This window comes from Pseudobdellovibrio exovorus JSS (genome assembly GCF_000348725.1).
In the GTDB taxonomy this organism is placed as follows: Bacteria; Bdellovibrionota; Bdellovibrionia; order Bdellovibrionales; family Bdellovibrionaceae; genus Pseudobdellovibrio; species Pseudobdellovibrio exovorus.
This window is the reverse complement of the sequence record NC_020813.1, coordinates 1-920,262: the sequence shown is the minus strand read 5'-3', so window position 1 is coordinate 920,262 and position 920,262 is coordinate 1. Positions and strand designations below refer to the sequence as shown.

The window sequence follows — 920,262 nt, the reverse complement described above, 5'->3', positions numbered from 1 at the left end:
AGAGCCTTTAAGGCCTGCCTGTAAGTCGCAGAGTTCGATTTTTCAATTTCAATAATTTGATCGACAATATGATTTTTAACTAAGAATTCACCAATACCTTTTTTGCAAACCACGATAAGTCTATCCTGTGGGAAAAGATGCTTAATTCTTTTGAGCACAGGAACAGAAAGGATCAGATCGCCCAAAAAAGCTGTCTGAATAACGAGATTCGCACTGGGCATCACTTACCTGCTTTGATACTAGAGACCTCAGATACTAAAGACCCTATTGGTAACTTGACTTCAATTCTTAAAATATATTTACGATCATCATCCGACACCCATAGATAGAAGTCGGTCGCTTTAGCTAAGTTTCCTCTAGATACAATTTCAGCCTTAATTTTAATAGCATCAAAAGTACCCGCCTCAGTTTTCAACTTAGTTTTTTCAATGGCACGTCCCGTGAAGTTAATATTTTTTTCATCATCAGCTACACGGAATTGGTGTTCCTTACCCACTGTCCACTGGAAAACACGCATGTAAAAAACGGCACTAAAAGCATTCTGAGAATACGGCAGTATATCCCACTCGAGCTTTTTTTCTTCTTGCCCGTCTTTTTCAGTATAACGTCTTTCCCAATAATTCGCTTTTAATGTTTTAAAATTAAAAAACGATTGTGCTTCCTTAACCTGACCAGAATCGCGAATATTCAATTTAAAAACCCACGGCACTAATTCTTCGTAATCCACATAGGTTTGCACTTGATCATCAACTGCGTAGACCTTTGAAAAAAATGAGGTCGACTTAACATCGATAAAAAAATTGTAGGATTTGCGATTATTCACCATAGCAAAAGGTTTCACTTCTAATCGTAAAACCCCAGCTTTTGCTCCTAAGTAACTCACATCGTGGGTCACCACTTCACCCACACGGAAAGGATCAACTAAGGGACGGCGTTGATTATCAAATCCCTCAGAGTCTTCGATATCAGGCTCGCGCTTTTTCGGCTTAGTAGTTTTGTCTTCTGTACTTTTTTCTGCCTTAGCCACCGCTTTAGTCGCTGTTTTATTTACTGTGGCCACCTTTGTTGGAGCCGCTGTCTCCTTAGGTTTTACTGTCGTTGACTTCGCCTTAGCCGCCTTAGACTGCTCATAGAAAAGCATGGCGGCCTCTTCTTTCGAAAGGGCTTCGTTTCTAGCACGTGTCGGTGGCGTGTGTGGAGTCACCACTGCTGGCGGCTCTGCTTTAACTTCATCTGAAGTTGATGAGGCAGGACTACTTTCTTCGGGAGCCACAATAACGACTTGTTGTTCAAACTCTTTATTTCGAGAAAACGCTTTATCAAAGTCGTATTTTAATAAACTTGAACACGACACCAGTAGAAAGCTCGAAGTTAAAATCGCAATCGTCACTTTTTTCATTCAAATGTCTTCCAGCGTTTATGCACCCACATCCAATGCTCTGGATGACGAGTGATGATCCCCTCAAGGGACCGATTAAATATATTTGTAATCTCTTCGTTAGTTTGACCCACTTCAGTGGTCAAATCAACGGCCGGCTCTAAACAAATGTGTAGTTTATTCTGCTCGTCCCAATAGGTGTACAGAGGAAATACAGGGCGCTGAGTTTTCTTTGCCAAAAGAGCTAGACCATAGGCGGTCCCCGTTGTCACTCCGAAGAACTGGCTTTCGACTCCGTATGGTTTTCCCATAAATTGATCTAAAACGAAGACCACTCCACGTTTTTTTTTGAGTGCAGATAAAATCTCGAAAGCATTATTTTTAGCATGCGCATCTATGAAATTAGTTTTGGATCTTTCACGTAGTCCGAACCAAAATGCATCTAAAAACTGATTGGCAAATCTTTTACTGATCAATGTCACCGGCTTCAGATGTTCACTCACAATGGCCGCGGCTAAGTCTCCACTTCCCATATGAAGAGTAAGAAAAAAAACACCCTCTCCATACTGAGCCAGCGACTTGATATTTTCCTGCCCATCAAAGATAACATTTTTTTCGACCCACTTCGAATTTAGGTAGGGAACTTTCATCACATCGAAAAAGCTTTGACATAAAACCTGTACGGACTTCTTCGCAATACGTTTTTTTTCTGCTTCTGAAATATTCGGAAAGGCCGTCTGCAAATTATCGTAAATAACTTGTCGACGTAGATTTAAAACATCTAGCCAAAGAAAAGCTAAAGCCTTACCCGCTAACCTATTAAAGGACCAAGGGACTAGGCACCAAAACAGCGCAGTGATTCGACTAAAAAGTTTTCCTAATTTCCTCAACTAAAACCTTTCTTTCTTCAGGCTGCATTGTCATAAAGTGCTTTGGTGTTCTAACTGTAGATTTTAAGGATGGACTGAGTTTAATGGCATCTTTTTCAGTAGTAACAAGACATAAATCCGAATACTGATTTTGCAAGCCCCGATAAACATCTAGAACTTCTTTTTCATCTGCAGCTGAATACATATGATGATCTGGGAAAAACTGCGTTTGCACCACATTGTATCCCATCTCACGTAGTTGCAGGACAAAGTCATCTGGTTTCGCGAGTGCACAGAAGACAAATAACGGTTTTTGTATTTCTACAGAAAGCTCTATCTGCACTGAGGAACTAAAAATCTTTCCACTTAGATGAGGAAAATCAGTTTCCATTTTATTTTTTAAGTCTTTAACTTTATTGGTATCAGATAAATTCGTTTTCGTTAAAATAACCGCATGGGCTCTTTTTAAGTTAGACCAAGATTCACGAAAATAATCCCCCGCAAGCCCTTTGCTGGCATCTACCAGTACTAAATCAAAATCTCTAGCGAGTTGACGATGACTAAAGCCATCATCCACGATGATCAACTGTGGAGCAGAGTTCAAACTAGCTTGTGCGGTTTCTAGTTTTATAGGTCCAGACCAAACTTCACAGGTTTGCAGTTGAGACTGAATCAAGCAGGCTTCATCCCCATAGATATGAGCCGCTTGGGGCACCGATAAATCCACTCGTGCGGCTTGCTTTATCGAAGCTTTATAACTTTTGCAGACAATCACTGTCTTCATTTCATTCTGAAAGATTTCACCTAAGTAGATAACACATGGAGTTTTTCCAACTCCACCAAAAGACAGATTCCCGACCGACAGTACCTTCGAATTCAATTTAGTTTGTTGAACGACATTGGTTTCATATAACAGGTTCTTAACACCTGTTACGAAATGATAAATTTTCTCGAGAGGCTTTAAAACCTTCATAAATAGGTTTCTAAACTTTTAGCCACACGAGCTGTGGCTCCTTTTTCACCTAGATACTGCGGTAGTTTTTTCAACTCTTCAATAACAGAGGCTGTATATTCAGGGTCGACTATGTAACGATCCATCAAGCGAAAAAGCTCATCAGGGTTAGCTTCTTCTTGTTTTCTTTCTGGCACCACTTCTTTATCTAGGATTAAATTTACTAGACCAAAAAACTTGATCTTAATAAACAGTTTCCCAAACAATCCTGTTAGCCACTTTAATCTGTACATAATCACCATTGGCTTCTGTAGCAAGCCAACCATTAATGTCGCAGTTCCAGAGGCCACTAAAACATAGTCCGTCATACTGATCATTTTATTAGGATCATCTTGGAATAAAATATAAGGTGATTTGAAGTTCTCGAGGCGATCAATAATTTCCTCTTTTTTCACTGTCGGAGCCACAAGGATCGCCAAACGTAGATGGTCATGTTTATTTATAAGTCGACGAGCCACTTCAAGCTGAATATCTAAGTGCTGATTCAGCTCTCCACGACGAGATCCCGGCATAAGCCCCAGCACTCTTTCCGTGCTTTTAATGCCGTACTTTTCTTTATTAAATCTATTTTTTTCTTCGTTCAGAAGATTTTCGTCAAACTCGTCCAGCAGAGGATGCCCGATGAACTCATAAGGAACTCCACGGGATTTATAAAAATCAGCTTCAAATGGAAAAAGTAAGAAAGCTTTATCACAATACTTTTTGATCGTATTCACACGACCTTTGCGCCACGCCCACACTTGCGGAGAAATATAATATACAGACTTAATCCCCATCGCGTGCAGCTTCTTCGCTAACATCAAATTGAACTCAGGATAGTCCATCAGGACAACGACATTAGGACGACGTACACGCGCTTGCTCGACCAGATTATTAAAAATCGCTTTTAACTCTGAGTAATGAGCAAATATTTCGGCAGCACCGACCACGGCCATCTCTTCTGATTTTCCTAGGCGCTCGAAACCAAAAGCCTCCATCGCATCAGAGCCCACACCAAAATAGGTGTAGTCTTTGCCGTTATCTTTCCAATACTGCATTAACTTCAAAGCGTAATGAGCACTGGAAGCTTCGGCAGCAATGATCATGATCTGTGGCTTTGCCTGCTCCATTAAGAGAGTTCCTTATCCATGTGGGCAATAAACTGTTCCACTTGTCTTAAAGCTTTAGTGGCTTCTACCGCTGTAATAAGTGGTTCTTGCTTCCCTAAAACACATTGCACAAAACGATCAGCCTCTAAGGCTAAAGCATCTACTTTATCTAATTGAATTTTTTCTACCTTATGAAAAGGGTCCTGTGACTCAGCTGTTAAAACTTCAGACTCTAGCGTTGCCGTATTCGTAAAAATCACTTTATTTTCAAAAACAGCGCGATAGTTACGTATAATCTGAGGTGTCACACGAGAATTATTAATCGTCACCTGTGCTCCACTAGCAAACTTTAGACGTAACGAGACATCATCATAGGTCGGCTTAATAATTTTCTTTCCTGCCACTTGATAATCCACGATTTCGCTATTTAGAATCCAATTTACTAAATCAATATCATGAATAGTTAAATCATGCAGTACACTGACATCGCTGCCTCGAGTTCTAAATGGTGCTAAGCGATTAATTTCAAGGTATTGAATTTTATCAGTGGACTCTTTCAGTAAACGGAAAGCAGGGTTTAATCTTTCGATATGGCCCACACTCAGTAGTGTTTTGTTTTTTTCTGATAGCTCTGTTAGTTTTTCGGCCAAGTCTGCTGTCGCCGCAATCGGCTTTTCCACCAGAACAGGAATTTTATTTTCTAGAAATAATGCTGCTAGGTCGTAGTGGGACTGAGTCGAAGCTGCAATGTGGACGTAGTCCACGTGCTTAAGTAAATCCTGAGGTTTTTCATAGGCCTGCGTCTGTAGATCGGCAGCCACTTTTTTAGCCTGCTCATAAGAGAAATCACAGACACCTACAAGATCTACCGCTGGGTGAGCCTTCAGCTTCTGAGCATGAAAAGTCCCCAGATAACCTACACCCACCACTGCTGCTTTTAACTTCTGGCTCACTCTTCAGCTGCTCCTGCACCACGTGCGATAGCAATACCTCGTTTAGAGTTTTTAATAAAATCCACAAGGTAAGTGATATTTTCCGATGGAGCGCACTCAGCATCGATGCGAGTATAAGCTTCTTCTAAAGTGCTAGAGCCCATAATAACAATGCGAATAGCTTTGTGAATATTGGCCACTTCTTCTTTAGCGAAACCTTTTCTTAATAGCCCCATCTTATTAGTTGCTCTCACCAAGGCCCAATTTCCTTGAGCTCTTGAAAATGGCAAAATATCTTTATTAACAATACTTGATCCGGCAACAAAGGCATTCTTTCCAATACGGCAGAACTGATTAAAAGCACAAACTCCACCGACAACGACATTATCTTCAACTACACAATGTCCAGCAAAGTGAGAGTTATTGGCAATCACCACATTGTTACCGATCTTACAATCATGCCCAACGTGCGAATACGCCATAAAATAACCATTGTTACCCACGACAGTTGCACCATCACCTTTGCTAGTCGCAATATTCAGCGTAGCAAATTCACGAATGACGTTATTGTCTCCGATAATCAATTTTGTCGGCTCAGCTTTATAACTGATGTCCTGTGGCGGACCACCAATGACAGCGCCCGGTGATATGTGATTGTTTTTACCAATCTCAACTATGCCATGACGTGAACCAATAGTTACATGACCTTCAATATAAGTTCCTTCACCTATAAACACACGCCCTTGGATATTACAGTAAGGGCCAATTTCTACGCCGTCAGCCAGAACTACATCTGACGATAGAACGCTGGTTGGATGAACTTTCATAATTACTTTTCTTTATCTACCGCTTTAATCACATCTTCTGTTAAGTCAGAATCAGCTGTAGAAAATAATACGATTTGAGCGTTCGGATTACTTTGAAGAACCATAGAGAATCCTTTATCTTTAGCGATTTTTTCAATCACTGTGCGCATTTTTTTAACGATTGGTTCTAGCAAATCAGATTCTTTCTTTTGTAATTCACCTTGTGCTTTAGCAGCTAACTGGTTGAATTTTTGCATTTCTTCTTGCAACTCTTGCGCACGTTTTGTGAATGCTTCTTCTGTTAAGACCGCACGCTTCTTTTCGATATCTTCACGCATTTTATCGATATCTGTTTTTCTTTTTTCAAGATCCTTGTTACGCTTATCCGCTTCTTTCTTCATCTCATCTTTAGCTTTTTTGCCGATGCTAGATTGCTCAATCGCTCTTTGTACATCAACATAGCCAATTTTAGCATCAGCAGAAGCCAAGCTTGCGCCCAATGTGATCAATAAAACTGATAATAATGTTTTCATAGTTGTTACTCCTTTTATTATTAAATTTAGAATGGTGGGCCGATCGAAAACTCAAAGTTTACCGCGTCACGGTCCATATCATCTGATTGTAATGGCCATCCCCACTCAAAGCGTAGAAGCCCTAACGGAGACTGCCATCTAAAGCCGATACCAAAGTCACTTACAAATTTATCAGAGACAATAGCATCATCTGCCTGCCCCATATCATAGAAGAATACACCATTTAATCCCGCCTCTTTGATCAACGGGAATTGAAGCTCTGTTTGGAAAATCAATTGTTGCGTACCACCGAAGATCAAGTTGGAACGTTTTTCACGATCACTTTGACTGATCCCTGGTGTGTAGAAAGGATTTCCATCATTTGTAACTAACTGATTATATCTGAGCTGAGAAAAAATACGGCGACCAACAGTGTTCGAGCCAAAACCTCTAAGAGAATAAGCACCACCTAATTGATAGCGCTTAGTAAATGGCAACTCTTCATCGTTCAATGACTGCAACAAGCTGAAAGCGATGTTATTTCTCCAAACAACATCCATAAAGACATTTTTGAAAAACTTAAACGAGGCATAGCTCTCTTGATATTTAAGGTCTCCACCTACACCTGCATACTCGTATGACAATGTCGCAAGAATACCATTAGATGGACTGAAGCGGTCATCACGCGTGTCGTACTCTAACGTTCCCGTCAACGAACTCGCCACACCACGGGCTGTCTCTAACGGGAAAAGAAGTGGATCTGTATAATCATTTTCGAATAGAGCTGTCTTTTCAATTTTATAACCAACATAAGCGCGTAGATTATCATTCCAGATCGGATGACCAAATCGTAACGAAGCACCTGTCTGACGATTGTCGTAGTTGATTCTTTCTTTGTTTTCGACATAGAAGATTGTGAATCCCGAAGACCATTTTGTGTCGTACAGATACGGCTCGGTTAAACTGACCGAGTAATCTTGACGATTCTTTGTCGCTTCAATACGTGCACCAAGCGTCTGTCCCAATCCGCGGAAGTTATTCTGTTGAACCGATCCACCTAGGCTTAAACCTTGAACGTTACCATAACCCGCCGTCAATTGAAGCTGTCCTGTATTACGCTCTTTCAGCATAATATCAATGTTCATTTGATCTGGTTTATCTGGAGGAGTGCTTGTTTTAAAGTTAACTTCCTCAAAGAATCCTAAACGCTTGATGTTTTCTAAAGACTGGCGACGTCTTGTTTCATTGTAAAGCTCGCCCTCGAAAATTTTCAATTCACGACGAACAACTTTGTCGCGAGTTTTCGAGTTATTCACCACATTGAATGTACCAAAATAAACTTTATTGCCTTTTTCAAATTCGAAAACTAAATCCACGATGCGGTCACGATCGTTGAAATCGTAAACGGGAATAACGTTGGTGAAAGCATATCCTTCATCACCGTATTTAGCTTGTAAGTCAGCGATATCTTTCTGCATGACCTCTAAAGAGAAAACACCATTGTCCTTAATTTTTACAGACTGGGATAATTCTTCCTTACTGAATAATAAATCCCCGGTGAAATCCACCTGTCCGATAGAGTACTGTTCACCCTCTTCAATGTGGTATGTCACATAGATTGATTTTTTATCGGGAGTCACTGTTACTAAAGGACGATCCACTTTTACTTTGATGTACCCTTCGTTCCAGTACATATATTTCAAAGCCATCAAATCACGTTCAAAGGCCTCTTGTCTGTAGGAACCAGAACCACTGAGTCCAGTAAAGAAGCCCGCTTCTTGAATAGCAAGGCGGGATTTCAAATAAGAATCTTTTAGTTTTTCGTTACCGATGAAAGTAATTTTTTGAACTTTAACTTTATCATTTTCTTGAATATTGAACTTAAGACGAACACTTTCGCCAGCCACTAATTCTTCAACAGAAGAACTGATCTTGACCAGATAAAAGCCTTTTTCTTCATAGTACTTTTCAAGCTTGATGATAGAGTCCGCAATTTTACTGTGATTCAATATCTCGTAGGGCTTGATTGATATCTGCGATTCAAGATCTTCAGATTTCACATCTGAATTTCCCTCGAATACGATTTCAGTAACAGAGGCCTTTTCAATAATTTTGTATTCCAGATGCAAGCCATCCGATTGAGCCTCTTTCAAAACTTCGATTTGCACGAAGAAGCCCATTTTAAAAACTTCTTTGATATCCTCAGCAATATTTTGTTCTGAATACACATCACCCGTTTTTGTAATCAAACGAGCCAAAACCGCTTCGGCTTCAATTTTTTTATTTCCTGTGATCTCGATACTTTTAACTACACCCGAAACTGGCTTAGCTGTTTTATTTTTTGCTTCACTTTGCGCGTACGAAAATGAGGACGTAAAAGCCCATATCAAAAAATGGAAAAGGATCAAAAAGCTTAATTTTTTTAATAACTTATTATGCACAACAGCCCAAGGCTAGCGAGGGTACTGGACCTTGTCAAAGTACGTTCATTTTCGATTACGCAAGTCGTCCATCTTTGACTTTAAAGACACGTGGAAATTTTTCGGCAAATGCCATGTCATGAGTCACCACAATTAGAGTTAAACCCAATTGATCTCGGAGCTGAAAAAAAAGATCCTGAATTTTACGCGAGTTTTCAGAATCTAAGTTCCCCGTGGGCTCATCAGCAAACAAAACTTCAGGTTTTTTGATTAAAGCACGTGCAATAGCCACTCTCTGTAACTCACCACCGCTTAACTGGTGTGGAAAATGCTCGGCTCGATCACCCAATCCCATAAACTCAAGCCACTTTAAAGCTTCGGCACGGCTCGAACTCGTGTCATCACCTGCTATAAGTGAGGGCAACATGATGTTCTCTAGTGCTGTCATCTCTTGGATCAAGTGATGGAACTGAAAAACGAAGCCCATTTTTTGGTTACGAAATAAGGATAATTTTTCATCATTTAAAGCAAAGACATCATCACCACGATACAAAACCTGCCCTGAGGTTGGTCGATCTAAAGTTCCCATGATTTGCAGCAACGTCGATTTACCAGCTCCGGAAGCTCCTAAAAGACAAACAGCTTCACCCGCATTAATGCCAAAGCTCACATCTTTCAAAACTTCCAACTCTGAAGAACCTGTCACATAGTTCTTCACTACATTTTTAACTTCAATCATACAGGCACTTGAATCATTAACCATTTTTCAACCCCTCAACTACTTGTAACTGACTTCCTTTGTATGCAGGGAAATAAGTTGCAATCAAACATATAACCTGTGTGGCCAAGAAAATAACTGCAAGATCAATAAACCGCACTTCCGTATATATTTTATCAATACGATAGACAGATCCAGAAATCAGCGAGTAATGATCTTGTAAATACATGAAAGCAAAACAGAGATCATAGCCAATCACAATTCCAATAATCGTCCCCATCAAGCCGACAATCACTCCCTGACTCATGAAAATCAACCTGACTTGACGCTGACTGAGGCCAAGAGTTTTCAAAATAGCAATGTCAGAATATCTTTGACGAATAAATACATAAAGCGTGCTCGAGATATTAAACGCCGCCACAATGACGATCAGTAACACCACAAAGAAAATAACAGCCCGCTCAATCACCACAGCCTCAAAGACATTTCGGTTCACATCGTACCACGTCATCACCGAAAAATTGGGACCTAAGCTCTCTAGCAGACGCGATCCCGCTTGCGGAGCATCGTCTCTATTTTCCAGCTTAACAAAGACTCCGGTATAACGATCGCCGATTTCAGTTAGCGCCTGTAACGCCGACAGATTGCTCAAAACCAGTCGCTCGTTCCAATCATTTTTTCCAAAATCCACTACCGCCGAAACTGTAAATTCTTTTGATTGTCTTCTAAAAGCCGTTGTCTCGAATGGTGTTGCTAAAGGTACGACTAAATAAATTTTATCGTCAATTTTCAAATCGTATTTCTTAGCTAAGCCCGCACCGACAGCAATATGATCCGCCTCTAATTTTAGTTGTCCCTGCTTGACCCGCTTCTCTAGATTTAGAACTCCGCCCATGGCCGCCGCATCGATACCCTGTAGTAAGACTCCAGAAACCTGTCCTTTTCTGGCCAGCACAGCTTCGGCGTAAGCAAATCTCATCATCGAAACAACGCGTGGTTCACTTTCTTTAATCTTTTGTGAAAAACTGTTCCAGTCATCTACTAGACGTCCACGACGCACAACCTGCAAATCGCCGGTCACATCGGTCATCGCCATTTTGAGTGTTTCTACATAGCCACTCATCACCGCCATAGACGCAACTAAGGCCGCTACACCTAAAACTAATCCCAAAAATGAAAGTGGTGCTGAACCCCCAAAAAGGACTTTTCTTGAAAAAAGTAGTTTTGAAGCTATCCAGAAGTTCAACTTCATTCTAAATCACCCGCATCAGTGTTTTGTCCCAGTGTTCCCGCTAACTGAGCTTTCAAATAAGACATGATGTACTCGTCTAACTCTCCGTCCATAACCGCATTCACTTGATTCGTCTGGAATGCAGTTCTATGGTCTTTTACCATCTGATAGGGATGCATCACATAAGATCGAATTTGCGACCCCCACTCGTTGGCTTTTTTCTGAGAGTTCATTTCATCTTTTTCTTTATTTTTTCTTTCGATCTCTTTTTCATACAAAGCCGCTTTCAACATCTTCATGGCTTTATCACGATTTTGTATTTGTGATCTTTGTGTCTGTGATGACACCACGATACCAGATGGTTTATGGCGCATACGCACAGCCGAATCTGTTTTATTAACGTGCTGTCCACCGGCCCCGCTAGATCTGTAAGTTTCGACTTCGATATCATCCGGCCTAATATCAATCTGAATATCATCATCGACTTCTGCCCACACAAATACAGAGGCAAACGATGTATGGCGACGAGCATTCGAGTCAAACGGAGAGATACGCACCAAGCGGTGAACTCCTGACTCTGCTTTTAAATAACCATAGGCATATTCACCCGAAATCAAAAGTGTACAGGATTTAATCCCCGCCTCTTCCCCTTCGGTCATATCTAAAATTTCACATTTATAACCATGCTTATCTGCATAGCGAGTGTACATACGTAGTAACATCGAAGCCCAGTCACAACTTTCAGTTCCACCGGCACCCGAGTTAATAGAAAGATACGCGCTGTTTGCATCGAGCTCACCACTCAATACACGTTGCAACTCAAGGGCCTCTCCGGTCTTTTGAATTTGTTCCAATTCATGTTTGACCTCTTGAAACGTTCCCTCGTCCTGCGCTTCCACGGCCATTTCAAGAAGAACCGTTACATCTTCGATGCGAGAATTAAAAGCACTCCATTCGCCGATGGCTCTTTCCAGAATCGCACGCTCTTTATTTATTTTTTGCATTTCCTGAGGTTTACCCCAGATGGCGGGATTTTCCGCCGACATATTGAGTTCTTCTAGGCGTTTCTTTTTGCGATCGAGGTCAAAGATACCCCCGAAGGTCCGCCGAAACTTGTTCCAGCTCTACGATCTCTTTTTTAACTTCTGATAATTCAGCAATGAGTGACATGGGGTAAGTGTGGCGGTTTCTATTCGGTGGGTCAATTTTTTTGTTCCGTTATTGTTTCCTAAAAAATCATTGAAATAAAAAAAGAAGGGGCCGTAGCCCCCTCTTCAATTTTGTGCGCATACTGAGCCTTTGACAGCTCAGTAGCACTTGTTACTGATTGGCTCACAGATTCCCAACTACAAACAAAACAGTAACAAATGTAGTTGAAATTATTTTGGGAAAGTAGTCAACTATAAACTCAAAAAAATTTAGGGGACCTTTTATGAAATACACTCTTGGTTTAGATGTAGGCACTAATTCTATTGGTTGGGCCGTTCTCGAATTGAATACAAATGGAGAGCCTCAAAGAATTGAAAAGCTCGGTAGCCGAATTTTCACAGATGGACGCCATCCGAAAGATGGAACAACATTAGCTTCGAAAAGACGTCAAAAACGTCATGAACGCAGACGACGTGATAGATTACATCAAAGAAAAAAATTAGTTCTCAATCAATTAGTTAGCATGGGTCTCTTTCCTCAAAGTGAACAAGAACAACAGGACTTAAAGTCTTTAGATGTTCTGACTCTACGGGCCAACGGAGTATCAAAGCAACTTTCCGCGTACGAACTCGGACGCGTATTTTATTATTTAAATTTAAAAAGAGGGTTTAAATCTAATCGCAAAGGCGGCTCCGAAGAAGACAAAGCCAATAAAATATCAGAACGTATCAAAAAGCTACAAGAACAGTTAAAAGAGAATGACTTTAAAACTGTCGGCCAATATTTACATGACCGATATATAAAAGGTTTATCTACTAAAGCCACTATCGAAAATGACTTTCATTTATTGCGTCAGTTGATAGAGGATGAATTTGACTTTATCGTTGAAACCCAAAGTAAATTTTTTCCCGAGATCTCCGACGAACAATGGAATACTCTAAGAAATAGAATGTTCCATCAAAGACCTCTGAAGCCAGTAGAAACCGGAACGTGCTCTTTATTCGAGGACAAAAAAAGAACCTATAAGTATATGCCTTCTTTTGAAGAGTATCGTTTCTTAACAGAGCTTTTTAATCTGAGCTATCAAGATGAGAACTTTCATTCTCATTCTTTAAGTTCCGAACAAATTTTTAAAGTTTTCCATGAGCTGAAAAACACCAGAGAAGCGACTTACACAAAAATCAAAAAACTTCTAAAACTCCCATCTGATTTAAGCTTTTCTATAGAAAGATCTAAATCAAAAGATAAAATTAAAATTTCGACTACAAACCACTTCTTCAGCAAATCTTTACTGTTTGCCGAGGAGTGGGCTTCTCTAGATTTAAAACTCAAAGATGAAGTTGCTGAAATCTACTTCTCTGACATGTCTGTGGAAGAAATTAAGAAAGGACTTCTGCAACTTAAAATAGACTCTGAAATAATCGAAAACTTATTAGAAGAAAAAGTTCCTAATGTTCAAGAGGCCACCTGTTCATATTCTAAAGAAGCCTTGCAGAAAATCGTTTCTCTTATCTTAGAAGAGGAACGCCACCCAACTTTAATTGTTGACGATTTATTTAAAAATGAAAAAGAAGAGACTTCCTTAATAGACAGACTTGATTATTACGGCGCCAGCATCCCCGACTCTATGCAGCCAATTCCCCAACATATTAAAGACAACAACCTAACTCTAAATGAAGACGAGAAACGCTATGGTAAAATAGCTAATCCTACAGTACATGCAGCACTTAACCAAATCAGGCAGGTTGTAAATGACTTGATTGAGCAATATGGAAAACCCACCAATATTCATATTGAGTTCGCCCGTGATTTAAAAAAGTCTAAAGAGGAACGTGATTTTGACAACCGTAAGAAAAAAAAGAATGAGGAACTGAACGAACAGGTTCGGGACTTTATTGAAAAACATAATCAAAAGCCTAGCGCTTTTAATTTTGAACGAGTCAAGCTGTGGTTTGAACTAGATGCTATGAACAATCAAGTTTGTGCTTATTCAGGCAAAACGATTTCAGCTCGGATGGTTCTTTCTGATGAAGTACAGGTGGATCATATTTTACCTTTTTCACGAACTCTTGATGATAGCCTTGCCAATAAAGTCTTGGTATTAGCTTCAGAAAACGTGAAAAAACGTAATCGCACCCCTTATGAGGCTTTCGGGCAAGATACTGAAAAATGGGCGTCAATTCAAGAACTCGCAAAAAGACTACCCTACCATAAACAATGGAGATTTGCTGAGGACGCTATTAAAAAATTTGAAGAAAAGGATCAGTTTTTACAACGTCACCTAAATGACACTCGTTACATATCTAAAATTGCGAAAAAATACCTAGGCTCCATAACTGATCCTTACAAGATTGTTGCCAGCCGTGGGCAAATGACAAGTATCATTCGGGGAAAACTTGGACTCAATCAGTTCATTCAAAAGCCGGATGGTACTAAAAATCGTGAAGACCATCGCCATCACGCTATCGACGCCCTAACTGTAGCCCTAACTTCCCGCAGTTACCTTAAACGTATTTCCGATGCTTCCGCACGCAATCAAGACCCGAATAGAATACCTATTCCAGAGCCTTGGAAAGGTTTCATCAAAGATGCTGATGTAAAGTTTAATGAGATCATTGTTTCTCACAAGGTAGATCATGGGAAAAATGGGCCGTTTATGGAGGAGACTTGTTTTGGATTGATTAAAAATCCAAATAAATATGAGGAAGAGAACGATTTCAAACTTATCACAACCAAATCTCTTGATTCAGTTAAAGATCCATCCACAATACGAAGTCAATCTTTACAGAATCTCGCAGAAAAAAGTGGCGTAATCTCTCTTGCAAAAAGCGGGGTTAAAAAACTAAGAGTCTATGATGTTACAAAAGAAAATCCTGCCGATATTGGTCTAATTGAAAGTGGTCTTGCCAAGATCACTCATGGTAAGGACAAGCAGCACGTTAAACACTATCAAAAAGGCGATATCAACTATTTAGCTATTTGGTGTCTTCCACAGAATATAACATTAAAATCAGATAATCATAAAAAGAGAAAAACAGATTACATTTTTACAGCGATTAAAACGTTCGATCTTAACTCTAAGAACCCGAATGACTTAAGACCACACCCAGCAGCGAAATTGGTAACAAAAGTTTACAAAGGTGACACTGTTGCTCTTGAAGTAAATAATCAATTAAATTATTATATTGTTAAGTCGATAAGGGCCGCCAATAAAAAGCTATACTTCCTTAAAATAAATCAATCATCTGAACTAGCAAATGAAACGCAATTTATACCAGCCTATACTAAATTAGTTGACTATAAATTTCGAAAAGTATCAGTTTCTCCAACTGGAGTCATTACCGATAATGGACCCCTTCTAAAATGAAAAACCACGTTTTAGAGTTTCTTTCTCCAGGTTTAAAAATTACCAAATCGAGAGGCCATTTAGTTGTATTGTCATCCAAAGGTGAGTCCGAAATACCTTTGGATGACATATTCACAGCTTTGATCCTTTCGGAAGATGTACTGATTAGCACCAATGTTGTGACCTCGATGATAGAACGAAATATTCCTATTATCTTCTGTGACAGCAAATACACTCCCCTTGCCAGTATGCTCGGATATCAAGGTCATTCGCTTACACAAAAACGTCAAGCCGCCCAGATATCACTTTCAGATATTCAAAAGGGACGACTTTGGCAAAAAGCCGTCAAACAAAAGATTTGGCAACAACATCAGCTTCTTAAGCACTTAAAAAAAGAACAGATACTTATGGATAAATTCTTCCATGAGGTTGAAATACATGATGAAACAAACCTAGAAGCACAAGCGGCACGCCTTTACTGGAAAACACTCTTTGGAGACAACTTCAGACGCGACCCCGTATTATCTGGAACCAATTCATTTTTAAATTACGGCTATGCAATTCTTAGAAGTGCTGTCGCCCGCTCTGTCGCGTCTAGCGGCCTAAACCCCACGATTGGTATTCACCACAGCAACTTTGAAAATCCCTTCTGCCTAGTTGATGATTTGATGGAACCATTCCGCCCCCTTGTTGATAGCTACTGTTATACACTTCAAGATGAATCTGATCTAAGCCCACAAAATAAAAGAAAGCTTTCGATTATTCTAGAACACGAAGTTATTTATAGAAATGAGAAGAAACCTCTAAGCTCTGCCATTCACGAGTACTGTCACTCTTTCACCAATGCGATTCTAAATGCAGATTATAAGTTATTTGATACATCCATAAATTTAAACTTTTATGCAATATAGTGGGTATAGACTTTTGTGGTTACAGGTGCTTTTTGACTTACCGGTAGTAAATAAAGAACAAAGAAAAAGGGCCAGCGACTTTCGCAATAATTTGCTTGATCTGGGTTTTTCCATGGCGCAATTCTCTGTTTATATGCGTCATTGCAAAGGGCGTGAAGAAGCTGAAACCTTCATCAAAAAGATCGAAAAATACATGCCCGATCAAGGAACTGTTCATATGTTAGTCATCACAGATAAGCAATATGAGAGCATAAAAACCTTTTATTGTGGCACCAAAAGCCGTTTAAAAAGCCCCGATCAACTCTTACTTTTCTAATTTTTTAGGTATTTTTCAACCCCACAAAAACCCATAAACCCTTTTATTATCAAGGGTTTATGGGGCGTGAAGAATAACAGATGGGAATCTGTGAGCCAATCAGAACGCTCCATACCAACGATGCGCAGCCCCCTCTAGAATAACAGATGGGAATCTGTGAGCCAATCAGAACTATGACCGCCTGCAACCAATGCGGACAAATAGAATAACAGATGGGAATCTGTGAGCCAATCAGAACATTTACTGTCTGTGCAATAAATACATAAAAAGAATAACAGATGGGAATCTGTGAGCCAATCAGAACATTATCGTCAGCCAAAAACATTACTTTATCAGAATAACAGATGGGAATCTGTGAGCCAATCAGAACGATCCTTGCTTGCGAGGGTTGCGACTAGGGAGAATAACAGATGGGAATCTGTGAGCCAATCAGAACTGTTAGCCTTCGCACGATTCGCGTAATAAAAGAATAACAGATGGGAATCTGTGAGCCAATCAGAACGTAATCAGATTTGTTTAAACGTCCTACTTAGAATAACAGATGGGAATCTGTGAGCCAATCAGAACATGAAAAATTTTATCCAACCAGGCAAGACAAGAATAACAGATGGGAATCTGTGAGCCAATCAGAACATGCAATCTCCTTTGTAAAATTTAAATAAGAGAATAACAGATGGGAATCTGTGAGCCAATCAGAACTGTCGCACCATTTTCAACTGTGTTGATCGAAGAATAACAGATGGGAATCTGTGAGCCAATCAGAACCTTCAGTTAGCGATACTGGCTCGATCGCTGAGAATAACAGATGGGAATCTGTGAGCCAATCAGAACTATTACTCTGGCATATATTATGCCTGAGCCAGAATAACAGATGGGAATCTGTGAGCCAATCAGAACTCTTGGCGGCATCGGTGTTTTCATCAAGGCAGAATAACAGATGGGAATCTGTGAGCCAATCAGAACTGCTCATCGTTTTATGTATTTATTGTCAATAGAATAACAGATGGGAATCTGTGAGCCAATCAGAACTGCTGGCATAGATCGAAGACCGACACTCGAAGAATAACAGATGGGAATCTGTGAGCCAATCAGAACGAAAACTCTTTGATCGCGTCGTCCATCTTCAGAATAACAGATGGGAATCTGTGAGCCAATCAGAACTAAAAGGAGAATTCTATGATTAAAACGAAAGAATAACAGATGGGAATCTGTGAGCCAATCAGAACTGAGGTGGTTCAAACTGCTGAAGGCGAAAAAGAATAACAGATGGGAATCTGTGAGCCAATCAGAACTCTGGCTTGAGTTCATTTTGATGAAGCGCTAGAATAACAGATGGGAATCTGTGAGCCAATCAGAACGTAGAAAGTACTTTCCTGATGGGATAGATGAGAATAACAGATGGGAATCTGTGAGCCAATCAGAACTGTTAAACTCTTCTGTTTTTTCAAAATACTAGAATAACAGATGGGAATCTGTGAGCCAATCAGAACACAGAAAACTTCTTGCTAAGCTGAATGTTTAGAATAACAGATGGGAATCTGTGAGCCAATCAGAACGGGCTAGCTTGCCGCCGTAATACTCGCAATAGAATAACAGATGGGAATCTGTGAGCCAATCAGAACTGTCACGGATTGCATATAAATTTTTTTTCAAGAATAACAGATGGGAATCTGTGAGCCAATCAGAACTGTCTTCGCCCTCTGGCGTGTAAACGTCTGAGAATAACAGATGGGAATCTGTGAGCCAATCAGAACCAATTATCTATCATTAATCACATAATTAACAGAATAACAGATGGGAATCTGTGAGCCAATCAGAACTGTACTAATTTTTTTAAACTGTAGCGAGCTAGAATAACAGATGGGAATCTGTGAGCCAATCAGAACGCATATAACCTTTCACTCAAGTCGATTTTTAGAATAACAGATGGGAATCTGTGAGCCAATCAGAACTGAATTACGACGAGACTTCTTTGAAAATGGAGAATAACAGATGGGAATCTGTGAGCCAATCAGAACAAGGGATTGCAGGCGATACCGCTAAAGGCCAGAATAACAGATGGGAATCTGTGAGCCAATCAGAACGTATGCAACAACCACAACCAGCTAAAAGTCAGAATAACAGATGGGAATCTGTGAGCCAATCAGAACTGGCTTGTCTTATTTAGGACAACGAGAAACAGAATAACAGATGGGAATCTGTGAGCCAATCAGAACCGGTCATCAGAGGGTAAGAAGTTCTGGTGGAGAATAACAGATGGGAATCTGTGAGCCAATCAGAACATGTTACTTTTAAGCAAGCGGCTTGCACAAAGAATAACAGATGGGAATCTGTGAGCCAATCAGAACCTCACTTAGGTGAACAACCTGTGTATAATTAGAATAACAGATGGGAATCTGTGAGCCAATCAGAACCGACACGGCTGCTCTTGGTAACTCGCGCAAAGAATAACAGATGGGAATCTGTGAGCCAATCAGAACATCCATTCAAGAACCACGTCTCACCTTTTAAGAATAACAGATGGGAATCTGTGAGCCAATCAGAACTAAATGGCCGGGGCCATCGATTCTGTGCAAGAATAACAGATGGGAATCTGTGAGCCAATCAGAACTGGCTTATAAACGCCAAGGCTAAAGGTCCAAAGAATAACAGATGGGAATCTGTGAGCCAATCAGAACTTGTGGAGGTGAGATATGAAGCCAATCTAAAGAATAACAGATGGGAATCTGTGAGCCAATCAGAACAAGGGCGGGTTTATTACAATTTTAAGCTGGAGAATAACAGATGGGAATCTGTGAGCCAATCAGAACCTTTGATGTATGTTTTCACGGAGACTCCTTAGAATAACAGATGGGAATCTGTGAGCCAATCAGAACAAAAATACTTTTTTTGTGTTTGGGAATCAAGAATAACAGATGGGAATCTGTGAGCCAATCAGAACGACAAAATGTTTGGACCATTGGACCGGCGCAGAATAACAGATGGGAATCTGTGAGCCAATCAGAACAGCAACATATTCATCACCCTCGAGACGGCCAGAATAACAGATGGGAATCTGTGAGCCAATCAGAACCGGCGGTGTAATGAGCTTTGTAAGCCCATTAGAATAACAGATGGGAATCTGTGAGCCAATCAGAACCTCATTATGTCCTGTATTTCTTTTTCCTCTAGAATAACAGATGGGAATCTGTGAGCCAATCAGAACTCAGCCACATCAGAGAGGCGATCTCTGTTGAGAATAACAGATGGGAATCTGTGAGCCAATCAGAACAGTAGATCGAGCATCTCGTGACCCTCTAAGAGAATAACAGATGGGAATCTGTGAGCCAATCAGAACCGCCGCATGATGCACATTCTTTTTCCATATAGAATAACAGATGGGAATCTGTGAGCCAATCAGAACTACCCCTAGATTAGACCTCTCTGGTCTCTCAGAATAACAGATGGGAATCTGTGAGCCAATCAGAACGGAAACTAAGTAGGCTTACAAAAAAAGTCAAGAATAACAGATGGGAATCTGTGAGCCAATCAGAACATCTGATGATCTAATAGTTTAGCGAGCTCGAGAATAACAGATGGGAATCTGTGAGCCAATCAGAACGCAAGCGGCTCGCTGATTCGCTTGAGAAGCAGAATAACAGATGGGAATCTGTGAGCCAATCAGAACAGAGAACGCCAAAGCCATCTGTGCCTATTTAGAATAACAGATGGGAATCTGTGAGCCAATCAGAACCAGATCCAAATCAGGATGATCCGTGATCTCAGAATAACAGATGGGAATCTGTGAGCCAATCAGAACTAACTTTCGTCCCCTCAAAAACGGAACCGTAGAATAACAGATGGGAATCTGTGAGCCAATCAGAACTGGCGGTATTTTTTGCCATGTTCAATATAAGAATAACAGATGGGAATCTGTGAGCCAATCAGAACTATTTAAAAGAAACGGGCCAGAAGATCACGAGAATAACAGATGGGAATCTGTGAGCCAATCAGAACACATCTCTAAACCCTTTAATACTGCGATCAAGAATAACAGATGGGAATCTGTGAGCCAATCAGAACGTTTTCATTTTGACTGATTTTGCAACAGCTAGAATAACAGATGGGAATCTGTGAGCCAATCAGAACTTGGAACTGGCATATAGTTGAATTGTGTAAAGAATAACAGATGGGAATCTGTGAGCCAATCAGAACTGAGTGAAACTTTCAACATGGTCGCAGCAGAGAATAACAGATGGGAATCTGTGAGCCAATCAGAACTTTCGCTCAATGATTCTTTTTAAATGCTTAGAATAACAGATGGGAATCTGTGAGCCAATCAGAACTTTCGCTCAATGATTCTTTTTAAATGCTTAGAATAACAGATGGGAATCTGTGAGCCAATCAGAACCTACGGCTGTGACAACTGTCTTCATTGACGAGAATAACAGATGGGAATCTGTGAGCCAATCAGAACACAACCTTGTCGATGTTCGCTGAAATTTGTAGAATAACAGATGGGAATCTGTGAGCCAATCAGAACTGATGTATTGCAAATGTTTTACTGAGTTTGAGAATAACAGATGGGAATCTGTGAGCCAATCAGAACGTTTAACCCCCGATCCCCCGACCCTTGCAAAGAATAACAGATGGGAATCTGTGAGCCAATCAGAACTGAAACCATGAACACCGTCGCTACCGACGAAGAATAACAGATGGGAATCTGTGAGCCAATCAGAACTCCAAAGTATTCATACAGTTCATCAATGAAAGAATAACAGATGGGAATCTGTGAGCCAATCAGAACTGTGGACCAAGGAAAAAAACAAATACAACAAGAATAACAGATGGGAATCTGTGAGCCAATCAGAACAGAGGCGGAGAAGATTACTTTAGATTAACAGATTTAATTTCTTATTCCACTTCACTGCGGAATAGACTCTATTAGGTCTATTAACACATAGACAGAGTCAGCTTTCAACTCTCACCTCAGTAATATTTACAACAAAACATATATATATTTACCGCCATCGGCCTTTTAGAATAAAAAGATTGAGGAGGATCTATGTCTATAAAAAGAAGTATCTCTTTTATCACTACGATGTTTATAAGTCTTTTTTCATTTGCTCATAATTATAAGGCTAAAGAGCCCTCTTCATCTTTAGTTCAAAAGCTTCAATCCGAAAACTTAATCCAAACTCTAAATATTACGGAATCTAGTGAACCAGCGAACTGTATAGGAACTTTGACTGATTGATACTGATAAAGCCCTCATACTGCTTAGTTGTATTTGTAACTTTGATCACTCTTATAACTGCTTCAACTACAAGGACTCTTCATATGTCGTACTCTCTCCGTGTCGCAGTCAATCTAGATAATCTTAAGCTTCCTGTTGATCCCATTCAAAATACAACTTTAACAAACGCATTTTTTACAAATCATCTTTACCGTGGCCTCATAAATGAAGGTTTAGATGGACAGCTTCATCCAGACCTTTGCACTTTCTATGAATGGAGCGAGGATGAATTCATTTGTCATTTTGAAGATAATACTACAGTGACAGCCAATGATGCTCTGATAAGCCTTCACCGCTCTATACTTCATCAACAGAACGATCATGCAAATATTAAATATCTTCTTTGTTCCTCTGAAGAAAACTCCAACAGTTGTCTTCAGAAAATATTTGTTCGCAAAAACCAACTAATAATCAAGATATCCGAGGAGCAGAAGAAACCTCTGCTCCTGTCTCTTTTATCCTCAATAAACTTCAAAATCATCCCAGCCAAAGCTCTTGACCAAGCAGTGCCGCTTTCTGAGTCTAAAATAATAGACTATTCAATAACGTCTGGATATTACCATATCAAAAATAATGATTTCAGTCGTCTGCATGCCAACGCGAAATTATATCAACACCACCCTCAAGCACCAGATACTATTGAAATCATCAATTCAAACTCTCATACGGTGGAATCGTTACTTGCAGAAAATAAAATTGATATCATCAGCTCGACAGTTCCATTAACTGCAGATATTGACATGTCTCTTCGTAATAAAAACTGGAGTAAACTTGAAACATATCCTATTAGCGTAGGACTGGTCGTTTTTTCCGATAAAGCGGCACAAGAGTCACAGATTAGCGAACGTTTTTTTGTAGCAAAAAAAATCTCTGATGAAGTTAATAAACTTCAGATATATGGAGCCCAAAAAACTGACGAATTTATTCAGTTTTTTGGGCAGGGCTACCTTACAAAAGAACAACAAGAGAACGTACGAATAAACCGTTTACAATCGACCTCTGTACCTCAGTACGTATTTACTTTAGGCGTATCTAATCCTCAAAAGTGGGAACATTTAAAACAAGATATACCAAATCTAAAGATTGAAAAACATAATCCAAATAGTATATTAAATGGCGTTAAAAGATCCCCTGACATTATGCTCCTGACAAATGATGTTAGTTTTGACAATAGTTTCTCTTTTTTTGCTTTTGCAGTTAAACATGGACTTTTAGTTGCAAAGAATAAAAAAACTGAACAATTGCTATTAGAATTCACTCTTCAGCGTAATTCAGCTGAACAAGCTCAATATATCAACCAACTCCACTATGAATCGCTCTTGGCAGCAAAAGTAGTTCCTATTTTTGCTGCCCCCTACACAACCGCCATGTCTCACAACATTAAAGGAGACATCTCAAAATATAATTCACGCACTTTGGTATGGAACTTCAAAAAAAATTAAACACATCCATTTATAACTTAACCAAGCGGAATGTGTTAAAAGTCTCAAAAATTATTTGGCCGCAAGACTTTCACAATCTTATTTATGATTACCATGTAGATCTCTCGATAGATTCTTTCAAAACAACTGGAAGAGGAACTGCAACAAATGCTGATAAGGCCCTTCAAATCGCCTTCGCTGAAGCATATGAGCGCTTAATCATTTTAGAAAATAACATACCTTCTAGCAATGGATGTGCTGTCTTCACAGATATTTTAACTGCTCAAGAAAAAGCCTTGTGTGAGCTTCAAGAACGAGACTTCTTTCTTCTTAATTATCATGGCGGATTTTTAAAAAGCTTTCGTTGCTTTGACTTGGAAGAGCCATTTGACAGATTTCATAGAAAAGAAAATATTAGCTGCCGAATATTTCAAAACGATCTCGCTAACAAAGTCTTCAGTCTCTGTTTCTTACAACTAGAGAGTATGTGCTTTATAGGCATGGGGCTACATATCTCAAAATACCAAGCGGCATTAACCTCACATATAGAAGCTTTTAGACAATTATTATATTTTAAGAATAGGCGTATTTCTACGCCAACAACAATAGATCAATTTTCTCAAATAAAAAAATATTCTTACAACGAGCATGGGAACTTATTATTCGATCCGAAATTTTCTGATTTTTTTAAAAATTTTATATTTCAATTTTCAGGAAAATGGGTCTATGAAGATACAAGTAGCACAACATCTTTTGTCGAATACAAATCTCACGTCTTAAAAGACATACCTCTTGTCTTTGTACGGGCCAGTAATCCCAATATGCTCGATCTTTATCGTGGTTTTCCTGACATTGATAAAATCTATAAACGTCTTAAGATCTCATCCTCTTTGTTAAATTCTATTAACACATTCCCCCATCCTATTAGATGAAAAAATATATTTTTCTTTTAATATCACTTACTGTTTTTTCTACGCTGATACAGGTAGCTCTCTTTTTCAATCTTACAAATCAAACTAACATAATTAGCAACTCTATCCTTCCATTATTGCAACGACAAGATTATGCAAATCTTAAGATCATCATGACACCTTTACTGAGTATTTCAGTAAAGAAAATGTCAATTTTCTCAAACGCTCATCTGATTTTTGAAGTAAGTTCTAAAAAGAAATCCTATGATCTACTAACCTTTAACAGAATTATAGAGAGTAATAATCAATCTTATAAAATAGTTGTTGTGTACAAGAATTCTCTTTTAGCTCAATATCTACTAATAGGTCTTCTAATGGGAGCTCTTATATTTTTTATTTACCGTTCTCTCATGAGAAACATTGAATTTAAAATTGAGTTGGCAAATCTGATGCAAGCGGTTGCTCATGATATTCGTTCGCCACTCTCTACGTTAAAACTTATAACTAGCAAAATAAACCAGCAAGAGATTCAGAAAATTCAAATCGATACGATTAATCGAATTGAAGATATAGCAAATCAGCTACTACTTTATACTCGACCCAGTAAAAAAGAAACCTCTGCAAATGCCCCTCTCTCTTTACCACTCACTACTCCTCCAACGACAGACAATATTCTGAATATCTTTGAACGTTTACAAAAAGAATATGTAATTCGAAATATATCTTTAAAAAACAAAGCTCAATTCAGCACCGAATCAGATCTTCAAAATTTTTCCATCACAAATACGGCGGCATTATTCCTATACAGATCTATTAATAACTGTGTTCAGAACTCTCAAGAGGCATCGCAAAATGACGATCTCGTTCAAATTCATTTTTCTGTAATAAACAACCATCTGCAGGTGACCATCACAGATCATGGCCGCGGAATCCCACCTCATATACTGAAAGTTCTAGGGGAAAAGCCTCTATCTTTTGGAAAAACTAACTCAGAAAATACATATTCAGGTCATGGTATAGCTCTCTACACAATGCACCAAGAAGCTCACCGAATAGGCGCTTCAATACGCATAATCTCAAATTTAGGTGAAGGAACTCAAGTCTTAATTATTATACCTATAAGTTAAGTACTATTAGATTGAATATTACTTCTAAATAATCTACTTATTTCCTCAAAACATCTATCTTGCAATCTGAACATCAACTGCTCTTCCGCTTTGGACAATTCGTGATCATATCCCAATAAATGTAATATCCCATGGATCAGCATGTAGGCTGTTTCATGTTGAAGTGAATGCTGCTGTCGTTTGGCCTGCTCTTCTAATACTGGAAGGCATAAGAGGAGCTCCCCTAACGATTCAGGATCTCCACTTGCAAAGCTTAAAATATCCGTAGGTTTATTTTTTTTACGAAATTGATAATTAATCGTCTTCATCTCGGCGCGAGATAAAAATACAACTGTTAGTTCTTTTTTCTTTAATAGCATTTGACGATTGCGTATCTTCTTAACAGCAAAGTAACGACAAATACGCTGAACCAGTTTTTTCAACTGCGGCGCGGACAATAACTTTTCTGGTTCATTGACTATATTCACTTTCATGCAACAATCTGAATATGCCTCAACCACCAAAAACACTCAATACATTTGAATCTCTGCTTCAAGTTATCGCAGACCTACGCGGCCCAGACGGCTGTCCATGGGATAAACAGCAAAGCCACCAATCACTAGCCCGCTATGCCATCGAGGAAGTTCACGAGTTAGTTGAAGCCCTAGAGTCCGCAACCGATCCACATATTTGCGAAGAACTCGGAGACGTCCTCTTTCAGGTAATCCTACATGCTCAGTTAGCAAAAGAGCGCCAAGCATTTGATATATCCAATGTTATCGAATCGATCGCCTCAAAAATTGTGCGACGCCATCCCCACGTCTTTTCCGATGTTAAAGTTCAAGATGCAAAAGAAGTCATTAGCAACTGGCAAGAAATCAAAAAGGCTGAAAAGAAGAACAAACCAAAAAAAGAAAGCTCTTTCGATATCCCCCCATCTTTGCCTGCACTGCAACGCGCCTACAGTATCGGAGATAAAACACAAAAGTACCAATTCGATTGGTCCAATGCCCGACAAGTTCTACAGCAACTGCGCGCAGAAATTGTCGAACTAGAAGAAGCTTTGGAAGACGCAACAGCAGAACAACAAAAAAACATTGAGCACGAATTAGGTGATGTCTTATTTTCGGCCGCGCAAGTAGCACGACACTTACAAGTAGATCCTGAATCTGCACTTCGTGAAGCTAATCGTCGCTTCATTCAACGTTTTGAAAATATGGTTCATCAAAAAAATGGGCTTGAGGCCTTCATTGCGACCAGTCCCGAGGAAAAAGAACAGCTTTGGAAAAAGGCGAAACAAACTGTCTCAAAATAAGACAGCGCCTTTTTTTTGACAAACTCTTAACAAAAAAGTCCAGCTCACTCCGTAGAGACTCAGAATTCTACTTGTTTTGTCGATAAGTAATCTATGAAAGACGCATCGGCATGGTATGTATTGATAGGGGAACAAAAATACGGCCCTTATAAATATAAAAAAATAATACATCTTCTTCAGTCAAAACAACTGATGGATTTCAATTATGTTTGGGCCGAGCATCTAAAAGATTGGACTCCCATTTATCAACTTGAAGAGTTCAGTAAGCAACACTTGGATTATCTTTTAAAAAAAGAGCCCGAGTATGCTTCGACCTTTATTTCTCGTCAGTATAAACGTGTAAGTGTAAAAATTCCTGTGATTGGCCACAATTCTACTAAGTTTTTCGCAGGTGAGTTTGTCTCTATTTCCGAAGGGGGCGGTCTTTGCTTGCTTGATTCCCCTAACATTGAGATCGGCGAACATCTCAAGCTCCATTTAGAGCTAACAACTGCCACACAGGAAAAATTAACGGCAGAAGGTATTATCCTACGCAAAAATTACTCCGTACAAATGCTCAAGAACAACAGTGGTCTTTACTACGCTGTTAAATTCCACGAAATTTCATCTCAACTTTTAGAACAAATTCGTGTGTGGAGTCAGGCCGCTTAGTCAATCGCACTGGTGATAAAATATTTTCTTAGCGTGTCGCGACTGAAATCGACAAAGGCGCGCACTTTCGGAGACTCGGCCCCCCGCGCTGGCCAGACAAAATGAACCGGACTGGCTTCAGAAGCAAAATCAGGAAGCACTCTTACCAACTGCCCTGTTTTCAACTCGTCATAACAAATAAAATCCGGTAGCAAAGCAATGCCTTTACCTAATAAGGTTAAAGTCTTCGCGATAATAGGATTATTCGCAATCAACTGTGAGCTCATCTTGATGCGGTAGGAACTGCCTCCACGTTTGATCAACGTGATGTTCTTATCGAATCGGCGATTGAACGATACATACGTATGTTCCTTTAACTGTTCCAACGTACGAATGCGTGGATGTGAATTCAAATACTGAGCCGTCGAAACTAGAATCAAAGAAATATCACTAATCTTAGTCGCCTTTAAATCAGAATCGCTTAAGGTTCCCATTCTTAATGCTAAATCCACACCCTCTTTAACAAGATTGACAAAGCGATCTTCGGCTCTGATTTCGACTTGTAAGCTCGGATACGCTTTCGAAAAGTCCGCAACAATCGACGGCAAAATCGTATGTGCTAAATCAACGGCTGCTGTAATAACAAAGTTACCCTTTAGCTCTTTATCATTTTGTTTCATACTTTCGGCGGCCATTTTAATATCGAAAAACGGCCCCCGACATTGATTGTAAAAATTAAGTCCAGCTTCCGTTGGACGAAAGTTGCGTGTGTTGCGGTATATCAATTGAATTCCAAGCTCTTGTTCTAAGGATGACAACGAGCGACTTAGGTTCGATTTTGCCACATTCAAACGACGAGCTGCCTCTGAGAGGCTTCCCGCTTCGACGACGCTTATAAACAGAGCAACACGATTATAGTCCATATTGATTGTTCCAATATAGCAACAATGAGTTATATTTTCAATGACTTTTAGAACAAAGGTCATTCTGCCATACTTTGTTTACTAACAAATAAGGAGACCACTATGAAACAATTAATGACAACCGCGCTTTTAACTTTGGCACTAACAACAACTGCATGGGCTAACACAAAATTGCAAGCTGGCAAATACAATGTAGACGGCATGCACTCAAGCGTAGGATTCGAAATCCCTCACTTAGTTATCTCTTCTGTTGAAGGTAAGTTTAAAACTTTCTCGGGCGTTTTAACAATCAACGAAAAGTTCGATAAATCGACATTAACTGCAGAAGCAGAAATCGGTTCAATCGACACTGGTGTAACTGATCGTGATAATCACTTGAAGAGCCCAGATTTCTTCGATGCAGCTAAGCACCCTAAAATGACTTTCAAAAGCACCTCTATCACTGGAACTCCAGAGTCATTTAAAGTTACTGGTGATTTAACAATCAAAGGTAAAACTAAAAAAGTAACTTTTGATGGTCAGTACAAAGGAACTGTTGCAGATGCTTACGGCAACACAAAAGCTGCTTTCGTAGCTTCTACAAAAATCAATCGTCAAGAGTTCGGTTTAACATGGAGCAAAGCTGTTGAAGCTGGTCCTGTAGTTGGTGATGAAGTGACAATCACTTTAAAAATCCAAGCTGCTAAAGAAGTTGCTAAAAAATAGTTTGAATATTTGATTCATTGAAAGGAGAGCCTATGTCTAATACTAATCAGTCTATAATGCCTGTTGCTTTTATCGGACACGGCTCTCCGATGAATGCTCTGGCAAAAGATCAATACAGCCAAACACTAAACTTATTGGGACAGAATTTACCTAAACCCACTGCCATTCTTTGTGTCTCGGCACATTGGATGACGAACGGAAGCTATGTCACTGTTGCTCGTAAGCCAAAGACCATTCATGACTTCTATGGTTTCCCAGAGGCTCTGTACCAAGTTCAGTACCCTGCCGATGGTTTACCTGAATTGGCCATTAAATTAATAACAGCTTTTCCTAACATTCATATTCGCTCTGACCAAGAACAATGGGGACTTGATCATGGAACATGGAGTGTTTTAACTCACATTTATCCCAATGCGGATATACCCGTGCTTCAACTGAGTCTTGATATGAGCTTGCCTCCAAGTGAACATCTGCAGATCGGTCAGATGCTACAGTCTTTAAGAAAAGAAGGCGTTCTGATTTTAGGAAGCGGCAATATCGTTCACAACTTACGTAATTACTCACGTGATTTGCATGCACCTGCTTATGATTGGGCAGTTGAATTCGATATTTGGTCTAAAGAAAAAATCGAACAGCGTGACTTTCAGGCTTTAGCTACGGATTATAACAAAACTCTCTCGGGCCAATTAGCAGTGCCAAGCCTAGATCACTACTTGCCTATGCTTTATATCTTAGGTGCTAGCACTCCCAATGATTCTTTAAACTGGGTCTACGACGAAATTCAAAACTCGTCGATTGCCATGCGCAGTTTTACCTTTGGCTAATTGCTTTCATTTGAATTATTTCTTGAATCGTTTTTTAGCGTCGTCGTTTTAGCGTCTTTTTAAACGTCTTAAAACTTTATTTAGGACTTCACTGACAGCTGTGACACGGAATACATAACCAGCCACTACAAAAAGTGCAATGCCGCAAACAATACTCAAGACAAGGTTTGGCAATAAAAACCAAAATCCCTCTGGCAAACGCGGTTGTATGACAAAGAAAATACTAGCACCGACTCCTGCTGTTAATGCCAACAATGAGTAGCCCACTACATTTTTGAAAAAATGTAAGTATTCAAAATCCCCAACAAGTAATTTAAAGAAAAGAAGTAATAAGCTCAGGTTCAAAGAGGCGCTGATAATAGTCGACAGCATTAAGCCATGCACTTGATAAACAGCCATCAACTGCGGGGCTACCAGAATATGAACCCCTAAACAGGCACATGAAACCAATGCCGGAAACCATGTGTTCTTCACAGCATAGTAAGCCGGAGTTAAAACACGAACGCCACTTGAAAACACCATAATCCAACAATAAGTCCGCAGGATCTCGGCCGTCATGAAAACGTCACTATCTAAAAATCGTCCGCGACCAAATAAAAGTTTCACTACAGGATGTGCCAGTACGTACAAACCAATGGCCGCTGCGGCTGTTAAAAGAAAGTTGAACTCTAAATAGTGACGAGCCGTCTGACTGAGCTTTTTCTTTTCGTTGCGTGCCACAAAGCCCGATAACGCTGGCAACAGAGCTGTTCCAAGGCTCACAGAAATCAATGATAGCGGCAGTTCAATAAGACGATCTACGTAATTGATATAAGAGATCGTGCCCTCTTGTAACGACGATGAAAATCTTAGATTGATGATGGTGGTGAATTGCAAAAGCCCCATACCCAATAAGCCAGGAGCCATATTCCTTAAAACACGTAAAAAATCGGGATTGCGAAAATTCATTGTAAGCCGTGGTAAAAATCCTGACTTCACCAAAGCGGGAATCAAAATAGCCGCCTGCACGGCTCCACCGATAAGGACACCCCAAGCCAGCTGGTCACCGGTATGCTCAAAATACCTCTGTGGCAGCACGGTAGAAATAATCATGCAGAGATTCCAGAAAGTCGGAGCCATAGCCGGTAAAGCGAACTGGCCAAGGGCATTCAGGATCCCCATCATAAAAGCGTAGGAACTGATGAAGAAGACAAAGCCGAACATGATCTTGGTCATTCTAAGGGTCATCAGATACTTTTCTGTATCTGCCAAATAAGAGGCATCCAGCACCATATTTAACAAGGGCTGAGGGTATAAAATACCAAAGGCCGACAAACAGCCCAAAATCAATAAAAGCAGGCTATAAACAGAATTGACTAAATTTTGAGCTCTGAGGTGGTTATCTTGTTGGGCCTCAACAAAAACAGGGATAAAACTGACAGACAGGGAACCTTCGCCCAAAAGCCGTCTGAACATATTTGGAAGCCTAAAAGCCGCCGCCCAAGCATCTGTGACCCGTTTATCGAAGTAATAGGCTAAGAGACTTTCTCTCAATTGCCCGAGCACGCGACTGGTCATAGTGCCAAAAGCCATCTTTAAAGCGTTCTTTAGCACAGAATGGTCTTGCCTGTCTGGATGCTCTATGTTAACTCCTTAAATTCGTTTTAATTAGCGTATTTATTTATAATGGAGGTTATACCTTGGCACAACACAAGTCAGCAGCTAAAAGAGCACGTCAAGCGGTTCGCAAAAACAAAGTTAATTCTGATCGCAAATCAAAAGTGCGTACTGGCGAAAAAAGCTTAGCATCTGCTTTGAAAAAGAAAGACGCTGCAAGTATTCCGCAATTATTATCTTACTACACTAGCCAAATGATGAAAGCTGCTCAAAAAGGCGTTTTCAGCAAAGCTACTGCTTCTCGTAAAATTGCGCGTTTATCTGCTCAAGTTCAAAAAGCTTTAAGCGCAAAGTAATTTGCTCTTAATTTAGTTTTTTATTAACTCTTGTAGTTTCTAGATAGTCCGAGCCACATAGGTTCGGATTTGTCGTCTTAGGGCTATGGGGACGTCGTCAAAACTCACCCCATAGATTGTTTCCGTAGTATTCGCCAAGCTCGCCACATTTCTAAGTGTCGCTCGGATCGAAAAGAAATCTTTCTCTGATAAAAAGAAATTTAAAATTAGCTTCTGATCCACAGCAAGGGTTTCATTCGTCTTAATAGACATACCACCCTCACCAATTTCAACTCCGAAGGCCATATTGGCTTTCCCCCCAAACATAAAGCTCAGCTTCTTTCTGAACGCTTTACGCGGGTATCGTCTTTTTGCGGCTTCGGATAATCTGTTCATAGTGTCTTTTCGGTTGGTTCTGATACGACCTAAAGACTTAAGCTCGCTTGGGGCTTTAGACGCTCAAAACGACTAGATTCAGGTCTAGCTTTTCGTCGTAATGGGTCTCTACTTTCAAAATCTCGTCCTCTATGGCGCTTTTGGTTTGCTCCCATATTTCTTGAGTCATCACAATCTGATGAGCCCCGCCCCACTTTTGAATCTTAGCCGCTGTGTTCACCGTGGCCCCAAAGTAATCCAGCCCCACATTCAGATTGGCACAAAGTACAGGGCCATGATTGAGCGACACGCGAATTTTAATAGGTTCATCACTATCAGAAAATTCTTTCTGAATACGCACAGATGAGCGAACAGCATCAGCCAAATCCAGATAGGCCGCCATCACAGCGTCGCCAATAAACTTCACCAATACGCCCTTGTCCTCTAAGACCAAACGCTCAATTTTTTCATAGTGACGTCTGACGGCCTCAAAAGCTTTGGCATCGCCTAGATCCTTATACAGAGGCGTCGAACCTACGATATCCGTAAAGAGTAAGACCTGTTGGCCCAAATAAAGTTTCACCCCACTACCTAAATAGTCCGTAGAAAATAAATCACGGAACTGAGGCATCGATAAAATTTCACCGGGTAATAATTTATCTTTCAACCACCACGTCTCTTCTAAAATAATTTCAGATTCGACGTTGGAATTATTATGTATCGTTAATAAAAAATCAGAATTTATATTTTGAATTTTCTCTATCTCGGAAGCTGAGTCCCACACCAGCTCAATCACATCCGACGCTTTGTCCACAGTAAATAACATATCCGAGAATCCCGCACCACGTAAGCGATAGCGGCCCTCTGGTAAATGTAAAGAAAAACTGCGTGTTTGAGCAGCGCTCACTATTTGGCAAAGCTTAATATGCCTTTTCTTTGCCGGCTCAGCAGCACAGTACTGCTGTAACTGAATCGCACGCAATTTATCTGTTAACTTGAATACAACTTCAACAGACTCTTCTTGGTCTAAAGCAAATTCAATTTCACAAGCTTCACATTTATTTTGATTAGATATGGCTGATAAATACTTTTCAGAAGCGACAGCTCCTCTACAGTGTGGGCAAATCACATCCCATGTTAAATATAGAAACCCCTTATTTAATAGGTCACGCGCCTCAAATAAAAACTGCGACACTGATAAATTCATTTTCGAAGCGACCTGTTTGGGATGAACACGATCTAAGCTCAGCTCATCTTCACTTAAAAAATATGTGAACATCTTTCTTTTCGAATCATTCCATTTTTTTTCGACAATAAACTCTTGGCTGATCTGATCAACTCTAGATGGAGTTTGTACACTGGCATCACTTGAATTTTGGACAGTCTCTAACGAGCTTTGCTTTTTAGAATGACTTATCAGTTTTATTTTTTGCACAGTGTGGTCGAAAAATACGGAAAATTTATTTTTTAAAACATTTGAAGCCAATTGAAATAAGGCTTGAGAGAAAACAGATTTAAATCCCCACTGAAAATACACAGCCACACGACAGCCGCTCGATGTTGGATAAATCTTAAAAACACCTCTTTGTTCTGTCATCCAGCCCTGACTAAATACCCGATGATTTTGAATCTCAGTGGGCTCTAGCCAAATCCACGGTTTTTCAATCCACTTTTGTAGGCGACCTAAACTGACAGATTCGACATGCATCTCGCCATTCACGGTGCTTTCATTCCACGCGGGCAATCCCAGATCACGATTCATACGTGAGGTGTCAGCCATAAAAGGCCATATTTCTGAAGGGCTTACCGGAAGATCAAAAAACCAAAGACACTCAACACGTCGATGCGACTTTACATCGATCAACGGGGTAACAAGACTTGCTTTAAATTCGCTTGAGTTCTTTGATTTCATATCACCTTTTTCTAAAAAAAGAGCCCGATAAGGGCTCTTTTGGTCTTGGGCTTAATGACTTCGCTGCAACTTCGATCTTGCTGCCGCTAAGCGCGCAATGGGTACACGATACGGAGAACAGCTCACGTAATCCAAATTCACATTTTCAAAAAACTGAATAGAGCTTGGATCACCACCGTGCTCTCCACAAACTCCGATTTTTAGATTTCCTTTGGCTTGTCGACCAAGATCAACGCCCGTTTTAACTAAAGTGCCCACACCGATTTGATCAATGCTCACAAATGGGTCTTTCGGTAAAATACCATGGGAAACGTAACTACCTAAGAAACGGCTTGAGTCATCGCGTGATAAACCCAATGTTGTCTGAGTAAGGTCATTGGTACCAAAACTGAAGAAGTCTGCATGACGAGCGATTTCATGCGCAGTGACTGCGGCACGTGGAAGTTCGATCATTGTTCCCACTTGGTAATCATATTTCACATTCTGTTCTTTTTGAACTTGCTCAACCACGGCAACTGTCTGTTCACGTAAGATTTCAAGTTCTTTCGCGGTAGCTACCAATGGAATCATAATCTCAGGTACAAGTTTTTTACCCTCTTTAACAAACTGAGCTGCCGCTTCAGCGATAGCGCGCGCCTGCATTTGGTAAATCTCTGGATACGTGATCGCCAAGCGACAACCACGATGACCTAACATTGGATTAAACTCATGTAATGAATGTATTTTATGTTTTAAGCGATTTTCATCATAGTTAATACGTTTAGCTAATTCTGCAATTTCAGAGTCTGAATGCGGAACAAACTCATGTAAAGGTGGATCTAACAGACGGATCGTTACAGGGAATCCATCCATGATCTTAAAGAGTTGATAAAAGTCTTCACGTTGCATCGGAAGTAACTTTACTAATGCTTTTTCTCTTTCATTGCTAGTTTCCGCAATAATCATTTCACGAACAGCATCAATACGATCTTCACCGAAGAACATATGCTCCGTACGGCAAAGCCCAATACCTTCCGCTCCAAAATCACGTGCTGTTTTAGCATCTGTTGGTGTGTCTGCATTTGCGCGTACTTTTAAGCGTCTTACGCGATCAGCGATAGCCATCAAGCGGCTGAACGCCCCATCTAGTTTCGGCTCGATCGTTTTAACTTCGCCTAGGTAGATTTCACCAGTGCTACCATCTAAAGTAATAATATCACCTTTTTTAATCACATAGCCTTTAGCTTTAAATGTTTCGTTAGTGTAATTCACTTCCACTTCCGAACAACCAGCCACGCAACATTTTCCCATACCACGGGCCACAACAGCCGCATGGGATGTCATCCCTCCACGTGAAGTCAAAATACCCTGAGCCGCGACCATTCCCGCAATGTCTTCCGGAGACGTTTCAACTCGGACAAGAATTACTTTTTGTCCTTTTTCTTTCAATTCAACGGCATCTTCAGGAGTAAACACCACTTGCCCACATACTCCGCCCGGTGAAGCCGGAAGCCCCTTAGCCAAAATTGTTTTTTGAGCTTGAGGATCTAGTGTTGGATGTAAAAGCTGATCTAAAGATGCTGGATCAATTCTTAGAATTGCCTCTTCCTCGGTAATCATCTTTTCATCAATCATATCGCAGGCAATCTGCAACGCCGCTTTGGCCGTGCGTTTTCCATTACGAGTTTGCAACATCCAAAGTTTATTTCTTTCGATAGTAAACTCGATGTCCTGCATATCTTTGAAGTAATTTTCAAGTTTAAAGTAATTATCTTCTAGCTCTTTGTAAGCTTGAGGCATCACTTCTTTTAAAAGTGAGATCGGTTGAGGAGTTCTGATCCCCGCCACCACGTCTTCACCTTGAGCATTCACCAAGAACTCGCCATAGAATTTTCTTTCGCCTGTACTTGGGTTACGAGTAAAAGCAACCCCAGTGGCTGAATCTTCACCTAAGTTACCAAAGACCATAGATTGTACGTTAACTGCAGTTCCCCAATCCGCTGGAATATCATGTAGCTCACGATAAGTGATCGCACGTGGAGTATTCCAACTTCTAAATACCGCAGAAACGGCACCCCATAATTGCTCTAAAGGGTCATTAGGAAAGCTTTTTCCTGTCATCTGCTGGACGAGTGCTTTAAATTTTTTAACTAGTGACTTTAGGTCTTCGGCTGTCAACTCAGTGTCATTGTGAACACCTTTTTCAGCTTTTAAATCTTCTAGCGTCACTTCTAGTAACGACGAATTCATTTCAAGAACAACATCAGAATACATCTGAATGAAACGACGATAGGAATCCCACGCAAATCGTGGATTGTTCGAAGACTTCGCCAAACCTTCAACAGTCTGATCATTCAGACCTAAGTTTAAAATAGTATCCATCATTCCTGGCATGGAAGCGCGAGCTCCTGAACGAACACTCACAAGTAATGGATTTTCCACATCACCGAACTTCTTGCCGATCTTGGCTTCCATTTTAGTCAAAGCTTCTAAAACAGATGGTTTAACCCAATCCGGTAACTTTCCACCTTCAGCGTAGAAGTGCGCGCAAATATCAGTAGAGATCGTGAATCCCGGAGGCACATTCAGACCAATTGAGGTCATCTCTGCCAAGTTAGCGCCTTTACCACCTAAGACATTTTTCATGGTGGCATTGCCCTCAGCTTCACCTGCCGCAAAATAGTATACGAATTTTTTTGGCACTTCTAAATTTGTTTTGTTCTGAGTTGAAGTTTGCATACCCATCGCCCTTCTTTAAGTATTAGTTGACTTACTTATTCGAAAAATTTTTTAGTCCATTACGGATGTATTCATTTAGCTGACTTATCGCTACTCGATCTTGTGTCATCTTATCGCGATGTCTTACTGTCACCGATTGATCTTGAGCTGTTTCAAAGTCCACTGTCACACAGAACGGCGTGCCGATCTCGTCTTGGCGGCGGTAGCGTTTACCGATTGATGCCGTCTCATCGTATGTCACATCAAATTCTTCAGCTAACTGATCGCGAATTTGCATGCTGACTCCCGTTAACTCTTCTTTTTTTGAAAGTGGCAAAACACAAACTTTCATCGGTGCAATATCCGGATGGAAACCCATCACGATGCGAACATCTTCTGTTGTTTTTCCAGTTTCATCAGTTTCGACAGTCACTTCTTCACGATAAGCATCACACATAAATGCCAAAATAAGACGATCACAGCCGACAGCGGTTTCGATAACATAAGGAATATATTTTTCTTTTTTCGCTTCATCGAAATACTCCAGATTTTTTCCAGAGAATTTCGCATGTTGTGATAGATCGTAGTCCGATCTGTTATGAATCCCCTCAAGCTCAGAAAAGCCCATTGGAAATTTATATTCCACATCCACAGCTGCGCGTGCATAGTGCGCTAACTTATCATGGTCTTTGAATTGAAGATTTTCTTTTTTCAAACCATACTTCAGGTAAAAATTCAAACGGCGTTCTTTCCATTCATTGAAATACCCTTCATCTGTACCTGGCTTAACAAAGTATTGCATTTCCATCTGTTCAAACTCACGCGTACGGAAAATAAAGTTCCCCGGAGTGATCTCGTTACGGAAAGATTTTCCGATTGCAGCGATACCAAATGGAATTTTGTATCTTGAACTCTGCTGACAGTTTTGAAAATTCACAAAGTGGCCTTGTGCTGTCTCGGGTCTTAAGTAGACAACAGAACCCGAATCTTCTACAGGTCCCATGTGAGTTTTAAACATCAAGTTGAAGTTTCTTTCTTCTGAAAGATTTTTTGAACCGCAGGTAGGACATTGTTTCTTTGTCAGATAAGACTCTGTGTTATCTGCACGGAAACGTGTTTTACAATCTTTACAATCAACTAGAGGGTCTGAAAAACCATCCACGTGACCTGAAGCTTTCCAAACAGTGGGATGCATGAGGATAGCCGCATCTAATCCAACAATGTCGGCTCTTCTTGTCATCGCATTCCACCATGCGCGTTTAACATTCATTTTTAGGATTGAGCCTAATGGACCATAATCCCAACAACTTCCAAGCCCACCATAAATTTCTGAACTTTGAAAAACAAAGCCACGTCTTTTCGAAAGGCTAACTAATGTGTTTAAATCTTTCAGGTGGCGCACCTGATTTGTTGCTGCTTCTGCCATGAATGCTCCTCGTTTTTACAATGAAAAATTTAGCATTTTTAAACGAAAAACAGTATCGGCCTCTGGACCTTATTGTGTGGCGTCAAACAGAACAACTATCTCACTCTAGCGCCAGCTTCAAAAAGTAGAGCCGAAAGCCAACAGTCTATTTCAAGACTTTTCCGCTCAATAATTACTCACTCTATGAATGGACTATTTCTTCGATTTCAGAATAGAAAAATAAGCTGACTCGTAAAACTCAAAAACACTGGGATCAGATGTTTTGATGAGGTGCTGATAATGAGCTGTGGCCTCTTTAACAGAACACTCGCGGCTTAACCCTAAGACTTCATGAGCATCCCACTCGTGCCCATTGTAAACAAAATGAGTTCTGCCTGCCTTATTAGCTCCTAAAGCTAACGGCGGCGGCATAGGAGCCACCATCTTAGGCGCCTCGACAGGTGGCTGAGGCGTCTGAGGTCCCACCTCTCGTACATCGGAAGCCGCTTCAAGAACACTTTCATTTGCTGAGGAAGAAGGCTCTTTCGGTGTCGAATTCTTAAGATTCAATTTAGCTGGAGGCTTTGACTTCGACCTACCTAAGGTAAAGAACAAAACGATCAAAACGAAAATAATAAAGTTAATAAATAAAAGCTGTTGGCTATTCACGCTAAATTCATTATGAAAAGAAGTGCCAAGTTTGTAAAGCATATCTGAATTGAGGTGTAATATGGCTTCTAATCCTTTTGACCAGCAACAGGCTATTCCCGGCGTAAAAAAAATCATTGCGGTCGCATCCGGCAAAGGTGGAGTTGGAAAAAGCACAGTTTCCACAAACCTCGCTTTGGCTTTACGTGAATATGGTCAGGTGGGCTTGCTTGATGCCGATATTTATGGCCCCAGCTTACCCCGTATGATGGGAACCCTAAACCAGAAGCCCGTTCTATCTGAAGGAAATAAAATCACTCCAGTTACTCGTTACAATATCAAAACGATGAGCATCGGTTACATGGTCGATGAAAATGCCGCTGTTGTTTGGCGTGGTCCTATGCTGTTCAAAGCCATGGATCAATTCTTCCGCGATGTCCAATGGGGCGATCTTGACTACCTAGTTATTGATCTTCCACCTGGAACTGGTGATGTGCAGTTATCACTTGTACAAAAAGTACCTGTCGCTGCAGCCGTTATCGTAACAACGCCGCAAAATATCTCATTGATTGATGCTAAAAAAGCGATTGATATGTTCGAAAGAACTGGCGTTCGCATTGCGGGTATCGTTGAGAACATGGCCTACATGATCAATCCTGCTAATAATGAAAAAATGCAGCTTTTCCCTAAAGGGGAACTGAGCTCTTACTTAGAAGCGAAACAGCTTAATAAAATCGGAGAAGTTCCTTTTAACCCTTCCGTTTCCTTAGGGTCTGAGGCTGGTATTCCAATTGTTGAAAGTAACCCAGATGGCGCTGAGGCCCTAGCTTTCAAAGATATCGCCAAAAAAATTCACGCTTTGTAATAAAATTTGCAATTAAAATTGTATTTAAAATTTATATCTAAAGCAGCTCTTACGGCTGCTTTAGGCTTTGATAGTACTGATAATCCCCTTCAATAATTCGAAGTTGATTTTTATCAATCTCGAAAACTTTTGTGGTGATTTCTTTTAAGAAGTAGCGATCATGGCTGACCATCATCACAGTGCCTTCAAACTCTTTAATAGCATTTAGCAAGACCTCGCGGGACTTAATATCTAAGTGATTCGTCGGTTCATCCAGCACCAAAAGATTCACAGGATGAGACAAAATACACGCTAAAAGCACGCGCGACTTTTCACCGCCAGATAAAACTGAAATCTTTTTTTCAACTTCTTCACCTGAAAAGAGGAATGCCCCTAGAAGAGATTTAATCGCCCCAATACTAGCGTTGGGAACTCGTCCTTCGACCTCTTCCAGAATCGTCTTCTTAGGATCCAAAACGTCCAAAGAGTTTTGTGAAAAATAACCCATCTGAATGCTCGGGCCAACTTTACAGATACCCGTTGAAGACTCTGTTTGACCTGTGATGATTTTTAACAATGTCGATTTACCCGCACCATTCACACCAACGACGGCCACGCGATCCATACGTTTTACAAGACCTGTTGCATTCGAAAAAACAAGTTTTTCTCGGCCATCAGCTAAACTCCATGTTTTGCCCAAGCCTTCGATTTTGACCACTTCTTCACCTCCGCGAGGAGCTTCTGGCCACACAAATTTCATCACTTTGTCTTCAGGTGGAATTTCAATACGATCAATCTTTTCCAGTTTTTTAACACGCGACTGCACCTGAGCTGCATGGGATGCACGAGCTGCAAAACGCGCGATGAACTCTTCTTCTTTCGCTAGCATATCCTCTTGGCGAGCGGCAGCGGCAATCAACTGCTCACGGCGGATATTTTTTTCCTTATCATAGAAATCATAATTCCCTGAATACACTGTCATCGTTTTATTGGCCACTTCGATAACACGATTCACTAATCGATTCATAAACTCACGATCATGTGACGTCATCAACAAGGAGCCTTTGTAATTCTTCAACCACTCTTCTAACCAAATAATAGATTCAACATCCAAGTGATTCGTCGGCTCATCCATCAACAATACATCTGGCATCAACAATAATATCTTCGCCAAGCTCACACGCATTTTCCAACCACCGCTGTACTGCCCTACATCTAACAGCATGTCTTCGTTGGAAAACCCAAGGCCACCTAGAATTTCTTTTGCGCGTGCTTCTAGATCATAGCCACCTACAGCCTCAAACTGAGCCTGTAAATCACCATAGGTTTCAACTACTGACATCATTTCATCTTCTGAAAGATTTGGATCCTGTAAGCGCTCTTCTAAGCGAGTGATCTCTTTTTGCAAGTGATCTAGATTTCCTGCCGCCATAACCTCAGCAAGAACTGTACGCCCCTTCATGTTTTCGATGTTTTGTGAAAAATAGCCAATACGAACTTTTTCAGGTTTACTGATAGAACCTTGATCCACTGATTCTTCATTCATCATCAGCCTGAAGACAGTGGTCTTACCGGCACCATTCGGCCCTACAAGGCCGATCTTATCGCCAGGATTAATTTGAAAAGATGCATTTGAAAAAAGTATCTTCGAACCTTGTTGTTTGGTGACGGCATTAAATGAAATCATGCGAGTAATATCTCTGAACTGTAGGTGAAGATCAAGCGCTTTACCCCTAAATTCGTATCAATTTGAATGTGAAAAACCGCCTATTTTGCCTCTTACTTTTCAGAATGATTCATTATTTGAACTATTTTGATAATCGCTTTGAAAAATTGGAAATTCCCGTCAGGTCTTATTATTCTAGGTTCAAGAGGAATCAACGTAAGCCTGAAGATTGGTCAGGGGCTGAGCCTTATGGGCTGCGGTTTCTAGGCCTTTCACTTAAAGGTCATTCAGGACAGTTGTTGAGGAAAAGGGAGGGACGTGTGAGAAAAAGAATCTTTAGTCACAACGACAAATCACCAAAGTGACGTGCATCCAATAAAATGTTTTACAAAGGAAACAGGTTTGTGAGTTTAATCTTATTATACATAGGAGGCCACTAGCGGACTTTGTGTCACGGGTCAAACCGTGTACTTCCTTTGCCTCAAGGCAAACTCAGGGAAATCTGAGGACGCAAAGCTAGAGGGGCTTGTCGGGAGACATGCTAGCCAGCTGCCAAAGGGTTAAAAAGACCTGCGGTGAGAACTGCAATGGAAGTAGAATCAAGCGTAACGAAAGTTACACAAAATTATATCATGGATTGGTTTCATTCCCCTTAAACTCTAAGTTTTTACGGATTAAAGACTTAGAGTTTTTTATTTGTATCAGGGACTACAATCTTAGTTCCAATTTTCAAGACACTTCTAGATTTAATATTATTAGCTTTCTTAATATCTGCCACCGATGAACTGTACTTCTTAGCTATTGTCGCTAAATTTTCACCTTTTTTAACGATATGGTATTTTGCTGGCTGACGTTTACTCGCCACAGGTGCTCTTTTCGCTGTGGACTTCTTAGCCAAGCTCGGACGTTTGACATTCAATGGAGTTCTATCTGGAACAAAAATTCTTTGCCCTGCTCTTAACTGACGCTTACGTGGAAAATCATTGATGTCGCGCAAGTAAGCCACAGTCGTTCTGTACTTTCTAGCAATAGTTGAAAATGTATCGCCTTTACGTACACGATACGGCTGAATTTCTTTTTGGTCTGCAATATAAACTACTTTATCTACCGTACTTTCCTTAGCCGCAATGACAGCCGCTTCGTAACTTCCCGGAGGAATTCTTAACCCTAAGGTTTGATCCTTTTCCAGCGGAGCCACTTCCCCTTTGAATTTTGGATTCAGGGCTTTAAAGTCTTCATAGTTGATATTCATTTTTTCAGCCATCAAACGTAAGTTCACCGGCTCATCTAATGTCACATGATCGAACTCAATCGGCGGCATATAGTCAATTCCTTCAAACCCATACTGATCAGGGTTCTTAGCAATCAACTTGGCTGCAATATATTTAGGGACATAGTTTGCTGTTTCAGCTGGTAAAGCCCTACGATTTTTAATCAATGTCCAAAAATCTTTTGTTTTATATTTTTTAATAACTCTTTCGACGCGTCCTTCACCTACATTATAGGCCGCCATCGCCAAGTACCATGAGTCAAATCTCTGATAAAGATCTTTGAAGTAATCCGCCGCAGCTTGTGTTGATAAGACAGGGTCACGTCTTTCATCCACCAACTGATTGATGTCTAATTTGTAGCGTTTACCTGTTCCACGAATAAATTGCCAATAACCTACAGCTGAAGCATGACTGAACGCCTGCGCACTGAATCCAGATTCAATTAAGGCAATGTAGAAAAGATCTTCCGGTAATTTATTATCACGTAGAACCTTTTTCATTAAAGATTCATAGCGTGTAGAACGACGTAAATATCTTTCCATATGCACGCGTCCACGATTTTGAAAGTAATCGATCCATTTATTCACATTAGCATTAATTTCGACAGGAATATCTTCAAGCTCTTCCACTTGCTGATCCGGTCTTTTCTGCGCCTGCTTTTCTTCTTTAGCATCTTCACTGACACGAAAGTGGCCGATACTATCTGCAGAAGACAGTTGATCGGATGTTTGACCATCATGAGGTGATGAATTCGTATGAGAACAGCTAGACAAAAGTGCTAACAAAATAACGATAGTGAGATGTTTTAGCATCACTCCATTATCTGTCTTCTTTAGAAGATTTAGCAACTATTTCTTTGGCTAGAATTTTCAGCGCTTTCACCTGCTCCGCAACTGGAGTGCGATTCAGCGTATCCTTTAAAATTTCCTCTGGGGAAAATCCCACCAATTGGAAGTAATCAAATAACTGTGTAACACGACTTAGATAGAGCTTTTGATCCTGAACCGAAATATCATCAATAAGAAGATGAAACTCTCGATCGGTCTTTTCTTGGCCAGTCAAATACCCCACCAACATATAAATAAGATTCACCGATTCGGAACCAAGACGTCTATGGTCGTTAGTCGAGGCATACTGATCAATTAACTTCAACTTCTGACTTACCTTCTCGGTCCAATCAGGCGCTTTGCCTAAACCACGTAAGCGGCGGAAGAACTCAATGAGCATCACCACCAAACCTGTCAGTGTCGCTAACGCGTACACCAGAGGACGCGCTAATGAACTGCTAAAGGCCTGAGCCTTTGGAAGCTCCAAAATAGCCTGAGCTTTGTATTCACTGCCATCTGTGTTGGATTGCAACGTACCGCTAGAGGGAATTCCAGCTCCTGCAACTCCTTTTGTGATCATCAAATTCAATTCGGAAGTGGCTTCAGAAACGTATTGTTTTTTCTGAGGATCGAAATAAGTAAATTCCAATGAAGGTATTTTCATTTCACCTTCACGACGAGGAATAACTAAAACTTCAAACTCTTTATAGCTATTGCCCTCTCTGAAAAATTTGGCATCACTTTTGGTATCATAAACCTCTAATCCCGCTGGCCAATTAATCGTTGGCAGATCAATCAGCTTCGCATTTCCAATTCCCTCATAGCGAACTTTAATAGAAAATGGCTGATGAGCAGGAAAACTAACGCCTTCTGTTCTTAAGCTCACTCGATACTGCCCCACCGCTCCAGAAAAACTCTGCGTTCTTCCCTCTGTTGGTAAAGGTAGTACCTTAATTTGCACACGGCGAGAGGCGCGATTAATATCCGTAGGCTGCCCCCATCCAAACTGAGTCGGCAAACGTACTTTCGCTTTTACACGGAATTCGTCAATAACAGAAACTCCGGATGCATTAATTGGAAAAAGAGCATGACTCGCTAAAAGGGCTTTACGATATCTCACCCCGTTTACGATCTCTTCAGAAAACTGCAAAGAGGGGACCTCTTCGATGATTTCCTTCCAAAATCCTTTAAGATCAGGAAACTTCACTCGGTCCAAAGCTTCGATATTCGCTCGTGTGTAGATATACCAATTTGCCGTGATCTGTTCACCTTCGTAAACTTCCGTTTTATCTACATCCAAATAGACAAAGAAGACTTCATTCGTATCGACATTCAACTGACGTGATGGAATTTGCCCTGAAGGATTACCACGTTGAGCACCGCCACCTCCGCCGCCGCCAAACATGCGCTGCTGCTGACGTAAAAGTTGATCAAATAAATCTTCTACATCCTGACCAAAGGGATTTGTGGGAATATCTTCTGCGACACCAGATCCACCATAGCCAGGAGGAAATCTTGGTTCGGCTCCTGCTGAGCCTGTGGCTTGTCCATTTCTATACTCTTCAGCCACATCAATTTTGATCGAATTTGTATGGTAGACTTTTCCATTTACTAAAACTTCGATAGCGGGGATTAAAAAACTTCCCTCTTTCTGTGGAGACATTAAAAAATGATACGTCTGCACCACTTGTTTTTGAAATTGAGCTCGTCCATTAATGATAGACATACTGCTAGAAGACTGGCGGCCACCTAACGAGGTGTTGATTAACTCTAACCCTGCTACATGAGGCAGTTGAGGTGCATCTACTTCAAAATCCTCATCTCCCTGTACAGTGACAGTTAGTCCAAAAGAGTCTCCAATCCCCATTTGATTGCGATCAACAGTGGATGTCACAGTTATATTAGCTGCCCATACGGGACAGATAAAAAGTAATACAAGTAAAGTCGAAATCCAGTTACCAATCTTTCTCATTTTTATAAGACTTTCCTTTTTCTTTCTTATCGAAATTTGCACGTATCTTTTGTTCCTGATTGCGCAGTTCGCCTAAGATTTTTTTAACGTCGCCTTCAGACAATTGGTCACCTTGATATGGGCGCGGCTTATACTTCGACGAGCTTTCACGCTTTCCATCATCTTTTTTATTTTCACCATTGTCTTTTTGGTCTTGATCTTGATTTCCTTGCTGATCTTTTTTCTCTTGATCGCCATCTTTATTTTTATCTTGATTGTTATTCTGAGAATCAGAACCCTGTTGCTTTTCAGATGAGGAGCTACTTTCCCCACCCTTACTTTGCTGCTGCAAAAGAAGTTCAATATTCGTCTTTACTTCTTTTGAATCCGGTTTTAATTCAAGAGCCGCCTGATAATGCTCTAAAGCCTCTTCTACTTTTTTCAAACGCCCATAGTGCACGCCCAAATTAAATTGAATGGCAAATAAGGCTTCCGTATTTTCAGGATTTTTCTGAGCCAGCTCTAATGCATACAACAAAGACTTTCTTTCCTCCTCTGGCTGCTGCATTCCCCCTAACAACACACCAATATTCGAATGAACTGAGGGCTGATAAGGAGCTGACTCTAAAATCTGATAATAATGAGTTAAAGCTTGCTCGTATTCTTCACGCTGTATTTCTTTTTTCGCTACAGAATCAAGATACAAAGACTTCAAAGAGGGATAGTCCTGCTTACAGCTAGACAATAAAAGGGCACCTATAACAAGAAAAAAAAGTGTACGGACCTTAGAGCTATTAGAAACCAGTAGCTTAGATTTCATAACGTCCCTTCCATACTGCTGGTTGAGTGTTGCGATCTGAAATGAAGAAGCTTAAAAGTAAAAGAATAAGCCCCACTGTTAATGGATAACCAAATTTTTCATCGTACTGAGCCATCATGCTACTTTGGAATTGGGATTTTTCAAGAGCATCAATATCGGACGTCAGTTTCTTCAAGTGATCACCGCTAACGTAAGCAAAATAGAACTGCCCTTTTCCCGCCTCAGCTAATGATTTCAGAAAAGAACCATGCACTTGAGTCAGAATTGTCTGACCATTCGAATCTTTTTTGTAGCCGATCATGTTCCCACGGCTATCACGCGCAGGAATGGCTCCACCTTTTTCAGTTCCATAAGCGATTGAAAAAATCCTGATATCTTGGTCAGCTAATGCCTTAGCCGCCTCGATCGCTCCCTTTTCTTGGTCTTCACCATCTGACACTATCAAAATAACACGTGTTGTCCGCGACTGCGCATCTTGTGTCACACCGCCACGCTCGAAAGCCTCTTTAGCATAACTTAAAGCCACCTCGAAATTAGTTCCCTGTGAGCTCACCGAATCCGTATCTAAAGAGTCAATATACATCTTTAAAGCATTCGGATCTGTAGTTAACGGAGATAACAGAGCACTACTACCCGCAAATGCAATAATACCAATTTTATTACCAGGCATGAGCTCTAATAGGCGCGACAGTTCAATCTTCATTTGTGAAAGCCGTGATGGCCTTACGTCCTCTGCCAACATACTTTCAGATACGTCAGCAAGGACCATGATTTCCACACCTTCACTTTTAATTTCCTGCTGCGCTTCCCCCGTTTGAGGACGAGCAAGGCTAATCACAATAAAGACCAGAGCTACCGCCTGCACAGCCATAGCTCCTCTTCTTTTTACGTGTGATACACTCTGTGTTAAATACGAAGTTACTTTTTTTCCAAAAAACTTTTCTAGTTTTTGAAGCGAGTACTTTTCGAAGAAAAAATAAAGACCCACATAAAAAACTACAATAATTAAAAGATAGAAAGCTTTCGGATCTGCCCAGATTAATCCTGTACTCATCATGGACCAACCTTTAATAAAGTCATATTCAACACTCTATTGAATAGAAAAAGAAGCAGACCAATCACAAGAAAAATTTGAAAGTATTCTTCATATCTCACGTACTTATTATCTTCGATCTTTGTGGTCTCGAGCTTATTAATTTCATCGAAGACACCCTGTAAAGAATCTTCTTTCGATGCACGGAAATATTTACCACCTGTCACCTGTGACATTTGCTGTAGCAATTCATCGTTCACCGTGCTTTCAAAAGGCTGATAGCGTTTAACACGATTACCAAATAGATCTTGAGTATAAACTGGGATTCGAGTCGGACCACTTTTCCCTATACCGATAGTGTAAATTTTAATGCCATAACCTTTGGCTACTTCTAGCCCCGTTTCTGGATCAATAGTTCCCGAATTGTTTTCCCCGTCAGTCATAAAGATCATAACACGGGACTTTGCCTGTGAATCTTTAAGCCTTGCCGCACCACTGGCCATACCAACACCAATCGCGGTCCCATCTTTGATACGGGCTGATGCCGCCGTGGTAATGTTGGATACGCGCTCTTTTATTAACTGATAATCTAACGTCGGTGGAACCAGCGTAAACGCTTCACCAGCAAAAATCACAATACCAATCCTGTCGGACATTCTTTGGGACACAAATGAAGATATCGTCTCTTTAGCTGACTCGAGGCGATTCAGCGGTTTCATGTCTTCAATCAACATACTGTCTGAGACGTCTAAAACAATCACGATATCAAGCCCCTCTAAAGTTCTTTTGACCTGAGAGTCAGCCCGTTGCGGGCGAGCTAGTGCGAAGATAAAGCAAAGAAGAGAGATTAAAAGTATGACTTGATTCAATTTGTAGAAAACAACACGCCCACGATTTTGCCACGGCTTAAAATTAGCCAATGAGCCTATCTTCAAAGCGCCACGCACCTGTTTTTTTCTAATCAATAATAGATAAACTAATACACCCCAAGGGAGCAGAAGCAAAAAGGCCAGTGGTTGTCCCCAGAGATACTGACTCACAGGACACCCTCTTTCGCCAACTGAATAAATTTATATAATTTTTTAATAAATATATTTTTACTATTCAAATCACTATTTAAATCAGTTTGTGCAAGCCCTCGATAGGTTTCAAATTCCTGTAAAATCTTTTGCAGCTCTTGTCTTACCTTTTTGTATCGAGGGAAGTTGTGCTTGAAGTATCTTAAAATACGCTTATCTGTTAGTTCAAACATCGGCAGTGAATATTGGCGCAAAACATAAACACGAAAAGCGCGTTCAACCTCATCCAAAGGAAATTCTTTTTTTTCAGCCATTCTCATGGCTTTGTAAAATTGATCTTCAGGAGTCAGTGGCGAAGAGTAATTCTTCAAGCCTTCTTTTAATTGTCTGTAATAATTAATTCTAGTGACATAGGCCCAGATTAAATACACAGCGCTGATCAAAACAAAAGCTGCCAGCACCCAATACAAAACAGGCATCCCCATACCAATTGGTAGAATAGATTTGTAGGCCTCTGGAGACTTACCATCAGCTGAGGCTTCAATAACACTCGCCACTTTAACGCTGTCACCAATCATATTCAGTTCATTCACACCATCAGTCAGAATAACTTGATTCGGTAGATACTCACCGGCTTGATAAAAGGTTAAGTTCACTTCAAAACTGTCGGAATCCATCTGCTGAACTGAAAACACTCGAATACTGTTGGGTACAGGTAAGGGCTTCTTCAGATAATAGCTTTGCAAATCTGGCACAGCCTCGGCATTCATGCGGCATTTAAATACCACGTGGCGCCCTACCGTTACCGCATTGTCTTCTAAGCCTTTAACCGCTGGAACTTCAATCAGACAATTAGCAGAACTCACTTACGCCCTGCCTTTCTTTTGAAAAAAGCTAGCAATGCATGATGGTAATTGTCGTCTGGTAAAAAGCTAAAGGATCTCACTCCTGAACGACTTAATTTTTTTTGAAAGTTTTCAAAGTCACCTTTAAACTTCGACTTCATCTCTTCACGAAATACAGGATTAGAGGTGTCAATCAAAGACACTTCACCCGTTTCTGCATCCTGTAATTCAATCAATCCCACATCAGGAAATACAAACTCTGTTTCGTCTTGCACTAAACCAGCGATCACTTCGTGCTTTCTTTCAAGCAACCGAAGCGAAGCTTCATAATTCTGATCTCGGAAGTCACTCAGTAAAAAAACTGTGGAACGCTTTTTTAAAACGCCACGCAAATAATCTAATCCAGAAGCAATATTTGTTTTTTGACTTTTGGGTTTAAAATACAATAACTCACGCAAAATACGATAGACCTGCGCCCGCCCTTTTTTAGGAGGCAAATACAATTCCACTTCATCAGAAAATAATAATAAACCCACTTGATCATTATTTTTAATGGCACTGAAGGCTAAGGTTGCGGCCACATAAGTTAATGTCTCACCTTTGAAGTAATTTTTTGAGCCGTAATCTTGCGAGCCACTGACATCAACCGCTAGGATCATTGTCAGCTCACGCTCTTCCTCAAAAGTTTTAATAAATGGCTTACCTGCACGGGCCGTTAAGGTCCACGAAATAGATCGGATGTCATCACCTGCAACATATTCACGAAAGTCCGCAAAGGTCATCCCTTGACCCTTGAAGTGCGTATGATACTCGCCAGAAAAAATGTTATTCACCATTTTTCTAGTGTCGATCTCGATACGTTTGACCTTTTTGAGTATCTCAGCAGGAACAGTCAATGGATTACCCCGAAACTTCTATCGCAGATAAAACCTCTTTGATGATATCATCAGCCTTTAGGTTTTCTGCTTCTGCCTCATACGATAAAATCAGACGATGACGTAAAACTTTGTAAACAATCGCTTTAATGTCCTCAACCGTAACAAATCCACGGCCACGTAAAAACGCATGGGCTTTGGCTGCACGGATAAGACTTAAACTCGCACGCGGAGATCCCCCCACAGTGATCAGCTTTTCTAATCGACTCAAACCGTACTGAGCCGGTTGGCGCGTGGCCATAATCAAATCGACAATGTAATTTTTTACTTTTTGATCAACGTAAATTTGATCCACAATTTGTACCGCGTTTAAAAGCTGCTCTTTCGTGATGACCTTCTGAATTTCTGGGCGTTGATTATGTCCCATACGCGATACGATCTCGAGTTCTTCTTCCTTCGTTGGATAGGTCACATCAATCTTAAACATGAAACGATCCATCTGTGCTTCTGGCAGAGGATATGTTCCCTCTTGCTCTAGCGGGTTCTGCGTCGCCAATACCAAGAAGGGATGATCTAATTTGTAGGACTGTTCGCCGATCGTGACTTGTTTTTCGGCCATGGCCTCTAACAGAGCCGACTGAACTTTGGCTGGAGCACGATTGATCTCGTCCGCTAAAACGATATTGGAAAAGATAGGTCCTTTTTTCGCCGAGAAGTCTCCTGATTTAGGATTAAAAATCATCGTTCCGATTAAATCTGTGGGCAACAAATCCGGCGTGAACTGAATACGATGAAAATCTAACGAAATTGTCTGAGCTAACGTCGAAATCGTAAGTGTCTTCGCTAAACCCGGAACCCCTTCAAGCAAGATATGGCCGCCTGTTAGCAAACCCATTGTGATGCCTTCGATCATTTCTTTTTGACCAACAACTATTTTCCCCATTTCGCTCATCATTTGCGAAACAAAAATACTTTGCTCTTTAACGGTTTGATTAAGTGTTGATAAGTCCATATCTGCCATGAAGTCTCCCAGCGCTGAATGTGCCCTATTATTCTGTCACAAATAGTCTTGATTTCAACCTCAAGTCGTAAGAATATAAATCTCTATGCGTGCCTTGACACAAGTCTGGTTTTTCTTTCTTGCTCTGACATTTCTATTCCTACTACTTGGCTTTCATTTAGCAGGACGCGCCGGTTTATTTATCGCCTTCTTAGTTAGCGTGATCTTAGTTTATGCCACGCTTCAAAGAGGCATTACCCTGTTCAAGAAAAAACTCAACGCGCACGAGTTTTCAGGGAACGATCCATCAGGATTCCTCACTGAGCTTAACAAAAACAAGCTCAACTTTGGCTTTCGTAAAATATATGTCTACAAAACATCACACAAGACCCCACCTTTGATCTGGAAAAGCAAAGCAAATGAAGGACATATTCTTTTGCATGAGCAATTACTAGACAATTTAAACACCGAAGAGATCAGACTCTCGGCGCTGTTTCTGCTGGCTCACTTGGAAAATAGATCCTTTTTAGTCACACCGATTTTATCTGTTATCAACCAAAGTCTACTCAATTTAAAAATTCTTGTTCTGCCTGTTTCTATTTTAATAACGACCTTGTTTCGCATTCCTCGTGATATCTTAGAATCTGACAAGAAATTTAAACTTACGTCCGATGCTTCTCATCACGAAACAGGGTATCTTATTAACAAGCTGCACAACTTTGATTTTCATCATAACAAGAAGGTCTTAGGCACAGAGTACTTTTCTGTATTAAGCATAAGTCATGGATCACTTAATCAATACGGCATCCCGAGTTTAGAATCTAGATTAAAACACTTAATGGGATTTTCTTTATCGAAATGAAAGGAACGACGAAATGAGCTCGAACAACGAACAAAAACTTGAGGCTTCATTTTCTTTACTTATCATGTCCATCGCTTCCAACGCGATGATGGCTATGGGGTTAACTCCAGATCCACAGACAGGAAAAACTGAATCTGATCGCAATATGGCCAGATTTAATATCGACCTTCTCTCTGTTTTGAAGGAAAAAACTAAAGGCAACCTGACACCAGATGAGATCGGATTGCTGGATCATATCCTACAAGATCTTCAAATGAAGTTTGTTCAATTAAAATAAATTTAAACAAGAAGTATTCAGAAAGGATCTCTATGAAAAAAAAATCTCTTATCCTCGTGACCACTCTTTTTTTCAGCTGCCTTTTCTTTCTTATTCCGAACTTAGCCAGCTCACAAACAGTTACTAAAGGCGCTTTGCCTCAACAGCCCCTACCAAAACTCAATCTCAACGATCCTTTGCCTGCCAATTTATTTGTTGAGCTAGCAAAAGCCATCAATCCCGCTGTTGTTAATATCTCAACATCGGCTATTGCTAGAAAAGGACCACGCGACCCTTTACAGGATATGTTGGAACGATTTTACGGCATTCCACCTCAATCTGAAGGTTGGAGTAATCGTCCTCGCCGCGTTGGATTAGGAACAGGATTTATTATCCGTGAAGATGGACTTATCGTAACGAATGCTCACGTCATTAAAGATGCGGACATTATCGAAGTTCAACTGACAGAAAAAGCCGACAAGCAATACAAAGCCGAAGTCATTGGAAGCGATCAAAGAACAGATATCGCTCTGATTAAAATTAAGGCGGACGTTAAGCTTCATGTGGCCAGCCTTGGCTCATCAAAAGACGTTGAAGTCGGTGAATGGGTCGCCGCCTTCGGTAATCCCTATGGTCATGGCCACACTATGACAAAAGGCATTATTTCTTCTAAAGGAAGAGCTATCCAAGAAATCAACAAGTTCCCTCTTCTACAAACAGATGCATCCATTAACCCTGGAAACTCAGGTGGGCCTCTGGTCAATTCACGTGGACAAGTTATTGGTGTTAACTCAGCCATTGATGCAAGGGCTCAAGGGATTGGCTTTGCAATCCCCATCGATGAAGTGAAGTCTATACTTCCTCAACTGGAGCAACGAGGAAGTATTCGCAAAGGATACCTTGGCATCAGCCCTGTAGATTTAGATAATCAAACAGCAGCTTATCTTAAAATGGATGACGACTATCGCGGTGCAGTCGTTGCCGTGGTTCAACCCAACGGGCCTGCAGATAAAGCGGCATTGAAAATCTATGATGTGGTGACGTCTATTGATGGACAGCGCGTTCGTAACGCTCAAGACCTTGTTGATATCATTGCGGATAAAGAGCCTGGCAAAAAGGTCTCTATCAAATACTTACGTAATAATAACGGCCAAGCCATCGAACGAAATACGACTGTTACGATCGAGGAACGTCCCGACGAAAAACAGCTGTTACAACAGAGCTTTCAACGTCGTCAGCGTCGTTAATTACTTTTGGTTAAATACTTTTATAATTAGGGGTTCCCTCAGCTTTTCCGGCTGACGTAGCCCCAATCCGCCCCCCGGCTCCCCTCTTTAATTATTTGCGTTTTCAATGTGCGTCATGGATTGCATGCTGGACAAGTAACCACTTCGGTCATCTAATTATTAATGAGGGGAAATCATCATATGAAATTCAATCTAATTGGTCTTATTTTATTAGCCACGTTGAGCTCGCACGCTGCTGAAAAATTTAAAGTCAGCATCCACTCAACAGATATCAAAATTCAATCCAGCCAAAAGGAAAATGCGTTCACGCATGTTTCGGTTGATGGAACAGAATCAGAAAAAACAGTAGGTGCTCCTGAGCTTCCTGTTAAAAGTTGGCTGGTGCAAGCCAAGCCTGAACAAATCAAAGTTCAGTTCAAATCTTTCAAAACTGAAAAGTTGAGCAACATCAAACCTTATCCAGTTCAAGAACAAGACTGCCGCTGTGCTCAAGACCAAATTAAAACTTTCAAAGTGAATAACAAGTTCTACGCACAACCAATGAACTCAGTAAATATCGACTATCTAGGATCTTACCGCGGAATTCCAGTTAGCCGTGTCGATGTTCGTTTGGGTCAATACAACTCTGAAACAAACGAAGTGGAAATCGTTACCGATGGTGATGTCACTATCAATATGCCGCTTTTCACTTACCCACAAACGGAGCGTAATAGCTATTTAATCGTTAGCCCGCTTGAGTTAGTGGATGGATTAACTGCATTCACTGAATGGAAACGCTCTCAGGGTTATACAGTGCATGTGGAAACAGTAACGTCACCATCGAACGACTTAAATGCCATTCAAGCATTGATTAAAAAGTATTACGACGAACACAGCATTGATTTCGCTATTATCGTTGGCGATGAAAACACAATCCCGATGTTCCGTGTATCTACTTCTGGAAGCTATCAAACACCAAGTGACCTGAAATACTTCACAATGGATGGCGCTGACGACTATATCCCAGATGTTCTTGCTAGCCGTATCGTGGCGACATCTGTTGAACAAGTAACAGCTCAATTGGCGAAGTCGATCGAGTTTGAACAACGTGCGTTCCAAGATGCAAGTGGTTTAAGACGCTTTATTGGTATCGCTTCAAATGAAGGCTCAAACCCTTCTGATAACCAGTACATCACCTCTATCGGCGACCGCCATAAAGAAGTGAATGGCAGCGAAGTTCTTCACTATTACCAAAATGATCGCGAAAACTCTAATCCAGCGGGATTAAATCGCGGTTTGAATACGGGAGCTGCATGGTTGACTTACATGGGCCACGGAAGTGGTACTAGCTGGGATAACCTGAACCAAACTTACTACGTTCGTCATATCCCAGAGATGCGCAATCAAACTGTTGTTAAGCCAATCATTATCGATGTGGCTTGCCAAAACGGACGCCTCTTGAGCCGCTACCTTGGTACTAGCTTTATGAACCCAACAGGTGAAGCGGCTGGTGCTGCGGCTTACTATGGTGGAACTGTGAATATCTCATGGCATCCACCTGCAGTGATGGCACAAGGGATTGCATTCCAACACCTTGAAAAGAAGTTTAAACACTTAGGAGAAGCTTTAATGGCAGGTCAAATGTACTTAGCTTCTCGTTGGAACAACAAAACCCAAATCATCGACAATATGGAATGGTACCACCTACAAGGTGATCCAGGATTAAACATCCAATTCTAAAAATATCTTAAAGATAAAATAAAAAAGGCCGCTCAGATAGCGGCCTTTTTTTATTTCTTAATTTCAAAATCAATATTGTAACTGCAACTGACTCAGACTTATTCGACAGTCACATCACGGCACATGATAGGATACTGAGACTTACCTTGGTTCAACACCCCGTCCATAATATATCCGCCATTATCTAAAATATTTAACTCTAGGCTTAAGTTATTTTTTAAGGAAACCCAGCTCACATCCACTGTATCAATCGTGTTAGCCTGTAAGTTCTCATCAATCAGCACTAATGACAAATCTGTCACACGAGCTTCTGCTGGGGCTACAGCGCGATACAAAACGTGATTTTCTGCACGGATATCAATTACAAAGTGAGGCACAACAGCGCTACCCTTGTTTTCAGTAATGCAATGGATGAACTCAAACTCATTAGGACTTTGAATGGCTAAAGAAGCTGACGAAGTTCCCGCATAAGCAAAAGCACCGCTCAGAATAATCACAAAAAATTTCCAATTCATATTAAACCTCGTGCTGAAGTTTTAATGTACGAGCCGAATAATAACCAGCTTTTAGAAAATGCTTGGAAATAATTACCAGAAACCCAGTCTTCAAGGCCAAAAACTGTCTATACTTTTTTCACTTTAGTGAGCGCGATAACGAATTAAACAACACTAAACGATTTAGACAACAAACATCCACAGGCAAGCGAACTGACAGCCGCTGCCACCAAGAACCAGCATATGCCAGATTCCATGGCCATGCTTGATCTTTTCATCATATAGAAAAACTAAAAAGCCGATGGCATAAAATAAGAACCCGAGCATCACCAAACCGAAGCCCGTCATTCCCAGTCCCATCATCAAGCGGTTGATAACTGGCAAGACAGTGGCACTCATCGCAATGTAGATACAGTTTTGAATAAAACGAGTTTTAGATTTTACAAAAACATCATAGAAAATGCCGACAATCGCCAATGACCATACAACTGTGAGCACCGACCAACCCGCCAAACCATTCACGGCCAAAATCATATAGGGTGTATAGTTACCTGCAATCTTCAAATAGATTCCGATATGATCTAACTTGCGGAAAAACTCTTTTTTGGATTGATGAGCACTGTGATACAGAACCGACAATACGTAAATGCCCACTGTTGAAATTCCGTAGATAATACAGGTCGCGATACGTGACAGATCTGCTTTGTTGATAGCGGTGTAAAGCAAAAGACCTACACCCATGATAGCCAAGATCATCCCAATCAAATGGGTGAAAACGTTCAAACGCTCACCGTGCTCTACACGCAACTTAACTGATGCAACCGACGATTTTAAGGCCATGAAAAATAGAGTAATTCATCTAATGAAATTATTCAAACCAACCTAGACAGGAGTTTAATTTTCATACGCAAAATAAATAATAAAAAGTTTATTTATCTAATGACCTATTCTGTTTCCAGTGAGGTTACGAACGCATGTTTTCAAACTGCAATGGGATCGAAAAATTATGACCCTTAACCGTTTGCATAGTTGTCTGTAACTCATCAATACTCTTAGAGGTCACACGCACTTTATCATCCATAATCTGCGGCTGTACTTTCAACTTTGAATCTTTAATGAACTTCACGATCTCTTTGGCCATTTCTTTTTCAATGCCCTGAGCAAAGGTCACTTTCTGACGAAGTAACTTCCCGCCCGCAGGTTCAATCTTAGATAATTTTAATGCACGAAGATCGACACCACGTTTACCCATTTTCATTTCTAAAATGCTCGCCATGGTCTGTACTTTATATTCATCTTCAGCTAACAACGTGACTTCTTTTTTATCCCAATTCAATTCGGCATTGCTACCCTTGAAATCATAACGACCTTCAATTTCTTTACGAGCTTGATTGATCGCATTGTCTACTTCTTGCATATTTAGTTCTGAAACGATGTCAAATGATGGCATAGTGATTCCTTGTTTTACATTTCGAGCTTACATCGCTCTGACTCTAGACACAACTTTTGCTTAGCCTTATGCGCCAACATTGGATGTAATGCTAAGCGCACAGCCCCCTTTAAATACAAAACAATGTACGCTAGTATCCAAAGTCATGAGCACTCTTAAAGCCCTCTTAAGTTTTTCCCATGTCAGAACTCATCAAGAGGCTTTAGTTCATGCACGTACCATTGCCGAGGAGCTTCTGTTAAACTGGAAAATCAAATCAGCCTGCGGAAGCCTTCATACTTTTGAAGGACTAGAATTTTACTTAAGCATACCTCATGTTTTAGAAGATGATGTAGACAACGCGGGAGCGAGCCATAAAAGAAAAGAGCAATTAACCTCTTCACGATTTTACGTTCATACAAAATCTAAAGGTGATCGCTGGTCCTTACCCATCTTCAATCGCCATGGTGTCGATATCACCTGTGGCAATCCTGATTTAGGAATTTATGCAGGCATTCTAATTCGGCATATTGGTGGAAAAAATCATCAAGATGGCTCTGGACGTGCTTTACGAGTTTTATTAAGAGGTGATATTGGCTTTTTACCTATCTCTCGCAAAAAAACACCACAAAACTTCGGTTGGTCAGAAAAAGAAAAAATGATTCTGCAAGAGCTGAACGGAGCTGATATATTCAGAAACTCAACTGGTATTGAACTTGTGCCATCTTCACGAGATTTTACCGATTTGAAAATAATCGCAAAGAAACGCATCGGTATCGAAAAAACGAAGTATGCAAACGAGCTATTACGGTTTTGTACGAGTGTTAAATAATTTCGAGAAACTACTTATGATCATCACGCGGATCCCAACCGGTATCCTCTCGCCACTGCCAAAGCTTTTCGACTTGTTCGCGTGCCCATGGTGTTCGTCTTAAAAACTTCAGACTTGATTTAATACTGGGGTCAAAGTTGAAACAACGAATGGTGATCTTCTCGCCAAGTCGTTCCCACCCGTAAACCTCCACAAGATCATTTAGCTTCATTTCAAGCGTAATGCCTTCTGCGGGACACTTATTTGTTCTGGGTTTTTTAGGTTTAATTTCAGACATAAAAATTTGGATGGGGTAGCAGGACTTGAACCTGCGAATGGTAGAATCAAAATCTACTGCCTTACCAACTTGGCGATACCCCAACATGAAATGACGTAAAGTTGAAACTAATGAAATTTAGATGAAAGGGCAAGAAAAAATAAGCCCAGAAGGTCTTAAAAACAATCTGGGCTGTTATCTATAGGTTCATCGAAAGATTTAACCGAGCAGGGCTTTCTTTGATTACTCTGTGGTGTCGTGCTAGTTGCTAATTTTCTCGTCAATCATCATGGCCAAAGCTCATCGGAGCCTTTTGCCGTTTCAGATTTACAAGTGTTTCTCCCATAGACCTTAATTGATTTTCGTATGCTTCAAAAACCATATCTTCAATGTGTTGTCGAGTCTCTTGATTCAATGGATGGGCTATGTCACGAAATTGCCCGTCTTTACGCTTCTTACTCGGCATCGCGACAAATAGGCCCTGTGGACCTTGAATGACTTTTAAATCACGAACAACAAAACAGCCCTCAATCGTGATGGTCACGTAGGCTTTTAATCGGTCCTCGTTTACCGGAAATATCTTCACTTCGGTGATTTTCATGCTGCCCCCAGTAGTTTCCCAAGCTGTCGTAAAAACATCGTACAAGTTGCTTAAAAATAGGACACTTATGTCCTTACCTCTGGTATCGGACTCCCCTAGACTGGACTTAAGGACTATCTGGGATTTTAAACAAAAAAAGGGCCAATCTGTATCAGATTGGCCCAACGAAAGGAGCGGGATCACACGATTTATTAAATACTACTCTTCTTTTTTAGCTTTAGCCTTGTTGTGGCCTTTGCGCTGCTTCTTGGACATTTTGATTTCTTTGCGCATTTGGCGCCCTTCTTCTAACGCCGACTTACACGATTCACTTAACTGAAAACCCTTATTCTTCTTTTTAAATTTCTGAACACACTTAATAGCTTTGCGTCCTTCTTCACTGGCACATCCTGCATTCCCAACATCAGCAGCACATGCAGTGCGTACTTTCTCGCGATGAGCTTTAAAGGCCTCTCTGGCCTGCTCGCGTGTAACTGACGAGCGAGGCTCTGTCGTACCTGTATTCGGCACTCCAGCACGATTTTCATTGGCAAAAGCAGTACCCATCATAAAGATCATACAAAGCATTGTGAGAGTTGACTTATTCATTTCTAAATCTCCTTTTTAGGTGTAGGTTTAATCTACCAGTTCAAGCTAAAGACGTGATTAAAAACACATTAATTCTTATTCATAACTTTGACCAAAGTCTGAGTTTTAGAGGTTTTATGGCTTATTTTTTTACAGTTTTGTTTCTATTGTCTTCTTCTTTTGCCTTTGCAGCCCCTTCATCGCTAACGATTGCTATTATTCAAGAGTGGTCTCACTTCAATCCTGTCACCTCACAATTGGCTTCAAATGAGTCATTAGATCCTTTCCTGAATAGAAAAATGATCCGCCACCAAGCCAATGGAAGTGTTGTGGCTGATATCGCTGTCGAGGTTCCCACTCTTAAAAAAAATAAAGCGGTGTGGACGATAAAACCCAATGCCAAATGGGGCGATGGCCAAGACATCACCTGCGCCGATTGGCACTTAGGATGGCAAGCGGGACTGAATCCAAAAGTTTCGGTGATTTCACGCCAATTCTATAACCAAATATCTAATATCGAGTGGACCCCACAAAATCCAAAAGTTTGCACGGTCACCTACATCAATTCAGATTGGTCATACGATCGTAACTTACCTTCGTTACTTCCTTCACACTTAGAAAAAAATATCTACGACAAGTCTAAGAATGAAAGTGAAGGCTATGATCGCAATACACTTTATATCGGCTCGCCCACCAATAAAGGTCTTTACAGTGGCCCCTACACAGTCACGGAATTTAAACTGGGCAGTCATGTAATCTTAGATCGCAACAAGCACTTCTTTGGTACACAGCCACAGATCGAACGCGTTGTGATTAAGTATGTGTCGGATACCAGCGCCCTTAAAGCGCATCTTCTATCAGGACAAATCAATGCCATCGGAGCAGTGGGATTTCCTCCGGACACAGCCCTGAACTTTGCAGAAGACTTCAAAGCCGCTCGCAGTCCTCACCAAGTGAGGTTTCAGAACTCGGGAATATTTCAAGGAATCTATTTTAATTTAGATAAAGAGCCTCTGAAAGATATAAAAGTTCGTGAGGCTCTTAGCCGTGCCGTCGATAAAGAGCGAATCGTCAGTGCTTTTTTTAGCAACCACTTACAAGCAGCAGAGGGAATTTTGTCTCCGCAGCACCCTGCTTACAAAGCTACTTCCTCTATTCATTCTAAGAAACGAGCGCGCGAACTTTTAGATGAAGCTGGATGGAAGGTCGTGACGACTGGTAATAGTAACGGCATCCGACAAAAAAATGGAAAAACTTTAAGTCTGCAATTTAAAACTTCTGCAGGGATTAAGGTTCTAGAAAACATTCAACAATCTGTCTGTAGCGAGTTCAAATCCATTGGTGTGGAATGCATCATCAAAAATGAGCCACCACGCTTGTTATTAGGACAAAGCGTTCCTCGCGGAGACTTTGATTTAGCCATGTATGGCCAACCCGTTCCTATTGATCTTTCTTTAAAAAATTATTTTTCATCGAAAGAAATTCCAACGGCTAAAAACAGTTGGGCTGGTGGTAACAGTATCCGTTTACGTTCCCCCGAAGTTGATAAGCTCTTGATTCAGTTTGAAAAAGAAAACCAATTAACCAAGCGACATGAAATAACGCTGAAATTAGACGAGCTGTTTCGTCAGAATTTTTACCTTTTACCTTTATATCATCGCCGTGAAGCGGTGGTGATTCCCAAGAGTTTAACAGGAATGCAAGATTCCTACGAAGGAACTGTTTTCGCGGCTCCTGAAAACTGGCAGCTGTAGTTTTTATCTGTCAGAATATTTGACAGTCGCTGTTTTTTTGCTTCGCTCTGTGGGGCGTGCTAGACACTGTGATATGAAAATACAGCACGTCCTTAAATCCAATTTCAGAATAGCTCTTATTATTTTATCTCTGATTCCCAATTTAGTTTGGGCGACGACAGCTTCAGCTGCCTGCTGGCAGCAAGAAAATAATCCTGTGACAGGAAAACGCTACTCTTCAGCAACAGAGTATCAAGCTCATCTCAATTTTTGGGCTGGCAAAATGCCAATCATTCCCAATCCGCTAAATCTTGTTAACGGCTACAATCTTTATAAATCAGAACTTCCGAAAATGCGTGGTCTCAGCAACGACAAAGTAAAACATTGTTATGCTGGCTGCCGTATAGCCCAAGAGACTTCTCAAAATACAGCCAATTACATGGGATGGTACAAAGAGCGACAAGATCTCATCGATTGCAATCCCAATACTCGCTTCGAGCATCAAGACTACATTGCCACAGCTTATGGTGCGAAAATCAAAACTAACTCTTCAGCTGACTGTGTTCATACCTGTGAACAAGCATGGAAAAGCAAATAGCCTCGTCAAGAGGCTCACAACCCTATTTGTTAACTTTACTTTAGCAGGACATCTACCCAGCTGCGTTTGTCAGTTGGGATTGCATCCATTGGCATAAACAGCCCTGTGCGCAAACCACCATCATAAGCCAAGCTATTTTTATAGATTTCACCTGACTTCAATAAAACCTTCAGGAATGAAAATGCTTTAGAGTTATTGCCCTTCATCACTTTAATCACTTCTTCTACAGTAACGTGCGGAATAGAGTCATCCCAGCAGTCATAATCAGTGACGAAGCAACAAGGTAAATACGGCAAACCCGCTTCACGAGCCAAGGCATATTCTGGGAAGTTCGACATCCCAATGATATCCGCCTGCATTTGACGATAGGTATTAGACTCTGCTTTTGTTGAAAAATAGGGTCCTTCAATACACACGTAGGTTTGCCCAAAGTGCGCTTTAAAGCTTTGCTCTAATTTATTTTCAACATAGAGCTGCTGCCCAGCTGTCGCCATCACTTCGCATATCGGTTTAGCTAATGACACATGTCCAATTAGGCCACCACCTAAAAAGCTATGCTGTCTTAATGATTTCGTACGATCAATGTACTGATAAGGAATCACCATGTCACCAGGAGCATATTCTTTTCTTAAAGACCCTACCGCACTGAAAGAGACGATGGCTTTGGCTCCTAATTTTTTAAACGCATAGATATTCGCTCGATAGTTAATTTCGCTTGGCAAATGTTCATGGTGCTCACCATGACGGGAAATAAAGAGGAATTCAATTCCTTCCACTCTTACTTTTTTGAATCCACTGGCCGCCAAACCAAATGGCGTTTCGCGATCTAATAACTCAACAACTTCGAACTCTTCAAATTTTTCAAAACCAGATCCACCAATCACACCAATCATTTGAATACTCCGTTTTTCACATCGTTTTTATTATAAACAGCTTTATCTAAAATCCACGCTTCTACCAAAGGGTGTGGAGTCACATCAAAAGAAGGATTGTAAACTTCAATTTTTTCTGGTGCCCACATGAAATCGCCAAAACCTCTGACCTCAGAAGACTTCCGCTGCTCGATCGGGATTTGCTCGCCGCTAGAACATTCAGGATCTAAAGTCGTATAAGGAGCTGCAATGTAGAATGGAATACGATGGTAGTGGCAGTTAACAGCCACACTGTACGTCCCAATCTTATTCGCAAAATCACCATTCGTCGCAATTCGATCAGCGCCAACAATGGCCTTTGTGATCTTACCTAAACTCATTAAATGGGCTGCCATATTATCTGTGATTAAAGTGCATGGGATTCCAAGTTTAGTCAGTTCCCATGCCGTCAGGCGTCCCCCTTGAAGTAAAGGCCGTGTTTCATCTACGTAGACATGAATGTTTTTACCTTGCTCGTGAGCCCGTCTTAAAACGCCCAGCGCCGTTCCAACTCCGGCCGTGGCTAAACCACCGGTATTACAATGAGTTAGAATGCGGTCACCATCTTCAATTAGAGCAGCTCCATTATCTGCAATGCGACTACATAGCTGCACGTCTTCATCGAAAATTTGAACTGCTAAATCCACAATTTCTTGCACTGAATTTGTCTGTTTGATTTTTGCCGTCATGCGATCAACACAAATCATCAGATTCACTGCCGTGGGACGAGCTTCATAAAGTTGGCGGGCCTGCTCTAGTAAGGTTTCTTTATCAATGCTTTCATCTGATTTTTCAAAAGCTAATTTACCGATCATCAAACTGGCGGCCACACCGATCAAAGGTGCACCACGTACACGCAAAGCTTGAATGGCTTCAATCATCTGCTCATTGGTTTCAATCGTCATCCATTTTTCTTGATTAGGCAAAAGAGTCTGATCTAGCAAACGTAAATCAAAACGAGTATCTGAGATATCAGCCTCTAAGGCCAATGATCTAATTTGCTTCATAACAATACCTCACCGATTTTTTTTCGAAGCTCATACAAGTAAGCAATTTCTTCTGCTGGCAGTGGATGTAAGCCACCCAGTTGCTTCGCCGTTGCTAAAATCTGCGCTGAATGTTCAATGCGCTCCATGCCGCGATAAGCCTCATCTAAGCTTTCACCCCATGCGACGGCTCCATGATTACGTAAAATCATAGCGCGATGTTGTGGAAGAAATGGCTTAAGCACTTCACCCATTTGTAAAGTCCCCGGACGAGCATAAGGAACAAAAGGAATATCACCTGTTGCTAAAATCACTTCAGATAGACAATCACTTGGTAGCTTGTCTAAATGAGGCTGTGCAATCGACCATGCAATAGCTGTAGGTGGATGCGCATGGATAATCGCCTTGGCTTTTTCAGAAGATTTAAAAATTTCAAGATGCATCAATCTTTCACTGGAAGGATTACCTTTTAGAACTTTTCCATCCAGACTAATCACAGCCATCTGTTCAGGCTTCATAAAGCCTTTGGCAATTCCAGAAGGAGTAATCAAAATTTCATTATCACTTATACGAAAAGAAATATTTCCGTCCGCGGCGGCTAACATATTACGGCGATGAAGGCGCTCACAAATATCGACGATCTCGCCAGCGATTTGATCAGCTTTTTGACTTGTCATACCTAAGACATACAACGTAGGCTTCGTCTATGGCAACAAGCTTCCCATAGACACATGAGCTGAATGCCCAAGCTTTGTTCAAAAATCTGGATATATGATTGATAAATCACTCTAATCTGACTGGAAAAAGAAAATTGCAGAAGCCCCTATGAAGCTTCTGCAATTCCATTTAAAACTCAATGTATCTAAAAACTAAGTCTTAGAATTTTTTAACAAACTCAACCATGTAAGGACGAGATGGCTTTTTGATCCCTGGCGCGAATCTGCTTACATCTTCGAATCTTTCCATTCTTCTAATACGAATACGGTAACCGCTAAAACCAAGACCTGAGTTTACGTTATTACGTAAAGACCGAATCGCACCCTGCAAGCCATCTTGATTATTTGAAAAACGGAATAGGTTGGGATTCTCAATCACTTCCTCTTCAGGCGCTGCATTCTCTCCAAATGTCACCGGAACAAATTCTTCTGGTAATGACAAATTTAAACGACTGTTTTGAGGTGCTTGCACAAACACCACATCCCCACGATTGTTTGGAATTTGGCTTAAATCAAATGAGTCCCATGCTGTTGGATCTACTTCCCATGAAACTTCAGATGAAGCCACGACAGAGTTAGGTTCTGGCGTCTGTGTTTGCGCCTGTGCGAAAGCAAGTTGACCAGCCAGCAATGCTGCTAAAAAAAATTGTGTTTTCATGAAAACCTTTCCTTTTGTTAGGTCTCTTATCGGGATAATAGGAATCAATATTGAGAAATTTTAGGTAGATCGTCCTGTCATTTTTATGTGATGTCTTATAGTGAAACACTTTAACACAGAATTCAGCTGACAAAGCCACAGTGAACCAGTAGTTTGGGCCGGTGAATACATCTGCATCAACTCCATTTCAGTTTAGTGACCTTGCTTTAATCGAACCCATTTTGACGGCTATTAAAAAAGCGGGCTATCAAAATCCTACGCCTATTCAGCAAATGGCTATCCCCCATCTGCTCAAAGGCAGTGATTTACTTGGTTGTGCTCAGACAGGGACAGGGAAAACTGCTGCGTTTGCCTTACCCATTTTAAATAATATCGTTCAAAATAAACTTTTCGCTGGCCCTAAACAAGTAAGCTGTTTGATCTTAACGCCTACCCGCGAGTTGGCGCTGCAAATTCACGAAAACTTCAAAACTTACTCTGCTAACTTGAATTTGCATATCAATGTTGTCTATGGCGGCGTCGGCATAAACCCGCAAATACAAGCTTTACGCTCAGGCTCTGACGTCTTGATTGCAACACCGGGACGCTTATTAGACTTAATCAGCCAAAAAAGTGTCTCGTTACAAAAAGTCAAAATCTTTGTCCTCGACGAAGCGGACCGCATGTTAGATATGGGCTTTATTCAGGATATTAGAAAAGTCCTTTTCATGATGCCGAAAGAGCGACAGACATTGCTTTTCTCTGCCACGATGCCACCCGAAATCGAAAAGTTAGCATCAACTATGTTGGTTAAGCCAATTAAAGTTGAGGCCTCTCCTGTTTCATCGACAGCCGACAGAATCAAACAGTACGTCATGTATGTCGAACAATCGAAAAAAAGAGAGCTTCTGAAGCATATTCTAGAAGATGCAAATTTTTATCGCGTTATTGTTTTCACAAGAACGAAGCATGGGGCCAATCGCGTTTCAGATGTTTTAACTAAAAGCAATATTCCATCTGAAGCTATCCATGGGAACAAGTCACAAAATGCCCGCCAACGCGCTCTCGACAATTTTAAAAATAACAAAACACGTGTTTTGATTGCAACGGATATTGCTGCTCGAGGTATTGATGTTGATGGCATTACTCACGTTATTAACTATGAAGTACCGAATATTTCTGAAAGTTATGTTCACCGCATAGGTAGAACAGCCCGAGCCGGCGCAGAGGGCGTCGCTATCTCTTTCTGTGATGCTGAAGAAAAGTCCTTTATCCGTGATATTGAAAAGCTAACAGGTCACAAAATTGAAGTGAATCGCGATCATCCTTTCCATTCTGATGCCGTAGAAAATGCGACGACTCTGTCAAAAGGGAAAGCAAAAGCTCAGATTGAAAAGAAAGCGAATTCACCATTTAAAGATTCAAGATTTCAGCCGAAGAAAAAACGCTTTCACGATCGTTTTAGAAAAAATCAAAAACAAAAATAATATTACTGAACCAGTCCGCGAATACTGTCATCAAGAACAGGTTGCGGCTGTGTCATTTGTGGCTGTAACTGAAACACAGGGTCACCAGTCAGGTTAGCTGAAGCTCTACCAATACGATCATTCAAGAACGCCTCATCTACACGTCTTTGTAAGAAGCTTAATGTAGAAAGAGCAATGTCCTTTTGCGGATAAGCTGCGATACTTTCAACGGCTTGAGCTCTTAAGATTGTTTCAATTTCTTTTTTAGGGTCCCACTCCGTTCCATTAACTGTTTTTTTATTCGCTACAAAGTTTTGTAGAACAGTCAATGAAGCGGTGTCATTTTTAATAGATAGTAATTCAACAGCTAAAGCTCTTTTTTCACCATCTTGGTTTTCGTCAGAAATAACTTCGTACAAAGCTTGTACGTCCCTTTGATTCATACCCGCGGCTAATGCTCTTAGTTTTCTTTCCACACCATCAGCATCACCCTGTGACTTCATAATTTCTGAAGCCTCTGTAAAAAACTTTTGACGAAACGCCTCTTCTAAATCTTGAGTTGGAACTGCAGGTGTCACAGTGGGCGCAACTGCCATCATCGGTGCCGCTTCCCTTGCAATAGGCGACTGAGCTGTTGAATCAATAGCAACTGGTGTCGTCGTATTGATGTTGGCAACACGGCGATTAAGATCGTAGCGCACTAAAATCGCAGCCACTAAAATTATAGCTATAAATACATAGTGATGATTTTTAATGTTCATGGCACACCCCTTTGCCTATTTTTTATACTACATTCAACTGAATTCTATATCAATGATAATCATCATCTCTTCACCACTCGGTTTGGCAACTTTGACCTCATCGTCCATTCTTTTGCCTAATATGGCTTTTGCCAGTGGTGAACGCCATGAAATTTTTTTATTCTTCACGTCGATTTCGTCTTCGCCTACAATTTGGTAAGTAACTTCTTCACCCTCTTCTGTCTCGAGGGTGACTTTTGCCCCAAAGACGACCTTATCCGATTTCACCTGAGCTGGGTCGATAACTTCAGCATCCTGTATACGATTTTTCAGAAAAAAAAGACGGCGGTCGATCTCACGCAGACGACGTTTACCATACTGATAATCTGCATTTTCAGAACGATCACCATTGCTGGCGGCCCAAGCCACCACTTCCACAACTTTGGGTCTTTCTACATTTAATAAATCACTGTACTCAGAACGAAGGCGCTCAAAGCCCTCGGGCGTGATGTAATTCTTTTTTTCGCTCATAGCTTAACACTCAACCCATCTTTAAGTGCCGAGCGCATAGCTTTGATTGCAGGAATAAAGCTGATCAACAAACTACTGATCAACATCAGGGCCAAATACAAAAGTTCATTCACCGAAAATAGTGGTGCTTGTAAATACAAGCCATAATTAGATTGCAACCAAGGCCCAAGAAGCATTTCAAATAACACTTTCACTCCACAGGCTAAGATAATCGCCACAGAGCTCAAAATAAAAGTCTCGATCAGAATCAGAGCTAATATATTTTTTAAAGACGCCCCTAAAGCTCTTAATACCGCCATCTCTCGACGGCGCTCATTCAATGCGGTCATAATGGCAATCAACATAGAAATTAATCCCACGAGCATCACCAAGAACGAAATCCCCTTCAACACTTTTTCCACCATGGATAAAGAAGTCCACATCTCAGCTAACACCACACCCGGAATCACGGCTGTTAAAGGCTCTGCCTGATATTCATTAATCCATCTTTGTAATCGCAAAGTTTCAATTCTGTTTTTGGTGCGCAAGAAAAACGAGGTGATTGTTTTGGGCTGTACCATTTCAGCTGTGATTTGATCTACTTTAATTTGCTGATCTTCACTTGGTGCACTTCCCGTTTGCCAATCTAAATGGATAGCTTCCATTCCCTCAAGCGGGATATATAAAGCACGATCCAATGGTGTCCCTGTGGGCTTCATCACACCTACTACATGAAAGGGCTTATCGTCATGTTCTTGAATGGCAATTCCCGTAGTCACCCCGTGAGCCACCACAACTTTGGAGCCCACTTGATAACCCAAAGTCTTCGCCACATCAGCCCCAACAACCACATCAAAATACGATTCAAAGGGCCGTCCTGCAGCTAACTCAATATGTTCTTGCGAACGAAATTTATAATACTTAAAAAAATCTTGATTCGTAGCCACAACACGAAAACCACGATGGCCATCGCCCAAACTATAAGGAATCGTCCATTCCACTTCCGGTAATTGGCGAATTTCATTATAGCTTTCAATAGACACGTTTTGTGTCGCCTGCCCGATATTAAATACAGAATATAAAATAATTTGTAATGGCCCTGAACGCGCCCCCACAACTAAGTCCACTCCGGACACACTTTGTGTAAATCCATCTTGAGCCGCACGCTTGATACGTTCGACGCTCATCAATAACACCAAGCTCAGTACCATCGAGAAAACTGTGAGCACTGTAGAGAACCTACGATTCTTTAATGATTTCCATGCTAAATTAATCCAACTTATCTGTTTCATACTTCAGCCTCAGACTTCACTTGATTCACCTCAGATAAACCGATAGAGCGATCAAACAACTTAGCAATACTCAGATCATGGCTTACAAAAACAACTGTTGTTCCGTGTTTACGACAAAGTGAAAATAAGATTTTCAAAAATCCTTCGCGACGATCGTAGTCTAAAGCAGAGGTCGGCTCATCCGCCAATATGATTTGAGGTTTTTTGATCAATGCACGCACGACTGCTACACGCTGCTGTTGCCCCACTGATAACCGTGAAACTGGGCGATCTACATACGGAGCCAATCCTAAATGCGACAACATGTCATTCAAATCTTCAGTGTCCACATCAGCTTTACGAAATAAAAATGGCAACATGATGTTTTCCATAACTGAAAGGTATGGAATTAAATTAAAGCTTTGGAAAATGTATCCGATTGAATCCGCACGAAAACTATCTAACGCAGCTAAACTCATCTGAGACAGATTTTTTTGATTAATAACTAAATCACCAGAGTCTGCCTTCAGTATGCCCGCAAGAAGCTCCAGCAAAGTGGACTTACCAGAACCGCTGGGACCATGTAAAAATACAACTTCACCTGATTTGATTGATATTTCCGGTATATCCAAAATCGGTTTTTGCGAATATGAAAATTTTAAATTTTTAATCTCAATCATAATTATCTGTAATCTTCTATGATGTCGCCTTCCATCTCGAAAGAGACTTCTCCGTATTGCGACCTAACAGTTGAAACTTTAAACTTCCCATAAACCCAAATCGGAAGACCTGGGATTGGGTCCGTACCTTTTTTCATACGCACGTAGACCATCTGATTCGGCGGAGGAGGCGGTACATGTATGCACGCCTGTGGAGTTGGCACCAATAAGAACTCTGTCACTTTTCTTTGATCATCTTCCAGTGGCACCATAAAGCCAGGAATCTTAATTCTTTGGCCTTCAAGCTGTTGTATTTCTGTAGGAGCGTGTTTAGTGATATAATCCATCTGATTCAACAGACGCCAATCCACTTCAATCCCTTCGCCCTTACCTGCGCCTTGTATAAAGTAGACACCAGCCCCAACAGCGGCAGAAAAGACAAGTAGTGAAATCAGAACCCATTTCATAACACTTCCCTCTTTCAAAGGTTCAATAAAATAGACCTCTTCAAGTAAAGAATAGAGGCATCTTATTGCGTTTTTAAGGATTTATAGGTTATGCTCTACTGGCTTATGAGTAAATACCAAAACGTCCGCGGCACAAGAGATTTGCTACCTGAAGTTAAACAGATTTTTCGTCAAATCGAAGAAACTGCCTACAAAACAGCTAAAAACTACAGTTTTAAAGAAATTGAAACTCCTATTTTTGAATTCTCGGACGTTTTTCACCGCTCACTTGGTGAAACCTCAGATGCTGTCAGCAAAGAAACATATACGTTCACGGATCGCGGTGGTGACTCTATCACGCTAAGACCCGAAGGCACAGCCGGAGTCGTTCGCTCATTTGTAAGTGAAGGTTTAGCTCAGCATTTACCACTAAAACTTTATTACTATGGCCCGATGTTCCGCTACGAACGCCCTCAAAAGGGCCGCTACCGCCAATTCTATCAATTAGGTGTGGAAGTACTTGGCCTTGAATCTGCGTTAGCCGATGTCGAGTGCCTAGATTTAGCATGGAATATCTTAAAACAAATTGGTTTAGAAAATCGCTGTGTTCTTGAAATCAACACACTAGGTGACGTTGAATCTCGCAACTCTTATCGGCAAGCTTTAGTCGAATACTTAACTCCATTCAAAGAACAACTTTCAACAGATTCGCAAACTCGTCTAGAAAAAAATCCTTTACGTATTTTAGATTCAAAAGATGAGGGTGATAAAAAAATCGTTGCAGGAGCTCCATTAATGGAAAATTACCTGAATGAAACCTCTAAAAAGTTTTTCTCGGATGTTATTGCCGGACTTGAAACATTAGGTATCCCTTACAAAATTAATAGCAAACTAGTACGTGGTTTAGATTACTACTGTCACACCGTTTTTGAATTCACTACAACCGAACTAGGTGCACAATCCGCAATTCTTTCGGGTGGACGCTATGATGGTTTAGTCGAAATGCTCGGAGGTCCCAAAACCCCAGGTGTTGGCTGGGCCGCTGGTGTGGATCGCTTAGCTGATCTGTGCTCTGCACACATCGAATCACTTCGTACAGCGCAGGCTCCAATTGCGATTATCGGCCATGGTGATAAAGCACTTGCAGAAGCCATGAAAATTACAAGCGCGTTACGCCATCAAAATAAATACTGCGAAATTTTCTTAACTGGAAACTTTAAAAAGAAATTAGAAAAAGCGAACAAGCTGGGAACAGAAAAAGCGATTTTAATTTTCGAGCAGGAAAATGGAAGCTTTGAATATAAGCTCAAAAACTTTAAAACCGGCGAAGAGATCGCCGGCTCCATTACAGACTTGCTTAAATCAATCTAACTATTGATTCACTTCTGTTAAGAAGTTTTTCACAGCCACGAATGATCTTTTGTCTGCTTGTTCATTGTAAGCAGCGCCCGCTTTAACATCGTTTCCGGCTGCTTTTTCAGTGAAAGAGTGCACCGCACCGCTGTAAGATACAAATTCGTAATTAACACCAGCTTCATTCAACTCTTTTTGGAATTGTAAAACTTCAGACTCTGGAACAAATGGATCGATAGCTCCATGTAATACTAAAATTTTTGTTTTAATTTTTTTAGCGTCGCCAGCTGTTGCTGAAGCCAATCCACCATGAAAACTAATAGCGCCAGCTAGTGGCAAGCCGATACGAGCCATATCTAAAGCCACTGTACCACCAAAGCAATAACCCATGGCCGAGATTTTCTTAGCATCCACTGATTTGTGCTTTTTAAGTGTTTCAAAAGCGGCACGTGCACGAGATCGCAACTCTTTACGATCACCTGATCTATATTTTCCTGCGAGCTCTGCAGCTTCCTTAACTGTTTGAGGGCGTACACCTTTACCATAAATATCAGCAACAAAAGCCACGTAACCCATCTCAGCCATTTGTTGAGCGCGCATCATCACATAGTCGCCAACACCCATCCAGTTATGAACAATCACCACTGCAGGTAACTTCTTACCGGTCTGAACTAAGGCGGCATCGTAAACAATTGCTCCCTCTAATACAGTCTTGCCATCTTTATACTCTACAACCTCAGATTTGATTTCAGCTAAGGCTGCAGATGACACCAATAAAAAACCTAATGAGAGAATGCTTTTTTTAAATAAGTTCATTTTTACCTTCTTCCTACTCTTACACTTTCACCACGTCTCCAGCCGAATACTGTTTGCGACTGTGTACGTGACCAATAAAACATTAACCCTACACCTAAAGCAAATAGACCCACACTTAACCATTGCCCGCGCGTAAGTCCGAATAACTGATATCCAATTTGAATATCTGGCTCTCGAAACTGCTCGTTCACAATTCTAGAGATTGCATACACAATACCAAAACTTGCCGCGATAAATCCTGGTTTACGTGACTTACCTGCAAGGAAGAATAAGACTAGAAATGAAATCAAGCCTTCAGTTAGAGCCGCGAACAATTGCGATGGATAACGAGCATCCAAAGCTGGCGCAATCAGTTGCTTAACAGCCCCGTTCCCATTTTGGATTTCATGAATGATGCGATAAAGAACTGAATAAACTTGTTCTCGCGCTGATGGATCTGTACGGAAGTTCGCAAGCCATGTGCTCCACTGACTAGCTTGCACCCCCAGATTTTCTACCACGCCCGTTAACGTCGACAGACGATCAAACTGATATTGTGGCCAGTTCAAAATATCCGAAGGAAATTTTACAGCATACTGAAAACTTTCAGGAGCAATACGTCCTACTAACTCTCCGTTAATAAAGTTTGCAATTCTTCCAAACAAAAATCCCAATGGGCCTGTGATAGCAGCTAAGTCCAACAGGTAAGCGTAGTTCAAACCATGTTTACGAGCGAATAGTACACATGCCAGCAACACACCGATAACACCACCATGGCTAGCCATCCCACCTTCATTAACAGCCAAGACTCCCCAAAATGGAAAACTTGATTTGAAACTGAAGAACAAGTTCGGATCATAAAAGATACAGTATCCTAAACGACCACCCGCCAAAACACCGATGGCAGCATAAGTAATAAAGTCACCTACCATCTGAGTTGTCAGCCCAGCACGTTGTCTTTGTGCCAGCCATTTAATCAGTTGATATGCAACGATGAACCCCAACATATAAGAAAAGCCATACCAGCGAAATCCAAACTGATCTCCCCACAATGCGGTTTCAGGTAATTTTAAGATAAAAGGGCTCAAATCATGTACATAACTCATAAGCACTCCATGCGTATAATATCAATGCCATATCTTTGCTTGGCTAAGTAATTTGGTCAATGGTACATATAGCCACATGAGCACAAAAAAAGTATCTGATATCTTCAATCCAGAAAAATGGACTGAAATCGAAGGCTTCGATTTCACTGACATCACCTATCATAGAGCCGTTGACCAAGGCACTGTGCGCATCGCCTTCAATAGACCTGAAGTTCGCAATGCTTTCCGTCCGAAAACTGTAGACGAGCTTTCTATCGCTCTTGAACACGCTCGCATCAGTGCTGATGTCGGAGTGGTCATCATCACAGGCAATGGCCCCTCACCAAAAGATGGCGGTTGGGCCTTTTGCTCGGGCGGAGACCAACGCATCCGTGGAAAAGATGGTTATAAATATGAAGGTAGTGACTCTAATGGCACTGGAAATACCGAACTCAGCAAAGTCGATCTTGCAAAATTAGGGCGACTTCACATACTGGAAGTGCAACGACAAATTCGTTTTATGCCCAAAGTAGTTATGGCCGTAGTACCGGGTTGGGCTGTTGGCGGTGGACACTCTTTGCATGTCGTCTGCGATATGACCTTAGCTTCAAAAGAACACGCTATTTTCAAACAAACCGATCCTGATGTGGCCAGCTTCGACTCTGGTTATGGTTCAGCTTATTTGGCTCGTCAAGTTGGCCAGAAAAAAGCGCGTGAAATATTCTTTTTAGGTCGTAACTACGATGCACAAACAGCTTACCAAATGGGTATGGTCAATGAAGTTATCCCCCATGAAAAACTAGAAGAGGTGGCTCTTGAATGGTCCGCTGAAATGAATAAGAAATCTCCTACCGCGATGCGAATGCTGAAGTATGGGTTTAATCTCATTGATGATGGACTTGTAGGACAACAGCTTTTCGCTGGCGAAGCTACACGACTTGCCTACGGCACAGAAGAAGCACAAGAAGGTCGTGATTCATTTGTACAGAAACGCGATAAGGACTTTAAAAAATATCCGTGGCACTACTAATAAGATGACGCAATTGGTACGCGTTATTAAGCGTGCCTACAACAATAAAAAAGAACAGCTCTGTCTTAAAACAAAATCGCAGAAAGCTCGATTTTGTTTTTGAAGACCAAGCATAATAATAAATAACAGCGAACATCACCGTGATCACTCCTGTGATGTAACTTAAAACGTATAACGTGTCTGTCGTGTTATAATATCTCATCACAGTATAATAATATAAAACGTATATGATAAAGAAGGGCACCGATATACTTCGCATAAAGAAGTCCATGATGTGCTCTTTGTACCAAGCCCCTGCTGGCACAATATTCATCATCTGACTGAGCTCATCACTGACATAGATAAAATTCTGTGCTTTATCGCCTTTATCATCGCGATCTTCTAACACGAAAAGATTTTTTGTGCTCATAGGAACTAAAGATAGTTGTCCTTTAGTTGAATAATTTTTTTCTTTAAAATTCATTGCATCTTTGAGTTTGTAACGAGGATGATCGGCGAGTAACGACAATCGACCAACTAAAGAGTTGATGCGAATTTGAAAATGGCTTCCCTCAATGGATTTAGACAACTCAAGATGCTTAGTAGGCATTGCTCATTATCCCGTGATTCAAGAAACAAAGACAGGCAAAAGCAGGCTTTCTCAAATTAGAACATCTAAAGAAAGTGCTTTTAGCTTTTAAGCAATACAGCCGCATAAAAGCCATCAAACTGATCCTTGTGTGGCCATACTCGTAACTGATTTTTTAACGTCCACCCTTCGCCGGCTGGTGAACTTAAAAACCATTTCACTTGTTCTTCATTCTCGCGATGTAAAATACTGCATGTGGCATAAACCATCAGGCCACCCGATTTACACATCTTGGAGTATTGCGAAATAATTTCTTTCTGAAGATTTTGCAATCGTTCAATTTCTTCAATTGTTAATTTCCATTTTGTGTCTGGATTTCGTCGAATAACTCCTAAACCTGAACAGGGAACATCCAAAAGTACGCGGTCAAAAGACCCCTCAAGGCGTTTAATCGTTTTATTCGACTCGATGACTTTCGTTTCAATGATGTCAACCCCGCCGCGTGCAGCACGAGTTTTCAGTTCTTTTAATTTCCATTCATGAATATCCATGGAAATAATTTTGCCTTTATTTTTCATCGCTGCGGCTAAGTGTAACGACTTTCCACCAGCACCAGCACACGCATCGACCACACGATGGCCCGGCTGCACTTCTAACAGCGGAGCGATCAATTGTGATGCGGCATCTTGAACTTCAAAGTAACCTTTTTTAAAACACTTCGTCGCAAAAACATTTTTTCTTTTAGCTAATTTCAAACAAGAAGGAAGTGTAAACTTATCCGCCAACACTTTTTCTGCATGCACATCTTCTTGAGCCAACTCGCTGATCACTTTATCTGGAGTCGCTTTTAAAGTATTCACACGCAGAAAGACCTCTGCTGGTTTATTGAGTGCGTTCATCAACGCTGGCCACTCATCTTTGAATTCATCATACCCCAAAGAAGATAACCAATCAGGAAAAGAGTTTTCTATCTCGGTCGGCAACTTTTCTTGAGCCCGCTGAGCCATCGCTTCAGGTCTTAATCCTGCTACTTCTTTCCACTGTGGCAACTCACCATACATTTGGTAAAGGTAGGCGCCTAACAATCCCCATGACTCAGAGGTGCCAGCTATAAATTCAAGGTACCGACGGTGGCGAACAATTTCATAAACACCCTCAGCAAAGAAGCGGCGATCACGCGCTCCCCACTTACTATTTTTCTTAAAGCTATACTCGATAACTTTATCCGCATATCTGTGGTTCAAAAAAATTTCATCCAATGCGGTAGCAATGGACTGTACAAGGTGAAAATGAAGTTGAAGCGCCAAAGATGGTTCCGATCTTAATTAAAAGTTAAAGATGGCACCCGCTGAAACATAGGTCCCATTCAACTGTCCATCCGAAGTCAGTTGCAAGTGGTTCTTCATACCGCCTTCGACATAGAAGCCCGCACTTTCAAATAAATTAAAAATACGTAGCCCTAAAAACAACTGATAATCTAATGTTAATGAAGATTCATTACTGATTTGAGTAAAGAAAACACCCGGCCCTGCTGCCGCACCAAAATAAAGTGGAAATTTTGAACTCGCATCAGGAAAAGTCACCGCATACATAAAGCTCATTTTGTTTGCTTTGCTATTTACTGGTTCGTACTCCGTGTAAGACACGCGTAACGCGTAATCCATCAAGTCAGCATGGGAGCCAAGACGATAAGTCACATCTATTCCCCATTTACCGACATCCTCTTCCTTATTTACCGGACCCCACTGATAACTGTCTGATTTCGTATAAAGACTCAGCCCCAACGCAAGATACCGATCTGTCGCATAGTCGGAAGCCACAGCTCGTGTGTATTGAGTGGATTCTTGTGATGGGTTTTGCTGAAAGTATTTTGCAGCTGCTGCTCTGCCCACTTTTGGCGCATTAGCAAAAGCTGATGCAGTTATAGCCAGTGTAGAAAATACAAAAAGCAGCGTACACCTGTTTAATAGCATCTCAGCCTCCTCGTTTTTATGCTACGCGCAAGTTTTGTTTTTTGCAAATTGAGTTGATTGACCCTGACTTTAGCCTCACCTAATTTAAGTCTCAGCTATGAGATGCCCTTTCTGCGGTCATTCCGAAGATAAAGTTTTAGATACGCGCGTCCAAAAGGATGGCGGCATTCGTCGAAGACGAGAATGCCTTTCTTGCAAGTCGCGTTATTCAACACACGAAACCGTGATGTTGAGCTATCCATTTGTCATCAAGAAAGATGGACGCCGCGAACCTTATAGCAAAGAAAAACTCATTCGCGGCATGCAAGCCTCATGTCAAAAAAGACCTGTGAGCTTGGCGCAAGTAGAAGCTTCTGTTGAAAGAATCTCAGCATGGCTTATTACTCGCGGCGAAGGAGAGGTTTCATCGCAAATCATCGGCCGTCGCGTAATGGCAGAACTAAAACTTTTAGATGATGTTGCCTACGTTCGTTTTGCCAGTGTTTACAGAACATTCAAAGACGTACAAGAGTTTGTCGAAAAACTCGAAGGCGATGAGCTTGTTGATATGATCGAAACGAATGGCCCACAGTTGAGCCTTACCCCAATCAACATGCGCGAACCAGATAAAGACTTCAGCGGAAACAACTAGTTTTCTTTTAAGGACACAACATGAGACGACAATCCAGAGAGATCGCATTACAAGTTCTATTTCAAGTCGAGTATGCTCCTCAAATTTCTTTTAATGATCTTATTAATCTTTTTGAACAAAACCGCGATCAATCCTTAGTTAAGTACGCTGACATCATCGTTCGTGGTGTTGGACAGTATCGTGAAAAAATTGATCACAAAATTCAAGAAGCTAGTCGCCATTGGAAAATTGAACGTATGGGCGGTGTTGATCGCAACATCTTAAGAATGGCTGTGTACGAAATGTTTTATGCCGATGAATTGATCGAGCCTAAAATTGCGATCAATGAAGCTATCGAGATTGCCAAAATTTTCGGAACTCAAGAGTCCGCTTCTTTTGTTAACGGATTACTTGATCAGGTTGTCCGCAATGAGCGAAAATAAACTCGCAGAAGCTCAGGCCCTCAATGCCGGAGCTCAGTTATGGATTATTAAGAACGATCCCGATCTCTATTGGTGGAAGAAGCTCGATTTACATTCAAAGTACCTTCTTTCACAGAATCTCAGAAAGCCAAAAAAAGAACATCCGATTGAAATTCAAAATATCTTAAATGCTACGGACATGACGTTGCAGCAAAGTGATTACAGTCGGAACTCGTTACTACTGGGCACAGGCGATCACTTTTTGAATACGTGGTTGTTGCTTTGGGAAAATTTAAGCGATGCCCAGTTGGTTAACTTGATCACCCTGACGAGCCAGCAGTTAAAAGCAGAAAGTCTACGCCTCTTTTCACATACCCATGTCAGTGCACAATTGATGACTCGCCTTACGGCTAGTTCGGTGACTATATCGTACATTGAGAATGTCTGACGAGCTATATTAGAACTGATGTTTAAAAAGCTCAGTTCTAAACTTGAAAAAATGTTCGATCAACCTTCTGAGGTTGCATCACATGTCGAAAACAAGCCAACAACAGCCACAGTATTAAAAACTGATGAATTTCAGATTACTGAGAACAACAAGCTCCTTGAAAATATAAGTTATATTTTTTCAGGAGATCAAATTACAGAAAAAGATCTTCCTTTGCTTTTCTCTCACCTATCCAGTTTCTTTGAAGGTGGTTTTTTATTTGAAAAAAAACAAACCAATGGTGTCGCTATCCTAACGCAAGCTTTTTGGGCCGGTAAGTCGATCTCTTGCAAACAGCTACCTCAGAGAACATTACATTTACCACGCACAAGTGCATTTAAAGTTTTAAAAACACCTACCAAAACTTTAATGCGACACTTCGGTTTAGATTTAGGACAAAACTACAATGACTCAGGTTTGATCTCTTATCTGATTCCGCTGAATGATCGCTACAGTATTGCGGTTACCACGATCTTAGCAGAACCTTGGGCGCGACTACGAATCGAGTTACTGCAAAAAACATTGATGAAAATTAATTTCCCGACATGAGTTCAGAACAGCAATCCAACCACACTATTTTTCTGTTATCTGATGGAACTGGCGAAACTGCCGTGACCATGATTCGTGCAGCACTTGTGCAATACGACGCCCAAGAAATTCATATCCAACGCTGTAAAAATATTCGTTCAGAAGAGCAAGTTCAGAGCTTAGTAGATGAGTGTTTCGAAAAAAGAGGCATGATCGCCTACACCTTTGCGAGCCCCACTCTTAGACAAAAGACAGCTGATCTTTGCCTTGAAAAATCTATTCCGGCCATTGATTTCCTTGGACCCTTAATTGAAAAGCTGGATCACTTCTTTGGTGTTCCCTCTGCAAAAAAAGTCGGAGCCCTTAGACAAACTGATGATATGTATTTTAAACGTATCGAAGCTATCGAATACACAGTCCGACATGATGACGGCAAAACACTGAACGAATTAGATAAAGCCGATATCGTTCTGGTCGGCATTAGCCGCACAAGTAAAACTCCTCTTTCGATTTTTTTAAGTCACAAAGGTTGGAAAGTCGCCAATATCCCATTGGTTTTGGGTGCTCCTCTACCCGAGCAACTGTTCAAAATCGATCAGCGAAAAATTGTGGGTTTGATTATTGATATTAACTCATTACAAAGAATCAGAAAAAATCGCCTAGAAAAATTTGGGCAAGACTCCGGCGGAGAATACGCTTCGATTCAGCAAATTTTAAAAGAGATTGAATATGCAGAAGGCCTCTTTAAACAAAATAAAAGATGGCCTGTTTTTAATGTCACCGAACGGGCTCTTGAAGAAACCGCCAGCGAGATTGTACGTATTATCGCATCCCGCATGGGCTGGCCAGAATCAGTTCTTTTCTAGTTTTTTACTAATTCTTTTCTTGGTCACCCGTTAAAGCTTGAAACAGAATTTGTGCTGTTTCAGCAACTGGTGAACTCGTCTTGTAGTAATAGTGGAAGTTCATCTTGTATTCAAAGTCAGAAATACGCACATGGTTCAAACGTCCACTGCGCACTTGTTTCTTGATCGAACTTGCAGGCAAGAAACCAATTCCCAAACCATACTCAATAACACGTTTTAAAGTTCCCACATTCGCCGACTCAAATACCGACTGCACTTTTCCCACTTTCGCATTCAGCTTAAGGTCAAAGTCAGGGAATTCATCCGAGAAATGCACATAGGGAATTTTTTTGATTTCATTCAAGGCAATTGTCATCGGATAGAACTCATCTTTACCCGAGCCGACCAACCACATCTCTTCTTGAAATAAAATCTGAGACTTCGAATCCGCCATCTGCGTTTTGTAGTTCAGCTCGGCATCTGGAATCACCACAACATCCAACTCGCCTTTTTTATAATCCTGAATCAAAGACTCGCCTTTTGCGTAGTTCACTTTGATTTTGAAGTCAGGATTAAATTTTAAAAGTCGACTTACAACAGGACTCATCAAATGTAATCCGATCGAATTCAGAGTTCCAATGCGAAGTTCACCGCGCAACTGTGCTCCGATAGATTTAATCGAAACCTCAGCCACCTGAGCCAAACTTAAAATTTTCTTGGCATGCTCATAAAGAATTTCACCTTGAGCTGTCATCTTAATCTGCTTGGAACCGCGGACGATTAACTCGACACCTAAGTCGTCTTCCATGTTCTTCATTTGCTGACTTACTGCTGGTTGAGTAAGAAATAATTTATCTGCAGCCGCCGTCATACTTCCTTCAGAGACAACCGTGACAAACGTCTGTAGCTGGGACAGGTTCAGCATAAACTCTCCTTCTAGATACCCTATATAAGCATGATATACTCACGCTAAAATAATTCTGCTGGTCGTTTATATAATTTATGCTTATAATGATAGGCGGTAAATAAACTTTACGTCCACATCAAAGTGAGGTCATCGTGTCAAGATTCAGGACTAAACTTACTTTATCTGTTCTGTGTTTAGCTTCTGTAGGACTATCAAGTCTACAAGCTGAGGCAAGAACCTTTAAAAACGCCTATATTTCTTTTGAAATGCAGGACAATTGGAAGTGCCAGCTCGAACAGACTGAATGGGTTTGCCGCGCTGAAGATCCTCAAGAGGCAAAAGAAGCGGTTATTATTTTAACAGCTAAAGAAACCGGTCCAACTGACTCTTATGAAATCTATGCCGGCCACATGGACAACCCCATCAATACAGTGACTCAATCTGGTATTCCTCTGACGTCTCTGGTGAAATACAAATCTCAAGAGCAAAAAATCAATGATCAAAAGTGGCTCGATGCCCTTCATCAGGACAGTGAGGTTCCAAACTACTTCACTCGTTACTTGGCCACGATCAAGGATCAAATTGCCATCTTGGTGACCTTCAGCGCTCACAACAAACACTATGCGAAACACAGTCCTAACTTTGATCGCACCATCCGCTCTTTACGTGTGATCGCCACCAAAGACTTACTTAACAGACCTGATCTGGGTCCTCTTCACGGCTCTTCTGATATTTTAGGAGCCCCAATCAGTGGAGCTATGCCTACAGATCTTATTGCGCCGGAAGAAACAGCAGCTCATGCGAAAGCGAAGAAAAGTATCTTTCAAAATGAAATGCTGATTGGCTTAGCCCTGTTCATCTTAGCCGTTCTGGGTTATGTCGGTATGAAGATTTATCAGAAACGCCGATAGATATTTGATAATACCTACAAATAAAAAAAGAGGCTTAGAGCCTCTTTTTTTTTGAATGAACCTGTTCTTTTAAAAGCAGATTATTATAACTCCGAGTTCATAACGAAGGCTGAAAAGTACACATCTTTCACAAGACCTTTACTTAACACCTGATTCACTTCTGAAACTATTTTATCTTTCAAGAAGAGCTTACCTTGAATGGTTTCAAGGTCATCAAAAGTCTTATCATTTAAAATACGCACGATGCGATCACGCGCTTTAGCACGATTATCAAAATCCATGATCTCTTGGAAGGCAATAGGACTGATCATATCTAAGTTCACTTGCACCATGATCATTCTTTTGGGCACACCTGCTAAATTCACCACCAAATTATCCATCGTGTACACAAGCGGCGCCTGAGCGAATTTTTCATTTAAGCTCGCAGGTTCACGCAGTTTTTTTTCAGTGATTTTATTGGGATACTCGTAACCTACGGTTGAAATAAAAACCCAATAGGTTCCTAATCCCAATGCGGCTAGATTCATTGTCACCATGGATGCCACTAAGATTTTTTTGACTGTTGCCTTCATGCAAAGTGGATCGGCTAGAGCAGGACTAGCCTTTAGTGCCAATCCAGAGATTCTCAATTTAGGACAACCGCTCAAATCTTCCCTTACAAAAAAACTTGTACAAAGACTAGCCCCTGTATAGAGTTGATAGAGAGACACCGCTATGTTGTTGTTTTTGTACAATTTTTTATCATTTTTAATTATTTTTAGCTTTAGTCATAAAGCTATTGCCACTGGACCAGACTCTGGACCTGAGGCAATGGAAATTAAATTGATCCCAGCACCTTCGATTGAAGCGAAATATCCTAAGCAGATTTTGAATCTTTCCACAGATGAACGCATTTCAACAAATGCCCTCTTAGCAGATAAGACGAAAAGACAATTAAGCGTTATCGATCTAAGCAGTTTGAGCCAAGGTGCCATCAAAGATCAGTACACAATCGATATCGGGAAAAAGTCTGGCGACAAAACAAAACGCAATGACAAAAGAACACCTGAAGGTATCTATCGCCTACTGGAGCGCAAAGCTCCACCGGAAATTCCATTTGAAACTTATGGCTCCATGGCTTTCACGACAAACTATCCAAACTACTTCGATAAATTCCAAAATAAAACTGGGGATGGTATCTGGCTACATTCAGTACCGGACAAAGTTCCTTTGACGCGTGGATCACGTGGCTGTGTTGTCCTTCGCAATAACGACATCAAAAAAATAGAATCCACTATTTTACTCAATAAAACATTTCTTGTGATTGATAACAAAATTGATTGGATTTCCGCTGAAGAGCATGTGGCAGCCAAAGACTACGCTTTGGAATGGTTCAATCAATGGAGAACCCATTGGCAAAATCAAGATCTGGAAAATTACATCGAAAAGTACTCGAGTCAGTTCCAGGCTCCACCATTCAATAAAAAAACATGGTTGGCCCATAAACAAAAATTAAAAGAAAGATACAGCTACGTGAAAGTTAGAGTTTCTGATCCCAATATTTTTCAATTGAAAAATCAGTATCTTATTCAGTTTGTTCAGGAATACGAGTCAGATGGTTACTCGGATGTGGGCGTGAAAACTCTTTATGTTATTAAAGAGAATGGAACTCTGAAAATTCGCAGAGAAGAGTGGGCCCCTCTTGTTGTCAATATGGCCCACCAACAAAATAAATAAAAACTAAGTTAAGTCTTTATCTTCTTTTTCGATATCAAGTTTTTCGCAAAGAGCCTCTAAATCTTCCAAGTTTTGCGTGTACTGCTCAACTTGTTCTTTAGTTACGCGTCCCATTTTAATGTTCAAATCTACTAATCTTTTATCGTACTTAAGTTCTTCAAGCGCTTTATTTAATGACATCTCTTACCTCGATCTGTTTTATGCAGAGTTCTATATATCTTTAAATGGGATTAAAATCAATTCCAGTATTTAGGGCCGTTTTTGTCGTCTTTCAGCTTTTCGTTATCGACTACAAGGCGAAGCCCAGCCCCCTTCTTATTCAGCTTAGAGCGGGTTTTACTGAGCTTTAAGCGCGTATTCGTCCATAAGAATAGGAAACCGACAAGGGCTCCCCCGAGATGGGCTAAATAGGCCACCTCGCCACCACTGAAGCCAGTCGTCAACAGTGAGGACAGATCTAAAGCCGCCGCAATCATAGCAAAATACTTAGCTTTCATTGGGAACAGACCCATAAAGTAGACCACTCGCTCACCAAAGATGATTCCGTAGGCCACCAATAGACCGAACAAGGCCCCTGAAGCCCCAATAACAGGAATCCCGAGTGGTGCCTGATTGCCAGTTATCACAGCATAAATAGCCACGCCAAAACAATACACGATGGCAGCCCCAGCCCCACAGACAGCATAATAAATCGTGAAGAAGCGGCCACCCCAATGGCGCTCTAACTCAGAACCAAAGAAGTAAAGCATTAGGGCATTAAAGAAGATATGGAAAGGTGAAAGCGCATGAAAAAACATATAGGTGAAGAGCTGCCATGCCCAAAACTTTTCGATCACCTGATCTGGGTGAAGAAAAAACCATGTACTGATATTCAAACCCACAAACTTATCTAAAACGATTTGCATCACTATCCAAACAGCAGCAATGGCAATCATGATTTTTTTTACAACTGGAGTTATTGGTGCAACTTGAATCTGAGCCATACTCACTCCTCTATCTTAGAAAAATATTCAGTTAATCGTGCGTAAGTGTCGTCTAATGACTCCATCACTAATTTTGTACCTGCAATTAGCGGGAAGAAATTAAGATCACCATTCCAACGGGGAACTATATGATAATGAAGATGCTCGGGAATACCCGCACCTCCAGAAGCTCCGTGATTCATCCCGATATTCATCCCATTTGGGGCATAGATATCTTGAATGGCTTGAATGGCTAATCGCAAAGTGCGATGTAAGTCGTCGTAGCGCTCAGGACTTAGCTCTAATATTTGTCCTACGTGCTCTAACGGCAAAACCAATAGATGACCATTATTATAAGGGTATTTATTCAAGACGATCTGGGAATGCTGACTTTTATAAACACAAAGTGTTTCAAAAGATTCAGGTTTATTTGCAGAGTTACAGAACACACAACCTGAAGTTTTAACCATCTTACGAACATACTTTAGTCTTTCAGGGCGAAAGAAGATGTTGCGTTGATTGGGCCAGCCATCAGTCTTCGCTTTTTTAGATGAAGACTTTTTGCTTTTCGTTTTCTTAGTTGTTGGACTTTTTTTCTTTGCCAAACAACTACTCCCAATAACCAGGCATCAAATAAAGAGGTTGATTTAAGTAACGCGTTTTCAAAACTGTTCTGATAACTTCTTTTGCGGCCCCGCTAGAAATCGCAGCTTTACCACTCATTAACTCTTGAACATCAGTCAGCGTGTTCAGATCGTCCACATCATCATTTAGACTGAAAATATCCATAAAGCCTGTGCGCTCTTTTTTCGGTTTAAAGACTTTGTAATCATCCCCTAAACCAGCTTCTGTAGCTGCTAGTTTCACCGCATCTTCAAATGTCCCGATAGAATCTGCAAATTTCAGCTCGACAGCTTTAGCTCCTGTCATCACACGTCCATCAGCATACATAGCTACAGTTTCGTGAGGTAACTGACGAGCTTCAATCACAGCATTGCGAAACTGTTCATATACTTCATCAATCATCCCTTGGAATAATAAACGCTCATCTTCACGCATAGGTCTGTACTCAGATCCTGAGTCTTTAAATCGACCTGAAGATATTGAATAACGTTGAATTTTAGCCCAATCATATAGTTTTTCTAAGTTAGCAAACTCCATAATAACACCGATAGAACCTAACATAGTCCCCGGAGCTACTACGATTTTGTCGCAGGCCAAAGCCACATAGTAACCACCGCTTGCAATCAAGTTGGTGCTGACACAAACGATTGGTTTTTTAGTCTCTTGCTTAACTCGCATTAACTCGTAATAAATTTCTTGCGAAGGACCAACCGCTCCTCCTGGAGAATTGATATCCACAACAATGGCTTTGATAGCGGAATCTGTTTTGTATTTTTTAAGAGTGGTTAATAGCTTTTTGCCATTAAGAATAACGCCATTCACTTCTAAGTGCAGAATTGCATTTTTAGAAAGTCGACTTTCGTTATCACCCCAGTAACCTGTTGAGGTACGATAGATGTAAATACCCAAAAGAATCAGAATAAGACCGATGACAAATTTTCTACGGAATGACCACTTCTTCATAAAAATCCTTTTTTATTAATCTGACGATCTATTATAGGGGTAAAAATAAAAAAAGGGCACCCGTGGGCACCCTTTTCAATTCTGTTTGTCTAGGTGCGTATAAAACCCGCACCTTTAAAACTAGTTTTTATCTGTTTTTAAGTTTTTCAACTGATCGCCGAACATGTCGCCGAAGCTTGTTTTAGAAGTTGAAGTCGCTTTTTTAACGTAGTCATCAACATCTGCTTTAGCTTCACGCAGTTTTACAAGCTTAGAAGACAACCCGATTTTACGAGCATCTTTATCGATTGTAATCACTTCAGCTTTCAAAGTTTCACCAACTTTTACGAAGTCTTCAACTGTTTGAATTTTATCAGTTGTTAACTCAGAAATGTGGATCAAACCTTCGATATCAGCAGCAAGTTCAACAAATGCACCGAAGTCAGTTGTTTTAGTTACTTTAACATCGTGTTGTGTCCCGATACCGTATTTAGTTTCGATTTGTGACCAAGGATCACCTTCAAGTTGTTTAACACCTAAAGAGAATCTTTCGTTCTCAGAATCTACACCTAAAACAACCGCTCTGATTTTTTGTCCTTTAGCGAACATTTCAGAAGGGTGATTTACACGTTTAGTCCAAGAGAAGTCAGAGATGTGAACTAAACCATCGATACCGTCTTCGATACCAACGAAGATACCGAAATCAGTTACTGATTTTACTTCACCTTCAATGATAGTTCCTGGAGGGTAAGTTTCTTTCAACTCGATCCAAGGATTAGCTTGAAGTTGTTTCATGCCCAAGCTGATACGACGATTTTCAGTGTCGATTTCAAGAACTTGAACTTCAACTTCTTGATCTACTTGAACTACTTGGTTTGCGTGTTTTACACGTTTAGTCCAAGACATTTCAGAAACGTGGATCAAACCTTCAACTCCATCACCTAACTCAACGAAAGCACCGTATTCAGCAACTGATACGACTTTACCTTTAACGCGAGCACCGATTTGGTATGTGCCTTTGATATTTGCCCAAGGATCTTCAGTTAATTGTTTTAAACCTAAAGATACGCGCTCTTTTTCAGTGTCGTATTTCAAGATTTTAACTTGGATTTCGTCACCCACGTTGATCAACTCAGAAGGGTGTTTTACACGTCCCCAGCTCATGTCTGTGATGTGTAACAATCCATCCAAACCACCTAAATCAATGAAAGCACCGTAATCAGTTACGTTTTTAACAAGACCTACTACTGTAGCTCCCTCTTTCATTGTATCAGCTGTTTGTGCTTTCAAACTATCGCGTTCTTCTTCAAGAATCGCTCTGCGAGAAAGTACGATGTTACCGCGTTTTTTGTTAAACTTGATAACTTTGAATTTATATTTTTTACCTAAGTAAACATCCATGTTGCGTACTGGACGCAAATCGATTTGAGAACCTGGTAAGAATGCTTTAACGCCAATATCAACAGAAAGGCCGCCTTTAACTTTCGCTACAACAACACCTTCAATGATCTCTTCGTTTTCAGCCGCTTTAGAAATATCTGTCCATGCACGTAACATGTCAGCTTTATCTTTAGATAATGAAATCATGCCGTTATCGTTTTCGATACGGTCAATCAACACTTCGACTTGGTCACCAGCTTTTACTTGGCGAACTCCATCAACCATACGGAATTCATTGATCGGAATCAAACCTTCAGATTTGTAGTTAATATCTACAAGAACGTAGTCTGATTGAACCTCAACAACAGTACCAGTGACAACATCACCTACTCTGAAATCTTGTTCTTTTGTTGAAGCTGAAAAGAGTTTTTCGAACTCTCCACCTGCAGCTTGAGTATTCAAACCAGGATTTGCTGGGATCTTAGCATCTTCTGCATCTAGCATCGCTAAAACCGATTGTTTTTCTTTTTCGCTCTTATTTAATGTTTTGTTCATGTTCTTTCTTTTTCCTCCCGCGCAAAGTGTCCTCTTGGAACTCTAAGGCTGAAGAGTAGTTCTAGGGGGTTTTAAGGCTATGGTCAACCACAGAGTAACCCCGCTCGACTTGCTTATTTTTTAGGCTATTAGATTTTTTGCTGAGCGAACTGATGGATCTTCTCAACAACGTCCATCAGGGTCATTTGAGTGGTATCCACCACCAAGGCATCCTGTGGTATCTGTAGAGGAGCCGTTTTACGTGTTGAATCTTGCTCGTCACGTTGTTTTTGCTGGATCACCAGCTCTTTTTCATCCATTCCCAACTCTTGCGCCCGTCTTTGGGCTCTGTGCTCGGACGATGCCGTCAGATAAATTTTAACTTCGGCCTGAGGGAAGACTACCGTTCCGCAGTCTCGGCCCTCGGCAACCAAGCCATTGGCTTTTAAAGCGCATTGGCGCTGGTGATCTAAAAGAGAACGACGAACCTCTGGATAATGACTGATTTGGCTAGCCACATTGCCCACAGCTTCTTGTGCAATCTTATCTGTGACATCTTGATCGCGAAACCAAGCTTGAGTTCTTTCTGGAGTCATCACGATCTTCCACGTATCTGACATTGCTAACTCTGTTAGAGCCACTTTATCTGATAGATCGATACCGCTTTCCAGAGCGGCGTAGGCCAATCCTCTGTAAAACGCACCCGTAGACACCCATGGGATACCTAAACGCTTTGCCAGTTCTCTGCTGACAGAGGACTTCCCTGAGGCCGCAGGCCCATCAATTGTGATCACAAAACCCATAATAAATCCTTGAAAAGCTGAGCCTAACCGATTTCAGAAACCTCAGTCAGCATTTTTTCTATAGCAGCAATCGCTTTTTTATTCTCGTCCATATTACCGACTGTCATACGCATTAATGTCTTGAAGCCATAATTTTGGACAGGACGTAAAATCACACCTTTTTTAAGCAAATTGAGGTTCACTTGCTCGACATCACGCTGAGTATCAAATAAGACAAAATTGGCTTCTGATGGATAGTACTTCAAATTAAGACGACTGAGTTCTTTATAAAAATACTCAAGCCCATCCCACACCGCTTTTTGCGAAGCTTTGACGTAATCTTCATCATCTAAAACGGCAATCCCCGCAACTTGTGCTAAATCATTCACATTAAATGGATTACGGACACGATTGTAATACTCTAATACGTACTCTGGAGCGACCAAGGCTCCTAAACGTAAACCGGCCATACCATAGACTTTTGAAAAAGTTTTTAAGACCAAAACATTCGAGTATTTTTTGTAGAAGCTGGAAGCCGCTTTGAACTTAGGATCGCGCACATATTCAGTATAGGCCTCATCAAAAACCAATAGAACATCGTCGCGGTTTCCCAAGCGCACAAGGAACTCTTCTAATTCAGCTCCACCAACTACTGTGCCTGTTGGATTATTCGGGTTAGGAATGAAGATCAAATGAATATTAGCTGTGGGATTTCTAAAAAAGTGATCCGCTATGGCCTTCAAATCAATCGTTAAATCTTCGCGAAGTGGTACTGTTCTAACTTTAACACGCGCCGCTTGAGCACAGACTTGATAAGCAACAAAAGCCGCCTCTGAAGTTAAAATCGAATCTGTAGATGGTTCACAAAAAATACGAATGAGTAAGTCGATGATTTCATTAGAGCCATTACCCAAAGCGATCTGAGAGGCCGGAACATCCCATTTTTCTGAGATTTTTTTTACCAGCTCGTAACCCACTGGATCTGGGTAGCGGTGCTGCTGAGAAAGATATTTTTGCACAGCTTCAACCGCCTTAGGACTAGGCCCTAAAGGATTCTCATTACTAGCCAATTTTACGATTTCAGTCAGACCAAATTCCCGCTGTGTTTCAGAAATAGGTTTTCCTGGTTTATACGGAATTAGGTTTAATATCTGTGCCGATACTTTCATAGTTGACCCTCTTTATCTGAGTTCATAACATACCGATTACAATAAAAGAAAGCGTGAGTTAATTAAAAATGATGTCGAAACTAGCAGTTGCTCTGTATCTAGGCGAATCTTATGCCACAATTGGCTTGTTTGATATTTCACAGTCAAAAACGCCTACAGCCTTATTTGAAAAATCAATTTTTCTACCCCAAGTTTCTTTAAAGTCTCTTTTAGGACAAGTGAAACAGCATATCAAAACCAGCACAGGTGAAGACGATCCGGAACTTCCTGTTTTTATCGTCACTAAATATTTTGATCGTCTACGACAATTTCGTCTGGGCGGTAGTATCTCGCAAGTCATCTTGAAGGACTTTGAAAACTCTTACACATTAACAGACAGTAAAGCGCTTTCACTAGCGGCTACTCAGTTAATTATTCCGATAGATCCACAAAAAGTAACGGAAGCTTATCTGACTGAAGAACTCAGCCGCGTAAAAAAAGTTAATCCTGAGCTGAATAAAGTCGTAATTGCTTTGCCTGCCAATCGCATCTCGGATGAAAAGCAAAAACTTATCACTGATTTCTTCCAAAAAGCTGAACTTAAAATATTTCACTGTCCTTCCCCTGAAAATCAAAGCGTCTTACGTAAGACACTCCTGAATGCAGGAAGTGAAGGCACAAAAGAGGAAATTATTGACGAGGTTAAAGAGAATCTTTCAGCGCAAGCGCAGATCTCTTTCTTCTGTCAGAATAAATTCCAAACAAATTTTGAAAACTGTGAGCTCTTTGGCAGTGCTAGCGACTTTCTTTCATTTTTTGTGAGCAGTCATAAACATAGCTTCGGCGCCTACTTCGATATTGAGTCTTTAAAATTTATTAACTCCTACCAAAGTGATATTTGGAACAGCCCATGGGGATCTGTGCAGATCAAGCATCGCGAGCATATTGATTTAGGTGTTCATCCCTTTACGGAATTAAAGTTAAATCACCTCTCGATTATGGATACAGAGCCACATGCAATTCAGTTCGAACCGGGGCCTGTTGTTGCTGGGCGAGCGATCAAACCTCTTATGTTGGATCTATTTCATGCAGATTTACAAAAGAATGACCTTGCTTCAAACCTCTTTTCCCAAATTTCTCAGGATACACTGAAAGCTAAAATTCAAAACTTGCTTTCAGTTCTAGAAAAAGGACAAAAGAATCCTCATCTATCCCTGAAACTGAACGAGTTGAAGCAAAATTTAATTGATAACATGGCCCACGAAATTCTATTTCATTCAGAAAAAGAAAAGCCTCTACTTTTCGGTCCCCTTGTCGATGTCTTCGGACCCGACACAACTGGCACTCGTGTCCAAGACTTTTCATGGCCGAAGGAAATTATTAAGGCAGCGTTAGCTGTGTAAAACGGATTATTATGAACTTTCTGACCTACAAACATTGCATTAAAACATTACTTGGAAAATACAAATCCTGCTCTTTAGTTAATGCTGAGGGCAGTTTGCTTTACTCGAAAGATCAGAACTTTGAGGTATTGACCACGACACGTCTTGTCGCCTTTCAAATTGTTAAAAAATATTTAAACCCAAAGCCTCAGGACTTTTTCCTTTTAAATGACCCCGAAAATGGCGGCTATCAACTGAGTAAATTGATTTTCATATCGTGCCTGAGTCCTAACTTGTTTCTGATTTGGGACGAAAACAACTTCAATGTCGATTTCAAAATTCCGCCGACGCCGATATTTGATCAAGGTGTAAAAAATGAATTCGTGTGGCAAGCCCTTATTGGTTCCCGTCCATACTCTGCTGAGTTTGAATCTTTTTTAGAATACCAAAAGTATAAAGTCGACACTGTACTTAAATCGACATCGCTATTAAAAACCATTGGCGATCCAAAGCAACAGCAGCAATGGCTAAAAGCCACTCAAGGCATTTTTGATACCCAGTTCAACAATAAAGCTCAAGGCAGCACAGATGCTCAGTATAAATTATCTTCTGGCTCATGCATCCGCCTACGTTTTTCTGCCGAAGAAAAACAGAACTTAAAAATGATCACTTTGGATTTTACTAATACCAATATCTGCCCTGATATCTACACATCATCTCATGTTATCGAAAGTGTCCTGATTAAGAAGATTATTGATTTCTATGCCGTTAACGAGTTTTTTACTCAGTCCATTTTAGATAAAATTAAAATCATCTTGCCTCCGAAATCGATCGTATCAAGATCACACCCTACCGGAGAACACAACTTTGAACTGCAGACCATCTGCTCACAATTGTGTGAATACAATTTAATTCAATTAAACTCGCACGCCAGAAAATCTAAGCAAAATTTTGAATTAACTAACTTTTTATATTTTTCTTTATATTCAGATCATTACCATTCAAATAACTTTGTGGGCTCAGACAAAATTCAGTTAGAGCAGTTCGAAGATCTTATTAACAACAAAGTGATCGATTTAAAGAAGATGAAACGAACGGACAACTTGAATCAGGTTTGTTTTGATATAAACAGCGACGACAAAGTTTCTTTAACGATTAAAAATAATTACAAAGCTGATGGCACTTCGAACGATTTAAAGCTCAACAATGTTTCTTTAGGACGAGGACAATACGAGCTAAAAAAAGGTGATCAAATAGAAATACTTTGGAAGTATACTTAGGTACACTTCCTCAATTATCTATTGAACCTTCGCTCCCCACTGGCTTAAAGCTTCACGTATTTTTTGAATGTGTTCGTGGCTGGTCGTTTCAATGACAAAGTCGATTTTCGTCTCTTTTAAAGCCAAACTGTTTTTTACACGATCATGATGCACTTCTAAAATATTCGCTTTGTGCAAAGCTAAAATTTTAGTGAGCTGACTTAAACTGCCCGGAACGTCAGGAACAATCACCGACATTTCACTCAGACGTCCGCGTTGGATTTGTCCTCGTTGAATCACTTGTGAAACCATATTGAGGTCAATATTACCGCCACTGACTAAAACGCAGTTACGTTTTCCCAGTTTTATCTTACCAGTCAAGACACCAGCTAAAGAGGCCGCACCGGCTCCTTCTGCCACACTCTTGGCACGCTCAAGCAAGAAAACAATGGCTTCCGCCACATCACCATCAGCCACAGTCACCACATCATCGACATAACGAGAGATAAATTTTTCATACATCACACGGCTTGGCACTTTGATCGCAATACCATCGGCAATAGTACCCGTGTGTGTTGGTGCCTTGAAGTCCCGTGTTTTATAAAGCTGATACATCGTATCCACGGCAGAGGCCTGAACGCCAATAACTCTAATTTTTGGGTTTAATTCTTTTAACGCAATCGCCGCACCACTGATCAACCCACCGCCACCAATAGGTGCAATGATTGTATCTAGATCAGCCACTTGTTCTGCGATTTCAAGTCCGATAGTTCCCTGTCCTGCAATCACCTTTTCGTCTTCATACGGATGAACAAAAACATAAGACTTCTGATCTGCTAACTGGAATGCATATTCTTTGGCTTCATCAAAAGATTGCCCATGCAGGATAACTTCAGCGCCATAGTTTTGCGTAGCCTGAACTTTGGTTAACGGAGCTGTTTCGGGCATCACAATCACTGACTTAACATGACTTAAGCTCGCGCTTAAGGCGACCCCTTGCGCGTGGTTTCCGGCAGAGCAAGCCACCACACCTTTCGCTTTTTCTTGTGCAGATAGCGATGCGATCTTATTTGCGGCTCCACGCATTTTAAAACTGCCCGTACGTTGATTGTTTTCTAACTTAAGATAGATATCAGATCCGACTAATTTAGAGCAGGAACTGGAAATCTCGCAGGGAGTTTTGAGTATCAAGTCTTGAATTGTACTCTGTGCCGCTTTGATATCGTCAAAGGTCACTTTCATAAATCACCCCTATTAGCCTCTTATTAGGCTTTATTACAAATTTGTAAAAATGATTCTACTTTAAGAGCGGCTCCACCTATTAAAAATCCATCAACGTAATTGATTTTTAATAATTCGGCAGCATTATCTGGTTTTACACTTCCACCATAAAGAAGTTGAACACTGGCGTATCCTTTAGATACTAACTCATCATGTAGCTTTTGGTGAACTTCAGCGACCTGTTCAACTGTCGCGACTTTTCCTGTTCCAATGGCCCATACAGGCTCATAGGCCACAATAAGTCTTTCCGATTTATTAGCTCCCTGAAGACCTTTTTCTAATTGGGCTAAGCAAACCTCAAGAGTTTTGCCAGCTTCACGTTGTTCTAGATTTTCACCGATACAGAAAACCGAAGTTAGACCTAACTGTTGTGTCAGTAAGTGTTTTTTATTTAAGTCTGCATCTGCCTCTTTAAAAATTTCACGGCGTTCGCTATGACCTATTAAAATAAACTCTGAACGTAAAGACTTCGCAACCTCAGCTGAATTTTCACCAGTAAAAGCGCCCGAGTTTTGTGAGTAGATATTTTGCGGACCGAAGCCTATGGCTGTACCTGCACATAAAGTCGAAACAGCTTCCAACGAAAATGCAGAAGGGAATAAAATCACTTCGCACTTATCAAAAAAGCCTTCGATTTTAAAAGTTTCATTCTTCAAGTTAATGACGAACTCACGGGCCTCTTCTGGGGTTTTATTGAGCTTCCAATTCGCCGCAAAAATCTTTTTAGCCATTAGGACACCTGTTCACTTTGTTTACGAGGTCTTAGGATTTCTAAACCAGGTAACTTTTCGCCTTGAAGGTACTCTAAGCTGGCACCGCCACCTGTAGATATATGAGTCATCTTGCTGGCATAACCAGAAGCTTCCGCCGCGGCAGCCGAGTCTCCACCGCCCACGATTTTATTTCCATTATTTTCTGCAAGTGCTTTTGCAATCGCAAATGTGCCTTCATTGAATCCTGCAGTTTCAAAAACACCCATCGGACCATTCCAGAAAACTGTCGCCGCATGGCTTAAAGCTGCTGTGAAATTTTTCACAGTCTGTGGACCAATATCAAGACCCATGTAGTTTTCATTAATAGCGGCACCTGTTGTGACTTTTTTATTGGCCACATTAGCAAACTCCGTCGAAACCACATGGTCGACAGGTAATAGTAATGTCTTATTACGAGCTTCCATACGCGCGATCATCTCTTTTGCGTATTTCAGCTTATCAGCCTCTACTAAAGATTTTCCAACAGGAATGTTTTGCGCCTTTAAGAAGGTATAGGCCATCGCACCACCGATGATAAAGCCATCCACAATATTAATTAATTTTTCGATAACATCGATTTTATCAGAGATCTTAGATCCACCTAAAACAGCCAAGTAAGGTTTTTTCGGACTGTCCATCAAGCTATCTAACATCTTAATTTCTTTTTCAATCAGAAGACCGATTCCTTTTTTGTGCATGATCTCTGGTAAAGCATGAATGCTCGCATGAGCACGATGGCTCGCTCCGAAAGCATCATTAATGTAGATATCAGAATATGAAGCCCACTGTTGAGCTAGCTCAGAGCTATTCTCTGTTTCACCAACATCGAAACGCAAGTTCTCTAAAAGAATAACTTCGTTTTTCATATTGCCGTAAAGAATATGTTTTACACCTTCTGAACTTGGCTCTTCCATCAATACAACTTCTTTATTCAAAAGCTCAGTTAATCTTTTCGCTACAGGCTCTAAAGAGTACTTTCTATCTTGAGCTGATTTTGGACGACCTAGATGAGACGCCATAACCAACTTCGCACCTTTTTCTAGGCAGTAGTTGATCGTCGGCAAGCTCGCTACAATACGAGTCTCGTCTGTAATTCTTTGTCCGTCTAATGGTACGTTAAGATCTAAACGCAGAAATACTGTTTTACCGCTTAACTCAAAATCACGAACTGTCTTAATACCTTTTAAACCTGATGACATGATGAAACCTTTCAAACGTTAACAAAAAACTAGTGAGCCGCCATGTAGATCGCCATATCCACCATACGATTCGAGAAACCACACTCATTGTCATACCATGATAAAACTTTAACTGTTTTACCATTTACAACCATCGTTGTTTTGGCATCAACAATAGATGAATACGGGTTGCCATTGAAATCCACACTGACTAGCTCTTTTTCTTCTACTGCCAATACACCTTTTAAAGATGTTTTCGCTGCTTCTCTTAAAGCGTTATTCACAGCATCCACTGTCGCTTCTTTTTTAGATAAGAATGTGAAATCCACTAAGCTGACATTCGGAGTTGGAACACGCACAGACAAACCATCAATTTTACCTTTTAGCTCAGGTAATACTAAGCCGACAGCTTTAGCTGCGCCAGTTGTCGTTGGAATCATAGATACTGCCGCACTACGCGCGCGTCTTAAGTCTTTATGTGATGAATCCAAGATTCTTTGGTCATTTGTGTACGAGTGAACTGTCAGCATCGTGCCACTTTCAATTCCGAACGAATCATTCAAAACTTTTACCAGTGGAGCTAAACAGTTAGTTGTACAAGAGGCATTTGATAAGAAAGTATGTTTTTCTGAGCTATACTGAGTGTGGTTGATACCATAAACAACAGTTAGATCGACACCTTCTGCTGGAGCCGAGATAAGAACTTTTCTGGCACCCGCGGCAATGTGCTTTTGGTAATCTTCTTTACCTTTAAGAGCACCCGTACATTCTAAAACGATATCTGCTCCCCAAGATTTCCATGGAATTTGTGACGGATCTTTCGTTTTAGAAACTGGAATTTTTTTACCATTTACGATTAAGTGATTTTCGTCGTGGCTCACCTCAGCATCAAAGATACCTTGTGTTGAGTCATACTTTAACAAGTGTGCTAATCCTTCTACGCTATCCAAAGAGTTGATTCCAACGATATCTAGTTTTTCAAAACCAGCACGAAATAAAATACGACCGATACGACCAAAACCATTAATCCCTACTTTAACTTTAGACATCTTTTCCTCCAGTTGTTTGAATAAATAACTAATTCACTAATTTAAAAAATAATTTCTCGGCATTTTTTTTAGTTTGTTCACTCAGTGTTTGCAAGCTGACATTTTTCAGATCAGCAACAACCTGTGCCGTGTGAACAACGTATGCCGACGTATTAGACTTTCCACGCATAGGGACCGGAGCTAAAAATGGCGCGTCAGTCTCTACATGCAAGCGATCTAATGGAATAATATTTTTCACTGTATTTCTTAAGCTTTCGGCATTTTTAAAAGTCACAACTCCAGAAATCGAGATATCTAATCCCAAATCCAAAGCATTTTGCGCCAAGTAATCTGTACCTGTAAAACAGTGAATAATGCCTTTCACTGTACCCGAAAATTCAGAAAGAATTTGCACTGTGTCTTCTTCAGCATCGCGCGTGTGGATTTCGACTGGCAAGCCAAACTCAGCTGCAATTTTTAACTGCTCACGAAACGCATGCTGCTGTTCTTCTTTCGGAGATTGGTTGTAATAATAATCTAGGCCAATCTCACCAATACCCACAACACGAGGGTGTGTGGCTTTTTGACGTAAAAAAGCTCCCACGTCATCGCTGTACTTCACACCATCATGTGGGTGCACTCCCAACGTACAGAAAACACGTGGAGCAAATTTTTCAGCTAGCTCAAGCACCACGGGAAAGTCTGCAGGCTCTGTCCCAATAGTGATAATACGCTGAACACCCGCATCCAGTGCATCTTGTAGAGCTTTTTCAGCTCCACCTTCTAGACGATCTAAATGACAATGAACATCAATCCACTCTTGCATATCTAACCCACAAATCTTCAAATGCTAATGCCGTATCTGCATTAGAGTTGATATCTTTTTCGACACGTACCAACTGCTCGCCCAGCCAATTTAACTTTGCATCTGATAACGAAAAAAATTGTTTCAATCTTTCGGATTGATCCGTATTCAAAATAAACTTCTGAGCTTGAGTTTTTAACACGATGGCATCACGGATAAGCTGCATCCAGCAATTCACACAGAATATAGCCCAAGCTCTGTCTTTAACAATATCACGCCAGCCCTTATCCAATAGAAACTCTTCATCCGTTAAAAACTGCTCTAAGAATGTAAGCGATTCGTCGCGCTTTTCAGCGCCCTCACGCGAGGCTAGCGAAGTCAGCAAATCAACACGCCCACGGCAAGCTCTATAAGCCCAATCCGGCTGCTGTGGCTTGATTTGTTTTAATTGTTCGTAACTTAAGGCGTGAAAACGCATCACCTGCGAACGCGATCTGATCGTCGGTAAAAATTGGTGCACGTCTGGAGCCAACAAAATAAAAAATACATTGTCTGTCGGCTCTTCAAGAGTTTTCAGTAAAGCATTGGACGCCTGTGGATTCATTAATTGAGCTTGATCGATAATCACGACTCGCGCTGAAGCTAAGTTGGCCAAAGCCAATGAATCCAATAGCGTACGAATTTTTTCGACTTTAATCACAGGACGAGCCAGCTCAGCGTCAGGCTCAATGACGATTAAACTTTCTGATTGCAGTTTTTCAATACGCAAACAAGAGCCACATTGGCCGCAGCCTTCACTTGAGCTTTCACAAACTAAGGCTTGCGCCATTCCCAGCGCTATCTTTTTTTTGCCAATTCCCGAAGGGCCCACCAACATAATGGCATGGGGCCAACGACCTTTTTGTTTCAGCTGAAACAGCTTATTGATCTCGTCTTGATGGCCAACGACAGAATCAATTACTCTAGCCATTTTCGACTCTGTAACTCAGTGATTAAGGTTTTAAATAGTTGCTCCGGAGAATGAGCGGCATCTAAGACTAGCCACTCTGTAGGGCACAATACCGCCTGTTTCAAAAAGCTAGAACGTACACGCTCATGGAACTCATCAGCTTCAGACTCCATACGATCTTCCGCATCGCCACCAGCTTGAATACGACCTTGTCGTCGCTTATGTGACTCTTCAACTGTCAGGTCCAATAGAATATTTAAATCTGGTTTTAGCCCATCGGTAGCAAAATGATTTAACCACATCACCTGCTCGTCTAAGATCTGACGACCTCCTGCCTGAAAGGCAATCGAACTAGCTGTGAAGCGATCACAAAGAACCCACTTCTTCTGATCCAAGGCTGGCTTGATAATCAAATCCACATGCTGTGCACGACTGGCTTCGTACAACAGTAATTCAGTTCGCGCAGAAGGAACTTCTTTCCCTTTGGAAAGAATAATTTCCCGCAACTGGTCGCCGATCAGAGTGCCACCCGGTTCGCGCGTTTTAATGAAGCTGATTTGCTGTGTGCTTAAGTGCTCTTCAAGCCTCGCCATTAATGACGATTTGCCTGAGCCATCAAGCCCTTCGAATGCCAGAAAAAACATAGCCCTAAGGTATCTCGTAAAGGTGGTATTTTGTCATCATTAAACAGCGCGTTATCACCTCTGTTTTGCGGTTAAAACTAGACGCCGTCAAACAGCAGATATAGGTTATCCTCTTTGACAAATTTTCGAAGGAGACGCGTTCATGGTTACATTTTTGGCTATTATCCACATCGTTGCGTGCTTAGGTCTGATCGGTTTAGTTTTAATCCAAGACTCTAAAGGCGGAGGCGTATTCACCTCTCAAACAACATCTAACTCTGTGTTGGGTGCTACAGGTGCTACTTCTTTTGCGCAAACAATGACAAAAGTAATCGCTGCTGTTTTCGCTGTAACTTGTATCGGACTTTCAATCATGTCAGCACGCTCTGAAAAATCAGTTGTTGATGGCGTTATTCCTTCTACTTCAACAGCCGCTCCTGTTGATGCGTCAGCACCTCTTGAAGTAGAAGCTCCTCCAGCAACAGCTCCAACTGAGTAATCTGTTATTCTTCGATGAAACAGAACAACTGGCTTGTTATAGGACTGATCGTTTGTGGTATAGCCCTCATACTTGTGTCAGTTGTTCTGCCTCAAAATAAATTTAATTTTAGTTTCAACAAAGTATCTTTAGCTCAAGTCATCGAAAAAACAGGCTCTGCTACTCTTTTTCCTGCAGACTCTGCCGCTGAGTATGAGCTTAAAAATAAAACCACATTAGGTCCCAAAGACAGCTTCCGTACTGCTGATGACGCCGAAGTCCTTTTGCAATTTCAGAATGGTGGACAATTAAGAGTCACACCTAATTCAGAAGTTTTACTTGATCAAATCAACGAATCCCAAGCCGTAGCTCTTGTTAAAGCAGGTGATGTTTTAATTGAAAAACTGGGACAGGGTTCAAACTTCTGGATTCGAAAAGACGGCCAGCTTTTCAGTGCTGCCGACTATGCCCTTGTTGATAAAAATACGCATCCTATCGCTGGCAAAAAGAATTCCACAACAGATACTGAAGAGCAGATTTCACAGATTGAAATTGAATCTATTTTAAGTGCTAAGAAAACTGACTTCTTTAAATGTTTCGGGCAATTAATACAGCGAAACCCACAAGCTACAGGTCAAGTTCTGCTTTCATTTACCATCGAAAAAAGTGGAAATACGAATAAAATCGAAATTTCAAAAACGGATATCAACGATGCCAGTTTTAAATCTTGTCTAGTGGAAGTCGTCGCCCGCACGCAGTTTAGATCCTTCAGCGGTCCACCTATCGCCACTGTCTTCCCTCTGAGATTCGAATAAATTCAGTAGATGACTCGTTAACGATAAATTTAATTATTAACGATAGTCTTTAAGATAATCTATATGACGTGGAATCCATGGTTCGAAAATTCCGTGTAACTCATAGACAGAACCATTATCGACACTTTTTTCTTTTAAAGGCTCGCTTTTCGGCATCCACGATAGCGAGATAAATCCCTTTTCAATGAAATAATTTTTGATCATTTCAAAGCTGGATAGCCCCAAAACACGACGACGAATCAACTCTTCAAATGTTGAAACTAATTGTTCTGGAGTGAACTTATACTTTTCAATAAGTCCTCCCGCAATAAAGCCTAGCTCTTCCAAAGACAATCGTTGATCTTGCACTAAATCAAGTGCCACCTGAAATGAGTTGTATGTCGGCAAAGTCCGGCGGCCATACTTCAAATAATACTCAGGATCAGTATCCGTGGCTAAGTTGATATAAATTTTTTCTACTGGGTCCTGAATGGGAATCAGGGTCTGAAGTCGCAAGATCTCATCAATTTGAGAGTAGCTCACACCTAAGTCTTCTAGTAAATTCGTCAGCTGTGTTTCTGTATGACGACGAGCACAGATATCTGAAAACAAATTATAGATGGTCGCATCCGACTCGGAATCATCACCAAAACAAATCATCTTCACATTTTTAGAAAGACGTGTTCTGAGCTGTAAAAGAGACTGAACCTTGTAACCGATTTGTTTTTTTAAGAACAAAAGTTTTTTGGGAACGAGATTGCGTAAATTGTCTTTGTAAAACATCCCGATCGGTTGAATTTCATCGAGTCCGAACTTTTCATAAACTTTTGATTCCATTTGTGGAGGCGACGCCGACACAAAAAACAAAGGGAAAAACTCTTCGTTGAAATGTTTCTTACGATAACGGGACAAACTTCGAATAATGTCAGGAGTGCCTGGGACATTTTTTTTAGCGAATGCTTTTTCAAATACTGTGCTTAATAAACCTGATAACGAATCTATGGATGTATCAAGATAGGTCTTATCCAGATCCCATACATAGATCACATCGATACTATCAATTTGAGCTTTAGTTTGATATTCAAAGTAAACGACGTCTAAATTTGTCGTTGAACGCTGTTTCCAATGAGTCATTCCCACACCTTCTTTGAACCTGTTCTGATTATTACATAATTGCCAAGATTTTCAAACATGGTGTCTGCTTATTGCTAGAAAAAATCTTTGATTTTTAAATCTTGCTTAGGAAACTCAATCCAGTCCTCTACTTTAGGGAATCCTTTAGGGCGATCTTCAGTCAACTTCTTGTATTTCAGATAAGCGGTAAAACCACACAGAAAAGCATCAAAGGCATGCCCGTTTTCGACCATCAACTTCATATCCTGATGATAGACAAACGCGATATTGTGCTCATTAAGAGCCGTGAGGAACTGCGATCTGGCCGCATCTCCACCGAATGCCGCTTTGTGACCTCTTAGCTGAGACTTCATCATATTCAGTGATTTACCAAGACGCCAAAGTGTCAGCTTAGGATAAACCTCGATAAAGTTTGAAGTCAGTCGTCTACGAATAAAGCTCGCACGGGCTAAAAGTGGAGCTGAGTTAGCTCCCATAGCATGATGTAAGTTAAAAGACTCTTCTAACTCTGTCTGCAGATACATCTCGATGCATCTTTGCGTATAGGGTGTAAATAATTTTTTAGGACGCTTCTTCTTTTGCTTGTCCTGCCAATGCCGCCACATCCATTCAATATGGGGCTCGTGACAGTTTTCATAGCCGGGGCACTTCAATTTACAGGTTAAACAGCTAGGAAGATTCCATGCTGTATCAAAAGCCACATAGGGTGTGCTTTCGTGATTTTGTTCAATGAGCTCATGAATTTTTAAATCACCAGAAATCTTTTCTTCTGATTTAATTTTTTCAAACAAGCGTGAAAGGAATACTTTTTTGTTTTCAGGATAATATTCTAAGACAGCGATACAAGCTTTGTCAGACTTGCCCCCCGCCAACGAAATACCTATAAACCGTAAGACTTGTTTGCTCTCTACTCGGTCAGAGGATTGATCGGTTTTGCGTTCAGGCACTGAAACTTTTCTTTTTGACATGCCGACACGACCTTTTCTCTAAAATCAGGAGACACCCATACAAGGACACAGCCTCCGCCCCCTGCTCCACATATTTTAACAGCCTGTGCTCCCGCCGCTAAGCAAATCTCAGATAATTTCTCGATTTCTGGACTGCTAAAAGCAGGAGTTAGGCGAATACGAGCATTATATTCCCTTTTAAAAAGAGCTGGAATTTCAGCCCAGCGCTGAGCGCGTATAACCTCACGCAACTCTTCCGAGATACTCTTGATCTCGTTCAGCGCCTCTAAGACAACAGCATCACCCTCTACCGCTGATTTCAACACTTCAAAATTATTTAAACCACTGTGATGCGAGCGCCCCGTATAAACCAATAAAAAGTTTTCAGCAAAAGGTGTTCCATCTAAGGACAAAACTTCCTGTGAAATTTCTTTTTCATTGTAGTCAATAAAACTCAACCCACCCGTTACCGCAGGATAATAATCCTGTGTTCCTGTTGGCGTTCTTAATAACTTCGCTTCCAAGTTATGAGCTAAATGAACGATTTCATTCACTTCCAGTTTCGGTAACTGCAAAAAGGCACCTAGTGCCTTTAGCATAGAAATCGTTAAACTGCTGCTACCACCAAGCCCGCCACCAATCGGACTTTGAGACTGAGTTTGCAACTCAAACCCTGTCTTTAAATTCAAAATCTCGTGGCGAAATGCGGACAAGATCGCTTGATAGAGTTTGATATTTGAATCTGTGGATTCAAAAAAGCTCTGTGCATCTGCAAACGTCCACTCTTTATTCAAATCCAATGACTTAATCTTCAACTGAGAGTCCGTACGAGCGTGGACTTCACATGTCGTCCAAATATCAATCGCTAAATTAATGGTGACAGCATTATTAGTAAAATTAAACAATGGCCACATATCCAGCGTACCGCCAGATAGATCTACACGTGTAGGAGACTTAAATTTAACACTATTCAACATGTGCACCTTGCTTTTGCTTGTCTCCGCTAACTTCAACTAGTTTTGTCAAAGCAAGTGAATCAATGATTGGCTTTTCCATGGCAAAAATCACATCTGATTGATGTGTTCGCGTGTAGTAATAATCCTGACTCTGTCCATCTTTAGTTTTCGTGAAAGACGGTCCCCAGTTTAATTGTAACAATAGTTTATCTGCTGCAGATTTTAATATCAGAATATTACTGCCAGAAAACTTTGTTTTACCGCTTTCGTCTTCAATAAAGTCAGAGATTTTCATTTCGTGGATCTGATCAATGGTATTATTCACTAATTGCTGATCTAATAGCTGAAACGTATCGCCTTTCTTTAAAGACCAGTTACCATTTTCAACGGAGATCTCTTTTTCAGCCCCATTTTCTTTAAAGTACAACTTAGACACCTCTTTGCGATTGAAAGCTAATGCCGTTGTACGATCTTTAAAGCCATCCATTTCAAGATTACCAAACTTTTCCCATGCTCCCACTTCTAGACGAACAAGAAATGTTGGTCGTTCTGTTAGAGCGTATAAAGTTTTATCCTGTACATGAAGATTGATAGCTGCCGCCCAGCTCGTGTCAGAAGAAGAGAGCTCTAAATAGATACCCTGTTCTTTTTCTAAACCCTTTTCTTGAATAACTCGATGAGATGGCTCCCCTTCAAATAAATAAGCCTCGATCTTTGCATCGACGATACTGCTTAGCAACTCGCGCACTTTGTTCTGATCAAGTGGAACTATTTCCCCTTTGCCAGCCCAAACATTGTCGATTTTATGCATCTGGAAATCATCACGTAAAGATTTAATACGGATGTTATCGATATGAGCTAAGTTGCCACGAAAGAGTCGTTTATCCCGATAAAAAATCATTTCGTTTTTCGCTTGGCTGGTCCATACAGAACGCGCTAATAAAACGCGATTTTCCGAGTCAATTCTTAAGTAACTATCACCTTCGTAATTCTGTACAGAGCCCACTGAAATTCGTCTAGTATTTCCCAAATTATTTTTAAAAACAAAAACAGCTTCTGGCTTATCCAAGCCAAATTCTTTCAGTTCAATTTCAGTTAAATCTTCTTTAGTATTCTTAACGACTGATATTTGTTTTTCAGTGGTCATTTTTTTCAAAAAATCTTCCACATTATCATTATCAGCAATGTCTTGAATAGGCTCTAATAAAGACCAGCCCTGTTCATTTTTTTGCAAAGCTAATTTTGATTCGCCTTTAATTATTTGGAAATAGTTGATCTGGTCCATGTCGTAGTCCAAAACAACTGCTGTGTCCTTTTCTTCCTGTTTTTTTTCAGCATCGTAATCGAAAAGATATACGATAGATACTGTCACAAGAGTCAGAAAGGCGAAAAGAGCCGTGCGATTGATTTTCATTAAGCGTGTCTCCGTTTATACCAAAGGACGATACTTAGAATCATAAATACAAATGGCAAAGGCAAGAATAGCCCCACCACTGTAAATTTAAAAAATTGATTGAATTCAGGTGGACTTAATAACATCTTCGTCGCCTGAGGCTCTTTTGCCGATATCGAAATCAAATCGGTTTCTTGAGCCAAAGCAGCGATAGTATTTAAAGCTAGGTCACGATTAAGGTTTTGATAAAGCAAAATATTACTTAAGAAATCCACATCCGAAAACACTACGGCTGAAAATTCTTTTGCAGATCCTCCAAGTTTACCTCGGACATGAACGCCTAAGTTAAATGACTTCGGAGTGCCTGTATAATCTGTACTGTCAACATCAGCTAAGGCCACAGATGACTGAGGTGTCTTAACAATGACTTCTTGATTAATCGCACTGTCATGCTCCGTTAATTTGAAAGAATGTGGATTTCTAAAAAGTGTCATCTGACTGCTCGTGAATAACTTCGTGATGTCATTTGACGTCGAATAGTCCACCGCCACTGTCGCCGCTTGCGCATTTACAACTTGCCCCATTGGCGAGTTAAATACGTTATAGACATAATGTGGCTCTAGCTCTAATCCAAATGACTTGAGTAATCCACCAAGGCCCATCGGTGTTTTTTCATCTAACAACAAAAATAGATGTCCGCCATTTTTTAAATAGTCTTCAATGGCCTTTGCTTCCGCTGCTAAAATTTGCTGATGAGGACCCGCAATCACAAGCACATGGGCATCGCTAGGTACTCTAGTTTCCTTAGTTAAACTCAGCTTCTTAACTTCGTAAGAGTTCTTTTCCAACATCTGTCGAAAGCCGGACAAACTCAACTCGCTTTTTTCATCGTCTAAACTACGCTCGCCATGGCCCTCTAAAAAGTAAATATTCTTTTTACTTTTTCTAGTCGCCTTGATGATGGCATTTGTAAAGTCTTGTTCGCTGTAGTTTTCAATTTTATTCCGGCTACCTTTATAGTCCAGAAAAGCTTCCCCAGCACCATTGGTCGCTTCAAACTCACGCGCCAATGAGGGCCTTTCGTTGATTTCAACTATATCCAACTTTACCTTGGTGTTTACATCCTGATAGTGCTTCACTAGCTCGCGGAAAAGACGTTTATTTTCCTCAGAACGTTCGACTCCAGTTTTATAAAAGAAGTAAACGCGTAAATCTGAATCTAACGAATTTAAAATGTTTTTAGACTGTTCAGAAATAGAATTGATTTGGTTACTTGAAAAATCAAAAGCTTTGTAGTGTCTTGCTCCAGTAAAATTAATCGCACTTAAGAACACAATGGCTAATAGAACCATGACACCCATATTCATTCCATGCTTTGTGGCTTTCATGGTGAAGAACTCTTTGATCGTTTTACGATCTTGATAAAAACCACCAGCAAAAGCAATAACGGCCGTTGCAATGATAACCCACATAAATGGCATCCACACACCAACCGCGAAGAACAAACCAACAAGTGCTAATAAGCTTAGAAGTCCTAATGCAAAAAACAAGCGTCCTTTTTTACTCATTACGCCCTCCACCGAGCAGACTCAACTACTCGCTCTGTCAAAAAACAAAATAAGAAAATCAAACTGAGGAAAAAAATCAGACCATTTGTGCGAATGGTCCCTTCGATCATCGCCGCCAAATGAGTGTTCAATGATAAGTGCTCTAAGACAGCCTTTAACGTCGAGCCATCAAAAGACTCATTTAAGGCTCCGATGAACCACACGGAAAGATTTAAGACGATTGATAGAACAAAAGCCACCAGTCCATTTTCAGTTAAGCTTGAGGCAAACATGCTCATTGCGGTATAAACAGCGGCCACTAAGAATATCCCTAATGCGGCAACAATTGTCGGGGCCCATGAAAACTCAAAGACGCGGCGACTGACTGCTGGATACACAAAGGATACCAAAATAAGGGCTAAGACTGTCACTAAAGCCGCAAAGTATTTTCCCAAAACAATCGAAGCTGAACTAACAGGTGAGGTCAAGAGCAGATCGAAAGTTCGCATTTTCTTTTCTTCTGACAAGAGTTTCATACACAAAGCCGGTATCAAGAAGATGAAGATCAAATTCATAATAGATAAATGCGGTAAAAACACAGCATAGTGAATATTGAGCATCTGCGCCGAAGCACCGAATTGCATAACCGCATTTCCTGATGCCTGCGCAAATTTTTCTAAAGAAATAGAAAATAAAATGCTCAGTAAAATCGTCATTGTAAAAGACAAAAAGTAAAACAGGGGACTTTTAAAAAATCCTGCCAGCTCTTTTTTAAAGATAGTGTACGTGGCTTTCATCATACGTCTGCCCTTTCCTGTTGTTGCCCGTAGGTCAACTTTAAGAACACTTCCTCTAAATTCGCTTTAGACGGCGCTAGTTCTAATAGCCCCGCCCCAGACTGAATAACAGCCGTTGCGACCTGATCTATTAGATTTTCGTTCTCTTCTAATTTGATGCGATAATGTTGATCGGTAATAGCCTCAACCGCAATAACCCCAGCAACACGGCTTAATACGTCTGCCTGCTGCAATGGTTTGCGCGTCTTAAGATTTAACAAGATCGTGCCCTTGTTCCACTTTTCGATTCCTTCGATAGAGTCTTCTGCTACGATCTGACCTTCATTGATAATGATCACTTTACTGCACGTCGCTTGTACTTCTGATAAAATATGGGTCGACAAAATCACCGTGTGCTCACCTTTCAGCTCACGAATGAGATCTCGTATCTCAGCAACTTGCTTAGGATCAAGGCCCACAGTTGGCTCATCCAATACAAGAACTTCAGGATTGGACACTAAGGCCTGTGCAATACCCACTCGCTGTTTAAACCCCTTCGAAAGATTCTTAATCAAGCGATGTCGGACATGACTGAGTTGTGTCTTATCCAAAGCACGATCAATAGAAGCTTTAATCTGATTTGCTGGCACACACTTCAACTCGGCTACAAACTTCAAGTAATCCTGAACCAACATATCCACATACAGCGGAGGTGTTTCAGGTAAATATCCAATACGTTTTTTGACTTCTAAAGGGTTTTCATAAACATCATAACCACAGATTTTGGCGTGCCCTGAAGTAGGAGCCATAAATCCCGTGATGATTTTCATGGTGGTCGACTTTCCAGCCCCATTAGGCCCAAGTAAGCCGACGACTTCTCCTTTTTCTATAATGAAGTTAAGATCCGATATAGCTTTACGCTCGCCATAACTTTTAGACAGATGACTGACTTCAATCATAAAAAACACTCCGTTGTTCTTTACATTAAACTGACAATCAAAATGATATTGAAATTTTAAACGGCAATCAAGAATTCACGGGCATTATGATAGGTGACGCGCCCTAGCTTATCTCCCTTAAGGGGCTTCACAAAGCGACACTCCACTATGACCACCGCATACTTAACGCCAGCACTGGCCTTAGAAGCAAGCCCCTCTTTGACAAGCCATTGACCGACTTCTCGTAGATTAGCATCAGAAACAGGCTGCGTCTTATTTCTATGAATGATCGCATGGGCGCTCGGATAATCTTTAAGATGTAGCCAGTAGTCATGTGGTTTTGATTTTTTAAGCAAATTCATGTTGTCCGCAGCGCTCTTCCCCATATAAGAGGTCAATCCAGAGTCTGCGAGTACATGCTTACGCAGGCGTCCTGTCACCTCACGCGCCGGTGAAGATGATTTTTGAACCTTTGCCAATTGCTGCAAATGCTCTTCAAATTTTGACTCACTTAAATCCTGTAAGCCCTCTATCTCGTGCTGTATCGAAGCCAAGCGATCGCTCGCTCCGACGACTTTATTTTTTGCAGCCTTAGCTTTTTCAAAACAAATCTGCATGTTCTCGCTGCGTGACTTAGTAAAATCGACGTACACGCTCCATTCAGGTTTCAATGACTTTAACCCATAATGTTTGATGTACTCTCCGACAGCCTGCCACTCTTCGTTTTGATACTGTGCGATTTGAGTTTGAATCTTTTCTAAGGCCGCCTTCTTTTTTTGCAGATCTTTCTCTTTATTGCGCTTCCACTTTTCATAGGGGGTCATCTGTGTCTGCACTTTAGGGCTAGAGGCCGAGTCGTGAGAAAACCCTTTACGCAAGCTCCATTGAGCATTCATAAAGGTTAAAGACCGCACCTCTTCTTCGGAGCCTCCCTCAACAGGCTGATGCGGAGGCAAATCACGCACTTGATACCACGAAATCGTCTTGTCCTGAGTGGTCACGATCAAATTACTTTGCCGCGGGATTAATCGATACTCTAGATGGCAAGAGCTTCCCCCCTCACCCAGATATATGTGGATCACTCGCCCTTGCTCTTCACTGATTTCAATACGCTGAAACCGCTGATTCTTTGCATGGGCACTTAAAAACAAAGCCACGGGCTTAGTCTTCTTCACACGATTTTTTGGAAGTTGATAGAGGACACCTAAGAACGGAAAAGGACGGTCCATATCAAGGGCTAGATACAGCATTTTAGGCTCTTGAGTAAAGCGATAGAACCCCAAAAGGAGTTCGTCCTCGTAGGGTATGACTTCCTGTAATTGAGCATCACGTAATTCTTCCGTCAGATACTCGACCAAGGACTTAAGCTCTAAAAAACTAGGCGTTTTCACAGTTTAGATCCTAGCGGATTTTCCCGAATAAATCGACATGAAATCATGGATAGCTGACATCGTAGAAGAAGAGTTACTTTCACAACAGTATTTACACGAAACAGATCAAGAGTTTATTGATCGTGTTTGCTTCATCTGTATTGATGAAATCGAACACAATAAAGGTTTCGCTCCCAATGGATTCGGCCAAGATGTCGTAGCTGAAATTGAACTTGAGGTCCTAGAGATTTTTAAGGTGAAAACCTATGGTCACTATAACCTACAGGAATATAGAAAAAACCAACTTAAAAAACGCGTAGGTTAAAGTAACAGAGGGTTCCAGCCCTCAATGTCTAAACTTTTTTAATAATAGAAAAATACATGGGCCCGAAGCCACACTTATCGGGCAAGACGCGATATCCCACTTCCGTCAGTTCAAGAAAATCAAACTGCTCTAACCACGATAGCCGTTGAACCTCAACGCCTCGTTTTTTTACTAATTTCAAAACAACCTGATCATTTTCTTCCGGAGAAATCGAACACGTGGAATAGACAATGCGTCCACCACTTTTCAAAGCATGCCATGCTGAAGATAAAATGGAGTATTGCCTAACCGCTAAGTTTTTAGTTCGCTTACGTGTCCACAGTTTAAACTCTTCAGGATTTTCAATCAGATGTCTTTCCCCAGAACAAGGGACATCTGCCAAGATACGATCAAATTCTTCAGGACGCTTAAGACCATACAAACTGGCATCTGACCCCTTAACTGTAATGAACATTCTTGTTTCTTTAGGAATATACTCTTGAATAACTCTTAGCAAACGCGACCGACGAGTCTCAGAAATTTCATTCGCAATTAAAGTCCCCGTTACAGATCCATCCGATGTTCCATTAGCTTGAGCTCGCTGACTGTCTTTGAACATTTGCTCGGCTAAAACCAAAGACTTACCTCCTGGGGCGGCACACATATCTAAGACATGGTCCTCAAACTTGGCCTCTAAAGCTAAAGCCACGACAATACTTGCGGGGTCCATCACATACCCCTGATACAATCCCGATAAATCTTTAACTAAAGAATATCCCTGAGGTTTGATGTAACACTGATCTAGCGAAGGAAACTCTTCTGCCATACCAGCAATTGATATCTGCTCTTCAGAAAACATATTTTTGCGGACCACTTGCAAAGGGTCCTGATGTAAAGCGGCTTTTAAAGTTGGCCACCTATCTTGATAAATTTCAGCGAAGTAGCTTTCAAAAAGCTCGTTATGGATTTGGGAACTCACAAATAAACTCACTTCCCATATTATTTTCAGAGATCAAACGCACGTTGCCGCCATGATTGAGCATATGATGCTTCACAAATGCCAATCCTAAACCATAACCACCTTGATCACGCGATCTGCCTTTATCAACACGATAAAATCTTTCAAAAACCCGCGACTGATGTTCTTTTACAATTCCCGGCCCGTTATCTTTAACTTTTAACAAAACCGACTGCGGAGCCTTTATCCATGTAACAGAAATATCATTCGCATCGCCCGAGTATTTCACCGCATTTGTTAAAAGATTACTTAGAATTTGCTTACAAGACTCTGGATTGGCAAAGACCTCAGGAGCTTCACACTTCACCACGATGTTTTTATGTTTCAACGAAACTAGGCCTTCGATATCTTGCAAAACTTCCTCGGTGATCTGTTCTGTCGGAAGTAGGCTTTTGGCTAATGGTGCATTCACTTCAACACGAGAAAGATTCAACAGACGATTCATAAGATCAGACATTTGATCTGCACTTTGTAGCACTGGATTCAGAAGGTCTAAGATCTCAGGTCCGTTCAAGTCCCCTTGTTCAATCTTTTGCTTCATCAGTTCAGAATACCCTTTGATCACTGTTAACGGCGTACGCATTTCATGTGACGCATTCGCAACGAAATCAATTCTGATTTTTTCTGTCTTTTTAATTTCAGACATGTCGTAAAATACCCCTAACGACCATCTTTCATTTTCATTTCTAGAGGGCAAAGGGGTTACAAAAAGCTGAACTGGATCAACTTCTGTTTTATGGATGTTGGAATCCTCAAATGTTTTTTTAAATGTCGCGATCACCAGCGGTTCACGCACCACATCCTGCAAATAGGTATTGGGCTGTGCTTTATCTGGAACCCAATTAAAAAAGTCCATGAAGGATTCATTAAACGAAATAATTTTTAAATTTTGATCGACTGTTACAATTCCCTCTTTCAAACCAGAGAAAACAGTCTCGTAACCTTTTCTTTCTTCGTGAAACTGATTACGAAGGCGTAAGTATTTTCTTCTTAGATAGAGAGCTGCCCGCTCAAGATCTGAAAAATCATCAGAGGTATGCGCATAGATACTTCCTATTTGCATATTATCAACATCTTCAGATTTCATCAAAGCGATCATCTGCTTTGTCTGCTGCAAAATCATTCTGCGAAATCGATAGTAACTTAATAAGTACACCACCAAAGCCACAAAAAGAATCGCAAGGAGCCAAAGCAATGTCTGTATCACAGGCCTCCACTTTCGCTCATATCATCGGCCGAGATAAGAATGCGATAGCCGACTCCACGAACTGTCTCGATATATTTAGACCAAGCTCCAATTTTTTTTCTTAATGCAAAGATATGGGTATCAATGGTTCGCCCTGTGACCGAAACGTCCTCACCCTGAATCAAATCAATTAATTGTTCACGGGTCATAACCGTGCCCTGCGCTTTAAACAAAGACACTAACAGTTTAAACTCGGACGGAGTGAGGTGAACCTCTTCTCCTTGATGTTTTACGCGATGTTTTGCGATATGAATTTCAAGCCCATCAAATTTGAGCTCTTGAGCTTCAGTCGTTTCAACCGATTCTGATTTTTTTGGTACGCACAACTGAGCTTCAGATTGCTCTTCAGCATGCCGTCGGCGCATCAAATGTCGAACCCGCGCCTGTAAGACCTTGATGTCAAAAGGTTTTGGCAAATAGTCGTCAGCACCATTTTCTAAACCCGACACGATAGAGTCAGCATCTGCTTTTGCCGTCACCATCATAATTTTAATTTTACTTTGCGCTGGACGAACGGATTTTAAAAAATCAATCCCTTGCATCTGCGGCAACATCCAATCTAACAAGCATAAATCGAAAGTGTTACTCTTAAGAGAATCTATTCCCGTTTCCGCATCAGCACAGACCTCAACATCAAAACCCATATGCACTAGGTTCATTTTCATCAACTGTGCAATGGCCGCCTCATCCTCAACAATAAGAGCCCGTTTTCCCTTAATATAACTTTCAATCGTTCGATCCATGCCTAATATCTTTTCCTGTAAATGCAAAAATTACGTCTTCAGCAATGTTAGTTGCGTGATCACCTAGGCGCTCTAAGTTACGTGCAATCAGAATGAAGTCTAAGTGGTCTTGTAATGAGTTAACATCGGTCTTCATCATTTGAATTGAGTGTTGATTGATCTTTTTCTTATAGTTATCAACAGCATCGTCCATATCTAAAACTGAACGCGCAATGTTCGGGTCCATTTTGACAAAACTATCCAAAGACGCTTTCACCATTTTAGTGACAGCCTCGATCATCTCTTCAATATCCTTTAAAGAATTTAAAAATCCACGCTCTATAAGTTCTCGGCTGATATAGGAAATGTTCACACATTGGTCTCCCATACGCTCTAGATCTGTATTGATTTTAATAATCGACAAGATTAAACGCAGATCCTTTGCAACGGGCCCCTGTTTGGCTAAAACTTGTAGACATTCGTTATCAATTTTAATCTGAAGGTCATTGATTAAACCCTCAATTTTAAACACTTCCTGTAAATGAGATGGCTCTTTTTTCAGTAGACCCGCAGAAACCATAACAAGAGCTTTTTCTACTAGGCCGCCCATTTCTAACGTTAGTTTTTTTAAGTCTTCCAACTGAGAGTCTATTGCTCTGTCCATTCCCTGTCCTTTTTAGTCCGATTTTTTCAAAAACTATAGCTTCTTTCTTGACCCTTGTCTTCATTCAACGCAAACCTAAGAAATGCGTTTATCTTCCATCGACATAGGCTCAAATGCCATTCGCCAAGTTATTGTAGAAGTCAAAGAAGACGGCTCTTGGAAAATCCTTAAAAAGCATCGCGAGATGATCCGTCTTGGTGCCGATGTCTTTAAAGACGGTTTAATTCATTCTGACACGCAAAACCGACTGATTCCGGCCTTTAAACGTATGGCCCGAAACAATCGTAAATTTAAGGTTGAAAAAAACCTCGCCATTGCCACAAGTGCCTTTCGCGATGCTAAGAACAAAAAGCCTGTTTTAGCGGCTATTTTTCGCCACTCGAAAATTAAAATTCAAGTGATCTCGGGCCATAAAGAAGCGCAACTGATTCGTCTTGCTGTTCAACGTGCTATTGGCTCGAATAATGAGCATAATTTGCTTATTGATATCGGTGGTGGTAGCGTGGAGCTGACTCACCTACAAGGCAGCAAGATATTTTACTCGCGCAGTTTTAAATGGGGCGGAGTCAGAACTTTAGCTGAAGCCCAAAAGCATAATACGACTCCACAGAATATCTTGCGAAAAAAACTCAAACAGAACTCAAAACTTTTGCCAAAAGGTCCTTTTGCTGTCGCTATTGGAACTGGTGGAAACCTAGATGCTATTGCCAAACTGAAGCTGAGCTTTCTAAAAAAAGGTCCCAACACGATGGTCAGCTATGATGAACTTAAAAGTATTTACGATGCTTTTCGTAAAACGCGTGTTTCCCAACGCTCAGAAAAATTCAACCTCAGACCGGATCGTGTCGACGTTATCGAGCCCGCTATCTATTTAACTTTAACTCTGATGAAAAAGTACCAGATCAAAAGAATCAAAATCCCCGGTACTGGCTTAAAAGATGGAGCTATTCTTTCTCTTCTTTAATCAAATCATCTTCCGTAAAATTCAGTGGAGACGCCGCTAAACGCATCAGTTCATTTTGCACACCGACAGAAGCGTCCCCTGCTTTACGTTTACGCTCGTAGGTCGCATCGGACTTCATTGTCCATGACTGTTTTTTGTCATTCCAATACATCTGCAGAATCGACCACAGTTTTTCTTTAGCGGTCCGATCGTAGATAGGACTCATTGACTCAACACGCGCGTGCAAGTTTCGATACATCCAATCTGCTGAGGCTATAAAAAAATCCCCGTCTAAAGGATCTTCGTGACCATTTCTAAAGTAAAAAACTCTGGAGTGCTCGAGGAATCTGCCTAACGTCGACTGCACCTGTAATGTTTCACTGATGCCTTTCATATGGGGCTTAATACAACAAAACCCTCTGACAATCAGATGGATAGGCACATTGGACTGACTGGCTTCATACAGCGCTAAGGAAATATCATTTTCTTCCATGTTGTTGAACTTCGCCATGATCAATGCCGGACGGCCGGCAATCGCATGCTCCCGTTCACGCTGAATATACTCTTTCATTTTTGAAAACATATTAAGCGGCGCCAAAATCAGATGCTGGTAATCTTGTTTGAGTGACTTACCTGTCAGATAATTGAAAAACTCAACTAGTTCATTAGTAATACGCTCATCACACGTCAAAAGCCCTAAATCTGTATAGAAACGCGATGTAGACGAATTATAATTTCCTGTGCCAAGGTGAGCATAACAACGAACACGATCAGATTCTTTTCTAACAATTAAAGCCGTTTTCGCATGGGTCTTAAGACCCACAACTCCATAGACGACATGCACGCCCGCATTTTCTAACTCTTGAGCCCAGTAGATATTGCGCTCTTCATCAAAACGCGCTTTTAATTCTACTAAGCAGACTACTTGTTTACCCAACTCAGCAGCTTCGATTAATGCTTTTACAAAAGGACTGTTATCGCCCGTACGGTACAAAGTCATCTTAATAGCTAGAACATCTGGATCTAAAGAGGCATCACGTATAAGCCTTTCGACACTGGCAGAAAAGCTTTCAAACGGATGGTGCAAAAGAATATCCTGCTTCTTAATAGCATCAAATATGGTGATAGCAGGATCGGTTAAGGCCGTTGGCACGACCGGAGACCATGTTGGAAATTTATGCTTCGGCCAATTCAATGAACTGGCTAATAACGAAAAGTCCGTTAAATCAAACTCTTGCTGCATAGGATACAGATCGTCCTCTTTTAGCTCGAGTTGCGACATCAAAAATTCTTTTAACCATGGATCAGAACAGTGACCGAACTCTAGGCGCACGATTTCAGCAAAACGTCGCTGTCTGAGTTCTTCTTCAATCATAGCTAGTAAATCCTCTGCATCCTCTTCTTCACGATCTGAGTCTGCATTACGTGAAACACGGAATAGGACACTTCCGACGACCTTCATAGATGGGAATAGGTCTGGCAAATGGGCACGGATCACGTCGACCAAATGTACAATTTTATTTGTGCCTTCGACAAAAATCCACTGATTGATCACGCGAGGGATTTTCACTCGCGCAAATAGTTTTTCCTCATCATTGTTGGGGTTTAAAAGAGCCACCCCTAAAGACGAAGACAAATTTGAAATAAATGGAAACGGATGTCCGGGGTCCACAGATAGCGGCGTTAAAATCGGAAAAATATTCAGATTGAAAAAGTCCCGAACAAACTTTCTTTCGCTATCTTTTAGATCGCTATAAGAGACTATATTCGCCCCTTCGTGGCGAAGAAGTTTCTTTAAATCCTCTGAAAGCACTTTTTGTTTCTTAAACATTGCTGGGATTTTCTTTTTAATCATCGCCAACTGCATTTCAGGAGTCTGACCATCCGAAGATTTTGCCGAAACTCCATAAGCCACATGACGCTTTAATCCCCCAACACGTTTCATAAAAAACTCATCTAAATTCGAGCTGGAAATAGAGAGGAAGTTTAATCTTTCTAAAAGAGGATTCTGTGGGTCTTCGGCCTCCGCTAACACCCGCAAATTAAAGTTCAGCCAACCAAGCTCGCGATTGCTAAAAATTAAAGCTGATGAACGCGTGTGTTCTACAACACGGATCTTTTTCTTTTTGCGAATGCTTTTTTTCGAGCGTGTTTTCGCCAGCGTCTCATTCTGACGCGTTTTTGCTCTTTTACTAGATGCCTTTACCATAGAAGATCGTGTCCTTGTTGCCAGCCTTAATTTTACTGAGCTTTAACACAAGACTCAAGTCAAGATCAGGTCAAGTCATGACGATAAGAACTCTGATGACAACATCTTTGGCACGTTACCATGCCCGCGCTCCGCGCTATATTCTAGACACTGAGGACAATAGTCTGATCCGGCTTTCCGGAGCGAGCCAACTGACGTGGGAAGAAAAAACAGAGCTGCGTGATGTTTCCCTAACTGGACTTTCTTTTGTTGCCCCACAGGACCTATCCCCGCAAATAGGCGAAGTCATTAAAATCCAATTTTCAGTTCCCGGCTCAGATCAAATGGCCTGCTATGCGATTGTGATCCGCCTTGAAAAAATCAACCAATTCGACAATATGGTGGGCGTTCACTTTTACAAATTAGATCGCGTTCAGCGTGTTAACCTTGTTCAAGGGCTGACGCACAAAATCAACCAGAACAATGCTTCTTCCAAACAAAGAAAGCTCACAAATGCTATTTCTATTATAGGATTAGTTCTGACCCTAGGCTGCTGGTTGTTTTTAATGAAAGTCTACTTTTTCTAATTTCTTACGATTTCTGTAGGACGGCTAAAGACCAATTCGCAGCAAAAAATCTTCTTTGGAAATAAGCTTACCACCGAAACCTTCACAGACAGATGTGACCATCTGAATATCCATCCAGCGATGTCCCTGTGACTTCAATAAATTGACCATTTCATAAAAGGCTAATTTCGAAACATTGTCTTCGTGATGAAACATACTTTCGCAGCTAAAATAACGACTCGACTGCACACCATAAATTCCACCAACCAAGACATCCCCACGCATAATTTCAATCGAAAGTGCATGCCCAGATTGATGTAAAAGGTTGTAGTTGCGTTCGATTTCGTTATTGATCCAACTGCCACGTTGCCCTTTACGCTTTTGACGACGACACGACTGAACGACTTCTAAAAACTTTTGATTCACTGTTACTTGGTACAAACTCTTTTTTTGACGGAGCCACTTTTGAAAGCTTTTGGATAAATGAAGTTCGTCAAAATCTAAAACACCCCGCTCATCGGGACAAAACCATAAGAGTGGGTAACCTTCATGGGGCCATGGGAAAACTCCATGTTCATAGGCATAAATCAAAAGCTCAGGACTCATTTTGCCGCCCGCTGCGATCACTCCTTCCAGAGTCTGTGCATGGGGATTCGAAAAAATGACCTTTAGCTCATCATCGACAGACATCACAGATCCCACAGTCCTCTTCAATTTGGTGAGAGAAATATTGATAGATTTGTTTCAAACGGCAGACTTTATCGTTTTGGATAAATCTTAATAGTGCCAACAACTTTTTTTGATGTTCTTTCTTTAAGGTGTTTTGATCTTCTAACTCAAAATCTTCTTTTTGTGGTTCCCTTACAGACTGGTAGCCGAAAGGAGTATCATTCTCTTCAAGACATCCCCATCGCAACAATATCGAAACGGCGGCATTTACACGAAAATCTTTTTTGTTTTTAAATACCATTTGTTCGCGTAAGAAATCGAATCCTTGCTGTGACACCACGTCCGGACGACTGCTAATCAAATCATAGACTTTCGCAATGAATTCGCTTTCTGGATACGCCCAGTTTAGGAACTGCATCTGAATACTGAGATCGTCTTCTGAAAAAAGAAACTGTCCTGAAGCCGTTTCTCCGTCACGCCCAGCTCTTCCTACCTCTTGAAAATAAGCTTCGATCGAGGATGGAATTTCATAGTGAATAACGAAACGAATATCAGGTTTATCCACACCTAAACCAAAAGCCGGTGTGGCCAAAATCAACGGAGTCTTGTTCTTTAAAAAATCCTCTTGCTGACGACGGCGAATATTGGCTGGCAAGTCTCCGTGATATTTCAAATGTGGAATTTTGGCTGACTGTAAAAAGCGACTGCAGTTTTCTAAAGTTTGAATTAAAGAAAAGTAAATGATCCCAGAACTATTCTCTGCTGTATCCGAAGAACTTTTTAAAAGTTCTAAAAGTTGATCATTCTTTTCCGCCTCGCCATAACATTCAAAGATATTCAAAGATAAATTCGGGCGTTCGATCCCACCTAGAATCAAATCCTGATTTTTATCTAACAAAAACATCTTCAAGATGTCCTGCTGGACATCTTCAGTCGCCGTAGCTGTTAATGCGAGGACTGGTGGACTTCCAAGGCGTTCACGATATTGCTGCAGCTTCGTATAGTCAGGTCTAAAATCATGCCCCCATAGTGAAATACAGTGGGCTTCGTCGACGACAAACAGTTTGATCTGACGGGACTTCAAACACTCCCAAAACTCTGGTTTTTGAAAGCGTTCAGGAGCGACAAAGATCAGTTGGTATTGACCCTCAGCTATGGACTGCATCCGCTTTTGCTTTTCCTCAGCACTCAGTGATGAATTGATATAGGTGCTTGAAATTTTAAAATCGCGTGCTTTGGTGGATTGATCCTGCATCAAAGCTATCAATGGGGACACCACCAAAACCAACTCATTTTTCTGCGTCAATGTAGAGGTAAACTGATAGGTTAAGGACTTCCCCGCCCCTGTCGGCATCAAAGCAAAAAGTGATTTATTATTCAGCACCTTTTCAATAATCTGTCTTTGGGGGTAACGAAAATCCGGATACCCAAAATGGCTTTGCAGGTGTTTTTGCAGGTCTAACATGGGAACATTCTGACCGACTCGGGCTTAAATATCTAGGGTCATAAATTAATTGCACTTTTTATTAGCAAAATCAGTCAAAACAAGAGGATTAAACCCTTAATTTTACACCCGATTTCAACTTTATTTTCATTCTGTCTTTGCTCTCAAGAAAGAATAGTGTTACACCGAATGGTTCTTAAAAATTTTGATTTTATTATAAACCCAATAATGGAAGAAAAGGGATAAACTATGTCAAAAAAATGGGATATTGCGAAAGTACGAAATATCGGTATTTCGGCTCACATCGACTCGGGTAAGACGACCTTATCTGAACGTATTCTTTTCTACGGTGGTAGAATTCATGCTATCCACGACGTAAAAGGTAAAGATGGCGTTGGCGCGACAATGGACTCGATGGACCTTGAAAGAGAAAAAGGGATCACAATCCAGTCAGCTGCGACTCAAGTTCACTGGAAAGACTACACTATAAACTTAATCGATACACCGGGCCACGTGGATTTCACTGTTGAAGTGGAAAGATCTCTACGCGTTCTTGATGGAGCGATCCTAGTTCTTTGCGGTGTTGCTGGTGTTCAATCTCAGTCAATCACTGTTGATCGTCAGATGAAACGTTACAACGTTCCTCGTTTGGCATTCGTAAATAAATTAGATCGTCAAGGTGCAAACCCTTTCCGCGTTAAAGATGCTTTAGTTGAAAAACTTCGCTTGAATGCATTCATGGCTAACATTCCAATCGGTTTGGAAGATAAGCACATCGGTATCGTAGATCTGATGACAATGAAAGCTTACAAAAATGAAGGTGACGATGGTGAAATCATCACTGAGATTCCTGTTCCAGCAGAATTAGTAGAGCAAGCTAAAGAATATCGTCAAATCATGATCGGCAAATTAGCTGACGTGGATGACAGCATTGCGGAAAAATTCTTAATGGAAGAAGAGCCAACTTTAGAAGAAATGCGCGCAGCTATGCGTAAAGGCGTTATCGGTCTTAAATTGGTTCCAGTATTCTGTGGATCTGCATTTAAAAACAAAAACGTTCAACACTTGTTAGATGCGGTAACTTATTACTTACCGAACCCATCTGAAAAAGTTGAGTACGCTTTAGACTTAACTAAAAACGAAGAGAAGTTCCCGTTAACGTCTAAGAACGATGATCCATTGGTAGCTTTAGCATTTAAATTGCAAGAGACTCCATTCGGACAGTTAACTTACATGCGCGTTTACCAAGGTACTCTTAAAAAAGGTGACTTCATCATCAATCAGACTAACAAAAAGTCTGTTAAAATTCCTCGCGTCGTGCGTATGCATGCCGAGAAAATGGAAGACACTGATGTTGCATACGCTGGTGATATTATCGCTATGTTCGGTATCGACTGTGCTTCTGGTGATACTTTCTGTGATGACAGAATTCAGGCTTCAATGCAGTCAATGCACGTACCTGATTCAGTTATCTCGTTGGCAATTGCTCCAAAATCTAAAGATGGTGCAAATAACTTCTCGAAAGCTCTTCAAAAGTTCCGTAAAGAAGATCCAACATTCCGCGTACACCGTGACGAAGAGTCTAACGAAACCATCATTTCAGGTATGGGCGAGTTACACTTAGAGATCTACGTTGAGCGTATGAAACGTGAATTCCAATGTGAAGTGACTGTAGGTGCTCCTCAAGTTGCTTACCGTGAAACAATCACTGAAGAGGCTGCGTACGACTACACCCACAAAAAACAAACGGGTGGTTCTGGTCAGTTCGCAAAAGTTGTGGGCGCCATCCGTCCATTACCTCCTCAAGAAGATGGTAAGACTTACTTGTTCAACAATAAAGTTGTGGGTGGACGTATTCCGAAAGAATTCATCCCTGCTGTTGACGAAGGATTCTCTGAGCAATGTGCTAAAGGTCCTTTGATAGGTTTCCCTATCGTAGGTGTTGAAGTTGATCTAGTGGATGGTGCATACCATGACGTGGATTCATCTTACATGGCCTTCAAAATTGCTTCTATGGCAGCTATGCGTGAAGTTTACCAAAAAGCTAAACCTGCGGTTCTTGAGCCAATCATGAAGTTGGAAACAACTGTTCCTGAGGAATATCAAGGTCCAGCAACTGGTCAAGTGAACCAACGCCGTGGTGTTATCACAGGTACAACAACTATCGAAGGTAACGTAACGATCGAAGCGGAAGTGCCATTGACAGAGATGTTTGGTTACTCAACTGATCTACGCTCTATCACTAAAGGTAAGGGCGAGTTCACGATGGAATTTGCGAAATATGCGCAAGCTCCTCGTAATATCCAAGACGCTTTAGCTAAGAAGTATGCTGAAAAGCGTGCTGCTGAAAACAAATAATTTTTGTAAATCAGTTAGTTAAAATAAAAAAGGGAGAGTTTTACTCTCCCTTTTTTATTACCCTGTTCCCACTTTTTCCCGCATTACGGATACAATAATTTGTCTATTTCTTGATTGCTTAATAATGGTTTAAAGACACCTGTACGCACTTGTTTTTGCAACAACGAGGGCACAACATAGTAACGGTTCGTCGAATTCGGAACCAATCGTGCGCGATAAATATCTTCATGCGCATTACTGATCGTCTGTCTGAAGCTCACATTAGATCCCATATTTGCCCTGTCGAGCATCATACCCAAGGCCCCAGTGATTTTACTGAAATAGGAGCGATCCGACTTCAACATCTGATTCGCAGAGGCTATAAACTGCAATCCCCTATCCATATCATCTTTTAGATAGTCTGATGTCTTAGGGAATAAGAAAGCAAATATCATCAGATTAAATTCTTTCTTTTCATTTAAGCTGTAGGTCACTAATTCTGTATTTACATTCTGGCGGCGAGGCAACCGCGGATTAGCCGACACATCCTTCGTCATCTCACGCATAAAGCCTGTTTCATTATTCGTGTTATTCGCAACAAAGAAGATATCCTTCTGAAACATCCGATGGACCATAGCACGCATGTTCGCTACACGCAGATCTAATTCTTTAATCCAAATCGGTCCATCTTCTTCTTTTTCAAAGCGATGGTATGAATCTAATGGTCTTGGGACAATTCCACTTAAAAGATTCATCACAGCGCGATTGAGGAAAGATGTTAGTCCCCCCATAGACAGAATATATTCACTGGAAAGGTCTGTAGGATATCCCGTATCTTTCATCACCGCTCGAAGATCAATCATCTGCGGAGGAAGTGTTTTAATAACAGAAGCTGCAGCTTCATACGTATCCTGTCCAGATGTAAAGTTATTTAAGTACGGCTCGTATCCGTTCGCTACATACTTCACTTGATTGGCGCGTTTAAAAACATTTTCTAAAGCAAAGCGAACATAGCGTGGATCTTTTAAAATTTGTCTAGAAACTGTCGCTTTCACATCAGACAGGTTTTCATAGATATCAGCTAACCGATCACCATTTAATTGATAGTTAGGAATATCCCCATATCTTAAATCCATATCAATCGCGCTAGCTGGTAACAACGAGCGAATCGCCACCATCGCTCTGAGTACAGAGCGGCTCATTTTAAAATATTTTTCTACACTTTGCATATCCACAAAGGGTCTGTCTGGATGATGCCAGAAGTGAGCATGTCCCAACTCAGAAATCGTCCCTGCATGGGCAAAGGAATCCTGTAATGTATGAAGGCCGGCCGCGACCTTCATTAAATTACCTTCCGTTAGACCTTCAGTAAACATCTCGGTCGCAAACTCGTGATCGGCTTCCGTTTCAGTAAACGTCTTTAAACGCACGCCCGAGGAAGGATCTAAGAATGTGGGAAGCTGACTGACTGTGAGCTTACTGGCTAAACGCGAAGCCGGAAAATGCAGTAATCTTCTTTTCTTGATGCCCACGTCAGGCAGTAGAATCATACTGACAGGATCAGATATATAGGATTCATCCATCCACTGAGTCGCCGTTGCAATCTTCAATGCAACTTCATGGCGAATACCAGCAAATCGGGCCTTAACATAGGTCCCATAAAAATGGGTATCGAGATCATACGAATGGGCCGAAATAGAGCCCAATAGCAGTACAACAACCGACGTGAGTTTTAAAAGTGCTTTCATAAAATTTCAATCTCCGCCCTTTTCGAGCAGAAAAATTCAAAGCAAAATCTTTGCCTAGTTTAAAAGCTCTATATTTTTGTACAGCCGTCTAAACAATCGACACCTACCCAATATTGTTGCTGCTTCTGTCTTCGAAGTGATAATATCAAGGGCATTCATGATCTGGATATCGACTGTTTTTTTACTCTTAGTAGTCATCTCTTTTTTAAGCTCGCTTTGTGCGTCAGTTATTTTCTCGCTGTCTCCGGCATTCATCGAGGTCAAAGCAGAGACGAAGTCGAAATCAGGAAAGCTCATCAAACATATTACTGACAACATAGATCGCTCTATATTTGCTTTGCGAATACTGAATACCGCATCTCATATTGTCGGCTCAGCCTTGATGACAGTTCTTTCTTTTCATCTTCTTGGTCATTTCGGATTAACCTTGCTAGCTTTGGCTTTAACACTCACTATTTTGATAGTTGCCGAAGCTCTTCCCAAATCTCTTGGGCAGAATCATGCAAAGTCACTGGCTGTTTTCGCGGCTTATACCACTCAGACTTTAATTATTGTCTTCTATCCCTTAGTGAAAATTTCAGAATGGATTTCGACTGCTATTCCCGTGACGGATGATATCCCAGATGTAACTCGTGATGAAGTGATCAAAAGTGCCGAGATCGGGGCTGAAGAGGGCACTATTAAAACAAAAGAGTCCAACATCATTCGCAATCTACTGAAGCTCGATAAAATTTATGTCTCTGATATTATGACTCCACGTTCGGTCATAACAGCGCTTGAGGCCACACAGACAGTGGAAGAAGTGGCAAGGAAATATAATCCCTTACGTTTTTCTCGCCTTCCCGTTTACACAAATAGTTTAGATAATATTATCGGCATGACCCACCGATATAAGATTTTAGAAGCTCTTTCTAAAGATCAGCACCAAACAAAAATTCAAGAGCTGATCGCCCCTATTCAAAGTGTTTCAGAACGTATGAGTGTGTCCCAAGTTCTTGATTTTTTTATCAAAGAAAAATGCCATCTGACTCTTGTGTCGGATGAGTATGGAATCACCACCGGACTTGTGACATTAGAAGACGCTGTCGAAACACTTCTAGGAGTCGAAATCGTAGATGAGTTTGATAGCATCGAAGATATGCGTAAGTACGCGCTGGATCAGTGGCAGCAGCGCAAAAGCCAAGGCCGACGTTAATCAGACGTTGTTCGCGATTCAATTTCTGCCTTAATATCTTCATTATAGATATTTGCATTATAAGCAGGCTGACGAGTGACGTCATAACTCTGAGGAGCGAAAAGCACCACTCTAAACAAAAGTACAGCAAGTCCCGTCATGATCCCTAAAATCATAAAAAGACGAATAGTCTGGTACTCTTTTGGCTTTTTAAACCCCATATTATGCACATATCCTTTGCCGATACTCACAAACAGCATAAAATAGGCCAACATTATCAGTGTCACTTTTTCCCAGCGCCAAGGAGGCCATATGAACCGCCAAGAACTTGCCCAAAGTATATATGATATCTGTCATCTTAACGGCGACTTTCTTCTTCGCAGTGGAAAAAGATCTCACGAGTACTTTGATAAGTATCGCTTCGAATCACAGCCTAAAATTTTACAGGAAATTGCACAGCAAATGAAACCGCTTATTCCTGCTGGCACAGAGGTTCTGGCGGCGCTTGAAATGGGTGGCATCCCTGTGGGTACAGCCCTATCTTTAGCAACAGGCATTCCTTGCGTTTTCGTGCGTAAAACAGCGAAGGACTATGGAACATGTCAATTCGCTGAAGGTATTGATGTGAAAGGAAAAAAAATCTGTATTATCGAAGACGTGATCACTTCTGGTGGCCAAGTTCTACTGAGCGCAGCGGATCTTCGTAGTATCGGAGCCCACGTTGAAAATGTTCTTTGTGTTATTAATCGTGGTGGCGACGAAGCAGCAGCAAAATTACAGGAGTCTCAACTTAACTTAACGGCTTTATTTAAAAGATCGGATTTTCCAAACTAGTCTATGAAGACATCAACACCTGCACCTAAACCTTCTGCATTTTTTAAAATCAGTCGAGTTTTACCATTTATCACATTGATTATGTTTACAGTGGCATTGGTCCACTTATTTATTTTTCGTGTGACCTCCTACTCTATCACGGCTGATTCCTATAGGACGGCTCTTATGCTGGTACTTATCTTGGGCTGGCTGACGTTGCCACTAGGGCTCATTGCAACTCATATTCGCCACCCACTTCTGCGTTTTTCTGCATGGGGCAGCTACATTTGGATGGGCCTTTTTAATTTCCTATTTTTATTCAGCCTTATTGAATTCATCATTCAGTTTATCTACCCCCATGCTTATTCGTATTGGGTACTTGGTATCTGCAGCTTGATAGGTCTTTGGAGTCTTTACAAAGGACTTTCCTTTCCTAAAGTTATCTTCCACTCTTTACACCGCTCAGAAATCAAAGGGCTTCGGTTGGTGCAAATTTCAGATCTACACGTAGGGATGCTTCATCTAAATGAAAAATGGCTCAATCGTATTGTGACGACAATTAATGAGCTCAAACCAGATATCGTAGCTATCACAGGGGATCTTGTGGAAGGTGACTTCTTAGAAATCTCTCCACAACTGGCTCCGTTAAGTCAGATCTCGGCGACCCTTGATAAGTTCTATATCACGGGAAATCACGAATACATTCATCACTCTGGTTCGTGGGAAGAGCGCTTACAGCAGTTAGGGTTCTCTGTCTTGCACAACCAAAATAAAATCATCTCTTATAAAGAATCCCGTGTGCTGATAGCAGGTGTGCCTGATCGTATGATTGGACGTTTTATTTCGGGCTCTCTTTCTTTACCAGACAAAGCTTTAAGTACAGGCGAACCTGTACAGTATAAAATACTTTTGGCGCATGAACCGGCTAGCGTACAGGATATTAAACGTGAATCCTGTGATTTAATTTTAACAGGTCACACTCATGGTGGACAAATTTTTCCATTTCACTTTTTAGTCCGCCTCGTTCAACCCGTGCTAAAGGGATTTAAAAGAATTAATGGTATATTGGTTTTTGCCCATCAAGGCACAGGTTTTTGGGGACCACCGATGCGCTGGTTTAGCCGTAGCGAAATCGTTATCTTTGACTGGAAGTAGACGGCACCGCAGAAGGAGCTATTTTCAAAACTTCTCCTACTAAGTATAATGATCCTGTAACTATACAAAGATCATCTTCATCCGCTATAACAGCAACTTGATCTAAAATATCTTTCACATTTGGACTCGTTGATTTGGCTTGCTCAAGAAACTCTTGCGGGTACTGCCCGACTGTTAATCCCTTAAAAGGAGTCTCTGTTAAGTAAAGACTAACCGAGCTGAGCTTCATCAACTGTGACAGCATTTCTTTGACATCTTTGTCCACACCAATCCCAACAACAAGATGTAGGCGTTTCCATTTAAAGTCTTTGAGGAGCTCAATTAAACTTTCCACCCCTTGCGCATTGTGATCTCCAGACAAAAATAAAGGCGCTTTCATCTGTGGCCATAGGATTTTTTGCATACGACCTTTCCAATCAATCCGAGCTAATCCTTGATAAGCCGATTCGATATCAAATCCCAAAATCTGAAATAACGTAATCGCCGTCATGATATTTTCAAAAGCTCGCTCACCTGTCAGATTAGTTGGAATTTTATTCGCCATATAGTCAATACGATATCGAGGCACTGGCGCTCGTGTATCTTTATGTAAAGTAGCGACCTCGGCTTCGACCCAGTTTGAATTCGTTTCTTTCTGTACTTGGTATTTCAGCTCCATCACTTCTTCTGGTAAGCGGTGGTGAACGACTATACTTTTATTAGTCACGATACCAAATTTATTCGAAGCAACACTCACTAAATCAGTCCCTAAGATATTAAGATGATCTAATCCCAACTTCGTTATGGCACAGAATTTATGAGGAAAGGCATTGGTGGCATCATACGTTCCCCCTAGGCCCACTTCTAAAATGACGAAGTCTAAATTTCCATTCCATTTAGAAGAAAAGAAGTAATGTCCCGCCATCAAGGTCAACGCTTCAAAGTGTGAAAGCTCACACTCTTGAATTAACTTTTTACAATCGTGAAAGACCTCTACAAAATTATTTTCTGATATTTCAAGGCCATTTATACGAATTCTTTCTGTCGTCGAAACTAAATGTGGTGAACTATAAAATCCCACGCGTTGATCTGCGGCTAAGAGTAGACTTTGTAAGGCTGCACAGGTAGTTCCTTTGCCATTTGTCCCAGCCACTACAATTACTTTTTTCGGATCAATTGATGAAAACCAATCTGTCTGCACTAAAGCTCTGTTGATTTTTTGAAGACCTGGCATGGTCTTCGGCATAATTTGCAATGACTCTAGAAAAGAAACCACTTCCGAATAATTCATCACTTAAACTTTCGCTCTTAGGGCCGTTTTCTGACTTTCGATATCATGCACTCTTAAAAACTGCACATAGGCCATATTCATCTTTTGCGTCATAAGAGCTGTTTCCATATCGCGCATGGAAGCAGGTCTATCAGAATACTCTGTTTGATAGGATTTACGAGAATGCCCGATCATGACTTCAGACTTGATATCCGACATTTCTTCAAGGTGATTTAAAATATAAAGACTTTGTTTTTTACTTGTTCCAAAACCAATGCCCGGATCAAAAATCAACTGCTCTGATGCCGCACCTTTATCTTTTAATTCAAGTGCTTTGCGCTGCCACCAACCAACTAATTGATCTATTGGATTTTTAACTTCAGATAGTGTCTGATCTGCTCGTGGTGGAACAGTCAACGAGTGCATCACGAAAGCTCTTTTTTTAGTTTTCACAAGTAGATCTTGCATCTCAGGGCTTGAAAAACCAGAAACATCATTCAAATAAGAAATATCAAATTTTTCTATAATAGATCTGACGACACCTGCGCGACGGCAATCTAAAGATAAGGGTAAGCTTTTGTTAAACTTTTGAATTTCTGTTAATGCCCAATCCAGAGTTTGCAACTCTTGCTCTTCACTAACCGCTAGAGCCTGTGGACGAGTTGACTCAGCTCCGATATCAATAATATCAGCACCTTCAGTCAGCAATTTTTCTATCTGCTCTAATAAAGCATCTGAATTTAAATAACGTCCACCATCCGAAAACGAATCTTGCGTCACATTCAAAACCCCAACCATGCGCGGCCAAAAGTAGCGCGAGCTGATTTGAGTTTGAAAAGGCTTTTCAGAAACCCAAGCCTGCGCCCAATGCGGAAGACGCTCAGGCATAGAAGCTCTCAACTGTGGCCACACTTCTAATAGTGGTAATAAAGCAAATGGTCTTTCAAAAAGTTGACGATGTGGAATACTCAAAGACAGATCACTGTAAGGCTCTTGATCCCAATAAAGGATATCAATATCAATTCTACGAGGAGCCCAGCGGTCCGCCTGTGCCCTACCTATTTTTAGTTCAATCTCTTTAATATGGGACAACAAGGTTTGTGCAGAAAGGTCCGCTCTGACCTCACACAGAACCGCCGCATTTAAAAATTTTTGATTCCACGAACTCTCTGCATTTTCAGGTAATTGCGCATCTGATTCATACAGAGATGAAACTCGAAGGACTTTTAAATTCGGTATTTGCTTTAACAGCTGCAACGATAGGCGCAACTGCTCGATAGGATTCCCTAGATTGGCACCAAGTCCAAGAGCTACAGTTGTTCTTCGCATGAAAAAGTAACTCCATCGGTAAGGTGTTCCACGGGCACTCTGATCTTCTTCACAGAGAGCTTCATAACACCCGTTATAGACTTACTTTTTAGATACTCACGAACTTTCAGAAATACAGAGTAATTCAGATGCTCAATCAAATGATATGGCTTTGCCGTAGCCACTGACTTCATAATTGATGTCAAAGCCACGTAATCTAGTGCATCCTCAAGTCGATCTGAAGTCATTCCCTTACACTCTAAGGCATAGTCTATTACAAAATTAAAATGAACTGGCTGAGCATGTTTTTGCTCTTCAAGGTCACATCCAAGATGCACCCACGCCTCATAAGAGTTAATCGTCAGACTCGACTTCATTTAACCCCAACGATATAGGCAATCCAGCTTAAACAAGCTTCGCCCTTAGTCACGCGATCGAATTTTCCATTCCCCAATCCTTTACGAGAAGTTCCCTCCCAGTAGACATAGGAGTCTTTGAAGCCAACTTCGGCCATCAGTTCGCGAATCTCGGGAATTGTCCACATACGCCAGTCATAGGAAAATACACCTTCGTATTTTTTATTTTTATAGCGAAAATGAATTTCAAAATAAGCTTCGTTGGTCACAGGATCAAAATGCTTCTGATCCCAATAATAAGTGAACTCTTTATGTTTGGTACGATCTTCAATAGCATCTGTACATTGGGTCCCACCAAAAATGTCTAGAATAAATAATCCATCCTTATTCATCGACTTGTAAACATTTTGAAAATACTGCTTTAGCACTTCTCTTTTTTTAAAAAAGAAGTAAGAGAAGTTTACAGCCGCCACAATATCTGCCGCTGGCAATTGGCCAGAAAGAACATTCTGTTGAATTAAAGCAATACGCTTTTGCTGTTCAGAGTTCAGCTTCGATAAGTAATGCTCTTTGCCATAGTCCATTGGGACCTGATCTAAATCAATTCCTATCGACTTATGGGATGGATCTAACTTAACCCACTCACACGAAATAGCAGCCCCGGCACAGAAGTCCTCACGCAGAACGCGAGGACGTTTAGACTTATTCACGTCCTTGTAAACTTGGCGATAAAATTTTACATCTGCTTCAGGCGACTGAACCGCTTGATTGTAGAAGTCATATTTATCAAATGGCAATTGGGTGTTCTTAGAAGCCGCTTTTCTTGATGCTGTATTCTTTGAGGGATTAGGCATCAAGGAACCTCTGCACAAATTTGACGAATTAATGTTTCGATTTCATGCTTTTGAGGGACACTGCTATCTTCTAGATTCGGATGTAAACCAATACCTGGAACATTCTTACCTGCCAGTACACGTGGTGGAGCCATCAAATGATAGAACAACTCTTGTGTCACTCTGTAAGATAAATGCTCAGCAAAGTTGGTAACTTCGGTATCTTCATTCACAAATAAAACTCGCCCAGTTTTTTCAACTGATGATTTAATCATTTGCCAGTCATAAGGATAAATAGAACGCAAATCAATAACCTCTACCGAGTATCCATCTTGCTTTAATTGATCTGCAACTTCATTACACATCAATAAATGACGTCCATAGCTGACAACCGTGATTTGATCACCAGCACGAGTGATCTTACCTTTTCCGAATGGAACTAAGTACTCTTGTACATCTGGCCACTTAGCTTTCCACTTAGAACGATCTCCGATCGGAGCATCAATCATATTTTTTAAATCTTTTTCATCCGTTGGTTCTCCTGGAATCAACTCTTCACCGCGAACCCGCATAAGAGCCTTAGGCTTTAAGAACATACATGGATTTGGATCCTGAATACATGACAGCAATAATCCGTAAGCGTCCAAAGGATTTGACGGCATCACCACTTTCCATCCTGAAAGACGAGACGCCCACGCGTCAAAAGAGTGTGAGTGATATACACTTCCGCGAATACCAGCCCCTACCGGCGTCATTACCGTCATTGGTAAGTTATATTGTCCATTCGTACACCAAAGTGTGTTCCCTGCGATTTTCAAAAGATCGATCGTATTAAAAATATAATCCGCAAATTGGATCTCGGCCACGCAACGATCACCGGCCATAGCAATTCCCATCGCCATACCAATAATCCCACGCTCATCTAGCGGAGAATTCCACGCTGTTTTCAAACCTTGAGTCGCGGTGAAAACTCCACCCAATGGAGCCCCTACATCCTGACCAAATACATCTTTTAAGTTATAATTTTTTTCTGCATAGTGAAGCGCCATACGGATCGCTTGTGCCATATTTGCCATTAGAAATTTCTCCAGTCTGCGTTTTCACTGCCTACAAATGTATGATCCCAAACGCTTTCAGCCGTTGGCACAGGTTCTTGGCGTGCTTGTTCAGCTGCCTTAACGCCTTCATTCTCAAATGACTGCCATAACTCTTTCACATCTTTTTCTTTTAAGATTCCTGCTTTTAAAAGTTTCTTTTCAAACTCACGTACTGGGTCCACTTCATTCGGTACAGGATTTGCCCCGCTGGCAGAAGAATGTCCGTACAGACGTGACAAATGCGCTTCAATGAACGCTGGCTTACCTGTCTTACGAATATAGGCCATGTCTTCTTGTAAGCAGATGTAAGACTCGACAGGATCATTCCCATTGATAACTCGTGATTTGATATTGAAAGCTTTCGCACGATCCGCAATATGCGTTTCTCCATGTTGTCCATCATACGATGTCGAAATACCCCATTTGTTATTTTGTACAGTGATCAACATTGGAAGTTCTTGGCCTTTACGTGATGCCAAAATTAAGCTGGATGCAAAATCACCTTCAGCCGTCCCCGCATCACCACCCGTTACGATCGTAATCGCTTTTTTTCCTAGGCGTTTTTGTACGTGAGCCGTTCCGCAGGCGATTGGGTATTGCACCTCTAACGGAGATGTCACTGGAGCCACATTCCACTCAGGAATACAGTAGTGATTCGAAAAGTTACGTCCCCCTGTCGATTTGTCCGTAGAGCGATTCATCATTAATCGCACAGAATCAATCATCGGTAGACCAAGAGCAATAAGAGTTGGCGTACAACGATAGTGAAGATGATAGTAATCGTAAGCTGGTCCTTGACCTTTTTTTCCTAGAAGCCCCAATGGAACGCCCCAAGCTTCCTCGCCTGGACCACCAATCCAAAAGAAGGATTCACCTGCACGATAAATTTTGATGAGACGTTCTTCAAGAACGCGCGACTTCACCATGAGTTTGTGCATGTTGATTAAAAGTTTCTTATCAAGACCACCAAAAGCTTTTTTCGTTGCCATATTTTCTCTTTTTGTTACTGCAGGAATCATAGCGAAAGAATGCTATAAAATCCTGATTTTATAAGGTGCAATATACGCGAAGTATACGGCGCAATAATTTCATGCTCTGTGTTTCAGCATTTGATACTAAGGGTTGACAGAGTCAACAGAGAACTCAACTTTATAGAGTAGCAACTAACGGAGGCAAAATGACATTTCTTAAGCGTTTCGGCTATTTTATCATCACAGGTATTCTGGTGGCTCTTACGATTCAATTCATCGTTGCTCTTGTCTCAGGCTTCCTAGGAGTCGACTTAACATCTGGGGGATACACAGGTCTGTTTATACTTTGCTTAATTTGGGGCTTTGCGGGTTCATTTATCTCGCTTCAAATGTCTCGTTGGACAGCAAAGCGTTTTCATGGTGTCCGTGTCATTGATCCGCAGACAAACAATCCTACAGAGCGTCTGTTAATTGATCGCGTCTATCGCATCGCTCGTTCTGCGGGCATGGAAGTTATGCCTGAGGTCGGTATTTACAATGCTCCAGACGTCAATGCCTTCGCGACAGGTCCTTCAAAAAAACGCTCATTGGTTGCCGTTTCTACAGGGTTGCTCAACACCATGACGGATGATGAAGTTGAAGGTGTTCTGGCTCACGAAGTAGCCCATATCGTTAACGGAGACATGGTCACACTGACGTTGATCCAAGGTATTGTAAATGCCTTTGCGATGTTCTTTGCTCAGATTATCACGATGTTTATTATGAATGCCTTAAGACGTGATAATGACAGACGTGGCTTCGGCGACTTTATGCTGCGTCAAATGATCTACAGTATGGTCGTAATGGCTTTCACTTTATTGGGCTCTATCGTCGTGAATTATTTCTCTCGTCAACGTGAGTTTCGTGCCGATGCGGGTGGCGCTCGCTACTCATCTTCCGAGAAAATGACAGCGGCATTAGCTCGTTTGCAACGAGTCTACGGACAGCCGCAACTTCATAAAAAAGATGAAGAGGCTGACAATTTAGCAGCCTTCAAAATTTCAGGGAAGTCTAACGGAATTGCACGCCTTTTTATGACTCATCCTCCTTTAGAGGAAAGAATCGCGGCATTACGAAATCGCACTTATTCAGCCTCTACATAAAGCTTCTACATAGAGCCTCTATACTGAGCCTCGATTGAGAGGCTTTTTCTTTTTTAGAGCGGCTCTTATATCTATTTAACAGATAGAAAATTTATTATTTATCTATTTTAACGAATTATATTTTTCATACATAATATACTTTCACAACAGTAGCTGTGATATTGTCAGCTCTCGTTTTAAAGGAGACTTCTATGTTTAAACGAATCGGTCTATTTCTGATCACCAACATTCTGATTATGGTGACGATCACCACTATCATGAATATCTTTGGCCTGCGCCCCTACCTGTCTGCACAGGGCATTGATTACGTCAGCTTGATCGTCTTCTGTGGTCTTTGGGGATTCGGTGGAGCCCTTATTTCTCTGTTCCTTTCTAAAAAAATGGCGAAGTGGATGATGGGGGTCAAACTCATCGATAGCAACACACAAGACCCTCGCTTACTGTGGGTCCAACAAGTGACAAACAGATTAAGTGATGCAGCCGGCTTGCCAAAGCGCCCAGACGTGGGCTTTTACCAATCACCTGACGTCAATGCCTTTGCCACAGGGCCGTCTCGCTCGAACTCTTTAGTCGCTGTTTCAACTGGCTTATTAGATAAGATGAACGAAAAAGAAGTTGAAGGTGTTCTAGCCCATGAAGTCGCTCACATTGCCAACGGCGATATGGTGACGATGACTCTATTACAGGGCCTAGTGAACTCATTCGGTATGTTCTTAGCCCGTGTTATCGGATTCTTTGCTGGCCAGTTAGTGGATGAAGAAAAAGCTCCCATCGTTCAGCTTATCAGCACGATTGTTTTAGATATCCTGTTCAGTATCTTGGGAATGTTTGTCGTCGCTTATTACTCGCGCCAACGTGAGTTCCGCGCAGATGCGGGAAGTGCGCGTATTGCTGGTCGTGATAAAATGATCGCAGCTCTTGAAAGACTGAAAGCTGACTTTGCCACTCCGGAAGAGCATGAAGAACCGAAGTCGCCAGTGGCTGCATTACAGATATCCAATCGTGGATCCTCGATCTTCCGATTGCTTTCGACACACCCTTCTTTAGAAGAACGTATCGAACGCCTCAAATCTGCAGCCGCTTAGAAAAATTAATCGCAGCAAAACCAATAAAAAAGGGGATTTTTAATCCCCTTTTTTATTTTATGTGAATTTTGAACCCAGCCTGAGCTGGTATCGTAAAAACTCAGCTTACTTTTTTGTCGTGGTGCTGTTGCTTGTTAAAGAAAGATCTTTACCGGTTTGCAAAGAGATCAGATCTAGAAGCACATCAGACGCCTCTTGAATTTCAGCTCTGTCTAAATACTCTTTATCTTTTTCATCTTTAGATCCGTAACGACTTTTCTTCACTTTTTTCTCTTTTTCGCCTTTTTCTTTTAAGACTTCAGAGACTTTGATCGTCTTACCTAACTTCTTAGTTTTTTCTAACTCATCAACGATTTTTTTGAAGTCCTCGCTTTTCGCTACACGTTGAGCCGAGCGTGTACGAATTTTGTTAATCCATTCCGGCTTAATCACTGACCATGCCGACTCGCCTTTATCTACAAAAGCGTCTTTTGAAATAAAGCTATCGATCTTTTTAGCTGGTAAAGCGTAGTCCATACTCTTTTCACCAATATCGTCCACATTGTATTGAGTTGGAATCACGATATCAGACTCTACACCACGTAACTGCGTTGAGTACCCACTTGGAGTAAAGAACATACCAATCGTTACTTTTAAAGCTCCCAATTCCCCAGGAACAGCGATAACTGTTTGAATGCTACCTTTACCATAAGTGTGATCGGAACCGACAACAACGGCACGCCCGTAATCTTTCATCGCACCAGAAACGATTTCAGAAGCTGAAGCACTGATTCTAGATGTTAGAATCACCAATGGACCATTCCAGTCTACTTTATCATCGCTATCTGCCAGCGGAGTTTCCATACCCTCACGACGTGAAGACTGCTTAACGATATTTCCTGTTTTAATAAATAATCCACCGATCTTAACAGCGTCTTCTAAAGAACCACCGCCATTGTTCGATAAATCTAAAACCAGCCCATCTACTTTTTTAGCTTTCGCTTCTGCAACGATTTTTTTCATGTCTGCAGCCGATGAGCGTCCGCCACGTTTAGAGTCAGCATAGAACGATGGGAAGTTGATAATTCCGATTTTTTTCTTAACGCCATCTACTTCGCGATCTTGGTAGTAAATAGATACAGCATTATCTTCTAACGCCACTTTTTCACGAGTTAACTCGATATCAAATTTTTTGTTCGAGCCATCTTCTTTTCTTAAGATGGTCAGTTTTACTTTTGTCCCTTTAGGACCGCGGATCATTTTAACGACGTCTTTTAATTCCATATCAACGACGTTTTCCATTTTTCCATTTTTTTGGCTAACAGCGATGATTTTATCTTGTGGTTTTACAAGTCCCGATTTCGAGGCTGCTCCACCTGCAACTAAAGCTTCTACTGTAGTGAATCCATCTTCCTGAGATAGCGTCGCGCCGATACCTTCTAAAGAAAGACTCATGTCGATAGTGAAATCTTCATAGTACTCTCTAGAGAAAAAGCTAGAGTGCGGATCTAAAGATAAAGCAAACGAATTCAGATAGTTCGCGATCAATGTCTCTTGCTTCGTTTCTTTAATACGCTTCAAGTTTCTTTCGTAATTTTTGATAACTCTTTGCTTAGCCTCTTCCATTTTGATGTCAGTTGCTAAATAGTTGGCCACTTGAAACTGGATATATTTTTTTACAAACTCATTGGCTTCATCAGAAGTCGTCGCAAAAACCTTGTGTTGAGGATCGTAGACAAATTCAGTTTCTGAATTGAATTTGAAATCTTTAGCACTTAGGTGTTTTTTTACAAACTCAGTTCTTTCTTCAACACGTTTCACCAAAACTTCTTGAACTTCATTTAGAAATTTACATTCTGTTTTAGCAACGTCATCAAAGACTGATTTCATAGATGTTTTAATTTTTTCAACGTCACTCGCCAAAAGATACATCTTAGCGCCATCTTGTCTTTTGATATACTGCTCAATCACACGAGCTTGCAGATCTTTATCTTTTTGCTTCATCGACAAATGATTCTGTAAAAAACCCGTCTGAATAGGATCAACCCAATTGCAATCAAGTGATTTAGTAAATTGCTGGCCATACGCCGCAGAAGAGATAAGTAACGAAAACGATAATATTTTTATTAGCATGATGTTTCCTTTTTAAGACGTCTCATCATTATATGTCGAGAGGGGGCATTTTGTAATATCTTATTGCAGCGTAAGAGAGGTTAAGTCTTACGTCTCGTTGGATTAAAAAGATCTAATTGCGACTCATTATCAGACATGTAGTGGGATTTAAGACCATGCTGAGAAATCTCGTGCTTAATGAAGTCTCCGCCATGGGTTTCGATCATAAAAAATGACATCTGTGGATAAACAGACTTAAGTCGTGTCATTTCTTCAACAACGAGTTGTATATTTTTTGGATCATCATCGCTCATTCCAAAGCGATGATGAGGGCTGTAGCCATAAACCTCTATCGCTTTTTCCACTGAAGCACGAATGGCTCTTTGCTTAAGTTCAGCAATCGAAGCATTGCCCTCTACATCCCCTAGATGCGCACGAACCTTTTTATTGCTCACCGCATACACACTGAGGTAATTCGGCTCTACAGGTAAATACCCAGAACGAATGAACTCTCGAACACCCTCTTGAATCGTCGCGGCTGAGTGACCGCGAGCCGTGATAACGGATACAGGTCTTTGATTAAAGGCTGCGTGGTAGAAACAATTCCAAGAAGGCCCCTTCCATTGTAAATCTGGAAGCCCTAAAGCCTTCTGCACATCTTGTACGAAAAGCTGTTTTTTTCCATCTAGCTTTTCGACTTCATTCAAATCTAAATCTCGAAAGTTACGGAAAGAACCGGTTTCATCATCATAGCGAATTTCGTATTCGACATAAGGACCCGATTTTCCAATGTAGGCATGATGCAAAGCCCATTCAGAACTCGATAGAAACAACTCATCACCCGTCTGCTTATGAAACAAGACAAGACTTGTAGATAAAAAGGCGATGTTGTCGTCAAAATCAAAGAAGTAAAAACTCCTACCACCGCGGTGATAATTGCGATCTGGCTCTTTTAGGCGCGTTTCACCTAACTCAAGCTGACCTGTTGGAATTTTTATTTTCTTATCTTCACTCATTCACTACTTTTTAGCTTTTTTAGCTTTTTTTACAATGACCTTTTTAACTCCTAAGGCCTCGGCTTTTTGCTTTGCGGAAGCTTTCTTTTTTGCTCCGCCAGCTTTCGGCTTTTTCGCCGCCGTTGCTCCTAGTTTTTCATTTATCAAAGCAAAGGCCGCTTCTGGAGTCAGCTGCTCAACCGTCGTTCCCTCTGGCAAGCCCACATTGACCTTCCCCGCCTTTAAATACGGGCCATAGGGACCATTAAAAAGACTTACCGCAATATCATGCACAGGATGGTTACCAAATTCTTTTATGGCTGCAGCTTTACCTCTGCCTTTTTTCGGCTGAGCTAATAATTCTAACGATTTTTTCAAATCCATTGTGAAAACTGTTTCTGTCTTCGGAATAGATCTGTAATCCCCATCATGTAAGACGAATGGTCCAAAGCGCCCAACACCCACCTTCACATCTTTTTGTGTGTCAGGATGTACACCCAATGTTTTCGGCAATGCCAAAATCTCAAGAGCCATTTTAAAATCAACTGAAGCCGGATCTAATCCTGGGGGAAGAGAACTTCTTTTTACTTTCTCTTCATCACTTTCTCCTAATTGAACATAAGGACCATAACGACCACTTAAAACATAAATCTTTTTGCCAGTTTCTGGATCTTGTCCTAAAGAGTCCGCACCCTTCAGTTTTTGATCAATCAACTTTTCAACATGATCAGGAGTAATATCCGCAGGAGCCTCTACCTCTGGGATAGACGCGCTGACACTGTCTCCGTCACGTTTTGATTTTACATAGGCACCATAGCGCCCAACGTGGAACTCATATTTTTCAAGTCCATCTAATTTAATAGAACGTGCCTCTTCAGGATCAATTTTATCTTGCTGAGACTCCACTGTCGCACGCAGCCCCTTCGGACCGTGATAAACATCTTTTAAATAGTTTTCCCAGTTCAAATCACCATCAGCAATATGATCCAAAGACTGCTCCATCTGAGACGTAAAGCCCAAATCTACATATTGAGTCAGATGCTGAGATAATAATTTAGAAACCACCATGGCCGTGAATGTCGGAACCAAAGCATTTCCGCTTTTACGAACATAGCCACGATCAATAATTGTTCCGATAACACTGGCGTAAGTTGATGGACGGCCAATGCCCTCTTTTTCCATCATCTGAACTAATGAGGCCTCTGTATAACGAGCCGGTGGCTTCGTTTCATGTGCCGTTGGATCCACCTTACCTAATTGCACTTCATCTTGAGCTTTCAATTGAGGTAGGCGTACATCACGCGACTCTAAATCAGCTTCTGGATCATCACTTCCTTCAACATAGGCACGTAAAAATCCCGCAAACTCAATTGTGGTACCAGAGGCCGCAAAAACTGCATCCCCCACTGTGATTTTAGCACTGACTTGCTTCTGTTTAGCATCTGTCATTTGCGAAGCCATCGTACGCTTCCAAATAAGGTCATACAGTTTAAACTGCACCCCAGTTAACCCCGTAGAGTCTGGATCTTGGAAAGATGTTCCTGCTGGACGAATCGCCTCATGGGCTTCCTGCGCACCTTTCGACTTTTTCGCTTCGTATGTGCGCGGAGAATCCGGCAAGTAGTCCTTACCATATTTATCTAAAATAGACTCACGAGCGGCTTTAATAGCCTCTGTAGATAAGAAGGTAGAGTCCGTTCTCATATAGGTAATAAAACCCTGCTCATATAGCTTTTGCGCTACTTGCATGGTTTCACGGGAACTCAATCCCAACTTACGATTGGATTCCTGCTGTAAAGTCGAAGTAATAAAAGGTGCATAAGGGCGTCTTGTAACTGGCTTTTCTTCAACGTCGCTGACAACCCATTTTTGATTTTTAACTTCGTTTAAAATCTTATCTGCTGAATCCTGATTTAAGACAATCAGGTCTTTACCAGAAGAAAGTTGACCTGTTAGACCATCGAAGTCTTTACCAGTAGCAATTTTTTTATTTTGATAGCTAAAAATTTTAGATTCGAAAGTTTGTCCCGCTTTTTCTAATTCAGCTAATAAGCCATAGTAAGAGGACTTCTTAAAGCGCATTCTTTCTTTTTCACGCTCTACAACCAAACGTACTGCAACCGACTGAACACGGCCGGCTGACAAACCAAAAGCTACTTTTTTCCAAAGGAGCGGGGAAATTGTATATCCCACCAAGCGATCTAGCACACGTCTAGCCTCTTGTGCACGGACCAGATTAAAATCGATTTCACGTGTTTCGTTCAAAGATTTTTGAATCGCTTCTTTAGTGATCTCGTGAAAAACCATGCGTTTCGTAGGAACAGAGGGTTTTAAAACTTCCAATAAATGCCAACTGATACTTTCCCCTTCGCGGTCTTCATCGGTCGCGAGGTAAAGTTCATCAGCTTCAGATAATTTTTCTTTTAGATTTTTGATGACCTTTAATTTATCTTTCGGAACGCAATACAAAGGCTCAAAATTCTTATCAACATTAACACCCAGTTGGGCCCATTTTTCTTTTTTTACTTTTTCAGGAATATCTTTCGCAGATTGTGGTAAATCACGCACATGTCCCATGCACGACTCGACGATGAAGTCTTTGCCTAGATACTTGCGAATTGTCTTGGCTTTTGTCGGTGACTCAACAATAACTAACTTAGTCCCTGATCCAGAATTTTCTCGCGAACGAGTTGATGCTTTCTTCACTATCTGTATTCCTCTACACTATAAAAAACACCGAATTTGAAGAAAGCACAATGAAAAATTTAACAGATTTCAATTCTAAGATCGAGTTTCTCCTTACAGACATAGACGATACAATTACGACAGAGGGCCAGCTTCATGCCGAGGCCTACGATGCTCTTTGGAGATTATCCGACGCAGGACTGAAAGTAGTTCCCATAACAGGACGACCTGCTGGTTGGTGCGAAATGATCGCTCGTTTCTGGCCTGTAGTCGGAGTCGTCGGAGAAAACGGTGGATTTTACTTCACACACAAGCACTCTACCGAAGTCTCCGTAGCAAGTTCGGCAAAAAAAATGTCGCGCTGGTTCTTCACCGATCCAGAAACAATTCAAAAAAACAAAAAAAGACTCGAACTTATTGAAACGGAAGTTTTAAAAACCGTAAAAGGTAGTGCTATTTCATCAGATCAGTTTTGTCGTCTTATGGATCTAGCCGTCGATTTTTGCGAAGATGTTCCTGCATTAGATGAAGAAAGTATTCAAAAAATTGTCCAAATTTTTGAAAAACATGGAGCCCACGCAAAAGTCAGCTCAATTCACGTCAATGGCTGGTTCGGCGATTACAATAAACTGACGACGACATTTCAGTTCTTAAAAAATGAATTCAATCTAACAGAAGAAGAAGCCTTAACTAAATGTGCTTTTGTTGGAGACTCTCCTAATGATGAGCCTATGTTTGAACGCTTTCCTCATTCATTTGGGGTCGCCAATATTCTGCATTTTAAAGACAAAATGAAAACCCACCCCCAATACGTTTCAGGTGCTAAAGGCGGACAGGGCTTCGCCCAGATAGCTCAGCGGTTGATTGAACTACACAAGTAACACCTGTAATTCTAACCTGTCAGAAAACTAACATCTGGATAAATCCTCTAAACAGTATTAATTTGCATCTACGGGTGACAACAACTATGGACCGCGGTCAATATTGACCGCCTTTTGACTCTTTAAGTGCTCGCAGCCATGGGAAAAGTTCAAAGCATTAAAGCGTTAGGCCGCGGTTCCATTAGTTTTTCTTGATTAACTTCTTCTTATAAAAGCTTACTGACCGCTTCGTAAAACGGCTCAAATCCAGGAAAAGGGCTGATCTTACCTAACTTTTTACCATTTTTAAAAAAGATGAATATCGGGATTCCAAAAATTCCAAAACGTGTTGCTAAGTTAAAGTCTTCATAGATATTGGCTTGATACCACTTCATATCTAATTGATCGACCTCAGCTTTACGATCAACTAAAACTTTTTTAGCAACTTCGCAATTGGGGCAATCATGTCCCCAAAAGAATACACAAACCAACTTGTCGGCATTTTCATTCGCATTAATTTTGACAGCAAACTCTTCATCCGTAATTTGTTCAAAGTTGTACGCTTCGAAGAACTCTGCCGCCATGATCAGTACACTCTACTTTTGTAGATAAGGATTTCTGGGTTTTCATCACTCCAAACCAAGTGATGAACACTGCCATTAGCAAATAGATTTAAATCCCATGGAACACCTTCACCAAAAACGAATGTCATGGCTCTCATCAACATCCCATGGCTGAATATAGCCACAGTATTGCGATTAGAGTTTTGAGCAATTTCAAGAAAGACATGACGTAGTCGATGCATCATCTGACGTTTAGACTCACCATTAGGAAAATGATAATCCAACAATCTTTCTTCATAAGAACGCCACTTCAATAAACTCTCAGAACCAAACGATTCCAAAATCTCATCGTGTGTCTTCCCTTCCGCATCCCCAATATTGGTTTCACGAAGGCGATCATCTTTATGAATGGTTAGTTTAAGATCTTGAGTTGCGAGTTCTGCTGTTTCATAAGCGCGCATCAGCGAGCTAGAATACACAGATTCAATTTGCAATTGCTGCATGATAGGACGGAGCTTAATAGCTTGTTCACGACCAGTTTCGTTTAAACGAATATCTGTCTGACCTTGAAACCGATGATTTTTGTTCCAATCGGTTTCACCGTGTCTAATGACGTATATATTTTTAACTTTCAAGACTACTTTTTCTTAGCCTTAGTCATTCTTTTTTTCTTAGTTAAGCGCTTAGCTTTGTGTTTAGCACTTTTGTTTTTGCTATTTTTCTTTTTTCCACCAACTTTTAATGCCACGATAAACTCCTTGTTTCAGTATCTTATTGATATCAATTACTTTTTATTATTGCTCTGGTTTAACAAAGCTGCAAATGGATTGTTGAAAGGATTAGCTGGTTTTTTACCCTGTTGAGCACCAAAGCCACCTTTAAAGTCGGATCTTCCATCTGCTGGTCTTCCACCATCACGAGGTCTAAAGTCCTTGCGTGGTCTATCTGATTTACCAGCATCTTTTTGATCGCGGAATGACTTGTGTTCAGGGGCCGCTTCCAACTTCATCGACAATGAAATTTGATTTTTAGCTTGATCCACTTTCAAAACCTTAACTGTAACTTGATCCCCAGGATTTACCACCTTACGAGGATCATCTACAAACTTATGAGCAATCTCAGAAATGTGCACCAATCCATCTTGATGAACACCGATATCAACGAAAGCTCCGAAGTTAGTCACATTCGTCACAAGGCCTGGGCAAACCATTCCCTCTTTTAAGTCTTTCACTTCAAAAATATCATCACGGAATTGGAAAACTTTAAACGGATCACGTGGATCACGTCCTGGCTTTTCCATCTCTTTCATCATGTCGTCAAAAGTGTACTCGCCCACGATACCAGCCCATTTCGTACGAGCTGACACTAATTTCTTAGCACCTTCACCAACAAGTTCACTGATATTAACTCCTAAATCCTGAGCCATATCACGAATAGCACTATAGCGCTCCGGATGGATTCCCGTTGAGTCTAAGAATACTTTCCCATTTAAAATACGTAAGAAGCCGGCAGCTTGCTCGAAAACCTTACCTGTTAAACGAGGAACTTTCATCAGCTCAGAGCGGTCTTGGAACAATCCGTTCTTCTTACGATAATCAACGATCGAATTCGCAATCCCCGGCCCGATACCAGAAACATACGACAACAATGACGCTGATGCCGTATTCACATCAACACCTACATTATTCACACAGCTTTCAACGACTGCCTCTAGGCCTTTTTTCAATGCTGTTTGGTTCACATCATGTTGATACTGACCCACACCAATTGACTTCGGATCGATCTTGACCAGCTCAGCTAAAGGATCTTGTAATCGACGAGCAATTGAGATCGCCCCTTTAACTGTTAAATCTAGATCTGGGAATTCAACACGAGCCACATCACTAGCAGAGTAAACAGAAGCTCCAGACTCATTCACCATGATTACTGGAATTTCCTTATCTTTTCCTAATTCTTTTAAAACTTTTTTAACAAAAATCTCAGTCTCGCGACCGGCTGTTCCATTACCCACGGCGATAGCTTCGATTTTAATTTGTTTTGTAACTTCAGCGATTAAGGTTTGCGCTTTTTTCTCGGCACCTTCACCTAAGATATGCATCACTGTATGTGATACATAGTTTCCTCCCTTGTCGACCAAGGCCACTTTACATCCTGTTCTTAAACCAGGATCCACACCTAAAACACATTTAGGACCGTACGGAGACCCTAAAAGAACGCGTCGTACGTTTTCGCTGAATACTTTAATTGCATGCTCATCCGCTTTTTCTTTTAACTTCGCATGCACTTCGTTTTTAACAGATGGAATCACGTAAACATTCAAAGCTAAGCGCGCTGATTCTTTAAGGTAAGTGCCAACAGCATTATCAGGAGTCGAAGTGGCAAAGCTTTCATACACTTTCAGCAACACTTCATCATCACCTGTAATATCAACTGCTAACTCATCTTCTTCCCATCCACGTTTCATTGCCATATAGCGATGTGATGCTTTTTCTTCTAGAAGATTTTTAACAGGCTCAGTGTAGTCCTTAGAGTACATTTCATACTTCGAATTTGGTTTATAACCTTTTCCAATTTTAACAGCGACTTTACCTTGTTCGAAATAATTTTTGCTCACTTGATCACGTAGCGCAGCCTCATTCGCGATTTTATCAACGATAATGTCTTGAGCGCCTTTTAAGGCTTGATCATAAGTAGCAATTTTCTTTTCTAGATTTAAGAAGCTCTTAGCTTTAACTTCCATCGTCTCAGTATCTTTGATAGCGCCATGGCCAAGATCCCAAATCCAATTTGCTAAAGGCTCTAAACCAGCCTCGCGAGCCAAAGTTGCTTTGGTTTTTTTCTTTTTCTTGAATGGTTTGTAGATCTCTTCTAGTTCATTCAGATCCCAAGACACTTCAATACGTTTTTGAATCTCTGCTGTTAAATTGTTTTGCTCGCCAATCTCTTTAAGTAAGAAGGCTTTACGCTTTACAATTTCCTGATAGGTTTCGTGAGCTTCAATAACATTACGAATTTGCACCTCGTCCAAATTGCCTGTTTTCTCTTTACGATAACGAGCAATGAACGGCACTGTTGCTCCTTCAGCGGCTAGTTCTAAAACTGCTACAGCTGATTTAGGAGTAATTCCTTGTGCAAAACGCGACAAATAACTCTGAAGAGCTTGTTCCATTTTGTAATCCTCTAGATTTTCATTTTTGTTCTGGGTTGGGATACGTCATAAGGTAGAAACTGTTTTTACTTATGACGGTACATGATTAGACCGTGGGTTGGGTCATATGGAGAAACTCCAACACTGACTCTATCACCCACAACGATACGGATATTAAAGCGACGCATTTTGCCGCAGAGTTTGGCAGAAATAACCACCTTGTTTGCTTCTAGCTCAACCTTGTAGATTCCACCAGCTAGAGCGTCCACGACTTTTCCATCAAATTGTGCTAAATCTTCTTTTGACATGCGCCTCAAATACTAAGGTGATTGTGTATGTGAATCAAATGAAAAATGGCTACGACTTATAATTACTAATAAGCATACGAATGCCGTTTTCAAATAATACTTCTAAACGACTGTTCTCATTAGTTAATATAAAACCCCAACCTAAAACTTTATGCTGTAGCGGTACCAGCGCTGGATACTCTTCAGTCATTTTATAGCTAAGAGCCTTGTCTTTCCCATATTTCTTGTACAATTCAGCCCACTTAGCCTTTTCATCAGCCAAGTTACCACGATCTACTTTAACAGGTTTAACCTTGCTTACTTTTTCTACTTTGGCTTCCTCAGTTACAGGAGCAGACTCGGACTCAATAATACTAATAACGTTTTTAGACGTCTTTTTTTCAACCACAGCTACTGGCTTACTGACTTCCACTTCAGGCTTCTTGCTTACCTTCTTACTCATAAGAGCTGGTTTAACAGTTTTTTTGTCAGTTTTTACAGCTTTGGGCTTAGTTGCAGCCGGCTTAGTCGTCTTTGAAGAAATTTTTTTCGCAGGAGCTTTTTCGACTTTTTTAGGTTTTGTCGCTTTTGTCGCTTTAACTTTTACTGCGGCAGCTTTCTTTTTCGTTGCTTTTTTTTTAGCCATATTTCAGTAAACCTCTATTAATGTACTTATATCGCGCACCGCTCGAAGCACAAGTAAAATGATGTCTTTTCTTTCGCGAAGCATTACATTAAGTCTATGAAATCAGTGTCAATTGATCAGATTACGTCGACCAATCCGGCTCTTTTATCACTGCAACAAAGATTTGATGTATCGATAACCGCCGTCCAACCTCCTGAATTTGCCAATGCTAAAACATTAGTTTTTGTCTCTACAGCAGAGCTTTTGCAAAAAGCTTTAGCTAATCAAGCTCAAGCACTTATTGTTTTACAAAGCCTTTACCAAGATGCGGGCACGTCTATTCCGTCCAACATCTGTGTTTGGACAACACCAAACATTTCTCAGGCGATGAGTTTGGTCCTTCCTCTGTTTGATCAGAAGACTGACTTTTTAAAAGCAGGCATTCATCCTACGGCAAGTATACATCCCACAGCCACTGTCGCCCCTACAGCTCATGTAGGAGCTTATGCTGTTATCGAAGCGCATGCACATGTGGGTGACAACACCGTTATTTATCCTCACGTATATATTGGGCCATTTTGTGAAATTGGGAGCCGCTGTCATATATCATCCCATGTCAGTATTGGTTCAGATGGTTTTGGTTTTTTCACCGACAAAACCTTCACTCATCACAAAATTCCTCAAATTGGTAAAGTTGTTATCGAAGACGACTGTGAGTTAGGCTCGCACTGTGCTGTGGACCGAGCCACTTTGACCGAAACACGAATTAAAAAAGGTTCTAAATTTGATAACTTCTGCCACATTGCCCATAATGTACAAATTGGCGAAAATGCTTTGGTCGCGGCAGGCTTTATGGTTTCTGGTTCCACGATCATTGGTAAAAATCTAATGGTGGCTGGCGGCGTTCACGTCACGGGCCATATTTCAATCGCAGACAGCACGATCTTAACTGGTCGCGCAGGTGTAACGAACTCTATTGAAAAAGGCGGAATGTACGGCGGCTTCCCTCTTGAATCTCATAAAGAGAGCTTGAAGACACTCGTATCATTGCCTCACGTAAAAAAAATGCGAAAACAAATTTCTAAAATTTTGGCCCACTTAAATCTAACAGACGAATAAAAAGGAGTTACTATGTCTTACGAATTTTACAAGATTATGCATCTAACAGGAGTCATCCTTGTTTTTACAGGCCTAGTTGGTCTGCTGACGATTAAAATGTCTGGCGGCGCACTTGTTGGTAAAACTAAAATGTTGGTTTTTGCTTCTCATGGCGTCGGTTTACTATTAGCGCTTGTAGGTGGATTCGGTTTAATGGCTCGCCTAGGAATGGCTCAATCAATGCCGACTTGGATCTATGGTAAACTGATTATCTGGTTTATTCTTGGCGGTGCTATCGCTCTTATTAAAAGAAAAGCGAACATTGGCGGACTTCTTTATGGCGGCTTAATAGCTATCTTCTTAGTAGCTAGCTATCTTGCCGTCATCAAGCCCTTCACAGTTTAATTTTTCTTAATCCTGTAATTTAGTAACTGAAGGCAGTGCATCTTTAGGTTTACGATGGCTGCCTTCATACATTTCGTATTTCAAAAAACGACATTCGATGTTGCCATTGTAAACAAAGTGTCTGCGTGTCGATTTTAATTTCATCTCTTGCAGCAAATCTTTATTACCAGACAAAATCCAAGCTTCATTACCTGTAAAACGGTGTTTCAAAGTAAATCCTAAATCACGATAGACGTCTTTTAAATTATCTTCGTCACCGATACGGGAACCATACGGAGGGTTACAAATCACGAGGCACTTTTCTTCAGGTGGTAACGCCACTGAAACCGGTGTATTTTTTAAAACGATATACTCAGCTACCCCAGCACTTTTGGCATTGCGTTTTGCAATATCCAAAACTTTTTTATCAATATCGTAACCATAGAACTGAAAATCTAACTCTTCTTTTTCCGACTCGATCGCCTCTTGAATCGTCTGTTCCCATGCTTGCTCATCGAAATCTAAAAGACTCATAAAACCAAAGCGTTTTCTTTGTAAACCTGGCGCCACGTTCAACGCCATCATAGCCGCTTCAATCAGAATAGTTCCTGATCCAGCAAATAAATCCACGATAGGAGTTTTCTTATCCCAATCTGTCAGACCAATTAAGCCCGCAGCTAAGTTTTCTTTCAAAGGAGCTTCACCTGTTTTTAAACGATAGCCACGCATGAAGAGCGAGTCCCCAGATGTATCCAGTGACACTGCAAATTGATTCTTAACACCTCTAACATGAATGCGTAAATCTGGCTTTTCTGTATTCACATCTGGGCGAACACCAAACTTTTCACGAAACTGGTCTACGATAGCATCTTTAATCTTCATCGCTACGAATCGTTGATCGTGCAGTTTACATTCCTTAACAACAACATCTACAGAAATAGTTTGTGTCGGTTTTATGTACTTAGTGAAATCATGTTTGCGAATATTATGATAGAGCTCATCATTTTGATATGCAGGAAAATCTAATAGCGGCTTCAAAATACGACTGGCATATCTTGAGTTTAAGTTGGCTTTGTAACAGCCAGCCCAGTTTGACTCAAACATCACCCCACCCGAAGATTTCTCCCATGTTTTAAGTCCAAAAGACTGAAGTTCTTTTTCAACAAGATCCGATAAACCCTTAGGGCAAGAGGCGTAAAAGTGAGCCATAGTTTCCTACATTCTATTCAGTTGTCAGAAGAGGGCCTAAAAGCCCTCTTATTTGTTTTATTAAGTATCGATATATTTCGGACCGCCGCCACCTTCGGGCACAGTCCAATCTATGTTCTCGAACGGACACTTGATATCACAAGTTTTGCAGTGAATACAGTTCGTATAATTAATTTGTAAATCATACTTCCCTGATTCCACTTTGGATGGAACCATCTCGTATACACTGGCAGGGCAGAAATGATTACATGGTGACTTATATTGCGGCTCACAAACAGTGCGGCAAACATCTGGATTCTGCAACAATAAATGGTTTGGCGAGTCCTCATCATGGGTCGTCCCCGTCAAATAAACACTCCCTAGCTTATCAAACATAAGCTCGCCATCGCTGGCTGGAAGTTTATTTTCAGGAGCCTGTAATCCCTCACTTCCCCATACTTCATTCACTGTTAATGTGGTTTTAGCATCTTCATGGGACTTCATGCCGTCAAATAGCCCACGTCCACCTGTAATCTCTTGTAGCGCAATCAAAGGCAACGAAGCGACAAAGCCTTTTGACAGTGTCTGGTGGAAGTTACGAACACGATACAGCTCACTTTTAACATAACTGTCATGTACACGAGCTTCATAACCCTTCAGGATTTCTGCTGATGAGTCTTGCTTTAAAATGGCTTCAAAGGCAGTTTCTGCCGCTAGCATACCGGACTTCATTGCTAAATGGATGCCTTTTAGCTTCTGGACATCCACCATACTCGCCGAGTCGCCGCAAACCATGAAACCATCACCAAAAAGCTTTGGCATTGAATACCAACCGCCGGCAGGAAGTGTTTTCCCCCCATAGGCTAATACTTTACCGCCCTTAATTTTTTCAGCGATAAAAGGATGAGTTTTCAACTTTTGCAATTCACGATGTGGATCCAATAACGGGTCCTTAGAATCTAAATACGCCACAATCCCCAAAATGATTTTATCCCCTGGGATTGTATATAAGAATGTTCCACCAATAGATTTATTCAGTGGGTAACCCATCGTGTGAATCACTTCACCCGCTTCAACAGTTCCCGCTGGCATTTGAATAATTTCTTTTACACCCTCTTCAAAAGCTTCTGCATTTTTACCTTGGCGTAAATTTAACTTCTTAGAAACCTGTTTGAATAAACTGCCGCGAGTCCCTTCTGCAAACACTGTCGTTTTAGCTTTTAAGATTAACCCCGGTTCAAAGTTTGCTTTTGGGTTTCCTTCTTTATCACGGCCTTTATCGCCAGTACGAACTCCTACGATACGATCACCTTCATAAAGAGCCTCAACAGCCGCAAACCCAGGGAAAATATTAATCCCTTTAGCTTCACACTGAGTCGCTAACCAACGATTAAATTTAGAGAGTGATACAATGTAGTTACCAACATTATGAAATGGCGGAGGTGTCACAGGTAATTTAAAACTCGATTTCCCTGAAAGATAATAAACCGCATCTTTTTTGACTTCAGAATCCAAAGGGCATTCTAACTCTTTGTAATTTGGAATAAGCTCTTCTAAAGCTTTTGGATTTAATACCGCTCCTGAAAAACTGTGGGCACCAATTTCCGAACCTTTTTCAATAACCACAATCATCTGTTCTGGAATTGGCTCTCCGGTAATTTTACCTTCAGCGATTTGCTGATTGTGCTGTTCGATTTGAGAGGCAATTTTATATGCGCAAGAAAGTCCCGCGGCACCGCCACCTACGATCAGTACATCCACTTCCATTGTATCCCGAGTAACTCCCTCAGGCAGAGAATCATTGATTTGCATGGTTTGACTTCCTATTAAAAACCTTCGTTAGATTCGCTAGCAGGTTGCTGCTTTTTCTTTTTGGCCTGAGAAGCTTGATTTAAAAGTGGTTGAACTTTTAAATCTCCCTCATCCTCACCACCAACATATTGACGCAAGCGCGCTATTTCCGCATAGGCCGACTCTTCATTAGCCAATACGGAACAAGAAAACAGGCAGATAACTAAAACAAGCTTTGTTATTTTCATATAGTTTTCACTTACAATATGTGAGAAAAACGCTCAGAAATCAATTCTTCTATGGTTTTTCATAGGAATTTGTTTACGTACATTGCGTATTAAATTCAGATCTAATTCCGCATAGATAATACCAACCCCATCAGGCTTAAGAGCCAAGGTTTCCCCCCAAGGGCTGACGAGCATAGAGTGTCCATAAGTTTCCCGCTTCCATGGCCCTAAGCTGGATTGGTGCTCTCCGGCCTGTGCCGGAGCCACCACATAACACTGGGACTCAATAGCCCGAGCACGTAATAAGACATCCCAATGAACCATTCCGGTTTTCACTAGAAAAGCTGCTGGGATCACGATTAAATCCACATCTTGCTTAGCATACTTTGAGTAAAGCTCTGCAAAACGGACATCGTAACATATAGAATTACCAATCTTAAAATCGGCCACTTGAATTGTACTGGTTTCACTGCCACCAGCAAAAACATCAGATTCTCGAATAGGCTTCTGATCTTGTAGCTCAATATCAAATAGATGAATTTTTTTATATACAGTTTTCGCTACACCATTCTTATCGATGAAGATTGTGGCGTTATAGACCTTGCCATTTTCTTTTACTGCCGTTGTCAGATGTATAGCTACCTGTTGTTTAGCGCAAAGTACTTGTAAATCAACGATCACTTGGTCTTCTAAAGAAATAGCTTCTAAATTTTTATCATTGGATATGCGAAAAAAAAGTGAGTTCTCGGGAAAGAAAATAATCTCGGGCTTTTCTTTTTCAGAGCTTAATATGATTTGCTTGATCTGTTCGAAGTTAGAGCGGACATCATCATTGCTATTAAGCTGCGCAATGCCAATCTTCATTGTCTTTTAATCCAATTCAATAACTGAGTACTTCGCAGAAGGAGAACATTTAAATCCACCCTCTTCTAGATTCTTTTGAACACTGTGCAAAACGCCCTCACAGCTAGTAAAATACGTCGCAGAACTGATGATTTGTAAATACCCTTCTTTAGAATACTGAGTATGACATTTTCCATTATCTAATTTATAGGCTCTTAACCAACGAGTGAGTTTGTCACGTTTGCAAATATAGAAAATATCTGAAACTTCAGCCGCAACATCTACCTGTGGAGCTGCCTCTTGTGCCACAGAGCGTGGCGAATAGATCATGAAACTTACAGCGAGTACAAAAAGAAAAAGGCCATTTGAAATCATGCTTTATTTTCAAATGGCCTTTTTAATTTTTCTAGTACTTTTCAGCTCAGCTGGAAGGACTCGACTAATCTTAGACTAGTCTAAAGAAATACTACTTAGATTTAGCAGCAGATTTCTTAGTCGCTTTTTTTTCTTTAGCAGCTGTTTCAACTAACTTAACATTAGAGTAGTCAATGAAACCCTCTTTTTTAAGTAAGCCGTCTTTTTTATCGTAATGAGTTTGAACTTTCACACCTTGAATTTTGATTTTCATAGCAGAAGGTTTAACTTCTAAAACAGAACCTTTTTTACCTTTGTCAGCGCCAGAGATTACTTGAACTGTGTCGCCTTTTCTAATTTTTAAACTCATAACTGCTCCCAATTACGCTTTCTTAGCCGATTTGTTCATTTTACGGCGGATTTTAGTTTTAACTTCCATTGCTCTTTTAGAAAGCACTTTATCATCTTGGTTTAAGATAAATTTATCAAATCCACCAGAGTGCTCCATATCACGGATAGCGCTAGTTGCTACATAAAGTCTCACCATTCCGTTTAAAGTACGGCTAAATATGCGTTTTCTTTGAACATTTGGCATCGCCGTGCTTTTAGTTTTGATATTTGAGTGGCTCACCAAGTTTTTTACTACTGGGCTTTTACCTGTTAATTCACAACGACTCATATTTTACATCTCCTAATAAAAATAACTTCCAAATTCGAGCTTTCTGGTATATTACATTTATTCTTCAATTGGCAAGAGGTTTAGAATGGAAAAAGAAAACGGTCGTGAAAATAACAAGAAAAACGTTCGCAGCAAGTACAGAACAGAGTACTCAGGCGACCATAACTTCGACTACAAAGATCCAGCTTCATTAGCTCGCTTTGTTAGTGATGCAGGTAAGATCACTCCAGCTCGTATTTCTAAGCTTAGCTTAGCTCAGCAAAAGAAAGTTTCTGCAGCGGTTAAAAAGGCTCGTAACTTAGCCCTACTTCCGTCTGGTACTGATGCTTATGATACAGCTCCACGCCCAGAACTGATTAGTCCAGTTCCATTTGAAGTTTAGTCTGAGATCATATAGTATTATTTAAATTGTTGTTCCTACAGTAAGCCGACTGAAAAGTCGGCTTTTTTTGTTTCTACAGCCCTCTTTGACTCCAAACTATTTATTCTGTTTGCTTTTTCGATCTTGAAACCAAAAGTACAAAGCCGAGGCCATCATCATCAGATAGAAATAGTTCGAAAATTTGTGAATCACAGGCCCCGATATACCTAAGAAACTGAGTGTATTGAAATCAACACCCCAGTTGAGCACTCTTAAAAAGAATACTGGTAATGCCGAGCACACTAAAAATAATAATAGAAGACCTGCATGAACACGATTCAACGTACTTTTTTTAAACTCGTTCACCAAGAACAATGTCGGCCACAACAAAAAACCAATCCCTGCAATCACAGCAGCTACCTGCTTCTCAGGAATAACTTTAAAAAGAGCTGTAACTATAAATATCCATCCCAACAAAACTAAGAACTGACTGCGATAGCTCAACATAAAAATCTCCGATTTGATAATTTCATTCTTAATTTCAAGACAGTTTCTTATAAAAAGCAATTTAAAGCTCAATGAATTCCTCTACCCTAGGCACCAGCGTTGCATTGAAGCGCACTCAAGAAAGACACAATGAGGGGGAACTTTTATGAATTTTTTATATGGTCAAACACACAAAACACGCGAGCTCAAATGCATCAACTCTCTGACTGCGGACTTAGCTCAGTATGGACTTTGTCCAGAAGACTGGTGCGTATCAAAAGCTCGAGGATTAGTTTACAAAATCGAAAATCTTAGCGAGCCCGACTTTTGCTTCGTCGGGCGCATTCAACATTTGGATGGAAGAATGCGTTGGCAGAGCCTGCATCTCATATCTATCTGATCAGCTACATGTATAAATCACAGCGTATAGAGTACAAACTTCTTTCATAAACTTCATCTTTAGTAAAGGCACCTGTAGGATTGGCAGCTGACTTATAAGCACGAGGGCGATTTTGATCAATGATACGATTTAAATCGATCTCGTCATCTTGCTCGGTTTTTTTTGCAGTTGGCGTAGGAATAATTTTATTCACATCAAAGTTTTCAGGCCACTCACCGGGATACTCTAGATAGACACCATCTCTGATTTTTTCAAAGCTCTCTATACCAACTAATCGGATAAATGCATCCTTGATATAGCAGAAGCTACGCAAATGGGCTTCGTTCAACCACCCCGCGCGCTCAGCTAGTCCTTTCGGAGGTGCTTCTCCCCATGCGACTAGCGGAACAATCTGTAACGCTTGTGTCATCTGGGCTGCCAAGCTCGGATGATCTTTAATTAAAGGCTCCTGACATTTCGGGCTTACACTTTTCAGCTCGCGCACTAGAAGGCGCAAGTGTTCAAGATACTCTGAACAGGAACCAATCGAGTTTCCTTTTTTACACCGCACACTGGAATAAAGTATCTTTTGATACTGTATTTTTTTGTTCACTCGTGTCGCTGTCAGAAGACCTGCTGTATTTTTTTTGAATTTATCGCCTTGAATTCCACACTCATCCTTAAGTGGCTCATTATAAATAAAGAATGCCAGGGCCACGATTAAAATAACACCAATTAAGACTGGACGAGGAGTTTTCTGTATCAATGAATCAAGACTCATATTTCTATGTTTTATTAAGTCATCTGTTATTTCAACCTATTTCATAGTCCTCTGCTTATCCTCAGACAAAATTCCCTCATAAAATCTTTGATCTTCATAAATATAAGTGCTCTGTTTAACTATAAACATTGATGTATTCAAAATAATGCTAGCAGAGGGGTAAATTAATGAATCAACATACCAAATTGATACTCGGTCTTCTTTTAGGTGGAGCAGCTGGCCTTGCTCTGCACGATACTAACTTAGCTTTTATCAATAGCTTCAATGTTTACGTTCTGAATCCAATCGGACAAATTTTCTTAAGAATGATCTTTATGGTCGTAGTTCCGTTAATTTTTTCGGCTCTTGTTCTGGGGGTAAATGAATTAGGTCAAGCACGGGGCCTAGGAAAAGTTGCGGGTAAAACCATCTTCTTCACTTTTGTCACAAGTGCCGCTTCTGTTTTAATTGGTATCACCCTCGTGAACTTATTCAAGCCAGGTGCCGGTTTAACTATTGATACAGATCTGATTTCTCAAAATGCAGGAACTCTTTCTAAACTGAAAGAGAATATGCTGAGCGCAAAACCTATTCAGCAAATCATTGTCGACCTTTTCACGAAGAATCCTGTCGACTCTGCCGCTCGAGCTCTAGATGGAGAAATCATCGCCTTGATGGTATTTGCGCTGCTATTTGCGATGGGCATCAGCTTATCTACACCGACTGGTGAAAAAAATATCCTGATCGATTTCTTTGAAAAGATATTAGCAGCCTGTATGAAGATGGTTGAATTTGCTATGAAGCTGGCTCCTTATGCTGTCTTCGCACTTGTTTTTAACTCAGCTTATACATTTGGATTTAGTATTTTCAAATCCCTTCTGTTCTATGTTTTTGTCGTTGTTTTAGGGCTCCTTCTACAACAAACCATCGTGTACTCTTTAATTCTTAAGATATTTTCGAAGATTAGCCCTATTGAATTTGTTCATAAATGTCGTGACGTTTTCCTTTACGCTTTTTCTACAGCTTCATCGAATGCCACCCTGCCAAAAACGCTAGAGGTCGCAGAGAAATCTTTAAAGCTTCCTCCACACATCTCAAGATTCGTACTGACCATAGGCTCTACCGCCAACCAAAATGGAACAGCCTTATTTGAAGGCGTCACCGTGCTTTTCTTAGCGCAAGTCTACGGGATCGACCTGAGCCTTGGACAGCAGGTCACAGTCGTTCTTATTTCTATACTAGCTGGAATCGGAACAGCAGGTGTTCCAGGGGGATCATTACCACCGATGATGATCCTGCTACAAACAGTTGGCATCCCGCCAGAGAGCATCGGTATTATTTTAGGTGTGGATCGACTTTTAGATATGTGCCGCACCACAATTAATGTCAGCGGAGATTTAGTTATTGCCGCAGCTGTTTCTGGATCTGAAACAGAAAAATATAAAGTTCCATCAGATAGCCTGTCTTAAGACAGGCTATCTAGATATACAATGGAATCTAGAGCTTAGCTTTTAACTTAGCGCTGCAAGAAGCCTTTCATTAACTTTTGCATTAAGCTACCGCTTCTTGCTTCAGCCTTAAGTTTATTCAACATGTCGTTCGCATTCTGCACGAACTGTGTATTCACCGATTGATCCGACATACAAGTAACAGGCCATGTATTAATTTTGACGTCCATATTTGTGATCGCTTGCTGCCCTAAATCCATTTTTACATTCATGATCTGGAAGCTCACTTTTTTCCCTTTTAGGAAACCATCTAATAGTGGCTTACCTAAAGCGCTCTCGGCTAAAACACCATTTAAGGTTGGCGTCGATGATGATCGTGTCTCGCATGAAGTACCGAATTGTTTTAACACTTGGTATGTTCCAAAGGCATCACCAGCAAGGCTACCGGCAATACCACCGGCTGGGCCAAACTCGATGTCCACAGCAGGATTGATTTGATTTACTCCCAATTGTGTATGTGTCACCAACATCACTGGACGAGTGGTGCGATTTTCACCACCTGTAACTACATTCTCGTGAAACACCACTTGCGAGTTGCTCATAGTGAATGGTTTTTTCTGATTATTTAATCCCACCATTAACTGACTTCTAACTTGAACATTATTTTTTTGTAACTTCAAACGAATAGCCGTTCCCATCAAGTAGCCAACATCTTTCGCTTGTGAACCCACATCACCTGCTTTGCGCGTGCCTTCAGCTAAATGGTAGTAGATCTCTTGAGAGCGAGCGATAGACTCATCCACCACCACATCTGTCACAGCAAATGGCAGAGCGGCAGGGATTCCCAAACCATCTAAACGTGTCTGAGTCGAATCTGTTTTGAATGGGACTAAATACAATCCTAGCGCCTGAGCATTTTGTGGCAATAGATCATTGCTCTCTTTTAAGATTGTAGCTAAACGCTCTTGCAACAACTTTAATGATGCAATCACAACCGTACTCGCATCACCACCAACTTCAGACATCATTGCAGAGCCTAAGCCCTGCACTAATAGAGGAGCCTGTCTTAATAAATGTGATCTGACTTTAAGAATAGCGTCTTTTTCGGAAGGACTTAAGCGCTGCAAGTTCGGTAAAGTCACAACAAGTGTCCATGGGTTGGCTGGAACCTGTGGCAACAGAGGCACCGATCGTTGAGACGAAACCTCTAATGTCTTAATAATACCTTTTTGTTCGTCTTCATAGTTCTGTACACGTTGCTTTAAAATGCCTCGTTCACGTAGACCTGTAATTGAAGGCTGCGCTACCGGATCATTAGAAATAACTGTTAAGAATGGAGGGAACTTACCTTTAAGACGATCCAAACCATCTAAGAGATCAAAAGCCTCGGTCGCACAATTCGGTCTAAGCGTATTGTACGCATAGCGTTTCCCAATACTGCTGGCACGGCTCAACGCTGTTCGTAAAAGTTGAGATCCTTCTTCTGCGGTCAAATTTAATTCATATTGTTCAAAGGGAGCCGTTGGTGAATCCAACCGCTTCTGTTCCATCGACATTACACGCGCGATCAAACCAAAGTTATCCATAGCTCCTAAAGCAAAATTATATTTTTCGCCTTCTGGGAAGGTCGCCTCAAAGGAAATTAAGACATCTTGGACTTGGGCCGACTTATTGGCATCCGACTGACTTTTTAACTGCGCAGGTTGTTTTAATTTAAATCTAATCTGGGCATGGCCAGCCTCAACAATTCCTAAAATAGGGAAACGCACCACTTGGAAGTAGACAGCCTCAATGTTTTCAGGGGACGTCGAAAACTCAGCCTTCCAAAAATCACGCTCGTGTTGATAGTTGTTTAATACAGCCGTATTATTTGCGATTCTTAAATTCTGAATAGCTCTAAAGCGAACTGAGTCGACACACTTCCCAGCATACTTTTTTGAATGAGATGTAAATCGATAAGAGGCCTCATCTGGATCTGCCGTTTTAGCACAGCTCGGATCTAGTTCCGCCATCAAGGACGGAGACAACTGAGCATGGGCTGGAAGTCCACCCACAACTGTACAAGTTGTAAACAGTGCCACAAATAGTTCTCTTCTTAACGCTAATTTAAAGCTGGGTCCTAACATATTCGCTCCCTAGTGAATTCCTGCTTAAATGCAGTTTTAATACCAGTTATCACGAAATATCTAATCGGACTTGAAGCTAAATATAAAGTTTCTTGTAAAGTTTATTGGGGCTATTAAAATTAGCGATTGTCTAAAAAGACTTTAAGGCTGTACTCAGTGACATCTAAAGAGTGAGGCTCAGCGTACGTACTTCCTGCTTGTCCTCCACTCCAATGATGTGGAAGATTTTCAATGTGAATTGAATGTAAATACACGCGATCATTCACATACTGAGTGATCTGCACTGGAAACTTCTTATTGCCAGCTGTTGTGATATTTTTTTGAAAAGATAAAGACTGATTCCATTTTTGGTCGTCAGCGAAATCCAAAAATCCTAAAAACTGTGATGACAATTGTAATGCATTTTTCTGATCCACCACATCGTCTTTTGATCCCTGAACAACAATCATTTTCTTAGATAAAACTGATGTCTGACGTGGACGAGCACACATGTAGGCATCATTCGACAAATGGCGATCCGATTTAAAGCTGCCCTTCTTCATCGTTTCCGCAGCCCATAATCCACTTTCTGCGGCTTTAAAGGCTCCTCCAGAGTGAATCGTTACTCCAGCTAAAAGATCTGGATAACAATAAAATAAGTTAGCTGTTAAGTAAGCCCCTGAAGAAAATCCCATGGCATAAACATGTCGAGGGTCTCCGTTATAACGGGAAACGACATGACGTACAGCTTGGGCCAATGTAGCAATCTCGCTTGGAAAAACAGGCTGCTGGTTCGCCGGTAAAAACCAATTCCAGCAATTCATAGGATTTAAAAGCTGAGACTGCTCTGGAGCTAAGACAATAAAGTCTTTCTGCTGTGCCCACTGCTCAATACCCGTCATCTGAATCATCTGCTCTGCCGTCATCTGACAGCCATGTAACAAGAGCACCACAGGCCTCGCTGTATCGGCGGCGGACATCGTAGGATTAAGCACTGTAAACTTGCGTCCAGAAAGATAAAAGGCCTCTTTGTACAATTGCGCTTTCGCAGCCCCTCCAACTAGGAAGCACAACAGGAATTTAAATACAAAAGGCCCTATCTTTTTCAGCACGAATAATCTTTCACAAGTTTAAACGTTTAAATAACTATTTAACTTTTTTTAGATCCAAGTAGTAATGGCAAGAACCAAAACGATTTCCATAGGAATTGTAATAGTTGATTTCAAGTTGATATCCATTTGCACCTTTAGACATAACCCAGTGATATTTATCAACTGTGGCATCTACAGTATACATGGCCGTATCGCCCTCTTCAGATAAAACACCAGAACGAGGATAACGCTCATTTGGATATGAGTATTCAAAAAATGTAATATAAGAATGCTGAGTTGAAGCGCCGCCATTAGTAATAGAAATGACCTCGGCTGTTTCATTACCATTCAAAGTTCCAATTACCAAACCCGTCATCAACTTAATGTTCAAATAGTTGCAATAAAGAATGTTGTTTTTAACAATTTTGGGTGGAGTCTGTAATTTATAAACTCCCACATAGCGCTCGAATGGACCTACGGCAAAGGCATTTGATGCCACAAACAAGATTGAAATAAACAATCCAAAAAAACTTCTTTTCATACAAGACCTCCCGAAAAGGTCTGTACAATATTCAATGAGCCACGCCTAAGTCCATGAAATATTGCTTGTTGAAGACCAGTTGATAAAAACCAAAAGCCTAATTTATCAGCATCCAAAAATCCCTACATGTGCATTGTAAAAAATTATTCCTCAAAATACTCTTTTGGAATTAACTGAAAATATTCATCTGGAAAGGGAAATAACCCCTCTAATGGCTTACGAAAGAGTTCATCTGAGGCAGGGGAACGCCATCAATTTGTTCCAACATCCACAAATGAGCTGCTAATTGTGGAGATTGGCACTCATGTTTTTTGGCAACTTCAAAATACATGGTGACTAAGACGAAACCCTCTTCTTTTTTTAAGATGGAGACTGTTCCAATAAGACTTCTAGTCCCTGACCACAGCCAAAACAATGTAGACGAGCTCGCACTTCTTCTTTTTTGAATGAGATCTTTTTCTCGTCAATGTTGGATTGGCACTCAGGACACATCAGCCCGCCAGATAAGTCGATAACAGCGACCTCTTTAAATTTTAAATACGCCATTACAAAAGCTGTTAGGATCAGCCCCGGAACAAGTACAAAATGCAGAACAGGAATTAAGATAGAAAGAATTCCTGAAAGAAAAAATATCAAAAAAACTTGAGTGGATCTTTTTATACGAGAAGTATAAGAAAAGTGAACAACTGGTAAATCCACCTCATGTACGGGTTTCCCTATTACATTAATCAGAACTTTCATTTTTTCCCACCACTGTTGAAGTCTCTTTTAAGATTCTTTCAGAAACAAACTCATAAAATGATTGCTGTGAAATCCATCGAGACACCCCATGCCCTACAATAGCCGCTAACATCAAAGGAAAAATAGCCCGATGACGATCCGTCATTTCTAATATCAAAATAAACGAGGTTAATGGGGAATGTGTCAATGCAGCCAGTCCCGCACTCATACCGATAAGAACAGATAAGGGACCCAATTCAAATTCCAATGCACTACTAAAAAAAGAGCCAACCGAGCCACCTAGGCTCAAGATCGGAGCAAAAACTCCGCCGGCGCCTCCATTCGCATACGTAAAAGCACTTCCTAGAAATCTAGCAACAATATCGGTAAGTGATGCCATCTGCTCAGAAAAAAGTAATCTATTTAGCGTTTCCTGTCCTGGCCCTAAACCAGTCTTAGAAATAAATACCACCATTAATGAAAATAGAAATCCTGCCGTCACAGTGAAAAATAATTTACTCTTAAAGCTTACAAGTTTTCCTCGATAAATAACGACCGCTTTTAAGGACTGTGTAAAGAGTGTCACGATCAATGCCGCAAACAGAGCTACAACCAGATACTGCCAAAGCTGTGAAAAACTAAAACCTGCAACCTTGGGATAACCTAAATATAAATAGGATCCCATAATCATTTGAGAAATAATCCCCGCGCAAATGACAGCATGTAGAACACCTGTGCGAAACGAATTGAGATGTGACTTAGCCAGTTCTTCCACCACATAAACAATTCCTCCAAGTGGAGTATTAAATGCAGAGGCTAATCCCGAGGCTGCGCCGGCTAATAGAAATGCCGAACGATTCTGAATTTCTGAAAACTTCCAATATTTATTCACCAGATGAAATATCGAACCTGAAATTTGAAGGGTGGGGCCTTCTCGCCCAATAGCACCACCGCCGATAACTCCTAAAATAGAGCTCAACACTTTTACTATAATAATTCGCCAGCCTAAAAGACTTTTGATAACACTTGATTGTTTTTGCTCAGCTAAATCGACAGCCACCATTAACTGCGGAATCCCACTACCATTAGCTCGAGGAGCAAACTTCTCAACAAGTACCCATGAGAGCACAAAGAAAACCGGAGGAATTAAAATAAACCAAAGACCTGTTACATCGTAAATTTTTTGAGATAGATGCTCGGCCCAAGAAAAAAGCTGCGCATAACCTGTCGCAACTAGTGCAGTAATAGCGCCTGCTATCCAAAAAGGTAATAAGCGTAAAAAGTATCCTTTAATTTCAGAAATTTTTTTAGAACTTTCATCATAGATAGTTTGAGTGCTTTTTGAAAATTCCATAGGACTCTTTTCTTACCATCCGATCAGAAATCTAACCGAATAGTAAAAACAGTCCCAGCCCGAGAGGTTTTGATTTTATCTGAGATAAGAGAAAAGAACCAAAAGAACCCGCTTACATCCGGAAAGATGAGATAAAGAATTGGTCGGGGCGATAGGATTCGAACCTACGACCCTCTGGTCCCAAACCAGATGCGCTACCAGACTGCGCTACGCCCCGACAACAAAGTGGATTGAATATAATGCGACCGCGAGCTTTTGGTCAAGAAAATAGCTTATAGTCCTTCAGTCCAAGTAGACTCAAGTTGCTGATTATTTTGTCAGCATATAAAAGCTATTCTTAGGCAATTTTCTTAATTTTTTCGAGTTTATCTTTCATGACCTGATTCTCATTCTTCAAGATTTGCACCTCTTTAGATAATAAGATCAGTCTTTTCTGAAGCTTTTCTATCTCTGCAGTTGCCACAGCTCCATTAGCCGCCGTGCTCACCACAGTTGAAGGTCCCTCGAATGAAAGGGCTGCCGCCTCTAAGCGCGCAGACTTGCCCAGCTTCGCTTCGAACTCATCGGGAATCACCAATTGAGGATCTATCTTTTCAGCCTTTATAGAGCCCTGTACAAGCAATCCACGAGTTTCTGAAATTACTTTCATAACACTCGCTCCAATTTCATTCGGAGTTGGATTCATCTCTTGTAAAGTCATTTCAATTTTACGACGATCTTGCGGAGATAGTTTTTGTATGAAGGTTTCTAAATGCTCAGGTGCTAAACTTTTCAATGCGACAGAGAATGCCAATTGATTCACCGAGGCCATGATTTCTAAGATCACCTCTGGACTCCAACTTACAATTTTATCAAATGAAATTGATTTTTGCGTTAGCGCTTCAGCCCATTCCGGATTTTCTTCCGCAATGATATTCATAAACTGCTCACGCTTTTTCGCATTACAAGTTTCGATTACCTGAACGAGTTGAACAAATCCACCTGGTTTTTTATATCGATCTACCATGCCCATGCATGACCTATCGGTACAACGTCTAGAATAATTTAGAAGTTCAAAAAGTAAAATTCACGAATGACTGAAAGCTTTTCAATAAATTTGAAAATCTCATTTTAATACAGTGTAAACACTCTCTATGTAGGCCCAGTATAGCAGCTATAAACAACTCTTACTGATCGTCCCTCTGTACCCTTCGAGAAAATAACCTTGTCGCCACTCCATGTGTAAGAGATAGCCTTGTTATCTGTTGCCTGCACCGAAGGAGCAGACTCTGGTGTACACTTCATACTGAACATACGCGCATCTTCTGCGATCTGTGTCGACATTGTTGTGAAATGTTGAGCGTAGTCTGACTGACAAATATCTAAGATTTTCCCTCTAGGACGAGCCTTATTATCAATATCTCGTGCCGCTGTATTGGAAAGCTTCGCATACTCTAATCCGAGGCCTCCTACAATTGCAGGGCCTGATTCATTTCTTACAACTTGGTTCGTTGATGTTTTTAAAGTTTGGTTTTCACGACAAGTCGTATCCTTTACGACAATCGAATTAAAGTCCCAATATTTTGTCGGATATGTCTGTTGCATCATACTGACAAAAGTTTCTGCTCTATCAGAACTTTCCAATGCTTTGCCCTGGCGAGCATTATCATTTGAAATCAAAATGACATTCAAGTTCGCATCACTTCTTATAAAAGATGAAGCGTTCTGCGAAACAACAACATTGGCAGTGTACACACCACGTGTATCTGCAGAAGGACACTTAATAGGATATTGAGAGTGGTAATAAGGTTGAGATTGAAAAGATGTTCCATAGTTATTGAACATAAATGTGATGAACTCTTCACACTGAATCGTTTCATTTCTAATGATGGCACTATTGAATAAACTCACTCTATTTGAGTCTTGGCGCGTCAAATATTTGCTGCCATTACCAAAAGTAACGAGCTGTTGGCCACCTTGAACAGAGCTTAAGTCAGTCGTTGTAATGGCAATTCGATAATCGATACTTTTTGCATCTAGGCTTTGAATAAAACCTGAAAAACGCACAGCGAGCTGTGTTTGTACTTTTGACATGGAAGCCGAGTTATCATTAACAAATAATATATCTACTTTACCGGAACCCACTTTAAAATCTTGAGTGACCTCGGCGTAGTTATTCTGAACTACACAATTAGTAACAGAAGCATCACAAAGTGAATTGCTTAAATCTGGCTGAGAAAACTTAGTTGGAGAACACGCAATGAGGCCGCCAATAACTGAGCCCAAAGCAAATTGAATAAAATAGAATTTAGTACTCATAGGACACTCCACCTACGAGTCTATAATCAATAAGAGTACCAATCTAAAAGCGACACATTCGACTTGAGAATCTAAATCGTCTAAAATCTAGACAGGGTGACAAAAAAGCAAAAAAAAACCCAGTTAAGTACATTTTGACATGCGCTTAACTGGGTTAGAAAAAAAGACCTGGCATCGTGCTACTCTCTCACACGCTCACGCGTGCAATACCATCGCCGCAAGAGAGCTTAACTGCTGAGTTCGGAATGGGATCAGGTGTGACCTCTCTGCTATAAACACCAGGAAAAGTGTTTAGCTAATAATTGGTTATTATTAGCAATAAATTGTTTTAATTGATTTTTAGCGAATGGGTTAGAACTCAAAAAGAACTCTGTAAACTATGTTTACTTAATAGAGCTCCGAAATAAAATTTTAAAAAAGCCTCACGACCTATTAGTACATATAAGCTAAATACATTGCTGTACGAACACTTTATGCCTATCAACCTCGTAGTCTCCGAGGAGTCTTTAGGGGGCCGAAGCCCCAGAGAAATCTAATCTTGCAGTTAGCTTCCCGCTTAGATGCTTTCAGCGGTTATCTATTCCGAACATAGCTACCCAGCATTGCCGCTGGCGCGACAACTGGAACACCAGAGGTTCGTCCATCCCGGTCCTCTCGTACTAAGGACAGGTCTGCTCAAATTTCTTACGCCCACAGAAGATAAGGACCAAACTGTCTCACGACGTTCTGAACCCAGCTCGCGTACCACTTTAATTAGCGAACAGCTAAACCCTTGGGACCTGCTCCAGCCCCAGGATGTGATGAGCCGACATCGAGGTGCCAAACTCCATCGTCGATATGGACTCTTGGATGGAATAAGCCTGTTATCCCCGGAGTACCTTTTATCCGTTGAGCGATGGCCCTTCCACGCGGGACCACCGGATCACTTTGGCCTGCTTTCGCACCTGCTCGACTTGTAGGTCTCGCAGTCAAGCCCCCTTATGCCAATGCACTCGACGCCTGGTTTCCAATCAGGCTGAGGGGACCATCGCGCGCCTCCGTTACTTTTTGGGAGGCGACCGCCCCAGTCAAACTGCCCACCAGACAGTGTCCCTCTCCTCGTTAAGAGGAGCAGGTTAGATTTCAAAGTTTCCAAGGGTGGTATTTCAAGGTTGCCTCCACCAAGTCTAGCGACCTGGCTTCAAAGGCTCCCACCTATCCTACACATGCAAACTCTAAAATCACTGCCAAGCTACAGTAAAGGTTCACGGGGTCTTTCCGTCTTTCTGCGGGTACCCGGCATTTTCACCGAGAATTCAATTTCGCGAGGCCCTTGGTTGAGACACCGGAGAAGTCGTTACGCCATTCGTGCAGGTCGGAACTTACCCGACAAGGAATTTCGCTACCTTAGGACCGTTATAGTTACGGCCGCCGTTTACTGGGGCTTCGATTCTCTGCTTCGCTTGCGCTGACAAATCCTCTTAACCTTCCAGCACCGGGCAGGCGTCAGCATGTATACTTCGTCTTGTGACTTTGCACATGCCTGTGTTTTTGATAAACAGTCGCTACTCCCAACTCTCTGCGACCCAAAATTGCTTCAGCAGTAAATGCTTACACAGTCTTAGGCACACCTTTTCCCGAAGTTACGGTGTTAAGTTGCCGAGTTCCTTAACCAAGATTCACCTCATCGCCTTAGATTATTCATCCCACTCACCTGAGTCGGTTTACGGTACGAGTATTACCTTAAAATATCGCAACTTTTCTTGAAAGCATGGCTCCAGTCACTTCCGGGATAAATCCCTCGCATTCACGTCTCAGAGTTGCCATACGTACTTAACTATATGACCTCCTACACGCTTACACCTCAATCCAATAAGAGGCTGACTCTACCTACTCTGTCATTGCTATACCAATCATGTAACAGTTCCGGAATATTAACCGGATATCCATCGACTACGCCAATTGGCCTCGTCTTAGGTCTCGACTAACCCTGGGAGGATTATCCTTGCCCAGGAACCCTTGAGTTTTCGGCGCCCGGGTTTTTCACCCGAGTTAAACGCTACTTATGTCAGCATGATCACTTCGAGTTCGTCCAGCTGTCCTCACGGTCAACCTTCAGCCTACACTCGAACGCTCCCCTACCACTTAATATAAATATTAAATCCGCGACTTCGGTAACATGCTTAGCCCCGTTATATCTTCCGCGCGGAGTCACTAGACTAGTGAGCTATTACGCTTTCTTTAAAGGATTGCTGCTTCTAAGCCAACCTCCTAGTTGTCACAGTAACTCTACAACGTTTTCCACTTAGCATGTATTTAGGGACCTTAGTCGGCGGTCTGGGCTCTTTCCCTCTCGACATATGACCTTATCACCCTATGTCTGCCTTCCAGGGTACATATCAACGGCATTCGGAGTTTATTTGGGTTTGGTAATCTGGTAAAGACCCCTAGCCCATTCAGTGCTCTACCTCCGTGATACAATTTACCTGAAGCTATACCTAAATATATTTCGGGGAGAACCAGCTATCACCCAGTTTGATTGGCCTTTCACCCCTAATCACAGCTCATCCAAAGGTTTTTCAACACCAACTAGTTCGGCCCTCCACGAGGTGTTACCCTCGCTTCAGCCTGGCCATGATTAGATCACTGGGTTTCGGGTCTATTCCTGCAGACTAAATCGCCCTATTCAGACTCGCTTTCGCTCCGGCTCCACCTGCAACGGCTTAACCTTGCCTGCAAAAATAACTCGCTGACTCATTATGCAAAAGGTACGCAGTCGCGCATATAAAGCGCTTCTACTGCTTGTAGATATACGGTTTCAGGTTCTATTTCACTCCCCTCTCGGGGTTCTTTTCACCTTTCCCTCACGGTACTTGTCCTCTATCGGTCACTTATTAGTATTTAGGCTTGGAGGGTGGTCCCCCCAGATTCCCAGCGGATTTCACGTGTCCGTTGGTACTCAGGATACCTCTAGGGCCGAATTTGTTTTCGGATACGGGGCTATCACCCTGTGTCGCCAGACTTTCCAGTCTGTTCTCCTAACAAATTCAAGTCCCACATCGAGGTCCTACAACCCTCAATTCAAAAATGAACTGAGTTTGGCCTGTTTCCCGTTCGCTCGCCACTACTAGGGAAATCTCGTTTGATTTACTTTCCAGATGGTACTGAGATGTTTCACTTCCCATCGTTTGCTTTTTACAGTTATGAATTGGCTGTAAAATACCAGTTAAGGTGGGTTTCCCCATTCGGAAATCTCCGGATCGAAATGTGTGTGCCATTCCCCGAAGCTTATCGCAGCTTACCACGTCCTTCATCGCCTTTAAGTGCCAAGGCATCCACCATATACCCTTAGTAGCTTTAAAATATATGAGTATTCTAACCTCGCTAAAAATCAATTAAAACAATCAATCTATTCGAATTTCAAAGAACCAAAAAACAGTTCAAAACTTAAAAATTGGTTGGTGGGCCTGGGATGACTTGAACATCCGACCCCACGCTTATCAAGCGTGTGCTCTAACCAACTGAGCTACAGGCCCATCGGCCGTAGTTCTATCAAAACTAAATAGCATATAAAGATTTTGGTACTGACCTAGGAATGAGTTAACCGAAGTTAACTAAATAATCCTTAGAAAGGAGGTGATCCAGCCGCAGGTTCCCCTACGGCTACCTTGTTACGACTTCACCCCAATCATCGACCATACCTTGGGCGCCTACCTCCTTGCGGTTAGCACAGCGACTTCTGGTACGACCAACTTTCATGGTGTGACGGGCGGTGTGTACAAGGCCCGGGAACGTATTCACCGCGGCATTCTGATCCGCGATTACTAGCGATTCCAACTTCATGGTCTCGAGTTGCAGAGACCAATCTGAACTTAGATGGCTTTTAAGGGATTAGCTCCACCTCGCGGTTTGGCTTCCCTCTGTGACCACCATTGTAGCACGTGTGTAGCCCTAGGCATAAGGGCCATGAGGACTTGACGTCATCCCCACCTTCCTCCTGCTTAACGCAGGCAGTCCCTTTAGAGTGCCCAACTAAATGCTGGCAACTAAAGGTAAGGGTTGCGCTCGTTGCGGGACTTAACCCAACATCTCACGACACGAGCTGACGACAGCCATGCAGCACCTGTGAACCGACTCTTGCGAGCGAGGACATTTCTGCCACTCTTCCAGTCCATGTCAAGCCTAGGTAAGGTTCTTCGCGTTGCATCGAATTAAACCACATGCTCCACCGCTTGTGCGGGCCCCCGTCAATTTCTTTGAGTTTTAATCTTGCGACCGTACTCCCCAGGCGGGATACTTAACGCGTTAGCTACGTCACTAGTGGGGTCAATACCACTAACAACAAGTATCCATCGTTTACGGCGTGGACTACCAGGGTATCTAATCCTGTTTGATCCCCACGCTTTCGGGTCTCAGCGTCAGTGTTGGCCCAGCTATCCGCCTTCGCCTCCGGTATTCCTCTTGATATCTACGTATTTCACCACTACACCAAGAATTCTAATAGCCTCTACCACACTCAAGACTTACAGTATCAAGTGCACTTCCAGGGTTGAGCCCTGGGATTTCACACCTGACTTATAAGCCCGCCTACACCCGCTTTACGCCCAATAATTCCGAACAACGCTAGGATCCCTCGTCTTACCGCGGCTGCTGGCACGAAGTTAGCCGATCCTTTCTTGCATGGTACCTTCATTGTGTTAGTCCCATACGACAGAGCTTTACGACCCGAAGGCCTTCATCACTCACGCGGCGTCGCTGCATCAGGGTTTCCCCCATTGTGCAATATTCCCTACTGCTGCCTCCCGTAGGAGTCTGGACCGTGTCTCAGTTCCAGTGTGACTGATCATCCTCTAAGACCAGTTAGGGATCGTCGCCTTGGTAGGCCATTACCCCACCAACTAGCTAATCCCACATGGGCTCATCCTCAAGCGAAAAACCTTTAACCCCTAGATCCGCAGATCCTGTGGTCTTATTCGGTATTAGCTAATCTTTCGACTAGTTATCCCCAACTCGAGGGCAGATTACCCATGTATTCCTCACCCGTGCGCCACTAGTACTCACCCGAAAGCTTTCCCCGTTCGACTTGCATGTATTAGGCACGCCGCCAGCGTTTGTTCTGAGCCAGAATCAAACTCTCCAGTTAAAAACTGTAAAATTTAATAATTGCTTATTATATGTATGTTTTGAAAAACATACGAAAAAATTGTTTGTCTATAATCTCGAAAGATTACGACGTTAGCCCAAAATCTTCATAACTATTTAGTTTTCAAAGAACCACAGCAAAGACAACTGTTCTAAAGCACCTTTCTTTCGCCGTCAACAACTTTTTTTAATTATTTTTAAAAAAAGTTAAGCCATCTGACTTAAGTTTGGTGGAGGCAACAGGGATCGAACCTGCGACCTTCTGAATGCAAATCAGATGCTCTCCCAGCTGAGCTATGCCCCCGAAGCAGTTGTGGGCTATGTAAGTCTCTTTTTTTCCCGCCGGGGTCAATAGGTTTTTTTAAATTATTTTAAAAAATTTGAAAAATGTCGGGGTTTTCTGAAATATTAAGCAGACACTGCTGAGGGGTTGAGCAAAATGGACGAAAACCACGTCTTTTCTGCCTGCATTTTGAATCCCACTCCTTCAGCACCATACAAAATACTTTGATAAACTTTCTTCAAAATCTCAATTTCAGCGGTCGATTCGATCGTTTCTTCGGAATCAAACAGATCATCAATCGCTTTTGCCACGCTAGTTAGATCAACAGTGGTCACTACTCGAGGAATACGAGTCAAATCAAAGCCAACAAGTTGATTCGGCTTAAAGCCAACTAGATTTTTTGTAATTAAAATTTTAGCCCCATGAGAGAAGTTCACTTGTAAGAACTGTGAACCATCTACATCCTGACGAACAAGAACCTTTTCAATTTGTTCAAAATCAATTGTGATTTTTTTCAAATCTTCTTTTTGTGTTAGCTCTAAGATGTATTCATCAAATTTAAAAATAAAATTTGTATGGGCCTCTAAGTAATTAACAACATCGTTGATATGCTGCGAAGTGGTTTCTGAGTTAATCTTCTTCAAGGTGTCCTCCAACATTTTTTTTATCGACGAGTGAGCGATAACACTTTAAATTATTATTGTCTCAAAACTAGATTAGAGGACTTTTTTTATGAAAATCACCAGATGGACCGCAGAAATCCCACCAAGTAAGAACATTTTGATACAGTTGATACAAGCAGAGGGTTTAGACTACTCCGAGATTGAAATAAAATCCGGTTTGAAACTGACTAATAATAGAACGCAATTAAGAGAATTCATTCAAATCGTATCCGGAGAATTAATTTTCAACTTATCTGGAACTCAATTCGCATTAAGAGCAGGAGATAAACTCGAACTGCCGCCGAATACACTTTATTCTTACAGCAATCTTAAAAATGAATCCTGCTTATTCTTAAATTCTAAAACGATTTAATCCCTGAAAATAAAAAAGGCCCTGATAGTCATCAGAGCCTTTTAGATCAATTCATTTTATTTAATCTACTAGAAGCTACCCGTTCGTGGTTCTGAGCCTGCTACTGGCTTTAAAATCGTTGGTGTCACGAAGATCACCAATTCATTCTTCGACTTACCTTCCCTGTCATTTCTGAATAAACGCCCTAGAATAGGAATATTCTGTAATCCAGGAACTCCGGAAGTACCATCACGGCTTTCCGATTCAAAGATTCCCCCGATAACAGCCGTTTCACCACTTTTAACGATTACTTTAGTTTTAGCATTTCGTTTATCCGGCGCCTGAGCATCGACTCGCGCTAGGAAGGAACGCTCAATGTCCATATCCAATGTCACAGTACCCTCATTAGATACCTGCGGAGTTACATTCAGGTTCACCCCTACTTGTACCACCTCAAATGTAGTGCTCACGTTTCCAGTATTTGAATCCGTTTGAACTCGTGGAATCAGAATACCTGCCGTCTGCGCGATAGTGGCTCTTTCATTTGAAAGGACTGAAATTCGAGGTGAAGACAAGACGCGAACCTTATCTTCCCTTTCACCTAATTGTAATCGAGCCGTCAACGAACCCAGAATATCCAATTGTCCCCAAGAGAACTGGGAATCTAAAATCGCAAACCCAGAATCTAACTGAGGCGTAATACTAATTTTTGATCTGTTAGCGCCCGTAGTCGTTTCAGGAGTACTGTCCCAAGTGATCCCAAGACCTCTGGTAAATTCTTCTTTAGCTTCTACGACCTTACCTTCAATGAGCACCTGAGGAGGCTGCGTATCTAATGCCGCCACTAGCTTTTCAATACGAGTCATATTCTCTTCTGTATCCGTCACGATCAAAGAATTAGTTCGCTTGTCAGCAATAATCTTTCCAGCATTTTCAACTGCTGAGGCCTGTGCTGCGGCAGCACCAGCGCCTGCGTTGGCCAAGTTTCTAGTCGTCGTTAAGAATTGTGTGATTTTCTTTTCAAGCTCTTCGATATTTGCATACCCGATAAAGAAACGTCTAACGATCAACGGAGCGTTATTTTTACGTTTCTCGAGCATCTTAATGGCTTCGTCTTCATCTTTTTTAATATCGTCCAAACGGGCGATTCTTAATACATTCCCCTGGCGTTTAAACCCTAATTGTTTAGACTTCAAGATAAGGATAAAGGCTTGATCCCAAGGAACATCCCTTAGCTTTAAAGAAACATCTCCAGTAATAGCGTCGTCCATGATGATATTCACGCCGCTTTCATCCGCTAAAAAGCGGAAAGCATCGCGAACATTCATTTTATTAGTTTCGATCGAGATTTTCTTACCATAGAACTTATTATTACTGATCAAGAACTCTTCTAGGCTATCTGAGCTCATAATACCATCTGCAGTAATATCAGTTCCATTTGAAGGCTGAGCCCCTGCAACAACCGTTGAGTCCCCAACATAAGGAGCTGGAGCTCCATTATTAGTCTGCATAGCCCCACCAGTAGAAGAACCAATGATCAAAAGACTATTTCCTTCTGTCTGAATGAATGGTTCCTCAGCTCCCGGGCGAAGCTGTACTACGAAACGAGCCACATTAGAGCCCGCATTTTGATAGATATCTACTGATCCAATAGAAGAAGCCATATCCTTAGTGTTCAAAGAACGCTTCAATTTATTTGGAATCACAGAGTTTTCAACTTCGACAACCAACTGATTGGTCGCAGAGTTCATACGTGTCGTGTATTGCAAAGGCTGATCTGCGCCAATTTCAATGGTTCCACCATTCGCATTTGCTTTGTAGGCCACATTATTGATGCTTGCAGGCTTACTAGGAACAATTGGTGCGGGCGTTGGCTCTAGTGGTGGCTCTTCAAATACCGGCGGTTCTGGAGTCACTGCTACTGGAGGCTCAAATACGGGAGCTGGCGGCTCTTCAAATACTGGTGGTTCCGGCGCTGGTGGCGGAGCCGTTGCCACAGGAGGTGGAGGTGCATCTAAAAACTCGTCATCTAAAGTCAACTCGTTAGGATCTGCTACCGGAGCTGATGGAGAGGAAGTGCTCGCACTTAGACTATTTAACTCATCTTCTAAGTCTTGATCAATATTACCTGAAGATCCCGCTGTTGGGCTTGAACCTGATGATCCTTCAAAGTTCAAATCATCTAAAGAAAGATCATTACCGAAATCTGCACCTGTTGATGAATCAGAATCTACAGCGAACTCATCGTCCACTTCAACTTTGCGGTGAGATGTACACGAGGTAAATATGAATGTTGCGACCATCAACACACTCAATATTTTTTTTGCCATCATTCCTCCTAAATGAATCAAAAAGCACTAATTGCTTAGTTTCAAACGTATCTCGCTGCCCTTTTCATTAATGACAACTTCTCCGTCTCGAATAGCCGTAATCTGGCCCTCATTATTTCCTATTTTATCTTTAACCAAAAACATATGCAGAGTATTGTCTTTATCTGTAATCATGGCTTTAGGCTGACTGACATTCCAGATAATACCCACTAATTTATAATGACGAATAGCCCAGCGCCTTTGTGGTTCAACACTTTCATCAACAAAGCCTTCTGCTCCCTCTGCATTACCCAGTTTCTTCTTAATTTTGACATACAGATGGTTCGGCAACATAAAAGGGTCTTTTACACGCGTCGCTACCTTCTTATCCAAGTCACGCGAATTCGTAATAAGATTAGGATCGGCTGGTGGTACAGGAGCCGCTGGAGCTGTTCCCACCGCTGCATTGGCATCCGTTACAGGAATAGGTACAGATTGAGTCGTTCCCTGTTGCTGCTGCAGCTGTAGCACCTGCTGCTTCAAAGCCTCAGCTTCAGCTGGAGTGAGCTGAGTTTGCCCTTGAGCCCAAGCCGCTGTCCCTATAGAAAGCATGCTTAAACACATCAATAAAGAAACAAAAAACCAGTTCTTCATTGAGTGCCCCCTTGCTGAGTCACTCCCGAACGGCTTCTTGCGGCCGCAGACTGCTTAAACCCAACAATTTCACCCTTAAACCGAATGGCATCGTCATCAATTCCTGTCGAACTTCTTTCGATCGCAAAGTTCCGAATTTTGATAACTTTATCTTCTTTTGTTAAGACATCTAGAAAGCGTATGAAGGCATCATAAGAACCACTCACTGTAATAGTGAATTTGACTTCTTCGACCAAGTCTTCTGGACGCAGCATTTCGCCCGGCCCACGCATCACTTGTGGCGCTTCAAAGCCCGCTGGGGCAGTGAAAAGCTCAACAACATTAATCCCTGATACAGCAGAAGCACTATTAATAATAGCCGACATCTGCGTGTCCTTGAAATCGTTAGGAATTTTAGATTTAACAACCTCTAGATTTCTCTCGAGTTGCAAGAGATTACCACGCATCTCTTCTTCTTTTTTCATTACTTTTTCGATATCAACACGCTTAGCTTCTTCTTCTGCAATCATCCCGCGAAGACTTGCAATTTGGCTTTTGAAGAATGAACCATCATTAAAATATAAAAAGAAATAGCCAACTGTCGCTAATATGGCGATCACCAACATACGACTTAATGATAATTCTGAAATCAGCTTCAAGGCTTTCATTAAGGAGCCCCTCCTGCTGCATCAGAGTTCATTTGGGCTCGTACTGTAAATACAGTTGTATCTACACCGGTATTGTAAAAGTCTTTTTTATTGGTCTGACTTAAAGGAACCAAGTTTGAAATAAAATCTGCATTCGAAAGACGTTGGATAAACTTTTCGATCTCTTTGGAATCATCGCTTTCAGCTGTAATCGTCAGAAGATTATCCATTAGCTCTAACTTATTAATCCATACATTTTCAGGAGTAGAGTCTTTTAAATGTTGGAAAAGCTTATATTCATTAACTTTATCACGCGTGATTTTGTTAATAAAATCCATTTGAGCATTGAACTGTTCTTGTTCCTGCTCGTACTTTTTGATTTCATTAGCTAAATCTTGCTTGCTGTTATTGAACTCTTGCATTTCTGCTAAACGAGCATTCAACGTGTTCATTTCTCGTTGCAACTCGGGAAGAGTTTGCATTTCATAAATATACAACGCTAGTGGACCAATGATAACGACTAATGCCCTTTTGGCAAACTCGGTCAGAATCTTTTTTTTCTCGTCATCATCAGATAATACGATATTACCTGACGCCCCCGCTGACGATCCACCCGCTGCCTCTTTATAGGTGTTGAGTAGGTTGATCTTGATCATTTTTCACCCGGCTTTCGCATCGCCAGACCGCAAACAATCGAGACAAATGGAGATATCTGCTGCAAATATTCTGATGAAAACTTTTTATTTCCCGCTTTAATCGCGTTGTAAGGATTCATCACTTCAAATGGCAGTTTAAGAACATCGGCAAGATGATCAATCAATCCTGCTGTTAAACTCGCTCCACCTGTAAAATACGCTTTATTGATGATGTGCCCTTGCGCCGTAGCCGTGTAGAAATCAATACTGTTGCGAATTTCCTCTGTGACATAGTCCAGAGCCATATTCATAAAAGTTCGCGTCTCTTCAGGAACTTCTTGCTGAGCACTTTGAGAAATTTTTAGGGTTTCAGCCTCATCAAAGGTAACACCCATATTTTTACTGATCTCATTCGTAAAGTGGAATCCACCTACCGGAATATCACGCGAAAAGATCACTTCGCCCTGTAAAAGCACTAGAAAATTAGTGATATTGGAGCCGAAGTTAAATAGCGCAATCGGTTCATTCATGCGTCCATAATTCAGTTCGAATACATTGGCTAAAGCCAAGCTATTTACATCTAATATCCCACATTTCAGACCAGCCTGATTTACTGAGCTTAAGTAGTTCAAAATAAATTCATTCTGAGCCGCAATAACTAAGATATCCATATTGTCCGGCTGACTTGTAAAAGACAGCACATGATGCTCAATCGTTACCTGACTGACATCAAACGGCAGGTACTGAGAAGCCTCATAGCGAATTTGCTCGCGCAGTTTTTTAGGATCGACTTTGGGAATACTAATTTTTTTGATAATAACAGCTGTTCCCGACAAGCCCACAGAGGCACTCTTATTCTTAAATCCATGTTCTTTAAAGGCTGTTCTGATGCTTTCCGCCACAAGGATTGTATCTGTAATTTCACCATTATTAATGGCTTGTTGAGGGGATGGGATAACAGCAAAGTTCTCTAATACGACGCCCTTTGAGTTTTGGCTCACTTCGGCTAATTTAATAGAGCTGGAACCGATATCGATTCCAATAATCTTCTTGGATGTAAAAAACATGCTGCGAGTATACTCCCAATCTAATTATTGACCTCAGCCTTAGGTCTGTCAAAGATTGTGGGTATCTTGGTCTAGCATAGGTCTAGCTAAAAATTAGATCCCTGCTAGATATCGGGGAAAAAGAGCTGTACATACCAAACACCTACGGACCTTAGTCCGAGAATGTACAAAAGAGCGCCCATAGCTAAGAAAGGCCCGAATGGAATCATGGTTCTAAGACCATCTTCCGTTTTTCGCGAAGCCAGAAGCCCCACCACCGAACCGACAATTGAAGAACTTAAGATAATAAAAGGAATCGCCTTCCACCCCAAAAGAGCGCCCAACCATGCGAGAAGCTTAATATCCCCGCCACCTAAACCTTCACGCCCTGTGAAAGCATAGTACACATAGGCCACCAACCACAGAATTCCGCCTCCGAAAAGGCAACCCCAGAGGGCATCTAAAAATTCCCGTTCAGGGTTAAGAGCGGCACCGATTAAAGCCAGAGCTAATCCCCCTAAGGTGATCTCGTCCGGTAAAATCATGTGATCTAAATCAATAAAGCTGGCGGTCACTAAACCAAAAACCAAAACAAGATATTCAAGGGTCAGCCAGCTTACGCCGTAATAAGCAATCACAGCAAAGAATAAGGCTCCCATAAGAAACTCAACCAGAGGGTAACGGATAGAAAATGGAGCTTTACAGCGAGCGCAGCGGCCTCTCAGCCAGAAATAAGAAAAAATAGGTATATTGTGATACCACGCCACTGTGTTTTTACAATTATAGCAGTAACTACGACCTAAAAGGGATAATCCCTGCGGCCAGCGATAAATGATGACGTTTGCAAAACTACCAAGACACGCACCAAATAAAAAACCTATTGAAGCGGTTAACCAATCAAAATTAAACAATTTCTTTCCTTCGGAAAAATAAAATACCCACAACAAGCCACGTTAAAGCCCAAGCCATACTGTGAACGACCGCCCACAAAATATCTTGGCCCGCTGGAATATTCGTAACGTAGTAATAGGACTTCCAATTGAAAAGGTAAAATTTAGGAAGTAATAAATCAATGACATCCACCACTTTCATTAAAGCGGCATCTTCCATTTTAGAAACGAAAAATCGAACATCAGGCATTGAGTAACACAATAACCAATAACTGACTGTGGCTCCCAATGCTAAAATTGGGCGCACAATCAAACTGAAGGCAATCGCAAAACTAGAAATGATCGCGGCTTTTAAACTGGTAGAAACAGCTGCGACTAACAATCCTTGATAATAACGACCGGAAACTTCAGCCGATAGAGTAAAACTCAATAAAAACCCAAATGAAAAAAGAAGACATAACCCCAAAGTAGACAACCATGCCCCGATGACCACATGACTGCGTGGAATAGGACGAGCTAAAATAACAAACAGTGTTTTACGATCAATCTCGCGTTGAATCGAATGCGATCCAATCAAACTTGAAATAACAAGTACCCCAATCTCTAAACCAGCAAGACCGAAATCGTACAAGAGTCTTTCTTGTACAGAGAACGTTAAAGCGCTCAAGATATGACTGAAGGCTATAAATAAAATACCGAAAAACACGATAATGTAAAAAAACTTTAAGCGCACCCACTCGCGGATATTCAATACAGCTAGGATAGGAATAGTTAAAATTTGTTTCATGCGTTTAAGTTCTCTGTTAAGGCGATCTTAAAATGGCGATAGGCTTCTTCAAGACTCTCGTAATTTTTCTGTAACCCTTTCACTTCACCCGAATACTCTAAGACTCCGCTGTGAATCACAAGTAAATCATCGCAAAACTCTTCTACGTCTTCCAGTAAGTGTGTACTCATCAACACTGTGGTTTTCTGTTCTTTTAAAGCTCTTAAAATTTGTTTGATAAGAATTCGTCCGTCTGGATCAAGACCCGACATCGGTTCATCTAAAATGAGAAACTCTGGTGCACAGATCAGAGCCTGCGCAATTCCAATTCTCTGTAGCATTCCCTTAGAATACTCTTTTAATTTCTTATCTTTAGCATGGGCCAATTTCACCAGTTGAAGAACTTCTTCAACACGCTTAGGGAAATCTTTACGCGGCATCTGCGCTAGGTCCCAGTGAAGCTTCAGAAACTCCTGCCCAGTAAGAAACTCTTGAAAGAAAGGACGCTCAGGTAAAAAACCAATTTTAGCTTTATGGCGTAAGTTAAACTTTTCACCAAAAAATAATACCTCACCCGAGTCTGCAAAAATAAGCTCGAGCAAACACTTAATCGTCGTTGATTTTCCGGCTCCATTGGGTCCGATAAATCCTACAAATCGACCACGTTCAATACTAAAAGAGACATCTTTCAGAGCTTGAGTCGGACGTTTATAAAAATCCGTGCGGAATTTTTTGTTCAGTTTTCTAACTTCTAGAATAGTCATAACTCTGACCCTTTTCTAAAAGCTTTAAACACTTCACGTACAGAATCATACTGTCTAGATGTTGCCGGCATAAGAGCCGACATTCCTAAAACCTCAACCAAATCAGAGCTACTCTCATGTTGTGTTTCGATCAAATTATACATGATTTCATGAACGATCTTGGCGTTCTTATCGTAGTAGTCCTGACGCACTATAATCGGATCATTAGGGATTGGTTCACTAACCCACAAAACTCGTATTTTTTTACCTTTGTTTTTAGCAAAACGGCTCCAAGCGCTGACCTTGGCCTTTTCGTCATCGGCAAAAACGGCGACAGCATCTACCTTACCTGCTTCTAACATTTCAATGGAAGCCGCATGATTACCCGAAAAGACAGTGTTGACCTCTTTTAAATTAATTTTTTGCGACTCTAGCTCTTGGCGAGGATAAAGATAACCAGACGATGAATTTTCATCAACAAATGCGACTTTTTTACCTTTTAGGTCTTTGAGTGACTTCACTTTAGAATTCGCCAGAGTCAGAAAGGTTGCATAATAAAATGGACCATTATTCCATGTTTTTTTCAGCAAAACCTTAACTGAGGCTTCACGATCCGCCGCTACATAAACTGCCGATGGAAGAATAGCTAAATCCACTTTTTTACTTTTAATGGCGCTCACCATCGCTTCAGGGCTTTTAGGAATGTAAACTTGAATGGGGCTACCCAATTTGTTTTGTAGCTTCTGAGCTAATAACAACGACTCTTTTTCTACTGCCTGCGGGTTACCACCAGACAGTATTCCAATAGAAATTTTTTCTGTACTCGCAAATAGCAAACATGAAAAAAATAGGACACTTAAAAACGCCGTTTTTACCATGCTTACAATGATAACGGAGAGACCTCTATACGTCCAGCCCTAGATTTTTCCAGCGCTAATCCAAAAGCCTCGGCCGCATCACTCTCGGTCAGACATGGGATACTATAGTCGGTACAAGCTCGACGGATGTCGTAACTCGCAGCCACAGATTCACGACTCGAAGTGGTATTCACAACAAAGCTCACCTGTCCTGATCTGATCCTATCAACACAGTTCGGACGGCCTTCATGCACTTTATTTAAAGATAAGCACTCGATATCAAAACGATTTAAAAACTCTGCCGTTCCTTTTGTTGCTGAAAATTGAAACCCCATTTTTTTAAGGTTTTTCAATAGTGGTAACATAGGCTCTTTATCTTTATCACGTAAAGATAAGAAGACTTCCCCTTGTGAAGGCAAGTTAAGTGAGCTCGCAACGAAAGCTTTCACCAACGCTTCAGGATAATCGTCCGCTCGTCCCATCGTCTCGCCTGTGGATTTCATTTCAGGTCCCAAGATAGAGTCACTGTCTGCAAATTTTTTGAAAGGAAAGACAACGCCCTTAACACAAATTTTATCTATTTTTTTCCAATTATATCGGGATAGGGTTTCCGCAGAAATACTCTCTTTCATTTGCGCACGAATCCCTAAATCAATCAGAGGAATCCCTGTCGCTTTGGCTAAAAAGGGAACTGAACGTGAGCTTCTTGGATTTGCTTCTAATACGAAAATCTCATCATTTTTAATCGCCAGCTGTAAATTCAAGTGTCCCAAGATATCCATCTTGTGAGCTAGTTCCTGACTCATCTCTTCAATTTTTAATAAAGTTTCCGGTTTCAATCGCTGTGGAGGCACGACACCCATACTGTCACCCGAGTGAATACCTGCAGCTTCGATGTGCTCAATCACCCCACCAACAAGAATCCAATCTACTCCGCGCACTAAATCAACATCTACCTCTAAAGCACCCGATAAAAACTGGTCCATGAGACATGGGCTATTAGGACTGATAAAATCTTGATGACGAAAAAAGTAAGATTGCAGCTCTTGACGATTTTCAATCACTTCCATGCGACGCCCACCCAAGACATAACTTGGACGGCATATCATCGGATAGCCAACAACAGTTTCTTGTTCTAAAGCCTCTTCTAAAGATCCTACCATTGCTGATTGAGGGATCTTTAAGTTGAGCTCACGGCATATACGAGCAAACTGCTTACGATCTTCAGCTTGATCTAAAGACTCTAAAGAGGAACCTAATAAAGTGTAGCCATTTTTCTGTAGTTCAGAAGCCAGATTGATCGGTGTTTGACCACCGAGTTGTGACACAAAACCCACAGGCTTAATCACGTCAAAAATCTCGCTTAAAGATTCCGCCGTTAATGGTTCGAAAAATAAAAAGTCCGACGTGTCATAATCCGTCGACACAGTTTCAGGATTGGAATTAATCATAGCGACTAAATACCCTGCTTTTTGCAGAGCTTTCACGCCACGTACGCAACTATAATCAAACTCAATACCTTGGCCAATTCTATTTGGTCCACTTCCAATAACAGCAACTATCGGTTTTGCTGGTTTTTGAATATCAGCCTGACTCCAATAGGTTGAGTAGTAATACGGAGTCGAAGAAAGGAATTCTCCGGCACAGGTATCAATTTGCAGAAACGATGGTCTTACCCCTAAATCTAATCTGAGCTTACGAATAAAATCTGTACTTTTATTTTTTAACTTTGCAATGCGGGCATCGCTAAATCCTAATCGTTTGGCTTTACGCAAAGTAGGGGCATCTAAATCAGCTTTTTTTATTTCAGATTCATGCTGAATTAAACCTGAAATTTGCTCTAGAAACCATGGATGAATTTTCGTTAATTCTTGAATTTGGTCAATAGACAATCCATGTCGGAACGCTTGGAAAATATGCCAAATACGCAAGCTATTGGGATACGAGATTTTTTCTAAACTGAAGTGAATATCAGGAATACCTTCTGGAGACATCTCTAATGCACAAAGAGCTTTCATCAAAGACTCTTGCAGAGTTCTGCCGATAGCCATGACTTCACCAACACTCTTCATTTGTGTTGTTAATAAATCCTTTGAACCTTGAAATTTTTCAAATGCAAATTTTGGAATTTTCGTCACAACATAATCTAACGCTGGTTCGTAGCATGTCGGAGTCACTTTAGTGATGTCATTTTGAATTTCGTCTAAATGATATCCCACAGCTAACATGGCTGCAATTTTTGCTATTGGAAATCCTGTAGCTTTACTTGCCAGAGCCGATGAACGTGATACTCGTGGGTTCATTTCGATCACGACGCGCTCGCGGCTTGTTGGATGAACTGCGAATTGAACGTTGGCCCCACCCGTCTGTACACCTACGCGGTTGATAATTTTACAGGCTTCGTCACGCATTTCTTGGTATTCCCAGTCCGTCAAAGTCTGCTGTGGAGCTACAGTGATACTGTCGCCCGTATGTACGCCACATGGATCTAGGTTTTCAATCGAGCAGACAACAACAAATGTACCCGAAGCATCACGCATCACTTCGAGTTCAAACTCTTTCCACCCCAAGATACTTTCTTCTACAAGAACTTCAGATGTTGGACTTTCATGCAAAGCCTGCACGAGCATCGATTGATACTCTTCCGGCGTATAAGCCACGCCGCCACCGCCACCACCCAAAGTATAATTGGGACGCAGAATAAGTGGGTAACCTAAAACCTCCGCCGCCTTAAGACCCTGATCAAAATTTTTAACCATTTCACTTCGCGGGTAACGGGCTCCTAACTCATCTAGGATCGTACGAAACTTTTCACGATCTTCTGCCGCTTCAATGACCTCTGGTGTGGCCCCTAACATTTTGACATTGTTAGCTTCTAATACACCTTTTTGTGCTAACTCTAAAGACAGATTCAATGCGGTCTGTCCGCCTAGTGTCGGAATAACTGCATCTGGTTTTTCTACTTCGATGATTTTCTTTAGATAGTCGAATTTCAATGGTTCGATGTAAGTTTTGGTCGCAATCTCTGGATCGGTCATAATGGTCGCAGGATTTGAGTTAACTAAGATAACATCAAACCCTTCTTTCATTAATGCCTTACATGCCTGCGTCCCTGAATAATCAAATTCACAAGCCTGTCCAATTTGAATCGGCCCGCTACCAATGATTAATATCTTTTTTACATCGTTTAGTTTCGGCATTTAAAGTCCTAACTTATTGTCGTTTGTGTAGATAGCTTCAGGAGTGACGTGTTTATACTGCTCGTATTTGTAACGCATTTTATTAAGGCGTAATAAAAATGTCTCTAAGCTCAAGTCTGGATTTTTTTGCAAAATCTTGATCTCGCTTAAGATGAATTTCTGAGATGACTCAGGATGAAAACAAAAACTATCTAAGAAGTAATTTTTTCCCTCAATAGTCACGATGCGAGCTTGAAAAAACTCTTTGCTATCAAAACCAAAGACCATCTTTTCTTGCTGCACTTCAATTTTTTTATTAGTCATCAAATTACGTACGTAAACGATGCCATTTTTAGATTTCAAGTACTCAAACAATGTGTGTTGGTGCGTGTTCTGTAGAACATCAATAGCTTGGATGTCTTGTTCATTTAATCTTAAATCACGATGCTGTCCACTTGCCGCCAATGGTGTCTTCATATAGCTCTTTAAATTTCGAGTTAAAAAATACCACTCATAAAATTGGTGCATTCTTAAATCATAATTTGGGTTTTCTTCATCAACAGTTCCCGTATTATCAAAAAACTCTCTTTTTGCTTCGTTAAGCTCTACAGAAAACTCGGGGTTCGTGTAGTACTCGATCAACTTTTGCAGACTCAGCTTGAATGTATTATAGTCCATGATTCACCATTTCTGTTTTGTTTGTCTTGTGCATTTCAAATATAAAATAATCAAATAGCTCACTGGCTTCGTGAGGACCTGGGCGGCTTTCTGGGTGGTATTGAATGCCCAAGCAATTGTAACGTCTAGAATAAAATCCAGCGACAGTCTGATCATTCAAATTTCTATGTGTCACTTCAATATCTGTAGGTAAAGTTGAATCTTCAACAGCATAACCATGATTCTGACTCGACATATAGATTTTATTTAGCAATGTATCCCGTATAGGGTGGTTGGCTCCACGATGACCAAACTTCAACTTATAAGTTTTCGCCCCCAAAGCCAGAGATAGAACCTGATGTCCCATACAAATACCAAAGATCGGAAGTTTCCCCAAAAAGTGGCGAATTGTATCTGGCACTTGTTGTACCGCACTTGGGTCCCCAGGACCATTAGTTAACATGATGGAATCTGGTTTCCATTCTTGAATTGTCTCTGGAGACACACGTGATGGGAATACACGAACCTGCGAACAGCGACTTAAAAGCTCGCGTAGGATATTCTCTTTCGCACCTAAGTCGATCACAGCTACACGCGGACCAGTTGGATTTTTACCTTGATGATCTTCTATTTCTTGGCGTGAGCAAAGGTGGACCCAGTCAGCTTCTAAACCTTTTTGTTTTTGAATCAGGTCAGCCGCTTTCTTTTTAGCTTCTTCGACATTCGAAGCTGCGACAATAGCACCCCATGGAGTTCCTTCGCTACGAAGGTGCAGCACTAAACGGCGAGTGTCGACTTCTGTCAGCACAGGGACTTGGTGATCCACAAGTAGGCGCACCCATGAGTTTTCACGTTTTGTATTTTGTATTTGCACACAGATAAAACCCTGTATCCAAAGCTGACGAGATTCCCACACCTGTCTATCAACTCCGTAGTTGCCTTGCATGGGAGCCGTCATAACGACTATCTGTGAAAAGTAAGAAGGGTCGGTCGCAATTTCTTCATAACCAGAGTGGGATGTATTGAAAACCACTTCTCCGGCTTTTTCGGGAAAGGCCGACTGTTCTGATAGGCGTGAGCCTTCAAAGACCTCACCACTTTCTAAGACTAGAAACCCTTTTTTTAATGCCATATCAGTCACCTTTTTCTTTATCCACAATACTACGTATAAGAGCTTCCCTTAGAAATGCGCCATTTTCGACTTGCTTTAAGATCACACAACGAGGGTCTTGAAGTATTTCAGATTCAATTTCAACTCCGTAGTTGATTGGCCCCGGATGCATAATCACAGCATTCGGCTTTGCTAACTTGAGTCTTTCATTATTTAGTCCGAAGTTTTCACGATAATCTTCTATTAAAAAAAGATTTTCGTTTTCGTGTCTTTCCTTCTGAACACGAAGTGCTATCACAACATCAGCCCATTCAAGAGCTTCTGGTAAATTAGAAAAACACTGAATTCCCGTGGAGATCACTTCCGGCAAGAATTCCCGAGGCGCACAAAATCCCATATTGTATTTCAAAACTTCAGAAAGTTCACGATGAGACGCCACAACACGCGAATGCTTAATGTCCCCTACAAATAGAATATTTTTCGCAGCAATCGAGCCTAATTTTTCATGAATGGTTAATCCATCAAGGAGGGCCTGTGTTGGATGCCCTCTTTTACCCCATCCCGCATTGATAATAGGAACATCAATTAAACTATCTATTTGCTCTAGATTCACATGATCTTGACAGCGAATCACAAAGAAAGAAGGTCGTAATGCTTGAATATTACTAATTGTATCTTCAATGGTTTCGCCTTTTTCAATGCTTGTTCCGATACCACCATCCAAAATCATGGGATGATAACCAGCACGGCTGCTAGCCGCTTCAAAACTAAAACGTGTACGAGTACTGGGTTCAAAAAACAGAAGAGCTGCGGTTCCTTTATATCCAGAGTGGTAAGGACCGGATGACAGTCGATGCTCATTAAAATTCTTTTTGAGTTCAATCGACTTTGAAAATAAATGAAGAACGAATTTTTCATCTATTTTTTTTAATGTTATCAGAGAGCTTTTGCTCACAGGCATTGAACTAAATGCTATGTCTTCACTGGAGCTTTGTCAAAATTCGATTCCAACGTATTCCGCTTGTTGCAGAAATGGAATCTTGCGTTGAGGCAAATGACATCCAAACAAAAAGTGGCTTGCCAATAATTTGATCAACATAAACGATTTCAACAGCACCTTCTGTATCACGATTGTCACTCGCTACAAGAATCTGACCCGAATTCAGCTTAGTTTTAGCAACCTCTTCGACAGCAGAGCCTTCCACAGAACCTTCCTTAGAGGCCTCTTGAGCCAAAACTGGCATCACCGGCGTTTGGCGCTCGCCACAAACTTCCAGCACAGGCTGGCGCAATAACTCGGGCTGAGTGGCTATGGTTTCATAAGAACATGGCTGAGCATTAAGGTGTAAAATGCCCTGCTGGTAGGCCACTTCATCGCGCTCTACAGCCACCACACGTTTAATATACGTTTTATAGTTCTTCGAAAAGACCACTAACTCACCACGCTTGGGAGCCGATTGAAAATAGACATCCGAATCCCATGGCACACGCAACCCATAGGAGTACTGAGAACTCAAAACGAAATCCCCTGATAACATGACAGGAGCCATACTTTGAGTGGTCACCTTGTATACTGAAATAAGGAAGGCGCGAAAAAAAAGAGCCCCCGCAATGGCTATAGCAACTATAGTGTACTTCATTTAGCCCCTCTTATTCTGGTAAAAATACGATCGGCTCGTAAGGTGGCAGGATCACACAACATCGGAGTCGCTTCTAACGTGTTTTCACAGCTTAACCAGATATATTTAGCCTGCCCGACTAACAGTCTATCGTCCACAAATCCCCAAAAGCGAGAATCCTGTGATTGATCACGATTATCACCTAAAACAAGGTATTGTCCCTCTGGAACTTCAAAAACCACTTCATTAGGATCAATGTGTCCACCGACGCTCAGACGAATTAAATGTTCAGAAAGAGCCTTCCCTTCAACCGAGGAAGGAATCGACTCTAAGAAATAAGAAAAGCTGTCTTCGTCTTTAAAAGCACCAGACGTTACACCTTGGATTGTCCAAGGTTGATCATTCACAATAACCTGTCCATTTTGCACACTGATCTTATCATGCGGTAATCCGACGACACGTTTGATAAAGAAAACATTCGTATTCAGAGGGTATTTAAAAACGACAACATCGCCCCGCTGAGGACCAGAAAAGCGCAAGAGCCACGAGTCACTGAATGGAATTTTAATTCCGTAGCTCGATTTAGACACCAAAATGTGATCGTGCACTAAAAGATTAGGTAACATACTTTCAGAGGGAATCACGAAAGGTTCAAAGACTACCCAACGAAAAGCAAATATCAAAACAACTGGCGCCGCTATCAATGCTAAAGCTTGCGGCCAGCGCCCTTGTTTTCCAATTTTTTTACGGGGGAAAATCACTTCTACAACCTAGTGAATACTGTGAAAGAAACGGGTTCCGCGGATTGTTATTGGGTTACACAGAACAGAGACCACAGGAAGCATCTCTTCACAGCTTAACCAAACAAAGCTCGCTCGACCCAAAATATTTTTCTGAGGAACAAAGCCCCAGAAGCGTGAATCGTGCGAATGATAACGATTGTCACCCATTACAAATAAGGCATCTTGAGGCACAACCCATTCACCATCACCTGGGAAACCCATGATTTCACCTTTTTTCATCAAGATACTGTGCTCAACAATTTTAGGAGACTTATCATCATGGTAACCGCCATCCAGCGATTCTGTGAAGTGCACATAGTTCGCTTTAGTCGCATGATAACCACCTTCACTTTGGAAATCCTCTTCACGAAGATAGTCAAAGTCAGCAGATGATTTAGGAACGCTTTTCGGCTGTGGCTTGTCATTAACGTACAAGATACCATTTTCAAATTTAACTTTATCGCCCGGTACGCCTACGATTCTTTTAATAAAGAATGTGCTCATATCTTGAGGGTACTTGAAAACAATGACTTCCCCGCGCTCTGGCTCACGGAATTTCACCATCCACTTTTCACTGAAAGGAAAACGGATTCCATAAGTCATTTTATTTACGAAAATATGGTCGTTCTTGAGCAATGACGGAAACATAGATCCTGATGGGATGACATACGCTTCTAACAATAACCAACGAATAGTTAAAGCCGCCAGAACCGCCAACAACATCGAGCCCCAACCCTCAGTCCAAAATAATTTGTTTTTGACGTCCCAGCCGCCGTACTTCTCTTTTTTTGGTTGTTTTTGTGGTTTTGGTGTTGTGCCCTTGCGTCCGAACATATCGCTTAGTCCTCCACTTTTAGGATCGCCAAGAAGGCTTCTTGCGGCACGTCAACAGAACCGATCTGCTTCATGCGCTTCTTACCTTCTTTTTGTCGTTCTAGAAGTTTTCTTTTCCTTGATATGTCACCACCATAACACTTAGCCGTCACGTCTTTTCTGATGGCTCCTAATGTCTCACGCGCGATAATTTTAGCTCCAACTGCTGCTTGAATTGCCACTTGGTACTGTTGACGTGGAATCAACTCTTTCATTTTCTCTGCTAAAGCTCTTCCGCGCGTTGTCGCCTTTGAACGATGAATAATCAAAGATAAGGCATCCACAGGTTCTGCATTGATCAAAATATCCATTTTGACTAAATCAGCTTCTTCAAAGCCTAAGAATTCATACTCAAGTGATGCATAGCCCTTAGTAATTGATTTCAGGCGATCATAGAAGTCCATCACCATTTCATTCATTGGTAACTTGTACTCAATGATCACTTTTTTCTCGGTGATATAGTCCATCTTAATTTGTATGCCACGTTTATCTTCGCAAAGCTTAAGAAGTCCACCAATATAATCAGTTGGAGTATGCAAAGTTACTTTTACATATGGCTCTTCCATTTTTTCGATCTGCGTTTCATCCGGCATACCAGATGGATTTTCTAACATTAATATTGTGCCATCTTTTTTAGTGATACGATAAACCACCGTTGGTGCCGTCGTGATCAGATTCAAGTTAAACTCACGCTCTAAGCGCTCTTGCACAATTTCCATGTGAAGTAGACCTAAGAAACCACAGCGATAGCCAAAGCCTAGAGCCAATGATTTTTCAATTTCGTAAGTCAAAGATGAGTCATTCAGACATAACTTATCTAAAGCATCCTTTAAGTTTTGATACTCACTGGCAACCACAGGAAAGATCCCAGCAAATACCATCGGCTTAATACGCTGAAAACCCGCCAACGGAACCGAAGCCGGATTCTTAGCGGAAGTTACCGTATCACCCACTTGAACATCGCGAATGTCTTTAATACCGCAAATGATGAATCCCACTTCACCTGCAGCTAACTCTGTAACAGGCTCGGGAAATGGCATGTACTTACCCATGCGCAGAACTTCGTACTCTTTATCCGTAGAGACAAACTTGATACGATCGCCCTTTTTGATAACGCCATCCACACCACGCACTAAAACCACAACACCTTGATAGGCATCAAACCACGAGTCAAAAATCAAACTGCGTGCTGGCAAACTACGATCAGCTTTTGGCGGTGGAACTTTTGCAATAATAGCCTCTAAGATATCTTCGATGCCCAGCTTTTCTTTGGCTGATGCATGGATGATATCTGTACAATCAAGACCAACTGTATCTTCGATTTGTTTTTTTACGCCCTCTGGATCAGCTGTCGGCAAATCAACCTTATTCAAAACAGGAATAATCTCGAGATTATTCTCTAACGCCAAATAAACATTGGCTAATGTCTGCGCTTCAACCCCTTGTGCCGCATCGACAACAAGAATGGCACCTTCACAGGCCGCCAACGAGCGAGACACTTCGTAAGAAAAATCCACATGGCCCGGAGTATCGATCAAATTAATCTGGTAAGTTTCACCATCTTTTTTTGATTTGTACTTTAGACAAACTGTTTGAGCTTTGATCGTGATTCCACGCTCACGCTCAAGTTCCATATTATCTAAGAATTGCTCTTTTTTCTCGCGATCAGACAGAGCCCCTGTGAAAGATAAAAGCGCATCTGCCAAAGTTGATTTACCATGGTCAATATGCGCGATGATTGAAAAGTTACGAATAAATTTCGGGTCCATGCCTGATCACATCCTAGCTATTAAGAATTACTTAACAGCCTCTTTGAGTTGTTCAATTTTATTTACTTTTTCCCAAGAGAAGAAGCCTTCACTCAATCTCTCTTCACGACCGAAGTGACCATAAACAGCTGTTGGCGAGTAAATTGGTTTTAATAAATCTAATTCTTTTACAATACGAGATGGGCGTAAATCCCATACCGCACGTACCGCTTTTTCTAACTTTTCAGGCCCCACTGTACTGGTACCATAATCATTAATGCTGATACTGACTGGCTCGGCCACACCGATCGCATAAGCTACTTGCACTAAGCATCTTTCGGCTAAGCCTGCAGCTACGATATTTTTTGCTACGTGACGAGCGGCATAAGCTGCTGAACGATCCACTTTTGTAGGATCTTTTCCTGAGAAAGCTCCGCCACCATGTGCTCCGTGTCCGCCATAAGTATCAACGATAATTTTTCTTCCCGTTAAGCCCGCATCGCCCATTGGACCGCCTGTTACGAAACGACCTGTTGGATTAATGTGGAATTTAGTATTTTTATCTACCCACTGAGAAGGAATTGATTTTTTAATCAACTCTTCCATGATGAAATCTTGAATCTGCTTCAAAGAAACATCTTCTGCGTGTTGAGTTGAAATCACGATTGTTTCAATACGTTTTGCCACACCATTTTCATACTGAACAGAAACTTGTGATTTTGCATCCGGTCTTAACCAGTTCACTTTGTTTTCTTTACGAATAGTTGCGAGGTCTTTCACAAGTTTATGAGACATCGCTAACGTCAATGGCATTAGCTCCGGTGTTTCATTAGTTGCATAACCAAACATTAATCCTTGGTCACCGGCACCTTGATCGTCGCTTCCTGTTTGCTTCACTCCCATAGAAATATCTGGAGACTGTTGACCTACGGCAATTGTTACTCCGCATGTTTTGTAGTCAAAACCTTTATCGGAATGGTCGTATCCAATACGCTTAATTGTTTCACGCGCCACTTCAGAAAAGTTCACCTTAGCACTTGTCGTAATTTCACCAGCAACAACAACTAGGCCTGTTGTCAAAAGAGTTTCACAAGCTACGCGTCCCGTAGGATCTTGTTCTAGGATTTTATCTAGAATGGCATCGCTGATTTGATCAGCCATTTTATCTGGATGCCCTTCAGAAACCGACTCACTGGTAAAAATAAAATTTTTCAATTCACTCACCTCAGTTAAAGATTTAGCCCCAACTAAAAAACAGTCGGGAACGATTCATTACAAACGCCAAAAAGTAACTCGATTTGTCACCTTGGGTCAATGAACAATGGCTCTGACAATGCCTTGTAGAGAGTTGAATTTGCTTATGTTGTAAGCATATCGAGAGTGTGAGGTTTTAGTGAGGCGAAAAAACAAAAAAAGCCCTCTAAAACGAGGGCTTTTTTCAAGTTCGGAGAGAGGAAATCGAAAGATTAGCCCGCTTTCTTCCATCGAGGTTGATACTCAAACTGACCATTGAAATCACGTAGGCGTCCCTCTTTCGATAAGCTGAACTTCTTGTGATCCACATAGATCTCTTTTACTTTAAGGAATTGTTTTTCCAGCTTATCCACCATCAAGTCCACAGCTACATACACATCAGGAGCACTTGCCGTCGCCTTAAAGAATTTCTGCTTTGTATTGATCGAAACCTCAACCACAAAGTCGTGCTGATTTTTCGAGTAATAAACATTGCAGCGCCCATCCTTTAATAAAAACTGTCCAATCTCATCTAGCTTGGTATTTGTGTAATTAACCAATGACTCAGAATAGTCTAGATGCTTGAACGTGAAATTCGACTTCATTCTTTCTCCTTTGATGTGAAAAAGGCCTTACGCCTTAGAACCCTTGATTGAGTTGCTGTGAATTACCTATCGGTAAGACCCAGACCAAAGATGAGGAGGCTTTTCTAAAAATTTAAAAAAGCTCAACATCTCGTACTGAGACAAGAGACATCATCCGGTGGGTTAAATGTTTCAGATATAGAATTAAGATTTATTCGTACTGTAGAAGTGACTTAATTTCTTTATTACGAAACTGAAGACTGTTCAAAAATTTCAAATTAATGAGGACCAGCACATCTTCGACTTGGTACCCTGCTTTTTCGCACAATTCCATAGCAGCTCGCAAAGTCCCGCCAGTGGCCAAAACATCATCACAAATAACCACTTTCGCACCTTGAGATGCAGGTACAACTTCAAGAGTCGCTTCGCCGTATTCTAATTTATAAGATTGCTTGATCGTTGGCGGTGGAAGTTTACCCGCTTTTCTGAGTGGCAAAAAACCTTTATTAAATTTTGCAGCCAACTGTGATGCCAAAATAAATCCGCGCGATTCGATTCCAACAAACAAATCCACATTCTCTAGATCAATCATTTTAGAAAAGTCCATCGCGACTTGAGAGAAAGCCTCAGCATTTTGTAGTAACGGAGAAATATCGCGGAACAAAACCCCAGCAATCGGAAAGTCAGGTACTTCGCGAATCAAAGAACGATAATCCATAAAAAGCTTCCTTAAAAATATTTTTTACGCTGACTTGATGGCAAAATCTTAAGAACGTCACGATATTTCGCCACCGTACGGCGAGCAATATCAATACCTTCTTTTTTCAAGAGATCAACGATTTTTTGATCTGAAAGCGGCTTCTTTGGATCTTCTTTTGCGACTAATTCTTTAATTTTTAACTTCACAGATTCAGAGGCAAGGTCTTCCCCGCCCTGTGACGAACTGATGCCTGAATTAAAGAAGTATTTTAACTCGTAAATACCCTGCGGAGTGTGCACATACTTCGCTGTTGTCACACGACTGACAGTAGATTCATGCATCCCAATATCATTGGCAATATCACGTAAAACCATCGGCTTAAGTGCACTGACGCCTTTTTCAAAAAAGTCGCGTTGATGCTTCACAATACTTTCCGTCACTTTGTAAATCGTACGCTGTCTTTGATGGATAGACTTAATTAGCCATACTGCTGATTTCAATTTTTCTTGAATATACTCTGTGGCCTGCTGATCACCTGTCGGGTTGCTTCCACCCTTCAGCATATTCTTGTAATAATTTGAAATTTTTAGTTTCGGCAAGCCATCTTCGTTTAACGAAACGACATAGTCATCGCCTACTTTATAAACGTAAACGTCCGGTGTGACATACTGAGTTTCTGTACCTGCATATCCACGCCCTGGTTTTGGTTCCATCGCGTAAATAATTTTACAGATTTCAATAATTTCTTCCAAAGAGCGATTTAACCCCTTAGCAATAGCTTCGTAGTTTTTCTTTTCTAAGTCCTTAAGATGATTATTGATTAGATTAACTAAATCATTTGTATCCTCTTCAAGAATACGCGCTTGAATCAATAGACACTCACGTAAATCGCGAGCCCCAACACCTGGAGGATCAAACTCTTGGATTAAACTTAATGCATCTTCTAAATCTTCGATATCCAATTTTTCTTCGGCGGCAATTTGATCTAGAGGAACTTTTAAATACCCATCATCATCAATATGACCAATGATCGCATCTGCGGCGCGCTCTTCGTTATCTGAAAAACCCGTCATCTTGATCTGCCAATATAAATGATCATGTAAAGTCTGAGTCGTCGAGATCAGATTTTCATAGTTCATGATCTCTTCGTTGCCATGGGACGCTTCACGTGGAGCTTTATGCTGAGTTTCTAAATAAGATTCCCATTCAAACTCATCTTGCTTCTGAGGATCTTGAACATTATCAACCGCTCCGCTTTCGGGCACAGCCTCGGAAGCATCTGAAGTCTGAGCTTCTGCTTCTTTTGTTCGCTGAAAATCTTCTTCACGCAGAACTTCAGCTTCTTCTAGAATTGGGTTTTCTTCTAATTCATTTCGAACCTGAGATTCCAATTCAAGACGTGACATTTGCAAAAGTTTGATCGCCTGCTGCAATTGCGGCGTGATGACCAAATTTTGACTTAGGTTCATTGTCTGTCTTAATGCCATTGGGACCCCATTATCTCCTTATAGTCGGAAGTTCTCGCCCAAATAAAATTTTCGTGCCAACTCTGAATTGGCAATTTCATTTGATGTTCCGGCGACCTGAATCTGTCCGTCCTTTAGTATATAAGCATAATCGCAAATGCCCAAAGTCTCACGCACGTTATGATCTGTGATCAAAACTCCTATACCTTTGGCCTTGAGTTCACGAATAATATTCTGAATATCAGCTACGGCAATCGGATCGATACCGGCAAATGGCTCATCTAGCAGTAGAAAGTGCGGATCTCCGGCCAACGCACGTGCGATTTCAACACGCCGTCTTTCACCACCGGATAATGCATATCCATAGGATTCACGAATATGGTTCACACGAAAGTCTTGTAGTAAAAGCTCTAATTTTTCGCGCTTATCTTGAGAGCTAAAACCATGGGCCTCTAAAGCCACCAAGATATTTTCTTCAACTGTTAATTTTCTAAAAATGCTGGGCTCTTGCGCCAAATAACTTAAGCCTGTACGTGCACGTTTGTACATGGGGAATGTCGTGATATTCGTGTCGTTCAATAGAATCTCGCCTTCATCCGGCTTAACTAAACCCACAACCATGTAAAAGGATGTTGTTTTACCAGCTCCGTTGGGACCAAGAAGACCCACAACTTGACCTGACTCCACTTCAAAAGTGGCCTCTTTCACAACTTGGCGTCCACCATACTGCTTCGATATTTTATTGATTTTCAGCGTACTGGCCATATCATTTCCCGATCTACTTACGTGATTTACTTATCTACTTTTTCGAAGACTTGTTTATCTTAACTTTTTTTCCGCCATCGATAAAGACGATTTCTTCACCGCTGATCTCATCTTCACCTTGCTGGACCTTGGGCCGACCACGCATGGTCATCTTATTTTCTAAAAGATTCAGTTCTAACTCTTCACTGAAGCCACGTTTATCTTCATCAGATAACTGCACACCTTGTTGCAAGAGAATTCGCATCAAAGACTTATTCGCTTGCGAGTATTTGAAATGTGCTACAGGTGCATTCAAATGCATTGTACCCAAATTCATTCTTACATCTTTTGAAAATGTGGCCTCTTGATTCGTATTGTAAAAATCAGCGCGCACCGAGGTCAGCTTAAAGTCTTTTCCGTCTATTTTTTTAGTTGCGACGACTTTTTCTAAGATCGACATTTTATTTTGTGCAATATCGACCTGCAACTTTTCACCCGTCAGTTTAAAGCCTTCACCATGATTATCTGGTGGACCACGCATAATCACCTTATCTTGACTGCTCATCATCTTGTTACTAGCCGTATAGCGTAAGGTATCTGTATTAAAGAAATAGCCATTCGTACTTGTCGTGGTCACATTCCCACGAATCACCATATCTTTCGTTTCACCATCCACTTCACCAACGTCTCCGGTAACGGTGAAGCTGAGTTTGTTCTCATTAAAGAAGTGAACTTTAACTTCCTTCACAACCCATTTAGAATCCGCACTACCAATGGCTTCGTGAGCAAAAAGCTCCCATCCTTTTTCATTTTCGGCATTCTCTACAAGGTGCACTCCTTGTAGTTTTTGTTCTATAGAACCTGACTTTTGCTCTTGATTCTGAGCAGCTAAGCGGGTCGCTTCAAATGCGGCCTCTTCGTCACTTGTTTGCTCAAGTAAGTTCGGAGACATAATGATGATTTCAAGAAAAATGAAAGCAACAAGTAAAAAAAATAAAATTGAATATTTATTAATTTTCGGCGTTTGAAGTCGCATCGTCTTTACTTAAATCTTTCGCGACCGCAAAATTAATAGGACCGCCACCGGCCTCATATATAGAGTACATTATCTTTTTTAACGTCAGATAATCCACTGACTTGTCGGCCTGAATTGTTACTTTTTTCCACTGATTTGGATCTTCTGTTTTATTTCCTAAAGTCTGATCAACCACGTTGCTCACACGATTTTGTAACTGAGCTGCTTGATCGAGACGAGCTTTTTCAATCATCTCTTTTGCCCGATCACGTAAACCTGGGATGACCCATGTGCGTGACGCTTGCACTTCAGCAAATGTAGCGACAGGAGTCGTATCAATCAATATCTCTTGTGTAGAAACTGTCACCACGAGCGCTGGTTTTAAATCCACCACACGATTGGCTGTAGGAAGTGTCACTTCCTTCGGAAGATACAGAATCTCACCTGTTGAGTTGTAATTTTGCAAAAGGAAAATAGCGAGTACTGTAAACATATCCACCATGGCCGTTAACGACAAAATAGCCGTAACACCTCGGCGATTCATTCTTCTTTTTAGAAGATTGTGATTTCTATGGCGCTGCCCCGGTTTATAAATTGCCATTAGCGAGGTCCTCCTGTTAACAACTCAGGAGAAAACCCTGCTTGTAAACCAGTATCCATAGCCGCGATTACATTTTCATATAAAATTTCATCTGCTATTGAGATCTTCACATTGTTTTTATCAGGATAAGCTTGTTTCACACGTTGCAACTCGGTTAATAGAGTTTGCGTGTCGTATTCATTATTGCGCTTCGGAATAGGCTTTGTTTGCGTACCAAATTTAAGCACATAACCTGCTGACACCACATCTAAGCGAAATACCAAGTCTTCGTGAGGAGGCACTTTGTACTCGGTATTTGTAGAGTCTTTCGGCGAAGCAAACGAAGCTCCCAACTGAATCATAGAAACTTGTGTCCATACTGCCGAAATCAGCAGAAACGTAATCAAAACAGACATCAAGTCAATAAAAGGAACAAGATTCAAATCCACATTGGTATTTCGACCTTTTCCTGATGTATCTATGTGCGCCATGCTTTACCGCTTTCTGCCTATCCGTAACTTCTAAAAACTAATCTCTTAATTTATCGCGATTCGCTGAAACTAAGTTTAATAGTGACATGCTTGTTTCTAGCATTTCATTTTCAGCTTTTTGAATCATGTGCTGGAATAAACCATAAAATACGATTGCTACAATCGCCACTGTCAAACCAAAACCCGTACAATTCAAGGCATGCGAAATACCTTGTGAAAGTAGCTGAGCTTTTGTCGCAGGATCTGCCATCGCCACACCACGGAATGAACCGATCATACCGATGATCGTTCCTAATAATCCGGCAAGTACCGCAATATTACCCAAAACAGCTAAGAAAGAGGTAAATCCTTCTAATTTTGGCATCTCTCTAAGAACAGCGGCATCCATCGCCACCTGAACTTCTTCGTCAGGTCTTTTATTCATCACCTGAACTAAACCCGCCTTCACTGTGTTTGATAGTGGAGTCGACTTCGTATCGCAGAATGATACCGCCTGGCGCATATCACCATTAATAATCATTTTAAAAATATGATCAGTGAATTCTTTCTTATCTACTCTTAGCGATCTTAATGCCATAAATCTTTCGACAACAAGAATCACGGTCACAACTGCAATGACCAAGATCACGTACATGACAAATCCGCCTTCAATAAATGCTCTTGCTATCGGATTTACATTTTCTAACTGGTTCACTTTAAGCCTCCTCTAAAGTTTTTGTCCTTGAAATACAAATGGATAAGTTACCTCAGCAGCCGTACCTGGTGGAGGCTCTGGGAATCTTAATCCTAATATTCTTGCCTTAATACACTCTTCTATAGAGGTATTACGCATTGTTGATCTATCACTATTTACTCGTGCATTTCGCGCTACACCTTGTGTGTGGATTTCCCACGTTAATACCAACTTACCTTCTAAGCTGCTATTCACACGATATTCACGTTCATAACATGATTTGAATTGTTGCAACGCTGATCTAACTGTTCTACGAACAGCTTCGCGATCAATCGAGCCAATAAAAGCTTCTTCATTTCCACCTGCAGCGATTTGGACGCGGTCTTTATCACCAAAACCTGCACCGCCGCCGTAGCCACTCATACCTGTTCCACGTCCCTTAGTTCCAACGCCCGCAATACCCTCAGTTGCTGTGCCGACTCCGCCTGCACCTGTGTCTTTGATTTGTGAACCAAAGTCATCGCCAGCACGTGTATTTCCAAAACCAGAAACACCTTGGGCCTTTTCTGCCGTACCGATAAGTTCACCAGCACCGCTGTAGACTTGATCTAACTTCGAACGAGCACCGCCCTCGCCAAATGCGGCCAGTAAGCCTGAGTTTGTATTATCTGGCTCGGCACTTTGCGCATTAGCGCCGGTAGTTTGGCCTGTTTGTACAGCGCCACCCTGCTTGGTCGAAGTGAACATTTTTGTAGTTAAATTATTATCCTTCGGCTTAACTTCTGCTGCTTTACCTGATTCTTTTTGAGCCTCTTGTGGTGCTTTGTTAGCTGAAGCCTTTGTTTCACCCAAAGTCTGACTGCTTTTCGTTTCGTCTAACATGATCGCTTTTTTGATCGGTTCAGGTTCTACTTTTTTCACTTCCGGAGCTGGAGGTGGCGTTGGCGGAGCCACATCTGAAACAGTTTGTGGTGGTGGAGCCGTCGGCGTTACAAAAGTAATCTGTGCTAAACGCTCAACTTCCGTTTCTACCACTGCATCTTTAGGCTTATTCACCGATACAATTAGACTTGTTAATACTGCAATAATTAAAGCGGCTAATACTCCCGCAAACTCAGATGAACCTAGTACCATCGGAGATGCCATCACAAAAGCCGGAGCTTTTGGCGCAAAACGCACAATCAATTGCATCCCATTGATTAACTCAATAAAACAAACTTCGCCTTGCCCTAGGCGATAATCGCCAGTGCTTTGGTGTGATACCTCACCATCTTTTAAACGCTCAATCGACATTTCACTGGTCGTATGAATCACGGCCCCATTACTTAAATCTAATAGTTCCCAGTTCTTCGGCGCAGCTCCTTGCGGCACTTTGATGTCACCATCTGGCCCCAATGTTTTTTTGCCACCACCAGTGAAGTGATATGTTTCAAGAATACGCTCTTTCCATGCCACCAATACTTCTACACGTGGACCAGAACCTACTTTTAAATGTTCACGTAAGTCCGTCACCTTGCTTGGAGGAGGAAAAGTCTTCTGTCCTTTTTTTCTTTTGCGTGTCGCTGTTACAGCGGCTCTTGCTACTCCCGCTGTGGCTACGGCTGTTGCCGCAACTACAGGTGCTGACTCATGACGTGCAATTTCAGTGTGTATTGGCGCTGCCACGGGTGGAGCAACAACTTGATCCGCCTTTGGCACTCCGATGAAAAAGAAAACATGGAATGGACCCACCTGAAAGGAGTCACCCGATTGTAAGGCCTCATCTAAAATACGTTGTCCATTTTTGTAGGTGCCCTGAGTAGAACCCAAATCACATAGAAAATATTGATTGTCGCGTTTTTCAACAAGGCAGTGAATCGGAGAAACTTCATTTGAATCTAAATCAATATGAACATCACCGCCATTACCGACAGTGATACGATCTTCATCTATGTATTGCTTAACAACATGGATTTGATCTTTTTTGAAGACACGAAAAACAAGAGGAGATTTCAACGACCACCTCTGAGCCTTTGGATATCCTCAGAGGTTCGGCGCATTTCTGGCAGAAAGTTTTCTCTGAGTTTAATCAATCTTTTGTAATTGAAGTTTTTTTGTTGGAATAGATAAAAGAATTCGGGCTTTTGCGCCGTACCTTCAACAAGCTCATCTTCAAAGTTTAAGGATTGTACCGTCTCTTGACGATTTTGTTGCTGCGGTTGAGTTGATGGCGCCGGCGTTTGCGCAAAAGCAGACGACAGGCCAATACCCATACTCAGAGTTGTAAAGCAGAAGATTCTAAGCAGTTTCATCATAACTCCATCCCTATTTTAAACCAGCTTTTGCTTTAACTTCCAAATCATTTATTAACTGGCGAGACTCATTCGCAGAACCTACAAACTTTAGTCTGTTCAGCAGGTCTAGTCCCTCTTGATACTTCTGCTGTTTTTCAATCAACAAAATTGAATAATTCAGCATAGCATTTTTATGATCTGGTTTTTCTTGCAGAATTTTATCATATATAGCCACGGCATCTGATGTCTTGCCGGTAGCTGCTAAAGCCACAGCATAATTGCTACGCCCGTCCAAGTCCGCCGCGCCTTTATTCACAAATGTAGACAAAACAGGGATCGCTTTAATGAAGTCTTTTTCGCGCAGATAAATACTCGACAAGTTAGAAGCCGCGATATAACTGTCTGGGTTAAGCTCTAACGCTTTTTGAAATGAAACAATGGCATCACTTTTATCCCCGCGCGCAAGTCTAACAACTCCAATATTATTATGAACTTCCGAAGCCCGCGGTGACAGCACAACAGCTTTATCTAACAACACGGTTGCAGCATTCAACTGCGACGAATTGTAATAACTCATCGCTAAGGCATTTAAAGCCGGAACGTTCTTATTATCACCCAATAGAATGCTCTGACTTACTGATTTAATACGATCAGAATTTCCAGAAGCTAATGCCTGCTGGAGTTCAGCCGGAATACTTGTCGTTGGAGGCGTAGCCACTGGTGCTGCCACCTGTGGCTTGGTCTCGGCATCTAACAAGTCGATTTCGCTTAACTGTGGTTCCGTCAACGTCGAAGACGTTTGCTCCTGTGTTGATGAACATCCCCAAAGCCCTAAAGCTAATACAAAAACAATTAGATATCTCATTTTGTTTTAACTCCCCAATCAATAGCCCGAGTTCCTGATACAGTTTCTTTTGCACTGTAATACTGATCCGGATACTTTTGACTCATTTTCTGATAAGCGTTTTGGTACGAAGTATTGTAGCCCTTCAAATCCTGTCCACGCTCGATAGCCAACTTGTAACTTTCATCTGCTTTCGTCGCAAATGGCATCACGATTTTGTTCACTTCATCTAAATACTGTTGACGATTTTCAGCCGCGATATTTTCTGGAATAGGAACAGCTCTGATAGATAAAGCCATATGCTCATTCGCTTCAGCTAAAATGTATAAGGCGTCCACGATCTCTTCCGGAGATGCCAATTGAATCACTTGCCCTAACTGCTCATTTAAAACAGCCATAATTTCCAGCTTTTTATCAATCGCCGCTTTTTGTTGGCTTGGCACACTTGGAATCGTCACTTCTTTTAGGCGTTGGAAGTTCTGCTGGCTTTGCATGATTCTGACTTTTGCTAAATAGACTCCGGCCGCTTCACGGCGTGCACCTTGTAGAGTATTCCTCCATGTATTGATACGTGCTTCCGCTGTTGCCAGTTCCGATCGTTGGCCTAACTTAGATGACAAATCGACCACCCAGTACTGAGCCTCGATACGTCTATCTACTCGTGCCTCTGGCAGCTCTAAATAGCGACGATAGTTCGCCAAAGAATCTGCATTCATTTTTAATCGTCTTTGCTGTTCAGCCATTTTAAAGACGATTTCTGCATTTTCGCTCTTATTGGTATTGAGTTTGATGTAGGCATTATAATCATCAAATGCCTCTGCTGGATTACCAGCAATTTCTTTCATCAAAGCCGCATTATACAAAAAGTTCGGAGCCAATGGATCTTTTGGGTTCTCGCGGTATAAATCTGAGTAAAGAACGGCAGCTTCTTCAAAAGAACCCGCGTCCTGTTTAATTTTCGCTAACAGACGTTTAGCTTTTGATTTTACTTCAGCAGAAGTTCCAGTCGTATTGGTGGCTACAGCCCGCTGGTAGTTACTTGCTGCATCTTTTGTTTTACCCGCTCTTTCAAAGTTAACACCCGCATTGAAAAAAGCGACAGCTGCTAAATTTGATTTTGGATTCTGTAGTCCAAAACTTTGATATTGAGTAGCCGCTTCTGCGTACTTCTTGTCTACCTCGAAAGTTTGCGCTTGTTTAAAGCTCGCTTTTTCGATCACACCACGAATATCGTCACCTAACTTAGCGTTAGAAATCGAAGAGTCTGCTAATAACTCAGACCCAATCTTTTCTAAGCCCACATAGTCTTGTTTCAAATTATAAATATCTAATAACAAGTTAGCTGAGTACTCAGAATAAGTCGTGCGCGGATGCTGCTGAACAATCTCACGGAATTGCTTTTCCGCAGGATTAAAATTATTTGTTAAATAATAAATACGACCTATACGAAACTTGATCTCGGCCGCTTTTTCAGATTTCGGATATTTCTGTAAATACCAATTAGAGGTCGCAATAAATTTCTTAGTCGGTTCGTCCAATGGCACTGGGTCTAATGAGTTTCCAGTTCTTCTTTGGAATTCCGCATCCGTCGGCACCGTTTTTTCTAAAGCCAACAAGATATTCTGAGATGCCTTTTCGGCATACTGGCTATTCGGAAAACGATTGACCACAACTGTGTATTCATTTGCGGCATCGGAATAGCGCTTCATATCGTATAGAAGCTCACCATAGAAGAATCGCATGTCTGCAGCAGAGGTCGAGTTGCCAAACTCTTGGAAGTAAAGCTTGTACCCTTCATCTGCACTTTGACGTGAAAACTCTGCTCTAGAGTTTTGAGCTGTCTGATGTTGTTGCAAAATATAATTTCTAAGTGTCTGTTCGCGCAGTTGATTGCTTTTTACGATAAACGAGCGGTCACTGCTGTGTAAGTTATACCATTGCGACTTTGAGTTGTAGTTTGTAATCCACTTATAAAGCTCATTTTTAAACTCAGGTGAATTCTTCGCAAAAAAGTAATTTTGTACAATCTGGTACTGATATTCGAAAGCTTTTTTCGAATTCGGTTCGCGACTGATCAGATAACGAAAGGCCTCTCGGGACCCTTCGCGATTCCCTTTATCGGAAAGCACGTAGGCTAGTCTTTCAATACTCGGTAAGTATTCTTTCCCATTCACATTTTTAAAATAGGAAAGAGCGCGATTCGTATCGCCACTGTCGGCAAAAAAGATCACTAGATCTTTTAGGGCTTCATTTTCTAAGCGAGCACCATCGATCCGTCTACCTGTCGCTCGATTAACCTGCTGAGAGTTTCGGGCTCCAGATTTTACAATGTAATCAAGGTATTTGATCCCATCTTCGGTCTTACCTGTACGATAAAGACACCATGCCCCTTTATACAGAGCAATAAGGTGTAAGTGGTGCTTATTGTCTTTAATTAAAAATGAATATTCTTTATAGGCATCCGCCCACTTTTCATTTTCAAATAGATTTTCGGCCACGGCGAAGTGAGCATCTCCGGCAAATGGACTATTCGGAAATCGTGACGTCAACTGACTGTAGTAAGCGCTTCCCTTTTGAACCTCACCGATCTCGAAATTATTGTAACCTAAGAAAAATAAGGCTTGGCTGATTTTTGGATCATTCGGGTAATCGCGCAAGAACCATTCATATAGTTGAATCGCTCTTTTATTGTAGTCGCGGGCCTCAGCTGTTTCTAATGTGGGACGTACACGACTGCGACCACTTTGAAACTCTTTCAGCTTTTGATCATACTCTTTTTGTTTTCGAGCATCGACTAAAGCTGATTTTTCAACATATAGCTCAGCTAGGCGCAGCCAAAGCTCACCACGATTAGGGCTATCTTTAAAACGCTGAGTCAGTTGATACAGCTCTTTAATTTGACTATCTAATGTTCTTTCATATGCAGCTTGGTCTGCATTTTCATAGCTATAAATGCGCGACGTCTCAGGAGGCTTGATATCATTCAAATTGACAGCCGATTGGCTTTTCTCGAATGTTAAATTCGAGTTAGGTACAGCAGTAGCCTTTTTTTCAATTTGGTTGACCTTTGATCCACGACTTTCTTCTTTCGCACGGCGAAGGAGATCACCTAGAGTCACCTTTTTTTGGTTAGATCCTGTCTGTTGAGCCATCGCGACAGACCCGCCCAGCAAGCCTGCTACAACAAGCGTTCCAACAATAGAATGAGTCAACTTCATATTATTCACAACTTTGCTTTCCTAAGTAGTGATAGTTACCGATTTCATCCAACCAGTATTCACCTTGGAACGGATAATACTCGTAGCCATTTTGAACATAAAATGATCTGTCGCGAGTCTCTTCATTGCTCTTAGGTAACTCTTTTCCAGAAAGACGTTTTTTAATCGTCTCTTTTTTACCATTGATCATCTCGTAGCGGATGAAGCTGGATTGCTCATTTAGATCCGTCAACTCTTCTTTAATTGCCGTCAAATGTCTTTTAGCTTGATCGCCAATAACCGCACGCGTGCTATTAATACGATTGTTTAAAATTCTTAAAGCATAACTGCCAACTGAAGAACCTTTAAGCTGTGACGATCCTTCAACGAGTTTACGTTCGTCATTAATCTTTTTTAGGTAAGCGTAGCTTCTACGCACATCCCCTTCTTCGCTCACACGCTTTAAGATATTATAAGGCAATGCCAGTTGCTTTTTATCATCTGTATTCTTTTTCAATTGGTAAGTTTTATTTACCTCTTGGAAATACATATCGCTATTTGTGTTTTTCAAAAAATTATTTACACGTGTAAGTGCCGGCCCGTACTGACGCTCATAAAGCGAAAGAACTTTTTCCATCTCGTCGTACTGACAAATATACAGATACACAATCGAGCGCAGCAATAAAGTCTCAGGAAGATAAGCATCTTCATAATACGATGAATGTAGAGACTGGAAGTTACTTAGTGTTGAACGAAAGCGCGCTGCTCTCAGCATAGCCCATGTTTTTTCAAAAAGAGCATCATGCCAGTATTTATGGTCACGTGGAATCAAAGAGTACGCCTCAATTGACTTCGCCCAATCCTGCTTTTGATAAAGCACACGAGCAATCGCCATCTGTGCCGCAACTTTATTAGTATCTGTTACATTAGCTTTCGCGCGACTGTTCAACAGGCGGCGGAAGCTCTGTAATGCTAGATCTGGTTGGTTCGACTCGGCTTGAGCTAATCCCATATTATAAAGAGCATTAAAATAATAACGACTTCTTGGGGTCACTTTGCTGTAGAACTCAATCGCTTCTTTCGCTAAACCCGCTTTATGCTTTGTTTCGGCTAAACGATAAAATAACATTTCGCGGTTTTGCGCTGGGATTTGATTAATATCTACACGCTGAATCGCGAAGTTCAGTAGTGTTTCATCACCTAACTTATCTGTTACGACTAAAAGTTTCTCGATGGCCTGCTTCGTCCAAGAAGGGTCTCCGGTACGAATCAGCTCAGCAAATTGAAAGGCTGCCGTTTGATTTAAGTTAAGTTCCATAAGCGACAATCCAAATAGATACTTAATACGTGCACGTTCAGCCGGAATCGTACTGGTTCTAGAAAGACCTAAAAGCTGTTGAGCTGCCGCTAGATTTTTACCAGTTTTAATAAGATTCACTGAATTTTCTATCTGTGCTCTATAGGAACGCCCTTCCGGTTGTTGGGCTTGCGCTGATAAGGATGCAATTAAAATTGGTATCAGAATCAAACTTGTTTTTATCATCTGTAGCTAGCCTCCGGAAAGAAAAAGCTGATACCAGCTGTGAATATCAAATCATTATAAGTCGTTTTCGATGGCGCCACTGTACCCGTAGCATCTGCAACCGGAGTTGCTTGATAGAAATTCCAACTGTAGTCCCAACGAAATGCCATAGACTTAGAAATAGCAAAGATTTGTCCCGTACCTATATGATAGGTCGGAACTGTTTTTTCCTGCGATGTCGTATTTGAGACCCCACCACCAAAAGAGAAATACATATCAAATGGAATGATCCGATTGTCTAGCGTCGTCAGCTTCCCGTAGATCGGCGACCAAATCAAATCCAATCCCATATTATACTTCGTGGTCACAAACTTATCTGGCTGTAAGTTATTATTTGTTCGTAAATCTTTTGCCGATTGATTTTCAGAATTACTTAAGAACATTCCTGAAAGCTCTAATCCCCATGACTCACTAAAGTGATAACCTAAATTCAACTTAGCCCCTAAATTTGTGAACCAAGGGGAATTCGTTGTGAGTCCACCTGCTGCGTAAATTTGAAAGCGCTCTGTTTTAGGAAGGTATTTCTTCTGAATAACTGAAATATCTTGGAATGGTGATAGCTGATTTAAATCTGTCAAACTGCGTACACGGCTATTTTGCACTTCAGGATTACTTTGAATAGCCTGTAACTCTTGTTGTTCTTTTGCCGTTGTCGGCTCAGAAACAACAGGTGCCGGAGCTGTCTGAACTGGAGGTGGATTATTACGATATAAACTTTCGACCCCGATAACATCCATATCTTCTGCGTTCTGCTCTTGAGCCAAAACATTCCAGCATAACGAATTCACGAGGATAATCGCCAAGGCATATTTCGCCGAAGTTTTTTTCACATACGTGTTTTGCACAGGCGAACTCCTTAAAATAAATAGTTCAAACCAATCTCAAGATTGGTTGTGTAAGTTAGTCTTTCAGCAAATGAATCATAGCTAGGAACGGGGTCTACACCCTCACGCAAAGCCCCTGCCTTAAATGGAATTGGTGCATTATTGAAAAACATTCTAAGATCGATTTTTAAAGCCAAATGATTTGTAAAGTAAAAACGCTCACCAATACCAATCGCGATGGCTGGGTAGGATTTATGAACATACTTGATCATTCCTCCTGCTGCAGAAACGAAGATGGATGTATTTAAAACCCCATTCTTCGTTACGCTCAGTTTTCCGTAGTAAAGTTTATAGTTGTAATCGGCCATCAAGCTGTATTCAGGGAATGGAGCACGATTGAAATCTAAATTGAATTCATCTTTCATCGCCTGTGCATCTTTAGAAAGACCTGTGCTGTTTTTAGCGTATAAAAGACCTAATGCGTGAGCTTCATTAAAGTGATAGTTCAGTGACAAACCAAATTTCGAAGTGTTGGCGATGGGCTCTGTGATGGCTGCTCCACCAAAAATTCCAATATCAAATGTCCCTGAATCTTGAACGTTACGGTTGCGAACACTGACGGGATTGTCAAATAATGGGTAAACCGTTTCTTGCGCTAATTCATCCTGAGGAACATTCAAATCAGCTGCCTTCGACTGGAAACTAAATGCCATTACCGTCGCAGCTAATATGGCAGATACCAGAATACTCTTAACCATGTTAATGACCACACTCACCTCAATTTTTAGAGTAAAAACCATATTTCAAAATAAAATCACAGATCTCGCGAACAGCACCATTGCCACCAGCACGCTTAGTCACGTACTGAGCACACTCAAGCACTTCATCCACCGCCTCTGGAACTGTAGCTCCGAAACTGACAGCTTGAATCAATGGGATATCGAAAACATCATCCCCAACATAGGCCATTTCATGCGGAGCTAAACCTGAATCTTTTTGTAACTGTTCGAAATAAGGACGCTTATCAACAGCACCTTCATAGAAGTGATGAAAACCCAGCATCTGAGCACGTGCACGCACATCAGTGGCTTTAGCTCCTGTGATAATGGCTAATTTGTAACCCGCTTCAGCTAGAGCTTTAATCCCTACACCATCACGAACACAATAAATACGTTTCCATTCGCCGTTAGAGTCCATCCATAGACGACAATCCGTTAAGACACCGTCCACATCTAAGACCAACATTTTTACAGATTTCAATTTTTGAACATCTAATCCCATAGTCGTGCTGCCATCCCAAAGATAGATTATTTCGATGATTTTATTGTGAAAAATATAAAGTCACAGGGCAAGTAATGTGCTCTGGACTGACGACAAAGGTCGTGTGTTTCCAGTCATTTATTTGAGGACATCGACTTAGGTCGGAACAGGTCCGACTCGCTTAACGGATTTTAGCTCTTAACAAATCTTGGTAGATAATCATACCCACAGGCTTTAATGGCGCTGCCGAATTTTTATCTAATACGATCAACATTTGTGTGCGAAATTGCTCCATCAAAAACAAGGCTCTTTCTGCAAGTTCACTCGCATCAATCGTCTTCGGGGAATGAGACATTAAATTCGCCGCTGTACTTGAAAATGGATCTTGATTCTTTTCTAAGAAACGACGGATATCACCATCAGTAATCACACCAATCAACTGACCATCGTGATCAAGCACTCCGGCAGCACCGCGCACACTTTGATGAGTCATAGTCGTCAACAGGGCTTTCATAGACGTGTCTTTTGTTACAAATGGCAACGCATCACCCGTTTGCATGATGTCTTTCACTCGCATCAATTTAGCACCTAAGGACCCAGAAGGATGTAGCTCAGCGAAATTTTCTGACTTAAATCCACGGGACTCTAAAACTGCCATAGCCAGAGCATCCCCCATCGCCAAAGTCGCCGTACTTGAAGAAGTCGGAGCTAATCTTAAAGGACACGCTTCTTTTTCAACAGAAACATCTAAAACGATGTTGGCTGTTTGTGCCAGCGTGCTGCCACTTTTACCCGTTAGAGCAATTAAAGAAACTCCATTACGAGAAATAAAGTTCAAAAGCGAGCCTAACTCAGCCGTTTCTCCCCCATAGGACAAGGCGATGACTAAGTCGTTCTTAGAGATAACCCCCAAGTCGCCGTGACTACTTTCTGCTGGGTGCAGAAAAATAGATGGAGTGCCTGTACTGGAAAGCGTGCTGGAAATTTTACGGGCCACTTGTCCTGATTTACCAATACCCGTCAGGATGACTTTACCTTTACAGTTTAAGATTTCATGGACCGCACGTTCAAATTCGCCATTGAGTTTTGGAATCAAACCCAAAATACTTTCGGCCTCGATTTGTAATGTTTCTTTTGCGATCTGTAAAATCTTAGACATCGTCTTTTCCTTTATTTCTGTCGTGAAGCACGAATGAAATCGGCAAATAGTGGATGTGGGCTCAGCGGTTTAGATTTAAATTCGGGATGGAATTGCACAGCCACAAACCATGGGTGCTTCGGAATCTCGATAATCTCCACTAAGTTTCTTTCTTCATTAACACCTGTCGCGCGTAGTCCATTTTTTTCTAATAGATCGCGGTACTGATTGTTGAATTCAAAACGATGGCGATGACGTTCCCAAATAATAGATTTTTTATAAACCTTCAAAGCGCGACTTTTAGGAGCCAACGTACATTGAAAGGCACCCAAACGCATAGTTCCGCCTTTATCGACAATACCACGTTGTTCCGCCATAGAATCAATGACGATATTTCCACCGCGTTTATCTTCACCGACGAACTCGCGAGATGTGGCATCTGCAATACCGCAGACATTACGCGCAAACTCAATAGCCGCTAATTGCATACCGAAACATATTCCGAAGAACGGGATCTTTTTTTCACGTGCGTATTTGATCGCTAAGATTTTTCCTTCAACCCCACGCGTTCCAAAGCCTCCAGGAACAAGAATACCTTGCGCCTCGGAAAGCATCGTCTTGATATTTTTTGCAGTGAGTTTGTCTGAATCGATATAAATGATTTCAACTTTCGCTCGGTTTGCCAAACCACCATGAACTAAAGATTCATGTAGGGACTTGTAAGACTCTTTCAAATCTACGTACTTACCCACGACGGCAATCTTTACTTTAGACAGAGGTGAACGTTGAATCTTAGCAATTTTTTGCCAGCCAGCAATGCTGTACTTGGTTTGCTTCAAATTCAATGTTTCAACCACCAGATAGTCTAAGTTCTCTTTATGTAAAGCCAATGGCACATCATAGATAGACTCTGAGTCTTTCGCAGAAATTACATTTTCTTTTTTAATAGAACAGAAAAGACCAATTTTAGATTTTAAATTATCATCAATTACTTTTTCGCTACGGCAAATTAGAAAATCTGGCTGAAGACCAATTTCGCGTAATTCCTTCACCGAGTGCTGTGTGGGTTTACTTTTCAGTTCTCCGGCAACAGCAATATAAGGAACATAAGTCACATGCACCAAAGCTGTATTGCCTACACCTAAATCCAAACGCATCTGACGAATGGCTTCGAAGAATGGCTGTGCTTCGATGTCACCCACAGTTCCACCAATTTCAACGATCGCAATCTCGCTACCTTGAGCGGCTTCATACACACGTGATTTAATTTCATCAGTGATGTGTGGAATCACTTGCACTGTTCCACCCAGATAATCTCCACGGCGTTCACGTGAGATCACACGATCATAAATTTGTCCCGCACTGACAGAGTTAGCTCTTTGCAATACACTGTTAGTGAAACGCTCGTAGTGCCCCAGATCCAAATCAGTTTCAGCTCCGTCATCCGTCACATAGACTTCCCCATGCTGAAACGGAGACATTGTTCCCGGATCTACATTGAGATAGGGATCGAACTTCATAAGAGTAACTTTAAAACCTCGGGCCTCAAGAAGAGAACCTAAGCTAGCTGCAGTTAATCCCTTACCAATCGAAGAGACCACTCCACCTGTTACAAAGATAAATTTTTGCTTTAAACGCTTACCGGATTTCGTAGACTTAGCTTGTGACATGTCCCCTAGAGTAACAGCTACCCTAATAAAGCTTCAAGCTTTTGCAGGTCCTCAGGAGTATCAACACCATATGTCGGCTTTTGTACCTGTAGTACTTTTATTCTAGCCCCAAGATAAAGGGCTCTTAACTGCTCTAAACTTTCGTACTTTTCAATCAAAGCAGGCTCTGCTGTGCAAAACTTTTGCAAAAAGGCTCTACTATAGCCATAAAGACCAATGTGTTTAAGGGCGACAGAGGGTTGATTGAATTCTGCACGGGAATAGGGAATCGGAAATCGGCTAAAGTAAATAGCCTCTTGATGAATATTTGTGATCACTTTAACAGCATTTTTATTGTCAAAATCTTCTATGGCCAAACCATGCGCCAGTGTGGCCATGTCCAAACGTGGCTCATCTAAAAAAGCCTGAGCCAAAGGATCTATGTAACTTTGATCTATTAAGGGCTCATCGCCTTGAATGTTGATCACTACATCCACTTCAATATTTTTAATAGCCTCAAAGATCCGATCTGTTCCCGTTGCACAGTCAGGACTTGTCATCGCCACATTTACACCGATGCTCTTGGCTACTTCCGCAATTTGCTGATTGTCAGTCGCAACATATAAATCCGATAACAACTGGCTTTTCCTTGCGCCTTCCACCACCCATTGCAAAATAGGTTTACCTTTTAATTTTTCAAGAGGTTTACCTGGGAATCGGGTTGATGCAAATCGCGCCGGAATAACGCCAATAATTTTCATTTTTTAATCCATGCTCTGTAGACAAACTCTTCAAGCTCAGCACAACCACTTTTCGTCTGTGATGAAACCGCAAATACATCTTCTAAGCGGGACTGTTGCTTAATACGCTCAATCGCTTTTTTGATATCGTTTTTAGAAAATTTATCCGACTTAGTTAATCCAATAACCACGGGTAAATCGTTCTTCATCATGAACTGCGCCATTAACTCTTCGTCCCGTGTCCAATCACGGGCCATATCCATCAATAAAACTAAACCCGCCAATTGAGGGCGTTGAGTTAAATAGCCCTCGATCATTTTTCTCCATGTCTTCAACTCATCGCCACCACGGGAAGCATAGCCGTAGCCCGGCATATCAACGATGATGTAGCTATCACCCATACTAAAAAAATTCAAAAGACGTGTTTTTCCTGGAGACTGACTGACTTTCGCAACCTTGCCTCCTGCCCAAACATTTATAAGCGATGATTTTCCCGCATTAGATCTACCCGCCAAAGCCACTTCTTTTAAAGGGGATACGGGGAAGTCCTTCATTTTCACTGCACTTTTAATAAAACTCATTTTTGGCATGCCCCATCCTATTACGAAAATACGATATTCTCAATTCTTAGATTTTTTCTTATTTTGTGGATTTCCTGAGTTCAAACGCCATTAAATAGCGATTCAGCCTATTTTCCTTAGCAAGTATTTTGAAGTGCCTCGGAACCTCATAGCAAAGGAGCCACTCATGCAATACAAAATAGAACTCGCTAACGATAAAGGTCAGTCTTGGAGTCTACAAAAACTAACTTACATAGGACAAGACCCCAACTGCCAAATCCATCTACAAGGTGAAGGCGTCAGTGAACGCCATGCTCGATTAGAGCTACAGGACACACAATTAATTTTAAAAGATCTGCGCAGTACGACCGGAACATTCGTTAACGGAGTTCGCGTGCTCGAAGCGGTTCTGAAAATAGGGGACTGTCTTCGTATTGGCTCACTGGAGCTTTGTCTGAAAGACAACCGCGCAATTCAGTCTAAGTTTTCATTGAGCAGTCGCAGTCATTCTTGGAATGAGCAACTTCAGTGCTTAAGCTCTGTTTCCAATACCTCATTTCCCGTACTTTTGTTAGGACCATCGGGCACAGGCAAAGACATTATCGCCCAAGCCCTACACCACAATTCACCCCGCGCTAACGCCAGCTTTGTCAGTGTTAACTGTTCTGCTTTAAGTGAAACTTTAGTTGAAAGTGAACTTTTCGGACATATCAAAGGTAGCTTCACCGGAGCTATTGCCGACCGCAAAGGTGCCTTTGAAAGTGCACGTGGAGGAACCTTGTTTCTTGATGAAATCGGTGATCTTCCCTACGGGTTGCAAGCAAAGCTACTACGTGCCCTTGAAAACAGTGAAATTCGCCCTGTCGGCAGCGACCGGACTATAAAAACAAATGTACGAATCATTGCAGCTACACACCAGCATCTCTATCAAAAAATTCAAGAGGGCAGTTTCCGTTCTGACTTATTTTATCGTCTGAATGTCATCACTGTTGAAGTTCCTGCACTAAAAGATAGAAAAGAAGACTTCGAAGACTTAATTTATCAATTCGCACGACAAATGCGGGTGAGATTTTCCCACAATACTATACAGCTTTTAAAGAAATATGAATGGCCCGGAAATATTAGGGAACTCAAGAATGTTGTCAGTCGTGCATCCGCCCTATTTCCTCAAACTCTTATTGAAGAAAGACACCTTAGCGTTTTACTGAGTCGCAAAGAGCAGTCTATCTATGGGTCAACTGAAGCTCAGCTCGCCGTGACGAACACTCTGCCCGTCATTAAAGAAATTGAAAAACAGATGATTATGAAAAGGTTGATGGCAAATCACGGCAATCAAAAAAGAACGGCTCACGATTTGGGAATGCCGAAATCAACCCTACATGATCGCATAAAAAGCTATAACTTAGATTTAAAAGAATTTAAGACTTAATAATAAAATTTTTCAAAAGTACGCGTCGCACTTGTCCCGTGGTCAGTACAGAGTTCAAAGCATCGCGGTACTGATCACACAAAAGCTGTTTACCTTCTGCCTCGGCCAATTCGTCATAGGTTTTGGCTTCTGTCAGACGTAATAACATATCTTTAAGCTCGGCTTCTCGGTCTTTGATTTCAATGATGGAATCTGTGGATGCCCCTTCAATAGTGATCTCAAGAACTAACATGGGGTTAGAGCCTGAATTTTCCGAAGGACGTAAGTTCACATGCATGGATGAGATCGTTACTAAGTTTTTAGCAAAGCGTGGATTATCGTAAAAAACTTCAGTTTCACTGTTAGGATTGTAGTCACGTACATCCTCGCCTAACTCAGCTAGTGAATGTACAAACAACTTACGATCTAATAATCCGCCGCTGTAGCTCCATACAAAATAAATAGCTCCTGCGAGTAACAGCATCGAAAGCCAAAAAAACAGAACGCCTTTTAGATTGGATTTAAAATCAAATGGGTAAGATAGATACTGAACAAATTTAGACGATTTCTTGGGTCCCATTCCTAATGCTTGCCCAATAATACCAGCTTCTAAACCAGAACCACTTACAGTGATGTCGCTAATAGTTGCCAGAAACTCAGGATCTTCCTCTGACAATATGTTGTCTACGTCTGACAACAGCTCTTCTTCATTTAGCTCTATATTTTGCTCTGTATCTAGAGAAGGGTCTTGATCTGGCCCCACGTCTTGATTTTTTGTTCTTTTATCCGTCACTAAAAAATTTTAATCATAAATCATCTTAATTTGCACTAAAATTATACTATGAGAAACATTGGACACATCGGACTTTTAAGCCTTTCTTTAGTACTGTTTTCTTGCGCATCGGACATGCCAATTAAGAATGTCCATACAGATCCCGTGCAAGAACAGCCCACCTCAACGCCCGCTACACCTGAAGTGGCCAGTACGCCAGCTTTGCCCGATGCTACTGTAGCTCCGCCGGCTGTTCCAGATGAGCCTCTTACAGAGGCTGAGCTACAAAAGTACGCCTATGAAATAGGATTAGATCCACGTAAGCCTTTGACGGCTGATGAACGCGCTAGAGTACAAAATAGAAAAAAATTACGCCGTTTAGAAAGAACATTGGATTCACATAAAGAAAAGATGCAGTACTCAAAAGTGCTTCCTTGGCTTGAAACAGATCAAGAAAAAATAGATCTACTTTCAATTCCGTCAACGGAAGGGCGCCAAGTTTGGATTAATAAAAATAAAATTTGGACACGTGCAAAAAACAGTCTTGAAACTTTTGATGCTGTAGTTGAAAACCACGATATCTCTATCGGGATGCCAGCAGATTACGTCAAAAGATCATGGGGAGAACCCGATCAAGTTGAAACCAGTGGGAATCCTCTTTATAAAAATGAGCGCTGGCAATACATCAAACAAATCCCAACAGCCTATGGCTACAAACAAGAAAAGCGCTCCGTTTATTTTGAAGGCGGACGAGTCGTCGGTTGGGAAACAGAGTAGTAGCAGTTCAAGTAGCTCTAATAGAGCTACTAATGCGCCTCATCCCAGTTATTCCCCACTGAGTAATTCACTTTCAGAGGCACTTTTAGCTTCACGACATTTTCCATAGTTTTTACAATCCACGGAAGCTGCATTTGAATTTGCTCTTCAGTCCCTTCAAAGATCAACTCGTCATGTACTTGCAATAACATGTCGATCTTAAGATCTGAACACAGCTCAATCATCGCCATCTTCACAAGGTCACTGGCAGTTCCCTGTATCGGAGCATTGATAGCTGCCCGTTCACCGAACTTTTTCATCATCACATTCTTATTATCCAGCTCGGGAATATAGCGACGTCTTCCGAACAGTGTTTCCACATACTTCTGTTCATGGGCCATCTTCACTGTCTTTTCGATATAGTCTTTGATACCGCCGAACTTAGAAAAATAACGTTCAATAATTTCAGAGGATTCCTTACGCGAAATCCCCAAAGTGTCCGCTAAACCAAAAGCCCCTTGCCCGTAAGCAATTCCAAAGTTAACAGCTTTGGCTATACGTCTTTGATCTTTAGTGACTTCATTCAACGGCACCGAAAAGACCTCAGCCGCCGTTGCCATGTGAATATCAAGATCGTCTTGGAATGCCTTAATCAAGCCTTTATCTTCAGAAATATGGGCTAAGACTCTAAGCTCAATTTGCGAGTAATCCACAGACAATAGACGATTTCCAGATGAGGCCACAAAGGCCTTACGTACACGCTGACCTTTTTCTGTTTTAATCGGAATATTTTGTAAATTAGGATTCGTGCTTGATAGACGTCCTGTTGTTGTTAAAGCCTGATTGAAATGGGTGTGAACACGTGCAGAACTGTCCGCGAGCTGAGGCAAGGCATCCACATAGGTTGATTTTAATTTAGCTACCTCGCGATAATGAATAATCTCTTTTCCGATAGGATGATCTAGACCCTCAAGAACATCGTTATCTGTAGAGTATCCCGTCTTCGTTTTTTTAGTGGCCTCAAGCCCCATCTTTTCAAATAACACCACTCCTAATTGCTTTGGCGAGGCGATATTAAAATCTTCACCTGAAATCTCGTGGATCTTCTTTTCTTGGCCTGCCAACTCGGCAGCCAACTCTTCAGAAAAGCTCTTCAGGTATTCTAAGTCGAGTTGAATTCCTTTACGCTCCATTTTATACAGAATAGGAATTAAAGGTCTTTCGAGTTTTTCGTAAATAATCATCAACTCTTTTGACTGTAGTTCTTCTTGGACTTTTTGGTTCAACTCTAAGAAGGTCTGATAAAGATTTTGCAGTTTATCTGCCGCAGACTCAAAACTGTCGAGATCTAACTCTTTTTGTAAAAAGACATCGGCTAATTTTTCTGGATCAGATGAATCGGCTGCTCGTAAAACATAGCTGCCCAACATCAGATCCCAATTTACTTCTAGAGTTTTCTCGGAATCAATTCCAAGATGCGTCCAAACTTTTTTTAGATCAAAACCATTCCAAACTAAATCCGTAAAATTTAATTTACATTCGGCTATCGAAGTAAAATACAACTCCGATTGAAATCCTAAAGCTATCTGCTCTTCTGCCACAAAAATAAAACAGTTCTCATTTTGGTTTAGACGCTTTTGGATTTCAGCTTCATTCCACTGACCGACAACCACCGAGATCTGCTCGGCAGCAGGGGCTACCGCAGCCATTAAAGAGGCCGAAGCCTTAGGTGGCTCAGATGCTGACTCGGCTGGCTTGACGAAGCCGGATTTTCCTTCACCCAAAAGATTCTTTTCTAATGTCTTAAAATTCAGATCCTGCAAAAAGGCACGTAGTTCATCGACTTTAAAGGGTTTCAATGTGAAGTCCTCTAAAGTTACACTGACAGGAGCATCGCAGACGATCGTCACCAGTTTTTTAGAAAGAAATGCACTGTCTTTAGACTTCAAAAGTTTTTCTTTAATAGAAGCACTCGATATCTGATCTATGTTTTCATAAATGGCCTCTAAAGTTCCAAACTGTTCGATCAATTTTTGTGCCCCTTTAGGCCCAATTCCGGCTACCCCAGGAATGTTATCCGAACTATCCCCAGTCAAAGCTAAATAATCAATAAACTGTAAAGGGTGAACGCCATGTTTTGCTTTAACTAGCTCTTCATCGAAGATGATCTCTTTCATCGTATCATAAAGAAAAACATTCTTATTCACTAACTGGCAGAAGTCCTTATCACCGCTAACGATGAAGACTTCATAGTCTTCTTTTTGTGCCATACAGGCGATTGTTCCAATCAAATCATCAGCTTCGTAACTAGGTACTTCTAAGTCACAAATTCCCAAAAGGCTGGCGATCTGTTTCAGATAAGGCATCTGCACCTGCATCTCGTCTGGCATCTCGGTGCGATTAGCTTTGTAGTCGACATATAAGTCTTTGCGAAATGAGGGCTCTTTGCGGTCATAGCAAAAAACAAGATGATCTGGCTTTTTATCTTTCATCAATTTGATGATCATCGAGATAAAGCCATAGACGGCATTCACAGGGACCCCTTTGCTGGAAGTCAGGGGGCGAATGGCATAAAAAGCTCTGAAAAACATGGAGCTTACATCAACTACGTAGATTTGCTTTTTCATAAGGGGGTTTTACCCTTATACAGAGGGCATGACAACGCGCTTGTCGTCGCTCATTTCAAGATGATCAGGGATTACTCAATATCTTCTTTATCCAAGTCGATTTGCTCTAAAGACTGCATCGCAATCCACTTTTCACAGAGGGCTTCCCGCTGTGTCTCGTGCGAATTTTGCTCGATTTGAGCCTTTAGGATTTGCGGATCTAAGACCCCAGATTGAAGACGTCTATTGAGTTCTTCTTTCGTGATCCCTAGTAGTAAATGAGCTGATTTTAAAAAATCATTGGAATTCATGGAGGACATTAGAGCTTTTGCTCTATGTTTTGTCCAGCATTTTTATTTAAAAAATATACAAATTGTTATTTATTCAGAAAAAACGAAGACTAAGTCGTGTTCCCCGACCATATCGAGCTTATCCAGGGCCTGTCTTTCGATAAAAGAAGGGTCCTTTGCTTGGCTGATCTGCATATCTAAAAGCTGGGCCTGCTCACGGGATTTTAAGATTTGGGACTCAATAGTCGCCATATCACGGTGAAGTCCCCACACCCTCCAAATAGCTCCATTAAAGAAAAGCGAGAGCACGAAAACGCAGATGCACACGCAAAATACTTTGAATGGCTTATTTAGAAAGTTACGGAATCGAAAACCGAAATGATAGACACTGTCCACAGCTCTATTTCATCCGAAAGCCCCACTGTTAGCAAACTCTTAAGCGCGACACTGGACTGAGGTTTGTACGTTTTTGTCTCAAAACGAGATAAATGAATTTTAAATACGCGACAACTTAAGTTTGTCCCAAGACGAACCGATTTAAGACCTGATAAAGGGGATCTTTATGAAACGTGAGCAGAAAATGGGTATCGTCGGCTTAAGCATCATTGGATTACTAGTTGTTTCTCCGATGTTTCAAAACTGCGCCAAAACCAACTACGATGTTTTTAATAACGGCCTTGGCGGAGCCTTGGGGACATCTCGTAAAGTCACTATTGACCCCACCTACAATCAGGTGAAAGCCAATCTTAAAGTTTTGTTTGTGGTCGATGACTCCTACACGATGACTCAATCGCAACAACAACTGGCGAATGCTGTGGACTCATTACTGACTCCTCTTAAAGGACACAATGTCGATTTAAAAATCGTTTCGACTTCAGGTATTCCAAGTAACGAAGTGGACTACACTATTGCCACTAAATATCTTGATGAAAGCCGCAACACAGTTTCGCAAAGTCAGGCGCAATCACTTTCATCTTATTTAATTGAAAGAAGTATTTCGAATAAGAATGTTCGCCATAACAATCTTAAGCTTTTTAGAAATTCAACTGACTCTCAGTTCGGTATCTTAAAAACTCAAATCCGCGATGCTCTTTTAGCTGTGGGTACTAGTGGTTCTGATACAGAAGAAGGCCTATGTGCAACAGCTCGTCAGTTATTTGATGAAAGCAGTTCACGTTTCTTCCAAGCGGGCGATAAAGCCGCTATCGTTATCTTAACAGATGAAGATGACTCCAGTAATTTCGCCAGCTGTATGAGCCGTTACATTCAACGTGTATCTAGCCAACCAGTGGTTTATTACTCGTATGGTCAGCAACGTGCGCGCGTCAGCTTAGAATATCAATTATCTCAAGATGGCGTGACGAAGTGGATGCCTGTTCAATGGGGTGTGAGCTTAAATGGTCAAAACACCATTACAAATGGTGCGACTTGTACTCAAGCCCATAAGGATTATGCTGTAAATCGTATTACGTCTCAGGGATACATCGTACGTAACGTAACTGACTGTATCTATGAAACAGTACCCGTATCTTACTATGGTGCTGATCTTGGCGACAATGGATCTAATGCAAATTTAAATCTTTGCTCGTCTCAAGTGACATTCAATAATGTTAACTACCCTAACCTATATGACCTTGTGCACGCAGTGGGTTTATCTGCAAGTCCAAGCTCATGTTCAAAACAGGTATTACCGGGTAACGTGGCCAGTTCAGCCATCGAATTTGACTCTGTTATTAAATCAGATATTTCTGCTTCAAGTGCTCAGAACTTGATTTCAGCTATTCGCAATAAGTCTGTTGAATTATTCGGTAGCTCGGGATTTACAGTCGCTACGCTGGCTCGCTTTGTTGGTGATAGCTGTGCTCTAAATGCAGGTCAAAGCTATGGAACAGCCTACGAGACTCTATCGGTTATCTTAGGAAATAATAACTCATCTACGCAGTCTTTATGCTCTGGAAACTTCTCGAATACACTTTCACAAGTTTCAACCTTTATGGCCTCTGAAGCCGCTTCTTCTTATGTAGTCCCTGGATTATTGAGCACAGAAAAAGTGAACTCAGTAGTGATTTTAAGAAATGGCCAAAGACAGATCTTAAGTCTTTCTGACTACGAAGCTGTCGGTGCCACTATTACTCTGACCAACTTCACTCTTCAACTGGGTGATGTTTTAGAAGTCGAAATCGGACCAATCTAATCGAGGTCCATCAGACACAAATAAAAAAGGCGCATATTCTGCGCCTTTTTTATTTTCTGCTTTAGATGGCAGGCTTATTTTCTGTAGATTTTGAATTCCACACGTCTGTTATTTGCGCGGCCTTCATCAGTCTCGTTTGTATCAACTGGGTAACCTTCACCCATACCTTGAGTTGCAAACTTATCTGGATCAAAACCATATGTTTTCACCATGTGATTTTTTACCGTGATGGCACGTCTTCTTGATAAATCTAAGTTGTAAGCGTCTGAACCTTTACTATCTGTGTGACCTTCGATGATAGCTTTTGTGAAAGGTTTTCTGTTCAAGTGACGGTTAATTTTTTCTAACTCACCATAAGAACGTGGTTGCAATTCATCTTTATCGAAGTCGAACAATACGTTCGCATTCAATCTGAATAGCTCGTATCCTTTTTTCTTCTCCCACATAATGATTGTTGGAGCTTCAAATGGCTGCCATACCCCGCCTAAGCTTTTCGCTACGGCGCAAAGTGTGATACCACCATCTGGAATTTCACCGATATGAGTGATGATTGGTCTTTCACCTGAGATCTCGTCACTGTACCCGAAAGCATCGTAACAGTTCATTTCAGGAGTCGAACCAATTTTCCAGCGATAAGCTGCGTAGTCTGCTGGGTTCTGTGCTGTTACTGGCATATTTAAATCAATAGCATCTGAAACGCCTACTGGATGATTTTGTACAACAGCAACTGGCGCACTACCTTTTGTCCAATTGATGATCGTTGGATCTGTAAATGGCTGCCAGTATCCACCTAAGTTTTTTGCCACAGCACATAGTGTGATACCACCATCTGGAATCGGACCGATATCTGTTACGATTGGCATCTGCCCGTCGACTTCAGCACTGTAGCCTTCTTCGCTGTAACAGTTCATTTGTGGCGTCGGACCAATTTTCCAGCGATAAGCTGCGTAGTCTGTTGGGTTCAAAGCTGATACTGGCATATTTAACGCCGTTACAGAAGAAACACCAACTGGATGGTTTTGTACAACTGCGATTGGCATCTCGATTACGATTTCAGATGGAGCTGGCTCGTCGCTACACATCGGACCAACTTGGAAGTTGATACCTGCATATGCACGAATATCTGGTGTCGCTTGAGCATCTGCTAATTTAGTTCCTAAACCGGCATGAATATTAAATGTGTTTGAAACATCGTGTTTGATACCTAAGCCAAGCTCTAACGCCTGCTGAGACTTCTTAACGCTGTCATCATTTGTTCTACCTGAAATACTACCTTTAAGTTCGGCGATTAAATCAGATTTAATGCTATCGAAGTTTTTAGCCAAAGCCGCAGAGTAAATGAAAGCATCGTTAAATGGCTGGAACGGAGGAGGCAAACCAGTTGAAGGGCTCGTCAACTGAGAACCTGAGTTTCTTTTTCTGTAGCCGATGTTACCCGCAAGTCTCATTCCGCTATCAGTTGTCGTATCTGCTGCTAACTCGATATTGAATGTTGGACCAGGATTGTTACCCGCAAATGGATCATCTTTAATAATATTGAAGTTGGCTGATACGATAACAGCCCAACCACCTTGATCATCACCATAGAAACGATATTTCGTCATAGGACGAACTTCAGTTAAACCGAATTTATCAAAGTAAGCCACTCCGTACGGGTCATCATTTTTAGCTGTGACAACAAAAGGCAACGCAACCCCAATATCCCAGTTTTCCGTGATACCGAAAGCGCCGTACAAATCACCGCCAACTAGGAAGTCATTCGCACGCACACCTTTTAAGTCTTGGTTGGTTTGATAGAAAGTATCAGAGTATGTCAGGGTGTTTTTCGCATAGTTGAAGAACACACCAAGATTACACATACAAGGTTTCACTGGTCTGGTCGAGTGAACCGTGGTGAAATCCGTACCTGAAATACTTGGATTAAAGTTTTGGTAAGCTGTACCGATAACGTTGGCCTGAGCTGTACCTGTGATTAGCAAGACGAGAAAAATCATAGATGTCGTTATTTTTGTCATATTTGAATCCTCACAGATTTTTATTTTTTTTACAAACTGAGTCACTGGACTCATACCAAAGTCCAGTGAGCTTTTTGTAAAGATATTTTAATAAGATAGCTTATCTAAAGCCGGCTTTATCCCAGTAAACACCCATTCCGCCCAAGTCTTCTTCGATGCGAAGAAGTTGGTTGTATTTAGCTGTGCGTTCACCACGACAAAGACTACCCGTTTTAATTTGATGACAGTTCAGAGCCACCGCTAAATCTGCGATCGTCACATCTTCTGTTTCACCACTTCGGTGTGACATGACTGTCTTCATTTTGTTGCGTTGAGCCAAATTCACAGCCTCAAATGTTTCTGTCAAAGTACCGATTTGATTTACTTTCACGAGTAGCGCGTTAGCCGCTTTTTTCTCGAGACCTTGGCGAAGACGTTTTGGATTCGTCACAAATAAATCATCACCCACTAACTGCAGATGTGATCCTAAGTTTGAAGTCGCAGAAATCCAAGAATCCCAATCGTCTTCGGCAAAACCATCTTCAATACTGACAAGCGGATACTTCTCGGCCCATTTTTGATAAATGCCTTGAAGCTCAAGCCCTGTGATTTGATTTTGCTCCCATGTGTATTTCCCACCTTTGAACAATTCTGTTGAAGCCACATCCAATGCTAAGAAAACATTTTGACCAGCTTCATAGCCAGCTTCCAAAATCGCTTGCATCAAAAGCTCTAATGCCTCTTCATTTGATTTCAATGTCGGCGCAAATCCACCTTCATCCCCTACTGCCGTTGAAAGACCTTTTTTATTTAAAATCTTTTTCAACGTATGGAAAATTTCAGAACCCGCACGTAACGACTCAGCGAAAGAATTATTCACTGTCGGCACAATCATAAACTCTTGAATATCTAAACCATTATTCGCGTGCGCACCACCATTCAGAACATTCATCAACGGCACAGGAAGACGACAAGCTTGAGAGCCCCCCACATAGCGATAAAGTGGTAAACCCGCATCTTTAGCCGCTGCATGAGCGCAGGCCAAAGAAACACCTAAAATGGCATTAGCACCTAAATTAGATTTATTTTCAGTTCCATCGATATCACGTAAAATTTTATCAATATAAACTTGCTCATAGACATTAAGACCTACGATTTCAGGAGCAATCTTTTCACGAACATGATCAACCGCTTTGAAAACACCTTTGCCTAAATATCTTTTTTTATCTCCGTCACGTAGTTCGTAAGCCTCGTGTGCTCCGGTGCTAGCTCCTGATGGAACCGCTGCTCTTCCCATATTACCCGCTGAAGTTTTGACTTCTACTTCGATTGTCGGATTTCCACGGCTATCAAGAATTTCTCTACCTAAGACGCTGATAATTTCAGACATGACATTCTCCTTCGTCGTTCTGATTATTTATCAGAAGGACCTTCTGGTTTATTTAATTTTTTTAATGTTTCAAGACTTTCTAGAATCAGTTGTGGATATTGATTTTTTACAATTTCCCAATCCACACGATGAAGTGCTTCTTTGATCCCTGCTGGCGTTTGTTTTTGTCCCGCAGATAAGATTGTCACCAATTGATGTGCCCGCACCATGTAATCGTGCAGGCGGGATAGATTTTGCGCCACTTGATGAACTGGTTTTTTCATAAAATCAAATTCAGAAAAATCCTGTTGCACCACTTCTCTTTTAGTGGTGGTAGCGCTCTGTTTATCCTGAGACATACGTAGCAACTCTTCGTTACGTCGTTGTAACTCACGATTTTTAACTTCTAGTTCACGACTGCTTTGCTGCAACTGACGAATCACATCTTGCATCAGCTGTGGCGAGATATTGCGATCAGAATCTTCACTTAAAATACTTTGCTGTGAAGACGACCACACGATCTTAAAGTGAATATCTTTCCATTCGCATTGAGCGGCCGTCTGTCCCACATAAAGTGGTAGAGATTCAAATGCTGCCTTCAAGTATATCGTCACCAATGGATATTGTTCCGCCGGAAGAGGAATATCAAATGACAGCCCGTTTTCAATTCTTTGCAGATTTTCAATAGGCGGTTCCGGAGAAATAAAATAGCTCAGAAATTTTTCTGGTTGCTGAAAAATTTCCTGCGGCTGTGGCATCATTCGTAAAACACTATCGAGTACACCCCAAACACGATTTTTGGGTGTGCGATGTCCAGCACGTATCAAAGTTTCTTGATCAATGGAAAGACGCTCTAAGAATGCTTCCATATCTGGTGCGCGCATCCAATACGAGGTATCACGCAGTAACTCCCACGGGATTTCGCTTTCAGAAAAATAAGCCGATAAATCGACTTTTTCCGACTCTAAATGGCTTAGAATGGCGTGGGTTATTTTACAGCTAAAATGCACGCATCCAACTTACTGCGTCCGCCTGAGGCCATGCAAGCGAATATGTGCCAGTAAGTTTTGAATTGTTTAAGGGCTGCCTATTTAAGCAGCTTTGACTTTTTGGAACTTCGTTAATGGATAATTGATCTTGTTATCCAGTATTTCTTGGTAAAAAGAAGGCACATTTCCAGTGGGCTCGATACCACCTTCGAGCTTACCATCCGGGCGTCTGACCAACTTAGTGATTTCAAATATAGGCACAACGATGTACTTGCCATCTGGTCCAATACCACGCACCTCTGAAATAGAGCCAATCTTTCTAGAGCCATCTGCATAGCGGGAAATTTGCACAATAATCTCGATCGCTGATGCCACCTGCGACACCAGAGCTTTTTCACTGATTTTCGCATCGCCCCCAGCCGCTAAGGCCTCTAGACGAACGATCGCATCCTCCGGTGAATTCGCATGCACCGTTCCCATACTGCCCTTATGCCCCGTGTTCATCGCATTGATCAATTCCAAAGCTTCACTGGAACGAACCTCTCCGACGACAATACGATCTGGACGCAAACGCAATGCAGATTTAAGTAAGTCACGAATAGTCACTTCGCCTTTGCCTAAGGTATCGGCTTGGCGAGTTTCAAAACGCACTACATGTTCGTACTCGACTTGTAACTCAGACGAGTCTTCGATAATCAAAACACGTTGACCTTTTGGAATACGGGAACACATCAAACTCAGCAACGTCGTTTTACCAGATCCGGTACCACCGCTGACGATAATGTTTTTACCTAGAAACATACACAGATCAATAAACATCCATGCATCTGGAGTGATCGTACCGTATTTAATATATTCAGCCGGAGTAATTTTACTTGCTGTGAACTTACGAATACTGATCACAGTGCCTTGGCGCGAAATCGGCGGTAATACGGCAGCGATACGAGACCCACTCGCTGAAGACCCTTCGATAATCGGTAGACGTGCATCTAAACGAGGCTCGTCTGCATTGATCCGACGACCTACTGACTGAGCAATACTGTTGATCGCTGCCTGCAAATTGTCTTCGTCTGGAAATTTAGCTGGAGTTAATTCTAACTTACCTTTGCGCTCTACAAAGATTTGATTCGGACCATTAATCAAAACCTCCGAAACACCTGGATCTTCCAGATACTCGGAAACGGGCCCTAGAGCCCGTGCGATAACTTCTTTAAAGTTTGATTGTCCGTCTGACATACTTCCTCTACGTTTCGTTAAAACGTCTTACTTAGTCTTCGAATGAAGCCACTCTGCGACTTGCAGGTGTGCTTTGCACGACAACTAACTTTCCTTGCACACCAGTTTCTGGGCACTGATAAGAGTACACCCCTTCTACTTGTGGCTCGATATTAAAACTTTTTTGCTCGCCATAAACGGTGTTATGCGACTGAGTAAATGAGTCCATTAAAAAACTCACATTTTTTTCTTTCATATTCAAATTCACCACGTGAATTTTATAAGCTACGCCTTTTTGCACACGAACAGTAGCTGGTACAAAACCACTTTCCGTATGTAAAATAACGATCTCTTTGCTTGGCTCTACAGGGCGCACGGCTTTACGAATCGCACTGACAAGTTCTGCATTTTTTTGTTGAGGTGACACCGCATCAGTAGAGCGAGTCCCAACTTCCTGCGCATTCACTTTTACTTGTACAAAAAAGCAAAAAGTGAACAGAAAACTTCTAACAAAAATTTTAATGAAGCTCTTTACGGTCTTGAAATTCACAGAATTCACGAGCCACCTCCAACGCGACAAAATTCAATAATCTTGGTTCTAATGATTGCAATGTCTGTAAAAGTAAATCTGGATTCCCGTCACAGGCATTGATAGAAGCACACACGCGATTAACTAATTGAGGAGAGGACACCATATCCGTGTTGATTTTTTCCCAATCCATTCCCAATACTGGATCAATCGCACCTACGCGATAAAGAGCATCGAAAACTGCTTGTAAATCACCTTGAATAAACATGTTGTACCTCCTGGTTTATTAAGCGCCATCATGGCTTCTGTTAATAAACTCTTCGGAGGATTTCTAAAAAAACTTGAGTCAGATTGAGACAAACTGATGAAATTTTGTGAAACCAGAATTAGGTCGAGTCTGGCTTCACCATAGGACGTAACTCAGAGATTTAACTGCATTTAACGACGAGATGGAGGAGTATTAGCTTGCTCACGTTCTTTGATTAGGTCCTGCGCCACACGTGAAGGCGAGCGCTGAGTTTCCATTAAGTTCAAGCGACGCTCACTCACGGCCGCATCGGAAACAACCAGTTCCGCCGCCGCAATCTTTTCGATCACTTCACTTTCAAACTGCGGAGCCTCCCACTGCTTTAAAAACTCTGGGCGAAATTGTGCTATTAAATTTTCAAGTAAAATCAGATAGGTAACCTGATCTACCGCAGGTGTTGTTTCATTTTTTAACTGGGCAATGCTCTTTTCCACCGCAGCCTCTACCCATTGCTCCCATGCCGCCTCTGAAGACGCGTTGAAACGAACAGAATCAATCAGCTTTTCAACCATACTGTCTTCATCTGGGCGCGATAGACAGAGTTCAAGAGCCTCTTGCATCAGCTCTTCATTATCTGTGCGTTTATATCCCTGCACACGCTTTTGAATAAGGTCCGACATCTGATCTAGGTCCAGCAGCTTTAAACGTGCATAGTTATACGTCATCGCAGATGGCGTATTGACCTGCGGAGCACTGGCACAAGAAGTCATTGTCATTACACCTGATCCAACACCTAGCCCAATAAATAAACCTACCAAGATTTTAAATAGCTTGTTCATGTGGCCATCCTAACTAATTTTTCAAGCTGCGTTGAGGGCTTTCTTCAAGCTGGACCTCGGACGGGTCTTTTTTAGCCCCTAGTCATAATTAAAAAAAGATTCTCGTTTAAAGCGGCTTGTGACAGACTATTGTGGTTAATTTAAGCAACAAACCCAACGGAGGATTTCTTGAAAACAACACGCATTTTATCAACACTTACATTTGTCGCCGCAGCTTTGACATTAGCTTCATGCGCCCCTTCGGCAAAACAATTAAAAGAAGCTATTGAAAAAGATCCTTCTATTGTTTTTGCTGCCATTGAAAAAGACCCTGCACAATTCATCGAAGTCGTAAATCGCGCAGCTCAAGAAGCGCAACGCACAGCTGGTGAAAGAGCACAACAAGATGAGCAAAAAGCTCGTGATGAAGAGTTCAACAACCCATTGAAACCTGAAATCGAAGATGGCCGTGTGGTTTTCGGTCCTAAGAATGCTCCAATCACTATCGTAGAATACTCTGACTTCCAATGCCCATACTGTGCACGTGGTTACCAAACAATCCACGAAGTTAGAAAAGCTTACGGCGATCAAGTCCGCATCATTTTCAAACACTTACCTTTAGACTTCCACCCACTTGCAATGCCAGCAGCTCAATACTTCGAAGCTATTGCAAAACAAAGTCATGAAAAAGCTGAAAAATTCCATGATGCTGTATTTGAAGGTCAAGACAGAATGAAAGAGGATAAATTCTTCGATAACACAGCTAAAAAATTAGGTGTTGATATGAAGAAGTTAGCAGCTGATTTAAAAGACGAAAAAATCGCTCAAAGAATCGCAGCTGATATGGAAGAAGCTCGTAAATTTAACATCAGTGGAACTCCTGGTTTCATCATCAATGGTGTTTCATTAAAAGGTGCTTACCCATTCCCTGAATTCAAAGCGATCATCGATCGTCATTTAGCTAAATAATTAGCTAAGTAATAACTAGCTTTACAAATTTCCACAAAAAAGCCGCCTAGAGGGCGGCTTTTTTATTTGGATCACTTTATTCCAAGACTTTTTCAAAAAACTTTTAAATCATTTATTATCCCACCACGACTGGTAGGACTTTGTCTGTTAGGCGGACTTCACGTCGTGTTATTTCCACAATCAGTGGCGTGACTATTAAACCTTTTTGTATGGCTTCACGAAATAGTCGACCATAGACAGGATCTATGTGATCAGCCGTAGTAAACGCCTCGACATCAGATCTTTGAATCGTGAAAATCAATTCAGCCTTGTGCCCTTTTTCAATAAGAGCCATCAGTTCTTTTAAATGTTTCTGTCCCCGTTCTGTCACGGCGTCAGGAAACATGGCCATATTTTTTCCATCTACTTTTTCAAGCAATGTCGTATTCTTAATTTCAATAAAATGTTTGGGTATGTTCTCGTCCTGCAAATCTGTTTCTTGCATACAGAACACACCATCTAAACGCGTTTCTTTGGATATTTTATATTCAGATTTATAAAACTGATAGTCGCTCCAGTGAGGCAGATGGCCGCCACCTTTAAGGCGCGCCGACTGAATAGACTCCTGTACAATCTTATTAGGTGAAGAGGTATTGAGCCCTACCCATACTCCACTTGGGACTTGCACGGCTTCCAGTGTACCTTTGAGCTTTTTACTTTCATCTCCGTGTAAACTAAACCAACAAGGCTGGCGTTGGCCCTTTTCAATCACACCCTTCAAGCTACCTGTATTAGGAACATGAATTGTGTATAACTGGCCTTGGTATTCGACATCCGCAAAAAATCTTTTGTAACGCTGTAAAAGGACACCTTCAAGCAATTCGTCTTTAAACTTCATAAGAGCCGATACTATCGCTTTCAAATACGATAGTCAAAATGGCTCCGACAACCCTTCCTGAAGGATCTCGCATATTTTTGATACTGACTCGGCCGCGATGAATTTCACATATTTTTTTAATAATCACAGACCCTAATCCAACGGAAAGCCGTTTCCCTTTTTCGCTAGAAGTAATCTGACGGCTCAACTTACGCTCACCAAAACTAACCAATTGCTCGTCCGTTAAACCCTGCCCATCATCTTGGATGTGAATCACTAATCCCACCCCAGACTCATAGGCCACATCAATTGTGATTTTTGATTGAGCAAATGAAAGTGCATTTTCAAACGCATTCCTGAACATGCGATACAATAAATTCCAACTACCCGAAACAACGGCATCAATCGCCGCATAGTTTCTAACAACTTCAATTTGCTTTTGCTTATATTCTGGACGCGATAAACAGTCAGCTAAGACCTCATCCATGATATCGCAAATAGGAATTTGAATATTTTCATGGCGATATTTAGGTTCATCTACACGAGCTAGCAACAACAGATCTTCAACTAATTGCCCGAAGTAATCCACTTCTCGCAAAGACAGTTGTAATAATTCTTTTTTTACAGCAGGTTCTAATCGCTCATTTTGCGATTCAAGTGTTTCTATTAAATTTTTGAGTGAAGCGACTGGGGTTCTTAAATCATGCGCTAGCTCTTGCAAAATACGATTTCGCGCAGTTTCTACAAACTTCAGATGTTCCACTAAGGCTTCAATTTCGTCGGCCATTTTATTAAAGCGCAACATAGCCTCGCCGAACTCATCTTTACGATGCACTTCAAAACGAGCTTTTAAATTTCCATTCTGAATCTCGGAAATAACCTTGTCAGCCTCAGAAACTTTTTTGCGGACAGAGGCATAAATAAGACTGATTGTTACACCCACTCCCAAAAGCAATGACAGCAATAAAATTGCAGGTCCTAAAATCGGTAAATATCTTTCCATACCATCTGGCGGACGCATAGGTGGTGGCCCACCAACAAATCCGATGTAATAGATTGGCTTTCCACTAAGTCGAATCACGACATCCGCAGATGGAGGACGCATCGGCGGAGGGCCGCCTCCCCAAAATCGCAAAAATCTTAAAGGGCTATCTGGCTTCGGAGCTGGGCCGATATCCACTGGCTCGCGCGAAAAAAAATCATAGTCATTTTGGAATTGCGCTAAAAAATCAGAAGATAAACTGAGATTCACTTCCTCTTGCACCAAATCAGGTGGACGAGGCGGGGGCAACTCACCTCGGGAAGATGGATGTGGAGGCGGTGGTGGTGCTACCGAGCGATAGATCACTTCGCCTTTTTCATTATATAAAACTACACGCGGCCTAGGGCCATTGGATTGGGCTTCCTCTAAAAGCTGAATGCCTTTGATTTTGTCAGCACCTCCCAAAAGATCAATTAACTTGGCGACAAAAATCGGAGGATAAGCTTCACGCCGTGTTCTGAGCATTTCATTCAGATAAGAACTAGAGATTAATCCTAAAAAAATAAAAAGAATAAGCGTGATTGCCGCTAATAAGAAATATTTTTTTAAAATTCTATTTCTCATATCTAAGTCACCGAATTTCTTTCGCCAGAGCGATCACTGACTTTCTCTAAGCGATAACCAAGTCCATAGACCGAAGCAATTCTAATACTATTGACGCCCACCTTGCGAAATTTTTTACGTAAATGACTGATATGGGAATCAATAGTGCGGTCAAAAATTTCGCTGTCTTTATCTAGATTCAATACCAGAGCTTCACGAGTCACAATCATTTCGGCTCTTTGAACAAAATAAGCTAGAATATCAAATTCCCGTCGATTCAATTCGATTGTGTATTCACCAAACTTAGCCATACGTGCATCTTTATTTAAAGAGAGTTGATCAAATGAAACTGTATTTTGCGCCCCTATTGGCTTGCGCAAAATCACATGCATACGCGCCAGTAACTCACGAAAACTGTAGGGCTTTTTCATATAATCATTCGCCCCGAGTTGTAGACCTTTAATCACCGAATCTTCGTCTGTTTGTGCTGTTAAAATAATAACAGGTGTTTGGTTATTCACTTCGCGAATATTTTTCAAAAAATCAAAACCAGATCCATCGGGCAATCCTAGATCCAGAATGACAAAGTCCGCACCACGTGTATTCATCACCTCGATGGCACTTTTGATATTATGACTGACGACAACTTGGTGACCCTCTAGTTCTAAATTCACCTGCAGTCCTCGTGCGAGTACCGGATCATCTTCCACAATATGAATCTGCATCAAAACCCCTAAAAACCTCTAGGCTTCTGTTTATATAGTGCACGCATGGCCGCTGTTTTGTTAAGTATGAACCTTAATTGTGGATGCAAGATGGAAAGAGGCCCCTACCTTTGTCCCCTACTGTTTCAGAATAGATCATAAAAATTTATGACTTTCCACAATCTCTCATAGATGTGGCGGCATTCTATGACTACAGAAGGAGAACTTATGAAAAAAACTGTTCTTGTATTACTTATTAGTTTCACAGCAGCTCTTACTTGGGCCCAAAGTCAAAATGGTCCACGTCGCCAAGGCGGACCTCAAGGAGCCCCTCCCCAAATGGACTCAGCCACAAAGGCAGCCTTTGAAGAATGTGCTGAGGAGTTAGGTCTACCATCACCAGGTGAAGGTGGAGCACGTCCTTCAAGGGAACAGCACGATCAATTACGTGAATGTTTGAAATCTAAAGGCATCGAAGCGCCAAGAGGTGGTGGACCTCGTCCACCAAGTTCATCCTCTACTGCAAATTAGTATTACATACGTTCTGGAACAGGAATTCCAAGAAGACTTAATCCCTGCTTCAATACAAGTCCCGTAGCTGCCGTTAAAGCAATGCGGGACTGAATCAGCTCTGGTGTTTCAGCTTTTAATACAGGGCAGTCATGGTAGAAAATATTAAATTTCTTAGCCGTTTCGTACAAATACGTGCAGAGCAAAGCCGGTTTGTAATTTTCAGCCGCCGATAACACCACTCCGTTGAAGTTCATCAAATGCTGCATCAGCTTTGTTTCTGAAGCATGCACAAGCAAACGACCATCAAAGGCCATATCTTTCGCACTTCCTGACGTTAGAGCACCCAAAGAATTTTGTGTCTGTTTTTTAATTAACGAATTGATTCGCGCATACGAATACTGAATAAAGGGTCCCGACTCCCCATCTAACTTTAGCCATTCGCCCATTTCAAACACGATTTTTTTATTCGTATCCTGACGAAGCATCCCGTACTTAATAGCCCCTTGAGCCACGACATCTGCCACCGTTTCGATCTCGTCACTTGGCCATTCATTTACATAGCGATTTAAGTACTCTTGCTTAACGTGGGCTTTCATTTTTTCAACTAAGTCCGTTAGTGGTACGATATTCCCTTTTCTAGAACTCATCGCGCCATCCGGTAACTCCACAAAATTGTACTGAAGATGATAACAGTCTTTTGCCTGTTCGAAACCCAGCACTTCTAAAGCTTTAAAGACTTGTTTGAAATGCAGAGCTTGCCTCATGTCCACAACATAAATGGATCTATCAATTTTAAAATCTTCAAATTTACGGCGAGCTAGCTCAACATCCTTTGTTGCGTACAATCCGGTTCCATCGGATTTTAGTAGCATACAAAAACCTAAATTCTGTTCTGAAAAATCTAACCCAATAGCGCCTTGGGATTCTTGCAACTTTCCTTCAGCTAAATAGCGTTTTACTGTTTTCACAGAGTCCGCATCAACTTCGGATTCCCAATACCAACGATCAAATTTTACATTGGCCCAATCATAAACCTTATTCATCAGCTCAATCGACCACTCACGAGTTTCTTTCCATAAATCGAAGTACTCACCTTGATGAGCTTCTAGTTGTTTTAAAATCGCGGTTAACTGAGCCTTGTTTTTTTCAAAGAGAACAGGATCATTAGCTTCATCTTCTAATTTTAAATTGGCTGTGGAGTACATGCGTCCCAACCACTCACCGCGATGGGAATCTTGACGACGTTGCTCAAACTCTTCAGATGAAATGTAATTTTTGATATACCATAGGCACTTAGCCACATGTGTGCCCACATCTCCGGGAAAAGTAGAACTGATCACTTGCTGCTCGCCAAAACTACGACGAGACAGACGTACCAATGAATCCCCTAAACAGAGATTCCGCATATGCCCCACATGCAACTCTTTATGCGTATTGGGCTGCGAGTACTCAATCATGATTTTCACGGAATCTTCCACAAGTTTGCGCGCAAAGAATTCTCCGCCCAAAGCGGCACGCACTGTGTGTTGCGATAAGATTGAGGCATCAAATTTGATATTCAAATAGGGACCTGCGGCCTCAACCGAGCTCACTCCGTTGACTGTTCCGAGTTGTTGTTTCAAATCCGTCGCAACAACCGCCGGAGATTTTTTCAGCTCTTTCGCAAAGATAAAACACCCCAAAGCCAAATGCCCCATGTCCGCATTCGGTGGTTCCACTAATGCATTGTAAATAGCCGATGTCGAAACTTGGGGTAGTCCCATTTTTTCCAACGCATTTTGGATAGGCGCAGTTAAACTGAGGCGTAGCGGTTCGTGCATTAACGATTGATTTTTTCTTTGTGACATAGCCCCTAAACTAAAACATTTTTGACATTATGACCATAAATTTTCAGAGAACCTCACAAAATGTCCGGATAGAATGTGGACATATTTTTTTCGTCCACAATAACGTCCTGTAACGTTTTTGAAACATAACTGGATTCGACAATACGCCCCTGCAAACAGTTTTGAAGCTGATCTTGACTGATACCATCATACACACAATCACTTACATCCCACGCTCGCTCAGAATAGGTGATTAAATATCCAACTTCTTTTCCTGCCTCGTAAAAAATCGCCACTTGATCTAACTGCGTGGGTCCTTGCGCTTCGTAATCACCTTCTAAAATCGTATCAGCCCAGACCTGAGCTTGATCAAAAGCTAACTGCTCGAGCCGCTGTTGCAGTTCGGGCTTAAGCTTACTGCCTTCACCATATCGATAAACAATTCGCCGACTAAATGGAGGCTGACAATTCGACTCACCACAGGCATCAGAAAGCTGCTTCACCACCTGTGAAAAATCCGCTTTGCCTTGCGTTGAATCCACAGGAAAAGCCCTTGCTCCCACTGTCCCAAAAACTAACCCTAAAAATACAAGCTGTAACACTTTCAATTTCATCGTCAAACTCCTGTACAAATCCAAAAAGCAAAGCTCAAACCGCTCTTAAAACGATTTAGTTCACACCCTAAATTCGCACACCGAATCGTCCGATCAATTTTACCTATTTCATCTTGAAAAGTAGTAGCGACCAAGCTAGAACAGTCACTCTAAAAGATGGACTAAAAATGCTTAAAGAGGGTGCAATGTCTAGCGACTCAACAAATGATTCAAAGCCTCCACAAAAGCCGCATCAGCCGAAGCCCGATTGGTTAAAAGTACGGGCTCCTAGCGGCGAAAACTATGTCCGTATCAAAAACATGTTAGGCGACCTGAAGCTGGCCACTGTTTGCCAAGAAGCTCGCTGCCCGAATATGGGCGAATGTTGGTCTGGTGGTACAGCCACATTCATGTTGATGGGTGAAGTCTGCACTCGCGGTTGCCGTTTCTGTAATGTCAAAACAGGTAATGCGAAATTAGGTCTTCCTCCGGTTGATCCTTTCGAACCAGAAAAAGTGGCTTACTCGATTTCACAAATGAAATTGCATTACGTTGTGATCACCTCAGTGGATCGCGACGATATGCCCGATCAAGGTTCCGACCATTTCGCCCGCACAGTAAAAACTATCAAAAAACTGGATCCTAATTTAATCGTAGAAATTCTAACTCCAGATTTCCGTGGTGACGAAAAATTAGTTCATCACCTTGCTGGTGCAAAACCAGATGTCTTTGCTCACAACATTGAAACAGTCGAAAGACTGACTCGCTCTGTACGTGATCCACGCGCAGGCTATCGTCAATCGCTGCGTGTATTGGAATCTGTAAAAGAATTTGATCCGACTATCTACACCAAAACTTCCATTATGTTAGGACTTGGGGAAAAAGATGAAGAGGTCATCCAATCCCTAAAAGATCTACGCGCTATTGGATGTGACGTTGTTACTTTTGGGCAGTATCTACAGCCCACAGTCAAACATCTAAAAGTGATGGAATATGTTACTCCCGAAAAATTCGCTGAGTGGCAAAAGCTGGCAGAGAGTATGGGCTTTTTATATGTGGCATCAGGACCACTTGTCAGAAGCTCCTATCGTGCTGGAGAATTCTTTATGAAGGGTATAATTGAAAAGAAACGACAACAAGAGCAGTCCCAAGCTCAGATGACTGCAGAAATGAGTGTAACAAATGGCAACTGATGTAAGACTACCGGAATTAGGCGAAGGCGTAACAGAAGGTGAATTGGTTAAATGGACTGTGAATGTTGGCGACACTGTTAAACCAGATCAAACAGTTGCTGAGATCATGACAGACAAAGCAACAGTGGAAGTTCCATCTCCGGTTGCGGGTGTTGTGAAAGAATTGAAATTTAAAAAAGGCGATATCATCAAAGTTGAATCTGTGATTTTAACTCTAGATTCAGCGGCTGGCGCGACAAAAGCGGCTCCAGCGGCAGAAGCTGCCAAACAAACGGCTCCAAGCGCGGCCCCAGCGGCATCTGCGGCAGCTTCTACTGGTGCGAGCACTGACGTTAAATTACCTGAGTTAGGTGAAGGCGTAACAGAAGGTGAATTGGTTAAATGGACTGTGAATGTTGGCGACACTGTTAAACCAGATCAAACAGTTGCTGAGATCATGACAGACAAAGCAACAGTGGAAGTTCCATCTCCGGTTGCGGGTGTTGTGAAAGAATTGAAATTCAAAAAAGGTGACATCATCAAAGTTGAATCTGTGATTCTAACTTTATCGGGTGCTGCTGCGACAGCCAGCGCTCCAGCTAAAACGGCTGAAAAAGCTGCGGCACCTGCTACGGCTTCATCTTCTCACTCAACGTCCCATTCATCTTTGGCTCCAGCATCTATGGCGGCAGCGTCTACAACAGGTGCAGCTATCTACCCTCCTGTAGCGGACTCTAAAGTGTTAGCGACTCCAGCGACTCGCCGCTTAGCGCGCGAAATGGGCGTGGATATCAATGGCCTAAATGGTTCTGGCTTAGCTGGTCGTGTTACCCGTGACGATGTATTGGCTAGCAAAGGTGGTTCATCCGCAGTTGCCAGCACTGGATCAGGCGCTGTATCGGCAGGTGCTCCTTCAATGAACTTCCCAAAACCAGCTTACAACTCGACACAAGCTCAAGCTGAAGAGCGTGTTGAACTTGCGGGTATCCGTAAAAAAATCGCGCAAAATCTACAGATGGCAAAAGCCATCATTCCTCATTTCACTATTATGGATGAGGCTGACGTAACTCAGTTATTTGCTTTGCGTGAATCTCTGAAAGATTTCGCCGATAAAAATGGAACTAAGATCACTTACTTACCAATCGTGATGAAGGCCTTAGTAGCGACTTTACGTGAGTTCCCACAATTCAACGCTTCTATCGACGACGCAGCTTCACAGATCGTTTACAAGAAGTACTTCAACATCGGGTTCGCAGCAGACACACCAAATGGACTTTTAGTACCTGTAATTAAAAATGCAGATCAAAAAACGATCTTAGAAATTTCAAAAGAAATCATTGATCTGTCTAAGCGTGCACGCGATGGAAAACTAAAACCAGATGAGATGAAAGGTGCAACTATCACGATCACAAACATCGGTTCTGTTGGTGGAACATACGCAACTCCGATCATCAATCACCCAGAAGTGGCGATCTTAGGTATGTACAAAATCCAAGATAAGCCTGTGTTGAAAAAAGATGGTTCAATCGGATTCATCAAATCAATGAACTACACAGTGACTGCCGATCACCGTCTTATCGATGGTGCAGTTGCAGCTAACTTCTTAAAATCATTTTTCAGCAAAATTCAAAACCCTGGCGTTTTGATGATGGGGATGTCGTAATGCAAAACTTTGATGTTGTTGTTATCGGATCAGGTCCCGGTGGTTACGTAGCCGCTATTCGCTCGGCACAGTTAGGATTTAAAACAGCTATTATCGAGCGAGAAGCTTTGGGTGGAGTCTGCTTAAATGTGGGCTGCATCCCATCTAAAGCTATGATCACAGCTACACACTTACTACATAAAGCACAGCACGATTTTAAAACCATGGGTTTGAATATCAAAGGTGGCATCGATGTCGACATGAAGACATTGGTAAACTGGAAACAGTCTGTCTGCGATAAAATGTCTGGTGGAGTTAACCAACTTTTAAAAGGCAACTCAGTCACGATTATTAAAGGCAATGCTGAATTCAAAAATTCAAAAGAATTGACTGTTAAGTCTTCAACAGGAACAGACACTATCGCAGCGAAATATTTTATCGTCGCAACAGGCTCACGCCCTATTGAAATTCCAGGATTCCCATTTGATGAAAAGAATATCTGCTCATCAACAGGTGCTTTGGCATTTGATGAAATTCCAAAGCGCGTTGTGGTTATTGGTGGTGGATATATCGGCTTAGAAATCTCATCATACCTTAGAAAATTAGGGACAGAAGTCACTGTGATCGAAGCCAATTCATCTTTGTTAGCCGGTGTTGTTGACCCTGAGTGTGCTCAAGTGGTGACTCGTAAAGCTGAAAAAGCGGGAATCATCATTAAGTATGGCGCTAAAGCTAAAGGTCAGAAAAAAGTTAAAGATGGTTTCGAAGTGACCGCTGAGATCAACGGAAAAGATGAAGTCTTTAAAGCTGATAAAATTTTAGTGACTGTGGGCCGCCGTCCAAACGGAGACCAAGCTAACCTGAAAGCTGCCGGTATTGCAGTGGATGAACGCGGCTTTATCAAGGTCGATGCTCAAAGACGCACGAATGTTTCTAATATCTTTGCTATCGGTGACATCTGTGGCCAACCCATGTTAGCTCACAAAGCGTCACACGAAGGCGTGATGGTGGCTGAGATTCTATCAGGCGCTAATCGTGTTTACGATGCGAAAACAGTTCCCGCAGTGGTCTTCACTGATCCGGAAATCGCAGCAGCAGGTATGACGGAAGCAGAGTGCCGCGCTAAAGGCTACAACGATCTATTGATTTCTAAGTTTCCATTTGCAGCTAATGGACGCGCCGTCAGCATGAGCGAAACAGATGGTTTCGTCAAAATGATCGCCGACAAAAAGACGCATGTTTTGTTGGGTGTGCACATCGTAGGGCCTGAAGCTTCTAATCTGATTTCAGAAGCTGTATTGGCTATCGAAATGGGTGCCCGTCTAGAAGACTTGGCTTTAAGTATCCATCCTCATCCCACATTGGGCGAAACGATGATGGAAGCAGCCGAAGCGACTTTAGGACATGCCATTCATATTATTCAAAAACCATTAGCGAAATCTGGTAAATCGGCGCATGCATAAGCCAGAGTTTCAAGATTGGGGGCTGATTGACTATCAATCGGCTCTTGATAAACAGCTTGAACTCGTTGATATCCTAAGCCAGAACGATGATCATTCTGGCTTTTTAGTTTTTTGTTCCCACCCCCATGTTGTGACCACTGGACGTCAGACTCAACCCGAGGATATATTCTCGTGGAAGGGTCCGATTGTTGAGGTTTCGCGCGGTGGACGTGCCACCTATCATGGTCCCTCTCAATTAGTGGTCTATCCTATACTGAACTTAAAAAAGCCTCGACACGACAGAGGCGCACAAGAGATTCGTGGATATTTGCGCGCTTTAGAAAAAGCTATTGTCGTCACCTTAGCTGAATATGGTGTAAATGCCATTGGCAAGACCCCACAAAAGCTAGCCGGACAACAAAGTGAAACAGACGAAACTGGAGTCTGGATCGGACGGCAAAAAATCGCCTCGTTGGGAATTGCTGTCAAAAAGTGGATCTGCTTTCATGGCGCCGCTATCAATCTAGAATATGATCCTGAAGCTTTCCAAGGAATGAACCCCTGTGGATTTACATCGAACACCATGATCTGTCTTGAAACACTTCTTGATAAAAAAATAGATCGCAGCGAGTTTGCCAATAAACTCAAAAAAAATATCGAAGACCTTGTCTAAAAAACTCTTAAATTTTGGGTAAGGTGAAGACGAAGCACGTATTCGGATTCTTTTTATCAAAGTAAAAATCACCTTTGTACTTTTGAATAATCTGCTTAGATACACTGAGTCCCAAGCCAGTTCCCTTTCCTGTCGATTTAGTTGTAAAAAAAGGTTCCATCATTTTATTGATGATCTCTGGCTCTATTTCAGGGCCTGAGTCGACCACTTCTACACGATATTTTTCTTTTACAATACTCAGATTAATGCGTGCCCAACCACTGGTTTGGTGAGAAACCGCATCGTAAGAGTTATTTAAAAGATTCACTAGAACCTGTACAACCTCAGAAGGGCGAACTCGCGTTCGGTAGGTGTAATCAATTTTTTCATCCGTGACGACAAATAAGTTCAGACGTTTTTTTCTGAATCTCTCTTTAGAAATTTCAAATGCTTCGTCAATTAAACCCAAGACGCTGACGTTTTCAGGAGGATCTAAATCCGCTTTGCGAGAAATGGATTTTAACGATTTAATAATTTTATCAATACGAACACAGTTCTGAACAATGAGTTCTAAATCTTTACGAAAAGCATTGATGTCACTATTGGGATTGCTGATTTTCTCTTGTAAAAGTTGCGCTTTCCCTTGAATGATCATCAGGGGATTATTCACTTCATGCGCAATTTCAGCGGCCATTTCACCCAGTGACGCCATTTTAGACTGCTCAACAAGTGAATCCTGAATTCGCTTCATATCTGTGATGTCACGAATAACGCCGACTAATACTTTTTCATTCTCACCAATATTTAGAGGTGTCTTTTTTGTTAGAATGTCGCGAGTTCTTCCCCAAGCATCAATGATCTTTTCTTCATTTTCGTTAGGCTTATTGCTTAAAAGCACCTCTTGATCGCGGGCCCAGTAGATTTCGACAAACTCTTTTTTAAAAAAAGCCATGTCATCTTTACCGATGAGTTCTTCACGCTTCTTACCTAAGAGCCTCTCGAATTCAGTATTCGTATACACCCACTGGTGCTTTTCATTTTTTACAAAGATCGGATCGGGAACTGAATTCAAAATATTTTCAGTAAACTTTTGCGCCTTACTTAACTCTTCTTGAAGTATGATCTCTGAAGTCACATCCCAACTGAGTCCAATCAAAAGCTCTTTACTGCGTAGTTTACTGTTAGTGTATACACAGGTGCGAATATGCTTAATCTTATTTTTAGGAAGGACTATTCGAAAAAGATGTCTGTTATCTTTTTTTCCTTCTATAACTGAATTTACATATTTTTTTAAGCCATCTTGATCTTCAGGATGAACTTTATCTAAAAAGCTCTTTAAAGGGCCTGTGTAATCATCACCTTTAAGATCGAATAGCTTTTTAAAGCCATCATCCCACTTCAAAACTTCTTCAGCCAGGGATAGCTCCCAATAACCCATTTCTGCATTACTTAATGAGTCTTGATACTTCTTAAGCAAAGCAGAATCAGGCTTGGACATGCCTTATTTGACTCCCCAGCTCATCATAATTGTCGCTTCACCTTTAAGAACAAACTCACCTTGTTTGTTCTTTGCATTTGTTTCCACAACGCCGAATCCACGAGATTTATGTAACTTGATCACTTCAAATTCAAAGGTAATATCATCATCAATAAAAACAGGATTCGAAAACTTTAGCGATTGCGCCAAATAGATTCCACCTGTTCCAATTTTCTCGGTTAAAAGACGAGAGACTAAAGCACCCAAAATCATGCCGTGAGCAATACGTCTTTTGAAACGAGTGCTCTGTGCATACTCGTCATCAAGGTGAATTGGATTAAAGTCACCAGACAGTTCGGCAAACTGCCGAACCATCTTATCCGTGATTTTTACGGTTTCTTGCGCTTTAAAACCTACACAAATTTCTGACTCCAACTCAATCCCCTTAAATTATAAAATATTAGCAGCTAATTCAGCTAATGCAGATCTTTCACCTTTAGTTAAGGTAACGTGAGCTGCAATTTCTTGTCCTTTAAATCTCTCGACAGCATGGGTAAGACCCGAGTTCGCAGAATCGACGTACGGATTATCAATCTGGTATACGTCACCTGTTAACACGATCTTTGTTCCACTACCTGCGCGAGTGATAATCGTTTTGATTTCGTGCGGGGTCAAGTTTTGCGCTTCGTCCACAATCAAATACTGTTTCGGGATACTTCGTCCACGGATATATGTCAGTGGTTCAATATTCAGCATGCCTTGATTGATTAACTCTTGTGTACGACCTGCTGCTTTTTTATCAGCACCCATCAAAAATTCCACGTTATCGAAAATAGGTTGCATCCATGGATTCAATTTTTGCTCGATGTCACCTGGTAGGTAACCAATGTCACGTCCCATAGGAAAGATTGGACGCGAAACCAGTAATCTTTGGTAGCGACCTTCATCCAAAGTTTTAAATAGGCCAGCTGCGATCGCTAAAAGTGTTTTACCCGTACCGGCTTTTCCCACCAAAGAGACCATCATGCACTCGTCATTCATCAATGCATCTAACGCGAAGCTTTGCTCTACGTTACGTGCCGTAATGCCCCAAATGCTATCCGGAGGATTGATCAAGGGAATGATTGCTTTTTCTTTAAGTGAGTAGCGGCCAATCGCTGAGTGATTTGGATTAGATGAATCTTTCAAAATGACATATTGATTGCCATACAGTTTCGCATCGATCGTCACTTTTTTATCTTGGTAGAACTGATCAATTTTTGAAGGGGCTACGTCGAACTCTTGATATCCTTCGTATAGGTCTTCTTGATTTACATCTGAGTTATCGTAGTCAGTTGCATAAATACCATAAACATCGGCTTTGATACGCAAGTTGATGTCTTTTGAAATCAACTCCACTTTCGAACGTGGATGTTGTTTTTGTAAAGCTAAGGCTGTGCTGAGGATACGATTGTCGGCTTTGGCTTGATCTAGCTCAGTGCCTAACCCCGAAATTCCCATATCAGTCGTGATGTAGACAAACGTTTCGTGATTATCAATTTGCACACCCTGAGCAAGACTTCCTTTATTTCTAAGAACATCCACAAAGCGACTGAACTGACGAGCATTTCGACCATTTTCACCTTGGTCACGTTTAAATTTATCGACTTCTTCAATGACAGCAAAAGGGATGTGAATATCAGCATCACCGAACTTCAAAAGAGCAAAGGCATCAAATAGAATTACATTGGTATCAAGAACAACTTTGCGACGCTTCGTTTTGACTGTCAAATGGACCTCCATGGTCGAACGTTAGTAGCAGTTTAATCCCTTTAAACTGTTACCTAAATTCGACAATAGAGCCGGTCTAAAGTCACACTCTTTTCTTGATTTTTTTCAGACAGAAATTAGGAAATTTTAGTCACCATAAGGTCGCCATTATCTTTTTTCAAACCATGGCTTACAGCTTCGATGAACTTCACGAAATACTGTAGCGCAGCATCGTTTGCAGGCTGATGCGTGAACACAGAACCGTGACGAGTGACACCTTCTACAGCCTCAACGGTAACATGCTTTACACGGACTTCAATAGGAAAATAAGTCTTCTGATTCAGGTAAACGCGCATCGAAATTTCTTCGTTGGCTTGGAAGGCTCCTTGCTCAGCTTCCACATCAAAAGAGATACCCTGCTCTGAAATATCGTAAATCGCCACTTTTAATAGCCCTTTTTCAGGCACCACTACCATAGCACTTACAAACTCAGTTAAGATCGTTCTTTTAATTTGACGTCTTTCATGGCCCAAGATTTTCTGTTTTTGCTCGTTGTAATCCACAACGTTTACAGCCTGTGCAGACGGCTGAGCCGTAGCGGTTGCTTTAAATCTTGTACTTAAATCAATGACTTTACCCATGTAAAAACCCCCAGATATACCTCTATCGGCAGAAAAGTGTTTCAACTTGAGCCCTCCACCCCCTCTTTCAACTTGAGAGTCCCCGTTTTTAATACTAGATTAACTGCGTGAAACAATTAGGGTTTTTTGTGCTTTTCAGTTTTATTTTTCATTTTCTGCTGAGTACTTCGGCCCTGTACTTCGCAGAAAAACTCTACCAACAAAACCCGACAACTGAACTGACTCAAATTGAGATCCTTGATCCAGCTTCAGAACCCTCGCTTCAAGATAAACTGGAACAAGCGCGCCAAATGGTGAAACAACTCGACACCACAGTGAAGAAAATCAACGACCCCACTCTGCGAGCTCGTTTTGAATCCGAAAAAACTCAGCGAGTAGAAAAAGAAACGAAAAGTAACATCCTTGGCCCAACAGTGAATTCAGTTGCAACACCTCCTCCCACTCCGCCACAACCAGAAAAAGTACAAAAGCCTGCGGAAGACTCCGATCTTCCGGAGTTCGCACGTCCTCGTGTTCCCTCGGCTCCCAGTCAGGTCAGTCAACCTTCAGCTATCAGTTCACTTCTTCCAAGTGATATTCAAAACTCCAACGCCACCAACCTCAATACAGACGCCAACATCTACTACTCATTCTACAGTCGCGTGGAAGATTTGTTTTATGTTCGTTGGGTCGAACGCGTTCGTTATTATTGGGACCGGCTAGATCCTGACTTCAAACGTCGGAACCTCAGTGGAAAAACCTGGTCCACACAAATTGAAGTTTGGCTGACGTCTACAGGAGAATATCATTCTTCTTATATTCGCCAGTCCAGTGGCTACAAACCCTTTGACGACGCCACTGTGCACGCTTTCCAGAATGCAAAGTTCTTTCCCAACCCTCCTCGGGCGAAGGTCGAGGCCGACGGCTTTGTTCGTCTTAGGTATAGATTTAACGTCTATGTGGATGCCTACCGCTCTAATTGAGTTAAAATAGGGGCATGGCTTACCTCAAAATTGCTGCCTACTTTTTAGTCCTTGCGTTCAGTATTCCATCGCATGCCCTGTTAACAGAATTGGGGGTTTCGTATGGGTACTCAAAGAAAACCTTTAATTCAACCAACTTTTATCAGACCGATTCGATATCTGGCTCGGTGGCTTTTTACTTTCTAGAAAAATGGGCCATTGAAACCAGCTACACGGAATCTTTCTATGAAAGCCAAGAATCGGACATCACGTCTACACGTACCGTTCAGCAAAGAAGCAAAATCGCCAATGCCTCACTGATGTGGATGATGTTAGACAGAAGCAGTGCCGTTCAGCCTTACATCAAAGGCGGAGCCGCCCACATCAGAAAAAATCAAACAATCAAATACGTTAATGCTAACTCGATTGAAATACCGGAGTCTGCGGGTTGGGCCCCAAGTTATGGTGTGGGGCTTAAAGTGGCTTTAACAGAAAGATTCTCTGTGAAACTTTCTTACGATGTTTGGAAGACACCACTTAGTGATGGAACGAACTCTGACGATACTTCGTTTAAAGCAGGCCTTACTTGGTACCTTTAAAAAAAATATTCTTACTGAGTTTGACTGCAACTATTCTGAGCTCCTGTCAACTGAACTACCTATGGCATGTCAGTTACAATCACCTGAGTATGCTGAATTCAAAAGAGTCCATCGACAGCATCTTGTCATCAGATCGTGTGAATGAAGAACAGAAAAATAAAATTCGCCTGAGCCAAGAAGTTCGTGTCTTTGCTTTTGAAAAATTACAGCTCAAAAAAACTAAGAACTATTCTGAATACGTTGATCTTAAACGCCCCTACGTCACCTATACAGTGACCGCTTCGCAAAAGTGGAAGTTTGAGCCCTATCTTTGGAATTTCCCCATCATTGGTAAAGCTCCCTATAAAGGGTTTTACAGTGAAGCGGCCGCTAAAGAAGAGGCCACAGAGCTTGAAAAGAAAAATCTGGATGTCACCACACGTGGTGTTTCAGCTTACTCGACACTGGGAAAAATGACCGACCCGCTTTTGTCTTCTATGTTGAATTATCCTGAACATATTCTGACAAACACCATTATTCATGAATTGGTGCATACGACTTTATTTATCAAAGATAATATTGATTTTAACGAGCGGCTTGCTGTTTTTGTCGCCAACAAAGGCACTGAAATTTTCTACTTAGAAAAAGAAGGCAAAGATTCACCGACATTAAAACGCATTCAAGATGAAAATCACGATGATGAGCTGTTTTCTGCTTTTATCACGGCCGAGTTAGACCAACTCAAAAAATGGTATGAAAATTTCGATCCCACAGCGCTGCCCCAAGAGGATCAAGAGTCCGTTCGCAGATCCCGTTTAGATCAAATCGCTCTAAATTTCGAAAAGAATTTAAAACCTAAACTTCGCACACGCTCATACGAGCGACTTTTCGGCAAACAGTTTAATAACGCCGATTTAAGTATATACAACACCTATATGAAAAGCTTAGATATGTTTGAAACTGTCTATCAACATAACGGAGCGAACATCCCTCAGTTTCTAAAGAAGTGTGAAGAGCTCAATAAGGCCGATAACGCAGAGGCTGAGTTTGAAAAGTGGGCGCAAGACTACCGCGCACAAGCCGCAAAATAACCACCAGATAGCTACTCTGATTTTTCAATAATGATTTTGGGTGGAGGCAACTTGCTGGCTGGATTGTCTGCGCCAGCCCCTTTCCGATTTGTATCGGATGCACGCTCTGATGCTAAAATAGTACGAATACGCGAAGTCAAATCACTCTTCACTTTAAGGTAAGAAACAAACTTCTTGGATCCTAGCAATTTTTTGATTGAGTTAAATTCGTCTACCGCAATTTGATTGTAGCTTTCAATTAACTTCAAATGCGTGCGTAATTCAGCTTCGCTTGCATTTTCTTTTAAGGCTTGTACTGAATCTTGAATTTTTTTGTTAATCTCTGATTTGCGTTTATTTAAAGATTTATTGATTTCAGTAAATTCTTTTTCTTCTTTAGCTGTTAGTTTGAGTTCATCGCTCATTTTCCAAATGAAAATGTCTTCTAAATAACTTCTTTTGAGTTCTGCAGATTCATTAGCAAGGGTTACTGACGAGGTAACTGAAAAAATAAGGAAAAGTTGAAGTGAAAGAAGAAACCGTTTTTTTAACATACATATTGAGTATGCCCGAGCTGACTTCGGACGTCCATTTCCGAGTCGTGTACTTACAATGAGGACGACAAGGCTTTATTAAGCTCGACTATAGTCGAAAGATCCTGCCGACTGAGCATCTCTGCAAAAAGATCCTCTTCATTTTGATAACTCGCAGCAAGCTCTGACCATTTAGCCGGATCTTTTTGCGCCTCTTTCAAAATGCCCTCTTGGTTGCTGATTTGAGTCAGATTCATCGTTTGAACCTGACTCTGATATCCTAACTGCAACAGCCCGAAAGCCGCTGCAATCACCAATACACTCACTCCAGCTTTGGCTGCTTTTTTAAATTTAGCACGCTGGTGTGAGGTCTTACGTTCGAGAAAAACCCACGTTTTAGAAAGACGACTGAGCTTTTTTATTTCAGCATTATCAACAGACAACATGATTCGGTCGTGCAAATTATTATAGAACGACTCATCCATTGGTAGTTCTATAGAATCTTCAGCTTTTAGCTTCTTAACCAGAATCATCTCTTTCATGCTCTCTGTTTTCTTCATTCAGCCTCCACAAATTTAGTATTCAACTCCATAAAAAATCCTCCGACATCCTCTGTCCACTTACGAAGCTCTGATTGCTTTTCAAAAACATCTTTTAACTTCATCAATGCATGGCGGTAGTTTGCTTTAGCAGTGTCATAAGGACACTCCATGACTTCTGCGATTTCAGCAAAACTCATGTCCTCGTACACTCTTAAAACTAGGGCGGTTTTTTGTTTGAATGGCAGACGATCCACTTCTTTTTGGATGATCTCACTCACTGCTGCATGCACCAGAGAGTTCTCTGCCGTAGCGGATATACTTAAGTTCACGTCATCAATGTTAGAGAAATCATATCTGTTTTCTCGTAACTTGTTACGTGCCGTGTTTACCGCTATTTGATATAACCAGCTTTTGAATGAAGCACGGCCCTCAAATAACGCCAACTTCTCGTAAGATTTGATGAATGCTTCTTGCACAACATCCTGTGCGGCATCCATGTCCTTCATAAATCTCATACTCAACCGTAGTAATCCTCTTTGATGTCGTTTCACGAGTTCTGAGAAAGATGAGCGTTGTCCCTTACGCACTTCTTCGATCAGTTGCATATCTGTTTTTACTAGATCTTGATCGCTTTCTCTTTTCATTTAGACAGCCCCCCTGTCATATTCGGTTAAGGTTTTTTACTTTTTTTCATGCTTAGAGCTCTAAGTTCCCCCCTTATTGCATCTGAGCACTCGATATAAATAATAGCAATACCTATGCCGCCGAGTCAGAGCCAAAAAGATACTAAAGTATTGATTTTATTAGGTTTTTATAAAATTGACCTATTGGTATTATAAATTTTTCTTATGTGACAACTATTTATAGAGGCAAAAATGAACCTAATGGCCCCACATAAAGTAAAAAAGATTTAAAAATTTAATTTAGAATTTAACTTAAAATTTGAAAATAAACTAAGCCGAAACAGTCACGCGATTGCGGCCGTTTTGTTTACTTTGATAAAGAGCCTGATCGGCGCGATTGTAAATTTTATCCCATGAATCCGCTGCAACTCCAGTAGATACACCGATAGAAATCGTCACCTTAATCTGCTGTCCATTGAATAAAAACGGATGGGCTTCCACGGTATGACGAATTCTTTCCGCCACTTCTTGAGCCGTTTTCAGTGGTGTCGCTTGCAATATAACAACGAACTCTTCCCCACCATAACGAGCGAAGTAATCATTAGAGCGCACCAGTTTAGATTGCATCAGGCTGCCCAGCTCTTTTAGAACGTAGTCCCCGCCGGGATGGCCATAGGTATCATTGATCTTTTTAAAGTGATCAATATCAAACGTAATAACAGACAATGGCTCAGATAAAACTTCTGCACGCTTCACCGCTTCAGGGCCTTTTTCAAGTAAAGCACCTTTACTGAAAGCTCCTGTCAAAGCATCCTTTTGCGCTTTTTCAAAAACTTGCTGATTGGTAATCGATTCCAAATTTCCTTTTTCAAGAAACTTAAAAATCACATTTCCCGTTTTGATCTGATCATTATTCACCAACTTACGCTTTGTCATTGGCGCCAATGGCATACCATTCACAATCGTTTTATTGGTTGAACCCATATCTAAAATAAAAATGTCATTACCCACCACTTCAAAACGAGCGTGTGAACGACTCAGCGATGCATCAGAAACGTAGAGTTCAGCTTCAACAGAGCGACCAATGATCATATCACTTTTTGTGATCAACCATTGCTTACCGACATAACCTTGCGGTCCAACCAAAACAACAACCGCAGGAGGAGCATCATCAGCTGCTTTTAGCTTCCCCTTAAACGTCTCGGTTGAAATTATACTGGTTTTATCAGCGGTATCTGACATCTGTTATTTATCCTCGATTAACCATTATGTATGAATAATTTTTTTCATACAAGCAAGATAATCTACGCAACTGCTACGTCTTCCTCGATACGATGGAAACCCTTCCACTCTTTCAGCCTACCCCTAGGTCTAGCGTCTTGATCTCCATAGTCGAGCAACACATAAGTAAGCTTTGTGATTTTGCCCAATGATACGACATCCAAAGATGTTAATTCAGTCCACGTACCTGTATTGAAATACTCTTTTTGATTGGCCCACTGTCTGTATTCATACACATGTGTGTGACCGAAAATCACTGTGTGAACTCTAGGGTCACTCAGAATTCTTTTTGCCGCCGTGCTTAAATCTGGAAAGATGGCGCTTTCAAAAAATATTTTTATCAAATTTTTAAAAGACCAACGAAAGCGAACGTCTGTCGCAAATAGAATGCGATACACGTACTTAAATAACTCAATAAATGCTCTTAGCGTCAAAGAGGTCTCGTTGAATAAAGACCATTTGAGCATCTGTCCGAATGGTCTGACCTTATCTACGTGAGGATATCTTTCTTTAACCTTGAGTACTAGCTCTACGAAAAAATGGGACCCGAATGGTAAATTTAAAATGGGCTCCGGTAGGCCCTGCTTTAAAAAGAATTTTTTAGGATCCATTCGATTTGCCGCTTCATGCATGTGTCCATGTTCTATATGCACACCATCAAAGTAGTAAATAATATTTTTGTATTGCAGCGGATGCCCGACCACTTGATCCAAATAATCACGACAGGCTTGAAACATCATACCCTGATCATGATTACCAATGACATAAGTGATTTTACGATTGGGCTGCGATAAGAATTCACCCATAGCTTTGAAGACCTGCGAATGTCCTTTAATAACGGACTTCAACATTTCAAGCGCGATGCTCTCTGTAACCACTGTTAAAAAATGACCTTTATAATCCACAGAAATAAAATTCAGAAAATCACCATTGATGATGATCTCGACGTCATAGTCACGATATCCACCCGTCGAATAATACTGAATGAACTCGACTAGTTTTTCTGCGTAATAAAATTCTTCTAACGAATTTAGACTGCCATTTTCTAGCTGACGTCCTTTGCCCAAGTGTAAATCGCTCAGCACAAGTTTGATTTTTTTAGCAGCAGATGGTGGTGTCGTCACATTTGATGTGGTTTCTGGCATAATCAATCAACTTTTTTCAATGCAGCTTTGTTCTCTTCTTGTAATTCCAGATTGGCCATTGCTAAACGCAAGGCACGAGTTGTACGTTTGAATGACTCTTGGCTCGACTCAATGGCTTTATTAAGCTCAACGCATTTCTGACGATAGCTTTCCACTTCCATCTGCAAGACATCCATTTTACGTCTAAGATCTAAGATCTGCTCATCTTTATTTTTAACAATGGCATTCTTTTCCGCACGAATTAGCTCAAGTCGATTTTCTAACTCGCGCTCACGTACACGAATTTTCTTCATGTCAAATTTAAGACGAGAATCTAATTCTTCATTTTTAAAATGTGCTCTTTGAAGTTCGGCATCTTTACGAGCCAAATGATTCTTCAATAAAACGATTTCATTTTTAAAAGAGTCTTCTAAACCATCGCGATCATTTTTATATTCAGCTAACTGACCTGACAATAAGTCAGAACGCTCTTTAATGATTTCAGATGCGGCCATTAACTCTTCATTTTGTAGACGTAACTTTTCGTTTTCGCGCTCTAAATCTAATATTTTTTCTTGAGCAATACGTAGATTTTCAGCTTGTGCTAAGTGCGAATCTGTAGAGCCACCGCTGTTCCACGCTGAATATCCCGATGAGGCTGCGCGGTTCTGCCCGACACTGACTTTGATTTTATCGTCGTAATCAGAAGGACTGCGAACTTGATAACCGGCTACGGCCACAGTTTTTTCAGAATCATTGGATGTCATGCCGCCAAAGTCAGAAGAGCCAAAACCAGCCTGAGCGAACTCAGTTGTTTTTTCATCTCTGCCAATAGCCATATTTTCATTAGGTAAAGGAAAGTCTAAAGAGTCTAAACTAGAACCTAAGCCCTCAGCTTGATCAGGAGTCCCTAATTCTAAACTGATGGCATTAGCTTGATCTGGTAGTGCTTGGGTCGCATCCGGAATCTCAAGGCTCAACGCTTCGTCTTCCGAAGGGTTATTCTGCATGAGTAACTGCCCAAGAGCTTCAGATAAATTAGCATCACCAGAATCGTCGTCTGCTAACGATAAATCTAATGTGTTCACAGTTCCTTGACTGGTATTGCGTGTCGATTCAAATTCATTTTCGATAGTATCTGAATAGTTAGCTTCGCCACCTTCAGAGCCTAGAACAAATTTATTTTCTTCAGGGATATCAGGCAACACAAGGCCTTCAAGGGCTGTGGACGTATTCAGCTCTAAACTATCAATGCTTTCTGAAGAGTCATCTGAGGACTCCAGACTCAAATCATCACCGACGTCTTTTAGTAAAGACTCGATTAATTCTTCTGCCGGAGTTTTAGATTTAGAGCTGCTCATACTAGAAATATCGGTTTTGAGACAGGAATACTTTAATTAAAAAGGTCTGTCTTTCTAGATATTTAAGAGCTTTTAAGCCCCACCAAGGTCTAGGTGAGGCTCTCGAGATAACCTAGTGGATCATCTGCTTTAATTGAACTAATTGACCCTCAAATAAATTCTGGTCGACTTTAATCAATGCTTTCATACTAAAGTCCTGTATCGTCTGACTCGACATCACTGTTCCAGCTAACGTCGCCGCTTTCAAATCGTTCCATTCTGGGATTTGATCAGCGTTCAAACGGGACGCAAGAGTTCCGAAGAATCCTCCGGCAAAGCTGTCGCCGGCCCCTGTTGGGTCCACCACATTTTCAACAGGCAAAGCTGGGATTTGATAAAAACCATATTTTTGTGAATACAGAGTCGCACCATACTCACCTTTTTTGATCACGACATACTTCGGTCCCAACTCAGCTGTTTTTTTAATAGCTGTAATCGTATTAGAAGTTTGCGTTAACATCTTCGCTTCTGCATCGTTCATAAAAACAATGTCTACTTTTTTAAGAACTTCGCGTAGCTCAGATTGTTTTGAACCAATCCAGAAGTTCATTGAGTCCATACCCACGAACACAGGCTTCTTCACTTGTGAAAGCACCTGCAATTGCAAGGTCGGATCAATGTTCGCTAGAAAGACATAAGCTGAATCACGATAGTCCTCTGGCAAAGTCGGATTGAATTGCGCAAAAACATTGAGTTCTGTTTTAAGCGTCACGGCCTCATTCAGATTGTTTTCGTATGTACCTTCCCAGTGAAACGTTTTACCAGCAACAGTTTGCAATCCTGTTAAATCCACTTCACGCTTCAGAAGAATTTGACGATCTTGTTCTGAGTAGTCTTCACCGACCACACCAACAACGCGCACTCTAGAAAACAAGCTTGCAGCTAAAGAAAAATAGTTAGCTGATCCGCCCAAAGACTTTTCAGCCTTCCCTGACGGGGTTTTTACAGAATCATAGGCTAGGCTGCCCACCACTAAAACGGCGCTCATTAGTTCCTCCAATTTTTGAGTTTGAAATATCCATCGACTCTGGACGATTTGCTGTCGTGGTCAATTGCCCACAGGCTGCAAAAATATCACGTCCCATAGTACGTCTTAATAAAACTTGTGCTCCAAGGCGCATACACTCTGTATGGAAGGCCTGAACTGTTTCGTCCGAAGGACGTTCAAAACCAGAACCTGGATGTTCATTAAAAGGAATCAAATTGATTTTACAAGGGACATCCCGCAGAAGTTTTACTAATTCACGCGCATGCTCCAATTGATCTGTAACACCCTTTAACAAAACATATTCCATAGTGATCTTATCGCCAGTCGCACGAGCATAACGACGACACTCGTCTAGCAAATCTTTAAGAGGATATTTTTTATTGATTGGCATCACCAATGAACGAACCTCATCGTTGTAACCATTCAAACTCACAGCCAAACGCACTTTCGCTTCCGCTACACGATACATTTCAGGAATAAGACCTGAAGTCGACACTGTGATTTTTTTACGAGACAAATTCACACCCCACGGAGAGTGAATCACATCTATCGAACCAAAAACTGCTTCACAGTTATCTAATGGCTCGCCCATGCCCATGAAAACAATGTTGGAAATTTTTAAATTTGATTTCGCCAAAGTGTCTTGCACTTGCATAAACTGCCCGACGATTTCTTCTGTACTTAAACGGCGCTTTAATTTTTGCTTCCCTGTAAAACAGAATTTGCAGGCCATGTTACAGCCAATCTCAGAAGACACACATAAAGTCAGACGATCATCTGAAGGGATAATTACTGACTCAATAGAGTTGCCATCGCCGACATCGAATAAAAACTTCTGCGTGCCATCCACACTGACTAAGTGTTTTAAAATTGGTGGCATATCAAACGTGATTAGGTTCTTAAGTTCGCTGCGCAGATCCTTTGACAGATTCAACATCTGATCAAAATCAGTCACGCGCTGTTCGTAGACCCATTTAAAAATCTGTTGGGCTCTGTATTTTTCTTTGCCGTATTGTTTTAGGAAACTCTCAAGACCTTCAAGAGTAAAAGAATAAAAATTTCTACGTCCCGTAGTCGGGTTACTTTCTAGATTCTGCATCATGGCTCCTCTGCATCGTTTTCGGGGACCGAATTGACGATAGCTCTGCTTACAACAGCAGTTGGGTTAATTCCCATTTATTACGAGGAGTTTTATAGTTAAATCCGCGGAAAAAGTAAAGAAAAGCCTCAATATAAGGCCCAGAATAAGCAATAGGAGCTGAAATAGCCCCTATTGCCCTAAAGTATTTATAGAGTTGACCAGTTCTTGCTCTGTGCAAGGAACGCAGCCGACCTTACCCACCACGACTCCCGCCGCAAAATTGGCAATCATGCAGGCCTCAGACAGAGGTAATCCTGCCGCCACCCCAAGGGCTAAAGCCGCGATAACAGTGTCACCTGCACCCGTCACGTCAAACACCTTTTTGGCGAATGTCGGTACACGGGTGACATCGTTTTGTGAAAAGATCGTCATCCCATCTTTACCTTGAGTCAAAACAACTTGCTTAGCACCCGTCATCTTTTGTAGAGCACGCCCCACATGTAATACACGCTCTTGCTGATCTTCAATAGAGTCTTCATGCACACCTGTTAAAGCCAAAGCTTCGTTATAATTGGGCTTAATTAAATCGACCCCTTTGTAGAAGTCGGCAAATTTAGTCTGATGTGGATCCACCATCACGGTTTTTCCATACTGGTGACATAGACCTACAATTTTTTCGACTAATTGCTGTGACAACAACCCTTTAGCGTAATCTTCTAAAACAACAACATCCACTGTTTGCACATTCTTTTCCACAGAGGCTAAAAGCTGCTGTTCACTGGACGCCGAAATCTGACGTCTGACTTCATGGTCCACACGTACCAAGTGATGCTGTCCTGTCATCACACGGGTTTTTCGTGTTGTTGGACGTTGTTTATCAGAGATCAGATACTCGTGGCTCACATCGGATTGATGTAAAAGATTTTTTAAAATCTCGGCACCATCGTCTATACCCACAACGGATAAAAGTTTAACGTCTCCACCCATACTCACGACATTCTGAGCTACATTGGCAGCCAGACCGAGGCGCTTATCTTCTTCTTCTACTTCAAGAACGGGAACTGGAGCTTCTGGGCTAATACGTTTAACGGCTCCCATGATATATTCATCTACACCAACATCGCCGATAACAAGGACTTTACGGCCTTTGAATAAAGTAACTTTTTCAATGAGTGATTTTCTAACCGCTGAATCAACCTTCAACGCTTGAATGGAGTTTGACATGATAACCTACCTTATAGCATGGTCATTGTATGCGAAATTTATCGCAATATCAAAACCTCATTTACAGGCCTAACTATATCAATAAATCTCAGAAACACGAGATTTTGACGTATTTAAATACCCTGTTTCCTATCTGGGAAATGCGGTTTTCAAAATCAAATCCTCCACCCAACAATGAACCGAACCGCCAACTTTTACGCCCTGTTTATTGGCTGGGGAACTGGCAATTTGCCTGCTTGAATTATTACCACCCTCCTCAAGGTATACAAAACCGCTGTGTATCAGCAGAAAATTATCCTCCGGTTTTGCAAAAACTAATTTCAGAAATTGAACAAATCGTGCATCGAGACTTTTCGCCGAAAGATGTGCCAGACAAATGGCATCTGAATACTTGCCTCATTAACTTTTATGGGAACAAACTCAGCGAGGGCGATAAAAAAGATTGCGCCCGCGTCGGAGAACATAAAGACTTCGAACCTGGGCCGGTGGCTTCGATCTCGTTCGGGGAAAAAGCTCTGTTTCAATTTGTAAAAAGTGATGGCAAAGGGCAAAAAAGTTCTGTCGTCTTACAACAGTGGCTAGAGGATTCTTCATTACAAATTTTTGGTGGTGATAAATTCAAAAAGCAACTTTTTCACAGAGTTCAACGGGTTGAAGACAAAGGTATCTTATTCAAGGATTTGAATACAGAAAACTTCGAAACCCGACGTATCAATTTCACCTTCCGTTATGTTCCAAATGAACACATTCGCGACTTCGACACCTTGCCAGAACATCTTAAAGCCGACATCTTACCTTACGTAAAAGAGCTAGCAGAAAAATCCCCTTTCTGGCAAAATCAGATTCTATAACTCACCTTCATTTAATAGCACAGGAGCTACTATGCACGTCCGAGTTTCATTGAAGTTAGGTCTAATGGCTTTATTTTTTCCTTTCGTCATGGCTTGCCAAAATAGCCCCGCTGCTAATGCCACATCCAATGCTGCCAGTAGCCCTAACGACGAAAAATATCAAAATTGGGTAGAGTCTGTTCGCTATTACAAAAAACACTTTGGCCTTAATGATCTAAGTTCAAAAAAAGTGAATAATCGCGGAAATGGAGATCAAGACCTTTATGGTGTTAGAAATTTTCGTGTCGTTCTACACGGAGTCTATTACCGCGGTGGAGCTAACAATGTTTATAACAAATTACAGAAACGTAAAAACAACAACCCTCTACCCAATGTGGCCTTAGAAAACCTCTGCAAAGAAAACTTTGGAACTGCGTTTTACTTCTATACAGACAATGCGGATCAAATGCAGGCCAATACGATCTGCGAAACGACAGCAAGCAAAAGCAAAAACAATATTAACTACACACAAATTACAGCTTTTAAAGAGAGCAATCAAATCGAGTTACTTAGAAAAATACATCAACACATTGTCGACATGAATACGAAACCTATCTACGGACACTGTTGGAACGGATGGCACGCTTCGGGCTTAATCGCATCCTTGTCATTGATGCAGTTTTGCCATTACACCAATGAGCAAGCCCTGAACTACTGGATTAAAAATACTGACAAGAATGATGCTGGTTACAAATCCGTAAAAAAACGTATTTCGACATTTAAACGTATTCCTGAATTAGAAATTGATGAAAAGTTTCGAAAAGAAATATGCATCAAGCCTGCTGAATAACAACTCACGGACTTATAGTGCACTTCAACCAGAGCCATTTAGTGCAAATACAACCCATCTTTTAAAAGCTTCGCAATGTAATCCCAATGATAGACAGAGGCTAGTCCGCAGTGAATCGAACGCTCTAGCCTTGTGTACTTCAAATGGCTGAAGTCCCCTTCTTGTATCCCATTAAAAATCAACTCACCATTCAACGTATTAATAACTAATTCATCATTCGGTGTGGTGTAGATCATCATTGGTGTTTTCACACCTTGATAATGCTGCCAAAAATCATTTAATTCAAAAAAGCTATTCGACTGCTCCAAATGTTCGCGTAAGCCTTCCGGCCATTTTAACGAAGGGATTAATCTTTCCATTTCAGTCGTGGGGATTAAGGGCCGTTTACGTTCGCGATTCAGAAGATCTAATAGCGCCACAGTAAAGCGAGGTTTGAAATCCAAAAGTGTCTTCCATCTTTGCTGTACACTGTGTTCAGCGGCGTAAGAACTCAGTAGTACCTGCAAACGTCCTGCATTCCAAAAATCTGCAAATGCATTCTTCCAACCGGGCAGTGTTTGATAAGTAAATGTCTGCTGTAAGTTAATCAAGGGGCACAGGTTTACAATAGATGAAATATTTTGCCCATTATGCTGGTCTAACAATGCTGTTACAAATGTTCCATGACCGCCAAGACTCAGGCCTACCAAGTGAAAGCTTTGGACGATGTCCATCATGCCTGTTTTTTTCAACTCGTTAATAACCAAAAAAGTCTGTAGGCCTTCATCTATTCCGCCAAAAGAAACGTCTTTGTTTTTAGAAAGAAATCCTGAGCTTGTGGAACTCTCTAAGACTAACACATTGGCATCCAGCTCTTCATATAATAGACGCATCAAGAATCGTTCGGCCATCACCTCATCGACGTTGCCATGAATTCCCATGCGCAGAATGATCAGTGGACGCTTCTTTGTGAAATCATGTACCGCAAAAAGACCTCGGAATTGTACAAATGGAGTGATGCGAAACCACACCTTTCTAAAGTGTGATGTGTCGGAAAGATCAAACTGTACAAACAAATTTCGCATGATTTCATTTAAGGGCGACATCGGCTCCAGATAAATGGACTCTGTCTCTTTTTTCAGCTTTTCTTCCGAATTATGATAGGTGGCTTTTGCCTGCTTTAAACCCACTTTTGGGTCCCAAGACCAAAAGTATGTGCCCAACTCGCGAAAAAACGGGATTGGCGACGTTAAGACCTCGCCTTGCCCTGACGTATAAGGGCCGATTTCCATTGTTTTACTATTTAATGTTTGCCAATTCAGTTCCGAAACCGATTTTGATTCATGTACTTGGTTTGCACTATTTTCATTATTTGTTTCATTATTGGCATAGATCATACCTGAAAAAAGCTGCATCACTATGAACGCTAGACAGCAAATAATTTTTACTTGGCTTTGCATAGCCCCTTTCCTACACTCATTCCGACTAAAAATTAAGTGTTTTTTACTTATTAAAAGGAGTCTCCACTATGCCTGGACAAGACAATCTTAATCCTCAAGCAGAAGCTCATTTACACGGACCATTATTTCAAAATGCTATTCAAACTTTTAACGAGGCCGCAGCAGTTATCAAATGCGACCCTAATATTGCAGAACGCTTAAGACGACCTCGTCGTTGTCTTACAGTCAGTATTCCTGTGCGTATGGATGACCAATCCGTGAAAGTTTTCACTGGTTATCGCGTTCAGTACAACTCTACTTTGGGCCCTTATAAAGGTGGTATCCGTTATCACCACAATGTGGACTTGGCTGAAGTTGTAGGTTTAGCTGCATTGATGACATTTAAAAACTCAGTTTTAGGTCTACCTCTTGGTGGAGCTAAAGGCGGTATCTGTGTTGATCCAACAAAACTTAGTCGCGCCGAAAAACAAGGTTTAACTCGTCGTTATACTTCTGAAATCGCAGCATTCGTGGGACCAACAAAAGATATTCCTGCTCCAGATGTGGGAACTGATCCACAGACAATGGCATGGTTCATGGACACTTACTCGCAAGAACAGGGTGGCTTTGCACAACCAGGTGTTGTCACTGGTAAACCAGTTGAAATCGGCGGTTCATTAGGTCGTAACCACGCTACAGGTTTAGGTGTAGTTTATGTCTGTGAGCGCGCTCTTGAAGTGAATCAAATGAAAATGTCAGGATCACGTATTGCCGTACAAGGTTTCGGTAATGTGGGTTCATTCGCTGCTAAATTTGCATTCGAACGTGGTGCACGTGTCGTAGCCGTCAGCGATGTTTCTGGTGGTATCTTCAATGGTGATGGATTGAATATCCCGCAAGTGATCGAGCACGTTAAAAAAACAGGCTTTGTGAAAGGCTTCCAAGGCTCACAAGCTATTACAAACGAAGAACTACTAGAAGTTGACTGTGATGCTCTTTTACCATGTGCTCTTGAAGGTCAGATTGATGTGCACAACGCGGAAAGAATTAAAGCCAAAATTATCGTTGAAGGTGCTAACGGACCTGTAACTGTTGAAGCCACTAAGATCATGGTACAAAATGGTAAATTCATTGCTCCGGATGTTATTTCAAATGGTGGCGGTGTGATCGTTTCTTACTTTGAGTGGGTACAAGATATTATGTCGTTCTTCTGGGACGAAGCTGATGTCGACCTAAAGTTAAAGAGTGTTATCTTAAAAGCATTCGACAGCGTCTACAAAATGCGCCAAGAAAAACAAATCGACATGAGAACCGCCGCGATGGCCACGGCTATCAGTCGTCTTGAAAAAGCCATGTTGTTACGTGGATTGTATCCTCGCTAATGTTAAAGCCTTGGCTCTGGTTACCACCCAAGACCTCGCATGATTTAGCTCCGCTAGCGGCGGAGCTTTTCTCTTTGTTTCATTCTAAAAAGACTCCGATCTGGAATCCCTTCACATGGCAAGGAATCTCATTTCAAAACCGCTTGGGACTTGCAGGTGGAGTCGATAAAAATGCCGATCATCTTCGCGCATGGGAAAAGCTCGGATGCGGCTTTGTTGAAGTCGGCACGGTGACTCCGCTTCCACAAGAACCAAATGCAGGCCGTATCTTAGATCGCAGTATTGTCGATCAAGCTCTTTGGAATAAAATGGGTTTTCCCTCTGCTGGTGCCGATGAAGTTTTCTATAGTTTAAGATCATTCAAAGAAGATTCAAAGCTTCCCGTTTTTGTTAACATTGGTAAAAATCGCGATACACCAAATGAACTCGCATCACAGGATTACAGTTTCTTATTAGAGCGCTTTCACACTTTAGCGGATGCTTTCGTTGTGAATATCAGCAGCCCCAATACAAAGGGTCTACGAGACCTTGCCAACCAACAAGTCCTTGAAGCTTTTTTAAAGCCCATCTATCAGAAGAAGCTGGCGCTAGAGTGTAAAACTCCACTTCTGTTGAAGCTCAGCCCTGATTTAGAGCGCGACGAGTTGCGACGTATCTTAGATATTGCTGTCGAAAATCAAATCGATGGTTTTGTTATGACGAATACGACTTTGTCTCGTCAGACAAAGCAGACTTTCCCCTCTGAAGGTGGACTCTCTGGAAAGCCTGTTTCATTGCTGTCTAAACTATCACTTCAGACGACAATTGAGCATTTAGGCAGCGAAAAATCGAAAAAATTGGTTATTTCTGTCGGTGGAGTGATGACAGCAGAGGATGTTTTTGAAAGAATATCGCTCGGAGCCGATTTAGTCGAAGTTTACACAGCTTTGGTTTTTTCGGGTTTGAACTTCTTCAGAAAGGTCGAAAAACAGGCAAATGCGACACGGAAAACAGGGAACTCAACATCCTCAAAACTCTGAGTCACGCGGCAAAAGCCGTGTGAAGAAGAACTGGATTCCTGTATCTGCCGGTATTCTTAAGAAAGACAATCTGATTCTTGTCGGCCAAAGACCTGAAAATCATACTCTTGCAGGGCTATGGGAATTTCCCGGTGGAAAAATTGAACTAGGTGAATCTCCGGAAGAAGCTCTTGTCCGTGAGCTGAATGAAGAGTTAGGCATTATCGCTGAAGTCGGAGATTTAAAAATCGCCTGCACCCACTCTTACAGTGATGTCGGAATTATTATTCTTTTCTATGAAGTTCTATTCTGGAAAGGCGAACCTAAAACTCAACATCACATCAATTTGAAATGGGTTAAGCCTTCTGAGTTACCACAGATGAACATCCCTGATGCTAATCGCAGAAACCTAGATCGCATCTACAAAGCTTTTGATTTGAAGATGGACACATGAATAACGTTCTTATCTACTGCCGCAAACGCAATATTGAACCTATTGCGGAACAAACTGCTACCCTATTGCAAGAACAACTTCAGCAGTTAGGCTTAGCTGTCGACTTAACTCACTCGTTGAATGTTCCCCGTTTAATTGTAAATTCCTATCAAACAGTTCACATGGTTGTTGAAAATCTACCTTTGAATCTAAATGAAGCTTTACACTTAGCTGTCTGTAAAACTTTGGGTAAATCCACTGTTTTAAGTGTGCTCAATTCAGATCAGCGTATCGGCAAAAACTATCTTACTTATATCAAGCCCGATGCCTTTAGTGTGAGCCAAACCAACCATCTTAAATTTTATCGCTATATCACAGGTAATAAGTTTATCTTTTCTGCTTTTCCTCAGGCGCAAAGCTCAAGCAAGAAATCTTCTATTCAATGCGAGGCTTTTTTAATTCCTCTACAAGGAAAATTAGAAGAGGCTATCGAATTTAAAACAGAAAAGACTATTTACTTCGATGGCCGCAAACTTCTACAAAAGTTTAATTCATCTCAACTAAGAAAAAAATGGGCCGAGATGATCAATACCCAGAAGATCAGCACGCAATCCCACTTAATTCTTTCTGAAAATAAATTAAATCAATTGATTGCCGATGAAGCCTTGGCCGTTGTTCTAGCTGATCCGAGCTTAAGCCATACCGAATTCACCGAATGGCTTAACAAATGTCTTAATCGCAAGAATTTGATTCTTTTAAATGAATACCAAGCAACAGGGTTTTCTTACTTTTGGTCTTCGGGACATAACTGCCTCGTACTTCCTGCCGAGAGCTGGATCAAAGATCTGCAGTTCCTAGATATTCCAGCGGATATATCCGCTACGACATACAAGCCTGCGAACCTATTTGAACCAAGCATCAATGAACTGTCTCGCCTTTACTCTAAACTTTGGCATCAAAAGACTTCACTGCTGACCTCGGGATCTGTTAAGCTCTAAATATGAGCGGCAGCCAACTACCAGAAAAGTTACGTATTTGTCTTATCGGGCAGAAAATATCTGTTATGAGTCGCTCTTCTGATACAGGTTTGCTGTGGCCACTCGCTCGCGGTCTAACTGAGCGCGGACATGAAGTGACGATTATTTCGACGTCATCGCCCTCAAAACGCCCTGAAATTTTTCGTGATGGTATTCGCGCTTACTATTTAAACGAAGGCCAACCCCATTATAAAAACTATAAATTTACAGATGCGGCCAACAAAAAGTTCGTCAGTCTACATCAAGAAAAACCATTTGATTTAGTACATAGCCTTGACGACTCAGGCTTTAAAATAGCTCGTCATAAAAAGAATTTATCAGTATCTGTGGCTTATGATGTGGAAGCCATCCAAATGGCAGAACTCTTTTCCATTTTATCTGCGGGTAAACCTGGGGCGGCTAACTTTGTCAAAACAACCAGTAAGCTCTTATGGCAGTTTTTTCACAGCTACTTCATGCGTGATCGCAGTATTCTAGACACTGCCGATGGTATCTTTGTCACAACTCCCCAACAGCGCATGATTCTGGAAAGATATTACCTCTACCCAGATTTTCATACCTACACAGTGCCTTACGGAATTAACTTAGGGGATCTGACTCCGCGAGCTGAATCTGAAAATTTCAAACTGAAGCTGAATATTCCAGATAATGCGCAAGTGATTCTAGCCAATTCAGATTTCGTCAGTACTCACGAGGTCAAACCACTTCTAAAGGCTTTTGAAAAAGTAGTTCTTAAAAAACCGAATACGTATCTTTTGTTAGTCGGTAAAGGTCCGCAACTGAAAAACGTTGAGTTTGAAATGCTCAATCTGGCTTTGGGTAGCCGTGTGATTATGCCCGGTGAAGTGGCCGCCGAAGAAATGTTGGAATATATTCTTTTATCACCGATCTACATTGATTTGAGTTCGCGCTCGACAGGGCTTGAACCCAGTCTGATTGAAGCGATGGCTCAGAAAAAGGTCGTTATCGGTTCAGAGCTAAGTCCTATTTCGGAAGTGATCGAAGATGGCCTTGATGGTTTCTTAGTCCGCCCAGCCGATGTGGACACCCTTTCAGCCCTTCTGGACAAGATTATGACCCGTGACGGCATTGATCGTGAGCAAATCGGAGAAATGGCCCGCCAGAAAATTGTTGATGCTTTTAACCGCAATCGCATGATTGAGTCGCTTATTAGCGCCTATAAGCATATCCTGACAAACTCAGACAAATTTAAACAGCGCGCCAGCCTTAAGAGTCTCTTTCAAAACCGTGCAGATCAATATAATATAAAGTGATTTCGCTAGTTTAGGGGATTTATGACGAAGGCCAATTTAATCGATATTTTGTCTGAAAAATCAAAAATTACACGTGTTAAAGCTGAGGCTGTTGTGAACACTATTTTTGATACAATGGTAGAAGCTTTGATGAAAGACAATCGTATCGAAATCCGTGGTTTTGGTTCGTTCGTTAATCGTAAATATGACTCTTATAAAGGCAGGAATCCCCGCACTGGCGAAGTCATCGCCGTCGACGAGAAGAAACTACCTTTCTTCAAAGTTGGAAAAGAATTAAAAGAAGAAATCAATAACGGCGGGAAAGAATAACCCGCCTTTTTTTATCGCGACTCTTCAGGGTTCGGTTCCGGATTTGGTATTGGATTCGCATTCCCCTGCTCGGCAATAATTCTTTCGATCCAATCATTGTAAGTAGAGGCCAAGGTCTGAACACCCATCGCACTGCAAACATCTTCTGTCGGCCCTGTCACATAAGAACTAATACCTAGGATTTGCATTTCTCCATCACGATTGGTTACTAAAGATGCTCCACCTGAGTCCCCATTACAGATCCCGCTGCCTTGCGATTGGTTGATGACCACACGCTTATTTAACTCGCTCACAACATAGTTGTCGGAACCCACATGGATTTTTCTTAAAATTCCAGAGCCACCACCATTTGAATTCGTGCGACCATAGCCATACAAAACTAAATCACTGCCAGCCGCAATGTTACTCGGCTGACCTACTTTATAAATTGGATAATTATCAGGTATTTTTGAAGACAAAAACACTAAGGCCATATCCCCTTCTGTTTTATCAATCTGTACATCTGATTTGAAGTCATCGTGTATAGCCACGGATAAAGCCGGAACTGAGTGTTGACGTTTATCATAACCACTCTCACAACTAAGACTTGGATAAAAAACGGCAACTGTATCACTGAGTTTATCTTTATCAAAACAATGAGCTGCCGTTAAAAGTACATTGTCACGAATAGGTGAGGCCGTACAGATATGACCGCCGGAAATAATCAATACTGCAAAGTTAGAATCCGGATCTGCTTTTTGTACCACTTGCCCGCCGATTAAACCCGCAGCCAGCAAATTGCTTTCAGAAACACAGCCTCGGGCTGAGTCCATCTTCATTAAGGGCGGCATGGCATCCTTCGAACGATTCGATTGCGGACCACACCCGATTAGTATGAACATTAGACAAAAGGGGACAATTTTTAGCACTCGCATAGGCCCTAACTCCAATCAAACTTGTTGTCGTCATCTCAGAAGCTCTTAATAGCTAACTTAACACCTTACTTAGCAATTTAAGCACCACTTAAAACTCAGCAAATTGGGGACACTTTGCCTACTAAGTCCCATATATTCGATTTAAAAACGAAATATCGCGGGTTTGAGTCACCGCCATAAAAAGCCGCTCAACCCCCACCGCAATACCCGCGGAAGGAGGAAGGCCAAAATCCAATGCGGTAAAGAAGTTTTCGTCTAACTCGATGGCACTTTTTCCATTCTGCTGTTTCTTCTGTAAATCCTCTAAAGAGCGCTGCCTTTGCACAACTGGATCATTTAATTCGTGAAAAGCATTTCCCAACTCGAACCCACGCCAATAAAATTCAAATCGCTCTGCCCATCCGTCAGTACCGATACGGGCTAAAGCCGCCTGATACGGAGGATACTTTTCAATAAATACGAGTCGATCTTGTGGCCATTTGTTTTCAATTTTCTCTAGAAAAATTAAATAAAAATAATCATCCAAACACGTGGCCGCAGAAACATCCACACCCAACTTATGTGCTAACTCTTTCAATTCACCATCTGTCGTATCTGGTTTGAAATCAAAATCACAGTACTGCTTAAATAAATCTGGAATAGTGAAAGTTAAAACCTCCAGCGGTCTTTCCAATTTCAATCGATCACAGAGCGTCTCGACCAGTTCGATCACATCCATTTTGATAGCGTGCAGCCCTGCAAACGCGCGGTACCACTCTAACATAGTAAACTCCGGAGAATGTCGTTCAGTTCTTTCCCCATTACGAAACACAGGTGCTATTTCAAAAATCTTTTCAGCCCCTTCGGATAAGAGTTTTTTTAAATTCAGCTCTGGAGATGTCGGTAGAAAATAGCGTGTGACCTCCGAGCCAATACGCTGTTGTGTTTCAAAAACCTCTAAGGTTGGCTCTGTTCCAGGACATTTAACTAACGTCGGAGTTTTAACTTCTTGAAATTTTTTTTCACGAAATACTTGCCGAACTTGTACTAAAAATTCTTGCCACTTCTGATGCTCACTCCACAACAGCCTTGGCATAGTTCTATCTGATAAATTAGGAGCTAAAAGTACAATCTGATTCGCTGGAAATAAAGCGACAAGATCCCCATCTTGTAAAATATCTTGCCCTAAATAAGAGGGAGAATCTTTCAAATTCCACTGACTTAACTGATGCGTTCCTAGTCGTAAATTTTCGACGCGTCCCCACTTTAAGGCCCCTCGCGGCATTTCAGGATAACGAGTCCAGTGTTTCTGCAGATATTCATCTCTTGTTTTGATCATTCCAGAAAGATCGCTTATAAAAACAGACTATGCAAGCATCATTCACTCAAAACCATCAGTCAGAAATCGTCCAATTTTTACAAAGAGAATTCAAAAAGTATCGCGACTCAGCGGACTTTGTTGCGTTCAAATTAATTTCAGAACGCACGCGTGATTACTCGGTTCGTAATACGAAGACAGAAGAGCTTTCCGAATTTTTAGATCAAGGTGTTTTAATTGAGATTATGTTGAATGGCCATATTGGTTACGGCGCCACCAGTGAATTAACACCTGAAGGGATTGCCGCTGCTTTTAAAAAAGCGCGTGCGATGACAGAGCGATCTTCACAGTACTCAGTATTCAAATTTGATTCGTCAGTTCGCCCGCCAGCTCGTGGGCATTATGAAACTTCTAGAAAAATTAAACTCGACAAGTTATCACTATCAGAAATTTTTGATTTCTTAAAAACAACATCCGGGGCTCTGAAGAAAAGTGATGCTATCATCACTGCGGTTTCAGATGCGATGTTAATTGAGTGTTCACAAAGCTACCTTTCTTCCGTGGGTGCGGAATTCCATCAAGAATTCGATATTATTATTAATTCGATGTCAGCTACGGCCAGCGATGGAAAAGAAACTCAAACGCGCTCGCTGCACGGAGGACGCGGAAACTGCCTACAAGCCGGCGCTGAGTTTTTCAATTTAGATCAGGCTTTAACGGATTGTAGTGAAATTGCCGATCAAGCCATTGAGCTTTTGTCAGCAATGGACTGTCCAAGTGAAACCTGTGATTTGATTTTGGCTCCGGACCAAATGTTATTGCAAATTCATGAGTCCATCGGGCACCCACTGGAATTAGATCGTATCCTAGGGGACGAACGTAACTTCGCTGGTTGGAGCTTCGTTCAGCCTCAAGACTTCGGACAATTGCAATATGGCAGCCCGCTGATGAATGTCGTTTTTGATCCGACTGTTTCAAACGAAATGGCGAGCTATAGTTTTGATGAGGTCGGAAACAAAGCTGAAAAAAAATATCTTATCCAAAATGGCCAACTGCTTGCGGGATTAGGCAGTTTAGAAAGTCAGGCCCGTTCGCATCTTTCGGGAGTAGCGAATGCCCGTTCTAGTTCGTGGAATCGTGCCCCTATTGATCGCATGGCCAACATTAATCTTGAAGGCGGCTCAACACCTTTAGACGAGATGATTGCCCAGACAGAGCGCGGAGTGATTATGTACGCTAATCGCTCGTGGTCTATTGATGACTACCGCCGTAAATTTCAATTCGGCTGCGAATATGGAAAATTGATTGAAAATGGTAAAGTGACTAAGACTTTAAAGAATCCAAACTATCGCGGAATTACAGTTCCGTTCTGGAATTCCTTGAAGGCCTTGACACCGCAAACAGAGACCTATGGCTCACCTTACTGCGGTAAAGGCGAACCCAGCCAAGTGATTCGCGTTGGCCACTCGTCGCCATACGCCCTGTTTAAAAATATTGAAGTTTTCGGTGGAGGTTAAGATGAAACAGTATTTACAAACGATAGCCGAGATCGCATTCAATAACTTATCTTCAGATGAAGAGCTTGCCTTGAACTTACATTCAGAGGACAGCGAGTTCATTCGTTTTAACCAATCTAAAGTGCGTCAGAACACACAAGTGACCCAACACGAACTGAGTCTAACTTATCAACGGGATGAACGCAGTTATAGAGCGACTTTAAGCTTAACACTGAATCAAACACTGGATAACGAGAATCTCTTAAATACTTTAGAGCGACTACGTCGTGAGCTTCCTAAAATTGATCCCAATCCTAAGTATGCACCACTTGAAAATAATGGCACCTCTGAGGTTTACAAAAAAAGTCAAAGACCAGAAACAGCAGAGGTAATTCAAAAAATCGCTGAAGAATTCGCTGATACAGATCTTGCGGGTTACTACTGTTCTGGCCCTATTCGCCAAGCCTCTTTGAACTCTAAAGGTCAATTCCACTACTTTGAAAACGATCAGTTTTTCTTTGATTACTCTATTTATGATGGACCACGTGCCGCGAAAGGCTTTTACTCGGAAACGATCTGGAATGATGCGGATTTTAAAGAGCAGGCCTTGCAATTAAAAAGCACGTTAGCACAACTTAAAAAGCCACAGCTTCAGTTAAAGCCTGGAACTTACCGCACTTACCTTGCTCCGATGGCGGTGCAAGAGATCGTGCAGATTTTCAATTGGCGCGCTTTAAGCCGCAGTTCTTATGAGCAAGGTTTTGCTCCGTTGAAAAAGTTACATCAGAAAGAACAGTTGTTCTCGGCGAAATTTTCTTTGATTGAAAATAACTCTTTGGGTTTGAACTCACACTTTAACTCGCAAGGGGAACTGAGCCCTGAAGTTTTGCCACTTATTGAAAATGGCGAGCTAAAAAACTTCCTTGTCAGTTCTGCCACAGCAAAAGAGTATAACTTAGTTTCCAATAATGCAGATTCGGGTTTATGGAATAACGAAGGGATGAGATCCGGAGAAGTTAGAGCCGGAACTCTAAAGGAACAGGAAATCCTCGCCAAGTTAGGAACTGGTTTATACTTAAGTAACCTACACTATATTAACTGGAGCGATCCACAGGCTGCGCGTATTACGGGAATGACTCGTTTTGCATGTTTCTGGGTCGAGAACGGCGAAATCGTTGGCCCTATTCAAGATTTACGTTTTGATGACACCCTTTATAATCTATTTGGAAGCGAACTTGTGGATCTAACAGAACGTGCCAGTACTTTTGTTAGTACCAGTACCTACCAGAAACGAACATTGGGCGGTATTAAAGTTCCAGGGATCTTGTTGAATAAAATGAATTTTACATTGTGATTTTAAACTAAATCGCATATAACGACCGAGCAAAACCAAACTACTTGGTGCACAAAGGGGAAAAAAATGGCTCTTAATAAAATACAGTCCTTGATCCAAAAACTGTCTGAGTCTGAAAATGTTAAAAAAGTGGTAACAGACATTCAGTCTCTATCAACTGACTTTCAAAAGAAAGTTCAAACTCTGAATGCAGATGAAGCAGTAAAAAAATATAAAGATATCGCAAAAAAAGTAGTAAAAGCAGAAGCGGATCTTCAAAAAGAAGTAAACAAAGTGATCTCTCGTTTGAAAAAATCAGCGAACGATATCGAGAAAAACTTAGATCTTTATAAAAAGAAAGCGATTCAACAGCGCTCTAAAATCGAAAAAATGTTGAAAGCTAAACAAAAAACAGGCCCTGTTAAAGCCACTAAGACAGCTAAAGCTAAGGTGAGTAAAGCTCGCAAAGCAACGACTGGAGCAGCTAAAAAGACTGTAAAACGCGCTAAAGCTAAAAAAACCGCGTCTAAATAGACGCTAACTTAGCGACTCATTGATTTCGCTTAAAAAAACGGCTTCCTCCCTGAGGTCTATGGGGATGAAGCCGTTTGTCATTTGAGACTCGTGCCAATCTGTGCTAGCTTTCTGGCATCAAAAACGAGGTTCTTATGAGCACGACACTATCTCAACTTTCAACGCAAAACGAATTCACCGGCCGCCACATCGGTCCATCAGATCAAGATCAAAAGACGATGTTACAGGCACTTGGTTTTTCTAATACAGATGAACTGATTTCAAAGGTTGTCCCAAAAACTATCTTAACTAAAGACAAGATGGATATCGGCAACGGAATTTCTGAATACGATATCTTAGCCGAACTTAAATCCATCATGGGAAAGAATAAAATCTACACCTCTTTGATCGGTATGGGCTTCCACGACACGATCACACCTTCTGTGATTGCACGTAATGTTTTCGAAAATCCGGTTTGGTACACGGCCTATACTCCGTACCAGCCTGAAATTTCTCAAGGACGCCTACAGAGTTTATTAAACTTCCAAACGATGATCAGTGATTTAACTGGAATGGAAATCGCCAATGCCTCTTTACTAGATGAGGGAACGGCTGTGGCTGAAGCGGTCGCAATGGCATTTTCATTAAGTAAAAAGCAAGGTGTGAAAACTTTTGTAGTTCATCCTGATGCTCATCCCCACGTGATTGAGGTTTTGAAAACTCGCAGTGAGCCACAAGGACTTGAAATGATTTTACAAGATCCAGCCACTTATGATTATTCAAAAGAAATTTTCGCCGCTGTCTTCCAGTATCCGACATCAAGTGGTCGTGTTGAAGACTATCGCTCGACTTCACAAAAGTTACATGACCACGGAGCTTTTGTGATCGCATCTGCCGATCTTTTATCGCTGACACTTTTAACTCCTCCTGGTGAATGGGGTGCTGATATCGTTGTTGGTAACTCTCAACGCTTTGGTGTTCCATTGGGATATGGTGGACCCCATGCCGCTTTCCTTGCCACTAAAGACAGTTTTAAACGCTCACTTCCAGGTCGTCTTGTTGGCGTATCTGTAGATAATCATGGACACCAAGCCCTGCGTTTAACTTTACAAACACGCGAGCAACATATCCGCCGCGATAAAGCCACTTCGAATATCTGTACAGCACAGGTGCTATTAGCAAACATGGCCGCCATGTACGCGGTTTACCATGGACCACAGGGATTAAAAAACATCGCTCAACGTGTTCATCGTTTAACTCAATTGGCAGCTGAAGGACTTAAGAAAATTGGTCTGACAGCAGAAACAACTCAGTTCTTCGATACACTCAAAGTCAAAGTTGCCAGCGACAAACTGTCTGCGATCAAAGCCGCTTCCGAGAAACACGAAGTGAATCTTCGTTACTTTACAGATGCTGTTGGCTTTTCTTTCAATGAAACTAATACTGTGAAAACAGTTGAGGCTGTTTTGACTATTTTAAACGGCGGACAAGCTCTTGGCTTTAAAGTGGAGGACTTAGAGAAAACTCTGACGACGAATATTCCTAGCGAGCTAACTCGTCAATCTGCTTATCTGACTCATCCTAATTTTAATAGCTACCACTCAGAGACAGAGTTGATGCGCTATATTTATAGTCTACAAAATAAAGATATCACATTAACTCATTCAATGATTCCATTGGGATCTTGTACAATGAAGCTGAATGCAGCAACAGAGCTGGCACCTATTTCATGGCCTGAAGTTAATAAATTACATCCTTTTGTTCCGATTGAGCAGGCTCAAGGCTACCGTCATCTGATTCAAGATCTTGAACGTAAGCTTTGTGCTATCACAGGCTTTGCCGCTGTTTCCTTGCAGCCCAACTCTGGAGCTCAAGGTGAATACGCCGGCTTGCTTGTAATTCGTGAGTACTTCAAAAAAACAAACCAATCTCATCGTAATATCTGCTTAATTCCTTCTTCAGCTCACGGAACAAACCCAGCTTCTGCCGTTATGGTTGGATTCAAAGTTGTTGTTGTAAACTGTGACGAAAATGGAAACGTCGATGTTGCTGACTTAAAAGCTAAAGCCGAGCAGCACAAAGACTCATTAGCGGCGTTGATGGTGACCTATCCATCGACTCATGGTGTGTTTGAAGAAGCCATCATTGATATCTGTGAAACTATTCATAAAAATGGCGGACAGGTCTACATGGATGGGGCGAACCTCAATGCCATGGTGGGATTAGCGCGTCCGGGAGTTTTCGGACCAGACGTTTCACACATGAACTTACATAAGACATTTGCTATCCCTCATGGGGGCGGCGGACCTGGTGTGGGCCCAATCGGTGTTGCGAAACATTTGGCTCCATACTTACCAACTCACTCGCTGATCAAAGATGCGGGACCAGAAACTGGTGTGAGTTCGACAACATCGGCTCCGTGGGGTAGCGCGAGTATTTTACCAATCAGTTGGTCTTATATCACCATGATGGGAGACTCTGGATTAAGAGCCGCAACTACGACAAGTATTTTAAATGCGAACTACATTGCAAAACGCTTAGAACCTCACTACCCGATTGTTTACAAAGGAAAAGAAGGTCTTGTAGCGCACGAGTGCATTATCGATATTCGCCCTCTTAAAAAATCACACGATATTGATGTGACTGATATTGCAAAACGTCTGATCGACTATGGCTTCCATGCTCCGACAATGTCATGGCCTGTTGCTGGTACCTTGATGATTGAGCCAACTGAGTCTGAAAGCAAAGCAGAGCTTGATCGTTTCTGTGATGCAATGATTGAGATTCGCAAAGAAGCCGACACGACTCCGGATGTGATTCGTCAGTCACCGCACACAGCAGAAAGCTTGATGGCGACTGAGTGGACTCAAAGCTATTCACGTGAAAAAGCGGCTTATCCGTTGAAATGGGTAAAAAGCAATAAGTACTGGCCACCTGTCGGTCGCGTGGATAATGCTTTCGGAGACCGCAACATCATCTGCTCGTGCCCTCCGCTGGATGAATATCAATAGTCCACGTGAAAAAGAAAGTCTTACTTATTAGACTAGATAAAATCGGTGACTTGATCTGCTCTTTACCTGCAGATCAAGTTTTAGATTCGTCTGAATACGATGTCACATGGATCATTCAAAAAGGTTTGGGTTCTGTTGTCGATCTAGGCGAAAAGCCCCGCAAATACTTTGAACTCGACAAAAAAGATCCAAAGACATCCGCGAAACTTCTGCGCGAACTCCTACAAACTCTAAAGCCAGATATTGCCATCAGTCTACAGGGGCCATGGTGGGTGAACTTCGAGCTTTTTAAAGCCCGTGTCCCTATTCGCTCTGGTGTGAAAAGTCAGTGGCATAGTTTTCTGTTTTTAAATAAAGGTATTCGTCAGAAGCGCTCGTTAGCCGTCAAACATGAACTCGAATACAATCTGGATTTAGTGCAAGAAACTTTGGATATTCCCTCAACGAAAGAGTTCCATTATTTTGAAATTAAAAAACCTGAAGCGAGTCATCTGCTCAGCGATTTTGGTTTGGTCCCTAAAAAATATGTGGTGGTTCATCCCGGCATGATGGGCTCGGCTCAAAACTGGCCGCAGTCAGAGTACATCAAACTGATTCAGCGACTGACTCAGAAAGGTCACTCTGTTGTCGTGACAGGAACGGCGCAGGACGAGCCCTATTTGGATCAAATCAAAGCGGCTTGTGTCCAGCACCCTCAGGTTATATGGCTACAGTCCAAACTTAACTTAAACCAATTAGTCGAAGTTCTAGCTTATGCAGAATATGTAATTGTTCCGTCAACGGGTGTGGCTCACCTTGCCGCTGGCGTCGGTACACTTGTGAAAGGTCTTTACTCACCGATTACTGTTCAACACCCGCGCCGTTGGGCACCACGCGGTCCCGATGTTGAAGTGTTCATGCTTCCTGAAGTGAATGCCGAATGTTTTTAGAAGCACCTACGGAAAAGCTCCAGTTTGTTGCGGATTGTGTTTTACGTCTTTCAGACTATTACATCAGCCGTCCCGACGCCGAGACGCCATGGAATGAAAAGTTTTGTCAGGTTGCCTATCGACATTATTTTTTACCTTTGAACTTTATTCGGAACCAAAAAGTTATCCAGCGTGGACTTGATGTTGGTTTTTTCAATGGGTTAACAAATTTTATTGATTGGGGCTGCGGGCCTGCAACCGCCAGCTTGGCCTTAGCTCATACTGAAGGTCTTAACTCTCAAATTCGACAACAGATTTTATTCGATCACTCGCCGACCGTGCTGCGTGTTTTTTCTGACTTACATGAAAAGCTGACAAAACCACAGCCACTGACTCAGATTAATCTCAATACGACAGCTCATTCTGCCAGTTCGTGTTTGGTTTTTTCTTACAGCTTAACTGAGCTTGATGAATTACCTACGGGCTGGAATCAGCATGAAGCCCTGATGATCCTAGAGCCTTCGACGACACAGGATGGCCGACGTCTGATGGAGTGGCGAAAGCAATTACTAAAGAATGGTTACCATATTTGGGCTCCGTGCACACACCATGATGACTGTCCGCTTTTAATTCATTCGCAAAATGACTGGTGCCATGATCGTGCCCATGTGGACCCACCCGAGTGGTTCTTGCAGTTGGAACAACTTCTGCCTATGAAAAACCGCACGGTCACAGTCAGTTATATTTTAGCCCGTAAGACTCCCCCTGCCGCTGAGCTAAAAAGCAAAGCTCGTTTAACCGGAGACTCTTTAGAACAAAAAGGGAAAACTCGCCAGCTCGTCTGCCGCAATAGTCAGCGGGAGTTTCTAACATGGATGCATCGAACTCTGACTCCGCAGACCTTATCCCGCGGTGAACTTGTTGATTTACCTGAGGATTTAGAAATCAAATCCAACGAACTCAGACTGAAAGCCGCTCTGTCGATCTAATGTCGCCTATCTGATGTTGTCGATCTGATGTCCATCTGACTTGTATGGTCTTGCTTAGGCTTCTGTCGAAATGATAGTTTGCAGCTATGACAAATACACAAAAAACTCCTCTTTATAATGATCATGTAAATTTAAAAGCTCGTATGGTCGACTTTGCCGGTTGGTTAATGCCGATTCAATACGAAGGACTCAAAGAAGAACACCAATACACGCGCCAACATGCAGGCCTATTTGATGTTTCCCACATGGGTGAAATTCGTGTGAAAGGGCCAAAAGCTGTTGAGACTTTACAGTGGCTCACGACAAATGATGTGAGCACTTTAGAAAATGGACAGGCTCACTATTCTCTTTTGCCAAACGCCCAAGGTGGCTTGGTCGACGATATCTTTATTTACTGCTTAGCTAAAAATGAAGATTACCTTGTATGTGTAAATGCGTCGAATACAGATAAGGACTTTGCATGGATGACGCAAAATAATCGCGGCGCTGATATCACCAACGAATCCTCTTACTGGGGACAGATCGCCATTCAAGGGCCGAAAGCACTTCAACTTTGTGATGAGGTTTTTGCTCCGATCAAAGTTTCTGAAATGCCACGCAATCAAATCGTTAAAGGAACGTTCGAAGGTCACGCTATTATGATCGCTACCACTGGTTACACTGGTGAAAAAGGCTGCGAAGTTTTTATTGAAGCACAAGGAACATCGGCTCTATGGAATCGTCTATTAGGAAGCGCTCAAGTGACAGCGAAACCTATCGGCTTAGGGGCTCGCGATACCTTAAGAACAGAAATGAAATTTTCTTTGTACGGACATGAAATTGATGACAACTCGAATCCCTATGAAGCGGGACTTGGCTGGGTGATTAAACCAAAAGCCAAAGATTTTATCGCTAAAGACATTATCGTAAAAGCTAAAGAAGAAGGTCTAAAACGTAAGTTGGTCGGTCTTAAAATGCTGGAAAGAGGCATCCCTCGCCAAGGCTATGAGTTAAAGACCGCAGGTGGTGAAAAAATAGGCTTTATCACCAGCGGAACCCATTCACCAACGCTTGATGAACCTATCGGAATAGCTTATGTTGAATCTTCGTTCGGAGCTGAGGGAACACCAGTTTTCATTGATATTCGTGGAAAGCTAGTTAAAGCTCAGGTTGTTAAAACACCGTTCGTAAATAAAGGCTAAAACTAAGACCGTAGGAGCATATATGGGTTTTCATGTACCAGAAGATTTATACTACACAAAAGAACACGAGTGGGCACAAGTTGACGAAAACATCGTTACTGTTGGTTTGACTGAGTTTGCTCAAGACCAATTAGGTGAAGTGGTTTACGTTGACCTTCCAGAAGAAGGCCAAAAAGTGACTCAAGGCCAAACCTTCGGTGTGGTCGAGTCAGTTAAAGCCGTTTCGGACCTATTTGCTCCGGTATCAGGAACTGTTATCGAAGTGAACTCATCTCTTTTAGATGACCCATCATCATTAAACGATGACCCGAATAATGATGGCTGGTTAGTTCGTATCGAAATGGACTCAGAAAAGGAACTTGCTAATTTATTACGCGCTCCTGAGTATAAAAAGTTAATCAGCGAAAAGTAGTTTTTGCTTTTTATCTGATTTTTGCTTACAACTATTGAACTGCGTGCCCAGTTGGTGGAATTGGCAGACACACTAGGCTTAGAACCTAGCGCCGCGAGGCATGGGGGTTCGACTCCCTCACTGGGCACCAAATTTTAAAACTACCTCGAAACGGATGCCTTAAGACATCCGTTTTAGTTTGCGCGGATGGTGGAACTGGTAGACACGCAGGTCTCAGAAGCCTGAGCCCAAAAGCATGGGGGTTCAAGTCCCCCTTCGCGCACCAATATCAATTTTAAACTAATCGGTAACCAACTCCTGACTCTGTCAGGATATGAATGGGAGCCGCAGGATTCGGCTCAATTTTTTTTCTAAGCTGATTGATGTATATTCTTAAGTAATGGCCCTGATCCTTAGCTGTTGTTCCCCATATTTCCTTTAACAGCTGCACTTGCGAAACGACTTTGCCATGATCCCTTACTAAACGCGAAAGAACTTCATACTCTGTACTGGTCAACTTAACTAGTTGACCAGCTACAAGAACTGCTTTTTTATTCAAATCTACTTTTAAATGACCCGACTCAAAAACTGGTGTTGCTTCAATCATTCCAGCATGACGAAGCGCCACTCTGATTCGAGCCGATAGTTCCTCGGGCCCGAATGGTTTTGTTAAATAATCATCTGCTCCAGCATCAAGTAAAGTAACTTTGGTTCTTTCATCATCTATCACAGTCAAAACTACTACAGGAATAGTCGTCCATGCTCTAAAACTCTTCAATACATCCAAACCATTCATATCTGGAAGTCCTAGATCAAGAATAATCAAGTTCGGATGAAAAGAGTTAGCTTTCACCAACCCCTCAGCTGCCGTGCTTGCCTCTGCTATAGTGTGCCCCACAGATGCCAAGGTCATTTTAATGACATTACGAACTGCTGCTTCATCGTCTATAATTAAAATTCTTGATCCCGACTTCATGCGTTTTCCTCTATAGGCAATGTCGGCTGTGGCTCCAACGGCAGATAAATAATAAATCGTGATCCCTGAGGTTCATTTTTGTGGTAGAGAATAGTACCTCGATGAAGTTCAACAATATTTTTCACAATAGAAAGACCTAATCCTGTGCCGCCAGGCAAAGTCCCGGGAACGCGATAAAATTTTTCAAAAATCTGCCCTATAAATTCAACGGGGATACCAGCACCATGATCTTTTACCTCTAGAACCAACTGTTTTTCATGGGTATAAGCACGTATAATAATTTTAGTATCTGGTTGGCTATATTGAGCCGCATTCAATATAAGATTAGCCAAGGCGTGTTCAAAAAGACGGAAGTCCATACGCACTAATGGTAGTTCAGATTGAAGGCCTACTTCCACTCGATGGCTTTGCAAAGGTTTTGCATGCTTTTTTAAGACAACACCAATAAGATCGCTAATATCTTGCCATTCCAAATTCAACGCCAATGAGCCACTGGAAAGACGACTCATATCCAATAAATTCTCAATAACACGATTCAATCTCTCACTATTGAACTCAATATCTTTAACAATATCCTTTGCCAAAGGATTACTAATCAAATCACTGTCTAAGGCGGCAGCAGAACCAAGAATAGCTGTTAACGGAGTTCGGAGTTCGTGGGAAATAGAAGCCAGAATAGTCTGCTGTAGTTTTTCTGAGTCTTCAACTCTTTGAGCTTCAATAATTCTTTTTCTTAAAAAATGGCGTTCAATAGAAAACCCTAATTGTCCCACAATAGTATAAAGTAAAGTTTCTTGATCTAGACCAAATTTTCTTATTTTTTTTTCTGGACGAAACACAAAGACACCGACAGTTTCATTCATTCCGTTTAATGGTAAATATAAGGCCTGTGCCTGTGATAAAGTTTCTGTCGACCAACCTGCCGCCTTCTGATTTTGAAAAGTCCAAAGAGCCACCGCTCGCTCTTTATCATTCAGAGGTAAGGGATACTCATCGGAATTAGAAAAATCCAAAACACTCTCTTTAGCTTTAAGAAGAACGCCACACTCTCCGTCGAATAGCTGTCCAACGCGAGCACGTACTTTTTGAATAAATTCTTTCTTATCATAACTTTCTGAGATGTCTTTTAGAATACGGTAAAGAACTTCCATTCTTTCTTCACGCTCACGCATCAGCTTTTCTTGAAAACGAATCCTATTAGTCAAAAATCCGGTTATTAAGGCCACAGCAAAATAGGAAATGCACAGAATAATATCTTCTGGGGAAGCTATTGTGAATGTAAAGCGAGGTGCAATAAAAAGAAAATCCCAGAATAATGCGCTGAAAGCAGCTGCAAAAAGAACAGCACCAATACTTCCAAACATTCCTACAATTAATACCGCTAATAGAAAAATAAATCCTATAGCTCGGTAACCTATATAGTCCTGAAAAAGTGCACTAAAAAAAGTAACGCCCACTAAAAAACACAGCGTATTCCAATATTTAATAATTCCTGTTTTTGTGCGATAAAGAGCTAGTTCAGCCCAGAAGGACGGCCGACGATGTTTAAGATTCTCCATGCGAATAACATGGACATCTACATCATGGCTTTCATTCACCAAACGGGACAGAAGCGATCCACCCTCGATGACATCCCTAAACCACCGTCTTGTGGGACGTCCGACAACAACTTGAGTTACATTTTTTTGTCGTGCGATACGTTTAATAGCAGAGGCAATACTAGTGTCAGTGGTTGTAATAACTTCAGCACTGAGCTCACGCGCAAGATGTAGATTTTTTACCAGTTGTGCCTGATCCTCATCACTAAGTTTTATACCCGTATCAATATGCACAGCTATCCAAGGAGACTCAAGATTATAAGCCAGTCTTCTAGTCGCGCGTAAAAGCTTTTCAGAATATGGGCTATGTGAAACAGCTACTAATAATCTTTCATTCGTTTGCCATGGGCTATCATTTCGCTTGACCGAAAACCGTTGCAGATCCTGATCCACACGCTCCGCTGTCATACGCAAAGCAATCTCACGCAATGCTGTTAACTTATCTTCTTTAAAAAATTTAGCTGCTGCTTCTGTCGCTTTGTCTTTTAAATATACTTTACCATCAGCAAGACGCTTTAAAAGCTCCGAAGGTGCAATGTCGACCACTTCAACCAACGTCGCCTGATCCAGAATACTATCTGGTACTGTTTCACGTATTCTAATGCCCGTAATGCTTTCGACAGCATCTTTTCGACTTTCCAAATGCTGAACATTCAAGGCCGTGAAGACATCAATTCCAGCCCTTAAAATTTCTAAAACATCTTGATAGCGCTTTTCATGGCGCGATCCCGGAACATTGCTATGTGGTAACTCGTCGACGATAACAATGTCAGGTTTTTTAATCAGAATTGCATCCAGATCCAACTCTTCTAAATCAATGCCTCGATGCTGGATAATTTTTCGTGGTAAAATCTCAAGACCGGTCAACAGCTCTGCTGTTTCAGAACGCCCATGAGTCTCGACAACTCCGACAAGGACTGAGTGCCCTTCGGATTGAGCTCTATGGGCGGCTTTAAGCATCGCATAGGTTTTTCCAACCCCAGCTGACATACCTAGAAAAACACGAAGCTTACCTTGAGACCTTAATTTCGCCTCATCATCAATAACTTTTAATAGTGCATCTGGATCCAGCCGAGATTCGTCCGTCACACCTTATATCCTTTATTTGTTACTACTGCCTGTCATTTTATCAAGAGCTAGGTTCAGAGCCAAGACATTCACAGTCTCTTCACCTAAAATTCCGAATTGACGACGCTCTATATGAGACGAAACCAGTTTCTGAATATCTTCAATCGACTGTTCACGGGCTAAAGCTACTCTTTGAACCTGATATTGAACAGCCTCAACGCTTACATGGGGATCTAAACCGCTACTGGATGCAAATAGAAGATGCTGAGGCGGTGCCCCCATTCCTGTATGGGCCGCTTGTAACTTTTCACGTCTTTCCTGTACCGTTTGCTGTAAGGCCGCAGATGTGGTGCCCAAATTACTCCCACCTGAAGGAAGCGGATTAAATGAAATTACTGATGGGCGAGGCCAAAAGTATTCAGGTTTTTCAAAGTTCTGTGCTATCAACATCGACCCCCGAAGCTGATCCCCATCATAGATTAATGAGCCATTGGCTTTTTCATTAAAAGCCAATTGCGCAACTCCTGTCACCACTAACGGATATGCTAAACCCAAAACTAACATCAAAAACAATGTAATTCGAATTGAATTCATTATCGCTTTCATAAATCAAAACTCCTTTTAAACAAGACCTATAGAGGTAATCACTAAATCGATAACTTTAATGCCGACGAATGGAATAATAATACCACCCAAACCATAAATCAGAAGGTTGCGTCGCAAAACAGCTGACGAGCCCTCTGCTCTGTAGGCAACACCACGTAAAGCTAACGGAATTAGTGCCACAATAATTAAAGCATTGAAAATCACCGCGCTTAAAATAGCACTTTGAGGAGATGCTAAATTCATAATATTAAAAATAGTAAGCGGCCCAGCTTTCTCAGCTTGCGAGATATACAATGCTCCGAATAAAGCTGGTAAAATTGCAAAATATTTGGCGACATCATTAGCGATACTGAAGGTCGTTAAACTTCCACGCGTCATTAATAATTGTTTTCCTATTTCAACAATTTCAATCAGTTTTGTCGGATTACTATCCAAGTCCACCATATTACCCGCTTCACGGGCGGCCTGTGTACCCGTATTCATCGCCACACCGACATCAGCCTGCGCCAAAGCAGGAGCATCATTGGTTCCATCCCCAGTCATAGCGACAAGATGTCCTTTGGCTTGCTCTTCACGAATGCGCTTCAGCTTAGTTTCAGGAGTTGCTTGCGCCATAAAGTCATCGACTCCGGCTTCAGCTGCAATGGCCGCCGCTGTCATAGCATTATCACCCGTAATCATTACCGTTTTGATACCCATTTTTCTAAGCTCAGCAAAGCGTTCACGAATACCACCTTTAACAACGTCTTTAAGGTCAACAACGCCAAGAATTTGCTTTTCTTGCACCACAACTAACGGTGTCGCTCCTTTTTTAGCGACCCCATCAACTATGGCCTTCAGATCTGAAGGAACCTGCCCACCTAACTCTTGGACATACTTCACAATAGAATCAGCCGCACCTTTGCGAATACTGATTGTTTTACCCTCTTGATCAAAATCAATTCCGCTCATGCGGGTCTGAGCTGTAAAAGGAACAAACTCAACTTGATGAGGTTGTACAGCTTCTGCTCTTAACGCAAATTTTTCTTTCGCCAGTACTACAATCGAACGTCCCTCTGGCGTTTCATCTGCCAAAGAAGCCAACTGCGCAGCTTTTGCCAAATCTTGAGTTTGTACCCCTTGAACAGACAAAAAATTTGAGGCCATACGATTTCCCAGAGTGATCGTACCTGTTTTATCCAACAACAGAACATCAATATCGCCTGCGGCTTCAACGGCACGTCCACTAGTCGCGATTACATTTTTTTGGATCAAACGATCCATACCACTGATACCAATAGCACTCAAAAGACCGCCGATCGTTGTCGGAATTAAACACACTAACAGAGCAATCATCACTGGAACTGTGATGATCACAGATAAATCCTGTCCTGCGGCTGCCGCAGCATAATCAGTAAATGGCTTTAAAGTCATAACAGCTAGAACAAAGATAATTGTCAGACCGGATAAAACAATACTTAAAGCGATTTCATTCGGTGTTTTTTGTCGTTTAGCCCCTTCAACTAAAGCAATCATGCGATCTAAAAAGCTACTTCCGGCTTCTGCTGTAATACGGACCACGATACGATCACTGATGACTCGTGTCCCACCCGTAACAGCACTTCTATCGCCACCCGATTCTCGGATGACCGGAGCTGACTCACCTGTGATTGCAGATTCATCGACACTGGCAATCCCTTCAGTGATTTCACCGTCTCCAGGAATAATATCCCCAGCTTCGCAAACCACTAAATCATGCAGCTTTAAATTTGCTGCCGAAATACGTGTTTCTTTACCTGACTTTAACAGACGTGCCTCTGTCGAAGTTCTGGATTTACGCAGAGAATCTGCCTGTGCTTTACCCCTACCTTCAGCGATAGCTTCCGCAAAATTTGCAAATAGCACCGTGAACCATAACCATAAAGTGATTTGAATTTCAAATGAGCTTGAATCGCGACCAACATTTAGTAACGAAATAACCGTGGTTAAAGCCGCCCCAACCAAAGTCACAAACATAACTGGGTTCTTCATCTGAACTTTAGGGTTCAGTTTAAGAAAAGACTCTTTGATCGCTGAAAGTAAAAGATCACTTGTTAAAAGATTGTTTTTATTTTTATTCATAATAGGGCTCCTTAGAAAGTGCGTCCGTTCAGCATCAAAATATGTTCCATAATAGGTCCCAAAGAAAGAGCTGGTAAAAAGGTCAATGCACCGACAATTAAAATAACTCCGATTAAAAGTACTGCGAACAACAGACTATCAACTTCAAATGTTCCGCTGGACGGAGGTGAAACTTTCTTTTTAGCCAAGCTTCCCGCTACAGCTAATATGGGAATAATTACTGCAAAACGTCCAACAAACATAGCTAATGCTAAAAACAAATTATAATACGGCGTATTCGCATTCAGACCAGCAAAGGCACTACCGTTATTACCAGCCGCAGAAGAAAAGGCGTACAAGATCTCAGTAAATCCATGTGGCCCCTTATTCGCCAGACTAGACAGCCCCATAGGTAAAACAGAGGAAAACGCTGAACCGACGAGGATCATCGTACAAGGAGCCAGAATAGCCACAATAACCATAGTCATTTCTTTGCCTTCGATTTTTTTACCTAAATACTCCGGTGTTCGGCCAACCATCAATCCGGACAGAAAAACTGTCAGTAAGACAAAAAGTAACATCCCATATAGTCCGGCGCCTACGCCTCCAAAAATAATCTCACCTAACATCATATTGAACAAAGCAACTCCGCCAGAAAGCGGTGATAACGATGAATGCATAGAGTTAACGGCCCCACACGAAGCCGATGTTGTCACAGTAGAAAATAGGACACTGTTAAAGGTACCAAATCTAGTTTCTTTTCCTTCCATCACTGCACTTTGTGACACTACCGGATTATGAGAATACTCTGAGTAAAGAGAAGCCCCAGTAAGACCTAAAAATAATGCTAACATTACACCAAATATCAACCACCCATGTTTTTTTGCATTGGTCATCACGCCAAACATATAGGTCAAAGCTGCTGGAATCACAAAAATTGCTAACATTTGTAATAGGTTAGAAAAAGCTGTCGGATTTTCAAATGGATGTGATGAATTCGAGTTGAAAAAACCGCCGCCATTTGTTCCTAACATTTTAATTGCAATCTGCGAAGCCGCTGGCCCAAAAGGAAGCATTTGTTTTGCTCCCTCTAATGTCAGCGCCTCAAGATAAGGTGAAAAGTTTTGAACAACGCCTTGAGACACCAAAACTATCGCTAAAACAAAAGAACTCGGCAAAAGAATGTAAATTACTGAACGAGTCAGATCGGTCCAGAAGTTTCCTATTCCCTCTAGAGATTTGCGCGCAATCCCTCTGGTCACAGCAACAGCCACAGCGATACCTACAGCCGCACTGACAAAGTTTTGATAAGCTAGACCAATCATCTGTGTCAAATAGCTCATCGTTGTTTCACCGGCATACCCTTGCCAATTGGTATTGGTTACAAAACTAACAGCAGTATTTAAAGCCGAGTCCCATGTGATCCCAGAAATAGCCTGAGGATTAAACGGAAGTCCACCTTGTATCAACTGCAAAAGGAAAAGGACAACAATCCCTAAGATATTAAATGCCATCAGGCAAAGAGCATACTCTTTCCACCCCATATCTTTCTTAGAATCAATGCCACTTATTTTGTAGGTTAATCGCTCAAGCCAACCCAATGGCTTATGAAGCCATGTTGTCTCCCCCTTGAAAACAGCGGCCATAAATTTTCCCAAAGGGGGTGTTAATAAAAATAATACCCCCACAAAAAGAATCAACTGTAATACATCAAATATATTCATAATAAGCCTCTAACTCTAAAATTTCTCGGGGTTAAAAAGCGCATAAAAAAGATACCCAAGAACTGCCAGCCCGATCAGGCCTGCTAAAACAAACTCCACGTTAAACTCCTTGTTCTCTATAAATTACTGTAATCAAGCGTAAAAAAGCTGTAAAAATCGTCCGCTTTAGTAGCTATCCTATTTAAAATGAGAATGCCAATGAGGTTGTAAGTGTTGTGTTTTCTTTTGAAGTTGAATTAGTTCCTTCTGGGAAAACGGAATCTGTTGCCGACAAATAACGAATTTCATTACGCCATAAAAAATCTTCATCTAAGATCTGATCAAACCCAATTGATGCGCCCGTTGCATTCAAGGCTTCAGTTGCACCTGTAACTAAAACAATTTGATCTGGATCTTCAAAATGCTCGATACGCCCAGAAATCTTTTGAGTTTCATTTAACTTGTAACGAGCCATCCCTGTCGTTCCCCACCATGAACTATAACTAGAGCTATTGGGTTTACGTTGAAATCCAACATCGGCTTGTACAACCCACTCTATACGCTCTAGCGATTTGCTCTTTACAATAAAGTTATGAAAATGACGAAGTTCACTGTTTCGTGGTGTTTCATTTAAATCACCCGAGATCTCGTTCCCTAAAATTGTATTATACACCAAAATAACTTTATCCAATGAATATTCGATACCCGTTCCTAAACTTTTATCGGTATTATTTTCAGACATATTTTGCCAGCCATTGGTAAGAAGTAATTGTAAGACGAGTCGCTCAGACCATGCATGCGTAAGTTTAATGCCAGATAGATAGTAAGGCGAGAACTCCGCAACGAGTGAACGCGTTAAAGTCAGATTGTCTTTTGAAATCCATGATTCAGAACCCACATGGGCAAAAAATACGCCGGCATCAATCCATGTATTTTGTCCAACCGCGTATCCCATACGCGCTTCTTGTATATGACGTGAAAGTTCTCCTCCACTGATAGATCCTCGCGTCGGTTCAGAAGAATAATTACTCTGAACAGCTGTACCCGCTTGTAAAGCGAAACGCCCACGTGTTTTTGTAGATTCCGAACGCACTTCGATAAATCCAAGATTAATATTGAACTCATTATTTCTGGCCGGCTGAGTTGTAAATGCTCGGTCCCCATTCGCTGGAGAATTGAAGTCAAAAGCATATTGTGTATCAACATATCCTGACCATGTGATCTTTCTATCTGTCGCCGAGAACCCCTGATTGGGAATGATAAGAGCTGTCCCTGTTAAAAGAGCCATCAGACCGCTTTTCGTATTTTTTAAATTTGATAAAATTTTATTTTTTTGTAGTTTTTGAGTACCCATGTTCTGCTCCTTTTTAATATGTGAACAGAACTATCATCATTGGTAAGAGTGTTAAAAATATGTAAAAAACGCAATTTTTACCTCTTTTTTACACACACAGAGCTAGATATGATTTTTATATATTTTTTACTCCATGTTTTTTTAACCTAAATATAAACATATTAAAGAACACCTAAAAGGTTGGCGATAACATGAGTTTTTTTGATTTTATCCAGCTCAAAATATCTTCGGTATGGTATATCCCGCAGACTGTACCAAATTCACTGCCAGATCCCGTACAGGCCCCCATGGCTGATTACCCTGATTTGATCTTTCTTGAAAGATCACTCATAATTTTCCTTTTTTTAATTCTGTTCATTCCCTATTTAAAAAAACATAATAGCCGCCATTTAGAGAAAAAAAGAAAGCTGACCTTGAAAGCTTCTACTATTGTAATGGCCAGTCTTGTTTTTCTATGGATGTTACGTTCGAACTGGATCTTTTAAGACAGTTCTGTTTACTCTTTAATTGACGCAACAATTCGTTGCATCAATTATCAATAGTCGCCAAAATAATAATTCTACGTTATGTCTTAGCTGTGAATGCGTTAAGTGCTTTGCAGTCTATTCGCACGAGGCTTTTTTCGATAACTTCGGAAGACGCCTCCGTATCATCTCTGCTTAAAGAGAGTTTAAATCTTTTTAAATTCCCCTATCAGAAATCAGATCCAGAACTGACTAAAATTCTTTGGCTGATTAAATTACGCTGGATGGCTGTCTTCTTATTTTTTACCATGTCCATACCGAACCTCATCTTTGGCTATCTAGAAAGATCTAATCTTCCTATTTACATCGGTATCATCAGCACTGTCTTTTTATTTAATCTGTTCATGCAGTTAGTGTGGAATCATCGTAAAACATCTGCAGAACCCTATATGATCGGCTTGCACCTGACATTCGATCTGACAGCTCTTTCACTTTTGTTACTGAGCAGCGGTGGCTTCGAAAATCCCTTCATTGTCTTGTTTCTATTGAACGCCTCGTTGGGCGCCATTCTTCTGCCCGGATCATTGGGCTGGCCATTCCTTGTCTTAACCCATGCATTTCTAGCACTGCTGCAAATGTATTATCTTTTGAACCACCCTTTCGACTTACAGACATTTGTTATTATCTGTATTTCACATTTACTGATCTTTAGCTTTTGGGTCGTCATGCATGCCCTCGGTGGCTACCTTGCTAAACAACATCAGTGGAATGCACAAGCGCGGTTGGCGGCCGAAAAACAAGATCGTCTTAGAGCTCTAGGGGCACTGACCGCTGGTTTTTCCCACGAGTTTGCAAGCCCACTGAATACAGCAAAAATCCGACTTGAACGCATGGCACGAGTTCCCCAGTACGCAGAGGACTTAACAGAAGCTTTAGCCGCTATTCGTTCATGCGAGCAAGTGATTCATCAGATGAATTCCTCACAGATGGATACGCGCGATTTCAAAAACAAAACAGTCAGTACGCTTGAATTCATACAAGACATCGTCGACACATGGAAAGAACAACATCCCGAAGTGACTGTTATTTTGAAAATAGAAAAAACAGATCGCGTCTCTGTTCCCCTTCTGACATTCGCACAAGTGATTTTAAATCTTTTAGATAATGCCGCTGAGGCGGCTCCTGCTAAGCCTATAATAATTCAACATCAACTTCTTCATGGATTACATATTTTAACATTCAGCGATCAAGGAACAGGCTTTCCCTCTTTAGTCTTAGAAAAATTCGGTGAACCTTTTATCACAACAAAATCCCACGGCACAGGGCTTGGCCTCTACACCTCACAGCTGTTCGCACAGTCACTTGGTGGAGACCTAATCATTCAAAACTACGAATCCGGAGGACGTGTAATTTTACAGTGGCCCTCGGTTAAAGGAGCTGTATGATTCAGACTACTCGTCATTTACTGATTTTAGACGATGACATTAATCTTTCAAAAAGCTTAGCTCAGGAATTCACTGATCATGGCTATACAGTTGTCACAGCATCGAAAATATCTGAAATTCCAAAAGAATTTTTTGATTATGCCTTAGTAGATATACGTCTATGTGGAGAGTTTGGTTTAGATGCTATTCAACTGATCAAATCCAATTCACCCACTTGCTCTTTAGTTATCTTATCTGGCTACGGCAGCGTTTCGACTGCTGTGGAGGCTATGAAAAGAGGAGCAACTGACTACCTAACAAAACCAGCCAGTTTCTATGAAATTGAAAAAGCTCTTTTAGGACAAAGGATTCAAGCTGACCCAGACTTTAAAGCGCCTTCTCTTTCACAGGTTGAACATGAATATATAGATTTCTTGCTGACAAAAAACGAAGGCAATATAACTAAGACCGCTAAAGATTTAGGGTTACATCGCCAAAGCCTTCAACGAAAATTAAAAAAATATACATAAACTCAATCTAAATAAAAATAATTTTTATAAACTTACGACATCTCTACTGCGCCGCAATTTGCTGCATTCCTCTGACTCATTTCCATGATTACTCTTGTCACGAAAGAAGGTTCTATGGAAATATCACTCCACCGTCTGTATCGTAATCTACCATTTATTTGGACGCTTTTAGGCTGCCTTTTAGCATTTATACTGCTTGTACGTACTTTTACAGGATACTCGTCTAATATAGAAATACTTCATACATTCATAAATGTCGTACTCTCTTGCGGATTATTTATTGTTGGGGTTCCAGCACTCTCTATGATGAATTCATATCAAAAGGATAGTCCTCCAAACCTAAAGCTTGTGACTACTATTATCTTCTTACAAAGTATTTTATTTATTGGTGTTTGTTTCTATCCTTTTTTATACCATCACTATACATATTTTGGATTAGAACAAGCTCCAGAACAAGGGCAACTGTTCTTTTTATTGCTGCAATTGGGATCTATAGTTTCATCCGCTTTAATTATTGTAGAACAAAGAGCTCATCAATCCTCACAAAGCTTAATCGAAAAAATTCCTTCAGTGTTGCTAACTTCGCTTATTGGCATTGGCCTGTGCCTGTTTGTCTTACAAAGCACGCAATTTTTTTGGGGATCTACGAATAATCTTTATGCCATAACATTGCCAGCGAAAGACTTTTTAGACCAAATGTTTTTAATTAGTGTTTTTACAACAGTTTTCCTACGATTATTGGTGGCATCAAAATTAGACAGCAGCAAACCTCTTCTTATTATCTGTGTGGTATCAGGTCTTTGCATGCTGACAGGGTTTCAAAGTATCACAGAAGCCTCTGATAGGTCTCAATTACTATATTTGTTAAATCAGTTTTTTCTATCTGTCGGCTTAGCTGGATACATTACTTCACTGGGAACGATCCTGAATTATCGCTGGCGTAATCATGCATTGCTAATCATTTCACGTGGGGAATGGGCGGCCCACATGATCTTACTTTTAGCGTTAGTTCTTGTCTGCATAACATCTGTCGGTAGTGGAAAAATATTATTAACGAGTGGTATGTTTGAAAACTTCAAAACCAGTATCATAACCCTAGCTGTCCCATTAATTTATCTAAATGTTTATGTGCGACAAAAACCAAGTGTAAGTTCATTCTTTTCAGCCTCACAAGTATTCGCTTGGTGTGGACTTATTGTCTTAGGTGGTTCAATTATGATTATTACTCCATTTGGTGGCTCGTTGAACATGATTCAACACGCAAGTTTTCATTCTTATTTTGCCTTTATAATTTCTGGGCTATTCATGCTACTTATTAGTTTTTTCTTTTTAATTTGGGATCGCATCTTAGACGAAGCCATCTAGTGTTGCGCCACGGACAGTTGCATGCAACCTCATGTGGCATTTTCTAAATCTTTTTTATATTCGATAAGGGGGCATGGATTTCCCCTTATATCATTTAGACTTTCTTGGTAATCGCCTTCTTATTGCAATTGTTGCCATAACCCACGTTGTGATCACACATGCCCTTGCGGTAGGAGGCATGCTGATCATCGCATGCATGGAACGAAAAGGTCTTTATGATCCCGAATGGGATCGCTTTGCTAAAAAAACTTTATTTTCTTTTTTTCTGATCACCACTACTGTCGGCGCCATGACCGGTGTGGGAATTTGGTTTTCGGCATCGTTAGTTAATCCCACCTCTATTGCCAGCTTAATCCGCGTTTTTTTCTGGGCCTGGTTCACAGAGTGGATTTGTTTTGTCACCGAAGTGATTCTGATTTTGTATTACTATTTAACATGGGATAAATGGGTCAATGATCGCAAGCGAGGTCATGTTCGCTTAGGTTTTAACCTCGCTTTAACGTCATGGCTAACAATGGCCATCATTGTGGCTATTCTTGCCTTTATGATGGATCCAGGTAACTGGCTGACTGATAAATCCTTCTTATCTGGTTTTGTTAATCCAATCTATTTACCGCAGTTGGCATTCCGAACGCCTTTGGCCATGGTCATGGCCGGAGGCTCAACCTTCTTGGTTCTGGCTTTTACACAAGTCAGTGACGACTTTAGAAAAAAAGCGACCAAGTTTATTTCAAAATGGATTCTAGCCTGGTTGCCTTTTTTAGGTTTGGGTTCTTATTGGTACTTACAGGCAATACCGGATTCTATGCGTGCCAATTTTAATGTGGCCCTGACAACACAAGAGTTCACTTCATGGTATAAAGGTGTGCTTTATACCATTGTTATTGCAATTCTGTTTGTTTTATTACTGACATTGAAAGGCATCAAGACCGGTAGACTTTCTAAAGCGGTAATGGTTACTCCTTTTATTATTTTCATCATTTTTATGGGGCAATTTGAACGATCGCGTGAGTTTATTCGTAAACCCTACGTTATCGGTAACTATCTGTATGCCAATGGCTTTCGTAAAGATGACTACCCATTATTACAACGTGATGGAATCTTAAAACACGCACCTTATGTCTCTATACGCGAAATAACAGAACAAAATAAACTCGCTGCCGGACGCGAGGTCTTCAATCTCACTTGCACCAGATGCCACACAGTTAACGGAGTGAATTCAGTCGTCACTAAGTTAAGTCATATGTACGGCAGCAACCCTTGGAATGTGGAGACTATTACCAACTATCTTGCAGTTATGCATCAAACCCGTATTTTTATGCCTCCATTTCCCGGAAATGAAAAAGAGCGACAGGCACTTGCAAAATATCTGATCTCTTTACAATACAGCCAAGAACCGTTTGAAGGCGTGCAAGTTATCGGTATTTCAACTGAAGAAGACAAGAAGGAAACCCGCTAAATGAAAACTCCTATCCCACATGACATTCCTTTGCCGCTACCGGCCGCCGAAGTTTTTTTAAAAACTTTATTAGTCCTTTCCTTCATCGCCCATTTGCTATTTGTTAACCTAATGGTCGGTGGCGCTATCTTTGCTCTTATTTATGAAATTCGCGGACGAGGAAATAAAATCTACGACGAGCTGGCTTTGTTCATCGCCAAAACAATCACCGTCAATAAAAGTATGGCCGTCGTACTGGGCGTCGCTCCTTTGCTGATCATCAATGTGCTTTACACAGTTTGGTTTTACGCAGCGAACTCTTTAACAGGATCTGTTTGGATGCTTGTTGTTCCTTCAGTCGCCGTAGCCTTTTTACTGACTTATTTGCACAAGTACACATGGACTATATTGCAGCAACACAAAACAATCCATATTTCAATCATCGCCATAGTGGTTGCGATCTTTCTGTTTATTCCTCTTGTTTTTCTGACCAATATCAATCTGATGCTGTTCCCCGAAAAGTGGGCGGCAGTAAAAGGCTTTGTTTCTGCGATGATGCTTCCTAGTGTGTTCACGCGCTACTTACACTTTATGGCGGCCTGTATCAGCGTCACCTCTTTATTTTTAGTTTGGATGTTTAAATACGAAACTTTTGCCAAACTTGAATCTTCCTTAGCAGAAAACAGATCCTTTTTTATACGCCAATTTTATGTCATCGCTTTAATTGTAACCGCCTTGCAATTTCTAATTGGGCCACTGGTTTTAATATCCCTGCCCTCACATGGGCTGAGCATGAAAATGCTGGTGACGATTTTTTCAGGAGTATTTATCGCTGTGCCTGCCATTTGGTTGATGTGGAAAGAAGTACAGGAAACCGGCACTGCCGGAAGTCGAGTTATTAAAATTGCGAGCTTATTGGGATTAACTGTTCTGTGTATGGCCTCTGGCCGTCACTTTTATCGTGAGCAGGCTCTTTCACATCACAAAAAAGCAGTGGCTGAAAAAACCATAGCTTATCAGAAGCTGGTAAAAGAAGCCCAAGAACAAGCTGCACTGCAGGCCTTAGTTGAATCGGGTCCACTGGATGAGTCGACTTTACTGGAACGGGGAAAACAGCTGTCCCATGCTTGTTTTGCCTGTCATGGTTTGGATACACGCTTGGTGGGACCACCATTAAAAGAGATTGCTAAGATCTATACGGGAAACCCTGATGGCATTGTCGCATGGACAAAAGCACCCGGTAAAAAGCGCCCGGACTATCCGCAGATGCCTCCGATGCCCTTACCCGATGCTGAGTTAAAAATTATTGCTGAGTATATTTTAAAGATCGGTCAGTAACTGATCCATTAGTGATCTAGTTCATATCGTAACTATTGCGCGGCTCAGGACGGCGTCTATCACCGAAGCTTCTTAGATAGTCACGTTCTAAGGCAGCATACTCATCATCTTTTTTGAAAAATGACTGTTGAGCACTGTCGGATTCCTCTGAAGGTCTATAAGAACCCGTTTTTTCAGTTCTATGCACCTCTTGATTGTGTTCGATACCTTGAGCTAATCCTTCTAAAAAGTTGGTATATATTTTTTCAAAACTGAAAGAGCGTCCCAGTGACTGAAATGATTTAACTGGTGCCGGAGGTGGCTCTTCGCGGAACATCATAAAAAGACCGAAAACACACAGTCCCGTTAGTGCTGCAAAGAAAATAACAGAAAACACAGGACCATTTTCGTAGGTCTGCATAAATGTGTGAGCATATTGCGCTAATATAATTAACGAATAAATCAAAACACCTGTCGCGACTAAAGCAAACGAGATTTTTAATATTAACTTCGACATTTGTTTTTTAACTTCAGAGGAAACTAAACTTAAGAGTTGCATTTGTGAAACCATGTTACCAGCTTGATCACTTTTTCCAGTCAATGACTGTAAAATCATAGGCAATAAGGGCATGACCAGTTTATTTAAAGATAACATATTTTATTCTCCTTCTGAGAGGTGGTTTAAAAAATAAACCAGTGACGTTTTGGCGTCACTGGTTTGCGGCTACAAAGTGTTTATCAGCGGCGACGGGCAGCCAACGTTAATAAACAGCCAATTGCAGCCCCTGCAGCGACCGCAATCGCAGCAGCCTGAATCGGATTCTCTTTAATATAACTTCTGCTAGTACCTACGTACTCAGATGCGCGCTCAGAAAACTCTGAAGCGAAGTTGCCAACCTGTTGGCCAGCGTCGTGAGAAAATTTCTCTAGACGATCTGATACTGTTTCAACAGCATTACCAATTTCCTTAGCTGCGCCGTTGAGTTTTTTTTCTGTTTCTTTCTGAAGAGTTGATGGATTCATATAACTTCCTTTCGATGACGTTAGTTTGACTTTACTAAAAGCAATTGGGTTGCCAGCCGAATTTAGATCTGAACTGTAATTAAACCGACTTTAAAGTATTCAGTGGAAAATCATGGGGGATTTTTCCTCTTTTCAAATCCCATAACTCCCCTTTTTAATTTTAGTTGGTTTGATCAGGACGGCATGCCAATGCAGGATTTATCAGAAGATGAAAAAGAAACGGCGCAGACCAGTGACAGTTTCTACCACTAATCTACGCCGCCAGACGATTCTGAATGCTTTCGCTGATTTTTTCCTTGAAGATTAAACGAGGATTAAACCTTGTTCATCATAATAAGACTATCCAAAGTTGCGATGTGCAATCGCTGTTGATCCAAACAAATAGTTTTAATGAAAGATTCTGACTCAAAATTGACATTTCCATTTTCAATCAAATCTTGATATTCGTTAAGACCATGCTCCTCGCCCTCTTTCAAGGCACGTAAAGTGGGCCCATCACCAAATAACTTTGCCGCTCCGACAAAAGTTTCAACGACAGTTCCCCAAGGGCCTGAAGATTCCTCAACAAACGACTCTTGCGAGCGCAGTTGTTTTTTCCAAAAATCAACTGCCTTTTCATGTTCGACAAGAATTCGCCTTAATGAATTTGCATTTTCATAGGTCGAGTATTTTTCAAGAACTTGCTTATACGCTTCTACTGCTGAAATTTCTCCGCGTAGAATGCGTTCTAAATCCTGCACTTCAGCAGTTTTTGGAGCCACATTTTCAGGTGATAAAACACTGGGCCCCATATCATAACTTCCATGAATCTCTGACATAACAACCTCCTTGGCTGATGTTAAAAAAATCGGCCAAGAACAAGGTGTTAATCCACCTTGTTCTTTACCTCTTTAGCTTTCGCTTCTGCGCTGTCTGCGGCATTCTGAGCTTTGTGTTTTACTTTTTGAGGTAAACACTCCATCTTGCCATTGATCATTTCGCAGACTTCATCTTTAGCGCTACGATAAGCTTTCTTAGTTGCATTTTTAGCTTTAGTTGCTGTGGCCGCAGCCTTTTCACCTACAGTTTCTTCTGCATGTGCGAAAGAGCTTGTCATTAAACCTGTTGCTAGAGCTAAGACGATTAACGATGTTGTGATTTTCATAATGGTTCTCCTTTTTGTAACCCGTTATTAAAACCATCTAAAGCAAGGCTCTTGCCAAATTTAAAAATCATTAGCTCTGTATATATTGTATCTAAGTACCAAATTCACATTTTCGTAGAGTCAAAAATACTCGTCGTTCTAACAAGTCCCAATTCTTATGTTACTGACAGTAAACTGTTTGACCTGTGTTGGCTTGAATCAACATGTACCCACGACAATTGTAGCCAGAACATTGCACATACTGATAATAACCACCTTGAGAATAAATATAAGTTCCGTAGCAAGTGCCACCAGTTCCACCTACAGTTGTACCGGTAGTGCCGGTCGTACTGCAATACGCTGTTGAAACATATTGCCCTGTCGTCGTTGAGTAGCAGTAACCATTGTAATAGACATATCCTGTATTGGTTGTTCCGGTTGTTGTTGTTGAGCAGTAAGAGCTATCTACATACTGACCTGTTGTTGTCGAATAACAGTATCCATTATTATAGACGTAACCTGTTGATGCCGTTGTCGAACTACAGTAGCTGCTGGCCACATACACCATGTTAGCGTAGTCATAACAAGATCCATTCATGTAAGTGTATTGTGGTGTTGCTGTCGTCGTGTAGGCTGTCTGTTTATCTTGAGCACAACCAAAACCTACTAAAGCTAAGACTAATCCTAAAAATATGTTTTTCATAAGTTCCTCCAATTTAATTGTTCAATACACTTTAGCAAAGCAAGCCAGAGGCCTATTTTTCTGGTTTTTCTTAAGCATTTAGAATAGTTAGAAAATTAGGAATCGTGGAAAAATCATGGAAAAACTATGGAAAAATCCCACCTGTCGAACACACATGACAGAGACCAAATAGGGCAACACTCAGTCGTAGGTTTATATCTCGTAGACACTTCTGTAAGAGGTACCTGTCAAATCTGTAGACATTGTGATCCGAGCCCTGCGCGATTATACTGCCGTCATGTTAAAAACCTTGAGCTTTATTATACCACTTACTTTTTGTTTATTAGCACAAGCTACATCTGCAACTTACGATATCAATTTTAAAATTTTTAATGTCAATCGCGTTTCCCATGCTGATGAAACACGTATCCACGAAGGTGTTGAGTTTTTTAATGAACTCCTTGAACGCCGTTGCGGCTTCCGCCTAAACGCGAATATCACTCGTGCTGATGTCTCTTCTGAAAAAAGTGGTCCTACTTTTCGCAATGAACCCAGCTGGGTTTCAGCTCAGGTTGATAACAACCAGACCTATTTTTTTAGATTCTATCAAAAAGATATGTTTGAACTGACAACGACACAGCGACTAACCCAAAAGAAAAATGAAGTCAGTATTTTTGTGGTCGATAACTTTGATATGTGTGGATTTGCTTTTCCTGACATCCAGATGACCGATAGCTTTCATCTTTCAAAAAATACAGACCACCAACTGAATCAATTTGTTCTGCCGTGGGTCCAAAACCGCGTGATTATGGGAAGTGTCTCGACGGGACCGCGCGAATGTCATAATTCAAATCGAATTGTATCCCATGAATTGGCCCATATTTTTATTCAAGATGAATCCCCGCACACCTGCTGGGATGAAAAACAGGACTCTTACCGCCCTTGCCCGCCAGATAATATACTCACAACTCGAGTTTTAATTTATCCAGAGCCACGCGGAAATGGGCTTTCTCATCAACGTCAATATGACATGGATCCATCAGAGCCAGAAGTGCGTCCGGCTGTGGGTACAGACATAACAGAAAGACAGTGCCGCTCTATCTTAAGCACTGTCCGTAATATGACTCATTAATCGATCAAATTAGTCGTTGATCTCAAGATCGCTAGTTTCGTTTTTGATACGCTCACAAGAACTGTGTGGCGCCTTTACTTTCTTCGGCTCAAGTGATCCTTCAATCGCATAATCAAAACGCGCCGTGGTTTCAGTTAATTCAGCTTTAAAGCACGAACAAACACCGCTGTTCTTCACAACCCATGCTTGAGCTGACTCAGCATCTACAACCTTAATAGAACCCTTGTTAACGATAACCACACTACTGTCTTCTTTTTGAGGGTAGCCACAGTACTCTTGTTTTTCTGCGGCCATGCCCGAAAGGGGTAAAATCATAACTAAGGCCAATGCGATCAATGCTGAATTTATATTTTTCATGAATTCTCCTGCCCTTATTTTCGGAGTTTTAAAGCCAATACTTAAGATGCCGGAAGTCATGACAAGCCCTTCAACTCTTCCTAGACTAATGACTTAGGAGTTTGAACATGCCGAAAATCTTGATTCTAGTATTACTTGCTATTGCCCCTTTATTCGCTAATGCCATTACTTCATTAAGATTTTTACCTATGAATCGAAACTCTTTAGCGTTGATTTTAGAAAAAGATATCACAGGCAACACAGATGATGATTTTAAAAAGCTCTATGCTCTTTTAGATCTTCCAGAGCAAGATACTCCATGGGGCAAAGGCAAAGGGATTAAAACATCCAATAAAGGCTTCAATCTTGCGTGTAGCCTTGGACGAACGCAATGCCAAGTGGTTCTTAATCAATCACCGAATACAGTTATGGACCCAGCTCAGCAGTACATGAGCTATAAAACTACAGGTGAAGAAGCTGAATTTTTAAATGCGGCATTTTTTAAAGAGTCGAATGGAGAAGTCTTCTACATGACGACGGATCGCATGTTCAGAATCAGAGGGACTTCAAATGAGTTTATATTTGAAGCCTCTCAAAAGGGATTTTAGTTTTAATTTGATTAAGCTTATTTAGGGAAAATTCTTTCTAACTTATTGAAAAGAGCATTCCAATCAGCGTCGCTACCCGCTAAAGCTTGAGTTTCATCTGCCCAATCAAAAAAGCCAGAAACTGTATCTAAGCCAACATTGCACTGATATTCAGCCTGCTCTGTATAGCGGCTGAAGTTTGTTGACCAGCAAGCTGGGCCACGCAATTTATAGAAATGATCCGAAACCGCATTAAGAGTCTTAATACGATATGATGGCATCGGCGACTTCATCACTTGATAAAGATTTTCAGGGAAGACGCTGATACGCACATCACGTTGAACAACTCCTGGCAATTGCTCTTGATAAAGGTCAATCACTCCAAACTTCTTAGAGAAAATCGTATACCCTTTTGCAGGGTACTTCTTCTTAGGTACACAGTAGTTCTTTAACACAGCAAACTCTTCGCTGACGTAAAGACAACTGTGAATACTAAAGAACCCATGCGCTAAGCCACTTTCTTTAAAAGTGAACTTCGAGCTTTCTAGTTGTTGCACTAAAAGATCTAAAGGCTTGGCCTCAAGATTCTGTGCAAATGATTTACCGGCGAAACCTAATACAAGAATAATTGTTGTAAGGATGGTGTTTTTCATAAAATCAGTCTATGAGGGTCTATTTGAAAAAACCAAAACTTTTTCAACGGGCACCTGCTTCAGATGCCCGATCTAGACTAAGTCTGGACTAAAATGTGAATTTTCTAGGGGTGCGTCAGTCAAAATTAAGAGGCATTTTGCGACTTTACTGGACGTCTACTGAGGTCCCATGCAGTCAATGCAGCGCCATTGTGACTGAAACTCGCGGCCCAACTCTTCATTACTGTCATTAACTGTGGTGTTAATACTGCACGAAAGAAAGTGCTGGTAACTGTCGGCACCAATTTGAGTTTGCGCTAACAAATCTTTCGTCAAAACTTTTTCATAAATCTTATACGATGTTGTCGCTGAAGGTGTCACAGGTGTGCCTTGCAGCTCAACTGTGTATTTGTACTCTAATACAGGAGTGTGCTTCATAATGTACTTCACACGCCCTAAACTTAAACTGATGCCTTCTTCAAACTTAACTGGCTCTAATACAATATTCACTTTAACCAGTTGTTCTTCTTTTTCGTGCTCTAAAGCCACTTCCACTTGCTGGGATAGGTCTTTATCCACCTCTGACTGAGCACGAATATCGAAAACAACAACATCTTGTTCTGGATATTGTACCGGAGGCACAAAGCCCGGAGGTTTTACTGAAGATGCACTTTCAACCTGAGGTGTTTCGACTGGCGGAGTTCCGGCTGTGACCTTTTCACTTGTCAGGGTGCACGTGGCTTTAACCTGACCATTTTCACCGCCGTATTTTGTATTGAGTTTTTCAATGGAAGGCTTGCCCTTCAGAATGTCCGTCACCTGAGGATTGGGACCAGTCTGACCTTGCGCGCGAACACCAGAACCACTTTTCGGAGAACAAGCAGATAAAGTCAAAATCGCCATCGCGGTGAAAATGAGACTGAATTGTGAATTCATAGGTTTATCCCCCTGATGGACTTTTTATAGTACAGCCTAGGGGGAAAAACAATTATTTACTGAGTTTACGAAATCGAATAGCGCTCCACAGAGGGAAAATATTACACGCTAAAGTGAGGCTATTACCTTATACATCTGACAGTCATAGCACCAGTGGGCCCAGTAGCACCATGAGCGACAGGAATCGTTGAACCATTCCACGTACCCGCGGTTACTGTACCCACATAGCGAGACGTACTCTCGAAAGTGCAAACCCCTCTCAGTTGTTTGCAGGACTTGAACTTAGGGCTGGGATGGATGCAAAGATTTTGATTGCAAGATCACTCGTCCGACGATTTGTTTGCGATCAATAAATCCGAAGTGGGACGCATCAAAACTTCCACTAGAGTTATCACCTAAAACTAAATAACTATTTTCAGGAATAACCGGATAAGAGTCGGCGTATAACTTTAACATTTTAGAATCAATTTCATAAGCTTGCTTTGCAGAATTCTGTAGCGGCTTTCCATTTATCAGGATCTTTTTACCCTTACATATCCTTCTATTCATCGGACTACTTTGAATAAAACTACATTAAAAAATTAGTGGGAACGATACAGACTTCTAGAGCCCGCAAACCAAAGTGTAAACGTAATCAAAATCCAACCCCAGAACCACCAAGAAAATCCCACTGTTAATAAAAGTAATGCGTAAGAGGTCCAACGCATACGAGTAGCAGCAGCGAATAATAAATAAGCTCCAACAAGGGCTCCCAAGGTTGCACTCTGTCCCCATGAAACAAATAAAGATTGTCCCCAATGAACACCAGCATAGACAAGTGGGATAAATTCCCCACCCCATAGACCTAAAGAGACAGAAAGAACAGTCAGGGATAGCTTAACAGGGGCATCTAACCACATCGCTTGCAAATGCTCTAAGTTGTTGAGCTGATCAAGTCCTAAGCTTTGAAATTTTCTAAACTCAGGAATAAAAAGAATGCCGACTAAAAGTAAACTGAATAGAAGACGCCAGAAAAATTGGCGTTCTTCAAAGAAGTAAATCAAGCGATAGTGAATCGCTTTATAAGCTCGCATAAGATACCCCGAACTTATTCCTAAGATCATTAACAGCAAAAGTTTATCCCAAAATCCACCAACAAAAGAATCGACCGGAATACCCGAGAACAAATGGGGCAACCCCAAACTTTGAATCAGCAACACAGCCACAGTAGAACCTATAAGGCCTAACACTTTTTGCAATACAGATGTTCGTTGAAAAAATTCAAACATAAAGATCGGTGCTACCCAGTACTGACCAAGAACAGCAGCAAACCCCATGGACGATACAATAGGTCCCCAAAAAAACCACTGTAATCCTAGTGCTCTTACAAAACCTGCAGAGTAAAGAACGCTGGCTCCTTCGCGCCCTACACTGGCACCTGAGACATGGGATAATAAAGTTCCTAAGAAGTGAAGCCCTGACATTTTCTTGCTCCACTGTTCAGGTCTTGCCGGTGATCTTAATTCTGAAACTTTGATGGGAAAATATAAAGTGTGGCGACGAACCCATTCACTTAATCCTAAAACTAGAGGGATTAAAAACAAATGCCATGGAAACGCCACGTTCTGTTGCGCATGGAAGCCGGCAATCCAATTAAGTGCAGCTAGAAAGCCAGCTGTCACTAGGCCGACAAGAACACCCAAGAGTAAAGTCAAAAAAAGTGCATAAAAAGGATTTTCAAACTTGATTTGATACTTCTGCATTTGAATAAAATATGCTAAATGTATCCCTGTGAAAACCGAAAAAGAATTTGCTGATTTTTTTATTGAAAGCTATCACACGCATCTTGCTGACCGAGGGAATGCCTCTAGTCCCATGTCTCCAAACGAAGATTTGGCGCAGATAGTAAAAAATCACTGGACTGATCTAACGACACACCTCAATAGCTATTTTTCAAATGAGGATCGTCTGCAAATAACCCAAAAGGCCGCCGAACTTTTAGCCCAGAACTCCAAATCTGAAAACTTATCCACAGCTTGGGCTCACGTCATTCGTGATTTTTACACTCAGAATTCATGGGGATTTAAAACAATCACATACAAGCCCAAGATTAAACAGACAGAAGAACAAAAAACTTTCTGGAAACTTTTTAAATACGGATGGGCTTTCTTTCAATCTATGATCGTGCTGAAAATAGCCGTATATTATTTCGGATTAGAGTCAGCAGAAAGACCCGAAGACGTCAGTCAGTTTTGGGTCTGGCTATTCTTCGGAATTTCAGTCGGATCACTGGCTTTCTTTGCTTACCGCAACAGAAATGAAACTGATTAATCAATCTGGTGTAATACCATTTTTAGATAATATCCCTCGGTGAAGCTCATAAGGTGTGGGTGATCCCATCCCTGCCCGCCATAGGCCAAACAGCGCGCGTTGGCTCCTGACTTCAGTACCGCCTTACGAAGCGCTTCTTTAAAATCATCTAACTGTACAGACCCAGAACATGTACATGACACGATAACAGCTCCAGAAGCACACATCTTAAACGCTTGAGTGTTCAACTTCGCATACGCAGCCAGTCCCTGCGGCAAATCTTTTTTATTTTTAACAAATGCTGGTGGATCAGAAATCACGATGTCGAATTTTTGCGAAGCGAGTTCACTGACCTCAGCCAAGCTCAGTACATCTTTTTTATAGGTGAAAACAGGCACTCCGTAGGCCGCTAAATTGTTTTTAGCTTTTTCTAAGGCCAGTTCTGAGACATCGACAAGATGAACTTCACAGTCGACTCCCCATGACTTCAAATTATTCACGATCTGTGAAGACCACTGTCCCATGTAACAACAAAGATCTAAGAGCTTTATTTTTCGCCCTTGTAAATAAGGCTTCTGGCGTTGCAAATGTTCTAAAACCAGCCTCATGTTGAAGGTTTGATCTAAGAAGAAACCTGTTTTCTGTCCCTCTACAAGATTCACATCGAAGAAAACATCCTGCTCTGGCTGTAATACGTTTTGCACTTCAATTTTAATATCATGTAAGTCACAGTTATCGACCGCACGTAATATCTGCGGCTCTTCAACCTCTAAACCTTCTAACTTACGAATGCTGACGTCATTTTTCTGTAGGATTAGTGTATGCTCCCAATCCATCGAACTGAGGCCTTCTTCTTGTGCTCTTTGCACTAAGGACTGCACAATGATCTGCCATGTATCGTCTTTTTTAAAAGCGCGATCCATCCCTGAAGTCAGAAGCTGGAATGAAAACACCTGATAAGCTTGACCTTCTTTAGAAAAAACATAGCGGTCCATAATAAGGCCTGCCATCTGATCCGCTTCTGAGTAGCAAAGTCGGAAACTTTTTCTAAATCCCGAGCGATGGCGAAATCGCCACGCCTGCAAAAGACGCTCTGTTAAGAACTCAGCCGTCATGTCAAAATTTTCTTTTGTTGAAAAGCTCATCGCACGAAACGAAATCAACGAATGAGGATTACCATAACCTCGCGCTAAGAAGTGACCTTGCATATCGGTTAACTCGATAGGTTCACCGGGTAAAATTCCTTTAGGGCTGTCCAAGAGTTCATTCGAAAAGACCCATGGATGACGATTGCGAATACGAAAGTCGTGCCCTTTTTTAATTTTCCAATTTTTCATATAAACTCATTACTAGTAGTGACTGTAAATACAGATGCTCATTTAGCTGCGCCAAGAAAGCGTGACATCCTTCACCGGATTTTTAAAATCACGCGATTCATTTGCAGAGTCAGCCCACTCTTTTTTTAAAGAGTAATACCACTTCGCTTGCGTATCCGCATCGTTAATTAGCATCAAACTTGGATCGTACTTTAAACCCTCTTGCTGTTTGGTCACCGCATCCAAATCCTGTCCCAAGAAAACTTTCGAGAATCTCCAGATAAATGGTTTCGCCAGTGATAGCCATGGGATATTCCAGTAAGCCATCTGGATGACCTGCGTGCGCGATTCGCTAAGTGGCATCAACGCTGTGACAGCGATGAAGCTTTTGTCGCCAACTTGAACATGCTCTACACGAGTGCCTGGCAAGCGAAACGTAATTTCCGTTGTAGGCTCGCCACCTAATATTTTATAGGCTTTAGAGTTTTTAGATGGCTCGTGACGTTTCATGCGAAAGCCATACTCAACCGGCCCGAAGTTTTTGTGTTTTTCATAACTGGATTTTGAACTTCTCCAGAACCAGCTTTTATGTACATAAGGACCATGTGCAGGGTCCATTAAGCCGATAACGGCATGATCGATATGACAAGGGAATTCGACAATATCAATTAAGTTAGGCTTTACATCTAAAGGGAATCCTTCAAAAACAGGAGGCTGTGGGCAGTGCTGTTGATCAAACTGTTGGTCTCCGATAAAAATCCAGATGGCATTATAGCGCTCTTGAATTTTATAAGATTTCACTTTGATTTTTGTGCAATCTAATTTCTGTGTTGAGGTCAAAGACGGAATCTCACGGCAGACACCACCACCATCAAACTTCCAACCATGGTAAGGGCACTCAACCAAATCGCCGACCATACGGCCGTGACGAAAGGGAATACCACGATGAGGGCAAATATCGCGAATGGCTTGAACTTCACCGCTTGAAGTTCTGATAAACAAGATAGGTTCGCCCATGATTTCCAACGGCTTCATCTGAGATTTTTTCAAATCCTTTGAAGGTAAAGCCATGTACCAATGATTCTTTAGTAACTCAGTCATTTCGCTCGATTCTTTTCTGACAAAATCAAAGTATTATACATCAACATTACAATCGTCATAGGTCCGACTCCGCCCGGTACAGGTGTCATAGCGGACAAGTGCCCTTCAGCGCCATCAGGATCTACGTCTCCGATCAATCCTTCAGTTTTGCGATGCATTCCCACGTCAATCACCACAGCGTTCTTTTTAAAATCAGTGGCCTTTAGAAAGTGAGGCTGACCAGCGGCCACAAATACAAAGTCGAAATCTTTAACAAGATCTTTTAAGCCTGTCGTTTTTGAATGAGCCAAAGTCACCGTGGCATTGGATTGATTCAAAAGATGAAATAACGGCATTCCTACAATTAAACTGCGCCCAATAACTAAAACTTTTTTACCCGCAACGGATAGTTGATAGTAACGTAACATCGCCATAATGCCCGATGGAGTGCATGATGCCACTTGTGCTTGCGCTGAAACTAATAACCCCAACGACTGCGCTGTCAGGCCATCCGCATCCTTTTGAACCGCAATTAAATTCGTCAGCTTTCTAGCGTTCAAATGGGCAGGTAATGGTAACTGTAAAAGTATCGCATCTACCGCAGTATCGGTATTGAGTTCATGAATTTTTTTTGCAAGTTCATGTTCTGTAATATTTGCAGCCAATTTATATAGCGACGACTTAAACCCTATATCGATACAAGTTTTTTCCTTGATACCAACATACACTTCGCTTGCAGGGTCATTTCCAACCAAGATGACCGCCAAATGTGGCGCTTTCACCAAAGCTTGCGATCTTTGGCGGATATCGTGATAGATTTGTTCCGCAACCGGTTTACCCTTTAATAGAAGCATCCCCCTAAAATGGTCTGAAACTTAAAGAAAATCAACGACTTAAAGATAGGTTTCCACCTTGACCCCCGTCTAGAGCTGGATTATATCATTACGGAGTCTCAGTAGCTATTTTAGGAGGCCTTATGGCAGATAAAGTTAAACTTTCTAAAGATGGTAATTCAATTGATTTTGTTCAATCTGAAAGCATCCCGACATCAGTCAAAAAGTTCCGCCAAAGCCCTGAAATTGAAGGCTTTTATCGTTTTATCTACGAAAATGATCTACAAAAAGAAGCTTACGAAATTCTTGAGCGCATCGTGAACGAACGCAAAGCTAAGCGCAAAACTGAAAAACAAGAAGCCGCAGCAGCGGCCGCTGCCGTTTCAGGAAAAGCTCCTACTTTAAAAAAACAAGCTCCGGTAAAAAAAGCAGACGAAAGCAAAAAGGCAGCTCCAGCAGCCCCTGCTAAAAAAGCAGTTGTTGCTGTAGCGAAAAAAGCGGCTCCAGCAAAAAAGGCTGCTCCTGCTGACAAAAAAGCTGTAAAAAAATCCGCTAAGAAAAAATAGTTCCGCTTTCTGAACTTTATCCTTCCCAAATGGCACTTCACTTAATTTCTAGCTTGGTTTCGATTATGAAACAAAAGCCGGAGTGAGGTCGTCTATGCAAAAGTCTGTGCAAAAAAAGCTCTCTTTAAAAAATAGTCGTGGTCAGGGAATGATTGAGTACATGATTCTTGTCGCTCTTATTGCCGCTGGAAGTATCGGTATTATTCGTGTTGTCGGTTATAATATTGGCGCACAGTATGAAAACATCAACCGTGCCTTAGGAGCCAAGTCTTCTACCCCAATAAAAGTTCTGAATGCGGATCAAAAGAATCTTAACAAAAAAGATCTATCTGATTTTTTAAAAGGGTCCCGTTGAATTGGGGCTCACGCGGACAGGCTTTTATCGAAGCTTTGCTGTGTTTGCCTGTGAGCCTCATCGGTATCGCGACGTTACTGGGTGGTTTGATCTACTTCACACATCAAATGCTCATCAGTGAGTGGAGCGAAGACTATCTGCTCTGCCAACTGTCCGCAGAGGATTCCACTTGCCACCAACAACTTCAAGGTCGGTTACGGACACTCAAATTATATAGTCCTCAGTTCAGTGTTGAAGAAACATCTGAATACTTAAGTATTCAAATACAAATGAGATCTCACATTCATGGACGACTTCACATGGAACTCCTTAAAAAAATATCTAAGCAGCCCTTTGAAAAAAACATCTAAATCCGATCATGGTTTTGCTCTAGTTTCTTTTATTTCTATCTTTCCGATTGTTATCCTGCTTCTGCATTACAGTTTCAATTGGGCGTCAACATTTAACAAAGCCTCTTGGCTTCGTTTTACTTGCTTGCGGGAAAGTCACTCTGTTCAGAAAAGACTTTTAAAGCACATCGACAATCCACGTCTATTCAACCAAAGAAGCCGCCATCTCAGCCATCAATTAAAAATAAAGCTACAAAGTTTATCTACATCCACAGAGCTGATTTCCTATCCGAAATATGAACGTTTAAATCCTCTTAAGCACCAATTGAAGTTGGCCTTTAGAATGAATACAGAAACTCTTTGCGGAGCCTATTTTAAGTTGGAGGACAATACGTGGAAAATAAAAATATTCTACAAAACAACAAAGGACTGATTTTAATTGAGTCTTTATTCCTATCCGTTGCTATCGCTGGATTATTAATTATATTTGCAAAATTGATTGAACACCACCGCCAACAAAGTAAGAAGTATCACTTCAGCCAAACATGGAGCGAATCAGAAAATGATAAAAGATCTCTTCTTTTCTTCTCAAAATAGATGGCTTTGGGGAGGCATGCTGATTCTGACTATCTTATTTGTTATCTTACAAAAAAAGACAGCCCTTTCCAACAAAGTATCAGACAGTGAAGAACCCTTACTGGCAGATACAATGATTCCTTTAGGATATGCTTTACTGCCACTGCAGCTTGAAAATATCGACAGCTTAGCTTCCCTGATTGGAGCCTTTGGATTAATTGATTTGTATGGACAACAAGAAGATAAAGTAGAACTTCTAGCCTCACGAATAAAAATTCTTCAGGCGCCACTGAATCCCCATCAATATGCAGTTTTAGTCCCTCAACCTCTATCCCGCAATATCATGCTTCATGGTGGGCCTTACTGGGGAACCGTATTAAATCGCAGCGAAAATACATCTTGGCCGAAAAGTTCGAAGAAAGTCCTAGGAACAGAAGCCCTGTCCCAAGAAACGCCACGAGAACATCTGGAGATTCCTCCAAAAAACTCTAGCAAGAAAACTAATAGGAAAGTTAAAAGCAAAAGTTTCTCAACAACACCACGGAAATATTTAACGTCAACTCCTGTGGAAATTGAATATCACAGTGGTTCCCCCAATAGAGCGCACTAAAAATGTCTATCAAAATAAAATGGCGGCATGGGCTTACTTTTTTATTGGTTCTGGGCCTAGCAAAAAATTTATCAGCGGCCACTTCCACCTCGCCAAACTATCTCAACAGAGGAGCAAGCGGGACGCCGCTATTTGATAGACTCATAGATGAGTATGATAGGGAGTCTTCCTCATATCGTGAGCAGGCCGCGATACGACTACAGGTGATACTCTTGCAGGAAAAGTTGGATGCACGGCAAGTGCGCCTATCACTGGCTTTGCTCAGCTCGCTGGAGCCTTTTATGACTCAGAGTAATTTTGTGGATTTAAAAAGGAAACTGGGACAGCTTCAACTTCCTATTCAGTTGCCTATTCAACTTCCCGCAATAAAATCTGTAGCAATAAACAAATCTAGGGGGCCATCCTCTGTTCTTGAAAAGAGCAGTTCGCCTCGAAAAAGCGAGCCTGTTATAAAAGAGATTCACCGTTTAAGAAAACTTGAATGATCCCATTGTCACCTAGCTCTGTTTGTCCATTGCCCCAATGGCGATCTGGATGAACGTGATAAGTCCACCAGTCACCCTGAAGGGCTGGAATGCCCCACTTCGGACTCTCGAGCAGAGCTTGGCGCGTTCTGAGTAAAGAGGAGTCCTCTATCGGAGAATCACTTCCGAAAAAAAGAGGAATTTTATTTTTACGCAGAAGTTCCCACTGAAATAAACTTCCATGGAGTTCATCAGGTAAGGTCTTCTTAAGCCATGTGTGATCACTGAGCCAGTGGCAAGGCTGCATATGACATGTGACATGTAACGGCTTCATCATTTGAAGCGTATCCTGACGTAAGAGCTGCACATGCTCTAAATGCAATCGCCCTAAAATACCTTCAGCCGCCACCTCACGAGCTGATTTAACCGCTGTGTGTACAGCCTCGTCACCTATACAGTGAATCGCCACTTGTAATCCGGCCTGCCATGTTTGACGTAAGACCTCTTTAATATTTTCAGAAGTCCAAATCAGCAATCCTTTTTGCCCTTCACCGCGATAGCTTTGTGAAAGAGCTGCTGTCTTAGACCCTAATGATCCATCAATAAATATCTTTACACCTTGTACTCTAATTTGCTCTGCTACCTGCGAACGCATTTCATGAATACATTTAATTTCTTTTTCTACATCGTTGACAGACTCTATCGTGACAAAGCCCTCTATGAATACTGTTAAACTTTTTGAGTCTTCCATCTGTTTCAACATATTCCAGAAAAAAGTATTCATGGATAAATCACGCACATGGGTGAAGCCCGCACGATTAAATATTTTCTGTGAAGATAAAAAGAAACTGCGATGTTGTGATTCCGAAAAATCCGGCAACATCAAGAGTGCATTGATATGGGCCTGATCAAATAGAATGCCTGTAGGCTCTGAATTGGAAGTGCGCACAATCCGCCCCCCTTGAGGGTCTACAGAAAAGTCGTAGCCTCGACGAGTTAACTCTTGTATCGCTTTTGAATTGAGCCAACTGGCATGCCCGTCTACGCGAGAAAAGAAAACTGGATAATCGGGAAAGACGCGATCTAATAGAGACCTATCAGGTAGTTCAGAGTTACTCCATTGATTTTGGTCCCAACCAAAACCTACTAACCATTCAGCGCGAAAATGCTGTGGTAAAACCTGTAAATTAGAAATGTCACTTGAGTTTTTTAAAGACTGTAGCTTGAGGCCTTCGGCCACCTGTCCGGTGGCCCAAAAGTGTGTGTGACTATCGTAGCAATTATGAATGATCTGACTCATTCAAACTTTTTAGCGACCGCGAATGCCACCGTCAATAGTTCCCGGAAGCGTTGTGCCCGGTAAAGTCGTTCCCGGAAGAGTATTTCCTGGATACATTGTACCTGGTAGAGTCGAAGACCCTGGCACTCCTATCACTGATGGAGCTCCAGTACCAATACCGACACCAAAGTTAATGCCACCAGCTAAACCACCCACGCCCGTGTAACCTGTACCGTAGTAAGACTGCATCTGAAGTTGTTGCAATTGCATATTCAACTGAACGATTTGCTGTTGAATTTGCATAGATTGCTGCTGACGTTGATAAGCCTGTTGTTGCATCTGCATTTGCTGTTGCAACTGTGCTTGGTAGTACTGCTGTTGTTGCTGATAGTACTGCATTTGCATTTGTTGCTGTTGTTGTAACATTTGCATTTGGTATTGTGCGCTTAACTGTCCTTGCAAACCAGTTGAACCCATCATGCCTGGAAGGCCCATGCCGATTCCACCCATGCCCATTCCGAATTGACCGCCAAAGCCGTACTGAGGCATACCCATACCGTAGCCGCCCATACCTGGCATTCCCATACCAATTCCACCCATGCCGCCCATTCCGTATTGTGGCATTCCCATGCCCATTCCGAATTGACCGCCAAAGCCGTACTGAGGCATACCCATGCCGATGCCACCGCCCATACCAATTCCACCCATGCCACCTACGTTACATGGATAAGTGATACACATGGCCATGCCATTACCTGGAATTCCCATACCTAATTGGCCACCCATTTGGATTCCTCCAAAAGGACCGCTCATCATGCCGTAAGGATTCATACCTGGCATATACATACCGCCGCCCATTGGACTGCCGTACATGTACTGTGGATAACCAAAAGCTCCGCCTTGTGCAGCGAATGGACCGAACATGCCGTTCGCGGATCCACCTAAACTCCAACCACCAGAAGCACCGAACGGAGAACCACCGCCACCATAAGTGGAAGCACAGCCGTAGGCTCCAGGGCCAACTAAACCATTAAGTACACCGGACATCCCTGCTTGATAGAACGGATATCCATAAGAGATTCCTGAAGTAGGAGCTGGCATACCATAATTCGCATAAAAATCTTGATTAGAACGAGTTTGGTTTTGCTCAACACGTTTACCTAAGTACATCATACCTAAGCCGGCACCGACGTTAGCAATTGTCGATACCCAATCACGTTTTAGAGTTGGACCGCCACCGCCACGCGAAGCATTACCGCAATCATCACAATCACTTTCAGTTGAACGACGACGAATATCAGCTTCTGCACGAGCGTAATCAATTTCAAATTCACGATCTTCAATGTCTTGACGAATACGATCAATACGATCTGCATTATCACGCAACTTAACTTGTTCACGTCTGTATTCCGCTAGTGCGTTGACACACTCACGTGAATTCACATTACGCGATACACTTGTTGGGCGTAAACTCACATCACTACAGATACTCGCTTTTACTGTACCTGCAGTTGCTGCTGTATCACCGCCACAGTGAGTATTCCAAACTGTTGCAAGCGCTGCAGGGTAAACTTCTTCTTTATCTGCACATGTATTTGTTGGAGCACGCGGCGCTGGAACATCTGTCGCACCACCCTCAGCCGGAGGAGGCGGAGCTGATGCTGTACATGTCGGATGCGTTTGGTAACGATCACATGTATTGGCGCGTTCGATATGAGTATCTAATAAGAAACTGACAACATCTGGATCAAAATAGCGATCAATACGACGACGTAAAAGTTCAAGTTTACGTTCACCACGCTCGAGTTCCAACTGACGTTTTTCTAAGTCTGCATTCAATCTAGAAATCGCACTGCGCTCTTCTTGCTCACGATCACTTCTATTGACCGCTGAACGAGAGACACGTGCGTCCTGTGGACATGACCACTGTCCACTATAATATCCCGACCCCCACATGTTGACATTGGCATGCACGTTCGGGCTGAACACAAAAAGTAGCCCCAAGACACCCAATATGACTCTATAATTGTTAACAAACATAGGATCTCCTAAACCTTATCGTATCACTCTTCGACATAGTGTCTCGGAATCTAAAATCAAAAATGGGCTTAGGTCAGGATTGACATATAAATCTGGACCAAAGACAAAAACTGCGCTTAATTAAAATCTCATATGGAGACACTCAAACCCACTCTGCTTTGTATAGACGATGAAAGTGATAACCTCGAGGCCCTTGAGCGTCTGTTTCGCAAAAAATATGAGGTCCTGAAAGCCACCTCGGCCCAAAAGGCCTTTGAAATTCTGGATACCCGTCTTGATGTGTCTGTGATTATTTCTGACCAGCGAATGCCCGTTATCACCGGAGTTGAGTTTTTAGAAAAATCCATACTGTCTCATCCTCATACATCCCGTATTTTGCTGACAGGCTACACCGACATTGAGTCCGTCATTGAGGCTGTAAACAAGGGGCAGATTTTTCGCTACATGACTAAGCCATGGGACCCCGTCGACTTAATCAATACAGTCGACAAAGCCTACGAACAGTACGCTTTAAAAACTCAGCTCATCCAAAAAAACCAAGACTTACAAAAAGCTCTTTTAGAATTGCAAAACCTCGATAAAGCAAAGAATCAATTTATGATTTTGATCAATCATGAGTTGAAGACTCCCCTCACAACGATTTTGAGCTTCGGTGAGTTATTAAAAGAGACTGAGCTTTCAGAGGAACAAACTCTTTTTATCAATCGTATTATGAAGTCTTCTGAAAAGTTAAAAAATATTGTGGAAGACGTGTTGCTGATTGTAAAAGGTGAAATCGGTTTAATCCCAGTCAAAAAGGATCTAGTCAGAACAGACTGGTTCCTACAGAACATACCTACAGAAGTAAAAGCTTCGCTTCAGGCAAAACAGCAAACCCTTAAGCTCGTCAGTGAATTAGAACAAATCGAAGTCGATCAGCAATTGACTCTGATCGCTTTAGGACGCGCGCTACATAACGCAACGAAGTTTGGCTTAGCAGAAAGTCAGATCACAGTTTCTATTGATTCCGATCCAACTTATCGCGTGATTCTAGCCGTGGAAAATCAAGGCCCACAGATATCAGCTCAGCTCATCGAAAAGATCATGCAACCTTTCCGTCTTGATGAAAATATCATGAATCACTCTGTCGGCATGGGATTAGGACTCAGCATCTGTAGCACTTTGATGAAATGCCAAAATGCTTCTTTAAAAGTGGTCAACACACCTAAAGGGGTTAGAACTTACTTCTTATTTAAGTAGTCCGAATCTCGGGCAAAGCCGTTTTTATTTTTCCTCGATATCCTTTTGTAAGGGCTTAGACTACGCCTTGCTTTTTGCACAAGTCATTTTCACAGAGGATATCAATGGGGCTTTCAACATTTATTGGATTAGTGTTTCTTTTAGGTGAAATGGTGTTGGCCTCATCGTCAGTTCAATCCCCAATGCAACCTCAAGTGTTGTCAGAAGAAACTCCCCTTCTGATCGAGATCGGGGAAGAGTGGCCACTACAAGGATCAATTAAAAAAATTTGGATTGAAAACAAAAAGCTTCTTATCGCTCAGTTAACAGCAAAAGGAAATTTGTTTTTAAAACCCCTCACGACAGGCCAAAGCTATATTCGCCTTGATGGACGGCTGCAAATGGTAAAGGTTTTACCTCTCGGAAGTAAAAGAAAGTTTCAGATTTGGAAAAAAATCAGTCAGCAGTTTGTTCAGATATCTGTGGATTATTGTCAACTGCAGGTCTGTCTTAAAGGTTCGCTCTTTCGCATCGAAGATTACCGAAGACTGTTGTCTCTGATGCAGCAACACCAAAGCTACGTCCTTTTAGCTCTTCATGTAGACCCTTTTATTATCCCAGATCTGGAACAGGAATTTAAACTTTACATGCGGCAAAGGGGAATAACTCCGAATCGTGTGATTTTTAATTCAGTTTCTGACCCTGTATGGTCGACATCACTAACAGCGACAAATCTGAAAGCATCAGAATCGAGTGCGGTACAATTACGCCATTTAGGAATACGTGCTCAGCAAAACCATCTTACACCGGAAATACGCGACAATATAAAAGTTGCGGTCAGAATCATGGAAATCAATAAAAACTTCGAACGACGAATCGGAGTGCAGTGGCCAGAAAGTTATCATGCAGAAGTCTTAAGTCTTTCACAGCTAGAGCCAGAAAAATCGTTTGAGCTGGCTTTACTGGCAGCACAGCGCAATGGTGAAGCTCGAATGTTAGCCTCGCCCACGCTGATTAGCCGCAGCGGGGAACTGGCAGAGTTCTTCGCCGGAGGCGAATTTCCCATCCGCATTCACAGCCATAAAAATTCTCAAAGAAATACAAGTCTTCAGTGGAAAAAATATGGTATCAGTTTAAAGCTCTTTCCGAAAATAGATCCTCTGGGACAAATGAGTCTTAAAATCGCAAGTGAAGTTTCCTCTATCGACTATAGCAATAAAGTAGACGACATCCCTGCCCTGCAAAGCAATCGCGTTTCTAGTTTTTTCGATCTGATTGAAAATAAAACGATTGCGATATCAGGCCTGATAAAAAATGAAGTCAGTCAAAGCTCGGCGGGACTGCCATGGTTAAAAGACATTCCCATTTTAGGTAGTCTATTTTCTAGCCGTAGCTTTCAAAATCTCCAATCGGAATTGGTTATTTTTGTCACTCCCTCGCTTATGGAGTAAGAATGCATCCCGAGATAAAAGACAAAATCCAACAGATCTTTTTCAAACAAAAAAACGACCTCCGCTACGATTGGGCTGATGACTTTAAAAAATCAGCTCCCCAGCAGTTCCCACGTATTTATAACGAGCTCAACGACTTAGGACCACTCAATCAACTGCTGGCAGATGGATCTATCACCGAGATCTTGGTGAACTCACCTCACGAGATTTTTTACGAAAGAAACTCGCGGCTTTTTCAACATGATGATCACTTTTTTTCTGTTCAAACCTACAATGCGGCATTAGAACGGCTCGCACATCGCTGTGGTACATACTTGAATCGCGACAAACCCTTTGTTGAAGGAAACTATAAAAATATCCGTGTCACGATTGTATTCAACGAAGTTTCTAGAGGTTTCCATTTACTTTCGCTGCGTATACAACCCTCATTACCATGGACTTTGACCTCTTTGGCTAAAAACCAGTGGTGTACAGAGCAGCAAGTAACACAGATTCGGCAGACACTCAGTCATCGTCATAATTTTTTAGTTATTGGCCCTACTGGCTCAGGGAAAACCAGCTTTATGCAAGCACTGCTGAATGAGTTCAAACCAAATTTGCAACGACTGGTGGTTATCGAAGACACGCAAGAATTACATCTTCCCAACGCCGTCAGCGTCTCTTTATTAACCCGTGAAGACCCCAGCGGTTTAGTCAGCAACGTGAATATGGACCATCTGCTAAAGCGAGCCTTGCGCCTACGCGCCGATCGACTGGTGGTCGGGGAAATTCGTTCTGACGAAGCCCGTACGCTTTTAATGACTTTAGCAACTGGACATGCCGGTAGTTTTGGTTCTTTACATGCGTCAACGGCAGCAGAAGCCCTTCTGCGCTTAGAGATGCTGATTCAAATGGGAGCCCCTCAATGGAGCCTTTCTTCTATACGAAGACTGATCCAGCTCTGCGTGCATTCATTATTTGTTGTCGAAAATCAAAATGGAAAAAGACGGCTTGAAGGTCAGTATCAAATCAGCTCTTTAGAAGAGCATGGATTTACCTTAAGCCGTTTAGAATAAGCTAGTATTCAGCTGTTATTAAACTTACTTATTATTTTCTTCGAGAGCTTTTTCAGCCTGTGCACTTAGACGTACACCGACTTCAACTAATTGATCACGATGAACCGGACTTGGAGCATCACTCATCAAATCAGTAGCTTTCGCCGTTTTAGGGAATGCAATCACTTCACGAATCGCATCTGTTTGCGCTAGTAACATCACAAGACGATCCATACCCCACGCAATACCACCATGCGGAGGAGTCCCGTATTTCAATGCATCCACAAAGAATCCAAACTTAGCTTGGATATCTTCTTCACTCATACCTAAAAGACGGAAGATCGCCTGTTGAATTTCATTGCGATAAATTCTGATTGAACCGCCACCCATTTCGTAGCCGTTGCAAACTAAGTCGTAAGCTTTCGCTAACATTTTTGGATAAGCTTTTTCGTTATTATTGATCATGTCCTCAAAGAACTCGTCTGTTGGTGACGTGAACGGATGATGTCTTGAAACCCAGCGCTTATCATCTGGCGAGTACTCAAGTAGTGGGAAGTCCACAACCCACAAGAAGTTGTACTTGCTTGTATCAATCAACTTCAACTCACGACCCATGTGTAGACGTAATGCTGACAGAGCAGAACACGCAGGATCAAAATCATCTGCCACCACAAGGGCGCAATCGGCAGCCGTACAGCCCAACTGAGTGAACATGGCTTTTAGTTTTTCCTGTGAAACAAACTTCGATGCTGGCGAGTTGATCGTGCCATCTGCATCTTGCTTCATCCAAACAAGACCTTTTGCTCCATTTTTCTTAGCAAGGTCTGTGAGCTTATCGAATTGTCCACGCGAGAACGTACCGCCTGAAGGGATATTCAAACCGCGTACGATACCACCACGAGATAAAGCATCATCAAAGACTTTAAAACCAGAGCCTTGCGCTACCTCTGAAAGATCTACGATCTCCATAGCAAAACGTGTATCTGGTTTATCAGAACCATAGCGGTTCATCGCTTCGAAATAAGTCATACGCTGCAGTTTCGGAACATCGATCCCTTTGATCTCTTTCCAAATGTGGCGCAACATGCGCTCATTCAAATCTAAAATATCTTCCACATCAATGAACGACATTTCCATATCGATCTGAGAGAACTCAGGCTGACGATCCGCACGCAAATCTTCATCACGGAAACAGCGAGCGATTTGGAAGTAACGATCATAACCCGACACCATCAAAAGCTGTTTTAGAATTTGTGGTGACTGAGGTAACGCATAGAAGTTACCTGGATTTACACGTGATGGAACCAAGTAGTCGCGGGCTCCTTCTGGAGTTGATTTAAATAAGATCGGAGTTTCCACTTCAAGGAATCCGTTACCAGAAAGAAACTCTCGTACCAAGCGGGCCACGCGGTGACGCAAAATCAGATTGTGCTGTAGGCGTGGTGAACGCAAATCAAGGTAGCGATATTTCAAACGTAACATTTCATTTACATTTTCATCATCAATTTGAAATGGAACCGTAGCCGCTGTATTTAAAATTTCACAACGAGTCGCTTCAACTTCAACTTCACCTGTTGCTAGCTTAGAGTTTTTCATGCCGTCTGGACGAGCACGAACAACACCTTCAATCGCCACAACATACTCAGAACGGAAGTCTTTTGCCGATGCTGTATCAGACTTATTAGGATCAAGTACCACTTGTACAAGGCCTTCACGATCGCGCAAATCGATAAACACAAGGCTACCGTGATCGCGTCTTGTATTGACCCAACCCATCAAAACAACTTTTTGCCCTACGTGTTGGGCTCTTAAATTTCCGCTGTACTCTGTTCTTTTCAGTTCTTTTACGAATTTCATAGCGAATAGAATCTCACAACTGGCAAAGCCCAGTCAAAAGCCATCTTTTCGTAGACGGCTGGCCCCATACCCCTTATTATAGCCTCTATGCCAAAGTTCAAATTTGATTTACAAGCGCCTTTAGATTCAGCAACTGCCTACAACAAAATCAAAACCCTGTTGTCTGGCGAAAATGACTTTAAAAAGTTCGACCCGAAAGTTTCATGTAACTTCGACGACCCGAGTAAAAAATGTAATATTCAGGGTAGCCAGTTCAAAGCGAACTTAGCCATCCAACCACAGGATAGCAACTCGAGTAAAATCGCTATTGAGGTTGAGGTGCCACTCGCTTTAAGTCTGTTTAAAGGCAAGATACAAGAAGCTATCGAAAAAAATCTAAAGCGAATACTCTAGTTCTTACTGAATAAGGCTCTTTTTATGGCGGTTAAAAAGAAAAAAGCGCCGGCTAAGTCCGTCGCTAAGAAAAGTACAGCAAAACGTACTCTTAAAAAAAAGGCAGACAACACAGAGGTTCGTAGCGTTCAGGCCGAAATCATGGCTGATGATGAAGCTATTCCATATGCTTCGCTCGATACACCGCTAGACACACCACTCGATGCAATAGACACCGAACCTTCCGAAACAGAGGCCTACGAGCCTGAAGGTTCATCTGATCTAGCGATTACTCCCCGTGAAGGCGCTGTCGCCAGCAAAGATCCTTTAACTTTATACTTACAAGAAATCCGCAAATATCCCGTACTGACCCGTGAACAAGAACAGGATTTAGCGAAAAGGTATTACGAAACCAAAGATCCTCAACTGGCACAAACCTTAGTAAAATCCAACCTGCGCTTTGTGGTGAAAATCGCTGCTGAATACGCTAAATTTTCGTCGAAGCTGATTGATGTGATTCAAGAAGGCAACGTGGGTCTGATGCACGCGGTGAAAGAGTTCAACCCGTATAAAGGAAATCGCCTGATCACTTACGCTGTCTGGTGGATTCGCGGCTACATTCAAGAGTATTTAATGCGTCAGTTTTCTATGGTGCGCATTGGAACCACGGCTAATCAAAGAAAACTTTTCTACCAACTGCAACGTCAGAAACAGGAATTGGAAAGCATGTCTTCGCCTGAAAGCGTCGCTTTGCTTTCTAGCAAATTGGGCATTCCTGAAGACGAAATCACCGAAATGGCGAAGCGCCTGAGCTCACGTGATATCAGCTTAGATAAACCTGCAAGTAATGATGATGAAAGCTCGACTCCGCTTTCTAATCTCTTAAAAAAGGAAGATGGAAGTCTGCCTTTAGATGAACAAATGGCACTGGATGAGCAACTTAATTTACTAATGAATGCCGTCAACGAGCTGCGTGCCAGCTTAACCGAGAAAGAAAGAATTCTGTTGGAAGAGCGCGTGCTCAGTGATGATCCGCTAACTTTACAAGAGATCGGTGACAAGTATGGCATTACCCGCGAAGCCGTACGCCAAACGGAAGCCCGTCTTATGAAAAAGATCCGCGAGGCCATGCTGGCCCGCTAAATACCTGCTGATGAGCTGATTATTAGATAGCCTATTAGATAGCTTCTAATTCGCCAGCTTCAATTGTCGTTGTTAATTTTGCACGTAAGCGAATCACTGCCTGTGCATGTAATTGAGATACACGTGACTCTGTCACTTGTAGAACTTGCCCAATCTCTTTTAAGTTAAGATCTTCAAAGTAATACAAGGAAAGGACAAGACGTTGTCTTTCTGGTAATTCTTCAATGGCTTTCGCCACCACATCCTTAACCACTTTTAAATTAAGTTGGTTGAATGGATTACCTGACTTCGCACCTTCTAATAGATTAGCAATCGATTTTTTATCTGAATCGCTGAACGTAGGCTGATCGTCAATGGAAAGTAAGCTTACCGGACGAACCTGATTCACCAGTTCATGGAACTCTTCAATTGGCATGTTCAAACGAGCCGAAATTTCTTCTTCTGTTGGAGCACGTCCGATTTCATTTTCTAATGCAGCAATTGTACGATCCAAGGCTTTAGACTTGTCACGCACCGATCTAGGCACCCAGTCCTGAGAGCGCAACTCATCTAGAATCGCACCACGAATACGGAACTCGGCGTAAGTCTTGAATTTATTATCACGAGTTGGATCCCACTTATCAATAGCATCCATTAAACCAATAGAACCAGCAGAGATTAAATCATCTAACTCGATATTCGGAGGTAAACGCACAGCGATCTTTTGCGCCACAAACTTAATTAGCGGAGCATACTCGCGAATAAGATCTTCTTTTTGATCACGCTTTAAGTTTTTTCTGGGTTCTTCTTTATATTTCTTCAGAAGATTCGCTTTTGACATTACTGACCCCTCTACAAACTATATTATCCGATAAGTTAAATCTCACAAAGTCCAAACAGCCTAAGCATGACCTGAGGCTGGTCTAAATAATGACTCAAAACCCTGAGCTGTGCCCGCTACTGAGGCAGCTGTATTGTTTTGAGACACTACATCTCGGCACAGCGAACTCAAAGCCTGTGCTGACACTGCTTTCGCGTCCTGACGAATGATTAATCGCTGCAATTGATTCGATAATTTCAGCTGAGAATCAAACGGAATTGTCTTCTTATAGTTTAATCTCACTGGTAAGAACTGCTGAACTACGTCTGCAAATTTTACGAATAGCTGCTCACCCGCTTTTTCATCCTGTACTTGGTTACAGATAATCGAAAACTTTTGAACGCGATATTTCTGATGTAATACTTTAATCAAAGCGTATGAATCTGTAAAACTCGAAGGATCTGCCGTTAAGAGCACCATACACTCATCTGCAACTGAGTTTAAATGCAAGACATGATCATGCAGACCTGGAGATGTATCAATCAGCAAATAGTCATAGATAAAGCTCACCTCTGAAATATGAGCTAGTACCTCACGACGTTGAAATGCATTCATTTGACTGACTTCATACAATCCACTGCCACCTGCTAACATATCAATGTTCGGAGCGGCTGCTGTTAGACAGTCTTTTAAAGGAACTCCATTGAGCAGATCATGTACAGTTTTCTTCGGATGAATACCAAAGAAAATGTCCACGTTGGCCATTCCTAAATCGCCATCTAGAATCAATACCTTTTTTCCCATTTTTGAAAGGCCCACAGCCATATTACATGCAACTGAGGTCTTTCCCACTCCACCTTTTCCAGATGTTATACTGATAATTTTCATAAGCTGACTTCCTGCTTGCGATTTTGAGTGATTTTCAACAATAGATCGACAACGCGCTCTGGAGTTGCATACTCGAAATCTTCCGGAACTTTCGGGCCAATACCAAAAGCAAATAGCTCCGTGTTCACTTTGCGAATAAAGTTATAAATATTTCCGTGCTGTGCAGCTTCGTCTAAATCATTGAAGATCACATCATCAAAGCCAACCGCTTCGTAGCGTTTAGCGCACTCTAGTAAGTCAGCGTCTTTTGCGGTAGCCGACAACACAAGATGTGTTCTTAAAGAATGAAATACCGGAGGCCCAATACGTTTAACGTAGTTCACTTCTTCTTGATTTCTCATGTTCAAGCCAGAGAAATCCACTAACACATGATCTAATTGTTCTAAGTGAGGAATCACATGTGACCAATCCTGCTGTGAACGCACCGATAAGAATGGAACATTTAAAATCTGAGCGAAAATTTTCATCTGCTCAGCTGCGCCTACTTTCGTGCTATCCGTAGAAATAATCGCCACGCGTTTCTTTTGGTTCAAGATCATGTCGCTGGCTAATTTAATCAATGCACTCGTCTTACCAGAACCTGATGGTCCCATGAATAAATGGAACTGTTCACCTTGGCCTGAAGTTACCGGAGTCGTATCTAAAATATATTTAGCCATCCAGCTTTCTACAGTGGCTTTGTTGCCTTGCTGTTGTGCTGAAAGTTGTTTTTGACATTGCGATACCACATTACCAGCCACTTCTGGTAATAATCCGCAAGACGTCAACTTCTGGTAATGCGCACTCATTTGATAGTGCACGCCATAGTCGGCACCAGGATGAGCTTGCACGAAGCTTTGAGGCATAGTTTTAAATTGTGACATCACTTGCTTTAAAGTTTCGATCTCTTGCTTTAAAGATGTCACTTCCATGTCATTCCATGCTTTCTTCGCCACCTGAGTCACGGCTGTCTTTTCTTGTCCGCCAATATGGTCATCGTCGATCTCGATGTAACGCTTTTCTGTTAAGCGATATGGTGTCGTCTTAGAAGTCAATTTAGGTGGAGGCGTAGCTGGCGTCGCCGCTGGCATTTTTGCCAGCTGACTTTCAATCATCTTGCGCATCACTTCTTTTTGATCTTTTGCCGGAATACGCTGAAATTTCTCTTTATGCATATCTGGCATTTTTGATTCAACAAATTGTTTTTTACGCAGAATAGTCTCTGAGTATGCGGCTGTTACCTCGATACTTTTTTCTCCGCCCAAGCCGAAACCTTTTGTGATCTCTTTGGCCGATAAGATAATCGCATCAGGCCCTAATTGGGTCTTGATCATCTCAAGAGCTTCTTTCATCGATCTAGCTTCAAATTTCTTAACTTGCATACTCAACCTCGTTACCTAAAACCTAATTTAAACCAACGCTCGCCACTGACTGTACTTTTACATCGGCTGTGACTTCATTATGAGACAGCACAATCAATTGCGGAATAAAGCGTGATACTAATTTAAAGATGTGACGTCTTACCGTCGGACTTGTTAATAGAATCGGCTGCGATGCGATTTCGGGATGATTTTCGATTTGCTGAGCAATGTTCGAAATCATACGTGATGCCGACTGCGGGTCCATCACCAACTGAACGCCTTGTTCTGTTTGTAATAGAGCATTCGCTACTAACTCTTCTAATCTTGCATCTAAAGTCATAACTGTTACTGAACCATCTTCAGATGTGTATTTAGATGTAATCGAACGCGATAACTGTTTACGAACAGCTTCTGTTAATAAATCTAAGTCTTTAGTTCTTCCCGCTTCATCTGCTAATGTTTCAAAAATCGTCAACAAGTTACGGATAGACACTTGTTCTTTTAATAAGTTCTGCATGACTTTAACCACACCACCCAATGACAATTGATCTGGGATCAATTCATCGACCACTTTAGGGTGAGTTTTCTTGAAGTTCTCAATTAACTGAGACGCTTCTTGACGGCCCAACAATTCGTGAGCATGGGTACGAATCATCTCGGTAATATGAGTCGCCATCACTGTTGGTAAGTCGACCACTGTATAACCAGCTAACTCGGCTTTTTCACGATTAATAGCTGAAATCCACATCGCATCCAAACCAAATGCCGGCTCTTTTGTTGGAATACCATCCACTTGCTCTGTCACTTGTCCTGGGTCCATCGCTAACAGAGCATCCGGTCTTAAAACACCGCCGCCGATTTTATTGCCTTTAATTAAAAAACGATATTCGCCTGGAGCTAACTGTAAGTTATCGCGAATGTGTACACTTGGAACCACAATCCCTAAATCTAAAGCAAACTGTTTACGCACAGAAGAGATACGCTCTAAAAGGTCACCGGATTTACTTGAATCCACAACATTGATAAGACCATAACCAACTTCCAGCTCCACCATATCCAGTGGCAACATGCTTTCGACACTTTCTTTTTTCGGTGCGGTCAATTGCTCTTCTGCTTTTTTCTTTTCGTTTTGAATAGCTTCAACTTTGTATTGAGCCACAATCCATCCAAAAGAAACTAAACCTGCACCCATAATCAAGAATGGTAATGTTGGTAAACCTGGTATGATTGCTAGAACAGCTAAAACACCACCCGTGATATAAATCGCACGAGGATTTACAAAAAGTTGTCCTGTTACCTCTGCCCCCATATTTTCGCCACTGCTACTACGAGTCACGATAATACCGGCTGCTGTTGAAATGATAAGAGCTGGAATCTGCCCCATCAAACCATCACCGATGGTCAACATACTATAGTACTTAGCAGCCGTTGCCACATCGAGGCCTTTTTGCATAACACCAATTAAAAGACCACCCACGATATTGATCACAAGGATCAAGATGCCGGCAATCGCATCACCTCGTACGAATTTACTAGCACCATCCATAGCCCCGTAGAAGTCAGCTTCTTGCTCAACTTCACGACGGCGTTTACGTGCCTCTGTTTCATTGATAGCACCGGCATTTAGCTCGGCATCAATCGACATTTGCTTCCCTGGCATTGCATCTAATGTGAAACGAGCTGCAACTTCCGCCACGCGGCCAGAACCTTTGGTGATAACGATGAAGTTAATCACAACTAAAATGGCGAAGATAATAAAACCGATAACATAGTTATTACCAACGATTACATTGGCAAACGCTTGGATCACTCCCCCTGCTGCTGCAGGGCCTTCATGTCCGTGTGATAAGATCAAACGCGTTGTCGATACGTTCAAGGCCAAACGGAATAATGTCGTCATCAACAACAGTGATGGGAATGACGTGAAATCTAAAGTACGAGTGACGTAAATCGAAGTTAAAAGAATCAATAAGCTGATCGCCAATGAAAAAGTTAAAGCGACGTCAATCACCAACGCTGGCAATGGAATGATCATCACCGCAATGATGACTAAAACACCAATCGCAATGAAGAGATCTGTATTCTTCGTGTACTTTTCAAATCGTTTTGCAAATAAAAATAGTTGCTGCACGCTTTATCCCCGCCTAAATTCCTTGCTCAGGTTGAACCCGAGACCCTGCATTTCTTTTCTTACGACGCAATCTGTATACATAAGACAACACTTCCGCTACGGCTACAAACAGCTCACGCGGAATCACTTGCCCAATTTTCATTGTTTTAAAAATCGTACGTGCCAATGGCTTATTCTCGATAATTGGAATGTTATTATCACGTGCGATTTGTTTGATTTTTTCAGCAACATGGTCTCCACCTTTTGCAATCAATTGTGGAGCTGGCAAGTTATCTGAGTATTTTAAAACGACTGCAATGTGAGTTGGATTTGTAACCACAACATCACCTTTTGGCACATCAGCCATCATCTTACGGCTGGCCATCTCACGTTGCACTTTACGAATACGAGCTTTGATGATCGGATCACCCTCGCGAGATTTATGTTCTTCTTTAACTTCTTGCTTGGTCATCATCATTTCTTTTTCAAGTCTCCAGCGCTGAAAAAAGTAATCAGCAGCAGCAAGAACCAACATGAAAATACCCGCAGTTAAGAATAGTTTGAAAACGATAACACCTAAGTACCCCATGATCTGTTGCACATCGTAACCAGATAAATAAGGGATTAAGTTGATCTCAGATTTTAAAATTTTGTAGACGATCAAACAGATCGCTACCATTTTCATAATAGATTTTAACAACTCACCTAAACCGCGTACCGAGAAAATACGTTTTAAACCACTTAATGGATTTAGTTTATTTAAGTTGGGTTGTAGAGCCTCTTCATTTTGTAAAAGACCTGTTTGTAAAACTTGCGATAAAACACCAATGACTAAAGCGGCTAGCATCAGTGGCGTAATTAATAAACCTAATTTATAGCCAGCGAAAACTAACATTTCGATAAAACGACCTTCACGAACCATGTAGACCAATTCAGCGCCCATGGTGCGATTAAAAATTTCCACGATGTTTTGCATAACAAAGCGAGACGAGGCGTATAAAACACCTGCAGATACTAAAAAGAACAACGCCGTGCTGAGCTCACGGGTCATAGCTACTTGGCCACGTTTACGGAATTCTTCCCGCTTCGCGTCCGTCGCCTGTTCTGTCTTTTCGCCTTGATCGTCAGCCATCCTAGCCGAGTCCTTTCAAAACTTTCGTTTAAATCCGTTTAAATCGTTTTCAAAAACTTAAAAAACTCACTCATCGAAAAATCCATCAATCCCGACATCTGCATAACCAGTAATGGTAAGCTGATGAACAGAATAATGAACCCCATCATTGCCGTCACTGGCGCCAATGTCATAATCACATTGATCTGTGGCACCACACGGCTTAATAGCGCCACACCGAACTGGACTACCATCATGGAAATCATCAATGGTGCTGCTATTTTAATGCCAATAATAAAGAAGTTTTGAACTCTCATCACCACCTCGGCAAACGCTCCCACTTGAAAAGTCATTTGCGCCACTGGCGATGTGTTAAAGCTTTCCACTAGACCTTGAATCATCAAATGATGTCCGTTCAAAGCTAAGAATACTAATGTTGCAATCACTGTATAGAATTGCTCCATCGCATTTCCCATGGAACCCATCATCGGATTGAAGATTTGTGCCTGTCCTAAACCCATTGAAATCGAAACCATTTCACCCGCCATTGAAATGGCAAAGAAGAAAAGTCTTGTTACAAACCCTAGAATCAAACCAATCGCCACTTCACGTGCAGCTAATAGGATCAATTGGTCTTGCAGTCCATGTAAGCGCACCAGTGCTTCATTCGTCGCCACCGGAGGAAACACAACCACAGCAAAAACCAGTGAAAACAAAATCTTCACTGGCGCCGCTATAGACTGCGAACTGAAGATAGCAGCAGATACGACGAAGGCTGACATTCTTAAAAGAATCAACGCAAACATCAAAACCTGAACTTCATTCAGTTGAGAGATATTAAACACGTCCTATTACCCTCTTACTATCGTTGCAATGCTTTCGAAAAGATTCGTCGTATACGAACTCATCGTTTGTAGCATCCACGGTCCTACTAAAATCAAAACAATCGCCACCACAATCATTTTTGGCACGAAAGTTAATGTGTTTTCGTTGATCTGAGTCAACGCTTGAAAAATACTGATGATCAAACCGATGATCAGTGTGCTCAACAGCAAAGGCGCTGATAACAAAGCTAATGTTCTCAGCGCATCTTGTCCTAAAGTGATGACAATATCTTCACTCATATCTTATTCCTTTACCTCAGCCGAAGCTCTTCATCATGGAACCAATTAATAGCGTCCAGCCATCAACTAGAACAAAAAGCATAATTTTAAACGGCAAAGAAATGACAATCGGAGGAACCATCATCATCCCCATGGCCATTAAGACACTGGCCGCGAGGATATCGATTATTAAAAATGGAAGAAAAATAATAAAACCTATCATAAATGCTGTTTTGAGCTCAGATACGATAAAAGCAGGAACCAAAACCACTGTTGGCACATCTGCGCGAGTTTTAGGCTGTTCAATTTGTCCTAATTTTACGAAAAGTGCCAAGTCTTGGTCACGTGTCTGAGAAAACATAAATCGGCGCAATGGTACCAAAGCGTTTTCCATCGCCTGATCTTGCGAAATCGAATTAGTTAGATACGGCTGCACCGCTTTTTGGTTAATTTCATTAAATGCAGGAGCCATTACAAAGAAAGTTAAGAACAAAGATAAACCAACTAAGAGTTGATTAGGTGGCAACTGTTGCACACCCATTGCTTGTCTTAAGAAAGACAAAACGATCAAGATACGAGTAAAACCCGTCATCATGATCATAATCGCCGGCGCTAAAGTCAGAACTGTTAGAACCATTACCATCTTGATGGCGTTAACCACCTCAGTTGGATTTTTAGTTGTCTGGAAGCCCATATTTAAAGTCGGTAAAGTCACTTGAGCAAAAGCCCATGACCCCATCAATAAAATTGCAACCGGCAATAGAAGTTTAGCCAATCTCACGAAAATCTCCGCATTGATTTAATTTTTTTGCTAACTGTATCGGTAACTCCAGCAAACGAAAATTCTTCGTCTAACTCGTCCATCATGTCCGCTGGCGCACGATTCGCCTCTGGGGCTGCTGCTCTAGAAACGTTGGCTCTTTTTCCTTCAGCCGCCGCTTCCATTCCACCTGTTTGAGTCAATGAAGCTTGAAAGCTTTCTGGAACTTCTGCTGGGATTTCATCATCTAATAAAGACAATGACTTTAACATTGAAATATTCGTATCCGTCACACCAATCAAAATAGATTCACCAGCAACACGCACGATAGCTAGGCTTTTTTTCGGTCCCAAATAGTGCTGTGTTAATACTTTAATTTGCATGTTCGACTGATGAACTGTGTTCGAAAATTTGTAACGACGAACATAGTAATACGTCACTGCTAATAAAACAGCGATAATCACACCTGAAGCTAGCGCTTTAGAGGTCGCTGATCCAGACTCTGCTGCTTTTTTTCCATCAGCGATATTTAACGGAATCTGATCCTCAGATAATTTTGCCGTACTTTCCGTGTTAACCTTTGGCGCTGCTGCAGATTCAACAACCGCTGCTGGAGCAGCAGCGACTGCCGCCACATCCTCAGCCAACGCCGGAGTCAAAAATGCGCAAATCAAACTGAAAACCAAAAACTTTTTCATCATTTTAACTGCTCGATTCTTTCTGATGGAGAGATAATATCTGTCAGACGCACACCGAATTTTTCATTAACAACAACCGCCTCACCGCGAGCGATAAGTTTGTCATTAACTAGAACCTCCATCGGTTCACCGGCTAATTTCGCCAACTCGATAACTGATCCCTGAGTTAAGTTCAGTAATTCGCTTACTGGCATCTTTGTGCGACCAAGTTCAACTGTGACCTTCAAAGGAATATCCAGAATTAGATTTAAATTTCTGTCTTTCATTGAAGATGAAGTGGCATTACGACTTGCTTCTTCTTGCATGCTGCCTGACTGTTCCGCCATTTTATCCATTGGATCGTTTGACATATTTTCCTCTTATTTCTCGATTTGCTTTGTAATCTGCATTGCCACAGTGCCATGGTGAACACCGTAGTAACCTTTAAATTTTTTAACATTTTCAACTTGGATATCTAGTTCACCCGAAGAATCCTGAGTCAGTGGAATGATGTCTCCCACTTTTAAACCCATAAGATCTTTTAATTTGATCTCGGTTTCGCCCAAATTCACTTTAATATCGACATCTGTTTCCAATAACTGCTCTTTAATAATAGATGTCCATAGTTTCTTATCTGTTTGATCTGACTCAACTTGGAAACCAGTAGAAAGCTTTTGCTTGATCGGCTCGATAGTAGAGTAAGGAATCACAATAGAAATTGTTCCAGAGGCCTGCTCTAACTCAACATCAAATGTAGAGGCAATCACCACATCCGTCGGAGGCACGATACCAACGAACTGAGGATTGATTTCGGTTCTTTGGAAAGAACAGTCGATTTTTTCAATCGTCGACCATGATTGCTCAAGGTCATTAATAGCTAATTCCACTACTTTTTTAACGATTTGAAGTTCAATTGGAGTGAACTCTTTACCGTCCAATTTAGCGTAGGGACGATCAGCTCCACCAAAGAAAGAATCCACCAAAGCGTACGCTAATTTAGCTTCAATCACGAACAATGCCGAACCACGTAAGTTGTTGAAACGCAAAACGCTCATACAAGTTGGGATCGGTAACGTATTGATAAACTCACCGAATTTTAAAAACTCAGTAGACGTTAATGTGATAGACGCGATTTTTCTTAAAGAGGCAGATAAAGACACGCGGAAAGAACGCATGAATTTTTCGTAGATAACTTCTAATTGAGGCAAACGACCGCGGATAATACGGTCCTGACTGGTTAAATCGTAAGAAACTACATTTTTATCTTGGATGCCCGCAACACCTTTAATGCCGCCACCGCCACCGCCATCACCTGAGCCCGCCGCCGGAACATCACCATCAGTGACCGCAGCCAAAAGAGCATCAACTTCGCTTTGTGATAAAATCTGATTCAAGCGAGCCTCCTACTAGTTATAAAGCAACTCTGTGAAGTAAACGTTTACGATTTTTCCTTTACTTAAAAAGGAATTGATATTGTCTTTAATTTCACTTCTTAAAGCGTCTTTGCCTTCTGCAGATGAAACTTCTTCGTAACTTTTGCTAGAAAGAATAATAATAATAAAATCGCGGATTTGCGCTTTGCGATTATCGATCTCTTGGATAACTTCTTGGCCTCTTACCTCTAGCTCCATATTCACTTTTAAAACACGGCGGCCTTTAGTTCCGGCTAAATTAACAATGAAAGTTTCCAACGGAATCACTTTACCGATGTCATCCGGCTTCACTTGTTCTTCAGGTTTATTGATATCAGTGGGATCAATGATAATAGGTCTTTTATCCTCTTCGATTTGACGGCCTTTCCAAACCATAAAACCAACGAGCACCACCACCAACATGTTGACGACAACTAGACCAATAAGTAGATAAGGTTTCGACCCCGACGAATTGCCGGATTCTGTGGCTGCTGATTCTGTCGATGCTGCTTTTTCTTCAGCCAAATTATCCTCCTTGATAACGACCTTTTAAAAATGACACTTCCGTCTTCTTCAATATCAGCAACAGTAGTGCCATATAAACTTAGGTCTAGAGGAGCCACTTTTGGGCGTCCTATGTCAAAAAAATGAGGTCTGGCAGAATGGTCTAGGAAAAAACAGACAGTAAAGTTGACTAGTCCTGTTAATTTTTTGTCGGCGTCAGGACTCGACGAAGATCGCAGTCTAGGCGTAGATACGACAAAGGCCCAGCCTGCGGACTGAGCCTTTTTTGCGGTTAAAATTAGTTTATATGACCGGGTCTTAAGGGATAATTGTAGCTAGGATCATCGTCCCAACCCTCGTCTAAAAAGCCTTCGGTTTCTAATTTTTTTAAATCATCTTCTTCATCTAACAATTCGAATAACAACTGTAGCAAATCATCTGTCGTCACAATCCCCACGACATCTTCATTTTGCGCCACCAACATAGAGGAAATTTTAAATTTCAACATCTGATCAATGATCGTTTTGATGTTGGCACTTTTCTTCACGACACGTACTCGCGGAGTCATAATCTCTTTGATCGACTCTGCTGTATCACGCGCTTTGGCGATGTCAGTTACCGAGATAATTCCTGAAAGTTCATTGTAAGAATCCACCACTGGCAAATGGCGAATGTCGTGAGTTTTCATCAGCGATGCCGCTTCAGCAATACTTTTTTCTTCAGAGATAGAAATCAGATTCGAAGACATAATAGCGCTCGTTAAAAACGTCATAAGGCAACTCCTTGTCCTGAGACAGTTATAACACCCCACTTCCTTGTGCGGAGTGAACTATTCGTATTAGAATTGACGTTACCTTCTTGCCTTTGCAGCAAGACGAATGCGCGATGAAGAAAGCGCAACACAGGACTTAAGTCGCTGTCAAATTTTCAAATTCTGAATTTTCTCTAGGAACTGCTCGACCAAGGACGCGTTACCAGCCACCACTGTGCTTTCAAACGGATGAAAAGGCTGTCCGGTAAACGTTCTGACAATGCCGCCCGCCTCTTCAACTAAGAGCTGTCCGGCCGCTGTATCCCATGGTTTTAAATTTCGTTCCCAGAATAAATCAAAAACTCCCGATGAAACCAGCGCGATATCATAAGCCGCAGCACCCGCACGACGGATTCCGCGCGTCTCTTTCACCATGCTGGAAAAAATCTGAATCTGATCGGCGATCAGTTCGGGAATTTCAGTGGAAAAACCTGTGGCTAACAGGGCCTCAGAAAATTTTTCGGTTTTGGAAACAGACACTCTTTTTCCATTGCAGAATGTGCCTTTTCCCCTCTCGGCCACAAAGGTTTGATCCAGCATCGGAACATCCACAATCCCCAGTTCAATCAATCCGTCCACCTCTAGCGCCAACGAGATACAGAAAATTGGAAATTGATGGATGTAGTTTGTGGTGCCATCCAGTGGATCTAAAATCCAGCGAGCCCCTTTCTGCTGACGGCTCAGGTGAAGGTTTTCAGCGAATGTGGTTTCTTCACCCAAGAAGTCCACATCGGGACAGTGCTGTTGCAGGTAGTGCTGGATAATGCGCTCGGACTCGCGGTCCGCTTCGCTGACGAGGCCCAGCTTGTCTTTGGACTCAATATTGTGAATTTTACCAAAATATCCCAATAAACAGGCTCGTCCGAGCTTTACGGCCTCTATAGCTGCTTCATACCTAGACTTTTTCATATTTTTTTACCCCGAATTGACCATTTTTTTGTCTATAGGTTACACTGTAAGAACCACGTAAGTTTATATCTTGAGCCCTTACAGGCTTAAGTCTACAGTCGAATTCTGGTGAGGTCTAGATGAGTCAAAGAACAGATAGCATGATTAAGCTGGCACTTGTGTTTTTCGTATCCCTGCTTTCATTTTCTATCGGGACATACGTTGGTAAGAAATATTCGGATAACCAACACAAGCTGTCATTATTAGAACCAAAAGCGGAAGCTACAGCCGTAGCCCACACGCGTACAGCAGGTGAAACAATGCCTGAGGCGATGACAGGCCATGAAGGTGTCACTTTCCCAGATGCCGATTCTTTAGCGGGCCACAAGCCTGCGGCATTAACGGATCTTGAAGTAGCCAAACTTGCAGAAGAGTTTGCCGCTGATGACGAAGGTACATCTTTAGATACAGAAGACGGCGAAAGTGTTGCTGTGGCTAACGTTAAAGATGAAAAAATCGTGGGCACTCTGAAAAACACAGCTCCGCTTGTAAAAAATGCGGAAGTGCCGGTGATGAATGTAGAGGCGACAAAGCCTGTTGCAAAAGCTCCGAGTGTGGGCACAAGTGCACCCGTTACCTCAGCTCCTAGAGCTGAAGACCGTGTTCCTGCCAGTGTAAATCCTCAAAAGATAGCGGCAAAACCTGCGGCTAAAGAGGCTTCACCGATGTTCACAGTGCAAGTTGGCGCTTATCCAACTGAAGCTGAAGCTGCCGATATGACTCAAACTTTACAACGCCAAGGCTACAAAACGTCCTATGTTCCAGCCAATGTGAATGGCAAAACATGGTATCGCGTAAGTGTCGGTTTATTCGGCACTATCAAAGAAGCTCAAGATTATAAAACTGAATTCCTCTCTAAAACTAAATTGGGTTCAGCGATTGTCCAACGCGTTTCCGCTCAGTAATTGACTCCTTGCTGGTCGCATTTCGTCGACCAGCGTCAAGTCCCAATTATCTCGAAAATATCATCATTTGTAGGTATTTAGTTAGGCCATGAGTTCATCGAATAGCCTGACCCATCTTTTAAACCCAGAACAAAAACGTGCCGTCGAAACCCTGAATGGTCCATTGCTTATTTTAGCTGGCGCAGGCTCTGGAAAAACGCGTGTGTTAACTCATCGTATGGCGAACCTTATCGCACAAGGGATGGCCTCTACAGATGAAATTTTATGTGTGACTTTCACGAATAAAGCCGCAAAAGAAATGGAACATCGAATTTTCAAAATTTTGGCGGACCTTTCTGTACCTGTGACGCGTGAACTTTGGGTAAATACATTCCACTCATTTTGTGTGCGCCTTCTACGTCAGCACATAGATCTATTGGACTATAAAAAACCTTTTACCATCTATGACTCTGGTGATCAGCTCGCGTTAATTAAACGAGTTATGACAGCGTTGAACATCAACGACAAAATGTTCCCTCCAAAAAATCTTCAATCACGTATTAGTAATGCGAAAATGCTAGGATTAACTCCAGATGCACTTCGTGCAGGATCACCCTTAACAAAAATGGACCCTAAGTCTTTAGATGTTTTCACTCGCTATGAAGAAGAGATGAAACGCGCCAATGCTTTAGACTTCGATGACTTATTGTTAAAGACTTATGAACTCTTCCGAATGTATCCCTCTATACTCGAGTTTTACCAAAACAAATTTCGCTACATTATGGTGGATGAGTATCAAGATACAAATCACATCCAGTACCTTTTGGTGCAGATGCTGGCGAAAAGCCATCGCAACTTGTGCGTGGTCGGCGACGAAGATCAATCTATTTACTCATGGCGCGGAGCTGATATTTCGAACATCTTGGATTTTGAAAAGGACTTTCCTGAGGCCGTTGTTGTTAAGTTAGAAGAAAACTATCGCTCTTCTGCAAACATCGTCAACGCCGCAACCAAGTTGATTTCTAACAACTCTCAACGTAAGGAAAAGACATTATTCACGAACAATGCTGAAGGTGATCTGATTCAAATACGTGAAGAGCGTAACGAATACGACGAAGCTCGTTTTGTGGCTAAAACTATTCAAAGCTTAATGTCATCTGGTGAAAATAATCTGAACGACTACGCTATTTTCTATCGCACAAATGCTCAGTCACGTGTGCTGGAAGAACAGCTTAGAACTTTGGCTTTACCTTATCGCTTGATCGGCGGCATTCGCTTCTATGAACGTGCCGAGATCAAAGATCTTCTTTCTTACTTACGCCTGTCGCAAAATCTACAAGATGATATGGCCCTTAAGCGCATCATCAATGTTCCTGCGCGTGGCATTGGAAAAACAACTGTTGAACACCTCGAACAAAAAGCCAATGAATCAAGACAGTCTTTATACAGCACGATTCATCAAGCCATTTTAGATCGCAGCTTCAATGCTGGAACTACGTCCAAACTGCGACGCTTTATTGATTTGATTGATGATCTTACGGCTCAGCAGAGTTCTTTTAAACTATCTGAATTCTATGCCATCGTTTTAGAAAAGACAGAATATGTGATCTCTTTAAAAAAAGAAGACACTCCGGAAGCGGAAGCTCGTATTGCCAACTTAGAAGAACTAGATAATGCCATCGCACAATTCGAGCAAGAACGCGGCGAAGAAGCCTCTTTGTCCAACTACTTGGAAGAGCTCACTTTAGCTTCGGATCAAGATCAAGTGGATGGTACAGTTAATGCCATCACCATGATGACCCTGCATATTTCAAAAGGTTTGGAGTACCCATTCGTTTTCATCGTGGGCTGCGAAGAAAACCTATTCCCCGCTTTCCGCGGCAACGAAGAGTCAGCGGATGATCTAGAAGAAGAGCGCCGTCTTGCCTATGTAGGGATGACCCGTGCCCGCAACAAACTGTGGATGACTCACACAAAAATCAGACGAGTTTGGGGACAAGAACAGATGAATCCGCCGTCCCGATTCCTAAAAGAAATTCCAAAGGAGTTCACACAGTTTTCATCAGCCACATTTGCTTCATCGCCATCTCGTTTTGCCGCACAGAATTCTTCGCGCTATGGCAGTGGTTCTTCCTCTCGTTCAGGCTACGATGAATATGCACAAACAAGCTATGATGATGATTTCTCACAATCAGATAACTATGTGCCGAAAAGCAGTGGTTACACGAAGGACCAACGTGTGCGTCATCCTACATTTGGTGTGGGGAAAATTTTTTCGACAGAAGGCTCTGGGGATACATTGAAAATCAGTGTTCTATTCCAAGATAACACAATCAAAAAATTCGTAGCGAAATACGCGCGCCTCGAGAAAGTGTAATCACTTTCTCGGGCTATTTAGCTTTAGTATTTTTGCACGCACAGAATCGTGTGATACCCCTGTGGGCTTTGATATGTCATCGACATCTGCGTGCCGGCAGGAACTGAATTCAAGTTATAATGTGTAGATGTTATTCCACCAGTTTGGCGATTGTAGATAGATAGAAACAACATACGCTCATTGCATTCAACAAAGCGATCATCATCCCAACATTTTTCTGAACTTAAACTCGCACTTAAAGCAATTCCATCAATTTCAAAACGCCTATCTTGAGTGTTCATATCAGTAGCCTTGCTCCATTCTAAGCGCTGACGAACATGTCCGATTGTCTGCTCGTTCACTTTTTTACCTTGGCTATCAATTTCCGTGGTGTAACGAGTTAAAGTACATTCTAGGTCTTTATTTTCTACAGCTAATGCAGATACAGAGGAAGCAAGAACGATCATAGAAACGATTATGGCTTTCATTAAGAACTCCTTATTTGTTTTTCGATGACAGCTTTATAACCTGTTTTTCTGATTTCTTACGTCAAGATTGCATTAAGGTGAAAAAGTTATATTCTAGCTCTCTACATGAGCTTAGATTTGTCACCATCACCCCCTACCAACTTAGTAGCGCGCCAGCAGCTATTGGGTTTTATATGCGTTTTATTAGCCGGCGCGGGATTTGGCTTTCTTGGTATCTTTGGCCGCTTAGCCTTCCAAAGTGGGCTGAGCGTAGGAGAACTTTTAAGTTTCCGCTTTATTTTAGCTTCGCTCCTTATGGGGATTGGTCTATTGCTTTTTAAACCACAGCTTCTGCGGATCAGTAAAAATCAATTCTTTGTTTGCGCGGGGCTTGGTATTTTAGGCTACGCTGTTTTTTCGACGTTCTACTTTAAAGCCATCGAGGGTATCTCGGTTCCCTTAGCCGCCTTATTACTTTTTACTTTTCCCGTGCTCGTTAACCTAGGAGCCCACTTTATCTTTAAAGAGCGGCTCAGCATACGGCAATGGATCAGTCTGTCGATTGCCTGTGTGGGCTTAGGCATATTGTTATGGGGCCCTTTAATCATAAACTCGGCGATCGCCGTTATGTTTGCATTAGCTGCGGCCCTGTCTTACGCGGTTTACGTGCTGGTCAGCGGACGCTACCAAAAAGAGATCTCGCCCATTACCTCGAGCTTTTACGTGATCGTCTTTGCGACCATTGCTCTTTGTATTTTTCATCGACCTGACTTTGGTAAAATCTCTACTTTTACTGCAGAACAGTTCCTTATTATTTCGGGGATCGCTTTAATTTCAACAATTGCACCCTTGGCTCTTTTCCTAACAGGCATCCAAAAGCTTTCGAGTTCTAAAGCCTCTATTATTGCCATGATTGAGCCGGTTGTTGCCGCTGTAGCAGCCGCCTTGCTATTAAATGAACAACTGAGTGGATTGCAACTGGTGGGAGCTATTCTGGTTTTATTGGCTCTGGTTTTAAATGCTTTGAAATAAATCTTAATATCTACTCACGATTTAATTGATTTTTTGAAGCTCGCAAATGATTCCACTCGTCTAAATACAATTCGTAATCTAGCGGTTTGATAATACTGGTCGGATCGGGATTAATATATTCCGCCTGCACGCCATCCCATCCTGTGAATTTACGTCCTTGTGCACTGACCTCTGTCTCAAATTGTGGAGAATAGTAGACCTTACCACCACCATTAGGAATATCCACAGAAAGGTTCGGCATCGCCAATCCAGAAAGATGTCCCCACAGTTCTTTTTGGATTTCTAACGAGTCTTCAATCGTAGTGCGCAAGTAATCCGTTCCAATCGAAGGGTCACATTGAAACATATAGTAAGGTTTAACCCGCAAGAACAATAATCGACGAGAAAGGGCTTGTACGATGGCCGCATGGTTATTGACCCCATTCAATAATACCATCTGATTCATGACCGGAATGCCATTATCCACAACGCGGTCAAGAGCCTCTACCGCTTCCTGTGTCAGTTCGCGCGGATGGTTGAAATGTGTCATCAAAAATACTGGTTTATGTTTTTTAATAATACGAACCAGATCATCTGTCATTCGCATCGGAGCCACCACTGGCATGCGACTTCCAATACGAATAATTTCAACATGATCAATGGATCGCAGATCGTGTAATACCCGTTCTAACTGTCCGTCAGAAACAGTTAAAGGGTCTCCGCCAGAAAGAATGACTTCTCGTATTCCTGTTGTTTTTTTTATATAAGCTAAGGCATCTTCGTATTCATTCTTTTTAACAAAGGCCTGATCACTTCCAGTAAAATGTTTGCGTGTGCAATAACGGCAATACACACTGCAGATATCCGTTATCAAAAAAAGAACCCGATCCGAATAGCGATGTACAATTCGAGACGTCGGATGATTGCTGGCCTTACGTTCACCTAATGGATCCAACTGAGACTGACTCGGATCAAACAACTCTTTTTCGTGTGGCATTAATATACGGCGAATGGGATCTTGAGCCGCCTTTTGAGATGCCAACGAAGCATAATAAGGCGTGGCGCGGACGTTGAAAATCTCGCTCCCTTTTTCAAAAGCGTGAGTTTCTTCTGAAGATAGCTCAAAGTAAGACGCAAAATCAGCTTTCGTTTTTAACGAAGCTCTCAATTGCCATGTCCAGTCCATCCACTGAGACAGGTCTAAATCTGCGGGTCTAGGGGCACTTTGAAATTCCAACTTCATAGCTGATTTTATATACTAGAAGAGTATGAAAAAATACTTCTTTATTAATCCGAAATGGGTATTTTTATGTGTCAACTTCTAGGAATGAACTGTAACACCCCTACGGATATCTGTTTTTCTTTTACAGGCTTTCAGTCCCGTGGCGGTTTAAAACCGACGTCCACTCTGATGGCTGGGGTATCGCATTCTTCGAAAATAAAGGAGTTCGTCAGTTTTTAGACCCACAGCCTTCGGCCACATCTGCCATCGCGGAGTTTGTAAAAAGCTATCCCATTAAATCGCAAAATGTGATTGCCCATATCCGTAAAGCCACCCAAGGCGTGGTGTCTTTGGAAAACACGCATCCTTTCCAACGTGAAATGTGGGGGCACTATTGGGTTTTTGCTCACAATGGAAATCTAGAAAATTTCCAACCTGAATTCGATGGCTCTTTTATTCCAGTAGGAAATACCGATAGTGAAAGAATCTTTTGCTGGATTATGCAAAGTCTTCGCAAGAGATTCGGCTCGTCCTATCCCGATGAAAACTCTTTGTTTGATTACATCCATTCACTCGCCTTGGAGTTGGCGTCTCAAGGTGAGGTCAATTTTCTTTTTTCAAATGGAAATTTTCTGATCTGTCACTGCTCTACAAAGCTCAGCTACATTGTTCGCAAAGCTCCGTTCACGCAGGCACGCCTAAAAGACCAAGACTTGACCGTGGACTTCAAGGATGTCACAACAGCAAATGACAAAGTGGCCGTAATTGCCACGATCCCCCTTACAGACAATGAAGCTTGGGAAACGCTACAACCCGGCACTTTGGCTCTGTTCCGTGATGGGGACTTACAAGAAAAGCGCACGACAAAAGAGTGGATTAAAACTAAATGAGTGTTTTTAAACAGCAGATCTATTTATCTTACACTCGACAATTTGTCTGATGAGTCAGCCACGAGTATATCTAATAATTTTATTAAATTGATCGACTTAGACGCCTTCAAATAAATCAGTTCGTACTGATCTTGATGGGACTGTACATACGCCAAAGCCTCATCCACATGAGGCAGCCAATGGCATTTCTGAGCCAGTTCTACGGAAGAGGACGCTATTGCTTTCGCCTCTTCACCAATTAAAAGTAGATTGATTCTATGATGACGTATTTCATCTGAAAAAATAGAGGCAATGAATTCGCCAACTTGTATATGTTCTTTTATGGCGTCATCCCCCAGTTCTAACATCGACCCTAAGATCAATAAAGTTCGACGTTGGTTCTGGATTTCAGATAGTCTTTTTAAACCGAGACACATACTTTCGGGGCTGGCATTAAAAGCGTCATCGATCACCTCTTGCCCCATAATGCCCTGACGTTTTTCAAATCTTCGATTCACGCCGTGAAAACTAGACAGGCCCTCTTGAATAATTTCTAAAGGAATATCCCAGTAAAAAGCTACAGCAATAGCTGCCGCCATATTCATTTGTATATTGGGCATATCCGCAGCCAGCTTAAACGAATAGATTTTTTGTGCTATTCTTAATGTGATAGAATCACATTCTGTATCTGTAAGAATTTGCACATCATTGTGAGCAGCATAACCAAATGACTTATATGACTTACCTGATCTACGAGCCGCATTCAAAATTTCATCTTGATCACCATTCACCACGGCGATTTTAAGCGATTCTGATTTTAGAACGGATAACTTCTCTTGAATCAAAGCTGCTTTGGAACCAAACTCCCCAACATGGGCCGCACCGATATTTAATAAAACAGCAACAGTCGGCTGCAAAAACCCCAACGGGATTTCAAAGTCATCGGTACGACGTGCTCCGACCTCGAATACGGCATGCTTTACTGTTTTCGGCAGTCTTAATATTTGAGTCGCCAAAGCCACTTTTGTATTTTGGTTCGCCACAGAAAAGTGCGTAGACTCTTTATTCCAAACAGTTAGAATATGACCCAAAATTTCTTTAACTGTTGTCTTTCCCGCACTGCCAGTAATCACAGCGGAGTGAATATCCAACTCATGCCGACGGCGTGTCGCCAATGCAAAGAGCATCTGACGTAAATCTTTTTGCTCGCTACTAACAACGCCTTTAACAGAAGCTGGCAGCTCATAACCTGTAGCATAGCTGAATCCGCTGATATTTTTGCGGACGGCCTTTTCCAAAAGAAAGTGCTGATCTACACCTTTTAAAGTAACAGGAACAAACCAATCCCCTTCTGTCAGAAGATTAAAATCAGTTTGAATGCGTTCAAGAGACGTTGGAATCATTCAAATACAAACTGACTTCGAGTTTTTAAAATATCAGTAAGGGATACATTCTGATGGTATAACTTCAGCATCTCATCAGCAGGAGTCACTCCTGCTTCATGGCGCTGCTTAAGCACCTTTAAAGAATCCGCAGCAAAGCCCCAAGACGTCAATAAAGATTCAGCATTGGCAAAAAACTCAGTTAGCTTTTCACTAATACCTTCTGCTTGTAATCCTTTTTGAGCCACCTGACCTAATTCATAAATCCGAGTTTGATGAGTCGATCTTCCCGTTAAATTTTCATTTAATAAAAGAATAAGAAAACACAGTATCTGCGCATCTAATTCGACCAACGAAGTCGGCATATCAAATACTTTAAACTCAAAACGATTATTTTCGTCTAAATGAATCTCTATCGGAGGAGCAATATAGCTTCGCTTATGCATACGGAAGCTTTTACCGTATTTCCCTTGTGCGTATTGCCATGCTTGGCCTTCACAGAAAGGCGAAGCCACCGAAAGTGCCGACAAAGCAGGGCTATAATAATTTATTTTAGCATTAAAATCGTCCATGTTGATTTGATCGACAATTTCTTGAGGAATACCAACATTGATATCAGGTCCGTAAGTCGTCATCACTTCCATAGACCACTGCCAGTAATCATGACGTCTTTTGTTTTGTGGACCACTGAATTTAGACTCTAACGGATGATGGGATAAGCACACCAGTTGTAACTGCCTGCTGTTCAAAGCATCTTTTAATCGGTGAAATAGAATCTTATGAGTTTTCAAAGCATGTTCAATACTGTCACAGACAGGCGTGCGAATTTCTACACCTTTGGGCAAAATCTCTTTCGCTTGAAAATCCATATCCGGTAAATGGTAACCTTCCACAACAAATGGCATGAGCTTTGTTTGCGGAGGCTCGAGTTCTAATCCAACACAGCTGGGAACATCTTCTAAAGAAATAGATTCAAAAATGTCATTTAATTGCGAGAAAGATAAGTCCTTATGCCATAGCGGCTTATAATCTGGCAGCGAGACTAATAGATATTCAGTTTCAATTCCAAAGCGGAATTGCTTTGAAAGACTTTGTTTTTTTTCTGAGGCGATTGAAGATAGCATATTATCTCTTCGACAGTTTTGTCTTATAGTGTTTGAAAATCAGGTAGATACCAGAAATCATTAAAAAAAGAACACCCAAGGAACTTGGGAAAAATATACCGTAACGCACGAAAGGACCAAAATAGGTCCCCTCATGTAAAGAAACTAAAAACGATTGACGGCGTGGTGCCGAACTGGTGATTTCACCCGTTTCTCCGTTGATCTGCACTTCCCACATATCATGTTTAGAACGAACTCTGATATTGGCATTGGCCGGACGCACATCTATTTGCGAAACGTCCTTCCAACTTTGAATTTTAGCTTCGGGAACTTCTTGTGCGATTTTCAGAATGTCATCAAAGTTAAGTTTTAACTCGGCTTTAAACTTAGGATAATCCGGCTGAACCCAAGTATTAAAACCTCGGGTCGCCATTACAAGCCCAGTAATTAAAGTCACTGTAAACGGGATAGCAATCACTATCGAGATCCAGCGATGCCATTTCCGAAAAAATCGATTCATACTTATTTCAAACCTTGCTCTGTCGCAATTTCAAGAGCTCTTACTTTTAAATCAGTAATGTTATTTAAATCAAATGTATTGTTATCAAAGAACTGGCCAAAGATAGCATCCAATTTAGCCGAACGTACTTCTGGGTTAGCAGGATGCTTTCCCGTAATATCGCTTAGTAACAATTGAGCTTCTTCTGTTAACAACCAACTTACAAATGTATTTACTTCCGCTTTGTGCGCAGATGTTCCCACCAAAGCTACCCCATCTACATTGACGTGAGCTCCAACGCCATTTGCGTTAGGAACTACAGGTTTAACAATAGAGTTTGGTTTAGCTGCTAAATGACGTGTGTAGTAATATGTATTCGCAACACCAACAGCGCATGTACCAGCTTCGATAGCCGCGATAACACCATCTAAGTCCTTTTCAATCAAAGGGATATTTTCACTATTAACAGCCCATTCTTTAAGAACTTGTGCTGTTTTCTGTTCTCCCCAAACTCCCAAGAAGAATGAGTGTAAACCTATAGTGTATTGTGCTTTCTTCTGTCTTAAGCAAAGTTGGTCTTTGAATTTAGCATCACCCAAAGACTCATACGTAGCTACTTCTTCAGGCTTAACGCGTGTTGAATCATAATAAATGATACGAGTACGTTTCAAGAAAGCCACCCAGCGGTTTTGCGCGTCTTTGAGTTGTACTGGCCAGCTTTTAGCTGTGTTTAAATCCAGTGGCGTTGTCGCACCTTTTAAAGCGACAGTGTTCAGCATGTCGCCATCTTTCATATGTACTAAATCGTAACCAGCAGCAGTGTTGCCAGTTAGGTATTCAGCGATAACTTTGTCATCGTATTTGTACTCAACTTTAAAACCATAAGCTTCACTATATTGAGTGTTAAATTTCTCGACGACAGGTCCCAACTGTTCTATTGGTAACTGTCCTACCCATTTAATCACTGTTGTCTGTGCCATAACTGCCGTTGCCACAAACTGACTTAGCACGAAAGCCATCATCATTTTTTTCATTACAATCTCCTGTTTAAGTTTTTATTTAATAGGCGCCAGATTAATTAATTGAAGTCCGCAAGAAAGAGAATCGTTTTCTTGAACCCGACCTATGGCGATAACAAACTGCAAGCCAAATGAAAATCAATTGATCTATTCTCATTGAGTTTTCATTTGGTTTTCGCTTCTGTTTCATTTGTATTTTAGACCTACATAAGTTTTGAACTTCAGGCACAATTTGAATATCTACTCTGAAGTTTCGCTTCAGAAGCAAAGGATTGCTGTATGAAAAAAGTAAATAGCAATTTAGGATTAAGTTGTTTTCTGAAGGGATTTGACACCTGTCCGGTGATCACAATAAGGAAAGTGCAGTATGAAAAGAAAAACAGGAAAAACGCCAAGATTTAAAGTCCAAAGACGCCTAATGGTTGAACTACCAGGCTTAGGAAAAGCAGGAGCTTTGGAAAGACGTCCTTACCCACCAGGGCAACATGGTCAAAGAAGAAAAAAATACTCTGACTTTGGATTACGTCTAGAAGAAAAACAAAAAATTCGTTTTCACTATGGTGTTAGCGAAAGCCAATTAAAACGCCTTGTTATCTTAGCGAAAAAATCTGCTAAAGGCCCTTGGATTAATAAATTGACTGAGCTTTTAGAACTACGCTTAGACAACGTTTTATTCCGTGCTGGTTTTGCTCCATCAATTAAAGCGGCTTCGCAGTTGATTTCTCACCGCAAAGTTATGGTTAATGGCAAAATCGTTACAATCCGCTCAGCAACTTTGAAACCTAAAGATGAAGTTCGTCTTAAAGACAAAGTTTACACAAACCAAGCGTACTTAGAAGCGAAACAAAATCCTCGCTTACAATTAGCTGACTGGTTAAGTAAATCTGAAGCTGGAGCTGTTGAAACTATTAAAATTAACGACACTCCTGAATTGACGACAATTCCATTCCCGTTTGATTCAAGCTTGTTCGTTGAATATTACTCAAATATCAAAAAGTAATAAGAGGAGCGCTAGTATGTCTCACTTCATTGATGATACCGAAGAAGTGAAAATTCAAGATATCGATTCTCACTGGGTTCAGGTGCAGATTAAAAATCAAGTCTACACCTTAACTTATGATGCAGCGGTGGACCTAGCGATGCGTTTTGCCATGGTAACGTCTAAAATGGATGAAGCTCCTGACGTTCCAGCTGGAAGCTACGCGAACTAAGCCCTTTTAGACTTCTTGTATCGACTTACAAAAATTGCATTCTACAGAAATACAAAGCCCGTTTAAATACTTGATTTAACGGGCTTTTTTTTATTTTCTCACTATGATTCATCAAAAGTTCGACAGTATCTCATTCTAAGACATCCCTAAGATCGTAAAAAATTCTAGTAATTTCAATAGCTTACTCTAAAGCTCCAAAAAGCCTGTTTGGTCCAAGGTTCGCTTTAAGCATGGTTGAACATAAAAATAGGACCTGGATGGTCTGAATAAATGGAGGACTTATGAAACAACTAAATACACAAAAGTGGATCTTATCGACACTTTTAATCGCCGCACTGGGAAGTCAGCACTATCTATCGACTTCATCTGTAAATGTTAAACCCGCATCCAGCTCAATCACATCGGGTGTTTTCGAGATGTCGTCTCGCACACCAGCTGATGAAAGCTCACCATCTGCAGATGCACCAAGTGCAACGACTCCTCCTCCGGCTGCTGCCGCTCCTGAAGTCTCAGGCGAGCAAGCACCACCACCAGCTAGCGATTCTACAGAAGCCTCTGTAGTTGTTTGTCCTGCCGGCTATACATGTACGCGTACTCAAGATACTGAAGTGGCTCAGCGTGATGCTGATGCTATTCGTGCAGAAACAGAAGCTGAAAGAATCAGAAGAGAAACTTCTGAACGCCGCGCAGCTCGCGAAGCTCGTCGTGAAGCAGAAGAAGAAGCACGCATCGCTCGCGAAGAAGCCGCAGATGCTTTACGTGAAGAAAAAGAAGATCGCTTTATTGAAGAAGTTGAACGCTTAGCTGAAAGCCGTAGCAACAGCACACTTTTATCACGCTTCGTTAGTTTATTAAGCCGCTACAAAGGTATCAGCCCTGCGGTAGCAAATGAGGCTTATCGTATCCATGTTGAAAGCCGCATGCGCGACAACTCTGGCGACACAAGTGCTCTTCGTGATCTTGAGCGCCTAGCTGGCCGTGTTCCTTCTGAATTCAGCCAAGTTAAGACCTCTATGAATAACTTGATCCAAGAATCTTACCGCAACAATATCCAAACTGGTTTAACAGAAAGCTTAGCTAATGGAGCTGATGCAAATTCAATTCAAAGATTATTGTCTGGTGTTCCATCACAGTACAATAGAATGACAACAGACATTGCAAAACAGTTTGCAACAACTGAAGTTCAAACAATTAATACTCAGTTTCAATTAGCAGATCAATTGGCTCGTCAAAATAAATTGCAAGAGTCTTTAGAAGTTAGACAAAGAGCTTTTGAAAGCCAAAGCCGTCTATCTGAGACATTACGTGTGTACACGACTGCTGCTTACAACAATGGTGATTCAGCCTTCCAAGCTTATGTACAACGTACATTCATGCCAGAGATCCAAGCTCTTTTAAGCGGTATCGGCACAACAACAGCAGGTTCAACTACTGCTGATCCAAGTGCTACATCTCGTAATGGTATGGGCCGCGGTGGTGAACAGCCAGCAAGTACATTGGCCTCACCAGGTAACATCGGCCAATCTATTGGTACCCCAACAATCGATTCATCAAATAACTTGAACAATGCGATTTTCGGAGCACCAACGACAACTCCTACAGGTACACGCGGCGGTCGCGGTATCTAAGATCGAATTTCCGTATCAAAATCGAACTCCAACCAGCTCATGGATATGAGCTGGTATTTTGTTTTATGTTGAAACTGTGTTTAACAGTTACTTAACACCCTTCTAAAACATCGACAGAATCATACTGAAACAGCCTTATAACTTATTGATATAATTTAACAATTCTAGCCAGCCCGTTCGCAAATATTGGCCTCTAATTCGCATCCTATAGCCTGTATAAAGCAGGAGGATATATGAACAAACAACAATTAGGACTTACTCTTCTTTTATCATTGATCACCATCTCTTCATTTGCATACGAAGTTGATGATTCATATGACTACTCTGATGATAACGCTGTTGAATACGGCGTTAGTTTTGATAGCGGTGAAGATGAAGACGACAACATGTTGTCTCCGGCTCTTTATGTACAAGACAATAACTCAGATGAAACTTTCTTCGTGAGTGGTTCCGGCCACCGCTGCCCAAATAATAATTTCTCTCGCACTATGCGTGGTGAGGCTTCTTTTTATGGTGGACCTACAAATAGAATGTTTGAAGGCAGAAGAACGGCGTGTGGAAATGTATTCCGCTCAGTTGAACTGACAGCGGCTCTTCCGCAAAGAATGTTAACTCAAAGTGGTAGTGGTAACTCTGTTCGCTGCGGTAGCTGGGCACGCGTAACGAATCAATCAAATGGACGTGCTGTATGGGTTCGTTTAACGGATACAGGTTCTTTCGGACGCTTAGGACGCATTATCGACGTATCCCATGGTGCTGCAACTCAATTAGGATTTGTTAGCAGAGGACATACCAACGTAAATGTAGAAGTTTGTCCGCACTCGAATGATCGCTTAGCTAGAAATAGCGAAATCTAAGACTTAATACCTTGATAAAAAAAATCCGGAGGGGTTACCCCCTCCGGCCCTGCTCACCACCGCACTGTTGCGATCTCGATGAATCTATGCTGTCGTACATGCTGCAATCACGTTGTAATCAAAAGGTGATGGCGGCTTTAGTTGCAAATCCATAGTTGACTTGATTCCGTAGATCCGACGCTCCATCTTTCCACGCCGCTCCTGGAAACAAAACACCGACTTGATTCGACCAAATGATTCGTTCACGTGGTTTATAAATCAACTCGATATCTAATTCTGTACCTAAATCTTTACTGCTGTCTAGTGCTAAAGTTGGTTTTGTTACTAATTGTCCGTAGATCAATGTCGTTTTCACATCAACTTTGTCATTCCATGAGTATTGAACTGATGGAGCAACATACATCGCATTACCAATAGCTTCATCATCAGCAGAGTTACCCACATTTAATGCAGGATCAGTGTGAAGAATTGAAGTTGTTAAAAAATCACGTTGGCCCATTCTATGATTGAACATCAACATCGCCACATCATAGTTACGATCCATTTGATAACCTTCATAAACTCCAGTTGTATTTGGATTATCCCCGCTCGCAATACCTAACTTGGTACCAAATTCCCATTTTCCACCTTCAGCTTTAGGGAATAATAACTCAGCGGCAACAGCGTAAGAATTAAACTTAACCGATTCACCTGCTACCACGAGACCTGTTTCACCAGTTAAGAAACTCGCTTCGATTTGAAATTCGAAAGAAGTCCATTTACGACCCAAATACAAATTCACAGTTTTACTTGACCATGCACCATTCAAAGTAGCCCCTGCAAAGTTCGGCAATGGCTGTATAGCTGTTGTTGCATCATTTGACTCTAAACTGCTTTTACGGATTTGTTGTACAACGCCGGCTTTAGCTCCGTTGTCTTTGTTATCGTATTCAAAAACGATGGTCTCATCTGAAATCGTAACCCCACGGCCAAAATCCTTCTGAGCTACACGCGAAAGCATTGGCATGATCGACACGTTATCAATAACAAATTTATAAGCCACTGAGTCCCGAGTGTCATACCAGTGATCAAAAGGTTTTAAACCCGCGTTGTGAGTCATCCCCATACCAAACTCAAAAGGGGCGCGACCCGCAATCAATGATCCGTATTCGTGATTCACATTCAAGTACAACTGGCTCACAGTAATTCCTGTGCCTGCTGAATCTTGATTTTGCGAATTCACACGTGAATCTGAACCAAATCCACCGCCAATGAACGATCCCATCTGAGAGTTTCTATAACCTGTTTGTGTATTCCCTAAGATATCAAAACGACTGATGATATTGATTCCATCAGAAGCTACAATTTTCGGATTTAAATAAAGATATTGAAGTCCGTAGGTTTTAGGTTGTTTGTTGTCTCTGTCCAACGTTGGATTATCGATATCAAAGAACTCAATACGATATCCACCAGACCAGTCGATCGAGATCGCCGATGCTACACTTCCACCCAACATTAAAAAAGCCACTAGTATTGATCGCATCATAACTATTTCCCTTGTTTATATTTTCTAAAATTAATCTTGAACGACGCCCATAACGTCTGATTCGTGAATGATCTGTAATTCTTCTGAATTGAAAGTGACTTTCGTCCCCGCATACGAATTGAAAAGAACAAGGTCACCCACTTTTACATCCAATGGCTTCAAAAGACCTTTCTTATTTTTCGAACCAGTTCCTGCGGCTAAAACTTCTGCTTTCAAATAGCCAGTCGCTGTTGATGCCGAATCTGGAATAATAATTCCACCTGCCGTAACACGTTCACTTCCTTGAACACGCACCACTAGACGATCCCCCAATGGAGTGATCGCTTTGCTGTAATCCACAGTCACACTAGCTTTTTTAACAGTTGGAGCCACCGCCACTGACTTCTTAACTACTGCTTTCACAGCCGGAGCTTTAACTGCTTTTTTAACAGGAGCTTTTTTCGATACCGTTTTCACAGCCTTCGATTTTACAGTTTTAGTCTTTACTGATTTAGCCTTTGTGGGCTTAGCTTTTGCTTTTACTTTTTGAGTTTTAGCTTTTGCTGGCTTCGCTTTAATCGTTTTTTTCTTTACGACTTTTTTGTTAGAGGCTTTTTTAGCCGGAGCCTTTTTCGCTGGAGTTTTTTTAACAACTGTCTTTTTTTTCTTCTTAGACGCCATAGCGATTTCTTTCCTCTTCGTAGTATTTTTTATAAAGAATTTCCCACTCGCGTGTGCCTTCTACAACATTGCGTTTCAAAGAAGCTACTTTTTCACGAGCTTTCTTATCAATTTCCATGTCTTCTTTCACGAATGCAATGATAGCTATCTTCGCAGCTTTAAGTGCCAAATCATCGTCAGAAAAATCCACGATGTCGTCACCCCAAACTTTATCTGTAACTATATGAGCTAAGTGATACTGTCTGTCTTCTGACAAAATCATAAAATTATTTTTCTTTCTTTAGCTAATTTCTGTTTCAACATCGGAAACATCTTATGACGTTGAAATTGTCCTTCATGCTCACGCTCCATTTGATCCATTAACGCATGAACATCTTGTTCTAATTGTTCTTCGCGTTTGAAATCATTTGTGATCGTATCGATGATTGTTTGTAGAACTACTTTTTCGTCGACTTTAAAGGTAATGAGCTGCTGAGACTTCCACTGTTTCAAGATTTTTTCAGACAGTCTTTGTATTTGACTTGTGCTTAGCTTCATCATTTTATGTTTACATGCCTCTATTTTTGCTTCAATTAAAGACCATTTATAACTCTATGACAAGATTTCTTACCTGTAGACACTCTGTTAAATCAATCTTTTTGAGCGCTGTATTATTACTTTTATCTTCACAGAGCTTAGCCTTCAGTTGGCCGTTTAATACCGATGAATTCCAGAAAAGGCTCTCTGCTAAGGATTTAGCCCCCTCTACCCGCTACTTCGCAAGAGGGCCAAGCTTTTTATCTGGGCAAAAATGGGATGAAACGCAGTTTAACGAGCAGTTAAAATCCCAAAGATACCGCATTCGTGAGCCTGATCAGGTGCTCATGGCTGGGGATGCTCAAAAAGTGCAGCTTCCGCACTGTAAGTATGTTACCCAAATTTCCGATCTGAATGCGGGTTTTACCTGTTGGGCATGGCAAACGCACACCAAAGAAACATATCTTGTTGTCATTACTGATTCCCAAATTATTCATTCCACATGGCTATTCGCTGGTGATAAGGCTTCGCAGCACTGGAAAGCCTCTTTAGATCCGGTTTTAATTGCACAGTACAAAGGGGCACAGCCCATCATGCAAATTGACCTCAAGATATCTGATATTCCCGTCAACTGCCTCAATGCGGTGATGGCTATTGAAGATAGTGAGTTTCTACAACACTCCGGTGTTAGTTATATGGGCCTCACACGATCTTTAATTAAAAATATCTCGAAGATGAGATATGCACAGGGTGGCAGTACGATTACCCAACAGCTTGTTAAAAATTATTTCCTGACTCCAGAAAAAACCATGAGCCGAAAACTGAAGGAACTCTATTTAGCCGTCAAGCTTGAGTCAGAATGGACTAAGGATCAAATTTTAGAAACCTATCTTAATATCATCTACATGGGACAATCCGGAGCTTTTCAAGTCTTGGGTTTTGGCGCCGCTTCCCAGTACTACTTCAATAAACCAGTTCAGCAGCTCAACCTTTCAGAATGTGCGTTGATGGCCGCCATCGTTAACAATCCCGGAGTGTACAACCCTTGGCGAAAAGATGAACGCGCAACAGGCCGACGCAGTTTAGTTTTAGATAAAATGTCCGAGCTCAATTTGATATCGGAGCAAGAAAAAAATGAATCCAAACAAGCGGCATTACCTAAACGAGTTCCACCTGTGGCCTCGGAAACTGCACCTTACTTTTTAGAAGCTGCCCGTCAGCAATTAAAAGAACTGGGTGAAAATGTCGCTCCTTACAATGTTTACACCAGCCTAGATTTAGAGGCGCAACAAGTGGCCCAGACATCTTTACAGCGCAACATTGAGCGCCTTGAAAAAAGTCGCGCCCAACTGATTAAGAACAAAGAAAAAGGCTTAAAGCTAGAAGGCCTTGTGGTCTCAGCCGAAAACCAAACAGGGCTAGTCACTGTGTTAGTGGGTGGGCAAAACTACAGACAGACACAGTTTAATCGCGCGTTAAATGGGAAACGTCAGATAGGATCTTTGATAAAACCTTTCGTCTATCTTTTAGCATTAAATAATGGTGCAAACCCATTGACAGAAATTGTGGATGAAAAGTTCACATGGACCTATGATAAAAAAAATTGGTCCCCGCAAAACTATGACCGAAAATTTCACGGCACAGTCCCGATGTATCATGCTCTGAAAGAGAGTCTAAATATACCTGCGGCAAAAACAGCGCAAGAGTATGGTGTTCAGAAACTTATCTCCCTAGCTCGCGACAGCGGATTTACGTCTCCGATGGAGGCAACACCAGCCACTAGCCTCGGAGCCAGCACGCACTACCCTATCGAAGTTTTAAATGCCTATCGCTCACTGGCGAATATGGGACAAGTCAGCAAATCGAGCTATCTTGAAAAAGTGACAGACTACGAAGGCAACTCACTTTATGAATACACTCCAAAATTTGAATCCTTGCTTGATGCGAAAGCCGTCGCCGTACTGGTAGGAATGATGAAAGAAACCATGCGCTCGGGTACGGCCGAATCCAGTGTGAAACTGGGTTGGACATTTCCTTCTGCCGGCAAAACGGGAACAACTTCGGATAATAAAGATGCGTGGTTCACAGCATTCACGCCCTATCAAACAGAAGTGGTTTGGCTCGGTTATGATCAAGGCATTTCAAGTAACCTGACCGGTGGCGGAGCTGCTGTACCGATCTGGATTGAGACAATGCAAAAAGCCCGCTCTCGCTGGCCAGACGTGGATTTTAAGTGGCCAGAAGGTGTTGAATATCGCGAAGTACCCTTATTTCCGAAAGGGGCTCCGACTCAACTCATCTTCGTCCAATAATCATTGCCCAATAAGACTGGGAAACTGCAAACTATTAGGTTTTGTTTGCATACTATTTTGAGAATCTACTTCCTCTAACTTCTTCCCCCTATTTTTATTTGTTATTCTGTAAAGACAGGGGGAATGTATATGGATTCTATTATCAGCTCGATGTCCAAAAAACTTTCTATTTTAGAAAAGATGTTCTACGAGTCGAAACCCTTTTTGTATGCGCTGATTGCGACCTACGCCTTAGCTCACCATGAAAATCAAACTCTATTAGTGTCTGGTGTTGTTTTAGCTGTATGCAGTGTCATTGTGGCTGGATTAAGAATCCAACATCGCAGTGCGATCCCTGTACGACACGACTAATTTAAATCCCGAATATCTTGGATTAAAATAATCGGATCTTTTCAAGGTGTTTAGACACTCGATAAAGGTGCGATTATTTTATTTCTACGACTTGACCTTCATAGGCAAAATCCCACTGAAGCTTTAGATGTGCATATTTTTCTTCGTAAATCTTGGCTGCCCGTTTTTTCTGAGCTAAAGAGTCTTCTATAGAAAATGCAGGGTCGTGGTGGGCAAAAAGAATATTCTTCAAACCAAAATTTTCACACAGCTCAAATCCACGCATGCTCGTTCCGTGTCCCCAGCCCTTCTTTGAAGCCATATCCTCTTCATCGTACTGAGCATCGAAATACACAAGATCCGCATTACGATATAAGCCTGCGTCTTGCCCCAAATCTGCAGCTGTAATTCGAATCGCTTCGTTATCAACCGCATGAGCATACACCTTATTATTTTTCTCTATACGAAACCCGTAACAGGTATCCGGATGGTCTGTCATATAAGGCGTTACTAGAAATCCATTTACTTCGTTTTGCTCGTAAGCATTTAAGTGGTGAAATTTGACTTCGGCACTTAGACTTTCAAAAGGAACAGGAAATGTAGGCTTTTGAAATAAGCCTCGAATGATTTCTTCAGTTTCTTTATGTACAGAATAATAATTAATCGTACAGCCTTTAACAAAGTGAGGAATAAAGAACGGCAATCCTAAAATATGATCAAAGTGGAAATGCGTAATCAGAATGTGAAACTCTTTATTTACAGAAAGATTACATTGATCACTTTTGGCTTTTAGCCCACTGCCACCATCGATCAATAAAGACTTGTCCCCATCCATCACCTCAACACAGGTTGTGGCTGTACCAAATCCCGCGACGGCCGTAATACCTTTAGTATTTAAAAATTTTTTGACTTGATCAGGCTTAGTGTTACCCGCAGTGAAAAATTCAGACATCAACCTTTCGATGTGCGTGAACCATCCCAGCGTATCTAATGAATGTGGTATTGAGCCTCTGACGCCCCAAAACTTTACCTGCATATTTATTTATAATGCGGCAAGCTCAGTATGATGTCATGTCTGTTTCAAATGCTATCTCTGTTTAGTACATTCGACTGGACGAAAGCAAAGTTAACCCTTGAGTTTCTGCTCTATTAAATCCACGATTTCTTGATGTAAGACTTCTTGATTTAGCTCTGTTGTATAGACTTCCGTCTTTCCCTCGACTGGTATAACCGCATAAGTTTGTTTTTCAGGATAACAAACACCCAGACATGCAGAAGTTATCACACGAATCTTGCCATTCGTTTCTTCGGCCCGCTGCTTTTTTCTAACGGCAGTTTTAACATCTTCTGCAAGATTGGGCTGATTGTATTTAGCACCACACTTAGTGCAAATAAAAACAGAGGCTACTGCCCATGGAGTTTTATTGATGTTTGCCATAATCACCTTCGTTAGCTTTCGATATGATTATACTCTTCACTTCTTCTACTTTCAACTTACCAAGGTCAGTGCGTGGTAATTGATCTAAGCAATAGACGCGCTCTATCTTTTCATAGGGACGTCCCGAATCATTATATAACGCTTTTAACTGCCCCATCTGTGTCTGCAAGCTTTTATCCACAACTAAGACCAGCTCATGCCCACGCCGCTTATCTTCCACAGCCAACAGTGCGGCAGAACTGACTGCATATCCTAACTGTTGGGTTAAATGTTCTAGACGTTCACGCAGCTCAGGTAAAGAAACACCCTCACCTAAAATTTTCACATAATCACCGCGGCGGCCCAAAAGGTTCAAATGCATTGGACCAGATGAAGCGTCCACAGTCAGCGTGACAAGATCTTCTGTCACCAGCCAATCATCAGCTTTATACGAGCGCACCACGATCTCTTGATCGATTTTTTGAATACTGGCTGTCAGCAGTGAATTACAACGAATTTGTAGTGTCTCTTCTACTCGCACTTCCACCTGAGGCAAAACGGCAAACGACTCTGTTTGCTCACGTACCGCAATCATAGATGACGTTTCGGTCATCCCATAGGTTTCAACGATGGGCCATTCTAAAGCGCGGGCCTGCTGTTTGAGTTCTTTACTTAAGGCCCCTGCACCTACAAATACTTTTTTAATAGAAGCCATACACTGTAAATTTAATTTCACAATGTCATACACTTGTGTTGGGACCATAGACATGTAACTGATTTTTTTTTCATTCACCCATGTCTTTAAGGTCTGCACATTCCATTCAGATACAAAGACAGAAGCACCTACTAGTGAAGCACGAGCATAGACACCCAGCCCTGCCACGTGAAATTCAGGCAGAACAAGTCCCCAGCTTTCATCGCTTTTTGTTTGGAAATACTGATTAAATCGCATAGCTGAGTTCACAATGCTCTGCCGCGAAAGAGCTATTAATTTAACACTTTCATTTTTTTTCTGTGAAGAACCCGAACTAGGAACCAGAAAAAATCCTTTGGAGCCATATTGCTGCTCGAATTCGTTTTGCAACTGCAACAGTATTTTTTTTTCTTCCTCTGTTAGGCGTGGGTTTATCAAAAGCTGATTGCTGACTTCCGTTTGAAATTGAATCATACATCAACCCACGTTAACTGATTCAACTGCTGACTCATCCCTATGCCATAATCAGAAAGAGCCTCAGATGAAAACCCCACAAGATTTTCATCATGGACAAAGTAACGTCCAAAACCAATATCTTCATAAAGATCTAATGTTAAAAATCCAGAGTCCCGTTGAGCTAATGACTGCGCTGTTCGTAAGGCATGAGCAAATCCTACTGGGTGCTCCATGGCCGAAGTTAAGATCACAGTACCTGCTTTGGATAAAGGTACACTTTGACGACTTGGTTTTATAATTAAGAACGTCGCCCAATCTTCACGATAGGGTAACGATTGAAAATCATAAGCCAGAGGAACAGCTTGATTCCAGTCTTTCCACGCCTCGCTTATCGCAACGGGGTCTTCAATGTACTCAATACGATTTTTAGCTGCTGAGCTAAGACCTTTTAGAAACATCTCGAACTGCTGAGCGTTCAAGGTATTATTAAAATCCAACCGCAAGCGAACATCTAAAGATACCGCATTCAACCGAGCCAGTAACTCCGAAACTTGAGAGCCGCATTTAATCTTTACAGATTTTCCTACAAATTGAGGCTGATTTAAGTCAGTAGAAAACACATCGGTTATTAAATAATTACTGGGAATTTTTTTATCTGAAATAAGAGATTTTTTATTTTTTCTAGCCAGCAAATCTTCGATCGCTAGCTCTGTCGCACGTAGAAATAATAACCCGCGCTGTTTAATTTCTGTCTGCCAATCGCTATCCCCAAACTCTGGTTTAGGGCAAAGATCCGCTACGCCCCAATCATCGCCATCGACAAAGCGAAGTAAGGCCCCTTCTTGATAGCCGTCTTGATAACTTTCTTGCGTCAGTGCATTCAGTGCTGTTCTTTTTTTTAATCTATACGAAGAACAACTGAGTTTCATTACAAGCGAAACCCAACAGGAATTTGAAAGCCAACAGCGAGCAATACACTAAAGATCAAACTGTACAAAGAAGACAATGCTAGGTAGCGATTGTATTCAATACCAGGCTCTGTTCTAAAGATGCGCTTCACGATGAATAATCCAATGGGGAATGACACCAATGGAATAATATAAACCCACCATCTTTCTAAAGAGAGCCAGTAATACCCCCCGAAGAACGGAGCAAAAACTAAAAAGCCCACCCAAAAACGACTGCCAGTTAAGCCTAAGCGGACCGCCATAGTTTTTTTATTCACTAACACATCTGTGTGGATGTCTCTTAAGTTATTGATCGCAATTAAAACAGTACTTAAAAAACCGATCTGCAGACCAACAATGAATGCCGGCATACCATAAGTGCCTGTTAACAAATAGAAAAGACCACCGACAGCCACTAAACCAAAAAATAAAATGACGAATAAATCCCCTAAACCATAATAGGCTAATGGTAGTGGTCCCGAAGTATAAGCGTAGCCCATCAAGATAGAAAATATTCCCACTGCTAAAATCGGCCATCCACCATGAATAACTAAAGGAATCCCACAGGCCGCAGACAATGCAAAACAAATCCCCGCACCCAACATCACCTGATTAAAAGTAAATATCCCCTGCTGTGTTACGCGCACTGGCCCTAAGCGTTTTTCGGTATCCGCGCCCTTTTTAAAGTCCATCGCATCGTTCACCAAATTAGTTCCGATTTGGATGAAGAAGCTTGAAAATAGGGCCAAAACAACGATCCACCACTGAATTTCGTAGCCAAAGCCACGTACAAGGCCAACGGTTGCTATAATAGGTACCAATGAAGCGGAAAGAGTCTTAGGACGCGCCGCTAAAATCCACGCTTTTGCTTTTGTCATCAGGACAAACTAGCAAACTTTTGTTAGGCTGAGAAACGATTTTTATGGGGCTTCTGCCCACGATTTATTGTGCTTTCTTTTAGTCTTTCAGAGTTCGAGGTGATGGTATGGAACTAGTAACAGCGGGATTAGTTGGGTTTATTTTAGGCGGAGTCATCATTGGCTTTATTTTATATACCAAATCAAAAGCAGAAAAAGAGCGCCTGCAATCAGAATCCACACAGCTTTTGACAGAAGCTCAACAACTTAAAATTGATCTGCAAACATGGAAGACAAAGTTTGAGCTGACACAGAACACAGTAGAACAGTCTCGTGCCGAAGCTTCACAATTACAACAGACACTGACATTACAATTTGAAAATCTGGCGCAAAAGATCTTCGATGAAAAATCGTCTAAGATGACAGATCAAAACTTCCAACAACTCAGCGCTCTTTTAAATCCTCTTAAAGATCGCATCAAAGACTTCGAGAAAAAAGTAGAAGACACTTATTCTTCTGAAAGAGCCGACCGCAGCTTCTTAAAAGGTGAAATCACTAAACTTATAGAGCTGAATCAAACCATGTCGAAAGAGGCGCAGAACTTAACTCTGGCCCTTAAAGGTGAAAACAAAACACAAGGGAACTGGGGCGAATTGATTTTAGAAAACATCCTTGAACGTTCTGGACTTCGCAAAGGTGAGGAGTACATCACACAAGAAACTTTACGTGGCACAGAAGGAGAAATCCTCAGACCCGATGTCATTGTGAAACTTCCTGATGGAAAACATCTGATTGTCGACTCTAAGATGACGCTGACAGCTTATGAAGCGGCGGCCTCTGCAGATACAGAAGCCGAAAAAGAAAAGTTCGCTGCCGCTCATGTGGATTCACTTAAACGTCATATCAGTGAACTGTCGGACAAAAAGTATCATTTGGCCGATCAAATTATTTCACCTGACTTCGTCATGCTCTTTATGCCGCTCGAGCCCGCTTTCGCTATGGCCTTTAAACTGAAGCCCGACTTATTCGAACAAGCATGGGATAAAAATATCGCCATCGTCAGCCCCACGACACTACTGACAAGCTTACGAACTGTGGCCTCTTTATGGAAACAAGAACGCCAGCAGCGCAATGCCCTTGATATCGCAAAACGCGGTGGCGATCTTTATGATAAGTTTGTCGGTGTCGTAAAAGACCTCGATACCCTTGGGGAACGCCTTTTATCCGTTCAAAAGGTTCATGGCGATGTGATGTCGAAGCTTTCCAGTGGACGCGGAAATTTGATCTCGCAGGTTGAAAAGCTAAAAGAGCTAGGAGCTAAAGCCGAAAAAAGCCTGCCTCCTTCTATAGAATAAAGTGAAGTTTTTATACTAAATCCACGCCCAAAGGCCTCAGAAGCCATCTGCTTAAAATATAGGCTAGTGTTTAAAGCCTATCTGTAATATATAGCCCCTGTGGTCAGGGGGACCAATGAAGAAGTTATTTTTGTTATCAGCTGCTCTTCTTTTATTTGTACTTGAAGTCGGTGCTACAACTACTGGTCAAACACGTGCCTGCCGCATCGCTGGCGGCCAATATTTCGAGATAGAATTTGATTTTGATGAAATTGGCTTATGCCTCGTGGGTGAATCTCTTGTAGGCTCACGTGACCTTTTAAATAAGAATGCCCGTATTGAAATTCCTCTTTCACTACACCACTACCGTCGAGGAGTTCGCACCTGCACAGCAGCCAATATGCAAACTCTGCAACTAGGTGATTTAGGGCGTGTGGATGTTTGTCTTTACAGCGATGGCTCTGTGATTGATCTAGCAACCTTATTGTCAGGCAAAGAACATAATCGAAATGCAAAGCTCAATAAAGCCCTAGGTCTTTAAGGGCTCTAGTAGTCTTTGTTGTACGACTTCGCCGTTTTTAAGCTCGATCACCATGTCATAGCCGTCCAACGTTGAAAGACGATGGGCAATCGTAATCAATGTCGTTCCATCTAAAGATTCACGAATCACCTTTTGCACCAAGGCATCTGTTTCTACATCCACGCTAGCTGTGGCTTCGTCTAAGAAAATAATTTTTACCTGAGTCAGTAAGGCGCGGGCTAAACAAATCAACTGGCGCTGTCCTTGCGATAGGTTAGCTCCGTTTTCAGCCACACGGAAATCCAACTGTCCCGGTAAAGCTGATACAAATTCGGATAAAGAAACTTTCCGCAGAACGTTCCACACTTGCTCATCTGTCGCCTGTCGATAGCGGTCGATATTACTGCGCAAGCTTCCCATAAATAATGCCGGATCTTGAGGAATCACCGCCAAGCTTTTACGAACCCGTTTTAAAGGAATATGATGAATAGACTTTTTATCCAATAAAATTTCACCGCCCACTATATCTACAAAGCGATACACACTTTGGAATATAGTCGACTTTCCTGAACCGGTTCGCCCGATCAATCCAACCCTCATACCCGATTGAACTTTAAAACTGACATTTTTTAGAACCAAAGGTAAATGTTCAGCATATTTCAAACTGACATTTTTAAACTCTAATTCTCCGGTCTGAGGCCAAGAGTCTTCTATCTGAACTTGTGGCTCGTAGTAGTTTTTCTCTGCCGGCAAATCACAATAGAACTGAAGTCGCTCAACAGAGGTCATACGTGACTCTAGGTCCGAAAATATACGCACCCCCCAATTCAAGTGACGCCAAAAATCCAAAGCATACAGGGTAACAAGACCCGCTGTCCCTGCTGCGATATATCCATTATAGCTTGATAGCACCACCATCAAACCTGTTGAAGCCGAGATCACAGCACCGATCAATGGTAAGCGTGTCGAGAACCAACGATTAATCATATAGTGTGTGTAAAACATCTCGGCTGAATACTGTAATTTATCGTAAAACTGATTCATCATCCAATCACTCTGATTGAATGCACGAATAACTGTTAGCCCTTGTAAAGTTTCTTTGAAGTGAGCATATCTTGGGGATCTCGCCAACGAATCGAGGCGTTTAATTTCGCGAGCGGCACGGCGATAACTATTCTGCAAAGTGTAGTACACAAAAAAGATAGGCAGAATCGCAATCAACACAAAAGGGACGACTGTCACAATCAGTAAGAACGACAGCATGATGTGAAAGAATGAGTGAATAGTGTTATCAAAACTCCATTGCAAGTGAACATCCACCGATTCCATGTCACGCGAAAACCTCTGTAGAATTCGTCCAATCGGAGTGCTATCAAAAAAACGTATTGGGGCCGCCAATATCGAACGTAGCATTTGATCGTGATAACTTTTTCCAGCCTCGATTCCGCGCCGTGACCAAAAGGACTGACTTAAAAAAGTAGTGATCATTGTCAGAATCCCTAAAGCACCATAAATCAAAATGACCTGCAATGGAGCTAATTGGTCAAATTTATCTGACTGAGCTAACCATAACTTTTGCAAAAGTGGAGTGGCCACGACCGCTACAGCTCCGACAAACAATAGAAATAATATCTTCCTTTGCTTCGGTCCCTTGCCCCCCAATGCTTTTAGATATTGAAAGTACACAGACTTCTCAACAGCGCCGACGGCACGATCCTCGTCTTGAATCAAACGGCCTTCACCTTCAGACGTAGCTGTAGATGTCTGCGGCTCATGTGAACCCTCTAAGCCAGATTTCTTTTCTAGCTCTTGGTTCTCGGCATGAGTTTTTAAGAATTTTTTAAAAGGCTCACACGTTTGCAACAACTCATCGTATGTCCCTAAATAATGTCTACCATTTTCTACAAATAAAATTTGATCAAAGCGAGCAATAGACTGCAGGCGATGGGTTACCATGATGCGTGTTTTATTCTTCCACTCTCCAAAGATCAGACGATCACATAAGTAACCTTCCGTGCGAGGATCTACCGCAGATAAAGGGTCATCTAAAAGAATCACATCGGCGTCCGATAAGACAGCGCGAGCCAAGCTCACTCTTTGCTTTTGACCACCGGATAAGTTCACACCCTTTTCACCAATCTCTGTTTGTAATCCGGAAGGTAATGACATCAGGTCATACTCTAAAGCCGACAAATACAAAGCTCTTCTGACTTTTTCATCTGTGACATCCGATTTACCGAAAATAATATTTTCCTGTAAAGTGGAGTTAATGATGTAAGCATCCTGAGGAACATAGGCCACATTCCCCGATTGGTTTTCTATCGAGATTTTTCCCTGATCAGGTAGGACTTCTTTTAATAGCAGTTGCAACAAAGTGGTTTTACCACTTCCCACAGGTCCAACCACCGCCAGCGATTGGCCTTTATTTAGATGTAGCGTGAGGTCCTTAAAAATAGGTCGGCCTTGTTCGTATTGAAAGCTAACATGCTGTAACTCGACACCCTCTGTACTAGCGGTTGTTGCCTGAGAAGCTGGAGTATCCGGAATAGTTTCCGATTGAATAAATTGAGTAATACGCTCTGCACTGACGATAATATTAATAAAGCGACCGATAAAGCGCGATAGCCCGCCAAACTGATCTTCCATAATACTGAAGATCGCAATACACGTGAAAATCAACGCCATATCAACTTTTTGACCTCTGAGTACGTGAGTCAGTAAAGCTGCAAACAATACAATTGAAGTAATCGAGGTATAAAGTAATCCCCAAGTGATTTCAGCTTGTGCCAATTTAAAGCGGGTGCCGATCTCTTTCGCGCGCACCTCACCCACTTCTTGCATCACACTTTTTTCCCAAACGAAATACTTTACAACACGGATGGCATTCAATAATTGAGTCATCAGAGTCATACGCTGATCTCGATGTGCCATCATCTTACCTTCAAGATGCATAAAGCTTTTTGAAAGTCTTTGCGTGATCGGAACTAATATCAGTAGAACCACTACGGCAGCCAGAGCCGACCAACCTAAGAAATAGAAAAGTGTAATCGTACATCCTATTGATAAAACAACCGCATTGCTCAGATCAATTGACGTGATACAGCCATCTGCGATCGCATCAGAATCTGAACTCATGTAGTTGACGATGTCGCCCACTTGATATTTGTTCTTTGCACGATTTGAAAGACGTAGTGAATGTGAAAATATTTTTCTGTTCACCAAGTTGGTCGCCATCTGATTGAAATTCAACGTCTGATAGAAGTAGTGCTGAATGGCCAAACCATTTCCCGCACCACAAACTCCGAAAGCCAGCGCCATCAAGCAAAGTTCGATCAAGTCCTGTTGCTGTAAGTTTCCACCTTGTATACGAGAAATAAAGGCATGCACCAAGAACGGTGTCGCAAAAGAAAATAGACTGCCTATAATCTGGAAGCCACCGGCTTTAAAAAAAGTTTTTCTAGAAACTTTTAGAAGCGAGATAAGAAATGATTTTTTATCAGTCCACTGAACTTGAGACTCATCCCACGGCTGTTCGCGCGGACTAAGACCTGACTTCAATGCAAGACGATCTTCCGCCTGCACCACGCGAGTTTTAGCTGTATTGATGAGTGTTTTTGCTTCCGAGAAAAGGACTGACTTGAACGGCATCAAGTCAGAATCGACTAATTACAAGCCTTGGTCAATCTGGCCTTTACCTGAGTCTGACAGTTTAACCGTCATGTCAAATTGACGCCCTTGGCTCTTGATTGGAGTCTGAGGGTTTTGAACTACACGGCTTTGTAACTTCGTAAAAATAGGCTCTTTGATTGCTAAGTTGTTATCTTGCAATACACACTGACGTGCAATTTTTTGCTCGATGTTAATAACAATCGGAGCTTTGATATTTGCTGTCATTTGAGTTGGATCATCAGGAATCGTAATAATGTTTAGAAACGCAGGAGTTTGATTGGCCTGCATTTTTAATGATTCTAGATCTGTTCTATTGAAGTTAACGTTGTATTTATGACCGAAAATTTCTGGCTCTAAAACTGGGAATGCAACTGAAGACAATTCACAGCTTTGTAACCATGCGAAGATGTCGTCATTTGGATCATCTAGCAAAACAAATTGACGTAGATCTTGAAAGCCCAAAAGACCTTCATTAAAGGTTAAAACGTCCTCAGAATTCAGCTCCACTTCGCCAAATCGAGTTGTTTTTATAACCACATCTACCTCCTGCTCATTAATCAGACACACCATGGGCCATGTCTGGTTAATCAAATTCTGGACTTAAATCGAGGCCTTATCAATTTTTTTCTAAATAACGCTGTGGATTATTTATGAATAGGGTCTATTCAGACTTTAAAAGCTTAGAAATGTTCTTAACTTTATCTGAGCTGACTTGAACCGACTGTTGGTTTTGATCCTGAATAGCTAGATAAACTTCTTCTCTATGAATTTTAGTATCTTTTGGGGCTTCGATACCAAGACGGACTTGCTTACCTTTGATTTGAACCACACGAATCTTGATATGGTCATCAATGGCGATGCTTTCTCCTAACTTCCTTGTAAGAACGAGCATGACTTTATCTCCTTGTCAGCAGCATTAATGCCTTATCGGCCGTGTTTTGCGAAAGTTTAATTATTTCTTATGGGTACGAAAGTCAAGGCGGCTCGATGATTTTATGAAAAAAGTAAAACGGCTCTTTTAAAATTCTGTCATCATCTTAAATTTCTAGAAATACTCAGAAATACAATAGAATACGGCTAGTTAAGCTTCTCTCTGAAGGGCTGCCACAACGGCTTTGCGAACAGTCTCAGCTTCTTCCTCAGGAGAGGTGATATGAAAAGTATCTAACCACTCAAAATAAGCGACTTTTCCCTGTGCCTTAAAAACCTGCGCCATCTGCTCTAGCATATTATCTTCGCCGATATAGGCACATTCACGGGGATGGGAATATGAAATTTTAAAGGCCTTCACTGGAATAGAGTACTCTTGTGCGATCTCGAACATTCCCTTTTTCCATGGGAGCTCTTCGTGCAAAGTGGTCGTTCCCGATGGAAAAACTGCTAACTGAGATTTCTTATCTAAAAGCTGCTGTGCAATTTGCCGACGAACCTGTGCTTTGTTCTTTTCAGTTCTATTCACGAATAGCGTATCCACTCGTCTTGCGGTGGGCCCGATGATAGGCCACTCGCCCACTTCTTTCTTGGCTAGAAATGTCACCTGTGGATGTACCGCCATCAAGATAATGATATCCAAGTAACTGATATGATTGCCGACGATAATAACTGGGGCCTCACTCGGAGGCATCCCTTTGGCTTCGATACGAATTCCAAAGCGACGAGCCAATTCTTCTGCCCATTCTTTTTTAAGAGCTAAGATATTCGCTTTGGGAAAATATGAGCGCAGCAAATAACAGAGCGTACGAAAAAAGATAATAGCCGCTTTGAACATGCCCCATATTAACGAATTATTAGATTTTTTGTACTGGATTTTTACATTAGGTTTCAGGCTAAAAGCTTATCTTAAAAAATCGAGTAAGCTTTTATTTTCAAGACGGCCCGCCACTTCCAACGTGCTTTTCAGTGTTGTATCAGCACGTGATAGTTCTGACATCGTCTGGAATAAATCCGCATCTTCTACCTGAGACGTCAAAGTCTTATTATCCACATTCGACTTGTGAATAATATCGGCTGTGGCCTCTAATTGATTAATACGTCCGCCGATTTCAGCGCGGATCAAATTGATTTGATTCAAAGCTTGATCAAGGGGCTCAAGTGCATCTTGAATAGCGTATTTATCATTGGTTTTCAAAGCTACATCTAAGCCTTTAACCAATCTGAAAACGTTAACGCCTTCTTCATTATTCGCTACTTGCTCTTGCCCTACAGACGCTGGGCTACGCAATGCTGCTGCATCTTCTGGCTTAAGCTGATTATGGTATTCACGATCAATTTCAGAAAGTTTAAATTGCTGAAGCTCCTGCGTATTTTGAGGAACGTCTTCTGGTTGACGCTGATACTCGCTACGGCCAATCCCTTTGCCCATGAAAACACGATCACCTGTCATGTTCATCGCAACAAAGATTCCCTTTTGTGTCTGCACACGCATTTCCCCGTCATCACCACGATAGTCACCTTGGCGATCAAAAGGAGTTTCTTGCGTTCTATAGCCACCAAACAAGTAGCGTTCGCCAACACGACGATTCGACATTTCTAGAATAGAATTATAGATCTGCTCAACTTCAGAACCGATCATCGTACGCTGTGACTCACCAATAGTGTCACTGGCCGCCTGTAAAGCCAGTTCTTTAGTTCGCACAATGGCTTCACCTAATTGCGCTAATGTAGATTCGGTCACATCTAAGAAGTTCTTAGCTTGAAATATATTTTTTTCGAACTGTTCTTGATTTTTTAACTCAGTACGATTGGTCAATACCTTGGTAGCTCCAACTGGGTCATCAGATGGAGTGGTCAGTTTTTTTCCTGTAGCAGCTTGATTTTGCAATTGAGCCAATTCAGAACGATTCTTCTGAATACTCTTTAAGGCTTGTCCTTGCATCATCTTATCTGTTACGCGCATCTTCTATAACCCAACCTTATAAACGCTTTAAGCTTAAAACAGTTTCAAACATTTCATCAGCCATGCGAATCACTCGCGCTGAAGCTTCATAAGACTTTTGAAACTCAATCATCTTTTGAGCTTCTTCATCTAAACTGACACCACTGATACTTTCGCGTACGTTTTTCAATTGATCATGGATGTTCTTTTGAGACTCTAAGTTCGCACGCGCAGTTTGGTTCATCGTACCGATTTCACCCACCTTAGAATTAAAGAAATTATCAAAGGTAAATGTTCTGTCTGCACCCATCACATGCTTGAACTGCAAAGAATGAATCACATTCGCAGTGGTGTTATCACCAGGAGCATTTGGTTTTGCCCCAGCCGCAATACGACCCACATCATTTGAAATTTGTTCGTTCACTCGAAGACTGCTTAAATCAAAGCTTCCATCCTGTGGTAACGAGAAGAATTGCATCCCTTTTTGACTGTAGCGATCGTAACCTTCAGAGTGAGCCTCATTGACTTCAGCTGCTAAGTTGTAAGCCAAGTCAGCTAATTGAGCGCGAATTTCCGAAACAGATCCATCGCGTAACTCTAAGGCTCCGCCCATCGAACCACGCTTGAACTGCTCGGTGATGTTCACTTGCGTGCCTTTTTCACTCATCGGATAAAGAACCGCGATTTGTCCCGCAGCATCTTTACCCACCTTTAAAGAGGCACTTGAAGTTCCCGCCACAAGGATACCTGTTTTACCAGAAGTGATATTGATCATTCCTGACTTTGTATCTTCGGCGTAGCTAATATCTAATTTTTCAGAAAGTTTTTTTACCAAAAGATCACGGCGATCACGCTCGTCATTAGCTGAGTTTCCAGCAACCTCAATCGATTGGATTTTTTCATTCAACTTCGCGATTTCTTTACTATACGTATTAACTTCGTTAATACCTGTTTCGATTGTGTTATTCAATTCACTGTTAACACTTTCGATTTGACGATCTACATCCTGAAATGTCTGAACCAACGCTGCCGCTTTATCACGAACAACAGTTCTAGCAGTTAAACTTTCTGGATTGTTTGCTAATTCACGGAAGCTATTGAAGAAATCCGACATAGAACCGCTCAGACCTTTAACTGTCTGTTCATTAAATGCTGATTCTAATCTGTTCAAAGCACCCGAACGGCCTTCTAAAAAAGCCAAGTTAGAGCCTTCACGCTCTAACTGTTTTTCTAACCAAGGATTATTTGTTCTGTTAATTGATTTAAGACTTGCACCAGTACCAATACGCTGATTACCAGCATCCACGGCAGGAGACGTCTGCGTTTCTACACGCTGACGAGAGTATCCTTCTGTCGATTTGTTAGCGATGTTATGTGACGTCGTATTCAATGCGGCTTGGCTGACGGCCATCCCGCGACGTCCAACATCTAACAATCCGTGTATTTTGGCCATCCTTGCCTTTCCTAATTCGTTAAGCTTCCTTGCTTACGAAATGTCCTGCACTATCGTTACCTTGACGATACGTTCCTTTTTTCTGGTAAGTTTTTTGACCCGTTACTGAGTCTTTGATGTTGTCCATTGCCGAGTTCACAGTTTTCAAAGCAGATTCGGCATACGTTGCATTTTCACGATTAAATTCAATAAGACGTTTAGTTAATAACTCTAAAGCAGAATGGATACTGCGTAGACGATCACCTTCGGCTCCACCCATTTGTTGAGCTAGCTCTAAAAGACGAGGCTCGTTTGTATTCATTCCCAAGTGTTGAGCTAAGTCCGACGCATAGGTAACACGTAATGTGTCTAAACTACGAGTGTGACCTAACAGCTGCTCTTTCTGAACATTCACTTCGTTTAATTTTTCAATATTAGTTTGGATAAGATATTCTTTTTCTTTGCGAACACATTCCAACAACAGACGATATTGTTTTGTAATATCCTCAAGATTTCCAACTAATTTTTCGTATGATTGTTGTCTCATCTTTCGCCCTCGTCCCTGAAGCGATAAAGTTTGTTATCCGGTTCAGTTAAATAAATTAATTACTCGTCACCAGTTCTGCCCGCAGAACGTAAGTGCTCTTCGACCATGCGATCTGCAACTGCTTTTGCATCCACTTTGTATTTACCTTCAGCGATCAAACGCTTAAAGTGTTCTACTTTTTCTGCATTTACATCAGGTGCACTCGCCGCTAGTTCTTTGATTCTTTTGATATCTTGTACACGCGGAGATAATTCAACTTTAGAAGCTTGAGCTCCCGCCGATGCTGAAGATGATGAATTGGTCTGCGCACTTTGAGCCGCACCTGTTTTAGACGCGTCACTTGTCTTGTTCGCTTTCGCGTCCGTCAAGTTCAAGTTTTGTCCGACCTTATTGTGAGTAATTTTCATCTACAACCTCCAGCACTCATTACAGTGTATCATATAGGGACGAATGTACCAAATCATTCTGAGACATCAGGTTTCAGCGTCCAAAACAAAGGGCTAGCTGCACTGACCCACCCCAACCTCTGTCCAGCCTCAATTCTGTCACCAGAAGACAATTTAGGCCCATTTCCCAGCCCTGTCCCGCGTGTCATAATGAGACTTTCCAGCCCATTGTCGTGTTTAATTTGGTATTGGATCTGATCCATCTCTAAATGCTTTTTATCTAGCAAAACACCGGCCCATGGACTTTTTAATTCGGCCTGTCCTTCCGACTGCGTCTGAATCTGTAAAGTCACAGGCTGCCCCCCTTCGTGTACCGAAGGAGCCAGCGCTTCTGAAGACTTCACTTCAGTAAAGCCGGAATAATTCGACTTCGTGTTTAAATCCAACGGCCCCTGAGGTTTTTCCACAGGCTGCCTTAAACCTAAACGCGTTCCATATTTTTCCATCAATTGTTCATAAATCAAATCCGACATCCCAATCCCACCGGCTTCTACCCATGAGTTGGCATATTCACCATCTAACTGATCAGAAAAGATTTTTTCAGCATTATTTTTTTTGATCAGTCCGCCCTCTTGAACTGTGGCGCGCATTTGCTTCATCATTTCACGGATGAATTGACCTTCATAAAGCTTAGCAACATCACGCAGCTTTTCCTCAGTGACACTACGAGGTTTTTCACTTTGTACGGGGGCTTTAATAGGATTGAGCTTTGTAATTTCACTCATTTTGTCACGTCCTGTGAATCATAAATAAAGTGGGGAGTGTCCATCATTTTCCTTTTCGCATCCATGCGAAATTTTCTATGTGCAAGTGACGACTTAAATATCATCCGTGATATTTTTGCCTTTTGATGTGAAACGACCTGCGAGTTCTTTTCAACATTGTCAGCACCTAGACCTTCCTTGGTAAATGAAATTTGAGGACCCTCCCCTGTCGTACTCGTTCATCCATGAACTGAGCACAAAAAATATTTTAAACTACATCGTCTCTAGCTCTCCGTGTAAGGCTCCTGCCGCCTTCACAGATTGCAAAATCGAAATTAAATCTTTTGGCGTCACGCCTAACTTGTTCAAGGCTTGAACCAAATCACCAACGCTAGCACCAGTATCTAAAAAGGTTACTTTATCATCAGCGCCTGATTTTTTTCCATCAGAAACTTTTAAAGTCAGATTGCCATGGCTTAATCCCACTTTCGAAATTTTTACTTTTTCACCAATAACAATCGTTCCCGTTTTTTCATTGATCACAACACGCGCTCTTTGATCGGGATTGATTTCGATCGCTTCGATTGTTGCCATCAATTCAACACCACGATTTTCATAAGAAAATGGTGTCACGATATCAATTGTACCTGCATCTTTTGCTGTTGCGTACTGACCACCCAACTCTTTATTGATCGTTAGAACAGTACGTGCTGCTGTTGTAAAATCCGGATTATGCAATGTCATGCGATACATTTTGCGATTAGAAAAATCCGCCTGAATATCACGCTCAATCATGGCTCCGTTTGGAATTCTTCCTGCAGTCGTGTGAATATCTTTACCATCACCTGTTACAGAAACAGCTCCTTGAGCCACAGCAAAAACCTCATCGTTGGCTGCACGCAAAGGAGCTTGCAAAAGCGTTCCACCAACTAATGAAGAGGCATCACCGATGCTGCTCACTGTGACGTCCATCGGATTACCCGCCTTTGCAAAAGCTGGTAGCGAAGCTGTGATAATCACCGCCGCCACATTTTTACTTTGCAAATCTTGTCCTTCAATTTTGACACCCATTTTTTCAATCAAACGTGTAAAAGACTTACTGGTAAAAGACGCATTCGAGTCACCAGTTCCTTTTAGTCCCACAACTAATCCATATCCGATCAGTTGATTTTCACGCACACCACGAATACTCGCGATATCCTTCAAGCGAGCTGCAAAGGTCACTGTTGCCAATAAATTCAATAGGATTAAAACAGCGATTGATCTCATTCTGTAGTCCTTTTCACGTGAACGACGTCATATTGCGCATCTAGGAGTTTATTCGAGCTGACACCTGCATCGCTGAAGTCTTCCATTCTTACGACAGCAGTGGCTATGACTTTGTATGGTTTGTTCTTAATAGTTAGATACTGTTGACCACGGATTCGGTAAGTGTCTCCGGCCATTTTTTCAACAATTTTTGACGGAATCAGCTCAACCTCTTTCAAATCGATTTTATCGTCTTTGGCATCTGGATTGGCCTCTTTCGCAACAGATGCTGGTTTACGAGTTTCGGCTAAATACTGAGCTTCTAGGGCTGCAAAAGCGGCCTCTTGCTCAGGATCTACCTTAATAACTCCTTTAGCGATCTGCTCGGCACGGAACTTCTGTTCAGCTTCGTATTGAGCTAAGCGGATTTTTTCCTCGCCTGCAATGCGAGATTCTTCTTCCGCTTTAATTCTTTGTTCTTCTAATCGACCTAACAGATCTTGAATCACAGCCACTTTATTTTCTACCATCTTCAGAGCGGCACCTTCCATCTTGATGGCTGTTGGGTCACCCTGACGACGATGTTTGTTCTCTGCAAAAAGATAAGCCGATTGACCTTCCATTTTCCATAGAGATCCTGCCGAGCTATTCAGTTCTGATTCGAACTCCATGCGCTCACGAGTCATACGCTTGTACTGGCGATCCGATGGCGGAGCCATATTATTCAATTGAGAATAGCGAGACAGCGGCTCTTCATCTGGAACTACGTCTTCTTCCACTGGAGCTTCTGCAACCGGTGCCGGCTGAACAACGGGAGTCATTTCTTGCTCGATGCGCGCGTGATCATCTTCCGTCAACCAACTGGCGCAACCTTGAAAAAATAATCCTACAACTAAAACACTCAGAATTTTTTTCATCTATTCAATCCTTACTAGTCCACGTTCTACAATTCGAGCTGCAAATACTTTTTGTGAATCCATGTTTTTAATTTTAACAACATCACCAATAGCGCCAGCCTCTTGAGCCTCAGCCGAGATCATGACCTCGAAGTCAGGGCCGCCAAACATAGCTTTTACCATTTGGCCGCGGCGTAATACCTGTTCTTTTTTGACATCGCTGTAACGTAGTAATTGTCCTGCACTGATAAAGCGATTCGCTTGCATTCCCACCACCGCTTCAACAGATTGCACTGTATCGCGTGTATGCATCAACTGACGCTTTTCTGTAACAAACATATCCTCTGTCAAAACATCGCCAATTTTTACAGAATGGCGCAATACAGGAACATTCTGATATCTTTTAATATCCGCAATGATCCAGCCTTTTTGAGCTGTATTTGAAGTCGAATAAACAGGAATCATGACATTGTTTTTTGACATGTCGATATTCAAATCCATAGCCCAATCACTTTGAATATGAGTCGGTACCGATGCGATTTGAATCTGCACTTCGCAGTCATTGCAATCAGAATAGATTTTATTTTTAATTTTACGTTCAACTTCCATGCGCGAAATCGCACCACGGCTACGAATGACTTTTAATTCACTCGGTAAAATAAAACGCGCTTTTACGCTTCTTAAAAGACGTGCTAGCTCTGTCTTGCTAATGCCATTTTGCTTATCAGTTTCAATCACGATTTCCTGTAAGCTCTTCATTGTGCCTTCATCTAAATTGCGGGCCTCAACAACATCATTCAAGCTGATTTGTTGACGTGGCGACACCTCTACCGTTGAAGGAATAGTAATCTCGGGCTCAGTTGTCGCCCAAGCCAAAGAACTGATCATGAGAATAAAAACAGACAGAACCCTATTCATCATTTGATGTTTACCGCCGTTTGCATCATTTGGTCCGCAGTCTGAACAACTTTTGAATTGGTTTCGTACGCTCTTTGCGCACTGATCATATTCACCATTTCATCTACGATATTCACGTTACTTCCTTCAAGCTCACCTTGAGCTAAGTAACCAAGACCAGAAGTTCCTGGGCGTGCTTGCTGTGGCTGACCACTAGCTGCCGTAGGTAAGAATAGATTTTTACCTACATTTTTTAATCCTGCTGGGTTAATAAAACTCGCTAGATCAATTTGCCCTAGAACCTGTGGTTCTCCGGCTTGATCTGTAATACTGCGCACTTCACCTGATGGTGAAATTTCTAAAGCCATTGTATTCGGCGGAACAACGATCTCTGGAATCAAAGCATTTCCATTTTTATCCACAACACGGCCACCCGCATCTTTTTTAAAAGAGCCATCACGTGTGTAAGAAATTTCCCCATCCGGAGTTCTAACTTGGAAAAAACCAGCGCCTTCAATTTGTAGATCTAAAGGATTACGCGTGATGATCGCGCTTCCACCTGTGAAGTCTTTTTGAATAGCAGCAGTTCTGACACCTAAACCTGTCTGTACGCCTGTCGGAGTGATTGAATTCATTCCTGAAGCGGCACCTGGGTCTTTTAGATTGTGATAAACTAGATCTTCAAACTCAGCACGGCCTTTTTTAAAGCCAGTTGTGTTCACATTGGCGATATTGTTGGAAATAACATCCATGTTATTCTGTTGAGCCAACATACCTGTAGCCGCCGTATTTAAACTTTTAATCATCTAGCTTACCCCTTTGTATTTCCAATTACATTAATCGATTTATCAGCCATTGAGTCATACGCACTGATCGCTTTTTGCGTTCCTTCAAAAACTCTTTGTGCGGAAATCATCTCGGTCATTTCTTGCACGATGTTCACGTTACTTGTTTCCAAGAAGCCCTGTTTAAGATTCGGCGTGGCTACACGAGTGACCTCAGATGGCAACTCGGGTTTGAATGTATAGTTATTGCTTCCTACTTTTAATAAGCTGTCTGGGTTAGACACTTGAATAAGCGACAAGCGACCTAGATTCTGAGCTCCGTCAAAAACTTCACCCGCGTCCGAGATCGAAGGCTGACCTTGCCCAGTAAAACGCATAATGCGATCTTCCGGTGGAGTATCATCCGCAGCATCCATCAGCACAGGAAAACCATCTTTCGTTACTAATTGTCCATCGCCATCTAACGTAAAATTACCAGCTCTAGTAATTTGCACACCAGAGGGAGTCATAACTTCGAAGAAACCCGCACCATCAATAGCCACATCTAGCTTACCACCAGTATGTTTTAAGCTGCCCTGTTCAAAGTTCGTGTAGGTACCAGTGGAATTAACAAATGCTTTGTCTCCACCATTCATGTCGTAAAAACTTTCGATTGAAGCTGGCACACGTGGTACTTGAATAACTTGCGGCTCTTTTTCAAATGCCGTGAGGTACTCGCCAAAGGTCTGTTGATCACGTTTAAAGCCTGTCGTGTTCACATTAGCTATATTATTCGCAATCGTATCGATCTTTTGAGTTTGTGCTAATGCTCCACTCAAAGCTGTAAATATACCTTTTGTACTCATTATGCTTTTCTCCTAAATAATTAAATTAGCAACCCAAGTGCCACCAAGACCTCGACTCGACATAAGGATATGGGAAAGAATCTAGACTTTATTGTTTGCATCTGACGACCGATAAGGTCTTCTGTCACCTAGACCTGAGTCTAAGGCCTGTCATATATTTGTCGACGGAGTCGAACTCGACTGTCAAAAATGACCTATCGACCAAAGCTATATTTATGTCATAATTTTAAGATACATGCGTGAGTTTTTAAAACTATCTCTATCAATGATACTAACTTTTCAGTTGGGACTAAGTTCAGTGGCTTTTGCCTCTACACAAACTGGTGGCGCAGCTAGTGCTCGCACACCGGCTGTAGCTAACTCTGGATCTGCTACAGCTGCGCAGACGCAAGCACAAGCCGATCTGACATTAAAACAAAAGCTCAAGCTTCTGGAAAAGAAGCAAACTAATACTAGCGATCATTTCATTTTCGATTTACCTGTGACGTACAATAAAAAAGTAGCCACATGGATTTCTTTTTTTCAAACACGTGGTAAGAATTTTTTCCGTAACTGGCTGGAAAAATCGACGAAGTATATGCCGCTATTACAAAGTGAATTGAAAAAAGCCGGCTTACCTACAGATTTAGCCTACATGGTGATGATCGAAAGTGGATTTTCTGCGACTGCAGTCAGTACTGCAAAAGCAGTCGGTCCTTGGCAGTTCATTGAATCCACAGGTCGCAACTATGGTTTAAAAAAGAACTGGTGGTTAGATGAGCGACGCGATATCAAAAAAAGCACTCAAGCCGCCATTCGTTACCTAAAAGATCTTCGTCAAGAGTTCGGCTCGTGGTACCTCGTAGCCGCTAGCTACAATATGGGCGAAAATGGACTGCGTCGTCAGATCAGAAAACATGGCACCAATGACTACTGGGAACTTGTCCGCCTTAAAGCCCTTCCTCAAGAAACTCAGGATTATGTTCCTAAAATTCTAGCTGCGATGATGATTGCGAAAGCGCCTAATTTGTACGGCTTTCGCGATTTAGATGCGCAGTATCCATTACAGTACGAGGTGGTTTGGGCGCCAGCAGGAACAGATTTAGAAAATTTAGCTGAGCATCTGAATGTAACGAAGAAAGCCATCCGTGATTTGAATGCAGAATTGCTTTTAGGTTACGTTCCAAGACAAGTGGATGGTCATCATATACGCATTCCATTGGGATCACTCGGCATGGCACGCCAATTTTTCCGTGATCAAAACAAAAAATATGCGCTAGACTAGTTTTCATGTCTACACCCACAGGTATTTCTCTAAAACGCCAACCGCTTATAGTACAAAAATATGGCGGAGCTACACTTGCTGATCCTGAAAAAATCAAACAGGTCGCACAACGTATCTGCTCTTTACACACATCAGGCGCAAAAGTTGTTGTTATCGTCAGCGCTATGGGAAAAACCACAAATCAATTAATTGATTTAGCAAAGCAAGTATCACCACGTCCGCTTCTACGGGAAATGGATATGCTTTTAAGCGTGGGCGAACGCATGAGTATGTCTTTGTTAAGTATGGCCCTAAATGATCTAGGTTGTACGGCTATCAGCTTCACCGGAAGCCAAGCTGGAATTTTGACAGATGATTCACACGTCAATGCAAACATTTTAGAAGTCAAAGCTTTCCGTGTAGAGGAAGCTCTTGAGCAGGATAAAGTCGTGATCTTAGCTGGATTCCAAGGAGTGTCTCCGAAAACAAAAGAGATCACGACTCTTGGGCGCGGTGGTTCTGATATATCCGCGGTGGCGATTGCAGACTATTTGAAAGCAGATCGCTGTGAAATTCTAAAAGACGTGGACAGTGTGTACACCGCAGATCCCAAGCTTGTCTTGAACGCTCGCTCTATCCCGCAAATGAACTATCGTCATCTGCTTGAAATGACCCAGTGGGGAGCCAAAGTTTTACATCAACGTTCAGTCGATTTAGCTGCGCAAAAGCAGGTGATTTTATTTGTGGGTGCAGCCAATACCGACACCTCAAATGATACGGAAAGCACAGGGACTCTTATCACGCATGAGTTTGCCTTTGAAAGAAAACATTTGCTGGCAATCAATTCCTATCAACGTGTTTTTGAAATTCAATTAGATACATTTTCACTTGTTGATTTTCAAAAGTATCTGCAGTTTCACCAAGTCGGCCAAATACAGATTCTACATCAACAGAATTCAACTGTTTGGATCACAGCACCGGAAGAAACTCTATCCTCATTGCAGGACTTCATGTCTTCAGGTTCACATCCCGCAAGGATCACTCAGTCTGAATTAAGCAGTGTTTCCACAACGTTCACACAAAGTGTAACGGACAGCGATTTACACGAAACAGCCGCTATCCTAAAAGGCGCTGCTATCCCCGTCATTCAATCGACTGTATCTGATTTGAGTTTACATTTTATTGTGCCTGCAGAAAAAAGATCGCAGGCTATTCAGGCACTTCATTCGTTAATTTAACTATATCCTTATGGTGAAAGGATATAGTTGCTTTGATTTGTACGGCAAGTTTCACCTTGAACACACTGATTCATCATTTGCCAGATATTCATATTTTTCGAACCAACACCTTTTCGTGCGCTCGCAATACCACGTTGTGCTGCCATTCGCTCTTGTAAGGCCTTTTGATTTTGCAAAGATCCGTTACCACTGTCTTTACTTTTATTCAGCAGTCGCGAAGCTAATGTTTTTAATTGCCCCATCATGCTGCCTTTAGAAGCGTCGACTTCACCGCCTTCTACAGGAACACCGTCACTTAGGCCAACACCACTTCCGCCAGCAAGTCCGCCACCAGCACCGCCACCGACAGACATCACACCAGCTCCACCAGAACCATCTGCAGAAAGCGAATCTCCTTGTCGAAGAGACTCAGGATCTGTCGCAGATGGAGTTCCACCCGCCGCTAAATCCACATTAGAAGTACGGAAAGTTTGTCCTGCAATTCCTGAGGTTGTTAATCCCGCAACACTCGCTGCTGCCGCAGCTTTTACATCGGCTCCAGCGAACTTCGAAAGATTCGTTTGAGGATCTACTTTACCTACACAACCCGGAGTACTTGGGTTTATTTGGCAATTACATTCAAAAGCGTTGTAACCAGCTCCTGGTGTACATGCCGAAATAGAAGAATAAATCGCACAACCTGCAGCATTTGGATTTGCATTACATGTTGCCACCGATGGTATCGAGTTACAGTTTTGGCCTCCTGAAGCAGACAACTGACACATACAACGAGTTGCTGTCGTCGTCGCATCACCTAAACTGTCCAATGTCTGTTCGAGCGCAGTTTTACTGCGAGCGACTTCTCCGGAACAAACCTCTTGCCCACGTGTGAACTGAGACGCGATATCTGGACGATGCTGATCAAAATACTGTTGATTCAATTGAGTCTGAACCGCTTCATGCCCGGTGGCCTCTGTCGATGTAATAAACTGACGGCACTCTTGCTCAAATTCTTGCAGTTGATTCTGGCAACTTCCTATACAAGCATTGTATTCATCATCACAACTCACTTGCGAGCGCCCTAAAACTTTTGAACCAGAGCTGCTGGCCAAGCTCGCCAAGAAACATTGGTTTTGAGCTCCGGAACCTGTTTTAAGCTGATTGTGAAATGCGCTGGCAGTTTCTAAAACACCAATGGCGCTGTTAGAATTTGCATTTTGTGCATCCGAAGACGCACACGCTGTACGCGCCACATTCGAACTTTGTACACAGCGATCCGCACGTGCTTTCCAATTGTCTACGCAGCTTTTCAATCTGTCTGTAGGCTCTGTCGGTGGAACTAGGGCCTGTACAGGGGTATTACACTGAGCCATATTACCCTGCGCAAAGACACGATCATCATTAGGACATTGGCACATTTTCTGATTGCTGCGCGAACTTGGCCCAGGATCACGTCTAAAGCCTCTCGCTTCACAAGTATCTGTCTTCACTTGATTTTGTATAGCAGCAGCGCCTTCATCCGTATCGGGTCGAACACAAAGCTGATAGTCATCACTATCAGAACGACAATTACAATCTCCGTCGCGACCTCGACCAGCCCACTGAACATCTAAATTTTGAACATACTCTGCTGGCCAAGTGGATCGTGATTCTAAAACTCGTCTATTTTGACAAATACGTCCCTTACCTGTGGGCGCATTAGCACCATGACTTGCCAAACAGAAATAAAAACCAAAGGGGTTACTATCCCGAGCCAGAGGTATATCCGCAAAAAGTCCATTCGCGATCTCTCTTAGACGAGCTTGCCCCTGTGAACTGAAATACTGAGGGTTCGCAGGATTTACAAAGCGCCCACCACATTTATCGGCAGCCTCTGCATCTGTTTTTGCCTCAACACAACGAGTAGGTGTGATTGTTTGGTTTGCTTCATTTTTAGAAAAAGGGACTCCCATGTAATCCAATTTTGTTAAATCCCATCCTTGCTCTCTATAAAAGTAACCACATGGATCTGTTTTAGCTCTGTTGGCCTGAGACTCATCCATTTGATCTAAATTGCTTGTGAAATTCGTTTGATTTCTATTGGCTTCTACAAAGCCTTGAGCCGCAGGACCAAGATTAGCAGTAATACCTCCAAGAGACATTCCTGTAGGAGGAGGCGTATTTTCCAGTGTTGGTAAAGGAGCCCCAGAGCTTGGAGCTGCTGTGGGAGGTGGATTTGTCGCCTGTGCGAAAACCAGCCCAGAGGAAAAGAATATTAAAGAAAATATGAAATTAAAAATATAAGAACGACGATGTGCCTTCATACACTGCTTATCGGTGAAATGAAGGCTGTTCTTGAGTATTTAAGAGGCTTCTAAGGCGTTAAGATATAGTTATTTATATTGCGTTTACACGTATCGCCCTGCACACACTGGTTCATCATGCGCCAAATGTCCATATTCTTCGAACCGACGCCATTGTTGCTCGCGACCCCTCGACCTCGAATTCGGCTGGCTCCATCTGTTGGCTTCTTGTTATTCACGCGTATGCTGCCATTGTCTTTAGATTTACCACCGCCGCCGCCAAAGAAACGGCCCATTGTATTCTTCAGTTGTCCGAACATTCCACCTTGGTCTTCGCCCGCAGCCACCACAGCTTCGCCTGCAGCTGGCTCACCGGAGCCACCACCAGAACCGCCGCCCATGCCACCGCCGCTGCCTCCTCCGAGGCCAGCTCCAGGTAGACGCTCAGCAAGACCACTACCGCCACCACGGCCAGAGAAGTCTAAAGTACTTCCTTCTGCAGGAGTGCTTAAATCTAAATTCGCTGCGCGACTAGTTCCCGATCCCGCTAAAGCTCCGAAAGAAACTGTGTCTCCAGATGCTGGACGAATCGCTCCGCCTGCAAAACTTGAAACACCATTGCTCACTTGATTCGAACAGCCTGCCGTTGTCGGATTTAACTGACAGTTACAAGCGGCTGCATCGTATCCCGCTCCGGGAGTACAAACATTCAAAGGAGGATACACATTACAATTGGCTAAGTTAGGATTCGTTTCGCACTGATTCACAGTTGGAATATCACAACTGCCATTACCTGTTCCTGTGGAAGCTGTTTGACAAGCGCAAATCATGGATTGTTGTAGAGCATTACCCACCCCATTCAACAGATCATCCAAAAGATTTTTACGATTGGCACTGTCACCTCGACAGATCTCATCACCTAAGCGATAGCCATCACGAATAGCTGTATTAGCAACTGTTAAGGCCTCATGTGCAGTCGTAAGTTCTGCCTCACTAACCACACGAACAGCACCTTCAGCTACCTCATAGTTATTTGATTCGACCTGTTCCCACCCTATGCCATTTGGAAGAAGAACCGAGCATGCCTGCTTGAATTCACTATATTTTTCTTCTGGGTCTCCGCAAAGATTGTTACATTCACTCACTTCACTCGAACACTTATCACTTGTCTGCTCTAATAAAAGACGTGCGCCGTTTGCGACTAAACCTGCTTTAAAACAATTTCCTTGTGTTCCTGAATTAGCATTAGCCATAGTGTACATAGCACCGGCACCGCTTAACACTCCCGACGCGATATCACGCATCGTATTGCCATTACTTCCATTATCCGGATCACAAGTTGTACGCGCAGAAGTCGCAACAGTTTTACAATCATTGGCAAAAGACTGCTGCTGCTCAACGCAGGCTAAGAATCTCTGCATCACCCCCTGCTGTGGTACAGCTGGGGCTGACGCAACCGTGGCCTCATCAGATTCCGTTAGATTTTGTTCAGTCGGTGGAGGTGGTTCCGCTGCCGCAATCTGAACACGGTCTGGCTGGCTACAGTCTTCAATTAAACCTCTTCCTTCTGGAGGGTTATGTTGATAGCACTGGCATTTATCATTAATCCATCGATAACTATGTAACTCATTTGGTCTTGGATTATTTTGATTGGCTTGATTACACATCTCTCGACGCAACACTTGGTTATTCGTAGTTGGAATACAGTAATAATAGTTTAAGCTTTGATCGGAAGTAGCACTGCTCGTATATTGAGTGCTTCCTGGGTCCATGAAGCGATAACCTTCACCACGCTGATTGCTACATGCACGTCTTGCTGTATCATCATCTTTTGCCTCTACGCAGAATGCACGTCTGCTACCTAGTTGAGATTGAAATTTCTGCCCAGCAAATGAGTAATTTTGTAATGCATTGATATCACATGAACTTCCATTAGCAGAAGCCTCAAACGGGAAAGAAAAAATCAGCACAGCAGACACAAAGAGGCTGAATCCCCATAAAATTGTAAAATTCGGTTGGTTGTTTTTTTCCCTCATATTACAGAACCTCATCCCTGTTTATCGGAGACTTTCTGGTCCAACTTGAGATGCGTCTCAGAATAAGACATATCTAATGCGACGAGCTCTTTATTGCTATTTAGTGATGAAAAAACTAATCTTAAAAAGACTTCCCTAACTCAAACTAAAAAAATCCAGCGAGGATAATATATGTCGACAGAAAAAAACTTCTACGATTACTCAGTAAAAGCAGCTGGTGCCAGCAACTACAACTTAGAACAGCACCGCGGAAAAGTCGCTTTGGTCGTGAACGTGGCCAGTAAGTGTGGATTCACTCCACAGTACAAAGGACTTGAAGAGCTTTACCAAAACTTTTCACACGATCAATTTGTTATCCTAGGCTTTCCTTGCAACCAATTCGGCTTTCAAGAGCCCGGCTCTGACAGCGAAATCCAACAGTTCTGCTCATTAACTTATAGCGTGACTTTCCCCGTTTTAAGTAAGGTCGATGTGAATGGTGGCGAAGCTGATCCTGTCTATCAGTTTATGAAAGAAAAAGCCCCTGGTGTTTTAGGCACTGAAGCTATTAAATGGAACTTCACCAAGTTCTTAATTGGCAAAGATGGGCAGGTGTTAAAACGCTATGCACCTAATACAGAGCCAAAAGATATTAAAGCCGACATAGAAGCCGCACTGAAATAGTTTTCCCAAAATAAGACATGGCCCCTTGTTTGAAGACTCTTGAAGTAAGAACAAACAAGTCTCAACGAGGTGGCCTATGAATCTGATTCATTTACGTTTAATTAATCTAGGATTGCTTTCTTTTTTAGTCGTATTCTTGCTGGGCTTTGCTGGGTCCCAATTGGTGTAGAACGCTAGCCATCAAAAAATAAAAAGCCATACCCTTTTAAAGATATGGCTTTTTAGAATTTGAATCTGAGTTCAATCTGAACTTGAAACTAAGTCTTAGTTCATTTTTTCTTTTGTATCTTCTTTAGCTGCTTTTTTTGCTCTTTTTGGTTTATCCAACTCGACAGAAGCATCATCAGCAACAGCTTCACTCATGTCATTTGTCATTAACAACTGACCGATTCCGTTTTTAGCTAAAACCATATTTCTTAATTCTTCACGAACAGCAGGATTGTTGCGTAAGTATTCTTTTGCTTGATCACGGCCTTGTCCTAGACGCTCACCTTTGTAAGAGTACCATGCACCTGATTTTTCAACCATAGCCGCAGTTGTCGCTAAGTCTAAGATATCACCTTCAGCAGAAATACCTTCACCGTACATTAAGTCAAATTCCACTTTTGTGAATGGAGGAGCCATTTTGTTTTTCACGACTTTAACAGCCGTTCTGTTACCAACAACATCTTCACCATTCTTGATCGCACCGATACGACGTACATCTAAACGAACTGAAGAGTAGAACTTCAATGCATTACCGCCAGTTGTTGTCTCTGGGTTACCAAACATAACACCGATTTTCATACGGATTTGATTGATGAAAATAACCAATGTTTTTGAACGATTGATTGACGCTGTTAATTTACGTAAAGCCTGTGACATCAAACGAGCTTGTAAACCCATATGAGAATCACCCATTTCACCTTCAATCTCAGCTCTTGGTGTTAAAGCCGCTACTGAGTCGACAACCAACACGTCAATAGCTCCTGAGCGAACTAATGTTTCTGTGATTTCTAGTGCTTGCTCTCCGTTATCCGGTTGAGAGATCAAAAGATCTTCAATGTTTACACCTAATTTTTTAGCGTAGTTAACATCTAATGCATGTTCCGCATCGATGAAGGCAACGACTCCACCTTTTTTCTGTGCTTGCGCAATAGCAGAAAGGGCTAATGTTGTTTTACCAGAAGACTCTGGGCCAAAGATTTCAATGATACGACCTTTAGGGAACCCGCCAATACCCAAAGCGATATCCAATGACAAAGCACCTGTTGGGATGATTTCGACATCTTTTACAAGAGCATCGCCAGCGTTCAATTTCATGATTGAACCTTTACCGAATTGTTTCTCGATCGTGCTGACTGCTAGATCTAAGGCTTTTAGTTTTTCACTTTGTGCTTTTGTATCTTGTGCTGTTGTGTTGGCTGCCATATCGTTCTCTCCTTTTATTTTTTGTTAATAAACTCATTTAAAAATTTAATCGCTTCAATACATGTTTGAAGCTGCACCTCTTTGCGATCACCCGCGAAAAGATACTGCCGCACATGGGTTTCCATCTCTTCACGTCCCGAACCAGCAATAGCAATAAAGACAGTTCCCACTGGCTTTTCTGCTGTTCCGCCGCTCGGACCAGCTATGCCCGTTACCGATACCGCAATCGATACGCCTAAAGAGCGCAAAGCGCCTTCAGCCATCTGATGTGCGGTCTCAGAACTGACAGCTCCGCGTGTTTGCAAAGTTTCCTCTGAAACCTGTAGAAGCTGTTTTTTTACACTGTTGTCGTAACTAATGATGGATCCGGTAAAAACATCTGAAACCCCTGCCAACTCGGTAAACGAGCTAGACAAAAGTCCACCTGTGCAGCTCTCAGCAAAGCCCACTGTCAGACCGTTGTCACGAAGAACCCGCACAGTGCCTACAACTGAGGACTGTAGCGTATTTTGAAGTTCAGATTTAGATTTTACCGCATTTGTTTTCATATAATTTACATATGTACAATGTATGTAAATTAATTGGATGTCAAAACAGAAATTTGCACACCCAGCCAATTAGTCTGGGTATAGATGAGCTGCATTATAATACTGCCTATTACGCCAGCAACCACATCATCTACCATAACCCCAAAGCCACCTTGAACCTTTTGATCCAATTGACGAATTGGAGGGGGCTTTACAATATCGAGGACGCGAAAGACCAAGAAACCAATCACGACGCTTTGCCATGTTAAGGGCAACCACGTCATAGTAATCAAAAAGCCCACGACTTCATCAATCACAATTTCTTTTGAATCGTGCTTACCAATATGATTTTCGTAAGCCTGAGCCGCCATTACCCCTAACGGAAATAATAGAAAGGTCACCAACATATAGATCAGAGGACCTGTCTGAGACAGCAAGTACCACAGCGGAATAGTCGCCAAGGTCCCGACTGTTCCGGGTGCCTTGGGAAATTTACCTACCGAAAAAAATGTCGCGATCTGTATCAGCAACGAATTGAGCAACATAGATTACTTTTGAAGTTTGTTATCTTGAACATGGCTTAAAGCCATCATGTGTTTCATGGTTTTATCAAGACCTTCATTCGAGCCATCCAAGAAAATCACATTGCCTTTACCATTTTCTGCAAAATGCTTAATCGCATCTGTCCACATAGAAAATAAGATAAATGAACTGTCTAAGCCAGCCGCTTTCATTTCTAAAGCGGCTTTATTCATACCTTTTGCAACCTCTTCACGGAAAAGTGCAATACCTTCACCGCGCATCTGTGCAGCTGCTCTTTCCGCATCAGCCGAGATTTTCACAGCCAAACCACTGGCCTCAGCCTCTTTTGTTTTACGAATCAATAACGCCTGTGCTTCATTCTCTGCCGCGGCTTTTAAATTACTTGAAGCCACAACTTGCGCCATAGATTGCATAATCGTTTCGTCGAATGAAATGTCATTTAATTGTAAGTCGATAAGATGATATCCCCAGCTTTTTAGATCTTCATCTAAATTGGCTTTAACCGCTTCTACAATATCACGACGTAAACCTAAAATTTCATTTTGTCTTTTCGTTGCCACGAATCCACGAACACTACCCTCAACTGTGCGATTAAGAGTCTGCATCAAGCTGCCGAAATCGATGAATTTAAAAGCCACGCTTTTGATCGTCTCTTCTGTTTGATCAATAACCGAGTAAAGCAACATCGCTTTAAAGTTTACGTTGGCCTGATCTTGAGTGATCGCCTGAAACTGTAACTCTACCGATTGATTTTGGATGGAAATACGACGAAAAACCACTTCAAGAAATGGGATTTTAAAATTTAAACCCGGATACATGATTCGGCGGTACTTTCCGAACATTGTAATCACGCTGACTGTTCCTTGCTGAACGGTCACAAAGATTCCGCCAACAACTGAGCCTATTCCGATTAAAATCAGAGCCATTGTAATCAAACCAAATTCCACAGTTCCTCCTTTAAAAACGATCTTTTGTCCCAGAAAGCTACCACATCAAGACTTTAAGACAAATCATTTAAGACAAATTCTTGGATTTCCAGCTAGGGACTAGCTGTTTCAATAGACTGTTTTATTGTCTTCTGAGGCTAGATTGTCTAGTATATCTCGATGCCTTTTACCAGACGTGCACAGAAACAAATCAAACAGCCCCTGACACTGATTCAGGCTAAAAGAAAGCTGATGGATTTTGTCGCACGCCGTGATCACTCTGAAAAAGAACTCTCGCAAAAACTAGCCCGCTACTGCGAATCCGATATTGTCCAACAGACAATCACATGGGCGCGCGAACAGAATTGGCTTTCTGCACCCGAGACGTTACAGCAGCAATTCGCTACACAGCTTGGTCGTCGCGGCAAAGGTATTCACAACATTAATCAAAAGTTAAAAGAGCTTGGACTTGAATCCGTCAAAGCTGATTTTGACAATGAACTTGAGAAAGCCAGACGCCTGACTTTTTCCAAATGGAATGCGGATGACTTTCGCGGTCTGAACGTTAAAGACTCGCAAAAGTTACGCGCTAAAATTATAAGGTTTCTTACAACTCGCGGCTACGAAGGTGCCGTGATCAGCTCAATTTTAAAAAATGATTTTAACACTGTGACACAAACAGCGATACAAGATGAGGATCTTTCATATGATGACGAGTACTGATATTCGCAACAGCTTTATTAATTACTTCAAAAAGAATCAGCACGAGCATGTCCCTAGCTCAAGCCTGATCCCTGAAAATGATCCTACATTGCTTTTCGCCAATGCGGGGATGAATCAATTTAAAAATACATTCCTTGGTTTGGAACCTCGCTCTTATACTCGCGCGGTGACTGTACAAAAGTGTGTCCGCGCCGGTGGTAAACACAATGACTTAGATAACGTCGGCTTCACGGCACGCCACCACACCTTCTTCGAAATGTTGGGGAATTTTTCATTTGGTGATTACTTTAAAAAAGAGGCGATCCGTCTTGCATGGAATTTCTTAACTAACGAGTTACAAATTCCAAAAGACAAACTGTACGTCACTGTTTTTGAAACAGATGATGAAGCGGCTGAAATCTGGCATCAACAGGAAGGTGTACCGAAAGATCGCATCTTCCGCTTTGGCGAAAAAGACAACTTCTGGCGCATGGGTGACGTGGGACCTTGCGGCCCTTGCAGTGAAATCTTTTTCGATCACGGACCACAGTACGGAACCATTGCTGACCCTTACAAAAGTATCGCTGCCGGCGAAGATCGCTACATCGAAATCTGGAATCTGGTTTTCATGCAGTTCTACGAAGAAGCTCCGGGTAAGCGTACGTCTTTACCGAAACCCTCTGTTGACACAGGTGCGGGTTTCGAACGCCTTGTTGCCGCCGTTCAAGGCCGTCACAACAACTACAAGACCGATATCTTCAAAGCCATTATGGAAAAGGGTCTTTCTTTTTTCAGCTCGCAGTCTTTAGAGTACTTCCATGGCATTGAAGATCGCTGCCTTGGCGACAAAGAATTTGCAGGACAAGCAGACACCAAACAGGCTTTAGAGCAACTGTCTGCTTTACGTGTATTGGCCGATCACTGTCGTGCCGTTTCTTTTTTGATTGCAGACGGCGCACTTCCTTCCAATGAAGGCCGTGGTTATGTCTTACGTCGTATCATGCGTCGGGCGATTCGCTATGGTCGCAAACTTTCGACACAGCATTCATTTCTGTCTGCCATGAGCGAAGTATTGATTGCGCAAATGTCTGAGTTCTATCCGGAACTGACAACTCGCAAGTCTCACATCCTCAGCACTATCCGCGACGAAGAGGCCCGTTTCTTACAGACACTGGATAACGGAACTCAGATTTTGACCGACGAGATCAAAAAATTGAAATCGCAAAACAAAAATATCATCTCGGGCGAAACACTTTTCAAACTTTACGACACCTACGGCTTCCCGCTGGATCTGACGGCTCTTATGGCGGCAGAAGAAGGTTTACAAGTCGACGAAGCTGCGTTTGAAAAACAAATGCAGGCGGCAAAAGAAAAAGCGAAAGCCTCGTGGAAAGGCAAGTCTTTACAAACGGATGAAAAACACCTGATTGAACTAAGTCAGAAATTTTCAAAAACGCCGACCAAGTTTGTCGGCTATGATTCATTAGAATCTTCAGCCTATGTGCTTGCTCTTTCCGATGGAACTCAGGAAGTGGATTCTCTGAGTACGGGACAAACCGGTCTTTTGATTTTGGATCAAACTCCGTTTTACGCAGAAGGTGGCGGACAAGTTGGCGATCATGGAGCTATTCGCTCTGAAAAATCCGAGGTTCGCGTTTTAAACTGCACCAAACATGCAGACGTCTTCCTACACCAAATTGAAGTCGTTTCTGGTCAACTAAAAAACCGTGAGCAAGTAACAGCTGCGGTTGAAGCCTCAGAACGCCGTCAGACCACATCCAATCACTCGGCGACTCACCTGATGCACAAAGCCCTACGCGTAGTACTGGGTGATCATGTGTCGCAGGCGGGTTCACTGGTCGATAGCACACGCACCCGCTTTGACTTCACTCACAACAAACCCTTATCGTCTGAAGAAATTCGTAAAATCGAAGAACTGGTGAATGACGAAATCGCCAAAGCTAATCCTGTCAGCGCAGAAGTCATGCCCCACAAAGAGGCCCTTGATAAAGGTGCCATGGCTCTTTTCGGAGAGAAATACGGCGATCAGGTTCGCGTCCTGACTATGGGCAGTTTCTCGTGCGAACTTTGTGGCGGAACGCATGTGAAGAACACTGCTGAAATTCGCGCCTTCAAAATTATTTCTGAATCAGGTGTCAGTTCCGGCGTGCGCCGTGTGGAAGCCATCACGGGTTCCCATGCCATTCAGTATCTGATGCAGAATACAGAAGAGCTTCTGGCAGCCCGTCAACTGACGGGTGTTCCTGCCGATAAAACTTTATCTCAGTGGGCTGAAGAGCGCCGTAACGAGATCAAGGATTTACACAAGCAAATCAAAAAAGCTCAATCCAACCAGATCAATATCGATGATCTTCTGAAAGCAGCGCAGACATTCAACACAGCAGCCGGACAAGCGCAGTTGGTCTTTGCTGATTTGCCGATTGACGATCGCGATGTGCTTTCTCAGATCTCGGACCAGTTGAAAAACAAAATCCAAAAAGGAGTGGTCATCACTGTAGGAACTGGGGACGCGTCCCATCCAGTGATTATCTCGGTCAGTAAAGATTTGAATCCGCAGTTAAAAGCCGGTGATCTCTTGAAGGATTTTGCGCAGGCTATGGGTGGAAAAGGCGGAGGTCGCCCTGACTTCGCGCAAGGGGCTGTGCCAGATCGTAGCAAGCTTTCGCAAGCCTACGATCTGATTTCCAAAAAGATATTACAGTAATTAATTACAAGAAAGAGTGCTGTATTCAGATTTTAAATTCTGGATATAGCCTCTTAGAAGATCTGCTTGCTCTCCGCAAAGATCAATCGCATTACTTCCACAGGCATCTGAAGCATACCCTAAGCTAAATTGCTCACGATCAGTGAATAGATTCGCATAGGCATTATGAACGACCTGCGCACACATATTTGTATCCGCAGAGGCCACTGGTCCACGTTTACACACTTCTGATGCATGTAAGATCGAGTTTAACTCGGCCTTCAACTCTGACGTCAGACAGTAGTTTTCAACCGAAGGGTCCATATCGTTCGTCACTGTTATATTCCCAGAGACCATATCGATATCGAGTACCTTGTGATACTTAACCTGAATTGTATTTCCTGTTGTGTGAACAATCGACTTCAGATCTGTGATAATAAACTCCACAGACTTCACAGATTCATGACTTAAATCCACTTTACTGACAACACCTGCCGCATAGACATTCTGCGAACCCAGTTCATCAGGGTGCGGAGGTTTCTGACAGTTTTGAAAAGAAACCAAAAGAACTAACACTGCAAGCGCATAAGCCCAAGCTGCTTTCATCAAGCCGCCTTTCTTTCAGATGCAGCCATGCGAGCACCGCACTCGCTGCAGAACTTAGCCTCCAATGCTACGATAGTGTGACATGCTGTACATTCCTGTCCGCCTTCAATGACAGCCTTTTTCTTCGGCCCTTCATCAATGTCGTCCATGTCCACATAACCTTTTTCATTTAACTTATCGACTTCGCGAATGAGCGCCCACATATTAATTTGGTTCGCAAATTCTTTAATATCAAATTGTAATTGAACAGTTCCGTCAGACGTATTTTTACGTTTACAGAAAAGACCTTTAGCCTCTAAAGCGGTAAAGTGACCCGCTCCTAAACTCACACCATATTCTTTGAAGAACTCCACCACTTGGTTGAACTCTTTAGAAACAACACCAAACTTATCACACTCGACACCTTCATACGCCATCAATAACAAGCGCAGTGTATTGTAATTGGCTTCATCGTATTTGATAAGTTCTGACTTTCCACCCTTGTAATAGTAGTACTGATAGAATTCAAAGAAAGCTTCCAGCGCAGGAAGATCGTAAATTTGGAAACCTTGAATTTCAGTTTCAGCTTCGCTCTCTGGCATATTAGGGTCTTTACCCATGATATACTCGCCCTGCTTAGTCTTCACTAAAATCTGCGTTGCCTGTTCGATACGTTTTAAAGACTCACCAAAAATTCTTTGTGAGTAATTGCGTAGTGTTAGCCAGTCCGTCTTTACTTTATTTCCGACTTTTACACCTTTGTGATTTAACACGTGGAAGATAGCACCAAAAACTCTAGGAACCGCATCTTCTGCACATGGTTGAGCCGTCTTATCTTGCTTTGAGTTCTTCACTTCATTCACAGCCCACTTCAAACGCTCGGCCATTGTTTTAATGAAAGTCTTATTTAAAGGATTCAAGGCTTCGTATTGCAGTTTAAAAATCTCTACTGGAATTTCTGTCACTTTAACTTCTGACTGCACTAACCCCGAATAAAGATATTGATTTGTTCCTAAGACAACAAGGTCACCAAAAACATAACCATTACCCACAGTCATGATATCAAAGATCTTATTATTTTTTTGTAAGCAGAGATTAACCTGACCAGATTGAATAACGAACACAGATTGAATTTTGTCGCCAGCCTTGAAAAGAAACTGACCTTTTTTATAAACCTTAACTTCAGACATAAGACGAAAAACCCCTATGTAGGGCTTATCGTCTAATATTGATTCCAGCTTAACTTAAAATCGTGAAAATATCTGACTCAATTTGAGAATGAAATTGAGAGGGAAATCGGAGCCCGACAGCACTAAGCTGTCGGGTGATTTTCGCGGCCTTCGCCGTAAAACTTTCTTTTCAGATCCACTTGCACTTGCAACATGGTTTCTTCCAACAAAACATTAAACATTTGCTCAGCAGTAACATTGTACATGTTTGCTAGAGTTCTTAATGTGTTGATTGGCGGTTGAGAGATACCTCTTTCCCAGTTTGAGATAAACTGAGATGTGCTGTATCCCAACTTCGTCGCCACGTCTTTTTGTGAAAGACCTGATTGAGTACGTTTTTCCTTTAAAAACTGCGCTAACTTATTTGCTTCATATTGCATAAATGACCTTCTTGGTAAATTTACGTCCGTTTAGAAATAGGTTATCATTTATTTCAAAATTATCAAATTTTTTTAACAGTTTTTTAACAAATTCTTGATAATGAACAAAAAAAAGGGGAACCAAATGGTTCCCCTAGACTTTTGACTATAATTTTTACAATACGATTAACGTTTAGAGTACTGACCGCTGCGACGTGCACCGTGTTTACCGTATTTTTTACGCTCAACCATACGAGGGTCACGCGTAACAAATCCAGCTTTTTTCAATACATCTTTTAACTCAGGGTTAAAAGCGATTAAAGCGCGAGTAACACCGTGGCGAATTGCACCAGCTTGTCCTGACTCACCGCCGCCGCTTACCATAACTTTAAGGTCAAATTTACCCATTAAGTTAACAGCATCAAGAGGTTGCATGATCACCATACGTGATTGCAAACGAGTTAAGTAATCATCAGATTTCTTACCATTGATAGAAACTTGTCCTTTACCTGGTTTTAAGTAAACACGAGCTGAACTCGTTTTTCTTCTTCCAGTTGCATAATACATTTTTTCAGTAGCTGCCATTTTCTATCCCTTTAATTAGTGTTTGATTACGTAAGCTTCAGGCTTCTGAGCTGCGTGAGGGTGCTCAGCACCTTTGTAAACTTTCAATTTGCCGATCAATGATTTTGAAAGCTTGTTCACTGGTAACATACCACGAACTGCTTCAGAGATAATAAATTCTGAATCAGTAGCTTTCATTTGCTCAGCTGTTTTTTCTTTCAATGAACCGAAGAAACGTGAGTGACGGTAATACTTTTTAGTATTCCATTTATCACCAGTCATTTCGATTTTGTCTGAATTGATAACAACAACGAACCCGCCAGCATCTGCGTTTGGTGTGAAAGTAGGTAAGTTTTTTCCACGCAAGATATTAGCAATGTGAGTCGCCAAACGACCTAATCTTAAACCAGTGGCGTCTACAACGAACCACTTACGGTCAGCTTCTTCAGTTTTTGCATTCCAAGTCTTCATAGTTACTCCGAAAATAGATGAATGAGTGTTTTAAAGTTCGCGGCACTTATTGTCAAGGCCTGTAGGATAGTAAACTCGCATTAAAAATAGACCCTGCGGCGGAGCCGGCGGTCCAGCCCGCCTACGGTCCTGAGCCGACAGGATTTCCCGCATTGTTTCCGCCGGCAGCCCTTTTCGGGCCAAAAGAAGCTGAGTCCCCACTATATTACGTACCATTTGCTTCAAAAAGCCGGTTCCTGTGATCGTAAATTGAGCAATTTGGGGGCGTCTCCACTCCCAAATGGCGCTTTCGATGGTTCTAATGGTGTGAGCTACTGGTGTCCCAACGGATTGAAAGCTCTTAAAATCCTGATTTCCCACAAGAAAACTGGAACACGAGTTCAAATAATCTAAATCTAACGGAGTTCTCTCCCAAGTGGCATAGCGTCCAAGGAAAACGCTTTGACTCGGCGTGTTATTAATCAGGTAGCGATACGTCTTTTTTTCAGGTGAAAGTGTTGAATGGAAGTCATCTGGAGCTAACCACGCTCGCTTAATTAAGATACTTGTGGGCAAGTGGGCTCGCATAGCCCTTTTTAAATCAAAGCCCTCTAAACGCGATTCTGGCCACTCTGTATCGAAGTGACAAACCTGATTCAAAGCATGAACACCCGCATCGGTTCTACCGGAAGCAAATAGCGAAATAGGATGACCAAAAATTTTTTCTAAACCGGATTGGATGGTCTGGCTAACACTGGACTTATCGCCGTGGTTTTGGCGCTGCCAACCACAATAATCCGTTCCATCATAAGAGACTGTAAATTTAATCCGAGGCATGCGGTCTTATACATCAAAAATCAAATGAAAGACCAGCATTAACATAGCGATTAGAAAAACCGAAAGCCGCGTTCTGCACTTCAGTGACACGGAACTCAAGCGACAGCCACAAGTTTCCAATGCCGTACTCACTGTCTAATTTTAAACCCGCTTCACGATCAAACGTATTCAAATTAAAAAGAATTCCTCCAGCACCATAGAATCCAAAGCCGCCTGTCGCACTGGGCATCGCCTTATCTTCACGTTTTTCTAAAAGTACTAAGTACGTTCCTCCACCTGATACGTAGGGAACAAACATCTGTTGTTCTTTCCACTCAAGACGATAGACCGCACCTAGATTCAACGGCAATGTCACAAACGTGTAACTTTCTTTTGACTGTGTATCTGGATCGGCCACAAGACGACCATTCCCAGTTACAAACATCCCTGCACCACCCGCCTGTACCCCTAAGCGGCCGCCGTCACCTTCCATACCCCAAGGAAACCATTCGTAGTCGTATCCAATGATAACGCCCGAGGCACTTCCATAGAAATCTTCAAAGCTATACTCTTTAAATGTGCCGGTAGGATTCCCACTGGCGTCTGTCTGCTCAATACCGATCGTGATCTGCGGCTGATTCGCCTGACCAAAGCGCAAATGACTGGATTGATTTTTAGGTGTTCTTTTCACATCGTAAACGTAAGTGCCATCTTTCTTAATGCGAATCAGGCCCTCTTTCGCATTCGGATGATCGATTTTTTCTTCAGTGCTCAGAAGGTCTGCTTTTAAATGCGGAGACACCAGCACAAGCAGCATCACCATCAACACTGAACGGAATCTCAAGATACGAAAAGCCGTCACAAGGCCAATCACTGTGCCCAGACTGAGTACGATGGCCCATACGAAACCTATTTGTAACGCCATCGTTGCAAATAGTAAAAATGGATAAAGGAGTCCACGCGTAAGAGCCTTCAGTGGTTCACTGCCTGAGATCATGTTCGCGATAGGTGGACTCATGTCGTAATAAAAACCTACAAACGCTTTCCCTAGATTATTTGTAACTAAGAACTGATCGCGAAACTTACGGAAAGTTTCGACCTCTGACATATCAGAGGAACCGAATGCCGCCGTTGAAATAAAACATCTTTTATCATCAAGGATGCCCACAACCACAGAAGGAGTAATACACCCTGCAGAAGCCGCCGCCGGATCATTCACAAATTTATAAATATTCTGCGCCTTATTTTTCATCCCGTAGACCAGACAATACTTTTGATAGTTCGCGAGTCCTCCGACTTGAGAGTCGGGAATCGTTCCGTCATTGTCTATTTTTTTAAAGGTCGGAGATACAGCCCCACTGGTAAATGACGTGTAGGCATTTGATTCGCCTCCGTTTGGTGTCGCAATAGGAAAAATCGCAATCGAATCCCATGCCGTTCCACCAGGCTCTGTGGGATTGAAGATGGCCGCATCAATGAAGGCTTTTCCATCACCAGCAACAAATGTCAGATTACAGGCACCAAAGCCACCACCACTGTCGGCGCACAGAGTTTGTGTCACATCACTGGCACCTGATGGAATTCCATGAAACTTCAACTGTAAAGTCGAAGCTTCGGCATCAGCCAAAGTTCCACCGCCTTCAGCTGCGATCCCAAACTTTATGGTTTTAGAACCTACGATTTGACTCAGTCCCGAGATATTGCAATTCCCATCTAAATTCGCAACTCCCATTGCAGAGCAAATGGCCGCCCACGTCGTGTTCAACACCACTGTTTCACCAGAGGTCCAATTTTTCGTTTCAGGATTAACAATTAGCGGAGTGCTTTCTATCAGAATTTGCGCCATCGCATTGTTACGAGCCGCAGATGTCTTGAACTGAATTTGAAAGGCTAAAGAACCATAGATATTACTTTGATTGCAGGCTTTAGGTGGCGTGGACGTATTCGTACAACTGTTACACGGCGAAACACCATCCCCAGTGCAGGTGCCAGCGACACCGCCATAGACAGTACCACCTTCAAAGGCCGAAATGCCTGATATTGTAATCGTATTGGTATCGACAATAGAGGCTGCCCATACTGGATTTAGAAAAACAAAACTAAGAAAGATGAGGACAAGATGTTGAATCACCTTTTTATTGCATCATGGCGAAATGGTCCCTGTCTATCTGAGCAAAGACCAGAAGATAAACGTCTAGTCTAGCAGAATAGACGTTCCGCGATTTGTAATCCGTTAAGAGCGGCACCTTTTTTCAAGTTGTCAGACACAACCCACATCAACCAACGTTTTTTATTGTGACGATCTTGGTGAATACGACCAACAAACACAGGCTCTTCACCAGAAACCTCAAGTGCCGTCGGAAAGTCTTGATCCATAACAGCGATACCTTCGAAATTACCAAGAGCATTCACCACATCTTCTTTTGCTACTTCTTTATTTAAAGTGACCCATACAGCTTCCGAGTGAGAATTCAAAGCCGGAATACGAACTGTGAATGCAGAAACGTTCAAGTCCTTAACTCCTAAAATTTTTGGAGTCTCGCTCATGATTTTCGCTTCTTCAGATGAAAAACCATCTTCGCCAAAGCTACCGATTTGTGGAATACAGTTAAACAAAATTTGTTTTGAAAATGCTTTTGGTTCGTGATCTGGCTGTTGGAAATTTTTTGTTTGATTCAACAACTCTTCGTAACCAGGCAAGCCCGCACCACTCACCGCTTGGTAAGTCGCTACCGTTACATTTTCAATTCCGAATTTATCCAACAACGGCTTTAAAGCTACGACCAATTGAATTGTAGAGCAGTTCGGATTTGCAATCACCTGTGGTTTCGAATCTGCATTGAGTAAGTGACCATTCACTTCTGGTACAACCAAGTGAATATCCTGATCCATACGGAAAGCATTAGAGTTATCAACAGCAAAGGCTCCGGCCTTAACTGCTTCAGGAGCCCATTCACGGGAAATGTCGTCTCCAGAAGAAAAGAACACCATATCCAAACCATCAAAACAATTCGGCTTCAACACTTGCACTGGCCATTGCTTACCAGCTAATTCAATATTCAGTCCTAATGAATTTTGGCTCGCAAATGGTCTTAGTTCTGCGATCGGCTGAGCGTACTCTTCTAAGATATTAATGAATGTTTCGCCCACAACTCCTGTGGCACCAACTAAACCGACTTTTAAAGGTCTTTTCCATGTTTTCATATTATTCTTCGTCCTGTTCTTCTTGAAGGTCTTCTTCTTTCGTTGCCTCTGGAGCATAGGCATTAGCTTTCATTAACTTACGCTTTTTACCCAACTGCAAAATACCGAAAACGGCCCCAAGAGTTCCGTACGACAAGAATAATACAAAAAGCATAATCTCTGGATACATGGCCACCACGACAAGTATCACCAATCCAGCTACTAAATATTTAAAGGCTTTTCTTTCTTTTAAATCAAGATCTTTGAAAGAGCGATAACGGAAGTTCGAAACCATTACAAAGGCCATCAAAACAACCATGAAGCACAAAAGACTGCGGAACTTATCTGGAGTCCATCCTAAGTCATTAAATGCTAAGAAAGATGTTGTCACAATACCGGCTGCCATTGGGATAGGAAGACCTTGGAAATAGTTTTTTTCAACTACGCCCACCTGCACATTGAAGCGTGCCAAACGCAAAGCACCACAAGCCACAAATAAGAAACAAGCCATCAATCCAATGCGTCCATACGGTTGCAATGCCCATAGGTACATCAACATCGCTGGAGCTAAACCGAAGCTCACTAAGTCACATAAAGAATCTAGCTCGGCACCAAACTTACTTGTCGCGTGAGTCAATCGCGCCAAACGACCATCTAACTGGTCAAAGACAGCCGCGATAACCACCGCGATGGCTGCCATTTTGAATTCACCTTGAATGGAATAAATAACAGAGATAAATCCACAGAATAAATTGGCGATCGTCATCAAATTCGGAAGAATGTAAATGTACATTCCTAGGCGTTTTCCTGACTTAGAATATCCTTCATCTGACAAATCATAGCTATCAGCCATTACGAACCTCTTTTGTATCTTTGTGTTGAATCAAATAATCAAAATTATTATGAGCCGAAATAAGGGAAATAACCAAAGAAATAAAACAATACGGTTAAACCAATGCTGCTCGCCACTGGCATAGTGAAGTTATCATCTAATTTCCCGAAAGGGATAAGCTCAGCCAAGGCTCCAACTAAACCGCCCAATAAACTGACGATCAAAATAAACTCTGGAACTTGATTGAAAAATAAAAACAAGAAGCTCGCTAGGGCACAAACAACAAAGGCTGCAATGAAACCCTGAACTGATTTGTGTCCGAAGATTTTATCTTTGCCGTACTTAATCCCTACATAGCTGGCGATAGGATCAGCAAAAGCTAAAAATAATAAACTTAAAGAGACCACGCCTTTATTGAAGAAAAGTGTGATGATCAACGCCCCTGTTAACAAGTATGTCGTACCTGCCAAACGATTCAGTTCACTACTGCGCATGATCGGACGGAAAATATTAGATAAAACTTTGTTCACTTCAGGATTTTTTTGGCGCATGACATCTGCGGGAACAAACGCCAACCAACCAATAATCAAACATGTAATTGAAAACCAGAATGGTAAGACTTGCCATGCCAGAAACATCAAAAATACACCTGTCATGTGCCATATCTTACGGGCCAAATGAAGGTCGGACTTATTCTTAAAACCGCTGAGCGTTACATTCGTTTCTGCCATCACAGCAGGCGAACTTAAGTAATCCGCTCCCCCCTGTCTATTGAATTTAAACGAAATTACTGCTTTGAGTTAAGAACCAGATAAAATTTCCAATGATTCCTCAAGCTTTTGCCCATCTTTTAGGACAACTTCAAGCTTAAGTTTGTTGATACCTTGATTTAATTGAATGAAATCTGTTTTGTAGCTTCCATTTTCAACAACGAAAATTTGAGCTTTAAACCCATTACTTTGGTTTTCAAAGTGTAGCTCTTTGGCCATGCCTTTTAAATTTTTCTGGCAAAGATCAAAGCGAATCATCACCATTTGCTCGCGAACTTGCTCTGCCTTATGAGCCGTTTTTTCAGCACACAGGAATTTTTTATCTAAAACACTTTCAAGCTTTTTTATACCTGTCGTGTTTTCACTTCCGACTGATGAGGGCTGACGTGTAGGAAAATGACTTGGAGTTAGCTCGGCCGCATGTGCGACATTCTGACCATACAAAGATTTCAACTGAGGTGAGGCGGCTTGGACCTGATGAAGATCGGATTCAAAAAGTGTATATCCAGTTACTCCCGTTAGAAGTACGAAAAAAAAGAGTATCTGTTTGTATTCGATAAAGAACTGCTTCACCTCATTCTCATCGGCAGAAAGTGCGACAAGATTGAGGACCTCTGTCGAGTTTTTTTGGAGGTAGGCCGTACCTTATCCGGAAATATAAACGTCCTTATGCATTTAATACAGACCTAAGACTTGGCATGCTTTGCTTAGAAGACCTTTTCTTATGCCGAGAAAAAAATTTTTAGCTCATAACGACTGGCCTTATCACGTGACCGCACGCTGTCTGAATAAAGAGTGGTTCTCGTTACCGATGGAAACAATTTGGGATATTTACTCGAAGTATCTCTTTTTTATACATCATTCCTATGGTGTGCGTATTCATAGCTTTGTTCTGATGAATAATCATTTTCATTTAATCATCCAAACCCCGCATGGCAACTTAAGTCAGGCGATGAACTATCTGATGCGCGAAACCAGTCGCGTGATCGGTTTTGAATCCGGTCGCATCAATCACATCTATGGAGGTCCGTACTATTGGTCTTTGCTGAAGTCACCGCTGTATTATCTGCATGCTTACAAATATGTTTACCGAAATCCGGTCGAGGCCGGACTTTGCTATCGTGTCGAAGAGTATCCCTATTCGAGTCTTTATGGGTTGCTCGGGCAGGCTCACACCATAATTCCATTGGAAAATGATGAAGCTCTATTTTCAGATGTTTACAGCCACTTGCAGTGGTTAAATCAAGGTTATCCATCTGAAGAACTCAAAGTCGATATCCGAAATGCTCTAAGAAAACAACATTTCCACTTCGGCCTCGATAAAGACCGAAACTCTCATATATTAGAGATGACACTGCTCTAAATTTCCGGATAAGGTACGGCCTACCTTTTATCGATGCTGATCGCGAATTTTTTTACGCCAGCTAGTTTGACTGTGTCGAGGATAGAGACCACGCGCCCGTGGTGCACTTCGCGGTCAGCCGAGATAATCGCCTGAACCTCTGGGTTCTTTTTTACTTCCTCTTCCGCCACTTGGCGAATTTGCATCTCGTCGACGATTTTTCCATCAAGACTCAGACGCCCATCGCTGGCGATCAGAATGTTTAACTTACTAGGAGCCGTAGCGTCACCCGCCCCCGCTTTCGGTAAGTTCACATTCAAAGAGGAATTCATAATCATTGGCGCGGTGACCATAAAAATGATCAGTACCACTAAGATGATATCAACTAAGGGAACGACGTTAATCTCGGCCAGAACATCGTCTTGAGAATCCGATTTAAACCCCATTAGTTCAAACCTTTCTTCTTAGCATACGCTAGGCCTAGCTCTTTCACGCTTTCTAAATTCGTGTAGATGCCTTTTACTTTACGCGTGTAGTAGTTATAGAAAATACCAGCAGGAATCGCCACGAAAAGACCCGCGGCCGTCGCGACAAGCGCAATCGAAATACCTGCCATCACTGTCTGCTGTCCTGCATCTGAAGCTTGAGCTAAATCGTTGAAGGCTTTCATAATACCTAAAACTGTTCCCAAAAGACCGATAAATGGCGCATTGGAAGCAATCGTCGCCAATGGAGCTAAATATCTTTCTAGCGCCGGTTTTTCATTCAACATGAACGTATTAAAAACCTCTTCAAAGCCCGCTAATCCGGTCTCGTTTAAATGTCTTAGAGCCTGCGAAGCCGCGCGACCTTCTAAAGAAGAGGTGTCGCGAGCTAGGTCTTCAAAACCCGCTAAGTTGCCATCGTGCAAAGCCTGACGAATTTTAGCGCGAATTGCTTCACTGTCTTGAGACACTTTTTTTAAGGCCACAAATCTTTCAAAGATCATTCCTACAGAAACCACACTCATTAATACCAACAAAATCAGCACCGCTTGGTCGGCATAATGGGCAATTACAAAGATCTTTTCTGATAACATAGGTGACTCCTCTTTACTTTCTGATTTGTTTCTTTATTATGGAGTCTGTCCATGAAAGCGTCAAAACGGGATTTATTGAAGGTCTGGATCGTTATCAGTTTGTGCACTGCCGGACTTTTGTCCTTGAGTTCCTGTAAGGAAAACAAAAAACCATCTTTTATCATCGTGGCTGCGGATCAACTTTCTTTTAATGCCTTTTCTTGCTCGGAAGAAAAAAGCGATGAGGTCTCGGGACTGAATACTCTTTGTCACGAAAGTATCCGTTTTAGTAATGCGTTCACCACATCGACTCAAACAGCCGCAGCTATGGGGTCGCTGTTAACCGCTACGTACCCGTTCCAGCACCAACTGCATCGCAGCTTTGATCGCCTGAATCCAGATCTTCCTACTTTACCTGAGTTATTTAAAACTCAAAAATACCGCACAGCTTTCTGGAGTGGTAAACCCACTATCTTAAAAAAGACCGGCCTATCTAGGGGATTTGACTTATTCGACGACATTTCGTTTCTGTTGCAATCCTCTTATTCCATCAGTTTTCGTCGCCAGTCAGATCTATTCTTCAATTGGGTTGAAGAATCCTCTGCTCCTTTTTTCTCGGTCATCTACAGCTCAGATCTGGATTCTATCAATGAAGGTGAAGAACAGATTTCGGGGTTAGAAAAGTTCGATGAAAGCCTTGGTTTATTTTTTGAAAGACTCAAAGAAGAAAATCTTTGGGAATCTAACTACGTCATCGTTGTAGGACTACAGGGAAAGTCTGAATACGCGCGATTAAATGAGTCTGTCTATTCTAACTTGCACAGCGAAGCCACGCGGGTCGCCATGTTTATCAAACCTCCAAGGCAAAAAGGTGATGAAGGTATCAATTGGAAATTTGACTCGCCTATTTCACTAGCTGACTTTGGATACAGCTTAGCCAAAACGGTGTCCCCGCAGATCAATATCACCTCTGACCCTCAATTTCCGGTTTGGAGCTTTTCTGCACTTTGGAGTTCGAATGAACTGGACAGTATTCCCAATGAGCCGCGGTTTTTATTAGTCGAAGCGGCCAACACGTGGAAGAAATCTTTAGAACTCAGATTTTCTTTGATCTTTAAACACTACCTTTTTATCGAGGCAGACACCAATGAGTTCTACAATCGCCTTACTGATGGTTTAGAGACGATCAATTTAATTTCTACTCAGAATGAAGTCACTGCGGATGATCTACGATCCCTACGCCGTATTCGCGAACTTTCCAATGCTGACAAATGGCGTACGTACACCGGAAGCGAGTATAAACTTTCACAAAATAATCGCGAATACTGGGCAAAACCGAACAGCCGTGCGTCCGTCTTCGATAAAGAAGCCTCTCGCTTGAAAAAAAATAAGACAACGAATCCTCTTTCAACGCTTCTTATTTATTTTAAAAATCCAAAACAGGAAAAAGATGCTCTTTATGAAGAAGCTCGGCGACACTCTTATAATTTATCTTTAGAAAATATTTGGGGACTTTGGGATCCAGATAGACAGTGGCCTCAGCCTGCTGTCACCAATGCAAACCAATAAGACCCATTACCTAAAACACTCACAGGTGCCTGAACATCTTGTTCTGGATTGATAGCAATATCACAGTTGTAAGTGGATGAAATAACCAGCTTACTTTCCTCTGTCATCGCAATAGAACCCGACATCAAATCCATATCACGTTCGACACCTAGTAACTGTACTGGCAATAGAGTTTCGCTATCTAAATCGGTTCCTGTCTGTAGGATATGACTGACAGAGGAACCATTGATCTTGTGTAAAGCAAAGCGCCCGACACTTGACCATGCCACTTCATTCTTCGCCGTGAAAAGAACCATAGCTTCAAATCCAACAGAGTATTCAGATTTGTTGTCATTCTTATAAAACAGATCGTGGGCTAGCAACAAAGACACGCGCGTGCGGTTTGCTAGCGATGTCAATCCCTCGTGGTAGTCAAACGGAGTTGTCACTTCCAAATCCGCTTGTGCCGACGAAATATAATGTGTCACTTCGTCTACAAATTTTTGGTTGTAATCAGATGAACCCCACGAACGTAGAATCAAGATCAGTTGATCGTCTAAAAGATGATAAACCTGAGTTTGAGCTAATTGCAGTCCGTTATGGGCAGAACGAGTCTCAGCTTTCATTAGTAAACTCCATAACGTCTAAGTTTCATCACAGCTTTACGATAGTATTCACCATCTTCTAAATCGAGTTCTGTGATCTTTTTCCATTTTTCTTTAGCACCTTGACGACTGTCCGTATTTTCAATAATTCCGTAGTTCTCATCGATAATGGATTCTTGATAAAGAACTTTCATTTTACGTGTCAGCTCTAAGGTAAAAGCTTCGATCTTATCTTTGATCGTTTTGTTGTCAGGGTCATAAACCACAGCGGCTCTAAGAGTTTGTACGGCTTCGCGAATTTTACCTTCTTTGAAAAAGTTATCCGCTTCTGTCATGCTAGCCTGAGATTTTTCTAAGATCTTTTCCTCAATAAACTTAATTCGTTCGCGAGCTTTTTCTTTATACTTTTTGGTATCAGGCAAATTAGAATTAATCACAGCCTGATATTTTTTTATAGTTTTAAAGGCATAACCTTTTTGATGCTCGTCTTCAGCTTCTTTAAAAAGCTGATCCATTTGTTCTTTACGACGTTCTAAGTTTTCTTTATCAATCGCGGCCTGACGGCGATCAATTTCGATTTTATTTACGATTTCGCGTAGGCGTGTTGCATCAGCATTGTTTGGATCAAATGATGTCACTTCGTACAGACATACCGACATTTCATCCGAAGTCACCGTTTCGTTAATGATCGTTTCACACTTAGCAATAACACTACGGATTTTCGCTTCACGAGCTTCGCGCTCTTTACGAAGACGTTCATCCTCTTCGTATTGAATCAACGCTTGCATAGCCATATCCGCGTCTCTTTCAATTTTTTCTGTGTCTTTATAACCGCTAGGCAGAATTTCTTTAATCTTACGAATTTGCTCGAGCGCTAATTCATACTTCTGTTGGTTATACATCTGCATAGCTAGCGAATATAACTCTTCCACTTCTTTTTGCTGAGCCGGAGACAACCTATCAAATGGATCTCCTGTCGGAGACGCCGTCGGCTGCTGTATAACCGGTGCCTGTGGTGGGTTAAGTAACTCGCTTAAGTAATAAGCCCCGCCTAAAAAGGCCAAGACCACAGCTATTAACAATGGCTTATTGGCCATTAATTTTTTTAGTGGCGTTGTCGGAGCAGCCGCACCGGCTGCGGCTGCCTGCTGATCCGGTGGAGGAGCCTGAAATGTGTAGTACTGATTCGGGTCTACATCAGGGCCTGGCATACCTGTAAAAGGACCGGCCCCTGCAATATCCATCTGCTGAGGAACATCATATTGTTCGTACTCTTCAATTTCAGGTACGTCTTCATATTCCTCTTCTGCGTAATCTTCAGGAACAAAATCTTCCGAGACAGCCTCTTCTTCGAACTGATCCATCTGAAGAGGCGGAACTTCGATTTTTTCAACTTTATAGCGGAAGTTAGGATCGTGAAGCTCAAAGTACATGGTGTTATCCAGTACATTGATAGCATCACCACTTTTAAGTGTTTGCGGATCTGTCGACGAAACGGGGCTTCCATTTAAGAATGTACCGTTCACACTGGCCAAATCTAAAATAGTATAGGCCCCATTGACCTTGTAAATTTCAAACTGACGACGACTGACTCGTTGATCGGGAATAATAATTTGGCAAGAGGGATCTCGCCCCGCAACCCACACATCGCCCACTTCAAGGCGCAGCATTTCACTAACTTCACCTGTGGAATTCACCATCTTGATATACGGAACCTGAGGCGCGGCCCCGATTACCGTTTTATCATTTTCGCCCACAGTAGGCGCAACCGCATCGGCACCCAAGTTATCCGGCGAAGGGATTCCCACATCGGGCACATCAAGGAATGAAAACTCATAGGGAGGAACTTGAAAGGTTTGACTGTGTTGAAGCTCTGTTTGCTCAACCTTCTGGCCTCCGGTAAAAACATCACCGAAGCGAGAGATCGCACTGAGCTGCCATTGGCCTTCGACATATTTTAGTTTGAAATGCTCGCGGGAAATACCCTTTTCCGCTTGTAGACGTATATCGCAGCCCTCTTTACGGCCGCCGATATATTCTTTCTCTGGATTAAGTTCAATTTCACTGATCAATGCTCCACGGAGCATCACCTTCAAACGCGACATCAAAGAACACCCTCATCGGCGAGCTGGCACTCTTTTGCCTTTTTTTCTGCCAATAAGAGTTTTTGGTCGTTGTTTTTACCCTGTAACATCACAACAACTTGTCGATACATAGACTCGCACATTTTGAAATTATGCTTCTTAAAATACGATTCTCCAAGCATTAATTTTTCTTGGACGATTTCATCAAATCGTACGCGCGATAGATAAATATGCCGCTTAGCTAGCTGATTGTCTGGATCTAAGTTGAGTACTAACTGAAAGAACTCTTGCGCACGAGCATAGTTACCCATATTGAAATCGCGCATGCCTTTCATCAGATTTTCTGCAATACGTTGAGACTGAATCGAGTTCCGATCTCGTTTTTTTCCATCAAGTGTCGCGGTTCTATCTTTTTCTGTTTGCGAGTTTAAACTCATTTGCACGGCATCTGAGTAGTTCAAAGTCGAATTAATCTGCTGTTGAACCGCTTTCTTTTTGTCGTCGCCACTGAAAAGATAAAAGTACGCTCCGATAAAAACTATCAGAGCCGCCATGTAAAATTTAAACCGAGGATTTGAAATCAGCGAATCTTGAGCCGCCTCTGAAACCGGACGAGCACCAAGGCCCGCCGCTGACTGCTGAAAAACCTGTGGACGAGGTGTTCCCACGGCCATTCCCACTCCGACCGGAGATGCCATCAACGGAGTCTTCATCTGAGTAGGAACTCCCGCGCGAGGAGCCACTCCATTTTGCAAGGCCATCGGAGGTGCTGGACGCGGAACTTTTTTCGCAGGTGCGGCACTCTTCATTTTAGGTTTTGGCTTCGCCTGAGGCGAAGGAGCTTTTGGTTTTAATGGCAACACGGCAGCCGGCTTAGGGGTCGGAATCGAAACCACGGCCTGTCCCAAGTCATACTCAACCTTGAACTCTGTATCCCCTATAATAAAGTTAGAGTTGTTAACAATCTTCCATTTTTGAACTGTTTGTCCATCGACTAAAACAGCGTTCTTCTGGCTGAGATTGTGGATCTCTAAATCACGATCTACGATCTCGATACGCACGTGTGTACGACTGACCATCGGGTCATTCATTAAAACAAGGTCGTTTTCAGGACCACGTCCAATCGTGAATCCAGATTTGTTCAACTGAAATACCTGACCGACGTGAGGTCCTGCGACCACCGTCATCTTGATCTTGATATCAGGTTTCTGTTGCAACGCTGCCGACATTATTTAATTCACTCCCCTATTCACCAATCTACTCAACACTTTACTCTTAACTGATTTGCACCAATGTAATCACATAACTTTCTGGCTGGCCTTCCGTATTTAAGAAAGCCTGACAGTAAACATCACACTCGAACTGCGAAAATGGAATACGATCCGAATGTTTTTCATACGGAGACTGCTGAGCCCGAGCCACTAGAGCCTCGATATTCTGCACCAAAGCTCCATCTGTTAAGGTCTGATAGCTTTGGTTTAACACCGCTTCACGCGACGTTTGCGCCAACTCTTCAAACTGTGGATTCAAGGCTCTGACTTTATGTTCCACATCCAAAACAACTGCCGGATGGAAGATCATTTCTACTAAATTGGAATACTCGACATCTCGATTTTGTTGTGGTTTCAGCGACTGCGAAGCGTCCCCACCACCATTCCAAACACGATTCAGAATAGTGTTAACGCTAGAAACTAACTGTTGAAACACAGGGTAATCGAATGCCACTTCTGTACGATCTGATTTTTCTAATAAGGCCTTATCAATTTGTTGATTCAAGGTCTTAATCGGATATTCAATCAGTCGCGCAAACAAGTAATACAAGATCAAACCGAAAAACGAAGCGATTAACAACGTCTGCATCAGAAGACTGACCACACGTTCATTATCCACATTCAAAGAGCTGATATCATATAACACCACAGAGTGATATTTCGGACGGGCTTCCCCTGTATTCGGGTCATAAACCGCAATTGGGAACGAGGCCCCCAATGTATTTTTATTCAAACGCATAGAGGTCGCACGCTCTTCTTGACGTGCTTTCAACACCAATGGATTCGCTTCATCGCGTCCCACACGATCAGCAGGAGCCACAATAAGCCCATCCTGATGTTGAATAATAAAGGCCTCTTTAATGCCTTCTTCTTTCAAGGCCTCTTGAACTGTCAAATTGCCCAATTGCCCTGACAAAAGTGACTGCTCATTAAACTTCGCAATCGAACGGGCCACAGAGCGCGCTCTTTTTGTCGCTTCCGCCAAGTTAGATTCTTGGATCAAATTACTTAAAGGGATAGCGGACAAGAATGTCACACCGAAAACGAAGATCATCACAAATCCCATGAGGATTTGTTTCAAAGAAAAAATAATTCCCAGACGATAAATCGCTGGCATCACGACATTTTCGATGTAATTTTCAATTGTCTGCGACAACGTCAATTTCGGTGCCGCTGGCGGAGGCGTCGGAGCCGCTCCTGCCGCAGGATTAAATTGCGGTGGCACTCCATAGACAGGATTCATCCCCATTTGAGGATATTGCATCTGCAAAGCGGCATTGCCCTGCTGCGGATAAGGTACAGGAAAAGCTCCCCCATTGGGAACAGGAGGAAATCCACCTGCCATTGGCGCTGGCGGACGCGGGCGACGGGCTGGACGCTTTGGTTTTTCCACCACGTCTTCGTCTTCACTCGCTTCCACTTCTACCTTCGGAGTGTTCTTCGGACGAATATCCGGCGCTGGAATAACATCCATAATCACATCAAAAAGACTGACCTTATCACCCACACGTACAATCGAGTTTTGAATTTTTACACCATTTACAAAGGTCCCATTGCTGGATTTCAAATCGACGATCATCATTTTGTCTTTGTAGACATGAATTTCACAGTGTTCTTTAGAAATTCCTAACGACTGAATTTTTAAGTCACTGACGCCGCCACGGCCAAAGACATTCTTGCCGAGCTTCAGATCATAAATTTGTCCCGCTTGCGGGCCTGAGAGTATTCTAATTGACCACATATAAATGATCTCCGACTTTTAAGTTCTTCGCATCGACAAATCCCGATGGAGTTTCGATAACAGAAGACGCACGCCAATAAGGTCCCGCAATTCTGAATGGGACTACATTTTTTGCTATATTCTTAATTTCCATTTTGCTGTCGACAAAAATACAGTCGATAGCAAATTTCATAAAAAAGGTGTGTATGTTATTGCACGGGTTAATCCACAGAGCTTCACCTGCCGCTAAACCCTTGCGACCCAACAAACCTTTACCGCGCTCCCAAAAGCTTTCCGCCACCATAAGGTGGTCGACTAATAACTCGGCTCCTGAATTTGAAGTTTTATACAGACGAGGCATTACATTCCCCCTCCGTATATCATTCTGACTGCGATAGGTCCAAAAACCATAATGAAAACCGCAGGCAAAATAAACATCATCAATGGAAGTAAAATCAACTGCGATGCTCGCGCACCGGCTTTTTCAGCACGAAGCAATCTTTCTAGACGCATTTGCACCGACTGATCTTTAAGAACCTGTGAAATGCTCGCACCTGAAGCTTCCGCATCAATAAGGACGGCAACAAAGCTCGTTATCTCGGGAATATCAATACGTGCAGCCATTTCTTTTAAGGCTTCCTGTTTTGACGAACCGATTTTAATATCTTTTAAAACAATCTTAAACTCTTCCGCCAATACTGAGTCTTTATCTGCCACTTTATCTACGATCTTTTGAATCGCACCGAAGAAATCTAAACCTGCTTCCACTGACAGAGCTAACAGATCGATGAAGAATGGCATATCAGCACGTACACTGAGCTCGCGCTGTTTTTTTGTTCCTTTGCAATGCATCTGTGGCATGAAGAAGCCAAAAGCTCCTAAGCCCACAAGTAAGGGCCATGACAATCCCAAGTCCAAAGCAAAGTTTAAAAAGAACAATAGCAGCGGGAATGCCACCCCTAAGAACAATTGCAAACCGATGAACTCATCTTCATTGAGTTCAGATTCCAATCCTCCCACTTTGATGAGATTACGAATTTTCTTACGATACTTTTCTGACTTCACACGCGCTGCGTGCTGCAACGTCAGTTGATGCACCATCGGACGACAGATATTGATAATGGCATTCTTGGATTTAACAGGTTCATTACCGCTAGCCCATGATAACTGCGATTCTCCGGGACGACCTGCTAACAGAGACGACACGAATAGATAAACAGCAGCACCGGCTAAAATAATTCCGCCGAAAAGCATTAGTTCTAAACTACCCATAGCTCCTCTTTTCAAGTGAGTTTTTTTCCAGTAAATTCATTGGGTATGAAAAAATTGAACCGCACATTAATTCTGGCTTCACAGTCTCCGCGACGTTCTGAAATTCTAAAAAAAGCAGGTTATCAATTTGTTCCATTCCCTGTTTATGTATCGGAAATTCCTGACAAAAACCTAAGTCTTAACGAACAAATTTTAGACATTGCCAGACGAAAGGCCGAGGCGGTGCGCACCCGTCTACACGACGAAGGTCTGAGCTATCCCCATCATGTAGTCCTGACTGCTGATACCTTGGTGTGTTTGGATAACCAGACTTTAGGCAAGCCAGAGACCGAACAGATGGCCTTCGACTTCTTAAAAGCACTTTCAGGTCGCAGCCACGAGGTCAAAACAGGAATAGTTCTACTGGACCTCGACAGCAACCTGAACAGTGACGAAGTTGTGTCTCATATCGAGACAACTGTGGTGCACTTCCGTTCACTGACGGATTCTGAAATTCTGGACTACATCGCCAGCAAAGAGCCCCTCGACAAAGCCGGTGCCTACGCCATTCAGGGGGAAGGTGGAAAATTTGTGACCCACTACGACGGCGACTTTAATAATGTGGTGGGACTTCCCTTGCAAGCTCTAGAAAAACTCTTCACACTTAACTCATGGGAATTCCTGCGCCAACCGCCCGCTCTTTGATTTCACAAAAGCTCTCGTCCAAACAAAAAATTCTGGCGGTCAGTAAACTTCAACCCACTGAAAAAATCATTTCTTTATACAATGAAGGACAGCGCGATTTTGGCGAAAACTACATTCAAGAAGCCTTAGAAAAAATTGAACTCTTAAAAGATTTTTCTAATATTCAGTGGCACTTGATCGGCCCTATTCAAAAAAATAAAGTTAAATTCTTAAAGAAGCATTTCACTTATATTCATTCTATCGACAGCTTTGCTTTAGCAGAAAAAATTTCAGCAGCTGCACTGTCTATCCAGCACATTCAAAAAGTATTCATTCAACTGAATCTTTCTGAGGAGCCGACCAAATCTGGATTTTTAAAAGAGGATTTTGAGTCTGAGTGGACACGTCTGCAAGCGTTGAGCGGCATTCAGATCGTCGGATTGATGACCATGCCACCGCTAGAAAATGAACCTGAAAAAAACCGCGCTTTTTTTAAAGAATTGAAATATATTGGAAGCAAGTTCGATTTACACGAGTACTCAATGGGCACCAGTCACGACTATCAAATTGCACTTCAAGAGGGGGCAACATGGATCAGGTTAGGTACGACGCTATTTGGAGAAAGAGAATCACAGAAAGATCAGAAACGAGGTCCGTCATGAAAAATCCACTGCTGAAAACAATGAAAATCGGCTTTATCGGAGCCGGTAACATGACTCAGGCTCTGGTGAAGGGCATGGTGGAATCGAAAGAGATCAGACCAGATCACATCATGGTTTCCAATCGGACTCAGGGCAAATTGCTCAAACTAGCCGAGCAGTTTCAGGTTCAAACCAGAGCCCATAACCAAGAGATCATTGCAGAATGTGATGTGGTGATTATCGCGGTGAAGCCTCAAGATTTTTCAACGGCACTCGAAGGCCTAACTGGACAATTTAGCGATCATCAAATCGTGATTTCACTGGCGGCGGGAATCCCTTTCGACTCGCTTGAAAAGCAAATTCCCACGGGACGCCTTGTGCGCCTGATGCCGAACACTCCGTCTATTATCGGTCGTGGAGTTATTGGCTTTATGAGTCCCGATGAAGATGAAGGTTTTGTTTCCAGTCTGATGGACGACCTCTTTGGCGGCTTAGGCTATGTGATGAAAGTCGACAACGAAGATCAATTTGAAGCCTTGATGATTTCTTGCTCTAGCGGTACAGGATTCGTTTTCGAAATGATGATGTACTGGCAAGATTGGATCGCAGAGCGTGGTTTTGCCGACGATGTTTCACGCAAGATGACGATCGAAACGTTCTTGGGCGCGGCTCTACTGGCCGCCCAATCTGAAGGCATCGAAATCGAAGAACTGCAATCCCGCGTGACCTCTAAAAAAGGGGTTACGGCAGCGGGACTGACTTCTATGCGCGAGCTGGAAATTGAACGTGGTTTGCGCATCAGTTTTGAAAAAGCCGCCATGAGATCAAAAGAGATCTCGCGCACTCAGAAATAGCCCTCAACTGACGCTGCTGGGCCGTGGCTCTAGATTAGCTAGACCTAGGTCCAGAGAGTTCTTAAAACCTCCTGTTATTTCACCTAGATAGTAGATGTCGGGTTTGTTTTGCCCTATACTAAAGATCAGTGTTCACGGAGGAACCTATGAAGCATTACCCTTCAGAAATCGCACATAAAACATTTGAACGTAAAATGATGGGATATGATCCGGACGAAGTCTCGGATTTTTTAACTGTCATCGCAGCTCAGATGGATGCCCTTTTACAAGAGCGCAATGCCCTACGTGAAACTCTAAAAGAAAAAGAATTAACACTTCTTGAATACAAGGATCGCGATCAAGTCTTAAAGGCGACGATCACTTCAGCGTCTCAAATGACCGAGAAAATGCGCACAGACGCAGAACGCGAAGCCAAGTTGATCATTAACGATGCTCAACAAAAAGCAGAATTGATCACTCGTGATGCTAAGGATTCTTTGAAAAAAGTTTACTCTGAAATTTCTGAATTGAAACGCACACGCATGCAGTTCGAAGCCAATCTAAAAGCCATGGTTCAAGCGCACTTGTCTTTGTTAGATCAAGGGCAACAATTTATGCCAAAAATGAGCCTACCTGAATTGGATATGAAGTAACAGCCAGCGCTGTTACTTCTGTCACGCTACTTCTATCGCCCCTTGAAACTCAAAGTTCTGATTCAACCTAATGCAAAAAAAAGCGAAGCCATCGGATTACACGATGGTGCTGTAAAGATTAAAATTAAGGCTCCCCCTGTGGATGGAGCCGCCAACGAGGCCCTAATCGCCTTTATCAGCAAAACTCTTTCCATCCCGAAAAAAAATGTCACCATCTTACACGGACATACAGGGCGCAATAAACTACTTGAAATTGACTATGATGCGAATGTGGACGACGTGATACGTCTACTTTGCCAAGACCGCTGATCTGTGCCATATTCATCGCCAGATTCAGCCCATTGAAAAAGGACCTCCTTGCTATGTCGACTATTGCGGATAACAAAAGACCTCTTGCGATTATTTTTCTGACTGTCTTTATCTATCTTTTAGGTTTCGGCATCGTGATCCCCATCATGCCCATTCTCAGCACCCAAATGGGAGCTACCGCCTTACAAACAGGGCTTTTACTTTCTGCCTATTCACTGATGCAATTTATTTTCTCTCCGTTTTGGGGACGACTCAGCGACAAGTATGGTCGCCGCCCTATTTTATTAATTTGCTTAGGTGGCGAAGTCTTTGCCTATTTGCTTTTCGCACAGGCACGCACTTTAGAAATGCTTTTTGTAGCACGCCTACTTTCAGGCTTTTTCGGAGCTTCGATTTCAACAGCTTCTGCTTATATTTCTGATATTACGCCTCCACAAGAGCGTTCCCGTGGAATGGCGCTCATCGGTGCGGCCTTCGGTTTGGGTTTTCTATTCGGACCCGCTATCGGTGGATTACTCACGGTATGGGCTGAACACATTTCAACGGATGCTTTCTTCCGCACCAGCTTCAGCTCTTACTGGGTGTCAGGCCTTTGTCTGATCACGTTCCTGTTTGCGCTGAAGTTCTTAAAGGAAACTCGCGATCTTTCAAAAGTAAAACAAGAAACACGTAATCGCTTTCAGTTGATCGCTAAGTTCTTCAAAGTCCCGACGATCGGTCCTTTAATTTTAGTTTTCTTCTTGGCCTCTTTAGCGATGTCGACAATGGAAGCGACATTAGTGCTTTACATGAAAGACAAGTTCAACTGGGGATTGAAGGAAGTCAGTTTTGGTTTTGCCTATATCGGAGTGATGTTAATTGTAACTCAGGGATTCCTTGTCAGACGGCTGATTCCCAAAATAGGTGAAAAACAAGTGCTGCGTCTGGGATTGATTTCAATGACCTTGGGCCTAGGTGGAATTGCGTTTGCTAACTCGATTTTCGCTATGGCTATTACTCAGACTTTATTGGCCTTGGGATTAGGGTTAGTGAACCCCTCAACTCTGGGGGCTATTTCACTTCTTGCTGACAAAGACGAGCAAGGGACTGTACTCGGCACCACTCAAGGGATGTCTTCCCTTGGCCGCATTATCGGTCCCGCTATTGGTGGCGCTCTTTTCGGAGCATGGAGTATCGAGTCGCCATTTCTACTTTCGGGCTCAATGACTTTAGTCGCTCTATTTATCGTGTTTTTAATTTTCCATTCTATTCCGAATGCAGGTCAAAAAACCAAGACCTCTTCGACTGATGAGGCTCAACATGCTTAACAAAATTGGATTCTTTCAGCTGGATAACTTAATCAATAATCGTGTCCCATTTTTGTTCTTCAATATGAGCGGAAATACCTTGAGCACATGGTATACAAGTTTGAATAAGATGCACATCGACACCTACGAAATCTTGGCTGAACCTCAACAGGTTTTAGCTGAGCTCGAGTCGCGCCAAGCCCCCCAAGACTATGCTATCGTATTGCTTTGCCAGAATGGCGATCAGTCTATGAAAACCTATGCTGACCTGACAAAAAAAGCTTATACAAACGTCTATGTTGTCGATGGCGGCTACCAGCAAATGATGACCGATAAAGACCAAATCTGATACTCTGTCTTCCTATGAAAACACTAGCTGATCGTTACAGTCCTCAAGAGGTTGAATCTAACATTTACAAATGGTGGGAAGACGCAGGATATTTCAAATCCCAAGATCAATCCACTAAGCCTCCTTTTTCAATTATTTTGCCTCCGCCGAATGTCACAGGCTTCTTACACTTGGGTCATGCTTTGGATCATACTATCCAAGATTTATTAATTCGCTGGAAGCGCATGAGCGGCTTCAACACCATGTGGTTACCAGGAACAGATCACGCCGGTATTGCGACACAGACTGTGGTTGAAAAAGAGTTAAAGAAAAAAAATATCACACGCCACGATTTAGGCCGCGAAAAATTTGTCGACGAAATCTGGAAGTGGAAAAATGAATACGGCGATCGTATTTATAATCAAATGCGCCGCCTAGGTGATTCATGTGACTGGGAACGTGCGACCTTTACATTGGATGATGGTGTTTCCAATGCCGTGAAAAAAGTTTTCGTAACTCTTTACGAAAAACAGGCTATCTATAAAGGCCAAAAGCTTGTGAACTGGAGTGGCCCATTAGAAACTGCTATTTCGGATCTAGAGGTAGAACATCAACAAGTTAAAGGTGCCATGTATCACATCAATTACCCAATTGATGGTTCAGATCAGTTTTTGACGATTGCCACAACACGCCCTGAAACCATGTTGGGTGATACGGCAGTTTGTGTTCATCCAGATGACGAACGCTATCAGGCTTTAATCGGCAAAACAGTTACTATTCCGTTGATCAATCGTAAAATTAAAATCATCGCAGACACTTATGTCGATCGCGAATTCGGCTCAGGAGTTGTGAAGATCACTCCTGCTCACGATTTCAATGACTACAAAATTGGTAAAACTCATAAACTAGAGTTCATCAATATTCTGAATAAGAAATGTGAGTTAAACGAACATGCAGGTCCTTACCAAGGACTTAAAGTAGCAGACGCTCGTAAAAAGGTAGTCGAAGACTTAAAAGCATTGGGATTACTTGTTAAAGAAGAACCACATGTTCACTCGGTAGGTCACTGTTCTCGTTCAGGTGCGGTGGTTGAGCCGTTCCTATCTGAACAATGGTTTATGAAAATGGATCAACTGTCGATCCCAGCAAAACGCGTGGTGGAATCAGGTACATTAAGATTCGAACCTGAGTCGTGGACAAAAGTTTACCTTCACTGGATGAACATCATCGAAGACTGGTGTATTTCCCGCCAATTATGGTGGGGACATCGTATTCCCGCATGGCTTTGTGGTGACTGTGAAAAATACACTGTAAGCGAAACAACTCCTTCTGCCTGCCAACACTGCTCTAGCCATAATATCAAACAGGAAGAAGATGTTTTAGATACATGGTTCAGTTCGGCTCTTTGGGCTTTTTCTACAATGGGATGGCCAGCAGAAAATACCAAGTCTATCGAAACTCAAAAAACTTTCTACCCAACAAATTACTTGGTTACTGGGCATGACATTATTTTCTTCTGGGTAGCCCGTATGATCATGATGGGCTTAGAGTTTAAGAAAGATGTCCCATTCAGAACAGTTTACATCCATGGACTTGTACGTGATAGCCAAGGTCGTAAGATGTCGAAGTCACTCGGCAACTCTGTTGATCCAATTGATATGATTGAAAAGTACGGCGCAGATGCTTTACGTTTCAGTTTCTTGGCCCATCTGTTTTCAGGAAAAGACTTTAAGTTCAGTGAACAGCGTGTAGAAGGCTATCGTAACTTTATGAATAAGGTGTGGAATGCATCCCGCTTTGTTCTGTCGAACTTAGCTGACTTCAAAGCTCCGGCAGAGGGAATTAAAGCCATGCCAGCGAAAGCTCAGCTTTCTGTTTTCGATCAGTGGATTATCACCAAGCTAGCTGAAACAGAGCGTATTGTTCAAGAGGCTCTAGAAACAGAAAAGTTTTCAGATGCAGCTAACGAGCTTTACCAATTTATCTGGAATCAATTCTGTGACTGGTATATCGAGTTCACAAAACCAATTATGACTTCGGCATCGGCAGAAGAAAAACACACCACTCAATTGGTGATGGCTCACGTTCTGAATCGTATCGTACGCCTACTTCATCCGTTCTGCCCGTTCATTACTGAAGAAATTTATGGTAAACTTCCATTGAAGTCTGAAGCTTGTATTATTGACAGCTATCCAACTGTTGATAACGACAAAGAGTTCTTGGCTTTTGCCAGCACGGAAGCAGAACTAGAAATTGATATCGTAAAAGAAGTCATCACAGCAATTCGTAATATTCGTGGTGAAAATCGTATCAGCCCTGCCGTCAAATTGAATGTGCGATTAGGCGTTCTAGATGCAGAGACTCAAAAGATTTTAAGTCATAATCGCGCTGCTATCATGACTTTGGCTCGTTTAGAAAATGCCGCCATCGGTGAAGATGGCGATCTGATGAAGTGTGCCGTGGCTCCTGTGGCAGTAAAAGATGCGCGCGTTAATGTGATCATCCCGTTGGAAGGCTTGGTTGATTTCAATGAAGAGATCAAACGCATTCAGAAGACGATTGAAAAGTTAGAAAAAGATGTGACGCTGTTAACGAACAAGTTATCAAACGAACGTTTTGTTCAAAATGCTGATCCAGACGTCGTTGCTGCGGATAAAGTTCTTCTGCAACAGTCCCGTGAACAAGTGGTTTCTCTTAAAGAAGCTCTGACACGTTTTCAGTAGGTGCCAGGCCCTGTTTACGGACGCAGGGCAGCGGACCTACTACCTCCTTCTTTCAAAGCCCCATTAACAGGTCCGGTGTATGCCGGTTCCTGTCGCCCTGTCAAATAAGTGGACACTCTAAAGCAACTAATACGATTCGACATAGAAGTGTGTTGGAAGTGGGATTGCAAATACATCCTCTATATGAAAAACACAGTATTAAAATCGAGTTTAGTCGTCTTGTTGAGTTTCACTGCTTTAGTTGCTCAGGCCAATACCTCAGTCCTTTGCAATAGCTCTCACAATCAGCATTCCTTTGCGAATCAGATTCAGAGCCGCGAGCACAGCCAAGAGCTTTCGGTTATCACTTGGAATGCACATAAACTTGCAGATAACCAATTTCTACCTGACCTGGCAACACTCAGCACGGACTCAGATATCATTTTGATACAAGAAGCCATGCACTCGAACGATTTACAAAATTACTTCGCATCACAATTCGATCTTTCTTTTAGCTTTCACAAAAGCTTCTGTAATAAAGAAAATCAAGCGACAGGCGTGATGACGGCCTCTCGCTATCTGTTACAGAGCAATCTGACTCTGGTCTCTACAGATACTGAGCCCTTCACTTTTACACCTAAGGTGTCAGGTTATTCGGCTGTTCAGATACCCGAAATTGGCGTGGTTCATATCATCAATACCCATGGACTTAACTTCAATACAGGCTCTAAGTTTAAACGTCAGATGACCGAAATCTCTAAATTCATTGCACAACTAGAAGGGCCTGTTATCTGGGCTGGTGACTTTAATACATGGAATTCAGATCGTCAGGCGCACCTTGATAAGAATGCGGCCGCTTTGGGACTGCACCACTTGAAGCCGACAAATGAAAAAAGAAATTTAAAATTAGATCATATCTACGTTAGAGGACTAGAATTGCAATCCGTTGAGCTTTTACGTCACATTAAGAGTTCAGATCACTTGCCTTTGAAGGCTGTTTTCAAGAAAGCCCCATCCAATCTTTTTGAATCAGAGCAGCTGGCAGAACAATTTCCAGAAGAAACTATCGAAGACGCTATAGACACTACGGACATGAACAGGCTGAGCGATCTTCATCCAGATTCTGACAATTAAAAGAGCGTAGCCCCTTCGTCACACTCAATCCGTTAATGTTTCCATTACGGATTGAGAAAATCATTTCCTCACCATTAGCGAAATACACACGAGCCGCACTTTCTTCGACGACAACCTTATTACCTTCAATCAAAGAATGGATATAGGCCTCATTCGGATTATCCATTTGATCTGGCGTTAATTGAACGATCTCGGGCATACCATAGGCATTCATCTGGTACATAGAAAGACGACGAGCTGGTTCTGCCGTTTCGTCGGAGTAATCGTAATCGACGCGCACACGTCTTCTGACTCCGTCTTTTCCTACGATTTCTGTTTGTGTCCAATCATGAACCTGCGCCTGACTTTCACCCAAATTAGGACGAAGCTGATCCATAATGTTTTCTATTGTAGGCTCTGCCTGCTGAGGCGGAGTAATGCGCGATTCCATCCCTAAACACTTCGTCATAAACTGCAGGTGCTGTGAAAACTTCTGCATGGTTAAAGGTGTCACCTCTGAATCCATAGCATCAATAGCAGTCGTATTATTTTTTTCTCTATTTTCGGTTACGCCTTCAGGTGATACCGCCGTACCTTGAGCTACAGTTTCAGGAGGCGCAACAAAATCGGCTTGCGCTGCCGGAGGCGCATCCTCTTCGACTTCCACATTTTGTTGGGAAGAATCCACTGTCTTAGAAGACTTGTTGAAAAAATAAAGAGTTGTAGCGATAACCACAACTCCTACAGCAAGAAGAACAGATTTAGTATTCATGACCAACAGCTCGAAACTATTTAATCAGACCGATCTCACGCAATCTTTGCATTAAGAACTCATGCGCTGTGATATCAGCGTATTTAGCACCTTCACCGCGGCAAGATGGTAAGCAGCTTAATAAAGATTCTGGATGTGGATGCATGAAGAATGGCATTGAGTAACGAGACGTATTCGTTCCATCCTGTGGATTGATCACACGATGTGTAGTGGAAGGAATCACTTCATTTGTAATACGTGATAACATATCGCCCGCATCTACGATCAATGTTCCGTAGTCGCTTTCGATATCTAACCATGAACCATCGCGATCTTTTAATTGCAATCCAGAAGTTGTCGCCGCAGGTAAAATCGTGATGAAGTTGATGTCTTCATGGGCCGCCGCACGCACACAACGTGGGTCAACACCTTCTGGAATCGGTGGGTAGTGCAATAGACGCAAAATTGAATTTCCTTCTACCACCATTTTAGTGAAGAAATCTTTTTCAACTTGTAGTGGGTATGACAAAGCTTCCATCATCTGAATGCCGGCAAGCTCTAACTGAGAGTATAACTTTTCAAAAATAGGGCGGAACTCAGGTAAAGAGTCATCTGGCCAGATATTTTTAGGATAGTACTTCGCAAACGCATGACCATCTTCAACTTCGCGGCCCACATGCCAGAACTCTTTCAAGTCCATTACCGGAGAACCCTTAGCATGCTCTTTACCGAAAGCTGTATAACCGCGCTGACCGCCGCCCAACTCAGAAATATAAGAACGCTTAGTCGCATCCGGAAGTTTATAAAATTGTTCTAATACCTGATAGGCTTGAGTCAAAAGCTCTGCTGAAACATCGTGATCTTTTAAGATAATGAAACCATAGTCTTTGATTCCGTGGAAAAGCTGTTCAATGAACTTAACTTTATCATCTTGTGACCCGTGTAAATAAGAACCTAAACTCAGTGTTGGAACTTTTCTTAACGTTGAAGAAGTTTGAGTTGTCGTTTGCATACAATCCCCTCTCAAAAAAATAGATGAACATCGCGTTCAATGTTTAAGCATTTCTATCGAAATTAAAATAGAATATCAAAGACTATTACATGATTTTTTGTAGTGAATTCAAAATGGATGTCCCCATCATACAGCCTAAAAGCGTGTTTATTGCGATATGGCGACTCTTGAGACTCAAAACCACGATAAATCACAGGTCTCGGGTCTTGTTTGAGGACCTCGGAAATCACCTCGGGTAGCTCTTTTTTACCCGTTCTTTCAATCCACTTTTGCAAAATTTCCATGGCTACTGAGCTGAACTCCACTTGAATTTCATCTTTTTGCACATCGGTAGCCCAACCCCCGCGGGCTTCAGGTTTACTTTCAATATGCGGAAGATAGGGCTTTATATCTAAAATCGGAGTTCCGTCGACAAGATCTGCTCCGGCTAAGACTAACGTGTCTTTTTGAATTTCAATAATTTCAACTAAAGACAAACCAATCGGATTCGGACGATGCGGAGACCGCGTCGCGAATAACCCCATCGTCTGCCCTTCCAAACGTGGCGGATGAACCTTGGCGTGAAATCGTACCGAAGAGTTTAGATGAAAAACAAATTGCAGCCACAGATGCGAATAACCTTCGAGTCCCTGCAATGAAATTTCAGGTTGAAACTCTGCTGCGATCTGCAATTCCGAATAGGCTTTTTTGACTAAGCCTGCCTGTCGTGGCACCCCGAACTTATCAGGGTAACACGAACGTAAATATCCTATAGGTTTAAATACAAACTCTTTTGTCATCTTATCTGTTCAAGCGAGTTAGTTTTTTCGGAATGCTCAAATCAGGGTAATAACTTGGCTTGAACTTCACTGAGGGATTGGACTTCAAGTCTGATAAAGCTTCTGTGATAGCGCGATCCAACTGAGGATCTTTTTTATCGCGATAATCTTCAGGAGTGATATCCACTTCAATATCCGGATTAACACCATGGTTTTCTACAAACCATTCATTGTCTTTGAACCAAAAACTGTATTCAGGTTGGGTCACGTAAGTGCCATCACTCAAAGAGTACTGTCCGTTAATTCCGATAATTCCGCCCCATGTGCGCTTACCAATTAATTTTCCTAACTTCATCAGTTTGAACGAGTGAGGAAATATGTCTCCATCACTTCCTGATTGTTCATTTGCTAAAGCGACTAAAACTCCTGCCGCATAGACAGGATATTTTTCTAACCCCTGATGACGAGTTTGATCAAACCCAAGAACCTTTTGTGCTAAAACTTTTAGTAGATGCTGCGAAACATGCCCGCCACCATTGTAACGAACGTCCACAACCAGTCCCTCGTACTGTGATTCGTTCACAAAGTTACGATAGAATTCCGAGTAACCATAGGCTCCCATATCCGGCACATGTACATATCCCAGCTTGCCTTTCGATTTTTCGTGAACGTATTTTTTATTTTTTTCAACCCATTCACGATACCACGCAGCTTTTTGCTGTCTGTTGGTTTTGACCACCACTTTTTCTTCCGACTTCGCCCCTTTGCGATGAACGGTCAGTTCGACCTTCATCGCCGCTTTATTTTCTATAAGCTCATATAGGTCAGAGGCCTGAACAAAACGAATGCCATCGACGGCCATAATACGATCTCCCACTTTCAAACTGACTCCCATAGACGTCAGTGGGGAATTACCATCAGCATTCGACCACGAGTCCCCAGCCAAGATGCGTGTGATTTCATAAGCCTGAGCTGATGGACGGTACTGAAAGTATGCTCCTAAACGGGCGTGTGGAACACCACTACCGACGCGCGTGTATTGTCCACTCATCTCGTAACAGTGGGATGTTCCTAACTCGCCTTGCATTTCCCACATCAAGTCTGAAAACTCAGATCTTGTTTTAACTCGTCCTAATAATTTGTGATAGCGCTTGTAAACCAAGTTCCAATCAACTTTCGACATATCCTGACGCCAGAAATGTTCTTTTTGTAAAGTCCATGCTTCATGGTACATCTGCTTCCACTCAAGACGAGGCTCTACTTTTAATTTGATACGACTGACATCAACATAGCCATCTTTTTTGCCAATTTTACTTTCTTGGCTAGGCTTCAGTTTCACATCTAATAATCTGATTTTAACATCATGATGAAGGAGCACATGGGTCTTTGCTGTGTTCACAGCAAAAGCTTTTACTGCTTTATGATAAACTTCTTGAGTCCCATCATCAAACCGATAGACATATAAATCTGGAGCCGGTGGCTCTTGATTGCGATCAAAGTTTTCAATCGGCGCCACATTTTGTTTTGTGTAAATCACGCCGTTTTTAATTGCTGATATCCGGCCATATCCTCCAAGCGGAAGTTCAAAGGCCTGGACGCGATTTTCAAGTCCTTCAAACTGAATCTCTTGGAAAGTCGGAGTTGATTTTGCTTTTTTATTTTTTCCGGTTGCTGGCTTTTCAACAGAGTTATCCACTTGAGGACTTTTCAAAGTCGCCTCAAAAGGACTAAGGACTTTATCATTTAAAGCTACTACGTAAGGACGAGTTGCAAATGGAAAGCCTAAATCGAAATGAGTCTCGTTGTAGTTAGGAGCAAAACTACGGATACCTAGGAAATAAAGATAATTTCCCTCTGGATCAAATGACGGAGAGAAATCACTCACAACTGGATTCAACAAGAACGTCAGCTTGGCCTTCTTCGTGTCATAGATGCGGATTCCTGTACGACGAGCATCGACATTCGCTGTATAAGCTAAATAGCGTCCATCTGCCGACCATTCTAAATCAGCCGGACGATTAAACATATTCGTTTCGATTTTTTTAGATGAGTTCTTTTTAAAATCGACAATGTAAACTTCTTTTCTGTTAGTAATAATCGCTGCCATTTCGTGAATAGGCGAACATTTAATACCCCAGATTTTTCCCCACTTAATTTGAGGAAATAATGTCTTATATTTATCTGTTTTTAAATCAAATAAAACCAAGGCCTCATCCGAGTCCGCATCTGAAGCCGCTGCTAAAAGCTTTGTTCCATCAAAATTATAGCTGGGATAAGAATAACGTATTCTTTTTTGTACATCTAATTCTTTTACAGGCCCACTGAACGGAGCCATTTCAAAAAGACGCCCACGAGAAGCTAAACATAACTCAGAAGATTTTGGGTGTAGCTCCATTCCATGAAAAAAGCGGCTCCAGTTTTCGTAGCGAGGCATGGATTGCATCGCTGTTGTATGGCATTCGATTTCTACTTTTTCTTCGACCTCTGTTGCTAAATCATAGGTGTAGATATCGGCACCGGCTTGATAAACCAAAGTCTGCCCATCTGAACGCAAGTTACGGCAATAGTAATCAATATGATCTGTCAAACGACGTAGTTTCTTCCCTGCCAAATCACAAGTGTACACATTCCCCACACCTTCATGGTCTGATATGAAATAGATATTGGTGCCGATGATTTCGGGGCGTGTGATGTTAGTTGATATGTCTTTTAGAATACGTTGGAACTTACCCTTTTCTTTTTGCACCCACAGAACACCTGCGGTACCACCTTGATAGCGCTTCCAACGAGCAGAGTCCCCTGAGTTACGAGCTAACACTTGAAAGTTTTTTCCCGCATAGTAATAAGAAGCTGGTCCTAGATTGACCTTAGAAAAATCACGTGTCTTCACATTCAGTTCGTACACATGAGCTTCACGATTTGGGTATCCGTCCATTCCGTTGACAAAACGGAGAGTGTTATTATCTTTCCAGTTGATGATACGCTGAACGCCTAACCATGTCATACGTTCTGCTTCGCCGCCTTGAGCTGGCATCACATAAATATCACCCTCTGCCGCTGTATCAGTACTGATAAAAGCTAACCACTGTCCATCCGGAGAATAACATGGTGACAGAATATTCCCTTTATTCGCTGTTATTCTACGCGCGACTGCTGCGCCCATGTTGCGATGACGCTCAACGATCCAAAGATCATCGTCTGTTATAAACGCAATTTGAGATCCAGAAATAGTCGGCTGAGAAAAGTATCCTTGGTTCATAGAACTTCCTTGTTATGAAATAGCGAAACAAAATTGCTATGTACTCAATATAATAATTATGTTTTACTTACTCAATGAGCGAATTTCTTATTATCGCATTATGTCTTTTGATGAATGCGATGTTGTCGTGTATCGAGATGGCCTTTGTTACAGTTTCTAAGGCCCATATCAAAAAACTTTCACAAAGCGGTCAAATTGCAGCCAAAAGAGTCCTGCAACTCAAACAGAATCCCGAGCGCACCTTATCTGTTTTGCAAATTGGTATTACTTTAGTCGGGGCTATCTCGGCAGCCGTCAGCGGAGCTAGTGCGGAAGAGTATTTGGGTCCTAAGATTCTGCCCTACCTCAATGTCAGCCGTGAAACTTCAGAGTTTATCGCCATTGCACTGATTGTTCTGCCGCTGACTTATATCAGTGTGGTCATTGGTGAGCTGGTTCCGAAATCAATCGCTCTGCGTTCTCCCTTAAAAGTGGTTCTTGCTGGTGGCTACTTACTACTGGCCATGGATCGCATCTTCTATCCTTTTGTGATTTTACTAGAGTCTTCCACACGCTTCCTAACTAAATTTGTTTTTGCGCGTATCAAATCAGAAGGCTCTATCAATTCAGAAGATGGTGTGGACTTAGACAGTTTAAGCGAAGCTCACAAACAATACGTTTTAAATTTGATTAATATCGATAAACGCACAGTCAAAGATGTCATGGTTCCTTGGGAGCAAGTCACCATCATCAACGAGAACAAACACCACTATGAAGTTTTAGAAAAAATACGTTCGTCACGCCACACCCGTATTCCTGTCGTGAACGACAATGATGAGGTCATTGGACTATTGCACACAAAAGAATTTGTGTCCGAAGCTGAAATCACAAAAATTGATTGGAAACAATTAATTCGCTCGATCATCACACTCAATCCAAAAGAGCCGATTTTAAATGCGCTTAAAAAGCTTCAAAATGAAAAAAGTCACTTAGCCATTATTAAAGAAAATAATCGCATTTTAGGAATTGTAACCATCGAAGATATTTTTGAAGAAGTCGTCGGTGAAATGTATGACGAAGATGACGAACCCAACACTCTGTTAGCGCTAAATTCCCGTATCCGTACCATGAACTTAAAGTAGCTGATAGACTGACCAATAGTTTGACAGCCTCTATATGCCGGATTCTATTTAATAGCATCCCACAGCACTATAAAGTGGCCCTTCCCTTGCTAAACAAAAGGTCATGCATAAAGTTTTCCGTATTTTAAAAGCCCAGTTGTCGTTTTTGGTTTTACTAAACAGTTTACCAGCATTCAGCTTTGATGTTGAGCCACTGTTTAACACCCCTGGCTTTCATGGTGATGCCACCACAACGATTGAAGATCGCTTAATCGAGATGATCCGTGATGCACGCGAAGGCTCAAAAATTCGTGTAGCTCTTTATCATATTAGTCGTGCCAACTTAGCACAGGAACTTGTGATCGCTTCCCATCGCGGTGTTGACGTGCAAATCGTATTGGACGGCGGAACCGCGCACGAAATAGAAGAGAACGGCTCCCCATTAAATATTTTAGCTTATGGCTTTTCCGGATACAGCGAAGGACTTAAATGTGCCGAGGATGAAGTGTGTCTGAAGCTCTGTAAAGGTCCACTGGCAGCCCCGCTTTCTATTCTAAAATTGAAAAAGAATCATGATTTAGGGAATGCCTGTCGCGGTCTGATTGCCAATCACAATAAATTCTTTTTATTCTCGGATCTAAATGATGGGAACAGTCATGTTGTCGCACAAACATCAGCCAATATGGCTGATGGACAACTTAAAATGTACAACGATCTTTTACTGATCAAAAACAATCCTGATTTCTTTGAGGACTTTTTAAATTATTGGCAAAAACTAAAAGGGGATCAGACGGCTCTTTTTAAAAAATCCCATCCTACCATTAGCGATGAATCTGGAAAATTAAAGTCTTATTTCTTCCCACGACTGGTGTCAAAAGACCCCGTGCTTTCATTACTTAAAAAAGTGAACTGCAAACTTCCCAACTCAAGCATTAAAGCTTCACAGTCCGCTTTTACCCGTGGAGGAGTAGCTCGTGAAATGGCGCGCCTACAAGCTGAAGGCTGTGATTTGCAAGTCATCACACGTGTGGATCCCGTGCAAAAGTCTCCAGGTAAAAAAGTCATTCGTAGTTTAAGAAGCGAAGACTTAGTTATTCTGCCATACCGCGGACAAGAAGAAAAAGATCGCTCGGAAAATAGCATTCATACGAAAATCGTGCTGATTAACGCCTCAATCGACAATTCTTCAGAAAAAGTTCCTGTGGTGCTGACAGGATCACATAACTTAGATCTGTTTTCTTTGCGCACAAATGATGAAGTTTTAATCGAAGTGCGTGATCAAAGCGTATATGAGGCATATGACGCCTTCTTAGAACGCATCCTTCAAGATGCGCGTGATGCAGGTATCTGCATTTAAGATAAGGACAGATTTTACTGTTTCAAAAAAGCCACTTCTCTCTTGACTAAAACAGGGCCGGATTTTACAAACACTTAAAACTTGTTTGTTACGTTTTTAAGCGTTTTTAGTAGGGGGCCCCATGTGTAAAAGCATGTTCAAAAGTCGTTGGTTAACCTTCATCCTTTTCCTTCTTAGCTCTACTCTGATCAGCACCTCCGCTTTCGCCAACATCAAAGTGGGTTTAGTTTTAGACAAAGGTGGCAAAGACGATAAGTCTTTTAATACCTCAGCTTACGAAGGTGCGACCAAGGCACAAAAAGAACTGGGCATCGATCTGAAATATGTCGAAGCCTCTGATAACAACTCGCTTGAAATTCTACATCGCAACTTTGCTCAAAGAAAATATGACCTTGTTATCGGAGTTGGCTTTGCACAGGCCGATACCGTTCGCAAAGTAGCTGCTTTGTTTCCTAATACACAATTCGCTATCGTCGACGGCGAAGTTAATGCTCCGAATGTTCGCTCACTTCTTTTTGAAGAGCACGAAGGGGCCTTTCTTGTGGGTGCCGCAGCAGCCATTAAATCGAAAACAGGTGTTGTCGGTTTCTTAGGTGGAATGGATATTCCACTGATCCGTCGTTTTCAACGCGCCTATGAGGCTGGTGTTAAACACGTAAATCCAAAAGCTAAGATCCTTATCAACTATATCGGTGTGACAGGTGAAGCTTGGAACAACCCTGCAAAAGCAAAAGAGATCGCCTTAACTCAAATCGGACAAAAAGCAGATGTGATTTTTCACGCCGCTGGCGCTTCAGGGTCAGGATTATTTGATGCTGCGGCTGAAAAGAAAGTTTTTGCGATCGGTGTGGACTCAAATCAAAACTGGTTAAAACCAAAAACAGTCTTAACAAGTATGCTTAAACGCGTGGATGTGGCTGTCTACGATACCATCAAAGCTGCACAGGCAAAAGAATTCAAAGCCGGTATCGTGCGCTTCGGCTTAAAAGACTCTGGCGTTGACTGGGCTTTAGATAAAAACAATGAAAGTCTTTGGAGTGCTGCTGAAAAGCAAAAGCTTGAAGATATAAAAAAACAAATCGTCGCTAAAAAAATTAAAGTTCCGGATTATTACGTGACCAAGTAATGTCGTACATCGAATTTAGAAATATCACTAAAGCGTTCGGAACCTGCGTCTCTTGCCGCGATATTTCTTTGTCGATTAAGCGTTCCACAGTGCATGCAATCATCGGTGAAAATGGCGCCGGCAAATCTACGCTGATGAAGCTTTTGGGCGGACTTTTCCCTGCCTCGAGTGGACAAATCTATTTGAATAGTCAGTTGTATTCTCCCCATTCAGCTCAAGATGCTTTTCATAATAAAATCGCCTTTATCCATCAGCATTTCGTACTGGCGGATCAACTCAGCGCTCTGGATAATTTAATCTTGAGCTTTAGTTCAGATAATTTCTCTTTAAAGACTAAGCCCGCTACAGATGTGGCCGCTCGCGCGGATGCTCTGCTGAAACAGTTTGGCTGGAAAATAAACTTACGTGCTAAAGTAAAAAACCTCAGCGTCGGCGAACAGCAGCGACTCGAAATTCTAAAAGCTCTGATGCCAGACCCTGATATCATCATCTTTGATGAGCCTACGGCGGTTCTAACTCCACAAGAATCACATGAGCTGATGAAGTTCATTTTGCAGCTGAAATCCCATGGGAAAACAGTGATCCTCATTTCCCATAAGCTCAACGAAATTAAATACGTTGCCGATGATATTAGTATTCTTCGCCAAGGGTCTTTGGTGTCACAACATGCTCAACAGGATTTGACTCTTGAGCAAATGGCCGAACTGATGATCGGCCGTCGGCTGCAACAAAGCCAATTTGATTCCTCCACAGAAAATCAAAAAACGCCGATCTCTTTACCTGACTCTGATATTCACCTGAGAAAAAATGAGATCTTCGGTGTGGCAGGAATTGAAGGAAATGGACAAGACGAGCTAATTGCGCATTTCTTAACATCTTTACGTCAGCACAAAATCCCCTACGGTGATATCACTGAAGATCGCCTCAAGCTCAGTGTCTTTCAGGATATGAACTTGATGGAGCATGTTTTGCTACGACATAAAGGCCGCTTTTTGAAAAAAGGCCTTTTACAGACCGAATTACTAAAGCAGGAAACAGAAGCTCTATTAAAGGAATGGGACGTTCGCCCACCCGAAGCGGATAAGTTATTAGCCGATCTGTCTGGCGGTAACCAACAGAAGTTTGTCGTGGGACGCGAACTTTTAGATCACCCACAAGTTTTATTAGCGGCGCACCCCAGCCGCGGAGTCGACCTTGGAGCTCAAGAGAAAATTCATCAATCACTGTATGAATACACCCGCCAAGGAAATACCGTATTATTAGTTTCAGCAGATCTTGATGAGGTGTTACTTCTTTCCGATCGTTTCATCGTCTTGAATAAAAATAAAATCTATGGGCCTTTTAACAAAGGCCAGCTAACTGAACAAGAAATCGGAATGTACATGGCAGGTGACCTATGAAAAGATTAGCCCCTTGGTTTGGTTTAGTCTTCGGCATCGCCCTTTCTTGCGGGCTTGCTGTCTTTTTCAATGAAAGTCCTCTGCATGTATTGAAAGTATTATCGACCAGCTTTTGGGTTTCCAAATTCGATTTAGGCCTAACTCTGTTTTATACTACATGCTTGATCTTTACAGGGCTAGCTTTTGCTATTCCCATGAAAGCAGGCCTGTTCCATATCGGAAGTGAAGGTCAAATCACCATCTCGGCCCTAGCGGCAGCTTACTTTGGTCAACTGATCGTCCCGTACAGCAACACTTTATCTTTAACTTTTTCTCTGTTCCTAGTCTTTGCGATCACCCTAGCTTCAGGTGCTCTGTCTGCGATGATCATTGCCGCCTTTAAATTATTACGCCAAGCCCATGAAGTGGTAGTGGCGATTATGTTAAATTTTATCTTGGCGGCCATAGCCACGTGGATGACAGTTCATCATTTACAAAATCCCGATTCGCAAAACCCAGAAACAGCGACGATTCAGCCAGCCTTTCAATTTCTACAAAATGACTTCATTAAAAATTACTTTGATCATTCCGCTGTCAGTTCATTTTTACTCTTAGCTATAGCTTCGTGTCTGGTTTTGGCTTTTTTAGAAAAGAAAACTCTTCTGGGTTACCAAGTTTTAGCTTTCGGACAAAATCCCCACGCGGCGGAACGTCTTGGGATCACACAAAGAAAAATTTTATTTCTTAGTCTTGGACTAGCTGGAGCCTTTTCTGCCTGTGTAGGCCTAACTGAGGTTTTTGGAAATACCTTTCAATATAAAATTGGATTTTCACCGCAGTATGGCTTCCTTGGAATAGCTGTGGCCTTACTAGCTCGTCAAAATTTTCTTGGTATTATCGCCTCGGCTTTTTTAATGGCCTGTCTACATAAGGGAGCTTCCGATCTTGATCTCGAGACAGATTTTTTAACACGTGATTTTTCAAGAGTCCTGCAAGCTATTATTATTTTTTCTGTAGCGGCTTCTTACTATATCTTCAATAGACCTTGGCCTTCTTTCAAAAAGAAAGGACGTTCTTAATGGATTCGGTCTATTTGCTTTTACTTCTTTCAACATTACGCCTGAGCCTTCCTCTGTTTTTTGCCGCTACGGGCGCTTACTTCTCAGAAAAAGCCGGTGTGGCCCAAATCGCACTTGAATCCTATCTTTTGATTGGCGCTTTCAGTGCCGCCAGTGTGGCTTACTTTTCAGGTTCCGTCCTTGTGGGCTATTTAGCGGCAGCCGTCATCACTGCCGTTTTCGCACAGATCTTCTGTCTGTTAATTTTAAAATTTAAAGCAAACTCCATCGTTGTGGGCACAGGTATGAATCTTCTGGCAATGGGGATTATTCCTATTGTCAGTAAAACTCTTTTTAATTCAACGGGATCGACGCCATCTCTTGCTGCGCCAACCTACAATGTCTATCTTCCTTATTTTGTTTTGGCTGTGACTATAGGTCTTTCTTATTGGCTTTCTGAAAAAACAATCTGGGGACTTCAGATGAAGTTCGCCGGAGAAAAAAAACTCGCGCTGGAATCTGTGGGAGTCAGTATTATCCGAAGACAATGGCAATCTTTAACACTTTCAGCTTTTGTGACTGGCCTTGGCGGAGCTGTTCTATCCACCGCGCTTTCGTCTAACTATTCACCGATGATGAGTTCAGGACGAGGTTTCATTGCCCTTGCAGCAGTGATTTTTGCGGGTTGGCACTTAAATCGTGCCTATATCGTCTGTCTTTTCTTTGGCTTTTGTGAGGCACTTCAGATCTTGCTTCAATCCAATGCGGCGGTCTCGCAATATATCGCTGCTGAATTTATTCAAATGATACCTTATCTGGCAACGCTACTGGCACTATTGCTACTGAAATCGCGCTTTCACCCGCCAGCGGAACTCAGATAAGGTGTTAAGTTAAATAAGTCCTGTAATTATTAAAGGAGTTTTTATGCACAAGTCAGTATTGAGTTTTCTAGTGGGATTAATGTTACTCACAATGTCCTCAACATCTTTAGCTTGGGGCGGTCGGGGTCATCACGCTATTTGTGATGCCGCGACTCATTTAGTGAAGTCTCCCCAATTAAAAGAGTTTCTTTTACACCGCCCGCACACCATGGGACATCTGTGCAACATTCCCGACATCTACTGGAAATCACTTTCATCAGAGAGTCGCAAACTTGGTGACCCAGGCCATTACATCAATGTCGAAAAAATCGGTGTCTCGTTCAAAGATCTTCCCGCTGACTACAAAAAAATAATCGAAACGTATACAGGAAAACCCAACAAGCAAAATGAAGCCCAAACACTTTTTTCAATACCCGATGAGTTAGGTTCAAATTGGTGGAGAGCCGATCAGTTTTATCGCCTAGCTCTGCAAGGCGCTCAGTCCATCAAATCAGCTGACAAACCAAAGGGCTCGAAAGAAGAACAAGATAATTCTTTAGCTTATAATAAAGCAGTCTATGACATGTTCGTGAACATGGGCCTTATGGGACACTTTGTAGGTGATAATGGGCAACCTTTTCACAGCACCGCTGATTACGATGGTTACTCTGCTGGCCATGGTGGAATTCATGCTTACTATGAAGAACTCCTTGTCGGTGAATTTGATGCCGATATTGTGGGACAAATAGTAAAAAGAGCTCGCTCGTGGAAGTCTCAGACATTCACTCAGCAAAAAACTGTTATTGATAACATGAGAATTCTAAGTGAAGTCACATCTAGTGAAGTGAAAGATGTCCTTAAGTTAGATCCAGTTACAACTCCGTCTAATTTACGTATCGAAAAAGGCATGAGCTTAAGAACTCCAGCGAAGCGCCGCCCACCAGCAGAAGCTTTCAAAAAAATGGAACCTCTGTTAGTCAAACAAATGGCCCGTTCTAGTTATCTACTGGCCCACTTCTGGGATGAGATTTACAAGTCCGCCGGAAGTCCTGATCTAAAGGCCTATAAAAGCTACCAGTATCCGTTTACTCCGGACTTTATTAAGCCAGACTATCTCTAAAGGTAGGCCGTACCTTATCCGGAAATATAGAAGACTTGAGAGAACAGTTTTAATCTGACTGTTCTCTTTTGTGGTTTTTTAAGAAACTACAAGAAACCATTGGAATTTTTTCGCCTGATACTTTACGATGGGGCCACAGTGGCTACCATTCAAAGGCTTCAAAAGCTCTTACTACTAGGACTTGTTTTCTCGCTTGTTATCACAAGTCATTTCACTATTTTAGATATGATGGTTCACTGTTCAAATCATAGCGAATGGTCACACGATCATACGGACCATGATTCGAAAACGGCAGCGAAATCAATTTCACAGAAAAGTACAACAACAGAGACTTCGTCGCAAGATGCTTGTCCGGCACACTACAAATGCCATACGTCGGCTTTTCAATACTTTTTCCCAACAACTGATTTTACTGTTGTGTCTTTACACCAACCTTTAGATAACTCTTTTTCAAATAAGTCAGTGCCGCCTTCTCCGTTTATTGAAGGCCCATTTCAGCCACCTCGAGCTTAAACAAAATCACGCTCTCTATTTTTAGTTTTTGTTTAATCTATTGAGGACAAATTTATGTTAAATTCTATTATTCGTTTTTCGCTGAACCATCGGCTATTGGTCGTTTCGTTGACCGCTTTGCTGATTGTCTATGGCAGTATCAGCGTCTTAAATCTGCCAATTGATGTCTTCCCCGATATCACAAAGCCCACAGTCACCATTATGACTGAGGGTCATGGGATGGCTCCGGAAGAAGTCGAAACACGCGTTACCTATCCTATTGAAAGTTATTTAAATGGAATCCCTGGTGTTGAGCGCTTGCGTTCACAGTCTGGTATAGGTCTTTCGGTCATTTATGTTGAGTTTGAGTGGGGCACTGACATCTATCGTAATCGTCAGCTTGTACAAGAAAAATTGAATCTTGCACAAGAGCAACTACCCTTAGGAGTTAAGCCCATCATGGGTCCTATCGGGTCATTGATGGGACAAATTCAACAAATCGCCGTCACCACTGAAAGCGAGCAAGTGTCGCCGATGGAGCTACGTAATCTAGCCGAGTGGGTTATTCGCCCTCGACTGATGACGATCCAAGGTGTTTCACAAATTATTTCGATTGGTGGTGGTTTAAAGCAGTATCAAATTTTAGTCTCGGCTGAAAAGCTGAATCGCTATCAATTAACCATTGAAGATCTCGATAAAGAGCTGACAGTGATCAGTCAGAATACGACGGGTGGCTTCCTTGAAAAAGAAGGACAAGAGTTTCTAGTTCGTAATATCGGTGTGGTTAACGATGTAGATGATATCAAGCAAACACTGGTGGGAATGCATTTTGGACGCCCTGTCTTAGTCAGTGATATTGCCGATGTCCAAGAGGCTCCCCGTTTGAAACGTGGTGATGGTAGTTTTAATGGTCATCCTGCTGTTATCATGACGGTTCAAAAACAACCCGGTGCCGATACTGTTAAAATTACGGAAAGCGTCGAAAAAGCCATTGCAGAGCTACAACCCGCTATGCCTGCCGGTGTAAAAATCAATCCGGATGTTTTCAAACAAGCTAACTTTATTGAAAACTCTATTAAAGGTATTCAAGGAAAATTGAAAATGGGAACCGTATTGGTTTTTGTTATTCTATTTATTTTCCTAGCAAACCTCAGAATGTCGGCGATTACCTTAACAGCCATTCCTGTTTCATTTCTAGCGACGGCCATTATTTTTAAATACTTTGGCTTAAGCGTTAATACCATGACTCTGGGAGGCCTTGCCATCGCTATCGGTGAGCTCGTCGATGACTCTATCGTCGATGTGGAAAATGTTTTCCGCCGGCTTCGTGAAAATGCAAAAAGTGCGAATCCATTACCAAAGCTCAAAGTGATTTTTGAAGCTTCAAGTGAAGTTAGAAATTCCATTGTTTTGGCTACCGTTATTATCGCCTTAGTGTTTTTACCGCTATTTAACTTAACAGGACTTGAAGGTCGTCTGTTTGCCCCGTTGGGGATTGCTTACCTAACCGCATTGATCTCGTCACTTATCGTGTCTTTGACACTGACTCCTGTTCTGTGTTCGTACTTCTTAAAAATTGATGAAAAAAAAGAACATCACGACACTGCTTTTCTAACATTTTTAAAAAATGTAGATCGTAAAATTTTGCAATGGGCTTTGCCTCGTTCAAATGCGATCTTAGGTGGCAGCGTGGTCTTACTCGTCGGTGCTTTGTCCTTAATTCCGTTTATGGGGCGAGACTTTCTTCCTCAATTTAATGAAGGTACTGCCATGATTTCGCTGGTGGCTCCTCCCGGAATTAGTCTTACAGAATCCAATGCCATGGGTTTAAAAGCGGAAAAAATTCTTTTAGAAATTCCAGAAATCAAATCTGTTTCACGCCGTACTGGACGTGCTGAGATGGATGAGCACGCTATGGGCGTTAATGTCAGCGAGCTGGATGTGGATTTCAAAGGCGATGGACGCTCACGCGATGTTGTTTTAAATGATGTCCGTGACAAACTTAAAGCCGCAATGCCAGAAGCTGGCATCAATGTCGGCCAGCCCATTTCACACTTAATTGATCATATGCTTTCGGGTGTGACGTCTGCATTAGCGATCAAAATTTTCGGGCCTGATCTTGTCACTTTGCGAGAGAAATCAATCGAATTGCAGGAGGCTATTAAAGACATTGATGGCCTTGTGGACTTACGAATTGAGCAACAAGGACTCATTCCACAGGTAAAAGTCCAAGTGCTACGAGATGAAGCCGCCAAGTTCGGCTTAAGTGCCGGTGAAGTCACTCACCTTCTGGAATCCGCTTTCAATGGTAAAACTGTAGCGCAGATTATGGAAGAAACACGTATCTACGATGTTTTCTTACAGTTTGATCAAAGCTCTAGAACATCCATTGAGACCATGCAGAAAACTGTTCTGAAAATCATGCCCGATGGTAGAAAAGTTTTTCTAGAAGATGTTGCCGATGTCTATGAAACGTATGGCCCTAATGAAATCAATCGTGAAAATAATCAACGCCGTATTGTCATTAGCGCCAACGTCAGCGGTCGAGACTTAGGTAGTCTTGTTTCCGACATTCAACAGCGTGTACAACAAGATGTAAAACTTCCTGAAGGTTATTACGTTATCTATGGTGGACAGTTTGAAAGTCAGCAGCAAGCGACTCGCAATATCTTACTTTTCGGCATCATTTCGATTTTGGGAATTGCCTTAGTACTTTATAGCCACTTTAAATCTCAAGCTATTACCGCCCAGATTATGGCGACAATTCCTTTAGCTTTTATAGGTGGTATCGTCTTGCTGTTCTTTACAGATCGTTCGGTTACAGTGGCCAGCCTTGTGGGTTTTATCACTCTGTGCGGTGTCGCCTCACGTAACGGGATTATGATGATTTCCCACTATTTACATCTGATGAAATACGAAAATGAAAAGTTCAGCATGGACATGATCATTCGTGGCTCTCAAGAGCGATTATCACCTGTGATGATGACAGCATTCGTGGCCTCTTTAGCGCTTCTTCCCCTCGTCTTTGCTAAAGGGCAACCTGGTAGCGAGATTCTACATCCAGTAGCTGTCGTTATTGTCGGTGGACTTTTAAGCTCAACGCTTTTGGATATCATCGTCACACCAACACTTTTTTATCGTTTCGGTCGTAAATCGGCTGAAGCCTATGTAAACCCAAAATTAAATGAACAATTAACAAAAGAAACTATTTAAGGAGACATTTATGAACACAATTAAAAATATTTTTATCGCTATGACTTTATCACTTTTTGCGATCACAGCTTTTGCCCACGAAGGACACGACCATGATGCTCCTAAAGGAGTCGTGGCCCCAAAAGGTGGACTTATTAAATCTTTAGAACAAAGCTACGTTGAGGTTGTCGCCAAAGGGCAAAATCTTAAAGTTTACTTCTATGATAAAGATTTAAAACCACAAGATGCGACTACATATAAAGTAACGGCTAAGGCAGTTAAACCCCGTGTGAAACAACACGACAGCATTACCTTTAAAGCCAGCAAAGATCTTCTTGAGGCTGACTATGATGCAAAAAAAGTACATCGCTACACTCTTGAACTGGACATCAAGGATCCGAAAGAAGATCACGCTGACAGTTTGAAGTTTGTTATTGAACCACGTAAATAAATCTAACAAAGGACAAGATATGAAAATAATCACATTAGTGATTTCAAGTCTGACCCTTTTTGGAGCCTACTCACATGCGGCCTCAACGGGCTCTGCAGTAGAGGTTAATGCGAGCAATCTGCGCTCTTTATTGGAAAGCAAAAGTGCTCGCATCAGTGCAGCTTCTTTAGAAGTAGAAGCGGCACGTGCCTATAGAGGCTCATTTGGTAGATCTTTTTTACCAGATGTTGAAATTTATGGGCAGCAAGAGAACTTCAAAAAAGGACAGCTCGATCAAAAAACTCAACCAGCCTACGGTGCTCAGGCCACATTGAACCTATTTAATGGCGGACGCGATCTTCTTTTGTCAGATCAATACGACCTGCAGATACAACAAAAAAGCTATCAGTTCAGAAGAGTCCAAGCAGAAGAACTTGAAAAAGCTAGAAGTCTTTACTGGAACATTCTGTACTCGCAACAGAGAATTTCGTTATTAGAGTCGACACAACAGGTAAATGCACAAAACCTAAGAGCGGCTGACCGACGTATTCAAAGTGGCGTAGCCACTGATTCAGATCGCGTGCTCTTTCAAATGAAAGGTGTTGAGCTAGAGCAAGACCTTGCCCAAGCAAAAGTTCAACTGACGTCAGATAAGCGCGATTTAGCCATCATTTTGGGATACGATAACGAAGTGGACTTGAGTTTCCCTCAAGCACTTGATCACGAACACGATTTTGAAAAAGCCCTAGAACATTCGGCTGCAGATCATGAGTTTCTATACAAAGAAAATGCATTGCTCTCGGAAGTTAAAGGTCTTGAGGCCAAACGCCAAACGCGTTCGTGGGTACCCAAATTGGATGCCTATGCTGCTTACAACCAGTATAACCAGCGCCAAGAAGACCCAGCAGATGCCAAAGACCGTACCGAGTCTGTTGTCGGAGTGAAGCTCACTCTGAGCCTACAGAATCTTTTTAACAGTCAACGCGAAGCCCGCTCTTTACGACAAGAGGCTCTGAGTGCCAGTACTTTAGCTGATCTGCAAAGAAAAGAAGTCGAAAATCATATTTCAAATGAAATAGCCTCGCTTCGTCTTTTGCATGATCAGGTTCACGCGGCAGAAGAAAATATCTCGCGCGCAGAAAAGTACTATAAGTTATCACAGTCTGAGTACGCTCGCGGAGTGAAGAACTCTCCGGATGTTTTAGGTGCTGCTGAAAAGCTTTACGACATTCGTAACCGACACCTTGAAATCATTCGTGACTTCCAATTAGCGAAATCACACGTGCTTTCTAAAATCGGTAAGTAATCCCAACCTGCGATAGCAACTGGCTTGAGTCTAAAACTTGAGTGGTTGCTGTCGCTAAGGTTCCATCCACCGTTAGACGATTGAAGCGCAAACCCGCCCCTAGAGCCACTTGTGTCGAATTAGGTCCATTATCATACTCAGAAACAACTCCATTCGAGTTTCCAATCACACCTACAGGGTAACCTACTTTATCTTTTGTTTTATTCACGAATACAGTTTGATTGATTGATCCACGAAACATCAACCATTCAGCTGCTGGTAATTCAAAACCCAACCAAACCGGCAGAATTACACGGCTCGCCTTCTGATCACACTCAGCAGAAAGACGTGTGCGGCACTTTAGCTCTGTCGAAATAACTTCCATGCCCCAAAAGCTTTCATTGCGTTGACGGCTACGCCAGTCCACTAACCCTAGGCGGAATTCTTGTAACTGATGTTTTTCTTCCTCGACTGCGCCTAACTGAATCCCGATATCTTGAATTTTGAAATCGAAATAAAAAACCGTATTGTCAGCTACGTAATTAGCAGTTCCTTTGAAGTACGCCTCGCTGTTAAAAGTTCTTCCTGATACTTGTGCGCGATTTAAGAAAGTCGAATCAAAGTATAATTGAAAACGTCCCAGTTCAGCACCCCACGTGAGGCCAGCCGTACTTTCATCATCCCCACTCACCTTGTCACTACGATGAGAATAATACATCCCTAGGGCATACCAGATATCCTGTGTTTTCCAGCCATAGGCTAAATACACGGGGTTCTGAGACAGTTCAAACGTAGCTACTCCTCGAAGAGCATTGGCGATTCGTCTGCTTTCACTGACCGATGAGTGTTGGTGACCTATTCCGAACGCTAAACGCCTATTTTCTTCCAAGGTATACGTCAGCAAGGCCTCAGCCTGATCTGTACCCGAAACTGCATTAGTGGCTCCACTTTCAATCAGAACTAAAGAGCCTGCCGAATGAATTTGAAGCACGTCCGTATAGATCCGATAGGGATCGTTGACATGATAAGAGTGACTTAAGCTTTGTAATCGAGCTCTGCTGGCTTCTGACGTGGCAGAAAAAAAGATAGAAAAGACAAGAGGTATACAAACGGCAACGAGTTTCATTCCCTCGTTATACATGAATCTAGATAAGATCAGTAGAAATAAAAAAAGCCCCGGTTTCCCGAGGCTTTTTCAAGTTTAACTTTTCTGTTAAGAAAAATTAGAACCAGTAAGTAGCACCAACTTGAGCTAACAAGTTTGTAGTGTCAACTGTTTGAGTTGTTGCAGTAGACAAAGTACCGTCAACAGTCAATTTGTTGAATTTCAAACCAGCACCTAAGTTAACTGCTGTATTTTGAATGCCAGGAGCTGTGTTAGCATTAGTAACACCAGCAGTTTCTGTTTTAGCATCGTTGATCAAAGTAGTTTGAGTTACTGATCCACGGAAAGTTAACCAAGAAGCTGCATCAACTTCAACACCGATAACAAGTGGTAAAGTTAAAGAAGTAGTTTTACGATCTTTAACAAAGAAATCCTTTTGTTCAGTTGAAACCAATTGAACACCGTAGAATAACTCAGAACCATCTTTTTTATGAGTTGCTAAAGCACCAACGCTGATTTGTTGTTGGTTAACTTTTAACAATTCAGCACCAGTGTTATCTTTTTCTTTACCAGATGCAGTTGAGAAAGCACCGTGTAAGTAGATGTTTTCCATCCAGTATCCACCGTTCAAGCCAGCAGAGAAGTTACCTTCAGATTTAGCACTGTCAGCTAATTCAACATTGCTTCCAAGACCTAATCTTAAAGCAGCATCCCAGTTAGAAGCGCGAACACCAAAACGAGCGCCTAAAGAGCTTTCTTTAGAAACTACTGCACCAGCAGCTTGTTTGTCATGGTAGTTAGAGTAAACTAAAGTACCAGCCCAAGCTAAGTCAGCAGCTTTAGCACCGTAAGTTAACTCAAGTGGATTTTGTTGGTTAACGCGTAATGCAGCATTAGTTACAACACCACGTAAGCCCCAAGAAGCTGCGTTAACAGATTGGTGACCTAAAGATAGACCCAATTTAGAATCGCCCATAGAGCGAACGATCATACCTTCAGCATTAGCGTTTTGAGCCGTTTGAGCCAAAGCGCCAGTAGCACCTGTTTCAAAAGCTACGTAATCGCTTGGTAAAGCGAAGATGTCAGCTGGGTTGTTGTGTACAGTAGCAGTGTCCACTAAGTGAGCAGCGCCACCTAAAGCGTTTACGCGAGCGCGTGAAGCTTGAGCGTTGATTGCAGTTAAAGCGATTGCGATAACTAGTAGTTGTTTCATTTTGCGTCCTTTCGTTAAGTGCAAATGGTTTTATTGTCTAAAACTATATGAGCAAATCGTAATAATGGACTTTCACAAACGCAACCGAAAAAATTAAAGCCCCCAAGCCCCTAGTTTTCGGCTTCACATCAAATCATCAGGTGTGTGTACTAAAGGCATCACCTGTGCTGTTACGATTTTCAGCAAGCAAAACCAAAACTCTATTTGAAGAAAAAAATTGTCTTACGAAGACTTTTGCATTTTTCACTCTGAAAACTCCCTCTGCTAAGGACTTCTTTCTAAAAAGATTCAGCCGCTTTTAAAGTGCCCTGCTTGAGGCAGTCTATGTGGATTTCTTCCTCGCTCTTGTTTATTCATTCAGCTTCTAATAAATGACGCGATTGCTAATTAATGCAATCCAACATCAGAACTTTGGTCGAGTTTTATGCACAGGGACTTCAAGGGGTTACGTAAATAGGGGCTCTATTCAGGGGTCCAGTCGAGGCTAACTCCTGAATTCAACATGACTTTTATCATTCATAATCTGAATATAATACTATATGAAATCAAAAACGCCCCGAATGTTAGAAGGTCTGATTAAACGTCATCCCGATGGATTTGGTTTTTTCATTCCAGACGATAAAGAAATTCCCGATGTCTATGTTCCCCAACATGCGATGAAATCGGCCATGACAAATGATCGCGCCACAATCACTGTCGAAAAAGAGCGTGATGGTCGCCTGCGCGGAGAAATCATTCGTATCACTGAACGCGCTCAGAAGCGTGTTGCTGGTAAATTCACACGCGTTTCTGATAACTGGGGCATTATTAAGGATGAAGGACGCGGTTGGGGCAAAGATCTGCGTATTCCATTAGATAAATCAAAAAACGCAAAAGACGGAGAATTGGTCGAAGCTCAAATCACTCAGTTCCCAGATGAAGGCAACTTTGAGGGTGAAGTCCTCAGTATCATCGGTGATGCTTCAGACCCTTTAAATGATATCAAACGCATCGTTATCGGTAGCAATATCCCCGAGCATTTTTCAAAAGAAACTTTAGCTGAGGCCTCTGTCTTCGACAAAAATCCTAGCGAAAAGGACTTCAAAGGACGTAAAGATCTACGCGATTTACCTATTATCACTATTGATGGTGCGACAGCCAAAGACTTCGATGATGCTGTTTTTGTCGAAATGACCGACAGAGGCTTTCACCTCTATGTAGCTATTGCCGATGTCAGTCACTACGTTAAAGTGGGGTCCTCTATGGATAAAGAGGCCTACGAACGCGGGACCTCTGTTTATTTTCCCAACTTCGTTATCCCGATGTTACCCGAAGGCCTTAGTAATGGTCTTTGCTCTTTAAATCCACACGTTCCGCGCCTAGCTTTAGTTGCCGACATGCATTTCGACTTTACCGGAGAAATGACCGCTTCCACTTTTTACGAAGGTGTTATCGAAAGTAAAGCGCGTGTGACCTATGGGGAAGCTCAGGAACTTATAGATGGCTCCGAAATCGAGAAACTCGATCACGTGAAGTCGACCATTTTCCACTGTGCTGACTTAGCTAAAGTTCTAATGGCTAAGCGCTTTAAAGAGGGCTCTTTAGACTTAGAAGTTCCAGAAACAGAATTGGTTATTGATGGCGCCGGCAATCCTGTCGATGTGATTCGTTCAGAGCGACTCTTTGCCCATCGCCTCATCGAAGAGCTTATGCTGGCAGCCAATGTGGCCGTAGCCAAATTTCTAGCAAAACAAGAGATCCCCGCGTTTTATCGTGTCCATGAAGTTCCAGATGGAGAAAAAATCTCGAACCTACAAAAGTATATGGAAAACTTGGGCTACAAAGCTCAGCTTGAAGGCGGAAAACTACAAAAACGCCTGACTCGCGCTTTGCAAGAATTCTCGGGTAAACCGGAATCTCAGATCATTCATATCCTGACCCTGCGCTCAATGAGCCAAGCCAAGTACACACCTAACAACCTAGGACACTTCGGTTTGGGTTTTGATTTTTATACGCACTTCACATCGCCGATCAGACGTTATCCAGATTTGATTGTTCACCGCTTATTGAAAAATCGTATTCTGAAAAATAGTTCTTACAACTTAATGTCAGAAGAGGATTTAACAACAGCAGGTACATGGCTGTCTGCCTGTGAGCAACGTTCGGCAAAAGCTGAGCGCCAAATCCAAGCCATCAAAAAAGCCCGATTCATGCAAAACCTTATCGGTGAATCTTTCGAAGGCCTTATTAGCTCTGTAACAAAATTTGGTGTTTTCGTTTTATTACGCGAATTTAATATCGACGGACTTATTCGCCTAGACGATCTGGGATCAGACAAGTGGGAATTCGACGAAGAGACTTTGACCTTAATTGCAAAACGCTCCGGCTTTAAGTACCAAATGGGCGACACGATTCGTGTCACTGTCAGCATGGTCGATATCGAACAAGGGCAGATTAATTTTGTCCGTGAGAAATCCGCTTCAGAATCAACAGCGAAAGCTCACTCTTCCACTAAAGGTTCACACAAAGCAAAATCCAAAGGCTTTGATAAGCGTTCAGAATCTAAAGGTGAAAAATTTAGTGGTGGACGCGGTAAAAAAGACAAATACAGCTTTAAAGAAAAAGGCGCACGTAAGTCTGGCGCACCAGAAGCCAAAAAAGGGAAAAAGAAATACTCTGACGAGTCTTATGAATCAAGACCGCAGCGTTCTGCCCGCCACCAACATTCAGAGAAGTCTTACCAGAAAGATCCGTATCAAAAGCCTGAATCTGAAAACAAAAGTGCTACAAGCCAGATCCGTTCGATCAGTTCTTTAGTGAAGAACTTTACAGAACGCTCTAACTCCTCTTCTTCTGAAAGAAGCGAATCGGGCCGCGACTACACACCAAAACCCCGTTATGCCTCGTTATCCGATTATTTAGATCAAAGAAAGAAAGGCCCAAACGATGAAGCGAAATCAGAATCGAAGCCCGCTTTTAGGTCCACTGAAAATAGGAAGAACTCTGAAAAACGCCGCTCGTCTGAAAACGATTCTGGCGGTGTTCGCAAAGCACGGTCTCAGAAATCTGGTCGAGGTCATAAATCTCGGTAGTTTCTTGCCTAGCTCGTTAGGTTCCAGTTCTAACGAAAATGAACATCTTTCAACGGCTACACGATTGCGCCTGAGCTTTGAAGAGCTTGGGCCCACCTTCGTAAAGTTCGGACAACTTCTAGCTTCTAGACCGGATTTAGTTCCTCCTGACTTCATCGAAGAGATGTCTCTGCTACAAGACCAAGTTTTACCCCTAGACTTTAAAGTGGTCGAACAGGTCTTAGTAGAAGAGTTAGGTGCCGACTGGCGTAAAAACTTTCTATCTGTTGATGAGAAACCTTTAGGCTCTGCCAGTATCGCACAGGTACATCGTGCCGTCTTAGTGAGCGGTCAACAGGTGGTTATCAAAGTTCAAAGACCTGGAATTGTTCAAACGATTAATGATGATCTGAATGTATTATATTTCATTGCTGAATTACTAGAAAAGTATATCCCAGAGATTCGCCCATTCAATCCTGTGGGAATGGTGGACGAATACTTCAAAACTTTAGAACTCGAAACTAACTTTGTTGTCGAAGCCAATAATATTCGTAAGTTCAAAGAGAATTTCAAATCAGAACCGCAAGTGATCATTCCAGATATTTACTTCGCTTTAGTCACTGAGCGTGTTTTGGTGATGCAAGAGCTTCTGGGAAAAAGACTTTCACAGGAAGACTCATTAAATCAGGTCAATACACAGGCTGAAGAGGTCATTAAAACAGGCCTGCGCGCTTATCTGAAAATGGTCTTTATGGATGGTTTCTTTCACGGCGATCTTCACCCAGGTAATTTCTTTGTTTTTGAAAACAATCGCATTGGTCTGATCGATTTCGGTGTTGTCGGACGCCTGAACTCCAAAACACAGTCGTCCATCGTCAATATGCTGGTCGCTCTAGCCAAAGAGGACTATTTGCGTTTGGCCTATGAATACGTCGACATCGCTCCATTTTCAGAGCAGGTCAATGTGGATATCTTTGCTAAAGAACTCCAGTCCCTAATTTCGCCATATTACGGCCTGACAATGAAACACATGAATGTCGGTAAAATTTTGATGTCCTCATCCAGTGTGGCCGCACGGCATGGTCTTTCCTTGCCAACAGAGCTGATGATGTTCTTCAAATCCATTGTGTCTATAGAAGGCCTTGGACAAAAAATCGCTGCTGATTTCGACTTTTTACAATACACCCTGAGTATGATTGGCGAAGTGGCTCAACATCAATTCCAGCCATCGAAGATGATTGATGAGTTAAGCTTATTGCTACGGGAATCGCGCGGCTTCTTGAATGTACTACCGCGACAGCTTCACATGATGCTTCGCCGAGTGAACTCACCTAATTATAAAACACGTATTGAAATCGAATCTTTAGATGACTTACGCCGCAGTATCTTGGCCTCTTTCAATTTATTGTTTTTAGGTGTCATCATCGCCGCTTTGATTTTAGCAAGCTCATTGATCTACCCTCACCCGACACCATGGAGGATTGCAGGAATGCCGGCATTCAGTCTTATTGGTTATCTGATGGCGGCGGGCTTAGGTGTCGTGGCTTTTATTAATTATATTAGAAAACCGTGAGCTTTAAAAAGCGCCCTGAAGATTGCAGGACAGGATAAAGGAGACTCTACATGCAGCAAATTTATTATGAACTCAGCGTACTTGCCAAAGCGGTTAACTTCAAAAACCTTTCTGGTGCCGCTTTACATGTGGGATTAAGTCAGCCTCAGCTTTCACGTATCATCGCACGTATCGAAGACGAACTGAAGATTGTTCTATTAGATCGCTCGGCTAAAAGAAAATCAGGATGGACACCTGTAGCCTTTCGTTTAGCGCATATGTTTGAAAAATCTATTAAAAGACTCGAAACAGAGCTTCAAAGCCTTAGTCAAAACCAAATGGTTCGTGAAATTCATATTGGAACTTTAGAAGGACTTTCTAGCTTTGCCATGAAGACCTGTAAACACTGTTTCGACCACATCGGTGTGACTAAAATTTTCATTGAAATTTACGACTTAAATGAATTAGAAGCTCATTTTCTGTCTGGAAATCTGGATTTAATTTTTACATCAAAAAGCCCTGGGAAACAAAAGTTCAAATACTTCCATGAGCTGGGCTTCCAGATCTTAGAGAAAATCCAATCTAACAAGAACTACGCCCTACTTTCTAATTTCGAATATGGCCGCTCCAACAAAAAAGATCTTGATGATTTCAAACACGTGTTAGTGACTAATTCGTTAACTATTCGTAAAGAGTGGTTCGACGACTATGGCGGAACAGGCTTTATGCCCACAGAAGCAAAGCGTGGTAAAGCAAAAGAACACGAACCGGTCTATATGATTGGCTCAGAGATTTTAAGTCCAAACCTTTGGCAGCAAGTCACTACGGCTGTTGATAAAGCCTAGGTGCCAGGCCCTATTTACGGACACGGTGCGTCCGTAAATAGGGCCTGGCACCTACAAATCAATCACGCCAGTAATGACAAGTATAACCATCGGGATGTTTTTGTAGATAGTCCTGATGGTATTCTTCTGCAGGATAAAATGGTTCTGCTGGAACGATTTCAGTGGCCACAGGGCGACGCCATTTACCCGATTGATTGACTTCGGCTTTCACCTGCTCGGCCATTTGCCGTTGCTCTTCATTTTGATAAAAAATCACAGAGCGATACTGACGGCCAATATCATTTCCCTGCTGATTGGGCGTAGTCGGATCGTGTAACTTAAAAAAGGCGCGCAATAGATCTGCAAATGACAACTGACTGTCATCAAACTCAATCAAGATAGCTTCGGCGTGCTCTGTCGTGCCCGTCTTTACCATGTTATAATTGGCTTCATCTTCATCACCACCACAGTAGCCAACCTCTGTGTTGAGGACGCCTTTATAGCTTCGTAGAAGTTCTTCGACTCCCCAAAAACATCCTCCAGCTAAAACCGCTTTTTGTACGCTCATGCTTTACGGCCTCCGGCCATCAAACACATCAATTCAAACATCGTATCCACTGCGGCTAAGCCTGTAATTTGTGACGAATCAAACGGAGGACACACTTCAACAATGTCCGCACCCACTAATTGATCAATTTGCAAAGCGCGCAGAATTCGCTGTGTTTCATACGTTGTCAGGCCACCAGGAACCGGTGTTCCCGTTCCTGGCGCGTAAGCAGGATCAAGACAATCAATATCAAAACTCAAATACGTCGGCCCCGTAAACTTTGGCAGTGTTTTTATAAAATCCGTCAAAGACCCTTCGCGAACATCGTCTACAGTTTTTACGATGATTCCGTGCTTCTGCACAAAATCCAAATCATCGCCACTAGCCAGTGGACCACGAATGCCAATCTGTAACATCGTTTTTGGATTAACGAGTCCCTCTTCCACCGCATGACGGGCGAAGGCCCCATGATGATATTCACAGCCCCATGCTGCTGGATAGGTATCCAGATGGGCGTCGAAATGAATAAAATTAAGCGGTTGTTGATATTTCTTTTTCAAAGCTCTGAGGACCGGCAAAGTGGTGGAATGATCTCCTCCCACTGAAATAAAACGCTTACCGCCTTGTGCGATCTGTGAAACAAAGGATTCAATTTTTTCATAGGTTTGAACCTGATCAATAGGAACGATAGGACAGTCGCCGACATCAGCACATCGGATCTGATCGAAAACAGAAACAGCACGAGTCATATGAAAACCGCGACCAAGGCTTGAAACCTCGCGCACCAGTGTGGGAGCAAAACGTGCCCCAGGGCGATAAGAAACTCCTCCGTCATAGGGAACGCCAAAAAGCGCCACATCAAAGTCATGTTGAATATCAGCTATCGGTAATCGAAAGAAAGTTTTAATTGCTGAAAAACGCGGAAACTCGCGTCCGCTGATGGGTTTAAAATTATTAGCCATAAACACCTCAATTCAGTCGTATTATTGATAATATTCACCTTGGTTTCAAACTGTTTATCCACTAAGATGCAACATCATGCAAAATGAACTTTTACACTGGTACCGCGAAAATCAACGCCCCCTGCCTTGGCGTAAAAATCGCGATGCTTATCGCATTTGGATATCGGAAGTCATGCTGCAACAGACCACTGTGGCCGCTGTTATTCCCTATTACGAAAAGTTTATGAAGCGCTTTCCCAATGTGGACAAGTTAGCCTCTGCCCCTGAAGCAGACGTCTTAGAAATGTGGGCTGGCCTTGGCTATTACTCACGCGCACGCAATATTCACAAGGCCGCGAAGTGGATCGCTGAGCACGGATTCCCTCGCACCGCCGCAGAGTTGCTAGAGCTGCCCGGATTTGGTCCTTACACCTCACGTGCGGTCGCCAGCTTAGCCTATAATGAAAAAGTGGGTGTTCTTGATGGCAACGTCATCCGTATTTTATCCCGTGTCTATGGATTAAAAACTCAGTGGTGGCTGCCAAAAGAGCGTCAAAAACTTCAAGATCTTGCGGATGCTTTAGCTCAGAGCGAATACAACTCTGAAATCAATCAGGGAATGATGGAGCTTGGCGCCACCGTCTGCACTCCAAAAAAACCTTTATGTCTTCTTTGCCCATGGAAAAAAGGCTGTGTAGCTCTGAAAAAAAATATGGTTGATCAATTGCCTTTATCTAAACCCAAAGCTGAAGGGGAAATTTGGCTGTGGACGCTACAAGTTTGCACTCGTAAAGATTTGGTATACTTAGAAGAGAATACCGCAACCCCATTTCTTCCTGGGCTAATGTTCCCCCCCGGACAGGCAAAAAAAGTCCCGCAAAAACCGACCAAGTTTGACGTGAAGCACTCTGTGACTAAATACAGTATTTACCTTCAATTAGAAGAGGTAAAAGCTCCTAATAGCTCTAAAAAAGGCTCAAAACAAAATTGGGTCCAGATCAGCCAGATAAAAAAAATCAATCCTTCAAGTCTCATGACGAAAATTTTGAAAAAACTGCAAAACTGAGTTAATCTAGAAAAGATGAAAGCCCTATTCTCTACTTTATTAACCCCGTTCTTTTTGATGTCGCAGATGGCCTTGGCCGCTCCTCATCCTTTAACAGGGTCTTCTATTATAAATAAAGCCTCGAACAGTATGGCGTTCACTCAGTTGGGTTTTTCACTGGATTCCATCCCTGAAAACTGGAATTACACCCGCTCAACGGAAAGCACAACTCCGGTCCTTGAAATTGGAAACAATGATCAAACACTTTTATCTTTTCGCCTAGAAACAGTAACTGCGAAAACTAAACTCGAAACCTATGTTCGTCAGCATTTGCGTGACTATAACCAATATGGTTTCGAAGTGATGGGGTTACAGTCTCATAATAAAAGTGCCACACCATCAGTTATTGTCGATTTACGACAAAAAAATAATAGCTCCCGTTCAAGACAGGTTTTCTTTCATAAAGATGACAAGTTAATTATTGCGACATGTGCTGACACCCAACAGAGATTCGATCAGACGCTGAATACGTGCAATCGGATTTTGGGTACCTTCACGTGGCGCTAAACTGCCCCCTTATTCTGTAGCTCTACTAAAAACAAACTGCGCCCATTTTCTGCACTATCTTGTCTTTATGACAATCAAATGCCCAAAATGTAAAGCTTCTATCCGTAATACGAATCAATCAGCCAAAGCCATCCGAAAGTTCGGATCTTTCTACAGAACATCTGATCGTAAAAAAGTGCAGCGCTTCTACTGTAAGCTTTGCAAGTTGCACTTTTCTGTTGCCACCTTATCTCGCTGTTATCGCCAGAAGAAACGTCATATTAATCATAAGGTCGTAAGACAACTGGTTTCTGGAACATCTTTAAGAGAATGTGCGCGGCTTATGAAAATTAATCGAAAGACTGTCGTTCGAAAATTTCTTTTTATGGCGGACAGGGCTAAAATCAAACTAGAGGTTTTGAATAGACAAAAATCATTAATAACGGATTTACAGTTCGATGAACTTGAAACCTTTGAACACACTAAGTGTAAGCCTCTTTCTGTAACGGTGGCTGTTGAGCGTCATTCAAGATGGATTGTGGGATATGAAATAGCTCAAATGCCAGCAAAAGGGCTTTTATCGCAAGTTTCAATGAAAAAATATGGCCCGCGTGAAGACAAGAGAGCTTCTGCAAGAAAAAAGTTATTTGAACGCATCCAGAAAAATATAGCCAAGGGAGCATTAATTAAATCAGATATGAATCCACATTATATTGCTGATGTAAGTAAGTTTTTTCCTGAAAGTATCCATTTACGCTATAAAGGTAGACAGGCGCGAGAGATCGGTCAAGGCGAACTTAAGGTGGGGGGATTTGATCCACTCTTTAGTATAAACCATACATTTGCAATGATTCGATATCGAGTAAGTAGGTTAATCCGAAAAACGTGGAATACGACTAAAAAGATGGAGAGACTTGATTACCATCTTGCTTTGATGGTTCTACATCATAACTTAAGTTTGAAGTGATGACCCTTTTCTGGGTTTTTCAACAGACTGAGGGGTCACTTATATTTATCCGCGAGTTGTTGAGGGATACGTCCCAACTTATCACGCTCAATCACTTGCGATCTGTACTTACGATTCGCCTCGAAATCATCAGAGCCCTCTAGCTTGATAAAATTCGTGATACGTCTCATGTGATTGGAATCGTTACACGAATACAATGCTGGGAAGTATTTTAAAGCATATTCAGGTTTACCTTCTTTGGGATCTAACTTATTACGACTTTGAGTCATAATGTTGATCGCTAAGACACGAGTTAAATCATGTGCTTTATCCAAGTCCATGCCTGTAGCCTCGCGAAATGATCTCATGTCGGCATTGGCTTCAACTGAATTCGATGTCACAAGGACTTTTTCTTCTGAGAAACCACACTTATCCTGCGGTTTAAACTCAGTCCCACTAAAGCTTCTAATCAATGCCGCTAAAAACTGTAAGCGATTCTCTGGATCTGGTTCTGCTGGCTGCGCAATTTCATGTTTCAAGGCTACAGTTGAGTGATCTGCAGAGTCCACAGGAAGTGGCTCGTAACGACCTTGATAACCTAAAGCATCCAAATAAGATCTATTTCCGTAGGAAGGTTTACCATCAATCACAACAAGGTTGATGTCTTTCTCTGTCGCATGCACAACAAGATTCGTGTAGGGATTGGCATTCTGGTGACTCACAACGATCACACTTCCCATCGCTCCTTCTGCCAACCGACCGACAGCCGCTTCTGCATATCCCGATGGATTCGTTTTCGTTACAGGGCCTGTCTTGATTTCATAGTGATTGATCATCTTGGCCGGATTCTCGGTCATCATTTTATAGAGTTCTTCATCAATCTTTTCAACTTTACCAGTCCCACCTGTAAACGTGCTGACTAAGTTTTCTTTATCCACATCTTTTAAGATGTAGTTACGTGCAATTTTCACTTCTTCTAAAACACTCTTGGTTCCCGTTGGCACCCAATCTGATCCCAATGCTAAATTAACTCCAGCTTTGTAAGCTGCAGCGATGTCTAATGTCTGACTGTATAAAATTAAATTTGAAAATGGCGACCATATCAGACCGATATTTTTAGAAGCCAATTCTGGATAAGTTTCAGAAGGAATCCCCACGCCGTGGACCAAATTCACAAAAGGTAAATCTAAACCTAGTAGCTTCAGAATTTCATACTCTTTTTTATTGTATTCATCGTCACGGCGCCCTTCGGCTAAGTGAGCAATAAGAGCCGCTGGTTTTTTAGACGTGCTGTTGAAATAATTTTTCCGACCTGCAATGGTAGGATGAACCCAATAAACATAGCGAATAAAGCGATTTGGCAGCCCCTCTTTTACACAGAGTTCTGCCAATTGTTTTTGATCCTTTAAGGTTTTCAACATTTCACTGCTATTGATATTTTGTTCGGTCACTGGAATGGTCGGACAGTATTTTTTTATAGCTTCAGCTAAAGCATATTCATAAGTCTTACCACTGCGAATGACAGGACCTAATTCGGCCCATACGAATTCCATGTCCTGTGGAATAACTAAATCCGTAGGCGCCTGCACTGCAGCCTTAGCGGAAACATAGGCCGATGCATCTTCGACTCGTTGAACACCGAAATTTTCAACACAAGAACTTGGTCCCTGTAAGTACGTTGTCCCTAATACCAGAGCGCTCAACTCTGACCATCTGTAAGTGGCGCATTCAATGGCTCTGGCGTAGGTCACCCATGGGTTCATGTTTCCACTGACCGCATGTTTGTAATTAGGCCATTCACGCCACTCAAATCGATTAGCAAACTGTCCTTGAGCATCTTCCCACACCGGAAGATTATTCTGTTTTGTATGATTGTGTAGATTAATAAGTCCCGGATAAATCACATCGTACTGTACGCTGCCAGCACGTTTTAATTTTAAAATCTGCTTAGAAGGGTTTTGCTGAATATAATTTTCAATTTCAGACTCTTGTATCTTGGCCATCTTTTGGATCACACGATCCTTCATTTCAATGTAGCCTAAAACATAACTATGACTGTCCGCATCCGCAAAGTATCGTCCGGCTATCTGACCAATCAGAACCAATGTATCTGGAGCAACAGCTTGCTCTTGAGCTGGCTTTCTTTTGCTATTTTTTACTTTTGCTGTTTGTGGCTTAGCCTCTGCAAATCCAACGCTTAAAAGAATTATCAACGCTACAAAATTTTTCATCTTTTCCCTATCTTGCAGAAGCAACCAGTTGTTGAATCATTTCCAGACCAAACTTTGTCGACAAGGTTAGATCCACCTCGTCCTCAAAACCTTGAATATCGCCTGAGTTCGTAACATGTAGGCTTTTCAATGTCTGCTGAGCCAACCGCCCATCTTCACTTCTTAATAAACTCTTGATGCGGGATAAACTCTCAGCGTGCGCGACTCGTTTAAAAAATCCATCCAACTTTCTAGACTGAGCTTGCGGGTTGGATTGCAGCGCTCTTGGCAGATTGAAGCGTACCCCGTTGGCTAAATGATGTGAATACTCAAGACGTGCTGTGTTTTCAGCCGCTTCTTTAGTTTCAACACGATATGCGGTAGGCAACTGACTCAATTGACCTTCAATATCACCAATAGACTTGTTTAATAAGCTCAAATAGAAATCCTCATTACGGGTGTCGCCATCGAAGAGTCCCACCTGAGACAAATAGATACCCATTTGATTCATCACCTTATAAGAGGCAACGATTTTTCCTAAAGCCTGTAACTTTTCACTATACTGTTCTCGATGCTGTGAGTTTCCCTGTCCAGAGCGAGCAGCCGGCAACCAACCCACAGAGCTTTCTGAACTCGTTGAGGATAGACTTTCTAAATATTTTTTCTGCTGGCGAATGTCCATCAAGTGCTTTGCCAAAAGTCTTTTTTTTGCATGCCCCTTTTCTGGCATCAGGCTATGCAATTGTGCCACTAGATTTTCTAACTTACCGATACGTTGATAGAAATTTTGTCCCGAATAATAACTGTTATAGGAGCTTTGTAAATACTCTTGCTGCGAAGCCACTGTACGTGAATCTGTACGAGAATCTCGTTCAAACAGACGACTGTCGCCACGATTGTTTCCAGCTAACTCAGCAGGAGGTTGTGGAAGAGATGTTTCAGGATTTACTTTATGACTCACTTCATGGCTTGCACAGCCAGCAAAAGTAAAAGCCATCATCAAATAAATTATATTTATTTTCACAATCTCACTCCAAAAAATAATTTCAGATTTTATTCTTAATATTTATATTAGACGCTATCTCTATAATATGGGGGTCTCTTCTAAAAAAACTGGACAAAAACACGAATGACTTAGGTCGGGCTGGACCTTTACAAGATCTTAGCTGTGTCAGGTTTTTGTCAGGATTTCAATTGAACAAATGTCAAAATTTGTCTCTAAGTTTGTGTCTGCAAAAATGAATGCACAATTAAGGTCGGGCCAGCCTTGTAAACAGTTTTTTTTCTACATAATCTGATTTTATCCCAAACAAGAAACTGGCGGATAAAGGCATTAAGCAAGGAATTAAGTTAAGGAGACTTTGATGAGAAAACTATCGTTAATAGGCACTGGCAAATTTTGCATGATGCTAGCAGCGACATTAGTGTGGCAAGGATGTAGCCACTCTGATTCAGCAAGTAATCACAGTGGATCACGCTTCATTTCAAGTGTTGCACCAGATCCCACAACTCCTTGGGCCTATGACCCAGGACCTATTCCTCAAACTCCAATGGGAAAAGAACTCATTGATATCGTTGCTGCACAACCTTATATGCCAGGGATTTCTAAAGAGCTAACTGGAGACCAAAAATTCAGACCAGCATTCGGTCCAACGCTCTGGAGAATGTTACAAGAGCCTAACAGCATTAAAATTCTTTTCATCGGCCAAGATGGAACTCATATCGCAGAAGCTGCTGGTCGTACAGCCACAGCGGGCTTCGGTGGTCGCGCCCAAGATATGGCGGCTCACTTCGGAGTTGAAAATAGCGCGGCATTCATCAATACCTTTGCCTTTACTATTCGTGGACAGTACTCAGGATACGGAGCACCTGTTATCACAGAAGTAAATGGAACTAAAAAAGTTTCCTATGAATCTGTTGTCGACAATGGTGTTTGGCTTATGGCCCAAGACCAGAACAGCCCAATGGTTAAATGGCGCAATAGCTTAATTGATTGGATTATCCGTAATAACAAAGACTCTTTGAAGTTGATTGTTCTTTTTGGTGGGTCAGCTCAAGACTCAATCGGAACCTTTATTGAAAGCCGCGGCGGCCAAGTTGGAGCTAAATACACAGTCGAATCTTTAGCAGAAAGAAAAGTTAAGGTTCCACTAGTAAGATCTGTTTCTGCTGGTGGTAACCGCGAGTTACCAGTAGCCGTAGATCGTAACGAACAAGATATCTTCCGCTCTATCGGTCATAACGTTCCTTATTCAGACTTAGGTAGCCGTGATGCAACCCGCTTAGCCAATGCTGAGACTAAATTACAAGAAGCTAAAAAAGCGTTAGCAGAACAAATTGATCGTGTTTACCCACAATTAGCGATTAGCAATGGTGGATTACAAGGCAGTGGTATCCTTCACCCTGCTCAAATCGGTGGATATGATCTAACTAAAATCTATGTGAATGATAAAAAGACTATCTCTTTAAAAGGTCTTCGCTTATCGGATGGATCAAGTGTTGGTCAGGATATCTTAGTAGCTGAATTCCCACATCCAACAGCACTGAGTAGTGGAAGTACAACGGCGGCAGAAGCTAAAGTTGAAAGATCGTTAGCTCTTTTAAAACCTTATGTTCGCAATGGCTGGGAAATCCAACCGGATCAAGGCCAAACAAATAAATTCAGTGCCGGTGAAGCTTACCGCTACCGCCGTGCTGATATCGGACCAGCTTACTATGACTTCGGAACTCCGAATAACCGCATGGTTTCTGTCTCTTCAGCATCTCGTATGACTGGAAACCCAAATGTGGTCATCATCGGAACTCGTGACAAAGCGACATTCGACAGAGCTCGTATCCAAGCCGCTACACGCGCTACTCCAGCGTCTGGAATATCAGCTGACGAAATGTTTTCAGCAAGACCTCGTACTGCAGAAACTCGTTATGTTTTCGATTTAGGACCGGGCGATAAAATGGCTCGTATCATGAAAGAAAACTTAAACATCGCAGAAATTGGTAAAATGAAAAATGGCAAAAGCGCTAGTCCCGCTTGCCGTACTCCTGAAAAAATCAGTGAGTTCAACATCAAAACTCACCCTTTCTGTGTAGGTGATTTCGGTCACTATCGTGGAACGTTCAGCAATCCAAAAGTAGTTATCCTTGCTGATCCAGACGGAGTAGATGACATCTTAACATCTCGTGCTTTAACAGGAACACGTGGTCAGTACTTACATGGTCTGATGCAAGACATGGGAGTTGGCGATCAATATCTTGTTATTAAAACTGTTCCTTTTGGAATGGATGGTGCCACAGATACAGAATGGAATACTGTTATTTCTCAAACACGTCAGTATCGCGATAAAATTTTCGCCGAAGTTCTACGTGATGGAAAAGTAGTTCTAGTTTTGGCTGATGGTAAGTATGCGTCTCAAGAAGCTAATCGTATCTTGGGAGCTAACTCAGGAGTATCTTTAGTATCCATCAACCGCAATGGTACCGATAATAACTCTGGCATGCGCGAGGCCGCTGCTCAAATCAATCAGCTTAGAAAGTTCAACAACTTCACAGCTAGCTTACAGATGGCGAATATTCCAAGATCACACCTTGGTTTCTTCTCGCGCGTATGGGAAGGCACAAGTGGAACACGCGTTCTAGATTCAACTGATTTAGATAACAAAGGTTCAGCGTTTGCCATTATCGTTCCATCATGGGCTTACAATCAAAAAAATGTAGTCCAAAGCCGCGATGAAAGAATGGGAATTAATACTCTGAAAAGTACCCTTGAACAAAATCGTCTGCCTCGTGAAGACGAAAAATTCAATGAGTTCTTAAGAAGACGTGGTAACAATGACACACGCCTTGAGATCCCGTGCACAGAGCTTTGTGCACACGCCTCTTAAAAGCTTTCACAGCTTAAGAGCAATTCACAACAACAACCAATAAAAAAGGAGGCCGAAAGCCTCCTTTTTTATTTTCTTTTATTTTCACGCCACTCGTCTTGCGCCTTTTACGACAATTTCCTAGCCGAAAATTTTCTGAAAGAACGATTTTACTTTTTGTGAAAAGCTGGTCTGTGCCACTGGTTGACGCTTTGATGGTGCATTATTGCGGAAGTTGCGTCCCTTGTTTGGCAACTTAATACGATTTTGAGCCGCTGTATTTCCAGAAGCGGCTGGTGAAGTCGCATGTGCCGGTTTCGGTGGACGATTTTGATGTTGAGGTGCTGCTGGTCCACCTTGATCTTTATGCTGACGACCTCTGAAATCTTTTTGATCGCGGCCTTTATTATTATGACGATGTCCGCGCGGAGCCCCTTCTACAGGGCCACGTGCAGCCGAAGCTCCAGCAGGAGCATCCTGACGAGGACCTTCAAAGCGCTTACCACCTTTTGGACGACGATCTTGGCGATCGCCACCACGAGCATCTCGTTCTTGACGAGGACCACCCCGACCACCCTTTTGGGCACGATCAAAGCGGTTACGTAAAGAGGCTTCTTCTCTGCGGAATGGAGTAAATTCTTTAATTAACTCTTCGTCTTCTAAGAAAACAGTTTCAATTTTCTTTTTTGTGTACTCTTCAACCCGAGACAATGAATCAATGTCGCGATCACAAATCAACGAGTACGCCTTACCTTCACGACCTGCACGGCCTGTGCGGCCAATGCGATGTACGTAAGACTCCGCGTCCTGTGGCATTTCGAAGTTCACAACAAGATCCACCCCGTTGATGTCTAATCCACGGGCCGCAACGTCTGTTGCGACCAAGATATTCTGATCATTCTCAGCTTTAAATTTTTCAATAACATTGTTGCGCTGGCCTTGGCTCATCAAGCTTGAAATTCCCATTGCTGGAATTTGATTGTCCATCAAGAAAGCCGAGATACGATCCACATTGTGTTTGAAGTTGGTGAAGATCATCGCCTGTTTCGGATTTTCTTTTTTCAAAATCGACAACAGGTTTTGAGGTTTTTCTTCATGCCCAATGTGCATGATGTAGTCTTTAACATTTTCAGCTTTAGCTTGATCACGACTGATATTGATTTCAACAGGCTCTGCACCAAACTGATAAGCCGTGTTTAAAACGTCAAAATTTAAAGTCGCGCTGAAAACGAGGAATTGGCGCTCACGTGGAATACGAGACAAAATATATTTCATGTCATCTTTGAAGCCCATATCGAACATACGATCAGCTTCATCAAAAACAACGGCTTTCACCTGTTTTAAGTCCACATGGTTTTCTTTATACAGATCAATTAAACGACCCGGAGTCGAAACCACGAAGCTCAAACCTGACTGCAAGGCCTCTTTTTGTTTGTCGTAGCCAGTTCCACCATAAAGCGGAAAGCTTTTTAGCCCACAACCATCAGTCAATTTGATCACATTATCATTGATCTGTTCAGCTAGTTCGCGTGTAGGAACCAAAATCAAAATGAAACTGCGTGCATGCCAGTCTTTAAAAGCACGCTCATGTGTCGGCTCATTTTGTGTGCGCAAAATGCGCTCAATTAAAGGAATTAAAAAAGCCGCTGTTTTACCCGTACCTGTTTGCGCTAATCCCGCAACATCTTTGCCGGATAAAATATGAGGTATTGTCTGTTCTTGAATTGCTGTTGCTTCAACGTAATTCAGTTTTTCAATGGCTGTATTTAAGCGAGGATCTAGATTAAGTTCTGAGTATTTCATGTCTCTTGTTGTGATATTAGATAGCGCTCACAGTGTCACGCTCGGAAGCCCTTTGCATCCCACATGGCGCGCAGCGTAGTTAGCTGCTTACCCCTGTTTATGACTCTCTAAAAAATCCCGTAAAGCATCGGTAAATTCCGCAAATTTTTCATAATGCACCCAATGCCCCGTATCTGGCACTTCCACACCTGTAATCATAGGATTGATTTGAAGCATTTTATCAAACACTTCGCGAGTGAAAATATGCGATTTTTCTCCGCGCACCAAAAGGACTGGCATCTTGAAAGAACTCACCTCAAGCCAGCGGTCTTTAACGTGGCCTTCTTTTACGATATCTACGATAGCTTGCTTAGAAAATCTCCAGTCATACTGACCATTTGGCTTCTCTTCGATATTTGCCTGTAGAAAGCCCGCTAAAACTTTCGGGTCCTCTTTAGGAGTAAATACTTTAAGGAATTCATGATCAAAAAAGGACTTCAGGTCCTCTTTTGAAGCAAACGGAGTTGGCACTCTATTCAGCATATTTTCATAGTACTTGTAAGACTCAGGCTGAATATCAGGCCCCATATCTTCTAAAGTCAGGGTTTGTAAACGCTCAGGATAACGATTGGCAAAGACCATCGCTACACGTGCCCCCATAGAGTGCCCTACAAGATGGAACTTATTCCACCCCAACTCTGTGGTGATTTTGTCTAAGTCTTCAGCAAGAACTTCCGGAGAATAACCACTTTCGGGTTTAAAAGATCGACCATGCCCTCTTTGATCGTAGATCAGGCACTGATATTCAGATTCAAGGCGTCCCGCTATTTTTCTCCAGTTAGCGGCAAAAGCCATCAAGCCATGAACAAAGACGATTCTTTGTTCTGTATTCGTACCTAGGACTGAATAATGAAAATTATCGAGGTGCATGTGCTTTAAGTACTCGACTTGAAATCGAAGCTCAATTAAAAAAGTAAGTTATGTCTAGTACAGATCCGGCTTCACTATTGGAGCTCTACAACTCAAAACTCAGCTCGATGCAGCCTTACATCGATACTCATGCGGTGAAGATCATTCGTCGCCTGAAAGAGCTGCACTTTCAAGCTTATTTAGTTGGCGGAGGAGTCCGTGATCTATTAGTCGATTTAAAACCTAAAGATTTTGATATCGCAACGAATGCTAGTCCCAATGAAGTGAAGAAAAAAGTTTCTTACAGCTTCATCATCGGAAGGCGCTTTAAACTCGTGCACGCAAAACGCGGTGACCAAATTTACGAGATCGCCACTTTCCGACGAGCCGCCACAGATGAAGAATTACAAACTACAGAACAAGAAGATCGCCACTTAGTCGAAGAGAATTTCTTCGGAACTATCGAAGAGGATTCTAAACGCCGCGATTTTACAGTGAATGCTTTATTCTATGATCCTATTGATCATAACATTGTAGATTACTGTAATGGGCTAGAGGACGTTTTCACTCGTACAATGCGTATGATCGGCGACCCAAAAGTGCGTTTGATGGAAGATCCTGTCCGCATTCTGCGCGCCATTCGTCTATCTCAGAAATTGGGCTTCACTATTGAGCCTCAATTACGTGCTGAAATCGTCAATTTGAAAACAGAGCTTTTAAAAACTGTTTTACCAAGACGCCGCGAAGAGTGGCTTAAGTTTTTCAGACTCTCAAATGCACCTTTAGCTCTTATGGAGCTTTACGATCTAGGCGTTTTTGAAATGCTTGTGCCTTCATTCCATAAAATTTTTCAGGACGAGGAACAACGGGAAAATTTCTTAAGCTACATTCGTCGTTTTCACTATTGCAATATTAACTTCGCCGATCCAAACGAATTGATACCAGCAATTTTAGCCTCTTACCTTTATACAACTCAGCCCGTCGGATTTAAAATATCCGACTTACTTGAAGATGTTACCTTTGATAAATTCGCAAGGGAAGAATTCGGTGTTTTCAAAGCGGAACTGGGCATCTTCTTTCAAGCCATGCAGTTCATTTACCCTCTACAAAGAAAAGAAGCTTATTTAAAAAAAGGCGAACGTCGGCAGCGCTCTTTAGTTTTTCATCAAAGCTTTTTGCTTTCTTTAAAGCTGGGTTTATTGACTCAACAATTGAGTGCGGCTGATATTCTTTTCTGGCTGAATGAGCGCGAAAAGTTTATGTCAGCAGAACATGCGTTCGTGGTCTCTAACGAATCTCGTTAGTTCTTGTTGGTTTTGCCCTCACCATACCTCTGTTTATTGTCTTGCCCTAAAAGGCACTGTATCGAAGTTAGACACTTCTAAAGCTCCCTATTTCTTTTGAGATTGGCCTCGCATCTGCAAAGACAAGCTCTGAATAACTTACTAGAGGTGTACACGTGCGTTCATGGAAGCTGGTCTGTATTCTGCTGTTCTTATCGCTATCACAGGCATTTGCCGGTGATATCTTAGAGGACAATACCTCACAGCTTTTAATCAAAGCACCTTTAGCTGAAGGTAAAGAGGCCATTATCCGTGTGGCCGAACTACCGGAAACCACTCCTGAAAAAATTCAAACTTTGATCGCCAGTCAGCAAACGAAGAATGCCGACTTACTTGTCAGTACAGATAAAAATGAAGTCATCCAAGCTGTCCGCCAAGCCACTTCAGGTCGCGGTGATAAACGCTTAGTTCGCTTTATTCCCATTGGAAAAATTGCGGCTGCTGGAGACACGGTAGCTTCTGGCTTCAAACAATACTATCAGAATGCACGAACCACATTGATGCATGATCGTATTGGTTTAACAGTCCTGACTATTACTGTCGGTGTGGATACCATGATCTGGTTACACTCGTCGTCTTTAGATATTCATCAAAAAACCAGCATGGTCATGATGAACTTAGTGATGGCCGCCACTTTCGGTTTAGATCGTGATTTATGGTCACGGACAGTGCGCCCCACAAAAAATCAATTAATCAAAGTCTTTGATCGCTTTTTACCAAGCCCACGTCTATCACCTCTGGGAACATTGACGTCTCAGTTTTTAGCCAATATGGGCTTAGCCACAGCGATTCAGGCCAGTCGTCTGAGTCTATTAAACCTCAGCACGATCAGCAGCACTGTTATGACCGGAGACTTCTGGACAACAGCAGTCAAGATCGGCGCCCTCGGAACTCTAACAGGTTTTGCATGGTCTGAACTCTATGGCTCGATCGAAGCTCAACGCAATCCTGTGGCTAAGATGATGATGAAACGGATTGGTGAAGTCCGTGGAATTATTCTGTGTCAGCTCGCCAGTATCAGTATGGTTCTTCAGCCACAGATTTATGGAAATACTCCGATTATAACTTTTGTGGTTCACGGGGCCATCGGTCTTATTGCCCTAGCGAATGCGCAGCGAATTGTGACGTGGCTTGAAAACAACCGCACAGTAAATAATCTTTATAAGAAAGTTCAGACATTCGAAAACTTCATCAACAACGGGCTCCGACCACCGCGGTCGCCGGGCCCTGTGCGCACATGTCGCAGTCTTTTCGCAGCTTAAAGAGCTTCAGCCGCCTGCACGATAGATTGCGCATCAACACCATGCTTGCGATATAGTTCGATTGCATTGTAAGCGCTTTGTCCGAATTCACCATGTACACCGAGTGACTTCACTTTTACAAACTCACCAGACTGCACCAACTGATGTGTGACAAAAGCGCCTAGGCCTAAAAGCACTTGATGATCTTCCACTGTCACCAAACGACCTTCGCATTTCTGTAAAAGTGGTTTTAATGTAGCTAAATCAATTTTATTTAAAGTGCTTTGATTCACAACAACAGAGCCAATACGTCTGTCGCTTAACATTTCACTGGCTTTTAGGGCTTCACCCACTAAAGAACCTGTTGTTAGTAAAACCACATTACGGCCATCTTGTAGATTATTTTTCAAAACTTGAGGAACGCCCGCTTGATAACGGATGTTGTTTTCTGCGGTTTTGAAACTCTTCGGGAAATTTTCACGACCTAAGAAGAAAATTGACGAACGAGCATGACGGCCCGCTTGGCGATCGGCTGCGAATTTTTCAATAACCTCTGTCATCAACACTTCCGCCTCTTCACTTGAAGATAGTGAATACAAATCCACATGTGGAATAGTAGCTAGCATCGACATATAACTCAGAGCTTGGTGAGAGGCTCCATCAGCAGCATCTTGAAAACCTGTATGAGAAAACACCGCAATAATAGGAGCTTCTGATAACATCGCCATCGTCAGTGGTAAGGCCCCTTTGGTCACACCAAACTGTGCAAATGTATCTACGACAGGAATGTAACCTTCTTTAGAAAGACCCGCTGCCGCTGAAATCATATTACTTTCTGCCACACCCACATCTAAAGAAGCCTGTGGAAACTCTTTGCGGAAACCAGCAACACCCGTAGAGCCAGGTAAATCTGAAGTGATCGAAATAACAGGGTAACCTTTTTTAAAAGCTTGAATCATCGCTTTCGAAATACCCACTTGGATTTTTTCACCTGTATCCGGCTGCGCTTTAGCTTTGATTTCTTTTTCAATAATCATCAACTCTTCAATCCAAAGATTGAAAAGCGTGGGCACACTGTCTTCACCATAAATTTCTTTTAGAAACTCTGGCAACTCTGTCGGAGATTTACATGGGAAACCATGTCCACCACTTGCAGAATCAGCCGTTTTCTTCGTGCCAATTCCTTTGATTGTTTTTGCCCAGATCGCCACCGGCTGTTGTGGATTTTGTTGAGCTGAAACCATGGCCTCTTCAATAGCAGCGGCACAAGCTTGCAAGTCGTTGCCCTCTTGTAAGCGAATCACTTTCCAACCTAATTCTGACAACGAGTTAAATGTTGGTGCCATCGAAAATGCGTCTTGATCAATACGGCCACTCAATTTCGTATTATTATCAGTGATCAACAATACGTACGGAGCCATTTTTCCTTTTTGAGCTAACCCCGCAATCGCAGCGAAAGCTTCTTTAGCTTCGCCTTCCATCGCCGCTCCATCTGACAACACACAGAAAGTCGTGCGCTCTGTACGGCCAGCCAACTTGTCGGCTAAAGCTAAACCTTGAGACTGAGGAAAGGCAGAACCCAATGGGCCGTTACTCAAGTACACTCCCTCTTGGAAACAGTGAACTTCACCATGACCAGTCAAACCGCTTTCAATCGAACGGAATTTCTTCAAAGAATTCAAATCTAAGCCGGCGATTCCATAGTTAGCCTTCAAAGCATATAGACCATTTTCACAGTGACCTGCATCGTTGATGATATGAGCCACATTGAACCATGGTTGATTTTTCTTTTCAGCCTCATGGAAAACGATGGCATGTAATGCTGACATCAATTCAGCCAAAGCCGCAGGACCGCCGTAGTGACAAGCAGCTCCACCTAAAACTGCGTACATATCCATTAAGGCCACTAATGCACGCGTGGCCTTGGGATCAACTGCCGCAACAACGCTGCCATCTTGCAGACGTAGGTCTTTCGCGAACTGTGGTTTTTTGTTTTCGTGTCCCGCTAGTTTTACTTTGATATCAAGTGCTTTAATCTGTGTCATACCTGTATTTTTAAGCCAGAAGCACAGGGGGTACAAGCAAAAGCTCTTTAGCTCTGGCGTATCTCACTCTGCATCCCGACCAGATTCTACTTGCGAGCCTTCCCAGACCGAGCGAAACTTATTTTTGATGCAAAATTTAACTCACCAACAAATAAGACTCTTACCAAAAATTGATTTACACCGACACCTTGACTGCTCGATGAGATGGAGCACTTTACTGGAAGTCGCGAAAACATTAAAACTCGACTTCCCTGCTGATATCAAAGCCCAGCAAGAGCACTTTTTAGTGACAGAACCAATGGTCAACCTTGAGGCTGTTTTAAACAAATTTCTTATTGCCCAAAAAGTATTAGCCAGTGAAGAAATCCTAGAGCGCTTAGCCTATGAAGCTTGCGAAGATGCCTTCAACGATGGCGTTCGTATTTTAGAGCTGCGCTATGCCCCTACATTTATTGCCTCGGGGCACTCGCATTTAAACTTCGACAAGATACACCAAGCTTTTGTGCGTGGACTGCAAAAAGCCGAAGCTCAGTTACCAATGGTGGCGGGCTTAATCTGTATCTTGCAACGTATTCTTCCTCTGGAACAAGTGGATGCTGTCACCCAGTTTGCCATCGATCACAAGAACACTTTCTTAGGACTCGATTTGGCCGATAACGAAGAGGGCTTCGAACCTAAAAAGTTCGCCCATCTTTTCAGCCGTGCTAGAAATGCAGGCCTGTATGTCACAGTACACTCAGGGGAAGCACCAAATCCTCAAGCGACACAGTGGATACGAGACTCTATCGAAATACTCGGTGCAGAGCGTATCGGCCATGGCGTACAAGCGGTGCATGACCCTGAACTGATGACATTGCTTAAAGAAAAAGACATCCCACTTGAAGTTTGTCCACACAGCAACTATTTAACGAAAGCCTTCCCAACTTACGAAAGTCACCCCTTAAGACTTTTATTCAATCACGGAGTCCCTGTGACTTTGAATTCAGATGACCCGGGGCTATTTGCTTCGACTTTATCTGACGATTATTATCTGGCTCATCGTTATCAAAATTTTAGTTTAGAAGATTTTCAAAAGTGTAATGCAACGGCATACAAACACTCATTTATCTCGGAACAAGAAAAGGCACGTGTATGGAAAGTTTAGAAAATAACAGACGAGATTTTTATCCCGAGATTGAAGCTTACAAAACTGAGTTCCTTAAGGTTTCAGATCTTCACACCCTTTATGTCGAGCAATGCGGAAACCCCAAAGGCCGTCCTGTGATCTTTCTTCACGGCGGTCCCGGTGGCGGCATCAATTCAGATCACCGCCGCTTCTTCGACCCTGAACACTATCGCATTGTTCTTTTTGATCAACGTGGATCTGGTCAATCAACCCCTGCGGCTGAGCTTCGTGAAAATAGCACATGGGATTTGGTGCAAGACATTGAAAAAATCCGCGAACATCTTGGGATTCAAGATTGGATTGTCTTCGGTGGAAGCTGGGGATCAACGTTGGCTTTGGCCTACGCAGAAACTCATCCTGAACGCGTAAAAGGTCTTATCCTACGTGGTATCTTTTTGTGTAGACCTTCTGAAATCAAATGGTTCTATCAATTTGGTGCCTCTGAAATCTTTCCAGATGTTTGGGAGTCTTATTCCGAGTTTATTCCAGAACAAGAACGTCATGACTTTGTCAGCGCTTATTATAAGCGCCTGACACATGAAGACCCTGCCATTCGCTTAGAGGCCGCTAAACGCTGGAGTAAGTGGGAGGCCGCAACCTCACGCCTGATCGTCGACCTGAAAGCTGTCGAAGAATTTGACGATCCGACTTTTGCCCTTCAGTTCGCCCGTATTGAATGCCATTACTTTACTAATAATGCCTTTTTCGAAACGAATAATTTTCTAATCGAAAACGTGGGAAAAATCCGCCATATACCGGCTGTAATCGTACAGGGACGCTATGATGTGGTCTGCCCTGCCCGTAGTGCTTGGGACCTACACCGCGCATGGCCTGAGGCTGACCTGCACATTATCCCTGATTCGGGTCATGCCGCTGGGGAAGCTGGCACTCGTTCATGTCTAGTGGCTATGACGGACAAATTTAGACAGTTCTAGAAAAATTACAATAAGCCCAGCTTATCATTACCATATTTTCTATTGCTTTGAGTTTTATGATAAAAATCTCTATCACCTTATGCAGAGCTAATAAAAAGCTCACCATAAGGTCAGGAGATTGGTTTAATGAAACTTAAAAAGTCAGAAAAATTCAAAACGCTGCGACTTCTGATTTGCGCCATTTCTTTTGGTATCGCCGCCTTTGGCTGTGCGAAGTCCCGTGATTTTTCGGATGTAGATGATCTTTTAATGGCCACCAATATTATTGGTGGAACTGAAGCTAATAAATCTTTCCAGCAAAAACTCGGCATCGTGGCTCTTTCTATCGAAACCACGCGTGGTACAGAAATCTGTGCAGGCTCACTGATCAGCCGCCGTATTGTTTTAACTGCAGCCCATTGTGTAGCCGATGGAGCAACCCCTGTAGGTCGTATTTTCGCTTTATTCACACATGACGTAGCCGAAGTGCGCGACGCAGGAATTAACAGCGATCTTGTTCGACGTGTGATTTACAAAGAGGTTCACCGTGACTTCTTGCAACCCGGCTCTCGCTCTACCGCAGCGGATATCGCCCTTCTTTTGTTAGAAAGTGATGCTCCTGAAAGCACTCGCACGACCGTATTGTCCACATCTGCAAAGTTAACGGTTGCAGGGCAAAAACGTGTTATGCAAGTTGGCTATGGCAGAACTATTGAGGACCGCACTATTCGCGACTCCAACATCGGACGTCTTCGCTACGTCAACGGCATCGAGATCCTCAGACAATCTAGCGACGGCTCTGAACTGCTCTTAAAAGAAGATGAAAAAGGGTCCTGCACAGGTGACTCTGGTGGTCCTGCTTTCTATCGCGAGCCTCGCACAGGTAACTATGTCCAGATCGCATTGAACAGCCGCGGAACGACAAATGAAAGCTGTATCCGTGAAGGTATCTACACCAATACCATCGCCTTCCTACCTTGGATTCAAGAAAAGTCCGCAGATCTGAACGCCTATGCCGAATCCCAACAGACAAACAGTCTGCCGGATACAACTCTGGCCGAATAAATTATCGGAATAAATTAGCTGAATAATCTGACTGGGTAACTAAATGGACTGACGAATACAATTCGCCACAGCTATCGGGTTATCGCACCACACGCGATGACCTGAATCTATTGGTACGACTTCCTGTAGGCACCCCTGCTCATGCAAGTTTTGAGCAGCATTTAGATATTTCGTATCGCGATGACCTACGATCCAATGAACTTTGTGTTGATGTTCTTTTACGACCTCAGCAAAGCTTTGCTGACGCCCTACGGACCACAGATCAAGGCTTTGCTGAAGTTTCTGTAAATCATAGTCAGACTTGTGACGTGCCGGCTCTTGCAGAGAGCCTGCAAAGACCGCTTGCGCATTCCACTTCTGCAAAAACAAATCCCATGACGACTCGGATATCTGCTGAGCCCACCGCTGATCACTCGCAATTCGCTGCTGGCGTTCCTCGTAGGCACTTGTAGGCAAGCCCACATTAGTCGAAAGGAAAATATAAACATCAAATAAGTCCGAGTGATTCAACAGCAAATGAAGCCCCAATCGGCCTCCAAGAGAGTATCCCACAAAAATTCTCTTTCTTGATTTGATATCTTGGGTACTGAAACTTTCACTCTGCCTCTGCTGAATCTGCACGGCCAGTTCTGATGTATACGACGACAGATCCGTTATCACAGACGAATCCTTGGAAAACAAATCCAGTGCGTGAAAATCGACAGAGTCCTTTAGCTTTTGTTGAATTTGATTCCAATCAGACGATTGACCTAAAAAGCCATGCAAAGCAAAGACGAAAGGCTTTACACCTGACGACACTGTTGATCCCACTCATTCCAGAAAGCCGCGGTCTGAGACGCATCTGGAACTAATTCAATAATGTTTTTTGCAGACGTCAGGCGATCAATCTTACGAATATCTGCAGAGTTGGCAACCAACTCATAATGCCAGTTCCACATTTTAGCCCATGAATCAAAGTGCACACTGTGCGCATTAATAAAATCATCACTTTTGAAAACGCGATTAAAAATTTGGCCACCGCTGTTGTTGATAATCACGATATTGCGTTGTCCGCGATCTAGGTGTGGAGATAGCCCCAATGCGGCTAAGTCATACATCGCCGTCAGATCACCGATCACACAGAAGGACTTGGTCATCGTCTGCGACCACCCCAAATAAGTTGAAACTTGGCCATCGATGCCATTGGCTCCACGATTCGCTGCCACCTGAGTCGATTGAACTTGTGCATATTCATCCCAATGACGAATCGGCAACGAGTTACCTAAATACACTGGGCTCTGTCTTACTACCTGCGACAACCGGTGGACCATCGCCTGTTCACTTTGCGGATACTTTACAAGAAGATCCTCTTTAGTCTGATTCAACTGCATGTCCCATTGACGAATCTGAATCAGATTTACGAAAGGGAATGTTGCTGGCGCTGTCATTTTTTGAATATTAGCTAAAGCCGAACTACGTCCTAAACCAGAAAACAAAGACGGCGTGTAGTTCATTACAGGAATATGCTTAAACTCTTTTTCAAGATCACGCCAAAAGCGTGTCGTCGGAACCCCACCGATTCTGATCACGGAATCACATAGCTTTTGGCTAAAAACTTTCTTCAAAAGCTGCTCAGAAGACGTAATCAAATAACTTTCTATACCCGCAGCATTTCTTAAATGACTCAAAGATTCCGCGTAAACAGGTGCTTTCACACGAGCCACAAGGTTTTTTACTTGCTCGCGATAAGGCTCATCCACTTCACCGATTAACAATAGTGGTTGCTTCATGCGATCACCAGGAGACTCTGATCCGGCAGCCGTTACATCTTCAGTAAAAGGCTCTAATTTCACTTCCACTTTGCCACCACTAGCTTTATCAATTAGTGGTTCATCAAAACAGACGTTTAAGTGGATTGGTTTTTTCTGACTCCAAGCAAAGTTAAATGCTGGTGTTTTAACATCTAGATCATAGGTCGATTCAACGTAATGGGAAAATATCCCTACCTGTTCGATACTCTGCGGGGCGCCACTACCACGATAGAAACGAGGGCGATCGGCTGTGATCAAAATCAGGGGTAAAGACTGATAAGTGGCTTCTACTGCCGCTGGCAATAGCTCCGCAACAGCAGTGCCTGATGTAGTCATAATCGCCACGGGTTTTTTCTGCGATTTAATCAGTCCTAAAGCAAAAAAAGCGGCACTTCTTTCTTCGAAAAAGTTAATGACCTTAAACCCTTGTCCCTGCAAGGCCAGCACCATCGGAGCATTACGAGCCCCCGCACACACGATGACCGTTTCTGTTTTGGCCAGCTTCAGAAAAGAAAAAATATGCAAAGAAAGATCAAAATTCGTCAATTTAATAACCCCAACATTTTCTTCACTGAATCACGCTTACCTTGAAGTTCATCCAGTTCTGATTGGTAATGACTTTCAGAGGTCACTCCGCAACCAGAGAAAATCTCAACACCCGTTTTAGTGAACATCAGATTTCGAATACTGACCACACATGAAATTTGGTCTTCTTCGATTAAGGCAAAAGGCGAAGCAAAGTATCCTCGCTCTTGTTGTAGACTAAATTTTTTAAATGTAGTGAACGCTTCTTCCGAGCGCGGGTACAATCCCATAGCCGCTGTCGGATGAAGACTACGAATCACATCAAAGACTTGATCACGCTTGGAAACTTCTAATTCAAAATCCGTCATCAAATGCAACAAGTACTTCAGCTCCAGCACATCTGTTTCCCCCTGTAGAACCTGAGGGTGAAAGTTTAACCCTTGCAACTGTCTTTCAATATCATCAATGACGATTTGATGTTCTTGTATGACTTTTTGGTCATTGACGATTTCATCAAAAGCTCTCGGTGTCTTGGGATAAGTTCCAGCTAAAGCCACTGTCTTCAATTGCAAATCCGCTTCGTTCCACTGAACCAAAACCTCTGGTGTATGTCCGACAAAACCTTGTCCCTCGCTGAAAAAGCCGTAGGACCAACCAAAGATACGATCCGCAATCAACTTTTGCATACACCACAAGAGGTTTTCTTCAGAAAAGTTCACATCGCCTTGTTGGCGTATAATCGGAACAGTTTTCTGTAGTTTATTTTCAGAAAACATTTGTTGGCTCCAATCAAACTGAGCCTGAAACTGTCCTGCGTTGACATTTTTCCACTGAATCTCGGGACAGACGCCCTTAGACAAAGAAAGAAAACCTATAAATTCTTCTCGGCTCAGGATGTATGCAGCGTGGGCTTGATAGACATCCTCTATGGGAGCGCTTTGTGCATTTATTGTAGCTGAGCCCATAAAGTCCCAGAATTTCGGCATATAAAGCCACGAGGCTTCTTTTGAAGACTTAATATCCAGCAGCGTGTGCCGTGTAAACGGCCCCACCAGTAATTTAAACAAATCAGGCCCTATTTGCAGGAAGGCACCGCATGCTAAAAAGTCTTTCAAGTTCTGAGCGGTCATGATACTTTCTCTTACCATATTTCAGTTTTAATTGTGATACGAAAACTGGGGTTTTGGAATTTAAATCTGGAATTAATCTGGAGTTCAAAAGTAGGCTGGAATTAGAAGTATGACAGTACAGATCGGTGAAATTCAAATAGGTGGTCCCCGCTTTACTGTGATCGCAGGCCCTTGCTCTATCGAATCTGAAAACCAGTTTTTATCTACGGCTAATGCAGTAAAAGACTCTGGCGCTAGTATTCTTAGAGGCGGCATCTGGAAGATGCGTACGTCTCAAAAATCCTTTCAAGGCCTTGGAAGTGATTCTTTTGAATTTATTCAAAAAATCAAAGCGCAGGTTGGACTGCCTTTAATCTCTGAAGTCACAGATATTCGTCAGATCGAAGAAGTGTCACATCTTGTCGATGCTTTTCAAGTCGGCGCTCGCAATATGCACAACTACGCCCTGTTAAAAGAATTGGGCAGTCAACCAAAGCCAGTTTTGTTAAAGCGCAGCTTTTCAGCTTTTATTGACGAATGGTTAAAAGCCGCTGATTACGTTTTAGCTGGAGCAAAAGCTCAAGTTATTCTGTGTGAACGCGGAATTCGTACATTTGAAACGGCGACACGCAACACATTAGATCTAAATGCCGTTGTTTATGCAAAAAAACATACAGGCTTACCTGTTATTGTCGATCCATCCCACGCTGTAGGCATTGCGGACCTTGTGCCGCAACTTTGTTATGCATCTGCGGCGGCTGGCGCCGATGGGCTTATTGTTGAGGTTCATCCTAACCCTGTAGAAGCTCTATCTGATGCAGATCAGGCACTTAACTTCGAAACCTTTGACAAAATGATGAAACAACTCGAAAAAGTATTAAACGCTTTTGATAGAGGACTAAATAAGGCATGAGTCAATCACCGAACCCAGAAATCATTCGCTCGATGTTTTCAAAAGTTGCTGCGAATTATGATCGGGCCAATTCGGTATTATCTGTCGGCATCCATCACCTCTGGAGAAAAAAACTAGTTCGCCTTTCTGGCGCAAAAACTGGCGACAGTGTTTTAGACTGCGCGACAGGAACTGGTGATCTGGCTATCGCTTTCAAAAAAACAGTGGGTCCAACAGGAAAAGTGATCGGAACTGATTTCTGTGTGGATATGTTAGAAAGTGCTCCGGCTAAAGCTCAAAAGGCAGAATTAGACATCCAGTTTGAACAAGCAGATGTCACTCAGCTTCAATATCCAGACAATCAATTTGATATTACCAGCATTTCATTTGGTATTCGCAATGTGAGCGATCCAGTAAAAGCCCTACAAGAAATGGCCCGCGTAACCCGCCCTCAAGGACGTGTTATGGTGCTTGAATTCGGACAGATGACCACTCCGGTGATCAAAGATCTGTACAACCTCTATTCCGAAAAAGTACTGCCAGCCCTTGGGGGTATCGTCACAGGCCAAAAAGAGGCCTATGATTATCTGCAGAAGTCCTCTGCAGCCTTTCCTTGCCGTGAAAATTTTTTAGATTTAATGAAGAAATCAGGGGCGTTTTCTGAATACAGTTTCGTTCCAGTTAGCTTCGGTATAGCTTACATTTACATCGGGGTCGTTAAGCCGTCCTGATCTATTTGCTTTTAGAGGGGTTTTATGAGAGCGAATGTTTTGCTTCTGTTTGTGATCCTTGCCAGCTTCCAATGGGCATCTGCCCAACAACTTCCTCTTTATTACGGACAAGACTTCTTAGTCCAATACCATGAAAAATCATTACGCGATCAAGAACTAAAACAAGAGCTTTATCGTATTATGAGCAGCGGTCACGTTAAGCAAGGCTCACGCCCAGATGTGCTTATACCAAATTGTAATTCTGGTGGCGGTCACGATTCACCTTGCCGCGAACACCGCTCATTGGGATACGATGGCGCCCGTAAAAAGCTTTTCGGAGAACTTCATCTAGAACAACTTGATAGCGGCGAATATGCTGTTGAAGACGTTTATTGTGAAAAAATATTTACAGATCGCGATTTTGGCGGAGCCCCAACACTAGGACCAGACAAACTTCCTAAATCTGGAAACATCATCAATACAGAGCACACTTGGCCACAAAGCCGCTTCGGTGGCGCCGACAGACATCTACAAAAAGCGGATTTACATCACTTATTCCCAACTGATTCACAAATGAACTCAACGCGTAGCTCATTGCGCTTTGGTGATGTGATCCATGATCGTGAAACTCTTAAATGCCCTCATAACCGCGTTGGTCGTGGGAAACGCGGTGGCGAAGATGTTTTCGAAGTTCCTGATACACAAAAAGGAAATACAGCTCGCGCGATTTTCTATTTTGCAACTCGCTACAAACTTTCAATCAATGCAGCCGAAGAAGAAGCATTACGTGCATGGGACAAAGAAGATCCTGTGGATGCAGAAGAGTTTGAGCGCAACAATAAGATTGAAGAGCTACAAGGAAATCGCAATCCTTTCATCGACTTCGCGGACCTTGTTGATCAAATCGATAGCTTCCGTTCTGTTAATGCTTCTTTTTACGAACCAGAAGATAATTAGTCGTAGAAATCTCTACAGAAACCGGAGTAGCTAGTCCTAGCTACTCCATTTGTTCTTCATCAGTTAAATCTGAAAATAAATCAAAATCGCAAATGCAATAAATAAGAAACATGCTGTTATACGCACAGCTTTCATTGGTATTTTACGTAAAAGACGAGGCCCCAAAAATACGGCTAAACCATCGGCCACCATCATTCCCAGCGTAGATCCTATCGTCACGGCCACTACCGAATTAAACTTGGCTCCTAATGCCACTGTAGCCAGTTGGGTTTTATCCCCCATCTCGGCTAAGAAAAAAACGACGAGTGTGGTTAAGAAAGCTCCGTAGTTTTTTCTTTCATCCAAGCACTCTTCTTTATCAGGAATCAGAATCCAAAGACCAAATCCGACAAACAGAGCGATCAGTCCCCACTTTAAGACTTGCGGGCTCAGCCAACTGGCGACCATCTCTCCGGCAAATGAGGCTAAACCATGGTTCGCCAAGGTCGCCACCAGAATGCCCGCCATAATGGTCCACGGCTTCCGAAAACGGGCCACTAAAACCAAAGCGATGAGTTGGGTTTTATCCCCCATCTCACTGGCTAACACGAGTAAAAACGATTGAATTATGGATTCCAAAACAGCCTCCAAAAAATTTAAGGCTGTGGTACTGCGAAACGCGAGACACTACAGCCATATTAATATGACTCTAGTTAGTCTCGCCGACAGTTTTGAGGCTGCTAAGAAACCGGGGTACATCACCCAGTTTGTCGATTTCTTATCTTCTAAGAAGTTGGCTACTCCCTAACAATTTGAATTGAGTATGCCGATAAATTTTGAAATGCGCAAGGCCGGAATTGAATACAGAAAATAGACTCCGATTTAATTCACTGATTTTCCAGCTTAATTAATAACTTAACGAATACGATCTAAACGACTCCACAACACATGGTCCGCTAAAACTAACCATGTCATCGCTTCTACAACAGGCACAGCACGGGGAACAATGCAGGGATCATGACGGCCTTTCTTCGCTGTATCTTTAATCGAGGATGTCGGTTTAAATCCCACACTGAAATCTAAAGGCTCACCCGTCGTTAAACCACCGCGGATACCGCCATAGACAGCCGACTGCAGATCTTGATGGAACTCTGTACCCTTACTGCGAACGGCTTCATGGCCGGCTCCAAACTCAAAAGATGTGGTGGCCCCTATACTGAGCATCGCTGAAGCTAAATCCGATTTAAATTTATGAAAAACAGGCTGACCTAATCCTGCAGGAACATTTTTTACAAAAGTCCGAACTGTGCCGCCATAACTTTCACCAGCTACTTTCGCTGACTCGAGTAACTGCACAGCCTCATTGTTTAATTTTTCATGTGGCAAACGAGTTATATATTCATCTACATTCACTTTCCAAATCTGCTCTGCATTTTCAGTCAATTGAAGATGTGCAATCTGTGACGAAAATGATTTCACCTGCAATTGAGGTAGCAACTGCTGACACAACATCTGCGCCACTGAGCCCGCCAATACACGCGCCAGTGTTTCACGCCCTGATGAGCGTCCACCCCCTCGGTGATCTACATGTTGAAACTTAGTTTTCCATGTGTCGTCGGCGTGACCAATACGTGGACTGTGCTGAATAGACTCATAATCTTGTGAGCGCTGATCTGCATTGCGAACCAGAATACAAATTGGCGTACCGAGTGTTTTTCCGTCAAAAACTCCACTGACAACCTCTGGAGCATCAGCTTCATTCCGCGCTGTTGTCACAGAGCTTTGACCTGGGCGACGTCGTTGCATATTACGCACTAAAAGGTCTTGATCAAAAACAACTCCGGCAGGACAGCCTTCAATCACAACTCCTAAAGCCACGCCATGGCTTTCTCCGAAACTGATCATTTTAAATATTTGTCCAAAACTATTTGCACTCATACTTGCTCCCAGAATTTTTGCTGATGTAGCGCTTGCACTCGAAACATTTCAAGTCCCGAGGTATAACGAATCTTCTGATTTACTGCAAACTCTAACCCCATTGAATGGTCAACATAGTTTAAATCAAGAACTTCTTTAAACTGTAACTTTTCGCTTGGAAATAACGTCTTTTCTAAGCGCGGTGCTGCCCATATCAAGACATCAAATTGGGTCGCTTCACCTAGATGCTGTGGTTCTTGTTCGTTTTTATAATGATTCGGATCACGAACTTTACCCGTCTGACTCGAGTAGCTGATTGCCTGTGGTAAAACTTCTTTCATCATTTGCAGAGTTCCACCGCCACCCCAAATGGCCACATTGGCGTGATTAGACAACTGACGAGTTAAACTTTTAAATCCTTCTAGATCCGTATTGTGTGCCCACCAACCATCATTTTTCAACATGAGCGTATTCGCAGCCTGTAACTTCTGAGACACTGGCGACGGATTCTTAGAAATCTGCAAAGCGATTTCTTTCAATGGAGACGTCACCGCCGCATATCCCAATTTTAATTCAGATAGAAAACTGTGGTGCTGCAACAGTTCATCTTCATTCAAACTCACACGCGTAAAAAATGTTTCCCGCTTATGAAAAAACTCATGGTGCTGCGTAGGCGATCGCGAAGCATGTACTGGTCGTCCTAAAACAGCCGCCCATTTCTGTGGTGCCTCAGGCGGTAAACTTAACCACTCAAACCAACTGGGCTGATCGGACATCTCGGTACGACTTTTAATAAAGTTTAAACTCTGCCAATACGAAGATAGCTGACGAAACCATGGCCATCTGCCAATGCTTGAACGCGGTAGAAAGCTGCGATTCTCAGGGTCCTCTTGCTGCCAACGATAACCCGTAATGAGTCCGTCAAAACTATCCACCAAAGAGCTTAACTTTAAATGCCCTTTACCGACAAAAGGCTCTAGCTGCTGAATGGCGTAGTTAATATGATCTTCGTGACAAGAAATAATCTGACTGCCTTCACGATAATAATGAATATCTGTATCCAACATGTGAATACGCTGCCAATTCAGTTCCATACCACTACGAACTGATACCAGCCATTCATGCCAAGGGTAACGCTCTAGCAAAGACTCAATTTGCTCGGCCTCTAACAGATCTGTTCTTAACTCTATCTTAGAAAAATTCCGTAAGAGCTGTTCGATGAATGGAAGCTCTTGTGCCGTTAAGGTGTAATATGCATTTTCGACATTGAAATCACGACGTAAAATAGAGCCCTCGATAGCATGAGCTGCGGGGCCAGCATCTTCTATGCCTTCCGGCATGTGGTAGACCCAATCCGCCGCTTCGATGTAACGATTTTCCCTTTGATGATACCGCTGATAATACTCTTCTAATAACGACACGTCTGTATTTAAACGGGGACGATCTAGAAAGATTCTTCCATCGGAATCACTTAAGCGGCGCACAAGAACAACCTCAATATCATTCGGGATAATGCTCACATCAAAGCCCGCACCCAAAGAAATCACAAAGTTCGGTTGGGCTGTAATTCGAAGAAAAACCTCTTGCTCAACTTGGCGAAACTTCACTTCACCTACGCGTGTGAAATAGTCACTGAGTGGTTCACCGACGTAATTTTCAATTTCTAAATCTAAATCCAAGTGAGGAATTTGTGGGAAAATTTGATTAAAAATTTGACTGTGACGTTGAAGCAGAGCTGTTTTTCCCGTGCCCCGATGACCAATGAATACACGCTTCATACGACCAGCTCCACGTCCCGCCAGAAGGTAGGATAACTTTTATTCACCACTTCCGGTGTTGAAATCTGAATAGAATATCCCGCCAGCTTTAAAACTGCGGCGGCCATGGCCATCCGATGATCATGTTCAGGATTGAACACTGTCGGTTGTTGTGGACTTTGCGTCGAGCTTCTTCCCCAAATTTTCATACCATCCGGTAAAACTTCATAACGGAATCCATAAAGCTGCAGCAGCTCCGCAGTCTTCGCAATGCGATCTGATTCTTTATGACGTAAATGAGCCGCTCCAGACAAAATAGATTCGCCTTCAGCTAAAGCACACAACACCGCCAAAACCGGAAACAAGTCCGGTGATGTGTTCAGATTTGCACTGACTCCCCGCCATGTTTGCTGTTTTTGTACCTTTAACTGACCTAAGGACTCTTGATAGGAAATTCCCATTTGCGTAAAGAGCTTTAAAAAAATCTGATCTGGTTGAGTGGAGTTCGCATTCCAATTCGTAATTTCTACATCACCATTAACAACTGCTGACGCCACTAAAGAGAACGCAGAACTCACATCTGGTTCTGGTTCGATCTCAAGTACAGATGCTTTTTGCTTGGCTGGTATAAGGATTTGTAAAGAGTCTGCTGTATCCGTCACTTGCAACTTCATCCCACTTTTTTGTAAAAGTGAAATCGTCATTTGCAAATAGGCAAAAGACGTTAGCGGCTTTTTAACTTCGACTTTTAGTTCTTGATCGAGGTTCCATGCACTTAATAACAACCCCGATATAAACTGACTCGAATCTTCTGCCGCCACCTGTACTGAGGTGCGTGGATCTAATAACCAGCCATTTGATTTCAGATGAAGTCCGTCGTCCCGCAGTTCAGCTTGAACCCCCAACTGTTTTAATATGAGCAACAACTCACCTTGAGGGCGCGCAAGTAAGCGTGCGTGAGCTTTTACTAAAAACTCACCCTGATAACGCGAAACTAGGAAAGAAAAAAAACGAAAACTTGTACCACCTAATCCCAAATCAAATTCGTGCAAGGACAAAGACAGGTCGCGAAGGGCGCCTTGTAAAGAGCGTACATCGTCTGAATCTGCCGTTGCTGTTAACTGTGTTGTGGGATTGAAGTGCTGCATCACCAAAGCGCGATTCAGCCATGACTTAGAGGTGATGATTTCGCCCTTAAAGTGAAACATCGGCTACTGCCCTTTGCCGTTTTACTTCTTGTAAAATGTCAGACAGCTTTACTTTCTGACGCAGACAACGTCCTATTTTTTGAATAAAAATAAAGTCCATTTCGGATGCTGATGTTAATTTTTTATCTTTAGATAAAAGTGCCTTGATCTTTTGGTCAGGAATCTTTGATAACGCCTGATCTAAATCCATCTGGAGATTTAAAGACTCAATGACTAAAGCAATTCGGAAAAAATCTTTTTCTGACAACAGCCCGCGATGGCGACTCCAACGGGCAGCAAACTGCATCCCCATCAGCACCGCTAAACCATGGGGCCACTGGAAGTGACTTTCAAACACATGCCCCAATGTGTGTCCTAAGTTGAGAAGACGACGATGACCTTTTTTCTCTAAAGGGTCCTGCTGTACGATTTTGTATTTCAGCCCCACAACTTCTGGTAACTTCTTAAAAAGTTGTGTGGAACTTAAAACTCCATGTTGGTTTTCAATTTCTTCGAATAATTTTTTATCCGATAGCAAAGCAATTTTGATGACCTCACCCATGGCTTCCGTCAATCGAGCTTGCGGCTGTGTTTTCAATAAGCTTTCACACAGATAAATTTTCTGTGCAGGATAGAAAGTTCCAATTTGATTTTTAGTATTTAGAAAATTGAGGCCATTCTTTCCACCATGAGCCGAATCTACAGCGGAAAGCCATGTTGAAGGAATTTGTATCAAGCGACGACCACGCAAGTAGGTGCTGGCTAAAAAACCAACAAAGTCACCGACACTTCCCCCGCCAACAGCGACGAAAGTCAGCTCTGTGGATTGGGGAATTTGCATCTGATTCAGTTTTTTCAATGTGGCGTTTAAACTATCTAAAGTTTTTAGCTTTTCGCCTGACTTCAAGGGCACACGGTAGCGAAAGCTTTGGCTCCAGCGCGCAAATGCAGGATAACGAGACAAAATAGAGTCAAATACCAAGACCGTTTCAATCGGAAATAGCTTACGTGCTGGTAAAACTGACAAGTATTCCGTCGTATTTTGAATTGGGGCCGATCTTATATAGGCACTCATATAAGCCTTCACTCTTTTCTTCTGCGCCTGTCTGCGTCAACAGAGAGGCCTACTATTTACCGATATAAGCTGAACACTATAATATCGAGAGGCAAAATTCTAGCGAAATTATAGAGAGGAACCCTATGGAAAAAATTAAAGTAGCCAATCCCGTTGTTGAACTAGACGGCGATGAAATGACCCGCATCATCTGGAAATACATCAAAGATAAATTGATCTTACCTTACTTAGATCTTGAGATTAAATACTTCGATCTAGGCATGGAATATCGCGATCAAACTAACGACCAAGTTACTGTTGATGCCGCTGAAGCCATTAAGAAATACAATGTTGGTATCAAATGCGCGACGATCACTCCTGACGAAGCTCGCGTAAAAGAATTCAACTTAAAACAAATGTGGAAATCACCAAATGGAACTATCCGTAATATCTTGGATGGAACTGTTTTCCGTGAGCCGATCATCTGCAAAAACGTACCTCGCCTAGTCCCTAACTGGACAGCGCCAATCTGTATCGGACGTCATGCGTTCGGTGACCAGTACCGCGCGACTGATTTCGTGACTAAAGGAAAAGGCAAATTGACGATCACTTTCGAAGGTGAAAACGGCGAAAAGATTCAACACGAAGTTTACAACTTTAAAGGTGATGGCGTGGCTTTGGCTATGTACAACACAGATGAGTCGATCAAAGGTTTCGCGCGCTCTTGCTTCAATACAGCTTTAGCAAAAAAATGGCCTTTGTATCTTTCAACTAAAAACACCATCTTGAAAAAATACGATGGTCGCTTCAAAGATATCTTCGAAGAGATCTACCAAACTGAGTTCAAAGCTAAAATGGATGAAGCTGGTATTACGTATGAACACCGCTTGATTGATGACATGGTTGCCAGCGCATTGAAATGGAATGGTAACTTCGTATGGGCTTGTAAAAACTACGACGGAGACGTTCAATCGGATACAGTAGCACAAGGTTTCGGTTCATTGGGCTTAATGACTTCTGTTCTAGTAACTCCAGATGGAAAAACTATCGAAGCTGAAGCCGCTCACGGAACAGTGACTCGTCACTACCGTATGCACCAACAAGGCAAGCCAACGTCAACAAATCCAATCGCTTCTATCTTTGCGTGGACTCGTGGTTTAGCTCACAGAGCAAAATTAGACAACAATCCAGCATTAGATAAGTTTGTAACAACTCTTGAAAAAGTTTGTATCGAAACTGTTGAGTCTGGAAAAATGACAAAAGACTTAGCTGTATGTATTTACGGCGACAAAGTGACTCAAGACCAATACTTGAACACTGAGGCTTTCTTAGAAGCTATCGACAGCAACTTGAAAAAGGCCATGGCTCTGTAAGTAAGTTGCGTTCATCATGAACCAATAAAAAAGCCCTCTTTACGAGGGCTTTTTTATTTCTAGTCATTCAATTTTTTATAGAATCTTTTTTAAATTGAATCTGCTGTCTTTAAATTATTTTTCTGAGTGAACTACTTTGTAAGCGCAAGCTCCGATAATCGCACCCACAATTGGCCCTACCCAAAATAACCATACTTGCTGTAATGCCCATCCACCAACAAAGACTGCTGGCCCTAAACTACGTGCGGGATTTACCGATGTGTTCGTCACTGGAATTGTAACTAAGTGGATTAAAGTTAATCCTAAACCGATAGCCAAAGGTGCAAATCCTGCCGCTGCTAAACCGATCGTCACTGCCGGATTCAAGTGGCAGCCAGAAACCGAGCCGATCGCATAGGCCATAGTGACAACGGTCAAACCGAAAGCCAGCGAAACGCCATGCAGTCCAATTCCGACTTCAGGAAATGCTGCGGCAAGAACTGCGGCTCCACATCCACCTAGAACCAACCATGATGTTCCTATAACTTCAGCTAATAATTTTTTAAGATTCATTCGATGCTCCTCTTGTTGTTATGAGTTAATCGTACGAGTTCAGTTCCACTCCGATAAGCGTAGTTCCATTTAGAAACTCCCAAATTCAAACTGAAATTTCACTTTGGAACCGCCAAATCCGTGATGGTTATGCTTTCCGGCACTTTATTGCGTTTAAAACAAAGCTCAATTTGGCACAGACTTTGATATAGGAAACTTCATTACAAATGATGATCTTAGGTGTCGGGGGTTTTATGAAGTCAGTTCTTATTTCAATTTTAGTTACCATTGCAGCTATCAATGTTAAAGCTGCTAATAATTTCCGCATGCAAGAAAGTGGCGAAGCTTATGTCTTTGCTCAATTGAATGTCTCTTCAATCGATAAAACATTAAATCAGATCAACCCTCGCTTTCAATCAGTGACTGGTGCCAATGTTAAATTGAGCGCAAAAGAAATTTTATTGGTTGTTAATAAGGCAATGCCTCGTTGCGCCCCAGGTATGATGTGCATCCAAGTGATGCCAGCTCCATTGCAAATTAAATTGGCGATCGTAGATATCCAACAAACTCCATGTTCTGTACAATATATCGCACGCGGAACGACTCAAGGTCTTAACGAAGAAATCATTGTTGAAGACTTCAGTAACTCAACTTGTGAAATGGTTTTGAACTCTATCGGAACTGTTACTTACACAGCTGAAGGTATTTCTTCTGCTAGCCAAACACTTGAATCTGCAACAGCGGTATTCTCTGTACAAAATGAATTCATGCTTCCAGTAATGCCTAAGGCAATCCTTTAATCTTGATTAAACGACTTTTCCAGATTTTCAAAAAACAGGTCGGTTCCACCCCTCGGACCGACTTAAAAAATGCTCCTCCCGATAACAGCTCTCCTGAAACTCCCCTGATTCCAGAAAAAGACTATTACATAGATACTAATGGTCTTTACGTTTTTACAGCCGACTACCTCAAAAGACGTGGTTATTGCTGTGACAATGGCTGCCGCCACTGTCCTTACTAGCTGTATAAGATTTTTCCGCCCTCTGCCTAACCTTACATCGCAGTCCTGATTTGATACGCTCATAACGCCTATACTTAAGTGGACCTGTGAATACGGATTGCAATACATCTGGATATGCGAAAATTTAAACGAGTTGATTTACACTCTCCGTGCGTCCTGTTGTTGAATGGCAAAGCTGTTAAATCCCTGATGCTGAACTTCTCACGCATGGGAGCTGGCATCAGCACCGACTTCGCCTTACCACAAAAAAAATATGTCTCGTTGGTTTATAAAAATGAAAAAGATGAAAGCATTCGTATGTTGGCCTATGTGACCCATAGCTCGTTTATAGATGGAAAATATATATCAGGATTACAGTTCGTAGGAATCGAAGGAAGATCCGCTAGCTAAACGAAAAGGAGCCCCATGGGCTCCCTCAGTCCTTAGCTCTTTAAGAGCGACCTCTTAGTTTAGGGTCTAATTGATCGCGCAATCCATCACTCATCAACTGCGTCGAAAGAATTAATAACAATAAGCAGATACCCGGCATTGTCATCAACTGTGGAGCCGTTTGAATAAATGTCTTCGCATCACTGAGCATTGTGCCCCACTCAGGATACGGAGCCGGAATACCCAAACCCAAGAATCCTAACGCTGCTGTATTTAAAATAGCCTCACTACAACAGACCGCGGTCTGAACCAAAATAGGCGTCGTACAGTTTGGAAAAATATGCGATTTGATAATACGGAAGTTTGAAGCACCTAAGGCTCGGGCTGAAACCACATAGTCCTTGCTAGATTCTACTAGGGCGGCACTCCGAACCAATCGGTACATCAAAGGAATCGACACCAAGGTCACGCTGAGGATTGTATTTAAAACACCCCCACCTAAAACCGCCACAACAAATAAAGCCAAAAGTAAACTTGGCATCGCTTGAATGGCACTCATGATTTGAACGATGGTCTGATCCACGCGGCCACCGAAGTAACCTGAAATCACACCTAAAGAAGCCCCGATAACGATCGAGATTCCACCGACCAATACGCCAATACCCAAAGACAACTGGGCTCCAACCAAAAGACGGCTGAGCAAATCACGCCCTAAATCATCTGTACCCAACCAAAACTGAGTCGAAGGTGGCAATAAAGAGGCTCCGTCAAAAACCTCTTGGTAACTGTAAGGAGTCCAAAAAACAGCAACCACGGCTACAAAAACAAAAAATGAAAATAAACTGAAGCCAATCAAAAAACTTCTGTTCTTAAAAAGTTTTTTCATTACAGACTCTCTTTTAGTTTTGGATTTACTAACTTAATAACTTCGTCTGTTAATAAGTTAATAACGATGATGATCAACATAGAATAAAAAAGTCCTGCTTGTACCGCTGGATAGTCACGGGCCTCGATACTTTTAATAAGCCAGCGCCCTAGGCCCGGCCAAGAAAAGATCGTTTCGGTCATAATCGCACCCGTTAGAAGCTGTCCGAAAGCCAATCCTAACGCCGTTAAAATTTGCGGAAGTGCATTCTTAAAAATGTGTTTGAAAATCACTTGGTAGGGCTTCAAGCCTTTAGCGCGGGCTGTACGGATATAATCTTCTTTTTGAATATCAATAAACGACGAACGCGTTACACGTACGATCAAGGCCAAAGAAATCGTACCCAAAACAAAAGCTGGCAAAACCAAGTGTTTCAACGCCGAAAAGAAAGACATTTTGTCGTCAGACAATAAAGAATCAATTAAGAAGAAACCTGTTCGATAAGGCACATCGTATTCAAAACCGATACGACCTGAAACTGGGAACCACCCCAAACTGACAGCAAAGAAAAAGATAATGATCAAGGCCCACCAGAAGATCGGCATGGCAAATCCCACAGTAGACAAGCTCACCGCTCCGTAATCCCAAATCGAATTACGCTTCACCGCCGCTAAAACCCCTAGAATCATCCCGACAATTGCTGACCAAAGAATAGCAAAGAAAGCCAACTCAAACGTTGCCGGCCAAAGAACTTTAAACTCGCTAATGATCGGCTGTTTAGAAACAATCGATTCACCAAACTCGCCACGTAAAGCATTACCAGTGAAAATCAGGTATTGCTCAACGACAGATTTGTCTAAACCTAGGTTCTTTTTCATTTCGGCTATGCGCTCTTCAGAAGCTCCACGCTCGCCAATCAGATTCTGTACTGGATCACCCGGAATAAGTCTGATGATCGAAAAACTCATCAGACTTAAAAATAGAAATGAAAAAAGTAATTTTAAAAACTTATTTAAGATCGACACTGTAGAAGTTCTCGTGGCCGAATGGATCGATTTTATAACCCACAACTTTATCTGAGATAACACGATTCAATCTTGAATGAGCGATTGTGTACCATGGTTTTTGTTTGTTAAAAATGACCTGTGCTTTTTCATAAAAGCCTGTACGCACTTTTTGATTTGAGTCTTCTTTGGCTTTGATCATCAAAGAATCAAATTCTTTATCACACCAACGAGCATTGTTACTTCCCGTTTTTACAGCAGCACAACCCAATAGAACGTTCATAAAGTTATCTGGATCGCCGTTGTCACCGTTCCAACCCAATTGCAACATCTGGTGTTCACCACGACGAGATTTTTCTAAGTAGATTGGCCAGTCGTAAGTGACTAGTTTTGCTTTGATACCGATTTTCGCTAAATCGGCCTGCATCAACTCACCTAACTTTTTACCATTTGGCAAATAGGCGCGAGACACTGGCAATGTCCACAACTCAGTGTCAAAACCTTTAGCATAACCAGCCTCTGCTAAAAGCTTTTTAGCTTTTTCAACATTGTACTCGTGTGAAGGAATTGATTTATTGTAAGACCAGATTGTTGGAGGAATTGGGTTCTTCGCCGCCACACCTTGTGATCTGTAGATAATATCAATGTATGATTTTTGATTAAACGCTAATGAGATCGCTTCACGTACTTTCAAATTATCAAAAGGTTTCTTTTGAGTATTGAAAGCAAGATAAGAAACATTCAACCCTTCAGTCGAAACTAATTTGATATTTTTAGCTGCATTGATTTGGTCAATATCTTGTGGTTGTGGTTCGCTCATAACGTGACACTCACCTGATTTCATCTTTTGTAGACGAACTGTTGAGTCTGTTACGATCACGTATATTAAGTTTTCAATTTTTGGTTTACCTTTGTAGTACTCATCAAACCCACGGTAGCGAACCACTGAGTCTTTTTGGTAAGATCTGAAAACAAATGGACCCGTTCCAACCGGAGCTGTTTCTAAAGTTTTCAAACCACGGCCTGATTTAACCAATGACTGCGCGTACTCTTCAGACATAATGCTGGCAAAATCCATCGCTAAGTTAGCCAAGAATGGAGCTTCTGGACGACTCAAAGTGAAAACCACAGTATGGTCATCTACTTTTTTAACATCAGTAATCAACTGATCTAATTCCATTGAGTGGAAGTACTCATAATTGGCTGCAGGCACTGTTAATGGATGCTTTTTGTCCAACTGCGATTTGAACGTGTAAAGCACGTCATCCGCATTGAATGTACGCGTAGGCTTAAAGAAAGCGTTTGAGTGGAATGGTACATTTTTTCTTAATTTGAACGTGTAGGTCTTTTTATCCTTAGACACGGTCCATGACTCAGCTAAACCTGGTTCGATTTCTGTAGAGCCGTACTTGAATTCAACCAAGCGATTGAATACGGTTTGGGCGCTAGAATTCATACTCACCCCGTCTGTAACCAATTGCGGGTTGAATGATGAAGGCGAGCCTTCCATACAAAAGACAAAATTTTGTGCAGCAAAAGCCTTAACGGAAGCTAAAGCTACCAATGATATTAATAATGTTTTCATATCAGATCCTTTGTTGTATTTAGTTTCTGCGGTAGAATGGCACAGGAATGAATCTTCTTCAACTTTACAATGCATCTAAACAATACGGGTCAAAGCTGCTTTTTGATCAGGCTCAGTTCTCGGTGAACGAGAATGAACACATTGGCGTTATTGGCCCAAATGGTGCAGGAAAAACCACACTTTTTAAGGTCCTTGCCGGCGAAGAAACCCTAGATTCAGGCGAGGTCACAAAAGCCCATAACCTCAGAATTGGCTACTTGGAACAAGAGTCCGATTGGACGCTTAATCAAGTGGCGGAAGAGTACCTCGCGGAAAAGTGCATTAAGCCTATCTGGGACCTCAAACAGATCGGTAAAAGTATCGGCCTCACAGAACAGCACTTCCAGCGCCCTTTAACTGAGCTCAGTGGCGGGTATCGCATGCGCATGAAGCTCGTCTATCTGATCGGTCTTGAGCCTGACCTGATGTTACTGGATGAGCCCACGAACTTCTTGGACCTTGAAAGCATCTTGGCCCTAGAGCAATTTCTACAAGACTACAAAGGCGCTTTCTTACTGATTTCCCACGACCGTGAGTTCCTCAGAAGAACCACAGAACACACACTCGAGGTCGAAAGCGGTAACATCGTCAAATTCCCCGGCCATATTGATGACTACTTTGAGCAAAAAGAAGAGTGGCGCCAATTGGAAGCCCAGCAAGCGGCAAACCAAGAAGTGAAACGTAAGCATTTGCAGTCATTCGTCGATCGCTTCCGCGCAAAGGCCACTAAGGCAAAGCAGGCACAAAGCCGTTTGAAACAATTAGAAAAAATGCAGCCGATTGAAATCAAAGCTCTGCCTGTGCGCACGCGTATTCACATGCCAGAGCCTATTGCCACAGGTAAAGAGGTCGCTTCTTTACGTGAAGCCAACTTAGGTTATGGTGATCACTGTGTTCTAAGAAACGTCAATCTCTCGTTTGAACGGGGAAATCGTTTCGGAGTCGTAGGTTATAACGGGGCCGGAAAATCCACTCTTTTAAAATCCATTGCGGAACGCCTGCCGCTATTAAGTGGTGAACACAAACTCGGACACAATGTCTCGTTGTCTTACTTTGCTCAGCACTTGACCGAAGAGCTTCTTGCTGAAGACACCATCTTGGATTCTTTGCAAAGAAAGGCCTATCACGACACCACAGCACAAGAGATCTTGAATATCGCCGGCTCTTTATTATTTTCAGGTGATGATATTCACAAAAAAATCAAAGTGCTCTCAGGCGGAGAAAAAACCCGCGTGGCCCTAGGGCAAATTCTGCTGCAAAGAAAACCATTTCTGCTGATGGATGAACCGACAAATCATTTAGATTTCGATACAGTTCAAGCTTTAGCCGTTGCTCTGACGGAATTCAAAGGCACGCTGGTTGTCGTCAGCCATGATCGCAGCTTTATCAATAAAGTCGCCACACGTATTATCGAAATTCGTGATGGCTTTGTTGAAATCTACCCTGGAAGCTATGAAGACTATTTGTGGAGTTTGGAAAAAGGCGCCCTCAAAGAGCGCTTTGCCGCCAATGCCGCAGAAGCTGCGAAAGCCACGTCCCCAACCACAAGTAAGCCTGAAGCCAAGTTTAACTATAAAGAACAGCAGAAGAAACTCTCTTCAGAGGCCAAAGAACTTCAGCGAAAGATTTTGAAAACAGAAGAGATTTTATTCAATTTAAATAAGAAGCTCGAAGAGCTGAACAATCAGCTCTTAACCGCACAAGGGGCGCAGGCCCAACAGATTGCTATCGAATCTTCAGGAGTCTCTCAGCAGATCAATCAAACGGAAGAAATCCTATTAGAGCATATGGAAAACCTAGAAAAAAAAGAGGCCGAGTTACAAGAACTCAGCCTCAATAATCGCTAGGTATTCACTATTAATTTAAAGACGCAATTACATAAAGGCGATGGCGAAAGTGAACATCGGAATCACTTCCCTATGAGTTGCACTGGCCGAACTCGTAACACCGCTAACTGTTTGCTCTGAGTACGAAAAGTTTTTGAGTGCCATCAAAAGACCGATGTAAACACTGGAGGTCACTTTGGACAACATGCCCACATCCACTTCATACCCATTACCTTTAGTGTACTCTAAAGCACCTGCTTTATATTTACTGGTTAAGTAGTAATGCAAATTGATAAAGAAATCTTTCTGAGAATAATAACCTAAAGACAATCCAGCACTGTTACGTTGAGCATCCGAAGAGTCGTTTGAGGACAGCGAGTAAATAGCACCATAAGCCCAACCTTTTTCTACACGCATCAAGCGAAAATCCGTATCTGTCATTTTCAGTTTCGATTTCACACCATTGTCATCGTAGTCGCGATCCATGTAGATCGTGTTAAGGGAAAAGACTGTTGATTTTGAAAGATCAGCTTGCGCTGCTCCGGCCACCAAGAACACCAATAAAAAACTTATCTTCTTTTTCATGGGCTCATCTTAATCATTTACGTCAGCACTGAGTAGTCTAGGAATGCCCTACCATTGAATCGGCTCTTTACCTTTAGACTTAAGCCATGCATTCGCCTTCGAAAAAGGTCGTGTGCCAAAGAAGCCCCGATGGGCTGAAAGAGGCGACGGATGCGGACTCGCAAGGACCAGATGCTTTTTCTTATCGACAAAAGCCGCTTTTTTCTGAGCGTAGGCTCCCCATAAAACAAAGACCACATGGTCACACTCTTCATTGATGACAGAAATGATTTTGTCTGTGAAAAGTTCCCATCCTTGATTTTGATGAGACGCCGCTTTGTCTTTTTCTACAGTAAGTACACTGTTCAGCAACAGCACGCCTTGTTCTGCCCAACGAGTCAGGTCCCCAGATTTCGGCAAATCAATTTTCAAATCTTCTTTTAATTCTTTGAAAATATTTTGTAAAGAGGGTGGGAAAGGCACACCTTCAGGAACTGAAAAACTCAAGCCATGGGCTTGTCCCACTCCATGATAGGGATCTTGCCCTAGAATAACCACTCTGACTTTTTTCACATCTACAAGATCCAGAGCGCGAAAATAATTTTGTGTAGCAGGAAAGATGATTTTTTTATTTTGATATTGTTGAGTCAGAAAAAGTTTGAGCTTTTTCATATGCTCTTTCTCGAATTCACCTTTTAAGTACTCAAGCCAACTATTAGACAATTTTATCTGTGACATAGGTTAATATAATATACTGACCTAGGTTGAGACACATCTCATTATAGGTTGAGTCTAAGACAATTTTTTAAAAACTCATTTATTAGACTTTTTAAAAATCGGCCTCAATGTTAAAATATAAGTAATTCTAATGCTCAGAAAGGCAGGTGCAGTATGTCTCAAAATTCAAACTTTCTGAAAAACACCCTTGATTTGCTGGAAACAGATCCCGAGGTTAAGGCCTATATCTACCAGCAAATTCTTGAATTTAATCCGTTCGTCACTCCCGAGACAGTGGTCATGGTGGTGGCTCGCGACCCTCAAGTTTCTTATCTTTCCGAGCGCACGGGCGAAACCGAAGAAGTTGAAGAATATGCTGACTTAGAAGCCAGCTCTATCGCTGAAAGCTATCGTTATCGTCTGGCCATTGTTTTAAAAGATGGTGAATCCTCGATTGAAGCCGAAGCTTTCCACAATGACATCTTCGAAGCCGTTCGTATGGCTAAAGAGGGACTTATTGAAAAGCTGATTGAGATTCAAGAGGAAATAGAAAATCCTGTTGATCGTATCAACGCGATTAAAGAAGCCAGCGACAATACACAGATCCACTAGGGAGTCTGCAGCGCCAACACTATCATATCAATGGTGGTCGTTGGCTGTTGTGACTTTTGGTCGACTTAAATCTGACTGAATTAAAGAACCGATTAAATCTTGCAACTGCTCGAAAACGCCTTCGCTTTCGGGCAGTGTGCTTTTTAGCTCTGTTGTTAGAACCGGAGTGTGACGTTCCACCCAAAGATAGCGCCCTAAACTTCCAGGGAAATTTCCTAAACTTCTCCATGGCAAATAGTCGTAGCGAATACGACGATTAAGTTTCGGCCCATCGAAATCCAAAACTTTTAAAGGCGTGTGAATCGAAACTACAAAATCAGGAGAATAATCTTCGGCATGTCCCATAAGACACTTGGTTTCAACTTCATCACCACCTGCATTACCTGGGAAACGGCGAGGGGATTTTTTACCTTGGCGCTCCCAATTCTTAAGGGCTTCTGCATTCCAATCTTTTGTAGGGAAATTGCGATTTAAATCCACGCCATTGGCGTTGGTGCGAGTCAGGCGTTTAACACCATCTGGATTGGCCACAGGAATTACACGCCAGCTATTGCGAGACGATTCTAACTGTTGCAGACGCTCCATCCAGAAACGTCCAAGAGTTCCCGCTTCTGTTTCGTCACCATGAATTAAACTGATCACCAATATTTTTTTTGCAGAGGTAGACTTGCTGTTGCTGTCGACGTGAAAAATCGGCACGCCTTCATTGCTTGTACAGCCTTCTTTTTGCTCGGCTTGTGCGCACACGCGTTCCAAAACTGAGGGGTCTTTATAATAGCTTTTATAGTTCTGTAAAGCCTGAATACACTTTTGTTTCAAACTGATTGATTCGGCAGAACTGATACCGCCATGCAAGAATAGAAAAAGCCACAAAAAATGCCGCATTTTGGGAAGTTGACCATAAGTCCTGAAAAAAGTCCTCATGTTTTTTAGAGAACCGCCGAAAAGCTTACTAGACCTTAGGTCGGGAGGGCCTCGAATGGCAACTAAGAGCAGTTATTTTTTGGCAGTACTATTAATCGCAAACCCTTTTATGCTTCTGTTTTTTCAGAACTGCTCACCGAGTCCTCACCAGCGTAAGGTTGCGAGCTCCAGTGAGATCACGAAAGAAGATCTTAAGACGGAAGTGAGCTATCGTGTGAACCCTCATTTACGTATTAAATAATCCTTCCTTAAAAAATAAGGTCTAGGGGGTTGACTTACACATAAATTACACTGTAATTTATGTGTATGAAAAGAAACCAACAACAGCCCCTCCCTTCCCTGACCGCTAAAGAAAAATCAGTTCTTCAATTTATTGAGGCCGAACTCCTACACAAAGGGATTTCGCCTTCATATCAAGAAATCTGTGACCACTTCGGTTTCGCTTCATTTAACTCCGTACAGAACTATCTGAAACAGCTCTCACAGAAGGGTTACGTCAGCATCGCTCAGAATCAGAAGCGCGCTATTCAATTGCTTCACTCGGCTGAGGCTTTTCAAAAAGATCTTATTGAAAGACTACAAATTCCGGCAGAACCTTCACGTGGCTCTCTATCAAATCAGTCTTCCCCAAAAAACTCTGCATTTGACGATCATATGAAGGTTCTGCCAATACCTTTTCTTGGCCGTGTAGCTGCCGGTGCTCCGATTGAACGACTCACTGATAATGAGTTCATTGATATTCCTTTGAATCTTGTTAAAAACCACAAAGATCTTTTTGCTTTAAAAGTAGAAGGCGATTCCATGATCGAAGAAGGCATCTTTGATGGTGATACTTTAGTTATTCAGTCACAGGCAACAGCGCGTGACGGAGACTTAATTGTCGCCAGCGTGGAACAGGAAGCCACTGTAAAACGCTTCTTTCACAAAGCGAATCCACAGACACCTGAAATGGGCAAATTGATCGAACTTCGTCCAGCGAATAAGCGCCTGACATCTATGTGGTATCAACCACAGCAAGTGCAAATCAAAGGACTTGTGAAAGCCCTTTTGCGCAGTTATTAAAAATCTGATCTTAATCTAAATAATTATTGTACGAAATCGTGGGACTTCATGCCCACGTCTTTTAGATACTGCCTGACCATATCATAATCTTTATCCGCAACTTCACGGAATTCGGTGATGTGATACAAGTCCATCATGACTTTAGCCCCTTCAGGAGTTTTGATGTACTTTTTTAAAGATTCGATAATTTTAGTTTTCAATTCCTCAGGTATATCTTTTCGGAAGACCACCGGATTATTGGGAATTGGATCTGTAAGCTGTAAAATTTTAACTTTTTCGTAAATATCCGGATATTGTGTACGCAATAACCAACGGGCGTCTTTCGGTGTGCCATCGTCATCTGGAGGAGTATAAAAAGTAGCACCACCATCTACTTGTTTTTGATAGACAGCCGTCACCACTGTGTCTTGCTTTCCTGCAAAGACACTTTCTTTAATGGTAATCCCCTCTTGTTTAAAAAGACGTTGTGGCAAGAGGTAACCCGATACTGAGGTTGGATCGACAAACGCGAATTTCTTTCCGTTGAGTTCTTTCAAGGTTTTCGGACCATCATGGCGAACAATAATTTGCCCATAGTATTGATCACGTCCGCGATTGATTAATTTCAACTTCGCTTCAGCTCCGTACTTTTCATGGGCTAAAACATAGCCCAATGTATTTAGGATCGCGACGTCAGCGCGTTTTGAACCAAAGGCCTCAACAACAGCCACGTAGTTCGTGGGTAGCTCCAACTCGACTTCTAATCCCAGATCTTTTGCCAAGTATTCTTTTAGTACTTTGCCCTGCTCTGTTAATGTCATGATATCTTGCGCTGGCACTAAATAAAATTTGATGGGATTTTTTTTACTTCCCAGTTCAGATTTGTTTTGAGTACAGGCCACTAAAGAAAGTGTCAGAAAAGCAAAAAGTAAATTTTTAATTTTTAATCGTGGCATTGGTTTCAACCTCAAATTCGACATGTAAAGCTATAACGCCCCCTATTTGGACGTGCAACAATAAGTTACAACTAGACTCCATGTTTTTTTATGTACGTCCAAATTGTCACCTTGACAGTTACAGATGAGCCCTCACATTGATCCTATGGCACCAGTATAATACTTGCGTCATTCTTGTATCATTAAAGGGGGCAACACATGTCAATACCTACAGGATCGTTTTCAGTTTTACCTTTAAAGAATACCGTGATCTTTCCGGGTGTTACTCAAGCTCTTAAAGTTGGACGTGATAAAAGCGTTAAAGCAGTTGATATTTCTAAAACGAAAAATAATTGGATCGTCACTTTAACACAAAAAGATCCCAGTAAACCTATCGACAATATAGATGATCTACATGAAATAGGAACTCTATCAAAAGTTGAATCTATCAAAGGGACCGCTGATTCCGGTTATTTTATCGTGGTGCGAGGTTATTACCGCGTACGCGTGAGTTCATTCAAACCAGAATCTGATATCTTTGAAGCCTATGTGGAAAGATTAGATGACATCTATGACATCGATAAAACCACAGAAGAGGCGCTTCTTAATAGTCTGAAAACTATTTCTAAACAAATCTTAGAAGTCATTCCGGGGAATACGGATGCCATTCAAGAAATGGTTGAAGCCCTTGATGATATTTCTCTTTTATCGCATATGGCAGCAGCCAATACGGAAATTCCTTTGGAAGAAAAACAGCAGATCTTAGAAACTCAGAACATCAAAGACCGAGTGATGATCTTGTTGTCTATTCTGCAAAAATTCAAAGACAACCTTATTATCCGTCAGGACATCAATCAAAAAATCAATTCTAAGCTGGGGCAAACACAGCGGGATATGATTTTGCGCGAGCAATTGAAAACAATTAAAGAAGAACTCGGTGAAAAAGGCGAACAGAGCCTCATTGAAACCTATCGACAAAAACTAGCCGAATTGAACCTTAAGGATGAAGCTCTTGATTTAGCCGAGCAACAACTCAGTCGACTCGAAAACATGAACTCACAATCGCCTGAGTATCAAATCTTACGTACCCATTTAGATTTTATGTTCGCATTGCCATGGAATAAATCCTCAGCCAATACAGAAATTAATTTAGATCATGCAGAAGATGTTCTGAACGAAGATCACTATGGCTTAGATAAAATTAAGAAAAGAATCTTACAACATTTGGCGGTCTTAAAATTGAAAAAGGATAAACGCGGATCTATCTTGCTTTTCATTGGCCCGCCTGGGGTTGGTAAAACCTCATTGGGACAAAGTATCGCTAAAGCCCTTGGTAAGAAATATCAGCGAATCAGCTTAGGAGGAGTCCGCGACGAGTCAGAAATCCGAGGACACAGACGCACCTATATAGGAGCCCTTCCCGGTCGTATTTTATCAGCTCTGAAAAAAGCTGGCGAAAACGATAGCGTCTTAGTTCTGGACGAGATTGATAAACTCGCTCGCGGATACTCTGGAGATCCTGCTGCGGCCCTACTTGAGGTACTTGATCCTGAACAAAATAACTCGTTCACGGATCATTACCTTGAAGCGCCATTTGACCTGTCGAATATTATGTTCATCGCCACGGCGAATTCGCTAGAGTCAATTCCTTTGCCGCTGCTAGATCGTATGGAAGTCATTGATCTAAGTGGTTACACTACGGCTGAAAAACTACATATTGCCAAAAACCATCTTTGGCCTAAACAGGTCACCGAGCATGGTTTGACTTTAGAACAAATCGACATCAGCGATGAAGCTATTTTAAAAGTGATTTCGCATTACACTCGCGAAGCCGGCGTTCGTGACTTACAAAGAAAGTTAGGCGAAGTCTGCCGCGCCAAATGTCAGGACATTCTAAAAAATACCGAAGTGAAGATTAAAGTCGAAGCTCACGATGTGGAAGAAATTTTCGGAGCCGAACGATTCACTTACGAAGTCACCGATCAACTGACTCAACCCGGTGTTGTGACAGGACTAGCATGGACCCCAGTAGGCGGAGACATCCTCTTTATCGAATCAGCTCTGGTCCCAGGAAAAGGAGACTTAATCCTGACCGGACAATTAGGTGATGTGATGAAAGAGTCTGCACAGATTGCAAAATCGCTTATCAAAGCGCGATTAAACTTTATCGCTCCGACATTTGATTTCAGTAAGTATGATATTCATATCCACTTACCTGCAGGAGCTATTCCTAAAGATGGACCATCGGCGGGTGTGACTTTGCTGACATCTTTGACCTCATTAGTTTCCCGTATACCTGTTAACCCAAGACTGGCTATGACAGGGGAAATTAGTTTAAGGGGTAAAGTCTTACCTGTCGGTGGTATTAAAGAAAAGGTCATTGCAGCCCATCGTGCCGGCGTGAATAAGATCATCATGTCGAAACGTAATGAAAAAGATTTGAAAGATGTTCCAGAAGATGTACGATCCCAAATAGAGTTCAGCTTTGTCGAACACATTAATGAGGTTCTGAACAAAGCCCTGAACTTGGACTTATCAAACTGGAATGAGGATTTAATCTATGGTCAGAATGACAGCCACGTATTTGGGAGAAAAGCACTGTAAAGTTGAACATGAGCCATCTAAAACTCTTTTAGATACAGATGCACCGAAAGATAATCAAGGCCGCGGAGAGAGCTTCTCTCCGACGGATTTAGTGGCGACAGCTTTAGGGACTTGTGTTTTAACCACTATGGCGATCATGGCCGAAAAAGACGGCGTGAGCTTAATCGGTTCGCGCATGAGTGTGGAAAAGGTGATGTCAGCAGCTCCACGCAAAATCGCTAGCTTAAAGACGATCATTGAGTTACCAACCTCTATCCCAACAGACTATCGCGAAAAACTTGAGGCCTCTGGCAACAATTGCCCTGTAAAACGCTCACTTCACCCCGAAGTGCAAGCGGATATCGAGTATCGTTATACGGTCTAACTTTTTTGAGATCGGGCTATGACTAGCTCAGTTGCCCGATCGGTAGGTCTACAACTTGGATTTTCTTATTCGCCACGATGTCTAGGCCTTCCGGCAAATGACGACGAATACTTTCAATCAAGTTATCTTTGATTTTATTTTTTCTAAAATACTTACTGTAAATCACACTCACTTCACGGGTCGGAACTGGGTGTGAAAATTCTTTTAGGCGTTTTGAGTTTTTCAGATCTAATGTCGCTAGATATGGCAACAGTGTAAAACCATAATCCTGATCGATCATTTTTTTAATCGTTTCCAGACTGCCGCTTTCAAACATCAAACTCTTATTTTGATCCGAATTTTTTTTGCGGTTTTTACAAATCAATAAAGACTGTTCGCGGAAACAATGTCCATCATTAAGAAGCCACAGATCACCTGAGTTCAGATCTTTTTGGTCAACCTTACTGAGCTTAGCTAGCGGAGACTTATCCGAAACGTAGGCCATGAACGGCTCGTAAAAAATAGGGTCGGCCTGTAGTCCCGCATGATCAATTGGTGTAACGAGTAATCCTAAATCGAGTTCAGCATCATCTAATTTTTGAATGATTTGCTGAGTCTGTAATTCCTCAACAATCACTTTAATGTTTTCGTTATTTTTAGTGAAGTCTTTTAGAAATAGCGGCATCAAATAAGGAGCCAATGTCGGAATAACCCCAATACGGATTTCGCCACGAGACTCATCTTTTTCTTCTAAAACCATCTCGTCAAACTTCTGCGCTTCACGCAAGATCACTTTTGCCTGCTTCAGTAACGCCTCACCCACCTTCGTGGTTTTGATCGGCTGCTCTGTACGATCAAATAAGATAACACCAAGCTCGTCTTCTAACTTTTGAATTTGCATGCTAAGCGTAGGCTGAGTCACTTTACAGTGTTGAGCTGCAACTCCGAAATTTTTGTGCTTATCTACAGCGACCACATACGACAACTGAGTTAATGTCATATCAATTACCTCTACTTGAAAATCAGCGGCATCGTAATTTTTGATGCTTTTTTTGTTTTAACAAAGCGAACATGACTAAATAACGACTTAAGTTCCTTTTTTAGATAGCGAATATCGGCTTCCTGATGTTGTAACGAAACCAATGTGTCTGTCAGCACTTGATACTGTTTAACCAAACCATCAGCTCCCACATGTAGACGAACAGATAAAGCTCCGTCTAATAAACCAATATTTGAAAGCACGGGATTTAAACCTTCAAAGACAGTGTTCAAAGCCTTCTGCACGGCTGCTGTACTTAAACCACCCACCACATAAGGACGAGGATTAACAAACCAACCATGCATCACAAGGCGACTTTTTAAAGGATCACGAGTGCCTTTAACCTCTGTCACCCCATGCGGGAAACGAGGATCAAATACTACCAATTGATTCATCAGCGATGGGATAATATCGACAAAGCTATTTTGCTCGTGATCTCTTTCACGTCCGTAGTGACTCCAAAAATCTAAGGTGCTGTTTTTTAGAATTAACGTTTCGCCACCTTTAAATTCTTTTTTATTCGGAGTTAACGAGTAAACAAAAGCCCACGGACCATGGGGCACATCGGAATGCAGCTTCTGATAACAGCCATCCACATAATAACTTAACCACGGCGGAGAAATATCATGGCAACCCAAATACTCCCGCCCCCACTGCACTAAATACGAATGGAAGTTTTGATACTCTGTCGGTGTAAAGTAGTGATAGGCCGGAGTCCGAATCAAATGGTACTGATCTTCATCATACCAGAAATCCCAAACAAAACGTTTCTGATGGGTCGACTTAGAATCTGCAAAGTTTTGTTCAAACTCAGAGCGTAAGCGACTTGCAGAAGGATAAAAATTCTTTTGAACAAGAATGTTTTTCATCGCCTAGGCTTTTATTACTTTTTGATAAATACGGCCAAAAATGTTTTCACCTTTGGTGTTGTTCATTTGGATCTCGATCGTATCACCATCTTTCATAAATGGTGTTGTCGGTGATCCGTTTTTGATTTGCTCAATCATTCTTTTTTCAGCTAAGCAACTAGAACCCACTGTTGGATCTTCGTTCGCTACAGTACCACTGCCGATCAAGCTACCAGCAGCCAAGTCACGTGTCTTCGCTGCATGGGCTATTAACTGTCCAAAGTGGAAATGCATTTCTCCGGCGTTGGCTTTACCGAAGAATTCAGAATTGTGCTTCACTAATAATGGCAAATGAACACGGCCATCTTTCCAATCGCCTGCCAATTCGTCCACTGTCACCGCAACCGGAGACAACGCTTTATTCGGCTTGCTTTGGAAGAATCCAAATCCCTGTGCGAGTTCTGCTGGGATTAAACCACGCAAAGACACATCGTTAATCAAAACAACTAACTTGATATGCTTTAAAGCCTGATCTGGCGTCACACCCATAGGAACATGATCTACGATCACACCGACTTCAGCTTCGAAATCAGTGCCATGAGTGAAATCCACCTGTGGAATATTTTCTGTTGGCGATAAGAAGCGTCCAGATTCAGCTTGATACATCAAAGGCACGGTCAACAGTGTTTCAGGCAATGGCGCATTACGCGCCTGACGTACGAGCTTGATGTGATGAATGAAGGCCGAGCCATCTGCAAACAGCCATGTGCGAGGCAATGCCGAATGAAATACATTTTCATCCGTTGCAGGAATAGCAGCAGAAAAGCCTGCTGTATTCAACTGCGAATATAAAGATTCTAACTGAGGTTGAACTTGAGTCCAATTTTCGACGGCCTCACGCAAAGAAGGGCAAATATGCGAAGCTTTTGCATAAGACTTTAAGTCTTTTGAAAATACAATCAGTTTGCCATCCAATGATTTTGTCGATTTTAAAGAACCCAGTTTCATTCCAACACTCCGCTTAATCTAAAACGATCATTAAGTTAACACCAACAGCTCTTGAGTTTTCAACTCCACGGGCTAACTCACCAGTGACTGTTTCAAAGAAAACATTTACACCCATCATTGGATGAAATTTAAATTGAGCACCGAACGTTAACGGCACAACAAAATCTTTTACATCACGCAAACTTCCCGGTTTGTATTCGTCACCTAGCTTAATAGCAGCAGAAGGTCCTAAATAAACTCCGGCATAATCTTCAAATTTAAACATCAAGTGTAATGGCACTTCGAAGTAAGTGATTTTACCTTCACCTGTAATACCCGCAATAAATTCTGATTTAAAAGCACGTTCAGAATAGAATAGACCGCTTCTGATACCAAAACTATCCGATAGATTCAGAACTCCTGAACCACCCAACTGCATAGCTAACGACTGTTTGTTAGATTCAGCTCCCGTTTGATTGGCAGAACTCCACTTGAATCCCACCTCAACCGCAGGCATAGAATACGAAAATCCTTTTTGGGCAAATGCACTTAACGGCGCTAAAAACATCAACGATAAAATCAGTCTTGATAGGTTCATAAAATCTCCTTAAAAGTCAGGCTACTTTATCAATCTTTCAGAGCAAAAACTAGTAGACCCTGCGCAGCAAATGACCTCTAGAAGTAATTTATGTTAAGCTTATTTTATGTCTGATCTTAATTTGTATAATTACTTTAGAAGCTCTACGTCTTACCGCGTTCGCATAGCCCTTGAGCTTAAGGGCTTGGACTACGCCTACACCCCTGTTCACCTGTTACATGATGGCGGGGAACAATTCTCAGAGGCTTATAAAAGTTTAAATCCCCTTTCAGGCGTACCCACATTGGTACACAATGGTCAGGCTTTGTCCCAATCCTTTGCTATTATCGAATATCTTGAAGATGCTTTTCCTCAAACCACACGTCTTTTTCCCCAAGATGTTTTCTTAAAAGGAAAAGTCCGTCAATTTTGCGAGATCATCAATGCCGACATCCATCCTTTGCAAAATCTGCGTGTGATGCAATATCTGGAAAAACAAGCTCACTTTAACGCCGATCAAAAAAGCACATGGTTGAATAAGTGGATTGTAAAAGGTCTGACAGCGGCTGAAAAAACACTGGAACCCTATGCCGGAAAATACTGCTTTGGTGATACTGTAACAGCTGCGGATCTATTCCTAGTCCCACAACTATTTTCATCGCAGCGTTTTCAAATCGATATTTCACACTTCCAATTACTGTCAAAAATCTATGAAAACTGTAATCAGTTAGAAGCCTTCAAAAAAGCACACCCGCACAGACAACCCGACACCCCGGAAGAGCTACGCACACCTTAACTATTTATTTTTATTTCTACCCTTCAAAAGCTCAGACAGCTGCCTTCGGCAGAACTCGTTTTGAAGGGTAGAAATAAAAATAAATACTCTGTGTCGGCTTTGAACAGAAACAAAATCTATCAACAAATACAACAACAAGCATTGGGTTTATTCAACTATCTAACTGTTTGTTTTTTCCTCTTAGCCCTTTTAAAACGAGTTCTGCAATTTGAAGTGATTCTGAATAACTTAGTATTCATCAGCAAAACTTCTTCAAATTGCAGTTGTTTGAGCTTTTGAAAGGGCTAAGAGGAAAAAACAAACGCTAGACGCGTTCTATGAACAAGAAGCTCCACTTGTCGATTACGGGGATGAAGAGGAAGACGAGCATGCTGATGTTCGTCCACATGAAGAAAGCGAGCCAGCGCTCTTTGCCTTCCGAGCGATAGAAGCGGAAGAACTCTTTTAAAAGCATGAAGGCAAATGGAAAAACTAAAGCGGCATAGACCCAGCTTGTGTGTAAAAAGAATGGCGACGCAATCGCAACACCACAATAAGTAAAAGTATAAAGACCGATGTGAAATAGTGTTTTTGGCACCCCTAATGACACAGGCAAAGTCGGAACTCCACCTAGGCGATAATCATCGGCCAGCTTGATCGCCAACGTCCAGAAGTGTGGCATCTGCCACAAGAACATGATCAAAAATAAATAGATAGATTCCGAATTGAAAATATCCGGATTATTGACGGCGTAGCCAATCGTGACGGGAAAAGCCCCAGGAATGGCTCCGGGTACAGCGGCGAATCTCCATTTAGGTTTCCAATACATCGTGTAGACACCGTTGTACAACGCGACGGAAGCTATTCCCACATAAGCCGCTACCGAGGATAACTCGAACAGCATATTGATCCCAACAAATAGAAACGTAAATGAAAGAATCAAACCTGCAGTTGGAGTGATTTTACCAGAAGCAATAGGGCGCTTAGATGTACGCGGCATCTTTTGATCAAGTTTATACTCTTGTACTTGATTCAACGCCAGACTGCCTGAGCTTAGAAAGTAAAGCCCACCTAAGAACCACAAAAAGTGTTTTATCGAAAATGAATTTTCAATTTGAAAACCGGTGGCGTATCCCGCAGCACCGGCTAAAAGAACAAATATTACGATCCCGAACTTCGTCAGGCTAGAATAGGTTTTAAACACGACCTAAAGAACACTTCCTTGATAGATGCGCGTGAAGATATCTAAAGATGAAATCGCGAAAAGCAATGCTAAGAAGAAAAAACCTGTAGCAAAGATAATACGATTTGAAACTGTGTCATACTTCAAGTGCATGAACCAAGCCATAACCAAATAAGCTTTTACACCGGCAATCGCGAATGCGATCAATGCCGAGAAAGGCTGTAAATGTTCACGGATAGCATGTGCCCCGATAGTTAAAAAAGTCAGTAAGAATAACCCGCCAGCGACTTTTAAGTACGTGTTTAACGGTGTTATATGATTTTCGTCATGATGTTGTGCCATAACTCAGTCCTTCCTTAACCAACTAAATATAGTAAAGGGAATAAAAAGATCCAGATCAAATCGACAATGTGCCAGAAGATACCAACACCCTCTACCGGAGTGTAGTAATTCGCATTGAACTCACGTTTCATATTTTTGATCATTACCCATGCGATCAAGCCCATACCGATTAACACGTGGATACCGTGTAGGCCTGACATACAGAAGTAAAAACCAAAGTATAAACCTAAGTTAGGATGTTGAATATTGTAACCATGCTCTTTCAGAGTCTCTAGGTTCAACATCGCTCCTGGGAAGATACCGATATGGAATTTATGTGTGTACTCGAAGTATTTGATCACCATGAAGGTAGCCGCACAAATTAATGTAATAGCTAATGCCCATGTCGCCTTTTTCGGCTGACTGATTTGGTTGTAGTAAATACCCAAAGCCATTGTTAACGATGAAAAAATCAGAACTAGAGTATTGATGAAGCCCAATCTCCAATCCAAGAAGCTAGCGCCTTCAGCAAATAATTCAGGGTACATTGAGTGATAGATGATGTAGCCAACAAAAAGGCCACCAAACATCAAGATCTCAGTCACCATGAATAACCAGATACCCTCTTTGTTCGAAGCGTACTGGTGTTTTTCGTCTCGGTAGTGAGACGCAACGTTAACCCCGTTTACAACTCTACTTGTACTCATATGGCCCCGCAGTCACGACTGGGTCGTGATCAAAGTTATGCATAATCGGTGGAGACGATGTCTGCCACTCTAATGTTTTAGATCCCCATGGATTATCTGGCGCTTGTTTACCTTTTCTTAATCCTTGAACGATAACATACAAGCCAATTAAGAAACCGATTGTGATTAACCATGAACCTACAGTTGAAACTCTATTTAGAGTCTCGTACTCAGGAACATAGTCGAAGTAACGACGAGGCATCCCTTTCGCTCCTAAGATGAACTGAGGGAAGAATGTCACGTTGAAGCCGATGAAGATGAAAACCCATGACCAGCGCGCACCAACTTCACTGTACATCTTACCGAACATTTTCGGGAACCAGTGGAAGAATCCACCCATGATCGCCATTAATGTTCCACCTACCATCACGTAGTGGAAGTGAGCTACCACGAAGTAAGTGTCATGGAAGTGAACGTCGATAGCTGTTACGGCTAACATAATCCCTGTCACACCACCGATAGCAAACAAGAATAGGAATCCTAAAGCGTATAACATTGGAGCCGTAAACTCGATTGAACCTTTGTAAAGAGTTGCCAACCAGTTGAACATTTTAATCGCTGTTGGAACCCCAACAAGCATTGTTAAGAACGAGAACACGATACCCGCGATTTCAGACTGACCCGATACGAACATGTGGTGACCCCACACGAAGAACGATACCGCCGCGATACCGATAGACGAAAAGGCAATCGCCGTGTAACCGAAGATTGTTTTCTTAGAGTAAGTCGTGATCAATTCAGAGATCACACCCATCGCTGGTAAGATCATGATGTAAACAGCAGGATGCGAATAGAACCAGAAAAAATGTTGGAACAATACTGGGTCACCACCTAATTTCGGATCGAAGATACCGACGCCGAAAGTTCTTTCCATAGCCAAAAGTAACAACGTGATACCCAGAACCGGAGTTGCTAGAACCTGAATGATCGCTGTTGAGTAAATGGCCCATGTGAAAAGTGGGATACGGAACATCGACATACCCGGAGCTCTTAATTTATGAACCGTTACGATGAAGTTCAAACCTGTTACGATTGAGCTCATCCCCATAATGAAGGCTGCCACCACCATCATCACAACCGCACCACCAGTACGAATTGAATAAGGTGTATAGAACGTCCATCCGGTATCTACTTTAGCTACGAAGAACGTGATAACCGCTAAGGCCGCACCTAACATAAAGATGTACCAGCTCGCTAAGTTCAAGCGAGGGAAAGCCACGTCTTTAGCACCGATTTGCAGCGGTAAGAAGAAGTTACCCAAGATTGCCGGAATCCCCGGAACGATCACCATAAAGACCATCACGGCACCGTGATACGTCAGTACCTGATTGTAGACGTCGCCATTCTTCAAGATGTTTCCAACGTTTGGAGCTGAGTTGACTGCGAATAGCTCAAGACGCAGTAAAAGCGCCATGATACCGCCAACCAAGAAGAAGAACATAATTGAAACAAAGTACAATATAGCGATGCGTTTGTGATCTAAAGAAGTAAACCAAGAAAGTAACCCTGGCTCCTCATTTATATAGTTTTTTCCAGATGCATGTCCCATTTCAACACCTATCCCTTAATTAATTTAAACCTTTAATGTATTCGATGATGGCTGCTAGCTCAGACTCTGAAAGCTGACCTTGATATGAAGGCATCGGAGACGGAGCAGAAAACCCAGCTGCCAATTGTGCTTGAGGCAACATCATGGATTCACGAACATAGTTTTCGTCAAATGGAACTGTTGTTCCATTTGATAAATGCGCTTCTTTACCCCAGCGTTGGTATAAAGAAGGACCGATCTTCGCTGCAGGATTATCTACGTTATGGCAAGAAGCACAAGCGCGAGTTTGGAAGTATTTAGCTCCTCTTTCTGCGATAGGAAGAAGACCTACTTCTGACTCTTCAATTAACCATTTATCAAATTCTTCTTGAGTCACAACTTTAAGACGCGTGATCATCGCCGCATGTGAGGTACCGCAATACTCAGTACAGAATACGTGGAACTCACCTAATTTCGTCGCATTAAACCATAAAGATGTATAACGTCCGGGAACAGCATCTTGCTTGATACGGAAACTTGGCACGAAGAACGAGTGGATAACGTCTTCTGATCCTAAGATCAATTTCACGTCTTTACCCACAGGCACAACGATTTCACTCGATTTAACACCGTTTTTGTATTCAGCAGTCCAGCTCCATTGACGGCCCATAACCATAATCTCAAGAGCGTTCTCTGGCATTTTTCTCATGTCATGGTAAAGAACCCAACCCCATGCAAAAACCACTAAGAAAATAATTAGTGGAATCGCCGACCATAAAACCTCTAAACGAGTGTCATGGGTGATATAGGCTGTTTTATCATGAGCTGATTTACGTTTGTACTTTAGAACAAAGTAAATCATTCCGCCGATCAGAATCGCGCATGAAATAAAGCTAACAACAAGCAAGAAACCATAAAGGTTATCTACTTGCTTCGCAATCTGCGTGCCTTGTTCCGGCATAAATGAGCCTGCCATCGCTTTATTCATCAATAACATCCAAATGGCCATTTTATGTGTTCTCCCTTTTCGCTTGAATCATCGATATCACCAGCCACAGCGCCATCACTGCAACTGTCACCGCTCCCGCTAGTTTCATTAAGTTAAAAACTTGCAGTCCGTATTTAGACTGATGACTATCATATGTAAAACAATACAGCATGACTGAGTCGACGATGTTGCCGACCTTTCCGTCTGCTGCCTCATTCAATGCTAACTTCACATCGCGAGCATCAAATTGAATTCCATGTAAATAACGAGAAATCTTACCTTCCGGAGACAGAATAATCGCGGCAGATGCGTGCGACCATTCCCCCGCATTTTCATTCCACTTGTATTGGAAGCCCACCGCTTCTGTGACCTTTTTAACAGTCTCTTCATCTGCTGTTACAAAGTGCCAACCATCGTCAGTGCCTTCACGACCATAGAGCTTTAAATAATTTTCTTTTTTCTTCGCTGCAATTTCCGGTGTTTCTTTTGAATCGAAACTGAATGCAATCACATCGAATTGTTTCGACGGAGACCAATCAATTGTCTGTAGCGTCTCTGTGAAACCATTTAAGTGGAAATTGCACAGTCCCGGACAATTAAAATAAACCGGGCTTAAAACCACAGGTTTTTTCGGATGGAAGAAACTAGAAAGAGGAACTTTTTCACCTTTTTCAGTCGTCACCATTAGATTCAAATCTAATGTTTGGCCGACTTTTTCTTCGATACCTACATTTTGTAATTCATCAGGAACATCCGTCGAAGATTTCGTTAACGCTTTACCTGTGTAAGTTTCACGTTTTGCAGACGAAGAAAAGCCACCCTGCTCGGCAAGGGCCGAGAAAGAAAAACCTATTAACAAAAGGATGGCTGCGGTTTTATTCAAAAAAAGTCCTAATCAGCAGTTAGTCCGCAGTAGCTGCAAATGCGGCTACGTCTTCTGGAGTGTCTTTAGATTTATTGTTGGTGATTGTTTCGATGTAATTTAATACAGCCCAGCGCTCGTGTGGCTGAAGAGTTTGTTTGAATGATGCCATCTGTGTTCCTGGCATACCATTTTGTAAAACTTTGTAATGGTTAATCAAGCCACCACCAGATTTCCATGCACCTTCAACAAGGTTACGAGCGTTTGGCAAACCACCAACTAAGTCACCATTACCACCATGGCAAAGAGCACAGTTTTGTTTGTAAATTTTTTGTCCAGCAAGAGCGACCTCTGGGTTTTCAAGCCATGGCTCTTTCACGCTTGCTAAGTCAAACTTCACAGCACCAGCTGGAGCAGGATCAGAAACATTCTCATCCAGAGTTACACCTTTATTAATAAATACGATGTAAAAGAAAAAACAGAACACAAATACCATTGAACCAATAAATGCGATCAATCCGCCTTGGTTGTGATAGTCATGATTTTCAGACATGAGAAATCTCCCTTAATTTTCAAAAGGCCCAAAAGATACTTCAGGTTTCATATAGTTTTCATTTATAGCCTAATTCATCTATGGGATCAATCTAACTAGTTAAAATCCTTAGTGGATTTTGTGCACAATTGCGGTGCACAAAAAACAAGAAACTCACCATCAAAACACAGAAAAGTATTTTGCTAAACTCATACTTCCTCAGGTCGACCTATCTCAATTGCTTATTTTACAGACACAGAAACAAACTCGTTAAGATTCGGGCTGTTGAGGATGTGATCCCAGATACCTGTTTAAAGTCCTTTTTTATGGATTTAAAAAATCTTTTTAAATCCAATTAGATACAAATACTCTAACTTTCTTTTGTTGTAACCTTTAAGACAGGACTGCAACAAAGCGTAGCGCCGCCTTGTGATTTGATTTTACTTTTTATAGATGATCGGATCTGTTACCGAACTTGAAGGCTCTTCGGACTGTGTGTTTTTAGACTCAGTTTCTGTTTTCTTAGAGTCAGAGGTAGCCGCATCCTTCTGTTGCTTACTGCGCGAGTACTTTTGCAAAATCTTTTTATGAACACGATTCACCTGTCCATTCAAAGAAGTGTCGTTTTCATAGGCACTTAGTGGTTTCGCTTCTACCCGTGGGTACACACGTTTTTCTTTAAGACCACGCTCTGGGTACTTCGTCAGATACTCTTCATTCAGTTTGTTGTACTCGGCTGTCAAATCACGCAAGGTTGCATATTCTTTTTTTAGCTCTTCCACTTTACTGACAAGAGCTTGTCCTTGAAGTTGGACTTTATCAGCCGCTAAACTTTTAACCAAAGCTTCTTGAGCATCTACTTTCGTTTTTAAAGCAGAAAGTCGTCCTTGTACTTTTTCCCATTCCTGATTTTGACTTCCTGAGTACTGCTCGACTTGAGCATCTGGAGCCCCCGCTTTGGGAGCCTCATTCGCCTGCGATATGACAGCCAACATCAGTAAAGGACTTACTGTTAAACAGATTCTACGAAAGAACATGCTGTCTCCATTGCTTCTCAATATCTAAAAACTGTAGTCGTTTTGCTAGAATATAAGCCTTAACAGGACTGAGGCGTTTAAATTCTACCTGACCATTACGAACATTTTTTAAAATGTCCGCCGCGTCCCAACCAAATTTCGAGTCTTCAATAGCTTCTTTAAAAAGGCGCATAGTTTCTTGTGTATCAAGGCCTGTGATTTTCAGATCGTAGTTCAGACCAGCCAACTGCACTTCGGTATTTCCAAAGTCTGAAATCTCTTTAGCCACACCGGCAAAACCTATCGCCGCATCAGGAGTTACTCCGACGTCAGCACTTTCATCTGCGGAGATCAAATTTTCAAATGGATTCATCCCTGCTTCGACATCATTTAAACTTTCAAACTCGGGGCTTTGACTTTGTAGTAGCTCAGCGCCTATTGCTGGATCGACTGCAGGATCTACTGTGACCACATTAATCGAGTCCACCAGTGGTTCAAAGGAAGAGTCAAATGATGGCTCAAGCCCACCTTCACCTTCGGGTTGTAAGCTATCTTGAGTGTCTGACGTACCTTGGATAGAGGCAAACTCGTCTGTTGAAAACTCTGTCGAAAATTCGGAGGAAAAATCAGCAGAGTCATCCGCTACAGGCAAACTATTCAGATCTAAAGGGGCCTCGTCTGGCACTTCACCAAACTCAGGCTGTCCGTCAAAGTTAACAAAGTACACCGCTTGGCACTTTTCACAGGTGTAAAGTGCCCCATAATTCGCGTCAGTTACACTTACATCACTCTGACAGCTTGGACAAATCATCAGCGTCCTTTTTGACGGCGTCTTTCCGCGCGATTCAATGGGCGGTCATCTTGTCTTGGACCAGCAACCATTCTTCTTTTCGAAGAGGACTCGGCTTCCGGTGCCACAGCTCCGGCGCCAGCGCCCATGTCGGCAAAGGCATCGCCCGAGTCAGATGGAGCCGAATAGCTCATCTCGATACCATCATCTTGATGACGCATTTTCTGCATTGTATCTTCTAAGCCATCAGCGCCTTCAGCGACTAACTGCACGCGCATGATTTTTTCAATCGTTTCCGTTTTGATAACATTATTCAAATACTCGAAAGCTTTAAACGCTTCTTTTTTGTATTCGATCAATGGATCTTTTTGACCATAAGCGCGTAGGTTAATGCCCTCTTTTACTTTATCGATAGTATAAAGATGCTCTTTCCAGCGTTGATCGATCGCATTCAACATGATCATTTTTGAAATCTGTTCAAAGAATGGCCCCATTGATTGTTTTTGGAATTCAAAAGCCTTCTTCACATTAGCAACGATAAGCTCTTGTATTTTATCTTGTGACATTGAGCGATCTAATTGGATTCTTAAACCAAATTGAGCCATCAATGCCGTTTGCAGCTCTTCTAAATTCCAATCCTGCGGACGAGAATCCTGTGGTAAATGAGTATCTAGAATAACAGAGACTACATCTCCCAACATATCTAGAAGAGATCTTTCAATCTGTTCACCCTCTAGGATCTTACGGCGCATTTTATAAATCGCATTACGCTGTAAATTCATGACGTTGTCGTAATCTAGTAAGTTTTTACGCACATCAAAGTGGTGGCCTTCTACTTTTCTTTGAGCTCCTTCGATCGCGTTCGTCACCATTTTATGAGTGATTGGTTCCTCTTCAGGGATATTCAACATATTCATGATTTTTTGAATACGTTCACCATTGAAGATACGCATTAAATTGTCTTCTAATGACAGATAAAATCTAGACTCACCTGGGTCACCTTGACGACCAGAACGACCGCGCAGTTGATTATCAATACGACGGGATTCATGGCGTTCTGTACCGATAATGTACAAACCACCCGCTTCAAGAACCTGCTGTTTTTCAACTTCACATTGCTTTTTGAATTTTTCCAAAGCGGCTAAGTACTCTGGTCCCTCTTCAGAAGGAACTTCTTTACGAGCTAAGACCTCCGGATTACCGCCCAGAACGATGTCGGTACCACGGCCTGCCATATTCGTTGCGATAGTCACGGCGCCTTTACGACCCGCCAAAGCTACGATCTCGGCTTCACGTTCGTGATGTTTTGCATTCAAGACATCGTGACGAACGCCTTCTTGTTTTAACCATCTTGACAGTGCTTCCGATCTTTCGATTGAAGCCGTACCGACAAGCACCGGTTGTCCTTTAGCATGGCGTTCTTTGATGTCCGAAGCGATCGCTTTGAATTTAGCATTTTCAGTTTTGTAAACGATATCTTCCACATCGCGACGGCGGATTGGTTTGTTCGTCGGAATTACGAAGACACCTAAGTTGTAGATTTTTCTGAACTCAACAGCTTCTGTATCCGCAGTACCTGTCATGCCTGACAACTTGTCATACATTTTAAAGTAATTCTGGAAAGTGATTGTTGCCAACGTTTGGTTTTCGTTTTTCACGTCCACTTTTTCTTTGGCTTCAATCGCTTGGTGAAGACCATCGCTCCAGCGACGTCCTGGCATTAAACGACCAGTGAATTCATCTACGATCACGATTTCTCCATCACGAATCATGTATTCCACATCTAGGCGATACAAATGATGCGCACGTAAAGCTTGGTTAACGTGATGTAGAATTTCAATATTTGCCGGATCGTAAAGATTATCTAATTTCAAAAGTTTTTCGACTTCTAAGTTACCTTCATCTGTCAATGTTGCTGACTTTGATTTTTCTTCAACTTTGAAATGAATTTCTTTTTTCAAATAAGGAATGATCTTATCAATCACGTAGTACTTATCCGTAGACGCTTCGGCAGGGCCTGAAATGATCAACGGCGTTCTGGCTTCGTCAATTAAGATCGAGTCACACTCATCCACGATAGCGAAGTGCGGAGCGCGCTGAACGTAATCACCTAAATCAAATTTCATATTATCACGCAGATAATCGAAGCCTAATTCATTGTTAGTCGCATACGTGATATCAGCAGCATAAGCGGCACGGCGCTGTTCATCGGTCAAACCATGTTTGATCACACCAGTTGTTAATCCCAACCAGTTGTACAAACGGCTCATCCATTCACAGTCACGAGTTACAAGGTAATCATTCACACTGACTACGTGAACACCTTTGCTTGTAAGAGCATTTAAATAAACAGGAAGAGTCGCAACAAGAGTTTTACCTTCACCTGTTCTCATCTCGGCGATGGAACCTTGGTGCAGAACATAACCACCAATTAACTGAACATCATAATGGCGCATTCCTAAAACACGACGAGAAGCCTCACGACAAACAGCAAATGCCTCTGGCAATAAGCTGTCGACTGTTTCACCGCTTTGCAATCTTTGCCTGAATTCTGCGGTCTTAGCCTTGAGTTGCTCGTCAGATAACTTTTGCATATCAGCTTCAAGTGAGTTGATTTTATTGACCGTAGGCTGAATGCGTTTCATTTCGCGCTCGTGGCTGGTCCCGAATATTTTAGATAAGATTTGTTGCATCATAGGGAACTAGGATAGAACTTATCGACACCACGGGCAAGACTGACCAAGTCTATAGACAAGTGCATAACAAGTCTGGTTATAAGTCCAGCCGCACCATAAATAAAAACAGCAGATTGGTTACTGGATACCTCTATAGTTGCTGGCGCAACTGACGATAGCCTTCATAGACCGAAATCGCCACCGCCGTGGCCAGATTTAAACTGCGAACCTGACCTGGTTGCGGAATTGTTACCGCCTGTTGAATGTTATTTTGGATAATTTCAGGTGGCAGACCTTTGGTTTCTTTACCAAAAACTAGCCAGTCTCCCTGCTTATATTCAACATCGAAATAGGTCTGTTGTACTTTTGTTGTGAAATAGAAAACTCGACTGGGGTCTTCGACACGGGCAAACCACTCTTCATAGGAAGCATATTGCTGCCATGTTAAATGCTGCCAATAATCTAAGCCCGCACGTTTTAAATTGGCATCGGTAATTTCAAACCCAGTTGGGCCCACGATATGCAATTCACAATTAGTTCCAACGCAGGTACGCCCAATATTACCTGTATTTTGAGGAATCTCAGGCTCAATCAGAACAACGCGGAACAGACTTTTGGTTTTTTGCACATCAGACATAACCCGAAGGAACATAAAGGTCTTACGTTCCCTCGGTCAAACACTCTTTGAGGTCGATATTTTTTAAACTAAATGATTATAGACTTCTTTACCCAGTGGACTCAAAGCAAGGCGACGACCTTTATCCACAATAAGTTCCATCTTCATCAATTCACGATAAAGACTCAGGTCATTGATCGGCACAATATCACGTCCCTTAGCTGCACCTAATTTCAACACATAGGTTCTTTGCTTGTCGCTTAATTGTTCCGTTAAAGGTGGATTCAAAGCTAAAGACTCCTGCCAAACTCCGCCGTGGATTCTTTGCGCCTTCGCCGTCAACTTCTTTGGATTAAAGAAATACACCTGAGCTTCGTCGACGTCGCCTGAGCTTTTAGTCACTTTAGCCGTCATACGTTGGTGCAACCCTTTTGACGGATCTGTTGCATGAACTCCGTGCAATGTATCCATTAAAGCCAATAGTGTCTGATCATATTGCAATTCAACCAATTGACCTGAAATCAGGTCATGAGCCGACTCGCTGCCACTATTTTGAGCCACTAATACGGGAAATCCCACAGGCAAGCGATAAGCTTGCGCCTGAACTGTAGCAGACTCGTAAGAAACTATAAATGGACGCAGTTTTTGAAAATGTAACATGCCTTCGGTCCATGAACCGATGACAAAAAAACGCATTGTCGTCATTAATCCCCCTCTGATTTGTGACAGCAAATTGGTTTTCAGTTCGAAAGTTCAGGTCTTGTATCAAAGACTTTCTGAAATCGCAATTTTTAACGATTGCGTTAGTATCTGAGCCTTTGACGGGTATAATTTTTTCGTTAGAATACTTGTTAATTAAGCACTTTAAAAATCTGGCTTGACGAAAATTCGTTACCTAATTTTTAAGCACCATTTCTCTGAAAACCGCTATGGCTGGGCATAAGAGAGCTTAACGAGTTATCTGAATAGGTTAGCAACAGAACGAAAATTTAAGGAGACCGCCGCATGAGCGACAACATCAAAAACTTCAACCACCATATGTGGTACACAGAAGACGACGGAATTATCACTATCGGAATCAACGAAGAAGGTTTAGCAGATATCAGCGAAATCACTTCAATTGATCTACCTACAGAACAAGAAAAAGTAGAAGAAGATGTTGCTATCGGTACAATTGAAACGGACGACGGCCCATTGGATATTTATGTTCCTGTAGAAGGTACTGTTATCGAGATCAACAGTAACGTTTTAGAAGATCCAAGTATCATTCAGGAAGATCCTTATGAAGAAGGCTGGCTTTTACGTATTGAAGCCACTGAAGAAGTTGATGACGACGATGAGGATGACGATTACGACGACGAAGATGAAGACGATGATGATCTTGATGATGACGAAGAAGATGATGACGAAGAAGATGATGACTACGACGAGGACGAAGACTAGTCCTTTGAGATTTTATGCTAATTCGCGAATTCTTGCTCTCTGATATTCCACAAGTAAAAGCCTTCACCGACCAATGTGTCGGTCTGGGCTATTACTCCGAAGACGAGCTTCGCGATAATCAGCAAAAATCAATCGCCTCTAACGGGCAAATTTGCTCTTTCGTTTTAGAAGATAACGGCCAAATCAAAGGACTAAGACTCGCTTACCCCGCAGGTAATTGGCAGCATGGAAAAGGTCAGCAGCTGCGCTCAGATTTATGGCCCACATCTTTAGATAAAACCGCTTATTTTCAAAGTTTATTTGTTGCTCCGGATTTGCAAGGACAAGGTTGGGGTCCCCAGCTCTCTGCACGTTCGTTAGCCGCTTTAAAACAGTTAGGTACAGAAGGTATCGTCACTCATTCGTGGAAAGAGTCTCCGAATAACTCGTCTTATCGCTACCTGAATAAACTCGGATTTCAAATTATTACAGAACATCCTAATTACTGGATCGATGTTGACTACACCTGCCCTCGTGATGGTCGTCCCTGTCGATGTACAGCTATCGAAATGCATTTAGATCTTAGAAAAGATCCTCGATGAAAGAGACTTCACATGACCATTTCTTACTGGCTTGATCAATCTAGCAAAACATCAACCGCACACTATGACGCTCTTATTATCGGAGCCGGAATTGCAGGGTTGTCCACTGCCTACTGGTTAAAAAAAGAAAATCCAAACCTTAAAGTGGCCATTCTAGATCGGCAGTATTTAGGTGCTGGCGCCTCTGGCCGCAATGCTGGCTTTGTCACCTGTGGCTCAGCAGAACACTTCAATAAACTACATGAGCAATTCGGTTTAGCGAAAGCTACTGAAATTTGGCGATTCTCGGAAAGAAACCGCGAGCTCTTACAGCAGGAAATTATTCAAGGGCATCCCGAAGCCGTGGATTTTTATCAGACAGGATCATGCACAGTGGCTCCCTCTGTTGAAGATTGGAGTCGTTATCAAACCTTAGCACAGACCATGCTGGATGCCGGTATTGATGTGGAACTGATTGATGAAAAATATCTGGCTCAACACTATGGAGTACGTAACTTCCAAGGCGCTATTCAATACAAACACGATGGAATCATTCACCCGATTAAGCTTTTGAATTTAATTCGCTCAAAGTTATCCGGAGTAGACTTTTTTGAAGGGCAAGAAGTCTTCCACATAGAAGAAAACAGCTCGGCTGTTTTAGTCAAAACTAACTTACAAAACTTTTCCGCAGAAAAAATGTTCGTGTGCTTAAACGGATATATCTCGCAGTTACTTCCGGAGTTCAAATCCAAGGTCAAACCTCAGCGTGGGCAAGTGGTCGTCACTGAACCTCTGCCAGCTTTTGTCAAAGGTCCTTGTTATTTAACGAAACATCTTTGTTATTTCCGACAACTTCCGACTGGGGAACTGCTCGTTGGCGGCTTTCGCAATCATGATTTAGAGGCTGAAAATACAGCTTTGGATGAAGCTACAGATTTAATTCAAAAAGCGCTGACAGAGTTTACGCAGAGTTATTTTCAAAATACGCAGCAAGTGAAAATCAATTATCGCTGGAGTGGTGTCATGGGATTCACACCGGATGGACAGATGCTGATCGGTCAACATCCACTTCGCCAAAGGGTTCATGTTATGGCGGGATGTTCAGGTCACGGCATGGGTCTTAGCTTTGTTTCGGCCAAAACCCTTGTTGATTCCGCATCAGGCACGCCGGTTCCATCTCATTTAGATGTGGCGCGCCTGTTTTAAATTCAAGCTATTAGGGTTGTACTTCAGGAGCCGCTTCGCGTTCCCAAACCTGAGTGCGACCTAATAAAGAGACGCCAATAAAGCCTCTTAATTTAATTTTTTTACCATCTTCGATAACTTCTAATTTGCAAGAGTAAGTCTTACCATTTTTCGGGTCTAAAATCTGTCCACCTGACCAACGTGTGTCGGCATCTTTTTTCAAACCTTCTAAGATTTGCATGCCAATGATCGGTTGATCTTTTTTGTCGCCCGTACATTTTTCACATTTAGGATTTTGATCTTCGTCAGCTTTACGGAATAATTTTTCAATCTTTCCCACAAGCTTTCCATCAACTTCAGTGATTTCCACAATTGATTTTGGTTCTTTTGTTTCATCATCAATCGTTTTCCAACGGCCTACTGCTGGATTAGCCTGAGCGATAGCTGTTCCTAATAACATAACGACTAACATAAGTGCTGCTTTCATTTTCTCTCCTTGATTTAGGTTGTTAATGTCTTTTCCATTATAATTTTACTTTTACCATTGGCTTCGTGAACTACGTCTGTGATCTCGAACCCGAACTTAATATTTAATCTGAGCATTTCAGCAAATTGATTGCGCGATTTGGTCTGAATTTTGGTGTAGCCCTGTTTTTTACACCAGTCATGTTGAGCTTTCATCAGCTCTGTAGCTAAGCCAAGCCCACGATAGTCTTTGCGAACAGCACCGATCCATGAATAGTAGGTGGTCGTATCTTTTGCATAACCGACTTTAAAAGCCACTAACTTACCTTGGTCATATAAGAACAAAACCGAAGGGTTCTTCGCCTCTGTTAAACGGCCTGACACTTTAGATCGCGACAGCTCGTTTTGAAAACCTTCCTGATAAACCTCGGCTAAACCATCCCAGTCACCGTCATCGATTTGTGTTTTTTCAACCAAATCAAAGCGCACCTGTTCAAAGCGAGGGCGACTTTTTCCGTCCAACTCAATCGACTCAAAAAACATATCTTTCGGTCTGACCCAAATACGCCCTAACTGATTGTCGTATAAACTTTCATAAAGAGCTAACTCTTCTAAAGTTTCAGAATGACGAGCGACTCCTAAGTATTTATAGGGCTTATTTTTATAATGACGAAAAAATCGTGTTAATAAGGAAGTCATGCAGTGATTATTTTTATCTGTTTACCCAGAAAAACCAACTGTCAAATCGTCCAAATGTCGCATAGTCTCAAATCAATATTTCGTCCCATTAAACCCCAATCCTCATTAAAACGTTTTATATCGAGACAAGGACCTCTTTAAAAAGAGCTACAATTTCGGCTTCAAAAAACCGAAAAGAGTTAAGATCACGGAGGCTGACTTGAAACAGTGGGTTGAAAAATTATTACAGCAACTGGATATTTCGTTTCATCACGATAGCGACGCGAACACCTCAACAGAAAAGGCTCCGCCTCTATTAAGTGAAGATAAAGCCACCTTGCTTTACATTATAGATACTTATAACAAGCATCTTTTTGAAATCGAAAAACATTCCATCCGCAAGGTACGTGAAAAACTCGACAACATGGCGAAAGCCCTTGTCGATCCAGATCCTGAAAAGACAGAAAGAACTCTGTTTGAAATTCGTCAGTTCTTTTCCAGCTATCGTATCGATGAGTACTCTTATATTCAAAATACCTTCGATGATTTTAAACGCATTGTTTGGGACTTTGCCGATCAGCTCAGTGAAGACCTGCAATTTGAAAGCACTAAGGAAAAACAGCTCGCAACAAACCTAAAAGACTTAAAAGAAGCGGTCGATGCCAATTCGATTGAGCTTTTACGTTCTAAATCCCGCGACTTTATTAACTCGTATGTGGAATACCAACACCAAAAGAATGAGCTTCGTAATAAGCGTATCCAAAGCACCAAGAAGAATCTGGATACGGTTAAAAAGCAATTGATGGAAGCCCATAGTAATTTGAATATCGATCATTTAACCTCAGCCAACAATCGCAAGAGCTTTGATGAGTATTTAAAAAAGCTCATGCAAATGCAGGCATTAAATCAAACTCCTTTGAGCTTGATTATGTTGGATATTGATTACTTTAAGAAAATTAACGATTCCTATGGCCATGATATCGGGGACTTCGTGCTGAAAGAGTGTGTTAAAACCATGAAAGAGGTTTTCACTAAAGAGGACGAAATGGTGGCCCGCATCGGCGGGGAAGAATTCGTTGTGGTCTTACCTAATCACTCTGCTGAACACGCGGTTATCCGTGCAGAAGAATTGCAAAAGCGCATTCGCAATGAGGTCTTTATCCAAGGTGATATTGATATCCGATTCACCGTTTCGATGGGGATCGCACAGCTTTTAAAAGATGAAAATACGTCAGACTGGTTAAAACGAGCTGATCTGGCTTTATATCAATCTAAAAACAGCGGGCGTAATCGCTACACCACCGCTGGAAAACTGCTCAAACAGCCTAAAGCTTCCTAATTAGCTACCTAATTAGCCGACCTATAGCTTATTGAATAGCTGACTAATAAACCTGTAAACAGCCTCTGATAAGTGTTTGAGGCTGTTTAAAAGTTTACACTGTTAGTAATTTCTTTACATCTATCTGCATATTTACACTTTATCTCAAAATAAAACGCTTTTGGGATGGCCCCCGCATTGCTTTGTTTCTAAGTAGCGTCCAGCTAGCACTTGGGGAAGTGCTCAATCAAACAAAGAAGGTTCGGGGGAAAAATGAAAGCTCAATTCATTTTAGGTCTTGTATTGTCTTTTTCACTAAATACTCAGGCAGCTATTCCTAATACAACGCCTGATCACAAGCCAAAAGCCGACATTCAAAAGGAATTGCGTCAGGACATCGTTGTCGCTGTTATTGATACTGGCGCTGATATTAATCATAAAGACCTAAAAGATTATATCTGGATTAACGAGGGGGAATCTGGGTTAGATCGCTTAGGACGCAATAAAGCTACCAATGGCTTAGATGATGATGGCAATGGATTTGTCGATGACGTCCATGGATGGAATTTTGTTAAAAATAATAATGATGTCAGTGACCAAGAAGGACACGGAACGCATATTAGCGGAATCATTCAACAGGAATTTGAAAAACAACGCACCAGCAGCACGTCGCCACAGTCTGTACGTCTTATGATTTTAAAGTACTACGATGCTAATGCTGAAGATGAGCAGAATGTAATGAATACTGTTAAAGCTATTGAATATGCGACGAAGATGAATGCGCGTATTATTAACTATTCGGGTGGTGGTGAAAGTCCATTCTCTTTAGAATTTAAGGCCCTACAACAAGCCAACCAACAGGGTATTCTATTAGTTGCCGCCGCAGGTAATAACAACTCGAATACAGATCTGCGTCGTTTCTATCCTGCCAACTACCCTTTACAGAATATCATCTCGGTGGCCGCTACTGATAAGGACGGAGAACTGGTTTCATTTAGTAACTATGGCTCTAACTCTATTGATATAGCCGCTATCGGCCAGCAAGTTCTATCGACACTACCAAATAATAAATATGGACGTATGAGTGGGACATCACAGGCAACCGCCTATGTTACAGGTGTCAGCGCAGCTCTTTTAACACGCAGTCGCCGCCCGGCTCATGTGCCAAACTTGTTAAAAGAATTGTTAGCCATGAGTACCTATAAAAAATCTTTAAAAGGTAAAACAAAGTTTCAAATGGCGATGATTCAGTAACTGAGCCTCTCAAAGTTAAACACTTCTATTTTTTTGTTAAGCTCATAATCGTTTAATTTCCATCTTAATGTCTCAAGATGATAAGTGAAGATTTCTTCAAATAAATTAGACTTATCCCAATAGATGATTTCCGAACATATCAACAGGAACGGAGGTTGGTATGAAGAAGTGGGTCATCAACTTAATGAAACAATTAGATGTCGTAACATCACAAACTGCATCAGACACGCAAGTACCAGCAGAGATCCAACATATTAGCGAAGAGAAAGCCACGTTGTTATTTATTATAGATAATTACAACAAACACCTCTTTGAAGTTGAAAAACACTCTGTACGTAAAGTGCGTGAAAAACTAGATACGATGGCAAAAGATCTTTTAGATCCATGCCCAGAGAAAACAGAAAGAACTCTTTTTGATATTCGTCAGTTTTTTTCGAGTTACCGCATCGACGAGCACTCGTATATTCAAAATACTTTTGACGATTTCAAAAGAATCATTTGGGACTTCGCAGACCATTTAAGTGAAGACTTGCGTTTTGACAATACCAAAGAGAAACGCCTAGCTATCTACTTACATGAACTGCGCGAAGCTGTGGAAGCTAATTCAATAGAAAGCTTGCGTTCAAAGTCTCGTGAGTTCATCAATGCTTATATTGAATACCAAACACAAAAAAACGAACTGCGCGACAAACGCATCGAAAGCACTAAGAAAAGTTTGGACGTCGTCAAGACTCAGCTATTAGAAGCAACGTACAACTTGAATATCGACCATTTGACTTTAGCTCATAATAGAAAAAGCTTTGACGAGTATCTGCAAAAAATTAATCAACAGTGTCGTGATATTGGTGGACAAGCCAGCTTGATTATTCTGGATATCGACTTCTTTAAGAAGATTAATGATTCTTACGGACACGACACCGGAGACTTTGTACTAAAAGAGTGCGTCCGTACATTAAAAGAAGTTTTTACTGCTGACGATGAAATGGTTGCGCGTATTGGTGGCGAAGAGTTTGCGATTGTCTTACCTCAGCATGACTTAGCCGCCGCGTCCTTGCGTGCAGAAGAGGCTCTGCAGCGAATTCGTCTGCAAATTTTAAACTGTGGCGATACGACGATCACCTACACCGCATCTATGGGAATCGCGCAATTGCTGAATAACGAAGATGTCTCGTCATGGTTGAAACGTACAGATACAGCTTTGTATAAATCTAAAAACGGCGGGCGCAATCGCTACACATTGGCAACAGAAGAAGCTCCCGTATATAGCGTGGCATAAAACCTCGCTGTCAAAAAGTTCACAGAGGATGTGAACTTTAAATCAAAACCATCACGGCTTACAAATTGCTCTTAACTAGCTTAAGAAAATCTTCTTCAGAATAAGAAGAAAGGAGTTCCTATGACTGCATCACTGAAAACACCTCTAGCAGCACAGCTAGCTACTTTGACTCTGACAGTCCTTTTAATGACACCTGCATACGCGGCGAAGCCAGAAAAAGCGGTTCAGTACCAACATGAGTCCGCACTGGTTATTGCTGTTATCGATACAGGTGCAGATGTAAACCATAAAGACCTTAAAGAGTTCATATGGACCAACCCAGGTGAAACTGGCTTGGATAAATTCGGCAAGCAAAAAGACTCCAATGGTATCGACGATGATAAAAATGGCTTCGTTGATGATGTACACGGATGGAATTTCGTTGAAAACAATAACAATGTTATTGATGAAAATGGACATGGAACTCATATCGCCGGAATTATTAAAAATGAGTTTCAACGCCATATACCCGTGCCAGCAGCAGAAGCTCGCTTAATGATTTTAAAGTACTATAGCCCGAACATCGACCCCAATGAAAATGCCAAGAACACCGTTCGGGCTATTGAATATGCCACCAAGATGAATGTGAAAATTATTAATTACTCTGCGGGCGGAGAAGAGTTTTTTGCTCAGGAATTCGAGGCTATTAAAAAAGCACAGGAACAGAACATTTTATTTATTGCGGCTGCTGGTAATAATCGCAAGAATACGAACTTGGCTAAATACTATCCCGCAAACTATGGTCTTAAAAATATTATCTCTGTGGCCGCAACAGATAAGAATGGAAATCTAGGAGCTTTTAGTAACTATGGGAATAAATCCGTCGATTTGGCCGCACCCGGTACAGCTGTTTATTCGACCTTACCCAATAACCGCCATGGCTTTATGAGTGGAACCTCTCAGGCGACAGCTTATGTTACGGGTGTCGCCGCTAGTATTTTAATTCAAGAGTCGACGCCTAAAAAAACTCAGAATATCCTCAGTGATCTTGTGAGTTTAGGGAAAGTTTCAAACGGATTAAAAGGCAAGACACGATTTCAAGTTGCGATTGGTGAAGACTCTGCCCTGTAATCTTATCCAGCAGACTCTAACGCAAGACCAAATGGTCATGCGTTAGGCTCTTGAATAAATCTAAATTTGTGTTTATTTTGAGCCTATGACAAATTTAAAAACCACTACAGATCGCATTCAAACCTACCAAGAGTTCTGGCCCTTCTATCTAAAAGAACATAGTAAAAAAGCTACTCGTAACTGGCATTATGTCGGCAGCACGATTGGCTTTATTTGTCTGATTTTATTTTTTGTTACATTCCAAGCCCGCTTTATCCTTCTGGGATTAATCGCAGGTTATGCCTGCGCGTGGTTCAGTCACTTCACTATTGAAAAAAATAGACCGGCTACATTTAAATACCCACTTTGGTCTTTCGCCTCTGATTGGAAAATGTGGTTTCTATGGGTTACGGGTGGCCTGAATAAGGAACTAAAAAAACATCAGATCGAGCAGTAAAAAACCTAGCAAAAATAGGCACCTTTAAGAGGACCTGAAAAACCTTAAACAGTTTGGCGACTTTAAAACGCATATAAAGCATATCGTATCGGCATAATTTTCGAAGCAAAGCTCCTGATAGTCATATTAGGAGCTTTTATGAAAAAAGACACTTGTCTTAAAACGAGCTTTGCCAAAAAGCTTATTTTATCTGTTTTTTTAACTCAAGCCGTAGGCGTTGCCAGCGCATGGGCCGCTTGCCAAATTCCCACAGGGAATGAAAGCTCTTCCGCGCGCGAACAGAATAGACTGAACTGCTTAGCCGAGTCGCGCTTCTTAAATGAACTTCCCGCTTTAGATTCTGCCGATTTCCAACGCCAGATTGTAAGTCCACGCTTGAAAGGGAAATTAGACCTACAAAATGGACAAGATGTTTATTGTCGGTTCCACTATCAATCACAAAACGGGAATTCAACTAAGTTTCGCTGTGCTAGAACAAATGAGCAAAATCAACTTTATGACTCTAAAGGTGAATTAGTACCTGAAGCCGTAAACCTTATTGATGAAAATGACGATGTCTACTTAGCCGACAGACAAAAAAAGAAAATTGAAAACCGCAAAGCTCAAATCTTTAAAGTTCGCTACAGCGATGGAAACTCACGAAATGTTGAAAACTATGTGAGTGTTGCGGCCTCTCGTATTCTTTGGGCGATGGGTGTTCCTGCCCACAATAACATTATGACAAATCGAGTGATGTGTTTCGGTTGCGAGAAAAGTCCTTTCCGCAAACAACAGGCTCCTTTAGCCGACCGCCGTGGAAACTATGTTCTACAGGCTTTTCCGGATGCCTCAATTGAGTTCAAGTACGAAGGTAAACGTATGTATGCTCCAACACAAAACCCATGGTCATGGTCTGAAGTGAATACACTATTAGATCGAGGAATCTGGGATCACAATAAACGCTTAGAAAGCGAAGTATTTGCCTTAGCTAACCACTTTTTAGGATTCACCTCTGATGCTGGATTTCAAAATGCCTTGGTTTGTACTGAGCGTGATTCAACTAACAATAGCATCTGCTTAAAAAGCTTAGCCTTTGTACACGACATTGGGGCTTCCTTCGGAAATCGTGCGCAGAAAAGAACGATCTTCAATCACACACGCCCGCGCGGAGACATCGAAGCTTATGAAGAGTCTCGTATTTTCAAAAACAATACATGCGAGTTCACTTACTCATCTTCAGATGGAAAGCTGCCTCGCAATATCTCGCGCCAAGCTCAGGATATGTTCTTAGCCCGTGCACAGAACTTGAATGCAGCTACGCTGAAACAAATTATTTCAGCAAGTCGTATTGCTCGAATTAAATTCCGTGGAAATGCCCAAGAACTCGAGCAACGTGAAAATCGTTGGGTACAGGCATTACTTAATAAAGTTAATGAAGTCCGTCAGGCATCTTGCCCATAACAAAAGAGGCTCCGATGAAGGCAACTCACCTAGCTATTTACACGACCCTTTTCGCTCTACTGAGCACACCAACTGTGTCTCAGGCACAAGCCCGTAGTGAAAAAGATTACTTTAGAACAATGGACCCTCGTGCGCGTCTTGAACTGATTGCCAATATGCGGGTCAAAAGAAGTTTTAAACCTTTATCTGAAATCCGTAATATTGAAGAAGACGACAAAGACAATCAAACAGATAAAATTGATATCGCTCAGTACCTGACAGAAAAATGTGGTTTCAACTACCAAAGAACTGCGGCAGGTATTCAGCGTCCCCAAGTACAATGCACTTATACTCCAAAATCGGCCAGCAATCCTTTTAATGGTATGACCGCAAAGTTTGATTGCTCTTTTGATGCCAAACAAGATGGTGGGAAGAAACGTGTTTTAAAAGTGAAGTATGAGCCGAAGCGCTATGCTGGCGGCGGACATAAAGAAATTCCACAGGCCGTAATGGGAACACTGATGGCTCGAATGATGGGCTTCTATAGCAGTACCTATTGCCCTGTTGATGTTGTCTGTAATGACTGCCCGAGTGAAAATCCTTGGGAGCAAAAGTCGCAAGCTCCGGCTGCCATTGGAAATCGTGTTCTATTTGAAAATGTAGTTGTTGAAATTAAACAAAAGGGATTTCAAGTCACAGACAGCCGTAATACCAATACGGACAAGCCACAGGGATTTAGTTTCCGAAATGAGATGGCTCGTTATGCTCCCCGTGATCGCGCCTTACAGGCACAGCTTTTAACCGAGCGCGAAGCCTTAGCTATCTGGATGAACTTCGTTCGCAGCCAAGATGCCGATCATCATAATAATAAACTTTACTGTTTAAAATCTACAGTGGTGGAAGGTTCCAACCCCAAATGTGATCAGTCTATCGGTGTCATCAACGACTATGGTAATGCTTTTGGATACAGTAAAGCCGACAGACCTTTAAAGCTTTCTGATTTCTCGCGCGATACTTTGATGTCTGGCTCTGGTCGTATCACAGCATGGGGCGCTAGTGGTAACTCAGGTGCAGGAGGCTATACCATTTCGCAGGCGGGACGGGATTTGTTTGTCAGCATGGCAGAAAGCCTAAGCGACAATCAATTAGAAGATATCTTTCAATTGGCACAGGTAGAAAAAGTAAGTGACGGAGACTCCTCTAAATGGAAAGAAGCCTACCGCCACAAAGTTCAGCGAATCAAAAACTTTAGATTTCGCTAAGATGAGGGCACAGTCTTTTTCGCATCGTCTAATCTTTTGACATCTCTGTATTGTTTTTACCTGCGGCATCCCTCGGTAGAGAAAACAAATGGCTTTTGATAGACTCGCCATCAAGTTTTTAAATATGGATTTATATATACGCTTATACACATCTTATACACATAAGGAGACTTCCATGACAAAAGTACTTACTGCAACTTTAGCCACACTGATGATCTTAGCTTCCCAATCGGCATTGGCCACTCCTGGTGATATCGGATGTAAAGGGACTGTGGGCGGAAAGTTAGAACTGAATGTTTTAATTGGTTACAATTATCATGGGCAAGGCGCTGTCTTGATTGATGTTACCGCTAAAGATGATCTTATATTTTCATCTTCAGATGTAAAGTCATTAGTGATGGCGAATGAGACATTGCTGTCAGCTGATTCTGGTTCCTCTACGGTGGATATCGTTCTTAAGAAGACTAATGACGATGGCACAACTAACGCTATTATGGATATCGCCATTTCCGGCGGTCTTAAAGCTTATTCAGTTAATTTAACTTGTGAAATGTAAGAAGCTTTTATGAAGACTATATTGTCCGCGATTTTAACTTTAGGACTTGGCATCAGTGCTTCAGCTCAATATTTCGGTATTCCGATGAAAGATACGGATCAAATCGAAAGCAGTATTCAAGCTTCTATCCAACAAGAACTGAGTGAAGCTGGTTTAGATGGGTTTCAACTTCAGAACTTTAAAGTGGACTGGAGTCCAAAGTCATTTAAATGCTTACAAGCTGATGCTTCCGAGATGAATCCTGAAATGCAAATCGGTGTGTGCGTTGTGAATGTTTCAGCTGTACAAGTGGAAGCGAAAGCAGCCATTGCACGTAAAGCGAACGGGTACTCGGTAAGTATACTTTATGTGAATGTGGAGTAGTCTTAAGTCAAATAAGGATCTTAAGAATTCTTATTTGACTCAAAATGAAACTTAAAGCAGAAGCAGAAAAGCACTGGCAAAATGAAATCTTTCAAGACGAATCAAAATTTAAGATAACATCTTCCAATAAAAACAGCTTAGAATAGTTTTATGAAAAAGTTCGTCCTTCTAGCGTTCTTTTGTGCAGGATTATACCTCGGTCTTAAATGGACTCATCAATTTAGTCCCTCGTCTATACGACAACCAGCAGAGCAAACGGCAACGTCATCTACATCAATACCTCAATCTGAAAAACGGGATTATAAAAAGCCTTCCGAACAAGAACTGAAAAAACGTCTGACACCACAGCAGTACAGTTGTACACAGGAAGCCGGAACAGAACCTCCATTTAAAAATGCCTATTGGGATCACAAGGAAGATGGCATTTATGTCGACATTGTTTCAGGAGAACCTTTATTCAGTTCCTTAGACAAATACGATTCTGGTTCTGGCTGGCCCAGCTTCACTAAACCTATCGACACCAGACATCTAAAGTTCAAATCTGACTTCAAAATAGGCTATGAAAGAAAAGAGGTCCTTTCTAGTAGCGCCGGATCTCATCTAGGTCATGTATTCGACGATGGCCCAAAAGAAGCAGGAGGATTACGCTACTGTATCAATTCAGCTTCCCTAAAATTCATACCTTTAGCTGATATGCAAAAGCTCGGCTATGGAGCCTACCTATTTGATTTTGCAAAAAAGAAATCGTGGGAGGTCGCCACGTTTGCTGGTGGCTGTTTCTGGGGCGTTGAAGATTTACTACGTAAACAAAGCGGAGTCCTTGAAACACAGGTCGGCTATACTGGTGGAGATCTAAAAAATGCCACCTATGAAATCGTTAAACTCGGAAAAACAGGTCATGCTGAGGCGGTACAAATTCTTTTTGACCCTAAAAAAACATCTTACGAAAAACTCCTGACTTATTTTTTCAAAATCCACGACCCGACAACCATGAATCGCCAAGGCAATGATGTGGGGACACAATATCGCTCGGTCGTTTTTTATTCATCACCAGAACAGAAAGCCACATTTGAAAAAGTCAAACAGCGTATAGAAAAATCCAAGGCATGGAAAAAGCCTATCGTGACGCAACTACAGCAACTCAGCGACTTTTGGCGCGCTGAAGACTATCATCAAAGTTATCTACAAAAAGTACCGAATGGCTACACCTGCCACTTCGAAAGAAAGATTGAGTTTTGAGCCTAAAAAATTACTTCTCTGAATTGATTCAAAAGGTTGAGTCCTCTGATACCATCAGTAATGCTGGCAAAGATGAAAATGGCTTCTATAAACCCGTTCGCACCATTATATTGCGCCATTTGAACTTACTGCGTGATCTACACGACAAACCCCGCGCTCGTGATATGGTCAAAGCTTCATGGGCTGCCGTCGTTAAAGAATTACCACCGGAATGGTTAGTACTGAATGCAGAAGATCGAAAAACACTAAAAGAAATCCTTGAAGAGGATTAGTGATTTTGATGAGGTTCACCCAAAGTCTCTTTAGCTGTCCCAACAATGCGGTAATTTAAAACGACAATGGCAGCAAGGATAATCACCACTCCGAGCCACTGGCTGGCATTTACTGTTTCATGTAGCAGAGCAAAGGCAATTAGAACAGCACAGGGAAGCTCTGCTGAAGCCACAATACTGCCAAGCCCCACGCCGATTATTGGAAAGCCTTTATTGAGCAATAACGGCGGCATCACCGTACCAAAAAGTGCGACTAACAAACCATAGCCAGAAAAAATCGAAAAATTAAACGCCTGACTTTGAATCATGTCTTGATTCAGCAATTCAAAATTTAAATAGTACGGAGCAATCTGTGTCAGAAATGAAAACACCAGAGCTACCATCATCCCGCCACTGACCATCAACTGACTGCGTTTAATAACAGGCAAGTGTGAAGCCACAGCGCTGTTTGAAAAAAGTGTCCAACTAAAAGATAGGGCTGATAAGAACCCAAAGATGACTCCACGAATATCTAAAGATCCAGAAGATGCATTTAAAGCATTGGTCGCAAGGACTGTTCCAAATAGAACCAGCACGACGCCTAAAGCTTTCGCCATACTGGGCCACCGACGACTGTGAATAGACTCGACAACGACGCCAATCCATACCGACTGCATTAATAACACCACGGCAATAGAGGCGTTAATATACTTCACTGATGTGTAGTAAAGTAGACTCGTAAGTCCTAATGGTATCCCCGCAATAAGTAACTGAAGCGTATCCTGAGATGTGGGAGCTTTGCCTTTTTTATTAAAGAGGTAATCGAAGACTGTTAAAAACAAAAGGCCCCAGACAAACTGAGCTATCACCACTTCGGCCGTCGTAAACCCGTGTTGATATGCCAGCTTCACAATGGTGGATAGCATGCCGTAACTTGAGGCGCCCAGTGCAACGAATAAAACTCCTTGAGTCGTACTTCCAGATTTCATTTCTTCAGTGTTCGAGTGAACTATCATTTTAAAACCCTATCGGCCCCTTAAGTAAGAAGCACTTTATAGACGTTCCAATAGTCAACTCTTAGCGGCAGTTGGTAGAGACGTTCAGCCAAATTCTGAACTTATATTAGCTCGTATTTCTAACATTTAAGCTATCATACGTCCTTGCATATGACAATATAGCGACAAAGACCATGGTCGAACTCAAGACGCTACATAGGCTGTAAAAACTAGAACTTTGTTTAAGCAAAATGAGCGTGCCGTGCGACTGCCATTTACTATCTGCTCAAAATCAGTTAAGTCTTATTCATGCTTAATAACGATGTTCTTCGCAGTCTTCGCTACATTATTAATGTAAATGATCAAAAGCTTATCGAAATTATCGAACTGGCAGGTCTTAAAGTTCCTTTAGCCGATATACAGAGCTTCTTAAAAAACGAGGAAGATCCGCAATATTCAATCTGTAGTGATGTGATCATGGCCCATTTCTTAGATGGCCTTATTTATTACAAACGGGGCAAGGATGAGTCAAAACCGCCGATGCCATTTGAGTTTCCAATATCAAATAATTTAGTTTTAAAAAAACTGCGCGTGGCCTTTCAACTGAAAGAACCGGATTTGCACGAATTGCTTGAACTAGCCGATTATCCCTTGGGCCGCGCTGAGATGAGCGCCTTTCTAAGAAAAAAGGACCACAGCAACTACCGCGAATGCGGCGATCAGGTTTTGCGCTATTTCTTAAAAGGTTTGAAAATTAAGTTCCGCGGAAAAGACTAAGTAGGCCTTTTCTATCTGCGATTATTCTTTTGTTTTAAGTTTGCTGTCGTTATCTTTAATAAACTGTTTAATCTCATCGGCGATAGTTAATAATTTTAGCCATTGCTCTTTGTAAAGCGTTATCGGAAAACGACCCATTCCGTACACAGACAAGGCTCCTTTTTCGCTGACCTTCATGCTGAGGGTTCCAGATTTTTTATTTTTTAACGCTTCATTTTCTGCACGCAGGCGATCAAGTTCGGCTTTTAAATCTTCTGACATACAACCCCCAAATGTGATGCTTGATACTAAAACAATTACTCACCTTGGTCTACGCAATGTTTTTACTTTACCCGCAAGGCGAAACATTATTAGGATTGACACATGTCGACTGAAAACTGGGAACATTTCTTTAAACCTGAAGTCCGCTCAAGCGGCCGCGCACTGTTTACGCAAGGCAAAACATCTCTATCACAACCGTCTGATACCGAAGTTGTTGCGTTTATGCGAACAACTCCGCCGTTTAAAGTCAGTTTAAAATCAAATGCAGTTTCAAGCCCCACTCTGTTTGTAGATTGCAACTGCCCAGCTGGAAAGAAGGATCTTTTCTGCAAACATATCTGGGCCACACTATTAGCTACAGAAGGTAAAAATCCTGATTTCTTCGAATCTAAATTAGAAATAGAAAAAATGACCTCAGCGTCTCATGTGAAAGCAAAGCCAACAGCCCAGTCCCAAGCATGGGAAGAAAAAAAAGCAGCACTCAAAGAAAAACAAAGCTTACTTCGCAAAATCCAATATCAAAAGCAAAAGCTGCGCCTTAAAGAAATGAAGCATTCCAAAAAAAGTATTCCGAATGAACCCTCTTTCCCAAAAGACGTTGAAAACTCTTTGGTGTATTTTTCGCAAAATGGCTTTGAATTAAGAACTGAATTAACCCAAGAGCTCGTCAGCGCCGCCAAGAAAAAACTATCGCTGGTATTTCACCCTGATCGCAATGGAAGCCACGTAGAAATTATTGAATTAAATAAGCATGCTGATGTTTTAATGAGATATGTAAAAAAAATAACAGCTACAGACGAAGCTTAAAGAAAATATCTTCAATAAAAAAGCCCACTTTTCAGTGGGCTTAGTGTCTCTCCAGAGGCTCATTTCCGAAGAGACATCCTTTAGAAACATCCAAAGGATAATTTAAATAATATAATTGTGGGAGCGCGTAGTTTTGTTTTCTTTAATGATTTCAACACTCGTTTTTAAGAAGCATTACAAGACGCTACAAATGCCTTCAAGCTGCTGGCTTTACCCCGAGACTGAGCTTTAATGGAGCCAAAAGTTTTTCGAGCGTGCCTTTTGTTGGATTATGAGCCGGATTGATTGCTCTTTGAATCGCAGAATCTTCCATTTCAACCAACTGTGCATACTCTTTAACTCCATACAGGCGAATCAGCCTTCCCAATGCCGTCTGTAAGTCGTCACCCTCGTCCAACAGAGCCAATAAAAAGCTTTGCGCATAGTTGGTGTCTCGAAGCTCTTGCGAAACATCTTCGCTCCAATTACTGCTTCTTGTTGGCATCTTGATCCTCCAAATAAGTCTTTAACAACTCTTTCGCCTTTTCAATGTCATCTGCCTGCGTAGATTTATCTCCACCATTCAGTAGCAAGATTATCTCGTCACCATGAACAGAGAAATAAACCCTGTGTCCTGAACCAAAAAAGAATCTTGCTTCCAGAACACCATCACCAACAGCCTTGTAATCACCGAAGTGACCATCTTCAAAGCGAGCAATTCTTGCCGCTACTCGGGCGCGAACTGAGTCATCCAGAGTCCTAATCCATTCCGAATAAGGAGCCTTGCCACTCTCTTGGTGAAAAATCTTGATGATATAAGGCCTTGATTTAATATGTATCATATATGTTACCCATTGTCAATGGGATCATGTTTTGCTCGTGATCTCTGCCCCAGACTTGCGTATATAGATCATCATGGTGTCCATGTCTTCCTACCCCCTGAGCCATCACTTTGCTGAGCGCTACGCCTATTGCTTATAATAGCAAGATCGTCCCTACCCACTTACTCAAAAAGAGATAAGGCAAAATCGTAGCCAACGAATTTGATGTTTAATTTCTGCAACAAAGTCCTCAATGACAGCGAAACCTCCAGAATTCGGACACATTATCAGATTCTAAAATAATAGATAAAATATTTGTGTACCTTTAAGTACGACCATCAATATCTTAGAGTTGAAGCGGGGACTAAGAACGCTAGGTCTTGTTTATTTAAGACTTTTTGAATCTATCTAACGTGAAGTGAAGAGAACCTGTTTTCTTTATCTGTTTTTGGATTTCCGTGTGCTTTTGAAAAGTACCATCCGAAAATGGTAGGGGCGCAGGGACTTGAACCCCGGATCCTCCGGTTATGAGCCGGATGCTTTAACCAACTAAGCTACACCCCCACGTTGGTATCCTATTTGAAGTTCAATAAGATTATCAAAACGAAAAAGAGAGATCAAATGATCTCTCTTCGTTTTACTTGCTTTACTGATGGTTATTTTTTTGATGGGCTTTGAAAATGCTTAAAACGAGTTCGGCTTTGGCGCGAACTTGCGAACGCAAGTGAGTGCCAAAACGCATGTCCGAGGCTTTAAGTATTTTCAAAGCCCATCAAAAGAACCTAGCTATCAACAAAAGTCTTCAACTTGTTCGAGCGGCTCGGATGACGCAACTTGCGTAGCGCCTTAGCCTCGATCTGACGAATACGCTCACGAGTTACGTTGAAATCTTGTCCCACTTCTTCCAAAGTGTGGTCAGACTCTTCACCGATACCGAAACGCATACGCAGAACTTTCTCTTCACGTGGAGTCAATGTCGACAACACACGACGAGTTTGTTCAGCCAAGTTCAGATTCACAATCGCTTCTGCAGGATTGATTACCTTTTTATCTTCGATAAAGTCCCCTAAGTGAGAATCTTCTTCTTCACCTACCGGAGTCTCTAAGCTGATCGGCTCTTTTGCGATTTTAAGGACCTTGCGTACCTTATCAACCGGCATGTCCATTTTGTCTGCGATCTCTTCAGGAGTCGCCTCGCGGCCTAATTCCTGAATCAACAGACGCTGTGTACGCACCAATTTGTTAATCGTTTCGATCATGTGAACTGGAATACGGATCGTACGCGCCTGATCGGCAATCGCACGAGTGATCGCCTGACGAATCCACCATGTCGCATAAGTCGAAAATTTGAAACCACGACGATATTCGAACTTATCAACGGCTTTCATCAAACCGATATTACCTTCTTGAATCAAATCCAAGAATTGTAAGCCACGATTCGTGTATTTTTTTGCAATAGAAACAACTAGACGTAAATTCGCTTCAACTAGTTCAGATTTCGCAAGATCCGCTTCACGTTCACCTTTCCAGATAGCCGTGTAAGTTTCTTGGATCCATTTGAAATTCATCGCTGTGTCTTCGTGAAGGCGTTTTAAGCGCACTTCCGCTTCTTGAGCTTGAATCACGTATGAACGGAAACGACCAAACGACAAACCTGTGTCGCGAGTCATTTTCGCCAACTCTTTTTCGTTCGATTCGATCAGTTTCAAACGCTCAACCATCGAAGGCACATCTTTCGAGAATGTTTTTTCAACACCATCTTTAATACGGCGACGTAAAGTTCCCATACGGCTCACTAAGTTTTTAAACTTAATCACCACGCGATTGATTGTTTTACGATTGAAGTTGATCGATTCAAAGTTCGACATCAATTGCTGATTCAGAACTTTCAACTCTTCCATTACTTTATTACGCGTATTCAGGTTTAAGCCTTCATCGCGCAATTGAATAAAGTATTTCTCGGTTGCTGTTTGGTACTCAGTTACGATGTTCATCAACTGATGAATTTTTTCGATATACTCTTTTTCGTCGTATTGGGTGTCCTCATCTTCCAAACCACGGAAGATTGATTTTACTTTAATACGCCCTTCATCTAAGCGTTTACCTAAATTGATGATCTCGTACGTTCCCAACGGAGATAACAACATCGATTTTACGATCTCGCGCTCACCGCGTTCGATACGTTTTGCGATTTCAACTTCACCATCACGAGTCAATAAAGACACAGATCCCATTTTGCGTAAGTAAAGACGAACAGGGTCACTTCCCTTAACATCTTCACCCGTCGCTACGTCTTCATCGTCTTCATCTTCTTCTTTATCAACTTCAGATAAGAATTCTTCTTTCTCTTCTGAACGTGTAGTTTCAGTGTGTTCTGTGATCACAACACCATTCGCTTCCAGAGATTGCATGAACGCATCCAATACGCCCATAGCCACTACTTCTGGTGGAAGGCTTTCGTTGATCTCTTCGATCGTCACACGGCCTTTTTCTTTTTGTAGCTTAATTAGCTTTTGTACTTCTTCTTTGGCTAAAGCTTCCTGCTCGGCAATCGAAAGAACTTTTGTATTTTCTTTGGAATTTTTTTCGGACATTAGCACTCCACCTAAATCTATTGGACCATCTTTAATTTAAAAAAATACAAATTAATTTTTATCGGTTTTGTTTAAAGAAATTCTGTTGCGTTGCAAATCGTCGATTTCTTTTAACTTGTCGATATCATTTTTGTTAATTCCCAGAGCGATTCGTTTCGCCTGTTCTTTCAAAAACGTCTGTTGAATTCGCTTACAACAATCCGCGATCATTTTGTTTTCTTTTTCAGTATCGAAATCCACAGAATTCGCGACTGTCGAAAACAAGAGTTCCGGACGATCAACTTGCTCTATCAGCAGACTGGTCAATCTATCAAACTTAGCAACGTCTTGTCTATAAACTTGCTCTGCATTTTCGAGGAGTTTTTTAACACCTAAGTGACTGATTTGGCTTAAGATTTGCTGATCTAAAATCGTCTGAAAATTGGCACGACTCTTGAGCGCAAGTTGCATTAACAGCACTTCTGCCTGCGAGGATCCTGAAATCGAAAATACAGGCTTCTTAGGCTCATTCGCCGCTGTTGTCGCAGGCTTTTTTACCTCTGAATTCGCATCCGGTCGAACATCAGCCCTAGAGTCCGCACTCCAATTACGAGAGGTCTCGCGATTCGAAGAGGCTGAACTCAGTGCTGAGCGCACCCAGTCTAAACCCACATTCATGCGGTGGGACAATTCCTGCGCATATAAACTTTTCAGTCTTGGGTCAGGAATAGCCTCAAAAACAGGACGAACAAGGTCCATCAGCTTTACTTTTTGAGCCGCTTCGCCTCTGTAATCTCGCATCCACATTTGTAAAACCATATTAAATAGCTCTGGGCTTGTGTCGATTTTAGCTTTCAGAGACTCCATCCCGAATTGACTGACGTACTCATCGGGGTCCTTCGCCTCAGTCAAAACAAGTCCTTTCGGATAGAGCCCTGCCGCCAGTAAAAGCGGAAGACTGCGTTCAGCCGCTCTTTGTCCGGCCTCATCACCATCAAACAACACGACCACATTGGTGGTTAATCTTTTGATGAGTTTTGCGTGTTCAGCGGTTAATGCCGTTCCCATGGTGGCCGCCACGTTCTTCAAACCCGCTTGGAATAAGGAAACTAGGTCCATGTAGCCTTCAACAATAATCACTGCATCTTCAGAACGAATATATTTCGCTGTATGAGCTAACCCATACAACACGCGGCTTTTATTGAAAACCGGAGTTTCGGGACTATTCAGATATTTCGGTTCACCCTGAGCATGAATCCGTCCACCAAAGGCCAATACTTCCTGAGTCGGAGACAAAATCGGAAACATCAAACGATCACGGAAAAGATCAAAATGACCATTACCCTCTTTACGGGCTTTCACCAGTTTGGCCTCTTCAGCCAAAGCCGCAGGGACTTTTTGACGATGCAGGTGATTCGATAGAGCTTCCCACTCGTCCGGTGCAAAACCGATGTGGAACTCTTCTAAAGTTTCAGGTTGAAGTTTACGTTTTTGCACATAGGCTTTGATGGGATGATCATTCGGAGCACGCTTCAGCATCTCGCGAAAGAATTCCATCGCTGTCTTGTTCGCTTTCAACATCAGCTTTTTTTTATCTTGCTGCTCGTGATAGTGATCGTTGTGAGCTTCGTGCACAGGTTCAGGTAAAGGGATCGAAGCGCGTTCAGCAAGATACTCTACCGCTTCAGGAAAACTCATCCCATTATAATCACGTAAGAAACTAAAAAGATTTCCGCTTTTCTTACAGCCAAAACAGTGAAAGACCTGCTTCGATTCAGACACAGAAAAACTCGCCGTTTTTTCAGCGTGATCTGGAAACGGACAGCGGCCCATATAGCCACCGCCACTTTGTTTTAATTGAGTGTACTGAGAGATGATATCGACTAAGTTGTTGGCTTCCTGCACTCGATCTACAAATTCGGGTGAATAGCGCAAAAAATTCCTCCGAACTAACTAGCTGAGCTTCGCTTTAACAACTTCACTGATCGTTTTACCATCCGCTGTTCCACCGGAACGAGCTTGGGTTTCTTTGATCACTTTCCCCATATCTTTAATACCAGCAGCACCGACAGCCGTGATCACTTCAGCCACAAGAGCTTCCACTTGTTCACGTGTCATCTGAGCCGGCAAATAAGCTTCTAAAACTTTTAATTCAGCGGTCTCCGCTTCAGCCAAGTCAGTACGACCGCCAGCAGAGAATTGTTCAATAGATTCTTTACGTTGCTTAACAAGTTTTTTGATCACAGCCATTACATCGTCTGCCGTGATTGGATTCGGGCGAGAATCGATTTCTTTGTTTTTGATCTGTGCGTTTAAGAATCTAAGAGTATTTAATTTAACAGTGTCTTTAGACACCATGGCCGACTTGATGTCGGCCATTATTTTTTCGCGAATTTCCACGATGGTGCTCTCCTAACGGAGCTAAGAGAGATTAATCTCCCCAGCTACGACGAACTTTTTTATGTGCGCGCTTGCGTGCAGCGATGGATTTTTTCTTAGCAGAAACACTTGGTTTTTCAAAATGTTCACGCTTTTTTACTTCAGAAAGAATACCAGCCTTTTCACAAGACTTTTTGAATTTACGGAATGCTCCTTCGAAGCTTTCTCCGTCTTTAATTCTAACTAATGCCACAGGTCCTCACCCGCCTTCCATAAGTGGACTTGCTGTCGATCAAAGGTCGTCGTTTATAAAATAAAACGGCAACAGCCTTGATCCCAGAATGAAAATCAACTAAAGAGGTATAACAAAGGGCACCTCTGATGACACCCAAGAAACCATCAAATGACACGCTAGGTCAATCAAAAATGGACCTTCATCTGCAATCCCAGCAGGATGAGCGCTTTATGCGTTTAGCACTTAAATTAGCAGAAAGAAGCGAATCCCTCGGGGAAGTGCCTATCGGAGCCTTAATTGTTGATAAAAATGGCAAAATCATCGCCAAAAGCACCAATCTACGGGAAAAACATGCCACCACCCTAGGCCACGCAGAACTGGTCGCCATCCATCGCGCCTGCAAAAAGCTGAACTCATGGCGCCTACTGGATTGCACGCTGTACGTGACCCTTGAGCCCTGTTTCATGTGCGCCGGAGCCTTAGTGCAGTCCCGCATCGGTCGTGTGGTCTATGCCGCCCATGACCCCAAGGCCGGAGCTTTACAGAGCTTGGCGCAATTAGGTCAGGACACTCGCCTGAACCACCGCTTCGATGTGACCGCAGGTATTTTAGAAAACGAAAGCAGTCTGTTATTAAAAAGTTTTTTCAAAACAAAGCGCGATCTTAAAAAACAAAGTAAATCTATTCGCTAGCTTCCCATCGAAACACGGCAATCCCATGTGTTCTTCTTTATATCGAGCTGAATTTCTACATTTAGAACTTGTCCTGCTTCCACCCAAATCTGTTCACGCACAGGAATTAAAAACTGTGCCCAATTGGTCGGAGGCATGAGCGGTGATGTCGACAAAATATTTTCTTGATCGAAGATAATTTGAAAAAAACCAACAAGCCCCGTGCACCATCCTGTTTTTGAAATGGGATAGGTAAGCTTCACCTCTGACAAAGGCTTGGCATCAGAAAGAAAATCAACATGTGCCACCTCTTGAGGCGAAGATAAAAAGATATCTTCTGTCTTCAAAACAATCTTCAGCGGCTTATTATTTCTAGCCGCACTTTGTTTGATTTCTTCACGATGTAGCGTTGAAAAATCTATCCCGTAAAAAGGTTCTTTCCAAAAAGCCGCATCCATATGAAATGCGGGATGGAATGCTGGGACTAAATGCAGACCAAGCTCTTGTGGTAAAATCTTTCCTTGCGGTTTTAAAAAGTGAGCCCGTGCATAAGCTAACTTTTCAACCATTCCCTCATCCCAAAAAAAATCGCCGATTTGATCGTGCAAAATAATGTCGGCATTTTCAGGTAAAGACAGCTCAAACAAATCACCTTGGATGAATTCAATCCGATCAGAAAGCTGGTTCCGTTCGGCAACCTCGCGGGCCACATGAATCATGTTGGATTGCTCAATGGCGTAAAGCTTACGGGCCCCTGCTTTTAAGGCCATAAAGCCCAAAATTCCTGTACCGCAACCAATATCCACGACAACACTTTCAGGTGTTATATACCTCTGTAATGCCGATTGATAAGCTTCGTTGCGCCGATAGTCGCTTAAGTAGATCTTATGCAGATCAATCGCTTCCCACCAGTTTATGTCATTGGATTTTTTAGCTGAATCCGAATCACTCGCCATCTAAACGATAACCAAAACCTGGAACAGAAGATATCTGCCCTATGAATCCATTGATTTTCTTTTTTAGATAGTTGATCTGTGAATCGACATTTCGTTGCGTGACATCTGCATGTCCCCAGATCTCCGTCATAAACAACTGACGTGATACAGCTTGATTACGATTTTCAATTAGGAGTTTTAAAGTTTCAAATTGCTTTGGAGTCAACACCACCTCTTGATTATCTAAAAAGCACTGTCGTGAATTCAGATTCATCTTAAGGTTGCCCACTTTTAACTGACTTATGCTCTCTAGCGCATAACTTTGCAGTCTTTTTTTAACTCGCAACATAAGCTCTTTAGGATGGAATGGCTTTGAAAGAAAATCATCGCCACCCGATTCTAATGTTTCAATTCTTTCATCTGAACTCACAGCACCCGAGATAAAAATAATCGGTATGTGTCGTAAGCTCGGAGCATCTTTAATGATTTTACAAAGCTCAACACCCGTCACGTATGGCATTTTATAATCCATGATAATCAAGTGTGGCTTCAAAGCATGAATCAGCTCTAACGCTTTTTCAGCCTGACACACATAGTGACACTCAAATTCTGACGAAAGAATCTCTACCATCAACTGACAGCTTTCTTCAAAATCATCGACGATCATTATCTTCTTTTTTGTTCCAGAATCTTTCACAGCTAATCCTTCTTACATGCCTTTGTACTTGATTTGTTTTTTGTCTAAAATTTTCTTAATTGCATCCCGCTTATCACCTTGGATTTCAATAATTCCAAAGTCTCCAGCTATACGATGCGAGCCACCCACGCCACATTTTACTTTTAATTCTTTTGTCAGCTCTTTTAAGAAGGGCTCGAAGGCAGGAAGTTTATCCATCACAGTCACGGTCTTACCGCCACGACTTTGAGTTTCAAGGCGGAACACCACCACATACTTGTTTTGATCCACAAGAGTCTGCTGAGCCGCTAAGTTCTTATTCTTTTCTAGCTCACCTGATAGCAAAGCCTGATCCTTGGGATCAGTCGAATAGACTAATACGCGATCTTTGGTAGACAAGGTGGTTCTCCTCTTCTTACACCAGTTTATGCCTAAACTTACTACATAAATTTAACGACTACGCAGGTAAGACTTTATGTCTTAGTGAGTTCCTGTTGTTCAGCGGTTTCTTTCTTATTATCACCATCTAAACTGTGTTTTGTATAGCTGTTCCCGTCAAATCTGAAAAGCTGCGCTTCGTTATCCATCAAAGTTACAATGTTAACAGGCCGTTTCCACAGTTTAAACAGGTTTCTCATGGTTGCATCCATATAATCCGGTTGTAGATCCAATCCTTCGTGAACATGAGTCATTAAGAGTTCTCCACGATTTTCGAAATTGGCATCCTCGATTTTAATAATGGGCTGACCGAAGTTCGTCATTTGAAACAGTAACTGAGCTTTGATGGCTTTAAAGTCTCTTGTGTCGACTTCGAAGCGTCCGGTCTCTTTATTCATCTTGTAGACAAACATGCGATTACGAACACAGAAATCTTCTGTAAGAAACTCATCGATAAAAGTGACATCATTGTAGATTTTGCGAACTTCAAATATTTTTTCACGACCTAAGCCAGTTTTCTTATCCCAGCTTTTACGTTCGCGAATATCATCACACTCATCCCACTCGCGACCAAAGCGCCCTTTATTCCAACGCTCTTCAATATCACGAAAGAGTTCAATACCCACTTTATACGGATTATAGCCCCCCATCTGCATAAACATTGTTCCTGAATGATGGTCAGCAAAATCAATGATTTCGGAGTCATTCAAAATATGTCGAGTCATCATATAAGAATGCCAGTAGGATGCCCACCCCTCGTTTAGGGTCTTTGTCATTCCCTGTGGAGCAAAATAATACGCTTCATCACGCACGATAGTCAGAATATCCTGCTGCCAATCTTCAAGTGGCGCATAATACATCAAAAAAGAAAGCACATCGCGTACAGGCTGAGCAGGAAAACGAACTTTCATTTGCTCGCGCTGACTTTGTTTTTGTTTCTGATCTGCAATGTAATCTGGAGGATTAATATAATTTCTCATGTAGGGTTTTTCTACCCGAAACATGTAATCTTCACGGCCGCTGGTCACCGGAGCATCATCCGTCATTTTCGGTGGACCATTTAAAATACTATGACGATCAATGAGGTTTTCTAAACTTAAACACGTATCAATAAATTGTTCGACAGTATCATAGCCATGGCGATCAATGTAGCGACGAATGCGCGTGGCGTGATTGGCCATTTGATCCATCATTTTGCGATTAGTTTTTGAAAACCACACATTGTTCTTAAAAAAATCACAGTGACCATACACATGGGACATAACCAACTTCTGATCCATCATCGAGTTGCCTTCCATCAGGTAGGCATAACAAGGGTCCGTGTTGATCACCATTTCGTAAATTTTCGATAGACCATATTCATAGGATTTAGAAAGCTGTTCATACTCCATCCCGAATTTCCAATGGGGATAGCGCACTGGAAAGCCGCCATAGGCTGCAATTTGGCTGATTTGATCATAGGTAATCAATTCAAAAATAGTTTCAAAGAAATCCAAACCACAATCTTTTGCGATCTTACAAATTCGTTTGCGTTCTGTTTCTAGCTCAACAGTTAAATTTGCCATGTGCTACCCACTTCTTATTTACCTTTGCCCAAGAAATCTTTGATCGAGTTTAAAATTTTATCGCGATCTTCAATTTGGCTCAGAGTCAAACGCTCGTCCTCAGCGAACTCTTTCTGTAGATCTTTTAAGAATTGACCACTGCCGTATTTACTTTCTACCTGCCCATAGGAAAACACATTTACATTCGGCAGGAAAAACTCTTTCAAAAGGTTTAAGCAAAGGCGCGTGTCTTCACCACTCCAGTTGTCACCATCGCTGAAATGAAAGGGATAGATATTCCATTCGCTTGTGGCGTAATCGCTTAAAATCATTTGCTGACACAGTTTATACGCCGAGCTGATCAAAGTTCCGCCGGACTCACTGGTACGGAAAAACGTGTTTTCATCTACTTCTTTTGCAGAAGCATCGTGGATAATAAAACGAGTCTCTAAGCCTTTGTAGTGTTTCTTTAACCACGTGTTAATCCAAAAAGATTCTAATCTGACGATTTCTTTTTGCTCGTCCCCCATTGAACCTGAAACGTCCATCATATAAATGACCACCGCTTTGGTGTGAGGCATCTGCGTCTTTTTGATAGTGCGATACTGATAGTCGCGGCGAATAGGCACAATAACAGGATCTGTCGGATTGTAAGTTCCTGAAGAGATATAACGTGTCAGTGCTTTTTTATAGGTTTGTTTGAATTTACGTAAACCTTCAGGCCCGACAGGAGCTAGGCCCGAGTATTTATGACGTTCCGTCACGATATTTTTAGCGCCCTTCGGTTGAATGTTAGGAAGTTCTAACTTTTCACCAAGGATATCAGCCAGCTCATCTAAAGAGATCTCCACTTCGAGCATGTGCTGACCCGATTCACTGCCCGCTTCGCCTTGTCCATTACCCGATTGCCCAGAAGCATCACCTGAAGACGGATCACCGTCACCTTGTCCGACACCCTGTTCATTTTGTTTAGGACCATAGCGAAAAGTAGGAATATCTACACGGGGAATCGGAATCTTCACGAACTCATCTTCGCGTTTACCGATCAGCTCCCCGTTGGTCACATAGCGTTTAAAATCGTCGCGCACACGGCCCTTAATAATATTTCTAAACCGATTTTGATCTTCGCGTATAGCCATGTTTGCCCTGTCTCTTCTTACTCTTTATTTCTACTGTTTGTTCTTCACATCTCCGCGCGCAAAAATGCTAGCTACATAGTGTAATACGTCCGTCGCTGAAATTTCGTCATAGCCGAAATCTTTAATAAGACGCGACTTCACAATATCAATTTTTTCTTGTGTGTCCTTGTCCGCTACCGAGCTCACCAATGACGTTAACTTAATACTGTCTTTTTGATCTTCAAATAGCTTTAACTCAAGGGCCTTATGCAGCCTTTCATTCATTTTGTAATTAAATTTCTTACCATCAATAGCCAAAGCACCGATGTAGTTCATGATCTCGCGACGGAAGTCTTCTTTTCGAGACTCAGGGATCTCGATTTTTTCTTCGATCGCGCGCATTAATCTTTCATCTGGTTCCTCGTCAGCGCCTGTGAATTGGTTGCGTACTTTTTCTTTCTGAGTATAGGCTTTCACATTATCAATGTAATTCGCACATAGACGCTGTAAGGCGCCATCATCCGCACTGATCGCGCGTTGCACTTCTGATTTGATGATCTCTTCGTACTCTTGCTTCACAACAGAAAGAAGCTCTTTGTATTCCTGCTTCAATTCGTCATTTGATAAAAGAGAGTGATGTTTCAAACCGCTTTCAAGCTCGTTCATCACCATAAAGGGATTTACCGACCCCTTATTCATTTGCTGAGCCATCACAAGAGCATTCGATAATTTATCTTGTATGTAACGCGGGGAAATACCATCTAAACCTTCACGCATGGTCTCTTTACGAAGTTCTTTCACATTGTCTTCTGTGAAATTTGGCAAAGTCTTACCATTATAAAGTTTCAGTTTTTGAAGACGTGTTAGGTTCGCTTTTTTCGGTTTTTCTAAGCGAGTGAGAATCGCCCACATAGCCGCGATTTCAATGGTGTGCGGAGCAATGGAAATTCCACGCAAGCGCTGCGAATTGAAATCTTTCTTATAGATATTAATTTCTTCTTTTAAACGTGTGATGTAGGGGATATCGATTTTCACCGTACGATCGCGAAGAGCTTCCATGAACTCATTATCTTGTAATTTACGATACTCGGGCTCATTCGTATGCCCGATAATCACTTCATCAATATAAGTCTGAGCAAATTTCTTCGGCTTAATACGATGCTCTTGCGAAGCGCCTAAGAGGTCATACAAGAACGCCACATCTAACTTCAGAACCTCGACGAATTCAATCATACCGCGATTGGCCACATTGAACTCACCATCAAAGTTAAATGCACGTGGATCAGAGTCAGAACCATACTCGGCAATCTTGCGGTAATTGATATCACCTGTTAGCTCTGTTGAGTCCTGATTCTTTTCATCTTTAGGTTGGAAAGTTCCGATACCGATACGATCCGCTTCAGAAATGAAAAGTCTTTTCACACGAACATGCGTGAGTACTTTCATTAAGTCGCCGTTGTACCGCTCCATCAGATGTTTAAAGATAAAGCGCGATGGCGGACAAAGCTCACCGACAATTTTCATACGATAATGACCATCCTGTCCGCGATTGATTTCGTCACAGATAGATTGGCGCATATCTTCAGGAATTAATAATAAAGGTTCTTCATTCATCGGCGATTGGAAAGACTTCACATCTTTACCTAATAGACCCTCTAACTTGCCGTGCTCGTCAATCCATTCAAAGGTGTACATCGCACCTGTATCTGAATGTGAATAATCTTCTAGTCCTTTTTTCAAACGACGACAGATAGTCGACTTAGCAGAACCCACTGGCCCGTGAAGTAAGATCACACGCTTTTCAGTCCCGTAGCCGAGAGAGGCCGCTTTTAAAACATTCACCAACTTCATCAGTTGAACATCTAACCCAAAGACAGCATCTTTGCCGTTGTTAGGAGTGTCGTCGAAAAATTTGTAGCGAATAACGTGTTTTTTGAAATCAATGTACTCTTCGGTACCAGATTCCAAAATCATATCGTACATGCGCTGATAGGCATTACGTGTCACCTTCGGATTAGACTTCACTAAGTCTAAGTACTCAAGAAAAGTACCGCTCCAGTGCGCCGTCGACGAGGGATTTTGAGATTGCCATTTTTCAACAAGACTTCGAAAGTTCACAGATGACATCGATACTCCTTTCGCTTGAATTTATAGATTCAAGATGAGAATCGTGGTGATTCTTAGTTAACTATGATTATGCACTGAGTTCTTTCGGTTAGCGACTTCTATCTAACGTATGATAATTTCTTTATAGTCGCTTGGCTTTTTCAAGACGAAGGTCTCGTTTTGATAATTGCTCATCACACTTTGATGGGTGAAAAGCCATCTCATCTCAAACCTATTGCTTGTAATATCAATTCTGCGACGATGATCTGCTAAATACTGCCATTTCACCAAAGTTCCTTCGGAATCACGACAGACAAGAGGTCTTTTATCCGCATCCACTTCACATTTTAATTGTGCTGATTGTGGGACTTGATCGTGAACCACTCTCCACAGAATAGTGGGATCTATATTTTTCTTGAATACTGGGTATAAGGTTTTTTCATGGAAGGGCCCAGTGTAAAACTGTTTGTTCGAGTGCAAAAGATAACTGATCTGTGTCGGTGTCATCACCACAGTCGCAACAGAAACTCCTAACGTAGCTGAAATTTCCATACGTATTGCCTGTTGTGGCAAGAGCGCGATTTCGATCGTCACACTATTCGTGTCGCCATCATTTTTGATTTGCGCTTTTGTCTCGATAAGATAGGCCGAGCTGGTGTCGCTGATTTCAACGGACTTCTTAGAGCATCCTGACCATATCAATCCAAGAATCATAAAAAGAAAAAGATGTCTTAATTTTTCTTTGTTCACCCTTTTAATTAAAGATACTATACTCGTTAAATGCAATTAAAATTACGCCACTTACTACTGTTTGTCGTGGCTTGCGCTGTGTTGATTCTTGCCAACTTCAGCGGAGGAGCCTTGATTGGACTGGCAGTTGCGCTGCAACTGTCATTGCTGATTCATGGAATCACTTTAACAAAAAAAGCTCAATGGGGCGCTTTACGCCTATTTGCGATGTCACTACCACTCATTTTATTCTGGGGCGCTATACATTCATTGCTTCTGATTTATCTAAAAGAAAAACACATCTTCCTAGTTCTGATGGCTGGAAGCGTGGTGATTTGCCTCAGTGCAATCACAAATTTGCAGTTGGTTTTTAGCTACTACTTTTTGCAAACTGCAGATTTTAAAGTTTTACCGGCATGGCAAATGGCGTTTAGTCATCTTAAAAAAAATCAGCGTGAGTTTCTACAAATCACGCTGATCCTGTTCATTTTTTCTTTTATTCCGCTACTTTCTGCGGATTGGAAAATTGTATTCGCTATTACGGCGACACATCTGTATTTAAACCGAACTCGACTGAAGACGGCACTCGCACACCTTTAATTCTGTCTTCCACCTGAGCCAATTTATTGCGAATCTCTTGTTGTTTCGCCACGTTCTCTTCGTTTTCAACGGCACGTAGGAATTGCTGTTTTGCTTTCGCATTCATATTCAATTTACTGTACACATCCCCTAAGTGCTCTGACACGATACTCACACTTGGATTCAAAGCATGTGCTTTTTCTAAAATTTCAACGGCTTGCTTATACTGACCTTTTTTGAAAAGAACCCAACCTAAAGTATCTAATATGTAGATGTCTTTCTGAGCTTTTTTCACGGCACGACGAGCGTACTCTTCTGCCTGCTCTAGATTTTCGCCACGCTCAGCCCATGTGTAGGCCAAGTAGTTCAAAGCCTGTGCATGATTAGAGTCTAACTCAACGACCTTTTTCATGTTCACTAACATGTCTTCTTTTAAATCCATCTGATCCTGAATAGCACCCATGAAGTAGTACACTTGTATATGAGAAGGAAATTCTTCTTGGGCTTTTTTCAATGTATAGAGAGCATTTTCAAAATCTTTCGTTTCTTCAAAAAGCTGTGACAGCAAAAAGAAAACCTGTGGATTTTCTACCTTTTGCTCTAATACCGCTTTTAGCACCCCAATACCTTGTTGTGGTTTATCCATAACTTTTGATAAGTAAGCCGCATGCAAGCGTGCATCAGCAAAGAAACCACTGTCTGGCTCGATTTTCATATATTCTTCGTAAGCTTTTGCAAAATCTTTCTTTTCTTCATACACAGCAGAAAGATAAAAGCGCACTTTATCTGAATCTGGTGCTACTTCTAAAATTTCATTTAATTTCGCAATAGCTGGATCAAACATTTTCTTTTCAATCAAGATCAAAGCCATTTTCAATTTTACTTGAATTTGTCCTTCAGCCGCTTTGTCTACAATCTCAAGCTGTTCATAAGCTTTATCGTAATTTCCTACAGTGATATAATGCTGCGACAGAACTTCTGCTAATTTAGCATTTGGTCCATGCTGCTGTTGATGCTTTTCATAGAAGGCAAAAGCCTTTGGCGCAGATTCTGTCTGTTGAATGATCTGTCCTAATAACAATACCGCTTCTATAAAATCAGGTTTTACAGCGACTGTTTTTCTTAGCTCTTCTTTGCTTTGCTGAGCTTGATTGTTTTCAGCATGGATACGGGCCTTGTAATAATGCGCCAAGTGAGTAGATGAATTCGTTGGTAATTTTTCAAGCGCTGTGAACGCCTTCAAAGCCTTCGCGAATTTTTTCTGTTCTGTGTACACAGCACCCAAGTAAAGATGAGCTTCTGCATCTGTCTTATCCGCACTAATCAATTTTTGGTATAATACTTCCGCAGAGGCGAACTCTTTAGTTGTGGTTAACAAACCAGCATACAGCAAAGTGAGATCACGTCTTTCTGGAGATTGCTCATAAGCTTTGCGTGCCCAAACAATCGCCTGCATCACTTTACCTTCACGATAGTGTTCGATTGCTATTTTTTGCATGAACGTTGCTGACTCGGGATCAAATACCAAAGCCGCTTTAAGGGTTTCAATGGCCGCAGCTCCGTGACCTGCATTCGACTGCATCTCGGATTTTAAAAATAAGAAGTCTGCCTGTGCTTGATTCCTCATCGAATCAATTGTCGTGATCGTAGGTTCAAATGCTTCTGGAAGAGCCAATGAAGATGGTGCGCGATTTTTATCATTGAGTGCCGAGTCGTAAAAGTAGTGACCTGAACCAGCGCAGCCTGTGATCGAAAGAAGAACAATGGCCTGTAAGAGTGTCTTGTTTATTGTAAACATGAAAGCTTCCTTTAAAAGCTTTTCGGACAAATTCGCCTTTAGGGTGAGAGTGAAATGATCAAAAAATGTTCATTTTATGTATATCTAGACTTAGGCCTACCCATTCTGTTCCGAGGGCCATAGAGATTTTCTATCTTATTTTTTGTTTAATATAACTATATGAAATAACTTTATATTTTCAGAACTCAGATTCAAAAAACTGGACTTTCTTCGACGAACTAGACCTCAGATCTTATATAAAAGAGCTGAGTGAAATATTTGCGAATTATTCGCTTGGTGTTGCTTGACAAGGGGTGGCGGCAGGGCTAATTTGCGCGGGTAATAAGTAGGCAAAAAGCTTTAGTTTTAAGCTCTTAGCTAGACTAAACAAAAGCCACATAAGGGGAGGCCATTGTGATGAACCAAATGGAAAACTTAAGCGTAAAACCAAGCGCAAAAGTTAAAATTATCAAACGCTACCAAAATCGTAAGTTATATGACACTCAACAAAGCTGCTACGTGACTCTGGATGATATTGCAAAAATGATTCGCTCTAACGAAGAAGTTATGGTGATCGACAATAAATCAAAAAATGACATCACGGCAGCTACTTTGACGCAAATCATCTTTGAATCAGAGAAAAAAGCTTCTCAGTACGCTCCGCTTTTCACTCTTCGCGAAATCATCCAAAACGGCAATGGTAGCATCTCTAGCTACTTAGCTAAACTTGGTGCTTTCCCAATCGACTACATGACGAAGCAAGCTACTGTTAGCGTGAATATCGATCGCGTATCGACTGATGATTTAAAACAAACTGCTGACAACCGCGTTGCTACTGCAGCTCGCTTGAACACAGATTCAACTTCGAAAGCGGTTGCTGAAAAAGCGACTGTTCTTCCTGGTTTGAACCAAGAAGATGAAACTCCGAACCTTCCGTTGCCAAGCAACAATCAAGGTTTCAATCCGTAGTTTCTAACTTCACATTCAGTGAATAATAAAAAAGGTCAGCTTTTGCTGGCCTTTTTTTTGGTGCCAGGCCGTGTTTACGGACGCACTGTGTCCGTAAACACGGCCTGGCACCTAACGGACACTTCTTAATAGATAAATTCTTTTCTTTGGATTTAATGACAGATCAATGGTTCCCATATCCTCCGTCCGTGTGTGATCACGGCTGAGACCTGTAACTTCAATCGTACTGCCCGCCTTAGGATTCAGTCGCAAGACCTGCACACCCTCGGGCAATAGACTCCAGTTGCGTAAGTCCGCACGTTCTGCCAAGAGCATCACAAGCAAAGCCACATTTCCCAACGCTTCATCTTTTTGACGTATCTGATCGGCTACAACTTCTTTGGCCACGCGCGCTCCGATACGTCGTAAAGCCAAAGCATTGTAGTCGGCCTCTAACGTTGCAATCGCTGCATTTTGCACACTGTACACAGATCGACTCGTCTGACTTTGGGGCTTTTTTTTCTGATCTTCATAGTTCGCAACTATTTGCTGGGTCACATTGTATGTGGGACTCAGATGAGGCAAAGAACCCTCTGCACCACGCATGGTTTTTCGTGGCCCAAGTCCCTGAAGATAAACGATTATCACTTCGTTTTTATTTTTTCTTTTGACGTAATCCACTTCAGATTCAATTAGTAACATCTCTTTGGCTAAGCGTTCGTACTCTTGATAACGACGAGCACGCCAACAAGCCGAAAGCATATCTAATCCCACATTTCGATAGGTGTTATCCAGTTTGTATGAACTTTGATAGGCGATACAGGCATCATCGAACTGGCCATTAACCTCATAAATCATTCCAGCTAAATACTGTGCAAAAGAATTCAGTTCAAAACTGTTTTTTTCTTCGGCTGTAAAACGATTGTATTTTTCATGAATACGGCGAACTTCCACCATCGCATCATCTAACTGACCTAACTCTAAAAAGTTTAAGGCCGCCGATACGTTAATAAATAAGCGTTCAAAGATATCACCTTTATATTGGATCATCTCTTCATTTAGTAACGTTGCTCCCACGATTCGTGACACTGAATGATAGTCGATTTGCTCACTCAGCCGATCCGCCTTCAAAAAAACTTCATTACTTTTTTGGTATTCCTTACAGATTTGTAAAGCCGATCCATACTCCATTAAATAAAGGAGCTGGTTATCGCCTTCTTCTGCACTGAGTTTTTCAAGTTGAGGTAAGGCCGTTTCGCAGTTGCCACTCATCAGACCGGCACGAGCTGTTTCTATTTTGCCTTGATGGGTCGCACACCCTGTCAGCAAAAAACCTAAACAGCAGAGTGCAACCGGAATGAATTTGGTCATCTTTAAAAAATACTAAAGACTGTTAAAGACCAACGCTTTTCTTTTTGTACATTTTGCGGATTTGCTTGTAATCAGTCCAAGCGATCACACCCGTTTTCAAATTTGTTAAGTTAAGAGTTAACTTGTAGTACACCGTTTTTTCTTTACCCACTTCTTGAACAATCGAGTCTAAGCGTCCGTTAATAATGAAATCTGCACCTGTTTGACCACCTGTAGATTTTTTTGTCTCTTCAGATGTCGTGCCGGAACCCTGATATGCATATTCTTCTGCGATATCTTGACGAGCTTCTTTATCAACGAAGGCTACTTTTCCTGAACGAGTTAAATCCACGCGCACCATATCCATAATGTTTTGAGTATCAATATGTTCGCTGGTTTTGTTTTGCAAATTTGTGACAATAACAACTGGTACACGCTTCGCATTAGCAATTGTCGAATGACTTACCATAGAGTTCACCATCGCACGTACTGCCACTTGCATATCTGTTTCAGACCATTGATCATTCATCAGGTTTTCACGATTGATATCTTCATCGTATTCACCTTTCACAAATGCTTTAGGACCGCAGGAGGCCAGAGCTAAACCCAACACAACAACAGAGGATAATTTCAGAAAATGATTCATTTCGATCTCCTTTAATATACTCCACTGTATTCGATTTATACTGAAACGAGAAGCGGCCTTTTATCCGGTTTATGGAGCACAATGTAAATCCCCACACCAATTTCCACAGATACGATTTAACCAGATATTGCACAGCAGCTACATGATGTCGATTTCACCCTGTGCCTCTTTTTATTTTCTTTTATTGCGCCACCTGTTTCAAAAAAGTAACGAAAGTTTTTGGGTCATTTACCTAGACTCGGCATTGGAGTTTATCGCTATTCAGCGGATGGCCACAGGACAGCCAAACTTTTGTCTTGTTAAGCCGCAGAAGATTTTCAAAAGTGCCCTATTACTCGACGCACAGGCTCTGGTTTTAGCGCACAATCACCCCAGCTTAAACGTGCAACCAACACCTGCAGATATCCGCATGACTCAACAGTTGATAAAAAAAGGGCACCTTCTACAGCTGCCCATTTTAGATCATATTATTTTTACAGATAAGAATTACTTCAGTTTCAAAGAGAATAACTTAATCTGACGGATACACTTCGATTGAATCTTCGTCATCTTCTTGTGAAGGTTTTCGATTACGGATAGGTGTGGCATTCGTCACTTCCATATCGTCAGAAACCTCGACGTGGTATCCCTCTTGTCGCGCATTTTCAACAAAATCATCCGCAGCTTTTTTTTGCTGACGATCAATCGTGCGAATTTGCTGTTGTAACTGACTTATTTCGCCATCTAGAATCTCGACCGCGGTTTCACGTTGCGGCTCTTTCCAGATTTGACGTTCCAGTGGAATACTTTCGATTTCTTTTTGCTCTTTTAATTTTTTAGCTCGCTCTAGCTCTGCTAATTTACGTTGAGCCTCACGTAAATTTCGGTCCGAAATCATTTTTTGACGCTCTAATTCTTTAGAGGCTTCTTGTAGGTATTTATTTACAATTTTATCCTCTTCCGCAGAACTCAAGTTCTGTGAAGCTGGCTTCTTGCTTGCTTGATGGCTGGATAGATCGTTGACTTCGGATGGGGCCTTTGAGCTTGTGTGAAAATGATAAAAAGCGCCGGCCATCACGACCACCATCAGTGCAATAATATAGTTTAAAAACTCACTGATCTGTTTCACTGTGAACTTATCGGAAGAATTTGACCTAAAACTTAGTTTTGTCGTCTTTTCCCATTTTGAGACGCGCCGAAGGCGGTTTCGTTTGAGGTGGCCTTAAAGGAAGAGTCACAATGAACTCAGTCCCTTTACCTTGCTGGGACTTCACTTGGATGTCGCCACCATGATTTTGTACGATTCCATAGGAAATACTCAGCCCTAATCCTGTTCCCTGCCCCACATCTTTTGTCGTAAAAAACGGCTCGAAAATTTTCTCTACGACTTCACGAGGAATTCCAGCCCCACTGTCTTGAATCGATAGGCGTATATGACGAGGTTTTTCCGGAGTCGCTTTCTGGGCGCTCAGGTGAATCCAAATGCGTCCATTTCCCTCTATGGCCTGAGCCGCATTGGCTAATATATTCACTAGAACTTGATTGATCTGCGAAGCATAACACCATATCGGTGGAACTGTTTCGTAGTTCTTGATAATTTTGATTCGGTTCTTAATTTCTCCACCGAGAATTTCTAAAGTGGTATCGAGGGCTTCACGTAAATCAACCTCTTTTAATTGCGATTCATCCAATCTAGAGAAGTTCCGTAGTCCCACAACGATGTCTCGTGTGCGCTGGGCTCCGTCTTCACACGAACGGATCAGTAAGGGCAAATCTTTTTTAATATACTCATAATCGTAAGCCTGCTTGATCTCGTTAATCTTTTCTGGATTCTGTTCGATCTCATCAATGATCTTAAATAATTTCTGGGAATAATCTTTTAAATGTCCTGTGTTACTGTAGATAAAACCAATCGGATTATTCAATTCGTGCGCCACCCCTGCTACCAGTTGCCCTAGGCTGGTCATCTTAGCCGAATGCACTAACTTCGCCTGAGCCGCTTTCAAGTTCAGGTTCGCTTTTTCGAGCTCTTTGATTTTCTTTCGCAAGTCATGTTTCGCTCGATAAATTTTATAGCTCATCTGATTAAACGTGCGGGTCAATCTGCCGATTTCTGTTTTGTTTTTAACTGCCAATTGAATTGGTTTTTCTGTCTTATCAAATGCCTGCAAACCATCAATCAATTCATTAATCGGCCGCAATAACACGGTGGTGCTAATCACGATTGTGATAATCAGGAACAGCGCCACTAAACTGATGACACCGATGAAGGCCACATTAATATTTTGTAGAACTTCTAAGGAGCCTTTTTTGCTCATACCAATACCCAGAAAAAAGACCGACTTATCCCACAGCAGTGGCTGTATAATAAATCCGTAGGGCGTGTCTTGGCTTTTGATATTTAAAATTTGGTCTTCGTCATGCAACGATTGCCCCTGTTGCACCAAAGAGCGAATATCTGCATTCGGCAAATAGAATGTCGATGCCAAAATTTTATTCTGCGAATTATCTAATAAGAAAAGCTCAGACTTGATTTTATTTTTAACTCGCATAAGAAACAGTGATTTCAAATCTATTCGCTGTTCTATATAGCCTTGGATTTCACCTTCTGTGTTTTTAAACTTACTAAGTAACACCAGCGTTAATCCGTCCGTATTGCTTTCGACAACGGTGCCGAGTTCGTCTTGATTTGCTAAGTGTTTTACTTCATCTTCACGTAGGACTTGGTCTTCTGAAAAGATAAATTGTGATTGCAGGTTGTTCTGACGATCACGATTTAAAATGAGTAACTTTTGCCCGCTTGGTGAATACAAAGAAGCTGAATTTAGAAAACTTAAGCTGAGCCCTGCATAAGAAAAGTCTTTTAAAAATCTACGATTGGATTGCACTAAAGCTTCAACAAATTGACTTGAACTGGCCAAGGCTTCTTGATTGTTTTTAAGTTGTTGATAGTAATCCGAAACAATGACAGCCACTTCTCGTCCGTTGGATTGAAGTCGCTGCAATTGTTCACTTTCAATAGCCTGCTGAAATTGCCGTAACGAATACCATGAAATTAAAACCAACGGCAGAATAGAAAATACAAAAAACCATGTGATCAATACTGATCTTAAAGATGAAAACCGAAATGGATTCTTAATCTTCACTATTTTTGCTCGACTTCGATAATAAAGCGTCTGCTGCCCGCCGGAATAGAGCGCGGATGTTTTTCAAATTTTAAAACTAACTTACCCAGTCGGCGAAAGCTGCTATTGGCTTCGGCGATGCTTTTTTCAGGAATGACGTAGTGATAATACGCCACTTTTTCAGATTTTTTCCAACCCAGAGCCACTTCACCGGCTTTTGTCGCACCCAATTTTTGCAACTGCTGCATCAACTGCGAGTTGGCTGTGTCCACATCATCAACAATCAGGTGACCTCTAAATAATCCACCCGCTTCGCTAGGAAGACTCTCTTCTGCCGCCACAGACGCTACTGGCGTTGATGCGGCTGGAGTCGAAACTGGAGGTGTGCTGACAACAGGCTCACTGGGTTTCGGTGTTGCCGCGATAACTGGAGGGACTTCATTCGGCGTTACTTCCGCCACAGTTTCTGGTGGTAATTCGCTTAGATTGGCCTCTTCGGAAGGAATTTCCGAAGGCGGAGCTTCTTCAGGCACAGACCCCTGAGCAATCTCAGGATGATCTGGAACCGGAGTTTCAGATCGTTTATCTAATGCACCGATAACTAGGGTCTGCTCGCGATTTTGCAAGTAAGGAAGTACACCGGTGTATTGAAGAATGCCAACAACTGTAACGCCACATAAAATAGCCGCAAGTGCCACCCAAGTTCTTTTCTTTTTATAAAAAAGACGCGAGTCACGCGTTGCCGCTTCATTTGCTAAAGCATCAGTTCCGTTTCCTTTACGCGCCTTCGCTTCGCCTGTACGTTGCACTTTCAAATTCTGTATTTGATTGATAATGCGACTGTACTCTTCTTTTGTAACTTGTAGGATTGGGTAAAGCTCAAGACCAGCCCGTACTTTTTCATGGTCTTCTTCAGAAAGAAGTCCCAAACAGTATTCAATTAAATTTTCGTAGGTATACAGATAAGAAATTTTTAAATCGTTTTGTTTTTTGAAGTTTAACTGTTCGTTGTACTTCAGCTTAGAACTGTTTTGCGCTAATTTCTTAAAAACCTGATGGAATAAAAACTGAGCTTTATCCGGAGATAACTTCAACAGCGGAGCGATCTCGAGCATCTTCATTTCGAAGATCAACACACCAACAAAAATCACCAGTTGTTTTTTTTGAGAGTTTTTATAAATAACTTTCCATTGATCGATCTGATCAAACTCAAACTCTTGAAAAGCCAAATTTGAACTGACAGGTGGGATGCGCTCCATCACCTGAACCAGTTTGGCAAAAATAGCCTCTTTTTTGTTTTGGTTGATCAGACTCTCTGATTGCTGAACGATACCCTGATAAATATCAAATGCCTGAGACGCATGAGGGTACAATAAATGAACTGCCAACCAGAGTCGACTATCCGTCGAAGTAAACATATTCAAATACTAGTCTATTGTTAACTGGCTGAGAAGATCTAATTGATCCAAAACCTTGCCAGATCCCATTACGACACATGTTAGAGGGTCTTCTGCAATCGAGACAGGTAATCCTGTTCTTTCGCGTAAAAGAACGTCTAAATTTGCTAACAAGGCTCCACCGCCAGTCAACACGATTCCGTTGTCTACGATATCCGATGCCAATTCAGGAGGCGTCTTTTCTAGAGCCGTTCTAACAGCATCCACAACCTCAGCCAATGGGTCCATCAAGGCGTCGTTAATTTGTGTGCTTGTGATCTCGATGGTCTTTGGAGCTCCAGCCACTAAATCGCGACCTTTAACTTCCATTGTACGCTCTTGATCAAATGGATACGCATTTCCAATTTGTAATTTGATAGATTCCGCAGTTCTTTCACCGATCAATAAATTGAACTGACGGCGAACATAGTTCACAATCGCTTCGTCAAATTTATCACCAGCAACTTTGATTGATTTACAGTAAACAATACCACCAAGAGAGATAACAGCCACACCTGTGGTACCACCGCCCATATCAACCACCATATTTCCAGATGGCTCTGTGATAGGAAGGCCCGCGCCGATAGCTGCTGCCATTGGCTCTTCGATCAAATAAACTTCACGTGCGCCCGCAGATTGGGCCGCTTCTTTTACCGCGCGTTTTTCAACCTGTGTGATCCCAAAAGGAACGCAGATGATAATGCGTGGTCTAACTAGGGCTTTCTTTTCGCCCATAGCTTTTTGAATGAAGTATTTCAGCATCGAAGAGGTCACTTCGAAGTCCGCAATAACTCCATCTTTGATTGGACGGATCGCCACGATACTTCCCGGTGTACGACCCAACATTTCTTTCGCTTCTTTTCCGACAGCTAAAACGCGATTCTGCATGCCGCGATAATTTTTTTGAACAGCAACCACTGATGGTTCGTCCAAAATAATTCCACGCCCTTTTACATAAACCAATGTGTTAGCGGTACCGAGGTCGATAGCGATGTCATTAGAAAAATAGTCTGCAAATTTGTCAAAAAAACTCATGATGTATAAAAAGTCTAAAAACTATGAAAAGCAGAGTCAATGCAGATATTTAACGCAAGCCGACTTCTGGACAACCTCAGAGTCGGCGCCTCGACCTGCCCAGCTTAAAAAGTGAAGACCTTCTTTTCGTCATTTTGTTGAACTTCGATTTCTTTAATCTCTGCACTGACAACAAGTTCGCTCAACTTAATTGTACCTAGACTTTTTTTCACAAGCTGAGTTTGCTTCGGATCAAATCTAAGTAAAACTGTTTTCACTCGTGAACTTCCCAAATCAGTAGTGATTTGACGGGCAAACTCCTCTGGAACGGCTAGGAATTTTAATTTAGCTGAATTCGTCGGCTTAATTTTGATTGTATTTGGAATACTATCTTTTTTCTTGTAGTCCACTCTCATAGCGCAACCTGTGACATAGGCACTTGGAGGACCACCTAGACCTCCACCGAAACCCATCCCGCCAGAGAAATGGTCCTCAAGCGTTCCATTTTCAAGACGGATATCCAGAGGGAATCCCTTTTTCTTCATATCGTAAGTACCAAATTTTACTTTAGCCAAAATCGACTGACGCCCTGCTGGTTGGGCCAATGCCGCTGCAAATTCTTTTTCTTTTTTAGTTTTTTCTTCTGCATATTGAAACTCATCATTACGAATAGACTGGTAATCGGAATCTGAGATCATCCACCAATTTTCTAGTTCTGCCTTTTGTTTGGGCTTAGCTAAACCACGCACATAATTCAAATAGGAAGGACCGCACTCAACCCAGTTCTCCTGTGGCTCTTCACTGATCGCCACCTCGTCCGCTGTGACGTCTTCTGCGGCCGTTACATCTTCTACAGCAGCTTCTTCAGCGTGAGCCACTGGATTCATTGTCACTAAAGATATCAACATTGTAATGGCGAATGCCTTTTTCATTTTCTACTCCTTCTGGAATCGATAGGCCTCTCGGCCATATCGAAATTTGATCTATCTTAGATAAGCTCATTTCAAAACACCATCATATTTAGGTTACCTCTACCTTTGTTCCTCCTCCGAAAGAGGCTTCAGCCAGACTAAAGTCGATCAAAAGAAAAAGGCAGCTTTAAGCTGCCTTTTTCTTTGTTCAGTTAAATTTTATTCTAGGGTGTTGCTGCGCTGACTATTGCACAGTACAAGTCACGTCGATACGAGCCACTCGGTCATTGGCTTTCAAGACTGCAGCTGATCTTAAAGACGATGTTGTTACAAGCGTTGGACCGAAATCGCGATCCAAAACAGCTGTGTAAGTGATATCACTGCCATTTAACTTAGCTGATACTGCCTGTGAAATTTGGAACTCTTGACCATTGGCAATTGAATTCAATGGTGTGATGAATTCGATTTCTTCACGAGGAGTTCCAATAATTTTTGATTCTCCGACGCATACAAGATTGCGACCATTGATAGGAGCCGAACCACCTTGACGAGGCTGCGCTTGGTTGCTGTTACGGCATGAAATCTTCATGTATAAACCTTCAGCTAAAGCTTCCAATTGCACTCCACGACTTGCAGATCCCGTCTTAACGATACGTACACTTTCATCACTGACTTTCATGCCTTCGCTGCGCAATTCAATTTGTGCATCTGTCGACTGACCGCGAGCCGGTTTATATGTCATTGATAAATTACCAAACTTACCCACATCTAAACCTAAGAACTTTCTTCTTAAATCTACACGTTGTTGTGAAGTAGAACTCATCGTGATCAAAGCCGTTGTTTTTGGAATACTCACATTACTATTGAACCAACGGCGGCTGGAAGTTCTTTGCGCTTCAAAGTCACATTGAAGGGAAACATATCCCATATCCATCCCCGGTTGGTTTGGATTCATCGGGTTTGTTGGATTTTGTGGATTGTTAGGGTCCATGGGATTATTGGAACCGGGTAAGTTTTGACCCCATTGATCTGTAACACCTTCACAATATTGTGCAATTGTCGAATTGATAGCACCATCGACAACACAACCTGTATTACCAAATGACATAGATGAATTTTCAGAGCGCAACTGATAAATCTGACTGCATAGATTGATGCGATCATTGGGATTATAACTCTTAGATAAAGTCGAGCAGCGATTACCTGTCATCTGATTGACTCCGTAACAGGTCAGCGTTCCATTATTAAGGTCACAAAACGAATTCGCATCTTGAGACATGATTCGCCCTTGCTGAACGGCCGAGTTGTTATTGTCGTTTCTGTTGTTTGGCGGACAGGCCGTCAAAAAACCTAAACTCAACATTAAAACAGCTTGTGTGACTAACTTATGCTTCATATAAGCTCCTCTGCATTAAAATGCATTTGCAGCAAATACGCCGACCTCAAATGTCGTCTTATTTTCGTACATGGATTTTTTGCTGTTAAACTTTTAAACAGTGACCAAAATTCGTTTCATTTTGAGCGGCCAAATTCATTCAAGAACTGCTATTGAGTATCCGATAGGACTTATATATGGATGCCATGATTGATGTCTTTAGCGCTATATTAAAGCTCAGCTTTATCGGTGGAGCAGTCTTTTTCGTAGTTTCAACACTACGGGCGCATAAACATAATAATGCCAAGCAAGAGATCTTAAACTTGCAAGCGCTTCTTTCGCAGTATCGTCTATCTTTAAAGTCTAAAGTGAAGAAAAAAGCCAATATCTTACGCGCGACATTTCGCGTGCCGCCTCCGCAAGGTGACCTTGTCGATGTGGCCTTACACGACATGTGCAATAATCCTTTTGAAAGAGGGGCTGACTTCCAAAGTTATTTCGACTTGAGCCGTAGGGTTATTCAATACTTACAAATGGATAATGGCACTGAGCCTGAAGACATGCCCGATGTTCAGAACGATTTCATGTGCTCGGATTTTAAAACAGAGCTGGATATCGCACGCCTGATTAAAGACATGTACGATCTAAGTGAAAAAATTAACTCAAAAATTTCTGAGCACAATAATGGTGTCCGCAAGGCTTCTCAGAAAATTCCTCGTGTGCAAGCTTTAGTTTTTCCCTCTTTGATTGACGTTAATCGCATCTTCTCGAGCAATAGCGAAGAAGATGTCGCGGCCTAATCATCTACTCGTACTAGCGTAAATTATAACCTTGAAATCCATTTTGAATTTTAGCGCCTTGTTTTGCAAAGTCAGCGAGATCTTGTCCGCAGCGACCTTGCATAAAGCCCTCTAGATATCCCATCGAAGCCAATAACGAATCCAAGTAATCGATTTCATCCGCAGAAAGGATCACCTTCTGATTCGGATTCACACGCATGATATCGCGGTGAAAGTGACGACGGGAATAACACGAAAAGAAACCCACAACTTGATCAGGATTACGAGACTGCCCCATCAGATCTAAAAAGCGTTTGATGCCATCACGTCTGACTTCATAGTGGCCTGTGTAATTGGTTTTATTTTGGCGATTTAAGATCGGTGGGTTGAAATCAGGTCCACCTCCATTGCGCGAGTGACCATTATAAAATACGATATCCGCCCGCCCTAAAGCTCCGAAGAAATTTTGCTCGGATTGACGAGTTAATTGAGACTGACGTGTTACCAACGTTCCTTTATTCGCCGTGAAACTTTCAGAGGCCGAAGCATGAGTCAGTGTCATTTTCACATTGACTGGGCGCTGATCTAAAAAAATCGTCTTAGATAGCACCACTAATCCTTGCTCTGGATTTCCGGACTCGGCGAACTCACAAATCTGCTGGCCTTGATTCACGCATGGGCGTTTCATAAAACCACGAATCACATGGAAAACCGCGATGTCTAAACTTGGCGACAGACCATAGTTGCGTCCATCAAAATGAACTTCTTTCCCCTGTGTATCATCGAAATATCCTAGAGCGTAACGAACATCCATTTCGCCCTTAGCTATGGCTTGAGTGTAAATGCCACCGCATTTTTCAGCTACACCTGTAGAAGCCGGTGGAGACATCTGCGTTTTACGATTGACCTGCTGAAAATAGCGAGTGAGTTCTAGTGGCCACCAATAGTCATAATTATATATAGCCGCTTGAGTGCTTAAACTTAAAAGTAGAATAAAAGAAAGAATCCCAAAACGCATGGGGCCGAGTTTATCACCTCGGCCTTCACCTGATAAGGGGACTGTAATTTTTTACGGGTTGTCTAAACTGTAGACACTATCCGTGTAGAGGTCTCGTGGATTCGGTTGTGCGAATCGTCCATGAAACCAATTTGCAATCGCCTGCTTCTGATCACCAATACCCAAAACAGCGAAGATCGTTAAACCATGATCTACAGCGTAAAATCCGGTTTCTTTCGGTGAGCCCACCGCACGATAGAAAGCCATTTGATTTGCTGATGGCACAGCTTTGTCATTGCGGGATAAGTAAAGCTTAATACTTTCAGGCACAATCAGCGGAGCAAAGTGCAACGGATCTAGAGTGATATGTTGATTGAGGTAATGTTCATACTCCGCCTCATTTTTTAAATTTTCGGCAGCCATACGTCCACGTTTAATGCGAATAATCGGCTGTTGATCGCTATAGGCCAATGTGTTGGGAACATCGCCACCATTCACAATGAATGTTGCCGCTGACACCTCAGGCATAACTCCGTAAGCGATGGACCCTAAGATTCCCCCAAGGCTCGCACCAAACAATCCTACTTTGCGTGTATTAATATTCGGGAAAGCTTGGGCTACTAAAATTCCGCCCTTAACCGCAGACACCACACGGCGAGGTGTATGATCATGATCTGTAACCGGCATCAGAGTATTGCTATCTAATCCCGTAAAATCATTCAGAATAACAAATGCAGCAATGTTATTACGGCAAAAGGCCATAGCCATCGCACGATCCAGCTGATTACTTCCCCCCAATGGCGGCAGCATAAAGACAACTGGCACATTCGCTTTGTTGGGAACATAGGCCTGAGCTTGCACACGATAAGGTGTTTCGCGCTGAGGATAAGTCGTATCGTAATGTACATCTTGAGCTTTACAACCCACCTGCTGAGGGAACTTATGCACTTGTACTTGTGGAGTGTATTGGAATTGCACTAGAAGTTCAGCGCGGCGTTCATCGCTGATTGGAGTATAGGCTAATAACTGTGGAGCTAAAGCTAGAATCGCCAACATCACGATCGTGTTTTTCATGTTTTCCCCTCGATAAGATATAATTCTAGAAAGCAGCTGAAAAACCAGTCAAACAAAAAGCCAAAAAATATCGCAGACAGTTGCACGATTCTGATCGATTTATTTTTCTAACTGGAATTTTTCAAAACGATGCAGAGATTCTTCAATATATTGACGATTGGAACTAGACTTATGGCGGGGACGCCAATGCCAACTTTGCACCCGCAACTTCTGCTGCTCGCGGTCCGTTTTTAAATCTAACATCGCGATAATGTTATTTCCGTGCAATACCGGCAAAGTAAAATAGCCGTAACGACGCTTCGCTGGCGGCACATAAGCTTCAAAGATATGTTCATAATCAAAAATCATGTTCAGACGTTTGCGTTGAATAATCAGTGGATCAAAGGGTGAAAGAATATGAAGCTGCTCACTGACATCGTTCCATGTGTCGTCATACACCTCGAGTAACATCCAAAAAGCCACTTTTTCACAATTTGAAATTTTAACTGGCTGCAAGATCTTTTTATTTTCTAAATCCTTTAGATGAGACAGAACTTCTTTTTTAATATGAGACTCTAAATAGCAAATAGAATCGACACTGACAAAACCCTGTGCCTTCAACGCTCGTTGAACAATAAACTGGATGTACTCTTTTGGGCTTGCGGCTTTAGGTCGCTCTTCCCAATCAAAGTGACGATCTGTTAGTTCGTAACTTTTGAGCATGCCTTGACGTTTACTGATGGTGAAGTCTCCGCGGTGAAATCCCAATTGCAGCGCTTTTTTCGAAGGTTTCTTGCTTGCCCACAGATGTGATTTTTCGACTAAAACATCGTCTTGAATATCACGAATTGATAGCGCACCTTCCGATTTGATCAAACGCAAAACTTTTTGCATCTCGGACGAAGTGACTGAACCAAACCACGAACCGGCATTCTTTTTATAGCGCGACATTCGTGGCCGAAAATAACGATAGTGGGATGTGGGCACATAAGATAAGGCATGTGTCCAATACTCAAAAACAGTTTTCTCTTCTGACTGTGCTCGTTGCAAATCACTTTTCTTATAGTTCGGAATTCGACTGAAAAGAATATGATGATGAGAACGCTCAATCACATGAATTGTATCAATTTGAACATATCCCAATTGCTCGACGGCCTTTTCTACTGCCTTAACCCCTTTACCAAACGGCTGCAATTGATCTAGCTTCTGAGCTTGAATCCATATATTACGCGCCTGTGTTTGAGTGAGCTTTAGCATAGACTTCATTGAACCATTTTCTCAAAACAAGGCAAGTCTCGACTCAAGTTGCCCCTGAGAATATCCGAAAAATTAAAGCGAGTTAACTTTACATCAAGGACAATCGAAATGAGCTTCTTAAAACCACACGTTTACCTTCTATCCAGCTTATTAGTTTTGGCATCTTGCCAAAAAAGTAATTTAAATGATTTACAAGAAGCGCAAAGTTGCCTAAACCGTGCCTCTGCAGCAGAAGCGCGTGGTTGTGTTTCTAAGATCAGTGGCGATAACAGCCCTCAGGCCAACAGTTTAAAATGTGCCGCGATCTTTATTTCAGAGGGCTATGGCGATGCGGCTTCCTTTGTAAATGCCATTGAAAGTATCAATAATAACTCAGGTAGTTGTACTGGTGGTTGCTCTTCAACGATTAACGCCTTAAATGCTTTGAATTTCAAAAGTGCAGATCCCACGGATCCAACGGGTCGAGCGACTAACAACGCCACAGCTACAGAAGCGTTCAATGTTTGCAGTCTTTCCGGTGTGAAGTTTTACACTCAGATTAGTTCCCTTTTTAAAATCGGAACTGAAGTTTCGATGCTGGTTTATAAGAATGGTGGCCCTGGTGGTGCGACTCCATCAGAAGATGAAATCAAAGCTCAAATTGGAAATATGGACAGCGTGCAGTTAGGAACTGTGGTTACGACAACTTACAATACCGCTTGCCAAGATATCGAAAAAGCTTCCGATGCCACTAAGAAGTACTGTGCCGAACTGAAGTCAGCTGTTGAAAATCCAAATGCGACTCCGCAAGGTATTGGGGATTGTTTAAAAGAGAAACTAAAAGATCCTGATTATATCTGCACTTAATTGTTATTGCTCGATGGGTCTTTTAGCGAAAGCCTTACTTTCGCGCACGATTCATAGACTTTGTGTCTTATGCCCGAAGTTCTGTGTTGGTATGGCATGTTAGCTGTAATGCTGCATCGAACCGACACCCAACTTCGGGAACGAAACACATCCTCATCCTAGCCGATAGGGATGTAGCCGCGATCTGGACTGGACTGAGTTAGAAATTAAATCCCACTTTAGCGGCGGTTACGCGGCTTTCGCGTTTTTGATCTAATGTTCCAGCCTCTTCACCATAAGTCACGATATCTAAATTAAGAACGCCGAAAAGGAAACTTGCTCCGGCTGTGAAATACATCTGATTTAGGCCCGCGCGCAACTGTGTTTTAAACCATGTGTTTGGCGAGTAATCGAATTCGATACCTGTGTGAAACACGCGATTAAATGTTGTGGCACCAGGGTAACCTAAATTACGGAAATCGATCATGTAACGAATCGCAAAATCATCCCAGTCTACGATTTTGTACTGAGCACCAACGTCCACTGTTCTTTCCAATTTACTTGGCTTGTCTACAGCATCTTTGTTTATCATTTTCGACTGTGAAAAGTCTCCGCCGATAACGTTATGAACGACGACACCAAATGACAGCGGATAAGATGGCACCACGTCATATCCATCTTGGGCCACAGCGGGTTTTTGTTCCGCCGGAGCAGAAACTGGTTCTTCTGCTTGTGCTGGCTCTGATAAATTCGGTTGAATATCTTGAGGCACAGGAACCGGAGTTGTCCCTGGGGCAGAATTAGTAATAGCACCAACTGGCTCTGGAACTGTATTTTCTGGTCCTTGCTGCGCCACTACAGTTTCAGATTGTTCAGGTTGTTCAGACTGTGGCGTACGCGTTTCATCGGCTGTTGCCTCTGTTGGCGTCGTCTCTGCTGGTGCCGTGTCTTCAGTTGGAGTCTCTGGAGCTGTTTCTGCCACAGGTGCCGTGTCAACTGCAGTGGCTTCTGCTGGTGGAGCTACTGACGTAGATGTTGTTGTGGCTGGCGATTCTACTTTTTGGCGAGCCACACGTTTGGTGAACCAATCTGGTGTCCACATGAAGCCTAAGTCAAAATCAATTTTATTTCCTTCGCGGAAACGCTTTGAGCTGAGCATGTTAGGGTCTGTAGCTAATTCAAATGCAGGCAGAATTTCTTCTACAGAAACGCGATGAATGTATTTTGCCGTAATACCCACATCCAATGTGCTTGTTAAATTGTGACCATAACCAAACGCTAAGATGCTATCCCCTTTAACGTTTAAATCTAATGCCGGTCCAACTTGTCTATTGATGTACATATCAACGGTTAAGTCCGCAGGTAAAATAGCGACACCCCAGTTACGACGGATCCAAAACATTTCTAAAGCCTGTAGTTTTCCACCTAAAGACTCACCATAATATTTTTCCAATACATCCGATACCGCTTGCGCCTTATCTGCATCCGTACCCGGAGTATCTGAAGCTTTTTTAATATCATCAACTACTGTCATCGTTTTAGAAGAAACACCGCCACCAGCTAAAGTGATCTGTACTTCGTTGTGTTTCTTACGAGCGAAACCAGCAGGGTTGTACATAATCAAAGAATAATCATCTGCAACCGCAGTAAAGGCATTTCCCATTCCCAGTGCACGTAAGGACGAATATGGGTTATGAATTTTGTTACTTAATGACTGAGCCTTCGCCGTTGTAAAAGCCCCTGTTAAAGCCAATGCCAACATCACACCAAAAATCGTTTTCATAAACTTCCTTTGATCTTAAATCACGTATTTCTATGCACTTAAATAGACTTTTTTATATTTACAGAAAGAGGTTTTTTTGTGTATTGAAGTTTTGTGGCGGCTAGTCTAGTCGCTTAATTCTTGGGCTCCTGACCCGACTTTTACCTAGAAAGTATTAGCTTAATTGGTTGATTTCATATTCTTTTAAAATCGCACCAGTTGGAACTTCGACCACATCACCACATTCGCGGCCGATAAGAGCTTTTCCTAAGGGACTTTCTGGAGTAATAACCTGCACCCCTTGCCCTTCAATTTGAACGGACAACCCGCCCCCACGAGGGAGAAGAAATACCAGTTGCGATTTATCTTGGTGTTGAATTTCAATCAGTGCTGTTAAAGCAATTTTAGAATCTTCTTTGAATTCTCGCAGTTGAAGATTTTCGAACATGTCCAATGTCAGCTTAATATCGGCAGCTCGTTTCGCTTGAGCACCTGCCAAGTACGACGCTTCCAACCCCCGCGTGTCGTATTTATTTTCAGCTTTGTTGTCTTCATGTGTGGCCACATCATACGTATTGCGAGCCGCTGTTAATGCCGACTCTAGATCTTGACGAGTTTTGTCTTTTAATAATTTTAGAAGTTGTGATTTGTTCAGCATGGAATTTAAGCTTGTGTATCCCGCTGACTTTTTCGTGTCCAAATGAATGACAACACACCCACCATTAAAAATCCGTACATGATTTGCACCCACAATGGAATCGTTGGCTTAGAGTAAACAAAGTAGGCTCCAATAAGCATCATCGATGTTGCCAGCATTTTATGACGAACACGGATAACTTGATGTTTGCGCCAGTCCACTATCGGAGGTCCTAAGTAACGATGTTGAATCAACCAATCATGGAAACGATCCGAGCCCCGCTCGTAACAATAAGCTGTAATCAATAAGAAAACTGTCGTCGGCAAAAGAGGTAAAAAGGCACCTATTATTCCGAGCGCTAAGGACAATGTTCCCACACTTAGATATAAGTACTTTTTTAATCCTGTTGCTGCTTTTAAAGTCTTAGACGCGGACATGCCGCAAGACTAACCCATTCACTCTGGCGCGGCAATGCTTTTAACTATCCAATAAAGCATATAGCCAACCCACACAATGACGATGGCCCGCGCACAATACCTTTTGATTTTAGCTGAGCGCTCAGCATCAAGATGCAACTGTTTGTTGTCACTTTCAGCTTCATTTTGTCGGTCACGCAGAAATTCTGGTGGGACTTCCTGTTTTTGAATAAACTTTTGTGAAAAGGCTGACTCTTGTTCTGACGACCACTGCAAAATTTGAATATAAAAAACCTGAGCTAAAAAAACTTCCGTTCGCCAGTGAGCTTGATTCACAAGATTCTGTCCATCACTTCTACGGAACTCTTTTTCTTTATCTTCATCTTTTAAAACTTCAAATTTTATATTTTGATCTTTTAACCACGAAACAACGTTTTCACATTCTTGAGGTGTGTAAGGGCCATACATCATGGTCCAGCTTCTCCTGTTAAAGTAATGAGCTTTTGTGGCATGATCTGCCCATTACTTTCATAGCTGATGGCTAATGTCGCATTGTGAACAGCGGCCACACTGGGCTGATACACAACTTGAATATCACAAGTAAACAACGGCTCCATTATTATCGGAATGTTTATATTTCCACAGGTCTGCGAAAGCACCGTGAATGCAGTTGGATCTGCACCAGTAAGAGAAAATATAATATTTTCCGCACGCCCAGTCCCTGTCACATTTGTCAAAGTAATCGGCTGTGCCGTCGAAGGTGTTGCAGCAAGATTTGGGATACTCAATACAATGGTCGCTGATGACGCTATCAAGTTGGCTTGTTCAGGTATAGCCGTTGCTGTTATATCCAGTCGAGTCTCGACATGGCCGGCTCCCGCTTGATTGTAGCTCACAACAAGAGCTGTATTAATCAAAGGGCCCACACCAATAGGAGTTATCGTCAATCGCACAGTGCAACTGTCATCGACAGCAAGAAAATTTGCACCTGCAGGACAATTTATATTATTAACTACTAGCTCTGCAGCGGTTGAAGTGAGCGTAATATTTTCTGCTGCGCTAGAGCCTATATTTTTCAATGTGATTATTTTGTCTATGGAATGACTCACCATAATGTTCGGTAGGAACAAAGAGCTCCCTATTGGTGTGCTGATATCCAATGCCTGTAATAATGGCCCCGCCGGTGGTCGTAGTAATGGGCCTAGGCGCATGCCCCCAATATCTTGAAGTTCGCCAGACCGAGTTGGGCACACAATGTAGCGCAAAGTGGATTCGCTTTGTTCTGATCCTAGAGTGGTCGAAAATTCAATCTCTCCGCCAGTTTGTATATTCGACGAAGTCACTGGATTTTCTATAAATGCATTTTCCTGTAACCACTTTTCGCTGCAGCGAATGTCATCAGCAAATGGCGTCGCTGTTTTGAATAAGCGGATTCCATCAAAAAGATTTGATCCAGATATTCCCGTCCCTGTCGGAGAGAAAAGACCCGCCATCGCTTTAATTGTGTATGTCGGATTGTTATAAGTCCCTATAAATTTGTACTTCTGAACAATTCCCTCTTCTGCGAAGGCGGTGAAGACTCCTGATATAGCAATCGCCATATCATTTCCTTTCCCCGCAAACTGATCTTTAAAAATAGAAATTTGGTCGCTGGTGTATAACTTATTATTAAGAAAGCTACCACAAGCAGCGGCCGTGGCTCCACCTGTTGCATAGATGTGCGGAGGACTACCCGTCGCACTGGGCTGGTGATGGTACAAAATATTTCGGTTACTGACTGAGTTAGGATCAGCTTCTGTATACAGTGAAGCGTAACTGGTGGCATACGTTGCTGGTGAGTTATTCTGCACGCACACTTTTTTCCCGTTGAGCAAACTGCTATTCGCCGAGAAAAAACCGTAGACAATATCAAAACCTCCAGAAGCCATTTTAAAGTTAGCTCCCGAAGAACCATCATCATAGTAATAAACTTTGGGTCGCGTAAAATGCACGACATGTGCCGCTGATGTCACATTGTTTTTTACAGTATTTGTAGACATCTTACTCATCAAGATGGCACCAGATGAATTGAGTTTGTATGTTAGAGGAATGTTTTCAGAGGCCAACCACTTAAACCAACCATTAACAACTTCACCCGATGGCATTTGCAGCACCAAACCAGAGGACGGATGCTCGTAAGAAATATCAACTATACCTGTGGGTCCTGCATTCGCCTGAGTTAAATAGCGACCTGCAATCGTGGCAGGAATAAAAGCTCCTATGCTGGCGAGTTTTAAAACAATCGGCGGCGGTTCTGCCGAAAGCAAATTAACAGTGGTACTTCCATATTGGATAGAAGCTGTCACCATATCACTGCCTGTCACCTGACCAATATACAAGGCCAATATCTGAATGCGGCGATTATTACCACCTGGAACCTCTAATGAAATAGCCGTATCGAGTTCTGTGCCGATCTGACTTGTAGAGCTGTGTTTTTGTTTGAAGCTAATTGTTTTGAATTCGTCACCATCAACATGTACTGTGATCGACTTCAAACACGGATTACAACTTCCACTTAGGCTCGATGAGCTGCTGTTAAAGGCTGCGCTCTTAGAATTCACCCCTTGTGACTGTGAATAGGATGGAAGTTGCAAAGATACTGTCGACATATCTGATGCAGCACGCGTACACGAGGATGACCATAATGCCATTCCCAAAGCCAAAATCAGAGTAGAAAGACCATGCCACGTGCAACGAATCATATTTCTATTTATCGACTTTTTTCGATTTTATCTTAATCAATCCAATGTACTATTTTGATATTATGGGAAGACTTTCCCTAAATAAAGGCCGCCAACACCTGTTAAGTTCCCTGATTTCGTTGGACACACGGCAAAAGCAAACTGAGATGAATTATAACCTGTAGGAACTGTGAATTTCACATTGTTTTCAAGAGTCGCAAAAAGCTGTGGACTATCAAGAAGCAATAGCTCTGTATAACCATCACGATCTAAAAGCTTTTCATGACAATTAACTGCGGCTTTAACATTTTGGCTCGAATCATCATCTTCTTTTATGTACACGCGAACACTGTCGTAAGAAGATGTTAAACCAAAGCCAAACAGATCAGTTACAGTTTGTAGATAAACCTGATTGCCACTGCGTTGAAACTTAGTAACTACGCCATTGTCATATAACATTGAGAAAGGACCGCCTAAGCCGCGCGCCACTTCTTCGCCGTGAGCATTAAACTGATCTACTGTGATATTGATTTGGTTGGGATTTATTAATTTCATTGGGTTCGAGAAATAACAGCCTGAATTCTGCGACATGCCCCCTGTCACATATATTTTTTGACTGTTAGCTGTATCACTGTAATCGACATTCGGCGCTACTTGCGCTGGCTGGGTCACAAGGTTGCCCACACTTATCGCTCCTGCAACTTTTTGCTTACAGATCACACCGCCACTCGTTTCAGCCGCAGGCCCGAAGTAGCCGAAAACAAGATTGCGACTTTCTTTGACTAGTTTAAATACGTAAGCATTTTCATTTGTATCATAGATCTTACGATAATAATTAACTGGGCGATGAACATGGGCTATTCTTGGCGAGCCATTAGACCCAGTTGCTATAATCTGATTTTCGATTTCTGCCTTAAATGTTTCTGTCGTTACATTCTGAAAAAATGGGCTTCGTGCCTGTGCGAGTCTATAAGTAATAGGAAAATTTTCAGAGGCATTAAAACTGAACCATCCATTTACCATTTCACCGACAACGCCTAAGTTCAAAGTTAACCCTGAAGGCGCATGCAGAAGATCCCCATAGACGCTTCCAGTAAGTCCTCCATTGGCATTAGACATATAGCGACCTTGTATTGAGCCTTGGCGAAATTGTCCAACTTTAGAAAGATTCAAAACAATCGGAGGAGGCTCTGGTGAAAGTAAGTCTACTTTCACAGTTCCGTAGTGAACAAAATACTCGGCCTCATTTTCATCGTCTGAGTTGTGCCGATAGAGCGCTAACACTTTAATTACACGTCCCGTGCCTCCGGGAACTTCAAAGCTAATGCTGGTCTCGATCGACGCAAAATTTTGTTCAAAATTAGGATGGTAAGCCTGATGGCTCAGTGTCGCAAAATCACTGCCTTCAATACTGATCGCCACTGACTTTAAACACGGGTTACATAAAACCGCTATCGCATTGCTTTTCTGAGAATGAGAAGACGAACCCTGCTGGCTGTATTGTGGTAACTGCAAAGAAACTGTTGAAGAGTTAGAAGTCGCGCGATCACACGACGCCAACGCTCCCCCTAAAATCATCACCAACATAATACGAGACCATAGGTTCAGTTTCATGTAATTCTTATCGACCTTCATCCAGTAAACTTAAGCTCTGACTCATATTCAGACGGCTCATAACAAAGAGCTGTTTCATAAAAAGAATTTCCATGAAAAAGACGATCTCTTTTACAAAAAATCTTGATTTGCCCTGAGCTTGACCCGATTTTCTGAACGACAGATACTAGTTCTAAGGTCACACAACAGGGCAGGTACAACATGGATATCGACATCAACGAAATTTTGAATCACCCCATCGTCCGTCAAATCCTACTATGGCTAGCATTGGGTTTAGGTGTGGGCATCGTGGCTAAAATTATTATTCCTGGAAATGAACAAATGGGTTGGATTCGCACCATTGGTGTGGGTCTTCTGGGTTCCTTCCTAGGGAACTTCCTTGCTCCTAAACTTTTTGACTGGCCGACCTACAACCCCTTCAGTTTACCTGGGATCGGCATTGGCATTGCTGGAGCCGTCGTACTGGTTGTCGTGAATCGCATTGTGACAAAAAGTTAGTTTTGACCTTGGCGCTTGCGCTTTGGAAAGGCCTGCGTGAGCGGAGAAGTCCATGGGCGCACCGCCATTATCATTCCATACATCTGCACATTCGGATGATCCCGATGCTCATCCGACTCGGCGATGAGCTCTTTGGCTAACTCTAAAAAGCGGCTTTTAAAGCGCACAAAATCCTGAGCTAAAAAATTCAGATTTAAAAATGTAAAATACTCATCTTCCCTTTCAAAGTTCGCTTGCAAAAACTCACTGCGCACAATGCCTTCTAAGTTTTTTCCTAAAGGACCTTTTTTTCGAAAGCGCAAGTTGCCCATAAATTTTCTTTTGATTTTATTCTGAGGAAGTAACTCAATGAGCCCCCAGCGCTCTAGCTGATTTAAAATACGGATATTCTTTTCTGAACTCACCGAGTATTCACGTACAATATCTGTGGGGTTTCGTCCCTCGCTGATCAAAAGAAAATAGTGCAGGGCCTCTGGGTCTTTTGAAAGCTTTAACTCTTGATCGTGCGAAAGAAAGAACAGCTCAGAATTTTTTTCGAAATTAATCTGTTTAAAAAAATCACCTAGAGGTAAATCCATCAGCTCGCAGGCTTTTTCAATTTTGGATAGCGAAAGTTCATCCGAAGCCATCACCCGCTTTACACTGGACTCTGAAAGATCCCACGCCTTTGCTAAATCACGATAAGACAATCCCCGTAATTTTAAATGCGCTTTTAAACTTTCAAGAACAAGCTTGGCACTACTCTCTTGAGACATAAATCCCCTTTTTCAAAGCTCTAATACTTCCTATTGATTCCTATTTCGAGGTCTATTCGAGACTATCAATAGTATTAAATTATAATACTTATATTACCATATAACGATACTTAAAAACCATCCCTTTCGGTGCTATTGGAAAGCCGATAAAATGAAACCAAGAACGAAGCAAAAGGAGGACGCATGAACAGTGCAAGACTACAAAATCTTACCAGTTACTTAAAAGCGGCTCTGACACGGTTGTTCACAACAAAGGTTTCCAACGAGTTTTACTACCGCCACGAGCAATTACGCTACGAACAGGCCTTAGAAAATAGCAAAATCGGCTATATAAACTCTTTTGATAAAGCGGCCTAGTCATCCTAGGCTCTTTTCCTAGGCTCTTTATTGACGGGTTTATTTTCATTTAGCTCTCAGTTAGCTTTCTATTGGCTATCGGTGAATAAGAGTGCCCGATTCGGACTTGTTCTTGAAGCGGGCTCTCGGTATAACCAATCTGCACAGGAGAGCATAATGAAAACACTTTTATCTGTTTTAGTTTTAGCCGTATCTTTCAATTCTTTCGCAAATAGTGAAACGGCGACGCCAACAACTACGGCTCCAGCCGCAGCCGTATCTACAACTGAATTCGGAGCGGCATTAACTTTAAAAAAATCCATCACGATTGATCAAGCTCTTGCGAATCTAAATAACCAAAAAGAAAATTCTGAAAGCAAAACAGTTTTAGTAGAAGCACAAGTGGATAAAGTTTGTGTGAAAAAAGGCTGCTGGATGAGTTTAAAAAGTAAAACATCTGACGTGCGTGTTAAATTCAAAGACTACGGGTTCTTTGTACCGATTAGTTTAGTAGGCAAAACTGTTCTTGCTGAAGGTGTTATGTTGAAAAAAGAACTGACATTAGGTCAAACAAAACACTACGTTGAAGACGAAGGCGGCGACCCTTCAAAAGTAACTGAGCCTCGTACCGACTACCAAATGATCGCCACCGGCGTGAAAGTTATCGAAACTAAGTAGTTTTCACTGAGAGCCTTTTAAGGGCTCCTACTACAAAAAAGCAGAAGGTGACAGCCACCCCTAACCATTTACATGCTGTTAACCATCCTAGAAAAAAGAGCTGCTCTGGTAAAACATGGCCCTGTAAGCACAGAATAATTAATCCTGTCTCGGCCACATCAAAAACCAAGGCAGCTAATGCGATAGAGGGAACCCAGTTCCAACCCTCGTAGAATCTTTTAAGACTCAGAAAAAAGAAAGCTGTATAAGCTAGCATGAATCCCATATCTAGGTACTCGTGTTTTAAATAGGCCTGACGATCTTCCAGACTTAGGGTGTTGAAAAATTCTTTTACAAAATCAAATGTATAGTACAGTTTCGCATCTAATGTGTTCTGCACGTTATAGCCAAAAAGCATCATGGCGCCAATGCCAACCATAATCCCTATAATCACTATTATTTTCACATCAAAGTATTTTTTCATAACTAGAATATACGGCACTACTCTGTAGAAGAAAAGTCTGTTATCTTGGCCGACTGATGAAACTAGGAAGTGAATTATGATCGTCGCTCAAGCTCTGACTAAATCTTTTGGCGATTTCCATGCTGTAAAGAAAATGGACCTGCAAATCCGTAAAGGCGAATGCTTCGGCTTACTTGGACCCAACGGTGCAGGCAAGTCCACCTTTATCGGTATGACCTACGGAAGCGTGGTTCGCTCTGGCGGAGAACTTAAAGTTTTTGGTTATGACCCCAAAACCAACGCTCGTGAGATAAAAAAACGTCTTGGTGTGGTAACACAAGATAATGCCTTAGATGAAAGCTTAACCGTTGAAGAAAATATGCACCTCTATTGTTCTTTCGTGGGTATCCCTAAAAATGAAAGACAAAATCGCATCAATGAATTGCTCGAGTATATGAATCTGTCACACAAACGCACGGCTCGCATTCAGTCTTTATCTGGTGGTATGAAACGCCGTTTGGTTTTCGTACGCGCACTACTGAATAAGCCAGAAGTGCTGATACTCGATGAACCCACCACTGGATTAGATCCAGCAGTACGTCACTTGCTTTGGGGAAAAGTGAAAGAGCTTCACCAAGCGGGAACGACGATTATTTTGACGACTCATTACATGCATGAAGCCGAAGTTCTATGTGATCGTCTGGTGATTATGAATCAAGGTCATGTGGTAGCAGAAGGGTCTCCGCAGAAAATGATTCAAGAGCACACCCCCGGATATGTGGGCATCTTCGATGCGAAAGATCGGGAAAAAATTCAATCTCTTTTCCGCGATCGTGCCGATCGTCACTTCCACGAAGATTCTTCTGGAATCTACTTACGTACACCCGCTTTAGCGGACCTCACAAACCTTCATGCAGAACACGGTCTGATTCCTTTACAAATTCGTCCGTCAAATCTTGAAGATGTCTTTTTAAAACTGACTGGACAGGAGCTTTCTTCCGATGCTTAACTCTGCACTTCAATCACTTGTACTTTGTTGGAATATCACCATTCGCAATTGGGTGGTCTATAAAAAAGATCTGATTGCGAATATTTCCCCAACTGTCGCCGACCCTGCCTTGATTTTAGTTTCTCTCGGGTTAGGACTGGGTTCCTTTCTTACTGATGTGGAAGGCATGGGATACATGCAGTTTTTGGCTCCGGGTTTAACTGTGGCCACCGCCCTATTCACATCTTTCTTTGAAAGCAGCTATGGATTCTATGTCCGCATGAGCTACGAAAATGTCTATAAAGCCATGCTGACCACACCTATCGGTGTGAAAGAAGTCGTCATGGGTGAGATGCTTTGGATTGGCTTAAAAGGCGGGATCATGGCTATTGGCGTGGCTGTGGTTTTAGCTCTTTTTGGTTTAATGGTAAATCCTTGGCTGATTCCTTTAATCGGTATCGTTGGTGGCCTTGTGGCTCTTCCATGTGGCGCTATGGGATTACTGGCAACAGCTCTGGTGAACAACATCAATCAGTTTCAAACGGTGTATTCATTTATTATTGCTCCGCTGTATTTTCTTTCTGGAATTTTCTTTCCGATCGATCAAATGCATACGGCTGTGCGTGTACTGGCTGAATTCTTCCCTCTGATTCACGGGGTTCGACTGGCACAGGCTATTTTTTGGGAACGCGACATCATAGGAGCTTTTTTGTACAGTGGCAGTATCTTAATTGTACAAAGTCTTATTCTATGTGTTTGGTCCTATTACCAAATACGTAAAAAACTGGTAACCTAGTTGTAGTTAAATAAGAGGTCCTATGAGCCAATATAAAAAACCCGAAGATCAAGTTTTGAAAGAGTCTTTAACTCCTGAGCAGTACAAGATCACTCAGCTTTGTGGGACAGAACCTCCTTTCCGCAATGCCTACTGGGATAATAAGAGTGAAGGCATCTATGTAGATGTGGTTTCGGGCGAGCCTCTTTTTAGCTCAGTTGATAAGTTTGACTCTGGAACTGGTTGGCCGAGCTTTACCCGTCCTATTGAAAAAGAAAATATCACTTACCATCAAGAAACTGATTTTATGCGACGAGTGGAAGTGCGCTCATTACAAGCGGACTCCCACTTAGGACACGTTTTTGAAGATGGGCCATTAGACGATGGTGGTCTTCGCTATTGTATTAACTCAGCGGCCTTACGTTTCATTCCGAAAGAAGATTTAGAAAAAACGGGATACGGCCAATACTTAGCTCTTTTCAAAAAGTAATCAGTGAGGCCTCTGTCATGGGAGCCCTTTTTAGACTTTCACAGCAACACGCCTAAAGTCTAGAGCGCCAGCGAGTCAAACATTCTGCCTTTCCCGTTTGTTCTAAAAAGGCGCACACTTGATGAATGCAATCATCAAAATCAACCCCTCTATTTCTTCTTTCATTTTTTATATTCACTAGCGCCTTTGCCGGTGAATTAAAGCTGAGCCGCGAACAGGCCCTCAAACAGGGCTTCCAATCACGTCCGCAGCTCGCAGCCACAACCATAGGTGCGGGAACAGAAAGCCCTTCCGCTGAGTTAGAGCGACATGAGCTGGATTGGCCTGTTGAGTTTATCGACTCACGCCACACGATTGGCAACAGTATGCCTCAATATCAAAACTATGGAACAGAAGCTTACTTTCATGGTGGTTCTGATCTGCGCGTAGCGCGCTCACAAGCTGTGTACACACCCGTAGATGGATACTTAACAGGTTTTTACTACAGCTATGTGACCGATCCACAAACTGGCGAAGATCAAAAATTTACCAAACCCATCACCTCTGGCGGGCAAGAGCTTTACTTCGAAATTAACATCCGTATGGAAAATGGCTATCAGTTAGAACTACATCATGTGAGTCCTCGCAACTTACCACAGGACATCTACAACATGATCGTGCGCGGTGGTGGACAAGTGAAAAAAGGCGACTTAGTTGGCTACACTGTCAGTTGGCCGGTTCTGCGCTACGGAGATCGCTATGACCATATCCACTACAACTTAGTTTCGCCACAAGGAGTGAAGGTCAATCCCGAATATTTTTCAAAAGCTCTACATGACGATAAAGCTCCGGTGATTAAAAATATCTTCGCGATCTATCCCGACAAAAAAGTTGAGGTGCGTGATCAAACACTTGTGGGACGCCCTCAGGAACTTGTGATTTCAGCTTATGATATGAAAGGGGATAATATCTATCCCCTGCCTCCTGTGCTGGTTCAGGCCTCTAGCGAGCCGACTCTACCTTCTGTATTTACTGTAGCGTGGGATTTTACACAGAAACTCGTGAATCAATTGGGTGGCTTCCCTGATATTCGTGAAGTCTATGCACGCAATCTACGTCTTTCAGATGGACGTCTATTCACTACCCAAGGGGATTATCGCAACACAGAGTTTCTATTCCGACTAAAATTACCCGCGACTTATGACGGACCGATCACCATTCTGGTCAAAGATAGCTCTGATAACGAAACACGCGTGACACTTCAATCAGCACGTTAGACTTAGATATTGTCTGTTTGTGGTTTTCTTCACATCCGTGACAATCTAATCACACATGCCACTTCTAGAATGTAAGATGGAGGTGGCCTATGAAAAAATATCTTGTCAGCCTACTGGCTGTGGCCCTATTCACGACTTGTACCCATTCCTCTATCCACTCACAGCGCCAAATCGATTCAGAATCAACTTCAGAATCAACTTCTGAATCAACATCAGGAGCCACATCTGGTTTTTCGTTAGAGCCTGCACCTGTGCCTCAACACACAGATCAAGAGATCATTATCTCTTCCGATGCAGAACTTCGCTATGCTTTAGATGAACTGATCATCAAAGGACAGCTCTCGGAAGAGCAAAAAAGTGCCCTTTATGATATTCGCGTCGATATCGGTAAACAACTGGAGCAGAACAGCGTTATGAACGTCAAATTGCGATCTATGATGGTGGATGAACTTATGTCTGAAGATGGCAGCCAGCAAGGGGCCTACATGATCAGTGATATGATTCACCGAAATATAATGGAGCGAATGAAGCTGGTGGAAGAGTCGATTAATAAGGTGAATAGGGTTCTGGGGTTTGAGGGGAAACAGGAAGGTGAGGGGAAGGCGATTTCAACCCAAAGTAACTTTTTTTAAACTGCCCCCTCAGCCTGTTGCAGTTCTTCCTCTCAAAAGTGAAGTTTCCTTTAAACTTAAATTATGATGTAAACTCATCAAGGCAAAATGAAGATCCAGCATCTCCATTTTTTTCGTCGTATTCCATGTCCTTCGAATTAATCGACTTATACGATACCGTGCCATAGCACACGTATGATTTAAGCTAAATAAAGGGTCAGAACCTCCGGCTTTTAACTCTCCTTGGCCCACAACACAGCCTCTTCTTCCCTTATACCTATAATGTCTACTTCTTGGAAAAAATCTCTGCACATCTGTGACGTAATGAGGATTCTGATCTGATTTTATATCAGCTTCACTGGCTATATATTTTTGTATTCGACCAAATAGTTTCTTTCTTGCAGTACTTCTTCCATCATGTCGTTTTCCATATTTCTTTACGGATAATTTAGCGATTAAGCCTTTAGCAGGCATTGAAGCGACCTCATAACCAACAATCCACCGGCTCTTCGACTCTACGGCAAGAGTCACAGAGATCGGTTTGCATTTGGTATGCTCGAAGGTCTCGAGATCATCAAATTCTAATTGCGCTATACTTGGTCGTTTTTTATTAAGCTTTTCAAGTGTTAACTTCGCTCGCTCGGCCATGAAGATAAACTTTCTAACTACTGTTTTACGATTAATCTTCATTAATCGTGCACACTCTCGTTGAGAAGTTCCTGAAACCAATTGTCTGGCCACACGATGGTTGATTTGACGTTTCTTCTGACGATAACAAAAAGACAATGTCGCTACTGAGAAGTGTAAACTACAGAGTTTGCAGTAAAAGCGCTGCACTTTTTTTCGATCAGATATTCTATAGAAAAATCCGAATTTACGGATAGATCTGGAGCTATTGTCCGAGGTTCGGTAGGGGTTTTTGCATTTTGGGCATATTATCTTCATGGGATGTATCTTTTGCAGATACTGAGCCGGGCTTGAAAATAATTTTTGCAGCAGTTTCGGGGGCCAGTTTCAAAGGGAAAAGGGCTTTAGTTTCCAAAGCCCCTCTTCTCGCTCTTGAGTTAAACCCAATTACTATTTTATTATTATATTTTATTATTTTGATTCTTTATTTTTAACTCTTCACTACTGAGGTGTAATCCACACATCGACACGGCGATTTTGTGCACGACCCTCTTTAGATTTATTTGTGCTGATTGGTTTTTGGAAACCATAACCTACAGACTGCATAGCTGTTCTGTTCACACCCGTTGTTGCTAAGTAATCCACTACGTTTTCAGCACGCTCTTGTGACAGCCTGTCATTGATTTGCGCACTACCGGTTGAGTCTGTATGGCCTTCCACTACCACTTCTTTAGCTTGTAGGCCTTGCGCTACCGAAGCTACGCGATCCAGCACGGATCTTGATCCCGATGGAACTTGTGCATTACCTGTTGGGAAATCCATACTTTTGATACGGATTAGAATTTTGTCACCTTGGCGATATACATCCGCTTCGTTCGGAGAGAACTGTGCTTGTGCATCAGCTAAAGCCTGTTGAAAGCGACGCTCTGAATCTGCTTTTCTTAAAGCTTCCGCTTGTGCATCTACCTCGGCTTGAGTACCAAGTAACATTGTACTTGAAATCGAAAGTTCACGATTCAACTGTGCTAAAGTACCATTTTGTTCAACTAGGCGCATAGCTGCACGCTCGTCCAAGTTGTAACCCACTTTTTTCTGTTCAGATACAATCGCGGCTACTAAACCTGCTGAGTGTTTCGCTCTTTCTACAGACTGTTGATAAGCCTGTGGATTTTCTAAGTTAGCATCAATCATGTTTTCTGCACTCTTCATGTCTAACTCAGCTGCGTTTAACGCTTGCGGAGCGTAACGTTTACCTTTGTTATCAATAGCGAATTTGATATTTTCGCGGGCTTTACCTAAAGCCACATTCTTTTTCATATCTGTCGCCATTTTTAGGTAACCTTGCTGTAATTCAGCGTAATCTTCAGTGTCAATACGACGGCTTTCTGCCATATCTCGAAAGTCTTCATCGAGCTTATAGAATTTTCTTTGGTCATCTTTCGAGTATTCACGGATACCACTTTGTAATGCGGCCTCACGTGCTTCCAATAGTCCCTGAACTCGTTCGCGACGATTCGAACTTTGGTTTTGAGCCTGCGTGTAGTGCATTTCAAATTTTGATAGTTGCTCGACAATTTTTTCTTGTGATTTGCCATCAGCACTCGCTTTTTTAGCTGAGGCTAAGGCATCGGAACTTTTCATGAGTTCATCTTTTGCCAAGATATCCCATTGCTCATTATAGGCGTGGGCAATTCTAGCGTCTCCTTCGCTGATCGCAGTCCGTACATCGGTATCGGCCGGCAATTCCACCTTGTACTGTGTTTGGGCGCATCCAGCTACCAGCAGTGCCAGAGTTAAGCCTGTTAGATATTTTGTCATAAAGTCTCCTTCTTATATCCGTTTTGGTTTGTTAGTTTTCTTCCCTATCTACTAATTACTGGACAAATCCTTCTGCCATTTTCATTTTTCTATAAAGTGTCTTACGATCGATTCCGATTTCTTTTGCGGTTTTATCTTTAGCTCCACCATTACGATGCACGGCAAATTCAATGTATTTCTGAACTACCTCTTGCAACTCGGGTAAAGATTGATTCACTCGCAACACGAAAACTTCAGTGCTATTGCTCATGTCCATAGACGTATTCTGTGTCATTGAACTCAGATCAATAGATGTAGCTTCGCCTTCGGCATTGGCCACTAAGAAATCTGAACATTGGATCGTCGGCTCTGTACACATCACCACCGCACGTTCAATTGAGTTTTCAAGCTCACGCACATTACCTTTCCATGTGTTCTCTAATAAGAATTTTTTAGCTTCACGTGAAAACTCGCGAGCCGGAGAGCCATTGATAAGAGTGTACTTTTTCAAGAAGTGCTCTGCTAATGGCATGATATCTTCTGGACGTGAACGTAAGTTCGGAATGTGTATAGGAATAACATTCAAACGGAAGAACAAGTCCTCACGGAAACGCCCTTCAATCACCTCTTGCGAAAGGTTTTTATGCGTTGCCGAGATAATACGTGCATTGATAGGGCGGAATTCATTTTCACCCACGCGTTTGATTTTACGCTCTTGCAATACACGTAATAATTTTGCCTGAAGGGAGAGGCTCAGATCACCGATCTCGTCTAAGAATAAGGTTCCGTTTTCAGCCTCTTCAAAAAGACCGATTTTCTTATCAACCGCACCTGTAAAGGCACCTTTAGCATGACCAAATAACTCCGATTCCAATAAGTTTTCTGGAATCGCAGAACAGTTGATCGCAACAAAAGGACCTTTCGCACGGCTACTTTGAGAGTGAATGTAACGGGCAAAGATTTCTTTACCTGTTCCACTTTCACCAGAAATAAAAATATTCGTATTACTTGGAGCCACTTTTTTAGCAACGTCGAGTGCCGCCAATAACTTCGGACTACGACCGATAATCAGATCGCTGTGCTTTGTATCCTTAGTTTTAATGTGTTGGCGTAATTCAGAAATATTTTCGTTCAAAGTTGCAAAGTGACGAGCACGCTCTACTGAAATCTGCAATTGAGGCAAATGGATAGGCTTTACGATAAAGTCATAAGCTCCATTATGAATCGCTTCAACAGCGGTTTCGACAGTATTGGTTGCTGTTACAAATATAATAGGAAGCTCTGGTCTGATTTTTTTCAGCTCTTCGATAAACTTCAAACCTGACATTTGAGGTAACTCTAAGTCCGAGATCAGAATATCCCATTTTGTATTTTTGTTTTTACTTTCAGCCAACGCTGATTCAGCGTCTGAATATGTGATCACTTCGTACCCGCGTGGTTTGAAGTAAGCTGTTAAAAGATCTTGAATTGTTTCATCATCATCCACCACAACTAATCTTGCATTCAGCTTTTCGTTCATATAGCACCCATCTCCTTGTGTTTTTTGGTCTCTCTAGTACGGCATGACCAAAACTTGTTTGTGTTCGTACTAGAAAAGTACCTGCGAGATTTCATGGACGTGCGGGATTGATTTGAAGATTTCTTCATAAAACTGCTTAAAGAGTGGGCCGCTTGAAGTAAGCGGCCCTGCGCTTTTAAAAGTTATTGTTTTTGTATGTTATTTCAACAACTTACATTCTATTACGAGGCTGTTCGTTTTTAGAATCTGTATCCGTTTTAACGCTTTTTAAGAAGTCATTAATACGGTCTCGTACTGATTCTTGCGTCTCACCATACTTCTGTTGCACCAAGCCAGCGACCTTTACCATGTCACCCTTGGTTTGTTCTAACTCGTCGTCAGTTAGCTTTCCCCAAGCTTTCATAATTTCACCTTTGATTTGGGTCCACTTACCTTTTGCGATCTGAGTATTCATCATGACGTTTCTCCTTGTGATTGGTTCATCTTGATTGATGGTTCAGCAATCACTGTTCCAACAACTCGACCGCATTAATTGATTCTGAGCAGGCCATGTGATTTTTTGGAACGGACATCAAGTTCATTAAAAGTCCATTTAGTCTTTTAATTTCTACTGAAGTCGTTAAAAACGAGTTTAAGCTCGCAAAATCGATGGCACCCGCGTTGCAATTTCACGCTAAATCAGAAGGAGGTATTGCATGATACGCGCAGCCATCACGTTTTTTATAATCGCCATTGTGGCTTTCCTGTTAGGAGCCAACAACATCGCCGGTCTTTCTATGGAAATCGGTAAGATCTTGTTGATCGTCTTCTTAATACTAGCAGGTCTGTCGTTCTTATATGGGATTTTAACTGGCAAGAACCCAAAACAATTGCCCTGAAGAACACATTTAATACCAACAACTTAACAAAGGATATCACATGAAATTATCTCGTAGCCTATTATTAGCTATTGCTTGCTCTACCTGGCTTAGCTCTACCGCTTTAGCCGTTAGTTCCGGAGGGCTTTTTGTCGAGCCCATGATCACCTATGAAAATGGTGATACGGAAACTAACTTTCCAGCTCCCTTTTCAAACTCAACAGGAAAAGTTGAAGGCTTCGGGATTGGAGCTCGTTTAGGAGTTCATATCTTAGAGTCGTTTTTCATCGCTGCCGATGGACGCTACTCAATGCCTAACTTTAAAGACTCCTCGATCGACTATAAAGCTCGTGCGACACAGTACAATTTAGCACCTGTGTTGGGCGTGCAAATGCCTGGAATCGGAGTTCGCATTTGGGGTGCCTATGTTGCCACAGGTGAACTTAATCCTGAAGCCAACGGCAACAATGTCGACGTGAAGTACACCGACGCCACAGGATACCGTGTGGGCGCAGGCTTCCGCGTTGCCATGGTCAGCATCAATGCAGAATATCAGGAACTCAAATACGGCAAAGCCACAGTTGAAGATGGCGGCGGTATTTTATTCCCACCTGGAACTACATTTGACGACGTGAAACTTGAAAACAAATCATGGTTAGTCAGCGTGTCGTTCCCGCTAGAGCTGTAATTAAAATCTAGCCCGACTGTTGAAGTCACTCGACAGTCTTCCGACCTACAAGAAGGAGTCACCTGCGCAGTAGACCTCAGCACAGGTGACTCCTTCTTCTTTTTTAAGATTTTTGTAGAGATCCTAAGACTAGGAAGCGTCCTATCCACTGTTTCAAAGTGCGCGGCGAATCTAAGTGCAGATGCTGAAGCTCTTCACGAAATGGCGAAGCGGAAGTGAATACTCCTCGCAGTAACAGCAGAGCCACCTCTAACTTGGATTTTTCTTTCAGTGCAGACAGGGATGCAATCAGTTTTTGTTCGACTTCTGTGAAGTCTGAACCAAATGGATAGTTTGAAAACAGTCCTTTTTCTTGAGAGCGACCAAGGAACTCTTGTATTTTTTGAGGTGTATTATTCTGTGCACTTTTCGGAAGCTCGTAGGACTGGGGAAGTTTTCCTTGCTCTTTCGCCCAGCGGATCAGCTCGGGTTGAAACTCGCTGTCGGCAATTTCAATAAGCGCGGCTACAACCTCAGCATCTGTCTTACCTTTTAAATTTGCAATGCCGTACTCAGTGATCACGATGTCCCTTAAATGACGGGGAATCGTCATCTGTTCACCTAGAATGGTGATGTTAGAGATGCGTTTACCTTTACTTGTCCGTGTACTGCGCACCAATAACACCGAGTGGGCATCGTGTAGCTCTTGCGCCATCGAAACAAAGTTATACTGCCCGCCGACTCCACTGATCACAGTCCCATTCGGAAGTGTATCAGAAGAGACTCCGCCTAATAAATTGACGTTCATGGTGGTATTGTAAAACCGCGCTTTTCGGCGCTGCCGGCGTAATGCATGCTCATTAGAATCGTACAAATCATTTACTTTGGACACACGGGTCATAGAAAGACCACTGTAGTCGGCTTCATTTAAGTTTTTAAGCCAGTCGTAAAGAGCTCGACTTCCAAGAAAGAAGGCTCCATGTAGATAAGTCTTTTTATGCTCGTCGTGATCAAAAATTTCTCGTTTTAGGATATTCGCTTGGCGAAGATACATAAATCCGTCCATCAACATTTCGCTGGTACCATAGATACCTGATTCAAATGGCTCTTCACAGTACTCGAGTCCCAATGGCCGCTGTTTAAAGTTCCAAAAGCTTTCCACCAATGTTTTGTATTCAGCGTTTTTTTCGTGACGAAGAATCAAAGAATAAACCAAGGCATCAGATAAAGAACCTATGCCTATTTGCAAAGTGCCCCCATCGGGCAAAAGCTGACTGGCGTGAAATCCAATCATATGGTCCACATCATCCACAGAGTTGCGAGGCAAAGCAAACAAAGGATGCTGAACTTCGGGGCTTTCAATAATGACATCAAAAAAATCTTCTGAGACTTCCGCATCACCACCCAAGTAAGGCAAATCAGGATGTACTACCCCAATGGTGAAAATTCTTTTATTTTCTTTTTGATAATGATCTACAAGATCTAACGTCACATCTGGATTACAACTTAAGCTGTACATCCTTTGCCCTGCTGTATTTTTTCGTGCAGGACTGATGTATTGGATAGCCATCTGAAGACCACGTCCGGCTATACCACGAGCTACATGGGTGTAATTTAAGCTGATATAATTCTGTTGAGCTGGTTTAACCTGACTGTATTGTCCCGCTAAAAAATAAAACTCATAGACTTTAATATTTTCCGGAGGGCGACGATCTAATAAATCCTTCAGGTAATTAAGGCGTGGATACTGACCTCCGAAATGGCGCTCGATAAATTTTTCTAAAAGCTTGGCTTCAATTTCAGTTTTTGGCTGAGGAATATCCAGCGATAATGCGGTGTAAATTTCTAGTTTTTTCTGCGGATTCGAAACAAAGCTATCGTAGATCATATTGATCAATTGATTTGGCTTTCCTAAACCTAAAGGAATGGCGACCCGCAGGTCGCCATCGTATTGATCTAGAATGTAGTCGTGTGCATCGTTTAAAGAATTAAACCTTTTGGGCATCCGATTTGTCATTCGACCAACCTGCCTTTCGTTAGTACCAGTACTTAACGGCTCCTAACAACGAGAATGTGTCTGTTTCATTGTTACCAACAAAGGTGTAGCGTGTGCTGGCACCGACAGAGAAATAATCTTTCGATTTTTCACCATCTTTTAAAGGATAATCAAATCCTAAAATCGGTGCTGCCGCGACGGCCGTTCCATCTGGAGTGAAAACAACACCTAGAGCCACAGCGGCATAGGTTTTACTTAAGAAGGCGTTTTCGCCTCCGAAATTATAACTGCCCTTCACCATCAACGAGTCACGGCTGTCTGTGGTCGCACCATTATCTACATCGGAGTGAATGTATTCGGCTCCTAATGAAAAGGGAATATAGTACTGATAACCCACATCAATACCGAAAGCTCCAGAGCTGTTCCCGCTGCCATCTGGCGTGGAAATCCCACCTAAAAGCCCCACGTGGGGTTTCCATTCCTGAGTACTTTCGACGGGACGAGGCTTCGGTAGAGTCGAAGCGCCGCTGGTATTTTTGGACTGGGCTAAAACCGTTAGACTCAAACCTAGAGCCATAATAAAAACACTGATTGGTAGTTTAAACTTCATATTCATCTCCTTATGATATGTTGTTGTTGAAATGTTTTTTGATTTATAGAAATTGTCTTAGGCTCGGTCTTAAGCTCGTCGGCTTTAGACTCGAAATGGCTTAAGACAATTGTTTTCTTTCGACTGTGACCAGCAAGTCTGCTAGATCCGTCGCATGTTCTTCTTCATCTGCTAAAATTTGTTCTAATAGACGACGAGTCGTTGGGTCACCTTGACCGAACCACTCAATCAAGCGGCGGTAGACATCAATCGCTACGCGTTCTGCAACAAGGTCTTCACGAATAAGTGTGACTAGATCATTAGAAGAGCTTCCATATTCTGTAGCAGAAAGACGAGTGATATTCGCAGGATTCATATCGGGATCACCACCTAATTGATCGATACGCTCTGCCAACTGCATCATGTGCTCTTCTTCCTCGATGGCGTGTTCTTTAAATTCAGCGGCTACCTGAGGATAGTTGATCCCTTTGGCAATAACCTGATGATGACGATATCTCAGCACACAAAGAATTTCGCTGGCTAAAGCTTCATTCAGTAGCTGACAAGCCATTTCGCGATCCAGAGGATAATCTGCAGTCACAGCCCCTTCGTTGATCGAGCGCCCCGCCTGCTTTCTGATCTCGTCTACATTGATGATTTCGTTGTTATTGTGTGAGTTCCTATCCATACAGACTCCTTTACTGTAGTTTGCTTTGTACCCCTTAAGGTCATTGCAAAAGAGTCTCCAAAAAAATTTACGCTGAAATCATCGTCTATTTGAATACAGATCAAGGCGATGAAGTTTTGGTGCGAAGATGGGGCTGTTTTCCACCTTATGATAGGAACTAATGAAAGGCATAGGAAACAGAGATCGAGGCGAAACTATTGACCCCGCGATTTTTTCGGAACTCGGCTGTGCGACTGACAAATCTCCATGCCAGATTCCATGGTCTTACCTGTAAAGCGGCACCGAATTCTGTCTCGACGACAAAATTATTTTTATGCACGCGATGACTGTCCCGAAATGTATTTCCATCAAGAAAGATATTTCGAAGAACGACTATGCCACGTGCACCGGCAAATCCATACAAGCTTGCTCTTGAGGACTCCTCTACGCGGGCTTGCTTCGGTTCAACAAAAAGGTCTCCTTCAAATGAAGAGGCACGGCTCGGTCCGAAATCATTGGGCAACTGCGCACCCAAACGGACCATGGCTCCGCCATAACCATTTATAGCTACGTTACCTAAACTCGCTCCGTAAAAAGGAATCAGATCAAAATAGTTTCCATACTCTTCACTGGTTTTTTCGATAAAGCGCTGACGCTCTTGATAGGATAATTGCAATGTGGGCTCAAAAGCAATTTGGTGTTCCCAACCATAGGCTTTTCGAATTCCAATAAATTGATGATAGCCATTTTGCACTTCACGCCCTAGAGCCTGAGGCCCCACAATTCCTATATCCAGTTCAAAAGCATGACTGCGTAAGCGATCCTTAAAGTGTGCCCCTAAGCCCACGTAGAGCCAGCCCGCATACGGGCGGTCATCGGGCAAAAGCTCGGTGGCTCCGGTATTATTAGGAGTATAAATTTGATGTCCTAAAGAAATCGAAAAGTTACTTTGGGAATCGTCCTTCAAACGACGTAGAACACGGGAGTTGGCAAGGAAAGGACGTGCCCACTCGGGAATATGATCATTCGCGGATGTATAGGAAAGCTTAAGACCATTCGTATACGCATTATCTGATCCCGGCCCACCTAGAAAGCGTGAATCATTTTCAACATATAAAGTAATAGCACGCCCATCTTGAGCTAAAACGGATGGAGTCCATGCTAATGTAGACGCACAAAGTGCCAGTGTTATTTGAAGGACGGAAATCTTTTTTAGTTTTTGATTGCTGATTTTCTTTCCTGTAAATAACACGAGCTCTCCGTCTAGATTCTAAGTACAACCTCTGATTAAAAATAAGATTAATAATATTGGCACAGGAACACCGATCAGCCAAAGTAAAATCCAACCAATCTTGCCACGGGTGTTATTAATGATTTCCGGCTTTAAAATAGATTTCATCTGAGATTTCCTTTCTACTTGTTTTTAGATCTTACTTTTCACTCTATTAGGCTGATACGAGTCTTTATGCTCATCAAGGGGCATAAATTCACATGTGGTCCTAATAAACTCGATTTTATAGTGCTCTTACGCATCTATATTCCTCTTCAACTCATAACAGCAACACAAAGGCCAACTTAAACAAGGCATTCGATTTGCTTTCTTATTTATAAGGAGGTGAACATGGATACAAATCAAGAAACCAACAAAGTTATCCCCATCAAGACGACCCCAGAAACTCTTTTTAATCGTTTCCTGCAACGAAAAACAAAAAGTCCCACGGATAAGCAGTTACAACGATGGGAAGACGAAGGTGGTTGTGTGCCGATAACGGAAGATGATCCAGAATTCTATGACGACAAACCCTTCAGCCAACGTCTTGGGGCTTATCTTTCACGTGCATGGAAATCTTTGAATTCAAATTTTAATCCATTAGAGAAAAAGAACATTCAGTAAAACCATAGGCGACAAGACTCTGTCGCCAGCTACTGATGTAAAACCGACGGGCTCCTTCTTAAAAGGAGTTCCCGTCTAAAGATCACTCCCATATCAAACATCTGCTTGTAAGAAAAAGTCTCACGGACCAGATTTAATATTTTTTCTTCTTTCTGAGACAAAAGCTTTTCAATTAATTGTAACAACACTCTGAGCTTTTGAGCTGACCTCATATCCGAGCTCGTTCGATTTTCTGTATTTTCAGCATGCGACTTCATATCGGCCACTAAGATTTGGATAATTGCAGAGTCTTCTACGACATCTTCAACTTCAGGAACTAGACGATTCAAGTGGTAACAAGCTCTGATCAAAGTTCTGCGCTCGGCTTGTAAAAGACAATCAAATTCAGCAATTAATTGCGACAAGAGGCCCTGATAGTCCTGTTCTTGCTCAATTAAATTTTCTATCTCTTTTAATAAAAAACGTAATGTTCCATGCTGGGCTTGGATCAAATCCTTGATATCTAAATACTTAATCGCTGCTGTCACACTATTTCCTTTCGTATTCGAGCTTTGACTTCTGAAAACCTAAACATCTTAATAAGCAGAGCAAATGGCGTACCTAGGGCATCAGCGCTGAGTTGGTTTTGATACCATCCAGAACCCTCTATGAAGATTTTTCCCCCAACCGACGCCTTTGCACGTTCAAAAATTTCCCAGTTCCAAACAGATTACAGTCCAAACTCAACCAAGAAGATTTTCAGCTCTGGCGAAGAAATTGCTGTGTATAGTTGTGCGTAAGAAATATGTATTTAATTTTTAATACACTCAACAGCTAAAAAGGACAGGTAAAAAAAATGAGAAAGAAAAGCGTAAAGAAAAAATCTTTGAAATCAAAAAAAGTAGCCTCTTCAATCAAAGCAGCTCAAGATGAATTACCTGTACAGGTCAGAAGAATTCAATCCATTCTTTCTGAAAAAGCTGTCGACATCGCCCTTCCTATTACAAAAATGCTTCAGGCAAAACTGAGTTTGTTAGAGAGTAAGTTAAACCGAGTTTAACCCTTTCTTATCAGATACGGTGAATGCCCAAAAAGAGCCTTATGGCTCTTTTTGTTTTTTTGTGAAGGACTAATTCAGAAAGAATCTTTTAGAAAAACCAAAAGCTTCGGCGCTTCTAAGTTCGAGTTCATGGGATTTCTTGGCTTGTAAATACAGAATGGCCGCCTGCTGCATATCAAAATCAGAAAAGAAAGATTTGATCTCGGCAAAGAAATCACTCTCTTCCACGGCTATATGAAGCTGTAAGATCTGGCAGTACGTAGTAACTCGTGATAGCCAGATATCGTCTGAAGCAGAAGCTCTGATTTTATAGATGTAGTCTTCTAACAACTGGTGATCATCATAGCCTTCCAGAGCCATTTCACTGGTTTCTGGTTCTTTTAATTTCAAACATTTTGCATAGACAGCACTTTCTTCAGCCCTCATGTGTATACGCACCACAATAAGAAGCTCAGTAAAAGCTAGTTTCTTCTTTTTGATGTCTTCACTTTGCTCTAGTTTGGATATTAATTTACGAATACGCTCGTGGTCTTCCTTAAGATAGCTGATCAAATTCATTCTGACTCCTTCACTCTAAGATCAAGGTGAGATTCAACCGAAAGTTGCTCAAACTAAATAAAGCAAGCCAAGTGCCAGTAATGTCCGTCATTTTGCTTATTATGAGATTTATTTGTAAGTCCAGAGTCCCAAAGCGGAATGCTTTTCAGAGACTTTTTTACACGTATTTTGAATTTCCATGACTCTGATTTATTCTTAGATGGCACCCCTATTGCTGCGTAAATGAGAGGTGCAGATTTTGTTCGGTTTTTACACGCCGCTGTTCCTGTTTAAGGGGGCTTATGCAAGTGTCAGCTAACTCAAAATTTAATGAAAAGGTTTTTGTGGAAGACTTTTTAGCTGAGCATATTCCTAAGTTCATCGCCAGTAAAAAAGAAGAACAGCAAAAGTTGCTTGAAGCTTTAAAACGTCAAGACTTTGCCTTTATCAAAAAGATTGGTCACAACTGGAAAGGTGTCTGCTCCAGCTATGGCTTTCGCTACCTAAGTGATCTAGGGGCTCAGATAGAGCTTTTAGCAGAACAGCAAAAAGCAGAAGAACTCGAACCACTTATTTCTTCTGTTAATGGCTATTTAGATAACGCCCAAATCGTAGTTCTTTCAGAAAGTGAAATGGACGAATACTTAAAAAACCAATAACGACAATTAGGAGGTCGAATGAAAAAAAGAGCTCAGGCAAAAAAGACGAAGACAACCAAAAAGGTGGCGAAAAAGAAAGCTGTAGCAAAGGCCAGCAAATCTAAAACAAAGACCAAGTCAAAAGCTAAGCCAAAGTCGGCAGCAAAGACGAAAATTAAATCGGCAAAAAAGATTAAATCCACAGCGAAAAAATCGGGATCACCGAAACGAGGTCAAAAGAAAATACCTCTTATTGCTCCGTCAGAGTTTTTACCACAGACGCCACCAGATCCTTCAAAGAAGCCTGGACATCGCACCTTAAATCTTAAAGATAACTTTCAAGAAAGAAGTGGTGCTAAGACTCATACACAAGAGTCCGCCAACCAATACATGAGTCGTGCCGAGCAAATCCGCAGAACTTCACGGACCAATAGACGTGTGATCACCGGAGCTGCTATTGGGAAGACCGGACGAATTGTAACTGAAAAAGTTTAAGACTGAATAAGATTTAACTCGTCACCGAGTGAGAGGGCATTTCGACACTTGGTGACGTCACTCCGTAGGCCCATCTTAAAGCTTCATCTTTAGAAGCACGATCAAAAGTTTTAATCTGAACTCTTGGAATCAACGCGCTTGATATTTTAGACATGGCAGACATCCAGCTTTTCTCTGTCAGTAAAGCGACGCGCGGGAATCGATGCCATTCACCGATTTTAGCTATGCTATAAGCTATACGTTTAGCCACCGCTTGAGCAGTAACGTGATTCAGATCTAACAAATCCGCATATATGGAAACCTTTTGATGTGTCACCAAACGAAATTCGATCTCTTCGATAATCTCTTGATAGTCATCTGCATCCAAAGTCTGCGTCACTCTAAGTGCGACCACGTCTTTCGGAGATCCTAGTATTTCCACCATAAAAGCCTCCTGACAAATCCCATTTACGTCTACATTCCAACGTAAAAAAATATCTTCGAGTTTATTCCGACTCGTTATCTACATATAAATGCAATTATTAGACCTTATAAGAAGTTGAAAGACTTCGACATTTACGTGCAAAAAAATCTCTTGATTGAACTTCTACCACCACAAATATGTCCCATTTTTTCTGAAGATGACAATAAGTGGCTTACGCATTGGCATCGCCCCTGCATTAGTACTAAGTTAAGAATGCGCGGTCGGGAGTTGCTCCTTGATGCGCTACTGAGTGGTCAATGTGACATGAAGTGCAGAGGCTTTAAGAACTCGTTAATACGAGGAATTTCTGAATCGCACCACAAAGGCCCATCATTCCTTCTAGTTTACTGGAAGATATGATAAGTCCTCGCGAGATGTCTAGCGAAGGACTTTTTTCTTTTCTACCCAACTCAATATCTAAACTTGAACATTGTTCTTGGCAATCTGACGACAAATTAAGAGCAAACTCACAATTAAAAAAGGTGTGCCTGGTATCAACGGAAGCATCAGTCCCATGACACCGATAATGAAGAATATTATCGAAACACCGACAGTAATGAATTTACGAGTCATGCCACGCCCCTCTTCGATCTGAAAAGCGATTCCGATCGAAAAGTTCGCTACTAAAGATAAAATAATATAGAAAAAGAAACGCGAGGCCTTGGTCATCCAATCTGCTTTTTCTAAAAAAGTGCTCGAATTGATCTTTTCACAGCCTTCATCCATATATTTTTGTAGCTGTTGATTTAGCTTCTGATTAAAAGCAGGATCGAATACGTTTACATTCATTTCTAGATTTTGCTGGTAACTTGTATAATTAAGATTAAACGAGCCAATCGTGCTCCAGGTTCCATCAATTAAAGCCAACTTTCCATGTAGAATCGAGCTTTTCCACTCATAAACTTCAATCTTGTTCTTTAAGAAATAGGCGTACAAGTACTGTGTCGCTTTCACATAGCTAGGCCAATCCGAAAATCGAGGCAAGATCAGGCGCACTCTTACACCACGCTCAGCGGCCGCCTTCAGCTGTTTCATAAATTTTTTCCTAGGGAAAAAATAAGAATTCACAATGATAATTTCGCGGTTAGCCACTTTTGTCAGTTGGGAATATAAGCGTGTGATCTGCCAACGTCTGTAAATCCAGTCGTTAATCGAAATCTGTAAAGCGACCCCATCGGGGAACTCAGTACGGGGTTCTAAACGAGGATCTGGAAACTTAAGTTTGAGTTTACAAGCCTTACTGAAAATCAATTGGCAATAACGAGTCAGATCCGTGGCCACGGGGCCCTCTAAATAAACAGCAAAGTCCAACTGATGTGGCACCTTCTGACTGTCCAGATAGGATTCTGAAATTACGTTGATTCCACCAATAATCGCACGCTCATGATCTGTCAGTAAAACTTTATGGTGAAGGCGGCGCCCCCACTGTCCTAACCAGCGGATGCGGATACCATTAAAGCGACAAAAGTATATTCCCGCCTCTTTCAAGCGCTCTTCTGCCTGACGACTAAAATCAAACGAACCCACACTGTCTATGAGTACATAGACTTTAACTCCACGTTCAGCGCTACGAATCAAAGCGCGAATGACCTGCTGACCAAAGGCATCTTCTTTAAAGATGTAAGTCTGCAAATGAATACTGCTTTGAGCCTCATCTATCATTTGAAGATAGCGTGTGTAGTAGTCGTCGCCCTCTTGGAAAAATTCAATATGATTTCCGTCAGTCTTCTTAAAAAAACTCAGATTCATAGAGTTTCCAAATCACAAAAGAGTGGCAAATGGTCAGAAAGATGCTGCATTCCTTGAGACTTAATCACCTCAGCATTGGTCACCTGCAGATTTTTAACATAGATACGATCTAGGCTGAGCATAGGATAGTGTGCAGGAAACGTTTTTGCCAACATGCCATGATGAACTTTATGAGTTTCTGACATTCCCAGTTCCTGTTCAAAAACGTGATGAGCCTTTTTATTCCAGTCATTAAAATCACCGGCAATAATAACCGGAGGCTGGTCTGACAAATTCAAAGACAACATTTTTTCTTTGATCATCTGATATTGGCGCATTCGCCCCGAATGAAGTAAATTTAGATGTACACACGCAGCGTAGACATATTGCTGCTCGCTTAATCGGATTTTACAGACCAATAAGCCTCTGCGTTCAAGAGTGTTAGTGCTCAGATTTATATTTTCCCAACTTTCAATTGGATATTTACTTAAAATTAAGTTTCCATGGTGGCCGTGATCGTACAGAGCATTTCTTGCGTAGGAATAGTGCTGCCAAATCGAATCTGCAAAAAATTCGAATTGTGAATCCACCAGGCCTTTGCGGCGGTAGTTTAGATTTTCTCCGACGACTTCTTGTAAAAAGACAATATCAGCTGATGAGGACTGAATTAACGTCTTCATATCCTGCAGAAAATAGTTCTGCATCTTCCAATCATATCCCTTATGGATATTGTATGATAACACTTTTAGTTTCATACGGCCTCATCCCCTCTTTCATACTACACGATAACCCTAGCTAAAAAGTATGGAATTCTTTCTGAAAATCAGACTTTTTATCGCGTCTTTATTTTAGACGTCTAGATGGCATATCTGCATGTCCTGCATACAATTCGACTTCACCTCGATGCTGTTAAGACCTCTTGTTAAGTTCTTAGGCCCCAAATTTGCTTTATTAAATATACAGATAATCACCACAAAACTCAGTCAGTTTTAAACATGAATGAAAGGAGTCCTCATGAAAAACAAAAAAACGCCTCCCCAAAATCAAGAAGAGCAAGAGCGCCGATCAAGCCGTCTTCAAAATGATCGCATTCAGGATAAAAGATCTTTTGCCGAGCGCACACCTATGGATTTAACAGGGCGCTACAGTCAAGATTACCTCGCACGACAAGAAGATGATGGCTACCACCAAGATAGAATGGGTAGCTCGACTCAAAATGAAGATTCGGATCGTCGTACCGATGACACCCTCTGTGACGAGGTCTGTGAAGCCCTTGCACAACATCCTGAAGTAGAAGATCGTCACATCCATGTCGAAGTACAGGATGGCATCTGTACCTTAACAGGCTGGGTCACTTCCGATCAGATGCGTCGTCAAGCAGAAACCTGCTGCCGTATGGTGAGTGGTATCGGCACTATTCATAATCAATTACAATTAAATCATGAACGCCGCCAAACCGGATTCTCTTCTGGCTCGGAAACTCATTCTGTCGATCGCTAAGGTTACTCACAAGGCAACGCTTAGAAACCACATAGAAAAAGGGAGGTAACAACCTCCCTTTTTCTATTTTCAATTTTGGCGATGTTCTTTTAAACAGGTTTTGAGTGGCTGTGACCTGTTGACTTGCCTATTGACGTAAATCGAATTTTTCATAGTGGGCTTGACTGATCGTCGTTTCCCCCACAATCGCTTTAACAAAGTCCATTACACGCACAATAGAAGTACTCGGAGAATCCCACATTTCAACTTCTTGTAGGTCTAGCTTTAACAATGTCAGGTCAGGTGTTTCCACCCCACGTGGAAACCACTTTTCAAGAGTTGGATTCCAAAGCTCTTTCATTTTCGTTTGGTCAAAAGACTCATACGCCACGGCCGCTGCCGAGATAAATGTGTTTTTCTCGGGACATGAAAATGTAATATTCACTAAAGGAACTCTTCGAATATCTTTCATTAACTGTGAGTTGCTGAGTGTAAAAAACAATAAGTTTCCATCCGCGTCGATCTCTTGCACCATCATCGGACGACTGCACATATTCCCTGTTGGAGTTACTGTCGTGATCATCGCCACCTCAGTCATTTCGATAGCTTCGGCGATACTGTGAAACTCGTCACGCTCTGTATCCTTAAGTCTATTTTTCATTATCCCTCCTTGTTATTGCTCTGGTTATTACTCTGAGTTATTGCATTGACTTGCTTTGTTCCTTTAAGACTGCATTTTGTCTTTGCATATCTAAATCGCGATCAATGCAATTGGTGTAGTTATCTGTTGTCGCCATTGTGCGTGTTCCAATGATGCTGCTATCTGTGGCGGCTCCGACTCCTAAGCCCAGACCATACGTGGTCTTCTGCTGGCGACACATGTCTTGTGCGCGACAGATAGAAACAGATTCTTCCTCTAGGCTGGGACAAGAATTGGAATCTGTAGAGGCACAACTGGCCATAGCTACAAAAGCTAAGGCATACATCCAAGACATCACGAAGCGCACATTTTGATAGGACAACATAGGCCACTCCTTAACCCTATTAGAAAAGCAATTTCTATTCCTTGATAAGAGCTACCGAATACGTCGTTATGAACCAGCAACGGGAAATACGGAACATACGGGACAAAGTGGGACGTGCTGATGCGCATTTATCACGTCCTATTCCTTTGGTTGATTCTTTTATAGATTAGGACCTCGTCCAGATATGGCAGCGGATTTGCTCTTTATAGTTTGTGCTAAATCTGCGCTCATTAAATGCTGGGGTTATGTCCTCAGTATAAAAGCACAAGGACGATTTTATGGAATCAATTCACTCGAACGAAACCAATTCACTTTGGCATCGCCAGAAAGAGTCTGTCTATCTTCCTCCTTTAGATCGCGATATCAACGCCGACATTTGTATCATCGGCGGAGGAATTGCCGGACTGACAACAGCCTATCTATTACTACAAGAAGGTTTTAATGTTGTCGTCGTCGAAAAATCGACATTTTGCAAAGGTCAAAGCGGTCGTAGTACGGCCCACCTGACAGTGGCTTTAGATGAGCGCTACAGCGACATCGAAGAACTGCATGGACCAAACACAGCTCGATTAGTGGCGCAAAGCCATCTTGAATCTTTAGCTTTAATTAAAAAAATTATTACGGATGAAAAAATCGAATGTGACTTTCATCCGGTCACTGGCTACTTGTTTGCCGCCTACGATGAGGATCTTAAAATTTTACATGACGAATACCATGCTGCACGCAGAATCGGTTTAGATGTCAAATTGATGGAAAGTGTTCCTGTCAAATCTTTCCGATCAGGACCCGCATTGGCTTTCACCGAGCAATATGAAATGAATCCTCTTTTATACTTACGAGGTTTAGCTGAAGCCATCTTCAAAAAAGGTGGAAAAATATTTTCTGAAACAGAAGTCACTCATGTTCGTTCAGAAGAACCGGCTTTGGTTTTTACACGACAGGGATTTCGTGTCACTGCGGATTCTGTTGTGATGGCAACCCATTCCCCGATTAATGACCTTTTTGGTCTTCATACGAAACAGGCTCCATTTCGAACTTATGTCTTAGGCTTAGAGGTTCCCAAAGGAACTGTCCCCCACATCCTTGCATGGGACACGTCTTCCCCTTACCACTATTTCCGCATCAGCGAACACACTCCTTCACACGACATGTTGATCGTCGGCGGAGAAGACCATAAAACAGGACAGGAAGATCATCCTGAGCTGTGCTTTGCTCGCGTAGAGGCTTGGGCACGCCTGCGCTTTCCGATGTCGAAAAAAGTTATCCACCGCTGGTCAGGACAAATTTTGACTTCACTTGATGGCTTGGCACTTCTAGGGCGTAGTCCGTATGAGCCTCGACACATCTATGTCATCACGGGTGACTCTGGAAATGGGATTACAAACTGTACGATTGGAGCGAAACTCATCACCGATCAAATCATGCAGCGGGATAACCCTTACGAAAAAATTTACGATCCCTCACGTATAACACTGCGCCGTTTTGAAGAGTTCATTCGCACAAACTCAAATGCCATGGCTCAATACAGTCATTGGTTTTTATCAAAACCAAAACCTCTTCTTTCCAAAATTCCTAACGAAACAGGCGTTGTCTATCGCGAGGGTTTCAAGCTCGTGGCCGCTTACAAAAACACCTCTGGTCAGATCTCTTATATGTCAGCGGTCTGCCCACATTTGGGCGGGATTGTGCAGTGGAACTCAGTTGAAAAATCTTGGGATTGCCCTTGTCATGGATCACGCTTTAACTGCTATGGCGAAACTCTAGAAGGTCCCAGCACAGACGGGCTTAAAAAAATATCGAATCCACCCGCGCCAGAGGACTCAAAAGACAATGAACCATCCACCCCTAACCCCACCGCTTCACTGTGAGCTGACTGACGATGAACTCTTCTGTTAAGGCCAGCACGGCACTTTCTTTAACTGCTTTGATTTTTTACATACCGGCGAATGTTTTGCCTTTTATGACTATCGAAATGTACGGCCGTCGCAACAGCTCAACCATTTGGGAAGGAATTGTAACTTTAGCAGATGATGGGGCATGGTTTATCGCCCTTGTTGTTTTTTTAGCGAGCTTACTGATTCCCCTATTAAAGCTTTTGATTTTATTTTATCTGTCGTTCACTGCAAGCCATACCGGAAATAATCCCCAAAGTTACCAGTCGAAGAAAAGGCTTTATGATTTTGTTGAAGTGATCGGTCGCTGGTCGATGTTAGATATTTTTTTGCTGGCGGTGCTTGTCGCGTTAGTTAAATTAGGAAATTGGGCACAAGTACGGCCTGAAGCCGGTGCCGTGATGTTCGCCTTGGTTGTGATTTTTACCATGATGTCATCGGCTTGTTTTAAACCAGATTGGCTACAAAACACTTCACCCCCTTTACCGCAAAAGAAAGAGGGCTCACATGAGTAAATTTAAAAACTTCACCCATCGCCTTAGTAACAGTTGGTACATTTGGCTATTCCCTGTCTTTGCAATCTGCATCTGTGCATGGCTCGCCTATGACCACTATGACAAACGTGGACCGCAAATTCGTATTCTTTTTGACGATGCGGCCAGCTTACAAGTCGGTCGAACACAAGTGCGCTTTCGCGGAGTCACAATCGGAGTCGTCAGTGACATTGCAATTTCAGACGACTACCGAAAAGCCATTGCCACTGTCGATCTACAAAAAGAATCTGCGCATTTCGCTGTGGAAGGTTCACGTTTTTGGGTGGTTTCACCGCAAGTCAATTTTCAGGGCATCAGTGGCCTAGAAACCCTGATTGAAGGAACTTACATCGCCGTTCACCCCGGAGACTCAAAAGAGAAAAGTAAGTTTGATTTTATCGCGCAGGAAACCGCAGTTACCAACGATGCTCTTGAAAATACCAGCAGCTACATTTTGCAAACCGCCGATGCCCAGTCCGTCAACGCTGGTGACAGCATCACATTCAGAGGGCTCGTGGTAGGCTCTGTCACGCGCGTGAGTCTGTCTCAGGATTCACGTGTGGTGAACATCCAAATCAATATCCAAAATCGCTACACCAAACTGATCCGCACCAATACTAACTTTTGGAGGAAATCAGGGATTCAAGCGAATTTAGGACTTTTTAATTCTGAAGTGAAAATTGGTTCTTTAGACACGCTGATGCGTGGTGGAGTGGAGCTATTCACTCCAGATGAAGCCGGTCCGCTGGCTAAGGCCGGTACCCGCTTTGAACTTTTAAATGATGCCCCTAAAGGCTATGAAAAATGGAATCCTCAGCTAACCTACAAGTAATTTCTTTTACAAATAAGTTAGCTGGATTTTTTTGGAACTTCTTTTTTATTAAGCGTTTATTAGGCGGCGTCGGTGCCGCAGCATTTTTTATATTTTTTACCGCTGCCGCAAGTACAAGGATCGTTACGACCTATCTTTGGAGCTTCTCTTTGTACTGTCTGTGGTTTTTCATGGTGATGATGATGACCTTCACCTTCGGCGTGAGTATGTCCATCACCTTCTACAAATAGCCATTGTCCATTTTCAGCTTTACGGAACTCAGACACTTCATGGTGATCTAAACCCTCGCCATCGGCTTCGTATGTCGCGATAAATTCGACTGTGCCTTTTTTATCCTGAGCCGTGCCTTTTACAGTAGCTAAGATTTGTAGACCCTTCCACTTAGCTGTTTCCGCCCATTTGCGAGTCGCCGCTTCGTCGAAATCATGGCGTGATTCTGGAGCTAAAGTCTTTTTCAAATAAGCTACATCAGCTTGCGTGAAAGCGGTGTAACGAGAGCGCATTAATTTTTCAGCCGTTTCAGGCAAAGCGCTTCCTGTTAAAAAAGGTTGGCAGCATGTTTCAAAACTCTGCTGAGATTGACAAGGACAGTTCATGGGTTCCTCACTTTAATTGAATCCTATAGTTGATTCTAGTTTGAATGAAAATACTGTAGGCTATTTCTGTAGAAAAAGGAAGAAGTCCTCGCCATTGTACTGGCGTAAGAAAAAGTACTTCTGGTCTGGCTTTTTCATGCGGCGTTTGATCTCGCGAACAGAAACCGGCACAAGGCAGTCAAAACTCAACCTTTTTTGCTGATGACATTCGTCAGACACCACGTCGTCACCTGGCTCACCAACTTGAAAGTCCACAATCGTTAAACTTAAAAAGGGTTTCTGCTGAGAGATCAAATTATCCTGCATCCAAGTATTCACTCCCGCCAAAGTGTGAGCTTTTTCAAAACCTGTTAAAATCCAACAAGGTCGGGTACAAGCCGCCACGACATCCGCCGTGACCGAATCGTTTTGTACTAAGAACTGAACCGGAGCTTTAAATACTTTTTCGTACTCTTCAGCCATCATTCGAATCAACTGCTGATCTTCCGCTTTTTCAGCCACACCAAAGATTGCATAATCGACGTCTTCAAAGTTTTGGTGCATACGCTGGATCACACTGGTCGCCACATTCGCTCTGTCGGCATCCATCACTGAGGGCTGAATCAAGGGAGCACTTCGCAAACTAATTCCCTGCTTTATTAAATACCCCATACAAACTGTAATGATGATAAGTCCAAGTCCAATCAACCAACCGACTTTTTTCATATTTACTTCTCTGCTTTCGTTTTACTGTCATTCAAAGTTTTTGTATGACTTTTTATATCTCTGACCAGACAATCGTAGACATCTGCAAATTGAATCGAACGAGACATGCCTAGTCGACCTTGCTGAGGGTCTTCCGCCCGCGGCGCGACCACGCTGATTCGTCCCTCGGGGCAAAAACGCAAACAGCTATAAGTTTCAATACTCCAAGAGATTCCCTCTGGTGGTATATCTTTAAGGTCTTCATCTGCCAGAAGCTGATCATTTAAGCGCTGTAAAAACTCGTCGCGATCAATTTCTGCTCGCTCTAAACAGCCTGTACAGAGTCCAAACTTGATTTCTTTCATTTAGCTTTCAGCTTCTTTCGTTTTTATCCATTCACTTTACTTCAACTCGGCCTCTCAGTAAAAGGCCTGTATTAACAAAAAAGGATATTTTATGCGTCAAACATTAGCAATTGTAGCCCTATCTGTATTTACAACTTTGTTTGCGGATGCCGCGTTGGCTTCTGGCAGACTTTGCACTAAATTTGAATCTCGTCCAGCGGTTCAAACTGTAGTTCAAATCTTAGCAAAGAAACTTTCTTACTCAATGGAACAGCTTTGCAACCACGAACGTATTTTGGACATTCAAGATGAGCCACGTCGCTTTTTTTACCAAGACAGCGGCCAATATGAAACTCACACAGTCATCACATTGCATTACAATGAATACTCATGTGAATACCACTACAACGCAGGACGTTCGCAGTGGCAAAAAGAGTACTGCTACTCAACTTGGTAGACTCATTTAGTTAACTCGTGATGAAATAGAGTCCTCTTTAACCTTACAGGAGGACTCTAATGAAAAAAATCTTTTCCGCTTTTATTCCCGGCCTCGCGATTCTACTTCTTTCTTTGCAAGCGTGCGCTTCGTTACAAAATCTGAACACTCTTAAGTCTCCATATAAACTACCTAAGCTGCCTTATGCTGAGAATGCATTAGAGCCCATCATTGATGCTGAAACGATGAAGATCCATCACACACGCCATCACCAAGCGTATGTAGACAACTTAAATAAAGCTCTAGAGAAAAATGAAAAAGCGAACCTTCAACAGCTATTAGCGAATGTTTCTACTCGTAGCGCCGCTATTCGAAACAATGCTGGTGGGCACTGGAACCACAGTTTCTTTTGGACAATTCTGACTCCGAATAAAGAAGATCAAAAAATTCCTAAGGACTTAGAAGCTGAAATCGTTCAGACATTTGGTTCATTTGATGCTTTCAAAGCTGAGTTTGAAAAAAATGGCCTTTCACAGTTTGGTTCTGGCTGGGCATGGCTGATCCGCAATGCTGAAGGAAAATTAGAAGTCACCGCAACACCTAACCAAGATAATCCACTTATGGATGTTGCATCTAAACGTGGAACTCCTATCTTAGGAATTGATGTTTGGGAACACGCTTACTATTTAAAATATCAAAATAAGCGTGCTGAATACTTGAAAAACTTCTGGGAAATTATTAACTGGAAACAAGTAGCTAAGTACGACCAAGAAGCTAAGAAAAAGAAATAATCAAAAAGCTCTCAGAGCTGGAATTAATCCAGCTCTGCTTTCAAAAATAGCGGGAAGTTGCCTTCAGCTTTTCGCACTAAATGAAAAAACTGATCCAAGTTATCGAAGGCTTTTGCCGATCTCCACTTTTCACATGTCAAATAGGCCTCAACACCTTTCTTCGTGTCTATCATACGCAATGTGTTTTTCATGGTTTGAATATGTCCTTCATACTGTAGACAATCGCGATGCATGTATCCATCGTCATAATACTCTTCGCCCCATGCAAGACAGCGGCTGCTGAGGTCTGGAGTTAGAACCATCTCGTTTGTGATTTCACGATCTTGTAAATAGATTTCCTGTTGTAAAACCCAACGAATCCACGAGCCTTCTTGTCTGTATTGTCCTAGCTCTTCTAATTGACGCGAATCTGCTTTTAAACTCAAACGGCATTCGTAGCGTTCTGCCGAAGAAACTCCACTTTTTTCTTTAAATAGTGCGAAAACTTCATTTCTTTGTGCATCTTCGGTGAAGACCGAGTGAGGGAGTACACGAACATCCATCCAGCCAGAAGCTAGAGCCTGCGAAAGGGTTAAAAAAACGATAGTGAATAAAGTCTTCATCGGTTTCTCCTTGTAAAAATTTACAGGAGGTATACCGCTGTGCTTTTCAAAAAGCTCGTTAAGATTCCGTCAAGTAACGCACTATTGATCCCGCACTTGAATCCAATGTCAGAATCCATGCCGTAGCTTAGGGTCTCACTCCAGGGTCCCAGTAGGTTGCTGGCATTTGACGGCGCGACGACGAGATCGACCATAAGTAATCGAATTGACTTGCAAAAGCCGCGATGGTGTCCCGATCACGAATGATGTAGAAGTTTTCAAAATTTTTCAGCAAACCACCACCTGTGTAGTTACCGGCACCTACAATCACCATATTATCTAAGACGATGAATTTGTTGTGCATCTTTTGAGCTGCACCAAAAGATGTCTGTGTAAACCGAACACTGACCCCTGTTCGCTCTAAACCACTGACACTGCGGGCATCTACGGCTTCACGCTCGTACCCTTCAATTGGTTGCAGTCCACCCCAATACAAATCGTCATCGAATACCGCACGACGATCTGTCGCTTTCGATGAACCGAATGCCTTTGTGATACGAGCAAACGAGTAGCGATTCGATGTCATCAAAACTCGCGATGAACGGCGCATTTCATCTTCAATCAATTTTAATAATTTCGGAGAATCCGCAGGCACAAATAGGGCTTCCATTTTTGAGTTCCGTGGATAGTTGATGCCACAATTCGACATATCACGTCCGAAGCGACGTAAGTTGTCTGTATAGCGCTTCAAAGACTCGATAAGGCATTGATGATGGCGCATCAGCGGCGACTCTTTCTTGTCGGTAACAAAACCCCACGTTTCGTGATTGATGGTTAAGCCCGGATTGGAAAAGTTGGCTGTAGCAAAAACCAAAACACTATCATTACGTCTTTCAACTAATAAAAATTTGTTATGATGTAGGTCTCCGCGTGGTTCATCTTCGGCTTCAGCTACACCGATAGAAAATAATTCTCCGCCACAGGCACGCACCTGTTCGGCTGTTGCCGCTTCAGCTCCGGAATCAATAAGAACCTCAACACGCACACCACGACGAATAACTTTGCAAAGTTCAGCTGCAATTTCTTTATGGGAAAAGGTCATGGTTCCCAGCGTGATCTTCACATTCTGGCGATCACGAATCAGAGACACCACTTGCTGAAAGGGTCCTTCAGGATTCGCTTGATTGCGTGGAAGATCATCGCGAGTGCAGAATGAATTTTTGGGTTTATCACCATAAGCTTTACACTGAGGATTCGTAAATCGCATATCCAGTGCGGGCATAGAAATCTGGGCTGGCGCCGTTGACACCTGTGCCGAGGCCACCACGGCCCCCAAGAACGACCAAACCCACACTAAAACCAGTGCCAATATCCCTCGCGTGCTTATTTTTTTCATAGACGTAGCTGTAGAAACTTTCAGCGACTCTGGCAACTCAGAAAACGGGGGAATGCTGCTGAAAAAGACAGATTTTGTACTTTTTTCAAGAGTGACATGGCTCTCTAAACTTCAAGGCTCGAAGCCGACGATTTAGATTTCGTATTGAGCTGTCCACAGGCCGCAAGGATCTCGTCCCCTTTGGTCGTACGGATAGTAACCGGAACATCGTAGGTTTTGAGGATATCACGGAAGCGCTCGACAGTGGCTTTTTCGGGACGTTCAAAAGGGGATTCCGGAAATGGATTAAAAGGAATTAAGTTAATGAAGGCCTTTTTATCCTGCAATAATTTTCCTGTGGCGTGAGCATCCTCATCACTGTCATTGAAGTTTTTAATCAGAAGATACTCAAATGTGGCAAATCGCTTTTCCCCCTGCGGAATGGCCGCCACGATGGGCAAAACTTCTTCTAATGGAAACTTACGATTGATCGGAATGAGTTCATTCCGTTTGGCCTCAAACGGAGAATGCAAAGACAGCGCAATGTTCACATTCGGCATTTCCTCTTTCCAACGCTTTAAACCTGGCAAGTAACCAGAGGTCGAGATAGTGATTTTATGCGGAGCTAAACTCAGTCCATGCTGTGAAAGAAAAATCTCGGTGGCTTTTTTAACAGAATCGAAATTGTGTAATGGTTCACCCTGCCCCATGAAAACGATATTTAAAATCTTATCATCCTCGGGACGATTTTCAGTTAACCACTTCTTGGCTTGTAAGAACTGGCCTATGATCTCTTCTGTTTTCAAGTGACGAGTAAACCCCTGTTTCCCTGTAAAACAAAAAGCGCAGTTCATCCCACACCCGACCTGCGAAGACAGACACAGAGTGTATTTTTTTTGAAAAGGAATTAAAACACTTTCAACTTTCATCCCATCGTGCAATTCAAAAAGAAACTTAACTGTCAGATCCTGTGATTGTTGAATAAAATCAATTTGAGGCAGGTCAAAATTAAAATTCTCGTAAACAAATGCACGGGCTTTTTGCGACAACTCTTGCCGTCCATATTCGTCACGACGATTTTTTTTGTAATACCAATTAAATAACAGCCTCGCACTGGCCACAGGTATTTGCCGACTTTGGCAGAGCTCTTGGAGTTCTTGAAAAGAGTATTGGTAAAACGATGTCGACATCGCTTACACTGATACTAAATCGGAGGACCCAATGCAAAACAAAACCCTCAAAAACATAGCTGTATTGATCGTTATCTTTGTTTTAGGCTTCGCTATCTATCGTGCGACTCGCCCGAAACCAGATGAACGCGCCTTTTTGTTAGCACTTCCCGCCCATATTGCAGCCTTAGCTGAAAAACAACAGGGTGGAGAAATTAAAAAATTCATTTCTAAAAACTATTCCGATTCGAAAAACAGAACCTTTCAAGATGTGGGTGGAATCATCACCGCCTATATGTTACGTGGCGGTGCGATCTCTGTTTATACCTTAAAACCACAGGTGAAAAGTTTGGATATAACAACAGATCCACCGAAAGCCCATCTGACTTTTCAAGCCGCTTTGGCCCAAGGGGCCCGCAATGCGGGTGCCTTAGATCTTATTCCTGAAAGTGCGTCTTATTACGATTTCTCGTTACAAATGGAAAAGACAGATGATGATGGCTGGCAAGTCTACTCAGCGGAATGGGAACCTGTCTCGATTCAATAGTTCATTGCTGGACTTAGTTTTTCTTTTCGGTATTTTCATTACTTTGTTTATCATCTTGTTCATCCAGTTGAAACAGCAACCAGCCTTGAGCTAACGAGGCTTTTACTGTTTCAACTTTTTTTATCTTCAGGGCTTGCATGAAGCCTGCAACCAGAGCCAAGTTCGTCACATCTGTTGCAGCATAATCGCCACCTAGTTGTTGATCGTTGAGCTTCGCACGTTTCTTCAAAGCTTTTTGTAAATCTTTAACTTGGTAGGTGTTTTTTACTTTTGTCTGCTCGCGAACCGAGTTGTACAAAACACCCCCGATCCCAATCCATGTTACCTGACGTGATAGCTTTTGAAACTCTGAGGGCACATGGGCGCTTGCATAAGTTTCTGAAAGTTTCACCGCATCGGTCCACTGCGCACCTAGAGGATTCGGCGAATTTTGTGTTTTAGCATCTTTTTTTTGAAGTTCGTTGATAACACGATTCTTGAAATTTACCGCCGCCAGTTCACCTTGATAAATCGTCAAACCTGTTTCAGCAGCTTTAGGTTGAGTGATCATCTGCATAGAACCACCACCAATATCCCAGACGACGACTTGTTCGCCCTGACGTGGTGGGCGCTGTGCTAAGGCTGACCAGTATCCTAAGCGGGCTTCATCTTCTTGCGAGATCATTTGCACTGGACCCGAAATCGCTTCCGAGATTTTCTTCATCACATCCTCGCCATTCTTCGCACGACGAAAAACAGATGTCGCTAAAGCGTGGATCGACACAGCCCCATGTTGACGCATTTTCTGACTTAACTCTTTCATTCGTGGCAACTGTGCTTTAACAAAGGCCTCTGGAATCTTTTGATCAGCAGAAGTTTCATGGGCTTCACTGAAAGGAACCGCCATATTTTCTTCGAATAAAACTTTATGAATTTTTTTCTGACATGTATCAACGATAGCTACAACTGATTTCGTAGAGCCAGAACCAATATCCAAAGCTCCTTGAGTTACAAGGCAATCTGAGGCGAAAGACTGTGTAGAAAGAAATAGAAAAAATAGGAATAGCTTTGCAGAACAAACAGATAGAATTTTTTTCATCCGCACATGGTAAAAGAAATCACCTGCAAGCGCAAAGTTATTAGAAAAAATAAAAAAAGAAACCGGCCCTCATAAAGCCGGTTTCCGAAAACCGAAACTAAGCGTTGCCTTGAGTAGGTAACTTATTAAATGACTTAGTTTTGGTTGAAGAGAATGTCTGCTGAGAACCTTTGTTCTGTTGCTGACTTCTCTGATTTTGGTTGTTGTGCTGTCCCGAAACCTGTTGGGATTGTGGTTTCTGAACATTTTTTTGGTTGTCTTGATTGTTCTGCTTACCCTGCTGGGCTTGCTGTTGCTTTTGTTGTTGCGGTTGCTGCTGCTGACGCTGCGGTTGTTGTTGATTTTGTGCCATGGACGTTCTCCTTTAATTAATTTTTTGTGGCTTCAGAGTTCGTCCCGATCTTTTAGGACTTACCGCCGCGCCCTTGCTTTTTACTGAAGCAATCACGAGACCAAATAGCAGAAATCCAAATTCTGAGTTGAGATACTTTCTATTCGTTTATGGGATTTTTTTAAAAACTAGCCGAGAAAAAAAGCCCCCACGCTTGGTGGAAAGATTGGCAGATAGCACCACAATCGCCCCTATACGAAACATGAAGACCTTTACAATCTGCGTTATGACAGCCTTTCCCATCTTCACTAAACTCACGAACTTCGGCTCGGCACTAGATCAAGCCTTAACTCAACCCAGGATGTATATGGACCCAGACCCCAGTTCTCAAAGTTTATTAGTGACCTTTATTTTTATCTTTTTCGCCATCGTTCTTGTCTTTTTGAACGCTTTCTTTGTCGCCGCAGAATTCGCCATCGTTAAAGTACGCAAAACACGCCTAGAAGAATTAGCCAATAACGGCAACAAAACCGCTAGCCTTGCCTTATCCGTCGTTAACAAATTAGATGAATACCTCTCTGTCTGCCAATTAGGGATCACCTTAGTCAGTCTGGGGCTTGGATGGATCGGTGAACAGTCGTTCTACACTCTTCTAAAAATCATGTTCCCAAATCCACCTTTCCGCGTGGAGCTATTCCATATTATCGCAACTGGTATTTCGTTCTTCATCATTTCGATGTTGCACGTTGTACTGGGTGAGCTTGTCCCTAAAAGCATGGCGATCCAAAGGGCTGAAAAAGTCACTTTGGCTTTAGCTAAACCACTTCGTTACTTCTATCTGATTTCTAAACCTTTGATTGATGCTTTCACCGCGTTAGCCAATCTGATTCTGAAATCCATTGGTTTTCGCCAAAGCAAAGAAGATCTGATGAGTGAAGATGAGCTACGCATGGTGATTTCACATTCGACAACTGGCGGTGTGATTTCAGATAGCGAAGCACAAATCATCCAACAGGCTTTCAGCTTTTCGGATAAGCTCGCTAAAGATATTTTGATTCCTGTTGAAAAGGTTCAATATATTTCTTTGTCGCGCAGTTTTGAAGAAAACAAACAAGTTATCCTCAGTCGAAACCACACTCGTTTTCCTGTTTGTCGCACGGACATGAACGATGTGATCGGTATTCTGAATATGAAAGATATTCGCTTTCATGATGTGGAAGCCAATGCCACTTTTGAAGAAAAAATGCGTCCTCCGTTTTTCATTCCAGCACACATGCCAGAAGATAAATTGATGAAGCAGTTTAAAGAGCGCCGTTTCCACTTGGCGATTGTTCGTAATACAGAAGATCACACCACATTAGGAATTGTGACATTAGAAGATATTCTGGAAGAACTAGTCGGCGACATCGTCGACGAACACGGAAACTAGTTAACACTCAGAGATATTTTCCTTATAAGGAAAATATCTCTGTCATCATATCCACTTCTTTATAAATATCTACGAAGATGTCCCCTAACAGGGGGGACTACTCATATTATTCGCGTTCAAATTTGACCCTCTTACTAAAGCATGAGAGAACCTATCTATGTCTCAGACTGCAGGTTTCACTCTTGATGGCCTTTTCTGTAGCTCTAAGTTTTTAGACACATTAGAGCGTATTCGCCTTACGACAGATACTGACAATGAAACATGGCATGAAGTTTTGAAAATGCCAGCGAAAGACTATCAAAATCTACGTTTAGGAAAAGCCGAAATCACAGATAAACTTGTCGAAAATGTCTCGGAACATTTTCATGTTGATCCTCTATCTTTGCTAAAAGGACGTATTGATTTTAAAGATCTGGCTTTACGCCACCAAAATACAGATCAAGAAATTCCTGAAAGTTATTCCAAAGCCGCTTTCGGAAGAAAACGAACTTCAATCACTTCTGTTAACTTTCTAGAAAAATATGTCGGTTGGAGACTCCGCCTAGACGCCATGAAAAGTTTGGGCATCGGTGAAAAAGATCTACAGGATCCTTTCTCGCCCATCAGTATGAGATTCATCACTGATCTTTGTGCTTATTTACATGATCGCCAATTTAGCGAACAAGACTTTTTCGCAATGGGTGCTTTTACATACGAAGGCAATAAAAATTCAGTGATAGCACAGTTGTTTGCCAATTTATCGTGCCCTCTAGATGCCTATGAGTTTTTCTTCAATGATTGTATGAAACTTTTTGAACAAAACTGTATCTACACGATCACACACTCAACGGCCCTAGGAATGACTGTCGAGTATGTAACGAACCCTCATGTCGCAGCGGAATCTGGCGTGCCTCACTTAGGTAATACACATGTATGTCATTTGAAAGTTGGCTCTATTGCCAACGTAACTCGTTATATCGGATTACCGCCTTCACAAATCGAAAAGACGTCTTGTGTCCATCAAGGCGATGCCGTCTGCACTTTAGAGATTACATTTCCTAAAGTTCGTATGCATGCCCGTGTGTAACTAATAATTTTTTAGGCAGCAGGTTGAACTTCTGTAGTCGAAAGAGGTTTAACTTTAATAAGTAATCTTTCATTCCACAAATGTTGCCATTTACGAGAAATCTCTAAAGCCCAAAAACTGAATTCCTGCAAATGCATCACCTGAACCAGTTCTCCGGCTAAATGATGTATGTGTATCGGGCCTAGATTTTCCTCGTTTTCCGTTTGCAAAGGTTTCCAACCACAGTTATCCAACCACTTTTCAATTTTAAAACGACACGTGCCTCCGGCAAAAAGCTCAGGAAACCCCATTGCTTTTTGCTGGCTGACAAACATCATCGTTAAAATTTCGCGCAAGAATAGCGAGCGCTCTTTCGAAGTTCGTTCAGAGGGTTCAATACTGAGTGAGGCCGTGTAGACGATGTCTTTGTTCTGTCGATCTACTTCTTCAATAATTTCAGCTAGAGCTTTTTGATGCAGTGGTGCCCCAGCTTGTTGAAGCAAACTCATTCCTGGAAAATTCATAAAGTGCTGTCGCGCTTTCTTTAATGAGGTCCAGCGCATGGCCATGATCGGTACCAACGACTCATCCGCTTCTACACGACAAAGCGCTATGTGAGTTGAGATCATATCAGACCCATCTACAGGCATAACTCCATAGGGATACTCATGCCCATACCCGCGAAGTTTGACTCCGATGAAATCTTTTAAGAACCCCCCTACTCGTGGGTCTTCCCACGTGTCGTAAGGCGATTCGACCACTACTATTTTTAATTTTTCATTATTAGTTTCATTTTTCATTCAAGTTACTTTACGGAAAGTCAGATAAGATAATTAAATTTTTTTTGTTTGTTTACCTAGACGGAGGTCAAAATGAGTTCACTATATAAAGAGAGATTCTTAAGAAGCCAAGGTATTGTCGATGAACCCCACATGAAGAAAATTCGCTCGACTCGAATTGCCATTGGAGGCTTAGGTCTAGGTGGATCTATCTTTCTAAATCTGGTCCGTATGGGTTTCGAAAAATTTCATATCTCTGACCCTGATGTCTACGAGCGAACAAATATCAATCGCCAACGTATGGCAAAAGAATCCACAGTTGGTGTACGTAAAGATGAATCCTTGGTGCGCGAAGCCCTTGATATTAATCCTGATCTTGAAATCACCTGCTTTCCTGAAGGACTTCATAAAAATAATATTCACGCTTTTCTAGAAGGTGTGGATTGGGTTGTGGATGTCGTGGATGTCTTCGCTTTGAATGAAAAATTAGCTCTGAACGAAGAAGCTGCTCGACGTGGACTTCCTGTAGCTTCCTGCGGATCATTCGGGTTCGCCGGAGCCGTCGTTGTCTTTAATAAAACAACTCCTACATTTGCTGAGCTAACAGGTATGAAGCCTGAGCTTCCCTATGAAACAAATATCAAAAACTTTATTCAGTTCCTTTGCCCCGAAGTTCCTGACTATATGGAAGAGCAGCTTTATAAAGCTTTTGGTCGTAACTCTCACATTCCCTTTGTCGTGCCCGGAGTTGAAATCGCTGCCGCAGTAACTGTCAGTGAAATTTCAAAACATATTTTAGGAATAGGTAAAGAGGTTCTTGCTCCTTACGGAATCTTCACTGATCCTATAAAGGTGGAAACCTGCATATTTAAAGCCTCTTACCTCGAACGCACATTAGAAACCCATAAGTATCAGCCTTTCAAGAAAGCAGCTTAACTTGTGATTCGAACGCTACTGGTACGCATTCAGGATGAGCGTCTATCTGAGTCTTTGAAATCAAGACAACTGTGGACGACATTAGAAGGTGAAAATCCCAGTGGTTCTATTAAAGATCGCATGGTACTGCCCGAGTTATTACAAGCGCTAAAGTCAGGCTCTCTACGAGTTGGGGACTGTGTTAGCGAAATCAGTGCGGGTAGTACAGCTCTTTCGTTAGCACATTACTGTCAGCATTTGAATTTAAAATGCCATCTGTTTGTTCCTAATAGTATTGCAGAACCCTTAAAAGAAAAACTCACTTCGCTGAAAGCGACGTTGACTCTATGTGATCCTCAAACAGCTTACCAAGAGTATGAAGATTTTTTGAAAGCGAATAAGCTCTTTGCCTTTCAACAGATGCAAAGAGCTTCCTTACGTTCGCACTACAAAACGTGGGCCCAAGAACATCTTCTTCATAAAATTCAGCCGACTTTGGATGCCGTCATCGGCGCAGTGGGTACTGGACATTCACTCTTAGGTATCAGCGAAGCATTGCAACCCCATGAAGGAGCTATTTCAGCCGAGCCCATTAGTAGCGAAAAAACAGATGGTGTTCGTAACATCAAAGAGACTCGTTTCGGGGCAAATGATCCCTGCCCGTTAAATTTTATTAACAAACGCTATGAAATTTCCCAGACTGATTTTTTTCCTCACCATCAAATTATGACGAATGTCGGTCTGATCACGATTTCAGATTCATTTCGCATGACTTTGGCCGCTGCGCAAAAATTTTCTGAAGAGGTCCCTTCAGCCAAAAGACTGTTTTTAGTGAACTCGCATGGTCGACGCACTGAGGGTGGATTCTCATAAGTAGACCAAAATCTACCTTGAGCCAATAACAGTTCTCTGCACCCTATTAACCTGCTAAAATCAAGCCGATCTTAATTCATTTTCTGAACGAAAGGATTCCTCATGTTGATACAATCACGCAACAGCCTCAAAACAAAAACAGAACTTACAGTTGGTGGAAAAACCTATACGATTTTTAATCCTAATAAATTGCAACATCCTAATTTGGACAAGTTACCTCTTTCTCTTAAGGTTTTATTAGAAAATCTTTTACGCCATGAGGATGGCATTAATGTGACTCCGGCTGATATTGAAAGTCTTTTAAGTCTTAGCAAAGAGTCGCAGACAAAAGAGATCGCTTTTTTTCCTGCACGCGTTTTAATGCAAGATTTTACGGGCGTTCCTGCGGTGGTGGATTTGGCAGCTATGCGTGATGCCGTAAAAAAACTAGGTGGAGATCCCGCTTTGATCAACCCTTTAACTCCCGTCGATCTGGTTATCGATCACTCGGTCACTGTAGATCACTACGGAGACAATAAATCTTTCGAAGAAAACGTAAAAATTGAATTCCAAAGAAATAGTGAACGCTATGTTTTCTTGAAATGGGGACAGGGAGCCTTCAACAACTTCCGCGTGGTGCCACCGGGAACAGGTATCTGTCACCAAGTGAATCTAGAATACTTGGCCAAAACAGTATGGAGTAATGAAGCCGGAGGAACTCTCTGGGCCTACCCTGACACATTAGTCGGAACCGACAGCCATACCACCATGGTGAATGGCCTATCCGTTTTAGGTTGGGGCGTCGGCGGGATCGAAGCCGAAGCCGCTATGCTGGGACAAGCACTCAGTATGCTGATTCCAGAAGTGATTGGTTTTAAATTAGTCGGCAAATTGCGCGAAGGCACAACCGCCACAGATCTGGTTTTAACGGTGACGAATATCTTAAGAAAACGTGGCGTGGTTGGAAAGTTCGTCGAATTCTTCGGTGAAGGTTTAGCTCACTTGCCATTAGCAGATCGAGCGACGATCGCCAATATGGCTCCGGAATATGGGGCCACATGTGGTTTCTTCCCTGTGGATGACGAAACACTGAAATACCTAAAGCTTTCTGGTCGTGATCAACAGACAATTAACTTAGTTGAAGCCTATGCCAAAGAAACCGGCCTATGGAGAAACGGCAATGGCGACAACATACAATTCAGCGACGTTCTGACATTAGATCTTTCCACAGTAGAGCCTTCCCTTGCTGGTCCGAAACGTCCGCAAGATCGTGTGGCCTTAGCTCAGACATCCGTAGATTTCCGTAATCAATTGATTTCGGGCTTCCAAGTTCCTGAATCGAAAACATCGAAAAACACTTCGACGATTCCTGTTGAAGGTACGGATTACGATTTAGGTAATGGAGATGTGGTTATCGCGGCGATCACCAGTTGTACCAACACATCCAACCCCTCAGTGATGATTGGCGCCGGCCTCGTTGCTAAGAAAGCCATTGAGCGCGGATTGCAAGTCAGACCTTGGGTCAAAACTTCTTTAGCTCCCGGATCTCAGGTCGTAACAGACTATTTAGAAAAATCAGGTTTACAAAAATATCTTGATCAACTCGGTTTTAATTTGGTGGGTTATGGTTGTACGACCTGTATTGGAAACTCGGGTCCACTTTCTTTGCCGATTTCAAATGCGATTGAAAAAGGTAATTTAGTGGTGGCCTCTGTCCTTTCAGGAAATCGTAACTTTGAAGGGCGCATCAATCCACTGTCTAAAGCCAATTACTTAGCTTCGCCTCCGCTAGTTGTGGCTTATGCTATCGGCGGCAGCTTGCTGACAGATATCACAACAGAACCTCTAGCCCATGATAAAAATGGTCAACCGGTTTATCTAAAAGATATCTGGCCAAGCAATCAGGAAATTCAAGATGTAGTGAACTCTGTTTTGAATACGCAGATGTTCAGTGGCCGTTATAATGATGTCTTTATCGGCACCGAGGATTGGCAGAAAATCGAAACCACATCTTCGCAAACCTATGATTGGGCTGAAAGTACCTACATCAAAAACCCGCCTTATTTCGAAGGTATGACCAAAACTCCAGCGGCGTTAAGTGATATTAAGGGTGCGAAACTACTGGCACTTTTAGGTGACTCGATCACCACAGACCATATCTCCCCTGCTGGGAATATCAAAAAAGACTCGCCTGCTGGAAAGTTCTTAACAGATGCCGGAGTCGATGTTTTTAACTTCAACTCTTATGGTACACGCCGTGGTAATGACGACATTATGGTGCGTGGAACTTTCGCGAATATCCGTTTAAAAAATGAAATGGTACCCAACACCGAGGGCGGAATCACTCGCTATTTGCCAACAGGTGAAACGATGTCGATTTACGATGCGGCTATGAAGTATCGTGAAAGCAAAACTCCGCTTATCGTGATCGGAGGACAGGAATACGGAACAGGTTCTTCACGTGACTGGGCCGCTAAAGGGACTTTACTTTTAGGGGTTAAAGCCGTGATCACAGAAAGCTTTGAACGTATCCACCGCTCTAATTTAATTGGTATGGGTGTTTTGCCTTTACAATTTCTTGCGGGCACAAACCGTAAAACTCTGGGTTTAACAGGAAATGAAAGTTTCGATATTTTAGGAATCAGCTCAGGTCTAAAAGTCGGACAGGAATTTGATCTGGTGATCACTTACGCTGACGGAAAACAAGTGACGACGAAAGTGAAATCCCGTATCGACACCGCGGTTGAATTGGATTATTTCAAACACGGCGGAATCTTGCATTCTGTTTTACGTAAGTTAGTTCCTTAGTCGCACACACAGGACTGTCTACTGCATTGACAGTCCTGTACTTTCTAGCCTGCCGTTTTTTGCACTTTTACAGCCCTCTGCTTTTACTTTATACCTCTTTCTAATTCTTTAAATAAACAATGGTTTTTAATTAAACAGAAATGAAAGGGTATATCCTATGAAAAAATTAATCGTAGCTTCTTTAATCTTAGTTGGTTCAATCGCCTCTGCTGACCAATGTGCTTATATCTCTAAAGCTCAAGCTGGTAAGGCTTTGAAGGCTTTAGTTGATGCTTCTAAAGTGCAAACACTATGTGAGCCTTGTGGTGAAACTCGCGCACAAACTGTTCGTGTTGAATCTTTAGGTATGAAAAAAACTGGTTACCAAAACTATTCTGAAGTGACTGTTAACGAAAAAGGTATCGACTTAGCTTACACGTATGTAAACGGCTTAAACTTAGCTAAGTTGGTTGGTTGCCCTGCAAGTGGCGTAAGCGCTTCTTTACGCTAAGCTCTTTGACATAGCTCTGCAAAAAAGGGAGTCTTTTGACTCCCTTTTTTATTTTCTGAACACTAAAGGAGGCCGAGTGATTCCTCTTTCTATTTTAGAACTCGTCCGCGTCAGCGATGTGACAACACCTCGAATAGCTTTAGATCAAGCTCGTGATCTTGCTGTACACGCCGAAAAACTTGGCTATCAGCGTATTTGGATTGCGGAACACCACAATTTTCCAAGTATCGCCAGTGCCGCCACTTCCCTTGTGATTTCTCATTTGGCTCAGGCCACACATACGATTCGTGTCGGTGCAGGTGGAATCATGTTACCGAATCATGCTCCTTACATTATCGCGGAGCAATTCGGAACGTTAGCCCACCTGTATCCAAATCGAATTGATCTGGGACTGGGACGAGCCCCAGGAACAGATCAATTGACCTTGCGCGCTTTGCGCCGGTCACCGCAGGCTTCGGATACTTTTCCTCAGGATGTGGTCGAGTTACAATCTTATTTCACTGATGAAGCCAGCGAACAGCGCACTGTTGCTGTTCCGGCTGCAGGCACACATATTCCTTTGTGGATTTTAGGTTCCAGTCACTTTGGGGCTATGCTGGCAGCAGAATTAGGTCTTCCTTATTCTTTTGCTTCGCACTTTGCTCCGGATCAATTGTTATCAGCTTTGGAAATCTACCGCCGTAACTTCAGACCTTCTAAGCAACTGCAAAAGTCTTATGCCATGGTCGGAGTCAATATCATCGCCGCTGACACCGATGAAGAAGCAAGACGATTGGCGACGACACAACAAATGTCATTTACCAATATCTTCCGCGGAGCCCGCGGTTATAGCCTTGCTCCGATCGACAATATTGATACCTATTGGTCCCCTTTAGAAAAAGCGCAGGTACAACGTATGCTCGCACGTTCAATTGTGGGCTCTGTTGAAACAGTTAAAAAAGGAATTGCGGACTTAGTCGCAGAAACCAACGCCGACGAACTCATCGTCGTGTCGGATGTCTACGACCAAGAAGCCCGCTTGAAATCTTTTGATCTGATTATGCAAGCGGTGAAATCTAATTAGTTTCTAGAGCTTCCGCCGCTCTTTCTACCACTTCTTCTTCATCTGGATTCGTGCGTTTATCAAAGCGCGAGAACACGCTGTACACGCTCGGAACCACATACAAAGTTAATAGCGTTGATACTAAAACCCCACCGATCACGGCAATCGCCATCGGCTGACGAGCTTCAGCCCCAGGTCCTAAGCTCAAGGCCGCAGGAATAGCACCAGCAATCGTCGCAATGGATGTCATCAAAATCGGTCTTAGACGATTCGGACACGCTTCCATCAAGGCGGCAAAGACATCTGTTTTACCTGCATCGCGGGCCTGATTGGTAAAGTCTACCAATAGAATCGAATTCTTTTTCACGATACCCATCAATAAAACTAACCCGATCATACTGAATAGATTTAATGACTGATCTCCAATAAGCAATCCTAAGAAAGCTCCCGAAAAGCTGAACGGCATCGCTACAAATACAGTGAATGGATCGATGAAGCTATTGAACTGAGACGCCAAGACCATGTAGGCCACAACAAAGCCCAGAACGAGTGCCAACGCCAAGCTCATAAAGCTCTTCATAAATTCTTCAGACGAACCACTTAAGCGGAAGGCGTAATCGGCATCCAAGTGCGACTTCGCTACTTCTTCTGCTTTTGTTAATGTCTGCTGTTGGCTGAGTCCTTCACCGACGTTTCCGTAGATACTAATCGCGCGCTCACGATTTTTACGAGAAATCGACGAAGCCACTGACGCCTGCTGGATATCAACGACGGACGCTAATGAAACTAATTCTCCGCGGTTGTTACGCACATAGAGTTCTTTAATACGCTCTTCTGGTGCACGGCCATCATCTGTTAACTTCACGCGAATATCATAGCGATGTCCGCCTTTTTCATAGGAACCTGCAATCACACCGCCGATAGCCGCATTGACCACAGCTCCAACCGAAACCACGTCTACTCCGCGGGCTGAGGCTTTTTCACGATTAGGAACAATGTGAACCTCGGGCGCACCTGTTAACAAATCAGAACCCATGTCGGTCATGATTTTTTTCTCGGTGAGGTCGGCAATAATTTTATCCGCCATACCTGAAAGCTTTTCCCAATCAGGTCCTTGAATCGTGAACTCAACAGGATAACCGCTGCCTCCGCCGCCACCGAAGCCCTGTGTTGACGGATCTTGCACTTGCGGTTTCGCTTCTGGCACCACTTGGTTAAGATGTTCACGGACAACTTTGATCATCTCTTGCTGACTGAGTTCTTTACCACTGACAGCATCAACGCCACGTTCGCCTTTTTTCTTCATCTCGACAAAAATCATCGCGGAATTCGTTTCTCCTCCTGTGAAACCACCGGCTGCCACGAAGTAAGAGTTAATTTCTGAACGGCTTCCTAAGAAGTCCTCTACAAGACGTGTTCTTTGATCGGTCATACTAATGGACGTACCCGGTGGATTCGTCATTTGAATCATGAACATGCTTTGATCTTGTGCCGGTTGGAACTCACCGCGCAGTAAAGAAACAGAAGCAAAACTCAGAATAAAGAAAACTGTAGAGCCAATAATGACTTTCCAGCGATGTCTTAAAGACACTTCGAGTGTACGCGCATAAGCTTTTCTTAAGCTTTCAAAACCATCTTCAAAGAATTTTCCAAAGCGAGTTGTTCTTTCAACAGAACCTTTAAACTGTGAAGCCCGCATCGGAGTTAATGTTAAGGCTTCTAATAACGAGATCATCACCGCTGCACTGAGGGTCACACCGAACTCGAATAAGAATCGCCCAATGATTCCTTCCATAAAGGCAATCGGCAAGAAAATCGCTACAAGTGAAATAGACGCTGCTATGGCTGCGAAGGTGATTTCACGTGCACCGATGATAGCTGCCTGACGGCGAGGTTTCTTCATTTCACGATGACGAATAATATTTTCTAGAACCATGATGGCATCGTCGACCACAATCCCGATAGCCAAACTGAGTCCTAGCAAAGTGAAGATATTTAACGTAAATCCGGCGAAGCTTAAGATGATAAAGCTTCCCAGAATCGACGTTGGGATTGCCAAAAGCACGTTCACTGTTGACGCCCAAGAACCAATGAACATCCAGCAAACTAAAGATGTTAATAGAGCCGCTAACACTAATGTCAGAACTAGCTCTTCCACTGACTCTTCGACGAACTTCGTTCCATCGAAGTTCACAACAATTGAAGTTCCCTCTGGCATATTTTTTTGAATCGAATTAATTTTTTCTTTTACGGCTTTCGCTACGTTGACGGCATTGGCTCCACGCTGTTTCACCACACCTAAGCCCACCGCGGGCTGCCCATTCGTACGAGCAAATTGAAGGACATCGACTGTGCCTTCTTCAATAGTCGTTAGTTTTCCTAATTGAACTGGAGTGTAGTTAGGAGCCCCACCACGCGAGTTAATCAGAATTTTTGAAAAGCTTTCCACTGTTTTTGCTTCACCCAAAGTACGCAAACTGTATTCTTTGTTATTGTACTCTGTACGGCCTGATGGTGGTTCACTGTGCTCGGTACGAACCGTGTTAACGATGTCATTCACTGTTAAAGCATAGCGCTTGAGTTCTTCATTTTTTACCCAGATACGTAAGTTGGGATCTAAATAGCCGGGCATCCAAAGGTTACCTACGCCGGGAACTGTCGTGATCTGATCTCGGATATCATTCTTCACAAAAGTCATTAACTCGGGAACACTCATCTTAGAGCTATTCACTGAAATCCACATGATCGGGAATTCAGACATGGCCATTTTCATCACGGTGACAGGTTTCATCCCTGTCGGCAGCATCTCTTGCACTTGTGATACTTTGGCTTGAACGTCTTGAAAAGCCGCATCTAGATCGCGGTTCAAATCGAATTCAACTGTGATCTCGGCCACGCCTACGCGTGACTTTGATGTGATATTCTTCACCCCTTGAATACTGATCAAAACGTCTTCCAGCGGATCGACTACGTCCGCTTCCATAACTTGCGGAGCGGCTCCTTCGTAACGAGCTGTTAACGAGATAATAGGAAATTCTACATCTGGCATTTCGCTGACACCCATACGAGTGAACGAGATCGCACCGAAGACGATCAATCCAAACATCAACATCCATGCAAATACGGGGTTCTTAATTGAAATATCTGACAATGTCATATTACATCTCTTTCGTGACGACAGCTGGTAAGTACAATGCTGACGATTCGAGTTTAATTAAATCTAATCTGGCTTGGAATCGCGTCTGATCGTATGTACGACGAATCGAGCGATAGTCTGTTAACGCCATTTGCACATCGATATTACGGCTAAGTCCATAATGCGAATCACGCAACACTGTTTTATAATTTTTTTCAGCTAACTCGGCTGATTTTTTTAAAGCAGATAACTGGTCTGCACGCAGACGCACGTTCTGATAAAGCGAACGCATCTCGGCCTCTTTTGAACGGCGCAGCCGTGCTAACTCTAAATCGGCTACGCTTTTTTTCGAAACGGCCTCTCTGACTTGAGCACTGCGAAGACCACCTTCAAATAATGGAATACTGACTTTGAATTGAATGTCCCACTTCAGATCCTTAGTGAACCCATCCGGTCTTTCCAAATAGTAATTACCTAAAAGATCAGCTGTCGGCCAGTGTCCGCCTTTTGCAATACTAACTTCTTCATCTGAAGCTTCCAGTTGCTCTTTGACGCTTTTCACTTCCGGCGACTCTTCAATACGCGCTAGATAATCTTCGAGTGGACGTAGCTTAATGTCAGTTGTTTCGCCTTGTTTATCCACAAGTGGTGCATCAACAGGAACTCCAGAAAGAACGGCTAAGTTTTCACGGGCACTCGTCAATCGTGACTGCACCAATTGTGCTTCGGCATCTAAAGCTGCTGCTGTGGACTGAGCTGTTAATACTTCTGTGGCACTGGATTCACCACGACGACTACGTGTTTGCAGTTTTTTAACACGATCAGCGTAGATTTCACGTTGTTCGTTTAGGTTTTTTAAATCTTGTTCCGCAGCTAATACATCTAAATAAGCTGATGACACATCCACATAGACTTTAATTAAATTCTGAGTCTGAGCCTGCTTTTGCGCTTCTAATAAATTATTGCGTTGGCGAATGGCTGCGAACTCACGGCCGCCGCGAAAAAGCGGCTGCACTAAAGCGAAGTTCACTGTTGTTTGTCTTTCTGGAAAGAACTGAGCCGCCACGGGATCACTTGGCTTCGGTTGAATCAAATGCGAACCTTCTAATGACAAACTGGGATAAACTAAACCCTTGGCTTGTGATATCTGCTCTTCAACTTGTACGACCTGTTGACGGCTTTGTGCCACTGTTTCATTTTTTTGAAATGCTGATTGTAATGTCTCTTCTAAAGTTAGCGCGTCAGCCGAACTTACCATCAAAGAAAGCAAGCTGATCACTTGCAATGGACGCTTCCACATACTCTACCCCTTCCGCAGGCTTTAAAGGCAGAATACTGATAGAAAGTTTTGTTAAGTTCAAGTCATGAACTGATGCTGCATCTTTGAATTTGTAATTATGTAACAGTTGAATCCTCAAATGAAACTACATAGGAATACTCGTAAATTTTTTGAGTGATTGAGCTTGACGAAAAAGGTTTTCTGATTGTAATGAACTCAAAAAATCTGGGTTTTTATTGTTTCAATTTGAGACCAGTTGAGGTTCCATCGAAGACTATTTTCCTAAATTTTAAGAATAATAGGATCTTTAGACTATTCTGAATTAACTCTAACAGAATGACTCCGATAAGAATTTATCAACAGCTCTTAGTTTCAGGAGGTCTATTTTGAGGTTTTTAGGTCTTTTAGTATTTGCGGTATCTTTACTTGCAACAAGTGCCACAACCGAATTACGCCGCGAAACCTCAGTTGAACTAGAAGATTGTGATCGCAGTCAGTTCAGCGATAGATACCCTTCCACTGTACGTTATACCCAACAGCTCATGCAGCATATAATGGAAAACAATTCCGATGTTTTTCATGGGGATCTAGCACCGGAAAACTTCTGCATTGGGATCACCGACAACCGCGTTGGAGGACGTGCTTGGGCCGACTCGAAAACACGCACCATGGTCATCGATCCTAATTTAGTTTTACGCGTGCAGAATGATGCGCAGTTGGCTTGGATTGTGGCACATGAATTAGCCCATGTGAGTATGCGCCATTATGTTGAACCGAATTCATCCCGACACAATGCCGCCCGTGTGGAAGCCGAAGCCGATGTTATCGGCGCCCACTTGTATTTGCGTGCCGGCTTTACCTCGGACGAATTGGCTTGGCGAGTGCAACAGTTGGCGGTTCTACCGGATATGATGGCCTCAGTAACAGAGCCCGATTACTACGGAGAAGTTCGAACTACAACCGCAGGTCATTCTCGGTCTCCGGATATTCCAGCTTCACAGCGTATCGCAAATGCCTATCAAACCTGTGGTGGTTCCTCTGCACAAATGAGTGAACCGAACTTTGGAAGTAATATGCCTTATCCGGCTCCGTGCTGGAGTGTTTGGTCCGTACGACATGGTGAACCTGCACGTTCTGCTGAGTTTCGTCGTCTTATGAATGACAGTCGTTCCTTGGTCAATGTAATCACATCGCCGAACTTATCTGCAGTGAAGACAGAGATCTTAACGGCTGAGCCTCCCCCTGACCCAAAAATGACCGCATTAGGGGAAACATTAACTCCCAATTCTGAGGCTCCGACGGCAGCTCCGCCGAAACCAGCGAGGAAGACTAGCGCCACGCCTGTTCATGACCACGATCACAGCGATACTCATGACAACAGTCACGAACAAACCGCTGAAGAAGATTTAGAAGATTAGTCGCAGTCTCCGTCTGGTTTGCAGGTGGCTGCATCCTCAGTGGATAAATCTTGGATTCCTGCAGACTGAGCCTGCGACCATTCGGCCAAAGACTGTTGTAAGACCTGTACAAATATTTCCGGAGGCTGCGCTCCAGAAACCGCGTACTTTCTATCAAAGATAAAAAATGGAACGCCTGAAATTTGCAAAGCGCGAGCTTCTTGGATATCACTGTTCACCGCCTGAGCATAGGTGTTCTCTGATAAGGCGGCCTCTACATCCTGATCACTGAGACCAATACTGTTGCCAATTTCTTTTAGCGTGGCTGTATCACTGATATCTTTTCCCTCAGTAAAGTAAGCTTTAAAGAAGCGATCTTCGGCCTCTGACCCCAGCCCTTTTTCTTGTGCATATTTAATAACACGATGAGCTTTCAGCGTGTTAGCGACTTGCATATCTTCAAAGTTATAAACCAATCCGACCTCTTGCCCCGCCTGCACAATCCCCGCATGAGCTTGCTTGCTGCGCTCTAAAGACCAACCATATTTTTGCGCCACATATTCATAATTACTCTGGTTACTTTTTCCATCAGGAATCGAAGGGTCTAATTGAAAACTCTTCCATATGATTTCCACATCTGAAGACTTACCAAGCTGAGCCAGTGCCGTGTCAAACTTGGTCTTCCCTAAGTAGCAGTATGGGCACATCACATCGCTCCAAATTTCAATTTGCATTTTTTGACTTATCGCCTGATTTGTTGTCTGGCTCATTTTAGTTTTCCTGTCTTTTTCATGTTTGTCTTTTCTAAATTCAGTAGCATTTCTTTGATACTGAGCCCACCAGCATAGCCGCCCATTGTTCCGTCTGAAGAGATAACACGATGACAGGGTACAATCAAACTGATCGGATTACGCCCATTGGCAGTTCCCACCGCACGACTGGCATTCGCATCTTTAAGCTCTTTGGCTATATCCTTATAAGATCTGGTCTCGCCATAGGGGATTTGCGCTAAACGTGCCCACACTCGCTTTTGAAAAGCGGTGCCGTCCATCTGTATCGGAATATTAAACTCTTGGCGCTTTCCAGCTAAGTACTCGCCTATCTGACATTCGGTTTTGTCTAGAATTTTAGAAGCTGATGAATGAGCTGAAGATGCAGCTTCTTCCTTTTGAATTTTTTGATCTTTCCAAAAAATTCCGTGCAAGTATTTTTCTGATGCGACCAAGTATATTACCCCTACTGCTGAATTAATTTTTCTTTGCACTTTCATCATGTTGAACTTCCTTTTACTTTTTTTGTTTTCTTTAACTCTTGTGCATACACACGCCAGAACAGAGCGGCCACATAGCCTCGCCATGGCGCCATCGCCGCGATGACCTCAGAGGAATGAATTTCAAGGGCTCTTTTTAAAATCAAATCACTGGCTGGAAATGAATCCGTATCACGCAAAACCTTCATGGACATATACTGAGCCGTCCACAGACCGATCCCTTTAATCGTCATCACTTTCTTTTTGAACTCTTCAACATCTTGAGTTGGTTCTAAAGAAATTTCGCCAGATAATATCGCCTTAGAAAAATCAACCAGTGTCTGCTTACGAAGTCCCGTAGTTTTCAATTTGGACAAATCTGCTTTAACTATTTGCTGTGGTGTCGGAAAAAGTTTTATCCGCTGACCATTTATTTGATATTGAGTTTCTTGTCCCGCAATTTCAATCAACTGACTCACTAAAGAGCGCGCTTGTTCTAAGCTTACCAACTGTCCCAGTATCGTGGCTATGGCCACCTCGAAAGGACTCCACCCCGACGGCATCCGAATTCCCGGACAGGTTTTTAAGAGTTTCTTGACTTGGCTATCGGACTCTAAAGCATTAGCTATCAAAGCAGGATCGGAATCTAAATCAAAAAGGTTTCGTACCCGTGAAATCAGAGTGTGCATTACAGACGTATCTGGAAACTGAATTTTCACTACTAAGTGGGACTTCTTTTCATCATTTCTAATACTGATCTGTCCGACCTTACCATTAAATTCTATCACCCGATGCATTTGTCCATCGGTGAACCATTCCAACTGACCAATGCGATGGCTTTGATAGGATTGCATAAGCCCAGAAAAATCAAAGGGAGGACGATAGGGAATTGTGATGCTGAGTCCCTCGTCATCTAAAATAGGTACTCTGCGAATTTCCCGCGGAGACTTTTTAAAACGATCTTTAAAGGCATCATTAAAACGCCGAACGGAAGAAAATCCTGCGGCATAAGCCACTTCCGACATCGGCAACACGGTTTCCGTTATCAGCTTGCGTGCTAAATTCAGTCTATTTTCAAAAGATAATTGCTTAGGTGTTTTGCCGATTTCCTCTATAAAAAGTCGACGCAAATGTCGTGCACTGACACCAAACTGAACGGCAAACTGATCTTCACTGAACTCGATTGTATCCTGCGAATTTAAAACCTTCACAGCTCGCTGGACCACCGCCGATTTTCCAACCCATGCCGGAGACAGCGGCGCACTTTCAGGGCGGCAGCGCAGACAAGGACGATACCCTGCTTTTTCAGCTTCGATATGACTGTGGAAGTATTCAATATTTTCTTTTTTAGGTTTGGCGGGACAAATCGGACGACAATAGATGCCTGTCGTTTTTACCCCTATGAAGAACTTGCCATCAAAGCGCGGGTCCCGTGCTATCATAGCGCTGTAATAAATGTCAGATTTTGCCTTCATGGTTTAGTTCTACCACAAAAACTTCATTTTTTTAGCCGTTTTCGGACATGAACGATTTATTATTTTTTAGAATCGCCGGGTAATGCCTGCATTGGTAGGTTTTCAGATCGCTCTAGTTTGCCATTACGAAATTTAAAATACCAAACGCGATCAAAATCCTGAGACCTCCAATAAGAAAGGTTCTTAGCTCCAAAAGCTTTAGCAATGTCTGGAATCTCGTCATGTCCCCAGACGATCAAAACAACTTTTCCATCAGTTTCGTCAGATGATAGAACATGTCTCGCCATATTGAGGGCATCTTTGACCTCGAACGACGTATCAACTTCAAGGCCCAGAGACTCCGCCAAAGGCGCGGCCGTTTCAATCGAGCGAATCGAGCCTTTTTTCTTTCTAGGGTGTTGAGCCACAATCACCTGTGGCACTTTAAATCGACTATTTTCAGAACTGAAAACCTGAACTAGTGCCTGTGCGCGTTCATAACCTTTTTTAGAGAGATGTGTCTGACTGTCATCATTCGGTTTTTCAGCATGACGGATCACATAGATATCAGATGGCTCTGCCCACGCTGAATTTGGGCTTAAGAGTGAACTGACTTGTATAACCGCACTTAAAATATAAATGAAACCGATTTTTGAACGCATAATACTCTTATTTACTCCAATACCCTTTTGCCGAAACCCATTCCGGATTAAATCCAAAATTTTTCGCCAGAACATCTTTTAAGGCCATCGCAATTTGTTTTTCACAGCCGACCCAAGCGTAGTAGTCCCCTTGTGGTTTCGCTTTTTCCGACAAGATTTGAACATAATCTTCTATCTGGGCCGACGCTTTATAAAACCATTGTACCTTGAGATTCTTTCTTTCTGGAAGAGCAATCTTATTTTCTTCCTCATTTAGAATTAAAACAACATCCACAGGGATGTCCGCTGGAATTTCCTCTAATCGCCGCGCCACTGAGGGCATAAACGACTCATCCCCGATGAGCCAGTAGCCATCAAAAGTATACGGAACAACACGCGATCCCCGTGGACCTGCAATTAGAAGTTTTGAACCGACTTGCGCTTGACGTGCCCAATTCGCTCCAGCGCCTTCTGCATGCAAGAAGAAATCAATTATGAGTTCTTGTTTTTCATTATTATAAGCGCGCGGAGTATAATCACGCATAATTGGTGGACGACTACTTTCAGTCGCTTCTTTTGATAGATCTGGTTTTTGCGCCACCTCTTCATCTGGATAAGGAAAGAAAAGCTTAATATGATCATCCGGAGACGCGCTAACAAAATCCTGTAAATCTTCTGAAGTAAAAGTAACTTCCTTCATCTTTGGATTTAACATTTTGATTTCTTTTACAGTTAACGTTCTAAACTTAATCGAGTGCATGACGGTTTTGACTTCACGATCCATACTTAGACCTCCTCAGTCATAGATGTTTCACTACACATAAGGCGGCCTCATTCAAAACACAAGAAATTCAATGTTTGATTTCATTTGGTTTTCAACTCTTGCGAAAACCTGCTTATTTCGTCTTAATAAGCAATTCTATCAAAAGAGTTTTTGTTTATTTTAGATCTAAAACAAATTTAGACACCACATCAACAACATCATTTGTTGTCTCGGGTGATGTGATATTCCCGGCTAAGACATGATTGTTAGATTTAATTTCTACAAACTCTTTAGTTGAAGACGACATCTGACTAAGTAGCTCTTTAGCTCTTTCTATATTCACCACACGATCTTTTTCCGTCCACAACATCAATGTTGGAATTTGTATTTTTGAAAAGTCTAAACGCTCGACTTCACGAACCACATCGGTCATGGCACGCACTCCGTTGACACTGTACTTCGTTGTCCAGAATTTTTCTTGTTCTGGATTGCGTGGTTTCCATTGATGATATGGTCCAACTACTGCGCGTGCGATCCAATACCCCAGAGGTCCACCAGCTAAGAAGCCACGTGGATCGCGTATTCCTAAGTTCGGAGAAATCAAAACTAAACCTGCAATATCAGAATGACGGGACGCCAGCCACAACGCCAGAGTTCCCCCTGTAGATGTGCCTACTAAAACGATTTTTTTTCCTAGGCGTTTGGCCACTTGGTATGACTCTTCTGCATCTTGAAATAACTCATCAGACGTGAGGTCAAACATCTGCCCGTCTTGTAACCCATGACCTGCTAAGCGAGGAAAATACACATGGGACTTCGTCATTGCCCCTACACTTTCCATTACCGGAGAAATCTCGCGCGGACTCGCTGAAAAACCATGTAGATAAACGAGTGCCACATCTGTTGACTGAGTCTGAGGGGCATTGAAAGCGAAAAAAGAACTGTTATCTTGTTTGACTCCAGTAAAACTCGCTTCTTTATTGTGAACGTAGCTCAGAAAATCTTCGCTGATTTCAACAGGACGAACATGCGGAGAACGCCAATACACCCACCCCGGTCCGAAAGCCACAAGGCCTAAAATGACAACCAACATAGCTACAGATATTTTCTTAATCATAATTTTTACTCGTTTATTTATTTTATCTTACGCGAAGTTTCGCAGTAAAGATGGTCTTTTTATCGGACACACGTACGCCTTGGAACTGAATCAAAGCGGTGGCACTATCGCTTTGGCCTTCTAACTTTTCTTCGGCACAGCTTTGTACGGTTACGCGGTCTCCGGACCTTGCTTCTGCTAGGAAGTTCACTTCATATTCTAGTAAATCGACTCCGGCACGGAGGGTATCAATCGAAATAGAATCTAAAATCCACTTCGCATATTTGGTATTGTTAACATGATTGTTAAGATCAATGTCACTATTACGCACTTCAAAGACAGTTAAATCCTGTGCGTCCTCACGATAGGGAATCTTCACTGGATGATGAGGTAATGCAGTCCCTGTGCGAAAGAGTTGTTCGTATTCAGACCACTCTTGTGCTGCAATCTTACGAGTTTGTGTGTCAATAACAGCAAAAGTACTGGTGCAGGTTCCAATCACCTGACCATTTAAAATGATCTCATAATCACGCAAAATAAACGCCGCGCTTTCCGGTGGGCGCAGCCACGTGCGAATACTGATAGTTTCATTCCACTTCGGCCACTGCGACATCACGAGCTTTTGGCGAGTAAACACCCACGCCAGATTTGCAGGAAGACGTACTTGCGCCGCAATCGCATGCATCCAGCCCACATCTTGAATCAAATTTAAAATGGCATAAAGCCCTGCGCGTCCACGTAGGTTCACAAGGTAAGAGGTGATCTTATATTCCTCTTCCCATATTCTTTTTTCTGTCGTTTCAGATGAGGTGCTCATGGGTTTTATGTTGCCTGAAAGCCTAAGAAAAATCGACATTTTAGGGTCGATTTTCGGATGATAGATAAGGTTTAGACAGTTGAAGTCACCTCAGATCTACTAAATTTCTTTATAAATGGGCACGACTTTAGCTACATAGCCCCTGATATGAAAAATAGGCCATTGGCTCTACAAAAATTAGCTATCACCTTAATTCAGACCGTTGTGCTGACATTGTCGGGACTACCGGCCTACGCCAATAACAATGGCTCTGGAAATAGTTCGGCGACTGGCCCCCGTTCTAACATCAACTCTGCCAATCCTCGTCCTCAGCAGACGTTCATGAGCACAACTCCGTTGAACACTCCAGAAGGAACTGTTCATATTGAAGTTCAAAGTTATGACATCCACACCGCAGAAGACCTGAATCGCGCGCGCCAAGAAATTTTAGCAAAAACCCGCCAACAGCCCGAGACCAACGAATTTTTCCGTATCGAAGTCAAAACAACGGATGCTCGTCCGCAGAGTCTCGAAACTCCAGTAAAAAATGTAGCCACTGAAATTGAAAACTCAATCCGTGCAGATAACAAATCAAAACCCGCAGCGACAACAGTGGCTCCACCGAATGCGGCCAGCTTCTTTAAACGTAACTACAATATGACTTTGTCTTTTGTGCGTTTTGTTGCCAATACCGCTGTGGTTTCCAGTGGTCTTGTGATCGGAGCCGGAGTTCCAATGGAGCACGCTCTGCTCATTGGCAGCCTTGCCGGAGCTATGTCCGGAGCCATCCAATTAAAAAGTGATGTGGTGATGAAGTGGTTAGCCAACTCAGTATTAATGGTTAACACCGCTAAACGATTACGCCTACTTCCTGCTAATGATGGCCTCGAACCTGCACGAGCAGAACGAGCTATGCGCGAAGTGGAAATGTACAGTCGCTGGGCCATGCTAGAAACTGGCTTTTTATTGGTGATCCGTACGTCTATGTCTTTATTGAATATTCCAGTGACCGAAAATCTCTTTATGACGGTGGCCAAGTCCACGGCCTCACAGGGTATATTTGAAGTCGGAGTCTTAAAAGCCACCCAGCAGTTAGAGCGCATGAATCCCAATTGGTCATCGCAAGCCAGTGTATTTAAGAATGTGGCTCTATTTACAGGGTCAGGTGTTTCTGTATTAGCGGCAATCGGCTCAATGGTCGGAATGCCATTTGCGAACTTAGGTTTCGTTGTTTTAACAGGTACAGGTTTGGTTTTAAATTTTGCACCGAAGCTCTCTAAGAGTCGCACTGTCGAACGCATTCTTTCCGGTTGGCGACCTACCGGAGCCGTTAAAACTTGTCGTTCTCTTTTTGCTTATTAATTACTATGAGGGACGGAGCCACTGGCGAAGTGGCTTCAAAATCCACTTCACTAAAAGAAAAACTAAACCGCCGCCCACAATTCCTGTAACAAGGCTAAGCCCTGAAGACGTCACACTCGACATCTGAACTTGCATGTGATGCAAGTAAGAGATTCCATGCACAAGGATACCACCACCCACAAGAAACATCGCGATGGTTCCCACAACTCCTAATGCCTTCATCAGGCGAGGAGCCGCAGTCACAATAGAACTTCCTAGAATTTGACTGAAGCGCGAATGATGTTTCTGATTTAGATATAAACCAGCATCGTCTAATTTCACGATAGCCGCGACCAAACCATACACCCCAATCGTCATCACGGTCGCAATACCCGCCAATACTAAAAACTGTCTTAGCAGAGGCTCTGCCGTGACAGTTCCTAAGGCGATCACCACGATCTCGGCTGATAAAATAAAATCGGTACGAATCGCACCTTTAATTTTTTGCGCTTCATCGATCACGGGCAAATCCGGAACAAGGTGCAATTCAGCAGATTGATTTTTGGATTTTTTATTCCACGCGTGCAGAAGTTTTTCGAAAACTTTTTCAAAGCCTTCAAAACACAGATAAGCTCCACCCAACATCAACAGAGGTGTCACCAACCATGGAAGTAATTGACTAATTAATAAGGCCGATGGAACTAATATAATTTTATTAATCACCGAACCTTTAGCCACAGCCCACACCACTGGAAGCTCACGCTCAGAAGCTACGCCTGACACTTGTTCTGCATTCAAGGCCAAATCGTCGCCTAAAACTCCGCTGGTTTTTTTCGCTGCTACTTTTGTTAACACTGCAACATCGTCTAATGTTGAAGCAATATCATCAATCAATGCTAAAAGACTGGTTCCCGCCATGAGACGTCTCCAAAATATACACAAGATTATCTTGGGGCTATAATCCACGCAAGCGTTCTGCTTTACCCCAGACCTCAGCGCCATTCCGTACAAATTTCCGTTTAATCGGATTTAAAAGTGATTTAGCCACATCGCAGGGATGGAACGCCATCTGCATTACTACAAAGTAAGAGGACGACGGGTTTAATCCCATCATCCACTTTCACGCTCTGTAGAGAATTCTCTCTTCCGCCACAGAGTGATCACCACCGGGGGCGGTGCGTGTCTTTTATTCCTGCAGCCACTGCGGCATTTTAACTACGTCCGTGCCGCGGTGGTCCCCTCTTTTTTTGGGTGCCAGGCCTTATTTACGGACACGATATGTCATCGAACTAAATTTATTTTTAAATTAGATCCGTTCTATTCCGTGCCTTCAATATTTGAAATTTCACCCATTTTACCTGAGTTAAAATCATCGAAAGCTTGATAGATTTCCGCCGTTGTGTTCATCACAAATGGTCCGTAACCCACGATTGGTTCTTCAATCGGTTCACCACCCATGAATAACAACTGGCTATCTTGCGTGACAGTAAATTCCACTTCAGTAGACGAGCGTTCAAATATCGCCAGCTCAGCTTCATTTACTGTAGTCACTCCCGCTGAAGGACCAGACGCACCCGTCGTATCTACAGACGGAGTTTGAATTTGTCCTTTCAACACAAACAAAGTCGCCGTGCGCCCTTCAACTACAGGAAGGCGTACACGACTTCCCGCTTTCACCTGAATATCCCACAGATTGATCGGCGTGAAAGTCTTCGCAGGGCCTATTGTCGTAGACGTATTGCGGAACTCACCTGCGATCAAACGCAAAGTTCCAGCTACCACATCTGACTTATCTGCATCGTGCAATGTTACTACAGGAATTTGTTCGTTTTTAATTCCCTGATAACGAGGTTTCGACATTTTATCTTTTTGCGGTAAGTTCACCCAAAGCTGCACCATCTCGAAACGGCCACCTTTTTTAGAAAATTCTTTACCATGTTTTTCTTCATGTACTAAACCAGAGGCCGCCGTCATCCATTGCACATCGCCCGGTTTGATAATGCCACCGCCACCAGAGGAATCACGATGCTCCACTTCTCCGTGATAAACGACAGTGACTGTTTCAAAACCACGATGGGGATGTGAGTCGACTCCACGAATATGGTTATCCTCAGCAGGAGGAAACTCTGCCGGACCAGCATAGTCCATTAATAAAAATGGTGAAATTTGATGGGCTAAATCGTTATATGTGAAAATTGAGCGCACAGGAAAGCCGTCTCCGACCCAGTGTGGACGATCGCCTCTTTGTTTTAATACGAGTTTTTTCATAAATTCTCTCTTTTCTATTTCTGATTATTTATCTGATCACATAGGTGATCACACAGAATCATTCTAAATATGAGTCTTAATAGAGAAATGGCAAGGTTTAGATAATTTCAATCAATTTTATCTATAGCTTGCCTATTAGATTTCATGTTAGATTTTATGTAGAATTTATGCGAACTTATGATGTCTGCTCTGCGAATGCCTATAGCGGCATAGGGAATAAAAGGGCATCTAAAGAAAAAGCCCCCGGTCCAATCAAAGTCATCGCAACTAAGACGGCCGCTAAGTTCACAGTGTATTCGTTGCCTGGGGGATTGTTGGTGATTAAGTAGCCACCACCTTTGTGACCGACCACCGCCGCAACGAGCATCACGAAAATGCAGGCCACAGTTCCCACACGGGTAAATAATCCGATGGCAATAAGCACACCACCCAAAATTTCGGTCACCATAGCGGCGCGAGCCTGCAATGCAGGGAAGGGCACATTCAAACTCTTTAGCCAGCCTTCAAATCCTGCCATGTTTCCAGAGCCCACAACACCCAACTTACCCAAGCCATGAATCACAAAACAAACACCAATAAAAAGACGTAGAATAAGGGCTGCAATATCCAACCAATAATCTGGCATTTCTAACAAAAAATAGTGCATCATCTGTGCTCCTTTATAATTTCTGTATATTTATTATATTTTTACCGATGAACTTACTACAGCGCTATTCCCTCTGGCTTGCAAGCAAGAATTCAAAGCTGCTATGCTTTTGGAATGAAGTCTAAACAGCCCCGCGAACTGACGCCTTTTACTAAGAAAGTAATTCAAGTTATCAAAAAAATTCCTAAGGGACGTGTTGCCAGCTATGGCCAAATTGCCACTTTAGCAGGGAACTCTGGTGGAGCCCGTGGCGTCGTCTGGATTCTACATTCCTGTTCTGATGCCTACGACCTTCCTTGGCATCGAGTGGTCAACTCACAAGGACTTATTGCCATTCCTGCAGATCGCAAGCACCACCGCGAACAGCGCAAACGCCTTTTAGATGAAGGGGTTTTATTTTTATCCGCAAGCCACGTCGATTTCAAAAAATTTCAATGGAGCAAAACAATTCCCAAGACTTCCTTAAAGAAGTCCCCTAAGAAAACGAATCTGCGCAAGCCTCAGATGTTCCGCTAGCTGCTATTGTTTTATGAATTTTGGTCGCTGACAGATTTGCGTTCGGACTTTTCTTTCTGACGTTGACGAAAATACTCTTTTGTTGCGACGTAGATAGTTTTACTGACAGTTGAAACCACATCGCCTTCTTCATCAATCCACTCGACTGTTTTGACAAATTCGTAGCGACCATGTTCTTCAGCCTGTTGCTGAATGTACTTAATTTCTTCATCTTCATAGCGCACTTCAGTTCTAAGTTTACCTCGTCCGGGCTTTTTAAACTTAATTTCTGCGGCTTTATCCCAGACCACATATTTCTTTTTGAAGATGTTAATGAGTAAGACAATATGAAAAGGGTCCACAGCAGAAAACTGACTGCCCCCAAAAATTGTGCCGACGTAGTTGCGCGTGCGGAGGCCAAACTTTAATTGAACGCGAGCACATTTCCAGTCCTTTTGAATATAAAGAACTTTTCCGCCCGTGCAAAAAAACATCGGATACAAATTCATTCCATGCCTAAAAAACCATGTTTTAAAACTTTCACCTTGCACAGTGACTCCTTTATTTATGGCTTGAACCATAAAACAGCGCATAAAAAATTATATTCGGCTTCTGGGAATGTGTCTATGCCCGTATACTCTAGGTTATGGACTCTACAGCAAAAGCTCTTATTGTCTTCGGCTTTATATTAATCGCAGCAGGTATTGGCTGGCATTTCGGTTGGATTCAGTCTTTAAAAATTGGACAACTTCCCGGAGACATTCACATCAAACGCGACAATATGCAGATTTATTTTCCTATCACGACTGGTTTATTAATTGGTGCACTAATCAGTTTAATTTCTTGGTTGTTCAAATAACATTTCCAAAATCACTGGCCTAAAAAATTGATTGTTTACTCTAAAAACTTCACACTGATCATGAGTAACAACAAGACAAGTTCTTTCTTTCAAATCATCTTTTAGTCCGTAATCTCTTTAAAGTTTGTTTGTCAGACCTTCTACTGGATTCACTGAAGTTGGATTTAAGATCGTCTAAAGTGCTTTAGTTTTTTTCGATATCACCGATCATAAAAATAATGTTGTAAAAATTTTTTGACAGACAATTGCTTTGGAGGCACTTACGAATGTCTTTCTCTGAACAAGACCTTGAAGAGTTTAAAGTTGAAGCTTTAGAACTGCTAGACACAGCAGAAAAAAGTTTATTAGCTCTTGATCAGGGCGCTGATTTTAAATCTTCTTTTGACTCTATATTTCGTGGTTTCCATAACTTAAAAGGTGCTGCTGGTATGATGGATCTTACCCATCTACAAGCCCATACACATGAACTCGAAAGCATCTTAATGCAGTTCAAAGAAGCCTCTGCCTTACCTAAAGAGCATATCAATTTCTTTTTGCGTGGAATTGATGCAGCCAAGTCTATTCTGGACGGCAACACGATATCATTTGATTACGCTATCTCTGGTCCAGCAAACACAGTTTCATTAACGGCTACAGCACCTACGCCTACTTTAACAGCAGAAACCACACCGGCTTCATCACAACATCAAATTCCAAAAGAAGCGATAGATGAATTCATGGCTGAAGGTGAAGAAATTTTAGAAAGAATCTCGAAAGTACTTTCTAAAATTGAAAGTGGCGATTTTGCAAAAGACAACTTAGATAGCTTATATCGCGATGTTCACTCTTTAAAAGGTACAGCTTATCTTTTTTCTTTTACTTCTTTAGGCGATCTATCACACGCGATGGAATCCAGCTTAGAAAAGGTACGCAGTGGAACACACTTGCCTTCAAAGCCACTCTTAAATGGACTCTTCCAATGTTTGAATGTGGCCGACAAACTTTTTAAAAAAACTAAATCCGGCATTTCTGATAGTGAGCTTGTAAGTGAGATTCCACAGGTCATCAGTGTTCTAAATGCAGCCGCAGAACAACTCAGCTCGGTGAATGTGGCTCCTGTAGAGGTAGCTCCGCCGACTATGGCGGCTCCTGCTGCTGTGAAAGACTCTGCCGAAACAGAGGCTGCTAGCTCGATTCGCGTTCCCGTCGCTTTACTTGATAATTTGATGACCTTAATGGGCGAGATGGTTTTAGTGCGAAATCAAGTTCTGCAATTTTCTAATAAATCAGAAGATCTTGAATTTTTAAGTCTCAGTAAGCGCCTGAATGTTGTTACTAGCGAAATTCAAGGCGAAATGATGAAGACACGTATGCAACCTATCGGTAACGTTTTAGGTAAGTTCACGCGTGTCGTTCGTGATTTGTCTCAGGATCTAGGAAAGAAAATCCATCTGAGCCTTTCTGGAACTGAAACAGAGCTAGATAAGTCTTTACTTGAAGCTATTAAAGATCCATTGACTCATATTGTGCGCAATTCTTGCGATCATGGAATTGAAACTCCGGATGTACGATCTGCCACTGGAAAACCAGAAGCAGGAAGCATCGCTATTCGCGCCTATCATGAAGGCGGACAAGTGATCATCGACATCCAAGATGACGGCAAAGGTTTAAATCAAGAGGTCCTTGTTAAAAAGGCCATTGAAAAAGGTATCCTCAGCACCACTGAAGCTGCAAAATTAACAGAAAAACAAATCAATAACTTAATCTTTGCTCCGGGTTTTTCTACGGCAGCAAAAGTAACGAATGTTTCAGGACGCGGTGTCGGTATGGATGTGGTGCGCACCAACATCGAACGCATTGGTGGTACGATTGATCTGTCGTCACGCTTTGGTGCGGGCACTGTTATTAAGATTAAAATCCCTCTGACATTAGCTATTATTCCAGCTCTGACAGTTAGATGTGGAACAGGTACTTTTGCCATCCCACAAGTTAAATTGGAAGAGCTTGTCCGCGTTGATCAGACATCTGCAAATAGAATCGAAGATCTACATGGAGCGCCCGTTTTACGCCTGCGTGGAAACATCTTACCACTTGTCGACTTGAATAAGGTTTTAAAAACAGGCAGTGAAACCAATTACACCGATGGCATCATCAATGTCGCGATCCTCAATGCCGAACAAGCATCTTTTGGTCTTATTATAGATCAAGTGTATGATACAGCCGATATCGTGGTGAAGCCGCTGAATCGTCTTTTAAAATCTTTGCAGGCTTACTCTGGCGCCACCATTCTAGGTGATGGTTCTGTCGCTTTGATTCTTGATGTTTTGGGTATTGCTAAGATTGCTCAAATCGGACAAGAAAAAACAAACACATCAGAACTTGAAGATGCAAAAGCCAAAGCGGCAGAAGACTTACAAGACTATCTGTTAGTAAAAACAAATTCAGCAACAAAACACGCGATCGTGCTGGGCTATGTTCACCGCATCGAAGAGTTTAAGAAACAAGATGTTGAATACTCTGGCCAACAACCAGTTGTACGCTACGGAGACTCTATTCTACCTTTAATTTCAGTTAATGAAGCCATGGGCTATCCTCAATCTGAATTAGAACAAGAGACTGTACCAACAGTTGTTATCCGTCGTGCGGGTCAGCTTTATGGCCTGCAAGTGGATAATATCTTAGACACATTATCTTCAACAGCAGAACTAGATTTGACTCATATAAAACATTCTGGAATTTTTGGAAATCTAAACACTCCTGAAGAGCTTATTGTGGTTGTAGACCCGTTTGAGCTGATCGAACATTCATTTCCCGAAAGCTCTATTGCAAAAGCTCCCTCTGCGGTAACTCCTGCGGCAACGGCTACAGCCCCTATTATACAGGCTCCGATTGTCAGCGGACAATCGCGTAAGATTCTTTTGGCTGAAGACACTGTTTTCTTCCGAAAATCTATCCGCTCTGTTTTAGAAAAAGTGGGATATGAAGTTGTAACTGCTGTCGATGGACAAGAAGCTCTTGAGTTTTTGAATAAAAATGATGCTCATTTTGACTTAATCATTTCGGATATTGAAATGCCTCGTCTAAATGGATTCCAATTAGCACAGGCTGTTCGACAGCATCCACGTTTTATCAAAACACCTCTTTTAGCTGTAAGCTCACGCGCCGACTCAAAGTTTATTGCTGAAGGCAAACAAGCCGGTTTCAATCTTTACTTAGAAAAATTGAAACCAGATCTACTGCTCAATGCCATCAATCAACTTCTAACGCAAGAATCGAGTGCCGCATGAGTGCTGCATTTCAAGTAAAAAAACAGACGACAGAGCAGCTCACCACATTTTATGTCGATGGTGATTTGTTCGGCATTGAAGTTATGAAGGTTCAAGAAGTCGCAGGTCGCCCAAATCTTTTTGAAGTGCCTTTGGCTCCCCGTTTCGTTAAGGGCTTAGTCAATCTACGCGGTCAAATAGCGACAGCTATCGAACTTAGAGAAATTTATGCCAAACCAGAAAAGCAGGATCAAAACCAAATGTCTGTTATCTGTAAAATTGATGGAAATCTAGTTTCGCTTATTGTGGATTCTATTGGCGATGTGGTCGAAGTTAATAGTAGCGACTTTGAAGTCGTACCAGATACGATCCCGCCACAAGTCAGACGTTTTATAAAAGGTATTTATAAAATGAATGGAACCCTTTTAAGTGTGTTGGATTTAGAAGCCCTTGCCAAAGAGCTTTCACCTGCCAACGAAACCACAACAAATTTAAATAATTAATATATCTAGAATAAATAAGGAGATTCTAAATGAGAGCTAGCAGAAAAGCAGACAACAAAGTTCACGATATCACAGAAGTTATCACAGCAAAAAATACAGGTGGTCAAAGTGCCATTCTAGATGCTGTTTACCGCTCACAGTCTGTGGTTGAATTTCAACCAGATGGATCTATTGTTAGTGCCAATGAAAACTTTCTAAATCTTTTGGGTTACACTCAAGAGGAACTTAAAGGACAACATCATCGTCTTTTCTGTGAACCAGCTCATGTCGAAAGTTTGGTCTATAGACAGTTCTGGGAAAAACTAAGCAAAGGTGAAACTTGCTCTGGCGAATACAAACTAAAATCAAAATCAGGCCTTGATGTTTGGGTTACTGCTTCTTTTAATCCTATCCAAGATCGCACGGGCAAAATAGTTAAGATTGTACAGTTCGCAACAGACATTACAGAATCTAGAACCGAGTTGAAAGTTCGTACAGACATTATGAATATGACAAGTATCGTGTCTGAAGCCAATTTACGCGGCGACATCACCAACATTAATGATAAATACGTGGAAGTTTCAAAATACAGCCGCGAAGAGCTATTAGGTCAGCCTCATAATATCACTCGCCATCCAGATATGCCCAAAGAAACTTTCAAAGAAATGTGGAGCACTATCGGCAAAGGCCAAATGTTCCGTGGTGTTATCAAAAATCGCGCGAAAGATGGCACACCTTATTATGTTGATGCTGTTGTCGCACCAATCATGGGTGAAAATGGCAAACCAAAAAAATATCTTGGAGTTCGTTACGATATCACTCAAGCAGAACTCGAACGCCAATATATCGCACAGCACTTAAGCGGCATCTTACAAGCAATCGATTCATCATTTGCTTATATTGAGTTCGACACTGGCGGACATGTTTTAACTTACAATAAAAATTTCCAAGACGCGATGGAATATGCAGAAAACGAAGTTAAAGGTCAACATCACCGCAACTTCTGTGACCCTGCCGAAGCCAGCAGTCCTGACTATGTAAAATTTTGGGCGGATTTAAAAGCGGGACAACCGAAAAAAGGTATTTTCAGACGTTTTTCAAAAAGCGGTAAAGAAATCTTCTTACAGGCGGTCTACGCTCCTGTTAGAAACGACGAAGGCCATGTTAATAAAATTATTAAAATTGCTATCGACGTAACCGAGCAACAGATCATCAACGAAATTCAAGAGATCGCTTCATCTTTAGGAAGCTCTTCTGCTGAATTGACAACAACTGCTACTGAAATGTCAAAAGTGGCAAATCAAGCAAGTAAAGAGTCTGACTCTGCGGCAGTATCAGCCGAAGGTGTTTCTGCTGGTGTGCAAACAGTAGCAACGAATATGGAAGAAATGGTCGCTTCTATTAAAGAAATCGGCCGTTCGACAAGTGAGTCAGCTCAAATGGCGAAATCCACTTTAGAAAGAGCTCAAGAATCTAATGCAATCATTACAAAATTAGGTTCTAGCAGTAAAGAAATTGGTGATGTTGTAAAAGTGATCAGTTCGATCGCTCAACAAACCAACCTCTTAGCTCTGAATGCGACAATTGAAGCTGCCCGCGCTGGTGAAGCTGGTAAAGGTTTCGCAGTTGTGGCCAACGAAGTGAAGGAACTGGCAAAACAAACGGCTAAGGCAACTGATGATATCACACAAAAAATCAGTGCTATCCAAAATGACACTCAAGGTGCTGTAACCGCTATTGGCAGCATTGCCCAAGCTATCGAAAAACTAAATGGTCTATCAACTGTCGTTGCAACGGCTGTCGAAGAGCAAACAGCTACAACAAACGAAATTTCACGCGTGGTTCTAGAATCACAAAAAAGCGTAGAAAACATTGCGAGCACTGTAAAAGTAGTTTCACAGACAGCGCATGCAAGCAACGTCAGCTCTGAAAAAACGTTAGTGGCGGCAAAAGATTTAAGTCTTTTAGCAGACAAACTTTCAGACTTAGTTAAAAAAGCACACAAGTAATAGGTGGCAGTGAATGTCTAAGGTCAAAGTGCTTATTGCAGATGATTCCGTGGTGTACCGATCACAAATCCGAGCTTCTTTAGAAGATAGCTCTTGGATTGAAGTAGTCGGCACAGCTTCTAATGGCAGACAGGCCATTGAACGTCTGACTGGCTCTGCAATTGATCTTTTGATCTTAGATTTAGAAATGCCTGTGCTGGATGGCCTTGAAACTTTACGCGAAATGCAAAAGCTTTCGTTAAAAACAAAGGTTATCCTATTTTCTTCATCTTCAAAGCGTGGAGCCGAGATTACACTAGAGGCTCTACGTCTTGGCGCCAGTGATTTTATTTCCAAGCCTAGTTCTGATGCCAGTAATACCAATGAGCCTTTTCAGAATCCTGCAGAAAAGATTAAAAAATTATTGCTTCCTAAAGTCAGTGTTTTATTTCCGCATGTGGCTCCGGCAGTCACAACCTCTTCAGCCCCTATGACGACGTCCAAGACAGAAACTAGCTTTGTCAAAGTCCTATGGGAAGCGATGCGACCTCAAGTTATCCTTATTGGCTCATCTACTGGTGGCCCTACTGTATTAGAAAAGATCTTTTCAGACTTGGGATCTTCTGTCGACTGCCCGATTTTAATTGCACAACATATGCCCCCGATTTTCACAGCTAGCTTTGCAGAGCGCCTTAGTCGCTGTAGCGGAATCCCAGCCAGCGAAGCTAAGCACGGCATGGTTTTAGAAAAAAATCATATCTATGTAGCCGCAGGTAATTATCATATGCGCGTTCAAGGAACGCGTGACCATGCAACTCTTGTTTTAGATCAAGGACCTCAAATTCATTCAGTCCGCCCCGCTGTCGATCCTTTATTTGTTTCGGCTGCATCTGTCTTTAAAGATAAATGTCTTGCCTTTGTTCTAACGGGCATGGGTGAAGATGGAAAAGATGGAGCTGTTGCCGTCAAAAAATCTAGTGGCGCAGTTGTTATTCAAAATGAAAGTACTTGCGTCGTCTATGGAATGCCAAAAGCTGTCTTCAGCAGTGGTGCCTATGACAAAATTGCTACCCCCCAAGAAATTACTTCTATCATTCGCGACAAAGTTGGCGTCAGTCGCACATCCGCCGCCGCATCAGGAGACAAATAGATATGTTTCATATTCTGATTATTGATGACACTCGCTCTGTACACGCTTTTACTAAAAGCCTTTTAAACAAGGCTTCAGGCATCCAAGTTTCCTCCGCAATGGATGGGGCACAAGGCCTTGAGGCTCTTAAAGAAAATCATTTCGACTTAATTCTATTGGATTGGGAGATGCCCATTCTGAATGGCCCCGACACACTAGAACAAATTAAAAAAATGGATGTGTCGACTCCGGTCATTATGACAACGACTCGCAACTCTGTAGAAGATATTCAAAGAATGTTAGATGCAGGAGTTAGCGAATACATGATGAAGCCTTTTACTATTGATATTCTTTTTGAAAAAATAAGTTACGTCACTGGAAAGAACTTTCCCTATGCAGCATAATGAAATCTTAAAGTTCTTTGCCGATTTTATCCAATCCGAATTAGGGATTGTCTATTCTGATCACAACAGTTTTCAGTTACAAAATCGCCTAGAGACTATTGCTAAATTCCTAGATCTACCTAGCATAGAAGCTCTTTATGAAAAAACTAAAACTGGTTTTTCGGAAACCGCTAAGCAATTACTATTAGATACTGCCACCAATAACGAAACTTCTTTTTTTCGTGATCCCAAGGTATTCCGAGCTATCGAAACGGATATCCTAGGAAACTTAGCTGCATCTTTAGCTCCGAATGAAAAGTTACGTGTGTGGTCAGCAGCTAGCTCTACCGGACAAGAGGCTCTTTCTTTAGCTATGTTGTCACGCGAATTAGCAGCGAAAAGTGCTAATCCATTTTCTGTCGACATTTTAGCAACGGATATATCTGAGCGTGTTTTAAAAAAAGCTCAAGAGGCCCGCTACACACAATTAGAAGTTCAACGTGGTTTGCCGACAACTCATTTGGTCAAGTATTTCCGCAAGGATGAACAAGATCACTGGGTAGCATCACCGCAACTGACGAGTCTGATTGAATATAAAAAGCTCAACTTAAAATCAGATTTTACATTCGCTAACAAATTCCATCTGATTTTATGCCGTAATGTTCTGATTTATCAAAATGTAGAAGACAAAATTGCAATTCTTGATCGAATCACCGCAAACCTAGCGCCAAATGGGTATCTGATTCTGGGATCTGGCGAAAGCCTTTTAGGCCTATCTTCAGACTACGATCAGCAGATATCTAATGGCGCTATTATTTATCAAAAGAAAGGAGTCAGGCTACAAGCGGCCTGATAAAAACTATTATGTTTCCAGCAAATACACGTATTTTAGTTCTAGATGATATGATGACGATGCGTAAGATCGTCATTAAAAATTTAAAAGACCTTGGTTTCACGGATATTCAAGACGCTGCAGATGGCAATCTAGGATGGGATATCTTAAACCAATCTTCACCCCCTATTCAGTTGATTATTTCCGATTGGAATATGCCTAACTGCACGGGATTAGAACTTCTGAAAAAGGTTAGAGCTGACGAGCGAATGAAAGCAGTTCCTTTTGTTCTTCTAACAGCAGAAGCGGAAACACATCAAGTGATGGAAGCCGTAAAAGCAGGTGTATCTAACTACATTCTGAAACCTTTTACGCCTGAACATATCAAAGAAAAGATCGAACAGACCTATAAGAAGACTGCTGGTAGTGCTGCATGACAGAAGATAAGGTACAGCTTATTGCTGACTGCATAAAAGAATCGGTTATTAATACCATTCAAGTGCAGATGTCCGTGTCGTCTCAGGTCACGAAGGTCAATCCCTCGGCCAGCCCTGAACAGTGGGGCGCCGTGCGCTGTATTAGCTCTTTGGCCTTAGACTCTGACACGTTCAGAGGCACATTGACCTTGGCCGTTTCTGAAAAAGCCCTCATCAATATTATTGAAAAGTTGACTGGTGAAGCTCCGCAGGAAATTACCACTGAAAACTCTGATGCGGCCGGAGAGCTTTTGAACATCATCTACAGTTCTGCCAGAAAAAAAATCAATGTGGATGGCGCTTTAAACTTTACTCCGTCTTTACCTAGTACGATCATTGGAGCGAATTTACAGATGGCGACATCCAGTTCGGTAGATACCATGCTATTTTTCGACTGCAAGTCTGAGCTAGGATCTTTTTTTATAGCTTTATCTTTGCGAAAGAAAAATAAGGAACAGCAACACTAAATGGCTTCGGAGAATGCATGAAAGAAACTCAGAATTTACAATTTAAAACTGAAATTTCTAACAGCATTCTTATTGTTTCATTACAAAGTGAAGTCGATCTAGACGCCGCCGAAGGATTTTCCAATGACATCCAAGACCAGATAAAAAACAGTCCTCAGATTGAAAAAGTAGTTTTAAATTTTCATAACAAATTTAGCATTGATTTTAAAGCTATTCGCGCTATCGGCCCCATGGGTGTTGAATTACGCAAACAAAAGAAGTCTCTTTATTTTATTGGGGCTTCGAAGAATGTCAAAAATTTTATGCGTGATATGGGCCTGAACTCTTTGCTTAAGTTTTACGACAGCCTTGAAGATGTCATCACTGATCGTATTCCAACGGAATTGGATCACTCTAAAAAATTAAATGTCGATTTTGTAAATCCTTTTATTTCGGGTGCTATTGAAACATTAAAAGTCCAATGCTTTATGGACTGTCACCCCCTAAAAACTATTCTAAAAGAAAATTTGGTGGACCCTCAGCCCTGCGATATCGCTGGTGTTATTGGCATTACCAGCCCCCAATTTACTGGCTCCATTGCGATCTGCTTTCCTAAAAAAGTTTTTCTAGGTGCCATGTCACAAATGCTAGGCGAAAGTTACACCGATATCACTAAAGACCTTGAAGATGGTGCCGGAGAACTCTTAAATATCATTTTTGGCTATGCAAAAAAGATTTTAAATGAACGTGCCTTCGCCATTGAAAAGGCCATTCCTACAATCGTGCGTGGAACCAGTCTTGAGATCAAACATATCACCAATTCAAAAACCATCGTCGTGCCGTTTGAAACGACCTTTGGTCTTTTCTATATTGAAATCGGCATCGAAGCTTTTTCTTAGTTAGTTTTACAAAAATCTAGTATTCGTTGTACTTCTTATTCGAACCACGGGCCTTTTCTACAGGATACTTCGCCGCGTTTTTCTGCATTTTGCTTTCTAAGGCCTGCACTAAATCAACACCATTCATCTGACTGAAACGCAGGATAAAGAAAAATATATCCGCCACTTCGTCATTCAGCTTTTCGCGAAAGCTCGAAGACTGTAGCAAATCTTGGATTTCCTGATCGGACTTGAATCTAAATAGCTCCATCAGCTCTGCTGCTTCGGTGCTGATGCCGATGGCCAGATCTTTCGGAGTGTGAAATTGATCCCACTCGCGCTCGTCGCAGAAGGTTTTAATTTTTTGCTGTAATAATTGAATATCTGAAGACATTTAACACCTAAAAAAGATACTTCACACCAAAGTTAAGACTCGTTAAAAAACCTTTATTGTATTCGGTCACAACTCCGGCCTCTTCACTTTTAAGTTTTACTCCTGCCGATTTACACATCAGCTCTAAAGCAAAGTCTTTTTGAACATAGGCTCCAATACCGAATTGAACACCGATACCGCCCTTGACGCTATTAGAGGCCGCAGAGCCGCCAGCCGTTTCATAGTTGATGCTGCTGACATTGATTCCAATGGGAGCATAAACATCGTCCCAACGATAGGCCGCACTGGCTCCTAAAGAGAAGATAGAAATCTGATCTCCAGTTCTAGTAAATGGAGTCCCCCATGCTGCACCAGAAAAGTTTCCACTGCGAATACGACGAGGCATATCGTAATTAAACCCGACGATGGCTCCCCACGCCTGTTTAGGTAAATAACGTGCATCCAGATTAAGAGACAAAATATTCGGTGTATCCACTGTCGCTCCAGAGCTGCCAGTGGTGTTACTGATTTTAACCTCATGAAATTTCATTTGGCTCCCGATACTATGAGAAATCCCAGCGGCGAACTGCCATTCGACTTGTTCTTGCCCGACTGTAGATGACTCCGAAGAGGACTCAGATTGAGCTTTAGCCCAGCTGACACATAGAAGACTCGCGGTTACTAGAATACTTTTTTTCATTCTTATCCCTTTGGCTGTGTTTCTGCTGCTGAATTATGTACGGAGACTTTGAGGTTATGATTTCTTTGATTTGGTTTTTTATACTCTTCGGGAATACTAAGTTCACCGCCATCTCGAATGGCACTGTATTGCGGAGACAGAATTTCAACACCCGCCTCATTAAAAGCATCTTGTATATTCTGATAAAGACCAGAATAGATCTCGATCATACGATTCGGTTCTGTTGTGTACGCATTCAATTCATAGGCTACATTAAAATCATTCAATGCTGTTTGTAAAATAAAGGGCGCTTTATTTTTATCAACCAAATCAGTTTTGAGCGCTGCCGACTTCAATAGCTCATGCACTTGTCGCCATGGGACTTCGTACCCAATAGTGACTGTAGCATTTAGAATCAATCCCTCTTGTTCTGCACTCGCACTGTAATTCACAATATGACTACCTAAAACCATCGAGTTCGGAATCGTAATTTCCACATTTTTAATACTGCGAATGCGTGTCACCAAAAGACTTTTTTCAATCACGTCACCCATCGTATCTGCGATCTTCACGCGATCACCAGGCTTGAATGGGCGCATGTACGTGATCACGATACCTGAAACGATATTTGAAATTGCCGACGACGATCCGAAAGAAACTAAAAGACCTAAGAATACAGACACTCCTTGGAACGCCGGAGAACCTGATCCCGGAAGATACGGGAAAGCCATTACAAAAGCCAACGCCAATACCAAAACACGCACCAATTTGAAGGTCGGATCGGCCCACTCACGGTGAAACTCTGGGAACTGAAGGCGACCGCGTTCAACTTCACGGAAAATAAAATGAATGACCTTCAAAACATAGTGGGTCACCAAACCGATCATCACCACATAGAATAAATTCGGCAGGTAATTCACTACAACACGTCCGATTGTCAGCAACGGATTCAGGATGTAATCAAAAAGAACTGGAGTCCACTTTTCTGTCAGAGGGAAAAAGCTGAAGATCAAAGGTACGTAAATGTAGAAAACAATCAATGTCAGAACAACCCGTACTGCTGAGATCAACCACACCATAGCTTCGGCGATCGACTTCGGATTCAACAACAGATAGGACTCGTTATTAAGAAATTTGAACGAGCGGATATACGTTTCTGTGTTCTTCTTCACGAAAGCATATAAAAATACATAGGCTTTTTTAAATAGAGTTAAAATAATCAGAAGTCCCACTGTGGCGATAGCCGTGTATAACAATCCCCATGCCAGCGTCTCGGGGCTGTGTTGGTCGCGGTAGGCACGAATCGCCTGCTGCGTCTGTTGCACGACCATCTGAACTTCTGTTTCATGGGTTTGACCTTCGTTAAGCTCCAGATCACCGTCACGGAAGCTGGCGATGATATTATCCTGTGCCATCAGATCGTATGCGCCTTCTAGTTTGATGATACTGATAGTGGCTTCATCAAAGCTGCTGTTCTGCGCGAGCTTTTCAATTCTCTCTTGCATCTTTTCCGCTCGCTCGGCAGACGAGAATGAACCCAGACCCTGTTTTACACAGGCGATATCCACTTCAGCCAATTGCACCCTGTAACATTTCGGCAGATGGGCATTATCAGTTAACGGTACCACCAGAGGTGCTGGCTGTGCGACATGGGGCTGCCCGTGACGGACCACAGGAGTTTCTGCTGAAACCATTGCTCCACAGATCGAAATAATGAAAAACAAAATAAAGCGCGCCATTAAAAGTTTTTCCCATCTACAGAATGTGTTTGTAATTTCCCCATATCGACATTTTCTAAACAACGCACATTAATCGCTTTTATTTTAGTTCCATCAGGCATTTGCCCTGATGCAAAAGCCGTAACCCCACACGTTGAACAAAACAGATGGTGGATTGTTTTTTTACCAAATTGATAGTCGGTCATTTGCCCTTCACCTGACAGTAATTGAAACTGAGAATCAGGTACAAAACGCAGGGCCGTGCCTTTTCGTTGACACATAGAGCAGTTACAGATCAAAGCCGGTTCACTGTTTAAATCCAGCTCGACTTCAAAACTGACCTTACCACAGTGGCAGCTTCCTTTTTGCTTCATGTAAAAATTCCTTCCGTGTCATCGACCGATATAGACGATTTCAACGCTACTATAGAGTTTTTTTTTGATCAACCACGCAGAGTTTCTGTATTTTGTTGAGCCTAGGCCTCAGATGGGGTTATTTTGGGTGAAGCATGACTCACAAATCCATCTACCGCTTAATGGCTGGCTTCCGCCGATTCCGTGAAAAGTACTTTCAGGAAAACGACGATCATTCCATTTATCATCGGCTGTCGTCAGCTGGCCAGACACCGAAGACCCTGATGATCGGATGCAGCGACTCCCGCGTCGATCCGGCTATTATGACCGGAGCCGAACCCGGAGAGCTTTTTATGGTTCGCAACGTGGCTAACTTAGTTCCACCATGCGAACCCTCTGCGGTGGGCTTTCATGGTACCAGTTCTGCTATTGAATTCGCTGTGCAAAATCTGAAAGTGGAAAACATTATTATTCTGGGGCACAGTCAGTGCGGCGGTATTCGTGCCCTGATGCAACCGAACCAAGAAGCCACACCGAGCTTTATTTCACAGTGGATGAGCATCGCCCACGAAGCCCGCGAGCAGGTTTTAAAAAACAGCGAAGTTTTAGATGAAGCCACTTTGTGCCGCCAAGCAGAGATGGAATCTTTGAAGGTTTCAATTCGCAATCTGCGCACATTCCCATTCGTGCAAAAAGCCGTCGACGAACGCGACCTTCACCTGATCGGAATTTATTTTGATCTGGAAAGAGGTCATCTTTGGGAATACGACGAAAAGTCTCAGCAATTCCATCAGCTTCATATTTAAGCTCTGTGTAGTTCGATAAATACCGAACCAATCCGACACAGATAACGAGGAAAAAGTCCCCGCAGTTTTTTGATAGCGTCTCTATACGACCACTCAGTGGACTTTAAAAAGCTTCAACTGCAATTTAAAGCATCTGAGATCTTTCTTCAGAAAAATGACAGCCATCATGTTTTTTGCATCACTGTTTCTTTTATACTGAAAGGACAGGAGGAAACAGTGAAAGAAGATTTTAAAAGTCCGGTCATTACCATCGCAAAAGGTTCAACTATGAAAGAGGCACGCGAGCTGATGAAAGAGCGTCGCATCCGCCATTTACCTGTGGTGGGAAGCGACGGAGGAATTTTAGGTATTCTTTCTCACAGGGACATGACCGATCTGGAAGATCTGCAGAACTATCCTGTGGAACTGTTAGCCAGTAAGCCGGTGATCTATGTGGTCAACACAACGCCGCTTCAGACTGTCGCTTTAAAAATGATTGAAGAAAAAATTTCCAGTGTATTGCTGACAGATGAGCAACGAAACGTCACCGGCATTATCACCACCGACGATCTGCTTTATCAATTGGCTCTGATCCTGAAAGACCGTCCCGAGGAATCTTCGCGCCCGTGGACAGGCAGCGATTCGTTGGTCACCGCCGGCGAATTTTTCAGAAAACTCGCCGACATCGGGATCTAAAAATATCTATTACAAAATCTTCGCGACTTCGTCGAATGAAAGACGAGGTCCGCGCGGGTGATTTCCGCTTTCATCGCCATAGCCGATGTTCGCAATAAAGTTCACCTGCCACCGTCCTTCCGGAAAGAAAGCTTCATTCACAGCCTGAGGATTAAACCCACTCATAACACCAACATCCAAACCCAACAGACGTGCGGCGATAATCAAATAGCCGCCTTGTAAACTGCTATTGCGAAACGCCGTGCTTTCAGCAAGTGATACATTCGAAGCAAAAAGCTCTGTAGCATCGTAGGCCGGAAACTGCTGTTTGATGTTCTGATAAAATTGCATGTCTTGCGCTACAATCACTGTCAGCGGTGCCTGTTTTGTTTTTTCTTGATTGCTTTCCATCAACGTCGGCAAAAGTTTTTGTTTTGCTTCTGCACTTTGAATAAAAACAAACCGCGCCGGTTGCGAGTTCATCGAAGTGGGCCCCCACTTCAAAACATCGTACAGCTTGTGGATTAATTCTTCAGGGATCGCTTTGTCCTGAAATTTATTAAAACTGCGCGCATTCAAAAACGCCTGTTGTAAGGCCAAACTTTGATTTTGTTGTTCCATTGACAATACCCCTTATTTTTTACCCATCAAAATCGATTTATTCTGTAAAAGATAATCTGTTAACTTCGATGGCTGCGTTCCTGTCAGGTCTTGAAAAGCCGTACTGATGTGACCCATGTGCTGATCTTTTGCTGCCACATCAAAATCTATAATGATCTGTGCAAAATCTGCCGGCACACCGGATGAAACCAAAGCACTTTTAAATTGATCCTCTTCAATGTTCAAATAGCCGATCTGACGATTTGTGATCTCGCTGAGGATTTTAGCCAATTGATCGTAGTTAAAAGCTTCTGAACCCGTGATATCGAACTCTCTGTTTTCTGATCCCGCCGATATCAAAGCTGCCGCTGCTGCCCTTGCACAGTCTTCACGACTGACATATGCCACTTGGCCTTTTCCGGCGACACCCGCCATTTGTCCGCGCTCGTAACCACCAGTCAAAGTTTGCAATGCCACTTCAAAGTAAAGATTGTGGCGCAATAAAGTGTAATTCAAACCACTTTCGCGAATCGTCTTTTCGGTGGCCGCATGTTCAGAAGCCAGAATTCCCGCTATGCGTTCGGCATTAGGTAGCGACGTGTATAAAATATGTTGAGCCCCTGACTGCTGAGCCGCCTTGATCGCCCTCTGATGGCCCTGAACACGAGCGCCCACTTGGTCTGTACTGACAATCAAAATACGATCAGCACCGGCAAAAGCCGCATCCAATGTTTCGGGACGTTCAAAGTCCGCTAAACGCACCTGCACACCTTTTGCGGCCAAGTCTTTGAGTTTTTCAGGTTGGCGGGAGGTGGCGATGATGCGATTGGCTTCTACGGTTTGAAGTAAGTTTTCCACAACTAGGCGCCCCAAGTTTCCAGAGGCTCCTGTTACAAGTAAAGTCGGTTGATTCTGTGACATTTTGATCTCCTTAAGATGAAATCAGTTTCTCACAATCTCGAGGTCCTGATTAGACGGTAAAATGTGGAAACTTTATACGGTTATCCGTATAATCAAGAATATGAATTTAGATGGAATTGATGTTTTTGTAAAAGTCGTTCAAATGGGCAGCTTCACCGCAGCTGCAAAAGCCCTGCAAATGCCCGTCACCACGGTCAGTGGTAAAGTCGCCGCCTTAGAAAAACGTTTGGGCAGCACCTTGCTTCATCGCACCACACGCCAACTGAATCTTACCCAAGCGGGCGAGGTTTTTTTTAACCACTGCGTGAAAGCTTTGGATGAAATAACCTCGGCTGAAAATGAATTAAGCCTTGTCCGCACCGAGCCCGAGGGACTTCTTCGCATCACCACAGTCAATGATATGGGTCACAATCTTCTGCCCCCATTAATACGCAGTTACTTAAAAGCCTATCCCAAAATGTCTGTTGAGCTTGTTTTAACAGGAAGACTTGTGGATTTAGCACGGGAAAATGTGGATTTGGCCATACGCGCAGGACCACTTAAGGATTCTCAGTTAATTACAAAAAAATTTTTCACATCGCGTCTGTCTTTGTGGGCCAGCGCTGGTTATGTAAAAAAACATGGTCTACCTCAGAAAATACAAGATCTTTCCCAACATCAATTTATTCAGTTTTCCCGCATGTCTTCGCCTTTGAAGTTAGTCCGTGGTGGGAAAACGGTTGAAGTTCCATTTCAAACACGAGTTATTGCCGACGATATGAATGCCATTAAATCTTTCATTTTACATGGCGAAGGCATTGGCGTACTACCTTCATTTGTTTGCGAGCCCGAAGCCAGCGCCGGAAAGCTGATTCCTGTTTTGGACGAATGGATGCAAAGTGAAATACAAGTTTCGTTTGTTTATCTGCCCCAAAGATTTATTTCACTTAAAGTTCAAAGCTTTATTGATTGGCTGCAGAAGCACCGGCCCGAGACATGCTTACAGTCCCGTTCATAAACCTGATTAACTCAGCCCAATACTGCGGATAAATAGGCAGGTTGTTATGATCACCGCCTTCGATCGTGATGAATTTCGCAGATGGCACCATTTGCACTAATTCCTCTGAATGCGAGTACGGCACGACGCGATCCTGTGTTCCATGGAAAATCAGAATCGGCACCTGTGCATTTGCAGACTGCGCTAAGCTGGTTAGGTTTTTCTTGTTGTCGATATCATAGCGGACCATAAAGGACGGCACGATCGGCACTAACAACTTCGCCATGGCTTTGATACTGGTGTAAGGCGACTCTAAAACAATCGCTTTTACCTCGGGATTTACAGCCAAACGAGTCGCTAAGCCAGAGCCCAAACTACGTCCATACAAAATCAAGGGCTTACCCGCCGCGGTTCCACTTGCTGTTTCTTGTATGAAAAAACTAAGGGCCGCATCCGCACTGAGATTCAGATCCTCTTCATTGCTAGGCACGCTGGCTGAAGATTTACCGAAGCCCGGATAATCCACGATCAGCACCTGACAGTTTAATCGCAACGCTAACTCTTCACCCACCAAGCCCCATGTATTCAACGAACCTCCGTTACCATGAAAGTAAAGCATGCGACAGTCCGTTTTTGATGGCTGAAATAACAGTGCATGGATCTTTCGATCTTTTTTCCCGTAAGGGATAAATTTTTCTTCAAATGGTGTAGCAAACTGAAAAACATAATCCTGTGGTATCTCAACTGGGTGAAACATCAGACTGGGCTGAAAATAAAATACTGATGAGACACTTACCGCCAATAAAGCTAGCAAAATAGTCATTGAAAATCCTCGATACGTTTTTTAATTCTATCCGCATTTATTTTCATATCATCCAAGCTGCTGACTTTCAGGCAGCTTTCAAAAAAGTCAGCACTTTCCTTAGGTAAATCCCGATACAGATAGCGCATACCGAAATCAAATCGCTGCGGAGAATGTTTTCGCCTTTCAACCATCAACAGAAGATGAATCAGTCTTTGATAAAAAGTGAAGCTGTCGATATAACGACCTCGTAGAACTTCTTTTTGAAAAATCCTGTACATGATTTCCAACCGAGCTAAAAAATTAACACGATTTAAATTCGGAACAACTTCGGGGCGGAATAACTCGCTGGCTGTTTTTAAAATGTCAGTTTTATCAAATAAAACTTCAGCAGCTCCGTGGCGAGGCACATTAAAATATTCAGACAGTTCTTCAGGTTTTGGATTAACGAATACCGCCAGATCCACAAAATATAAAGGTGCCGTGTTTTCCAAAATATAAAATTTCTGGCGGTATTTTTGAGGCTCTTCCACCGTCCATGTCTGACTGATGGGAAAATTTTTATTCAAAGACACTTCAACAGCAGCAAATATTTTTTCTGCATCAGATGCCACCACGACAAGATCTGTGTCCGACAGCTCATCTTCTGTTTTGGTTGCTGTGGATCCACCTAGCCATGCAGCCATGGCCTCGGGATAATTTATCAGAGTGTCTTGTAGTAATTTGTTTATTTCCTGTTTCAAATAAACTCCCCGTTCCGCTTGATATCGAATATAAGATTTACCACTGTAATTCCGATCTGCAAATGTCTCTTTTTAGCACCTGCAGTCAGGTCCTTTGTCGGTACAATTTAAGACTCTGTCGACGCACACCCCTAAGATGCAGCATAATATAAGGCAGCCTATGAAACGACGCGATTTTCTTAAAATGTCTATGGCTTCCAGTCCCCTGCTATTAGCAGGCTGTTCTATTTGGCCCCATCTGTGTCGCTCTTGCCATCCTGATCAAGAAGCTGCCAACAAAACTACTGCCGCGACAGCACCTGTTGAAATAGCAGAGCCAAATGAAAATGCCGACCTTGCAGAAACACAGGATGTCAGCCCAAAGAAAACACAATTGCAATTAAGCGATGAGCTGTTAAAAGACCAGCGCGCAAAGAGTGTTTATTTTTCGCAGGACTTTCCGGATGATATCTACTTCAAGGGTGAAAAATTCGATACCATGAAAACCCTGACCATGAAATTTCGCGCCGTACAGAAAAATATCGGTTTCGGAAATTTTAATTTGATCAGCATGGATGATTTTTTCAGGTTTAGCACAGCCTCTGCCAGCATCGGCGGCATTACGGCAGCCGAGAAAAAATTCTTGGAAGAAATATTTTACTTTGACGCCCAGAAATACGGATTCACCGGACAAAAAGTCATGCACAAGTTCACTGACAATGTTCCGAAAAACAAAGCCGTGAAGATTCCTCGCAGCGGCCACTATTTAATTGGCGGCGAATCTGTAGAAGTCTATAACCGTGTCAGAAAAGACATTGGAGAATCATTGATTCTGACTTCCGGCGTGCGGGCCAATGCTAAACAGTTCCATTTATTTTTTGAAAAGGCGCTTAGCACCCAAGGAAATGTCTCGAAAGCCTCGCGTTCGTTGGCGCCCCCGGGATACTCCTTCCACGGTCGCTGGGATTTCGATGTGGGTAAAATCGGCTATGGTTTGAAAAATTTCAGTGATGATTTCGCCAATACAGACGAATACAAACGCCTGCTGGATTTAGGCTACATCAACATCCGCTACACCCAAAGTAATCTTCTGGGTGTGCGCTTTGAACCATGGCATATCAAGGTTGAAGATGTTTAAAAGTTATATTTATCTTTGAACTTCCGATAATGATCTTGTAAATCCTGTACATAAAGATCCATATTCTTACGCTGACACTTCTCTGTAGCCGATGTTCGCTTCATCTGCTCAAACTCAATAATATCTAATTCAGGCATAGTATCGGCCCAGCGCCTATAAAGCTCATTAGGACGAGGCAATTGTTCTGCTAGCTTTCCATTTTTTAATTTACTTTCGGTATTGATAAGTAAACTTTTAGCCACCGCGTATTCTAAAGGACTCCAATAATAATCAGCATATTGTCCATTTAGCTGTAGCGCTGGCTGAATGATCCTTTTTAAAAAACTATCGGCTGATTTCAAAAAATCAATGTCAGACTCTTCCTGTATTAGCTTAGCTAAAGTATTTCTTGGAGTCACATAATCAGGGTAAGGATACTTTGATACCACATCTAAACTGATATGCAGTGCGACTGCATTCTGCAAAGCTTTTTCATATAACGTACGGAAGATCAGATTGATGTGAGTATCAAACTCTGTTGCATTAAAGCTCTTTACAAATTCAGCCTTTACTTCTGCGGTAGAAGCTCCGAGTTGCTGTAAAACATAAGCTCGAAAAAACGGATAGGCTCCATTTTGAGGATACAGCTTCTGTAAAGATTCTAGCTGTTCACTAGATTTCTGAAAATTAATAGGCTTCTTTGGCCTTCGTTCAGAACTAATTAATCCAGCCTCATCTAACGCTTCAAAAAAAATTAAAATCTTTTCGTATTCAGCAGGTAATTGCTTCGTTTTCTGATCATTTAGAACTGTCATTAAGAATTCATCAGTAGAAGCATCCGTCGTGATCACCGCAGGAGTCTGAGTCAATAATGCCAATCCCACTTTCCAATCGAAAGATTTTTTCACAACGGCACAGATATCATCTGCTTTTAAAATCTGCTGCAATTCTTCAAAAGTAGCTTCTTCTTGCGGTATGGTAGCATCTGCGAAATTGGAGTCATCTGTTGGAGCCTCTGCATTGGAAGGCTCAGAATTTTGGGATGGACTTAAAGAATTTTGCTCTACTGCCGAGATCTCTTTGTTTCTGATCAGGCTGGCTTCTGTTATCTGTGCTTTTCTATGTGAGGTCTGCACTTCAGTAGGACTATAAGATGTATACTGTTGCCATCCAATGACTCCAATAAAGATCAGGAGGATAAAAACAAAACCTAATTTTTTAAAATTTCGACTTTTATTTTTTTTCATTTCTTTTTGCTTCGTAGCTCTTTCATGTAATTGCGGGCTTCGGCTTTATCTTCTTCTGAAATATGTGTGAATTCTTGATTCTTTAAGGCCCCGATCAACGAGTAAGCATAAAGAGCATGACAAGTCTTCGGATTGGACTTCACTAAAAGATTCATACTTTTCTTCCATCCCAACTTCACAAACTGAGAAACTGTTTTAATGCCGGCTTTGTGCATGGCTTGCTCGGCCACAGGGCCAAGATTCTTTAAATCTGAAATCTTTTTAGCTTTCACTAGTTTATCTTCTGCCGGCTCATCACTGAACATGCGTGGACGGCGTGTATCCACCACCTCATTTGTTGTAGCTTTTTTATCCGTCTTGGACTTGCTCACTGTGCGCTTCGGTTTTTTAGCCTTACTTTTGGGAATCACACCAAAAGCAGGATTTCCTTTGCGAATCTGCCGCATCAAATCTTCAACACGCTCTTCAAAGTTTTCTGTTTCCAAATGGATATAGAGCCACTTTGGTAAAACTGGATGGTTTACCAAATAATCATATTTTTTTTGCAGCTCTTCATGATAGTTTCGCTCTGCTGGAAACATACAGCCATTCCAGATTTCAAATTTATACTTTTTATTCTTGTAGCTACGATTTCCAGTGCTTTCAAAGATCACCAGCACCAGCAGCTCATTTAGATAATAGGCAAAACCACCGAACATGGCCTTACGCGTGTAATGCTTTGGCAAGAGGCTTTCAACCCAATCTAGTTCAGAAAGCTGCTTTGCCAAAGTGATCCCCTTGTACTCGTAACAGTCATACTATCCGTTTATTTGATGGGGATAAGTATTTCCGTAACTAATTTTTCTTCTGCGGTTTCTTTAGGATTACTGATGTAATTTTCTATATAATATGAATCTCGAATAGCTGTTTTGTTAGTTTCTAAGTACGTTTCAGCTTTTTCGCTAGCCGCAGGTAAATAGCGGTAAGATCCCGTCAATGTGAACTTGGCATAGCGACCACCGCGAAATCTTTCATACTGCATTCCGGTAGGAACTGTTTTGGGTTTGGCAGCAACTTCGACTCCGGCACGATACACTTTTTCTGGTTCCCCGGTATAAGAGCTAAATGCTCCCAGAACCTTATTCTGCGCGGTCAACTCGGCCATGACTTCACTTAACTCATCCCAACTTTGACGAGCGGTTAACTGAAAAGGTCCTTTTCTTTCAATGAAGATGTAATGCTTATCTGCCCATCGAACTGTTGTGGGCTTTGAACTCAAATTCATAGCCTCTTCAGCATAGTAAGAGCCTAAAAGGTTCTGTAGATTATGAATACCTTCTTCTAATTGAGCCCCCATAAACTGTTCGGGGTTCATAATCGTACTCATTAACTTCCCGATAAAGTCGCTTTTTCCTGACATACTCCAAGTAAACTGTGTCCCACCTTCAACCGGAGCTACAGTGTATCGAATCGTATTTTCAGCTTTTATAGGTTTATGCATAGACAGTTTTAAATCGACACGCTCATTTTCAATAACATCTAGAATCTCGATACGGCCACTTCCTGTTTTATTGTCGCCATCAAAATCCATAGCGGCTCCAGCATGGCCGTCATCACCGCTATAAGTTTTTTTCATATTGCTATGAGCAGGCTCGAACGGAGACCACTGACTGGCCAGTTGCAAATGACTTAAATAGGGAAATACTTTTTCGGGGGCCGCAGCGATGACACCGCTACGTTCGTAATGAAAATCCCCTTTTTGAAAAGCGATATAAATAAAAAAACCAATGATTAAAACAATTAGTCCTAAAAATATCTTTCTGATCATATAAGCCTCCTGAAATACTCGTTCCAGTATTCCTGTTTTTTCATTCTTGCCCTTTATTTAAGATACAAAAATAACTGCTGGGATTGCAGGGCTTTTTTAATTTCGCGAATTGACTTGCTAGCTGGCTCGCGAGTTTATTCGCGAAATTAGCGGTGACTAGCGCAAAAAGTCTAATGATGCTATTTCGGCATAACTTAACATGCCGTTTTTATCTGTATCTGCTTTTGCAAATCCTTCTAATGCCGAAGCTTGATATTCAGCCCACGCTACTTTGCCATCACTATTACGATCAAAGCGACGAATAGAAGGTGGAACTTCATGTGTATGAGCAAAACCATCACCATCTGTATCTAATTTAGCAAAAGCATCTTTTAAGAAATTTTCAAATTCTTTTTTATCTAAGCTTGCATTGCGATCAATATCGAAATGATTCCAGCGCTCAGTACTAAAATCAGAAGAGTCTTTTTTTCCTGTACCTGGTGTCACTGTACACGCAGTCATAACAAGAGCAGTTAATAAAAAAGAAATAGCGAAAGTTTTTTGGTGTGTTTTTAATTTCATAGGCTAAAAGTTATCAGAAGAGTTCTTAAAGTTAAATCAGGCTTTGTAAAACTAGCCCATAGCGCTATAAGCTCAAGGTCTTAAATCAGTTAGCCGATACCTACCCTATGTCTAAAAAATCCACTTCAAAGCTTAAACATTCTTATACTATTGGATTTGATCTTGGTGGAACTAAGCTGGCCGCAGCCTTGGTGCGCAGCGATGGTAAAATTTTAGACTTTATTAAAGTTCCTGTTAATTTACATAAAACTGCATCAGCAAAAAAGTCGCAAACCCAAGTCATTCAATTGATGGCAGATCTCGCTATGGACTTTAAAGCTCGTTATCCTGATTTCTGCGTTTCCTCTGTATTTCGAGGCGTTGGCTTAGCTAGTGCTGGACCTTTGAATGTGGAAACAGGCTGCCTGATCAACCCTGCAAACTTTCGTGGTTGGAAAACAGTTCCTATTAAAAAACTTTTACAACAAGAACTACAGAATCGCAGATTTCGTACCCATGTCTATTTTCAAAATGACGCCATGGCGGCTGCCCTCGCTGAAGGCTGGGTTGGTGCTGCCAAGCAAAACCGCTCATATGCCGTTGTCACTGTGGGTACAGGCATTGGCTCAGGACTTATCCTGAATGGCCAGCCCTGCCAAAGCCGCGGAGCTGGCTCTGAATTCGGACATATTCTAGTGGATTTATCCTCATTGAAAAAAGATCTGAGTCAACGAAGTCAATTCAGTGTCGAAGGCTATGCTTCAGGTACGGCTTTACTTCACCGCGCACGCCAATTGGGTTTCAAAGGCTCTTCTGTCGAAGAGCTCGTGTTAGAAAATAATCCTCGATATCAAGAACTCTACAACGATATGGCACTGGCTTTAGCCATCCTCTGTTACAACTTGTCTATAGGTTTTAATCTTGATGCCATTTATCTGAGTGGCGGATTAATCAAAATTAAAAAATTATACTTCAACAAAATGCGAACTTATTACCGCCAACTGGTTCGTCAGTTTAATCCGCAATTTGAATGCTCACTGTCAATTGCAAAAACGCAAAATCAAGCGGGCATCTTAGGGGCCGCTTATTTGCCCCATCTGAAATAATCTATTTATAACACTAGTCCAGAGCGACGCGCACTGCTGCAAAGAAAGCTCAATTTAGTAAACACGTTTTTAACAAATCCGTACTAAAGCCCGTACAACAAAAATACAGAGCACGCTATCCTTTCTAGGCATTACCTATTGCCCTTGAAAGGAAGCCTCATGCTCAATAAATTTCTGCGCTTATTCTGTAAACCTGTAGTTCAAACTCTGTTGTTAGTGCTGCTGCTGCTTCCTTTATCTTCCTGTAAAAATTCTGATGATCGCAAAGGAGCTCTTGTCACTTGGGATGCCAATCGTGAATCCTCTGTTAACAGTGATGGTGGCGGATATAAAGTCTACTACAGTACAAAATCTGGATTTGACCCGCTAACAGAAGGAACCGTTATTGTTGTCCCACATATCGCTCATGCACAACACACTCCGAACAAGGCTATGATTTCAGGTGTTCCCGCGGGAACCTACTATGTGCGCGTTATGGCCTACAGTCGTTTTGGAACAAGTGATTTTTCAACCGAACAATCTATAGTTGTTCCTGCTCTTTAAGTATTTTCATAAGAAATTTTTTAGAAATTAATTCGGAGAACTCATGTCTATTATTTCGAATCACTTTAATCGCTCAGTTTTTAATACGGCTCTAGTAGCAGGGATACTTTCATTATCATCTATAACTCAGGCTCAAAATTTTGTTGATGGGGAAGTTTTAATTAAATTTAAAAAGAAAGCGGCAACGGCACAAAGCCATCAACTGCAAGCTCAGTCCTTTCGTGCTTTTGGCGTAAATCATCATCAGACGCTAGGAAATACAGGATATTCTGTTTTTCACATTCCCAGCCCCTTGCAAACTCTAAGTGCCATTTCTGAAATTGAGCGATCTGAAGATGTTGAGTCTGTACAACCGAATTATATCTACCACGCTTCGGCTTTGCCTGATGATCCAGATTTAGACCAATTGTGGGGATTAAAAAACAGCGGGCAGACGATTGGAATTCCTGCTGAATCTATAGATGCTCTTTACCCAACTAATAATCCCGGAACTTCAGGGCTGGATATGAATTTAGAGCCGGCTTGGGATTTAATCACGGATTGTAGCTCAACAGTCGTCGCCGTTTTAGATACTGGTATTCAGTATAACCATCAGGATTTAAAAGATAATATGTGGAACGGTGGATCTCAATATCCTTATCATGGGTACGATTTCATCGATAATGATAACAATCCTATAGACTCAAATAGCCATGGAACTCACGTGGCGGGAACCATCGGTGCTGTGGGAAACAATGGCTTAGGCATCGCCGGCGTCTGCTGGAAAGTTCAATTGATGGCTGTTCGTGTTTTAAATACTCTAGGCAGTGGAAGTAGCTCTGCGATCATCAGCGGAGTCGACTTTGCTATTCAAAATAAAGCCAATGTCATCAATATGAGTTTGGGTGGAGCCGGACTCGGCAGTGATATGGCCTTTCAACAAATTTTACAAGACGCTTCAGATGCTGGAATTGCTATTATCGTAGCAGCAGGAAATAGCAGTGTAGATAATGATAATAGCCCTAACGCTGATTACCCTTGCTCTTTCACAATACCCAATCTTGTGTGTGTCGCTGCTTTAGATCAAAGCTATGATATCGCTGACTTTTCTAATTATGGCATCACCAAGGTTCATGTTGGAGCTCCAGGGACTAATGTTCTGAGTTCAATTCCAGGACGCTTTGAAGTTTTTGGAAAAGATACTCCTGGAACAGCGTGGACCAATAGCACCAGCCACAATTGGGAAATACAGCTTTACAACGGCTACGAATATCTGAACTATCCAAACGGCTATAGCTCTGTTGTCTCGCCTAATACCTATATTGCAGGAAATGCCGCTGTCTCGCGCCAATACAACTTTCCCCCTGGCGGAGATGTTCTGACATTCAGTTACTTTGCTAAGTACAACACTCCTGCTGATGCGGGCTTTAGAACATTTATCAATGCCAACGGAGTCGATGCCTTTGCAGGAACTCAAATAGCCGCTGTCACTGGCACTACCAGTGGTGAATACAGAAACAGAGGTTTTGTTACCAGTCAGTGCCTCAATAAAACCTGTGCCGTCGGCTTTCGTTTCGAAGCTGGTTCAAATGGAACGTCGGGGCAAGGTGTAAGTTTAGTTCAAGCACAATTCAAAAAGCTGACTTTCACCAATACGAATTACAGCGTCTACAAAGGCACATCAATGGCTTCGCCGCATGTGGCGGGTTTAGCTGCGATGTTATTTGCTTACAATCCGCAGTACCTCGCCAGCGATGTTGTCGAGTCGATTAAAAATTCTGGTGTGGATGCTCCTCATATCGCCACAAAAACATCTACTGGAAAAGCTGTGGATGCTTTTGCTGCTTTGAAATATATTAAAACACCTTCAAACGTACAGATTGGAATTAAACAATGAGCTCAAACAAAACTAAAATTCTTTTTGTCTGTGTCATGACATTGATGTCATGCTCATCACAACCTTCGGCTTCAGTCGAAACAGCACCAGCAACGGAATCCGCTTCGGCGCCTTCTGGAAAAATGACTCCGGCTGTTTTCGATCAAGAAAGCCGTGTGATTAAAGGAGAATATATTATTACAACTGTAGATTCAGTTAATAAACCGGAAGAACTTCTACGGCAGATTTTTAAAAAATATGAATTAAAAACGCTACGTCATATTGGTGGGCGCATGTACATGATTCATCTTGTCGCAGACCCAGGAATTGAAACACTACAAAAAGTTGTAAAAGACAATGCTCAATTAAAAGCGGTTCAACCTAACTTCCGCTACAACACACAATAATTAAATTTCTTTTAAAATAATAATCTGGGTTCTCTGAAACTGAGGGTCCCAGAAAATATTACTTTTGGCTTCGACTACCATCTGTGTGCCATTCGCAAATAGTATTTCTTGCTCATGCGAATAGGTATTTGCGAAATAAGAGATCGGTCTTCCCGTCTTTCCTAAAATCACCATAATAAGTCCCACCTTGCCATCAGTGCTTTCATCCGTACTTTCAGGTTCTGTGTACACAGCACTGTGCTTAGCGAAGCGGAATCCCACATCTAAAGACAGTGATGTCGAAATAAATGCGGCATCTTTTGCTAACTCACCGATGCGGTAGTAATTTGCAATCCGTTCTTCTGAAAGACGCGTTCCACGGAACGATAGCCCTTCGTAGCGTGGTAATTTAGAAAGAGCAAAACGCATTTTCTGAGTCCACAATACAGTTTCCTCTGAATCTGGTAATGAGTCCCGCAATTCGCGATTCACCACTTCATACATCGGTTCACCGCCACAGTCCTCTCCTGCAGAATACTGGTACAAGATCGCTCCCCATTGATTCTCTTCCACCGAGATAAAATCCTGTGGATCGGCATAGCGGCGCTCGGGATCTATCGCCGTCATCAGCATCTCGTATGTTGCTTTTTCTATTTCTTGTCGTGGAGTCGCCACATAGTCGCGCATCAACCTCAATGCAGATTCACCATCATGCAGTACCCTTCGCAGCTGACTTAAGAATTGTAAGTCCTCGGCAGAAACTTCATGATGGCTTAAAGCCTCAGTCTGTATATCCACTGGCCCATCAACTTGCGCTGTCGCAATGGATGGGGAAACTACCGCCGCTAAAAGCAGAAGTGAAAGCAGGCTTAATTTAATATTTTCAGTCCATGTCTTTTTCATACACTCTTTCACTGGATCAGTTTCCTCTACTTAATTTCCTCTACTCAATTTTCTAAATAAACAAATTCACAAAGGTGGCAATGATGCCCACCGTGGTTAGTCCGGCTCCGGCTATGTACGGAGTTGCTGTGCGAATATACTGTCTTGATACGCGCTCGGCGGCTTGTAGTACTGTTTGAGGTTCGGCATTTCCAATAACGAAAAGCTGTGTCTGTTGCCGACGTCCGTCTGCCCCGCGCACACCTTGTGTGATCAACTGGCGCATCAGTTCATGTGGCAATACACGCTGACGTACATTCTGTGCGAGTTCAATTCCGGCGGCTTCACTGACCAACTTGCAGACTCCGGCGGCGCAATCTAAACTACGCGGGGGTCCCTTTTGGCGAAAGTAGGCAATGATCTGATCTTGAATTTTTCCATCAGGGTCCGCGATACGCACCACTAAGCCACGATCCAGCAAAGAAGAGCGCGTGTTGAGCTGAGGTTTTTCAAAAGCCAGCTTCCCATCATAGCGATAGACATTGGCCACTAAGTACATGTGTCCGGCACTGTTTAATCCCACGAAAAAGGCGTCATCGCCCCCTAGGTTTTCAGCAAATAGAGTACGGCCGCGGATCAGCTCGCTGCGCTCTACACGGCGGACAGTGACCTGTCGGTCGTAGATCGTCATCTGGCTGACTAAAACTTTAACATCATCCCACTGCTCTGTACGAACAGCACGATTATCGCGGGCAGCCGCCTGAGACGATACAGAGGCGGCTAATAGCTCAGAAAACAGTGCAGAGCACCTCATCTGCGCCAAGGCTGGAAGCGAGACAAAGCCCGCCAATAAGAAAATCAGAAGTTTTTTCATTCTCTGTTAGGCAAAGCAAGTGGCATGCCGTACAGAGCGACAAGAACCTGTTTTAATAAGGCTTCAGATTAATTCGCTTTTTAATTCGCTTTGGGAGCAATCAAATCTTTCCACCAATTTTCAGATTTATAATCGTCGTTGATAATAATCATTTCACCTAATTTCGGTGAAACCAGATTGATCTGACGCTCTTCTGCCAGCTGACTGATAGTCTGAATGGGGTCATACCATGGATGAAGCGCTAAAACGAACATGCCCCAGTGCACAGGGAAAAATCGCTTGGCTCTTAAATCAAAGTAAGCCTGTGCCGCTTCACTGGGAAGCATGTGTACTTCTTTCCAGCGTTCGTTGTACTGTCCTGTCTCTAGAAAAGCGATATCAAACGGGCCAAATCTTTCACCGATATCTTGAAAGTGAATATCGTAACCCGAGTCACCACTGAAGTAGATATTGTGCTGCGAATTGCGAATCACCCAAGAGGCCCAAAGAGTCTGATTATCATGTCGTCCATCACGGCCTGAAAAATGTTGTGCTGGGGTCGCAATAAATTCAAGATCTTCAACTTTAAGGTTCTGCCACCAGTCTAACTCAGTAATACGAGACTCTTCGATTCCCCATCCTTGTAGATAAGAGCCGACTCCTAACGGAGTTAAAAATTTAACGTCTTTATTTTGAAAGAACTGAATACTTTTTTTATCTAAATGATCGTAGTGATCATGTGAAATCACGATATAGTCAATTTTGGGAAGATCTTCTAGCGTGATCACCGCTGGTTGGAATCTTTTAATCATAAAGCTAACTGGAGCCGCCGAGCCTGAAAACACCGGATCAAATAAAATAATCTTTCCGTCGAAGTTTAAAATAAAACTTGAGTGACCAAACCAAATCACTTTTAAGTTTGGGCTGGGTTTTAAGAACTCTTGCATATCTGGCTTCACTTCCGGTAGAAGCGACAGTGGAGTTTTATCTAGGCCCCCAGCAAAAAAATCGTAGATACCTTTTGCTGTCATCACTTTTTTTCGCATCTCTTCCAGAAGGCGCGGACGACGATTGACAAAAATCCCACGTTCTTTGTCGTACTGTGGTGACTGTTCAAATCTCTGTCTGTATTCGGCCTGTGGATACTGCCCAAATGACGGATAACTTAAAGCATACAAAGTCACTATTGCTAGAATAGGAATAGCGATCAGTACTAGAATCAATATGGCGAAAAATTTCATAGGACCTCACTGATTTCTATTTGTGCATATTAACAAGCCTCAATACACTAACATAGTGTCAATGACTTAGAAAGTATGGTTTTGAAAAGTATGACTTTAAAAGGCACGAGTTTACAAGAACCTCAGATTTTTAAAAATCTTTTAACATCAGAAGAACATCAAGACTTAATTCGTCAACTGCAACCATTTGTTTCTCAGTACGATTACGATCCAGAATTCAATCGCTTCAGTATTGATAGCGATCAAAGTCCTATTCTTAAAACCTATGCCGAAAAATTACTGCCTATCGCGCGCCGCTTTTTTAAAAGTGAAACTCTACTTCACACCTATAGTTTGTTTGTGCAGTATCAAGGTCCAAATGCCAAGTTGCCTCCACATAAAGATAAGAATGCCTGCACATACACGTTAGACTACTGCCTTTACCAAACAGTTCCATGGGAGCTTTGGGTCGAAAACAAGTCTTACTTACTTTCCCCGAATGAGGCTGTTGCCTATTACGGAGAAAACCAACTTCACTGGCGCGAAAAATTCAACGGCACTTCACGTGATCATGTAGCGATGATCTTCTTCCACTTTGCAGAGCCGGACCACTGGTTCTTTAATCCCTAGTGCTCTTGCGAGCTTCGGAAACTATTTTTAGAAAGATGAGTTGGGTTGTTTCAAAAATTCTATTTCTTCTACTGTGGACGGACGCCCTAAAATTTCATTGCGATGGGGATAACGTCCGAAGCGATCGATAATGTTTTTATGCAAAATTTCAAAGTGCAGATTGTTTTCCAAACCTTTTTCAGAAAACAATTTAACGGCTTCTTCATGAACTTGTCGGTCTTCACTGTGCATATAGGGCATATATAAAAAAGCCCGTTGCTGTAGATTTAATTTTTTATCTTCCCCTAACGCCACGGCCTCTTGTGCTAATTGCAACGCCAGCGCGTCCCCAGAAAAAGCTTTTGCAGAACCACGAAATATATTTCTAGAAAATTGATCTAATACTAAAACTTCAGCTAAACGGCCTTCTGGAGTCTGCCTCCATGACGAAAACTTTCCCGCTAAGGCCTCGTTAAAGGTCGTCGAATATTTTTTTGTCATCAGTTGATCGAATTCTTCATTTTTTTCAAACCACAATTTTGAGTCGATCTCATGAAACCAAAAATTTACAACCTGTTGATATTCCATAACTATTACCTCGCTGTTTCCGTTTTATTTCGTTCTGAAGCCGTTGTCTTGAGTTTTTTTGCAAACTGGGTTATTCTGTACCCCTCTGGGCCCAAATCCAGAGTCTATGAGAAAATAAACAGACCTTCACTCATTCTAGAATTTCATTAACTGCATTTTTTAATGCATCAGCATAGCGCTATTGTGGCATCCCTCGGATCTACACCGCGCTGAGGTTTGTTTATGTCGTCTATTATTACCGCCCATCAGGTTTCCTATGAGTTACCAAATGGACTTCTTTTATTTGAAAATGTGAGCTTTTCTTTAGATTCAAAAATCACGGCTTTAGTTGGCCCGAATGGAGTGGGAAAGACCTGTCTGTCCCAACTTCTTTGCGGTGAATTAGAGCCCAGCTCCGGAAGAATCATTCGCAAGGGAATCATTCGCTATTTTCCTCAAAGGCAAACTCCACCGCCGATTTCTGTCGACGAATTTTTAGCCTCTGAATCTGGCTCTGAAGCAGAAATCGGCCTTGCAACTGGTTTTGAAAGTGATCTGGCCTCATGGTCTATCACGCGTGAAAGTTTACTGAGTCCCTTAAAGCAAGACTTACTTAAAAAGGATTTACTCAATAACTCTTCTGCCAGACCAAAACTGTGTACAGAACTCAGTGGAGGTCAATGGATGCGCGTTCGTCTGGCGAAAGCCCTTGGGGCTGGCTTTCTAGTTTTAGATGAGCCGACTAATGATTTAGATCGTGACGGACGTGAAGCGCTGTTGGATTTTTTGTGCCAGCGCCAGCAGTGGCGAACTGGTGGTGTTCTGCTGATTTCCCATGATCGCGAATGCCTGAATTTATGCGAAGATGTTCTTGAACTTTCTAATCGTGGTCTTAGTAAGTTCGGCATGAGTTGGAATGAGTATCTTCTAGCCAAAGAGCAAGAGCGGCAGGCGCTGCAACGTCAATTAGATGTGAGCACGCGCGAACGCAATCAGGCGGCTCAACATCGTCACGATCAAATCGAAAGACAAGAAAAGCGAAACCGCCAAGGCTCAGCAGCTGGCGCCCGTGGCGGACTTCCTAAAATTTTACTAGGTGCACGCAAGCGTAAGGCCCAAGCCACGACAGCTAAGTTAGATGTCAGGACACTAGACAAAGCCAACGCCGCTGTTCGCAGCGTACACGAGGCCCTGTCTCAGATTAAAGTCGATCCGATGATGTATGCCGATTTGCTCGGCCAGCCTCTTCCTGAACAGAAGCTGATTGCTGAGGCTCGAAACTTCAATCTGAGATTTTCGAACTCGTCCGCTGGCGATTCAACCCAAACTGAGTTGCCGCATAGTGGATGGCTTTACGCGGAAGATCTTAATTTTATTTGGCGAGGCAATCTCCGATTGGCGTTGAAAGGACCCAATGGATCTGGCAAGTCCACCCTTCTTAAAGAACTCCTGACAGGCACTGATGATGCTCAGGGCTCTTTACAGAAAACCAACCGCGATATCAGAGGTGAGCTTCGCAAAGGGCAACTGCGCACACTTTATATTGACCAGCGCTGTTCCTTTTTAAAAGATGACCTGAGCATTTTGGAAAATATCCGTGAACATGCCGTTGCTGACGAAAGTGAAATTCGCAATAACTTGGCAAAGTTTCTATTCACCAAAGATAAAGTTTTTCAAACTGTTCAGTCCCTGAGTGGAGGCGAACGCCTACGAGCCGCCTTAGCTTGTGGTTTTATGCAAGAGCAAGCCCCTGAGCTGCTGATTCTAGATGAACCCACAAATAATTTAGATTTGGCTAATGTGGAATTTTTAGAAAATTTAATTCAAGAGTTCCGTGGCGCTTTAGTGGTGATTTCGCACGACGAAGTTTTTTTGAAGAACTGTGGTGTCACTGAGGAATTTGACTTGTCTGACAAGCGTGTGGATGTGTCTTCTGCCCAAAGTTGAGTGTTGGTATACTGTGCCAACACTCAACTTGTGGCTCAAGACAGACTCTCTGCTTATTCGCGGGCTTTAAAAAGGCCTTTGATTTTTGCTGAGTAGGGCGTCGAGAAAAAGCCCAAGAAAATCATCAATACACCGATAATGATGGCGATTGGCAATCCACTTGGCTCCATGAACGCATGAACCAAAAAGATGTTCAACACGATTGGGGCCAAAACCACTAGAGCCAAAGGAACGAAAAAGCCACTCAGTAGCATGGCTCCGCAAATAGTTTCTACAGCCTTTAAGAAGGGCATGAAATAACCGCTGGCCATCAAACCGGCATTAAATGTCTGTAATTTTTCTGGAAGATCTGGTGGAGGCGGCACAAGATTAAATAGACCGACAATCCCTCCTGCGAAAAAAATAAAGCCCAAGATCAAACGCGCTGCTAAAGTAAATTTGGATTTCATACATTCTCCTTATAACTCTAATCAAACACCACCTCGGATAAGGCGTCTATCTTAAATTTAGAACCTTTAAATTTCTGATTTTAAATCATCCAAATACTGACGCATGATTTCCGCGCGTCTTTGGCCTTCGCTGCGACCGGCAGCTGTTTTTAAAGTCTCTACTGTTTTAAAAAGTTTGGCGTAGAAGTGATCGACAGTGAATTGGCGATCATCCACAGGTCTTTCCACACAAAAAGGGTCCTCTTCCGAATAAAAAGGACGTTTTAATAATCCAGCAGTCGCAAAACAGCGGGCCAATCCGATGGCGCCTAAACCATCTAGGCGATCGGCATCTTGCACGATCTGAGCTTCTAACGTACGTGTGGGAATATTCGCACTGAAACTATGGGCTTCGATGGCATGGGCAATGTCCCCGAGATACTCTGTAGGGTAATGGAGTTCCTGTAGAAATTTGATAGCAGCTTCAGCAGAAAGGCGCGAGGCCTGTGCACGGCGGGGATCATTCTTTGGAATGATGACCAGATCATGCAACCAAGCAGCGGGAATGACGACTTCTGGTTTTGCATTTTCTAATGCACAGAGCTTCTTAGCCGTTTGCACTACACGTTTAAAGTGCAATAAATCATGGGCCGGATCTTCACTGGAAGCCACCTGTGCAATTTTTTTCTCTAAAGCCGCCTCTATCGTTAAGAGCATTATTTACTCATCAGCACATTAAAACCCGCTAGCGCAAAGCCTTTGGGGTCAAATGGCATATCGTAATTGTCTAGGTTCATACGTGGGTCTGCGTGAACTTTTTCATTTACTTTATTGCGATGAGCTTTGGATTTATAAACGATAAAAGAAAAAAGAATCGTTTCATCTTTTTTCAGATTACACATCTTGGGAAAACCTTGACCCCATGGCACAAATTCATCAGCGGCACATTCGTAGTAATCTAAGGCTCCGTATTCCAACCAGATTTTTTTGCCAAGCTTCGCCATTTTTTTATAGGCGGGCATATTTTTCTTTTTAACTTTGATCACGAATCCGTCTACGTACTTGGCCATGTGGATACCCTTTCTTCGATGATGAGGTGCTGAATATTGAACTTTTCCAGAATGCGCTGACGATAGTAGTCAGTTCCTCTGAGTTCTTGTCCGTGAATAACCAGCTCGCAGGCATGGGCACTGGGAGCAATTCGCCAAACATGAAGATCAGCGATTTTCACGTTCACATCTTCAGCAAACAGTTTTCGTATCTCTTCACCTTTAATGAGCTTTGAATTGCCGTCAAGCAATTCCCACACAGTGTCTTGGGCCAAGCCAAAAGCCCATTTTAAAATCACTAACGATCCCAAGATTCCAATCAAAGGGTCAGCCCACATCCAACCGAAATAACGCCCGACCAGCAAAGCTCCAATCGCTAAAATAGAAGTTAACGCATCCGCCATCACATGCAACAAAGCACTGCGATGATTGTGATCATGTATATGATCATGATCGTGGTCTTCCCCCTCGTGATGGGCCTCATGCTGATGATGGTCTTCGTGGTCATGGTGTGAGTGTGAATCCATCAACAACAAGACGCTCATAATATTCACAACAAGTCCAACCACAGCCACAGTTACTGCTGTGTTAAAACTGATAGCAACTGGGTTTAGCAATCGCTCGAACGATTCCACAGCCATAAAGACGGCGACTAATCCCAACATCAATGCACTGGTGTACCCGCCTAAGGGAATTAATTTACCCGCACCGAAAGATAGCTTTTTATTCAAGGACTGTGATTGAGCTAAGCGGTAGACGACTAATGAAATTCCCAAAGCGCCCACATGGCTAGCCATATGCCAACCATCAGCTAACAAGGCCATCGATCCAGTTATATATCCATAAGAAATTTCCACCACCATAGTGATGAATGTTAAAATCACCACTAGAAATGTTTTCTTTTCGTTTTTTCCCAACTGATTGTCTTGCACAACATAGTCGTGTCCATCATGTATGGCCTGAGCTGTATTTGGCTTTTGCGATAAATCCATATATCAACTCATTTCCAATAAGTTTTCATGACTTTGATCAATTCGAGCGCGGCTTTATCCTGTGATGACTTCGGAGATCGAGCATTCTGCATCACATGCTCTGTAATATGACCTTCAACTAATTCTCCCATAAGGCCATTAAGTCCGCCGCGACAAGCGGATAAAGTCTGCAAAACCGCAAAGCAATCTGCATCAGCCTCTAAACTGCGCTCGACGGCTTCTAATTGTCCTTTGATACGACGAATTCTAGAGACAAGTTTCTTTTTATTTTCAATCACGTGGGACATATATCACCTCATATAATATACCCCAGTATAGTATATTGTGTGCTGAAAATCAAAGCTTCATCATAAGATATGAATGCATGACAAACCAAAGACTGTCTAAATATTGTTAAATTAAGCGTAAAACTTGATCTAGTAGGACCCCAAAGCCCATAACCAATACAAAATAACCAAACCCAGTCTTCAGATATTTTTCTGGGATTTTTTCTGACAACATGGCACCGCCAAACAGACCTACTGTCGCAATTGTCAAAATCGTAAGGGCCAATATCCAGTCTACAGAAATACCTTGCTGTAAATCTTTAGAAAATCCAAATAGTGAATTCGCCGCAATGATAAACAGTGAAGTTCCCACCGCTTTTCTTATGGGAAGACCAGCAAAAAGAACTAAGGCTGGGATAATTAAAAATCCTCCTCCGGCCCCAACAAATCCCGTCACAGCACCGACTAAAAATCCCTGCAAAGCCGTCAACGCCCACTTCTTGGTGTTATTCTTGGCACTCAAGGTATCTTGGTTATTTTTTTGCTTTTGTTCTTGTTTTTGTTTTTGGCCACGCAGCATCGAGACCGACGTCAGCAACATTAAAATAGCAAATAAGACCATCACCAATGTGGCCTTACTGATATCAGAATGAAAAATGCGAAAGACAGGATCTGGCAATGCCGGCAAAAGTAGGTGTCGACTTAAATAGACTCCCATAAAACTCGGTAAGGCAAAGATGAATCCTGTTTTCAGATCCACTTCCTCTTTGCGAAGATAAAAAAAGCCTCCAATCAGTGAGGTCACACCGACGATAAATAAAGAATAGGATGTCGCCAATAAAGGTTCTGTTTGGAAAAGGTAGACCAAAATAGGAACTGTCAGAATAGAGCCACCGCCTCCGGTTAATCCTAGAATCAGTCCCATCAGAATAGCTGCACCATAACCTAGGATTTCCATATACACCTTACCTTTTGATTTTAAGAACTTTATCCAGCCAGCGGAATATCAACATACCGATCAACATACTCACTACAAAAATTATTGGGCGTAACTCAAAGGTGGCCAAGGCTGTAATCGCTGGCCCCGGGCAGAAGCCTGCCAGTGCCCAGCCCACACCAAACACGAAAGAACCGAGTACTAAAGACGGCGTGATTTCTTTTTTCGTCGGCACATGCCACTCGCTAGACCAGAATGGTTTAGCGCGGCGACGGATCAGGCGATAGCTGATCCCGTGCACAGCAATAGCTCCCACCATCACAAACATCAATGATGGGTCCCATTGACCAAAAATATCTAAAAAGCCCACCACTTTTTGAGGTTGAGTCATACCTGACAAACCTAATCCAATAGCAAAAACAAAACCTACGACTAAGGCTGCTAGTGAATTTTTCATAAAAGTATCCCTAACTTTCTAAAGAGCACGACCGCCAGAGTTCCTGCCACCATAAAAACTACAGTGGCTATCAACGAGCGTGGTGACAAGCGACTGATACCACAGACACCATGACCGCTGGTGCAGCCGCTTCCCATAATCGTACCGAATCCCACAAGCAATCCAGCAACACCTACAGTCCACATCGGTGTCTGTAGTGTGTTTTCAAAAAAATCAGAGTTCATCTGACGCATCACCAGCCCGCCAAGAACAAGGCCCGCAATAAAAAGAACTCTCCATTGCGAGTCGCCTTTTAATGGCGACAGCACGCCGTTAATAATGCCGCTGATTCCCGTTACACGACCATTCCAGTACAACATCAGTGAAACGGAAATTCCAATCAGCACTCCACCTAATAAGGCATTAATCCACTCTGTCTGCATTATGAGTTCCTCTCTGTCGGAAATTTTTTATCATTCCAAGACAACATACCACCCACCATATTCATGGTCGATGTATATCCCAGCTTTAGGCTTTCTGCTGTGGCCGTTCCCGATCTGGCTCCACTGCGACAGACAAATACAATCGTCTGCTGACGATCCCCTTTTTCTAAAAAATCTGTCAGCTCTGGCCCCAATGTCACCAAGGTGGCCCCAGCAATATGTGACAGTTCGCCATTGAATTCATCAGGACGACGAACATCAATCAAACGCACATTTTTTGCTTCTAAAAATTGGGGCTGGAACAAATAGCTTTGCACATCATCTACCGAGATTTCAGGAATGCCATTGACGATCTGAGGTTGTAAAGATTTGGATACAGGATAGTTCAGCTCGAGCCACCGATGACAACGACTTAGAAAAACAAAATTTTCAAAATTTTTAATTTGGTTATATATCGCATCTTCTGCGGACTCTGCACAGACAAGAATAGCTAGCCGATCACCGATCTGTTGCAGACGTAATGGCAACTGTTCAGGTGTGATAGCAGTGGCGTTGGGAATATGGCCTTTTGCATATTCCCCTTGAGGACGCAAATCTAAAACCTGAATCAGCTCGGGCTCGGATGTCCATATATTATAGACCTGTTCGCATGTTAAATGTGTCTTCTTAAATTCCATAGGTTGATTATGCACCTATGGCTGAAAAAGAATGATGTGCTAGCACATACTTTCTGACAATTTATTTCAAATCGCTATTGGCTGTCGTCTTGTAACGAGATCAGCGCATCTCGATCTAAAATTTCAATGGATCGCCCCTCTTGGCGAATAAGTCCACGGAATTCCAAATCCGCTAAGGCCTTAATCACTGTCGAAACAGTGCTGGCACAGAAGTTGGCGATCTCTTGCCGTGTCCAGTTATGTTCTGGGTGCAGATCTTTTAAATAAATCAATGCCTGTGCCACTCGCACATCGATTTGATGATCCAAAACCATGACGTGTTGATTTTCACAGCGGCGAAGTTCGCGGGATAAAACTTTGACCACATCAAACAACATCTGCGGCTGTTTTTGCAAAACGGATAGGATTGTGGCTTTAGGTACAAGATGCAAAACAGTGGGCTCAAGGGCCACCGCAGAGGCATGGTATTTTTCATCTGAAAATAGCGAACGATGTCCAAAAAACTGATCTTGTCTGAAAAATCGCAGTAAATGTTCTTTGCCTGTCAGCCCCAGAATCACTAACCCCACGAGGCCCTTTTGCACAAAGTAAATCCCGCGGGGATCATCCCCCTGTTTATAGATGCTATCGCCCCGTTTAAGCTCGATTACAGTGGCAGCAGACTCAAACTCGGCTTGTACATCTGAAGGTAACCCTGTCCATAACTGTTTGAATTCCATAGAAAAAGACTAAACTATCTGCGCTAAAAAGAGAAGTTTTGATACAGCCCCGCTTTTTTAACAAAAGTATGTTCCAGAACATACTTGTACTGAGTCCTTTCAGGTTAAGATGTCTTCAATATCTTCACAGAAACCATAACGGAGGATCTATGAAGCTCACATTGAAATCCCCAGCAAAATCCACATTACAACCTGTAGTGAAAGAGTTTTTTGACAAAGCCACATGGACACTGACCTACGTGGTCTACGACCCCGACACGCGGGATGCCTTGGTGATTGATCCCGTATGGGACTACGATCCGGCGGCTTCTAAAATGTCGCAGGACTCTGCCGCCGAGGTTTTAAATTTTATTCAAGCACAGAATCTTCAGGTGCATTATATTTTAGAAACCCACGCCCACGCCGATCACGTTTCAGGCTCTCAGGTTCTGAAGCGGAATTTACCAAAGGCCCAAATTGGTATCGGTGCCCGCATCACTGATGTACAAAAAGTTTTTAAGAATGTCTTTAATCTGGCTGCTGACTTTAAAACCGATGGTAGCCAATTCGACTTACTCCTAGAAGAGGGAAAACCTCTGCATGCGGGCGCGCTCACTGTAGAGACTCTTTATACTCCGGGGCATACTCCGGCCTGTGGCACTTATATTATTGGCGATGCTGTTTTTACCGGAGACGCTCTCTTCATGCCTGACTATGGCACCGGACGCTGTGACTTCCCTGCAGGCAGTGCAGATGACCTTTACAGCTCAGTCCAAAAAATCTATCAACTGCCAGATCACTACCGCGTTTTTGTGGGCCACGATTACATGCCAAATGGACGAGAGTTAGCATTTCAGTCAACTATCCAAGAACAAAAAGAACAGAACATCCAACTGAAATCCAACACCAGCCGCGAACAGTTTGTCAGCTTTCGCAATGCCCGTGATAAAACGTTGGCGGCACCGAGATTACTGCTACCAAGTGTGCAAGTGAATATCGACGCAGGTCATTTGCCACAGCCAGAAGACAACGGAACTAAATATTTGAAAATACCAATCAAGGAGTAAACCATGACAAAAAATATCCACCCTATCGAAAGAACTATTCGTATCCTCGCAGGAGCTATTCTGACTTCATTGGCTTTCTGGGGGCCAGCTAACTACTGGTTTCTGTTGGGCCTAGTGCCGTTAGCTACAGGTTTTCTGGGATGGTGTCCACCCTACGCAATGCTGGGAATTAACACGTGCTCGTTAGGTCATAAAAAATAGTTTTTACACCTAACTAGATATTCCACTAGTTCTTTAAGGCGAAATCTCTGTTTCGCTTCTTTGAAGATTCTTCAGTGTGATAGCATCTCGAATTATGTCAACAACACCTAAATGTCCCCAATGTAATTCTGAAAATGTCTATCAAGATGGCAATCTATGGATTTGCCCCGAGTGCTTCCACGAATGGAGCGCCGTTGCTGTCGCAGAAGAAGCCCCTGCCGAAGCAGATACGCATAAACGCGATGCCTTCGGCAATATCCTGCAAGATGGTGATTCAGTCACAGTGATTAAAGAGCTAAAAATCAAAGGCTCGTCATCCGTTGTGAAAGTCGGCACGAAAGTGAAAAGCATTCGCCTGACCGATGCCGGTGATGGCCACGATATTGCCTGTAAGATTGATGGCATTGGCTCAATTAATTTGAAATCGGAATTCGTTAAGAAGGCCTGATAGACTTTAAAAATCTTTCGGCCTCGTCCCTACTTTTTAAACGGACAAATAACACATGACTCCATTCGGGGTCATTGAAATAGCTTTCGTATTTACTTTGGTTTTTCTGATAGTTTGTGATCATCCACCAGATCACAGATTTTTTACTGAAAAAACTGCGGCGAAAGGATTCGGTATTTCCGGTGCCTCTCCAAAGCTCTTTTTTCTGCCACGCTCTGCTGATGGAACGCTGAATGGATTGCCTTAAAGTGGTCAGAAATGAATAGTCCAACCAGACCACCATTTGCACCCGCTGCCATTTGATGGGAACGGTGCGGGTGTAATTTCCGTCAAGAACCCAGGCCTCTTGACTGACTGCTTGCTCTACACGGGGAAAGAACTCGTCGTCTGTGGATTCTGTCCAGTTCGGTTTCCAGAATAATTGATCCATTTCAACATGAGGCACATTTAAAATACGGGCCAGTCTTCGACTGAACGTCGACTTGCCCGTTGCACTAGAACCAACAACATTAATTCGTTTTATTTTTGCAAATGTATCCGAATTCAAAAATCCACTGTCTTGAGCTTTCACCGGATCCATATTACCGGATCTAGTCGATTAGGCCAGATCAAATAATATAAACTCACTGCCTTCTACGGCGCGAAATTTTAGAAGTTCGGCCTGCGTGAAGGAAGCGGCATCTCCGGCGCCGATTTCAGTTCCATTGATGTTCAAACGTCCTGTCACCACCTGCACCCAAGCACCGCGCGTGGGACGTAATTGATACTCAATTTCATCCTCAGCTTTCAGGCGCGAGATGTACATATCCGCATCTTGATTGATGCTGATCGAACCTTCACGTCCGTCCTGTGAAATCACGTGCACAAGTTTCTGTGAATTCAGTTCTTTTTCAAAAGACTTCTGCCCGTAGTTTGGCTGCGCTCCACGCTGAGCCGGCATAATCCAGATTTGAAAGAAATGGGTCTCGTCTTCAGGCTGCGCATTGTATTCTGAGTGCACAACTCCTGTTCCCGCAGTCATACGTTGCACTTCGTTGGGACGGATAATCGTTTTATTTCCTATCGAATCCTGATGTTGAAGTGCGCCTTTGACCACGTACGAGATAATCTCCATATCACGATGAGGATGGGCGTCAAAACCAGTTCCTCCTTCAATGCGATCTTCATTGATCACACGTAAGGACCTGAATCCCATTTGCTGAGGATCGTAGTACTCGGCGAATGAGAATGTATGTCTGGATTTAAGCCAACCGTGATTGGCCAATCCACGCTCGTTTGATTTTCTGAGTTGCAGCATGGGGCCTCCTTTTCTTTTTTGTTATGCCTAACTGCTTACGCTTGTTTTACAAATTGCACTTCCAACGTGATGTTCACATCGTCACCGACTAAAACACCGCCAGCTTCCAGTGCCGCATTCCACGTCAAACCAAAATCTTTACGTTTGATTTTGGTACTGGCTGAAACACCGATTTTAATATTTCCATAGGGATCTTTTAACTCTTCTGATGGACCTTCAACATCTAAAGTCACCTCTTTCGTCACGCCGTGGATGCTCAGATCACCTGTCACTTTCAGCTCGTCACCTGAGCCTTCTACTTTTTTAGATTTAAAGGTGATCTGCGGAAATTTTTCCACATCGAAAAAGTCTGCACTTTTCAAGTGGGCATCACGTTGTGGCTCGCGAGTATTGATACTGCTGGCATCGATACTAACATCCACTGCCGATGCCGCGGCATTTTGTGCGTCGTAGGTTAACGTTCCTGATAGTTTTTCAAACCCGCCATGCACTTTAGCGATCATCATGTGTTTAATACTGAAGCTCACACTTGAGTGGGTTGGGTCTATTTGCCATTTGGTAGCCATTTGAGTCTCCTTTTGTTTCTGTAACATTTGTATGATCTTACTTTACGTCATCTTTCATTAGTTGATTAGACTGTATAATCTAGATTAATAGTTCATTGTATTGTACAATTGACCTATGATAAAACACCCCGATCTGAATGAAATCGTTATTTTTGTTAAAGTGGTCGAAACCGGCAGCTTCGTACGGGCTGCCGAGCAATTGGAAATACCCAAATCCACTGTTAGCGCCAAAGTCTCGTCATTGGAAAAACGCCTTGGTGTTACATTGATTCGTCGAACGACCCGCAAATTGCATATCACTGAGGCCGGTAAGGACTACTATCAGAACAGTGTGCAAGCGCTACGCCAGATCACCAGTGTGGAAGAACAACTGCATCAGGGCCAAGCGATTCCCCATGGACTTCTACGTATCACGACGCCAGTTGAGTTAGGCGGTACTGTCATGCCGCAGGTCGTGCGTGAATTCCAGAAAAAATATCCCGAGGTGCAATTAGAGTTACTTTTAACAGATAGAACTGTGGACTTAGTTGCGGAAGGTTATGATCTGGCCATTCGCGCCGGAGAGCTGAAAGACTCCAGTTTGATTTCAAAAAAATTAGGTTCGGTCTATTTTGCCCTGTTCGCCAGCCCCCAATATCTAAAAGCGAACGGCACTCCGAAGACGATAAAAGACTTAGCAGATCACTGTGCCTTGCATTTCAGTGCACTGGGTTCACGCGGCTGGCAGTTGAATGGACCACGTGGATTGGTGACAGCACCCTTATCCCGCCAAATGAAAATCAACGATTTGAATTTAATTAAGGCACTGGCGGTATCCGGCACAGGTATCGCGCTGTTGCCGACGTTCTTCTGCTATCCGGAAGTTCAAAAAGGACGACTAGTACGGGTACTCGAGGACTGGAAGTCCGATGTGCGCCCTGTGCGGTTTATCTATCCGAAACAGGATTTCTTGCCGAAGAAGCTCACAGCTTTTCTTGAGGTAGCCACCGAGATCATCACTCAAGATCTACGTAACTACAGTCTTTAAAGCAAGGTTGAGGTTGGTGGCTCGAATTATTTCTGACGACGCTTTTTCAAGTATTTGCGTTCAGCCAAATTGCGTTTCACCGGACTAAGACGATCCAAGAAGGTGATCCCTTCCAGATGATCGTTTTCATGTTGAATGCAGTTGGCGAAAAAATCACTGGCATTTAAGGTGTAAGTCTTCCCGTCGATTCCTTCAAACTCTACAGTGAGTTCTTTATGACGGACCACTTCGACTGTTAAACCTGGGAAAGATAAGCAGCCCTCTTCACATAGTTGTTCACCGGATGTGTTGATGTAGCGAGGATTAATAAAGACACGGGGTTTGAGGTTACTGAAAACCACTTCGCCGTCGACCTCTTCACGTGAGTAATCCGTATCCGAAACGAAAATTCTTTTGCTGACGCCCACTTGATTCGCCGAAAGGCCACAGCCCGGTTCGAAGTACATGACATTCAACATGGTATGAACAAGATCTTTTAATTCCTCATCATAAAGTGAAACATTTTCTGTCGGCTCTTTTAAAACAGGATGAGGGTAAGTGACTATAGGTAGTATACGAGTTGGATCTAAAATAAAATCTGTCAGTTCCATAGGAATGCCTTTCAGATTTTATTTTAGCATGATTTGACAGCAAAGTGGGAGTTTACCCACTTTTTGCCTAAAAATTTGAATCTATTTCACACCAAAGATCAGAGCGATACTGATCGTGATAGTCAGCGGAATTGCCGCATACAGAATAAATGGTAGTAATTCGCGGGTAATCTCTTTATGGTTTTGTGCCTTCTTTTCAACTTCCATATTAGCCTCCAGACCGCATTAGATAGAGTCCGTAGGTAGAAGTCAAGATAGACAGGTCCTCGATTAGCTCAAGGATAGAATTTTAATTAAAACTGATGAAAGTCTTCCGATAGCAGCTCGAATGTGGCCCATGCCCCAGCCGATTGTCCTGAGGATACAGCATTCACCACTGATTGCTGTAAAGTCACAATATCACCTGCGGCAAGGACTCCCGCAATATTCGTTCTTCCCATCTCGGCCACTTTATACAACCCCATTTCATTTTTTTCTAAACCTAACTGTTTGTCGAAATTCACACGCATAGAGATTGGCAATTGAGGCCCGACAAAAAGAGCATCTCGCTCAATGCGTGGATGATTCTTAAATTCAATAAATTGTAATTTTTGTCCCTCGTATCCTAGACAGGCAATTGGCGACTGGATTAATGGTATTTGTTTTTTCTTAAGTGCGGTGACAAAGTCTTTAGAAAGGTCACTCGCTCCGTTAGTAAAAACCATAACATCTTTTGATAGTCCTAAAATCATTGGTAGCATGTGCTCGACATAGGCTCCGCTACCAACCACACCTAAGCGCTGATCTTGCACTTCAAATCCATGACAGTAAGGACAGTGAAATACCGACTTTCCCCAAAGCTCTTGAAAGCCAGTTACGTCAGGAAGTTTGTCTTGAATCCCATGCGCCAGTATAATTTTCCGTGCATGCACGACTTCTTTTGAAGACAGTTCTACATGAAATTGCAATTGTCTTTTTTCAACTTTGTGGACTGTGGCGTTAATCAACTGAATAGTCTTATATTTTTCCAAATCATGACGAGCCTGCTGCCGCCATTTTTCTGGAGAAACCCCATCTGACCCTGCAATGTTATTAGCATGTGAAGAAATTTGATTACGAGGACGGCTATCATCGCAAATCAAAACAGATCGCCGCATACGACCTAAGGCCATTGCAGCACTTAATCCAGCATGACTACCGCCCACAATAACAACATCATATTCAGTTTTCAGCATAGAACGCCTCCTTCAACAGCATCAACTTATAGGTTATGATAGCTCTTTGAGACGATAAGAATAATTACTATGTGTTTTACTTATTGATACCTAAAAAGAATCAATAAAAACAAGCCAACATAATACAAACGTAGAAAACCATGTTAAACTCTTTCTATGGACATACGTGACCTAGAACTTTTCATTGCCGTGGCAGATACCTTAAATTTTAGAGCCGCAGCTGATAATCTTAATCTGACGCAGCCTCCGTTAACTCGTGCGATTGCAAAACTAGAGCATGAACTCGGAGTTAAGCTTTTCGAGCGAAGTACACGCAAAGTTGAATTGACTCCAGCCGGTATGACGTTGTTAAAAGAAGCCCAAGATATCATTGAGCGCATCCACGACCTAAAAAACAGTGTAAAAGAAGTTGCTAAGCTAAAACGTGGACACTTAAAAATAGGTATTACATCCGCCGCATTGCACTCTGCCGCGATTAAATCGATTTGGAAGTTTAAAGAAGAACAACCCTATTGCGATGTAAATATAATAGAAGGCCCCGTGGACGCACACATTCGCAATCTACGAAAAGGCAAACTGGATATTGCCATCTTACAAGCTCCCGCGGTTCCCGAAAAAGAAATGCCTCATTTGATTTTAGAACAAGAACCTCTGGGAATTCTTGTTTATCAGGGACATCCCTTACAAAAAAGAAAATCTATAAAATTACAAGACCTCGAAGGTGAAACGCTGATTATGCATGATCCCAAAGAAGTGGAAGGGTTTCATCGTGCGGTAAAAAATCTATTCTCAGAGTCTCGCGTAAAAGTTCAATTTTATTATCGACAGAAAAACGAAAACTGTGGATTGCTAGCCGCCTCAGGAAAGGGCCTGCTACTTACCACCAATGCTTTAGCTAAATTTGCCTTACCTGGAATAACTTTAGTTCCCATTGAAAATAATAAAGCCCGTATGAGTATCGCGGCCTATTGGATCAATGAAGATGGAAATATTGCTCTTCGGTCTTTTTTAAATTTTTTAAGAAATCAAGACTTCATCAAATCACCAAAGTCAGCTTGCTTGATGAGTCTTGCTAATTGGTAGGCGCGCACAGACCTGCGCGCCTAAAATACTAAAAAATCTATTTTACGAATACACCGGCTTGGTCGAAGCGTTTGAAAGCTTCAGCGATGATAACATCCAGTTGAGCTTCATGTAGGTCTCTGATCAAAGCGTAGTTTTTATCTAATCCATCATCATCAATAGTATTACGATTTGGCATGAATAAAGCTGCTGTTACACCATTTTTGAATGGGATCACAGCCGTACTACAGCCAGTGTCTCCGCAAATAGAAAGTTTGAAACCAATCTTCACAGTTGTATTCAGCACGATATCGCCATTTAAGCGATTTGCACTTTCTGGTTCCCAATCTGCATCAATTTGCATGTAAACCACACCTTGCTCGCCTTCTGCTTTAAGATTTGAGTACTTGCTGGTTTCCATAATAGCTAAATTGCTTTCATTGGATTCCGCATTGATAGCAATACCTCTGTTTGGCAAACCATCTTTTCTATCCATAGGCAAAGAGCGTGTTACCTCTTGCGCACCTTGATTCTTTAACGTGTTGTTACTAAATACAGCATAATCATATCCGCGTTTTTCCAACTGAGCCGCCACTGACTCATGCGCACGCATCAACAACTGTTGGTACCAAGAACCACTTGAGTTATTGAAGATCGACACATAGTAAGCTTCTTCATCTTTTTTCAATGTATTAGTTGCATCGTAGGTATAAACAAACGGCATAAAGCGAAGCATTTTTTTCTGACCCGCAGCTGGAGGCGATAACTTACCACCTGGGAAATATTGCATTTTGCTCGCCACTTGTTTTTGGTCAATTTTCGAAATGGATTTATAATGATCTTCAGAAAGCTCATCTGGAAGCATTAATAAAGCTGAACAACCTGTTAATGAGGCGGCGATGATAGCGCCAACTGTGTATTTTAAAACTGATTTTTTACTGAAAATCATTAAAAGCTCCTTTATGTTTTGGAGCATTGTCACACCCACTAAAATTGAATTCAAACCCATGAATATGGGGGGTGGCGGCCACAATTGCTTGCATATTCAGCAATTAGATAAAATAATGTGCTCTGCAGAGGACTTAAGACAAGCCAAGATCTTTCAACTGTTGCTCGTGATAACGATGAGATTTTCCATCAAATAAAATACGAATCAAGGGGTCTTCTAAAATATCAATTTCTTGCAGAGCTTTTTCTATCGGATCGGAAAAAATGATATCATTGATTCTTATATACAAGGAAGTGAGCGTTTCCCCTGTTGTGAGGGATGAATACAACTTCTGTATAGGAATTTCAGTTAACCATGTCACTTCAGACTTATTCTGATCTTTTTCTAGTGTGACTGTTGTTTCTGAAATCGAATATAAGAATTCATATTTATTTGGTTTCCCATTTTCAGAAGATTCATGCAGCACCAGTTTCCATAGGCACTGGTCTTGGACAAGACATCCCAAGCTTTCACTTTTCTGCGCGAGCAAGTCCACTAGCTCACTTTGACAGTAGTCCAAAATAAATTGACGTTCAGTCAAAGAGAGCGGGAGCAACTGATCTGCAATTTTTCCTAACGGGGTCGGTGCATGATTTGGATCATACTGATAATCTAACTCGTGCTGTGTTGAGCTTTGATCTAGACGCCGGAGCCACGACAACGGCTCCACCTCTTGAACTTGCGCGTGCGAAACAATAAAACTCTGCGCGGGGTCGACGCGTAGATACGTTGTTTGCGGGAGTAAATCTGACAGCCACGTTTTAAACTCACGATAACTAATGGGAAATAAAGCGCTGTTATACCATGACCATGGCTCGTGGATAAACTGGCAAGAACTCGGCACTGTGTAACGAGGATTTAATTCTTTTAAAATTTCACCCCATTCCTCTGGAATTTCTTTTTCGCGTGACGTTCTATTTGGACTCAGGACCTGAACCTCGCGCATGGTCTGAAACGGCCACAGCACCAGATCCCACTGCTTCACATCCTGCATTTGCTGAAGGGCCTTTGGGTCCACCCAACTGTCGACTACATTTAGGATATTAAAATCATCTATCTGAATGTGAAAAAGGCTGTCCACTTGAGGATCAAGGGCTAATCTGGGTGTCACTTGAAAATGCTTTCCAATCTTCACTGGCTGATCGACATCAAGACGAAAAACATTTTCAAATCCAAGCTGCTTAAGCATCTGGAAATAAATCGGCTCTTCGGCGTAAAGATAGATCGGTATATGGCGCTGAATACGGTTTAAGCTTTTAAAACACAGATGGTCATCATGCACATGGGAAATAAAAATCGCATCCACCTGAATTTTTGCCAGCTCACTTTCAATAAATTGCACTGCCGGAAATGGGTAGCAATTATGACTAAAAGGAGTTTCAAAAACTGGGTCCATCAGAATAGACTCGCCTGCTGCACGAAAAAGATAGCCCGCATGCAAAACACGAGAAACAGTAAAGGAGTCTATTTTAGTCTTCATTTTGATTTATAAACGTGATCCAGATACTTTTTACAGCTTTCTGAATAAAACTGTAAAAGCTCATATTCCTCGCCAAGCTCTTTAAAGTGAAAGCTTCCTTTAACCAAAGCAACTTTTTTCTTTTTGTTTTTTTTGATAAGCTGACGCAAATTTTTTAACCTTAAATCCCGAACCGCTAAAGATTCCTGCTTCAATTTTGACGAACAGCTGATGTCTTTACCTGTACACCCACCACCAATAACAAAAAATCGTGCGTTTTTTTCAATTGCCAAATCCGTATTGGTTGCCTTAGAAAAAGTTGCGATCTCTTTGTGATGTTTGTTAACAACTCGTTGGGCTTTTTTATTTAATTTCTGCCAAAATTCCGTATCGTACTCTGGCGAACCATTTACTTTCTGATCTTTTATTAAAACATGAGCCGCTGTATACTCTAATATGAAATCTTTAAATGCTTCTGACTTTCTTTCTGGTGTTTTATCTTTCGATAGGTCGGCTGGATGAAATGGACTTCGACCTTCCGCAATTAAAAATATATTTTTTTCTTTGCCAAATTCCTCTAAACAATCATAAAGGTCAGCTTGAAATTGTGATATTTCGTTTTTTTCTTGAGACGTCATTGCATCTTTTCTGTGAGTTTGCGGAAAATAGTAAATCGACGGCTTCTTTGCCATTTCTGCAAAAGAGACAATAGGCAACGAAAGAAGTATGCATACACACATTTTTATAGTCATACCTATAGTTATCAATTTATAGTTTGTGGCGCAACCAATGGTTGCACCTAGGGTCATAGATTGAAGAGGTCCTTAAATCCGACTACTCTTACCCTGTGACACAAACGAAGAAATCCCCCCTCTCTGTCTTTTTAAAAGTCCTCAGTATCACAGCCCTTGTTTTCAGTCTGGTCATCGGTGGCTTTATTTTCTACATCAACTACACACCAGCCATCGGTGGCGACTTTGACCTGACCTATCGCAACCAAGACTGGAAATTTTCGGAACAGGCGAAAGATCTGAATCTGCTTTATATTGGCTATGCAAAATGTCCTGATATCTGCCCGATGGCCTTAAGCTATGCCGGTTATGCCTTTAAAAATCTCACTCCTGCCGAGCTAGAAAAAGTTCAGTTGTTATTCCTCAGTGTCGATCGCGATAACGACTTACCAGATGATGTCGCCAACTATGCCGCCCAGTTTTTTCCTACATTTCTAGGGCTGAGTGGTTCTTCGCGTGAACAAATTGATAAGACAGTTTCATTATTCCAAGCTAGCTATATGGTGGAAGAAAATGAAAAATCCTATTTGGGATATTCGATTGCTCACACCGATAAGCTTTATTTTTTAAATAAAAAAGGCATTGTGATTCACACAATCCAAAGTCCCCGCTCTTCAGAATCTATTATCGAAACTATTAAGGAGAACCTATGAAAACCGCCATCTATATGCTGTTACCTTTGCTTTTGCTCAACACAAAAATAGCCACTGCGAAAACGACAGCTAAAGCTGACGCCAATCCTATCACGGTTGAAGGGGCCTATATTTACAAACCCTTACAAGGGTCTAGAGCCACAGCCGGCTATGGTACATTTAAAAACACAGGTAAAGACGATATCACGATTGCCATTGTCAGCTTAGATGGCTTCAAAGCGGTTGAGTTACACGAAACTGTTTCTGAAGATGGCATGATGAAAATGAAAAAAGTGGATAGCTTTGTCGTTAAAAAAGGGGGCTCATTCGAGTTGAAACCCGGTGGAAATCACATCATGTTGTTTGACGCAAATAAAGAGTTCAAAGAAGGTGAAACTCTAAACGTGGTTTTCAAAAACGGCGACAAGCAGTTTTCTTTACCATTCGAGCTTAAAGCACGCGACAAGAAGCCCGAACAGAAAAATCCTCACGCTCATCACTAGATAATTATTTCTTCTTTTTCTTTTTGCGAGGAGGCCCCATCAAGGCCTCTTCTGCAGCAATCATATCTGCTATCGAAAAACTGTCATCAATCTTAATAGCTTCTTCTAAGTGTTCTTTATGAACTTTGAGTTGATTGATCGGCGTTGCAATAAACTCTTCAATAGCCGCTAACTTTTCGCGCTCTTCAAAGCTATAAAATGATATCGCGTCCCCTTTGGCAAAACCGCGCCCTGTCCGTCCAATGCGATGGACGTAGTTTTCAGGCTCGTCAGGAAGATCGTAGTTAATAACATGAGAAATCGTTGGTAGATCAATTCCCCGCGCGGTCACATCTGTTGCAATTAACCATCCAATAGGTTGATTTCTAAAAGATTCTAAATTCTTTTCTCGCTCGGTTTGCTCCATCCCACCGTGAATGCTCACCGCTGTGATGTCATTTTTAGCCAAATGAGCTAGAACACGTTCGGCACGCACCTGTGTGCGCACGAAGATAATACATTTCGCTTCAGGGTTTGCCTTGATAAAGTTCACAAGTAAGTGACGCTTTTGATCCATTTCGACTTTAACTACCGAGTGGGTCACATTTTTAGAAACCATATTTTCCGGAGACACTTGAATACGCAAAGCATTCGAGCTGATCTGCGAGTAAGCTAACTTTTTAATACGGGGATTTATCGTCGCGGAAAAGAAGAGCGTCTGATGTCGTTGACGCAATATTCTTTTCACATTTTCGATATCCTCAATGAAACCTAAATCCAACATATGATCGGCTTCATCTAGAACCAAGATGCTGACACTGCTGATGTTGAGTTTTCTTTGGCTGATTAAATCAAACATACGCCCCGGAGTTGCAATCACGATATCAACGCCGCCATCTAATTGATTGATCTGTGCATCCTGCTCGACTCCACCATAGATGGCGTAGCTGGAAGCACGCGTATGTTTACAGAGTTTCGCAAAAACCTCACCGATTTGTTTCGCCAACTCACGTGTTGGCACCATGATCAGACAACTGACCCAATTACTGCTGCGATTAGTTTTCGTATTATGAATATGATTGATGATCGGAATTGCAAAAGCCGCCGTTTTACCACTGCCTGTTTGAGCGATAGCTAAGACATCCTCACCATTCATAATGGCTGGAATGGCCTTATACTGAATATCGGTTGTACGGAAATAGCCGTTATCAATCAGATTCTGCTGCAACTCAGGTGCTAAGGGGTATTTTTCAAATTTCATGCTTTGAATTTGTACAGGCTTCAGTCAAAATTCACAACTGAATTGCCTCTAAAGGCAAAAATTTCGCTCTAATTTCGATAGGAACCTAAGATTACAACCCAAGGTGATATTTTATCTTTTCCGTCCAGATATAGGAAACCAATTTATCCGTGTCTTGCCAAAGGTATAATCGACTGACTACCATCTATTTTATGGCCAACAATTCACATGAACTCGTTCAAGTCGTCACCCTGTTGGGTGCAGCCGTTATCGCTGTGCCTTTTTTCAAACGTATCGGTTTAGGTTCCGTTTTAGGATACCTTGCTGCCGGACTTATCATCGGTCCTTTTGGATTGCGGCTTTTTGATAATCCCAGTGCCATCTTGCATGTGGCCGAACTCGGTGTGGTGATGTTCCTGTTCGTCATCGGATTAGAGATGCAGCCGTCACATCTATGGAGCATGCGCAAAGATATCTTTGGCCTAGGCTCAGCTCAAATCGCCGTTTGTACGGCGGCGCTGACTTTGATCGGAATGGCTTTTGGATTTTCCCCTGTGGTGTCGTTTATCAGCGGAATGGGTTTTGTTCTGACCTCCACAGCTATCGTGTTTCAGATTTTAGCCGAAAAAGGTGAAATCGGAATGTCACACGGCCAGAAAATGGTTTCTATTTTGTTATTTGAAGACCTGCTCATCGTGCCACTACTCGCGCTCGTGGCCTTTCTTTCCCCACAACACACATCGAACGGCATACACTGGGATGGCATCTTTATCGCCATCGCCGCTATGGCCGGAGTTATCGCCGCAGGGATTTGGTTACTGAATCCTTTTTTTCGTATGCTCGCACGCGCCCGCGCAAGAGAAGTTCTAACAGCGGCAGCTCTGCTTGTGGTTTTAGGGACTGCACTTTTAATGCAAGTCAGTGGTCTTTCCATGGCGATGGGCGCCTTCTTAGCCGGAGTCTTACTTTCCGAATCCTCTTTCCGTCATCAAATCGAAGCCGATATTGAACCCTTCCGTGGAATTTTATTAGGACTGTTCTTTATCGGTGTGGGTATGTCTTTAGATTTGAATGTCGTCAGTAATAACATCCCTCTGATTGTGGCGGGTGTTCTTGCCATGATGATCGGAAAAGCACTTTGCATTTATTTAGTCGCGCGCTTTATGGGAAGCTCGCACAGTGAGTCCTTGGACCGCGCGATCTTGATGGCTCAAGGTGGTGAGTTCGCTTTCGTCCTCTATGCCGCTGCCGCTCAGGCCGGAGTTATCAATCAAGAAGTGAATGCCAATATGACCACCATCGTGGTGCTCTCTATGGTGTTAACGCCGATTGTGGTGATTTTGATGAAACGATTTATGCCAAAACCGACATTGTCGCTAGAAGGAGTCGATCTACCGCAAGATCTCTCTGGCTGCACTTTGGTGATTGGATTCGGACGATTCGGGCAAGTGGCCAGTCAGTTATTGCTCGCCCGCGATATCAGCGTGACGATCATCGACAGTGATGCCGAACGTATCCGCAACGCGCGCAATTTTGGTTTTCAAATTTACTATGGCGATGGAACACGCCTAGATGTCCTACGCGCCTCGGGGGCTGAAAAAGCCGGCCTGATCGCCGTCTGTGTAGATGATCCCAAAGTAGCGAATAAAATCGTCGAGCTGGTTAAACACGAATTCCCTGAAGCCAAAATTTTGGTGCGTGCTTACGATCGTATTCACGCCCGCGAATTGGCCCTCGCCGGAGTCGACTTCCACGTGCGCGAACTTTTCGAATCAGCCTTAGTCTTTGGGCAAGAGGCTCTGCGCGTAGCGGAAGTTCCTGAGGACGAGATCTTAGCTGTCGCCGAAGATATCCGCCGCCGTGATCGTGAACGCTTTGAAGCTGAAATCTCGAATGGCAATGCCGAATCTGGTCGCGGCTTTATGCACAGCAATTTACCGAAGCCGACTCCGTTGGTCGAACCGAAACGTGAAGCCGTGGTGTTAAATCCCGAGGATACAGAAGACAGTTCGAAATAATTTTATGTGTTCTGTCACAAATATCTTATAACCTACGTAATAGCCTATAGGGGGACTTTATGTCTTTTTTAAAAAATCTATCGTTAGTTTTGGCTTTTTTCGCAAGTGTGGTGCTAACAGGAACTCAATCTTTAGCTCACGGAGAAGATCAAGAAGGTCCCCATGGTGGCCACATACAAATGCCTGCCAGCTTTCATACGGAAGTGATTCCTGATAAAGATGGTTCCTTTCATATTTTCCTTTTAGATATGAATTTCAAAAATCCCACGATTAAAGACTCTGAAATTCAAGCGCGTATCACTTCTGGCAAAAAGACCACTCAGCTTCAATGTAATGTGATGGGAAACAATCATTTTCATTGCTTAGCTAAGGGCAATAAAACCCCACGCACGGGAATTTTATTTTTAAAAGCAAAACGTGAAGGAGTACAGGCTCAAATGGAGGCCCAGTACAAATTGCCACTAAAACCTTTTAAGTCAGAAGAGGCAGCAAAATCAGGTGCTGAGCCGAAGACGGAATCAAAAGCTCATCATCACTAAGCTTTACAATGACCTTGTCGCGAAAGGGTTGAGGAAGCTGGCCGGATAGACTATTATTCTTGCGTGTACCAACTTCGCGATTACCAACAGCAAGCTGTCAATAACGTCATTCGATTTTTTCAAGTTAGAAAAGATCCGGCTGTTATTGTTTTACCGACCGGAGCTGGAAAAAGTTTAGTGATCGCAGAGCTGGCTCGCATCGCCAAAGGGCGCGTTCTGGTTTTAGCCCATGTCAAAGAGCTGGTCGAACAAAACTACGAAAAGTATAAAAGCTATGGCCTTTCTGCAGGGATTTTTTCAGCCAGCTTAGGCAAAAAAGATTGGAATCAAAAAGCTATTTTCGGGAGTGTGCAATCTGTGGCTCGTGCTCCCGATGAGTTCTTCGATAACTTTTCACTGCTTGTCATCGATGAATGCCACCGCGTTGCCGAAGACAGTGATACCCAATATCAAGGAGTCATCAGTAAACTGCGCGAACGCAATCCTGATCTTTGTATTTTAGGTTTAACTGCGACTCCCTATCGCCTAGGGCTCGGTTGGATTTACGAATTTTCCCACACAGGGGAACTGAAAACAGACAAGAAGCGCTTTTTCAAACAGTGTGTATATGAATTACCCCTGTCGTACATGATCAAGAATAAGTTTCTAACAACCCCAGTTAAAGTGGATATTCCTGTTACTAGTTATGATTTTTCTGAACTCACTGAAAAAGATCGGGCTTATACCACCGCAGAAGTGGAAGAGGTTTTAAAAAGTCAAAAGCATCTGACTCCGCTGATCATCAAAAATATTATCGACATCACCGAGCGCTACAATCGCAAAGGCGTCATGATTTTCAGCAGCACAGTGAAACACGCCGAAGAGATCATGTCACATTTACCACCGCAGGATTCCCGTGTGGTTTTAGGGGATACGGATATCAGTGAACGTGATCGCATTGTGAATGACTTCAAAGAAAAGAAATTCAAATATCTGGTCAACGTTTCAGTTCTGACTACGGGCTTTGATGCTCCCCATGTAGATGTGATCGCCATCCTGCGCCCAACAGAGTCGAATAGTTTGTATCAACAAATAGTGGGACGTGGACTTCGTCTTTCAGAAGATAAAAAAGACTGTTATGTGCTGGATTATACTGGAATCGGACATGATATTTTTGCTCCAGAAATCAGTGATCGACGGCCTAGAAAAGATACTGTCCCTGTGGTGGTTCCCTGCCCTGCCTGCGGATTTCACAATGACTTCTGGGGATACGCCGACGATGAGGGAACTGTATATGAGCACTTCGGCAGAAAGTGCCGCGGAGCCACTCAGGATGCCCACACTTTTGAATATAAGCCCTGCGGTTTTCGCTTCCGTTTAAAACTTTGTCATGCCTGTGGTTGTGAAAATGACATCACGGCGCGTGAGTGTGAAAAGTGTAAGGCCGTTTTAGTCAATGCCGATGCGAAATTGAAACAAGCCCGATTATCCAAGAATGCCCATGTGTTGACTCCGGATCGTGTCACCTTTGAAGAGCGCGTAGATAAAAACTCCAATAGTTATTTGGAAGTACGCTACTACGACTTTGATGCTCGCTATGTGAGTGAGGCCTTTTTCTTTAATAATCCCACTGCTATCAAAAAATTTAATATTAACTTTTTACGTTCTCATTTACGTTTGCCAGAACTTGCATCAGAGTTCACTAGTATAGCGGATGTTTTAAAATATCAGAAACTTTTCAGATTGCCTGCCTTCGTGATTGCACGAAAGCAGGACAAATATTGGAAAATCACAGAAAAGATTTTCGCTGAAGAGCTGGTTTAGTGAGGGGCCTGAACTCCGTGTGTCTTCGGTGAAGTTATACTCGGCTTTCTTTTTGCTTGTTTGGGATCTATCTTTTTCTTTTTTTCTAGCATCGGCTTTTCTCTGAGTGAAACTGCTTTTTTCTGTTCAGCCGAGCGCAAAATGGCCTCGATAATTCTGACATCAGCCAAGCCTTCAAGGCCTGATGGTTCTGGTTTTTTGTTTTTTAGAATACATTCTGAAAAGTATAACAGTTCGGGAGCAAACTGATCCATCTTCGGAAACGTTTTTTTCGTTTCCTTTTCGTCTACAATTAAAGACAGTTCACGCTTCCCTGCGTATTCGTAGGCACCTTCTAAACGCACACGTCCTTTCGTCCCAACCAGATCGAACATACTAATCGCTTCTGTGTTAAAACTACATGTAAATGTGGCAAAGCGATCTTTTGAAAAACGCATGCTGACTGTCATCGCTTCAGGAACTTCGGCAAATAGTTTCGTCATACCTTGTCCTCCTGCAAAAGCGAAAACCTCTGTGGGCTCTTCACGAAACATCATCCTCGCGGCATTGATACAGTAGATCCCAATATCCCATATAGGACCACCACCTGTATTTTTTTGCAGACGGATGTTTTCAGAATTTTCAATTTTAAAGGAAAAACTAGAGGTAAAATACTTCAATTCCCCTAGCTTTCGATCTTTGATATATTCGACTACTTTCAAATTGGCTGGATCGAAATGTAAGCGATAGGCCACCATGAGCTTTGCACCATACTTTTCAGATAGTTGAATCAGACGTTCAGATTGTTTGGCCTCTAAAGTAAATGGCTTTTCACACAGGACATGAATACCTGCCTTCAAAGCCATGGCTGTGTACTCATAATGCATATGATTCGGTAACGCGATGTAGACGGCATCAATTGCACCAGAGGCCAGTAGCGCCTCGTACTCGTCATAGCCACAGATGGTGACAGGGTGATGTTCGTTTGCGACTTTCTGAGATTTTTTAATGTCTCCAGTAACGAAGGCCACCAAGGAAGAGTTTTCTTGAGCGTGACGGAATGCCGGAATCATCGCCACTTGGGCAATATGACCGATACCCACCACAGCATAACGGATTACTTTTTTATTATTTCGTTTCATTGAACTTCCTCCTTGTGGCATATTTCCTTCTTATTTAAAAAAAAAGAATAATACGTCATATAGAGGCAAATATTAGGCCAAACCCTCTATCGAATTTATCCCTAACTTATATCGATCCATCTTGTTCTTTAATAGGTGATTATAACAAAGAAAGTTGCGCTATTTCTGTTTTTCCTTTTGAAGGGCGGAACTTCGCTACCATTTCAATCAATTGAGCGCGTAGTACAGGTTTAGTCAAATAATCGCTAAATCCCGAAAGTCGCGCTCGTTCACGTTCTTCTTTCATCGCATGGGCAGTCAGTGCCACAATCGGTGTTTTATAATTCATTTCGCGTAATTTTTGTGTAGCTTCGTGCCCATCCATTTCTGGCATCTGTACGTCCATTAAAACCACATCGAATTTTTTCCCCAAAGCCTTTTCAACACCCTCAAGGCCATTGCAGGCTATATCTACTGAAGCACCTGCGCGTTCCAGCAATAACTGAAACAACTCTTGATTGTCTTCAGAGTCCTCCACCACAAGTATCTTCATATCTTTAAGAATACCCTCTGTCGAATGAGGTGATGTTGGATGAGAAACAAACTTTAAAGCCTTACCATAAATCATTTTTGCTTGGACTGGCAAATCTACTTTTATCGTAGCAACAAATTGACTCCCTTTATTTAAAGTACTTTGCTGGAGTTTAAATGTCCCTCCCATAGCTTCTGAAATTTTACGAGTCAGAATCAACCCAAGGCCTGTTCCTCCGAACTTCCGCGTTGTCGATATATCCGCCTGAGTAAAAGCTTTGAAAAGTTTTTTAGCCTGAGGTTGGGAAAGTCCACAACCTGTATCTGACACTAAAAACTCAAGATATGAATCTTTGAAAGTAACTGTTAATTCAACATAACCTCGTTCGGTAAATTTAATTCCATTACCAATCACATTAATCAGAATCTGACGTATCCGCGTAGGGTCCGAAATAATCAAGTTGGGTATCAAGGTAGGAATTTTTAATCTAAAATCTATGCCTTTATGTTTGGCTTTAAACTCCATGGCTGTCTGGATATCCATAATCAGTTCCGGTAAAGAAAATTCAATATGTTCTATCAGCATTTTTCCGGCTTCCACTTTCGAGATATCCAAAATATCATCAATAATTTGCAAAAGATGTGCTGAGTTTTTACTAATAACCGAAACCAGTCGTTGCGTTTCATCTGCGTTATTTTTTTCGTTTGTAAGGACCTGAGAAAATCCCATAATCGCTCCAAGAGGAGTTCGAATTTCATGACTCATGTTCGCTAAAAACGCACTTTTTGCACTATTTGCTTTATCTGCTTCTATACGAGCTTCTTGTAGCTTTTTCTCGAATACCTTTTGTGTTGTGATATCCACTGTGGTACCAAAAAGACGTATAGGGTTTCCTGATAAATCACAAGTCACTTCCGCCTGCACATCAATCCACACCGTCTTTTTATCCAAAGGTCGTATAACTCGAAAAGGAAGATGGAAGTTCCGGTTACCACGTAGCGCAGCCTGAACTTCTACATCAATCTTAGGAAGATCTTCTGGTATGATACAAGCATAGCAATCTGCATAATTCAGTACCGGCTTGATAAGACCTAAACTTTCGCGCATTTGTTCATTATAAGTAATGGTATCCGTTTGGATATCCCAAGTAAAAAAACCTACTTTCGCAACCGACACCGCTTTTTGCAGGCGTTCACTGGCTTCTGACAATTTAATTTCTACACATTTTCTTTTAGTGATATCCAATGCTGTTCCAAAGATTCGGATTAAACGTCCTTCCTGATCAAAAGTTGGCTCTCCTTCAGCAGCCACCCATATCAGTTGCTGGGTGATCGGATGCTTAAATTTAAATTCACAGGATATTTGCTTCCCACTGTCTTCGATTTTCCAAAGCTCAGCACTCAACTTTCGACGATCCTCATTCGGCAAATATCTTAAGGTTTCTTCAACAGACATTGTCTGTTTGGGAATATTCCACTGTTTTACTAAGTGATCACTAAAAGTGATACCTGACTGGTAACGCCATTCACAAAACCCTAGCTTTCCAACGTTCAAAGCCTCAGTCAAAAGATTTTGTGTATGCGACAGCTCCTGCATATACTTTTTCATTTTTTCCCGATCTTGCACACTTTTTGTTACATCGGCAGAATGAAGAAATATACTTTGAGAATTCCCATTTTCATCTTCTATACGTGAACATGAGTAATTGTAATAACGAGATGTCGAATTTACACCAGTTGGATCAACTATTTTTACAATAGATTCTTTTTCTGAAAATTTTTTACCTGTCAAAAAAACTTTTTTTAATTTTATTTCCAATCCTTGTTCAATACACTCTGGGAAGGCATCTTTAAATGTTTTCCCGACAAGCTTTCTATTTCCATACATGTTTTTAAACTCATCATTAGCATATTGAAATATTAAATCTCTTCCGCTTAACACGGCAATTGATCCGGGAAAGTTTTCAAATATTTTTTTAAAATTCATTTTTTTCATTTTGACTTTCACATGCGGCCGTTAATGGTTCCTCATGTTTAGGGCACTGATTAGTCGCACATTGATCCATGGAGTACAACAACACATGTCCACTATATCCTAATTATGAATTGATTTTTTTATGTTAAAAAAATTTGTTGAAATAACATCACTCAAAGAAGCTAGGTTCGCCATCACCTGTAGAGTTAAAAAAAATTATTCTGATGCGAATAAAAATTCATACTCACCATATAAATTCTTCACAAAAAATCAGGGGTATTTCTACCCCAAATCCGGCTCTATACTTTTTCATCTTGCCACAGTTATCTCACTGATAACTCTATTTGTACCAGCAACGCCTCTGGCGATACCTTCAATCCTGTTTTTTTCATCCATTGTCTTCACTGAGCCTCTTAAGACAACCATACCATTTGTAGTGCTCACACTGACATCTTGAGTAAATGCAGAGGTGTTCTGACTTGCTATCTGCTGACGAATACTTTGCGTGATTCTATCATCCTGAGCAGAGGTGTCTTGAATCTGAGTCATCGTTCCTTGGTTCGCGTTGACATTATTGATGTTTGTGGTCTCATAGCCACTGTCGGTGTCACTGATGACACTTGGGATTGTATTTGCTACGTCTTTTCTTTCACACGAAATAAAAAAAAGTAACGCGGCCATTATCACAACTAATACAGAAACAACGGATTTTTGATTTCTTTTCATTGAAAACTCCTTTGTAAACGTCGGTTTTTATCAAGAATAAAGATCCGCTTCTTTGTGTTTTTAACTTTTAAACGCGTGTTCTATCTTTTTCAGCTCTGGTTTCTTTTACGCTTTTATTGTTCACTTCATCATTTGTTGAAATATCCGTAGCGCCTGTTTGCTCTAAAATCATTTTAGCTTTTTTGATTTCATCCGCATTGCTGGTATGAACTGATAAAAGAATTCCACCATCATTAATATATCCGGCATAGCGTTTGGCTTCGTATTCGGGAATACCAAAACCGACTAAGCCTCCGGCGATACCACCCACAGCGGCTCCCGTTCCAGCACCTGCTAACAGAGCCACGATAGGACCTGCTGCGATCAATGGGCCAACACCTGGAATGGCTAAAGAACCTATTCCCACTAACCAGCCCAGCGCGCCGCCGACAACTAAGCCGGCCCCAGCTCCGGTAGTGGCTCCTTCTGGAGCTTTTGTTGAATTGTCATGTGCAAACTTCTGCGATCCCTCTTTATTCGGCATTAAAACCGAGATATCTGCACTGAAAAATCCATCGGCTTTCAAGCGATTCACTCCGGCTTCTAAAGCCGAGCGGCTGGGATAAATTCCAAATACTGCTTTTTTGTCATCTTGTTCTAATTTTTTTGCCATTGTGGTCTCCTTACCTATTTGTTTAAAACTGTTTGGTTGTTTCTATTTTATCGTGATTTCATTTTTCACACGTGTACGACCCGCGACATCTTTGGCAATAGATTCAATTCTGTTTCTTTCAGCCATATTTTCAACTGGCCCTTTTAGAATGACTTCACCATCAATCGTAATCACTTTTACATTCTTAGCTGCGAAAGAAAGACTGTCTTGGTTGATGATACGTTGACGAATACTCTGTGTTGTTCGGATATCAGCTTCGGAAGCACCTTGATCCTGAGCTGTCACATTGCGATTGTGATAAGTTGCAGAATGGGTGGTCGGATGCACGTGATGGTAGTCGTGATCGACTGCTGGATCATTATACTGACGTACCATGGTGTTGTCGCGGGCTCCACTATTTGAGCAGGCAGTCATTCCTACCATTGAAGCTAATGCTAGAACGGCCATAGCTAACTTCTTTGAGTTTTGATTTTTTTTCATACATTCTCCTTTGTGTTTCTTTTTGTTTGCATACATTTCCCTATGTTCCAAATTTCTTTGAAATCTATCTAAAGAGCTGAAAATGCAAATAGATGACCAACAGGTCTTAGCATGCGCGTTTAATTTTTTAAATTTTGATTTTCCAAATGAAAAACTTAAAGAAGGCTCTAGATATAGATTTTTTAATTTATTTTAGGAGTCATTTTAGAATTTATTTTTAGGATTAACGCCCCAAATATTTGTTTAAATGGGGCAGAAATGTATTTGTCTATTTGCTTAAAATCACTGCGTTGGTCGAGTTGGCACGTTGCAAAATTAAAGGTTAATTTTTTAATCTATCCCCTATTTGTTTTGAAATAAAAACAAATAGTAATCCGAACACGGCAAACAAACTGATCAAAACAGCAATGTTGATCACCAGACTCACTACTGGCAATTTCGTGGCATCAATAAAAAAGTAGGGATAGAAACCCGACAGCAAACCACGCACGAGCACACAAATCATATAGACAAATGGAAAGATTAACCACTTCGGAATCTGTGACCACCGAAGAGCTGGCTTCGCCGCGTACTTGAACCAGAATACTAAAAAGAACACTGGCATCACGGAATGCAAAAGCTCATCTACTACTCGCTGAAGTCCGGTCGGTGACCACGTCTGGCGCAAAACCAACTGATACACCAACGCCACAATCAAAATGTAAACCGAGACTGCCGTGGCCATTCCTTGCATACGAAAGAATGAAAGCTTGGAAGAGGTCACAGCATGGGCCGTTAACACCAAGGCCACTAGGGTATTCGTTAACATGGTAAAATAACTGAAAAAGCGAATGGTGATTTCAAAGTAAGATAAGGTAGTCCCATCCCGCGCTACCGGATTTTCAATCATAATCCAATACTGACCAATGACGGCAAACCACCCAATTAAAGCACCTAGTATCGCTATTTTTTGTTTCATAGAATGAGTATGCCGCAAGAGTTTATCTTTGTTGAAGTAGAAAATCTAAACCGCCCTTAAGAGCTTCGACCTGAGCTAAAATACAAATTGCATCTGTAGCCCGTGGACTGTCTGGATAAACTTCAGTTGTCGTGATATACGGAGCATTTGAAAACCCACCGCATAAAAATAATTTCTTTTTATCATAATTAACCACACCCTCTTGCACTGCGCGGTCTCCTATCAAGTTGCCATCTTTGTCGGCTTGAGCAATATGAGTTACTTTTCGTACCCGATCAATAATCGCCTTTTGAAACTCGGGCTGTGGATTCGCCGTATCGCCGACAAGATAGAAGCCATCCGGAATTTCAGAAAGATCCTCTTCAGGTTTTCCATCCCTCTTTGCCAACATCGGGCGAAAGATCGTGTTGTCGGTGTCTGTGGTTTCGTGCAAATCAAAGTGGGCCAGATAATTTACTTTTAACGAGTTAGCGGCCTCTAGAAAAAAACGGCACTCTTCTGCTGGGCTGTCCGGACGAAACGAGCGATTCGGATCAATCGCCGATGGATTCCAACGATTGATTGTTTCGTAACCCCAAGGACTCACACACGGGAAGCAGACAAAGTTAAAGTCCTGAGCGTATTTTTTCACTTCATCTTGCATAAAGGCTAAAGCTCCATGAACACCGCTGGTTTCATAACCATGCACACCTCCGGTGATCAGAATTGTTTTTTTATTCGGATCAAAGTGGCGCGACTTCACCATGTACAGAGGATAGCGTTCAGGATTATACGAAAGTGCTCCGTATTGAATGACATCCAAACTGTTATCCGCTTTTAGCTTTTCAATTTGTGTCAAAACATCATCGTGGTAAGAGCGTTTAATCGTCTGCTGCTTCAACCATTCGGCTTTTTCTTCTGGGCCCCACGGGGTTAGCTTTTGTGTCGTCATTTATTTAATCCCTTATACTTTTTTTGTCACCACTTCGCGCTTGCACCACTTCATTATAGCCCCACAGCTCCACAGCGCCCACAAAATCAAGACTGGCTGGAAGAACAGGCGAATAAACCGCGCACGATCTGTATCTAAGCCAAAGGCGTCGATGCCATTCACATATTGAGAAATATTCCCTGGGAATATGGCGATAAAAAACAAAGCGGTTAAATATCCCACATATTCAACTTTTGTGCGTTTCAATAACAGCATGGACCCTAATAAGATTTCAACGGCTCCGGATAAAAGGACGACTAAATCCCCATCGATCATCACCCATATCGGCACCTGAGCTAAAAACTCAGCGCGCGCCCATGTCATGTGTCCGATACCTGCAAATAAAAGGAAGAACCCCAAGATAGTTTTAAAAATCCTCTGCGCTGTGGACAGTTCACTGTGGTTCATAAAGCCTCCGATATGCTTTCCTCTTTTTTACACTATCCGTTTATTGAGGGCTAACGAAATATTGGTCTGTATCTATTTACAGACCTTACTTTAAGGACTAATTTAAAGCAGCGGAGTCCATATATGTTTATCCACTCAAAAAGTAATCTGCTTTTCAATGAGATGCTGAAATTAAATGTCCCTTTGATCTTAGCTCCGATGGCTGGAGTCGCCGACTCGGCGATGGCGATCGCAGTCGCTCATGCTGGAGGACTGGGCTCAATTGCCTGTGCCCTATTGAATGAACAACAAATCCGAGATGAGGTTCACGCATTCCGCGATGCTTGCCCCGACAAGCCCTTAAATCTTAATTTTTTCTGTCATCCAACACTCGGCATGTCCGAGTCGCAAGAAAAAGTGTGGCAACAAGCCCTTGCCAATTACTATCAAGAATTTAATTTAGACCCGAAGACGGATCCTGCTTTTCAAGCTCCCTTTGTTGAACGCAAACCTTTCGATGAAAATATCTGTGCTCTGTTAGAAGAACTACAACCAGAAGTGGTCAGCTTCCATTTTGGACTGCCCCACGCCCATCTTGTGGAGCGTTTGAAAACTGTAGGCTGTAAAATACTTTCATCGGCTACGACTTTGAATGAAGCTATCTGGTTAGAAAAAAATGGCTGTGACGCGATCATCGCTCAGGGGCTTGAGGCCGGAGGCCATCGCGGCATGTTTTTAAGCGATGATCTTTCAAGCCAAGTGGGCACCATGGCTCTACTTCCACAAATTGTTGATCGTGTCAGTGTTCCCGTCATTGCTGCTGGAGGTATCGCTGACGGACGCGGCGTCGCCGCTGCTTTTGCGTTAGGGGCGGCAGCTGTTCAAATCGGTACAGCCTACTTACTGACAAACGAATCTAAAATTTCTGCCGCCTACAGATCTGTGCTGATGTCCTCGGCCAGCGAAGAAACGGTGCTCACTAATCTTTTTTCAGGAAAACCTGCACGTGGTGTCGTCAACAGACTCATCCGTGAGCTGGGTGCAATATCACCCCTAGCGCCTCCGTTCCCTTTTGCAGGCAAGGCTCTGGCTCCTCTGAAATCTGCCACCGAGCAAAAGGGCTCTGGGGATTTTATATCGTTGTGGTGCGGGCAAAATCTACGCCGAGATTTGATCTCGGCTGAAGAGTTAACCCTGAGAATTTGGGAAGAGGCTCATGACGTTATTGGGGATACTTAAATAGATTGTTTATCCCGACGATTTATTTAGTCGAGTTACCATCAAACATCGTGTTCCCGTTTACTGTTTTTGCGGGAACGGATTGGATCACATCGAAGTGCTCGACGATTTTTTCATTTTCAACACGGAAGATATCGACAATCGCACGGCCCAAGTCTTTTTCATTTAATTTTGAATGAATATGAAGAGCCACTAGATCACCATCAGCAACAGCCTAGTCAGAATTAAAAACTAAGTCAGCAGCAAGAGTGAATTTCATTTCGCAGGAAGTAAATTGTTAAAATTTTTTTAAAACTATTTTCGATCGCATGTTCGATCCCCTGATGACGACGTCGGTGAAGCGAACGACGCGCTCTATTGTCTTGGCTATTTAAATTCACGCCAGTATAAATAAATATGCATTTATTTTGAACATTTTTAAATAAGGAGGAATCATGAGTGATTCAGATAAAAAATCAAAATGTCCTTTCAGTCGTCTAACCACAGCCTTCGGTGCACCCGTAGCTGATAACCAAAACAGTATGACCGCAGGAGCGCGTGGACCACTGTTGATGCAAGATGTTTGGCTCTTAGAAAAATTAGCCAACCTGAATCGTGAAAATATTCCCGAGCGCCGTATGCACGCCAAAGGTTCTGGAGCCTTCGGAACCTTTACAGTGACCAACGATATTACTAAGTACAGTAAAGCTAAGATCTTTTCACAAGTAGGAAAAAAAACTGAAATGTTCGCCCGCTTCACAACTGTTGCCGGCGAACGCGGAGCCGCAGATGCCGAGCGCGATATCCGTGGATTTGCTTTAAAATTCTATACAGAAGAAGGCAACTGGGACATGGTGGGCAATAACACTCCGGTGTTCTTTGTGCGTGATCCCAGAAAATTTCCTGATCTTAACAAAGCCGTCAAACGCGATCCAAAAACCAACTTAAGAAGTGCCACAAACAACTGGGACTTCTGGACACTTTTGCCAGAAGCTCTTCATCAAGTGACTATTGTGATGAGTGATCGTGGAATTCCGAAAAGCTATCGCCACATGCACGGCTTTAGCTCGCACACGTACAGCTTTATCAACAGCAACAACGAACGTTTTTGGGTCAAGATGCACTTTCAAACTCTACAAGGAATTCAAAATCTGACAGATCAAGAAGCAGAAACACTGGTCGGCAAAGATCGTGAAAGCCATCAACGTGATCTTTTCGATGCCATCGAACGCAAAGACTATCCGAAGTGGAAAATGTCGATTCAGGTGATGCCAGAAACAGATGCGGACAAATATCGCTTACATCCATTTGATTTGACAAAAGTTTGGTACAAAAAAGATTATCCGCTTATCGAGGTGGGAATCGTCGAGCTGAACCGCAATCCTGAAAATTTCCACGCCGACGTTGAACAAAGCGCCTTTGCTCCGAACAATTTAGTTCCAGGTATCAGTGTCAGCCCTGATAAAATGTTACAGGCCAGATTGTTTGCGTACAGTGATGCTCAACGCTATCGCCTTGGTGTGAACCATCACCAAATTCCTGTCAATGCGGCTCGCTGTCCTGTGAACAGCAATCATCGCGATGGACAAGGGCGTGTCGATGGTAATTACGGCGGAACTCCGCACTACGAACCGAACAGTTTTAAGCAGTGGCAAGAGCAATCCGAGTTCAAAGAGCCACCGATGAAAATCACAGGCAATGGCGATCACTGGAACTTCCATGATGATGACTCGAATTACTTCGAACAGCCTGCTAAGTTGTTTCAATTGATGAAACCAGAACAACAACAGGTGCTTTTTGAAAACACAGCCCGCGCTATGGGTGATGCAGAAGAATTTATTAAATTCCGTCATATTCGCAACTGCCATGCCGCCGACCCGAAATACGGAGCCGGAGTTGCCAAGGCCTTAGGTTTGGATTTAGCACGTGCGCTGGGATCTAAAAAAGATGATCCCGCACTGGGCAGTCCTGCGGCGTTGCCTGTTTAAAAAATTTTTATGTAAACATTTATAGAAAAGCCCATTGCACATCACGCAATGGGCTTGGCTTAAGTCTTCTAAACAGGCTTGAATGATTCCAGAATTACCAGACACGAGGCATATTGGGGCGTTGACACCTATTCAGTGAATTTCAGGCCCTGATAGATCATTCAAATCTAGATTTTCACCAACTTGGACCGCATAATAAGTTTATGAGCGGTAAGATTTTCTTCACACTCAGTTTTGCATTTATCATCGCCAGTTGCACCCAGCAGCGGATGGCCTTTCGCTTTGCCGATACGGCTGCTAGCTGGCGGGCCGATGACTATTTCGATCTGAACAGTGCGCAGAAAACCCAAGTCGAAAAACAGTTGAAGGTGTTCTTACACGAGGCCTACGAAAATAACGATCGCGAAATTCCCAAGTTGTTTGATAAGGCTGATCAATTGTTGGCTAACGTAAATGATCAAAACAAGCTCGATTGCAAAGCCGCTGATAAAATCCGTGAGGACGCGGGAACTTTATTTGCGAATATTCCTGCCTTAAGCGCCAGCCACATTAAAACCTTGACTGATAGCTTAAGTGAAAAACAGATCAAGTATTTCATCGACAAAGTGGCCCAAGATATCAAAGAAGATGAACAAAAGCTGAAAAAGCCTGACGATCTTCACGATCGCCGCCTGAAAAGAACTTTAGATAATCTTAAAGTCTTCCTTGGCAACCTGACATCCCAGCAAGAAAACGCTGTTCGCGCCCATATGAAAGCGAATCCGTTTCCGTTTGCGGAAAGATTAAAAAACAAGAAAGCCAATTACGAAAAAACAAAACAGCTCGGTGACAATCCGGAAGCTTTCAAAAATTTCATTGTGGATTTCGTTCAGAGCTGGCGCAATTACCAGTCGGCCGAGTACTTAAAATTATCTGATGAACAGCGGTTACAAAATGAAAAATTTTATCAACAGCTGATCTGCGATTCTTCGACGCAACAGCTGCATTTTTTACGTAAGAAACTGTCGGACATTAAAAAAGACTTTGAAGAGTTTTTTGTTCCGGCGCGGGGGAACTAAATCCCCCAGCCTTCACAGACGGCTATTACCCACGGGCAGCCGCTTCAATAGCCGTCACATCAATTTTTTTCATTTTCATCATGACTTTAAAAACGCGAGTCACAGCATCCCCCGCTTTCCCGATGGATAATCCGCCGGAGCTTTGTGAACAGTTCCTACAGAGCTATTCGGAAAAGTTTTTGCGTAAAACTGAGCGGCCTGTTCGGCCTCTTTATCGAACATGATACAAACTGTATTTTTTGGTATTTGCATAAGGCCTCCTCGAGGTGAGTTTAGGGGAGTTTTTGGACTTTAAAGATCTAAAGCAGGTGACCGCCAGAAACTTCAACATCTTGAGCTGTCATCCAAGCAAAATCATCCGAAAGAATACTGACAATCACTTTTCCTAAATCGTCTGGCGAGCCTATGCGACCCAAAGCTGTTTGTTCAGCTAAAGGTTTCAGAAACTCTGGATGTTTATCCATAACTCCATCACCGAAGTTCGTATGAGTAGGACCCGGAGATACCGCATTGACGCGAATCCGACGTGGCGCCAGTTCCTTAGCAGCATAGCGAGTCCAAACGGATAACGCCGCTTTCAAAGAGCCATAGACCGAGTATCCGGGGAAAGACTGACTTTTTGAAGAACTTGTCGTGTTCACAATCGAGCCTCCGTCCTCCATGAATTCAAGAAGTTGTTTTGTTAGAAAGACAGGGCCTCTATAATTTGTTTTCATAATTGTATCGAAGTATTCGTCAGACATTTCCGATATCAAGCAAGGACCACCCACTCCACCATTGTTAACCAGATAATTGAAAGTTGTTCGGCCCCATATTTCGTGCAAAACTTTTTTCACATTTTCCACGAATAGACTGAAGCTTTCGCTTTGCGCGAGATCTAACTTCAATGCCACCGCACGTATACCTTTATTTTCTTGTTCGATTTTTTTAACAACTTCTTGGGCACGATCAGCATATTTATTGTAAGTCAGAATTACCCCGATACCACGCTTACCTAATTCTAGAGCCGTCGATCTACCAATTCCGTTACTGCCACCTGTTACAATTGCGATTTTCATATTAAATCTCCTTTTTTAAAGCATTGCTGCAGCCATAGATTCGACGTTTTTTAAGAAAAAACCTAGATCCGGCCGTTTCTTATTATTGCCTAAAAATTCCATTATATTTATTTATTCTATTAAATTTAAAACGAATATAGCCTAAAAATACCTTTTGTATTATAATAAACCCATGAAAGACCTGCTCTCTGAGATCGCTCGCTTGACAAAGCACTCCCCTGTTTGGCCGAAGCAAACCGCTTTGGCCAGAGTTATGATTACAAAAGGCGAAATCCCTCAACATCAGCTTGCAGCAGTGTACGAGCCGATGATCGGATTCACAGTTTTTGGTCGAAAGACAATTTCTTTTGGCGAGTCCACGGTAAAGGCTGAAGGGCCCTCGTACTATGTTATCCCGACCCAAGTACCCGCCACTGGCAAAGTCGATCAGGCAGAAAACGGTCAAGCGTATTTGTCATTGGGATTAAAGATAAACAAACAGCTGCTGCGCAGTTTACTTGAGGATAACTCCAGACGAATTCAAAGAAGTGAAGACTCACAAGCTATTTTTGCGACTCGTGCGACTGAAGAGTTTGTCAGCGCATGGGTACGCCTATTGCGATTGCTTGAAACCCCTGAAGACATTCCCGCTTTGGCTTCTGTTTATGAGCGAGAGATTCTTTATCGCATTTTGATTGGCCCGCAAGGTCAGCGCCTTAAACTTGCGTCGTTTGAAACCGGACCACAGTCTCAAATTCACAGGGCGATTCAATGGATTCGCGAGAACTATTGGCGAACCCTAGATGTACGGCAAATTGCCGAAAAATCCGGAATGGCTTGGACAACATTTCATCGACAATTTAAACGAGTCACTGGTTTAAGTCCTATTCAATATCAGAAAGAGCTCCGACTTCTCGAAGCTCGAAAGATATTAGTTCACCAAGGATTATCGGTTCGAGAAGCCGCTTTTCAAGTTGGATATGAAAGTGCCTCACAATTCAATCGTGAATACTCGCGCCACTTCGGCTCTTCGCCAGCAAAAGATGCTCATTTAATTCGTGTAGAAAGTAAACTTTAAATCGGGTGCTTTTTTTCTGGTAACCCACCTTGTGCGATTATCAACAAGAAGTTCAACTTTTAAACTGATGCTCCGAATAGAGTGCCCACACCTGCCGTAAGTGCCATTGCTAAGGCTCCCCATAAAGCGACTCGAAAAGCACCCTTCCATATGTTGGCGCCTCCTACCCAAGCCGCAAGAATGCCAAGTACAACAAGAAAAACTATCGATCCCCCTGACACAAGAGGGATTAAGATTTCACGGGAGGAAATTAAAATAAGAAGTAATGGCAGCGCCGCTCCCACAGAAAAGGCTCCGGCAGAAGCCAAAGCGGCCTGAATGGGTTTAGCACTCATGACTTCAGTTATTCCTAGCTCGTCCCTAGCATGACTTCCCAAAGCATCGTGTGCCATTAGCTGCTCAGAAACTTTGGTTGCCAATTCAAGGTCAAGTCCACGCTGAACATAGATCTGAGCAAGCTCCATGCGCTCATACTCAGGATTAGCAGCTATTTCTTTCTGCTCTTTTATTAAATCAGCACTTTCTGTATCTGCTTGCGAGCTTACCGAAACGTATTCTCCGGCTGCCATCGACATGGCTCCAGCTACTAATCCCGCTATTCCAGCCAACAGAACACTTTGCTGAGAAGAGTTAGCAGACGCAACTCCCACAATTAAACTAGCTGTGGATACGATTCCATCGTTGGCACCCAATACTGCGGCACGAAGCCAATTAATGTGTTTTGACTTATGTGTTTCGGGCGGAATTTTATTCATTTTGTATTTGAATCCACTGGTTGTATCTCATCGTGTTTAAGTGGTGACATGACGCCACTACTATAATATCCAATACTTAAAACTATCTGACGAATAGCGGGTGAAAGGCAAACAGTTTTATCAACAGTTGCAGTTTCTACGAAAAAAGTTGTCGGATATCAAAAAAGACTTTGAAGAGTTTTTTGTTCCTGCAGGAGGATTGTGAAAGACCTGTAATTTATTGGGCTCTTCTACTTCCCAGCTTTTTTCTTTTTGTACAGATCCGTTCTTAAATTAAGTCTAATATCGTCTTGAAATTTTTTGGATACTTTGGCCTGTTCAGCATATTGATCCCAGCGTTTAAAAACATCCGTGATGTTTTCTATAATCTTAAGTGCTTTATCGTTGGTCAAATCGGCTTTTTTCGAAAGCTCCAGCAGATCTTCCTCTGTAAATTTGTCTCTTTTTCCATTGATTCTCATCTGATGTTGGTTGGTCCATTCACCAGAAGGATTGTAACTGTAACTCATATCAAAGGCTGGCGAAAGTTTCCATTCCCCCTGCTTATTCATTAAAAATGCGATGTTCTTCGTGTGATCGTCTTGATTTCTGCCTATAACATTAAATACTGCTCTTTTATATTGTTGTTCAAGAGCTTGTAATTTGTTGTCCGACACGACTTCCCGAATCACCTCTAAGGCCTGTTCGTAGCTGTACGCACCTGCGATATTAAAATCAAAATGGGCAATCCCACACAGCGATTGCATATGCAGCTTTTCACCACCATCTAAGCGGTCGAATCTTTTTGTCATAAAATGAGCTCTGTCGTTTTCCTCATATAACCGGCATTCGCTCATATCAATCCCACAGGCCTTCGCCATCAAGTAATAAGCATACTCAATACGCCCATAGCCTTTCGGATCGTTTAATTCTTTGTCTTTGTTATCAGAAACTCCATCTAACTTTAGCAGCCAGTAGGTAAACTCTTTGTCAGTCGCCAATTGACCCGATCTGACTTCGCCAGTTTTTTCATTGTATGCAATTATACATTTGGCCCGTGCACCGCCTGCCGAAGTACCAATGACCAATAAATTTGTTAAAGCTTCTTTTCTTTTTTTATCATCTTTTGAGTTCAGATTTTCTTTTACATTGCCCCTGTCGGATAAAATGCTTGAAGCCAGCTCAACCATTTCATGGACATCAATAGGCACATTACTTTTTCTGGCCACATAACTGCTGGGTTTGAATTCCAAGGCTCCCATACCTCTTGATCCGATATAGCAAAGTCTTTCCACAGAATGAAAACTGTCGACGTCCCTTCCCTGTTTTGCCAACCAGACATTGATCAAAGAGTTGCCGAACTTATCTGGCAGTGAATCAGCCAACATTCCTGGCAGACCTTTGAATGTTTCTTTTGATAACTCAATAAATTCATACACCCCTATTTTATTTGGCATCTTTAAAGGAGCTGGTTCAATCGAACTTTTTAAAAACTCTTCGTCATACTCAAAAGATCCGATTTCTCTTTCAGAACTCCAACTTACATATCCAATTAAAGAACCCCACAAATAAACTTCAGCAACGTTCGTTACAGCTAAACTCATTTCTTATCTTCTTCCCATAGCCATGGTCCTCGGGTGGATTTTCCTTTAGTGCGACGAACCCTTTGTTGCACATTATTTTTTCTAACAGCCTTTGCTAGCAAACTCGGTGTTATCCGATTAACAGAGAATACAGATTCTAATGCCTCTGTCATATCGAGCACTTTTAAAATATTGATCAAACTGTAAAGGGTGATGTTTCCTTTACCCGTTTCGAAACGCGTAATTGAATTCAAGGAAATGCCGCTCAGTTTGGATAGTTCTGCCTGGGAAATATTCTTTTGCAAACGCCGAGTTTTCACCGCTTCGCCGATCAGCTTCAACAGTCTATAGGTGCTTTCATCATTCCAATTATTCATACTCTATTATATTATCATATATGGTAATATAATGCCATATTTTGCTTATAATTACCCATATAAAGTTAATTATTACATATGTATTAAATACTCATATATAGATAATTATAGCCGTATAATTCATATAAATACCAATATATGAGTATTTAATGATTTTTAATGTATATAATTTAGTTATTGCATGATATAGATCAGTAAATACAATAACTTAGCATACAGCTCAAGAAACCCCTTACGCAAAATCAATGACCATCCCGCTTATTCTCGTTGGCCTAGTCTACGCTTCTGTCGGAGGAACTCTGCTTATCACAAATCCGAAAAGAATTGTCACTTATCAAGAGGCCTACCAAAAAATCCGATTGAGTTCGTACAATCAAAAAAAAGCACGTACAGATAAATTCATCAGCGATTGTCCCAAAACACTTTAGGCACTTGTTGCTGTTGGAATTTTTGCCATGATTGGTTATGGATTAACTTTGAAGCCTTTTCCGAATGCTCTCAGTTTAGCTGTTATCCTCTTTTGTCTTTCTGGATTTGTGGTTGATCACTTTTCAAAAGAAAGAACCTTCACCTTGCAAAAGAAATCGAGTCGGAGCTGAAAAAAATAGGAGGCCCTTAAATTTAAGCTTAGGGTGTATAGGGCTTTTGACTCAAAACGAAAGCCTTGTTAGCCTCTTTTTTTAACCGAAGAGGTCGCGATGAAACATACTCTGTTATTTAGTTTACTTGCAGCTGCTTTTCTAAACTTGTCGTCTTGCGAGTCCATCACAGAAACGCACACAAAAGGGTCTACACACTATTCTGCAAATGAGCTGACCGCGCCGCGCGGTTATGACCCGAATGGCGATGGTCATGTGACATTTCAAGAGTACATGGTCGAAGTGGGAAACATTTACGGCTCGATGCTAAAACCCAATGCCACGGATCTTGCCGTTCAAGATTGTTATCAAAAACATATCTGCCAAGGTTTAGATGCAAATAACGATGGTCGCGTTTCAGCCAGTGAATTCTTTGAAGGCAAATACAAAATTTTCAAAAAATTCGATCGCGACAACGATAACGTTTTATCCGCGGATGAATTTAAAGAAGCGAAGAAGATTTTGCTGAGAAAGGATTAGTTTGACCGTTAAACTAACGGTCACTTCTTAAACCTCTTTCAAAAGCTCCTCAATATTTGCAAGCGATTCCTGCAAAAGCACTTTTATCTCTTCTGCGTATTGTTCGGGTTCAAGAAGTTCTTCAGACTCGACTCCGTGCGGATTATAATGAGAAGCAGATAAATTGGTCTGAGCTTCTAAAATTTTCTCGACAGGAACAAGCCAACTTCTTTCTGATTCTTTACGCTTTTTAAAAGCTTTTAAAAGCTCTTCAAAATGCTTGTCAGTGATACCATTCTTTTTAGTCAGCTTTTTGTCATCCAGCAATGGTAGTTCGTAGAACCACACATCTTTGGTTCGTTTCGTCTTATCAAAGAAAATGACAGATGTTTTTACAGCCGAATACGGCAGGAAGACCCCAGCTGGCAAACTGACCACAGAGTGAAGATTACACTCTTCAAGAAGTTTCTTTTTAAAGTTTAAATAGGCTGCATTTGTTTGAAATAGAACCCCTTCAGGAATAATAACAGCTGCTCGTCCATTAACCTTAAGCATCTTTTCTATATGCTGTAAAAATAAAATCTCTGTGGCGTTTGACTCAATCGGAAAGTTCGCTTGAATCATTCGTTGCTCTTTACCACCAAAAGGGGGATTAGCCAAAATTACGTTGTGCTTTTCGTGGTCTTCAATGGTTCTAATATCACGGCCCAGCGTATTTCCCTTAACAATTCTAGGGTAATCCAGTCCATGTAGCGTTAGATTCATCAAACATAATACAAAAGGAAGAGGCGTCTTTTCTTGTCCATAAAATGTCTTATAATTTAAAATTCTTCTTTTATCAGGGGTTGTCGCCTGATCTTTCATTTGATGATGGGCCTCGGCCAAAAATCCCCCTGTCCCGCAGGCAGGGTCATAAACTGTTTCACCGATTTTAAGATCAAGAAGTTTTGCCATAGAACGAACAAGAGAACGTGGTGTATAAAACTCGCCATTATTTCCTCCGCCCTCCTGCATCTCTTTTAAAAGACCTTCATACACATGGGACAACGTAAAAATCTCGTCACTGATATCAAAGTGAATTTTTTGGATCTCTGAAATCACATCCCTCAGTAGATACCCACTATTCACTCTGTTTACAGAGTTAGAAAATATCGCGGCGATTATGTCACGGGGGTCACCCTCTTTTTGCCCTTTAAGGCTAGACAGATACGGGAAAAGATCGTCATTAATAAAGCCAATCAGTTCTTTTCCAGTAAGTCCTGATTTATTTTGTGCCCATTGACCCCATTGGTATTTTTTTGCAAGAAGAGGAGTATATTTTTCCCCTTCTATTTCCATCATGTCTTTACGCTCTTTTTCTTTGTCATCAAAAAACTTAAGATAAAGAAGCCAAGAAAGAACCTCAGTATAATGAACTGCACCACTGATTCCGTCGTCTGTTCTTAGAATGTCACAGCATTTTTTAATAATATTGTCTAAATCACTTTTTCCCATGTTTTTTTCCCGCTTTTTGTTCAATTTCTTTTAAAGTGCTTTCAAGCTCTTGCAGGTGCTCTTCTTCTGACAGAGCGTCTTGAGCTTCTTTTCTATTTTTTTCAAATAACTCATATTGTTTCTGCGCGTGTTCTAACATTTGATGTTGGGATTTTTTACCAGCATTTTGTAACACATCTCGGTTGTAGAATTTTAAAAACTGCTCTGTTTGCTCTACCCATTCAGCCAAAGTGATCGCTTTACGCTGCCTAGCTCGGTCGTCAGCAAAGTCTAAGAACATGTTCACTAAACTATTCAGCTCTTTGACTTCCTCTTCTGTAAGATAATTCTTGGCGATATCAATGTCTTTTTTGCGGACCACTTCACCGTCAAAGGTCGTCAGTCCCATATTCGGCTTACTGCCGTCAGCCCGCTCTATTATAAGCTCTGCCGCTGTTTTTCCCGTTTGCGCAAAAAGCAATCGATTTTGAATCGTGGCAAAAAACTCGCGGGTTTGCGGCGCATCTTTATCGTAGTCTGTACTGGTTTCTTTAATAAGATCGCGCACCTTTTGATAGAACCTTTTTTCGCTGGCCCTAATGTCTTTAATGCGCTCGATAAGCTCGTCAAAATAATCCCACCCTCCAGGATTTTTAAGACGCTTATCATTCATCACAAAGCCTTTAACGAGGTATTCGTTCAAACTCTCGCTTGCCCATTTTCTAAACTGAGTCCCTCGCTCAGAGCGGACACGATATCCTACGGCCAAAATAGCCCTGAGATTATAATGACTTAGCTCACGCTCTACATTGCGCGACCCCTCTTGTCGAACTATCCGGAAATTCCGGATAGTTGCATTTTCAAGCAGCTCCCCTTCGCCATAGATATTCTGTAAATGCTCGTTCACGGTTTTTAAGCTGACATCAAAAAGCTCGGCGATCTGATTCTGAGTCAACCAAATCGTCTGGCCTTCGTGATCTAATTTGATCTCGAGCTGCACTTTTCCATCATCCGTATTATAAATCAGAATTTCGTTATCTTTTATTTTCATCTGCTACTTCTTCTTTTTTCGTGGGGCCGTCTTAGTCTTCGCAGCTTTCGGAATTGCTTTTTCTTTCTCGGCCAAAATTTTGGCGAGTAATTCATGGCCCGTTCCTTCCGATGGTATTTGAGGAACTAGGCGACCCTCGAAGGCTTTTTGAAGGATGGATTCTTTTTGTTGAACAAGTATAGAAGATTTTAATTTTAAATTATTTTTTAACAAATCTATCTTTTCCAATATATGTTTATATTCTTTGATAAGACGAAATTGTTCTTTAATTGGAGGTAAAGGAATAAAAAGATTTGACAGCGTTGTTCCATTTATATTTGGTTGAGCTGCACCACGCTGACTCCCTGTAACAAAATTCCAATATGCTGGAGAAGTAAAATAAATACTTAAAAGTTCAGGCAGAACAATTTTTTGATTTAACCGAACTTTTATTAAATACGATGCAAACACACTGTTTTTAACATCTTCTTTTATTAAAAAACTTTTTCCGACCGTTCCTCCTGTTCTGGCAAACAGAATATCCCCGACAACAAGCTCTAACTTAGCCGCATCTTCTTTCGATGGAGTACAATATGGAACATTATTCCAGTTTACACCTTCTGTAGTAATATCTGTAATTCGTAAAAATTTATGTGTGCCTTTTTTTGACGCAGAGGCAGTAAAACCGTATTGAATTTGCTTAGAAATTTCCCCGAGCTTAACCCATTCCCATCCATTAGGAAGCTCATAAGGTTTTTCCCCATCTGCAATAGGCTGAAACTCCTGTTTAGCTTTTAAATTTTTCTCTTTTTTTTCTCTTATTCTTTCCAGAAGTACACTTATTGATTCATCATTCGGATCTTGCTCCACAAGCTCCCCACGAAAAGCTTTCGCAAGCGCTGATTCCCTGTGTTTTTCTAACAGCGTTTCGATTTTTTTAAGATTCGCCTCAGTCGCATCAATCTTTTCAAAACAGGATTCGATTTTTTGGACTATGCGCTCTTGCTCTTGCCTAGGAGGCATTGCAAATGGCTGCTCATAAATTACGGAGCGAGAAATATTTGGCTGCGCTCCACCTTGTCCTAGTGCAATATATTCTTTTCTGTAAGCCATTAACCAAAAAAATAAATATTTGTAATATATTTGTTCGTATGTCGTACAACAAGCACAAGCCTGATTTACAGCTACCTCTATATCAAGTATGCCTAGCTTCCCAATAGTAGCACCATACATAGCCATAATTATCGTTTTTAACGGATATAGTCTTCCACCAATATCCTCTAAACCAAGCTCAGTGATTCTATCGGGAACCTCTACAACGAACCCATTATTTAGATCACCTGTCTTAAGCCAATTAATCTCTCCACCATAAAACTCTTTTTTTGATTTTAATGGTGTTCCTCCACTACCCCATGTGCCGGCAAACTCAAGAGTACTCTCCGCCCAGCTCTCCGGAATATTCAACTTACTCATATCTCTGCTCCGTAAAAAATACCCAGAAACTCATCCAAACGACTTACTAGGGTTCTCTGTTTAAACAGAGTCAAAAGGCTGGAGCTCATATAAATCGCTTCTTTCGTCATTTTTATAGGCTCAAAGTGATTTGCAAGATAGTCCTCATACAAAATAGAAAATTCACTTTGATTTCTTACTTGCTCAACTCGTTTTGATTTTAAATTCAGCTTTTCATCAAAAAGAAAATAGCGGTAAAAATCATACTCGTCCACCGTCTTCTCTGAAGAAAAGCTGAAGGAGTACTGCGATAGCAATTCACGGTTGACCTCATTAAAATTCATCTCTTCGCGTGCTGACTTAATCGACTTAATGCTTGAAAAAACATCTTGAAGCTCAGTTTTTGAAGCAAAGATCTTTTTAAGTTTATTTTTTTCGCGCATTAAAGAGACCTCATCAAAAACTCGATCGGTCAGGTCATAAACCTCATCTAAAGTTTTATTGTTTAACCGTGCTTTGATCTTGGCGATAATCTCAGGGGCCACATCTATAATCTCATTTGGATGAGATTCAACTTTAATTGTCCCTGTAGGAACTCCAAAGGTCATGATGTTTAAATATTCATTATCGTTCATCATGCCACAACTCTTTCGTCGTAAAGAGCTAACTGAATGTCTTCGACAAATTGTTTAATACCGTCTGTGCCACCAAAAATCTCACGAACCCCTTGAAATTCGCCATATTTTTTCATTTGTGGAACTTGCCAAAGTTCTTTTGAAAAATTTAATGGATGATATTCCATCTCTGTATAAATTTTCAATAAATCCGATAAAAAGGCATCCTTTTTGAGATCGTTAAAATGAAAGACCTCAGGATGCAGTTTTTTTGCTTTTTCAATACGCTCTTCTTTTGTAATGTAGTTTTCGCCAAAAAGAAGATTTACTAAAATATCGAGCGTATCTACGCTTCGCATTTTATGTTTTTCAAAAAAGATCTGAGTTAAAGCCCCTAAATTAATTCCTAAGTCATTAACTGATTCTTGAAACTCTTTTCGCTTCTTTTGATCTTTCCAGATTAAATTTAAATCGGCCAAAGAGTTGAACTGATCTTTCAATATATTTGACTGATATAAAATAAACTCATCTGTGCTCATGGGTTTTCCATCGGGCCCTGTTAAGGCAATGGACTCAGCGGCCATGACTATTCTTCCCGAAAGGAAGTCTTCACTCATGCGATATTTGATATGATTAATAACTTCAGGTTCAGGCTCGATGTAAACTCCAGAGCCTTCATCAACACCTTCTTCTTCCTTCTCTTTCTCTGTAACTGGAACTGGCGCCTCTGAAATGTCAGTTTCTTCTGCCTCTGGTTTTTCAACAATTAGGGCGCCTTCATCAATAAAGTCCTGCGCTTCGTCATCCCACTCGGGATCATTAAAAAGCTGGGTCGAGTAATTCGCATATTCCAAAATAAAAAAGCCCAGTTTTTCTTTGGTTCGATCTTGCGGCTCGTAAGTGCGTGTGCCGCGACCAATAATTTGTTTAAACTCAACCATTGAGCCAACATTTCTAAAGATAACAACATTCTTGATATTTTTAACATCTACACCCGTAGTTAAAAGCTTAGAGGTGGTGACAATAATCGGTTGATATGAATCTAGGTTTTTATATTTTTCTAAATCCGGATATTTCCCATCGTTGTCTTTGTCATCACCCGTAATTCTAACGGCATAATCACCTTTATAGTCCGTCAGACCATATTTTATTTTATACTGTGCAAAAGCTTCTCGGCAGTATTTCGCCATATCTAAGGCGTGTTCTTGATTTAAACAAAATACAAGCGTCTTTCCTAGGGGGTCAGTAGAAAACAGATGACGTAATAAATGATAGGCAAAGGCCCGCGTTCTTTGCGGAATAGAAAGTTGTCTTTCAAAGTCTGGTGTCAGATAGTCCTTAATTTCTAATTTTTTACCTCTTACATCCACAATGTCTGTTCGATCTGGACGATATCCTAAAGCATCTATGTTAGAGGTGACCCGCTTTATGATATACGGCGCCAAGTATCCATCTTGAATACCATCTTTCAATGAATACACGACTACCGGCTCTTTAAAGTGAGCATAGGTATCATTCGATTCATCCCGCTTAGGAGTCGCAGTTAAACCAACCTGAGTCGCTGACTTAAAGTATTCAAGAAGCTTAAACCATGAACTGGTTTCTTTTCCATCCTGACTACGACGAGCCCCCCTGTGGGCTTCATCAATAACGATTAAGTCGAAATAATCCGGTGGAAATTCTTTAAAGCGATCAGGTTTCCCTTTTTTACCAGCTTCTTCGTCATCGTCCGCTCCAACAAGACTTTGATAGATCCCAAAATAAAGATCTCGTCCTAGGGGCCATTCTTTTTCTTCCGGTTTTAAACGGTAGCAGGCATCTTTATCCATAGCCGCATCGAAGTCGGCAAAGGCTTGATCGGCTAACAGGTTTCTATCCACAATAAAAAGGATCTTTTTTTTCTCTTTAGCTTTCCAAAGCTTGTAAACAAGCTGGATAGAGGTGAAGGTTTTCCCTGTTCCCGTCGCCATTGTGATCAGCACGCGATTTCTTCCGCCAAGTATAGCTTCAAGCGCCTTGTTCACCGCTTTTTCTTGGTAATATCGCGGCTTCCTTCTTTGGCCAATGCCAGACTCGTCATAGTAGTCCTGAATAAGTGCTTTTTGCTTTTCTGGTGATTGATCTAAACCTGACTCTTTTAAATACATTTGCCACAGCTCTTCTGGCCCGTGAAATTGATCAACCTTAGTTTGAGTACCTGCTTTTAAATTAAAAAATTCAATTTCGTGACCATTTGTTGAATAAGCAAACCATAGACCAAGTTTTCGCGCGTAATCTTTAGCCTGTCTTTCTCCTTCAAGATAGTGTTTCTCTTCAGCTTTTACCTCGACAACCGCTATTGCCAAAGATGACGAATATCGAAGAAGGTAGTCAGCATACACAGGTTTAGTCCGAGTCGCGGATTTTCCATCAAAATGAATTCGTCCAGCTGTGATTTTGTATTCAGGGTCCACTTGCCAATCGTGATCTAACCACCCTGCGTTTTTTAGTTTTGGATCTACAAGTTCTTTTCTAGTTTTAGCTTCGTTACGACTCATAGTTTATCCTCAGCCTCACCAGTAAAAATCCACTGATCGACCTCTTGGACTTTAAACTTCCACTGTTTTCCAATTTTATGGGCTGGGATTTTCTTATTTTCTAGCCAACGATAAACTGTCTCTTTTGAAATTCCTAAATACTGCGCTATCTCTTGGACAGATAGCCATCTATCCGTGATTTCTAAATTCACGATCGTCTCCATGATGAGTCATCTTAGTTGTATATGTCGTTTAAATTATTGGTTATTTAACAAACAGTGACAAGCAATAACTAGGAATAGACATCTATGCCAACAGTTGAGTCAGCTTTATAAAGCGTAGGGAAACTTGGTGGATATGACGCCACCCCAACAAAATCATACACTTAGCGTAGGTGGATACCAAAAGGTAATCACGACTTTTAGTCTGGTATCCAAATCGCGGGCCACGGATACCGCAAACTAAATATTTACTAAGTATGTAGCAAAATACTTAGACGAATGCAGATTTGAAATCACTCAGCGATTTGTAATGGTGAGTTTTAAGTCCGAGCGTACCAGCGGACTCAACATGTGAGAGTGAATCGTCAACGAACAAAATTTCGTTCGGCTTACATTTCAACTCTGCCAAAATATGTTCAAAGATTTTCTTGTCCGGCTTGCAATAGCCTACATCAGCGGAATTAAAGATTCTAAAAAAATAGTTTTCGATTCCAAGCTTAGTTAAGTCACTCTTTAATCGCGTTGTGCCATTAGTAAGAATTACGACTGGAACATCAGTAAATTTGTCTCTTACAAAATCCAAATATTCCTGATCAACGATTCCAGAAAAATCATTCCATTCTTCCATAGCGAGTTTTGCCGTTTTTGAATCGCATAGCTTCGCGAGAGCAGTTTCGATAGTTTGTCGCCACTCTTCATCACTCAATTTTCCGCAGACAGCTTTGTTGAGGTTTTCCTTTTCAAACGCGGTCTTCAAAATAGATCCTTCTGGCAAATTATATTTCTTTTCGATTTTCGAATTTCGTTCGAGTGGATAATGGCGAATCACTCCATCCAAATCTGAAAGAATAAATTTGAATTTCATTTTCCTCCTCGCCGTTTTTGATCCGAAAAACCGACCGTTTCATATATTTTTTGTTTATGAAATCGCGTGAAATTTCCGAATAGAATCAACAACCCAAAAGTGAGAAAAAATAATCTCACAAAAATTCGACTCTGTAAATATTTGAAATTACTAGTCAATTTCAAATTTGGAGTTAAATGGTGGAGGTGGGAACTCAAAAATAACTACCTGAAACCACTAGATATTTCGATTTTAGGTTCTCACCCGCTCCTCACGCAAGATAAATACAAGGTTTTTCGGAGTTAATATAAGACTTTTGTCGGGAAACTTTCTGAAATTGAACCCAATTCCTAGATGTCTCCATCTCCACGCACTACACGCTTACACTCTGCTTTTAATTCACAAAAATCGGCGGTGATTTGCTCCCGTGTCAGGTTCAGGTATTCCCGCATGGTTTTCTCAATGCCATTTTTTAAAAGATACTTTTCGTATCGTGGCAACTGACGGACAAAGTCCTCTAAAATTTTAATCTGCTGTGTTTTCGTCATTTTTTAATTCCTCCATAAAAAATAATTTTCTTAAAATGGCGTTCTGTCGTTCGGGTTCATGCTTGAGATAGAAGGCTTGAAGTTTTGCTTTTGAAGTTTCGACTTCTTCAAGCAAGAAATCCATCGCTACCTCTTTTTTCAGTTTCAACTCCATGCGGTAGATTTGCTCATCAGTGTATTGCTTCGGATAAAAAGACTCTTTTTTATTGTCCCTTATTTCTTGGGACTTGTCGTATAAGGTCAGTTCAAAAACTGAATTAAAAATTTTGTACTGCTTGTTCTTACCGTTCAGTTTCCGACGGATCGGGACTTCTTCGGTTCCCTTGCTAAAGTTTTGAAACGGCAGTTTTTTGAATGGCAAAAGTCCCGTGTATTTGTAATCGACACGGATGTGTAGAGTCGTAATTTTGAACTCTGCTCCATACTCATTCAAAAAGTTGATAAGTTCTTTCACGGGACCAAATGCACCTTCTTGCGACCAATAAAAACCTTTTAACTGCCCATAGATTTCTGACGGGTCGTTCTTCCAATACAAACCCATCTTTTTTGATGAGAAAAAACGGGCAAACTTAAAATGCTCTTGCTGTTCTTTTTGTAAAAAAATCTTTCCGATTCTATCCCAGACCTTGTCCTCAAAATCTTGATGGGCTTGGATAAATGTCTTTCGTTGGCGTTTTATCATTATCGCCAGCCAGTCAATTTTAGGCGGTGATACGATTTCAAAATCTTTACGGCTCATAGTAGAACCTCACTTTGCCGCCGACATAACTTGAGGTCTTGATGTAGCCGTATCCCATCGGTTGCTTGATGTGATGACTTTTAAAGGCAAGTTCAGGCGTAAAAATCGTTTCGGCAAACGCCACAGACTCCGTGTATCTCACGGCAATTTTTATCGGGATAAGATTGACCTCGATGTTTCTTAAAGAGGCGACCGTTCCCGATTGGCTCGCCAAGATGACCCAGATGTTTTGACTTCTGCCGACTCTCACCCAAGATTTAATTACGCTGGTTATTTCTTTATCGTCATTTGCCTCTTGAACTTCATCAAAAACAAAAACGATGTGTTTTTTGTTTCTAAATCCTATTTCTTCCCATTGAAGTCGCTCCTCCTCGGTGTCTTTTAATATCTGTTTAAAATGCTCTAGGTCTTTCGGGTTATGATAAGAGTAAGCATTTTCAAAATCGGATTTTTTGGATGTAATGATATGAATTTTAGCACCCATCTTTTTCAACTGCTTGATAGGTCCGTTTTTTAAAAAATGTGTTTTCCCTGTTCCCGACGGGGCAAAAATGAATGCACTTCTGTTTTCATCAAAAGAATGTTTTTTGATACCATCAAAACCAATAAGGACATCGGTTCTTTCTTTTGGTTCTTTGGTGACGGGGCTTTTAAAATCGGCTTTTCTTCCAATGACTTTGAATTGATTGACCCGTTCAAAATCAACAATCTCAACGCCGAATAATTCCTCGATGGCTTGCTGTTTTTTGTAAAAATCCAGCGTGGAAAATCCATAATTGAACTTTTTAAAAGTTAATTCTTTTTTTCTATTTTTAAAATCTATCTCTTGAGGCGTTTGATTAACTCCGTCAGTGTTGAACCGCTTATAGCCCATTCCTAACTGAAAAAGAGCGTCTTTGATTTTTCGATTTTTTTTATTTGAAGTGTATAGCCATAGGGCAAGGGCTAGAAAAACTAGCCCCGCTATTACAGCCATCACTATTGAAAGTAATGTGTCCATAAATCACCTTTACTTTCTAGGAGGCAAAAGTTTGATGATTGTTTCGCCCGCAATCACTTCGCCTTTTTCGCCCTTGAAGGCGTAGGGTCTGACCTCGGCTTCAACTTCCCCTAAAGGCAATTCAACAAGTGATTTAATCTTTTTCAAAACTTGTTGTGCGTGGATGCTTCCATCCACTTTTTTGACCTCTTCATTTTCAATATAGTTCGCACTATATTTTCCGTCTTGGTCTTTAACGGTTGTTCTCGCCACGATGGCAATTCTTAAAATACGCATATTTACTCCTTTGTTAATTGTTTGGTGGTGCGTCCCACTGATGAGTAAATAGGTACGGATTTTTCTAAAATTGATTTTTTGCGATTATTTTTTAGATTTTTTTATTTTCTTCCCTTTTCCCTCTATAAATCTTCGCTAATAGTAATAGCGAAGATACTCCTTCATTTATTTCCCGAATTGCTTGGGGCAATTCGGGAAACCGCCAAGGATATTCTTAAAACAAATCAAATGCTTATCATCTTTTTGGCTTTCCTAACTGATGGACTTCATACTAACAAAAATAAGAACTTTAATTTTTGCTCCCTCATTTTTTAACCCCTTTAACTGATTAAGCCCCTTTTGTTCTTCAGTGAATGGATATTCCTTACTGCTCAAATCACGCCAACACTTCTTGTTGTCATTGGATTTAGCCCAGTCATTTAAATTTTGTTTTTTATTTCATCACGGCGGGGCTTGGTTTTGCTGGGTTGTTGCCTCTATTTCCTGCGAAAGGCAACGAACCACAAACTGATAAAAGCTTTTTAGAAAGGGGTTTTTATGAAAAAAGTGCAAGAGCAGAAAAAATTGGAAGTTCAGACCGAGTTTGTTTTTATGAAACCACTCAAGGTATCTAAAACAAAAAATGGCAACTTGCTTGTGTATGTTAATCATACGACTGGCATTAGTCTTCATCCGAACTTTGTTAAAGCCGTGATGGACTCACGCAAGAAAGCCTCCTAACGGGGGCTTCTTTTTTAAAGGAGGTTATTTTATGAATTGGGAATTTATCATTCAAAAAGTATCGGACACATCTTGGCATATTGCGATTATGGTCTCGGTAATTTCACTTTTAAAGTTGGGTATCAGCCAATGGTTTTTAGTGAAACTTGCGGAGGTCAAAACAAGTAAAATTATTGTTCGCAATAATGAGAAGACGGCTTCCTATCACAAGCCCGAAGAGGGTGAAAAGGTCATACAGATTTTCAAAAATGCAGATGATATTGACACCGACTTTTTTGACAAGTCCTCCTAACGGAGGACTCTTTTATGCTATCTTTTCTTTACGGGGATAAAAATTTCTTCTTCGCTATTTGGATCATTGTTTCTGTATTTGGCACCCAAGATTTCAAAATGAGGTCTGTCGTCCAGTTGATACTCAGACTGGGGCAACCAAGTCTTAAAAATGTAGTCAAAAATTCGAAGGTCTGTACTTGAACCCTTATAGGAAAAAATCGCATAGAGACCACCTGGCAAAATGAATGTCTCCATCCCGCTTGGTACTTTGTCAAAGTTTGTAACTTCAGCAGTCGCCCATTTTTCAAAAAATGTTGTTGGGTCAAACTTCAAAAAGTATTCTGCATTATAGATAGACATGGAAATCAAATCGTTAGAAACAGTGTTTTCTATTTCTTTTCGCCTTGGAGAAAATACTTTCCAAAGAGGCCCGACCTCGTATCGAGCAACGCTGATGGAATGACGGTTTCCAACTAACTTTTTTTCTTTAATAATTTCAATCTTTGGCTCTATATTCATTTCGTTCCCTCTTAACATTTTATCTAAATCGCTTCACATATCTACTTCTGCACCGAGGGCGGTAATAAGTGACGCCACATACGGAAATGAGAATTTTGAACCCTTAATTTTTGTCGTGCGAATATCGAAAACATAGTCTTTGCTTGACCGAAAATCAGAGCCAGTCAAATTGGCTCCATTTAGATTTGCACCTGCAAAATTTGAATGAGAAAAGTCTGATTTACTTAAATCGCATCCAGTAAAATCAACTTCCACGAGACTGCACTCAATGAAAACACTATTATCCAGTCTAAGATTTTGAAACACAGAATAGTTTAACTTACACGACTCAAATCGTGGACGGCTAAAATTCTTAAGTACGCACCAATTAATTCCAATCAAGTTTGAATTCTTAAAAACACAATTACGAATCGAGCCAGATGTAGGTTCTATGTTCGCCAAGTTGCATTGAAGAAAAGTGCAATCAACAAACAGACAGTTTTTTAATGAAAACTCTGAAAAATCGATGGAGTGAAAATCACAGTCTTCGTAAGATTCTCCGTCTTTTAAAATAAAGTTTTGCTGTTCAAACTTTTCATTACTTGGCATAAAACTCCTCAAAATATCTCGATAGAAACATCAATGCTAACCCACGTCTTCTTTTTTCGGATTGAACGGAATGATTTTCGCCTCAATGTCATCATCGAGAACATCAGTAATATTCTTAATCGCTCGTTCCCTATCCAAGTCTCGCACATATCTCGCCATCGTTCGGTAGTCGGCGTGTCCGACGGTTTCCTGCAACGCCTGAGATGAAATGCCTTTCAGTAGCATATGCGTAATGTGTGAAGCCCTGATAGAATGAAAAGAAGTCTCCGTAATTTTAAGTTCTTTCTGAAATCCTCTTAAGACTATTGCGATTTTCCCATCTCGCCACATTGGCAAATGAGGCAACACATAGGACGAGTCTGCTTGAATTTTTAAATTCATAAGATGGCGTCTCAATGATTTGTTAATCGGAATACTTCGGGCGTGTTTGTTCTTCGGCGTCTTTTCTTTTTTTGATTGAAAGCAGTAGGACCTTCTCAATCGAATGATTTTAAAGTCTGCATCAATGTCTTCCCACTTCCACGCCCACAATTCCCCCGAACGCATTCCCGTATGATAGGCACAGTAAAAAATCGAGTGCCATTCGGAGTTAGTTGCCGCTGTATGAGTAAGAAGTTTTGAAACTTCTTCCATGCTCATTTTAGGAATGTCATCCACCTGTTCACGATTGTCGGCACCCCACGGATGAATTCCTTTGCATGGGTTGTGGGTGAGTGGAGTTATTTGCTTGTTGTAGTGATATTCAAAAACTGCACGAATGTGTTTCAAAATACTTTTCACCGTTGATTTAGGATAGCCTCTTAATTTTTCTGCCAAGTCATTTCGGATAAATTCTTGCTTGAAATCCGACAGCCGCATTGAGTCCCAAGTCTCGGTGTGCTTCTCAACGGTCACTTTTTGATTGGAAAAAGTCTTGTCGCCTATTTTTTCTTTAAGAGTTTGGTCTTGGCTTACTTGCTTGTAGCGTTCTTCAAAATATTTTTCTTTTGCTTCTTTCCAAGTGTAGTCGCCATTCAGGTGTTCTTGCTCTTTCAGTTCCAACTCGTGGACAAACTGATTTCTGATTTTTCGGGCTTCAGTCAAAAAGCGTACATTGCGTTTTGCTTTTGTGTGTTGAACACCTGCACCCTTCGGGTCCTCCTTGATTCTTTTCCTGACTTTGACATCGTAGAGATTTGGACCAACTTGATAGATGCCATTTTCAACAAGGCTCGGATCTTTTTTGTTTCTTGGCTTTTTATCCGTTTTTTCTTCGCTCATTTTTTGGGTCCCCTCAATCGTACGTCTACGATTTGTCGGACGAATTTGAGGTCCTCAGGAGTCAAGTTTCCAAGCACCTTACCAAGGTAGTGAAGGTCGTTGTCGTCTTCTTTGAAGTCTCGAACGAGTTCATAAAAATACTTTCTTGAAATGCCCCCATAGACCCTTAATAACTTGTCTAAAGTGTCGTTGTTTTTAGGAAGGTCAGTCCGTCCGTTCTCAATGAAGGAAACCATCGTGTCCGATAGTCCTGTTCTTTGAGACACTTCCTTTAAAGTCAGTTTATGTTTTCGACGGAGAGTTTTTAACACTTGCCCCTCTTTGGTAAGAAGAGGCTCTTTTGTTCTTTGGCTCATAAGGAATACATAGCAAAATGCCGTTAAATTTACTACAAATTTAATAAGTAATTAGTTGGTCCTCAAGTCGGTCTATCATTTGGTCCTCACGGGGTTTAAAAATAAGCCTCTTGCAAGTTGCTGATTTATGGTCTAAATTACTAATAAATATAAGGAATTTCTTATTTTTAAAGGGAAACCCTTATATTTGTCTTATTCTTCTATTCAAATATAAGGGTTGCTAAGATTGGTGGAGGCGCCGGGAATCGAACCCGGGTCCGCAAACGATCCATGAAGAGGCGCTACATACTTAGTCTCTGTTTTAATTTGTTAGCGGCACGTCCAAAGACAAACTGACCACTAACATTCCCCCAGAAACTCTTAGGCCTGCACGCTGGAGAAAACCATGCAGACCGATCCGGCATTAATGACGATGAGTTAAACCAACACCGGCGATTCGCCTAACCATCGTAGCAGAACTAAGCTGCTAAAGCGTAGCTATCGTTTGATAGTACAAGTTTGCACGTTTTTAACGAGGTCCTCATGCGCCCCGGTATGCTCCTCTTACTTCAGCGTCCACGTCGAAGCCTTGTCGCCCCCACATATGAAACTTAATAAGACATCCTTACGGATGCTCGACTGTCTCTTTTTCAGCCGAACATTTATCCTAACTCATTTTTATTGGTTTTCCCATCCTATTTAATAGGTCTAAATTCGTTTTAGATGGGTTTTCCCTTTTGGTTCTCAAGTTCACCCCGCCTTAAACCGAAATAAATTGTGCCGAGTACGGCAAAGGAGTCCTTTAATATGAAATTCGCAATTCTTTCACTTTTGTTATTCACTTCATTAAATGCTTCAGCTGAATTGTGTACCCCAGATGAAACTTATCAAAAAGCGCTTTCTTATATTAAACGCTCCCATTCAAAAGCTGACGAAATCTATCTTCAGCGAAATGATGTTCGTAAAGTAAAAAATGGCGAATACGTCACTGATGCCAACGGCAATTATGTCATTGAAAAAGTCGATGTTTCCTATGCTTATACAGGAAGTAATGGTGACATTGTGGTGGGTACACACTGGGTGTCCGCTTACAACTGCCACACCTCAGGGACTGGTAGCGGTCAATCTGGGCCGGGACGAAAATTCTCGGAAGAGTTCGAAGCTCCTTAGCGACGGGGAGTGTAAGTCGCTCCGTCTTTTTGCTCGACCATAACACGCTTCACGTTGTAACCCACTCCGGTTTTAGAGGGCCTTGCTTTCAGACGCACCATCAAAGAGTGCTCTTGTCGTCCTGACTTATAGCTCAGGCCATATTCACAGTTATAGGTCACCAAAGCCGTCATCGTCAGATCTGAAGACAAATCGCCACGCTGTTTGGCAAATGACCAATGCAGATTGTACATAAAAATTCCTGTGGGACGTCTGGTTTCAGTCTCGGCACCGAAATACAACTGGTACAGACACAACGCACTCTTTTTTACTTCCTCACTGATATTGATCGCTTCGTCACCTAAAAACAACATCACATCAGGGAAGGTCGTCACATCATTAGACGTATTGATTGCCGAAATTCCAAATCCGCGCATCCATGGCAGTGGCGCCGTCATGTAGCTCTGCTGAGAAATAAACATCCCCACACGCACGCCTAATAAATCTAAGAACTCATGGGACTCAGATCCGTAGTGATGCCCCAATTCATGAATTAAGATGGCCAAAATTTCAGGTATGCCAATTGGAACTTTGTAACCGATGTGATCTAGCGTGTAGATCATATCTGTATTGATATAAATCGGACTTCCCGGTGTGCTTCCTGTCTTCGCCACTTTCACTTCAGAGTCGATAACAAAAAAACCGGGGTAATTGGATTCCGAATAAAACTGAATCAGGTTCTGATTCAGTCTTTCACTGGGTAAACCATTTAAGATATTTTGCAGAACAACTCTCTGCCTAGAGTCCAACTGGCAAGAGACAGAAGACAGACACGATAGTAAATAAGAATCCAACTTTGCAAAAGTGAAAAGGATATTTTTTCGGCTAACCCGCCGCCATTATTCACTAAGTCTCCGCCGTTCTAAATCTTCTGAAGCTCTCGAAAGAACAAAAAGATCAGATCGTCACACAGGTTTTACAAAGTTCGCGCTTAGAAGAGTCCTATTTGAATCTATACGAGGATGAGTTCTACTTGGTTTCTGATTGGTATTATTTAGCTATTTTGAATTTAGCACGCTTGAAATCGAATCAAGCCGATACGGACTGGATTGCAAAACGTTTAAATCTGACCCGCGAAATGGCGGAAGAGGCTTTACAGCGACTGATCCGCATGGGCTTTTTGAAAATTGAAAACTCACGTATGGTACGACTGGCGCGACCCGTGTCTACTACCTGTGATATCCCTTCTGTTGCTATTCGTAACTATCACAAACAGATCCTCGATCTTGCCGGCCACTCTTTAGATAATGTTCCCCTAGAAATGCGCGAGATCAGCGCTATCACCATTCCCACCAGCGGGAAAAATCTAGCCAAGGTCAAAAGCTTACTTCTGCGAACGCGTAAAAAAGTCGCGACCATGATGGAAGACCCCAATGGCGCTGAGGTCTACACCTTAGCTATTCAACTTTTCCCTCTAACTAAGGTCTAAGTTTTTAGAAAACTGCCCCAAAGTCCAAACAGCTTCTGCAAGCCCGCATGTTAATCTTTATAAAGGAGATTTTGCATGAAGGCGTCTTTTGCCGTTCTGATATTTTTATTGATGACTGCCTTGTCTGCGATAGCCTCTGCAGAGGAAAAGCAGAAGTTGGCTTTAGGGGTCGACAAAGACCCCTGCCGTACACGCGATAATATGCGCCTGCAAATCGAAGCCAGCTCACTGAATCTGAAAAACCTCAACACCACTCGCACAGCCAATGGTGGTTCCTATTTGCGCAAAGAGATGATTTGCAAAGCGCAATACTGCGTGGTTGTTTCACGCGCTGATTTTGTCTGGAAACATGCTCCAGAGCATCCCGATGCGGACCAAGAGGGCAACCTACGCCTACCTAAAATTAATCCGGACAAAGAGTCGGCGCTTTTGAAAGATGCCCAAAAGCATTTTGAAATGGCAACCCGTGCCTGCAACAGGCTGCGCGCTCTTAAACAACAAAGTGAATCTTTGTTACAGTAAATCCTCTTTTACTTCGATCTAAAGTCAATTTTTTCAGCACACTTTCAAGTGAGTTTTTGCTCTAAAAACTTCAGACAATTTCACTTTTTTGAATTTTTATGAAGAAATTTTCACTGGTGTCAGATGAATTGTAACTATAGACGCGACATATCATGACACTGCTTAAAAGGCCTCTACTCAACAAAATTTACTGTTTTCAGAGGGAGTTATCAACCAAACCCACAGAGTTTTCCACAACTCACCGAGTTTTCCAGTGTCAAAAGTATACTTTTTTTAGAATTTCACTTTTGTGGTTTTGTGAAATGATCACGACATTTTTTTAGGCAGGACGAAATAAAGGACTCAAACAAAGACTCTGAAAGAGTCCCAACTGAAGGACTCAGTTGGGCTTTTTAGACGCGTTGCTCACAGGGAACAATTGAAGGTTCAACTGATACACGCGTTCACCTTTTGAAGACATACGCGCAATCGAATTATCTTTATGCAAGGCTTTGCGCATTTGTCGCAATTTAAACTTAATATCTTCGAACTCTTTTGCGGTCAGGGATAATGTCAACGAACCGAACTCGCGCTCAGTGGCACTATCTTGATACAAAGACTCTAAACCCAAGTACATCAACTGCATTTGTAACTTACGCACCAACGCCGCAGGAATTTCTTCTGGAGCTTCACTTGGTTTGCCTTTACTGATTTTTCCAGCGCCATCACGTACCAGCTCGCCAGATTTCAACAGATTTTCCAAAGCATCGTTGATCTCGCTATCAGAAGCTTTACCGCGTAAAAGTTCTTTCAATTGAGACGTTTCAAAACTCACGCCCTCTTGATCAACCATGGCGTAAATAATCCAGCCGATCCAGTTCGGTACTTTTTCAAATACACGGCGATCTAACTGACCCAGTTTCAATTTTTGCTCAACACGGAATTCAGATAACTGCTTCAAAGCATAGTTGCGATCAGCAGGATCTTCCGCTTGATTGAACATCACTAAAAGTTTTAATTCATCACTTTGAGCTTTATTCAACGAACACGCTTTTGCGAACTTCGCCACCATGTCTAACGACAGATTGCGCTTTCCTTCGATGATCATTTTCAAATAGTTCGGAGACTTAATATCCGCCGCTGCAGAAAAAATCGCATACGAGTAAGGACGCACAGAAGTGCGGGTCATATTCTTCTTTGCACGATAGAAATCCGCCAGATACAGGCGGTAATCCATATACTCTGACAAAGTCGGCAATGCACTCGAAGTGTTTGAATTTTCTAGCTTTTGATTTAACTGCGTTTCTGTATTTTGCACATGCCCTCCAATAAAAAGGCCTCATGCCATTGTCTGCATGAGGCCGAAGCTTTGACAACAAAATTCAGGCGACCACAAGTAGTAGCCGCGGTCAGCGCCGAAGATTAACGCAGAACCAGCGTCACTTGTTCTAAATTAAAGTCACCTGCCACAAATATATTTAAGTTTTGAGCATTGTAACCCAGCACTACCTGTGCCGGAAGGTAGAAGCTCTGCTCTTGCGAGTAAGCTCCTGTGAAGCGCAACTGTCCGAAGTCAGTTGAATTCACCATAAGGTTCACTAAAGCCATGCTGTACGAGTTGTATGGATTGTAACGACTAGATCCACGCACAATCACACGCTCAACTGTGCGACCACGATAGCGGTACATATCAATGTACGGAGTGATATCAACACGGGCATTACCCACAACTGTGCGGTACAAGCTGATGTTCACTTGCTCACCATAATATGATGGTGGCGGATAAGAAGGTGGATAGCTCGGTGGATAATGTGGAGGTGGAGCCGGTGGGCGCGGTGCTACTGGCGGACGCGGAGCCACAGGGGGACGAGGTGGTGTCGGAGGACGTGGCGCTACCGGAGGGCGAGGAGGAGTGGGTGGGCGCACGCCGGGACCAGGTCCATGACCGCCGCCATGTCCAGGCCTAGGGCCACCATGACCTCCACCGTGTCCGCCATGTCCACCGTGACCGGGGCCACCACGGCCGCGATCAGAGGTTTGCATGTCACCGTGATAAAGCGCTAAAGATTGAGCACTGGCCATACAACCTACTGATATAACTGCTAAAAAAACTTTTAAGAAATTCTGCATTTGACTACTCCCCCGTTCAAATTGGTTTTTTAATTTCAAAGTACGTTCAAAAATTTTAAAATCATGCAATTCGTTCTTGTGCTTAAAGCAACAGGTGTGCCTAAAAAACCAGAGCCAAGCTGGCCTCAGCCGCAAAATGTCTGGCGGGCTGTAGAGATTACAACGGCGTGAGCTGACATAAAACGATCTTTCAGTTAGGTTGTCTGTGTGCAAACAGATTCACAGAACTTCTATCAACTTGATCCCAATCTGATTTTGGCCACTGCCGAGCAGAACAACTTCTTCGTCACTGGCGAATTGATTCAGCTAAACTCGTACGAAAATCGCGTTTTCGATATCAAATTAGAAAATGAAATGTCCCTCAATAAGAATTCAGCTAGCAGCAACTCTATCAGTCACAACTCCGTTATAAATAACTCTATTATAGCGAAGTACTACCGACCCAATCGCTGGAGCCGCGAAACCATCTTAGATGAACATCGCTTTATTCAAGAGCTGAAATCCGAAGGGATCGAAGTTGCCAGCACCTACACGTTAAAGAACAACTCGTCTGTGGATATGGTCGATGGCATTTATTACAGCTTCTTCGAAAAAGTCAGAGGACGAATGGTGCAAGAACTCACCCCGAGTCATTTCAAAAAACTCGGGCGCTGGCTGGCACGACTGCACAACGTGGGCAGTCAGAAAATCGCCGAACATCGTAGTTTTATCGGCCCCAGCAATGACGGCAAGTGGGATCAGCTAGATCAGTTGTTATCACGAGTTGCTCCTGAAGTGGTGGGACGCTACGAGGCCGCAGCGGTGCGTATTTTTGAAGAATTAGACGAGCGCTTAGCTCAACTGTCTGATCAGGATTTCATTCGCCTGCATGGAGATTTGCATCGAGGCAACATCCTAGAAGACTCTACCGGAGACTTTGTCGTGGTGGATTTCGACGATATGATCAATGGCCCTGCCGTACAGGATTTCTGGATGCTGATGCCCAGCACAGAAATCGACAGCCCCGAATTCCAAGGGTTGATCGACAGCTATTCCGAATTACGCGAATTCCCCTATGAACAGCTCAGCCTGATTCCACTTCTGCGCGGTTACCGCATCATCACCTACGCCATGTGGATTATGAACCGCTGGAGCGACCCAAGCTTCCCACGCCTATTTCCTGAATATGGAAGTTATCTTTACTGGGCCGAAGAAACTGAAAGTTTAGAAAAGCTCAAATAAAAAAAGGCGCTACTTGCGTAACACCTTTTTCCCATTAATCTATTTAGTTTCGATTTAAGAACGACTTAAGAACTACGAACCTTGTTGTTCGCCAGAGCCAGCTCCAGCAGAACCCGCGTCTGCGTTTCCACCAGCCGTGTTGTTAGCCGCTTCGTCAGCTTCCGGAGACGTCGCTGCTGCTTCTTTCTTTTCAACAAGGTCACCTAAAGTGCGAACCACTTCTTGTGCTGCATTCGCTTTCGCTGCATCTGCAATCACACAAGATAAAGTTGCTAAACCTTCTTCACCAACTTGTAAGTTAACATTCAAAACTGAACGTTCGCCTTCTTGTTTTAAATCTTCGATATTCATCACTTTTAAAGTTGTATCTACTGCTGCGTTCGCCGCTGCTACAGTCGCTTTACAAGCTGTGATGTTTTTATCAGCTACCGCCGCTTGATACTGAGCCGCTGTTCTTTGCAAAGCTGCATTCACGATGAAAGATTCACCATCTTTTGAAGCTGAGTCTTTCAAAACTGTTGCTAAATCTTCTTTAGCGATAGTCATTTCCGCGCCATCAGCTAATACCACTGCATTTGTTCTTAATGCCGTGTCGTTCTGGATCATTTCTAATTGAGGAGCTCCACCTTCAGTTGAACCCGCATCTAAAATCACATTCGATTGACCTGTGATTCCTTGAACCACACTGGCCACGCGGCGATTTTGCTCTAGCATCGACACGATCACGTGTTTTGCTTTTTCTTTCGTAGGATCAGCCGCATCTTTTTCACTACAAGCATTCGCTGATTCATTACCTACTTTTAGTGTTTGAATAGCGGCGCGAGCAGCTTCTGTCGCAGTATTCAATTCTGTAACTAAGTTTTGTAATTGTTGTTTTTGGGCTTGATCTAACCCACCCTCTTTTTTGCTATCTTCTACTAACACGTTGATCTGAGTTAAGATCTCGCCACGTGAAGAGATAGCCGTTAAGGCCTCTTGGCTACAGTCAGCTACAACAGCTGCCGGTCCGCCGGAAGTTTTTGCGTTCGGTGTGATCTCGGCTTTGACTCCGCGATCAGGCGGCTTTTGACAGTTTAAAAGTACAAAAGTGGATGCCAGCACACCACATAGTAGGGCCTTAGATAATGGGTTTTTCATAAGAAAGTCTCCTTCGTCGGATTTATATCCAAAAAAAGGGCCAATGGTCAAAAAACGTCCCAGATGCAATATATACGACCTGAATAAAATTCATACCCCACTTTTACCGATTTTGTTTATTTATGCTTAAAAAACACCGTCTATTTTTTTGATACTAGGAACTCTTTGCGCCCACTTTTTAGGTAGGCCGTACCTTATCCGGTGATATATTGCCGGAAAAGGTACGGCCTACCTCCCATAACTATTGATTCATAGCCCCCTATCGTTTAAACCCAAAGATGGCTGGGTCCATACGATTGACTTGCTATTGAATCCGCTAGGTCCGGAAGGAAGCAACGGCGTTTAGTAGGCTTTGCGATATGGGGTGCCCAGCCGCTTATTTTGTTCTTTATTAAGGAGATGTGAACTTTGTCTTATCAAGTGATTGCCAGAAAATATCGCCCGCAATCCTTCGACCAAATGGTCGGACAAAATCATATCACGCAAACCATCAGCAATGCCTTAAAACACAATCGCCTGCCACATGCTTTGCTTTTTACAGGCTTGCGTGGAACAGGTAAGACATCTTCAGCGCGCATCTTAGCTAAGATCTTGCGCTGTACAAATCCACAGAATTTTACTCCATGTAACACATGTCAAAGCTGCCAAGAGATTTCAGCTGGCCGCGCCGTTGACGTTATCGAAATCGACGGAGCTTCCAACAATGGTGTCGATGCTATCCGTGATTTACGCGATAACGTGATGTTTGCTCCGTCTTCAGGAAAATACAAAGTCTTCATTATAGATGAAGTGCACATGCTTTCTACCAGCGCTTTCAATGCTTTACTTAAAACATTAGAAGAGCCGCCTGCACACGTGATTTTTATTTTAGCGACAACAGAAGTGCACAAGATTCCACAGACGATTTTGTCTCGTTGTCAGCGCTTCGATTTCCGTCGTATTCCTTTAAAACAAATTGCTGAATATCTAAAAAAGATTTGCGAATTAGAAAATATCCAAGCTGATGCGGCGGCCCTGTGGCTGATTGCCAAACAAGGTGATGGTTCTATGCGTGACAGCTTAAGTCTGTTGGATCAGGTGATCAGCTTCACTAATGGTCAGCTGACTGAATCAGAAGTTGGCACTGTGCTGGGCCTCACCTCGCGCACATTGGTCTACGAAGTTTTTGATCATCTTTTGCATCGCCAACCGCGCGAGTTGGTGGACTCGTTGGAAAAGCTCAGCACCTCTGGACAAAATCCAAGTTTGTTCTTTGAAGATTTGGCTAAGCTTTTACGTCACAGTTTGTTGTTAAAAGCGGATGCGAATGCCACTGATTTAATTGATCTGCCTGAAGATGAGATTCAACTTCTGATCGGAAAAGTTCAGCCGATCAGCGACTCTGATTTACATTTACTTTTTGATATGGTGATCAAGGCTTCGCAGGATTTAAACCGCGCCTCTGATCAACAGATCGTATTCGAGATGGCACTTTTACGTATGTCGCAAGCCCCTCGTATTATGGACCTGCAGACATTACTCGGCCAAGCCCCGTCCGCGGGAGCGAATCGCCCAAAGCCCTCTGAGGTTGCGGCTCCTCAGCCAACAAAGCCCGCTGCATCTACTCCAAATTCCGTTGCAGCGCCAACCACCGCAAAACCTGTGCAACCAGCAGTGAAAGCTCCGCCTCAGGATTTAACAGCGGAAACCTGGCTGGAACTGGTACAAAACATAAAATCTCAGGATGCTTTTTTTGCGGCAAAAATTGAAAATCTTTTATTCCTTGGTTGTAAGCAACTTAAAATCACCTTACAAGCTCCGCAAAATTTACCTTTTTTAGCCACTCAGATGCAATCCAGTGAGATGCAGCAAAAGCTTCAAGGATTTATTGATTCAGCTCTGGGGCAGGGTTACACTTTCGAAGTGCTGAAAAGCAGTGCGAACACAACCGCTGACAGTGCTCATACACTGGCAACGAAGAAGCTAGCGCAAGCAGAAGAAGAACTTCTAGCTCGCTTGCAAAGTGACCCGCGCGTGCAGAAAGCAAAAGAAGTTTTTAAAAGCGAAATTAAAATTGTCAAAAAGGGTCATCACTGACTCTGATCTAAAAGGAGTTTCACATGAAAGGTATGATGGGCGGAATGGCTGGTTTAATGAAGCAAGCCAATCAAATGCAGATGAAAATGAAAAAGCTGCAAGAAGAATTAGCCACTCGTGAATTCAACGGCACTTCCGGTGGCGGAGCTGTTAAAGCTACTGTTAACGGAGAAAACAAAATTTTATCTTTAACAATCGATCCTGAAGTTCTAAAAGCTGGTGACGCGGAAATGTTACAAGACATGGTGATCTCGGCTTTGAACGACGCTTTAAAAACAGCGAAAGACACTTCAAGCCAAGAGATGTCTAAAATCACTGGCGGCATGAGCTTACCAGGATTCTAGTTTGTTACACATACCTGCTTTAGAAAAATTAGTGCACGAGTTAAGCCGCCTGCCTGGGATTGGTCCTAAGACCGCTCAGCGTTTGGCTTACTACGTTCTGAAGTCTAAGGATTCCTATCCTACGCAATTGAGCGAAGCTCTGATGCGTGTACAGGCCGAAGTCCACACGTGCACAGATTGTTTCAACTACACGGATCGCACTGTTTGCAAGTACTGTGAAGACAGTCATCGTCACAGTGATATTTTGTGTCTAGTTGAAGAGCCTTCGGATATTTCTCGTATTGAATCTTCAGGTGCTTTTCGTGGGCGCTACCATGTTCTGCACGGAGTGATCTCTCCGCTAGAGGGAATCACGGCAAAAGATTTAAAAGTTCAAGAGCTTCTAAATAAAATTGAAGAGGGCATCGCAGGAACTCGTCCTACGATCAAAGAGGTCATCTTCGCTTTTGATGCGGACTTAGAGGGCGACACCACGGCTTTATACTTAACTAAAGTTCTACAGGGTAAAGGCGTGAAGCTTTCACGTATTGCTCATGGTATTCCAATGGGTTCTGATATCGACTTTATCGACGACCGCACCATGGGACGCGCACTCGAAAATCGTATCGAGCTATAAGGATTACAGATAAATGTCTTTTATTAATCACAACGCCAAAGAAATTCACTGCAAGATCGTCTACTATGGCCCTTCATTAGGTGGCAAAACGACGAACATTCAGTGGGTTTACCAATCGCTCGCACAGGATCAAAAATCCAAGCTGGTGGCGTTGAATACAGAAATCGAAAGAACTTTATTTTTCGATTTTCTGCCTTTGGAAGTCGGTGAAATTCGCGGTTTTCAAACTCGCTTTCATTTGTACACAGTTCCCGGTCAGGTGATCTACGATGCTTCCCGTAAACTGATTTTAAAAGGCCTCGATGGAGTCATCTTTGTTGCCGACTCGCAGGCTGACCGCCTAGAGGAAAACATCGCTTCGATGAAAAACCTCGAAAAGAACCTTGAACAACAGGGTTATAACATCCGCGAAGTGCCTTTAGTTATCCAATACAACAAAAGAGATCTTCCCAACGCCTTGCCAATTAAGGAATTGCGCCAACATTTAAATCATTACAATGCACAAGAAGTCGAAGCTTCGGCTTTTGAAGGTAAGGGCGTATTGGAAAGCTTTAAATTGGTATCTAAAAACATTATTCAAATCTTAAAAGGCGGAACGGCGGTTTAATGTCGACAGCCAACGCTGCCGCGTTAATGGCAGACATTAAAAAGCTCAAAACCGAAAAAGATGTGGCCCTATTGGCCCACTACTACGAAGACGGCGAAATCCAAGATGTGGCCGATCACGTGGGTGATAGTTTTTTCTTAGCTAAAATCGGCCAACAGGTGCCTCAGAAGAATATTCTTCTGGCAGGCGTTGTCTTTATGGCCGAAAGCGTGAAAATTTTAAATCCTGAAAAAACAGTGCTGGTTCCTGATCTTGGCGCAGGTTGCTCGCTTGTCGAAGGGGCTCCGTTTGAAAAGTACCGTGAATGGCGTTTAAAATATCCCGATGCTCTTTGCGCGACTTACATTAATTCCAGCGCTGAAGTGAAATCCATTTCAGATGTGATCATCACCTCAAGCAATGCCGCGCAGATCATTGAAAGCATTCCCAAAGATCGTAGAATTTTATTTGGCCCCGATCAGCACTTGGGTAAATGGCTGAGTAAAAAGCTCGGACGTGAATTCATTCTATGGCCGGGGGCCTGTCAGGTTCATATCCTGTTCAATGCCCAGCGCTTAGCTAAGCTTATCGAAGAACATCCTGATGCGGTCGTGATTGCCCATCCTGAGTGTGACGACGAAATTTTAAAATACGCTTCGGTGATTGGTTCTACTTCTAAACTACTCGATGAAGTCACTAACAATTCGGCGAAGAAATTTATCGTGGCAACAGAGACAGGAATTTTTCATCAAATGCGTAAATCTCGCCCTGATGTGGAGTTGATTCAAGCTCCGGTTGTTGATGAAAACTGTATGTGCAATGACTGCCCTTTTATGAAGTTAAATACGTTGGAAAAGATCAAACGTGCGCTGGAAACATTTCAACCGGAAGTGACTTTACCTGAAGACCTACGCCTGAAAGCTTCCGTGTCGTTGGATCGCATGATGAAGATCACCTCGGGTCAACCTGTCACATGGCCAGATGAGTTCAAGGGCTAACGATGGCTGTTGATAACGCGGCAACTTCTAATCCCGCCTCGCTTCAATCTAAAATTTTATTTATTCAACAGTCTATCGATCCCAAGATGCGCCTTGTACTGAATCCCGAGTGGAGTTCCGCAAACCCGAATTACCGCAGCGAGATTCGCGGATTTTTAGCTTCGAAGTTTTCTGTGCATTTTTCGCGGGAGCAATTAGCTCTACTTGCTGACTTGAATTGGATTCCACAGGCCAGCCGTGGTTTTTTTTCGATTTCCCACTGCCGCCGCGTAGGTGGATTCAGTTACTCAGAAAAACCCCACGGATTTGATGTGGAAGAAGTACGTCGAATTTCAGTGGATGTACTGAAGCGCGTTTGCACTTCGGAAGAATTCGCTGAAGCCACGGACCATCCTGAGCACCTCTGGGTTGCCAAAGAGGCCGGCTTAAAATCTTTTTTAGATGCGACGGCAATACCTCTTTTGGTTTCGGATTTAACCTGTACGCAGTGGAGTTCTCATTATGAGAATCAGATTTTTGGGTTTCGGCTGAAATCCGCGAAGACTTTAGACTTTTGTCTAAATCAGGGGTTTATTTTTTCACATGAAGAGGCCCTCTACAGTTTGTACTTCCGCTGATTCACTTTTAAATTCGATTTCAGCTAAATTTCGCTCAATTTATCATTTTAGATTATAAACTTTGGTCTAGGTCATCCGATGAGTTAAGTATGCGGATCTTGTCCTCGCTCAGCGAAGGCTCTGATCCAAAGAGTAAAGTTTGTTTTAAAGGAGCCTAAAAATGAGTGCACAACGTAAATATAGAGCAGCGCCACGCAAGTCGATGAATAAGGACTTGGCTCAACTTACCCTTGATAATTTTTCTTCTGCCGATAGCTTACAGAAATTAGCCAAGTACGGAAAAATTGTCGAAGCATCCGCATCCGGTATACTTTTACATTTTAAACGTGATGACTTTGTTTCAAAAGAATTGCGCAGTAATTTGAGTATTGATCAACTAATCGGGAAAAATGTTTTCTTTAATATTCACGAAATGGATTTAGAGATTTCAGGACAGGTGGCCCGTGTTAAGTTTATTGGTAAAGAGGGTTACTTAGTCGCTGTGGACTACAGCACAGATTCCCCTGAATACTGGCGCGAATGCTTGATGGATCTACTTCCTACCGGATAGTTGTTCCCCTTATCTTCTGACTCCTGATATTTGTAAATTTTAAATTTTAAAATAAAAAGACCGCTCCTTTTAGGATGCGGTCTTTTTTTGTGTTCGAACTTTAAGTTTCGTTTATTGGATTAGCGGCCTGTGCCCGTACTTCCACGATTCATCGAACCACCCGAATTAGAGCGCACATCGTAATCTGTCGTGATTCGACTGCAACTTGCTTCCATACCAGGAACTTGTGCCGTAGCATAATTTGAGTTTGAGCTGCTAGATCGGCTACTTGTCGTTGTTCTACGTGAGGAACTCAATGGACTGGCACAACACTGACCAACAAAATTTCTAGCGGCGATGGCACTTCCCTCAACTGTTGAAGAAACACGGCTGTAACGAGCACGCACATTGTTTTTCTGAAGCGTCAGTTCATTGATTTCGTTTTCGCGATTTTTAATGCGCTCGTCGATCGTCTCTTTCTGGCTAACCACATACTGTTCCATATCCGTTACTGAAAGATTTAAAGAGTTCAATTTTGATAGCTTAATTTCTAGCTCTTTAGCTTCTTCACCATCCGCAATTCCTTGCAGAGCTTGAAGATTCTTTGTTTCACTTTCAATTGCTTTCGCCTCATCTGCATTCGAAGCATTCAGCTCGTCAATCTCCATTTCAAGCTTGCGTTTAGCATTCACTAAACCTTTTACTTTCGCTTGCTGCTCTAAGGCTTTCTCTTTAATACAGTTCGATTGCTCTTCTTGAAGATATTTTTTCATCTGAGCGGCCTGCGCATTTGTCAGAGTTCTTGTGGTCTTATTCCCATTTTTATCAGTTGTGGTCATTTTTTCAGTTTTCAATTTGTTAATGCGCTCGTCACAGGCTGTCTGCACACGCGATGGATCAAATTGCAAGTTGATCTCTTGGTGACCAAATGACAAGTCCGCAATTTGAATTTGCTTTTCAGCAATGGTATTCGAGTTTTGGCGACGCTTCTTTTCTGCATCTAAAATTTTCTTTTGTAAGTTATTCGCTTGCTCTTGTGTACGTGTTTGACGTTGCACTTTTGCTTTATTGGCCTCTTCTTCTAACTTCGCCATTTTTTCTTCAACTTCGCGACGTTTTTTGTTTAGATCATTATCGGCTTTGCCGGCTTTTTCTTTATCTTCTGTGATTTCACGACGTAAGCGGGAAATCTTTTCGTCAATACGATCTTTTTCGCGCGCCGCTTTTTCATCATCTTCAAGAGACAAGCAGCTACTTGCGTCTGCGGCTTGATTTCCACTGGCAGCCATACGCATTTGCATCACGGAAACCATTAAATTACCGATACTATTTTCATTTTGAAAAGTATTCGTCACATTCGTTGAGCCGGAAGCACAAGCCGCAGCCTTTTGCTGACATTGTTGAACAGAACCTACATTTAAATAGGAACAAGCTTCAATCGTTTTATTCACCGCTGTATCATAGGCATTACGTAGCGAGCGACAGTCCCCAGAATTAGAGTTAATATCTGAACATTCGTCATTTACATACTGATCAAGTGCTGTGTTTATGCAACTTTGTAGAGCCTCTCCGCTTGGGCGCGGCGTTCGTCTATTACAGTCATTTTGTGCTTGTGTCGTATAGCGCTGAGTAGCTCTGACACGACACTCTGCGCGACTTTCAGTCTGAGCCTTCACTGTCTCAATTTGAAAACTGACTAATATAAAACATACAAATGTAAAAAAGCTGGATACTGAAATCACTTTCATATCACTCTCCCCTTTTCATCTTATCATCGAGCAAAAAAGAGACCAAATTTGTCTCTGGTATACAGTTATTTTACGACTTAAAATGAGACGTTTTGAGGGAAAACCTGCGAGTTGTAGTTTTCTGGACGCGACCTCTGTCTTAAGACGACGCGGAACTGCACCTTAGACTTGAAGACCTAGTGCTGAACCACCGACAATAGATCCCTATGACAAAACTCCTTTTATCTTTGATGTTTATGAATCCTGTTGGAAATACCGCTGACTTTCAAAGTTTAAAATGTATTTTTACCGAACCTTTTGCGGTCACAACCTATAACTTTCAACAGCAGTCTCTGTTAACAGAAACACCTTCCTTAGGACGCAAGCCTCGGCAGCGTCTTTCGTCTGCCATTTCATTTCAAATTCGTAATACAGGGGCTTTCTCTTTAGTGGATGCGGATGGACGCGTTTTACAAGAGCTGATCCTCAATGGCAAAGGATCGGATGGCATGAGTGATCGCCTTTATCCTTACAAAGTCACCCGCTACTGGAGTCAAATACAACAGGTGGGCGGTTGCTTTTCAGATAAGATTCCCGCAATAGAGGCGGAACTCTAAATTTATCTCTGATTTAGATACAAATAAAAAAGGCAGCTTTGTGCTGCCTTTTTTATTGTTGTTAAACAGAATCTCAAATCAGAAGACTATTTTTTTTCTTCTACTGGAGTTCCTTTTACACGATTAGCTTGCTTCACAATGATGAAAAGCACAAAAGCGATGATCAAGAAATCAATCGTGTTTTGAATAAAGCTTCCGTAAGCCAATACGCCGACGCCTTCTTTTGTTGCCGCTTCAATTGATGGGTATTGTTCGCCATCCAAAGCAATGAACTGACCCGCTACGTTCACACCACGTAATAACAAACCGATTAATGGCATGATGATATCGTTTACCATTGAGTTTACGATTTTACCGAAAGCTCCACCGATGATAACACCAACTGCTAGATCTAGTACGTTACCTTTAGCAATAAATGTTTTAAATTCTCCTAACATTTTGTTCTCCTTATTTTTAATTTTTTAAATTTTAGTATTTTGCAACTAGTGCAGTTGTCCATGTTGACGACATTTTTTTCAATGGCGACAAAGTGGACTCATTGTAGTTCACCAAATATGCTGTTTTTAACGAGAACATCTCTGAAATCATAACTGAAATAGAGGCCTCTGCGTTGTAAAGATCAGCATTTGATGTTTTCAAATTAGGTAAGTACTCAAACCACAACTTAGCTTGTGTTGTCGCCGTCACTTTAAAATCGGATTGGGTATAGATACGTGCGTAGTTGATATAACTTTCGCCTGTAGCATCATACAATTTTGTATAACGATAACCGAGCTCACCAAACCAATCGAAGTTCTCAGATTTAGTGAAAATATATTTCACACCCACATCGCTGGAGTCTCTTTGAATGAAAATTCCATTGTAGGGGTCATGTTCCGCTTTGTGTTGTACGAAACCACTGAAAAGATCTTTCGTGAAGATTTTTTCGTAGCGCAAACCCGCTTCCCATGAGTTGTTTTGTTCTGTTCCACCAGAAGTGCTGCGCATGTACTTACCGAAAATACGCGCCAAATCTGTTTCAGATAAAGTGTACACGTTCGCTGTTTTCGCACCGTATGTTTCCGTGCTGGTATTACCACTCACGACTACCGAGCTGGCCTCAGTTTCACCTTTCCATTTATGTGCCTTTTCAGGAGCATCTACCTGCGCCACCTGAGCTTGAGCCACTGTTATTCCCATACTTAAGACCAATAGAGCTAGCAACTTCATCAACAATCCTTTCTTTGTAAACATATGAAATGATTCAGTTAGATCCCGACAGGTTCAAGGTTTAATTCTTTAGTCCTAATGCTTCGCAGTAAGAATTGTGCATCTGCCGACTTAACGTAAGTTAGCGGCATGAAATCTGTCGCTGGTGAAAATACTGACCTGTACATCAATGGATCACAGGTGCATGTGCAAACTGAAGATTGGGGCCCTGAAAAGAGGCAGCTCATCAGCCGTGTTTTTAAGAATGGACGCGTCCACAAAACCTTTAAATTAGCTTACGAAAAAATCACCAATTACCAAACGGACTCCCAAAGAAAAAAAGCCCTCATGCAGCTACATCAGACAGTGATTGATTGGGCTTACAAACAAATGTAGCGGATTGTCCCTGATTTAATGCAAATCTAGCCTACACGAGTGAACAAAAAAACTTCACACTAGTCATGTGATAGACTTCAAGCATGTGTACAAAACCTATGGGTCAGACCGACACAGTCTGCGTGATATTAATTTCAGCATTCAAAAGGGCGAATTCGTATTTCTGATCGGTCCTAGCGGAGCCGGAAAGACCAGCCTCTTTAAGCTCATTTCAGCCTACGAACCTCTCAGTTCAGGTGAGGTCAGTGTGATGGGACACAACCTTGCCCAAGTGAAACGCGGCCAGATTCCTTTTTTACGCCGTAAGATCGGCTTCGTATTACAGAACTACAAACTTCTGAAAACAAAAACAGTTTTTCAAAATGTCGAGCTGCCCTTAATTATTCTAGGTGTTGATAAAGCCACTCGCGAAAAAAAGGTGCAAGATCTTTTACAACGTGTGGGACTCGAAAGTGTACAACATCAATACCCTGACTTTCTTTCTGGCGGAGAACAACAGCGTGTGGCCATCGCGCGCGCCCTCGTACACGATCCCATGATCGTCATCGCCGATGAACCCACAGGCAATTTAGATCCTGACTTGAGCAACGTGATTATGAAGCTCTTTTTTGATTTTTCAAAAAATGGGGCTACCTTCATCATCGCCACCCATGATTATCGCCTGATTAATCACAGTGGTTGTCGTGTGTTGAAATTAGATAAAGGCCAACTTGTCGGAGACGTGCTTCTATGACCGCTACGACTATGAAAACGACGACGATGAAAGCCACTCTGTTTTTTGTGATCAGCTTATCTTTGCTGCTTTTAATTTCTGGGCTACTTTTCTATAAGAACCTCACAGGCGTTCTGACCGCATGGCAACAGGCCAATAAAATGGTGATGTACCTACAAACTCACGTCAGTGCTGAACAAAAAAGTCAGCTTTCTGATTTTTTAAAATCCCAACCTCACGTCAAATCAGTTGAGGTGATAGATCGCGTCGCTGCGGCAAAAACATTTCAAAGTTCATTAAAGGACTTCTCGGCAGGACTGCTTGCGGATGATGAGCTTTTAGATCTTGTTCCTGAAAGTATCGAAGTCGACATAGATGCTGATCTTTCCTTAAATGATCGTGAAGCAGCTTTTGAAGCCATTCGAAAAGCAGTTATGCAAGAGCCTCGTTTTAGTATACAAAAAAATCATCTGGTCGAAGAGGTTCACTTCGGCGCAGCGAATATGAAAAAGTTCGCCCGCTTAGATCAAATATTAAGAATGTCTGGATTGTTTTCTTTTGTGGTTATTCTACTTAGCATCAGCTATTTAATTTCATTAATGCTTAAAATCTATATCGAAGATTCTAAGTCAGAAATTGAAATCTACAGTTTACTTGGGGCCACACGGTGGACTATCTATCGTCAATTCCTACAGGATATTTTTGTTTTTATTTCCATCAGCCTATTTACAGCCTTTATTTTGAGCTTAGGCCTTTTTATCTTTTGTAAAGACCAACTGGCAAAATCAGATCTATCACCTCTTTTAGTTGATAGCCTACGCTTCTTATCTTTTGCCGAATCTGCATCTTTAACCGCGATCTTATTTTTATTTATTTTCGCTCATATCTATTTCACCGTACAAAAATCGGTAGATCGACACAATCAACTAACGAATGAATAACTTGATCGTAGCTTTTTCTATTTTGATGTTTTCTGTATCGGCATGGTCTGTTGCCGAAGAAGATGTGATTTATTTAAAAGGTATTGAATCCCAAATCAGTCAAACACTTGAAAACAAGGCTCAACTTGCAATTGAAATTGAAGAGCTTAAATCTCGTATTACCGATATAGAAAAAAAACTCAATCGTCGTAAAATTCTAATCTCCCAACGCATTCGAGCTTCGCAGTCCTTACAAAGATCAGAATGGGCTGAGTTTTTGCTCGATCCTGATTTTAACCGTGTAGAACGTAATCTGCGTATTTTAAAAAAGCTCAGCGAATATGATTCTAAAATTTTTAGTGAGTACCATCGAACACTCAGTATTTTGAAAATGTCGAAAAAGAATTTGCAAGATACAGAAGATCAGTTCAGCAGCAGTATAGAACAACTTCAAAAACAGCAGGATGAATTTTTCACTTTAGAACAAATTCGTATCGAATCTTTGCAAAGATCAAAGACAGAATCTTTACTTCTACATAAAGGCAAATTGACTCGACCTTTAGAGGGATATCTGAAAGTCGACTATGGTGCTACCAGTGATCCTACAAATTTATATTATACATTCAGTCGTGGAGTTGTTTATAACAGCGCACGCAATCAAGCTGTGCGCGCAATCGGTCTAGGAAAAGTAATTTTTAGTGACGTACTTCCCCACTGGGGCAAAACTTTAATAGTACAGCATGACGATAACTACTATTCGGTTTACTCGGCCGTTGCCGACATCAAAAAATCAGTAGGTGATTCCGTAGCACAGGGCGAAGCCATCGCCAAAGCCGCTCGCACAGAGTTCTACTTCGAGTTGAGGCATTTTGATAATCCGATCAACCCGAGTGGATGGTTCACTGAACGTAAAAAATAAAATTAATGGAGACTCGCGTGAACAAAAAACCCGCAAACAAAAAATATCTTCGTCACACTCTTTTATTTGTTCTTGTTGCCGTTGTCTTTCTTGGGGGAAAACCAGTTTGGACAATGGCTGAAGATCGCTATGCTGAACTTCAAAACTTCAGCCGTATTTTAGCTTTAATCCAACAGTACTACGTTGATGAAGTCGATACTAAAAAATTAGTCACGGGTGCCATCAAGGGAATGTTACGTGAGCTTGATCCCCATACAAGCTATATGCCACCAGATGCCTACAAAGACTTTGAATCTGAAACAGCTGGTGAATTCGGTGGGATCGGTATTGAAATCTCAATTCAAAATAACGTATTAACTATTATTTCTCCTATTGAAGACACTCCGGCATGGAATGCAGGTATTAAACCCGGCGATAAAATCGTGGCGATCAATGGTCAATCCACTAAAGGCTACAGCTTAGTTGAGGCCTCTTCTGCACTTAAAGGAAAGAATGGTGAAAAGATCACTTTGTCTATCGTGCGTGATAATTTAGACAAACCGATGGATATCGTGATCACCCGCGGCCGCGTGAAAATCCGCTCGGTTAAATCAACTGATTTAGGCCATGGTTATTTGTATGTGAAGATCACGAGCTTTATTGAAAATACCTCAAGTGACTTACAAAAAACTCTAACGGATTACAAAAAGAAGAACAAAAATATCCAAGGGATCTTATTGGATCTACGACGCAATCCGGGTGGACTTTTAGATCAGGCCGTAAAAGTCAGCGATTTATTCTTAAACGAAGGTGTAATCGTCAGCACAATCGGACGTGATCCGAAAAATAAAGAAGTGGTCAGTGCCAGTAAGAATGCTCCGTTTGCTGATGTGCCTATCGTAATTTTGATGAATGGTTACTCGGCCAGCGCCAGTGAGATCGTAGCCGGAGCACTACAGGACAACAAACGTGCTGTGGTGGTGGGTGAACGCAGTTTCGGCAAAGGCTCTGTGCAGTCGGCTATCCGCTTAAGTGATGGCAGCGGTTTGAAGTTAACAGTTGCACGCTATTACACCCCAAGCGGTGTTTCCATCCAATCAGAAGGCATCACACCGGATATTGAAATTCAAGATGTGGATGCAGAACTTTTCGCTAAATCTATTCGTACAGGCTCCGTATCGCGTGAACGTGATATCAGTGGTCACTTAAAAGGTGAAAAAGAAAAACAGGATGAACAGTCTGGTGGTTCATCTGGCAGTTCTGCTGTGGCATGGTGGCAAGAAATTGGTGGGAAGAAAGAATCTGACTTAACTGAAAAAGAAAAATTATTTAAGTCGGACTATCAGGCCTTCCAAGCCTTCTCGTATTTACAGGCTTGGAAAACCATCAAGGATCTGAAGACCAATTAGTTTTGGTCTTCTTTTAGGTCTTTAGCGTCTACTTCTTTAACTTTAGTTTTATCAGTTAAGAACTTAACCACTTTTTCTTCAGTGATCATGTAGCTCAGACGGCTCATTTGTTCTGGCTTAGAATACCACTCACGGATACGATCAAGTTCGATTCCTGTTTGTTTTGCGTACTCGTCGAAGCGCGCTTCGATGTCTTCACGTTTGCAAAGTAAATCGTTATCCGCAGCTAATTTGTCGATCAAGAAGCTAGATTGGATCATTTCGTTTGCTGTTTTAGCAAAATCAGAATCCCATTTAGCTACGTAGCTTTCGAATTCAGCTTGTTGCATACCTTGATCAGACATACGTTTTTTGAAGTCTTCAATCAACGCTGCTTTTTGGTCTTTCATCAATGATGCTGGAACATCAACTGGATTAGCTTCCACTAATTTTTTCAACAATCTATTTTTGAAACCATCTTCGATGCGTTTCTTTTCAGATTGTTCAATGTCTGTTTCGATTGTTTTGATGAATTCAGCTTTAGTTTGGTTTGAACCGATTTCTTTTAACAATTCGTCAGTGATTTCTGGAACCACTTTCTTTTTCAAACCTTTTAAAGTCACTTTGAACTCAACTGGTTTACCAGCTAATTCAGCCGAATGATACGGAGACGGGAAAGTTAAATTGATCGAGCGAGTTTCGCCCACTTTCATTCCCACTACACCTTCTTCATAACCTTCGATAAACTGTTTAGAACCTAGTTCTAACTGTTGATCACGACCAGCGCCGTTTTCTAAAGCTTTACCATCAACAAAACCATCGAAGTCGATAACGGCAATATCACCCATCGCAGCTGCACGTTGCTCAAGTACATCTTCAAAAGATGCTTTTGAATTACGAACATTATCTAAAACTTGATCTACGCGTTTTTGGTCTAAAACGAACTTTTCTTTTTCTACTTCTAAACCTTCCCATTTTTTCAACTGAACTTCTGGGCGGATATCAAAGATAGCTGTAAATGAAAAATCTTTGCTTTCTGCTGGATCTTCAAATTCAAATTCTGGGTAGTTGATTGGATCCACGTTTTGCTCTTTTAAAGCTTGTGGGTAGTGTGACGAAATTAAATCCTGAGCCACATCACCTTGAACGCGATCTTTGTACATAGTTTTGATTGTTGCGATCGGAGCTTTACCTTTACGGAAACCTTTGATTTCAACTTGTCTTTGAATATCGGAATAAACCTTGTTAAATGCTGACGCCACCACCTCGGCAGGGATTTCAACATTAAGTTTTCTTTGTAGACCTTCGGTTACTTGAATTTGAGCTTTCACAGTCTCTCCTTATCGTGCTATTTTAACAAAGAGGCAAATTAGAGGAAAAATTAGGCAAAGGCAATGGTAAAAAGAGCGCATTTGGTGACAGGCAAAGGAGGGGTCGGAAAATCACTATTTTCTGCCGCTTTAGCTTATCATTTCAGCAAGAAAAACACCTCGGTTCTGCTGACAGAACTAACTGAGCATTCTTTCTACAAAGACTTCCTGAGTTTACCGGAAATTTCTTACAAACCCCGCCCTTGGAAAAAGCCCCATTTAGACATCAGCCAATGGCGTCCCGAAGACACTTTACGTGAATATGCCTTACACCTACTGAAGATCGAAAGCCTGTATAAACTCTTTTTTGAAAACCCTGTTTCAAAAAGTCTGATCCAAGTGGCTCCGGGTTTACAAGAGCTAGCTATTTTAGGAAAACTCACCTCGTCCCCTCGCCAACATGGGCCGGCAATGAACTATGACGAAATTGTAGTGGATGCCCATGCCAGCGGGCACTTTCTAAGTCTACTGCGAGCTCCGTCCGCTATGAACGAAGCTATTCCTTTCGGCCCGATGGGTGAACAATCTAAAAATATAGATAAGTATTTACACAACCCAGAGTTCACCCATATTCATCTTGTCACTTTGCCAGAAGAACTGCCGATCACCGAAAGCATTGAGCTACATCAACAGCTTAAAAAAGAATTTGGGCTGAACGCGCGTATGTACCTCAATAAAGTTTGGAATCTTTCAGAAAGCGAGCTTTCTAAATTTTCCGCAGAGGCCCAAGAGACTTTAGAAAACATCATCACGCAAGAAGCATGGGCTCGCAAAGAACTGCAAAAAGCTAAGATCAGTTTTACAGAGCTTCCGTTGATTCCTGAGTTAAATTCAGAAGTGCTAATACAGGCACTGTCCGAACACATCGAGGTTTCAACATGATGCAATTACGACCGCAAACAAAAACTCTGATCTGTATTGGTTCTGGTGGAGTCGGAAAAACCACGATGTCTGCGGCTTTGGCCACAGGCCTTGCTTTCGAAGGTAAAAAGATATTGGTCTTGACCATTGACCCTTCGCAAAGGCTGGCACAGGCGCTCGGAATACGCACGGATGGTGAAATCGAGCAAGTGAAACTCCCTGCAAAAGCTAAAGGTGAACTGTGGTCTTGTGTGATCAACCACAAAAAAACTTTCGAATGGTTTTTAAAAAATGCCTCTGGCGAAGCCCACGAAAGTGTGGAAAAGATTCTGCAAAACCGCCTTTATCAACAGCTCTCGGGTAGATTGAGTGGCTCACAAGAGTTCACCTCTTTGATCAGCCTGTACCGCTTTGTTTCCTCTAAAGAATATGATCTGGTGATTTTAGATACACCTCCCTCGCAACACACGTGGAGCTTCTTAAAGGCCCCTGAAAAAATTTCGGCGCTGTTTAATGAAGGCGTTGCCAGTTGGTTTCGAAAAGCTGCTGACAATGACTCACGTGGAGTTTTCAAAAAATTGATGAATGTCGGAACGACTCAAGTAATAAAAGCCCTTGAAATGATGACTGGCTCTCAGTTTATGAAAGAGCTTTCGGCATTCTTTCAAGCTATCCAAAAGTGGCAAGGCCCTCTTGAGTCTTATATTATGAATTGCCATCGTCTATTGGTGTCACCCGACACAGAATTTATCATGGTGACGTCTTTGGATAGCTCTCGCCTAGTAGAGGCACAAAAACTCAGCCGTGAAATTCTAAAACAGGGCTATCGCCTGACAAGTGTGGTCATCAATCGCGTCCCTGTTTGGACACAAGAGACCTCAGCCATCACGTCAGATCATCTTAAAGAGATCGCAAAGTACTATGCTCAAATAGAACAGGATTTAACGGCTCATCTAGGGCAAATGAAGAAGAATCTTAAAGTTTATAAATGCCCTGAACGCTCGCTTAAAAGTGAAGATGTGGACGCTTTAAAACAAACCTACGACAGCCTGCAATCCCTTTAGTTAATAGTAACATTCATAGTGACGTTTCTGTGTACAAATCTGGCGACTTAAGACAGAATACATCGCATGCCAAGTCGTCTATTTAAACTTCTACTGATCTGCTCTGCATCCCTATTGCTGGTTTCGTCGTGCACGTCCACTTCTGAAGTATTCACTGTGCCGAACTCAGTATCGTCAGAAAGACGTCAAACTTTTGAAAATGCAGAAGCGCTGTTTGCCGCTCAAAATTATGAAACAGCCTTGCCTCTGTATATTCGCCTAAGCCAAAGCGCAGGAAATCGCTTTGATCCTATTAACGATGAGTCTTTGTGGCGCCTTGTTCAGATTTATGAAAAAAATGATGAGTCCGAAAAAGCCCTTTTAGCTTTGGATGAACTCAGCCAAAAAAGTTTTTCAATAGCTCAAGAAAAAATTCTATTGGCACAAATTAAGAATTTCACAAAAACGGGAAATCGCGCGCAGGCTCAAGAGTCTCTTGCTAAGTTCGATCGCCTTTATCGCCAGAATTACTTAAGCACCTCTGAGCTTTATGACTATCTAGAAGAATCTTTAGATCTCAATTACGACCGCAAAGCGATAGAAGAAGCTGTCTTTTTAGGTGATATCCAAAAATACTTTGTCTTCATCATGGAAGGCTCATCTTCACCTGAAAACGAAAAGGCCACTGAGCTTTTAATTCAGACCTATAACCGCTTTTTCCATTTACTGAAGACGGGCCTGCTATCTGCTGAGTTCAAACATCAATTGTCGATTGCACTGCTAGATCAATTGCGCCTATTTGATCGCTACAAACTGGATGGACTAAGCCAAAACCCTAAAACAATTTTAAAATTTTCTGAATATTCTAATAAGCAAAAACAATTTTTAACTGAAAGCTTTTTCAAATGAATTTCGTTCACAATTCTCCTGCACAAAGTCATGTTCACGATCAAATCTGTGCCCACTATCCCGAGCTACAAAAATGGTTTAGCTCTTTGACGAGCAGCTTGAGCTATCCGATCTATTCCAGTTATGACATTCGTGATTCGGGGTATAAAATTGCCAACGTCGATGCCAATATCTATCCGGCAGGCTTCAACAATATTTGTCCTACGGACAAAGAAACCTCAGTTGATCTATTTAAAAAGTATATTCAAGTGCATTATCAATTTGATGTGAAAAAAATTCTATTGGTTACAGAAGAGCACACCAAAAATCCTTACTACCTAGAAAATGCAGGAACAATTGCTCAGCTTCTAACAGAGGCTGGCTATGACGTCCGCATGGCATTCCCTCGAGATTTACCGGAAACACTTACTCTTGAGTCTGTAACGGGTCGCAAATTACAAATTGGCAGCGGCTACGAAAATTCAGCATGGATTAAAGATTTTCAACCTGATTTAGTGATCAGCAACAATGACTTTTCTTTAGCTCTGGAAGAATGGGCGCAGCAATTGACTTTGCCGATGAATCCTCCACGTGAGCTGGGCTGGTATCAAAGAAAGAAGTCTCGCTATTTTAAGAACTACAATGCTCTTGCCGATGATTTCGCTAAAATTGTACAGGTCGATCCCTTCTTAATGCGTGTGGAAACAGAAGAGTTTCTGACGTTCGATATCAACAGCGATCAAAGCCGCGACCAGTTGGCTCAGCAAGTGGATCAGTTTTTGAAGAATCTAAAACAAAACTATCAGAAACAGGGCATCACCGATGAGCCTTTCTGTTTTGTTAAAAACAATGCGGGAACTTACGGCTTAGGCGTGATCAAGGTAAACTCTGCCAGTGAAATCAAAGAGTGGACTTACAACGCCCGCAAAAAAATGAAAGCGGCTAAAGGTGGTCGCAGTATCGAGCAAGTGATCATTCAAGAAGGCATTCCTTCTGTCGTGAAAGCGGATGAGGCCGCGGCTGAGCCTGTGATTTATATGATCGGCTGTGAATTAGCCGGTGGATTCTTAAGAACACACGCCGAAAAATCCTCTACGGAAAGTTTGAACTCCCCCGGTGCGGTCTATAAAAAGCTCTGTGTGACGGACCTGTACGATGATCGAGCCCGTTGCCCGCAAGAGAACGTCTATGGATGGTCGGCGAAGCTAGGGTTACTCGCCATTGGTCTGGAAGCGAAAGACATGAATATAGAATTTAGCAGATATACAAAAGCACGTTGTGGTAGCATATAAGCTCTGAACCTTTATTAAAAGAATAAGGAAGCTTTTATGCCATCGAATATCAAGGGTATCGTATTTTCATTACTTTGTTTCACTTTTGGATTGAGTTTGTTTTTCTCGATCTACCAATCGCCAGAAAGTCGCCGTGTGCCCGCTTCTGCACAGGGACCGATCTATCAATTGCAAAACATGAGCGCTGAAGAAATTCAAAGCCAGTTAAGATCTAAAATTCGCATTCGCCCAACAACGGCTGAAGGCATCAAGACCATCGCTTTTGCTGACGTGTCTTCTAATGTCTGCAAAACCTACTCAAATATCGAAATGGAATTTTACGCTGAAGGTGTGAGTGTGGCAGGTGAGCCCACAACAATGACAGTGACTGCCGGTTGTAACGGAGCTAGCGCGAATGTGGGTGAATTAGCTGCACTCAGCTTCCCAGTGACTCGCATCACTTCTGAAAAGCCAAGAAACAAGTCTTTCACTTTCAACGATCACAACGCCACTGTGAGCTTCACAAACGTGGCTGATCAATGGCCAACAACTTGGGTTTTAAAACAAATTCGCTTTCAAGGTGAACAAGGCACAGAAGCCAAAGCTGCTTCTTTCGGCCGTACACCAGCCTCTGCCACAACGGAAAATCCGATTATCTTGCAATTTTAAGGTAGGCCGTACCTTATCCGGAAATATAGACGACTTAAAAACAAAAAGACCGGTATCCCAAAGGATCCGGTCTTTTTTTATTCACACCACTTAGTTATTCAGTCAGCCCTTCAAGTTTAGATTCAGACGCCAGCTTCCGGGCTTTACTTTGCCCCACGCTGTGCGTCCGTAAACAGGGCCTGGCACCCTAGAACTGTTTGGCGATTTCTACGAATGTGCGCACCATCACGCCTGTTGCTCCTTTAGGTGAGCAGTAGTTCAAGCGGTTACCACAAGCCCAAGCTGTGCCTGCGATATCAAAGTGAGCCCAAGGAATTTCAGAGTCGACGAATTGTTCTAAGAAAGCCGCCGCTGTTGCAGAACCGGCTCCGGCTGCGCTTGAGATATTCGAAAGGTCAGCAAATGTACCTTTCATATCTTTTACGTGAGCATCAGTTAACGGCATATTCCAAACTAGCTCTCCAGAAACGTCCGCTGCTTTTTCAACTTTACCTTTTAAGCCAGAGTTACGAGTGAAGTAACCTGTGTGAACATTTCCTAAAGCCACAACCATCGCACCAGTCAAAGTCGCAGCATCAATGATCGCTGCTGGTTTTTGTTCTGAAGCGTAGCAAAGAGCATCTGAAAGAATCAAACGACCTTCAGCATCTGTGTTGTTCACTTCGAATGTTTTTCCGTTACGAGCCGTGTGCACATCACCTGGTTTTGTCGCGCGACCGCTTGGCATATTTTCTGTTGCTGGAACAAAAGCAATGGCATTGATTTTCAATTTCAATTGAGCAATCGCTAGCATTGTTCCGATCACAGCAGCACCGCCACCCATGTCGTACTTCATTTCTTCCATTTTAGCGCCTGGCTTTAAGCTGATACCACCCGTATCAAAAGTTAAACCTTTACCGACAAAGGCAATTGGTTTTCTTGATTTAGCAGCACCATTGTATTCCATCACGATAAAACGTGGCTCTTCATCAGAACCGCGAGCCACGCCTAATAGACCGCCCATTTTTTCTTTTTCGATACGTTTTTTATCCCAAGCGGTTACTTTCAAACCTGTGCCCTTAGCGGCTTTGATCGTCTCTTCCGCTAAAATTGTTGGCGTCATAAAGTTACCTGGCATATCACCTAGGCGTTTTGCGAAGTTCGTGCAAGCAGCCAATACTGTCCCTTGGCGGAACGCATTTTGTACGGCTTTATCTTTAGCCGCTGCGCTCACTAAATGAATTTCAGCCGTTACAGCTTTTTTGTCTCCTGATTTTAATTCGTCGAAGGCATAGGCTGCTAATTGCAAACCTTCTACAAATGCCTGAACGTAATCAGCTAACTCTTTTTTACTAGATGTTAAGCCGTCGATATGAACAAAAACTTCTGTCGATTTCAAAGATTTGATTTCTTTGCAAAGGCCAGCGCCCGCCTGACGAACGATTTCGTGAGTTAATTTGCTATCAGTACCTAACCCGATCGCAATCACATTGCGGTAACCTAAAAATCTGGCTTCACGGAAAGCTAAAACTTCACCGGCAGCACCGCTCACTAGCTTTTCTTCTAATGTCGTCTGCAATGCTTTTGCTGTTTCTGCATGAGTGATCTTTGCAGGCTTGTTTTTATCTGTGTTAGCCTTAGAAAAAACCACCAGAGTTTGCCCGCTGAGTGAGTTGATTTCTTTCGAATGTAAATGAATTTGTATAGCATTTGGTGCTTGTGACATTTAGGGTCTCCTTACTCCTATTTTCAAAAAAATCATTATGTCTCAAATTGAGAAAATGGTTAAGAACTATTCACTTCTCAACAAACTCGACTAGACTGGTCATCGCCAAATTGGGACACCCTGATTATTTTCAACTGATTTTCAGTGGAAACTTAAAGATCGAGGGCCATTGAGCCGAATTTGGATGAGGCGGTCCAACTCAAGCCTTGCTGAATTTGGATCGTACGAAAGATAACGTTTCAACCACTTATACAGGAGACTGCGTGCCACTACTACCTTACGTCATAGAACAAACATCCAAGGGAGAACGCTCTTACGACATCTACTCGCGACTTTTAAAAGATCGTATCGTGATTTTGGGCAGCGCTGTTACAGACGAAGTGGCAAATGCCATTGTCGCTCAATTCTTGTTTTTAGAGGTGGATAACCCTGAAAAAGACATTCACTTTTATATTAATTCTCCGGGTGGAAGCGTGTCTGCGGGAATGGCGATTTACGATATCATGCAATTCGTTAAATGCGACGTGGCGACTTACTGTATGGGTATGGCAGCCAGCATGGGTTCATTACTACTTACGGCTGGTGCTGCAGGTAAACGCTACACAATGCCGAATTCACGCATCATGATCCATCAACCTCTATTAGCTGGTGGTGGTCTTTCTGGTCAGGTCACTGACATTGAAATCCACGCTAAAGAGTTAATTAAAACGAAAGAAAAACTAACTCGTATTTATGAAAAACATACGGGTAAGGATTATAACACCCTTCACGCTGCTATGGAGCGTGATAACTTTATGGATGCGGAAACAGCGAAAAGTTTTGGTCTGCTAGATCACATCGTAACTTCGCGTAAAGCAGTTAAAAAAGGATAAGTGAAGATATGTCGACAAATAGTTTACGTTGTTCATTCTGCGGTAAAGGTCAAAAAGAAGTTAAAAAATTAATCGCTGGTCCGGGCGTGTACATCTGTGATGAGTGTATTGACCTGTGTATGGATATTATCGACGAGGAAAAAGACAAAGAAGTCGCTGTCAAAGGCACCTTCCGCGTTCCAAAGCCTCTCGAGATTAAATCATTCTTAGATGACTATGTTATCGGTCAGTTGCAAGCCAAAAAGACCATTGCGGTAGCGGTACATAACCACTACAAGCGTATCAATGCTCTTCAAGGTAAAAAGTCTGCTGATGTCGAGTTACAAAAATCAAACATCTTGTTAATCGGTCCTACTGGTTCCGGTAAAACATTGATTGCACAGACAATTGCTAAAATCCTTAACGTTCCATTTGCTATGGCAGATGCGACGACATTAACCGAAGCCGGTTATGTGGGTGAAGACGTGGAAAACGTCGTCTTAAATCTGTTGCAAGCAGCCGACTACGATATCGAAAAAACAAAACGTGGAATTATCTACGTGGACGAAATCGATAAAATTTCTCGTAAGTCTGAAAATCCATCTATCACTCGCGATGTCAGCGGTGAAGGTGTGCAGCAAGCTCTATTGAAAATCCTCGAGGGAACTGTGGCTAACTTACCGCCAAAAGGTGGTCGTAAGCATCCACAACAAGAGTTCATTCAAGTCGACACCACCAACATCTTGTTTGTCTGCGGTGGTGCTTTCGTAGGACTAGATAAAATTATCGAAAATCGTACTGTGAATAAGTCTATGGGTATCGGTGGCGACATTGTTTCTGCCAACGAGGCCGAACAAGGGGACTTACTCAGCAAAGTCGAGCCAGATGACTTAGCGAAGTTCGGTTTGATCCCAGAGTTCATTGGTCGTTTACCATGTATCGCGACTTTAGCTCCGTTAAACGAAGCTGCTTTACAAGATATCTTGGTGCGTCCTAAGAACGCTCTAGTAAAACAGTATCAAAAGCTGTTCTCGTTCGAAAACGTAGACTTAAAGTTCACCGATGCTGCGATTCAAGCCATCGCTCAAGAGGCCTTGAAACGTAAAACTGGTGCCCGCGGTCTTCGTGGCGTGATCGAATCTTCAATGTTAGATGTTATGTTCGACGTACCTGGTATGACGAATGTAAAAGAAGTTGTTGTGGATGAGCACGTGATCCGTGAAGGTCAACAGCCGAAGATGGTGTACTACACAGATGAAGAGATGAAAGCTCGCCAAGAAGCAGCTAATAAAAAGCAAAGCGAGTCTGCTTAGATCTTGTAGTTCAGACAAACTGGCTCAGATAAACTGAATCCTAAAACAAAATCAAAAAAGCCGTTTAGACTTTACAGCTAAGCGGCTTTTTTATTTTGAAGATTGTACCGTCGAAGTTTTCGGAGGAAAAGCTAGCAGCATCTGATGGATCTGAGCCGCCAGAAGATAATTTCCTAACTCGTTCAGATGTCCATCGCCCGCAATAACACCGCGCTCTTTCCACTCATGTATAGAGGACGTATCGTATATCTTTAGTTTGACTCCATGCTGACGCAGTTCTTGCGTCAGCGTTTCCGTCAGCTCGCGTGCGCCCCCAACGGGATAGAAATAAAAATCGTAACCTTGATTTTCATAGAACTTTTTGAGTTCCAATAGCAAGCGAACGAATTTCTTTTCATCTTCTACACCAAATTTTTTAGATTTTTCAAAGCCGATAAAATCTAAAAAAGCACTCTTAGCTAGAATTGAGTAAAAGAAGGCTTTATAGGGGTTGCTGGTGTCATGTCGACCTAGGTTAACAAGCTTACCCTCTTTATCAAAATCATAATCACTTTTGCGCAATGCCCATGAGCGACGTTCTTCGCGGTAACAATTCAGCGAACAAAATGTTCTTTCCAGATGGTCGTAAATAAAGCTGTAAATCACAACCCCACCTTGATCATTTATATCTTCAAGACGCTTTTTGTGAACAATATCATCTAAAGAATCGTTTAATCCACCTGCTGGAATCCCTAAGTTATATACATTGTATTCGGGATAGCGATGCTTCATAAAAGTCGGCATCGTGTAGGCATCATTAACCCCTGTACCAAAAGTAAAGGAGCACCCTACAAAAATCATGTTGGGTTTATATTTTGAAATTTCTTGATGGGGCAAGCGACGGCGCCCGCGATGGTCCATCCCATAATAAGCGTTATAGATGACGCGATTATGAGTCAGATTGATCATACGATTATGAATTTCACGGATATCTGGGAACTGCTCGAAACGGCGAGCCAAATCTGCCGCCCATATCGGTGTGGAGGTCTGTTTGTTATTTGGAAAATGACTGAGCTTATCCGCAATGTCTTCATTGGGCCGTTGAAAGTCAGCATACCTGCGCTGTACATCTTGCAAAACCGTTTTCGGCAAGCGCTCTTCTTTGGGAAAATTCGTATTCAAAGGGGCAATCTCTGCCTCTTTTGGGGAAATCCATCCCTGACGAGCGTTAAAGCGAAAAAACATCTCGGTCAAAACTAAACACGAAACGAACGCTACCACACTCAGTGTCAGGTTTGCGGCCATGCGCTTCATCGATTTAGTCCTTTTGCTCCACCGACAAGGGAAAATCCTCCAACTGGACCCCAAGAAATAGGAGCTGGCATAAGTCTTAAACTAAGATGAGTGAGACATTTTTTCATTATCACAAAAAGGTTAATATTTTTTTTCAAAAAATTCATTCTTTAAACTCTTTAAAATCGAGATCAGGACAAAATATGACTTATTTTTTATCACTTTTTCAACTCGATGTATTAGGCCTAGACCACTTCTAAATTATAGCAAGTATTACGAATTTTTACGTGATTTTAACCCTGAAAACTTTAAACTAAATCTAAGAATACGGTGTCTTATAGACGCCCGCCTCTGTAACCTTTGGAAGGAGTCCTGAACCATGAGCGACACTAAAACACAACAACTGCCCTTACTTCCTTTAAGAGATCTGATCATATTCCCACATATGATGATGCCTCTTTTCGTAGGTCGCGAAAAAAGTATCAACGCGCTTGAAGATGCCATGAGCAAACAGACAGACATCGTTCTGGCTGCGCAAAAAGATGCTAAAACCAATAACCCTGATGAAAAAGATATCTACGCAGTCGGCACAGTCGGCGCGATCATCCAATTGTTACGCTTGCCGGACGGCACAGTAAAAGTTTTGGTTGAAGGTAAACGCCGCGTGCGCATCAAAAACTTCGTGGCTAACGAAGGTCACTTTGTTGTGAACTGCGAACCGGTACCTGAAGATGTCTCTAACCCGACAGAGGCTTCGGCCTTAGTCCGCTCGGTTAAAGGCACTTTCGAAACTTATGTAAAATTGAACAAACGCATCCCTCCTGAAATTTTAATGCGCGTATCGAGCATCGAAAATCCAGGTGAATTGGCTGATATCATCGTGGCTCAGTTAAACCTGAAGCTAGAAGATAAACAGGCTGTTCTTGAAATCTTGGATCCGACAAAACGTCTTGAGCATTTGTTGAACTTGATGACAGGCGAAATCGAAATTCTAGAAGTAGAAAAGAAAATCCGCACTCGCGTTAAGAAACAGATGGAAAAGTCTCAGAAGGAATACTACCTGAATGAGCAAATGCAAGCCATCCAGAAAGAATTGGGCGAAAAAGACGACTACCAAGCTGAATTGGACGACTTAAGCCAAAAATGTAATGACAAGAAAATGCCGAAAGAGGCAAAAGACAAAGTTCATAAAGAGATCAAAAAATTAAAAATGATGTCTCCGATGAGCGCCGAAGCCACTGTGGTGCGTAACTACATTGACTGGGTTCTTTCGTTGCCATGGCAGGAGTACTCAGAAGATCGCCATGATGTGAAAAATGCAAAACGCATCTTGGATGAAGATCACTGGGGATTAGAGAAAGTAAAAGAGCGTATCTTGGAATACCTTGCCGTTCTTTCACTTTCTAAAAACATGAAAGGTTCGATCATCTGTTTGGCGGGACCTCCAGGTGTGGGTAAAACATCTTTGGCTCGCTCTATCGCTGAATCTCTGAACAGACCATTCGCTCGTATCGCTTTAGGCGGTGTGCGTGATGAAGCTGAGATTCGTGGTCATAGAAAAACATACGTAGGCGCGATGCCAGGTAAAATCCTGCAAGCACTACGTAAAGTCGACAAAGGTAATCCGGTTCTGTTGTTGGACGAAATCGATAAGATGGCCAATGACTTCCGCGGTGACCCAGCGTCAGCGATGTTAGAGGTTTTGGACCCTGAACAAAACATGAACTTCGCCGATCACTATCTTGAGTTAGAATATGACTTATCTAAAGTGATGTTCGTTGCTACAGCGAATAACTTGGGAACAGTTCCAAGACCACTTTTAGATCGTATGGAAGTGATCTACTTAGATGGTTACATCGAGCAAGAGAAGTTCCATATAGCTAAGAACTACTTAGTTCCTAAACAAATCGAAGCTCACGGTCTAAAAGACTTCAAAGTTTCTATTCAGGACAAAGCTGTTCGTGATGTGATCCGCTACTACACTCGCGAAGCGGGTGTGCGTAACTTAGAAAGACAATTTGCTAACGTATTCCGTAAGGTAGCGAAAGACATCGTGATGTCTCAGTCTATCGACGATTTCAGAAAAGATGCTGTGACTGAAAAAACTACGGCAACTAAGGGTAAAGCCGCTAAAGGTAAAAAAGCCGCTACTAAAAAAGCTTCTGAAGGTTACGTTGTAACACAAGAAAAAGTGATCGAGTTGATCGGTCCACATAAATACAAATTCGGTGAGATCGAAAAACAAAACGAAATCGGTCTTACAAACGGATTGGCATGGACAGAAGTTGGCGGAGACTTGCTGGCTGTTGAGGTCAGTGCAGTTCCGGGTAAAGGTAAATTCACCGTTACCGGCCAATTAGGCGATGTGATGAAAGAGTCTTGTGTGGCAGCTATGTCTTACGCTAGATCCCGTGGACCTCTTTTCAACTTAGATAAAGAGTTCTATGAAAACATCGACATCCACATCCATTTCCCAGATGGAGCGACTCCGAAAGACGGTCCTTCTGCTGGTATCGCCTTAACGACTTCGATCGTATCTGCGATGATGAAGATTCCGGTAAAACGTACTGTGGCGATGACAGGTGAGGTTTCACTTCGCGGTAAAGTGTTACCAATCGGTGGCTTAAAAGAGAAAATCTTAGCGGCTCATCGTGGTGGCATCAAAACTGTGATCATTCCGAAAGAGAATGAAAAAGATTTGAAAGACATCCCGAAAGAAGTTGTTAAAGAACTTAAGGTTATCTTGGTAGACCACGTAGATCAGGTTTTGATCAACGCTTTGGATATCAAAGGCCCGAAAGATCTTTTCAAAGCTCAAAGTGGACGCGAGTTAGGTATCAAGGCTCACTACACAGGCCAACAAGACCACGCTCACTGATAAAAACAGTCAAAATGATCGAAAAAGGCGCTATTTGCACAAAATAGCGCCTTTTTTATTGCCCAAAGACATTTGCCTTATTTTTGTGCTCCATATAAAAAATTCTTACATGAGTCTGAAGCTTCCAAAAAACCTAATGATTTCAATGCCTAAATAGGCCTCTGAATTTTAAGCGATTTGCTTTGCTTCGTTTTCTACATGGTTTGTTGACCATACATTTCAGAATCTGTACAACGGCCTTCTTTCGAGGTGCTTAAATGTCAAACCAAGCCGAACGCTTACATGAGATAGGAAAGTTATACTGTGATCGTGGTGATTACAGCTTAGCTTTGCCGAATCTACAGGAAGCCGCAGCCCTAATGTTGGCTGAAAAAAAATTCGATGGGTTCCTGAAGGCCACGCAAATGGTCCTCAGAATTCACGCTGAACGCGAAGAACATGAAGAGATCAATAAAATCAAAGAATCCCTGCATGATCTTGTTATTCGCGAAGGCCTAGAACTTAACGCTAAAACTTACTACATCTTGGGAACCTGTGCCGTTTACAAGGGACAAGCAGACAGCGCTGAGGCCTATTTCAAAAAATCTTTAGAGATCTCGTTAAAAGACGATCACAAAGAAAATATCTGTCATGCGATTTTAGGTCTTTCTATCGCTTATCGTATGCAACAAAAGTACGAACTCGCTTTAAAAGAGATCTACAATCTGAATATTTTCTTACAGGTTTTAGATATTCCTGAATTGCGTATCGCTTCTGCCAATTCGAATGCTCGCATCTTGATGGATCTTAAAAAATTCGAGCAGGCCCTTGATGTTCTTTGGGGCGCTTATGAAGAAGTTAAAACTATCAAAAATCTAGGTATCTCTATCTATTTGATGGCCAACATCGGTATCGTGTTATTTGAATTAGGTCAAAAAGATGCGGCGAAGATTTACTTGAACCTAGCAGCGAAATCGATTGATCCTTCTTCAAATAATTTCCTTTTGAAAAATGTTAAAAACTATTTAGAACAGTTAGACAACAATGGCGGTTCAGATACAGATCTAGTTTTTGATTTAGAAAATCACGCCATCATTGAAAGATCTTTGGGTAAAATTGACTTTAAAAATCAATTCATCCTCTTAGACTTATTGAAGCTGTTCATCAGCAACAAGGGTCAGATCTTCTCAAAAGAATACCTTGTCGAGCACGTCTGGAAACAGGATTACAACCCTGATGTTCATGACAACAAAATCTATGTGACGATCAAACGCCTACGCAAAATGATCGAACCAGATTACGACAAACCTAAATATATTTTCAGAGCGAAAAATGGTTATTACTTAAATAAAAGTGCCAAAGTTGAGTTGAGCGAATCTAGAGCTGAGGGGGCTTTATAATGAAATTATCTGGAAAGTTTTCTATGAAAAAAATGACAATGTGGATTTCAATAGTGTTTATGACTTCATTGTGGAGTGCTTCTGCAAGTGCGCAATGTGATAATTCAAACGTTCTTAAAGGTGGCGTTGATATTCTACCATGGTCTGTGGTTCAACCGTTCCCATGGGATAATATTGCAGGTTACTGGCAATTAGGTGACAGCAGCGTATTCATCAAAGCTCGCGTGCTGAGCTCTACGAATAAACGCAAAATTTTACAGTTATCTATTCATGCAGAGGGTATCTGCTCGAAGGCATCGGCTCGCGGTACGGGTTATGTGGACGTAACTGAAAAGAACGTAGTTCGTGCCCTTATTTCTGACCATATGTACAAGTATCAGTTCAAAATGGGTCTATTTGATGCCCGTGATATCCAAGACACCTTGGCTCTATCGTGTAAGCAAAACATCGTGGCTGTATCCGTACAAATGCTGGGCTTTACTGAAGGAGCTCGCACAAACGGAGCTCCATTAGACATCGGAATGAAAGAAACACAGAACCTTGTGTTGAAAAAAGTTGCATCTGATGCTGAAGGACTCTGCAAAAAGTAGAGTCCTTCAAAAAAGACTTGTGTCTTCAAGAAGAGAAGATTATAAAAATCTTCTCTTTCGGTTGTAAAACCGTTTCAGGGAGTTAGCTCAGTTGGTAGAGCGCCACCCTTACAAGGTGGATGTCATCGGTTCGAACCCGGTACTCCCTACCATTTTTTCCTATCTATTGATCAATATTTAAGCTCTTTTGTCTCTAAGTAATTTTGAATCTCGTTTTCGAAGTGGTTGATGTACCAACCCATGTAGTTCACTTCTGGAGCTGATCCATTTTTCTTTAAAAAATAATAGGCCCGTTGGTATTCATCACCCACATTATACAGGGTTGTTGTCAGACCTGCATTCTGACTGATGTCGATCTGACCCACCGACTTATACACTTGAATGGATACGTACGCCATCGCCGCAATGTAAGCGAGCATTTCTTTATTTCTAAAAACAATTTTGAAAGGTTCTTTCATATCGGTCAGCGAATAAGTTTTATAGTTGTAACCTAGCGGCGCTGTTTTTTCAGCGACGATATCAGAAACACTCCACAATAAGAACGGCTGCACTTGGCCCAGTCCAAAGGTGCCTTTGCCTTTATTCGAGATCTGATAAAACCACCATATAAAATCACGATTGCTACCATTCGCTAAATAGCTAGAGCGATGAAGTAAGCACCGCCATTTCCAGTAATTCAACGTCTGCAAATTCATGCAACCCTGTGTTTGTGGATCATCTACAATCATCTGCATTCGCGACGACATCACACGAAAATCTTTTTCTGTGAACATCTTAGCAAAGCTATCCTGTATCGTTTTGTCGATGGCACCATTGAACGAATTTTCACCGATGATTGGTCCCAAAATATGAAGTGGATGAATTTGAAAAGCTTCCGCTAATTTTACAGCTTCAGCCAATAAGCCCTGTTCATTAAGTGCATCTAAAATTTGTGGGATCTTAGATTTTCCCAACGCCAAGGCAAACTCAGTCTCTTTTGCTAGGCTCAGAAGTGCTGGTAAATCCCCAGTGACCGCAGCGCGAGCTTGCGCCAGCCTAGGAATCGCCGGAATTGCAGCTTGCAGACCATTCCCTTTTGCAGCGACACGTAGCGATCCTGAGGTGCCCTGCTGGGAATTAGAGTGGAAGGCCTGATTCAAATCATCATAAACAGATAACGAACTGGCGAAGACAGGTGTGGCCATCAGAACCAAAGCCACAGATTGCAGAATAAAGTGATAAGCCTGTTTTACTCGAATGTGCATACGGGCAATGAAAGCGAAGAGTGTGCCAGTTCAAATCGCACTCAGTGCTTTGTGAGCCCATAAGTCGGCCCAGAAGTGACTAAAAGTCCTACACCCTGTTACAGAGCTATCAGTTACTGATTCTTTTTAATTTCCTCAAGTAACTCTTTCCCCTGTGTTTGTGGCAAGAGGTTTTCATCAGTTAGCACCGCAGCTCTTCCTAATAGATGCGAGGCAATCGGAGTCGAAAGCCAAAGAAGCAATATCGTTAATATTGCTTTAAAAGATTCTGCCCAAGTCACGGTATGAATAATTACAGCACAAAAAATTAAAGTGAGTCCCAACGTAGACGCTTTAGAAACTGCCGCCATCCGAGTTAACGCATCTTGAAATCGCAAAGCTCCGAGTGCTGCTAAAAGTACAAAGCCCACGCCCATTAGTAAAAATAAAGCTACAAGTATGTCCTGTATCATTCTGCCTCCCGTGATTCTGTATAACGGGCAAAACCTATCGTTCCAACAAAGGCCACCACACTGAGCAACAGGCCAACATCTAACATAATAGATGTATCGAGCCACAGAAAGGCTATGGCCATCAAGCCAATCGCAATAGAAGCAAAAAGATCAAAGATCACGATACGATCAACTGTACTCGGGCCTTGCCAAAGACGAATAATAGCAAACAGCAACGCCATCATCATCACTACGAAAGCAATTACAAACACCGCGTTTAGCATCCGACCTCCATCAATTTTCTTTCAAAGCCACTTTTAATTTGAGCGACGACAACTTCAGGACTGGTCGTATGAGTGACATGCACATACAAATGTTTTCGATCCGAGCTGATGTCTAAGCTGAGTGTTCCCGGCGTTAGTGTGATCATTGAACTTAACAATAGAAGTCCACGCTCTGTTTTTATATCCAGTGGAACTTTGATAATAGCCGGATGAATATACTTTGGTTTTTTAAAAACCAGCTTTGCGATTTGGACGTTCGCAACAAAAACTTCTTTTAAAAAGTATCCTATTAATAAAACTATTCGCATGACTATCATTTAGAAACCTCTGTCAAAGTTTTAAGGTAGTTTTGCGTGTCCATCAGCTGAGCTGCCGCCAAGTCTGAGACATGAGTTAGAATAGCTGGATATAGTCCTAAACCCGCCGTCCATAATGTTAAAATCAAAATAGCGATTGTTGCCGTTAGTGGCACTTGAACAGGTCGATGTGACTTGTCGGCTACGTTCTCTGGACTTTCTTTTAAAAAAACTTTGTTCCATATTTTTAACATAGAATAAACTGTGAATAGTCCGACAAATAGGCCCACGCCTAAGCCCCAGTAAGCCCCAGCTTGAGCTGCCGAATAAAGAACAAAGAACTTCGCCCAGAACCCTGACAGTGGCGGCAAACCAGCCAAGGACATGGCCGATATAGCAAAAGCGGCTGCAAGCCATGGATTTGTTCGCATTAGCCCACCCAATGGTTTCAGCTCATCCGTTTGACGAATTTTAATAATTACACCCGATATTAAAAATAAATTCGTTTTAACCACCATATGATGTAACAAATAAAAAATCGTAGCAGAAATCGCCGCCGTCGTTCCAACAGCAAATCCTAAAGCCATATAACCCACTTGACTCACGATATGAAAAGAAAGAATGGCTCGCAAAGATTGATGTGTCGCTGCTCCATACACACCTAACAGCATAGTTAAATTAGCGACCACCATCATAATCACAGGAATCCAATCTGCCTGTAATGCTGATAGCGGCAAGAAGAAACGAGCCAAAGCGTAAATTCCCACCTTTGTTAACAGACCTGCAAATAACGAAACGCTGGAAATAGGACCAAAGGGATACGATGCTGGTAGCCAGTTAAATAATGGAAAAAATCCAGCTTTCATTGAAAAAGCAAATACCAAACAAAAGCCTGCAATCACAACCACCGATGAAGTTTGTGATACCTCTAAGGTCATAAGGTCAGCAAAATTCAAAGTCCCCGTCGAGCTATAGAGTAGTGCTAGTCCAAACAAAAATACGGAAGACCCCAGAATATTTAATATAATGTAGGAGATCAGTCCTTTGCGTCCTTCTTTTTTCTCTGAATCCGGCGCGCTGTCATCTAAAAAAGACCACGCAAATAAGACATAAGAGGAAAGAAGAAGCACTTCGAACCAAACAAACAAATTGAATAAATCATTTGTCGAAAAAGCGCCAAAGACTCCCGCTCCCAGCGTGAACCAACAGACATTGTGAGCCCAAAAATGGTTGGTAGATTCAGGTGATGATAAGGAATAAAGATGCACAACAAAAAACAATAAAGCACTAATCCAAATCATCAAGGCCGAGAAACTATCAATGTAGAAAGATATACCGAACGGAGCCGACCAACCACCTAAGGCTGTATGCAAAATTTGATCGCTACCAACCGTTAAATAAACCAACCAACTGGCTAAAAGTAGCTGCAAAAAACTTCCTAGCACCATCAGTTTGGGGCTAAGTCTTAAGCTGTGCACCAAGTAAGAAACGACTGCTAAACCGAGCGCCAATAAAACAGGATATGTTGCCATTAGCTCACACCCTTCTTTATAGTTTTCACTTCATCCAGCATCTGTAAATTCGATTTTTTCAGTGATGTTCTGACCAAAACAGCCAACAAAGCCATTGTTCCAAAGCTGATAACTATCGCCGTCAAAATCAACGCTTGAGGAACTGGATCCATTGCCACAGTTGGCAATACCATCTGCCCAGAGTTCATAATCGGAGCCGCTTTACTCTGTGAGTTTGAAGCCACAAAAATCGCAAGATTCACGGCATGCCCAATGAGGGTAACACCAATTAAAAAATCAAATAGTCGACGACGTAGCAGCAAGTAAGTTCCTGCCGCCGCAAGGACACCACAAGCTAAACTTAAAATACTAATCATGTGTCCTCCTTTAGTATCTCTGAAATGAAGACAGCCACTAATCCGGCCACCAATAAATAAACTCCTAAATCGAAAATTTGCGGAGTGCCTAACATTCCGATAACAGGAACCGTGACCCATTGGCCTTGAAAGACCTGTGCGCCAACCAATAGACTTATCACTCCACTGATTAAGGCTAAGAATAAGCCTATAAAGACAAAGCTCAAGGGATGTAAGCGGATCAATCGCAGTGTGGAATCAACTCCATAACAAAAAGCATGAGTCGCGAAAGTGGCTCCAGCAACTAAGCCACCAATAAATCCTCCGCCCGGCAACTGGTGCCCTCTCCAGAAAATAATGACCGAGCCCACGAGTAATACCGGAGTCAAAATCTTCATTCCTATTTGAAAAATGATAGATGGTCTCATCGAGTATTTCCTTTTTTTACAGACGATAATAATAAATAAATTCCCAGAGCTACAATTCCCAATACGGTTATTTCACCCAAAGTATCCAGTGCTCGATAGTCAACTAGGATCACATTCACTACATTTCGCCCGTGTGCTTCAACCCAACTGGTATTAGAAAAAAAGTCTTTTAATCGTGATGGTTGCGTTGTTAAAGAGGCAATACCTGTTGCAAGAGTAACGGCAATTCCAACAAGTACGCTGATCACAATTCCAAAATCCCGAACCACCATCGGTGCTGATTTCAATGGCCCTACACCCTTGATGGCGTATAATAAAACAAGAACACTTAATGTCTCGACCGAAAACTGTGTCATGGCCAGATCCGGCGCTCCAGCTAAAGCTAAAACAATCGCGAAAAGATAGCCCACGAGCCCTAGAAACAAAACAGAAAGAATTGGTTGGGACGTTCGCATAACAAAAAATGTTGCGATGATTTTTCCCAAGCAAAGCCACACAAATACATCATTCCATAGCTGAGTGTCTGGCCAAGTCACGGTCAACATTTGCATATCACCGATTAACCACAATACCCCGATAGAAAAAACTGCCATCACTGTGATGACGTAAACACCCAAAGTCCTTGGCTGCACAATGTTGCGCACCCACTTTGCAAAATCTAAGTGCGTGTACCAAATACGATCAAAAAGATCATCCCCTTGAGGCCAAGGTCCTCGATTTAAAACCGCGGACCATTCAGGAGTCCATTTTCTTAATAATGTAATGGCAATCAACGCAGCACCTACAGACATCAAAATATTTTTTACTGCCCAATCTGTCGTGCCCTCAACAATACCCATGGGCAAAGCGAGCCATGAAAATAAACTGAGTATCAATGGTGGTATCCACATCAAGGTCAGATTCTTACTTGATTCTGTCGGCGGATTCGACACTGTTCCCAAAAATGGGCGCACAGCCACCAACATACCAGCCTTACCTAAAACTAAAAAGCCCAAGGTCAATGCCAACTTCCACTCTATAGGCAGGTGAATCATGTTCTTTGCATGATAAGCCAAAGTTCCCGGAAGGCCTAAACTCGCTCCGGCCAAAATCAATCCGATACCAAAAACAAAAGGAGCCTTGTTGCGTAAGCCGCTCATCAAATCAATACGGCGAGTTCCCGCTAGCTGTTCAACAACTCCGCTGAACAAAAATAATCCCGCTTTATAAGTCGCGTGTGACACAACTAACGCAAATAAAGCCATAGATAAGTCATGTTCGGGCCACGCAATCATAGCCACCATCAGACCAAGATGAGCAATGGTTGTCCCTGCTAGCACTCCTTTTAAATCTAACTGCATCAAAGAAATAAAAATCCCCCAACCAAATGTCATGATTCCTAAAAAGAACAAAATCGAAGTCACAGGCTCTATAGTACTGAGCATAGGCCATAGGCGATATAACAGGTAAATACCCGCTTTGACCATAGTCGCCGAGTGCAAATAAGCACTGGCTGGAGTTGGAGCCGTCATTGCTCCGGTTAGCCAAAAATGAAAAGGGAATTGGGCAGATTTTGTAATTGCTCCAAGAATGATTAAACCCGCGATCCACTCTCCGTAAGGGTTCGCTGACAAATCTACGTTTAAAGCTGTCGAAATCGTCCATGCCCCTTCACTCACACCCAATAGAATAATCCCACCGAGTAGCGACAATCCCCCCATACCTGTCACCAAAAGACTGTGCTGGCCACCTCGACGGGCTTCGTAGACTTCACCTTTGAATGTGATCAGAAAAAATGAAAGGATGCTCGTCAGTTCCCACGCAATAAAAAGTAAGATCAAATTATCAAATGTGACGACGCCAGACATAGCCGCCGCGAAAGGCAATAGAACAGAGAAAAACTTAATTCTATAACTCAGATCTTTGAAATATCCCCACGCACTAATACTGACTAAAATTCCTATGCCCACAATCAAAGAAATAAAAAGCTGACTCCACGAATCCCATATAAAGTTATTCGATAAATCTGCAGTGGACCAAACAGGTAGAATCTGGGTTAAAGACGATGTGTTCATAGCACTCTCATTTTTTCTTCCGAATGTACTGTATAATAAAAAACAGGACGACAGCTAGGGTTGCTGCAAATCTGACTGGATAGGAAGGCCATTTTAAAATCGGGCTTTGTTCAGCCAATGCTGAAACAGATGAAAATAGCATCAATGACAAACAAATAGACTGCGGACAAGCCAACCCGTCTGAACTTTCTCGATCCTGAACATTTATATTACTGATTTTAGATGCTCTATTGAACACACAAAAGAGAGCCTTAAGAGACATGATGCCTTCCTTCTTGTAGAAGTTGGAAAGGCGCCCCTGCCATTCAATACCTTTTGTCACATTCGTATAACGTGGCAAAACCCTTAAAAATGATTGCGTTCATTATACAAAAACTATTGAGACTTGCCAACCGAATCCCATCATTGAAAGCCTTTAAGAGGTGTGCTTTTTACAAGGCCTGTCTAAAACCAGTTCACCTATAAACCCCTGAGATCTGTTTTAACTCGAATTGAGGCTCATATCTATTGGCGGGTGATTTGCTACGTCAGCTATCTGCTTATTAGAAACTAAAGATTCTGTACGTGTGCGAGGAGACCATAATGAAGACCACTCTTATTGTTGCTTTGACAACTTTATTGGGATTAGCCAGTTGGGTGAATGCGGCCAATCTTCGATATTCTCAGGTGTCATGCAATATCAATCGCTCGCAATTGACGATCAATGTGGCTCAAAACAAAGTCTTATTAGATGGGAAAAAATTGGCCAATGTCACACGTATTAAAGCGAATAATACGACTCTGACTTTGACGCTAGATAATCCTCAAGTGCAGGATATTCACACTGTACAAGTTAAAATTCCGAACACCATCAAGTATGGTGAAATCGATAGACTTATGGTGATTCAAACAGACTATATGGACTTTGCACAGGCGTCTTCTTATGACTGTGTCGTCACAGAATAACAACGGATGCTGATGTGATGAGTTTTCGTCTTATTGTTTTTTTAATCTTTACGTCAACCGCACTTATGAGTACAGGGGCTCAGGCGCAACAGTGTCCGACAACAGATTCTGCACTCCCTCCACTTTTTACTGTTTTAGAAAATACGGCTGAACGAATCACTGTGGACCTCGGAGACTTTGAAAAAGCTTTCGGAGACGCCGCTGGCGGATATAAATATAAAGTTATCTTTCGTGGCTCAAAAGAAAATCGCAATACCGCAGACGAGTTGATTGCAACTGGTCAGGTGGGACCAGCCCAAACACGTTTGACCATTCCCGTTCATAAAACGGGAACCTATCTTTTCAGTATTTTTGAAAAGGAAAACAGTCCTGTTTGGACACAGAAAGTCTTTTCAATTTCCAACAACGAAATTTTCTTAAGTGAATCTGACAAAGAAGCATTAGCCCGTAAGTATGCTCCGGTTGTGAATTTTCATAATGATGAACGTTATTTTCCAGTTTCACTCGAGTATCTAACGAACCAAGTAGAGCCCGATCCGGCCTTGGCTGAAGAGCCGTTTCGTCTAGTCGCGAAAAAAAGTGGCTCTTTCTTTTCTTTATTTAAATCCGCTCATCTTGATATCAGCTTTAAGTTCAAAGACCTTTTAAGTATTCTTCCTTTCTATGGACACTCGAATGCGGTGTTAAAATCTGGTCTTTCGCGTGCGGCTAATACCGCATTGAAACGCCGCTATGGCAATGGTCATGCAACTGTTTACTATTCGATTTTCGAAAATCCACGTTGGAAAGAAATCTACATCAACTATCATTTCTTCTATACCTACGACTCTAAAAATGGCACTGAAACCAAAGATGCTTTGCCTGCTCATATCTTTGATCGCGAAAGTATGACGGTGGTGCTACGCTCGACGAGCTTACAACCTCTGATGGTTTTTTATGGAGCCCACCTTCCGAATCAAACCATGGGACAACTGAATAAGTCCGGCCGCGTTTTACAAAAATGGCAAACAGGCCGTGTTTATGTGAATTGGCCCCTGGTTAATAAAATCGGAGAGCGCCCCGTTCCCGCTGTGGCGTTAGGCTCCCATGGAATTTACCCGAAAGAAGGCCTGTATGCTGTTTTGGCTCCGAATGACATGAAGCTCTTGCTGGAGCCAGCAGGTGGAACTCGCATTTTGTATCCTGAATTTATCGAAAACTTCGATAGAACATCTGACAGCTATTCGTACAAATTGGAAAATCTCAACATTGGAACAGTTACCAGTGATTGTCGAAGCGCACGGGGAATATTGGCCTTTTCGGGATCTACAGTGGACGTTCTAGGACCAACAAATGCCAGCTTTCCTCCATTTACTGATCGTGAAGAGGATTACTTTAGCTACGCTGATCCGAACGCCCCTATGTTTGATATGAATCTAAATTAGTGGCAAGGAATCTCTTGAGGCATCCAAGCATTTCCTTTTGAACAGAAAGCTTTAGAAAACAAGTCTGTTAAGTGAGACGCAAAGTGAACTTGCTGCATTGATTTTTCTGCGCGCCCTACTGCGGCCAAATCAGCCAGCATTTCGCTTTGACGATACGGACTAAATTTTTCGATAAATTCACGATCGATGTCCATCAAGTTAATCACTTTTCCTGTAAATGGAATTTCAATGCGTTTGTACTCTGCATCGTAGTCACCATCGAAGTTTCTTAACTGTTGGTTCATCTCTTTTTCATTCAATCTTGTCTTCGCAGTAAAGAAATTTGTTAAAACTAATTCTTTGCGGCCAATGCGATCAAATAACTCGATACGGCCCGGTAAAATATCATGCATCGCACGCAAAGCCGCTTGCTCTGTGTTGTTTGGAAGCTCAGATGATATTTGGTTTGGTAACGTCACTGACATCACACGTGTGTAGCTTTCTATAACGATTGCATGGAAACGTACAACTGTCGCTTGACGAGCTTGAACTGCATTATCGCCTGCGGCTAAACGAGCTTTATAGAAATCGACTAAATCCATTGTCACTGTGTACACAGGAGCATTTTCAGCGTTCTTTGGATTTCCACCGCTTTCCCAAAGTTTTCCACCATCATAATCAAAGATCGTACTTAAATCTAAACGACCATTTTCTGTATTCACTTCGTTTGGACGATCCCAAGCAAAGATATCATGGGACATCAATCCGATGATTCCTACATCCTTCAACAACATATTGGCCTGTGCTGAGGTAGCGAATAAAGTTAACGAAACAACTGCTGTCAATACGGCTTTCATGCCCATAAAAATCCTCCGTTTAAGTGATCAGCAAAACGTTAACGAGGTCGGCACTCAGACGTCAAGGTTTGCTGATTTTGTTCTCATTGCGTTTTCAACAACTGTGTCTAACTGGACTTTTTTGGAGCGTCTTTCATCTTCGCATTGCAGAACTTTAATGCTACAACAAAGCATGAGCTCATTAAAAAACTATATTGATATGTCCTTTCTAAAATCGCTGAGTTCTGATTTATCCTCTGCCAGCAAGAAATTTAATGGAAAAGGATTTCTGAACTCTGTACAGCCTCAACTGTCTAAATTGGAATTAAAAGAGCGCATCCGTTTAGTTTCGACAGAGCTCGGCCGTAATATCTCGGCGCCCTATCCTCAGCAAATTGATATCCTAAAAAAAGCAGCCCCCAAACATCGCGGTTTAGCTGGGTTGATCTTTCCCGATTTTGTTGAGGTTTACGGACAAGAGGATGTGACCACGTCGCTTGAGGCCTTGAAATTTTTTACTCCTTTTTCTTCAGCAGAGTTTGCCATTCGTCCTTTTATCGAAAAAGACCCTGTTCGTCTGATGAAGGTTTTGCAAAAGTGGTCGCGCGATTCAGATGAACATATTCGACGCCTGTCTTCAGAGGGCTCACGTCCGCGTTTACCTTGGTCATTTAAACTCCGCGAGTTTGTAAAAGATCCAACGCCGACGCTTGCTATTTTAGAACAGCTAAAAGCAGATGAATCTTTGTATGTTCGCAAAAGTGTCGCCAATCATCTGAACGATATTTCTAAAGACCATCCTGATCTAGCCCTGTCCTTAGCGAAAAAATGGATTGGACAAAGTGCTCACACAGATTGGATTTTGAAGCATGCCTTAAGAACTTTGCTTAAGCGTGGCGACCAAAGGGCTTTAAAACTTTTTGGTGTGGCGGCAGCCAAAAATGTGCAGGTCGCACAGCTCTCTGTGGTTAAAAAGAAAAATGCGATTGGTTCTTCTTTCGAATTTTCCTTTATTATATTAAATAAAACTCCACAGACACTACGCCTTGAATATGCCATTCACTATTTGAAGAAAAATGGCAGTTACTCGAAGAAGGTTTTCAAAATTTCAGAAAAATCAGTTGCTAAAGGCGACCATAAAATAAGCCGCCGTCATTCTTTACGCCAAATGACCACACGCCAGCACAACGCCGGACTTCATAAAGTGGAGGTGATCATCAATGGCCAAACCATGATGACCACAGATTTTCTTGTAACAAGATAAGTCAATTCGTGACGAACCCCTAAGTACATTCATAATGTACTTAGTATAGGTACATTAAAAAGGAGTTTTTATGGCACAAAAAATTCAGCTTTATTCATTTGCGACGCCAAACGGACAAAAAGTCTCAGTTGCCCTAGAAGAAATGCAACTGCCTTATGATGCACACACGATCGACATCACGAAGGGTGCACAATTCAGTGAAGAGTTTATCAAGATCAATCCCAACTCTAAAATTCCTGCCATTGTGGACCCTGTATCTGATGACGGGAAACCATTAGCCATTATGGAATCCGGTGCGATTTTACTTTATTTAGCTCGTAAATCAGGAAAGTTTCTTCCCGAAGACCCAAGATTACAAAGTGAGACTCTGCAATGGCTTTTCTTCCAAGTGGGTGGAGTCGGCCCTATGTTCGGACAATTTGGCCACTTCTTTAAATATGCAAAAGAGAAATGCGATCACCCTTATCCTGTTGAACGATACAAAACAGAAAGTAAACGCATTTTAGGCGTTTTGAATAAACGCCTTGAGGGTCGCACGTTTCTTGTCGGAGAAACTTATACCATTGCGGATATGGCGACTTTTCCTTGGGTGCTTTGCTTGATTAACCACTATCAAGCGGCGGATGTTTTAGATATTAACTCTTTCACCAACATCACGGCATGGCTTGAACGTATTCAAGCCCGCCCGTTAACAGCGAAGGGTCTCAACGTCTGTGGATTTTAGGCAAGTTCTGGCATCAGAGCTTGCCAGATCAGTTGGCCCCACATCACTAAAATAATAAACCATCCTAAACCAAAAAAGGCAGCGCGGTTTTTTACATTGTTGCTGCCCAGATGAATCCACGAATGTCCTAAGCGGCTTAAAACAAATCCCCAAGCTAGAATAAGCGTAAAATAGCTCGCTTGATCTAAAGCCATAAAGACAGCACAAGTAGCCAAGAACAGTATCGGCACTTGGAATTGGTTATCATAGTGACGGCCAATCACTAACATTTTTTCTTGCGGGTTGCTTCCACTGTAAGTTTTAAAGTACCCAAATCCCACTTCTCTTTTTTTCAAAGCCTGCACGCGGCTCATGAACATTAAAGCGGCTAGAGCAAACATATAAAACACATAAAACGCCATCGGATAGATCAATTGATATTTTGTCATAAATATAACTGTATAAGTCCAGACTACACAGTCAAGTTCACAATCAAGCTTCTATTGGCTTTGGGCGCATCAAATACAGAACAAGACCACCGATCACAAGGGACCAGAAAGCCGAGCCGATATTCAAAAATTTAAACCCCGAAGCCGCAATCACGAATGTGATAAAAGTGGCCTCTTTACCTTCCTCTTGTGACAGAGCTTTTTGTAAGCTCGCACTGACAGTACCGAAAAGAGCAAATCCGGCAATCGCAATCACTAGCTCCTGTGGAAAGGCCGAAAAGACAGAGGTAATCGCACCAGCCATAAAACCAATGATGATATAAAAGACTCCGGAAATAACTGCCGCCATATAACGGCGATCTTTGTTGGGATTACAGTCGGCACTCATGGCAATAGCCGCCGTCACCGCAGCAAGATTCACAGCAAAACCACCAAAAAAAGCCGTGATCAAATTTAGAATTCCTGTTTTGGTTAGAATTTTAGAAACCGAGGGCAAGTAACCATACGAGCGCATGATGGCAAAACCCGTGATATTTTGCGAAGCCATCGTCACTACAAAAAGCGGCAACCCAATACTCAAAAGAGCTGAAATGGAAAACTCGGGCCACGTCCAAGTAAACTCGGTAGCCGACATCGATAGGTTTTCAAAACGCAACAGTTTCAGTGCCGCAGAAACGCTGATGCCCGTCACAAGAACAAATAGCATGGTAAAATTCGGGGAATATTTCTTTCCCACAACATAGGCCACAAACATCGCCGCAATTAAAATCGACTGCGTATTGAAAGCTGTGACCGCATTCACGGTGAAGCTGAGCAGAACTCCTGCAAGCAAAGCCGCCGAAAGGCCTTGCGGAACGCGGTTCATGATTTTTTCAAAAACGCCTGTGGCTCCACTCAGTATCATCAGAATAGCGGAAAAGACAAAAGCTCCGATGGCCTGTGGCAAAGTGAATCCGGCCGCACTGGAAATCAGAAGAGCCGCGCCCGGAGTCGACCATGCGATCATCACCGGAACACGATATTTTGTAGACAAAAGAATTGTCAAAATACCCATTCCCACACAGAGCGAACCTAGCCATGAGCTGGCTTCCTGTGACGAAACGCCAAAGGCAGCGGCCTCCTGAAAAACTAAAATCGCTGAACTCGCCATACCGACCAGTGCAATAACCACGGCCGATGTCAGTGCAGAAAAAGAAAAATCACGTTGATATTGTTTAAGAATTTTCATGGATTAACTCGCTTCATTCTTTTGTAACAAAAGAACGCCACAGCGTCATTCTAAAACCCCTGTCGCCTTACAATGTAAGCGATTTGGTTAGACGATCTGGACATTACGATTGACTTAAACAACAACTACCTAAATATATAATGCTAATGAAAACACTAGCTGAACACCTGACTGTTAAAGAAGAAGAACGCAATCAAAACTGGGATGAAGTTTTCTTTAAACTTTTCTCTGAAGCAAACATAAAGATCATGACGGAAGACCCTCAACAAGGTCCAGACGGATGGCCTTACTTGATTACGGAAACTAGCGATCAAGAGATCAGTTCAGAAAACAAAGTGGATTCAGCTCAGAAAGTTTTGCGCTGGCTTTCAGACAAAGGCATCGGACTGGTATTGAATCCTCGTCGCAACCCTTACCCTGATTATGTATTTTCTTATGGAATGATCTGGTCATTTCGTGAAACTGGCTTGTTTATTAAATACAACGATCTGGTAGCAGAAAAAGAATTTGTATTAGATCAGAATAGCTTTATCAAAACAGGTCCACCTAGTGCTGAGTACTTGCCAGACTATGTGCGCTTAGTTTTAAAAGATTTCTTCCGTGATCAAGGGATTTTTGATGCGCGCGTCTTGATGATCTCGACCGACGGAGAGCACTACGACCTGTGTTTTTCACTTGAGTCTTTAGGTACACCTCCAGATTCAGAACATGAGGGAATTCTAGAAGCTATTTCTTGGTTTTTACCACCTCATTATTCAATTGCCGTTGTCAGCGAGCAAGGTCTAGCTGGCTTTGCTTCCCTTTAAGATTTCCAGTCAAAATAGCGCCGAAAACACCTACTACCTTTGTCGAGCCATGTGCAGGCAAAGGGTGTCTCGTTCTATGATTGATGTTAGTATAAACCCTGATTTTCTTTAGGATATTTTTAATCTGAAGCGGGGAATTATGCTGAAAAAGATTCTCATCGGTGTTGGGGCTCTAATTGTTTTATCTGTTTTAACTGTCTACTTGGTTTATTCATCAATCAATAAAAGTCTGCCTGAAATTATTAAGATCGAAGATTACCAGCCACTTTTGGTTTCACAGGTCTATGATCGCAATAACAAAAAGATCGGTGAGTTCTTTCGCGAGCGCCGCGTTTTAGTTCCCTACAAAGATATTCCTAAAATAGTTGTCGATGCCTTTTTAGCTGCGGAAGATGATCAATTCTTTAATCACAGCGGTATCAACTACATGGGTCTAATGCGGGCTGCGATTGTGAACATGCGTGCGGGACAAAAAGTACAGGGTGGTTCAACCATCACACAACAGGTTGCAAAAACTTTGTTCCTCTCGAACGAAAGAACTTATACACGTAAAATCAAAGATATCCTTCTTGCCATTCAGATGGAAAAAAATCTAAGTAAAGAAGAAATTCTTTATCTTTACTTGAATCAAATTTACTTCGGTCAAAGTGCTTACGGCATCGAAATGGCAGCACAAACCTATTTTAGAAAAAATGTAAAGCAACTGTCATTAGCTGAAGCAGCTATTCTGGCTGGTCTTCATCCTGCCCCATCCAGATTTTCACCAGATCGCAACCCTTCACGAGCGAAGGAAAGACAAATCTATGTGTTAAATCGTATGGCTGATGTCGGGCACATCTCGCGTGAGGAAGCCGAAGCGACAATTAAGCAGCCAGTGAAAGTCTATCTGAAAGAAGATTACGAAAGTTTTGCTCCGTTTTATTTAGAAACTATTCGTCAGCTTTTAGTAAAACAGTTGGGTGAAAATGTTCTTCTAGATCAAGGTATTCGTATTTACACAGGCTTAGATTTAGAAAAACAAAAAGCAGCCAATCAAGCTGTTGTTGATGGGCTAAAAGATTTGGATAAGCGTCAGGGTTTCCGCGGACCATTGCAGACATTAGAAGCGGATGAAGTTGAAGAGTTTCTACAAAAACAAAAAACACGTCTGATCACCGAATCCAATCCCGAGCGTATCATTTTACCCGATGGAACTTTTGCCGAAATCGAATGGCATCCTCGCCGTGGCGCGAAGGCCACAGCGAATGCAAATCCACGTGAACAGGCCGAAACAGATAAACTTCCCTCTTTCTTAAAAGTTGGCTCTAGCTATGAAGGTGTTGTCACAGAAGTGAATGATGGCATCGGCTATGTAGAAGTGCAGTTGCCCGAGACAAAAGGTTATATCGACTTTGAAACCATGATGTGGGCCCGTAAACCTAACTTCGAAAAACGTCCCGAACAAGATCAAATTAAAAATCCATCTCAAGCTGTAAAAAAAGGCGACGTCGTTCTAGTTAAAATCGTCTCGGAAAAAATGGATTGGAAGAAAAGCACGACTCGTAAGAATGTCACACGCCCTGATGCCGCACGCCACTTGAATCTTGAATTGGATCAAGAGCCTCAAGTTGAAGGATCTCTGCTTTCTATTGATCAAGAGACCCAAGAGGTCTTGGCTTTAGTTGGCGGCTACAGTTTTGCTCGTAACGAATTCAATCGCGCTTTACAAGCCGCTAGACAAACAGGGTCTTCCTTTAAAGCTATCGTCTTTGCTGCCGCTTTGAATAAGGGATATAATCCGTCAACGCCGTTAATCGATGCCCCTATTGCCTACCGACAATCTGGCGGAGACGAAGGCCAACAAGATGCACGTGTTTGGAAACCTTCAAATCACTCGCGCGATTTCAATGGTGAAATCACCATGCGAAACGCTCTGGCGCGATCGCTGAATATTCCCTCTGTGAAAATCATGGAAGATATCGGCGTGCCTTATGCCACTGAGTTTTCACAACGCCTAGGTGTATTTTCAAAACTCAATCAGGATTTCACATTGGTTTTAGGATCTAGCTCGTTAACACTTTATGAGATGACCAAAGTGTTTTCGCAGTTTGGCCGCAATGGTTTAAGAACTCGCCCGCTGATGATTAAAAAAGTCATCGATCGCACAGGTAAAACTCTATTAGACAAATTAGACCTTGATGTTCGCTTTGCAGAGGAAACTCGTAAAATTGAAGAGGCCTTTGAAACGAAACGCAAAGCTTACCTTGAAGGTTCACGTACAACTGAATCTGATTTCTACTTTGATAATCCCGAACAGTTGATTAAACCAGAAGTAGCTTATGTGATTACGGATATGCTAAAAGCGACTGTCACCGACCCTAATGGTACAGGCGGACGTGCCGCTCAACTGGGCCGTGAGGTTGCCGGAAAAACAGGAAGTACAAACGGCTATTTTGATGCTTGGTTCGTTGGCTACACACCCAATGTAGCCACAGGCGTATGGGTTGGTTTCGATAAAGAAAGAACTATTGGCCGATCAGAGGTCGGCGGACGCGCAGCGCTGCCTATCTGGTTAGACTATATGAAAGTGGCCCATAAGAATTTACCTGTTACGTCATTCCCTATGCCAGAACATGTTAAAGTCGTGAAAATCGATGCAGAAACTGGTAAGCTGGCGAACTCGGCAAGCAAGCGTGTTATCAACCAAGCCTTTGTAGAAGGCACTGAACCCACGACTGCGACAAGCCGTTCTGAAGAAACCACAGACCTGCTGAAGCAGGACATGGATGAATAGGTGAATGAGCAAAAACATACACGTTTGGGGAATCAAACAAAATAATTTAAAAAATGTCGAAGTGAATATTCCCCTCGGCCAACTGACTGTTATTTGCGGTCCTTCGGGATCAGGCAAAAGCTCGTTGGCTTTTGAAACTCTATTCGCTGAAGGCCAACGCCGCTTCATCGAAAGTATGTCGAACTATGCCCGTCAGTTTTTGAATAAAGCTCCAAAGCCAGATATTGAAGGCATTGAAAATATCCCACCAGCTATTTCGATTGAGCAAAAAAATACTGTTAAATCCAGCCGCTCAACAGTTGGAACCACAACAGAACTGATTGATTATTTGCGTCTGCTCTTTGAAAAAATCGGAGTGGCCTACTGCCCTGATCATCATATCCCTGCAGGTAAAACGTCGACAACCGAAGCCACTGATTTAGTTTTAAAACAGTTTACTGATAAACGTGGATATATCTTGGTTGAAGTTCCTAAAGGCAAACGTGTCTTAGAAGGCAAGAAACTTCACGCCCTACTTTTACAAGAGGGCTACCTACGCATCACAACTGTTACAGAAACAAAGCCAAAGAAAAAATCTGATGCCGCAAGCGGTGCTGCCACTTACGAAGTTGGCGAAATGATCGACCTCGGCACTCCGGCACAAATTAAAAAAGGTATTCCCGCAGATACGTTTTACCTAGTGATTGATCGCATGGCTTTCACTGAAGATGAAAAAGGTCGCCTGACCGATTCCATCACTCAGGCTTACGAAGCCAGCTTAAAATACTCTGTGGGTGTCAACATTCGCAAAGCCCTCGTGGTCACAACAGAGGGGCAAGCCTTAAAGCTCAGTGAAGAACCTTCCTGTTCTATTTGCGGATGGTCACCTCCGCCTATTACCTCTAAGCTCTTTTCTTTTAATTCCCCAATGGGAGCGTGCCCGACCTGTAAAGGTTTTGGAAATATCTTAGAACTGGATGAAGCCAAAGTTATTCCTAATCCGAATTTATCCATTGCAGAGGGAGCTTTAAATCCCTTTACCATGCCGAGCGCTGAACAGGACAAACGCGCCCTGATCGCCTATTGTAAAAAGCAAAAAATCCCTTTAACGAAGCCATGGAAAGATCTGTCGAAACCCCATCGGGATCTGATCTGGAACGGCAATAAAGATTTCTTCGGCGTCAAAGGGCTTTTTGAATATCTAGAAGAATTAAAATACAAAATGCATGTGCGCGTTTTTATCGCGCGCTATCGCAGTCCCAAACAGTGTACAGATTGCCATGGCTCACGCCTACGCCATGAAGTGCAGACAATCTTAATTGATAAACACAATATCGGCCAACTGACTTCAAAGACCATTGAAGATCTTTATCACTTCTTTGAAAAACTCACTTTAAATGATTATCAAACCGAAGTGGCTGGGGAAGTTCTTAAACAAATCCGTGCCCGTTTGAATTTTTTAATGCGTGTCGGAGTTAACTATCTTTCCTTAGATCGTGAAACACGCACCTTATCTGGCGGTGAATACCAGCGCCTTGTTTTAGCTAACCAATTAGGAATGGGCTTATCTCAAGCCCTGTACGTTTTGGATGAGCCCACTGTGGGTTTACATCCACGGGACAATGATCGCTTGATCTCGATTCTGAAAGACTTAAAAGATCTTGGGAATACCTTAGTCATCGTCGAACATGATCACGATGTTATTCGTAATTCAGAGAACATTATTGAAATGGGCCCCGGTTCTGGCTACCTCGGTGGTCAGGTGATCTATTCAGGGGCGACAGAATCTTTTTACGATTCTAAAGATTCTGTTACTGTTCCCTATTTAAAGCCAAAACAGAATGCGGCTTTACGTATCAGCCGTCCTGTCGAGCTAGAAAACTATCGCTACAAATTAGAGCTAACAGGATGCAAAGGTCACAACTTAAAAAACATTGATGTCGAGTTTCCTCTTAATCGTCTTGTCGTTGTCAGCGGCGTCAGTGGCTCTGGCAAATCGACGCTAGTAAGCAAAACTCTTTATCCCGCTTTGGCTCGTCAGCTGGATTTAGAATACGAACCGGTACAAGAATATAAAAAACTTCTAGGCACTGAAAACATCAAGAACGTTCTACTGATTGACCAATCCCCGATTGGAAAGTCAGCGCGGAGTTCACCGATCACGTATCTAAAAGCTTTCGATGCCATTCGTAATTTAATGGCTAGTACACCCGAATCGCAACAGCGTGGCTATACTGCAGGGACATTCAGTTTAAATGTGGATGGTGGTCGCTGCCCCGCTTGTAAAGGGACCGGCTTTGAAGAGATCGATATGCAGTTCATGGATAACGTCATTATTCCCTGTGATGTTTGCGATGGTAAAAAATATCGACCAGAAATTTTAGAGGTTCAGTTTAACAACAAAAACATTCATCAGATTCTTTCTATGACTGTTGCCGAAGCCATGAACTTTTTTGTGGCCCATCCGAATGTGCGCAAGCCTTTGTCTGTTTTAAAAGAGGTCGGCTTAGATTATTTAACTCTAGGACAACCCGCCAACTCACTCAGTGGCGGAGAATCCCAAAGATTAAAAATCGCCAAAGAGCTTTCACAAGTTTCACAGAAAGCCACTTTGTATATTTTAGATGAGCCCACAACAGGACTTCACTTCCGCGAAGTGGAGTTACTGATGAAGGTCTTACATAAATTAATCGAAGCGGGCGGATCAGTTATTGTGGTTGAACACAATTTAGATGTGATCAAAAGTGCTGACTACATCATTGATATGGGACCTGAAGCCGGACGCGGTGGCGGACAAGTTGTCGTCGCGGGAAATGTAGAAAAAGTCATGGCGAGCAAGAAAAGCCTAACCGGACAATATCTTAAGAAATATATAGGAAAAACAAATGCCAAGTGAGTTGAAGTCCGTCTTAAAAGAGCTTTTTGCCTTTAAAAAGTATTTAATTATTGTTGCCATCACAGGTATTACCGGAGCCGCTTGTAAAGGTTATATCGCCCTTTTTATTCAACAGATGATCGATGCGGCTTCTAATCCTGATAAATTGCGTAGTATGGCTTGGGTCGGTGTGGCCTTAGCTTTCGGTATTGGTGTTAGCCGCTATTTCCATATCTTTCTTATGAATATGGCCGCAGAAAAAGTGTCCCAAGCTCTGCGCCAAAAATTACAAACTAAATTTATGAAATTGAATTTAAAGTTTCATAATAACTATGCTGCGGGCTCGGGCGGTCTGATCAGTCGTACAATGAATGATATCCGCATTGTACATGATGGGTTACGTCTTTTTGCGGACCTTTTCAGTGCTCCTTTGGTTTTTATTTTTCTTATTCGCAACTTGTTTGTCTTAGATGCACAGCTAACTATTTATATTTTATTTGTCACTCCGCTATTGGCTATATTTTTAAAGAAAATCTCTAGAGGCATTCGCAAATACTCGATTTTCGGCATCGAACAGCTTGAAAAAATTACGGCGACCATTAAAGAGTCTCTTGATGGCGTTCGTACAATTCAAGCTTTCAATCTAGAAAAGCGAATGGAAACCCGCTTAAAACAACAAGGTGGCGACTTCATCTACATGCGCCGCAAGGTCCATGCACTGATTGAATCTATGGGTCCGATCACCGAGTTTATTGCGACCTTTTTAATTTTGGGTGTCGTTTTCTACTTCTCGCAAAAAATTTCTTTAGGGTTAGCTACTGCTGGAACTCTAATTGGTTTCATCACAGCTTTATTGCAAGTGAATGAACCTATTAAAAAATTCCAAGAGGCCTATGTTCGTATTCAAGAAACACGCGTGGCGGCGGCCCGTGTTTTTAGTATGTTAGACGAAGACAGCGAAGTGGAAGAGGCGCAAAACCCGATCCCATTTCCTGAAAACTGGCAAACGATTCAGTATAAAAATGTGCACTTTTCTTATGGTGAAGAAAAACTTTTACAGGATTTCAATCTGACGATTCGCAAAGGCCAAGTCGTCGCCTTTGTCGGAGAAAGCGGTAGTGGTAAATCCACCCTGGCTAACTTATTAGCGCGCTTCTACGACCCACAAAAAGGTGAAATCTTAATCGGAGACCGCAATATCCGTGACATTCAATTATCAGCGTTAAGACATAATATCGGATTAGTTTCACAGGACGTTTTCTTATTTTCGGACACTATTGAAAACAACATCTTGGCTGAAAAAGACGGCCCAGATCACGAAGGCGTCGAACGGGCCGCAAAGGCGGCCCATGCCCATGATTTTATTTCCCGTCTGCCGCTGCAATACAACACGCAAACAGGTGAACGTGGGAACTTACTGTCTGGTGGTGAAAAGCAGCGTGTGGGGATCGCTCGCGCTTTCTATAAGGATTCACCTATCTTGATTCTGGATGAAGCCACAAGCGCCTTAGATTCTATCAGTGAAGAACAGGTTCAACGGGGCCTTGAAACGCTGATGAAAGGTCGTACCACATTCGTGATCGCCCACCGCCTTTCAACAGTTCAAAATGCCGATCTGATTCTAGTGTTGAATAAAGGTAAAATTGTTGAACAGGGAACGCACAGCGAATTATTAAGCAAAAAAGGCGAGTACTCAAAGCTATTCGAGATGCAGATGCGATAGTGTTTCATTCTGAGACACTATCCAAAACTGTCTATAATATTTCAGACAACTCCTCAAGTCTGTACACAAAATTGACGATAACTTCTTTGACGATATTAAGACTATTTTTAGTTCTATATTACAAAAGGAGTTCGCCTCATGATCAATTGGAATGACTTTGAACACATTCACGTCATCAAAAAATTAAAACACATTCTACACTCTTGGTGGAGTATCGACATCGTTTTCACAGACGAGCGCGGTCACTTAAAAGGTTTAGATAACGATAAGCACGACTTCGTTAATCCAGCAGTTAACTTTCTTATTAAAAAAGATGCGGTTAAAGCTAGCTTAGCTGAGCTTGTCGCTTCTGCTGTTAATGAATTACATCATTCTCATCACCCACACATCTTCAAAAAATGGGATGCCTTGGGTTTTGATGTTTGTGTTTTCCCTATCGTTATTGAAAACGATTATGTTGGAACTGTTGTCGCAACAGGTTTCTTCAATGACCAAGCTACGGCACAAAGAATTGCTGAAGTTCGTGAGCGTCTAGCTGCTTTTGGCTGCTCGCATGATGTGATTGAAAAATCACTAGGAAAATTCCAGTATGTTGACCAAGCTAACAAACAACACTTCTGTGAGCTTGTTGAACTAGTAGCCCAAGAGATCGTAACATTACACGTTGAGATCTCAAGCCGTGAAGACCGTATCACTGAGTTAAACAAAGAGCTGGGCAACCGCTTCCGTTACGACAACATGATCGGTAAATCTAAACCAATGCAGTCGCTGTACGCCCTATTAGATAAAATCAAATTTGCTGACTCAACTGTTATGATTCAAGGTGAAAACGGTACGGGTAAAGAGTTGATTGCAAAATCAATCCACTACAACTCGCACCGCAAAGATAAAAACTTTGTGATCCAAAACTGTTCGGCTTTCAATGACAACTTATTGGAATCAGAGTTATTCGGTCACGTTAAAGGAGCCTTCACTGGTGCTTTAAAAGATAAAAAAGGTCTTTTTGAAGTGGCAGATAAAGGAACTTTCTTCTTGGATGAGATCGGGGATACATCTCCGCAAATGCAAGTTAAGTTACTTCGTGTTTTACAAGAAGGTACTTTCACTCCGGTAGGTTCTACCGAGATGAGAAAAGTTGACGTCCGTATCGTGGCGGCAACAAATAAAAACTTACGTGAAATGGTTGAACAAGGCACATTCCGTGAAGACTTGTACTACCGCTTAAACGTGATCAATATCCGCGTTCCACCTTTACGTGAACGTAAAGAAGATATCCCTGTTCTAGTAGAGCACTTCCTTACAAAAGTAGCTGAACAGAGCGGTAAACCGAAAAAACAATTAATGGGTCGTACAGTTGAAAAACTTTATGATTATCCATGGCCAGGTAACGTGCGTGAGCTTCAAAATGAAATCGAAAGATTATGTGTTTTGACTGGCGACGAAAGTAAAATCGGACACGAAATCTTGTCTCCGAAAATCCTTGAGTTGGGCGAAAAGAACAAAGTTCAGGGGTCTCGCCTTCATGGTAAACTAAAAGATGCTTTGGAAGATCTAGAGCGCGAAATGATCAAAGAGGGCTTGCGCCGCACAGGTTGGAACAAGTCTAAATTGGCCAAAGAATTGGGCATCAGCCGCGCGGGTTTAATTATGAAAGTCGATAAATACGGCTTGGATAAACGCAAGATCGCTAGATAATTCTTACAGTCATGTCTAAGACTTCACGCCTTCAAGAGACTTTCTTGAAGGCGTTTTTATTTGTATACTCTTTTGACATTTCCTAAATATAAGTTTCTATTTTTACACATAAAATCAGATAGTTATAGTTCATTCTTAAGGCCGCTGTAGACCGAAAATCCTGCCAAAATCCCATTTTGAAACAGTCGGCACGCAGTTTGTATATTAGTTTTTTTAGCTGAAACTCTAATACTCAAACGGAACGTAAAAGGCGGGGTAGAAATGAATGATTTAATGACTGATGCGGGGTGGATCAAAGCCAACTCTTTGATCAAAGAAAAGTACGGCAAAAGCCTGTCTTATCGTGCAATTAAACTTATCAGTGCTCAGGATGCTGAAAACAAAACTGGATTTTATTCTATTGGCGATGATCTGGTCATCCCTTTGAAATTAAAAGACTATAACTTAGGAGACATCATTGTTTCCCGCGGTTCTGTTTTAGACCAACAACAAAAATCTGAGATCACAGACCTAGTTAAATTCCTCATCGAACCTAAGCTTTACAATATGCAATTAAAGAAACAAGAAGAGAACATCGTCAAAGCGAAGTCTCATACTTTATCTTTAGTTGATGATGGCGATGAAATCATTGCTCTTTACAGCTCTGAAAAGTCGACACGAAAAACATTGTCTCAGGTGATTTTACTTAAATCTCATACAGAGTTAAACCGCAATAAAGTGGCTTTAAAAATCCACGAAATGACAGAAAGAAATCTGTTTGTTCACTTAGATGATATTGCCGCTTCTTTAGCTAGCAAAGAAGACTTCTCGTCTTTGACAGATATCACGATCTACATTGACGATATCGAACGTCTTTCTGGAAAAACTCTGGAGCTCTTACATGCTTACATGGACACTGCCGCTGGCGATGGACCATTGATTTTAGTGGGCTCAAACTTAACTATGGAAGCTATCGGTCAGAAGAATTGGTCTGAAGGTCTTAAAAAAGACTTGATGGGTTTTTACTTCGATATTGACCGCGTGCCATTGTCTCAGCAGACAAGTGAAGAAATCTTAGAACTTTTGTTCTTCGATCTAGACTCTACTATGACGTAATTGTCCCTTTCTTGCGTTTAGGCCTGAATAATGACAGCATATTTAGATGACGGAAGTTATTATTTCGGCCGACATACGCGCTTGGCTTTCAAAACAAATTCAAAGTTCTGATTTTTCAGTTATCCAATTGGCTGGGGATGCCTCAGCCCGCCGCTACTATCGTGTGATTGAAGGCGAAAAAACATGGGTTCTGATGTGCTGGGAGCCCTTCCAAGCTGAAACCTATCCGTTCATTAGTGTCCAACGCCATTTTGCCAGTTGCGAAGTACAAGTTCCAGAAGTGGTCGCCATTGGCGAATCACTTGGTGTGCTTCTTTTAGAAGACCTTGGCGATCTTACGTTAGAAAGAAAATTCTGGGAGAGCTCGCAACAAGAAGCTTCTGAAGGTTTTTACATCAAGACACTGAATGAGCTTATTAAAATCCATGATAGAGCCAGCAACTCCAGTCTTAAATCAAGTGCTTCTGTTTCGCGATTCGATGTTGAAAAGTTCCTTTGGGAAATGAACTACGCCAAAGAGCATTTACTTCTAGGATTACTTAAGCTGAACCTTTCAGAATCTGTAGCCACTGAATTGCAAAATTCTTTTCAAGATTTCTGTACGACTTTAGCTAACGAGCCCACAGTGATTTGTCATCGCGACTTCCATTCACGTAATGTGATGATTAAACGGGATAAAGTGATCATTATTGATTTTCAAGATGCCCGCTTAGGACCAGCACAATATGACCTCGTCAGTTTATTTAAAGATTCCTACGTGGATATGAGTGATTCCTTTGCCGAAAAGTTAATGGATTATTACCTTCAGAACTCAAATATTCGTCAGCAGAAAAATTTCAGTGAAGAGCGCTTCTTTCAAATCTACGAGCTTCAATCATTGCAAAGATGTTTTAAAGCCTGTGGAAGTTTTGCCAGCTTTATGAATACACGACAAGATAGACGTTATTTAAAATACTTAACGCCAACTCTGAAGCGTGTAATGAAATCTTTAACACATTTTCCGCAACACAGTGTCCTGAACAACATTTTATTAGATGCTGGAGCTTTAGAAAAAAATTACGAGACCCTGCCATGAATGCTCTTTTCCTTGCCGCCGGACTGGGAACCCGTCTTAGACCTCTGACTTTAAAGTATCCGAAACCCTGTGTTCCTTTTCTGAATATACCCTTAGGACTTTACCAATTTCGCTTTCTGAATTCTTTAAAATCAGAAAGCTCTTTACAGAACTTAGTGGTCAATACATTCCACCTGCCTCAGAAGATCCATGCCCTTTATCAAAATCAACCCTACTTCAACGGCATTCAGTTTTCCGATGAACATCCCTTAATTCTTGGCAGTGCTGGAGGCTTAAAAAAAGCTTCTCGCCTATTTTCAGATGATGAAACGATTCTGCTGAGCAATGCCGATGAGGTTTTTTTTACGGAAGATCATGATTTTTTAAGTAAAGCCTACCAACAGCACACGAAAAATAAAAATTTGGCGACGTTGATTGTGATGAAACACCCAGAAGCTGGAAAAAAGTTCGGAGCGATATGGTGCGAAGGAGCCTCTGTTCGCCACATTGGCAAGGACCGACCTACCGACACTAGCTTGCAACCATGGCATTACATCGGCATGTTATTTTTAAACCGACGCGCTTTGAATTGGATATCAGAATCCCAAGAAAGCAATATTTTCTACGATATCCTCATTCAGCACCTTGGTAGCGAACGTGTTGAAGCTTTTGAACTGAGCTGCAATTGGTACGAAACAGGCAATGCTTTTGATTTTTTTGAAGCGACTAAAACTGTTTTACAAAATTTAGATGACCACACTTTAGATTTCATCAATCAATATGACCCCTCTGACTTAATTCAAAATAAAGACGGTGTATCTTTAGTTTCTAAATCCGTGGATATTTCTGTGGATAAACTTGAAGGTTATAATGTGATCTCAAAAAGCAGCGATCCTCATTTGTTGAAATCACTTCCACTCATTCAAAACTCTGTTCTTTTTGAACACGAGCACTTAAACTTGAGTTATTTTTCCTAAGCTTGTTGCGCGTTTAGCACCAGTACTTTGTGGAATATTAGATGGTCTATCCCAATACTTAGCAGCAGCCAGACAAGCAAAAGCAGCTCCTTCAATACTTTGAAGTGGCCAATTATAATCTTCTGTTGTGCTGATTTTAACCTGCGGCAAATATTCTGATATTTTTTGTAATAGAAATTTATTTTTTGCTCCGCCGCCTGCGAATATAATTTCTTCAGGCATAACTGGGCAGAACTTCTTGTAGGCCACAGCAATACTTTGCGCCACCATATCGGCCACTGTTGCTAGGCGATCTTCAACACTCATTTCATGTAGTTGTCTTTGATATTGAGAATAAAAAATTTCACCGAACTCTTCACGCCCACAGCTTTTTGGCGGTTTTTTAGAAAAGTAGCGATGTTTCATCATCTGCTTTACTAAGGCAGAATTGCTTTTGCCTTTTTTCGCAAGGGAGCCATTACGATCAAAACTTTCTTTTCCCGCTGTGTGCACACGAACAGCCATGTCCATCAGCATATTGGCTGGCCCAGTATCAAATCCAAATTTAAGTTTTCTGTCCTGTATTAAAGATAAATTACTAATGCCACCTAAGTTATGCACACTGATAGTTTTACCTTTTCTTCCAAAGTTAATTTGATGAAAAAAAGTAGCAATGGGTGCACCATGCCCACCTAATGCTAAATCAGCAGAACGAAAATCCGAAACCACACTGGCGCCGGAAACCTCGGCTAAATAACTGGGCTCCCCGATCTGTAAGGTTGCGATTTGTCCTTTATGAAAAACAGTTTGCCCGTGAAGTCCAATCAAAGAAGCTTGCTTAAAAGCGCCTTTTAATTTTTTAAAACAGTTTGCATAATAACGACCGAGATCATGATGAAGCAGTGCTAACTCATCCACGAGCATTTTATGTTGGGCTGCTTTGATCAAATTTAGTTTTAGATTTTTTGGAAAGTTAAAGCTCTGCGTTTGTAAATGACGACAGGTCAGGTCTTTCTTGTTGACCTCAACCAAAACAAAATCGGCACCATCTATACTGGTGCCGTTCATAATTCCAATAACTTTTAATTTGTTCGATGTATTGCGCGCCATACATTAAAGTATGACGCTTATTCTAGTTAGGGTCCAATAAAAGAATCTTGTGTGGCCTTTAGATTGTATCGGCGATTCATCATTTTAAAAATATCATCGCCAGCAACACCGATCATTTCTCCGTTGAAGTCTTTAACAAGACCTTCGGCTGAAGCATAACTGCGATTGGCTTTATCACCATCAAGTCCATCACCTTTACCTGAACCTGCCACATCTGTACCTTCTGCATCTGTTAAGTCTCCGTTACGGCCCTGTGATTGAACACCGATAGTTTGTGTTCCGCTACCGCCAATGCTTGATCCCGAAGAAATCCCAGAGTTTTTCGCAGATCCATCTTTACCGGCACCTGTTCCAGCCACATTACCGCTTAAGCCTCCAGTTTTGCTGTTCAGGTCTGATAAAAGCGCTTGAGCTTCCATCGGAGACATTCCTAAGGCAGATCCCATTTTTTTAGAGTCACCAAAAACAGATGGATCGATTTTTTTACCATCTTTCATTGTCACCACGCCCGTGTTGGGGTCCACAGTGAATGGGCTACGACCATTGTTCGCAAAGCCCGAAAGACCTGTGGCCACATCACGTAAGTTTGTTCCCGGAGGCAAATTATCCACGATTGTTTGGCACTGTTCAGCCGTTCCCGTACAAGTTCCGTCAGGCAATAAAGGCAACACTTCTGTCGTCCCTTGCGGCCATACGATTCCCGTATTTGTAGTACCACCAGTTGATGTTCCAGTATTATTAGCTAATAGCGCATCGCAATTTTCTTGTACTGTTGAAACCTGATTCGATGAATTACATGCAGCATGGGCTGATGATTTATGACTCTTAGATTGCGATTTTGCTAAAACAGAAAAGGCCGCAAAAGCTAATGACTTATGTAAAAAACCTTTATTACATGTAGCTCCCGCACCAGCACACGAAGCGATGAACGCTCCCATAAATGCTGCCGACGTGAGTTTACAAATCTCGGCTGCTGTATCGTATATTTTACTGCCCTTTTTATTTGTTTCAACAGCGGCTTGTAAGTTCGCACGCGTCGATTGGCTATTTAAAACCTGAGCATCCGCTGTTGCCTGAGCATCTGTTGTTGCTTGGTTAGCTTGTAACTGACGAAGCTCTTCATTTTGTAACCGAACAGCCTCATTATAACCACGGACTTCATTATTGTAATTATCACGTAATGCACGATTAGAAGCCTCACAACTGGAATCACGTGGAGCACACTGTGCATAAGTCGGCATTGTAGGTCGCGGAATAGTGGATGTTTGAGCCAATGCAAACTGGCCAAACAGTCCTAAAGCTAAAATTATTGTTTTCACCTTCGCCCCCTTAAAAAATCTTTTAATTACTTACTGTCCAACCAAAAACGAGCTTGTCTGCATGATGTAGCGCTCGCGTACTTTTTCCCAGTTTGACTTCCCTGAAGCCGTACTGATTTCGCGACTTCTTTGGTCCGAAGCCAATTTTCTTTGAGCCGCTTCTTTTTGTTGATTGGTCAAAGCTCCATTACCTGTACCTGCACGTCCAGTACCTAGCGATTGCACCCCTGAAACCGCTGCGCCACCGAAGCTCAGTTTATTTTTGTCATCTTCTTTTTTAGCAGCTTCTGCATTGGAAGCAGCAGCATTAGAACCACCGCCGTATCCACCACCAGCATCACCACTACTACCCATTACAGATGTAGGTGCTCCGCCACCGGTGCTGTTTGTTTTTAATAAATCAGCCGCAGTATTAGAACCAGAACCATTGCCACCAACTCCTGATAGATCAATATTTGAAGCTCCTTTTGGAACTCCCGCGCCAGCGAAGTTCGATAGACCCGCACCATTACGGATATTCGTTCCCGCTAAATCTGATTCTAAATCTGTATTTTCAGCATTGAACGTCGCAATGGCTCCCGCACAACCTTCTTTTTGTGGGTTCATCTGACACTGACAAACCTCTGTTTGAGCATTGGCTTGCTGCTCACAGTAAGCCGCCAAAGTCACAGCTTCACCACCAACGCCGTCCATCGCTGTTTGACGAGCACATTCACGAGCTTTATCGCGAGCCACCAATGTCGATGCGATATTCACACCGAAGCTCAAAACTTCATTCATTTTATTTTCACAGCGAGCTACTAGATTCGCGGTTACTCCTTCAGATGCCACTTGCTTTTCTTGCGAAACGACTTGACCGACAAATTGGTCTGTTTGAGTTAGCTGTTGATACAAAGGTGTACATGTCGTAGACATAGCACCCAGTGATTCTGAAATTACTAGTTTTATCTCTGCCTCTGCCGCCTTAGATAGGCTTTTCATCTCAGTACCAATAACGTCTAGTTTTGTAGCTGCAGAAGTACATGTCGTATCGCACAGCACTTTCGATGCCACACACGCACCTTTAGCAAACATCAAAATTTTGCTGGCCGCATCTGTCACTTGAGCACTTCCAGAACAAATTTTCTGCGTTGAGTTCACAATGGCCAATGCAGGTCCTGCAACATCCATAATCAGCTTTGCATTTTTTGCACCGGGACTTTCAACACAAAGAAATTCCGCTCTTTTCGCTGCTTGACCACACGAGTCTCTCGATGAATGATAAATTTTAATTTTTTTTGCCAACGCCGTCATTTTACCCGAAGAGGTTGGAGCACAAGTCGATAGTGACGTAGCTAAGGCCTCTACACTACTTTCCGCATTTTCAATAGTCTTCGCTTTTTCTTTTACAATCTTGTCATATTCTTTATCCGGGATGTCCTGCTTACTATCCATATTCACTTTTTTGGAGTTGCAGGTCGCTTTATCTAGACAGTTTTTACTAAAAGCGGCCTCTGCTACTTCTTGTTGCTGGTCCACTGTGCCTTCAAGATTTCCGCTGGCAGGAGCTCTGTCTGAACCTCCTGCATCACCAGCTACCTCAACATCTCCACTGTCGCTATCGCGGTTCTCTCGTCGTACGCTATTTCTCGAGCTATCTCTGCCAGAGCCATCTCTATCTAAACGGGTGCGACTACCACCATCACTATTTTGTCTTCTGCTTTCATCATTGCTGCTGATATCATTATTAGAAGTCTCTACAAATCTATCGTCATTCGTTGTATTGCGGTCACCAGAATCTCTGTTCGAACTTCGACCACTGTCATTATTATTGTTGTTATTATACATCGCCATTAACTGCATCATTTGCAGCGCATTTTGCGCATTCATACCACTGCCAGAGTTGCCTGATGCCGTAGCTGTTGTTCCTGTTGTTCCAGATGTAGTACCTGTTACAGTCGCCGTAGCGGCTGCATTTGCAGCTGTATTTGCCGCTAAAACTCGTGCTGACTCAGCTTGTTGTTGCACTCTTTTAACTGCAACCAACGCTTCTTGATCGGCCACGGTCATCGAACTTATTGATGTACATTCATTGCTCGTGGTTAATCCTAAATGTTTTTGAATAGCACAAAATCCCGGAACAGTTGCTGACATGATCTGCGTCGATGAATAACAGAATCTATTAGCCGCCAATATATTGCTAGGGTCAGTTGGCTTTGCTGTGGGGGCTTGTGTTGCAAAGTAAAAACTGCGGCACGCATCTACAGCTGTAAATGGTTGTGGTGGTATTTGTACAGTCTGAGCATTCGCTTCAAATACAGTTGCGGTCAGGCTTACCAAAACAGATAGCAATAAGAGATTTTGGATTCGCATGAAACCCCCCTATGTTTTCTTATCGGCTGTAGGTCTAGAAAGCTTAAGTTTGTCAGTTTGAGACACTCATTATGAGACGATGTATTTTCAAGGATAAAGTTTTTAGAAGTTCAAAAAGCTAGATGGCAGCGGGTTCTCTAAAAAGGCGCCGCCATTACCTTGTTTGAGTACCAATGGAGAAACAATTTTAACTGAGTATCCTGTACGTCCACCTGTAACACAGTTCCCTGCAACCGGAGGCAACCCTTCATGAGTTGGGTTTTTAAAATGATCTTCTGATGTATTAGAGGACAATGCAGACTGCGTGTTGTTCCATGCATTATTACATTGCCCAAAGCTCATCGTGTTGTTTTCGGTGTCCACAGGCCTGTCTGGAAATGTTTCATAGTCAGAAAAGTTTAAGAATGTCCATCCGGTCAGTAACGAAGATTGCACTGATGCTAAAAATTTAAAAATTTCCGAGTATCTTCCATAAGGCGCCCCACCTGGGACACTCTCATTAAAAATAATATTCTTTATTAAAATTTGATCCTTCACCGAGAATGCTTTTGTATCTGCAACTTGCGATGTAGTTAAGTTAGGATCGATATCACGATTTCCAAAGTCTCCGCGCAATTGATCGCGATTATCAGGGCCAATACCTGTCGTATTTCTTATTTTTTCAAAGCCCTTGTACAGTTTTTTGTAATAGTTATTATAGAAGTCCGGATCTATCGAATAAAATGTCAAATCAAACTGATTCGGAGCAATAGCACTGATTTCAAGGTAACGAGTTCCCCTATCTAGGCCTGCCAATGAATCGTATGGTCGCGCATTAGATTCAGGATCATCAATTCCCCTCCAGTCCTCTGTTAAAGAAGGCCAACCGCTAGGACTATTTTCGTACTTACCAGAGTTATTGGGATTAGGTGTAAAACTTTGCACAGGTGTAGGTCCACCAATATTTCTAACAGCTAAGGCTGCATGATAAGCTGCTATATAACGATTGTCTCGGACGCCTTTTCGGTCACCGACAAACAAAGCGAAATTAGGTTGATAGTAAACACTTCGTTTAATGTCATTCACACCTTCTGCGCCATTGATTCGCCTGAAGGGCAACGTATTGTCCACGCGAACATTTTGTTCGGGGTCTTCAATAATCGCCGATTGCTCAGCGCCCGGCTGCCATGTCTGTCCATAAGATGGACCTATTGAACCACCAAATGGTTTCGCCACGGCTGTCGCATGCAGCTTAATTTTCTTTAGTGGTAAGAAAGGAATGTTCGGTTCAGTGGTCGCTTTCACCGCATAGTACTCGACACAATATGGATTTTTTTCGAACCCGACTGTGTGTAGGTTTTGTTTTCCAGCTCCACCGCCACCCAATAAAGTCGCAGCTATATCTTTAACTTCTTGTGGTACACCAGCAAAAGCAGGCCCCATTCCTTGATCATCTCCATAGACAGGCTCTGGCTTATACTGCCAACTACCTGCGGCTCCACCTAACGTTGACGAGAGGCAGTTATGAATAAAATAATTGATATAATCAAATTCGATCCGCTTTAAAAATTCTTTTCCAGAAAACCCGTCATTAAATTTACATTGGTCGCCACTGCCAAGACCTGTCCATGTTGCGAGCTTATTATCTACATCATTATTTAACCCCGTCAGATTCGCCTCGGTTAAATTATTCTTAAATGTCGTTTTAACGCCATCCAGAATTAGCTCACCCTCTATGTCTCGAATTTCATTCGTTGGCAAAGAAAGATTTTTTGCTAGCATCTCTATTGTTTTTGTTCTGTAGCGATTTTCATAAATATAACTGGCCATAAACCGCGCCAATGTAATCGCGCCATACTTCCCTAAATTTTCACAGCGAGTGTCATTGGACAGATTGGCTTGAGCAATGAATGCATTTGCTGCACGAGAGAAATTTCCGCCCCCAGGAGTAATCGCATCACCTGCTTTTGGAATTCTATCAATTTTTCGAGCTTCACCAAAAGTCTCACAATTTACACGACAAACGGATTCATTTCCTGGCCACCCTGAAAAGCCGGGATGTCCCACGCAAAAAAACGGAATGTCTTGCACTCCTAAGCCATCGCCACATTGAAGGCCATTTATAGTCCCATCGGTACGAGCGCGAAACTGAAATCCTCCCCCAGGTAGAAGTTCAAAAGGGAAATTCTGTGATCCGGAACCAGCCCCTTGAAACCCAAACGTTCCCAGAATTCGGTAGCGCCATGTGAGCAGTTTCCAGTTTTGGCGAATTTGAAAATTAATGTGGGCCATGGCATTCATAACTTCAGCCTGCTTCATGGCACCATAGTAAGCAGCTAGGTCCGCTGACTGTTGTAAATTAATTTTATGGTGTATCAGCAGCCCAACATTGATGAGTAAAGCAAAGAAAACAAAGATCACCTGAAAAATCAGCGCCACAAATATCGCCATCTGACCTTTTTGATTTCGACGTGTCAGCACGAAGCGCGAAGCTCGCGCTTTCGATTCCGATTGAGTCGATTTCGTTTGGTCAACGACGTTCATTTTTTCTTCCCCTAAAACCAAGCTATCTCTAGAAACTCTATTTTAAACCGATTTGCCCTGCAAACAACACTGTACTGTCATCCAAGAGTATTTTTTCCTCTACACCCGACTTAAGTTGAGACACCCCTTTCTGTCCATTGAACAGGGGTCCCGAGTTCTTTAAAATAAAATCTTTCGAGCACTATTTTTCATAAGGAAGTCCAGCATGAATCAATTGAAATCCGTCTTCGTTCTTATCTTTACTCTTTTTTTCACTTTGCACGCCAGTGCCGAAGTTCTGTTCGAAGGCTACTACAAAGTCACGCAGTTTAAAAAACACATCGGATTTTTAGTCCTTCGCCACGAAATTGATAAGCAAACAAATAACTTCAAAACCACAAGCTTTATCAAATTAGCTAAGGAAGGTTTTGATATGACAGAATCCTATCAAGCGGTCTCTGATCCTGAATTAGCACCTTTAAGTGTGAACTATCTAGCCGCCGGAGATAAAAAAACAAAAACAATCAATGTGACCATTAAAAATCAAAAGATGACTGGCTCTGTAGTCGAAGATGGAAAAACAATAAAAGTAAATGAAACAGTACCAAAAGGTGTTTTTCTTTCGTCAGCTCTTTACTACATCATGCTAAAAAGTAAATCCGGTTTAAAAACAGATACAAAGTTTGATTACTCGGCCATTACAGAAGAAGGACCCGTGGTGATGACAGGAACTGTTTCTGTCGATAAAAAAATGGTGACTCAAGGAACTCAGCAACTGTTGAAAATCAATAACCGCTTTGCGGGTTCTGACTACGACAACTTGGTCACAACAAAAGGTGAAGTGATCTCGGCGAATACGCCCGGCACAATGATCGAAAGCGAACTTGTTAAAAATAAAGATGAAGCTTTAGCGGGAATTAAACTTCCAGCCGGCACTCTTGAAAAAATCTTCGGAAACACTCCTGCAGGAACAACTAATCCACTTCACGCAAAAGGTAAGTAATCACTATGAATATGCATCAATTGATTGGACAGCATATGTTGATTGGCGTTTCTGGCGCCACATTAACATCAGAAGAAAAAAAGTTTATTGTCGAAAACAATATTTCCGGCGTAGTGCTTTTCGCACGCAACTGCATTGAGCCCAAACAGATTCGTGATCTGTGCGCGGAAATACAATCCCTACGTCACCAGATGGCTGACAAAGCCCCTTTATTTATTGGGATTGATATGGAAGGCGGGCGCGTTCATCGCCTGAAACCACCTTTCACCCAATGGCCACCTTTGAAAAAAATCGGCGATCTAGATGCACCAACTGTCGCTTTTCATTTTACTCAACGTATGGGCTCTGAATTATTATCCGTCGGTATCAACTTGGACTTTGCCCCGTGTATAGATGTTTACACGAATCCTGAAAACACGGTGATCGGTGACCGCGCTGTCAGTAGCGATCCTTATCAAGTTGAAAAAATGGCTTCAGCGCTTGTACGTGGTTATATCAAATCCGGTGTTTTATCCTGCGCGAAGCACTTCCCTGGTCATGGCCACACCATTGCCGATTCACACGAAGAACTTCCTGTGGAAGAAGCCAATCTGGACCGCCTTAATGATGTCGAGCTAGTTCCCTTCCGCAAAGCTTTGCGCAGTCGTGTCGATATGGTGATGACCGCTCACATTTTATTTAAAAATGTCGATCCCGATTGGCCTGTGACTTTATCTGAAACTTTCTTGAAGAAAATGCTACGTGATGAGTTGAAATACAAAGGTCTGATCATCACAGATGATCTGGATATGAAAGCTTTGGCCAAACACTACGACCGCGAACAAATCCCTGTACGTGCAATGCAAGCAGGTAATGACCTCTTGTTATACTGTAACGAGCCAGAGTCTCCGCCGATGGCCATCGAAAGCTTAGTCACAGCAGTAGCACAAGGACAACTCAACCGCGCCGACCTTGAGCAGAGCCACCAAAAAATTCTAGATGTGAAAAAGATTAAAATTCTAACGCCTGATCCTCGCCCTTATGAAGAGGCTCTTGAAATCATCGGCTGTCCGGAACATCAAGCTCTTGCCAGTGATATCCGTGCGGGCAGAATGCCTGAAGGACTTGTCGAAGAAGCTTAATAAACAGAATTTGAATAGATCGTCTTAAAAAATAAAAAAGACCAGCTCCTAGGATGCTGGTCTTTTTTTTCGCACCTTGTTTCCACGATGCGGGAAAACCCTTAAACAGAATCTAGCAACTATTTATCGCCGAACAATGCTTTTTGGCTTTTAGTTGTACCTTTAGTTCTGCTAGCAGCTTTTCTTTTTTTGCCAGAAGCCGCTTTTTTACGTGTACGGATGAATTCAAGTTTTTTAGTTTTAGATGCCATATTTTACCCCACTAATTAAATTTTAAGCAAAAAGTCTAACTTTTCTATCAAAAGGGAATACTCAAGTCAATCAGATGCTTATTTTCGGTCCTGTCCTTTATATTGCTAATATAGGCATAATGGACACCAAACTGAGGCCCCGCAAAGCCCACCCCGGCTGTGAAGTAGTCCTTTTCGAGCACATTATTGTTCTGGAAACCCAATCTGAAGACTAACCAGTCATTTAAGAAGTTTTCCAACCCCATCATATACACCAATTTGTCTGTTTTATTATCAGGAGCCGACTCCACATCAAATCTAAGGCGGGCAAAGTTCTGATAGGTGTAGCTCATCCCCAATGAAATCGTTTTTTGTACCTGCATCGCTTCGGGCAAATCCGCCTGACCAGAGCCTACTTTTTTAGCCACAAAGCCCAAGCCAAAATTCGAGGTCACCGCCAACGTCATCCCTAAATCCAAGACGCCCACTTTGTACTGTTCTTCTTGAGCTGGAGTGATCTTGTGCGTGTAATCGTACATCGAAATAGTTCCACCAAATGTCATCCCATAATAACGAGGCGTCGCAAAAGCCAATCCCAACTGCTGCGTTGTTAACGGGTCCATGTCTGTTCTACGAAACACCAGCGCTGCTGGAAAGTACGCCTCTTTGCCATTATCTGCCACAGTTAAAGCCCAGTCTTTATCTGAGTAATGCACGGAAAGATTTTTCTTTGGCAAATCGGAAATAATCGCAGGATTAAGAAGGACTCCATCAACAGGCTCCATGGCTCCGCGGCCCGAACCACCCGTTGCGGTTGAAACCGCGCCAACATACGCCAGCGACGTGCTTGTTGAAAAAATACTAACTGCACAAATAAATGATAGGATTATTTTTCGCATGATTCACGCTAACAGACGATGACTTAAAAAACTAGTAGCTTGTACTGCTTCTAATGCAAATGCTTGCAAACTGCGGACAGCGACCCAAGCGACGTGCATCATTACCCACTTTGTTTCCAACGTAAGTCACACCCATATTCGGAGCGCGTGATAAATAACACTCTTGCGTCGTATCGTATTGCACACCCACATCTTCTGATGGAGAACCCACAACAATCCCCGTTGTCGGCAAATAGCAGTCTGTTTGCTTATTCACGATACAAAGTGGCTGTGCGGTTCGTGTTGCAGGATTATATGCGGAATTTTTTGGATAGAAAAACCCCACGCCCCAGTCAGCTTCAGAATAATGACGGCGTAGGTTTTTCACTCGCTTCGCCACATTGACGTTTGTTAAATCTGCCGCCGTTAACTGGGAACAGGCTGGCTGATCTATTTTTTTATTATTGAATTCGTTGGTTTTCATAATGACCACATTTTCACAGGTCCACGAAACACCTGCTACTTGTTGGCCCGTTTCCAGATCTCGTTCCACCACTGTATTCAGAACGTTTTTTCTCCAGCTCGAGTAACCGGCATTTTTAGTCACAAAAGAAAGTTGATATCCACGGCCATAGGCCTTTGTTAAATCAGTGGCCACTTTACGCTTAGGTGAGTTTAATCCTGTGCTATCGGACCCAGTCGTATCTGCCGCTAAAGGATTCCCAAAAGTCTGTGTCAGCAAATAGGTACCTGTATTAAATTTAGCTCTGACTTTATCCGAGTATTCTTCTGCGGCCCCTTGACCATCATTGGCAGCGGCATCCGCCGAAAAAGTTTCGTCAATGATATTCGAATAGCCAAAACTCGCTTCCAAAGCTTTCGGAGCCGTCGATGTTCCGATATTGTAAACACGCGCCCCTTCAGACAAAACAGTTTTGTTCGGACCGAACTTCAAATCTTTTGTCATCTGCGAAATAAGTGGTTCCTCGGCAAGGGGAACACCCTCGTAGACACCATCGCGCACCATCATCGGTGTGTTTGACGGCTGAATAGTGTCTGGCACCACTCTCAGGTCTGTGGCTGTTCTAACTGCATATTGAATGTACGTATCTGCATTCGCTGTTGAATTTTTTAATATATACTGGATTTGCGATGAGCTCACTGTAGGAGCGGGATAATTCGGCTGAACATTCTGTGCGATAAATTGTAAAAAGTCCGAGCGCAATTTAATTCCGCCCTTAACGGCCCCACTGCCATTGGCATCCACAAAGCCTTCGCTTACACCAATTTTAATTCCATGAATGCCGCTTTGATTTAAGTTCACACCCACACATGAGTTGTACGAGATCGTGTCCACAGCCAAGTCGAAAGCAAAAGGCGTTGCATCCAATGTGCGTGTAACAGCATCTTTGGTCGATGTCTTAGACGATAGCAAACTGGATTCTTGCTGAATATTACATCCTGCTAAAAGCAAAAGGCAGACAGACGCAGTTAGGGGTAAATGAGCCGATATCCAACGGCGACACGCCAAGTTTTTCATCATCTTCATGGTAACACATTCCGTTAGTGAATTCTTAAGTACTCAACTTCTTGTTCCATTATGATATATTTTTTAGATGAAAACATTCGTGCTCTTGACAATAGTCCAGCTCTTCTCGTCATTTTCTTTTGCTTATATCCTTCCCCTCGACACCATTTTGTTAAAAGCCTCTTCTATTGCAGGTGATTCCATCGTCTCTGTTCAACAAAATGTGATCTTTCATGATGGCACAAAAGAAGTGATCATTCGCGAAGACTGGATGATCGAAGGCGACCGCAACTTAAAAGTGACCGCAACAGGTACAGGTGAATTCAAAGACTTTAAAGCTCAATACTTGTATAACAACAAAACCCGTATGCATCTTGAAGGACGCGCCCGCACATCGACACCTGTCAATGCGGATTTCTTCGAGCGCTTTCTAGCTATCAAGTCTCGTGATTCCTATTATTCCTATTTGCGCGACTTAGGGATTTCTCAGCGTGTGCGTTTGTCTCGTGCTGGTGGAGCCATTAGTTTTGCTGTGGGCGAACCTTCCTCTTCGGAGCTAAGTCCACAGGTTTGGATCGATCAAGACTTTTTTCGTCTGATGAAAATTCGTTTTCCAAGTGAAGCCGAAGTTGAGTTTTCTGATTACGCAGAATATGGAAAACTACACTACCCAAAAATCAAAGAAGTGGAATGGGCTGGTCGCTCTGTTTTGATTAAAGTTGTCAGCGTGACTCCTGTGAAAAAATCGAATCTACAAGATTTTTATCCCGAGACATTAACTCAACCGACTAACATGCAAGTGAACGGCTTACCGCCAGCCGTGGTGGATTTCTATCAGAGGTTTAGATGAGCGAACGCCTCACGGTACGTGTTGCTGTCGATGCGCCTTTATCTGAAAGCTTAACTTACCTTCCTCATCCTGAATTTCAAGTTCGCCGTGGTGATGTCGTTTCCGTACCCTTGGGAAAACGTCAAGCTCAAGGTGTAGTGGTCGCCGTTGAAAATGAAGACCCCGCAAATGTCAGCAGCTTTGAGCTGAAACCAATCAGCGAACGCATTGAAGAGTTCGCTTCATTGTCTTTACCAGAGGCCCATTTAAAATGGCTCGAATGGATGTCCGATTACTATTTGCACCCCTTGGGACAAGTAACGTCTTTGTGTTTTCCACCACTAAGCAAAACACAAAAAGAGCGCAAGAGTAATCGCCCTCCGGTTATCCCCGAAGTTTCCCACAGGACACCTCACCAGTTAAATGTTGAACAACAAAATTGTGTCGATTCTATTCCTTTGGAAAAAGGATTTTCTACCCACTTGGTTCACGGCGTGACGGGTTCTGGTAAGACAGAAATTTATCTAGAGCTTTTTACACGCACTTTGGCCGCTGGCAAAAAAGGCATCTTTCTTTTGCCCGAGATTTCGCTGACACCTCAATTAATTCAGCGTTTTGCTGAACGCTTCGGGGATCAAATCGCCGTTCTGCATTCCCAACTTACAGATCGTGAACGCACAAATCAGTGGTGGGATATTGTTGAAGATCGCAAAAGCATCTTGATCGGAGCGCGCTCGGCACTATTTTGCCCTGTGAAAAATCTCGGTCTTATTGTCGTAGACGAAGAACATGAAGGCAGCTTCAAGCAGGATGAAAAATTAAAGTACAATGGTCGCGACTGCGCCATCATGCAAGGACACTTCAACAATTGCTGTGTTATTTTAGGTTCGGCAACGCCAAGTTTAGAGTCGTGGAAGAATGCTTTGGATGGAAAGTATGTTCTTCATCAGATTAAGAACCGTGTGAACAATCGTCCACTGCCGCAGATCGAAGTCATCGACATGCGTTTAGAAAAAGAGCAGGAAAAAGTCGACATTTTACGACCAAACTGGCTTTCTGAAAAACTTTTGAATGCCACACACGCGGCCTTAGAGCGCAAAGAGCAAGTGGCTTTCTTACTGAATCGTCGGGGCATGTCGCAGTTGGTGTTCTGTCCTTCCTGTGGACACAGTGTTGAATGTCCTAACTGCGATATCAGCCTGACATTACATGCAAATGTCCACTTGGTCTGTCACTACTGTGATTATCATGAAAATTTCAAAACACAGTGTCCGTCTTGTAAAGAAGGCGAGCTGATCAATTTAGGGCTCGGAACAGAAAAAGTAGAAGAGGACTTAAAACGTCTTTTTCCTGACAAAGTGATCGCTAGAGCCGATCGCGATGAAATCACGTCGCGCTTAGACATGGAAGAGCTTGTTCAGAAAATGGAAAAATCTGAAATCGATATTCTGATTGGAACTCAGATGATCGCCAAAGGATTGGATTTTTCTAATTTAACATTGGTCGGACTTCTTTTAGCAGATATCAGTTTCAATTTACCAGATTTCAGAGCGACAGAAAGAAGCTTCCAATTAATCACACAGATGAGTGGGCGCTCGGGTCGTCATGTCAAAGCAGATGAATCGCCGGGAAAAGTGGTGATTCAAACTTACAACACGGAACACGACAGCATTCGCTTTGCGCAAGCACATGATTTCGAAGGTTTTGCGACGCAAGAGCTACAAAATCGTCAGCAGTTGAACTATCCGCCGTTTCATCGCGTGGTTTCATTAAGAATTCAGGCGACAGATTTAAACAAAGTGCAACAAACAGCTCAACAATTAAGCCTGCGTGCACAGATGTTGAAAGAAAAATTTCCTGTTTTCGCTGACATAGAGGTTCTCGGCCCCGCAGCCGCTCCTATAGCGAAGCTCCGCAATCAATTCCGCTATCATCTTTTATTAAAATCCGCACAATCCCGAACACTTAATCAATTTGTCAGAAAGGTGTTAGGGGATACAAAATGGATTCCTAAACAAGCGAAAGTTGTTGTTGATATTGACCCGCTGAATTTGTTGTAAAATAATACAACCTCAGATGGCGATTAAATGTCCGCAATGTAATTTAGATGTTTCCGATTTGCTCCCAATTGAGCCTCAGTTGCGTGAGCGCATATCTGAATTAGATCCTGAATTCCGATTACCAGATGAAATTTGCCGTTCTTGTATGAGTTCCCTGCGCAAAAAAGCTTTTGGACCGGGCGGAATCTTGATGGCTCAAGAACGCGCTAACTCTGAAAGAAAAGGCAAACTTTGGCAGTCACGGATTGCGCTTGTAAAAAAAGGCCACTCGTTAATGGCCAACAACATGTATTCCGAAGCGGCCATGACCTACGAAAAGTATCTGCGCTTACTGGAAATCGTCTTTGACTGTAAGACGGGTCAACTGACTCCGGAAGCATTGAAAGAAGCTGCGAAAACGGCTGAGTTAACTGTGATTGCAGGCGTTTACTGGGACTTATTGCGTATCTATGATTCCAGCGAAAAGTACACGGACCGCCAAAAGCACTCAGCTGTGCAGTTAGCTAAGTTTATCAATTACACGCCTGTGTTTCCTGACATCATGAAAAAAGCGGAGGCCTTTTTGAAGCAGGCCAAGCACCCCGATATCGTCAAAATTTTCATGACAAATGCAAAGAAACAACGCGCTCGTTGCTTCATCGCTACGTCTGCTTTTCAAACTCCAACTGCTATTGAAGTACAGTTTTTAAGATTGTATCGCGATCAAAATTTAAAAAGCTCATTTTTTGGTCGTAAGTTTATTTTTGCTTATTATAAAACATCTCCGACAATTGCTAGATTTTTAGACCGCAATACGTGGCTCAAACCCTCTGTCAGAGCTGTTTTGCGGTTTGTGATCAAATGCGTTAGTTAATTTTTTTACGTAGATTTTCTTGCAACTCGGCGCAGCCTTAGCCATCGTTAAATTATGCACATCTACGATTATATCATCATTGGAAGCGGTCTTACTGGATTAACTATTGCCAAAAAAATTTCGCAAGAAACTGAAAACATTCTGATTCTTGAAGCTCAAGACGTAGCTGGTGGCGACAATCGCCCTGCAAACTTGAACGGACAGAGTTTAGATAATGGTCTTAGATTTTTCCCAGCTACAGAGGCTTCTCGCCAAGCTTTAGGTTTTCTAGAAGACTTACTCGGACACACAGTCACTTCTGGATCAAAAGAAAATACTGTTGAAACTTATGAAGCCAGTGGATTCAAAGACTTTGTTGGATTCGGCGACAAATCCCCTGAGTTCTACGATCAGCTTTCTTACTTCCTTAGCCAAGAGGTGTTTACTTTGACTCAGACTCCATACCAATGGATGCAGAGCTTAGTAGAAAGCTTAAAAACTAAAATCCAAACTCGCTCTATCGTGACACGTTTCGGTTTCGAAGGATTAGATTCTGAAAAACCTGTCCTGACTCACGTGATGGTGAATGGCACAAAACAGCTCTACGCAAAAAACTTCATCTTTGCCGGTCCAATTAAAGATTTAGGTCTTTTAATTCCTGATGATGTTTTAAATGCGCGTGCAAAAGCTAAACTGAAAAAATCAACAGCATGGCAAGCCGTCTGTGTAGATCTATTCCATACAGCTCCTGTTGAAAAAGAAAATATGTTTCTGTTGAATGGCACAACTGACGACGATATCGGGCCTTGCATCGGTCGCTTTTTACCAGCTGTGACGGCGGAAGACGGCTCCACTTCAGGACAAATTTCACAGTGGATGAGCTTTGTAGATTCAGATTCTGCAGAAGACACGGAAAATATCGGTTTGGTTTTGAAAAAAATCAAACGCCAGATCAAACGCGCTTTTCCTGAGGTCTCTGATTCCGTTCAAAAAGAAAGAATTTTTGTCAGCCCAGCTCTTTCGGGAGCCGACTTGAAATTGAATGCGAACTTAAGCCTTCCAAAAGTTGAAAATCTTTGGATTGCTTCAACACAAGCCAGTCGTTATGCCAACTTGTTGGGTTCGTTGATGCAAGCTCAGTTGGTTTTAAGTGCTTTAGGGTTTGTAACAAATACCCTATCACTTGCTGAAGATGTAAGCTCAAACGAAGCTGATATTTAACTCGCACGTCTTAACTTAATTTTAACAGCCCTACAGCCCCGATCGCACCCATAAGTTTTTTTTATGGGTGCCATTGCATTCTTTTCTTTGAGTTTTTTTTCAATTCGCGCGATTTATGTCGCCATCGCAAGACAGCCTTGCAAAAAAAAGCCAAGGGGGCACGTATGTTGACATCTCAAAAACTCAAATTCTCGCTAGTTGCAGCTCTTTCCGTAACCATGCTAAGTGCCTGTGGAAATCAATCTTCATCAAAAGATGGTCAAATTGCTTCCAATATAGTTGGTGGCACCACATCGACTTTAGAATTCCAAAAAGCAAACGGAATCGTGGCTTTGCTGTCTTTGACTGAAAAGAAAAAAGAAGCGCCAGCGGAAGCACCGAAAGAAGGCGAAGCTGCACTTCCTCAAGCCGCTAATGACAATGAAGAAAAGCCAGAAGTGGGAATGAGTATTTGTACAGGCAGCTTGATCAGCAAACGTGTTATTTTAACTGCCGCTCACTGTGTTGATTCTGAAGATTTAAAAGGTGTGTTGGCAATTTTCGCAACAGATATTTCTGCCGAAGATGCTCCGACAAAAGCGATCCCTGTTGGCCGTGTTGAATTACATCCTGATTACGATGGCCAAAACGATATGGCTTTAGTTTTCTTAAGATCAGATGCACCAGCAGATTTCAAATTGGCGAAGCTTCCTTCTTCTGACATCACAAGTGATCTAAAAGGCAAAAGCGTAACTTTAGCTGGTTATGGTGTAACAACTCCACTTGTGAATAAAATTGGTATTGACCCAGAGTCTGGCGAATTAGTTGTGATCCCTCTTCCGACTGAAGGCGATGGTGTTTTAAGACAAATTTCTGACATTGAAACTTTGGCTATCAGCCCTGATGCAAAAGAATTCATGGTTTCTAACTATGGTGGTACTAAAGGTGCTTGCCATGGTGACTCTGGTGGACCGGCGTACTTAGCCCAAGAAGATGGTTCATTCTTATTGGTCGGTGTAACAAGCCGTGGAACTAACCCCATCGGGAACTGTGATCGCCAAGCTATCTACGGCAGTGTTGCCGCTCAGATGGACTGGATCCGCAAGTTCGTAAAATAGTCTCAAAAAGCTCATTTTTTAACGAAAATTCTAATTTTTTCAGAGCAAAAGAGTCCGAAAGGGCTCTTTTTCATTTTAGGCCACTCTTTAGGCCATATAAACCACTTTCATCAGTCGAGATTCCCACTGTAGCGCTTGCGTCCGTAGGGCCATTATGTTATTCAGTTCAGCACTATAACACACGAACGGGTATTTAACTGGTCGTTGCCTATTTTTTAGGCGCGCTATCTCGGCCCAACAGAGTGTCTGAAGTCCTCATAAAAGCACTTCCCACTCGCCCGAGCTCTGCCCTTCGGAGGACAAACTAGTAAGAAAGAGGATATACATGGCACAAGTTACCATGAAAGAAATGTTAGATGCAGGCGTTCACTTCGGTCACCAGACTCAAAGATGGAACCCAAAAATGAAACCTTATGTTTTCACAGCTCGTGGTGGTATTCACATCATCGATTTGCAGAAAACAGTTGTTCGCGCTAACCAAGCTGCTGATTTCGTAAAACAAATCGCTGCTGAAGGTGGATCTGCGATCTTCGTAGGAACTAAAAAACAAGCTATCGAACCAATCCAAGAAGCAGCTAAACGTTGCGGTCAGTACTTCGTTACTAAACGTTGGTTAGGTGGAATGTTAACTAACTTCGAAACAATCAAAGCTTCTATCGACCGCTTACGTAAAATCGACGCGATGAAAGAAAAAGGCGAATACAACTTGTTAACTAAAAAAGAGCGCGCTGGTTTGGATAACGAAGCATTGCGTTTGACTGAATACCTTGAAGGTATCAAAGACATGAAGACATTACCTAAAGTAATGTTCGTTGTTGATATGCCTAAAGAGCACATTGCTATCGCTGAAGCGAAAAAATTAGGTATCAAAATCGTAGCTATCGCAGATACGAACTCTGATCCTGAAGCAGTTGATTACCCAATTCCAGGTAACGACGATGCTATTCGTTCAATCAAATTATTCACAAACCTAGTTGCTGAGTCTTTCATGGAAGGCGCTAAAGTTTGGGAACAAAAATTACGTACTCAAACTGATAAAGGTTCTGACTTAGCTAAAGAAAAAGAAGCAGATACAGCAGCAGCTCCTGCGCGTGCTCCTCGTGGTGCTCGTGGTGCTAAAACTGATGCAGCTCCCGCAAAAAGCGCTGGACCAGCAGTTGTTAAAGCTAATAAAACTAGAAAATTGGTTGCTGCCGGAACTGCAGACTTAGTTGAAATCGAAGCTGAGTTGAATGAAGGCAAAGCTGAAGACTCTGCTGAGTAATCAGATTGATCCGCACATCGGCGCTGATAGCGCCGATTTACTTTATACGCATTAAAAAGAAAATTTAAACCTCCTGCCGCAACGGCGGGAGCAATCTTAAGGGAGATCCTCATGTCTATCTCTGCAAGCATGGTTAAAGAATTACGTGAAAAAACAAGCGCCGGTATGATGGATTGCAAAAAGGCTTTAGAAGAGTCTAAAGGCGATTTCGAAGCCGCTGTTGAATGGCTACGTGTTAAAGGACTTTCTGCTGCCGCGAAAAAAGCTGATCGCGTTGCTGCTGAAGGTTTAGTAAACGCTGCTACTGATGGAAAAGTTGCTGTAGTTGTTGAAATCAACTCTGAAACTGACTTCGTATCTCGTAATGACGGCTTCAAAGCTTTCGTTAACACAATCACTCAACACGCTCTAAAATCAACTTCTACAGCTCCAATTTTAGAACAAGAAATCTCTGCTGGTAAAACAGTAGGTGACTCTTTAAAAGAAGCGATTGCAACTATCGGTGAAAACTTAGTTATCCGTCGTACTGAAAAATACACTGTTACTGGCGAAGGTTTAGTACACACTTACATCCACGGCGAAGGTAAAATCGGCGTTATGGTTGAAGTAGGTGCTTCTTCTGCAGCGGCAGCAACTTCTGCTGAAGCAAAAACATTAGCTTCTGATGTTTGCTTGCATATCGCAGCGATGAATCCAATGGCTTTATCTCAAGACCAAATGGATGCAACTGTTGTTGCTAAAGAAAAAGAAATTCTGAAACAAAAAAATCTTGAGTCAGGTAAAAAAGCTGAAATGGTTGATAAAATCGTTGAAGGTCAAATCCGTAAGTTCTTGGCTGAAAACTGCTTATTAGACCAACCTTTTGTTAAAAATCCAGACTTAACTATCGGCGCATACGCTAAAGAGCTTTCTAAAAAAGCTGGTGGCGATCTAACAATCAAACGTTTCACACGTTTTGAATTAGGCGCTGGTATCGAGAAAAAAGTAGTAGACTTCGCTGCTGAAGTTGCTGCTCAAACAAAAACTCACTAGTTGAGTTTTTGTTTCTGATAAGAGCCAAGACTCCTTTTTGGTTTTTTGGCTCTTAAATTATATTCCTTTTATTTCTAACTTTTACCGAAAAGGAGCTGGTTTTGAAAAAATCAATTTATAAGAGAATTCTTCTTAAGTTGAGCGGAGAAGCTCTTGCCGGTAATCAAGGAACTGGGATTAACACCACAGTTATCCAACAAATTGCACAAGACATTAAGTTAGCCCACGAAACAGGAGTCGAAATTGGCTTAGTTATCGGTGGAGGTAACATCTTCCGCGGAATCGCCGCTTCTGCTCAAGGCATGGATCGCGCGAGTTCTGATTACATGGGAATGTTAGCTACTTGTATCAACTCATTGGCTTTACAAGATGCTCTTGAAAAAGCTGGAGTTCCAACCCGCGTGCAATCAGCAATTGAAATGGCTGAAATTGCTGAACCTTACATTCGCCGACGTGCCGTTCGCCACCTTGAAAAGAACCGCATCGTGATTTTTGCTGCAGGAACTGGAAATCCTTATTTCACAACTGATACCGCGGCTTCACTTCGCGCAATGGAAATCAACGCTGAAGTTTTAATGAAAGCAACGAAAGTAGATGGTATCTACGATAAAGACCCTGCGAAACATGCCGATGCAAAACGCTATGATAAAATCAGCTACATCGATGTGTTGAACCAAGGTTTACAGGTGATGGATTCAACTGCCATCAGCCTTTGTATGGACAATAAACTGCCAATTATGACTTTTGACCTTGCAAAGCCAGGTAACATCCTGAAAGCTGTACAAGGCGAAAATATTGGCACAATAGTACAATAAATCGTTTAATAACTATTATATCTTTTTGACCTGAAGAAGGAGAAACCATGTTAGACCAAGCTAAAACAACAGCACAAACTAAAATGGATAAAGTTATCGTTGGCTTAGGTGAAGAACTAAAAAAAGTTCGTACCGGTAAAGCTCAAGTTTCAATGTTAGATTCTATCCGCGTTAGTTACTACGGACAGTTAGCCCCTCTTAATCAAGTGGCTTCTGTATCAACTCCAGATGCGAAAACTTTCTTAATCGCGCCATGGGAAAGCTCTGTTTTAAAAGAAATCGAACAGGCTATCGTAAAATCAGATATCGGCATGGCTCCAATTAACGATGGTAAAGTTATCCGCTTAAAAGTTCCTGATTTAACTGAAGAGCGCCGCAAAGATTTAGCAAAACAAGTTAAAAAAATCGCTGAAGACTCGCGCGTTGCTGTTCGTTTGGCTCGTCGTGATGCCAACGAAGAAGTTAAAAAAGCTTTGAAAGACAAAGTTGTCAGCGAAGATGAAGCTAAAAAAGCCGAAGCTGATATCCAAAAAATCACTGACGATTCGATCAAAAAAATCGACCAAATCGCTGATGAAAAAGAGAAATCAATCTTAACTATCTAGTTGAGACATTAAGATGCTGATGAAACTTCAACATATAGCCATTATAATGGACGGAAACGGGCGCTGGGCTCAATTGCGAGACAAACCCCGTACTTTTGGACACATTAAAGGCGTACGTGTCGCGAAGCAAATCATCACACATGCTTCTGATTTAGGTCTTAAGAATTTAACTCTTTATGCATTCAGTTCTGAAAACTGGCTAAGACCACAGACGGAAGTGGCTCTATTGATGGTCCTACTTGATCGCTACCTAAAAAAAGAATCGGAAAATCTTCATAAGAAAAATATCCGCTTTGATGTTATTGGCGATACCAGCAAATTGCCGTCTCATATCCAATCTTCTATTAATCGCACCAAAGAAATGACGAAGAATAATACGGGCTTACACGTGTCCTTTGCGTTGAGCTACGGCTCGCGCCAAGAACTTGTTTTAGCCGCGCAAAAATTAGCTCGCAAAGTTCAATCTGGTGAAATGTCAGTAGAACAAATCAACGAAACCAGTATTGCTGATTCCTTGATGACAGCTGGCACACCAGATCCGGATTTAGTTATCCGCACAAGTGGTGAGGCGCGCCTTTCTAACTTCTTGTTATGGCAAGCTTCATACAGCGAGCTTTATTTTACTCCGACGCTTTGGCCTGACTTTAAGGCTGAAGATTTCAATGCGGCCATCACTCACTACTTGGGACGCGAAAGACGTTTTGGAAAGGTTCTTCCTAAAAATGACGAATCTTTCGTTTAGAGTTCTTTCGGCGGTTATTGCCTTAGCTATCTTTATTCCAACTGTTTATTTCGGACGCGAACACGGAATCTATGTATTAGCCCTTTTTGTGGTTGCGCGTGGTGCTTTTGAAATGGCGCGAATGTTGTTTGCCGATCGCTATCCTAAATTTGTGAAACGCCTTTTTGTAGCCATGGTCACTTCTGTATTTCTGATCATCACCCAAGATCAATTGAAGTCTGCGGCTAACTTTGCATTTACTTTCAGTTTTGTTCTGATTGCCAGCTTCGGTATCTTCTTACATAAACAGTTCAAAGATCTTGAGCAGATTCTGACTTTTGCGACACGCAACTCGCTGGGCATGATCTACATCTGTTATTTACCAGCCACTGTCGTGTGGACGACTCAGACAGAGTATGGTGTGACATGGTTTATTTGCCTCTTGTCTGTGGTTTTCGCTGGGGATATTGGAGCTTATCTGTTCGGTATGACGATGGGACGCAATAAAATTGCTCCGGATCTTTCGCCGAAGAAAAGCGTTGAAGGCTCTATTGGTGGTTTGCTGTTTTCCATTTTTGTCGGTGTGGCTTTTCACTGGTTGATTCCGACGACACCTGTTTATGTGATGGCTCTGTGTGGTCTTTTCGGCGGATTCTTCGGCCAAGTTGGTGATTTCTTTGAATCATTAATTAAACGCGTTTCGGGCGTAAAAGATTCAGGCTCGATCATGCCCGGTCATGGTGGAGTTTTAGATCGTCTTGATGGCGTTCTGTTCGCGGCTCCGGTCTTTTACTTTGCCGCGACTTATTTTTAGGTGCCAGGCCCTGTTTACGGACGCATTGAGTTATCGCTTTAATACTGCTCTGTGTGGTCTTGCCCTGGTTCTTATAAAGTTTTAATTACCTCTAATGGATCCAATCTAATCTACTAATCTAGATAACAAATTCCTGACATTTTATTGGCGTATGGAGTCTGTGGGTTCACGACGATGGATTTGAATCCGCCATTGGCGTCTTGAGTGGTGGAAACGGTGATCACGATATTTTGCTCGCCGAAGCCTTCATCTAATTGAAATTTATAAAGCTCACCTGCGGCTGGGGGAAAAACTAAATTTGGAATTTGGCGTTCCGGCGCTCCTTGAAAAGCGGCCCAACTGTAGGCCCCGATTTTTTGTTCGGGTGTCACTTGAGTTTTAGAGTTCAACATCACAACACCCATCATGCCAAAGCCACACTCTAAAGTGCCCGCTAGAGCAGGAAGCCCAATCGACATCATTAAACAAATAAGTACGATATTTTTCATTCCCCTATTGCAGCAAGAATCTCATAGTGAGTCAAATGCCACGGGCACAGACCTAAGCCTCGTCGTGAATTCACCCCTGTGGCCCCGTTTTGTGGACGCCGCCACCCCACTTATATAGACTAGAAGACATGATGTATTTAGCTTCAATCCTAGGGTTTTTATATACGAACATTTTACCTTTTATCATCCTTTTGGGGATCCTCATCTTCGTTCACGAATTAGGTCACTTTGCGGTCGCTCGCATGTGTGGCGTTCGTGTTGAAGTTTTCTCGTTAGGATTTGGTAAAAAAATCTTCAGCTTCAGACGTGGAGACACCACTTATTGTATTTCATTAATTCCGCTTGGTGGTTACGTCAAAATGTTTGGCGAACAAGGCAGCCAAGAGATTAAAACCGAAGAAGATCGCAAGGTCGCCTACTCTTACAAAAATCCATGGCAACGTATCGCCATCGTCGCAGCGGGTCCGCTGATGAACTTCTTCTTTGCGGCGTTTGTTTTTGCATTGATCGCTCAAATGGGTGAACAAACCAAGGCTCCGGTGATTGAAGATGTCGCCGCAGGTTCCATTGCCGCTACAGCGGGATTCCAAGCTGGCGATCGTATTCTGAAAGTCGGATCAAACTCTATTGCGAGCTATGAGGACTTCCAAAAGCAATTGAATGAAAATCAAAATGCGACTGTTGAAGTTGTGGTAAAAAATCCTGAGGGTGTCGAAAGAGCTGTTAACGTCAATGTGGCCTCAGCTAATAATCCCAATATCTTTTCAATGAGTTCACGTATTGGACAAATCGAAGGCCTATTGCCTTACGCACGTAGTGCGGCTGTTGCGGTGATGACGGGAACTCCGGCTTATGAGCTGGGATTCCGCAGTGGCGACCAAATCACTGCTGTGAATGGTACGACGGTGCCTCGTTGGGTGAACTTAGTGGCTTCTTTTGATTCTGCCGCTACGGATTTGAATGTCACTTTGAATCGCCCGTCAGCAGAGATTGATGGCAAAGTTCAAAATACCGAGATGTCGATTGTTGTTCCTTTAAAAACTTTGAAGAAAGCTAAATCCGTTCAGGGTTTTGGTTTCGACAACACAGAGCTTTATCTGGACATGGTAGTGAAAGATTCTCCGGCAGACAAAGCGGGCTTACAGAAATTCGATAAAGTGATTTCGATCAACCAAGTTCCTATCACAAAATGGGATGATATCTCGAATACCATTCGTTCGTTTAATGGAACGGACGCAATGACTTTTGTGATTCAACGTGATGGCGCTGAAATGATTAAGAAAATTACTCCGCAAATCACCGAGCTCAACACAGCATTCGGTGGCATCGACAAACGCTTTACTGTGGGGATTACTCCGTATCTGGTATTCACTGAACCGGAAATGACAGTCGTGCATTCGGCTTCGATTTTTCATTCAGTGGCTAAAGGATTTCAGCGCACAGTGGACGTATCGGTTATGACGGTGATGTCCTTTGTGCGTCTTTTCCAAGGTGAAGTCTCTGTAAAAAATGTCGGTGGTATGGTGACGATCGGTAAAGTAGCGAAAGATTCTTTTGAAATCGGAGCGCAAGCGTTCCTGATGACGATGGGTATTCTTTCTGTCAGCTTATTCATCTTAAATCTTTTGCCAATTCCGGTTTTAGATGGTGGACACTTAGTTTTTTACACAATTGAATTGATTAAAGGCTCTCCGTTAAGTCTGAAGAAAATCGAGATGGCTCAGCAAGTGGGCTTAGTGTTATTGTTAGCGTTGATGATTCTGGCGCAGTTCAATGACATCGTAAAATTCCTCTTTAAATCATGATTATTCTGGCATGTGAAACCAGTACGCTGTTAGGCAGTGTGGCCGTCATCGAAGACGGCCGCGTGCTTGCCAGTGTTGAATCCATGCGACAGGGTTCCCACTCGGATATTTTAAATACTTTCACAGCAGAAGCTTTGAAAAAAGCGGGAAAAACTCTGCAGGATGTGGATCTATTTGCCACGGGTATCGGACCCGGAAGTTTTACGGGAATTCGTATTTGCTTAAACACCATTAAAAGTTTTGCTTACTGTTTTCAAAAACCAGTTGTCGGTATCAGCTCTTTGCAAACACTCGCCGAGCAAGCTCATCACATTTTAAGTGCGGGCGCAGCAACCACGTCAACAGTCGTCAGCATGATTAACGCCTACAAAAATATGGTTTATGTGGCTACCTATCAGCAAAAAGATGGACAACTTGTTGAAGTGAAAGCACCAGAAGTAGTGCGTGTTCAAAACCTTGGAAGTTATGTCACAGAAAACTCTTGGGTTTGTGGCGATGGCTATGCCGCTTACGAAAAGTTTTTCTCTGATGATTTAAAGGCGAAACTCTTACGTCATCCTCAAATACCAGACGAGCCCCATGCCCAGACCTTAGGCTTGCTGGCGACAAAACAAAAATCTATTTCATGGGGAGAGTTGCTTCCCTTATACCTCAGATCCTCAGAGGCAGAAGAAAACTTGAAAGGAATAAAGTATCAGCCATTAAATTGAGCAATACTTAAGTATTAAGTTGATTCTACCAAAGAAGCTCTTTTAAAATTAGGGCTGATGGAAACAGAGCGCAATACAGAGAATAATACTCAGTGCAATTACTACGAGCTTCTTGGAATTTCGGAAAGCGCAACGCAACAAGAAATTCTAGTAGCTTATCAAAAAGCAAAGAAAACTTACTCTGCTGAAAACAAAGCTCTGTCTTCAGTTTTTACTCCAGAAGAAGCGACTCAATTGCGTACTCTTATTGAAGAAGCTTACGAAGTTCTCAGCAACAACACCTATCGCAATATTTACGAGCGCCGTGTATTAGCTAGCACTTATCAAAAAGTAGATCTCAGCGCAGAGTCGATTAAATCTGCGAGCGATTCTTTATTTCAACGTGTGACTCCTCCGGTTGTCAGCATGACAGCAGAGCCTGAAAGCACGACATCAAATGTTGAAATGACTCCAGCTGTGGAAACAGTGGCACCCGTTGCGGCTGCTTCTGTGCAAAAAGCTGTAGAAAAACCAGTAGCAGCGCCTGTTCATCCAGATGCTCCTGTTATTGATCCTGCTTACGAAGCTTTACTTGCCGACAAGAAAGAATGGACAGGCCAAGATTTAAAAGCTGTTCGTGAATATCGTAAGCTTTCTTTCGATGAATTAACTGATATCACAAAGATCAACCCTTGGTATATTGCTGCTATCGAAGATATGGATCCGGCAAATCTTCCAGTAGCGGTTTTTGTTCGCGGCTATGTCGTACAATTGGCGAAAGCTCTTGGCTTAAAAGATAAACTTGTAGCCGAGTCTTACATGCGCCACTTCAGAAAGAAGATTGAAAACTAATTCTGTTTTCTCTCTGACAGTTTCTGCTGACGATGCCGGTTCTCGCCTAGATAAATTTCTTTCTTCACTTGAAGATGTCTCTTCCAGAAACTATGCAAAACATCTTATCGAAGATAATCGCGTTCTAGTTAATGGCAAAGTGGTAAAACCCTCTTTTGCTTTAAGCGAAGGACAGGTTGTTGAAATTCACTTTCCTGAATTACAAAGTACAGAACTAAAACCCTACAATTTAAAGCTCGATATTGTGTTTGAAGATGAGCACGTTTTAGTTGTGAACAAACCCAGCGGCCTTGTGGTGCATCCGGCGGCAGGACATCAGCAGGACACATTAGTAAACGCACTTCTGCATCACACCACTGATCTTTCAATGAAGAATGAAATTCGACCAGGAATTGTTCATCGTATTGATAAAGAAACAAGTGGCTTACTTGTTGTCGCCAAAAATGATGTGGCCCATGAGGCTTTAGCTCAGCAGTTTAAAAATAAAACCACTCATCGTGTGTACTACGCTGTTTTGCAAGGGCAGCTTCCCAAAACACAGGGCACGATCAAGTCGTATCTGGGGCGACACCCCGTTGATAGAAAACGATTCTCTTCAGTGAAAGAAAATAACCGCGTTATCACAGATGCAGACTTAGTTCTGCCGCATGCCAAATGGGCCGTAACTCATTTTTCAAAGATTTCACAACACTCGAATATGAGCTACGTTCGTCTGCAATTAGAAACAGGACGCACCCACCAAATCCGCGTGCACATGAGCGAACAAGGTCATCCTCTGGTGGGTGACACCACTTATGGCTTTTCCGCGAAGCGCATGAAAGAGCTGGGACTTAACCGCTTCTTTTTACATGCTGCCGAGCTGGGATTTACTCATCCCATCACCAAAGAGGATTTACTCTTTAAGATCCCTTGGCCAGAGGCAGACCGCACTCTGTTGGTTCAATGGGGCTTTGAAAAACCATGACTCCGGCAAAAAACTCATGGTCTAACTCTATAAAAACTTTTGGTGACTTTGGTTGCGGATTTCAAAATGACGACTATCTGGTTTTTTTCGGAAATAAAAATGCTGATCTGGCCAAGCTACAAAGTGAATTTCCCCAGTTGTCGTTTCGACGTATTCGCCAAACACACTCAGATATTGTCATAGACAGTGTTCCCGATAGTTTAACTCTTGCTTTTGAAAACCTGCCGGAAGCTGATGCCCACTTCACTGCACAAAAGAATCAGAGCCTTTTAATTTTAACGGCCGACTGTTTACCCATTATGATTTACTGTAGGCAAACTCACCGCGTGGCCGCAGTTCACGCCGGCTGGCGCGGGGTCGAAAATCGCATCGCTGAAAAAACCTTAGCTCAGCTGATCCGCACGGGAAGCGATCAAAAAGATTTTCTGATTTGGGTTGGGCCCCACATACAACAAGATAGCTTTGAAGCCGGAACCGATGCTTTTAATTTGTTATCACAGGCTCATCGTGGGCTAGAGCCTAATAGTTACTTTTATCAAAAGTCAGATAAGTACTTTATTGATTTGAATTTGATCGTGAAGTCACAAATAGATCATGTCGTAGGAAAAAGTTCTGATGTCTGGTTTTCTGATGATGATACGAAAGCCAATCCGAATTATTTTTCTTATCGACGCGATCAAAAAACAAAACTGCGCAATCTTAGTTTTATTGCGCTGTTTTAATTTTTGAAATTAAATTTTCAGTGACAATTTTAGTGTCTTTTAATGTCGTGGTTTTAACGAGACGAATTCTGTAAAGTCACCCACAATACGAATGATCCCACGACGTAGAGTCTCTAACGGCTGAGTGGTTTTTTCTTGATTCACCAATCGGCGAGCCACGTGCGCTATACGTAAACCCGCAAGATAAATTCTTTGATCGACGATATCAGAAAAGCGATCTGTATAGGCCTGTTCAGAGTCATCTTTGTAGGTGTAAGCATCAACACGGGGAACCATCGACTCGTGCATCCAATCATCATAACGAGTGAAAGCACTTACTGGTGGTCTATAGTCTTTAAACTTTTTCATTAAGTATTCAGCGTAGACTGTCGCTTGATCTTGTTGTGGCAAAAGTGAATCTGCACTATGAGCAAAAAGATCTCGGTGTGCTAAATAGATAATCTGCGAATCCCAAACACTGTGTAATGAGGTATCAAAATCCAACCATCTTAGACGCACTTTATTCCCACCATTATCTTCAACACGACCCGTGTGTAAAGGTTGGTGGATGTCTCCGACAAAGTGGATGGCAAATTTTAGTGCGTTCTCTTTATCTATCTTGCTGGCAAACGGATCTTTCATGGTGTCTTCAGCTACATATAGAGCTTCGATTAAACCACCAACACGACGAGTGGCCTCATCTTGTCTGTCTAGATTTTGTAAGTAAGTGTAATTGTCTGGAGCTTTTTCAAAGTGATACCAGATCGTGAACTTCCATTCGGAATTTCCACGGGCGGCATCAGCCCACACCGCTGCGTCTGCGATGCTTCCTCCGTTTAGAATTTCATTAACTTTGGCGCGAGTGTCGCGATCCATAAATTGCCACGCAATTTGCGCAGACGTTTTATGGCCTAAGGCCCCCCAGCACCATCCTTGAGCTGTAGCTAGTAACAGTGTCCCTATCACTATGAAATGCTTCATGCATACCACCTATTTGATATTCCTAATCAGAATAATAAATTGCGGGAAATGCAAGATATTCTAAATCGACACACCCTATCGAACATCGCGACCATCATCTGGTGCACAGCAGATGATTTTATATTAAGCTCGTTAATACTATTTATTGTTTGAGGTGTTTATGATTGCAGCAAAAAGAGCCCATGATTTAGCCGCCCTTATTCAAACCGCGACGCACCAGTTTTTATCTGGAGTCAAAGAAGCCTCTGGCGGAAAAGACGAGGGACCAGATCCCCACGAGATGTTAGAAGGTGCTCTAGCGGCTTGTACTATTATCACAGTGCAAATGTACGCTAATCGTAAACAGTGGCCACTGGTTTCAACTCACGTGAAGATTACAATTACTTCTGAAACGAAAGAATCTACTGTTATTCAACGGGATATTTCTTTTGAAGGTGATTTAACTGACGAACAACGACAACAACTTTTCGTGATTGCCAATAAGTGTCCGATTCATCGCCTATTGCACAGTCAGATTCAAATCAACTCGGCCTTAACTTGATTTATAGGGAGTCCACATGAGCAGCGATCGACTTTTTATTCCTAGCCGCGAAACAGATCTTGGTGACCTCAGTGTTCGCCGCGTTCTTCCTTATGCGGCCAGACGCATGGTCGGACCTTTTATTTTTTTCGACCACATGGGACCGGCAGAATTTCATGACGGACAAGCCATGGATGTTCGCCCTCACCCACATATCAACTTAGCAACAGTAACTTATCTGTTTGAAGGCTCTATTCAGCATCGTGACAGTTTAGGCTCTGATCAGATCATCGAACCTGGAGCTATTAATTGGATGACGGCGGGAAAAGGAATTGTTCACTCAGAAAGAACTCCGGCCAATGAGCGTCAACATGACACCCACCTGCATGGCATTCAGCTTTGGGTGGCCATGCCAGAAGAGCTGGAAGAGTGCGAGCCCAGCTTCATTCACTATCCGAAAACAGATTTACCCGAGTTTGAAACAAACGGCGTTCGCATGAAACTTCTTTTAGGAACGGCTTTAGGGAAGAAAAGCCCTGTGCTGGTGCATTCAGATATGTTCTATCTAGAAGTTCCAATAATGAAAGGTCAGTCGTTCCCGTTTCCTGTCGAAGCACGTGAGGCAGCTGTGTATACAGTTGCCGGAAAAGTGCAAGTGGATGATCTAGAAGTTCCACAGTACTCTATGCTGACAAGTGTGGACTTAAAAGACTTTACTGTTACTGCTCTTGAAGACTCACACATTATGATTCTAGGTGGAAAACATTTAGGACCACGCCATATTTTTTGGAACTTTGTTTCTAGTTCTAAAGAGCGTATCGAAGAAGCTAAGCTCGCGTGGGCTAACGGACCACAGAATGGAAATCCTCGTTTCACCCCTATCGTTGGGGATGATCATGAGTTTATTCCTCTTCCAAACCCCATTCAAAAATAAATATTACGTTAGGGAAAAATGCGCAGCCTGTTTACTAATCGTGATTCTTGGCCAATTTACTTTTTAAGTGCTGCTATCTTTGCACTTCTGGTTTTTATTTCCCCAGTGGTTTCAAGTCTTCTATTAGGCGCGCAACTTCAAAGTGTGTTTTTGGCTCCGCTTTTAGGTTTTGCACTTTGCACCAGCCTTTTTTTGCTCTTTCAAAAAACCTCTCTGCGTATTCCATTTGGCTCTTCCGCTGTTTTAGTGTTCTTTTCGGTTTTATTTTTGTTTCTAGCCTTGGTGCAAACACAGCTCCACTTCGATCAGACTTTTATCGCCAATCTGTCGGCTTCTAACGAAAACCCCTATCTTAAGTTTTTATTTGAACAGCAGATTTTTGAACGCATTCGAACTGCTGTCGTTTTCTTTTTGCTTTTACCTTTTTTCTTTTATTCATTCTTTCTAATGTCTGTCCTGTCCAAGACGACGGATGTTGTAAAAGTTTATCGTCAAGAGGTTGTTGGTGCTTTAAGTGGAACACTATTAAGTGTTCTTATTTTAGAAAGCTTGGGATTTAGATCTACGCTGCTTTTTATTTTCACCTTGATCTTTATCGCTCTATTAGGGCTTTTTCGGCGGAAAGTCTTTCTAGTCACGGTAAGTATCTGTTATGCGCTGACTCTTGGAATCTTGTTTTTAAAGCCGGCGTGGGTGACACCGCAAAGAAATATCCATCTGATTGTTCGCGACTATCAAATGAAATCGAAAGTGGATCTTATCCACGAAGATTGGACCACTTTTGCTAAGGTCCAAACATTTGATGTCGAAGACCCCGTGCGAAAAAACTACTCTATAATTTCCATCGGGGATGGAACAGGTCTAGCGGGAATTCCCAATATTCCTTTGCCATTCCCTATCACCACATTAGGAAAAGCCACTGTGGCCTTGAAACCCCAAGCTGACACGGCTGCCGTTCTTTTTGCAGGTGCGGGACGTGACTTGCGTGATTTAGATGTGGCCTACAAGGGTAAAGCTCAGCTGCTTGGAATCGAAATCAACAGTAAGATCATCAAGCAGGCGCAACTTGACCGCTACGGCAATTCCAAACAGTTTCTAGAGCAAGATCATATTGATCTTCGCCGCATGGAAGCACGCCACTTTTTAGAAAACCAATTAGATGGCTATCCTGATGCTTTTGATATCCTTTTGTTTTCATGGTCCGGCGCCACAGTGGCCCATTATGCAGGAAGTATTGCCCACACCACTCAGTTTGCTTTTACGTCAGAGGCGATTGAACAGGCTCTCAAAAAAGTTAAACCAGAAGGCTTTTTGATTATTGCCGGAGGCTCTAAGGTCAATATTCTACTGACGATGAAGGAGCTTGAAGCAAAAGGACATCTTTCCCCTCTGGCACCTTCTGTTTTATTGTTAGGCCCTTATCAGAACTATGTGGGTGACTGGAAACGCTCTTGGGATGATCTGATTTTAGTTTGGAAAAATGGACCTATCACAGAGGATGAGGTTTCACGTTTAAAGGCGGCGAATCTTATGTCGCATGAAGTGATTTTGTCTCCGTTTGAAAGTCAGGTGGATGATCTGCGTGATCTGGTGTCTTCTGCAAACTACGAAGAAAATATGCTCTCACTTCGTCAGGCCGGTGGGAACTATTTTGATATTTTCACTGACGACCGCCCCTTTGTTTATAATGGCGCAGCCCCTCTTTCATTATTAGAAACTCAATTCTGGAAGAATGCGCTTTATTCTTTTGGACAAAAACAATTCTTTAGCAACACGTCCACAGTTCTGATTCTAGGTTTATTATTTACTGCTTTGACCTTTTTGTTTTTTGTATTCAAATCTCGAAAGCAGTCCTCTTTTATTTCACGCCTCAATATCGGTGTTGTGGCGATCTTGTGCGGTCTTCTGGGTGCTGGTCTACAATCTTTAATTTTATTCCGACTTCTGCTTTTTATTGATAATCCCACACTATCCCTTTTGGTCGGTGTGTGTGGTGGATTTTTAGGTGCTTGGATCGGGACTTATATCATTCGCCATCTTTCGTTTTTTAAAGTTATTTTATCCACAGCTTTTTTCTGCATAGTCTTTTTATTGGGCTTCCAGTATTTCTCGTTTCCTTTTTTACTTTTAAGTTTTGCATTGGCCTGCATGTCCTATGGTGCGTTCTTTCCTTTGTACTTAGCTCAGTCACAGAAGATATCGAAAGACCTCTTACTCTTCGTATGGAGTCTCGATGCTTGGGGTACAGTTTTAGGAGCCTTACTTCTACCACTTTATTTAGAGAACATGGGATTTCAGGAAACACAAAAATTCTTATTTGTTTTACTGGTGATTCTTTTGTCTTTATCACTTCTTAACAAAAGAATCTTTGCGCGGACAAACGTCTAGAATCCGTGACCCTAGAGTTGCGGACTTACACTCTGTAAGAATACCTCTTAACATAAGCTTATGGATTGGTCACTTCTACTTATTGGATGTCTTGTTACTGCACTCAGTACTGGTATCGGTGCCTTGCCTGTTATTTTCCTTCATCGCGCTTCAGATAAAGTTCGTGACAGCTTAATGGGTTTCAGTGCTGGCATCATGTTAGCCGCCTCTTCATTTTCATTAATTATTCCCGCGCTGACGTTAGGAACAGAAACTCTTGGCAGTAAATCTTCTGCTGCCATCTATGTTGGTATTTGCTTTTTGGTTGGCGGTATTTTCTTGGATTTATGTAATCGCTTTATTCCCCATGAACACTTTGTTTCTGGCCCAGAGGGAAAAGTTTCGAGTCATCAGTTAAAGCGTATTTGGCTTTTCGTTTTTGCTATTACACTTCATAACTTCCCCGAAGGATTAGCTGTTGGCAGTGGGACTGGAAGCCACGAAATTTCTTTGGCGGCACCGATTTTATTCGGCATCGGGCTACAAGATATCCCAGAAGGCTTCATCGTGGCTTTTGCCTTAGTGGGCATTGGCTATTCCCGCTGGCAGGCTATGTTCGTGGCTTTTGTCACAGGGCTTGTGGAAGCTGCTGCTGCTGTTATTGGTTTCTTTGCTACGAGCATGGTACAGACACTGCTTCCGTGGTCTTTAGCCTTTGCGGGCGGAGCCATGATCTATGTGGTCAGCAACGAAATCATTCCCGAAAGCCATCGAAAGCCCCATGCCCATCTGGCCACGCAGGGCTTGATGTTTGGATTCGTGCTGATGATGATCTTGGATGTCACCTTAGGTTAACTGGCGCCTTTCCACTGTCAAATTTCTAGACAGACTTGGAAGAAATATCTGAAATTTTTTAAGTCGTCGGCTGCCCCTTGCGCTCTTTCTGTGGCTTCTGTAAAACAAAGCCATTTGAAGGAGTTCCTATGAAATCGATTTTAGTTCTATCCCTTTTAACTTTATCTGTAACTTTGCCTTCTGTATCTTCATTCGCACAAAAGTACGATGGTGATATGGGTGAAATCTACTTAAGCTGGTGCGAACAAGGCAATGTGATTCAAAATTCATTGCAAGGTCCTGTTATCAAAAAGAACTGTGCTGCTTCACAACAGGTTTGCAAAGGTGACCAAAGAACCTCTGGTAAGAACGTGATCTACACAGCGACTTGTGCTGATGCAGATGTTCGCTACGGACGCGAGTAGTTCCCACTTCGCTATTATTTATGTTGTAATTTATGGAGTTCGGTAAACTTCAAGATGTCAGCCATGTGGATTGGACACTTCCGTTAGACTCAGAGTTAAGTCTGCGGTTTGTACGTCAACAGGCCAAAGTTGAAAATACCGCGACAGAGTATCGCTTAGGAACTCCGGCATGGGCCCACAAAGAGTGGGTCGGTTTGATTTATCCTCCGAAAACATCTGCGGCAGATTACCTTTATCATTATTCACGCGCCTATGGTTCGATCGAACTTAATACGTCCCATTACCGCATTCCCTCTGCGGAACAAACAGCGAAGTGGCGGTCTCAGGTTCCTGCTGATTTTTTATTTTGCTCGAAAGTGTTTCAAGAGATCTCGCATCGACGTCATGGGCTTAGCGATCGAGGACTGCTTTCGACGTGGTATGACTATTTAAAAACCCTAGAAAACAATCGCGGACCTAGTTTTATTCAGTTTCCTCCACACTTTGACTACAACTCAAAAGCGCTTTTATTTCAGTTTCTAAAACAATGGCCCGATGATTTTGAATTAGCACTGGAGCTTCGACACCCCAGTTGGCTTCAAGACCGACAGATTCTTCCCGCATTGACAGAATATCTACAAACACGACGTATTGGATTGGTGATCACCGATGTGGCGGGACGACGCGATCTGCTTCATACATCTATTAGCAGCGACTTTACGATGATTCGTTTTATCGGGAATGACTTGCATCCCAGCGACACCACCCGCATGGCGGATTGGGCCGAAAGATTAAAAGCTTGGTCCGATGAAGGACTTAAGCGTGTTTTCTTTTTTGTACATGAGCCCGATGATATCAAAGCCCCACAGATGACTCAGATTACTATTCAGCAGCTACGCGAAGCTGGTGCTGCTGATTTAGATCCCTTAAACTTTTATACTTTTGTCACTTAGTCTCTGTCCTAATAACTATTGAAAATTATTGATATTTTTTTCTGTACTCAAATCCAGCTTGACAGTTTTTTAGGTCAACTCATTTTATATTTTAGAAATTAAGGAGGTTTATATGATGGCTTTTAAAGGCATCTTAGCATCTTTAATTGTGCCGATGCCGCTACGTGAAATGTTCAGACGACTGATAGTTTTTTTAGGTTATCTTGCTTTATTTGCAATCATGCTCGGTATAAGGCCGCATGTCAGCGAAGCTCAAGAACGACTAAACCCGTGGAATAGCTCTTGGAATTGGCCGATTCCCATTCAACAAAGCCCTTTGCTATCACCTCTGGTTATGTCGAGCTGTGAAAAGTTCGATAACAAAAATTTTTCATCGCTGAACTTGACAAATTTTAATACGAAAAAAAAATTTCAATGCAACCAACAACCACAACATAAAGGAGGTCTACAATGAGAACATTAACACCTTATTGGAACACACGCAGTTTAGCTGCCGATCTCATCAACGAGATGGATAGCTTTTTTTCGGATTTTCAGAATGAAGCCCCTACTCGTCATCTTTATGATGAACGCAGCTTTAATCCTGCCTGCGAAATCACAGAGGCCGAAGATCATTATGTCATGAGCCTCGATATCCCCGGCATGAGCAAAGAGGACATCAAATTAGAACTGAACGAAAACACTTTAACTGTTTCTGGTGAACGTAAACGTGAAGTTGTCAGTGATAAGAAGTTACGTGTTCAACGCTATGAAAAGTCCTACGGGTTCTTCAAACGTAGCTTCACTTTACCCGCCTCTGTAGATAGTGAAAAGGTGGAGGCTCATTACGAACAAGGAGTTTTAGAGTTGTATTTACCGAAAACGGCTGCTGCAAAACCGAAACAGATCGAAATCAAAACGGGCCAGAGCGGCTTCTTAAATAAACTCTTAAGCCCACGCAAGTCTTCAGATCAAGCCAAAGATACAAGCTCTGCATCCTAAGTCTTCCTTAGCCGTTTGAGGCCCGAATCTTACCCTGCTATAGAGGTTATCGCTCCTCATAGCGGGGTAATCTTTATGTATTGGTCGGAATACCTAATGAAGCCAAGAAATCTGCTTCTGTTAGACGAAGTGTCTTATTACCGAATTCATAGCTGGCTGGCTTTTTATCAATATAGATCTCTGTAGCGAAGTGCATTTTGCTGACATCATTTTTTTCATCCAATGAACCAGCACAGATATAGTGTGACCTTTGTTCTTTCATTCTAAAAAACAAAGATGTCCCACATGACTTACAAAAACCCCGCTCACCCCAATCACTTGAGCTGTACAATCCGATATTTTCTTCACCTTTGAATTTCACGGAAGTTCCCGCATCGAAAGACATATTCACGCCTCCAGACCAGCGGCGACACATGCCACAGTGGCAAACATGAAACTCTGCTTTTTCCATTTGTGCTTCGTAAGAAACAACTCCGCATAGACAACGGCCTGATACTGTTTGAGATGACATTTGATTTCCTCCTGCGATGATGAATGCCTCAGAGGATACCACTTCCAAATGGCTGAGGGCAGTCATGAGATTTTTACCTTTAGAAACCTCAACTTCAGGCGAGTCTAAATTTTCCTATTACTTAGAGCTTTGACTTGGGACTGTTTTCAACTCAATCCCGATATGGGCGTACTTCACTGCATAATATCCATTAGGCATTAAAACCACAGAACTCGGATCTTTCTTCAATACCTCTTGGGCCATAACGCCACGATAGCGCTGACCATTCCCTAAGTTCTCTGGCGCGTCTTTGATATATTCGAACTCATAAATATTGTAACCATTTTCTTGTCCTACATAAGTCACATTAGTTTTCAAACGCTCATCAGAATAAGCTTGGTTACACATGTTCACACAGCCATTGTAATCAAAGCCCGGAGACGTCGACCCCCCAATAGCGCAACAGTATAAACAGCCACTGTGTCCATCACACATTTTCAAACCATAGGCTCGCATACTACCGTCTAAATTCTTAAAGGCTGCTCCAATGGCGTAAACTCCAACTTGGGCTACTGCCAAAGTCGAAATAATACGACTTGCTCCTTTTAAAAATTGCCGACGGCTTTGCATCCTAGTACTTCCAGTTCTTGATATTTATCTTTTATTCTAGAGTAGTTTTACTAGAAACCGTCTAGAAAGTTATTTTTTCGCCCTCTGTTCTCGATATGAGAAGGAATTTTTGTAACCTTACAGGTTATTTTTCTTTCATCTTATTGCTCATACCCTCACTTACATTATCACTGACAGCTAAATAGCTCTGTGGCACTAACTGTAGGTATTGTTCTGGAAAAGGAAACAGTTTTTCCAGCGGGCGACGGAAGAGCTCATCAAATGCCGTTCCATATTGTCGTCCATGTTTCTTATCGTAGTGCTGTCGGACTAACTCGAAGCCTGTGAACTTGTTCACACGGGGCTGAACACGAAATCCCCCTTGCTGATAACTTTTTACTTTTTCAGAGTACGTGTATTCTTCTTCTCGAGTTATCTGTCTATTCACATATTTCTGCATCACTTCTAATTTCAAAAAACTGGCAATTAATTCTGGGGAATAAAGAAAAAACCATGGCACCCCTGCCCTTTGATTTATCGTAAAAAAATTAAAGTAGCTGGTGTGTAATTCCCCGGGAAGTCCAACAAAATACCAGTGTTCAGCTTTCCAGATCGGAGCAATAGGATTTCCTGCAAGGATTGGAATGCCATCTATCTGTTCCAACAGCCACATATGGGCCGCCAGTTGAGGAGACGGACAGGCATAGTGCTGTGCCACTTCGTAAAACTTTCCCGATTCAAAAAAATGAAGCACATCCAAATCTACGAAAGAGTAGGAAACACCCAGTGCCTCACACTTTTCTATATTTGTGCTAATATCAAACTGGTTCAGGTTGTTTAAAAAACGTAAGAAGACAGCCTCACAGGGCACCTTGGCCGCGGCAAAGGCCTGCAACATACTTTCACTGTCGATTCCCCCAGAAAGGCAAAGCTTTATCTTCTCTTTTTGTGTTTCGTGAATATAGCGCGCGCAGTAAACCGCTTCAGAGAAAGGAGTTTCCACCTCACGAGTTAAGGCGCCACACTGAACTAAAAAAGTATCCGGTGCGGAATCAACCCTTCCGTAGATGAAGTGATTATTCTGGGTTAGCTCTAACATGATTACTCGGAAGCTCGATGTAACTTAAAAACTTGAGTTCCATTTTTTTCAAAATAATTATGTTGTGCATTTTTGATTCTTTGGGCCACGATTTCTTTTGCGGCCTCTTCTGCGATATCACAGAAGATGACTAAATCTAAAAAATAAGCGGCCTCGCACAAAGGCATCTGTAGTTTTTTAGTAATTCGGGAAGCACTTTCTAAAGACATTCTTCTTTTGTTCTTCAATGTCAGCGAAAGTGTTTGCGGGGTTAAACCTAAGTCCCGCGCAAAAGCACGTAAAGAATAACTTTTATTGGCCTTTTGCTTTTGGTGAAAAAAATCTTTAAGAAATCCGCGATAACTTTCATGTTCATAAATACAGATCGACATGTTCATGTTTACGTTTTAGCACAGAGTATTTAGAAGATCTTAATGACTCGCGACCTAACGGAACGGAATAAAAAAGGGAGTCTGTGAAATCGACTCCCTTTGATTTGAATTTATATGAATGAAACTCAACCTTTACAAAACTACTTACAACCCTCGATAGCCTTATCCATCGCTGTGGTTGAAGAATACGTCGCATAATAGCGATCAAAAAGTGTTCGTAGACAAGACTGAGACCCTGATGACAATTGAGAAACCGCTTTTGCCTTATCCATTGCTGCCGTTGATGACAAAGAGATATAGTACTTATCAAAAGCAAAACTCAGTAGCTCCACTTTGTTTCTCATTGGCAATGAAGCCACAGTTCCTGCTTTGTCCATTGCCGCCGTCGATGACAAAGCAACATAGTATTTGTCGAAAGCTAGTTTTAAAACCGGAACATCTGTTACCGATCTACAAAGCTTAATCGCCTTGTCAGTCGCAACACCTGATGAATTAGATGTAAAATATTTTTCGTAAGCGTAGTTAAAGCATTCACCTTTATTACCGCCATCACCACCACTTTGACGTAATTTCACAAGGGCATCTTCTAAGTCGTTACGTACACTTCTTAAAGTTTCTGTGGATGCATTCGCTGTTGACGCTTCATCACGGATAGTTCTTGCTAATTGCGTGATTTCAGAAATCAACTGATGGTTATTTGGATTGCTGCTTTGAGCATGACTGTAACTTACTGAACAAACTAAAAGTGCGCATAAAAGCACTGTTTTCATAGGTGGTCCCCCTTAATCTTTCGTCTTACTGATCTTGTTGGACCGCTTGTAGCATATTCTTCTAAATTTGAACTTGATTATTTTAAGGCAGCTCTTAGGACGCAGATTTGAACCCGATTCGTGAATATTTTTCACTTAGCTAGCTTATAACCAACATATTTCCGTTGTTTGCCAGCTCTGAACAAAGGTGACATACTCGCCACCATTCCTGACAACAGAGGTCTATATGACGAATCAAAAGAATTTAAGCAAATCTGAATTTGTAGCCCTTATGGCATTTCTAACCGCGATCATTGCCCTAGCCATCGATAGTATGCTTCCCGCGTTTCCTAACATCGCCGAAACATACCAATTGCAATCTTCAGATCAAACGCAACTGATTGTTGCCATCTTGTTTCTAGGATTTGGTTTAGGCCAGTTGCTCTTCGGTCCGCTGTCAGATGTGTATGGTCGAAAGAATCCCATCTACTTCGGCTTAGCTACTTTCGTTGTCGGTGCCATTCTTTCAGGGTTTGCCCCAAACTATGAGTTATTCTTATTAGGGCGCTTCCTACAGGGCTTCGGCGGAGCGGCTCCGCGAGTTATTTCTATCGCTTTGGTACGCGATCAATATGTCGGCAATGCTATGGCACAGATCACGTCACTGATTATGACGATCTTTATCTTAGTTCCTGCTGTAGCGCCGTCATTAGGTCAGGGCATTTTATTCTTTGCTAGCTGGCGTGCCATCTTTATCGCCTTGTGTGCGATGGGTGTTATCACATGGATTTGGTTCGGCTTACGCCAACAGGAAACCTTACCCAAGAACCTCAGAAAAAAACCTTCTGTGAAACAAATTCTAGCGGATGCCCGCGAAACCTTCAGTCACACCACCACGATCGCCTGCATGGTGTCTTCAGGCCTGTTGTTCGGCGTCTTTATCGGTTACCTTGGGGCCGTTCAAGATATCTTCGCTTCGATTTTTAATGCGGCGGAAAGATTTCCTCTTTACTTCGGGATGTTGGCTCTTTCTTTAGGGACTGCTTCTTTTTTCAACTCGCAACTGGTGATGAAGTTCGGGATGCGCCGTTTGATTTTTACAGCTTTCATCAGCATGGCTATTTTGTCGAATCTGTTTGTGATCTATCTTTTGAAGTTTCAAACGGGGAATCCGCCACTGGCCGTCTTTATGACTTACATGATGTTAACATTTTTATCGGTCGGATTCTTGTTCGGAAACCTAAATGCTTTGGCAATGCAACCTCTGGGACGCGTTGCCGGAATGGGCTCGGCTCTTTTAGGTTGCTCGCAAACAATTATCTCGGTTGTTATCGGAGTCGGCCTTGGCCGCTTCTTCCATGATGATGTGGTCCCGCTGGTATTGAGCTTCGGCGCGATCAGCTTGATCTGCCTGCTGATTCTGGCGCGCTGGACGACAGGAAAGCCTGCCGTTTAGTTTTTTGTTAGTAACCCGCGCAATAATATCCGTACGTCGATTTCACGACGGCGGCATTGCGCTCGAGTGTCCAATTCAACGGGCTGGATATTTTGGATTTTAACTTCTGGCAGACACTGTCACCTAAAATACCGAACTGATCACGATCATAGCCTTGGCGTCCCGTTAACGCTAAGTGGATCGCAAAACGGGGTTCGCTATTGTCTGTAGTTATTTCTTCTAAACGAATAGCTTCCACACCACCACAGCATGCGGCTTCTGATTTGGCGAGGACGACTTGTAAAGTTTCAATATTCAAAGCTCGGCTGTAGGAAGCCGAATTCTGCAAAGTAGACGCGCAATTTGCTAACGTGTTTTTATTCGCCTGTATGATGTTCCCTGCCAGTGCACGACTGAGCTGAAAGGACTCTTCATCATTTTGAATTCCGATATGATAAAGATGGCTGACCTCGTGCAAAATAATTCGTGTAATTGTTTCTACCGCACTTGTATCAGATTCATTGTTGAATGTATCAAATAACTTTTTTTGTAACGAGACATAGCCTTGTGTTTCACTAGAACCTCGGAAGTCCGCCATCAGCGGCTCTAGTCCCAAAAGACCATTGGCGTAGGTTTGCTCGGTAGGGCTTAGGCGAATCTGCAAAATATTCTGTATCAATTGTGCTTTTGAAGGATATTGCTTCTGCCACTTGGATTGAAGCAGTTGAAATTCCTCTTCGGAAATTTCATTTAGAAAATTTAAGATAAGCTTCACCGAATTCACGATATGCTGAATCGCTGCACGGCTGTAAGAGAATCCTCCCCCACCAACACCGGGCCCTTCTTTAATCGCGGCCATCAGCATTTCAATACTGACCGCGCCTTGAGCTTGATCCGATTTCATTTGCTTTTCTAATAGCTCAACATTGGGATCTAATACGATATAGCGATTGGACATATTGGGATGCTCTTTCATCTGTAGACTTGAGCTGTGTCCTTGTGCTTGTGCGAACAAAGAAGAACTTAACAACACGGCCATTATTAATTTTTTAAAAATCGCCGATGGCTGAATTTGAAGTAGCTGATTTTGAAGTGGCTGAATCTGAAGCTTCTTAGCATTTGTTTTAGCATGTGTTTTCAAGCGTAACCTCCAAACGATCCCAACAGACAAGTCCTAGAGAAAAACAACAAGGTGTCTACGTTTTTTACACACGCCAAATTGCGCTGAAAAACATGTCCCTTTTCACTCTGTATGTGGCCTATCGTTGAAGATAGGCTGTTTAAACTCGTCTTTTATGATTAAAGCAAAATCTGTTCTTATTTTTCAGAGACAGATTCAAAATTTCTTAACAAAATTACTTCTGACGTCGAGCTAATAACTCTGTGTATTCTTGCTCTGTGATTTTCTGGTATTGGCATGTATCGGTGGCGCCAAAGCCTCGGTATTCATGCAATTGTAAGCGATCTTGTTGGCGACCATATATTTGTGCACTTGTCGCGCGCGTTGTTAGGCTGATAATTCCTCGAACTAGTTTTTCCGAGTATTTTACTTCATTTTCAGACTCTTCATACGCATCTATTTTTGTCGGACCTGCCAGTTCTTCTATTCCCTCTTTTGTGACATGAAGTCTTGGTTTGCTGACGTAACTGCGCACAGGGATTCCGGTGTATTGTTCTGTTTCTGTAAACTGCCCCTCAATAAAGGGATAACCTAAATAAGAGTAGTTCTGCTTCATCACGATAACTTGTAGGTTTCCCTGTTCGTCATGCTGTTGATAAACCTTCATCACCCCTTCGACCTGATTGCAGCGAGAAAAAGCCGCGACCTCTTTTACAGGAAAGCGCGAGCTGGGGATGAGTTTGTAATATCCATTGATTTTGCTGCTGGCCCCAACGGATCCTTTTGCCTGTGCGACTGTACAGAATCCCAAAGCAAACGTTAAAAGAAGGGTGGCTTTTTTTAGAGTATTTGTTTTCATTGTGATCTCCTTAAACGCTTTATAGCGCCATGCGTCTTAAGTTGATACATCAATTTTATAAAAAACATCTAAATTAATTTAGTTTTATTAAAGTTAAGATATTTGTTCTATAATATTAAGTAGTTATGAATATATTCGATTTCGATAATTATAAGGATTTTTTTAATTCTTGGATCAAAAGCCAACCCAATCGAGGTCGCGGTTTACTGAGCCAACTGGCCAAGGCATTACAAGTAAACACCACACTGATGTCGTTAATCTTCAAAGGCAATTCGCATTTAACTCAAGAGCAAGCCATCGTCACGGCTCAGTTCTTGGGGCTGATGCCACTGCAAAGCGATTACTTTATCCAACTGGTTAATCTAGAGCGAACCGCACGACCGCAAGCCCGCCAGTACATTCAGCAAAAACTTTCCGACATAAAACAACAGGCTGAAAATCTTCAATCACGACTGAACGCCAAGTCAGAACTAGAAACTTCTGACTACGCCCAGTTTTTCAGTCATTGGATTTACACAGCATTGTTTTTACAAGTGGCCATTCATGAAAAAATCGAACGCGCTCAACTGTCTAAAATCTTTAACTGTGACAACGCCTTGGTGCATGAAGCGATTGAATTCTTAGTGCAAACATCTGTTCTGTCAGAGGCTAATGGGTTTCTTTCTATGGGAGTGACACAAATCTACATCGGCCAACAGTCCCAGTTTTTACGAAATCATTTATCCAACTGGAGGCAACGTTCTATAGAAGTAATTCAAAACAACAGTTTGAAAGAAAATATTTTTTACAGTTGTCCGATTGTGCTGAGCCAAAGCGATGCCCAACTGATCGCCGAGAAAATCCGAACCTTAATCGAAGACTTCAATAAAATTGCCGGTCCTTCAAAATCAGAAAAGCTCATGTGCCTGAATGTGGATTGGTTTTCTTTAGGGAAGTCAGAATAGGCTTAAGCAAGAAGCCGGAATGGCAGAAAGTGAGCGATTCCTTTAAGCCCAGCTTAAAATTTCACCAGTATTATCAAGTATTAACGAGATTCCGTAAGAATTCAAAGAACTTACATTAAACCTAACCCAAGACAGCTTGTGATCTATTGTTAAGCAGTTTTAGTACTTTTTGTGGATTTTACCACGTTTTGTCCACGCCTCTATTTAACTAATATGGGCATTAGCTCATGTTTTTCTAACAGCGCAAAAGCTTCAGAATAGTATAACAAAAATGCGCCGCCTGAGATGTGTAGCTGACAGAGCACAGTTCCTGCCTTTTCATTAAAACTATCTTCATTATTCAGAAATATTGTCCTTCCCTCACCTTCAATAAATTTAGTTTTATAAGAGATTCCACGATAGTTAGGGTGGCTAAGCTCACAGGCAATATTGTAATTATAACGGATAACCTTTTCTTCAAGGCCATGCCCTTTTAGTACTTTATCTGCTGCATCGACCATATTCATGACATTTATTGGATCAATTTCTAGTCCGTCATCATTTTGTTTGCTACCAAACTTAAGTTTATATAAAACTTCTGCAACTTTGTTAAAATCAACTTCTTTTGCATAATACCTTTTTAAATTATTTAAAAAGTAACCCAAGCTCGCTGTGGTTTCTAGGTGTGCTCTGGATAATACTGCTAACGATATAAATTTCTTTTTTTCAATCATATCTATTGAGTCTTCCAATAAATCCTGCGAACGACCTAACAGTCTAAGTAATAAAAGTATTCCGTTAGCGCCAAACCTTTTTTGAGGATCTCGGCTATATTTGGCTTCATCCGTATAAACATGCTCTTTAACTAAAAAAGCTTTATGTTTTTCAATATAGTTTTGAATTTCTTTTTGATAAAGCATAGCGACGACTAATTCTTGGAAAAATCCTGCGCTTTGTATTTTTCTAAAATTTGATGGCAACGCGCAGAAATTACTTTATCAAGATCAGATCCCGACGAATAATCGGCAGGAACAATGGCATCGCATCTACTTTCTGAGCTCATTTGATTTAGTCTTGCCTTAATTTTCTTTGAATCGCCTTCTGGGTTATAAACTACGATTCCGTAGCCGCCTCTATCTCGTGTAAGAGATAATGCAGGAACATCTGTAGGGCCATCACCAATATAAATCAAATTTTCAAAGGAACACCAAAGCTGATCTTCTTTAACTCTTGAATTAACAGCTTCTGCCTTTTGAAGAAATACACCTTTAGATATCTCAAATAAGGCACGAGTTTTCATCGTCTGATCCATACAAAAAACGGGGACATTAACAACCACGTCTTTTCCGTCTTTATCTTTCTTAGTTCCTTTATAACGACAACCCCAAGTACCTCTTACAACACCCGCAGGCACGATTTCATCAATGTATTCCTTAAGACCAGCAGAAACTATAAAATGACTGATTTCCAATTTGTGTTTATTAAACTCAGGGTCATTACTCAAATCCTTTAGCTTTTTTAACAGCTCAACAGCATTTGGAAAAAGTTTGACTAATCCAGCTTGGTCTTTAAAAAAATCTTTTTCTAAGGCGATGTCCTTAACATCAGCCATTGTTGCAAGCGTGTGCATCCAAGTCGGTGCCTCTGACGCAAGAATCTTCTCCCAATTGTCTTTAGAATCTAAACCACATAAGGCTTTCATCTGAGCCCAAAAAACTTCTTCAAAATCCCCATTAATGGGATCGGAATATAAGTGTCTAATAATTTCAGTTGTGGAGTCTTGAGGAGTTAATGTTTTATCAAAATCCCAAACGATAGCTATATTTCTGGTTTCGTTTTGCACAAATTATTTAGTAATTGCTGATTTCCACTGATCGGAAACAACAAACTTACCCGTTTGAGAATCGAATTTTACTGGCGGCTCAAAACGAATTAATTTTTGAGTAGGACTTTTTGTTTGAGGTTGTTTTTGAGTAACTTCAACAGTTTTAGGTTCTTTATTTTTAACTGACATCTGGCCCCCTATTAACAGAATTATTATGTCTGCTTATATGTTTCAATTTAAAAATGTGCATAAAGCATGTGCATCTAGACTTTTGACTAAGCAGTGGGCAATCAAAAGACTTCGGCGCCCTATTAATATAAGTTCTAGAAAAGCCTCTTTAGTTTTAAAGAAAACATGTCTTGATTTTTAACTGCTTGGAAAACTTCCGTTTTAGGCAATAGTTTTTTTATTATTTCCGATAGAGCAGTCCTTTTATCTTCAGGCATTCTGCAGCCGAAATAAATAGCTGCAATTTCTTCAGGCTTGTATTTCTCGTATATATAATTAGCACCCTTAAAATCATCTTTTTTTACAATATGCCGCCATTCGTTTTCGTATGACCAGCACTGTCCTTTTGTTAAAAAACTCTGCCCAATGCGTTTTCCTATATCTTTTTGGTCGCCGAATAGATCAGATATTTTCAAAGAAGGAATTTCGTGATTATAGGAAACTTCTGCTGCTTCACACAACGAGCTAAGATCGGCCTCATTCTGGATACATGAAATTTTTATCACGACTCCTGTGTGACCCTGAGTATAATGAGACCACATCAATGGGTCATTTCCATTTTTTGTTACACAAAAAATGAACATTGCATCCATAGCACTTGCTAAGTTTTTATTAATTGGTTTTAAAGCCTCAAATAACTGTGAGTGATCACCTTCATTTATGAGCTTATGAACTTTTTCCTCAATTTCAGGAAGAGTGAGACGTTCACGCTGAGAAATTAAAGTGTCATAAACCCCTTTGTACATAGGATTACTCTTATGCTTTTCGCTAATTACTCCATTTTTTGCGTCTTCGTATGCTAATTTGTATATTTCACCAATTTCACCTTGAGCATCGTATGGGCGCAATAGCTCGAATTGCATGTCAAAAGGATCATTAAATATTTTCGTAGATGAATATCTGAAATGACCGCCAAGTAGGAGGTCATGAAAACCTTCAAGCGTTAAGTACTTATAAAAATGCTCATGGTGATGTTTTTTTGTTTTTTTCGGTTTTTCTACAACTACGTCTTGCATTTTTTACCTCTCTGCGACTCCTAAAGCTAACCCACCAGTAATCCAAACATCTTCTTTTTTTAAACCAAGAATATTTGCATTTTGAAACTCAAAAGAAAAACCTAACTGGCATGACTCAAGTTCATGTTGTTGTGCAATGCCTGAAATTGTTGAAAACATATTTCCTGTGTCTCTCCATATCAAGCCCAAGCCATTTTTGTATCGAGACAAGGTTCTCTCAAGAATAGCGACCGATAATAGCACAACAGGCGGAGCAGGGTTTTCTAATAACTTTGCTGATAAAGAAAAAATGTGCTCAGTAAAACCAACAGGCGCATCTAACTTACAAAGAGTAATTTTATAGGGGTCAAAGTACCATAATCCATTTTCTAGATCTTTCATGCCTTCAGTAAGACATAGTAATTCCAACGGATGCCTACCTCCCGCAGACGGATATGGCCTTAAGGTTTTCAAATAGTTTGTTTCAGTCACGACAGAATCTTGTACACGACATGAATGATATAAAATTGATCTTAATTTTTTGCATTCAAAAGAGTTAAGTCGTCTTTGTGATCTTCTCTGTGGTTTAGTGTTCAGAGAAATGGGCTCACATTCAATTATTAAATCACTGCCTACTGATAGTGTTTGAGGTGGAACAGCAATATAATTCTCATCAATTTCGATTGAAAAATTTTCTTTTAAAAATTTAAACAGTTTTTGATCATCCAACTTCAATACTCAATTCCTAAAATCCTTAGGACAGCTAGGTGTTTAATGCATCCTTCACAAACACCACAAGGAAAATTACTTATATGGCATGAGTGTGTAATTAAAAGAAGATCTTTTGGAATTTCAGATATTTTTACTAATTCCTCAGTCCTTAACTCGATTGCAGGAGTATCAACTATTAGCTCGCCTTCTTGAGATTGCAGCAATGATGATATTTGCTGAAAAAATAAAGGTCTGCCGTCTGCATGGAATTTATCTGTACTGACGCTGCCAAAATATAATTTTTTTACCCCTAATTCCACTGCTCGTGCAGCAGCCATAGTAATTAGAAGCTGGTTTCTAAACGGCCACCACTCTTTTGCTGGAGCTATACTAAGTGCGTCCCGTGATGCTAAAGAGCCAGAACCTATGGATTTGCAATCAATCGAAATTTTACTAAATTCGGCTCCTATCCTATCTGCAACATTTCGAGCACACGACTCTTCAGCATCAGCAGGTGTTTGTCCATAGTTTATAAAAATGGCTACATCAGGTTTTTTCCACCAAGCAATTGCTGACGAGTCGATGCCACCAGACAGCACAACGGCAGTACGCATAAATTAAGAGCCCGCCCAGATTGATTGATAAATTGCTGTAGACAAGTCGTTGTAAATAGGAATTCCTGAACCTCTTAACATTTTTAAGTCTGTGTGATTAGGATTTTCACAGTATCCCACTACGCTTATGCCCTTAGCTATTGCATAGCCAACTTCAAAAATGGTTCCTGAGTCTAACCCGTCCAATAGAGCGAGAACGGAGCTACACTTATCCACCCCGTCTAAATCTAGCTTAGCTACTTCGTCCCCGCCACGCCCAACTTCATGTAAAGGAGAAAAAACCTCAGCGCCAAGATTTTGAATTCCAGCCTTAGCTGCTTCAATCATCCAATTTTGGCCTAAATTAAAAAACGGTCCCGCAAGATAAATTTTCGCTTTAGCATTCACTAACTCGATGCTTTTCATCTCAATATTTTTAATCGTTAGTAAATGAAAAATATCTGGGTTTTCGGTCCATGTAGAAACAGCTTTAGATGCAAACACAGCTGCTGCAACAGGATTCATTTTTTTCTTCATCCAGCCCAGAGAAAAAAATGCGCTAAAAATGTCTCCTGAACCTATTGGATAAATGGACTTGCTTGGAAAAACACCTATCCATTTTTTTTCTTTTTTTGTAGCAACATAGGCTCCTTGTGCGCCGCACTTAATAACTACAACTTCAGCATTGTAGTTTTTAAAAATTTCTACAGCCGATTTTTCTATTTTATCATTCCCTGTTAATTCTCTAGCCTCGTGTTTATTCAGCACAACTGCGAAACTGCTACATTGAAACTGTTGTCTGTCTATCTTTGTGTTTTTTGGATTTTGAGGATCAAGAACGATTTTTTCTGCTTTTATTGTGGTATCAGCCTCAATCATTCCAAAACATAAAACTTCTTTGCCTGAAACTTTCAAATGAACTTTGTCTGGGCCAATTCCATATATATGCGGTTTATCTAACGGAGTGAAATAACTAAACCCCATAGGATCAGGTCTTTTTTCTAAACTGAGCTTAATACCATATCCCGCTGTAATAGCGTTCAATTCTTGTTGTTCAACCTCTGCCGCCGCAGTCACAAACTGAAGATTTTTAATGTGATGCGAAAGCGCACAAGCTGCTTTTAATCCAGAACCATATAAATTATTTCGTTTCGGATATTTACATAACTCTCTGTATGTTCCTCCAACAACGATCATTTGGTTTTGCCCTTTCTAGCTACTAATACTGGACGAACCTCAACTGTAACTACTAGCCCATTAATGCTTTGAACAACTGCTACATAGTCATAGCCGTCATCCATGCAGCTCAATAAGTTAGGAAGCCTATGCATAATTGCACCCGCTACGCTATGATGTACGTGCTCAGCAACAACAGCTCCAGCTGTAGTTTTTTGTAAGCCTAATTTATCTTGTGGCTTTAGTTGCTTAACAACCGCTGGCACTGGTGAGTGCAACACCGCTGTAAACACTAAATTTTCACATAGTACTGGGGGTGCTGGTGAATGATCATAACCGCCTCCGCCGCCGCTCATAGAAACCTCCTTAAAGTTTTAGAAATCATATTATATTGAAATCAGTTTAACAAAGCACTTTACTTTAGTATTTATGTAATGTATTACCAGTAACATATTATTTATGCGCAAAGATTTTGCATCCGATAGGAAAATACAAAGTGAGAATTTTCGAGAGCTTTTAAAAAAAAGGCGTCTTGAGTTGGGGCTAACGCAGGCTCAATTGGCTGAGAGAATTAGTATCACTGTTGATATGGTTCGCGCCATAGAGGGTGGCAGAAGCTGCAACCCGAGCTTTTTTTTAGCCGTCGATATTTTTAAAGCACTTGAGCTAGATCTGGGCGAAACGATAAAGTTATGGGCAGGAAAATAATGAAAAGCACTTCCACATCTAAATTGGTATCGAGACATAAAAGCTTTGTTGAGCTAAATATTCCAAACTATCCTTCAACTATTAAGTTAAAAGTCGGAAAAGACATAAATTTCGGTTCTGCCGCATATTGGATTTATCAATGGCATAGCAATCCTGAAAAAATCCAGAAAACAGGTCGATCTCTGTCACAAGAAATTCTAGCTTGTATGTTAGGTGGATACGGCATTACGGGAGAGCTTTCCAACGCATACTACGAAAAAATCACTTCTCAAGTTTCAGACTTGAGTTCACTAAACAGTTCCACTCTTGAAGCAATTTTAAGAAGTCCTGTTTTAATAAATGGACGCAACGTCAAATATCGCTATCCAACACAAAAGGCTCGCCAAATTTCAGCTGCTCTAAATGAGGCGTCTGCCAAACATTGGGAAAATTTAGCGCCGCTCGCATTGCGAGAATCATTATTAAATTTAACAGGTATAGGGTTAAAAACTGCTTCTTGGATTGTTCGTAACTACACAGCTTCAGATGAGGTGGCAATAATAGATATTCACCTTCATCGCGCTGGCGTACTTGCTGGATTTTTTCTTCCTGAGTGGACTCCCACAAAGCACTACAAGCTAATGGAATCAGCATTTATTAGTTTTTCAAAGAAATTTAATCTGTCTGCTAGCGGATTAGATTTGCTAATTTGGAACCACATGAGAATTCGTAAATTTACTCATGAGCATCTAAACAGTTTCATGCCAAAAACCCAATACAATTAATCTTTAAATAGGGTTTGAGGGTCTATTTTAAAAACTTCGCAAATTTTAAAAATAGTGGCTAGGGTCACGTTTTTTCCTGACTCTATCTTTTGAAGGTGTTGCCAATTGGACCACCCGTAGTCTTCCGTTTGTTCTAACGTCCAGCCCTTGGCTTCCCTGATCGACCTGACTCGCATACCAAACTCTTTTAGTTTTTTATCATATTTTGCATCTTGCTTCATCAGCCCAGATTGATGTATACATATTATAATATGTAAGCACGATAGTATGTATTTTGAGGGAATTTTCATTTTGATATTTTTGGTTGCGCAGCCTGAAACGTGTTTACCTCCCAAATAAGGAGCGAAAAATGAGAAACAATACCCGCCGTGACTTTATAGATACCTTGTTAAAGGCCAGTGCCGCTGGTTTGTTTTTTATGAATCCTTTACGAGCTTTCGCCACAAGTTCATCCAAAGATTCTGTATCGTCCCCCAATCCAAATCAAAAAAACTTTTATGCAGATGTTCTTAAAGACATCGAAGAAAGTCAGATCCTTTCTAAAGACGATCTCTTTGTCAGGGAATACGATGAGTTTCTTCTGGCTGCTGGCTGTGGTTCTCATTGCTATACAAAAGGTGATGACTGCTGGGGGCCACCAGACTGTAAAAAGAAATAGCTCAGAAGATGAACCCCGACAGCCTAAATTCGTTTGAATCAGTTTATTCCCATCAAGAGCATCTACTTGTAAGCCTTACCGGAACAAGACAACTTCTTTGTCTTGGTACACCAACCAGACCTTTAAATACACCTTTTGATGAGGCTGTTCTTGCCGCCCATTTGATTTATCAACGGGCAAACTCCAAGGAGGTCGTTTTATGTTTGAGCGGCGGGCTAGACAGCGAATGCATGCTGACGACTTTTATTGCGGCCAATATTCCCTTTAAGGTTTGTATTTTAGATTTTGAAAATAACCTAAATGCTCACGACACTAATACAGCAAAAGAGATTTGCCGTCGTCATCAAATCATACCCGAGATCAAAACCATTGATATTATAGATTTTTACGAAAGCCCTCGGTTTCTAGAATACGCCAAGGCTTCATCCTGTAGCTCACCTCAAGTGGTCGTCCATTGCTATTTAGCAGACCAGATCAACGGGGTCCCTGTTTTCGGCGGAGACTTCTTTTACTTTCATAATGAACTGGTCTATTTCAACAAACCACCTAACAGTATTCAACTGCCCCATTACAAAGATTTTGCAATAGACCGCTTTCTAAGAAGACATGGTCGCTTCGGCGTAGGTCATTTTTTAAACTACACTTCCGAGCTTATTCATTCTTTTCTACAGTATACACGAGCCGCACGCAGCCACACCTATGATAATTCTTCTATAACAACCAGATATGATTTCAAACAGGCGATTTATCGTGATGGGGGATTTCAATTTGCTCAATATCCTGAGCGCACATTCAAACAGACCGGCTTTGAAAAGGTCAAAGACGTCTTCGCTGAAAAAAATAAAGATGGTTGGGCCTATGAAAAACTTTATAGATATCCTTTAGAGCAGCTGTATGGAAAGACTGAAAAGGTTTTTTTAGTTTTAAAAAAAGATAACCATTTTATGGCGAAGCTTCTGAAAGAAATGGCTGACGTCAAGTGATAGGACTTATTTTAGTAGATTCTTTAAGTTCTATTAACAACTCTATCGCAGAGCAAGTCGCTTGTAAGTTGTATGATAGAGGACAACGAGTCTTTTTTACTTCTCACATTCAACTAAGTCCTTTGATGGAAAATCTTTCTTCTTACCTCCAAATACCAGCGACTTCATTTCATCCCACAGACGCATTAGACCTTTCTTGTATATCTCCTCTCTGGATAGACCAATTTTCGTATATTATAAATTGCACCCACAATTCAGATCTTGTTTTTTCTTGGCTCCCTCAATTTATTCACTTTTACTCATTACCCACTTCTCCACTTAAAGAGAAACTGCCAGATTGGTTAAATCAAATTGTATCGGAATCTGACGTGCGTATCAGAGCTCCATTTTCACCATCATGAATTTATCGAACAGTCTGTGGAATTCTAATATCTTAGATGTCTATGTTTTCGCGAACCAGAGGATGAATTCTCGCTATGGGTGGTTAGAAAAACGATCCGATTCATCAAAAGATATCGAGCCATTAGGATTTTTACCTCTCGTAGATGTAGTGCAAAATAAATTCCCTCTTTCGGGACAAGCTCCTGTCTGGATTTTATCTGAAACCGCGATTTCAAAGCTACAGATTCATGTGGAATATTTGGGTGACTTAATTTTTATGCAAAAATCTTTTGGTGGAATTTATGTGAGTTGCCACTATCTCGATGATGAGCGCAAATACATTTTAACACAAAAACTCGGTCCGCCCCATCGATATGATTATCAACAGATGCTTTCCTCAGGCCGGACCGTATTGGTACGGCCTCATACAAAGAAAACCCCGCCATTCTGTTTGAAGTTTTGTGGTCAAACTGTCGCACGGCTCGAACAAAAGGCCGATCGTCACTTAAAGTACCCCACTATTCAAAGCACAGTCGCGGCGAACTCTGTGATGCGCTCTAAATCTATACTAAAAGAAAACAGTGCTCTATATTTTAAGTTAACACCCGATCATGCTGATCTTTTGGTTATTTATAGGCAATTTCCCGAAGTTGAAGTCTTTGCTCCGCAGGATCTGTATCTGCCCTTATTTGCTGTTCTGTCAAAGTTGAGCCCCTCTTTACGCAGTAGCTTTTTGGGGAATTATTCAAATGAGCCTTTCCGGTGGTTACAGACTGAATTAGTACCGCAAATGGCTCATCTACTTTGGTTACCATTTGAACTGAGTGGTCATCACCTTGAGATTCATCAACAGAATATCAATTTACTGATGCGCGATGGCTCCATCCTTGAAGTTTTTTATCAAGATAGCTGCGACGTTTTAGAAGATATTTTTTATCAATTTTTTCGCTTGCGCTTGCCGCCAGATGTAGTTGGTCTTAAAAGAAAAAGTAGTTTTCCTGCTGTAGGCGAATACTCTTCTCAATCCGAACAGTCTTTTAATTCTAATATTTCATTCTGGTATCGTTACTTTCTGCGTGATTTCGGGCTGTACGCTCAATCTATTAATGTCAATTTACTTCAGGAGACGACACAAAAAGTAGACTTTTTTCTTTTGCTTTTAGAAGAGATTCGTCCCAAGTTAAAAAGCTATTTACTTCACAACTCTTTACAGATCGAAGCCCAAAATCTACATGAATTCACAGTAACCGAGACTTGTGACGATCTTTTTATGTTTCTAGCCGCCGCACGCGATTTGATTTTAAAGGCGACGGCTTTACAAATGAGACGACAGCTCACTTGTGCTTTAGAAAATATAGATTCTTTTTACTCACGCTGTTTAGACCCAAACTCAATTTATCTTTACACTTACGGAGTCGACAAAAAGATCATCAATTCGATGTTAAATAGTCGCCTTTATAGCTCTGTCATTTTGCCGCAAGTACTTTATAAAGCCCAAGTATTGATGCTTCAGAAACTAGATGATCCGAGTGAAGTTCATTTAGTAGCACATATGGATTTAGAAGGCCCCAGATTTTAGCGACAAGTGTTCAGCCAACTCAGAACTTCTTCGGCGTTTTTATCTGGTGGAAAAACTGGATAGAAAACTTTTTGAATTTTTCCCTCTTTAATAAAGAAGGCCATTCTCTTGATCAGACGCTCACCTTCAAAATCGAAGGTCGGTAAATTTAATTGCTCTGTCAGCAAGTATTGATGGTCACTTAAAATCGGAAAAGTAATGTGATTGCGCTCGACAAACTCTTTTTGAACTAGCGGCGACTGAATACTTAAACCAAATACCTGTACACCTAATTTATCGAACTCTGCGATAAGGTCTCGAAAGCTGCATGACTGCGGAGTGCATCCTCGCGCTCCGGGTATTGAATCCCAAAGCTCAGGATTTGTATTGGGCTCTAAAGGACTTCCCGCGCGAGGATAAATAAAAAGAACCGTGGGTTTTTGAAAAGCTTCCCAGAGGTTGAGTTGATTTTCTTTAGTCGATGTTAACTGAATTTTCGGAATTGAAAGACCTGTTAGATGCTTTGCTTTTCCATCATCAATAGGTTGAGGAAGATCTTTTGGTAACTCATTTAGATTTTGTCGCATAAAATCCAAAAACTAATTTTATTGTTATATTTGTAGATGAGGTAAAGAAGAGGTGGCGGAAAGTGAGGGATTCGAACCCTCGAGCCCCGCGAAGGGCTGCCAGTTTTCAAGACTGGTGTATTCAACCGCTCTACCAACTTTCCGTTGTTAGTTTTATTGGATTTGAGATTCCGATTCAACGAGTTTTCTATTGTCGCACCGCTTCTTCTGGACCTTCAGTCCTACCTAACCCCTTAAAATCACTCTGGCTTGTCAGTTTCCACACAACGAGTGTTCACATGGTGATGACTTGCTTGTCTCAAGGGCACCCCTGAGCCTCTACGCAGGACCTTAGTCGCTCTTTTCCCCTATTAGCTTTCTTCCGATGGATCTGCATGAACAGACTTATTTTAGCAATTTTATTTTCTGCATTGGTCCCATTCACTTCTGCAATAGCTAGCGACGGTGCTTTAGTAGACTTAACTCTAACCGCTACCGTTATGTCGGATAGTGAAAAGGCCACTGATCCTTGCTACAAGTTGGCGCGCGCCGGAGAACACACGGGCGATGAAGCGCGCGAAATGGGATATCCTCACGTGTGGATCCCTGGACGCACAACAACTCATACATGGAGAATCACAGAGTTCGACTCAGGTATGAAATGCGAAGTCTTTATTGGTGGCCACGATGCTCAACGCAATTCCAACAAAATCGGATGCAGTTGTTCTGGGCGCCTGCGCGTTCACTAAAGTTATCTCTTTAAGAGCCAAATCGTCTATATCGCCGGATAAGGTACGGCCTACATTTCCGTTTTGCCGCCCATGTAGTTTTGTAGAGCTTTCGGGATGGCGACCGAGCCATCTTCGCGTTGGTAGTTTTCTAAGATAGCGACCAACGTACGACCCACAGCTAAACCGCTGCCGTTCAAGGTGTGAACGAACTGTGGCTTACCGCCATCTTTCGGTTTGAAACGGATGTTCGCACGGCGCGCTTGGAAATCTTCGAAATTCGAGCATGAGCTGATTTCACGATAAGCATTTTGACCCGGAAGCCAAACTTCCAAATCGTAGGTCTTCGCCGATCCAAAACCCATATCACCTGTACACAAAAGCATTTTGCGATACGGCAGCTCTAATAATTGTAAAATCTTTTCGGCGTGTGACGTCAGTTGTTCGTGCACTTCATAAGACTGTGATGGATGACAGAACGTCATCAATTCCACCTTGTTGAACTGATGCTGACGGATCAAACCCTTCGTATCTTTACCATAGCTTCCAGCCTCTGAACGGAAACACGGAGAGTACGCACAGAACGACTGCGGCAGATCCGCTTCATTCAATGTCTCGTCGTTGTAGTAATTCGTCACTGGTACTTCCGCTGTGGGAATCAAGTAGTAGTCCGTGTTATCCAAGTGAAACACATCTTCTTTGAATTTCGGAAACTGTCCAGTACCCGTCAAGCTTTTGCTATTCACGATAAATGGCGGAATCATTTCGGTGTACCCGTGCTGAGTCGACTGCACATCCATCATAAACTGAATCAGCGCGCGCTCCATCTGAGCCGCTGCACCTTTTAAGAAAGTAAAACGTGCACCTGTCGTTTTTCCGGCGCGGTCAAAGTCGATGATTCCCAGTTTTTCACCGATTTCGAAATGCTCTTTTGCTTTGAAAGAGAACTTCGTCGGCTCACCAACAACAGCTACGATTTTATTATCGTGCTCAGACTTACCAACCGGCACAGAGCTGTGTGGTTTGTTCGGAATTGTCATCAACAGCTCTTGCACTTCTGCATCAACAGCTGTGGCATTTTGTTCAAGATCTTTTACTTTTTGTTTTAACTGCTCAACTTCCGCCAGCACGGCAGAGGCATCGCCACCTTCGCGTTTCAATTTGCCGACTTCAGCACTCAATTTGTTTTGCTTCGCTTTTTCCGTTTCGGCCTGAGTCAAAGCTTCACGACGTTTCGCGCCCAACGACATGATTTTTTCTAAAACTTCTGTGGAAGCACCACGATTGATCAGACCCTGTTTGTAGTCTTCGTAATAGTTTTGACCATTTTCTGCTTTTCGTTCCAGTTGTTTTAAATCAATCACGGGATCTCCAGTTCATAGGATTGGTTCATTTTTAGTGAGTAATAAAATCTTTAAAAGCTCTCGCCTTGTTTCCTTGCCGAGATGCTTAACCGAGACTCTTACGGCGCCAACATGATATACATCCGCAAGGAGGCCGCAATCAAGACGCAGATGATATCAAAGATAAAAATTTGCAGCACTGTCAGTGGGCGCAAAAGACGATAGATAATCGCCGTGAAGAATGTCGTAAAAAACACCAACATTAAGGTTCCACTTTGCATGAAGACCTGAATGATAATGGCCAACACCATCCCAACAAAAAATCCAGAAACCAAACGTAAAAGGCGCTGAGCATAAGTTACAGAGGCGTTTTTGGCTCCGTGCTGCACATTTGTCGAAAGATTTTTAAGGTTGTCTGTTAGGTTCAAGGTTGTTCTCCCATTTGGCGAATACGTCCTTCGACAGTGGTTCTATCAGGGGCATTCGGAGATAATGATAAATATCTTCTGAAATATTGTACAGCCTGAACTCGACCACCATTTTTTCTTTCATAGATATAGCCTAGCTCGCGGTAGATGTCGGCAAAGCCGGACTCTTTCTGCGCGGCAATATTTAACATGTCCTCAGCGATGTCGATCGAGTCACTCATACGATAACAGGTGGAAGCCCGCACATAGAGCTCGGCACTGGATGGACGCATACGTGTCGCTGCCGAGTACTCGACGGCACACTCTTTATACTGCTGACGGCGGAAGAAGATTTCGGCGGCCAGAATATAGGAATCCGCTATGTTAGGGTTGCGAGTTTTTTCTTCTTTGATCATCTCGATGGCTTTGTCGTAATCACCTAATTCCATGTAGCACTTGGCCATAAGGAATGAAACTTTCGGGAAGTCAGGATTGATCTTCTTAACCAACAACAACTTGGTTAAAGCCTGTTGCATTTTTGCACGCACTTCATTGCCCGCCGCTGTTTCAACTAACAGTCGCGCATTGGCCACCATAGGCTCTACATCTGAAGGATCTAACACCGATGTGATATTGTAATACTTCTGAGCCAAATCCGGCTTATTTAAAATACGATAGGCTTCAGCCAACCCTAAGCTGGCACGTTTACTTTTCGGGTCAATGCTAACCACTTCTTCATACACCTTCGAAGAATCTAAGAACTTTTCGCTATCCCGATAGAACTCAGCCAAAGCGATACGATAATCTAATGTGTACGGAAACGCTTTGATCATTTCTTTTAGATAGTTCTGACCCCGTGTCGGTCCATCGGTAGCGCTAAGAACTTTCGCCCACGTGATCTGTGATTCAGGCCATGAAGGCTCTAAATCCACCGCACGACCAGCATAGCGCTGCGCCGCCGTTTTAGAAGCCTCTTTACGATCCAAATCTTGCTGACGTGTGGCTGGAGCATTTACATAAAAATAAATATGGGCCTGCGCTAATAAAGTTAATAGCTCCACATCGGCGCTGTACAGTTTCACTGCGCGCTCACCATATTGAATGGCGCCCATCATATTGTTTTTTCTAAACTCTAACAGAGCCTGTGCTTTTAAGACTTCATGATTTTGTGGGAAAGCTCGCGACGCTTTTTGCAGAGTCTTAGCCGCCTCGAGGAAATTGTACTTTTGTGATTCATAGTCAGATTTTAAAACGTATGCAGGTAAAAGCTTCGGATCGGCTTCGATACTTTTATCCAACCATAAGATCGCATCACGAGTCTGATTCATCAACCAAAGAGCCCGCGCCGCTTTGTAGGCCGCTAAACCGTTTTTCGTGTCGAGCTCGAAGGCCGTTTTGTACTGAGCCTGCGCTACCATGTAATCGCCATTACGGAAAAATTGATCCCCAATTAACATGATTTCAGATTGGGCGTTTTCTACTTTTTCATCCCCACCCAGTGAAACCACCATCTCTTTTAAACCACGATGACTCGGACTCAGGCGATAACCTTCTTGTGCGGCCTCTAATGCTTTTTTATTTTCGTTTTTTTCCATCAGAAGTTGCGCGTAATTTTGCAAAGCTTCTGTGGCAAAATCTTTTGGCAATACTTGTTTTAAACGAAACCCGTTGGTGTAAAAGGTGTAGGCTTTTTCAGGATTACGAAGACCTTTGTTTTCAACTAAACCCAAACCAAATAGCGCCGCTTTGGATTCTTTGTTGAACTCGTACATTTGTTCATACTGAGTGCGAGCTTCTTCATACTTATTTTGTTTGAACAACATTCTGGCCAAACCAAATCGGGCAATCATCCACTGTGGCCACAATTTCATCGCTTGTTCGTAATAGGCCGCCGCATTGACTGTTGTTCCTTCAGCTTCCAGCATTTGCGCCTTCATCAAATATAAGAATGGCCCTAAACTAAATTTTTCTTCTGTTTGGTTATCCAGAGTTTTTTCCACAAGACTTCGCGCTTCGCGCCCACGCCCCAGAACTGATAAGTACACAGCCTGACAGCTATTCGAATAGTTTGAAATTGCGTTCAGCGTTCGCGCCATCTGAGTCACGACCATAACACTGCGAATATCGCCTTCGATTGTCTGACGCGTGTACGGCCATAGCTGTTCGTAAATCATACACAACAATCCCATTGCCTCGAGGTCTTTTGGAGCACCTTCAACGGCGCGGACCATATCCTGTTGTGCCACTAGAATTTGTTCATAGATACCACTCTGCAGTGCACGTACAGCTTTAACTTTAAGATTGCGAACTTCTGTTTCTTCTAAAGCCTCAGCTCCTTTTTTCGGAGCGTACAGAGCCCAACCTTTTTTCTCGGTTTGATTTTCTGGCCACAATAAATAAATCACGGCGCAGACGGCGACGATACACAGTAAGATAAAAGGCAAAAGTTTGCCCATTTCTTTTTGCTTCAGATCTTCTAGATCGCTCATCTGAATTTCTAAGTTCTGATCGCGATTGGCGATCATCTCGGCACCTGGGTTGACCGGAATCGACTGCACCTGCGGCATCAGTTCCGTTCTGGCTAAGCTGCGATTACGACGGGATTTTTCAGGTTTATTTTCTTCGTCTTTGTCTTTATTGAGTTCTTTTTCCAAAAACTCTTTTAAGTCATCGCTGGTTTTTAACTCAGGAATTGGCGGCATTTCATCCGCCGCAACAGGAGCCACTTCAACCGCTTTCACAACGGTTTCCGCCTCCATCTTCTGTGTTTTTTTATTGTCGACTTCAACAGGATTTTCTAACGACTCAAGAAGTGCATCATAAAATTCAGGCTGCTTCGTTAAAGCTTTCCATTCACCTTCCGGATAAGCACAAATTTCTTCGTTACCCGAAAAGACTCCTTGTAGAATCATTTTAATCACGGCGTCGGTCGAATAGGGACCCTTCACCTGATCAGATTGAATCTTGATGACCCATTGGCCACCGGAGTTATCACTCATAGCTTTTACTTCACCTCATGTTCTTAACTTCTCTATTATAGTTAAGTCTGCTACGCCCGTGCAGCCTTAGTGTGCTGAAAGTTCCAACTCATGACCAAGGTCCACGCTTGGAACCACTCTCGGTTCCAAGTTGGAACCGAAAATCTGCCGTAACGGCTTGAAAATACTCTGTTTTTCAGGATATGGCTTTTGAAAGTTGGCACACCTGTTGCTATTGTACTGTCTTATGATGAGATGGATTATCGGCAGCTACATCGTTCTTGTTCTTGTTTTGTCAGCAAAAGCCGGTGCGAAATCTGATCGTTTCGTAGATGTTTTAAATTATTCGTCAGAGGCCCCTTAAACTTTTGAAAGTTCAGGACCCCCTCCCAGAATTCAAATGGGCCCCGACGGATAATGTACTGATTCAAAATTGAAACTTTGTTAGTAATAACAAAACGTTTTAGAGCCTCAATCCTGGCCCCTCCTAGATTGAGGCTTTTTTTATTCCCGAACCCCCACTTTTTACCGACTACAACTTTGACAGCTCAGTAGCTATTACAGCTTACTATCCGATTTCGGGGTTCCGTATTGATTTACTTATAAGGCCTTTGCTAACACTGACTCACTTATCTATTTACTTATTTTTAGAGGAGTTATTATGAAGTTCACACTTGCAGGTCTTTGTTTGATGTTTTCTTTTATCGCCCATGCTCAGACATCAGCGCCAGTGGTTTGTTATGACGAAGCTGCAGGAAGAAATCTATTAGCTTCACAAAAAGTAACTCTTTGTGCGGGCGCGGTTTCAAATGCTCCTGTGATTTGCTTTGATGAGGCCAGTGGTCGCAACTTAGATGCTCGTCAAAAGGTAGCCTTGTGTTCCGGTGCGACCTCTAACGATCCTATTAAATGCTTTGATGATTCTTATGGACGTAATCTTATTGCCGAACAAAAAGTAGAGCTTTGCCAAACTCGTCGCTAAGCTCTACCGAATCTACAGATAATTTTACTAGTGAGCTCTGCGGACTTTCGCACCTAACGCAGATAACTTCGTTTCTAAACCTTCGTAGCCACGGTCTAAGTGATAAATACGGCCGACTGTGGTTTCACCTTTAGCAATCAAACCCGCTAATACCAATGAGGCACTGGCACGCAAATCTGTCGCCATAACCGGAGCCGCAGTTAAGCCATCTGGTTTTCCACGCACAACGGCGACCTGTGATTTCGGAGTGATGTCTGCACCTAGGCGCATTAACTCATTCACGTGCATAAAGCGATTTTCAAAAACTGTTTCTGTGATCACGCTCGTGCCGCGAGCCACTGTCATCAAAGCCATAAACTGCGCTTGTAAGTCTGTGGGGAACAGTGGATGTGGAGCTGTCGTGATATCAACCGCTTCCCATGTTTTCGTCGCAAAAACTTTGATACTATTAGCAGTCGTTTCAATTTTAAAACCACTCTCGCGCATTTTTAAAATCAACGCTTCTAAGTCATGTGGCTGACAGTGAGTGACCTCTACCTCTCCGGAAGTGATCGCACCTGCAATCAAAAGTGTTCCCGCTTCAATTCTGTCTGGCATAATACTATGACGTGCTGGAGTTAATTTATCTACACCCTCAATGCGCATCACACTCGTGCCATGGCCTGTGATTTTGGCTCCCATCTTGTTCAGATAGTTCGCTAGATCCACGATCTCTGGCTCTTTGGCGGCATTTTCAATGATCGTCACACCTTCTGCTAAAGTGGCGGCCATCATTAAATTCTCTGTACCGCCCACAGTTGTTTTTTCAAAAAAAACTGTGCCGCCTTTTAGTTTTTTTGCCTTCGCTAATACGTAACCATCTTTCAATTCAATTTCAGCACCCAGTTGTTTCATAGCATCTAAGTGCAAATCAATCGGACGTGTTCCGATCGCACAGCCACCTGGAAGTGAAACGACAGCTTCACCATATTTTGCTAAGATCGGACCCAAACACAAAATGCTCGCGCGCATTTTTCTAACAAGATCGTAGTGAGCTTCAAATGATTTTAATTTTGTTACATGAACTTTGAACGAGTGACCTTCGCGATGACTGTCACAACCTAAGCTCTGTAAAAGTTCCGCTGTAGATTCAATGTCTTTAAGAAGTGGAACGTTATCAAAGTGATGTTCGCCTTCCGCTAATAATGTTGAAAACAAAATTGGAAGAGCGGAATTCTTTGCTCCGCTAGCTGCAACTTGGCCATTAAGCTGGTAACCACCTGTGATCAACATTTTATCCATATAAATTCCTTTTAAGAGTGCCAGGCCCTGTTTACGGACACATTGCGTCCGTAAACAGGGCCTGGCACCAACTAATTATTAAGCGCTTTGATGATGCGATCAAGGCCTGACAAATCTTTTAAGACTTGGACATTGGCAAAGCTCGCCAGCCCTTCGAAGTGGGCCTGCATGCGTAGACCCTGCGTGTAGCCCATTTCAAAGAGCATCAATCCACCTGCGTTTAATGCGGGCTGATAGTGGCTCGACCACTGCTCTAAAGCACTGAAACCCGCATCTGGCGCAAATAAGGCCGAAGCCGGTTCAAACTTGCGTACATTTTCTTCTGTCTGTTGGTCATCAGAGGCAATGTACGGAGGGTTCGCCACAATCACATCGAATTTTTGGCCAGATAACGGACCAGATAACTGGTTGGATAACTGAGCATCTAGAGCATCGGCCAGTATCAGTTGCGAGCGATCCGATAAACCCAAAAGCTCTTGGTTTTGTTTTAAATAGGAAAAAGCTTCCGGTGATTTTTCTACACTGATCAAAGTGGCCGTAGGGTGGTTTTTTAAAATTGAGAATCCGATACAGCCCGTTCCTGCACCTAGATCTAAAATTCGCGGCGGATTATTTTCAGTGAAGTGCTCGGCTTTTGTCTTTAGAAACTCTAGCGCCTCTTCCACGATCATTTCCGTTTCAGGGCGAGGAATTAAAACCCCAGCGCCGACTTTGAACATTTCTCCGTAGAAGCCACGTTCACCCAGAATATAGGCCACGGGCTCACCTTGCGAGCGGCGACGAACCACTTCACGACAAGCTGTGACTTCGGCTTCGCTGAGTGGCTGTTCGTATTTTAAATAGATTTGCAGACGATCAAACTTCAGCGCAGCAGAGATCAACAGCTCGGCATCTAACCGCGCTGTTTCGATTTTCTTTTCTTTAAAGAACTGAACTGATTTTTCAAAGACGTCTTTAAGTTTCATTTCAAAGACTACTAGTACGAATTCGTCGATTGTTTTTTCAGAGCTTCCGCTTGGAAGTGAGCAATCAATGGATCAATCAAGTATTCCATCTGACCACCCATCACCTGATCTAATTGGTGAATCGTCAAACCGATACGATGATCGGTAATACGTGTTTGCGGAAAGTTGTAGGTGCGAATACGCTCGGAACGATCTCCGGTACCGATTTGATCTAAACGGGCATCAGAAGCCGCTTGGCGAGCTTTTTCATCTTCTAACTGTTGTAGTTTTGTCGCTAAAATTTGAAACGCACGTTCTTTATTGGCTAACTGAGATTTACCCTCTTGGCAGTGAACCAAAATCCCTGTGGGATTATGGTGAAGACGAACAGCCGATTCAGTTCTATTGACCGACTGACCACCGGCACCTGAGGCGCGCATCACGTCGATCGTAATATCTTTCATGTCGATCTTCACTTCATTGACTTCTGCTTCAGGAATCACGGCTACGGTTACTGTGGATGTATGAATACGACCTGCAGCTTCCGTTTTCGGAACACGCTGTACGCGGTGAACACCGGATTCAAATTTCATTTTCGAGAAAACCGCATCGCCAGAGATCATGGCGATCACCTCTTTAGCTCCACCGACGTTACCATCGGTGTAAGACATCAGCTCGGCCTTCCAACCTTGATCAGAAGCGTACTTCGCATAGGCGCGGAAAAGTTCGTCAGCAAAAAGGGAAGCCTCGTCACCACCAGCGCCAGCACGAATTTCAAGAAGGATATTCTTGTCGTCGTTTGGATCTTTCGGAATTAAAGCGATTTTCAATTGATGTTCTAGATTGGGAAGAGCCTCTTCGAGTTCTTTGATCTCTTCACGGATCATCTCTTTCATCTCGGCGTCGGACTCTGCCGTTAGAAGCTCTTTGCTGTCTTTTAAGTTCACAGTTTTCTTTTTGAAATCACGATATAAAACGACAATCTTTTCAAGATCTGAAAGCTCTTTCATCAAAGCGCGGTATTGCTTTTGATCAGACGCCACGTCTGGGCGCTGCAAAGCCATATTCACTTCTTCGTATCTTGATTCAACTTGATCTAATTTTGAAAACATAACCTGTAGCTCCTGAGAATGAGGCTGGTCTATTCAATTAACTGGCAAACGGATGTCTGAAAAAAGCAAAAGCGGCACTGATGTGGCCGCTTTTGTCTGATGCTCTGTATGACCAGAGCCGAAACTCTGAGGAAGCTACTTGTTTTTCGCGTATTTCTTTTTGAAACGATCGATACGACCTTCTGTATCCATCACACGTTGCTTACCAGTGTAGAAAGGGTGAGATGCAGAAGAGATCTCAACTTTAACCAATGGATATTCTTTACCATCAGTCCATTTAGTTGTTTCTTTAGAGTCGATAGTTGTTGTGCCTAAAAAAGCAAAGTCGCAAGAGATGTCTTTAAAAACAACTGTTCTAACTTTTGGGTGTAATCCTTCTTTCATACCATATCCTTTACGTATTGATTTCAAAGACTTAGGTGATAGCATAATCCCAAGCTCAGGCTCAAGCAAAATGTTGAGTAGTTTTTAAACTGCCGTTTTGCCCTGCCTTAGAGGAAGTTATTATTTTATCGAGTATTTTCAGGTGGTTATACGTTTATGAAAACAGCAGTCGTTATTGGGTCCACCGGCTTGGTGGGCACACATTTAGTGGAAAAACTGGTCCATGAGGGCTCTTTCGCCCAAATTCTGGCTATTGTCCGCCGTCATCCGGCCAATTTGGCCGATAGCAGCGGCGTTTGGAATAACCCCAAAGTCCGCTGTTTGACCTTTGATTTCGAAGACTGGAATCAGTTAGAAATCCAAGTGCGCTCGTTTGCGGGAACCTCATCGTTGAGCTTTTTCTGCTGCCTTGGCACCACGATCAGTAAGGCCGGATCACAACAGGCTTTTAGAAAAATTGACTACGAACATGTCGTGAACTTTGCCCGCATGGCGCGCATTTGCCGTGCAGAAAAACTTTTGGTGGTTTCGGCTATCGGGGCTGATGCGAAATCTTCTGTATTTTACAATCGTGTAAAAGGTGAAATGGAAAGCCATGTGACTCGCGAGTTCACTGCCGGTGATCTGCACTTTTTTCATCCGAGCTTATTGCTCGGTGACCGCCAAGAATTTCGCTTTGGGGAACGACTCGCCGTTTTATTTTCACCGATCTATTCGTGGTTAATTGCAAAAAAATTTCGTCCTGTGCATGCCGCACAAGTCGCAAAAGCAATGGTTTTAGCTTCCACTGGAAAATTAAAGGCCTCACGAATTGTTGAAAACGCCGTGATGCTAGACCTTAAGTAGCTGCTACCATTGGTTGTTGGCAGGCGCCCTTTGCTGAAGCTCCTGCTGCATGCGCTGATCGAATGGCGGCAGTGTATCGAAACTCGTTTCAAGTTTTTTATATAAAAAATAATTGCTGTTTTGAGCAATCTTCGCGCGGTCTGCTTCAGTTAACTCTTCACGAGGTTTCCAGAATAAAATCTTGGCAACGACATCCGTCGCATCCTGATTTTCAAATGAATTCAAGTGAACAAGCAAGGGACGCTCTGGATGTCGACGCCCTTGAAACGAAAGACCCACAATCATTCCGCTTCCCAAAGAAAGTTGCCCTATAAAAAGTTTGCCGACTTCGGTTTTTCTATCCAGATTTACATGATGTATACCTAGCTTGTAATAACCCGTAAATGGAGTGCTTGGCATCCCATCCGCACGGCCACTGTATTCAACGTTAAAAGAATGTATTGGCGGTATGTTTTTAAAATACCATTGTGGGTGAAAATTAACAGTACGAAGATCAACATCTTCACCATTCAATGAGCTGAGCTGAAAGCTATTACGAAAAGCTGTTATCGAACCCATCATCTTATTGGATTTTAAATTGATTGAACCCTTCATTTTAAAGTCAACGTCTCCGGAAAGGTACTGAGGATACATCGTTTTCTTTACAACAACGCTGGAGCTTAAAACAGATACGACCTCAGTTGCATCGACGTAAGAAAAATCTTCGATATCAACAAAAAGATCTTCTGAATCCAGATATATTTTTTGTATATTGATGTCACTTTTCACCATCTGTGTGTTTTTAACATGAAGCTTTTTCGCTTCGTAAACCTGCTTATCTGATAACGTGATTTTAATTTCAGAAATATCTATTAAGTCACAAAACAAGGACATCTTTGCCGCTGATGAAGATCTTTTCGCTGATTTGGTTTTGGGCTTGCCGCCAACTGTAGCAGCTGGTCTTTTTTTTCTACTCTGAAAATCTTCCGCCTTGAAGGACGTCAGTTCGATCTTAGATGCACTTATTTGCTTAATGTGAAAATTTTTACCTTGAAACAGATCTAAAATATTATCGTATTTAAAAACAAGGTTTTCCCCCTCGAAGCCAATGTCTTCATTTGAAAACTGAACTTTTTTAAAAGCAAAACCTTGCTTGAGATTCCCGCGAATCCCTTCGATATTAACACCTTCATCTTGTAGCCGATTAGCCCAACCTTTTAGCGGAATCGAAGTATAAAGACCCACAAAGTAAACCACAGCAGTAGAAACTAAAATCGCCGCAAGTGCATGAGTGAACACTTGAAATAAGGAGACAAGTTCTTTAGGTTCGTCTGAAATTACCTGTGTTCTAAATATCTTGTCATGTAAGCCAAGGCGTTCTTTATTGATAAAAATACATAAAAATCCAAAAAACAAAACTAACGCCGAAAGCGGCTTTCCAATTAGCTCGCGCCCAATGATCTGTGGCCAACTGGCTTTTTGATCGTCACCCAAACGGACCACTCGCAGTCCCATGAGTTTTTTTCCTAAAGTAAATCCAAAGAGCGCCTGTGTAATGATGAAATAAAAAAGAATAATAAATTTTTCGATACCGATATTTGCAGATACGGGCAAAAATACCGCGATCGTATACGCCGCAATAACGGAAACCATAAAATCCATTAGAAATGCGACAAATCGCTTTGCATTTGATGCTGGAAAAAAATGCTCAGATGAATCAGTCAAAAGCGGCCCCTTGTTTACACCCTAACTAAACAACGGAGGACCGAGGACGCAACTTTATATAAGATCTTTCACGAACTGTGAGTTTCTCAAAATAAGACAGATGTCTAAAGCCAACAGAACTGTTTTTTAGCTTTAATGCCTGAAAGATAGCGCTTATGAATTTTTTGATAACGCTTTTTATTAAATTTGATCGGCACATGTTTGATATCAATTAAAAACTGCTCGGCCTTCCAGACATTTTTTGTGCTGTAACGCCAATCCGCTTGAGCATCATCCAGATGAGCAATCTGATAACCCGTAATACAACCTGTTTTATCAATGTAAGGTTCATAATACGACAAAGCTAAATCACGTAAAGACCGAAAGATCGGTTTCCGTCCATGTAGTCCTTCGTCGCGCGAACGAGCGACAGAGCCCCATTTTAATTTTCCATCTTTATCTTTTTGTTGATAGACAAAGATCACATGGTCTAAATCGTCGATGCTTTCCAAACTCATCACCAGAGGCGGGTAACCTTGATACTCCAAAATCGCAGCCGCAAGAAAGGCCGCTTCCATACAATGGGCTTTTTTTATTTGTAAAGCTGATGCCGCTGAACGAAGAGTTTCCCCGCCTTTTTCGGCGTTGTACTCCATAGCGCGCAGAAAGCTTTGAACTTTCTGCGGAGTTGAATATTTTTTTGCTAATTTCTGAAACTCATTCGATGTGGTTTTGATCTTTGTGCGACTAGTAGCCATACTGCGTCCGTAAATAGGGCCTGGCACCTATGGCTGTAGATCAGGAACCAAAACGGCTCCTAATTGTAGACAAGAGTCGGACTCCGAAAACTCTAAGATCATCTTGTCGTCACTTTTTGTTTTGTAAATGAATGTTAACCCTGAAGACTCTGCATTTTCACTTTGGTTTTCTTCAAACTCAACATCGGAACCAGAAGTCAATCGCGTTACTAAGTTCATAATGTCCGACATTTTTTCAGGACAGCCAACTTCTGAGTCTGGAAGACCGACCCAAACCACTTCACCCTCTTTAAGAGTTTGTGGTAATAAAGAAAAGTTTTTACTTTTCAAAGCTGCGATCAACTGAGCTGAATCTTCTGTTTTTTTCAAACAGCGTCTTTCTGTCGTTGATTGGAAGGCTTCAATATAGGCTTCGACAACACCGCGTGATTCGCAAATCACTGGCCCCATATAGTATTCCCATGGCTCTAAACCTTTAGCGAAGTTCAAAACATCCATCGCTTTGCTTTTGTCTGTTTTCGCAGCTAAAAAGGCAATGTCTACAACTAGATCTGGATACATACCTTCGTTACGAACAAAACTTTCTTTTTCAACAACAACATAAACACTGCGACAGTTGTCCGCATAGCGCTTGTACTCTGTAATAATTTGATCGAGGCTTTGTGAGTCCGCGATACGCTCAGCTGATTTTTGACATTCCGTTAAAAGCTGACTTGAAACCTCAGGATCACCAACAAATTGTTCTTGAGATTCGTTGGCTTTTTCTTCCAGCTCTTTTGCAAAAGACAAGGCGTAGTAAGATCCGGCAGCAACAGCAGAAACCGCAAGCGTAGCGATGACGGCAATAAGATACTGACGTTTTTTGTTTTGCTTCTGTTCCGGCTGCTGAGGGTTCTGTTCGTTCGTGCTCACGTCTACCCATTCATGCTTTTCAGGAAGTCTGCGTTTGTTTTTGTTTTATCGACTTTATCCATTAAGAATTCCATCGCATCCACCACGTTCATCGGAGCTAAAACTTTACGTAAGATCCAAAGACGATTCAAATCGATCTTTTCAATTAACAGATCCTCTTTACGAGTTCCTGATTTATTGATGTCCAAGCAAGGGAAGATACGTTTTTCCATCAACTTGCGATCCAAATGGATTTCCGAGTTACCGGTACCTTTAAATTCTTCGAAGATAACCTCGTCCATACGGGAACCAGTATCAATCAAGGCTGTGGCGATGATCGTTAACGATCCGCCCTCTTCGATATTGCGGGCAGCACCGAAGAAACGTTTTGGTTTGTGTAACGCATTCGAGTCAACACCACCCGACAGGATTTTTCCTGAAGGCGGCACCACTGTATTGTAAGCACGCGCTAAACGAGTGATCGAATCTAATAGAATCACCACATCATGTTTGTGCTCGACAAGACGTTTTGCTTTTTCAAGTACCATTTCAGCTACCTGAACGTGACGAGTTGGTGGCTCGTCAAATGTAGAACTGACCACTTCACCTTTAACGGTTCTTTGCATGTCAGTTACCTCTTCCGGACGCTCATCAATCAACAAGACGATCAATTTCACTTCAGGATGATTGGCAGTAATCGCATTGGCAATATTCTGCATCAATACGGTTTTACCTGTTCTTGGCGGCGCCACAATAAGGGCACGTTGGCCTTTTCCTAGCGGAGCCATCAAGTCCACAATACGAGTCGTCATTTCGTTTGGAATATGTTCCAAACGCAACATCTTGTTCGGATAAAGCGGAGTTAAGTTATCAAATAAAATTTTATCTTTGCTGGCCTCAGGAGATTCATAGTTCAACGAATCCACTTTGATCAAAGCAAAGTATCTTTCGCCCTCTTTCGGAGGACGAACTGTACCGGTAACAAAGTCACCTGTACGCAGACCGAATTTTCTCATTTGTGATGGAGAAACGTAAATGTCATCCGGTCCTGGCAAGTAGTTGTAATCCGGTGAACGCAAGAAACCGTAACCATCCGGCAGAATTTCCAGAACTCCCGATCCGAAGATGTCCCCTAATTTAGCTGCACGTTTCAGGATTTCGAAGACCATGTCCTGACGGCGCATACCTGCTGCATTTTCAATTTTCAGTTTAGTTGCTAAATCCGTTAAGACCTGAATGTTTTTAGATTTCAGGTCTTTTGAATTCAGCCAGCTTTTTTCCTCTTCGTTCAAATTGATATCAGCTAAATCGATGTCGGCATCACTGTGTGAAGAAGCGTGTTGTGGTTGCTCGTCGTCGCGGAAATCATTGCGGCGATTGTCGCGGAAATCACGGCGTTGATTGTTGTTGTAACGATTTTGATTGTTATTGTTGTTTTGGTGACGATGGCCGCCACCGCCGCCATTACCACCGCCTTGATTATTACCGAACTTACGGAACTGGCGATGTTGTTGCTGTTGCTGAGACCCTTGTTGAGCTGCTGGCTCGCTAGCTGCTGCTGCCGGAGCTGCGCTGGCCGCACCATCTTCTGTTTGCACTGCTGGAGCTGAAACTTCTGCTGCTGCCGCTGAGGCTGCCGGTGTTTCTGTTTTTGTTTCTTGAGTTGTCGTTGGAGCAGATTCGGTGGCTTGAGCAGCCGGAGTGTCAGATGAAGTGGATTCTGGGGCTGAGTCGGTTAGAGGCTTTTTTCTACGAGGTTTCGACTCAATAACAATTTCTTTTTTAGCCAAGCGGGGCTCCTTTAATTAAGAACTCTTGATGATTTGAAGGGTTTAAAGATTTATATCCTTGATTGTTTAATTAATGATTTAATTAATTTTTATAAGATAGGTTTAATATGACTTTGGGTCCGGTCAAAGTCAATTTATTCTGCTTAAAACGTCTCATTTTAAGAATTCTTTAAATTTTTCAAATAGTTAGCCGATATATAAAGACAAGACTTTGTTCACGAGGAAAGGTGAAACGATGACAATGGTTAGCCCTCCAGCCCCACGCACTCCGCTTTATTTAGAGGTGTCTTTTAGACGCAATTACGCACGACTCGATAGCCAAGGCGCTTTGAAAAATATCAGTCTGACTGGTGCTTTTTTAGAAGTTAAAAGTCACGATTTACAATTGAATGAAAAATTAAACTTAGTATTTTCGGTTGGCTCGCGCGAAAGAAAAATCGCAGCGCAAGTGGTTTGGAAAAATGCTCTAGGAGCTGGAATTAAATTCTTACCCACAAACAATCGCGATGTGCAAATCATCGATGATTTAATTTATTTCGTTGAATCGAAACGCATGGGCCATCGCGATTTGATGGATGGTATTTTGAAAAAAGTTTCTTGAGGTAGGCCGTACCTAATCCGGAAATATACGCGATCTGAGCTTCACAAAATAAAAAACCGCAGAATCAAAGCTGCGGTTTTTTTGTTTTTTAGAATTTAATTCGTAATTCGAGAGTTCGGCTTTGCCGCTTCACTCAACGAGAATGACCCAATGAACGACTACGCGTTCATTTCGTTGTTTTGTTGCTCTTGTTCAGCTTGCAATTGCGCCGCTTTTTGTTTTTTTCTGCGGATAATAACAAGGGCTAACAAGGCAACCAGAACACCAAGTGCACCCAACGACATCATCGTGTCGCTATCAAGTCCACCCTCTTCAGCAGCCACTTCTTCATCTAAGTTAATTTTCTTACGTGGAGCTGCCGCCTGTAGATCTTCTGCCGGAGGCGGAGGAGGAAGTTCGGCCATTTCATCCACTGGTGGTGGCGGTGGGAAAGAGTCAACTCCACCCGCTGCCATTGGATCTGTTCCATCTGTTCCCATCGGTGGCATTTCTGTTCCCGTTGGAGGAGGAGGTAAGTTTGCGTTTGCATCCGCTGGCGGCGGAGGCAATGTTCCCATGCCAGAATCAGCTCCACTTGGCATCTGAGATGGGTCCACTAAGCTGGCACCCGTTGTTGGCGGCGGCAATGGTGGAGGTAATGTCGCAGCCATTGCTGGAGCTTCAGCCCAGTAACGAAGAAGTTCACCTTCTTTTAAAGAGCCTTGTGATTCAACGCTGTTAGAAGTCCAAACTTCTTTCCATGCATTATCGAAACCTAAAAGTTCTTTTGATACTTTCTTAAGGTTGTCGCCTTTTTTCGCTACGTATGTTTCAGGAACTAAGCCCATGTCTTCTTGGTAAAGCATAGTACGGCTTGAATCATCCGGACGATTCGGAGACGAATAGTAAATTTTGTCGCCTACACGTGGTGCACGGCTTTTTAAGAAGCTGTTTTCGCCGATTTTTTTCAAGTCTTCAGAGCGATCTGACGCGAAAATCTTCATGCTGATATCAGTTAATGTTTCTTTCGGACGAACAACATAAACTGTATTGATCCAACCGCCATCAGCTCCTTGATATGGAGTTGTGAGCGCCACTTTCTTCAAACCACCCGTGCTAGCTTTCGCCGTAGAGCCTGAAGACTTCGTGCTTGTTCTAACTGTCGATGTTGAGCTTTTTTTCGCAGTTGATTTTGTTGCGCGCTTTTCTGCCGCCTGCAAAGTCGCTGCGACAACCGCTGGATCCGTGATTGGAGTCTCTGTTAGTTCATCAGAGTCATACGAACTGCTGTAAGTCGTCGTTGTGTTCGTTGCAACAGGCGTCTCTGTTAAGTAGCTCGTATCAATTGGAGTTTCTGTGATCGGCGCTTCAGTTAATGGAGTCTCTGTATATGTAGTTGTTGTTTCAACTACTGGAGGGGCATAACCATCAATCGTTGTTGTCGTTGTGGTTTCTGTCGTTGTCAGAGTTCCATCTATTGAATTTGTACCTTCAATAATCGGTGTCTCTGTTAATGGCGTTTCTGTCAGCGGTGTTTCGGTGAACGCCATGTCCAAAGCTGGATCATTTTGTATTTCAGGAAGTTCTAAATCACCTTCAATTTTATCAACATCGGCAGTTTCAATCAGCTGAGTTTCATCTTCTGTCTTCTGAGAAGTACAGCCAGAGTTCACGAAAACCAAGCCAGTGGCGGCAAGCAAAAATACGGTCTTTTTAATCATATTCCTCGTCCTTGATAGAGATCAGAGCATCCAGCCCTGATAAGGTCCTAATCCATTTAAATTACATCACATCACAACGCAGTCAGCAAACCGATTGCAATCGACTAGACCGAAGTCGAATTGACTTTTTTCGACACCGACGAAGGTCGAGTCGAGGGTTCAACTCTATTTCGGCTCTATTTCGACTTCGATTTTGGCTCGGGCGAAGATTGAGACGGGCGTTTAGATGAGGGCTTCAAAATCTCAAGGCGGGTGCCTACAGGAAACTTATTCTTTTCAAACCACCCTTTAGGCATCTCGAGCGCGTACTGAGCCGGAAATCGACTACTATAGGTCGGTAGATTCTGCTGCATCGTCGAAGTGGCCGCCATCTGCTGAATATCCACCAAAACCATTTGGCTATCAAAAAAACCTATATCTAAATCCACAAAGGTGTTTTTCATCCAAAAAGAAAGCGGGCGGGCTTCAGAAAAAACAAATAACATTCCCTCATCCGGTTTAAGGGACTGACGATACATCATCCCATGATTGGTTTGTTCGGGAGTTTCCGCCACTTCAATCGTGATCGTGCGCTGGCGCGCTGGTTTGCTTTTATTATAGCTTAACTTAATTTGACGTTTTTCAAATTGAACAAAGGCCTGTGCGGGTAGGGCCAATGTCGATACACCAATAAAAAACATCATCAACACCGACACTAGAGCATTGTGGCTTTTCATTTGCTTACGCGCGTGTTGCGGTGTGGGCTGTTGAATGGGCACGACGAGCGATTTCAAGGGCGACTCCATAGCGAACTCCTCTGGTCGAAACCAGAATCCGTGTTTGCTGGAAAATCTTCAAGGCGCGCCACAAGGTAAGAGCACCAATTAGAATCACATCGGCGCGACCTTCAGGAATTCCCATTTTAATTTTTTCTTCTACAGTGGCTTTTTGTAATCTTTGTACCCAATGAGCCAACATTTCCTCAGTTAACTCATAGCCATCTATCTTGGCCGCATCAAAATAACCTAAATCCGCTGCGGCCAAAGCTGTTGGCGTTCCTGCCACCGCTAAAATCGTATCCAGTTGAAAACCCAGTGGCATTAAGCTACGCACTTCGTTTAAAGCTTTATCTAAGGATTGCACTACGTTTTGTACTTCAGTATCCGATGTTGGTTGTGCTGTGATAAATTTTTCTGTTAAGCGCACACAGCCAATATCAAAACTTTTTCCCGTTAAAAGTTTCGGCCCTTGTCCAAAAATAAACTCTGTTGAACCACCACCGATATCAATTACCAAAAGACCTTGTTGTGGATTTGTCTGAGCTGACACCGCACCTTGATACGTGATCGTCGCTTCTTTGTCGCCGGCGATAATTTCTAATGGAATTCCATGCTTCTGGGCTAATTGGAATAGTTCGTCTTTGTTTTCGGCGTCTCGCGCCGCCGACGTGGCCATCGCTAAAATTTTTTCCGGCTGATGCTGAGCTATTGTCTGAGCAAATTTTTGCATACAGCGATCGGCTCGCTCAAGAGCCTCGGGATGAAATTTTTTATTCTGATTTAAGCCTTGCCCAAGACGAACCATTTCGACTTCGTCAGAGTAGATCGTGCCAAGGCCTTCTTCCGTCACCTCGGCAATCAGACACAGGAATGTATTAGACCCGAAATCTAGCGCTGCCACTTTCATTAGGCGTTATCCAATTTCTTTTTCAAGATTTGGTTCACCACATCTGGATTTGCTTGTCCTTTTGTGGCTTTCATCGCGGCACCGACAAAGAATCCGTAGACCTTTGTTTTGCCCGAGCGGTATTCAGCTACTTGCGATGCATTGGCCGCCAAAACATCATCGATGATCTTTTCGATAACAGATGTATCTGAAACCTGAGCTAAACCTTTTTCTTTGATGATCTCGTCAGCGGATTTTCGTGTAGTCCACATATCCACAAAAACAGTCTTTGCAATTTTTCCCGAAATTTTTCCGCTGTCGATAAGTTTAATCAACTCAGCGAGGGCCTCTGCTTTTAACGGAGAGTTCTCTACTTCGATTTTGTGTGTGTTCATTTCACGAATCAAATCTGACATGATCCAGTTCGCTGACTGTTTCGGATTTCCACTTTTAGCACTGACGATTTCAAAATAATCTGCCAAACCTTTTTCGGCTGTTAAAATAGAAGCGTCGTACTCTGAAAGTCCCAGCTCTGTTTGAAAGCGTTTCGCTTTTGCCAAAGGCAGTTCAGGCAATTCACGACGGAATTGCTCGACCTGTGTTTCATCTATCAAAATCGGCAGAAGATCGGGATCTGGGAAGTATCGGTAATCCTGTGCATCTTCTTTCGTACGCATAGAATATGTACGATTCTTATCTGGATCATACAGACGAGTCTCTTGAGTGATCGCTTTTCCGGCTTCGATTTCGTCGATTTGGCGATCTATTTCATATTCGATGGCTTTTTCAATAAAGCGGAACGAGTTCAAGTTTTTTAACTCAACTTTTGTTCCCAACTTGTCTTCACCTATACGGCGAACCGAAACGTTACAGTCACAGCGCAAAGAGCCTTCTTCTAAGTTTCCGTCGCAGACATCTAAGTAGCGCACGATCTGTCTGATCGTACGACCATACTCGGCCGCCTCTTGTGGTGAACTCATGTCTGGGCCCGAAACCACTTCTAATAAAGGAATTCCCGCGCGATTGTAATTCACGAGCGTGTAATCACCAAAATGCGTTGATTTACCTGCATCTTCTTCCATGTGGGCGCGTGTGATGCTGATCGTTTTTGGAACTTTATCCACAAGGATGGTCACTTCTCCGTTTTCGCAGATGGGTTTGTCATACTGTGAAATTTGGTAGCCCTTAGGAAGATCAGGATAGAAATAATTTTTTCTAGCAAAAACAGAGCGGTTACGGATAGTGCAGCCCAGAGCCAATCCTGTTTTGATCGCGAACTCTACCGCTTGCTTATTTAAAACGGGCAGAGTGCCTGGCATTCCCACACTGACCGGAGATGTATTTTCATTGTCAGCAGCATCAAAATTCGTGGCATCACCACAGAAAATTTTCGACTGTGTTTTTAATTGAACGTGAACTTCAATACCAATAACGGCCTCAAAGCCTCTGTAAGTTGGACTAGAAGACATGCGGCACCTGTCCTTTCACTGTCGAAGATTCTTCCAAGGCTGCTGCTATGTTGAGTATTTTTTGCTCTTGAAAATGAGCTCCTGTTAATTGCACCCCGATCGGCATTCCCTCGCTCGACATACCATACGGCACACTGAGGCCAGGAAGACCTGCTAAATTGGTTGCGGTCGTGAAGATGTCGTTTAAGTACATTTTCAGCGGATCTGAAGAACGTTCGCCAACTTTGAATGCCGGAGACGTCGTCACCGGACTTAAAAGAGCGTCACAGTTTTTAAATGTTTCAATGTACTGTTCACGAAGTAACCGACGAACTTGGCAAGCTTTGTTGTAGTACGCATCGTAATAACCCGAAGACAAACAGTAAGTGCCGAGCATAATACGACGCTTAACTTCTTTGCCAAATCCTTCGGCGCGCGTTTGCGAGTAAAAATCTTCAAGCGATAGGGACGATAAGTCTTGGAAGTCAGAGCGATAGCCGTATTTGACGCCGTCATAACGAGCCAAATTAGATGAGGCTTCACTGGCAGCAATCAAATAGTACATAGGAACGGCAAACTGAGTTAACGGAATGCTCACTTCAACGATTTCAGCTCCGGCTTTTTTAAGTTCTTCGATCGCACGTTCCGTGGTCTTCGCAATATCAGGATGAATTTCACCACTTTGATATTCTTTTACGATACCGATTTTCATTCCTTTAACATTTGTTGTAAGACTTTTTGAAAACTCTGGAACTTTTTGTGTCGAGGTGGTTGAGTCTTTTTCATCGTGACCAGAAATCACTTCTAAAGCTAAGGCAGCATCGGCCACAGATGACACCATTGGACCCGCTTGATCTAGTGATGATGCATACGCCACGATTCCGTAGCGACTCACGCGTCCGTAAGTGGGCTTGATCCCCACAATCCCGCAAAAATTAGCGGGCTGACGAATGGATCCGCCAGTATCTGTGCCAATGGTTCCCATTGTCAGACGGGCAGACTGAGCCGCTGCAGACCCACCACTGGAACCTCCAGGAACATAATCTGTGTTCCATGGATTATAACATTTACCGAAGAACGAGGTCTCGTTACTTGAGCCCATGGCGAATTCATCTAGATTTAATTTTCCTAGAACGATGGCCCCTGCAGATTTTAAACGGGCCACCACTGTCGCATCGTACGGAGGAACAAAATTACTTAAAATTTTCGAAGCCGCTGTTGTACGCAAATTACGTGTGCACAGTAAGTCTTTAATTCCGAAACTGACTCCGGCTAAAGGACCAACGGCTTCACCTTTTGAGATGCGCTCATCAACTTTTTTGGCTTCTTCTAGCGCCTTATCATTCATGGCGATAAACGCATTTAATTTAGGGTTTAGTTTTTCAACTCGGCCCAAGAAAAACGACGTCACTTCATGTGCCGAAATCTTCTTGCTTTGAACCGCATCGCGAACTTCTGTAAAACTGGCTTTTGTTAAATCCATGACGGCTCCTTATTAGATTGTGCCTTTAAACTACCGGAGGAACTTTGAATAGGTTTCCGGCCTTATCTGGAGCATTTGCCAGCATTTCTTCCGTTGAGTTTTCTTTTTTCGCCTCGTCTGGACGGGCAAAAAAGTTGATCTCGGATGGTGTGACCAGTGGCTCAACACCTTGGGTGTCAATTTGCGAAATTTGCTGGAAGTGGTTTAGAACTTTCGTGAGCTGTTCGCCCAATTCTACCGCTTCTTCTTGGGTCACTTGTAAGCGAGCCAATTTTGCCATATTTGAGATAACTTTTTCGTCGATTGCCATAAGGATGAACCCCTTTTTTAGACAGGAACTAATTAATTAAAAGCTTCTAAGTTGAGTTGTCAACGACAGGTATCCATTATAAAAATAATCATGCCCTCAAAGTCGGTTATTCAGCGCCATAATGAACTAAAAAAGCTGGTCAGCTATCATAATCAAGCTTACCACACCCTCGATAAGCCTGAGATCCCAGATCTTGAGTACGATCAACTCTTCGCCGAGCTTTTAGACCTCGAACAAAAGTACCCCGATCTGGATATTTCAGATTCACCATCGCAACGCGTGGGTGGCGAGGCTATTTCTCAGTTTCAGAAAGTGGCTCATCGTAAACCGATGCTCTCGTTGGCGAATAGTTACTCGGTAGAAGATATTTTAGAGTTCGATCAGCGTGTGAAAAAGTTCCTGCGCTCAGAAGAACCTGTAGAGTACTTCGCTGAACTGAAATTAGATGGTCTTTCTATGGAGCTGGTCTACGAAGAGGGGCAGTTGGTACGCGCGTTAACTCGCGGTGATGGTGTCGTGGGTGAAGATGTGACTCACAATGTTCGCACCATCAAAACTATTCCGTTAAAACTCAAAGGCAAAAAAATTCCTTCGCTTCTAGAAGTGCGCGGGGAAGTTTTAATTTACAAAAAAGATTTTCTTGAAATGAATCAGGCCTACGAAGAGCTCGGGGAAGACACCTTTGCGAATCCTCGCAATGCAGCAGCAGGAACTGTTCGCCAGCTAGATCCGAAAATAGCCGCTTCAAGACCCCTCAAGTTTATTGCCTATGCTTTGGGTGAATATGAAGGCATTACTTTTCCCACACAAAAAAGCGTGGGCGAAACGTTCAAGTCCTTTGGTCTTCCTGTTTTAGAAGACGACTTAACTGCTTGCAGTTCTGACCCACAAGACCTTGTCCATTACTATCAAGATATTGAAAAGAAACGCCAGCAATTGCCTTTTGATATTGATGGCATTGTGATCAAAGTGAATTCGTTAGCACAACAGGAAGATCTAGGCCTTGTGGCGCGCAGTCCTCGTTGGGCCACCGCTGCCAAATTCCAACCCGAACAGGCCGAGACGGTGATTGAAACTATTCAAGTTCAGGTCGGACGTACCGGAGCTTTGACTCCTGTGGCGATCATGCAGCCTGTGAAAGTCGGCGGCGTTACGATCACCAATGCGACCTTACACAATCAAGATGAAATCGACCGCAAAGATGTTCGTATTGGTGACAGCGTTTTAATTCAACGGGCCGGAGACGTTATCCCCGAAGTGGTTTCAGTTATTTTATCGAAACGCCCTACGGATTCAGAACCTTTTAAAATTCCACCCCATTGCCCCAGCTGTAATAGCTTGGCAGCCAAAGAAGAGGGGGAAGCTGTTCTTCGCTGCGTGAATCCTCTTTGTAAATCGAAATTGAAAGAGGCTATTAAGCATTTTGTTTCAAGACGCGCCATGAATTTGGAAAAAGTCGGCGACAAATTAATTGAAGCTTTTGTCGACAAAGAAATGATCCGCTCGTTTTCAGGATTATATGAATTACAGCGAGATCAGTTACTTACACTGGAGCGCCAAGGGGAAAAGTCCGTTGATAACATCTTAAAAAGTATCGAGGCCAGTCGCAAAACCACAGTGGCTCGATTTATCTATGCTCTGGGTATTCGTTTTGTTGGCGAACAGACGGCAAAGCTTTTGGCCGATCACTTTGTCACCATTGAAAAATTTTTAGCGGCAACAAAAGAAGAGCTGGAAACAGTTCCTGAAATCGGGCCGAAAGTTTCCTTATCAATTTTAAGCTCACTAGAAAACAATGACTTTGTTGCCGAAGTGAAAAAGCTCACAGGTTTTATTGAATTTGAACAGGCCAAACGAAAAACTGAGGGTCCTCTGTCAGGAAAAAGTTTTCTAGTGACCGGAACTTTACCCGTAAAACGCGATCAGGCTCACGAGTTGATCGAAGCCAACGGCGGAAAGCTGCTTTCAGGAGTGTCTTCCAAGTTAAGTTATTTGGTTGTCGGGGATGATCCCGGCTCTAAGGTCGATAAGGCACAGTCATTAGGTGTGCCCGTTATTTCGTGGGATGATTTACTGAAAATGCTTTAGTTCACTGTTTGAGTCAGTGTTGCAGATGCGTCTGCGATACAAAAAAGAAAAGACCCAGAGGGTCTCTTCTTTTTAATCTTTTTAGCTTGAACCGCTGTTTGCTAAACCGCATATAAACGCGGATTAGGTACGGCCTACCTTTAGATATGATCGATGATGATATCGCGAGCCATAACAGTCTTACGACCATCAGCTTTAGCTGACTCGATACCTTTTAAGCACAAACGCTCGATAGCTTTTGATAACATATCGATAGTTTCCGCAGAGGTGTTCATTTCACCTTTTTCTTTAATGAATTTTTTAACTTTACTAGTAACTACTAGAACTACTTCTTCAGACATTGATGCCTCCAATCCTTTGATGACTTAAAAAGCGTGACATAGGCGCCCGCTATTTGACAAATAAACCCTCGTTTTTGATGCAGCACACAACCAGCGGCATCCGTTCGAGGGTCCAGTTTGATCAGTTGTTATTATTTTTTAGGAACCTTTGTTTCGTCAACAGTCACTTCCACTTCAACGCGGCGATTTTGTTGGCGTCCAGCATCTGTTTTGTTATCTGCCACAGGATTAGACGGGCCCATGCCCACAGTTGTGATCACGTTAGCTGGAAGTCCATTCGCCACCAGTTGCGTTTTCACTGCTTGTGCTCTTTGCAAAGACAAAGTTTCGTTTGTTTTTGCTGAACCTGTGCTGTCAGTGTAACCCTTGATCGTCAAAACGTTCTCTGGGTATTTTTTCATAATTGTCGCCATTTCAGCTAAGTTTGCGTTCGCCTGAGGCTTCAAATCAGCTTTTCCTGTTTCAAAAAGAATGTCGCTTTTCAATTTAGTGACTAAGCCTTCTTCTGTTCTTTTTGTTTCAGCAACTTTTTCAAGTTCCTTAGCTTGTTTATCCATACGATTACCAATAACGCCGCCAAGGCCTGCTCCTAAAACAGCTCCGATAGCTGCGCCTTTACCTGAGTTACCTTGCTGATTGCCGATCACGGCTCCTAATACACCACCTGCCGCTGCGCCGATACCAACACCTTTTGCTGCATTTGGGTTTTCTTGTGCTGTTTGACAGCCAGACAAAATCAAAGCGATGGCCGCTACTGACATAATTGATGATTTCATGAAATCTCCTTTGTTTTTTATTTAAAAAGTATTGCAACTCTTTTGACGGAATTAACGTTATAGAGGGCTTAAACAGAGTTCAAGATTTTTATGACTGATGCTTTTTTGTATTGAACTGCCGCAGCTCGGCTTTGCGGCTTTTTTCACCTGATTCAGGACCAGCACCTTGGTTCGTCGTACTCGGAGTAATCCAGACATAATGATTGCGTTCAAAAGTTTCCGTACACTCCACATTCGTAAAGGCCGGAGACCACGTGCCCGAATTCAAATGCTCCACAAATCCATAGAACTCATGACGTGGGATATGGGTGTGTCCATAGACCACGCGTTTAACTTGAGCAATCTCGGCCTGACGGGAAAGCAAAGCCTCACTTGGTTGCTTGTATTCTGAAACCAAAGAGGTCACAGAGCGGGCATAGAAAAGGAAAAAAGGAATAAACAAAGCTAATGGAAGGAAAATCCAAAATAGCGAAATTCCTAGGAAATGTTTTAATTGAAACACGATAATATAAATAATAATAAAGCCAAAGCTGATCAAGAAGAGGCGATCTAGCCAAAGCTCTTTTGCAATCAAAATCGGATTATTAGTTGCGGGAACGACGAACAACTCTTGCAGTTGTCGCACCATGGATGGCGTCGCCTGCGAATTCACTGCGGCCGTATTCACTAAGCTTTCTTGGCTGGTGTGACCTTTAAATGTGGTCGCAAAACGATCTACAGTTACATGCCACAGCGTCGCTGTTGAACACCAAAGCCATGTCCACATAATCAACGGCTGTGCCGTCAAAAGATACTTAAAGAAAAAGCGAATGTATTCTGGCACCGACATGATGTAGTTTTTTTCAACATGAGGATTGAATAGACCTAAACCATTCATCATATAACGACAGGCCACATTTCCGAATGGCAACCGAACCGACAATTCGTTGTAGTCCAACAAAAACGGATTCAGTGGGTTTTCGCAGATACAGTAGGGATCTTGTTGATTGCCATGCTCAATCAGCGTGTCTTTATTGCTGATGTAAAACCAGCTGGTGAAAACAAAGTTTTTCTTGTGCTCTTCTGGCAAATCTAAAACTTTACGAATGTAATCCTGCACTTCAGGAAAATGAAGTTCCACATCGTGATTTCCTGGAATCAACACCACTTTGTGACCATTTAAAATAAATTTACGAAGAGCATCCATGAAAGGTTTGTGCTCTTCTAAAATCACTTTAATTTTAAATAGTGATTTTTCCTGTCGGGGAAAAAGTCCGCGGCGCTTTTCAAGCCAATTAACTTTGTACAAAGGTTTATCCGGCAAAGACATCACACTATCAAAGTCAAAAATGTCGCCATTCAAAATTAATTCTACCGGATTTCCCTTAGCTTCTTTTTGAATAAAATCTAAGAACTGCACCAGAGACTCATCAATGTAAAACTCTTTAGTTTTAAATTTTTTCCAAAGCGGATGGCGCGACTTCGTTTGATGTCGTGGCGGTTCCGGATCGGTTAAGTGTAGGTCGCTGATTATCGCGGTATAAAGTAAACTCACCATGACATTGTTTCACAATTCTGTTTAAATTCAAAGTATGAACACTTCTTATCTGAAAAATCTAAAGCCACCTATTGCCATCATTGGTTTAGGAAAAAGTGGTTTGTCCGCTTTGAAATTACTCAACGCTGCGGGGTTTTCTTCAGATCAAATCGTCACTTTTGACGACAAAAATCCGTCTGCTCAAATTCAAGATCCAGCAAAATTACGCGAACGCCGTCCACAGACATTAGTGGTTTCGCCAGGTTTTTCTTTGAAAACCGACTGGATTCAGCAAATGGTACAGGAAGGTGTCTTCTTAACATCTGAAATTGGTTTAGGCGCCAGCGTGTTAAGCACTGAAAAAGTAATTGGCATCACCGGTAGTGTCGGCAAAAGCACGGTGACCTCGCTTTTGGGTTTCGGAATGAAAGCCTTTGATTCCCACTCATTTGCCGGAGGCAACCTTGGAACTCCACTTTGTGATTACGCTTTACGGGTTCTACAAGGTGAGCCGCGTGCCACTTGGGTGGCTTTAGAGCTTTCCAGTTACCAATTAGAAAACTGTGGTCCGCTTAAATTAGACTACTCTATTATTACGTTCCTGTCGGCGAATCATCTTGAACGCTACAATGACCTGACTGAATACTACATGACGAAAATGCGTATCACTGAAATAACTCGCACATTATGTGTGATTAATAAAACCTCTGCCGATGCCGTCCACTATGCTTCGAAAGCTCAGTGCCCTTATCGCTTGGTTCATGCTGACAATTCATCCCGACAGGATTTAATGCCGCGACTTTTCCTTATTGGTTCACACAATAAAGACAACTTTGCCGTGGCCGCAGAAATCGCCATCGCTGCGAATTGGCCTGAAAAAGCTCTGCTCGAGATGACCCATTATCGTGGACTTTCCCACCGCATGGAGTTTGTCGCGAACATCAACCAAGTGACTTATGTAAATGACAGCAAAGCGACAGCAATGGATTCTGTGTTAGTCGCCACAAAAGGCTGCTTAGAAAATATCTCTCCTTCTAATAAGCTTTACCTTTTGTTGGGCGGGCGCGATAAGAATCTTCCATGGCAAGATTTGGCTGTGCTGAGCACACATGAAAACATCAACTGTGTCTTCTTCGGTGCTTGCGGCGAATTGGCCCGCGATAAATCGGGATTACATGGTGAATACTTCACAAAGCTCGGCTCTGCGATTAATTTCTGTCAAAAAAGGGCTCATGCTGGAGATGTGGTTTTACTAAGTCCCGGTGGAACAAGTCTTGATGAATTCAAAAGTTTTGAAGAGCGCGGAGACTTCTTTAAAACTCTTGTTCTAAGTGAAATCGAAGCTTAAATCGAATTTTAGCTTTAATCTTTTTGAAAATGACTGACCGAGATCTGATGATCTAAGACATTGAAAACCTGAGAAAAAATACGATCTGTTTTGCGCTCTTGCAGAACCACTTCGCGCATTCCCACGGGAACATTGAAAAGAATAAATCCGCCACCTGTAGTCAGTGTCGTGGTGACGTGCCCAGTTGAATCGAAGTAAAGAACATCGTTTTTAGAAAAGCTCTCACTTACAAGATAAGCATCATAAACAAGGTCCCGCGTGAAACCAATAATGACTCCGCTTTGTGGCATCACATTGATTTTATACGTGCGAATCGCCTGCAGCAGCCATTCCTCTTGAACTTGCGGCAAGTGCAAGTAGTCTTGTCTTGAATTGTAGTTGTAGCGAACTGATAAATAGCGTGCATCTTGTGGCTTCACAATCACTTCGCTTAAACCCGTTTCTGCATAACTTTGCATTTGAGCTTTGCCACCATTTGTTTCAATAACATCGGCCTGAGATTCTGATGCGTAAGCTTCCGTTTCCACAAGTTCCGAGCTGAACGCATCAAAGCTGCGCAATGTTTTACTGCGCAATGTGCTTTGTGCCGCGATATTTTGAAAAGCAATGGCATCTGCTTCAGCTAAGAACATTTGTCCACCTAAAGCTTGTTGGCGGCGAATCGCTGAAACTTTATAGGCTCCCACATCCAGCCCGACAAACATGAAATAGCCATTTTCAGAGGTGGTCTTAGCGCTGATACTTGGGATCATAAATTGATCGAAATAAATCGGTTGAAGTCCCAAATGACTTTCGATCATCACCTCGGCACCAGCCACAGGTTTACCATCAACTAAAACTCTTCCAATAAGAATCGGAGCATTTTTACTGCGGTAACTGATTTTCTGTAAGTCAGCTACATATTCAACAACGCCTTCAATCCACTTAGAAGTAAACACGGACGTTTCATTTTTATCTGCCGTCTGACGAATAGTCGTTACGTTTTTATAAACACGGCTAGGATCATAAAATCTAGAAATTGTCGCCGACCACAAACCAATGTTGCTGAATTTATCGTTCACTTGAGCCAACGTATTTTGGTTATCAAACAACGTCGCTGTCGCCACACTGTTGACTGCTGAAGAAAAAGTAGACGCACTGTCTGGAACGACAGCTTTTGCAGATTTTGTACTGATCGCACTTTTTCCGCTGCCTCCGCTGCCATTTCCACCACTATAACTTAAATTGATCGCCAATGTTGGTGGTTGGCCAACGCGAATAAATGGTCCTTCGAAATACTGCCCTTTACTCTGTAAATTAAATAGGCGGGCACGATCTTCTCCAACTAAGCCTCCCGTGCTGCGATCGCGTACTTGAGCCACCAAGTAACCTTGCGGTGACTCTATTTCGATAGCGTAAGATCCCGTCATCAAATCGATTTGTCCCACTTCACGTGAAATGCCCTCTTCGATGCGACGAATTTCAATGTAGTGATCTACGATGCCGACTCCGTCGATCAATTCGAATTTTCCTTTGATCGTCGCCCACTTTTTATCCGGAGATAAAACAGTCGCCTCAGGAGTCAAAGCGGAAACCGCAGAACCCATGTCGGCTTTTTGTTCGTTCGTTACAAAGTCTTCAGCCACAACGCGCTCGTGTGCTGGGTCCATGAAATCATTTTGAAGTGGATTTGAAAAAACAGCGATCCTCATGCCACTTTCATCCAACGTAGCAAATTCACGTTTACTGAGTTTCATTTCTGTCACTTGCAGTTGTATTTTTTCTGGCTTGATACTGTAAGTGCTTAAGTGTGTAGAAGGAGCATTATTATAGACAGCCGCAGGTTTTCGCTCGTTTAATTTTTGCGCCTGCTGATAAGCATAGAAGGCCGGTGATTTTCTTTCTTGAGTAATCACCAGTGGACGCTGAATAGTGACTACGCGCGATTGCTCTGTTTTCGATGAAAACAAAAACACCGATGCCACCATCAATGACAATGTAAGCGAATAAATGGTCAATTCAGCTCCTGACTACTCAAATAGGATACTTAGAAGGGCATCTCTTCGTCAAATATACCACTCGGAGCAGGACTTTGGTTAAGCATCTGGAGGATACTCAAGGCACGACGGCGGCTCAGATCTTCTTCAATTCCGACCTCCATAAAGCGACCGGTGTCGGGATCTCGCTCTTCAGCCTTTACCACCACCGAAACTCGATAGGGGCGACGGGGGCCTAAAATAATAGCTTTTGTGTAATAGCGCTCTTTTACTTTCGGGGTGACCTCGATATTTTTCAGGCTGCGGTCATGGTAAACCGAGGTCAGCTCGCGCCCATTGGCACTAACAGTATTGATCGGACCCATTGCCTGTGTAATGGCAATACGATGCTGCTTAACTGAATAGTTCGACTCTTCAATCATGTAACCTGAGGTTTGGCAGCCCACCAGATACAATCCGGCGCACAGAACCCCCAACTTCTTCATCCAATTCATACTGGTTCAAGCGTAACAAACAGGCTCCGCCAAGCCAAGAAAAGCCAAGTATTCACTCATCAGAAATACAATTAAAAGTCCCAAAGTCGAGGTGCCCTCGAGGCACTTAAGATCCAACTTCAAGTTTAACTTTGGGATTCAGCTTTGCATATAACAGAATTAGGCGATCTGTGGAAAACTCATCTAAGCGATAATTAAGTATTTTACTGATATGGCTTTCATCTACTTTAAGTTTTTGTGCCATTTCCTTTTGAGTCATGTTTTTATCCAACTTATATTCCACAAACTTTTGATGCAGATTCCAACGAAATCGCTCTAAAGCCGTTGCGTTCGGATTAAGTGCCAACGTTCCTTCCATTTTTTTCAGCTTTTTCCGAACTCTTCTTAGCTCTGTCTGCTTTGGCATTCCCATATAAATCTTCACCTATGATCTTCTGTGGGCATTGATTACGCCCAAATACATCTGTTCATCGAGTTGCCGTGTTTTTTCTTATAATGTGAATCAATAATCACCTTATTGATAAACCGCTTATTCACCATCAAGGGTAGTCGATACTCTTGACGGCTCATAATTTGATTTTATGAAAAGTTGCTAAATTTAGCAAATTTCTTTTCCCAAAATTTTCCATAGCGAAGCCTTTATGCAAAAGCTTCGCTCACACCTGTTTGATCTATATTTTATATAGAGTTCAGTTTTCGAATTTTTAAACTGTCCAAGGGTCAAGAAAGGCTCTGAGCCAAGGCGACGAGGAAAGCCTGACTGAGGCGTGGTTTATCCACGCCGCAGGGAAGGGTTGACGAAGGCAACGCAGGATCAGAGTCTTTACTGACCCTTGGCTTTGTTCCAATCGGCTAAGAACATGTCTATCCCCTTCGTCGTCAACGGATGACCTGTCATCTGTTGCATCACTTTGTAAGGAATTGTCGCGATATCCGCACCGATTAAAGCGGCCTGCTGTAAGTGCAATGGTCCGCGAACCGACGCTACTAGAACTTCTGTGGCAAAATCGTAGTTACGATAGATTTGCACCACATCGTTTACCATGGCCATGCCATCGTTTCCAATATCATCAAGACGGCCAACAAACGGTGACACCATTGTGGCGCCAGCTTTTGCCGCCAAGATCGCCTGCATTGGTGTGAAGACTAAAGTCACATTGGTTTTAATGCCTTCCGCAGTTAATTTTTTAACAGCGATCATTCCATCTTCGCACATCGGGATTTTTACCACGACGTTGTCAGCCCATTTTGCTAGGGCCACGCCCTCTTTAACCATTTCATCGGCTTTTAATGAAATCACCTCTGCAGAAACAGGGCCTGTGGTGATCGTGCAGATTTCTTTGATCACGTCTTCAAAAGAGCGACCTGATTTGGCAACCAAAGTTGGATTTGTTGTTACGCCATCAACCCAACCTCTTTCGTTGGCGGCTCTGATTTCATTTACATCTGCTGAGTCGATAAAAAATTTCATTGTGTTTTCCCTTCTGTATTACTTTTTAACGCGTTTCGAAAGCATCATATCGTCCATAGAATAGTATCCCGCTTTTTTCACTGAGCCCGCCAACCAGTCAGCGGCCAACAGCGCACCTTCAGCAAAGACGGTACGATTCAAAGCCTGATGCTGAAGCGTGATCACTTCATTGGAAGAAGCAGCGAATAGCTTGTGAACTCCGAAAATTCCACCTAAGCGATAGCCCACCGGAGCTGAAACTTTTTTACCCACGATTTTTTCTAAATCACTGTGCAAGGTTTTCGCTGTGCCGCTGGGATTGTCTTTTTTTTGCGTGTGATGCAACTCTTCCATAGCAAAATCAAAATGCGAAATATGGCTTAAGCCCTTCATCGCCTGACGGAAAGCCCATAATCCTGGGCTCATATTAGACGCCCAGAAAATTTTTCTTTTGCCGGCGGCTTTTTTCAAATTCTTGAAATCTGCCTCGCTAAGACCTGTCGAGCCGGAAACAATCGGAGTTTTAAATTTTTCAGTGGCTTTTAAAAGCTCTTTCAAACCTTTATCCGAAGTGAACTCAATCCACACATCCACATCAGCTAGAATGTCCGCTTCGACATCATGAATGTCACTGGCACTGATTGCAAATAGGCCCGAACGATCTTTACCGATACAAAGGAATGGTTCTAGGTTATTTTTTGTTTTCAACAACGGCAGCATTTGCTCGACAGCTTTACCCATTTTACCGCTGCCACCGAAAAGACCGATTCTGATTTTCATATTAGATCAACCCTAATGTTTTCATTTCACCGGCTAGTGGTTCGTGATGAACAGAGTCCAAAGCCACTAGCGGTAGGCGCATTTCCGGAGACTTAAACAATCCCATTTTGTACATGATCCATTTCAATGGGATTGGGTTCGCTTCCAGATACATTTGAGAAATAAATTTTTTGTAACGACCGAAATCAGCTTCTAGCTCGCCCCATTTGCCTGATTGGGCCATGTCATACCAGCGAGCGCACTCAGCAGGGATTACATTCGACATCACTGAAATCACACCGGAACCGCCCAGCTTTAAAAACTGAGGGTAAGTTGGATCATCACCCGAAAGCATAACAAAATCTGCTGGCACCAGTGGTTTTAGTTTTTCATCAAAGGCGATATCGCCGCTGGCTTCTTTGATCGCAAAAATATTTTTAACTTTTGTCAGCTCAGCAATGGTTTCTGCTGTCATACCCGTGATCGTACGACCCGGAACATTGTACATCACGATTGGCAAGTTCGCGTTTGTCGCCACTTCAGTGAAATGAGCCACAAGTCCGCGCTGTGGAGGTTTGTTGTAGTAAGGCACCACCACCAACGCCGCATCGGCTCCTAGCTTTTCTGCTTTTTGAGTGGTTTCGACAGTGTCATCTGTGCTGTTCGAGCCTGTACCCACGATAACCGGAACACGCGTTCCCGCAATTTCGCGCACGAGCTTATAGATTTTTTCAACTTCTTCCCATGAGAGCGTCGGACTTTCTGCCGTTGTTCCATTCACTACGAAACCGCAGATGCCACCCTTAAGTTGAAACTCGATCATCTTTTTCAAGGATTCAAAATCAACCTGTTTGTTTAGAAATGGTGTTGGAATGGCCGAAATAGCACCTTTGTAATCCGTTCTAGATTTCATATTCGTAACTCCCTAATAAAATGGCAGGACCCGTCATTGTGGGTTTATCCAGATCAAATAAATTCATCATAAGTGTTCCCCCCGGCATTTCAACCTGAGTTTCACTTTCACCGCGTTTAGTTAAGTTGTAGAAAGCCGCCGCCATGGCTCCTGTGCCGCAGGCATCAGTGAAGTCTTCGACTCCGCGCTCGTACGAAACTGCTTTCACTTTTTTGGGGTCATCTTCCAATACGACCTGAGTCACATTGGTTCCACGTGGTTGGAACTCTTCGTGAAAGCGCAGTTTGCGCGAGGCCTGACGAGTCACTTCATCTTGTAATATTTCCTGACGTTCCAGCACCAGATGTGGCACCCCCGTATCACAGAAAAATCCCAAAGAGGAATCATAGCGCTGAATCGGTGTCATGGTGATTTTAAAGGATTCAGTATTAACAAAATCAATACGAATCGCTCCGGCAACAGTTTGTAGACTCCAGTGAGTTGCGGCATTCTTCAAAATGTTTTTAATGTAGTAGCCCACACAGCGAGTGGCATTCCCGCACATTTCGGCATCAGAGCCATCGTTATTATAGAAAAACCAACGATAGTGATTTTCTTGCTCTAAGGCCGCCTGAAGAAAAATAAATCCGTCGGCTTTGTTTTCAGCACAGACACGGCGAGTGATCTCTTTGCGCTTGTCGGCTCCCCACAAAGTGAATTCATCGTGACCATCAAAGCTCACGTGGAAAGTATTTCCCGCTCCTGAAATCAAATGGGTTTTTAACAAGCTCATTGAGTTTTCTTTTTAGTCGTCGAATCAGGAGTCGCATCAGACGGCGTCGCCGCTGCGGCTTCTTGTGCTTTTTGTTTTTGTATTGTTTCTGGCTGCAACGGAGGAAGTGGTGGTCCCTTGATTCCACAGGAAAAACCCAATGAGCTTAAAGCTGTAATGGCCATAAGAAATAAAATCTGTTTTTTCACGTGGTCGATCCCCCTTATTCGTTCGTACGCAGGCAGAGATCAAAATCATACCGAAACTTACGGGCAATTGTCTTGCTTAAATTTTTACATTTGTTGCTGTATTGAACTGTTTGCTGTTCGGATAGGACCTCACTGCCTTCGCCAGACTCGCGGTCGATTTTGTCTTGATAGAAAGACAGATCTGGCCAATCAGAAAAGTGTTTTTCAAGGTATCCCAGCAGATCCCGCGCACGTGAATAGTTTTTAGCTACAAATGAACGCTCTAACTCTAAAATAATCAGAGGAAATTGATCTTCCTGTGGATTTTCGGGCAGCGTTTTTAATATCTGACGACTGCTGAAGTTGGGTAACCGACGATCTGCCATGAGGCTGAGCCAAACATCATAGGACGTGTTAGCTGCGATCGCTTTAATATCAGACAAAACGGCACGAGCCGCCTTAGGATTTTTTTCACGCGTGTACAGACGCATTTTTTGAATGAGGCAATCAAGGTGATTTGGGTCTAACGAAAGACACTGCTCGTTGCTTTTTACTGCGTCTTTTAAGCTTTCAACGGTGATGTTTAACGAGTTTTCATAGGCCTCTTGGGTCGTGCGCGAAAGGAACTTCTGAGAGATATTCACCATCAACTCTTGCGCTTCGATTTTTGAGGCTGTATTGGAAATTTTTTGTTCATAGGCGCGAACTAATTGAATGGCTTGTGTTTTCTTTTTTTGCAAAAGAAGTTCGGTGGCCTGCTTTTTCGTGGATTCAAAGGTATTGCTGATATTTTTGTTTTGGGCTTCAGCAGAAAGAACAAGAAGAGTTATTCCCAATAAAAAAGCCGCGTTTTTTAGCGCGGCTTTTTTGGTTGTTGATAAAAAACAATTCATCCTTACTTCTTAAACGAAGTTAATTGAATTGTCACCTTTCCCATTTGGCTGTCAGCTTTTGACTGCAACATACCAGAAAGAGGGATATCGCGAGGGTTAACCCATTGCTCAGCGATTTGGCCGTTGTTAGCATTGTCTTTGATTTTCAAGTAGATAGCATCAAAAGTTCCCGCTGGAACAGTCACGCGATCTTCTTTTTGATCGATCAATTCGAAGTCAGATTTTGGTGGTTCTTGCTCTTTACCATTAACTAACATTTTTTTGATTTGTCCGTTAGATGGGTCGATTAGAACTTCAACTTTTTGTTTTTGGATCATCATGTCCACATCTTGAACCATCCAAATACCATCAGCAGAAATTTCACGAACGTACATTTTCATAGATCCGTTCAAGAATCCACCCATGTTCAATTTGTAGTTGTTTTCTTGTCCAACTTTCCAGTCTAAACCGAAAGCTACAACTGCTTCTTGAATGTAGGGTTGTTGAGCTGCGAATAGTGATTCTGCAACTGTAGTGTGTGCATGAGCAGACGCGCTCACGATCATGGCTGCTGCCATTACGAATGACTTAAACATATATCCTCCTTGAGTTTGAGTCTTAATTTTTATTTAGTAGAGTAATCACACCACAGGAATTGTGACGCTTGCAAACCTAAACAAACTCAGTTTTGGAATATGCTGCCCTGTGTCCGTAAACAGGGCCTGACACCTATTCGGCGTGGCTCGCAACCAGAACGGCGCGAGGTTTACTTCCATTCGCTGGCCCAACAACGCCTTCGCGCTCGAACAGCTCGATTAAACGTGCCGCTCGCGGGTAGCCTAATTTAAATCGTCTTTGAATTAACGAGGCCGAAATGGCTTTTTGAGTCGCTGCCCAAGCTAGGATCTCATCATAGCGTTCGTCGTATTCCTCTTCGCCAGCGAAATCTCCGCCAAAGTCGCCATCGGCACCCATGCCCGCAAAGCTTCCCTGAGTTGGTCCGCCATCAAGAGCTCGCATCGCTAAAGCATCAAACTCTGGTTCACCCTGATCAGACCAGAATTTTGCAACTCCGTTGATTTCTGTCTCTTTTAAGTAAGGACCATGGTGGCGAATTGCTTTTGATGTTCCACCGACAAGAGCCAACATATCCCCCTGAGAAAGAAGACGTTCTGCCCCTTGCTCATCCAAGATAATGCGAGAATCCATTTTCGATGCCACTTTAAAGCTAATACGACCTGGGATATTGGTTTTAATTAAACCCGTAACCACTTCTTTACGCGGAGACTGCATCGCCAGCATCAAATGCATTCCACAAGCACGAGCCATCTGAGCTAAGCGCACGATATTCTGTTCGACGTTTTGTTTGTCAACAGCCATCAAGTCACCGAACTCTTCTACCACAATCACAATATACGGTTGCGGAGTGTAATAGTACTGTTCCAATTTCATAATGCCTTGGTTTTCATACTCGGCATTTACTTTTTCGTGCTCCGCAATTTTGTCTGCGTTGAACTTCTCAACGATATCATTGAACTGTTCGATGTTACGCGCGCCAAATTTACTCATGGATTTATAGCGCTTTTCCATTTCCTTAACAGCCCAGCGAAGAGCAAAGACCGCTTTTTTCGGCTCGCGAATCGGTGGCATGATTAAGTGAGGAATATCTGAAAATGCCGCCAGATCCACTTGCTTTGGATCCACCAAAATCATTCTTAATGTCTTCGGAGAATGTTTGAATAAAAATCCTGTGATCGTAGAAACAGTGAAAACAGATTTTCCTGAACCCGTAGTTCCTGCAATCAATAAGTGTGGCATTTTGCGAAGATCGACGATTTTAGGTTCGCCATTGGTTTGTTTTCCTAAGGCGATCGGCAACTTAATATCGTCAGACCAGAATGTTTCATCTGCCAGAAGGTCTTTTAAATAAACAGTTTCGCGCTGAGCATTTGAAGTTTCAATCCCGATAACATCGCGACCTGGAATGGGAGCAATGATACGTAAAGATTCCGCCGAAAGGGCCAACGCTAAATCGTCTGCCATATCCGTCACTTTATTTACACGCACATCCACGTTTGGTTTGAATTCAAACATGGTCACCATCGGGCCCGGTTTAGCCGCAACGATTTGTCCGTTCACATCAAATTGTTTTAATTTTTCAAGAGTGATGTCCGCTTTACGACGAATTTCTTTTTCGTCCATTTTAATGCGACTTAATGGCGGATCTTCTAGCAGAGATAATTTCGGCATCGTCCAATTCGCCACTTTGCGCGGAGTCTTCGCTTGCAGAGTCACTTTGCGGCGGGCAGGAGGTTCGTACGCAGAAACCTCAACATCTTCATCGTCCTCTTCACCGGCTTCGGCTGAAGCGTCCATGTCCTCTGCGTCTTCGTCGCTATCGGCATGAACAGCAGCTCTTGTTGAGCGCGATGTGGAAGGTGTTGATTCATCGTCTTCTTCTTCCACAGCCAACTTCAATTTTGGTTCTGGAATTAAGTTTTTCGTTTCAACTAGAATCGTCTCTGTCGTTTTATCTTTGGCTTTCGTTTCTTTTTTCGCTGTCTTCGCTGGTTTTAACGACGTCGCTTTTAACTTCTTTAACCAATCTGAACGAGCCAGATCTTCCATGCGATCATGTAAAAAGCTCATGGCTTTCATCACAAGGTCATTGACGCTGACTTCGAAACAGAAAACGATCAGCATCGCTGTTAAAGCCCACAGTAAAATCTGGGCGCCAACACTATTTAAAACACCGATCAATCCCTTTGATAGGCCCACACCTAAAAGACCACCTAAGAAAATTTGGCGATCGAAGACTTTGGCTTCACTCCAGTAAATCGACATCAATGCGGAAACACAGCAGATCAAAAGCGTGACCCAAACCAAGCGCACATTGCGCCACTCGATGCTTTCGCCTTTGAAACTTAAGAAAGACAGATGAAATAGACCCGCCACCATAATCCATGCTGGCAATCCGAAAAGCTGATAGATTGCATCAGCAAGGAAGCTTCCTAAAATACCACAGTAATTTAAAGCGTTTAGTCCGTTGTTCCCCATAGAATTGAGGGATGGATCTTTAGGATTGTAGCTGATTAACGCTAACCCGATAAATAAAGCTAAGCCGAACAGGGCTATAGATCGTATTTCGCTTTTAAACTTTTTGAAAAAAACATTCATTACAGCTTCACATCCTGAGAGCTGGGCTCATCACTCTATTAATTTACGGCTGATACGTACATTGTGCAAAAGTCCAAGGGTCTAGTCAGGTCCAGTTTTTCTTTAATTTCTGACTTCGCGAACGATTTAATCGCTTTATAGCTTCTTTTTTATCCGTTCAAACACCAAACAAGCGCTATCCGAAGCGTCCGCCTTATGGAAAAAGGACTGTCTTTATTTGAGAGAGCGGGATGCCCTTATTTTGCAGATGGCACTGAAGTGACGCAGAAAAGCGCGGAAAGGGAGCTTGAATATGATTTTAAATCGAATTGAGCCGTTTGTATGTTCGGGGCTTGTTTTTGTATATACAATAGAATACAATGAAGGTGTACATGTATTTTGAGTGGAGTGAAATCAAAAATCACGTCAACTACGAAAAACATGGCGTTTGGTTCGAAGAGGCCCAGACAGTTTGGACAACAGGTTCTTCAGTTGAGTTCTATGATCCTGAACACAGCTTTGAAATAGAAGATCGGTTCATTCGGATTGGCCTCTCGGAAAAACTAAATTTATTACTGGTTGTCTTTTGTGAGCGAGCGGATGGGACTGTTATCCGTATCATCAGCTCAAGGCGGGCGACCTTAAAAGAGCGAGTGCAATATGAAAAAGGAATATGATTTAAAGTCTTTAAAAAAACGCGAAGGAACCCCAAAGGTCTCTGCCGATGCGGCTAAAACGCCTATTAGTATTCGTTTAGAGTCTGTCGTTTTATCTGAACTCAAAACTGAGGCTTTACGCCTAGGAATACCCTATCAAACCCTTATTGGGAGTATCTTACACCGATATGCGACTGGAGAACTGGTAGATCGCCACTCGCCGGACTTAAAAAAACTGCTTACAGGCCTCCTTTAAAAAGCTTTTAAAGCTCTCTGCAAGCAAATCCCTCTGGAATAGGGTGCCCAGCTTGACTTTATCAATGGAGGGTGGGATTCCCTTGCCTTCCAAATGATTAAAATTAACGAGATTTTCTATTCGATTCAGGGCGAAAGCACCTATGCCGGCAACAGGACTGTGTTTATACGCACAACAGGCTGTAACCTGCGCTGTACCTATTGCGATACAAAGTATTCGTATCACGAAGGAGAATTTTTGAGTTTGGAAAAAATTCTCGATGTCGTCAAAAGCCATGACGCCGAATATATTTGTATTACTGGCGGGGAACCTTTGCTGCAGCCGGAAATCCACAAACTTATCAACATTCTATGTGACCAAGGGCACAAAGTTTCTTTAGAAACGAGTGGATCTAAAAGCGTTAAACACGTTGACCCACGAGTTAAAATTATTCTTGACGTAAAAACTCCTGATAGTGGTGCGGCTGATAGTTTTCTTTTAGAAAACATCGATTTCTCCTCTGAAAAACACAGAATTCCAACTGAATATAAATTTGTTATTTCTTCTGAAAAAGATTTGGAATGGTCAGAACAATTTTGTCGTCAATATGATTTATTTAAAAATTTTACTGTGTTGTTTAGTCCATCTCACGGCCAAGTATCTGAAAAGTGGTTGGCCGAAAGAATTTTGCAAAAAAAGCTAAAAGTGATGTTGCATTTGCAGCAACATAAGTATATTTGGTTACCCACACAACGCGGGGTATGACCCGCAGATTTTAAAACATAACACGAGGGAGACTCATGACGCCGAACCTTAACAACTCAGAAAATCTTTTTGTAGCTAACTTACAACAAGTGAGCCTTGAGAAATTAGTGAAAAGCAAATTGGAAGTTTTATTCCAACAGCAAAAAGAAGCTCAAGTAGAGTTGAATGGCTTGTACAATATCGTATTAGAGCAAGTTGAGAAACCATTGATCGAGCTAGCTCTTAAAGCTTACAACGGTAACCAAGTTAAAACGGCTTTAATGTTGGGTATCAACCGTAACACTTTGAAAAAGAAAATCGACAACTACAAATTGAAACCTAAAAAAGGCGCGCAAATTCTTGCTGTAGCTCCTGAAACAACAGTTGCACCAACTGCAACTTTGGCTCAATAATATATATTAAGATATAGGGAATAAGGACTCTGATGAAGAGTCCTTATTTTTTTGCTTTTCAGACTTCCAATCTAGAGGGGTTTAGATGAGTCAGAAACTACCGCCTCAAAATCTAGAGGCCGAGTTCTCAGTTCTTGGTGGTTTAATGTTAGAACGTGAAGCGTTCGATCAGGTCTCAGACCTTATTGAAGCTAACGACTTCTATAAACCAGCCCACCAAATCATTTATCGCACCATCGCAGACTTACATCAAAAAGCACAGCCTATCGATCTGGTTACCGTTACCAATTCCCTTCAACATAAGAACGAATTGGATCTTATTGGTGGACCCGAGTATTTGTTATCTCTATTAGATAAAGTGGTTTCTGCTGCGAACATCGATTCGCACGCTAAAATCATCCACGAGAAGTCTTTATTAAGACGCCTGATCGGAACATCTAGTGGCTTGATCGAAAAAGCCTTCGGTTCTGATTATGAAAACGCTGAATCCCTTTTGGATTTTGCTGAAAGCGAAATTTTAAAAGTCGGCGAAAAGAAGAACGGCACCGGCCTAGAAGGTCCGCGTGATATCGTTACCAATTCCTTTAAAAAAATCGAAGAACTTTACAACCGCAAAGCGGATGTAACAGGTATTCCAAGTGGGTTCACTGACTTAGATAAAATGACTTCAGGGTTTAATCCCGGCGAGTTGATTATTATCGCGGCCCGTCCTTCTATGGGTAAAACCGCATTCAGCTTGAATATCGCGTCCCACATGGCTCTAAGAGCTAAAAAGACTGTGGCTTACTTCTCGGTCGAGATGTCGAAAGAGTCTTTGATGATGAGGGTGATTGCCGCCGAAGCGAAAATCTCGATCGGAGAAATCCGTACAGGTCGTATTCAGGATACCTCATGGCAGAAATTGATGAATGCCTGCGGAACGATTGCAGATGCTCCTTTATATATTGATGAAACTTCCGGGATTTCACCTTTCGAGATCCGCGCCCGCTGCCGTCGCTTAAAAGCTATGGGTCAGTTGGATTGCATTATGATCGATTACTTGCAGTTGATGAGCTTGAAACAAAAAGTGGATAGCCGTGAGCGTGAAGTTGCCGAAATTTCTAAAAGCCTAAAAGCTATTGCCAAAGAACTGCAAGTTCCTATTATTGCCTTAGCTCAGTTAAATCGTGGAGTTGAGGGTCGTTCTGATCGTCGTCCGATGTTATCTGACTTACGTGAGTCTGGTTCTATCGAGCAAGATGCCGACGTTATCATGATGCTCTATCGTGAAGATTACTACGACAAAGAGTCTCCTGAAAAACAAGGGGCTGCTAAAGTCATCATCGCAAAACAACGTAATGGTCCGACAGGTGATGTGGATCTGCGTTTCGACGGAAAGTACAATCTTTTCCGCGATGCCGACAAATCTGTGGTGTCTCCGTTACCGCCGCCGCAAGCTCCGCCACCAATGCCGGGCTCGAAGCCGCGTAACTTTGCTCCGACAACGTAGGTGCCAGGCCCTGTTTACGGACGCGCCGTAGAAAATTGAAATTATAAAGAGCTTACGTCATCTTAAGTTTTTCAAATAGCAGCAAACACATTAGTTTGTTTTTTCACTGTGTTGATTTGAGACTCTGGCGCTGAAAGCCTTGAAGCTCTTGGCCTTCAGGGTTGTTCCGCTTAAGATAAGACTTATGCGGAACGTAACAGAAAGACTTTCTTTAAACTCTGCTGGTTTCAGTTTGATTCAACTGATGGTGGGTGTGGGCTTAGCCACAATCGTCAGTGTGGCTGTTATCAATATGATGGGTTTTTCAAATCAAGAGCAGAAAAGAGCTCAGTTCCGCAATGACTTGCTAAAATTGAAAAATAGTTTTTCCGAAGTTCTTCATCAAGATCAAAGTATCCTCAATACTATCGCGGCCACAGCCAATACCAATATGGCGTGTTTACGCAATCGTACAGCTTGTGCCGCGTCGCTAGTGGCTTCAGGTTATTCTCCAACTCTTGATCGGATTGCTATTTACAATTCCGGCCCTAATGGTGGTCAGATTTTTTATGATGGCCGCGCTTCGAGTAGTGCGGGCTTCACGGAAAAGGGAACGAAGTGCACTGGGTTTTCCGCAGCAGGAGCGGGCAACGACGCCTGTCCTATTGGTTATATCACCAATTGGTATGTCAATCAGACGAGTTCTGATCAAGGTCTTACGCTGACGATAACCGCAAAGCTCGTTTTTAATCCTTCGGATACACATCCTTTAAAAACTTTTGTGAATGCAACTGGTTCTGATACACGCGTAGGGCAATATGATGTCATCGTCAGTAAGCGTGTTTTATCTTTAAGTAATTTGTCTGTCGTGTCCTGCTCTGAAGGGGGAGTGACACTACATCACTCGGCTGGTTATGTTTTTTATGCGACCAGCAGTGTTCCTTTGGGAAGCCGTTGCCAACAGGAAACGCGCGTTTGCAGCGTGGTGAATAACACTCCGTCATTAAGTGGTAACTACACCAATTCGACCTGCGTGCAAAACTGTTCTGGCGCATGGGGGCCTTGTTCCGTGGCGTGTGGTGGTGGAACACAAACTTACACTGTTGATGTTCCTGCAAATCAGTGGGGAGCCGCATGCCCTCACGCTGCTGGTGAAACTCGCACCTGTAATACGGCAGCTTGTGCTCCGCCAGCAGTGCCTGTTAATTGCGTTGGTGCATGGGGACCATGTACAGCGGGATCACAAACATTTATCGTCACGACTCCAGCCAGTGGCGGGGGAACGGCCTGTACACACGCGAATGGGGCAACTCAAAGTTGCGCAGCGACTCCAAGCACCGACTGTGTCGGTTCATGGGGAGCGTGGAGCACATGTTCAAAACCTTGTGGTAGCGGGACGCAAGCGCGCACCTTCACCATTACAACTCCAGCGGCGAATGGTGGAGCCGCTTGTTCTGCGACAAATGGACAAACGGAATCCCAAGCTTGTAACACACACGCGTGCCCAGAGGTGCCATGCTTCCCAATGACCGCCTGCACAGGCATGGCCCATATAGGAGACAGTGAAACATGCAGTTGGGGCGCTGCTTATGTAGGTCAGTGTCCATTTCCATCACATTATCAAAGCGGTCCAATTCGAGGTAGCGGTGGACCTTCTGGCATGGGTACTCAATATTGGGACTGTTATCCCTGCGGGCCGGGGTCTGACGGCTCAAATTGCTACACGAACCCAAGCTGCCATTAGTTTTTTTGTTTACCCCCCTTATTTTTACAAAATAAACAGCCGAAACAGCTTCATCAAACAAGCTCTGAAGGAGAAACTCATGAAACTGACTTTGAAACTGTTTTTGGCTATCGTGGCAACTTTAACTTTAACTAACTGCACCTCTTCCCCTGAAGATCAGGTCCACAAAGCTTTAAAAACAGAGTTCAGTAAAGACTCCTTAGCAAAAGCTGCCGAGAAATCAGCAACAGACCTTTTAGGAAGTAAAGAAAGTCGCTTCAAAACAAGTTTAAAAAATTACGTAGTTGAAAAAACAAACTTTGAGTTTAGTGATATTAAAATTGAAGAAAATAAAGCGACTGTAACTGTAACAAAGACAGAGCCTGGTGATGCTTTAGGCGGTTTAATTTTTATGGCCGCATTTATTCCTCGCGAAAAATTAGATAAAATGTCCCTACAAGAGGTTTTTCACGAGATTGCAAAAAATAGCCGTGAACCCGCTAGCTTAGAAGACATCAAATCTGATGTGAAAACCTTCACCGCCAACCTTGAAAAAACTGGCGATGAATGGAAAGTCGTAAAAACTTCTAAGCCGAAAAACGTTAAGAAGTAATTTTCATAATTTTGAAACTACTGACAGTTGCCTGGCCCTCCGACCCATACACATCCATTTGTTGTACAACCGCCAGAAGACTGTCCATTAGCCGCCATACAGGCTGCTTTCGTAGAGGCGCTGTGTTTGCCACTCCCATTATACGGATAATTACAACCCCAAGAGCTGCAGTAGCAACTACACGTGCAAGTTGCTGTTGTTCCCGCAGGTACAGCACAAGCTGTACCTCCATTTGCTGCGGGAGTCGGCTCCTTTTTCTGTAAATCCTGCTGTGCTTGTAGAGCGTCCATCATAAAAAATTCTTCCATCTGATGATGCTGGATGAACAATCGCGATACGATCAAGTGTTGGTGTGTAGCCGGATGACACATAACTAGCCGCACAGGCCGTACGATTGCGCAAGCAGGCCATGTTAGGATTTGCGGAAGAAGCAACTGTATTAAGAAAGGTCTTGTCGTTGTGAAGAACTTCGGCAAAACGCGTTTGAATAGCGACAAGCTCTGAGCGCAGATGAATTTTTTTCTGCTCTTGATTTGAAAAATGCATCATGCTGATGACGCCCATACTGACGACACTACCTAAACCCACAGCGACGAGTAGCTGTATTATTCCGACACCCTTATTGCTCATTCTAAAAATCCTTATCTTCCTAGTGAAAAAGATAAAGATTTTGTCAGCAATGGAAATGACTTGATCGTGTTTATAAACTGCTTCGGATTGCGCTGGAAAGTCATCAGTGTGTCCTCTGATGACTTTTATATAGATTAGATTTTTCTAATTCTTAGACGTTTTATTTTGCCACACACGAATAACTTGTCGTCACATTCTGTAAATCGAATAAATTCGTTAATAAATTTCCTCCCTTTAAAACATAGAAGGCAGAAACCATTGTCATACTCTGTCCCGGATTACAAACCGCTGTATCTGGGGAAAAGTTTCCACAGGTACTTAATGTATTTAAGACTGGATTAAGGAGTCCATTCAAGTCGTTCAATACATAGCTTTCGCAATACTGACTTCCATCTATGTGATAAATCACCTGCATCAAGCAAAGGGGCAAAAGACTTTTATAAGGATGACAAAGAGAGTTGTAACCAAGTCCATGCACGTTGTTCGCGACTCCTGTTTTCACCCATTTTCCTTCGCTGGTGCAACTGCGAGTTTGTCCGTCAGCGTAGGGACAACTATCACCTCCAATTCCTGCTGGAAGCGTGACGTTGTATCGCTGAACGCCTCCGGTACAAGCGCCCCAATCGCCCATGCAGTTGTTACCACAGGCCATTGTGTTACACGCACGTTGTTCTCCGTTAGAGTGAGCACAGGCGGGACCAAACTCATTGGCTTCCACGATCTGTGTAAAGGTCTGTGTTCCGCCACCACAGGGAGCACTGCACGCACTCCACTCGCCCGAACAAGCTTGTGCACAGCTCGGCTGATTAAATGTTCCTGACAACTCCGGCACATTGTTCACAATCGTACAAAGACGAGTTTCTTGCTGACAACGACTTCCAACAGGAACACCTGCTGTCTGATAGAAAACTCTTCCGGCACCATGATTTAATTGCACGCCATTTTCTTCGCAGTGAAGAACTTCATTATTTACAAGAGACTTCACGCGCTTAGTAACCGCAATGTCATAAGAACCCAGAACGGTGTCCACGTGCTGCGCATAAAAAAATCGCTTCAAAGGATGATCGTCTGCAGGGTTAAAAACCATCTTTGCATTCAGTGTAAGAGCGACTCCTTTATAAGAGCCGACATCGCTTAAGTACCATGTTGTGATAAAACCAATCGGGCAGTCACTGTTTCCTGCGCCAGTGGCAGAAAACCCTGTACACGTGGCTCCTTTTGTTGTGAACCCTGTACTGCTTGTTGCGCGGCCGTCGTAAAAAATCTGACCCGGACTCGGGGACTGATTATAAAGAACGAGTCGTTCTTGCAATGGCGAGTACTCACTTCCAACAAATCCCGCATCACAAACGGTGCGATCACGTAGACACTGCATATTTGTATTTTCGAGTGCGGCGATCGTATTAAGAAAAGTTTGATCCTGATGTAACGTGCTGGCGAAATGATTTTTTATAGCTAACAACTCGTTTCTAAGTTGTAGTTTTCTTTGCTCGTGATCAGAAACTTGAAGAGCGTTAACAAATGCTAAGCTCACGATGCTTCCCAATCCCACAGCCAGTAATAATTGTAAAAGACCTATCCCCTTAGTGTTTAATCTCAGTCGCGACACGCAATATTCCTTTGTTATTGGCTCAAGCAATTCTCGTCATTAAACAATAATAAAATTATAGGGCTGATTTTTTGTTTTACAAATTTTTGTAAACTCCTCGTTTTATTCTGAAATTTCAAACAAGAAGCTTTAAAATGCGGGCGGCAAGAAATTACCGCTTAAAAAGAAAAGCCCCCTTTTTACTGGGGGCTCAATTGTTAAAAGATTGTAATGAATGATTTTTCGCTTTAAATACTAAGTTCTATTCGCTTCGGAAATCATGCCGTTTAGATTCCACAGATCATAAAGATAACCCAAACCGAAGACACCTCCGGTTAAAAGCCAGATAATTCCTGTTCCAATTTTTCCAATGTAGAAGCGATGAATTCCTAAAAATCCTAAGAAGGTCAAAAGCACCCATGCCATTGAAAAATCATATCGACCCGCGGTGTATTTAAGATCGGCCTCACGATCCATTGAGGGAATCAAAAAGAAGTCGATAATCCAACCAACGCCCAAAAGACCTAATGTGAAAAACCAGATTGTTCCTGTGATTTGTTTTCCGTAATAAAAGCGGTGAGCTCCTGTAAAACCGAAAATCCATAAAACATAGCCAAAAAATTTTGAATGAGTGTTATTCATTGCTGCCTTCCTTTGCAATTTTACTGTTAAAGCTAATCTTAAACCTTGGACCTATGATTCAGTTTTTGATCTTAAAACACAAACAAAAACGTGATGTCTCTAGACTGAACTAATCTCTGGATCAAAGCAAAACAGTTTATTAAAATATACTGTGGTTTTAAATAGTTATCTTAAAAGTATTGCAGCTCTAGTCTTATTTTTTTAAACTGAAATGAGTTTTCTTCTAACCTTTTGGGATATTAGACTTCACACATGCGGAACGTACAGAGGTGGTGGAATATAAAGAAGCTATTCTTTATTAATAATCGTGGTGTCAGCTTGATTCAACTTATGGTCGCCGTGGCTCTTGGTGCCGTTGTCAGCTTGGCTGTTATCAATATGATGAGCTTTTCAACTCAAGAACAAAAAAAGGTTCAGCTACGTGATGAGCTCTTAAAGCTTAAAAATAGCTTTTCTGAAATTCTGCAACAGAATCAAGCCATTCAAAATACCATCAACGCCTCCGTTAATGCCAATATGGCCTGCCTGCGAAATCGCACGACATGTGCAACATCGCTCGTCGCCTCAGCTTATTCTCCGTCACTTGATCGTATTGTACTTTACAATTCAGGAACAGGCGGTGGTCAGGTTTTTTACGATGGCCGCACAACAAGTAGTGCTGGTTTCACGGAAAAGGGAACAAAGTGTTCTGGTTTTTCACCAACCGGAGCTGGAAACGACAACTGTCCTATTGGTTACATCATAAATTGGTATGTGAATGAGGCCGCCTCAACAAGTGGTCTTACACTAACGATCAATGCTAAAATGGTTTTCAATCCCTCTGACAATCATCTGATGAAAAACTTTATTAATGCGAGAGCTGGTGACACAAAAGTTGGCTCTTATGATGTCACCATCAGTCGACGCGTACTTTCTTTAACAGACCTCAATGTGGTGACATGTGATCAAAATGGAATCAACTTAAGCCACTCGGCTGCTTACACTTTTTATGCGACACCTTCTGTGCCAACCGGAAGTCGGTGCCAACAAGAAACAAGAGTTTGCAGTGTCGTTAACAACACGGCTTCGCTGAGTGGAAGCTACACCAATCCGACTTGTACTCAAAATTGCTCTGGAAACTGGGGTGCCTGCTCTGTGATGTGCGGTGGAGGAACTCAAACTTACACTGTTGATGTTCCTGCAAATCAGTGGGGAGCCGCATGCCCTCACGTTGATGGTGAAACTCGCACGTGTAACACAGCGGCCTGTGCTCCACCATCAACTCCGGTCAACTGTGCCGGAGATTGGAGTGCATGGAGTTCTTGTTCTGCCAGTTGTGGTGGCGGAACTCAGACTCGTACTTACACTGTTACGACTCCGGCCGCCAATGGTGGAACAGCCTGTCCGGCGACAAATGGACAGACTCAATCACAAAGCTGTAATCCTCAGTCTTGTGGCGCTCCTGTGGATTGTGTCGGCGCGTGGACGCCATGTCTAACAAGTTCTGGAAACTCAACATATGTTGTAACAACGCCAGCTGCGAATGGCGGAGCTGCCTGCTCTGTCCCTGAGGGAACGACCATGCCTTGCAATTGCGCGTGTTACTGTGGCTCTTGGTCTTGCAGTTATCCTTACAGCGGAAGTGGACAGCATGGCGCAGGCTCAGCTTCTTATGCCGCATGTATGTCGGCATCGGGAGTTCCTTATGGTGGTTGTACTCCGAATGGCTGTGTTTGGGTTGGTGGACCGGGCTGTGTCGCCGCAACTGGCGGTGGTGGTGGACCATCAACCCCAGCGCCAGTGAATTGTGTTGGCTCGTGGAGTGGTTGTGATGCCTCTGGTTTAAAAACATTTACTGTGACGACTCCGGCAGCTAATGGCGGTACCGCGTGTGCGGCTGCTCACGGAGCGACAAGTTGCAGTGGTTGCACGAGTGGCACTCGTCGTTGCTGTGGGAATACATGGTCAAGTCCAGCACCCACAACGCCAAGTATTTTCTGTGGTTGTGGCAATAGCCCAGAATGGTGGCCAGCACACTTGCCAAGTGGTTGTTAGTGCCCGTTTGCAGTTGTTCTAAGGACTTACTCGAGAACTTCGATAAACTCAGCCATCACTTCAATTTGAGTTTCATCTGAAGCCATCAACACGATCGGAGGGTAGGTCGTATTTTCTGATAGAAGATGTACGACCACTTTAGATCTGTTTTCATCATCTTCAACTGTGCTCAGGCGTTTGTATTTTTTAACAACGAAAGATTCATTTGTTTCTGGATCTAAAACACCGCGGGATTTCACTAAGAAGATTTTATTCTGACGAGTTCCACCTTGATAAAAGCGAAAAAGACATAAAGAACCTGACGGAATCGCTGGCTCCATCGAGCGGCCTTTGACATGAGTTGCAAAATATTCTGTTTGATTGCGCAGGTTTTCAATTTTAACCCAACCACTTGGATCTTGCTGGTTTAGCTTTTGCTGATCGAACGCTCCAGCAGCCACATGAATGTCATAGTAGGGAACACAAGATTTCGGTCTTTCTGGATTGTCCTCATCAAATGGTAAAATCTTTTTTGATTTTTCTGTAGGAACTTCAAACTTGAATAAATCCTGTAACTCTAAACCCAGAACTTGAGCGTAACGATAAAAGACGCTGATCTGAGTATCTGCGGCACCATTTTCTAAACGATGAATCGCTGAGGTACTCAACTGATCGCCTTCACGATACAGACGATCTATCGTGTAGCCTTTTTTGATTCTGAGTTGCTGACAGTGACGCCCCAAAGCTTTCAGAAACTTTTCGTTTTTGTACCGCGCGGGCTTTTCTTTTTTGCTCACTCAGCAAGAATACTCATGATCCACCTTCGATCTTTCCTAATAAGGAAATTAATCCTTATTTAGATTTGGATCGCTCCATCTTCACGAACCTCTATCGTCAGCGATGGGCGCGGGATTTAGGAGAAAAGACGCTCAATTTCGATTTAGTAACCCTTTATTTTGGGCCTCAGATCTGTTTACTGGACATTACGCCTAATTTAAAACTGGGGGCTGTTTCCGGTTGTCTGTTATTTAACCTTTTGCTTTGATGAAGCTGTCTGTATGAAACCAACTAAGATGTCCATGATGGACCCTTAGCGGGCACTACAAACATCGACTCAACGAAGTTTTGAAGAGGTTTTGAATTCAGTCAGATTTGCAAGCAGGAGGCGAGCATGGGACGAGTTTTAGAACAATTTGCTAAGCGAACTCAAATTGATGCTGATACCATCGAAACAGAGCTTTTCGCCGCCATCCGCGCACTAGAAGTCGATCCAAAAGAGATGACTGTCGAAGATCTAAGACAATGCTTACTGATCTACCTTGACGAAGTTTTCTACGGCGTCAGCCCAGAAAAAGGCCAATAATTTTTATTCTTTTTTCTTAAAGGCACATTTGTTTGCACATTTTCGGCGTTGTTGAAAAACAGTTCCCATCCGAACAGCAACACCACATCAATGCATTTGCCGGAAGCGGGATTAATAATCCAAAAGCAGCGGCGGCCACTCCAGCCAAGATTCCTCGACGGCTCATGTTCGCATCCGATTTAAATAAAGATGAAAGTTTTCTAAAAAGTTTTTCTGTCACCTGAGCAGGTAAAGGTAGATATATCTTTTCAGCCAGAAGTGGATTTAACATTTCTAATGGCTGACGAAATTTTTGATCAAATCCTTTTCCATACTGTGTGTTTAATCTTTTATCGTACTCTTCACGATACTTTTCAAAGCCTGTGTATTTGTCTGCTCGTGGCTCTACATCAAAACCACCATCACGATAAGCGCGACACTTCATTTCATAGCTATAATTCTTTCGACCACTAGTCATAGCTTCGATTGTACTTTCTAAATTTAAAAACGACATCATCAACTCAGCACAGGATTGAAAGAAAAAAGGAACACCTAGACGTTGACGTTTTTCAAAATAACGAAAAAGCACAGCCTGTGTCTGATCTGAAAGGCCCACAACACGCTCCATTTCAAAGCTTCCAGTAGAGAGTTCTTTTCTAAGCTCACTTCCCGAATTTTTCAAAATAGGAAATATAGGATTGCCCGCTAAGACCGGAAAACCTTCGATTTGATCTAACATATACATGTACACAGCAAGCTGGGGTGAACGACATCCTAGTTCGTGTCCATAGGCCAAATGACCCTCATCTTCTAGAAACTGATACACATCCACATCTAGAAACTGCATAGGAATATGGAATTGATCGCAGAACGATATCGCCGTGACGTAGTCATGTTCATTCATATTCTGGTTGTAGCGACCAATCACCGCGACAAAAGGAATACCTGCTGCTAAAAAAGCTCGCGCCATCGCCTCGGAATCAATACCACCACTGAGGAATAGTTTAATTTCTAAATTATTAGCCCATGCTGTTCGAGCAATTTCTTTCGCCTTGGTCATCGCGTGCTCTATGGGTGAGCTTAGATCTGCAAAAACTTTTGCAACTTCAATCGAATGAATTTTTTCTCCGTTTAATATCCGGCTTTCAGATAATAAAGATTCTTTCGCAGTTTTTGCTTGAAAGGAAACCATAGGGAACTCCAATGCTAAATGTTCGTAAAGCAGTTCCCACATTATCTCTGTTTTTATTTTCTTTTAAACCAAGGCCACCGCTAAAGCGTTCGGTCGCGTTCGGGTTTTTGATTAAAATTCAGCTATCTTTATGTTTTCCTTTCGCGTTTAATTTTGAGCCGTTAATAACATGTAGCTAAATGGGCTTTACAGCCAGCCGGACTCGTGATGATACAGCCGAGGTTATTCGCATAATCACAACAACACGACAGAGCCCACGCGGGAAGTGGCGACAGTACACCGACAGAAATCATCATCATCTGTAACAAGGCCCTTCGTCTGTTGAGTTCATTTGGTCTTGTCATACGGATGGTTTCCGCAAAAATAAGTTCTATGACTTCGCTGGGAACTGGGAGCTGTGTTTTTTCAGTCAGAAGTGGGTTCATCTTTTCGAGCGGTTCACGGAACTTTCTATCAAATCCTTTTCCATACTGTGTATTTAATCTTTTGTCGTACTCTTCACGATACTTTTCAAAACCTGTGTATTTGTCTGCTCGTGGCTCTACATCAAAACCACCATCACGATAAGCGCGGCACTTCATTTGATAGGTGTATGTTTTTTCTTCGCGCACAATCTCTTGAATGGTGCTCTGTAGTTTTAGGAATGACATTATCAGCGCAGAAGACGATTGAAAAAAGAACGGCTCACCTCGGCGTTGACGTTTTTCAAAATAGCGCAGCAGAGAGGCTTGCGTTTGATCTGAAAGACCCATCACACGCTCAAGTAGCAATCGGCCCGTTTGTATTCCCTGTTTGATCTGTTCTGCTCCGCCATTAAGAATCGGAAAAATCGGATTCCCCGCCAAAACAGGAAACCCGTCCACCTGATCTAATATATGCATATACACAGCAAGCTGCGGTGAACGGCACCCCAGCTCATGTCCATAGGCCAGATGCTCTTCTTTTTCTAAAAACTGATACACATCAATGTCGATAAACTCGATCTTAATGCCGAATTGCTCGCAGAAGGGAATTGCCGTTTCGTAATCATGGAAATTCATATCTTGATTGTAACGAGCGATCACCGCAGTAAAGGGAACACGGGCAGCTAAGAAAGCGCGGGCCATGGCTTCTGAATCAATTCCGCCGCTCAGAAAAAGCTTTATCGGCAATCGGGCTATTTCGGCTTGCTGTTGAATTTTCAATGCGGCCTCAACGGCATGCTGTAACGGCGTGCTTAAACGCCCTCTTGCCTCTGCCACCTCAATATAATGTATACGTTCGCCATTCAGCGTACGTTCTTCAGATACAAACACAGACAACCCCCTGATGCAAAAATGCTATCATGGGGTCCTCTGTTCTGTTTTAAATCGAGTCCTTTATCCGTTCGGAATGTTCGATCAAATCTGACCTGTACAAATTTGATACGTCATGCGACGTAAATCTGAATCTTTTTTAAAGCTCTTTGACTGAGGTAAAAACCGCAAAGTTTCATGTATCACTAAACAGGCTTTTTCATCTGAGCTCATTGTTCTTAAATGTCGTGTGTTTGTTAAAAAACATTGGCGAAGACCAATTACATTTGCCAGGCAGATATTCTCGTAAGTTTTAGTTTGTTGCGATCTTCTATCGCTGAAGTCTGGATGAATCACAACTGTATCAACGTAACAGTTGCGGCGCTCTAGCTCGTAATAGACTTGTCGACTGACTAACGGATCTTTTGCTTTAATGGCATAAACGGCGCCGCCATTTTCCGTTTTAGCTCTTTTCCACGGATCATAGGGAAACTTTAAAAATCTTTCAGCTACGGACAGCATTGAGTTTATTTCGCCGCTTTTCAAGTTAAGGGTTTCTTGCGCCCGTGACAGTCCTAAGCTCACTTTGTCTATTATGCTCAGCTCTTCACTTCCTAAATCAAAAATCACAGATTTCCCCAAGACCTCTGCTTCAAATAAATCTAATAATCGCCCAGCAGACCATCCCTCTGGGGTTTTACAAATCACAACATGTCCGCCATCACCTACGGTGGTGGCTCCTTCTTCGGCCCAAGCCGAAAAAGAAAAGGCCATGCCCAACATCAAGGCCAACATCAAATTTATACTTTTCATTTTAATCCCTTAAAACTATTCGTGATTACCAGCCAAACCTTTTTTATAAATTTCGCCCATAACGACATTCACATTTTCAATGTATTTCTTCATGAATTTACGATGACCTTCTGCAAATGTTTTTCCATAAGAGGTTTTTAAAAGGGCCACTGTTTTCCTTAACTCGTCTTCAGAAAAGACATCTGTAACTGTTTTTACCAAAGCTTGATCTAGTTGTTGAATGTATCGGGCCGTCAACTCGGGTGCCTTCATTTTTTCACCTGACGCCGGATTGCTTTTCGTTATGCGCATCTGTAGCGACTCATAAGATTCTCGCGATTCGTTTTCAAATCCCATGATATTCAGATATTCCTTCGCTAATTTTTCTTTTTCACTAGCGACCCTAGTTTCAATTGCGAAGCTATTCGTGCTAATAAATAGCATAAAAATAATTGCCGAGATGAAAAATGGACTTCGTCTGTTTATCATGTAGGACCTCTTTTTCTTTTACGCGCAGCTTTTCACATGCCTTTAAGAAAAATATCCTACCATGTTGATTGTCAGTTCAAAGAATGTGTCTGTAGAAAGTGTTCGGAGGTGTTCCGCTTAAATTATACAGCCAATTGGCCCGTGCAGGCGTAATACGTGTGGCGTCGTAAAGCTCGCTCACTCTGAATCTTTTTTTCCTTAGGTAAGAATCTTAGGACTTCATGGATGATCAAACAGGCTTTTTGGTCCTTATCCATCTTTCGGATAAGATCTGTATTCATTAAAAAACAATAGTGAAAGCCTGCGAAGCTACGACTACATATAGATTTATAGTTCTCGGTACTAGCACGCTCGGCATCTAAGTCAGGACGGATCACGGCCACTTCAAGCCGGCAACCTCGACGCTCCATTTCGTCAAAGACGCTTCTTCTAACTTCAACTGGCTTTGCCTGTAGAAAATAACCGAAAAAAGATCTCATCCCTGTTTCCCATGGATCGTAAGGAAACCGCATAAACCGATCGGCCGCGTAGACCATTTCGTCTACCTCGGCATTGCTTAAGCCCAAGTGACTTTGAAGACGAGTCATTCCCATCCACACCTTATTCGCCAGTGGAACCTGTGCGTTCCCCAATGCAAATGTTGTCGGGTAGCCCAAAGCTTCCATTTCAAAAAGATCTAATAATTGAACTTCTTTTTTAGATTGGCTGTTGTCATAACAAACAACGACATGTCCGCCGTCACCGACAGTGGTCGCTCCGCTGCCGCCACTGTTTCCACGAGCAGCAACTGACATACTAAATACAGATAAAAGGCTCAAAATTAAAATCTTCACTCTGACCCCAGACATACCACAAAATTACTCTAAGCCAAACAGTTGTATAGCAAAAACATAGACTGAGTCTGCATTTTTTTCAGTGACATATTTCTTCAAAAACCACTGATTAAAACGCTCTATATCCTGCCTTGCTTCCGCGATGTTTTCTTTTCTGATCGTAAAGTAGCTGGATAAATACTTCCTCTTTTCAATAGGTTGCGCCTCTATGGCGGCTGCGGCCCTTTTTAGAACGTCACGATGAAACTGACGAATCGCTGTGGCAGGGGTAGAGCTTTCAATTTTTTGAAAGATATTCGCCTTACGCCAAACTCCATTTTCATTACGTACGATCTGGCCTTTTTCAGCCAAGAACAGCGACGCCGCGACAACCTCTTCTTGGGAAATATCCAGAATTTTAGATATCTCAGCTGAGCTGAGTTCGCACCGCATTCCCAATAACTCAATCAGCGGCAAATAATACCACTTCGAAAGTAATTCCTTATGGTTTTCGCGTAGTTGAATAAAAATACGTCGGGCTTTGTATTGCTTTATACGGCGCTGAGCTTTCTTGCGGACCTCTGGCGTGCGCCCGTGCTTAGCCATAATCAAATTTAAGAAGTATTCTTTTTCCACATCTGACATCTTCAGACGTTGGGCAATAAGCTGCCCCGTAGACATCGAAATCCCCGCCGTGGACGAAAGTGTTTCAGATAGGCGGGAAATACTCATTCCAATATCACGAGCAAAGGCACGTAAAGAGTACTTTGAGTTACGCAAAGAACGTCTTTGCAGCTCGTCCCTTAAAAACTCGCGAAAATCTACGTATAAGAATACATTTGTCATAATAGTCTGCCCTGATTTCTGTCTGACACGGACGAACCCGTCACCAAAAATATCACCCACGTTCGAGCCAATCTATAATTTGTGTTCGGCTTCGTTCGAGTTGGTGCCAGGCCGTGTTTACGGACGCAGCGTGTCCGTAAACACGGCCTGGCACCTAGTTTTTAAGCTCTTGTTTTAGATCATTCAGCCGTTTTACCGTCACGGCGTACTTCTTATGCTGGACATAGTCACTTTTCAGAATTTGGTCGATTAGGCTTAATGCTTCGTCTTTTTTGTTCAGCTCTTTTAAGACATTGGCCTTTAGCAGACTGAGCTGCGGTAAGTTTCCTTCTGGATACTTCAAGGCTTCATTCGTCTGCGCCAATGCTTTTTCCGTGTTCTTATTTCTTAAAAGAAACCGCGCGTACTTTTCATAATAGACGTAACTGTGTGGGTATTCCTTGATAAGGCTTTCATACATGGCTTCTGCTTTTGCATTATCTTCTGCCATGCGCGTGTACACAATTCCCATTAACATCTCGCCTGGGCGCTTTACGCTTAGTTTTTTCGCGGCGATTGATTTTGATAGCGCTTGGCGATTTTTATCTTTTTCTTCTTTTAGCTCGAGCACATTGTAAATACGATCTTTCATATACAGCAGCTCTTCTTTTTCAAAGCCATCATAATTTCCATAGGTGGCATTCTTAAATGCTTTTTGCGCCGCCTGTGGCTTAGCAATCAACTGATCTATTTGTTGAAGAACTTCCTGTGCTTTTGTTTTTGATTCGTCGTTGATGAGCTTTAATTCTTTTTTCGCTTCCAAGTAGCTAATAGACCAATCTATCTTGTCTAATTCCGCTGTGGTCAACACGATTGATTTTTCTAGTGTTTGCAGATAATTGTTTTTTTCTTTTTCAATATCTTTTGAGTATTTCTCTTGTGCGACTTTAACTTCCGAGGCCAATTTGTATTTCAAGTCCTCTGCACTTTTTGTAAATGAAAACCACTTAAGCGCCTCTTCAAACTCAAAGGCGTTAAAAGCACGAAGCCCTAAAACTCTAGCGGCTTTTGCGTCAGCCATTTCTGCTTTTTTCTTAGTTTCCAAAAATAGATGGGCTTGGGCGGCCTCGCGCTTCAGTTCGGCAGCAAAGCTTTTGGGAGCCTGAAAATCCAACCAACGATAGGTTTCATTTCCATCTTTATCTAATAAAACCATTGTGGGAATAGCGCGAACACCAAACTTTTCTGATAACTCGGCATTGTCGGTGATATCCACATTCAATTTGGCAAAGTTCACTTTTTTCAGCTCGTTTTTTACAGCTAACTGATTGAAGTTTTCTGTCTGCATACGCAAACAGGCTGGACACCATGGAGCCGAAAATACCAATAGCGTAGGTTTACCATTTTTACTGGTCAATTGAACATCTTGGGCACGATTGTAAATCGCTTTATTTTCTTCTTTGGCTTTTGCTTCTACTTTTACAGAGCCCGTTTTTAAATTCACACTGTGCTGGTGGCGCTCGCAAACAGTTTTCTTATCGTCACAGACGTAGTAACTCAAATTTGCCGTGGCGGCTTTATTAGGAATGGCAAAGGTAAATAGCTGTTCCGTTTTTGATTCCGGTTTTGACGATGACTTACTTTGATCAAAGGTGGCCGAAGCGGGTGCTTCTGCATTCAAATGGAATCCCTTTTTCGGAATCAGTTGAAGCTGCTTTTGAGTTGGAGTTGGCTCTACTTTAATTTCAACTTGGTTATCGGTTAGGCGCGCAAACGCCGAAAGGCAGAAAAGGGTGGTTAGAAAAAATAATCTCATAATGAACCTTATCGGCTGTTTGGTTCATGCTCTTAAAATAAAAAAGGACCCCTTTCAGGGTCCTTTTCCGTTTATTTGCTCATTAAAAGCTTAGCCGTAAAAATTACGCGCGCTCAACAGCAACTTGAATAGAAGTCTCTAGGCCTTCACCCAATTTGATTGTCGCTTTATGAGTTCCTAAAACTTTGATTTGCTCTTCTAAGTGAATGTCTTTTTTATCCACAGAGAAACCTTGAGCGTCTAAAGCTTTAGAGATATCCAAAGTCGTCACTGTACCGAATAACTTGTCGTTATCACCAGCATTCAATTTGAAACCAACAGTAGTTCCTTTGATTTTGTTCAAAAGTTCTTGGCGTTCAGCAACTGCTTTTTTCTTTTTAGATTCAGCAACACGTTTCAAGTGATTGTATTCGTTCACTCTTTTTTCAGTAGCTTCTAAAGCCAATTTTCTTGGGAACAACAAGTTTCTTGCGAAACCTTCAGAAACACTTACTAGGTCTCCGACTTTTCCTAAGTCTTTAACATCTTTTTGTAAAATAACTTTCATATTATCCTCACTTTAAATTATGTCGTTTTTAATTTTTTTCTTACGAGCTTTCTGAAGTCAGCCCAGTAATCTACAAGCCCCACTAAAACGACAAAGGGAGCCAACTGAAGAACGATCAACAAATAGATAGCGGTTCTAGTAAACAATCCTAGACGATAAAAACGAATCATAAATTCAATTACTGTTAATCCTTGAAAGAAAAGACCAACAGAGGCCACCACTAACCAGTTGATTCCAACTGTTTGCAGAGGTTTGAATCCGAAGTTTTCAACCGTAAACAGGATTGCAAAAAGCGTTAACCAAACTGCGAAATCTGGAAGTCTGAATTCCAACCAACGCAAGCTTGAAGCGATACGCTCTCTCTTTAAACGAAACATTCTGAAGACATTGGCTTCAAAAACAAAGCCCAAACCCAACGATCCTGCCAAGCTGGCTAAGAATATGCCGGGAAGGTAACTGATCAAATCGCTTTGTTCCAAAGAAATACTCGGGAAAGCCTTGGTCAGAGCTTCGTGTAAAGGGGCTACCAGCTCAATCAAACTGTGATCTGCGCTCAGGTTTTTCAACACTAAAAAGTATCCAGCTAAAGCGAATAAGAGTCCCAGAACCAAAGAAGTCGGCATTGCAAACTTCCATTTAATTCCGCGCTTTTCAAGTTCACTGTAAGAGCCCAAAGTCATCCAAATCGCTCCGACATAAACCGCTGTTTCTGACACCTTGTAATTTTGAGAGCCTGTGGCAAACATCAATCCGATTAAAACTAAACCCGTCAACCAGAACACATACGACTTAGCCGACGCCGCAAAGGCACGCAAAAATGGCGAGCCCATAAAAGAAAAAAGAACAGAAGCCGTGGCGCTGATCAGCGCCAAGACGATAAGTTTTTTATTCTTCGGATTAGTCGGCAAGCTCATATCGTATTAGACTGTTGATTAAGCTTCTTCTTTATCGTACTTCTCGAACTTTTCAGAGCGAGCTTGTTGAGCCGCTTGACGACGCAACTGAGCTTTTGCTTCACGCTCTTTTTCGCGTTGAGCTGATTCAGCTAAACCTTTTTTGAAAGATTCAGCGTGCTTAGCAAGCGGAGTTCTTTCGTCAAGTTTAGTGTGCATAAAGCGCAATACTTTATCGTTGATGCGCATAGTACGCTCAAGTTCGATAATCGCTTGCGGATCAGCTTCAAAGAAAGCGTGAAAGTACACAGCTTTTCTTAATTTGCCGATCGGAGTCGCCAAAGTTCTTTTACCCCAAGTTTCCAAAGAGTGGATAGAGCCTTTGTAGTTCTCGATTGTTGCTTTGTTTTTTGTGAAAAGAGCTTTTTGCTCTTCAACTGTTGCGTCTGGGTGTACAAGGATAACAACCTCGTACGGACGCTTAAGTTCTGCCTTAAGATCCATGATATTCCTTTCGGTTAAAGCCCCCTCCACAATGGGGGAGCAAGGATGACTTTTGTGTTCTACTGGTCTAACACCTAAGCGTCCAGTGGACAAGCCCTGATTCGAAGACGTAATATGTTTTTTAGGAAGCAAATACATGAGATTAGAGCTCGAAGTCCTCGACGGAGACCACAAAGGAAAGCGCATTTCACTGAAGAACGGCCTACAATTAGGCCGCCAGCAGGGCTATGGGCAAGAGGCCTTTGCCTTTACGGACAGCGAAATGGCCGAGCTTCACGCAGTTATCGCTTTAGATTCAAAAAAACAGTGGAATATCGAATGTTTAGCTCCAAGTCGCATGCGTCTTGGTTTTGAAGAGGTCGATCGCGCCACCTTGATTCAAGGCCTTGTTTTTCACCTCGGGCAGACCGGATTCAAAGTGGTCGAACACGTCCGCTCCCTGAAGGGCACAAATTGGGTGGAGGACTTCAAAGACTGGCTTGAAAATAATCCCGCTCGCCAGACCTCAACCGAGATTTTCTTCTTTTTACATCCTGTTCGTTTGAGCTTTACTCAGGGACCTCAATACGAGGACGTTTACACCCTCAGCTACGGCCCGCGCGAGCTCGGCTACAACAGTTTAGACCTCAATTTAAAAGATCCGGCATCCCCTCCGCGAGTGGCGCGCTTCTTTCAAATCGGGGACAAAGCTTACATTGAAAATCTTTGCGGCGATAAAGCGACCATTAACGGGCAACCTTTTGATCAACACGTTATTAACAACGGAGACTTTTTACGCGTCTCTTCCAGCACCATCGAATTGAGTATTTTAATATGAGCCAGAAAAAAAACACCTCGTCTTCATCAGTGTCTTCTTCCAGCAAAAAATCTGAATCCGAAGCCTCTGCATCTGGATCTCCACAATTTATTGAAAAGCAAACTGGCTATTTTAATGCGATTGACGGAACACCGATTTATTATGAAGTGCGTGGAAAAGGTGAACCTCTTGTTTTCATTTACGGCATCGCCTGTCTGATGAATCACTGGCACAATCAGGTCGAATACTTTTCAAAAACTCATCAGGTGATTTTATTTGATATTCGTGGTCACCACAAAAGTACTCCAGTGAATAACCTCAACAACTTAACTTACGAACACTTAGCTTTTGATATCAAAGGACTTTTAAAACATTTGAATCTAAAGCAGGCTCATTTTGTAGGCCACAGCTTCGGCGTTCCCTATTTGATTAAAACTTACGAGCAGTTTCCTGAGCTGTTTTCCTCTATGACCTTTATTAATGGTTTTGCCCGTAATCCCTTGAAAAAGCTTTTTGGACTTGAATTTGTCGAACCTCTTTTCCATTTTATCCGCGAGCAACATCGCAAGTACCCTGATCTGTGGAATAATCTGTGGAAAGGGTTGATAGACAATCCCGTGGCCTTTCAAATTGCCGCATTATCCGGTGGTTTCAACATCAAGCTAACTCAATTTAAAGACATCGAAATGTATGGACGGGGAGTTTCTCGTCTTGAATTACCTTATTTCTTTGAACTCTTTGAACAGCTTTTAAAGTTCGACGCAACTGATGTTCTGCCTCGTGTGGCTTGCCCTACATTCGTTATTGCTGGCGACCGCGACATGATCACACCAACATCTTTTCAGCGCGAGATGCATGATCTTGTTAAACATTCTGAATTTTTATTGATTCCCTATGGGTCCCACTGCAGTCAGCTGGATTTCCCAGATTATGTGAACTTGAAGCTGGCAGATTTTTTGGCTCGTCATAAGACGACTTAAACGACTACTTACAAACTCGCTTTTTTAAAAATCTAAAATGGTAGCTCGCGAAGTTCTTTCCACAGAGCCTCGCGTTTCTGCATATTCTCGGCTTTAAATTCTTCGAAAGAAATTGTTTGATTCGCCAATTCTGCACGATGGGCATACTCTGACATGCTTATCTTGCCATCCTCTTCAGGGCTAACTTTCACTAATACATATTGCCAATGTGTTCCTCGTTCATAGACGAACTCAATACACTTCGTGACTTTATCCGCAGCGGTGTAAACGCGAAACTCTGCCGTCGGACTGTCTTTTTTTAAATCTGTAAAAAAGGATTTTGTTTCTTGAACGACCCCGAGCACGCCATTTTCTTGTTTAAACTTATGATAAACCAAGCGCTTAGAAAAGTTTCCCGCACCCTCCATGTGTAAATACAGGGTCTTCAAATCTTCATTGGCATCTTTTTTATCAACATTTATAAAAAACGTCTCATTATGAAATGAAATCGTTTTGATTGAATCGGTGCTGACTACATCTAAGTCTAGAACATCTAAATCGAACTCTTCCGCTTTGGCCACCAAACAAAGGCCAAAAGCTAGAATGAAAATAGCAAAGATATGCAAATTTCCCTTAGGGAAAGCTAGAAAATTTCTTTTAAAAAAGTTCTTCTTTAGCGTTTTCATACTCATCACGTTCTGTATTTCTAAGTGTAACATGATAGTACTAGTCGAGCATTAAACAGGTTCTGCTAGGGGGGACCTTTAGACTTGAAGTTAGAGTTTCTACTCTTGCTGGCGACTTGATTTTTTGCTTTTAAAAACAAAAAGAGGAGCTGGCTTGCTCCTCTTTTGTAGTACTTTTAATACTTTTTGTAATCGAAATTTCGTCTAAATATCTTAATTAGCGAATTGCGATTTTAGTGATTTTCCAACCAGTTTTTTCAACTGAAGCATCAGATTTGAAAACTAGTTTTACATAGTTTCCAGTCACCGGAGCAGAGAACACGTCATCATTGTTTCCGCTCAGGGTCTGGATGATAGTTCCGTCAGCAGCAACCAACTGTAAAGTATCATAGTTGGCTTCTGTGTCGAACTTTTCAAAGTACAATGCGAATTCGTTAGCACCTTCAACATGAACTTCGTAAGTCTCGTTCGTGTTTTTAGCGTATGGGCTAGAAGATGCGTATTCAGCAGGAACAGAGTTCCAGTTAGCTGGATCGTTTACATCTGGTGGTGGAACTGTGTTAGTCAAAGCCGCGTAAGCGTTAACCATACCATTAGTTCTTACTCTGTTTTTCAAACCAGCGATTGGAGTCGCTGTAGCTAAAAGACGTTGTTTTAATTCCAACGCTGTTAAGCTTGGCTCATATCCCCAAACCAATGCTGCAACACCTGATACGTGTGGAGTCGCCATTGAAGTTCCAGAGAAAGAAGCGTAGCTACCGCCAGTAGAAGACCAAACGTTAACACCAGGTGCACCGATGTGAACTGTACGTTTACCATAGCTAGAGAAACTTGCTTTCGCACCTTTGTTGTCGATAGCCGCTACAGAAATGATATTTGGAACATCATAAGTAGCAGGGTATGCAGGGCGAGCATCGTTATCTTGGTTTGAGTTACCAGCAGCTGCGATGAAGATCGCGCCAGCTTCATTTGATCTTTTGATAGCATCTAATAGAGTTTGCGAGAATCCGCCGCCACCCCAAGAGTTACTCATCACTTTCGCACCCATTTTAGTTGCGTAGTCGATAGATTTAAGAGCGTTTTCTAAAGTTCCTGAACCATTTCTGTCCAAGAATTTAACTGCCATGATTTTCGCATCCCAAACAACACCTACGATACCGATACCATTATCACCTTTAGCAGCGATAGTACCAGCACAGTGAGAACCGTGACCTTGGTCATCCGTTGCATTACCAGTGTTTGTGATTGAGTTGTAACCATGGATATCGTCGATAACACCATTGTTGTCGTCATCGATACCAGCTTGGCCGTTAGCCTCAGCTTCATTTACCCAAAGGTTTGGTTTCAAATCAGGGTGATTGAAATCAACACCTGTATCGATAACCGCGATCACCATATTAGGATCACCAGTTGTGATGTCCCATGCTTGTTCAATGTTACCTACGTCAATACCAGCAACACCAACTTGGCCTTTAGGATCTTTTTGACCGAAGTTTTTTAAACCCCAAAGTTGCTCCATCATTGGATCGTTTGAAGTTTTGTTGATTCTATAAATGTAGTTTGGTTCCACAACATCAACTAGTGAACTTTGAGCCATTGTTTTAATAGCTGAGTCCGCTGTTTCGAAAGTAGCTCTTTTAACTACTACGATGTTCTGTGAAGGAATTGTCGATTTAACATAAGCACCTAAAGAACGAGCAACTTGAGTTGCGCTCATCTCTTTAATAGATGGCTTAAGGCGTACGATATATTCGCCTGGTACAGCTTCAACCTGTTCTAAGTTAGCATGAGCTGTTGCCGTTACTGACAAAGCTAAAGACGCAGTCGCGAAAAATTTAATGGCTCTTCCATTGAGCATGTTTGTTCTCCTTCCCTGAGACAGAACTGTGTTTGTTGGTTCCAAAATAGTACCATCGTAGAGTCGAGTGACTATCTCTTTTTTAATCTGGACCATGAATCTGGACTAAAAGCGGTTGACATTTTATCTTGCAACGCGTCTTTCTTTAGTGTTTTCCTACACTTAACGCGACCGCACATAACAAGTCGTTATAGCTCGAACAAAAATGCGCAATACGGCGACGGTTAACCCCCACATCCCGCATCAAGAGTCTTACAAACAGACAGCATCATTGATCTTCATCTTCGACCTTCTACCTAGACTTTCATCCTAAAAATTTAATTTTAAGCGGACACAAAGTACTTCAAGGAAGAGGGGAACTATGAAAAAAGCCGGCGATTTAATGAAAGAGATGGGTTTTAACCCTCAAGCTTCTGATGCGGCCAAAGAAGCGTTTATGAAATATCTAATTAAACAGTCTACTGGTGTTAACGTGCAAACTCCCTCTGAAAGAAAAGAAATTCAGAGGCACCCAGAGAAAATCGTTAACTTCACTAGCAAACAACTTTCTTTTGATTTCACTCAGGATGAGGGAAGCACAGAAGAAGGTCACTCGCCCGAGTATCGCAAGAAAGCTTAAATAGTTTTTTCCTTTAGTTATTGTTGTTGCGACTGAAGAAAAAACTCCCTGCTCACATAAGCCGATCTGCAAAGAAAAAAAGAAAACCCCTGACGTTAGGACGACTTCAGGGGTTTTTATTTATCAATCAGACGATTTAAAGAGCTTTTAACTTTTTCTAATTGCGCACTTCCACCTAAAATATTCGCAAATCTATTTTCTATTTTTTCAATAATCGCAATGCTGTCATAAATCAGTTTTTCACCTTTCTTGGTGAAGGCGATTTGTTGTGCGCGCTGATCTTCTGTATCGACTTCTCTTTTTATTAAGCCGTCTTTATCCAATTTATTTATCTGTTTACTGATCGCTTGTTTGCTGACTCCTGCAAGCTCGGCAATGCGATTAGCTGAAATCCCCTTTGGATCTATATGGCGAAGCACATTTAGGTCAGCCGCAGAAATAGTTCTGTGACCCTTTTTTGAAAGCTCGGCCATCAGCTCCTCTTCAAACTGACGAAATAGAATTATTAAAAATCTACCTAGAGGCTGTTTAAGATTTATTTTGGAAGCTTCAACTTCTATTTCATTTATGTGATGTTTTTTTTTCATTTGTTTTGATCAATAAATTGTTTTAGTTTTTCGATTACGTCTTCAGGAGCCTCTTCTGCAACAAAGTGCCCGACATCATGAAGTTTGTAAATCTTGGATTCCGGCAAAGACTCATGCCATCTTTGTAAATTGCGTGAAGAGATCAGTTTATCCGCCTCTCCCCAAATAAATTGTACAGGTTTGTTTTTTAAAGTTTGTAAAACAGACGGCTGCTGCCAGCAAGGATTTGTAAAATCAAATAGCGACTTCAAAAAGCCAACTGTTCCTTCGCGTGATTTTCGATTGGGAAAATGATTCCTATAAAATCTATGTCTCTGGCGGCTCAATGGCCGTCTTTTTCCCCAAGCCATTTTTAACAACACTTTCGCTGAAAAATTAAAGTGACGATAAAGAAAGGGAAAGACTCCTGAAGTCACTAGAGCTTTCTGCGATTGCATCTGTGGCTCAGTTTCAATCAATGGCCAAAGCCATGTATTCGCAAGTGTTACAGATTTGATTTGCAGATCGCTTTTCTGTAAAAGCGGTAAGCCGATCACTCCGCCAAAATCGTGTACAAATAAATGAAGCTGTTTGATCTGTAAATGCTGAAGCCAAGACTCCAAGCGTTTTTGATGAGCCGATATTGTATAGTCGCCATTTTCAGGTTTATCCGATAAGCCAAACCCTAAATGATCTAAAGCCAGACAGCGATAATCTTTGGATAGCTCCGCAATGACCTGTTCATATTCGCTAGAGCTTGTTGGCGTACCATGCACAAAAACAATAGTTTCACCGCGCCCCTGATCCACATAGTTCAGCTTCTGATTCTGATAAATAAAGGTCTTCATTTGGCCTCCTATATCAATATAGTAAACCAAGTTGACTATTTAGACAATGTCACGTTTTGTTGCACAGACGAATACCTACCCATTTGTAACCAGTAATTTTTAAGCATTCCGAAACGAGTTCTGTAAAATAAAAAAGGGACTGATCAAGTCCCTTTTTTATTTTACAGCTGTCTGAAGCTTCGGAAGGCTTAAAATTTGTCTGTTAAAACTTATCCACACGATTCAACACAAAAGATCCGATGATCTTCGTTGTGCCGTTGGGTAGAACTTCGTAGAAGTTTCCGGCAGTTTTGTCGAAGTTATTGAGTTTGTAGATCTGCACGTATTTATCGGCACTGATCGAAAAGACACGCCCACTGAGTCCATCTATTTTTTTACCACAGTCATTGCGTAGATTTTCAGAAAAGGCTTGATCGTTGTTGTACCATGAAACTTTTCCGGCAAGATTTTCGCTGTCTTCGTTGCGTTTTAACTCAAATTCCATCGAACCAAAATAGCGATTGTCGATGTCGCGCACGCTGCCTTTGTAAGATCCATAGAAGCTTTCACACTGTGTATCCGCTACCTCGGCATCTCGTAAAAAAGAGGCGATATTGCGGATCTGAACTTTTTTAAGATCGCTCAGTGTCGATGTGTTTCCAGAAGAGTTTGTCACCATCCACTCGTAAGATTTAAACTTGTTCAGATTCGTGCGCGTCCAATTTTTCGCTGTACGAACAGCTGACTTTTCGGCTTCTTGAGTGTCTTCTTTTTTTTCATCATTTGCAGCGGTGGCTACCGATTTTAGTTTTGCCTCGGCAGCAGCCAATGCGGTTGTTTTTTCTTCGGCTGTCTTTGCGACATCAGCCGCTTTTTGTACGATCTGATCTTTATTTTGGATTTTTAAACCCATGTCCGATTCAAAAATTTGAAAGATCTGTGTTAACAGCTCATCCGTTTTTTTGTTGGCGGCCGTGTCGGTGACGTTTTGTAATTTGATTTTGATGTTTTCTAAATCACTGCGAGCAAAGTTTAATTCTTCATTACTTTGCACAACAGATCTGTAATCCGGTGTTTCTTTGAAAGTCTTTTCACCAAAACTACGACCAAATAAAAACGAGGCCACAACGCCACAAAGAACCAAAAAGATCTTAATAAAGTCGTTCATCCTTAAACTCCTTTAATGCGATTATACAAAATAAAAAGGGAGCTTGTCGCTCCCTTTTTGGCAGTGCGTCCGTAAACAGGGCCTGGCACCTAGCCAGCCCCACCTTCGGCCATCTCTTCCTTCTGGGTGATGGTCGCTAATAGGTATTCGCGGTTCATTTTCGCGATATTGATTAATGAAATATCCTTTGGACATGAAGCCGAGCAAGCCCCTGTACTTGTACAAGCACCAAAGCCCTCTGCATCCATTTGTGAAACCATGTTCAAAGCACGTTGACCGCGCTCGACCTTACCTTGAGGAAGTAAAGCCATGTGAGTGATCTTCGCACTTGTAAACAGAGCCGCAGAGGCGTTTTTACAAGAAGCGACGCAGGCTCCACAACCGATACAAGCTGCCGACAAGAACGCCTCGTCTGCATCTGGTTTAGGAATTGGTAAGTTATTCGCATCTTGTGCATTTCCAGTATTAACAGAGATGTATCCACCAGATGAGATAATGCGATCTAGGGCTGAGCGGTCACACATCAAGTCTTTAATGATTGGGAATGCTTTGGCTCTCCATGGTTCAAGGACAAGCTCTTCGCCATCTTTGAAGTGACGCATGTGAAGCTGACAGACCGTTGTTCCACGTTCAGGTCCATGAGCATTTCCATTGATCATAAAACCGCAGCTTCCACAGATACCTTCACGGCAATCATGGTCGAATACGATTGGATCATCACCTTTTTGGATAAGGCCTTCATTGACATAGTCTAACATCTCTAAAAAAGAGGCGTCCGGAGAGATACCATTCGCTTCATAAGTTACGAACTGACCTTTGGTTCCAGCACCTTTTTGACGCCATACTTTTAACTTCAGATTGATATTTTTTTTCGCTTCCATCGTCATCTGCCTTGTCTTTAGCTTATTTATACGATCTTGTCGCTAAGTGAACGTTATCAAATTTCAACTCTTCTGTGTGGCGTGTCTGTGCTTTGTCAGCATCACCATTCCACTCCCACGCAGCTACGTGGCAGAAGTTTTCGTCATCACGCTTGGCTTCGCCGTCTACTTGGTGTTCGTCACGGAAGTGACCACCACAAGATTCTTCGCGCACCAAAGCATCACGACACATCAATTCGCCAAGCTCTAAGAAGTCCGCTACGCGGCCTGCTTTTTCTAACTCAGTGTTCACCTCGTTAGCTGCACCTGGGATACGAACTTCATTCCAGAATGTTTTTCTTAAGGCTGCAATTTCACCAATCGCTTCTGTTAAGCCCGCTTTGTTACGAGACATTCCGCATTTGTTCCACATGATACGACCTAACTCTTTATGCAGGCTTTCCACCGTGCGAGTTCCTTGGATACTCATCATGTGTTTGATTTCTTTTTCTACGTTTTCTTCAGCTGTACGAAGAGCATCGTGATTGTCTTTGATCTCAGTGAATTTATGATTAGCGATGTAATCACCCACTGTGTATGGCAACACGAAGTAACCATCTGCTAGACCTTGCATCAATGCCGAAGCTCCCAATCTGTTCGCTCCGTGATCCGAGAAGTTCGCTTCGCCGGCAACAAATAGACCTGGAATTGTACTCATTAAGTTGTAGTCCACCCACAAGCCACCCATGGTGTAGTGAGGAGCAGGGTAGATGCGCATTGGTTGTTTGTATGGATTTTCACCTGTGATTTTGTCGTACATCTGGAACAGATTTCCATAGCGCTCAGCAATTTTATCTTCGCCAAGGCGGTTGATACTGTCTTTGAAATCCAAGTAAACCGCTTGTTCACCTTGTGCCCCGTGACCTTCATCAACGCGGAACTTCGCTTGGCGGGACGAAACGTCACGCGGAGCCAAGTTACCGAAGCTCGGGTAAATACGCTCTAAGTAGTAATCTCTTTCATTTTCAGGGATTTCTGATGGACGGCGCATATCGCCTTGTTTTTTAGAAACCCAAACGCGTCCGTCATTACGTAATGACTCAGACATCAATGTTAATTTCGACTGGTTTTCACCATGAACAGGAATACAAGTCGGGTGGATTTGCGTGTAACAAGGGTTTGCAAAATAAGAGCCTTGTTTGTGAGCTTTCCATGCAGCTGTTACCGCACAGGCCATCGCATTTGTAGAAAGATAGAATACGTTTGAGTAGCCACCGGTTGCCAAAATCACCGCGTCTGCAACATGTGATTCCAGTTCGCCCGTCAACAGATTGCGCACAATAATTCCACGCGCTTTTCCATCAATCACAACTAAATCCAACATCTCGCGACGAGAGTTCAACTGCACATTGCCAAGGTCAACTTGTCTCATCATCGACGAGTACGCACCCAACAACAATTGCTGTCCTGTTTGTCCGCGAGCATAGAATGTTCTGGAAACTTGCGCTCCACCGAAAGAGCGATTGGCTAATAATCCGCCGTAATCACGCGCCAGTGGAACACCTTGTGCTACCGCTTGGTCGATGATGTTTACAGAAACTTCTGCTAGACGATAAACGTTAGCTTCGCGTGCGCGGAAGTCTCCGCCTTTAACTGTGTCATAGAAAAGACGATAGATCGAGTCGCCATCATTTTGGTAATTTTTAGCGGCGTTGATACCACCCTGTGCTGCTACCGAGTGGGCGCGGCGCGGAGACTCATGCACACAAAAAGCTTTTACACGATAACCCAGCTCACCCAAAGAAGCCGCCGCAGAAGCTCCTGCTAAGCCAGTTCCCACAACGATCACGCTGTGTTTTCTTTTATTCGCTGGATTTACTAATTTGATTTTGAACTTGTGATCCGTCCATTTTTTATCAATCGAACCGCTTGGAATTTTGCTATCTAAAATCACTGACATATTCTTCGCCTATCTGTAAAAGAAGAAAACATATAAAGGTTGAGAGATAAAACCACCGGCCACAACAATCGCATAGGCCCACGCGAACTTTTTGATTCCCGATTGCATTTTGCGCTCAAGAAATCCGAACGATTGAAAGATCGAAGCGGCTCCGTGACTTAAGTGGAAAAAAAGTAAAACAAGCGCGACTAAGTACCAAACTGTGTACGCTGGAACCTGAAAGCTTTCTACAACCAACTTATGAAGATCACGCATCACCACACCATTAACTGTTGTTTCATAGTACTGACCGTATTTAAACGTGATCAAATGAATAATAATAAAAGCTAAAATCGCCGACCCCTGAGCCGCCATAAAGCGAGACGCCAAAACAGGTGCCTTTTGCTTATTCGGCGCAACCGCATAACGAGAACCTTTTGATTTGCGGTTTTCAATCGTTAAGCTGATAGCTGTTACGATGTGAACTAAAATCGCTGCGCTCAACACCGCTTCTGTTCCATAAAGCAATAACTTGTTTGAAACAATCGCGTGCCCGTAGGCATTGAATGCATCTGCGCTGACAAAAATCAGCATATTTCCGGCCATATGACCGAAGATAAAACCCATCCACACAAGACCTGTCAGGCCCATGAGGTACTTGCGACCAACGGTCGACTTCAAAAACTGCAACATAGTGGTTTCCTTAGGTATTCGTTTTCTACGATTCCATTATCATTTACTTTTCAACTTACTCCTCGCGGGTAATCTTGTCACTTTACACACCTGACTTTAGTCGGATGTTTTGCAACATGTTAATTTGGGCTTTCATTCACTAATTGGTTCATGTTATTTCACACTTCGGATAAGACTAAGAGCTTAAACATTGAGAGGTTTTTTATGAAGATTTTTGTCTGCCTGAAACAGGTGCCAGATACTGAAACAAAAATTAAAATCGCAGCGGACGGATCGGGTATTGATACGGCCGGAATTAAATGGGTTATGAACCCTTATGATGAACATGCCGTTGAAGAGGCTGTTAAATTTAAAGAAAAAAATGCCGGTGCCCAAGTTTTTGCCATCACTTCTGGCCCGAAAGCTCGTGCCGTTGAAGCTTTAAGAACAGCTTTAGCGATGGGTGCTGATGAAGCCATCGTGATCAACTCTCCTGAAAACCTAGATGCCTATTCTACAGCCAAAGCCTTGGCTCAAGCGATCACAGCAGAAGGCGGAGCTCATTTAATCTTCGCTGGTAAGTTGTCTATCGATGCCAACCAATCTTCAGTTCCACAAATGGTAGCTGAATTTTTAAACATCCCACACACAAGTGTCGTTTCTAAAACAGAGTATACAGCTGAAAATGTAACTGTTGAGCGCGATGTTGAAGGTGGAGCTAAAGAAGTCGTTCAAATGGTGAACCCATCTTTGATCGCAGCGAATAAAGGCTTAAATATGCCTCGTTACGCCAGCCTTCCAGGAATTATGAAAGCAAAAAAGAAAGTGATCAAAGAAGTTGAATTTTCATCTTTAGGGATTGCTGGAACTGAACAAAAAGTTAAATACGCAGGATTCTCTCTGCCACCAGAAAAACCGGCAGTTAAACTTTTAACTGGCGATGCGGCTTCACAGGTGTCTCAGTTGATCACGGCTCTTCGCGATGAAGCGAAAGTATTATAACTCTGAAAGTTAAAAGGATTATCACATGTCTAAAGTTTTAGTTTTTACTGAATTTCAAAATGGAAACCTTAAACGTAGCTCACAAGAGCTTTTACAGTTTGCTGCCACAACAGGGAAGCCCGTTGTTGCTTTAGCTTTAGGATCTCAAGCTAAAACAGGCGCAGCTCAATTGGCACATCACGGAGCTCAAGAAGTTCTATTGTGTGCAGACACAGCTTACGACGCTTACAATCCAGAGTTATTCTCGGTTGCTGCGGCAGAAGCTATTCAACAAGCCGGAGCCAGCCTTGTACTCGCTTCTGCTTCTTCTTCTGGTAAAGATCTTTTCCCACGTGTAGCTGCTAAAATCGGTGCCGGCGTTGTTTCTGACGGAACTGAAATCACTGTTTCTGGTGATGATGTTAAAGTTAAAAAACCAATGTACGCTGGAAAATGTTTTGCAACAGCTCAATTTGAAAACGCCGCAACTAAAATCGTCTTGATGCGCGCCAATCAATTACCTGTAGCAGCAGCCGATACATCTAAAACAGCAACTATCACTGAACATGCGTTCACAAAACCAAGCTTAAAAACTTTGATTAAAGAAGTCGTTAAAGGTGCCTCTGAAAAATTAGATTTAACAGAAGCTAACGTTGTTGTTTCTGGTGGTCGTGGTTTAAAAGAAGCGGCTAACTTTTCTATGTTAAATGACTTGGCGTCTGTACTGGGGGCAACCGTTGGTGCGTCTCGTGCCGTTGTGGATGCTGGCTGGGTTGGACACTCAATGCAAGTGGGTCAAACAGGTAAAACTGTGGCTCCGACTTTGTACATTGCGGTTGGTATTTCGGGCGCGATTCAACATTTAGCGGGAATGAGCGGAAGTAAAGTGATCGTAGCTATTAACAACGATCCAAATGCACCGATCTTCCAAAAGGCAACTTACGGAATCGTAGGTGATGCTTTTGAAATCGTTCCGAAATTAACTGAAGAATTCAAAAAAATCCTAGCTCACTAATTTTAGTGGGCTTTTGGTGTAATCCGTATGTGGCATAAGCTTCGTGGAATTTTAGTCGGTTCGATCGTTTGGTTGATTTACCGACTGATTTCGTGGAGCTGGCGCATAGAGCTTCACGAACCTGAATCTTTAAAGAATCATCTTAAAAATAAAACCTCCTTTGTTTTAGCCCATTTTCACGGGGACGAAATCGCTTTGCTTTTTTTAGTTCGCCGTTACCGCTTATCCACGATGATTTCCACAAGCAAAGACGGCGAAATGATGAACACCATCTATAAACTTTTTGGTGGAAAAACTTCGCGAGGCTCTTCGACCCGCGGTGGAGTTTCGGCGCTGAAAGGTTTAATCGAGCTAACAAAAAATGGTTCGAGCTGTGGTGTCGCTGTTGATGGACCAAAAGGACCTATCTACGAAGTGAAGCCGGGAATTTTTGAAATGTCGCGCTTGATGAAATCAGAAATTTATTCCGGTGGAGCTTACTGTGAATCTGCATGGAGATTTCCTCGCTCGTGGAATCAAACTTATTTTCCTAAACCTTTTGCTAGGGTCGTGATCGTCTGGACTGGACCTTTGGGCCCAATCACGAAAGCCGATGATCCTCGCTCGCCAGAGCTTGCAAAAAAGCTACAGGACCAATTGTTTGGGGCTAGGCAGCAAGCTGCCGATTTGTTTGGTGTTTCCACAATTAGGCGTTAACATTTAGGTTGGAATGACAACAAAGGATTGATGCCTATGAAATGGATTTTATTCGTTACTCTATTTGCTTCTTCTACTGTCTTTGCGCAGCAACAAGCTCAACAAAGAAACGACAACACAGTCGTTGCTACAGTCGGCAGCAAAAGAATCACTTTGGGTGAGTTCAATAAAAAATATAATGAAGTTGCAAGCCAAGTTCTAGTTAACCCTCCTGATAAAAAAACTTTCTTAGAAGAGCTTGTTCGCTTTGAAGTGGGTGTACAGGAAGCGCGTAAACGCGGAGTCGAAAAAGATCCTGTGTTTCAAGAACGTGTAAACCAAGAGCTTTACAAAGTTTTTCTAGAAAAAGAATTGGGTAATAAAATCGAAAACAACACGATCACAGATGGTGAAATGCGTGCATGGTACGCGCAAAACCCTCAGATTCGTCTTTCTGATATCTTGATTGAAGTGAAACCTGGTGCAACGGCAGCACAACGTGCTGAAGCTCGTAAGCGTGCAGAAGATATCTTGAAAGAAGTTCGCTCTTCGAAAAGAAGCTTTGAAGAACTTGTTCGTCTTTACTCGGACGACATCACAACTAAAAACTTAGGCGGAGACGTCGGTTGGCAGTCAAAGACATCATTGGTTCCAGCCTATTACAATGCCGTTATCGGTTTAAAAAATGGCGAGATCTCATCTAACCTTGTTGAAACTGCATTCGGTTACCACATTGTGAAAATGACAGGAAGACGCAGTTACGAAGAGGCTCCTAAACGTGAAATTCGTATGGCTGTATTCGACGTTAAACGTAAAGCCGTATTCGATGCTTTCTTTAATCAAATTAAAAAGAACTACCAAATAAATGTTAACTCGAGCCTTGTTGACTAATAGATCAACTCATAAGTCGACTCGCCAGTCGGTTAAGTTGACTTATCTTCGCCCCATTATTCTTGTTGGGGCGTTTTCGTTTTTAAGTTCTTGTGATTTCATCTCGAACAAAATTCTGACTAAGCCCATTGTTAAAATTGAAAATGCACAGTTGTCGGCTCAGGATTTTTCGCAAGAGCTCGCAACCAAACTTAAAAATCTTGATGCTTTATCGGCTAAAGATCCACAGACGCTAACTGTTTTTAAAAACCAAATTGTGAATGATTTTATTATTTCTACCTTTATTGATTTTTGGTTTGAGGAAAATAAATTAAAAATCACCAAAGAAGAGCTCGATAAAGAAGTTAAGTTTTTTGTTTCTTCTTATCCTTCCGATGCCGCTTTTCGTGAAGCACTGGCTGAAGCAGGTATGAACTATTCTCAGTGGATCAGCAAGGTAGAATCTGGCTTACGCAAAAAACGCCTTTTTGAAAGTCTTAATGCCGGAGCCAATCCCGTCACAGAAGAAGAACTGCTATCTTACTACAACAACCATCGCACTCAGTATGAACAGCGTGAATCTGTTTTATTAGCGCATATTTTGGTGAATGATGAAAATCAGGCTGAAATTGTCCGCAAGTTGTTGCGCACGCAGAACTTCACTGAAGTTGCCAAAAAGTATTCTTCTGCCTATACGAATGAATCTGAAGATGTTTATGGCTGGGTTGAAAAGGATTCGGCTCCAGAGCTAGAAAAGGTCTTTAAATATCGTAACGGAGAAGTCTTCGGGCCCATCAAGATGTCTGAAGGCATGCATATATTCAAACTGCTTCAACGCCGCGCTTTTCGCATTAGAACCTTTGAAGAAAGCCGTGCCGAGGTCTTAGCAGAAGTTCAAGCTCTGCGTGAAACCGCGCGATTTACGGCATGGCTCGATGAGCAAATTAAAAGATATAAGGTCAAAAAAAACCTAAATATGCTAGAGTCAATTAGAGTAGAAACCCAGTAATAACCACTTTGGACTCGTATATATGAAAATGTTATTTGTAAAATTATTCGCTATTTCTTTTCTGTTTTTTTCGTCTTTAGTGGCCTCTTCACAGGCTCATGCAAAAGAAGTCGTAAACAAAATCATCACCATCGTTAATGAAGAAATTATCTTACAGTCTGATTTAGCGGACATGGATAAGCGTATTGATCGTATTGGTTCTGTTGATGAAACTCTGCTTTTGGGTAACAAAGTAGAATCTTTAAAGGGGAATAAAAAAGCTCAGCTAGAGTTTTTAATTCGCGAAAAATTAGTCGACTCTGAAATCAAACGCCAAAATATGACCGTGGCCGACGAACAAGTAACGGCCGAGATTTCACAGATGGCTAAAAAAAATCAAATGAGCAGCGCCGAATTCGCTAGCTACATGAAAAGCCAAGGCTACACAGTAGATCAATATAAAGTCGTCTTAAAAACACGTATGGAAAGACAGACATTTTTTGAACGCGATATCATCAGCAAATTACGTATCACAGATGAAGATGCTTACAGTGTTTATCGCGCCAATGCTCCGAATTATCGCCCTAGCGTGAGCGAATATCGTATTGCTCAGATTTTTTTCTCGACTCGTAAGGGTGGTGATGAAGCTGCTCTTACTCGTGCACGCGCAGCTTCAGAACGTCTTCGTGCTGGCGAAAGCTTTGAATCTTTAGCTAATCAAGTGGATGAAACGCCCGGCGCCAATAAAGATGGTGTGTTGGGAACATTTAAGTCTGGCGAGTTTGCTCCGGCTCTTGAAAGAGGAGTTGAAAGCCTTTCTGTTGGTGAAACATCGGGAATCATCGAAGGCTCTACTGGTTACCACATCATTAAATTACTTTCTAAAAACACAATTCTAGATCCCAACTTTGTTCGCGTAAAAGAGCAAATCAAGGCGGGACTTGTTCAACAAAACTTCGAACGTCAGTTAAAAAACTGGTTTGAAATTAAAAAGTCTCAGGCCCATATTGAAAACCTGAACAATGAAACGCCATAGACCTTCAACAAAAAAAACAAATGCCTCCCTATTGAAGATTGCGCTGACCACCGGCGATCGCGATGGCATTGGTTTCGAGGTCACCGCAAAAGCTCTTTCTAAAATCAAACCTTCTTTAAAAAAGAATCGTTGTCTGTTTTTTATTTTTCGCCATCGTGATCAACAAAAATGGCAACCTCAGTATTTTAAATTGATCGATAAAAGCTGGCTGCGATTAACTTTTCACAGCTTAGAACAAGCTTTAGATTTTCTAGATCTGGTTGAAGGCAAGTTGCCGGATAATCTTCTTGTGGATTTAGCTTTAACTTCGCATGAAGCTCAATGGGTTCTGGATGCCAGCAAAGCTTGTCGTGATGGAAACTTAGATTCTTTAGTCACAGGCCCACTTTCAAAATCCGTCACAGCGAAGCTTCCACGCAAACCATTAGGACATACCGGAATTTTCAGAGACCTCTTTAAGAAAAATCAGATGTTCATGGCCTTTGTGGGCCGCGATTTTAATGTGTTGCTGGCCACAGATCATATTCCTTTTTCAAAAGTCGAAGCCTCTTTAAATGCTAAAACTTTTTCTAGCGCACTGAAGGCGGCAGAAGATTTACGACAGCTTTTAAATTCAAAAAAGAATTTAGCTGTTTTAGGACTTAATCCTCACTCTGGTGAAAAAGGTCTTTTGGGAAAAATAGAAACGCGGCTTTTCAAAAAGTTACCCAAAAATGTGGACGGCCCTTTAGTTCCCGATGCAGCTTTTCTTAAAAAGAACTGGAGTCGCTACTCTGTCTTTGTCTGCCTTTACCATGATCAGGGCTTAATTCCGTTTAAAATGCATCACGGACAGGATTCCGGCGTGCATTTGACAATGGGATTACCTTTTGTCAGAACCAGTGTAGATCATGGCACCGCAGTCGAGCTATTTAATAAAAATCTAGCCAATAGCGCCTCGATGTCAGAAGCTATACAACTTAATATGAAACTTATAGGAGCAAAAAATGTTTAGTCCTGTTATCTTTCGCGAATACGATATCCGTGGAGTTTTCAACGAACAATTCGATTTAGATTTCGCTTATCAATTAGGTCGCGCGTTCGGAACCTATGTATTTAATAAAACAAATAAACAAAATCGCCGTCTTTCTATCGGATACGATGCTCGTCAATCTTCGGTAGCCATTGTTGAAAAGTTATCACAAGGGATGAAAGAAACCGGAGCTGAAGTTTATATTCTAGGTTTAGTGACGACTCCGGTTTGTTACTACTCTACATTTCAATTGGATTTAGACGGCGCAATCATGGTGACAGGAAGTCACAATCCTCCTGAATACAATGGTTTTAAAGTCTCTTTAGGCAAAACAACTATTTTCGGTGAAGAAATCCAAAATTTAAAAGCGGTCATGCAAGCAGGAAACTTCTTGAATGGTGAAGGCTCTATTAAAAATTACGATATTCATCCTGAATATCTTGAGCGCTACAAAAAAGAATTCGGTCAGATCAAGCCCATCAAAGTTGTTTTAGATTGCGGTAACGGAGCTGCGGGCAGCATCGTTCGCAGCCTATACAATGTCACTGGTTTACAACCTGAAATTCTTTTTGAAGAGCCAGATGGACGTTTCCCTAATCACCATCCAGATCCAACTGTAGAAAAAAATCTAGTGGATCTTGCTAAAAAAGTAAAAGAGACCGGAGCCGTTTGCGGTATTGGATTCGACGGAGACGCGGATCGTATCGGTGTTGTCGATCACACAGGTAAAATGATCTACGGTGATGAACTTATGACAATCTTCGCACGCGATGTTTTACAAACACAAAAAGGTGCGAAGATCGTAGGGGATGTAAAGTGCTCCGATCGCATGTACCACGAAATCGCTCGTCTAGAAGGTGAGCCGATTATGTGGAAGACCGGCCACAGCTTAGTAAAAGAAAAAATCAAAGTTGAAAAAGCTCCTTTCGGCGGAGAAATGAGCGGACACATTTTCTTCGCAGATCGTAACTATGGTTATGACGATGCTCCTTATGCTGGATTACGTCTTTGCGAAATCATCGCAAAAACAGGCAAGACAATTCCAGAACTATTAGCGGGACTTCCTTCGGCTTACAACACTCCAGAAGTTCGTATCGATACGACTGAAGAAAAGAAAGTTTTGATCGTTGAAAAAGTAAAAGAAAAATTCCAAAACAGCCAAGACGCCGATGTAAAAGTGAATTTGTTGGATGGTATTCGTATCAGTTTTGCTGATGGTTGGGCTCTTTGCCGTGCCTCTAACACTCAACCCGTACTCGTTGTTCGTTTCGAATCTAACAGCGAAGCCGGCTTGAAACGCATTGAAGACAACATCATGTCAGTGGTGAATCAGTACCTTTAAGGTAGGCCGTACCTTATCCGGAAATCTATTGGTACTACAAGAAATAGACCCTCATGAAGCTGGCTTGAACGTCGGCTTCTTTTTTATAATCACAAGATTTCACAATATTATTTTGATAGCTTATTTGATTGCTTCGTAGAAATAAAAAAGGCCGATCTTTCGATCAGCCTTTTTCTTTTTCCAGTATTTACTGGTTTTTAATTTAGTGTACCTCAAATCACGTATATTTCCGGATAAGGTACGGCCTACCTTAGAAACCGAAAGTTGCAGCTGGGATTTTGATGAACGCAACTAGGAACGCCAAGATAACTAAAGACTCGATAAGAGCCAAAGCTAAGATAAGTGGCGTGAAAAGTTTGTCACCAGCAGCTGGGTTACGAGCGATGCCTTCTAAAGCAGCAGCAGCAGCTTTACCTTGTGCTGTAGTACCAGCAACAACCGCTAAACCGATAGCGATAGCAGCACTCAATGCTACTAAGCCAGCGTTAGAGTTTGTAGTAGCTACAACAACCGCAGTTGTTTCTTCTTGAGCAAAAGCTGCTAAAGAAGCGAATAAAGTCGTGGCAAATAATAATGCCTTTTTCATGTGATTCTCCTTTGTTTTAGTGGTCGTGAGCTGTTGCAAGAGCTATGTAGACCATTGATAATAATGTAAATACGAACGCTTGAATTGTACAAACAAGCAGTCCGAGTGCATAGAACGGGATCGCAGGACCCACTGGCGATAAGTTCAAGAATACTGATAATACCGCGTGGTCACCTGTCATAACGTTCGCTAAACGAAGACCTAAAGTTAATGGACGTAAAACGTGAGAAATCAACTCGATGATCAACATCAATGGAGCCAACCAAATAACTGGGCCCAAGAAATGTTTCAAGTAACCGATACCACCTTCTTTAATACCTACGATGTTGTACGCTAAGAAAGAAAAAACACCGAAAGCAAAAGTCGTATTGAAGTTTTCCGTCGCAGGAGTCATCCCTGGAACGATACCCACTAAGTTGTTGAATAAGATGTAAGTGAAGATTGCTGCGAAGTACGGAGCAAACTTTCTTCCGTGGTGACCGATCACTTGTTCAGATAATCCACCGATGTACTCAGTGAAAACTTCGAACAGACCGCGTACAGAAAATTTTCCAGTTGGGATAACTGCTGTTTCGCCGTTACCTAAACTTGCACGAGCAACTGTGCCCATCAAGATAATCAAACCAGAAGCTACAATCAAAGTAGCTACGTGAACATAGTCGTGTCCTACTCCAGGAATTAATTGCGTCCAGTTAAAATGCATAAAGCCTCCAGAAACATTTTAAAGCTTTTCTTTGGATACAGATTTCATAAAAGTGGCGACCAAAATCGCGATCAACAACGAAGCTAAACCAATGATTAAGCCAATCGGTTTAAGCCACTTTGCAGAGCTTAAATTCCATAAAATCAGTCCTAGAATTACGTACTTCAATATAATGACGAAAACCGCTAACGCAATAAGTTTTTTATAAAAAACCACTGCAAAAACAATCACAAAACTCATCAAAGTTAGAAGCATAATCACGCCTCCAGTAGCGATACTGAAAGCCTGATCTGGGCCGTAAAGATAATATCCCAAGCCCGCAGCCAGCAAAGTGTATAAAACCATCGAAACTGCTGTGTTTTTAATCATTTTTAATGCTCTTAAGTTTAATAATCAGACTAATAAACCAAACCAAAAAGGCGGCAAGGATGCAAAAGGCCTTCGCGGCGTCTCCATAACCTCGCTCACCCAGATAGTTTCCAGCCCATATAGCCACTAAAATAAGCGAAACCAGTTCAAAGCCAATCGCACTGAAAATGACGTATTTGTTTTTTTTGGGCTTCACTTGCGTCTTCCTTTAAATAGAGGCTTGTTGACCATACGTTCTTGAAGACGTTTGTAGCGAAGTTCAAGATAGGCTTTATCAGGAATTTGTTCTTGGTATTTGTCTAAATAGGCAAGGGCTTCGGCATACTCTTCATTTTCTTCATACACCACAGACGCCGCAATAAAAAGATTTTCAGTCGCAAAAAACTTTTCATCCGCTTGCAGAATTTTTTCATATTCAGCAAGGGCTTCCTTATATTTTTTTTGAGCTACTAAAACTTGAGCTTTGATTTTTAAAAAATTTAATTTTTCTTTTTCACTAAACTTCAAAGAAACTTTAATTTCTTCCATAGCCTGTTGAAAGTTTCCCGTTAAATAAAGAGTCTGAGCAATTCGTAATTTAACTTTTTCTTTTTTTTCGTTGTCATGCAAAAGTGGCTCTAGAATCTGTAACTCTTTTAAAGCCATGTTGTAATTTTGTAGGTTTTCCAAATAGATTTCTGAGATCGCTTCTTGCGCTCGCAGTCTTTGTTCTACATCTTCAGACTGTAAAATAATACGTCGATAGATTCGGATGGCACGTTCGTAATCTTGTATTTCAAAGCGAGCTAATCTTCCAGCTTCAGATAAATAGCGATATTTTATATTGCTGTCTTTTGCAATTTCAGAACTGCGCTCTAGAAGATCTAGAGCAATACGATAATGACCTTTTTTAATTTCTGCATTGGCGTCAGCGTACAGTCTTTCTGCCGCCGGCTTGCAGGAACTGAGTCCAAAAAATAAAAATAGCACTACACTGGTTAGAAACGAACGAGCAACAAATGGAAAAACCATTTGCGCTCGCATATTCTTAGTGGATTTCTTCGGCCGCTTTATCTTCATCAGCAACCACCGCAATCCCCTTAACAAACTCTTGCTTTTCGTCCAAATTGATTAGACGTACACCTTGAGTGTTACGACCTAAAATAGAAATGTCTGAAATTTTCATACGGATAACTTGGCCTTGATCTGTAGATAAAATCAACTCATGTAGCGGAGAAACTTTTTTCGTTCCTACAACGTTACCAACTTTATCAGTTGTTTTTTGAGTGATAATACCAACACCACCTCTGCTTTGTACGCGGTATTCGCTCACTTCTGAGCGTTTACCATAACCTTTAGACGTCACCATCAAGATGGTATCTGGAGTGTTCTTTTCAAGAACTTCCATCGCCACAACGACATCTTCTTTTGCTAAGGTAATACCTTTTACACCACGAGCTGAACGACCCATTGCACGCACATCATCTTCATTGAAACGAATCGACATACCTTCGCGAGTGGCGATGAAAATGTCGCTTTGTCCATCTGAAAGACTCACGGCTACTACTTGGTCATCAAGATCCGTAGTTAAAGCGATGATACCTGCCTGACGTGGATTCGAGAACGCATCCAATGTCGTTTTTTTGATGATACCTTTTTCAGTTAACATCACGACATTTTTATTAGAACTGAATTCATTTACTGGAAGAATTGCACGTACCTTTTCACCAGGCGACAACTGCACCACATTGGCAATCGCTTTACCTTTAGAAGTACGAGTTCCCATTGGCAGGCGGTGAACCTTACACCAGTAGACTTTACCTTTATCGGTAAAGACTAACAGCATCGTCTTAGTTGAAGCCGTAAAGATATCCGTGACGTAATCCTCTTCGCGAGTTTCCATCCCTTTAAGACCTTTACCACCGCGTTTTTGTACGCGGTATTCTTCAGTTGAAATACGTTTGATGTAACCTGTGTTAGTAACAGTGACCACCATTGGCTCGTCTGCAATTAGATCTTCATCTTCGATATCAGAAAGATCGCCAGTGATTTCTGTACGGCGCTCGTTTGAATAACGTTTTTTGATATCTTCTAATTCAGCTACGATAATTTTATAAACTTCACGCACATCAGATAATACAAACTTCAACCAGTCGATTTGTTTCATCAACTCAGCTAACTCATCCACGATTTTTTGGCGCTCTAAACCTGTTAGGCGTTGTAAGCGCATTTCTAAAATCGCAATAGCTTGTCTTTCAGTGAACGAGAATTTCTGCATCAACGCTTCGCGGGCCGCATGGGCTTCTTTAGAAGCGCGGATTGTCGCGATCACTTCATCGATATGGTCTAAAGCTTTTTTCAGACCTTCTAAGATATGAGCGCGATCTTGAGCTTTCTTTAATTCGAAGATACAGCGCTTCGTCACAACATCACGACGATGTTCAACAAAGGCTTCTAACATACGTTTTAGATCGAAAACTACCGGTTGGTTTTTCGCATCTAAAGCTAACATGTTAATACCAAAGCTCACTTGAAGTTGTGTAAACTTATAAAGGCGGTTCAACACCACTGATGAGTTTTCACCACGTTTCAAGATAATCACGATACGCATACCTTCACGAGACGACTCATCGCGAATATCAGAAATACCTTCCACTGTTTTTTCACGCACAAGGTCCGCAATACTTTCAATAAGTTTTGCTTTATTCACTTGGTACGGAATTTCAGTCACGATAATTTCTTCGTGATCTTTTTTCGTTTCAATTTCTGTTTTTGCTTTGATCGTGATGATTCCGCGACCTTTACGGTATGCCTGAAGGATACCTTCTTTACCTGCGATTTGACCTGCAGTCGGGAAGTCAGGACCAGGAATTCTTTCGATTAACTCTTCGATTCCACAATCAGGATTTTGAATCAAGTGGATACAGCCATCGATCACTTCGCCCAAATTGTGCGGAGGAATATTCGTCGCCATACCAACCGCGATACCCGCAGAACCGTTAACCAAAAGATTAGGGTATTTGGCAGGTAAAATCAGAGGAATTTCTAACGAGTCATCGTAGTTCGGCCCGAACGGAACCGTTTCTTTTTCGATGTCAGCTAAAAGTTCTTCTGCCAAGCGAGTCATACGCACTTCAGTGTAACGTTGTGCCGCCGGAGAATCTCCGTCGACCGAACCGAAGTTACCTTGACCATCAATCAACGGGAAGCGCATCGCAAAGTCCTGCGCCATACGCACCATTGTGTCGTAAACAGCCACGTCACCATGCGGATGGTATTTACCGATCACGTCACCGACAACACGGGCTGATTTTTTATAGGGTTTATCGTGTGTATTTGAAAGCTCATGTTGAGCAAATAAAATACGGCGGTGAACGGGTTTTAAACCATCACGTACGTCAGGTAATGCACGACCCACAATAACGGACATCGAGTACTGCAAATAAGCGTCTCGCATTTCCTTATTGATATCGATGTTGGTTACACCTTTTTGATTTTCTGAGTTATCTGTATTTTCCATAATAATCTTCTTATCTCGATCCTAAGTTAATTTATTAAACGTCTAACGATTTCACCATCAACGCATTGTCGTTGATGAATTTTCTACGCGGTTCAACTTGTTCACCCATTAAAACACTGAATGTTTCGTCAGCGGCAACAGCATCATCGATAGTGACACGTAACAGACGGCGATTTTCAGGGTTCAAAGTCGTATCCCAAAGCTGCTCGGGATTCATCTCTCCTAATCCTTTGTAGCGTTGGATGTAGATACCTTTTTTAGTCGACGTCATCACGTGTTCAAAGAAGCTGTTATAGTCTTCAAATGAATGTTCGGTAGCACCTTGTTCAATTGTCAGTGGTAAAGCTGAAATTCCTTGGATGGCTTTCCATAAATTACGAAGTTCAATAACTTCTGACGCTTTCAATAAATCAGACGTCACCACAGTTACTTTGCGATCAGCGTAGCGAACTGTGTTGATAGTCGCTGTTACTTTTCCATCTTGTTCTGCGATGTTTTCAGTAACTTCTGTTACGCCCAATGAAGGGTTAGATTGCAGCCACGTTTTCATATCTGAAACCGCTCCTTTTAAAGCTGATTCAGATCTTAAAGCATCTTCTAATTTTTCTACTTTAGTTAGTAAGTAGTACAATACGTCTTGATCGTATTTCGTTGAAGACGCTTTTAAAAGTGCATAGAACTTTTGGATATTCAAAATCATTTGGCGAAGATCCGCTATTGCAACTTCTTTACCTTTGATTTTGAAAGAATCTAATCCTGTGCTTAACAGATATTCTGTCAACGCCGCTTCGTCTTTCAAATAAGTTTCGCTTTGGCCTTTTTTAGCACGATACAATGGCGGTTGAGCAATGTAGATAAAACCTTTTTCAAGCACCACTGGCATTTGACGATAGAAGAATGTCAGTAAAAGTGTACGGATATGTGATCCATCCACGTCGGCATCTGTCATAATGATGATTTTATGATAACGGACTTTATCAGCATTGATGTTGTCTTTGCCGATTCCTGTTCCCAAAGCTGAAATCATCATTTTGATCTCGTCATTTGATAACATTTTATCGAAACGAGCTTTTTCTACGTTCAGGATTTTACCTTTCAAAGGTAAAACAGCTTGTGTTTTACGATCGCGCGCCTGTTTTGCTGATCCACCTGCCGAGTCACCCTCGACCAGATATAATTCACATTTAGAAGGATCGCGTTCTTGGCAGTCCGCCATTTTACCTGGTAATGAACCACCATCTAAGGCTGTTTTACGACGAGTCAATTCACGGGCTTTTCTGGCCGCATCACGCGCACGTGCTGCCTCCACACATTTCGTCACAATCGTTTTTGCCGGAGAAGGGTTGCGATCGAACCAATCAGCTAATTTTTCATTAACTAAAGATTCCACGATACCTTTTACTTCCGCATTACCTAATTTAGTTTTTGTCTGACCTTCGAATAATGGCTCGCGAACTTTTACCGAAATAATCGCGGCTAAACCTTCACGAATATCTTCACCTTCGATACTGTCTTTGTAATCTTTCAAAAGATTTTTCTGAGCAGCATAGCTGTTTGTAGTTCTTGTTAAAGCACCACGGAACCCGATAAGGTGAGTACCACCTTCGAATGTGTTGATGTTATTTGCGTAGCAATAGATAGACTCTGTATAACTGTCATTCCATTGCATCGCCACTTCCACATCGACATTATCTTTTTCGCCACGGAAATAGATCACTTCGTTGTGAATCGCTTTTTTAGATTCATTTAAATAAGAAACGAATTCCGCAACACCGCTTGTGTATTGGAAATCTGCTTTTTTGTCTGTGCGTTCGTCTTTCAAACAAATATGAAGACCTGCATTTAAGAAAGCCATTTCACGGAAACGATTAGAAAGTGTATTGAAATCAAAAGCCATTCCTGGCTCTTTGAAAATATCTAAATCGGGTTTGAATGTTACGACAGTACCCGTGCGAGTTGTAGGTCCGATTTTTTCAACTGGAGTCTGTGGAATACCACGCTCGTACTGTTGACGATACTGATTACCATTTTTATGAGATTCCACTTGGCAACGAGATGAAAGCGCATTCACAACAGAAGCACCCACACCATGTAGACCACCGGAAACTTTATAAGCTCCGCCGTCGAATTTACCACCGGCATGAAGTACGGTGTAAACCACTTCCATAGCATCTTTACCAGATTTATGTGAACCTACTGGAACCCCACGACCATCATCGTCTACTGATAAAGAACCATCGGCATGAATTGTTACTAGAATTCTTTTGCAATAACCGGCTAAAGATTCATCGACGGCATTATCCACAATTTCATACACCAGATGGTGGTAACCGCGGATAGTTGTATCACCGATATACATTCCCGGACGTTTTCTTACGGCCTCTAGTCCCTCTAAGACTTGGATATCATCAGCACCGTAAACTTTTTGCTGGTCAACATTCGTGTTCATTCCAGACATTTCGACTCCTTTTAGCTTTGTTGATAAGGGTCAACACTATCAACATACTCACAGATTTTTCCACAGCTGCAGAAAAATCCTTTTTATTTTTTCGCAAAATTATTTTGCTGAAATTTCTTAGCGTTCAAACAACTAGATAACTACTTGTCCGTTTTTAATTTTAAAAACGCTGGCCTTATTCATGCTGAGTTTAGATAAAAGTGACACATCGGTGGTGGTCACAAACGTTTGCGTTTCGGTCTGATTAAGGGTCGAAATCAACGACTCTTGCTTGCTTAAATCAAGCTCAGACAGAACGTCATCTAACAGTAGCAACGGATAAAAACCGTGAACCTTCTGATGATACACAATTTGCGCCATTTTGTAAGCTAATATGATGGATCTTTGCTGCCCTTGCGAACAGTAAAAACGTGAGTCATTTCCATTATATAGGAATATGACATCATGCTTCTGAGGACCCACTAAAGAGACCCCAGATTTTAACTCTGCTTTTTGCAGTTCCGACATGCGATTTTGCATAAAATTTAGCAATTTTTCGAGGTCAGAATTGCGATGATTTTGATCAGAAAAGACGTATTCAAAATCAAATTTCACAGAAGTGCTGGAATGGATGTTATTTAGCGCCATTTCGACCTGTGGGCGTATGTCTTCTAGGGCCTGTAGGCGAAGGTAGGTCAGCTCGGCTGCGAGCCTCAGGAACGCCGGATTTAAGCTTTCTAGCGTGTCTAAACCCATGCGGTAATCTATTTTTTCTTCAGAGATATCTTTCAAAAGGCGATTACGTGTTTTTAAAACTTTTCTGTAATCACGAATCGTATCAACACCATTCAAAGCCGTTTGCGCTACGAGTTGGTCTACCAATTGACGGCGTTCATCAGAGCTCTCTTTGATGATGTTCAGACTTTCTGGTGAAAACAAAACTGAAGAAAAACGAGTCAGACGATTAATGTTGGTAACTTTGTTGTTAATGAGGATATCTTTTTTTGAAGAGGTTAACTTCATACTGAGCTTGTAATCCAGATCTTCATTCAAAATATTGGTGTGAATAAAAGATGCGTTTTGTCCAAGCTGAATTAGATTTTCATTTTTTGAGTAACGAAAACTTTCACCTTCGGTCAGTAAATAAAGAGCTTCGATGATATTGGTTTTACCCTGCCCATTATCACCAATAATGATATTCAGTCGTTCATTAAACTGAATATCCACCTGTTCAAAATTACGAAAGAAAGAAGCTGAAAGGGATTTAATGATCACGTGCGATCATCCAAGCCGATGAATCAAATTCTCATCGGCATGACAACGTTGATGTAGTCTGCACGCTTGTGAGCTTTTAAAACGCCCGGAGAAAGCTGATCGTTCAATTCGAACTCTACTTCCTCTTGTTCAATATTTTTTAAAACATCTTCAATGTAGCGCGCGTTAAAACCGATTTTAAGATCCGGCCCGCTGTAGTGAATATCCAATTCTTCTTTGGCATCACCCAATTCAGGATTGTTAGATGTAATTTCCAAACGGCCCTGAGAAAAACTTAACAAGATCGCTTTTGATTTTTGGTTAGCCAAAAGTGATACACGTTTCAGTGATGATAGAATTGCATCGCGCGGAATAACGATGTTGTGTGTAAACTTCTGTGGAATAAACTGGTTGTAGTTCGGATATTTACCTTCGATCAAACGAATCATCAAAACACATGAACCAGATTTTAAAATAAATTGAGATCCTTCAACAGCGATGTAAACATCTTCGATTGAAGACTCGATTAATTTTTTAATTTCGAACAAACCTTTTTTAGGAATGATCACACCCACTTTTTCAGCAAGAGCTAAACCTTTGAATTCTTTTTTAATTAAACTCAGACGATGGCCATCAGTTGCGACCATGGTGATTACGTCTTTGTCTGCTTTCTCGAAATAAACGCCATTCAAGTGGTAACGAGTTTCATCGTTAGAAACGCTGTAGATTGTTTTGTCGATCATGAACTTTAATTCAGCAGCATTCATTTTAGAAAAATTTTCTGAGCTGTATGTTGGGAAGACTGGATACTGTTCAGCTGCCACACCAATGATCTTTGAAAGAAACTTGCCCTGTTTAATTTCTAACCAGTCATTTTCTTTTTTAATTAATTGGATTGGTCCGTCTAAAAGTTCTTTCGTGATTTCGAAAAGGCTCTTAGCGCTCACAGCGACCTTACCAGCCTCTTTAATTTGTGCAGGCACCTGATCGGTTAGGCTGACCTCTAAGTCCGTTGCATAGGCCTTTAATTGATTTTCAGAGGCATCTAGTAAAACGTTCACCAAGATCGGCATTGTATTTCTTTTTTCTACAATGTTTTGAGTTCTGCTTAAGAGGCCTAAAAGATCTTTTTTTTGAATCTCAATTTTCATACTCTTCAATTCCCTAATAATATATATATAAAAGTAGTAGTAATAGTAGGGGCGGGGGTAACTGCTTTTTTATACTAAATCCTTAAAATTATTAACTTTTATTTGTGGAAATCTCAACTAATAAACTACGTCTATCTGAGCAGTTATCCACGAAAAAGTTATCCTCATTTTTATTCACTGCCTTATCCACACCTTTATCAACAGTCCACATTTACAAACCAGTAACATTGTGGATTTGGTTGATTAACTCATCGATATCATTCTTAAATTGAGGATCTTGGTTTTGTAGATTCTCGACTTTATCCAAAGAATTAATCACCGTTGTATGGTCCTTGCCACCGAAGGCTTTACCAATATCCACTAACGACTTATCTAAAAACTTTTTGATTAAATACATGGCAATTTGACGAGGCACCACAATCGGTTTAGCGCGGCTAGTGGACTTTAAATCCGTAACACGGATCTTGTAGTACTCAGCCACGATGCGCTGAATTTCCTCAATACTAATCGTCACTGTGTTTTCATGATGTGCTAATACTTTGCGCGCCAGTTCCAGATTAATGCTCAGACCTTGAAGCTCAGAGAACATTTTTATTTTCTTTAAATTGCCTTCAAGTTCACGAATAGATTTTTTAGAAATTTTAGCAATGTACTGAATCGTGTCTTCATTTAAGCGCACATTATAATTTTCAGCTTTATATCTTAAAATAGCCAAACGAGTTTCTAGATCCGGCATCGTGATATCAGCAATCAAACCGCGCTCTAGGCGTGTACGCGAACGATCTTCAAGACCTAAAATATCTTTTGGCATACGATCGCTGGCCAGAACCACTTGCTTTTTCTTTTCGATAAAGCTGTTGATCATATGGAAGAACTCTTCTTGAACAGCTTCACCACGTCCGATGTATTGCACGTCATCGACAACAATAACATCTGTGTTTTCACGATATTTCTGACGGAATTTATCCATTTCATGACGACGAAGTGCAGAGACACACTCATTCAAAAATCTTTCAGCCGAAATATAGACAATACGCAAGTGCGGATAGTTTTGACGGATTTGATTTCCGGCCGCATTTAATAGATGCGTCTTACCCATCCCAGAAGGACCATATATAAGGAGGGGATTGTAGTCATTCGTACCTGGGTTACAAGCGACGTTGTAAGTTGCGGCATGGGCGAACTCAGAATTTTTACCTACAACGAATGTCGAAAAGGTAAACTCTTCATTGATGTTTTCCACAGGGCGAGGACCTGCAGGCACAACCTGTACCGGTTGCTGAAAGACTTGTTCTGTATTCTGCATCACATCTTGTAAAGAGGTGTTGTAGTCACTAGCGGTTTTACCTGTAACCACGAAATCGATTTCGACAGGAATATTGGATTGCTCCCTTAATTCCTGAGCGATTTTATCCTTTAAATGCTCATTAACGTAAAAGAAGAAGAACTGACTAGGGACGCCAAACGTGATTTTTAAAGAATCTGCTGTTTTTTCAGACTTAATCAGCTCAATAGGGTCTAGCCAATTTTCTAATAATTTATTGGCCCCATTCTTCGTTTTGATGGTGGTTTTGATCTGATTCCAAAATAAACTGTCTAATTCCAT

The 920,262-nt window shown here is 42.1% G+C and carries 912 protein-coding genes, 9 tRNA genes, 3 rRNA genes, 1 other RNA gene, 6 pseudogenes, 1 CRISPR repeat array and 2 riboswitches (1 of these 934 only partly in view); of the genes and pseudogenes, 352 read left to right on the top strand and 579 right to left on the bottom strand.

Annotation, left to right across the window (positions count from 1 at the left end):
• The 12 genes from A11Q_RS04640 to prfB all read right to left on the bottom strand — a co-directional run.
• A protein-coding gene (locus tag A11Q_RS04640) for a glycosyltransferase family 9 protein (protein ID WP_015469630.1) crosses the window boundary here: on the bottom strand, positions 1-221 show its 5' portion. 841 nt of this gene lie to the left of the window's left edge; only the first 221 of its 1,062 coding nucleotides appear in the window; the start codon lies at positions 219-221; its stop codon lies off the left edge, out of view.
• Positions 221-1,399: a DUF3108 domain-containing protein gene (locus tag A11Q_RS04635; protein WP_015469629.1), complete on the bottom strand. Its 1,179-nt coding sequence runs from the start codon at positions 1,397-1,399 to the stop codon at positions 221-223. The genes A11Q_RS04640 and A11Q_RS04635 overlap by 1 nt, the downstream gene beginning before the upstream one ends.
• Positions 1,396-2,268 carry a lysophospholipid acyltransferase family protein gene (locus A11Q_RS04630; RefSeq protein ID WP_015469628.1) on the bottom strand — a complete coding sequence of 291 codons (873 nt, stop codon included), beginning with the start codon at positions 2,266-2,268 and terminating at the stop codon, positions 1,396-1,398. The genes A11Q_RS04635 and A11Q_RS04630 overlap by 4 nt, the downstream gene beginning before the upstream one ends.
• The gene (gene lpxK, locus A11Q_RS04625; protein WP_015469627.1) at positions 2,243-3,220 is read right to left on the bottom strand and encodes a tetraacyldisaccharide 4'-kinase; all 978 of its coding nucleotides are present in this window, start codon (positions 3,218-3,220) and stop codon (positions 2,243-2,245) included. The genes A11Q_RS04630 and lpxK overlap by 26 nt, the downstream gene beginning before the upstream one ends.
• Complete coding sequence (lpxB, locus tag A11Q_RS04620; protein ID WP_015469626.1) at positions 3,217-4,368, bottom strand: lipid-A-disaccharide synthase; 1,152 nt, start codon at positions 4,366-4,368, stop codon at positions 3,217-3,219. Before lpxB ends, lpxK begins: the two co-directional genes overlap by 4 nt.
• Positions 4,368-5,300 (bottom strand): Gfo/Idh/MocA family protein, encoded by a 933-nt coding sequence (locus tag A11Q_RS04615; RefSeq protein WP_015469625.1) that lies wholly within the window; start codon positions 5,298-5,300, stop codon positions 4,368-4,370. The genes lpxB and A11Q_RS04615 overlap by 1 nt, the downstream gene beginning before the upstream one ends.
• Positions 5,297-6,106: an acyl-ACP--UDP-N-acetylglucosamine O-acyltransferase gene (lpxA, locus tag A11Q_RS04610; RefSeq protein WP_015469624.1), complete on the bottom strand. Its 810-nt coding sequence runs from the start codon at positions 6,104-6,106 to the stop codon at positions 5,297-5,299. The genes A11Q_RS04615 and lpxA overlap by 4 nt, the downstream gene beginning before the upstream one ends.
• Positions 6,107-6,108: 2 nt before the next feature.
• Positions 6,109-6,618, bottom strand: a complete 510-nt coding sequence (locus A11Q_RS04605; RefSeq protein ID WP_015469623.1) for an OmpH/Skp family outer membrane protein — start codon at positions 6,616-6,618, stop codon at positions 6,109-6,111.
• Between the two features lie 26 nt (positions 6,619-6,644).
• Positions 6,645-9,038: an outer membrane protein assembly factor BamA gene (bamA, locus tag A11Q_RS04600; protein ID WP_015469622.1), complete on the bottom strand. Its 2,394-nt coding sequence runs from the start codon at positions 9,036-9,038 to the stop codon at positions 6,645-6,647.
• A 55-nt stretch (positions 9,039-9,093) separates the two neighbouring features.
• Positions 9,094-9,780 (bottom strand): ABC transporter ATP-binding protein, encoded by a 687-nt coding sequence (locus A11Q_RS04595; RefSeq protein ID WP_015469621.1) that lies wholly within the window; start codon positions 9,778-9,780, stop codon positions 9,094-9,096.
• Positions 9,773-10,987 (bottom strand): ABC transporter permease, encoded by a 1,215-nt coding sequence (locus tag A11Q_RS04590; RefSeq protein WP_015469620.1) that lies wholly within the window; start codon positions 10,985-10,987, stop codon positions 9,773-9,775. Before A11Q_RS04590 ends, A11Q_RS04595 begins: the two co-directional genes overlap by 8 nt.
• A protein-coding gene (gene prfB / locus A11Q_RS04585) for a peptide chain release factor 2 (protein WP_420806410.1) occupies positions 10,984-12,136 on the bottom strand; the annotation gives its coding sequence in 2 pieces (ribosomal slippage) (positions 10,984-12,051 and positions 12,053-12,136; 1,152 coding nt in all). The genes A11Q_RS04590 and prfB overlap by 4 nt, the downstream gene beginning before the upstream one ends.
• A gap of 262 nt (positions 12,137-12,398) precedes the next feature.
• On the opposite strand from prfB, the gene cas9 reads away from it, so the two are divergent.
• From cas9 to A11Q_RS04550, 6 genes are all read left to right on the top strand, one after another.
• Positions 12,399-15,482 carry a type II CRISPR RNA-guided endonuclease Cas9 gene (cas9, locus tag A11Q_RS04580; RefSeq protein WP_015469618.1) on the top strand — a complete coding sequence of 1,028 codons (3,084 nt, stop codon included), beginning with the start codon at positions 12,399-12,401 and terminating at the stop codon, positions 15,480-15,482.
• Positions 15,479-16,372 carry a type II CRISPR-associated endonuclease Cas1 gene (cas1, locus tag A11Q_RS04575; protein ID WP_015469617.1) on the top strand — a complete coding sequence of 298 codons (894 nt, stop codon included), beginning with the start codon at positions 15,479-15,481 and terminating at the stop codon, positions 16,370-16,372. Before cas9 ends, cas1 begins: the two co-directional genes overlap by 4 nt.
• 13 nt (positions 16,373-16,385) lie before the next feature.
• Positions 16,386-16,688, top strand: a complete 303-nt coding sequence (gene cas2, locus A11Q_RS04570) for a CRISPR-associated endonuclease Cas2 (protein WP_200860201.1) — start codon at positions 16,386-16,388, stop codon at positions 16,686-16,688.
• Between the two features lie 70 nt (positions 16,689-16,758).
• A CRISPR array of direct repeats spans positions 16,759-21,540; the repeat unit is 36 nt; unit sequence AGAATAACAGATGGGAATCTGTGAGCCAATCAGAAC.
• 467 nt (positions 21,541-22,007) lie between these two features.
• Positions 22,008-23,405 carry a hypothetical protein gene (locus tag A11Q_RS04560; protein WP_015469614.1) on the top strand — a complete coding sequence of 466 codons (1,398 nt, stop codon included), beginning with the start codon at positions 22,008-22,010 and terminating at the stop codon, positions 23,403-23,405.
• Complete coding sequence (locus A11Q_RS04555) at positions 23,384-24,316, top strand: YcaO-like family protein (protein ID WP_015469613.1); 933 nt, start codon at positions 23,384-23,386, stop codon at positions 24,314-24,316. The genes A11Q_RS04560 and A11Q_RS04555 overlap by 22 nt, the downstream gene beginning before the upstream one ends.
• A complete protein-coding gene (locus A11Q_RS04550) occupies positions 24,313-25,422 on the top strand; it encodes a sensor histidine kinase (protein WP_015469612.1) in 1,110 nt (369 codons plus the stop codon). The genes A11Q_RS04555 and A11Q_RS04550 overlap by 4 nt, the downstream gene beginning before the upstream one ends.
• On the opposite strand, the gene ybeY is transcribed toward A11Q_RS04550, so the two are convergent.
• Entirely contained in the window at positions 25,419-25,895 is a 477-nt protein-coding gene (gene ybeY, locus A11Q_RS04545; protein ID WP_015469611.1) for an rRNA maturation RNase YbeY, read from the bottom strand. The genes A11Q_RS04550 and ybeY overlap by 4 nt on opposite strands.
• A 14-nt stretch (positions 25,896-25,909) precedes the next feature.
• Here ybeY and mazG point away from each other — a divergent pair, with 14 nt between their 5' ends.
• Complete coding sequence (mazG, locus tag A11Q_RS04540) at positions 25,910-26,716, top strand: nucleoside triphosphate pyrophosphohydrolase (RefSeq protein ID WP_015469610.1); 807 nt, start codon at positions 25,910-25,912, stop codon at positions 26,714-26,716.
• Between the two features lie 93 nt (positions 26,717-26,809).
• Entirely contained in the window at positions 26,810-27,367 is a 558-nt protein-coding gene (locus A11Q_RS04535; protein WP_015469609.1) for a GYF domain-containing protein, read from the top strand.
• Here the strand turns inward: A11Q_RS04535 and A11Q_RS04530 are convergent.
• Positions 27,364-28,332: a LysR family transcriptional regulator gene (locus A11Q_RS04530; protein ID WP_041575080.1), complete on the bottom strand. Its 969-nt coding sequence runs from the start codon at positions 28,330-28,332 to the stop codon at positions 27,364-27,366. The two genes, A11Q_RS04535 and A11Q_RS04530, sit on opposite strands and share 4 nt — an antisense overlap.
• A gap of 39 nt (positions 28,333-28,371) precedes the next feature.
• Between A11Q_RS04530 and A11Q_RS04525 the strand changes: the two genes are divergently transcribed.
• Together A11Q_RS04525 and ygiD are read left to right on the top strand one after the other, a co-directional pair.
• Entirely contained in the window at positions 28,372-28,974 is a 603-nt protein-coding gene (locus A11Q_RS04525; protein ID WP_015469607.1) for a YceI family protein, read from the top strand.
• Positions 28,975-29,006: 32 nt separating this feature from the next.
• Positions 29,007-29,798: a 4,5-DOPA-extradiol-dioxygenase gene (ygiD, locus tag A11Q_RS04520; protein ID WP_015469606.1), complete on the top strand. Its 792-nt coding sequence runs from the start codon at positions 29,007-29,009 to the stop codon at positions 29,796-29,798.
• Between the two features lie 48 nt (positions 29,799-29,846).
• Here the strand turns inward: ygiD and murJ are convergent, their stop codons facing one another.
• Entirely contained in the window at positions 29,847-31,391 is a 1,545-nt protein-coding gene (gene murJ, locus A11Q_RS04515; protein WP_148284938.1) for a murein biosynthesis integral membrane protein MurJ, read from the bottom strand.
• A gap of 86 nt (positions 31,392-31,477) precedes the next feature.
• On the opposite strand from murJ, the gene rpsT reads away from it, so the two are divergent.
• Complete coding sequence (gene rpsT, locus A11Q_RS04510) at positions 31,478-31,750, top strand: 30S ribosomal protein S20 (protein WP_015469604.1); 273 nt, start codon at positions 31,478-31,480, stop codon at positions 31,748-31,750.
• A gap of 39 nt (positions 31,751-31,789) precedes the next feature.
• Here rpsT and A11Q_RS04505 read toward each other — a convergent pair whose 3' ends face one another.
• From A11Q_RS04505 to A11Q_RS04485, 5 genes are all read right to left on the bottom strand, one after another.
• Positions 31,790-32,125 carry a PilZ domain-containing protein gene (locus A11Q_RS04505; RefSeq protein ID WP_041575078.1) on the bottom strand — a complete coding sequence of 112 codons (336 nt, stop codon included), beginning with the start codon at positions 32,123-32,125 and terminating at the stop codon, positions 31,790-31,792.
• A 55-nt stretch (positions 32,126-32,180) separates the two neighbouring features.
• Positions 32,181-34,016 carry an adenylate/guanylate cyclase domain-containing protein gene (locus A11Q_RS04500; protein WP_015469602.1) on the bottom strand — a complete coding sequence of 612 codons (1,836 nt, stop codon included), beginning with the start codon at positions 34,014-34,016 and terminating at the stop codon, positions 32,181-32,183.
• A 51-nt stretch (positions 34,017-34,067) separates the two neighbouring features.
• Positions 34,068-36,734: a pyruvate, phosphate dikinase gene (ppdK, locus tag A11Q_RS04495; protein WP_015469601.1), complete on the bottom strand. Its 2,667-nt coding sequence runs from the start codon at positions 36,732-36,734 to the stop codon at positions 34,068-34,070.
• A 31-nt stretch (positions 36,735-36,765) separates the two neighbouring features.
• Positions 36,766-38,139: a glycine--tRNA ligase gene (locus A11Q_RS04490; protein ID WP_015469600.1), complete on the bottom strand. Its 1,374-nt coding sequence runs from the start codon at positions 38,137-38,139 to the stop codon at positions 36,766-36,768.
• Between the two features lie 192 nt (positions 38,140-38,331).
• Positions 38,332-38,787, bottom strand: coding sequence for a hypothetical protein (locus A11Q_RS04485; RefSeq protein ID WP_148284936.1), 456 nt, complete (start codon positions 38,785-38,787; stop codon positions 38,332-38,334).
• A 61-nt stretch (positions 38,788-38,848) separates the two neighbouring features.
• On the opposite strand from A11Q_RS04485, the gene A11Q_RS04480 reads away from it, so the two are divergent.
• Positions 38,849-39,631: an Mrp/NBP35 family ATP-binding protein gene (locus A11Q_RS04480; protein ID WP_015469598.1), complete on the top strand. Its 783-nt coding sequence runs from the start codon at positions 38,849-38,851 to the stop codon at positions 39,629-39,631.
• Positions 39,632-39,680: 49 nt separating this feature from the next.
• On the opposite strand, the gene A11Q_RS04475 is transcribed toward A11Q_RS04480, so the two are convergent.
• From A11Q_RS04475 to A11Q_RS04435, 9 genes are all read right to left on the bottom strand, one after another.
• Positions 39,681-41,297: an ABC-F family ATP-binding cassette domain-containing protein gene (locus A11Q_RS04475; protein WP_015469597.1), complete on the bottom strand. Its 1,617-nt coding sequence runs from the start codon at positions 41,295-41,297 to the stop codon at positions 39,681-39,683.
• 454 nt (positions 41,298-41,751) lie between these two features.
• Positions 41,752-41,833, top strand: a riboswitch (cyclic di-GMP riboswitch).
• Positions 41,834-41,958: 125 nt separating this feature from the next.
• Positions 41,959-43,359: a lytic transglycosylase domain-containing protein gene (locus A11Q_RS04470; protein ID WP_015469596.1), complete on the bottom strand. Its 1,401-nt coding sequence runs from the start codon at positions 43,357-43,359 to the stop codon at positions 41,959-41,961.
• 7 nt (positions 43,360-43,366) lie between these two features.
• The gene (locus tag A11Q_RS04465) at positions 43,367-45,346 is read right to left on the bottom strand and encodes a BatD family protein (RefSeq protein ID WP_015469595.1); all 1,980 of its coding nucleotides are present in this window, start codon (positions 45,344-45,346) and stop codon (positions 43,367-43,369) included.
• Complete coding sequence (locus tag A11Q_RS04460; protein WP_015469594.1) at positions 45,330-46,145, bottom strand: tetratricopeptide repeat protein; 816 nt, start codon at positions 46,143-46,145, stop codon at positions 45,330-45,332. Before A11Q_RS04460 ends, A11Q_RS04465 begins: the two co-directional genes overlap by 17 nt.
• Complete coding sequence (locus A11Q_RS04455; RefSeq protein ID WP_015469593.1) at positions 46,135-47,202, bottom strand: vWA domain-containing protein; 1,068 nt, start codon at positions 47,200-47,202, stop codon at positions 46,135-46,137. The genes A11Q_RS04460 and A11Q_RS04455 overlap by 11 nt, the downstream gene beginning before the upstream one ends.
• Positions 47,199-48,218, bottom strand: a complete 1,020-nt coding sequence (locus A11Q_RS04450; protein WP_015469592.1) for a vWA domain-containing protein — start codon at positions 48,216-48,218, stop codon at positions 47,199-47,201. The genes A11Q_RS04455 and A11Q_RS04450 overlap by 4 nt, the downstream gene beginning before the upstream one ends.
• Positions 48,215-49,063 (bottom strand): hypothetical protein, encoded by an 849-nt coding sequence (locus tag A11Q_RS04445; RefSeq protein WP_015469591.1) that lies wholly within the window; start codon positions 49,061-49,063, stop codon positions 48,215-48,217. The genes A11Q_RS04450 and A11Q_RS04445 overlap by 4 nt, the downstream gene beginning before the upstream one ends.
• Positions 49,060-49,878 carry a DUF58 domain-containing protein gene (locus A11Q_RS04440; RefSeq protein ID WP_015469590.1) on the bottom strand — a complete coding sequence of 273 codons (819 nt, stop codon included), beginning with the start codon at positions 49,876-49,878 and terminating at the stop codon, positions 49,060-49,062. Before A11Q_RS04440 ends, A11Q_RS04445 begins: the two co-directional genes overlap by 4 nt.
• A 64-nt stretch (positions 49,879-49,942) precedes the next feature.
• The gene (locus tag A11Q_RS04435) at positions 49,943-50,938 is read right to left on the bottom strand and encodes an AAA family ATPase (RefSeq protein ID WP_015469589.1); all 996 of its coding nucleotides are present in this window, start codon (positions 50,936-50,938) and stop codon (positions 49,943-49,945) included.
• A gap of 85 nt (positions 50,939-51,023) precedes the next feature.
• Between A11Q_RS04435 and A11Q_RS04430 the strand changes: the two genes are divergently transcribed.
• The 4 genes from A11Q_RS04430 (at position 51,024) to A11Q_RS04415 (ending at position 55,001) form a co-directional block, all read left to right on the top strand.
• Positions 51,024-51,779: a hypothetical protein gene (locus A11Q_RS04430; protein ID WP_015469588.1), complete on the top strand. Its 756-nt coding sequence runs from the start codon at positions 51,024-51,026 to the stop codon at positions 51,777-51,779.
• Positions 51,780-51,792: 13 nt separating this feature from the next.
• On the top strand, positions 51,793-52,056 hold the full coding sequence (locus tag A11Q_RS04425) for a DUF1844 domain-containing protein (protein WP_015469587.1): 264 nt from the start codon (positions 51,793-51,795) through the stop codon (positions 52,054-52,056).
• A gap of 32 nt (positions 52,057-52,088) precedes the next feature.
• Positions 52,089-53,282 (top strand): S1C family serine protease, encoded by a 1,194-nt coding sequence (locus tag A11Q_RS04420; protein WP_015469586.1) that lies wholly within the window; start codon positions 52,089-52,091, stop codon positions 53,280-53,282.
• Positions 53,283-53,462: 180 nt separating this feature from the next.
• Positions 53,463-55,001, top strand: coding sequence for a C25 family cysteine peptidase (locus tag A11Q_RS04415; protein ID WP_015469585.1), 1,539 nt, complete (start codon positions 53,463-53,465; stop codon positions 54,999-55,001).
• Positions 55,002-55,099: 98 nt separating this feature from the next.
• Here the strand turns inward: A11Q_RS04415 and A11Q_RS04410 are convergent, their stop codons facing one another.
• The 3 genes from A11Q_RS04410 to A11Q_RS04400 form a co-directional block, all read right to left on the bottom strand.
• Positions 55,100-55,516 carry a hypothetical protein gene (locus A11Q_RS04410; protein ID WP_015469584.1) on the bottom strand — a complete coding sequence of 139 codons (417 nt, stop codon included), beginning with the start codon at positions 55,514-55,516 and terminating at the stop codon, positions 55,100-55,102.
• 162 nt (positions 55,517-55,678) lie between these two features.
• On the bottom strand, positions 55,679-56,335 hold the full coding sequence (gene trhA, locus A11Q_RS04405; RefSeq protein WP_015469583.1) for a PAQR family membrane homeostasis protein TrhA: 657 nt from the start codon (positions 56,333-56,335) through the stop codon (positions 55,679-55,681).
• 124 nt (positions 56,336-56,459) lie between these two features.
• On the bottom strand, positions 56,460-56,945 hold the full coding sequence (locus A11Q_RS04400; protein WP_015469582.1) for a YajQ family cyclic di-GMP-binding protein: 486 nt from the start codon (positions 56,943-56,945) through the stop codon (positions 56,460-56,462).
• A gap of 145 nt (positions 56,946-57,090) precedes the next feature.
• Between A11Q_RS04400 and A11Q_RS04395 the strand changes: the two genes are divergently transcribed.
• Entirely contained in the window at positions 57,091-57,756 is a 666-nt protein-coding gene (locus A11Q_RS04395; protein WP_015469581.1) for a hypothetical protein, read from the top strand.
• 10 nt (positions 57,757-57,766) lie between these two features.
• Here the strand turns inward: A11Q_RS04395 and A11Q_RS14060 are convergent, their stop codons facing one another.
• The 4 genes from A11Q_RS14060 to A11Q_RS04375 form a co-directional block, all read right to left on the bottom strand.
• On the bottom strand, positions 57,767-58,033 hold the full coding sequence (locus A11Q_RS14060) for a VF530 family protein (RefSeq protein ID WP_041575649.1): 267 nt from the start codon (positions 58,031-58,033) through the stop codon (positions 57,767-57,769).
• Positions 58,034-58,040: 7 nt separating this feature from the next.
• A tRNA-Gln gene (locus A11Q_RS04385) sits at positions 58,041-58,116 on the bottom strand.
• Positions 58,117-58,292: 176 nt separating this feature from the next.
• Positions 58,293-58,613: a septation regulator SpoVG gene (gene spoVG / locus A11Q_RS04380; RefSeq protein WP_015469580.1), complete on the bottom strand. Its 321-nt coding sequence runs from the start codon at positions 58,611-58,613 to the stop codon at positions 58,293-58,295.
• Positions 58,614-58,811: 198 nt separating this feature from the next.
• Positions 58,812-59,201 (bottom strand): hypothetical protein, encoded by a 390-nt coding sequence (locus tag A11Q_RS04375; RefSeq protein WP_015469578.1) that lies wholly within the window; start codon positions 59,199-59,201, stop codon positions 58,812-58,814.
• A gap of 116 nt (positions 59,202-59,317) precedes the next feature.
• On the opposite strand from A11Q_RS04375, the gene A11Q_RS04370 reads away from it, so the two are divergent.
• Both A11Q_RS04370 and A11Q_RS04365 read left to right on the top strand, forming a co-directional pair.
• Positions 59,318-60,934, top strand: coding sequence for a peptide ABC transporter substrate-binding protein (locus A11Q_RS04370; RefSeq protein WP_015469577.1), 1,617 nt, complete (start codon positions 59,318-59,320; stop codon positions 60,932-60,934).
• Between the two features lie 73 nt (positions 60,935-61,007).
• Entirely contained in the window at positions 61,008-61,511 is a 504-nt protein-coding gene (locus A11Q_RS04365) for a hypothetical protein (RefSeq protein WP_015469576.1), read from the top strand.
• Positions 61,512-61,546: 35 nt separating this feature from the next.
• Here the strand turns inward: A11Q_RS04365 and A11Q_RS04360 are convergent, their stop codons facing one another.
• The 4 genes from A11Q_RS04360 to A11Q_RS04345 all read right to left on the bottom strand — a co-directional run bounded on the left by A11Q_RS04360 (position 61,547) and on the right by A11Q_RS04345 (position 64,782).
• Positions 61,547-62,404 carry an MTAP family purine nucleoside phosphorylase gene (locus A11Q_RS04360; protein WP_015469575.1) on the bottom strand — a complete coding sequence of 286 codons (858 nt, stop codon included), beginning with the start codon at positions 62,402-62,404 and terminating at the stop codon, positions 61,547-61,549.
• Positions 62,401-63,429 (bottom strand): S-methyl-5-thioribose-1-phosphate isomerase, encoded by a 1,029-nt coding sequence (mtnA, locus tag A11Q_RS04355; RefSeq protein WP_015469574.1) that lies wholly within the window; start codon positions 63,427-63,429, stop codon positions 62,401-62,403. Before mtnA ends, A11Q_RS04360 begins: the two co-directional genes overlap by 4 nt.
• Positions 63,426-64,085, bottom strand: coding sequence for a class II aldolase/adducin family protein (locus A11Q_RS04350; RefSeq protein WP_015469573.1), 660 nt, complete (start codon positions 64,083-64,085; stop codon positions 63,426-63,428). The genes mtnA and A11Q_RS04350 overlap by 4 nt, the downstream gene beginning before the upstream one ends.
• 199 nt (positions 64,086-64,284) lie before the next feature.
• Positions 64,285-64,782: a hypothetical protein gene (locus A11Q_RS04345; protein WP_015469572.1), complete on the bottom strand. Its 498-nt coding sequence runs from the start codon at positions 64,780-64,782 to the stop codon at positions 64,285-64,287.
• A 161-nt stretch (positions 64,783-64,943) separates the two neighbouring features.
• Here A11Q_RS04345 and A11Q_RS04340 point away from each other — a divergent pair, with 161 nt between their 5' ends.
• Positions 64,944-66,248, top strand: a complete 1,305-nt coding sequence (locus A11Q_RS04340; protein WP_015469571.1) for a DEAD/DEAH box helicase — start codon at positions 64,944-64,946, stop codon at positions 66,246-66,248.
• 2 nt (positions 66,249-66,250) lie between these two features.
• Here A11Q_RS04340 and A11Q_RS04335 read toward each other — a convergent pair whose 3' ends face one another.
• The 5 genes from A11Q_RS04335 to A11Q_RS04315 are packed head-to-tail and all read right to left on the bottom strand — an operon-like array spanning position 66,251 to position 69,874.
• Positions 66,251-66,988 carry a hypothetical protein gene (locus tag A11Q_RS04335; RefSeq protein ID WP_015469570.1) on the bottom strand — a complete coding sequence of 246 codons (738 nt, stop codon included), beginning with the start codon at positions 66,986-66,988 and terminating at the stop codon, positions 66,251-66,253.
• Positions 66,989-67,021: 33 nt separating this feature from the next.
• Complete coding sequence (greB, locus tag A11Q_RS04330) at positions 67,022-67,498, bottom strand: transcription elongation factor GreB (RefSeq protein ID WP_015469569.1); 477 nt, start codon at positions 67,496-67,498, stop codon at positions 67,022-67,024.
• A complete protein-coding gene (locus A11Q_RS04325; protein ID WP_015469568.1) occupies positions 67,495-68,769 on the bottom strand; it encodes an ABC transporter permease in 1,275 nt (424 codons plus the stop codon). The genes greB and A11Q_RS04325 overlap by 4 nt, the downstream gene beginning before the upstream one ends.
• Positions 68,766-69,428, bottom strand: a complete 663-nt coding sequence (locus A11Q_RS04320; protein WP_015469567.1) for an ABC transporter ATP-binding protein — start codon at positions 69,426-69,428, stop codon at positions 68,766-68,768. Before A11Q_RS04320 ends, A11Q_RS04325 begins: the two co-directional genes overlap by 4 nt.
• A 2-nt stretch (positions 69,429-69,430) precedes the next feature.
• Entirely contained in the window at positions 69,431-69,874 is a 444-nt protein-coding gene (locus A11Q_RS04315) for a DUF3299 domain-containing protein (protein ID WP_015469566.1), read from the bottom strand.
• A 90-nt stretch (positions 69,875-69,964) separates the two neighbouring features.
• On the opposite strand from A11Q_RS04315, the gene hisS reads away from it, so the two are divergent.
• The gene (gene hisS, locus A11Q_RS04310; RefSeq protein ID WP_015469565.1) at positions 69,965-71,224 is read left to right on the top strand and encodes a histidine--tRNA ligase; all 1,260 of its coding nucleotides are present in this window, start codon (positions 69,965-69,967) and stop codon (positions 71,222-71,224) included.
• Here the strand turns inward: hisS and A11Q_RS04305 are convergent, their stop codons facing one another.
• Both A11Q_RS04305 and lgt read right to left on the bottom strand, forming a co-directional pair.
• Entirely contained in the window at positions 71,225-72,022 is a 798-nt protein-coding gene (locus A11Q_RS04305; RefSeq protein ID WP_015469564.1) for a dienelactone hydrolase family protein, read from the bottom strand. It abuts the gene before it with no gap.
• A 2-nt stretch (positions 72,023-72,024) separates the two neighbouring features.
• Positions 72,025-73,107, bottom strand: coding sequence for a prolipoprotein diacylglyceryl transferase (lgt, locus tag A11Q_RS04300; protein WP_015469563.1), 1,083 nt, complete (start codon positions 73,105-73,107; stop codon positions 72,025-72,027).
• 76 nt (positions 73,108-73,183) lie between these two features.
• Here lgt and A11Q_RS04295 point away from each other — a divergent pair, with 76 nt between their 5' ends.
• On the top strand, positions 73,184-74,116 hold the full coding sequence (locus tag A11Q_RS04295; protein ID WP_015469562.1) for a 1,4-dihydroxy-2-naphthoyl-CoA synthase: 933 nt from the start codon (positions 73,184-73,186) through the stop codon (positions 74,114-74,116).
• On the opposite strand, the gene A11Q_RS04290 is transcribed toward A11Q_RS04295, so the two are convergent.
• From A11Q_RS04290 to A11Q_RS04280, 3 genes are all read right to left on the bottom strand, one after another.
• Positions 74,091-74,705 (bottom strand): hypothetical protein, encoded by a 615-nt coding sequence (locus A11Q_RS04290; protein WP_015469561.1) that lies wholly within the window; start codon positions 74,703-74,705, stop codon positions 74,091-74,093. The genes A11Q_RS04295 and A11Q_RS04290 overlap by 26 nt on opposite strands.
• An 80-nt stretch (positions 74,706-74,785) precedes the next feature.
• The gene (locus A11Q_RS04285) at positions 74,786-75,991 is read right to left on the bottom strand and encodes an RsmB/NOP family class I SAM-dependent RNA methyltransferase (protein ID WP_015469560.1); all 1,206 of its coding nucleotides are present in this window, start codon (positions 75,989-75,991) and stop codon (positions 74,786-74,788) included.
• Between the two features lie 18 nt (positions 75,992-76,009).
• Entirely contained in the window at positions 76,010-76,657 is a 648-nt protein-coding gene (locus tag A11Q_RS04280; protein WP_015469559.1) for a hypothetical protein, read from the bottom strand.
• Between the two features lie 97 nt (positions 76,658-76,754).
• On the opposite strand from A11Q_RS04280, the gene nrdR reads away from it, so the two are divergent.
• From nrdR to A11Q_RS04255, 5 genes are read left to right on the top strand one after another with little or no spacing between them, the layout of a single operon-like run.
• Positions 76,755-77,288: a transcriptional regulator NrdR gene (gene nrdR, locus A11Q_RS04275; protein ID WP_015469558.1), complete on the top strand. Its 534-nt coding sequence runs from the start codon at positions 76,755-76,757 to the stop codon at positions 77,286-77,288.
• 20 nt (positions 77,289-77,308) lie between these two features.
• Entirely contained in the window at positions 77,309-77,710 is a 402-nt protein-coding gene (gene nusB, locus A11Q_RS04270) for a transcription antitermination factor NusB (protein ID WP_015469557.1), read from the top strand.
• Positions 77,697-78,137, top strand: coding sequence for a hypothetical protein (locus A11Q_RS04265; protein WP_015469556.1), 441 nt, complete (start codon positions 77,697-77,699; stop codon positions 78,135-78,137). Before nusB ends, A11Q_RS04265 begins: the two co-directional genes overlap by 14 nt.
• An 18-nt stretch (positions 78,138-78,155) precedes the next feature.
• Positions 78,156-78,725 (top strand): hypothetical protein, encoded by a 570-nt coding sequence (locus A11Q_RS04260; protein ID WP_015469555.1) that lies wholly within the window; start codon positions 78,156-78,158, stop codon positions 78,723-78,725.
• The gene (locus A11Q_RS04255) at positions 78,722-79,570 is read left to right on the top strand and encodes a pyruvate, water dikinase regulatory protein (protein WP_015469554.1); all 849 of its coding nucleotides are present in this window, start codon (positions 78,722-78,724) and stop codon (positions 79,568-79,570) included. Before A11Q_RS04260 ends, A11Q_RS04255 begins: the two co-directional genes overlap by 4 nt.
• A 7-nt stretch (positions 79,571-79,577) precedes the next feature.
• Here A11Q_RS04255 and A11Q_RS04250 read toward each other — a convergent pair whose 3' ends face one another.
• On the bottom strand, positions 79,578-80,474 hold the full coding sequence (locus tag A11Q_RS04250; protein WP_015469553.1) for a LysR family transcriptional regulator: 897 nt from the start codon (positions 80,472-80,474) through the stop codon (positions 79,578-79,580).
• Positions 80,475-80,608: 134 nt separating this feature from the next.
• Here A11Q_RS04250 and A11Q_RS04245 point away from each other — a divergent pair, with 134 nt between their 5' ends.
• Positions 80,609-81,367: a hypothetical protein gene (locus A11Q_RS04245; RefSeq protein ID WP_015469552.1), complete on the top strand. Its 759-nt coding sequence runs from the start codon at positions 80,609-80,611 to the stop codon at positions 81,365-81,367.
• A gap of 83 nt (positions 81,368-81,450) precedes the next feature.
• Here the strand turns inward: A11Q_RS04245 and A11Q_RS04240 are convergent, their stop codons facing one another.
• Positions 81,451-81,939 carry a flagellar basal body-associated FliL family protein gene (locus A11Q_RS04240; RefSeq protein WP_148284935.1) on the bottom strand — a complete coding sequence of 163 codons (489 nt, stop codon included), beginning with the start codon at positions 81,937-81,939 and terminating at the stop codon, positions 81,451-81,453.
• Positions 81,940-82,177: 238 nt separating this feature from the next.
• Here A11Q_RS04240 and A11Q_RS04235 point away from each other — a divergent pair, with 238 nt between their 5' ends.
• Complete coding sequence (locus tag A11Q_RS04235) at positions 82,178-83,083, top strand: L,D-transpeptidase Cds6 family protein (RefSeq protein WP_158320353.1); 906 nt, start codon at positions 82,178-82,180, stop codon at positions 83,081-83,083.
• Positions 83,084-83,086: 3 nt separating this feature from the next.
• Here A11Q_RS04235 and A11Q_RS13855 read toward each other — a convergent pair whose 3' ends face one another.
• The 7 genes from A11Q_RS13855 to hisC all read right to left on the bottom strand — a co-directional run bounded on the left by A11Q_RS13855 (position 83,087) and on the right by hisC (position 89,476).
• Positions 83,087-83,263 (bottom strand): hypothetical protein, encoded by a 177-nt coding sequence (locus tag A11Q_RS13855; protein ID WP_015469549.1) that lies wholly within the window; start codon positions 83,261-83,263, stop codon positions 83,087-83,089.
• A gap of 56 nt (positions 83,264-83,319) precedes the next feature.
• Positions 83,320-84,066, bottom strand: a complete 747-nt coding sequence (locus A11Q_RS04230) for a rhomboid family intramembrane serine protease (RefSeq protein ID WP_015469548.1) — start codon at positions 84,064-84,066, stop codon at positions 83,320-83,322.
• Between the two features lie 2 nt (positions 84,067-84,068).
• Complete coding sequence (locus tag A11Q_RS04225) at positions 84,069-84,650, bottom strand: HIT family protein (RefSeq protein WP_015469547.1); 582 nt, start codon at positions 84,648-84,650, stop codon at positions 84,069-84,071.
• A 4-nt stretch (positions 84,651-84,654) separates the two neighbouring features.
• On the bottom strand, positions 84,655-85,632 hold the full coding sequence (sppA, locus tag A11Q_RS04220; RefSeq protein WP_015469546.1) for a signal peptide peptidase SppA: 978 nt from the start codon (positions 85,630-85,632) through the stop codon (positions 84,655-84,657).
• 120 nt (positions 85,633-85,752) lie between these two features.
• Positions 85,753-87,546, bottom strand: a complete 1,794-nt coding sequence (locus tag A11Q_RS04215; protein ID WP_015469545.1) for a 30S ribosomal protein S1 — start codon at positions 87,544-87,546, stop codon at positions 85,753-85,755.
• Positions 87,547-87,674: 128 nt separating this feature from the next.
• Positions 87,675-88,328: a (d)CMP kinase gene (gene cmk / locus A11Q_RS04210; RefSeq protein ID WP_015469544.1), complete on the bottom strand. Its 654-nt coding sequence runs from the start codon at positions 88,326-88,328 to the stop codon at positions 87,675-87,677.
• A 23-nt stretch (positions 88,329-88,351) separates the two neighbouring features.
• On the bottom strand, positions 88,352-89,476 hold the full coding sequence (hisC, locus tag A11Q_RS04205; RefSeq protein WP_015469543.1) for a histidinol-phosphate transaminase: 1,125 nt from the start codon (positions 89,474-89,476) through the stop codon (positions 88,352-88,354).
• Positions 89,477-89,544: 68 nt separating this feature from the next.
• Here hisC and A11Q_RS04200 point away from each other — a divergent pair, with 68 nt between their 5' ends.
• Positions 89,545-90,858 carry a hypothetical protein gene (locus A11Q_RS04200; RefSeq protein ID WP_015469542.1) on the top strand — a complete coding sequence of 438 codons (1,314 nt, stop codon included), beginning with the start codon at positions 89,545-89,547 and terminating at the stop codon, positions 90,856-90,858.
• Between the two features lie 11 nt (positions 90,859-90,869).
• A complete protein-coding gene (locus tag A11Q_RS04195; RefSeq protein ID WP_015469541.1) occupies positions 90,870-92,117 on the top strand; it encodes a hypothetical protein in 1,248 nt (415 codons plus the stop codon).
• 18 nt (positions 92,118-92,135) lie between these two features.
• On the opposite strand, the gene ilvA is transcribed toward A11Q_RS04195, so the two are convergent.
• The 7 genes from ilvA to tmk are packed head-to-tail and all read right to left on the bottom strand — an operon-like array spanning position 92,136 to position 98,733.
• The gene (gene ilvA / locus A11Q_RS04190) at positions 92,136-93,338 is read right to left on the bottom strand and encodes a threonine ammonia-lyase (RefSeq protein ID WP_015469540.1); all 1,203 of its coding nucleotides are present in this window, start codon (positions 93,336-93,338) and stop codon (positions 92,136-92,138) included.
• Between the two features lie 23 nt (positions 93,339-93,361).
• Positions 93,362-94,108, bottom strand: coding sequence for a triose-phosphate isomerase (gene tpiA, locus A11Q_RS04185; protein WP_015469539.1), 747 nt, complete (start codon positions 94,106-94,108; stop codon positions 93,362-93,364).
• Positions 94,108-95,328, bottom strand: a complete 1,221-nt coding sequence (locus A11Q_RS04180; RefSeq protein WP_015469538.1) for a phosphoglycerate kinase — start codon at positions 95,326-95,328, stop codon at positions 94,108-94,110. The genes tpiA and A11Q_RS04180 overlap by 1 nt, the downstream gene beginning before the upstream one ends.
• A 29-nt stretch (positions 95,329-95,357) precedes the next feature.
• Entirely contained in the window at positions 95,358-96,356 is a 999-nt protein-coding gene (gap, locus tag A11Q_RS04175) for a type I glyceraldehyde-3-phosphate dehydrogenase (RefSeq protein WP_015469537.1), read from the bottom strand.
• A gap of 28 nt (positions 96,357-96,384) precedes the next feature.
• Complete coding sequence (locus A11Q_RS04170; protein ID WP_015469536.1) at positions 96,385-97,161, bottom strand: TatD family hydrolase; 777 nt, start codon at positions 97,159-97,161, stop codon at positions 96,385-96,387.
• Positions 97,145-98,110, bottom strand: coding sequence for a DNA polymerase III subunit (locus tag A11Q_RS04165; RefSeq protein ID WP_015469535.1), 966 nt, complete (start codon positions 98,108-98,110; stop codon positions 97,145-97,147). The genes A11Q_RS04170 and A11Q_RS04165 overlap by 17 nt, the downstream gene beginning before the upstream one ends.
• Positions 98,098-98,733 carry a dTMP kinase gene (gene tmk / locus A11Q_RS04160; protein ID WP_015469534.1) on the bottom strand — a complete coding sequence of 212 codons (636 nt, stop codon included), beginning with the start codon at positions 98,731-98,733 and terminating at the stop codon, positions 98,098-98,100. Before tmk ends, A11Q_RS04165 begins: the two co-directional genes overlap by 13 nt.
• Positions 98,734-98,875: 142 nt before the next feature.
• Here tmk and secG point away from each other — a divergent pair, with 142 nt between their 5' ends.
• Together secG and A11Q_RS04150 are read left to right on the top strand one after the other, a co-directional pair.
• The gene (secG, locus tag A11Q_RS04155; protein WP_015469533.1) at positions 98,876-99,211 is read left to right on the top strand and encodes a preprotein translocase subunit SecG; all 336 of its coding nucleotides are present in this window, start codon (positions 98,876-98,878) and stop codon (positions 99,209-99,211) included.
• Positions 99,212-99,225: 14 nt separating this feature from the next.
• Positions 99,226-100,005: an AgmX/PglI C-terminal domain-containing protein gene (locus A11Q_RS04150; protein ID WP_015469532.1), complete on the top strand. Its 780-nt coding sequence runs from the start codon at positions 99,226-99,228 to the stop codon at positions 100,003-100,005.
• A gap of 36 nt (positions 100,006-100,041) precedes the next feature.
• Here the strand turns inward: A11Q_RS04150 and A11Q_RS04145 are convergent, their stop codons facing one another.
• The 8 genes from A11Q_RS04145 to A11Q_RS04110 form a co-directional block, all read right to left on the bottom strand.
• Positions 100,042-101,118 (bottom strand): phosphatase domain-containing protein, encoded by a 1,077-nt coding sequence (locus tag A11Q_RS04145; RefSeq protein WP_015469531.1) that lies wholly within the window; start codon positions 101,116-101,118, stop codon positions 100,042-100,044.
• Between the two features lie 74 nt (positions 101,119-101,192).
• Positions 101,193-102,086 (bottom strand): DUF429 domain-containing protein, encoded by an 894-nt coding sequence (locus tag A11Q_RS04140; protein ID WP_015469530.1) that lies wholly within the window; start codon positions 102,084-102,086, stop codon positions 101,193-101,195.
• Entirely contained in the window at positions 102,026-103,042 is a 1,017-nt protein-coding gene (locus A11Q_RS04135; protein ID WP_015469529.1) for a GHMP family kinase ATP-binding protein, read from the bottom strand. Before A11Q_RS04135 ends, A11Q_RS04140 begins: the two co-directional genes overlap by 61 nt.
• Entirely contained in the window at positions 103,032-104,435 is a 1,404-nt protein-coding gene (locus A11Q_RS04130; protein ID WP_015469528.1) for a DUF4340 domain-containing protein, read from the bottom strand. The genes A11Q_RS04135 and A11Q_RS04130 overlap by 11 nt, the downstream gene beginning before the upstream one ends.
• Entirely contained in the window at positions 104,435-105,982 is a 1,548-nt protein-coding gene (locus tag A11Q_RS04125) for a GldG family protein (protein WP_015469527.1), read from the bottom strand. Before A11Q_RS04125 ends, A11Q_RS04130 begins: the two co-directional genes overlap by 1 nt.
• Positions 105,982-106,761, bottom strand: coding sequence for an ABC transporter permease subunit (locus A11Q_RS04120; RefSeq protein WP_015469526.1), 780 nt, complete (start codon positions 106,759-106,761; stop codon positions 105,982-105,984). Before A11Q_RS04120 ends, A11Q_RS04125 begins: the two co-directional genes overlap by 1 nt.
• Positions 106,758-107,696, bottom strand: a complete 939-nt coding sequence (locus A11Q_RS04115) for an ABC transporter ATP-binding protein (RefSeq protein WP_015469525.1) — start codon at positions 107,694-107,696, stop codon at positions 106,758-106,760. Before A11Q_RS04115 ends, A11Q_RS04120 begins: the two co-directional genes overlap by 4 nt.
• Positions 107,697-107,752: 56 nt before the next feature.
• Entirely contained in the window at positions 107,753-109,066 is a 1,314-nt protein-coding gene (locus A11Q_RS04110) for an NFACT RNA binding domain-containing protein (RefSeq protein ID WP_015469524.1), read from the bottom strand.
• Positions 109,067-109,103: 37 nt separating this feature from the next.
• Between A11Q_RS04110 and A11Q_RS04105 the strand changes: the two genes are divergently transcribed.
• Complete coding sequence (locus A11Q_RS04105; RefSeq protein WP_015469523.1) at positions 109,104-109,370, top strand: hypothetical protein; 267 nt, start codon at positions 109,104-109,106, stop codon at positions 109,368-109,370.
• 28 nt (positions 109,371-109,398) lie between these two features.
• Here A11Q_RS04105 and A11Q_RS04100 read toward each other — a convergent pair whose 3' ends face one another.
• From A11Q_RS04100 to phoU, 4 genes are read right to left on the bottom strand one after another with little or no spacing between them, the layout of a single operon-like run.
• Entirely contained in the window at positions 109,399-110,328 is a 930-nt protein-coding gene (locus A11Q_RS04100; RefSeq protein ID WP_015469522.1) for an RsmB/NOP family class I SAM-dependent RNA methyltransferase, read from the bottom strand.
• The gene (locus A11Q_RS04095; protein WP_015469521.1) at positions 110,309-111,574 is read right to left on the bottom strand and encodes a sensor histidine kinase; all 1,266 of its coding nucleotides are present in this window, start codon (positions 111,572-111,574) and stop codon (positions 110,309-110,311) included. The genes A11Q_RS04100 and A11Q_RS04095 overlap by 20 nt, the downstream gene beginning before the upstream one ends.
• Complete coding sequence (locus tag A11Q_RS04090; protein WP_015469520.1) at positions 111,571-112,356, bottom strand: response regulator transcription factor; 786 nt, start codon at positions 112,354-112,356, stop codon at positions 111,571-111,573. Before A11Q_RS04090 ends, A11Q_RS04095 begins: the two co-directional genes overlap by 4 nt.
• Positions 112,340-112,999, bottom strand: a complete 660-nt coding sequence (gene phoU, locus A11Q_RS04085) for a phosphate signaling complex protein PhoU (protein ID WP_015469519.1) — start codon at positions 112,997-112,999, stop codon at positions 112,340-112,342. The genes A11Q_RS04090 and phoU overlap by 17 nt, the downstream gene beginning before the upstream one ends.
• Positions 113,000-113,081: 82 nt before the next feature.
• Here phoU and A11Q_RS04080 point away from each other — a divergent pair, with 82 nt between their 5' ends.
• Positions 113,082-113,963: a Ppx/GppA phosphatase family protein gene (locus A11Q_RS04080; protein WP_015469518.1), complete on the top strand. Its 882-nt coding sequence runs from the start codon at positions 113,082-113,084 to the stop codon at positions 113,961-113,963.
• Here the strand turns inward: A11Q_RS04080 and ppk1 are convergent.
• Positions 113,944-116,151: a polyphosphate kinase 1 gene (gene ppk1, locus A11Q_RS04075; RefSeq protein WP_015469517.1), complete on the bottom strand. Its 2,208-nt coding sequence runs from the start codon at positions 116,149-116,151 to the stop codon at positions 113,944-113,946. The genes A11Q_RS04080 and ppk1 overlap by 20 nt on opposite strands.
• Before the next feature lie 77 nt (positions 116,152-116,228).
• Between ppk1 and A11Q_RS04070 the strand changes: the two genes are divergently transcribed.
• Complete coding sequence (locus tag A11Q_RS04070) at positions 116,229-116,717, top strand: PilZ domain-containing protein (RefSeq protein WP_015469516.1); 489 nt, start codon at positions 116,229-116,231, stop codon at positions 116,715-116,717.
• A gap of 24 nt (positions 116,718-116,741) precedes the next feature.
• Here A11Q_RS04070 and A11Q_RS04065 read toward each other — a convergent pair whose 3' ends face one another.
• The gene (locus A11Q_RS04065) at positions 116,742-117,398 is read right to left on the bottom strand and encodes a leucyl/phenylalanyl-tRNA--protein transferase (protein ID WP_148284934.1); all 657 of its coding nucleotides are present in this window, start codon (positions 117,396-117,398) and stop codon (positions 116,742-116,744) included.
• On the bottom strand, positions 117,373-118,830 hold the full coding sequence (locus A11Q_RS04060) for a RecQ family ATP-dependent DNA helicase (RefSeq protein ID WP_015469514.1): 1,458 nt from the start codon (positions 118,828-118,830) through the stop codon (positions 117,373-117,375). The genes A11Q_RS04065 and A11Q_RS04060 overlap by 26 nt, the downstream gene beginning before the upstream one ends.
• Positions 118,831-119,058: 228 nt before the next feature.
• On the opposite strand from A11Q_RS04060, the gene fusA reads away from it, so the two are divergent.
• Positions 119,059-121,167: an elongation factor G gene (gene fusA / locus A11Q_RS04055; RefSeq protein ID WP_015469513.1), complete on the top strand. Its 2,109-nt coding sequence runs from the start codon at positions 119,059-119,061 to the stop codon at positions 121,165-121,167.
• 83 nt (positions 121,168-121,250) lie between these two features.
• Here the strand turns inward: fusA and A11Q_RS04050 are convergent, their stop codons facing one another.
• Positions 121,251-122,894 carry a DUF6765 family protein gene (locus A11Q_RS04050; RefSeq protein WP_015469512.1) on the bottom strand — a complete coding sequence of 548 codons (1,644 nt, stop codon included), beginning with the start codon at positions 122,892-122,894 and terminating at the stop codon, positions 121,251-121,253.
• A 157-nt stretch (positions 122,895-123,051) separates the two neighbouring features.
• Here A11Q_RS04050 and A11Q_RS04045 point away from each other — a divergent pair, with 157 nt between their 5' ends.
• Complete coding sequence (locus tag A11Q_RS04045) at positions 123,052-124,089, top strand: CNNM domain-containing protein (protein ID WP_015469511.1); 1,038 nt, start codon at positions 123,052-123,054, stop codon at positions 124,087-124,089.
• Here A11Q_RS04045 and A11Q_RS04040 read toward each other — a convergent pair.
• Positions 124,086-124,355, bottom strand: coding sequence for a hypothetical protein (locus tag A11Q_RS04040; RefSeq protein WP_148284933.1), 270 nt, complete (start codon positions 124,353-124,355; stop codon positions 124,086-124,088). The genes A11Q_RS04045 and A11Q_RS04040 overlap by 4 nt on opposite strands.
• Positions 124,356-124,380: 25 nt before the next feature.
• Here A11Q_RS04040 and pyrE point away from each other — a divergent pair, with 25 nt between their 5' ends.
• Both pyrE and A11Q_RS13410 read left to right on the top strand, forming a co-directional pair.
• Positions 124,381-124,902 (top strand): orotate phosphoribosyltransferase, encoded by a 522-nt coding sequence (pyrE, locus tag A11Q_RS04035; protein WP_015469509.1) that lies wholly within the window; start codon positions 124,381-124,383, stop codon positions 124,900-124,902.
• A 3-nt stretch (positions 124,903-124,905) separates the two neighbouring features.
• Positions 124,906-126,036 (top strand): metallophosphoesterase, encoded by a 1,131-nt coding sequence (locus A11Q_RS13410; RefSeq protein WP_015469508.1) that lies wholly within the window; start codon positions 124,906-124,908, stop codon positions 126,034-126,036.
• On the opposite strand, the gene A11Q_RS04025 is transcribed toward A11Q_RS13410, so the two are convergent.
• Genes A11Q_RS04025 through A11Q_RS04000 form a run of 6 tightly spaced genes read right to left on the bottom strand, consistent with a single transcriptional unit; the run spans position 126,017 to position 131,868 of the window.
• Positions 126,017-127,306: a bifunctional folylpolyglutamate synthase/dihydrofolate synthase gene (locus A11Q_RS04025; RefSeq protein WP_015469507.1), complete on the bottom strand. Its 1,290-nt coding sequence runs from the start codon at positions 127,304-127,306 to the stop codon at positions 126,017-126,019. The genes A11Q_RS13410 and A11Q_RS04025 overlap by 20 nt on opposite strands.
• A gap of 3 nt (positions 127,307-127,309) precedes the next feature.
• Complete coding sequence (folP, locus tag A11Q_RS04020) at positions 127,310-128,614, bottom strand: dihydropteroate synthase (RefSeq protein WP_015469506.1); 1,305 nt, start codon at positions 128,612-128,614, stop codon at positions 127,310-127,312.
• Positions 128,596-128,970, bottom strand: coding sequence for a dihydroneopterin aldolase (locus A11Q_RS13405; RefSeq protein ID WP_015469505.1), 375 nt, complete (start codon positions 128,968-128,970; stop codon positions 128,596-128,598). Before A11Q_RS13405 ends, folP begins: the two co-directional genes overlap by 19 nt.
• On the bottom strand, positions 128,967-129,803 hold the full coding sequence (locus A11Q_RS04010) for a class I SAM-dependent methyltransferase (RefSeq protein WP_015469504.1): 837 nt from the start codon (positions 129,801-129,803) through the stop codon (positions 128,967-128,969). Before A11Q_RS04010 ends, A11Q_RS13405 begins: the two co-directional genes overlap by 4 nt.
• On the bottom strand, positions 129,803-130,858 hold the full coding sequence (locus A11Q_RS04005; RefSeq protein ID WP_015469503.1) for an alpha-ketoacid dehydrogenase subunit beta: 1,056 nt from the start codon (positions 130,856-130,858) through the stop codon (positions 129,803-129,805). The genes A11Q_RS04010 and A11Q_RS04005 overlap by 1 nt, the downstream gene beginning before the upstream one ends.
• A complete protein-coding gene (locus A11Q_RS04000) occupies positions 130,858-131,868 on the bottom strand; it encodes a thiamine pyrophosphate-dependent dehydrogenase E1 component subunit alpha (protein WP_051056732.1) in 1,011 nt (336 codons plus the stop codon). Before A11Q_RS04000 ends, A11Q_RS04005 begins: the two co-directional genes overlap by 1 nt.
• Positions 131,869-132,056: 188 nt before the next feature.
• Here A11Q_RS04000 and htpX (A11Q_RS03995) point away from each other — a divergent pair, with 188 nt between their 5' ends.
• Together htpX (A11Q_RS03995) and htpX (A11Q_RS03990) are read left to right on the top strand one after the other, a co-directional pair.
• Complete coding sequence (gene htpX / locus A11Q_RS03995; protein WP_015469501.1) at positions 132,057-132,992, top strand: protease HtpX; 936 nt, start codon at positions 132,057-132,059, stop codon at positions 132,990-132,992.
• A gap of 191 nt (positions 132,993-133,183) precedes the next feature.
• Entirely contained in the window at positions 133,184-134,077 is an 894-nt protein-coding gene (htpX, locus tag A11Q_RS03990) for a protease HtpX (protein ID WP_015469500.1), read from the top strand.
• A 105-nt stretch (positions 134,078-134,182) separates the two neighbouring features.
• On the opposite strand, the gene A11Q_RS03985 is transcribed toward htpX (A11Q_RS03990), so the two are convergent.
• The 3 genes from A11Q_RS03985 to topA all read right to left on the bottom strand — a co-directional run bounded on the left by A11Q_RS03985 (position 134,183) and on the right by topA (position 139,869).
• Positions 134,183-136,189 carry a S41 family peptidase gene (locus A11Q_RS03985; RefSeq protein ID WP_015469499.1) on the bottom strand — a complete coding sequence of 669 codons (2,007 nt, stop codon included), beginning with the start codon at positions 136,187-136,189 and terminating at the stop codon, positions 134,183-134,185.
• Between the two features lie 80 nt (positions 136,190-136,269).
• On the bottom strand, positions 136,270-137,184 hold the full coding sequence (locus A11Q_RS03980) for a hypothetical protein (RefSeq protein WP_015469498.1): 915 nt from the start codon (positions 137,182-137,184) through the stop codon (positions 136,270-136,272).
• 3 nt (positions 137,185-137,187) lie between these two features.
• Positions 137,188-139,869 (bottom strand): type I DNA topoisomerase, encoded by a 2,682-nt coding sequence (gene topA / locus A11Q_RS03975; protein ID WP_015469497.1) that lies wholly within the window; start codon positions 139,867-139,869, stop codon positions 137,188-137,190.
• Positions 139,870-139,919: 50 nt separating this feature from the next.
• Here topA and A11Q_RS03970 point away from each other — a divergent pair, with 50 nt between their 5' ends.
• A complete protein-coding gene (locus tag A11Q_RS03970) occupies positions 139,920-140,729 on the top strand; it encodes an HAD-IIB family hydrolase (RefSeq protein ID WP_015469496.1) in 810 nt (269 codons plus the stop codon).
• 206 nt (positions 140,730-140,935) lie between these two features.
• On the opposite strand, the gene A11Q_RS03965 is transcribed toward A11Q_RS03970, so the two are convergent.
• The 5 genes from A11Q_RS03965 to A11Q_RS03945 form a co-directional block, all read right to left on the bottom strand.
• Positions 140,936-141,292, bottom strand: coding sequence for a thioredoxin domain-containing protein (locus A11Q_RS03965; protein WP_015469495.1), 357 nt, complete (start codon positions 141,290-141,292; stop codon positions 140,936-140,938).
• Between the two features lie 2 nt (positions 141,293-141,294).
• Complete coding sequence (locus A11Q_RS03960; RefSeq protein ID WP_015469494.1) at positions 141,295-141,906, bottom strand: histidine phosphatase family protein; 612 nt, start codon at positions 141,904-141,906, stop codon at positions 141,295-141,297.
• Positions 141,907-142,055: 149 nt separating this feature from the next.
• Positions 142,056-144,440 (bottom strand): helix-hairpin-helix domain-containing protein, encoded by a 2,385-nt coding sequence (locus A11Q_RS03955; protein WP_015469493.1) that lies wholly within the window; start codon positions 144,438-144,440, stop codon positions 142,056-142,058.
• A 65-nt stretch (positions 144,441-144,505) separates the two neighbouring features.
• A complete protein-coding gene (infA, locus tag A11Q_RS03950; RefSeq protein WP_015469492.1) occupies positions 144,506-144,727 on the bottom strand; it encodes a translation initiation factor IF-1 in 222 nt (73 codons plus the stop codon).
• A gap of 49 nt (positions 144,728-144,776) precedes the next feature.
• A complete protein-coding gene (locus A11Q_RS03945) occupies positions 144,777-145,352 on the bottom strand; it encodes a hypothetical protein (RefSeq protein ID WP_015469491.1) in 576 nt (191 codons plus the stop codon).
• Positions 145,353-145,448: 96 nt separating this feature from the next.
• On the opposite strand from A11Q_RS03945, the gene lpxD reads away from it, so the two are divergent.
• Positions 145,449-146,450 carry a UDP-3-O-(3-hydroxymyristoyl)glucosamine N-acyltransferase gene (lpxD, locus tag A11Q_RS03940; protein ID WP_015469490.1) on the top strand — a complete coding sequence of 334 codons (1,002 nt, stop codon included), beginning with the start codon at positions 145,449-145,451 and terminating at the stop codon, positions 146,448-146,450.
• A 12-nt stretch (positions 146,451-146,462) separates the two neighbouring features.
• On the top strand, positions 146,463-146,834 hold the full coding sequence (locus tag A11Q_RS03935; protein WP_015469489.1) for a SirB2 family protein: 372 nt from the start codon (positions 146,463-146,465) through the stop codon (positions 146,832-146,834).
• Between the two features lie 6 nt (positions 146,835-146,840).
• Here the strand turns inward: A11Q_RS03935 and A11Q_RS03930 are convergent, their stop codons facing one another.
• The 7 genes from A11Q_RS03930 to rpmB all read right to left on the bottom strand — a co-directional run bounded on the left by A11Q_RS03930 (position 146,841) and on the right by rpmB (position 151,895).
• Positions 146,841-148,022, bottom strand: a complete 1,182-nt coding sequence (locus A11Q_RS03930; RefSeq protein ID WP_015469488.1) for a THUMP domain-containing class I SAM-dependent RNA methyltransferase — start codon at positions 148,020-148,022, stop codon at positions 146,841-146,843.
• 60 nt (positions 148,023-148,082) lie between these two features.
• Complete coding sequence (locus A11Q_RS03925; RefSeq protein ID WP_015469487.1) at positions 148,083-149,813, bottom strand: electron transfer flavoprotein-ubiquinone oxidoreductase; 1,731 nt, start codon at positions 149,811-149,813, stop codon at positions 148,083-148,085.
• Between the two features lie 14 nt (positions 149,814-149,827).
• Complete coding sequence (locus A11Q_RS03920; protein ID WP_015469486.1) at positions 149,828-150,040, bottom strand: hypothetical protein; 213 nt, start codon at positions 150,038-150,040, stop codon at positions 149,828-149,830.
• A 33-nt stretch (positions 150,041-150,073) separates the two neighbouring features.
• On the bottom strand, positions 150,074-150,883 hold the full coding sequence (locus A11Q_RS03915) for a carbon-nitrogen hydrolase family protein (protein ID WP_015469485.1): 810 nt from the start codon (positions 150,881-150,883) through the stop codon (positions 150,074-150,076).
• Positions 150,884-150,889: 6 nt separating this feature from the next.
• Complete coding sequence (locus A11Q_RS03910) at positions 150,890-151,192, bottom strand: hypothetical protein (protein WP_148284931.1); 303 nt, start codon at positions 151,190-151,192, stop codon at positions 150,890-150,892.
• Positions 151,193-151,328: 136 nt separating this feature from the next.
• Positions 151,329-151,586: a KOW motif-containing protein gene (locus A11Q_RS03905; RefSeq protein ID WP_015469483.1), complete on the bottom strand. Its 258-nt coding sequence runs from the start codon at positions 151,584-151,586 to the stop codon at positions 151,329-151,331.
• Between the two features lie 12 nt (positions 151,587-151,598).
• Positions 151,599-151,895, bottom strand: a complete 297-nt coding sequence (gene rpmB / locus A11Q_RS03900) for a 50S ribosomal protein L28 (RefSeq protein WP_015469482.1) — start codon at positions 151,893-151,895, stop codon at positions 151,599-151,601.
• Between the two features lie 85 nt (positions 151,896-151,980).
• Here rpmB and rpsR point away from each other — a divergent pair, with 85 nt between their 5' ends.
• The gene (rpsR, locus tag A11Q_RS03895; RefSeq protein ID WP_015469481.1) at positions 151,981-152,277 is read left to right on the top strand and encodes a 30S ribosomal protein S18; all 297 of its coding nucleotides are present in this window, start codon (positions 151,981-151,983) and stop codon (positions 152,275-152,277) included.
• Positions 152,278-152,373: 96 nt separating this feature from the next.
• On the opposite strand, the gene A11Q_RS03890 is transcribed toward rpsR, so the two are convergent.
• On the bottom strand, positions 152,374-152,763 hold the full coding sequence (locus tag A11Q_RS03890) for a hypothetical protein (protein ID WP_015469480.1): 390 nt from the start codon (positions 152,761-152,763) through the stop codon (positions 152,374-152,376).
• Positions 152,764-152,908: 145 nt separating this feature from the next.
• Between A11Q_RS03890 and A11Q_RS03885 the strand changes: the two genes are divergently transcribed.
• Positions 152,909-153,142: a hypothetical protein gene (locus A11Q_RS03885; protein ID WP_015469479.1), complete on the top strand. Its 234-nt coding sequence runs from the start codon at positions 152,909-152,911 to the stop codon at positions 153,140-153,142.
• A gap of 4 nt (positions 153,143-153,146) precedes the next feature.
• Here the strand turns inward: A11Q_RS03885 and A11Q_RS03880 are convergent, their stop codons facing one another.
• A complete protein-coding gene (locus A11Q_RS03880) occupies positions 153,147-153,902 on the bottom strand; it encodes a hypothetical protein (protein ID WP_015469478.1) in 756 nt (251 codons plus the stop codon).
• Positions 153,903-154,069: 167 nt separating this feature from the next.
• On the opposite strand from A11Q_RS03880, the gene A11Q_RS03875 reads away from it, so the two are divergent.
• The gene (locus A11Q_RS03875; RefSeq protein ID WP_015469477.1) at positions 154,070-155,350 is read left to right on the top strand and encodes a dicarboxylate/amino acid:cation symporter; all 1,281 of its coding nucleotides are present in this window, start codon (positions 154,070-154,072) and stop codon (positions 155,348-155,350) included.
• Positions 155,351-155,397: 47 nt separating this feature from the next.
• Here the strand turns inward: A11Q_RS03875 and A11Q_RS03870 are convergent, their stop codons facing one another.
• The 14 genes from A11Q_RS03870 to A11Q_RS03805 all read right to left on the bottom strand — a co-directional run bounded on the left by A11Q_RS03870 (position 155,398) and on the right by A11Q_RS03805 (position 169,486).
• A complete protein-coding gene (locus A11Q_RS03870; RefSeq protein WP_158320352.1) occupies positions 155,398-157,410 on the bottom strand; it encodes a lipoprotein N-acyltransferase Lnb domain-containing protein in 2,013 nt (670 codons plus the stop codon).
• 164 nt (positions 157,411-157,574) lie between these two features.
• A complete protein-coding gene (locus tag A11Q_RS03865; protein WP_015469475.1) occupies positions 157,575-158,546 on the bottom strand; it encodes an extracellular catalytic domain type 1 short-chain-length polyhydroxyalkanoate depolymerase in 972 nt (323 codons plus the stop codon).
• A 34-nt stretch (positions 158,547-158,580) separates the two neighbouring features.
• Positions 158,581-159,066 carry a hypothetical protein gene (locus A11Q_RS03860; protein WP_015469474.1) on the bottom strand — a complete coding sequence of 162 codons (486 nt, stop codon included), beginning with the start codon at positions 159,064-159,066 and terminating at the stop codon, positions 158,581-158,583.
• Between the two features lie 360 nt (positions 159,067-159,426).
• On the bottom strand, positions 159,427-159,807 hold the full coding sequence (locus A11Q_RS03855) for a hypothetical protein (RefSeq protein WP_015469473.1): 381 nt from the start codon (positions 159,805-159,807) through the stop codon (positions 159,427-159,429).
• On the bottom strand, positions 159,791-161,140 hold the full coding sequence (locus A11Q_RS03850; RefSeq protein ID WP_015469472.1) for a chloride channel protein: 1,350 nt from the start codon (positions 161,138-161,140) through the stop codon (positions 159,791-159,793). The genes A11Q_RS03855 and A11Q_RS03850 overlap by 17 nt, the downstream gene beginning before the upstream one ends.
• 140 nt (positions 161,141-161,280) lie before the next feature.
• Positions 161,281-161,357 (bottom strand) — tRNA-Pro (locus A11Q_RS03845).
• A 120-nt stretch (positions 161,358-161,477) separates the two neighbouring features.
• Positions 161,478-162,146, bottom strand: coding sequence for a FliG C-terminal domain-containing protein (locus tag A11Q_RS03840; RefSeq protein ID WP_158320351.1), 669 nt, complete (start codon positions 162,144-162,146; stop codon positions 161,478-161,480).
• Between the two features lie 125 nt (positions 162,147-162,271).
• Entirely contained in the window at positions 162,272-163,438 is a 1,167-nt protein-coding gene (locus tag A11Q_RS13400) for a hypothetical protein (RefSeq protein ID WP_015469470.1), read from the bottom strand.
• 166 nt (positions 163,439-163,604) lie between these two features.
• Positions 163,605-163,721, bottom strand: a 5S ribosomal RNA gene (gene rrf, locus A11Q_RS03830).
• A gap of 128 nt (positions 163,722-163,849) precedes the next feature.
• Positions 163,850-166,779, bottom strand: a 23S ribosomal RNA gene (locus A11Q_RS03825).
• A 97-nt stretch (positions 166,780-166,876) separates the two neighbouring features.
• Positions 166,877-166,953: transfer RNA gene (locus A11Q_RS03820), tRNA-Ile, on the bottom strand.
• Between the two features lie 93 nt (positions 166,954-167,046).
• Positions 167,047-168,560 (bottom strand): 16S ribosomal RNA (locus tag A11Q_RS03815).
• Together the 16S, 23S and 5S rRNA genes with 2 tRNA genes alongside form the textbook arrangement of a ribosomal RNA operon.
• A gap of 227 nt (positions 168,561-168,787) precedes the next feature.
• Positions 168,788-168,863, bottom strand: a tRNA-Ala gene (locus A11Q_RS03810).
• A 104-nt stretch (positions 168,864-168,967) separates the two neighbouring features.
• Positions 168,968-169,486: a hypothetical protein gene (locus A11Q_RS03805; RefSeq protein WP_015469469.1), complete on the bottom strand. Its 519-nt coding sequence runs from the start codon at positions 169,484-169,486 to the stop codon at positions 168,968-168,970.
• 88 nt (positions 169,487-169,574) lie between these two features.
• On the opposite strand from A11Q_RS03805, the gene A11Q_RS03800 reads away from it, so the two are divergent.
• Entirely contained in the window at positions 169,575-169,877 is a 303-nt protein-coding gene (locus tag A11Q_RS03800) for a cupin domain-containing protein (RefSeq protein ID WP_015469468.1), read from the top strand.
• Between the two features lie 68 nt (positions 169,878-169,945).
• Here the strand turns inward: A11Q_RS03800 and pilQ are convergent, their stop codons facing one another.
• The 38 genes from pilQ to yihA all read right to left on the bottom strand — a co-directional run bounded on the left by pilQ (position 169,946) and on the right by yihA (position 209,934).
• Complete coding sequence (gene pilQ / locus A11Q_RS03795) at positions 169,946-172,186, bottom strand: type IV pilus secretin PilQ (protein WP_015469467.1); 2,241 nt, start codon at positions 172,184-172,186, stop codon at positions 169,946-169,948.
• 27 nt (positions 172,187-172,213) lie between these two features.
• Positions 172,214-172,819 (bottom strand): pilus assembly protein PilP, encoded by a 606-nt coding sequence (locus A11Q_RS13395; protein WP_015469466.1) that lies wholly within the window; start codon positions 172,817-172,819, stop codon positions 172,214-172,216.
• Positions 172,816-173,466: a hypothetical protein gene (locus A11Q_RS03785; RefSeq protein WP_015469465.1), complete on the bottom strand. Its 651-nt coding sequence runs from the start codon at positions 173,464-173,466 to the stop codon at positions 172,816-172,818. The genes A11Q_RS13395 and A11Q_RS03785 overlap by 4 nt, the downstream gene beginning before the upstream one ends.
• Complete coding sequence (locus A11Q_RS03780) at positions 173,466-174,101, bottom strand: PilN domain-containing protein (protein ID WP_015469464.1); 636 nt, start codon at positions 174,099-174,101, stop codon at positions 173,466-173,468. The genes A11Q_RS03785 and A11Q_RS03780 overlap by 1 nt, the downstream gene beginning before the upstream one ends.
• On the bottom strand, positions 174,098-175,147 hold the full coding sequence (pilM, locus tag A11Q_RS03775) for a type IV pilus assembly protein PilM (RefSeq protein ID WP_015469463.1): 1,050 nt from the start codon (positions 175,145-175,147) through the stop codon (positions 174,098-174,100). The genes A11Q_RS03780 and pilM overlap by 4 nt, the downstream gene beginning before the upstream one ends.
• A 104-nt stretch (positions 175,148-175,251) precedes the next feature.
• Positions 175,252-176,037, bottom strand: a complete 786-nt coding sequence (locus A11Q_RS03770; RefSeq protein ID WP_015469462.1) for a prepilin peptidase — start codon at positions 176,035-176,037, stop codon at positions 175,252-175,254.
• On the bottom strand, positions 176,030-176,803 hold the full coding sequence (locus A11Q_RS03765) for an ABC transporter permease (RefSeq protein ID WP_015469461.1): 774 nt from the start codon (positions 176,801-176,803) through the stop codon (positions 176,030-176,032). Before A11Q_RS03765 ends, A11Q_RS03770 begins: the two co-directional genes overlap by 8 nt.
• Positions 176,800-177,546, bottom strand: coding sequence for an ABC transporter ATP-binding protein (locus A11Q_RS03760; protein WP_015469460.1), 747 nt, complete (start codon positions 177,544-177,546; stop codon positions 176,800-176,802). The genes A11Q_RS03765 and A11Q_RS03760 overlap by 4 nt, the downstream gene beginning before the upstream one ends.
• On the bottom strand, positions 177,543-178,403 hold the full coding sequence (locus A11Q_RS03755; RefSeq protein WP_015469459.1) for a phosphate/phosphite/phosphonate ABC transporter substrate-binding protein: 861 nt from the start codon (positions 178,401-178,403) through the stop codon (positions 177,543-177,545). Before A11Q_RS03755 ends, A11Q_RS03760 begins: the two co-directional genes overlap by 4 nt.
• Positions 178,404-178,405: 2 nt before the next feature.
• Positions 178,406-181,582, bottom strand: a complete 3,177-nt coding sequence (gene carB, locus A11Q_RS03750; protein ID WP_015469458.1) for a carbamoyl-phosphate synthase large subunit — start codon at positions 181,580-181,582, stop codon at positions 178,406-178,408.
• A complete protein-coding gene (locus A11Q_RS03745) occupies positions 181,583-182,239 on the bottom strand; it encodes a DUF7986 domain-containing protein (RefSeq protein WP_015469457.1) in 657 nt (218 codons plus the stop codon). It abuts the gene before it with no gap.
• On the bottom strand, positions 182,229-183,350 hold the full coding sequence (gene carA, locus A11Q_RS03740; protein WP_015469456.1) for a glutamine-hydrolyzing carbamoyl-phosphate synthase small subunit: 1,122 nt from the start codon (positions 183,348-183,350) through the stop codon (positions 182,229-182,231). Before carA ends, A11Q_RS03745 begins: the two co-directional genes overlap by 11 nt.
• Before the next feature lies 1 nt (position 183,351).
• Positions 183,352-184,284: an aspartate carbamoyltransferase catalytic subunit gene (locus tag A11Q_RS03735; protein WP_158320350.1), complete on the bottom strand. Its 933-nt coding sequence runs from the start codon at positions 184,282-184,284 to the stop codon at positions 183,352-183,354.
• Positions 184,285-184,309: 25 nt separating this feature from the next.
• Positions 184,310-184,969 (bottom strand): signal peptidase I, encoded by a 660-nt coding sequence (gene lepB, locus A11Q_RS13390; protein WP_015469454.1) that lies wholly within the window; start codon positions 184,967-184,969, stop codon positions 184,310-184,312.
• On the bottom strand, positions 184,966-185,709 hold the full coding sequence (lepB, locus tag A11Q_RS03725; RefSeq protein WP_015469453.1) for a signal peptidase I: 744 nt from the start codon (positions 185,707-185,709) through the stop codon (positions 184,966-184,968). Before lepB (A11Q_RS03725) ends, lepB (A11Q_RS13390) begins: the two co-directional genes overlap by 4 nt.
• Before the next feature lie 9 nt (positions 185,710-185,718).
• Entirely contained in the window at positions 185,719-186,564 is an 846-nt protein-coding gene (gene lepB, locus A11Q_RS03720) for a signal peptidase I (protein ID WP_015469452.1), read from the bottom strand.
• Between the two features lie 5 nt (positions 186,565-186,569).
• On the bottom strand, positions 186,570-188,372 hold the full coding sequence (gene lepA / locus A11Q_RS03715) for a translation elongation factor 4 (protein WP_015469451.1): 1,803 nt from the start codon (positions 188,370-188,372) through the stop codon (positions 186,570-186,572).
• A 27-nt stretch (positions 188,373-188,399) separates the two neighbouring features.
• On the bottom strand, positions 188,400-189,566 hold the full coding sequence (metK, locus tag A11Q_RS03710) for a methionine adenosyltransferase (protein WP_015469450.1): 1,167 nt from the start codon (positions 189,564-189,566) through the stop codon (positions 188,400-188,402).
• Positions 189,567-189,817: 251 nt separating this feature from the next.
• Positions 189,818-190,189, bottom strand: coding sequence for a ribosome hibernation-promoting factor, HPF/YfiA family (gene hpf, locus A11Q_RS03705; RefSeq protein ID WP_015469449.1), 372 nt, complete (start codon positions 190,187-190,189; stop codon positions 189,818-189,820).
• Positions 190,190-190,379: 190 nt separating this feature from the next.
• A complete protein-coding gene (locus tag A11Q_RS03700) occupies positions 190,380-190,886 on the bottom strand; it encodes an adenine phosphoribosyltransferase (protein WP_015469448.1) in 507 nt (168 codons plus the stop codon).
• Positions 190,887-190,897: 11 nt separating this feature from the next.
• The gene (gene rpoN, locus A11Q_RS03695) at positions 190,898-192,355 is read right to left on the bottom strand and encodes an RNA polymerase factor sigma-54 (protein WP_015469447.1); all 1,458 of its coding nucleotides are present in this window, start codon (positions 192,353-192,355) and stop codon (positions 190,898-190,900) included.
• Positions 192,356-192,373: 18 nt separating this feature from the next.
• Entirely contained in the window at positions 192,374-193,099 is a 726-nt protein-coding gene (lptB, locus tag A11Q_RS03690; protein ID WP_015469446.1) for an LPS export ABC transporter ATP-binding protein, read from the bottom strand.
• 34 nt (positions 193,100-193,133) lie between these two features.
• Positions 193,134-194,114: an LPS export ABC transporter periplasmic protein LptC gene (lptC, locus tag A11Q_RS03685; RefSeq protein WP_015469445.1), complete on the bottom strand. Its 981-nt coding sequence runs from the start codon at positions 194,112-194,114 to the stop codon at positions 193,134-193,136.
• Entirely contained in the window at positions 194,089-194,694 is a 606-nt protein-coding gene (locus A11Q_RS03680) for an ExbD/TolR family protein (RefSeq protein ID WP_015469444.1), read from the bottom strand. Before A11Q_RS03680 ends, lptC begins: the two co-directional genes overlap by 26 nt.
• Positions 194,694-195,164 carry an ExbD/TolR family protein gene (locus tag A11Q_RS03675; protein ID WP_015469443.1) on the bottom strand — a complete coding sequence of 157 codons (471 nt, stop codon included), beginning with the start codon at positions 195,162-195,164 and terminating at the stop codon, positions 194,694-194,696. Before A11Q_RS03675 ends, A11Q_RS03680 begins: the two co-directional genes overlap by 1 nt.
• A 37-nt stretch (positions 195,165-195,201) precedes the next feature.
• A complete protein-coding gene (locus tag A11Q_RS03670) occupies positions 195,202-195,858 on the bottom strand; it encodes a MotA/TolQ/ExbB proton channel family protein (protein ID WP_015469442.1) in 657 nt (218 codons plus the stop codon).
• A 12-nt stretch (positions 195,859-195,870) separates the two neighbouring features.
• Positions 195,871-197,832 carry an AgmX/PglI C-terminal domain-containing protein gene (locus A11Q_RS03665; protein ID WP_015469441.1) on the bottom strand — a complete coding sequence of 654 codons (1,962 nt, stop codon included), beginning with the start codon at positions 197,830-197,832 and terminating at the stop codon, positions 195,871-195,873.
• Complete coding sequence (locus A11Q_RS03660) at positions 197,829-198,131, bottom strand: hypothetical protein (RefSeq protein WP_148284930.1); 303 nt, start codon at positions 198,129-198,131, stop codon at positions 197,829-197,831. Before A11Q_RS03660 ends, A11Q_RS03665 begins: the two co-directional genes overlap by 4 nt.
• A gap of 10 nt (positions 198,132-198,141) precedes the next feature.
• Positions 198,142-198,975 carry a tetratricopeptide repeat protein gene (locus A11Q_RS03655; protein ID WP_015469439.1) on the bottom strand — a complete coding sequence of 278 codons (834 nt, stop codon included), beginning with the start codon at positions 198,973-198,975 and terminating at the stop codon, positions 198,142-198,144.
• Positions 198,972-202,172 carry a tetratricopeptide repeat protein gene (locus A11Q_RS03650; RefSeq protein ID WP_041575064.1) on the bottom strand — a complete coding sequence of 1,067 codons (3,201 nt, stop codon included), beginning with the start codon at positions 202,170-202,172 and terminating at the stop codon, positions 198,972-198,974. Before A11Q_RS03650 ends, A11Q_RS03655 begins: the two co-directional genes overlap by 4 nt.
• Position 202,173: 1 nt before the next feature.
• The gene (locus A11Q_RS03645) at positions 202,174-203,694 is read right to left on the bottom strand and encodes a hypothetical protein (RefSeq protein ID WP_015469437.1); all 1,521 of its coding nucleotides are present in this window, start codon (positions 203,692-203,694) and stop codon (positions 202,174-202,176) included.
• Positions 203,691-204,578, bottom strand: coding sequence for an outer membrane beta-barrel domain-containing protein (locus tag A11Q_RS03640; protein WP_015469436.1), 888 nt, complete (start codon positions 204,576-204,578; stop codon positions 203,691-203,693). Before A11Q_RS03640 ends, A11Q_RS03645 begins: the two co-directional genes overlap by 4 nt.
• An 11-nt stretch (positions 204,579-204,589) precedes the next feature.
• Positions 204,590-205,270: an outer membrane beta-barrel domain-containing protein gene (locus A11Q_RS03635; RefSeq protein ID WP_158320349.1), complete on the bottom strand. Its 681-nt coding sequence runs from the start codon at positions 205,268-205,270 to the stop codon at positions 204,590-204,592.
• Between the two features lie 64 nt (positions 205,271-205,334).
• Positions 205,335-205,838: a KdsC family phosphatase gene (locus A11Q_RS03630; protein WP_015469434.1), complete on the bottom strand. Its 504-nt coding sequence runs from the start codon at positions 205,836-205,838 to the stop codon at positions 205,335-205,337.
• A gap of 160 nt (positions 205,839-205,998) precedes the next feature.
• Positions 205,999-206,976, bottom strand: a complete 978-nt coding sequence (locus A11Q_RS03625; RefSeq protein WP_015469433.1) for a KpsF/GutQ family sugar-phosphate isomerase — start codon at positions 206,974-206,976, stop codon at positions 205,999-206,001.
• A gap of 11 nt (positions 206,977-206,987) precedes the next feature.
• A complete protein-coding gene (locus A11Q_RS03620; protein ID WP_015469432.1) occupies positions 206,988-208,625 on the bottom strand; it encodes a CTP synthase in 1,638 nt (545 codons plus the stop codon).
• A gap of 17 nt (positions 208,626-208,642) precedes the next feature.
• Positions 208,643-209,365: a 3-deoxy-manno-octulosonate cytidylyltransferase gene (kdsB, locus tag A11Q_RS03615; protein ID WP_015469431.1), complete on the bottom strand. Its 723-nt coding sequence runs from the start codon at positions 209,363-209,365 to the stop codon at positions 208,643-208,645.
• Positions 209,362-209,934 carry a ribosome biogenesis GTP-binding protein YihA/YsxC gene (yihA, locus tag A11Q_RS03610; protein WP_015469430.1) on the bottom strand — a complete coding sequence of 191 codons (573 nt, stop codon included), beginning with the start codon at positions 209,932-209,934 and terminating at the stop codon, positions 209,362-209,364. The genes kdsB and yihA overlap by 4 nt, the downstream gene beginning before the upstream one ends.
• 157 nt (positions 209,935-210,091) lie before the next feature.
• On the opposite strand from yihA, the gene A11Q_RS03605 reads away from it, so the two are divergent.
• Positions 210,092-211,333 (top strand): sigma-54 interaction domain-containing protein, encoded by a 1,242-nt coding sequence (locus tag A11Q_RS03605; RefSeq protein WP_015469429.1) that lies wholly within the window; start codon positions 210,092-210,094, stop codon positions 211,331-211,333.
• Here A11Q_RS03605 and A11Q_RS13385 read toward each other — a convergent pair.
• On the bottom strand, positions 211,323-212,105 hold the full coding sequence (locus A11Q_RS13385; protein ID WP_015469428.1) for a flagellar basal body-associated FliL family protein: 783 nt from the start codon (positions 212,103-212,105) through the stop codon (positions 211,323-211,325). The genes A11Q_RS03605 and A11Q_RS13385 overlap by 11 nt on opposite strands.
• A 48-nt stretch (positions 212,106-212,153) precedes the next feature.
• Here A11Q_RS13385 and A11Q_RS03595 point away from each other — a divergent pair, with 48 nt between their 5' ends.
• On the top strand, positions 212,154-212,861 hold the full coding sequence (locus A11Q_RS03595; RefSeq protein ID WP_015469427.1) for a hypothetical protein: 708 nt from the start codon (positions 212,154-212,156) through the stop codon (positions 212,859-212,861).
• Positions 212,862-212,890: 29 nt separating this feature from the next.
• On the opposite strand, the gene polA is transcribed toward A11Q_RS03595, so the two are convergent.
• From polA to A11Q_RS13960, 3 genes are all read right to left on the bottom strand, one after another.
• Positions 212,891-215,467: a DNA polymerase I gene (gene polA / locus A11Q_RS03590; RefSeq protein ID WP_015469426.1), complete on the bottom strand. Its 2,577-nt coding sequence runs from the start codon at positions 215,465-215,467 to the stop codon at positions 212,891-212,893.
• A gap of 71 nt (positions 215,468-215,538) precedes the next feature.
• Positions 215,539-215,766 carry a hypothetical protein gene (locus A11Q_RS03585; protein ID WP_015469425.1) on the bottom strand — a complete coding sequence of 76 codons (228 nt, stop codon included), beginning with the start codon at positions 215,764-215,766 and terminating at the stop codon, positions 215,539-215,541.
• 60 nt (positions 215,767-215,826) lie between these two features.
• Positions 215,827-216,063: a septum formation initiator family protein gene (locus A11Q_RS13960; RefSeq protein ID WP_041575594.1), complete on the bottom strand. Its 237-nt coding sequence runs from the start codon at positions 216,061-216,063 to the stop codon at positions 215,827-215,829.
• Between the two features lie 235 nt (positions 216,064-216,298).
• Between A11Q_RS13960 and A11Q_RS03575 the strand changes: the two genes are divergently transcribed.
• On the top strand, positions 216,299-217,930 hold the full coding sequence (locus A11Q_RS03575; RefSeq protein ID WP_015469423.1) for a hypothetical protein: 1,632 nt from the start codon (positions 216,299-216,301) through the stop codon (positions 217,928-217,930).
• A 74-nt stretch (positions 217,931-218,004) separates the two neighbouring features.
• On the opposite strand, the gene A11Q_RS13380 is transcribed toward A11Q_RS03575, so the two are convergent.
• The 7 genes from A11Q_RS13380 to A11Q_RS03540 all read right to left on the bottom strand — a co-directional run bounded on the left by A11Q_RS13380 (position 218,005) and on the right by A11Q_RS03540 (position 225,112).
• Positions 218,005-219,945: an OmpA family protein gene (locus tag A11Q_RS13380; RefSeq protein ID WP_158320348.1), complete on the bottom strand. Its 1,941-nt coding sequence runs from the start codon at positions 219,943-219,945 to the stop codon at positions 218,005-218,007.
• Positions 219,946-220,045: 100 nt separating this feature from the next.
• Positions 220,046-221,314, bottom strand: coding sequence for a phosphopyruvate hydratase (gene eno, locus A11Q_RS03565; RefSeq protein WP_015469421.1), 1,269 nt, complete (start codon positions 221,312-221,314; stop codon positions 220,046-220,048).
• 23 nt (positions 221,315-221,337) lie between these two features.
• Complete coding sequence (locus A11Q_RS03560) at positions 221,338-222,303, bottom strand: hypothetical protein (protein ID WP_015469420.1); 966 nt, start codon at positions 222,301-222,303, stop codon at positions 221,338-221,340.
• 81 nt (positions 222,304-222,384) lie between these two features.
• Complete coding sequence (locus tag A11Q_RS03555; protein WP_015469419.1) at positions 222,385-223,518, bottom strand: TadA family conjugal transfer-associated ATPase; 1,134 nt, start codon at positions 223,516-223,518, stop codon at positions 222,385-222,387.
• A gap of 31 nt (positions 223,519-223,549) precedes the next feature.
• On the bottom strand, positions 223,550-223,963 hold the full coding sequence (locus A11Q_RS03550) for a cupredoxin domain-containing protein (protein WP_235044641.1): 414 nt from the start codon (positions 223,961-223,963) through the stop codon (positions 223,550-223,552).
• 52 nt (positions 223,964-224,015) lie between these two features.
• Entirely contained in the window at positions 224,016-224,294 is a 279-nt protein-coding gene (locus A11Q_RS03545; RefSeq protein WP_015469417.1) for a hypothetical protein, read from the bottom strand.
• Between the two features lie 170 nt (positions 224,295-224,464).
• Positions 224,465-225,112, bottom strand: a complete 648-nt coding sequence (locus A11Q_RS03540; protein WP_015469416.1) for a hypothetical protein — start codon at positions 225,110-225,112, stop codon at positions 224,465-224,467.
• A 168-nt stretch (positions 225,113-225,280) separates the two neighbouring features.
• Here A11Q_RS03540 and A11Q_RS03535 point away from each other — a divergent pair, with 168 nt between their 5' ends.
• Entirely contained in the window at positions 225,281-226,060 is a 780-nt protein-coding gene (locus tag A11Q_RS03535; RefSeq protein WP_015469415.1) for a DsbA family protein, read from the top strand.
• Between the two features lie 115 nt (positions 226,061-226,175).
• On the opposite strand, the gene sfsA is transcribed toward A11Q_RS03535, so the two are convergent.
• From sfsA to A11Q_RS03520, 3 genes are read right to left on the bottom strand one after another with little or no spacing between them, the layout of a single operon-like run.
• Positions 226,176-226,937: a DNA/RNA nuclease SfsA gene (gene sfsA / locus A11Q_RS03530; RefSeq protein ID WP_015469414.1), complete on the bottom strand. Its 762-nt coding sequence runs from the start codon at positions 226,935-226,937 to the stop codon at positions 226,176-226,178.
• A complete protein-coding gene (locus A11Q_RS03525; protein ID WP_015469413.1) occupies positions 226,927-228,522 on the bottom strand; it encodes a HAMP domain-containing sensor histidine kinase in 1,596 nt (531 codons plus the stop codon). The genes sfsA and A11Q_RS03525 overlap by 11 nt, the downstream gene beginning before the upstream one ends.
• Positions 228,523-228,524: 2 nt before the next feature.
• The gene (locus tag A11Q_RS03520; RefSeq protein WP_015469412.1) at positions 228,525-229,226 is read right to left on the bottom strand and encodes a response regulator transcription factor; all 702 of its coding nucleotides are present in this window, start codon (positions 229,224-229,226) and stop codon (positions 228,525-228,527) included.
• A gap of 207 nt (positions 229,227-229,433) precedes the next feature.
• Between A11Q_RS03520 and A11Q_RS03515 the strand changes: the two genes are divergently transcribed.
• Positions 229,434-229,736, top strand: a complete 303-nt coding sequence (locus A11Q_RS03515; protein WP_015469411.1) for a hypothetical protein — start codon at positions 229,434-229,436, stop codon at positions 229,734-229,736.
• Positions 229,737-229,738: 2 nt separating this feature from the next.
• On the opposite strand, the gene argS is transcribed toward A11Q_RS03515, so the two are convergent.
• Both argS and A11Q_RS13375 read right to left on the bottom strand, forming a co-directional pair.
• Complete coding sequence (gene argS / locus A11Q_RS03510; protein ID WP_015469410.1) at positions 229,739-231,565, bottom strand: arginine--tRNA ligase; 1,827 nt, start codon at positions 231,563-231,565, stop codon at positions 229,739-229,741.
• 53 nt (positions 231,566-231,618) lie between these two features.
• Entirely contained in the window at positions 231,619-232,158 is a 540-nt protein-coding gene (locus tag A11Q_RS13375) for a hypothetical protein (RefSeq protein ID WP_015469409.1), read from the bottom strand.
• 110 nt (positions 232,159-232,268) lie between these two features.
• Between A11Q_RS13375 and lipA the strand changes: the two genes are divergently transcribed.
• The 4 genes from lipA to lipB are packed head-to-tail and all read left to right on the top strand — an operon-like array spanning position 232,269 to position 237,066.
• A complete protein-coding gene (lipA, locus tag A11Q_RS03500; RefSeq protein ID WP_420806412.1) occupies positions 232,269-233,330 on the top strand; it encodes a lipoyl synthase in 1,062 nt (353 codons plus the stop codon).
• Positions 233,320-234,972, top strand: a complete 1,653-nt coding sequence (locus A11Q_RS03495; protein WP_015469407.1) for a 2-oxo acid dehydrogenase subunit E2 — start codon at positions 233,320-233,322, stop codon at positions 234,970-234,972. Before lipA ends, A11Q_RS03495 begins: the two co-directional genes overlap by 11 nt.
• Complete coding sequence (gene lpdA / locus A11Q_RS03490) at positions 234,972-236,414, top strand: dihydrolipoyl dehydrogenase (RefSeq protein WP_015469406.1); 1,443 nt, start codon at positions 234,972-234,974, stop codon at positions 236,412-236,414. The genes A11Q_RS03495 and lpdA overlap by 1 nt, the downstream gene beginning before the upstream one ends.
• A complete protein-coding gene (lipB, locus tag A11Q_RS03485; RefSeq protein ID WP_015469405.1) occupies positions 236,407-237,066 on the top strand; it encodes a lipoyl(octanoyl) transferase LipB in 660 nt (219 codons plus the stop codon). The genes lpdA and lipB overlap by 8 nt, the downstream gene beginning before the upstream one ends.
• Before the next feature lie 7 nt (positions 237,067-237,073).
• On the opposite strand, the gene A11Q_RS13370 is transcribed toward lipB, so the two are convergent.
• The 4 genes from A11Q_RS13370 to A11Q_RS03465 all read right to left on the bottom strand — a co-directional run bounded on the left by A11Q_RS13370 (position 237,074) and on the right by A11Q_RS03465 (position 240,912).
• Positions 237,074-238,543: a two-component system sensor histidine kinase NtrB gene (locus tag A11Q_RS13370; protein ID WP_015469404.1), complete on the bottom strand. Its 1,470-nt coding sequence runs from the start codon at positions 238,541-238,543 to the stop codon at positions 237,074-237,076.
• Positions 238,544-238,546: 3 nt separating this feature from the next.
• Positions 238,547-238,957 carry a MaoC family dehydratase gene (locus A11Q_RS03475; RefSeq protein WP_015469403.1) on the bottom strand — a complete coding sequence of 137 codons (411 nt, stop codon included), beginning with the start codon at positions 238,955-238,957 and terminating at the stop codon, positions 238,547-238,549.
• A 15-nt stretch (positions 238,958-238,972) separates the two neighbouring features.
• On the bottom strand, positions 238,973-240,304 hold the full coding sequence (locus tag A11Q_RS03470; protein WP_041575058.1) for a PhoH family protein: 1,332 nt from the start codon (positions 240,302-240,304) through the stop codon (positions 238,973-238,975).
• A gap of 104 nt (positions 240,305-240,408) precedes the next feature.
• Entirely contained in the window at positions 240,409-240,912 is a 504-nt protein-coding gene (locus A11Q_RS03465; RefSeq protein WP_015469401.1) for a PilZ domain-containing protein, read from the bottom strand.
• Between the two features lie 128 nt (positions 240,913-241,040).
• Here A11Q_RS03465 and A11Q_RS03460 point away from each other — a divergent pair, with 128 nt between their 5' ends.
• From A11Q_RS03460 to A11Q_RS03450, 3 genes are read left to right on the top strand one after another with little or no spacing between them, the layout of a single operon-like run.
• Entirely contained in the window at positions 241,041-241,874 is an 834-nt protein-coding gene (locus A11Q_RS03460) for an energy transducer TonB family protein (RefSeq protein ID WP_015469400.1), read from the top strand.
• 14 nt (positions 241,875-241,888) lie between these two features.
• Positions 241,889-242,452 carry an outer membrane beta-barrel protein gene (locus tag A11Q_RS03455; protein ID WP_015469399.1) on the top strand — a complete coding sequence of 188 codons (564 nt, stop codon included), beginning with the start codon at positions 241,889-241,891 and terminating at the stop codon, positions 242,450-242,452.
• The gene (locus tag A11Q_RS03450; RefSeq protein WP_015469398.1) at positions 242,440-243,522 is read left to right on the top strand and encodes an aminopeptidase; all 1,083 of its coding nucleotides are present in this window, start codon (positions 242,440-242,442) and stop codon (positions 243,520-243,522) included. The genes A11Q_RS03455 and A11Q_RS03450 overlap by 13 nt, the downstream gene beginning before the upstream one ends.
• Before the next feature lie 11 nt (positions 243,523-243,533).
• On the opposite strand, the gene A11Q_RS03445 is transcribed toward A11Q_RS03450, so the two are convergent.
• The 9 genes from A11Q_RS03445 to rfaE1 form a co-directional block, all read right to left on the bottom strand.
• Complete coding sequence (locus tag A11Q_RS03445) at positions 243,534-244,055, bottom strand: hypothetical protein (protein WP_015469397.1); 522 nt, start codon at positions 244,053-244,055, stop codon at positions 243,534-243,536.
• A gap of 53 nt (positions 244,056-244,108) precedes the next feature.
• Positions 244,109-244,594, bottom strand: a complete 486-nt coding sequence (locus A11Q_RS03440; protein WP_015469396.1) for a hypothetical protein — start codon at positions 244,592-244,594, stop codon at positions 244,109-244,111.
• The gene (locus tag A11Q_RS03435) at positions 244,591-245,220 is read right to left on the bottom strand and encodes an RNA polymerase sigma factor (protein ID WP_015469395.1); all 630 of its coding nucleotides are present in this window, start codon (positions 245,218-245,220) and stop codon (positions 244,591-244,593) included. Before A11Q_RS03435 ends, A11Q_RS03440 begins: the two co-directional genes overlap by 4 nt.
• A 309-nt stretch (positions 245,221-245,529) precedes the next feature.
• The gene (locus A11Q_RS03430; protein WP_015469394.1) at positions 245,530-246,441 is read right to left on the bottom strand and encodes a diguanylate cyclase; all 912 of its coding nucleotides are present in this window, start codon (positions 246,439-246,441) and stop codon (positions 245,530-245,532) included.
• Between the two features lie 62 nt (positions 246,442-246,503).
• Positions 246,504-247,625 (bottom strand): metallophosphoesterase family protein, encoded by a 1,122-nt coding sequence (locus A11Q_RS03425; RefSeq protein WP_015469393.1) that lies wholly within the window; start codon positions 247,623-247,625, stop codon positions 246,504-246,506.
• Between the two features lie 2 nt (positions 247,626-247,627).
• Positions 247,628-248,965, bottom strand: a complete 1,338-nt coding sequence (locus A11Q_RS13365; protein WP_015469392.1) for a hypothetical protein — start codon at positions 248,963-248,965, stop codon at positions 247,628-247,630.
• A 112-nt stretch (positions 248,966-249,077) separates the two neighbouring features.
• Positions 249,078-249,992, bottom strand: a complete 915-nt coding sequence (locus A11Q_RS03415; protein WP_015469391.1) for a PfkB family carbohydrate kinase — start codon at positions 249,990-249,992, stop codon at positions 249,078-249,080.
• On the bottom strand, positions 249,955-251,094 hold the full coding sequence (gene rlmN, locus A11Q_RS03410) for a dual-specificity RNA methyltransferase RlmN (RefSeq protein ID WP_148284928.1): 1,140 nt from the start codon (positions 251,092-251,094) through the stop codon (positions 249,955-249,957). Before rlmN (A11Q_RS03410) ends, A11Q_RS03415 begins: the two co-directional genes overlap by 38 nt.
• Positions 251,095-251,262: 168 nt before the next feature.
• Positions 251,263-252,297 (bottom strand): D-glycero-beta-D-manno-heptose-7-phosphate kinase, encoded by a 1,035-nt coding sequence (gene rfaE1 / locus A11Q_RS03405; protein WP_015469389.1) that lies wholly within the window; start codon positions 252,295-252,297, stop codon positions 251,263-251,265.
• Positions 252,298-252,326: 29 nt separating this feature from the next.
• Between rfaE1 and A11Q_RS03400 the strand changes: the two genes are divergently transcribed.
• Positions 252,327-253,148 carry an alpha-ketoglutarate-dependent dioxygenase AlkB gene (locus A11Q_RS03400; protein ID WP_015469388.1) on the top strand — a complete coding sequence of 274 codons (822 nt, stop codon included), beginning with the start codon at positions 252,327-252,329 and terminating at the stop codon, positions 253,146-253,148.
• 31 nt (positions 253,149-253,179) lie between these two features.
• Positions 253,180-253,977, top strand: a complete 798-nt coding sequence (locus tag A11Q_RS03395) for a hypothetical protein (protein ID WP_015469387.1) — start codon at positions 253,180-253,182, stop codon at positions 253,975-253,977.
• Between the two features lie 38 nt (positions 253,978-254,015).
• Here A11Q_RS03395 and A11Q_RS03390 read toward each other — a convergent pair whose 3' ends face one another.
• A complete protein-coding gene (locus A11Q_RS03390; protein ID WP_015469386.1) occupies positions 254,016-255,416 on the bottom strand; it encodes a hypothetical protein in 1,401 nt (466 codons plus the stop codon).
• Between the two features lie 68 nt (positions 255,417-255,484).
• On the opposite strand from A11Q_RS03390, the gene A11Q_RS03385 reads away from it, so the two are divergent.
• Genes A11Q_RS03385 through A11Q_RS03360 form a run of 6 tightly spaced genes read left to right on the top strand, consistent with a single transcriptional unit; the run spans position 255,485 to position 260,828 of the window.
• Positions 255,485-256,777 carry a Glu/Leu/Phe/Val family dehydrogenase gene (locus A11Q_RS03385; protein WP_015469385.1) on the top strand — a complete coding sequence of 431 codons (1,293 nt, stop codon included), beginning with the start codon at positions 255,485-255,487 and terminating at the stop codon, positions 256,775-256,777.
• A complete protein-coding gene (locus A11Q_RS03380) occupies positions 256,777-257,796 on the top strand; it encodes a quinone-dependent dihydroorotate dehydrogenase (protein ID WP_015469384.1) in 1,020 nt (339 codons plus the stop codon). The genes A11Q_RS03385 and A11Q_RS03380 overlap by 1 nt, the downstream gene beginning before the upstream one ends.
• Entirely contained in the window at positions 257,753-258,229 is a 477-nt protein-coding gene (locus A11Q_RS03375; protein ID WP_015469383.1) for a (deoxy)nucleoside triphosphate pyrophosphohydrolase, read from the top strand. Before A11Q_RS03380 ends, A11Q_RS03375 begins: the two co-directional genes overlap by 44 nt.
• Positions 258,226-259,206, top strand: coding sequence for a hypothetical protein (locus tag A11Q_RS03370; RefSeq protein WP_015469382.1), 981 nt, complete (start codon positions 258,226-258,228; stop codon positions 259,204-259,206). Before A11Q_RS03375 ends, A11Q_RS03370 begins: the two co-directional genes overlap by 4 nt.
• A gap of 2 nt (positions 259,207-259,208) precedes the next feature.
• Positions 259,209-260,519 (top strand): glycosyltransferase family 4 protein, encoded by a 1,311-nt coding sequence (locus tag A11Q_RS03365; RefSeq protein WP_015469381.1) that lies wholly within the window; start codon positions 259,209-259,211, stop codon positions 260,517-260,519.
• A 21-nt stretch (positions 260,520-260,540) separates the two neighbouring features.
• Positions 260,541-260,828, top strand: a complete 288-nt coding sequence (locus A11Q_RS03360; RefSeq protein ID WP_015469380.1) for an HU family DNA-binding protein — start codon at positions 260,541-260,543, stop codon at positions 260,826-260,828.
• An 11-nt stretch (positions 260,829-260,839) separates the two neighbouring features.
• On the opposite strand, the gene A11Q_RS03355 is transcribed toward A11Q_RS03360, so the two are convergent.
• Positions 260,840-261,658 (bottom strand): S1 family peptidase, encoded by an 819-nt coding sequence (locus tag A11Q_RS03355; protein ID WP_041575054.1) that lies wholly within the window; start codon positions 261,656-261,658, stop codon positions 260,840-260,842.
• A gap of 205 nt (positions 261,659-261,863) precedes the next feature.
• Complete coding sequence (epmA, locus tag A11Q_RS03350; RefSeq protein ID WP_015469378.1) at positions 261,864-263,060, bottom strand: EF-P lysine aminoacylase EpmA; 1,197 nt, start codon at positions 263,058-263,060, stop codon at positions 261,864-261,866.
• A 29-nt stretch (positions 263,061-263,089) separates the two neighbouring features.
• On the opposite strand from epmA, the gene A11Q_RS03345 reads away from it, so the two are divergent.
• The 10 genes from A11Q_RS03345 (at position 263,090) to A11Q_RS03300 (ending at position 273,147) form a co-directional block, all read left to right on the top strand.
• A complete protein-coding gene (locus A11Q_RS03345; RefSeq protein ID WP_015469377.1) occupies positions 263,090-264,556 on the top strand; it encodes a TldD/PmbA family protein in 1,467 nt (488 codons plus the stop codon).
• A gap of 1 nt (position 264,557) precedes the next feature.
• Positions 264,558-265,889 carry a metallopeptidase TldD-related protein gene (locus A11Q_RS03340; RefSeq protein ID WP_015469376.1) on the top strand — a complete coding sequence of 444 codons (1,332 nt, stop codon included), beginning with the start codon at positions 264,558-264,560 and terminating at the stop codon, positions 265,887-265,889.
• Between the two features lie 66 nt (positions 265,890-265,955).
• On the top strand, positions 265,956-266,402 hold the full coding sequence (locus A11Q_RS13850) for a hypothetical protein (protein ID WP_015469375.1): 447 nt from the start codon (positions 265,956-265,958) through the stop codon (positions 266,400-266,402).
• 134 nt (positions 266,403-266,536) lie between these two features.
• Positions 266,537-269,392, top strand: a complete 2,856-nt coding sequence (gcvP, locus tag A11Q_RS03330; RefSeq protein ID WP_015469374.1) for an aminomethyl-transferring glycine dehydrogenase — start codon at positions 266,537-266,539, stop codon at positions 269,390-269,392.
• Between the two features lie 5 nt (positions 269,393-269,397).
• A complete protein-coding gene (locus A11Q_RS03325; RefSeq protein ID WP_015469373.1) occupies positions 269,398-270,321 on the top strand; it encodes a glycosyltransferase family 9 protein in 924 nt (307 codons plus the stop codon).
• Complete coding sequence (locus A11Q_RS03320) at positions 270,312-271,289, top strand: small ribosomal subunit Rsm22 family protein (RefSeq protein ID WP_015469372.1); 978 nt, start codon at positions 270,312-270,314, stop codon at positions 271,287-271,289. The genes A11Q_RS03325 and A11Q_RS03320 overlap by 10 nt, the downstream gene beginning before the upstream one ends.
• Before the next feature lie 86 nt (positions 271,290-271,375).
• Entirely contained in the window at positions 271,376-272,470 is a 1,095-nt protein-coding gene (gene gcvT, locus A11Q_RS03315; RefSeq protein WP_015469371.1) for a glycine cleavage system aminomethyltransferase GcvT, read from the top strand.
• 22 nt (positions 272,471-272,492) lie between these two features.
• Entirely contained in the window at positions 272,493-272,882 is a 390-nt protein-coding gene (gene gcvH / locus A11Q_RS03310) for a glycine cleavage system protein GcvH (RefSeq protein WP_015469370.1), read from the top strand.
• Between the two features lie 45 nt (positions 272,883-272,927).
• Positions 272,928-273,012 (top strand) — tRNA-Leu (locus tag A11Q_RS03305).
• Positions 273,013-273,062: 50 nt separating this feature from the next.
• Positions 273,063-273,147 (top strand) — tRNA-Leu (locus A11Q_RS03300).
• A gap of 9 nt (positions 273,148-273,156) precedes the next feature.
• Here the strand turns inward: A11Q_RS03300 and A11Q_RS03295 are convergent.
• The 7 genes from A11Q_RS03295 to A11Q_RS03265 all read right to left on the bottom strand — a co-directional run bounded on the left by A11Q_RS03295 (position 273,157) and on the right by A11Q_RS03265 (position 282,245).
• Positions 273,157-273,837 (bottom strand): response regulator, encoded by a 681-nt coding sequence (locus A11Q_RS03295; RefSeq protein ID WP_015469369.1) that lies wholly within the window; start codon positions 273,835-273,837, stop codon positions 273,157-273,159.
• The gene (locus tag A11Q_RS03290; RefSeq protein ID WP_015469368.1) at positions 273,834-276,524 is read right to left on the bottom strand and encodes a sensor histidine kinase; all 2,691 of its coding nucleotides are present in this window, start codon (positions 276,522-276,524) and stop codon (positions 273,834-273,836) included. Before A11Q_RS03290 ends, A11Q_RS03295 begins: the two co-directional genes overlap by 4 nt.
• A gap of 12 nt (positions 276,525-276,536) precedes the next feature.
• On the bottom strand, positions 276,537-277,109 hold the full coding sequence (kdpC, locus tag A11Q_RS03285) for a potassium-transporting ATPase subunit KdpC (RefSeq protein ID WP_015469367.1): 573 nt from the start codon (positions 277,107-277,109) through the stop codon (positions 276,537-276,539).
• A 15-nt stretch (positions 277,110-277,124) separates the two neighbouring features.
• A complete protein-coding gene (kdpB, locus tag A11Q_RS03280; protein ID WP_015469366.1) occupies positions 277,125-279,209 on the bottom strand; it encodes a potassium-transporting ATPase subunit KdpB in 2,085 nt (694 codons plus the stop codon).
• Between the two features lie 11 nt (positions 279,210-279,220).
• On the bottom strand, positions 279,221-280,912 hold the full coding sequence (gene kdpA / locus A11Q_RS03275) for a potassium-transporting ATPase subunit KdpA (RefSeq protein ID WP_015469365.1): 1,692 nt from the start codon (positions 280,910-280,912) through the stop codon (positions 279,221-279,223).
• A 15-nt stretch (positions 280,913-280,927) separates the two neighbouring features.
• Positions 280,928-281,011: a K(+)-transporting ATPase subunit F gene (kdpF, locus tag A11Q_RS14055; RefSeq protein WP_041575052.1), complete on the bottom strand. Its 84-nt coding sequence runs from the start codon at positions 281,009-281,011 to the stop codon at positions 280,928-280,930.
• An 82-nt stretch (positions 281,012-281,093) separates the two neighbouring features.
• A complete protein-coding gene (locus A11Q_RS03265) occupies positions 281,094-282,245 on the bottom strand; it encodes a porin (protein ID WP_015469364.1) in 1,152 nt (383 codons plus the stop codon).
• A 577-nt stretch (positions 282,246-282,822) separates the two neighbouring features.
• Here A11Q_RS03265 and A11Q_RS03255 point away from each other — a divergent pair.
• The 5 genes from A11Q_RS03255 to A11Q_RS03235 all read left to right on the top strand — a co-directional run bounded on the left by A11Q_RS03255 (position 282,823) and on the right by A11Q_RS03235 (position 288,804).
• Positions 282,823-284,154: a sensor histidine kinase gene (locus A11Q_RS03255; protein ID WP_015469362.1), complete on the top strand. Its 1,332-nt coding sequence runs from the start codon at positions 282,823-282,825 to the stop codon at positions 284,152-284,154.
• Positions 284,151-284,663, top strand: coding sequence for a response regulator transcription factor (locus A11Q_RS03250; RefSeq protein WP_015469361.1), 513 nt, complete (start codon positions 284,151-284,153; stop codon positions 284,661-284,663). Before A11Q_RS03255 ends, A11Q_RS03250 begins: the two co-directional genes overlap by 4 nt.
• 114 nt (positions 284,664-284,777) lie before the next feature.
• Positions 284,778-286,028, top strand: a complete 1,251-nt coding sequence (locus A11Q_RS03245) for a hypothetical protein (RefSeq protein WP_015469360.1) — start codon at positions 284,778-284,780, stop codon at positions 286,026-286,028.
• Between the two features lie 73 nt (positions 286,029-286,101).
• Positions 286,102-287,487, top strand: coding sequence for a c-type cytochrome (locus A11Q_RS03240; RefSeq protein WP_015469359.1), 1,386 nt, complete (start codon positions 286,102-286,104; stop codon positions 287,485-287,487).
• A complete protein-coding gene (locus A11Q_RS03235) occupies positions 287,488-288,804 on the top strand; it encodes a c-type cytochrome (RefSeq protein WP_015469358.1) in 1,317 nt (438 codons plus the stop codon).
• Between the two features lie 16 nt (positions 288,805-288,820).
• On the opposite strand, the gene A11Q_RS03230 is transcribed toward A11Q_RS03235, so the two are convergent.
• The 5 genes from A11Q_RS03230 to A11Q_RS03210 all read right to left on the bottom strand — a co-directional run bounded on the left by A11Q_RS03230 (position 288,821) and on the right by A11Q_RS03210 (position 291,632).
• Positions 288,821-289,438: a hypothetical protein gene (locus tag A11Q_RS03230; RefSeq protein WP_015469357.1), complete on the bottom strand. Its 618-nt coding sequence runs from the start codon at positions 289,436-289,438 to the stop codon at positions 288,821-288,823.
• Positions 289,439-289,521: 83 nt separating this feature from the next.
• Positions 289,522-289,806 (bottom strand): glycine zipper domain-containing protein, encoded by a 285-nt coding sequence (locus tag A11Q_RS03225; RefSeq protein ID WP_015469356.1) that lies wholly within the window; start codon positions 289,804-289,806, stop codon positions 289,522-289,524.
• 314 nt (positions 289,807-290,120) lie between these two features.
• Positions 290,121-290,624 (bottom strand): DUF2383 domain-containing protein, encoded by a 504-nt coding sequence (locus tag A11Q_RS03220; RefSeq protein WP_015469355.1) that lies wholly within the window; start codon positions 290,622-290,624, stop codon positions 290,121-290,123.
• Between the two features lie 47 nt (positions 290,625-290,671).
• Positions 290,672-290,950, bottom strand: coding sequence for a hypothetical protein (locus A11Q_RS03215; RefSeq protein ID WP_015469354.1), 279 nt, complete (start codon positions 290,948-290,950; stop codon positions 290,672-290,674).
• Positions 290,951-291,110: 160 nt separating this feature from the next.
• Positions 291,111-291,632 carry a hypothetical protein gene (locus A11Q_RS03210; protein WP_015469353.1) on the bottom strand — a complete coding sequence of 174 codons (522 nt, stop codon included), beginning with the start codon at positions 291,630-291,632 and terminating at the stop codon, positions 291,111-291,113.
• Between the two features lie 277 nt (positions 291,633-291,909).
• Between A11Q_RS03210 and A11Q_RS03205 the strand changes: the two genes are divergently transcribed.
• Complete coding sequence (locus A11Q_RS03205) at positions 291,910-292,743, top strand: hypothetical protein (RefSeq protein ID WP_015469352.1); 834 nt, start codon at positions 291,910-291,912, stop codon at positions 292,741-292,743.
• A gap of 9 nt (positions 292,744-292,752) precedes the next feature.
• Here A11Q_RS03205 and A11Q_RS03200 read toward each other — a convergent pair whose 3' ends face one another.
• On the bottom strand, positions 292,753-293,100 hold the full coding sequence (locus A11Q_RS03200) for a hypothetical protein (RefSeq protein ID WP_015469351.1): 348 nt from the start codon (positions 293,098-293,100) through the stop codon (positions 292,753-292,755).
• Between the two features lie 107 nt (positions 293,101-293,207).
• On the opposite strand from A11Q_RS03200, the gene A11Q_RS03195 reads away from it, so the two are divergent.
• Positions 293,208-293,687, top strand: a complete 480-nt coding sequence (locus A11Q_RS03195; protein ID WP_015469350.1) for a hypothetical protein — start codon at positions 293,208-293,210, stop codon at positions 293,685-293,687.
• A 17-nt stretch (positions 293,688-293,704) separates the two neighbouring features.
• Here A11Q_RS03195 and A11Q_RS03190 read toward each other — a convergent pair whose 3' ends face one another.
• The 4 genes from A11Q_RS03190 to A11Q_RS03175 form a co-directional block, all read right to left on the bottom strand.
• Entirely contained in the window at positions 293,705-294,319 is a 615-nt protein-coding gene (locus A11Q_RS03190; protein WP_015469349.1) for a hypothetical protein, read from the bottom strand.
• Positions 294,320-294,475: 156 nt separating this feature from the next.
• Complete coding sequence (locus A11Q_RS03185; RefSeq protein ID WP_015469348.1) at positions 294,476-295,234, bottom strand: hypothetical protein; 759 nt, start codon at positions 295,232-295,234, stop codon at positions 294,476-294,478.
• A 282-nt stretch (positions 295,235-295,516) separates the two neighbouring features.
• Positions 295,517-295,783 (bottom strand): signal peptidase I, encoded by a 267-nt coding sequence (lepB, locus tag A11Q_RS03180; RefSeq protein ID WP_015469347.1) that lies wholly within the window; start codon positions 295,781-295,783, stop codon positions 295,517-295,519.
• A gap of 32 nt (positions 295,784-295,815) precedes the next feature.
• Positions 295,816-296,976: a chloride channel protein gene (locus A11Q_RS03175; RefSeq protein WP_015469346.1), complete on the bottom strand. Its 1,161-nt coding sequence runs from the start codon at positions 296,974-296,976 to the stop codon at positions 295,816-295,818.
• Between the two features lie 28 nt (positions 296,977-297,004).
• Between A11Q_RS03175 and A11Q_RS03170 the strand changes: the two genes are divergently transcribed.
• The gene (locus A11Q_RS03170; protein WP_015469345.1) at positions 297,005-297,544 is read left to right on the top strand and encodes a hypothetical protein; all 540 of its coding nucleotides are present in this window, start codon (positions 297,005-297,007) and stop codon (positions 297,542-297,544) included.
• Here the strand turns inward: A11Q_RS03170 and A11Q_RS03165 are convergent.
• From A11Q_RS03165 to A11Q_RS03155, 3 genes are read right to left on the bottom strand one after another with little or no spacing between them, the layout of a single operon-like run.
• The gene (locus tag A11Q_RS03165; RefSeq protein ID WP_015469344.1) at positions 297,541-298,860 is read right to left on the bottom strand and encodes a class I SAM-dependent rRNA methyltransferase; all 1,320 of its coding nucleotides are present in this window, start codon (positions 298,858-298,860) and stop codon (positions 297,541-297,543) included. The genes A11Q_RS03170 and A11Q_RS03165 overlap by 4 nt on opposite strands.
• Before the next feature lie 42 nt (positions 298,861-298,902).
• Complete coding sequence (locus A11Q_RS03160; RefSeq protein ID WP_015469343.1) at positions 298,903-299,940, bottom strand: aromatic ring-hydroxylating oxygenase subunit alpha; 1,038 nt, start codon at positions 299,938-299,940, stop codon at positions 298,903-298,905.
• Complete coding sequence (locus tag A11Q_RS03155; protein WP_015469342.1) at positions 299,937-300,773, bottom strand: bifunctional 5,10-methylenetetrahydrofolate dehydrogenase/5,10-methenyltetrahydrofolate cyclohydrolase; 837 nt, start codon at positions 300,771-300,773, stop codon at positions 299,937-299,939. Before A11Q_RS03155 ends, A11Q_RS03160 begins: the two co-directional genes overlap by 4 nt.
• A 122-nt stretch (positions 300,774-300,895) precedes the next feature.
• On the opposite strand from A11Q_RS03155, the gene A11Q_RS13955 reads away from it, so the two are divergent.
• The 6 genes from A11Q_RS13955 (at position 300,896) to A11Q_RS03120 (ending at position 303,673) form a co-directional block, all read left to right on the top strand.
• Positions 300,896-301,318 carry a hypothetical protein gene (locus A11Q_RS13955; protein WP_015469341.1) on the top strand — a complete coding sequence of 141 codons (423 nt, stop codon included), beginning with the start codon at positions 300,896-300,898 and terminating at the stop codon, positions 301,316-301,318.
• 94 nt (positions 301,319-301,412) lie between these two features.
• Entirely contained in the window at positions 301,413-301,673 is a 261-nt protein-coding gene (locus A11Q_RS03140; protein WP_015469340.1) for a Flp family type IVb pilin, read from the top strand.
• Entirely contained in the window at positions 301,670-302,023 is a 354-nt protein-coding gene (locus A11Q_RS13760; protein WP_148284925.1) for a hypothetical protein, read from the top strand. The genes A11Q_RS03140 and A11Q_RS13760 overlap by 4 nt, the downstream gene beginning before the upstream one ends.
• Complete coding sequence (locus tag A11Q_RS03135; RefSeq protein ID WP_148284924.1) at positions 302,007-302,435, top strand: hypothetical protein; 429 nt, start codon at positions 302,007-302,009, stop codon at positions 302,433-302,435. Before A11Q_RS13760 ends, A11Q_RS03135 begins: the two co-directional genes overlap by 17 nt.
• Positions 302,436-302,615: 180 nt before the next feature.
• The gene (locus tag A11Q_RS13360; RefSeq protein WP_051056729.1) at positions 302,616-303,188 is read left to right on the top strand and encodes a hypothetical protein; all 573 of its coding nucleotides are present in this window, start codon (positions 302,616-302,618) and stop codon (positions 303,186-303,188) included.
• Positions 303,189-303,190: 2 nt separating this feature from the next.
• Positions 303,191-303,673: a hypothetical protein gene (locus tag A11Q_RS03120; RefSeq protein WP_015469336.1), complete on the top strand. Its 483-nt coding sequence runs from the start codon at positions 303,191-303,193 to the stop codon at positions 303,671-303,673.
• Here the strand turns inward: A11Q_RS03120 and A11Q_RS03115 are convergent.
• Both A11Q_RS03115 and A11Q_RS03110 read right to left on the bottom strand, forming a co-directional pair.
• Positions 303,636-304,952 carry an amidohydrolase gene (locus A11Q_RS03115; RefSeq protein ID WP_015469335.1) on the bottom strand — a complete coding sequence of 439 codons (1,317 nt, stop codon included), beginning with the start codon at positions 304,950-304,952 and terminating at the stop codon, positions 303,636-303,638. The genes A11Q_RS03120 and A11Q_RS03115 overlap by 38 nt on opposite strands.
• 9 nt (positions 304,953-304,961) lie before the next feature.
• The gene (locus A11Q_RS03110) at positions 304,962-306,971 is read right to left on the bottom strand and encodes a hypothetical protein (RefSeq protein WP_015469334.1); all 2,010 of its coding nucleotides are present in this window, start codon (positions 306,969-306,971) and stop codon (positions 304,962-304,964) included.
• 132 nt (positions 306,972-307,103) lie between these two features.
• Between A11Q_RS03110 and A11Q_RS03105 the strand changes: the two genes are divergently transcribed.
• The 3 genes from A11Q_RS03105 to A11Q_RS03095 all read left to right on the top strand — a co-directional run bounded on the left by A11Q_RS03105 (position 307,104) and on the right by A11Q_RS03095 (position 310,695).
• The gene (locus A11Q_RS03105) at positions 307,104-308,210 is read left to right on the top strand and encodes a hybrid sensor histidine kinase/response regulator (protein WP_015469333.1); all 1,107 of its coding nucleotides are present in this window, start codon (positions 307,104-307,106) and stop codon (positions 308,208-308,210) included.
• Positions 308,211-308,314: 104 nt separating this feature from the next.
• Positions 308,315-309,640: a type II and III secretion system protein family protein gene (locus A11Q_RS13355; RefSeq protein ID WP_015469332.1), complete on the top strand. Its 1,326-nt coding sequence runs from the start codon at positions 308,315-308,317 to the stop codon at positions 309,638-309,640.
• A 2-nt stretch (positions 309,641-309,642) separates the two neighbouring features.
• A complete protein-coding gene (locus A11Q_RS03095; RefSeq protein ID WP_015469331.1) occupies positions 309,643-310,695 on the top strand; it encodes an ATPase, T2SS/T4P/T4SS family in 1,053 nt (350 codons plus the stop codon).
• Between the two features lie 24 nt (positions 310,696-310,719).
• On the opposite strand, the gene aspS is transcribed toward A11Q_RS03095, so the two are convergent.
• On the bottom strand, positions 310,720-312,531 hold the full coding sequence (gene aspS, locus A11Q_RS03090; RefSeq protein ID WP_015469330.1) for an aspartate--tRNA ligase: 1,812 nt from the start codon (positions 312,529-312,531) through the stop codon (positions 310,720-310,722).
• An 87-nt stretch (positions 312,532-312,618) separates the two neighbouring features.
• Here aspS and A11Q_RS03085 point away from each other — a divergent pair, with 87 nt between their 5' ends.
• On the top strand, positions 312,619-312,924 hold the full coding sequence (locus tag A11Q_RS03085) for a polyhydroxyalkanoic acid system family protein (protein WP_015469329.1): 306 nt from the start codon (positions 312,619-312,621) through the stop codon (positions 312,922-312,924).
• A 24-nt stretch (positions 312,925-312,948) separates the two neighbouring features.
• Positions 312,949-314,046 carry an RNA polymerase factor sigma-32 gene (locus tag A11Q_RS03080; RefSeq protein ID WP_015469328.1) on the top strand — a complete coding sequence of 366 codons (1,098 nt, stop codon included), beginning with the start codon at positions 312,949-312,951 and terminating at the stop codon, positions 314,044-314,046.
• Positions 314,047-314,080: 34 nt separating this feature from the next.
• On the opposite strand, the gene A11Q_RS03075 is transcribed toward A11Q_RS03080, so the two are convergent.
• From A11Q_RS03075 to A11Q_RS03010, 14 genes are all read right to left on the bottom strand, one after another.
• Positions 314,081-314,866 (bottom strand): FliA/WhiG family RNA polymerase sigma factor, encoded by a 786-nt coding sequence (locus tag A11Q_RS03075; RefSeq protein ID WP_015469327.1) that lies wholly within the window; start codon positions 314,864-314,866, stop codon positions 314,081-314,083.
• A 60-nt stretch (positions 314,867-314,926) separates the two neighbouring features.
• Entirely contained in the window at positions 314,927-315,733 is an 807-nt protein-coding gene (locus A11Q_RS03070; protein WP_015469326.1) for an AAA family ATPase, read from the bottom strand.
• Positions 315,730-317,094 carry a flagellar biosynthesis GTPase FlhF gene (flhF, locus tag A11Q_RS03065; RefSeq protein ID WP_015469325.1) on the bottom strand — a complete coding sequence of 455 codons (1,365 nt, stop codon included), beginning with the start codon at positions 317,092-317,094 and terminating at the stop codon, positions 315,730-315,732. The genes A11Q_RS03070 and flhF overlap by 4 nt, the downstream gene beginning before the upstream one ends.
• 22 nt (positions 317,095-317,116) lie before the next feature.
• On the bottom strand, positions 317,117-319,204 hold the full coding sequence (gene flhA, locus A11Q_RS03060; protein ID WP_015469324.1) for a flagellar biosynthesis protein FlhA: 2,088 nt from the start codon (positions 319,202-319,204) through the stop codon (positions 317,117-317,119).
• 13 nt (positions 319,205-319,217) lie between these two features.
• Complete coding sequence (gene flhB / locus A11Q_RS03055; protein WP_015469323.1) at positions 319,218-320,315, bottom strand: flagellar biosynthesis protein FlhB; 1,098 nt, start codon at positions 320,313-320,315, stop codon at positions 319,218-319,220.
• A 38-nt stretch (positions 320,316-320,353) separates the two neighbouring features.
• Positions 320,354-321,139 (bottom strand): flagellar biosynthetic protein FliR, encoded by a 786-nt coding sequence (gene fliR / locus A11Q_RS03050; protein ID WP_015469322.1) that lies wholly within the window; start codon positions 321,137-321,139, stop codon positions 320,354-320,356.
• Positions 321,140-321,145: 6 nt separating this feature from the next.
• Positions 321,146-321,418, bottom strand: coding sequence for a flagellar biosynthesis protein FliQ (fliQ, locus tag A11Q_RS03045; RefSeq protein WP_015469321.1), 273 nt, complete (start codon positions 321,416-321,418; stop codon positions 321,146-321,148).
• 16 nt (positions 321,419-321,434) lie between these two features.
• Positions 321,435-322,178, bottom strand: coding sequence for a flagellar type III secretion system pore protein FliP (fliP, locus tag A11Q_RS03040; protein ID WP_015469320.1), 744 nt, complete (start codon positions 322,176-322,178; stop codon positions 321,435-321,437).
• Positions 322,175-322,858: a flagellar biosynthetic protein FliO gene (gene fliO / locus A11Q_RS03035; RefSeq protein WP_015469319.1), complete on the bottom strand. Its 684-nt coding sequence runs from the start codon at positions 322,856-322,858 to the stop codon at positions 322,175-322,177. The genes fliP and fliO overlap by 4 nt, the downstream gene beginning before the upstream one ends.
• Positions 322,855-323,205 carry a flagellar motor switch protein FliN gene (gene fliN / locus A11Q_RS03030; RefSeq protein WP_015469318.1) on the bottom strand — a complete coding sequence of 117 codons (351 nt, stop codon included), beginning with the start codon at positions 323,203-323,205 and terminating at the stop codon, positions 322,855-322,857. Before fliN ends, fliO begins: the two co-directional genes overlap by 4 nt.
• Positions 323,206-323,214: 9 nt before the next feature.
• The gene (gene fliM, locus A11Q_RS03025; RefSeq protein ID WP_015469317.1) at positions 323,215-324,228 is read right to left on the bottom strand and encodes a flagellar motor switch protein FliM; all 1,014 of its coding nucleotides are present in this window, start codon (positions 324,226-324,228) and stop codon (positions 323,215-323,217) included.
• A gap of 12 nt (positions 324,229-324,240) precedes the next feature.
• The gene (locus A11Q_RS03020; protein ID WP_015469316.1) at positions 324,241-324,771 is read right to left on the bottom strand and encodes a flagellar basal body-associated FliL family protein; all 531 of its coding nucleotides are present in this window, start codon (positions 324,769-324,771) and stop codon (positions 324,241-324,243) included.
• A gap of 277 nt (positions 324,772-325,048) precedes the next feature.
• Positions 325,049-325,522, bottom strand: a complete 474-nt coding sequence (locus A11Q_RS03015; RefSeq protein ID WP_015469315.1) for a CBS domain-containing protein — start codon at positions 325,520-325,522, stop codon at positions 325,049-325,051.
• A 147-nt stretch (positions 325,523-325,669) separates the two neighbouring features.
• The gene (locus A11Q_RS03010) at positions 325,670-326,470 is read right to left on the bottom strand and encodes an inositol monophosphatase family protein (protein ID WP_015469314.1); all 801 of its coding nucleotides are present in this window, start codon (positions 326,468-326,470) and stop codon (positions 325,670-325,672) included.
• A gap of 119 nt (positions 326,471-326,589) precedes the next feature.
• On the opposite strand from A11Q_RS03010, the gene A11Q_RS03005 reads away from it, so the two are divergent.
• Together A11Q_RS03005 and A11Q_RS03000 are read left to right on the top strand one after the other, a co-directional pair.
• The gene (locus A11Q_RS03005) at positions 326,590-327,414 is read left to right on the top strand and encodes an SPOR domain-containing protein (protein WP_015469313.1); all 825 of its coding nucleotides are present in this window, start codon (positions 326,590-326,592) and stop codon (positions 327,412-327,414) included.
• 88 nt (positions 327,415-327,502) lie between these two features.
• Positions 327,503-329,770, top strand: a complete 2,268-nt coding sequence (locus A11Q_RS03000) for an ATP-dependent helicase (protein ID WP_015469312.1) — start codon at positions 327,503-327,505, stop codon at positions 329,768-329,770.
• 23 nt (positions 329,771-329,793) lie between these two features.
• Here A11Q_RS03000 and A11Q_RS02995 read toward each other — a convergent pair whose 3' ends face one another.
• Complete coding sequence (locus A11Q_RS02995) at positions 329,794-330,237, bottom strand: hypothetical protein (protein ID WP_015469311.1); 444 nt, start codon at positions 330,235-330,237, stop codon at positions 329,794-329,796.
• A 117-nt stretch (positions 330,238-330,354) separates the two neighbouring features.
• On the opposite strand from A11Q_RS02995, the gene A11Q_RS02990 reads away from it, so the two are divergent.
• Complete coding sequence (locus A11Q_RS02990) at positions 330,355-331,248, top strand: DMT family transporter (RefSeq protein ID WP_158320347.1); 894 nt, start codon at positions 330,355-330,357, stop codon at positions 331,246-331,248.
• A 10-nt stretch (positions 331,249-331,258) separates the two neighbouring features.
• On the opposite strand, the gene A11Q_RS02985 is transcribed toward A11Q_RS02990, so the two are convergent.
• A complete protein-coding gene (locus A11Q_RS02985) occupies positions 331,259-332,470 on the bottom strand; it encodes a KamA family radical SAM protein (RefSeq protein WP_015469309.1) in 1,212 nt (403 codons plus the stop codon).
• 66 nt (positions 332,471-332,536) lie between these two features.
• Here A11Q_RS02985 and A11Q_RS02980 point away from each other — a divergent pair.
• A pseudogene (locus A11Q_RS02980) lies at positions 332,537-333,339 on the top strand (class II glutamine amidotransferase).
• Positions 333,340-333,362: 23 nt separating this feature from the next.
• On the opposite strand, the gene A11Q_RS02975 reads toward A11Q_RS02980, so the two are convergent.
• From A11Q_RS02975 to A11Q_RS13350, 4 genes are read right to left on the bottom strand one after another with little or no spacing between them, the layout of a single operon-like run.
• Positions 333,363-334,721: a Mur ligase family protein gene (locus tag A11Q_RS02975; RefSeq protein WP_015469307.1), complete on the bottom strand. Its 1,359-nt coding sequence runs from the start codon at positions 334,719-334,721 to the stop codon at positions 333,363-333,365.
• Complete coding sequence (locus A11Q_RS02970) at positions 334,718-335,824, bottom strand: glutamate-cysteine ligase family protein (protein WP_015469306.1); 1,107 nt, start codon at positions 335,822-335,824, stop codon at positions 334,718-334,720. The genes A11Q_RS02975 and A11Q_RS02970 overlap by 4 nt, the downstream gene beginning before the upstream one ends.
• 1 nt (position 335,825) lies before the next feature.
• Complete coding sequence (locus A11Q_RS02965) at positions 335,826-336,323, bottom strand: PepSY-associated TM helix domain-containing protein (RefSeq protein ID WP_015469305.1); 498 nt, start codon at positions 336,321-336,323, stop codon at positions 335,826-335,828.
• 2 nt (positions 336,324-336,325) lie between these two features.
• Positions 336,326-337,336 (bottom strand): extracellular solute-binding protein, encoded by a 1,011-nt coding sequence (locus tag A11Q_RS13350; protein ID WP_015469304.1) that lies wholly within the window; start codon positions 337,334-337,336, stop codon positions 336,326-336,328.
• 352 nt (positions 337,337-337,688) lie between these two features.
• On the opposite strand from A11Q_RS13350, the gene rpsD reads away from it, so the two are divergent.
• From rpsD to A11Q_RS13345, 4 genes are all read left to right on the top strand, one after another.
• On the top strand, positions 337,689-338,321 hold the full coding sequence (gene rpsD, locus A11Q_RS02955; protein ID WP_015469303.1) for a 30S ribosomal protein S4: 633 nt from the start codon (positions 337,689-337,691) through the stop codon (positions 338,319-338,321).
• 16 nt (positions 338,322-338,337) lie between these two features.
• Positions 338,338-338,532 (top strand): hypothetical protein, encoded by a 195-nt coding sequence (locus tag A11Q_RS02950; protein WP_015469302.1) that lies wholly within the window; start codon positions 338,338-338,340, stop codon positions 338,530-338,532.
• Positions 338,533-338,813: 281 nt separating this feature from the next.
• Entirely contained in the window at positions 338,814-340,160 is a 1,347-nt protein-coding gene (locus tag A11Q_RS02945) for a hypothetical protein (RefSeq protein WP_015469301.1), read from the top strand.
• A 233-nt stretch (positions 340,161-340,393) separates the two neighbouring features.
• Complete coding sequence (locus A11Q_RS13345; RefSeq protein ID WP_015469300.1) at positions 340,394-341,017, top strand: septal ring lytic transglycosylase RlpA family protein; 624 nt, start codon at positions 340,394-340,396, stop codon at positions 341,015-341,017.
• 118 nt (positions 341,018-341,135) lie between these two features.
• Here A11Q_RS13345 and A11Q_RS02935 read toward each other — a convergent pair whose 3' ends face one another.
• Genes A11Q_RS02935 through A11Q_RS14010 form a run of 4 tightly spaced genes read right to left on the bottom strand, consistent with a single transcriptional unit; the run spans position 341,136 to position 343,742 of the window.
• A complete protein-coding gene (locus tag A11Q_RS02935) occupies positions 341,136-342,542 on the bottom strand; it encodes an alginate export family protein (RefSeq protein WP_015469299.1) in 1,407 nt (468 codons plus the stop codon).
• 30 nt (positions 342,543-342,572) lie between these two features.
• Entirely contained in the window at positions 342,573-343,202 is a 630-nt protein-coding gene (locus A11Q_RS13685) for a GroES family chaperonin (RefSeq protein WP_015469298.1), read from the bottom strand.
• A complete protein-coding gene (locus A11Q_RS14015; RefSeq protein ID WP_015469297.1) occupies positions 343,192-343,464 on the bottom strand; it encodes a DUF507 family protein in 273 nt (90 codons plus the stop codon). Before A11Q_RS14015 ends, A11Q_RS13685 begins: the two co-directional genes overlap by 11 nt.
• On the bottom strand, positions 343,461-343,742 hold the full coding sequence (locus A11Q_RS14010) for a DUF507 family protein (protein ID WP_015469296.1): 282 nt from the start codon (positions 343,740-343,742) through the stop codon (positions 343,461-343,463). The genes A11Q_RS14015 and A11Q_RS14010 overlap by 4 nt, the downstream gene beginning before the upstream one ends.
• A 98-nt stretch (positions 343,743-343,840) precedes the next feature.
• Here A11Q_RS14010 and A11Q_RS02915 point away from each other — a divergent pair, with 98 nt between their 5' ends.
• Both A11Q_RS02915 and A11Q_RS02910 read left to right on the top strand, forming a co-directional pair.
• Positions 343,841-346,030 (top strand): transglycosylase domain-containing protein, encoded by a 2,190-nt coding sequence (locus tag A11Q_RS02915; RefSeq protein WP_158320346.1) that lies wholly within the window; start codon positions 343,841-343,843, stop codon positions 346,028-346,030.
• 129 nt (positions 346,031-346,159) lie between these two features.
• Entirely contained in the window at positions 346,160-346,381 is a 222-nt protein-coding gene (locus A11Q_RS02910) for a hypothetical protein (protein ID WP_015469294.1), read from the top strand.
• Between the two features lie 73 nt (positions 346,382-346,454).
• On the opposite strand, the gene A11Q_RS02905 is transcribed toward A11Q_RS02910, so the two are convergent.
• From A11Q_RS02905 to menA, 5 genes are all read right to left on the bottom strand, one after another.
• A complete protein-coding gene (locus tag A11Q_RS02905; protein ID WP_015469293.1) occupies positions 346,455-347,312 on the bottom strand; it encodes an MBL fold metallo-hydrolase in 858 nt (285 codons plus the stop codon).
• Positions 347,313-347,486: 174 nt separating this feature from the next.
• Entirely contained in the window at positions 347,487-347,798 is a 312-nt protein-coding gene (locus tag A11Q_RS02900) for a (2Fe-2S) ferredoxin domain-containing protein (RefSeq protein WP_015469292.1), read from the bottom strand.
• Positions 347,782-348,945 (bottom strand): AMP-binding protein, encoded by a 1,164-nt coding sequence (locus A11Q_RS02895; protein WP_015469291.1) that lies wholly within the window; start codon positions 348,943-348,945, stop codon positions 347,782-347,784. Before A11Q_RS02895 ends, A11Q_RS02900 begins: the two co-directional genes overlap by 17 nt.
• A complete protein-coding gene (locus A11Q_RS02890) occupies positions 348,942-349,856 on the bottom strand; it encodes an enolase-like domain-containing protein (RefSeq protein WP_015469290.1) in 915 nt (304 codons plus the stop codon). Before A11Q_RS02890 ends, A11Q_RS02895 begins: the two co-directional genes overlap by 4 nt.
• A complete protein-coding gene (gene menA, locus A11Q_RS02885) occupies positions 349,856-350,752 on the bottom strand; it encodes a 1,4-dihydroxy-2-naphthoate octaprenyltransferase (RefSeq protein ID WP_015469289.1) in 897 nt (298 codons plus the stop codon). Before menA ends, A11Q_RS02890 begins: the two co-directional genes overlap by 1 nt.
• Positions 350,753-350,859: 107 nt before the next feature.
• Here menA and A11Q_RS02880 point away from each other — a divergent pair, with 107 nt between their 5' ends.
• Both A11Q_RS02880 and A11Q_RS02875 read left to right on the top strand, forming a co-directional pair.
• On the top strand, positions 350,860-352,086 hold the full coding sequence (locus tag A11Q_RS02880; RefSeq protein WP_015469288.1) for a DNA recombination protein RmuC: 1,227 nt from the start codon (positions 350,860-350,862) through the stop codon (positions 352,084-352,086).
• 115 nt (positions 352,087-352,201) lie between these two features.
• Positions 352,202-352,606 (top strand): hypothetical protein, encoded by a 405-nt coding sequence (locus tag A11Q_RS02875; protein WP_015469287.1) that lies wholly within the window; start codon positions 352,202-352,204, stop codon positions 352,604-352,606.
• On the opposite strand, the gene A11Q_RS02870 is transcribed toward A11Q_RS02875, so the two are convergent.
• From A11Q_RS02870 to flgF, 14 genes are all read right to left on the bottom strand, one after another.
• The gene (locus A11Q_RS02870; protein WP_015469286.1) at positions 352,595-356,233 is read right to left on the bottom strand and encodes an ATP-binding cassette domain-containing protein; all 3,639 of its coding nucleotides are present in this window, start codon (positions 356,231-356,233) and stop codon (positions 352,595-352,597) included. The genes A11Q_RS02875 and A11Q_RS02870 overlap by 12 nt on opposite strands.
• A gap of 18 nt (positions 356,234-356,251) precedes the next feature.
• Positions 356,252-356,791 (bottom strand): flagellar assembly protein FliW, encoded by a 540-nt coding sequence (gene fliW, locus A11Q_RS02865; RefSeq protein WP_051056726.1) that lies wholly within the window; start codon positions 356,789-356,791, stop codon positions 356,252-356,254.
• A gap of 124 nt (positions 356,792-356,915) precedes the next feature.
• A complete protein-coding gene (gene csrA, locus A11Q_RS02860) occupies positions 356,916-357,146 on the bottom strand; it encodes a carbon storage regulator CsrA (RefSeq protein WP_015469284.1) in 231 nt (76 codons plus the stop codon).
• Between the two features lie 189 nt (positions 357,147-357,335).
• Entirely contained in the window at positions 357,336-358,022 is a 687-nt protein-coding gene (locus A11Q_RS13340; RefSeq protein WP_015469283.1) for a lysophospholipid acyltransferase family protein, read from the bottom strand.
• Positions 358,023-358,088: 66 nt separating this feature from the next.
• Positions 358,089-359,150 carry a flagellar hook-associated protein FlgL gene (gene flgL, locus A11Q_RS02850; RefSeq protein ID WP_015469282.1) on the bottom strand — a complete coding sequence of 354 codons (1,062 nt, stop codon included), beginning with the start codon at positions 359,148-359,150 and terminating at the stop codon, positions 358,089-358,091.
• A 16-nt stretch (positions 359,151-359,166) separates the two neighbouring features.
• Positions 359,167-360,582: a flagellar hook-associated protein FlgK gene (flgK, locus tag A11Q_RS02845; RefSeq protein ID WP_015469281.1), complete on the bottom strand. Its 1,416-nt coding sequence runs from the start codon at positions 360,580-360,582 to the stop codon at positions 359,167-359,169.
• A gap of 19 nt (positions 360,583-360,601) precedes the next feature.
• Positions 360,602-361,108, bottom strand: coding sequence for a flagellar protein FlgN (locus A11Q_RS02840; protein ID WP_015469280.1), 507 nt, complete (start codon positions 361,106-361,108; stop codon positions 360,602-360,604).
• Between the two features lie 59 nt (positions 361,109-361,167).
• Positions 361,168-361,515, bottom strand: coding sequence for a flagellar biosynthesis anti-sigma factor FlgM (flgM, locus tag A11Q_RS02835; RefSeq protein WP_015469279.1), 348 nt, complete (start codon positions 361,513-361,515; stop codon positions 361,168-361,170).
• Positions 361,516-361,568: 53 nt separating this feature from the next.
• Positions 361,569-362,279 carry a rod-binding protein gene (locus tag A11Q_RS02830; RefSeq protein ID WP_015469278.1) on the bottom strand — a complete coding sequence of 237 codons (711 nt, stop codon included), beginning with the start codon at positions 362,277-362,279 and terminating at the stop codon, positions 361,569-361,571.
• Positions 362,280-362,531: 252 nt separating this feature from the next.
• Positions 362,532-363,527 carry a flagellar basal body P-ring protein FlgI gene (locus A11Q_RS02825; RefSeq protein WP_015469277.1) on the bottom strand — a complete coding sequence of 332 codons (996 nt, stop codon included), beginning with the start codon at positions 363,525-363,527 and terminating at the stop codon, positions 362,532-362,534.
• Positions 363,524-364,423 (bottom strand): flagellar basal body L-ring protein FlgH, encoded by a 900-nt coding sequence (locus A11Q_RS02820; protein ID WP_015469276.1) that lies wholly within the window; start codon positions 364,421-364,423, stop codon positions 363,524-363,526. The genes A11Q_RS02825 and A11Q_RS02820 overlap by 4 nt, the downstream gene beginning before the upstream one ends.
• On the bottom strand, positions 364,424-365,323 hold the full coding sequence (gene flgA / locus A11Q_RS02815) for a flagellar basal body P-ring formation chaperone FlgA (protein WP_015469275.1): 900 nt from the start codon (positions 365,321-365,323) through the stop codon (positions 364,424-364,426).
• A complete protein-coding gene (gene flgG, locus A11Q_RS02810) occupies positions 365,320-366,105 on the bottom strand; it encodes a flagellar basal-body rod protein FlgG (protein ID WP_015469274.1) in 786 nt (261 codons plus the stop codon). The genes flgA and flgG overlap by 4 nt, the downstream gene beginning before the upstream one ends.
• A 5-nt stretch (positions 366,106-366,110) precedes the next feature.
• Positions 366,111-366,929, bottom strand: coding sequence for a flagellar basal-body rod protein FlgF (flgF, locus tag A11Q_RS02805; RefSeq protein WP_015469273.1), 819 nt, complete (start codon positions 366,927-366,929; stop codon positions 366,111-366,113).
• Positions 366,930-367,212: 283 nt separating this feature from the next.
• Here flgF and A11Q_RS02800 point away from each other — a divergent pair, with 283 nt between their 5' ends.
• Both A11Q_RS02800 and A11Q_RS02795 read left to right on the top strand, forming a co-directional pair.
• Positions 367,213-368,193, top strand: coding sequence for a lytic transglycosylase domain-containing protein (locus A11Q_RS02800; RefSeq protein ID WP_235044639.1), 981 nt, complete (start codon positions 367,213-367,215; stop codon positions 368,191-368,193).
• Between the two features lie 5 nt (positions 368,194-368,198).
• On the top strand, positions 368,199-369,410 hold the full coding sequence (locus A11Q_RS02795) for an aspartate kinase (RefSeq protein WP_015469271.1): 1,212 nt from the start codon (positions 368,199-368,201) through the stop codon (positions 369,408-369,410).
• Positions 369,411-369,418: 8 nt separating this feature from the next.
• Here A11Q_RS02795 and A11Q_RS02790 read toward each other — a convergent pair whose 3' ends face one another.
• Both A11Q_RS02790 and A11Q_RS02785 read right to left on the bottom strand, forming a co-directional pair.
• Positions 369,419-371,692: a hypothetical protein gene (locus A11Q_RS02790; protein ID WP_015469270.1), complete on the bottom strand. Its 2,274-nt coding sequence runs from the start codon at positions 371,690-371,692 to the stop codon at positions 369,419-369,421.
• A 50-nt stretch (positions 371,693-371,742) separates the two neighbouring features.
• Positions 371,743-373,707, bottom strand: coding sequence for a hypothetical protein (locus A11Q_RS02785; protein ID WP_015469269.1), 1,965 nt, complete (start codon positions 373,705-373,707; stop codon positions 371,743-371,745).
• Between the two features lie 171 nt (positions 373,708-373,878).
• Between A11Q_RS02785 and A11Q_RS02780 the strand changes: the two genes are divergently transcribed.
• A complete protein-coding gene (locus A11Q_RS02780; RefSeq protein WP_015469268.1) occupies positions 373,879-374,370 on the top strand; it encodes a glutathione peroxidase in 492 nt (163 codons plus the stop codon).
• Positions 374,371-374,744: 374 nt separating this feature from the next.
• Here the strand turns inward: A11Q_RS02780 and recA are convergent.
• From recA to A11Q_RS02760, 4 genes and pseudogenes are all read right to left on the bottom strand, one after another.
• Positions 374,745-375,780: pseudogene (recA, locus tag A11Q_RS02775) on the bottom strand (recombinase RecA); the annotation flags it as partial.
• 14 nt (positions 375,781-375,794) lie between these two features.
• Positions 375,795-376,328: a CinA family protein gene (locus A11Q_RS02770; RefSeq protein WP_015469265.1), complete on the bottom strand. Its 534-nt coding sequence runs from the start codon at positions 376,326-376,328 to the stop codon at positions 375,795-375,797.
• Between the two features lie 29 nt (positions 376,329-376,357).
• Entirely contained in the window at positions 376,358-376,852 is a 495-nt protein-coding gene (locus A11Q_RS02765) for a phosphatidylglycerophosphatase A family protein (RefSeq protein ID WP_015469264.1), read from the bottom strand.
• A 3-nt stretch (positions 376,853-376,855) separates the two neighbouring features.
• Positions 376,856-377,797 carry an SPFH domain-containing protein gene (locus A11Q_RS02760; RefSeq protein WP_015469263.1) on the bottom strand — a complete coding sequence of 314 codons (942 nt, stop codon included), beginning with the start codon at positions 377,795-377,797 and terminating at the stop codon, positions 376,856-376,858.
• Positions 377,798-377,956: 159 nt separating this feature from the next.
• Here A11Q_RS02760 and A11Q_RS02755 point away from each other — a divergent pair, with 159 nt between their 5' ends.
• Together A11Q_RS02755 and alaS are read left to right on the top strand one after the other, a co-directional pair.
• Positions 377,957-378,499, top strand: coding sequence for a regulatory protein RecX (locus tag A11Q_RS02755; protein WP_015469262.1), 543 nt, complete (start codon positions 377,957-377,959; stop codon positions 378,497-378,499).
• Positions 378,486-381,203 (top strand): alanine--tRNA ligase, encoded by a 2,718-nt coding sequence (gene alaS, locus A11Q_RS02750; protein WP_041575538.1) that lies wholly within the window; start codon positions 378,486-378,488, stop codon positions 381,201-381,203. The genes A11Q_RS02755 and alaS overlap by 14 nt, the downstream gene beginning before the upstream one ends.
• Here alaS and A11Q_RS02745 read toward each other — a convergent pair whose 3' ends face one another.
• The 11 genes from A11Q_RS02745 to A11Q_RS02695 form a co-directional block, all read right to left on the bottom strand.
• Positions 381,204-381,788 (bottom strand): hypothetical protein, encoded by a 585-nt coding sequence (locus A11Q_RS02745; RefSeq protein ID WP_015469260.1) that lies wholly within the window; start codon positions 381,786-381,788, stop codon positions 381,204-381,206. It lies immediately after the preceding gene.
• Positions 381,788-382,957: a cyclic nucleotide-binding domain-containing protein gene (locus tag A11Q_RS02740; RefSeq protein ID WP_015469259.1), complete on the bottom strand. Its 1,170-nt coding sequence runs from the start codon at positions 382,955-382,957 to the stop codon at positions 381,788-381,790. The genes A11Q_RS02745 and A11Q_RS02740 overlap by 1 nt, the downstream gene beginning before the upstream one ends.
• Positions 382,958-383,079: 122 nt before the next feature.
• The gene (locus A11Q_RS02735) at positions 383,080-383,376 is read right to left on the bottom strand and encodes a helix-turn-helix domain-containing protein (RefSeq protein ID WP_015469258.1); all 297 of its coding nucleotides are present in this window, start codon (positions 383,374-383,376) and stop codon (positions 383,080-383,082) included.
• A gap of 165 nt (positions 383,377-383,541) precedes the next feature.
• Positions 383,542-383,940 carry a 30S ribosomal protein S9 gene (rpsI, locus tag A11Q_RS02730; RefSeq protein WP_015469257.1) on the bottom strand — a complete coding sequence of 133 codons (399 nt, stop codon included), beginning with the start codon at positions 383,938-383,940 and terminating at the stop codon, positions 383,542-383,544.
• Between the two features lie 15 nt (positions 383,941-383,955).
• A complete protein-coding gene (gene rplM / locus A11Q_RS02725) occupies positions 383,956-384,390 on the bottom strand; it encodes a 50S ribosomal protein L13 (protein ID WP_015469256.1) in 435 nt (144 codons plus the stop codon).
• Positions 384,391-384,420: 30 nt separating this feature from the next.
• Positions 384,421-385,206: a tRNA pseudouridine(38-40) synthase TruA gene (truA, locus tag A11Q_RS02720; RefSeq protein WP_015469255.1), complete on the bottom strand. Its 786-nt coding sequence runs from the start codon at positions 385,204-385,206 to the stop codon at positions 384,421-384,423.
• Between the two features lie 13 nt (positions 385,207-385,219).
• Positions 385,220-387,316, bottom strand: a complete 2,097-nt coding sequence (locus tag A11Q_RS13335) for a CFI-box-CTERM domain-containing protein (protein ID WP_015469254.1) — start codon at positions 387,314-387,316, stop codon at positions 385,220-385,222.
• Positions 387,317-387,384: 68 nt separating this feature from the next.
• Positions 387,385-388,389 (bottom strand): aspartate-semialdehyde dehydrogenase, encoded by a 1,005-nt coding sequence (locus A11Q_RS02710; protein ID WP_015469253.1) that lies wholly within the window; start codon positions 388,387-388,389, stop codon positions 387,385-387,387.
• A 1-nt stretch (position 388,390) separates the two neighbouring features.
• Complete coding sequence (gene pssA, locus A11Q_RS02705) at positions 388,391-389,221, bottom strand: CDP-diacylglycerol--serine O-phosphatidyltransferase (protein ID WP_015469252.1); 831 nt, start codon at positions 389,219-389,221, stop codon at positions 388,391-388,393.
• A gap of 47 nt (positions 389,222-389,268) precedes the next feature.
• A complete protein-coding gene (locus tag A11Q_RS02700; protein ID WP_015469251.1) occupies positions 389,269-389,931 on the bottom strand; it encodes a diacylglycerol/polyprenol kinase family protein in 663 nt (220 codons plus the stop codon).
• Between the two features lie 69 nt (positions 389,932-390,000).
• Positions 390,001-390,543, bottom strand: coding sequence for a hypothetical protein (locus A11Q_RS02695; RefSeq protein WP_015469250.1), 543 nt, complete (start codon positions 390,541-390,543; stop codon positions 390,001-390,003).
• A gap of 151 nt (positions 390,544-390,694) precedes the next feature.
• Between A11Q_RS02695 and A11Q_RS02690 the strand changes: the two genes are divergently transcribed.
• Complete coding sequence (locus tag A11Q_RS02690) at positions 390,695-391,333, top strand: transposase (RefSeq protein WP_015469249.1); 639 nt, start codon at positions 390,695-390,697, stop codon at positions 391,331-391,333.
• A gap of 20 nt (positions 391,334-391,353) precedes the next feature.
• Here A11Q_RS02690 and A11Q_RS02685 read toward each other — a convergent pair whose 3' ends face one another.
• Both A11Q_RS02685 and A11Q_RS02680 read right to left on the bottom strand, forming a co-directional pair.
• A complete protein-coding gene (locus tag A11Q_RS02685; RefSeq protein WP_015469248.1) occupies positions 391,354-391,758 on the bottom strand; it encodes an ExbD/TolR family protein in 405 nt (134 codons plus the stop codon).
• On the bottom strand, positions 391,758-392,390 hold the full coding sequence (locus tag A11Q_RS02680) for a MotA/TolQ/ExbB proton channel family protein (protein WP_015469247.1): 633 nt from the start codon (positions 392,388-392,390) through the stop codon (positions 391,758-391,760). Before A11Q_RS02680 ends, A11Q_RS02685 begins: the two co-directional genes overlap by 1 nt.
• A 51-nt stretch (positions 392,391-392,441) precedes the next feature.
• Here A11Q_RS02680 and A11Q_RS02675 point away from each other — a divergent pair, with 51 nt between their 5' ends.
• Positions 392,442-393,938: a sulfatase-like hydrolase/transferase gene (locus A11Q_RS02675; RefSeq protein ID WP_015469246.1), complete on the top strand. Its 1,497-nt coding sequence runs from the start codon at positions 392,442-392,444 to the stop codon at positions 393,936-393,938.
• Here the strand turns inward: A11Q_RS02675 and A11Q_RS02670 are convergent.
• Genes A11Q_RS02670 through A11Q_RS02645 form a run of 6 tightly spaced genes read right to left on the bottom strand, consistent with a single transcriptional unit; the run spans position 393,908 to position 400,869 of the window.
• Positions 393,908-394,543, bottom strand: a complete 636-nt coding sequence (locus A11Q_RS02670) for a hypothetical protein (protein WP_015469245.1) — start codon at positions 394,541-394,543, stop codon at positions 393,908-393,910. The genes A11Q_RS02675 and A11Q_RS02670 overlap by 31 nt on opposite strands.
• Positions 394,543-396,627, bottom strand: a complete 2,085-nt coding sequence (locus A11Q_RS13330; protein ID WP_015469244.1) for an FHA domain-containing protein — start codon at positions 396,625-396,627, stop codon at positions 394,543-394,545. Before A11Q_RS13330 ends, A11Q_RS02670 begins: the two co-directional genes overlap by 1 nt.
• On the bottom strand, positions 396,627-397,835 hold the full coding sequence (locus A11Q_RS02660) for an FHA domain-containing protein (protein ID WP_015469243.1): 1,209 nt from the start codon (positions 397,833-397,835) through the stop codon (positions 396,627-396,629). Before A11Q_RS02660 ends, A11Q_RS13330 begins: the two co-directional genes overlap by 1 nt.
• 46 nt (positions 397,836-397,881) lie before the next feature.
• On the bottom strand, positions 397,882-399,618 hold the full coding sequence (locus tag A11Q_RS02655; RefSeq protein ID WP_015469242.1) for an FHA domain-containing protein: 1,737 nt from the start codon (positions 399,616-399,618) through the stop codon (positions 397,882-397,884).
• Positions 399,605-399,958 (bottom strand): DUF192 domain-containing protein, encoded by a 354-nt coding sequence (locus tag A11Q_RS02650; RefSeq protein WP_015469241.1) that lies wholly within the window; start codon positions 399,956-399,958, stop codon positions 399,605-399,607. The genes A11Q_RS02655 and A11Q_RS02650 overlap by 14 nt, the downstream gene beginning before the upstream one ends.
• Complete coding sequence (locus A11Q_RS02645; protein WP_015469240.1) at positions 399,958-400,869, bottom strand: type II secretion system F family protein; 912 nt, start codon at positions 400,867-400,869, stop codon at positions 399,958-399,960. Before A11Q_RS02645 ends, A11Q_RS02650 begins: the two co-directional genes overlap by 1 nt.
• Before the next feature lie 45 nt (positions 400,870-400,914).
• Between A11Q_RS02645 and A11Q_RS02640 the strand changes: the two genes are divergently transcribed.
• The 9 genes from A11Q_RS02640 to A11Q_RS13325 all read left to right on the top strand — a co-directional run bounded on the left by A11Q_RS02640 (position 400,915) and on the right by A11Q_RS13325 (position 409,418).
• Positions 400,915-401,553 carry a Maf family protein gene (locus A11Q_RS02640; protein ID WP_015469239.1) on the top strand — a complete coding sequence of 213 codons (639 nt, stop codon included), beginning with the start codon at positions 400,915-400,917 and terminating at the stop codon, positions 401,551-401,553.
• Positions 401,520-402,194, top strand: coding sequence for a YggS family pyridoxal phosphate-dependent enzyme (locus tag A11Q_RS02635; RefSeq protein WP_015469238.1), 675 nt, complete (start codon positions 401,520-401,522; stop codon positions 402,192-402,194). The genes A11Q_RS02640 and A11Q_RS02635 overlap by 34 nt, the downstream gene beginning before the upstream one ends.
• On the top strand, positions 402,191-403,027 hold the full coding sequence (locus A11Q_RS02630; RefSeq protein WP_015469237.1) for a pyrroline-5-carboxylate reductase family protein: 837 nt from the start codon (positions 402,191-402,193) through the stop codon (positions 403,025-403,027). The genes A11Q_RS02635 and A11Q_RS02630 overlap by 4 nt, the downstream gene beginning before the upstream one ends.
• 146 nt (positions 403,028-403,173) lie before the next feature.
• Positions 403,174-403,659 carry a DivIVA domain-containing protein gene (locus A11Q_RS02625; protein ID WP_015469236.1) on the top strand — a complete coding sequence of 162 codons (486 nt, stop codon included), beginning with the start codon at positions 403,174-403,176 and terminating at the stop codon, positions 403,657-403,659.
• A gap of 42 nt (positions 403,660-403,701) precedes the next feature.
• Positions 403,702-403,968 carry a DUF167 domain-containing protein gene (locus tag A11Q_RS02620; protein WP_015469235.1) on the top strand — a complete coding sequence of 89 codons (267 nt, stop codon included), beginning with the start codon at positions 403,702-403,704 and terminating at the stop codon, positions 403,966-403,968.
• A gap of 53 nt (positions 403,969-404,021) precedes the next feature.
• Entirely contained in the window at positions 404,022-405,275 is a 1,254-nt protein-coding gene (locus tag A11Q_RS02615; protein ID WP_015469234.1) for an MFS transporter, read from the top strand.
• Entirely contained in the window at positions 405,268-405,603 is a 336-nt protein-coding gene (locus tag A11Q_RS02610) for a rhodanese-like domain-containing protein (protein ID WP_015469233.1), read from the top strand. The genes A11Q_RS02615 and A11Q_RS02610 overlap by 8 nt, the downstream gene beginning before the upstream one ends.
• A 14-nt stretch (positions 405,604-405,617) precedes the next feature.
• Complete coding sequence (locus A11Q_RS02605; protein WP_015469232.1) at positions 405,618-408,305, top strand: valine--tRNA ligase; 2,688 nt, start codon at positions 405,618-405,620, stop codon at positions 408,303-408,305.
• Between the two features lie 183 nt (positions 408,306-408,488).
• Positions 408,489-409,418, top strand: a complete 930-nt coding sequence (locus A11Q_RS13325) for an endonuclease/exonuclease/phosphatase family protein (RefSeq protein ID WP_015469231.1) — start codon at positions 408,489-408,491, stop codon at positions 409,416-409,418.
• On the opposite strand, the gene A11Q_RS02595 is transcribed toward A11Q_RS13325, so the two are convergent.
• The 4 genes from A11Q_RS02595 to A11Q_RS02580 form a co-directional block, all read right to left on the bottom strand.
• Positions 409,369-410,169 carry a hypothetical protein gene (locus A11Q_RS02595; protein WP_015469230.1) on the bottom strand — a complete coding sequence of 267 codons (801 nt, stop codon included), beginning with the start codon at positions 410,167-410,169 and terminating at the stop codon, positions 409,369-409,371. The genes A11Q_RS13325 and A11Q_RS02595 overlap by 50 nt on opposite strands.
• A gap of 16 nt (positions 410,170-410,185) precedes the next feature.
• A complete protein-coding gene (locus A11Q_RS02590; RefSeq protein ID WP_015469229.1) occupies positions 410,186-411,160 on the bottom strand; it encodes an isopenicillin N synthase family dioxygenase in 975 nt (324 codons plus the stop codon).
• 62 nt (positions 411,161-411,222) lie between these two features.
• The gene (gene tsaA, locus A11Q_RS02585; RefSeq protein ID WP_015469228.1) at positions 411,223-411,939 is read right to left on the bottom strand and encodes a tRNA (N6-threonylcarbamoyladenosine(37)-N6)-methyltransferase TrmO; all 717 of its coding nucleotides are present in this window, start codon (positions 411,937-411,939) and stop codon (positions 411,223-411,225) included.
• Position 411,940: 1 nt separating this feature from the next.
• Entirely contained in the window at positions 411,941-415,177 is a 3,237-nt protein-coding gene (locus A11Q_RS02580) for a S41 family peptidase (protein ID WP_015469227.1), read from the bottom strand.
• A gap of 74 nt (positions 415,178-415,251) precedes the next feature.
• Between A11Q_RS02580 and A11Q_RS02575 the strand changes: the two genes are divergently transcribed.
• From A11Q_RS02575 to A11Q_RS02525, 11 genes are all read left to right on the top strand, one after another.
• Positions 415,252-416,298: a hemolysin family protein gene (locus A11Q_RS02575; RefSeq protein ID WP_015469226.1), complete on the top strand. Its 1,047-nt coding sequence runs from the start codon at positions 415,252-415,254 to the stop codon at positions 416,296-416,298.
• A gap of 103 nt (positions 416,299-416,401) precedes the next feature.
• Positions 416,402-417,634, top strand: coding sequence for a phospholipase D-like domain-containing protein (locus A11Q_RS02570; RefSeq protein WP_015469225.1), 1,233 nt, complete (start codon positions 416,402-416,404; stop codon positions 417,632-417,634).
• 121 nt (positions 417,635-417,755) lie between these two features.
• Complete coding sequence (locus tag A11Q_RS02565; protein WP_015469224.1) at positions 417,756-418,760, top strand: BMP family lipoprotein; 1,005 nt, start codon at positions 417,756-417,758, stop codon at positions 418,758-418,760.
• Positions 418,760-420,160, top strand: a complete 1,401-nt coding sequence (locus tag A11Q_RS02560; protein ID WP_015469223.1) for an ABC transporter ATP-binding protein — start codon at positions 418,760-418,762, stop codon at positions 420,158-420,160. Before A11Q_RS02565 ends, A11Q_RS02560 begins: the two co-directional genes overlap by 1 nt.
• On the top strand, positions 420,157-421,218 hold the full coding sequence (locus A11Q_RS02555; RefSeq protein ID WP_015469222.1) for an ABC transporter permease: 1,062 nt from the start codon (positions 420,157-420,159) through the stop codon (positions 421,216-421,218). Before A11Q_RS02560 ends, A11Q_RS02555 begins: the two co-directional genes overlap by 4 nt.
• Positions 421,218-422,078, top strand: a complete 861-nt coding sequence (locus A11Q_RS02550) for an ABC transporter permease (protein ID WP_015469221.1) — start codon at positions 421,218-421,220, stop codon at positions 422,076-422,078. The genes A11Q_RS02555 and A11Q_RS02550 overlap by 1 nt, the downstream gene beginning before the upstream one ends.
• Before the next feature lie 43 nt (positions 422,079-422,121).
• Positions 422,122-423,177 (top strand): hypothetical protein, encoded by a 1,056-nt coding sequence (locus tag A11Q_RS02545; protein WP_015469220.1) that lies wholly within the window; start codon positions 422,122-422,124, stop codon positions 423,175-423,177.
• A gap of 138 nt (positions 423,178-423,315) precedes the next feature.
• Entirely contained in the window at positions 423,316-423,690 is a 375-nt protein-coding gene (locus A11Q_RS02540) for a hypothetical protein (protein ID WP_148284922.1), read from the top strand.
• Between the two features lie 54 nt (positions 423,691-423,744).
• Positions 423,745-426,882 (top strand): efflux RND transporter permease subunit, encoded by a 3,138-nt coding sequence (locus A11Q_RS02535; RefSeq protein ID WP_015469219.1) that lies wholly within the window; start codon positions 423,745-423,747, stop codon positions 426,880-426,882.
• A 10-nt stretch (positions 426,883-426,892) separates the two neighbouring features.
• Positions 426,893-427,312, top strand: coding sequence for a hypothetical protein (locus tag A11Q_RS02530; protein ID WP_015469218.1), 420 nt, complete (start codon positions 426,893-426,895; stop codon positions 427,310-427,312).
• A gap of 19 nt (positions 427,313-427,331) precedes the next feature.
• Positions 427,332-428,597 carry a TolC family protein gene (locus A11Q_RS02525; RefSeq protein WP_015469217.1) on the top strand — a complete coding sequence of 422 codons (1,266 nt, stop codon included), beginning with the start codon at positions 427,332-427,334 and terminating at the stop codon, positions 428,595-428,597.
• On the opposite strand, the gene A11Q_RS02520 is transcribed toward A11Q_RS02525, so the two are convergent.
• Together A11Q_RS02520 and A11Q_RS02515 are read right to left on the bottom strand one after the other, a co-directional pair.
• Positions 428,581-429,702 carry an outer membrane protein PopA gene (locus A11Q_RS02520; RefSeq protein WP_148284921.1) on the bottom strand — a complete coding sequence of 374 codons (1,122 nt, stop codon included), beginning with the start codon at positions 429,700-429,702 and terminating at the stop codon, positions 428,581-428,583. The two genes, A11Q_RS02525 and A11Q_RS02520, sit on opposite strands and share 17 nt — an antisense overlap.
• Before the next feature lie 97 nt (positions 429,703-429,799).
• Positions 429,800-430,894, bottom strand: a complete 1,095-nt coding sequence (locus A11Q_RS02515) for an outer membrane protein PopA (RefSeq protein ID WP_015469215.1) — start codon at positions 430,892-430,894, stop codon at positions 429,800-429,802.
• Positions 430,895-431,433: 539 nt separating this feature from the next.
• Between A11Q_RS02515 and rnr the strand changes: the two genes are divergently transcribed.
• Genes rnr through A11Q_RS02500 form a run of 3 tightly spaced genes read left to right on the top strand, consistent with a single transcriptional unit; the run spans position 431,434 to position 436,341 of the window.
• Positions 431,434-433,965, top strand: a complete 2,532-nt coding sequence (gene rnr, locus A11Q_RS02510) for a ribonuclease R (protein ID WP_041575037.1) — start codon at positions 431,434-431,436, stop codon at positions 433,963-433,965.
• A 4-nt stretch (positions 433,966-433,969) separates the two neighbouring features.
• Positions 433,970-435,517, top strand: a complete 1,548-nt coding sequence (locus A11Q_RS02505; RefSeq protein ID WP_235044637.1) for an ABC1 kinase family protein — start codon at positions 433,970-433,972, stop codon at positions 435,515-435,517.
• 50 nt (positions 435,518-435,567) lie between these two features.
• A complete protein-coding gene (locus A11Q_RS02500; protein ID WP_015469212.1) occupies positions 435,568-436,341 on the top strand; it encodes a LysR family transcriptional regulator in 774 nt (257 codons plus the stop codon).
• A 58-nt stretch (positions 436,342-436,399) separates the two neighbouring features.
• Here the strand turns inward: A11Q_RS02500 and msrA are convergent, their stop codons facing one another.
• On the bottom strand, positions 436,400-436,888 hold the full coding sequence (gene msrA / locus A11Q_RS02495; protein ID WP_015469211.1) for a peptide-methionine (S)-S-oxide reductase MsrA: 489 nt from the start codon (positions 436,886-436,888) through the stop codon (positions 436,400-436,402).
• Positions 436,885-437,829 (bottom strand): agmatinase, encoded by a 945-nt coding sequence (gene speB, locus A11Q_RS02490; RefSeq protein WP_015469210.1) that lies wholly within the window; start codon positions 437,827-437,829, stop codon positions 436,885-436,887. The genes msrA and speB overlap by 4 nt, the downstream gene beginning before the upstream one ends.
• A gap of 76 nt (positions 437,830-437,905) precedes the next feature.
• On the opposite strand from speB, the gene A11Q_RS02485 reads away from it, so the two are divergent.
• From A11Q_RS02485 to A11Q_RS02475, 3 genes are all read left to right on the top strand, one after another.
• Positions 437,906-438,874, top strand: coding sequence for an A/G-specific adenine glycosylase (locus A11Q_RS02485; protein WP_015469209.1), 969 nt, complete (start codon positions 437,906-437,908; stop codon positions 438,872-438,874).
• A gap of 15 nt (positions 438,875-438,889) precedes the next feature.
• On the top strand, positions 438,890-439,420 hold the full coding sequence (locus A11Q_RS02480; RefSeq protein ID WP_015469208.1) for a hypothetical protein: 531 nt from the start codon (positions 438,890-438,892) through the stop codon (positions 439,418-439,420).
• A 322-nt stretch (positions 439,421-439,742) separates the two neighbouring features.
• The gene (locus tag A11Q_RS02475; RefSeq protein ID WP_235044635.1) at positions 439,743-440,366 is read left to right on the top strand and encodes a hypothetical protein; all 624 of its coding nucleotides are present in this window, start codon (positions 439,743-439,745) and stop codon (positions 440,364-440,366) included.
• Between the two features lie 35 nt (positions 440,367-440,401).
• On the opposite strand, the gene A11Q_RS02470 is transcribed toward A11Q_RS02475, so the two are convergent.
• Both A11Q_RS02470 and A11Q_RS02465 read right to left on the bottom strand, forming a co-directional pair.
• Entirely contained in the window at positions 440,402-442,576 is a 2,175-nt protein-coding gene (locus A11Q_RS02470) for an amidohydrolase family protein (RefSeq protein ID WP_015469206.1), read from the bottom strand.
• 7 nt (positions 442,577-442,583) lie between these two features.
• Positions 442,584-443,579 carry a hypothetical protein gene (locus tag A11Q_RS02465; RefSeq protein ID WP_015469205.1) on the bottom strand — a complete coding sequence of 332 codons (996 nt, stop codon included), beginning with the start codon at positions 443,577-443,579 and terminating at the stop codon, positions 442,584-442,586.
• Positions 443,580-443,919: 340 nt separating this feature from the next.
• On the opposite strand from A11Q_RS02465, the gene A11Q_RS02460 reads away from it, so the two are divergent.
• Positions 443,920-446,433 (top strand): uracil-DNA glycosylase family protein, encoded by a 2,514-nt coding sequence (locus A11Q_RS02460; RefSeq protein ID WP_015469204.1) that lies wholly within the window; start codon positions 443,920-443,922, stop codon positions 446,431-446,433.
• Between the two features lie 120 nt (positions 446,434-446,553).
• Here A11Q_RS02460 and A11Q_RS02455 read toward each other — a convergent pair whose 3' ends face one another.
• Together A11Q_RS02455 and A11Q_RS02450 are read right to left on the bottom strand one after the other, a co-directional pair.
• Complete coding sequence (locus A11Q_RS02455; protein WP_015469203.1) at positions 446,554-448,215, bottom strand: DEAD/DEAH box helicase; 1,662 nt, start codon at positions 448,213-448,215, stop codon at positions 446,554-446,556.
• An 87-nt stretch (positions 448,216-448,302) separates the two neighbouring features.
• Positions 448,303-449,124: an alpha/beta fold hydrolase gene (locus A11Q_RS02450; RefSeq protein WP_015469202.1), complete on the bottom strand. Its 822-nt coding sequence runs from the start codon at positions 449,122-449,124 to the stop codon at positions 448,303-448,305.
• 50 nt (positions 449,125-449,174) lie between these two features.
• On the opposite strand from A11Q_RS02450, the gene A11Q_RS13320 reads away from it, so the two are divergent.
• On the top strand, positions 449,175-450,407 hold the full coding sequence (locus A11Q_RS13320; RefSeq protein ID WP_015469201.1) for a tRNA nucleotidyltransferase/poly(A) polymerase-related protein: 1,233 nt from the start codon (positions 449,175-449,177) through the stop codon (positions 450,405-450,407).
• Positions 450,408-450,562: 155 nt separating this feature from the next.
• Complete coding sequence (locus A11Q_RS02440; RefSeq protein WP_015469200.1) at positions 450,563-451,708, top strand: hypothetical protein; 1,146 nt, start codon at positions 450,563-450,565, stop codon at positions 451,706-451,708.
• Here the strand turns inward: A11Q_RS02440 and A11Q_RS02435 are convergent.
• Entirely contained in the window at positions 451,705-453,732 is a 2,028-nt protein-coding gene (locus A11Q_RS02435; protein ID WP_015469199.1) for a transketolase C-terminal domain-containing protein, read from the bottom strand. The genes A11Q_RS02440 and A11Q_RS02435 overlap by 4 nt on opposite strands.
• 127 nt (positions 453,733-453,859) lie before the next feature.
• On the opposite strand from A11Q_RS02435, the gene add reads away from it, so the two are divergent.
• The 3 genes from add to A11Q_RS02420 all read left to right on the top strand — a co-directional run bounded on the left by add (position 453,860) and on the right by A11Q_RS02420 (position 456,876).
• The gene (gene add, locus A11Q_RS02430) at positions 453,860-454,876 is read left to right on the top strand and encodes an adenosine deaminase (RefSeq protein WP_083860470.1); all 1,017 of its coding nucleotides are present in this window, start codon (positions 453,860-453,862) and stop codon (positions 454,874-454,876) included.
• Complete coding sequence (gene pip / locus A11Q_RS02425) at positions 454,864-455,832, top strand: prolyl aminopeptidase (RefSeq protein WP_015469197.1); 969 nt, start codon at positions 454,864-454,866, stop codon at positions 455,830-455,832. Before add ends, pip begins: the two co-directional genes overlap by 13 nt.
• Before the next feature lie 126 nt (positions 455,833-455,958).
• On the top strand, positions 455,959-456,876 hold the full coding sequence (locus A11Q_RS02420) for a S1 family peptidase (RefSeq protein ID WP_015469196.1): 918 nt from the start codon (positions 455,959-455,961) through the stop codon (positions 456,874-456,876).
• Between the two features lie 39 nt (positions 456,877-456,915).
• Here A11Q_RS02420 and A11Q_RS02415 read toward each other — a convergent pair whose 3' ends face one another.
• From A11Q_RS02415 to A11Q_RS02405, 3 genes are read right to left on the bottom strand one after another with little or no spacing between them, the layout of a single operon-like run.
• Complete coding sequence (locus tag A11Q_RS02415; protein WP_015469195.1) at positions 456,916-457,674, bottom strand: alpha/beta fold hydrolase; 759 nt, start codon at positions 457,672-457,674, stop codon at positions 456,916-456,918.
• Positions 457,659-459,212, bottom strand: coding sequence for a 2-succinyl-5-enolpyruvyl-6-hydroxy-3-cyclohexene-1-carboxylic-acid synthase (menD, locus tag A11Q_RS02410; RefSeq protein ID WP_015469194.1), 1,554 nt, complete (start codon positions 459,210-459,212; stop codon positions 457,659-457,661). Before menD ends, A11Q_RS02415 begins: the two co-directional genes overlap by 16 nt.
• Positions 459,209-460,321: a chorismate-binding protein gene (locus A11Q_RS02405; protein ID WP_015469193.1), complete on the bottom strand. Its 1,113-nt coding sequence runs from the start codon at positions 460,319-460,321 to the stop codon at positions 459,209-459,211. The genes menD and A11Q_RS02405 overlap by 4 nt, the downstream gene beginning before the upstream one ends.
• Positions 460,322-460,430: 109 nt before the next feature.
• Here A11Q_RS02405 and aroF point away from each other — a divergent pair, with 109 nt between their 5' ends.
• The 3 genes from aroF to A11Q_RS02390 are packed head-to-tail and all read left to right on the top strand — an operon-like array spanning position 460,431 to position 462,859.
• Complete coding sequence (gene aroF, locus A11Q_RS02400) at positions 460,431-461,213, top strand: 3-deoxy-7-phosphoheptulonate synthase (RefSeq protein WP_015469192.1); 783 nt, start codon at positions 460,431-460,433, stop codon at positions 461,211-461,213.
• Positions 461,210-461,923 (top strand): bifunctional demethylmenaquinone methyltransferase/2-methoxy-6-polyprenyl-1,4-benzoquinol methylase UbiE, encoded by a 714-nt coding sequence (gene ubiE, locus A11Q_RS02395; RefSeq protein ID WP_015469191.1) that lies wholly within the window; start codon positions 461,210-461,212, stop codon positions 461,921-461,923. The genes aroF and ubiE overlap by 4 nt, the downstream gene beginning before the upstream one ends.
• Before the next feature lie 24 nt (positions 461,924-461,947).
• Positions 461,948-462,859 (top strand): endonuclease I family protein, encoded by a 912-nt coding sequence (locus A11Q_RS02390; protein ID WP_015469190.1) that lies wholly within the window; start codon positions 461,948-461,950, stop codon positions 462,857-462,859.
• A gap of 63 nt (positions 462,860-462,922) precedes the next feature.
• Here A11Q_RS02390 and A11Q_RS02385 read toward each other — a convergent pair whose 3' ends face one another.
• The 5 genes from A11Q_RS02385 to A11Q_RS02365 form a co-directional block, all read right to left on the bottom strand.
• Entirely contained in the window at positions 462,923-463,477 is a 555-nt protein-coding gene (locus tag A11Q_RS02385) for a TMEM165/GDT1 family protein (protein ID WP_015469189.1), read from the bottom strand.
• 276 nt (positions 463,478-463,753) lie between these two features.
• A complete protein-coding gene (gene aroC, locus A11Q_RS02380) occupies positions 463,754-464,776 on the bottom strand; it encodes a chorismate synthase (protein WP_015469188.1) in 1,023 nt (340 codons plus the stop codon).
• Complete coding sequence (locus A11Q_RS13315; protein WP_015469187.1) at positions 464,773-466,533, bottom strand: shikimate kinase; 1,761 nt, start codon at positions 466,531-466,533, stop codon at positions 464,773-464,775. Before A11Q_RS13315 ends, aroC begins: the two co-directional genes overlap by 4 nt.
• Positions 466,530-467,720: a 3-phosphoshikimate 1-carboxyvinyltransferase gene (locus A11Q_RS02370; RefSeq protein ID WP_015469186.1), complete on the bottom strand. Its 1,191-nt coding sequence runs from the start codon at positions 467,718-467,720 to the stop codon at positions 466,530-466,532. Before A11Q_RS02370 ends, A11Q_RS13315 begins: the two co-directional genes overlap by 4 nt.
• Positions 467,707-468,774: a 3-dehydroquinate synthase gene (locus tag A11Q_RS02365; protein WP_015469185.1), complete on the bottom strand. Its 1,068-nt coding sequence runs from the start codon at positions 468,772-468,774 to the stop codon at positions 467,707-467,709. Before A11Q_RS02365 ends, A11Q_RS02370 begins: the two co-directional genes overlap by 14 nt.
• A gap of 125 nt (positions 468,775-468,899) precedes the next feature.
• Here A11Q_RS02365 and A11Q_RS02360 point away from each other — a divergent pair, with 125 nt between their 5' ends.
• Positions 468,900-470,126, top strand: coding sequence for an NADP-dependent isocitrate dehydrogenase (locus A11Q_RS02360; protein WP_015469184.1), 1,227 nt, complete (start codon positions 468,900-468,902; stop codon positions 470,124-470,126).
• Positions 470,127-470,240: 114 nt separating this feature from the next.
• Here A11Q_RS02360 and A11Q_RS02355 read toward each other — a convergent pair whose 3' ends face one another.
• The gene (locus A11Q_RS02355) at positions 470,241-470,678 is read right to left on the bottom strand and encodes an aquaporin (protein ID WP_015469183.1); all 438 of its coding nucleotides are present in this window, start codon (positions 470,676-470,678) and stop codon (positions 470,241-470,243) included.
• Positions 470,679-470,911: 233 nt separating this feature from the next.
• Between A11Q_RS02355 and A11Q_RS02350 the strand changes: the two genes are divergently transcribed.
• The 3 genes from A11Q_RS02350 to A11Q_RS02345 all read left to right on the top strand — a co-directional run bounded on the left by A11Q_RS02350 (position 470,912) and on the right by A11Q_RS02345 (position 472,068).
• Positions 470,912-471,457, top strand: a complete 546-nt coding sequence (locus A11Q_RS02350) for a hypothetical protein (RefSeq protein ID WP_148284920.1) — start codon at positions 470,912-470,914, stop codon at positions 471,455-471,457.
• A gap of 2 nt (positions 471,458-471,459) precedes the next feature.
• Complete coding sequence (locus tag A11Q_RS14050) at positions 471,460-471,678, top strand: C1orf53 family protein (protein WP_083860466.1); 219 nt, start codon at positions 471,460-471,462, stop codon at positions 471,676-471,678.
• A 114-nt stretch (positions 471,679-471,792) separates the two neighbouring features.
• On the top strand, positions 471,793-472,068 hold the full coding sequence (locus A11Q_RS02345) for a PilZ domain-containing protein (RefSeq protein ID WP_015469181.1): 276 nt from the start codon (positions 471,793-471,795) through the stop codon (positions 472,066-472,068).
• Positions 472,069-472,108: 40 nt separating this feature from the next.
• Here the strand turns inward: A11Q_RS02345 and A11Q_RS02340 are convergent, their stop codons facing one another.
• From A11Q_RS02340 to A11Q_RS02330, 3 genes are read right to left on the bottom strand one after another with little or no spacing between them, the layout of a single operon-like run.
• Positions 472,109-472,933 carry an ABC transporter permease gene (locus tag A11Q_RS02340; RefSeq protein ID WP_015469180.1) on the bottom strand — a complete coding sequence of 275 codons (825 nt, stop codon included), beginning with the start codon at positions 472,931-472,933 and terminating at the stop codon, positions 472,109-472,111.
• A complete protein-coding gene (locus A11Q_RS02335; RefSeq protein WP_015469179.1) occupies positions 472,933-473,880 on the bottom strand; it encodes an ABC transporter permease in 948 nt (315 codons plus the stop codon). Before A11Q_RS02335 ends, A11Q_RS02340 begins: the two co-directional genes overlap by 1 nt.
• A 40-nt stretch (positions 473,881-473,920) precedes the next feature.
• Entirely contained in the window at positions 473,921-475,501 is a 1,581-nt protein-coding gene (locus A11Q_RS02330; protein ID WP_015469178.1) for an ABC transporter substrate-binding protein, read from the bottom strand.
• Positions 475,502-475,548: 47 nt separating this feature from the next.
• Here A11Q_RS02330 and A11Q_RS02325 point away from each other — a divergent pair, with 47 nt between their 5' ends.
• Positions 475,549-477,387, top strand: a complete 1,839-nt coding sequence (locus A11Q_RS02325; RefSeq protein ID WP_015469177.1) for an ABC-F family ATP-binding cassette domain-containing protein — start codon at positions 475,549-475,551, stop codon at positions 477,385-477,387.
• A gap of 27 nt (positions 477,388-477,414) precedes the next feature.
• Here the strand turns inward: A11Q_RS02325 and A11Q_RS02320 are convergent, their stop codons facing one another.
• Positions 477,415-477,951 carry a hypothetical protein gene (locus A11Q_RS02320; RefSeq protein ID WP_015469176.1) on the bottom strand — a complete coding sequence of 179 codons (537 nt, stop codon included), beginning with the start codon at positions 477,949-477,951 and terminating at the stop codon, positions 477,415-477,417.
• A 48-nt stretch (positions 477,952-477,999) separates the two neighbouring features.
• A complete protein-coding gene (ung, locus tag A11Q_RS02315; protein WP_015469175.1) occupies positions 478,000-478,668 on the bottom strand; it encodes a uracil-DNA glycosylase in 669 nt (222 codons plus the stop codon).
• 153 nt (positions 478,669-478,821) lie between these two features.
• Between ung and A11Q_RS02310 the strand changes: the two genes are divergently transcribed.
• Positions 478,822-479,259, top strand: coding sequence for a hypothetical protein (locus tag A11Q_RS02310; protein WP_015469174.1), 438 nt, complete (start codon positions 478,822-478,824; stop codon positions 479,257-479,259).
• A gap of 27 nt (positions 479,260-479,286) precedes the next feature.
• On the opposite strand, the gene A11Q_RS02305 is transcribed toward A11Q_RS02310, so the two are convergent.
• Complete coding sequence (locus A11Q_RS02305; protein WP_015469173.1) at positions 479,287-480,144, bottom strand: M14 family zinc carboxypeptidase; 858 nt, start codon at positions 480,142-480,144, stop codon at positions 479,287-479,289.
• 94 nt (positions 480,145-480,238) lie between these two features.
• On the opposite strand from A11Q_RS02305, the gene A11Q_RS13755 reads away from it, so the two are divergent.
• Both A11Q_RS13755 and lexA read left to right on the top strand, forming a co-directional pair.
• Positions 480,239-480,424, top strand: coding sequence for a hypothetical protein (locus A11Q_RS13755; protein WP_015469172.1), 186 nt, complete (start codon positions 480,239-480,241; stop codon positions 480,422-480,424).
• A gap of 65 nt (positions 480,425-480,489) precedes the next feature.
• Positions 480,490-481,245, top strand: coding sequence for a transcriptional repressor LexA (gene lexA, locus A11Q_RS02300; RefSeq protein ID WP_015469171.1), 756 nt, complete (start codon positions 480,490-480,492; stop codon positions 481,243-481,245).
• Positions 481,246-481,268: 23 nt separating this feature from the next.
• Here lexA and A11Q_RS02295 read toward each other — a convergent pair whose 3' ends face one another.
• Entirely contained in the window at positions 481,269-482,204 is a 936-nt protein-coding gene (locus A11Q_RS02295) for a phosphate/phosphite/phosphonate ABC transporter substrate-binding protein (protein ID WP_235044633.1), read from the bottom strand.
• A 174-nt stretch (positions 482,205-482,378) separates the two neighbouring features.
• Here A11Q_RS02295 and lon (A11Q_RS02290) point away from each other — a divergent pair, with 174 nt between their 5' ends.
• Both lon (A11Q_RS02290) and A11Q_RS02285 read left to right on the top strand, forming a co-directional pair.
• Positions 482,379-484,763, top strand: coding sequence for an endopeptidase La (gene lon, locus A11Q_RS02290; RefSeq protein WP_015469169.1), 2,385 nt, complete (start codon positions 482,379-482,381; stop codon positions 484,761-484,763).
• Complete coding sequence (locus tag A11Q_RS02285) at positions 484,720-485,127, top strand: OsmC family protein (protein WP_015469168.1); 408 nt, start codon at positions 484,720-484,722, stop codon at positions 485,125-485,127. Before lon (A11Q_RS02290) ends, A11Q_RS02285 begins: the two co-directional genes overlap by 44 nt.
• A 22-nt stretch (positions 485,128-485,149) precedes the next feature.
• Here the strand turns inward: A11Q_RS02285 and A11Q_RS02280 are convergent, their stop codons facing one another.
• The 4 genes from A11Q_RS02280 to A11Q_RS02265 are packed head-to-tail and all read right to left on the bottom strand — an operon-like array spanning position 485,150 to position 488,578.
• On the bottom strand, positions 485,150-486,106 hold the full coding sequence (locus A11Q_RS02280) for a LysR substrate-binding domain-containing protein (RefSeq protein WP_015469167.1): 957 nt from the start codon (positions 486,104-486,106) through the stop codon (positions 485,150-485,152).
• A gap of 11 nt (positions 486,107-486,117) precedes the next feature.
• The gene (locus A11Q_RS02275) at positions 486,118-487,014 is read right to left on the bottom strand and encodes a 2OG-Fe(II) oxygenase (RefSeq protein ID WP_015469166.1); all 897 of its coding nucleotides are present in this window, start codon (positions 487,012-487,014) and stop codon (positions 486,118-486,120) included.
• A 3-nt stretch (positions 487,015-487,017) separates the two neighbouring features.
• A complete protein-coding gene (locus A11Q_RS02270; protein WP_015469165.1) occupies positions 487,018-488,001 on the bottom strand; it encodes a fumarylacetoacetate hydrolase family protein in 984 nt (327 codons plus the stop codon).
• Between the two features lie 13 nt (positions 488,002-488,014).
• Positions 488,015-488,578 carry an outer membrane beta-barrel protein gene (locus A11Q_RS02265; RefSeq protein ID WP_015469164.1) on the bottom strand — a complete coding sequence of 188 codons (564 nt, stop codon included), beginning with the start codon at positions 488,576-488,578 and terminating at the stop codon, positions 488,015-488,017.
• Between the two features lie 106 nt (positions 488,579-488,684).
• Between A11Q_RS02265 and maiA the strand changes: the two genes are divergently transcribed.
• The gene (gene maiA / locus A11Q_RS02260) at positions 488,685-489,353 is read left to right on the top strand and encodes a maleylacetoacetate isomerase (protein WP_015469163.1); all 669 of its coding nucleotides are present in this window, start codon (positions 488,685-488,687) and stop codon (positions 489,351-489,353) included.
• A gap of 304 nt (positions 489,354-489,657) precedes the next feature.
• Here maiA and A11Q_RS02255 read toward each other — a convergent pair whose 3' ends face one another.
• The 12 genes and pseudogenes from A11Q_RS02255 to A11Q_RS02200 form a co-directional block, all read right to left on the bottom strand.
• On the bottom strand, positions 489,658-490,536 hold the full coding sequence (locus tag A11Q_RS02255) for a protoheme IX farnesyltransferase (protein WP_015469162.1): 879 nt from the start codon (positions 490,534-490,536) through the stop codon (positions 489,658-489,660).
• A 3-nt stretch (positions 490,537-490,539) separates the two neighbouring features.
• Positions 490,540-490,857, bottom strand: a complete 318-nt coding sequence (locus tag A11Q_RS02250; protein ID WP_015469161.1) for a cytochrome C oxidase subunit IV family protein — start codon at positions 490,855-490,857, stop codon at positions 490,540-490,542.
• Positions 490,858-490,871: 14 nt separating this feature from the next.
• Positions 490,872-491,543, bottom strand: coding sequence for a cytochrome c oxidase subunit 3 family protein (locus A11Q_RS02245; RefSeq protein ID WP_015469160.1), 672 nt, complete (start codon positions 491,541-491,543; stop codon positions 490,872-490,874).
• The gene (locus A11Q_RS02240) at positions 491,530-493,131 is read right to left on the bottom strand and encodes a cytochrome c oxidase subunit I (protein WP_015469159.1); all 1,602 of its coding nucleotides are present in this window, start codon (positions 493,129-493,131) and stop codon (positions 491,530-491,532) included. Before A11Q_RS02240 ends, A11Q_RS02245 begins: the two co-directional genes overlap by 14 nt.
• Positions 493,132-493,150: 19 nt before the next feature.
• Positions 493,151-494,107, bottom strand: a complete 957-nt coding sequence (gene coxB, locus A11Q_RS02235) for a cytochrome c oxidase subunit II (protein ID WP_041575496.1) — start codon at positions 494,105-494,107, stop codon at positions 493,151-493,153.
• A gap of 13 nt (positions 494,108-494,120) precedes the next feature.
• Positions 494,121-494,981: an SCO family protein gene (locus A11Q_RS02230; protein ID WP_015469157.1), complete on the bottom strand. Its 861-nt coding sequence runs from the start codon at positions 494,979-494,981 to the stop codon at positions 494,121-494,123.
• 19 nt (positions 494,982-495,000) lie between these two features.
• On the bottom strand, positions 495,001-495,513 hold the full coding sequence (locus A11Q_RS02225; RefSeq protein ID WP_015469156.1) for a c-type cytochrome: 513 nt from the start codon (positions 495,511-495,513) through the stop codon (positions 495,001-495,003).
• A gap of 419 nt (positions 495,514-495,932) precedes the next feature.
• Positions 495,933-496,529: a hypothetical protein gene (locus A11Q_RS02220; protein ID WP_015469155.1), complete on the bottom strand. Its 597-nt coding sequence runs from the start codon at positions 496,527-496,529 to the stop codon at positions 495,933-495,935.
• Positions 496,516-497,319, bottom strand: a complete 804-nt coding sequence (locus tag A11Q_RS02215) for a hypothetical protein (protein ID WP_015469154.1) — start codon at positions 497,317-497,319, stop codon at positions 496,516-496,518. Before A11Q_RS02215 ends, A11Q_RS02220 begins: the two co-directional genes overlap by 14 nt.
• Before the next feature lie 200 nt (positions 497,320-497,519).
• Positions 497,520-499,994 (bottom strand): annotated as a pseudogene (gene secA, locus A11Q_RS02210) (preprotein translocase subunit SecA); the annotation flags it as partial.
• A 130-nt stretch (positions 499,995-500,124) separates the two neighbouring features.
• Positions 500,125-500,610, bottom strand: a complete 486-nt coding sequence (locus A11Q_RS02205) for a tRNA (cytidine(34)-2'-O)-methyltransferase (RefSeq protein ID WP_235044630.1) — start codon at positions 500,608-500,610, stop codon at positions 500,125-500,127.
• A gap of 63 nt (positions 500,611-500,673) precedes the next feature.
• Positions 500,674-501,294 (bottom strand): gamma-glutamylcyclotransferase, encoded by a 621-nt coding sequence (locus A11Q_RS02200; protein WP_015469151.1) that lies wholly within the window; start codon positions 501,292-501,294, stop codon positions 500,674-500,676.
• Between the two features lie 300 nt (positions 501,295-501,594).
• Here A11Q_RS02200 and A11Q_RS02195 point away from each other — a divergent pair, with 300 nt between their 5' ends.
• The 3 genes from A11Q_RS02195 to A11Q_RS02185 are packed head-to-tail and all read left to right on the top strand — an operon-like array spanning position 501,595 to position 503,798.
• Positions 501,595-502,032: a glycine cleavage system H family protein gene (locus tag A11Q_RS02195; RefSeq protein WP_015469150.1), complete on the top strand. Its 438-nt coding sequence runs from the start codon at positions 501,595-501,597 to the stop codon at positions 502,030-502,032.
• A 14-nt stretch (positions 502,033-502,046) separates the two neighbouring features.
• Entirely contained in the window at positions 502,047-502,613 is a 567-nt protein-coding gene (locus tag A11Q_RS02190) for a GNAT family N-acetyltransferase (protein ID WP_015469149.1), read from the top strand.
• A 12-nt stretch (positions 502,614-502,625) separates the two neighbouring features.
• Positions 502,626-503,798, top strand: a complete 1,173-nt coding sequence (locus tag A11Q_RS02185) for an NAD(P)/FAD-dependent oxidoreductase (RefSeq protein ID WP_015469148.1) — start codon at positions 502,626-502,628, stop codon at positions 503,796-503,798.
• A gap of 10 nt (positions 503,799-503,808) precedes the next feature.
• On the opposite strand, the gene A11Q_RS02180 is transcribed toward A11Q_RS02185, so the two are convergent.
• Positions 503,809-504,264 (bottom strand): DUF2147 domain-containing protein, encoded by a 456-nt coding sequence (locus A11Q_RS02180; RefSeq protein ID WP_015469147.1) that lies wholly within the window; start codon positions 504,262-504,264, stop codon positions 503,809-503,811.
• 14 nt (positions 504,265-504,278) lie between these two features.
• The gene (locus A11Q_RS13310; RefSeq protein ID WP_015469146.1) at positions 504,279-504,941 is read right to left on the bottom strand and encodes a GNAT family N-acetyltransferase; all 663 of its coding nucleotides are present in this window, start codon (positions 504,939-504,941) and stop codon (positions 504,279-504,281) included.
• Between the two features lie 199 nt (positions 504,942-505,140).
• Between A11Q_RS13310 and A11Q_RS02170 the strand changes: the two genes are divergently transcribed.
• The 11 genes from A11Q_RS02170 (at position 505,141) to A11Q_RS02120 (ending at position 515,425) form a co-directional block, all read left to right on the top strand.
• The gene (locus A11Q_RS02170) at positions 505,141-506,259 is read left to right on the top strand and encodes a GGDEF domain-containing protein (RefSeq protein WP_015469145.1); all 1,119 of its coding nucleotides are present in this window, start codon (positions 505,141-505,143) and stop codon (positions 506,257-506,259) included.
• Between the two features lie 252 nt (positions 506,260-506,511).
• Positions 506,512-507,492 (top strand): S8 family peptidase, encoded by a 981-nt coding sequence (locus A11Q_RS02165; RefSeq protein ID WP_015469144.1) that lies wholly within the window; start codon positions 506,512-506,514, stop codon positions 507,490-507,492.
• Positions 507,493-507,652: 160 nt separating this feature from the next.
• Positions 507,653-508,768 carry a GGDEF domain-containing protein gene (locus tag A11Q_RS02160; protein WP_015469143.1) on the top strand — a complete coding sequence of 372 codons (1,116 nt, stop codon included), beginning with the start codon at positions 507,653-507,655 and terminating at the stop codon, positions 508,766-508,768.
• A 120-nt stretch (positions 508,769-508,888) separates the two neighbouring features.
• A complete protein-coding gene (locus A11Q_RS02155) occupies positions 508,889-509,878 on the top strand; it encodes a S8 family peptidase (protein WP_015469142.1) in 990 nt (329 codons plus the stop codon).
• A gap of 85 nt (positions 509,879-509,963) precedes the next feature.
• The gene (locus A11Q_RS02150) at positions 509,964-510,314 is read left to right on the top strand and encodes an Mpo1-like protein (protein WP_015469141.1); all 351 of its coding nucleotides are present in this window, start codon (positions 509,964-509,966) and stop codon (positions 510,312-510,314) included.
• Between the two features lie 138 nt (positions 510,315-510,452).
• Positions 510,453-511,754, top strand: coding sequence for a hypothetical protein (locus A11Q_RS02145; protein ID WP_015469140.1), 1,302 nt, complete (start codon positions 510,453-510,455; stop codon positions 511,752-511,754).
• 14 nt (positions 511,755-511,768) lie between these two features.
• Complete coding sequence (locus A11Q_RS02140) at positions 511,769-512,995, top strand: hypothetical protein (protein ID WP_015469139.1); 1,227 nt, start codon at positions 511,769-511,771, stop codon at positions 512,993-512,995.
• A gap of 175 nt (positions 512,996-513,170) precedes the next feature.
• Positions 513,171-513,551 (top strand): hypothetical protein, encoded by a 381-nt coding sequence (locus A11Q_RS02135; RefSeq protein WP_015469138.1) that lies wholly within the window; start codon positions 513,171-513,173, stop codon positions 513,549-513,551.
• A gap of 9 nt (positions 513,552-513,560) precedes the next feature.
• Positions 513,561-513,914: a hypothetical protein gene (locus tag A11Q_RS02130; protein WP_015469137.1), complete on the top strand. Its 354-nt coding sequence runs from the start codon at positions 513,561-513,563 to the stop codon at positions 513,912-513,914.
• A 150-nt stretch (positions 513,915-514,064) separates the two neighbouring features.
• On the top strand, positions 514,065-515,153 hold the full coding sequence (locus A11Q_RS02125; RefSeq protein ID WP_015469136.1) for a bifunctional methionine sulfoxide reductase B/A protein: 1,089 nt from the start codon (positions 514,065-514,067) through the stop codon (positions 515,151-515,153).
• A complete protein-coding gene (locus tag A11Q_RS02120; protein WP_015469135.1) occupies positions 515,150-515,425 on the top strand; it encodes a hypothetical protein in 276 nt (91 codons plus the stop codon). Before A11Q_RS02125 ends, A11Q_RS02120 begins: the two co-directional genes overlap by 4 nt.
• Here the strand turns inward: A11Q_RS02120 and A11Q_RS02115 are convergent.
• On the bottom strand, positions 515,422-516,420 hold the full coding sequence (locus tag A11Q_RS02115; RefSeq protein ID WP_015469134.1) for an EamA family transporter: 999 nt from the start codon (positions 516,418-516,420) through the stop codon (positions 515,422-515,424). The genes A11Q_RS02120 and A11Q_RS02115 overlap by 4 nt on opposite strands.
• 31 nt (positions 516,421-516,451) lie before the next feature.
• Positions 516,452-516,549: riboswitch (purine riboswitch) on the bottom strand.
• A gap of 159 nt (positions 516,550-516,708) precedes the next feature.
• Between A11Q_RS02115 and A11Q_RS02110 the strand changes: the two genes are divergently transcribed.
• Complete coding sequence (locus tag A11Q_RS02110; RefSeq protein WP_015469133.1) at positions 516,709-517,176, top strand: YehS family protein; 468 nt, start codon at positions 516,709-516,711, stop codon at positions 517,174-517,176.
• Positions 517,177-517,197: 21 nt separating this feature from the next.
• On the opposite strand, the gene A11Q_RS02105 is transcribed toward A11Q_RS02110, so the two are convergent.
• The gene (locus tag A11Q_RS02105) at positions 517,198-517,437 is read right to left on the bottom strand and encodes a hypothetical protein (protein ID WP_015469132.1); all 240 of its coding nucleotides are present in this window, start codon (positions 517,435-517,437) and stop codon (positions 517,198-517,200) included.
• 102 nt (positions 517,438-517,539) lie between these two features.
• On the opposite strand from A11Q_RS02105, the gene A11Q_RS02100 reads away from it, so the two are divergent.
• Positions 517,540-518,244, top strand: a complete 705-nt coding sequence (locus A11Q_RS02100; RefSeq protein ID WP_015469131.1) for an SWIM zinc finger family protein — start codon at positions 517,540-517,542, stop codon at positions 518,242-518,244.
• A gap of 196 nt (positions 518,245-518,440) precedes the next feature.
• Here A11Q_RS02100 and A11Q_RS02095 read toward each other — a convergent pair whose 3' ends face one another.
• The 7 genes from A11Q_RS02095 to rpsU form a co-directional block, all read right to left on the bottom strand.
• A complete protein-coding gene (locus A11Q_RS02095) occupies positions 518,441-518,728 on the bottom strand; it encodes a helix-turn-helix domain-containing transcriptional regulator (RefSeq protein WP_015469130.1) in 288 nt (95 codons plus the stop codon).
• Positions 518,709-519,065 (bottom strand): type II toxin-antitoxin system RelE/ParE family toxin, encoded by a 357-nt coding sequence (locus A11Q_RS02090; protein ID WP_015469129.1) that lies wholly within the window; start codon positions 519,063-519,065, stop codon positions 518,709-518,711. The genes A11Q_RS02095 and A11Q_RS02090 overlap by 20 nt, the downstream gene beginning before the upstream one ends.
• A 466-nt stretch (positions 519,066-519,531) precedes the next feature.
• A tRNA-Met gene (locus A11Q_RS02085) sits at positions 519,532-519,608 on the bottom strand.
• Between the two features lie 218 nt (positions 519,609-519,826).
• On the bottom strand, positions 519,827-521,638 hold the full coding sequence (rpoD, locus tag A11Q_RS02080; RefSeq protein ID WP_015469128.1) for an RNA polymerase sigma factor RpoD: 1,812 nt from the start codon (positions 521,636-521,638) through the stop codon (positions 519,827-519,829).
• Between the two features lie 51 nt (positions 521,639-521,689).
• On the bottom strand, positions 521,690-523,552 hold the full coding sequence (gene dnaG, locus A11Q_RS02075; protein WP_015469127.1) for a DNA primase: 1,863 nt from the start codon (positions 523,550-523,552) through the stop codon (positions 521,690-521,692).
• Positions 523,553-523,570: 18 nt separating this feature from the next.
• Complete coding sequence (locus tag A11Q_RS02070) at positions 523,571-524,017, bottom strand: GatB/YqeY domain-containing protein (RefSeq protein ID WP_015469126.1); 447 nt, start codon at positions 524,015-524,017, stop codon at positions 523,571-523,573.
• Between the two features lie 31 nt (positions 524,018-524,048).
• Positions 524,049-524,249, bottom strand: coding sequence for a 30S ribosomal protein S21 (rpsU, locus tag A11Q_RS02065; protein WP_015469125.1), 201 nt, complete (start codon positions 524,247-524,249; stop codon positions 524,049-524,051).
• Between the two features lie 128 nt (positions 524,250-524,377).
• On the opposite strand from rpsU, the gene tadA reads away from it, so the two are divergent.
• Entirely contained in the window at positions 524,378-524,923 is a 546-nt protein-coding gene (gene tadA, locus A11Q_RS02060; protein WP_015469124.1) for a tRNA adenosine(34) deaminase TadA, read from the top strand.
• On the opposite strand, the gene A11Q_RS13305 is transcribed toward tadA, so the two are convergent.
• The 7 genes from A11Q_RS13305 to A11Q_RS13300 all read right to left on the bottom strand — a co-directional run bounded on the left by A11Q_RS13305 (position 524,920) and on the right by A11Q_RS13300 (position 532,469).
• A complete protein-coding gene (locus A11Q_RS13305; protein WP_015469123.1) occupies positions 524,920-525,858 on the bottom strand; it encodes a methyltransferase domain-containing protein in 939 nt (312 codons plus the stop codon). The genes tadA and A11Q_RS13305 overlap by 4 nt on opposite strands.
• A complete protein-coding gene (locus A11Q_RS02050; protein WP_015469122.1) occupies positions 525,848-526,534 on the bottom strand; it encodes a response regulator transcription factor in 687 nt (228 codons plus the stop codon). The genes A11Q_RS13305 and A11Q_RS02050 overlap by 11 nt, the downstream gene beginning before the upstream one ends.
• Positions 526,535-526,546: 12 nt before the next feature.
• Positions 526,547-526,912 (bottom strand): translation initiation factor, encoded by a 366-nt coding sequence (locus A11Q_RS13925; protein ID WP_015469121.1) that lies wholly within the window; start codon positions 526,910-526,912, stop codon positions 526,547-526,549.
• Positions 526,913-526,986: 74 nt separating this feature from the next.
• A complete protein-coding gene (locus A11Q_RS02040; RefSeq protein WP_015469120.1) occupies positions 526,987-528,516 on the bottom strand; it encodes a SpoVR family protein in 1,530 nt (509 codons plus the stop codon).
• 14 nt (positions 528,517-528,530) lie between these two features.
• Positions 528,531-529,634 (bottom strand): DUF444 family protein, encoded by a 1,104-nt coding sequence (locus A11Q_RS02035; protein ID WP_015469119.1) that lies wholly within the window; start codon positions 529,632-529,634, stop codon positions 528,531-528,533.
• Between the two features lie 30 nt (positions 529,635-529,664).
• Positions 529,665-531,740: a PrkA family serine protein kinase gene (locus A11Q_RS02030; RefSeq protein ID WP_015469118.1), complete on the bottom strand. Its 2,076-nt coding sequence runs from the start codon at positions 531,738-531,740 to the stop codon at positions 529,665-529,667.
• A gap of 102 nt (positions 531,741-531,842) precedes the next feature.
• Positions 531,843-532,469 (bottom strand): DUF4292 domain-containing protein, encoded by a 627-nt coding sequence (locus tag A11Q_RS13300; protein ID WP_051056723.1) that lies wholly within the window; start codon positions 532,467-532,469, stop codon positions 531,843-531,845.
• A 30-nt stretch (positions 532,470-532,499) separates the two neighbouring features.
• Between A11Q_RS13300 and A11Q_RS02020 the strand changes: the two genes are divergently transcribed.
• On the top strand, positions 532,500-533,048 hold the full coding sequence (locus A11Q_RS02020) for a hypothetical protein (protein ID WP_015469116.1): 549 nt from the start codon (positions 532,500-532,502) through the stop codon (positions 533,046-533,048).
• Here the strand turns inward: A11Q_RS02020 and A11Q_RS02015 are convergent.
• On the bottom strand, positions 532,987-534,825 hold the full coding sequence (locus tag A11Q_RS02015) for a tetratricopeptide repeat protein (RefSeq protein WP_015469115.1): 1,839 nt from the start codon (positions 534,823-534,825) through the stop codon (positions 532,987-532,989). The two genes, A11Q_RS02020 and A11Q_RS02015, sit on opposite strands and share 62 nt — an antisense overlap.
• Positions 534,826-535,221: 396 nt before the next feature.
• Here A11Q_RS02015 and A11Q_RS02010 point away from each other — a divergent pair, with 396 nt between their 5' ends.
• A complete protein-coding gene (locus A11Q_RS02010) occupies positions 535,222-535,773 on the top strand; it encodes a polyhydroxyalkanoate synthesis regulator DNA-binding domain-containing protein (RefSeq protein WP_015469114.1) in 552 nt (183 codons plus the stop codon).
• A gap of 111 nt (positions 535,774-535,884) precedes the next feature.
• On the opposite strand, the gene A11Q_RS02005 is transcribed toward A11Q_RS02010, so the two are convergent.
• Complete coding sequence (locus tag A11Q_RS02005) at positions 535,885-537,123, bottom strand: COG3014 family protein (protein ID WP_015469113.1); 1,239 nt, start codon at positions 537,121-537,123, stop codon at positions 535,885-535,887.
• Positions 537,124-537,145: 22 nt separating this feature from the next.
• Entirely contained in the window at positions 537,146-537,748 is a 603-nt protein-coding gene (lpoB, locus tag A11Q_RS02000) for a penicillin-binding protein activator LpoB (RefSeq protein ID WP_015469112.1), read from the bottom strand.
• 142 nt (positions 537,749-537,890) lie between these two features.
• Here lpoB and A11Q_RS01995 point away from each other — a divergent pair, with 142 nt between their 5' ends.
• Positions 537,891-538,268, top strand: a complete 378-nt coding sequence (locus A11Q_RS01995; RefSeq protein ID WP_083860465.1) for a JAB domain-containing protein — start codon at positions 537,891-537,893, stop codon at positions 538,266-538,268.
• Here the strand turns inward: A11Q_RS01995 and A11Q_RS01990 are convergent.
• The 6 genes from A11Q_RS01990 to A11Q_RS01965 form a co-directional block, all read right to left on the bottom strand.
• Positions 538,260-538,856 (bottom strand): hypothetical protein, encoded by a 597-nt coding sequence (locus A11Q_RS01990; protein ID WP_015469110.1) that lies wholly within the window; start codon positions 538,854-538,856, stop codon positions 538,260-538,262. The two genes, A11Q_RS01995 and A11Q_RS01990, sit on opposite strands and share 9 nt — an antisense overlap.
• A 25-nt stretch (positions 538,857-538,881) precedes the next feature.
• Positions 538,882-540,873: an ATP-binding protein gene (locus A11Q_RS01985; protein ID WP_015469109.1), complete on the bottom strand. Its 1,992-nt coding sequence runs from the start codon at positions 540,871-540,873 to the stop codon at positions 538,882-538,884.
• The gene (locus A11Q_RS01980; RefSeq protein ID WP_015469108.1) at positions 540,873-542,270 is read right to left on the bottom strand and encodes an SPOR domain-containing protein; all 1,398 of its coding nucleotides are present in this window, start codon (positions 542,268-542,270) and stop codon (positions 540,873-540,875) included. Before A11Q_RS01980 ends, A11Q_RS01985 begins: the two co-directional genes overlap by 1 nt.
• 9 nt (positions 542,271-542,279) lie before the next feature.
• Positions 542,280-543,323 carry a rod shape-determining protein gene (locus A11Q_RS01975; protein ID WP_015469107.1) on the bottom strand — a complete coding sequence of 348 codons (1,044 nt, stop codon included), beginning with the start codon at positions 543,321-543,323 and terminating at the stop codon, positions 542,280-542,282.
• A gap of 104 nt (positions 543,324-543,427) precedes the next feature.
• Entirely contained in the window at positions 543,428-544,234 is an 807-nt protein-coding gene (locus A11Q_RS01970) for a hypothetical protein (RefSeq protein ID WP_015469106.1), read from the bottom strand.
• 223 nt (positions 544,235-544,457) lie between these two features.
• Positions 544,458-545,609 (bottom strand): hypothetical protein, encoded by a 1,152-nt coding sequence (locus tag A11Q_RS01965; RefSeq protein ID WP_015469105.1) that lies wholly within the window; start codon positions 545,607-545,609, stop codon positions 544,458-544,460.
• 176 nt (positions 545,610-545,785) lie between these two features.
• Here A11Q_RS01965 and A11Q_RS01960 point away from each other — a divergent pair, with 176 nt between their 5' ends.
• Positions 545,786-546,388 carry a hypothetical protein gene (locus tag A11Q_RS01960; protein WP_015469104.1) on the top strand — a complete coding sequence of 201 codons (603 nt, stop codon included), beginning with the start codon at positions 545,786-545,788 and terminating at the stop codon, positions 546,386-546,388.
• A 13-nt stretch (positions 546,389-546,401) separates the two neighbouring features.
• Here A11Q_RS01960 and A11Q_RS01955 read toward each other — a convergent pair whose 3' ends face one another.
• The 3 genes from A11Q_RS01955 to A11Q_RS01945 form a co-directional block, all read right to left on the bottom strand.
• Positions 546,402-547,385, bottom strand: a complete 984-nt coding sequence (locus A11Q_RS01955) for a hypothetical protein (protein WP_015469103.1) — start codon at positions 547,383-547,385, stop codon at positions 546,402-546,404.
• A gap of 51 nt (positions 547,386-547,436) precedes the next feature.
• Positions 547,437-548,438 carry a hypothetical protein gene (locus tag A11Q_RS01950; RefSeq protein WP_015469102.1) on the bottom strand — a complete coding sequence of 334 codons (1,002 nt, stop codon included), beginning with the start codon at positions 548,436-548,438 and terminating at the stop codon, positions 547,437-547,439.
• A 99-nt stretch (positions 548,439-548,537) separates the two neighbouring features.
• Positions 548,538-549,683, bottom strand: coding sequence for a winged helix-turn-helix domain-containing protein (locus tag A11Q_RS01945; RefSeq protein WP_015469101.1), 1,146 nt, complete (start codon positions 549,681-549,683; stop codon positions 548,538-548,540).
• Positions 549,684-549,782: 99 nt separating this feature from the next.
• On the opposite strand from A11Q_RS01945, the gene A11Q_RS01940 reads away from it, so the two are divergent.
• Positions 549,783-550,520: a hypothetical protein gene (locus A11Q_RS01940; RefSeq protein ID WP_015469100.1), complete on the top strand. Its 738-nt coding sequence runs from the start codon at positions 549,783-549,785 to the stop codon at positions 550,518-550,520.
• Positions 550,521-550,719: 199 nt separating this feature from the next.
• On the opposite strand, the gene A11Q_RS01935 is transcribed toward A11Q_RS01940, so the two are convergent.
• From A11Q_RS01935 to A11Q_RS01910, 6 genes are all read right to left on the bottom strand, one after another.
• Complete coding sequence (locus A11Q_RS01935; protein ID WP_015469099.1) at positions 550,720-552,282, bottom strand: hypothetical protein; 1,563 nt, start codon at positions 552,280-552,282, stop codon at positions 550,720-550,722.
• Positions 552,283-552,436: 154 nt separating this feature from the next.
• Positions 552,437-552,919 (bottom strand): GreA/GreB family elongation factor, encoded by a 483-nt coding sequence (locus A11Q_RS01930; RefSeq protein WP_015469098.1) that lies wholly within the window; start codon positions 552,917-552,919, stop codon positions 552,437-552,439.
• Between the two features lie 5 nt (positions 552,920-552,924).
• Positions 552,925-553,335: a YbaN family protein gene (locus A11Q_RS01925; protein WP_015469097.1), complete on the bottom strand. Its 411-nt coding sequence runs from the start codon at positions 553,333-553,335 to the stop codon at positions 552,925-552,927.
• An 18-nt stretch (positions 553,336-553,353) separates the two neighbouring features.
• On the bottom strand, positions 553,354-553,785 hold the full coding sequence (locus tag A11Q_RS01920) for a hypothetical protein (protein ID WP_015469096.1): 432 nt from the start codon (positions 553,783-553,785) through the stop codon (positions 553,354-553,356).
• A complete protein-coding gene (locus A11Q_RS01915; protein ID WP_015469095.1) occupies positions 553,782-556,055 on the bottom strand; it encodes a hypothetical protein in 2,274 nt (757 codons plus the stop codon). The genes A11Q_RS01920 and A11Q_RS01915 overlap by 4 nt, the downstream gene beginning before the upstream one ends.
• 60 nt (positions 556,056-556,115) lie before the next feature.
• Positions 556,116-557,648: a hypothetical protein gene (locus tag A11Q_RS01910; protein WP_148284918.1), complete on the bottom strand. Its 1,533-nt coding sequence runs from the start codon at positions 557,646-557,648 to the stop codon at positions 556,116-556,118.
• 201 nt (positions 557,649-557,849) lie between these two features.
• Between A11Q_RS01910 and A11Q_RS01900 the strand changes: the two genes are divergently transcribed.
• Positions 557,850-558,146: a GlsB/YeaQ/YmgE family stress response membrane protein gene (locus A11Q_RS01900; protein WP_015469093.1), complete on the top strand. Its 297-nt coding sequence runs from the start codon at positions 557,850-557,852 to the stop codon at positions 558,144-558,146.
• On the opposite strand, the gene A11Q_RS01895 is transcribed toward A11Q_RS01900, so the two are convergent.
• Positions 558,143-558,901, bottom strand: coding sequence for a helix-turn-helix domain-containing protein (locus A11Q_RS01895; RefSeq protein ID WP_015469092.1), 759 nt, complete (start codon positions 558,899-558,901; stop codon positions 558,143-558,145). The genes A11Q_RS01900 and A11Q_RS01895 overlap by 4 nt on opposite strands.
• Before the next feature lie 183 nt (positions 558,902-559,084).
• Between A11Q_RS01895 and A11Q_RS13840 the strand changes: the two genes are divergently transcribed.
• Positions 559,085-559,258, top strand: a complete 174-nt coding sequence (locus A11Q_RS13840) for a hypothetical protein (protein WP_015469091.1) — start codon at positions 559,085-559,087, stop codon at positions 559,256-559,258.
• 156 nt (positions 559,259-559,414) lie between these two features.
• Complete coding sequence (locus tag A11Q_RS13295; protein WP_015469090.1) at positions 559,415-559,915, top strand: DUF4920 domain-containing protein; 501 nt, start codon at positions 559,415-559,417, stop codon at positions 559,913-559,915.
• On the opposite strand, the gene A11Q_RS01885 is transcribed toward A11Q_RS13295, so the two are convergent.
• Positions 559,908-560,396: a hypothetical protein gene (locus A11Q_RS01885; protein WP_148284917.1), complete on the bottom strand. Its 489-nt coding sequence runs from the start codon at positions 560,394-560,396 to the stop codon at positions 559,908-559,910. The two genes, A11Q_RS13295 and A11Q_RS01885, sit on opposite strands and share 8 nt — an antisense overlap.
• Before the next feature lie 58 nt (positions 560,397-560,454).
• On the opposite strand from A11Q_RS01885, the gene A11Q_RS01880 reads away from it, so the two are divergent.
• From A11Q_RS01880 to A11Q_RS01860, 5 genes are all read left to right on the top strand, one after another.
• Positions 560,455-561,366: an ABC transporter ATP-binding protein gene (locus A11Q_RS01880; protein ID WP_015469088.1), complete on the top strand. Its 912-nt coding sequence runs from the start codon at positions 560,455-560,457 to the stop codon at positions 561,364-561,366.
• Positions 561,359-562,141 (top strand): ABC transporter permease, encoded by a 783-nt coding sequence (locus A11Q_RS01875; RefSeq protein WP_015469087.1) that lies wholly within the window; start codon positions 561,359-561,361, stop codon positions 562,139-562,141. Before A11Q_RS01880 ends, A11Q_RS01875 begins: the two co-directional genes overlap by 8 nt.
• Before the next feature lie 22 nt (positions 562,142-562,163).
• Positions 562,164-562,610, top strand: coding sequence for a peptide-methionine (R)-S-oxide reductase MsrB (msrB, locus tag A11Q_RS01870; RefSeq protein ID WP_015469086.1), 447 nt, complete (start codon positions 562,164-562,166; stop codon positions 562,608-562,610).
• 125 nt (positions 562,611-562,735) lie between these two features.
• Entirely contained in the window at positions 562,736-563,866 is a 1,131-nt protein-coding gene (locus tag A11Q_RS01865) for a hypothetical protein (RefSeq protein ID WP_015469085.1), read from the top strand.
• 89 nt (positions 563,867-563,955) lie between these two features.
• Positions 563,956-564,498 carry a hypothetical protein gene (locus tag A11Q_RS01860; protein ID WP_015469084.1) on the top strand — a complete coding sequence of 181 codons (543 nt, stop codon included), beginning with the start codon at positions 563,956-563,958 and terminating at the stop codon, positions 564,496-564,498.
• A gap of 9 nt (positions 564,499-564,507) precedes the next feature.
• On the opposite strand, the gene A11Q_RS01855 is transcribed toward A11Q_RS01860, so the two are convergent.
• The 4 genes from A11Q_RS01855 to A11Q_RS01840 form a co-directional block, all read right to left on the bottom strand.
• Positions 564,508-565,167 carry a hypothetical protein gene (locus tag A11Q_RS01855; RefSeq protein ID WP_235044628.1) on the bottom strand — a complete coding sequence of 220 codons (660 nt, stop codon included), beginning with the start codon at positions 565,165-565,167 and terminating at the stop codon, positions 564,508-564,510.
• A 438-nt stretch (positions 565,168-565,605) separates the two neighbouring features.
• Positions 565,606-566,922, bottom strand: a complete 1,317-nt coding sequence (locus tag A11Q_RS13290; protein ID WP_015469082.1) for an OmpA family protein — start codon at positions 566,920-566,922, stop codon at positions 565,606-565,608.
• A gap of 55 nt (positions 566,923-566,977) precedes the next feature.
• On the bottom strand, positions 566,978-568,420 hold the full coding sequence (locus A11Q_RS01845; RefSeq protein WP_015469081.1) for a sigma-54-dependent transcriptional regulator: 1,443 nt from the start codon (positions 568,418-568,420) through the stop codon (positions 566,978-566,980).
• Positions 568,421-568,631: 211 nt separating this feature from the next.
• A complete protein-coding gene (locus A11Q_RS01840; protein WP_015469080.1) occupies positions 568,632-568,877 on the bottom strand; it encodes a CsbD family protein in 246 nt (81 codons plus the stop codon).
• Between the two features lie 238 nt (positions 568,878-569,115).
• Here A11Q_RS01840 and A11Q_RS01835 point away from each other — a divergent pair, with 238 nt between their 5' ends.
• Both A11Q_RS01835 and A11Q_RS01830 read left to right on the top strand, forming a co-directional pair.
• Positions 569,116-569,298 carry a DUF1328 domain-containing protein gene (locus A11Q_RS01835; RefSeq protein ID WP_015469079.1) on the top strand — a complete coding sequence of 61 codons (183 nt, stop codon included), beginning with the start codon at positions 569,116-569,118 and terminating at the stop codon, positions 569,296-569,298.
• 40 nt (positions 569,299-569,338) lie between these two features.
• On the top strand, positions 569,339-569,965 hold the full coding sequence (locus A11Q_RS01830) for an outer membrane beta-barrel protein (protein ID WP_015469078.1): 627 nt from the start codon (positions 569,339-569,341) through the stop codon (positions 569,963-569,965).
• Between the two features lie 103 nt (positions 569,966-570,068).
• Here A11Q_RS01830 and A11Q_RS01825 read toward each other — a convergent pair whose 3' ends face one another.
• The 4 genes from A11Q_RS01825 to A11Q_RS01810 form a co-directional block, all read right to left on the bottom strand.
• A complete protein-coding gene (locus A11Q_RS01825; RefSeq protein WP_015469077.1) occupies positions 570,069-571,961 on the bottom strand; it encodes an acetyl-CoA hydrolase/transferase C-terminal domain-containing protein in 1,893 nt (630 codons plus the stop codon).
• A gap of 19 nt (positions 571,962-571,980) precedes the next feature.
• Positions 571,981-572,550, bottom strand: a complete 570-nt coding sequence (locus tag A11Q_RS01820; protein WP_015469076.1) for a hypothetical protein — start codon at positions 572,548-572,550, stop codon at positions 571,981-571,983.
• Between the two features lie 100 nt (positions 572,551-572,650).
• Complete coding sequence (locus A11Q_RS01815; protein ID WP_015469075.1) at positions 572,651-573,217, bottom strand: ferritin-like domain-containing protein; 567 nt, start codon at positions 573,215-573,217, stop codon at positions 572,651-572,653.
• 157 nt (positions 573,218-573,374) lie between these two features.
• Positions 573,375-574,448 carry a lipid A deacylase LpxR family protein gene (locus tag A11Q_RS01810; protein WP_015469074.1) on the bottom strand — a complete coding sequence of 358 codons (1,074 nt, stop codon included), beginning with the start codon at positions 574,446-574,448 and terminating at the stop codon, positions 573,375-573,377.
• 369 nt (positions 574,449-574,817) lie between these two features.
• Between A11Q_RS01810 and A11Q_RS01805 the strand changes: the two genes are divergently transcribed.
• Positions 574,818-575,090 (top strand): hypothetical protein, encoded by a 273-nt coding sequence (locus A11Q_RS01805; RefSeq protein ID WP_015469072.1) that lies wholly within the window; start codon positions 574,818-574,820, stop codon positions 575,088-575,090.
• A gap of 29 nt (positions 575,091-575,119) precedes the next feature.
• On the opposite strand, the gene A11Q_RS01800 is transcribed toward A11Q_RS01805, so the two are convergent.
• Entirely contained in the window at positions 575,120-575,617 is a 498-nt protein-coding gene (locus A11Q_RS01800; protein WP_015469071.1) for a hypothetical protein, read from the bottom strand.
• A gap of 308 nt (positions 575,618-575,925) precedes the next feature.
• Here A11Q_RS01800 and A11Q_RS01795 point away from each other — a divergent pair, with 308 nt between their 5' ends.
• Positions 575,926-576,129: a hypothetical protein gene (locus A11Q_RS01795; protein WP_015469070.1), complete on the top strand. Its 204-nt coding sequence runs from the start codon at positions 575,926-575,928 to the stop codon at positions 576,127-576,129.
• A 69-nt stretch (positions 576,130-576,198) separates the two neighbouring features.
• Here the strand turns inward: A11Q_RS01795 and A11Q_RS01790 are convergent, their stop codons facing one another.
• A complete protein-coding gene (locus A11Q_RS01790) occupies positions 576,199-576,687 on the bottom strand; it encodes a hemerythrin domain-containing protein (protein ID WP_015469069.1) in 489 nt (162 codons plus the stop codon).
• A 281-nt stretch (positions 576,688-576,968) separates the two neighbouring features.
• Between A11Q_RS01790 and A11Q_RS01785 the strand changes: the two genes are divergently transcribed.
• On the top strand, positions 576,969-577,325 hold the full coding sequence (locus A11Q_RS01785) for an Hpt domain-containing protein (RefSeq protein ID WP_015469068.1): 357 nt from the start codon (positions 576,969-576,971) through the stop codon (positions 577,323-577,325).
• An 18-nt stretch (positions 577,326-577,343) separates the two neighbouring features.
• Entirely contained in the window at positions 577,344-577,799 is a 456-nt protein-coding gene (locus A11Q_RS01780) for a hypothetical protein (RefSeq protein WP_015469067.1), read from the top strand.
• Between the two features lie 13 nt (positions 577,800-577,812).
• Here A11Q_RS01780 and A11Q_RS01775 read toward each other — a convergent pair whose 3' ends face one another.
• The 3 genes from A11Q_RS01775 to A11Q_RS01765 form a co-directional block, all read right to left on the bottom strand.
• The gene (locus A11Q_RS01775) at positions 577,813-578,223 is read right to left on the bottom strand and encodes a SpoIIAA family protein (RefSeq protein ID WP_015469066.1); all 411 of its coding nucleotides are present in this window, start codon (positions 578,221-578,223) and stop codon (positions 577,813-577,815) included.
• 456 nt (positions 578,224-578,679) lie between these two features.
• Positions 578,680-580,011, bottom strand: coding sequence for a phospholipase D-like domain-containing protein (locus tag A11Q_RS01770; protein WP_015469065.1), 1,332 nt, complete (start codon positions 580,009-580,011; stop codon positions 578,680-578,682).
• Complete coding sequence (locus A11Q_RS01765) at positions 580,008-580,745, bottom strand: endonuclease/exonuclease/phosphatase family protein (RefSeq protein ID WP_015469064.1); 738 nt, start codon at positions 580,743-580,745, stop codon at positions 580,008-580,010. Before A11Q_RS01765 ends, A11Q_RS01770 begins: the two co-directional genes overlap by 4 nt.
• A gap of 259 nt (positions 580,746-581,004) precedes the next feature.
• Here A11Q_RS01765 and A11Q_RS01760 point away from each other — a divergent pair, with 259 nt between their 5' ends.
• Positions 581,005-581,490, top strand: coding sequence for a BON domain-containing protein (locus A11Q_RS01760; RefSeq protein WP_015469063.1), 486 nt, complete (start codon positions 581,005-581,007; stop codon positions 581,488-581,490).
• 127 nt (positions 581,491-581,617) lie between these two features.
• On the opposite strand, the gene A11Q_RS01755 is transcribed toward A11Q_RS01760, so the two are convergent.
• Complete coding sequence (locus A11Q_RS01755) at positions 581,618-582,130, bottom strand: pyridoxamine 5'-phosphate oxidase family protein (RefSeq protein WP_015469062.1); 513 nt, start codon at positions 582,128-582,130, stop codon at positions 581,618-581,620.
• 37 nt (positions 582,131-582,167) lie between these two features.
• Positions 582,168-582,494 carry a hypothetical protein gene (locus A11Q_RS01750; protein ID WP_015469061.1) on the bottom strand — a complete coding sequence of 109 codons (327 nt, stop codon included), beginning with the start codon at positions 582,492-582,494 and terminating at the stop codon, positions 582,168-582,170.
• 278 nt (positions 582,495-582,772) lie between these two features.
• Between A11Q_RS01750 and A11Q_RS01745 the strand changes: the two genes are divergently transcribed.
• The 3 genes from A11Q_RS01745 to A11Q_RS01735 are packed head-to-tail and all read left to right on the top strand — an operon-like array spanning position 582,773 to position 585,751.
• Positions 582,773-584,362 (top strand): FAD-dependent oxidoreductase, encoded by a 1,590-nt coding sequence (locus A11Q_RS01745; RefSeq protein WP_015469060.1) that lies wholly within the window; start codon positions 582,773-582,775, stop codon positions 584,360-584,362.
• Between the two features lie 11 nt (positions 584,363-584,373).
• Positions 584,374-584,901: a paraquat-inducible protein A gene (locus A11Q_RS01740; protein ID WP_015469059.1), complete on the top strand. Its 528-nt coding sequence runs from the start codon at positions 584,374-584,376 to the stop codon at positions 584,899-584,901.
• The gene (locus A11Q_RS01735; RefSeq protein ID WP_015469058.1) at positions 584,894-585,751 is read left to right on the top strand and encodes an MlaD family protein; all 858 of its coding nucleotides are present in this window, start codon (positions 584,894-584,896) and stop codon (positions 585,749-585,751) included. The genes A11Q_RS01740 and A11Q_RS01735 overlap by 8 nt, the downstream gene beginning before the upstream one ends.
• A 59-nt stretch (positions 585,752-585,810) precedes the next feature.
• Here the strand turns inward: A11Q_RS01735 and A11Q_RS01730 are convergent, their stop codons facing one another.
• Genes A11Q_RS01730 through A11Q_RS01720 form a run of 3 tightly spaced genes read right to left on the bottom strand, consistent with a single transcriptional unit; the run spans position 585,811 to position 587,396 of the window.
• Positions 585,811-586,347 carry a YchJ family protein gene (locus A11Q_RS01730; protein ID WP_015469057.1) on the bottom strand — a complete coding sequence of 179 codons (537 nt, stop codon included), beginning with the start codon at positions 586,345-586,347 and terminating at the stop codon, positions 585,811-585,813.
• A 60-nt stretch (positions 586,348-586,407) separates the two neighbouring features.
• Positions 586,408-587,052, bottom strand: coding sequence for a hypothetical protein (locus A11Q_RS01725; RefSeq protein ID WP_015469056.1), 645 nt, complete (start codon positions 587,050-587,052; stop codon positions 586,408-586,410).
• A 2-nt stretch (positions 587,053-587,054) separates the two neighbouring features.
• The gene (locus A11Q_RS01720; protein ID WP_015469055.1) at positions 587,055-587,396 is read right to left on the bottom strand and encodes a hypothetical protein; all 342 of its coding nucleotides are present in this window, start codon (positions 587,394-587,396) and stop codon (positions 587,055-587,057) included.
• 91 nt (positions 587,397-587,487) lie between these two features.
• On the opposite strand from A11Q_RS01720, the gene A11Q_RS01715 reads away from it, so the two are divergent.
• Positions 587,488-587,832, top strand: coding sequence for a hypothetical protein (locus A11Q_RS01715; protein ID WP_015469054.1), 345 nt, complete (start codon positions 587,488-587,490; stop codon positions 587,830-587,832).
• A 59-nt stretch (positions 587,833-587,891) separates the two neighbouring features.
• Positions 587,892-588,602: a superoxide dismutase gene (locus A11Q_RS01710; RefSeq protein ID WP_015469053.1), complete on the top strand. Its 711-nt coding sequence runs from the start codon at positions 587,892-587,894 to the stop codon at positions 588,600-588,602.
• Between the two features lie 23 nt (positions 588,603-588,625).
• Here the strand turns inward: A11Q_RS01710 and A11Q_RS01705 are convergent, their stop codons facing one another.
• The 3 genes from A11Q_RS01705 to rlmN (A11Q_RS01695) form a co-directional block, all read right to left on the bottom strand.
• Positions 588,626-589,204 carry a hypothetical protein gene (locus A11Q_RS01705; RefSeq protein WP_015469052.1) on the bottom strand — a complete coding sequence of 193 codons (579 nt, stop codon included), beginning with the start codon at positions 589,202-589,204 and terminating at the stop codon, positions 588,626-588,628.
• Positions 589,205-589,331: 127 nt separating this feature from the next.
• Positions 589,332-590,579 (bottom strand): phospholipase D-like domain-containing protein, encoded by a 1,248-nt coding sequence (locus A11Q_RS01700; protein ID WP_083860463.1) that lies wholly within the window; start codon positions 590,577-590,579, stop codon positions 589,332-589,334.
• A gap of 104 nt (positions 590,580-590,683) precedes the next feature.
• Positions 590,684-591,748, bottom strand: coding sequence for a dual-specificity RNA methyltransferase RlmN (gene rlmN / locus A11Q_RS01695; RefSeq protein WP_015469050.1), 1,065 nt, complete (start codon positions 591,746-591,748; stop codon positions 590,684-590,686).
• 31 nt (positions 591,749-591,779) lie between these two features.
• On the opposite strand from rlmN (A11Q_RS01695), the gene A11Q_RS01690 reads away from it, so the two are divergent.
• Entirely contained in the window at positions 591,780-592,274 is a 495-nt protein-coding gene (locus tag A11Q_RS01690) for a hypothetical protein (protein ID WP_015469049.1), read from the top strand.
• A 13-nt stretch (positions 592,275-592,287) separates the two neighbouring features.
• On the opposite strand, the gene A11Q_RS01685 is transcribed toward A11Q_RS01690, so the two are convergent.
• Positions 592,288-593,352, bottom strand: coding sequence for a Ppx/GppA phosphatase family protein (locus A11Q_RS01685; protein WP_015469048.1), 1,065 nt, complete (start codon positions 593,350-593,352; stop codon positions 592,288-592,290).
• 97 nt (positions 593,353-593,449) lie between these two features.
• Positions 593,450-593,704, bottom strand: a complete 255-nt coding sequence (locus tag A11Q_RS01680; RefSeq protein ID WP_015469047.1) for a hypothetical protein — start codon at positions 593,702-593,704, stop codon at positions 593,450-593,452.
• Positions 593,705-593,945: 241 nt separating this feature from the next.
• On the opposite strand from A11Q_RS01680, the gene A11Q_RS01675 reads away from it, so the two are divergent.
• Positions 593,946-595,112, top strand: a complete 1,167-nt coding sequence (locus A11Q_RS01675) for a hemolysin family protein (RefSeq protein WP_148284916.1) — start codon at positions 593,946-593,948, stop codon at positions 595,110-595,112.
• Between the two features lie 157 nt (positions 595,113-595,269).
• The gene (locus tag A11Q_RS01670) at positions 595,270-596,178 is read left to right on the top strand and encodes a hypothetical protein (protein WP_015469045.1); all 909 of its coding nucleotides are present in this window, start codon (positions 595,270-595,272) and stop codon (positions 596,176-596,178) included.
• An 11-nt stretch (positions 596,179-596,189) separates the two neighbouring features.
• On the opposite strand, the gene A11Q_RS01665 is transcribed toward A11Q_RS01670, so the two are convergent.
• A complete protein-coding gene (locus A11Q_RS01665) occupies positions 596,190-596,957 on the bottom strand; it encodes a hypothetical protein (protein ID WP_015469044.1) in 768 nt (255 codons plus the stop codon).
• Positions 596,958-597,029: 72 nt separating this feature from the next.
• Between A11Q_RS01665 and A11Q_RS13285 the strand changes: the two genes are divergently transcribed.
• From A11Q_RS13285 to A11Q_RS01640, 5 genes are all read left to right on the top strand, one after another.
• Positions 597,030-597,872 carry a ThiF family adenylyltransferase gene (locus A11Q_RS13285; RefSeq protein ID WP_015469043.1) on the top strand — a complete coding sequence of 281 codons (843 nt, stop codon included), beginning with the start codon at positions 597,030-597,032 and terminating at the stop codon, positions 597,870-597,872.
• Positions 597,873-597,875: 3 nt separating this feature from the next.
• Positions 597,876-598,724, top strand: a complete 849-nt coding sequence (locus A11Q_RS01655) for a pyridoxal-phosphate dependent enzyme (RefSeq protein ID WP_015469042.1) — start codon at positions 597,876-597,878, stop codon at positions 598,722-598,724.
• A gap of 102 nt (positions 598,725-598,826) precedes the next feature.
• A complete protein-coding gene (gene acnA, locus A11Q_RS01650) occupies positions 598,827-601,511 on the top strand; it encodes an aconitate hydratase AcnA (RefSeq protein WP_015469041.1) in 2,685 nt (894 codons plus the stop codon).
• Positions 601,512-601,668: 157 nt separating this feature from the next.
• Positions 601,669-602,001: a hypothetical protein gene (locus A11Q_RS01645; RefSeq protein WP_015469040.1), complete on the top strand. Its 333-nt coding sequence runs from the start codon at positions 601,669-601,671 to the stop codon at positions 601,999-602,001.
• Positions 602,002-602,077: 76 nt separating this feature from the next.
• Positions 602,078-603,064, top strand: coding sequence for an LLM class flavin-dependent oxidoreductase (locus A11Q_RS01640; protein ID WP_015469039.1), 987 nt, complete (start codon positions 602,078-602,080; stop codon positions 603,062-603,064).
• Here the strand turns inward: A11Q_RS01640 and A11Q_RS01635 are convergent.
• A complete protein-coding gene (locus A11Q_RS01635; RefSeq protein ID WP_015469038.1) occupies positions 603,057-606,200 on the bottom strand; it encodes an efflux RND transporter permease subunit in 3,144 nt (1,047 codons plus the stop codon). The two genes, A11Q_RS01640 and A11Q_RS01635, sit on opposite strands and share 8 nt — an antisense overlap.
• 1 nt (position 606,201) lies before the next feature.
• Positions 606,202-607,479, bottom strand: a complete 1,278-nt coding sequence (locus A11Q_RS01630; protein ID WP_015469037.1) for a TolC family protein — start codon at positions 607,477-607,479, stop codon at positions 606,202-606,204.
• Between the two features lie 365 nt (positions 607,480-607,844).
• Between A11Q_RS01630 and A11Q_RS01625 the strand changes: the two genes are divergently transcribed.
• Entirely contained in the window at positions 607,845-608,876 is a 1,032-nt protein-coding gene (locus tag A11Q_RS01625; protein ID WP_015469036.1) for a M48 family metalloprotease, read from the top strand.
• On the opposite strand, the gene A11Q_RS01620 is transcribed toward A11Q_RS01625, so the two are convergent.
• From A11Q_RS01620 to A11Q_RS01590, 7 genes are all read right to left on the bottom strand, one after another.
• Positions 608,873-609,625, bottom strand: a complete 753-nt coding sequence (locus A11Q_RS01620) for a DsbA family oxidoreductase (RefSeq protein ID WP_015469035.1) — start codon at positions 609,623-609,625, stop codon at positions 608,873-608,875. The two genes, A11Q_RS01625 and A11Q_RS01620, sit on opposite strands and share 4 nt — an antisense overlap.
• Positions 609,622-610,128: a methylated-DNA--[protein]-cysteine S-methyltransferase gene (locus A11Q_RS01615; RefSeq protein WP_015469034.1), complete on the bottom strand. Its 507-nt coding sequence runs from the start codon at positions 610,126-610,128 to the stop codon at positions 609,622-609,624. The genes A11Q_RS01620 and A11Q_RS01615 overlap by 4 nt, the downstream gene beginning before the upstream one ends.
• Complete coding sequence (locus tag A11Q_RS01610) at positions 610,125-611,579, bottom strand: DNA-3-methyladenine glycosylase 2 family protein (RefSeq protein WP_015469033.1); 1,455 nt, start codon at positions 611,577-611,579, stop codon at positions 610,125-610,127. Before A11Q_RS01610 ends, A11Q_RS01615 begins: the two co-directional genes overlap by 4 nt.
• Before the next feature lie 59 nt (positions 611,580-611,638).
• Positions 611,639-612,220, bottom strand: coding sequence for a histidine phosphatase family protein (locus tag A11Q_RS01605; protein ID WP_015469032.1), 582 nt, complete (start codon positions 612,218-612,220; stop codon positions 611,639-611,641).
• Between the two features lie 7 nt (positions 612,221-612,227).
• The gene (locus A11Q_RS01600) at positions 612,228-612,983 is read right to left on the bottom strand and encodes a siderophore-interacting protein (protein WP_015469031.1); all 756 of its coding nucleotides are present in this window, start codon (positions 612,981-612,983) and stop codon (positions 612,228-612,230) included.
• A 154-nt stretch (positions 612,984-613,137) separates the two neighbouring features.
• On the bottom strand, positions 613,138-614,079 hold the full coding sequence (locus tag A11Q_RS01595; RefSeq protein WP_015469030.1) for an alpha/beta hydrolase: 942 nt from the start codon (positions 614,077-614,079) through the stop codon (positions 613,138-613,140).
• Between the two features lie 22 nt (positions 614,080-614,101).
• Positions 614,102-614,875, bottom strand: coding sequence for an acyl-[acyl-carrier-protein] thioesterase (locus tag A11Q_RS01590; protein WP_015469029.1), 774 nt, complete (start codon positions 614,873-614,875; stop codon positions 614,102-614,104).
• Between the two features lie 147 nt (positions 614,876-615,022).
• On the opposite strand from A11Q_RS01590, the gene A11Q_RS01585 reads away from it, so the two are divergent.
• Positions 615,023-616,216: a hypothetical protein gene (locus A11Q_RS01585; protein WP_015469028.1), complete on the top strand. Its 1,194-nt coding sequence runs from the start codon at positions 615,023-615,025 to the stop codon at positions 616,214-616,216.
• 3 nt (positions 616,217-616,219) lie between these two features.
• On the opposite strand, the gene A11Q_RS01580 is transcribed toward A11Q_RS01585, so the two are convergent.
• The 4 genes from A11Q_RS01580 to A11Q_RS01570 form a co-directional block, all read right to left on the bottom strand.
• Positions 616,220-617,113 (bottom strand): DUF808 domain-containing protein, encoded by an 894-nt coding sequence (locus A11Q_RS01580; RefSeq protein WP_015469027.1) that lies wholly within the window; start codon positions 617,111-617,113, stop codon positions 616,220-616,222.
• 37 nt (positions 617,114-617,150) lie between these two features.
• Entirely contained in the window at positions 617,151-617,309 is a 159-nt protein-coding gene (locus A11Q_RS13835; RefSeq protein WP_235044627.1) for a hypothetical protein, read from the bottom strand.
• 203 nt (positions 617,310-617,512) lie between these two features.
• Positions 617,513-618,463 (bottom strand): pirin family protein, encoded by a 951-nt coding sequence (locus A11Q_RS01575; RefSeq protein WP_015469026.1) that lies wholly within the window; start codon positions 618,461-618,463, stop codon positions 617,513-617,515.
• A 199-nt stretch (positions 618,464-618,662) separates the two neighbouring features.
• On the bottom strand, positions 618,663-619,112 hold the full coding sequence (locus A11Q_RS01570) for a DoxX family protein (protein ID WP_051056721.1): 450 nt from the start codon (positions 619,110-619,112) through the stop codon (positions 618,663-618,665).
• A 111-nt stretch (positions 619,113-619,223) separates the two neighbouring features.
• On the opposite strand from A11Q_RS01570, the gene A11Q_RS01565 reads away from it, so the two are divergent.
• Entirely contained in the window at positions 619,224-619,625 is a 402-nt protein-coding gene (locus A11Q_RS01565) for an MGMT family protein (protein WP_015469024.1), read from the top strand.
• A gap of 11 nt (positions 619,626-619,636) precedes the next feature.
• Here the strand turns inward: A11Q_RS01565 and A11Q_RS01560 are convergent, their stop codons facing one another.
• Positions 619,637-620,185 (bottom strand): DUF4442 domain-containing protein, encoded by a 549-nt coding sequence (locus A11Q_RS01560; RefSeq protein WP_158320344.1) that lies wholly within the window; start codon positions 620,183-620,185, stop codon positions 619,637-619,639.
• Positions 620,186-620,250: 65 nt separating this feature from the next.
• Between A11Q_RS01560 and A11Q_RS01555 the strand changes: the two genes are divergently transcribed.
• From A11Q_RS01555 to A11Q_RS01510, 10 genes are all read left to right on the top strand, one after another.
• Entirely contained in the window at positions 620,251-620,463 is a 213-nt protein-coding gene (locus A11Q_RS01555) for a DUF2905 domain-containing protein (RefSeq protein ID WP_015469022.1), read from the top strand.
• Positions 620,464-620,729: 266 nt separating this feature from the next.
• Positions 620,730-623,729: a chemotaxis protein CheW gene (locus tag A11Q_RS01550; protein WP_015469021.1), complete on the top strand. Its 3,000-nt coding sequence runs from the start codon at positions 620,730-620,732 to the stop codon at positions 623,727-623,729.
• Positions 623,726-624,211, top strand: coding sequence for a chemotaxis protein CheW (locus A11Q_RS01545; RefSeq protein WP_015469020.1), 486 nt, complete (start codon positions 623,726-623,728; stop codon positions 624,209-624,211). Before A11Q_RS01550 ends, A11Q_RS01545 begins: the two co-directional genes overlap by 4 nt.
• Before the next feature lie 29 nt (positions 624,212-624,240).
• Positions 624,241-626,199: a methyl-accepting chemotaxis protein gene (locus A11Q_RS13280; RefSeq protein ID WP_015469019.1), complete on the top strand. Its 1,959-nt coding sequence runs from the start codon at positions 624,241-624,243 to the stop codon at positions 626,197-626,199.
• Positions 626,200-626,212: 13 nt separating this feature from the next.
• Positions 626,213-627,328 carry a chemotaxis-specific protein-glutamate methyltransferase CheB gene (cheB, locus tag A11Q_RS01535; RefSeq protein WP_015469018.1) on the top strand — a complete coding sequence of 372 codons (1,116 nt, stop codon included), beginning with the start codon at positions 626,213-626,215 and terminating at the stop codon, positions 627,326-627,328.
• 2 nt (positions 627,329-627,330) lie between these two features.
• Entirely contained in the window at positions 627,331-627,711 is a 381-nt protein-coding gene (locus tag A11Q_RS01530) for a response regulator transcription factor (RefSeq protein WP_015469017.1), read from the top strand.
• Complete coding sequence (locus tag A11Q_RS01525) at positions 627,701-628,543, top strand: CheR family methyltransferase (RefSeq protein WP_015469016.1); 843 nt, start codon at positions 627,701-627,703, stop codon at positions 628,541-628,543. Before A11Q_RS01530 ends, A11Q_RS01525 begins: the two co-directional genes overlap by 11 nt.
• Before the next feature lie 11 nt (positions 628,544-628,554).
• Entirely contained in the window at positions 628,555-628,959 is a 405-nt protein-coding gene (locus A11Q_RS01520; protein ID WP_015469015.1) for a response regulator, read from the top strand.
• Positions 628,956-629,465: a chemotaxis protein CheX gene (locus A11Q_RS01515; protein WP_015469014.1), complete on the top strand. Its 510-nt coding sequence runs from the start codon at positions 628,956-628,958 to the stop codon at positions 629,463-629,465. The genes A11Q_RS01520 and A11Q_RS01515 overlap by 4 nt, the downstream gene beginning before the upstream one ends.
• Before the next feature lie 17 nt (positions 629,466-629,482).
• Positions 629,483-630,343 carry a chemotaxis protein CheX gene (locus tag A11Q_RS01510; protein WP_015469013.1) on the top strand — a complete coding sequence of 287 codons (861 nt, stop codon included), beginning with the start codon at positions 629,483-629,485 and terminating at the stop codon, positions 630,341-630,343.
• Between the two features lie 16 nt (positions 630,344-630,359).
• Here A11Q_RS01510 and A11Q_RS01505 read toward each other — a convergent pair whose 3' ends face one another.
• From A11Q_RS01505 to A11Q_RS01490, 4 genes are read right to left on the bottom strand one after another with little or no spacing between them, the layout of a single operon-like run.
• Positions 630,360-630,716, bottom strand: coding sequence for a nucleotide pyrophosphohydrolase (locus tag A11Q_RS01505; RefSeq protein ID WP_015469012.1), 357 nt, complete (start codon positions 630,714-630,716; stop codon positions 630,360-630,362).
• Positions 630,717-630,723: 7 nt separating this feature from the next.
• Entirely contained in the window at positions 630,724-631,395 is a 672-nt protein-coding gene (locus A11Q_RS01500) for a hypothetical protein (RefSeq protein WP_015469011.1), read from the bottom strand.
• 2 nt (positions 631,396-631,397) lie between these two features.
• Positions 631,398-633,113, bottom strand: a complete 1,716-nt coding sequence (locus A11Q_RS01495; RefSeq protein WP_015469010.1) for a mechanosensitive ion channel family protein — start codon at positions 633,111-633,113, stop codon at positions 631,398-631,400.
• Complete coding sequence (locus A11Q_RS01490) at positions 633,113-633,466, bottom strand: GFA family protein (RefSeq protein WP_015469009.1); 354 nt, start codon at positions 633,464-633,466, stop codon at positions 633,113-633,115. The genes A11Q_RS01495 and A11Q_RS01490 overlap by 1 nt, the downstream gene beginning before the upstream one ends.
• Before the next feature lie 134 nt (positions 633,467-633,600).
• On the opposite strand from A11Q_RS01490, the gene A11Q_RS01485 reads away from it, so the two are divergent.
• Together A11Q_RS01485 and A11Q_RS01480 are read left to right on the top strand one after the other, a co-directional pair.
• A complete protein-coding gene (locus A11Q_RS01485) occupies positions 633,601-634,251 on the top strand; it encodes a carbonic anhydrase (protein ID WP_015469008.1) in 651 nt (216 codons plus the stop codon).
• A gap of 216 nt (positions 634,252-634,467) precedes the next feature.
• A complete protein-coding gene (locus tag A11Q_RS01480) occupies positions 634,468-634,926 on the top strand; it encodes a CBS domain-containing protein (RefSeq protein ID WP_015469007.1) in 459 nt (152 codons plus the stop codon).
• Positions 634,927-634,935: 9 nt separating this feature from the next.
• Here the strand turns inward: A11Q_RS01480 and A11Q_RS01475 are convergent, their stop codons facing one another.
• Entirely contained in the window at positions 634,936-635,526 is a 591-nt protein-coding gene (locus A11Q_RS01475) for a malonic semialdehyde reductase (protein ID WP_015469006.1), read from the bottom strand.
• Positions 635,527-635,538: 12 nt separating this feature from the next.
• On the bottom strand, positions 635,539-636,426 hold the full coding sequence (locus tag A11Q_RS01470) for an SDR family oxidoreductase (RefSeq protein ID WP_015469005.1): 888 nt from the start codon (positions 636,424-636,426) through the stop codon (positions 635,539-635,541).
• A 61-nt stretch (positions 636,427-636,487) separates the two neighbouring features.
• Between A11Q_RS01470 and A11Q_RS01465 the strand changes: the two genes are divergently transcribed.
• Positions 636,488-637,423, top strand: coding sequence for a LysR family transcriptional regulator (locus A11Q_RS01465; protein ID WP_015469004.1), 936 nt, complete (start codon positions 636,488-636,490; stop codon positions 637,421-637,423).
• Here A11Q_RS01465 and A11Q_RS01460 read toward each other — a convergent pair.
• Together A11Q_RS01460 and A11Q_RS01455 are read right to left on the bottom strand one after the other, a co-directional pair.
• On the bottom strand, positions 637,368-638,225 hold the full coding sequence (locus tag A11Q_RS01460; RefSeq protein ID WP_015469003.1) for an alpha/beta hydrolase: 858 nt from the start codon (positions 638,223-638,225) through the stop codon (positions 637,368-637,370). The two genes, A11Q_RS01465 and A11Q_RS01460, sit on opposite strands and share 56 nt — an antisense overlap.
• Entirely contained in the window at positions 638,222-638,947 is a 726-nt protein-coding gene (locus tag A11Q_RS01455) for a nucleotidyltransferase domain-containing protein (protein ID WP_015469002.1), read from the bottom strand. The genes A11Q_RS01460 and A11Q_RS01455 overlap by 4 nt, the downstream gene beginning before the upstream one ends.
• A gap of 136 nt (positions 638,948-639,083) precedes the next feature.
• Here A11Q_RS01455 and A11Q_RS01450 point away from each other — a divergent pair, with 136 nt between their 5' ends.
• Complete coding sequence (locus A11Q_RS01450; protein WP_148284915.1) at positions 639,084-640,064, top strand: M15 family metallopeptidase; 981 nt, start codon at positions 639,084-639,086, stop codon at positions 640,062-640,064.
• Here A11Q_RS01450 and A11Q_RS01445 read toward each other — a convergent pair.
• From A11Q_RS01445 to A11Q_RS01430, 4 genes are all read right to left on the bottom strand, one after another.
• Positions 640,061-641,290, bottom strand: coding sequence for a hypothetical protein (locus tag A11Q_RS01445; protein ID WP_015469000.1), 1,230 nt, complete (start codon positions 641,288-641,290; stop codon positions 640,061-640,063). The two genes, A11Q_RS01450 and A11Q_RS01445, sit on opposite strands and share 4 nt — an antisense overlap.
• Positions 641,287-642,057, bottom strand: a complete 771-nt coding sequence (locus A11Q_RS13275; RefSeq protein WP_015468999.1) for a TfoX/Sxy family DNA transformation protein — start codon at positions 642,055-642,057, stop codon at positions 641,287-641,289. The genes A11Q_RS01445 and A11Q_RS13275 overlap by 4 nt, the downstream gene beginning before the upstream one ends.
• A 38-nt stretch (positions 642,058-642,095) precedes the next feature.
• Entirely contained in the window at positions 642,096-643,097 is a 1,002-nt protein-coding gene (locus tag A11Q_RS13270) for a GyrI-like domain-containing protein (protein ID WP_015468998.1), read from the bottom strand.
• Positions 643,098-643,253: 156 nt separating this feature from the next.
• Positions 643,254-643,658 (bottom strand): EF-hand domain-containing protein, encoded by a 405-nt coding sequence (locus A11Q_RS01430; RefSeq protein ID WP_015468997.1) that lies wholly within the window; start codon positions 643,656-643,658, stop codon positions 643,254-643,256.
• 107 nt (positions 643,659-643,765) lie between these two features.
• Here A11Q_RS01430 and A11Q_RS01425 point away from each other — a divergent pair, with 107 nt between their 5' ends.
• The 4 genes from A11Q_RS01425 (at position 643,766) to A11Q_RS01410 (ending at position 647,548) form a co-directional block, all read left to right on the top strand.
• Positions 643,766-644,743, top strand: a complete 978-nt coding sequence (locus tag A11Q_RS01425) for an ROK family protein (RefSeq protein WP_015468996.1) — start codon at positions 643,766-643,768, stop codon at positions 644,741-644,743.
• 159 nt (positions 644,744-644,902) lie between these two features.
• Positions 644,903-645,286, top strand: a complete 384-nt coding sequence (locus A11Q_RS13265) for a fibronectin type III domain-containing protein (RefSeq protein ID WP_015468995.1) — start codon at positions 644,903-644,905, stop codon at positions 645,284-645,286.
• Between the two features lie 43 nt (positions 645,287-645,329).
• Positions 645,330-647,162 (top strand): S8 family serine peptidase, encoded by a 1,833-nt coding sequence (locus tag A11Q_RS13260; protein ID WP_015468994.1) that lies wholly within the window; start codon positions 645,330-645,332, stop codon positions 647,160-647,162.
• Entirely contained in the window at positions 647,159-647,548 is a 390-nt protein-coding gene (locus A11Q_RS01410; RefSeq protein ID WP_015468993.1) for a hypothetical protein, read from the top strand. Before A11Q_RS13260 ends, A11Q_RS01410 begins: the two co-directional genes overlap by 4 nt.
• Here the strand turns inward: A11Q_RS01410 and A11Q_RS01405 are convergent, their stop codons facing one another.
• The 3 genes from A11Q_RS01405 to A11Q_RS01395 all read right to left on the bottom strand — a co-directional run bounded on the left by A11Q_RS01405 (position 647,549) and on the right by A11Q_RS01395 (position 650,503).
• The gene (locus A11Q_RS01405; protein ID WP_041575017.1) at positions 647,549-648,430 is read right to left on the bottom strand and encodes a hypothetical protein; all 882 of its coding nucleotides are present in this window, start codon (positions 648,428-648,430) and stop codon (positions 647,549-647,551) included.
• A gap of 52 nt (positions 648,431-648,482) precedes the next feature.
• A complete protein-coding gene (locus tag A11Q_RS01400; RefSeq protein WP_015468991.1) occupies positions 648,483-649,283 on the bottom strand; it encodes a hypothetical protein in 801 nt (266 codons plus the stop codon).
• An 80-nt stretch (positions 649,284-649,363) separates the two neighbouring features.
• A complete protein-coding gene (locus A11Q_RS01395; RefSeq protein ID WP_015468990.1) occupies positions 649,364-650,503 on the bottom strand; it encodes an MBL fold metallo-hydrolase in 1,140 nt (379 codons plus the stop codon).
• A gap of 75 nt (positions 650,504-650,578) precedes the next feature.
• Between A11Q_RS01395 and A11Q_RS01390 the strand changes: the two genes are divergently transcribed.
• The gene (locus tag A11Q_RS01390; protein ID WP_015468989.1) at positions 650,579-651,112 is read left to right on the top strand and encodes a hypothetical protein; all 534 of its coding nucleotides are present in this window, start codon (positions 650,579-650,581) and stop codon (positions 651,110-651,112) included.
• A gap of 27 nt (positions 651,113-651,139) precedes the next feature.
• Here A11Q_RS01390 and A11Q_RS01385 read toward each other — a convergent pair whose 3' ends face one another.
• Complete coding sequence (locus A11Q_RS01385; protein ID WP_083860460.1) at positions 651,140-651,685, bottom strand: DUF924 family protein; 546 nt, start codon at positions 651,683-651,685, stop codon at positions 651,140-651,142.
• Between the two features lie 216 nt (positions 651,686-651,901).
• Here A11Q_RS01385 and A11Q_RS01380 point away from each other — a divergent pair, with 216 nt between their 5' ends.
• Entirely contained in the window at positions 651,902-653,605 is a 1,704-nt protein-coding gene (locus tag A11Q_RS01380; RefSeq protein WP_015468987.1) for an ATP-binding cassette domain-containing protein, read from the top strand.
• A gap of 53 nt (positions 653,606-653,658) precedes the next feature.
• On the opposite strand, the gene A11Q_RS01375 is transcribed toward A11Q_RS01380, so the two are convergent.
• The 10 genes from A11Q_RS01375 to A11Q_RS01330 all read right to left on the bottom strand — a co-directional run bounded on the left by A11Q_RS01375 (position 653,659) and on the right by A11Q_RS01330 (position 659,552).
• The gene (locus A11Q_RS01375) at positions 653,659-654,054 is read right to left on the bottom strand and encodes a DoxX family membrane protein (protein WP_015468986.1); all 396 of its coding nucleotides are present in this window, start codon (positions 654,052-654,054) and stop codon (positions 653,659-653,661) included.
• Positions 654,055-654,120: 66 nt separating this feature from the next.
• The gene (locus A11Q_RS01370) at positions 654,121-654,750 is read right to left on the bottom strand and encodes an HD domain-containing protein (protein WP_015468985.1); all 630 of its coding nucleotides are present in this window, start codon (positions 654,748-654,750) and stop codon (positions 654,121-654,123) included.
• Positions 654,750-655,103, bottom strand: a complete 354-nt coding sequence (locus A11Q_RS01365) for a DUF1428 domain-containing protein (protein ID WP_015468984.1) — start codon at positions 655,101-655,103, stop codon at positions 654,750-654,752. Before A11Q_RS01365 ends, A11Q_RS01370 begins: the two co-directional genes overlap by 1 nt.
• Complete coding sequence (dmeF, locus tag A11Q_RS01360; protein WP_015468983.1) at positions 655,088-656,074, bottom strand: CDF family Co(II)/Ni(II) efflux transporter DmeF; 987 nt, start codon at positions 656,072-656,074, stop codon at positions 655,088-655,090. The genes A11Q_RS01365 and dmeF overlap by 16 nt, the downstream gene beginning before the upstream one ends.
• A gap of 8 nt (positions 656,075-656,082) precedes the next feature.
• Positions 656,083-656,361: a metal/formaldehyde-sensitive transcriptional repressor gene (locus tag A11Q_RS01355; protein ID WP_015468982.1), complete on the bottom strand. Its 279-nt coding sequence runs from the start codon at positions 656,359-656,361 to the stop codon at positions 656,083-656,085.
• Positions 656,362-656,467: 106 nt separating this feature from the next.
• Positions 656,468-657,298 carry a sulfite exporter TauE/SafE family protein gene (locus A11Q_RS01350; protein WP_015468981.1) on the bottom strand — a complete coding sequence of 277 codons (831 nt, stop codon included), beginning with the start codon at positions 657,296-657,298 and terminating at the stop codon, positions 656,468-656,470.
• Between the two features lie 7 nt (positions 657,299-657,305).
• A complete protein-coding gene (locus tag A11Q_RS01345; protein ID WP_015468980.1) occupies positions 657,306-657,734 on the bottom strand; it encodes a YeeE/YedE family protein in 429 nt (142 codons plus the stop codon).
• Positions 657,731-658,156: a YeeE/YedE family protein gene (locus A11Q_RS01340; RefSeq protein ID WP_015468979.1), complete on the bottom strand. Its 426-nt coding sequence runs from the start codon at positions 658,154-658,156 to the stop codon at positions 657,731-657,733. Before A11Q_RS01340 ends, A11Q_RS01345 begins: the two co-directional genes overlap by 4 nt.
• The gene (locus tag A11Q_RS13255; RefSeq protein WP_015468978.1) at positions 658,156-658,833 is read right to left on the bottom strand and encodes a rhodanese-like domain-containing protein; all 678 of its coding nucleotides are present in this window, start codon (positions 658,831-658,833) and stop codon (positions 658,156-658,158) included. Before A11Q_RS13255 ends, A11Q_RS01340 begins: the two co-directional genes overlap by 1 nt.
• Positions 658,834-658,907: 74 nt before the next feature.
• Positions 658,908-659,552, bottom strand: coding sequence for a Crp/Fnr family transcriptional regulator (locus A11Q_RS01330; RefSeq protein WP_015468977.1), 645 nt, complete (start codon positions 659,550-659,552; stop codon positions 658,908-658,910).
• A 149-nt stretch (positions 659,553-659,701) separates the two neighbouring features.
• Here A11Q_RS01330 and A11Q_RS01325 point away from each other — a divergent pair, with 149 nt between their 5' ends.
• The 3 genes from A11Q_RS01325 to A11Q_RS01315 all read left to right on the top strand — a co-directional run bounded on the left by A11Q_RS01325 (position 659,702) and on the right by A11Q_RS01315 (position 661,247).
• Positions 659,702-660,598 (top strand): MBL fold metallo-hydrolase, encoded by an 897-nt coding sequence (locus A11Q_RS01325; RefSeq protein WP_015468976.1) that lies wholly within the window; start codon positions 659,702-659,704, stop codon positions 660,596-660,598.
• 3 nt (positions 660,599-660,601) lie between these two features.
• The gene (locus A11Q_RS01320) at positions 660,602-660,799 is read left to right on the top strand and encodes a YgaP family membrane protein (RefSeq protein ID WP_015468975.1); all 198 of its coding nucleotides are present in this window, start codon (positions 660,602-660,604) and stop codon (positions 660,797-660,799) included.
• Positions 660,800-660,893: 94 nt separating this feature from the next.
• Positions 660,894-661,247, top strand: a complete 354-nt coding sequence (locus A11Q_RS01315; RefSeq protein WP_015468974.1) for a zinc ribbon domain-containing protein YjdM — start codon at positions 660,894-660,896, stop codon at positions 661,245-661,247.
• Here the strand turns inward: A11Q_RS01315 and A11Q_RS01310 are convergent.
• Genes A11Q_RS01310 through A11Q_RS01300 form a run of 3 tightly spaced genes read right to left on the bottom strand, consistent with a single transcriptional unit; the run spans position 661,234 to position 663,110 of the window.
• Entirely contained in the window at positions 661,234-661,827 is a 594-nt protein-coding gene (locus A11Q_RS01310) for a P-loop NTPase family protein (RefSeq protein ID WP_015468973.1), read from the bottom strand. The two genes, A11Q_RS01315 and A11Q_RS01310, sit on opposite strands and share 14 nt — an antisense overlap.
• Before the next feature lie 18 nt (positions 661,828-661,845).
• Positions 661,846-662,544 carry a pirin family protein gene (locus tag A11Q_RS01305; protein WP_015468972.1) on the bottom strand — a complete coding sequence of 233 codons (699 nt, stop codon included), beginning with the start codon at positions 662,542-662,544 and terminating at the stop codon, positions 661,846-661,848.
• A 35-nt stretch (positions 662,545-662,579) separates the two neighbouring features.
• Positions 662,580-663,110, bottom strand: a complete 531-nt coding sequence (locus A11Q_RS01300; RefSeq protein ID WP_015468971.1) for a YceI family protein — start codon at positions 663,108-663,110, stop codon at positions 662,580-662,582.
• A gap of 115 nt (positions 663,111-663,225) precedes the next feature.
• Here A11Q_RS01300 and A11Q_RS01295 point away from each other — a divergent pair, with 115 nt between their 5' ends.
• Positions 663,226-664,137, top strand: coding sequence for a LysR family transcriptional regulator (locus tag A11Q_RS01295; protein WP_015468970.1), 912 nt, complete (start codon positions 663,226-663,228; stop codon positions 664,135-664,137).
• 26 nt (positions 664,138-664,163) lie between these two features.
• Here A11Q_RS01295 and def read toward each other — a convergent pair whose 3' ends face one another.
• The 3 genes from def to A11Q_RS01285 form a co-directional block, all read right to left on the bottom strand.
• A complete protein-coding gene (def, locus tag A11Q_RS01290; protein WP_015468969.1) occupies positions 664,164-664,727 on the bottom strand; it encodes a peptide deformylase in 564 nt (187 codons plus the stop codon).
• An 81-nt stretch (positions 664,728-664,808) separates the two neighbouring features.
• Positions 664,809-664,934, bottom strand: coding sequence for a hypothetical protein (locus A11Q_RS14005; RefSeq protein WP_015468968.1), 126 nt, complete (start codon positions 664,932-664,934; stop codon positions 664,809-664,811).
• Positions 664,935-665,020: 86 nt separating this feature from the next.
• Positions 665,021-665,941: an NAD(P)/FAD-dependent oxidoreductase gene (locus A11Q_RS01285; protein ID WP_015468967.1), complete on the bottom strand. Its 921-nt coding sequence runs from the start codon at positions 665,939-665,941 to the stop codon at positions 665,021-665,023.
• A gap of 156 nt (positions 665,942-666,097) precedes the next feature.
• Between A11Q_RS01285 and A11Q_RS01280 the strand changes: the two genes are divergently transcribed.
• Positions 666,098-667,024: a LysR family transcriptional regulator gene (locus tag A11Q_RS01280; RefSeq protein WP_015468966.1), complete on the top strand. Its 927-nt coding sequence runs from the start codon at positions 666,098-666,100 to the stop codon at positions 667,022-667,024.
• Positions 667,025-667,061: 37 nt separating this feature from the next.
• Here the strand turns inward: A11Q_RS01280 and A11Q_RS01275 are convergent, their stop codons facing one another.
• The 3 genes from A11Q_RS01275 to A11Q_RS01265 form a co-directional block, all read right to left on the bottom strand.
• Complete coding sequence (locus tag A11Q_RS01275) at positions 667,062-667,952, bottom strand: hypothetical protein (RefSeq protein ID WP_015468965.1); 891 nt, start codon at positions 667,950-667,952, stop codon at positions 667,062-667,064.
• Between the two features lie 133 nt (positions 667,953-668,085).
• Complete coding sequence (locus A11Q_RS01270) at positions 668,086-669,471, bottom strand: MBL fold metallo-hydrolase (protein ID WP_015468964.1); 1,386 nt, start codon at positions 669,469-669,471, stop codon at positions 668,086-668,088.
• On the bottom strand, positions 669,468-670,259 hold the full coding sequence (locus A11Q_RS01265) for a hypothetical protein (RefSeq protein WP_015468963.1): 792 nt from the start codon (positions 670,257-670,259) through the stop codon (positions 669,468-669,470). The genes A11Q_RS01270 and A11Q_RS01265 overlap by 4 nt, the downstream gene beginning before the upstream one ends.
• 38 nt (positions 670,260-670,297) lie before the next feature.
• On the opposite strand from A11Q_RS01265, the gene A11Q_RS01260 reads away from it, so the two are divergent.
• Positions 670,298-670,894, top strand: a complete 597-nt coding sequence (locus A11Q_RS01260) for an SCO family protein (protein ID WP_015468962.1) — start codon at positions 670,298-670,300, stop codon at positions 670,892-670,894.
• Complete coding sequence (locus A11Q_RS01255) at positions 670,891-671,376, top strand: copper chaperone PCu(A)C (RefSeq protein WP_015468961.1); 486 nt, start codon at positions 670,891-670,893, stop codon at positions 671,374-671,376. Before A11Q_RS01260 ends, A11Q_RS01255 begins: the two co-directional genes overlap by 4 nt.
• 4 nt (positions 671,377-671,380) lie before the next feature.
• Here the strand turns inward: A11Q_RS01255 and A11Q_RS01250 are convergent, their stop codons facing one another.
• The gene (locus tag A11Q_RS01250; protein ID WP_015468960.1) at positions 671,381-672,616 is read right to left on the bottom strand and encodes a DEAD/DEAH box helicase; all 1,236 of its coding nucleotides are present in this window, start codon (positions 672,614-672,616) and stop codon (positions 671,381-671,383) included.
• Positions 672,617-672,807: 191 nt separating this feature from the next.
• Here A11Q_RS01250 and A11Q_RS01245 point away from each other — a divergent pair, with 191 nt between their 5' ends.
• The 3 genes from A11Q_RS01245 (at position 672,808) to radD (ending at position 676,955) form a co-directional block, all read left to right on the top strand.
• A complete protein-coding gene (locus A11Q_RS01245; RefSeq protein WP_015468959.1) occupies positions 672,808-674,613 on the top strand; it encodes a monovalent cation:proton antiporter-2 (CPA2) family protein in 1,806 nt (601 codons plus the stop codon).
• Positions 674,614-674,672: 59 nt separating this feature from the next.
• The gene (locus A11Q_RS01240; RefSeq protein ID WP_015468958.1) at positions 674,673-675,152 is read left to right on the top strand and encodes a hypothetical protein; all 480 of its coding nucleotides are present in this window, start codon (positions 674,673-674,675) and stop codon (positions 675,150-675,152) included.
• A gap of 63 nt (positions 675,153-675,215) precedes the next feature.
• Complete coding sequence (gene radD / locus A11Q_RS01235; protein WP_015468957.1) at positions 675,216-676,955, top strand: DNA repair helicase RadD; 1,740 nt, start codon at positions 675,216-675,218, stop codon at positions 676,953-676,955.
• Here radD and A11Q_RS01230 read toward each other — a convergent pair.
• The 8 genes from A11Q_RS01230 to A11Q_RS01195 all read right to left on the bottom strand — a co-directional run bounded on the left by A11Q_RS01230 (position 676,952) and on the right by A11Q_RS01195 (position 684,755).
• Positions 676,952-678,076 (bottom strand): Gfo/Idh/MocA family protein, encoded by a 1,125-nt coding sequence (locus A11Q_RS01230; RefSeq protein ID WP_015468956.1) that lies wholly within the window; start codon positions 678,074-678,076, stop codon positions 676,952-676,954. The two genes, radD and A11Q_RS01230, sit on opposite strands and share 4 nt — an antisense overlap.
• A 139-nt stretch (positions 678,077-678,215) precedes the next feature.
• The gene (locus tag A11Q_RS13250) at positions 678,216-680,582 is read right to left on the bottom strand and encodes a response regulator (protein ID WP_015468955.1); all 2,367 of its coding nucleotides are present in this window, start codon (positions 680,580-680,582) and stop codon (positions 678,216-678,218) included.
• A gap of 288 nt (positions 680,583-680,870) precedes the next feature.
• The gene (locus A11Q_RS13245) at positions 680,871-681,287 is read right to left on the bottom strand and encodes a BON domain-containing protein (RefSeq protein ID WP_015468954.1); all 417 of its coding nucleotides are present in this window, start codon (positions 681,285-681,287) and stop codon (positions 680,871-680,873) included.
• A 67-nt stretch (positions 681,288-681,354) separates the two neighbouring features.
• Positions 681,355-681,939, bottom strand: coding sequence for a hypothetical protein (locus A11Q_RS01215; protein ID WP_015468953.1), 585 nt, complete (start codon positions 681,937-681,939; stop codon positions 681,355-681,357).
• A gap of 42 nt (positions 681,940-681,981) precedes the next feature.
• Positions 681,982-682,419 carry a BON domain-containing protein gene (locus A11Q_RS13240; protein ID WP_015468952.1) on the bottom strand — a complete coding sequence of 146 codons (438 nt, stop codon included), beginning with the start codon at positions 682,417-682,419 and terminating at the stop codon, positions 681,982-681,984.
• Positions 682,420-682,741: 322 nt separating this feature from the next.
• The gene (locus A11Q_RS01205) at positions 682,742-683,377 is read right to left on the bottom strand and encodes a Pr6Pr family membrane protein (RefSeq protein WP_015468951.1); all 636 of its coding nucleotides are present in this window, start codon (positions 683,375-683,377) and stop codon (positions 682,742-682,744) included.
• A 22-nt stretch (positions 683,378-683,399) separates the two neighbouring features.
• Positions 683,400-684,308 carry a M14 family metallopeptidase gene (locus A11Q_RS01200; protein WP_015468950.1) on the bottom strand — a complete coding sequence of 303 codons (909 nt, stop codon included), beginning with the start codon at positions 684,306-684,308 and terminating at the stop codon, positions 683,400-683,402.
• A gap of 12 nt (positions 684,309-684,320) precedes the next feature.
• Positions 684,321-684,755, bottom strand: coding sequence for a DoxX family protein (locus tag A11Q_RS01195; RefSeq protein WP_015468949.1), 435 nt, complete (start codon positions 684,753-684,755; stop codon positions 684,321-684,323).
• 123 nt (positions 684,756-684,878) lie between these two features.
• On the opposite strand from A11Q_RS01195, the gene A11Q_RS01190 reads away from it, so the two are divergent.
• Positions 684,879-685,973, top strand: coding sequence for an NAD(P)H-dependent flavin oxidoreductase (locus tag A11Q_RS01190; protein ID WP_015468948.1), 1,095 nt, complete (start codon positions 684,879-684,881; stop codon positions 685,971-685,973).
• Positions 685,974-685,995: 22 nt separating this feature from the next.
• Here A11Q_RS01190 and A11Q_RS01185 read toward each other — a convergent pair.
• Positions 685,996-686,187 (bottom strand): annotated as a pseudogene (locus tag A11Q_RS01185) (nuclear transport factor 2 family protein); the annotation flags it as partial.
• A gap of 220 nt (positions 686,188-686,407) precedes the next feature.
• Here A11Q_RS01185 and A11Q_RS01180 point away from each other — a divergent pair.
• Positions 686,408-687,940 (top strand): catalase, encoded by a 1,533-nt coding sequence (locus A11Q_RS01180; RefSeq protein ID WP_015468947.1) that lies wholly within the window; start codon positions 686,408-686,410, stop codon positions 687,938-687,940.
• Positions 687,941-688,143: 203 nt separating this feature from the next.
• Complete coding sequence (locus A11Q_RS01175) at positions 688,144-688,998, top strand: DUF6279 family lipoprotein (RefSeq protein WP_015468946.1); 855 nt, start codon at positions 688,144-688,146, stop codon at positions 688,996-688,998.
• Positions 688,999-689,106: 108 nt separating this feature from the next.
• On the opposite strand, the pseudogene A11Q_RS01170 reads toward A11Q_RS01175, so the two are convergent.
• Both A11Q_RS01170 and A11Q_RS01165 read right to left on the bottom strand, forming a co-directional pair.
• A pseudogene (locus tag A11Q_RS01170) lies at positions 689,107-689,250 on the bottom strand (VOC family protein); the annotation flags it as partial.
• A 47-nt stretch (positions 689,251-689,297) separates the two neighbouring features.
• Entirely contained in the window at positions 689,298-690,056 is a 759-nt protein-coding gene (locus A11Q_RS01165) for an SDR family NAD(P)-dependent oxidoreductase (protein ID WP_015468944.1), read from the bottom strand.
• A gap of 172 nt (positions 690,057-690,228) precedes the next feature.
• Between A11Q_RS01165 and A11Q_RS01160 the strand changes: the two genes are divergently transcribed.
• On the top strand, positions 690,229-691,113 hold the full coding sequence (locus A11Q_RS01160; protein ID WP_015468943.1) for an AraC family transcriptional regulator: 885 nt from the start codon (positions 690,229-690,231) through the stop codon (positions 691,111-691,113).
• A 59-nt stretch (positions 691,114-691,172) separates the two neighbouring features.
• Here A11Q_RS01160 and A11Q_RS01155 read toward each other — a convergent pair whose 3' ends face one another.
• The 3 genes from A11Q_RS01155 to A11Q_RS01145 form a co-directional block, all read right to left on the bottom strand.
• Positions 691,173-691,868 (bottom strand): VIT1/CCC1 transporter family protein, encoded by a 696-nt coding sequence (locus tag A11Q_RS01155; RefSeq protein ID WP_015468942.1) that lies wholly within the window; start codon positions 691,866-691,868, stop codon positions 691,173-691,175.
• Positions 691,869-692,098: 230 nt separating this feature from the next.
• Positions 692,099-693,451 (bottom strand): type II toxin-antitoxin system HipA family toxin, encoded by a 1,353-nt coding sequence (locus tag A11Q_RS01150; RefSeq protein WP_015468941.1) that lies wholly within the window; start codon positions 693,449-693,451, stop codon positions 692,099-692,101.
• The gene (locus tag A11Q_RS01145) at positions 693,448-693,807 is read right to left on the bottom strand and encodes a helix-turn-helix domain-containing protein (protein ID WP_015468940.1); all 360 of its coding nucleotides are present in this window, start codon (positions 693,805-693,807) and stop codon (positions 693,448-693,450) included. Before A11Q_RS01145 ends, A11Q_RS01150 begins: the two co-directional genes overlap by 4 nt.
• A gap of 698 nt (positions 693,808-694,505) precedes the next feature.
• On the opposite strand from A11Q_RS01145, the gene A11Q_RS01135 reads away from it, so the two are divergent.
• Positions 694,506-694,925, top strand: a complete 420-nt coding sequence (locus A11Q_RS01135) for an EF-hand domain-containing protein (RefSeq protein ID WP_015468938.1) — start codon at positions 694,506-694,508, stop codon at positions 694,923-694,925.
• Positions 694,926-694,952: 27 nt separating this feature from the next.
• Here A11Q_RS01135 and A11Q_RS01130 read toward each other — a convergent pair whose 3' ends face one another.
• The 11 genes from A11Q_RS01130 to A11Q_RS01080 form a co-directional block, all read right to left on the bottom strand.
• The gene (locus A11Q_RS01130) at positions 694,953-696,398 is read right to left on the bottom strand and encodes a type I restriction-modification system subunit M (protein WP_015468937.1); all 1,446 of its coding nucleotides are present in this window, start codon (positions 696,396-696,398) and stop codon (positions 694,953-694,955) included.
• Entirely contained in the window at positions 696,385-697,428 is a 1,044-nt protein-coding gene (locus A11Q_RS01125; RefSeq protein WP_015468936.1) for a virulence RhuM family protein, read from the bottom strand. Before A11Q_RS01125 ends, A11Q_RS01130 begins: the two co-directional genes overlap by 14 nt.
• Before the next feature lie 3 nt (positions 697,429-697,431).
• Positions 697,432-698,880, bottom strand: coding sequence for a restriction endonuclease subunit S (locus tag A11Q_RS01120; RefSeq protein WP_015468935.1), 1,449 nt, complete (start codon positions 698,878-698,880; stop codon positions 697,432-697,434).
• On the bottom strand, positions 698,877-699,497 hold the full coding sequence (locus A11Q_RS01115; RefSeq protein ID WP_015468934.1) for a hypothetical protein: 621 nt from the start codon (positions 699,495-699,497) through the stop codon (positions 698,877-698,879). Before A11Q_RS01115 ends, A11Q_RS01120 begins: the two co-directional genes overlap by 4 nt.
• Positions 699,494-702,010, bottom strand: a complete 2,517-nt coding sequence (hsdR, locus tag A11Q_RS01110) for an EcoAI/FtnUII family type I restriction enzme subunit R (protein ID WP_015468933.1) — start codon at positions 702,008-702,010, stop codon at positions 699,494-699,496. The genes A11Q_RS01115 and hsdR overlap by 4 nt, the downstream gene beginning before the upstream one ends.
• A complete protein-coding gene (mads1, locus tag A11Q_RS01105) occupies positions 702,007-702,213 on the bottom strand; it encodes a methylation-associated defense system helix-turn-helix domain-containing protein MAD1 (protein ID WP_041575011.1) in 207 nt (68 codons plus the stop codon). Before mads1 ends, hsdR begins: the two co-directional genes overlap by 4 nt.
• Before the next feature lie 268 nt (positions 702,214-702,481).
• Positions 702,482-703,075, bottom strand: coding sequence for an HAD-IA family hydrolase (locus tag A11Q_RS01100; RefSeq protein WP_015468931.1), 594 nt, complete (start codon positions 703,073-703,075; stop codon positions 702,482-702,484).
• A gap of 329 nt (positions 703,076-703,404) precedes the next feature.
• The gene (locus A11Q_RS01095) at positions 703,405-703,602 is read right to left on the bottom strand and encodes a hypothetical protein (RefSeq protein WP_015468930.1); all 198 of its coding nucleotides are present in this window, start codon (positions 703,600-703,602) and stop codon (positions 703,405-703,407) included.
• Positions 703,580-704,341 carry a hypothetical protein gene (locus A11Q_RS01090; protein ID WP_015468929.1) on the bottom strand — a complete coding sequence of 254 codons (762 nt, stop codon included), beginning with the start codon at positions 704,339-704,341 and terminating at the stop codon, positions 703,580-703,582. Before A11Q_RS01090 ends, A11Q_RS01095 begins: the two co-directional genes overlap by 23 nt.
• Complete coding sequence (locus A11Q_RS01085; protein WP_015468928.1) at positions 704,331-705,341, bottom strand: P-loop NTPase family protein; 1,011 nt, start codon at positions 705,339-705,341, stop codon at positions 704,331-704,333. The genes A11Q_RS01090 and A11Q_RS01085 overlap by 11 nt, the downstream gene beginning before the upstream one ends.
• A gap of 9 nt (positions 705,342-705,350) precedes the next feature.
• A complete protein-coding gene (locus A11Q_RS01080) occupies positions 705,351-705,617 on the bottom strand; it encodes a hypothetical protein (protein WP_015468927.1) in 267 nt (88 codons plus the stop codon).
• Between the two features lie 537 nt (positions 705,618-706,154).
• Here A11Q_RS01080 and A11Q_RS01075 point away from each other — a divergent pair.
• Complete coding sequence (locus A11Q_RS01075; protein WP_015468926.1) at positions 706,155-706,337, top strand: hypothetical protein; 183 nt, start codon at positions 706,155-706,157, stop codon at positions 706,335-706,337.
• A gap of 31 nt (positions 706,338-706,368) precedes the next feature.
• Positions 706,369-706,629, top strand: a complete 261-nt coding sequence (locus tag A11Q_RS01070; protein ID WP_015468925.1) for a hypothetical protein — start codon at positions 706,369-706,371, stop codon at positions 706,627-706,629.
• A 17-nt stretch (positions 706,630-706,646) separates the two neighbouring features.
• Here the strand turns inward: A11Q_RS01070 and A11Q_RS01065 are convergent, their stop codons facing one another.
• From A11Q_RS01065 to ssrA, 5 genes are all read right to left on the bottom strand, one after another.
• Positions 706,647-707,129, bottom strand: coding sequence for a GyrI-like domain-containing protein (locus tag A11Q_RS01065; protein WP_015468924.1), 483 nt, complete (start codon positions 707,127-707,129; stop codon positions 706,647-706,649).
• Positions 707,130-707,162: 33 nt separating this feature from the next.
• Positions 707,163-707,717, bottom strand: a complete 555-nt coding sequence (locus A11Q_RS01060) for a pentapeptide repeat-containing protein (protein ID WP_015468923.1) — start codon at positions 707,715-707,717, stop codon at positions 707,163-707,165.
• A gap of 36 nt (positions 707,718-707,753) precedes the next feature.
• Positions 707,754-708,977, bottom strand: coding sequence for a tyrosine-type recombinase/integrase (locus tag A11Q_RS01055; RefSeq protein ID WP_015468922.1), 1,224 nt, complete (start codon positions 708,975-708,977; stop codon positions 707,754-707,756).
• A complete protein-coding gene (locus A11Q_RS14045; RefSeq protein ID WP_015468921.1) occupies positions 708,974-709,333 on the bottom strand; it encodes a helix-turn-helix domain-containing protein in 360 nt (119 codons plus the stop codon). The genes A11Q_RS01055 and A11Q_RS14045 overlap by 4 nt, the downstream gene beginning before the upstream one ends.
• 227 nt (positions 709,334-709,560) lie before the next feature.
• Positions 709,561-709,912: a transfer-messenger RNA gene (gene ssrA, locus A11Q_RS13675) on the bottom strand.
• Between the two features lie 207 nt (positions 709,913-710,119).
• Between ssrA and A11Q_RS01045 the strand changes: the two genes are divergently transcribed.
• On the top strand, positions 710,120-710,482 hold the full coding sequence (locus tag A11Q_RS01045) for a hypothetical protein (RefSeq protein WP_015468920.1): 363 nt from the start codon (positions 710,120-710,122) through the stop codon (positions 710,480-710,482).
• Here the strand turns inward: A11Q_RS01045 and A11Q_RS01040 are convergent.
• Positions 710,479-711,315 carry a M48 family metalloprotease gene (locus A11Q_RS01040; RefSeq protein ID WP_015468919.1) on the bottom strand — a complete coding sequence of 279 codons (837 nt, stop codon included), beginning with the start codon at positions 711,313-711,315 and terminating at the stop codon, positions 710,479-710,481. The genes A11Q_RS01045 and A11Q_RS01040 overlap by 4 nt on opposite strands.
• Before the next feature lie 77 nt (positions 711,316-711,392).
• Between A11Q_RS01040 and A11Q_RS01035 the strand changes: the two genes are divergently transcribed.
• Both A11Q_RS01035 and A11Q_RS13235 read left to right on the top strand, forming a co-directional pair.
• A complete protein-coding gene (locus A11Q_RS01035; protein ID WP_083860457.1) occupies positions 711,393-711,950 on the top strand; it encodes a DUF4423 domain-containing protein in 558 nt (185 codons plus the stop codon).
• Between the two features lie 75 nt (positions 711,951-712,025).
• The gene (locus A11Q_RS13235) at positions 712,026-712,472 is read left to right on the top strand and encodes a flagellar basal body rod protein FlgC (protein WP_015468917.1); all 447 of its coding nucleotides are present in this window, start codon (positions 712,026-712,028) and stop codon (positions 712,470-712,472) included.
• A gap of 379 nt (positions 712,473-712,851) precedes the next feature.
• On the opposite strand, the gene A11Q_RS01025 is transcribed toward A11Q_RS13235, so the two are convergent.
• Entirely contained in the window at positions 712,852-713,769 is a 918-nt protein-coding gene (locus A11Q_RS01025; RefSeq protein WP_015468916.1) for a TIGR02147 family protein, read from the bottom strand.
• A 104-nt stretch (positions 713,770-713,873) separates the two neighbouring features.
• Positions 713,874-714,581, bottom strand: a complete 708-nt coding sequence (locus A11Q_RS01020; protein ID WP_015468915.1) for a hypothetical protein — start codon at positions 714,579-714,581, stop codon at positions 713,874-713,876.
• 207 nt (positions 714,582-714,788) lie between these two features.
• Between A11Q_RS01020 and A11Q_RS01015 the strand changes: the two genes are divergently transcribed.
• Positions 714,789-715,802, top strand: coding sequence for a serine/threonine protein kinase (locus A11Q_RS01015; protein WP_015468914.1), 1,014 nt, complete (start codon positions 714,789-714,791; stop codon positions 715,800-715,802).
• Between the two features lie 72 nt (positions 715,803-715,874).
• Here the strand turns inward: A11Q_RS01015 and A11Q_RS01010 are convergent, their stop codons facing one another.
• The gene (locus A11Q_RS01010; protein WP_015468913.1) at positions 715,875-716,939 is read right to left on the bottom strand and encodes a hypothetical protein; all 1,065 of its coding nucleotides are present in this window, start codon (positions 716,937-716,939) and stop codon (positions 715,875-715,877) included.
• A gap of 408 nt (positions 716,940-717,347) precedes the next feature.
• On the opposite strand from A11Q_RS01010, the gene dnaX reads away from it, so the two are divergent.
• The 7 genes from dnaX to A11Q_RS00975 all read left to right on the top strand — a co-directional run bounded on the left by dnaX (position 717,348) and on the right by A11Q_RS00975 (position 722,726).
• The gene (gene dnaX, locus A11Q_RS01005) at positions 717,348-719,015 is read left to right on the top strand and encodes a DNA polymerase III subunit gamma/tau (protein WP_015468912.1); all 1,668 of its coding nucleotides are present in this window, start codon (positions 717,348-717,350) and stop codon (positions 719,013-719,015) included.
• A gap of 23 nt (positions 719,016-719,038) precedes the next feature.
• Positions 719,039-719,359, top strand: coding sequence for a YbaB/EbfC family nucleoid-associated protein (locus A11Q_RS01000; protein WP_015468911.1), 321 nt, complete (start codon positions 719,039-719,041; stop codon positions 719,357-719,359).
• A 1-nt stretch (position 719,360) separates the two neighbouring features.
• Positions 719,361-719,975, top strand: a complete 615-nt coding sequence (gene recR / locus A11Q_RS00995; protein WP_015468910.1) for a recombination mediator RecR — start codon at positions 719,361-719,363, stop codon at positions 719,973-719,975.
• Between the two features lie 13 nt (positions 719,976-719,988).
• Positions 719,989-720,582, top strand: a complete 594-nt coding sequence (locus A11Q_RS00990) for a GTP-binding protein (protein ID WP_015468909.1) — start codon at positions 719,989-719,991, stop codon at positions 720,580-720,582.
• Positions 720,582-721,559: a quinolinate synthase NadA gene (nadA, locus tag A11Q_RS00985; RefSeq protein ID WP_015468908.1), complete on the top strand. Its 978-nt coding sequence runs from the start codon at positions 720,582-720,584 to the stop codon at positions 721,557-721,559. Before A11Q_RS00990 ends, nadA begins: the two co-directional genes overlap by 1 nt.
• Positions 721,560-721,561: 2 nt before the next feature.
• Positions 721,562-722,176 (top strand): 4'-phosphopantetheinyl transferase family protein, encoded by a 615-nt coding sequence (locus tag A11Q_RS00980; RefSeq protein WP_015468907.1) that lies wholly within the window; start codon positions 721,562-721,564, stop codon positions 722,174-722,176.
• Positions 722,177-722,336: 160 nt separating this feature from the next.
• Positions 722,337-722,726, top strand: coding sequence for a hypothetical protein (locus A11Q_RS00975; RefSeq protein ID WP_015468906.1), 390 nt, complete (start codon positions 722,337-722,339; stop codon positions 722,724-722,726).
• A gap of 119 nt (positions 722,727-722,845) precedes the next feature.
• On the opposite strand, the gene A11Q_RS00970 is transcribed toward A11Q_RS00975, so the two are convergent.
• Positions 722,846-724,453 carry a coiled-coil domain-containing protein gene (locus tag A11Q_RS00970; RefSeq protein ID WP_015468905.1) on the bottom strand — a complete coding sequence of 536 codons (1,608 nt, stop codon included), beginning with the start codon at positions 724,451-724,453 and terminating at the stop codon, positions 722,846-722,848.
• A gap of 206 nt (positions 724,454-724,659) precedes the next feature.
• On the opposite strand from A11Q_RS00970, the gene A11Q_RS00965 reads away from it, so the two are divergent.
• A complete protein-coding gene (locus A11Q_RS00965; protein WP_015468904.1) occupies positions 724,660-725,049 on the top strand; it encodes a hypothetical protein in 390 nt (129 codons plus the stop codon).
• A gap of 86 nt (positions 725,050-725,135) precedes the next feature.
• Here the strand turns inward: A11Q_RS00965 and mscL are convergent, their stop codons facing one another.
• Complete coding sequence (gene mscL, locus A11Q_RS00960; RefSeq protein ID WP_015468903.1) at positions 725,136-725,486, bottom strand: large conductance mechanosensitive channel protein MscL; 351 nt, start codon at positions 725,484-725,486, stop codon at positions 725,136-725,138.
• A gap of 31 nt (positions 725,487-725,517) precedes the next feature.
• Positions 725,518-726,258, bottom strand: a complete 741-nt coding sequence (locus A11Q_RS00955) for a DUF481 domain-containing protein (RefSeq protein WP_015468902.1) — start codon at positions 726,256-726,258, stop codon at positions 725,518-725,520.
• Positions 726,259-726,387: 129 nt separating this feature from the next.
• Between A11Q_RS00955 and A11Q_RS00950 the strand changes: the two genes are divergently transcribed.
• From A11Q_RS00950 to A11Q_RS00930, 5 genes are all read left to right on the top strand, one after another.
• Positions 726,388-726,633 (top strand): hypothetical protein, encoded by a 246-nt coding sequence (locus A11Q_RS00950; protein ID WP_015468901.1) that lies wholly within the window; start codon positions 726,388-726,390, stop codon positions 726,631-726,633.
• Between the two features lie 67 nt (positions 726,634-726,700).
• Positions 726,701-727,366 (top strand): cell division ATP-binding protein FtsE, encoded by a 666-nt coding sequence (ftsE, locus tag A11Q_RS00945; protein WP_015468900.1) that lies wholly within the window; start codon positions 726,701-726,703, stop codon positions 727,364-727,366.
• A complete protein-coding gene (locus tag A11Q_RS00940; protein ID WP_015468899.1) occupies positions 727,363-728,286 on the top strand; it encodes a cell division protein FtsX in 924 nt (307 codons plus the stop codon). Before ftsE ends, A11Q_RS00940 begins: the two co-directional genes overlap by 4 nt.
• Complete coding sequence (locus A11Q_RS00935) at positions 728,279-729,184, top strand: murein hydrolase activator EnvC family protein (RefSeq protein WP_015468898.1); 906 nt, start codon at positions 728,279-728,281, stop codon at positions 729,182-729,184. The genes A11Q_RS00940 and A11Q_RS00935 overlap by 8 nt, the downstream gene beginning before the upstream one ends.
• A gap of 17 nt (positions 729,185-729,201) precedes the next feature.
• On the top strand, positions 729,202-730,572 hold the full coding sequence (locus tag A11Q_RS00930) for a S41 family peptidase (RefSeq protein WP_015468897.1): 1,371 nt from the start codon (positions 729,202-729,204) through the stop codon (positions 730,570-730,572).
• Here A11Q_RS00930 and tig read toward each other — a convergent pair.
• Positions 730,569-731,882, bottom strand: a complete 1,314-nt coding sequence (gene tig, locus A11Q_RS00925; RefSeq protein WP_015468896.1) for a trigger factor — start codon at positions 731,880-731,882, stop codon at positions 730,569-730,571. The genes A11Q_RS00930 and tig overlap by 4 nt on opposite strands.
• A gap of 63 nt (positions 731,883-731,945) precedes the next feature.
• Between tig and A11Q_RS00920 the strand changes: the two genes are divergently transcribed.
• From A11Q_RS00920 to A11Q_RS00900, 5 genes are all read left to right on the top strand, one after another.
• Entirely contained in the window at positions 731,946-732,803 is an 858-nt protein-coding gene (locus A11Q_RS00920; RefSeq protein WP_015468895.1) for an ArsA family ATPase, read from the top strand.
• Positions 732,800-733,846 carry an ArsA family ATPase gene (locus A11Q_RS00915; RefSeq protein ID WP_015468894.1) on the top strand — a complete coding sequence of 349 codons (1,047 nt, stop codon included), beginning with the start codon at positions 732,800-732,802 and terminating at the stop codon, positions 733,844-733,846. The genes A11Q_RS00920 and A11Q_RS00915 overlap by 4 nt, the downstream gene beginning before the upstream one ends.
• A gap of 66 nt (positions 733,847-733,912) precedes the next feature.
• Positions 733,913-734,734 carry a tetratricopeptide repeat protein gene (locus A11Q_RS00910; protein WP_015468893.1) on the top strand — a complete coding sequence of 274 codons (822 nt, stop codon included), beginning with the start codon at positions 733,913-733,915 and terminating at the stop codon, positions 734,732-734,734.
• Complete coding sequence (gshA, locus tag A11Q_RS00905; protein WP_015468892.1) at positions 734,731-736,005, top strand: glutamate--cysteine ligase; 1,275 nt, start codon at positions 734,731-734,733, stop codon at positions 736,003-736,005. Before A11Q_RS00910 ends, gshA begins: the two co-directional genes overlap by 4 nt.
• Before the next feature lie 36 nt (positions 736,006-736,041).
• Positions 736,042-736,653, top strand: coding sequence for a hypothetical protein (locus tag A11Q_RS00900; RefSeq protein ID WP_015468891.1), 612 nt, complete (start codon positions 736,042-736,044; stop codon positions 736,651-736,653).
• A gap of 187 nt (positions 736,654-736,840) precedes the next feature.
• On the opposite strand, the gene A11Q_RS00895 is transcribed toward A11Q_RS00900, so the two are convergent.
• On the bottom strand, positions 736,841-738,337 hold the full coding sequence (locus tag A11Q_RS00895) for a leucyl aminopeptidase (protein WP_148285010.1): 1,497 nt from the start codon (positions 738,335-738,337) through the stop codon (positions 736,841-736,843).
• A 284-nt stretch (positions 738,338-738,621) separates the two neighbouring features.
• Here A11Q_RS00895 and A11Q_RS00890 point away from each other — a divergent pair, with 284 nt between their 5' ends.
• Positions 738,622-739,230, top strand: a complete 609-nt coding sequence (locus A11Q_RS00890) for an ATP-dependent Clp protease proteolytic subunit (RefSeq protein ID WP_015468889.1) — start codon at positions 738,622-738,624, stop codon at positions 739,228-739,230.
• 8 nt (positions 739,231-739,238) lie between these two features.
• A complete protein-coding gene (gene clpX, locus A11Q_RS00885) occupies positions 739,239-740,522 on the top strand; it encodes an ATP-dependent Clp protease ATP-binding subunit ClpX (protein WP_015468888.1) in 1,284 nt (427 codons plus the stop codon).
• Positions 740,523-740,612: 90 nt separating this feature from the next.
• Here clpX and A11Q_RS00880 read toward each other — a convergent pair whose 3' ends face one another.
• Positions 740,613-741,815: a hypothetical protein gene (locus A11Q_RS00880; protein WP_015468887.1), complete on the bottom strand. Its 1,203-nt coding sequence runs from the start codon at positions 741,813-741,815 to the stop codon at positions 740,613-740,615.
• A 358-nt stretch (positions 741,816-742,173) separates the two neighbouring features.
• Here A11Q_RS00880 and lon (A11Q_RS00875) point away from each other — a divergent pair, with 358 nt between their 5' ends.
• The 4 genes from lon (A11Q_RS00875) to A11Q_RS00860 all read left to right on the top strand — a co-directional run bounded on the left by lon (A11Q_RS00875) (position 742,174) and on the right by A11Q_RS00860 (position 746,793).
• Positions 742,174-744,672 carry an endopeptidase La gene (gene lon / locus A11Q_RS00875; protein ID WP_015468886.1) on the top strand — a complete coding sequence of 833 codons (2,499 nt, stop codon included), beginning with the start codon at positions 742,174-742,176 and terminating at the stop codon, positions 744,670-744,672.
• A gap of 257 nt (positions 744,673-744,929) precedes the next feature.
• Positions 744,930-746,051 carry a winged helix-turn-helix domain-containing protein gene (locus A11Q_RS00870; RefSeq protein WP_015468885.1) on the top strand — a complete coding sequence of 374 codons (1,122 nt, stop codon included), beginning with the start codon at positions 744,930-744,932 and terminating at the stop codon, positions 746,049-746,051.
• Positions 746,051-746,641 (top strand): hypothetical protein, encoded by a 591-nt coding sequence (locus A11Q_RS00865; RefSeq protein WP_015468884.1) that lies wholly within the window; start codon positions 746,051-746,053, stop codon positions 746,639-746,641. Before A11Q_RS00870 ends, A11Q_RS00865 begins: the two co-directional genes overlap by 1 nt.
• A gap of 76 nt (positions 746,642-746,717) precedes the next feature.
• Positions 746,718-746,793 (top strand) — tRNA-Val (locus A11Q_RS00860).
• 18 nt (positions 746,794-746,811) lie between these two features.
• On the opposite strand, the gene A11Q_RS13230 is transcribed toward A11Q_RS00860, so the two are convergent.
• From A11Q_RS13230 to mbhE, 8 genes are all read right to left on the bottom strand, one after another.
• Positions 746,812-747,885 (bottom strand): DUF1402 family protein, encoded by a 1,074-nt coding sequence (locus A11Q_RS13230; protein WP_015468883.1) that lies wholly within the window; start codon positions 747,883-747,885, stop codon positions 746,812-746,814.
• Positions 747,886-747,998: 113 nt separating this feature from the next.
• Complete coding sequence (gene mnhG, locus A11Q_RS00850) at positions 747,999-748,337, bottom strand: monovalent cation/H(+) antiporter subunit G (protein ID WP_015468882.1); 339 nt, start codon at positions 748,335-748,337, stop codon at positions 747,999-748,001.
• Positions 748,334-748,600 (bottom strand): MrpF/PhaF family protein, encoded by a 267-nt coding sequence (locus A11Q_RS00845; RefSeq protein WP_015468881.1) that lies wholly within the window; start codon positions 748,598-748,600, stop codon positions 748,334-748,336. Before A11Q_RS00845 ends, mnhG begins: the two co-directional genes overlap by 4 nt.
• Positions 748,594-748,908, bottom strand: a complete 315-nt coding sequence (locus A11Q_RS00840; protein ID WP_158320343.1) for a Na+/H+ antiporter subunit E — start codon at positions 748,906-748,908, stop codon at positions 748,594-748,596. Before A11Q_RS00840 ends, A11Q_RS00845 begins: the two co-directional genes overlap by 7 nt.
• A 5-nt stretch (positions 748,909-748,913) precedes the next feature.
• The gene (locus A11Q_RS00835) at positions 748,914-750,428 is read right to left on the bottom strand and encodes a complex I subunit 5 family protein (protein WP_015468879.1); all 1,515 of its coding nucleotides are present in this window, start codon (positions 750,426-750,428) and stop codon (positions 748,914-748,916) included.
• Positions 750,428-750,784, bottom strand: a complete 357-nt coding sequence (locus A11Q_RS00830) for a sodium:proton antiporter (protein WP_015468878.1) — start codon at positions 750,782-750,784, stop codon at positions 750,428-750,430. The genes A11Q_RS00835 and A11Q_RS00830 overlap by 1 nt, the downstream gene beginning before the upstream one ends.
• On the bottom strand, positions 750,781-751,191 hold the full coding sequence (locus tag A11Q_RS00825) for an MnhB domain-containing protein (RefSeq protein WP_015468877.1): 411 nt from the start codon (positions 751,189-751,191) through the stop codon (positions 750,781-750,783). The genes A11Q_RS00830 and A11Q_RS00825 overlap by 4 nt, the downstream gene beginning before the upstream one ends.
• Entirely contained in the window at positions 751,188-753,245 is a 2,058-nt protein-coding gene (gene mbhE, locus A11Q_RS00820; RefSeq protein ID WP_015468876.1) for a hydrogen gas-evolving membrane-bound hydrogenase subunit E, read from the bottom strand. Before mbhE ends, A11Q_RS00825 begins: the two co-directional genes overlap by 4 nt.
• Before the next feature lie 582 nt (positions 753,246-753,827).
• On the opposite strand from mbhE, the gene A11Q_RS00810 reads away from it, so the two are divergent.
• Positions 753,828-754,190 carry a hypothetical protein gene (locus tag A11Q_RS00810; RefSeq protein ID WP_015468875.1) on the top strand — a complete coding sequence of 121 codons (363 nt, stop codon included), beginning with the start codon at positions 753,828-753,830 and terminating at the stop codon, positions 754,188-754,190.
• A 17-nt stretch (positions 754,191-754,207) separates the two neighbouring features.
• Positions 754,208-755,614, top strand: coding sequence for a hypothetical protein (locus tag A11Q_RS00805; protein ID WP_015468874.1), 1,407 nt, complete (start codon positions 754,208-754,210; stop codon positions 755,612-755,614).
• Here the strand turns inward: A11Q_RS00805 and A11Q_RS00800 are convergent.
• Positions 755,611-756,450 (bottom strand): hypothetical protein, encoded by an 840-nt coding sequence (locus A11Q_RS00800; RefSeq protein WP_158320342.1) that lies wholly within the window; start codon positions 756,448-756,450, stop codon positions 755,611-755,613. The two genes, A11Q_RS00805 and A11Q_RS00800, sit on opposite strands and share 4 nt — an antisense overlap.
• A 172-nt stretch (positions 756,451-756,622) precedes the next feature.
• On the opposite strand from A11Q_RS00800, the gene A11Q_RS00795 reads away from it, so the two are divergent.
• Complete coding sequence (locus A11Q_RS00795) at positions 756,623-757,693, top strand: DNA alkylation repair protein (RefSeq protein WP_041575374.1); 1,071 nt, start codon at positions 756,623-756,625, stop codon at positions 757,691-757,693.
• A gap of 70 nt (positions 757,694-757,763) precedes the next feature.
• Positions 757,764-758,417 carry a glutathione binding-like protein gene (locus A11Q_RS00790; protein WP_015468871.1) on the top strand — a complete coding sequence of 218 codons (654 nt, stop codon included), beginning with the start codon at positions 757,764-757,766 and terminating at the stop codon, positions 758,415-758,417.
• On the opposite strand, the gene A11Q_RS13225 is transcribed toward A11Q_RS00790, so the two are convergent.
• Complete coding sequence (locus A11Q_RS13225; RefSeq protein WP_015468870.1) at positions 758,414-758,845, bottom strand: MAPEG family protein; 432 nt, start codon at positions 758,843-758,845, stop codon at positions 758,414-758,416. The genes A11Q_RS00790 and A11Q_RS13225 overlap by 4 nt on opposite strands.
• 43 nt (positions 758,846-758,888) lie before the next feature.
• Positions 758,889-760,073, bottom strand: a complete 1,185-nt coding sequence (locus A11Q_RS00780; protein WP_015468869.1) for a benzoate/H(+) symporter BenE family transporter — start codon at positions 760,071-760,073, stop codon at positions 758,889-758,891.
• Between the two features lie 146 nt (positions 760,074-760,219).
• Here A11Q_RS00780 and A11Q_RS00775 point away from each other — a divergent pair, with 146 nt between their 5' ends.
• The 8 genes from A11Q_RS00775 (at position 760,220) to A11Q_RS00740 (ending at position 773,050) form a co-directional block, all read left to right on the top strand.
• Entirely contained in the window at positions 760,220-760,879 is a 660-nt protein-coding gene (locus A11Q_RS00775; protein WP_015468868.1) for a hypothetical protein, read from the top strand.
• A 139-nt stretch (positions 760,880-761,018) separates the two neighbouring features.
• On the top strand, positions 761,019-763,652 hold the full coding sequence (locus A11Q_RS00770) for a penicillin-binding protein 1A (protein ID WP_015468867.1): 2,634 nt from the start codon (positions 761,019-761,021) through the stop codon (positions 763,650-763,652).
• A gap of 4 nt (positions 763,653-763,656) precedes the next feature.
• Entirely contained in the window at positions 763,657-766,527 is a 2,871-nt protein-coding gene (gene uvrA / locus A11Q_RS00765; RefSeq protein WP_015468866.1) for an excinuclease ABC subunit UvrA, read from the top strand.
• Positions 766,517-768,229 carry an ABC transporter ATP-binding protein gene (locus A11Q_RS00760; protein ID WP_015468865.1) on the top strand — a complete coding sequence of 571 codons (1,713 nt, stop codon included), beginning with the start codon at positions 766,517-766,519 and terminating at the stop codon, positions 768,227-768,229. The genes uvrA and A11Q_RS00760 overlap by 11 nt, the downstream gene beginning before the upstream one ends.
• Positions 768,230-768,367: 138 nt before the next feature.
• Positions 768,368-769,924 (top strand): sigma 54-interacting transcriptional regulator, encoded by a 1,557-nt coding sequence (locus A11Q_RS00755; RefSeq protein ID WP_015468864.1) that lies wholly within the window; start codon positions 768,368-768,370, stop codon positions 769,922-769,924.
• A 261-nt stretch (positions 769,925-770,185) separates the two neighbouring features.
• Positions 770,186-771,019: a P-loop NTPase family protein gene (locus tag A11Q_RS00750; protein WP_015468863.1), complete on the top strand. Its 834-nt coding sequence runs from the start codon at positions 770,186-770,188 to the stop codon at positions 771,017-771,019.
• Positions 771,020-771,065: 46 nt separating this feature from the next.
• A complete protein-coding gene (locus tag A11Q_RS00745) occupies positions 771,066-772,094 on the top strand; it encodes an aminoglycoside phosphotransferase family protein (protein ID WP_015468862.1) in 1,029 nt (342 codons plus the stop codon).
• Positions 772,091-773,050 carry a sugar phosphate nucleotidyltransferase gene (locus tag A11Q_RS00740; protein WP_015468861.1) on the top strand — a complete coding sequence of 320 codons (960 nt, stop codon included), beginning with the start codon at positions 772,091-772,093 and terminating at the stop codon, positions 773,048-773,050. The genes A11Q_RS00745 and A11Q_RS00740 overlap by 4 nt, the downstream gene beginning before the upstream one ends.
• Here the strand turns inward: A11Q_RS00740 and A11Q_RS00735 are convergent.
• The 4 genes from A11Q_RS00735 to A11Q_RS00720 form a co-directional block, all read right to left on the bottom strand.
• Positions 773,027-774,139 carry an anhydro-N-acetylmuramic acid kinase gene (locus A11Q_RS00735; protein ID WP_015468860.1) on the bottom strand — a complete coding sequence of 371 codons (1,113 nt, stop codon included), beginning with the start codon at positions 774,137-774,139 and terminating at the stop codon, positions 773,027-773,029. The two genes, A11Q_RS00740 and A11Q_RS00735, sit on opposite strands and share 24 nt — an antisense overlap.
• A 26-nt stretch (positions 774,140-774,165) precedes the next feature.
• The gene (locus A11Q_RS00730; protein WP_015468859.1) at positions 774,166-775,458 is read right to left on the bottom strand and encodes a hypothetical protein; all 1,293 of its coding nucleotides are present in this window, start codon (positions 775,456-775,458) and stop codon (positions 774,166-774,168) included.
• Between the two features lie 30 nt (positions 775,459-775,488).
• Positions 775,489-777,810: an SNUT3/LISCH7 family protein gene (locus A11Q_RS00725; protein ID WP_015468858.1), complete on the bottom strand. Its 2,322-nt coding sequence runs from the start codon at positions 777,808-777,810 to the stop codon at positions 775,489-775,491.
• 102 nt (positions 777,811-777,912) lie between these two features.
• Positions 777,913-780,333, bottom strand: a complete 2,421-nt coding sequence (locus tag A11Q_RS00720; RefSeq protein ID WP_015468857.1) for a TadE/TadG family type IV pilus assembly protein — start codon at positions 780,331-780,333, stop codon at positions 777,913-777,915.
• 205 nt (positions 780,334-780,538) lie between these two features.
• Here A11Q_RS00720 and A11Q_RS00715 point away from each other — a divergent pair, with 205 nt between their 5' ends.
• Together A11Q_RS00715 and nagZ are read left to right on the top strand one after the other, a co-directional pair.
• Positions 780,539-781,315, top strand: coding sequence for a hypothetical protein (locus tag A11Q_RS00715; RefSeq protein ID WP_015468856.1), 777 nt, complete (start codon positions 780,539-780,541; stop codon positions 781,313-781,315).
• A gap of 5 nt (positions 781,316-781,320) precedes the next feature.
• Entirely contained in the window at positions 781,321-782,436 is a 1,116-nt protein-coding gene (nagZ, locus tag A11Q_RS00710) for a beta-N-acetylhexosaminidase (RefSeq protein WP_015468855.1), read from the top strand.
• 119 nt (positions 782,437-782,555) lie between these two features.
• Here the strand turns inward: nagZ and A11Q_RS14000 are convergent, their stop codons facing one another.
• Genes A11Q_RS14000 through A11Q_RS00700 form a run of 3 tightly spaced genes read right to left on the bottom strand, consistent with a single transcriptional unit; the run spans position 782,556 to position 785,093 of the window.
• Positions 782,556-782,687 (bottom strand): hypothetical protein, encoded by a 132-nt coding sequence (locus A11Q_RS14000; protein WP_015468854.1) that lies wholly within the window; start codon positions 782,685-782,687, stop codon positions 782,556-782,558.
• Positions 782,688-782,734: 47 nt separating this feature from the next.
• A complete protein-coding gene (locus tag A11Q_RS00705; protein ID WP_015468853.1) occupies positions 782,735-783,565 on the bottom strand; it encodes a hypothetical protein in 831 nt (276 codons plus the stop codon).
• A 31-nt stretch (positions 783,566-783,596) separates the two neighbouring features.
• Positions 783,597-785,093 carry a hypothetical protein gene (locus A11Q_RS00700; RefSeq protein ID WP_015468852.1) on the bottom strand — a complete coding sequence of 499 codons (1,497 nt, stop codon included), beginning with the start codon at positions 785,091-785,093 and terminating at the stop codon, positions 783,597-783,599.
• 79 nt (positions 785,094-785,172) lie between these two features.
• Between A11Q_RS00700 and A11Q_RS00695 the strand changes: the two genes are divergently transcribed.
• From A11Q_RS00695 to A11Q_RS00645, 11 genes and pseudogenes are all read left to right on the top strand, one after another.
• A complete protein-coding gene (locus tag A11Q_RS00695; RefSeq protein WP_041575001.1) occupies positions 785,173-785,922 on the top strand; it encodes a hypothetical protein in 750 nt (249 codons plus the stop codon).
• Positions 785,919-787,961, top strand: coding sequence for a replication restart helicase PriA (gene priA, locus A11Q_RS00690; protein WP_015468850.1), 2,043 nt, complete (start codon positions 785,919-785,921; stop codon positions 787,959-787,961). Before A11Q_RS00695 ends, priA begins: the two co-directional genes overlap by 4 nt.
• Before the next feature lie 16 nt (positions 787,962-787,977).
• A complete protein-coding gene (locus A11Q_RS00685) occupies positions 787,978-788,814 on the top strand; it encodes a CFI-box-CTERM domain-containing protein (RefSeq protein WP_015468849.1) in 837 nt (278 codons plus the stop codon).
• A gap of 54 nt (positions 788,815-788,868) precedes the next feature.
• A complete protein-coding gene (locus A11Q_RS00680; RefSeq protein ID WP_015468848.1) occupies positions 788,869-790,014 on the top strand; it encodes an NAD(P)-binding protein in 1,146 nt (381 codons plus the stop codon).
• Positions 790,015-790,178: 164 nt separating this feature from the next.
• Entirely contained in the window at positions 790,179-791,111 is a 933-nt protein-coding gene (locus A11Q_RS00675; RefSeq protein WP_015468847.1) for a S1 family peptidase, read from the top strand.
• 325 nt (positions 791,112-791,436) lie between these two features.
• Positions 791,437-792,108 (top strand): annotated as a pseudogene (rpsB, locus tag A11Q_RS00670) (30S ribosomal protein S2); the annotation flags it as partial.
• Positions 792,109-792,486: 378 nt separating this feature from the next.
• Positions 792,487-793,407: a translation elongation factor Ts gene (tsf, locus tag A11Q_RS00665; RefSeq protein ID WP_015468845.1), complete on the top strand. Its 921-nt coding sequence runs from the start codon at positions 792,487-792,489 to the stop codon at positions 793,405-793,407.
• Positions 793,408-793,508: 101 nt separating this feature from the next.
• Complete coding sequence (gene pyrH, locus A11Q_RS00660; protein WP_015468844.1) at positions 793,509-794,222, top strand: UMP kinase; 714 nt, start codon at positions 793,509-793,511, stop codon at positions 794,220-794,222.
• 47 nt (positions 794,223-794,269) lie between these two features.
• Positions 794,270-794,827, top strand: coding sequence for a ribosome recycling factor (gene frr / locus A11Q_RS00655; protein WP_015468843.1), 558 nt, complete (start codon positions 794,270-794,272; stop codon positions 794,825-794,827).
• A gap of 13 nt (positions 794,828-794,840) precedes the next feature.
• Positions 794,841-795,569: an isoprenyl transferase gene (locus A11Q_RS00650; protein WP_015468842.1), complete on the top strand. Its 729-nt coding sequence runs from the start codon at positions 794,841-794,843 to the stop codon at positions 795,567-795,569.
• A complete protein-coding gene (locus A11Q_RS00645) occupies positions 795,550-796,362 on the top strand; it encodes a phosphatidate cytidylyltransferase (RefSeq protein ID WP_015468841.1) in 813 nt (270 codons plus the stop codon). Before A11Q_RS00650 ends, A11Q_RS00645 begins: the two co-directional genes overlap by 20 nt.
• A 113-nt stretch (positions 796,363-796,475) precedes the next feature.
• Here the strand turns inward: A11Q_RS00645 and A11Q_RS00640 are convergent, their stop codons facing one another.
• Positions 796,476-796,850: a hypothetical protein gene (locus tag A11Q_RS00640; protein WP_015468840.1), complete on the bottom strand. Its 375-nt coding sequence runs from the start codon at positions 796,848-796,850 to the stop codon at positions 796,476-796,478.
• Between the two features lie 128 nt (positions 796,851-796,978).
• Between A11Q_RS00640 and rseP the strand changes: the two genes are divergently transcribed.
• The 5 genes from rseP to A11Q_RS13220 are packed head-to-tail and all read left to right on the top strand — an operon-like array spanning position 796,979 to position 801,882.
• Positions 796,979-798,655, top strand: coding sequence for an RIP metalloprotease RseP (rseP, locus tag A11Q_RS00635; protein WP_083860454.1), 1,677 nt, complete (start codon positions 796,979-796,981; stop codon positions 798,653-798,655).
• Complete coding sequence (gene tsaB, locus A11Q_RS00630) at positions 798,652-799,365, top strand: tRNA (adenosine(37)-N6)-threonylcarbamoyltransferase complex dimerization subunit type 1 TsaB (RefSeq protein WP_015468838.1); 714 nt, start codon at positions 798,652-798,654, stop codon at positions 799,363-799,365. Before rseP ends, tsaB begins: the two co-directional genes overlap by 4 nt.
• Before the next feature lie 57 nt (positions 799,366-799,422).
• Positions 799,423-800,196: a helix-turn-helix domain-containing protein gene (locus A11Q_RS00625; RefSeq protein WP_015468837.1), complete on the top strand. Its 774-nt coding sequence runs from the start codon at positions 799,423-799,425 to the stop codon at positions 800,194-800,196.
• Positions 800,186-801,160, top strand: a complete 975-nt coding sequence (locus A11Q_RS00620) for an RluA family pseudouridine synthase (protein WP_015468836.1) — start codon at positions 800,186-800,188, stop codon at positions 801,158-801,160. The genes A11Q_RS00625 and A11Q_RS00620 overlap by 11 nt, the downstream gene beginning before the upstream one ends.
• Positions 801,157-801,882 carry a purine nucleoside phosphorylase YfiH/LACC1 family protein gene (locus A11Q_RS13220; protein WP_015468835.1) on the top strand — a complete coding sequence of 242 codons (726 nt, stop codon included), beginning with the start codon at positions 801,157-801,159 and terminating at the stop codon, positions 801,880-801,882. Before A11Q_RS00620 ends, A11Q_RS13220 begins: the two co-directional genes overlap by 4 nt.
• Before the next feature lie 39 nt (positions 801,883-801,921).
• On the opposite strand, the gene A11Q_RS00610 is transcribed toward A11Q_RS13220, so the two are convergent.
• Positions 801,922-802,842, bottom strand: coding sequence for a S1/P1 nuclease (locus tag A11Q_RS00610; protein WP_015468834.1), 921 nt, complete (start codon positions 802,840-802,842; stop codon positions 801,922-801,924).
• A gap of 160 nt (positions 802,843-803,002) precedes the next feature.
• On the opposite strand from A11Q_RS00610, the gene A11Q_RS00605 reads away from it, so the two are divergent.
• The 8 genes from A11Q_RS00605 to A11Q_RS00570 all read left to right on the top strand — a co-directional run bounded on the left by A11Q_RS00605 (position 803,003) and on the right by A11Q_RS00570 (position 809,835).
• The gene (locus tag A11Q_RS00605) at positions 803,003-803,383 is read left to right on the top strand and encodes an OsmC family protein (RefSeq protein WP_015468833.1); all 381 of its coding nucleotides are present in this window, start codon (positions 803,003-803,005) and stop codon (positions 803,381-803,383) included.
• A 16-nt stretch (positions 803,384-803,399) separates the two neighbouring features.
• The gene (locus tag A11Q_RS00600; protein WP_015468832.1) at positions 803,400-804,296 is read left to right on the top strand and encodes a pirin family protein; all 897 of its coding nucleotides are present in this window, start codon (positions 803,400-803,402) and stop codon (positions 804,294-804,296) included.
• Between the two features lie 18 nt (positions 804,297-804,314).
• Positions 804,315-806,684 carry a spermidine synthase family protein gene (locus tag A11Q_RS00595; RefSeq protein ID WP_015468831.1) on the top strand — a complete coding sequence of 790 codons (2,370 nt, stop codon included), beginning with the start codon at positions 804,315-804,317 and terminating at the stop codon, positions 806,682-806,684.
• A gap of 60 nt (positions 806,685-806,744) precedes the next feature.
• Positions 806,745-807,518: a ZIP family metal transporter gene (locus A11Q_RS00590; RefSeq protein ID WP_015468830.1), complete on the top strand. Its 774-nt coding sequence runs from the start codon at positions 806,745-806,747 to the stop codon at positions 807,516-807,518.
• A 128-nt stretch (positions 807,519-807,646) separates the two neighbouring features.
• Positions 807,647-807,922, top strand: coding sequence for a hypothetical protein (locus A11Q_RS00585; protein WP_015468829.1), 276 nt, complete (start codon positions 807,647-807,649; stop codon positions 807,920-807,922).
• Between the two features lie 32 nt (positions 807,923-807,954).
• Positions 807,955-808,854 carry a DUF72 domain-containing protein gene (locus tag A11Q_RS00580; protein ID WP_015468828.1) on the top strand — a complete coding sequence of 300 codons (900 nt, stop codon included), beginning with the start codon at positions 807,955-807,957 and terminating at the stop codon, positions 808,852-808,854.
• Positions 808,855-808,966: 112 nt separating this feature from the next.
• A complete protein-coding gene (locus A11Q_RS00575) occupies positions 808,967-809,308 on the top strand; it encodes a hypothetical protein (protein WP_015468827.1) in 342 nt (113 codons plus the stop codon).
• The gene (locus A11Q_RS00570) at positions 809,305-809,835 is read left to right on the top strand and encodes an Hsp20/alpha crystallin family protein (RefSeq protein ID WP_015468826.1); all 531 of its coding nucleotides are present in this window, start codon (positions 809,305-809,307) and stop codon (positions 809,833-809,835) included. The genes A11Q_RS00575 and A11Q_RS00570 overlap by 4 nt, the downstream gene beginning before the upstream one ends.
• Before the next feature lie 73 nt (positions 809,836-809,908).
• On the opposite strand, the gene A11Q_RS00565 is transcribed toward A11Q_RS00570, so the two are convergent.
• The 5 genes from A11Q_RS00565 to A11Q_RS00545 all read right to left on the bottom strand — a co-directional run bounded on the left by A11Q_RS00565 (position 809,909) and on the right by A11Q_RS00545 (position 813,174).
• Positions 809,909-810,346 (bottom strand): GFA family protein, encoded by a 438-nt coding sequence (locus tag A11Q_RS00565; protein ID WP_015468825.1) that lies wholly within the window; start codon positions 810,344-810,346, stop codon positions 809,909-809,911.
• Positions 810,347-810,463: 117 nt separating this feature from the next.
• On the bottom strand, positions 810,464-810,955 hold the full coding sequence (locus A11Q_RS00560) for a tail fiber domain-containing protein (protein ID WP_015468824.1): 492 nt from the start codon (positions 810,953-810,955) through the stop codon (positions 810,464-810,466).
• Between the two features lie 124 nt (positions 810,956-811,079).
• Positions 811,080-812,033 carry a hypothetical protein gene (locus A11Q_RS00555; protein ID WP_015468823.1) on the bottom strand — a complete coding sequence of 318 codons (954 nt, stop codon included), beginning with the start codon at positions 812,031-812,033 and terminating at the stop codon, positions 811,080-811,082.
• A 2-nt stretch (positions 812,034-812,035) separates the two neighbouring features.
• The gene (locus A11Q_RS00550) at positions 812,036-812,410 is read right to left on the bottom strand and encodes a TIGR02147 family protein (protein WP_041574999.1); all 375 of its coding nucleotides are present in this window, start codon (positions 812,408-812,410) and stop codon (positions 812,036-812,038) included.
• Between the two features lie 134 nt (positions 812,411-812,544).
• Positions 812,545-813,174 carry a hypothetical protein gene (locus A11Q_RS00545; protein ID WP_015468821.1) on the bottom strand — a complete coding sequence of 210 codons (630 nt, stop codon included), beginning with the start codon at positions 813,172-813,174 and terminating at the stop codon, positions 812,545-812,547.
• A 226-nt stretch (positions 813,175-813,400) separates the two neighbouring features.
• Between A11Q_RS00545 and A11Q_RS00540 the strand changes: the two genes are divergently transcribed.
• The gene (locus tag A11Q_RS00540) at positions 813,401-814,609 is read left to right on the top strand and encodes a multidrug effflux MFS transporter (RefSeq protein WP_015468820.1); all 1,209 of its coding nucleotides are present in this window, start codon (positions 813,401-813,403) and stop codon (positions 814,607-814,609) included.
• Positions 814,610-814,616: 7 nt separating this feature from the next.
• Here A11Q_RS00540 and A11Q_RS00535 read toward each other — a convergent pair whose 3' ends face one another.
• Positions 814,617-815,729: a hypothetical protein gene (locus A11Q_RS00535; protein WP_015468819.1), complete on the bottom strand. Its 1,113-nt coding sequence runs from the start codon at positions 815,727-815,729 to the stop codon at positions 814,617-814,619.
• Positions 815,730-815,943: 214 nt separating this feature from the next.
• Positions 815,944-816,567, bottom strand: coding sequence for a hypothetical protein (locus A11Q_RS00530; RefSeq protein WP_015468818.1), 624 nt, complete (start codon positions 816,565-816,567; stop codon positions 815,944-815,946).
• Positions 816,568-816,692: 125 nt separating this feature from the next.
• Here A11Q_RS00530 and A11Q_RS00525 point away from each other — a divergent pair, with 125 nt between their 5' ends.
• Entirely contained in the window at positions 816,693-817,511 is an 819-nt protein-coding gene (locus A11Q_RS00525; protein ID WP_015468817.1) for a TIGR02147 family protein, read from the top strand.
• A 200-nt stretch (positions 817,512-817,711) separates the two neighbouring features.
• Here the strand turns inward: A11Q_RS00525 and A11Q_RS00520 are convergent, their stop codons facing one another.
• The 8 genes from A11Q_RS00520 to A11Q_RS00490 form a co-directional block, all read right to left on the bottom strand.
• Positions 817,712-818,410, bottom strand: a complete 699-nt coding sequence (locus tag A11Q_RS00520) for a hypothetical protein (protein WP_015468816.1) — start codon at positions 818,408-818,410, stop codon at positions 817,712-817,714.
• 8 nt (positions 818,411-818,418) lie between these two features.
• Positions 818,419-819,333 (bottom strand): HAD family hydrolase, encoded by a 915-nt coding sequence (locus tag A11Q_RS00515; protein ID WP_015468815.1) that lies wholly within the window; start codon positions 819,331-819,333, stop codon positions 818,419-818,421.
• A gap of 3 nt (positions 819,334-819,336) precedes the next feature.
• Positions 819,337-819,504, bottom strand: coding sequence for a hypothetical protein (locus tag A11Q_RS13830; RefSeq protein WP_015468814.1), 168 nt, complete (start codon positions 819,502-819,504; stop codon positions 819,337-819,339).
• Between the two features lie 134 nt (positions 819,505-819,638).
• Entirely contained in the window at positions 819,639-820,559 is a 921-nt protein-coding gene (locus tag A11Q_RS00510) for a DUF2971 domain-containing protein (RefSeq protein WP_015468813.1), read from the bottom strand.
• A 3-nt stretch (positions 820,560-820,562) separates the two neighbouring features.
• Positions 820,563-821,273, bottom strand: a complete 711-nt coding sequence (locus A11Q_RS00505; protein ID WP_015468812.1) for a nitroreductase family protein — start codon at positions 821,271-821,273, stop codon at positions 820,563-820,565.
• Complete coding sequence (locus A11Q_RS00500; RefSeq protein ID WP_015468811.1) at positions 821,270-821,863, bottom strand: 7-cyano-7-deazaguanine synthase; 594 nt, start codon at positions 821,861-821,863, stop codon at positions 821,270-821,272. Before A11Q_RS00500 ends, A11Q_RS00505 begins: the two co-directional genes overlap by 4 nt.
• A gap of 3 nt (positions 821,864-821,866) precedes the next feature.
• Positions 821,867-823,039, bottom strand: coding sequence for a PfkB family carbohydrate kinase (locus A11Q_RS00495; protein WP_015468810.1), 1,173 nt, complete (start codon positions 823,037-823,039; stop codon positions 821,867-821,869).
• Positions 823,036-823,374 carry a hypothetical protein gene (locus tag A11Q_RS00490; protein ID WP_015468809.1) on the bottom strand — a complete coding sequence of 113 codons (339 nt, stop codon included), beginning with the start codon at positions 823,372-823,374 and terminating at the stop codon, positions 823,036-823,038. Before A11Q_RS00490 ends, A11Q_RS00495 begins: the two co-directional genes overlap by 4 nt.
• A gap of 103 nt (positions 823,375-823,477) precedes the next feature.
• Between A11Q_RS00490 and A11Q_RS00485 the strand changes: the two genes are divergently transcribed.
• Both A11Q_RS00485 and A11Q_RS13215 read left to right on the top strand, forming a co-directional pair.
• Positions 823,478-823,726 carry a helix-turn-helix transcriptional regulator gene (locus tag A11Q_RS00485; protein ID WP_015468808.1) on the top strand — a complete coding sequence of 83 codons (249 nt, stop codon included), beginning with the start codon at positions 823,478-823,480 and terminating at the stop codon, positions 823,724-823,726.
• On the top strand, positions 823,726-824,490 hold the full coding sequence (locus A11Q_RS13215) for an 8-oxoguanine DNA glycosylase (protein ID WP_015468807.1): 765 nt from the start codon (positions 823,726-823,728) through the stop codon (positions 824,488-824,490). Before A11Q_RS00485 ends, A11Q_RS13215 begins: the two co-directional genes overlap by 1 nt.
• Here the strand turns inward: A11Q_RS13215 and A11Q_RS00475 are convergent.
• A complete protein-coding gene (locus tag A11Q_RS00475; protein ID WP_015468806.1) occupies positions 824,487-824,711 on the bottom strand; it encodes a helix-turn-helix domain-containing protein in 225 nt (74 codons plus the stop codon). The genes A11Q_RS13215 and A11Q_RS00475 overlap by 4 nt on opposite strands.
• 128 nt (positions 824,712-824,839) lie before the next feature.
• Between A11Q_RS00475 and A11Q_RS00470 the strand changes: the two genes are divergently transcribed.
• The 3 genes from A11Q_RS00470 (at position 824,840) to A11Q_RS00460 (ending at position 828,091) form a co-directional block, all read left to right on the top strand.
• A complete protein-coding gene (locus A11Q_RS00470) occupies positions 824,840-825,148 on the top strand; it encodes a hypothetical protein (protein ID WP_015468805.1) in 309 nt (102 codons plus the stop codon).
• 230 nt (positions 825,149-825,378) lie between these two features.
• On the top strand, positions 825,379-826,131 hold the full coding sequence (locus A11Q_RS00465) for a hypothetical protein (protein WP_148284907.1): 753 nt from the start codon (positions 825,379-825,381) through the stop codon (positions 826,129-826,131).
• A 463-nt stretch (positions 826,132-826,594) separates the two neighbouring features.
• A complete protein-coding gene (locus A11Q_RS00460; RefSeq protein WP_148284906.1) occupies positions 826,595-828,091 on the top strand; it encodes a hypothetical protein in 1,497 nt (498 codons plus the stop codon).
• On the opposite strand, the gene A11Q_RS00455 is transcribed toward A11Q_RS00460, so the two are convergent.
• On the bottom strand, positions 828,088-828,657 hold the full coding sequence (locus A11Q_RS00455) for a peroxiredoxin (protein ID WP_015468801.1): 570 nt from the start codon (positions 828,655-828,657) through the stop codon (positions 828,088-828,090). The two genes, A11Q_RS00460 and A11Q_RS00455, sit on opposite strands and share 4 nt — an antisense overlap.
• A gap of 53 nt (positions 828,658-828,710) precedes the next feature.
• Positions 828,711-828,800: transfer RNA gene (locus A11Q_RS00450), tRNA-Ser, on the bottom strand.
• Between the two features lie 231 nt (positions 828,801-829,031).
• On the opposite strand from A11Q_RS00450, the gene A11Q_RS00445 reads away from it, so the two are divergent.
• Entirely contained in the window at positions 829,032-829,385 is a 354-nt protein-coding gene (locus tag A11Q_RS00445; RefSeq protein ID WP_015468800.1) for a hypothetical protein, read from the top strand.
• A gap of 50 nt (positions 829,386-829,435) precedes the next feature.
• On the opposite strand, the gene serS is transcribed toward A11Q_RS00445, so the two are convergent.
• The 3 genes from serS to A11Q_RS00430 all read right to left on the bottom strand — a co-directional run bounded on the left by serS (position 829,436) and on the right by A11Q_RS00430 (position 834,113).
• Positions 829,436-830,728, bottom strand: a complete 1,293-nt coding sequence (gene serS / locus A11Q_RS00440; protein ID WP_015468799.1) for a serine--tRNA ligase — start codon at positions 830,726-830,728, stop codon at positions 829,436-829,438.
• 98 nt (positions 830,729-830,826) lie between these two features.
• Entirely contained in the window at positions 830,827-831,135 is a 309-nt protein-coding gene (locus A11Q_RS00435; protein WP_015468798.1) for a hypothetical protein, read from the bottom strand.
• The gene (locus tag A11Q_RS00430) at positions 831,132-834,113 is read right to left on the bottom strand and encodes a tetratricopeptide repeat protein (protein WP_015468797.1); all 2,982 of its coding nucleotides are present in this window, start codon (positions 834,111-834,113) and stop codon (positions 831,132-831,134) included. Before A11Q_RS00430 ends, A11Q_RS00435 begins: the two co-directional genes overlap by 4 nt.
• Positions 834,114-834,753: 640 nt before the next feature.
• On the opposite strand from A11Q_RS00430, the gene A11Q_RS00425 reads away from it, so the two are divergent.
• Positions 834,754-835,074: a hypothetical protein gene (locus tag A11Q_RS00425; protein ID WP_015468796.1), complete on the top strand. Its 321-nt coding sequence runs from the start codon at positions 834,754-834,756 to the stop codon at positions 835,072-835,074.
• Positions 835,075-835,101: 27 nt separating this feature from the next.
• Here the strand turns inward: A11Q_RS00425 and murA are convergent, their stop codons facing one another.
• The 4 genes from murA to A11Q_RS00405 all read right to left on the bottom strand — a co-directional run bounded on the left by murA (position 835,102) and on the right by A11Q_RS00405 (position 838,795).
• The gene (gene murA / locus A11Q_RS00420) at positions 835,102-836,355 is read right to left on the bottom strand and encodes a UDP-N-acetylglucosamine 1-carboxyvinyltransferase (RefSeq protein WP_015468795.1); all 1,254 of its coding nucleotides are present in this window, start codon (positions 836,353-836,355) and stop codon (positions 835,102-835,104) included.
• A 71-nt stretch (positions 836,356-836,426) separates the two neighbouring features.
• Positions 836,427-837,320, bottom strand: coding sequence for a peptide chain release factor N(5)-glutamine methyltransferase (gene prmC, locus A11Q_RS00415; RefSeq protein WP_015468794.1), 894 nt, complete (start codon positions 837,318-837,320; stop codon positions 836,427-836,429).
• 11 nt (positions 837,321-837,331) lie between these two features.
• Positions 837,332-838,411, bottom strand: coding sequence for a peptide chain release factor 1 (gene prfA / locus A11Q_RS00410; RefSeq protein WP_015468793.1), 1,080 nt, complete (start codon positions 838,409-838,411; stop codon positions 837,332-837,334).
• Between the two features lie 135 nt (positions 838,412-838,546).
• Positions 838,547-838,795, bottom strand: coding sequence for a type B 50S ribosomal protein L31 (locus A11Q_RS00405; RefSeq protein ID WP_015468792.1), 249 nt, complete (start codon positions 838,793-838,795; stop codon positions 838,547-838,549).
• A 156-nt stretch (positions 838,796-838,951) separates the two neighbouring features.
• Between A11Q_RS00405 and A11Q_RS00400 the strand changes: the two genes are divergently transcribed.
• Positions 838,952-839,641, top strand: a complete 690-nt coding sequence (locus tag A11Q_RS00400; protein WP_015468791.1) for an NAD(P)H-binding protein — start codon at positions 838,952-838,954, stop codon at positions 839,639-839,641.
• Positions 839,642-839,644: 3 nt separating this feature from the next.
• Here A11Q_RS00400 and A11Q_RS13210 read toward each other — a convergent pair whose 3' ends face one another.
• The 4 genes from A11Q_RS13210 to rho form a co-directional block, all read right to left on the bottom strand.
• Entirely contained in the window at positions 839,645-841,345 is a 1,701-nt protein-coding gene (locus tag A11Q_RS13210) for an RDD family protein (RefSeq protein WP_051056717.1), read from the bottom strand.
• Positions 841,346-841,449: 104 nt separating this feature from the next.
• A complete protein-coding gene (locus tag A11Q_RS00390) occupies positions 841,450-842,082 on the bottom strand; it encodes a hypothetical protein (RefSeq protein WP_015468789.1) in 633 nt (210 codons plus the stop codon).
• Positions 842,083-842,109: 27 nt separating this feature from the next.
• Positions 842,110-842,994, bottom strand: coding sequence for a hypothetical protein (locus A11Q_RS00385; RefSeq protein ID WP_015468788.1), 885 nt, complete (start codon positions 842,992-842,994; stop codon positions 842,110-842,112).
• Positions 842,995-842,996: 2 nt separating this feature from the next.
• On the bottom strand, positions 842,997-844,763 hold the full coding sequence (gene rho, locus A11Q_RS00380) for a transcription termination factor Rho (protein ID WP_015468787.1): 1,767 nt from the start codon (positions 844,761-844,763) through the stop codon (positions 842,997-842,999).
• Between the two features lie 235 nt (positions 844,764-844,998).
• Here rho and A11Q_RS00375 point away from each other — a divergent pair, with 235 nt between their 5' ends.
• On the top strand, positions 844,999-845,364 hold the full coding sequence (locus A11Q_RS00375) for a PilZ domain-containing protein (protein ID WP_015468786.1): 366 nt from the start codon (positions 844,999-845,001) through the stop codon (positions 845,362-845,364).
• Positions 845,365-845,522: 158 nt separating this feature from the next.
• Here the strand turns inward: A11Q_RS00375 and A11Q_RS00370 are convergent, their stop codons facing one another.
• From A11Q_RS00370 to gatC, 6 genes are all read right to left on the bottom strand, one after another.
• Positions 845,523-847,064 carry a hypothetical protein gene (locus A11Q_RS00370; RefSeq protein ID WP_015468785.1) on the bottom strand — a complete coding sequence of 514 codons (1,542 nt, stop codon included), beginning with the start codon at positions 847,062-847,064 and terminating at the stop codon, positions 845,523-845,525.
• Positions 847,065-847,240: 176 nt separating this feature from the next.
• Entirely contained in the window at positions 847,241-847,849 is a 609-nt protein-coding gene (locus A11Q_RS00365) for a DUF192 domain-containing protein (RefSeq protein WP_083860452.1), read from the bottom strand.
• The gene (locus A11Q_RS00360; RefSeq protein WP_015468783.1) at positions 847,785-848,729 is read right to left on the bottom strand and encodes a Ppx/GppA phosphatase family protein; all 945 of its coding nucleotides are present in this window, start codon (positions 848,727-848,729) and stop codon (positions 847,785-847,787) included. Before A11Q_RS00360 ends, A11Q_RS00365 begins: the two co-directional genes overlap by 65 nt.
• Complete coding sequence (gene gatB / locus A11Q_RS00355) at positions 848,729-850,177, bottom strand: Asp-tRNA(Asn)/Glu-tRNA(Gln) amidotransferase subunit GatB (protein ID WP_015468782.1); 1,449 nt, start codon at positions 850,175-850,177, stop codon at positions 848,729-848,731. The genes A11Q_RS00360 and gatB overlap by 1 nt, the downstream gene beginning before the upstream one ends.
• Positions 850,167-851,639, bottom strand: coding sequence for an Asp-tRNA(Asn)/Glu-tRNA(Gln) amidotransferase subunit GatA (gene gatA, locus A11Q_RS00350; RefSeq protein WP_015468781.1), 1,473 nt, complete (start codon positions 851,637-851,639; stop codon positions 850,167-850,169). The genes gatB and gatA overlap by 11 nt, the downstream gene beginning before the upstream one ends.
• Positions 851,640-851,664: 25 nt before the next feature.
• Positions 851,665-851,949 (bottom strand): Asp-tRNA(Asn)/Glu-tRNA(Gln) amidotransferase subunit GatC, encoded by a 285-nt coding sequence (gene gatC / locus A11Q_RS00345; RefSeq protein ID WP_015468780.1) that lies wholly within the window; start codon positions 851,947-851,949, stop codon positions 851,665-851,667.
• A 90-nt stretch (positions 851,950-852,039) separates the two neighbouring features.
• Here gatC and ligA point away from each other — a divergent pair, with 90 nt between their 5' ends.
• Positions 852,040-854,037: an NAD-dependent DNA ligase LigA gene (ligA, locus tag A11Q_RS00340; RefSeq protein ID WP_015468779.1), complete on the top strand. Its 1,998-nt coding sequence runs from the start codon at positions 852,040-852,042 to the stop codon at positions 854,035-854,037.
• 140 nt (positions 854,038-854,177) lie between these two features.
• Here the strand turns inward: ligA and A11Q_RS00335 are convergent, their stop codons facing one another.
• The 3 genes from A11Q_RS00335 to A11Q_RS00325 form a co-directional block, all read right to left on the bottom strand.
• Positions 854,178-854,378: a hypothetical protein gene (locus A11Q_RS00335; RefSeq protein WP_015468778.1), complete on the bottom strand. Its 201-nt coding sequence runs from the start codon at positions 854,376-854,378 to the stop codon at positions 854,178-854,180.
• A gap of 131 nt (positions 854,379-854,509) precedes the next feature.
• Positions 854,510-855,154, bottom strand: coding sequence for a YiaD family glycine zipper/OmpA-like lipoprotein (locus tag A11Q_RS00330; RefSeq protein ID WP_015468777.1), 645 nt, complete (start codon positions 855,152-855,154; stop codon positions 854,510-854,512).
• An 88-nt stretch (positions 855,155-855,242) separates the two neighbouring features.
• Positions 855,243-856,691 carry a metallophosphoesterase gene (locus A11Q_RS00325; protein WP_015468776.1) on the bottom strand — a complete coding sequence of 483 codons (1,449 nt, stop codon included), beginning with the start codon at positions 856,689-856,691 and terminating at the stop codon, positions 855,243-855,245.
• Between the two features lie 34 nt (positions 856,692-856,725).
• Here A11Q_RS00325 and murD point away from each other — a divergent pair, with 34 nt between their 5' ends.
• Positions 856,726-858,018 carry a UDP-N-acetylmuramoyl-L-alanine--D-glutamate ligase gene (gene murD / locus A11Q_RS00320; RefSeq protein WP_015468775.1) on the top strand — a complete coding sequence of 431 codons (1,293 nt, stop codon included), beginning with the start codon at positions 856,726-856,728 and terminating at the stop codon, positions 858,016-858,018.
• A 14-nt stretch (positions 858,019-858,032) separates the two neighbouring features.
• On the opposite strand, the gene A11Q_RS00315 is transcribed toward murD, so the two are convergent.
• From A11Q_RS00315 to A11Q_RS00265, 11 genes are all read right to left on the bottom strand, one after another.
• Complete coding sequence (locus A11Q_RS00315) at positions 858,033-860,015, bottom strand: carboxypeptidase-like regulatory domain-containing protein (RefSeq protein ID WP_015468774.1); 1,983 nt, start codon at positions 860,013-860,015, stop codon at positions 858,033-858,035.
• Positions 860,016-860,044: 29 nt separating this feature from the next.
• Positions 860,045-860,488, bottom strand: a complete 444-nt coding sequence (locus A11Q_RS00310; protein WP_015468773.1) for a hypothetical protein — start codon at positions 860,486-860,488, stop codon at positions 860,045-860,047.
• A gap of 106 nt (positions 860,489-860,594) precedes the next feature.
• Positions 860,595-860,900 carry an XRE family transcriptional regulator gene (locus tag A11Q_RS00305; RefSeq protein ID WP_015468772.1) on the bottom strand — a complete coding sequence of 102 codons (306 nt, stop codon included), beginning with the start codon at positions 860,898-860,900 and terminating at the stop codon, positions 860,595-860,597.
• 411 nt (positions 860,901-861,311) lie between these two features.
• A complete protein-coding gene (gene fsa / locus A11Q_RS00300; RefSeq protein ID WP_015468771.1) occupies positions 861,312-861,959 on the bottom strand; it encodes a fructose-6-phosphate aldolase in 648 nt (215 codons plus the stop codon).
• 18 nt (positions 861,960-861,977) lie between these two features.
• Positions 861,978-862,718 (bottom strand): 4-hydroxy-tetrahydrodipicolinate reductase, encoded by a 741-nt coding sequence (locus A11Q_RS00295; RefSeq protein WP_015468770.1) that lies wholly within the window; start codon positions 862,716-862,718, stop codon positions 861,978-861,980.
• 1 nt (position 862,719) lies between these two features.
• On the bottom strand, positions 862,720-863,610 hold the full coding sequence (gene dapA, locus A11Q_RS00290) for a 4-hydroxy-tetrahydrodipicolinate synthase (RefSeq protein ID WP_015468769.1): 891 nt from the start codon (positions 863,608-863,610) through the stop codon (positions 862,720-862,722).
• Complete coding sequence (dapF, locus tag A11Q_RS00285) at positions 863,600-864,382, bottom strand: diaminopimelate epimerase (RefSeq protein WP_015468768.1); 783 nt, start codon at positions 864,380-864,382, stop codon at positions 863,600-863,602. The genes dapA and dapF overlap by 11 nt, the downstream gene beginning before the upstream one ends.
• Positions 864,379-864,570 (bottom strand): hypothetical protein, encoded by a 192-nt coding sequence (locus A11Q_RS00280; protein ID WP_015468767.1) that lies wholly within the window; start codon positions 864,568-864,570, stop codon positions 864,379-864,381. Before A11Q_RS00280 ends, dapF begins: the two co-directional genes overlap by 4 nt.
• 14 nt (positions 864,571-864,584) lie before the next feature.
• On the bottom strand, positions 864,585-865,442 hold the full coding sequence (locus tag A11Q_RS00275) for a hypothetical protein (protein WP_015468766.1): 858 nt from the start codon (positions 865,440-865,442) through the stop codon (positions 864,585-864,587).
• A 2-nt stretch (positions 865,443-865,444) separates the two neighbouring features.
• Positions 865,445-866,017 carry a hypothetical protein gene (locus tag A11Q_RS00270; RefSeq protein ID WP_015468765.1) on the bottom strand — a complete coding sequence of 191 codons (573 nt, stop codon included), beginning with the start codon at positions 866,015-866,017 and terminating at the stop codon, positions 865,445-865,447.
• Positions 866,018-866,150: 133 nt separating this feature from the next.
• Entirely contained in the window at positions 866,151-868,598 is a 2,448-nt protein-coding gene (locus tag A11Q_RS00265) for a DNA translocase FtsK (protein ID WP_015468764.1), read from the bottom strand.
• Between the two features lie 359 nt (positions 868,599-868,957).
• Here A11Q_RS00265 and A11Q_RS00260 point away from each other — a divergent pair, with 359 nt between their 5' ends.
• The 7 genes from A11Q_RS00260 (at position 868,958) to A11Q_RS00230 (ending at position 874,429) form a co-directional block, all read left to right on the top strand.
• On the top strand, positions 868,958-869,254 hold the full coding sequence (locus tag A11Q_RS00260) for a BrnT family toxin (RefSeq protein ID WP_235044625.1): 297 nt from the start codon (positions 868,958-868,960) through the stop codon (positions 869,252-869,254).
• A complete protein-coding gene (locus A11Q_RS00255) occupies positions 869,238-869,489 on the top strand; it encodes a hypothetical protein (protein WP_015468762.1) in 252 nt (83 codons plus the stop codon). Before A11Q_RS00260 ends, A11Q_RS00255 begins: the two co-directional genes overlap by 17 nt.
• A 93-nt stretch (positions 869,490-869,582) precedes the next feature.
• Positions 869,583-870,233: a radical SAM protein gene (locus tag A11Q_RS00250; RefSeq protein ID WP_015468761.1), complete on the top strand. Its 651-nt coding sequence runs from the start codon at positions 869,583-869,585 to the stop codon at positions 870,231-870,233.
• Positions 870,234-870,268: 35 nt separating this feature from the next.
• Entirely contained in the window at positions 870,269-870,625 is a 357-nt protein-coding gene (locus A11Q_RS00245; RefSeq protein WP_015468760.1) for a helix-turn-helix domain-containing protein, read from the top strand.
• 85 nt (positions 870,626-870,710) lie between these two features.
• On the top strand, positions 870,711-872,114 hold the full coding sequence (dnaB, locus tag A11Q_RS00240; RefSeq protein WP_015468759.1) for a replicative DNA helicase: 1,404 nt from the start codon (positions 870,711-870,713) through the stop codon (positions 872,112-872,114).
• A gap of 184 nt (positions 872,115-872,298) precedes the next feature.
• Positions 872,299-873,837: a thrombospondin type-1 domain-containing protein gene (locus A11Q_RS00235; RefSeq protein ID WP_015468758.1), complete on the top strand. Its 1,539-nt coding sequence runs from the start codon at positions 872,299-872,301 to the stop codon at positions 873,835-873,837.
• Positions 873,838-873,916: 79 nt separating this feature from the next.
• Positions 873,917-874,429: a hypothetical protein gene (locus tag A11Q_RS00230; protein WP_015468757.1), complete on the top strand. Its 513-nt coding sequence runs from the start codon at positions 873,917-873,919 to the stop codon at positions 874,427-874,429.
• Positions 874,430-874,606: 177 nt separating this feature from the next.
• On the opposite strand, the gene A11Q_RS13740 is transcribed toward A11Q_RS00230, so the two are convergent.
• The 3 genes from A11Q_RS13740 to A11Q_RS00215 form a co-directional block, all read right to left on the bottom strand.
• On the bottom strand, positions 874,607-875,059 hold the full coding sequence (locus tag A11Q_RS13740; RefSeq protein ID WP_015468755.1) for a hypothetical protein: 453 nt from the start codon (positions 875,057-875,059) through the stop codon (positions 874,607-874,609).
• A gap of 160 nt (positions 875,060-875,219) precedes the next feature.
• Positions 875,220-876,668, bottom strand: coding sequence for a thrombospondin type-1 domain-containing protein (locus tag A11Q_RS00220; RefSeq protein WP_015468754.1), 1,449 nt, complete (start codon positions 876,666-876,668; stop codon positions 875,220-875,222).
• A gap of 234 nt (positions 876,669-876,902) precedes the next feature.
• Positions 876,903-877,289 (bottom strand): TM2 domain-containing protein, encoded by a 387-nt coding sequence (locus tag A11Q_RS00215; protein WP_015468753.1) that lies wholly within the window; start codon positions 877,287-877,289, stop codon positions 876,903-876,905.
• 252 nt (positions 877,290-877,541) lie between these two features.
• On the opposite strand from A11Q_RS00215, the gene A11Q_RS00210 reads away from it, so the two are divergent.
• Positions 877,542-879,323, top strand: a complete 1,782-nt coding sequence (locus tag A11Q_RS00210) for a thrombospondin type-1 domain-containing protein (protein ID WP_015468752.1) — start codon at positions 877,542-877,544, stop codon at positions 879,321-879,323.
• A gap of 26 nt (positions 879,324-879,349) precedes the next feature.
• Here the strand turns inward: A11Q_RS00210 and A11Q_RS00205 are convergent, their stop codons facing one another.
• On the bottom strand, positions 879,350-880,099 hold the full coding sequence (locus A11Q_RS00205; RefSeq protein WP_015468751.1) for an XRE family transcriptional regulator: 750 nt from the start codon (positions 880,097-880,099) through the stop codon (positions 879,350-879,352).
• A 374-nt stretch (positions 880,100-880,473) separates the two neighbouring features.
• Between A11Q_RS00205 and A11Q_RS00200 the strand changes: the two genes are divergently transcribed.
• Positions 880,474-880,665: a hypothetical protein gene (locus A11Q_RS00200; protein ID WP_015468750.1), complete on the top strand. Its 192-nt coding sequence runs from the start codon at positions 880,474-880,476 to the stop codon at positions 880,663-880,665.
• A gap of 16 nt (positions 880,666-880,681) precedes the next feature.
• On the opposite strand, the gene A11Q_RS00195 is transcribed toward A11Q_RS00200, so the two are convergent.
• The 10 genes from A11Q_RS00195 to rpsF form a co-directional block, all read right to left on the bottom strand.
• Positions 880,682-881,878, bottom strand: a complete 1,197-nt coding sequence (locus A11Q_RS00195) for an adenine nucleotide alpha hydrolase family protein (protein ID WP_041574989.1) — start codon at positions 881,876-881,878, stop codon at positions 880,682-880,684.
• Between the two features lie 119 nt (positions 881,879-881,997).
• Complete coding sequence (locus tag A11Q_RS00190; RefSeq protein ID WP_015468748.1) at positions 881,998-883,131, bottom strand: adenine nucleotide alpha hydrolase family protein; 1,134 nt, start codon at positions 883,129-883,131, stop codon at positions 881,998-882,000.
• Positions 883,132-883,215: 84 nt separating this feature from the next.
• On the bottom strand, positions 883,216-883,923 hold the full coding sequence (locus A11Q_RS00185) for a hypothetical protein (protein ID WP_015468747.1): 708 nt from the start codon (positions 883,921-883,923) through the stop codon (positions 883,216-883,218).
• Positions 883,924-883,938: 15 nt separating this feature from the next.
• The gene (locus A11Q_RS00180) at positions 883,939-884,391 is read right to left on the bottom strand and encodes a DUF2059 domain-containing protein (RefSeq protein ID WP_015468746.1); all 453 of its coding nucleotides are present in this window, start codon (positions 884,389-884,391) and stop codon (positions 883,939-883,941) included.
• 122 nt (positions 884,392-884,513) lie between these two features.
• Entirely contained in the window at positions 884,514-885,224 is a 711-nt protein-coding gene (locus tag A11Q_RS00175; RefSeq protein ID WP_148284905.1) for a hypothetical protein, read from the bottom strand.
• Between the two features lie 24 nt (positions 885,225-885,248).
• Complete coding sequence (locus tag A11Q_RS00170; RefSeq protein WP_015468744.1) at positions 885,249-886,049, bottom strand: TIGR02147 family protein; 801 nt, start codon at positions 886,047-886,049, stop codon at positions 885,249-885,251.
• A 154-nt stretch (positions 886,050-886,203) separates the two neighbouring features.
• The gene (locus A11Q_RS13205; RefSeq protein WP_015468743.1) at positions 886,204-887,844 is read right to left on the bottom strand and encodes a thioredoxin family protein; all 1,641 of its coding nucleotides are present in this window, start codon (positions 887,842-887,844) and stop codon (positions 886,204-886,206) included.
• A gap of 103 nt (positions 887,845-887,947) precedes the next feature.
• Positions 887,948-888,391: a 50S ribosomal protein L9 gene (gene rplI, locus A11Q_RS00160; protein ID WP_015468742.1), complete on the bottom strand. Its 444-nt coding sequence runs from the start codon at positions 888,389-888,391 to the stop codon at positions 887,948-887,950.
• A 17-nt stretch (positions 888,392-888,408) separates the two neighbouring features.
• Positions 888,409-889,305, bottom strand: coding sequence for a DUF2232 domain-containing protein (locus A11Q_RS00155; RefSeq protein WP_015468741.1), 897 nt, complete (start codon positions 889,303-889,305; stop codon positions 888,409-888,411).
• Positions 889,306-889,323: 18 nt separating this feature from the next.
• Positions 889,324-889,788, bottom strand: a complete 465-nt coding sequence (gene rpsF / locus A11Q_RS00150; protein ID WP_015468740.1) for a 30S ribosomal protein S6 — start codon at positions 889,786-889,788, stop codon at positions 889,324-889,326.
• A gap of 136 nt (positions 889,789-889,924) precedes the next feature.
• Between rpsF and A11Q_RS00145 the strand changes: the two genes are divergently transcribed.
• Together A11Q_RS00145 and A11Q_RS00140 are read left to right on the top strand one after the other, a co-directional pair.
• A complete protein-coding gene (locus A11Q_RS00145; RefSeq protein WP_015468739.1) occupies positions 889,925-890,605 on the top strand; it encodes a hypothetical protein in 681 nt (226 codons plus the stop codon).
• A complete protein-coding gene (locus A11Q_RS00140) occupies positions 890,602-891,564 on the top strand; it encodes an alpha/beta fold hydrolase (RefSeq protein ID WP_015468738.1) in 963 nt (320 codons plus the stop codon). Before A11Q_RS00145 ends, A11Q_RS00140 begins: the two co-directional genes overlap by 4 nt.
• 32 nt (positions 891,565-891,596) lie before the next feature.
• Here the strand turns inward: A11Q_RS00140 and A11Q_RS00135 are convergent, their stop codons facing one another.
• Positions 891,597-892,229: a hypothetical protein gene (locus tag A11Q_RS00135; RefSeq protein WP_041574986.1), complete on the bottom strand. Its 633-nt coding sequence runs from the start codon at positions 892,227-892,229 to the stop codon at positions 891,597-891,599.
• A gap of 217 nt (positions 892,230-892,446) precedes the next feature.
• Positions 892,447-894,087 carry a S8 family serine peptidase gene (locus A11Q_RS13200; protein WP_015468736.1) on the bottom strand — a complete coding sequence of 547 codons (1,641 nt, stop codon included), beginning with the start codon at positions 894,085-894,087 and terminating at the stop codon, positions 892,447-892,449.
• A 361-nt stretch (positions 894,088-894,448) separates the two neighbouring features.
• Here A11Q_RS13200 and A11Q_RS00125 point away from each other — a divergent pair, with 361 nt between their 5' ends.
• Positions 894,449-894,706: a hypothetical protein gene (locus A11Q_RS00125; protein ID WP_015468735.1), complete on the top strand. Its 258-nt coding sequence runs from the start codon at positions 894,449-894,451 to the stop codon at positions 894,704-894,706.
• A 116-nt stretch (positions 894,707-894,822) separates the two neighbouring features.
• On the opposite strand, the gene A11Q_RS00120 is transcribed toward A11Q_RS00125, so the two are convergent.
• The 6 genes from A11Q_RS00120 to A11Q_RS00095 all read right to left on the bottom strand — a co-directional run bounded on the left by A11Q_RS00120 (position 894,823) and on the right by A11Q_RS00095 (position 900,759).
• Entirely contained in the window at positions 894,823-895,293 is a 471-nt protein-coding gene (locus tag A11Q_RS00120; protein WP_015468734.1) for a MarR family winged helix-turn-helix transcriptional regulator, read from the bottom strand.
• Positions 895,290-896,120 (bottom strand): alpha/beta fold hydrolase, encoded by an 831-nt coding sequence (locus A11Q_RS00115; protein WP_015468733.1) that lies wholly within the window; start codon positions 896,118-896,120, stop codon positions 895,290-895,292. The genes A11Q_RS00120 and A11Q_RS00115 overlap by 4 nt, the downstream gene beginning before the upstream one ends.
• A 202-nt stretch (positions 896,121-896,322) precedes the next feature.
• On the bottom strand, positions 896,323-897,267 hold the full coding sequence (locus A11Q_RS00110) for a hypothetical protein (RefSeq protein WP_015468732.1): 945 nt from the start codon (positions 897,265-897,267) through the stop codon (positions 896,323-896,325).
• A gap of 89 nt (positions 897,268-897,356) precedes the next feature.
• The gene (locus tag A11Q_RS00105) at positions 897,357-898,148 is read right to left on the bottom strand and encodes a succinate dehydrogenase/fumarate reductase iron-sulfur subunit (protein WP_015468731.1); all 792 of its coding nucleotides are present in this window, start codon (positions 898,146-898,148) and stop codon (positions 897,357-897,359) included.
• 22 nt (positions 898,149-898,170) lie between these two features.
• A complete protein-coding gene (locus tag A11Q_RS00100) occupies positions 898,171-900,081 on the bottom strand; it encodes a fumarate reductase/succinate dehydrogenase flavoprotein subunit (protein ID WP_041575342.1) in 1,911 nt (636 codons plus the stop codon).
• A gap of 15 nt (positions 900,082-900,096) precedes the next feature.
• Positions 900,097-900,759: a succinate dehydrogenase cytochrome b subunit gene (locus tag A11Q_RS00095; RefSeq protein ID WP_015468729.1), complete on the bottom strand. Its 663-nt coding sequence runs from the start codon at positions 900,757-900,759 to the stop codon at positions 900,097-900,099.
• Positions 900,760-900,963: 204 nt separating this feature from the next.
• Between A11Q_RS00095 and A11Q_RS00090 the strand changes: the two genes are divergently transcribed.
• From A11Q_RS00090 to A11Q_RS00055, 8 genes are read left to right on the top strand one after another with little or no spacing between them, the layout of a single operon-like run.
• A complete protein-coding gene (locus A11Q_RS00090) occupies positions 900,964-901,740 on the top strand; it encodes an electron transfer flavoprotein subunit beta/FixA family protein (protein ID WP_015468728.1) in 777 nt (258 codons plus the stop codon).
• Between the two features lie 25 nt (positions 901,741-901,765).
• Positions 901,766-902,734, top strand: a complete 969-nt coding sequence (locus tag A11Q_RS00085) for an electron transfer flavoprotein subunit alpha/FixB family protein (RefSeq protein ID WP_015468727.1) — start codon at positions 901,766-901,768, stop codon at positions 902,732-902,734.
• 27 nt (positions 902,735-902,761) lie between these two features.
• The gene (locus tag A11Q_RS00080; protein WP_015468726.1) at positions 902,762-903,430 is read left to right on the top strand and encodes a lysophospholipid acyltransferase family protein; all 669 of its coding nucleotides are present in this window, start codon (positions 902,762-902,764) and stop codon (positions 903,428-903,430) included.
• Positions 903,431-903,466: 36 nt separating this feature from the next.
• Complete coding sequence (locus A11Q_RS00075; RefSeq protein ID WP_015468725.1) at positions 903,467-904,300, top strand: peptidylprolyl isomerase; 834 nt, start codon at positions 903,467-903,469, stop codon at positions 904,298-904,300.
• Positions 904,275-905,288, top strand: a complete 1,014-nt coding sequence (locus A11Q_RS00070) for a peptidylprolyl isomerase (protein WP_015468724.1) — start codon at positions 904,275-904,277, stop codon at positions 905,286-905,288. Before A11Q_RS00075 ends, A11Q_RS00070 begins: the two co-directional genes overlap by 26 nt.
• 22 nt (positions 905,289-905,310) lie before the next feature.
• Positions 905,311-906,303, top strand: coding sequence for a peptidylprolyl isomerase (locus A11Q_RS00065; protein ID WP_015468723.1), 993 nt, complete (start codon positions 905,311-905,313; stop codon positions 906,301-906,303).
• Complete coding sequence (locus A11Q_RS00060; RefSeq protein WP_015468722.1) at positions 906,290-907,297, top strand: 4-hydroxythreonine-4-phosphate dehydrogenase PdxA; 1,008 nt, start codon at positions 906,290-906,292, stop codon at positions 907,295-907,297. The genes A11Q_RS00065 and A11Q_RS00060 overlap by 14 nt, the downstream gene beginning before the upstream one ends.
• Positions 907,290-908,657, top strand: coding sequence for a phosphomannomutase/phosphoglucomutase (locus A11Q_RS00055; RefSeq protein WP_015468721.1), 1,368 nt, complete (start codon positions 907,290-907,292; stop codon positions 908,655-908,657). Before A11Q_RS00060 ends, A11Q_RS00055 begins: the two co-directional genes overlap by 8 nt.
• 250 nt (positions 908,658-908,907) lie before the next feature.
• On the opposite strand, the gene A11Q_RS00050 is transcribed toward A11Q_RS00055, so the two are convergent.
• From A11Q_RS00050 to dnaA, 10 genes are all read right to left on the bottom strand, one after another.
• Complete coding sequence (locus tag A11Q_RS00050) at positions 908,908-909,243, bottom strand: ATP synthase F0 subunit C (protein ID WP_015468720.1); 336 nt, start codon at positions 909,241-909,243, stop codon at positions 908,908-908,910.
• A 16-nt stretch (positions 909,244-909,259) separates the two neighbouring features.
• Complete coding sequence (gene atpB, locus A11Q_RS00045; RefSeq protein ID WP_015468719.1) at positions 909,260-909,946, bottom strand: F0F1 ATP synthase subunit A; 687 nt, start codon at positions 909,944-909,946, stop codon at positions 909,260-909,262.
• Between the two features lie 18 nt (positions 909,947-909,964).
• Positions 909,965-910,315, bottom strand: a complete 351-nt coding sequence (locus tag A11Q_RS00040; RefSeq protein ID WP_015468718.1) for a hypothetical protein — start codon at positions 910,313-910,315, stop codon at positions 909,965-909,967.
• Positions 910,308-910,511, bottom strand: coding sequence for a hypothetical protein (locus A11Q_RS00035; protein ID WP_015468717.1), 204 nt, complete (start codon positions 910,509-910,511; stop codon positions 910,308-910,310). Before A11Q_RS00035 ends, A11Q_RS00040 begins: the two co-directional genes overlap by 8 nt.
• Positions 910,508-911,374: a tetratricopeptide repeat protein gene (locus A11Q_RS00030; RefSeq protein WP_148284903.1), complete on the bottom strand. Its 867-nt coding sequence runs from the start codon at positions 911,372-911,374 to the stop codon at positions 910,508-910,510. Before A11Q_RS00030 ends, A11Q_RS00035 begins: the two co-directional genes overlap by 4 nt.
• Positions 911,343-913,814 (bottom strand): DNA gyrase subunit A, encoded by a 2,472-nt coding sequence (gene gyrA, locus A11Q_RS00025; protein ID WP_015468715.1) that lies wholly within the window; start codon positions 913,812-913,814, stop codon positions 911,343-911,345. The genes A11Q_RS00030 and gyrA overlap by 32 nt, the downstream gene beginning before the upstream one ends.
• A 34-nt stretch (positions 913,815-913,848) precedes the next feature.
• A complete protein-coding gene (gyrB, locus tag A11Q_RS00020) occupies positions 913,849-916,272 on the bottom strand; it encodes a DNA topoisomerase (ATP-hydrolyzing) subunit B (protein ID WP_015468714.1) in 2,424 nt (807 codons plus the stop codon).
• A 132-nt stretch (positions 916,273-916,404) separates the two neighbouring features.
• Positions 916,405-917,526, bottom strand: a complete 1,122-nt coding sequence (gene recF / locus A11Q_RS00015; RefSeq protein ID WP_015468713.1) for a DNA replication/repair protein RecF — start codon at positions 917,524-917,526, stop codon at positions 916,405-916,407.
• 23 nt (positions 917,527-917,549) lie between these two features.
• A complete protein-coding gene (dnaN, locus tag A11Q_RS00010; protein WP_015468712.1) occupies positions 917,550-918,656 on the bottom strand; it encodes a DNA polymerase III subunit beta in 1,107 nt (368 codons plus the stop codon).
• A 211-nt stretch (positions 918,657-918,867) separates the two neighbouring features.
• Positions 918,868-920,262: a chromosomal replication initiator protein DnaA gene (dnaA, locus tag A11Q_RS00005; protein ID WP_015468711.1), complete on the bottom strand. Its 1,395-nt coding sequence runs from the start codon at positions 920,260-920,262 to the stop codon at positions 918,868-918,870.

What these genes read in the sequence shown, in the direction of transcription:
- A11Q_RS04635 (WP_015469629.1), bottom strand. Translation starts at nt 1,399, where the DNA reads ATGAAAAAAGTGACGATTGCGATTTTAACTTCGAGCTTTCTACTGGTG.
- lpxK (WP_015469627.1), bottom strand. Translation starts at nt 3,220, where the DNA reads ATGAAGGTTTTAAAGCCTCTCGAGAAAATTTATCATTTCGTAACAGGT.
- lpxB (WP_015469626.1), bottom strand. Translation starts at nt 4,368, where the DNA reads ATGGAGCAGGCAAAGCCACAGATCATGATCATTGCTGCCGAAGCTTCC.
- lpxA (WP_015469624.1), bottom strand. Translation starts at nt 6,106, where the DNA reads ATGAAAGTTCATCCAACCAGCGTTCTATCGTCAGATGTAGTTCTGGCT.
- A11Q_RS04605 (WP_015469623.1), bottom strand. Translation starts at nt 6,618, where the DNA reads ATGAAAACATTATTATCAGTTTTATTGATCACATTGGGCGCAAGCTTG.
- A11Q_RS04595 (WP_015469621.1), bottom strand. Translation starts at nt 9,780, where the DNA reads ATGGTTAATGATTCAAGTGCCTGTATGATTGAAGTTAAAAATGTAGTG.
- A11Q_RS04590 (WP_015469620.1), bottom strand. Translation starts at nt 10,987, where the DNA reads ATGAAGTTGAACTTCTGGATAGCTTCAAAACTACTTTTTTCAAGAAAA.
- cas9 (WP_015469618.1), top strand. Translation starts at nt 12,399, where the DNA reads ATGAAATACACTCTTGGTTTAGATGTAGGCACTAATTCTATTGGTTGG.
- cas1 (WP_015469617.1), top strand. Translation starts at nt 15,479, where the DNA reads ATGAAAAACCACGTTTTAGAGTTTCTTTCTCCAGGTTTAAAAATTACC.
- A11Q_RS04560 (WP_015469614.1), top strand. Translation starts at nt 22,008, where the DNA reads ATGTCGTACTCTCTCCGTGTCGCAGTCAATCTAGATAATCTTAAGCTT.
- A11Q_RS04555 (WP_015469613.1), top strand. Translation starts at nt 23,384, where the DNA reads ATGGAACTTCAAAAAAAATTAAACACATCCATTTATAACTTAACCAAG.
- A11Q_RS04550 (WP_015469612.1), top strand. Translation starts at nt 24,313, where the DNA reads ATGAAAAAATATATTTTTCTTTTAATATCACTTACTGTTTTTTCTACG.
- ybeY (WP_015469611.1), bottom strand. Translation starts at nt 25,895, where the DNA reads ATGAAAGTGAATATAGTCAATGAACCAGAAAAGTTATTGTCCGCGCCG.
- mazG (WP_015469610.1), top strand. Translation starts at nt 25,910, where the DNA reads ATGCCTCAACCACCAAAAACACTCAATACATTTGAATCTCTGCTTCAA.
- A11Q_RS04535 (WP_015469609.1), top strand. Translation starts at nt 26,810, where the DNA reads ATGAAAGACGCATCGGCATGGTATGTATTGATAGGGGAACAAAAATAC.
- A11Q_RS04530 (WP_041575080.1), bottom strand. Translation starts at nt 28,332, where the DNA reads ATGACCTTTGTTCTAAAAGTCATTGAAAATATAACTCATTGTTGCTAT.
- A11Q_RS04525 (WP_015469607.1), top strand. Translation starts at nt 28,372, where the DNA reads ATGAAACAATTAATGACAACCGCGCTTTTAACTTTGGCACTAACAACA.
- ygiD (WP_015469606.1), top strand. Translation starts at nt 29,007, where the DNA reads ATGTCTAATACTAATCAGTCTATAATGCCTGTTGCTTTTATCGGACAC.
- A11Q_RS04505 (WP_041575078.1), bottom strand. Translation starts at nt 32,125, where the DNA reads ATGAACAGATTATCCGAAGCCGCAAAAAGACGATACCCGCGTAAAGCG.
- A11Q_RS04500 (WP_015469602.1), bottom strand. Translation starts at nt 34,016, where the DNA reads ATGAAATCAAAGAACTCAAGCGAATTTAAAGCAAGTCTTGTTACCCCG.
- ppdK (WP_015469601.1), bottom strand. Translation starts at nt 36,734, where the DNA reads ATGCAAACTTCAACTCAGAACAAAACAAATTTAGAAGTGCCAAAAAAA.
- A11Q_RS04490 (WP_015469600.1), bottom strand. Translation starts at nt 38,139, where the DNA reads ATGGCAGAAGCAGCAACAAATCAGGTGCGCCACCTGAAAGATTTAAAC.
- A11Q_RS04480 (WP_015469598.1), top strand. Translation starts at nt 38,849, where the DNA reads ATGGCTTCTAATCCTTTTGACCAGCAACAGGCTATTCCCGGCGTAAAA.
- A11Q_RS04475 (WP_015469597.1), bottom strand. Translation starts at nt 41,297, where the DNA reads ATGATTTCATTTAATGCCGTCACCAAACAACAAGGTTCGAAGATACTT.
- A11Q_RS04470 (WP_015469596.1), bottom strand. Translation starts at nt 43,359, where the DNA reads ATGCTAAAACATCTCACTATCGTTATTTTGTTAGCACTTTTGTCTAGC.
- A11Q_RS04465 (WP_015469595.1), bottom strand. Translation starts at nt 45,346, where the DNA reads ATGAGAAAGATTGGTAACTGGATTTCGACTTTACTTGTATTACTTTTT.
- A11Q_RS04460 (WP_015469594.1), bottom strand. Translation starts at nt 46,145, where the DNA reads ATGAAATCTAAGCTACTGGTTTCTAATAGCTCTAAGGTCCGTACACTT.
- A11Q_RS04455 (WP_015469593.1), bottom strand. Translation starts at nt 47,202, where the DNA reads ATGATGAGTACAGGATTAATCTGGGCAGATCCGAAAGCTTTCTATCTT.
- A11Q_RS04440 (WP_015469590.1), bottom strand. Translation starts at nt 49,878, where the DNA reads ATGGTGAATAACATTTTTTCTGGCGAGTATCATACGCACTTCAAGGGT.
- A11Q_RS04435 (WP_015469589.1), bottom strand. Translation starts at nt 50,938, where the DNA reads ATGGCAGATATGGACTTATCAACACTTAATCAAACCGTTAAAGAGCAA.
- A11Q_RS04430 (WP_015469588.1), top strand. Translation starts at nt 51,024, where the DNA reads ATGCGTGCCTTGACACAAGTCTGGTTTTTCTTTCTTGCTCTGACATTT.
- A11Q_RS04425 (WP_015469587.1), top strand. Translation starts at nt 51,793, where the DNA reads ATGAGCTCGAACAACGAACAAAAACTTGAGGCTTCATTTTCTTTACTT.
- A11Q_RS04420 (WP_015469586.1), top strand. Translation starts at nt 52,089, where the DNA reads ATGAAAAAAAAATCTCTTATCCTCGTGACCACTCTTTTTTTCAGCTGC.
- A11Q_RS04415 (WP_015469585.1), top strand. Translation starts at nt 53,463, where the DNA reads ATGAAATTCAATCTAATTGGTCTTATTTTATTAGCCACGTTGAGCTCG.
- A11Q_RS04410 (WP_015469584.1), bottom strand. Translation starts at nt 55,516, where the DNA reads ATGAATTGGAAATTTTTTGTGATTATTCTGAGCGGTGCTTTTGCTTAT.
- trhA (WP_015469583.1), bottom strand. Translation starts at nt 56,335, where the DNA reads ATGGCCTTAAAATCGTCGGTTGCATCAGTTAAGTTGCGTGTAGAGCAC.
- A11Q_RS04400 (WP_015469582.1), bottom strand. Translation starts at nt 56,945, where the DNA reads ATGCCATCATTTGACATCGTTTCAGAACTAAATATGCAAGAAGTAGAC.
- A11Q_RS04395 (WP_015469581.1), top strand. Translation starts at nt 57,091, where the DNA reads ATGAGCACTCTTAAAGCCCTCTTAAGTTTTTCCCATGTCAGAACTCAT.
- A11Q_RS14060 (WP_041575649.1), bottom strand. Translation starts at nt 58,033, where the DNA reads ATGTCTGAAATTAAACCTAAAAAACCCAGAACAAATAAGTGTCCCGCA.
- spoVG (WP_015469580.1), bottom strand. Translation starts at nt 58,613, where the DNA reads ATGAAAATCACCGAAGTGAAGATATTTCCGGTAAACGAGGACCGATTA.
- A11Q_RS04375 (WP_015469578.1), bottom strand. Translation starts at nt 59,201, where the DNA reads ATGAATAAGTCAACTCTCACAATGCTTTGTATGATCTTTATGATGGGT.
- A11Q_RS04370 (WP_015469577.1), top strand. Translation starts at nt 59,318, where the DNA reads ATGGCTTATTTTTTTACAGTTTTGTTTCTATTGTCTTCTTCTTTTGCC.
- A11Q_RS04365 (WP_015469576.1), top strand. Translation starts at nt 61,008, where the DNA reads ATGAAAATACAGCACGTCCTTAAATCCAATTTCAGAATAGCTCTTATT.
- A11Q_RS04360 (WP_015469575.1), bottom strand. Translation starts at nt 62,404, where the DNA reads ATGATTGGTGTGATTGGTGGATCTGGTTTTGAAAAATTTGAAGAGTTC.
- mtnA (WP_015469574.1), bottom strand. Translation starts at nt 63,429, where the DNA reads ATGAAGCAAATTAGATCATTGGCCTTAGAGGCTGATATCTCAGATACT.
- A11Q_RS04350 (WP_015469573.1), bottom strand. Translation starts at nt 64,085, where the DNA reads ATGACAAGTCAAAAAGCTGATCAAATCGCTGGCGAGATCGTCGATATT.
- A11Q_RS04345 (WP_015469572.1), bottom strand. Translation starts at nt 64,782, where the DNA reads ATGAAAACACAATTTTTTTTAGCAGCATTGCTGGCTGGTCAACTTGCT.
- A11Q_RS04335 (WP_015469570.1), bottom strand. Translation starts at nt 66,988, where the DNA reads ATGAACATTAAAAATCATCACTATGTATTTATAGCTATAATTTTAGTG.
- greB (WP_015469569.1), bottom strand. Translation starts at nt 67,498, where the DNA reads ATGAGCGAAAAAAAGAATTACATCACGCCCGAGGGCTTTGAGCGCCTT.
- A11Q_RS04325 (WP_015469568.1), bottom strand. Translation starts at nt 68,769, where the DNA reads ATGAAACAGATAAGTTGGATTAATTTAGCATGGAAATCATTAAAGAAT.
- A11Q_RS04320 (WP_015469567.1), bottom strand. Translation starts at nt 69,428, where the DNA reads ATGATTGAGATTAAAAATTTAAAATTTTCATATTCGCAAAAACCGATT.
- A11Q_RS04315 (WP_015469566.1), bottom strand. Translation starts at nt 69,874, where the DNA reads ATGAAATGGGTTCTGATTTCACTACTTGTCTTTTCTGCCGCTGTTGGG.
- hisS (WP_015469565.1), top strand. Translation starts at nt 69,965, where the DNA reads ATGCTCTACTGGCTTATGAGTAAATACCAAAACGTCCGCGGCACAAGA.
- A11Q_RS04305 (WP_015469564.1), bottom strand. Translation starts at nt 72,022, where the DNA reads ATGAACTTATTTAAAAAAAGCATTCTCTCATTAGGTTTTTTATTGGTG.
- lgt (WP_015469563.1), bottom strand. Translation starts at nt 73,107, where the DNA reads ATGAGTTATGTACATGATTTGAGCCCTTTTATCTTAAAATTACCTGAA.
- A11Q_RS04295 (WP_015469562.1), top strand. Translation starts at nt 73,184, where the DNA reads ATGAGCACAAAAAAAGTATCTGATATCTTCAATCCAGAAAAATGGACT.
- A11Q_RS04290 (WP_015469561.1), bottom strand. Translation starts at nt 74,705, where the DNA reads ATGCCTACTAAGCATCTTGAGTTGTCTAAATCCATTGAGGGAAGCCAT.
- A11Q_RS04280 (WP_015469559.1), bottom strand. Translation starts at nt 76,657, where the DNA reads ATGCTATTAAACAGGTGTACGCTGCTTTTTGTATTTTCTACACTGGCT.
- nrdR (WP_015469558.1), top strand. Translation starts at nt 76,755, where the DNA reads ATGAGATGCCCTTTCTGCGGTCATTCCGAAGATAAAGTTTTAGATACG.
- nusB (WP_015469557.1), top strand. Translation starts at nt 77,309, where the DNA reads ATGAGACGACAATCCAGAGAGATCGCATTACAAGTTCTATTTCAAGTC.
- A11Q_RS04265 (WP_015469556.1), top strand. Translation starts at nt 77,697, where the DNA reads ATGAGCGAAAATAAACTCGCAGAAGCTCAGGCCCTCAATGCCGGAGCT.
- A11Q_RS04260 (WP_015469555.1), top strand. Translation starts at nt 78,156, where the DNA reads ATGTTTAAAAAGCTCAGTTCTAAACTTGAAAAAATGTTCGATCAACCT.
- A11Q_RS04255 (WP_015469554.1), top strand. Translation starts at nt 78,722, where the DNA reads ATGAGTTCAGAACAGCAATCCAACCACACTATTTTTCTGTTATCTGAT.
- A11Q_RS04250 (WP_015469553.1), bottom strand. Translation starts at nt 80,474, where the DNA reads ATGCTGAACCTGTCCCAGCTACAGACGTTTGTCACGGTTGTCTCTGAA.
- A11Q_RS04240 (WP_148284935.1), bottom strand. Translation starts at nt 81,939, where the DNA reads ATGAAGGCAACAGTCAAAAAAATCTTAGTGGCATCCATGGTGACAATG.
- A11Q_RS04235 (WP_158320353.1), top strand. Translation starts at nt 82,178, where the DNA reads ATGGAAATTAAATTGATCCCAGCACCTTCGATTGAAGCGAAATATCCT.
- A11Q_RS13855 (WP_015469549.1), bottom strand. Translation starts at nt 83,263, where the DNA reads ATGTCATTAAATAAAGCGCTTGAAGAACTTAAGTACGATAAAAGATTA.
- A11Q_RS04230 (WP_015469548.1), bottom strand. Translation starts at nt 84,066, where the DNA reads ATGGCTCAGATTCAAGTTGCACCAATAACTCCAGTTGTAAAAAAAATC.
- sppA (WP_015469546.1), bottom strand. Translation starts at nt 85,632, where the DNA reads ATGAAGAAGTGGTCATTCCGTAGAAAATTTGTCATCGGTCTTATTCTG.
- A11Q_RS04215 (WP_015469545.1), bottom strand. Translation starts at nt 87,546, where the DNA reads ATGAACAAAACATTAAATAAGAGCGAAAAAGAAAAACAATCGGTTTTA.
- cmk (WP_015469544.1), bottom strand. Translation starts at nt 88,328, where the DNA reads ATGGGTTTTGTGATCACAATTGATGGGCCTGCGGCCTCAGGGAAGTCC.
- hisC (WP_015469543.1), bottom strand. Translation starts at nt 89,476, where the DNA reads ATGAAAGTATCGGCACAGATATTAAACCTAATTCCGTATAAACCAGGA.
- A11Q_RS04200 (WP_015469542.1), top strand. Translation starts at nt 89,545, where the DNA reads ATGATGTCGAAACTAGCAGTTGCTCTGTATCTAGGCGAATCTTATGCC.
- A11Q_RS04195 (WP_015469541.1), top strand. Translation starts at nt 90,870, where the DNA reads ATGAACTTTCTGACCTACAAACATTGCATTAAAACATTACTTGGAAAA.
- ilvA (WP_015469540.1), bottom strand. Translation starts at nt 93,338, where the DNA reads ATGAAAGTGACCTTTGACGATATCAAAGCGGCACAGAGTACAATTCAA.
- tpiA (WP_015469539.1), bottom strand. Translation starts at nt 94,108, where the DNA reads ATGGCTAAAAAGATTTTTGCGGCGAATTGGAAGCTCAATAAAACCCCA.
- A11Q_RS04180 (WP_015469538.1), bottom strand. Translation starts at nt 95,328, where the DNA reads ATGTCATCAGGTTTAAAAGGTATTAAGACAGTTCGTGATTTTGAGTTA.
- gap (WP_015469537.1), bottom strand. Translation starts at nt 96,356, where the DNA reads ATGTCTAAAGTTAAAGTAGGGATTAATGGTTTTGGTCGTATCGGTCGT.
- A11Q_RS04170 (WP_015469536.1), bottom strand. Translation starts at nt 97,161, where the DNA reads ATGCAAGAGTGGATTGATGTTCATTGTCATTTAGATCGTCTAGAAGGT.
- A11Q_RS04165 (WP_015469535.1), bottom strand. Translation starts at nt 98,110, where the DNA reads ATGGCTAGAGTAATTGATTCTGTCGTTGGCCATCAAGACGAGATCAAT.
- tmk (WP_015469534.1), bottom strand. Translation starts at nt 98,733, where the DNA reads ATGTTTTTTCTGGCATTCGAAGGGCTTGATGGCTCAGGCAAATCGTCA.
- secG (WP_015469533.1), top strand. Translation starts at nt 98,876, where the DNA reads ATGGTTACATTTTTGGCTATTATCCACATCGTTGCGTGCTTAGGTCTG.
- A11Q_RS04150 (WP_015469532.1), top strand. Translation starts at nt 99,226, where the DNA reads ATGAAACAGAACAACTGGCTTGTTATAGGACTGATCGTTTGTGGTATA.
- A11Q_RS04145 (WP_015469531.1), bottom strand. Translation starts at nt 101,118, where the DNA reads ATGACTCATTGGAAACAGCGTTCAACGACAAATTTAGACGTCGTTTAC.
- A11Q_RS04140 (WP_015469530.1), bottom strand. Translation starts at nt 102,086, where the DNA reads ATGTCAAAAAGAAAAGTTTCAGTGCCTGAACGCAAAACCGATCAATCC.
- A11Q_RS04135 (WP_015469529.1), bottom strand. Translation starts at nt 103,042, where the DNA reads ATGTTGAATAGTGTTAAATTTAAGTCTCCTACACGTGTAGATCTATCT.
- A11Q_RS04130 (WP_015469528.1), bottom strand. Translation starts at nt 104,435, where the DNA reads ATGAAAATCAATCGCACGGCTCTTTTCGCCTTTCTGACTCTTGTGACA.
- A11Q_RS04125 (WP_015469527.1), bottom strand. Translation starts at nt 105,982, where the DNA reads ATGAGTAAAAAAGGACGCTTGTTTTTTGCATTAGGACTTCTAAGCTTA.
- A11Q_RS04120 (WP_015469526.1), bottom strand. Translation starts at nt 106,761, where the DNA reads ATGATGAAAGCCACGTACACTATCTTTAAAAAAGAGCTGGCAGGATTT.
- A11Q_RS04115 (WP_015469525.1), bottom strand. Translation starts at nt 107,696, where the DNA reads ATGATTGAAGTCAGTCATCTGTCTAAAAGTTATGGCGAGCGTAAAGCT.
- A11Q_RS04105 (WP_015469523.1), top strand. Translation starts at nt 109,104, where the DNA reads ATGAAATCATGGATAGCTGACATCGTAGAAGAAGAGTTACTTTCACAA.
- A11Q_RS04090 (WP_015469520.1), bottom strand. Translation starts at nt 112,356, where the DNA reads ATGGATCGAACGATTGAAAGTTATATTAAGGGAAAACGGGCTCTTATT.
- phoU (WP_015469519.1), bottom strand. Translation starts at nt 112,999, where the DNA reads ATGGACAGAGCAATAGACTCTCAGTTGGAAGACTTAAAAAAACTAACG.
- A11Q_RS04080 (WP_015469518.1), top strand. Translation starts at nt 113,082, where the DNA reads ATGCGTTTATCTTCCATCGACATAGGCTCAAATGCCATTCGCCAAGTT.
- ppk1 (WP_015469517.1), bottom strand. Translation starts at nt 116,151, where the DNA reads ATGGTAAAGGCATCTAGTAAAAGAGCAAAAACGCGTCAGAATGAGACG.
- A11Q_RS04070 (WP_015469516.1), top strand. Translation starts at nt 116,229, where the DNA reads ATGACGATAAGAACTCTGATGACAACATCTTTGGCACGTTACCATGCC.
- A11Q_RS04060 (WP_015469514.1), bottom strand. Translation starts at nt 118,830, where the DNA reads ATGTTAGACCTGCAAAAACACCTGCAAAGCCATTTTGGGTATCCGGAT.
- fusA (WP_015469513.1), top strand. Translation starts at nt 119,059, where the DNA reads ATGTCAAAAAAATGGGATATTGCGAAAGTACGAAATATCGGTATTTCG.
- A11Q_RS04050 (WP_015469512.1), bottom strand. Translation starts at nt 122,894, where the DNA reads ATGAAAGCACTTTTAAAACTCACGTCGGTTGTTGTACTGCTATTGGGC.
- A11Q_RS04045 (WP_015469511.1), top strand. Translation starts at nt 123,052, where the DNA reads ATGATCTGGATATCGACTGTTTTTTTACTCTTAGTAGTCATCTCTTTT.
- pyrE (WP_015469509.1), top strand. Translation starts at nt 124,381, where the DNA reads ATGAACCGCCAAGAACTTGCCCAAAGTATATATGATATCTGTCATCTT.
- A11Q_RS13410 (WP_015469508.1), top strand. Translation starts at nt 124,906, where the DNA reads ATGAAGACATCAACACCTGCACCTAAACCTTCTGCATTTTTTAAAATC.
- A11Q_RS04025 (WP_015469507.1), bottom strand. Translation starts at nt 127,306, where the DNA reads ATGAATTATTCGGAAGTGGTTTCTTTTCTAGAGTCATTGCAAATTATG.
- folP (WP_015469506.1), bottom strand. Translation starts at nt 128,614, where the DNA reads ATGCGAAGAACAACTGTAGCTCTTGGACTTGGTGCCAATCTAGGGAAT.
- A11Q_RS13405 (WP_015469505.1), bottom strand. Translation starts at nt 128,970, where the DNA reads ATGAAGTCGAGTCTGACGATTAACTCTTATGAGGCGTGGGTGCATCTT.
- A11Q_RS04010 (WP_015469504.1), bottom strand. Translation starts at nt 129,803, where the DNA reads ATGCCTAATCCCTCAAAGAATACAGCATCAAGAAAAGCGGCTTCTAAG.
- A11Q_RS04005 (WP_015469503.1), bottom strand. Translation starts at nt 130,858, where the DNA reads ATGGCAAATATGGCACAAGCGATCCGTATGGCGCTTCACTATGCAGAA.
- A11Q_RS04000 (WP_051056732.1), bottom strand. Translation starts at nt 131,868, where the DNA reads ATGGCAACGAAAAAAGCTTTTGGTGGTCTTGATAAGAAACTTTTAATC.
- htpX (WP_015469501.1), top strand. Translation starts at nt 132,057, where the DNA reads ATGACATTTCTTAAGCGTTTCGGCTATTTTATCATCACAGGTATTCTG.
- htpX (WP_015469500.1), top strand. Translation starts at nt 133,184, where the DNA reads ATGTTTAAACGAATCGGTCTATTTCTGATCACCAACATTCTGATTATG.
- A11Q_RS03985 (WP_015469499.1), bottom strand. Translation starts at nt 136,189, where the DNA reads ATGCTAATAAAAATATTATCGTTTTCGTTACTTATCTCTTCTGCGGCG.
- A11Q_RS03980 (WP_015469498.1), bottom strand. Translation starts at nt 137,184, where the DNA reads ATGAGTGAAGATAAGAAAATAAAAATTCCAACAGGTCAGCTTGAGTTA.
- A11Q_RS03970 (WP_015469496.1), top strand. Translation starts at nt 139,920, where the DNA reads ATGAAAAATTTAACAGATTTCAATTCTAAGATCGAGTTTCTCCTTACA.
- A11Q_RS03965 (WP_015469495.1), bottom strand. Translation starts at nt 141,292, where the DNA reads ATGGCGGCAGAGTTCTTCGAAGCGTACAACTTTGAACAAATTACGGAT.
- A11Q_RS03955 (WP_015469493.1), bottom strand. Translation starts at nt 144,440, where the DNA reads ATGGAACAAGCTCTTCAGAGTTATTTGTCGCGTTTTGCACAAGGAATT.
- infA (WP_015469492.1), bottom strand. Translation starts at nt 144,727, where the DNA reads ATGTCAAAAGAAGATTTAGCACAATTTGATGGAAAAGTCGTGGACGCT.
- A11Q_RS03945 (WP_015469491.1), bottom strand. Translation starts at nt 145,352, where the DNA reads ATGGCTAAAAAAAAAGCAACGAAAAAGAAAGCTGCCGCAGTAAAAGTT.
- lpxD (WP_015469490.1), top strand. Translation starts at nt 145,449, where the DNA reads ATGAAATCAGTGTCAATTGATCAGATTACGTCGACCAATCCGGCTCTT.
- A11Q_RS03935 (WP_015469489.1), top strand. Translation starts at nt 146,463, where the DNA reads ATGTCTTACGAATTTTACAAGATTATGCATCTAACAGGAGTCATCCTT.
- A11Q_RS03930 (WP_015469488.1), bottom strand. Translation starts at nt 148,022, where the DNA reads ATGGCTCACTTTTACGCCTCTTGCCCTAAGGGTTTATCGGATCTTGTT.
- A11Q_RS03925 (WP_015469487.1), bottom strand. Translation starts at nt 149,813, where the DNA reads ATGCAAATCAATGATTCTCTGCCTGAGGGAGTTACTCGGGATACAATG.
- A11Q_RS03920 (WP_015469486.1), bottom strand. Translation starts at nt 150,040, where the DNA reads ATGAAAATAACAAAGCTTGTTTTAGTTATCTGCCTGTTTTCTTGTTCC.
- A11Q_RS03915 (WP_015469485.1), bottom strand. Translation starts at nt 150,883, where the DNA reads ATGAAGATTGGCATTGCGCAGCTTAATAGCAATGATGATGTCCGCTCT.
- A11Q_RS03910 (WP_148284931.1), bottom strand. Translation starts at nt 151,192, where the DNA reads ATGATCTATTCGCCACGCTCTGTGGCACAAGAGGCAGCTCCACAGGTA.
- A11Q_RS03905 (WP_015469483.1), bottom strand. Translation starts at nt 151,586, where the DNA reads ATGAGTTTAAAAATTAGAAAAGGCGACACAGTTCAAGTAATCTCTGGC.
- rpmB (WP_015469482.1), bottom strand. Translation starts at nt 151,895, where the DNA reads ATGAGTCGTTGTGAATTAACAGGTAAAAGCCCAGTAGTAAAAAACTTG.
- rpsR (WP_015469481.1), top strand. Translation starts at nt 151,981, where the DNA reads ATGGAAAAAGAAAACGGTCGTGAAAATAACAAGAAAAACGTTCGCAGC.
- A11Q_RS03890 (WP_015469480.1), bottom strand. Translation starts at nt 152,763, where the DNA reads ATGTTGAGCTATCGCAGTCAGTTCTTAGTTTTGTTGGGATGGATATTT.
- A11Q_RS03885 (WP_015469479.1), top strand. Translation starts at nt 152,909, where the DNA reads ATGAATTTTTTATATGGTCAAACACACAAAACACGCGAGCTCAAATGC.
- A11Q_RS03880 (WP_015469478.1), bottom strand. Translation starts at nt 153,902, where the DNA reads ATGAGTCTTGATTCATTGATACAGAAAACTCCTCGTCCAGTCTTAATT.
- A11Q_RS03875 (WP_015469477.1), top strand. Translation starts at nt 154,070, where the DNA reads ATGAATCAACATACCAAATTGATACTCGGTCTTCTTTTAGGTGGAGCA.
- A11Q_RS03860 (WP_015469474.1), bottom strand. Translation starts at nt 159,066, where the DNA reads ATGAAAAGAAGTTTTTTTGGATTGTTTATTTCAATCTTGTTTGTGGCA.
- A11Q_RS03855 (WP_015469473.1), bottom strand. Translation starts at nt 159,807, where the DNA reads ATGAAAGTTCTGATTAATGTAATAGGGAAACCCGTACATGAGGTGGAT.
- A11Q_RS03850 (WP_015469472.1), bottom strand. Translation starts at nt 161,140, where the DNA reads ATGGAATTTTCAAAAAGCACTCAAACTATCTATGATGAAAGTTCTAAA.
- A11Q_RS03840 (WP_158320351.1), bottom strand. Translation starts at nt 162,146, where the DNA reads ATGGTAGATCGATATAAAAAACCAGGTGGATTTGTTCAACTCGTTCAG.
- A11Q_RS13400 (WP_015469470.1), bottom strand. Translation starts at nt 163,438, where the DNA reads ATGAGTACTAAATTCTATTTTATTCAATTTGCTTTGGGCTCAGTTATT.
- A11Q_RS03800 (WP_015469468.1), top strand. Translation starts at nt 169,575, where the DNA reads ATGAAAATCACCAGATGGACCGCAGAAATCCCACCAAGTAAGAACATT.
- pilQ (WP_015469467.1), bottom strand. Translation starts at nt 172,186, where the DNA reads ATGGCAAAAAAAATATTGAGTGTGTTGATGGTCGCAACATTCATATTT.
- A11Q_RS13395 (WP_015469466.1), bottom strand. Translation starts at nt 172,819, where the DNA reads ATGAAGAACTGGTTTTTTGTTTCTTTATTGATGTGTTTAAGCATGCTT.
- A11Q_RS03785 (WP_015469465.1), bottom strand. Translation starts at nt 173,466, where the DNA reads ATGAAAGCCTTGAAGCTGATTTCAGAATTATCATTAAGTCGTATGTTG.
- A11Q_RS03780 (WP_015469464.1), bottom strand. Translation starts at nt 174,101, where the DNA reads ATGATCAAGATCAACCTACTCAACACCTATAAAGAGGCAGCGGGTGGA.
- pilM (WP_015469463.1), bottom strand. Translation starts at nt 175,147, where the DNA reads ATGTTTTTTACATCCAAGAAGATTATTGGAATCGATATCGGTTCCAGC.
- A11Q_RS03765 (WP_015469461.1), bottom strand. Translation starts at nt 176,803, where the DNA reads ATGAAACAAATTTTAACTATTCCTATCCTAGCTGTATTGAATATCCGC.
- A11Q_RS03760 (WP_015469460.1), bottom strand. Translation starts at nt 177,546, where the DNA reads ATGACTATTCTAGAAGTTAGAAAACTGAACAAAAAATTCCGCACGGAT.
- A11Q_RS03755 (WP_015469459.1), bottom strand. Translation starts at nt 178,403, where the DNA reads ATGGTAAAAACGGCGTTTTTAAGTGTCCTATTTTTTTCATGTTTGCTA.
- carB (WP_015469458.1), bottom strand. Translation starts at nt 181,582, where the DNA reads ATGCCGAAACTAAACGATGTAAAAAAGATATTAATCATTGGTAGCGGG.
- A11Q_RS03745 (WP_015469457.1), bottom strand. Translation starts at nt 182,239, where the DNA reads ATGGACTATAATACATTCAAGCTGAGTCTGCAAAAGTTGATCGAGTAC.
- carA (WP_015469456.1), bottom strand. Translation starts at nt 183,350, where the DNA reads ATGGCATTAAAAAAAGGGTTTCTAGTCTTAGAAAGTGGTGAGGTCTTT.
- lepB (WP_015469454.1), bottom strand. Translation starts at nt 184,969, where the DNA reads ATGAAGTACACTATAGTTGCTATAGCCATTGCGGGGGCTCTTTTTTTT.
- lepB (WP_015469452.1), bottom strand. Translation starts at nt 186,564, where the DNA reads ATGTTCGGACGCAAGGGCACAACACCAAAACCACAAAAACAACCAAAA.
- lepA (WP_015469451.1), bottom strand. Translation starts at nt 188,372, where the DNA reads ATGGACCCGAAATTTATTCGTAACTTTTCAATCATCGCGCATATTGAC.
- hpf (WP_015469449.1), bottom strand. Translation starts at nt 190,189, where the DNA reads ATGAAGTCGAATTTCACGTTCAAGCATCTAGACTATTCTGAGTCATTG.
- A11Q_RS03700 (WP_015469448.1), bottom strand. Translation starts at nt 190,886, where the DNA reads ATGGATTATCGTTCTTTGATTCGCGAAGTACCTGACTTTCCGATTGCT.
- rpoN (WP_015469447.1), bottom strand. Translation starts at nt 192,355, where the DNA reads ATGGCATTAAGACAGACAATGAACCTAAGTCAAAATTTGGTCATCACG.
- lptB (WP_015469446.1), bottom strand. Translation starts at nt 193,099, where the DNA reads ATGGCCAGTACGCTGAAAATCAATAAAATATCGAAGCAGTATGGTGGA.
- lptC (WP_015469445.1), bottom strand. Translation starts at nt 194,114, where the DNA reads ATGCGACTTCAAACGCCGAAAATTAATAAATATTCAATTTTATTTTTT.
- A11Q_RS03680 (WP_015469444.1), bottom strand. Translation starts at nt 194,694, where the DNA reads ATGGCAATTTATAAACCGGGGCAGCGCCATAGAAATCACAATCTTCTA.
- A11Q_RS03675 (WP_015469443.1), bottom strand. Translation starts at nt 195,164, where the DNA reads ATGGCGCACATAGATACATCAGGAAAAGGTCGAAATACCAATGTGGAT.
- A11Q_RS03660 (WP_148284930.1), bottom strand. Translation starts at nt 198,131, where the DNA reads ATGATGAAACTGCTTAGAATCTTCTGCTTTACAACTCTGAGTATGGGT.
- A11Q_RS03655 (WP_015469439.1), bottom strand. Translation starts at nt 198,975, where the DNA reads ATGAGATATCTAATTGTTTTTGTATTAGCTTTAGGGCTTTGGGGATGT.
- A11Q_RS03650 (WP_041575064.1), bottom strand. Translation starts at nt 202,172, where the DNA reads ATGAAGTTGACTCATTCTATTGTTGGAACGCTTGTTGTAGCAGGCTTG.
- A11Q_RS03645 (WP_015469437.1), bottom strand. Translation starts at nt 203,694, where the DNA reads ATGATAAAAACAAGTTTGATTCTGATACCAATTTTAATTGCATCCTTA.
- A11Q_RS03635 (WP_158320349.1), bottom strand. Translation starts at nt 205,270, where the DNA reads ATGGCATTTAGTTTCCAGTCGAAGGCAGCTGATTTGAATGTTCCTCAG.
- A11Q_RS03630 (WP_015469434.1), bottom strand. Translation starts at nt 205,838, where the DNA reads ATGGGATTAGATGTTCAAAAATTGAAATCTGTAAAAATGTTGGTCTTA.
- A11Q_RS03625 (WP_015469433.1), bottom strand. Translation starts at nt 206,976, where the DNA reads ATGTCTAAGATTTTACAGATCGCAAAAGAAACATTACAAATCGAGGCC.
- A11Q_RS03620 (WP_015469432.1), bottom strand. Translation starts at nt 208,625, where the DNA reads ATGTCACAAGCTAAGTCTACGAAATCCGGTAAGCGTTTAAAGCAAAAA.
- kdsB (WP_015469431.1), bottom strand. Translation starts at nt 209,365, where the DNA reads ATGAAAATTATTGGCGTTATTCCGGCGCGATTTGCATCAACCCGATTC.
- yihA (WP_015469430.1), bottom strand. Translation starts at nt 209,934, where the DNA reads ATGCCAAAAATGAGTTTTATTAAAAGTGCAGTGAAAATGAAGGACTTC.
- A11Q_RS03605 (WP_015469429.1), top strand. Translation starts at nt 210,092, where the DNA reads ATGCAATACAAAATAGAACTCGCTAACGATAAAGGTCAGTCTTGGAGT.
- A11Q_RS03595 (WP_015469427.1), top strand. Translation starts at nt 212,154, where the DNA reads ATGAGAAACATTGGACACATCGGACTTTTAAGCCTTTCTTTAGTACTG.
- polA (WP_015469426.1), bottom strand. Translation starts at nt 215,467, where the DNA reads ATGAAAAAGCAAATCTACGTAGTTGATGTAAGCTCCATGTTTTTCAGA.
- A11Q_RS03585 (WP_015469425.1), bottom strand. Translation starts at nt 215,766, where the DNA reads ATGTCCTCCATGAATTCCAATGATTTTTTAAAATCAGCTCATTTACTA.
- A11Q_RS03575 (WP_015469423.1), top strand. Translation starts at nt 216,299, where the DNA reads ATGAAACGTGAGCAGAAAATGGGTATCGTCGGCTTAAGCATCATTGGA.
- A11Q_RS13380 (WP_158320348.1), bottom strand. Translation starts at nt 219,945, where the DNA reads ATGACAAAAATAACGACATCTATGATTTTTCTCGTCTTGCTAATCACA.
- eno (WP_015469421.1), bottom strand. Translation starts at nt 221,314, where the DNA reads ATGTCTGAAATTATCAGCGTCTTAGGTAGAGAAATTCTTGATAGCCGT.
- A11Q_RS03555 (WP_015469419.1), bottom strand. Translation starts at nt 223,518, where the DNA reads ATGTCAGACGGACAATCAAACTTTAAAGAAGTTATCGCACGGGCTCTA.
- A11Q_RS03545 (WP_015469417.1), bottom strand. Translation starts at nt 224,294, where the DNA reads ATGTTTATTCAAGGTGATTTACAAGCAGTTTTCGATGCTCTTTATCGC.
- A11Q_RS03540 (WP_015469416.1), bottom strand. Translation starts at nt 225,112, where the DNA reads ATGAACAAGCTATTTAAAATCTTGGTAGGTTTATTTATTGGGCTAGGT.
- sfsA (WP_015469414.1), bottom strand. Translation starts at nt 226,937, where the DNA reads ATGAAGTTTAAAGACGAATTGCTTGAAGGTGTCCTTTTACAGCGTTAC.
- A11Q_RS03525 (WP_015469413.1), bottom strand. Translation starts at nt 228,522, where the DNA reads ATGAGAAATAGAATTTTAAAAAAATATTTCTTATTAGCGGCAATCACG.
- A11Q_RS03520 (WP_015469412.1), bottom strand. Translation starts at nt 229,226, where the DNA reads ATGCAGATTCATATTGTGGAAGATGATCCGGTACTCGCACGAGGACTG.
- A11Q_RS03515 (WP_015469411.1), top strand. Translation starts at nt 229,434, where the DNA reads ATGAAAAAAACTGTTCTTGTATTACTTATTAGTTTCACAGCAGCTCTT.
- argS (WP_015469410.1), bottom strand. Translation starts at nt 231,565, where the DNA reads ATGTCACAAAGAAAAAATCAATCGTTAATGCACGAACCGCTACGCCTC.
- A11Q_RS13375 (WP_015469409.1), bottom strand. Translation starts at nt 232,158, where the DNA reads ATGAAATTGAAAGTGTTACAGCTTGTATTTTTAGGGTTAGTTTTTGGG.
- A11Q_RS03495 (WP_015469407.1), top strand. Translation starts at nt 233,320, where the DNA reads ATGGCAACTGATGTAAGACTACCGGAATTAGGCGAAGGCGTAACAGAA.
- lpdA (WP_015469406.1), top strand. Translation starts at nt 234,972, where the DNA reads ATGCAAAACTTTGATGTTGTTGTTATCGGATCAGGTCCCGGTGGTTAC.
- lipB (WP_015469405.1), top strand. Translation starts at nt 236,407, where the DNA reads ATGCATAAGCCAGAGTTTCAAGATTGGGGGCTGATTGACTATCAATCG.
- A11Q_RS13370 (WP_015469404.1), bottom strand. Translation starts at nt 238,543, where the DNA reads ATGTCCAAGCCTGATTCTGCTTTGCTTAAGAAGTATCAAGACTCATTA.
- A11Q_RS03470 (WP_041575058.1), bottom strand. Translation starts at nt 240,304, where the DNA reads ATGGAGGTCCATTTGACAGTCAAAACGAAGCGTCGCAAAGTTGTTCTT.
- A11Q_RS03465 (WP_015469401.1), bottom strand. Translation starts at nt 240,912, where the DNA reads ATGGGTAAAGTCATTGATTTAAGTACAAGATTTAAAGCAACCGCTACG.
- A11Q_RS03455 (WP_015469399.1), top strand. Translation starts at nt 241,889, where the DNA reads ATGGCTTACCTCAAAATTGCTGCCTACTTTTTAGTCCTTGCGTTCAGT.
- A11Q_RS03445 (WP_015469397.1), bottom strand. Translation starts at nt 244,055, where the DNA reads ATGTTAAAAAAACGGTTTCTTCTTTCACTTCAACTTTTCCTTATTTTT.
- A11Q_RS03440 (WP_015469396.1), bottom strand. Translation starts at nt 244,594, where the DNA reads ATGAAGAAAACAGAGAGCATGAAAGAGATGATTCTGGTTAAGAAGCTA.
- A11Q_RS03435 (WP_015469395.1), bottom strand. Translation starts at nt 245,220, where the DNA reads ATGAAAAGAGAAAGCGATCAAGATCTAGTAAAAACAGATATGCAACTG.
- A11Q_RS03430 (WP_015469394.1), bottom strand. Translation starts at nt 246,441, where the DNA reads ATGTCAGATACCGCTGATAAAACCAGTATAATTTCAACCGAGACGTTT.
- A11Q_RS03425 (WP_015469393.1), bottom strand. Translation starts at nt 247,625, where the DNA reads ATGCCAGAAACCACATCAAATGTGACGACACCACCATCTGCTGCTAAA.
- A11Q_RS13365 (WP_015469392.1), bottom strand. Translation starts at nt 248,965, where the DNA reads ATGAGCAGCTCTAAATCTAAAACTCCGGCAGAAGAATTAATCGAGTCT.
- A11Q_RS03415 (WP_015469391.1), bottom strand. Translation starts at nt 249,992, where the DNA reads ATGAGCGCCGTTTTAGTGGTGGGCAGCCTAGCCTATGATTCTGTAAAA.
- rlmN (WP_148284928.1), bottom strand. Translation starts at nt 251,094, where the DNA reads ATGATGCAGAATCTAGAAAGTAACCCGACTACGGGACGTAGAAATTTT.
- rfaE1 (WP_015469389.1), bottom strand. Translation starts at nt 252,297, where the DNA reads ATGTCAAACTCCATTCAAGCGTTGAAGGTTGATTCAGCGGTTAGAAAA.
- A11Q_RS03400 (WP_015469388.1), top strand. Translation starts at nt 252,327, where the DNA reads ATGCGAAATTTATCGCAATATCAAAACCTCATTTACAGGCCTAACTAT.
- A11Q_RS03395 (WP_015469387.1), top strand. Translation starts at nt 253,180, where the DNA reads ATGCACGTCCGAGTTTCATTGAAGTTAGGTCTAATGGCTTTATTTTTT.
- A11Q_RS03390 (WP_015469386.1), bottom strand. Translation starts at nt 255,416, where the DNA reads ATGCAAAGCCAAGTAAAAATTATTTGCTGTCTAGCGTTCATAGTGATG.
- A11Q_RS03385 (WP_015469385.1), top strand. Translation starts at nt 255,485, where the DNA reads ATGCCTGGACAAGACAATCTTAATCCTCAAGCAGAAGCTCATTTACAC.
- A11Q_RS03380 (WP_015469384.1), top strand. Translation starts at nt 256,777, where the DNA reads ATGTTAAAGCCTTGGCTCTGGTTACCACCCAAGACCTCGCATGATTTA.
- A11Q_RS03375 (WP_015469383.1), top strand. Translation starts at nt 257,753, where the DNA reads ATGCGACACGGAAAACAGGGAACTCAACATCCTCAAAACTCTGAGTCA.
- A11Q_RS03370 (WP_015469382.1), top strand. Translation starts at nt 258,226, where the DNA reads ATGAATAACGTTCTTATCTACTGCCGCAAACGCAATATTGAACCTATT.
- A11Q_RS03365 (WP_015469381.1), top strand. Translation starts at nt 259,209, where the DNA reads ATGAGCGGCAGCCAACTACCAGAAAAGTTACGTATTTGTCTTATCGGG.
- A11Q_RS03360 (WP_015469380.1), top strand. Translation starts at nt 260,541, where the DNA reads ATGACGAAGGCCAATTTAATCGATATTTTGTCTGAAAAATCAAAAATT.
- A11Q_RS03355 (WP_041575054.1), bottom strand. Translation starts at nt 261,658, where the DNA reads ATGCCGCCCTTAATGAAGATGGACTCAGCCCGAGGCTGTGTTTCTGAA.
- epmA (WP_015469378.1), bottom strand. Translation starts at nt 263,060, where the DNA reads ATGATCAAAACAAGAGATGAATATCTGCAGAAACACTGGACTCGTTAT.
- A11Q_RS03345 (WP_015469377.1), top strand. Translation starts at nt 263,090, where the DNA reads ATGCAAGCATCATTCACTCAAAACCATCAGTCAGAAATCGTCCAATTT.
- A11Q_RS03340 (WP_015469376.1), top strand. Translation starts at nt 264,558, where the DNA reads ATGAAACAGTATTTACAAACGATAGCCGAGATCGCATTCAATAACTTA.
- A11Q_RS13850 (WP_015469375.1), top strand. Translation starts at nt 265,956, where the DNA reads ATGGCTCTTAATAAAATACAGTCCTTGATCCAAAAACTGTCTGAGTCT.
- gcvP (WP_015469374.1), top strand. Translation starts at nt 266,537, where the DNA reads ATGAGCACGACACTATCTCAACTTTCAACGCAAAACGAATTCACCGGC.
- A11Q_RS03320 (WP_015469372.1), top strand. Translation starts at nt 270,312, where the DNA reads ATGTTTTTAGAAGCACCTACGGAAAAGCTCCAGTTTGTTGCGGATTGT.
- gcvT (WP_015469371.1), top strand. Translation starts at nt 271,376, where the DNA reads ATGACAAATACACAAAAAACTCCTCTTTATAATGATCATGTAAATTTA.
- gcvH (WP_015469370.1), top strand. Translation starts at nt 272,493, where the DNA reads ATGGGTTTTCATGTACCAGAAGATTTATACTACACAAAAGAACACGAG.
- A11Q_RS03295 (WP_015469369.1), bottom strand. Translation starts at nt 273,837, where the DNA reads ATGAAGTCGGGATCAAGAATTTTAATTATAGACGATGAAGCAGCAGTT.
- kdpC (WP_015469367.1), bottom strand. Translation starts at nt 277,109, where the DNA reads ATGAAAGCGATAATGAATTCAATTCGAATTACATTGTTTTTGATGTTA.
- kdpB (WP_015469366.1), bottom strand. Translation starts at nt 279,209, where the DNA reads ATGAATAAAAATAAAAACAATCTTTTAACAAGTGATCTTTTACTTTCA.
- kdpA (WP_015469365.1), bottom strand. Translation starts at nt 280,912, where the DNA reads ATGAATATATTTGATGTATTACAGTTGATTCTTTTTGTGGGGGTATTA.
- A11Q_RS03265 (WP_015469364.1), bottom strand. Translation starts at nt 282,245, where the DNA reads ATGGGTACTCAAAAACTACAAAAAAATAAAATTTTATCAAATTTAAAA.
- A11Q_RS03250 (WP_015469361.1), top strand. Translation starts at nt 284,151, where the DNA reads ATGATTCAGACTACTCGTCATTTACTGATTTTAGACGATGACATTAAT.
- A11Q_RS03245 (WP_015469360.1), top strand. Translation starts at nt 284,778, where the DNA reads ATGGAAATATCACTCCACCGTCTGTATCGTAATCTACCATTTATTTGG.
- A11Q_RS03240 (WP_015469359.1), top strand. Translation starts at nt 286,102, where the DNA reads ATGGATTTCCCCTTATATCATTTAGACTTTCTTGGTAATCGCCTTCTT.
- A11Q_RS03235 (WP_015469358.1), top strand. Translation starts at nt 287,488, where the DNA reads ATGAAAACTCCTATCCCACATGACATTCCTTTGCCGCTACCGGCCGCC.
- A11Q_RS03230 (WP_015469357.1), bottom strand. Translation starts at nt 289,438, where the DNA reads ATGTTATCTTTAAATAAACTGGTCATGCCCTTATTGCCTATGATTTTA.
- A11Q_RS03225 (WP_015469356.1), bottom strand. Translation starts at nt 289,806, where the DNA reads ATGAATCCATCAACTCTTCAGAAAGAAACAGAAAAAAAACTCAACGGC.
- A11Q_RS03220 (WP_015469355.1), bottom strand. Translation starts at nt 290,624, where the DNA reads ATGTCAGAGATTCATGGAAGTTATGATATGGGGCCCAGTGTTTTATCA.
- A11Q_RS03215 (WP_015469354.1), bottom strand. Translation starts at nt 290,950, where the DNA reads ATGAAAATCACAACATCGTTAATCGTCTTAGCTCTAGCAACAGGTTTA.
- A11Q_RS03210 (WP_015469353.1), bottom strand. Translation starts at nt 291,632, where the DNA reads ATGAAAAACATATTTTTAGGATTAGTCTTAGCTTTAGTAGGTTTTGGT.
- A11Q_RS03205 (WP_015469352.1), top strand. Translation starts at nt 291,910, where the DNA reads ATGTTAAAAACCTTGAGCTTTATTATACCACTTACTTTTTGTTTATTA.
- A11Q_RS03200 (WP_015469351.1), bottom strand. Translation starts at nt 293,100, where the DNA reads ATGAAAAATATAAATTCAGCATTGATCGCATTGGCCTTAGTTATGATT.
- A11Q_RS03195 (WP_015469350.1), top strand. Translation starts at nt 293,208, where the DNA reads ATGCCGAAAATCTTGATTCTAGTATTACTTGCTATTGCCCCTTTATTC.
- A11Q_RS03190 (WP_015469349.1), bottom strand. Translation starts at nt 294,319, where the DNA reads ATGAAAAACACCATCCTTACAACAATTATTCTTGTATTAGGTTTCGCC.
- A11Q_RS03185 (WP_015469348.1), bottom strand. Translation starts at nt 295,234, where the DNA reads ATGAATTCACAATTCAGTCTCATTTTCACCGCGATGGCGATTTTGACT.
- lepB (WP_015469347.1), bottom strand. Translation starts at nt 295,783, where the DNA reads ATGAATAGAAGGATATGTAAGGGTAAAAAGATCCTGATAAATGGAAAG.
- A11Q_RS03175 (WP_015469346.1), bottom strand. Translation starts at nt 296,976, where the DNA reads ATGCAGAAGTATCAAATCAAGTTTGAAAATCCTTTTTATGCACTTTTT.
- A11Q_RS03165 (WP_015469344.1), bottom strand. Translation starts at nt 298,860, where the DNA reads ATGAAAAATTGGAAAATTAAAAAAGGGCACGACTTTCGTATTCGCAAT.
- A11Q_RS03160 (WP_015469343.1), bottom strand. Translation starts at nt 299,940, where the DNA reads ATGACTGAGTTACTAAAGAATCATTGGTACATGGCTTTACCTTCAAAG.
- A11Q_RS03155 (WP_015469342.1), bottom strand. Translation starts at nt 300,773, where the DNA reads ATGCTTCTATTAAAGGGTAAACCGGTTGCGGAACAAATCTATCACGAT.
- A11Q_RS13955 (WP_015469341.1), top strand. Translation starts at nt 300,896, where the DNA reads ATGGCAGATAAAGTTAAACTTTCTAAAGATGGTAATTCAATTGATTTT.
- A11Q_RS03140 (WP_015469340.1), top strand. Translation starts at nt 301,413, where the DNA reads ATGCAAAAGTCTGTGCAAAAAAAGCTCTCTTTAAAAAATAGTCGTGGT.
- A11Q_RS13360 (WP_051056729.1), top strand. Translation starts at nt 302,616, where the DNA reads ATGCTGATTCTGACTATCTTATTTGTTATCTTACAAAAAAAGACAGCC.
- A11Q_RS03120 (WP_015469336.1), top strand. Translation starts at nt 303,191, where the DNA reads ATGTCTATCAAAATAAAATGGCGGCATGGGCTTACTTTTTTATTGGTT.
- A11Q_RS03115 (WP_015469335.1), bottom strand. Translation starts at nt 304,952, where the DNA reads ATGAGTCAGATCATTCATAATTGCTACGATAGTCACACACACTTTTGG.
- A11Q_RS03110 (WP_015469334.1), bottom strand. Translation starts at nt 306,971, where the DNA reads ATGTTTGTTAACAATTATAGAGTCATATTGGGTGTCTTGGGGCTACTT.
- A11Q_RS03105 (WP_015469333.1), top strand. Translation starts at nt 307,104, where the DNA reads ATGGAGACACTCAAACCCACTCTGCTTTGTATAGACGATGAAAGTGAT.
- A11Q_RS13355 (WP_015469332.1), top strand. Translation starts at nt 308,315, where the DNA reads ATGGGGCTTTCAACATTTATTGGATTAGTGTTTCTTTTAGGTGAAATG.
- A11Q_RS03095 (WP_015469331.1), top strand. Translation starts at nt 309,643, where the DNA reads ATGCATCCCGAGATAAAAGACAAAATCCAACAGATCTTTTTCAAACAA.
- aspS (WP_015469330.1), bottom strand. Translation starts at nt 312,531, where the DNA reads ATGAAATTCGTAAAAGAACTGAAAAGAACAGAGTACAGCGGAAATTTA.
- A11Q_RS03085 (WP_015469329.1), top strand. Translation starts at nt 312,619, where the DNA reads ATGCCAAAGTTCAAATTTGATTTACAAGCGCCTTTAGATTCAGCAACT.
- A11Q_RS03080 (WP_015469328.1), top strand. Translation starts at nt 312,949, where the DNA reads ATGGCGGTTAAAAAGAAAAAAGCGCCGGCTAAGTCCGTCGCTAAGAAA.
- A11Q_RS03075 (WP_015469327.1), bottom strand. Translation starts at nt 314,866, where the DNA reads ATGTCAAAAGCGAATCTTCTGAAGAAATATAAAGAAGAACCCAGAAAA.
- A11Q_RS03070 (WP_015469326.1), bottom strand. Translation starts at nt 315,733, where the DNA reads ATGAAAATTATCAGTATAACATCTGGAAAAGGTGGAGTGGGAAAGACC.
- flhF (WP_015469325.1), bottom strand. Translation starts at nt 317,094, where the DNA reads ATGCAAGTTAAGAAATTTGAAGCTAGATCGATGAAAGAAGCTCTTGAG.
- flhB (WP_015469323.1), bottom strand. Translation starts at nt 320,315, where the DNA reads ATGGCTGACGATCAAGGCGAAAAGACAGAACAGGCGACGGACGCGAAG.
- fliQ (WP_015469321.1), bottom strand. Translation starts at nt 321,418, where the DNA reads ATGAGTGAAGATATTGTCATCACTTTAGGACAAGATGCGCTGAGAACA.
- fliO (WP_015469319.1), bottom strand. Translation starts at nt 322,858, where the DNA reads ATGATGAAAAAGTTTTTGGTTTTCAGTTTGATTTGCGCATTTTTGACT.
- fliN (WP_015469318.1), bottom strand. Translation starts at nt 323,205, where the DNA reads ATGTCAAACGATCCAATGGATAAAATGGCGGAACAGTCAGGCAGCATG.
- A11Q_RS03015 (WP_015469315.1), bottom strand. Translation starts at nt 325,522, where the DNA reads ATGACGTTTTTAACGAGCGCTATTATGTCTTCGAATCTGATTTCTATC.
- A11Q_RS03010 (WP_015469314.1), bottom strand. Translation starts at nt 326,470, where the DNA reads ATGAAAAAGTCTAGGTATGAAGCAGCTATAGAGGCCGTAAAGCTCGGA.
- A11Q_RS03005 (WP_015469313.1), top strand. Translation starts at nt 326,590, where the DNA reads ATGAGTCAAAGAACAGATAGCATGATTAAGCTGGCACTTGTGTTTTTC.
- A11Q_RS03000 (WP_015469312.1), top strand. Translation starts at nt 327,503, where the DNA reads ATGAGTTCATCGAATAGCCTGACCCATCTTTTAAACCCAGAACAAAAA.
- A11Q_RS02995 (WP_015469311.1), bottom strand. Translation starts at nt 330,237, where the DNA reads ATGAAAGCCATAATCGTTTCTATGATCGTTCTTGCTTCCTCTGTATCT.
- A11Q_RS02985 (WP_015469309.1), bottom strand. Translation starts at nt 332,470, where the DNA reads ATGAAGTTGGAATTTCAAAGTGCCCCTAGACCCGCAGATTTAGACCTG.
- A11Q_RS02975 (WP_015469307.1), bottom strand. Translation starts at nt 334,721, where the DNA reads ATGATTCCAACGTCTCTTGAACGCATTCAAACTGATTTTAATCTTCTG.
- A11Q_RS02970 (WP_015469306.1), bottom strand. Translation starts at nt 335,824, where the DNA reads ATGCTATCTTCAATCGCCTCAGAAAAAAAACAAAGTCTTTCAAAGCAA.
- A11Q_RS02965 (WP_015469305.1), bottom strand. Translation starts at nt 336,323, where the DNA reads ATGAATCGATTTTTTCGGAAATGGCATCGCTGGATCTCGATAGTGATT.
- A11Q_RS13350 (WP_015469304.1), bottom strand. Translation starts at nt 337,336, where the DNA reads ATGAAAAAAATGATGATGGCTTTCGTGCTAAGTCAGTTTGTGGCAACG.
- rpsD (WP_015469303.1), top strand. Translation starts at nt 337,689, where the DNA reads ATGAAAAGAAAAACAGGAAAAACGCCAAGATTTAAAGTCCAAAGACGC.
- A11Q_RS02950 (WP_015469302.1), top strand. Translation starts at nt 338,338, where the DNA reads ATGTCTCACTTCATTGATGATACCGAAGAAGTGAAAATTCAAGATATC.
- A11Q_RS02945 (WP_015469301.1), top strand. Translation starts at nt 338,814, where the DNA reads ATGAAACAACTAAATACACAAAAGTGGATCTTATCGACACTTTTAATC.
- A11Q_RS13345 (WP_015469300.1), top strand. Translation starts at nt 340,394, where the DNA reads ATGAACAAACAACAATTAGGACTTACTCTTCTTTTATCATTGATCACC.
- A11Q_RS02935 (WP_015469299.1), bottom strand. Translation starts at nt 342,542, where the DNA reads ATGATGCGATCAATACTAGTGGCTTTTTTAATGTTGGGTGGAAGTGTA.
- A11Q_RS13685 (WP_015469298.1), bottom strand. Translation starts at nt 343,202, where the DNA reads ATGGCGTCTAAGAAGAAAAAAAAGACAGTTGTTAAAAAAACTCCAGCG.
- A11Q_RS14015 (WP_015469297.1), bottom strand. Translation starts at nt 343,464, where the DNA reads ATGATTTTGTCAGAAGACAGACAGTATCACTTAGCTCATATAGTTACA.
- A11Q_RS14010 (WP_015469296.1), bottom strand. Translation starts at nt 343,742, where the DNA reads ATGATGAAGCTAAGCACAAGTCAAATACAAAGACTGTCTGAAAAAATC.
- A11Q_RS02910 (WP_015469294.1), top strand. Translation starts at nt 346,160, where the DNA reads ATGGATTCTATTATCAGCTCGATGTCCAAAAAACTTTCTATTTTAGAA.
- A11Q_RS02905 (WP_015469293.1), bottom strand. Translation starts at nt 347,312, where the DNA reads ATGTCTGAATTTTTCACTGCGGGTAACACTAAGCCTGATCAAGTCAAA.
- A11Q_RS02900 (WP_015469292.1), bottom strand. Translation starts at nt 347,798, where the DNA reads ATGGCAAACATCAATAAAACTCCATGGGCAGTAGCCTCTGTTTTTATT.
- A11Q_RS02895 (WP_015469291.1), bottom strand. Translation starts at nt 348,945, where the DNA reads ATGATTCAATTTCAAACGGAAGTCAGCAATCAGCTTTTGATAAACCCA.
- A11Q_RS02890 (WP_015469290.1), bottom strand. Translation starts at nt 349,856, where the DNA reads ATGAAACTCAGTTGTTCTTCGTATAGATTAAAAAAAAGAACAGCACTG.
- menA (WP_015469289.1), bottom strand. Translation starts at nt 350,752, where the DNA reads ATGACAAAAGCAAAAGCGTGGATTTTAGCGGCGCGTCCTAAGACTCTT.
- A11Q_RS02880 (WP_015469288.1), top strand. Translation starts at nt 350,860, where the DNA reads ATGGAACTAGTAACAGCGGGATTAGTTGGGTTTATTTTAGGCGGAGTC.
- A11Q_RS02875 (WP_015469287.1), top strand. Translation starts at nt 352,202, where the DNA reads ATGAAGAAGTTATTTTTGTTATCAGCTGCTCTTCTTTTATTTGTACTT.
- A11Q_RS02870 (WP_015469286.1), bottom strand. Translation starts at nt 356,233, where the DNA reads ATGCCGTTCAAGTCAGTCCTTTTCTCGGAAGCAAAAACACTCATCAAT.
- csrA (WP_015469284.1), bottom strand. Translation starts at nt 357,146, where the DNA reads ATGCTCGTTCTTACAAGGAAGTTAGGAGAAAGCATCGCCATTGATGAC.
- A11Q_RS13340 (WP_015469283.1), bottom strand. Translation starts at nt 358,022, where the DNA reads ATGTTCAAAGCGGCTATTATCTTTTTTCGTACGCTCTGTTATTTGCTG.
- flgL (WP_015469282.1), bottom strand. Translation starts at nt 359,150, where the DNA reads ATGCGCGTAACAGATAAGATGATGCAAGGACAAGCCTTAAAGAGTATT.
- flgK (WP_015469281.1), bottom strand. Translation starts at nt 360,582, where the DNA reads ATGGCCAAAATACACGGATTGTTAGATGTTGGACGTCGCGGGATGGCC.
- A11Q_RS02840 (WP_015469280.1), bottom strand. Translation starts at nt 361,108, where the DNA reads ATGAGACAACAATCATACGAAAAATTAGTTGGAAATCTTGAGGATATT.
- flgM (WP_015469279.1), bottom strand. Translation starts at nt 361,515, where the DNA reads ATGAAAATTACTCACAATAAGGTCGGACAAAACTTGAACTTGACGGAC.
- A11Q_RS02830 (WP_015469278.1), bottom strand. Translation starts at nt 362,279, where the DNA reads ATGAGTGAAATTACAAAGCTCAATCCTATTAAAGCCCCCGTACAAAGT.
- A11Q_RS02825 (WP_015469277.1), bottom strand. Translation starts at nt 363,527, where the DNA reads ATGAGATCAATCGCTGTTTTAATCCTATTGAATTTATTGGCAACAGTG.
- A11Q_RS02820 (WP_015469276.1), bottom strand. Translation starts at nt 364,423, where the DNA reads ATGAAAAAAATTCTGAGTGTTTTAGTTGTAGGATTATTTTTTCAAGGT.
- flgA (WP_015469275.1), bottom strand. Translation starts at nt 365,323, where the DNA reads ATGATGAATAGGGTTCTGTCTGTTTTTATTCTCATGATCAGTTCTTTG.
- flgG (WP_015469274.1), bottom strand. Translation starts at nt 366,105, where the DNA reads ATGATTAAAAGTTTAAATACGGCGGCTACAGGTATGTTGGCTCAACAG.
- flgF (WP_015469273.1), bottom strand. Translation starts at nt 366,929, where the DNA reads ATGAGTACAAAAGGTATATTTACAGCTTTGAGTGGAGCATTAGCACAA.
- A11Q_RS02795 (WP_015469271.1), top strand. Translation starts at nt 368,199, where the DNA reads ATGTCTACACCCACAGGTATTTCTCTAAAACGCCAACCGCTTATAGTA.
- A11Q_RS02790 (WP_015469270.1), bottom strand. Translation starts at nt 371,692, where the DNA reads ATGAAGGCACATCGTCGTTCTTATATTTTTAATTTCATATTTTCTTTA.
- A11Q_RS02785 (WP_015469269.1), bottom strand. Translation starts at nt 373,707, where the DNA reads ATGAGGGAAAAAAACAACCAACCGAATTTTACAATTTTATGGGGATTC.
- A11Q_RS02780 (WP_015469268.1), top strand. Translation starts at nt 373,879, where the DNA reads ATGTCGACAGAAAAAAACTTCTACGATTACTCAGTAAAAGCAGCTGGT.
- A11Q_RS02770 (WP_015469265.1), bottom strand. Translation starts at nt 376,328, where the DNA reads ATGAAAACAAATGCGGTAAAATCTAAATCTGAACTTCAAAATACGCTA.
- A11Q_RS02765 (WP_015469264.1), bottom strand. Translation starts at nt 376,852, where the DNA reads ATGTTGCTCAATTCGTTGCTGATACAGATCGCGACATTTTTTTCGGTA.
- A11Q_RS02755 (WP_015469262.1), top strand. Translation starts at nt 377,957, where the DNA reads ATGCCTTTTACCAGACGTGCACAGAAACAAATCAAACAGCCCCTGACA.
- alaS (WP_041575538.1), top strand. Translation starts at nt 378,486, where the DNA reads ATGACGAGTACTGATATTCGCAACAGCTTTATTAATTACTTCAAAAAG.
- A11Q_RS02745 (WP_015469260.1), bottom strand. Translation starts at nt 381,788, where the DNA reads ATGAAAGCAGCTTGGGCTTATGCGCTTGCAGTGTTAGTTCTTTTGGTT.
- A11Q_RS02740 (WP_015469259.1), bottom strand. Translation starts at nt 382,957, where the DNA reads ATGTCTGAAGTTAAGGTTTATAAAAAAGGTCAGTTTCTTTTCAAGGCT.
- A11Q_RS02735 (WP_015469258.1), bottom strand. Translation starts at nt 383,376, where the DNA reads ATGCAATATGAAGCAAATAAGTTAGCGCAGTTTTTAAAGGAAAAACGT.
- rpsI (WP_015469257.1), bottom strand. Translation starts at nt 383,940, where the DNA reads ATGGCAGCTACTGAAAAAATGTATTATGCAACTGGAAGAAGAAAAACG.
- rplM (WP_015469256.1), bottom strand. Translation starts at nt 384,390, where the DNA reads ATGAAGACTTGGAATGCAAAAACTGAAGAAGCTGACCGTAAGTGGTTC.
- truA (WP_015469255.1), bottom strand. Translation starts at nt 385,206, where the DNA reads ATGCCTCGGATTAAATTTACAGTCTCTTATGATGGAACGGATTATTGT.
- A11Q_RS02710 (WP_015469253.1), bottom strand. Translation starts at nt 388,389, where the DNA reads ATGAAAACATGGAAAAGACCTTTAAAAGTCGGTTTAGTTGGTGCCACA.
- pssA (WP_015469252.1), bottom strand. Translation starts at nt 389,221, where the DNA reads ATGGCTGATAGCTATGATTTGTCAGATGAAGGATATTCTAAGTCAGGA.
- A11Q_RS02700 (WP_015469251.1), bottom strand. Translation starts at nt 389,931, where the DNA reads ATGGCAGAAACGAATGTAACGCTCAGCGGTTTTAAGAATAAGTCCGAC.
- A11Q_RS02690 (WP_015469249.1), top strand. Translation starts at nt 390,695, where the DNA reads ATGCCGAGAAAAAAATTTTTAGCTCATAACGACTGGCCTTATCACGTG.
- A11Q_RS02685 (WP_015469248.1), bottom strand. Translation starts at nt 391,758, where the DNA reads ATGGGGTTTAAATCGGATTCTCAAGACGATGTTCTGGCCGAGATTAAC.
- A11Q_RS02680 (WP_015469247.1), bottom strand. Translation starts at nt 392,390, where the DNA reads ATGTTATCAGAAAAGATCTTTGTAATTGCCCATTATGCCGACCAAGCG.
- A11Q_RS02675 (WP_015469246.1), top strand. Translation starts at nt 392,442, where the DNA reads ATGAAAGCGTCAAAACGGGATTTATTGAAGGTCTGGATCGTTATCAGT.
- A11Q_RS02670 (WP_015469245.1), bottom strand. Translation starts at nt 394,543, where the DNA reads ATGAAAGCTGAGACTCGTTCTGCCCATAACGGACTGCAATTAGCTCAA.
- A11Q_RS13330 (WP_015469244.1), bottom strand. Translation starts at nt 396,627, where the DNA reads ATGTCGCGTTTGAAGGTGATGCTCCGTGGAGCATTGATCAGTGAAATT.
- A11Q_RS02660 (WP_015469243.1), bottom strand. Translation starts at nt 397,835, where the DNA reads ATGTCGGCAGCGTTGCAACAGAAACCTGATATCAAGATCAAGATGACG.
- A11Q_RS02655 (WP_015469242.1), bottom strand. Translation starts at nt 399,618, where the DNA reads ATGTGGTCAATTAGAATACTCTCAGGCCCGCAAGCGGGACAAATTTAT.
- A11Q_RS02650 (WP_015469241.1), bottom strand. Translation starts at nt 399,958, where the DNA reads ATGCCTCGTCTGTATAAAACTTCAAATTCAGGAGCCGAGTTATTAGTC.
- A11Q_RS02645 (WP_015469240.1), bottom strand. Translation starts at nt 400,869, where the DNA reads ATGGGTAGTTTAGAACTAATGCTTTTCGGCGGAATTATTTTAGCCGGT.
- A11Q_RS02640 (WP_015469239.1), top strand. Translation starts at nt 400,915, where the DNA reads ATGAAAAAATTGAACCGCACATTAATTCTGGCTTCACAGTCTCCGCGA.
- A11Q_RS02635 (WP_015469238.1), top strand. Translation starts at nt 401,520, where the DNA reads ATGGGAATTCCTGCGCCAACCGCCCGCTCTTTGATTTCACAAAAGCTC.
- A11Q_RS02630 (WP_015469237.1), top strand. Translation starts at nt 402,191, where the DNA reads ATGAAAAATCCACTGCTGAAAACAATGAAAATCGGCTTTATCGGAGCC.
- A11Q_RS02625 (WP_015469236.1), top strand. Translation starts at nt 403,174, where the DNA reads ATGAAGCATTACCCTTCAGAAATCGCACATAAAACATTTGAACGTAAA.
- A11Q_RS02615 (WP_015469234.1), top strand. Translation starts at nt 404,022, where the DNA reads ATGTCGACTATTGCGGATAACAAAAGACCTCTTGCGATTATTTTTCTG.
- A11Q_RS02610 (WP_015469233.1), top strand. Translation starts at nt 405,268, where the DNA reads ATGCTTAACAAAATTGGATTCTTTCAGCTGGATAACTTAATCAATAAT.
- A11Q_RS02605 (WP_015469232.1), top strand. Translation starts at nt 405,618, where the DNA reads ATGAAAACACTAGCTGATCGTTACAGTCCTCAAGAGGTTGAATCTAAC.
- A11Q_RS13325 (WP_015469231.1), top strand. Translation starts at nt 408,489, where the DNA reads ATGAAAAACACAGTATTAAAATCGAGTTTAGTCGTCTTGTTGAGTTTC.
- A11Q_RS02595 (WP_015469230.1), bottom strand. Translation starts at nt 410,169, where the DNA reads ATGAATACTAAATCTGTTCTTCTTGCTGTAGGAGTTGTGGTTATCGCT.
- A11Q_RS02590 (WP_015469229.1), bottom strand. Translation starts at nt 411,160, where the DNA reads ATGCAAACGACAACTCAAACTTCTTCAACGTTAAGAAAAGTTCCAACA.
- tsaA (WP_015469228.1), bottom strand. Translation starts at nt 411,939, where the DNA reads ATGACAAAAGAGTTTGTATTTAAACCTATAGGATATTTACGTTCGTGT.
- A11Q_RS02580 (WP_015469227.1), bottom strand. Translation starts at nt 415,177, where the DNA reads ATGAACCAAGGATACTTTTCTCAGCCGACTATTTCTGGATCTCAAATT.
- A11Q_RS02575 (WP_015469226.1), top strand. Translation starts at nt 415,252, where the DNA reads ATGAGCGAATTTCTTATTATCGCATTATGTCTTTTGATGAATGCGATG.
- A11Q_RS02570 (WP_015469225.1), top strand. Translation starts at nt 416,402, where the DNA reads ATGCATAAAGTTTTCCGTATTTTAAAAGCCCAGTTGTCGTTTTTGGTT.
- A11Q_RS02565 (WP_015469224.1), top strand. Translation starts at nt 417,756, where the DNA reads ATGTGTAAAAGCATGTTCAAAAGTCGTTGGTTAACCTTCATCCTTTTC.
- A11Q_RS02560 (WP_015469223.1), top strand. Translation starts at nt 418,760, where the DNA reads ATGTCGTACATCGAATTTAGAAATATCACTAAAGCGTTCGGAACCTGC.
- A11Q_RS02555 (WP_015469222.1), top strand. Translation starts at nt 420,157, where the DNA reads ATGAAAAGATTAGCCCCTTGGTTTGGTTTAGTCTTCGGCATCGCCCTT.
- A11Q_RS02550 (WP_015469221.1), top strand. Translation starts at nt 421,218, where the DNA reads ATGGATTCGGTCTATTTGCTTTTACTTCTTTCAACATTACGCCTGAGC.
- A11Q_RS02545 (WP_015469220.1), top strand. Translation starts at nt 422,122, where the DNA reads ATGCACAAGTCAGTATTGAGTTTTCTAGTGGGATTAATGTTACTCACA.
- A11Q_RS02535 (WP_015469219.1), top strand. Translation starts at nt 423,745, where the DNA reads ATGTTAAATTCTATTATTCGTTTTTCGCTGAACCATCGGCTATTGGTC.
- A11Q_RS02530 (WP_015469218.1), top strand. Translation starts at nt 426,893, where the DNA reads ATGAACACAATTAAAAATATTTTTATCGCTATGACTTTATCACTTTTT.
- A11Q_RS02525 (WP_015469217.1), top strand. Translation starts at nt 427,332, where the DNA reads ATGAAAATAATCACATTAGTGATTTCAAGTCTGACCCTTTTTGGAGCC.
- A11Q_RS02520 (WP_148284921.1), bottom strand. Translation starts at nt 429,702, where the DNA reads ATGAAACTCGTTGCCGTTTGTATACCTCTTGTCTTTTCTATCTTTTTT.
- A11Q_RS02515 (WP_015469215.1), bottom strand. Translation starts at nt 430,894, where the DNA reads ATGAAACAACTACTAGTTATCGCAATCGCTTTAACTGCAATCAACGCT.
- rnr (WP_041575037.1), top strand. Translation starts at nt 431,434, where the DNA reads ATGAAATCAAAAACGCCCCGAATGTTAGAAGGTCTGATTAAACGTCAT.
- A11Q_RS02500 (WP_015469212.1), top strand. Translation starts at nt 435,568, where the DNA reads ATGCAGCAAATTTATTATGAACTCAGCGTACTTGCCAAAGCGGTTAAC.
- msrA (WP_015469211.1), bottom strand. Translation starts at nt 436,888, where the DNA reads ATGAGCGTACAAAAAGCGGTTTTAGCTGGAGGATGTTTTTGGGGAGTC.
- speB (WP_015469210.1), bottom strand. Translation starts at nt 437,829, where the DNA reads ATGGCTAATAATTTTAAACCCATCAGCGGACGCGAGTTTCCGCGTTTT.
- A11Q_RS02485 (WP_015469209.1), top strand. Translation starts at nt 437,906, where the DNA reads ATGCAAAATGAACTTTTACACTGGTACCGCGAAAATCAACGCCCCCTG.
- A11Q_RS02480 (WP_015469208.1), top strand. Translation starts at nt 438,890, where the DNA reads ATGAAAGCCCTATTCTCTACTTTATTAACCCCGTTCTTTTTGATGTCG.
- A11Q_RS02475 (WP_235044635.1), top strand. Translation starts at nt 439,743, where the DNA reads ATGAAAATTAATCGAAAGACTGTCGTTCGAAAATTTCTTTTTATGGCG.
- A11Q_RS02470 (WP_015469206.1), bottom strand. Translation starts at nt 442,576, where the DNA reads ATGAAAAATTTTGTAGCGTTGATAATTCTTTTAAGCGTTGGATTTGCA.
- A11Q_RS02460 (WP_015469204.1), top strand. Translation starts at nt 443,920, where the DNA reads ATGAGAAAACTATCGTTAATAGGCACTGGCAAATTTTGCATGATGCTA.
- A11Q_RS02455 (WP_015469203.1), bottom strand. Translation starts at nt 448,215, where the DNA reads ATGAAATACTCAGAACTTAATCTAGATCCTCGCTTAAATACAGCCATT.
- A11Q_RS02450 (WP_015469202.1), bottom strand. Translation starts at nt 449,124, where the DNA reads ATGCACCTCGATAATTTTCATTATTCAGTCCTAGGTACGAATACAGAA.
- A11Q_RS13320 (WP_015469201.1), top strand. Translation starts at nt 449,175, where the DNA reads ATGTCTAGTACAGATCCGGCTTCACTATTGGAGCTCTACAACTCAAAA.
- A11Q_RS02435 (WP_015469199.1), bottom strand. Translation starts at nt 453,732, where the DNA reads ATGACACAGATTAAAGCACTTGATATCAAAGTAAAACTAGCGGGACAC.
- add (WP_083860470.1), top strand. Translation starts at nt 453,860, where the DNA reads ATGCAAAATTTAACTCACCAACAAATAAGACTCTTACCAAAAATTGAT.
- pip (WP_015469197.1), top strand. Translation starts at nt 454,864, where the DNA reads ATGGAAAGTTTAGAAAATAACAGACGAGATTTTTATCCCGAGATTGAA.
- A11Q_RS02420 (WP_015469196.1), top strand. Translation starts at nt 455,959, where the DNA reads ATGAAACTTAAAAAGTCAGAAAAATTCAAAACGCTGCGACTTCTGATT.
- A11Q_RS02405 (WP_015469193.1), bottom strand. Translation starts at nt 460,321, where the DNA reads ATGACCGCTCAGAACTTGAAAGACTTTTTAGCATGCGGTGCCTTCCTG.
- aroF (WP_015469192.1), top strand. Translation starts at nt 460,431, where the DNA reads ATGACAGTACAGATCGGTGAAATTCAAATAGGTGGTCCCCGCTTTACT.
- ubiE (WP_015469191.1), top strand. Translation starts at nt 461,210, where the DNA reads ATGAGTCAATCACCGAACCCAGAAATCATTCGCTCGATGTTTTCAAAA.
- A11Q_RS02390 (WP_015469190.1), top strand. Translation starts at nt 461,948, where the DNA reads ATGAGAGCGAATGTTTTGCTTCTGTTTGTGATCCTTGCCAGCTTCCAA.
- aroC (WP_015469188.1), bottom strand. Translation starts at nt 464,776, where the DNA reads ATGAGTGCAAATAGTTTTGGACAAATATTTAAAATGATCAGTTTCGGA.
- A11Q_RS13315 (WP_015469187.1), bottom strand. Translation starts at nt 466,533, where the DNA reads ATGAAGCGTGTATTCATTGGTCATCGGGGCACGGGAAAAACAGCTCTG.
- A11Q_RS02370 (WP_015469186.1), bottom strand. Translation starts at nt 467,720, where the DNA reads ATGTTTCACTTTAAGGGCGAAATCATCACCTCTAAGTCATGGCTGAAT.
- A11Q_RS02365 (WP_015469185.1), bottom strand. Translation starts at nt 468,774, where the DNA reads ATGAGTGCCTATATAAGATCGGCCCCAATTCAAAATACGACGGAATAC.
- A11Q_RS02360 (WP_015469184.1), top strand. Translation starts at nt 468,900, where the DNA reads ATGGAAAAAATTAAAGTAGCCAATCCCGTTGTTGAACTAGACGGCGAT.
- A11Q_RS02355 (WP_015469183.1), bottom strand. Translation starts at nt 470,678, where the DNA reads ATGAATCTTAAAAAATTATTAGCTGAAGTTATAGGAACATCATGGTTG.
- A11Q_RS02350 (WP_148284920.1), top strand. Translation starts at nt 470,912, where the DNA reads ATGAAGTCAGTTCTTATTTCAATTTTAGTTACCATTGCAGCTATCAAT.
- A11Q_RS02345 (WP_015469181.1), top strand. Translation starts at nt 471,793, where the DNA reads ATGCGAAAATTTAAACGAGTTGATTTACACTCTCCGTGCGTCCTGTTG.
- A11Q_RS02340 (WP_015469180.1), bottom strand. Translation starts at nt 472,933, where the DNA reads ATGAAAAAACTTTTTAAGAACAGAAGTTTTTTGATTGGCTTCAGTTTA.
- A11Q_RS02335 (WP_015469179.1), bottom strand. Translation starts at nt 473,880, where the DNA reads ATGAGTTTTTCGATCATCAGACTTATTCCGGGTGATCCAGTACAGAAT.
- A11Q_RS02330 (WP_015469178.1), bottom strand. Translation starts at nt 475,501, where the DNA reads ATGAAAACATTATTAATATCATTGGTAGCTTTAGCTTCCGTTAAGGCT.
- A11Q_RS02325 (WP_015469177.1), top strand. Translation starts at nt 475,549, where the DNA reads ATGAATCTTCTTCAACTTTACAATGCATCTAAACAATACGGGTCAAAG.
- A11Q_RS02320 (WP_015469176.1), bottom strand. Translation starts at nt 477,951, where the DNA reads ATGAAAAAGAAGATAAGTTTTTTATTGGTGTTCTTGGTGGCCGGAGCA.
- ung (WP_015469175.1), bottom strand. Translation starts at nt 478,668, where the DNA reads ATGTCACAGATAAAATTGTCTAATAGTTGGCTTGAGTACTTAAAAGGT.
- A11Q_RS02310 (WP_015469174.1), top strand. Translation starts at nt 478,822, where the DNA reads ATGTCTCAAAATTCAAACTTTCTGAAAAACACCCTTGATTTGCTGGAA.
- A11Q_RS02305 (WP_015469173.1), bottom strand. Translation starts at nt 480,144, where the DNA reads ATGCGGCATTTTTTGTGGCTTTTTCTATTCTTGCATGGCGGTATCAGT.
- A11Q_RS13755 (WP_015469172.1), top strand. Translation starts at nt 480,239, where the DNA reads ATGGCAACTAAGAGCAGTTATTTTTTGGCAGTACTATTAATCGCAAAC.
- lexA (WP_015469171.1), top strand. Translation starts at nt 480,490, where the DNA reads ATGAAAAGAAACCAACAACAGCCCCTCCCTTCCCTGACCGCTAAAGAA.
- A11Q_RS02295 (WP_235044633.1), bottom strand. Translation starts at nt 482,204, where the DNA reads ATGTCGAATTTGAGGTTGAAACCAATGCCACGATTAAAAATTAAAAAT.
- lon (WP_015469169.1), top strand. Translation starts at nt 482,379, where the DNA reads ATGTCAATACCTACAGGATCGTTTTCAGTTTTACCTTTAAAGAATACC.
- A11Q_RS02285 (WP_015469168.1), top strand. Translation starts at nt 484,720, where the DNA reads ATGGTCAGAATGACAGCCACGTATTTGGGAGAAAAGCACTGTAAAGTT.
- A11Q_RS02280 (WP_015469167.1), bottom strand. Translation starts at nt 486,106, where the DNA reads ATGACATTAACTCAGTTGTCGTATGTGGTCGCTGTAGATAAGCACAAA.
- A11Q_RS02275 (WP_015469166.1), bottom strand. Translation starts at nt 487,014, where the DNA reads ATGAAAAACATTCTTGTTCAAAAGAATTTTTATCCTTCTGCAAGTCGC.
- A11Q_RS02270 (WP_015469165.1), bottom strand. Translation starts at nt 488,001, where the DNA reads ATGAAACTGGGTTCTTTAAAATCGACAAAATCATTGGATGGCAAACTG.
- A11Q_RS02265 (WP_015469164.1), bottom strand. Translation starts at nt 488,578, where the DNA reads ATGAACCTATCAAGACTGATTTTATCGTTGATGTTTTTAGCGCCGTTA.
- maiA (WP_015469163.1), top strand. Translation starts at nt 488,685, where the DNA reads ATGTCTGATCTTAATTTGTATAATTACTTTAGAAGCTCTACGTCTTAC.
- A11Q_RS02250 (WP_015469161.1), bottom strand. Translation starts at nt 490,857, where the DNA reads ATGGCACAACATCATGACGAAAATCATATAACACCGTTAAACACGTAC.
- A11Q_RS02245 (WP_015469160.1), bottom strand. Translation starts at nt 491,543, where the DNA reads ATGAGTACAAGTAGAGTTGTAAACGGGGTTAACGTTGCGTCTCACTAC.
- A11Q_RS02240 (WP_015469159.1), bottom strand. Translation starts at nt 493,131, where the DNA reads ATGGGACATGCATCTGGAAAAAACTATATAAATGAGGAGCCAGGGTTA.
- coxB (WP_041575496.1), bottom strand. Translation starts at nt 494,107, where the DNA reads ATGTTATTGATGAATAAAGCGATGGCAGGCTCATTTATGCCGGAACAA.
- A11Q_RS02225 (WP_015469156.1), bottom strand. Translation starts at nt 495,513, where the DNA reads ATGTCTGAAAATCATGACTATCACAACCAAGGCGGATTGATCGCATTT.
- A11Q_RS02220 (WP_015469155.1), bottom strand. Translation starts at nt 496,529, where the DNA reads ATGTTCTTTCGTAGAATCTGTTTAACAGTAAGTCCTTTACTGATGTTG.
- A11Q_RS02215 (WP_015469154.1), bottom strand. Translation starts at nt 497,319, where the DNA reads ATGATTTGTCCAAGCTGTCAGAGTGATGTAAGTGTAACTGACGCGAAT.
- A11Q_RS02205 (WP_235044630.1), bottom strand. Translation starts at nt 500,610, where the DNA reads ATGTCTGATGTGCAAAAAACCAAAAGTCTGTTCCGCGTTGTTCTGATT.
- A11Q_RS02200 (WP_015469151.1), bottom strand. Translation starts at nt 501,294, where the DNA reads ATGACGACAATGCGTTTTTTTGTCATCGGTTCATGGACCGAAGGCATG.
- A11Q_RS02195 (WP_015469150.1), top strand. Translation starts at nt 501,595, where the DNA reads ATGAGCGACAACATCAAAAACTTCAACCACCATATGTGGTACACAGAA.
- A11Q_RS02190 (WP_015469149.1), top strand. Translation starts at nt 502,047, where the DNA reads ATGCTAATTCGCGAATTCTTGCTCTCTGATATTCCACAAGTAAAAGCC.
- A11Q_RS02185 (WP_015469148.1), top strand. Translation starts at nt 502,626, where the DNA reads ATGACCATTTCTTACTGGCTTGATCAATCTAGCAAAACATCAACCGCA.
- A11Q_RS02180 (WP_015469147.1), bottom strand. Translation starts at nt 504,264, where the DNA reads ATGAAAGCAGCACTTATGTTAGTCGTTATGTTATTAGGAACAGCTATC.
- A11Q_RS13310 (WP_015469146.1), bottom strand. Translation starts at nt 504,941, where the DNA reads ATGACTTCCTTATTAACACGATTTTTTCGTCATTATAAAAATAAGCCC.
- A11Q_RS02165 (WP_015469144.1), top strand. Translation starts at nt 506,512, where the DNA reads ATGAAAGCTCAATTCATTTTAGGTCTTGTATTGTCTTTTTCACTAAAT.
- A11Q_RS02160 (WP_015469143.1), top strand. Translation starts at nt 507,653, where the DNA reads ATGAAGAAGTGGGTCATCAACTTAATGAAACAATTAGATGTCGTAACA.
- A11Q_RS02155 (WP_015469142.1), top strand. Translation starts at nt 508,889, where the DNA reads ATGACTGCATCACTGAAAACACCTCTAGCAGCACAGCTAGCTACTTTG.
- A11Q_RS02150 (WP_015469141.1), top strand. Translation starts at nt 509,964, where the DNA reads ATGACAAATTTAAAAACCACTACAGATCGCATTCAAACCTACCAAGAG.
- A11Q_RS02145 (WP_015469140.1), top strand. Translation starts at nt 510,453, where the DNA reads ATGAAAAAAGACACTTGTCTTAAAACGAGCTTTGCCAAAAAGCTTATT.
- A11Q_RS02140 (WP_015469139.1), top strand. Translation starts at nt 511,769, where the DNA reads ATGAAGGCAACTCACCTAGCTATTTACACGACCCTTTTCGCTCTACTG.
- A11Q_RS02135 (WP_015469138.1), top strand. Translation starts at nt 513,171, where the DNA reads ATGACAAAAGTACTTACTGCAACTTTAGCCACACTGATGATCTTAGCT.
- A11Q_RS02130 (WP_015469137.1), top strand. Translation starts at nt 513,561, where the DNA reads ATGAAGACTATATTGTCCGCGATTTTAACTTTAGGACTTGGCATCAGT.
- A11Q_RS02125 (WP_015469136.1), top strand. Translation starts at nt 514,065, where the DNA reads ATGAAAAAGTTCGTCCTTCTAGCGTTCTTTTGTGCAGGATTATACCTC.
- A11Q_RS02115 (WP_015469134.1), bottom strand. Translation starts at nt 516,420, where the DNA reads ATGATAGTTCACTCGAACACTGAAGAAATGAAATCTGGAAGTACGACT.
- A11Q_RS02110 (WP_015469133.1), top strand. Translation starts at nt 516,709, where the DNA reads ATGCTTAATAACGATGTTCTTCGCAGTCTTCGCTACATTATTAATGTA.
- A11Q_RS02105 (WP_015469132.1), bottom strand. Translation starts at nt 517,437, where the DNA reads ATGTCAGAAGATTTAAAAGCCGAACTTGATCGCCTGCGTGCAGAAAAT.
- A11Q_RS02100 (WP_015469131.1), top strand. Translation starts at nt 517,540, where the DNA reads ATGTCGACTGAAAACTGGGAACATTTCTTTAAACCTGAAGTCCGCTCA.
- A11Q_RS02095 (WP_015469130.1), bottom strand. Translation starts at nt 518,728, where the DNA reads ATGCCAACAAGAAGCAGTAATTGGAGCGAAGATGTTTCGCAAGAGCTT.
- A11Q_RS02090 (WP_015469129.1), bottom strand. Translation starts at nt 519,065, where the DNA reads ATGATACATATTAAATCAAGGCCTTATATCATCAAGATTTTTCACCAA.
- rpoD (WP_015469128.1), bottom strand. Translation starts at nt 521,638, where the DNA reads ATGTCCGAAAAAAATTCCAAAGAAAATACAAAAGTTCTTTCGATTGCC.
- tadA (WP_015469124.1), top strand. Translation starts at nt 524,378, where the DNA reads ATGACACCCAAGAAACCATCAAATGACACGCTAGGTCAATCAAAAATG.
- A11Q_RS13305 (WP_015469123.1), bottom strand. Translation starts at nt 525,858, where the DNA reads ATGGCGAGTGATTCGGATTCAGCTAAAAAATCCAATGACATAAACTGG.
- A11Q_RS02040 (WP_015469120.1), bottom strand. Translation starts at nt 528,516, where the DNA reads ATGGCAAATTTAACTGTTGAGCTAGAAACAGAACGCAAACGAATTTGT.
- A11Q_RS02035 (WP_015469119.1), bottom strand. Translation starts at nt 529,634, where the DNA reads ATGGCTATACGCGAAGATCAAAATCGGTTTAGAAATATTATTAAGGGC.
- A11Q_RS02030 (WP_015469118.1), bottom strand. Translation starts at nt 531,740, where the DNA reads ATGTCATCTGTGAACTTTCGAAGTCTTGTTGAAAAATGGCAATCTCAA.
- A11Q_RS02020 (WP_015469116.1), top strand. Translation starts at nt 532,500, where the DNA reads ATGCAATTAAAATTACGCCACTTACTACTGTTTGTCGTGGCTTGCGCT.
- A11Q_RS02015 (WP_015469115.1), bottom strand. Translation starts at nt 534,825, where the DNA reads ATGTTTACAATAAACAAGACACTCTTACAGGCCATTGTTCTTCTTTCG.
- A11Q_RS02010 (WP_015469114.1), top strand. Translation starts at nt 535,222, where the DNA reads ATGAACCAAATGGAAAACTTAAGCGTAAAACCAAGCGCAAAAGTTAAA.
- A11Q_RS02005 (WP_015469113.1), bottom strand. Translation starts at nt 537,123, where the DNA reads ATGACCAAATTCATTCCGGTTGCACTCTGCTGTTTAGGTTTTTTGCTG.
- lpoB (WP_015469112.1), bottom strand. Translation starts at nt 537,748, where the DNA reads ATGAATCATTTTCTGAAATTATCCTCTGTTGTTGTGTTGGGTTTAGCT.
- A11Q_RS01995 (WP_083860465.1), top strand. Translation starts at nt 537,891, where the DNA reads ATGATGTCGATTTCACCCTGTGCCTCTTTTTATTTTCTTTTATTGCGC.
- A11Q_RS01980 (WP_015469108.1), bottom strand. Translation starts at nt 542,270, where the DNA reads ATGTTTACTTCGACGGATAGTCGACTCTGGTTGGCAGTTCATTTATTG.
- A11Q_RS01975 (WP_015469107.1), bottom strand. Translation starts at nt 543,323, where the DNA reads ATGAGTTTTTTTGACAAATTTGCAGACTATTTTTCTAATGACATCGCT.
- A11Q_RS01970 (WP_015469106.1), bottom strand. Translation starts at nt 544,234, where the DNA reads ATGAAAAAGGCATTCGCCATTACAATGTTGATATCTTTAGTGACAATG.
- A11Q_RS01965 (WP_015469105.1), bottom strand. Translation starts at nt 545,609, where the DNA reads ATGAAGCATAAGTTAGTCACACAAGCTGTTTTAATGTTGAGTTTAGGT.
- A11Q_RS01960 (WP_015469104.1), top strand. Translation starts at nt 545,786, where the DNA reads ATGGATGCCATGATTGATGTCTTTAGCGCTATATTAAAGCTCAGCTTT.
- A11Q_RS01955 (WP_015469103.1), bottom strand. Translation starts at nt 547,385, where the DNA reads ATGCGTTTTGGGATTCTTTCTTTTATTCTACTTTTAAGTTTAAGCACT.
- A11Q_RS01950 (WP_015469102.1), bottom strand. Translation starts at nt 548,438, where the DNA reads ATGAAAAACACGATCGTGATGTTGGCGATTCTAGCTTTAGCTCCACAG.
- A11Q_RS01945 (WP_015469101.1), bottom strand. Translation starts at nt 549,683, where the DNA reads ATGAAGTCTATGCTAAAGCTCACTCAAACACAGGCGCGTAATATATGG.
- A11Q_RS01940 (WP_015469100.1), top strand. Translation starts at nt 549,783, where the DNA reads ATGAGCTTCTTAAAACCACACGTTTACCTTCTATCCAGCTTATTAGTT.
- A11Q_RS01935 (WP_015469099.1), bottom strand. Translation starts at nt 552,282, where the DNA reads ATGAAAACGATTTTTGGTGTGATGTTGGCATTGGCTTTAACAGGGGCT.
- A11Q_RS01930 (WP_015469098.1), bottom strand. Translation starts at nt 552,919, where the DNA reads ATGCTGAACAAATCACAACTTCTAAAATTATTAAAAGACAAAACTCGT.
- A11Q_RS01925 (WP_015469097.1), bottom strand. Translation starts at nt 553,335, where the DNA reads ATGTCCGCGTCTAAGACTTTAAAAGCAGCAACAGGATTAAAAAAGTAC.
- A11Q_RS01920 (WP_015469096.1), bottom strand. Translation starts at nt 553,785, where the DNA reads ATGATGTATGGCCCTTACACACCTCAAGAATGTGAAAACGTTGTTTCG.
- A11Q_RS01915 (WP_015469095.1), bottom strand. Translation starts at nt 556,055, where the DNA reads ATGATTCGTTGCACGTGGCATGGTCTTTCTACTCTGATTTTGGCTTTG.
- A11Q_RS01910 (WP_148284918.1), bottom strand. Translation starts at nt 557,648, where the DNA reads ATGAAACTGAACCTATGGTCTCGTATTATGTTGGTGATGATTTTAGGG.
- A11Q_RS01900 (WP_015469093.1), top strand. Translation starts at nt 557,850, where the DNA reads ATGGATATCGACATCAACGAAATTTTGAATCACCCCATCGTCCGTCAA.
- A11Q_RS01895 (WP_015469092.1), bottom strand. Translation starts at nt 558,901, where the DNA reads ATGTCTCAAGAGAGTAGTGCCAAGCTTGTTCTTGAAAGTTTAAAAGCG.
- A11Q_RS13840 (WP_015469091.1), top strand. Translation starts at nt 559,085, where the DNA reads ATGAACAGTGCAAGACTACAAAATCTTACCAGTTACTTAAAAGCGGCT.
- A11Q_RS13295 (WP_015469090.1), top strand. Translation starts at nt 559,415, where the DNA reads ATGAAAACACTTTTATCTGTTTTAGTTTTAGCCGTATCTTTCAATTCT.
- A11Q_RS01880 (WP_015469088.1), top strand. Translation starts at nt 560,455, where the DNA reads ATGATCGTCGCTCAAGCTCTGACTAAATCTTTTGGCGATTTCCATGCT.
- A11Q_RS01875 (WP_015469087.1), top strand. Translation starts at nt 561,359, where the DNA reads ATGCTTAACTCTGCACTTCAATCACTTGTACTTTGTTGGAATATCACC.
- msrB (WP_015469086.1), top strand. Translation starts at nt 562,164, where the DNA reads ATGAGCCAATATAAAAAACCCGAAGATCAAGTTTTGAAAGAGTCTTTA.
- A11Q_RS01865 (WP_015469085.1), top strand. Translation starts at nt 562,736, where the DNA reads ATGCAATCATCAAAATCAACCCCTCTATTTCTTCTTTCATTTTTTATA.
- A11Q_RS01860 (WP_015469084.1), top strand. Translation starts at nt 563,956, where the DNA reads ATGAAAAAATATCTTGTCAGCCTACTGGCTGTGGCCCTATTCACGACT.
- A11Q_RS01855 (WP_235044628.1), bottom strand. Translation starts at nt 565,167, where the DNA reads ATGAAGATTAATCGTAAAACAGTAGTTAGAAAGTTTATCTTCATGGCC.
- A11Q_RS13290 (WP_015469082.1), bottom strand. Translation starts at nt 566,922, where the DNA reads ATGACAAAATATCTAACAGGCTTAACTCTGGCACTGCTGGTAGCTGGA.
- A11Q_RS01845 (WP_015469081.1), bottom strand. Translation starts at nt 568,420, where the DNA reads ATGAACGAAAAGCTGAATGCAAGATTAGTTGTGGTGGATGATGATGAA.
- A11Q_RS01840 (WP_015469080.1), bottom strand. Translation starts at nt 568,877, where the DNA reads ATGATGAATACTCAGATCGCAAAAGGTAAGTGGACCCAAATCAAAGGT.
- A11Q_RS01835 (WP_015469079.1), top strand. Translation starts at nt 569,116, where the DNA reads ATGATACGCGCAGCCATCACGTTTTTTATAATCGCCATTGTGGCTTTC.
- A11Q_RS01830 (WP_015469078.1), top strand. Translation starts at nt 569,339, where the DNA reads ATGAAATTATCTCGTAGCCTATTATTAGCTATTGCTTGCTCTACCTGG.
- A11Q_RS01825 (WP_015469077.1), bottom strand. Translation starts at nt 571,961, where the DNA reads ATGACAAATCGGATGCCCAAAAGGTTTAATTCTTTAAACGATGCACAC.
- A11Q_RS01820 (WP_015469076.1), bottom strand. Translation starts at nt 572,550, where the DNA reads ATGAAGTTTAAACTACCAATCAGTGTTTTTATTATGGCTCTAGGTTTG.
- A11Q_RS01815 (WP_015469075.1), bottom strand. Translation starts at nt 573,217, where the DNA reads ATGGATAGGAACTCACACAATAACAACGAAATCATCAATGTAGACGAG.
- A11Q_RS01805 (WP_015469072.1), top strand. Translation starts at nt 574,818, where the DNA reads ATGGATACAAATCAAGAAACCAACAAAGTTATCCCCATCAAGACGACC.
- A11Q_RS01795 (WP_015469070.1), top strand. Translation starts at nt 575,926, where the DNA reads ATGAGAAAGAAAAGCGTAAAGAAAAAATCTTTGAAATCAAAAAAAGTA.
- A11Q_RS01790 (WP_015469069.1), bottom strand. Translation starts at nt 576,687, where the DNA reads ATGAATTTGATCAGCTATCTTAAGGAAGACCACGAGCGTATTCGTAAA.
- A11Q_RS01785 (WP_015469068.1), top strand. Translation starts at nt 576,969, where the DNA reads ATGCAAGTGTCAGCTAACTCAAAATTTAATGAAAAGGTTTTTGTGGAA.
- A11Q_RS01780 (WP_015469067.1), top strand. Translation starts at nt 577,344, where the DNA reads ATGAAAAAAAGAGCTCAGGCAAAAAAGACGAAGACAACCAAAAAGGTG.
- A11Q_RS01775 (WP_015469066.1), bottom strand. Translation starts at nt 578,223, where the DNA reads ATGGTGGAAATACTAGGATCTCCGAAAGACGTGGTCGCACTTAGAGTG.
- A11Q_RS01770 (WP_015469065.1), bottom strand. Translation starts at nt 580,011, where the DNA reads ATGAATCTGAGTTTTTTTAAGAAGACTGACGGAAATCATATTGAATTT.
- A11Q_RS01765 (WP_015469064.1), bottom strand. Translation starts at nt 580,745, where the DNA reads ATGAAACTAAAAGTGTTATCATACAATATCCATAAGGGATATGATTGG.
- A11Q_RS01760 (WP_015469063.1), top strand. Translation starts at nt 581,005, where the DNA reads ATGAAAAACAAAAAAACGCCTCCCCAAAATCAAGAAGAGCAAGAGCGC.
- A11Q_RS01755 (WP_015469062.1), bottom strand. Translation starts at nt 582,130, where the DNA reads ATGAAAAATAGACTTAAGGATACAGAGCGTGACGAGTTTCACAGTATC.
- A11Q_RS01750 (WP_015469061.1), bottom strand. Translation starts at nt 582,494, where the DNA reads ATGTTGTCCTATCAAAATGTGCGCTTCGTGATGTCTTGGATGTATGCC.
- A11Q_RS01745 (WP_015469060.1), top strand. Translation starts at nt 582,773, where the DNA reads ATGGAATCAATTCACTCGAACGAAACCAATTCACTTTGGCATCGCCAG.
- A11Q_RS01740 (WP_015469059.1), top strand. Translation starts at nt 584,374, where the DNA reads ATGAACTCTTCTGTTAAGGCCAGCACGGCACTTTCTTTAACTGCTTTG.
- A11Q_RS01735 (WP_015469058.1), top strand. Translation starts at nt 584,894, where the DNA reads ATGAGTAAATTTAAAAACTTCACCCATCGCCTTAGTAACAGTTGGTAC.
- A11Q_RS01730 (WP_015469057.1), bottom strand. Translation starts at nt 586,347, where the DNA reads ATGAACTGTCCTTGTCAATCTCAGCAGAGTTTTGAAACATGCTGCCAA.
- A11Q_RS01725 (WP_015469056.1), bottom strand. Translation starts at nt 587,052, where the DNA reads ATGAAAAAAGTCGGTTGGTTGATTGGACTTGGACTTATCATCATTACA.
- A11Q_RS01720 (WP_015469055.1), bottom strand. Translation starts at nt 587,396, where the DNA reads ATGAAAGAAATCAAGTTTGGACTCTGTACAGGCTGTTTAGAGCGAGCA.
- A11Q_RS01715 (WP_015469054.1), top strand. Translation starts at nt 587,488, where the DNA reads ATGCGTCAAACATTAGCAATTGTAGCCCTATCTGTATTTACAACTTTG.
- A11Q_RS01710 (WP_015469053.1), top strand. Translation starts at nt 587,892, where the DNA reads ATGAAAAAAATCTTTTCCGCTTTTATTCCCGGCCTCGCGATTCTACTT.
- A11Q_RS01705 (WP_015469052.1), bottom strand. Translation starts at nt 589,204, where the DNA reads ATGAAGACTTTATTCACTATCGTTTTTTTAACCCTTTCGCAGGCTCTA.
- A11Q_RS01700 (WP_083860463.1), bottom strand. Translation starts at nt 590,579, where the DNA reads ATGAAAAAAATAAGCACGCGAGGGATATTGGCACTGGTTTTAGTGTGG.
- rlmN (WP_015469050.1), bottom strand. Translation starts at nt 591,748, where the DNA reads ATGTCGACATCGTTTTACCAATACTCTTTTCAAGAACTCCAAGAGCTC.
- A11Q_RS01690 (WP_015469049.1), top strand. Translation starts at nt 591,780, where the DNA reads ATGCAAAACAAAACCCTCAAAAACATAGCTGTATTGATCGTTATCTTT.
- A11Q_RS01685 (WP_015469048.1), bottom strand. Translation starts at nt 593,352, where the DNA reads ATGAAAAAAATTCTATCTGTTTGTTCTGCAAAGCTATTCCTATTTTTT.
- A11Q_RS01680 (WP_015469047.1), bottom strand. Translation starts at nt 593,704, where the DNA reads ATGGCACAAAATCAACAACAACCGCAGCGTCAGCAGCAGCAACCGCAA.
- A11Q_RS01675 (WP_148284916.1), top strand. Translation starts at nt 593,946, where the DNA reads ATGAAGACCTTTACAATCTGCGTTATGACAGCCTTTCCCATCTTCACT.
- A11Q_RS01670 (WP_015469045.1), top strand. Translation starts at nt 595,270, where the DNA reads ATGTCTCAGACTGCAGGTTTCACTCTTGATGGCCTTTTCTGTAGCTCT.
- A11Q_RS01665 (WP_015469044.1), bottom strand. Translation starts at nt 596,957, where the DNA reads ATGAAAAATGAAACTAATAATGAAAAATTAAAAATAGTAGTGGTCGAA.
- A11Q_RS13285 (WP_015469043.1), top strand. Translation starts at nt 597,030, where the DNA reads ATGAGTTCACTATATAAAGAGAGATTCTTAAGAAGCCAAGGTATTGTC.
- acnA (WP_015469041.1), top strand. Translation starts at nt 598,827, where the DNA reads ATGTTGATACAATCACGCAACAGCCTCAAAACAAAAACAGAACTTACA.
- A11Q_RS01645 (WP_015469040.1), top strand. Translation starts at nt 601,669, where the DNA reads ATGAAAAAATTAATCGTAGCTTCTTTAATCTTAGTTGGTTCAATCGCC.
- A11Q_RS01635 (WP_015469038.1), bottom strand. Translation starts at nt 606,200, where the DNA reads ATGACATTGTCAGATATTTCAATTAAGAACCCCGTATTTGCATGGATG.
- A11Q_RS01630 (WP_015469037.1), bottom strand. Translation starts at nt 607,479, where the DNA reads ATGTGGAAGCGTCCATTGCAAGTGATCAGCTTGCTTTCTTTGATGGTA.
- A11Q_RS01620 (WP_015469035.1), bottom strand. Translation starts at nt 609,625, where the DNA reads ATGAGCCAGACAACAAATCAGGCGATAAGTCAAAAAATGCAAATTGAA.
- A11Q_RS01615 (WP_015469034.1), bottom strand. Translation starts at nt 610,128, where the DNA reads ATGATGAAAGTGCAAAGAAAAATTAATTCAGCAGTAGGGGTAATATAC.
- A11Q_RS01610 (WP_015469033.1), bottom strand. Translation starts at nt 611,579, where the DNA reads ATGAAGGCAAAATCTGACATTTATTACAGCGCTATGATAGCACGGGAC.
- A11Q_RS01605 (WP_015469032.1), bottom strand. Translation starts at nt 612,220, where the DNA reads ATGCGTTCAAAAATCGGTTTCATTTATATTTTAAGTGCGGTTATACAA.
- A11Q_RS01600 (WP_015469031.1), bottom strand. Translation starts at nt 612,983, where the DNA reads ATGGATCGTGAAGTCAAAACCGTCATGCACTCGATTAAGTTTAGAACG.
- A11Q_RS01595 (WP_015469030.1), bottom strand. Translation starts at nt 614,079, where the DNA reads ATGATTAAGAAAATATCTGTAGCTATGTTGGTTGTCATTTTAGGCCTT.
- A11Q_RS01590 (WP_015469029.1), bottom strand. Translation starts at nt 614,875, where the DNA reads ATGAGCACCTCATCTGAAACGACAGAAAAAAGAATATGGGAAGAGGAA.
- A11Q_RS01585 (WP_015469028.1), top strand. Translation starts at nt 615,023, where the DNA reads ATGAAAAATAGGCCATTGGCTCTACAAAAATTAGCTATCACCTTAATT.
- A11Q_RS01580 (WP_015469027.1), bottom strand. Translation starts at nt 617,113, where the DNA reads ATGGCGGGAACCAGTCTTTTAGCATTGATTGATGATATTGCTTCAACA.
- A11Q_RS13835 (WP_235044627.1), bottom strand. Translation starts at nt 617,309, where the DNA reads ATGATGGGATTAAACCCGTCGTCCTCTTACTTTGTAGTAATGCAGATG.
- A11Q_RS01575 (WP_015469026.1), bottom strand. Translation starts at nt 618,463, where the DNA reads ATGAAAAAACTCGTATTAAAACAAAGAGGCGATCGTCCACACTGGGTC.
- A11Q_RS01570 (WP_051056721.1), bottom strand. Translation starts at nt 619,112, where the DNA reads ATGATGCACTATTTTTTGTTAGAAATGCCAGATTATTGGTTGGATATT.
- A11Q_RS01565 (WP_015469024.1), top strand. Translation starts at nt 619,224, where the DNA reads ATGAAGTCTAAACAGCCCCGCGAACTGACGCCTTTTACTAAGAAAGTA.
- A11Q_RS01560 (WP_158320344.1), bottom strand. Translation starts at nt 620,185, where the DNA reads ATGGTTCAAGCCATAAATAAAGGAGTCACTGTGCAAGGTGAAAGTTTT.
- A11Q_RS01555 (WP_015469022.1), top strand. Translation starts at nt 620,251, where the DNA reads ATGGACTCTACAGCAAAAGCTCTTATTGTCTTCGGCTTTATATTAATC.
- A11Q_RS01550 (WP_015469021.1), top strand. Translation starts at nt 620,730, where the DNA reads ATGTCTTTCTCTGAACAAGACCTTGAAGAGTTTAAAGTTGAAGCTTTA.
- A11Q_RS01545 (WP_015469020.1), top strand. Translation starts at nt 623,726, where the DNA reads ATGAGTGCTGCATTTCAAGTAAAAAAACAGACGACAGAGCAGCTCACC.
- A11Q_RS13280 (WP_015469019.1), top strand. Translation starts at nt 624,241, where the DNA reads ATGAGAGCTAGCAGAAAAGCAGACAACAAAGTTCACGATATCACAGAA.
- cheB (WP_015469018.1), top strand. Translation starts at nt 626,213, where the DNA reads ATGTCTAAGGTCAAAGTGCTTATTGCAGATGATTCCGTGGTGTACCGA.
- A11Q_RS01530 (WP_015469017.1), top strand. Translation starts at nt 627,331, where the DNA reads ATGTTTCATATTCTGATTATTGATGACACTCGCTCTGTACACGCTTTT.
- A11Q_RS01525 (WP_015469016.1), top strand. Translation starts at nt 627,701, where the DNA reads ATGCAGCATAATGAAATCTTAAAGTTCTTTGCCGATTTTATCCAATCC.
- A11Q_RS01520 (WP_015469015.1), top strand. Translation starts at nt 628,555, where the DNA reads ATGTTTCCAGCAAATACACGTATTTTAGTTCTAGATGATATGATGACG.
- A11Q_RS01515 (WP_015469014.1), top strand. Translation starts at nt 628,956, where the DNA reads ATGACAGAAGATAAGGTACAGCTTATTGCTGACTGCATAAAAGAATCG.
- A11Q_RS01510 (WP_015469013.1), top strand. Translation starts at nt 629,483, where the DNA reads ATGAAAGAAACTCAGAATTTACAATTTAAAACTGAAATTTCTAACAGC.
- A11Q_RS01505 (WP_015469012.1), bottom strand. Translation starts at nt 630,716, where the DNA reads ATGTCTTCAGATATTCAATTATTACAGCAAAAAATTAAAACCTTCTGC.
- A11Q_RS01500 (WP_015469011.1), bottom strand. Translation starts at nt 631,395, where the DNA reads ATGAAAAAAAGTATTCTAGTAACCGCGAGTCTTCTATGTGTCAGCTGG.
- A11Q_RS01495 (WP_015469010.1), bottom strand. Translation starts at nt 633,113, where the DNA reads ATGGCGCGCTTTATTTTGTTTTTCATTATTTCGATCTGTGGAGCAATG.
- A11Q_RS01490 (WP_015469009.1), bottom strand. Translation starts at nt 633,466, where the DNA reads ATGAAGCAAAAAGGAAGCTGCCACTGTGGTAAGGTCAGTTTTGAAGTC.
- A11Q_RS01485 (WP_015469008.1), top strand. Translation starts at nt 633,601, where the DNA reads ATGACTCACAAATCCATCTACCGCTTAATGGCTGGCTTCCGCCGATTC.
- A11Q_RS01475 (WP_015469006.1), bottom strand. Translation starts at nt 635,526, where the DNA reads ATGGAACAACAAAATCAAAGTTTGGCCTTACAACAGGCGTTTTTGAAT.
- A11Q_RS01470 (WP_015469005.1), bottom strand. Translation starts at nt 636,426, where the DNA reads ATGTCACAGAATCAACCGACTTTACTTGTAACAGGAGCCTCTGGAAAC.
- A11Q_RS01465 (WP_015469004.1), top strand. Translation starts at nt 636,488, where the DNA reads ATGTGGAAACTTTATACGGTTATCCGTATAATCAAGAATATGAATTTA.
- A11Q_RS01460 (WP_015469003.1), bottom strand. Translation starts at nt 638,225, where the DNA reads ATGACTATTTTGCTAGCTTTATTGGCGGTAAGTGTCTCATCAGTATTT.
- A11Q_RS01450 (WP_148284915.1), top strand. Translation starts at nt 639,084, where the DNA reads ATGCAGCATAATATAAGGCAGCCTATGAAACGACGCGATTTTCTTAAA.
- A11Q_RS01445 (WP_015469000.1), bottom strand. Translation starts at nt 641,290, where the DNA reads ATGAAAAAAAATAAAAGTCGAAATTTTAAAAAATTAGGTTTTGTTTTT.
- A11Q_RS13270 (WP_015468998.1), bottom strand. Translation starts at nt 643,097, where the DNA reads ATGATCAGAAAGATATTTTTAGGACTAATTGTTTTAATCATTGGTTTT.
- A11Q_RS01430 (WP_015468997.1), bottom strand. Translation starts at nt 643,658, where the DNA reads ATGAAATTAAAAACACACCAAAAAACTTTCGCTATTTCTTTTTTATTA.
- A11Q_RS01425 (WP_015468996.1), top strand. Translation starts at nt 643,766, where the DNA reads ATGTCTAAAAAATCCACTTCAAAGCTTAAACATTCTTATACTATTGGA.
- A11Q_RS13265 (WP_015468995.1), top strand. Translation starts at nt 644,903, where the DNA reads ATGCTCAATAAATTTCTGCGCTTATTCTGTAAACCTGTAGTTCAAACT.
- A11Q_RS13260 (WP_015468994.1), top strand. Translation starts at nt 645,330, where the DNA reads ATGTCTATTATTTCGAATCACTTTAATCGCTCAGTTTTTAATACGGCT.
- A11Q_RS01410 (WP_015468993.1), top strand. Translation starts at nt 647,159, where the DNA reads ATGAGCTCAAACAAAACTAAAATTCTTTTTGTCTGTGTCATGACATTG.
- A11Q_RS01405 (WP_041575017.1), bottom strand. Translation starts at nt 648,430, where the DNA reads ATGAAAAAGACATGGACTGAAAATATTAAATTAAGCCTGCTTTCACTT.
- A11Q_RS01400 (WP_015468991.1), bottom strand. Translation starts at nt 649,283, where the DNA reads ATGAAAAAACTTCTGATTTTCTTATTGGCGGGCTTTGTCTCGCTTCCA.
- A11Q_RS01395 (WP_015468990.1), bottom strand. Translation starts at nt 650,503, where the DNA reads ATGAAATTTTTCGCCATATTGATTCTAGTACTGATCGCTATTCCTATT.
- A11Q_RS01390 (WP_015468989.1), top strand. Translation starts at nt 650,579, where the DNA reads ATGGTTTTGAAAAGTATGACTTTAAAAGGCACGAGTTTACAAGAACCT.
- A11Q_RS01380 (WP_015468987.1), top strand. Translation starts at nt 651,902, where the DNA reads ATGTCGTCTATTATTACCGCCCATCAGGTTTCCTATGAGTTACCAAAT.
- A11Q_RS01375 (WP_015468986.1), bottom strand. Translation starts at nt 654,054, where the DNA reads ATGAAATCCAAATTTACTTTAGCAGCGCGTTTGATCTTGGGCTTTATT.
- A11Q_RS01370 (WP_015468985.1), bottom strand. Translation starts at nt 654,750, where the DNA reads ATGCTCTTAACGATAGAGGCGGCTTTAGAGAAAAAAATTGCACAGGTG.
- A11Q_RS01365 (WP_015468984.1), bottom strand. Translation starts at nt 655,103, where the DNA reads ATGGCCAAGTACGTAGACGGATTCGTGATCAAAGTTAAAAAGAAAAAT.
- dmeF (WP_015468983.1), bottom strand. Translation starts at nt 656,074, where the DNA reads ATGGATTTATCGCAAAAGCCAAATACAGCTCAGGCCATACATGATGGA.
- A11Q_RS01355 (WP_015468982.1), bottom strand. Translation starts at nt 656,361, where the DNA reads ATGTCCCACGTGATTGAAAATAAAAAGAAACTTGTCTCTAGAATTCGT.
- A11Q_RS01350 (WP_015468981.1), bottom strand. Translation starts at nt 657,298, where the DNA reads ATGGAAATCCTAGGTTATGGTGCAGCTATTCTGATGGGACTGATTCTA.
- A11Q_RS01345 (WP_015468980.1), bottom strand. Translation starts at nt 657,734, where the DNA reads ATGAAAAATTCACTAGCAGCCTTAGTCGTAGGTTTTGTTTTTGCTATT.
- A11Q_RS01340 (WP_015468979.1), bottom strand. Translation starts at nt 658,156, where the DNA reads ATGCAGACAGAGTGGATTAATGCCTTATTAGGTGGAGTGCTGATTGGA.
- A11Q_RS13255 (WP_015468978.1), bottom strand. Translation starts at nt 658,833, where the DNA reads ATGGAATTTAAGAAGACACATTTAACATGCGAACAGGTCTATAATATA.
- A11Q_RS01330 (WP_015468977.1), bottom strand. Translation starts at nt 659,552, where the DNA reads ATGGAATTCAAACAGTTATGGACAGGGTTACCTTCAGATGTACAAGCC.
- A11Q_RS01325 (WP_015468976.1), top strand. Translation starts at nt 659,702, where the DNA reads ATGAAGCTCACATTGAAATCCCCAGCAAAATCCACATTACAACCTGTA.
- A11Q_RS01320 (WP_015468975.1), top strand. Translation starts at nt 660,602, where the DNA reads ATGACAAAAAATATCCACCCTATCGAAAGAACTATTCGTATCCTCGCA.
- A11Q_RS01315 (WP_015468974.1), top strand. Translation starts at nt 660,894, where the DNA reads ATGTCAACAACACCTAAATGTCCCCAATGTAATTCTGAAAATGTCTAT.
- A11Q_RS01310 (WP_015468973.1), bottom strand. Translation starts at nt 661,827, where the DNA reads ATGGATCCGGTGAAAGCTCAAGACAGTGGATTTTTGAATTCGGATACA.
- A11Q_RS01305 (WP_015468972.1), bottom strand. Translation starts at nt 662,544, where the DNA reads ATGCTGCAACTCAGAAAATCAAACGAGCGTGGATTGGCCAATCACGGT.
- A11Q_RS01300 (WP_015468971.1), bottom strand. Translation starts at nt 663,110, where the DNA reads ATGGCTACCAAATGGCAAATAGACCCAACCCACTCAAGTGTGAGCTTC.
- A11Q_RS01295 (WP_015468970.1), top strand. Translation starts at nt 663,226, where the DNA reads ATGATAAAACACCCCGATCTGAATGAAATCGTTATTTTTGTTAAAGTG.
- def (WP_015468969.1), bottom strand. Translation starts at nt 664,727, where the DNA reads ATGGAACTGACAGATTTTATTTTAGATCCAACTCGTATACTACCTATA.
- A11Q_RS14005 (WP_015468968.1), bottom strand. Translation starts at nt 664,934, where the DNA reads ATGGAAGTTGAAAAGAAGGCACAAAACCATAAAGAGATTACCCGCGAA.
- A11Q_RS01285 (WP_015468967.1), bottom strand. Translation starts at nt 665,941, where the DNA reads ATGCTGAAAACTGAATATGATGTTGTTATTGTGGGCGGTAGTCATGCT.
- A11Q_RS01280 (WP_015468966.1), top strand. Translation starts at nt 666,098, where the DNA reads ATGGACATACGTGACCTAGAACTTTTCATTGCCGTGGCAGATACCTTA.
- A11Q_RS01275 (WP_015468965.1), bottom strand. Translation starts at nt 667,952, where the DNA reads ATGATTTTCAGTAAAAAATCAGTTTTAAAATACACAGTTGGCGCTATC.
- A11Q_RS01270 (WP_015468964.1), bottom strand. Translation starts at nt 669,471, where the DNA reads ATGAAGACTAAAATAGACTCCTTTACTGTTTCTCGTGTTTTGCATGCG.
- A11Q_RS01265 (WP_015468963.1), bottom strand. Translation starts at nt 670,259, where the DNA reads ATGACCCTAGGTGCAACCATTGGTTGCGCCACAAACTATAAATTGATA.
- A11Q_RS01255 (WP_015468961.1), top strand. Translation starts at nt 670,891, where the DNA reads ATGAAAACCGCCATCTATATGCTGTTACCTTTGCTTTTGCTCAACACA.
- A11Q_RS01250 (WP_015468960.1), bottom strand. Translation starts at nt 672,616, where the DNA reads ATGAAATTTGAAAAATACCCCTTAGCACCTGAGTTGCAGCAGAATCTG.
- A11Q_RS01245 (WP_015468959.1), top strand. Translation starts at nt 672,808, where the DNA reads ATGGCCAACAATTCACATGAACTCGTTCAAGTCGTCACCCTGTTGGGT.
- A11Q_RS01240 (WP_015468958.1), top strand. Translation starts at nt 674,673, where the DNA reads ATGTCTTTTTTAAAAAATCTATCGTTAGTTTTGGCTTTTTTCGCAAGT.
- A11Q_RS01230 (WP_015468956.1), bottom strand. Translation starts at nt 678,076, where the DNA reads ATGAAACGAAATAATAAAAAAGTAATCCGTTATGCTGTGGTGGGTATC.
- A11Q_RS13250 (WP_015468955.1), bottom strand. Translation starts at nt 680,582, where the DNA reads ATGAAAAAAATGAATTTTAAAAAAATATTTGAAAACTTTCCCGGATCA.
- A11Q_RS13245 (WP_015468954.1), bottom strand. Translation starts at nt 681,287, where the DNA reads ATGAAAAGAAATCAAAAATCCGTTGTTTCTGTATTAGTTGTGATAATG.
- A11Q_RS01215 (WP_015468953.1), bottom strand. Translation starts at nt 681,939, where the DNA reads ATGGCAAAAAAATTAGAACAAGATGACAAAAAAGCAGTATTTGGAATT.
- A11Q_RS13240 (WP_015468952.1), bottom strand. Translation starts at nt 682,419, where the DNA reads ATGAAAAAAAATCAAAACTCAAAGAAGTTAGCTATGGCCGTTCTAGCA.
- A11Q_RS01205 (WP_015468951.1), bottom strand. Translation starts at nt 683,377, where the DNA reads ATGAAACAAAAAATAGCGATACTAGGTGCTTTAATTGGGTGGTTTGCC.
- A11Q_RS01200 (WP_015468950.1), bottom strand. Translation starts at nt 684,308, where the DNA reads ATGACGACACAAAAGCTAACCCCGTGGGGCCCAGAAGAAAAAGCCGAA.
- A11Q_RS01195 (WP_015468949.1), bottom strand. Translation starts at nt 684,755, where the DNA reads ATGAACCACAGTGAACTGTCCACAGCGCAGAGGATTTTTAAAACTATC.
- A11Q_RS01190 (WP_015468948.1), top strand. Translation starts at nt 684,879, where the DNA reads ATGTTTATCCACTCAAAAAGTAATCTGCTTTTCAATGAGATGCTGAAA.
- A11Q_RS01180 (WP_015468947.1), top strand. Translation starts at nt 686,408, where the DNA reads ATGAGTGATTCAGATAAAAAATCAAAATGTCCTTTCAGTCGTCTAACC.
- A11Q_RS01175 (WP_015468946.1), top strand. Translation starts at nt 688,144, where the DNA reads ATGAGCGGTAAGATTTTCTTCACACTCAGTTTTGCATTTATCATCGCC.
- A11Q_RS01165 (WP_015468944.1), bottom strand. Translation starts at nt 690,056, where the DNA reads ATGAAAATCGCAATTGTAACAGGTGGCAGTAACGGAATTGGTAGATCG.
- A11Q_RS01160 (WP_015468943.1), top strand. Translation starts at nt 690,229, where the DNA reads ATGAAAGACCTGCTCTCTGAGATCGCTCGCTTGACAAAGCACTCCCCT.
- A11Q_RS01155 (WP_015468942.1), bottom strand. Translation starts at nt 691,868, where the DNA reads ATGAATAAAATTCCGCCCGAAACACATAAGTCAAAACACATTAATTGG.
- A11Q_RS01150 (WP_015468941.1), bottom strand. Translation starts at nt 693,451, where the DNA reads ATGAGTTTAGCTGTAACGAACGTTGCTGAAGTTTATTTGTGGGGTTCT.
- A11Q_RS01145 (WP_015468940.1), bottom strand. Translation starts at nt 693,807, where the DNA reads ATGAATAATTGGAATGATGAAAGCACCTATAGACTGTTGAAGCTGATC.
- A11Q_RS01135 (WP_015468938.1), top strand. Translation starts at nt 694,506, where the DNA reads ATGAAACATACTCTGTTATTTAGTTTACTTGCAGCTGCTTTTCTAAAC.
- A11Q_RS01130 (WP_015468937.1), bottom strand. Translation starts at nt 696,398, where the DNA reads ATGGGAAAAAGTGATTTAGACAATATTATTAAAAAATGCTGTGACATT.
- A11Q_RS01125 (WP_015468936.1), bottom strand. Translation starts at nt 697,428, where the DNA reads ATGAAAATAAAAGATAACGAAATTCTGATTTATAATACGGATGATGGA.
- A11Q_RS01120 (WP_015468935.1), bottom strand. Translation starts at nt 698,880, where the DNA reads ATGAGTAAGTTGAATATTCCGGAGAGCTGGGCGGAGAGTACTCTTGAG.
- A11Q_RS01115 (WP_015468934.1), bottom strand. Translation starts at nt 699,497, where the DNA reads ATGATGAACGATAATGAATATTTAAACATCATGACCTTTGGAGTTCCT.
- hsdR (WP_015468933.1), bottom strand. Translation starts at nt 702,010, where the DNA reads ATGAGTCGTAACGAAGCTAAAACTAGAAAAGAACTTGTAGATCCAAAA.
- mads1 (WP_041575011.1), bottom strand. Translation starts at nt 702,213, where the DNA reads ATGGAGACGATCGTGAATTTAGAAATCACGGATAGATGGCTATCTGTC.
- A11Q_RS01100 (WP_015468931.1), bottom strand. Translation starts at nt 703,075, where the DNA reads ATGAAATTCAAATTTATTCTTTCAGATTTGGATGGAGTGATTCGCCAT.
- A11Q_RS01095 (WP_015468930.1), bottom strand. Translation starts at nt 703,602, where the DNA reads ATGACGAAAACACAGCAGATTAAAATTTTAGAGGACTTTGTCCGTCAG.
- A11Q_RS01090 (WP_015468929.1), bottom strand. Translation starts at nt 704,341, where the DNA reads ATGAGCCGTAAAGATTTTGAAATCGTATCACCGCCTAAAATTGACTGG.
- A11Q_RS01085 (WP_015468928.1), bottom strand. Translation starts at nt 705,341, where the DNA reads ATGGACACATTACTTTCAATAGTGATGGCTGTAATAGCGGGGCTAGTT.
- A11Q_RS01080 (WP_015468927.1), bottom strand. Translation starts at nt 705,617, where the DNA reads ATGCGTATTTTAAGAATTGCCATCGTGGCGAGAACAACCGTTAAAGAC.
- A11Q_RS01075 (WP_015468926.1), top strand. Translation starts at nt 706,155, where the DNA reads ATGAAAAAAGTGCAAGAGCAGAAAAAATTGGAAGTTCAGACCGAGTTT.
- A11Q_RS01070 (WP_015468925.1), top strand. Translation starts at nt 706,369, where the DNA reads ATGAATTGGGAATTTATCATTCAAAAAGTATCGGACACATCTTGGCAT.
- A11Q_RS01065 (WP_015468924.1), bottom strand. Translation starts at nt 707,129, where the DNA reads ATGAATATAGAGCCAAAGATTGAAATTATTAAAGAAAAAAAGTTAGTT.
- A11Q_RS01060 (WP_015468923.1), bottom strand. Translation starts at nt 707,717, where the DNA reads ATGCCAAGTAATGAAAAGTTTGAACAGCAAAACTTTATTTTAAAAGAC.
- A11Q_RS01055 (WP_015468922.1), bottom strand. Translation starts at nt 708,977, where the DNA reads ATGAGCGAAGAAAAAACGGATAAAAAGCCAAGAAACAAAAAAGATCCG.
- A11Q_RS14045 (WP_015468921.1), bottom strand. Translation starts at nt 709,333, where the DNA reads ATGAGCCAAAGAACAAAAGAGCCTCTTCTTACCAAAGAGGGGCAAGTG.
- A11Q_RS01045 (WP_015468920.1), top strand. Translation starts at nt 710,120, where the DNA reads ATGAAATTCGCAATTCTTTCACTTTTGTTATTCACTTCATTAAATGCT.
- A11Q_RS13235 (WP_015468917.1), top strand. Translation starts at nt 712,026, where the DNA reads ATGAAGGCGTCTTTTGCCGTTCTGATATTTTTATTGATGACTGCCTTG.
- A11Q_RS01020 (WP_015468915.1), bottom strand. Translation starts at nt 714,581, where the DNA reads ATGCAGAATTTCTTAAAAGTTTTTTTAGCAGTTATATCAGTAGGTTGT.
- A11Q_RS01010 (WP_015468913.1), bottom strand. Translation starts at nt 716,939, where the DNA reads ATGAAAAACCCATTATCTAAGGCCCTACTATGTGGTGTGCTGGCATCC.
- A11Q_RS01000 (WP_015468911.1), top strand. Translation starts at nt 719,039, where the DNA reads ATGAAAGGTATGATGGGCGGAATGGCTGGTTTAATGAAGCAAGCCAAT.
- A11Q_RS00990 (WP_015468909.1), top strand. Translation starts at nt 719,989, where the DNA reads ATGTCTTTTATTAATCACAACGCCAAAGAAATTCACTGCAAGATCGTC.
- nadA (WP_015468908.1), top strand. Translation starts at nt 720,582, where the DNA reads ATGTCGACAGCCAACGCTGCCGCGTTAATGGCAGACATTAAAAAGCTC.
- A11Q_RS00980 (WP_015468907.1), top strand. Translation starts at nt 721,562, where the DNA reads ATGGCTGTTGATAACGCGGCAACTTCTAATCCCGCCTCGCTTCAATCT.
- A11Q_RS00975 (WP_015468906.1), top strand. Translation starts at nt 722,337, where the DNA reads ATGAGTGCACAACGTAAATATAGAGCAGCGCCACGCAAGTCGATGAAT.
- A11Q_RS00970 (WP_015468905.1), bottom strand. Translation starts at nt 724,453, where the DNA reads ATGAAAGTGATTTCAGTATCCAGCTTTTTTACATTTGTATGTTTTATA.
- A11Q_RS00965 (WP_015468904.1), top strand. Translation starts at nt 724,660, where the DNA reads ATGACAAAACTCCTTTTATCTTTGATGTTTATGAATCCTGTTGGAAAT.
- mscL (WP_015468903.1), bottom strand. Translation starts at nt 725,486, where the DNA reads ATGTTAGGAGAATTTAAAACATTTATTGCTAAAGGTAACGTACTAGAT.
- A11Q_RS00955 (WP_015468902.1), bottom strand. Translation starts at nt 726,258, where the DNA reads ATGAAGTTGCTAGCTCTATTGGTCTTAAGTATGGGAATAACAGTGGCT.
- A11Q_RS00950 (WP_015468901.1), top strand. Translation starts at nt 726,388, where the DNA reads ATGAAATCTGTCGCTGGTGAAAATACTGACCTGTACATCAATGGATCA.
- A11Q_RS00940 (WP_015468899.1), top strand. Translation starts at nt 727,363, where the DNA reads ATGACCGCTACGACTATGAAAACGACGACGATGAAAGCCACTCTGTTT.
- A11Q_RS00935 (WP_015468898.1), top strand. Translation starts at nt 728,279, where the DNA reads ATGAATAACTTGATCGTAGCTTTTTCTATTTTGATGTTTTCTGTATCG.
- A11Q_RS00920 (WP_015468895.1), top strand. Translation starts at nt 731,946, where the DNA reads ATGGTAAAAAGAGCGCATTTGGTGACAGGCAAAGGAGGGGTCGGAAAA.
- A11Q_RS00915 (WP_015468894.1), top strand. Translation starts at nt 732,800, where the DNA reads ATGATGCAATTACGACCGCAAACAAAAACTCTGATCTGTATTGGTTCT.
- A11Q_RS00910 (WP_015468893.1), top strand. Translation starts at nt 733,913, where the DNA reads ATGCCAAGTCGTCTATTTAAACTTCTACTGATCTGCTCTGCATCCCTA.
- gshA (WP_015468892.1), top strand. Translation starts at nt 734,731, where the DNA reads ATGAATTTCGTTCACAATTCTCCTGCACAAAGTCATGTTCACGATCAA.
- A11Q_RS00900 (WP_015468891.1), top strand. Translation starts at nt 736,042, where the DNA reads ATGCCATCGAATATCAAGGGTATCGTATTTTCATTACTTTGTTTCACT.
- clpX (WP_015468888.1), top strand. Translation starts at nt 739,239, where the DNA reads ATGTCGACAAATAGTTTACGTTGTTCATTCTGCGGTAAAGGTCAAAAA.
- A11Q_RS00880 (WP_015468887.1), bottom strand. Translation starts at nt 741,815, where the DNA reads ATGAAGCGCATGGCCGCAAACCTGACACTGAGTGTGGTAGCGTTCGTT.
- lon (WP_015468886.1), top strand. Translation starts at nt 742,174, where the DNA reads ATGAGCGACACTAAAACACAACAACTGCCCTTACTTCCTTTAAGAGAT.
- A11Q_RS00870 (WP_015468885.1), top strand. Translation starts at nt 744,930, where the DNA reads ATGTCAAACCAAGCCGAACGCTTACATGAGATAGGAAAGTTATACTGT.
- A11Q_RS00865 (WP_015468884.1), top strand. Translation starts at nt 746,051, where the DNA reads ATGAAATTATCTGGAAAGTTTTCTATGAAAAAAATGACAATGTGGATT.
- A11Q_RS13230 (WP_015468883.1), bottom strand. Translation starts at nt 747,885, where the DNA reads ATGCACATTCGAGTAAAACAGGCTTATCACTTTATTCTGCAATCTGTG.
- mnhG (WP_015468882.1), bottom strand. Translation starts at nt 748,337, where the DNA reads ATGATACAGGACATACTTGTAGCTTTATTTTTACTAATGGGCGTGGGC.
- A11Q_RS00845 (WP_015468881.1), bottom strand. Translation starts at nt 748,600, where the DNA reads ATGCTAAACGCGGTGTTTGTAATTGCTTTCGTAGTGATGATGATGGCG.
- A11Q_RS00840 (WP_158320343.1), bottom strand. Translation starts at nt 748,908, where the DNA reads ATGCGAATAGTTTTATTAATAGGATACTTTTTAAAAGAAGTTTTTGTT.
- A11Q_RS00835 (WP_015468879.1), bottom strand. Translation starts at nt 750,428, where the DNA reads ATGGCAACATATCCTGTTTTATTGGCGCTCGGTTTAGCAGTCGTTTCT.
- A11Q_RS00830 (WP_015468878.1), bottom strand. Translation starts at nt 750,784, where the DNA reads ATGATTAGTATTTTAAGTTTAGCTTGTGGTGTCCTTGCGGCGGCAGGA.
- A11Q_RS00825 (WP_015468877.1), bottom strand. Translation starts at nt 751,191, where the DNA reads ATGAGACCATCTATCATTTTTCAAATAGGAATGAAGATTTTGACTCCG.
- mbhE (WP_015468876.1), bottom strand. Translation starts at nt 753,245, where the DNA reads ATGAACACATCGTCTTTAACCCAGATTCTACCTGTTTGGTCCACTGCA.
- A11Q_RS00810 (WP_015468875.1), top strand. Translation starts at nt 753,828, where the DNA reads ATGAAGACCACTCTTATTGTTGCTTTGACAACTTTATTGGGATTAGCC.
- A11Q_RS00805 (WP_015468874.1), top strand. Translation starts at nt 754,208, where the DNA reads ATGAGTTTTCGTCTTATTGTTTTTTTAATCTTTACGTCAACCGCACTT.
- A11Q_RS00800 (WP_158320342.1), bottom strand. Translation starts at nt 756,450, where the DNA reads ATGAAAGCCGTATTGACAGCAGTTGTTTCGTTAACTTTATTCGCTACC.
- A11Q_RS00795 (WP_041575374.1), top strand. Translation starts at nt 756,623, where the DNA reads ATGAGCTCATTAAAAAACTATATTGATATGTCCTTTCTAAAATCGCTG.
- A11Q_RS00790 (WP_015468871.1), top strand. Translation starts at nt 757,764, where the DNA reads ATGGCACAAAAAATTCAGCTTTATTCATTTGCGACGCCAAACGGACAA.
- A11Q_RS13225 (WP_015468870.1), bottom strand. Translation starts at nt 758,845, where the DNA reads ATGACAAAATATCAATTGATCTATCCGATGGCGTTTTATGTGTTTTAT.
- A11Q_RS00780 (WP_015468869.1), bottom strand. Translation starts at nt 760,073, where the DNA reads ATGAAAATTCTTAAACAATATCAACGTGATTTTTCTTTTTCTGCACTG.
- A11Q_RS00775 (WP_015468868.1), top strand. Translation starts at nt 760,220, where the DNA reads ATGAAAACACTAGCTGAACACCTGACTGTTAAAGAAGAAGAACGCAAT.
- A11Q_RS00770 (WP_015468867.1), top strand. Translation starts at nt 761,019, where the DNA reads ATGCTGAAAAAGATTCTCATCGGTGTTGGGGCTCTAATTGTTTTATCT.
- uvrA (WP_015468866.1), top strand. Translation starts at nt 763,657, where the DNA reads ATGAGCAAAAACATACACGTTTGGGGAATCAAACAAAATAATTTAAAA.
- A11Q_RS00760 (WP_015468865.1), top strand. Translation starts at nt 766,517, where the DNA reads ATGCCAAGTGAGTTGAAGTCCGTCTTAAAAGAGCTTTTTGCCTTTAAA.
- A11Q_RS00755 (WP_015468864.1), top strand. Translation starts at nt 768,368, where the DNA reads ATGATCAATTGGAATGACTTTGAACACATTCACGTCATCAAAAAATTA.
- A11Q_RS00750 (WP_015468863.1), top strand. Translation starts at nt 770,186, where the DNA reads ATGAATGATTTAATGACTGATGCGGGGTGGATCAAAGCCAACTCTTTG.
- A11Q_RS00745 (WP_015468862.1), top strand. Translation starts at nt 771,066, where the DNA reads ATGACGGAAGTTATTATTTCGGCCGACATACGCGCTTGGCTTTCAAAA.
- A11Q_RS00740 (WP_015468861.1), top strand. Translation starts at nt 772,091, where the DNA reads ATGAATGCTCTTTTCCTTGCCGCCGGACTGGGAACCCGTCTTAGACCT.
- A11Q_RS00735 (WP_015468860.1), bottom strand. Translation starts at nt 774,139, where the DNA reads ATGGCGCGCAATACATCGAACAAATTAAAAGTTATTGGAATTATGAAC.
- A11Q_RS00725 (WP_015468858.1), bottom strand. Translation starts at nt 777,810, where the DNA reads ATGCGAATCCAAAATCTCTTATTGCTATCTGTTTTGGTAAGCCTGACC.
- A11Q_RS00720 (WP_015468857.1), bottom strand. Translation starts at nt 780,333, where the DNA reads ATGAACGTCGTTGACCAAACGAAATCGACTCAATCGGAATCGAAAGCG.
- A11Q_RS00715 (WP_015468856.1), top strand. Translation starts at nt 780,539, where the DNA reads ATGAATCAATTGAAATCCGTCTTCGTTCTTATCTTTACTCTTTTTTTC.
- nagZ (WP_015468855.1), top strand. Translation starts at nt 781,321, where the DNA reads ATGAATATGCATCAATTGATTGGACAGCATATGTTGATTGGCGTTTCT.
- A11Q_RS14000 (WP_015468854.1), bottom strand. Translation starts at nt 782,687, where the DNA reads ATGGCATCTAAAACTAAAAAACTTGAATTCATCCGTACACGTAAAAAA.
- A11Q_RS00705 (WP_015468853.1), bottom strand. Translation starts at nt 783,565, where the DNA reads ATGCGAAAAATAATCCTATCATTTATTTGTGCAGTTAGTATTTTTTCA.
- A11Q_RS00700 (WP_015468852.1), bottom strand. Translation starts at nt 785,093, where the DNA reads ATGAAGATGATGAAAAACTTGGCGTGTCGCCGTTGGATATCGGCTCAT.
- priA (WP_015468850.1), top strand. Translation starts at nt 785,919, where the DNA reads ATGAGCGAACGCCTCACGGTACGTGTTGCTGTCGATGCGCCTTTATCT.
- A11Q_RS00685 (WP_015468849.1), top strand. Translation starts at nt 787,978, where the DNA reads ATGGCGATTAAATGTCCGCAATGTAATTTAGATGTTTCCGATTTGCTC.
- A11Q_RS00680 (WP_015468848.1), top strand. Translation starts at nt 788,869, where the DNA reads ATGCACATCTACGATTATATCATCATTGGAAGCGGTCTTACTGGATTA.
- A11Q_RS00675 (WP_015468847.1), top strand. Translation starts at nt 790,179, where the DNA reads ATGTTGACATCTCAAAAACTCAAATTCTCGCTAGTTGCAGCTCTTTCC.
- tsf (WP_015468845.1), top strand. Translation starts at nt 792,487, where the DNA reads ATGTCTATCTCTGCAAGCATGGTTAAAGAATTACGTGAAAAAACAAGC.
- frr (WP_015468843.1), top strand. Translation starts at nt 794,270, where the DNA reads ATGTTAGACCAAGCTAAAACAACAGCACAAACTAAAATGGATAAAGTT.
- A11Q_RS00650 (WP_015468842.1), top strand. Translation starts at nt 794,841, where the DNA reads ATGCTGATGAAACTTCAACATATAGCCATTATAATGGACGGAAACGGG.
- A11Q_RS00645 (WP_015468841.1), top strand. Translation starts at nt 795,550, where the DNA reads ATGACGAATCTTTCGTTTAGAGTTCTTTCGGCGGTTATTGCCTTAGCT.
- A11Q_RS00640 (WP_015468840.1), bottom strand. Translation starts at nt 796,850, where the DNA reads ATGAAAAATATCGTACTTATTTGTTTAATGATGTCGATTGGGCTTCCT.
- rseP (WP_083860454.1), top strand. Translation starts at nt 796,979, where the DNA reads ATGATGTATTTAGCTTCAATCCTAGGGTTTTTATATACGAACATTTTA.
- tsaB (WP_015468838.1), top strand. Translation starts at nt 798,652, where the DNA reads ATGATTATTCTGGCATGTGAAACCAGTACGCTGTTAGGCAGTGTGGCC.
- A11Q_RS00625 (WP_015468837.1), top strand. Translation starts at nt 799,423, where the DNA reads ATGGAAACAGAGCGCAATACAGAGAATAATACTCAGTGCAATTACTAC.
- A11Q_RS13220 (WP_015468835.1), top strand. Translation starts at nt 801,157, where the DNA reads ATGACTCCGGCAAAAAACTCATGGTCTAACTCTATAAAAACTTTTGGT.
- A11Q_RS00610 (WP_015468834.1), bottom strand. Translation starts at nt 802,842, where the DNA reads ATGAAGCATTTCATAGTGATAGGGACACTGTTACTAGCTACAGCTCAA.
- A11Q_RS00605 (WP_015468833.1), top strand. Translation starts at nt 803,003, where the DNA reads ATGATTGCAGCAAAAAGAGCCCATGATTTAGCCGCCCTTATTCAAACC.
- A11Q_RS00600 (WP_015468832.1), top strand. Translation starts at nt 803,400, where the DNA reads ATGAGCAGCGATCGACTTTTTATTCCTAGCCGCGAAACAGATCTTGGT.
- A11Q_RS00595 (WP_015468831.1), top strand. Translation starts at nt 804,315, where the DNA reads ATGCGCAGCCTGTTTACTAATCGTGATTCTTGGCCAATTTACTTTTTA.
- A11Q_RS00590 (WP_015468830.1), top strand. Translation starts at nt 806,745, where the DNA reads ATGGATTGGTCACTTCTACTTATTGGATGTCTTGTTACTGCACTCAGT.
- A11Q_RS00585 (WP_015468829.1), top strand. Translation starts at nt 807,647, where the DNA reads ATGAAATCGATTTTAGTTCTATCCCTTTTAACTTTATCTGTAACTTTG.
- A11Q_RS00580 (WP_015468828.1), top strand. Translation starts at nt 807,955, where the DNA reads ATGGAGTTCGGTAAACTTCAAGATGTCAGCCATGTGGATTGGACACTT.
- A11Q_RS00575 (WP_015468827.1), top strand. Translation starts at nt 808,967, where the DNA reads ATGATGGCTTTTAAAGGCATCTTAGCATCTTTAATTGTGCCGATGCCG.
- A11Q_RS00570 (WP_015468826.1), top strand. Translation starts at nt 809,305, where the DNA reads ATGAGAACATTAACACCTTATTGGAACACACGCAGTTTAGCTGCCGAT.
- A11Q_RS00565 (WP_015468825.1), bottom strand. Translation starts at nt 810,346, where the DNA reads ATGTCATCTCAAACAGTATCAGGCCGTTGTCTATGCGGAGTTGTTTCT.
- A11Q_RS00560 (WP_015468824.1), bottom strand. Translation starts at nt 810,955, where the DNA reads ATGCAAAGCCGTCGGCAATTTTTAAAAGGAGCAAGTCGTATTATTTCG.
- A11Q_RS00555 (WP_015468823.1), bottom strand. Translation starts at nt 812,033, where the DNA reads ATGTTAGAGCTAACCCAGAATAATCACTTCATCTACGGAAGGGTTGAT.
- A11Q_RS00550 (WP_041574999.1), bottom strand. Translation starts at nt 812,410, where the DNA reads ATGAACATGTCGATCTGTATTTATGAACATGAAAGTTATCGCGGATTT.
- A11Q_RS00545 (WP_015468821.1), bottom strand. Translation starts at nt 813,174, where the DNA reads ATGAAAACAGTGCTTTTATGCGCACTTTTAGTTTGTTCAGTAAGTTAC.
- A11Q_RS00540 (WP_015468820.1), top strand. Translation starts at nt 813,401, where the DNA reads ATGACGAATCAAAAGAATTTAAGCAAATCTGAATTTGTAGCCCTTATG.
- A11Q_RS00530 (WP_015468818.1), bottom strand. Translation starts at nt 816,567, where the DNA reads ATGAAAACAAATACTCTAAAAAAAGCCACCCTTCTTTTAACGTTTGCT.
- A11Q_RS00525 (WP_015468817.1), top strand. Translation starts at nt 816,693, where the DNA reads ATGAATATATTCGATTTCGATAATTATAAGGATTTTTTTAATTCTTGG.
- A11Q_RS00520 (WP_015468816.1), bottom strand. Translation starts at nt 818,410, where the DNA reads ATGCTTTATCAAAAAGAAATTCAAAACTATATTGAAAAACATAAAGCT.
- A11Q_RS13830 (WP_015468814.1), bottom strand. Translation starts at nt 819,504, where the DNA reads ATGTCAGTTAAAAATAAAGAACCTAAAACTGTTGAAGTTACTCAAAAA.
- A11Q_RS00510 (WP_015468813.1), bottom strand. Translation starts at nt 820,559, where the DNA reads ATGCAAGACGTAGTTGTAGAAAAACCGAAAAAAACAAAAAAACATCAC.
- A11Q_RS00500 (WP_015468811.1), bottom strand. Translation starts at nt 821,863, where the DNA reads ATGCGTACTGCCGTTGTGCTGTCTGGTGGCATCGACTCGTCAGCAATT.
- A11Q_RS00495 (WP_015468810.1), bottom strand. Translation starts at nt 823,039, where the DNA reads ATGATCGTTGTTGGAGGAACATACAGAGAGTTATGTAAATATCCGAAA.
- A11Q_RS00490 (WP_015468809.1), bottom strand. Translation starts at nt 823,374, where the DNA reads ATGAGCGGCGGCGGAGGCGGTTATGATCATTCACCAGCACCCCCAGTA.
- A11Q_RS00485 (WP_015468808.1), top strand. Translation starts at nt 823,478, where the DNA reads ATGCGCAAAGATTTTGCATCCGATAGGAAAATACAAAGTGAGAATTTT.
- A11Q_RS13215 (WP_015468807.1), top strand. Translation starts at nt 823,726, where the DNA reads ATGAAAAGCACTTCCACATCTAAATTGGTATCGAGACATAAAAGCTTT.
- A11Q_RS00475 (WP_015468806.1), bottom strand. Translation starts at nt 824,711, where the DNA reads ATGAAGCAAGATGCAAAATATGATAAAAAACTAAAAGAGTTTGGTATG.
- A11Q_RS00470 (WP_015468805.1), top strand. Translation starts at nt 824,840, where the DNA reads ATGAGAAACAATACCCGCCGTGACTTTATAGATACCTTGTTAAAGGCC.
- A11Q_RS00465 (WP_148284907.1), top strand. Translation starts at nt 825,379, where the DNA reads ATGCTGACGACTTTTATTGCGGCCAATATTCCCTTTAAGGTTTGTATT.
- A11Q_RS00460 (WP_148284906.1), top strand. Translation starts at nt 826,595, where the DNA reads ATGAATTCTCGCTATGGGTGGTTAGAAAAACGATCCGATTCATCAAAA.
- A11Q_RS00455 (WP_015468801.1), bottom strand. Translation starts at nt 828,657, where the DNA reads ATGCGACAAAATCTAAATGAGTTACCAAAAGATCTTCCTCAACCTATT.
- A11Q_RS00445 (WP_015468800.1), top strand. Translation starts at nt 829,032, where the DNA reads ATGAACAGACTTATTTTAGCAATTTTATTTTCTGCATTGGTCCCATTC.
- A11Q_RS00430 (WP_015468797.1), bottom strand. Translation starts at nt 834,113, where the DNA reads ATGAGTGATAACTCCGGTGGCCAATGGGTCATCAAGATTCAATCTGAT.
- A11Q_RS00425 (WP_015468796.1), top strand. Translation starts at nt 834,754, where the DNA reads ATGAAGTTCACACTTGCAGGTCTTTGTTTGATGTTTTCTTTTATCGCC.
- murA (WP_015468795.1), bottom strand. Translation starts at nt 836,355, where the DNA reads ATGGATAAAATGTTGATCACAGGTGGTTACCAGCTTAATGGCCAAGTT.
- prmC (WP_015468794.1), bottom strand. Translation starts at nt 837,320, where the DNA reads ATGAAACTTAAAGACGTCTTTGAAAAATCAGTTCAGTTCTTTAAAGAA.
- prfA (WP_015468793.1), bottom strand. Translation starts at nt 838,411, where the DNA reads ATGTTTTCAAAATTAGATCAAGTTGAATCAAGATACGAAGAAGTGAAT.
- A11Q_RS00405 (WP_015468792.1), bottom strand. Translation starts at nt 838,795, where the DNA reads ATGAAAGAAGGATTACACCCAAAAGTTAGAACAGTTGTTTTTAAAGAC.
- A11Q_RS00400 (WP_015468791.1), top strand. Translation starts at nt 838,952, where the DNA reads ATGAAAACAGCAGTCGTTATTGGGTCCACCGGCTTGGTGGGCACACAT.
- A11Q_RS00390 (WP_015468789.1), bottom strand. Translation starts at nt 842,082, where the DNA reads ATGGCTACTAGTCGCACAAAGATCAAAACCACATCGAATGAGTTTCAG.
- A11Q_RS00375 (WP_015468786.1), top strand. Translation starts at nt 844,999, where the DNA reads ATGACAATGGTTAGCCCTCCAGCCCCACGCACTCCGCTTTATTTAGAG.
- A11Q_RS00370 (WP_015468785.1), bottom strand. Translation starts at nt 847,064, where the DNA reads ATGATTAAAAAGACCGTATTTTTGCTTGCCGCCACTGGCTTGGTTTTC.
- A11Q_RS00365 (WP_083860452.1), bottom strand. Translation starts at nt 847,849, where the DNA reads ATGGAGTCGCCCTTGAAATCGCTCGTCGTGCCCATTCAACAGCCCACA.
- A11Q_RS00360 (WP_015468783.1), bottom strand. Translation starts at nt 848,729, where the DNA reads ATGAAAGTGGCAGCGCTAGATTTCGGGTCTAATACATTCCTGTGTCTG.
- gatB (WP_015468782.1), bottom strand. Translation starts at nt 850,177, where the DNA reads ATGTCTTCTAGTCCAACTTACAGAGGCTTTGAGGCCGTTATTGGTATT.
- gatA (WP_015468781.1), bottom strand. Translation starts at nt 851,639, where the DNA reads ATGGATTTAACAAAAGCCAGTTTTACAGAAGTTCGCGATGCGGTTCAA.
- gatC (WP_015468780.1), bottom strand. Translation starts at nt 851,949, where the DNA reads ATGGCAATCGACGAAAAAGTTATCTCAAATATGGCAAAATTGGCTCGC.
- ligA (WP_015468779.1), top strand. Translation starts at nt 852,040, where the DNA reads ATGCCCTCAAAGTCGGTTATTCAGCGCCATAATGAACTAAAAAAGCTG.
- A11Q_RS00335 (WP_015468778.1), bottom strand. Translation starts at nt 854,378, where the DNA reads ATGTCTGAAGAAGTAGTTCTAGTAGTTACTAGTAAAGTTAAAAAATTC.
- A11Q_RS00330 (WP_015468777.1), bottom strand. Translation starts at nt 855,154, where the DNA reads ATGAAATCATCAATTATGTCAGTAGCGGCCATCGCTTTGATTTTGTCT.
- A11Q_RS00325 (WP_015468776.1), bottom strand. Translation starts at nt 856,691, where the DNA reads ATGGTGAGTTTACTTTATACCGCGATAATCAGCGACCTACACTTAACC.
- murD (WP_015468775.1), top strand. Translation starts at nt 856,726, where the DNA reads ATGAACACTTCTTATCTGAAAAATCTAAAGCCACCTATTGCCATCATT.
- A11Q_RS00310 (WP_015468773.1), bottom strand. Translation starts at nt 860,488, where the DNA reads ATGAATTGGATGAAGAAGTTGGGGGTTCTGTGCGCCGGATTGTATCTG.
- A11Q_RS00305 (WP_015468772.1), bottom strand. Translation starts at nt 860,900, where the DNA reads ATGGGAATGCCAAAGCAGACAGAGCTAAGAAGAGTTCGGAAAAAGCTG.
- fsa (WP_015468771.1), bottom strand. Translation starts at nt 861,959, where the DNA reads ATGAAATTTTTTATCGACTCAGCAGATGTAAATGAAATCAGAGCCGCC.
- A11Q_RS00295 (WP_015468770.1), bottom strand. Translation starts at nt 862,718, where the DNA reads ATGAAAATCAGAATCGGTCTTTTCGGTGGCAGCGGTAAAATGGGTAAA.
- dapA (WP_015468769.1), bottom strand. Translation starts at nt 863,610, where the DNA reads ATGAAATCTAGAACGGATTACAAAGGTGCTATTTCGGCCATTCCAACA.
- dapF (WP_015468768.1), bottom strand. Translation starts at nt 864,382, where the DNA reads ATGAGCTTGTTAAAAACCCATTTGATTTCAGGAGCGGGAAATACTTTC.
- A11Q_RS00275 (WP_015468766.1), bottom strand. Translation starts at nt 865,442, where the DNA reads ATGAATTGTTTTTTATCAACAACCAAAAAAGCCGCGCTAAAAAACGCG.
- A11Q_RS00270 (WP_015468765.1), bottom strand. Translation starts at nt 866,017, where the DNA reads ATGTTTAAGTCATTCGTAATGGCAGCAGCCATGATCGTGAGCGCGTCT.
- A11Q_RS00265 (WP_015468764.1), bottom strand. Translation starts at nt 868,598, where the DNA reads ATGAATGTTTTTTTCAAAAAGTTTAAAAGCGAAATACGATCTATAGCC.
- A11Q_RS00260 (WP_235044625.1), top strand. Translation starts at nt 868,958, where the DNA reads ATGAAGGTGTACATGTATTTTGAGTGGAGTGAAATCAAAAATCACGTC.
- A11Q_RS00255 (WP_015468762.1), top strand. Translation starts at nt 869,238, where the DNA reads ATGAAAAAGGAATATGATTTAAAGTCTTTAAAAAAACGCGAAGGAACC.
- A11Q_RS00250 (WP_015468761.1), top strand. Translation starts at nt 869,583, where the DNA reads ATGATTAAAATTAACGAGATTTTCTATTCGATTCAGGGCGAAAGCACC.
- A11Q_RS00245 (WP_015468760.1), top strand. Translation starts at nt 870,269, where the DNA reads ATGACGCCGAACCTTAACAACTCAGAAAATCTTTTTGTAGCTAACTTA.
- dnaB (WP_015468759.1), top strand. Translation starts at nt 870,711, where the DNA reads ATGAGTCAGAAACTACCGCCTCAAAATCTAGAGGCCGAGTTCTCAGTT.
- A11Q_RS00235 (WP_015468758.1), top strand. Translation starts at nt 872,299, where the DNA reads ATGCGGAACGTAACAGAAAGACTTTCTTTAAACTCTGCTGGTTTCAGT.
- A11Q_RS00230 (WP_015468757.1), top strand. Translation starts at nt 873,917, where the DNA reads ATGAAACTGACTTTGAAACTGTTTTTGGCTATCGTGGCAACTTTAACT.
- A11Q_RS13740 (WP_015468755.1), bottom strand. Translation starts at nt 875,059, where the DNA reads ATGAGCAATAAGGGTGTCGGAATAATACAGCTACTCGTCGCTGTGGGT.
- A11Q_RS00215 (WP_015468753.1), bottom strand. Translation starts at nt 877,289, where the DNA reads ATGAATAACACTCATTCAAAATTTTTTGGCTATGTTTTATGGATTTTC.
- A11Q_RS00210 (WP_015468752.1), top strand. Translation starts at nt 877,542, where the DNA reads ATGCGGAACGTACAGAGGTGGTGGAATATAAAGAAGCTATTCTTTATT.
- A11Q_RS00200 (WP_015468750.1), top strand. Translation starts at nt 880,474, where the DNA reads ATGGGACGAGTTTTAGAACAATTTGCTAAGCGAACTCAAATTGATGCT.
- A11Q_RS00195 (WP_041574989.1), bottom strand. Translation starts at nt 881,878, where the DNA reads ATGTGGGAACTGCTTTACGAACATTTAGCATTGGAGTTCCCTATGGTT.
- A11Q_RS00185 (WP_015468747.1), bottom strand. Translation starts at nt 883,923, where the DNA reads ATGAAAAGTATAAATTTGATGTTGGCCTTGATGTTGGGCATGGCCTTT.
- A11Q_RS00180 (WP_015468746.1), bottom strand. Translation starts at nt 884,391, where the DNA reads ATGATAAACAGACGAAGTCCATTTTTCATCTCGGCAATTATTTTTATG.
- A11Q_RS00170 (WP_015468744.1), bottom strand. Translation starts at nt 886,049, where the DNA reads ATGACAAATGTATTCTTATACGTAGATTTTCGCGAGTTTTTAAGGGAC.
- A11Q_RS13205 (WP_015468743.1), bottom strand. Translation starts at nt 887,844, where the DNA reads ATGAGATTATTTTTTCTAACCACCCTTTTCTGCCTTTCGGCGTTTGCG.
- rplI (WP_015468742.1), bottom strand. Translation starts at nt 888,391, where the DNA reads ATGAAAGTTATTTTACAAAAAGATGTTAAAGACTTAGGAAAAGTCGGA.
- A11Q_RS00155 (WP_015468741.1), bottom strand. Translation starts at nt 889,305, where the DNA reads ATGAGCTTGCCGACTAATCCGAAGAATAAAAAACTTATCGTCTTGGCG.
- rpsF (WP_015468740.1), bottom strand. Translation starts at nt 889,788, where the DNA reads ATGGATCTTAAGGCAGAACTTAAGCGTCCGTACGAGGTTGTTATCCTT.
- A11Q_RS00145 (WP_015468739.1), top strand. Translation starts at nt 889,925, where the DNA reads ATGAGATTAGAGCTCGAAGTCCTCGACGGAGACCACAAAGGAAAGCGC.
- A11Q_RS00140 (WP_015468738.1), top strand. Translation starts at nt 890,602, where the DNA reads ATGAGCCAGAAAAAAAACACCTCGTCTTCATCAGTGTCTTCTTCCAGC.
- A11Q_RS00135 (WP_041574986.1), bottom strand. Translation starts at nt 892,229, where the DNA reads ATGAAAACGCTAAAGAAGAACTTTTTTAAAAGAAATTTTCTAGCTTTC.
- A11Q_RS13200 (WP_015468736.1), bottom strand. Translation starts at nt 894,087, where the DNA reads ATGCTCAATGGAAGAGCCATTAAATTTTTCGCGACTGCGTCTTTAGCT.
- A11Q_RS00125 (WP_015468735.1), top strand. Translation starts at nt 894,449, where the DNA reads ATGAAAAAAGCCGGCGATTTAATGAAAGAGATGGGTTTTAACCCTCAA.
- A11Q_RS00120 (WP_015468734.1), bottom strand. Translation starts at nt 895,293, where the DNA reads ATGAAAAAAAAACATCACATAAATGAAATAGAAGTTGAAGCTTCCAAA.
- A11Q_RS00115 (WP_015468733.1), bottom strand. Translation starts at nt 896,120, where the DNA reads ATGAAGACCTTTATTTATCAGAATCAGAAGCTGAACTATGTGGATCAG.
- A11Q_RS00110 (WP_015468732.1), bottom strand. Translation starts at nt 897,267, where the DNA reads ATGAACGACTTTATTAAGATCTTTTTGGTTCTTTGTGGCGTTGTGGCC.
- A11Q_RS00105 (WP_015468731.1), bottom strand. Translation starts at nt 898,148, where the DNA reads ATGGAAGCGAAAAAAAATATCAATCTGAAGTTAAAAGTATGGCGTCAA.
- A11Q_RS00095 (WP_015468729.1), bottom strand. Translation starts at nt 900,759, where the DNA reads ATGTTGCAGTTTTTGAAGTCGACCGTTGGTCGCAAGTACCTCATGGGC.
- A11Q_RS00090 (WP_015468728.1), top strand. Translation starts at nt 900,964, where the DNA reads ATGAAGATTTTTGTCTGCCTGAAACAGGTGCCAGATACTGAAACAAAA.
- A11Q_RS00085 (WP_015468727.1), top strand. Translation starts at nt 901,766, where the DNA reads ATGTCTAAAGTTTTAGTTTTTACTGAATTTCAAAATGGAAACCTTAAA.
- A11Q_RS00080 (WP_015468726.1), top strand. Translation starts at nt 902,762, where the DNA reads ATGTGGCATAAGCTTCGTGGAATTTTAGTCGGTTCGATCGTTTGGTTG.
- A11Q_RS00075 (WP_015468725.1), top strand. Translation starts at nt 903,467, where the DNA reads ATGAAATGGATTTTATTCGTTACTCTATTTGCTTCTTCTACTGTCTTT.
- A11Q_RS00070 (WP_015468724.1), top strand. Translation starts at nt 904,275, where the DNA reads ATGTTAACTCGAGCCTTGTTGACTAATAGATCAACTCATAAGTCGACT.
- A11Q_RS00065 (WP_015468723.1), top strand. Translation starts at nt 905,311, where the DNA reads ATGAAAATGTTATTTGTAAAATTATTCGCTATTTCTTTTCTGTTTTTT.
- A11Q_RS00060 (WP_015468722.1), top strand. Translation starts at nt 906,290, where the DNA reads ATGAAACGCCATAGACCTTCAACAAAAAAAACAAATGCCTCCCTATTG.
- A11Q_RS00055 (WP_015468721.1), top strand. Translation starts at nt 907,290, where the DNA reads ATGTTTAGTCCTGTTATCTTTCGCGAATACGATATCCGTGGAGTTTTC.
- A11Q_RS00050 (WP_015468720.1), bottom strand. Translation starts at nt 909,243, where the DNA reads ATGAAAAAGGCATTATTATTTGCCACGACTTTATTCGCTTCTTTAGCA.
- atpB (WP_015468719.1), bottom strand. Translation starts at nt 909,946, where the DNA reads ATGCATTTTAACTGGACGCAATTAATTCCTGGAGTAGGACACGACTAT.
- A11Q_RS00040 (WP_015468718.1), bottom strand. Translation starts at nt 910,315, where the DNA reads ATGATTAAAAACACAGCAGTTTCGATGGTTTTATACACTTTGCTGGCT.
- A11Q_RS00030 (WP_148284903.1), bottom strand. Translation starts at nt 911,374, where the DNA reads ATGAAGATAAAGCGGCCGAAGAAATCCACTAAGAATATGCGAGCGCAA.
- gyrA (WP_015468715.1), bottom strand. Translation starts at nt 913,814, where the DNA reads ATGGAAAATACAGATAACTCAGAAAATCAAAAAGGTGTAACCAACATC.
- gyrB (WP_015468714.1), bottom strand. Translation starts at nt 916,272, where the DNA reads ATGTCTGGAATGAACACGAATGTTGACCAGCAAAAAGTTTACGGTGCT.
- dnaN (WP_015468712.1), bottom strand. Translation starts at nt 918,656, where the DNA reads ATGAAAATTGAGATTCAAAAAAAAGATCTTTTAGGCCTCTTAAGCAGA.
- dnaA (WP_015468711.1), bottom strand. Translation starts at nt 920,262, where the DNA reads ATGGAATTAGACAGTTTATTTTGGAATCAGATCAAAACCACCATCAAA.